Source organism: Citrobacter sp. SX206, from assembly GCF_024181025.1.
GTDB lineage: Bacteria > Pseudomonadota > Gammaproteobacteria > Enterobacterales > Enterobacteriaceae > Citrobacter > Citrobacter youngae.
Map to the genome: position 1 here is coordinate 3,451,780 of NZ_CP049738.1, position 922,746 is coordinate 4,374,525.

General features: G+C 52.4%; 818 protein-coding genes, 13 tRNA genes, 9 rRNA genes, 15 pseudogenes, 2 riboswitches and 1 other annotated feature (2 of these 858 cut by a window edge). Of the genes and pseudogenes, 366 read left to right on the top strand and 489 right to left on the bottom strand.

Going from position 1 to position 922,746, the window contains the following annotated elements:
- Window positions 1–142, top strand: the 3' end of a protein-coding gene (gene tesB / locus G8S19_RS16820; protein WP_061067433.1) for an acyl-CoA thioesterase II. It extends 719 nt beyond the left edge of the window; 142 of the gene's 861 nt are visible here — the last part of the coding sequence; its start codon lies off the left edge, out of view; it ends in the stop codon at window positions 140–142.
- 50 nt (window positions 143–192) lie between these two features.
- On the opposite strand, the gene amtB is transcribed toward tesB, so the two are convergent.
- The 5 genes from amtB to decR all read right to left on the bottom strand — a co-directional run bounded on the left by amtB (window position 193) and on the right by decR (window position 6,152).
- Window positions 193–1,479 carry an ammonium transporter AmtB gene (gene amtB / locus G8S19_RS16825; protein ID WP_048212419.1) on the bottom strand — a complete coding sequence of 429 codons (1,287 nt, stop codon included), beginning with the start codon at window positions 1,477–1,479 and terminating at the stop codon, window positions 193–195.
- 31 nt (window positions 1,480–1,510) lie between these two features.
- A complete protein-coding gene (gene glnK / locus G8S19_RS16830) occupies window positions 1,511–1,849 on the bottom strand; it encodes a P-II family nitrogen regulator (protein ID WP_003021657.1) in 339 nt (112 codons plus the stop codon).
- Window positions 1,850–2,105: 256 nt separating this feature from the next.
- A complete protein-coding gene (locus G8S19_RS16835; RefSeq protein ID WP_124021512.1) occupies window positions 2,106–3,884 on the bottom strand; it encodes a SmdB family multidrug efflux ABC transporter permease/ATP-binding protein in 1,779 nt (592 codons plus the stop codon).
- Window positions 3,877–5,649: a SmdA family multidrug ABC transporter permease/ATP-binding protein gene (locus G8S19_RS16840; RefSeq protein WP_199984879.1), complete on the bottom strand. Its 1,773-nt coding sequence runs from the start codon at window positions 5,647–5,649 to the stop codon at window positions 3,877–3,879. The genes G8S19_RS16835 and G8S19_RS16840 overlap by 8 nt, the downstream gene beginning before the upstream one ends.
- Window positions 5,650–5,693: 44 nt before the next feature.
- Window positions 5,694–6,152: a DNA-binding transcriptional regulator DecR gene (gene decR / locus G8S19_RS16845; protein WP_167469992.1), complete on the bottom strand. Its 459-nt coding sequence runs from the start codon at window positions 6,150–6,152 to the stop codon at window positions 5,694–5,696.
- Window positions 6,153–6,264: 112 nt separating this feature from the next.
- Here decR and G8S19_RS16850 point away from each other — a divergent pair, with 112 nt between their 5' ends.
- Window positions 6,265–7,320, top strand: a complete 1,056-nt coding sequence (locus tag G8S19_RS16850) for a PLP-dependent cysteine synthase family protein (RefSeq protein ID WP_124021509.1) — start codon at window positions 6,265–6,267, stop codon at window positions 7,318–7,320.
- Window positions 7,321–7,371: 51 nt separating this feature from the next.
- Here G8S19_RS16850 and cof read toward each other — a convergent pair whose 3' ends face one another.
- Window positions 7,372–8,190, bottom strand: a complete 819-nt coding sequence (gene cof, locus G8S19_RS16855; protein WP_124021508.1) for an HMP-PP phosphatase — start codon at window positions 8,188–8,190, stop codon at window positions 7,372–7,374.
- A gap of 226 nt (window positions 8,191–8,416) precedes the next feature.
- Here cof and G8S19_RS16860 point away from each other — a divergent pair, with 226 nt between their 5' ends.
- Together G8S19_RS16860 and queC are read left to right on the top strand one after the other, a co-directional pair.
- A complete protein-coding gene (locus tag G8S19_RS16860; RefSeq protein ID WP_124021507.1) occupies window positions 8,417–10,117 on the top strand; it encodes an SgrR family transcriptional regulator in 1,701 nt (566 codons plus the stop codon).
- A 65-nt stretch (window positions 10,118–10,182) separates the two neighbouring features.
- Window positions 10,183–10,878 (top strand): 7-cyano-7-deazaguanine synthase QueC, encoded by a 696-nt coding sequence (gene queC, locus G8S19_RS16865; RefSeq protein WP_003021638.1) that lies wholly within the window; start codon window positions 10,183–10,185, stop codon window positions 10,876–10,878.
- Between the two features lie 114 nt (window positions 10,879–10,992).
- Here the strand turns inward: queC and G8S19_RS16870 are convergent, their stop codons facing one another.
- The 9 genes from G8S19_RS16870 to bolA form a co-directional block, all read right to left on the bottom strand.
- The gene (locus G8S19_RS16870) at window positions 10,993–11,391 is read right to left on the bottom strand and encodes a YbgC/FadM family acyl-CoA thioesterase (protein ID WP_124021506.1); all 399 of its coding nucleotides are present in this window, start codon (window positions 11,389–11,391) and stop codon (window positions 10,993–10,995) included.
- A 103-nt stretch (window positions 11,392–11,494) separates the two neighbouring features.
- Window positions 11,495–11,869 (bottom strand): helix-hairpin-helix domain-containing protein, encoded by a 375-nt coding sequence (locus G8S19_RS16875; protein ID WP_048212425.1) that lies wholly within the window; start codon window positions 11,867–11,869, stop codon window positions 11,495–11,497.
- Window positions 11,870–12,015: 146 nt separating this feature from the next.
- The gene (ppiD, locus tag G8S19_RS16880) at window positions 12,016–13,890 is read right to left on the bottom strand and encodes a peptidylprolyl isomerase (protein ID WP_124021505.1); all 1,875 of its coding nucleotides are present in this window, start codon (window positions 13,888–13,890) and stop codon (window positions 12,016–12,018) included.
- A 267-nt stretch (window positions 13,891–14,157) separates the two neighbouring features.
- Window positions 14,158–14,430, bottom strand: coding sequence for a nucleoid-associated protein HU-beta (hupB, locus tag G8S19_RS16885; protein ID WP_003021629.1), 273 nt, complete (start codon window positions 14,428–14,430; stop codon window positions 14,158–14,160).
- 208 nt (window positions 14,431–14,638) lie between these two features.
- The gene (gene lon, locus G8S19_RS16890; protein ID WP_003831014.1) at window positions 14,639–16,993 is read right to left on the bottom strand and encodes an endopeptidase La; all 2,355 of its coding nucleotides are present in this window, start codon (window positions 16,991–16,993) and stop codon (window positions 14,639–14,641) included.
- Between the two features lie 184 nt (window positions 16,994–17,177).
- Window positions 17,178–18,452, bottom strand: coding sequence for an ATP-dependent protease ATP-binding subunit ClpX (gene clpX / locus G8S19_RS16895; protein WP_040232704.1), 1,275 nt, complete (start codon window positions 18,450–18,452; stop codon window positions 17,178–17,180).
- Between the two features lie 126 nt (window positions 18,453–18,578).
- Window positions 18,579–19,202 carry an ATP-dependent Clp endopeptidase proteolytic subunit ClpP gene (gene clpP, locus G8S19_RS16900; RefSeq protein ID WP_003021624.1) on the bottom strand — a complete coding sequence of 208 codons (624 nt, stop codon included), beginning with the start codon at window positions 19,200–19,202 and terminating at the stop codon, window positions 18,579–18,581.
- Window positions 19,203–19,448: 246 nt separating this feature from the next.
- Window positions 19,449–20,747, bottom strand: a complete 1,299-nt coding sequence (gene tig / locus G8S19_RS16905; RefSeq protein ID WP_003021622.1) for a trigger factor — start codon at window positions 20,745–20,747, stop codon at window positions 19,449–19,451.
- 344 nt (window positions 20,748–21,091) lie between these two features.
- Complete coding sequence (gene bolA, locus G8S19_RS16910) at window positions 21,092–21,409, bottom strand: transcriptional regulator BolA (protein ID WP_040232707.1); 318 nt, start codon at window positions 21,407–21,409, stop codon at window positions 21,092–21,094.
- 305 nt (window positions 21,410–21,714) lie between these two features.
- Here bolA and G8S19_RS16915 point away from each other — a divergent pair, with 305 nt between their 5' ends.
- The 7 genes from G8S19_RS16915 to cyoE all read left to right on the top strand — a co-directional run bounded on the left by G8S19_RS16915 (window position 21,715) and on the right by cyoE (window position 29,066).
- Window positions 21,715–22,293, top strand: a complete 579-nt coding sequence (locus G8S19_RS16915) for a lipoprotein (RefSeq protein ID WP_016152050.1) — start codon at window positions 21,715–21,717, stop codon at window positions 22,291–22,293.
- Window positions 22,294–22,337: 44 nt separating this feature from the next.
- Window positions 22,338–23,813, top strand: a complete 1,476-nt coding sequence (ampG, locus tag G8S19_RS16920) for a muropeptide MFS transporter AmpG (protein WP_003021615.1) — start codon at window positions 22,338–22,340, stop codon at window positions 23,811–23,813.
- A 458-nt stretch (window positions 23,814–24,271) separates the two neighbouring features.
- On the top strand, window positions 24,272–25,228 hold the full coding sequence (gene cyoA / locus G8S19_RS16925) for a cytochrome o ubiquinol oxidase subunit II (RefSeq protein WP_253685572.1): 957 nt from the start codon (window positions 24,272–24,274) through the stop codon (window positions 25,226–25,228).
- A gap of 11 nt (window positions 25,229–25,239) precedes the next feature.
- Complete coding sequence (gene cyoB, locus G8S19_RS16930; protein WP_003021610.1) at window positions 25,240–27,231, top strand: cytochrome o ubiquinol oxidase subunit I; 1,992 nt, start codon at window positions 25,240–25,242, stop codon at window positions 27,229–27,231.
- Window positions 27,221–27,835: a cytochrome o ubiquinol oxidase subunit III gene (locus G8S19_RS16935; RefSeq protein ID WP_003831007.1), complete on the top strand. Its 615-nt coding sequence runs from the start codon at window positions 27,221–27,223 to the stop codon at window positions 27,833–27,835. The genes cyoB and G8S19_RS16935 overlap by 11 nt, the downstream gene beginning before the upstream one ends.
- Complete coding sequence (locus G8S19_RS16940) at window positions 27,835–28,164, top strand: cytochrome o ubiquinol oxidase subunit IV (protein WP_003021607.1); 330 nt, start codon at window positions 27,835–27,837, stop codon at window positions 28,162–28,164. The genes G8S19_RS16935 and G8S19_RS16940 overlap by 1 nt, the downstream gene beginning before the upstream one ends.
- An 11-nt stretch (window positions 28,165–28,175) precedes the next feature.
- Window positions 28,176–29,066 (top strand): heme o synthase, encoded by an 891-nt coding sequence (gene cyoE / locus G8S19_RS16945; RefSeq protein ID WP_137378452.1) that lies wholly within the window; start codon window positions 28,176–28,178, stop codon window positions 29,064–29,066.
- Window positions 29,067–29,129: 63 nt separating this feature from the next.
- On the opposite strand, the gene G8S19_RS16950 is transcribed toward cyoE, so the two are convergent.
- Genes G8S19_RS16950 through G8S19_RS16960 form a run of 3 tightly spaced genes read right to left on the bottom strand, consistent with a single transcriptional unit; the run spans window position 29,130 to window position 30,432 of the window.
- Window positions 29,130–29,504, bottom strand: a complete 375-nt coding sequence (locus tag G8S19_RS16950) for a DUF1493 family protein (protein WP_032948696.1) — start codon at window positions 29,502–29,504, stop codon at window positions 29,130–29,132.
- Window positions 29,489–29,938 (bottom strand): STM2901 family protein, encoded by a 450-nt coding sequence (locus tag G8S19_RS16955; protein ID WP_048212430.1) that lies wholly within the window; start codon window positions 29,936–29,938, stop codon window positions 29,489–29,491. The genes G8S19_RS16950 and G8S19_RS16955 overlap by 16 nt, the downstream gene beginning before the upstream one ends.
- 11 nt (window positions 29,939–29,949) lie before the next feature.
- Window positions 29,950–30,432 carry a type VI secretion system tube protein TssD gene (locus tag G8S19_RS16960; protein WP_003021598.1) on the bottom strand — a complete coding sequence of 161 codons (483 nt, stop codon included), beginning with the start codon at window positions 30,430–30,432 and terminating at the stop codon, window positions 29,950–29,952.
- Window positions 30,433–30,614: 182 nt separating this feature from the next.
- Here G8S19_RS16960 and G8S19_RS16965 point away from each other — a divergent pair, with 182 nt between their 5' ends.
- Entirely contained in the window at window positions 30,615–31,979 is a 1,365-nt protein-coding gene (locus G8S19_RS16965) for an MFS transporter (RefSeq protein WP_115489872.1), read from the top strand.
- Window positions 31,980–32,059: 80 nt separating this feature from the next.
- Here the strand turns inward: G8S19_RS16965 and G8S19_RS16970 are convergent, their stop codons facing one another.
- Window positions 32,060–32,551: a YajQ family cyclic di-GMP-binding protein gene (locus G8S19_RS16970; protein ID WP_003831002.1), complete on the bottom strand. Its 492-nt coding sequence runs from the start codon at window positions 32,549–32,551 to the stop codon at window positions 32,060–32,062.
- Between the two features lie 174 nt (window positions 32,552–32,725).
- Here G8S19_RS16970 and panE point away from each other — a divergent pair, with 174 nt between their 5' ends.
- The 3 genes from panE to G8S19_RS16985 are packed head-to-tail and all read left to right on the top strand — an operon-like array spanning window position 32,726 to window position 35,308.
- On the top strand, window positions 32,726–33,637 hold the full coding sequence (gene panE, locus G8S19_RS16975) for a 2-dehydropantoate 2-reductase (protein ID WP_040232714.1): 912 nt from the start codon (window positions 32,726–32,728) through the stop codon (window positions 33,635–33,637).
- Window positions 33,600–34,190, top strand: a complete 591-nt coding sequence (gene yajL / locus G8S19_RS16980; RefSeq protein WP_253685574.1) for a protein deglycase YajL — start codon at window positions 33,600–33,602, stop codon at window positions 34,188–34,190. The genes panE and yajL overlap by 38 nt, the downstream gene beginning before the upstream one ends.
- Before the next feature lie 32 nt (window positions 34,191–34,222).
- Window positions 34,223–35,308 carry a hypothetical protein gene (locus tag G8S19_RS16985; RefSeq protein ID WP_253685576.1) on the top strand — a complete coding sequence of 362 codons (1,086 nt, stop codon included), beginning with the start codon at window positions 34,223–34,225 and terminating at the stop codon, window positions 35,306–35,308.
- Window positions 35,309–35,373: 65 nt separating this feature from the next.
- Here G8S19_RS16985 and thiI read toward each other — a convergent pair whose 3' ends face one another.
- On the bottom strand, window positions 35,374–36,822 hold the full coding sequence (gene thiI / locus G8S19_RS16990) for a tRNA uracil 4-sulfurtransferase ThiI (protein WP_048212433.1): 1,449 nt from the start codon (window positions 36,820–36,822) through the stop codon (window positions 35,374–35,376).
- A 208-nt stretch (window positions 36,823–37,030) separates the two neighbouring features.
- Here thiI and xseB point away from each other — a divergent pair, with 208 nt between their 5' ends.
- Genes xseB through yajO form a run of 4 tightly spaced genes read left to right on the top strand, consistent with a single transcriptional unit; the run spans window position 37,031 to window position 41,091 of the window.
- A complete protein-coding gene (gene xseB, locus G8S19_RS16995) occupies window positions 37,031–37,273 on the top strand; it encodes an exodeoxyribonuclease VII small subunit (RefSeq protein WP_038638224.1) in 243 nt (80 codons plus the stop codon).
- Window positions 37,274–38,173 carry a (2E,6E)-farnesyl diphosphate synthase gene (ispA, locus tag G8S19_RS17000; protein WP_253685578.1) on the top strand — a complete coding sequence of 300 codons (900 nt, stop codon included), beginning with the start codon at window positions 37,274–37,276 and terminating at the stop codon, window positions 38,171–38,173.
- A gap of 24 nt (window positions 38,174–38,197) precedes the next feature.
- The gene (gene dxs / locus G8S19_RS17005; RefSeq protein WP_253685580.1) at window positions 38,198–40,060 is read left to right on the top strand and encodes a 1-deoxy-D-xylulose-5-phosphate synthase; all 1,863 of its coding nucleotides are present in this window, start codon (window positions 38,198–38,200) and stop codon (window positions 40,058–40,060) included.
- A gap of 56 nt (window positions 40,061–40,116) precedes the next feature.
- The gene (gene yajO / locus G8S19_RS17010) at window positions 40,117–41,091 is read left to right on the top strand and encodes a 1-deoxyxylulose-5-phosphate synthase YajO (protein WP_253685582.1); all 975 of its coding nucleotides are present in this window, start codon (window positions 40,117–40,119) and stop codon (window positions 41,089–41,091) included.
- Window positions 41,092–41,193: 102 nt separating this feature from the next.
- On the opposite strand, the gene pgpA is transcribed toward yajO, so the two are convergent.
- From pgpA to nrdR, 6 genes are all read right to left on the bottom strand, one after another.
- On the bottom strand, window positions 41,194–41,712 hold the full coding sequence (gene pgpA, locus G8S19_RS17015) for a phosphatidylglycerophosphatase A (protein ID WP_003021578.1): 519 nt from the start codon (window positions 41,710–41,712) through the stop codon (window positions 41,194–41,196).
- On the bottom strand, window positions 41,690–42,667 hold the full coding sequence (gene thiL / locus G8S19_RS17020) for a thiamine-phosphate kinase (protein WP_253685584.1): 978 nt from the start codon (window positions 42,665–42,667) through the stop codon (window positions 41,690–41,692). Before thiL ends, pgpA begins: the two co-directional genes overlap by 23 nt.
- 77 nt (window positions 42,668–42,744) lie before the next feature.
- Window positions 42,745–43,164, bottom strand: coding sequence for a transcription antitermination factor NusB (nusB, locus tag G8S19_RS17025; RefSeq protein ID WP_000801129.1), 420 nt, complete (start codon window positions 43,162–43,164; stop codon window positions 42,745–42,747).
- 19 nt (window positions 43,165–43,183) lie between these two features.
- On the bottom strand, window positions 43,184–43,654 hold the full coding sequence (ribE, locus tag G8S19_RS17030) for a 6,7-dimethyl-8-ribityllumazine synthase (protein WP_003021575.1): 471 nt from the start codon (window positions 43,652–43,654) through the stop codon (window positions 43,184–43,186).
- Window positions 43,655–43,744: 90 nt separating this feature from the next.
- Window positions 43,745–44,848, bottom strand: a complete 1,104-nt coding sequence (gene ribD, locus G8S19_RS17035) for a bifunctional diaminohydroxyphosphoribosylaminopyrimidine deaminase/5-amino-6-(5-phosphoribosylamino)uracil reductase RibD (RefSeq protein WP_003021573.1) — start codon at window positions 44,846–44,848, stop codon at window positions 43,745–43,747.
- A gap of 3 nt (window positions 44,849–44,851) precedes the next feature.
- A complete protein-coding gene (gene nrdR / locus G8S19_RS17040; RefSeq protein ID WP_016152032.1) occupies window positions 44,852–45,301 on the bottom strand; it encodes a transcriptional regulator NrdR in 450 nt (149 codons plus the stop codon).
- Between the two features lie 154 nt (window positions 45,302–45,455).
- On the opposite strand from nrdR, the gene G8S19_RS17045 reads away from it, so the two are divergent.
- Both G8S19_RS17045 and G8S19_RS17050 read left to right on the top strand, forming a co-directional pair.
- On the top strand, window positions 45,456–45,995 hold the full coding sequence (locus G8S19_RS17045; RefSeq protein ID WP_048212439.1) for a DUF3251 domain-containing protein: 540 nt from the start codon (window positions 45,456–45,458) through the stop codon (window positions 45,993–45,995).
- A 422-nt stretch (window positions 45,996–46,417) separates the two neighbouring features.
- Window positions 46,418–47,281, top strand: coding sequence for a nucleoside-specific channel-forming protein Tsx (locus G8S19_RS17050; protein ID WP_003021561.1), 864 nt, complete (start codon window positions 46,418–46,420; stop codon window positions 47,279–47,281).
- Between the two features lie 45 nt (window positions 47,282–47,326).
- Here G8S19_RS17050 and G8S19_RS17055 read toward each other — a convergent pair whose 3' ends face one another.
- The 7 genes from G8S19_RS17055 to queA all read right to left on the bottom strand — a co-directional run bounded on the left by G8S19_RS17055 (window position 47,327) and on the right by queA (window position 54,043).
- Entirely contained in the window at window positions 47,327–48,019 is a 693-nt protein-coding gene (locus tag G8S19_RS17055) for a YafY family protein (RefSeq protein ID WP_121584290.1), read from the bottom strand.
- 23 nt (window positions 48,020–48,042) lie between these two features.
- Window positions 48,043–48,408: a VOC family protein gene (locus G8S19_RS17060; RefSeq protein ID WP_101741807.1), complete on the bottom strand. Its 366-nt coding sequence runs from the start codon at window positions 48,406–48,408 to the stop codon at window positions 48,043–48,045.
- Between the two features lie 169 nt (window positions 48,409–48,577).
- The gene (gene secF, locus G8S19_RS17065; protein WP_003021550.1) at window positions 48,578–49,549 is read right to left on the bottom strand and encodes a protein translocase subunit SecF; all 972 of its coding nucleotides are present in this window, start codon (window positions 49,547–49,549) and stop codon (window positions 48,578–48,580) included.
- Window positions 49,550–49,559: 10 nt separating this feature from the next.
- Window positions 49,560–51,407 (bottom strand): protein translocase subunit SecD, encoded by a 1,848-nt coding sequence (secD, locus tag G8S19_RS17070; RefSeq protein ID WP_124021494.1) that lies wholly within the window; start codon window positions 51,405–51,407, stop codon window positions 49,560–49,562.
- Window positions 51,408–51,434: 27 nt separating this feature from the next.
- Entirely contained in the window at window positions 51,435–51,767 is a 333-nt protein-coding gene (gene yajC, locus G8S19_RS17075) for a preprotein translocase subunit YajC (protein ID WP_003021544.1), read from the bottom strand.
- Between the two features lie 22 nt (window positions 51,768–51,789).
- Window positions 51,790–52,917 (bottom strand): tRNA guanosine(34) transglycosylase Tgt, encoded by a 1,128-nt coding sequence (tgt, locus tag G8S19_RS17080; protein ID WP_003021535.1) that lies wholly within the window; start codon window positions 52,915–52,917, stop codon window positions 51,790–51,792.
- 55 nt (window positions 52,918–52,972) lie between these two features.
- Window positions 52,973–54,043 (bottom strand): tRNA preQ1(34) S-adenosylmethionine ribosyltransferase-isomerase QueA, encoded by a 1,071-nt coding sequence (gene queA, locus G8S19_RS17085; protein WP_124021493.1) that lies wholly within the window; start codon window positions 54,041–54,043, stop codon window positions 52,973–52,975.
- Between the two features lie 216 nt (window positions 54,044–54,259).
- Here queA and acpH point away from each other — a divergent pair, with 216 nt between their 5' ends.
- Window positions 54,260–54,841, top strand: coding sequence for an ACP phosphodiesterase (gene acpH / locus G8S19_RS17090; RefSeq protein ID WP_048212443.1), 582 nt, complete (start codon window positions 54,260–54,262; stop codon window positions 54,839–54,841).
- A gap of 168 nt (window positions 54,842–55,009) precedes the next feature.
- Window positions 55,010–55,612 (top strand): peroxiredoxin, encoded by a 603-nt coding sequence (locus tag G8S19_RS17095; protein WP_048212444.1) that lies wholly within the window; start codon window positions 55,010–55,012, stop codon window positions 55,610–55,612.
- 60 nt (window positions 55,613–55,672) lie between these two features.
- On the opposite strand, the gene G8S19_RS17100 is transcribed toward G8S19_RS17095, so the two are convergent.
- From G8S19_RS17100 to G8S19_RS17110, 3 genes are all read right to left on the bottom strand, one after another.
- Window positions 55,673–57,541 carry an amidohydrolase gene (locus G8S19_RS17100; RefSeq protein WP_101741808.1) on the bottom strand — a complete coding sequence of 623 codons (1,869 nt, stop codon included), beginning with the start codon at window positions 57,539–57,541 and terminating at the stop codon, window positions 55,673–55,675.
- A gap of 21 nt (window positions 57,542–57,562) precedes the next feature.
- The gene (locus G8S19_RS17105; protein ID WP_121584286.1) at window positions 57,563–58,108 is read right to left on the bottom strand and encodes an antibiotic biosynthesis monooxygenase; all 546 of its coding nucleotides are present in this window, start codon (window positions 58,106–58,108) and stop codon (window positions 57,563–57,565) included.
- Window positions 58,109–58,280: 172 nt separating this feature from the next.
- Window positions 58,281–58,922: a hydrolase gene (locus G8S19_RS17110; RefSeq protein WP_048212446.1), complete on the bottom strand. Its 642-nt coding sequence runs from the start codon at window positions 58,920–58,922 to the stop codon at window positions 58,281–58,283.
- Window positions 58,923–59,195: 273 nt separating this feature from the next.
- On the opposite strand from G8S19_RS17110, the gene G8S19_RS17115 reads away from it, so the two are divergent.
- Window positions 59,196–60,098: a LysR family transcriptional regulator gene (locus G8S19_RS17115; protein ID WP_101741810.1), complete on the top strand. Its 903-nt coding sequence runs from the start codon at window positions 59,196–59,198 to the stop codon at window positions 60,096–60,098.
- On the opposite strand, the gene malZ is transcribed toward G8S19_RS17115, so the two are convergent.
- The 5 genes from malZ to phoB all read right to left on the bottom strand — a co-directional run bounded on the left by malZ (window position 60,092) and on the right by phoB (window position 67,265).
- Window positions 60,092–61,909, bottom strand: coding sequence for a maltodextrin glucosidase (gene malZ / locus G8S19_RS17120; RefSeq protein WP_124021491.1), 1,818 nt, complete (start codon window positions 61,907–61,909; stop codon window positions 60,092–60,094). The two genes, G8S19_RS17115 and malZ, sit on opposite strands and share 7 nt — an antisense overlap.
- Window positions 61,910–62,047: 138 nt before the next feature.
- Window positions 62,048–63,421 (bottom strand): proline-specific permease ProY, encoded by a 1,374-nt coding sequence (gene proY / locus G8S19_RS17125; protein WP_003021504.1) that lies wholly within the window; start codon window positions 63,419–63,421, stop codon window positions 62,048–62,050.
- Window positions 63,422–63,502: 81 nt separating this feature from the next.
- Window positions 63,503–64,822: a branched-chain amino acid transporter carrier protein BrnQ gene (gene brnQ / locus G8S19_RS17130; RefSeq protein ID WP_040232748.1), complete on the bottom strand. Its 1,320-nt coding sequence runs from the start codon at window positions 64,820–64,822 to the stop codon at window positions 63,503–63,505.
- Window positions 64,823–65,229: 407 nt separating this feature from the next.
- Window positions 65,230–66,525: a phosphate regulon sensor histidine kinase PhoR gene (gene phoR / locus G8S19_RS17135; protein WP_121584283.1), complete on the bottom strand. Its 1,296-nt coding sequence runs from the start codon at window positions 66,523–66,525 to the stop codon at window positions 65,230–65,232.
- Between the two features lie 50 nt (window positions 66,526–66,575).
- Window positions 66,576–67,265: a phosphate response regulator transcription factor PhoB gene (gene phoB, locus G8S19_RS17140; RefSeq protein WP_003021496.1), complete on the bottom strand. Its 690-nt coding sequence runs from the start codon at window positions 67,263–67,265 to the stop codon at window positions 66,576–66,578.
- A gap of 190 nt (window positions 67,266–67,455) precedes the next feature.
- Here phoB and sbcD point away from each other — a divergent pair, with 190 nt between their 5' ends.
- The 3 genes from sbcD to araJ all read left to right on the top strand — a co-directional run bounded on the left by sbcD (window position 67,456) and on the right by araJ (window position 73,162).
- Window positions 67,456–68,658, top strand: a complete 1,203-nt coding sequence (gene sbcD / locus G8S19_RS17145) for an exonuclease subunit SbcD (protein ID WP_048212453.1) — start codon at window positions 67,456–67,458, stop codon at window positions 68,656–68,658.
- Window positions 68,655–71,798 carry an exonuclease subunit SbcC gene (gene sbcC / locus G8S19_RS17150; RefSeq protein WP_253685586.1) on the top strand — a complete coding sequence of 1,048 codons (3,144 nt, stop codon included), beginning with the start codon at window positions 68,655–68,657 and terminating at the stop codon, window positions 71,796–71,798. The genes sbcD and sbcC overlap by 4 nt, the downstream gene beginning before the upstream one ends.
- A gap of 194 nt (window positions 71,799–71,992) precedes the next feature.
- Window positions 71,993–73,162 (top strand): MFS transporter AraJ, encoded by a 1,170-nt coding sequence (gene araJ, locus G8S19_RS17155; protein ID WP_253686644.1) that lies wholly within the window; start codon window positions 71,993–71,995, stop codon window positions 73,160–73,162.
- Window positions 73,163–73,166: 4 nt separating this feature from the next.
- On the opposite strand, the gene mak is transcribed toward araJ, so the two are convergent.
- Window positions 73,167–74,075 (bottom strand): fructokinase, encoded by a 909-nt coding sequence (gene mak, locus G8S19_RS17160; protein WP_137364704.1) that lies wholly within the window; start codon window positions 74,073–74,075, stop codon window positions 73,167–73,169.
- 91 nt (window positions 74,076–74,166) lie between these two features.
- On the opposite strand from mak, the gene rdgC reads away from it, so the two are divergent.
- Window positions 74,167–75,078, top strand: coding sequence for a recombination-associated protein RdgC (gene rdgC, locus G8S19_RS17165; RefSeq protein WP_253685588.1), 912 nt, complete (start codon window positions 74,167–74,169; stop codon window positions 75,076–75,078).
- 49 nt (window positions 75,079–75,127) lie between these two features.
- Here the strand turns inward: rdgC and ppnP are convergent, their stop codons facing one another.
- From ppnP to G8S19_RS17185, 4 genes are all read right to left on the bottom strand, one after another.
- Entirely contained in the window at window positions 75,128–75,412 is a 285-nt protein-coding gene (ppnP, locus tag G8S19_RS17170; RefSeq protein ID WP_003021477.1) for a pyrimidine/purine nucleoside phosphorylase, read from the bottom strand.
- A 71-nt stretch (window positions 75,413–75,483) separates the two neighbouring features.
- Window positions 75,484–76,161, bottom strand: coding sequence for an AroM family protein (locus G8S19_RS17175; RefSeq protein WP_061067404.1), 678 nt, complete (start codon window positions 76,159–76,161; stop codon window positions 75,484–75,486).
- Window positions 76,162–76,439: 278 nt separating this feature from the next.
- Window positions 76,440–76,985 (bottom strand): shikimate kinase AroL, encoded by a 546-nt coding sequence (gene aroL / locus G8S19_RS17180; RefSeq protein ID WP_048212458.1) that lies wholly within the window; start codon window positions 76,983–76,985, stop codon window positions 76,440–76,442.
- A 184-nt stretch (window positions 76,986–77,169) separates the two neighbouring features.
- Window positions 77,170–77,625 (bottom strand): YaiI/YqxD family protein, encoded by a 456-nt coding sequence (locus G8S19_RS17185; protein ID WP_253685590.1) that lies wholly within the window; start codon window positions 77,623–77,625, stop codon window positions 77,170–77,172.
- Between the two features lie 188 nt (window positions 77,626–77,813).
- Here G8S19_RS17185 and proC point away from each other — a divergent pair, with 188 nt between their 5' ends.
- Window positions 77,814–78,623 (top strand): pyrroline-5-carboxylate reductase, encoded by an 810-nt coding sequence (gene proC, locus G8S19_RS17190; RefSeq protein WP_048212460.1) that lies wholly within the window; start codon window positions 77,814–77,816, stop codon window positions 78,621–78,623.
- 14 nt (window positions 78,624–78,637) lie between these two features.
- On the opposite strand, the gene adrA is transcribed toward proC, so the two are convergent.
- The 5 genes from adrA to G8S19_RS17215 all read right to left on the bottom strand — a co-directional run bounded on the left by adrA (window position 78,638) and on the right by G8S19_RS17215 (window position 83,520).
- Window positions 78,638–79,753 carry a diguanylate cyclase AdrA gene (gene adrA, locus G8S19_RS17195; RefSeq protein ID WP_101741821.1) on the bottom strand — a complete coding sequence of 372 codons (1,116 nt, stop codon included), beginning with the start codon at window positions 79,751–79,753 and terminating at the stop codon, window positions 78,638–78,640.
- A gap of 91 nt (window positions 79,754–79,844) precedes the next feature.
- Window positions 79,845–80,165, bottom strand: a complete 321-nt coding sequence (gene psiF / locus G8S19_RS17200) for a phosphate starvation-inducible protein PsiF (protein WP_048212462.1) — start codon at window positions 80,163–80,165, stop codon at window positions 79,845–79,847.
- Window positions 80,166–80,312: 147 nt separating this feature from the next.
- Complete coding sequence (phoA, locus tag G8S19_RS17205) at window positions 80,313–81,728, bottom strand: alkaline phosphatase (protein WP_061067402.1); 1,416 nt, start codon at window positions 81,726–81,728, stop codon at window positions 80,313–80,315.
- 104 nt (window positions 81,729–81,832) lie between these two features.
- Entirely contained in the window at window positions 81,833–82,075 is a 243-nt protein-coding gene (locus G8S19_RS17210) for a sigma-S stabilization anti-adapter protein IraP (protein ID WP_048212464.1), read from the bottom strand.
- A gap of 248 nt (window positions 82,076–82,323) precedes the next feature.
- Window positions 82,324–83,520, bottom strand: a complete 1,197-nt coding sequence (locus tag G8S19_RS17215; RefSeq protein WP_048212465.1) for a multidrug efflux MFS transporter — start codon at window positions 83,518–83,520, stop codon at window positions 82,324–82,326.
- A gap of 301 nt (window positions 83,521–83,821) precedes the next feature.
- Here G8S19_RS17215 and ddlA point away from each other — a divergent pair, with 301 nt between their 5' ends.
- On the top strand, window positions 83,822–84,916 hold the full coding sequence (gene ddlA / locus G8S19_RS17220) for a D-alanine--D-alanine ligase (protein WP_048212466.1): 1,095 nt from the start codon (window positions 83,822–83,824) through the stop codon (window positions 84,914–84,916).
- 22 nt (window positions 84,917–84,938) lie between these two features.
- Here the strand turns inward: ddlA and G8S19_RS17225 are convergent, their stop codons facing one another.
- A complete protein-coding gene (locus tag G8S19_RS17225; protein ID WP_005120949.1) occupies window positions 84,939–85,160 on the bottom strand; it encodes a DUF2754 domain-containing protein in 222 nt (73 codons plus the stop codon).
- A gap of 263 nt (window positions 85,161–85,423) precedes the next feature.
- Between G8S19_RS17225 and G8S19_RS17230 the strand changes: the two genes are divergently transcribed.
- The gene (locus tag G8S19_RS17230; RefSeq protein WP_101741822.1) at window positions 85,424–85,747 is read left to right on the top strand and encodes a YaiY family protein; all 324 of its coding nucleotides are present in this window, start codon (window positions 85,424–85,426) and stop codon (window positions 85,745–85,747) included.
- Here the strand turns inward: G8S19_RS17230 and G8S19_RS17235 are convergent.
- A complete protein-coding gene (locus tag G8S19_RS17235) occupies window positions 85,732–86,835 on the bottom strand; it encodes a DUF1615 domain-containing protein (protein ID WP_048212468.1) in 1,104 nt (367 codons plus the stop codon). The two genes, G8S19_RS17230 and G8S19_RS17235, sit on opposite strands and share 16 nt — an antisense overlap.
- 14 nt (window positions 86,836–86,849) lie before the next feature.
- On the bottom strand, window positions 86,850–88,070 hold the full coding sequence (sbmA, locus tag G8S19_RS17240; RefSeq protein ID WP_040232769.1) for a peptide antibiotic transporter SbmA: 1,221 nt from the start codon (window positions 88,068–88,070) through the stop codon (window positions 86,850–86,852).
- 381 nt (window positions 88,071–88,451) lie between these two features.
- On the opposite strand from sbmA, the gene ampH reads away from it, so the two are divergent.
- Window positions 88,452–89,609: a D-alanyl-D-alanine-carboxypeptidase/endopeptidase AmpH gene (ampH, locus tag G8S19_RS17245; protein WP_101741824.1), complete on the top strand. Its 1,158-nt coding sequence runs from the start codon at window positions 88,452–88,454 to the stop codon at window positions 89,607–89,609.
- 1 nt (window position 89,610) lies between these two features.
- Here ampH and iprA read toward each other — a convergent pair whose 3' ends face one another.
- Together iprA and G8S19_RS17255 are read right to left on the bottom strand one after the other, a co-directional pair.
- Window positions 89,611–90,234 (bottom strand): hydrogen peroxide resistance inhibitor IprA, encoded by a 624-nt coding sequence (gene iprA, locus G8S19_RS17250; protein WP_048212470.1) that lies wholly within the window; start codon window positions 90,232–90,234, stop codon window positions 89,611–89,613.
- 87 nt (window positions 90,235–90,321) lie between these two features.
- On the bottom strand, window positions 90,322–93,204 hold the full coding sequence (locus tag G8S19_RS17255; RefSeq protein ID WP_101742659.1) for an autotransporter outer membrane beta-barrel domain-containing protein: 2,883 nt from the start codon (window positions 93,202–93,204) through the stop codon (window positions 90,322–90,324).
- A 489-nt stretch (window positions 93,205–93,693) separates the two neighbouring features.
- Here G8S19_RS17255 and hemB point away from each other — a divergent pair, with 489 nt between their 5' ends.
- Window positions 93,694–94,668, top strand: coding sequence for a porphobilinogen synthase (hemB, locus tag G8S19_RS17260; protein ID WP_253685592.1), 975 nt, complete (start codon window positions 93,694–93,696; stop codon window positions 94,666–94,668).
- Window positions 94,669–94,780: 112 nt separating this feature from the next.
- Window positions 94,781–96,487, top strand: a complete 1,707-nt coding sequence (locus G8S19_RS17265) for a lysophospholipid acyltransferase family protein (protein WP_061067398.1) — start codon at window positions 94,781–94,783, stop codon at window positions 96,485–96,487.
- Between the two features lie 86 nt (window positions 96,488–96,573).
- Here G8S19_RS17265 and tauD read toward each other — a convergent pair whose 3' ends face one another.
- Genes tauD through tauA form a run of 4 tightly spaced genes read right to left on the bottom strand, consistent with a single transcriptional unit; the run spans window position 96,574 to window position 99,988 of the window.
- Entirely contained in the window at window positions 96,574–97,425 is an 852-nt protein-coding gene (gene tauD / locus G8S19_RS17270; protein ID WP_048212474.1) for a taurine dioxygenase, read from the bottom strand.
- Window positions 97,422–98,249: a taurine ABC transporter permease TauC gene (gene tauC, locus G8S19_RS17275; RefSeq protein WP_199944950.1), complete on the bottom strand. Its 828-nt coding sequence runs from the start codon at window positions 98,247–98,249 to the stop codon at window positions 97,422–97,424. Before tauC ends, tauD begins: the two co-directional genes overlap by 4 nt.
- Window positions 98,246–99,013 carry a taurine ABC transporter ATP-binding subunit gene (gene tauB / locus G8S19_RS17280; RefSeq protein ID WP_253685594.1) on the bottom strand — a complete coding sequence of 256 codons (768 nt, stop codon included), beginning with the start codon at window positions 99,011–99,013 and terminating at the stop codon, window positions 98,246–98,248. The genes tauC and tauB overlap by 4 nt, the downstream gene beginning before the upstream one ends.
- A gap of 12 nt (window positions 99,014–99,025) precedes the next feature.
- Window positions 99,026–99,988, bottom strand: a complete 963-nt coding sequence (tauA, locus tag G8S19_RS17285; RefSeq protein ID WP_101742679.1) for a taurine ABC transporter substrate-binding protein — start codon at window positions 99,986–99,988, stop codon at window positions 99,026–99,028.
- Window positions 99,989–100,317: 329 nt separating this feature from the next.
- Here tauA and G8S19_RS17290 point away from each other — a divergent pair, with 329 nt between their 5' ends.
- From G8S19_RS17290 to fbpC, 6 genes are all read left to right on the top strand, one after another.
- Window positions 100,318–100,947, top strand: coding sequence for a response regulator transcription factor (locus G8S19_RS17290; protein WP_005125019.1), 630 nt, complete (start codon window positions 100,318–100,320; stop codon window positions 100,945–100,947).
- Complete coding sequence (locus tag G8S19_RS17295; protein ID WP_253685596.1) at window positions 100,947–102,488, top strand: MASE1 domain-containing protein; 1,542 nt, start codon at window positions 100,947–100,949, stop codon at window positions 102,486–102,488. The genes G8S19_RS17290 and G8S19_RS17295 overlap by 1 nt, the downstream gene beginning before the upstream one ends.
- A gap of 84 nt (window positions 102,489–102,572) precedes the next feature.
- Window positions 102,573–103,865, top strand: a complete 1,293-nt coding sequence (uhpC, locus tag G8S19_RS17300) for an MFS transporter family glucose-6-phosphate receptor UhpC (RefSeq protein WP_124021480.1) — start codon at window positions 102,573–102,575, stop codon at window positions 103,863–103,865.
- On the top strand, window positions 103,862–104,893 hold the full coding sequence (locus G8S19_RS17305) for an ABC transporter substrate-binding protein (RefSeq protein ID WP_101742682.1): 1,032 nt from the start codon (window positions 103,862–103,864) through the stop codon (window positions 104,891–104,893). Before uhpC ends, G8S19_RS17305 begins: the two co-directional genes overlap by 4 nt.
- Window positions 104,894–104,962: 69 nt before the next feature.
- Window positions 104,963–107,041 (top strand): iron ABC transporter permease, encoded by a 2,079-nt coding sequence (locus G8S19_RS17310; RefSeq protein ID WP_253685598.1) that lies wholly within the window; start codon window positions 104,963–104,965, stop codon window positions 107,039–107,041.
- An 11-nt stretch (window positions 107,042–107,052) separates the two neighbouring features.
- Window positions 107,053–108,099 carry a ferric ABC transporter ATP-binding protein gene (gene fbpC, locus G8S19_RS17315; RefSeq protein ID WP_253685600.1) on the top strand — a complete coding sequence of 349 codons (1,047 nt, stop codon included), beginning with the start codon at window positions 107,053–107,055 and terminating at the stop codon, window positions 108,097–108,099.
- 108 nt (window positions 108,100–108,207) lie between these two features.
- Here the strand turns inward: fbpC and mmuM are convergent, their stop codons facing one another.
- From mmuM to G8S19_RS17360, 9 genes are all read right to left on the bottom strand, one after another.
- On the bottom strand, window positions 108,208–109,140 hold the full coding sequence (gene mmuM, locus G8S19_RS17320; RefSeq protein WP_253685602.1) for a homocysteine S-methyltransferase: 933 nt from the start codon (window positions 109,138–109,140) through the stop codon (window positions 108,208–108,210).
- Window positions 109,127–110,530 carry an S-methylmethionine permease gene (gene mmuP, locus G8S19_RS17325; RefSeq protein ID WP_253685604.1) on the bottom strand — a complete coding sequence of 468 codons (1,404 nt, stop codon included), beginning with the start codon at window positions 110,528–110,530 and terminating at the stop codon, window positions 109,127–109,129. Before mmuP ends, mmuM begins: the two co-directional genes overlap by 14 nt.
- Before the next feature lie 275 nt (window positions 110,531–110,805).
- Window positions 110,806–112,020, bottom strand: coding sequence for a 3-(3-hydroxy-phenyl)propionate transporter MhpT (gene mhpT, locus G8S19_RS17330; RefSeq protein ID WP_101742739.1), 1,215 nt, complete (start codon window positions 112,018–112,020; stop codon window positions 110,806–110,808).
- Window positions 112,021–112,088: 68 nt separating this feature from the next.
- Window positions 112,089–113,102, bottom strand: coding sequence for a 4-hydroxy-2-oxovalerate aldolase (gene mhpE / locus G8S19_RS17335; RefSeq protein ID WP_115600878.1), 1,014 nt, complete (start codon window positions 113,100–113,102; stop codon window positions 112,089–112,091).
- Complete coding sequence (gene mhpF, locus G8S19_RS17340; RefSeq protein WP_003838629.1) at window positions 113,099–114,049, bottom strand: acetaldehyde dehydrogenase; 951 nt, start codon at window positions 114,047–114,049, stop codon at window positions 113,099–113,101. Before mhpF ends, mhpE begins: the two co-directional genes overlap by 4 nt.
- Entirely contained in the window at window positions 114,046–114,855 is an 810-nt protein-coding gene (mhpD, locus tag G8S19_RS17345; protein ID WP_101742697.1) for a 2-keto-4-pentenoate hydratase, read from the bottom strand. Before mhpD ends, mhpF begins: the two co-directional genes overlap by 4 nt.
- A 9-nt stretch (window positions 114,856–114,864) precedes the next feature.
- Entirely contained in the window at window positions 114,865–115,731 is an 867-nt protein-coding gene (gene mhpC, locus G8S19_RS17350) for a 2-hydroxy-6-oxonona-2,4-dienedioate hydrolase (protein ID WP_048212488.1), read from the bottom strand.
- Between the two features lie 28 nt (window positions 115,732–115,759).
- Entirely contained in the window at window positions 115,760–116,704 is a 945-nt protein-coding gene (mhpB, locus tag G8S19_RS17355; RefSeq protein WP_124021475.1) for a 2,3-dihydroxyphenylpropionate/2,3-dihydroxicinnamic acid 1,2-dioxygenase, read from the bottom strand.
- Between the two features lies 1 nt (window position 116,705).
- Complete coding sequence (locus G8S19_RS17360) at window positions 116,706–118,370, bottom strand: bifunctional 3-(3-hydroxy-phenyl)propionate/3-hydroxycinnamic acid hydroxylase (RefSeq protein WP_124021474.1); 1,665 nt, start codon at window positions 118,368–118,370, stop codon at window positions 116,706–116,708.
- Between the two features lie 192 nt (window positions 118,371–118,562).
- On the opposite strand from G8S19_RS17360, the gene G8S19_RS17365 reads away from it, so the two are divergent.
- From G8S19_RS17365 to catA, 3 genes are all read left to right on the top strand, one after another.
- Complete coding sequence (locus G8S19_RS17365; RefSeq protein WP_253685606.1) at window positions 118,563–119,375, top strand: DNA-binding transcriptional regulator; 813 nt, start codon at window positions 118,563–118,565, stop codon at window positions 119,373–119,375.
- A gap of 135 nt (window positions 119,376–119,510) precedes the next feature.
- On the top strand, window positions 119,511–119,822 hold the full coding sequence (locus tag G8S19_RS17370) for a putative quinol monooxygenase (RefSeq protein WP_253685608.1): 312 nt from the start codon (window positions 119,511–119,513) through the stop codon (window positions 119,820–119,822).
- A 148-nt stretch (window positions 119,823–119,970) separates the two neighbouring features.
- Entirely contained in the window at window positions 119,971–120,648 is a 678-nt protein-coding gene (gene catA, locus G8S19_RS17375) for a type A chloramphenicol O-acetyltransferase (RefSeq protein WP_048212492.1), read from the top strand.
- Between the two features lie 125 nt (window positions 120,649–120,773).
- Here the strand turns inward: catA and G8S19_RS17380 are convergent, their stop codons facing one another.
- The 4 genes from G8S19_RS17380 to G8S19_RS17395 form a co-directional block, all read right to left on the bottom strand.
- Entirely contained in the window at window positions 120,774–121,226 is a 453-nt protein-coding gene (locus G8S19_RS17380; protein ID WP_048212493.1) for an acyltransferase, read from the bottom strand.
- Window positions 121,227–121,463: 237 nt separating this feature from the next.
- Window positions 121,464–122,180 (bottom strand): YebC/PmpR family DNA-binding transcriptional regulator, encoded by a 717-nt coding sequence (locus G8S19_RS17385; protein ID WP_048212494.1) that lies wholly within the window; start codon window positions 122,178–122,180, stop codon window positions 121,464–121,466.
- 433 nt (window positions 122,181–122,613) lie between these two features.
- Entirely contained in the window at window positions 122,614–123,090 is a 477-nt protein-coding gene (locus G8S19_RS17390) for a cold-shock protein (RefSeq protein ID WP_253685610.1), read from the bottom strand.
- A gap of 86 nt (window positions 123,091–123,176) precedes the next feature.
- Window positions 123,177–123,422: a YmjA family protein gene (locus tag G8S19_RS17395; RefSeq protein ID WP_048212496.1), complete on the bottom strand. Its 246-nt coding sequence runs from the start codon at window positions 123,420–123,422 to the stop codon at window positions 123,177–123,179.
- Window positions 123,423–123,828: 406 nt separating this feature from the next.
- Here G8S19_RS17395 and G8S19_RS17400 point away from each other — a divergent pair, with 406 nt between their 5' ends.
- Complete coding sequence (locus G8S19_RS17400; protein ID WP_061067380.1) at window positions 123,829–124,605, top strand: MBL fold metallo-hydrolase; 777 nt, start codon at window positions 123,829–123,831, stop codon at window positions 124,603–124,605.
- 18 nt (window positions 124,606–124,623) lie between these two features.
- A complete protein-coding gene (locus G8S19_RS17405; protein ID WP_101742708.1) occupies window positions 124,624–125,574 on the top strand; it encodes a GlxA family transcriptional regulator in 951 nt (316 codons plus the stop codon).
- On the opposite strand, the gene G8S19_RS17410 is transcribed toward G8S19_RS17405, so the two are convergent.
- Complete coding sequence (locus G8S19_RS17410) at window positions 125,571–126,179, bottom strand: class I SAM-dependent methyltransferase (RefSeq protein WP_253685612.1); 609 nt, start codon at window positions 126,177–126,179, stop codon at window positions 125,571–125,573. The genes G8S19_RS17405 and G8S19_RS17410 overlap by 4 nt on opposite strands.
- 154 nt (window positions 126,180–126,333) lie before the next feature.
- Between G8S19_RS17410 and G8S19_RS17415 the strand changes: the two genes are divergently transcribed.
- A complete protein-coding gene (locus tag G8S19_RS17415) occupies window positions 126,334–127,428 on the top strand; it encodes a LacI family DNA-binding transcriptional regulator (RefSeq protein WP_129533680.1) in 1,095 nt (364 codons plus the stop codon).
- A 106-nt stretch (window positions 127,429–127,534) separates the two neighbouring features.
- On the top strand, window positions 127,535–130,612 hold the full coding sequence (locus tag G8S19_RS17420) for a beta-galactosidase (RefSeq protein ID WP_253685614.1): 3,078 nt from the start codon (window positions 127,535–127,537) through the stop codon (window positions 130,610–130,612).
- Window positions 130,613–130,712: 100 nt separating this feature from the next.
- Here the strand turns inward: G8S19_RS17420 and prpE are convergent, their stop codons facing one another.
- The 4 genes from prpE to prpB all read right to left on the bottom strand — a co-directional run bounded on the left by prpE (window position 130,713) and on the right by prpB (window position 136,263).
- On the bottom strand, window positions 130,713–132,599 hold the full coding sequence (gene prpE, locus G8S19_RS17425; protein WP_253685616.1) for a propionate--CoA ligase: 1,887 nt from the start codon (window positions 132,597–132,599) through the stop codon (window positions 130,713–130,715).
- Between the two features lie 40 nt (window positions 132,600–132,639).
- A complete protein-coding gene (locus tag G8S19_RS17430) occupies window positions 132,640–134,091 on the bottom strand; it encodes a bifunctional 2-methylcitrate dehydratase/aconitate hydratase (protein ID WP_124021468.1) in 1,452 nt (483 codons plus the stop codon).
- Window positions 134,092–134,131: 40 nt separating this feature from the next.
- Window positions 134,132–135,301, bottom strand: coding sequence for a 2-methylcitrate synthase (gene prpC / locus G8S19_RS17435; RefSeq protein WP_048212504.1), 1,170 nt, complete (start codon window positions 135,299–135,301; stop codon window positions 134,132–134,134).
- A gap of 80 nt (window positions 135,302–135,381) precedes the next feature.
- Window positions 135,382–136,263: a methylisocitrate lyase gene (prpB, locus tag G8S19_RS17440; RefSeq protein WP_124021467.1), complete on the bottom strand. Its 882-nt coding sequence runs from the start codon at window positions 136,261–136,263 to the stop codon at window positions 135,382–135,384.
- Window positions 136,264–136,515: 252 nt separating this feature from the next.
- Between prpB and prpR the strand changes: the two genes are divergently transcribed.
- On the top strand, window positions 136,516–138,111 hold the full coding sequence (gene prpR, locus G8S19_RS17445; protein ID WP_048212505.1) for a propionate catabolism operon regulatory protein PrpR: 1,596 nt from the start codon (window positions 136,516–136,518) through the stop codon (window positions 138,109–138,111).
- Window positions 138,112–138,159: 48 nt separating this feature from the next.
- Here the strand turns inward: prpR and yahO are convergent, their stop codons facing one another.
- Complete coding sequence (gene yahO / locus G8S19_RS17450) at window positions 138,160–138,435, bottom strand: DUF1471 family periplasmic protein YahO (RefSeq protein WP_003021310.1); 276 nt, start codon at window positions 138,433–138,435, stop codon at window positions 138,160–138,162.
- A 273-nt stretch (window positions 138,436–138,708) separates the two neighbouring features.
- On the opposite strand from yahO, the gene G8S19_RS17455 reads away from it, so the two are divergent.
- From G8S19_RS17455 to G8S19_RS17465, 3 genes are all read left to right on the top strand, one after another.
- Window positions 138,709–139,341: a LysE family transporter gene (locus G8S19_RS17455; protein ID WP_124021466.1), complete on the top strand. Its 633-nt coding sequence runs from the start codon at window positions 138,709–138,711 to the stop codon at window positions 139,339–139,341.
- Window positions 139,342–139,429: 88 nt separating this feature from the next.
- Window positions 139,430–140,818 carry a diguanylate cyclase gene (locus G8S19_RS17460; protein ID WP_048212507.1) on the top strand — a complete coding sequence of 463 codons (1,389 nt, stop codon included), beginning with the start codon at window positions 139,430–139,432 and terminating at the stop codon, window positions 140,816–140,818.
- A gap of 219 nt (window positions 140,819–141,037) precedes the next feature.
- Window positions 141,038–142,144, top strand: coding sequence for a 4Fe-4S binding protein (locus G8S19_RS17465; RefSeq protein WP_253685618.1), 1,107 nt, complete (start codon window positions 141,038–141,040; stop codon window positions 142,142–142,144).
- Between the two features lie 73 nt (window positions 142,145–142,217).
- Here the strand turns inward: G8S19_RS17465 and G8S19_RS17470 are convergent, their stop codons facing one another.
- From G8S19_RS17470 to G8S19_RS17490, 5 genes are read right to left on the bottom strand one after another with little or no spacing between them, the layout of a single operon-like run.
- Window positions 142,218–143,111, bottom strand: coding sequence for a MurR/RpiR family transcriptional regulator (locus tag G8S19_RS17470; protein ID WP_005127925.1), 894 nt, complete (start codon window positions 143,109–143,111; stop codon window positions 142,218–142,220).
- A gap of 2 nt (window positions 143,112–143,113) precedes the next feature.
- Complete coding sequence (locus G8S19_RS17475; RefSeq protein ID WP_061067372.1) at window positions 143,114–144,061, bottom strand: ABC transporter substrate-binding protein; 948 nt, start codon at window positions 144,059–144,061, stop codon at window positions 143,114–143,116.
- A gap of 15 nt (window positions 144,062–144,076) precedes the next feature.
- Entirely contained in the window at window positions 144,077–145,129 is a 1,053-nt protein-coding gene (locus tag G8S19_RS17480; RefSeq protein WP_101742728.1) for an iron ABC transporter permease, read from the bottom strand.
- The gene (locus tag G8S19_RS17485; protein WP_101742729.1) at window positions 145,126–146,139 is read right to left on the bottom strand and encodes an iron ABC transporter permease; all 1,014 of its coding nucleotides are present in this window, start codon (window positions 146,137–146,139) and stop codon (window positions 145,126–145,128) included. Before G8S19_RS17485 ends, G8S19_RS17480 begins: the two co-directional genes overlap by 4 nt.
- On the bottom strand, window positions 146,136–146,963 hold the full coding sequence (locus G8S19_RS17490; RefSeq protein ID WP_253685620.1) for an ABC transporter ATP-binding protein: 828 nt from the start codon (window positions 146,961–146,963) through the stop codon (window positions 146,136–146,138). The genes G8S19_RS17485 and G8S19_RS17490 overlap by 4 nt, the downstream gene beginning before the upstream one ends.
- 446 nt (window positions 146,964–147,409) lie before the next feature.
- On the opposite strand from G8S19_RS17490, the gene G8S19_RS17495 reads away from it, so the two are divergent.
- Window positions 147,410–149,572, top strand: coding sequence for a TonB-dependent siderophore receptor (locus G8S19_RS17495; protein WP_253685622.1), 2,163 nt, complete (start codon window positions 147,410–147,412; stop codon window positions 149,570–149,572).
- Between the two features lie 181 nt (window positions 149,573–149,753).
- The gene (locus G8S19_RS17500) at window positions 149,754–150,263 is read left to right on the top strand and encodes a hypothetical protein (RefSeq protein WP_048212514.1); all 510 of its coding nucleotides are present in this window, start codon (window positions 149,754–149,756) and stop codon (window positions 150,261–150,263) included.
- A 99-nt stretch (window positions 150,264–150,362) separates the two neighbouring features.
- Here G8S19_RS17500 and foxA read toward each other — a convergent pair whose 3' ends face one another.
- The 3 genes from foxA to G8S19_RS17515 all read right to left on the bottom strand — a co-directional run bounded on the left by foxA (window position 150,363) and on the right by G8S19_RS17515 (window position 154,597).
- The gene (foxA, locus tag G8S19_RS17505) at window positions 150,363–152,471 is read right to left on the bottom strand and encodes a ferrioxamine B receptor FoxA (RefSeq protein WP_253685624.1); all 2,109 of its coding nucleotides are present in this window, start codon (window positions 152,469–152,471) and stop codon (window positions 150,363–150,365) included.
- Window positions 152,472–152,592: 121 nt separating this feature from the next.
- Window positions 152,593–153,576 (bottom strand): AraC family transcriptional regulator, encoded by a 984-nt coding sequence (locus tag G8S19_RS17510; RefSeq protein WP_124021461.1) that lies wholly within the window; start codon window positions 153,574–153,576, stop codon window positions 152,593–152,595.
- 115 nt (window positions 153,577–153,691) lie between these two features.
- Complete coding sequence (locus G8S19_RS17515) at window positions 153,692–154,597, bottom strand: LysR substrate-binding domain-containing protein (protein ID WP_048212516.1); 906 nt, start codon at window positions 154,595–154,597, stop codon at window positions 153,692–153,694.
- A gap of 109 nt (window positions 154,598–154,706) precedes the next feature.
- Here G8S19_RS17515 and G8S19_RS17520 point away from each other — a divergent pair, with 109 nt between their 5' ends.
- The gene (locus G8S19_RS17520; RefSeq protein WP_137364723.1) at window positions 154,707–155,324 is read left to right on the top strand and encodes a LysE family translocator; all 618 of its coding nucleotides are present in this window, start codon (window positions 154,707–154,709) and stop codon (window positions 155,322–155,324) included.
- 405 nt (window positions 155,325–155,729) lie between these two features.
- Here G8S19_RS17520 and G8S19_RS17525 read toward each other — a convergent pair whose 3' ends face one another.
- The 3 genes from G8S19_RS17525 to pepT all read right to left on the bottom strand — a co-directional run bounded on the left by G8S19_RS17525 (window position 155,730) and on the right by pepT (window position 159,280).
- Window positions 155,730–156,359: a DUF2913 family protein gene (locus tag G8S19_RS17525; RefSeq protein WP_253685626.1), complete on the bottom strand. Its 630-nt coding sequence runs from the start codon at window positions 156,357–156,359 to the stop codon at window positions 155,730–155,732.
- A 306-nt stretch (window positions 156,360–156,665) separates the two neighbouring features.
- Window positions 156,666–158,027: a C4-dicarboxylate transporter DcuC gene (gene dcuC, locus G8S19_RS17530; RefSeq protein ID WP_061067362.1), complete on the bottom strand. Its 1,362-nt coding sequence runs from the start codon at window positions 158,025–158,027 to the stop codon at window positions 156,666–156,668.
- Complete coding sequence (pepT, locus tag G8S19_RS17535; protein WP_253685628.1) at window positions 158,024–159,280, bottom strand: peptidase T; 1,257 nt, start codon at window positions 159,278–159,280, stop codon at window positions 158,024–158,026. Before pepT ends, dcuC begins: the two co-directional genes overlap by 4 nt.
- A gap of 1,315 nt (window positions 159,281–160,595) precedes the next feature.
- Here pepT and G8S19_RS17540 point away from each other — a divergent pair.
- Both G8S19_RS17540 and G8S19_RS17545 read left to right on the top strand, forming a co-directional pair.
- Window positions 160,596–160,853: a YjhX family toxin gene (locus tag G8S19_RS17540; RefSeq protein ID WP_048212521.1), complete on the top strand. Its 258-nt coding sequence runs from the start codon at window positions 160,596–160,598 to the stop codon at window positions 160,851–160,853.
- Window positions 160,854–160,863: 10 nt separating this feature from the next.
- Window positions 160,864–161,610 carry a cyclopropane-fatty-acyl-phospholipid synthase family protein gene (locus G8S19_RS17545; protein ID WP_253685630.1) on the top strand — a complete coding sequence of 249 codons (747 nt, stop codon included), beginning with the start codon at window positions 160,864–160,866 and terminating at the stop codon, window positions 161,608–161,610.
- Window positions 161,611–161,666: 56 nt separating this feature from the next.
- On the opposite strand, the gene G8S19_RS17550 is transcribed toward G8S19_RS17545, so the two are convergent.
- The gene (locus G8S19_RS17550) at window positions 161,667–162,236 is read right to left on the bottom strand and encodes a DJ-1/PfpI family protein (protein WP_048212523.1); all 570 of its coding nucleotides are present in this window, start codon (window positions 162,234–162,236) and stop codon (window positions 161,667–161,669) included.
- A 397-nt stretch (window positions 162,237–162,633) separates the two neighbouring features.
- On the opposite strand from G8S19_RS17550, the gene G8S19_RS17555 reads away from it, so the two are divergent.
- From G8S19_RS17555 to G8S19_RS17585, 7 genes are all read left to right on the top strand, one after another.
- Entirely contained in the window at window positions 162,634–163,746 is a 1,113-nt protein-coding gene (locus tag G8S19_RS17555; RefSeq protein ID WP_116360922.1) for an agmatine/peptidylarginine deiminase, read from the top strand.
- 146 nt (window positions 163,747–163,892) lie between these two features.
- Entirely contained in the window at window positions 163,893–164,423 is a 531-nt protein-coding gene (locus G8S19_RS17560) for a tetratricopeptide repeat protein (protein ID WP_370528846.1), read from the top strand.
- A gap of 208 nt (window positions 164,424–164,631) precedes the next feature.
- Window positions 164,632–166,284, top strand: a complete 1,653-nt coding sequence (locus G8S19_RS17565; protein ID WP_199982321.1) for a sensor histidine kinase — start codon at window positions 164,632–164,634, stop codon at window positions 166,282–166,284.
- Complete coding sequence (locus G8S19_RS17570; RefSeq protein ID WP_124022182.1) at window positions 166,277–166,972, top strand: response regulator; 696 nt, start codon at window positions 166,277–166,279, stop codon at window positions 166,970–166,972. The genes G8S19_RS17565 and G8S19_RS17570 overlap by 8 nt, the downstream gene beginning before the upstream one ends.
- Window positions 166,973–167,232: 260 nt before the next feature.
- Window positions 167,233–168,321, top strand: coding sequence for an ABC transporter substrate-binding protein (locus tag G8S19_RS17575; RefSeq protein WP_061067354.1), 1,089 nt, complete (start codon window positions 167,233–167,235; stop codon window positions 168,319–168,321).
- Between the two features lie 76 nt (window positions 168,322–168,397).
- Window positions 168,398–170,167, top strand: coding sequence for an iron ABC transporter permease (locus tag G8S19_RS17580; protein ID WP_005133551.1), 1,770 nt, complete (start codon window positions 168,398–168,400; stop codon window positions 170,165–170,167).
- The gene (locus tag G8S19_RS17585; RefSeq protein ID WP_101742737.1) at window positions 170,160–171,230 is read left to right on the top strand and encodes an ABC transporter ATP-binding protein; all 1,071 of its coding nucleotides are present in this window, start codon (window positions 170,160–170,162) and stop codon (window positions 171,228–171,230) included. Before G8S19_RS17580 ends, G8S19_RS17585 begins: the two co-directional genes overlap by 8 nt.
- Window positions 171,231–171,517: 287 nt before the next feature.
- On the opposite strand, the gene G8S19_RS17590 is transcribed toward G8S19_RS17585, so the two are convergent.
- The 11 genes from G8S19_RS17590 to G8S19_RS17640 form a co-directional block, all read right to left on the bottom strand.
- Window positions 171,518–172,951 carry a hypothetical protein gene (locus G8S19_RS17590; protein WP_086523592.1) on the bottom strand — a complete coding sequence of 478 codons (1,434 nt, stop codon included), beginning with the start codon at window positions 172,949–172,951 and terminating at the stop codon, window positions 171,518–171,520.
- Between the two features lie 628 nt (window positions 172,952–173,579).
- A complete protein-coding gene (locus tag G8S19_RS17595) occupies window positions 173,580–173,852 on the bottom strand; it encodes an ogr/Delta-like zinc finger family protein (protein ID WP_000783295.1) in 273 nt (90 codons plus the stop codon).
- A 282-nt stretch (window positions 173,853–174,134) separates the two neighbouring features.
- Complete coding sequence (locus G8S19_RS17600) at window positions 174,135–176,822, bottom strand: DUF927 domain-containing protein (RefSeq protein WP_253685632.1); 2,688 nt, start codon at window positions 176,820–176,822, stop codon at window positions 174,135–174,137.
- On the bottom strand, window positions 176,819–177,229 hold the full coding sequence (locus G8S19_RS17605; RefSeq protein ID WP_001063903.1) for a hypothetical protein: 411 nt from the start codon (window positions 177,227–177,229) through the stop codon (window positions 176,819–176,821). Before G8S19_RS17605 ends, G8S19_RS17600 begins: the two co-directional genes overlap by 4 nt.
- Window positions 177,222–177,458: a hypothetical protein gene (locus G8S19_RS17610; protein WP_137477539.1), complete on the bottom strand. Its 237-nt coding sequence runs from the start codon at window positions 177,456–177,458 to the stop codon at window positions 177,222–177,224. Before G8S19_RS17610 ends, G8S19_RS17605 begins: the two co-directional genes overlap by 8 nt.
- Window positions 177,455–178,027 (bottom strand): host cell division inhibitor Icd-like protein, encoded by a 573-nt coding sequence (locus tag G8S19_RS17615; RefSeq protein ID WP_159137008.1) that lies wholly within the window; start codon window positions 178,025–178,027, stop codon window positions 177,455–177,457. The genes G8S19_RS17610 and G8S19_RS17615 overlap by 4 nt, the downstream gene beginning before the upstream one ends.
- Before the next feature lie 87 nt (window positions 178,028–178,114).
- Entirely contained in the window at window positions 178,115–179,119 is a 1,005-nt protein-coding gene (locus tag G8S19_RS17620; RefSeq protein ID WP_159137007.1) for a P2 family phage major capsid protein, read from the bottom strand.
- A 21-nt stretch (window positions 179,120–179,140) separates the two neighbouring features.
- Window positions 179,141–180,013 (bottom strand): hypothetical protein, encoded by an 873-nt coding sequence (locus tag G8S19_RS17625; protein WP_253685634.1) that lies wholly within the window; start codon window positions 180,011–180,013, stop codon window positions 179,141–179,143.
- A 36-nt stretch (window positions 180,014–180,049) separates the two neighbouring features.
- The gene (locus G8S19_RS17630; protein ID WP_000507057.1) at window positions 180,050–180,250 is read right to left on the bottom strand and encodes an AlpA family transcriptional regulator; all 201 of its coding nucleotides are present in this window, start codon (window positions 180,248–180,250) and stop codon (window positions 180,050–180,052) included.
- A gap of 107 nt (window positions 180,251–180,357) precedes the next feature.
- Window positions 180,358–181,155 (bottom strand): hypothetical protein, encoded by a 798-nt coding sequence (locus tag G8S19_RS17635; protein WP_253685636.1) that lies wholly within the window; start codon window positions 181,153–181,155, stop codon window positions 180,358–180,360.
- Window positions 181,148–182,335 (bottom strand): integrase arm-type DNA-binding domain-containing protein, encoded by a 1,188-nt coding sequence (locus G8S19_RS17640; protein WP_023568598.1) that lies wholly within the window; start codon window positions 182,333–182,335, stop codon window positions 181,148–181,150. Before G8S19_RS17640 ends, G8S19_RS17635 begins: the two co-directional genes overlap by 8 nt.
- Before the next feature lie 322 nt (window positions 182,336–182,657).
- On the opposite strand from G8S19_RS17640, the gene G8S19_RS17645 reads away from it, so the two are divergent.
- From G8S19_RS17645 to G8S19_RS17670, 6 genes are all read left to right on the top strand, one after another.
- Window positions 182,658–184,058: an integrase family protein gene (locus G8S19_RS17645; RefSeq protein ID WP_001407714.1), complete on the top strand. Its 1,401-nt coding sequence runs from the start codon at window positions 182,658–182,660 to the stop codon at window positions 184,056–184,058.
- A gap of 116 nt (window positions 184,059–184,174) precedes the next feature.
- Window positions 184,175–184,615 (top strand): protein YagN, encoded by a 441-nt coding sequence (gene yagN, locus G8S19_RS17650; RefSeq protein ID WP_000224818.1) that lies wholly within the window; start codon window positions 184,175–184,177, stop codon window positions 184,613–184,615.
- Window positions 184,612–184,836: an AlpA family transcriptional regulator gene (locus G8S19_RS17655; protein ID WP_001272156.1), complete on the top strand. Its 225-nt coding sequence runs from the start codon at window positions 184,612–184,614 to the stop codon at window positions 184,834–184,836. The genes yagN and G8S19_RS17655 overlap by 4 nt, the downstream gene beginning before the upstream one ends.
- 118 nt (window positions 184,837–184,954) lie before the next feature.
- Window positions 184,955–185,809, top strand: coding sequence for a protein YagM (yagM, locus tag G8S19_RS17660; RefSeq protein ID WP_023567973.1), 855 nt, complete (start codon window positions 184,955–184,957; stop codon window positions 185,807–185,809).
- Window positions 185,810–185,835: 26 nt separating this feature from the next.
- The gene (locus tag G8S19_RS17665; protein ID WP_023567975.1) at window positions 185,836–186,534 is read left to right on the top strand and encodes an ECF-type sigma factor; all 699 of its coding nucleotides are present in this window, start codon (window positions 185,836–185,838) and stop codon (window positions 186,532–186,534) included.
- Window positions 186,535–186,803: 269 nt separating this feature from the next.
- A complete protein-coding gene (locus G8S19_RS17670) occupies window positions 186,804–187,430 on the top strand; it encodes an inovirus Gp2 family protein (protein ID WP_032416083.1) in 627 nt (208 codons plus the stop codon).
- An 87-nt stretch (window positions 187,431–187,517) separates the two neighbouring features.
- Here G8S19_RS17670 and G8S19_RS17675 read toward each other — a convergent pair whose 3' ends face one another.
- The 12 genes and pseudogenes from G8S19_RS17675 to dgoR all read right to left on the bottom strand — a co-directional run bounded on the left by G8S19_RS17675 (window position 187,518) and on the right by dgoR (window position 202,246).
- On the bottom strand, window positions 187,518–188,309 hold the full coding sequence (locus tag G8S19_RS17675; RefSeq protein ID WP_023567978.1) for a BRO family protein: 792 nt from the start codon (window positions 188,307–188,309) through the stop codon (window positions 187,518–187,520).
- Window positions 188,310–188,423: 114 nt separating this feature from the next.
- Window positions 188,424–189,602 carry a GIY-YIG nuclease family protein gene (locus tag G8S19_RS17680; protein WP_041520800.1) on the bottom strand — a complete coding sequence of 393 codons (1,179 nt, stop codon included), beginning with the start codon at window positions 189,600–189,602 and terminating at the stop codon, window positions 188,424–188,426.
- Window positions 189,595–191,640 (bottom strand): DEAD/DEAH box helicase, encoded by a 2,046-nt coding sequence (locus G8S19_RS17685; protein ID WP_023567979.1) that lies wholly within the window; start codon window positions 191,638–191,640, stop codon window positions 189,595–189,597. Before G8S19_RS17685 ends, G8S19_RS17680 begins: the two co-directional genes overlap by 8 nt.
- Window positions 191,637–194,420 carry a DNA methyltransferase gene (locus G8S19_RS17690; protein ID WP_085381542.1) on the bottom strand — a complete coding sequence of 928 codons (2,784 nt, stop codon included), beginning with the start codon at window positions 194,418–194,420 and terminating at the stop codon, window positions 191,637–191,639. The genes G8S19_RS17685 and G8S19_RS17690 overlap by 4 nt, the downstream gene beginning before the upstream one ends.
- Window positions 194,421–194,951: 531 nt before the next feature.
- Window positions 194,952–196,223, bottom strand: coding sequence for a Y-family DNA polymerase (locus G8S19_RS17695; RefSeq protein WP_085381471.1), 1,272 nt, complete (start codon window positions 196,221–196,223; stop codon window positions 194,952–194,954).
- Window positions 196,223–196,306, bottom strand: a pseudogene (locus G8S19_RS17700) (peptidase); the annotation flags it as partial. The gene G8S19_RS17695 and the pseudogene G8S19_RS17700, both read right to left, overlap by 1 nt.
- A gap of 274 nt (window positions 196,307–196,580) precedes the next feature.
- Window positions 196,581–197,513 carry a 2-hydroxyacid dehydrogenase gene (locus tag G8S19_RS17705; RefSeq protein WP_000811015.1) on the bottom strand — a complete coding sequence of 311 codons (933 nt, stop codon included), beginning with the start codon at window positions 197,511–197,513 and terminating at the stop codon, window positions 196,581–196,583.
- 13 nt (window positions 197,514–197,526) lie between these two features.
- Window positions 197,527–198,837, bottom strand: a complete 1,311-nt coding sequence (locus tag G8S19_RS17710) for an MFS transporter (protein WP_001090735.1) — start codon at window positions 198,835–198,837, stop codon at window positions 197,527–197,529.
- A gap of 98 nt (window positions 198,838–198,935) precedes the next feature.
- Complete coding sequence (gene dgoD / locus G8S19_RS17715) at window positions 198,936–200,084, bottom strand: galactonate dehydratase (RefSeq protein ID WP_000705120.1); 1,149 nt, start codon at window positions 200,082–200,084, stop codon at window positions 198,936–198,938.
- Complete coding sequence (locus G8S19_RS17720; RefSeq protein WP_001198679.1) at window positions 200,081–200,698, bottom strand: 2-dehydro-3-deoxy-6-phosphogalactonate aldolase; 618 nt, start codon at window positions 200,696–200,698, stop codon at window positions 200,081–200,083. The genes dgoD and G8S19_RS17720 overlap by 4 nt, the downstream gene beginning before the upstream one ends.
- Window positions 200,682–201,560, bottom strand: coding sequence for a 2-dehydro-3-deoxygalactonokinase (locus G8S19_RS17725; protein WP_000204077.1), 879 nt, complete (start codon window positions 201,558–201,560; stop codon window positions 200,682–200,684). Before G8S19_RS17725 ends, G8S19_RS17720 begins: the two co-directional genes overlap by 17 nt.
- Window positions 201,557–202,246: a D-galactonate utilization transcriptional regulator DgoR gene (gene dgoR / locus G8S19_RS17730; protein WP_000156556.1), complete on the bottom strand. Its 690-nt coding sequence runs from the start codon at window positions 202,244–202,246 to the stop codon at window positions 201,557–201,559. Before dgoR ends, G8S19_RS17725 begins: the two co-directional genes overlap by 4 nt.
- Before the next feature lie 274 nt (window positions 202,247–202,520).
- On the opposite strand from dgoR, the pseudogene G8S19_RS22520 reads away from it, so the two are divergent.
- Window positions 202,521–202,637, top strand: a pseudogene (locus G8S19_RS22520) (colicin M resistance protein CbrA); the annotation flags it as partial.
- Between the two features lie 177 nt (window positions 202,638–202,814).
- On the opposite strand, the pseudogene G8S19_RS17735 reads toward G8S19_RS22520, so the two are convergent.
- Both G8S19_RS17735 and G8S19_RS17740 read right to left on the bottom strand, forming a co-directional pair.
- Window positions 202,815–203,018, bottom strand: a pseudogene (locus G8S19_RS17735) (HAD hydrolase family protein); the annotation flags it as partial.
- Window positions 202,997–203,257: pseudogene (locus G8S19_RS17740) on the bottom strand (transposase); the annotation flags it as partial. The pseudogenes G8S19_RS17735 and G8S19_RS17740, both read right to left, overlap by 22 nt.
- Here G8S19_RS17740 and G8S19_RS17745 point away from each other — a divergent pair.
- On the top strand, window positions 203,257–203,595 hold the full coding sequence (locus G8S19_RS17745; protein WP_085381473.1) for a theronine dehydrogenase: 339 nt from the start codon (window positions 203,257–203,259) through the stop codon (window positions 203,593–203,595). The pseudogene G8S19_RS17740 and the gene G8S19_RS17745 sit on opposite strands and share 1 nt — an antisense overlap.
- 37 nt (window positions 203,596–203,632) lie before the next feature.
- Here G8S19_RS17745 and G8S19_RS17750 read toward each other — a convergent pair.
- Window positions 203,633–204,330, bottom strand: a pseudogene (locus tag G8S19_RS17750) (IS1 family transposase).
- 129 nt (window positions 204,331–204,459) lie between these two features.
- Here G8S19_RS17750 and G8S19_RS17755 point away from each other — a divergent pair.
- The 16 genes and pseudogenes from G8S19_RS17755 (at window position 204,460) to G8S19_RS17830 (ending at window position 213,594) form a co-directional block, all read left to right on the top strand.
- A complete protein-coding gene (locus G8S19_RS17755) occupies window positions 204,460–205,254 on the top strand; it encodes a hypothetical protein (protein ID WP_226809212.1) in 795 nt (264 codons plus the stop codon).
- A gap of 122 nt (window positions 205,255–205,376) precedes the next feature.
- Window positions 205,377–206,252 carry a GTPase family protein gene (locus tag G8S19_RS17760; RefSeq protein WP_023567988.1) on the top strand — a complete coding sequence of 292 codons (876 nt, stop codon included), beginning with the start codon at window positions 205,377–205,379 and terminating at the stop codon, window positions 206,250–206,252.
- A 260-nt stretch (window positions 206,253–206,512) separates the two neighbouring features.
- A complete protein-coding gene (locus G8S19_RS17765) occupies window positions 206,513–207,226 on the top strand; it encodes a WYL domain-containing protein (RefSeq protein WP_023567990.1) in 714 nt (237 codons plus the stop codon).
- A gap of 1 nt (window position 207,227) precedes the next feature.
- On the top strand, window positions 207,228–207,377 hold the full coding sequence (locus tag G8S19_RS17770; RefSeq protein WP_001458941.1) for a hypothetical protein: 150 nt from the start codon (window positions 207,228–207,230) through the stop codon (window positions 207,375–207,377).
- 11 nt (window positions 207,378–207,388) lie between these two features.
- A complete protein-coding gene (locus G8S19_RS17775; RefSeq protein ID WP_023567991.1) occupies window positions 207,389–207,604 on the top strand; it encodes a hypothetical protein in 216 nt (71 codons plus the stop codon).
- Between the two features lie 49 nt (window positions 207,605–207,653).
- On the top strand, window positions 207,654–208,601 hold the full coding sequence (locus G8S19_RS17780) for an Ivy family c-type lysozyme inhibitor (protein WP_023567992.1): 948 nt from the start codon (window positions 207,654–207,656) through the stop codon (window positions 208,599–208,601).
- A gap of 87 nt (window positions 208,602–208,688) precedes the next feature.
- Window positions 208,689–208,922 (top strand): DUF905 domain-containing protein, encoded by a 234-nt coding sequence (locus G8S19_RS17785; protein WP_023567993.1) that lies wholly within the window; start codon window positions 208,689–208,691, stop codon window positions 208,920–208,922.
- 110 nt (window positions 208,923–209,032) lie between these two features.
- The gene (locus tag G8S19_RS17790) at window positions 209,033–209,854 is read left to right on the top strand and encodes a DUF932 domain-containing protein (protein ID WP_023567994.1); all 822 of its coding nucleotides are present in this window, start codon (window positions 209,033–209,035) and stop codon (window positions 209,852–209,854) included.
- 80 nt (window positions 209,855–209,934) lie between these two features.
- Window positions 209,935–210,405, top strand: coding sequence for an antirestriction protein (locus G8S19_RS17795; protein ID WP_023567995.1), 471 nt, complete (start codon window positions 209,935–209,937; stop codon window positions 210,403–210,405).
- Between the two features lie 11 nt (window positions 210,406–210,416).
- Window positions 210,417–210,896 carry a DNA repair protein RadC gene (gene radC / locus G8S19_RS17800; protein ID WP_023567996.1) on the top strand — a complete coding sequence of 160 codons (480 nt, stop codon included), beginning with the start codon at window positions 210,417–210,419 and terminating at the stop codon, window positions 210,894–210,896.
- A 20-nt stretch (window positions 210,897–210,916) separates the two neighbouring features.
- Window positions 210,917–211,138 (top strand): DUF987 domain-containing protein, encoded by a 222-nt coding sequence (locus G8S19_RS17805; protein ID WP_023567997.1) that lies wholly within the window; start codon window positions 210,917–210,919, stop codon window positions 211,136–211,138.
- Between the two features lie 23 nt (window positions 211,139–211,161).
- Window positions 211,162–211,521, top strand: a complete 360-nt coding sequence (locus G8S19_RS17810) for a type IV toxin-antitoxin system YeeU family antitoxin (protein WP_023567998.1) — start codon at window positions 211,162–211,164, stop codon at window positions 211,519–211,521.
- A gap of 50 nt (window positions 211,522–211,571) precedes the next feature.
- Window positions 211,572–211,949 carry a TA system toxin CbtA family protein gene (locus G8S19_RS17815; RefSeq protein ID WP_023567999.1) on the top strand — a complete coding sequence of 126 codons (378 nt, stop codon included), beginning with the start codon at window positions 211,572–211,574 and terminating at the stop codon, window positions 211,947–211,949.
- A complete protein-coding gene (locus G8S19_RS17820; protein WP_023568000.1) occupies window positions 211,946–212,437 on the top strand; it encodes a DUF5983 family protein in 492 nt (163 codons plus the stop codon). Before G8S19_RS17815 ends, G8S19_RS17820 begins: the two co-directional genes overlap by 4 nt.
- Before the next feature lie 26 nt (window positions 212,438–212,463).
- The gene (locus tag G8S19_RS17825) at window positions 212,464–212,667 is read left to right on the top strand and encodes a DUF957 domain-containing protein (protein ID WP_023568001.1); all 204 of its coding nucleotides are present in this window, start codon (window positions 212,464–212,466) and stop codon (window positions 212,665–212,667) included.
- Between the two features lie 81 nt (window positions 212,668–212,748).
- Window positions 212,749–213,594, top strand: a pseudogene (locus tag G8S19_RS17830) (DUF4942 domain-containing protein).
- Window positions 213,595–213,698: 104 nt separating this feature from the next.
- Here the strand turns inward: G8S19_RS17830 and G8S19_RS17835 are convergent.
- From G8S19_RS17835 to proB, 13 genes are all read right to left on the bottom strand, one after another.
- Window positions 213,699–213,771 (bottom strand) — tRNA-Thr (locus G8S19_RS17835).
- 165 nt (window positions 213,772–213,936) lie between these two features.
- On the bottom strand, window positions 213,937–214,401 hold the full coding sequence (locus G8S19_RS17840) for an isoprenylcysteine carboxylmethyltransferase family protein (RefSeq protein ID WP_124020706.1): 465 nt from the start codon (window positions 214,399–214,401) through the stop codon (window positions 213,937–213,939).
- A gap of 192 nt (window positions 214,402–214,593) precedes the next feature.
- Entirely contained in the window at window positions 214,594–216,042 is a 1,449-nt protein-coding gene (locus G8S19_RS17845) for an EAL domain-containing protein (RefSeq protein ID WP_116360953.1), read from the bottom strand.
- Between the two features lie 341 nt (window positions 216,043–216,383).
- Window positions 216,384–216,857, bottom strand: a complete 474-nt coding sequence (locus tag G8S19_RS17850) for a hypothetical protein (RefSeq protein ID WP_121584245.1) — start codon at window positions 216,855–216,857, stop codon at window positions 216,384–216,386.
- Window positions 216,832–217,563 carry a winged helix-turn-helix domain-containing protein gene (locus G8S19_RS17855; RefSeq protein WP_061067348.1) on the bottom strand — a complete coding sequence of 244 codons (732 nt, stop codon included), beginning with the start codon at window positions 217,561–217,563 and terminating at the stop codon, window positions 216,832–216,834. Before G8S19_RS17855 ends, G8S19_RS17850 begins: the two co-directional genes overlap by 26 nt.
- 144 nt (window positions 217,564–217,707) lie before the next feature.
- Entirely contained in the window at window positions 217,708–218,403 is a 696-nt protein-coding gene (locus tag G8S19_RS17860) for a fimbria/pilus periplasmic chaperone (protein WP_043015294.1), read from the bottom strand.
- Window positions 218,400–220,016 (bottom strand): hypothetical protein, encoded by a 1,617-nt coding sequence (locus G8S19_RS17865; protein ID WP_061067347.1) that lies wholly within the window; start codon window positions 220,014–220,016, stop codon window positions 218,400–218,402. Before G8S19_RS17865 ends, G8S19_RS17860 begins: the two co-directional genes overlap by 4 nt.
- 4 nt (window positions 220,017–220,020) lie before the next feature.
- Window positions 220,021–222,513 (bottom strand): CS1-pili formation C-terminal domain-containing protein, encoded by a 2,493-nt coding sequence (locus G8S19_RS17870; protein ID WP_124020705.1) that lies wholly within the window; start codon window positions 222,511–222,513, stop codon window positions 220,021–220,023.
- Between the two features lie 58 nt (window positions 222,514–222,571).
- The gene (locus G8S19_RS17875; RefSeq protein ID WP_061067346.1) at window positions 222,572–223,249 is read right to left on the bottom strand and encodes a hypothetical protein; all 678 of its coding nucleotides are present in this window, start codon (window positions 223,247–223,249) and stop codon (window positions 222,572–222,574) included.
- Between the two features lie 52 nt (window positions 223,250–223,301).
- Window positions 223,302–223,889 (bottom strand): common pilus major fimbrillin subunit EcpA, encoded by a 588-nt coding sequence (locus G8S19_RS17880; protein WP_061067345.1) that lies wholly within the window; start codon window positions 223,887–223,889, stop codon window positions 223,302–223,304.
- Window positions 223,890–224,485: 596 nt separating this feature from the next.
- Window positions 224,486–225,205 (bottom strand): Crp/Fnr family transcriptional regulator, encoded by a 720-nt coding sequence (locus tag G8S19_RS17885; protein ID WP_061067344.1) that lies wholly within the window; start codon window positions 225,203–225,205, stop codon window positions 224,486–224,488.
- Window positions 225,206–225,476: 271 nt separating this feature from the next.
- The gene (gene proA / locus G8S19_RS17890; RefSeq protein ID WP_124020704.1) at window positions 225,477–226,730 is read right to left on the bottom strand and encodes a glutamate-5-semialdehyde dehydrogenase; all 1,254 of its coding nucleotides are present in this window, start codon (window positions 226,728–226,730) and stop codon (window positions 225,477–225,479) included.
- A gap of 11 nt (window positions 226,731–226,741) precedes the next feature.
- A complete protein-coding gene (gene proB / locus G8S19_RS17895; RefSeq protein ID WP_124020703.1) occupies window positions 226,742–227,845 on the bottom strand; it encodes a glutamate 5-kinase in 1,104 nt (367 codons plus the stop codon).
- Between the two features lie 289 nt (window positions 227,846–228,134).
- Between proB and phoE the strand changes: the two genes are divergently transcribed.
- A complete protein-coding gene (gene phoE, locus G8S19_RS17900; protein ID WP_048212528.1) occupies window positions 228,135–229,190 on the top strand; it encodes a phosphoporin PhoE in 1,056 nt (351 codons plus the stop codon).
- Window positions 229,191–229,246: 56 nt separating this feature from the next.
- Here phoE and crl read toward each other — a convergent pair whose 3' ends face one another.
- The 3 genes from crl to gpt all read right to left on the bottom strand — a co-directional run bounded on the left by crl (window position 229,247) and on the right by gpt (window position 231,507).
- Entirely contained in the window at window positions 229,247–229,648 is a 402-nt protein-coding gene (crl, locus tag G8S19_RS17905; protein WP_005133595.1) for a sigma factor-binding protein Crl, read from the bottom strand.
- A 57-nt stretch (window positions 229,649–229,705) separates the two neighbouring features.
- Entirely contained in the window at window positions 229,706–230,950 is a 1,245-nt protein-coding gene (gene frsA, locus G8S19_RS17910; RefSeq protein ID WP_061067342.1) for an esterase FrsA, read from the bottom strand.
- Window positions 230,951–231,048: 98 nt separating this feature from the next.
- Window positions 231,049–231,507: a xanthine phosphoribosyltransferase gene (gene gpt, locus G8S19_RS17915; RefSeq protein ID WP_048212530.1), complete on the bottom strand. Its 459-nt coding sequence runs from the start codon at window positions 231,505–231,507 to the stop codon at window positions 231,049–231,051.
- 261 nt (window positions 231,508–231,768) lie between these two features.
- On the opposite strand from gpt, the gene pepD reads away from it, so the two are divergent.
- Window positions 231,769–233,226, top strand: coding sequence for a cytosol nonspecific dipeptidase (gene pepD / locus G8S19_RS17920; RefSeq protein ID WP_048212531.1), 1,458 nt, complete (start codon window positions 231,769–231,771; stop codon window positions 233,224–233,226).
- A 101-nt stretch (window positions 233,227–233,327) separates the two neighbouring features.
- Here pepD and dinB read toward each other — a convergent pair whose 3' ends face one another.
- From dinB to lafU, 3 genes are all read right to left on the bottom strand, one after another.
- Complete coding sequence (gene dinB / locus G8S19_RS17925; protein WP_253685638.1) at window positions 233,328–234,383, bottom strand: DNA polymerase IV; 1,056 nt, start codon at window positions 234,381–234,383, stop codon at window positions 233,328–233,330.
- A 66-nt stretch (window positions 234,384–234,449) separates the two neighbouring features.
- Window positions 234,450–235,097, bottom strand: a complete 648-nt coding sequence (locus tag G8S19_RS17930; protein ID WP_115600910.1) for a DNA primase — start codon at window positions 235,095–235,097, stop codon at window positions 234,450–234,452.
- A gap of 55 nt (window positions 235,098–235,152) precedes the next feature.
- Window positions 235,153–236,067: a putative lateral flagellar export/assembly protein LafU gene (gene lafU, locus G8S19_RS17935; protein ID WP_253685641.1), complete on the bottom strand. Its 915-nt coding sequence runs from the start codon at window positions 236,065–236,067 to the stop codon at window positions 235,153–235,155.
- Between lafU and G8S19_RS17940 the strand changes: the two are divergent.
- Window positions 235,979–237,697 (top strand): annotated as a pseudogene (locus G8S19_RS17940) (flagellar biosynthesis protein FlhA); the annotation flags it as partial. The gene lafU and the pseudogene G8S19_RS17940 sit on opposite strands and share 89 nt — an antisense overlap.
- Window positions 237,698–237,735: 38 nt before the next feature.
- Here the strand turns inward: G8S19_RS17940 and G8S19_RS17945 are convergent.
- The gene (locus G8S19_RS17945; protein ID WP_048212535.1) at window positions 237,736–238,497 is read right to left on the bottom strand and encodes a C40 family peptidase; all 762 of its coding nucleotides are present in this window, start codon (window positions 238,495–238,497) and stop codon (window positions 237,736–237,738) included.
- A gap of 349 nt (window positions 238,498–238,846) precedes the next feature.
- On the opposite strand from G8S19_RS17945, the gene dpaA reads away from it, so the two are divergent.
- Window positions 238,847–239,587, top strand: coding sequence for a peptidoglycan meso-diaminopimelic acid protein amidase (gene dpaA / locus G8S19_RS17950; RefSeq protein ID WP_003843847.1), 741 nt, complete (start codon window positions 238,847–238,849; stop codon window positions 239,585–239,587).
- On the opposite strand, the gene G8S19_RS17955 is transcribed toward dpaA, so the two are convergent.
- Complete coding sequence (locus G8S19_RS17955; protein ID WP_003031388.1) at window positions 239,558–240,325, bottom strand: class II glutamine amidotransferase; 768 nt, start codon at window positions 240,323–240,325, stop codon at window positions 239,558–239,560. The genes dpaA and G8S19_RS17955 overlap by 30 nt on opposite strands.
- Window positions 240,326–240,537: 212 nt before the next feature.
- Entirely contained in the window at window positions 240,538–241,116 is a 579-nt protein-coding gene (gene lpcA / locus G8S19_RS17960) for a D-sedoheptulose 7-phosphate isomerase (protein WP_016151815.1), read from the bottom strand.
- A gap of 239 nt (window positions 241,117–241,355) precedes the next feature.
- Between lpcA and fadE the strand changes: the two genes are divergently transcribed.
- The 3 genes from fadE to G8S19_RS17975 all read left to right on the top strand — a co-directional run bounded on the left by fadE (window position 241,356) and on the right by G8S19_RS17975 (window position 245,268).
- Window positions 241,356–243,800: an acyl-CoA dehydrogenase FadE gene (gene fadE, locus G8S19_RS17965; RefSeq protein ID WP_253685643.1), complete on the top strand. Its 2,445-nt coding sequence runs from the start codon at window positions 241,356–241,358 to the stop codon at window positions 243,798–243,800.
- Between the two features lie 109 nt (window positions 243,801–243,909).
- The gene (locus tag G8S19_RS17970; RefSeq protein ID WP_124020678.1) at window positions 243,910–244,677 is read left to right on the top strand and encodes an amidohydrolase; all 768 of its coding nucleotides are present in this window, start codon (window positions 243,910–243,912) and stop codon (window positions 244,675–244,677) included.
- A gap of 180 nt (window positions 244,678–244,857) precedes the next feature.
- The gene (locus G8S19_RS17975; protein WP_101743095.1) at window positions 244,858–245,268 is read left to right on the top strand and encodes a Spy/CpxP family protein refolding chaperone; all 411 of its coding nucleotides are present in this window, start codon (window positions 244,858–244,860) and stop codon (window positions 245,266–245,268) included.
- A 99-nt stretch (window positions 245,269–245,367) separates the two neighbouring features.
- Here the strand turns inward: G8S19_RS17975 and G8S19_RS17980 are convergent.
- Together G8S19_RS17980 and dnaQ are read right to left on the bottom strand one after the other, a co-directional pair.
- Window positions 245,368–245,444, bottom strand: a tRNA-Asp gene (locus G8S19_RS17980).
- A gap of 134 nt (window positions 245,445–245,578) precedes the next feature.
- On the bottom strand, window positions 245,579–246,307 hold the full coding sequence (gene dnaQ, locus G8S19_RS17985; protein ID WP_075551413.1) for a DNA polymerase III subunit epsilon: 729 nt from the start codon (window positions 246,305–246,307) through the stop codon (window positions 245,579–245,581).
- Between dnaQ and rnhA the strand changes: the two are divergent.
- Window positions 246,261–246,839 (top strand): annotated as a pseudogene (gene rnhA / locus G8S19_RS17990) (ribonuclease HI). The gene dnaQ and the pseudogene rnhA overlap by 47 nt on opposite strands.
- Here rnhA and G8S19_RS17995 read toward each other — a convergent pair.
- Entirely contained in the window at window positions 246,836–247,558 is a 723-nt protein-coding gene (locus tag G8S19_RS17995) for a class I SAM-dependent methyltransferase (protein ID WP_124020677.1), read from the bottom strand. The pseudogene rnhA and the gene G8S19_RS17995 overlap by 4 nt on opposite strands.
- Before the next feature lie 33 nt (window positions 247,559–247,591).
- Between G8S19_RS17995 and gloB the strand changes: the two genes are divergently transcribed.
- The gene (gloB, locus tag G8S19_RS18000) at window positions 247,592–248,347 is read left to right on the top strand and encodes a hydroxyacylglutathione hydrolase (protein ID WP_126320201.1); all 756 of its coding nucleotides are present in this window, start codon (window positions 247,592–247,594) and stop codon (window positions 248,345–248,347) included.
- A 71-nt stretch (window positions 248,348–248,418) separates the two neighbouring features.
- A complete protein-coding gene (gene mltD, locus G8S19_RS18005; RefSeq protein WP_048212543.1) occupies window positions 248,419–249,777 on the top strand; it encodes a murein transglycosylase D in 1,359 nt (452 codons plus the stop codon).
- Window positions 249,778–249,826: 49 nt separating this feature from the next.
- On the opposite strand, the gene G8S19_RS18010 is transcribed toward mltD, so the two are convergent.
- The 3 genes from G8S19_RS18010 to G8S19_RS18020 all read right to left on the bottom strand — a co-directional run bounded on the left by G8S19_RS18010 (window position 249,827) and on the right by G8S19_RS18020 (window position 252,783).
- A complete protein-coding gene (locus G8S19_RS18010; protein ID WP_253685645.1) occupies window positions 249,827–250,597 on the bottom strand; it encodes a class I SAM-dependent methyltransferase in 771 nt (256 codons plus the stop codon).
- Window positions 250,598–250,675: 78 nt separating this feature from the next.
- Window positions 250,676–251,476: an endonuclease/exonuclease/phosphatase family protein gene (locus tag G8S19_RS18015; RefSeq protein WP_048212545.1), complete on the bottom strand. Its 801-nt coding sequence runs from the start codon at window positions 251,474–251,476 to the stop codon at window positions 250,676–250,678.
- Window positions 251,477–251,607: 131 nt separating this feature from the next.
- On the bottom strand, window positions 251,608–252,783 hold the full coding sequence (locus G8S19_RS18020) for an MFS transporter (protein ID WP_121584237.1): 1,176 nt from the start codon (window positions 252,781–252,783) through the stop codon (window positions 251,608–251,610).
- 104 nt (window positions 252,784–252,887) lie between these two features.
- On the opposite strand from G8S19_RS18020, the gene yafC reads away from it, so the two are divergent.
- A complete protein-coding gene (gene yafC / locus G8S19_RS18025; RefSeq protein WP_124020674.1) occupies window positions 252,888–253,802 on the top strand; it encodes a DNA-binding transcriptional regulator YafC in 915 nt (304 codons plus the stop codon).
- A gap of 21 nt (window positions 253,803–253,823) precedes the next feature.
- On the opposite strand, the gene dkgB is transcribed toward yafC, so the two are convergent.
- The 6 genes from dkgB to gmhB form a co-directional block, all read right to left on the bottom strand.
- Window positions 253,824–254,627: a 2,5-didehydrogluconate reductase DkgB gene (gene dkgB, locus G8S19_RS18030; protein ID WP_124020673.1), complete on the bottom strand. Its 804-nt coding sequence runs from the start codon at window positions 254,625–254,627 to the stop codon at window positions 253,824–253,826.
- A gap of 164 nt (window positions 254,628–254,791) precedes the next feature.
- Window positions 254,792–254,868: transfer RNA gene (locus G8S19_RS18035), tRNA-Asp, on the bottom strand.
- 55 nt (window positions 254,869–254,923) lie between these two features.
- Window positions 254,924–255,039, bottom strand: a 5S ribosomal RNA gene (gene rrf / locus G8S19_RS18040).
- A 96-nt stretch (window positions 255,040–255,135) separates the two neighbouring features.
- Window positions 255,136–258,042: ribosomal RNA gene (locus tag G8S19_RS18045) — 23S ribosomal RNA — on the bottom strand.
- 233 nt (window positions 258,043–258,275) lie between these two features.
- A 16S ribosomal RNA gene (locus G8S19_RS18050) occupies window positions 258,276–259,817 on the bottom strand.
- Together the 16S, 23S and 5S rRNA genes with 1 tRNA gene alongside form the textbook arrangement of a ribosomal RNA operon.
- A gap of 366 nt (window positions 259,818–260,183) precedes the next feature.
- Window positions 260,184–260,750, bottom strand: a complete 567-nt coding sequence (gene gmhB / locus G8S19_RS18055; RefSeq protein WP_124021715.1) for a D-glycero-beta-D-manno-heptose 1,7-bisphosphate 7-phosphatase — start codon at window positions 260,748–260,750, stop codon at window positions 260,184–260,186.
- Window positions 260,751–260,939: 189 nt separating this feature from the next.
- On the opposite strand from gmhB, the gene metN reads away from it, so the two are divergent.
- The 6 genes from metN to proS all read left to right on the top strand — a co-directional run bounded on the left by metN (window position 260,940) and on the right by proS (window position 266,534).
- Complete coding sequence (gene metN / locus G8S19_RS18060; protein WP_124021714.1) at window positions 260,940–261,971, top strand: methionine ABC transporter ATP-binding protein MetN; 1,032 nt, start codon at window positions 260,940–260,942, stop codon at window positions 261,969–261,971.
- Window positions 261,964–262,617 (top strand): methionine ABC transporter permease MetI, encoded by a 654-nt coding sequence (locus G8S19_RS18065; protein ID WP_006686810.1) that lies wholly within the window; start codon window positions 261,964–261,966, stop codon window positions 262,615–262,617. Before metN ends, G8S19_RS18065 begins: the two co-directional genes overlap by 8 nt.
- A 44-nt stretch (window positions 262,618–262,661) precedes the next feature.
- Window positions 262,662–263,477, top strand: coding sequence for a methionine ABC transporter substrate-binding lipoprotein MetQ (gene metQ / locus G8S19_RS18070; RefSeq protein WP_003829145.1), 816 nt, complete (start codon window positions 262,662–262,664; stop codon window positions 263,475–263,477).
- 116 nt (window positions 263,478–263,593) lie between these two features.
- Complete coding sequence (gene rcsF / locus G8S19_RS18075; protein ID WP_040230040.1) at window positions 263,594–263,998, top strand: Rcs stress response system protein RcsF; 405 nt, start codon at window positions 263,594–263,596, stop codon at window positions 263,996–263,998.
- Complete coding sequence (tsaA, locus tag G8S19_RS18080; protein ID WP_048212632.1) at window positions 263,995–264,702, top strand: tRNA (N6-threonylcarbamoyladenosine(37)-N6)-methyltransferase TrmO; 708 nt, start codon at window positions 263,995–263,997, stop codon at window positions 264,700–264,702. Before rcsF ends, tsaA begins: the two co-directional genes overlap by 4 nt.
- A 113-nt stretch (window positions 264,703–264,815) precedes the next feature.
- A complete protein-coding gene (gene proS, locus G8S19_RS18085; RefSeq protein ID WP_124021712.1) occupies window positions 264,816–266,534 on the top strand; it encodes a proline--tRNA ligase in 1,719 nt (572 codons plus the stop codon).
- 43 nt (window positions 266,535–266,577) lie between these two features.
- Here the strand turns inward: proS and nlpE are convergent, their stop codons facing one another.
- From nlpE to G8S19_RS18100, 3 genes are read right to left on the bottom strand one after another with little or no spacing between them, the layout of a single operon-like run.
- Window positions 266,578–267,276, bottom strand: a complete 699-nt coding sequence (gene nlpE, locus G8S19_RS18090; RefSeq protein WP_105242149.1) for an envelope stress response activation lipoprotein NlpE — start codon at window positions 267,274–267,276, stop codon at window positions 266,578–266,580.
- Window positions 267,277–267,307: 31 nt separating this feature from the next.
- Window positions 267,308–267,730: an alternative ribosome rescue aminoacyl-tRNA hydrolase ArfB gene (gene arfB, locus G8S19_RS18095; protein ID WP_061067287.1), complete on the bottom strand. Its 423-nt coding sequence runs from the start codon at window positions 267,728–267,730 to the stop codon at window positions 267,308–267,310.
- A complete protein-coding gene (locus G8S19_RS18100; RefSeq protein ID WP_124021711.1) occupies window positions 267,727–268,272 on the bottom strand; it encodes a YaeQ family protein in 546 nt (181 codons plus the stop codon). Before G8S19_RS18100 ends, arfB begins: the two co-directional genes overlap by 4 nt.
- Before the next feature lie 199 nt (window positions 268,273–268,471).
- Between G8S19_RS18100 and G8S19_RS18105 the strand changes: the two genes are divergently transcribed.
- Window positions 268,472–268,672, top strand: coding sequence for a YaeP family protein (locus tag G8S19_RS18105; protein ID WP_005132083.1), 201 nt, complete (start codon window positions 268,472–268,474; stop codon window positions 268,670–268,672).
- Window positions 268,659–268,919 carry a Rho-binding antiterminator gene (rof, locus tag G8S19_RS18110; RefSeq protein ID WP_048212636.1) on the top strand — a complete coding sequence of 87 codons (261 nt, stop codon included), beginning with the start codon at window positions 268,659–268,661 and terminating at the stop codon, window positions 268,917–268,919. The genes G8S19_RS18105 and rof overlap by 14 nt, the downstream gene beginning before the upstream one ends.
- A 64-nt stretch (window positions 268,920–268,983) precedes the next feature.
- Here the strand turns inward: rof and tilS are convergent, their stop codons facing one another.
- The 20 genes from tilS to rpsB all read right to left on the bottom strand — a co-directional run bounded on the left by tilS (window position 268,984) and on the right by rpsB (window position 292,571).
- The gene (tilS, locus tag G8S19_RS18115; protein WP_124021710.1) at window positions 268,984–270,276 is read right to left on the bottom strand and encodes a tRNA lysidine(34) synthetase TilS; all 1,293 of its coding nucleotides are present in this window, start codon (window positions 270,274–270,276) and stop codon (window positions 268,984–268,986) included.
- A gap of 61 nt (window positions 270,277–270,337) precedes the next feature.
- Window positions 270,338–270,727, bottom strand: a complete 390-nt coding sequence (locus tag G8S19_RS18120; protein WP_048212638.1) for a VOC family protein — start codon at window positions 270,725–270,727, stop codon at window positions 270,338–270,340.
- A 64-nt stretch (window positions 270,728–270,791) separates the two neighbouring features.
- On the bottom strand, window positions 270,792–272,930 hold the full coding sequence (gene ldcC, locus G8S19_RS18125; protein ID WP_124021709.1) for a lysine decarboxylase LdcC: 2,139 nt from the start codon (window positions 272,928–272,930) through the stop codon (window positions 270,792–270,794).
- 99 nt (window positions 272,931–273,029) lie between these two features.
- Window positions 273,030–273,989 carry an acetyl-CoA carboxylase carboxyl transferase subunit alpha gene (gene accA / locus G8S19_RS18130; RefSeq protein WP_061067282.1) on the bottom strand — a complete coding sequence of 320 codons (960 nt, stop codon included), beginning with the start codon at window positions 273,987–273,989 and terminating at the stop codon, window positions 273,030–273,032.
- Between the two features lie 12 nt (window positions 273,990–274,001).
- On the bottom strand, window positions 274,002–277,484 hold the full coding sequence (dnaE, locus tag G8S19_RS18135) for a DNA polymerase III subunit alpha (protein WP_086523582.1): 3,483 nt from the start codon (window positions 277,482–277,484) through the stop codon (window positions 274,002–274,004).
- Between the two features lie 24 nt (window positions 277,485–277,508).
- Window positions 277,509–278,105, bottom strand: coding sequence for a ribonuclease HII (rnhB, locus tag G8S19_RS18140; RefSeq protein WP_048212642.1), 597 nt, complete (start codon window positions 278,103–278,105; stop codon window positions 277,509–277,511).
- The gene (lpxB, locus tag G8S19_RS18145) at window positions 278,102–279,250 is read right to left on the bottom strand and encodes a lipid-A-disaccharide synthase (RefSeq protein ID WP_061067280.1); all 1,149 of its coding nucleotides are present in this window, start codon (window positions 279,248–279,250) and stop codon (window positions 278,102–278,104) included. Before lpxB ends, rnhB begins: the two co-directional genes overlap by 4 nt.
- Entirely contained in the window at window positions 279,250–280,038 is a 789-nt protein-coding gene (lpxA, locus tag G8S19_RS18150; protein ID WP_005132096.1) for an acyl-ACP--UDP-N-acetylglucosamine O-acyltransferase, read from the bottom strand. Before lpxA ends, lpxB begins: the two co-directional genes overlap by 1 nt.
- 3 nt (window positions 280,039–280,041) lie before the next feature.
- Entirely contained in the window at window positions 280,042–280,497 is a 456-nt protein-coding gene (gene fabZ / locus G8S19_RS18155) for a 3-hydroxyacyl-ACP dehydratase FabZ (RefSeq protein ID WP_003018528.1), read from the bottom strand.
- 103 nt (window positions 280,498–280,600) lie between these two features.
- Window positions 280,601–281,626, bottom strand: a complete 1,026-nt coding sequence (lpxD, locus tag G8S19_RS18160) for a UDP-3-O-(3-hydroxymyristoyl)glucosamine N-acyltransferase (RefSeq protein ID WP_040230032.1) — start codon at window positions 281,624–281,626, stop codon at window positions 280,601–280,603.
- Between the two features lie 3 nt (window positions 281,627–281,629).
- Window positions 281,630–282,115, bottom strand: a complete 486-nt coding sequence (skp, locus tag G8S19_RS18165; protein ID WP_005132103.1) for a molecular chaperone Skp — start codon at window positions 282,113–282,115, stop codon at window positions 281,630–281,632.
- A gap of 122 nt (window positions 282,116–282,237) precedes the next feature.
- Window positions 282,238–284,658, bottom strand: a complete 2,421-nt coding sequence (gene bamA, locus G8S19_RS18170; RefSeq protein WP_061067279.1) for an outer membrane protein assembly factor BamA — start codon at window positions 284,656–284,658, stop codon at window positions 282,238–282,240.
- Between the two features lie 29 nt (window positions 284,659–284,687).
- A complete protein-coding gene (rseP, locus tag G8S19_RS18175; protein ID WP_124021706.1) occupies window positions 284,688–286,040 on the bottom strand; it encodes a sigma E protease regulator RseP in 1,353 nt (450 codons plus the stop codon).
- An 11-nt stretch (window positions 286,041–286,051) separates the two neighbouring features.
- A complete protein-coding gene (gene cdsA, locus G8S19_RS18180; protein WP_048212646.1) occupies window positions 286,052–286,909 on the bottom strand; it encodes a phosphatidate cytidylyltransferase in 858 nt (285 codons plus the stop codon).
- 12 nt (window positions 286,910–286,921) lie between these two features.
- Entirely contained in the window at window positions 286,922–287,680 is a 759-nt protein-coding gene (ispU, locus tag G8S19_RS18185; RefSeq protein WP_040230029.1) for a (2E,6E)-farnesyl-diphosphate-specific ditrans,polycis-undecaprenyl-diphosphate synthase, read from the bottom strand.
- 188 nt (window positions 287,681–287,868) lie between these two features.
- Window positions 287,869–289,065, bottom strand: a complete 1,197-nt coding sequence (ispC, locus tag G8S19_RS18190) for a 1-deoxy-D-xylulose-5-phosphate reductoisomerase (protein ID WP_048212647.1) — start codon at window positions 289,063–289,065, stop codon at window positions 287,869–287,871.
- A 96-nt stretch (window positions 289,066–289,161) separates the two neighbouring features.
- On the bottom strand, window positions 289,162–289,719 hold the full coding sequence (gene frr, locus G8S19_RS18195; protein WP_005132113.1) for a ribosome recycling factor: 558 nt from the start codon (window positions 289,717–289,719) through the stop codon (window positions 289,162–289,164).
- A 139-nt stretch (window positions 289,720–289,858) separates the two neighbouring features.
- The gene (gene pyrH, locus G8S19_RS18200) at window positions 289,859–290,584 is read right to left on the bottom strand and encodes a UMP kinase (RefSeq protein WP_005132114.1); all 726 of its coding nucleotides are present in this window, start codon (window positions 290,582–290,584) and stop codon (window positions 289,859–289,861) included.
- Window positions 290,585–290,729: 145 nt separating this feature from the next.
- Window positions 290,730–291,581 (bottom strand): translation elongation factor Ts, encoded by an 852-nt coding sequence (gene tsf, locus G8S19_RS18205; protein WP_005132116.1) that lies wholly within the window; start codon window positions 291,579–291,581, stop codon window positions 290,730–290,732.
- Window positions 291,582–291,845: 264 nt separating this feature from the next.
- The gene (rpsB, locus tag G8S19_RS18210; protein WP_005132117.1) at window positions 291,846–292,571 is read right to left on the bottom strand and encodes a 30S ribosomal protein S2; all 726 of its coding nucleotides are present in this window, start codon (window positions 292,569–292,571) and stop codon (window positions 291,846–291,848) included.
- A 449-nt stretch (window positions 292,572–293,020) separates the two neighbouring features.
- On the opposite strand from rpsB, the gene map reads away from it, so the two are divergent.
- The 4 genes from map to G8S19_RS18230 all read left to right on the top strand — a co-directional run bounded on the left by map (window position 293,021) and on the right by G8S19_RS18230 (window position 298,078).
- Entirely contained in the window at window positions 293,021–293,815 is a 795-nt protein-coding gene (gene map / locus G8S19_RS18215; RefSeq protein WP_048212648.1) for a type I methionyl aminopeptidase, read from the top strand.
- 238 nt (window positions 293,816–294,053) lie between these two features.
- The gene (gene glnD, locus G8S19_RS18220; protein ID WP_048212649.1) at window positions 294,054–296,726 is read left to right on the top strand and encodes a bifunctional uridylyltransferase/uridylyl-removing protein GlnD; all 2,673 of its coding nucleotides are present in this window, start codon (window positions 294,054–294,056) and stop codon (window positions 296,724–296,726) included.
- 31 nt (window positions 296,727–296,757) lie between these two features.
- Entirely contained in the window at window positions 296,758–297,582 is an 825-nt protein-coding gene (gene dapD, locus G8S19_RS18225; protein WP_061067276.1) for a 2,3,4,5-tetrahydropyridine-2,6-dicarboxylate N-succinyltransferase, read from the top strand.
- Between the two features lie 109 nt (window positions 297,583–297,691).
- The gene (locus G8S19_RS18230; protein ID WP_003018562.1) at window positions 297,692–298,078 is read left to right on the top strand and encodes a DUF3461 family protein; all 387 of its coding nucleotides are present in this window, start codon (window positions 297,692–297,694) and stop codon (window positions 298,076–298,078) included.
- Window positions 298,079–298,165: 87 nt separating this feature from the next.
- On the opposite strand, the gene cdaR is transcribed toward G8S19_RS18230, so the two are convergent.
- The 3 genes from cdaR to dgt form a co-directional block, all read right to left on the bottom strand.
- On the bottom strand, window positions 298,166–299,323 hold the full coding sequence (gene cdaR / locus G8S19_RS18235; RefSeq protein WP_005132128.1) for a DNA-binding transcriptional regulator CdaR: 1,158 nt from the start codon (window positions 299,321–299,323) through the stop codon (window positions 298,166–298,168).
- Window positions 299,324–299,473: 150 nt separating this feature from the next.
- Window positions 299,474–300,907 (bottom strand): serine endoprotease DegP, encoded by a 1,434-nt coding sequence (gene degP, locus G8S19_RS18240; RefSeq protein ID WP_005132129.1) that lies wholly within the window; start codon window positions 300,905–300,907, stop codon window positions 299,474–299,476.
- 129 nt (window positions 300,908–301,036) lie between these two features.
- Window positions 301,037–302,554 carry a dGTPase gene (gene dgt, locus G8S19_RS18245; protein WP_048212650.1) on the bottom strand — a complete coding sequence of 506 codons (1,518 nt, stop codon included), beginning with the start codon at window positions 302,552–302,554 and terminating at the stop codon, window positions 301,037–301,039.
- Between the two features lie 83 nt (window positions 302,555–302,637).
- On the opposite strand from dgt, the gene mtnN reads away from it, so the two are divergent.
- From mtnN to G8S19_RS18260, 3 genes are read left to right on the top strand one after another with little or no spacing between them, the layout of a single operon-like run.
- Window positions 302,638–303,336, top strand: coding sequence for a 5'-methylthioadenosine/S-adenosylhomocysteine nucleosidase (gene mtnN / locus G8S19_RS18250; protein ID WP_048212651.1), 699 nt, complete (start codon window positions 302,638–302,640; stop codon window positions 303,334–303,336).
- Complete coding sequence (gene btuF / locus G8S19_RS18255) at window positions 303,329–304,129, top strand: vitamin B12 ABC transporter substrate-binding protein BtuF (protein ID WP_048212652.1); 801 nt, start codon at window positions 303,329–303,331, stop codon at window positions 304,127–304,129. Before mtnN ends, btuF begins: the two co-directional genes overlap by 8 nt.
- Before the next feature lie 37 nt (window positions 304,130–304,166).
- A complete protein-coding gene (locus G8S19_RS18260; RefSeq protein WP_101741410.1) occupies window positions 304,167–304,790 on the top strand; it encodes a TRIC cation channel family protein in 624 nt (207 codons plus the stop codon).
- A gap of 119 nt (window positions 304,791–304,909) precedes the next feature.
- On the opposite strand, the gene erpA is transcribed toward G8S19_RS18260, so the two are convergent.
- From erpA to clcA, 3 genes and pseudogenes are all read right to left on the bottom strand, one after another.
- Window positions 304,910–305,254, bottom strand: coding sequence for an iron-sulfur cluster insertion protein ErpA (erpA, locus tag G8S19_RS18265; protein WP_003018581.1), 345 nt, complete (start codon window positions 305,252–305,254; stop codon window positions 304,910–304,912).
- Window positions 305,247–305,312: pseudogene (yadW, locus tag G8S19_RS18270) on the bottom strand (small protein YadW). Before yadW ends, erpA begins: the two are co-directional and overlap by 8 nt.
- Before the next feature lie 23 nt (window positions 305,313–305,335).
- The gene (gene clcA / locus G8S19_RS18275; protein ID WP_048212654.1) at window positions 305,336–306,757 is read right to left on the bottom strand and encodes a H(+)/Cl(-) exchange transporter ClcA; all 1,422 of its coding nucleotides are present in this window, start codon (window positions 306,755–306,757) and stop codon (window positions 305,336–305,338) included.
- 168 nt (window positions 306,758–306,925) lie between these two features.
- On the opposite strand from clcA, the gene hemL reads away from it, so the two are divergent.
- Window positions 306,926–308,206 (top strand): glutamate-1-semialdehyde 2,1-aminomutase, encoded by a 1,281-nt coding sequence (gene hemL / locus G8S19_RS18280; RefSeq protein ID WP_124021705.1) that lies wholly within the window; start codon window positions 306,926–306,928, stop codon window positions 308,204–308,206.
- A 90-nt stretch (window positions 308,207–308,296) separates the two neighbouring features.
- Here the strand turns inward: hemL and fhuB are convergent, their stop codons facing one another.
- The 6 genes from fhuB to hrpB all read right to left on the bottom strand — a co-directional run bounded on the left by fhuB (window position 308,297) and on the right by hrpB (window position 319,583).
- Window positions 308,297–310,279 (bottom strand): Fe(3+)-hydroxamate ABC transporter permease FhuB, encoded by a 1,983-nt coding sequence (gene fhuB / locus G8S19_RS18285; protein WP_253685647.1) that lies wholly within the window; start codon window positions 310,277–310,279, stop codon window positions 308,297–308,299.
- Window positions 310,276–311,166, bottom strand: a complete 891-nt coding sequence (gene fhuD, locus G8S19_RS18290; protein ID WP_048212657.1) for a Fe(3+)-hydroxamate ABC transporter substrate-binding protein FhuD — start codon at window positions 311,164–311,166, stop codon at window positions 310,276–310,278. Before fhuD ends, fhuB begins: the two co-directional genes overlap by 4 nt.
- Window positions 311,166–311,963 (bottom strand): Fe3+-hydroxamate ABC transporter ATP-binding protein FhuC, encoded by a 798-nt coding sequence (gene fhuC / locus G8S19_RS18295; protein WP_124021702.1) that lies wholly within the window; start codon window positions 311,961–311,963, stop codon window positions 311,166–311,168. Before fhuC ends, fhuD begins: the two co-directional genes overlap by 1 nt.
- Window positions 311,964–312,009: 46 nt before the next feature.
- Window positions 312,010–314,229 (bottom strand): ferrichrome porin FhuA, encoded by a 2,220-nt coding sequence (gene fhuA / locus G8S19_RS18300; protein WP_061067268.1) that lies wholly within the window; start codon window positions 314,227–314,229, stop codon window positions 312,010–312,012.
- Between the two features lie 306 nt (window positions 314,230–314,535).
- Complete coding sequence (gene mrcB, locus G8S19_RS18305) at window positions 314,536–317,073, bottom strand: bifunctional glycosyl transferase/transpeptidase (RefSeq protein ID WP_253685649.1); 2,538 nt, start codon at window positions 317,071–317,073, stop codon at window positions 314,536–314,538.
- 80 nt (window positions 317,074–317,153) lie between these two features.
- Window positions 317,154–319,583: an ATP-dependent helicase HrpB gene (gene hrpB / locus G8S19_RS18310; protein ID WP_048212661.1), complete on the bottom strand. Its 2,430-nt coding sequence runs from the start codon at window positions 319,581–319,583 to the stop codon at window positions 317,154–317,156.
- A 73-nt stretch (window positions 319,584–319,656) separates the two neighbouring features.
- Here hrpB and thpR point away from each other — a divergent pair, with 73 nt between their 5' ends.
- The 9 genes from thpR (at window position 319,657) to panD (ending at window position 326,729) form a co-directional block, all read left to right on the top strand.
- On the top strand, window positions 319,657–320,187 hold the full coding sequence (thpR, locus tag G8S19_RS18315) for an RNA 2',3'-cyclic phosphodiesterase (protein ID WP_048212662.1): 531 nt from the start codon (window positions 319,657–319,659) through the stop codon (window positions 320,185–320,187).
- Between the two features lie 15 nt (window positions 320,188–320,202).
- Entirely contained in the window at window positions 320,203–320,907 is a 705-nt protein-coding gene (gene sfsA, locus G8S19_RS18320) for a DNA/RNA nuclease SfsA (RefSeq protein ID WP_005124714.1), read from the top strand.
- Window positions 320,908–321,084: 177 nt separating this feature from the next.
- Window positions 321,085–321,540, top strand: a complete 456-nt coding sequence (dksA, locus tag G8S19_RS18325) for an RNA polymerase-binding protein DksA (RefSeq protein ID WP_003829221.1) — start codon at window positions 321,085–321,087, stop codon at window positions 321,538–321,540.
- A gap of 96 nt (window positions 321,541–321,636) precedes the next feature.
- Window positions 321,637–322,533 (top strand): tRNA glutamyl-Q(34) synthetase GluQRS, encoded by an 897-nt coding sequence (gluQRS, locus tag G8S19_RS18330; RefSeq protein ID WP_005124711.1) that lies wholly within the window; start codon window positions 321,637–321,639, stop codon window positions 322,531–322,533.
- A gap of 71 nt (window positions 322,534–322,604) precedes the next feature.
- The gene (gene pcnB, locus G8S19_RS18335) at window positions 322,605–324,002 is read left to right on the top strand and encodes a polynucleotide adenylyltransferase PcnB (protein WP_253686646.1); all 1,398 of its coding nucleotides are present in this window, start codon (window positions 322,605–322,607) and stop codon (window positions 324,000–324,002) included.
- Window positions 323,999–324,478: a 2-amino-4-hydroxy-6-hydroxymethyldihydropteridine diphosphokinase gene (folK, locus tag G8S19_RS18340; protein WP_253685651.1), complete on the top strand. Its 480-nt coding sequence runs from the start codon at window positions 323,999–324,001 to the stop codon at window positions 324,476–324,478. The genes pcnB and folK overlap by 4 nt, the downstream gene beginning before the upstream one ends.
- 120 nt (window positions 324,479–324,598) lie before the next feature.
- Window positions 324,599–325,390 carry a 3-methyl-2-oxobutanoate hydroxymethyltransferase gene (gene panB / locus G8S19_RS18345; protein ID WP_253685653.1) on the top strand — a complete coding sequence of 264 codons (792 nt, stop codon included), beginning with the start codon at window positions 324,599–324,601 and terminating at the stop codon, window positions 325,388–325,390.
- A 9-nt stretch (window positions 325,391–325,399) separates the two neighbouring features.
- Window positions 325,400–326,254 carry a pantoate--beta-alanine ligase gene (panC, locus tag G8S19_RS18350; RefSeq protein WP_124021696.1) on the top strand — a complete coding sequence of 285 codons (855 nt, stop codon included), beginning with the start codon at window positions 325,400–325,402 and terminating at the stop codon, window positions 326,252–326,254.
- A 94-nt stretch (window positions 326,255–326,348) separates the two neighbouring features.
- Window positions 326,349–326,729 carry an aspartate 1-decarboxylase gene (panD, locus tag G8S19_RS18355; RefSeq protein ID WP_000621526.1) on the top strand — a complete coding sequence of 127 codons (381 nt, stop codon included), beginning with the start codon at window positions 326,349–326,351 and terminating at the stop codon, window positions 326,727–326,729.
- 5 nt (window positions 326,730–326,734) lie between these two features.
- Here the strand turns inward: panD and G8S19_RS18360 are convergent, their stop codons facing one another.
- From G8S19_RS18360 to G8S19_RS18375, 4 genes are all read right to left on the bottom strand, one after another.
- Window positions 326,735–327,964, bottom strand: coding sequence for a polysaccharide deacetylase family protein (locus G8S19_RS18360; RefSeq protein WP_126320203.1), 1,230 nt, complete (start codon window positions 327,962–327,964; stop codon window positions 326,735–326,737).
- A gap of 61 nt (window positions 327,965–328,025) precedes the next feature.
- Window positions 328,026–328,466, bottom strand: coding sequence for a PTS sugar transporter subunit IIA (locus G8S19_RS18365; protein WP_253685655.1), 441 nt, complete (start codon window positions 328,464–328,466; stop codon window positions 328,026–328,028).
- A gap of 101 nt (window positions 328,467–328,567) precedes the next feature.
- Window positions 328,568–329,338 (bottom strand): ABC transporter permease, encoded by a 771-nt coding sequence (locus G8S19_RS18370; protein WP_253685657.1) that lies wholly within the window; start codon window positions 329,336–329,338, stop codon window positions 328,568–328,570.
- Window positions 329,335–330,261 carry an ABC transporter ATP-binding protein gene (locus tag G8S19_RS18375; RefSeq protein ID WP_048212670.1) on the bottom strand — a complete coding sequence of 309 codons (927 nt, stop codon included), beginning with the start codon at window positions 330,259–330,261 and terminating at the stop codon, window positions 329,335–329,337. The genes G8S19_RS18370 and G8S19_RS18375 overlap by 4 nt, the downstream gene beginning before the upstream one ends.
- Before the next feature lie 108 nt (window positions 330,262–330,369).
- Between G8S19_RS18375 and can the strand changes: the two genes are divergently transcribed.
- The gene (gene can / locus G8S19_RS18380) at window positions 330,370–331,032 is read left to right on the top strand and encodes a carbonate dehydratase (protein WP_008786227.1); all 663 of its coding nucleotides are present in this window, start codon (window positions 330,370–330,372) and stop codon (window positions 331,030–331,032) included.
- A 93-nt stretch (window positions 331,033–331,125) separates the two neighbouring features.
- Here the strand turns inward: can and hpt are convergent, their stop codons facing one another.
- From hpt to cueO, 3 genes are all read right to left on the bottom strand, one after another.
- Window positions 331,126–331,662 (bottom strand): hypoxanthine phosphoribosyltransferase, encoded by a 537-nt coding sequence (gene hpt / locus G8S19_RS18385; protein WP_003018658.1) that lies wholly within the window; start codon window positions 331,660–331,662, stop codon window positions 331,126–331,128.
- 278 nt (window positions 331,663–331,940) lie between these two features.
- The gene (locus G8S19_RS18390) at window positions 331,941–333,596 is read right to left on the bottom strand and encodes a methyl-accepting chemotaxis protein (protein WP_305883503.1); all 1,656 of its coding nucleotides are present in this window, start codon (window positions 333,594–333,596) and stop codon (window positions 331,941–331,943) included.
- A 154-nt stretch (window positions 333,597–333,750) separates the two neighbouring features.
- Entirely contained in the window at window positions 333,751–335,370 is a 1,620-nt protein-coding gene (gene cueO / locus G8S19_RS18395; protein ID WP_199982411.1) for a multicopper oxidase CueO, read from the bottom strand.
- A gap of 153 nt (window positions 335,371–335,523) precedes the next feature.
- On the opposite strand from cueO, the gene G8S19_RS18400 reads away from it, so the two are divergent.
- Window positions 335,524–335,871, top strand: coding sequence for a YacC family pilotin-like protein (locus G8S19_RS18400; protein WP_003018667.1), 348 nt, complete (start codon window positions 335,524–335,526; stop codon window positions 335,869–335,871).
- Window positions 335,872–335,977: 106 nt separating this feature from the next.
- On the opposite strand, the gene yacL is transcribed toward G8S19_RS18400, so the two are convergent.
- Both yacL and acnB read right to left on the bottom strand, forming a co-directional pair.
- Complete coding sequence (yacL, locus tag G8S19_RS18405; RefSeq protein ID WP_048212673.1) at window positions 335,978–336,340, bottom strand: protein YacL; 363 nt, start codon at window positions 336,338–336,340, stop codon at window positions 335,978–335,980.
- A 174-nt stretch (window positions 336,341–336,514) separates the two neighbouring features.
- Complete coding sequence (gene acnB, locus G8S19_RS18410) at window positions 336,515–339,112, bottom strand: bifunctional aconitate hydratase 2/2-methylisocitrate dehydratase (RefSeq protein WP_061067258.1); 2,598 nt, start codon at window positions 339,110–339,112, stop codon at window positions 336,515–336,517.
- A gap of 404 nt (window positions 339,113–339,516) precedes the next feature.
- On the opposite strand from acnB, the gene G8S19_RS18415 reads away from it, so the two are divergent.
- The gene (locus tag G8S19_RS18415) at window positions 339,517–341,154 is read left to right on the top strand and encodes a DUF3300 domain-containing protein (protein WP_124021865.1); all 1,638 of its coding nucleotides are present in this window, start codon (window positions 339,517–339,519) and stop codon (window positions 341,152–341,154) included.
- A gap of 9 nt (window positions 341,155–341,163) precedes the next feature.
- On the top strand, window positions 341,164–341,958 hold the full coding sequence (locus tag G8S19_RS18420; protein WP_101741397.1) for a DUF2950 family protein: 795 nt from the start codon (window positions 341,164–341,166) through the stop codon (window positions 341,956–341,958).
- A gap of 110 nt (window positions 341,959–342,068) precedes the next feature.
- Here G8S19_RS18420 and lpdA read toward each other — a convergent pair whose 3' ends face one another.
- The 4 genes from lpdA to pdhR form a co-directional block, all read right to left on the bottom strand.
- Complete coding sequence (lpdA, locus tag G8S19_RS18425; protein WP_124021864.1) at window positions 342,069–343,493, bottom strand: dihydrolipoyl dehydrogenase; 1,425 nt, start codon at window positions 343,491–343,493, stop codon at window positions 342,069–342,071.
- Window positions 343,494–343,668: 175 nt separating this feature from the next.
- Entirely contained in the window at window positions 343,669–345,558 is a 1,890-nt protein-coding gene (gene aceF / locus G8S19_RS18430) for a pyruvate dehydrogenase complex dihydrolipoyllysine-residue acetyltransferase (protein WP_124021863.1), read from the bottom strand.
- Window positions 345,559–345,572: 14 nt separating this feature from the next.
- Window positions 345,573–348,236: a pyruvate dehydrogenase (acetyl-transferring), homodimeric type gene (gene aceE / locus G8S19_RS18435; RefSeq protein ID WP_253685659.1), complete on the bottom strand. Its 2,664-nt coding sequence runs from the start codon at window positions 348,234–348,236 to the stop codon at window positions 345,573–345,575.
- 433 nt (window positions 348,237–348,669) lie between these two features.
- The gene (gene pdhR, locus G8S19_RS18440; protein ID WP_003018699.1) at window positions 348,670–349,434 is read right to left on the bottom strand and encodes a pyruvate dehydrogenase complex transcriptional repressor PdhR; all 765 of its coding nucleotides are present in this window, start codon (window positions 349,432–349,434) and stop codon (window positions 348,670–348,672) included.
- Window positions 349,435–349,998: 564 nt separating this feature from the next.
- On the opposite strand from pdhR, the gene aroP reads away from it, so the two are divergent.
- From aroP to G8S19_RS18455, 3 genes are all read left to right on the top strand, one after another.
- A complete protein-coding gene (gene aroP, locus G8S19_RS18445) occupies window positions 349,999–351,372 on the top strand; it encodes an aromatic amino acid transporter AroP (RefSeq protein ID WP_086523581.1) in 1,374 nt (457 codons plus the stop codon).
- Window positions 351,373–351,527: 155 nt separating this feature from the next.
- A complete protein-coding gene (locus tag G8S19_RS18450; protein ID WP_048212679.1) occupies window positions 351,528–352,934 on the top strand; it encodes a glycoside-pentoside-hexuronide (GPH):cation symporter in 1,407 nt (468 codons plus the stop codon).
- A complete protein-coding gene (locus tag G8S19_RS18455) occupies window positions 352,934–353,884 on the top strand; it encodes a family 43 glycosylhydrolase (protein WP_124021861.1) in 951 nt (316 codons plus the stop codon). Before G8S19_RS18450 ends, G8S19_RS18455 begins: the two co-directional genes overlap by 1 nt.
- A gap of 92 nt (window positions 353,885–353,976) precedes the next feature.
- On the opposite strand, the gene ampE is transcribed toward G8S19_RS18455, so the two are convergent.
- Both ampE and ampD read right to left on the bottom strand, forming a co-directional pair.
- Window positions 353,977–354,831 carry a beta-lactamase regulator AmpE gene (gene ampE, locus G8S19_RS18460; protein ID WP_253685661.1) on the bottom strand — a complete coding sequence of 285 codons (855 nt, stop codon included), beginning with the start codon at window positions 354,829–354,831 and terminating at the stop codon, window positions 353,977–353,979.
- Window positions 354,828–355,391, bottom strand: coding sequence for a 1,6-anhydro-N-acetylmuramyl-L-alanine amidase AmpD (ampD, locus tag G8S19_RS18465; protein ID WP_061067253.1), 564 nt, complete (start codon window positions 355,389–355,391; stop codon window positions 354,828–354,830). The genes ampE and ampD overlap by 4 nt, the downstream gene beginning before the upstream one ends.
- Window positions 355,392–355,478: 87 nt before the next feature.
- Here ampD and nadC point away from each other — a divergent pair, with 87 nt between their 5' ends.
- The 4 genes from nadC to hofC all read left to right on the top strand — a co-directional run bounded on the left by nadC (window position 355,479) and on the right by hofC (window position 359,613).
- On the top strand, window positions 355,479–356,372 hold the full coding sequence (gene nadC, locus G8S19_RS18470) for a carboxylating nicotinate-nucleotide diphosphorylase (RefSeq protein ID WP_048213473.1): 894 nt from the start codon (window positions 355,479–355,481) through the stop codon (window positions 356,370–356,372).
- 216 nt (window positions 356,373–356,588) lie between these two features.
- The gene (gene ppdD, locus G8S19_RS18475) at window positions 356,589–357,026 is read left to right on the top strand and encodes a prepilin peptidase-dependent pilin (protein WP_116360678.1); all 438 of its coding nucleotides are present in this window, start codon (window positions 356,589–356,591) and stop codon (window positions 357,024–357,026) included.
- Between the two features lie 9 nt (window positions 357,027–357,035).
- Window positions 357,036–358,421 carry a type II secretion system protein GspE gene (gene gspE / locus G8S19_RS18480; protein WP_048212684.1) on the top strand — a complete coding sequence of 462 codons (1,386 nt, stop codon included), beginning with the start codon at window positions 357,036–357,038 and terminating at the stop codon, window positions 358,419–358,421.
- Window positions 358,411–359,613, top strand: coding sequence for a protein transport protein HofC (gene hofC / locus G8S19_RS18485; protein ID WP_124021857.1), 1,203 nt, complete (start codon window positions 358,411–358,413; stop codon window positions 359,611–359,613). Before gspE ends, hofC begins: the two co-directional genes overlap by 11 nt.
- 107 nt (window positions 359,614–359,720) lie before the next feature.
- Here hofC and G8S19_RS18490 read toward each other — a convergent pair whose 3' ends face one another.
- Window positions 359,721–360,764, bottom strand: coding sequence for a GMP reductase (locus G8S19_RS18490; RefSeq protein ID WP_040229985.1), 1,044 nt, complete (start codon window positions 360,762–360,764; stop codon window positions 359,721–359,723).
- Between the two features lie 225 nt (window positions 360,765–360,989).
- On the opposite strand from G8S19_RS18490, the gene coaE reads away from it, so the two are divergent.
- Genes coaE through yacG form a run of 3 tightly spaced genes read left to right on the top strand, consistent with a single transcriptional unit; the run spans window position 360,990 to window position 362,557 of the window.
- The gene (gene coaE, locus G8S19_RS18495; RefSeq protein WP_124021856.1) at window positions 360,990–361,610 is read left to right on the top strand and encodes a dephospho-CoA kinase; all 621 of its coding nucleotides are present in this window, start codon (window positions 360,990–360,992) and stop codon (window positions 361,608–361,610) included.
- A complete protein-coding gene (gene zapD, locus G8S19_RS18500) occupies window positions 361,610–362,353 on the top strand; it encodes a cell division protein ZapD (protein WP_124021855.1) in 744 nt (247 codons plus the stop codon). The genes coaE and zapD overlap by 1 nt, the downstream gene beginning before the upstream one ends.
- 9 nt (window positions 362,354–362,362) lie before the next feature.
- The gene (gene yacG / locus G8S19_RS18505) at window positions 362,363–362,557 is read left to right on the top strand and encodes a DNA gyrase inhibitor YacG (protein ID WP_005124648.1); all 195 of its coding nucleotides are present in this window, start codon (window positions 362,363–362,365) and stop codon (window positions 362,555–362,557) included.
- An 87-nt stretch (window positions 362,558–362,644) separates the two neighbouring features.
- Here the strand turns inward: yacG and mutT are convergent, their stop codons facing one another.
- From mutT to leuO, 23 genes are all read right to left on the bottom strand, one after another.
- Complete coding sequence (gene mutT, locus G8S19_RS18510; RefSeq protein WP_124021854.1) at window positions 362,645–363,034, bottom strand: 8-oxo-dGTP diphosphatase MutT; 390 nt, start codon at window positions 363,032–363,034, stop codon at window positions 362,645–362,647.
- A 56-nt stretch (window positions 363,035–363,090) separates the two neighbouring features.
- A complete protein-coding gene (gene secA / locus G8S19_RS18515) occupies window positions 363,091–365,796 on the bottom strand; it encodes a preprotein translocase subunit SecA (protein WP_199970166.1) in 2,706 nt (901 codons plus the stop codon).
- 60 nt (window positions 365,797–365,856) lie between these two features.
- Complete coding sequence (gene secM, locus G8S19_RS18520) at window positions 365,857–366,363, bottom strand: secA translation cis-regulator SecM (protein ID WP_116360675.1); 507 nt, start codon at window positions 366,361–366,363, stop codon at window positions 365,857–365,859.
- Window positions 366,364–366,770: 407 nt separating this feature from the next.
- The gene (gene lpxC, locus G8S19_RS18525; RefSeq protein ID WP_048212691.1) at window positions 366,771–367,688 is read right to left on the bottom strand and encodes a UDP-3-O-acyl-N-acetylglucosamine deacetylase; all 918 of its coding nucleotides are present in this window, start codon (window positions 367,686–367,688) and stop codon (window positions 366,771–366,773) included.
- 100 nt (window positions 367,689–367,788) lie between these two features.
- On the bottom strand, window positions 367,789–368,940 hold the full coding sequence (ftsZ, locus tag G8S19_RS18530; protein ID WP_003018753.1) for a cell division protein FtsZ: 1,152 nt from the start codon (window positions 368,938–368,940) through the stop codon (window positions 367,789–367,791).
- Window positions 368,941–369,125: 185 nt separating this feature from the next.
- The gene (ftsA, locus tag G8S19_RS18535; protein WP_003018755.1) at window positions 369,126–370,388 is read right to left on the bottom strand and encodes a cell division protein FtsA; all 1,263 of its coding nucleotides are present in this window, start codon (window positions 370,386–370,388) and stop codon (window positions 369,126–369,128) included.
- Window positions 370,385–371,218, bottom strand: a complete 834-nt coding sequence (gene ftsQ / locus G8S19_RS18540; protein WP_101741386.1) for a cell division protein FtsQ — start codon at window positions 371,216–371,218, stop codon at window positions 370,385–370,387. The genes ftsA and ftsQ overlap by 4 nt, the downstream gene beginning before the upstream one ends.
- A 1-nt stretch (window position 371,219) precedes the next feature.
- A complete protein-coding gene (locus G8S19_RS18545) occupies window positions 371,220–372,140 on the bottom strand; it encodes a D-alanine--D-alanine ligase (protein ID WP_121584201.1) in 921 nt (306 codons plus the stop codon).
- Window positions 372,133–373,608 carry a UDP-N-acetylmuramate--L-alanine ligase gene (murC, locus tag G8S19_RS18550; protein WP_253685663.1) on the bottom strand — a complete coding sequence of 492 codons (1,476 nt, stop codon included), beginning with the start codon at window positions 373,606–373,608 and terminating at the stop codon, window positions 372,133–372,135. Before murC ends, G8S19_RS18545 begins: the two co-directional genes overlap by 8 nt.
- 51 nt (window positions 373,609–373,659) lie before the next feature.
- Entirely contained in the window at window positions 373,660–374,727 is a 1,068-nt protein-coding gene (gene murG / locus G8S19_RS18555; RefSeq protein ID WP_253685665.1) for an undecaprenyldiphospho-muramoylpentapeptide beta-N-acetylglucosaminyltransferase, read from the bottom strand.
- Entirely contained in the window at window positions 374,724–375,968 is a 1,245-nt protein-coding gene (gene ftsW / locus G8S19_RS18560) for a cell division protein FtsW (protein WP_115600969.1), read from the bottom strand. Before ftsW ends, murG begins: the two co-directional genes overlap by 4 nt.
- Complete coding sequence (murD, locus tag G8S19_RS18565) at window positions 375,968–377,284, bottom strand: UDP-N-acetylmuramoyl-L-alanine--D-glutamate ligase (protein WP_253685667.1); 1,317 nt, start codon at window positions 377,282–377,284, stop codon at window positions 375,968–375,970. Before murD ends, ftsW begins: the two co-directional genes overlap by 1 nt.
- Before the next feature lie 2 nt (window positions 377,285–377,286).
- Window positions 377,287–378,369 (bottom strand): phospho-N-acetylmuramoyl-pentapeptide-transferase, encoded by a 1,083-nt coding sequence (mraY, locus tag G8S19_RS18570; protein WP_003018774.1) that lies wholly within the window; start codon window positions 378,367–378,369, stop codon window positions 377,287–377,289.
- Window positions 378,363–379,721 (bottom strand): UDP-N-acetylmuramoyl-tripeptide--D-alanyl-D-alanine ligase, encoded by a 1,359-nt coding sequence (gene murF, locus G8S19_RS18575; RefSeq protein WP_137345796.1) that lies wholly within the window; start codon window positions 379,719–379,721, stop codon window positions 378,363–378,365. Before murF ends, mraY begins: the two co-directional genes overlap by 7 nt.
- Window positions 379,718–381,205 carry a UDP-N-acetylmuramoyl-L-alanyl-D-glutamate--2,6-diaminopimelate ligase gene (gene murE, locus G8S19_RS18580; RefSeq protein WP_199970160.1) on the bottom strand — a complete coding sequence of 496 codons (1,488 nt, stop codon included), beginning with the start codon at window positions 381,203–381,205 and terminating at the stop codon, window positions 379,718–379,720. The genes murF and murE overlap by 4 nt, the downstream gene beginning before the upstream one ends.
- Window positions 381,192–382,958, bottom strand: coding sequence for a peptidoglycan glycosyltransferase FtsI (ftsI, locus tag G8S19_RS18585; protein WP_003018783.1), 1,767 nt, complete (start codon window positions 382,956–382,958; stop codon window positions 381,192–381,194). Before ftsI ends, murE begins: the two co-directional genes overlap by 14 nt.
- A 15-nt stretch (window positions 382,959–382,973) precedes the next feature.
- The gene (gene ftsL, locus G8S19_RS18590; protein WP_000625651.1) at window positions 382,974–383,339 is read right to left on the bottom strand and encodes a cell division protein FtsL; all 366 of its coding nucleotides are present in this window, start codon (window positions 383,337–383,339) and stop codon (window positions 382,974–382,976) included.
- Window positions 383,336–384,277, bottom strand: coding sequence for a 16S rRNA (cytosine(1402)-N(4))-methyltransferase RsmH (gene rsmH, locus G8S19_RS18595; RefSeq protein ID WP_003018789.1), 942 nt, complete (start codon window positions 384,275–384,277; stop codon window positions 383,336–383,338). Before rsmH ends, ftsL begins: the two co-directional genes overlap by 4 nt.
- 1 nt (window position 384,278) lies before the next feature.
- Entirely contained in the window at window positions 384,279–384,737 is a 459-nt protein-coding gene (gene mraZ / locus G8S19_RS18600) for a division/cell wall cluster transcriptional repressor MraZ (protein WP_003018792.1), read from the bottom strand.
- Between the two features lie 611 nt (window positions 384,738–385,348).
- A complete protein-coding gene (gene cra / locus G8S19_RS18605; protein WP_005124558.1) occupies window positions 385,349–386,353 on the bottom strand; it encodes a catabolite repressor/activator in 1,005 nt (334 codons plus the stop codon).
- 264 nt (window positions 386,354–386,617) lie between these two features.
- Window positions 386,618–387,109: an acetolactate synthase small subunit gene (gene ilvN / locus G8S19_RS18610; RefSeq protein ID WP_003829566.1), complete on the bottom strand. Its 492-nt coding sequence runs from the start codon at window positions 387,107–387,109 to the stop codon at window positions 386,618–386,620.
- Between the two features lie 2 nt (window positions 387,110–387,111).
- A complete protein-coding gene (gene ilvI / locus G8S19_RS18615) occupies window positions 387,112–388,836 on the bottom strand; it encodes an acetolactate synthase 3 large subunit (protein ID WP_071887318.1) in 1,725 nt (574 codons plus the stop codon).
- A gap of 324 nt (window positions 388,837–389,160) precedes the next feature.
- Window positions 389,161–390,108 carry a transcriptional regulator LeuO gene (leuO, locus tag G8S19_RS18620; RefSeq protein WP_101741376.1) on the bottom strand — a complete coding sequence of 316 codons (948 nt, stop codon included), beginning with the start codon at window positions 390,106–390,108 and terminating at the stop codon, window positions 389,161–389,163.
- A gap of 652 nt (window positions 390,109–390,760) precedes the next feature.
- Between leuO and leuL the strand changes: the two genes are divergently transcribed.
- The 5 genes from leuL (at window position 390,761) to leuD (ending at window position 395,617) form a co-directional block, all read left to right on the top strand.
- Complete coding sequence (gene leuL, locus G8S19_RS22525) at window positions 390,761–390,847, top strand: leu operon leader peptide (protein WP_075551415.1); 87 nt, start codon at window positions 390,761–390,763, stop codon at window positions 390,845–390,847.
- 88 nt (window positions 390,848–390,935) lie between these two features.
- A complete protein-coding gene (gene leuA / locus G8S19_RS18625; protein WP_048212702.1) occupies window positions 390,936–392,507 on the top strand; it encodes a 2-isopropylmalate synthase in 1,572 nt (523 codons plus the stop codon).
- On the top strand, window positions 392,507–393,598 hold the full coding sequence (gene leuB, locus G8S19_RS18630; RefSeq protein ID WP_048212703.1) for a 3-isopropylmalate dehydrogenase: 1,092 nt from the start codon (window positions 392,507–392,509) through the stop codon (window positions 393,596–393,598). The genes leuA and leuB overlap by 1 nt, the downstream gene beginning before the upstream one ends.
- A 2-nt stretch (window positions 393,599–393,600) precedes the next feature.
- Window positions 393,601–395,001 (top strand): 3-isopropylmalate dehydratase large subunit, encoded by a 1,401-nt coding sequence (leuC, locus tag G8S19_RS18635; protein ID WP_115643891.1) that lies wholly within the window; start codon window positions 393,601–393,603, stop codon window positions 394,999–395,001.
- Between the two features lie 10 nt (window positions 395,002–395,011).
- Window positions 395,012–395,617: a 3-isopropylmalate dehydratase small subunit gene (gene leuD, locus G8S19_RS18640; RefSeq protein WP_253685669.1), complete on the top strand. Its 606-nt coding sequence runs from the start codon at window positions 395,012–395,014 to the stop codon at window positions 395,615–395,617.
- 42 nt (window positions 395,618–395,659) lie between these two features.
- On the opposite strand, the gene G8S19_RS18645 is transcribed toward leuD, so the two are convergent.
- A complete protein-coding gene (locus G8S19_RS18645) occupies window positions 395,660–396,838 on the bottom strand; it encodes a sugar efflux transporter (protein WP_253685671.1) in 1,179 nt (392 codons plus the stop codon).
- Window positions 396,839–396,953: 115 nt separating this feature from the next.
- Complete coding sequence (gene sgrT, locus G8S19_RS18650) at window positions 396,954–397,076, bottom strand: glucose uptake inhibitor SgrT (RefSeq protein WP_048212707.1); 123 nt, start codon at window positions 397,074–397,076, stop codon at window positions 396,954–396,956.
- Window positions 397,077–397,175: 99 nt separating this feature from the next.
- On the opposite strand from sgrT, the gene sgrR reads away from it, so the two are divergent.
- The 4 genes from sgrR to thiQ all read left to right on the top strand — a co-directional run bounded on the left by sgrR (window position 397,176) and on the right by thiQ (window position 402,270).
- Complete coding sequence (sgrR, locus tag G8S19_RS18655) at window positions 397,176–398,831, top strand: HTH-type transcriptional regulator SgrR (RefSeq protein ID WP_086523579.1); 1,656 nt, start codon at window positions 397,176–397,178, stop codon at window positions 398,829–398,831.
- A gap of 33 nt (window positions 398,832–398,864) precedes the next feature.
- Window positions 398,865–398,988, top strand: a riboswitch (TPP riboswitch).
- Window positions 398,989–399,018: 30 nt separating this feature from the next.
- Window positions 399,019–400,002, top strand: a complete 984-nt coding sequence (gene thiB, locus G8S19_RS18660; protein WP_200044975.1) for a thiamine ABC transporter substrate binding subunit — start codon at window positions 399,019–399,021, stop codon at window positions 400,000–400,002.
- Entirely contained in the window at window positions 399,978–401,588 is a 1,611-nt protein-coding gene (thiP, locus tag G8S19_RS18665) for a thiamine/thiamine pyrophosphate ABC transporter permease ThiP (RefSeq protein WP_137376082.1), read from the top strand. Before thiB ends, thiP begins: the two co-directional genes overlap by 25 nt.
- A complete protein-coding gene (gene thiQ, locus G8S19_RS18670) occupies window positions 401,572–402,270 on the top strand; it encodes a thiamine ABC transporter ATP-binding protein ThiQ (RefSeq protein ID WP_253685673.1) in 699 nt (232 codons plus the stop codon). Before thiP ends, thiQ begins: the two co-directional genes overlap by 17 nt.
- A gap of 44 nt (window positions 402,271–402,314) precedes the next feature.
- Here thiQ and G8S19_RS18675 read toward each other — a convergent pair whose 3' ends face one another.
- Window positions 402,315–403,082 (bottom strand): DedA family protein, encoded by a 768-nt coding sequence (locus G8S19_RS18675; protein ID WP_048212711.1) that lies wholly within the window; start codon window positions 403,080–403,082, stop codon window positions 402,315–402,317.
- A gap of 119 nt (window positions 403,083–403,201) precedes the next feature.
- On the bottom strand, window positions 403,202–404,047 hold the full coding sequence (gene araC / locus G8S19_RS18680) for an arabinose operon transcriptional regulator AraC (protein WP_005124526.1): 846 nt from the start codon (window positions 404,045–404,047) through the stop codon (window positions 403,202–403,204).
- A gap of 339 nt (window positions 404,048–404,386) precedes the next feature.
- Between araC and araB the strand changes: the two genes are divergently transcribed.
- The 3 genes from araB to araD all read left to right on the top strand — a co-directional run bounded on the left by araB (window position 404,387) and on the right by araD (window position 408,393).
- Window positions 404,387–406,096, top strand: a complete 1,710-nt coding sequence (gene araB / locus G8S19_RS18685) for a ribulokinase (protein WP_253685675.1) — start codon at window positions 404,387–404,389, stop codon at window positions 406,094–406,096.
- A 10-nt stretch (window positions 406,097–406,106) separates the two neighbouring features.
- A complete protein-coding gene (araA, locus tag G8S19_RS18690) occupies window positions 406,107–407,609 on the top strand; it encodes an L-arabinose isomerase (protein WP_124021838.1) in 1,503 nt (500 codons plus the stop codon).
- 88 nt (window positions 407,610–407,697) lie between these two features.
- A complete protein-coding gene (gene araD, locus G8S19_RS18695) occupies window positions 407,698–408,393 on the top strand; it encodes an L-ribulose-5-phosphate 4-epimerase (RefSeq protein ID WP_124021837.1) in 696 nt (231 codons plus the stop codon).
- Between the two features lie 40 nt (window positions 408,394–408,433).
- On the opposite strand, the gene G8S19_RS18700 is transcribed toward araD, so the two are convergent.
- Window positions 408,434–408,817: a DUF4751 family protein gene (locus G8S19_RS18700; RefSeq protein WP_101741370.1), complete on the bottom strand. Its 384-nt coding sequence runs from the start codon at window positions 408,815–408,817 to the stop codon at window positions 408,434–408,436.
- Window positions 408,818–409,409: 592 nt separating this feature from the next.
- Here G8S19_RS18700 and polB point away from each other — a divergent pair.
- The 3 genes from polB to rluA all read left to right on the top strand — a co-directional run bounded on the left by polB (window position 409,410) and on the right by rluA (window position 415,470).
- Window positions 409,410–411,761, top strand: coding sequence for a DNA polymerase II (gene polB / locus G8S19_RS18705; protein WP_253685677.1), 2,352 nt, complete (start codon window positions 409,410–409,412; stop codon window positions 411,759–411,761).
- 131 nt (window positions 411,762–411,892) lie between these two features.
- Window positions 411,893–414,799: an RNA polymerase-associated protein RapA gene (gene rapA, locus G8S19_RS18710; RefSeq protein ID WP_124021836.1), complete on the top strand. Its 2,907-nt coding sequence runs from the start codon at window positions 411,893–411,895 to the stop codon at window positions 414,797–414,799.
- A gap of 11 nt (window positions 414,800–414,810) precedes the next feature.
- Window positions 414,811–415,470, top strand: coding sequence for a bifunctional tRNA pseudouridine(32) synthase/23S rRNA pseudouridine(746) synthase RluA (gene rluA / locus G8S19_RS18715; protein ID WP_003018849.1), 660 nt, complete (start codon window positions 414,811–414,813; stop codon window positions 415,468–415,470).
- A 52-nt stretch (window positions 415,471–415,522) separates the two neighbouring features.
- Here the strand turns inward: rluA and djlA are convergent, their stop codons facing one another.
- Window positions 415,523–416,338 carry a co-chaperone DjlA gene (djlA, locus tag G8S19_RS18720; protein WP_003845702.1) on the bottom strand — a complete coding sequence of 272 codons (816 nt, stop codon included), beginning with the start codon at window positions 416,336–416,338 and terminating at the stop codon, window positions 415,523–415,525.
- A gap of 255 nt (window positions 416,339–416,593) precedes the next feature.
- On the opposite strand from djlA, the gene lptD reads away from it, so the two are divergent.
- The 6 genes from lptD to apaH are packed head-to-tail and all read left to right on the top strand — an operon-like array spanning window position 416,594 to window position 423,340.
- Entirely contained in the window at window positions 416,594–418,954 is a 2,361-nt protein-coding gene (lptD, locus tag G8S19_RS18725; RefSeq protein WP_253685679.1) for an LPS assembly protein LptD, read from the top strand.
- A 54-nt stretch (window positions 418,955–419,008) separates the two neighbouring features.
- Window positions 419,009–420,295, top strand: a complete 1,287-nt coding sequence (surA, locus tag G8S19_RS18730; protein WP_253685681.1) for a peptidylprolyl isomerase SurA — start codon at window positions 419,009–419,011, stop codon at window positions 420,293–420,295.
- Complete coding sequence (gene pdxA, locus G8S19_RS18735) at window positions 420,295–421,287, top strand: 4-hydroxythreonine-4-phosphate dehydrogenase PdxA (RefSeq protein ID WP_121584186.1); 993 nt, start codon at window positions 420,295–420,297, stop codon at window positions 421,285–421,287. Before surA ends, pdxA begins: the two co-directional genes overlap by 1 nt.
- Window positions 421,280–422,101: a 16S rRNA (adenine(1518)-N(6)/adenine(1519)-N(6))-dimethyltransferase RsmA gene (gene rsmA, locus G8S19_RS18740; RefSeq protein ID WP_003018865.1), complete on the top strand. Its 822-nt coding sequence runs from the start codon at window positions 421,280–421,282 to the stop codon at window positions 422,099–422,101. Before pdxA ends, rsmA begins: the two co-directional genes overlap by 8 nt.
- Before the next feature lie 2 nt (window positions 422,102–422,103).
- The gene (apaG, locus tag G8S19_RS18745) at window positions 422,104–422,481 is read left to right on the top strand and encodes a Co2+/Mg2+ efflux protein ApaG (RefSeq protein WP_003018867.1); all 378 of its coding nucleotides are present in this window, start codon (window positions 422,104–422,106) and stop codon (window positions 422,479–422,481) included.
- Window positions 422,482–422,491: 10 nt separating this feature from the next.
- The gene (gene apaH / locus G8S19_RS18750; RefSeq protein ID WP_199970139.1) at window positions 422,492–423,340 is read left to right on the top strand and encodes a bis(5'-nucleosyl)-tetraphosphatase (symmetrical) ApaH; all 849 of its coding nucleotides are present in this window, start codon (window positions 422,492–422,494) and stop codon (window positions 423,338–423,340) included.
- Window positions 423,341–423,409: 69 nt separating this feature from the next.
- On the opposite strand, the gene folA is transcribed toward apaH, so the two are convergent.
- The 9 genes from folA to G8S19_RS18795 all read right to left on the bottom strand — a co-directional run bounded on the left by folA (window position 423,410) and on the right by G8S19_RS18795 (window position 431,739).
- A complete protein-coding gene (gene folA, locus G8S19_RS18755; RefSeq protein WP_003018873.1) occupies window positions 423,410–423,889 on the bottom strand; it encodes a type 3 dihydrofolate reductase in 480 nt (159 codons plus the stop codon).
- Between the two features lie 198 nt (window positions 423,890–424,087).
- Window positions 424,088–425,950, bottom strand: a complete 1,863-nt coding sequence (gene kefC, locus G8S19_RS18760; RefSeq protein ID WP_253685683.1) for a glutathione-regulated potassium-efflux system protein KefC — start codon at window positions 425,948–425,950, stop codon at window positions 424,088–424,090.
- Window positions 425,943–426,473, bottom strand: a complete 531-nt coding sequence (gene kefF / locus G8S19_RS18765) for a glutathione-regulated potassium-efflux system oxidoreductase KefF (RefSeq protein ID WP_253685685.1) — start codon at window positions 426,471–426,473, stop codon at window positions 425,943–425,945. The genes kefC and kefF overlap by 8 nt, the downstream gene beginning before the upstream one ends.
- 103 nt (window positions 426,474–426,576) lie before the next feature.
- Window positions 426,577–426,810 carry a YgdI/YgdR family lipoprotein gene (locus tag G8S19_RS18770; RefSeq protein ID WP_003018880.1) on the bottom strand — a complete coding sequence of 78 codons (234 nt, stop codon included), beginning with the start codon at window positions 426,808–426,810 and terminating at the stop codon, window positions 426,577–426,579.
- A 91-nt stretch (window positions 426,811–426,901) separates the two neighbouring features.
- Window positions 426,902–428,245, bottom strand: coding sequence for an MFS transporter (locus G8S19_RS18775; protein WP_003845694.1), 1,344 nt, complete (start codon window positions 428,243–428,245; stop codon window positions 426,902–426,904).
- A 147-nt stretch (window positions 428,246–428,392) separates the two neighbouring features.
- On the bottom strand, window positions 428,393–428,680 hold the full coding sequence (fixX, locus tag G8S19_RS18780; protein WP_000203736.1) for a ferredoxin-like protein FixX: 288 nt from the start codon (window positions 428,678–428,680) through the stop codon (window positions 428,393–428,395).
- Entirely contained in the window at window positions 428,677–429,963 is a 1,287-nt protein-coding gene (locus tag G8S19_RS18785) for an FAD-dependent oxidoreductase (RefSeq protein ID WP_103768428.1), read from the bottom strand. The genes fixX and G8S19_RS18785 overlap by 4 nt, the downstream gene beginning before the upstream one ends.
- 48 nt (window positions 429,964–430,011) lie before the next feature.
- Window positions 430,012–430,953, bottom strand: coding sequence for an electron transfer flavoprotein subunit alpha/FixB family protein (locus G8S19_RS18790; protein ID WP_124021832.1), 942 nt, complete (start codon window positions 430,951–430,953; stop codon window positions 430,012–430,014).
- A 15-nt stretch (window positions 430,954–430,968) separates the two neighbouring features.
- Window positions 430,969–431,739 carry an electron transfer flavoprotein FixA gene (locus G8S19_RS18795; protein WP_253685687.1) on the bottom strand — a complete coding sequence of 257 codons (771 nt, stop codon included), beginning with the start codon at window positions 431,737–431,739 and terminating at the stop codon, window positions 430,969–430,971.
- A 480-nt stretch (window positions 431,740–432,219) separates the two neighbouring features.
- Between G8S19_RS18795 and caiT the strand changes: the two genes are divergently transcribed.
- The 6 genes from caiT to caiE all read left to right on the top strand — a co-directional run bounded on the left by caiT (window position 432,220) and on the right by caiE (window position 439,251).
- The gene (gene caiT / locus G8S19_RS18800; protein ID WP_253685689.1) at window positions 432,220–433,737 is read left to right on the top strand and encodes an L-carnitine/gamma-butyrobetaine antiporter; all 1,518 of its coding nucleotides are present in this window, start codon (window positions 432,220–432,222) and stop codon (window positions 433,735–433,737) included.
- Window positions 433,738–433,771: 34 nt separating this feature from the next.
- The gene (caiA, locus tag G8S19_RS18805) at window positions 433,772–434,914 is read left to right on the top strand and encodes a crotonobetainyl-CoA dehydrogenase (protein WP_003018898.1); all 1,143 of its coding nucleotides are present in this window, start codon (window positions 433,772–433,774) and stop codon (window positions 434,912–434,914) included.
- 60 nt (window positions 434,915–434,974) lie between these two features.
- Window positions 434,975–436,192, top strand: coding sequence for an L-carnitine CoA-transferase (gene caiB, locus G8S19_RS18810; RefSeq protein ID WP_253685691.1), 1,218 nt, complete (start codon window positions 434,975–434,977; stop codon window positions 436,190–436,192).
- A 62-nt stretch (window positions 436,193–436,254) separates the two neighbouring features.
- Window positions 436,255–437,808 (top strand): crotonobetaine/carnitine-CoA ligase, encoded by a 1,554-nt coding sequence (gene caiC, locus G8S19_RS18815; protein WP_253685694.1) that lies wholly within the window; start codon window positions 436,255–436,257, stop codon window positions 437,806–437,808.
- Between the two features lie 54 nt (window positions 437,809–437,862).
- The gene (gene caiD / locus G8S19_RS18820) at window positions 437,863–438,648 is read left to right on the top strand and encodes a crotonobetainyl-CoA hydratase (RefSeq protein WP_253685696.1); all 786 of its coding nucleotides are present in this window, start codon (window positions 437,863–437,865) and stop codon (window positions 438,646–438,648) included.
- A 6-nt stretch (window positions 438,649–438,654) separates the two neighbouring features.
- Window positions 438,655–439,251: a carnitine operon protein CaiE gene (gene caiE / locus G8S19_RS18825; RefSeq protein ID WP_124021827.1), complete on the top strand. Its 597-nt coding sequence runs from the start codon at window positions 438,655–438,657 to the stop codon at window positions 439,249–439,251.
- 76 nt (window positions 439,252–439,327) lie between these two features.
- Here the strand turns inward: caiE and caiF are convergent, their stop codons facing one another.
- The 11 genes and pseudogenes from caiF to G8S19_RS18880 all read right to left on the bottom strand — a co-directional run bounded on the left by caiF (window position 439,328) and on the right by G8S19_RS18880 (window position 452,841).
- Complete coding sequence (caiF, locus tag G8S19_RS18830) at window positions 439,328–439,723, bottom strand: carnitine metabolism transcriptional regulator CaiF (RefSeq protein WP_003018912.1); 396 nt, start codon at window positions 439,721–439,723, stop codon at window positions 439,328–439,330.
- 273 nt (window positions 439,724–439,996) lie between these two features.
- Window positions 439,997–443,224: a carbamoyl-phosphate synthase large subunit gene (gene carB / locus G8S19_RS18835; protein ID WP_253685698.1), complete on the bottom strand. Its 3,228-nt coding sequence runs from the start codon at window positions 443,222–443,224 to the stop codon at window positions 439,997–439,999.
- Window positions 443,225–443,241: 17 nt separating this feature from the next.
- Window positions 443,242–444,390 (bottom strand): glutamine-hydrolyzing carbamoyl-phosphate synthase small subunit, encoded by a 1,149-nt coding sequence (gene carA, locus G8S19_RS18840; RefSeq protein WP_003018918.1) that lies wholly within the window; start codon window positions 444,388–444,390, stop codon window positions 443,242–443,244.
- 455 nt (window positions 444,391–444,845) lie between these two features.
- Complete coding sequence (gene dapB / locus G8S19_RS18845) at window positions 444,846–445,667, bottom strand: 4-hydroxy-tetrahydrodipicolinate reductase (protein WP_253685700.1); 822 nt, start codon at window positions 445,665–445,667, stop codon at window positions 444,846–444,848.
- Window positions 445,668–445,840: 173 nt separating this feature from the next.
- Complete coding sequence (rihC, locus tag G8S19_RS18850) at window positions 445,841–446,755, bottom strand: ribonucleoside hydrolase RihC (RefSeq protein ID WP_101741353.1); 915 nt, start codon at window positions 446,753–446,755, stop codon at window positions 445,841–445,843.
- A 66-nt stretch (window positions 446,756–446,821) separates the two neighbouring features.
- Window positions 446,822–447,772, bottom strand: a complete 951-nt coding sequence (gene ispH / locus G8S19_RS18855; RefSeq protein ID WP_101741352.1) for a 4-hydroxy-3-methylbut-2-enyl diphosphate reductase — start codon at window positions 447,770–447,772, stop codon at window positions 446,822–446,824.
- 1 nt (window position 447,773) lies between these two features.
- Complete coding sequence (gene fkpB, locus G8S19_RS18860; RefSeq protein ID WP_003018929.1) at window positions 447,774–448,223, bottom strand: FKBP-type peptidyl-prolyl cis-trans isomerase; 450 nt, start codon at window positions 448,221–448,223, stop codon at window positions 447,774–447,776.
- 117 nt (window positions 448,224–448,340) lie between these two features.
- On the bottom strand, window positions 448,341–448,838 hold the full coding sequence (gene lspA, locus G8S19_RS18865) for a signal peptidase II (RefSeq protein ID WP_003018932.1): 498 nt from the start codon (window positions 448,836–448,838) through the stop codon (window positions 448,341–448,343).
- A complete protein-coding gene (gene ileS, locus G8S19_RS18870; protein WP_253685702.1) occupies window positions 448,838–451,654 on the bottom strand; it encodes an isoleucine--tRNA ligase in 2,817 nt (938 codons plus the stop codon). Before ileS ends, lspA begins: the two co-directional genes overlap by 1 nt.
- Window positions 451,655–451,691: 37 nt before the next feature.
- Entirely contained in the window at window positions 451,692–452,630 is a 939-nt protein-coding gene (ribF, locus tag G8S19_RS18875; RefSeq protein ID WP_003837336.1) for a bifunctional riboflavin kinase/FAD synthetase, read from the bottom strand.
- Between the two features lie 7 nt (window positions 452,631–452,637).
- Window positions 452,638–452,841: pseudogene (locus tag G8S19_RS18880) on the bottom strand (DUF2575 domain-containing protein).
- A gap of 117 nt (window positions 452,842–452,958) precedes the next feature.
- Here G8S19_RS18880 and rpsT point away from each other — a divergent pair.
- The 3 genes from rpsT to G8S19_RS18895 all read left to right on the top strand — a co-directional run bounded on the left by rpsT (window position 452,959) and on the right by G8S19_RS18895 (window position 457,134).
- On the top strand, window positions 452,959–453,222 hold the full coding sequence (gene rpsT, locus G8S19_RS18885) for a 30S ribosomal protein S20 (RefSeq protein WP_003018940.1): 264 nt from the start codon (window positions 452,959–452,961) through the stop codon (window positions 453,220–453,222).
- A 458-nt stretch (window positions 453,223–453,680) separates the two neighbouring features.
- Window positions 453,681–455,054: an MFS transporter gene (locus G8S19_RS18890; protein WP_253685704.1), complete on the top strand. Its 1,374-nt coding sequence runs from the start codon at window positions 453,681–453,683 to the stop codon at window positions 455,052–455,054.
- Between the two features lie 40 nt (window positions 455,055–455,094).
- Complete coding sequence (locus G8S19_RS18895) at window positions 455,095–457,134, top strand: glycoside hydrolase family 31 protein (protein WP_253685706.1); 2,040 nt, start codon at window positions 455,095–455,097, stop codon at window positions 457,132–457,134.
- A gap of 49 nt (window positions 457,135–457,183) precedes the next feature.
- Here G8S19_RS18895 and nhaR read toward each other — a convergent pair whose 3' ends face one another.
- The 8 genes from nhaR to dnaK form a co-directional block, all read right to left on the bottom strand.
- Entirely contained in the window at window positions 457,184–458,083 is a 900-nt protein-coding gene (nhaR, locus tag G8S19_RS18900) for a transcriptional activator NhaR (protein ID WP_048212744.1), read from the bottom strand.
- 37 nt (window positions 458,084–458,120) lie between these two features.
- A complete protein-coding gene (gene nhaA, locus G8S19_RS18905) occupies window positions 458,121–459,287 on the bottom strand; it encodes a Na+/H+ antiporter NhaA (protein WP_048212745.1) in 1,167 nt (388 codons plus the stop codon).
- Window positions 459,288–459,420: 133 nt separating this feature from the next.
- Window positions 459,421–460,680, bottom strand: coding sequence for a cytoplasmic protein (locus G8S19_RS18910; RefSeq protein WP_253685708.1), 1,260 nt, complete (start codon window positions 460,678–460,680; stop codon window positions 459,421–459,423).
- A 26-nt stretch (window positions 460,681–460,706) separates the two neighbouring features.
- Window positions 460,707–461,903, bottom strand: a complete 1,197-nt coding sequence (locus G8S19_RS18915) for an anaerobic sulfatase maturase (RefSeq protein WP_253685710.1) — start codon at window positions 461,901–461,903, stop codon at window positions 460,707–460,709.
- 103 nt (window positions 461,904–462,006) lie between these two features.
- The gene (locus tag G8S19_RS18920) at window positions 462,007–463,500 is read right to left on the bottom strand and encodes a sulfatase (protein ID WP_253685712.1); all 1,494 of its coding nucleotides are present in this window, start codon (window positions 463,498–463,500) and stop codon (window positions 462,007–462,009) included.
- A 20-nt stretch (window positions 463,501–463,520) separates the two neighbouring features.
- Window positions 463,521–464,285 carry an outer membrane protein OmpK gene (locus G8S19_RS18925; RefSeq protein ID WP_101741346.1) on the bottom strand — a complete coding sequence of 255 codons (765 nt, stop codon included), beginning with the start codon at window positions 464,283–464,285 and terminating at the stop codon, window positions 463,521–463,523.
- 441 nt (window positions 464,286–464,726) lie between these two features.
- Window positions 464,727–465,860, bottom strand: coding sequence for a molecular chaperone DnaJ (gene dnaJ / locus G8S19_RS18930; RefSeq protein WP_003837322.1), 1,134 nt, complete (start codon window positions 465,858–465,860; stop codon window positions 464,727–464,729).
- A gap of 85 nt (window positions 465,861–465,945) precedes the next feature.
- Complete coding sequence (gene dnaK, locus G8S19_RS18935) at window positions 465,946–467,868, bottom strand: molecular chaperone DnaK (RefSeq protein WP_003018959.1); 1,923 nt, start codon at window positions 467,866–467,868, stop codon at window positions 465,946–465,948.
- Between the two features lie 384 nt (window positions 467,869–468,252).
- Here dnaK and G8S19_RS18940 point away from each other — a divergent pair, with 384 nt between their 5' ends.
- The 3 genes from G8S19_RS18940 (at window position 468,253) to satP (ending at window position 470,119) form a co-directional block, all read left to right on the top strand.
- On the top strand, window positions 468,253–468,657 hold the full coding sequence (locus tag G8S19_RS18940) for a DUF2541 family protein (RefSeq protein WP_003018965.1): 405 nt from the start codon (window positions 468,253–468,255) through the stop codon (window positions 468,655–468,657).
- Between the two features lie 33 nt (window positions 468,658–468,690).
- Window positions 468,691–469,398: an acidic protein MsyB gene (gene msyB, locus G8S19_RS18945; protein WP_199982387.1), complete on the top strand. Its 708-nt coding sequence runs from the start codon at window positions 468,691–468,693 to the stop codon at window positions 469,396–469,398.
- 154 nt (window positions 469,399–469,552) lie between these two features.
- Window positions 469,553–470,119 (top strand): acetate uptake transporter, encoded by a 567-nt coding sequence (satP, locus tag G8S19_RS18950; RefSeq protein WP_003018969.1) that lies wholly within the window; start codon window positions 469,553–469,555, stop codon window positions 470,117–470,119.
- A 34-nt stretch (window positions 470,120–470,153) separates the two neighbouring features.
- Here satP and G8S19_RS18955 read toward each other — a convergent pair whose 3' ends face one another.
- From G8S19_RS18955 to tal, 3 genes are all read right to left on the bottom strand, one after another.
- A complete protein-coding gene (locus G8S19_RS18955; RefSeq protein WP_253685714.1) occupies window positions 470,154–471,461 on the bottom strand; it encodes an MFS transporter in 1,308 nt (435 codons plus the stop codon).
- A gap of 124 nt (window positions 471,462–471,585) precedes the next feature.
- Window positions 471,586–472,173, bottom strand: coding sequence for a molybdopterin adenylyltransferase (mog, locus tag G8S19_RS18960; protein WP_003829749.1), 588 nt, complete (start codon window positions 472,171–472,173; stop codon window positions 471,586–471,588).
- A 110-nt stretch (window positions 472,174–472,283) separates the two neighbouring features.
- Window positions 472,284–473,237: a transaldolase gene (tal, locus tag G8S19_RS18965; RefSeq protein WP_045439585.1), complete on the bottom strand. Its 954-nt coding sequence runs from the start codon at window positions 473,235–473,237 to the stop codon at window positions 472,284–472,286.
- Between the two features lie 274 nt (window positions 473,238–473,511).
- Here tal and G8S19_RS18970 point away from each other — a divergent pair, with 274 nt between their 5' ends.
- A complete protein-coding gene (locus G8S19_RS18970) occupies window positions 473,512–474,942 on the top strand; it encodes a sodium:alanine symporter family protein (RefSeq protein ID WP_115601010.1) in 1,431 nt (476 codons plus the stop codon).
- 77 nt (window positions 474,943–475,019) lie between these two features.
- Complete coding sequence (gene yaaA, locus G8S19_RS18975) at window positions 475,020–475,793, top strand: peroxide stress protein YaaA (RefSeq protein ID WP_061067203.1); 774 nt, start codon at window positions 475,020–475,022, stop codon at window positions 475,791–475,793.
- A gap of 84 nt (window positions 475,794–475,877) precedes the next feature.
- On the opposite strand, the gene thrC is transcribed toward yaaA, so the two are convergent.
- From thrC to yjjY, 6 genes are all read right to left on the bottom strand, one after another.
- On the bottom strand, window positions 475,878–477,164 hold the full coding sequence (gene thrC, locus G8S19_RS18980) for a threonine synthase (RefSeq protein WP_253685716.1): 1,287 nt from the start codon (window positions 477,162–477,164) through the stop codon (window positions 475,878–475,880).
- A gap of 3 nt (window positions 477,165–477,167) precedes the next feature.
- Window positions 477,168–478,097: a homoserine kinase gene (thrB, locus tag G8S19_RS18985; RefSeq protein ID WP_124020735.1), complete on the bottom strand. Its 930-nt coding sequence runs from the start codon at window positions 478,095–478,097 to the stop codon at window positions 477,168–477,170.
- Window position 478,098: 1 nt separating this feature from the next.
- Complete coding sequence (thrA, locus tag G8S19_RS18990; RefSeq protein ID WP_253685718.1) at window positions 478,099–480,561, bottom strand: bifunctional aspartate kinase/homoserine dehydrogenase I; 2,463 nt, start codon at window positions 480,559–480,561, stop codon at window positions 478,099–478,101.
- A gap of 23 nt (window positions 480,562–480,584) precedes the next feature.
- Window positions 480,585–480,711 (bottom strand) — a sequence feature (Thr leader region).
- On the bottom strand, window positions 480,641–480,706 hold the full coding sequence (thrL, locus tag G8S19_RS18995; RefSeq protein WP_032337689.1) for a thr operon leader peptide: 66 nt from the start codon (window positions 480,704–480,706) through the stop codon (window positions 480,641–480,643). It overlaps the preceding feature by 66 nt.
- A 206-nt stretch (window positions 480,712–480,917) precedes the next feature.
- Window positions 480,918–481,604 (bottom strand): tRNA/rRNA methyltransferase, encoded by a 687-nt coding sequence (locus G8S19_RS19000; RefSeq protein ID WP_124020737.1) that lies wholly within the window; start codon window positions 481,602–481,604, stop codon window positions 480,918–480,920.
- A gap of 399 nt (window positions 481,605–482,003) precedes the next feature.
- Window positions 482,004–482,144 carry a protein YjjY gene (yjjY, locus tag G8S19_RS19005; RefSeq protein ID WP_001541509.1) on the bottom strand — a complete coding sequence of 47 codons (141 nt, stop codon included), beginning with the start codon at window positions 482,142–482,144 and terminating at the stop codon, window positions 482,004–482,006.
- A gap of 95 nt (window positions 482,145–482,239) precedes the next feature.
- Between yjjY and arcA (G8S19_RS19010) the strand changes: the two genes are divergently transcribed.
- Complete coding sequence (gene arcA / locus G8S19_RS19010) at window positions 482,240–482,956, top strand: two-component system response regulator ArcA (protein WP_001194359.1); 717 nt, start codon at window positions 482,240–482,242, stop codon at window positions 482,954–482,956.
- Window positions 482,957–483,016: 60 nt separating this feature from the next.
- Here arcA (G8S19_RS19010) and creD read toward each other — a convergent pair whose 3' ends face one another.
- The 4 genes from creD to creA are packed head-to-tail and all read right to left on the bottom strand — an operon-like array spanning window position 483,017 to window position 487,020.
- Entirely contained in the window at window positions 483,017–484,363 is a 1,347-nt protein-coding gene (gene creD / locus G8S19_RS19015) for a cell envelope integrity protein CreD (RefSeq protein WP_253685720.1), read from the bottom strand.
- Between the two features lie 57 nt (window positions 484,364–484,420).
- Window positions 484,421–485,845, bottom strand: coding sequence for a two-component system sensor histidine kinase CreC (gene creC, locus G8S19_RS19020; RefSeq protein ID WP_048212760.1), 1,425 nt, complete (start codon window positions 485,843–485,845; stop codon window positions 484,421–484,423).
- A complete protein-coding gene (gene creB, locus G8S19_RS19025; protein ID WP_048212761.1) occupies window positions 485,845–486,534 on the bottom strand; it encodes a two-component system response regulator CreB in 690 nt (229 codons plus the stop codon). Before creB ends, creC begins: the two co-directional genes overlap by 1 nt.
- 12 nt (window positions 486,535–486,546) lie before the next feature.
- A complete protein-coding gene (creA, locus tag G8S19_RS19030) occupies window positions 486,547–487,020 on the bottom strand; it encodes a protein CreA (RefSeq protein WP_048212762.1) in 474 nt (157 codons plus the stop codon).
- A gap of 211 nt (window positions 487,021–487,231) precedes the next feature.
- Here creA and robA point away from each other — a divergent pair, with 211 nt between their 5' ends.
- Complete coding sequence (gene robA, locus G8S19_RS19035; protein WP_115601016.1) at window positions 487,232–488,101, top strand: MDR efflux pump AcrAB transcriptional activator RobA; 870 nt, start codon at window positions 487,232–487,234, stop codon at window positions 488,099–488,101.
- Here the strand turns inward: robA and gpmB are convergent.
- Window positions 488,098–488,745, bottom strand: coding sequence for a 2,3-diphosphoglycerate-dependent phosphoglycerate mutase GpmB (gene gpmB, locus G8S19_RS19040; RefSeq protein ID WP_005123948.1), 648 nt, complete (start codon window positions 488,743–488,745; stop codon window positions 488,098–488,100). The two genes, robA and gpmB, sit on opposite strands and share 4 nt — an antisense overlap.
- Window positions 488,746–488,919: 174 nt before the next feature.
- Here gpmB and yjjX point away from each other — a divergent pair, with 174 nt between their 5' ends.
- Window positions 488,920–489,435, top strand: a complete 516-nt coding sequence (yjjX, locus tag G8S19_RS19045; protein ID WP_101741338.1) for an inosine/xanthosine triphosphatase — start codon at window positions 488,920–488,922, stop codon at window positions 489,433–489,435.
- A 55-nt stretch (window positions 489,436–489,490) separates the two neighbouring features.
- On the opposite strand, the gene trpR is transcribed toward yjjX, so the two are convergent.
- Together trpR and sltY are read right to left on the bottom strand one after the other, a co-directional pair.
- Window positions 489,491–489,817 carry a trp operon repressor gene (gene trpR, locus G8S19_RS19050; protein WP_003837292.1) on the bottom strand — a complete coding sequence of 109 codons (327 nt, stop codon included), beginning with the start codon at window positions 489,815–489,817 and terminating at the stop codon, window positions 489,491–489,493.
- 88 nt (window positions 489,818–489,905) lie between these two features.
- A complete protein-coding gene (sltY, locus tag G8S19_RS19055) occupies window positions 489,906–491,843 on the bottom strand; it encodes a murein transglycosylase (protein ID WP_253685722.1) in 1,938 nt (645 codons plus the stop codon).
- Between the two features lie 331 nt (window positions 491,844–492,174).
- Here sltY and ettA point away from each other — a divergent pair, with 331 nt between their 5' ends.
- Entirely contained in the window at window positions 492,175–493,842 is a 1,668-nt protein-coding gene (gene ettA, locus G8S19_RS19060; protein WP_048212765.1) for an energy-dependent translational throttle protein EttA, read from the top strand.
- Between the two features lie 99 nt (window positions 493,843–493,941).
- Here the strand turns inward: ettA and nadR are convergent, their stop codons facing one another.
- The 3 genes from nadR to serB form a co-directional block, all read right to left on the bottom strand.
- Complete coding sequence (gene nadR / locus G8S19_RS19065) at window positions 493,942–495,171, bottom strand: multifunctional transcriptional regulator/nicotinamide-nucleotide adenylyltransferase/ribosylnicotinamide kinase NadR (RefSeq protein ID WP_048212766.1); 1,230 nt, start codon at window positions 495,169–495,171, stop codon at window positions 493,942–493,944.
- Between the two features lie 65 nt (window positions 495,172–495,236).
- A complete protein-coding gene (gene radA / locus G8S19_RS19070; RefSeq protein ID WP_001728171.1) occupies window positions 495,237–496,619 on the bottom strand; it encodes a DNA repair protein RadA in 1,383 nt (460 codons plus the stop codon).
- Window positions 496,620–496,630: 11 nt separating this feature from the next.
- Window positions 496,631–497,599: a phosphoserine phosphatase gene (gene serB, locus G8S19_RS19075; protein WP_101741335.1), complete on the bottom strand. Its 969-nt coding sequence runs from the start codon at window positions 497,597–497,599 to the stop codon at window positions 496,631–496,633.
- 116 nt (window positions 497,600–497,715) lie between these two features.
- On the opposite strand from serB, the gene G8S19_RS19080 reads away from it, so the two are divergent.
- Complete coding sequence (locus G8S19_RS19080; protein WP_048212768.1) at window positions 497,716–498,357, top strand: YtjB family periplasmic protein; 642 nt, start codon at window positions 497,716–497,718, stop codon at window positions 498,355–498,357.
- A 21-nt stretch (window positions 498,358–498,378) separates the two neighbouring features.
- Window positions 498,379–499,395, top strand: coding sequence for a lipoate--protein ligase LplA (gene lplA, locus G8S19_RS19085; protein ID WP_124020741.1), 1,017 nt, complete (start codon window positions 498,379–498,381; stop codon window positions 499,393–499,395).
- 95 nt (window positions 499,396–499,490) lie between these two features.
- Here lplA and deoD read toward each other — a convergent pair whose 3' ends face one another.
- The 4 genes from deoD to deoC all read right to left on the bottom strand — a co-directional run bounded on the left by deoD (window position 499,491) and on the right by deoC (window position 503,959).
- Complete coding sequence (gene deoD, locus G8S19_RS19090) at window positions 499,491–500,210, bottom strand: purine-nucleoside phosphorylase (protein WP_000224864.1); 720 nt, start codon at window positions 500,208–500,210, stop codon at window positions 499,491–499,493.
- A gap of 203 nt (window positions 500,211–500,413) precedes the next feature.
- Window positions 500,414–501,637, bottom strand: a complete 1,224-nt coding sequence (gene deoB / locus G8S19_RS19095; protein WP_253685724.1) for a phosphopentomutase — start codon at window positions 501,635–501,637, stop codon at window positions 500,414–500,416.
- A 51-nt stretch (window positions 501,638–501,688) separates the two neighbouring features.
- The gene (gene deoA / locus G8S19_RS19100) at window positions 501,689–503,011 is read right to left on the bottom strand and encodes a thymidine phosphorylase (protein WP_003845626.1); all 1,323 of its coding nucleotides are present in this window, start codon (window positions 503,009–503,011) and stop codon (window positions 501,689–501,691) included.
- 168 nt (window positions 503,012–503,179) lie between these two features.
- Window positions 503,180–503,959, bottom strand: a complete 780-nt coding sequence (deoC, locus tag G8S19_RS19105) for a deoxyribose-phosphate aldolase (RefSeq protein WP_101741332.1) — start codon at window positions 503,957–503,959, stop codon at window positions 503,180–503,182.
- Between the two features lie 261 nt (window positions 503,960–504,220).
- On the opposite strand from deoC, the gene G8S19_RS19110 reads away from it, so the two are divergent.
- Both G8S19_RS19110 and G8S19_RS19115 read left to right on the top strand, forming a co-directional pair.
- Complete coding sequence (locus G8S19_RS19110; protein WP_253685726.1) at window positions 504,221–505,771, top strand: YjjI family glycine radical enzyme; 1,551 nt, start codon at window positions 504,221–504,223, stop codon at window positions 505,769–505,771.
- Entirely contained in the window at window positions 505,743–506,606 is an 864-nt protein-coding gene (locus tag G8S19_RS19115) for a YjjW family glycine radical enzyme activase (protein WP_101741330.1), read from the top strand. The genes G8S19_RS19110 and G8S19_RS19115 overlap by 29 nt, the downstream gene beginning before the upstream one ends.
- 36 nt (window positions 506,607–506,642) lie before the next feature.
- Here the strand turns inward: G8S19_RS19115 and G8S19_RS19120 are convergent, their stop codons facing one another.
- From G8S19_RS19120 to holD, 8 genes are all read right to left on the bottom strand, one after another.
- A complete protein-coding gene (locus G8S19_RS19120) occupies window positions 506,643–507,419 on the bottom strand; it encodes a metal-dependent hydrolase (RefSeq protein ID WP_124020743.1) in 777 nt (258 codons plus the stop codon).
- Window positions 507,416–508,489, bottom strand: a complete 1,074-nt coding sequence (locus G8S19_RS19125) for a patatin family protein (protein ID WP_124020744.1) — start codon at window positions 508,487–508,489, stop codon at window positions 507,416–507,418. The genes G8S19_RS19120 and G8S19_RS19125 overlap by 4 nt, the downstream gene beginning before the upstream one ends.
- 121 nt (window positions 508,490–508,610) lie before the next feature.
- Window positions 508,611–508,772 carry a DUF1328 domain-containing protein gene (locus tag G8S19_RS19130; RefSeq protein ID WP_003019081.1) on the bottom strand — a complete coding sequence of 54 codons (162 nt, stop codon included), beginning with the start codon at window positions 508,770–508,772 and terminating at the stop codon, window positions 508,611–508,613.
- Between the two features lie 127 nt (window positions 508,773–508,899).
- Window positions 508,900–509,517: a molecular chaperone OsmY gene (osmY, locus tag G8S19_RS19135; RefSeq protein ID WP_253685728.1), complete on the bottom strand. Its 618-nt coding sequence runs from the start codon at window positions 509,515–509,517 to the stop codon at window positions 508,900–508,902.
- A 308-nt stretch (window positions 509,518–509,825) separates the two neighbouring features.
- Window positions 509,826–511,415 (bottom strand): peptide chain release factor 3, encoded by a 1,590-nt coding sequence (gene prfC / locus G8S19_RS19140; protein WP_003829982.1) that lies wholly within the window; start codon window positions 511,413–511,415, stop codon window positions 509,826–509,828.
- A 92-nt stretch (window positions 511,416–511,507) separates the two neighbouring features.
- Entirely contained in the window at window positions 511,508–512,188 is a 681-nt protein-coding gene (yjjG, locus tag G8S19_RS19145; protein ID WP_124020805.1) for a pyrimidine 5'-nucleotidase, read from the bottom strand.
- A 14-nt stretch (window positions 512,189–512,202) separates the two neighbouring features.
- Window positions 512,203–512,649 (bottom strand): ribosomal protein S18-alanine N-acetyltransferase, encoded by a 447-nt coding sequence (rimI, locus tag G8S19_RS19150; protein ID WP_003829985.1) that lies wholly within the window; start codon window positions 512,647–512,649, stop codon window positions 512,203–512,205.
- Window positions 512,618–513,031, bottom strand: coding sequence for a DNA polymerase III subunit psi (gene holD, locus G8S19_RS19155; protein WP_048212778.1), 414 nt, complete (start codon window positions 513,029–513,031; stop codon window positions 512,618–512,620). The genes rimI and holD overlap by 32 nt, the downstream gene beginning before the upstream one ends.
- A 102-nt stretch (window positions 513,032–513,133) precedes the next feature.
- On the opposite strand from holD, the gene rsmC reads away from it, so the two are divergent.
- The 4 genes from rsmC to G8S19_RS19175 all read left to right on the top strand — a co-directional run bounded on the left by rsmC (window position 513,134) and on the right by G8S19_RS19175 (window position 514,624).
- The gene (gene rsmC, locus G8S19_RS19160; RefSeq protein ID WP_101743359.1) at window positions 513,134–514,165 is read left to right on the top strand and encodes a 16S rRNA (guanine(1207)-N(2))-methyltransferase RsmC; all 1,032 of its coding nucleotides are present in this window, start codon (window positions 513,134–513,136) and stop codon (window positions 514,163–514,165) included.
- A gap of 139 nt (window positions 514,166–514,304) precedes the next feature.
- Window positions 514,305–514,391: transfer RNA gene (locus G8S19_RS19165), tRNA-Leu, on the top strand.
- A 28-nt stretch (window positions 514,392–514,419) separates the two neighbouring features.
- Window positions 514,420–514,505, top strand: a tRNA-Leu gene (locus G8S19_RS19170).
- 33 nt (window positions 514,506–514,538) lie between these two features.
- Window positions 514,539–514,624: transfer RNA gene (locus G8S19_RS19175), tRNA-Leu, on the top strand.
- A gap of 39 nt (window positions 514,625–514,663) precedes the next feature.
- On the opposite strand, the gene G8S19_RS19180 is transcribed toward G8S19_RS19175, so the two are convergent.
- Complete coding sequence (locus tag G8S19_RS19180; protein ID WP_086523828.1) at window positions 514,664–514,900, bottom strand: DUF1435 domain-containing protein; 237 nt, start codon at window positions 514,898–514,900, stop codon at window positions 514,664–514,666.
- A 253-nt stretch (window positions 514,901–515,153) separates the two neighbouring features.
- Between G8S19_RS19180 and G8S19_RS19185 the strand changes: the two genes are divergently transcribed.
- Together G8S19_RS19185 and fhuF are read left to right on the top strand one after the other, a co-directional pair.
- Entirely contained in the window at window positions 515,154–516,230 is a 1,077-nt protein-coding gene (locus G8S19_RS19185) for a GGDEF domain-containing protein (protein ID WP_048212780.1), read from the top strand.
- A gap of 108 nt (window positions 516,231–516,338) precedes the next feature.
- The gene (gene fhuF, locus G8S19_RS19190) at window positions 516,339–517,127 is read left to right on the top strand and encodes a siderophore-iron reductase FhuF (protein ID WP_048212781.1); all 789 of its coding nucleotides are present in this window, start codon (window positions 516,339–516,341) and stop codon (window positions 517,125–517,127) included.
- 29 nt (window positions 517,128–517,156) lie between these two features.
- Here fhuF and G8S19_RS19195 read toward each other — a convergent pair whose 3' ends face one another.
- Window positions 517,157–518,500 (bottom strand): PTS sugar transporter subunit IIC, encoded by a 1,344-nt coding sequence (locus G8S19_RS19195; protein WP_253685730.1) that lies wholly within the window; start codon window positions 518,498–518,500, stop codon window positions 517,157–517,159.
- A gap of 365 nt (window positions 518,501–518,865) precedes the next feature.
- Between G8S19_RS19195 and G8S19_RS19200 the strand changes: the two genes are divergently transcribed.
- Window positions 518,866–519,324, top strand: a complete 459-nt coding sequence (locus G8S19_RS19200; protein ID WP_048212783.1) for a YbaK/EbsC family protein — start codon at window positions 518,866–518,868, stop codon at window positions 519,322–519,324.
- 45 nt (window positions 519,325–519,369) lie between these two features.
- Here the strand turns inward: G8S19_RS19200 and bglJ are convergent, their stop codons facing one another.
- Both bglJ and G8S19_RS19210 read right to left on the bottom strand, forming a co-directional pair.
- Entirely contained in the window at window positions 519,370–520,059 is a 690-nt protein-coding gene (gene bglJ, locus G8S19_RS19205) for a DNA-binding transcriptional activator BglJ (protein ID WP_253685732.1), read from the bottom strand.
- A complete protein-coding gene (locus tag G8S19_RS19210; RefSeq protein ID WP_253685734.1) occupies window positions 520,020–520,745 on the bottom strand; it encodes a response regulator transcription factor in 726 nt (241 codons plus the stop codon). Before G8S19_RS19210 ends, bglJ begins: the two co-directional genes overlap by 40 nt.
- A 443-nt stretch (window positions 520,746–521,188) precedes the next feature.
- Here G8S19_RS19210 and G8S19_RS19215 point away from each other — a divergent pair, with 443 nt between their 5' ends.
- From G8S19_RS19215 to opgB, 6 genes are all read left to right on the top strand, one after another.
- Window positions 521,189–521,965 carry a threonine/serine exporter ThrE family protein gene (locus tag G8S19_RS19215; RefSeq protein WP_115643930.1) on the top strand — a complete coding sequence of 259 codons (777 nt, stop codon included), beginning with the start codon at window positions 521,189–521,191 and terminating at the stop codon, window positions 521,963–521,965.
- Entirely contained in the window at window positions 521,956–522,429 is a 474-nt protein-coding gene (locus G8S19_RS19220; RefSeq protein ID WP_048212787.1) for a threonine/serine exporter, read from the top strand. The genes G8S19_RS19215 and G8S19_RS19220 overlap by 10 nt, the downstream gene beginning before the upstream one ends.
- Before the next feature lie 122 nt (window positions 522,430–522,551).
- Window positions 522,552–523,091 carry a primosomal protein DnaT gene (gene dnaT, locus G8S19_RS19225; RefSeq protein WP_048212788.1) on the top strand — a complete coding sequence of 180 codons (540 nt, stop codon included), beginning with the start codon at window positions 522,552–522,554 and terminating at the stop codon, window positions 523,089–523,091.
- A 2-nt stretch (window positions 523,092–523,093) separates the two neighbouring features.
- Window positions 523,094–523,831 (top strand): DNA replication protein DnaC, encoded by a 738-nt coding sequence (gene dnaC / locus G8S19_RS19230; RefSeq protein WP_003019133.1) that lies wholly within the window; start codon window positions 523,094–523,096, stop codon window positions 523,829–523,831.
- 70 nt (window positions 523,832–523,901) lie between these two features.
- Entirely contained in the window at window positions 523,902–524,393 is a 492-nt protein-coding gene (locus G8S19_RS19235) for a DUF2501 domain-containing protein (RefSeq protein WP_253685736.1), read from the top strand.
- A gap of 232 nt (window positions 524,394–524,625) precedes the next feature.
- On the top strand, window positions 524,626–526,917 hold the full coding sequence (gene opgB / locus G8S19_RS19240) for a phosphatidylglycerol--membrane-oligosaccharide glycerophosphotransferase (RefSeq protein WP_253685738.1): 2,292 nt from the start codon (window positions 524,626–524,628) through the stop codon (window positions 526,915–526,917).
- Between the two features lie 43 nt (window positions 526,918–526,960).
- Here opgB and G8S19_RS19245 read toward each other — a convergent pair whose 3' ends face one another.
- Window positions 526,961–528,406, bottom strand: coding sequence for a tagaturonate reductase (locus tag G8S19_RS19245; RefSeq protein WP_253685740.1), 1,446 nt, complete (start codon window positions 528,404–528,406; stop codon window positions 526,961–526,963).
- A gap of 13 nt (window positions 528,407–528,419) precedes the next feature.
- Window positions 528,420–529,442 (bottom strand): zinc-binding alcohol dehydrogenase family protein, encoded by a 1,023-nt coding sequence (locus G8S19_RS19250; RefSeq protein ID WP_048212792.1) that lies wholly within the window; start codon window positions 529,440–529,442, stop codon window positions 528,420–528,422.
- Window positions 529,443–529,578: 136 nt separating this feature from the next.
- On the opposite strand from G8S19_RS19250, the gene G8S19_RS19255 reads away from it, so the two are divergent.
- The 3 genes from G8S19_RS19255 to G8S19_RS19265 all read left to right on the top strand — a co-directional run bounded on the left by G8S19_RS19255 (window position 529,579) and on the right by G8S19_RS19265 (window position 532,636).
- Window positions 529,579–530,493: a GntR family transcriptional regulator gene (locus G8S19_RS19255; protein ID WP_003019148.1), complete on the top strand. Its 915-nt coding sequence runs from the start codon at window positions 529,579–529,581 to the stop codon at window positions 530,491–530,493.
- A 213-nt stretch (window positions 530,494–530,706) separates the two neighbouring features.
- Window positions 530,707–532,068 carry an MFS transporter gene (locus G8S19_RS19260; RefSeq protein WP_061067180.1) on the top strand — a complete coding sequence of 454 codons (1,362 nt, stop codon included), beginning with the start codon at window positions 530,707–530,709 and terminating at the stop codon, window positions 532,066–532,068.
- A gap of 52 nt (window positions 532,069–532,120) precedes the next feature.
- Window positions 532,121–532,636 (top strand): GNAT family N-acetyltransferase, encoded by a 516-nt coding sequence (locus G8S19_RS19265; RefSeq protein ID WP_253685742.1) that lies wholly within the window; start codon window positions 532,121–532,123, stop codon window positions 532,634–532,636.
- On the opposite strand, the gene tsr is transcribed toward G8S19_RS19265, so the two are convergent.
- The gene (tsr, locus tag G8S19_RS19270) at window positions 532,633–534,294 is read right to left on the bottom strand and encodes a methyl-accepting chemotaxis protein (protein ID WP_048212794.1); all 1,662 of its coding nucleotides are present in this window, start codon (window positions 534,292–534,294) and stop codon (window positions 532,633–532,635) included. The genes G8S19_RS19265 and tsr overlap by 4 nt on opposite strands.
- Window positions 534,295–534,649: 355 nt before the next feature.
- Here tsr and btsT point away from each other — a divergent pair, with 355 nt between their 5' ends.
- From btsT to G8S19_RS19290, 4 genes are all read left to right on the top strand, one after another.
- Window positions 534,650–536,800 (top strand): pyruvate/proton symporter BtsT, encoded by a 2,151-nt coding sequence (gene btsT / locus G8S19_RS19275; protein ID WP_115601038.1) that lies wholly within the window; start codon window positions 534,650–534,652, stop codon window positions 536,798–536,800.
- 113 nt (window positions 536,801–536,913) lie between these two features.
- Window positions 536,914–537,108 (top strand): YbdD/YjiX family protein, encoded by a 195-nt coding sequence (locus tag G8S19_RS19280; protein ID WP_003830038.1) that lies wholly within the window; start codon window positions 536,914–536,916, stop codon window positions 537,106–537,108.
- 12 nt (window positions 537,109–537,120) lie between these two features.
- Window positions 537,121–538,077, top strand: a complete 957-nt coding sequence (gene yjiA / locus G8S19_RS19285; protein ID WP_101743000.1) for a GTPase — start codon at window positions 537,121–537,123, stop codon at window positions 538,075–538,077.
- Window positions 538,078–538,675: 598 nt separating this feature from the next.
- Window positions 538,676–539,254, top strand: coding sequence for a hypothetical protein (locus G8S19_RS19290; RefSeq protein WP_124020752.1), 579 nt, complete (start codon window positions 538,676–538,678; stop codon window positions 539,252–539,254).
- Window positions 539,255–539,345: 91 nt separating this feature from the next.
- On the opposite strand, the gene G8S19_RS19295 is transcribed toward G8S19_RS19290, so the two are convergent.
- The 4 genes from G8S19_RS19295 to G8S19_RS19310 form a co-directional block, all read right to left on the bottom strand.
- Entirely contained in the window at window positions 539,346–540,407 is a 1,062-nt protein-coding gene (locus tag G8S19_RS19295) for a DUF2955 domain-containing protein (RefSeq protein ID WP_253685744.1), read from the bottom strand.
- Window positions 540,397–541,464 (bottom strand): HlyD family secretion protein, encoded by a 1,068-nt coding sequence (locus G8S19_RS19300; protein ID WP_199970059.1) that lies wholly within the window; start codon window positions 541,462–541,464, stop codon window positions 540,397–540,399. Before G8S19_RS19300 ends, G8S19_RS19295 begins: the two co-directional genes overlap by 11 nt.
- Before the next feature lie 6 nt (window positions 541,465–541,470).
- Window positions 541,471–541,935, bottom strand: a complete 465-nt coding sequence (locus tag G8S19_RS19305) for a MarR family winged helix-turn-helix transcriptional regulator (RefSeq protein ID WP_199970057.1) — start codon at window positions 541,933–541,935, stop codon at window positions 541,471–541,473.
- 147 nt (window positions 541,936–542,082) lie between these two features.
- A complete protein-coding gene (locus G8S19_RS19310) occupies window positions 542,083–542,247 on the bottom strand; it encodes a DUF1127 domain-containing protein (protein WP_071887315.1) in 165 nt (54 codons plus the stop codon).
- 177 nt (window positions 542,248–542,424) lie between these two features.
- Here G8S19_RS19310 and G8S19_RS19315 point away from each other — a divergent pair, with 177 nt between their 5' ends.
- Window positions 542,425–543,837, top strand: coding sequence for a PLP-dependent aminotransferase family protein (locus G8S19_RS19315; protein WP_253685746.1), 1,413 nt, complete (start codon window positions 542,425–542,427; stop codon window positions 543,835–543,837).
- Window positions 543,838–543,888: 51 nt separating this feature from the next.
- On the opposite strand, the pseudogene G8S19_RS19320 reads toward G8S19_RS19315, so the two are convergent.
- Window positions 543,889–544,290: pseudogene (locus tag G8S19_RS19320) on the bottom strand (ISNCY family transposase); the annotation flags it as partial.
- 185 nt (window positions 544,291–544,475) lie between these two features.
- Here G8S19_RS19320 and G8S19_RS19325 point away from each other — a divergent pair.
- From G8S19_RS19325 to mdtM, 3 genes are all read left to right on the top strand, one after another.
- Window positions 544,476–545,291, top strand: coding sequence for an AraC family transcriptional regulator (locus G8S19_RS19325; protein ID WP_253685750.1), 816 nt, complete (start codon window positions 544,476–544,478; stop codon window positions 545,289–545,291).
- A 48-nt stretch (window positions 545,292–545,339) separates the two neighbouring features.
- Window positions 545,340–545,990, top strand: a complete 651-nt coding sequence (locus G8S19_RS19330) for a LysE family translocator (protein ID WP_253685752.1) — start codon at window positions 545,340–545,342, stop codon at window positions 545,988–545,990.
- A 323-nt stretch (window positions 545,991–546,313) separates the two neighbouring features.
- Window positions 546,314–547,555 (top strand): multidrug efflux MFS transporter MdtM, encoded by a 1,242-nt coding sequence (gene mdtM / locus G8S19_RS19335; protein ID WP_253685754.1) that lies wholly within the window; start codon window positions 546,314–546,316, stop codon window positions 547,553–547,555.
- 80 nt (window positions 547,556–547,635) lie between these two features.
- On the opposite strand, the gene metC is transcribed toward mdtM, so the two are convergent.
- The gene (gene metC / locus G8S19_RS19340) at window positions 547,636–548,826 is read right to left on the bottom strand and encodes a cystathionine beta-lyase (RefSeq protein WP_048212806.1); all 1,191 of its coding nucleotides are present in this window, start codon (window positions 548,824–548,826) and stop codon (window positions 547,636–547,638) included.
- 30 nt (window positions 548,827–548,856) lie between these two features.
- Window positions 548,857–550,089 carry a dicarboxylate/amino acid:cation symporter gene (locus G8S19_RS19345; protein WP_048212807.1) on the bottom strand — a complete coding sequence of 411 codons (1,233 nt, stop codon included), beginning with the start codon at window positions 550,087–550,089 and terminating at the stop codon, window positions 548,857–548,859.
- Between the two features lie 219 nt (window positions 550,090–550,308).
- Between G8S19_RS19345 and G8S19_RS19350 the strand changes: the two genes are divergently transcribed.
- The 6 genes from G8S19_RS19350 to G8S19_RS19375 all read left to right on the top strand — a co-directional run bounded on the left by G8S19_RS19350 (window position 550,309) and on the right by G8S19_RS19375 (window position 555,341).
- The gene (locus G8S19_RS19350; protein WP_032948460.1) at window positions 550,309–551,235 is read left to right on the top strand and encodes a LysR family transcriptional regulator; all 927 of its coding nucleotides are present in this window, start codon (window positions 550,309–550,311) and stop codon (window positions 551,233–551,235) included.
- 75 nt (window positions 551,236–551,310) lie between these two features.
- On the top strand, window positions 551,311–552,591 hold the full coding sequence (locus tag G8S19_RS19355; RefSeq protein ID WP_199970050.1) for a DUF445 domain-containing protein: 1,281 nt from the start codon (window positions 551,311–551,313) through the stop codon (window positions 552,589–552,591).
- A 13-nt stretch (window positions 552,592–552,604) separates the two neighbouring features.
- On the top strand, window positions 552,605–553,069 hold the full coding sequence (locus tag G8S19_RS19360; protein ID WP_101743010.1) for a GNAT family N-acetyltransferase: 465 nt from the start codon (window positions 552,605–552,607) through the stop codon (window positions 553,067–553,069).
- A 95-nt stretch (window positions 553,070–553,164) separates the two neighbouring features.
- Window positions 553,165–554,316, top strand: coding sequence for a double-cubane-cluster-containing anaerobic reductase (locus G8S19_RS19365; protein ID WP_061067158.1), 1,152 nt, complete (start codon window positions 553,165–553,167; stop codon window positions 554,314–554,316).
- 9 nt (window positions 554,317–554,325) lie between these two features.
- Window positions 554,326–555,093, top strand: a complete 768-nt coding sequence (gene yjiL / locus G8S19_RS19370) for a putative 2-hydroxyacyl-CoA dehydratase activator YjiL (RefSeq protein ID WP_124020758.1) — start codon at window positions 554,326–554,328, stop codon at window positions 555,091–555,093.
- Window positions 555,090–555,341, top strand: a complete 252-nt coding sequence (locus G8S19_RS19375) for a DUF3343 domain-containing protein (RefSeq protein ID WP_086523573.1) — start codon at window positions 555,090–555,092, stop codon at window positions 555,339–555,341. The genes yjiL and G8S19_RS19375 overlap by 4 nt, the downstream gene beginning before the upstream one ends.
- Window positions 555,342–555,983: 642 nt before the next feature.
- Here the strand turns inward: G8S19_RS19375 and G8S19_RS19380 are convergent.
- The 5 genes from G8S19_RS19380 to uxuA form a co-directional block, all read right to left on the bottom strand.
- Entirely contained in the window at window positions 555,984–556,976 is a 993-nt protein-coding gene (locus tag G8S19_RS19380; RefSeq protein WP_199982370.1) for a porin, read from the bottom strand.
- Between the two features lie 121 nt (window positions 556,977–557,097).
- Complete coding sequence (locus tag G8S19_RS19385) at window positions 557,098–557,301, bottom strand: hypothetical protein (protein WP_071887314.1); 204 nt, start codon at window positions 557,299–557,301, stop codon at window positions 557,098–557,100.
- Window positions 557,302–557,938: 637 nt separating this feature from the next.
- Complete coding sequence (gene uxuR, locus G8S19_RS19390; protein WP_003033268.1) at window positions 557,939–558,712, bottom strand: Uxu operon transcriptional regulator; 774 nt, start codon at window positions 558,710–558,712, stop codon at window positions 557,939–557,941.
- A gap of 132 nt (window positions 558,713–558,844) precedes the next feature.
- On the bottom strand, window positions 558,845–560,320 hold the full coding sequence (locus G8S19_RS19395) for a fructuronate reductase (protein WP_115601052.1): 1,476 nt from the start codon (window positions 560,318–560,320) through the stop codon (window positions 558,845–558,847).
- A 79-nt stretch (window positions 560,321–560,399) separates the two neighbouring features.
- Window positions 560,400–561,584 (bottom strand): mannonate dehydratase, encoded by a 1,185-nt coding sequence (gene uxuA, locus G8S19_RS19400; protein WP_003837169.1) that lies wholly within the window; start codon window positions 561,582–561,584, stop codon window positions 560,400–560,402.
- 259 nt (window positions 561,585–561,843) lie between these two features.
- On the opposite strand from uxuA, the gene gntP reads away from it, so the two are divergent.
- Window positions 561,844–563,187 carry a gluconate permease GntP gene (gntP, locus tag G8S19_RS19405; RefSeq protein WP_003033260.1) on the top strand — a complete coding sequence of 448 codons (1,344 nt, stop codon included), beginning with the start codon at window positions 561,844–561,846 and terminating at the stop codon, window positions 563,185–563,187.
- Between the two features lie 49 nt (window positions 563,188–563,236).
- Here gntP and G8S19_RS19410 read toward each other — a convergent pair whose 3' ends face one another.
- From G8S19_RS19410 to G8S19_RS19420, 3 genes are read right to left on the bottom strand one after another with little or no spacing between them, the layout of a single operon-like run.
- Window positions 563,237–563,929 (bottom strand): lactate utilization protein C, encoded by a 693-nt coding sequence (locus G8S19_RS19410; protein ID WP_086523568.1) that lies wholly within the window; start codon window positions 563,927–563,929, stop codon window positions 563,237–563,239.
- Window positions 563,922–565,349 carry a LutB/LldF family L-lactate oxidation iron-sulfur protein gene (locus G8S19_RS19415; RefSeq protein ID WP_016149492.1) on the bottom strand — a complete coding sequence of 476 codons (1,428 nt, stop codon included), beginning with the start codon at window positions 565,347–565,349 and terminating at the stop codon, window positions 563,922–563,924. The genes G8S19_RS19410 and G8S19_RS19415 overlap by 8 nt, the downstream gene beginning before the upstream one ends.
- Before the next feature lie 10 nt (window positions 565,350–565,359).
- The gene (locus tag G8S19_RS19420; protein ID WP_005134137.1) at window positions 565,360–566,079 is read right to left on the bottom strand and encodes a (Fe-S)-binding protein; all 720 of its coding nucleotides are present in this window, start codon (window positions 566,077–566,079) and stop codon (window positions 565,360–565,362) included.
- A 556-nt stretch (window positions 566,080–566,635) separates the two neighbouring features.
- On the opposite strand from G8S19_RS19420, the gene G8S19_RS19425 reads away from it, so the two are divergent.
- The gene (locus tag G8S19_RS19425) at window positions 566,636–568,189 is read left to right on the top strand and encodes an L-lactate permease (protein ID WP_253685756.1); all 1,554 of its coding nucleotides are present in this window, start codon (window positions 566,636–566,638) and stop codon (window positions 568,187–568,189) included.
- A 458-nt stretch (window positions 568,190–568,647) separates the two neighbouring features.
- On the opposite strand, the gene G8S19_RS19430 is transcribed toward G8S19_RS19425, so the two are convergent.
- Together G8S19_RS19430 and G8S19_RS19435 are read right to left on the bottom strand one after the other, a co-directional pair.
- A complete protein-coding gene (locus tag G8S19_RS19430; RefSeq protein ID WP_253685758.1) occupies window positions 568,648–569,913 on the bottom strand; it encodes an aromatic amino acid transporter in 1,266 nt (421 codons plus the stop codon).
- A 189-nt stretch (window positions 569,914–570,102) separates the two neighbouring features.
- Window positions 570,103–571,473, bottom strand: a complete 1,371-nt coding sequence (locus G8S19_RS19435; protein ID WP_124020765.1) for a tyrosine phenol-lyase — start codon at window positions 571,471–571,473, stop codon at window positions 570,103–570,105.
- 778 nt (window positions 571,474–572,251) lie between these two features.
- Between G8S19_RS19435 and symE the strand changes: the two genes are divergently transcribed.
- Complete coding sequence (symE, locus tag G8S19_RS19440) at window positions 572,252–572,614, top strand: endoribonuclease SymE (RefSeq protein WP_124020766.1); 363 nt, start codon at window positions 572,252–572,254, stop codon at window positions 572,612–572,614.
- Window positions 572,615–572,854: 240 nt separating this feature from the next.
- Here the strand turns inward: symE and G8S19_RS19445 are convergent, their stop codons facing one another.
- Window positions 572,855–574,120 (bottom strand): DNA cytosine methyltransferase, encoded by a 1,266-nt coding sequence (locus tag G8S19_RS19445; protein WP_126320210.1) that lies wholly within the window; start codon window positions 574,118–574,120, stop codon window positions 572,855–572,857.
- 177 nt (window positions 574,121–574,297) lie between these two features.
- On the opposite strand from G8S19_RS19445, the gene G8S19_RS19450 reads away from it, so the two are divergent.
- Window positions 574,298–575,083, top strand: a complete 786-nt coding sequence (locus tag G8S19_RS19450) for a TdeIII family type II restriction endonuclease (protein ID WP_124020768.1) — start codon at window positions 574,298–574,300, stop codon at window positions 575,081–575,083.
- Between the two features lie 491 nt (window positions 575,084–575,574).
- Here G8S19_RS19450 and G8S19_RS19460 read toward each other — a convergent pair.
- A tRNA-Leu gene (locus tag G8S19_RS19460) sits at window positions 575,575–575,659 on the bottom strand.
- A 220-nt stretch (window positions 575,660–575,879) separates the two neighbouring features.
- Here G8S19_RS19460 and G8S19_RS19465 point away from each other — a divergent pair.
- Window positions 575,880–576,899, top strand: coding sequence for an NAD(P)-dependent alcohol dehydrogenase (locus tag G8S19_RS19465; RefSeq protein WP_003839634.1), 1,020 nt, complete (start codon window positions 575,880–575,882; stop codon window positions 576,897–576,899).
- A 30-nt stretch (window positions 576,900–576,929) separates the two neighbouring features.
- On the opposite strand, the gene idnK is transcribed toward G8S19_RS19465, so the two are convergent.
- Window positions 576,930–577,451 carry a gluconokinase gene (idnK, locus tag G8S19_RS19470; RefSeq protein WP_048212820.1) on the bottom strand — a complete coding sequence of 174 codons (522 nt, stop codon included), beginning with the start codon at window positions 577,449–577,451 and terminating at the stop codon, window positions 576,930–576,932.
- Between the two features lie 217 nt (window positions 577,452–577,668).
- Here idnK and idnD point away from each other — a divergent pair, with 217 nt between their 5' ends.
- From idnD to G8S19_RS19495, 5 genes are all read left to right on the top strand, one after another.
- A complete protein-coding gene (idnD, locus tag G8S19_RS19475; protein ID WP_142879586.1) occupies window positions 577,669–578,712 on the top strand; it encodes an L-idonate 5-dehydrogenase in 1,044 nt (347 codons plus the stop codon).
- An 11-nt stretch (window positions 578,713–578,723) separates the two neighbouring features.
- Window positions 578,724–579,488 carry a gluconate 5-dehydrogenase gene (gene idnO / locus G8S19_RS19480; RefSeq protein ID WP_061067137.1) on the top strand — a complete coding sequence of 255 codons (765 nt, stop codon included), beginning with the start codon at window positions 578,724–578,726 and terminating at the stop codon, window positions 579,486–579,488.
- Window positions 579,489–579,611: 123 nt separating this feature from the next.
- Complete coding sequence (gene idnT, locus G8S19_RS19485) at window positions 579,612–580,931, top strand: gnt-II system L-idonate transporter (RefSeq protein WP_253685760.1); 1,320 nt, start codon at window positions 579,612–579,614, stop codon at window positions 580,929–580,931.
- 52 nt (window positions 580,932–580,983) lie between these two features.
- Entirely contained in the window at window positions 580,984–581,982 is a 999-nt protein-coding gene (locus G8S19_RS19490; RefSeq protein WP_048212823.1) for a LacI family DNA-binding transcriptional regulator, read from the top strand.
- Window positions 581,983–582,061: 79 nt separating this feature from the next.
- On the top strand, window positions 582,062–583,564 hold the full coding sequence (locus G8S19_RS19495; RefSeq protein WP_048213481.1) for a helicase HerA-like C-terminal domain-containing protein: 1,503 nt from the start codon (window positions 582,062–582,064) through the stop codon (window positions 583,562–583,564).
- An 11-nt stretch (window positions 583,565–583,575) separates the two neighbouring features.
- Here the strand turns inward: G8S19_RS19495 and G8S19_RS22530 are convergent.
- The 4 genes and pseudogenes from G8S19_RS22530 to G8S19_RS19510 all read right to left on the bottom strand — a co-directional run.
- Window positions 583,576–583,654, bottom strand: a pseudogene (locus G8S19_RS22530) (hypothetical protein); the annotation flags it as partial.
- A gap of 15 nt (window positions 583,655–583,669) precedes the next feature.
- The gene (gene lptG / locus G8S19_RS19500; RefSeq protein WP_048212824.1) at window positions 583,670–584,752 is read right to left on the bottom strand and encodes an LPS export ABC transporter permease LptG; all 1,083 of its coding nucleotides are present in this window, start codon (window positions 584,750–584,752) and stop codon (window positions 583,670–583,672) included.
- Window positions 584,752–585,852 (bottom strand): LPS export ABC transporter permease LptF, encoded by a 1,101-nt coding sequence (gene lptF / locus G8S19_RS19505; protein WP_048212825.1) that lies wholly within the window; start codon window positions 585,850–585,852, stop codon window positions 584,752–584,754. Before lptF ends, lptG begins: the two co-directional genes overlap by 1 nt.
- A gap of 62 nt (window positions 585,853–585,914) precedes the next feature.
- Window positions 585,915–585,965 carry a hypothetical protein gene (locus tag G8S19_RS19510; RefSeq protein WP_253686651.1) on the bottom strand — a complete coding sequence of 17 codons (51 nt, stop codon included), beginning with the start codon at window positions 585,963–585,965 and terminating at the stop codon, window positions 585,915–585,917.
- Between the two features lie 153 nt (window positions 585,966–586,118).
- Here G8S19_RS19510 and pepA point away from each other — a divergent pair, with 153 nt between their 5' ends.
- The 4 genes from pepA to G8S19_RS19530 all read left to right on the top strand — a co-directional run bounded on the left by pepA (window position 586,119) and on the right by G8S19_RS19530 (window position 591,847).
- Entirely contained in the window at window positions 586,119–587,630 is a 1,512-nt protein-coding gene (gene pepA / locus G8S19_RS19515; protein WP_005134172.1) for a leucyl aminopeptidase, read from the top strand.
- Between the two features lie 195 nt (window positions 587,631–587,825).
- Window positions 587,826–588,269, top strand: a complete 444-nt coding sequence (holC, locus tag G8S19_RS19520) for a DNA polymerase III subunit chi (protein WP_048212826.1) — start codon at window positions 587,826–587,828, stop codon at window positions 588,267–588,269.
- The gene (locus G8S19_RS19525; protein WP_253685762.1) at window positions 588,269–591,124 is read left to right on the top strand and encodes a valine--tRNA ligase; all 2,856 of its coding nucleotides are present in this window, start codon (window positions 588,269–588,271) and stop codon (window positions 591,122–591,124) included. Before holC ends, G8S19_RS19525 begins: the two co-directional genes overlap by 1 nt.
- Before the next feature lie 219 nt (window positions 591,125–591,343).
- Window positions 591,344–591,847, top strand: coding sequence for a GNAT family N-acetyltransferase (locus G8S19_RS19530; protein ID WP_003025856.1), 504 nt, complete (start codon window positions 591,344–591,346; stop codon window positions 591,845–591,847).
- A 25-nt stretch (window positions 591,848–591,872) separates the two neighbouring features.
- Here the strand turns inward: G8S19_RS19530 and G8S19_RS19535 are convergent, their stop codons facing one another.
- From G8S19_RS19535 to rraB, 3 genes are all read right to left on the bottom strand, one after another.
- Window positions 591,873–592,703, bottom strand: coding sequence for a topoisomerase II (locus G8S19_RS19535; RefSeq protein ID WP_181825795.1), 831 nt, complete (start codon window positions 592,701–592,703; stop codon window positions 591,873–591,875).
- Between the two features lie 164 nt (window positions 592,704–592,867).
- A complete protein-coding gene (gene miaE / locus G8S19_RS19540; RefSeq protein WP_253685764.1) occupies window positions 592,868–593,626 on the bottom strand; it encodes a tRNA isopentenyl-2-thiomethyl-A-37 hydroxylase MiaE in 759 nt (252 codons plus the stop codon).
- 51 nt (window positions 593,627–593,677) lie between these two features.
- Entirely contained in the window at window positions 593,678–594,103 is a 426-nt protein-coding gene (rraB, locus tag G8S19_RS19545; protein WP_003025845.1) for a ribonuclease E inhibitor RraB, read from the bottom strand.
- 98 nt (window positions 594,104–594,201) lie between these two features.
- Here rraB and G8S19_RS22535 point away from each other — a divergent pair, with 98 nt between their 5' ends.
- A complete protein-coding gene (locus tag G8S19_RS22535; protein ID WP_371414776.1) occupies window positions 594,202–594,297 on the top strand; it encodes a hypothetical protein in 96 nt (31 codons plus the stop codon).
- The gene (gene argF, locus G8S19_RS19550; RefSeq protein WP_116361069.1) at window positions 594,267–595,271 is read left to right on the top strand and encodes an ornithine carbamoyltransferase; all 1,005 of its coding nucleotides are present in this window, start codon (window positions 594,267–594,269) and stop codon (window positions 595,269–595,271) included. Before G8S19_RS22535 ends, argF (G8S19_RS19550) begins: the two co-directional genes overlap by 31 nt.
- Before the next feature lie 106 nt (window positions 595,272–595,377).
- On the opposite strand, the gene G8S19_RS19555 is transcribed toward argF (G8S19_RS19550), so the two are convergent.
- A complete protein-coding gene (locus G8S19_RS19555; RefSeq protein WP_181825796.1) occupies window positions 595,378–595,830 on the bottom strand; it encodes a YhcH/YjgK/YiaL family protein in 453 nt (150 codons plus the stop codon).
- A 672-nt stretch (window positions 595,831–596,502) separates the two neighbouring features.
- On the opposite strand from G8S19_RS19555, the gene arcA (G8S19_RS19560) reads away from it, so the two are divergent.
- From arcA (G8S19_RS19560) to G8S19_RS19580, 5 genes are all read left to right on the top strand, one after another.
- Complete coding sequence (gene arcA / locus G8S19_RS19560; RefSeq protein WP_048212832.1) at window positions 596,503–597,723, top strand: arginine deiminase; 1,221 nt, start codon at window positions 596,503–596,505, stop codon at window positions 597,721–597,723.
- Between the two features lie 9 nt (window positions 597,724–597,732).
- Window positions 597,733–598,665, top strand: coding sequence for a carbamate kinase (arcC, locus tag G8S19_RS19565; RefSeq protein WP_048212833.1), 933 nt, complete (start codon window positions 597,733–597,735; stop codon window positions 598,663–598,665).
- A 56-nt stretch (window positions 598,666–598,721) separates the two neighbouring features.
- On the top strand, window positions 598,722–599,726 hold the full coding sequence (argF, locus tag G8S19_RS19570; RefSeq protein ID WP_048212834.1) for an ornithine carbamoyltransferase: 1,005 nt from the start codon (window positions 598,722–598,724) through the stop codon (window positions 599,724–599,726).
- Window positions 599,727–599,781: 55 nt separating this feature from the next.
- Window positions 599,782–601,185 (top strand): YfcC family protein, encoded by a 1,404-nt coding sequence (locus G8S19_RS19575; protein ID WP_005134184.1) that lies wholly within the window; start codon window positions 599,782–599,784, stop codon window positions 601,183–601,185.
- A gap of 144 nt (window positions 601,186–601,329) precedes the next feature.
- Window positions 601,330–601,809: an arginine repressor gene (locus G8S19_RS19580; RefSeq protein ID WP_043018242.1), complete on the top strand. Its 480-nt coding sequence runs from the start codon at window positions 601,330–601,332 to the stop codon at window positions 601,807–601,809.
- On the opposite strand, the gene G8S19_RS19585 is transcribed toward G8S19_RS19580, so the two are convergent.
- Window positions 601,806–601,928, bottom strand: a complete 123-nt coding sequence (locus tag G8S19_RS19585) for a hypothetical protein (RefSeq protein ID WP_086523826.1) — start codon at window positions 601,926–601,928, stop codon at window positions 601,806–601,808. The two genes, G8S19_RS19580 and G8S19_RS19585, sit on opposite strands and share 4 nt — an antisense overlap.
- Between G8S19_RS19585 and pyrL the strand changes: the two genes are divergently transcribed.
- The 4 genes from pyrL to ridA all read left to right on the top strand — a co-directional run bounded on the left by pyrL (window position 601,908) and on the right by ridA (window position 604,043).
- Window positions 601,908–602,009: a pyr operon leader peptide gene (pyrL, locus tag G8S19_RS19590; RefSeq protein WP_016155570.1), complete on the top strand. Its 102-nt coding sequence runs from the start codon at window positions 601,908–601,910 to the stop codon at window positions 602,007–602,009. The genes G8S19_RS19585 and pyrL overlap by 21 nt on opposite strands.
- A 36-nt stretch (window positions 602,010–602,045) precedes the next feature.
- Complete coding sequence (pyrB, locus tag G8S19_RS19595) at window positions 602,046–602,981, top strand: aspartate carbamoyltransferase (RefSeq protein WP_061067131.1); 936 nt, start codon at window positions 602,046–602,048, stop codon at window positions 602,979–602,981.
- Between the two features lie 13 nt (window positions 602,982–602,994).
- A complete protein-coding gene (gene pyrI / locus G8S19_RS19600; RefSeq protein ID WP_003025816.1) occupies window positions 602,995–603,456 on the top strand; it encodes an aspartate carbamoyltransferase regulatory subunit in 462 nt (153 codons plus the stop codon).
- A gap of 200 nt (window positions 603,457–603,656) precedes the next feature.
- A complete protein-coding gene (ridA, locus tag G8S19_RS19605; RefSeq protein ID WP_000047544.1) occupies window positions 603,657–604,043 on the top strand; it encodes a 2-iminobutanoate/2-iminopropanoate deaminase in 387 nt (128 codons plus the stop codon).
- A 34-nt stretch (window positions 604,044–604,077) separates the two neighbouring features.
- Here the strand turns inward: ridA and G8S19_RS19610 are convergent, their stop codons facing one another.
- The 7 genes from G8S19_RS19610 to mgtA form a co-directional block, all read right to left on the bottom strand.
- On the bottom strand, window positions 604,078–604,446 hold the full coding sequence (locus tag G8S19_RS19610) for a hypothetical protein (protein WP_124020774.1): 369 nt from the start codon (window positions 604,444–604,446) through the stop codon (window positions 604,078–604,080).
- Complete coding sequence (locus G8S19_RS19615) at window positions 604,443–604,862, bottom strand: hypothetical protein (protein WP_253685766.1); 420 nt, start codon at window positions 604,860–604,862, stop codon at window positions 604,443–604,445. Before G8S19_RS19615 ends, G8S19_RS19610 begins: the two co-directional genes overlap by 4 nt.
- A complete protein-coding gene (locus G8S19_RS19620) occupies window positions 604,855–605,529 on the bottom strand; it encodes a hypothetical protein (RefSeq protein ID WP_232034658.1) in 675 nt (224 codons plus the stop codon). The genes G8S19_RS19615 and G8S19_RS19620 overlap by 8 nt, the downstream gene beginning before the upstream one ends.
- Window positions 605,530–605,722: 193 nt before the next feature.
- Window positions 605,723–607,009 (bottom strand): TRAP transporter large permease, encoded by a 1,287-nt coding sequence (locus tag G8S19_RS19625; protein WP_003839607.1) that lies wholly within the window; start codon window positions 607,007–607,009, stop codon window positions 605,723–605,725.
- Between the two features lie 30 nt (window positions 607,010–607,039).
- Entirely contained in the window at window positions 607,040–607,549 is a 510-nt protein-coding gene (locus G8S19_RS19630) for a TRAP transporter small permease (RefSeq protein ID WP_048212838.1), read from the bottom strand.
- Window positions 607,550–607,611: 62 nt separating this feature from the next.
- Window positions 607,612–608,589 (bottom strand): TRAP transporter substrate-binding protein, encoded by a 978-nt coding sequence (locus G8S19_RS19635; RefSeq protein ID WP_124020776.1) that lies wholly within the window; start codon window positions 608,587–608,589, stop codon window positions 607,612–607,614.
- Window positions 608,590–608,967: 378 nt separating this feature from the next.
- A complete protein-coding gene (mgtA, locus tag G8S19_RS19640) occupies window positions 608,968–611,676 on the bottom strand; it encodes a magnesium-translocating P-type ATPase (protein ID WP_048212840.1) in 2,709 nt (902 codons plus the stop codon).
- Between the two features lie 416 nt (window positions 611,677–612,092).
- Here mgtA and treR point away from each other — a divergent pair, with 416 nt between their 5' ends.
- From treR to nrdG, 5 genes are all read left to right on the top strand, one after another.
- Window positions 612,093–613,040 carry a trehalose operon repressor TreR gene (gene treR / locus G8S19_RS19645; protein ID WP_253685768.1) on the top strand — a complete coding sequence of 316 codons (948 nt, stop codon included), beginning with the start codon at window positions 612,093–612,095 and terminating at the stop codon, window positions 613,038–613,040.
- Window positions 613,041–613,197: 157 nt separating this feature from the next.
- Entirely contained in the window at window positions 613,198–614,616 is a 1,419-nt protein-coding gene (gene treB, locus G8S19_RS19650) for a PTS trehalose transporter subunit IIBC (RefSeq protein ID WP_253685770.1), read from the top strand.
- 49 nt (window positions 614,617–614,665) lie between these two features.
- Window positions 614,666–616,318 carry an alpha,alpha-phosphotrehalase gene (gene treC, locus G8S19_RS19655; RefSeq protein WP_253685772.1) on the top strand — a complete coding sequence of 551 codons (1,653 nt, stop codon included), beginning with the start codon at window positions 614,666–614,668 and terminating at the stop codon, window positions 616,316–616,318.
- Between the two features lie 408 nt (window positions 616,319–616,726).
- A complete protein-coding gene (gene nrdD / locus G8S19_RS19660) occupies window positions 616,727–618,865 on the top strand; it encodes an anaerobic ribonucleoside-triphosphate reductase (RefSeq protein ID WP_253685774.1) in 2,139 nt (712 codons plus the stop codon).
- 106 nt (window positions 618,866–618,971) lie between these two features.
- A complete protein-coding gene (gene nrdG / locus G8S19_RS19665) occupies window positions 618,972–619,436 on the top strand; it encodes an anaerobic ribonucleoside-triphosphate reductase-activating protein (protein ID WP_032937736.1) in 465 nt (154 codons plus the stop codon).
- 33 nt (window positions 619,437–619,469) lie between these two features.
- On the opposite strand, the gene G8S19_RS19670 is transcribed toward nrdG, so the two are convergent.
- The 11 genes from G8S19_RS19670 to pmbA form a co-directional block, all read right to left on the bottom strand.
- Window positions 619,470–621,383, bottom strand: coding sequence for a BglG family transcription antiterminator (locus G8S19_RS19670; RefSeq protein ID WP_253685776.1), 1,914 nt, complete (start codon window positions 621,381–621,383; stop codon window positions 619,470–619,472).
- Between the two features lie 21 nt (window positions 621,384–621,404).
- The gene (locus tag G8S19_RS19675; protein WP_048212847.1) at window positions 621,405–622,145 is read right to left on the bottom strand and encodes a KDGP aldolase family protein; all 741 of its coding nucleotides are present in this window, start codon (window positions 622,143–622,145) and stop codon (window positions 621,405–621,407) included.
- Entirely contained in the window at window positions 622,142–623,260 is a 1,119-nt protein-coding gene (locus G8S19_RS19680; protein ID WP_101743297.1) for a DgaE family pyridoxal phosphate-dependent ammonia lyase, read from the bottom strand. Before G8S19_RS19680 ends, G8S19_RS19675 begins: the two co-directional genes overlap by 4 nt.
- A complete protein-coding gene (locus G8S19_RS19685; protein WP_116361060.1) occupies window positions 623,244–624,377 on the bottom strand; it encodes an amidohydrolase/deacetylase family metallohydrolase in 1,134 nt (377 codons plus the stop codon). Before G8S19_RS19685 ends, G8S19_RS19680 begins: the two co-directional genes overlap by 17 nt.
- Before the next feature lie 58 nt (window positions 624,378–624,435).
- Window positions 624,436–625,080, bottom strand: coding sequence for a DUF4310 family protein (locus G8S19_RS19690; protein WP_137380110.1), 645 nt, complete (start codon window positions 625,078–625,080; stop codon window positions 624,436–624,438).
- A gap of 11 nt (window positions 625,081–625,091) precedes the next feature.
- Complete coding sequence (locus G8S19_RS19695) at window positions 625,092–625,868, bottom strand: DUF4311 domain-containing protein (protein ID WP_005134210.1); 777 nt, start codon at window positions 625,866–625,868, stop codon at window positions 625,092–625,094.
- A 22-nt stretch (window positions 625,869–625,890) separates the two neighbouring features.
- Window positions 625,891–626,190 carry a DUF4312 family protein gene (locus tag G8S19_RS19700; RefSeq protein ID WP_038636649.1) on the bottom strand — a complete coding sequence of 100 codons (300 nt, stop codon included), beginning with the start codon at window positions 626,188–626,190 and terminating at the stop codon, window positions 625,891–625,893.
- Window positions 626,191–626,192: 2 nt separating this feature from the next.
- Window positions 626,193–626,555 (bottom strand): SFCGS family glycine-rich protein, encoded by a 363-nt coding sequence (locus G8S19_RS19705; RefSeq protein WP_003830384.1) that lies wholly within the window; start codon window positions 626,553–626,555, stop codon window positions 626,193–626,195.
- A gap of 10 nt (window positions 626,556–626,565) precedes the next feature.
- On the bottom strand, window positions 626,566–626,874 hold the full coding sequence (locus G8S19_RS19710; protein ID WP_048212850.1) for a glycine dehydrogenase: 309 nt from the start codon (window positions 626,872–626,874) through the stop codon (window positions 626,566–626,568).
- Between the two features lie 330 nt (window positions 626,875–627,204).
- Window positions 627,205–627,591: a cytochrome b562 gene (gene cybC, locus G8S19_RS19715; protein ID WP_121585390.1), complete on the bottom strand. Its 387-nt coding sequence runs from the start codon at window positions 627,589–627,591 to the stop codon at window positions 627,205–627,207.
- Between the two features lie 46 nt (window positions 627,592–627,637).
- The gene (gene pmbA, locus G8S19_RS19720) at window positions 627,638–628,990 is read right to left on the bottom strand and encodes a metalloprotease PmbA (protein ID WP_048212852.1); all 1,353 of its coding nucleotides are present in this window, start codon (window positions 628,988–628,990) and stop codon (window positions 627,638–627,640) included.
- A gap of 95 nt (window positions 628,991–629,085) precedes the next feature.
- Here pmbA and yjgA point away from each other — a divergent pair, with 95 nt between their 5' ends.
- Together yjgA and G8S19_RS19730 are read left to right on the top strand one after the other, a co-directional pair.
- Window positions 629,086–629,637, top strand: a complete 552-nt coding sequence (gene yjgA / locus G8S19_RS19725) for a ribosome biogenesis factor YjgA (protein WP_008786039.1) — start codon at window positions 629,086–629,088, stop codon at window positions 629,635–629,637.
- Window positions 629,638–629,835: 198 nt separating this feature from the next.
- A complete protein-coding gene (locus G8S19_RS19730; protein WP_116361059.1) occupies window positions 629,836–630,279 on the top strand; it encodes a DUF2628 domain-containing protein in 444 nt (147 codons plus the stop codon).
- Window positions 630,280–630,870: 591 nt separating this feature from the next.
- Here the strand turns inward: G8S19_RS19730 and mpl are convergent.
- The gene (gene mpl / locus G8S19_RS19735; protein WP_116361058.1) at window positions 630,871–632,256 is read right to left on the bottom strand and encodes a UDP-N-acetylmuramate:L-alanyl-gamma-D-glutamyl-meso-diaminopimelate ligase; all 1,386 of its coding nucleotides are present in this window, start codon (window positions 632,254–632,256) and stop codon (window positions 630,871–630,873) included.
- Between the two features lie 175 nt (window positions 632,257–632,431).
- Here mpl and fbp point away from each other — a divergent pair, with 175 nt between their 5' ends.
- Window positions 632,432–633,430 carry a class 1 fructose-bisphosphatase gene (fbp, locus tag G8S19_RS19740; protein WP_048212854.1) on the top strand — a complete coding sequence of 333 codons (999 nt, stop codon included), beginning with the start codon at window positions 632,432–632,434 and terminating at the stop codon, window positions 633,428–633,430.
- A 110-nt stretch (window positions 633,431–633,540) separates the two neighbouring features.
- Here fbp and G8S19_RS19745 read toward each other — a convergent pair whose 3' ends face one another.
- The 5 genes from G8S19_RS19745 to ytfQ form a co-directional block, all read right to left on the bottom strand.
- Window positions 633,541–634,653 carry a methyl-accepting chemotaxis protein gene (locus tag G8S19_RS19745; protein ID WP_082759565.1) on the bottom strand — a complete coding sequence of 371 codons (1,113 nt, stop codon included), beginning with the start codon at window positions 634,651–634,653 and terminating at the stop codon, window positions 633,541–633,543.
- 103 nt (window positions 634,654–634,756) lie between these two features.
- The gene (yjfF, locus tag G8S19_RS19750; protein ID WP_101742929.1) at window positions 634,757–635,758 is read right to left on the bottom strand and encodes a galactofuranose ABC transporter, permease protein YjfF; all 1,002 of its coding nucleotides are present in this window, start codon (window positions 635,756–635,758) and stop codon (window positions 634,757–634,759) included.
- Window positions 635,745–636,767: a galactofuranose ABC transporter, ATP-binding protein YtfT gene (ytfT, locus tag G8S19_RS19755; protein WP_061068792.1), complete on the bottom strand. Its 1,023-nt coding sequence runs from the start codon at window positions 636,765–636,767 to the stop codon at window positions 635,745–635,747. The genes yjfF and ytfT overlap by 14 nt, the downstream gene beginning before the upstream one ends.
- A gap of 13 nt (window positions 636,768–636,780) precedes the next feature.
- Complete coding sequence (ytfR, locus tag G8S19_RS19760) at window positions 636,781–638,283, bottom strand: galactofuranose ABC transporter, ATP-binding protein YtfR (RefSeq protein ID WP_048212855.1); 1,503 nt, start codon at window positions 638,281–638,283, stop codon at window positions 636,781–636,783.
- A gap of 121 nt (window positions 638,284–638,404) precedes the next feature.
- On the bottom strand, window positions 638,405–639,361 hold the full coding sequence (gene ytfQ, locus G8S19_RS19765) for a galactofuranose ABC transporter substrate-binding protein YtfQ (RefSeq protein WP_048212856.1): 957 nt from the start codon (window positions 639,359–639,361) through the stop codon (window positions 638,405–638,407).
- Between the two features lie 309 nt (window positions 639,362–639,670).
- On the opposite strand from ytfQ, the gene ppa reads away from it, so the two are divergent.
- From ppa to G8S19_RS19780, 3 genes are all read left to right on the top strand, one after another.
- Window positions 639,671–640,198, top strand: a complete 528-nt coding sequence (gene ppa, locus G8S19_RS19770; protein WP_048212857.1) for an inorganic diphosphatase — start codon at window positions 639,671–639,673, stop codon at window positions 640,196–640,198.
- Between the two features lie 209 nt (window positions 640,199–640,407).
- Complete coding sequence (locus G8S19_RS19775) at window positions 640,408–641,478, top strand: YncE family protein (RefSeq protein ID WP_253685778.1); 1,071 nt, start codon at window positions 640,408–640,410, stop codon at window positions 641,476–641,478.
- Between the two features lie 85 nt (window positions 641,479–641,563).
- Window positions 641,564–643,573: a TonB-dependent receptor domain-containing protein gene (locus tag G8S19_RS19780; protein WP_253685780.1), complete on the top strand. Its 2,010-nt coding sequence runs from the start codon at window positions 641,564–641,566 to the stop codon at window positions 643,571–643,573.
- A gap of 56 nt (window positions 643,574–643,629) precedes the next feature.
- Here the strand turns inward: G8S19_RS19780 and G8S19_RS19785 are convergent, their stop codons facing one another.
- Genes G8S19_RS19785 through tamA form a run of 3 tightly spaced genes read right to left on the bottom strand, consistent with a single transcriptional unit; the run spans window position 643,630 to window position 649,483 of the window.
- Window positions 643,630–643,974 carry a gamma-glutamylcyclotransferase gene (locus tag G8S19_RS19785; RefSeq protein WP_048212859.1) on the bottom strand — a complete coding sequence of 115 codons (345 nt, stop codon included), beginning with the start codon at window positions 643,972–643,974 and terminating at the stop codon, window positions 643,630–643,632.
- A 2-nt stretch (window positions 643,975–643,976) separates the two neighbouring features.
- A complete protein-coding gene (tamB, locus tag G8S19_RS19790) occupies window positions 643,977–647,753 on the bottom strand; it encodes an autotransporter assembly complex protein TamB (RefSeq protein ID WP_253685782.1) in 3,777 nt (1,258 codons plus the stop codon).
- Window positions 647,750–649,483: an autotransporter assembly complex protein TamA gene (gene tamA / locus G8S19_RS19795; RefSeq protein WP_003025718.1), complete on the bottom strand. Its 1,734-nt coding sequence runs from the start codon at window positions 649,481–649,483 to the stop codon at window positions 647,750–647,752. Before tamA ends, tamB begins: the two co-directional genes overlap by 4 nt.
- 212 nt (window positions 649,484–649,695) lie before the next feature.
- On the opposite strand from tamA, the gene msrA reads away from it, so the two are divergent.
- Window positions 649,696–650,334: a peptide-methionine (S)-S-oxide reductase MsrA gene (gene msrA, locus G8S19_RS19800; protein WP_003830412.1), complete on the top strand. Its 639-nt coding sequence runs from the start codon at window positions 649,696–649,698 to the stop codon at window positions 650,332–650,334.
- A gap of 152 nt (window positions 650,335–650,486) precedes the next feature.
- Complete coding sequence (locus tag G8S19_RS19805; protein ID WP_061067115.1) at window positions 650,487–651,824, top strand: hemolysin family protein; 1,338 nt, start codon at window positions 650,487–650,489, stop codon at window positions 651,822–651,824.
- A gap of 65 nt (window positions 651,825–651,889) precedes the next feature.
- Here G8S19_RS19805 and G8S19_RS19810 read toward each other — a convergent pair whose 3' ends face one another.
- Complete coding sequence (locus G8S19_RS19810) at window positions 651,890–652,096, bottom strand: DUF1107 domain-containing protein (RefSeq protein WP_003025710.1); 207 nt, start codon at window positions 652,094–652,096, stop codon at window positions 651,890–651,892.
- Between the two features lie 326 nt (window positions 652,097–652,422).
- Between G8S19_RS19810 and G8S19_RS19815 the strand changes: the two genes are divergently transcribed.
- A complete protein-coding gene (locus G8S19_RS19815; RefSeq protein ID WP_048212864.1) occupies window positions 652,423–652,980 on the top strand; it encodes a YtfJ family protein in 558 nt (185 codons plus the stop codon).
- Here G8S19_RS19815 and cysQ read toward each other — a convergent pair.
- On the bottom strand, window positions 652,970–653,710 hold the full coding sequence (cysQ, locus tag G8S19_RS19820; RefSeq protein ID WP_124020787.1) for a 3'(2'),5'-bisphosphate nucleotidase CysQ: 741 nt from the start codon (window positions 653,708–653,710) through the stop codon (window positions 652,970–652,972). The two genes, G8S19_RS19815 and cysQ, sit on opposite strands and share 11 nt — an antisense overlap.
- A gap of 187 nt (window positions 653,711–653,897) precedes the next feature.
- Between cysQ and cpdB the strand changes: the two genes are divergently transcribed.
- Window positions 653,898–655,841, top strand: a complete 1,944-nt coding sequence (cpdB, locus tag G8S19_RS19825; protein WP_061067113.1) for a 2',3'-cyclic-nucleotide 2'-phosphodiesterase — start codon at window positions 653,898–653,900, stop codon at window positions 655,839–655,841.
- A 42-nt stretch (window positions 655,842–655,883) separates the two neighbouring features.
- Here cpdB and G8S19_RS19830 read toward each other — a convergent pair whose 3' ends face one another.
- On the bottom strand, window positions 655,884–656,264 hold the full coding sequence (locus G8S19_RS19830; protein ID WP_048213485.1) for a helix-turn-helix domain-containing protein: 381 nt from the start codon (window positions 656,262–656,264) through the stop codon (window positions 655,884–655,886).
- Between the two features lie 90 nt (window positions 656,265–656,354).
- Between G8S19_RS19830 and G8S19_RS19835 the strand changes: the two genes are divergently transcribed.
- The 3 genes from G8S19_RS19835 to G8S19_RS19845 all read left to right on the top strand — a co-directional run bounded on the left by G8S19_RS19835 (window position 656,355) and on the right by G8S19_RS19845 (window position 659,154).
- Window positions 656,355–657,203, top strand: a complete 849-nt coding sequence (locus G8S19_RS19835; RefSeq protein ID WP_124020789.1) for an SDR family oxidoreductase — start codon at window positions 656,355–656,357, stop codon at window positions 657,201–657,203.
- Between the two features lie 81 nt (window positions 657,204–657,284).
- A complete protein-coding gene (locus tag G8S19_RS19840; protein WP_048213486.1) occupies window positions 657,285–658,109 on the top strand; it encodes an AraC family transcriptional regulator in 825 nt (274 codons plus the stop codon).
- A gap of 76 nt (window positions 658,110–658,185) precedes the next feature.
- Window positions 658,186–659,154 carry a DMT family transporter gene (locus tag G8S19_RS19845; RefSeq protein ID WP_253685784.1) on the top strand — a complete coding sequence of 323 codons (969 nt, stop codon included), beginning with the start codon at window positions 658,186–658,188 and terminating at the stop codon, window positions 659,152–659,154.
- Between the two features lie 61 nt (window positions 659,155–659,215).
- On the opposite strand, the gene G8S19_RS19850 is transcribed toward G8S19_RS19845, so the two are convergent.
- Window positions 659,216–660,787 (bottom strand): methyl-accepting chemotaxis protein, encoded by a 1,572-nt coding sequence (locus tag G8S19_RS19850; RefSeq protein WP_124020790.1) that lies wholly within the window; start codon window positions 660,785–660,787, stop codon window positions 659,216–659,218.
- A gap of 245 nt (window positions 660,788–661,032) precedes the next feature.
- On the opposite strand from G8S19_RS19850, the gene ytfE reads away from it, so the two are divergent.
- Complete coding sequence (ytfE, locus tag G8S19_RS19855) at window positions 661,033–661,695, top strand: iron-sulfur cluster repair protein YtfE (protein WP_048212870.1); 663 nt, start codon at window positions 661,033–661,035, stop codon at window positions 661,693–661,695.
- Between the two features lie 83 nt (window positions 661,696–661,778).
- Here the strand turns inward: ytfE and cycA are convergent, their stop codons facing one another.
- Complete coding sequence (gene cycA, locus G8S19_RS19860) at window positions 661,779–663,188, bottom strand: D-serine/D-alanine/glycine transporter (RefSeq protein WP_048212871.1); 1,410 nt, start codon at window positions 663,186–663,188, stop codon at window positions 661,779–661,781.
- Between the two features lie 308 nt (window positions 663,189–663,496).
- Complete coding sequence (fklB, locus tag G8S19_RS19865; RefSeq protein ID WP_048213487.1) at window positions 663,497–664,117, bottom strand: FKBP-type peptidyl-prolyl cis-trans isomerase; 621 nt, start codon at window positions 664,115–664,117, stop codon at window positions 663,497–663,499.
- A gap of 218 nt (window positions 664,118–664,335) precedes the next feature.
- Here fklB and G8S19_RS19870 point away from each other — a divergent pair, with 218 nt between their 5' ends.
- Window positions 664,336–664,986 carry a LysM-like peptidoglycan-binding domain-containing protein gene (locus G8S19_RS19870; protein ID WP_116361050.1) on the top strand — a complete coding sequence of 217 codons (651 nt, stop codon included), beginning with the start codon at window positions 664,336–664,338 and terminating at the stop codon, window positions 664,984–664,986.
- Window positions 664,987–665,044: 58 nt separating this feature from the next.
- Here the strand turns inward: G8S19_RS19870 and G8S19_RS19875 are convergent, their stop codons facing one another.
- The 6 genes from G8S19_RS19875 to G8S19_RS19905 all read right to left on the bottom strand — a co-directional run bounded on the left by G8S19_RS19875 (window position 665,045) and on the right by G8S19_RS19905 (window position 668,473).
- Entirely contained in the window at window positions 665,045–665,968 is a 924-nt protein-coding gene (locus G8S19_RS19875) for a DMT family transporter (RefSeq protein ID WP_101742913.1), read from the bottom strand.
- A gap of 142 nt (window positions 665,969–666,110) precedes the next feature.
- Window positions 666,111–666,560 (bottom strand): 50S ribosomal protein L9, encoded by a 450-nt coding sequence (rplI, locus tag G8S19_RS19880; protein WP_005134442.1) that lies wholly within the window; start codon window positions 666,558–666,560, stop codon window positions 666,111–666,113.
- A gap of 41 nt (window positions 666,561–666,601) precedes the next feature.
- Window positions 666,602–666,829 (bottom strand): 30S ribosomal protein S18, encoded by a 228-nt coding sequence (rpsR, locus tag G8S19_RS19885; RefSeq protein WP_000135199.1) that lies wholly within the window; start codon window positions 666,827–666,829, stop codon window positions 666,602–666,604.
- 4 nt (window positions 666,830–666,833) lie between these two features.
- A complete protein-coding gene (gene priB, locus G8S19_RS19890; protein ID WP_003025674.1) occupies window positions 666,834–667,148 on the bottom strand; it encodes a primosomal replication protein N in 315 nt (104 codons plus the stop codon).
- 6 nt (window positions 667,149–667,154) lie between these two features.
- Window positions 667,155–667,550: a 30S ribosomal protein S6 gene (gene rpsF / locus G8S19_RS19895; protein WP_003025672.1), complete on the bottom strand. Its 396-nt coding sequence runs from the start codon at window positions 667,548–667,550 to the stop codon at window positions 667,155–667,157.
- A 158-nt stretch (window positions 667,551–667,708) separates the two neighbouring features.
- Window positions 667,709–668,473, bottom strand: a complete 765-nt coding sequence (locus tag G8S19_RS19905) for a TSUP family transporter (RefSeq protein ID WP_124020791.1) — start codon at window positions 668,471–668,473, stop codon at window positions 667,709–667,711.
- Window positions 668,474–668,771: 298 nt separating this feature from the next.
- Here G8S19_RS19905 and yjfY point away from each other — a divergent pair, with 298 nt between their 5' ends.
- The gene (gene yjfY / locus G8S19_RS19910; RefSeq protein ID WP_003025668.1) at window positions 668,772–669,047 is read left to right on the top strand and encodes a DUF1471 family protein YjfY; all 276 of its coding nucleotides are present in this window, start codon (window positions 668,772–668,774) and stop codon (window positions 669,045–669,047) included.
- A 134-nt stretch (window positions 669,048–669,181) separates the two neighbouring features.
- Here the strand turns inward: yjfY and G8S19_RS19915 are convergent, their stop codons facing one another.
- Genes G8S19_RS19915 through ulaA form a run of 6 tightly spaced genes read right to left on the bottom strand, consistent with a single transcriptional unit; the run spans window position 669,182 to window position 673,590 of the window.
- Entirely contained in the window at window positions 669,182–669,868 is a 687-nt protein-coding gene (locus G8S19_RS19915) for an L-ribulose-5-phosphate 4-epimerase (RefSeq protein WP_124020792.1), read from the bottom strand.
- Window positions 669,868–670,722, bottom strand: coding sequence for an L-ribulose-5-phosphate 3-epimerase (locus G8S19_RS19920; protein ID WP_115601097.1), 855 nt, complete (start codon window positions 670,720–670,722; stop codon window positions 669,868–669,870). The genes G8S19_RS19915 and G8S19_RS19920 overlap by 1 nt, the downstream gene beginning before the upstream one ends.
- A gap of 9 nt (window positions 670,723–670,731) precedes the next feature.
- Window positions 670,732–671,382, bottom strand: coding sequence for a 3-keto-L-gulonate-6-phosphate decarboxylase UlaD (gene ulaD, locus G8S19_RS19925; RefSeq protein ID WP_061067104.1), 651 nt, complete (start codon window positions 671,380–671,382; stop codon window positions 670,732–670,734).
- Between the two features lie 12 nt (window positions 671,383–671,394).
- Window positions 671,395–671,862: a PTS ascorbate transporter subunit IIA gene (gene ulaC / locus G8S19_RS19930; RefSeq protein WP_048212878.1), complete on the bottom strand. Its 468-nt coding sequence runs from the start codon at window positions 671,860–671,862 to the stop codon at window positions 671,395–671,397.
- Window positions 671,863–671,871: 9 nt separating this feature from the next.
- Window positions 671,872–672,177 (bottom strand): PTS ascorbate transporter subunit IIB, encoded by a 306-nt coding sequence (gene ulaB / locus G8S19_RS19935; protein WP_003025655.1) that lies wholly within the window; start codon window positions 672,175–672,177, stop codon window positions 671,872–671,874.
- A 15-nt stretch (window positions 672,178–672,192) separates the two neighbouring features.
- Complete coding sequence (ulaA, locus tag G8S19_RS19940) at window positions 672,193–673,590, bottom strand: PTS ascorbate transporter subunit IIC (RefSeq protein WP_124020808.1); 1,398 nt, start codon at window positions 673,588–673,590, stop codon at window positions 672,193–672,195.
- Between the two features lie 363 nt (window positions 673,591–673,953).
- Between ulaA and ulaG the strand changes: the two genes are divergently transcribed.
- On the top strand, window positions 673,954–675,018 hold the full coding sequence (gene ulaG, locus G8S19_RS19945) for an L-ascorbate 6-phosphate lactonase (protein WP_253685786.1): 1,065 nt from the start codon (window positions 673,954–673,956) through the stop codon (window positions 675,016–675,018).
- Between the two features lie 106 nt (window positions 675,019–675,124).
- Window positions 675,125–675,880: an HTH-type transcriptional regulator UlaR gene (ulaR, locus tag G8S19_RS19950; RefSeq protein WP_061067103.1), complete on the top strand. Its 756-nt coding sequence runs from the start codon at window positions 675,125–675,127 to the stop codon at window positions 675,878–675,880.
- On the opposite strand, the gene yjfP is transcribed toward ulaR, so the two are convergent.
- Window positions 675,877–676,626 (bottom strand): esterase, encoded by a 750-nt coding sequence (yjfP, locus tag G8S19_RS19955; RefSeq protein WP_061067102.1) that lies wholly within the window; start codon window positions 676,624–676,626, stop codon window positions 675,877–675,879. The genes ulaR and yjfP overlap by 4 nt on opposite strands.
- A 181-nt stretch (window positions 676,627–676,807) precedes the next feature.
- Here yjfP and bsmA point away from each other — a divergent pair, with 181 nt between their 5' ends.
- Window positions 676,808–677,137, top strand: a complete 330-nt coding sequence (bsmA, locus tag G8S19_RS19960) for a biofilm peroxide resistance protein BsmA (RefSeq protein ID WP_040232967.1) — start codon at window positions 676,808–676,810, stop codon at window positions 677,135–677,137.
- A 147-nt stretch (window positions 677,138–677,284) separates the two neighbouring features.
- Entirely contained in the window at window positions 677,285–677,560 is a 276-nt protein-coding gene (yjfN, locus tag G8S19_RS19965) for a DUF1471 family protease activator YjfN (RefSeq protein ID WP_082193776.1), read from the top strand.
- 85 nt (window positions 677,561–677,645) lie between these two features.
- Here yjfN and G8S19_RS19970 read toward each other — a convergent pair whose 3' ends face one another.
- The 15 genes from G8S19_RS19970 to nnr all read right to left on the bottom strand — a co-directional run bounded on the left by G8S19_RS19970 (window position 677,646) and on the right by nnr (window position 695,599).
- Complete coding sequence (locus G8S19_RS19970) at window positions 677,646–679,268, bottom strand: isovaleryl-CoA dehydrogenase (protein ID WP_115601103.1); 1,623 nt, start codon at window positions 679,266–679,268, stop codon at window positions 677,646–677,648.
- Window positions 679,269–679,387: 119 nt separating this feature from the next.
- Window positions 679,388–680,119 (bottom strand): 23S rRNA (guanosine(2251)-2'-O)-methyltransferase RlmB, encoded by a 732-nt coding sequence (gene rlmB, locus G8S19_RS19975; protein WP_003830482.1) that lies wholly within the window; start codon window positions 680,117–680,119, stop codon window positions 679,388–679,390.
- A gap of 70 nt (window positions 680,120–680,189) precedes the next feature.
- Window positions 680,190–682,652, bottom strand: coding sequence for a ribonuclease R (gene rnr / locus G8S19_RS19980; RefSeq protein WP_115644001.1), 2,463 nt, complete (start codon window positions 682,650–682,652; stop codon window positions 680,190–680,192).
- Between the two features lie 156 nt (window positions 682,653–682,808).
- Window positions 682,809–683,234 (bottom strand): nitric oxide-sensing transcriptional repressor NsrR, encoded by a 426-nt coding sequence (nsrR, locus tag G8S19_RS19985; RefSeq protein ID WP_005134424.1) that lies wholly within the window; start codon window positions 683,232–683,234, stop codon window positions 682,809–682,811.
- A gap of 216 nt (window positions 683,235–683,450) precedes the next feature.
- A complete protein-coding gene (gene purA / locus G8S19_RS19990; RefSeq protein ID WP_005134423.1) occupies window positions 683,451–684,749 on the bottom strand; it encodes an adenylosuccinate synthase in 1,299 nt (432 codons plus the stop codon).
- Window positions 684,750–684,851: 102 nt separating this feature from the next.
- Complete coding sequence (locus G8S19_RS19995) at window positions 684,852–685,049, bottom strand: DUF2065 family protein (protein WP_005122170.1); 198 nt, start codon at window positions 685,047–685,049, stop codon at window positions 684,852–684,854.
- Between the two features lie 82 nt (window positions 685,050–685,131).
- Window positions 685,132–686,136, bottom strand: a complete 1,005-nt coding sequence (gene hflC, locus G8S19_RS20000) for a protease modulator HflC (RefSeq protein ID WP_005122169.1) — start codon at window positions 686,134–686,136, stop codon at window positions 685,132–685,134.
- Window positions 686,137–686,138: 2 nt separating this feature from the next.
- The gene (gene hflK, locus G8S19_RS20005) at window positions 686,139–687,392 is read right to left on the bottom strand and encodes an FtsH protease activity modulator HflK (protein ID WP_048212892.1); all 1,254 of its coding nucleotides are present in this window, start codon (window positions 687,390–687,392) and stop codon (window positions 686,139–686,141) included.
- Window positions 687,393–687,581: 189 nt separating this feature from the next.
- Complete coding sequence (gene hflX, locus G8S19_RS20010; RefSeq protein WP_003025589.1) at window positions 687,582–688,862, bottom strand: ribosome rescue GTPase HflX; 1,281 nt, start codon at window positions 688,860–688,862, stop codon at window positions 687,582–687,584.
- A gap of 74 nt (window positions 688,863–688,936) precedes the next feature.
- Window positions 688,937–689,245: an RNA chaperone Hfq gene (gene hfq, locus G8S19_RS20015; protein ID WP_003025584.1), complete on the bottom strand. Its 309-nt coding sequence runs from the start codon at window positions 689,243–689,245 to the stop codon at window positions 688,937–688,939.
- A 210-nt stretch (window positions 689,246–689,455) separates the two neighbouring features.
- Window positions 689,456–690,406, bottom strand: coding sequence for a tRNA (adenosine(37)-N6)-dimethylallyltransferase MiaA (gene miaA / locus G8S19_RS20020; protein ID WP_253685788.1), 951 nt, complete (start codon window positions 690,404–690,406; stop codon window positions 689,456–689,458).
- Complete coding sequence (gene mutL / locus G8S19_RS20025) at window positions 690,399–692,267, bottom strand: DNA mismatch repair endonuclease MutL (protein WP_253685790.1); 1,869 nt, start codon at window positions 692,265–692,267, stop codon at window positions 690,399–690,401. Before mutL ends, miaA begins: the two co-directional genes overlap by 8 nt.
- Before the next feature lie 9 nt (window positions 692,268–692,276).
- Window positions 692,277–693,602: an N-acetylmuramoyl-L-alanine amidase AmiB gene (gene amiB, locus G8S19_RS20030; protein WP_124020797.1), complete on the bottom strand. Its 1,326-nt coding sequence runs from the start codon at window positions 693,600–693,602 to the stop codon at window positions 692,277–692,279.
- 16 nt (window positions 693,603–693,618) lie between these two features.
- On the bottom strand, window positions 693,619–694,080 hold the full coding sequence (gene tsaE / locus G8S19_RS20035) for a tRNA (adenosine(37)-N6)-threonylcarbamoyltransferase complex ATPase subunit type 1 TsaE (RefSeq protein ID WP_048212897.1): 462 nt from the start codon (window positions 694,078–694,080) through the stop codon (window positions 693,619–693,621).
- Window positions 694,052–695,599 carry a bifunctional ADP-dependent NAD(P)H-hydrate dehydratase/NAD(P)H-hydrate epimerase gene (gene nnr, locus G8S19_RS20040; RefSeq protein ID WP_101742901.1) on the bottom strand — a complete coding sequence of 516 codons (1,548 nt, stop codon included), beginning with the start codon at window positions 695,597–695,599 and terminating at the stop codon, window positions 694,052–694,054. Before nnr ends, tsaE begins: the two co-directional genes overlap by 29 nt.
- Here nnr and queG point away from each other — a divergent pair.
- Entirely contained in the window at window positions 695,598–696,737 is a 1,140-nt protein-coding gene (gene queG / locus G8S19_RS20045) for a tRNA epoxyqueuosine(34) reductase QueG (RefSeq protein WP_124020798.1), read from the top strand. The two genes, nnr and queG, sit on opposite strands and share 2 nt — an antisense overlap.
- Window positions 696,738–697,006: 269 nt before the next feature.
- On the opposite strand, the gene G8S19_RS20050 is transcribed toward queG, so the two are convergent.
- The 4 genes from G8S19_RS20050 to orn all read right to left on the bottom strand — a co-directional run bounded on the left by G8S19_RS20050 (window position 697,007) and on the right by orn (window position 698,213).
- A tRNA-Gly gene (locus G8S19_RS20050) sits at window positions 697,007–697,082 on the bottom strand.
- A gap of 155 nt (window positions 697,083–697,237) precedes the next feature.
- Window positions 697,238–697,313 (bottom strand) — tRNA-Gly (locus G8S19_RS20055).
- 37 nt (window positions 697,314–697,350) lie between these two features.
- A tRNA-Gly gene (locus G8S19_RS20060) sits at window positions 697,351–697,426 on the bottom strand.
- 241 nt (window positions 697,427–697,667) lie between these two features.
- A complete protein-coding gene (orn, locus tag G8S19_RS20065) occupies window positions 697,668–698,213 on the bottom strand; it encodes an oligoribonuclease (RefSeq protein ID WP_003839477.1) in 546 nt (181 codons plus the stop codon).
- A 106-nt stretch (window positions 698,214–698,319) separates the two neighbouring features.
- Between orn and rsgA the strand changes: the two genes are divergently transcribed.
- From rsgA to mscM, 3 genes are all read left to right on the top strand, one after another.
- Complete coding sequence (rsgA, locus tag G8S19_RS20070; protein ID WP_061067093.1) at window positions 698,320–699,372, top strand: small ribosomal subunit biogenesis GTPase RsgA; 1,053 nt, start codon at window positions 698,320–698,322, stop codon at window positions 699,370–699,372.
- 92 nt (window positions 699,373–699,464) lie between these two features.
- On the top strand, window positions 699,465–700,433 hold the full coding sequence (gene asd / locus G8S19_RS20075) for an archaetidylserine decarboxylase (RefSeq protein ID WP_101743325.1): 969 nt from the start codon (window positions 699,465–699,467) through the stop codon (window positions 700,431–700,433).
- A gap of 17 nt (window positions 700,434–700,450) precedes the next feature.
- Complete coding sequence (gene mscM, locus G8S19_RS20080) at window positions 700,451–703,765, top strand: miniconductance mechanosensitive channel MscM (protein WP_124020799.1); 3,315 nt, start codon at window positions 700,451–700,453, stop codon at window positions 703,763–703,765.
- 89 nt (window positions 703,766–703,854) lie between these two features.
- Here the strand turns inward: mscM and G8S19_RS20085 are convergent, their stop codons facing one another.
- From G8S19_RS20085 to epmA, 4 genes and pseudogenes are all read right to left on the bottom strand, one after another.
- The gene (locus G8S19_RS20085; protein ID WP_003025555.1) at window positions 703,855–704,169 is read right to left on the bottom strand and encodes a YjeO family protein; all 315 of its coding nucleotides are present in this window, start codon (window positions 704,167–704,169) and stop codon (window positions 703,855–703,857) included.
- Window positions 704,170–704,882, bottom strand: a pseudogene (locus tag G8S19_RS20090) (hypothetical protein).
- Between the two features lie 359 nt (window positions 704,883–705,241).
- Window positions 705,242–706,744 (bottom strand): glutamate/gamma-aminobutyrate family transporter YjeM, encoded by a 1,503-nt coding sequence (yjeM, locus tag G8S19_RS20095; protein ID WP_253685792.1) that lies wholly within the window; start codon window positions 706,742–706,744, stop codon window positions 705,242–705,244.
- A gap of 216 nt (window positions 706,745–706,960) precedes the next feature.
- Window positions 706,961–707,938: an elongation factor P--(R)-beta-lysine ligase gene (epmA, locus tag G8S19_RS20100; protein ID WP_048212905.1), complete on the bottom strand. Its 978-nt coding sequence runs from the start codon at window positions 707,936–707,938 to the stop codon at window positions 706,961–706,963.
- A gap of 324 nt (window positions 707,939–708,262) precedes the next feature.
- Between epmA and frdA the strand changes: the two genes are divergently transcribed.
- From frdA to frdD, 4 genes are read left to right on the top strand one after another with little or no spacing between them, the layout of a single operon-like run.
- Window positions 708,263–710,053, top strand: coding sequence for a fumarate reductase (quinol) flavoprotein subunit (gene frdA / locus G8S19_RS20105; protein WP_048212906.1), 1,791 nt, complete (start codon window positions 708,263–708,265; stop codon window positions 710,051–710,053).
- Complete coding sequence (gene frdB / locus G8S19_RS20110) at window positions 710,046–710,780, top strand: fumarate reductase iron-sulfur protein (RefSeq protein ID WP_048212907.1); 735 nt, start codon at window positions 710,046–710,048, stop codon at window positions 710,778–710,780. The genes frdA and frdB overlap by 8 nt, the downstream gene beginning before the upstream one ends.
- A gap of 10 nt (window positions 710,781–710,790) precedes the next feature.
- Window positions 710,791–711,186, top strand: coding sequence for a fumarate reductase subunit FrdC (gene frdC / locus G8S19_RS20115; protein ID WP_048212908.1), 396 nt, complete (start codon window positions 710,791–710,793; stop codon window positions 711,184–711,186).
- 10 nt (window positions 711,187–711,196) lie between these two features.
- On the top strand, window positions 711,197–711,556 hold the full coding sequence (frdD, locus tag G8S19_RS20120; protein ID WP_048212909.1) for a fumarate reductase subunit FrdD: 360 nt from the start codon (window positions 711,197–711,199) through the stop codon (window positions 711,554–711,556).
- A 41-nt stretch (window positions 711,557–711,597) separates the two neighbouring features.
- On the opposite strand, the gene ampR is transcribed toward frdD, so the two are convergent.
- A complete protein-coding gene (gene ampR, locus G8S19_RS20125; RefSeq protein WP_101743239.1) occupies window positions 711,598–712,473 on the bottom strand; it encodes a LysR family transcriptional regulator AmpR in 876 nt (291 codons plus the stop codon).
- Between the two features lie 131 nt (window positions 712,474–712,604).
- Here ampR and blaCMY point away from each other — a divergent pair, with 131 nt between their 5' ends.
- Entirely contained in the window at window positions 712,605–713,750 is a 1,146-nt protein-coding gene (blaCMY, locus tag G8S19_RS20130; protein ID WP_253685794.1) for a CMY-2 family class C beta-lactamase, read from the top strand.
- A 93-nt stretch (window positions 713,751–713,843) separates the two neighbouring features.
- On the top strand, window positions 713,844–714,377 hold the full coding sequence (locus tag G8S19_RS20135; RefSeq protein ID WP_253685796.1) for a lipocalin family protein: 534 nt from the start codon (window positions 713,844–713,846) through the stop codon (window positions 714,375–714,377).
- On the opposite strand, the gene sugE is transcribed toward G8S19_RS20135, so the two are convergent.
- Window positions 714,374–714,691 (bottom strand): quaternary ammonium compound efflux SMR transporter SugE, encoded by a 318-nt coding sequence (gene sugE, locus G8S19_RS20140; RefSeq protein WP_000118520.1) that lies wholly within the window; start codon window positions 714,689–714,691, stop codon window positions 714,374–714,376. The genes G8S19_RS20135 and sugE overlap by 4 nt on opposite strands.
- Window positions 714,692–714,950: 259 nt before the next feature.
- Here sugE and G8S19_RS20145 point away from each other — a divergent pair, with 259 nt between their 5' ends.
- Entirely contained in the window at window positions 714,951–715,550 is a 600-nt protein-coding gene (locus tag G8S19_RS20145; protein ID WP_048212914.1) for a LuxR C-terminal-related transcriptional regulator, read from the top strand.
- 30 nt (window positions 715,551–715,580) lie between these two features.
- Here G8S19_RS20145 and ecnB read toward each other — a convergent pair whose 3' ends face one another.
- From ecnB to efp, 3 genes are all read right to left on the bottom strand, one after another.
- The gene (ecnB, locus tag G8S19_RS20150; protein WP_003025482.1) at window positions 715,581–715,727 is read right to left on the bottom strand and encodes a lipoprotein toxin entericidin B; all 147 of its coding nucleotides are present in this window, start codon (window positions 715,725–715,727) and stop codon (window positions 715,581–715,583) included.
- Between the two features lie 107 nt (window positions 715,728–715,834).
- On the bottom strand, window positions 715,835–715,969 hold the full coding sequence (ecnA, locus tag G8S19_RS20155; RefSeq protein ID WP_040232999.1) for a lipoprotein antitoxin entericidin A: 135 nt from the start codon (window positions 715,967–715,969) through the stop codon (window positions 715,835–715,837).
- A gap of 99 nt (window positions 715,970–716,068) precedes the next feature.
- On the bottom strand, window positions 716,069–716,635 hold the full coding sequence (gene efp, locus G8S19_RS20160) for an elongation factor P (RefSeq protein ID WP_003025478.1): 567 nt from the start codon (window positions 716,633–716,635) through the stop codon (window positions 716,069–716,071).
- A 41-nt stretch (window positions 716,636–716,676) separates the two neighbouring features.
- Between efp and epmB the strand changes: the two genes are divergently transcribed.
- Both epmB and yjeJ read left to right on the top strand, forming a co-directional pair.
- Complete coding sequence (gene epmB, locus G8S19_RS20165) at window positions 716,677–717,705, top strand: EF-P beta-lysylation protein EpmB (RefSeq protein WP_048212915.1); 1,029 nt, start codon at window positions 716,677–716,679, stop codon at window positions 717,703–717,705.
- 183 nt (window positions 717,706–717,888) lie between these two features.
- On the top strand, window positions 717,889–718,752 hold the full coding sequence (gene yjeJ, locus G8S19_RS20170) for a YjeJ family protein (RefSeq protein WP_253685798.1): 864 nt from the start codon (window positions 717,889–717,891) through the stop codon (window positions 718,750–718,752).
- Between the two features lie 179 nt (window positions 718,753–718,931).
- Here the strand turns inward: yjeJ and G8S19_RS20175 are convergent, their stop codons facing one another.
- From G8S19_RS20175 to G8S19_RS20185, 3 genes are all read right to left on the bottom strand, one after another.
- The gene (locus G8S19_RS20175; protein ID WP_003025468.1) at window positions 718,932–719,285 is read right to left on the bottom strand and encodes a DUF4156 domain-containing protein; all 354 of its coding nucleotides are present in this window, start codon (window positions 719,283–719,285) and stop codon (window positions 718,932–718,934) included.
- A gap of 252 nt (window positions 719,286–719,537) precedes the next feature.
- Window positions 719,538–721,184, bottom strand: a complete 1,647-nt coding sequence (gene groL / locus G8S19_RS20180) for a chaperonin GroEL (protein ID WP_003025464.1) — start codon at window positions 721,182–721,184, stop codon at window positions 719,538–719,540.
- 43 nt (window positions 721,185–721,227) lie between these two features.
- Window positions 721,228–721,521 (bottom strand): co-chaperone GroES, encoded by a 294-nt coding sequence (locus tag G8S19_RS20185; RefSeq protein WP_005120976.1) that lies wholly within the window; start codon window positions 721,519–721,521, stop codon window positions 721,228–721,230.
- A 275-nt stretch (window positions 721,522–721,796) separates the two neighbouring features.
- On the opposite strand from G8S19_RS20185, the gene yjeH reads away from it, so the two are divergent.
- Window positions 721,797–723,044 carry an L-methionine/branched-chain amino acid transporter gene (gene yjeH, locus G8S19_RS20190; RefSeq protein ID WP_048212917.1) on the top strand — a complete coding sequence of 416 codons (1,248 nt, stop codon included), beginning with the start codon at window positions 721,797–721,799 and terminating at the stop codon, window positions 723,042–723,044.
- A 40-nt stretch (window positions 723,045–723,084) separates the two neighbouring features.
- On the opposite strand, the gene G8S19_RS20195 is transcribed toward yjeH, so the two are convergent.
- Window positions 723,085–723,564, bottom strand: coding sequence for an FxsA family protein (locus G8S19_RS20195; protein WP_048212918.1), 480 nt, complete (start codon window positions 723,562–723,564; stop codon window positions 723,085–723,087).
- Window positions 723,565–723,901: 337 nt separating this feature from the next.
- On the opposite strand from G8S19_RS20195, the gene aspA reads away from it, so the two are divergent.
- The 7 genes and pseudogenes from aspA to G8S19_RS20230 form a co-directional block, all read left to right on the top strand.
- Window positions 723,902–725,338 carry an aspartate ammonia-lyase gene (aspA, locus tag G8S19_RS20200; RefSeq protein ID WP_048212919.1) on the top strand — a complete coding sequence of 479 codons (1,437 nt, stop codon included), beginning with the start codon at window positions 723,902–723,904 and terminating at the stop codon, window positions 725,336–725,338.
- Window positions 725,339–725,453: 115 nt separating this feature from the next.
- Window positions 725,454–726,755 (top strand): anaerobic C4-dicarboxylate transporter DcuA, encoded by a 1,302-nt coding sequence (dcuA, locus tag G8S19_RS20205; RefSeq protein WP_003830670.1) that lies wholly within the window; start codon window positions 725,454–725,456, stop codon window positions 726,753–726,755.
- A gap of 125 nt (window positions 726,756–726,880) precedes the next feature.
- Window positions 726,881–727,228: a divalent cation tolerance protein CutA gene (cutA, locus tag G8S19_RS20210; RefSeq protein ID WP_003025447.1), complete on the top strand. Its 348-nt coding sequence runs from the start codon at window positions 726,881–726,883 to the stop codon at window positions 727,226–727,228.
- Entirely contained in the window at window positions 727,204–728,913 is a 1,710-nt protein-coding gene (locus tag G8S19_RS20215) for a protein-disulfide reductase DsbD (protein WP_253685800.1), read from the top strand. The genes cutA and G8S19_RS20215 overlap by 25 nt, the downstream gene beginning before the upstream one ends.
- A gap of 36 nt (window positions 728,914–728,949) precedes the next feature.
- The gene (locus G8S19_RS20220; protein WP_101743244.1) at window positions 728,950–729,525 is read left to right on the top strand and encodes a transcriptional regulator; all 576 of its coding nucleotides are present in this window, start codon (window positions 728,950–728,952) and stop codon (window positions 729,523–729,525) included.
- A 160-nt stretch (window positions 729,526–729,685) separates the two neighbouring features.
- A tRNA-Phe gene (locus tag G8S19_RS20225) sits at window positions 729,686–729,761 on the top strand.
- A gap of 138 nt (window positions 729,762–729,899) precedes the next feature.
- Window positions 729,900–729,994: pseudogene (locus G8S19_RS20230) on the top strand (GNAT family N-acetyltransferase); the annotation flags it as partial.
- A 375-nt stretch (window positions 729,995–730,369) separates the two neighbouring features.
- On the opposite strand, the gene rrf (G8S19_RS20235) reads toward G8S19_RS20230, so the two are convergent.
- The 4 genes from rrf (G8S19_RS20235) to G8S19_RS20250 all read right to left on the bottom strand — a co-directional run bounded on the left by rrf (G8S19_RS20235) (window position 730,370) and on the right by G8S19_RS20250 (window position 735,408).
- Window positions 730,370–730,485: ribosomal RNA gene (gene rrf / locus G8S19_RS20235) — 5S ribosomal RNA — on the bottom strand.
- A gap of 96 nt (window positions 730,486–730,581) precedes the next feature.
- Window positions 730,582–733,488, bottom strand: a 23S ribosomal RNA gene (locus G8S19_RS20240).
- 219 nt (window positions 733,489–733,707) lie between these two features.
- A tRNA-Glu gene (locus G8S19_RS20245) sits at window positions 733,708–733,783 on the bottom strand.
- A gap of 85 nt (window positions 733,784–733,868) precedes the next feature.
- Window positions 733,869–735,408, bottom strand: a 16S ribosomal RNA gene (locus G8S19_RS20250).
- Between the two features lie 612 nt (window positions 735,409–736,020).
- Between G8S19_RS20250 and G8S19_RS20255 the strand changes: the two genes are divergently transcribed.
- The 5 genes from G8S19_RS20255 to G8S19_RS20275 all read left to right on the top strand — a co-directional run bounded on the left by G8S19_RS20255 (window position 736,021) and on the right by G8S19_RS20275 (window position 742,985).
- The gene (locus G8S19_RS20255; RefSeq protein ID WP_048213859.1) at window positions 736,021–737,652 is read left to right on the top strand and encodes a sensor histidine kinase; all 1,632 of its coding nucleotides are present in this window, start codon (window positions 736,021–736,023) and stop codon (window positions 737,650–737,652) included.
- On the top strand, window positions 737,649–738,368 hold the full coding sequence (gene dcuR / locus G8S19_RS20260; protein ID WP_048213860.1) for a two-component system response regulator DcuR: 720 nt from the start codon (window positions 737,649–737,651) through the stop codon (window positions 738,366–738,368). The genes G8S19_RS20255 and dcuR overlap by 4 nt, the downstream gene beginning before the upstream one ends.
- Window positions 738,369–739,121: 753 nt before the next feature.
- Window positions 739,122–740,462, top strand: coding sequence for an anaerobic C4-dicarboxylate transporter DcuB (gene dcuB / locus G8S19_RS20265; RefSeq protein ID WP_048213861.1), 1,341 nt, complete (start codon window positions 739,122–739,124; stop codon window positions 740,460–740,462).
- 96 nt (window positions 740,463–740,558) lie between these two features.
- Entirely contained in the window at window positions 740,559–742,205 is a 1,647-nt protein-coding gene (gene fumA, locus G8S19_RS20270; protein ID WP_124021044.1) for a class I fumarate hydratase FumA, read from the top strand.
- A gap of 147 nt (window positions 742,206–742,352) precedes the next feature.
- Window positions 742,353–742,985 (top strand): DUF2238 domain-containing protein, encoded by a 633-nt coding sequence (locus tag G8S19_RS20275; RefSeq protein ID WP_048213863.1) that lies wholly within the window; start codon window positions 742,353–742,355, stop codon window positions 742,983–742,985.
- 54 nt (window positions 742,986–743,039) lie between these two features.
- On the opposite strand, the gene G8S19_RS20280 is transcribed toward G8S19_RS20275, so the two are convergent.
- The gene (locus G8S19_RS20280; RefSeq protein ID WP_253685802.1) at window positions 743,040–744,395 is read right to left on the bottom strand and encodes an alpha-glucosidase/alpha-galactosidase; all 1,356 of its coding nucleotides are present in this window, start codon (window positions 744,393–744,395) and stop codon (window positions 743,040–743,042) included.
- Between the two features lie 268 nt (window positions 744,396–744,663).
- Here G8S19_RS20280 and melR point away from each other — a divergent pair, with 268 nt between their 5' ends.
- The 7 genes from melR to pmrB all read left to right on the top strand — a co-directional run bounded on the left by melR (window position 744,664) and on the right by pmrB (window position 754,223).
- Window positions 744,664–745,596 (top strand): transcriptional regulator MelR, encoded by a 933-nt coding sequence (gene melR / locus G8S19_RS20285; protein WP_061067057.1) that lies wholly within the window; start codon window positions 744,664–744,666, stop codon window positions 745,594–745,596.
- A gap of 275 nt (window positions 745,597–745,871) precedes the next feature.
- On the top strand, window positions 745,872–748,139 hold the full coding sequence (adiA, locus tag G8S19_RS20290) for an arginine decarboxylase (protein WP_101742870.1): 2,268 nt from the start codon (window positions 745,872–745,874) through the stop codon (window positions 748,137–748,139).
- Window positions 748,140–748,455: 316 nt separating this feature from the next.
- A complete protein-coding gene (locus G8S19_RS20295) occupies window positions 748,456–749,217 on the top strand; it encodes an AraC family transcriptional regulator (RefSeq protein WP_048213867.1) in 762 nt (253 codons plus the stop codon).
- A gap of 127 nt (window positions 749,218–749,344) precedes the next feature.
- Entirely contained in the window at window positions 749,345–750,682 is a 1,338-nt protein-coding gene (adiC, locus tag G8S19_RS20300; RefSeq protein WP_253685804.1) for an arginine/agmatine antiporter, read from the top strand.
- 147 nt (window positions 750,683–750,829) lie between these two features.
- Window positions 750,830–752,467 (top strand): phosphoethanolamine transferase EptA, encoded by a 1,638-nt coding sequence (gene eptA, locus G8S19_RS20305; RefSeq protein WP_115601122.1) that lies wholly within the window; start codon window positions 750,830–750,832, stop codon window positions 752,465–752,467.
- 4 nt (window positions 752,468–752,471) lie between these two features.
- Window positions 752,472–753,140 carry a two-component system response regulator PmrA gene (gene pmrA, locus G8S19_RS20310; protein ID WP_048213870.1) on the top strand — a complete coding sequence of 223 codons (669 nt, stop codon included), beginning with the start codon at window positions 752,472–752,474 and terminating at the stop codon, window positions 753,138–753,140.
- A 9-nt stretch (window positions 753,141–753,149) separates the two neighbouring features.
- Window positions 753,150–754,223, top strand: a complete 1,074-nt coding sequence (pmrB, locus tag G8S19_RS20315) for a two-component system sensor histidine kinase PmrB (protein WP_086523823.1) — start codon at window positions 753,150–753,152, stop codon at window positions 754,221–754,223.
- Here the strand turns inward: pmrB and pmrR are convergent.
- Complete coding sequence (gene pmrR / locus G8S19_RS20320) at window positions 754,217–754,306, bottom strand: LpxT activity modulator PmrR (RefSeq protein ID WP_003826741.1); 90 nt, start codon at window positions 754,304–754,306, stop codon at window positions 754,217–754,219. The genes pmrB and pmrR overlap by 7 nt on opposite strands.
- 156 nt (window positions 754,307–754,462) lie before the next feature.
- The gene (gene proP, locus G8S19_RS20325; protein ID WP_048213872.1) at window positions 754,463–755,965 is read right to left on the bottom strand and encodes a glycine betaine/L-proline transporter ProP; all 1,503 of its coding nucleotides are present in this window, start codon (window positions 755,963–755,965) and stop codon (window positions 754,463–754,465) included.
- A 700-nt stretch (window positions 755,966–756,665) separates the two neighbouring features.
- Between proP and kdgT the strand changes: the two genes are divergently transcribed.
- Window positions 756,666–757,664 carry a 2-keto-3-deoxygluconate transporter gene (gene kdgT / locus G8S19_RS20330; RefSeq protein ID WP_253685806.1) on the top strand — a complete coding sequence of 333 codons (999 nt, stop codon included), beginning with the start codon at window positions 756,666–756,668 and terminating at the stop codon, window positions 757,662–757,664.
- Window positions 757,665–757,692: 28 nt separating this feature from the next.
- Here kdgT and G8S19_RS20335 read toward each other — a convergent pair whose 3' ends face one another.
- Together G8S19_RS20335 and crfC are read right to left on the bottom strand one after the other, a co-directional pair.
- Complete coding sequence (locus tag G8S19_RS20335) at window positions 757,693–758,586, bottom strand: diguanylate cyclase regulator RdcB family protein (RefSeq protein ID WP_048213874.1); 894 nt, start codon at window positions 758,584–758,586, stop codon at window positions 757,693–757,695.
- Complete coding sequence (crfC, locus tag G8S19_RS20340) at window positions 758,583–760,940, bottom strand: clamp-binding protein CrfC (RefSeq protein ID WP_115601124.1); 2,358 nt, start codon at window positions 760,938–760,940, stop codon at window positions 758,583–758,585. Before crfC ends, G8S19_RS20335 begins: the two co-directional genes overlap by 4 nt.
- Before the next feature lie 542 nt (window positions 760,941–761,482).
- Between crfC and G8S19_RS20345 the strand changes: the two genes are divergently transcribed.
- The 16 genes from G8S19_RS20345 (at window position 761,483) to phnP (ending at window position 773,405) form a co-directional block, all read left to right on the top strand.
- The gene (locus tag G8S19_RS20345; protein WP_003031835.1) at window positions 761,483–761,818 is read left to right on the top strand and encodes a zinc ribbon domain-containing protein YjdM; all 336 of its coding nucleotides are present in this window, start codon (window positions 761,483–761,485) and stop codon (window positions 761,816–761,818) included.
- A gap of 140 nt (window positions 761,819–761,958) precedes the next feature.
- On the top strand, window positions 761,959–762,408 hold the full coding sequence (yjdN, locus tag G8S19_RS20350; RefSeq protein ID WP_061067053.1) for a VOC family metalloprotein YjdN: 450 nt from the start codon (window positions 761,959–761,961) through the stop codon (window positions 762,406–762,408).
- A 132-nt stretch (window positions 762,409–762,540) separates the two neighbouring features.
- On the top strand, window positions 762,541–763,329 hold the full coding sequence (gene phnC / locus G8S19_RS20355; protein ID WP_048213877.1) for a phosphonate ABC transporter ATP-binding protein: 789 nt from the start codon (window positions 762,541–762,543) through the stop codon (window positions 763,327–763,329).
- A 155-nt stretch (window positions 763,330–763,484) separates the two neighbouring features.
- Window positions 763,485–764,501, top strand: a complete 1,017-nt coding sequence (gene phnD / locus G8S19_RS20360; RefSeq protein ID WP_048213878.1) for a phosphonate ABC transporter substrate-binding protein — start codon at window positions 763,485–763,487, stop codon at window positions 764,499–764,501.
- A gap of 104 nt (window positions 764,502–764,605) precedes the next feature.
- Window positions 764,606–765,385 (top strand): phosphonate ABC transporter, permease protein PhnE, encoded by a 780-nt coding sequence (gene phnE, locus G8S19_RS20365; protein WP_016155398.1) that lies wholly within the window; start codon window positions 764,606–764,608, stop codon window positions 765,383–765,385.
- A 20-nt stretch (window positions 765,386–765,405) separates the two neighbouring features.
- Complete coding sequence (gene phnF / locus G8S19_RS20370) at window positions 765,406–766,131, top strand: phosphonate metabolism transcriptional regulator PhnF (RefSeq protein ID WP_101742861.1); 726 nt, start codon at window positions 765,406–765,408, stop codon at window positions 766,129–766,131.
- On the top strand, window positions 766,132–766,584 hold the full coding sequence (phnG, locus tag G8S19_RS20375) for a phosphonate C-P lyase system protein PhnG (RefSeq protein WP_124021047.1): 453 nt from the start codon (window positions 766,132–766,134) through the stop codon (window positions 766,582–766,584).
- The gene (gene phnH, locus G8S19_RS20380) at window positions 766,581–767,177 is read left to right on the top strand and encodes a phosphonate C-P lyase system protein PhnH (RefSeq protein ID WP_253685808.1); all 597 of its coding nucleotides are present in this window, start codon (window positions 766,581–766,583) and stop codon (window positions 767,175–767,177) included. The genes phnG and phnH overlap by 4 nt, the downstream gene beginning before the upstream one ends.
- Window positions 767,177–768,244 carry a carbon-phosphorus lyase complex subunit PhnI gene (locus G8S19_RS20385; protein ID WP_253685810.1) on the top strand — a complete coding sequence of 356 codons (1,068 nt, stop codon included), beginning with the start codon at window positions 767,177–767,179 and terminating at the stop codon, window positions 768,242–768,244. Before phnH ends, G8S19_RS20385 begins: the two co-directional genes overlap by 1 nt.
- A 46-nt stretch (window positions 768,245–768,290) precedes the next feature.
- The gene (phnJ, locus tag G8S19_RS20390) at window positions 768,291–769,082 is read left to right on the top strand and encodes an alpha-D-ribose 1-methylphosphonate 5-phosphate C-P-lyase PhnJ (RefSeq protein WP_232034721.1); all 792 of its coding nucleotides are present in this window, start codon (window positions 768,291–768,293) and stop codon (window positions 769,080–769,082) included.
- A complete protein-coding gene (phnK, locus tag G8S19_RS20395; RefSeq protein WP_048213884.1) occupies window positions 769,079–769,837 on the top strand; it encodes a phosphonate C-P lyase system protein PhnK in 759 nt (252 codons plus the stop codon). Before phnJ ends, phnK begins: the two co-directional genes overlap by 4 nt.
- Before the next feature lie 9 nt (window positions 769,838–769,846).
- Complete coding sequence (phnL, locus tag G8S19_RS20400) at window positions 769,847–770,527, top strand: phosphonate C-P lyase system protein PhnL (RefSeq protein ID WP_124021050.1); 681 nt, start codon at window positions 769,847–769,849, stop codon at window positions 770,525–770,527.
- Complete coding sequence (gene phnM / locus G8S19_RS20405; RefSeq protein ID WP_116360962.1) at window positions 770,524–771,660, top strand: alpha-D-ribose 1-methylphosphonate 5-triphosphate diphosphatase; 1,137 nt, start codon at window positions 770,524–770,526, stop codon at window positions 771,658–771,660. Before phnL ends, phnM begins: the two co-directional genes overlap by 4 nt.
- A 2-nt stretch (window positions 771,661–771,662) precedes the next feature.
- Window positions 771,663–772,217, top strand: coding sequence for a ribose 1,5-bisphosphokinase (phnN, locus tag G8S19_RS20410; protein ID WP_253685812.1), 555 nt, complete (start codon window positions 771,663–771,665; stop codon window positions 772,215–772,217).
- Window positions 772,204–772,638, top strand: coding sequence for an aminoalkylphosphonate N-acetyltransferase (phnO, locus tag G8S19_RS20415; protein WP_061067047.1), 435 nt, complete (start codon window positions 772,204–772,206; stop codon window positions 772,636–772,638). Before phnN ends, phnO begins: the two co-directional genes overlap by 14 nt.
- 8 nt (window positions 772,639–772,646) lie before the next feature.
- Entirely contained in the window at window positions 772,647–773,405 is a 759-nt protein-coding gene (gene phnP / locus G8S19_RS20420) for a phosphonate metabolism protein PhnP (protein WP_253685814.1), read from the top strand.
- A 52-nt stretch (window positions 773,406–773,457) separates the two neighbouring features.
- Here the strand turns inward: phnP and G8S19_RS20425 are convergent, their stop codons facing one another.
- The 4 genes from G8S19_RS20425 to G8S19_RS20440 all read right to left on the bottom strand — a co-directional run bounded on the left by G8S19_RS20425 (window position 773,458) and on the right by G8S19_RS20440 (window position 776,947).
- Window positions 773,458–773,799, bottom strand: a complete 342-nt coding sequence (locus G8S19_RS20425) for a HigA family addiction module antitoxin (protein WP_048213890.1) — start codon at window positions 773,797–773,799, stop codon at window positions 773,458–773,460.
- A 26-nt stretch (window positions 773,800–773,825) separates the two neighbouring features.
- A complete protein-coding gene (locus tag G8S19_RS20430) occupies window positions 773,826–774,128 on the bottom strand; it encodes a type II toxin-antitoxin system RelE/ParE family toxin (RefSeq protein WP_046671374.1) in 303 nt (100 codons plus the stop codon).
- A gap of 155 nt (window positions 774,129–774,283) precedes the next feature.
- Window positions 774,284–774,613 (bottom strand): DDRRRQL repeat protein YjdP, encoded by a 330-nt coding sequence (yjdP, locus tag G8S19_RS20435; RefSeq protein WP_253685816.1) that lies wholly within the window; start codon window positions 774,611–774,613, stop codon window positions 774,284–774,286.
- A 69-nt stretch (window positions 774,614–774,682) separates the two neighbouring features.
- On the bottom strand, window positions 774,683–776,947 hold the full coding sequence (locus G8S19_RS20440; RefSeq protein WP_124021056.1) for a hybrid sensor histidine kinase/response regulator: 2,265 nt from the start codon (window positions 776,945–776,947) through the stop codon (window positions 774,683–774,685).
- Between the two features lie 114 nt (window positions 776,948–777,061).
- Between G8S19_RS20440 and G8S19_RS20445 the strand changes: the two genes are divergently transcribed.
- The 3 genes from G8S19_RS20445 to G8S19_RS20455 are packed head-to-tail and all read left to right on the top strand — an operon-like array spanning window position 777,062 to window position 780,544.
- Window positions 777,062–778,585, top strand: a complete 1,524-nt coding sequence (locus tag G8S19_RS20445; protein ID WP_124021057.1) for a sugar ABC transporter ATP-binding protein — start codon at window positions 777,062–777,064, stop codon at window positions 778,583–778,585.
- Window positions 778,578–779,573 carry a ribose ABC transporter permease gene (locus tag G8S19_RS20450; RefSeq protein WP_124021058.1) on the top strand — a complete coding sequence of 332 codons (996 nt, stop codon included), beginning with the start codon at window positions 778,578–778,580 and terminating at the stop codon, window positions 779,571–779,573. The genes G8S19_RS20445 and G8S19_RS20450 overlap by 8 nt, the downstream gene beginning before the upstream one ends.
- A 29-nt stretch (window positions 779,574–779,602) precedes the next feature.
- Window positions 779,603–780,544 (top strand): ABC transporter substrate-binding protein, encoded by a 942-nt coding sequence (locus G8S19_RS20455; RefSeq protein WP_048219905.1) that lies wholly within the window; start codon window positions 779,603–779,605, stop codon window positions 780,542–780,544.
- A 73-nt stretch (window positions 780,545–780,617) separates the two neighbouring features.
- Here G8S19_RS20455 and G8S19_RS20460 read toward each other — a convergent pair whose 3' ends face one another.
- The 6 genes from G8S19_RS20460 to G8S19_RS20485 are packed head-to-tail and all read right to left on the bottom strand — an operon-like array spanning window position 780,618 to window position 788,527.
- Window positions 780,618–782,024, bottom strand: a complete 1,407-nt coding sequence (locus tag G8S19_RS20460; protein WP_061067041.1) for a hypothetical protein — start codon at window positions 782,022–782,024, stop codon at window positions 780,618–780,620.
- Entirely contained in the window at window positions 782,021–782,281 is a 261-nt protein-coding gene (locus G8S19_RS20465; RefSeq protein ID WP_253685818.1) for a PAAR domain-containing protein, read from the bottom strand. The genes G8S19_RS20460 and G8S19_RS20465 overlap by 4 nt, the downstream gene beginning before the upstream one ends.
- A gap of 1 nt (window position 782,282) precedes the next feature.
- Window positions 782,283–783,062 carry a hypothetical protein gene (locus G8S19_RS20470; protein ID WP_124021060.1) on the bottom strand — a complete coding sequence of 260 codons (780 nt, stop codon included), beginning with the start codon at window positions 783,060–783,062 and terminating at the stop codon, window positions 782,283–782,285.
- A 46-nt stretch (window positions 783,063–783,108) separates the two neighbouring features.
- Window positions 783,109–783,888 (bottom strand): hypothetical protein, encoded by a 780-nt coding sequence (locus G8S19_RS20475; protein ID WP_124021061.1) that lies wholly within the window; start codon window positions 783,886–783,888, stop codon window positions 783,109–783,111.
- A gap of 9 nt (window positions 783,889–783,897) precedes the next feature.
- On the bottom strand, window positions 783,898–785,994 hold the full coding sequence (locus tag G8S19_RS20480; RefSeq protein WP_253685820.1) for a DUF3274 domain-containing protein: 2,097 nt from the start codon (window positions 785,992–785,994) through the stop codon (window positions 783,898–783,900).
- A complete protein-coding gene (locus G8S19_RS20485; protein WP_124021063.1) occupies window positions 785,987–788,527 on the bottom strand; it encodes a type VI secretion system Vgr family protein in 2,541 nt (846 codons plus the stop codon). The genes G8S19_RS20480 and G8S19_RS20485 overlap by 8 nt, the downstream gene beginning before the upstream one ends.
- A 552-nt stretch (window positions 788,528–789,079) precedes the next feature.
- Between G8S19_RS20485 and G8S19_RS20490 the strand changes: the two genes are divergently transcribed.
- The 3 genes from G8S19_RS20490 to G8S19_RS20500 are packed head-to-tail and all read left to right on the top strand — an operon-like array spanning window position 789,080 to window position 791,639.
- Window positions 789,080–789,763, top strand: coding sequence for a D-lyxose/D-mannose family sugar isomerase (locus G8S19_RS20490; protein WP_124021064.1), 684 nt, complete (start codon window positions 789,080–789,082; stop codon window positions 789,761–789,763).
- A 14-nt stretch (window positions 789,764–789,777) separates the two neighbouring features.
- Complete coding sequence (locus G8S19_RS20495) at window positions 789,778–790,638, top strand: ketose 1,6-bisphosphate aldolase (RefSeq protein WP_061067036.1); 861 nt, start codon at window positions 789,778–789,780, stop codon at window positions 790,636–790,638.
- Window positions 790,635–791,639, top strand: a complete 1,005-nt coding sequence (locus G8S19_RS20500; protein ID WP_199970726.1) for a carbohydrate kinase family protein — start codon at window positions 790,635–790,637, stop codon at window positions 791,637–791,639. Before G8S19_RS20495 ends, G8S19_RS20500 begins: the two co-directional genes overlap by 4 nt.
- Before the next feature lie 59 nt (window positions 791,640–791,698).
- On the opposite strand, the gene G8S19_RS20505 is transcribed toward G8S19_RS20500, so the two are convergent.
- Window positions 791,699–792,430: a response regulator gene (locus G8S19_RS20505; RefSeq protein ID WP_032948333.1), complete on the bottom strand. Its 732-nt coding sequence runs from the start codon at window positions 792,428–792,430 to the stop codon at window positions 791,699–791,701.
- Between the two features lie 287 nt (window positions 792,431–792,717).
- On the opposite strand from G8S19_RS20505, the gene fdhF reads away from it, so the two are divergent.
- Both fdhF and yjcO read left to right on the top strand, forming a co-directional pair.
- Entirely contained in the window at window positions 792,718–794,865 is a 2,148-nt protein-coding gene (gene fdhF / locus G8S19_RS20510) for a formate dehydrogenase subunit alpha (RefSeq protein ID WP_253685822.1), read from the top strand.
- A 103-nt stretch (window positions 794,866–794,968) separates the two neighbouring features.
- Complete coding sequence (yjcO, locus tag G8S19_RS20515) at window positions 794,969–795,658, top strand: Sel1 family TPR-like repeat protein YjcO (protein ID WP_124021066.1); 690 nt, start codon at window positions 794,969–794,971, stop codon at window positions 795,656–795,658.
- Window positions 795,659–795,754: 96 nt separating this feature from the next.
- Here the strand turns inward: yjcO and gltP are convergent, their stop codons facing one another.
- From gltP to nrfA, 7 genes and pseudogenes are all read right to left on the bottom strand, one after another.
- The gene (gltP, locus tag G8S19_RS20520; RefSeq protein WP_253685824.1) at window positions 795,755–797,065 is read right to left on the bottom strand and encodes a glutamate/aspartate:proton symporter GltP; all 1,311 of its coding nucleotides are present in this window, start codon (window positions 797,063–797,065) and stop codon (window positions 795,755–795,757) included.
- 344 nt (window positions 797,066–797,409) lie between these two features.
- Entirely contained in the window at window positions 797,410–798,021 is a 612-nt protein-coding gene (gene nrfG / locus G8S19_RS20525; RefSeq protein ID WP_086529679.1) for a heme lyase NrfEFG subunit NrfG, read from the bottom strand.
- Window positions 798,021–800,247 (bottom strand): annotated as a pseudogene (gene nrfF, locus G8S19_RS20530) (heme lyase NrfEFG subunit NrfF). The gene nrfG and the pseudogene nrfF overlap by 1 nt, the downstream one beginning before the upstream one ends.
- 8 nt (window positions 800,248–800,255) lie before the next feature.
- Window positions 800,256–801,212 carry a cytochrome c nitrite reductase subunit NrfD gene (gene nrfD, locus G8S19_RS20535; RefSeq protein WP_040229791.1) on the bottom strand — a complete coding sequence of 319 codons (957 nt, stop codon included), beginning with the start codon at window positions 801,210–801,212 and terminating at the stop codon, window positions 800,256–800,258.
- The gene (nrfC, locus tag G8S19_RS20540) at window positions 801,209–801,880 is read right to left on the bottom strand and encodes a cytochrome c nitrite reductase Fe-S protein (RefSeq protein WP_003031761.1); all 672 of its coding nucleotides are present in this window, start codon (window positions 801,878–801,880) and stop codon (window positions 801,209–801,211) included. The genes nrfD and nrfC overlap by 4 nt, the downstream gene beginning before the upstream one ends.
- Window positions 801,877–802,443 carry a cytochrome c nitrite reductase pentaheme subunit gene (nrfB, locus tag G8S19_RS20545; protein ID WP_003031758.1) on the bottom strand — a complete coding sequence of 189 codons (567 nt, stop codon included), beginning with the start codon at window positions 802,441–802,443 and terminating at the stop codon, window positions 801,877–801,879. The genes nrfC and nrfB overlap by 4 nt, the downstream gene beginning before the upstream one ends.
- 44 nt (window positions 802,444–802,487) lie before the next feature.
- Window positions 802,488–803,924 carry an ammonia-forming nitrite reductase cytochrome c552 subunit gene (gene nrfA, locus G8S19_RS20550; protein WP_253685826.1) on the bottom strand — a complete coding sequence of 479 codons (1,437 nt, stop codon included), beginning with the start codon at window positions 803,922–803,924 and terminating at the stop codon, window positions 802,488–802,490.
- 433 nt (window positions 803,925–804,357) lie between these two features.
- On the opposite strand from nrfA, the gene acs reads away from it, so the two are divergent.
- The 3 genes from acs to actP all read left to right on the top strand — a co-directional run bounded on the left by acs (window position 804,358) and on the right by actP (window position 808,513).
- Window positions 804,358–806,316 carry an acetate--CoA ligase gene (gene acs, locus G8S19_RS20555; RefSeq protein ID WP_003826645.1) on the top strand — a complete coding sequence of 653 codons (1,959 nt, stop codon included), beginning with the start codon at window positions 804,358–804,360 and terminating at the stop codon, window positions 806,314–806,316.
- Between the two features lie 236 nt (window positions 806,317–806,552).
- On the top strand, window positions 806,553–806,867 hold the full coding sequence (locus G8S19_RS20560) for a DUF485 domain-containing protein (RefSeq protein WP_003031750.1): 315 nt from the start codon (window positions 806,553–806,555) through the stop codon (window positions 806,865–806,867).
- Entirely contained in the window at window positions 806,864–808,513 is a 1,650-nt protein-coding gene (gene actP, locus G8S19_RS20565) for a cation/acetate symporter ActP (RefSeq protein WP_003031747.1), read from the top strand. Before G8S19_RS20560 ends, actP begins: the two co-directional genes overlap by 4 nt.
- 45 nt (window positions 808,514–808,558) lie before the next feature.
- Here the strand turns inward: actP and G8S19_RS20570 are convergent, their stop codons facing one another.
- Window positions 808,559–809,248, bottom strand: coding sequence for an LrgB family protein (locus G8S19_RS20570; protein WP_003031745.1), 690 nt, complete (start codon window positions 809,246–809,248; stop codon window positions 808,559–808,561).
- Window positions 809,241–809,651 (bottom strand): CidA/LrgA family protein, encoded by a 411-nt coding sequence (locus G8S19_RS20575; protein ID WP_003031742.1) that lies wholly within the window; start codon window positions 809,649–809,651, stop codon window positions 809,241–809,243. Before G8S19_RS20575 ends, G8S19_RS20570 begins: the two co-directional genes overlap by 8 nt.
- Before the next feature lie 101 nt (window positions 809,652–809,752).
- Here G8S19_RS20575 and G8S19_RS20580 point away from each other — a divergent pair, with 101 nt between their 5' ends.
- On the top strand, window positions 809,753–810,643 hold the full coding sequence (locus tag G8S19_RS20580) for a LysR family transcriptional regulator (protein WP_040229800.1): 891 nt from the start codon (window positions 809,753–809,755) through the stop codon (window positions 810,641–810,643).
- 84 nt (window positions 810,644–810,727) lie between these two features.
- Here the strand turns inward: G8S19_RS20580 and G8S19_RS20585 are convergent, their stop codons facing one another.
- The 3 genes from G8S19_RS20585 to soxR form a co-directional block, all read right to left on the bottom strand.
- On the bottom strand, window positions 810,728–812,374 hold the full coding sequence (locus tag G8S19_RS20585) for a Na+/H+ antiporter (protein WP_040229801.1): 1,647 nt from the start codon (window positions 812,372–812,374) through the stop codon (window positions 810,728–810,730).
- 157 nt (window positions 812,375–812,531) lie between these two features.
- Window positions 812,532–813,881, bottom strand: coding sequence for a guanine/hypoxanthine transporter GhxP (gene ghxP / locus G8S19_RS20590; RefSeq protein ID WP_005132609.1), 1,350 nt, complete (start codon window positions 813,879–813,881; stop codon window positions 812,532–812,534).
- A gap of 722 nt (window positions 813,882–814,603) precedes the next feature.
- The gene (soxR, locus tag G8S19_RS20595) at window positions 814,604–815,062 is read right to left on the bottom strand and encodes a redox-sensitive transcriptional activator SoxR (RefSeq protein ID WP_003826630.1); all 459 of its coding nucleotides are present in this window, start codon (window positions 815,060–815,062) and stop codon (window positions 814,604–814,606) included.
- A gap of 86 nt (window positions 815,063–815,148) precedes the next feature.
- Here soxR and soxS point away from each other — a divergent pair, with 86 nt between their 5' ends.
- Window positions 815,149–815,472 (top strand): superoxide response transcriptional regulator SoxS, encoded by a 324-nt coding sequence (soxS, locus tag G8S19_RS20600; protein ID WP_005132611.1) that lies wholly within the window; start codon window positions 815,149–815,151, stop codon window positions 815,470–815,472.
- A 2-nt stretch (window positions 815,473–815,474) separates the two neighbouring features.
- Here the strand turns inward: soxS and G8S19_RS20605 are convergent, their stop codons facing one another.
- Window positions 815,475–817,061, bottom strand: coding sequence for an EAL domain-containing protein (locus tag G8S19_RS20605; protein ID WP_124021071.1), 1,587 nt, complete (start codon window positions 817,059–817,061; stop codon window positions 815,475–815,477).
- A gap of 551 nt (window positions 817,062–817,612) precedes the next feature.
- On the opposite strand from G8S19_RS20605, the gene G8S19_RS20610 reads away from it, so the two are divergent.
- Window positions 817,613–817,894: a YjcB family protein gene (locus G8S19_RS20610; RefSeq protein ID WP_048213921.1), complete on the top strand. Its 282-nt coding sequence runs from the start codon at window positions 817,613–817,615 to the stop codon at window positions 817,892–817,894.
- 83 nt (window positions 817,895–817,977) lie between these two features.
- Here G8S19_RS20610 and G8S19_RS20615 read toward each other — a convergent pair whose 3' ends face one another.
- Together G8S19_RS20615 and ssb1 are read right to left on the bottom strand one after the other, a co-directional pair.
- Window positions 817,978–820,287 carry an autotransporter outer membrane beta-barrel domain-containing protein gene (locus tag G8S19_RS20615; protein ID WP_124021072.1) on the bottom strand — a complete coding sequence of 770 codons (2,310 nt, stop codon included), beginning with the start codon at window positions 820,285–820,287 and terminating at the stop codon, window positions 817,978–817,980.
- 482 nt (window positions 820,288–820,769) lie between these two features.
- Window positions 820,770–821,294, bottom strand: a complete 525-nt coding sequence (gene ssb1 / locus G8S19_RS20620; RefSeq protein ID WP_003826621.1) for a single-stranded DNA-binding protein SSB1 — start codon at window positions 821,292–821,294, stop codon at window positions 820,770–820,772.
- A 251-nt stretch (window positions 821,295–821,545) separates the two neighbouring features.
- Between ssb1 and uvrA the strand changes: the two genes are divergently transcribed.
- Window positions 821,546–824,368, top strand: a complete 2,823-nt coding sequence (gene uvrA, locus G8S19_RS20625) for an excinuclease ABC subunit UvrA (protein ID WP_126320215.1) — start codon at window positions 821,546–821,548, stop codon at window positions 824,366–824,368.
- Between the two features lie 77 nt (window positions 824,369–824,445).
- Here uvrA and G8S19_RS20630 read toward each other — a convergent pair whose 3' ends face one another.
- From G8S19_RS20630 to dnaB, 5 genes are all read right to left on the bottom strand, one after another.
- The gene (locus G8S19_RS20630) at window positions 824,446–824,802 is read right to left on the bottom strand and encodes an MmcQ/YjbR family DNA-binding protein (protein WP_048213923.1); all 357 of its coding nucleotides are present in this window, start codon (window positions 824,800–824,802) and stop codon (window positions 824,446–824,448) included.
- A 120-nt stretch (window positions 824,803–824,922) separates the two neighbouring features.
- Entirely contained in the window at window positions 824,923–825,636 is a 714-nt protein-coding gene (gene aphA / locus G8S19_RS20635; RefSeq protein ID WP_048213924.1) for an acid phosphatase AphA, read from the bottom strand.
- Between the two features lie 247 nt (window positions 825,637–825,883).
- On the bottom strand, window positions 825,884–827,077 hold the full coding sequence (gene tyrB, locus G8S19_RS20640; RefSeq protein ID WP_121585328.1) for an aromatic amino acid transaminase: 1,194 nt from the start codon (window positions 827,075–827,077) through the stop codon (window positions 825,884–825,886).
- A gap of 128 nt (window positions 827,078–827,205) precedes the next feature.
- On the bottom strand, window positions 827,206–828,285 hold the full coding sequence (gene alr, locus G8S19_RS20645) for an alanine racemase (protein WP_253685828.1): 1,080 nt from the start codon (window positions 828,283–828,285) through the stop codon (window positions 827,206–827,208).
- A 16-nt stretch (window positions 828,286–828,301) separates the two neighbouring features.
- Window positions 828,302–829,717 (bottom strand): replicative DNA helicase, encoded by a 1,416-nt coding sequence (gene dnaB / locus G8S19_RS20650; protein ID WP_061067020.1) that lies wholly within the window; start codon window positions 829,715–829,717, stop codon window positions 828,302–828,304.
- Between the two features lie 64 nt (window positions 829,718–829,781).
- Here dnaB and G8S19_RS20655 point away from each other — a divergent pair, with 64 nt between their 5' ends.
- Window positions 829,782–830,765: a quinone oxidoreductase gene (locus tag G8S19_RS20655; protein WP_061068789.1), complete on the top strand. Its 984-nt coding sequence runs from the start codon at window positions 829,782–829,784 to the stop codon at window positions 830,763–830,765.
- Between the two features lie 301 nt (window positions 830,766–831,066).
- On the opposite strand, the gene pspG is transcribed toward G8S19_RS20655, so the two are convergent.
- From pspG to G8S19_RS20670, 3 genes are all read right to left on the bottom strand, one after another.
- Window positions 831,067–831,309 (bottom strand): envelope stress response protein PspG, encoded by a 243-nt coding sequence (pspG, locus tag G8S19_RS20660; RefSeq protein ID WP_003031713.1) that lies wholly within the window; start codon window positions 831,307–831,309, stop codon window positions 831,067–831,069.
- A 133-nt stretch (window positions 831,310–831,442) separates the two neighbouring features.
- A complete protein-coding gene (gene dusA / locus G8S19_RS20665) occupies window positions 831,443–832,441 on the bottom strand; it encodes a tRNA dihydrouridine(20/20a) synthase DusA (protein ID WP_115644062.1) in 999 nt (332 codons plus the stop codon).
- A 106-nt stretch (window positions 832,442–832,547) separates the two neighbouring features.
- Complete coding sequence (locus tag G8S19_RS20670) at window positions 832,548–833,036, bottom strand: cupin domain-containing protein (RefSeq protein WP_048213928.1); 489 nt, start codon at window positions 833,034–833,036, stop codon at window positions 832,548–832,550.
- 115 nt (window positions 833,037–833,151) lie between these two features.
- Here G8S19_RS20670 and zur point away from each other — a divergent pair, with 115 nt between their 5' ends.
- On the top strand, window positions 833,152–833,670 hold the full coding sequence (zur, locus tag G8S19_RS20675; RefSeq protein ID WP_003031709.1) for a zinc uptake transcriptional repressor Zur: 519 nt from the start codon (window positions 833,152–833,154) through the stop codon (window positions 833,668–833,670).
- 44 nt (window positions 833,671–833,714) lie between these two features.
- Here the strand turns inward: zur and G8S19_RS20680 are convergent, their stop codons facing one another.
- The 4 genes from G8S19_RS20680 to G8S19_RS20695 all read right to left on the bottom strand — a co-directional run bounded on the left by G8S19_RS20680 (window position 833,715) and on the right by G8S19_RS20695 (window position 836,588).
- On the bottom strand, window positions 833,715–833,924 hold the full coding sequence (locus G8S19_RS20680; RefSeq protein WP_005132658.1) for a CsbD family protein: 210 nt from the start codon (window positions 833,922–833,924) through the stop codon (window positions 833,715–833,717).
- A 136-nt stretch (window positions 833,925–834,060) separates the two neighbouring features.
- The gene (gene dinF, locus G8S19_RS20685) at window positions 834,061–835,380 is read right to left on the bottom strand and encodes an MATE family efflux transporter DinF (RefSeq protein ID WP_124021076.1); all 1,320 of its coding nucleotides are present in this window, start codon (window positions 835,378–835,380) and stop codon (window positions 834,061–834,063) included.
- A gap of 121 nt (window positions 835,381–835,501) precedes the next feature.
- A complete protein-coding gene (gene lexA, locus G8S19_RS20690) occupies window positions 835,502–836,110 on the bottom strand; it encodes a transcriptional repressor LexA (protein WP_124021077.1) in 609 nt (202 codons plus the stop codon).
- A gap of 109 nt (window positions 836,111–836,219) precedes the next feature.
- Complete coding sequence (locus tag G8S19_RS20695; RefSeq protein ID WP_048213931.1) at window positions 836,220–836,588, bottom strand: diacylglycerol kinase; 369 nt, start codon at window positions 836,586–836,588, stop codon at window positions 836,220–836,222.
- A 171-nt stretch (window positions 836,589–836,759) separates the two neighbouring features.
- On the opposite strand from G8S19_RS20695, the gene plsB reads away from it, so the two are divergent.
- Window positions 836,760–839,180 carry a glycerol-3-phosphate 1-O-acyltransferase PlsB gene (gene plsB / locus G8S19_RS20700; RefSeq protein ID WP_048213932.1) on the top strand — a complete coding sequence of 807 codons (2,421 nt, stop codon included), beginning with the start codon at window positions 836,760–836,762 and terminating at the stop codon, window positions 839,178–839,180.
- A 54-nt stretch (window positions 839,181–839,234) separates the two neighbouring features.
- Here plsB and ubiA read toward each other — a convergent pair whose 3' ends face one another.
- The 5 genes from ubiA to malK all read right to left on the bottom strand — a co-directional run bounded on the left by ubiA (window position 839,235) and on the right by malK (window position 844,403).
- A complete protein-coding gene (ubiA, locus tag G8S19_RS20705) occupies window positions 839,235–840,107 on the bottom strand; it encodes a 4-hydroxybenzoate octaprenyltransferase (RefSeq protein WP_048213933.1) in 873 nt (290 codons plus the stop codon).
- 13 nt (window positions 840,108–840,120) lie between these two features.
- Window positions 840,121–840,618 carry a chorismate lyase gene (ubiC, locus tag G8S19_RS20710; protein ID WP_048213934.1) on the bottom strand — a complete coding sequence of 166 codons (498 nt, stop codon included), beginning with the start codon at window positions 840,616–840,618 and terminating at the stop codon, window positions 840,121–840,123.
- Between the two features lie 180 nt (window positions 840,619–840,798).
- Window positions 840,799–841,746, bottom strand: coding sequence for a maltose operon protein MalM (malM, locus tag G8S19_RS20715; protein ID WP_061067019.1), 948 nt, complete (start codon window positions 841,744–841,746; stop codon window positions 840,799–840,801).
- Window positions 841,747–841,859: 113 nt separating this feature from the next.
- Window positions 841,860–843,215 carry a maltoporin gene (locus tag G8S19_RS20720; RefSeq protein ID WP_048213936.1) on the bottom strand — a complete coding sequence of 452 codons (1,356 nt, stop codon included), beginning with the start codon at window positions 843,213–843,215 and terminating at the stop codon, window positions 841,860–841,862.
- A gap of 78 nt (window positions 843,216–843,293) precedes the next feature.
- On the bottom strand, window positions 843,294–844,403 hold the full coding sequence (gene malK / locus G8S19_RS20725) for a maltose/maltodextrin ABC transporter ATP-binding protein MalK (protein WP_005132674.1): 1,110 nt from the start codon (window positions 844,401–844,403) through the stop codon (window positions 843,294–843,296).
- 361 nt (window positions 844,404–844,764) lie between these two features.
- On the opposite strand from malK, the gene malE reads away from it, so the two are divergent.
- The 4 genes from malE to xylE all read left to right on the top strand — a co-directional run bounded on the left by malE (window position 844,765) and on the right by xylE (window position 850,401).
- Window positions 844,765–845,955: a maltose/maltodextrin ABC transporter substrate-binding protein MalE gene (malE, locus tag G8S19_RS20730; protein WP_061067017.1), complete on the top strand. Its 1,191-nt coding sequence runs from the start codon at window positions 844,765–844,767 to the stop codon at window positions 845,953–845,955.
- 186 nt (window positions 845,956–846,141) lie between these two features.
- Entirely contained in the window at window positions 846,142–847,686 is a 1,545-nt protein-coding gene (malF, locus tag G8S19_RS20735) for a maltose ABC transporter permease MalF (protein ID WP_199970699.1), read from the top strand.
- A 14-nt stretch (window positions 847,687–847,700) separates the two neighbouring features.
- A complete protein-coding gene (gene malG / locus G8S19_RS20740; RefSeq protein ID WP_016155340.1) occupies window positions 847,701–848,591 on the top strand; it encodes a maltose ABC transporter permease MalG in 891 nt (296 codons plus the stop codon).
- A gap of 334 nt (window positions 848,592–848,925) precedes the next feature.
- Window positions 848,926–850,401 carry a D-xylose transporter XylE gene (gene xylE, locus G8S19_RS20745; protein WP_048213939.1) on the top strand — a complete coding sequence of 492 codons (1,476 nt, stop codon included), beginning with the start codon at window positions 848,926–848,928 and terminating at the stop codon, window positions 850,399–850,401.
- A gap of 41 nt (window positions 850,402–850,442) precedes the next feature.
- Here xylE and psiE read toward each other — a convergent pair whose 3' ends face one another.
- From psiE to pgi, 6 genes are all read right to left on the bottom strand, one after another.
- Entirely contained in the window at window positions 850,443–850,853 is a 411-nt protein-coding gene (gene psiE / locus G8S19_RS20750; protein WP_253685830.1) for a phosphate-starvation-inducible protein PsiE, read from the bottom strand.
- Window positions 850,854–850,998: 145 nt separating this feature from the next.
- Window positions 850,999–853,095: a YjbH domain-containing protein gene (locus tag G8S19_RS20755; RefSeq protein ID WP_253685832.1), complete on the bottom strand. Its 2,097-nt coding sequence runs from the start codon at window positions 853,093–853,095 to the stop codon at window positions 850,999–851,001.
- Window positions 853,095–853,832, bottom strand: a complete 738-nt coding sequence (locus tag G8S19_RS20760; protein ID WP_061067013.1) for a capsule biosynthesis GfcC family protein — start codon at window positions 853,830–853,832, stop codon at window positions 853,095–853,097. Before G8S19_RS20760 ends, G8S19_RS20755 begins: the two co-directional genes overlap by 1 nt.
- Complete coding sequence (locus G8S19_RS20765) at window positions 853,829–854,467, bottom strand: YjbF family lipoprotein (RefSeq protein WP_253685834.1); 639 nt, start codon at window positions 854,465–854,467, stop codon at window positions 853,829–853,831. Before G8S19_RS20765 ends, G8S19_RS20760 begins: the two co-directional genes overlap by 4 nt.
- A 63-nt stretch (window positions 854,468–854,530) precedes the next feature.
- Complete coding sequence (gene yjbE / locus G8S19_RS20770; RefSeq protein ID WP_003826562.1) at window positions 854,531–854,773, bottom strand: exopolysaccharide production protein YjbE; 243 nt, start codon at window positions 854,771–854,773, stop codon at window positions 854,531–854,533.
- A 470-nt stretch (window positions 854,774–855,243) separates the two neighbouring features.
- Window positions 855,244–856,890, bottom strand: a complete 1,647-nt coding sequence (gene pgi, locus G8S19_RS20775) for a glucose-6-phosphate isomerase (protein ID WP_061067011.1) — start codon at window positions 856,888–856,890, stop codon at window positions 855,244–855,246.
- 305 nt (window positions 856,891–857,195) lie between these two features.
- Here pgi and lysC point away from each other — a divergent pair, with 305 nt between their 5' ends.
- From lysC to G8S19_RS20810, 7 genes are all read left to right on the top strand, one after another.
- Window positions 857,196–858,545 carry a lysine-sensitive aspartokinase 3 gene (gene lysC, locus G8S19_RS20780; protein ID WP_124021081.1) on the top strand — a complete coding sequence of 450 codons (1,350 nt, stop codon included), beginning with the start codon at window positions 857,196–857,198 and terminating at the stop codon, window positions 858,543–858,545.
- 92 nt (window positions 858,546–858,637) lie between these two features.
- Window positions 858,638–859,576, top strand: a complete 939-nt coding sequence (panS, locus tag G8S19_RS20785; RefSeq protein WP_253685836.1) for a ketopantoate/pantoate/pantothenate transporter PanS — start codon at window positions 858,638–858,640, stop codon at window positions 859,574–859,576.
- A 244-nt stretch (window positions 859,577–859,820) separates the two neighbouring features.
- Window positions 859,821–861,407 carry a PTS sugar transporter gene (locus G8S19_RS20790; protein WP_253685838.1) on the top strand — a complete coding sequence of 529 codons (1,587 nt, stop codon included), beginning with the start codon at window positions 859,821–859,823 and terminating at the stop codon, window positions 861,405–861,407.
- Between the two features lie 27 nt (window positions 861,408–861,434).
- A complete protein-coding gene (locus G8S19_RS20795; protein WP_044702272.1) occupies window positions 861,435–862,274 on the top strand; it encodes a histidine biosynthesis protein in 840 nt (279 codons plus the stop codon).
- Between the two features lie 17 nt (window positions 862,275–862,291).
- A complete protein-coding gene (locus tag G8S19_RS20800) occupies window positions 862,292–863,155 on the top strand; it encodes a Cof-type HAD-IIB family hydrolase (protein WP_101742884.1) in 864 nt (287 codons plus the stop codon).
- On the top strand, window positions 863,142–863,900 hold the full coding sequence (locus G8S19_RS20805; protein ID WP_115644076.1) for a DeoR/GlpR family DNA-binding transcription regulator: 759 nt from the start codon (window positions 863,142–863,144) through the stop codon (window positions 863,898–863,900). Before G8S19_RS20800 ends, G8S19_RS20805 begins: the two co-directional genes overlap by 14 nt.
- 62 nt (window positions 863,901–863,962) lie before the next feature.
- On the top strand, window positions 863,963–864,235 hold the full coding sequence (locus G8S19_RS20810) for a DUF3811 domain-containing protein (protein ID WP_003031655.1): 273 nt from the start codon (window positions 863,963–863,965) through the stop codon (window positions 864,233–864,235).
- On the opposite strand, the gene rluF is transcribed toward G8S19_RS20810, so the two are convergent.
- Window positions 864,232–865,113, bottom strand: a complete 882-nt coding sequence (rluF, locus tag G8S19_RS20815; RefSeq protein ID WP_253685840.1) for a 23S rRNA pseudouridine(2604) synthase RluF — start codon at window positions 865,111–865,113, stop codon at window positions 864,232–864,234. The two genes, G8S19_RS20810 and rluF, sit on opposite strands and share 4 nt — an antisense overlap.
- Window positions 865,114–865,582: 469 nt before the next feature.
- On the opposite strand from rluF, the gene G8S19_RS20820 reads away from it, so the two are divergent.
- From G8S19_RS20820 to G8S19_RS20855, 8 genes are all read left to right on the top strand, one after another.
- A complete protein-coding gene (locus G8S19_RS20820; protein WP_253685842.1) occupies window positions 865,583–866,536 on the top strand; it encodes a sugar-binding transcriptional regulator in 954 nt (317 codons plus the stop codon).
- A gap of 70 nt (window positions 866,537–866,606) precedes the next feature.
- A complete protein-coding gene (locus G8S19_RS20825; RefSeq protein ID WP_253685844.1) occupies window positions 866,607–867,413 on the top strand; it encodes an SDR family oxidoreductase in 807 nt (268 codons plus the stop codon).
- Window positions 867,414–867,422: 9 nt separating this feature from the next.
- Window positions 867,423–867,830: a mannose/fructose/sorbose PTS transporter subunit IIA gene (locus G8S19_RS20830; RefSeq protein WP_253685846.1), complete on the top strand. Its 408-nt coding sequence runs from the start codon at window positions 867,423–867,425 to the stop codon at window positions 867,828–867,830.
- The gene (locus G8S19_RS20835; RefSeq protein ID WP_003031646.1) at window positions 867,830–868,324 is read left to right on the top strand and encodes a mannose/fructose/sorbose PTS transporter subunit IIB; all 495 of its coding nucleotides are present in this window, start codon (window positions 867,830–867,832) and stop codon (window positions 868,322–868,324) included. Before G8S19_RS20830 ends, G8S19_RS20835 begins: the two co-directional genes overlap by 1 nt.
- Window positions 868,325–868,389: 65 nt before the next feature.
- Window positions 868,390–869,187, top strand: coding sequence for a PTS mannose/fructose/sorbose transporter subunit IIC (locus G8S19_RS20840; protein WP_115601162.1), 798 nt, complete (start codon window positions 868,390–868,392; stop codon window positions 869,185–869,187).
- 11 nt (window positions 869,188–869,198) lie between these two features.
- Window positions 869,199–870,023 carry a PTS system mannose/fructose/sorbose family transporter subunit IID gene (locus G8S19_RS20845; protein WP_003031641.1) on the top strand — a complete coding sequence of 275 codons (825 nt, stop codon included), beginning with the start codon at window positions 869,199–869,201 and terminating at the stop codon, window positions 870,021–870,023.
- Between the two features lie 68 nt (window positions 870,024–870,091).
- On the top strand, window positions 870,092–871,315 hold the full coding sequence (gene sorE / locus G8S19_RS20850; RefSeq protein WP_124021086.1) for an L-sorbose 1-phosphate reductase: 1,224 nt from the start codon (window positions 870,092–870,094) through the stop codon (window positions 871,313–871,315).
- Window position 871,316: 1 nt separating this feature from the next.
- Complete coding sequence (locus G8S19_RS20855; protein WP_253685848.1) at window positions 871,317–872,129, top strand: shikimate 5-dehydrogenase; 813 nt, start codon at window positions 871,317–871,319, stop codon at window positions 872,127–872,129.
- A gap of 47 nt (window positions 872,130–872,176) precedes the next feature.
- Here G8S19_RS20855 and G8S19_RS20860 read toward each other — a convergent pair whose 3' ends face one another.
- Together G8S19_RS20860 and G8S19_RS20865 are read right to left on the bottom strand one after the other, a co-directional pair.
- Window positions 872,177–872,470, bottom strand: a complete 294-nt coding sequence (locus G8S19_RS20860) for a type II toxin-antitoxin system CcdA family antitoxin (protein ID WP_124021088.1) — start codon at window positions 872,468–872,470, stop codon at window positions 872,177–872,179.
- 95 nt (window positions 872,471–872,565) lie between these two features.
- Window positions 872,566–872,931 (bottom strand): hypothetical protein, encoded by a 366-nt coding sequence (locus tag G8S19_RS20865; RefSeq protein WP_124021089.1) that lies wholly within the window; start codon window positions 872,929–872,931, stop codon window positions 872,566–872,568.
- A 131-nt stretch (window positions 872,932–873,062) separates the two neighbouring features.
- Here G8S19_RS20865 and G8S19_RS20870 point away from each other — a divergent pair, with 131 nt between their 5' ends.
- Both G8S19_RS20870 and G8S19_RS20875 read left to right on the top strand, forming a co-directional pair.
- Window positions 873,063–873,236, top strand: coding sequence for a hypothetical protein (locus tag G8S19_RS20870; RefSeq protein ID WP_032938222.1), 174 nt, complete (start codon window positions 873,063–873,065; stop codon window positions 873,234–873,236).
- 70 nt (window positions 873,237–873,306) lie between these two features.
- The gene (locus tag G8S19_RS20875) at window positions 873,307–873,468 is read left to right on the top strand and encodes a hypothetical protein (RefSeq protein WP_005132808.1); all 162 of its coding nucleotides are present in this window, start codon (window positions 873,307–873,309) and stop codon (window positions 873,466–873,468) included.
- 146 nt (window positions 873,469–873,614) lie between these two features.
- Here G8S19_RS20875 and G8S19_RS20880 read toward each other — a convergent pair whose 3' ends face one another.
- The 3 genes from G8S19_RS20880 to G8S19_RS20890 form a co-directional block, all read right to left on the bottom strand.
- On the bottom strand, window positions 873,615–874,121 hold the full coding sequence (locus tag G8S19_RS20880) for an HNH endonuclease (protein ID WP_124021090.1): 507 nt from the start codon (window positions 874,119–874,121) through the stop codon (window positions 873,615–873,617).
- 214 nt (window positions 874,122–874,335) lie between these two features.
- Window positions 874,336–875,076 (bottom strand): DUF2971 domain-containing protein, encoded by a 741-nt coding sequence (locus G8S19_RS20885; protein WP_124021091.1) that lies wholly within the window; start codon window positions 875,074–875,076, stop codon window positions 874,336–874,338.
- A 213-nt stretch (window positions 875,077–875,289) separates the two neighbouring features.
- A complete protein-coding gene (locus tag G8S19_RS20890) occupies window positions 875,290–876,450 on the bottom strand; it encodes an IS30 family transposase (protein WP_253685221.1) in 1,161 nt (386 codons plus the stop codon).
- Between the two features lie 237 nt (window positions 876,451–876,687).
- Here G8S19_RS20890 and G8S19_RS20895 point away from each other — a divergent pair, with 237 nt between their 5' ends.
- The 3 genes from G8S19_RS20895 to pepE all read left to right on the top strand — a co-directional run bounded on the left by G8S19_RS20895 (window position 876,688) and on the right by pepE (window position 878,075).
- Window positions 876,688–877,005 (top strand): type II toxin-antitoxin system RelE/ParE family toxin, encoded by a 318-nt coding sequence (locus G8S19_RS20895; RefSeq protein WP_124021092.1) that lies wholly within the window; start codon window positions 876,688–876,690, stop codon window positions 877,003–877,005.
- Window positions 876,998–877,276, top strand: coding sequence for an addiction module antidote protein (locus tag G8S19_RS20900; RefSeq protein ID WP_124021093.1), 279 nt, complete (start codon window positions 876,998–877,000; stop codon window positions 877,274–877,276). The genes G8S19_RS20895 and G8S19_RS20900 overlap by 8 nt, the downstream gene beginning before the upstream one ends.
- Window positions 877,277–877,385: 109 nt before the next feature.
- Window positions 877,386–878,075 (top strand): dipeptidase PepE, encoded by a 690-nt coding sequence (gene pepE / locus G8S19_RS20905; RefSeq protein WP_032942056.1) that lies wholly within the window; start codon window positions 877,386–877,388, stop codon window positions 878,073–878,075.
- 61 nt (window positions 878,076–878,136) lie between these two features.
- Here the strand turns inward: pepE and G8S19_RS20910 are convergent, their stop codons facing one another.
- On the bottom strand, window positions 878,137–879,768 hold the full coding sequence (locus G8S19_RS20910) for a Na/Pi cotransporter family protein (protein ID WP_124021094.1): 1,632 nt from the start codon (window positions 879,766–879,768) through the stop codon (window positions 878,137–878,139).
- A gap of 136 nt (window positions 879,769–879,904) precedes the next feature.
- Window positions 879,905–883,588 (bottom strand): methionine synthase, encoded by a 3,684-nt coding sequence (metH, locus tag G8S19_RS20915; RefSeq protein WP_219352070.1) that lies wholly within the window; start codon window positions 883,586–883,588, stop codon window positions 879,905–879,907.
- A gap of 195 nt (window positions 883,589–883,783) precedes the next feature.
- On the opposite strand from metH, the gene iclR reads away from it, so the two are divergent.
- Complete coding sequence (gene iclR, locus G8S19_RS20920; RefSeq protein WP_003031613.1) at window positions 883,784–884,608, top strand: glyoxylate bypass operon transcriptional repressor IclR; 825 nt, start codon at window positions 883,784–883,786, stop codon at window positions 884,606–884,608.
- A 21-nt stretch (window positions 884,609–884,629) separates the two neighbouring features.
- Here the strand turns inward: iclR and aceK are convergent, their stop codons facing one another.
- The 4 genes from aceK to metA form a co-directional block, all read right to left on the bottom strand.
- Complete coding sequence (gene aceK, locus G8S19_RS20925) at window positions 884,630–886,378, bottom strand: bifunctional isocitrate dehydrogenase kinase/phosphatase (protein ID WP_124021096.1); 1,749 nt, start codon at window positions 886,376–886,378, stop codon at window positions 884,630–884,632.
- A gap of 102 nt (window positions 886,379–886,480) precedes the next feature.
- On the bottom strand, window positions 886,481–887,785 hold the full coding sequence (aceA, locus tag G8S19_RS20930; protein WP_003031609.1) for an isocitrate lyase: 1,305 nt from the start codon (window positions 887,783–887,785) through the stop codon (window positions 886,481–886,483).
- 31 nt (window positions 887,786–887,816) lie between these two features.
- Window positions 887,817–889,418, bottom strand: a complete 1,602-nt coding sequence (gene aceB / locus G8S19_RS20935; RefSeq protein WP_061067003.1) for a malate synthase A — start codon at window positions 889,416–889,418, stop codon at window positions 887,817–887,819.
- A gap of 267 nt (window positions 889,419–889,685) precedes the next feature.
- Window positions 889,686–890,615: a homoserine O-succinyltransferase gene (gene metA / locus G8S19_RS20940; protein ID WP_003841431.1), complete on the bottom strand. Its 930-nt coding sequence runs from the start codon at window positions 890,613–890,615 to the stop codon at window positions 889,686–889,688.
- Window positions 890,616–890,771: 156 nt separating this feature from the next.
- Between metA and G8S19_RS20945 the strand changes: the two genes are divergently transcribed.
- Window positions 890,772–891,209, top strand: coding sequence for an acetyltransferase (locus G8S19_RS20945; protein WP_124021097.1), 438 nt, complete (start codon window positions 890,772–890,774; stop codon window positions 891,207–891,209).
- Window positions 891,210–891,463: 254 nt separating this feature from the next.
- On the opposite strand, the gene rrf (G8S19_RS20950) is transcribed toward G8S19_RS20945, so the two are convergent.
- From rrf (G8S19_RS20950) to G8S19_RS20965, 4 genes are all read right to left on the bottom strand, one after another.
- A 5S ribosomal RNA gene (rrf, locus tag G8S19_RS20950) occupies window positions 891,464–891,579 on the bottom strand.
- 94 nt (window positions 891,580–891,673) lie between these two features.
- A 23S ribosomal RNA gene (locus G8S19_RS20955) occupies window positions 891,674–894,580 on the bottom strand.
- 219 nt (window positions 894,581–894,799) lie between these two features.
- Window positions 894,800–894,875, bottom strand: a tRNA-Glu gene (locus G8S19_RS20960).
- 85 nt (window positions 894,876–894,960) lie between these two features.
- Window positions 894,961–896,500, bottom strand: a 16S ribosomal RNA gene (locus G8S19_RS20965).
- 619 nt (window positions 896,501–897,119) lie between these two features.
- Between G8S19_RS20965 and purH the strand changes: the two genes are divergently transcribed.
- Both purH and purD read left to right on the top strand, forming a co-directional pair.
- Complete coding sequence (gene purH / locus G8S19_RS20970) at window positions 897,120–898,709, top strand: bifunctional phosphoribosylaminoimidazolecarboxamide formyltransferase/IMP cyclohydrolase (protein WP_253685850.1); 1,590 nt, start codon at window positions 897,120–897,122, stop codon at window positions 898,707–898,709.
- Between the two features lie 15 nt (window positions 898,710–898,724).
- The gene (purD, locus tag G8S19_RS20975) at window positions 898,725–900,014 is read left to right on the top strand and encodes a phosphoribosylamine--glycine ligase (protein WP_253685852.1); all 1,290 of its coding nucleotides are present in this window, start codon (window positions 898,725–898,727) and stop codon (window positions 900,012–900,014) included.
- On the opposite strand, the gene zraR is transcribed toward purD, so the two are convergent.
- On the bottom strand, window positions 900,011–901,336 hold the full coding sequence (zraR, locus tag G8S19_RS20980; RefSeq protein WP_253685854.1) for a sigma-54-dependent response regulator transcription factor ZraR: 1,326 nt from the start codon (window positions 901,334–901,336) through the stop codon (window positions 900,011–900,013). The two genes, purD and zraR, sit on opposite strands and share 4 nt — an antisense overlap.
- Before the next feature lie 5 nt (window positions 901,337–901,341).
- Window positions 901,342–902,727, bottom strand: coding sequence for a two-component system sensor histidine kinase ZraS (gene zraS / locus G8S19_RS20985; RefSeq protein ID WP_253685856.1), 1,386 nt, complete (start codon window positions 902,725–902,727; stop codon window positions 901,342–901,344).
- 264 nt (window positions 902,728–902,991) lie between these two features.
- On the opposite strand from zraS, the gene zraP reads away from it, so the two are divergent.
- On the top strand, window positions 902,992–903,435 hold the full coding sequence (zraP, locus tag G8S19_RS20990; RefSeq protein ID WP_253685857.1) for a zinc resistance sensor/chaperone ZraP: 444 nt from the start codon (window positions 902,992–902,994) through the stop codon (window positions 903,433–903,435).
- A 61-nt stretch (window positions 903,436–903,496) separates the two neighbouring features.
- Here zraP and G8S19_RS20995 read toward each other — a convergent pair whose 3' ends face one another.
- The 6 genes from G8S19_RS20995 to nudC all read right to left on the bottom strand — a co-directional run bounded on the left by G8S19_RS20995 (window position 903,497) and on the right by nudC (window position 907,862).
- A complete protein-coding gene (locus G8S19_RS20995) occupies window positions 903,497–904,189 on the bottom strand; it encodes a DUF1481 domain-containing protein (protein ID WP_253686653.1) in 693 nt (230 codons plus the stop codon).
- A gap of 11 nt (window positions 904,190–904,200) precedes the next feature.
- A complete protein-coding gene (gene hupA / locus G8S19_RS21000; RefSeq protein ID WP_001044509.1) occupies window positions 904,201–904,473 on the bottom strand; it encodes a nucleoid-associated protein HU-alpha in 273 nt (90 codons plus the stop codon).
- A gap of 186 nt (window positions 904,474–904,659) precedes the next feature.
- Window positions 904,660–905,250: a YjaG family protein gene (locus G8S19_RS21005; protein WP_003842015.1), complete on the bottom strand. Its 591-nt coding sequence runs from the start codon at window positions 905,248–905,250 to the stop codon at window positions 904,660–904,662.
- A gap of 33 nt (window positions 905,251–905,283) precedes the next feature.
- A complete protein-coding gene (gene nfi, locus G8S19_RS21010; RefSeq protein WP_079940060.1) occupies window positions 905,284–905,964 on the bottom strand; it encodes a deoxyribonuclease V in 681 nt (226 codons plus the stop codon).
- 9 nt (window positions 905,965–905,973) lie between these two features.
- On the bottom strand, window positions 905,974–907,038 hold the full coding sequence (gene hemE / locus G8S19_RS21015; RefSeq protein WP_057064651.1) for a uroporphyrinogen decarboxylase: 1,065 nt from the start codon (window positions 907,036–907,038) through the stop codon (window positions 905,974–905,976).
- A gap of 50 nt (window positions 907,039–907,088) precedes the next feature.
- The gene (gene nudC / locus G8S19_RS21020; protein ID WP_253685858.1) at window positions 907,089–907,862 is read right to left on the bottom strand and encodes an NAD(+) diphosphatase; all 774 of its coding nucleotides are present in this window, start codon (window positions 907,860–907,862) and stop codon (window positions 907,089–907,091) included.
- A 96-nt stretch (window positions 907,863–907,958) separates the two neighbouring features.
- On the opposite strand from nudC, the gene G8S19_RS21025 reads away from it, so the two are divergent.
- The 7 genes from G8S19_RS21025 (at window position 907,959) to thiH (ending at window position 914,070) form a co-directional block, all read left to right on the top strand.
- On the top strand, window positions 907,959–908,447 hold the full coding sequence (locus tag G8S19_RS21025) for an Rsd/AlgQ family anti-sigma factor (RefSeq protein WP_005132871.1): 489 nt from the start codon (window positions 907,959–907,961) through the stop codon (window positions 908,445–908,447).
- Between the two features lie 51 nt (window positions 908,448–908,498).
- Window positions 908,499–908,621: riboswitch (TPP riboswitch) on the top strand.
- A gap of 81 nt (window positions 908,622–908,702) precedes the next feature.
- Window positions 908,703–910,601 carry a phosphomethylpyrimidine synthase ThiC gene (gene thiC, locus G8S19_RS21030; protein ID WP_032950754.1) on the top strand — a complete coding sequence of 633 codons (1,899 nt, stop codon included), beginning with the start codon at window positions 908,703–908,705 and terminating at the stop codon, window positions 910,599–910,601.
- Window positions 910,601–911,236 carry a thiamine phosphate synthase gene (gene thiE, locus G8S19_RS21035; protein ID WP_101743153.1) on the top strand — a complete coding sequence of 212 codons (636 nt, stop codon included), beginning with the start codon at window positions 910,601–910,603 and terminating at the stop codon, window positions 911,234–911,236. The genes thiC and thiE overlap by 1 nt, the downstream gene beginning before the upstream one ends.
- Complete coding sequence (locus tag G8S19_RS21040; protein WP_253685859.1) at window positions 911,229–911,987, top strand: HesA/MoeB/ThiF family protein; 759 nt, start codon at window positions 911,229–911,231, stop codon at window positions 911,985–911,987. Before thiE ends, G8S19_RS21040 begins: the two co-directional genes overlap by 8 nt.
- Complete coding sequence (thiS, locus tag G8S19_RS21045) at window positions 911,968–912,168, top strand: sulfur carrier protein ThiS (RefSeq protein ID WP_124021399.1); 201 nt, start codon at window positions 911,968–911,970, stop codon at window positions 912,166–912,168. The genes G8S19_RS21040 and thiS overlap by 20 nt, the downstream gene beginning before the upstream one ends.
- Window position 912,169: 1 nt before the next feature.
- Window positions 912,170–912,940 (top strand): thiazole synthase, encoded by a 771-nt coding sequence (gene thiG / locus G8S19_RS21050; RefSeq protein WP_121585301.1) that lies wholly within the window; start codon window positions 912,170–912,172, stop codon window positions 912,938–912,940.
- The gene (gene thiH / locus G8S19_RS21055; RefSeq protein WP_124021397.1) at window positions 912,937–914,070 is read left to right on the top strand and encodes a 2-iminoacetate synthase ThiH; all 1,134 of its coding nucleotides are present in this window, start codon (window positions 912,937–912,939) and stop codon (window positions 914,068–914,070) included. Before thiG ends, thiH begins: the two co-directional genes overlap by 4 nt.
- A 119-nt stretch (window positions 914,071–914,189) precedes the next feature.
- On the opposite strand, the gene cspG is transcribed toward thiH, so the two are convergent.
- On the bottom strand, window positions 914,190–914,402 hold the full coding sequence (cspG, locus tag G8S19_RS21060) for a cold shock protein CspG (protein WP_003033098.1): 213 nt from the start codon (window positions 914,400–914,402) through the stop codon (window positions 914,190–914,192).
- A gap of 1,093 nt (window positions 914,403–915,495) precedes the next feature.
- Here cspG and G8S19_RS21065 point away from each other — a divergent pair.
- The gene (locus G8S19_RS21065; RefSeq protein ID WP_003033102.1) at window positions 915,496–915,801 is read left to right on the top strand and encodes a PTS sugar transporter subunit IIB; all 306 of its coding nucleotides are present in this window, start codon (window positions 915,496–915,498) and stop codon (window positions 915,799–915,801) included.
- A gap of 4 nt (window positions 915,802–915,805) precedes the next feature.
- Window positions 915,806–916,123, top strand: coding sequence for a PTS lactose/cellobiose transporter subunit IIA (locus G8S19_RS21070; RefSeq protein WP_003033104.1), 318 nt, complete (start codon window positions 915,806–915,808; stop codon window positions 916,121–916,123).
- 116 nt (window positions 916,124–916,239) lie between these two features.
- Here G8S19_RS21070 and rpoC read toward each other — a convergent pair whose 3' ends face one another.
- Window positions 916,240–920,463: a DNA-directed RNA polymerase subunit beta' gene (gene rpoC / locus G8S19_RS21075; RefSeq protein WP_003033107.1), complete on the bottom strand. Its 4,224-nt coding sequence runs from the start codon at window positions 920,461–920,463 to the stop codon at window positions 916,240–916,242.
- A gap of 76 nt (window positions 920,464–920,539) precedes the next feature.
- Window positions 920,540–922,746, bottom strand: the 3' portion of a protein-coding gene (rpoB, locus tag G8S19_RS21080; protein ID WP_003033111.1) for a DNA-directed RNA polymerase subunit beta. It continues 1,822 nt past the right edge of the window; only the last 2,207 of its 4,029 coding nucleotides appear in the window; the start codon falls outside the window, past its right edge; the stop codon is at window positions 920,540–920,542.

The window sequence follows — 922,746 nt, forward strand, 5'->3', positions numbered from 1 at the left end:
TATCAATGAGTGGTTGTTGTATAACGTCGAGAGTACTTCGGCCTCCGGTGCCCGGGGCTTTGTTCGCGGGGAGTTTTATACGCAGGACGGCGTGCTGGTTGCTTCTACCGTGCAGGAAGGGGTAATGCGTAATCGTAATTGAGAATTACCGGATGGTGACGCAAAAGCGTTGCCATCCGGCAGATTGAAACATCAGGCGTTGTAAGCATTCTCGCCGTGGCTGTTCACATCCAGACCTTCGCGCTCCTGCTCTTCCGGTACACGCAGCCCCACCGTCATGTCCGCCAGCTTATAGCCAATGAAAGCCACCACACCGGACCAGACAATGGTGATCGCCACGCTTTCCAGTTGTACCAGCAACTGATGCCCCATGGTAACGCCTTCGGCAAAGCCTACGCCGCCCAGAGAGCTGGCCGCGAAAACGCCGGTCAGGATGCAGCCGACAATGCCGCACACACCGTGAACACCGAAGACATCACACGGGTCATCAACGCGCAGAAAGCGCTTCAGCATGGTTACGCCCCACAGGCCAGCCAGCCCCGCAGCGACACCGATAATCAGCGCGCCGCCGACACCGATATAGCCACAGGCAGGTGTCACGCCTACCAGACCGGCAATGGCGCCAGAACACGCGCCCAGCAGGGACGGTTTGCCACGCAGCGCCCATTCACCGAAGATCCAGCCGAGAATGGCGGCCGCGGTTGCAACAACGGTATTGACGAAGGCCAGCGCAGCAATTTCATTCGCCATACCCGCGGAGCCAGCGTTAAAGCCAAACCAACCGATATAGAGAATAGCCGTGCCGGTAAAGACCATTGGCAGGTTATGTGGCTTAAACGCTTCTTTGCCAAAACCGACGCGTTTACCAATCAGATAAGCCCCAACCAGGCCGGCAATCGCAGCGTTGATATGTACTACCGTACCGCCAGCAAAATCCAGCGCACCGTGAGTAGCCAGCAAACCGCCGCCCCAGACCATGTGTGCAATAGGGATGTAGGACAGCGTCAGCCACACCACCACAAAAATCAGCACCGCAGAGAACCGAATGCGCTCAGCCAGTGCACCGACAATAAGCCCAACGGTAATGCAAGCGAAAGACCCCTGAAAAGCAACATGAATGTACTGGTAGAAGCTCCCCGTGACCGCCGTCAGTGCAATATTCTTCAGCATGACCCAGTTGAAGTTACCGAAGAAATTATTTCCTTCGCCAAAGGCCAGTGAGTAGCCATAAACCACCCATAAAATACAAACCAGAGCGAATGTCACCGTCACCTGGGTCAGCATCGACAACACGTTCTTACCGCGAATCAAACCGCCATAGAACAGCGCAATGCCTGGGATGGTCATAAACAGCACCAGCGCGGTACAGATCATCATAAAAGCGTTATCTGCTTTATCCGCAACCGCCGGTGCCGCCATCGCCAGACCCGGCAGCAGCGCCAGTGAAGCAATACCCGTTTTCATCGTCGCTATCTTCATTTTTTGGTTTCCTATCACTGTGTGCCAGACGTTACAGTGCGGCTTCGTCGGCTTCGCCGGTACGAATACGAATCACGCGTTGCAGCTCGGCGACGAAAATTTTGCCGTCGCCAATTTTTCCGGTGTAGGCGGCCTTACTGATGACATCAATTACGCCATCCAGTTGGTCATCAGCAATTGCCACATCAATCTTCACTTTGGGTAAGAAGTTGACGCTGTATTCAGCTCCCCGGTACAACTCGGCATGACCTTTTTGTCGGCCAAACCCCTTCACTTCGGTGACGGTCAGCCCCTGAATACCAATAGACGACAATGCTTCACGGACGTCTTCCAGTTTGAACGGTTTGATTACCACGGTAACCAGCTTCATAGATCCCCTCCAGTCAGAATTCAGTAGTGGCTGCAGATACACCAAATGAATATTGCAAGGGATGTGCCAGGAATGAAAAACGCGGGATGATTCAGCCGCACGGGGTACGGCCAGGAGAGAAAAAGAAAAAATGCACTATAACGGTGCATAGTGCGTTACATTTTTGCACCAGATTGTTGATTGCCGGATGGCGGCGAAAACGCTTTCTCAGGCCTACAAAACCACACTGGCTGTAGGCCTGAGAAACGCAGCGCCATCAGGCGATTGCCGAATCTTCGTTTACGCTAGCCGCCAGCTCTTCGCCCGCCAACTGCAGTTGATACATTTGCCAGTAGCGGCCCTGTGCGGCAAGCAGTTGCTGGTGCGTGCCGCGTTCAACGGCCTGTCCCCGGTGCAGTACCAGAATGGTATCCGCATCGACAATAGTGGATAACCGATGCGCAATCACCACCAGCGTGGTGTGCTCACGCACCGCTGCCAACGCCTGCTGAATAGCCTGTTCAGTACCGGAGTCAATGCTGGCCGTCGCTTCGTCCAAAATCAGCACCTGCGGCGTTTCGACCAGCACGCGCGCCAGCGCCAGCAGCTGTTTCTGCCCAACTGATAGATTATTGCCCTGCTCGCCCAGTCGGGTATGAATACCCTCGCTCAGACCCCGCGCCAGCTCGGCCAGCTGTACGGTTTCCAGCGCCTGCCACACCCGTTCTTCTGAGATATCACGACCCAGCGTGACGTTTACCAGGAAGGTATCCGCCATCACCACCGGATCCTGTTGCACCATCGCCACGCCCTGGCGTAACACACTGTGGCTCAGTGAAGACAGCGGTCGTCCGTCCAGACGGATTTCCCCCTGCGTCAGCGGGTAGTACCCCATCAGCAGACTGGCGAGCGTGCTCTTGCCGCTACCGGTATGCCCGACCAACGCCACAAAACTGCGCGATGGCACGGACAGGCTGATGTTTTGCAGCACCAGATTATCATCACGATAGGCAAAAGAGACGTTATCAACCTCAATGTCACCGCTTTTCAGGGGGTGGATATCCTCACCATAACGCTGGCGTGGGCCATCCATCAGTTCAAATACCCGTTCACCAGCTACCACCGCCTGTTGCAGCATTGATTGCTGGGTCGTCAGCTCGATCAATGGCTCGTTCAAACGCCCCAGATAGCTGATAAACGCATACAGCACCCCGACCTCAATGGACGTGCCGGACGTAAAGCTAAACAGCATCAGCAAACCGCAGAGGATCAGCGCCGAGAAAAGGCTCAGCAGCGGACGCAACAAAAAGCCATCCAGGCGCAGAGTCTGCATACGCGCCATATAGTGCGAGCGGCTGGCTTCGCCCATTCGCTCACCAAAGCGCGCCTGCTGGCGGAACTGTTGGATAACGCTCATGCCGTTGATGACTTCGTTAAAGCCATCGTTAATATCCGCCAGATAAGCGCGCACCCGACGCACAATGGGGGTGCTGTAGCGCTGATAAATCACCATCACCACCATCACCGCCGGGAAAATGGCCATCGCCACCAGCGCCATACGCCACTCAAGGCTGAACATCGCCACCAGCATGGCACCGATTAAGGCGGCGCTGCGCAGTACCGTCGCGACCACCGTCACATACAGGTCACGGATCACTTCGGTGTCATTGGTCACACGTGAGATAAGCTGCCCGACTGGCTGAGTATCGAAAGCACTGAGCGGCTGACGTAGCGCGGCATCCATCACATCGGTACGTAACTGCTGCACCACACCAACGGCCGCCTGGTTAAAGAGTAATGACTGCGCGTAATGCAGGCCCGCCGCCAACAGTTGCAGACCGACATATGCCGCCACCAGCCCAGCCACCATCGCCAGCGGCAGATTGTTTTTCGCCACCATGTTGTCGATAAAATAGCTGATGAGCAGCGGACCACTCACCTCCGCCGCTGCCGCCACCCATAGCATGACCACCGCAATTGCCAGCTGTTTTCGCCACGGAGAGCCGTACGCCAGCAGTCTTTTCAGGGTCGGCCATAGCTGCCCAAAACTACGCATTAGCCGCCTCCTCGTTTACTTCTGGCGCATCAGACAGCGCCGCTTCCAGTTGCTGATAACGGTACATATCACGATACCAGCCGGGTTGCTGCACCAGCGCATCATGTTCGCCACGCTGAGCAATATGTCCGTGCTGCATCACGATAATTTCATTGGCTTCCGTCAGAGCCGATAAACGGTGGGCGCTGATAATCACGGTTCTGCCTTCGCCCCACTGACGCAGGTTATGCAAGATCTGATGCTCGGTACGACCATCTACCGCCGATAACGCATCATCCAGAATCAGGATTTCAGCATTCAGCAGCAGCGCACGAGCGATAGAAATACGCTGTTTTTGTCCACCGGACAGCATCACCCCGCGTTCACCCACTTCGGTGTCATAGCCTTGCGGAAGACGTAAAATATCCTCATGCACGCTGGCCAGACGTGCAACATGTTCGATCTCTTCCTGTGTGGCCTGTGGGCGTCCAAGCGCTATGTTGTTGGCGACCGTATCCGAGAACAAGAAAGGTGTCTGGCTGACCACTGCCAGACGGCTACGCCAGCTATCAAGTTGCAAGCGAGTTAACGGGATATCATGAAAGCGCACATCGCCCTCAGTGATATCAAAATGACGCTGGATCAGCGACAACACCGTACTTTTACCCGCGCCGGTCGGGCCACAAATACCCAGCATCTGCCCTGGCTTAAGCTGGAAATTCACATTCTCCAGCACCGGATGAGTCGTTTGCGGGTAGCGAAATTCGCGAATTGCCACCGCCAGCTCGCCGCGTCCTTCCGGCACGGGTTCTGTGCCGTCATCCACTACCGGCGCTTCAGCCAGCATGGCGCGAATACGGCTATACGCGGCGCTGCCTCGCTCAACAATGTTAAACATCCATGCCAGTGCCAGCATCGGCCAAATCATCAGCCCGAGATACATCATAAAACTGGTTAACTGACCAAGGGTCAGAGAGCCATGAACCACCATCCAGCTTCCCCCGGCGATAGCCAGCAGGTTAGCCATACCAATGGCGATATAAATCGTGGGGTCAAAACGGGCGTCAATGCGGGCGACCCGTAAGTTTTTCTTGCCGGTATCTTTAGCATCTGCGGCAAATAGCGCCGACTGTCGGTCTTCCAGACCAAAAGCCTTAATCATACGGATACTGGTCAGGCTTTCCTGAGTACGATCGTTAAGGCTGGAGAACGCTGCTTGCGCAACCTTAAAGCGGTTATGGAGTCGATCACCGTAACGTTTGATCATTATCGCCATCACCGGCATTGGGAGTAGCGCGATAAGCGTCAGCTCCCAACTGATTTGCGTAGACATCACGATCAACACCGCGCACCCCATGACCAGCGAGTCCACCAGCGTCAATACACCTTCGCCAGCCGCAAACACCACCCGATCAACATCGTTAGTTGCACGCGCCATCAGATCGCCGGTGCGATGACGCAGATAAAATTCAGGATGCTGGCGGCTCAACTGGCGGTAATAGTCTTCGCGTAGTTCAACTGCCAGTTGGTAGGATGCGCCAAACAGCAGCACGCGCCAGACATAGCGCAGTAAATAAACCACCACGGCGATCAATGCAATGGTTCCCACCCACATCAGCAGCCGCTCGGTAGTGAAGCGTTGTGTCGTTACGCCATCCACAATGATCCCCACCACTTTTGGCGGGATAAGCTGAAGAATAGCGATGATGATAAGCAAGGCCACCGCCCCGAGGTAGCGACGCCACTCCCGGCGGAAGTACCAGCTTAATTGAGCAAATAATCGCACGCGTTATGTCCTGACAAAATTTCCGGCAATAAGCACCGGGAGAATTATTCAATAGGGAGAGCAGTTGTGTATTTAATCTGTTCCATGGCAAAGCTGGAGGTGACGTCAGACAGGCCCGGTACGCTGTTCACCAGGCGCTTATAAAATTCATCGTAGCTTTTCATATCAGCGACCTGCACCCGCATCAGGTAATCATACTCCCCTGCCATACGCCAGAACCCCAGCACCTCCGGCATCCCGGTCACTTCGGTGACAAAGCGGCAGTACCACTCGCTGCTATGATGCTGGGTTTTAATCAGCACAAACGCGGTTAAACCCAGCCCCAGTTTTTCCGGATCCAGCAGAGCAACCTTGCCCAGCAGAATGCCGTCATCCTCAAGCCGCTTGAGCCGTTTCCAGCAGGGGGTGGTCGTCAGATTAACGGCATCGGCTAACGCCTGCAAAGAAAGGGTGCAGTCTTGTTGCAGTAGGCCAAGCAGCTTACGGTCAATTTTGTCTAACATATCCACTCCACAGAGAAGAATTTTCTCCTTACATTCTATTTTAAAGGCTAAATGGCAACAATTTTTTCCGTGCTTTTCGCTATTCTGGGCACAAAATGACAAATGGATATTAATGATGAATAGCTCCTGGGTTAAAAACGCCATCAATGAAATTAATGCGGATTACCAGCGTTCTGCCGATACGCATCTTATTCGCCTGTCGCTTCCGGCGTTTCCGGGTATTCAGCTCTATTTGAAAGATGAGAGCACGCATCCAACCGGTAGCCTGAAACATCGCCTGGCACGTTCACTGTTTCTCTACGGACTGTGTAATGGCTGGATCAAAGAAGGCACCACCATCATTGAATCATCGTCCGGTTCAACGGCGGTATCTGAGGCTTATTTCGCTCGACTGTTAGGGCTGCCGTTTATTGCTGTCATGCCTTCCTGTACGGCAAAACGCAAAATTGAACAAATTGAATTTTATGGCGGCCGCTGCCACTTCGTGGAAAGCGCCTGCGAAATTTATGCGGCTTCTGAGCAGCTGGCACGTGAACTGAACGGGCATTATATGGACCAGTTCACCTATGCTGAACGCGCCACCGACTGGCGTGGTAACAACAATATTGCCGACAGTATCTTCCGCCAGATGCAGTGTGAACCCAACCCCGTGCCTCGCCATATCGTGATGAGCGCAGGAACCGGCGGCACCTCAGCAACCATTGGTCGCTATATTCGCTGTCAGGGCTACGACACTCGTCTGATGGTGGTGGACCCGGAGAATTCGGTTTTTCTGCCCTTCTGGCAGGATCGCGATGCGACATTGCGCAGCCCGGTCGGCAGCAAAATCGAAGGCATCGGCCGCCCGCGTGTCGAACCGTCTTTCATTCCTGACGTCGTTGATGAAATGCTGCGCGTGCCGGATGCCGCCAGCGTGGCTACCGCGCACTGGCTGGAAACACAGTTGGGTCGTAAAGTCGGCGCCTCAACCGGCACCAACATGTGGGGAGCGCTGCAACTTGCCGCGCGCATGCGCAACGCCGGAGAAACCGGTTCACTGGTGACGCTGCTGTGCGACAGCGGCGAACGCTATCTGGAAACCTACTACAACCCGCAATGGGTTGACGCGCACATAGGCGATTTAACGCCGTGGAAAGCGGAACTTGCCCAGTTGCTGAATACACACTGAGCAGACAAAAAAAAAGCCAGACGCGAAGTCTGGCTTGCTGGAAGGGATCTCTCATTCGGGGGAATAAGGTAGATGCGGATTGTCCAGCCAATGCGTCAAAAAGTGTGATACCGCCTGATTACGGCAATGCCCAATCACCGATAAATGAGGTAGTGCAGCCATCAGTTGCGGCATCGCGTTACCCATAATCAGGCCGCGCCCTACGCTGCCTAACATTTCGCGATCGTTCATGGCATCGCCAAACGCCATACACTCGGCCATTGAATACCCTAAGTGGTCACTCAACACCGCCAGCGCAGATCCTTTGTTACAGCCCAGCGGCAACACCTCGAGGCAATCAACCGCGGAGAAACAGAGATTCGCCTGCTCTCCCAACGCTTCATTCAGTTGAATGCGCAATTGGATCAGCGACTCATGATCGCCGCAAAAACAGACCTTCGTTACCTGATGAGCCGGAATACGTTTCACATCGACGATCTGGTAGCGAAATCCGCTATACACATGCGCCTGTAGCAGCGAGGGGATCTCTTGTCCGGTAAACCAACCGTTGTCATTAAAGACATGCATGCTGGCGGTGGTATCCCATTTCTGATGTAACACGATATCCGCAACATGCGGATCCAGATCCTGACGGTGCAACACATCGCCCTCAAGAGAGTGAATGCGCGTGCCGTTACCGGTGATCAAAAAGGCGTCCAGTGAGATAGAACCCAAAATGTGGCGCATTTCCAGCACATGGCGGCCAGTGGCAAATGTCAGAGTGATATCGCGTTCACGCAAGCGCGCCAGCGTTGAAAGCGTTTCGTCACCTAAATGGTGATTCGGCATCAAAAGGGTGCCATCCATATCAAATGCAGCCAGACGAGCCATTTCTTTCTCCACACTGTGACGCGGTTAACTTGTGATTCAGTATCACCTGAGATATACGGAAGTAATAGTGAATAGATAAAATGAATTGTTCCGGGTTTATTACAGAAAATCATTCAAGTTGCATCAAGGCGGCAAGTGAATGAACGCCCAGGAGCATACATTTCAGTATGTGACTGGGGTGAATAAACGCAGCCAACAAAGAGGCAGCTTGAAGGATGAAGTGTATATGAGATTGTTGAATCGCCTGAACCAGTACCAACGCCTGTGGCAGCCTTCGAACGGCGAACCGCAGTCGGTGACCGTCGGGGAACTGGCTGAACGCTGTTTTTGCAGCGAGCGCCACGTGCGAACCCTGCTGAAGCAAGCACAGGATGCTGGCTGGCTGGAGTGGCACGCTCAGTCCGGACGCGGGAAACGCGGAGCATTACGTTTTTTGGTCACCCCAGACTCGCTGCGCAACACGATGATGGAGCAGGCACTGCAAAAGGGTGAACAGCTCAGCGTACTGGAACTGGCTCAACTGGCCCCCGGGGAATTAAGAACCCTGCTGCAGCCGTTTATGGGCGGGCAATGGCAAAATGATACGCCAACCCTGCGTATCCCCTATTATCGCCAGCTCGAACCTTTGCACCCTGGATTTCTCCCCGGTCGTGCGGAGCAGCACCTTGCCGGACAGGTATTCTCTGGCCTGACACGTTTTGACAGCACTACGCAACGTCCCTGTGGAGACTTAGCCCACCACTGGAATATCTCCGCTGACGGCCTGCGCTGGGATTTCTATATTCGTTCCACCCTGCATTGGCATAACGGCGATACGGTAAGCAGCACGCAGCTACATCAACAGTTGCTGAAGCTGTTAGAGTTACCTGCGCTGAATAAGCTGTTTATCAGCGTAAAACGCATTGAGGTAACGCATCCCCAGTGTCTGACCTTTATTCTGCATCGTCCCGACTTCTGGCTGGCGCACCGTCTGGCGAGCTACAGCAGTCACCTGGCGCATCCTGAGCACCCGTTTGTGGGTACTGGCCCGTTCCGGTTGACGCTGTTTACTCCTGAGCTGGTGCGTATCGAGAGTCACGACCACTACCATCTGAGTCATCCGCTATTGAAAGCCATTGAATACTGGATAACCCCACAGCTTTTCTCCCAGGATTTGGGCACCAGCTGTCGCCATCCGGTACAAATTGCGATAGGTAAACCAGAGGAACTTCCCATGCTAAGCCAGGTAAGCAGCGGGATCAGCCTCGGTTTTTGCTATCTTACGCTCAGAAAAAGCGCGCGCCTGAATACGCAACAGGCCCGTCGACTGGTCAATATTATCCACCGCTCTTCGCTGCTACAGACGCTTGAGGTGGATGAAAACCTCATTACTCCCAGCAATGCCCTGCTGCCAGGATGGACGATCCCACAATGGGATGAACTGAACGAAGTAGCGCTACCAGAAAAACTGACGTTGGCTTACCACCTGCCGGTAGAACTGCACGCCATGGCTGAACAGCTTCGCCAGGCCCTGGCAAAACTGGGCTGTGAATTAACGCTTATTTTTCATAATGCTAAAAACTGGGATGGCGACCATCCTTTAGCCCAGGCCGATCTGATGATGGGCGACAGGCTGATTGGCGAAGCCCCCGAGTATACCCTCGAACAGTGGTTACGTTGCGATCAGCTATGGTCACACGTTCTGAATGCACCCGCATATACTCATCTGCAGACCACGCTGGATGCCTTGCAAATTCAGGCCGATGAGGACGATCGTCATGCAGCTTTACAGCAGGTTTTCGCCACGCTGATGCATGACGCAACCCTGACGCCGCTGTTCAATTATCACTATCGCATCAGCGCGCCGCCGGGCGTGAACGGCGTACGTTTGAATCCGCGTGGCTGGTTTGAGTTCACCGAGGCCTGGTTACCGCCCCCTTCATCGTGAAGAAGCTGGTCGGCGACACGCCCAGGCGCTACCATAAGGGCTTCGTTATTTTGTCAGGAAAAGCCATGAAACGTGCCGTTGTTGTATTCAGTGGAGGTCAGGACTCCACGACTTGTCTGGCGCAAGCGCTGCATCAGTATGATGAAGTGCACTGCGTGACCTTTGATTATGGTCAGCGCCATCGCGCTGAGATTGATGTCGCACGTGACCTGGCCTTAAAACTTGGCGCACGCGCGCACAAAGTGCTTGATGTCACGCTGCTCAGTGAACTGGCTGTCAGCAGCCTGACCCGCGATAATATTCCGGTACCCGATTACGAACCGGATGCGAACGGCATTCCCAATACCTTTGTGCCAGGACGCAATATTCTGTTCTTAACGCTGGCAGCAATTTACGCGTACCAGGTGCAGGCAGAGGCGGTCATTACCGGCGTGTGCGAAACGGATTTCTCTGGATACCCGGACTGCCGCGATGAGTTCGTCAAAGCGCTGAACCATGCCGTAAGCCTGGGTATGGCGAAAGATATCCGCTTTGAAACCCCGCTGATGTGGATTGATAAAGCCGAAACCTGGGCGCTGGCCGACTACTGGGGCAAGCTGGATCTGGTACGTGAAGAAACGCTGACCTGCTATAACGGCATCAAAGGTGACGGTTGCGGTCACTGTGCGGCCTGTAATCTGCGCGCCAACGGCCTGAACCATTATCTGGCGGATAAACCGGCGGTGATGGCAGCAATGAAGCAGAAAACTGGCCTGAAATAATAGTGCGAATAGTGCCGGATGGCGACGTAAACGCCTTGTCCGGCCTGGCGATATTCACCATAGTCAATATCGCCCGTAGGCCTGATAAGCGAAGCGCTATCAGGCAACGTTGAGCTACTGCACCATCTGCTCCAGTTTTTCGCGTAACTCCCCTTCCAGCGGCAGCGCTTTTTGCGTTTTCAAATCAATACAGACAAAGGTAATCAATGCGTCTGCCACCACCTGTCCTTCCGGCTCCAGGGTAATTGTCTGGTTTAGCACGCCGCTTTTGCCATTTAGCTGTTGCACCTGACTGGTGATGGTCAGCAGGTCACTTAGCACCGCAGGGCGGCGGTAGTTAATATTGATATTCACGACCACAAACGCGATATTGTGCGCGGTCATCCATTGAAAGCTGTCGCTGTTTTCCAGACCAGCCCAGCGCGCTTCTTCCAGAAACTCGAGGTAGCGGGCGTTGTTGACGTGCTGATAGACATCAAGATGAAAACCACGGACTTTGATTTGTGTTTGCATAGCGCAGAAACCTTACGTTTTTTATAGGAGTGTTTTCAGGGTAGTGAGGCCATAACTGGTATGACCTCTACAGTCTGGCAAATTTTCAGCGCTGTGCAAGTTATTAAAGTGTTAAAACTGCCAGGTTACGCTCCACCAGCGAACTGCCCATACCCGGTACCTGCTTTAAGTCCTCCACCGTTTTAAACGGTCCGTACTCCTCACGATAGCTCACAATCGCCTGCGCTTTCTTCAGACCGACGCCATTCATGACTCGCGCTAAATCCTCCGCGGAAGCGCTGTTGATGCTTACCCTGGTGCCTTCATCGTCGCTTGCTTTAGCGGGCTGTGTGGCTTTGCTTTGTGCCGCCCCTGAGTTTTCCGCTTTGGTTTGAGTCGCCTGGCTTTTGGCGACAGCCTCAGCCGCCAATGCAGTTTGGGCCATACCAGCGCAGGTCAATGAAAGAGTGATAAGCAGGGCTTTGATTCCATGTTTCATACTGTTTTCTCCTTGTTTGTTAACAGTGGAATCACGATAGCGAGGTGCAGAACAGCAGACAAACGGCAAATATCAAAAATGGAAAAGGCCGCGAAAGCGGCCTTTTGTAGATACAAACTTTTGCAATTTTTTGCGAGCGGACTCGGTTATTGCTGCTGTTCCAGCGCATCCCCGATTTTAATTTTGGCCGCTTTACGCAGGTTGCTCATCAGCGCTTCGAAGACAATCTGCGCGTTGTTCTGAGTGATCCCCTGAACCATCGCTTTCTTCTGCGCTTCAGGCATAGAACCGGCTTTCACCTCGTCCAGCGCCAACAGTACAACGTTACCCTGCATATCGTTCGCAACACCGTAGCTCGGCTTGTCTTTTGCCGGCAGGCTCAGACCAAAGGCAGCCTGACTCAACGGATCCTGACCCGTACGGCTCAGCGTTTTCGCCTCGCCAAAGCTCAGACCCGCCGCTTTCAGCGCTTCATCGCCTTTACCGGCTTTCAGATCCGCCAGCAGTTTATCGGCATCAAGCTTCGCCTGCTGCTCTGCTTTATTGTGCTTAACGAGCGCAGTTACCTGCTCTTTCACTTCAGCCAGTGGCTTCACGGCTTCTGCTTTGTGTTCGCTAATACGCAGCACGAACGCGCGATCGCCATCCACGGTGATGATATCGGAGTTACTGCCAGGCGTTCCGTTCTCGCCAACCAGACCACCATTGAAAATGATGTCAGCGACTGGTTTGAAATTCAGTTCTTCCGGCAGGCTGTCACGGCTAAACCAGCCCGTTTCAACCGCTTTCATACCTGCTGCCTGCTCTGCACCCGCCAGAGATTCGTTATCGTTGCTGGCCGCATCGCTGACTTTCTGCTGCAGCGCATAGTAGGCATCCAGCGCTTTTTCCTGCTTCACTTTCGCCGCAATGTCGTCGCGAGCTTCGCTCAGCGGTTTAACCTGTGCAGGCTGTACGTCATCAAGACGCGCCACGAGGAAACCAACGGAAGACTTAATTACGCCAGACAGTTGGCCTTTTTCTTTCAGACCGGCATTTTTCAGCTCATCCGGGGTGGTGGAATCTTCCAGCCAACCCATATCACCGCCGTTACGGGCAGAGATGATATCAGCAGATTTTTCTTTCGCCAGCGCAGCAAAGTCACCGCCTTTATTCAGCTCGTCCAGTACCGCTTTTGCTTCATCTTCCGTTTTGGTCTGGATGATGCTATAGCGGTTACGCTGCGGCTGAGTGAACTGATCCTGATGCTGGTCATAATAAGACTGAATATCAGCATCGCTGGCGGTTTCCTGCATTGCTGCAGCGTCCAGCTTGATATAGCTCACACGGAACTGTTCCGGCGTCATAAAGTTGTTTTTATTCTGCTCGTAGTAGCTGGCAACTTCCTGCTCGGTAACAGATTGCTTCGCGGCCAGTGCGTTAACGTCAATCGTCGCCTCGCGCACGATCCGCTGCTGTGCAACCAGTGCAGCCAGTTCGTCCGTTTCACCCTTCAGCATAAAGTCGGTCCCGGCAACGCCGTTGATCAACTGTTGCGTGGTGAGCTGGTTACGCAATGCCTGAGCGTACTGATCTGCGGTCATTCCCATCTGATTCACAATCGCGTTGTAGCGGTTGTTATCAAATTTGCCGTCAACCTGGAAAGCCGGTGTGGCGAAAATAGCCTGCTTAATCTGATCGTCGCTAATGTTGAGCTTAAGCTCACGGGAGTACTGATCCAGCAGCGCTTCGTCCACAAGACGATTCAGCACCTGCTGACGCAGCGTTTTCATATAACCTTCGTTCGCCGCCAGCTCAGAATATTGATCGCCCAGCTGTTGCTGCATGCGGTTACGTTCGCTGTTGAACGCATTCTCGAACTGCCCGCGGCTGATCTCCTGGCCATTCACTTTAGCGGCGTAGTTATTGCCCCCGCCAATCAGGTAACCACTCACGCCGGTCAAAATGAACGACACGATAATGATACCGAAAATAATCTTGAGCACGAGACTGTTAGCAGCCGTGCGTAAGCTGTCCATCATGGTGTAACCACACTCCGCTGTAGATGACTATACGCGTTATCCTTCAGGCCGTCTGCGCGTTGACACAACAACGGCGGCAAGGATTTTGAGTATATATGCTTCACGCAGCATAGCGTTTCCTGAACGCTGCGCACAAAGGCCTATTGTGACAAGAAACAGGGGCAATTGTCAGCCCACAACGCATAGAAAGTACCGGAATCAGAAATAAAAAAGGCACATCGGTTGATGCGCCCTTGTACTTAGTCACATCCCCAAAGGGGAAATCACTTAGTTTACCGCGTCTTTCAGTGCTTTACCTGCACGGAAGCCCGGTACTTTAGCCGCGGCGATGGTGATCTCTTTACCTGTTTGCGGGTTGCGACCAGTACGGGCAGCACGCTCTTTAACGGCAAAAGTACCAAAACCTACCAGTGCTACGTCATCACCTTCTTTCAGGGATTCGGTAACAGAAGCAATAATTGCATCTAACGCACGTCCAGCCGCAGCTTTAGAGATATCAGCCCCTGCAGCAATTTTGTCGATCAGTTGAGATTTATTCACTCTTCTCTTCCTCTTTATAATATATATCGCACCAGAATCCTTCAAAGTGCGACCGCGCAGCAGTTATATCAGGCCTGCCATGCCCTTACAACACCCGATAATGATGGCAAGCCCAATCCGTTATCTAAATTAGCTATACAAAAAAAGGCTGGCAAGCCCGAAATGGCCTGCCAGCCCTGTTTTTATTAATGCTCTTTGCGCGAGGTCACTATTTTGCCGTCACAACCTGCATTCCAGAGGGTTCATTTTGCAACGCAAGAGTCAGAACTTCCTCAATACGTTTCACCGGGTGAATATTAAGATCGGCAATGACGTTGTCCGGAATCTCTTCCAGGTCACGTTTGTTTTCGTCTGGAATTAAGACCGTTTTAATGCCGCCGCGGTGCGCCGCCAGCAGTTTCTCTTTCAAACCACCAATAGGCAGAACCTGACCACGCAGGGTGATCTCGCCAGTCATCGCCACATCGGCACGAACCGGGTTACCGGTCAGACATGAGACCAGCGCGGTGCACATGGCAATACCCGCACTTGGACCATCTTTTGGCGTCGCGCCTTCAGGTACGTGAACGTGGATGTCGCGTTTTTCGTAAAAATCCGGATTAATACCCAGTTTTTCCGCACGCGCACGTACCACGGTCAGTGCAGCCTGAATGGATTCCTGCATGACTTCACCCAGAGAACCGGTGTAGGTCAGCTTACCTTTACCCGGTACGCAGGCGGTTTCGATGGTCAGCAGATCGCCGCCCACTTCCGTCCACGCCAGACCGGTCACCTGACCCACGCGGTTTTCGTTATCCGCACGGCCATAGTCAAAGCGCTGTACGCCCAGGTAGTCGTGCAGGTTATCGCCATTGATCTCGATGTGTTTCAGTGATTTATCGAGCAACAACTGCTTAACTGCTTTGCGGCACAGTTTGGAGATTTCGCGCTCCAGACTACGCACGCCCGCTTCACGGGTGTAGTAACGAATAATGCCTACAATGGCGCTATCGTCGACCGTCAGCTCACCTTTTTTCAGCGCGTTACGCTCAATCTGTTTTGGCAACAGGTGACGTTTCGCAATGTTCAGCTTCTCGTCTTCGGTATAACCAGACAGACGAATCACTTCCATACGATCCAGCAACGGTGCCGGAATGTTCATGGAGTTCGACGTCGCAACGAACATCACGTCGCTGAGATCGTAGTCCACCTCCAGGTAGTGATCGCTGAACGCCACGTTCTGCTCTGGATCCAGCACCTCAAGCAGTGCGGAAGCCGGATCGCCACGCATGTCAGAAGACATTTTGTCGATCTCATCAAGCAGGAACAGCGGGTTTTTAACGCCCACTTTGGCCATTTTCTGGATCAGTTTGCCCGGCATCGAACCGATATAGGTCCGGCGGTGACCACGAATTTCAGCCTCATCACGCACGCCGCCAAGCGCCATACGGATGTATTTACGCCCTGTCGCCTTGGCGATGGACTGACCCAGAGAGGTTTTACCTACCCCCGGCGGCCCAACCAGACACAGGATCGGCCCCTTGATTTTGTTCACACGGCTTTGGACCGCGAGATACTCAAGGATACGGTCTTTGACGCGTTCCAGACCGTAATGGTCGGTATCGAGGATTTCCTGCGCCTGACGCAGGTCTTTTTTGACCTTGCTACGCGCATTCCACGGCACCTGTACCATCCAGTCGATGTAGCCACGCACGACCGTCGCTTCTGCCGACATCGGAGACATCATTTTCAGCTTCTGCAGCTCTGCTTCCGCTTTCTCTTTTGCCTCTTTCGGCATTTTCGCCGCGTCGATCTTACGTTTCAGCGCTTCGTTTTCATCCGGCGCATCGTCCATCTCGCCGAGCTCTTTCTGAATAGCTTTCATCTGCTCGTTCAGATAGTACTCACGCTGGGACTTCTCCATCTGCTTTTTCACGCGGTTGCGAATGCGTTTCTCAACCTGCAGCAGATCGATTTCTGACTCCATCATCGCCATCAGATATTCCAGACGTTCATTCACGTCGGACATCTCCAGCACGGACTGTTTGTCAGCCAGCTTCAGCGGCATGTGCGCTGCGATGGTGTCCGCCAGACGTGCAGGATCGTCAATGCTGTTAAGCGACGTCAGCACTTCTGGTGGGATTTTTTTGTTTAGCTTGATATAGCCTTCGAACTGGCTGATAGCTGTACGTACCAGCACTTCCTGTTCACGCTCATCAATAGCAGGCGAATCAAGGTACTCCGCTTTCGCAGAGAAATGCTCGCCGTTGTCTGACAACGCAGAAATACGCGCGCGCTGTAACCCCTCGACCAGCACTTTTACGGTGCCGTCAGGCAGTTTCAGCATCTGCAAAATAGAGGCCACGGTCCCGACGGTGAAAAGATCGTTTACACCCGGCTCATCCGTTGACGCTTCTTTCTGCGCGACCAGCATGATTTTTTTATCATGGTCCATAGCCGCTTCAAGACAACGGATAGATTTTTCCCGCCCTACAAATAAGGGTATGACCATGTGCGGATAAACCACCACATCGCGCAACGGCAATACGGGGATTTCAATGCGTTCAGAACGCTCAGGATTCATAGAGCTCTCTCTTAGTTTAGTTTCCGCCAGGTAATCAGGTGGTACGACTGTGCTTCACACCACCTTTAACATGTATGTCAGTATATGGGGATGATTCCCACACATTCAACGCCATGTTTACGGAAAAATAAAAGGGGAGATAAAATCCCCCCTTTTTGGTTAAACGTCTGTATGAATTGATGAATTATTCGCCAGATGCCTGCTGTGCTTCCGGCTTACCGTAAATCAGCAACGGCTTGCTCTGTCCGCCAATCACCGACTCGTCGATCACCACTTTTTCAACGTCTTCCATAGAAGGAAGATCGTACATGGTGTCGAGTAACGCCGCTTCGACGATAGAACGCAGACCACGCGCACCAGTTTTACGAATCATCGCTTTCCTGGCGATAGCATCCAGCGCTTCCTCGCGGAATTCCAGATCAACACCTTCAAGATTGAACAACGCCTGGTACTGCTTGGTCAGGGCATTTTTCGGCTCTTTCAGGATCTGAATCAGCGCTTCTTCGCTCAGTTCGCTCAGGGTTGCCACAACCGGCAGACGACCGATGAACTCAGGGATCAGACCAAATTTAATCAGATCTTCCGGTTCTACCTGCGACAGCAGTTCACCTTCGCTGGCTTTATCAGACTGTGCTTTTACCGTTGCGCCAAAACCAATGCCGGAGCCAGTTTCAACACGGTTAGCAATCACTTTATCCAGACCGGCAAATGCACCACCGCAGATAAACAGGATCTTGGAGGTATCAACCTGCAGGAATTCCTGCTGCGGATGTTTACGACCACCCTGCGGCGGAACGGCGGCAACCGTACCTTCGATCAGTTTCAACAGCGCCTGCTGTACACCTTCGCCGGAAACGTCACGGGTAATGGACGGGTTGTCAGACTTACGAGAAATCTTGTCGATTTCATCGATATAGACGATCCCACGCTGTGCTTTCTGCACGTCGTAATCGCACTTCTGCAACAGTTTCTGAATAATATTTTCAACATCTTCACCCACATAACCGGCTTCGGTCAGCGTGGTGGCATCGGCCATTGTGAACGGAACGTCCAGCAGACGCGCCAGCGTTTCAGCCAACAGCGTTTTACCAGAACCCGTCGGGCCAATCAGCAGGATGTTACTTTTGCCCAACTCGACGCCATTGCTGGTGTCGCCGTTGCGCAGACGTTTGTAATGGTTGTATACCGCGACCGCCAGCACTTTCTTCGCCTGCTCCTGACCGATAACGTAATCGTCCAGGTGGTTGCGAATTTCATGTGGCGTCGGCAGCGCACTGCGTTCACGGTGCGGTGCTACTTCCTTAATCTCTTCGCGAATGATGTCGTTACATAAATCAACACATTCGTCGCAGATATACACGGATGGTCCGGCAATCAGCTTACGCACTTCATGCTGGCTTTTGCCGCAAAAAGAGCAGTACAACAATTTGCCCGAGCCATCTTTGCGTTTATCTGTCATGGGTCAAAACCTCTTCTTTGTTCTTTGTGCCGCACACGACGACGCAAATGCCATTCTCAGGCGCAAGACGCTAGTCAGCGTTGTGCCGCTCCAGGTAATTATAGCGGCACACCTGCGCGCTGGGCATTAATTACGATGGGTCAAAATCGAGTCGACCAGACCGTACTCCACCGCTTCAGAAGCGGAGAGGAAGCGATCGCGCTCGGTATCACGTTCAATCTGCTCAAGAGATTGACCCGTATGATGCGCCATAAGTTCGTTCATGCGCCCTTTTACCTTCAGGATTTCACGGGCATGAATTTCAATATCCGTTGCCTGACCCTGGTAACCGCCCAGAGGCTGGTGGATCATGACGCGAGAGTTAGGCAGGCAAAAACGTTTACCTTTCGCCCCGGCGGTCAGCAGGAACGCGCCCATTGAGGCCGCCTGGCCCATACAAATGGTGCTGACGTCTGGCTTAATAAACTGCATGGTGTCATAGATAGACATCCCGGCAGTGATCACCCCACCAGGGGAGTTAATATACAGGTAGATATCTTTTTCCGGGTTTTCTGCTTCCAGGAACAGCATCTGCGCCACGATCAGGTTAGCCATATGGTCTTCGACCTGGCCAGTCAGAAAAATGACGCGTTCCTTAAGTAGACGAGAATAGATATCAAATGAGCGCTCACCACGTGAGGTCTGTTCAATGACCATCGGCACCAGCGCCATATGGGGTGCAAAGTTATCTCGTTCGCCGCTGTATGACATTTCCGTCTCCTGGATAAAATTTGAAAAAACCTGCTGTGCTGATTGTAACCTTATGGACGGATTATCAGCTAGTCCCTCAGTAATGGGTACGACATCGCCATAATTCAAGCATAACAATCTTTTGTTGTAACGCTAACACTGAAACGCTGTTTTCGCACTCTTCCCATGCAAAATGCGTGACAAAAAAAAACCCGCCACCAAAAGGTGACGGGCTTGCGTATGAAATTCGTGCTAAAAAGCGACGAATTACGCCTGCTGGTTCATCAGTTCGTTGAAGGAAGTGGCTTTTTCAGTCACTTTCGCTTTCGCCAGAACGGCTTCAACAGCCTGCTCTTCCAGAGCGACGTTACGCATGTTGTCCATCAGCTCTTTATTTTTGCTGTAGAACTCAACCACTTCTTTCGGATCTTCGTAAGCAGAAGCCATCTCTTCGATCAGGCCTTTAACGCGATCTTCGTCAGCTTTCAGTTCGTTGGTGCGAATCACTTCGCCCAGCAGCAGACCAACAACTACGCGACGCTTAGCCTGTTCTTCGAACAGTTCACGCGGCAGTTCCAGAGCTTGTTTCTCGTTACCGCCGAAACGCTGTGCAGCCTGACGACGCAGAACGTCGATTTCGCTGTCGATCAGCGCAGCCGGAACGTCGATGTCGTTAGCTTTCACCAGACCTTCGATCGCCTGAGACTTAACGCGGTTACGCACAGCGCCTTTCAGCTCGCGTTCCATGTTTTTACGGACTTCAGCGCGCAGACCCGCTACGGAACCATCTTCAACGCCGAAACGTTTGATGAATTCTTCAGTCAGTTCCGGCAGTTCACGTTCTTCAACTTTCTTCAGGTTGATAACGAACTTCGCAGCTTTACCTTTCAGGTTTTCAGCGTGGTACTCTTCCGGGAAGGTCACGTCGATAGTGAACTCTTCGCCAGCTTTGTGGCCTTTAACGCCTTCTTCAAAGCCCGGGATCATACGACCCTGGCCCATCGCCAGTACGAAGTCAGACGCTTTGCCGCCTTCGAACTCTTCGCCGTCTACAGAACCGGTGAAGTCGATGGTTACACGGTCTTCTGCATCAGCAGCGCCGTCTTTGTCTTTCCAGGTAGCCTGCTGCTTGCGCAGGGTATCCAGCATCACGTCAACGTCAGCGTCGGTAACTTCAACAACCGGTTTTTCAACTTCGATTGCTTCCAGGCCAGTCAGCTCAACTTCCGGGTAAACTTCAAACTCTACCGCGTAAGTAAAATCTTCACCCAGTTTGTATTCGCCCGGAACGTAGTTCGGTGCGCCAGCCGGATTGATTTTTTCTTTGATGATCGCGTCAACGAAGTTGCGGCTCATCAGGTCACCCAGAACGTCCTGGCGAACAGACGCGCCATAACGCTGAGCAACAACATTCATCGGTACTTTTCCTTTGCGGAAACCGTCAATACGCACTTTCTTCGCTACGTTGACCAGCTCGCTTTTCACAGCGGTCTCGATGCTGTCAGCAGCGATAGTAATCGTTACACGGCGGCCAAGGCCTTGAGTGGTTTCAACTGAAACTTGCATCTTGTTACCTCAAAAAATCACAGTGCTCGGTCAACTCTTCTCCGCAAGCACAGGTTGTTGGCTTCGCGGAACTGGGATGTTCTCATAATCAATCACATTCCCTGTCGTCAGAATCATCCCGAAGACATTCCGAAAAATAAGACGCGCATTATAGCGGCATCACTTTTATGAGTCGAGAACGGTTATTGCGCGTTGCTGCGGCTTTTTTCACAATTCCCGGCTAATTTTTGTCTGAATACTGGACGACCTACTCAGAATTCAGACAAAACAAAACGGCCCGCAGGCCGTTTTCACATAATCTGTAGCAACATACTGGAAAAGCGTCGGTTGTTGCAAATCCGTTTTTACGCGATGCTTCCCGCCCCACGACACGGAGGCGATGCAAAAATCGTATCCTGCAACGCTTCCCACTCCTTAATGGTGTAGGTATGCAGAGCAAGGGCATGAACGGTTGTGGAAAGCTCCGCCGTTAACGTGCTGTAAATCATCCGATGACGATTAAGAAAACGTTCACCTGTAAAGCGATCGCTGACCAGCACAACCTTAAAGTGGCTTTCAGAACCAGCCGGGACATTGTGACGATAGCTTTCATCCACAACTTCGAGGAACACGGGTTGGAACGCTGCCCTTAATTTTTCTTCTATTTGCTCACGAATCATCATGAAATTTTCCTCCGACAACGCTGAGATGTCACCCATCCCTTTAAATACTAGCCGCTTTTACCGTTTTCATTACACCTTAGCAACAAAAAATTAGCGCTTGTCTGATTTTCTCAGCCAAATGGATGAAGTTCACTAATTCCTCACTTCGATTTATTGCAAAAAGTCCGTTTATGGTCTCCACAAAATCATAAAACGAACAACACAATGAATTTACATGCGTTACCTACTTCCCCTCATCGTTGGCGATGTTATGATGGCGGGAAATTTCTCCAACCATACAATTTAGATTCGCTGAGAGCCCTGGCATGTTTAAAAAAATCCTCGTCCCGTTTGTCGCGCTGTTCATGTTAGCTGGATGCGCAACGCCGCCGACCACTATTGAAGTCTCCCCGAAAATTACCCTGCCACAGCAGGACCCAAGCCTGATGGGCGTGACCGTTAGCATCAACGGTGCCGACCAGCGTCAGGATCAAGCGCTGGCAAAAGTCACCCGCGACAACCAACTGGTTACGCTGACTGCGTCCCGCGATCTGCGCTTCCTGCTGCAAGAAGTACTGGAAAAACAGATGACCGCACGCGGTTATATGATTGGACCAAACGGCGCTGTAAACCTGCAAATCATTGTTAGCCAGCTGTACGCTGACGTGTCTCAGGGTAGCGTGCGCTATAACATTGCCACCAAAGCAGATATCGCCATCATTGCGACCGCTGCTAACGGCAACAAGATGACCAAAAACTACCGCGCAAGCTATTCTGTTGAAGGCGCACTGCAGGCCTCTAACAAAAATATCGCTGACGCCGTTAACAGCGTGCTGACCGACACCATCGCTGATATGTCTCAGGACACCAGCGTTCACGATTTCATCAAGCAGAACGCGCGTTAATTTCTGCCCATATGGCCCGGCGTTCGTCGGGCCTATAGAAGCCCATGTCCAGTCATTACTTACGTATTTTTCAGCAACCACGCTCAGCTATCCTGCTTATTCTGGGGTTCGCCTCCGGTTTACCGCTCGCACTCACCTCCGGTACGCTTCAGGCGTGGATGACGGTCGAGAATATCGATCTTAAAACCATCGGTTTCTTTTCCCTGGTAGGTCAGGCCTACGTATTTAAGTTTCTCTGGTCCCCGTTGATGGACCGTTACACGCCACCGTTTTTAGGTCGACGTCGCGGCTGGCTGCTGGCGACCCAGGTGCTGTTGTTAATTTCTATCGCCGCGATGGGCTTTCTGGAGCCTGGCACACAGCTGCGCTGGATGGCCGCACTCGCAGTAGTGATCGCTTTTTGCTCGGCCTCGCAGGATATCGTCTTTGATGCCTGGAAAACCGACGTGTTGCCCGCAGAAGAGCGCGGCACCGGCGCGGCTATCAGCGTGCTGGGCTATCGATTAGGGATGCTGGTTTCAGGCGGACTGGCCCTGTGGATGGCCGATCGCTGGCTGGGCTGGCAAGGGATGTACTGGCTGATGGCAGCGCTGTTGATCCCTTGTATCATCGCCACCCTGTTAGCACCTGAACCGACTGACACCATTCCGGTGCCTAAAACGCTGGAACAGGCGGTTGCGGCTCCGCTGCGAGACTTCTTTGGTCGTAACAACGCCTGGCTTATCCTGCTGCTTATTGTGTTGTATAAGCTCGGGGATGCCTTCGCCATGAGCCTGACCACCACCTTTTTGATCCGCGGCGTTGGGTTTGATGCGGGTGAAGTTGGCGTGGTGAATAAAACGCTGGGGCTTCTGGCAACCATCGTTGGTGCATTGTACGGCGGGATCCTGATGCAGCGCCTTTCGCTGTTCCGCGCATTGCTGATATTTGGCATCCTGCAAGGGGCGTCAAATGCAGGCTACTGGCTATTGTCCATCACTGACAAACACATGTTCAGTATGGCGGCCGCCGTCTTCTTTGAAAACCTGTGTGGCGGAATGGGCACGGCGGCGTTTGTCGCTTTACTAATGACGCTGTGCAATAAGTCCTTCTCAGCGACCCAGTTCGCCCTGCTCTCCGCGCTTTCAGCTGTTGGTCGCGTTTACGTTGGCCCGGTAGCGGGTTGGTTTGTCGAAGCACACGGCTGGCCGACGTTTTATCTGTTCTCCGTGTTTGCCGCGATCCCCGGCCTCATACTGCTGCTGGTATGTCGCCAGACCCTGGAACATAGTTGGCAAAATGAAAGCTTTATTCCGCGTACGGAATTTCGTGGAGCGTACAGTCTGGCATTAATGACGTTGGTAGTGGGCTGCTGCCTGCTGCTGGTTTGGCTGCTGCTGTTAACCATGAACGCGCTGGATTACACCAACTTCTCCTTCCTGCCGGAACTGCTTGAAGTCTCGGTGGCGGTCGCGGTCTGCGGGGTGATTTTTGGCGGATTGCTGGATTATCTGGCTCTGCGCAAAAACCGTCTGGCGTAAAAAACCGTATTAATAAGCCGTTGTAATCACCCTGCGTAATTATAACGGCTAAATAAACAACAATTGATAAAAATAATATTTGTTATTTTGTGCGCCAAAGAATTTGGAAATTATTGACGCCTTTTATATATTTTATTTTCCTTACTCGATTCAGCCACTACAGATTTATTTTTTGTTCCCGAATTGTCTTTTTATTGATAATCAATTGTTAAACAATTGTTTTATTTTCGTATTGGTTATACCAATTGCCCTCAGCCTGTCCCCCGCCTGCCTGCTTTCGTTATAACGTGATGTTGCAACAGGTTCTTAAAGTCAAAGCGACATATATTGCAACATATGTGACATGCGCGGCAGAACCCAGTAACACAGATCCAAGGATGTTTACAGTAATGTAACCTTCCCGTAAAATGCCCTCACACTTTAAACGCCACCCGGTCCCGTGGAATTGAGGTCGTTAAATGAGACTCAGGAAATACAATAAAAGTTTGGGATGGTTGTCATTAATTGCAGGCACTGCGTTACTCAGTGGCTGTAATTCTGCGCTGCTTGACCCTAAAGGACAGATTGGACTGGAACAACGTTCACTGATACTGACGGCATTTGGCCTGATGTTGATTGTCGTTATTCCTGCCATCTTGATGGCTGTTGGTTTTGCCTGGAAGTACCGTGCAAGCAATAAAGATGCGAAGTACAGCCCGAACTGGTCACACTCCAATAAAGTGGAAGCTGTGGTCTGGACGGTGCCTATCTTAATCATCATTTTCCTTGCCGTACTGACCTGGAAAACCACTCACGCTCTTGAGCCAAGCAAACCGCTGGCGCATGACGAGAAGCCCATTACCATCGAAGTGGTTTCCATGGACTGGAAATGGTTCTTCATCTATCCGGAACAGGGTATCGCTACCGTGAATGAAATCGCCTTCCCGGCGAATACTCCGGTTGAGTTCAAAGTGACATCCAACTCCGTGATGAATTCCTTCTTTATCCCGCGTCTGGGTAGCCAGATTTATGCCATGGCCGGTATGCAGACTCGACTGCATCTGATCGCCAACGAAGTCGGTACTTATGATGGTATCTCCGCAAGCTATAGCGGACCAGGCTTCTCTGGTATGAAGTTCAAGGCTATCGCAACAAAGGACCGCGCCGAATTCGACCAATGGGTTGCTAAAGCTAAACAGTCCACGAACACCATGAGCGACATGGCTGCGTTCGAGAAAGTGGCTGCGCCAAGCGAATACAACCAGGTGGAATACTTCTCCAACGTGAAACCCGATTTGTTTAAAGACGTTATTAACAAATTTATGGCTCACGGTAAGAGCATGGACATGACCCAACCCGAAGGTGAGCACAGCGCACACGAAGGTATGGAAGGCATGGACATGAGCCACGCGGAATCCGCCAACTCAAGGGGTTGAGGAAGAATACGATGTTCGGAAAATTGACGCTGGATGCAGTGCCGTTCCATGAACCCATTGTCATGGTTACGATCGCTGCCATTATCATCGGTGGTGCGGCCTTACTGGGCCTAATCACTTACTTCGGTAAGTGGACCTACCTGTGGAAAGAGTGGCTGACTTCGGTTGACCACAAACGCCTTGGCATCATGTATGTCATTGTCGCAATCGTCATGTTGATTCGTGGCTTTGCCGACGCCATCATGATGCGTAGTCAGCAAGCGCTGGCTTCTGCGGGTGAAGCGGGCTTCTTGCCACCTCACCACTATGATCAGATCTTCACGGCTCACGGCGTGATTATGATCTTCTTCGTGGCAATGCCATTTGTTATCGGTCTGATGAACCTGGTGGTTCCACTGCAGATCGGTGCACGTGACGTTGCATTCCCGTTCCTGAACAACCTGAGCTTCTGGTTCACCGTTGTCGGCGTAATCCTGGTTAACCTGTCTCTGGGCGTGGGTGAATTCGCGCAGACCGGTTGGCTGGCATATCCACCACTTTCGGGAATAGAGTACAGTCCAAGCGTCGGGGTCGATTATTGGATATGGGCAGTCCAGTTGTCCGGTATTGGTACAACCCTGACCGGTATCAACTTCTTTGTGACCATCATTAAGATGCGTGCGCCAGGAATGACCATGTTCAAGATGCCGGTATTCAGTTGGGCGTCCCTGTGCGCGAACATCCTGATTATCGCTTCTTTCCCAATCCTGACGGTTACCGTCGCGTTGCTGACCCTGGATCGCTATCTGGGTACCCATTTCTTTACCAACGATATGGGCGGCAACATGATGATGTACATCAACCTGATTTGGGCCTGGGGCCATCCGGAAGTGTACATTCTGGTTCTGCCGGTCTTCGGGGTGTTCTCCGAAATCGCGGCAACCTTCTCACGTAAACGTCTGTTTGGTTACACCTCGCTGGTGTGGGCAACCGTGTGTATCACCGTTCTGTCGTTCGTTGTTTGGCTGCACCACTTCTTCACCATGGGTGCAGGCGCTAACGTAAACGCCTTCTTCGGTATTACCACCATGATTATCGCCATCCCGACCGGGGTGAAGATCTTCAACTGGCTGTTCACCATGTATCAGGGGCGTATCGTATTCCACTCAGCGATGCTGTGGACGATTGGCTTTATCGTGACCTTCTCAGTTGGCGGCATGACCGGCGTACTGTTGGCGGTTCCGGGTGCAGACTTCGTACTGCACAACAGTCTGTTCCTGATTGCGCACTTCCATAACGTTATCATCGGCGGCGTCGTATTTGGCTGCTTCGCAGGTATGACCTACTGGTGGCCAAAAGCGTTCGGCTTCACGCTGAACGAAACCTGGGGTAAACGCGCATTCTGGTTCTGGATCATCGGCTTCTTCGTCGCATTTATGCCGCTGTACGTGCTGGGCTTCATGGGTATGACCCGTCGTCTCAGCCAGCAGATTGACCCACAGTTCCATCCGATGCTGGTCGTTGCCGCCTGCGGTGCCGCGCTGATTGCACTGGGTATCCTGTGCCAACTGATTCAGATCTACGTTTCTATTCGCGACCGCGAGCAGAACCGTGACCTGACCGGTGACCCATGGGGTGGTCGTACGCTGGAGTGGGCAACCTCTTCCCCGCCTCCGTTCTATAACTTTGCCGTTGTGCCGCACGTTCACGAGCGTGATGCCTTCTGGGAAATGAAAGAAAAAGGTGAAGCGTACAAGCAGCCTGCGCACTATGAAGAAATTCATATGCCGAAGAACAGCGGTGCCGGTATCGTCATTACCGCCTTCGCAACACTGTTTGGTTTCGCCATGATCTGGCATATCTGGTGGCTGGCGATTGCAAGCTTCGCAGGCATGATCATCAGCTGGATTGTGAAAAGCTTTGATGAAGACGTGGATTACTACGTGCCGGTCCCGGAAGTCGAAAAACTGGAAAACCAGCATTTCGATGAGATTACTAAGGCAGGGCTGAAAAATGGCAACTGATACTTTAACGCACGCGACTGCCCACGCGCACGAACACGGGCACCACGATGCAGGCCAGACCAAGATCTTCGGATTCTGGGTCTACCTGATGAGCGACTGCATTCTGTTCTCTATTCTGTTTGCAACCTATGCCGTTCTGGTGAACGGCACCGCAGGTGGCCCGACAGGTAAGGACATTTTTGAACTGCCGTTCGTTCTGGTTGAAACATTCCTGCTGTTATTCAGCTCCATTACTTACGGTATGGCAGCGATTGCCATGTACAAGAACAACAAGAGCCAGGTTATCTCCTGGCTGGCGTTGACCTTCTTGTTCGGTGCCGGATTCATCGGGATGGAACTCTATGAATTCCATCACCTGATTGTTAACGGCATGGGCCCGGATCGCAGCGGTTTCCTGTCTGCGTTCTTCGCGCTGGTCGGCACGCACGGTCTGCACGTCACCTCCGGTCTTATCTGGATGGCAGTTCTGATGGTGCAAGTCGCTCGTCGCGGCCTGACCAGTACTAACCGTACCCGCATCATGTGCCTGAGCCTGTTCTGGCACTTCCTGGATGTGGTATGGATCTGTGTGTTCACTGTTGTTTATCTGATGGGGGCGATGTAATGAGTCATGCTAACGAGAGCGGCGGCGCATCCCATGGCAGCGTAAAAACCTACATGACAGGTTTTATCCTGTCGATCATCCTGACGGTTATTCCGTTCTGGATGGTGATGACAGGTTCTGCCTCTCCGGCCGTCATTCTGGGAACTATTCTGGCAATGGCAGTGGTACAGATTCTGGTGCACCTGGTGTGCTTCCTGCACATGAATAGCAAATCTGATGAAGGTTGGAACATGACGGCCTTTGTCTTTACTGTGCTAATCATCGCCATCCTGGTTGTGGGCTCCATCTGGATTATGTGGAACCTTAACTACAACATGATGATGCACTAAGAGCGGCGATTATGATGTTTAAGCAATACCTGCAAGTAACGAAACCAGGCATCATCTTTGGCAACCTGATCTCGGTGATTGGGGGGTTTCTGCTGGCCTCGAAAGGCAGCATTGATTATCCCCTGTTTATCTACACGCTGGTTGGGGTGTCACTGGTTGTGGCGTCGGGTTGTGTATTTAACAACTACATCGACAGGGATATCGACAGGAAGATGGAGAGGACCAAAAACCGCGTGCTGGTTAAAGGTCTGATTTCCCCTGCGGTCTCACTGGTGTACGCCACCCTGCTGGGTATTGCTGGCTTTATGCTGCTGTGGTTTGGCGCGAACCCTCTGGCCTGCTGGCTGGGGGTAATGGGCTTCGTGGTCTATGTGGGCGTCTATAGCCTGTACATGAAGCGCCATTCCGTTTATGGCACGCTGATTGGCTCACTCTCCGGCGCTGCGCCGCCGGTGATTGGCTACTGCGCCGTAACCGGTGAGTTCGATAGCGGTGCGCTGATTCTGCTGGCTATTTTCAGCCTGTGGCAGATGCCGCACTCTTACGCGATTGCGATTTTCCGCTTTAAGGATTATCAGGCTGCCAACATCCCGGTGCTGCCGGTGGTGAAAGGCATTTCGGTCGCGAAGAACCATATCACGCTGTACATCGTGGCATTTGCTATCGCCACGCTGATGCTAACCCTGGGCGGTTATGCAGGTTATAAATACCTGATTGTTGCTGCGGCGGTGAGCGTCTGGTGGTTGGGCATGGCGCTGCGTGGTTATAAAGTGGAAGATGACAAAGTCTGGGCGCGCAAGCTGTTCGGCTTCTCCATCATCGCCATTACCGCGCTTTCCGTGATGATGTCCGTCGACTTTATGGTGCCAAACTCGCAGAACCTGCTGACTTACGTCTGGTAAAATCTGCTGATACGAAAAGGGTGCTTCGGCACCCTTTTTTATTACTATGCAGTTTGGAGAGCATTAGGTCTCGTCTTTTTGTTTATCATCCCAGACCTCAAACAGCCATTTCCCCGCTTCAGCCGACTCAGCAAACATCCTTACGGTTAACGGTATGCGCGTTGCTTCCACTTCTTCCCGGTTAGCTTTGAACCACCGAGTCAGAAGAGGCGTGTTTTCCCAAGGAAAATAGCGGGTCCAGTCAACATTCGATAAATCTACATTGAATGCTTTCTGAAACTCTTCTACTGCATCTGAGAGGTCGTCTCGCGGCTCATCGAATAAATCTGTGTCCAATTCTAATGGGACCTCATTTCCGTCTTTATCGTCGTATCCAGGTATCTCATTCCTGAATAGCTTCAACACTTCATCTTGTATGCTCATTAGAAAGATGTCCACTGTATGCGATCTTTTGGTCGGGCAATCAGATTGTATTTATTCTGTGTACGCCGTGAGACCTGGTAAATAGCGTTGGTTAACGCCACCCATCCTAACCAGGGGCAATAACGCCCAATCACAGCAGCAAGCTTGTTAGTTTTCTTCATGGTAAAACCAACTGGTGTTTTAACTCTGAGGCCAAAAGGTAATCGCATATCCCTCAGTATAATTCTTGCGTACTTTGAGGCAACACTTGTTCCTTTAGTCGCGTCTCGTGGTTTTTGCCTTGTTTTTAACCAAGGTTGACCAGCCAGAATCGCGGCTCCCGATTCAATGCCAATTCCTAACTCATCACAAAATTGTTCCAGAAAGATGAGATCGAACAATTCGCCAGCTGATAGATTACTGTGACCATGATACCAATAGGTTCCATTCGCTTCTTCAGTTGTGTCCATTCAATCACCCATTATGCCGTCTGCCGATCATTCCATGCGTCGGTATAGATAATGTTCCCGTCGCAATGCTTCCATGTGATTTTTTCGTAGCGTAACTCTATGGTTTCAAGGTGATTGTTGTTTTTGTCTTCTGGCCCAGCCATCGTCGGAGAGACTGAGACAATCCGCACGCCCTCGAGCAGCATGTTGAAATACTCCACTTCCTGACCGGCATCATTGATTTTGTACCAACGAATCTCTGCAGACTTAAGATTCTGACCAGAAGCGACCGCTTTGTATAAATAGGGACTCGAGTAGTCAAACTCTTTGACGATCATCATCGGTGAATGTTGGCGTGTGCCTGTTGGTTTACCCGTTGCATTATCAGTTGGAATAGAGAGATTGTGATGAAAACCTTTAAATTCAATACTGTATTCTCTTCCCTTTACGTCACACCCGCCCTTAATCAGCGCGCCACCATCGTCATAAATCCACATATTGCCTGGAATCGCCATTTTCCTTTTCCCTCTTTCCATTAGAAATAACCACAAAAAGACTACACCTGTAATTATCGCAAGTAAATTAGTTGCAGCTGTAACTACTTCAATTTCCCCGCTACACAATTCCACATATCGTAGAGGTTTACCGCACTCCTTCCCCGCTTTACACTAGGCGCGAAATTAATACAGAGGTGGGAATGAACGATTACAAAATGACGCCCGGTGAGTTGCGCGCCACCTGGGGTTTAGGGACCGTATTCTCGTTGCGCATGCTTGGCATGTTTATGGTTCTACCGGTTCTGACCACATACGGCATGGCGCTACAGGGCGCCAGTGAAGCGCTGATAGGCCTTGCCATCGGCATTTATGGCCTGGCGCAGGCCGTCTTCCAGATCCCCTTTGGTTTGCTCTCTGACCGCATCGGCCGTAAGCCGCTTATTGTCGGCGGACTGGCGGTTTTCGTTCTCGGCAGCGTGATTGCCGCGCTCTCCGATTCAATCTGGGGAATAATTCTTGGCCGCGCCCTACAAGGCTCTGGCGCGATTGCCGCCGCCGTGATGGCGCTGCTTTCCGACTTAACCCGCGAGCAAAACCGCACCAAAGCGATGGCGTTTATCGGCGTCAGCTTTGGTATCACCTTTGCCATTGCGATGGTGCTGGGGCCAATCGTTACCCATGCGCTGGGGCTCCACGCGCTGTTCTGGATGATTGCCGCCCTTGCCACCACGGGTATCGTGCTGACCATTTGGGTCGTTCCCAATAGCACCAGCCACGTACTAAACCGTGAATCGGGCATGGTAAAAGATAGCTTCAGCAAAGTGCTGGCGGAGCCCAAACTGCTGAAGCTCAATTTCGGCATCATGTGTCTGCACATTTTGCTGATGTCCACTTTCGTCGCGTTACCAGGACAACTGGCGAAAGCCGGTTTCCCCGCCGCAGAACACTGGAAAATTTATCTGGTGACGATGCTGCTGTCCTTTGTTTCCGTGGTGCCGTTCATCATTTACGCCGAAGTGAAGCGCAAGATGAAACGCGTATTCCTCGCCTGCGTGTTACTGATCCTTATTGCAGAGATTGTATTGTGGAGCGCTAACATTCGTTTCTGGGGTCTGATTGCGGGCGTGCAGATTTTCTTCCTCGCCTTTAACCTGATGGAAGCCCTTCTCCCCTCGCTTATCAGCAAAGAATCGCCTGCGGGTTACAAAGGCACGGCGATGGGTGTTTACTCCACCAGCCAGTTTCTTGGCGTGGCGATTGGCGGTTCGCTCGGCGGTTGGGTGGTTGAAATGTTTGATGGTCAGGCCGTATTTCTGGCCGGTGCGCTACTGGCGGCAGTTTGGTTGATTGTGGCAAGCACAATGAAAGAGCCACCGTACGTCAGCAGCCTGCGTGTGGAAATTCCACCAGAAATTGCCGCAGATGACACGTTGAAGCAGCGCCTGCTGGCAAAAGAAGGAATAAGCGAAGTGTTAATTGTGGCGAAAGAGCATTCGGCCTACGTGAAAATCGACAGCAAAGTCACCAATCGATTTGAGGTTGAGCAGACCATCAGCCAGGCGTGATGATTGCCGGATGGCGACTAACGTCTTATCCGGCCTACAAATAGCGTGTGCGACCTGTAGGCCGGATCAGGCATTACGACTTAATCGCGGAAGTTTTTAAACTGGAACGGCTGGCCGAGATCGCCACCGCGAACCAGCGCCATGACGGATTGCAGATCGTCACGCGCCTTACCGGTCACACGAATTTCTTCACCCTGAATCTGCGCCTGCACCTTCAGCTTGCTGTCTTTGATCAGCTTAACGATTTTCTTTTGCACCGCGCTTTCAATGCCCTGCTTCAGCTTAGCTTCAACAAACCAGGTTTTACCACTGTGCACGAAGGTCTCTGGTACGTCCAGCGACGTGCCTTCAATACCGCGTTTGAGCAGCTTGGCACGCAAAATATCCAGCAGTTGATTAACCTGAAAATCAGACTCGCTCAGCACCTTAATCGTCTTATTTGACTCATTCAGCTCAAAAGTGGCTTCAACGCCACGAAAATCAAAGCGTGACTCGACTTCACGGCTGGCGTTATCCACCGCGTTACGGGCTTCCTGAAGATCAACTTCAGAGACAATATCGAAAGATGGCATCTTTTCCTCTCCCTTCATTTTTGATGCGAAGCATAATACCTGCAAAGTTACTCAACAGACAGCGCTATACTAGGCTGTATCCTTTCATTGTACGTGGTAGTGACATCTGCGAACAATAATGGGGTGCGGTCGATATGGATTAACACCTGGTGCTGTTGCAGGTGAGGAGGAAGAATGAAAATTACCGTACTGGGATGTGGAGCGTTAGGGCAGCTATGGCTTACAGCGCTGTGCAAACATGGACATGAGGTGCAAGGGTGGCTGCGCGTACCGCAACCCTACTGCAGTGTAAACCTGATCGACACGGATGGCTCAGTTTTTAATGAATCCCTGACGGCAAATGACCCCGACTTTTTGGCAAAAAGCGACCTGCTGCTGGTTACTCTGAAGGCCTGGCAGGTTTCTGATGCGGTAAAAGGCCTGGCCGCAATTCTGCCCGAAACCACGCCCATTCTGTTAATTCACAACGGCATGGGGACGATTGAAGAGTTACATAACATTAAACAACCCTTGCTGATGGGCACCACCACTCACGCGGCACGCCGTGACGGGAACGTCATCATTCATGTCGCTCAGGGAACAACGCGTATTGGGCCGGCGCGTGAGCAAGACGGCGATTTCAGCTATCTGGCTGAAACCCTGCAAGAGGTGCTGCCGGACGTCGCCTGGCATAACACTATTCGCGCCGAGCTGTGGCGCAAGCTGGCCGTCAACTGCGTCATTAACCCGCTGACCGCATTATGGGATTGCCCAAACGGTGAGTTACGCCATCATCCGGAAAAAATAGCGCTCATCTGCGAGGAAGTGGCAGCGGTGATCGAACGCGAAGGCCACCACACATCAGCGGATGATTTACGCTATTATGTCGAGCAAGTGATTGACAGTACGGCGGAAAATATCTCATCAATGCTGCAGGACATTCGCGCCATGCGTCATACTGAGATCGACTACATTACCGGGTATTTGTTAAAACGCGCACGCGCGCACGGCATCGCCGTTCCGGAAAATGCCCGCCTGTTTGAAATGGTTAAAAGAAAGGAAAGTGAGTATGAGCGCTCAAGCACTGGTATGTCTCGCCCCTGGTAGTGAAGAAACCGAAGCGGTTACTACTATCGATCTACTGGTTCGCGGCGGAATTAAGGTCACAACCACCAGCGTCGCCAGCGATGGCAACCTGACGATCGTGTGCTCGCGCGGTGTGAAACTGCTGGCGGATGCGCCATTAGTCGAAGTTGCTGACGGCGATTTCGACATTATCGTACTGCCAGGCGGTATTAAAGGCGCCGAGTGTTTTCGCGACAGCCCTCTGCTGGTCGAAACCGTGAAGCAGTTTCATCGCTCCGGGCGCATTGTCGCGGCAATCTGTGCCGCGGCTGCCACCGTCCTCGTCCCGCACGACATTTTTCCCATCGGCAACATGACCGGTTTCCCGGCGCTGAAAGACAAGATCCCCGCTGATCAATGGCAGGACAAGCGTGTCGTGTGGGATCCGCGCGTTAACCTGTTAACCAGCCAGGGACCGGGAACCTCAATCGATTTCGGTTTGAAAATCATTGATCTTCTGGTCAGTCGTGAAAAGGCTTACGAAGTTGCATCACAACTGGTGATGGCTGCGGGAATTTATAACTACTACGAGTAAATCTTCAGGCCACTCCCTTATAAGGAATCATAATGAAAGGATATCTGAGTGGAGTGGCTTTATTGCTCCTTTCCGGTTATGCCACAGCGACGCAACTCGACATAAAGAGTAGTATTGAGTATCGCTATCCCGGAAGCACTGAAATGCAATATCGCGTACCATGGTTTTCCTCGACGGATAACCCCAAGGTTGCGAAACGTATTAACGATTATATTTTCGCAACCTTTATCAATCAGCTACCGGGTAATACTCCGCAGGCCACAGTAAACCAGTTTGCGAAATCAGCCATGAATCCCACCGCAAACCTTAACTACACGGTTGAATTTCGCGACGAAAAAATCCTGACCATGAATATGTTTGTCGAAAGCTGCGGAGCGTATTGCGAATCGTACAATGTACCGCTCAGCTTCGATTTAGCCAACGGCGCGGCAATTACCCTCAACGACCTCTTTTCCCGTTCTACGATGGGTGAATTAAACACCCGTATCAGAAAAGATATCCGTGGCCAAATCGACACCTTTGTTGATGCGCATAAATCGCAAACACCAGAACAAATAAAAGAAGAGAAAGGCGAAGACTTTGACTATGCCGAATTCTACGCATCATGCGCAACCTACACCGACGGGTTGTATTACATCGACAAATTCTCCCTGCAAAAAGACCATCTGGTCTTCCTGAACGGGCGCTGTAGCAACCACGCCAGCCGCGCACTCGACGAGTTGGGTGATTTCACCACGAAAATCCCAACCGCGGAACTGCAAAATCGGCTCACGCCGTACGGCCAGTATCTGACTGGAGCAAAGAGTACAACACCGGTTTCGCCAGCGCCCGGCATTGACGGCAAAGTCATGTACGGCACGCTGGGAAAAAGCATGCGTATTGTGTTGAAGGTGGACTGCAAATACAGTGATTTTTTTGAAGGGGCTTACTTTTACCAGAAATTTGGCGCACCGATTGAATTAACCGGCAAGTGCGACACCGCCAACAATCAGCATTATGAACTGAAGACGTCTGCTGCTGAACAAGCGCAAGAGAAGATAACGCTGGAGTTAAAAGACGGAGTTTATCAGGGCGTCTGGGAGTCGAACGGGAAGACGCTTCCTGTGCGTTTTGAATAATATCGTTGCATTGCCGGATGGCGGCGCAACCGCCTTATCCGGCCTACAACACGGTGTTTACTCAATTACGGGCGATACACCTTCACGTTTTCAAAGCCCTGCTCGCGCAGATAAAGCGCCTGCAGACGGCTCATCACCCCGCGTTCACACCACAGCAGCCAGGTTTTACTCTGGTCCAAATCGCCGAATTTAGTGCTCAGCTTGTAGAACGGCAGAGAAACGACGTCCACGCCGTCAACCTTCAGCGGTTTATCATCCTGTTCATCCACAGAACGGATATCCAGAATCACATCGTTCGGGCCGAAGTCGCTCACGGTTTCCACTTCTACCACGGTTTGCTGCGTCTGCTGGGCAATATCGCGAATATCGATATTGTTCGCTTCTTCAACCACTTTATCGAGGATAGAGAAATCGAAGTTTTCTTCTTCGGCCTCAATCTTCGCTTTAACCGCTTTCACCGTCGGGCTTTTTGAAATTACACCGCAGTATTCCGGCATGGTACGAGCAAAATCCTCGGTGCCAATTTCACGCGCCAGATTGATGATGTGCTCTTTATCATGGGAGATAAGTGGGCGTAGGATCAGGGTGTCTGATACGTTATCGATCAAACGCAGGTTGGTCAGCGTCTGGCTGGACACCTGGCCCAGTGCTTCACCGGTGACCAGCGCCTGTACGCCGTAGCGCTCAGCGACTTTCGACGCCGCGCGAACCATCATACGCTTGAGAACCACGCCCATCTGGCCGTCATCAACTTTCTCCAGGATCTCACCCACTACCGGTTCAAAGTTGATGGCGACGAAACGCACGCGATGCGAGCTACCAAAACGGTTCCACAGATAATGCGCCACCTGACGAACGCCGATTTCATGCGCTGCGCCGCCGAGGTTAAAGAAGCAGTAATGTACGCGGCAGCCACGACGCATCAGCATGTAGCTGGACACGCCGGAGTCGAAACCACCGGAGATCAGCGACAGTACGTCTTCCTGCGTCCCAATTGGGAAACCGCCGATACCTTCATAGCGGCCTTTAACCAGCAGCAGGCGGTCGTTTTCGATTTCAAGATTAACCGTCACGTCCGGCTTCGTCAGCTTCACGCGCGCGGATTCAATATGCTGGTTCAGTCCACCGCCAACATAACGTTCCACCTCAATGGAGCTAAACTCATGCTTACCACGACGCTTAACGCGTACGCAGAAGGTTTTACCTTCCAGTTGGTCACGATACTGTACCAGCGCTTTCTCGAAAATATCGTGCATATCGGTAAACGGCACGTCTTCTACTTCGAGAATATGGTGGATCCCCGGAATACGGGTCAGCGCGTCGCGAATGTCCAGGCGCTGGCTTTCATCTTTCGCGCGAACCTCAACGTGATCCCAGTGGCGGACAACGGCAAGGTCTTCATCATAGTGCTTTAAAACGTTACGAATGTTCCCTGTCAGAATTTTTATAAAGCGCAAACGCACAGATTGGCTTTTGATGGTGATTTCTGGGAACAATTTAATGATAAACTTCATGGCGGCAATGGTTCTTAGGCAAGTCTGAATGACTTGTAATGGGAAAAAATACAGCAGCCCATACCCTGCGGCTGCATCCAGGCGCGCAAGTATACCACCATCATGGTCATCCTGTGCACATCGCCTTACCATTGCGCGTTATTTGCTTATCAGTGCGAGTCCGTTACCATAGTCTTGTGCTGCCAATACAGAGAGTCAGACATTCATTATGCCGAAGAAAAATGAAGCGCCAGCCAGTTTTGAAACAGCGCTGAGCGAGCTGGAACAGATTGTTACCCGCCTGGAAAGCGGCGACCTGCCGCTGGAAGAAGCGCTGAACGAATTCGAACGCGGCGTACAGTTGGCGCGTCAGGGACAGGTTAAATTGCAACAGGCTGAACAGCGCGTGCAAATCCTGCTGTCAGATACTGAAGACGCCGCCCTTACGCCTTTTACACCGGATAATGAGTAAATGGATTTTACGCAGCAGCTACAGGCTTGCGTTGAGCAGGCCAACCAGGCACTGAGCCGTTTTATCGCGCCACTGCCCTTTCAGAACACTCCCGTGGTCGAAACCATGCAATATGGCGCATTATTAGGCGGTAAACGTCTGCGCCCGTTCCTGGTGTACGCGACCGGCCAGATGTTTGGCGTCAGCCTGAGTACGCTTGATGCTCCCGCTGCAGCCGTCGAGTGCATCCATGCCTATTCACTGATGCACGATGATTTACCCGCGATGGACAACGATGATCTGCGTCGCGGTCTGCCGACCTGCCACGTCAAGTTTGGCGAAGCGAATGCGATTCTGGCCGGTGATGCGCTGCAAACGCTGGCATTCTCTATTATCAGCGACGCCCCGATGCCGGAAGTGTCTGACCGTGACCGCATCGCGATGATCTCTGAACTGGCTCAGGCCAGCGGTATCGCCGGTATGTGCGGCGGCCAGGCGCTGGATCTGGCAGCCGAAGGCCATCAGGTTGAGCTGGATGCGCTGGAGCGTATTCACCGCCACAAAACCGGGGCATTGATTCGCGCCGCCGTACGTCTGGGCGCATTGAGCGCAGGCGATAAAGGGCGAGAATGCCTGGCAATACTCGACAAATACGCCGAAAGCATCGGTCTGGCCTTCCAGGTTCAGGATGACATCCTGGATGTGGTAGGCGATACTGCAACATTGGGTAAACGTCAGGGTGCTGACCAGCAGCTTGGCAAAAGTACCTATCCTGCACTTCTGGGTCTTGAGCAAGCCCGGAATAAAGCCCGGGATTTAATCGAAGATGCCCGCCAGTCGCTGAATATGCTGGCCGCACAGTCTCTCGATACCTCGGCACTGGAAGCGCTAGCGGACTATATAATCCAGCGTGATAAATAAACCAACATATCCCATGAGCTTGCGATGAGTTTTGATATAGCCAAATACCCGACCCTGGCGCTGGTCGACTCCACCCAGGAGTTACGTCTGCTGCCAAAAGAGAGCCTGCCAAAGCTTTGCGACGAACTGCGCCGCTATTTGCTCGACAGCGTAAGCCGTTCCAGCGGGCACTTCGCCTCTGGTCTGGGCACGGTGGAACTCACCGTCGCGCTGCACTATGTCTACAATACCCCGTTTGACCAGTTAATCTGGGATGTGGGACATCAGGCTTATCCGCACAAAATCCTGACCGGCCGCCGCGATAAAATCGGTACCATTCGTCAGAAAGGCGGTTTGCATCCGTTCCCGTGGCGCGGTGAGAGCGAGTATGACGTACTGAGCGTTGGCCACTCATCAACCTCCATCAGCGCTGGTATCGGTATTGCGGTTGCCGCTGAGAAAGAAGGCAAAGAACGTCGTACCGTATGTGTGATTGGCGACGGCGCCATCACCGCTGGCATGGCGTTTGAAGCGATGAACCACGCGGGTGATATTAAACCCGACATGTTGGTTATCCTCAACGACAACGAAATGTCGATCTCAGAAAATGTCGGTGCGCTGAACAACCACCTGGCGCAATTGCTCTCCGGCAAACTTTACTCCTCGCTGCGCGAAGGCGGGAAGAAAGTGTTCTCCGGCGTACCGCCGATTAAAGAGCTACTCAAACGTACCGAAGAACACATCAAAGGCATGGTTGTGCCGGGCACGCTGTTTGAAGAACTGGGCTTTAACTATATCGGTCCGGTGGACGGTCACGACGTGCTGGGGCTTATCACCACACTGAAGAACATGCGCGATCTGAAAGGCCCGCAGTTCCTGCACATCATGACCAAAAAAGGTCGTGGTTACGAGCCGGCAGAAAAAGATCCAATCACCTTCCACGCAGTACCAAAATTCGATCCGTCCAGCGGATGCCTGCCGAAAAGCAGCGGCGGCCTGCCGAGCTATTCAAAAATCTTCGGTGACTGGCTGTGCGAAACCGCGGCGAAAGACAATAAGCTGATGGCGATCACCCCGGCGATGCGCGAAGGCTCCGGCATGGTGGAGTTTTCCCGTAAATTCCCGGACCGCTACTTCGATGTGGCGATTGCCGAGCAGCACGCGGTGACGTTTGCTGCCGGTCTGGCGATTGGCGGCTATAAGCCGGTCGTAGCGATTTACTCTACTTTTCTGCAACGCGCGTACGATCAGGTGCTGCATGATGTCGCCATTCAGAAACTGCCGGTCCTGTTCGCCGTCGACCGGGCGGGTATTGTGGGCGCAGATGGGCAAACCCACCAGGGAGCGTTCGATCTCTCCTTCCTGCGCTGCATCCCGGAAATGGTCATTATGACCCCGAGCGATGAGAACGAATGTCGCCAGATGCTGTTTACCGGCTATCACTATAACGATGGTCCAACGGTCGTGCGTTATCCGCGCGGTAACGCGGTGGGCGTTGAGTTGGCGCCGCTGGAACAGCTGCCTATCGGTAAAGGTATCGTCAAGCGTCACGGTGAGAAACTGGCAATTCTCAACTTTGGCACCCTGATGCCGGAAGCCGCTCAGGTCGCAGAGTCGATGAACGCCACGCTGGTGGATATGCGCTTTGTGAAACCGCTGGATGAAACGCTGATCCTGGAAATGGCTGCCCAACACGACGTGCTGGTCACCATTGAAGAGAACGCCATTATGGGCGGTGCTGGCAGCGGCGTAAACGAAGTACTGATGGCACATCGTAAGCCCGTTCCGGTACTGAATATTGGCCTGCCTGATTTCTTCATTCCCCAGGGAACTCAGGACGAGGCTCGCGCCGAACTGGGCCTGAATGCCACCGGAATTGAGGCCAAAATCAAGGCCTGGCTGGCATAATCCCCTCCCCGCTCCTGCTATGCTTAATGAATAACACGCTAAGCAGGAGCGAATTTATGCAATACAACACCTTAGGAAAAACAGACCTTCGGGTCTCCCGCCTTTGTCTGGGCTGCATGACGTTTGGCGAACCCAATCGCGGCAATCATGCCTGGACGCTACCTGAAGAAAGCAGCCGCCCGATAATCAAATACGCCCTTGAAGGCGGCATTAACTTTTTCGATACCGCCAACAGCTACTCCGCTGGCAGCAGCGAAGAGATTGTCGGTCGCGCGCTGCGTGATTTTGCCCGCCGCGAAGATGTCGTGGTCGCCACCAAGGTTTTTCATCAGGTTGACGACCTGCCGGAAGGATTATCCCGCGCACAAATCCTGCGCTCAATCGACGATAGCCTCAGACGTCTGGGTATGGACTATGTCGACATCCTGCAAATTCACCGCTGGGATTACAACACGCCAATCGAAGAAACGCTGGAAGCGCTGAACGACGTCGTTAAAGCCGGTAAAGCGCGCTATATCGGCGCCTCATCCATGCACGCTTCGCAGTTTGCTCAGGCGCTGGCCTTACAGAAACAACACGGCTGGGCACAGTTCGTTAGCATGCAGGATCACTACAACCTGATTTATCGCGAAGAAGAACGTGAAATGCTGCCGCTTTGCTATCAGGAAGGTGTGGCGGTGATCCCATGGAGTCCGCTGGCGCGTGGTCGCCTGACGCGCCCGTGGGGAGAAACGACGGCACGTCTGGTTTCTGATGAAGTCGGTAAAAATTTGTACAACGAGAGCGATGAAAACGATGCGCAAATTGCCGCACGGCTGGCCGGTATCAGTGAAGAATTAGGCGTCACGCGTGCACAGGTTGCGCTGGCCTGGCTACTGAGTAAACCCGGTGTGGCAGCGCCGATTATCGGTACGTCGCGTGAGGAACAGCTGGATGAGTTGCTTAATGCGGTGGATTTAACGCTGAAACCAGAGCAGGTAGCCGAGCTGGAAACGCCGTACAAACAGCATCCGGTGGTGGGATTTAAATAAGCATTGGCGATTGCTAATTGTAGGCCGGATAAGCATAACGCATCCAGCACTGATTGCCCGATGGCGCGACGCTTATCGGGCCTACAACAGCCCCCAAAAGGGTTAAATAATCCCTACCGGCCAGTGATGGCCGATAAAATAGAGGATCCCGGCAGAAAGTATCCCGGCCACAATATCATCGATCATGATCCCCGTACCGCCATGCACGTTGCGATCGAACCAACGAATCGGCCACGGCTTCCACATATCCAGAATACGGAAAATCACAAATCCGGCGGCAACCCACTGCCAGTCATTGGTCGGCAGCGCCATCAGGGTAATCCACATCCCGACAAACTCGTCCCAGACAATGCTACCGTGATCGTGCACACCCATATCTTTCGCCGTTTGATGGCACAGATAAACGCCGATACAGATAGATAACATCACCACCAGCGAATACAACTGCCACGGCAGAAAGGTCATTAAATACCAAAATGGGATCGCCGCCAGCGATCCCATCGTGCCAGGAACAATTGGACTCAGCCCGCTGCCAAAACCGGTGGCCAACAGGTGCCACGGGTTGCGCATACTCAGGCGACTTTTGGCGACATCTTTTTTAAGGCGCGGCAAAATGGTCATATCCTTTCCAGTCGAACGTGACGGGCTTTCCATCACGCGTAAAATGAATGCCTTCCACATCCGCGCTCATCTGCCCGATACAGGTAAACGATGCGCCGAGATTCCCCAGCGCCACGTCCAGCGCGCCACGGTTAATTTCCGGTACGGTAAAGCATAACTCATAATCTTCCCCCCCCGAGAGCGCCCAGCGCAGCGCCTGTTCCGATTCCACGTGTTGGGCAAATGCCGGAGAGTAAGGCAGCGCATCAACGTTAACCCGCGCGCCGCAGCCGCTGGCATTAACGATATGCCCCAGATCGGAGATCAGGCCGTCGGAAATATCGATAGCGGCGCTCGCCAGATCGCGCAGGGCTTGTCCCTGCAGGATGCGCGGCGTTGGCCGCAGATGACGTTTAAGCAGATAGTCTGCGTCTTTTGCATCTCCAACCTGCAACCGATTCTGTAAAATCGCCAGCCCCGCCGCGCTGTCTCCCGGCGTACCGGTAACATAAATCCAGTCTCCCGGTTTCGCTCCGGAGCGTTTTAAGGCCCGTCCTACAGGGACGTAGCCATGGATACCCAACGTCATCGACAGTGGTCCACGCGTGGTGTCACCGCCAATCAGCTGCATATCATAGTAATTCAGCAGTTCAAACAGGCCATCGCTGAAGGCTTCAAGCCAGGCTTCATCGACGTCAGGTAACGTGAGCGCCAGCGTCAGCCATGCAGGGTCCGCCCCCATCGCCGCCAGATCGCTCAAATTCACCGCCAGCGCTTTCCAGGCGAGATCGGTCGGATCAATGTCAGGGAGGAAGTGGTTACCAGCTACCAGCGTATCGGTACTGATCGCCAGCGTCTGTTTTTCAGGGATGTTCAGAAGTGCGCAATCGTCACCAATACCGGTTTCGACATCAAGACGAGAGGTTCTTACGCGGTCAAAATAACGGGCAATCAGGGAAAATTCGCCGCATGCCATACGTTATGCCTCAGCAGAAAAAAAAGAAAAAGCCGGGGATAGCGGAAACATGTTCCACCATCCGACCGGCCTCGGAATTACTTTTTGTTGGGGCGAATCACAGGTGCTGCTTTATCCAGTACGCCGTTGACGAATTTGTGGCTGTCTTCAGCGCCAAAGGTTTTCGCCAGTTCAATCGCTTCGTTGATGGCCACTTTGTATGGCACATCGCTACGTTTAGACAGTTCAAACAGCGCAATACGCAGCACGGCTTTTTCTACCTGACCCAGCTCTTCCAGCAGGCGAGACAGGTAAGGCTTCATTAATCCATCCAGGTACGCGCTGTTAGTCGCCACCCCGGACAGCAGTTCACGGAAATACAGAACGTCGACATCTTTTACGTCCTGTTCCGCCAGGAACTGGTATTCAACATCAGCGATGTCGTTCTGGGACAACTGCCAGGAGTAGAGCGCCTGGACGGCACACTCACGGGCGCGGCGACGAGCAGCAGGTTTCACGGATTTCCCCTTACAAAAATCAGGCCTTGATGGCTTTCAATACATTAATCATTTCAAGCGCAGTCAGTGCAGCTTCTGCGCCTTTGTTGCCGGCTTTAGTGCCAGCACGTTCGATGGCTTGTTCAATACTTTCGGTGGTCAGAACACCGAAGGCTACCGGAATGCCGCTGTCCTGAGCGACATGCGCCAGGCCATTGCTTGCACCGCCAGCCACATATTCGAAGTGCGCGGTACCGCCACGGATCACCGTACCGAGCGCAATCACCGCGTCGTATTTACCGGTTTTCGCCAGAGCGTCAGCCGCCAGCGGCAGCTCATAGGCACCTGGAACCCAAACAACGGTAATGTTTTCATCTTTAACCTGACCAATACGTTTCAGGGCGTCGATCGCACCTTCCAGCAGGCTGTCATTGATAAAGTTGTTGAAACGCGCAATGGTGATGGCGACGCGAGCGTCCGGGGTAGCAACGTTAGCTTCAATAATGTTCATATTCTTCCTTCGGGTTCGATTTATAGCCCCGTAAGGGGGGCGGATTTTATCATAATATTCTGTGCGCTGCTTCCTCTAAATCAGAAAGCCTCACGCAGTCGTTAAATGCAGGCAAACGTCCGGGCCCACCTGGCGTATCTCATTGAATTTGAAATGGGGTGCGTCAGCCAGTTTCTCAAGGCCTGGAAGCACACATAATCCTCGCGCATCGCTGCCTAACAGTTTAGGCGCAACATACACGATTAGCTCATCGACCAAACCGGCCTGTAATAATGCTCCCGCGAGCGTTGGGCCTGCTTCAACCCAAATACTGTTAATTTGCTGTTTGCCCAGTTGCATCATCAGCACCACCAGATCCAGATGCCCGTTATGTTCCGGTACCTTCAGGCTACGCACCGTTTCCGGCCAGCTGCGAGGGTCGTCTTCAGTCCGGACAATCCAGGTTTCTCCAGGCTGTTGCACAATACGGTGCTCCGGCGTGACCTGATTCTGGCTATCCAGAACAATGCGGATTGGCTGGCGCAGCTCTTCCTGCGGGTAACTCGCCTGAGTTGATTCCCCAAGCTCCGACCAACGCACGGTAAGCTGAGGGTCGTCTGCCAGCACCGTAGCACTGCTGGTTAAAATGGCATGGCTTTGCGCGCGCAAGCGTTGCACATCGCGGCGCGCCTGTGGTGAGGTAATCCACTGGCTTTCACCGCTGGCCATCGCTGTACGGCCATCAAGCGACGCGCCAAGCTTAAGCTGCAGATACGGGAATCCCGTACGCATGCGCTTGAGAAAGCCTTTATTCAATTGCTCAACTTCGCTCATCATCAGCCCGTGGCTGACGTCGATGCCCGCCTGCTGCAAACGGTAGAGCCCACGTCCTGCGACCTGCGGATTGGGATCCTGCATCGCCGCAACCACACGCGATACACCAGCGGCAATCAACGCATCGCAGCACGGCGGCGTGCGACCATGATGACTACAGGGTTCAAGCGTCACATAGGCCGTTGCCCCTTGCGCTTTTTCTCCAGCCATCCGCAGAGCATGAACTTCGGCATGCGGTTCGCCCGCACGGTGATGATATCCTTCACCGACGATCTCCCCATCTTTCACAATCACGCAGCCCACGTTGGGGTTGGGGTGAGTGGTAAAACGTCCGCGCGCAGCAAGCTTCAGCGCGCGCGCCATGTATAATTCATCCTGCATGGCTTAGTCCTGTAGGCGAGCAATCTCCTCGCCAAATTCTTTGATATCTTCGAAACTCCGGTAAACCGAAGCAAAGCGGATGTAGGCGACTTTATCGAGTTTTTTCAACTGCTCCATCACCAGGTTGCCAATCATCTTGCTCGGCACCTCACGCTCGCCAGTCGCACGCAGTTGTGATTTGATATGGTTCAACGCCATTTCGACGTCATCAGAGCTGACCGGACGTTTCTCAAGCGCTCTGAGCATGCCGCTGCGCAGCTTATCTTCATTAAAGGGTTCACGCACATCGTTGCTTTTCACAACGCGCGGCATAACTAGTTCAGCCACTTCAAAAGTGGTGAAACGTTCGTTACAGACCAGACACTGCCGACGGCGGCGTACTGAGGAGCCCTCGCCGACAAGACGAGAGTCAATTACCTTAGTGTCTACGGCGAAACAGAATGGGCAATGCATACGGCGTCCTGTACCTCAGTGGTTGACCGGAATCTATTTTACCCTGAACTGGCGTGACAACAAAGGCGCAACGCTTTTGAGACAAAGGATCGATGCCTTCGCGCTCAGTGCGCACTACCATTATGCTATCGCGACAATAAAGGAAGTGATCACAATGACAAGACGTTACCTAAGAATTCTCCTGGTGGGAAGTCTCTTTAGCCTAAGCGCCTGCGCACAGCAAAGCGAAGTACGCCAGATGCATCAAAGCGTTAGCACGTTGAATAAAGAGATGACGCAGCTAAATCAGGAAACGGTAAAAATTACTCAACAAAATATGTTGAACGCAAAATCAACCAGCGGCGTCTATCTGCTGCCAGGTTCCAAAACCCCTGCCCGACTGGACAGCCAGATAGGCACGTTACGTATGTCGCTGATAAATATTGCGCCGAACGCCGACGGTACGCGCCTGACGCTGCGGATTCAGGGTGAATCCAACACGCCTTTACCCGCCTTTAGCGCCACCGTCGAATACGGGCAAATTCAGGGCACCACGGACAACTATCAGGAAGTGAACGTTCACAACCAGTTGGTCAACGCCCCGGCAAGTATTCTTGCCCCCAGTGATGTAGACATTCCGTTGCAGTTAAACGGACTGTCTCCAGATCAGTTAGGTTTTGTTCGCATCCACGACATCCAACCTGTTAGTCAATAAACTTTTTGCGGAACGTTTTTGTGCGTTCCGCAACATCACTCCCGCCCATTTTGTTACTCCTCTGACATAAGCGATATTTCCGGTAAAACTTGGCAACATTCACCGGAGCCAGTACAATTCGCCGCCTAAAGTACGCAAACGTGAACGCAATCGATTACGCAAATGATAGAACTGTGAAACAAAACATATTTTTGTGAACAATGATTTTTATAATAGGCACCGAAGAAACACGAAATATTTCTACACAAAATCATGCAAGACGTATCAAGGCGGCAACTGCGTGAATCCCTGGAGCTTACATCAGTAAGTGACAGGGGTGAGCAAAGGCAGCCAACAAAGAGGCGGCTTGAAGGATGAAGTGTATAGAAACGCAAATTGCGCATTTTTCTATCCCGAAAGGGATTTCAAACAGTGGCATACATATGAAAAAAACATTACTTGCAGCCGGTGCAGTGCTGGCGCTCTCCTCGTCTTTTACTGCCAACGCGGCAGAAAATGACAAACCGCAATATCTGTCCGACTGGTGGCACCAGAGCGTCAACGTGGTGGGTAGCTACCACACCCGTTTCTCCCCGAAACTGAACAACGACGTGTATCTGGAATATGAAGCGTTTGCCAAAAAAGACTGGTTTGACTTCTATGGCTACATCGATATTCCTAAAACCTTCGACTGGGGTAACGGCAACGATAAAGGTATCTGGTCTGACGGTTCCCCGCTGTTTATGGAAATCGAACCGCGTTTCTCCATCGACAAGCTGACCGGCGCTGACCTGAGCTTCGGTCCGTTCAAAGAATGGTATTTCGCCAACAACTACATCTACGATATGGGTGATAACAAAGCCAGCCGCCAGAGCACCTGGTATATGGGTCTGGGTACCGATATCGATACCGGTCTGCCGATGGGTCTGTCTCTGAACGTGTATGCTAAATACCAGTGGCAGAACTATGGCGCATCCAACGAAAACGAGTGGGATGGCTACCGTTTCAAAGTGAAATACTTTGTGCCGATCACCCAGGTATGGGGAGGCCAGTTGACCTACATCGGCTTCACCAACTTCGACTGGGGCTCAGATTTGGGTGACGATCCGAACCGCACCAGCAACTCTATCGCTTCCAGCCACGTTCTGGCGCTGAACTACGATCACTGGCACTACTCCGTAGTGGCGCGTTACTTCCACAACGGCGGCCAGTGGAAAGGTGGCGACACTCTGAACTGGGGCGAAGGCGATTTCAGCGCGAAATCTACCGGTTGGGGTGGTTACCTGGTTGTTGGTTACAACTTCTAATCCAGCCAATCTATCGCAGACAAGCCAGCTTAACCGCTGGCTTTTTTATGGCCGGTCTTCACAGCGTACTTTACGTAAAAAGTCACTTAGCGATCGATCCGCTGATTCGCGAAAATACCTGTTAAGCGGCGTGATCTTCAGACAACGATCAACGCGAAAACAGCGATAATCGTCACGTTTTTCACACCAGGCAACGAGCAGCCAGTGCTCGCCCCAGAAAAATAATCCCAGCGGCTGAACGTCGCGCCAGGAGAGATTCCCGGACTCATCGCGATAATGCAGCGCCAGCGCCTGCTGCGCCGAAACCGCGCGATGAATGAGATCGAACGCACTGCGTGAATGCGGCTGATTACCAAAATCAGGTGCGAAAATCCGCGTTTGCTCGGCTCTGCGCCGACTCTCTGGCGGTAATATCGCCAACACTTTTTCCTGTGCTGATTCCAGCGCCTGTGAGAGTGAATCCCCGCCCCATGTTTTCAGCAACCGAATCGCTACCATCAACGCTTCTGATTCGTGCTGGGTTAGCATCAACGGCGGCAGATCAAACCCCGCCATTAAGCGGTATCCACTACCCACTTCGCCTTCAATGGGCACGCCGGATAAAGAGAGATCGCGGATATCGCGATAAATCGTCCGTTCAGACACCTCCAGACGTTCTGCCAGCAGCGCCGCCGTTGTCACTCGCCTGCCACGTAGGATTTGTACAATCTGAAACAAGCGGTCGGCGCGTCTGGTCATATTAATCGTCAGTCCTGAAAAAATTACGCGGGTTGATGTAAACCAACGCGATTGCCTTCGCTGTCAGTAAACAGCGCAATCGTGCCAATGTCTTGCCCCAGTTCAAGCGGGCCAAACACGCACTGGCCGCCAGCGGTGGCGACGCGTTCAAGCGTTGCAGCCAAATCGTCCGTATGCAGGTAAATAATAGCGCCCTGCGCTGAAGGCGTAATACCGTCAAATTTAGCCAGTGCACCGCCAGGAGCGGGATCCTGATGCGGAAATACGGCGAGCTCAGCGCAGTCCATATTCTCCCGACGCAAAGAAACCTGCATCACCGGCTCATAAAATGCAATGGCGCGATCCATTTGTGCCACGGGGATTTCAAACCAGTTAATGACGTTGTTCATACTTCCTCCTGCCTGTGTGGGTGGTGTCAGAAGGACTATAAGACAGTGCTACTGACAGCATACTGTCAGTAGTGTGGCGACAGGAAAAGATAATTGCCTGTCGCTAATTCACAGGCAAAAAAAATCCCGACCTTGCGATCGGGATTCCAGTATTTCCACTCTTGATGGGTTAAGGCAAAATTGACGGCTGATCCGCCCCTTCTTTCTCGACCTTCTGCTGCAGCATGTGCTCACGCTTCATACCCAGCTTCAGCGCCAGCGCCGATGCCACGTAGATAGAGGATGCGGTACCGATGGACACACCGATCAGCATCGTCAGCGAGAAGCCTTCCAGTACCGGACCACCGAACAGGAACAGCATCAGAATAACCATCAACGTCGTACCGGACGTAATCAACGTACGGTGCAGCGTTTGAGTCAGGGACACGTTAAAGATTTCGTAAGGCGTACCGCGACGAATCTTGCGGAAGTTTTCACGAATACGGTCAGATACAACGATACTGTCGTTCAGCGAGTAACCGATTACCGACATCAGTGATGCGACGATAGTCAGGTCAATCTCAATATGGAACAACGACAGGATCCCAAGTGTGATAATCACGTCGTGCGCCAGAGCGATAACCACCCCCGCCGCCAGTCGCCACTCAAAGCGGAAACCGACGTACACCAGGATGGAGATCAGTGCCGCCATCAGCGCCATCGCACCGGTTTGCGCCAGATCAGCACCCACGCTCGGACCCACGAATTCAATTCGCTTCACCGCGGCGTTTTGGTTGGTGGATTCGTTAATCACACTCAACACTTTGCTGCCCAGCACCTGACCGCCGTCTGCACCTTCAGTTGGCGGCATACGTACCATAATGTCGTGGCTGCTGCCGAAGTTCTGCAGAAGCGGATCAACAAAGCCCGCTTTCTCCAGCGCATCGCGCATCACGTCCATATCGGCCGGTTTTTCCAGCGTGATTTCAATAACCGTACCACCGGTGAAATCGAGACCCCAGTTAAACCCGCGTACGCCCATCACCACGATGGCCGCAATCAGCAGGAAACCTGAAATGCCGAAAGCCCAGTAGTCCCAGCGCATAAAGTCCCAGACTTTACGGCCGTGGTTTAATTGTTCAACAGTATATTCCTGTGCCACTTCGCACTCCTCAGATTGACAGCTTTTTGACGCGCTTGCCGCCATACAACAGGTTTACGATGGCACGTGTACCGACAATCGCGGTAAACATCGACGTCGCCACACCAATACCGGTAGTAATCGCGAACCCTTTAATTGCCCCGGTGCCAACTGCGTACAGGATGATGACCTTGATCAGCGTCGTAATGTTCGCATCAAAGATGGAGCTAAATGCGCCCGCATAACCTTCGTTGATGGCCTGCTGCACCGAACGCCCGTTACTCAACTCTTCTTTGATACGTTCGTTGATCAGTACGTTCGCATCGACCGCGACGGCAAGGGTTAAGACGATCCCCGCAATCCCCGGCATACTCAGCGTAGCGCCCGGCAGCAGCGACATAATACCGACAATCAGCACCAGGTTAGCAATCAGCGCACTGGTCGCAATCAGACCGAACTTCTTATAGAAGAAGATCATGAACAGGATAGACACCACCAGACCGGCCAGACACGCTTCCAGACCCTGTTTAATGTTCTGCATACCCAGGGTTGGGCCGATGGTACGTTCTTCCACAATCTGAATCGGCGCAATCAACGCACCGGCACGTAACAGCAGAGAAAGCTGACGCGCTTCGTTCGGGTTGTTGATACCTGTGATACGGAAGCTGTTACCCAGGCGAGACTGGATGTTGGCAATGTTAATCACCTCTTCCTGTTTCACCAATACTGCACGACCGTTAGCATCTTTCTTACCGCTGTCTTTGTACTCCACGAACAGGGTCGCCATCGGCTTACCGATGTTGTCCTTGGTGAAGTTGGACATAATGTTACCACCCGCGCTATCCAGCGAGATGTTAACCTGCGGCTGATTGTATTCGTCCTGGCTGGAAGTAGAATCGGTGATATGGTCACCGGTCAGGATCACGCGCTTGTACAGCACAACAGGCTGGCCTTCACGAGACTGTTTCACTTCCGAATCACCCGGTACACGCCCGGATGCCGCAGCGGACTGGTCAACGTTGGTGTTTACCAGACGGAACTCCAGCGTCGCGGTTGCGCCCAGAATTTCTTTCGCCCGCGCGGTATCCTGAATACCCGGCAGTTCGACCACGATGCGGTCAGCACCCTGACGTTGTACCACCGGCTCAGCAACACCCAGTTGGTTAACACGGTTACGCAGAATGTTGATGTTCTGCTGTACCGCGTATTCACGGGCTTCGCTCAGACGCGCATCGGTCATTACCGCACGCAGTGCATTGCTGCCCAGGCTGGAAATAACCAGATCCTGGTGACGCTTGCTCAGGTAAGAGATAGCTTCATCACGGGCGCTGCTATCACGGAAGGTGATGCTCAGACCGTAGTTATCTTCTTTGCGAACGGTAGTATAAGGAATGCCTTTTTCACGCAGATCGCTGCGCAGGCTATCAATATTTTGTTCCTGCAACTTACTCAACGCGGTGTCCATATCCACTTCCATCAGGAAGTGAACGCCACCACGCAGGTCAAGACCGAGTTTCATCGGTTCTGCGTGAATGGCTGCCAGCCAACGCGGGGTTGCCGGAGCAAGGTTAAGCGCCACGACGTACTGATCGCCCAGTACGCCCATTAATACTTCACGTGCGCGCAGTTGGGTATCAGTGGAGTCGAAGCGCGCGAGAATAGCACCCTCTTCCAGAGCCACAGACTTAGGTGTGATTTTATCTTCTTGTAACGTTTTCTGGACCTGGATCAGCGTTTGCTCACTGGCGGCGGCACCGCGCACGCCAGTGATTTGAACAGCCGGATCCTCACCATACAGGTTGGGAAGCGCATAGAGCAGACCGACGACAATAACGACGATCAGCATGACATACTTCCACAAAGGATAACGGTTTAACACGGCAGTTCCCTTTGGGAAAACAATAAATTACAGCGCCTTCATGGTGCCTTTCGGCAGAACGGCAGCTACGAAATCACGTTTAATAACCACTTCAGTGGTGTCGTTCAGCGCGATAGCGATGTAGCCAGATTCTGCTACTTTGGTCACGCGACCCACCAGACCACCGTTGGTCAGCACTTCATCGCCTTTCGCAATGGAGTTCATCAGGTTTTTGTGTTCTTTGGTACGCTTTTGCTGTGGGCGCAGGATCATGAAGTAGAAAATCAGACCAAACACCACCAGCATCAGAATCAGAGACATCGGGCTGCCCTGCGCCGGAGCACCTGTTGCCGCTACCGCATCAGAAATAAAAAAGCTCATTCAAATTCCCTCATTATTAAAATTAATCAACGTTCACAGGTGGAACTGGTCTACCCTGACGTTGGTAAAAATCGGTCACGAAGCTCTCTAATTTACCCTCTTCAATAGCCTTGCGTAAACCCGCCATCAAACGCTGGTAGTAGCGAAGGTTATGAATCGTGTTGAGTCGCGCGCCCAATATTTCGTTGCAACGGTCAAGATGATGCAAGTATGCGCGCGAATAATTGCGACAGGTGTAGCAATCACACTCAGCATCGAGCGGACTGGTGTCGCTTTTATGTTTCGCGTTACGAATTTTTACCACGCCGTCAGTCACAAACAAATGACCATTACGGGCATTTCGCGTTGGCATCACACAGTCAAACATATCGATACCGCGACGCACACCTTCAACCAGATCTTCTGGTTTACCGACGCCCATCAGGTAACGCGGTTTATCAGCCGGAATCTGCGGGCAAACATGCTCCAGAATGCGGTGCATATCTTCCTTCGGTTCACCAACAGCCAAACCGCCGACAGCGTAGCCATCAAAGCCGATATCTACCAGACCTTTGACGGAGATATCACGTAAATCTTCGTAAACACTGCCCTGAATGATGCCAAAAAGCGCATTTTTGTTGCCGAGGCTATCAAAACGGTCGCGACTACGCTTCGCCCAACGCAAAGACATCTCCATCGAGCGTTTAGCATAGTCCCAGTCGGCAGGATACGGCGTACATTCGTCGAAGATCATCACGATATCGGAACCGAGATCGTATTGAATCTCCATCGACTTCTCAGGATCGAGGAAAATTGGATCGCCGTTGATCGGGTTACGGAAATGCACGCCTTGCTCAGTTATCTTACGGATGTCGCCCAGACTGAATACCTGGAAGCCACCAGAATCGGTGAGGATTGGGCCTTTCCACTGCATAAAATCGTGCAGATCGCCGTGCAGCTTCATGATTTCCTGACCCGGGCGCAGCCACAGGTGGAAAGTGTTGCCGAGGATGATCTGTGCGCCGGTCGCTTCAACTTCTTCCGGCGTCATACCTTTTACTGTGCCGTAAGTACCGACCGGCATAAAAGCAGGCGTTTCCACTACGCCACGATCAAAAACCAGGCGGCCGCGGCGAGCGCGACCGTCTGTGGTGTCCAGTTCAAATTTCATCTTCACTCCTGCGTCAGAAAAACAGTCCGACGTTTTAAACACTCATGCCGGAAACTTATTCCCCGACACGCTCAGAAATAGCCTGCGGATTGTACGTGATAAACATTGCATCACCGTAACTAAAAAAGCGATATTCCGCTTTTACCGCTTCATGATAGGCGTGCATGGTGTTTTTATAACCAGCAAATGCGGAAACCAGCATAATCAGTGTCGATTCCGGCAGGTGGAAGTTGGTGACCAGAGCATCAATCACCTGATATTTATAGCCTGGATAAATAAAGATTTGTGTATCGCCGAAGAACGGCTCGATTAGATCGTTTTTGGCCGCCTGCGCCGCACTTTCCAGTGAACGTACGGAGGTGGTGCCCACCGCAATCACGCGGTTACCGCGCGCTTTCGCCGTCAGCACCGCGTCCACCACATCCTGCGGCACTTCCGCATATTCGGAGTGCATAATGTGATCTTCGATGGTGTCTACGCGCACCGGCTGGAAAGTACCCGCTCCAACGTGCAGGGTAACGAACGCCATCTCAATGCCTTTATCACGCAGTTTTGCCAACAGTGGTTCGTCAAAGTGCAGACCGGCGGTCGGCGCGGCGACCGCGCCCGGTTTTTCGCTGTACACGGTCTGGTACAGCTCGCGGTCGGCGTCTTCATCCGGACGATCGATATATGGCGGCAGCGGCATGTGGCCGATGGCGTTCAGAATATCCAGCACACTGCGTTCGTCGTTAAACTCAACTTCAAACAGCGCGTCATGGCGCGCCACCATCGTTGCTTTAATGCTTTCGTCATCGCCCAGCAGCAGCTCTGCGCCCGGCTTCGGCGCTTTTGAAGCACGAATATGCGCCAGAATACGTTTGTCATCCAGCATACGCTCGGCCAGCACTTCAATCTTGCCGCCACTGGCTTTACGGCCAAACAGACGAGCCGGGATCACGCGGGTATTATTAAAGACCAGCAGATCTCCAGGGTTGAGCTTATCGAGCAAATCAGTGAAAGTACCGTGCGTCAGCGCGCCCGTCGGCCCATCCAGTGACAGCAAGCGGCAACTGCTGCGCTCAGCTTGCGGATAGTGGGCAATCAGGGATTCGGGTAATTCAAAGGTGAAATCGGTAACGCGCATGACACTGACTCAGACTAAAATAAGAGGCGGGTAGTCTAGTGCCGGGGCGTTCTCCCTGCAACCTTTACCCCTCAAGTTAAGAGACATAATCTATACACAAAATCATTCAAGATGCATCGAGGCGGCAACTGAATGAGTCCCCGGAGCTTACTCAAGTAAGTGACTGGGGTGAGTGAAGGCAGCTAACAAAGAGGCAGTTTGAAGGATGAAGTGGATATGAATTTTCTTGCACATTTGCATCTGGCCCACCTTGCCGATAGCTCGCTTTCCGGCAATCTGCTGGCCGATTTTGTCCGGGGTAATCCCCAAACGCACTATTCGCCCGACGTGGTGGAAGGCATCTTCATGCACCGTCGCATCGACGTAATGACCGATAACCTGCCACAGGTGCGTGAAGCCAAGGAGTGGTTTCGTAGCGAAACGCGTCGCGTCGCACCGATTACACTGGACGTCATGTGGGATCATTTTCTGTCGCGCCACTGGTCGGAAATTTCTCCTGACTTCCCGCTGACGGATTTTGTGCGCTACGCGCACACCCAGGTTGCCACTATTCTGCCAGAATCACCGCCGCGCTTTATTAATCTGAACAATTATATGTGGTCAGAGAAATGGCTTGAGCGCTATCGCGACATGGATTTTATCCAGAACGTACTCAACGGCATGGCCAGTCGCCGTCCACGTCTCGATGCCCTGCGCGACTCATGGTATGACCTCAATACGCATTACGATGCGTTAGAAGAACGATTCTGGCAGTTTTATCCGCAAATGATGGACCAGGCGCGGCGTAAAACCCTTTGATTGTAGCCCGCATGACGCGCCGGATAAGCAGTAGCCGTCATCCGGCAAAAGATTGATAGACAAAACCTGTCTCATTGATTGCCAGCGCCTCTTTGTCTTATTACCGAACACTCTCTATACTGGCCCGCGTTGCGTTCCAAAAACCCCTTAACTTTGCAGGAGAATTATATGGTACTGGTAACTCGTCAGGCTCCGGATTTCACAGCAGCTGCGGTACTGGGTAGCGGTGAGATTGTTGATAACTTCAACTTCAAACAGCATACCAACGGTAAAACCACCGTTCTGTTCTTCTGGCCGATGGACTTCACCTTCGTTTGCCCGTCTGAACTGATCGCATTCGACAAGCGTTACGAAGAATTCCAGAAACGTGGCGTTGAAGTGGTTGGCGTTTCTTTTGACTCTGAATTTGTCCACAACGCATGGCGTAACACCCCTGTCGACAAAGGCGGCATCGGTGCAGTGAAATACGCAATGGTTGCTGACATCAAACGCGAAATCCAGAAAGCCTACGGCATCGAGCACCCGGAAGCGGGCGTTGCTCTGCGTGGTTCTTTCCTGATCGACGCTAACGGCGTTGTTCGTCACCAGGTGGTTAACGACCTGCCGCTGGGTCGTAACATCGACGAAATGCTGCGTATGGTTGACGCGCTGCAGTTCCACGAAGAACACGGCGACGTTTGCCCGGCACAGTGGGAAAAAGGTAAAGAAGGTATGAACGCCTCTCCGGACGGCGTAGCAAAATACCTGACTGAAAACGTTTCCAGCCTGTAATTGGCATGAATCGAAAAAAGGCCGCAAAAGCGGCCTTTTTTATTGGCTCTGACCCGTCCGTTAAAACGCGAAGCAGGAACAACCGAGCGCCCCCCAGAAGGCCCGATCATCTGATACCGCTATCCCTGATTTACGCGCAATATCATGCTGATGGCCATGTACACCACAGCTTCCGCAGCACTGATGCATCTGCACCATTGCCCCAACCTTCGCGGCAACCGGCGGCGCTGAGCGATAGTGCCCCGGCACCTTCACTACCGGCGACCAGTCAGGTACAACCGGGATGGCCGGCGGTGCCAGCGGGGTGAAATGTCCGGCGGCATAAACAACCTTGCCGTCGACAATCGTCATCACCGACTCAATGCCTTTGATCTCTTCTTCCGGCACGCTGAAATAGTCTTTTGACAGCACCACCAGATCTGCCAGTTGATCCTTTTCAATACGCCCTTTCTTACCCTGCTCGCTGGAGAACCAGGCACTGCCTGCTGTCCACAGTTCCAGCGCCACATCGCGCGCCAGACGGTTGTTATCATCATACATCGCCATACCGCCAACGGTGCGTCCTGATACCAGCCAGTACAACGCTGTCCACGGGTTGTAACTTGCCACGCGCGTTGCATCGGTGCCCAGGCCAACCGGCACATCAGCCGCCAGCATTTTCGCCACCGGCGGCGTATGTTTAACCGCCTCTTTGCCATAGCGATCGATAAAATACTCGCCCTGGAATGCCATACGGTGCTGAACTGCAATGCCACCGCCCAACGCTTTTACCCGCTCGATGTTGCGTTCAGTAATCGTTTCGGCGTGATCGAAGAACCAGTGCAGGCCATTGAACGGGATGTCACGGTTCACCTTCTCAAACACGTCGAGCATGCGGCTGATGGATTCATCGTAGGTGGCATGCAGGCGGAACGGCCAACGATGTTCCACCAGGTGGCGCACCACGCGCTCCAGTTCCTCTTCCATCCCTTCCGGTAAATCCGGGCGTGGCTGCAGGAAATCTTCGAAGTCAGCCGCCGAGAAGACCAACATTTCCCCTGCCCCGTTAGCACGATAGAAATCGGTTCCCTGCCCGGGTTTGAGCATATCGGTCCAACGTTCAAAGTCTTCCACTTCCTGCTTCGGACGCTGGGTAAACAGGTTGTAGGCAATACGCACCGTCATCTGCTGGTTCGCGTGCAGTTGCTCGATGATCTCGTAATCTTCCGGGTAGTTCTGGAAGCCGCCGCCGGCATCGATGGCGCTGGTCAGCCCCAGTCGGTTCAGTTCACGCATAAACTGGCGGGTCGAGTTAACCTGCATCTCTAACGGCAGTTTTGGCCCTTTCGCCAGCGTCGAATAGAGGATCATTGCGTTCGGTTTGGCTATCAACATTCCGGTTGGATTGCCGTTGCTGTCACGCACAATCTCACCGCCCGCCGGATCCGGCGTCGCTTTGGTGTAGCCGACGGCTTTTAACGCAGCGCGGTTCAGCAAAGCCCGGTCGTAGAGATGCAGAACAAAAACTGGGGTATCCGGAGCAGCTTCATTCAGTTCTTCCAGGGTTGGCATGCGCCGTTCGGCAAACTGAAACTCGCTCCAGCCGCCGACCACCCGCACCCATTGCGGAGACGGCGTCCGATCGGCTTGCTCTTTGAGCATGCGCAGCGCATCTGCGAGCGATGGGACACCTTCCCAGCGCAGCTCCAGGTTGTAGTTCAACCCACCGCGAATGAGGTGCAGGTGCGAATCATTTAAACCCGGGATCACGGTGTGTCCCTGCAGATCGACAATCTGCGTACCGTCGGTCGCAAAGCTCATTACCCGATCGTGACTACCCGTCGCGAGGATCTTCCCGTTAGCGATCGCCACCGCCTCTACCTGCGGGCTTTGCTTTTCGAGAGTATGAATTTTTCCGTGAGTCAGAATCAGTGTGGCAGTTTGAGACATAACAATCTCCTGAGAAACCGGTCAGGCTTTTTTCAGCCATCCGGCAAACAGACGGGTTACGATGGGCATCCACAACCAGACCACCAGCGCAACCACACAGGCATCATTAATCAGATGCAGGAGTAACGAGCCTTTCATTGAAGGCAGCAGAATACCGGTCAGCCACGGCACCAGGTTGGTACTGGGGAAAATCACCAGCAGCGTTATCAAAAACTGCTTCCAACGTTTGGGCTGACGTATATGGGGGGCTGGTGGCGTAAACCAGAAGGCCGCTTCGGTGCGCACTTCTGTTTTATCGCCTTCGGCCAGCAGCGGCGCAATTTCTTCAACCAGCTCCCGGCGCGTATCAGATTGAGTCCAGTTATACAGATGCTCAAGGGTGTCGAAGCGAATGATGATGTTCCACAGGTTTTGTCCATCTGTGGGTCGAATGACATTCGCCCCAAGATGTCCGGGAAACTCGGCGGCCAGCGGCATGATTTTCCCCAACCACTGCTCATAACGCTGCGCCTGGTCAGGCCGCAGGGTGTGAGTAATTACCAACGTCACATGTTTGTTCTGCGCCATGAAAGGTTCCTTGCTAAAGGGAAATTGACCTGCTTAAGCCATGAAAGCAATACACAATTATTCGTGAAACATCGAGGCGGCAAGATTGTGTAGCCCTGGTCACTTACATAAGTCAGTGACCAGGGTACGCAAACTAAGCCAACAAAGAGGCAACATGAAAGATGGCGTGTATTCAGGCTTTACGTTCCGGCGCGCCATGCACCATGGTATACGCGTAATCCACACCCATACCGTAGGCGCCGCTGTGTTCACGCACCAAATCCATAACGGCGTCGTAGGTTTCTTTGCGGGACCAGTCGCGCTGGTACTCAAGAAGAACCTGTTGCCAGGTCACAGGTACAGCACCCGCCTGCACCATGCGATCGATGGAACGTTCATGGGCATCCACCGACGTGCCGCCTGAAGTGTCTGTTACCACATACACTTCGTAGCCCGCTTCCAGCGCCATCAGCGCCGGGAAGGTCAGGCACACTTCGGTCCACAACGCGGAAATAATCAGTTTTTTACGCCCGGTCGCTTCTACCGCCTTAACAAAGGCTGCATCTTCCCAGGAGTTCATCGAGGTGCGTTCAATCGGTTTCACATCAGGATGAACAGCTAACAATTCCGGCCAGATATATCCGCTAAAACTTTTCGTTTCTACTGAAGTATAAATTACTGGAACATTGAATATTTTCCCGGTTTTGGCTAATGCAACGGTATTATTTTTCAATGTCTGGCGATCAATATTCGCCACACCAAATGACATTTGCGGCTGATGGTCAATAAAAATTAGCGTAGAGTTTTGAGGGTCAATCAGTTCCCGAATAGACATAGCACACCTTCTTAATCAATAAGTTAAAAGGTAACGGTCTGTATCTGCCGTCAGCAGCAGGATCCTGAATCAGAAAGCTTGTTGAGTATAGCGGGAAATTTCTAACGAGTTATTAAAGAAAACTTACCGTCCTGTGAAACTATTCGTTCTGTGTTGCGATATATCCTAAACAACATCAAAAAAATGCGCATGACTCATCTAATTTATTCACTGGCATTGTTTTTCTCCATTCGGTAAAACAGAGAGGTTTAATTTTCAGGATATTTTCTGCTTATGCGCCTCAATCTGGATGTTCTGCTGATCCTCGACGCACTCGACAAACAGGGGTCATTTGCTGCGGCGGCCGAATCGCTGTTTAAAACCCCTGCGGCACTCAGCTATATGATTCAAAAGCTGGAAAGCGATCTGAACATCGAATTGCTTGACCGTTCCGGACACCGGGCAAAATTCACCGACACCGGACGGATGATGCTGGAAAAAGGGCGTCTACTGCTGAGTGCGGCAAAAGATCTCGAAAAGCAGGCAATACAGCTAAGTTCCGGCTGGGAAAAGGAGCTGGCAATAGCGCTCGATGATTCTTTTCCCTTTGCCGCGCTGCTACCTATTATTGATGAATTTCATGCACTTAATAAACAGACCCGTCTCAACTTCACCCACCACACGCTGGCGGGTTCATGGGAGGAGCTGACCCATAATGGAGCAGATATCATTCTGGGGGCGATTAATGAACCACCAACGTCAGCGGCCTGGTCCTACAAAATGCTCGGCACGCTGGACAATGTCTTTGTCGTCGCCCCAGGACACCCGCTGGCGAGCGCGCCTGATGACCTGACGAATGAGCAATTGTGTCTGCACCGGGCGATTGTTATCAGCGACAGCGCTCGCTTTTGCCACCCATTACAGACCAACCTGATGGATGAACAGGCGCAAATTCGCGTCGATGATTTCCACAGTAAGGTGATGCTGCTGCGGGCGGGAATGGGCTGCGGATTTCTCCCCCGCCACATTGCCAGCCCATGGATTGCCAGCGGTGAACTGGTGGAAAAGAAGGTTATCTCATTTCGTCAAAAAGACGTCGCCTATATGGCATGGCGCAATAGTAGCGAAGGACTGGCGCAGCGCTGGTGGCGAGACGCGCTGCTGGCCAGTGAGGAAATTGCGCGCTTGTATCAATGACTCATCCAGACTGAAGCCGATATTGCGGGCAGCGTCAGGATATCATCGACGAGTTGGCCTTTGCCCTCTTTGTGCTGCCATTGACTGACATTGAGCAACGGTGAGGCTGGCAGCACGACTTCACAAGCGTGGCCGCGGTTTATCGCCACCAACACGCGCTGGCGGTTTAGCACGCGTGCAAACACCACCACGTTATCCTCGGCGTAAATCACCTGGCACCCGCCGTGGCGTAGCGCCTGGATCTGGTGACGTAATTTGGCCAGACGTTGATACAACGCCAGCAGGTCAGCGTCCTGTTTTTCAGGCTGCCACGGGAACGGTTTGCGACAAAAAGGATCGTTATTTCCATCCAGCCCCACTTCGTCGCCGTAGTAAATACAGGGCACGCCAGGCCAGGTAAACAGCCACACCACCGCCAGCGGTAACCGTGCAACGTCTTTACCAAGCAGAGATTTAAAACGGGCGGTATCGTGGCTGTCGAGCTGATTAAACATCCGCAACTGCTGCTGATGCGACAACCCCGCGCGGTAGTTATCCATCCACGCCATACAGGTCTGAGCGTCAATAGATTGTGGGTCGTATGAAATATCGGTATTGGCGAGGAATCCCCAGAGAGGGAAAGTAAAGCCGCGATAGTTCATGGCGGCATCTTCCGCGTCGGCCTGCAACCACTGGCGCGCATCGCCAAAATGTTCACCCACCACATACGCCTCTGGCTGGGTTTCTTTCGCCGCCTGCGTAATGCCGGCCACGTGTTGTAGGTTGTTACGTGCGCCTCCTGCCTCTCCCAGCATGTGCACCACATCAAGACGCCAGCCGTCCATACTCCACGGCGCTTTCAGCCAGTGACGGACGATACTGTCTTCGCCGCGATAAATTTCATTTACCAGGCTTTCCGAAGAAAAGTCCAGCTTGGGCAGGCTGGAATATCCCAGCCAGTCGAGCGCAACGCCGTCGGCTGAGAAATGATACCAGTCGCGCCAGGGGGATTCTGGGTTATGGCACGCCCCGTCCGTTCCCCTACTATGCCGGTCAAACCAGGCGTGCGAATCGCCACTATGGTTAAAAACACCGTCCAGAATCAAGCGCATGCCCTGCTGTTGGGTGTTGTGCCGCAGGCGCAGCAGCGCCGTGTCGCCGCCAAATTGCGGATCAACATGACGGTAATCTTCGGTATCGTATTTATGCACACTCGGCGCGGTAAACACAGGATTCAGGTACAGCGCCGTGACCCCTAACGTTTTCAGGTATGGTAGCTTTTCGCTGATGCCGTCCAAATCACCGCCATAGAACGTGGAGCCACCGGCCTGAGCCGTAAGCGGTTCGTCCCATTCGCGCCGCACGATGTCGTGCCCGGCCGCGTGGTGGTAATAGACGTTATCCTGGCCCGCCTCACGCGACTGGCTGCGGGCAAAACGGTCCGGGAAAATTTGGTAAAAGACCTGGTCAGCGACCCACTGCGGACCGTTATCCGGCACATCGACGGCAAACTGCTCCAGACGCGCAGGCGGAAAACGGCTGAATCCCTGTGGGGTGAACCACAACTGACGATCGAGCCAAAGTAATTTAAAGCTATAGCGTCGACGAGGCTGCCCGCTGGAGAGATCGATCGCCGCTCGCCACGCGGTCACACCCGGCTGCGGCTGGCTGCGCTGCTTGTGCATAGCCAGCGAAATCTCTTCGTTATCGTTTTCTGCGCGTAGCGTCACCCGCTGGGGTGGATTTTCCCCCGCCAGCCATAATGTAATCGTCAGTTGATCTTTGTTTTGCTTAACAAATGGGGCAACCGGAAGGTGCCAGGCGTTCAACATCACGTATCCCCTTTGATGATAATGACGTCACCTTGCCATAGCGAAGTGCAGGATCACTCATCATCTTAACGTTTATTGGGGGAGGAGTTCAGGGGAGGAGAAAATTGCCGGGTAACGCAAAGCTACCCGGCAAAAATATTACTGTGCTTCAGCCAGTTGGCGCTCGCGACGGCGCTTGAATCCCCAGCCGACCAGCAGCAGGACAATCCACGCAAAGCCGACGTACAGCGAAATGCGGGTATCCGGATGATAGCCGATAAGCGCGATGATAAAGACCAGGAAAATCAGGCCAACAACGGTCGTCGTTACCCCACCCGGTACTTTAAATTTCAGCGCTTTGACCTCTTCTGGCGGCAGACGACGACGGAAAGCAATCTGCGACAGCAGGATCATAATCCACACCCAAACCGTGGCGAACGTTGCCAAAGAGGCGATCACCAGGAAGACGTTTTCCGGCATGATGTAGTTAAGATAAACCGCAAACAGCAGCGCGATGGTCATCACCATCACCGTAACCCACGGCACGCCACGACGCGACGTCTTGGCGAACATTTTTGGGGCACTGCCCTGCTCCGCCATGCCGTGTAGCATACGTCCCACACCGAAGACGTCAGAGTTAATTGCCGACAGCGACGCAGTCAGCACCACAAAGTTGAGGATCCCGGCAGCAAAGGTAATGCCCATATGCTGGAACGTCATAACGAACGGGCTACCGTCGGTACCCACCTGGTTCCACGGGTAGATAGACATAATGACGAACAACGTCCCCACATAAAACACCAGGATACGCATTGGTACGGAATTGATAGCGCGCGGAATAGATTTTTCCGGGTCTTTGGCTTCGCCTGCGGTAATCCCGATAATCTCAATCCCGCCGTAAGCGAACATCACCATTTGCAGCGACATCACCATGCCGAGCCAGCCGTTGCTGAAGAAACCGCCGTTGCTCCACAGGTTATGGATACCGGTCGGTTGCCCGCCGTTGCCAATCCCCCAAATGATGATACCGAAACCGGCGACAATCATGATGATAATGGTGGCGACTTTGAAAAACGAGAACCAGAACTCCAGCTCGCCAAACACCTTCACGCTCATCAGGTTGATGGCGCAGATAATCAGCACTACGCTGAGTACCCAAATCCAGTGCGGTACGGCCGGGAACCAGACGCCCATGTATATGCCGAAGGCAGTCACGTCGGCAATGGCGACAATCAGGATTTCAAAACAGTAGGTCCAGCCGGTGATATAGCCTGCCAGCGGTCCGAGGTTTTCCTGCGCATAGCGCGAGAAGGAGCTGGCTGCCGGGTTATGAACAGACATTTCGCCCAGCGCGCGCATAATAATATACGCCGCTACGCCGCCGATAATATAGGCCAGCAACACGCTTGGCCCCGCCATTTTGATGGCGTCGGCCGAGCCGTAAAACAGCCCGGTCCCAATTGCTGAACCTAATGCCATAAAGCGGATGTGCCGGGTGCTCAGCCCACGCTTTAGCTTGTTATTACTTTCCATCGATTCCTAACCTGTTAACACAATAAAAAAACCACGGGGCCATGTTAATAGCCCCGTGGTTAAAACTTATTGTCAGTGATATTAGTGCGCGCTGGAGGTCACTTGTCGACCCGCGGCGCGATCCCAGATAACTGCCAGGACCACCATCACGACTGTTGGCATCAACCACGCCAGCCCCTGCTCCGCCAGCGGTAAACGCTGGGTCCAGGCTGGTAAGACATCGCCAATTGCAGAAGCTTTAATGCCATCAAGGATACCAAAAATCAGGCTGATAAACATCGCAGGTGCAATGACGCGGGAAGAATTATGCCACCATGAGCGGGTAAAGCTTAATACAACCAGTGCGATACATGGCGGATAGATAGCCGTCAGCACCGGAATAGAGATCTGAATCAGATGGCTCAGGCCCAGGTTAGAGACCACCATCGAGAAGCCGCCAAGGATAAACACTAGCGTACGATAAGACAGCGGAACATACTGCGCGAAGAATTCAGCGCACGCACAGGTCAGGCCAACCGCGGTGACCAGGCAAGCGATGAAAATCAACGCCGCCAGCAGGAAGCTGCCTGCACCACCGAAGGTGTGCTGAACATACGCATGCAGAATTGCCGCACCGTTAGCAGATTGATCGACCAACGTCGCACTGTCTGAACCCAGACGGAACAACGCGAGGTACAGCAGCGTTAAACCCACGCCCGCCATCAGGCCAGCCCAGACGGTGTAACGGGTCAACAAACGCGCTTCGGTAACGCCACGCGAGCGGGCGGCGTTAACAATAACAATACCAAATACCATCGCGCCCAGCGTATCCATCGTCAGATAGCCGTTCACAAAGCCATTCGAGAATGCCGCGTTTTGATAGGCTTCCATCGCATTGCTGATCGGGCCCGCTGGCCAGACAATCGCCGCCACGGAAAGCACAACCAGTGCCAGAATTTTCAATGGAGCAAGGAAGTTGCCCACGGTATCCAGCAGTTTGCCGGGATACAGTGACACCAGAATCACAATCGCGAAGTACACCACGCTGTAGATGAACAGCGGCAGCGCAGAATCACCGGTCAGCGGTGCAATCCCAACTTCGAACGAAACCGTTGCGGTACGCGGCGTGGCGAATAATGGCCCCACGGCCAGATAGCAGACGGTAGCCAGCAGCAGACCGGCAACTTTACCGATAGGCGTGCTCAGGCTGTCCACACCGCCGCCCACTTTCGCCAATGCGACCACAGTAAGTACCGGAAGGCCTACGGCGGTAATCAGGAAGCCAAAGGCCGCGGTCCAGACGTGCTCGCCTGCCTGCAAACCAACCATTGGGGGGAAAATAATGTTACCTGCACCTACGAACAGTGCAAATGTCATAAATCCCAGTGCGATAATATCGCGCGATTTTAACTGATGGGTCATAAAGTCTTACTGCCTGTGGATGTGGTGTTGAAAACGTTTAATTTTCTGCCTTTCCCTGCGGGATGATACAGCGGCATTTTTAAGCAATTCCAGCGGGAAATTCTCCCGGCCTGGCGCGGCGAAGAATAGTTTTTCGATTTACCGCGTAAATGCAGTCGGTATGACAGCATTTGATGCGCAATTTAAACGCTTATAACGTTTTAAAGCAAGGTGGGATCTAAAAACCAGAACAATATAGCGATATGAAATATTGAACCAGCACAAAACACCATTCCCTGGAAAAAGACATGGGTAATCATGCGAACAAAAAACAATCAAACGTCGTAAAATTCAGGAGCTACTTATTGACTACAACAAAAAAAGCCAGCTCGCGCTGGCTTTTGGAAAGATAAACTTACGAATACGTTTTAACCGCTATTTTTGGCAATTAAACGTTCCGGGATCACGAAACTAAATCGCGTTCCCTGGCCTGGTTCGCTGTCGATATTCAAACGGCTGTCGTGATGATGCAGGGCATGCTTAACGATGGCCAGCCCGAGTCCGCTACCGCCCGTTTGCCGCGATCGCGCTTTATCTACGCGATAAAAACGCTCGGTCAGGCGTGGAATATGCTCGGCGGCAATACCTGGACCGTTGTCTTCCACACAAAATTCCGCCCCCGAGGCCACATGCTGCCAGCGTACGGTAATGTGCGTTCCCGCAGGGGTGTGGTTCACCGCGTTATAGACGAGATTCGAGATAGCGCTACGCAACTGCTCCTCGTTACCCCGCACGTTCAGGCTGTTATCAACATCAAAAGTAAACGTATGTTTATGCTGGCTCAGCGTTTGCGCTTCGTGCTCAACCACGCGCAGCATCATGGGCACGTCGACCTTCTCATTCAGTTGCAGCGTCGGCGCAGCCTCAATTTTTGACAGCGTTAGCAGTTGCTTCACTAACCCTTCCATACGGTACGTTTGTTCACGCATGGTATGCAGCGCTTTTTCGCGCGTCGTCCCTTCCAGCGGATGTTCCTGCATCATTTCCAGGTAGCCCTGCAACACCGTCAGCGGGGTACGTAGCTCATGGCTGGCGTTGGCGAAAAAGTTACGTCGTGAACCTTCCAGTTGGTGCATCTGGGTAACGTCGCGCGCCACCATTAGCAGTTGCTTATCCGTGTAGGGCATCACGCGAATTTCCAGATGCCGTCCGGTATTGAGCACCAGATTGATAGGCCGGCTAAAGTCGCGCGTTTTCAGATATTGTGTGAATTCCGGGTAGCGCAGCAGATTAAGGATATTTTGCCCGCTATCGTCCGGCCAGCGCAGTCCCAGAACCTGCTGAGCCAGTCCGTTACACCAGAAGATACCGCCTTCTTCGGTGGTCAACACCACCGCGTCGGGCAGTGATTCCGCCCCGCTGCGAAAACGTTTGATCAGGTTACCCAGTTCTCGACGGCGCTTTTTGTTGCGCAGCTGCATTTGATGCAGCCCATATAACAACGGCTCCCAACTGCCGCGCCCCGGCGGGGGCGTCATACTTCTGTCGACCCATAGCCACCAGGACAAACGTAATAAATTCCAGAAATGCCAGATAAGCAGGCCCGTTACCGACGCCAGTAAAAACCAGGGCAGGTAACCGAAAAAAGCGCTAAGGATAAATGCCGGTATGCAGCACAGGATCAGCTCCAGCACCAGCCTTTTCCATGACAATCGTTCAAGCAAACGTCTTACTCCATTTACAGCCTAATCCCTCAGGCTCTTATTACTTGCAGTCAGAAGCGGGTCGAAAAGCGATATCCCGTCCCGCGTACCGTCTGCACCATACGATCGTGTCCGCTATGCTCCAGCGCTTTACGCAACCGGCGAATATGCACATCCACTGTCCGGTCTTCCACGTAGACATTGGTTCCCCAGACATGATTGAGGAGTTGTTCACGGCTGTAGACGCGCTCAGGGTGGGTCATAAAGAAGTGCAACAGTTTGAATTCGGTCGGCCCCATATCCAGCGGATCCTCTCCGGTCATCACGCGATGCGAGGTCGGATCAAGGCTTAGCCCCTGCATCTCAATAACCTCTTCCACCGCCATCGGTGAAATACGACGCAGAACCGCTTTAATACGCGCCACCAGCTCCTTGGGAGAAAACGGCTTGGTAATATAATCATCCGCACCGGTTTCCAGACCCCGGACGCGGTCTTCCTCTTCACCGCGCGCCGTCAGCATCATCACGGGGATATCCCGCGTCATCGCTTCCCGCTTGAGGTGTTTAATAAACTGTAGACCCGAGCCGCCGGGAAGCATCCAGTCAAGCAGGACGAGATCCGGCCAGGGTTCATTAAGTTGGTTCACAGCACTGTCATAGTCTTCGGCTTCTACGGGTTGAAAACCGTTTTGCTCGAGCACGAAGCAGACCATTTCACGAATTGGAGCTTCATCTTCTACGACCAGAATACGTCTCGCCATGATTTGCCCTGTTTATAATTAAATCGTTTGCCATCAATACCGTGGCATTATGCGTCACTTTTATGACAGATTTATGAAAAGATAGTCCAGGTTTAACGCAGCCAGGCGAATTATGACAGCCCGGAAACAAGATATTACCGCCCTTGCAAGGTTATAATCTCCGCCATCGTTTTTTTGTCATGGAACTCTTATGCGCATCCTCCACACGTCTGACTGGCATCTGGGCCAAAATTTCTACAGCAAGAGCCGCGCCGCTGAACACCAGGCCTTTCTCGACTGGCTGCTGGAAACGGCACAATCCCATCAGGTGGATGCCATTATTGTGGCAGGTGATATTTTTGATACCGGTTCACCGCCAAGCTATGCCCGTGAGCTGTATAACCGTTTTGTCGTTAATCTGCAGCAAACCGGCTGTCATCTGGTGGTGCTGGCAGGCAACCACGACTCCGTCGCCACACTCAATGAATCCCGCGATATTCTGGCGTTCCTCAACACCACGGTCGTTGCCAGCGCCGGCCACGCGCCGCAAGTGCTACCTCAACGCGACGGCACGCCGGGGGCTATCCTGTGTCCGGTTCCTTTCTTACGTCCGCGCGACATCATTACCAGCCAGGCTGGGTTGACCGGGCAAGAAAAACAGCAGCATTTATTAGGTGCAATCACCGACTATTACCAACAGCAATATCAGGACGCCTGCGCGCTGCGTGGCGACCAGAATCTGCCAATTATTGCGACAGGGCATCTGACCACCGTCGGCGCCAGTAAAAGTGACGCCGTACGCGATATTTATATTGGGACGCTGGATGCTTTTCCGGCACAAAATTTCCCACCGGCGGATTACATCGCGCTGGGACATATTCACCGGGCACAGGTCATCGGCGGTACGGAACATATTCGCTATTGCGGCTCCCCGATTACACTGAGTTTTGACGAGTGCGGCAAAAGCAAATGCGTCCACCTGGTGAGCTTTGAAAACGGTAAGCTGAGCGCCGTTGAAAACCTCATCGTACCAGTAACCCAACAACTTGCCGTATTGAAAGGCGATTTAGCGACGATTAGCGCACAGCTGGAACAATGGCGTGGCACGCAACAGGAACCGCCGGTGTGGTTAGATATAGAAATCGCGACCGATGACTATCTGCATGATATGCAGCGCAAAATCCAGACTCTGACCGAAGACTTACCGGTAGAAGTCTTATTGGTGCGTCGTAGTCGTGAACAACGCGAGCGCATCATGGCCAATGAACGACGTGAAACGTTGAGTGAATTAAGCGTGACGGAGGTGTTTGACCGCCGTCTGGCGCTGGAAGAACTCGACGATCCACAGCGTGAGCGCCTGAATCAGCTGTTTAGCACTACCTTACACACGCTCGCCGGGGAGACCGAAGCATGAAAATTCTCAGCCTGCGTCTGAAAAACCTCAACTCTCTGAAAGGGGAATGGAAAGTTGATTTCACGGCAGAGCCTTTTGCCAGCAACGGGCTGTTCGCCATCACCGGTCCAACCGGTGCCGGGAAGACCACCCTGCTGGACGCCATTTGCCTCGCGCTGTACCATGAAACACCACGACTCAATACCGTATCGCAGTCGCAAAACGACCTGATGACTCGCGATACGGCGGAATGTCTGGCCGAAGTTGAATTCGAAGTCAGAGGCGAAGCCTATCGCGCATTCTGGAGCCAGAACCGCGCGCGCAATCAACCAGAAGGTAACCTGCAGGTTCCGCGTGTCGAACTGGCTCGTTGCGCCGATGGCAAAATTCTCGCCGATAAAGTTAAAGACAAGCTGGAAATGACCGCCGAGCTTACCGGGCTGGATTACGGCCGTTTTACCCGCTCGATGCTGCTGTCTCAGGGCCAGTTTGCCGCATTTCTCAATGCCAAACCGAAAGAGCGCGCCGAACTGCTGGAAGAGCTGACCGGCACAGAGATTTACGGCCAAATCTCCGCCATGGTGTTTGAAAAGCACAAAGCAGCGCGTACGGAGCTGGAAAAACTGCAGGCCCAGGCCAGCGGCGTGGCGCTGTTAGCACCAGAGCAGGTACAGTCTCTGACAGAAAGTTTGCAGGTACTTACTGACGAAGAAAAACAGCATCTTACCCGTCAGCAAATCCAGCAACAGCATCTTAATTGGCTCATCCGACAAAATGAGCTACAGGCAGAAGTAAGCCGCCACCAGCAAGCATTACAGACCGCAAAAGAGGCGCAAGATAAAGCACAACCGCAGCTGGCGACACTCAGCCTGGCACATCCCGCCAGAGCATTGCGTCCGTACTGGGAGCGAATTCAGGAACAATCCGCCACGCTACGCCGAACACGACAGAATATTCAGGAAGTGAATGCTCGCTTACAAAGCAGCTTAGCGCTGCGCGGGCGCATCCGTCAGCAGGCACAAAAACAGTCGGCGACCCTGCTCACCGAACAGCAGGCGCTAACCGACTGGCTGAACGAACATGACCGTTTCCGCTTATGGAGCAGCGAACTGGCAGGATGGAAAGCGCTATTGGCACAGCAATCTGACGCTAACGAGCAGCTACGTCAGTGGCAAAAACTACGCGACAGCGACGTGCGCAAGCTGGATGCACTGCCGCTTCCCTCGTTGGCCCTTAGCGCGCAAGAGGTCACGGTAGCGCTGGCGCAGCACTCACAGTTGCGTCCATTACGCCAGCAACTGAGCAATCTGCATGGACAAATTGCGCCGAAACAAAAACAACTGGTACAGCTACGCACCACAATTCAGCAGCGCCAGCAGGAGCAAGCACAACGCAACGCGGCCCTGGCAGAAAAACGTCAGCGCTATAAAGATAAAAATCAGCATCTGACCGATGTGAAAACGCTCTGCGAACAGGAAGCACGGATTAAAGATCTGGAAAGCCAGCGTGCTTTACTGCAGTCCGGACAGCCTTGTCCGCTTTGTGGCTCCACGACACATCCGGCCATTGAGCACTATCAGACCCTCGAACTCAGCGTCAATCAGGCGCGGCGTGAAGCATTAGAAAAAGAGGTCAAAACGCTGGCCGATGAGGGGTCAACGCTACGCGGGCAGCTCGACGCGATAACCCAACAGCTACAGCGCGATGAACGCGAGGTACAGACGCTTTCTCAGGAGGAGCAAGCACTTACTAAAGAGTGGCAGACGCTGACTACCAGTCTGAACATAACGTTGCAACCGCAGGATGATATCGCCCCCTGGCTTGCAGCCCAGGAAGAACACGAACAACAGCTTCACCAGTTGAGCCTGCGTCATGCCCTGCAGGCACAAATTACTGCACATTCCGAACAGATAACCCAGCTTCAACTGCATATTGAACAGCGGCAGACTACGCTTCTCGCTGAATTAGCCCGCTACGGTCTGTCGCTTCCTGCCGATGACGATATCACCGCCTGGCTTAACGCACGTGTGGGAGAAGCGCAGATGTGGCAGCGTCGCCAAAATGAACTGACCGAGCTCCAGGCGAAAATGGCACAGCTTGCGCCATTGCTGGAAACATTGCCCGAAACCGGCGCGAAGGAAGAAACGACAGAAAGCCTGGCGCTGGAAAACTGGCGGCAGGTGCACGATGACTGCCTCTCATTACAGGGCCAGTGGCAATCGTTGCAACAGCAGGAAGCCCAGGAGGCACAACGCGCAGCAGAGATTCAGGCACAGTTTGATAGCGCATTGCAGGCCAGTGTTTTTGACGATCGCGACACCTTCCTTGCCGCCCTGCTTGATGAAGAGGCGTTTAACCATCTTGAGCAGCTTAAGCAATCGCTGGAAGGCCAGCTACAACAGGCGCAAACGCTGGTTAATCAGGCCCAGCAGGCACTGGCGGCTCATCAACAGCAGCAACCAACAGAAGTGGATCTCACGCTGACGGCGCAGCATCTGCACGATGCACTGGCGCAGCTCACGCAACAACTGCGGGATAACACCACGCGCCAGGGCGAAATTCGCCAGCAGCTCAGGCAGGATGCCGAAAACCGCCAGCAGCAGCAGACCCTGATGCAAGAGATTGAAAAGGCCTCACTGCTGGTCGAAGACTGGGGTTACCTGAATGCGCTGATCGGCTCGAAAGAAGGTGATAAATTCCGCAAATTTGCCCAGGGACTGACGCTGGATAACCTGGTCTGGTTGGCCAACAACCAGTTAACCCGTCTGCATGGTCGCTATCTGTTGCAACGCAAGGCCAGTGAGGCGCTGGAACTTGAAGTGGTGGATACCTGGCAGGCCGATGCCGTGCGTGATACCCGCACGCTCTCCGGCGGCGAGAGCTTCCTCGTGAGCCTGGCGCTGGCGCTGGCGTTGTCCGACCTGGTCAGTCACAAAACACGTATTGACTCCCTGTTCCTCGACGAAGGTTTCGGCACGCTGGACAGTGAAACGCTGGATACCGCCCTCGACGCGCTTGATGCGCTCAACGCTACCGGTAAAACCATTGGCGTGATCAGCCACGTTGAAGCGATGAAAGAACGTATTCCCGTGCAAATCAAGGTTAAAAAAATCAATGGATTAGGTTACAGCAAACTCGACAAGATGTTTGCGGTAGAGTAATCACCCTGTGGGTGTGGTTTCACAGGCCGGATAAGCGTAAGCACCATCCGGCATAATACATAGCACGATCGTGAATACACAAAGACGGATATGAAATGGCAATCTCTTTTTCTTATCCGCAAGCTATCCCTTTATTGGCGGCGAGCATTCAGCGCTGTGGCGCACATCCTGCGTCTTTATTGTTGGCAGGTAGTATGAAAAAAGTCATTTTCTCTTTAGCCCTCGGGACGTTTGGGCTGGGCATGGCCGAGTTTGGCATTATGGGCGTCTTAACCGAACTGGCGCGTGACGTGGGCATTTCCATCCCCGATGCTGGCCATATGATTTCGTTTTACGCCTTTGGCGTTGTCATCGGCGCACCCATTATTGCCGTGTTTTCCAATCGTTTTTCGCTTAAGCATATTCTGCTGTTTCTGGTCACACTCTGTGTCGTCGGTAATGCCATCTTCACCCTCTCTTCCAGCTATTTTATGCTGGCGGTAGGCCGGCTGGTCTCCGGGTTTCCACACGGGGCATTTTTTGGCGTCGGCGCGATTATCCTGTCAAAGCTGGCGCGCCCTGGTAAAGTTACCGCCGCCGTTGCGGGTATGATTTCCGGCATGACCGTCGCCAATCTGATTGGCATTCCCATTGGCACCTGGCTGAGTCAGACGTTTAGCTGGCGCTACACGTTTCTGCTGATTGCCGTGTTTAACATCGCCGTTATTCTGTCGGTTATGTTTTGGGTACCCAACCTCCGCGACGAAGCAAAAGGCAGGCTACGCGAGCAATTTCACTTTCTGAAAAGTCCCGCACCGTGGCTCATTTTCTCCGCCACCATGTTTGGCAACGCCGGTGTTTTTGCCTGGTTCAGCTACGTAAAACCCTACATGATGTACATCTCTGGTTTCTCCGAAACGCTGATGACTTTCATCATGATGCTGGTTGGGCTGGGGATGGTGTTGGGCAACCTGCTGAGCGGTCGACTGTCTGGTCGCTACACGCCGCTACGCATTGCGGTAGTAACTGATTTTGTGATTGTACTGGCCCTGCTGCTGTTTGCATTCGGCGGCATCAAAACCGCCTCGCTGACGTTCGCCTTTATTTGCTGCGCGGGTCTGTTTGCGCTATCAGCACCGCTACAAATTTTACTGCTACAAAACGCGAAGGGCGGTGAACTGCTGGGGGCGGCCGGTGGGCAAATGGCCTTTAATCTGGGTAGCGCAATTGGCGCTTACTTCGGCGGCTTAATGTTGACGTTGGGCTTTGCCTACAACTACGTCACGATCCCTGCGGCTCTACTGTCTTTTACCGCGATGTCATCACTGCTGATCTATGGTCGCCTGAAGCGCGGCGTGCAACAACAGGTTGCACCCGCGACATAAACGTTTATGCCTGCGGCCACAGCCAGGCCGCGCCACGCACGCCACTGGAGTCACCGTGTAACGCCTTGCGCAGAGGCGTTTCACACTCACCGCCAAAAACAAACTGCTTCATCAACGTCGGGACGTGTTGATACAGCCTGTCGACATTGCTCATTCCCCCGCCCAGTACAATGACATCCGGATCGAGAATATTCACCACATGCGCTAATGATTTCGCCAGGCGTAATTCATATCGGCTCAGCGCCTGTTCCGCCAGCGCATCCTGTTCGTTAACCAGACGGATAATTTCACTGCCTTTTAGCGGATTTCCGCTCAGGCGATGATAATCAGTGGCAAAACCGGTCCCTGAGATAAAGGTTTCAATGCAGCCTTGCTTGCCGCAATAACAGGGTACTTCCTGCCGATAGCGCAGCTCATCTTCGTCCATCCACGGCAGCGGATTATGCCCCCACTCGCCCGCCGTGCCATTCCCACCGGTATGCACCCGGCCATTTAGCGCCACGCCGGAACCACAGCCGGTACCAATTATCACCGCAAACACGGTTTGCGCCCCCGCCGCCGCGCCATCCACCGCTTCAGACACCGCCAGGCAGTTGGCATCGTTTGCCAGGCGGACTTCGCGGTTCAGTCGGGTACTCAGGTCTTTGTCAAAGGGTTGTCCATTGAGCCAGGTCGAGTTGGCATTTTTCACCACCCCAGTGTAGGGCGATATTGAACCGGGAATGCCCATCCCCACGGTTCCCATCTGTCCGGTGGTTTTTTCCGCCATCTCCACCAGCGCGGCGATGGTTTCTATCGTTTGCCGATAATCATCACGCGGCGTAGGCAGGCGATGGCGAAAAAGCTGTTCGCCTGCATCGCCAAGCGCGATAACTTCCGTTTTTGTACCGCCTAAATCGATACCTATACGCACTGTTTGCTCCTCTTCCCGATTAACAATGCAAGCATAGCGACAATTCGCTATCATGCCCGCTGGATTTAACGACAAGGCCGTGGAAATTATCATGCTGTGGTTCAAAAATTTAATGGTTTACCGTCTTAGCCGCGATGTTTCTTTGCGTGCCGAAGAGATGGAAAAACAGCTGGCATCAATGACGTTCACCCCTTGCGGTAGCCAGGATATGGCAAAAATGGGCTGGGTTCCGCCGATGGGATCGCACAGCGATGCATTAACGCATACCGCCAATGGCCAAATTATTATCTGCGCCCGCAAAGAAGAAAAAATTCTGCCGTCGCCGGTTATCAAACAGGCGCTGGAAGCCAAAATATTCAAACTGGAAGCTGAGCAAGGTCGTAAACTCAAGAAGACCGAAAAAGACTCGCTGAAAGATGAAGTTCTGCACTCATTGCTGCCGCGCGCCTTTAGCCGCTTCAGCCAGACAATGATGTGGATCGACACCGTCAACGATCTGATCATGGTCGACTGTGCAAGCGCGAAGAAAGCGGAAGATACGCTGGCGCTGCTGCGTAAAAGCCTCGGTTCACTGCCGGTTGTCCCGTTGACGATGGAAAACCCTATTGAGCTAACGCTGACCGAATGGGTTCGCTCCGGCACAACGGCACAGGGATTCCAGTTGCTGGACGAAGCCGAACTGAAAGCGATGCTGGAAGACGGCGGCGTGATCCGCGCGAAGAAACAGGATCTGGTTTGCGATGAAATTGCCGTACACATCGAAGCAGGCAAACTGGTCACCAAACTGGCCCTCGACTGGCAGCAGCGCATTCAGTTCGTTATGTGTGACGACGGCTCCATTAAACGTCTGAAGTTTAGCGACGAGCTGCGCGATCAGAACGAAGATATCGACCGCGAAGATTATGCTCAACGTTTTGATGCCGATTTTATCCTGATGACAGGTGAACTGGCGGCGCTGATTAAAAGCCTGGTGGAAGGATTAGGCGGCGAAGCGCAACGTTAGCCCTGTTTAGCGAATGGCGACACAATATCGCCATTCGTCATTTTTACGCTTACAAATAGCGGCAAAGATAGGATGTTGGCTCTGCCACCTGCAGATGAAACTCACTGTTGCCCGGTACGTTAAACACGTCTCCTGCGGCATATACTTTCCACTCGGTTTCCCCTGGCAGCAGCACGTTCAGTGCGCCACTAACCACCGTCATCTCTTCAGGCGCCGCAGTACCAAAGGTATATTCACCTTCAGCCATCACGCCTACACTGGCGCGGCCAGTACTGCTGCTGGTAAAACCGATCGATTTTACTTTGCCGGAAAAGTATTCATTACTTTGAAGCATACAACTGGCCCTATCTCGTGATTAAGTTGATAACCAATATAGGGGTCTGGCGTTGTACCTGTCACGCAAAATTAAGCGAGCAACTCGGATGCCAGTCGGGCAATCAGTACGTTAGACAGAAGAACCGGGACATCCAGAGACTTTTGCAGTAAATCACGATGGCGTTGGTTAAAACCCAAACAATCCAGCATGATCACATCCGCGCCCTGCTCAAGCAGATCTTTTCCGGCATCAATCAGCTGTTGTTCAGAACCGTGAATCGGGTTTGCCACGGCATAGACGGGGGACGTCTGTAGCACCTGCCATTTTTGTTCCTGGGCCTGGAGCAACTCGGCGACTGGCACAATCACCCCAACCTGGTGCCCTTCCACAATTGAGGCCACCAGGGGAGGAATAATTCGTAAAGGCTCCAGCAGGATACTATTGCGGGCCGTCAGGCGGGTAATTAAGGCCGTGCTCATCAGCAAAATAACGTCAAAACCCTGGTTATCCAGCACTTCAACAATACTTTGCAAATCGCGCTCGACTTTCTGGCGCGAGACATGAGCCAGTTGATGGTCGCTCAGCAGCGTCAATAACGACTCGTCGCCGGGCGAGACCGCATACTCGGCCATCACATCTTCTCGCCGCATCTGTCCCAGCAGGCTGTGGTGAGTAATGTGTTGTTCATCGATATATTCCGTCAGGAGCGGTAACACCTCACACATCGGCACAACACCAATCGTGAGGATAGCCAACGACGTACTCATTTGTTGCTCCACCGTCTTCTTACTTTGCCGTGAATTCCCGGACAAATGCCGGGTACTGACCTGCGCTACAAATGCTCAAAAGCGTAGCAGCAGATCGGTGATGCATAGTGTAAAGATTCCTAATCATTCCAGTACTATATTGTTATCGCTTAATTTTCACTTTCCGCGGTATAGCAGGAGGTTCGAAAATTGTGATACAGGCACGCTCCGGCAGAGGACAGATAATATATCTGCACGCACGGGATGGAGTGGAAAGGTCGGTCTATATCGGGAAGCCCTTAACAATAAGCTCCGCCCTGTAGCCGTGACCGGGCTTGCGACAGTATCACAAGAATATCAGCCACAACCTGCGAAGGTTCATTCGTCGCATCAACAATATAATGCGCCGCTTCACGATACAGCGCATCGCGCTGCTCAAGCACTTCCTGCACTTCTTCGGTTAATGGCTTGCCAGTTAACGTCGGGCGCAATCCTTCCTCAGGCGCCTCTTCCAGGCGGTTTACCAGTACCGATACTGGTGCGTTTAAATAGATGACCATGCCGTGACTACGCATGTAGTGACGATTATATTCAGTAAGAATAATACCGCCGCCGGTCGCTACGACTGTTGAGGGGGCCGTAACGGCCTGCAGGGCGGTCGTTTCCTGGGCGCGAAAACCTTCCCATCCTTCTCTTTCAACAATTTCAGCCACCGTCATCTGCAGATGTGATTGCAACCAGCGATCGGTATCAACAAACTGAAAGTCGATGGCTTTCGCCAGCGCCATACCGGTTGTCGTCTTACCACACCCCCGGGGGCCAACAAGATAAAGCGGTTGTGTCATCACAGAAGTTCCCCAGAGAACCGCAGGTAAGCGGGATCTGATGCTGTTAAAGTTATAATCATACCATCAAACTAGTACATCACCAAAGTGTAAAGAATATATTCCAATAAGGCGATAAAATTGATTAAACCCTACTATAACAAGAATTCACAACGAAGAAAGTGTAAAAAATAAATTACAATTATTATTTTCTACGTTGAACTTCCAGCCACCACTTGTCCAGTTCAGCCGCAAAATGTTGCCTGTCACGCGGCGAAAGGCTGTCAGGTCCCCCGGTCTGGATCCCGCTGGCACGCAGCGTATCCATAAAATCACGCATCGTCAGACGTTCACTGATCGTTGCCTCGGTATAGCGCTCACCGCGCGGGTTGAGCGCCGCAGCGCCTTTTTCAATGACTTCAGAGGCCAGCGGGATATCCGCCGTGACAACCAGGTCTCCAGCGCTGCACTGGCGCACAATTTCGTTATCGGCGACATCAAACCCGGCCGGAACACGTAAGGTGCGGATAAAACGCGAAGGCGGAACGCGCAAACTCTGATTGGCGACCAAAATGAGCGGCATCTGCATCCGCTCGGAGGCCCGATATAAAATTTCTTTAATCACATTCGGACACGCATCCGCATCCACCCAAATCGTCATAACACCTCCAGACATATGTGCAATTGCACATTGTCTCGTGCTTTTACTTTCAGGCAAAGCGCTGTTTCTTCTTCTGAACGCCTTCATTCCGCGCTAAGCTTAGCTTTCCCAGATTTACCCTAAATAATTCAAGTTACTTGAAGGATTATGGGTATAAACAATGAATATCACGCATAGGGAGTGACAAGATGGACAAGAAAATTGGTTTTATCGGCTGCGGAAATATGGGTAAAGCGATTCTTGGCGGCCTGATCGCCAGCGGCCAGGTACTCCCCGGACAAATCTGGGTCTATACCCCCTCTCCCGATAAAGTCGCAGCACTGCACGATCAGTACGGCATAAATGCGGCGCAATCTGCGCAAGAAGTCGCGCAGATTGCAGATATTGTCTTTGGTGCCGTGAAGCCAGGCATCATGATTAAGGTGCTGAGTGAAATCACCTCCAGCCTGAACAAAGATTCCCTGGTGGTATCCATTGCGGCGGGCGTCACCCTCGATCAACTCGCCCGCGCACTGGGTCATGACCGTAAAATTATCCGCGCAATGCCTAACACGCCGTCATTGGTCAATGCAGGAATGACGTCCGTCACCCCAAATGCGCTGGTAACACCGGAAGATACTGCTGACGTGTTGAATATTTTCCGCTGCTTTGGCGAAGCCGAAGTCATCGCAGAATCGATGATTCACCCGGTCGTTGGCGTCAGTGGTTCAGCCCCGGCCTATGTGTTTATGTTTATCGAAGCCATGGCGGATGCCGCCGTTCAGGGCGGCATGCCACGCGCGCAAGCATATAAATTCGCGGCACAGGCGGTCATGGGCTCGGCGAAGATGGTACTGGAAACGGGTAAACATCCTGGAGAACTAAAAGATATGGTGTGCTCGCCTGGCGGAACCACCATTGAGGCAGTGCGCGTCCTCGAAGAACGCGGCTTCCGTTCATCAGTCATCGAAGCGATGGTTAAGTGCATGGAACAATCAGAGAAACTCAGCAAATCCTGAGTGCAAGTCGGACGTCAGGCCGCCGCTTCAGTACGGTTACGTCCGGCATTCTTTGCTTTGTAAAGCGCCATATCCGCTGACTTCAACCACTCCCGGTAGTGCTCTGTTTCAGAAGTCAGCGGAGCAACACCGACGCTAATCCGCAGGGCTACTTGCGGAGCACAGGACAAGCGTAACTGGCTAAGTCGTTCATGGACGCGCGACATCGCTGCGATGGCGCTGGCTGCAGGTGTTCCGCACATAATTACCGCAAACTCATCACCACCAAAACGCCCAATCACATCACTGCCGCGCAGCGTCATTTGCAACTGACGCGTCAGCGCAACAATCGCCTGATCCCCAACATCATGACCCCAGGTATCATTGATGCTCTTAAAATGGTCGATATCGATAATAAGCAGCGTGGCATCACGTTGCTGACGACGGCAATTATCAAATTCATTGCGCAGCAGTAGCTCCCAATGGCGCCGATTATAAACGCCGGTCATTCCATCCCGCGTACTCATTACCTGCAGACGGCGTTTATGCTCCGCCAATTTGATCACCGTCTGGTAGCTAACCCAGGCAAACAGCAGCGGGTAAATCACCAGTACCGGCAGCGACAACAGCACGCTCAGTTGCGTACTGCTAAAAACGACCGGAATATCCGTTAACTGTAGCGTCACCAGACATGAAACCACCATCAACACGACGCCAGCGATGAATAATCGCACCCCACCTGCGCCCATCAGGTTAATGCAGATAATCATCAGTAGCGCCGTGGATGGCAGCAGGTTTGCCCCCATGATCCCCACCCACATGCCAGCGAGGATCGCATCGGTTTTAATATTCGTAAATTCACTGTACAGCGGATCTTCCGCTTTGCTCGCCAACTGCCACGCCAGGTGCGGCCAGACAAACGCCCATCCCACCAGTAACAGCCACCAACCTCCGGTTATGGGTTGCGAGACTAATACCGACGCAATGGGGAAAAACATTCCCCCCAGCCCGACTGCGCGAGGCAGTCTTATCCGTCGGGCAAATCGCAGACCGGAACGTTGGTGGTCGTTTTGATGAAGCGATATAAATGCTTCATTCGGTACGGCCTTCTTTTGATAAAAGTTTTCATCATTCATCGTATTTGGGAATATTCTGAAACAAATTTCCCAAATTATAGAAAGGGGTCTGGCGGCGGAAGTATGATATTTCGGGTGAGCGATTTTATCCGCTCACCCGTATGTATTACGCAGCTTTTTTCAGGCAAGCGCTCATAAATTTTTTACGATCGTCGCCTTTCAGCGACTGCTCTGTTGCCTGAACGTTGCATTCACGCATTTTCTGCTGCTGCGGCGTCAGACTCTTTTCATCAGGCGCAGACTTACTGTTTTTCAGGCAATCACTCATATATGTCTTCCGGGCATCCCCTTTTAAGGTCTGCGCCGTCGCCTGCTGGTTGCAGGTGGTCATACGCTGTTGTTGCGGGGTTAACGTCTTCTCGGCAGCGCCGACGGTAGTTAAGAAAACCAGGCCAAATAATAGGGTAACGAGCAATGTTATTTTCATAGCACCATCCTGTTGTGAGTATTCACTCTACACGTCACCTTTCAAGCAACCTCGATGTTGGCTGCCTGAAGGATGACGTGTAGTAAGTCTGGTTGCTGACGCAGAAATAGCCACCTCATTATTAAAATTAAGTGACCAAATAGCAGGTTACTTCAGACCTAACGCCGCTTTCATGGTGTAAAACAGGTCAGTCTGATCGGTCAGGCCTACCACATTCGCCGCATGCGGACCATAGGCAGCAATGCGCAGCTGGCTGCCGGTATGCTCCTGAGATTCCTCTTCCGAGTTGCCATAGCTGATAACCATCACCGCACCATCTTTGGTATTCAGCGCCTGAGTCAGGCCAGGGGCTTTGGTGTCTGGCGCAACAATCTGGCTGGCATGCGCGTGGTCAGCGGTCACGACAACCAGCGTGTTGCCGTCTTTCTTCGCGAAGGCCAGCGCGCGCTGTACAGCTTCGTCCAGATCGACCGTTTCACCAATCTGACCGCACGGGTTTGCGGCGTGATCCTGCTTATCGATGGACGCGCCTTCTACCTGCAGGAAAAAGCCTTTTTCATTCTTACTTAACAGCTCAATCGCTTTATCCGTCATCTGGGCAAGCGTTGGCACCGTGTCGTTACGTTTTGGATTTGGCGTACAGGTCACGACTGGCTTATCAAGGTTACCGTGGTAAGACGCTTTTGGCCCTTCCCAGCGTACCGGCATGTTGCCGTCAGAGAACAAACCTAACAGCGGTTTATCCTGATTCGCTTCGGTAATGGCTGCCAGCGTCGCGGTATCACTGACCATCTGATAACCACGGGCCTGAGCCTGTTCGCGCAGCGTTTTCCCCTGCCACTCGCCCGCAGCAGCGGTCTCAGCAAAGGTTTTTGCCCCGCCGCCCAGCGTAACGTCAGCGCGGGCATTCAATAATTGTTCGGTGATTGACCCTTTACCGCCTTTTTCCAGCGCATTCGTCGGGCATTTCTCAGCGGTGACGCTCGGTCCGTAACATTTACGCGACGTCACATGCGCAACCAGCGCGGCGGGGGTGGCATCCTGCAATTCAGCAGTGGATACGTTGCCTGTCGCCAGACCGGCCGCTTTAGCCATTTCCAGAATAGTGGCGTGATCTTTTTCGTGAATATCAACGCCCAGCGCACCGTTATATGTTTTAACACCGGTCGTCCATGCCGTCGCAGAGGCTGCGGAATCGGTCACATAGTCAGGTTTACCCGTTTTTTTATCCAACGCGTAGTGCGTGTATTGTCCGGTCAGGGGTAACGCATCAATACCTTTAAAAAAACCACCCGCGCCTTCTGCATAATTTCGCGCAGCGGTAATTTCCGAGTCCCCCATACCATCACCGATCAATAAAATAATATTTTTGGCCGGTTTATCGTTCAAAGAATCTCGTAGTGCTGCCGTTTGATCAGTCGTTAATCGACGCGCTCCACCCGGTGTGGTGATATCTCCCTGTGCGGCACGATTATCCATAGCCGCTACGGTAGATGTTTCTGCATGAATAACCGGGGTAAACAGCAAGGGTAACAGGGCAATAGCGAGTGCGCTTTGTTTCACTTTATTTTCTCCATGTACAAATACGGTAAAATTAAAACAAAGCGACTATAAGTATTTGATGTGACACTTTTATGATAATTCGTGGATAAGTATCTGCAGATATCTCAACACGTTTTAGGTACGTTCTCGCCAGCACTGTGCATGGTCGTCAGAAATGCAGGCATTTGACTTACCCCTGCCAGCGCGTCTTCTATTTGACGAATCAGTGTTTGCTGCTCATTTGTTGCCATGTTGCGCAGCATTTCCATGATGACCCGCTCTAACGTTGCGACTTGCGCGGCCAGGTCTTGCGACTCTTCTTCTTTTTGGGCGAGCTTAAGTAACAACTCAGTGATGAGATTTTTCATTTTCGTATTCCCTTAACTAAATAAAGGCCACGTTATCACTAAGACTCACAACTTCCTAGAGGATGAAAGTTGTATTTATTGCAGAAATAAAACGTTTTGCGAAAACAATCACAACACAAAATAAGGGAGAATAACGCTTTCTGCAGAATAATTCAATATAAAAGGGTAAGGAGATTAATAGTCACCCAGATATATAATCTTCAATTATGGATTAACAACGCTGGCAACCCGCGTTGTTAATCCGCCATTCAGCGAGCGAGACGCCGGCGTCGCAACGCGATAGCCAGTTGCCAGATATTAATAAGCACAATGCTCGCGGTAGCGATAAAGACCCAGCGGAAACCCGCCATGGCCGATACGGTTGCCCCCATCAAGGGTCCAGCGACGTTGCCAAGATACATAAACGACTGGTTATACCCAAAGATGCGCCCGGTAATCTGCTCGCTGGAGTATTTCACTAATAGCGTTTGCACCGCAGGCAGCATTGCACCGTCGGCAAAGCCAAGCAGAAAACGTAGAACTCCCAACTGCAACGGCGTGGTAACCCACGACATAGCGAAAAACAGCACCACGGCGAAGATGAGCGTTGCCATTAGAATCCGTTCAGTACCAATTCTGTCGCCCAACTTTCCAAGACGTGGCGCTGAAATCAAAGCGGATATGCCGGGAACCGAGGCAATCAGGCCGCTGAGAAAGGCAATATTTGAGCTATCTGGCACCATCGATTTGATAAACAGCGCCAGAATGGGGCCAATTGAGCCGTTACACAGTTGAATCACCATGGTGGTAAAAAACAGGCTAATGACCAGCGCGGGATACGGTAACGAAGCAAAAACAGCTTTCCCGCTTAAACGCTCGCTTTTTTTAATCACTGGTCGGACACCCTCTTTAATTAAGAACAGTGTGACCAAAAAACTCACCACCAACAGCGCGGCGGTAATACAAAATACCGCACGTAAACCAACATGGTCGGCAATAAAACCGCCCATCAGCGGCCCGCCAATCACTCCACTAATTTGCGCCGTTGAGAGCGTGCTCAACGCCCAACCACTGCGTTCGCGCGGGACTTGCGACGCCACCAATGCCATCGCATTAGGAATGTATCCCGACGTTAACCCCATCACCCCGCGCAGCAGAAAAAGCTGCCAGACGTTAGTGGCAAATGCCTGCAGCAAAATGGCAATTGCCATACCCAGTGAGGCCCGTAACAGCATCAGCTTACGCCCTTTACGGTCAGCTAAACTGCCCCACATCGGTGAAACAATGGCAGAAATAAGAAACGTGACGCTAAACGTTAACCCGGACCACATTGAGAGCGCTTCGTGCGAGGTTACTCCCAGTTGGGAGATATAGAGCGGTAGAAAAGGCAGGATTTGGCTGATCGCCAGTCCGGTGAAAAAGCAACCGAACCACACGGAAATAAGGTTAACTCTCCAGGATTCCATAAGGACTCATAACGGTAAGTAGCTGAAAACTGCGAGCAGCTTAACAAATTACGCCTTCAAACGAGGGTCCAGAGGTGCGATGTTTCACAGTTTAGTATTTTATCTCCCCGCTCATCATATTTGTGATATTCATCACATCAAATCCACATTATATACAGGGAATTATGCTTCTAACATGCCCTGTGGGTTTGTGCGTATTCATTCCCGGGGAATCCACCAAAACAATCTGCCAGAAGCCGAGGAATCCTGCGTTTTGTCGTGGTAATGTATGTGCTTTGCATTCAAGGAATGGGTTTTTAAGATGGCAAAGTTGCGGGTAGGAATCGTATTTGGTGGTAAATCAGCGGAACATGAAGTGTCATTGCAATCGGCAAAAAATATTGTCGATGCCATCGACAAAACTCGCTTTGACGTTGTGCTGTTAGGTATTGATAAACAAGGGCAGTGGCACGTGAGCGATGCCAGTAACTATCTGCTCAATTCAAACGATCCGGCACATATTGCACTGCGTCCCTCCGCGACCAGTCTGGCGCAGGTGCCGGGTAAACAAGAACATCAGTTGATCGATGCGCAAAATGGTCAGCCGCTGCCAACGGTCGATGTTATTTTCCCAATTGTGCACGGCACGCTGGGTGAAGATGGTTCACTGCAAGGCATGCTGCGCGTGGCGAATTTACCGTTCGTCGGTTCAGATGTGCTGGGCTCTGCAGCCTGCATGGATAAAGACGTCACCAAACGTCTGCTGCGCGATGCCGGATTAAACATCGCGCCATTTATTACGCTAACTCGCGCCAATCGCAACAGCATCAGCTTTGCCGAGGTCGAGTCCCGCCTGGGCCTGCCGCTGTTTGTGAAACCGGCCAACCAGGGGTCGTCCGTTGGCGTCAGTAAAGTGACCAGTGAAGCACAGTACAACCAGGCCATCGCGCTGGCATTTGAATTCGATCATAAAGTTGTGGTCGAGCAAGGGATCAAAGGTCGCGAAATAGAATGCGCGGTGCTGGGCAACGATCATCCGCAGGCCAGTACCTGTGGCGAGATCGTGCTGAACAGTGATTTTTACGCGTACGATACCAAATATATTGACGATAACGGGGCCAAAGTCGTGGTTCCGGCGGCGATTGCCCCAGAAATTAACGACAAGATCCGTGAGATCGCTATTCAGGCTTACCAGACGCTGGGTTGCGCCGGGATGGCGCGGGTGGATGTGTTCCTGACCGCAGAGAATGACGTGGTGATCAACGAGATCAACACGCTGCCGGGCTTTACCAACATCAGTATGTATCCCAAACTGTGGCAGGCCAGCGGCTTAAGCTATACCGATCTGATCACACGTCTGATCGAGCTGGCGCTGGAGCGCCACGCTGCCGATAGCGCGCTGAAAACCAGCATGTAAAAGCAGACAGGATGCCCGATAACTATTGGGCATCCTTGACATCTTCATCCTCATCGGCGCGGCGGCGAATAATAAGTCCCGCTAGCCAAAAGCTAATCACCCACGTAACCAGCCCCACCGCATAGGTTTGCCATCCTTTCGCTTCAAAACCCAATAATCCCACCACGCCATTCAGAATAAAGATCAGCCCAATGGCAAACGCGTAATAATGCCAGTCGCGGCGAATTTTTACAGGCAGGTTCATAACAGCTCCGGTGGAAGTTCAGCGTTGAACAGCATCCTCGCACATTTCCCTGCGGGCGTCTGTGTCCTGTGCGGAAATTCTTAAATGTGAATCAATTTAACTTAAGGTTACATATTTGTGACGTTCAACAAAAAACCAAAATCCAGGAATAATCTCTACCTGAAATTACCATCATTCTGATATTGACAATCCCGATCACCTGTCAGACTCACTGTCAGTTACTGGTATGGCATCGACAACGCAGGATATCTCTGGAGGTCCCTATGGCTGATTTTACGCTCTCAAAATCCCTGTTTAAGGGCAAGCATCGAGATACCTCCTCTCTGCCCGGAAACATTGCGTATGCCGTTTTTGTGCTGTTTTGCTTCTGGGCCGGGGCTCAGGTTTTAAATCTGTTAGCCCATGCGCCCGGTATCTATGAAGAACTGATGCAGCTACAGATGCAAGAGACCGGACGCCCACGCGTTGAAATTGGCTTAGGCGTCGGCACCCTGTTTGGACTGATTCCCTTCCTCACAGGCAGCCTTATCCTTGGCGTCATCGCGGCGGTGGTGCGCTGGCGCCATCGTCATCACAACGATGACTGACCCATACACTTCGCCCGACGATCGTCCACGCGTTTAGCAAACCATGCCGTGGTCAAATTACGCGTAATCTTCGGGCTTTCCAGTTGAATACCTGGCAGCATTTCCCGTGGTAACGTTTTTCCTGCCTTCGCTTCCGCCAGCTTATACATCTTCTCGTACAGCGCAGTCTCCTCGAAGGCCAGGCTGTCGCCTTTTTGCAACTGACGATGGATATCGCTCTCACTCATCCCCAGCTTCCCGGCAAGCTTGCGTACCGCCAACTCCGTTTTACCCGGTTCTTTGCTGTTGTAGAGAATCAAATCCCCATCCAGCGCCAGCTTCACACCACTGGCTTTGCTGACGGCATTCTGAAACGCCGCATTACGGCTGGCATACCATCCCGCATTAAAATCCGCGAAACGGAAGACAGGCGCGCTATAGTTCGCCGGGTAATTCAGCAAGTGATACGTGCCGAACCAGAGTCCGCCGCGCAGGGTAAAGACTTCCTGACGTACCGTTCCTTCCATTTTCCACGGATACCCGGAAGTATGCTGTTCGGCAAACGCAATGCTGACCTGCATCGGCCCCCCGGTATGCACCGGGTTGAGCGAACCAAACAACGTCTGTCCCATCGGCACCATATTGATGAAATCATCAAAAATGGCGCTAAGCTGCTTTTCCGTCTTCACTGAATCCAGACGCTCGCTGTAGCTTTTCCCATTTGGCGAGTTAATCTTCAGTGCGGTATGAACCAAAAACACCGGGATATGCATACGCTCGGCGCGACGGTCAATCTCTTTCCAGGCTATTTTGCTTAAATTCGGGACAACCGGATCGGCCTGATAGTTGGACTCCTGCTGTGCCACGGCCAGCACCGAACAGATATTTTCAACCGTCGGCGCCAGCTTCTGGCTTTCAAACGTTTTCGCCAGGTCCTGCGCCCACGCGTCCCGGTCTTTCACACTGGCAGGCATTTTTTGCCGCACCACGCTCGCCACATCGACAGCTTTCTCCCCTTTCTTTAATGGCTGCGCGGGTTGGCTACTACACCCCACCAGCACCAACGCCGCCAGACCAGACCAGGGGTAAAGACGGGAAACCGTCGGCATAACATCTCCTTTTGTTAGCTAAGCGTATGGGTAACAGCCTGAATTTCCTGACCATCCAGTTCACGTTCGAAGCTGCGCAGACGCTTATAGATAGACATCAGCTCAACCAGCGTTGTCCACGAATTAATCAAATACTGGAACGAGCCGCGTACCTGACCAAACACGTTGGTGATTTGCGTCATCAGACCGAGCGTAATCGTACCGGCAACAATCGATGGAAACAGCAGGAACAAGCCGAAAACGTTATCAACCTGCAGGTAAAGGATACGGGCGATATTGAAGTACATATAGTGAAAATAGAGGCGAAAGTAGTTTTGACGCACCGCGTGGAACAGCTCGCGAACCGTCGGCGGCGTCGCGCGATTACCATCATCTTCACCGTACACCAGCTCTTTACGGTACGCCGCTTCCACCCGCTGATTTTTGAACTCCAGCCCAGGCAGTTTGATCCCCACCACGGCCAGCAGCCCGGTCCCCATCAACGACCAGACAATCGCAGCAATCACCAGACCGTAAGGAATATGTCCAACAATCGGCAGATCCGGGACATGCGCAGAAAGCGTAACCAGTACCGGCAAGAAGGCAATCAGCGTCATAATCGCGTTAATAAAACTCACGCCCATGTCTTCCAGCGTGGAAGCGAAACGCATGGTGTCTTCCTGCACACGCTGCGCCGCACCTTCGATATGACGCAGATGCTGCCAGTGCGCCATATAATGTTCGTTCATCGCGGTACGCCAGCGGAAGACGTAATGACTGACGAAGAAGTTGTTCATCACGCCAATGACGACGGCTATCAGCGCAATCCCGAGAAAGATCCCCACTTCCTGATAGAACTGCTCAATTTTCACCTTATGCGGTGTGCTGAGTGCGGTTTGAATCAGGTCGTAGAACGGGGCATACCACGCATTGACGGCGACGCCGACTTCAACCAGAAACCAGGTGACGAAGATAATCAACGAGGTACCGAGTATCGACCAGTACTGCCAGCGGTGCGGACTGTAGATAAACCAGAACAGCGCAAACACGCCAACGCACAGAATGTAGTACGCATAAAAAATCAGATAATCCAGTGACCAGAATCGCGCCGCGCTAATCGGTACATCCCCCGATGCGCCGGTAATCTGTGCAACCCAGGCTCCCCCACCAGCCTGCCAAAATACAACAGCGACCAGTGCCCAAATAAATGCCGAAATAAAGAACGGCCCCGGCTTTGGGAAAAAAGACTTAAACATAGTGCTCTCCTGCTAACTTCTTATCGTTATGACGACTGCTGTGCATTTGCCACGGTGGTTTACCGCGGCAAGACGGCTTACGCCCAATAAACACAAGCTGAAACCGACAATTGTGACCAGAACCGGCGCACTTAGTTCGCTATCTGGTTTTGTAGAATTGTTTCTGCGGTTTTCACACCGACAGCGCTCCGGCATGTTCAGATTATTGCAGCGTGAGATCACAAAAGCGAACATCCACTCTCCGGGAAAAGCCCACGTTTACTCATCGTTACGTTTTTCCCACTATCATTGGCTGATAAGCGCTTTGCAATATGCCAACGAGTAGTATAAATACGCATACGCACGTCATCTTTTATTTCCTCTAACTCATGGACACCACCGTTGAAACGTAGTCTGCTTTTTTCTGCCGCGCTGTGTGCGGCGTCATTGACATCTGTCCAGGCGGCACAGCCTATAACCGATCCCGTCTTTGCCTCTGACATCGTCGACCGGTATGCCGATCATATTTTCTACGGCAGCGGCGCTACGGGGATGGCGCTTGTGGTGATTGATGGTAATCAGCGCGTGTTTCGTAGCTTTGGTGAAACGCGCCCCGGCAATAATGTTCACCCGCAGTTGGATTCCGTTATTCGCATCGCGTCGTTGACCAAATTAATGACCAGCGAAATGTTAGTAAAATTACTCGATCAGGGCACAGTAAAACTCAACGATCCATTGAGTAAATATGCACCACCAGGCGCACGCGTTCCGACATATCAGGGAACGCCTATCACGCTGGTGAATCTGGCGACGCACACCAGCGCACTGCCACGCGAGCAGCCTGGCGGCGCGGCAAAACGCCCGGTCTTTGTCTGGCCGACTCGCGAACAGCGCTGGAGCTATCTCTCTACCGCAACGCTAAAAGCCGCACCTGGCTCGCAGGCTTCCTATTCGAACCTGGCGTTTGACCTGCTGGCCGATGCGCTGGGAACCGCGTCCGGCAAACCTTATCCGCAGTTGTTTGAAGAGAAAATCACCCGACCGCTCGGGATGAAAGACACCACCTTTACCCCGTCCCCCGATCAGTGCGCACGCCTGATGGTCGCGGAAAAAGGCGCCAGCCCGTGTAACAATACGCTGGCGGCCATGGGCAGCGGCGGCGTCTATTCTACGCCCGGCGATATGATGCGCTGGATGCAACAGTATCTCTCCTCTGATTTTTATCATCGTAGCCAGCAGGCCGACCGGATGCAGACGCTGATTTATCAGCGTACGCAGTTAACCAAAGTGATAGGGATGGATGTTCCGGGCAGAGCCGATGCGCTAGGTTTGGGCTGGGTCTATATGGCGCCGAAGAATGGGCGTCCAGGAATTATTCAAAAAACCGGTGGCGGCGGTGGCTTCATTACTTATATGGCGATGATCCCACAGCAAAACATCGGGGCCTTTGTCGTGGTAACCCGCTCCCCGCTGACCCGCTTTACCAATATGAGCGACGGGATCAACAATCTGGTGAGCGAACTGAGCGGCAACAAACCGCAAGTGATCCCCGCCTCCTGATTCAATACTCAAAAGGCAAACGGTTAATACTCACCAGTTTGCCTTTATTCATTTCAATATATCCACCTTTACGCAATGCTGCGAGAACCTCAGCGACAACTGAGCGTGAAATTCGTGTACGTTGGTGAATATAGTTCATGACGCCGATACGCGAACGCAGAACCTCGTCCCATTTCGTCATGGAGATCAACGTCGCGCGAATCTGATCGTAGGAGTTGTTACCGATCAACTGCAGATCGCGCAATTCGAGCATGGCGTTTTGCCATGCCAGCCAGCAAAAAGCTTCCCGCCAAAGCTGGTATTGTTCAATGATATTAATTGTTTGTGAGGCAGGAAGATGATATCCCGTACAATTACTTTCGGTCATTAATCTGTATTGTACATCTGTTTTCATCACGCCATCAGAAAGGCCCATAATAAAAGGCGCCTGTGCAATCCCGACCAGCACGTTTTCCCCTCTACGCAGGGAAACAACACCACTTAAAATAATAAAAGTGTCATCACCATCTATATCATGGGAATATATAATTTGTTTTTTACTATCACATTCGAAATGTTCGCCATACTTAGACAAACATTTATCCAACATCCCAAATTCCACCAGCGGTTTATTTGTAGATAGCATGTGCGCACTCCTTGCAGTAAATGCCCGTCAAATCCGTGACGGGCATTATTACGAGTAAGTTACCTTATTTTCTCTGCAAAAAGGCTCTTACCAGGTATATTTAACACCTACATTTGCAGACCAGTCTTGATCGACATCACCTCCGCCGAGGTAGTTAGCATCGGTGTACGCACTGAAATTTTTGGTAAAGCTGAACTGAGTACCCAGTCCAACACGTACCGCAGAACCTTCTACGCCGTTGTCGATAGAGTCACCGTTTACGTCAGCATCGTTATTAGAATCGTCGTAAACGTAGGCCAGTTTGAAGTACGGGGTCAGCGCCTGGTCGTCGCTGTAGGCGAAGGTATAACCTGCATCTACACCCAGTTCATAACGCATGCTGTCATAAGACTGACCATCAACTTTCATGTCGTTACTCAGCTTATAGTCATCACCAGACTGGAACAGACCGGATACGCTACCGTAAGGCGTTACGTAGCCAGCATCACCCAGTTTCAGGTCATAACCCAGTTTCAAGCCAAAGCCCCAGGCATCAGCAGAGGTGCTGCCATCGACATACTGACCGTTGCTCATGTTAGCAGACAGATCGTTATTGAAGTGGGAGTAGCTTAAGTTACCGTCAACAAAGATGTTGTTGGCAAAGTGAGCAGAAGAGTAGATGTAGGCAGTCTGGCTGTCCTGATCCACCTGACCGGTACGGTCGCTCATATCACCTTTCGCGAAGCCTGCTGCTGCACCGACAATCCACTTGGCGTTGTTACCATCAATTTTTGAATCAACACCGACCATGATGCCGTTAACATCCTGATCGTAGTTGATGGTGCCGTTATCCGCATCGAAGCTACCACCGAAGTAGCTTACCCATGCGCCACCGTTATCAACCAGACCATGACGTGCGTTAGTCAGACGAGTACCAACGGTGTCTTGTTCCAGGTTCCAGATATTGGTGTTAGCAGACGGGATGCTCAGCGCCATGTTCGCGTAGTCGGTCAGCTCCATCTGCTGCAGAACAACGGTGTTACCCTGCTGCTGTGCCTGATAGGTGTAAGCACCCAAGTCAGCTTTGTTAGCTGCAGAGAAGGTTGCAGTGGTATTCACATCGTTAACGTAGATCAGCTCTTTGCCTTTGTAATCAGCAACAGAGCCAGCGCCGGTCGCGTTGTCGATACGCACTTTATAGTTACCGGTTGCAGCCGCAACGTTGTCAACAGAGCTGTTATCCGCTTCACCGCTCTGGTTAGTGGTCGTGGTATCAACGTTGTTAATATCGCCGTTACCGTTAACGGTCAGGTGACCGTCAGAGTTCATTGCGATAGTACCGTAACCATAGTTAGCCTGAGTGGTATCCCAGGTACGATCGTTCACCAGGTCGGCATTCAGGATATAGTCATTACTATTAATATCGAAGACACCAGAAACAACACGGTTGCCATTATCAACATAGTTGCCGCTGGTCAGCTCCAGAGTATCAGTAGTAAATACGCTCGCAGCATCAGTATTGCTGGTCTGCACATCCAGCACACCACCGTTAGTCACGGTAATAGTATTGGCATTCAGTGCATTATTGCTCCAATCACTGGCGACATCATCAGCTAAAGTTACGGTACTGAAGCTATTGATAGTTAAATGATCGGTACTAACTTGACCATCTTCGCCAATGTTCAGTGCAGAAGCATTGTTCAGCGCGATAGTGTCAGAGGTCAGTGCAACACCATTAGCAACATCAACCTTGGAGTTATCTGCCGTTAGGGTATCGATACGAGACTCTTTCGCAACATCCCACTCTGAACCGTTGTTCAGAACGACATCAAACACACCACTCTGGAACGATGCAGCACTGTCTACACGGCCCCAATTATCATAATGTGTTGCATCTGGATCCAAGCTATTCGCTGCTACGTCATAGAAGGAATATGGGCTAATTTGCTCGTAGTCGATCCATGCACCACCCACCCATTTGGAATTATTCAGCGTCAGCGTCAGGTGATCGACGTTCTGATCATCATCTGCCCAACCACCATGGGTATAGATATTGGAGTCAGTAGTGGTCGGATGGCCATCAGGATCAAAATCGACATTCCATGTACTGCTGAAATAAACATCACCCATCAACTGCGAGTTGTTGAAAGTAACGTTGTTTACCATACGGTAATCGGAAACACCATCATCAAACTCTAAGGCGTTGTCATTGCTGTGAGTATAAATGCCAGTTGTGCTGCCGTAATCACTTGGTTCAACGGAGTTACCGAAATGACCGCCCTGCTGTTCTTCTTCATTCCAGGAACCAGAAGTTACAGTAGAGTCATTAACGGTGATATTGTTATCCCACTGAGTCGCGCCAGTTGTATACGCAATATTCGTGGTGTCGTTCTGCTCCAGGGTAATACCCGCAACGCGAGAGTTGTTGCTGATATTAATGTTGCTTTCAACGTCCAACGTTACTGCAGTACCCAAGTTAGCAACGGAGTATTCGTAGTTGTCTGACTTGACGGTTTTGCCGTCAGCATCCAGATAGGTGTCAGTGAAATAAAAACCTTCATAGTCATCATCAATATTTGAGTGATTAATATTCAGAGTAAAGATATCACCATCAATCCAGTCGTGCGCTGTGGCAGCATCGCCGAAACCAGGAACCTGCTTTGACGTAATCATACCATGCACTGTGGAGTTATTAAGACTCACAGTATTTGCGGTACCTGCTACATAATCATCATAGTTCAGGTAATAGGTAGAAATTACGCCATTCACGGTGTCACCGGAGAAAACGGTGTCATAATAGCCGCTGTCAGTGGCAGACGTGTTATAAACATAACCGCCATATGTCAGATAATCAGAATCACTGTAAATTGATTCGGTGGTATCTACATAGCCAAAGGTATCATAAGTAGAAGCATTTGCCTGAGAAGTGATTGCCAGAGTGCAGGCTAATGCTAATTGTGAGACTACGAGTTTCTTTTTCCAAGTGTGCATTTGTCATCCCTCCTCAGGGACGTAATATAGTTGATCCATCAATTATCAATGCAAAGAAAACATTTTATGTTTCGCAGGGCCGATTATGCTGTTTCACAACGGAAAGGTTCAATTATTCTTTGCTCACTGTCCGAAATCGGACAACATCATGAATTAACCAGGTCTTAACAATAAAACAAAAACACAAATATTTTCAACAAGATATAAAACACACAACATCTAACGCATATAATTATCAAATAATCCACCCAATACTCAAACAAATAAAAAATAAATAGGCGAGAGTTATGTTACGTGATAAACAAATAAATCCATCAACATTTAAAATAATAAAAACAAAAACAAACAAAATAATGAATATAAATAAATTGCTCTAATGATTCAGCCTTTCGCCACGGGAAATCCAAATATAAAGCCAACTTTCGTAAACCACCCGCCCTCAGGTTCGGGTATACTACGGCCTTCGATTTCACAAACATCAGGCATACCATGACAGACCTAATCCAACGCCCTCGCCGCCTGCGCAAATCACCTGCGCTGCGCGCTATGTTTGAAGAGACAACACTGAGCTTAAATGACCTGGTGTTGCCGATCTTTGTTGAAGAAGAACTCGACGATTACAAAGCCATCGAGGCCATGCCTGGCGTGATGCGCATTCCAGAGAAGCATCTGGCACGCGAAATTGAACGCATTGCTAATGCAGGCATCCGCTCAGTCATGACCTTCGGTATTTCCCACCACACCGATGACACCGGCAGCGATGCATGGAAAGAAGACGGTCTGGTGGCGCGCATGTCGCGTATCTGTAAGCAGACCGTGCCGGAAATGATTGTCATGTCCGATACCTGCTTCTGTGAATACACCTCGCACGGTCACTGCGGCGTATTATGCGAGCACGGCGTGGATAACGATTTAACCCTGGCCAATCTTGGCAAGCAGGCGGTGGTTGCTGCCGCAGCGGGTGCTGACTTCATCGCGCCTTCCGCCGCGATGGACGGCCAGGTGCAGGCGATTCGCCAGGCGCTGGACGCCGCGGGCTTCACCGATACGGCGATCATGTCCTACTCCACCAAATTTGCTTCTTCTTTCTACGGCCCGTTCCGTGAAGCCGCAGGCACCGCGCTGAAAGGCGATCGTAAAACCTATCAGATGAACCCGATGAACCGTCGGGAAGCGATTCGCGAATCGCTGCTGGATGAAGCCCAGGGCGCAGACTGCCTGATGGTCAAACCGGCTGGCGCATACCTCGATATTCTGCGTGATATCCGCGAACGCACCGAGCTGCCGATTGGCGCTTATCAGGTCAGCGGTGAATACGCGATGATCAAATTCGCGGCGATGGCGGGTGCTGTAGATGAAGATAAAGTGGTGCTGGAAAGCTTAGGCTCGATCAAGCGCGCTGGCGCGGATCTGATTTTCAGCTACTTCGCACTCGATCTGGCTGAGAAAAAAATCCTGCGTTAATTCCTTTCAACGCCCCGCACTGCGGGGCGTTTTATCATAAAACGTCACAAAACCGCCATCTAACCGACACATCGCCCTTCTACTGTCACAAAAGGACAGAGGAGGAGCCGCTATGTTTAGTCTCGACAATGTCATCGACGACCTGTGGCCAGAGGCGAGGCCCGCCCCGTGGCAAAAAAAAGTGCTGAGAAAACTGTTACATGAAGAGGAATTCCAACAGTTTGCCGCTCGTCACCGCCATCTGAAAGGGTTAGATACCGTCGAACAGGTGCTGGAGCATCTCAACATTCACTGTCAAATTCCGGTCCGTAGTCTGGAACAAATTCCCGAACAAGGGCCGCTGGTTATCATCGCCAACCACCCTACCGGCACACTCGACGGCCTGGCCCTGCTGTACGCCGTTTCTCGCGTTCGCCGCGATGTTAAAGTCGTCACCAACCGCATGCTCACTCATCTCGAACCGCTCAGTTCGCTGTTTATTCCGGTGGATAATATCAATGGCCGCACCGCTAAAGCAGCGCTACAGCTGATGGATCGACAGTTGCAAAACGGCGGTGTGCTGATCTTCTTCCCGGCCGGTGAAGTTTCGCGCATAACCCGGCGCGGCATTCACGATAAAAAATGGCACTCCGGCTTTATTAAGCTCGCCGCCAAATACCGTGCACCGCTCTTACCTGCGTGGATTGAGGCACGCAACAGTACGCTGTTTTATGCCAGCGCACTGGTATCGCAAAACCTGCCGATGCTGTTGTTAATGCAGCAGATGTTTCGCCGCCGGAACAGCAACCTGCCGGTGACCATTGGCGAGCAAATTGCGTGGACGACATGGTGCAACCCGCAAACTACGCCGCGAGAAATGACAGACAAGTGCTACCGACACGTTCAGCTACTGGGAAAAGGACGGCCGGGCGTCTTTAAAACCGAAAGCGCGATCGCTCGCCCGGAACCCCGTGCCCTGCTCAAGCGCGAGCTACACCAGGCCGAGTGCCTGGGGCGTACAGCAGACGGTAAGGTTATCTATCTATGGCAGCGTAATGGTCAGGAAGAGGTTCCGTTGCTACGTGAGCTGGGCCGTCTGCGGGAAATCGCCTTCCGCGCGGTAGGCGAAGGTAGCGGCAAACGCCGCGACATCGACAGTTACGACGATGACTACCTGCATCTGATCCTGTGGGATGAAGACGATTTGGAGATCGTCGGTGCCTACCGCTTTATGCCAACCGCCCTACAGATGGAAAAGCGCGGGCTGGACGGCATTTACAGCTATAGCCTGTTTCATTACGACGAACGGATGGACGATATCCTCCAGCACGGCATTGAGCTGGGGCGCAGCTTTATTCAGCCACGCTACTGGGGACGCCGCGGCCTGGACTATCTGTGGTCCGGTATCGGCGCGTATCTGGCGCGCCATCCACACTATCGCTACCTGTTTGGCCCGGTTTCTATTTCTGGTGGGCTACCGCCCTCGGCCCGCGATTTGCTGGTTGCCTTTTATCGCCTGTGGTTTCCGGCAACACATCCGCTGGCGGAGTCACGCCGACCGTACCCGGCCTCGTTACCCGACGCACTGGCGCAGTTTGGCGGGGAAAATTACAGTGAAGACCTGACGCGGCTGAAGTCGCTGCTCGGCAACCTTGGTTGTGGTATTCCACCACTCTACAAGCAATATTCCGAAGTGTGCGAGCCAGGTGGCGTACAGTTTATCGACTTTGGCAGCGACCCGGACTTTAACAACTGCGTGGATGGTCTGGTACTGGTGGATTTAACGTATCTGAAGGCAAATCGCTACCAGCGGTATATCGGACCGCATTTAGGTTTGTAGACCGGATAAGGCGTTTACGCCGCCATCCGGCACGGTGCCGGATGGCGCTACGCTTATCCGGCCCACAATCGGCACCGGTCAGGAACTCACGACGCACGATAGAACGGCTTATCCCCTAAAATCGTGGCCCGATGCATAATGCGCCGCTGCGGCAGATAATCCGCATTGGCGTAATGTTGCGTCACACGGTTATCCCAAATCGCCACATCGTCAGGCTGCCAGCGCCAGCGCACCTGAAACTCTGGTTTAGTGACATGCGCAAACAGGAACCCGAGTAGCGCTTCGCTCTCTTTCTCCGTGACATCCACAATCCGCGTGGTAAATCCCTCGTTCACAAACAGCGCCTGTTTACCGCTTACCGGATGCGTGCGCACCACCGGATGCAGTAACGGGGGATGTTTGGCCACCGCGTCCAGCCAGCGCTGGTGCTCTTCTTCCGTCTTACGGTATTTGTACTCCTGGAACGATTTGCGGAAATCATGCTCTGCCCGCAGGCCGCTCAGCAACTGACGAAACGGTTCAGAGAGCGCTTCAAAAGCGGCAATCCCGCTGGTCCACAGGGTGTCGCCCCCGGTTGATGGCAGCTCTTTCGCCGCTAAAATCGCCCCGGCAGGCGGCGTGTCAATAAAGGTTACATCGGTGTGCCAGTTATCGTTATCTGGCGGATTATCGTTGTGAGTATCCAGCACGATAATCTCCTCCACGTCCTCGGCGTGCGGGTAGACCGGATGAATATGCAGATCGCCAAAACGTAGCGCCAGCGCACGCTGCTGTTGCGGCGTAATCACCTGCTCACGCAGAAACACCACCTGGTGACGCAGTACGGCGTGATAAAGCTGCTCAAACTGGTTATCGCTCAGCGGGCGCGCCAAATCCGCACCGGTGATTTGTGCGCCAATATACGGCCCCAGCGGGGTAATGCTCAGACGTTCACTCATTGTACTTCTCCATGCCAGGGCGTCAGACGACGTTGAAGCGCGCGTAGACCCAGTTCTAAAATAAAGGCGATAACGGCAATTACCGCGATCCCCGCCAGCACCACATCCGTTGCCAGAAATTCACCGGCGGACTGGACCATAAAACCCAAACCTCGCGTGGCGGCAATCAGCTCTGCGGCCACCAGCGTTGACCAGCCGACACCCAGCCCGATGCGCAGCCCGGTGAGTATTTCCGGCAATGCACCGGGTAAAATAACAAACCACAACACCTGCGCACGGCTGGCCCCTAGTGATTGTGCGGCGCGTACTCTTACCTGCTGCGCGCTGCGGACACCGGCCAGCGCCGACATCGCAACAGGCGCGAAAATCGCCAGGTAGATCAGCAAGATCTTGGAGGTTTCACCAATACCAAACCAGATCACCATCAGCGGTAAATAGGCCAGTGGCGGAACCGGACGGTATAATTCAATGATCGGATCGAGAATGCCGCGCATCGTCGGGCTCAGGCCCATCGCGATCCCAACCGGGACGCCCAGCAGCACGGCGGCCAGCAGGGCGATAACAATTCGCGCCAGGCTCGCTGCCAAATGTTGCCACAGCGTGGCATCCATAAATCCCTGTGGCCCGGCAATAACGAGCAGTTTTTGCAAAACCTGCCCTGGCGGCGGCAAAAACAGCGGGCTGATTAATTGCAGCGCTGCCACCGTCCACCACACCGCCAGAATGACGGCCAGCGTACCAAGGCTTAACGTTATCTGACGTGAAAACGGCCAGCGCCAGTTCAGCGTGCGCTGTCGCGGTTTATCATTAATCACCACGCTCATGAAAATGCCTCCCGTTGCGCAAAGACGCGGCTTAACACGTACTCGCGCATGGCAATAAACTGCGGATCGGACTTAATACTGCGGCTCGCTTCCCCGGCCACAAAGCGCCGGGCGAAATTCAGCGGCAGACGCTCCAGTACCCGGCCCGGGCCTGGCGACAGCAATACCAGCTCTGTCGCCATAAACACCGCTTCTTCAATATCGTGCGTAATCAACAGCACCTGTTTACCCGTCTCATGCCACAACTTCAGCAGCAGAGTTTGCATCTGCTCGCGGGTAAACGCGTCGAGCGCACCAAACGGTTCATCGAGCAGCAGGAGCTGTGGATTGGCCGCCAGCGCCCGGGCAATACCAACACGCTGGCGCTGGCCGCCAGAAAGCTGCCAGATAAAACGTTTTCCTGCACCGTCCAACCCTACTTTCTGCAACATCTCCTGGGCGATACGCTGACGCTGCACTTTCTCTACCCCTGCCAGTTGCAGACCAAAGGCCACATTATCCTGCACGTTACGCCAGGGCAGCAGACCTTCGTTCTGGAATACCACCCCGCGTTCCGCGCCCGGACCTTCCACCTTCTTACCTGACAGCGTAATGCTGCCGTGCTGATACGGCACAAACCCGGCAATCAGATTTAGCAGCGTGGTTTTGCCGCAGCCGGAAGGCCCGAGTACCACCAGCAGTTCGCCGCTATCAAGCGTCAGGTTGATATCATCCAGCACCGGTTTTCCACCGTAGCTGGCTGCGAGGTGAGAGATTTGCAGCATCAGCGCCTCCTTTTATTGCACGAAGCGATCGGTAACGTACTGGCTGTAATCTGTCGCGACGGCGGGGACTTTGCCCTGCTCTTTGAGGAACTGCGCGGTGTCGATAATCGCTTTGTTCACCGGTCCGGTCAGTTCGGCAGTCTGCTGTTGCGGCGTCAGGTAAGTGTTACCTTTCACCAGTCCCGGCACATCCGCTTCCGGCACGCCGCTTAAACGCGACAATTTGCTGATATTCTCCGGCTGCTTCAGCCACTCATCGGGATTAGCGATATAAGGTTGCTGCGCATCAATCGCGCTTTTGGCAAAGGCTTTCACCACCTCAGGATGCTTCTCGGCAAAATCTTTGCGCACCACCCACACGTCCAGCGTCGGTGCGCCCCACTCGCCAACCTGCGATGAGTCGGTTAACACCTTGCCGTCTTTTTCCAGTGCATTGACCGCAGGAGCCCAGACGTACGCGCCGTCAATATCCCCGCGCTGCCATGCGGCAATAATCGCCGGCGGCTGCAGGTTCACAATCTCCACCTGACCGGGCTTGATGCCCCAGTGTTTTAGCGCCGCCAACAGGCTGTAATGGGTAGTGGAGATAAACGGCACCGCAACGCGTTTACCCACTAAATCTTGCGGTTTACTGATATTTTTCTTCACCACCAGCGCTTCAGAATTGCCAAGTTTTGATGCCAGCAGGAAAACCTCAATCGGCACCTGCTGACTGACAGCGACCGCCAGCGGGCTGGAGCCGAGATTGCCAATCTGCACATCGCCGGAAGCCAGCGCACGCACGATGCTCGCGCCGCTGTCGAATTTGCGCCAGTCAACGGTGGCCCCGCTCTCTTTAGCAAAGGTGTTATCCGCCTGCGCCACTTTGGCCGGTTCAGCGGAGGTCTGATAGGCGACGGTGACGTTCACCGCCTGGGCCTGAAATGCGATGAATGCCAGTGCACCGAGAAGTGCGTTACGCGATGAAATAGCCATGATTGTCTGCTCTCCTGTCTTGTTATGGAGGCAGTATTTCGTTGCGGCACAATTTGATAAAGGAATTAAAAATTCTGGCTAAGAACAAAGCGTTTTTAGAAAAAAAGCGGCAATGGTTAGCAATTTCGCTCATTACAGAACGTAGGCCTGATAAGCGCAGCGCCATCAGGCACTGTTGCCGGATGGCGGCGCAAGCGCCTTATCCGGCCTACAACACCCGGCAAATTATTGCAATTTTGTTACATTCGTTACATAACTGCGTCTGGATGATTGCCAGCGTGGCGCTGGCAGGCATCATAGATATTCTTGTCAGGCAAAAGAGCAATATCATGATTCATGTTGTGCTGGTGGACGACCATGTGGTGGTGCGTTCCGGTTTTGCGCAATTACTCGGTCTCGAAGAGGATCTCGCCGTTATCGGCCAGTACAGCAGCGCGGCAGAGGCCTGGCCGGCATTACTGCGCGAGGACGTCAATGTTGCAGTCATGGATATCGCCATGCCGGATGAAAATGGTCTGAGTCTGCTAAAACGTCTGCGGGCGCAAAAACCCGGCTTTCGCGCCATTATTCTCAGTATTTATGACGCGCCGACGTTTGTACAAAGCGCGCTGGATGCCGGGGCCAGTGGCTACCTGACCAAACGCTGCGGACCAGAGGAACTGGTGCAGGCAGTACGATCGGTCGGTATGGGCGGGCATTACCTGTGCGCCGATGCGCTGCGGGCGCTACGCGGCGGCGAACAGCCCGCACAGGTACTGGAAGTACTGACCCCACGCGAGCGCGAAGTGTTTGAGCTGTTGGTCAAAGGCGACAGCGTAAAAGAGATCGCCTTCAAGCTCGACCTCAGCCATAAAACGGTCCACGTCCACCGCGCGAATGTACTGGGCAAGCTGCAATGCCACAGCACCATCGATCTGGTGCATTTTGCCCTCGACCACCAGTTGCTGACGGGGCATTAATGTCGCGTAACCTTCGTCATTGGGTTATTTCTCTGTTTATTCTGCTGGCCTGGGGTTCGGGCTGGCTAATGCTGTGGACGTTAGGTTTTTACCTGACCCACAATGGTCAGCAGGCGGCATTATTTCTGCCGCATGGCGTGTATCTCGCGCTATTGATCCTGCTGTCTCGCCGCTACTGGCCCGCGCTGGTATTGCCGCCGGTATTGATCCTGTTCTGGCTGCACAACGAACAGTTACTCAACGGTTATCTTCTGCTGGCCGCACCGCTGATAAGCCTGATACCGGCCAGTATCGGTCAGTCATACTGGCACCGCTTCCCGCTTTACTGGCAGCGCTTAACGCTGCTGCTGGCCGCGGTGACGATCACTTCATTGCTCAATACCGCCCTGCTTTCACCGTTTATCCAAAGCCCGGCGATGTTGATTGGGCTGGCATCGTTTACCGGCGGCGTGCTGCTCACCCCGTTTGTCTATCTGATCTATGAATTTCTGCGCCAGCAGCACCGCTATCATTTGCTCGGATTGGATACCACCAATCCCCCGCTGCGCACCTCACTTATCATCTGGTGCAGCCTGTTTTTTATTATTGGCATCGGCACCCAGATGGTGCTGTCGCCGGAGATCGAGCGCCTGCTGCTGATCGTGGTGTTCTTACCGAACGTGGTGATGGCGTGGAAATTTGGCTGGCAGGGCGGCGTGTTGTCCGGATTGCTCGGCAGTATGATGATCACCATCGCCCGGCAAATCGGCGTCGGGTTCAGTAATTTACTGGAGCTGGAGATTTTCCTCGCCACCCAGGCGCTGCTCGGCATAGGGCTGGGGATCGCCATCAGCCGCCAGCAGCATCTGGCGCAAAACCTGCACCATTATCGCCAGCGTCTGGAAAGCGAACTGGCGGCGCGACGCGCGCTGACCGAACAACTGATCCGCACGGAAGAAAACACGCGCAAAAACCTGGCTAGGGAACTGCATGATGAAATTGGTCAGAACATCACCGCCATTCAAATTCAGTCTCAACTGGTTAAACGTTCGCAGGGTCCTGAGCAAACGCTCGACGCGGCAAATCAGATCAACGATCTTGCCCGGCGTATCCACCACTCGACCCGCCAGCTACTGCGCCAGCTACGCCCACCCGCGCTTGACGAGCTGTCTTTTAAAGATGCGCTGCACCATCTGGTGAATGAATTTGCCTTTGCCGAACGTGGTATTCACTGCCGGTTTGATTACCGGCTGGCAAATACGCCTGAAAATGAAACGGTGCGCTTTACGCTGTACCGTCTGTTGCAGGAATTGCTCAATAACGTCTGCAAACATGCCGATGCCAGCGAGGTGTCGATTGCGCTGCGCCAACGGGATCACTGCCTGGTGCTGGAAGTCACGGACAACGGCGTGGGCATTCTGCCGGAAAAAATTCCCGGTTTCGGTATCCAGGGAATGCGTGAGCGGGTCAGCGCGCTCGGCGGCGAGCTGACGCTCGAATCAAACGGCGGCACGCGGGTAATTGTTAACCTGCCCACAAATTTGCAACAAATCAGCCACTAACCAGGAAAAAGTCTTAGCCACTCTGGACTTTCTCTCATCCCCTTTCGATTTCACTTTCTTATAGTCAGCAAAACGGAGACGGCTATGCGTACCGACATCAACCAACAATACCGGACGCTGCGTCCACAGCTGCTGATGTGCATGGTCATCGGGTACGCGGCGTTTTACCTAACGCGCAAAAGCGTTAACTACGTGCTCCCGGCACTGCAAATGGATCTGGGACTGGATAAAAGTGATATCGGTCTGTTGGGATCGCTGTTTTACCTGACCTATGGTCTGTCGAAATTTACCGCCGGACTGTGGCACGACAGCCACGGACAACGCGCATTTATGGGCATTGGCCTTTTCGCCACCGGTGTTTTGAATGTGCTGTTCGCCTTTGGTGAATCGCTGACGCTACTGCTGGTGGTCTGGACGCTGAACGGATTTTTTCAGGGCTGGGGCTGGCCGCCCTGCGCTCGCCTGCTGACCCACTGGTACTCGCGCAACGAACGTGGATTCTGGTGGGGCTGCTGGAATATGTCGATCAATATCGGTGGCGCCGTTATCCCACTGATTAGCGCCTTTGCCGCCCACTGGTGGGGCTGGCAGGCAGCGATGCTGGCACCGGGGATTATCAGCATGGCGTTAGGTATCTGGCTCACCCTGCAACTGAAAGGCACGCCCCGGGAAGAGGGATTACCGACGGTTGGGGAATGGCGGCATGATCCGCTGGAGCTGCGTCAGGAGCAGCAAAGCCCGCCGATGGGACTGTGGCAAATGTTGCGCACCACCATGCTGAAAAACCCGATGATCTGGCTGCTTGGCGTGTCGTATGTACTGGTTTATTTAATCCGCATTGCGCTCAACGACTGGGGCAATATCTGGCTGACAGAAAGCCACGGCGTGAATTTGCTCAGCGCCAATGCCACGGTGATGCTGTTTGAGGTCGGCGGTTTGCTGGGGGCGCTGTTTGCCGGATGGGGATCGGATCTGCTGTTCAGCGGTCAGCGTGCGCCGATGATTTTGCTGTTCACGCTGGGGCTGATGGTCTCCGTCGCCGCGCTATGGCTGGCGCCGGTGCACCACTACGCGCTACTGGCTGTCTGTTTCTTTACCGTGGGCTTTTTTGTGTTTGGCCCGCAGATGCTGATTGGCCTCGCAGCGGTGGAGTGCGGACACAAAGCGGCGGCAGGTTCAATTACCGGTTTTCTCGGGCTGTTCGCCTATCTGGGGGCCGCGCTGGCGGGTTGGCCGCTGTCGCTGGTCATAGAACACTACGGCTGGTCGGGAATGTTCAGTTTGCTCTCGGTCGCCGCTGTCTTTATGGGTTTATTGCTGATGCCACTGCTCATTGCAGGCATTACCCCTTCTCTCAGTCAAAGGATAAAACAATGAAACTGACGCTTACCTCTACCCTGATTGCTTCCGCTCTGACGCTGGCGGCCTTCAGCAATGCAGCTCAGGCGCAGGGCCGCCTGGTGGTGTATTGCAGCGCCACTAACGAGATGTGCGAAACCGAAACCAAAGCCTTCGGTGAAAAATATGATGTGAAAACCTCATTCATTCGCAACGGCTCGGGCAGTACGCTGGCGAAAGTGGATGCCGAGAAGAAAAATCCGCAGGCGGATGTCTGGTACGGCGGTACGTTGGATCCGCAGTCCCAGGCCGGTGAAATGGGCCTGCTGCAGCCGTATAAATCATCCAATCTCGAACAGATCATGGAGAAATTCCGCGATCCCGCGAAGGTGAAAGGCAATCTCTCCTCGGCGGTTTACGTCGGTATTCTGGGCTTTGGCGTCAATACCCAGCGCCTGAAAGAGAAAAACCTGCCGGTGCCAAAATGCTGGAAGGATCTGACCAAACCGGAATACAAAGGTGAAATCCAGATTGCTGACCCGCAAAGCTCCGGTACCGCCTACACCGCGCTGGCGACTTTTGCCCAGCTGTGGGGTGAAGATCAGGCCTTTGACTACCTGAAACAGCTCAACGCCAACGTCTCCCAATACACCAAATCCGGCATTGCTCCGGCGCGTAACGCCGCCCGTGGCGAAACGGCTATCGGCATTGGCTTCCTGCACGACTACTCGCTGGAAAAAGAACAGGGCGCACCGCTGGAGCTGATTTCACCGTGCGAAGGTACCGGCTATGAGATCGGCGGCGTCAGCATTCTGAAAGGCGCGCGCAACCTCGATAACGCCAAACTGTTCGTTGACTGGGTACTGTCAAAAGATGCGCAGGAACTGGCGTGGAAGAAAGGGAAGTCCTATCAGATCCTGACCAACACCACCGCCGAGACGTCTCCTAACTCGCTGAAGCTCGACGATCTGAAGCTTATCAATTACGACATGGATAAGTACGGCTCGACCGACGTGCGTAAAGCGTTGATCAATAAGTGGGTCAGCGAAGTGAAGATGGGTAAATAAACCTACATCGGCGATCATTTTCCGGGTGCGGCGTAAATACCGCATCCGGCCTGGAATACCGGAACCGCTATGTCACACACACTTACACTCCATCCCGTGAAAAAACGGGATGCGATATTTCTTTGGGTTTTGCTTGGCTGGCTGGCGTTTGCCCTGTTACCAAGCTGGAGCCTGGATTACGGTCTGCTGGAGTCGACTGGCGAGGAAATACTCGCCGCCTACGGCTGGTCACAGTTCAATATCAGTTGGTTATGGTATCTGCTGCCGAGCCTGCTGCTGGTGCGTCCGTTCCATGAGGCCAAGCGCGAACAGCGCGGCCGCCATTATCTTGATGCGGGCTGGGCTTTTTTCTGTATGGCGTTTATCGTCGCCAGCGCGACTCTTGAGGGCCGCGGCTTAGGCTATGCCACCATTGTGCTGTTTGTGGCACTTGGCGCGATCATGACCCTGGCGCTTACCCGTCTGGAATGGCTGGGCGGCGACCGTTTCGTCATCGGCTCGCTCACCGCGATTGTCGCCCTGATCGGTATTTTTATCGTCTGGCCGAGCATCGCCATTTTTATTCCGATGTTCACCAACGACGCCGGGGAATTTGCCCCGCTGGCGTTTATGAATGTGCTGTCGCAGGCACATATCATTCAGGTGATCCTCAACTCGATTATGCTGTCGATTGCCGTCGGCGTCGGCTGCACCTTCTTCGGTCTGGTGCTGGCTATCTACACCACCCGCATCGCCAAACGCAGCGCTATTATCGGACGAATTTTCTCGATTCTGCCAATCGTCACCCCGCCGTTTGTCGTGGGTTTAGGCGTCACGCTGATGATGGGGCGCTCCGGCTATATCACCGAATTTATGGTCGAATGGTTTGGCTTAACCAACACCAACTGGCTGTACGGTTTTACCGGCATCTGGCTGGCGCAGGTGCTGGCCTTCACTCCGATGGCGTTTATGATCCTCGATGGAGCAATCAAAACCATTCATCCGTCGCTGGAAGAAGCGTCATACACCCTGCGTGCCAGCCGCTGGCAGACCTTTAACGGCGTGTTTGTCCCGCTGCTGAAACCCGCGCTGGCGAACGCCTTTTTGATTGTGGTTGTGCAGTCGCTGGCTGACTTTAGTAACCCGCTGGTGCTCGGCGGTAACTTCGACGTGCTGGCAACGCAAATCTACTTCTACATCACCGGTTCGCAGCTCGACTACCAGGCCGCCAGTACGCTGGGCGCGTTCCTGCTGCTGTTCTCGCTGCTGGTGTTCTGCGTGCAATATATGTGGATTGGTAAACGCTCATACGTCACCGTTTCCGGTAAATCCTACCGGGGCGACGTGCAGCCACTGCCGGTGACGCTGGTGTGGAGCGTGGTCGCGCTGCTGGCGGTGTGGATTGCCTTTAACGCCCTGTTGTACGGCAGCATTTTCTACGGCAGTTTCACCGTTAACTGGGGCGTGGACTACACCCTGACGTTAGCGAACTTTACCAAACTGTTCGGTCAGGGGATGAGCGACGGCGCATGGCCTTCACTGCTCGACACCCTGCTCTACGCCGGGATTGCCGCGCCGATCACCGCCATCTTCGGCCTGCTGATCGCCTGGGTAGTCGTGCGCCAGCAGTTTAAGGGCAAAAAGACCATCGAGTTCACCACTATGCTGTGCTTTGCCGTTCCAGGCACCGTCGCGGGCGTATCGTACATTCTGGCCTTTAACAGCGCCCCGGTGTACCTCACTGGTACGGCGGCGATTGTCATTATCTCGATGGTAATGCGTAACGTCCCGGTCGGTATTCGGGCGGGTATCGCGGGCTTAGGCCAGATCGATAAATCACTGGATGAAGCCTCGCTCAGCCTGCGCGCCGGTTCGCTGCGCACCATTACGCATATCCTGCTGCCGCTGCTGCGCCCGGCAATCCTCTCAGCGCTGATCTACAGCTTTGTGCGTGCCATTACCACCGTCAGCGCCATTGTGTTCCTCGTCACGCCGGATACCCGCGTGGCCACGGCCTATATCCTGAACCGCGTGGAAGACGGCGAATACGGTGTGGCAATTGCCTACGGTTCCATTCTGATCGTGGTGATGCTGGCGATTATTTTCATCTTTGACTGGCTGATCGGTGAATCACGTACCTCCCGTTCAAAAGCCAAAAACCAGGCGTAATGGAGCGCACTATGACTCAGAAAAATTTCGTTGAACTGCGCAACGTCACCAAACGATTTGGCAGTAATACGGTAATCGACAATATCAACCTCACCATCCCGCAGGGGCAAATGGTAACCCTGCTCGGCCCGTCCGGCTGTGGCAAAACCACCATTTTGCGCCTGGTCGCCGGGCTGGAAAAACCGAGCGAAGGGCAGATTTTCATTGATGGCGAAGACGTCACCCATCGCTCAATTCAGCAGCGTGATATCTGTATGGTGTTTCAGTCCTATGCCCTGTTCCCGCATATGTCGCTGGGAGAGAACGTTGGTTATGGCCTGAAGATGCTCGGCGTATCCCGCGCAGAGGTGAAAGCTCGCGTCAAAGAGGCGCTGGCGATGGTGGATCTGGAAGGATTCGAAGACCGCTTTGTCGATCAGATCTCCGGCGGTCAGCAACAGCGCGTGGCGCTGGCCCGCGCGTTGATCCTCAAACCGAAAGTGCTGCTGTTTGATGAGCCGTTGAGTAACCTCGACGCCAACCTGCGTCGCAGCATGCGCGACAAGATCCGCGAACTGCAAAAGCAGTTTGATATCACCTCGCTGTACGTTACCCACGATCAGAGCGAAGCCTTTGCGGTTTCCGATACCGTGCTGGTGATGAACAAGGGGCACATCATGCAGATCGGTTCACCGCAGGATCTTTACCGCCAGCCCGCCTCGCGCTTTATGGCAAGCTTTATGGGTGATGCCAACCTGTTCCCGGCCACCTTCAGTGACCAATACGTTGATATCTATGGCTATCACCTGCCGCGCCCGCTGCACTTTGGTACGCAAGGCGAAGGTATGGTCGGCGTGCGCCCGGAAGCGATCACGCTCAGCGATCGCGGCGAAGAGAGTCAGCGCTGCGTGATCCGCCACGTGGCCTATATGGGCCCCCAGTATGAAGTCACGGTGGAATGGCACGGGCAGGAGATCTTATTGCAGGTCAACGCTACGCGTTTACAGCCGGACATCGGCGAGCAGTATTATCTCGAAATCCATCCGTACGGCATGTTTGTTCTGGCGGATGCGGCATAACGTTTTGTGGCTTTGTAGGCCGGATAAAGCGCTTGTACCGCCATCCGGCAACGCCTGATGCGCTGCGCTTATCAGGCCTACAGTGAACGATGTAGGCCCGATAAACTCTCAGCTTCGCGCTTTTAGCGCGGCAATATCCGCAGGCGTGGTGCGACAGCACCCGCCAATCAACCGTGCGCCAGCGGCCTGCCACTGCGGCAGATAATCCGCCAGATGCGCACAATGCTCACCGTGATGATGCCAGGTTTTGCTCGCGGCATCGTACTGCTCACCCGAATTGGGATACACCACCAGCGGCAGCGCCGTTAAACCGTGTAAATGCTGCAACGCGGCGGTGGTGTTTTCCAGCGCAATGCAGTTAATCCCTAACGCCACCACCTGCGGATAACCCGCCAGCAACGCAACCACGTCACGCAGCGGCGTACCGTCGCTCAGGTGCTCGCTGTCGCGCAGGGTAAATGAGAACCACGCGCGCGCGCGCGGATATGCGGTCAATAGCTCAGCCAGCGCGCTAATTTCGGCAAAATTTGGCAGGGTTTCACAGGCCAGCAGATCGGCCCCGGCATCCAGTAACGCTTCCACGCGCGGGCGGTGAAACGCCTGAAACTCTTCAGCGCTACGTTGGTAATCTCCACGGTATTCAGAACCATCCGCCAGATACGCGCCGTAAGGCCCGACTGATCCAGCTACCAGCAGCGTGCCCGCCTGCGGGTTCTCGGCCAGATACGCTTCACGGGCTTTACGCGCCAGCTCCACGCTTTTACCAATTAGCGCTTTCGACTGCGCTTCATCCAGGCCACGGGCGGCAAACCCCGCCGGTGTCGCCTGGTAGCTGGCGGTAATCGCACACTGCGCCCCCGCCCGGTAGTAATCGAGATGGACTTCGCGGATAAGCTCCGGATTTTCGACCAGCACTTTGGCTGACCACAGGCTATCGGCTAAGTTACAGCCACGCGCTTCCAGCTCCGTCGCCATCGCACCATCGAGCAGCAGGAAATCCTGTTTTTCGAGGATGGCGCTTAACGGATTATTCTGCGACATGTTCGGGCTCCTGTTTGGCTTTACGCGATTGAGTAAGGAAATAAGCACCATAACACACTGCCACAAACGGTACCCCGCACCACAGCGCAATTCTCTGCGCTGGATCGAATGCCAGCCCGACGCAAGCCACCAGGCACAGCACAAATCCCAGTACCGGCACCAACGGATACCACGGCGCGCGATAATGCAATTCACTCAATGCCTTACCCTGCTGCAGATGACGGCGGCGAAAGACGAAGTGCGAAGCGCAAATGCTCAGCCACACCGCCACCACCGCGAACCCGGAGATTGCCGACAGCGCGACAAATACCGTGTCCGGGGCCACCACGCTGGAAAACAGTGCCAGCACACCGCCGAGCATACTGACCGACAGCGCCGTCAGCGGCACGCCGTTTTTCGTCACTCGGGAAAAACAGGCTGGCAGCGTGCGTTCATTCGCCAGCGACCACAGCATGCGCCCGGAGGCATACAGCCCGGAGTTCGCCGCGGAAAGAATAGCCGTCAGGATCACGAAGTTAAAAATATCGGCGGCATACGGAATCCCCACCTTCTCAAACACCAGCACAAACGGGCTTTTCTCCACGCCCGCCTGCTGCATCGGGATCAGCGCCGCCAGCACAAACACGGTGCCGATAAAGAAAATAATCAGTCGCGCGATGGTGGTACGAATCGCTACCGGAATGACCTTGCGCGGGTTTTCTGTTTCTCCGGCGGCAATACCGATAAGCTCGGTTCCCGAAAAAGCAAAATTCACCGCCACCATCGTCATCAGGATCGGTAAACCACCGTGTGGGAACCAGCCTTCCGCCGTGATATTACTCAGCCCCGGCGCGGGCGAACCATCCTGCATCGGGATGAAACCAAAAATAGCCGCTCCGCCGAGGATAATAAAAGCGATGATAGTGACCACTTTTACCAGCGAGAACCAGAACTCCCCTTCGGCAAAAAAGCGTGTGGAGATAACATTCAGGCCAAAAATAATCGCGCAGAACACCACGCACCAGACCCATACCGGCACCTGGGGAAACCAGTACTGCATACAGAATCCGGCGGCGGTAAAACTCGACCCCAGCGCCACAGTCCAGGTCAGCCAGTAGAGCCAGGCCACGGTATATCCCGTTGCAGGGCCAAGATAACGCGCAGCATAGACGTGAAACGCCCCGGTCTCCGGCATCGCGACCGACAGCTCGCCCAGACACTGCATAACCAACCAGACTACCAGCGCGCCAATCAGATAGGCCAGCAGCGTTCCCGCCGCCCCGGTGGTGGAGATGATGTACCCGGTATTGAAGAATAACCCTGTGCCAATCACGCCACCTAAGGAGAGCATAATCAGGTGACGCGTTTTCATTGTGCGCTTCAGTGGCGCATTTTGTTGTGTTGTTTGCATATAACCTTCTGAACGTATGGACATCTAAACATCCAAAGAAGATTTGTTATACCGCGTTTGTTAACAGAATGCAAAGTCAACCCTGTACCAGGCGCAGATGCCCGCGCCGGGCGCTTAATGTCGGGTGGGGATTAATAATCAGATACAAAAAGGGTCGCCAGCTCATAACGCCTCCGTTGCCAGGCTTTATCTAAACTCTGGCAACGTCCTCACCGACTGGCGTTCACCCGGAAGTGGGAACCGTATCTCCCCCACTCATACCACCGAATGAGCGCTTAAGCACCGCTGGCCGGGACCGGCATCTGCGATTTGCGGTTCATCAGAATAAATACCGCCAGGCCCGCCACTAAAATACCCGGCGCAGAAGCCGCCATCACGCCTACCGTTCCGGTGCCGAGCGCTAACATTTTCCCTGCCAGCAGCGGACCACTCATCGCGCCCAGACGCCCGACGGCGACAGCGGTACCCACGCCGGTGGCGCGGATCTGCGTGCTGTAAAACAGCGGTGCCAGCGCATACAACACGCTTTGCCCCCCGGTGGCAAACATCCCCGCCACAAATCCCGCCATCAGCATGCCGCTCAATGACGATACTGTGCCCAGCGCCAGCAATGATGCCAGCATCCCGGTGTAGATCAAAAGTGACATGACCACCGGACGTAGTTTGTCCATCAACGCCCCGAGGATTAAGGTGCCGCTGGCCGCGCCAATTTGCAGGGCAAACATCACGCCCGCCGCCTGCGAGGGCTGAAAGCCCTGCTCCACCAGCAGCATCGGCAGCCAGTTGATCAGCATATACACCACCAGCAGGGTGAAGAAATAGCACAGCCACAGCAGCAGCGTGGCTGTCGCGGTGGTTGGTGCAAACAGAGCGCGCAGCGGCGCGGCGGCGACCTGCGTTTGTTGGGCATACACCTGCGACTCCGGCAGCCAGCGCATCAATAGCGGCACCAGCAGCAGCGGGATCACCCCACCAACCCAGAACACGGTTTGCCAGGCGGATGCCAGACCGCTAAACCCGAGCGCTGCCGCGAGCGCCGCGCCAATCGGCACACCGCAATACATCAGGCTCACCGCCGTACCGCGAAAACGCGGACCCGCCGCCTCAGAGGTCAGCGCGATCAGGTTCGGCAACGCCGCGCCCAGCCCGACGCCGGTCATCAGACGGGCAAACACCAGCGATGAGAAATCCCAGGATATCGCTGTTGCCAGCGAGAACAGACCGAACAGCGCCACGGAGGCAATAAGAATGCGTTTGCGGCCATAGCGATCGGCCAGCATGCCGCCCACCAGCGCGCCGGGCAGCAGCCCAAGAATGCCCGCGCTGAAGATCCAGCCCATCTGCATTTTATCTAATGCAAACGCATGGGCGATACCGACGGCAGCGATCCCGGCGGCCTGTAAATCCAGCCCTTCCATCAGGGCGACTAAAAAACACAGCCCGACGGTCAACGTCAGACGGGATGAGGATGTGGGGGTACGGGTAGTCATAAGATGTACCTCTGAGGTCACGATGCAGGTGAATCGCGGCTGATACGTTGCCAGCCGCGTAATCATTTTTATTTTCTGTTGCGCAGATCCAGCGCCACGTCGACGATCATATCTTCCTGGCCGCCCACCATCCGGCGTTTGCCCAGTTCAACCAGAATATCTACCGCGCTCAGGCCATAACGCGCCGCAGCCACTTCGCAGTGGCGCAGGAAGCTGGAGTACACTCCGGCATAGCCCAGCGCCAGCGTTTCGCGATCCACCCGCACCGGGCGGTCCTGTAACGGACGGACCAGATCGTCGGCGGCGTCCATCAGCGCATACAGATCGGTGCCGTGCTGCCAGCCAAGCTTATCCGCCGCGGCGATAAACACCTCCAGCGGCGCGTTGCCTGCGCCTGCGCCCATACCGGCCAGGCTGGCATCGATACGATCACAGCCCTCTTCTACCGCAGCAATCGAGTTCGCCACGCCAAGGCTCAGGTTGTGGTGGGCGTGCATCCCGGTTTCTGTTTCCGGCTTCAGCACCGCTTTCAGGGCGCGGAAGCGGTCACGGATATCAGACATGTTCATCGCCCCGCCGGAATCGACCACATAGATACAGGTCGCGCCGTAGTTTTCCATCTGCTTCGCCTGCTGTGCGAGGTTTTCCGGCGTGGTCATATGGCTCATCATCAGAAAGCCGACGGTGTCCATACCTAACTCGCGCGCATACTGAATATGCTGGGCCGACACGTCCGCTTCGGTGCAGTGGGTCGCCACGCGTACGACGCGCGCCCCAGCCTGATATGCATTTTTCAGGTCATGAATCGTGCCGATGCCCGGCAACAGCAGCGTGGCGATCTTAGCGTGCTTGACCACGTCCGCCGCCGCTTCAATCCACTCCAGGTCGCTGTGCGCGCCAAAGCCGTAGTTAAAACTGGAACCCTGCAGACCGTCGCCGTGCGCCACCTCAATGGAATCGACCCGTGCGTCGTCCAACGCTTTGGCAATCTGGCGCACGTTTTCCAGCGAATATTGATGACGAATGGCGTGCATACCGTCGCGCAGGGTCACGTCAGAGATATAGAGTTTTTTACCGTTCATGCTGCTTCTCCTGCCTGACGAGTGAGTGACTGCGCCATCTTCTCAGCGGTCGCCAGCGCACTGGAGGTCATAATATCGAGATTGCCCGCGTAGGCTGGCAGATAGTGCGCCGCGCCTTCCACTTCCAGATAGACGGCGGTTTTCAGCCCGGAGAACTGACCGATACCCGGCAGATTGACCGGTTTATCCTGCGGGATGACTTCAAACTGCACGCGCTGCTTCAGGCGATAGCCCGGTACGTACGCCTGTACCGCCGCCGCCATCTCATTAATCGATGCTTCAACTTCAACCTCAGAGGCCGCTTCGCTCAGCACATACACCGTGTCGCGCATCATCAGCGGCGGCTCGGCCGGGTTAAGGACGATAATCGCTTTACCTTTTGCCGCGCCGCCAACCACTTCAATCGCCTTCGAGGTGGTTTCGGTAAACTCATCGATATTAGCGCGCGTGCCTGGACCCGCAGATTTACTGGCGATCGAGGCGATAATTTCGGCGTAATGGACTTTTGCCACGCGAGAAACTGCCGCCACCATCGGGATAGTCGCCTGCCCGCCGCAGGTCACCATATTAACGTTCTGCTGATCAACGTTGGCCTCCAGATTCACCACCGGCACGCAGTACGGACCGATCGCCGCGGGCGTCAGGTCGATCAGGCGGATGGCTGGTTTAACGGCGCGCAGCGCGGCGTCGTTCTTCACATGCGCGCCTGCGCTGGTGGCATCAAATACGATATCGATATCGGCGAATTCCGGCATGGCGATAAGCCCTGTCACCCCTTCATGGGTGGTGGCAACGCCCATGCGTCGGGCACGCGCCAGACCATCAGAATCTGGATCGATACCGACCATCACCGCCATTTCCAGATGCTTCCCGTGACGCAGAATTTTTATCATCAAATCGGTACCGATGTTGCCGGAGCCGATAATGGCGACTTTACGCTTACTCATGACTGACTTCCTCTTGTAACCGCCGCTGAAAAAGTGGCGGCAACTGAACCAATACCGTCGATATGGGCCTCGAAACGATCGCCCGCATTCACCGCCACCATCGGGCCTAACGCTCCGGTGAGAATGATATCTCCGGCACGTAGCGGCTCGCCGAGGCTGGCCATTTTGCGCGCCAGCCAGACGGCGGCGTTGATCGGATGTCCCAGGCATTCGCTGCCGCGCCCGCTGGAAACCTCTTCGTTGTTGCGCGTCATTTTCATCGCGCAGTTTTTCAGATCTAATCCTGCCGGACGCTGTGCCGGGCCGCCGACCACATACACCCCGCAGGAGGCGTTATCCGCCACGGTATCAACAAACTTGATTGACCAGTCACGGATACGGCTGCCGACCACTTCCAGCGCGGGCAGCACCCACTCGATGGCGTTATACAGCTCGTCAAAAGTAGTGTCGGCATTGGGCAGATCGCGGTTCAGCACCAGCGCGATTTCCGCTTCAATACGCGGTTGCAGTACGCGCTCAAACGCAATGGTGTCGTTATCGCCGTAGCACATGTCGGCAAACAGCGTGCCGAAGTCCGGCTGATCGACGCCCAGTTGCTGCTGCACTTTCGGGTGCGTCAGCCCTACTTTGCGCCCGACCACGCGCCGCCCACGCGTCACCTCGTACTGCACGTTGATGCGTTGAATGGCGTAAGCCGCTTCGCCGTTGTCCACGCCGATCAGTTCACGCAGCGGGGCAATGGCTTCCCCTTTTTCCTCCGCCAGACGTAAATCGGCGGCTAACTGCTCAAGATTAAGATTGGTCATGTCCGTTCCTTAAGGGCGTGCGAGGAAATTCAACACCAGCTGATTAAAGGCATCCGCATGTTCCCACTGCGCCCAGTGTCCGCAGTCGCGGTAGATGTGCAGCTCAGAACCGGCAATCCCGGAGAGCAGGCGCAGACCAGCATCCATCGGCACGAAGCGGTCATTGCGTCCCCAGACAATCAGGGTCTGGGCTTTAATTTCCCCCAGGCGCGGGCCGAAGTCCGGGAACTGTTTCGGGTTGGCTTCGAGGCTTTTCACAAAGTTATCCAGGTGATCGCGGCGCGACAGCATATTGTTCAGACGCGCTTCAAACAGCGCCTCAGTGAGATCGCTGGTATCGAAGACAAAGATATCCATCATCAGCTTCAGGTTCTCGATAGTTGGCGCGCGGTACAGCTGATTCAGCCGCTTAATACCTTCGGTCGGCATCGGCGTAAACAGACTCATGCCGCCCGTCCCGCCGCCCATCAGCACCAGCTTGCCCACGCGCTCCGGCCAGCTCAGGGTGAACGCCACGGAACTGTGGCCGCCCATCGAGTTGCCCAGCAGGTGGATTTTCTGAATATCCAGTTGATCGACTACGCTTTTCAGGATGCGGGCGTTGAGATCGGATCGCGAACCGCGGTTAACGATCCCATCGCTTTTACCCCAGCCAGGACAATCCAGCAGGATCACCCGGTATCCGGCCTGTACCAGCGGATCAATATTGCGGCTGAAGTTTGCCCAGCCCGTCGCGCCAGGACCGGAGCCGTGCAGCAGCACGACGGTCTCTTCGCCCTGTCCACAGTCATTGAAATGCACGCGTAGTGTTTCGCCTGCTTCCTGCACCTCCAGAAAACGGCTGGTCGCGGCTTCGGTTTGCGGTTGGTAAGTCATGGTTTTCTCCTGCATATTCAGTTCTGTTTCAGTTCTGTGTGGTGGCGCTGAGGGAGCCGAATCCGGCGATCCACTCCGGGATCGGGCGGTAATAACGGCCTTCGCTGCGCCAGTTGCCAAAGGCAGAAATGGCAGCGAAGGCGGCAACCCAGGTTTTTACTTCGTGCGTTGATTTGCCCGCCATCGCGGACAACTCTTCGTTACTGACCGCGTCCAGCTCCTGCAAACGCCCCTGCTCAAGCAGGCTCATAAAGCGGTTATCCCAGACAGGGTTCAGCGGATGCAGCGTGTTTTGATCGGCCACGAACTTCTCGGCGGCGCTGATCACCCGCTGCTGGCGCAGCTCGCGCTCGTTTTCGGGCAGTTGTTTACCGCTGCCAAGCAGGCGGTCGCGCATATGAGCATCGGCCTTCGCCAGTTCCGGTACCGGCGGCTGATGCGACAGCCCGCCGGAGCCTAAAAACAGTACGCGTTTATTCAATGAGCTGGTGAAACGGCCAATCGCTTCACCGAGCATGCGGGTACGCTGAAAGCCTGGCAGCGGCGTGGCGACGCCGTTAATAAACACCGGCAGCACAGGCACCTTATCCAGACCGCCGAGCAAGAACTCCAGCGGCTGGGCGAAACCATGATCGACCTGCATGTTGTAGGACACGGCGAGATCGATGCCGCTTTTCATCACCGCGTGGGCGCAGGCTTCAGCGAGATCTGTCGGCACCGGCAGTTCCCCCGCCGCGCTGCCGAAATCGCCGATCGCCGTGGCTCCCACGCCTAAACAGAACGGCGGCATCACATCGTAAAAAAAACCGTTGTAGTGATCGGGGGCAAACAGCACCACCAGTTCAGGGTCAAACGCCGCAATGCGCACCCGGGCGCTGGCGATCACGCCGTTGACCTCGTCGAGCACAGCCTGTGCTGGGTCGACATAGCCCACCAGCGGCGAGTGGGAAAGACAGTGAAGATAAGCGTGCATATCAGGCCACCTTTTCAACAGGAATATCGGCAGTAGCGCGGGTAAGCGTCATCACCGACGCCAGTTTATTCAGGGTGCTGCCCAGAGTTTGCCCAATAGCGATGGCGGCCACAAAGCGGTCCGGGCGCATCACCACCAGCGAAGCGTTGTGCTGGGCAAACCACGTGCGCAGGCGGTTTTGCGTATCGCCAATGCGGATAACGCCGTCATAGTTATCCTGCTCGGTATGAATCTGCGTATCCGGCACCACCTGGATAAACCGCGTGCCCAACGCCTGCCACTGTTGGATCTGCGCCTCGCTCATGCCCCACAGCGGGTTACAACCCCAGCCAATCACCGCAAAATTCGGCCCGATGACATTGTCGAGCAGCGTCACTTCACCCGATTCCAGCGTCACCTTCGGCTGGATAAACATCTTGCCGACCGGAGACGTTTTCGCATCGCCTTCACGCACCAGCGCCCCGGAGTGGTACTGCGGCATCGGCTTAAAGCGCATTTCAAGGAAGTAGCGTTTGACCGGCGGAATGTAGTTCAGCAGCCAGGAAACCCCGTCGCGAACCGCACCGTGCCAGCGTTTTGGCGGTGCCAGTACGTTGCCTGCGGTCACCGAGAGATCGATCATTGCTTTGGCGTGGTCGCGGCGTTCCTGCTGGTAGGTATCCAGCAGCGCATCACCAGCTTTGCCCTTAATGACCAGCGCCAGTTTCCACGCCAGGTTGAAGGCATCGCGCATGCCGCTGTTGTACCCCTGCCCCTGCCAGACCGGCATAATGTGCGCCGCGTCGCCGGCCAGCAGCACGCGGTCAATGCGAAAACGTTCGGCCAGACGGGCGTTATGGGTATACACACGCTGGCGGATCAGTTCGACGTTATCCGGGTTCGGCAGCACTTTGCTCAGCAACTGGCGCATATTTTGCGGCTCACTGAGCTGCGCTTCGGTTTCCCCCGGCATCACCATAAATTCGAAACGGCGCACTGCATGCGGCAGCGCGGCGGAGACGTATGGGCGCACCGGATCGCAGCACAGATACACATGCGGTGTGCTGAGCGGATCGTTGGCGATATCCACCACAATCCACTGATTCGGCGCGGTTTTGCCTTCAAATGGCACATTCAGCGACCGTCTGACGTTACTGGCCCCGCCGTCGCAGGCCACCAGCCACTGGGCCTTCACCGTTTCACGTTGACCGTCCGGCGTTTTCAGATTCAGCGTCACTTCACCGTTTTGCTGGCTGAAGGCCTCCAGTTCGCGGGAGAACAGGCAGCACACGTTGGGAAAACGCGACAGCCCTTCCAGCATCACCGCATCCACCTGTGGTTGAATAAACGCGTTACGGCGCGACCAGCCAAATTCGTCGGTCATCGGCTGGATATCAGCAAAGCAGCGGCCTTTCGGGGTGAGAAAGCGCATCGCGTGCCACGGCGTAGTATGCGGCAGCACGTTTTCGACCAGACCAACGGACTGCATGGTGCGCAGCGCTTCATCGTCAATCCCGATAGCGCGGGGATAGTCGATCAGCGTGTCGAGCTTCTCCACCACCAGCACTTCAATGCCCATCTGGCCCAGATAGTTGGCCATCATCAGCCCAACCGGACCGGCTCCGGCAATCGCGACCTGTACGGTGTGCTGCACAGCGGGTTGGATATCAGGGTTTATTGTTGTCATTTCAGAACCTCACGACTCGGACAAAACGCAATTGCAGACCCTGGCGAGGCGCAATTCATTTTGTTAAAAAGATGTAAACGATTTTTTTATTGTGCGGTCAGTATAGGAGTGAGTTTTTGCGCTACAATCAAAACATGCCTGGATGTGCACTAAGTGCACAACGTTGTTTTACCTGTAGATTTGTCAATAAATATGAAAAATGATGACGGTACTGAATACAAAACCGTACGCGGATTAACGCGCGGATTAATGTTATTAAATATGTTAAACCGGCTCGATGGTGGAGCCAGCGTTGGCCTGCTGGCTGAGCTGAGCGGCCTGCACCGCACTACGGTCAGGCGGCTGCTGGAAACGTTGCAGGATGAGGGTTACGTTCGGCGCAGCCTGTCCGATGACAGCTTTCGCTTAACCATTAAAGTCCGCCAGCTCAGCGAGGGATTTCGTGACGAGCAGTGGATTTCCGCACTCGCCGCCCCGCTGCTGGGGGATTTGCTGCGCGAGGTCATCTGGCCGACCGACGTTTCCACGCTGGATGTGGACGCGATGGTGGTACGTGAAACCACTCACCGCTTCAGCCGCCTGTCGTTTCACCGGGCGATGGTCGGGCGTCGTTTGCCATTGCTGAAAACCGCATCCGGCCTGACCTGGCTGGCATTCTGTCCGGAGAATGAACGTCAGGAACTGATTGCAATGCTGTCCTCCCGACGAGGAGAAGAGTTCCAGCTTGCGCGCGAACCGCTGAAGCTCAATGCCATTTTGACCCGCGCGCGAAAAGACGGTTTTGGCCAGAACTTTCGCGACTGGGATCAGGAGGAGAAAATCGCTTCTATCGCCGTTCCCATCCGTAGCGAACAGCGGGTGATTGGCTGCCTGAATCTGGTGTATATGGCCAGCGCCATGACCATCGAACAGGCCGCGGAAAAGCATCTTCCGGCCTTACAAAGGGTGGCGAAACAGATTGAGGACGGCGTCGAGTCGCAGGAGATTTTGGTTGCCGGGAGGTGAAGTGGATCACAGTTATACGCATCATCTGATTAATAGCTGGAATGATTCACTCATCAGCCGATATCACGCGGTGTCATCTTGCTTTAATGATATCTTCATCGCAGAGTGTGCATTCATTTTTTGCCAGGAGGCTGCATGTTAAAGGTCATTGCCGAGGATTTCATCAAACCTGAGTATATTGAAACCGTTCTCCCGTTGTATCGTGAGCTAATATCGGCCACCAGGAAAGAACCGCGCTGCATTGCTTATGACCTCTATATTGATGAAAAAGATCCGGGCCATTTTATTTTCATCGAAGAATGGCCAGACCACGCGGCTCTCGATGAACATTGTGCCAGTAAGCATTTCCGGCGACTTGTGCCGTTAATCGATCAATACACGCGCAAAGAAGCACGTTACACACTGATGAATGACATCGTAAATCCAGGGGCGCAAAGTCTCTTGTGAAGAGGCTTTAATCTTTCTTCCTGTATAAGGATACGCTACTCTCGCAAATGCGTTCGCTGGTAACATGCTTCGGGACATGCAGCCTGATTACGTCACGGAAAGACTTAGGCTAAAATATGATATTTGATTGCAAATCAAAGGATAAAAAGTGAAAAAAACAACTCCAGAATATACGGCTGTTGACTTGTCTCGTTGGCCAAGGAAAGAGCATTTTGAGGTATTTCAGTCTTTTGCTCAAAGTACAATTAACCAAACTGTTCTGTTAGACATTACCGCAGTACTAAAACATATAAAAGAGATTGGCTGGAAATTTTACCCTACTATGATTTCCCTCCTTGCTAAAGTTGTCAACAAGCATACTGAATTCCGTATGGCTATAAAGAACAATGAGCTTGTCATATGGAATGAAATTCATCCAAGCTATACCATTTTCCATAATGAAACTGAGACTTTTTCATCATTATGGAGCCGCTACGATGGCAATATTCATCACTTCCAAAACACTTATTCAGAAGACGTTGCACGCTATTGTAATAATCTTTCTTATTGGCCGAAGGGAGAGTCTCCGGAAAATGTATTTTTTGTATCGGCTATCCCTTGGGTAAGTTTTACCAGTTTTAATATCAACATTGCGAACATGCAGAACTTTTTTGCCCCCATGTTCACACTTGGGAAATACTATGAACAAGATGGGAAAGTAGTGTTACCTCTCGCCGTTCAGGTACATCACTCCGTGTGCGATGGCTTCCATTTAGCACGATTAATCAATGAACTACAGGAAATGAGTCATGACCTACGGCACCATTCAGAGGAACGCAACGTCTGATGCAGCAGACGTTTCTTTATATGGCGTGAGCAGCAAGAATAGTCGCCATGTCCGCAAACAAGAGGAGTCGACATGAACGGTCTGGGAAGAACATAAATTTGGGTTCGCAATGGCAAGGGTAATACTTAAAGCTTTCGCAAAAGTCTGGCCGGATTGCCAGCATACACGCCTTTTACCAGCACGGGCTTTATCACCACACTACCGGCACCAATCACCGCGCCACTGCAAATTTCCGTTGTTAAAATTGTGGCTCCACTGCCCACCGTTACTGCGTTACCTAATACAATATTAATCCAGCTTTTTGCAGAAGCGTCAGGACTTCCGCTCTTGAAAAGATCGTTAGCAAAGGTCACACCATGCCCTATAAAGCAGTCCTCGCCTAAGGTAACGTTTTCACAGATGAAAGTATGGGACTGCACTTTAGTTCTGTCGCCTATGACGCATCCCTTTTGTATCTCAACAAATGGCCCGACAAACACATCATGGCCCAACTCGCATTCATAAAGATTCACTGGCATGACTATTGTGACATTTTCACCTTGTTTTACGTCACGAATACCACTTTCAATAATATTCATATCAGCACTGTCCTTACTCAAGATAATACGCTTCAGTATTGAAGACCTGAACTTGCAGGAGCGCCTTTACCATTTATTATCAGATAGTTTAGGCCAGGAATTTCAATTGATGCGTTTCTTTTAGCGATAGTATTTTTATCTATTCGTTATAATCAACACATCTTATCAGACATGTTGATCATAACAAACTTACAATTTATAAAATCTGCCATAATGACAGATTTCTTTAATTTATAATCAGAGATTTGCAACGTTATGATATACTTTTTGAACATCATCATCATCTTCAAGGGCATCAACAAGTCCTTCAAAGATTTCTAAATCTTCTGGTGAAAGTTCAACTTCTGATTGAGCAATCATTTCTAATTCTGTGGTTGAGAATTCAGTAATCCCAGCTGCTTTGAGGGCTGCAATTCCTTTATGAAGATCTGTAGATTCAGTATAAATAATGATGTTGCCTTCCTCTTCGGTAACATCACGTACATCCACTTCAGCATCAAGCAAAATTTCAAAAATACGGTCAGGGTCTGTTCCCGCAAATACAATCACGCCAGTATTGTCAAACATATAGCTGACAGCACCCGCCGCGCCAATATTCCCGCCTTTTTTATTGAAGATTGAGCGAATATTAGCAATCGTGCGGTTAACGTTTGAAGTCAGGGTTTCAGCGATAATCATGGAACCACTTGGACCAAAGCCTTCATAACGCCCTTGCATGAACGTTTCGTCGCTGCCACCTTTGGCTTTATCAATAGCTTTATCAATAACGTGCTTTGGAACCTGGGCTTGTTTCGCACGTTCAATAACGAATTTTAAAGCTGTGTTTAATTCTGGGTCTGGTTCACCTTGTTTAGCCGCAGCATAGATTTCCACACCGAATTTGGAATATACTTTAGACGTCGCACCGTCTTTAGCCGTTTTTTTACCAACAATATTGGCCCATTTACGTCCCACTGGAATAGTCTCCTCGAAAATTTATTTACATGACAGGCAGCTTAATAAGCTGCCTGTTTTTCCCGCCATATTATATCACTATATGTAAATTCTCGTCTATGAGAAATAAAAACATCCAAACCTTACGGAGTGTTACTTTAATTTCATCAATAATTAACATTATGGATAAGTTACTACATAACTTTCTGATGATTTTTCTATTTTTATTTTTAACACTGGCGCAGCAGCAATAATAGATAAGACAAGAGAATCAAAAGTAATAACCCCGGCAAAGTACCACTTTCACTTCTTATATAAAACGTTCACATCTGCTTCTGACACAAAGCAGCTTTTGCGCACACATATCTACCCGATTTGACTGAATGCAAAAAAAAAACCGAAACCCTGCTTTTGAAAAGAGCAGAGTTTCGGCATTCATTCACTCTGAAGGACGTCAGACTTTCAGCAGCTTCACCGTCTCGTCGATGTCGATTTCATCTTCCGAGAAGATCAGCGTCGTGCCCTGGAAGGTAGTGATCGCCAGCTTTTTCAGTGTGCGCATTTCGCCAGGCTTCACGTCTGATTTCGGTCGGATGCTCTTCATCAGCACGCCGACAGACAGCACCGCGTTTTCTTTGTCGATACGGGTTTCAACCGGCACTTCTTCGCTGTACACCAGGTATGACTTGATCGCCGTGAGCTTCAGGCGCTCGCCCGCGATATAGATGTACTTGCTGTCGGGTATGACTTTCACCGCATAGGCAGACAGGCCTTTGTTGTTGGTGGTGGGTTCAAAAGTCACCGCCGCGTCTTTCTTGATCAGCTCAGGATTAGCAACCTTAATCACATGAAAATAGCGGTTGTCGCCGTTTTCATCTTTGATAAATCCAAAGCCTTTATCTTTAAACCACGTTGTGATTGTTCCGTTCATTGCTGTTTCCGCCTGATTAAACCGAATACTCGTAGAGTATACCTACTCAATTTGCGCGCAGTGTAAAACACAGGCCCCGTCTTTGGCTACTCGTTACCCCAGCGATTGAGGAACTCCGCAATGTCATCAATACGCTGTGCGTCGACGCCGGCGACAGTTGCCATCTCCTGCTGTGCGTCTTCGCTGATTTCTTCGTTGTTCATCAAACGGGTGATCAGCTGCTGGAAGTAGTGCGCCAGCGCATCGCGTTCGGCATCGTTCACCGGCTTTGCAGCCTCGGTCGCGTACTCATCAGCGATATCATAATATTTTAGCGGAATGTCGTTGTTCATCAGGTGCTCCGGGGTAAATGCGTGTGCCAGCAGTTGCCTGCCGCGTCTGGAGCGAATGATAGCATTGTTATTTCATGGTTCGCGATCTGTTTCCTGGCTGTAATGTGTTGCATAAATCAACAATATTGTCTGGAGCCACTTCGCATTTAATTAATTCTCCTGAATTAAAATGACTGTTTCTTTATTTAGCTCGGTATAATAGCCGCAGAGTAAATAATGCAGAAAAAAGGAAAGTATACGTTTATTAATTTAGATAATGAGACGGCGATTAAACGCCATAAATAACGTTCTCTGCAGGCTGGATGCGATTGGCCCAATCCCATCGTTAGTCGCCCATTTGCCCACATTCATCTTCTGGACAACACTCTACGATGATACCACTGACCCAACACGCAGAGCGCACACCATGAACATCACGCAAATCCGTAATGCCACACAGCACATCACCTTTGGTGGAATGACTTTTCTGGTCGATCCTATGCTGGCTGCGAAAGGCGCATATCCGGGTTTTGCCGGAACCGCACGAGCCGACATTCGCAACCCAACCGTCGATCTGCCCATCGACATCGATACCCTGCTTAATGTCGATGCGCTGATCGTGACCCATCTGCATGAAGATCACTGGGACGAGGTTGCCGCTCGTGTCGTGCCGAAAGACAAACCAATCTATGTGCAAAATGACCATGATGCACACGTACTGCGGGGGCAGGGTTTCACACAACTCACCGTGCTGACGCAAAATACCGTGGTCGGCGCTATCACTCTGCGTAAAACCGGTGGCCAGCACGGCTCAGATCGCGCCTATGCCATTCCACAAATGGCAGAACGCCTGGGTGATGCCTGTGGCGTTATCTTTATGCATCCGGCGGAAAAAACGCTGTATCTGGTCGGGGACACCCTCTGGCGCGACGAGGTAGAAGCCAACATGCATACCTTCCAGCCAGGCGTGGTGGTTCTGAATGCGGGTTTTGCCCACGTCATCGGTTTTGGCCCAATTATCATGGGTGCGGAAGATGTGCTGAAAACCCACTTCACCTTACCCGAAGCACACATTGTGGCGACCCATATGGAGGCGATTAACCATTGTCTGTTGACCCGCGCGGCCCTGAAAGAGTACGCCCGCGACAACCAGATTGCGCAATATGTCAACGTGCCGGAAGATGGTGAAACCCTGGCATTTTAATCTCTACAAAGGAATCGTATGCAGCCGCTTAACGTCGCCATTGTTGCCGTGGAAGATTTCAGCCCATTTCACTTCTCGGTGCCGTGTATCATTTTCAGTGACAAAATGGCGGTGAAAAAGCGCTTTGAGGTGCAGATGTGCGGCGAAAAACCGGGCATCATCTCCTCGCAGGATGGTTTCTCCATTACCGCAACCCACGGCTATGAAGCGGTGGAGGCTGCCGACATCGTGGTGATCCCCTGGTGGGGCACCACCGCGCATCGTCCACCACAAAGCCTGCTTGGTGCGCTCAACCGCGCGCGACAAAACGGCGCGCAGATTGTCGGGCTGTGTCTGGGCGCGTTTGTCCTCGGCTATGCGGGGTTACTGGACGGTAAACGAGCGGCTACGCACTGGGAGTTCGAGCAGGATTTTCAGGCGCGCTTCCCGGCGGCCCAGTTGGATATCAACGCACTGTACGTGGATGACGACGGTATTATTACCTCAGCAGGTACCGCCGCCGCGCTGGATTGCTGTTTGTACGTAATTCGCCAGCGTTTTGGCAGCACGGTGGCGAATCAGATTGCCCGACGGATGATTGTGCCACCGCATCGTGAGGGCGGCCAGGCGCAGTTTATCGAACAACCGGTAGCGAAAAATACCCAGGATCAGCGCATTAACGCCCTGCTCGACTATTTGCGCCAGCATCTCCACGAACCGCATAATCTCGACGAGCTGGCACAGCGGGTGATGATGAGTCGTCGCACTCTAACCCGTCATTTTATGAAGGCCACCGGGTCAAGCGTGGCTGAATGGCTGATTACCGAGCGCCTACACCGCAGCCAGACGTTGCTGGAGACCAGCCAGTTACCCGTTGAACGCATTGCAGAACAGGTTGGTTTTCAGTCGCCCGTCACCTGGCGGCAGCATTTTAAATCCCGCTTCGGCGTCAGCCCGGCTGAATGGCGTAGAACCTTTCGCGGCGATTAACCTCTTTTTTGCGCCAGCCAGATGGTGTGCCCGGTACAGTGCGGATCTTCCATCACCCTCTCAATCACTGTAAAACCGTGCATCGACAACAATGCGTGATACTCATCAGGCGCGAGGCTGGCGTGAAACAGCGGCTCACCCTCAAATTCCCCCATCGCAATGCCGTTGTCCGTGCCGCTGGTAAACATCAGCGCGCTGCCGGGATGACTGAGCCGGTCAAAAATGGGGAACATCTTTTGCTGGTCCAACTGGGTTAAATGGAAAAAACTGTCCCAGGCGATCAGACCGTCGAATGTCTCGTTAAGCGCCAGCTCACGCATATCCTGCTCCAGCCAGCGCTGTGCGGGAAAAGAGTACCGCGCCCGCGCCAGCATTTCCGGGGAACCATCAACCCCCGTCAGCTGAAAACCTTGCTGGATAAAATAACCCGCAATCGGCTGACCGTTTCCGCAGCCAATATCCACAATATGGCCCTGCCCCCCTATCACCGCGATGAACTTATCCAGCCAGTTTTTCTCAAACAAGGCGCGTGAGCGCTGGCTAGCAAAAGCCTCCGCATGGCGTCGGTAAATGGACAGGATATTATTTGCCGCAGAGTCGCTCACGATGTCCTCACTTTTTAATCTGATAAGTTTAACGACGATAAATCCTCCCGCACACGATCCGCAACCCTGGAATGCGCCTCGCAGAACCTATGCGTAAATCCCCCAAAATCGTCCCGCTGTGGCATCATAGCGCGCAGATAACATCATGACAGGGGTGATAAACGTGAAACCGGTAACGCTATACGATGTCGCAGACCATGCAGGCGTCTCTTACCAGACCGTCTCGCGCGTCGTGAATCAGGCCAGCCACGTTTCCGCAAAAACCCGACAGAAAGTTGAGGCCGCGATGGCGGAACTCAATTACATCCCCAACCGCGTCGCACAACAACTGGCAGGCAAACAGACGCCGCTGATTGGCGTCGTGACGGCGAACCTTGCCCTGCATGCCCCCTCACAAATCGTTGCCGCCATAAAATCCCGCGCCGACCAGTCCGGCGCCAGCGTGGTGATCGCCATGGTCGAGCGCAGCGGCGTTGAGGCGTGTAAAACCGCGGTTCACAACCTGCTTTCTCAGCGCGTAACCGGGCTTATCATCAACTATCCGCTGGATGAAGAAGACGCCATTGCCATGGCCGCCGCCTGCGGTACAGTGCCGGTACTGTTTCTCGATGTCTCTGACCAGACGCCGATTAACAGCGTGATTTTCTCCCATGATGACGGTGCGCGACTCGGCGTTGAACATCTTGTACAGCATGGTCATCAGCGAATCGCCCTGCTGAGCGGGCCGCACACTTCAGTTTCGGCAAGGCTTCGCCGTGCGGGCTGGCATAAATATCTGGCGCACTACCAGCTACGTCCCATTGTAGAACGTGAAGGTGACTGGAGCGCCATGTCCGGCTTTCATCAAACCATGCACATGCTTAACGACGGTATCATTCCAACCGCTATGCTGGTGGCTAACGATCAAATGGCGCTGGGCGCGATGCGCGCAATCAGCGAGTTCGGTCTGCGAGTTGCAGCGGACATCTCCGTGATCGGCTACGACGACACCGAAGACAGCGCCTGCTACATCCCGCCGCTGACCACCATCAGGCAGGATTTCCCCACTCTCGGACAGACCAGCGTTGACAGGCTGTTGCAGCTTACGCAGGGTATGTCCGCCCCCGGCAATCTGCTGCTGCCGGTCACGCTGGTCGAACGGAAAACCGTACTGCCGCCTGACGCACAAACCGCCACGCCTCAGGTGCTGGCGGAGTCGTTGATGCAACTGGCGCGTCAGGTCTCTCTGCTGCCATCCGGCGAGCGCTAATTACTGTGAGTCAGTTCACCCATTAAACCCGCCCGGCTTTACAGCGTCTCACCGCAGGCCTTATGTTTATTAAATTGTGAGCGAATAACAAACATGAGATACCGCTATGACTCTGAGCTCGGACTCACTCGCCGCCGTACTGGCGCGCCGTGACTGGGAAAACCCCGGCGTCACACAGATAAACCGTCTGGAGGCACATCCGCCGTTTTGTAGCTGGCGCTGCGTGGATGATGCCCGTAACCACCGGCCTTCATCCCAACGAATTTCGTTAAACGGCGAGTGGCAGTTCGCCTGGTTTGCCACACCAGAGGCAGTGCCAGAAAGTTGGCTTGAGCATGATTTACCGCAGGCCGTTGCCCTCTGCGTGCCGTCTAACTGGCAGATGAGCGGTTATGATGCGCCAATCTACTCCAATATCACCTATCCGTTCCCGGTCAATCCGCCTTCTGTTCCGACGCAGAACCCTACCGGATGTTATTCGCTCACATTTAGTGTTGAAGATGCATGGTTAGATGAGGGTCAGACGCGGATTATTTTTGACGGCGTGAACTCCGCGTTTCATCTGTGGTGCAACGGTCGTTGGGTCGGCTACGGTCAGGACAGCCGTCTGCCGTCTGAATTTGATCTTCGCGATTATCTGCTGCGCGGCGAAAACCGCCTGGCCGTCATGGTGCTGCGCTGGAGCGACGGCAGCTATCTGGAAGACCAGGATATGTGGCGCATGAGCGGTATTTTTCGCGACGTATCTTTGCTGCATAAGCCCACAACACAGATCCGTGACCTACGCATCAACACGCGCTTTAATGATGATTTCAGCCGCGCGTTGCTGGAAGCGGAAGTCCGGATAGCAGGCGACGAGCGTGAAGATGTACGCGTGACCCTGCAATTGTGGAACGGCGAAACGTTGGTTGGCGAGCTCACCTCACCGCCCGGCAGCGAGATTGTTGATGAACGCGGCGCTTATCACGACCGTACTACGCTGCGCCTCAACGTTGAACACCCGGCGCTGTGGAGTGCCGAAGCACCCAATCTGTACCGTGCCGTTGTGCAGCTACATACCGCTGACGGTACGCTGATTGAAGCCGAGGCCTGTGACGTCGGCTTTCGTCAGGTTTGCATTGAAAACGGACTGCTGTTACTCAATGGTAAGCCGCTGTTGATTCGCGGTACCAACCGTCATGAGCACCATCCGGTCAACGGTCAGGTGATGGACGAGGCAACGATGGTGCAGGATATTCTGCTGATGAAGCAGAACAACTTTAACGCCGTGCGTTGTTCGCATTACCCAAATCACCCGCTATGGTACACCCTGTGCGACCGCTACGGCCTGTATGTGGTGGATGAGGCCAATATCGAAACCCACGGTATGGTGCCCATGAATCGCCTGAGCGATGACCCAACATGGCTTCCCGCCATGAGCCAGCGCGTCACGCGCATGGTACAGCGTGACCGCAATCACCCAAGTATCATCATCTGGTCGTTGGGCAATGAATCCGGTCACGGCGCGAACCACGACGCGCTGTATCGTTGGCTGAAATCGGAAGATCCCTCTCGCCCGGTGCAGTACGAAGGTGGCGGCGCGGATACCGTAGCCACCGATATTATTTGCCCGATGTACGCCCGCGTCGATCAGGATCAGCCCTTCCCCGCCGTACCCAAATGGTCGATTAAAAAGTGGCTGTCGATGCCCGGCGAGCAGCGCCCGTTGATCCTCTGCGAATATGCTCACGCGATGGGTAACAGCCTCGGCGGCTATGCCAAATATTGGCAGGCATTCCGCCAGTATCCGCGTCTGCAAGGAGGATTCGTCTGGGACTGGGTCGATCAGTCGCTGATTAAATATGACGACAACGGTAATCCGTGGTCAGCCTACGGCGGGGATTTTGGTGACACACCAAACGACCGTCAGTTTTGCATGAACGGACTGGTGTTCGCCGATCGTACCCCACACCCGGCGTTATATGAGGCCAAACACGCGCAGCAGTTTTTTCAGTTTACGCTGTTACCGGGTGACGAGCGCCAGATTGAAGTACGCAGCGAATACCTGTTCCGCCGCAGCGATAACGAAATCCTGCGTTGGTCCATCGCCCAGGACGGCAACCCGCTAGCCGCCGGAAAAATCGTTCTGGATATCGCCCCACAGGGTCGCCAGCGGATCACCCTGCCGGCTATCCCGATGCCGGAAACCGCAGGCCAGCTATGGCTGACGGTTCGCGTGGAACAACCCCAGGCTACTGCGTGGTCAGACGCCGGACATATCAGCGCCTGGCAGCAATGGAAGCTGGAAGAGAAACTCAGTCTGGCGCTTAAACCTCGCGCCAGCACAGCGCCACAGCTGACGATCCGCGATGACACGTTTACGGTAATCGTCAGTGATAAACGCTGGGAATTCTGCCGCCGTACAGGCTTACTGACGCAATACTGGCTGGTCGAAAAAGCACAGCTGTTAGCACCGTTAATCGATCAGTTTACCCGTGCGCCGCTGGATAACGACATCGGCATCAGCGAAGTAACGCGCATCGATCCTAATGCCTGGGTCGAACGCTGGAAGGCTGCGGGTCATTACCATGCTGAGCCATGGCTATTGCAATGCGAGGCCGAAGCGCTGTCGAACAGCATCCTTATCACCACCGCGCATGCCTGGCAGTATCGGGGCGAAACGCTGTTCATCAGCCGAAAAAACTACCGTATTGACGGCAAGGGTAAAATGCAGATAACGGTGGATGTCGACATCGCCAGCGGTACGCCGCATCCGGCCCGTATCGGACTGAGCTGCCAGCTGGCGCAGGTGGCTGAACGGGTAAACTGGTTAGGCCTTGGGCCGCATGAGAACTACCCGGACAGGCTGAACGCCGCTTGTTTCGACCGTTGGGATTTATCGCTCGATGAAATGTACACCCCGTATGTTTTCCCAAGTGAAAACGGCCTGCGCTGCGGGACACGCGAATTACGCTACGGGGATCATCTGTGGCGTGGTGACTTCCAGTTCAACATCAGCCGTTACAGCCAGAAGCAACTGATGGCAACCAGCCATCGCCATCTGCTGCAGCCTGAAGCCGGAACATGGCTCAACATTGACGGTTTCCATATGGGCGTCGGCGGGGATGACTCGTGGAGCCCTTCAGTGTCACCAGAATTTCAGTTGAGCGCAGGGCGTTATCATTATCAGCTGAGCTGGCGCTAATCACGTTGCTTTTGCCGGATGGCGCCGCTTCGCGGCTTATCTGGCCTACGGTGCGCGGTTTCGTAGGCCGGATAAGGCGAAGCCGCCACCCGGCAACGCCCTACTCCTCGATCGCCTGGCGGATTTGCTGTAACGATGTTGGATCGTCAATGGTGGTCAGATCGCCAGGATCGCGGCCTTCGCAGATCGCCTGGATCGTCCGTCTGAGCATTTTACCGGAACGTGTTTTCGGCAGTTGTGACACGAACCAGACATGTGCCGGACGGCCAAAGTTGCCAATCTGGCTGTCCACCAGTGCCATAATCGCCTTCTCTTCCGAATGGGCGATGTCGCGGTCTTCCAGACTGTCGCTCTGCTTTGGAATGACAAACGCGACGGCCACCTGCCCTTTCAGCGCATCCTTCACGCCGACCACCGCCACTTCCGCAACGTTCGGATAGCTGGAAATACTCTCCTCGATCTCTCGCGTACCGAGTCGGTGTCCGGCGACGTTGATCACGTCATCCGTACGCCCCAGGATGAAGTAATAGCCATCGGCGTCGCGAATGCCCCAGTCAAAGGTGGCGTACACCTGGCGGGAGAACAGCGACCAGTAGGTATTCACAAAGCGCGTGTCATCGCCCCAAATGGTCTGAATACAGCCCGGCGGCAGCGGCCCTTCGATCACCAGCATGCCCTTCTCGTTTGCCGCACAAGGTTCACCGGTCACCTCATTGAGCAGTTGTACGTTGTAGCCGTACATCGGCACGCCGGGACTGCCCAGACGCGATGGCCTGTCGTCCAGCCCGCGGGCAATCGCCATAATCGGCCAGCCGGATTCAGTCTGCCAGTAGTTGTCGATAACCGGGACGCCCAGCGTTTGGGTTACCCAACTGGCGGTTGGTTCGTCCAGCGGTTCCCCCGCCAGATACAGCACCTCCAGCGAAGAGAGATCGTGATTACGGATTTGCGCGGTCGGGAATTTCTTCAGCACACGGATAGCTGTCGGGGCCGAGAACATCCGGCTGACCTGATACTTCTCAACAATTTTCCACCACACGCCGCAGTCCGGGTACGTTGGCAGCCCCTCGTAAACCACCGTCGCCATCCCCGCCAGCAGCGGGGCATACACGATATACGAATGCCCAACTACCCAGCCGATATCCGACGCGCAGAAGAACACGCCGCCCGCTTTACCGCCGAAAATGGTGTCCATCGAGGTCGCCAGCGCGACCGCATAGCCGCCAACGTCGCGCTGGACGCCTTTCGGTTTCCCGGTTGTCCCGGAGGTGTAGAGAATGCAGGACGTTTCGTTTGATTCCAGCCAGACAACTGGCACCCGCGCGCCGAGATGCTGTTGGCGCAGCGCGGCAAAGTCGAGGTCACGTCCCTCGACCCGCGCCATTTTCGCCAAACCGCGGTCGACCAGCACCACATGACGCGGTCGGTGCTGCGCCTGTTCGATCGCATCATCGAGCAGCTTTTTATACGGCAGGATCTTGCCCCCGCGCGCCCCGGCATCCGCCGAAACGATAACCACCGGTCGGGCGTCGTCGATACGCGCCGCCACGCTGTGCGAGGCGAAACCACCGAACACCACCGAATGAATTGCTCCAATGCGTGCGCAGGCCAGTAGCGTAATGTGCGCCTCGGCGATCATCGGCATATACACCAGCACCCGATCGCCACGCTGTACGCCCAGCGACAATAGCATCGCCGCCACGACGTTCACTTCGTCATACAGCTGACGAAAGGTAAACGTGCGTTCTTCTTCGGTTTCGGATGACACAGCAATCAGCGCCAGCGCGTCAGGCTGTTTCTCCAGCCAGCGGTCGATGGCGTTATGGCACAGATTGGTCGTGCCGCCGCAAAACCAGCGGGCAAACGGCGGGTTGCTGTGGTCCAGTACCTGCGTATACGGCTGCTGCCAGTCAATACGCTGGGCCTGCTCGGCCCAGAACGACTCCGGTTGCGTTATAGAACGTTGATAAAACTCGCTATAAGACATAATGCTCTCCTGTTGAACTTACGCCTTGCTGCACGCTGGTTTAAATAATGAAGAGATCCATATACTCATTGACCGGCATCTGCTCCAGGCGAGTTCTGTCCAGGGAGACATCCAGGATGCGCTGCTGCTGACGGGTCGGGAACTGACGCGCCAGGTTGATTTTGAACTTCTCGACCAGCTTCGGCATGCCGTCAGCACGACGACGCGCATGGCCGATTGGGTATTCCACTACCACTTCTTCAAAGCGGGAGCCGTCGGTGAATTCCAGAGTGATGGCGTTGGCGATGGCGCGTTTTTCAGGGTCGTGGTAATCGGCGGTAAAGGCCGGATCTTCGAAGCAGTTGATCTTCTCACGCAGTGCATCAATGCGTTTGTCCTGCGCCACGCCGTCTTCGTAATCTGCCGCCGTTAAGCGTCCGAACAGCAGCGGGATCGCCACCATATACTGGATACAGTGATCCCTGTCCGCCGGGTTATTCAGCGGGCCTTTTTTATCGATGATGCGGATACAGGCTTCGTGCGTACGAATGGTGACTTTTTCAATATCCGCCGCCGTTTTACCCGCGGCCTGCAGTTGCTCGTACAGCGTCATGGCCGCTTCTACCGCGGTCTGCGAGTGGAACTCGGCCGGGAAGGAGATTTTAAACAGCACGTTTTCCATCACATAAGAGCCGTACGGGCGCTGGAAGCGGAAAGATTCGCCTTTGAAGGAGACATCATAGAAGCCCCAGGTTTTCGCCGTCAGCGCAGACGGATACCCCATCTCACCGGTTTTCGCCATCAACGCCAGACGTACCGCGCGTGAGGTCGCATCGCCTGCGGCCCAGGATTTACGCGTGCCGGTATTTGGCGCATGGCGATAAGTACGCAGCGACTGGCCGTCGACCCACGCCAGCGACACGGCGTTGAGAATTTCATCCCGGTTCAGGCCAAGCATCTCAGCGACCACCGCCGTGGAGGCCACTTTTACCAGCAGGACGTGATCGAGACCAACGCGGTTAAACGAGTTTTCCAGCGCGATACAGCCCTGAATCTCATGAGCTTTAATCATACCGGTCAGCACCGTTTTCATGGTCAACGGCGCTTTCCCCACCGCCACCGCATTGCGTGACAGCCAGTCAGCCGTCGCCAGAATACCGCCGAGGTTATCGGAAGGATGACCCCATTCCGCGGCAAGCCAGGTATCGTTAAAGTCCAGCCAGCGGATCATCGCACCGATGTTAAACGCCGCCTGCACCGGGTCGAGCTGGAACTGGGTGCCCGGCACGCGAACGCCGTTCGGTACCACAGTTCCTGGGACTACCGGCCCCAGCAGTTTTTTACAGGCCGGATATTCCAGCGCTTCCAGCCCGCAGCCTAAGGTATCGAGCAGGCAATAATGCGCGGTGTCATACGCCACCTTCGAGGCTACCTCGTAGTTCATGACGTAATCAACGATATCAACGATTTCACGGTCAAATTCCGGGCGGACGTTCGAAATATGTGCGGACATAGGGTACATTTCCTGTTTTTTATCTTTAGAGGTTTTTGAATTAGCAACGTTTTTCAATCGGGACAAATTCGCGATCTTCCGGGCCGGTGTAATTGGCGGAAGGACGGATAATTTTATTGTCCTGGCGCTGTTCGATGATGTGCGCCGCCCAGCCGGTGACGCGGGCGATAACAAACAGCGGGGTGAACATTTCGGTCGGGACGCCCATCATGTTGTAGGAGACCGCCGAGAACCAGTCGAGGTTGGGGAACATCTTTTTCGTTTCCCACATTACGTCTTCCAGACGGTCGGCAATGTTGTACATTTTCAGCGAACCACCTTCCTGGGAAAGCTGTTTTGCCACGCGTTTGATCACCTGATGGCGCGGGTCGGCGATGGTGTAAACCGGATGACCAAAGCCAATCACCACTTCTTTGTTTTCCACGCGTTTACGGATATCCGCTTCAGCTTCGTCCGGCGTTTCGTAGCGCTGTTGGATCTCCAGCGACACTTCATTCGCCCCGCCGTGTTTCGGTCCACGCAGTGCGCCAATCGCGCCGATAATCGCGGAATACATATCGGAGCCGGTTCCGGCAATCACGCGGCTGGTAAAGGTGGAGGCGTTAAATTCGTGTTCGGCGTACAGCACCAGCGAAATATGCATCGCTTTTTCCCAGCTTCGCGACGGTTTTTCGCCATGCAGCAGGTGCAGGAAGTGACCGCCAATGGAATCATCGTCAGTTTCCGGCTGAATACGCTCGCCGTTATGGCTGTAGTGATACCAGTACAAAAGGATTGAACTGAGCGACGCCAGTAGCTTGTCGGCAATATCGCGCGCGCCGGAGACGGTATGACCTTCTTTTTCCGGCAGCGTACAGCCCAGCGCGGAGACGCCGGTGCGCATCACGTCCATCGGATGCGAGGCGGCAGGCAGCGCTTCCAGCACGGTGCGCACATTAGCGGGCAGTCCGCGCAGCGCTTTTAGTTTGCTTTTATAGGCGGTGAGTTCATCGCGGGTGGGTAATTTCCCGTGGATCAGCAGATGCGCGACTTCTTCAAATTCGCACTGCTGCGCCAGGTCGAGAATATCGTAGCCACGATAGTGTAAATCGTTACCGCTTTTACCGACGGTACACAGCGCGGTATTTCCGGCGGTAACGCCTGACAGCGCAACCGATTTTTTAGGTTTAATGACATGGGTACTATTTTGCAGGATCGTTGTGTCGCTCATGTTGTCCTCGTCATTTTTATAATATGTAGGGTACAAATTTATTGCCGGATGGCGGCTGTGCCTTATCCGGCCTACGACGGTTACTTTTTGCTATACAACGCGTCGAGTTTCTCTTCGAACTGGTAGTAATTGATGCTTTCGTACAGTTCGTTACGCGTCTGCATAATGTCGATCACGCTCTTTTGCGTTCCTTCCTGACGCAGCACGTTGTAAACCTTTTCCGCTGCGCGGTTCATGGCGCGGAAAGCCGACAGCGGATACAGCGCCATCGCGACGTTTGCGCTGCGCAGTTCATCGATGGTGAACAGCGGCGTAGCGCCAAATTCAGTAATGTTGGCGAGGATCGGCACCTGCACCGCGTCGGCAAACTGGCGGTACATCGCAAGCTCGGTAATGGCTTCCGGGAACAGCATGTCAGCGCCCGCTTCGACGTACGCCTGGGCGCGATCGATGGCAGCCTCTAACCCTTCCACCGCCAACGCATCGGTTCGCGCCATAATGACAAAATTGGGATCGGTACGCGCATCCACCGCGGCGCGGATCCTGTCGACCATCTCTTCTTTAGAGACGATCGCTTTGTTCGGACGATGACCGCAGCGCTTGGCGCCGATCTGATCTTCAATATGCAGCGCGGCAGCCCCAGCTTTGGAAATCGACTTCACGGTACGCGCCACGTTGAACGCTGACGATCCAAACCCGATATCCGCATCCACCAGCAGCGGCAGCGGGCAAACGTCGGTGATACGGCGAATATCGGTCAGCACATCATCAAGGGTAGAAATACCAAGATCCGGCAGACCCAGAGACCCTGCCGCGACGCCGCCGCCGGAGAGATAAATCGCCTGATACCCGGCGCGTTGGGCCAGCAGAGCGTGATTGGCGTTGATGGTGCCCACGATTTGTAATGGATTTTCTTTGCTGAGCGCGGCGCGAAACGCCAGCCCTGGGGAGTGTAGAGACATATCCCGTCCTCTTGTTATCAACTTGTTAGCATTAGTTGATTTACCTAAAGCAAGGGGTATGCCAAAGACCTTAATTTTTCATCAATTTATATATTCACCTTTAAAAACAATGCATTAAAATCAATTTCTGTATCTTTGTTGTACAAAAGCGTGTCAGCTATCGTTTCATGAAACTGGCCTTAACGTTTCATTGCAACATTTATGAAACACAACTAAACCCTAATACTCGGTTCCTTACTTTTTGGGTTGGTTATGGCTGATACGTATCTTCCGCCGCGGGTGAACGACGACAAACCGGTTATCTGGACCGTTTCGGTCACCCGCCTGTTCGAACTGTTTCGCGACATCAGCCTGGAGTTCGACCACCTGGCGACCATCACCCCTATTCAGTTGGGTTTTGAAAAAGCGGTGACGTATATCCGCAAGAAGCTGGCGAGCGAGCGTTGTGATGCGATCATTGCGGCGGGCTCCAACGGTGCCTATCTGAAAAGCCGCTTATCAATTCCGGTTATTCTGATTAAACCCAGCGGCTTCGATGTGCTACAGGCATTGGCGAAAGCGGGAAAACTCACATCATCGATTGGCGTCATTACCTATCAGGAAACCATTCCTGCGCTTCTCGCCTTTCAAAAAACCTTTAATTTGCAGCTTGAACAGCGCAGCTATATCACTGAAGAAGATGCTCGTGGGCAAATCAACGAACTGAAGGCCAGCGGTACGCAAGCGGTAGTCGGCGCGGGGCTGATTACCGACCTGGCGGAAGAAGCGGGTATGACCGGCATCTTTATCTATTCAGCGGCTACCGTGCGCCAGGCCTTTGTCGATGCGCTGGATATGACGCGCCTGACGCTACGGCGAAACGGTCAATACGCTTCTGGCGATACGATGCGCACCCGCTACGCGCTCGGTGATATGCGCGGTCACTCTGCGCAGATGGAACAGGTACGGCACACCATAATGCTCTACGCCCGTTCTCGCGCACCGGTGTTGATTCAGGGCGAAACGGGCACGGGTAAAGAGCTGGCGGCGCAGGCCATTCATCGTGAATATTTCACCCGTCAGGAGAATCGACGCGGTAAACCCTCACCACCGTTTGTCGCCGTCAACTGCGGGGCAATCACCGAATCCTTACTGGAAGCGGAGTTGTTTGGCTATGAAGATGGCGCTTTTACCGGCTCACGGCGCGGCGGACGCGCGGGTCTGTTTGAAATCGCCCACGGCGGAACACTGTTTCTTGATGAGATAGGCGAAATGCCGCTGCCGTTACAAACCCGACTGCTACGCGTGCTGGAGGAAAAAGAGGTTACCCGGGTCGGTGGGCACCAGCCGATTCCGGTCGATGTGCGGGTGATTAGCGCCACCCACTGCAATCTGGAGCAGGAGATGAAACAAGGCGAGTTTCGTACCGATTTGTTTTATCGCCTGAGCATTCTGCGCCTCAAGCTGCCGCCGCTACGCGAGCGGTTGCCCGATATCCTGCCGCTGGCGGAAGGCTTTTTAAAACAGTCACTGGCGGAATTAGATGTGCCGTTTTCTGAGCCTGTGCGCAAAGGACTAGGGCTCAGCCAACATATGCTGCTGAATTACGGCTGGCCGGGGAATATTCGTGAGCTGCGCAATATGATGGAGCGTCTGGCATTATTTTTAAGCGTCGAGCCACAACCAGAACTTAACGTCCATTTCTTGCAGCAATTATTGCCAGAACTGGCGATTGTCGCCGAAATACCCCAGATATCATCATCACTGACGCCACAACAGGTGCTGGCACAATTCAATGGTGATAAAACAGCGGCGGCACGATATCTCGGTATCAGCCGAACCACGTTTTGGCGCAGGTTAAAAGAATAACCCGCCAGTACAGAGGCTGGCGGGTATTTTATCTTTCAATGCAGCGTATTATTTTTTCTTGTAGATATTGGCTGTGCCATGGATTTTATTATCCGTTTGACCGGAAGTTAATACCACAACATCGGCGCCTTTCTCTTCGGCTTTCTTCAGCAGCTCTTCTTTAGCATCTGCGACAGAAACTTCATTACTCGTTGAGATATCACCGATTTTTGTGTACTGCGACTCAACCTTTTCAAACTCAAGTTTTGTCATAAATTCCGCAGCATATGCGTTGGTCACGACAAAAGCTAATGCACCAATAAGTACTTTAATTCCAGTTTTCATAGACCAGCTCCAGGTTTTGTTATGACGCCATCATCGATCCCTGAACATGAGATAACGCGATTCAAGGATGATTAATAACTAGTCCAGCCTGGATAAAAAATCCACACTCAGCAGAAATATATAGAAATTTTGCGGCACAGAAAAAACCAGCCATCGCGTATCCGCATTTCAACCGGTTCAAAGTTTCAATAGCCAGTGTGAGTTAATCCTCAGAACAGCCAGCTCGTTGAAATTATAGTGTTAACTTTATGAATATTTGAGGAATGGTTGTCTATGGAACCGCTACACGCCGTCGTACTCACCGTCAGCCTGTTTGTTTTAACCTTTTTCAACCCCGGGGCGAACCTGTTTGTGGTGGTGCAAACTAGCCTGGCATCCGGACGGCGCGCGGGGGTGATGACCGGTCTGGGGGTCGCCTTAGGTGATGCGTTTTACTCCGGCCTTGGGCTTTTTGGTATGGCAACGCTAATCACCCAGTGTGAAGAGATATTTTCATTGATTAAGATTGTCGGCGGAGCCTATTTGCTGTGGTTTGCCTGGAACAGCATCCGCCATCAGGCCACGCCGCACATGCCCACGCTACAGCAGCCGATTTCCGCCCCCTGGTATGTATTCTTTCGTCGCGGGCTGTTAACAGATTTATCGAATCCGCAAACCGTATTGTTTTTTATTAGTATTTTCTCGGTCACCTTAAGCGCAGAAACCCCGACCTGGGCCAGGCTGATGGCATGGGCAGGCATTGTGCTTTCTTCTGTTATCTGGCGTATTTTTCTCAGCCAGGCGTTTTCTCTTCCTGCAGTACGCCGTGCATATGGTCGCATTCAGCGCGTTGCCAGCCGGGTAATTGGCGCCATTATCGGCGTCTTCGCCTTAAGGCTGATTTATGAAGGTATTCGCCATCGTTAATGCGTAAAGAGAGTTTCACTTGACCATCGTGACGTAATTGTCCGTAATACCGCCTGAATTTTTCAATCACATTTTGAGTGGCTGTGAGATGGAACAGGTTGATCCCGTAAACGACACATTACTCCTTACAGAATGGCGGGCGCTAATACGCCAGACATCCCCTGACGTTCATACGATCCTCACAGGGTTAAGCGACGATGAGATCCGCCATTTAGTGACCGTTTTTTATGACTACATGCTCTCTCATGCGGAGAGCGCGTTGTTTCTGAATACGGAGCAGGTCAGTACGCGACTGAGCGGCAGTATGTTTGACTGGTTGCGCAGCGTGCTCGGCAGCGCATATGAAGACCTCCCGCTCTTGCTGGCAAAACAGCGTGAAATTGGTGTGGTACACGCCCGTATCGGCCTGCCTATCGATCTGGTTAACCGCGGTGCACGTAAGCTAAAAGAAGAGCTGTATCAGTTGCTGAAAAGTAAGGCCGACTACTCTGTCAGCCTGTTGAGCGATGCTATCTGTTTCAGCAGTCTGGCGATGGACACCGCGCTGGAGGCCATGACCGTTTCCTACTCTCCAAGCTATCAAAACTCGCTGCACACGCAGGAGCAGTATCGGCTGCAGACCATTTACGACGACGTCAACGTCGAGCGCGAACGGCAAATCCGTTCGTTTACCGATTGGGAAAATCAGTTTATCTACAACATTGCGACCGGCTTACCGTCCGGTGATCTGGTGTTCCTGGCGGACTCAGATTTTGGTATGTGGTTCTCCCATAAAGGAAAACACATTCTTGGCAGCGGTAATCTGCTGGCAGAAATGGAATCCGTGATCGCTGAAATCGATAACCGTCTGACACAGGCACTCTCGAATCAGCAACAACCTGGCGAAACCGAGCGGATGAGCTTATTGCAGGATATCCGACAGCTCTCGGCCAAAATCCATTTTCTCCTCGCCTCAATGTTTGAAGCGCTGGTCAAACAGGAAAATGGCAAAGACTCGCTGACCCAGCTCCTTAATCGCCGCTTTATTCCGACGATTATGCGCCGTGAAATCTCGCTGGCGTTACATTCACGAAGGCCCTTTACCCTGGCAATGCTGGACATTGATTATTTTAAGCAGATCAACGACAGCTACGGACATAACACTGGCGATATGACGCTGAAAAACGTCGCGGCCGTTATTTATGAGCACATCCGCAGTAGCGATTACGTATTCCGTTATGGTGGTGAAGAGTTTATGATCCTGCTCGTCGAATCAGACGAATCGCAAGCCTCTATTATTCTGGAAACACTGCGCAAGAAAATTGCCGAGCTGCGTATCGCCGCTTCCATGACTGAATCCTTCTCTATTACCGTCAGTATCGGCGTTGCCGAATATGACTATCACCCCGACTACAAACAACTGGTTGATAAAGCCGATCGCGCGCTCTATCTGGCGAAAAGCCATGGCCGTAACCGCGTAGAAACGTACCGGGAATGACTGTCGTCCCTCACAGATAAATAAATACCCCGTTCAGGGTATTTATCTGACCTGTGATAAATATCGTGCTGTTATTTTTATACATGCCCATTAGCGTGATAAAAATGGCAGCCAATTAATAAGATGCAAATCAAATACACTATATCTTTATAGCGGTAGCATATCCCGGTGATGAGTCTTCCTGAATGCAGGGGGAAATATGAGGGATAATAAAAGATCATGAACGGGAAGAAGAAAACGCGCTGGCAGCGCCGCCCTGGTACCGTCGGAGGAAAACTGCCGTGGAATGACTGGCGCAATGCCAGTAGCTGGAGAAAAGCCACCCAGTTTCTCCTGTTGGCTATCAATATCTATATTGGCGTGACGTTCTGGTATTGGGTTCGCTATTTCGAAACAGCCGGTGCCAGCGTTTATATATCAAGACCAGGCGGTATTGAGGGATGGCTTCCCATTGCCGGTCTGATGAATATCAGATACACACTGGAAACCGGCTTTCTTCCCCCTATTCACGCCGCTTCCATGCTGCTGCTTGTTGCCTTTATCCTGATGAGTCTGCTGTTAAAAAAAGCGTTCTGCTCGTGGTTGTGCCCGGTGGGTACGCTGTCTGAGCTGATAGGGAATCTGGGCAAAAAAATAACGGGTCGCAACTTCACCCTGCCGCGCTGGCTGGACCTCCCTTTGCTGAGCCTGAAATATCTGCTGCTGAGTTTCTTTCTGTATATCGCCCTGTCGATGCCAGCACAGGGGATTCAGTATTTTCTGATGTCAGCCTACGGCATGATTATCGACGTTAAGATGCTCGATTTCTTTCGTAATATCGGCACGACGACGCTCATCGTAGTGGCGGTTATCAGCATCATGAGCCTGTTTATTCGCAATGCGTGGTGTCGTTATCTGTGCCCTTATGGCGCACTGCTTGGCCTGTTCTCTTTGCTGTCGCCGTTTAAGATCCGCCGTAATGCCGACAGTTGCATCGATTGCGGCAAATGCGCAAAGAACTGCCCGTCGAATATTCCGGTCGATCGCTTAATTCAGGTACGCACCGTTGAGTGCACAGGATGTATGACCTGTGTGGAATCCTGTCCGGTAGCCTCGACGCTGACTATGTCACTGAAGACACCGCCTGGCGCACAATCAGGGCATAGCGCAGCGCCGACACCATGGTGGCGACAAGGTAGGTTATCAGGGTGGACAATGACGCTACTGCTGCTCGGTATTCTGTTTGCCGCCGTAGGTTATGCGGTGTACGCCAACGTCTGGCAGACGCCGGTGCCGGATCATATGTATTTCCAGCTGATCCCGAAGGCCAGAATGATCGGCCATTAATGGTTTGATCTGTCTGCCTTTATGCCGGGTGGCGACGTCCCACTACCCGGCCTACACATCGGGTATAACCGGTTTATTTCTTCGCCCCGGATTTACCAATGCCCCGATACAGTTCGTTAATCCGTTTCACGGACTTAATTGAACGTTGCGGCGCAGTCGAAGCAACGGACAGGACGATCATTTCCAGACACACCAGCACCGTACCGTGAAGCGGCATTTTCCCATTCTCGCCGCCGCGTGGCACGTTAATCACCACATCCGCTTCTTTACTAAAACGGGAATCCAGCGCGTTCGTCAGTAAAATAACCGGGACACCCAACCGCCTGGCCTCGCGAATGGTCGTCAGCCCTTCCCGATGCGGTGATTTCTGCGCCATCATGATCAGCACATCTCCCCGCTGCAATGCGATCAGTTGCTCTGCGAGGTTAATCCCGGTGCGATTAAATGCTACCGCAGGCAGGCCAATACGGCTGAGCAGACGAGCGGTATAATCCGCCAATACGCCGGATGCGCCAATACCAAAAATCCCCACCTGACGGGCTTCTACCAATAACGCCACCGCCTGGGCAATCGCATAGCGGTTTTGCGGTGTAGAAAGAGCTTCACAGGTACGCTGATGCCCCTGCAGGACGAAATCAATGCTTGAGTTCACATCGCAAGAGAGCGTATTCACCGTGGTGGTCATCTTCTCTTCTGAGGTCACGCCAGGACCAAACCAGTGCTCAATGGTCTGCTTTAAATCGCGCAACCCGGCAAACCCCAGCGCCTGAATTGCCCTGACCACCGTCGCGTCAGAGGTTTGCGTGGCGGCAGCGATTTCTATCGCCGTAAACTCCAGCACCACTTCGCGGTTTTCGTTGATATAACGCGCCACGGCCTGCATACGTGGCGAGAGTAAATGCGCCCGGGCGCGAAAACGGTCACCATAGACATCAATACGGTTTTTGGCTTTTTTCGCCGTCAGCATGGTTATTTAGCCTCCGGTAGCCATCGTCCGGCGATGTGCGTTTGCACCTGCGCCACCATCAGACTGAGCGAGGCATAGGAATTGGATATCGCCTCTTCACGGGAGAGTAAAACGTAATGTCCGCGCTGGCAGGCGGTCAGGAACTCACACCAGCCAGGCATCACCGCATCCATCGCCGCGATTTCATCCTGCGGTTTACCGCCGGTATCGCCACGCCAGGTCGCGAAGACAAAATCGGCATCCAGTTCAGGCAGACGTTCCGCACTGACATCAATGCGCCCACCCGGCGGAATGCTGTCGATAAGCTTCGGGAAGGTGAAGCCAGCATCGCGTAAAACTCGCCCCAGGGAGTGATAGGTGTGTAACGCGTTGATTTTTCCCTGATTGGCCTGTATTACCGCCACAGAGATGTGCTGCGTATCTACTGTCCGCTTGAGCTGGGCAATTTCTTCACGGTAGCGCCGTTCCAGCAATGCCAGCCGGTTCTGCGTACCTGTAAGCTGCGCCAGCTTGCGGTAGATTTCCGGCGCACCGCCATCAAGATGATCGATGCTGACCGTCGGCGCTATTTTTTCCAGTTGCTCAATCGGCGTGTTACGGCTGGGTTCGGTGATGATTAAATCCGGTTTCGCGGCGACAATGGCTTCAATATCAATATCCGCCGTGCCGATATACGCAATCGACGAGTTATCAAAATCAACCCCTGTCAACAGCGCACCTGAGCGCAGAAAATGGCTGCCATCCGGGCGTGTTCGGCCGTGACTGGCCACCGGAGGCACGCCCAGCTCGATCAGCGGAATAGTGATGTCGAGATCGTGCAATGACACAATGCGCTGCGGATGTAGCGGCACGTTCACCACTCGCCCGAGATCGTCAGTAAATGACTGAACAGGCACCGCCGCCTGGGCGGTGCAGCCGACCAGCAGCAGCAATGAAAAGATTAAACGCATATACCCTCTTAACAATTACAAACGATCCCGGCGACGCCAGAGCAACAGTAAAAAGAACGGTCCACCGACCAGGGCAATGACGATCCCGGCGGGGATTTGCAGTGGGGCAAACGCCAGACGCCCCACGGTATCGGTGACCAGCACCAGCAATGCACCGATCAACGCACTTCCCCACAGCAGCGCTGTTTGTCCGCCACGCAGCCAGAATCGTGCCATGTGTGGCGCCATTAACCCGACAAAACCGAGGCTGCCCACGCAGGCAACACTGGCGGCGGTGAGTACAACCGGCGCGAGAAAACGCAACAACGCCAGTCGGGGTAAACGTACACCCAGCCCCGTTGCCGTCGCATTGCCAAGTAGCGCCACATCTGAAGCTCTCGCCGTGGCAAATAAGATGATGGCCGCAGGCAACGTCCAGGCCAGTGCCACCAGCAGTAGCGGCCAGGTGGCGGCATGAAGGCTGCCCGCCAGCCAGACCAGTGCAGTCTGAACGTCACGGACATCCGCGGTGGTCATAAATACGCCCATTCCCGCGGCAAAGAACCACGACACGCCAATGCCTATCAACACGAAGCGAGGCCGGGAGAAATCACGGGCCAGCAGCATCACCAGTGCAGCGACCAGTGCGCCACCGGCCATTCCCGCCAGGGGCCGCCAGACCAGACTTGCGGACGGGAAAAATAGCACCAGGGCCAGCACCACCACGCAACTCCCTTCTTTGACACCGATAAGCCCGGGATCGGCCAACCCGTTGCGGGTGATAGATTGCATCGCCGCCCCAGCCAATCCGAGCATCGCACCGCACAGAAGCGCCATCAGCAGTCGCGGCAGTCGTACATCCCAAACGACATACTGTTGCTGAGCCGTCAACGCCTGAGGGTCAAACACCGCCCTTCCGATAGCGGAAGCCGGAACCGGGAGCGAACCCTGCATCACGCCGAACAGCAGTAATGCGATTGCCAGCACCGTCAGGCTGAGGCTGTACAGCACGGTTTTGGGACGAATGACACGAGAAAATCCCCCCACCCGCCATGCACGAAGCCCTGCACGCTGCAGCATATCGTTCATTTCAAAAACCTCGACGCAATGAAAATAAACGCCGGCGCGCCCACCAGGGCGGTCATGATCCCTGTAGCCAGCTCCTGCGGAGCCAGCACCGTGCGGGCGGCAATATCCGCCAGCAGCAGCAGCGCCGCACCCAGCAATGCCGACGTCGGTAGCATCTGACGAATATCTTCTGTTACCAGACGGCGGGTAACGTTAGGCACTAACAGACCGATAAACCCCAGCGGCCCCACGACAGAGACTGCCGCACCGCACAACAGCGCAATGGCTACCATCGCCAGCAAGCGTATGCGCAGAATGTTCACCCCTAACCCACAGGCCATACGGTCGCCGAGAGCCAGAATATTCAGGCCCGGCGCGATAGCGAGCGCCAAAACCATACCAGCTAGCGACGGAGGAACAGCGCTTTTGACTGCTTCCCAGTGCAGACCAGAAAGATCGCCCACCAGCCAGGTGCGCATTGCCAACAGGGTTTGTTCATCCAGAATCAGGATGGCCGCAGTAAGCGATGACACCATGGCCGACAGCGCCACGCCGCACAGCGTAACCTTCAGCGGCGTTAACCCCCCCCGTCCGGCGGAAGAAAGCGCGATGACCAACGAGAACAACGCCGCTGCGCCTCCAGCCGCCAGCAATGGCTGGCTTACCCCCGTCACGCCAAGCGCGGTGCACAACACAACGACAAAAGCAGCCCCGGCGTTCAGCCCCAGAATATGCGGCTCTCCCAGCGGATTACGAATCAACGCCTGCAACAGCACACCCGCCACACCTAACGCTGCGCCGACCAGCATCGCCGCCGTCATGCGCAGCAGACGTAAGGAGACAATAATCCGGTGGTCGAAATTTTTCGCGTCAAAGTGGAACAGCGCCTGCACGACGGTCTGCGGGCTGATAGTGCGAGCGCCAACCCCCAGGTGCGCCACTGCCAGAACACACAACAGCAACGATAACACGGGGAGCGCCAGCATAAACCGGCCTCGGCGACGAGCCAGTGTGGTTGCCATGACCGTCATTGCCCTTGCCCGCCCGGCGCGCGGAACGGCATAAAGAACGGTTTGCCGGTGAGAGGATTCACCGACATCTGCACGTCGACGTCAAACACGTGCTTAATCAACTCGGGCGTGCAGTTTTCGCCATCATGCACGACGCCCTGCAACGTCCCCTGTTTGAGGAACACCAGCATGTCCCCGTAATTGACCGCAAAATTCAGGTCATGCAGGACCACGATCACTGTACGACCATGATGGCGAGTCAGTGAATGCAACAGTTCAAGGATCTCTACCTGATAGCGCAGATCGAGAAACGTAGTCGGCTCATCTAACAAGATGACCGGCGTTTGCTGTGCCAGCGCCATCGCAATCCAGCAGCGCTGACGTTGCCCACCGGAAAGGCTCTCCACCGGCAAATGCGCAAAATCAGCAGTTCCGGTTAACTGGAGCGCCTGCTCCACGGCACGTTCGTCATCGTCCGTCCATTGCGAAAGCATGTTCTGCCAGGGAAAACGCCCACGCGATACCAGTTCGAAAACGGTAAGTCCTTCTGGCACCAATGGGGATTGCGGCAGGATGCCGAGCTGGCGTGAAACCGCTTTGGTGGGCTGTTGATGAATGGCTTTGCCATCCAGCAATACGCTGCCGCCGTGCGGTTTCAACATCCGAGCCATGGTGCTTAACAACGTTGATTTACCCGAGCCGTTCGCCCCCACCAGCACCGTCATTTTGCCTTGCGGAATAGTGAGACAGATATCGTGGACAATGGTGTTATGGCGATAACCCGCAGAAAGCTGTTGTAGTTCAATGCCCGTTCTGTGGGCGGTATTTTCCACATGCTGTGGCATGTTCACTCCTGCGCCGCCGCATGGCAAAGCCTGCATGCGTAATTCTCTAAATAAAAATAAAACTCATTCTCTTTGTGATCTTGCTGGCTTGCGCTGTAGTAGTCAAGCAATTACACCCTGTAGTTACATCACCTGTTGCCAACAACCAAAGCACAAATAAAAAATGCCGAAAAATCAATAAAAACCATTCTTTTTCAATGTATTGTAAATTAAATACCCTTAAAAAAACGACGGTTAAGTTGTGTCGAATCGCCTGTAGTTTCTTTTTCATTTTTACGTTTACTACTACAAACGCCCATGATTGAATGATTCTCAATTACACATCTGATGCCAGTAACGCCGGCTTACAGATGGATAAATGCAGGGCTGGCAAGCCGGGCAATGAATTGAATCAACCTGTTTCCCTGCCCATTTTTGGCAGGGTCTTTTGCGGAATAAATAAAATAATGGCTGAGTTAACGACTTACTTTTCGGGGATGAAAGGGCGGGCATTGTGCTCTGCTCTCTTTCTGGGCATGACAACAACACCTACGGTATTCGCAGCGGAGAAAGAGACGACTCCGCCTAAAGGGGAAGATACCATCACCGTTCGGGCAGATGCGTCGTCTGCCGATCAGGCCGTAACATCGGGTTATCAACCGCTGAGCTCGTCCACCGCGACGCTGACATCCATGCCATTGTTGGATATCCCACAAGTGGTGAACACTGTCAGCGATAAAGTGCTGGAAGATCAGCATGTCACGACGCTGGACGAAGCGCTGTATAACGTCAGTAACGTTGTGCAAACCAACACATTAGGTGGCACACAGGATGCGTTTGTCCGCCGTGGCTTCGGCGCAAACCGTGACGGCTCGGTGATGACCAACGGTCTGAAAACCGTGTTGCCGCGCAGCTTTAACGCCGCAACCTCACGCGTGGAAGTGCTGAAAGGCCCGGCCTCAACCCTGTACGGGATTCTCGATCCCGGCGGCCTGATTAACGTCGTCACCAAACGTCCGGAAACGCAGTTTGGCGGGTCGATTTCAGCAACCTCCAGCAGTTTTGGCGGCGGTACGGGGCAGTTTGACGTGACCGGGCCGATTGAAGGTACGCCGTTGGCGTATCGTCTGATTGGCGAGTACCAACACGAGGACTACTGGCGCAACTTTGGCACCAATCAGAGCAGCTTTATCTCCCCTTCTCTGACCTGGTTTGGCGACAACGCCACCGTCAGCGTGCTCTATTCACACCGCGACTACAAAGCGCCGTTCGATCGCGGCACCATTTTCGATCTCAACACCAAACACGCGGTGAATGTGGATCGCAAAACCCGCTTTGATGAGCCGTTTAATATCACCGACGGCAAATCGGATCTGGCACAGTTGAATGCCGAATACCGCTTCAACAGCGAATGGACAGCGAAATTCGACTACAGCTTTAGCCAGGATAAATACAGCGATAATCAGGCTCGCGTAATGGCGTATGATTCTGCAACCGGAAATCTGACCCGCCGTGTCGATGCCACTCAAGGCTCCACCCAGCGCATGCACGCCACACGTGCCGATTTACAGGGCAACGTCGATATCGCTGGCTTTTATAACGAGATCCTCACCGGCGTCTCTTATGAGAACTACGATCTGCTACGCACCGACATGATCCGCTGCAAGAACGTAAAAGGGTTCAATATTTATAATCCTGTCTACGGTACGTTGGATAAATGTACTAACGTTTCTGCCGCTGATAGCGATCAGACTATTCAACAAGAGAGCTATTCTGCGTATGTGCAGGACGCGCTGTACCTGACCGATAAATGGATCGCCGTCGCCGGGATGCGTTATCAGTACTACACCGAATACGCTGGCAAAGGGCGTCCGTTCAACGTCAACACCGACAGTACCGACCAACAGTGGGTGCCCAAATTCGGTATGGTTTACAAACTGACGCCGTCGGTATCGCTGTTCGGTAACGTGTCGCGATCCTTCATGCCGCAATATTCTATCGCCAGTTATATTGGCGAACTGCCACCTGAAACCTCAACGGCTTATGAAGTGGGGGCAAAATTCGATATCTTTGACGGTATCACCGCCAATATTGCCCTGTTTGATATTGATAAACGCAATGTGCTGTACAACGAAATGGTCAATGGCGAAACCGTGGCGAAAACGGCGGGTCGCGTGCGTTCACAAGGCGTGGAAGTGGATGTCGCCGGTTCGTTGACCACCAACACCAATATTATCGCCAGCTACGGTTATACCGCCGCGAAAGTGACGGAAGATCCTGATTACAAAGGTAAGCCGCTGCCTAATGTACCGAAGCATACCGGCTCATTATTCCTCACCTACGATATTCAGAATGCCTTTATGGGCAATACCCTGACGATTGGCGGTGGGGGTCATGGGGTGAGTCGCCGTTCCGCAACCAATGGCGCAGACTATTATCTGCCAGGCTATTTTGTCGCCGATGCCTTTGCCGCTTATAAGATGAAGCTGCAATATCCGGTCACATTGCAGCTCAATGTGAAAAACCTGTTTGATAAGACCTATTACACCTCATCCATTGCCACCAATAATCTGGGTAATCAGATCGGCGACCCACGAGAAGTGCAGTTCACGGTGAAAATGGAATTCTGATCCTCTTCATCCATTAACCCTGCCAATTCTGGCAGGGTTTCCCGCTTATTCCGCCATTTTAAGATAATTGCACTTGTGCTGTCGTCGCCCCGTTTATACAACCCTAAAGATCACCTGTAATTTGATGACTTTTATTTTGTTATGGGCGACTGGGGACCACAATAATGAATGGGATAACATCATGACTAAAACAAAACTGACGCTGCTATTACCTTTATTTTTAGCTGGCTGTTCAATGAGTGACGGAGAATTAAGAAATGCTTATGCTCAGCATTATCAGCAACCCGCCGCCTATGTCGATATCTATAAGCAGAAAATAGCCGGGATGGATATTAATGCACTGGCACAATATGCCGCCGCAGAAGATAAGAAAAAAATGCGTGGTCAGCCAAGACTGAAGATCGACGAATTCATTACCATTGAGAACGTGCAGGCGAAAGGGAATCGGGTGGTCTACGATTATACGCTGTCCGAGAGCTGGCTGGCGCTGTCCGCAGATAAACAGCGCGAGAAGCAGAGCAATATGAATAAAGATTTGATCTACCGAACCTGTTCGCTGGAAACGGTACGTCTGGCGCAGGCAAAAGGGCTGGAAGAAGAACATAACTATTACCGCCAGTATCCTGACAAGTTAGCCTTCACCCTGAGAACCAGCGCACAGATTTGTATGCAAAACGGTTTTACCAAATAGCCGCAATCCACTATGCCTGATGCGCTGCGCTTATCAGGCCTACAATTTGCACGCTGCCGTATGCCGGATAAGGCGCCGGCGCCGCATCCGGCTTAAGCATCAGAACTTCCACGAAACGCTGCCAACAATGCTGCGCTCGGCGCCGAAATAACAGTATGAGAGCGAATTACAGGCTGCAACGTAACGCTTGTCGGTCAGATTGTTGACGTTCAACTGCGTGCTCAAACCTTTAATACCAATATTCGTTAAGTCGTAGCCAATCGCCAGATCCACCAGCGTATACGATGGCAGGGTGTGAGTATTCTGGCGATCGCTGGTAATACCGTTGACGTAACGCACGCCTGAGCCCAACGTTAGCCCCGCCAGTGGGCCATTTTTCACATCGTAGCTTAACCAGGTGCTGGCCTGATTGCGCGGCGCATAAACGGCACGCTTGCCCTGCTCTTCCGGGCTGCTTTTCTTATAGCGAATGTCGGTATAGGTATACGCCGCCTGCAAACGGAAACTGTCCGTCAGTTGGCTAATAGCTTCCAGCTCTACCCCTTCAGATTCAATTTCGCCAATCGAACGGTACGGATCGGTCGGCTCTTCTTTGGTGGCAATATTGGTCTGATTAATGCGGAACACCGACGCGCTAAACTGGCTATTCAACCCTTCCGGTTCATATTTCAGCCCGGCTTCCCACTGCTTACCTTTCATCGGTTCCAACAGGTTACCGTTCTCATCAGCAAAACTGGTTGGCGTAAAGGCGGTGGAATAGCTGATGTACGGCGCAACGCCGTTATCGAACAAATAAAGCAGAGCCGCGCGACTGCTGAAGTTATTTTTGTCCAGATCGCTGCGAGTGCCGTTTTGCTTATCAATATTAGATATGCTCACCTGATCGTAGCGGCCACCGAGCGTTATACGGAAGCGATCCCATGACATCTGATCCTGCAAATAGTAGCCCGTCTGGCGCAACTTGTGTTTCTCGCGCGCATACATATTGATGTAATCAGGCTTCGCGCCGTACACCGGGTTAAAGGCGTCAATCGGCGGGAACGCCCCGTAGTAGCCGGTGGTATTGTTGCTGCGATCCTGATAGTCGATCCCCACCAGCAGACGATGGTTTACCTGCCAGGTATCAAAGCTGCCGTCGAGCTGGTTATCCAGCGTAATCGCCGACATTTTTTCATCGGAGCCGGAGTAGCCGCGATTAAGCTCGGTTTCATTCAACCAGCCCGCCGCATACACCTGGTTCAGCTCAACGTCGGTATGCAGATAGCGTAGCTTTTGCCGTACCGACCAACCGCTATCAAACATATGCTCAATGTTGTAGCCCACCATGTTTTCACGGCGATCGTATTTGTCATAATCATCCTCGCCTTCGTAAAAGGTATTGGAGATCTTTTGCCCGTAATGCGGAACCACGGTGCCGTCATACGGCAGACCGGAGTGGCTTCCGCCTTCCGGGTCACGGTGCAGATAGGCCATCAGATCCAGACGCGTCTGGTCGGTGATACGCCAGGTCAGGCTCGGCATCAGCGCGTAACGTTCTTCCTTCAAGGGACCAAACTGCGAGTCCGCATAACGCGTCATTCCACTCAGTCGTGCGGCGACGCGATCGTTATCATCCAGCGCCCCGGTGACGTCAAACGCTGCGCCGCGCTGGTTATTGTTGCCAGCAAACAGCTCCACTTCTCCGCCCGCATCAAACGACGGTTTACGCGATGTCAGCGCCACGATCCCGCCCGGAGAGGAACGGCCGTACAGCACGGAAGCCGGGCCGCGCACCACTTCAATATTGTCGAGAAACCACGGATCGACCACCAGCGAACTGTGCGAGTTAGTGTCGCCCATCATTTTCAGACCGTCGAGATAGACGTTGTCCAGACTACCATCGGAGAAACCGCGCAGCACAATGTAGTCAAAGCGGTTGGAGGCACCAATCTGATTGCTGTACACCCCAGGTGTGTAGCTAACAGCCTGCCGCACGCTGGTTGCGCCCTGCTCTTCAAACTGTTCACGGGTAACGATCGATACCGACTGCGGTGTTTCGATATCCGGTGTGGCAAGCTTGGTCGCCCCACTCTGCATTTGCGAAGTGACAACCACCGTATCGTTTTTTGTTGTTTCCTGCGCCAGCAGAGGAAAAGCCACACTGCCGGTCACCCATCCTATCAGCAGCGCCAACCGAGTCTTCGCGAACATGAACATCTCCCAAGGCATATCTATCTGTAAATGAGAATTATTGCCATTTTTGTATCAGGAGTCGCTATGCCGAATGCCAGGTTGCGTATGCGCAGCGCCAAATTATGAATCAGCTTCGCGCATAAAACGGGAAAATGGATTAGCAAAGTTTGAGAACATCACCAGGCGGGAAGCCATAGCGACGACGAAAAGCGGTAGAGAAGTTAGTTGCGTGCTGATAACCCGACATCCAGGCCGCCTGCTGTACGCTGTATCCTTCCAGTAAATAGCCGCGCGCACGTTCCAGACGGCAGTCGCGCAGGTAGTCAAAGACGGAACAGCCATATGCCGCACGGAACTTGCTGCGCAAACTGCTGGGGCTCATCGCTGCGCGCTGCGCCAGCTCGTTAAGCGTGTAGTCATTTTCAGGGGATTGCTCCAACAGACGGCGCACCCTTTCCAGCCGCTGCTGTTCGCCACTGGCGGCGAGGCATTTGCCGCTTTCCACCTGACAAACGCTGAGACCGTGACCAAATAATTGTAATATCAGCCCTTCCAGCATCAGCTGACGAGAAACATGGCTAATCGTACTCTGCTGCGCGTACTGCAGTCCGCTGAGTAAAAACCCTGGCACCTGCCAGATAAGCGTCGGCGTCTGGCACCTTTCCCACTCGCGCATCAACGATTCAAGCAACCCCGTGCGATACGCGCCGTCGGGATACAAACCGAGCGATAATGTCCGGAGTTTACAATCAGCATGATGACGGGCACGCATCGTCTGGTGCTCACTCAGGCGTGAGCTAAACGCCATGCCGGAGCGCACCACATGTTCCTGCCCGTTGAGCGTCAGTATCACGCAACCTTCCAGCACCACCAGCATATACAAGGGGCTACTGTGCCGGGAGGTAGTTTCATACGGTTGCAGCACCTGTACATCAGAGTGTGTGACGCACATCCCGCAAGGGAGCATCATCTCCTCTACTTCCCCTTGCAATACAGCACTGGAACACGGAAGACCCGTTTTTTGCGCCAGCAACGGAAAACGGTAATCGATCCCGTAACGCTCACCAAAGTCCCTAAACTCACTGACGGAGAAGGTGCGGGTAAAACGTCCGGATGTATTCTGGATGGTGGTGTTGTTCATGCTGTCTTCTGCACAAGAAATGGAATTTGCAACGTACGATGGGTGGCAACATTACCATTACCCGCACAACACAACAATAATAATGAGAATTGTTATCAATATGGTGTTCTGCGGGTTACTCCAGCCAGAGCAGTTCTGCTATGTCAGCCTCAGGCGCAGATTCTTTTAACCAGCGATACAGCAACTCAATATTTCGAAGCCGGGTTGACGCTTTTGGCCAGACGAGATAATAACCGTCCCCTGTCGCGACCACCTGTTTAAACGGTAACGCCAGCATCCCACTCTCAATAGCCGTCAGGCTTAATAGCAGATCGGCGACCGCTACCCCATGCCCGCTCATTGCCGCAAGACTCCCCTGCTCCAGGGTGTCGAACACGTTGCCACGTGCCAGGTTCAACGCAGGAAACGCCCCGGTACGCTGCAGCCAGCGACGCCAGTCGCGGCGATCGGCGGAAGGATGAATCAATTCACAGGCGGCGATATCACTTTGCGCCTGAGCCTGCAACGCAGGCGCACAGACCGGGATTAGCCACTCCTGAAACAGCAAACGACTGTCCGTATCCTCGCCAAAATAACCATTCCCCAACAGGATTGCACAGTCATACGGTTCGCGACTGAATGCGACGGAATCGGTGTCCATCCACACGCTGGAGATTTCAATCACCGGCGTTGGATGGGCTTCCCGGAAATGCCGCAGCACATCCAGCAGCCAGCGCATGGTCAACGTTGAGGGTGCTTTCAACCGCAGCTCATGACTGCTGCTACGAAAAGCATGGCAGGCATGTTCTAAACTCTGAAACCCGGCCGTCAGCTGTTGCGCTAACCCCTGCCCTGAAGGCGTTATCTCAATACGGGGGCCGCTACGAACAAACAGTTCGCAGCCAAACCAGGCTTCCAGTGTGCGAATATGACGGCTTACCGCACCAGGCGTGACGTTCAGTTGAATAGCCGCTTTACTAAAGGACCCCAGACGGGCAGCAGCTTCGAAAGCTCTCAGGGCATACAGCGGGGGTAGCGTCATCATCGGCTTCTATGTTGAGTTTTACTCACAGTAGAGCGCAGTTTTATTCGTTTTTCAATGTGACACGCAAGCGGAATACTGATGAAAAATAACGTCAGGATCATCAGATATGAATCTCGCTTTACTGGCTGTATATAGCCTCTCGGTGCTAACACTGTTGCTAACGCCTGGTCCTGTTGTGGCACTGATTACCGCGACGGCGGCACAGTACGGCTATCGCCAGGCCTTTATGACGCTATGCGGAACTAACGGTGCTTCATTGCTCTTGCTTGCGCTCGCTGCGCTGATGCTGGCGGGGGTGGTATCACTCTCTCCTCTGCTGCTGTGTGTGTTGGGTCTCGCCGGATCGCTGTATATCGGCTATAGCGCGTTTTGCAGTCTGTGGGCAAGAAATCAAGCCGCCTGCGAAGACTCTCGCCAGCCGTCTCATGGGGGATTTATCAACGGTTTTCTGATTGGCGTATCAAACCCGAAAGATATTCTGTTTTTCGTTTCATTCTTTCCACAGTTCATCACCATTACACATAATTTCGCCACCAGCATGCTGATACTCACGCTGGTATGGATCATTTTTGACGTTGCCGTTCTGTCATTTTATATCGTGATTTTCAAACGCTGGATGCCCACGCGGTTTGTCAGATACAGCGTTTTTATCTCATCCCTGTTCCTGCTGGCGGTAGCGGTGTTTGGCATTATCTATAACACCAATGCAATACGAATGTTGTAGCCCGCATAATCAGGTCATGATGATTTTACCGATGTCTGATGTAATTTATCGGTGTTAATATTCAGCACATCAGAGAATATATACCGTAATATTTCCCCGACTTTCTGCCGGAACTCTGACCCAGGATAATGCGTCAACCGTGATAATCGCCATTTCATTTTCCAACCTTAGCAGGGGAGTCTTGTCGTCAGGAACAGATGAACTTTCGCATATTTCGATTACCCCTCGAAAAGCGATGAACACGCGGTCAGGAACATCAGATAACTTTATCCATTCAGTCGTGATCGTTAACTTTCGCGTAAACATCCCCGATCCCTCTATCGCGATTTATATCTCAGAATGTAAAATCTGGCTACAACAACGTATTATGACTGGCAAATTTTATTTATGTATCGCCAGTGTTCATCACCCATCCAGATTAAAATAAAAGTAGTAAAACTCATTTGAAGTATGCTTTACAAACTCAACCGGAAGATTATTTTTGATGAACAGCGACTTTGCAAATTCGACATCACCATAAACCCGAAGACAGAAAGGTTTTAATATCTCGCCCTGAGTACCAAAGCACTCCTGAAGTCGGGTGTCATCCATAAAAATAAAATTGCCTTTGCGAACCTTAACATCTTCACTCAAATCACGCCATTTCCCGGGTGTGAGAAGAAAATTCCCCCAACCATTATTCCTCAGATTTTCAATAACATGAGTAAATTTAAAATAGTAACTCTGCATTGTGACATCACCACTTGATGTAGCATATAAATACTCTATCTTAAATTTAAGTTGGGCATTAATGCTTTTCCTTTTCCCCTCTTCTATTAACCACTGAAGTTCGTTGGCGATAGTTTTTGAAAATATCTTCCTTTTTTTCGCAATCGCCAGCCAGTTCATAATGAAGAGATGTTCTGATATTTTAGAGTAAACCTTCTGGTCCTGTATTGCGATACCCACGGCAACTAACGCACTCCAGGTAAACGTTTCAAGTTCATCCTGGTAATTGTGCCTCGATGCGCTGATCTTTCCTAAATCACTGACCACTTAAAACCCACCCAGATAAATCGTTATCACATTTGGACTTGGCATCACTTCATTTAAAAAACTACTACAATTAAAACCAGCATAATATGATCCAGATTAATTAATTCTCACGTATAAAAAACGCCGGATTAACATATTACCTTCCTTAATCACTCATCTATATACGACACCGTGGTAAAACAATAAGAATAATGCGATAAAGATGAAAACAAATAATAACTCATGACAACCAGTTTTATTTGAGATTATAAATAACATTATCAAGCAAACCTCCGCGCCCCGGAGGTTTGCTTGCAGCAGTTACGACTAATAGAAAATACCGATAATCAAAGTATGGGTGACAAAGCCCACAATAAGCGGCACAGCAGTACGTTTAACTACATCGAAAGGTGTAATTTTTGCCCCACTTGAAACCGCAATAACAACACCGGATACCGGCGAAATAGCCCGCCCCATATGTGATGCCTGCTGCATAGGTAGGATCATAGCAACCGCGTTAGCGCCCATGCTCGCGGCAATTTGTGGGATTAACTCAACAAATGCCAGGAATGGCGCATTCCCCGAGCCCATAATAATTGCTGCCGCAAGCGTCACCAGCGCAAAGACGACGGCCATCGCAAAGGGTGGTAATCCGACATGTTCTGCCATCAAAATTAACTGATCAATGGCACCAATGACTTTGATGCCATGCGCGAAAACTCCGGCTGCGACCAGCAGGCCCACAACACCGGTAAACGCCGCGCCCATTCCTTTCAGAAAATGGCTGAACCCTTCACACACCGACTTTAAATCACGCGCTCGTATCCATTCAATCAGCATACAAATAGCCATTGCGATAAGCACGATGGTGATTATGTTTAGATTAATTCCACTGACAAACATCGCGGATGATCCTACCGCCATCAGTATAGGCAGCATGGGAAGCACAGCATAAAAAGCCGGCGCCTTTCCTGAATCGACAATCTCAGCGCTCCCGATTTCCCGAGGTAACGTCCCCGCGTTGCGATCGCAATGACGTTGCCAGAAAAAATGGCAAACGCCGACAACCAGTACGGTTGCAAGCGCTGCTGGCCCCTGGTGGTAAACAACGTATTCCACCACATCCATATTGACTGCTTTCGCTCCCCTGATGGCATCAATCGCTGTTGGGGTGTATGCCACCCCCAGCGAGGTGGCGATGACCCCGGCGGCCGAAGCCGCAGAGAGCCCCAGGCCCAGCATAATCGGGAACATTGTCCCCATCAGTAACACGGCAAGCCCGGTCGCTGAAGGGATGGCCAGTTGCAGGAGACTGGCAAGCAGGTAGGAAAAAAACAGCAGAATATAAGGAGATCGCAGTGCCCGTAACGGTTTCGTCACCACGCGCACCACAGCTTCATTTGCCCCGATATGATCCATGTAGTGAGCGAATCCCATCAACGCCATGATCATCAGACCGAGATCGGCTGCACGTGTGCTGAACAGATCGCGCATAACTTCAAATGGATCGAGAAAAGCAATCCCGGTACTGGCAACCCCCTTCGGCAATACGGAGCCCCATCCGGTTAATCCGGTACAAATCATTAGCACCAGACCCGCGATAAATAACACGGGTTCGGCCCGGTACCCCTTCAGGATCAGACGAGCGACCACAACGATAACCAGAAGGGCAATTATTACCTGAATCATGACTGAGTTCTCCCTTCGGCGAACTCAGCGTAGGTTTCTTCAATAACTGCGACTACAACATCACTGGCTACCCGTAGCGATCGCACCGGCAAGTATTCATAAATTGAATGGAAATTATGCGCACCGGTAAAAATATTCGGACACGGTAACCCTTTCTGCGACAGAACCGCGCCATCATACCCGCCACGCATGGCGACAGGTTGCGGAGTGATTCCGCATTTCTGATAAGCACGCATAGCAATATCAATAGGATAATGCGAATCGCCCTGCAGGCTATTAAACACATTCGCATAGCGGTCGGTTAAATGGCAGACCACGCTATTTTCGCCCCATAGTGCACAGGCACTTACTGCAAGCTGGCGAATAAATGCCATACGGGACTTATAACCTTCTTCACTAAAGTCGCGAATATCCAGTTTCAGTACGGTACGGGCACTGTTACCCTGCAGCTGTTTTACCCAGTAATATCCTTCACGACCTTCCGTATATTCAGGTGCTTCTCCGCCCGGCAGCATCGCGATAAACTTATGCGCCATCAGCAGAGAATTCTTCAGTTTACCTTTAGCTGACATTGGGTGCGCAGATTGACCGGTGAAGATAATTTCCGCATCGCCTGCATTCCAGTTTTCATAGACAAACTCACCTATGCCGCAGCAATCCAGGGTATAGCCAAAATTTGCGCCAAACGCGGCAACATCAAAAGCTTTGGCACCCCGTAGCCCCTGCTCTTCATCAGGAACAAAACCGACCTTCACCGGTCCATGTTTAATCTCCGGATGTGCAACCAGATACTGTATGGCATTCATGATGGCAGCGATGGCAGCTTTATCATCAGCACCTAACAGGCTGGTTCCATCCGTCACGAGCAGGTCATCACCGATATAATTTTTCAGTTCCGGAAATTCACTTTCGCGCAGATAGATATTATGTTCTTTGTTCAGGCATAAATCGCCACCGCTATAGTGAAGGCGTTGCGCATGCGTGTCTGCAGTCTGTTCGGCACTGGTATCCAGATGTCCAAAAAAGGAAACGACAGGAATATTATCGTCAGTATTTCCAGGTAATGTTGCCGTTACAATCGCCGTATCCCTGACTTCAATGTTTTGCATCCCTAATACTTCAAGCTCTGCTGCGAGCAGTTTTGCCAGCACCATTTGGCCTGGGGAAGACGGCATGATGCCATTTGCGCCATTTTCCCGTGAGGTTGTGGTATTGATTTTGGTGTAGTTAATAAAGCGTTCAACAATATCCATTGTGGGACATCCTTTAATGTTTCATTCATGGGGTACTGCGAGGAGATACCTGCATGCAGCGCGAGAGGGATACATCTGAAGTGTCAAATAAAATAAGCGCTCATCCCAGACCACTGATCTCATGAGTGTTCTGACAACGATTTATATTAAGGAAGATAAAAAACCGATCGTTATGTTTGTAATAAAAATCGCCTTTTTGATGATCACATCATATTCCCTGCTTGTTTTTACGACTATTTTACATGGTGTTAAGCTAACAGAAGCCATAACAGTTTCCGTCTACCCAAGAGATAATGGAAATCATTTAAGTCTCCATATCCTATAAAGACACAAGGCAAACCATCGCTATATTTTTTTAATGAACGAATACCATTACAGCTACGTGCAACCGTTTGCACTTCTCTAGAAATAGCCATTTAGTGCATTAAAATCCATGAGCAAGGTCACATTTATCCCAACGACAAGAAAAACATATCACGCTGAAAAACAGACAATTATAAGCGCCACTATACTGTACCCTGGTAAATAGAGGGATAGCTGAACAATTCATTACGGAATAGAAACGCCTCGGTACTATTATAAAACCATGATATCCGGCATCATTAGTCATAGTAGCCATAATAACACCTGGCACGGTGTTAAATTATTATTAATAGGTACTACCCGATGAATTACAGGTAAAAAAACCTCTACCCTGAGAAGAGATACAGAGTAGAGGAAATACGGGTGTAAAGGACATATTTATAATTTTAATGATAACAGAAGAGTCTCTTGCAGAAACAAGTATACACATTTCTCACCATAGAGAGAATTCTTAAACAGAAATAATTTACAGAACATCATCCTGCGATAGCTATAATAAATACTGCTTATCATAAATAAAACAATCAATCCCGACACGCTTAAATCAGGCTAATATATTAGCGTGAAACATAAGAACGAAGAATGCAGAATAACTCAAATTCATATTTTCTAAAGCCACTTAACTATAAAATATTTTAATGATTTAATATGTTAATAACATTACAACAATTTAAAGCTATTCGATGCGACGGGATGTCCTTCCAGGCCATTTTTCCGTTGCAGGTCACACTTTTACTGGCGCAAGATTCCCATCCAACATTCCACTGCTATCATACACCGTGTAAATACCTTTCAACTCAACCCGAGGCTTTGATGCTGGAGAATGTCATCATCAGATAATCAGTTTGCCGACCTTATCAGGCCGGACTGGTTATCAATGCGCTGAAATCGAATGCGGACACCGCTGTGTGTTTGCACGTTTTGCACATGATGATTAAACAGGTTTCCCAGTATGAATTTATCCCGTCAGGAACAACGTACCTTACACGTTCTCGCCAAAGGTGGCCGCATTGCGCACGTCCGCGACAGCGCTGGCCGCGTCACATCCGTTGAATGTTATAGCCGTGAAGGATTGCTGCTCTGCGACTGCACGCTTGAGGTGTTTAAAAAGCTCAGAACCAAAAAGTTGATCAAATCCGTCAATGGTCAGCCCTACCGCATCAACACCACCGGATTAAACAATGTTCGCGCCCAGTTAGATAATCGCTAAGGAGAGAGTGATGGATATTCCCAAGATTTTTACGATCAGCGAAAGCGCTCATCGCATTCATAATCCGTTCACCGCGCAAAAATATGCCACATTAGGTCAGGCGCTACGTATGACGCCAGGAACCCGTGTTCTGGATCTGGGCAGTGGTTCCGGTGAGATGCTCTGCACCTGGGCACGCGACCATGGCATTACGGGGATCGGTATTGATATGAGCCAACTGTTTAGCGCACAAGCCAGACAACGCGCGGAACAGTTGGGCGTCACCGATCGCGTGAGCTTTATCCATAACGATGCAGCAGGTTATGTCGCGGATGAAAAATGCGATATCGCTACCTGCGTCGGCGCAACGTGGATTGCAGGCGGTGTCGCCGGGACAATCACGCTGCTGGCAAAGAGCCTCAAACCTGGCGGAATCATCGTGATCGGTGAACCGTACTGGCGTCAAATGCCCGCCGCAGAAGATATTGCCCAGGCATGCGGAGCCGGCTCGGTGGCCGATTTTCTTTCCCTTGCCGACCTCGTTTCGTTTTTCGACAAACTGGGCTACGACCTGGTTGAAATGGTGCTGGCAGACCAGGAAGGCTGGGATCGATACGAAGCCGCTAAGTGGTTGACGATGCGTCGATGGCTGGAGGCGAACCCAAATGATGACTTTGCGCAGGAAGTCAGAGAGCAACTGAGGACGTCACCGGGACGCCATGTCACCTTCACCCGGGAATATCTCGGCTGGGGAGTATTCGCACTCATGCAACGGTAATTTTTTGCAGTCGGTATAGCCGGATGGGTTATACCGACCTGCAAAGCCGGTACCCGTTACTTCATTAATACTTCAACAAATTTAGCCAACCAGGCAGGATGAGCAGGCCATGCCGGCGCGGTAATCAGATTACCGTCGACGTGCGCCTGGTCAATCCCGATATCGGCATAATGCCCACCGCTCAACCGAACTTCTGGCGCACACGCTGGATACGCGCTGCAGGTCCGGTTTTCTAACACTCCGGCTGCCGCCAGCAGTTGCGGGCCATGACACACCGCGGCGATAGGTTTACCCGCAGAGTTAAAGTCTTGTACCAGTTGAATGACATCCGGATTCAGACGTAAATACTCCGGCGCCCGCCCGCCAGGGATCAACAAGGCATCATAATCCGCCTCGCGCGCATCAGAGAAATTCGCATTCAAGGTGAAGCGATGCCCGGGTTTCTCACTGTAGGTCTGCGCCCCATCAAAATCGTGAATGGCGGTCTGAACGTAGTCACCCTGACTTTTATCCGGACAGACGGCATCCACACGATGCCCAAGCATTTGCAAAGCCTGAAAAGGCACCATCGTTTCATAATCTTCGACATAATCTCCGACCAGCATCAGTATCTTCTTCATGCACATCCCCCACTCACGGTTATTAATGATGAGAAATAACGGCCATCTTTACTATAGTCCACACGGTTCATGGCATTAATAAATACAACAGAACAACCGGCCAGATCACAATCCGCGACAAGGCCCGTCAGACGAGGCTTCAGAGCCAACGGCGTGACACATGTTCATGCTGATAAATATAAATTATATATAAATATATAGTTGAGAAATTTTAATAGTAGTCAATTTCACTCATAATATAAAACTAAGAGATTGCAACGAATATCTCCTGTGCTATATTCCGCATGAAACTTACCCGCAATCAATTTATTTATTATTCAATATTTAAAATACGCAGAACATTAATTATCTATTATTATTTTATTCATCCAATATCAGATAAATATACGCAAAGGTTAATCCCATGATAACAAGACGTTCATTTGTCAGGCAGAGCCTGGTGACGTCAACGAGTATGCTACTCGCCAGCATGACGGGTATCAGTTTAAGCCAGATTGCCCGCGCAGCAGAGAGCCGCCGCTGGCAGATGCCGGATGAAGGAGCACCTCATGCTGCCACCTGGATGGCGTTTGGTGCCAGTGTGGCTATCTGGGAACCTCACCTGCTTCCCGTGGTACGGAAAAATCTGGCGCTGGTCGCGAACACCATTGCCGCCTTTGAACCCGTGAATATGCTGGTGCGCGAAGAAGACCACGCGCTCGCGGCAAAACTATGTGGGCCATCAGTTAACCTGCTGGTTCATCCAATTGACGATCTGTGGATCCGCGATACCGGACCAGTATTTGTGAAAAGCCCCCACGGCATGCCCGGTGGCGTTGGATTTAACTTCAACGGCTGGGGCGAGAAGCAGGAACACGATCGCGATGCCGAAGTGGCCGAATTTGTCACAGATTATGCTAAAGCTGAATTTATCCGCTCAACCTTGATCCTTGAAGGTGGCGGGATAGAGGTAGACGGCGAAGGGACAGCCATTATTACCGAAAGTTGTGTTCTCAATCCCAACCGCAACCCGGGCGTCAGTAAAGTTGAATGTGAAGCCGAATTAAAGCGCCTGCTGGGACTGGATAAGATCATCTGGCTACCAGGTATTGCCGGAAAGGATATTACCGACGGCCATACGGACTTTTACGCCAGATTCACACATCCGGGTACGGTGGTAGCGGGTCTTGAGCAGGACCCAACATCGTTTGACTACGCTGTAACCCGGCGACATCTGGAAATCTTACGCACAGCCACTGATGCAAAAGGACGGCACCTGAACGTGATCACGCTGGAAGGACCATCAACTATTCGCCAGAGCTATGCGAACAGTGATTTTGCCGCCGGTTATATCAATTTCTATCTGTGTAATGATGCGGTCATTGCGCCGGAGTTTGGCGATAAACGCACGGACCGTAACACGCGCGATATTTTGCAGGAGCAATTTACCGGGCGTGAGATTATTCAATTGAATATCGACGGTATCGCGGCCGGTGGCGGCGGTATTCACTGTGCGACCCAGCAACAGCCGCGTTAGCGGCTACTCCTTCTTTGCTAATAAAGCGGTGTATTAAAAATAAACGGCAGGTCAATTTATAGGCATCGATAATGAATAAAGCATGGGCTGCGCGGTTTACAGCATGCAAGAACCTTCACTCATACCGAGAGGACAGGACCATGAAGATGCACGCCATGACGAAAATACTGCCGTTGATTTGCCTGATCTCAGGCGGGTTGCTCTACTCCGCTGCAGCCAGCGCCATGGGAAATGACGATACCACCACCCCAACATGCCCGAAGGGTCAGGTTTACGACAACAAAACCCAAAAATGTTTGCCCGAAAAAAGCAGCATGATCGACGATCAGGATAAAACGCAGTATGCGTATCACCTGGCGAAAACCGGCCATTATCAGGATGCCATCAATTTACTCGATACCTTACAGCAGCCCAATACGCGTGAAGCCTGGAACTATCGAGGCTACGCGACACGCAAGCTAGGGCGTACGGATGAAGGGATAAGTTACTACCAACGATCGATTGCCCTTGATCCGCACTATGCGAAAGTGCGCGAATATCTTGGGGAAGCATGGATGGTTAAAGGCCGCCCCGACCTGGCGAAAGCGGAGCTGGCAACCATTAAGAATATCTGCGGCACCCAATGCGAAGAGTATCGCGATCTGAAAGCCGCGATCGACGGACACCCAGAGTCATAGACCGGAAGATCCAAAAAAATCACCGTCAACGATGCGCATTTTCAATGGATACAGCCGTTGGATCGCATCGTCGACATACCGTTTATTGCCTCAGAAATTCGCGGAGAATGTAGGCAGTTCACAACTCTGTCGTCCCTCGATTACGGTTCGTATTTTCGCATGATAGGCTTTTCAGATGACCCTTTCTGCTCTGGCCGCTGCAGACTACATGAAACTCAGATTGTCCTTTCAGGTAAAGCTGTTCCTCTCGCTGGTGGCTTTTTCCTGCCTTCTGCTGGCGCTGCTTGGCGTATTGCTGTTTCACTTTATCGACCGTCAGTTGCACCACGATTTGGGCCAACGCGCGCGAGTACAGGCCAGCGAAATTGCCCTGATTCCCGGTCTGGCAGAAAAAGTACAGCAGCGGGATATTCCTGGTATCGCACAACTGATTCAGCCGCTGCGCGCCGAAAGCGACGCCAGCTATATTGTGATTGGTGATGCGCGTGAACAGCATCTTTACCACTCAGAATCCCCGGAGCGCCTTAACCTGCCGATGATCGGCGGCGACAATGCTGATGTACTGAAAGGCAAAACCATTATCACTGTGCGTAAGGGTGGGATCGGTGTCTCGTTACGCAGTAAAGCACCTATTTTCGATAGCCATCATCAGGTAATCGGCATTGTCTCCGTCGGTTACCTCACCTCCTACATCGCCAATATCAACGCCCGCCTGCTGTGGCGCACCGGAATGTACGGCCTTGCCCTGCTGCTGCTGCTGTTTATTTTTTCCTGGTTACTGACCCGTACGCTGAAAAAACAGATGTTCGGCCTGGAACCCAAAGATATCGCCCAGTTGGTGCTGCAGCAAAAAGCGCTGCTGGAGGCGATGTACGAAGGTGTCTTTGCGGTCAATGCCGATAAACAGCTCATCCTCATCAATCGTGCCGCCCGGGAGATGCTCAATATTCGCCAGAGTGAACAAGCGCTGCTCGGCAAGCCATTGGATGAGGTGATTCAACTGCCGCCGTCATTTTTCGCGCCTGGCAATACCGCTTATGACAGCCGCCATCACGATCATATTACCGTCCTGAATCAACGGGAAACCATCGTCAACCGCGTGGCTATTGAAGTCGAGCCGGGCACCCAAAGCGGTTGGGTATTCAGCTTCCGCGATAAGAACGATATCAATACGCTCAGCAGTCAACTCAGCCAGGTGACCCGCTATGCCGATAACCTGCGCATCATGCGCCACGAGCAGCTCAACTGGACGGCGACGCTCGTCGGTCTGCTGCAGATGCAGCGCTATGACGATGCGCTGCGTTATATTCAGGTACAGTCAGAGGGGGCCCAGCAGGTGCTGGATTTCCTCTCCAGGCAGTTTGTCTCTCCGGCGCTGTGCGGCCTGCTGCTGGGGAAATATGTCGGTGCCCGCGAGAAAGGTGTTGAGCTGGTTTTCGACCCCGCCTGTCAGCTCTCGCGCCTACCGGAAGGGCTGAGCGAAACGGAGCTGATGTCAGTAATTGGTAATCTGGTGGACAACGCTGTCGATGCCACGTTGAAAACGCCAGCACGTACCGCGCCGGTGGAAGTGTATATATCGGATCGCAACCACGAACTGGTGATTGAAGTGGCTGACCGGGGCTGTGGCGTTGATGAGGCCATGAAGCCGCATATTTTTGAGCAAGGCTTTACCAGTAAACCCACTGACAGCAGTGAACTCACCGGTTCAGAACATGGTATTGGCCTGTACCTGGTCGCGGGCTACGTTCGTCGGGCCGGTGGCAGCATCGAAATAAGCGATAACATCCCGCAGGGTACCGTATTTTCGGTTTTCATCCCGTTCCAGATTTCTCTTTCGACAGGACCTTCCCATGACTGATATCCGCCCTCTTGAGGTTGTTATTGTTGAGGATGAGCCACATCTCGCACAGTTGCATCGGGAGTTTATTGAGCAAAACTTCCATCTGCGCATCGTGGGAATCGCGGGATCGCTGGAACAGGCCCGCGAACTGATCCTCCTTCATCAGCCACGTCTGCTGCTGCTGGACAACTATTTGCCGGACGGTCAGGGCGTTGAGCTTATTGATAGCCCGCTGCTCAAACAGTTTGAGTGCTCGGTGATATTCATCACCGCCGCCAGCGATATGCAAACCTGCAGCCATGCTATGCGCAGCGGCGCGTTTGACTACCTGCTAAAACCCGTATTTTCCCACCGTCTGCGGGCCTCGCTGGAGCGCTTTATGCTGCTGGAGCACACGCTGCGGCAGGTGAAAGTGGTGGATCAGCACGCGCTGGATAAGCTGTTCAATTTGCCTGCCGGGGAGTCTGCGGGGCAGGCGTCGACCAAGGGGATTGAGCCTGCGACGCTGGCGCGGGTGCAGCGGATTTTTAGCGATCATCCGGCAGTGAGTTGGTCGGTTGAGCAGGTGGTCGAGGAGGCGGGGATCAGTAAAACGACGGGGCGTCGGTATCTGGAGTACTGCGTGGAGATTGGGTTTGTTGTGATTGAGATTCAGTATGGGAGTATTGGGCATCCGCGGCGGTTGTATCGGAAGGGGGCTGACTGACAACTCCGTAGGCCGGATAAGCGAAGCGCCATCCGGCAGTGTTCCGTATAGTGCCGGATGGCGCTTCGCTTATCCGGCCTACAACGGTGAGCATTCCATTCTCTCAAATCCCCGCGCTCACGGTTTCTATGGTGTTAATTACCGAAACAACGCCAACAATCACATTTCCACCAGCCGGCTCTCTCTCCCCTCTTGTCTCTCCTCTCCCATCCGCTATGTTGACTTTTAGTTCCCAAAGTGTAACTAGAAGGTTAACAATAATGACAAACACATTCCGCATCTCTCTGATCTCTGCTGCTGTTTTCATGTCGTTTTCTGCCCTGTCCGCGCTACCGCAGGGGTATCCGGCTGACTACCAAAAGGTGGTTGATGCCGCCACCAAAGAAGGCAAAGTCGTGGTTTACTCCACAACGGATACCAAAGCGGCGGGGCCGCTGATTCAGGGCTTTGAAGCCACCTATCCGGGCATCAAAGTTGAATATAACGATATGAACAGCACCGAGCTGTATAACCGTTATATCAGCGAACAGGCTGCTGGCGGCGGCAGCGGTGACGTCATCTGGAGCTCCTCCATGGATACCGCGATGAAGCTCGCGACCGATTATGCGATGGAGTATGTTTCAGCAGAGCAGAACCAACTGCCGAAATGGGCGGTCTGGCACAACAAAGCCTACGGCACCACCTACGAGCCAGTGGTGTTTATTTACAACAAGCGCCTCATCCCGGCGAACGAGGTTCCGGATTCTCACGCCGCGCTGGCAAAGCTGATTGCAGGCCAGGTGGATAAATTCAAAAGCAAAGTCACCACCTACGATATCGAAAAATCCGGGGTTGGCTTCATGCTATCGGTGCTGGATTATAAGGCCGATCCGAACTACTTCAAAACATTGGCCGACGTGGCGAAAGGCGGGTTAGCCGTGCAATCGTCCACCGGTACGATGATGGAGAGGGTTTCATCGGGTGAAAACCTGATTGGTTATAATATCCTCGGCTCTTACGCCGAAGCGCGTGCCAAAAACGACCCGTCACTGGGCATCTCCTATCCGAAGGACTACACCCTGGTGCTGTCACGAGTTTCTTTCATCAGCCAGCAGGCTGAACATAGCAATGCCGCCAAACTGTGGCTGGACTATGTGCTGTCTGAAAAAGGGCAAAACATCCTCGCCAACCAGGCCGATATTCCCTCTATCCGTAACGACATCGAAGGTAAAAATGACATCGACGGAATGACCCAAATGCTGGGTAGCGCGCTGAAGCCGATCCCGGTTGATGAGTCATTACTTGAATACCTGCAACCGAAAAAACGTCTGGACTACATCAAACAATGGCGTGAAGCCGCGGCCAAATAAGAGCCAGAACCAGGCGTACGGTTCACTGGTGCGCCTGGTACTCGCTTCCTGAATTCGTGTTACCGGATCTCCGCTTATGAATGCATTACGCAGAAAGTGGCAAAGCTTGCCGCGCGGCATCGTCGTGCTGTTAACCGCGCTGGTTATCTACACGCCATTGTCGTTCATCGTGATACAAAGCTTTTTGTCCGCGCCGTTTTTCTCGCCGGCAAAGGACTGGAGCCTTGAATCCTTTGGCTTTATTTTTACCGACCCTGACTTCTATAAAGCGCTGAAAAGCGGCTTTATTCTCGCTTTCGGTCTGGTCATTATCGCCATTCCGCTGGGCGGCATTCTGGCCTTCCTGATGGTGCGTACCGACCTGCCCGGCAGACGGTTAATTGAGCCATTGATCCTTGTACCTATTTTTGTTTCACCGATGGTGCTGGGTTTTGGCTATGTGGTGGCCGCAGGGCCGGTAGGCTTCCTGTCACTGTGGGCACAATCGCTGATTGGCTTCGTGCCGTGGAATATCTACGACATGTCGAGCATCGTGGTCATTGCTGGCCTGACACACGTACCGCACGCTTATCTGTATATCTCGTCAGCGCTGCGCAGTGTGAGCTCAGACGTGGAGGAAGCCGCGCGTATCTCCGGCGCTTCCCCGCTACAGGTGATGACCTCGGTCAGCCTGCCGATGGTTCGCCCCTCGATTCTGTACGCCGTTGTGCTGCTGTTTTTCCTCGGTCTGGAAGTCTTTGGTCTGATGCTGGTGCTGGGCGATCCGGAAGGCAACATGGTGCTGGCGACCTACCTGTACCAACTGACCAATAAACTGGGTACGCCGTCGTATCACCTGATGGCGGCGGTCGCGGTGGTGCTGATTTGTCTGACCATCCCACTGGTCATGCTACAACGTCGCCTGATGCGTACCGCTAACCGCTTCGTCACCATGAAGGGTAAAGCCTCGCAGGCCCGCGCGCTGCCGCTGGGTAAATGGCGCTGGATAGCGGGGGCTGTGGTGGCGTTCTGGCTAACCATCACCATTGGCGTGCCGCTAATGGGCGTGGTGCTGCGTGCGTTTATCTCCAACTGGGGCGTAGGCGTTTCGCTGTGGGATGAGCTGTCGCTTAGCACCTTTCGCACCATCTGGGAACAGCCGAACCTGTTGCGGGCCATCGTCAACTCCATGGCGATTGGCGTAATAGGCGGCGCACTGGCGGTAGGTTGCTATCTGTTTATTGGTATCGCGATGCACCGCAAGCCGGATAACACCACGCGTTTTCTCGACTACAGCGTGCTGGTGCCCCGTGCGGTGCCGGGCCTGCTCGCGGGTCTGGCGTTTTTGTGGGTGTTTCTGTTCTTACCGATGTGGCTCGATAACGCGCTGAAATCCGGCTGGTTATCCGGCATGCCGTGGTCGCAGTGGTTGCGAGACACGCTGATTGTCTGGCTGCGCTCGCTGCGTAGCACCATTTTCAGCGTCTGGCTGGCGTATACGGTGGTGTGGATGGCCTACGGCCTGCGCCTCATCTCCTCAACGTTGCTACAAGTGGGGCCAGAGCTGGAGGAAGCGGCACGCAGCACCGGTGCGACGCGTGGGCAGATTACCCGCCACGTTACCATTCCGCTTTCGCGTTATGGGCTGATTGGCTCATGGCTGCTGATGTTCCTGATCTTTGAGCGTGAGTATTCCACGGGCGTCTATCTGCTGTCGCCGGGTACGGAAACCATCGGCTCGATGCTGGTATCTCTGTGGGCGGCAGGTGCTATCGACATCGTCGCAGCACTCTCGTTTATCAATATTCTGTTGGTGGTGGTGGGCCTGGGTATTGCCCTACGTTTTGGAGTGAAATTACATGATTGAATTATCGGTCGAGAACCTGCACTTAACCTACGGTGATAATCCGGTGCTAAAGGGCGTGACCATGGACCTCAAACGGGGCGAAGTGGTTTCGTTACTCGGGCCGTCCGGGAGCGGTAAAACCACCCTTCTGCGCGCGGTGGCCGGGCTGGAAAAACCGACACAAGGGTCAATTACCATCGGCAACAACAAGGTCTACGACGGCACCCCGCGCAGCGAAATCCCCGCCGAAGAGCGTAATCTGGGGCTGGTATTCCAGTCCTATGCCTTGTGGCCGCATAAAACCGTATTTGAGAATGTGGCCTACCCGCTGAAGTTGCGCAAAGTCTCCACCGCAGAGATCAACCAGCGGGTACAGGGTGTGTTGGATCAACTGGGCCTGGGACATCTGGGTAAGCGCCATCCGCATCAACTTTCTGGCGGCCAGCAACAGCGCGTAGCGATTGGCCGGGCGCTGGTTTATAACCCACCCGTGATCCTGCTCGATGAGCCATTATCCAACCTTGATGCAAAACTGCGGGAAGAAGCGCGCGTATTCCTGCGTGAGCTGATTATTAATCTCGGGTTGTCCGCGCTAATGGTGACGCATGACCAGGGAGAAGCGATGTCGATTTCTGACCGCATTTTGTTGCTCAACAACGGCAAAATTGAACAGCAGGGTACGCCGCAAGAGATGTATGGTTCCCCAAAAACGCTGTTCACCGCTGAGTTTATGGGCAGCAACAACCGTCTGCATGGCAAAGTCACTGACGTGCGTGACGGCAAAGCACGTATTGAAGGACGCGACTGGGTCCTGTGGGGTCAGGCGGGCGACGGCGTTCAGGTTGGCCATGAGGGCACCGCGGTGATCCGCGTTGAACGTGTGGCGCTGGCCGACGGGCCAGGCGAAAACCAGTTGGCTCTCCCGTTGCTCACCAGCATGTATCTCGGTGACCGCTGGGAGTACCTGTTCCGCACCGTAGCTGATGATTTTGTCATCCGCGCCTACGGCAACGAAGTACGCGATCCTCAGCATTGCCACCTGGCGTTACCCGAAAAACATGTTTGGGTGTTCCCAAAATCCTGATGCCAGAAGGGAGCGGCTGTCGCTGCTCCCTTTTCTGGAGGAAGGATAGCGGTAATACAGAAGATATATTTGAGCACAATGAGATAATGATGACATCAAACGGCCTGGGCCTGGTACAGGAAATGGGAAAAATCAGTCCGAGGAAATAGAGAAATGGTGCCGATAATAGGAACAAAACAACATTGTAACACATTGATTTTATTGATTAAAAAATAAATGGAAGGGTGAGATGCCCCAAAAAATGCCCCTTCCATAACTTTATGTATGCAACTCTTTTCTACTGAGCCTTAGTCAATCAAAAAATTCCATAATTTTCTTAATGTGTGGAAATTTTGATTTCCTCCCTTCATATATTCTTCACACATTTTCTCAAGATCTTCATCGTCTATTGAAAGGATAAATCCTCTGCCATCATTAGCAGTATCAAGACAACGCTGTCTAAATAGTTTTTTATCCTCAATCTTCCTACATACAAGAATACCTACATTTCCCCTATTCCTTGAGAACCGTCCAGATAACTGATCTAACTCAGGATTTGCAATTTCAGACGTGTAGTTTTTACATTCAACATAAATCCTAGGGCATGTGTAATGCTGTGAAAGCCAATTAAAGAAACCATATTTAGCCTCATTATTATAAGTAATATCAATCCGCTTTCTACCATCATGTATTTTTTTCTGCTTAGTCGGATAGCATAATGAAGGGTAAAATATTACTGAAAATATTTCTTCAATGAGTTCTTCATACTCTCCAGCTTGTTTTGTGCCAGGTTTTATTAATTTTAATTTATTAAAGACAGGGTAAATATCTATTTTATCTTTAATTTCTTCGAGTTCATTGAAAGTTTCATGTGACAATGGTGCAGAAGGATTTTTTTCTTTATGTTGTTTATAATCCTCGAACACATCAGGTCGTTTTAGCGTTTGGCTTATTACAGAAGGCTTGTCACTTCCATATTTAATTTTTAAACTTTTTTTAGTTACCCGCCTAGTACCATTTTTCAAAACTTCTACTAATGAGGAGTTATTCCTTAAATGTTCATCTTGCATTTCTGGTAATAGATAGTGATTATAAAATTCGTCATATTGCAAACATAATCTATGTCTAACCAATACTTTAGGAACCAATATTACTTTCCCATACTTGGTCATTGGTAAAGATACAAATTCATTATACCACTTACCTTTATGTGGATCCCATATTGGACCGGAATCAATATTCGGTGTTAACTTTACACCATAATATTCACATATCTCCTGAGTATATTTTATTAAAGGGCCTCTTAAAATATTGCTTACGGCATCAGAAATCATGTCTGTACCGATTCCTGGTATCAGTAGTGCTGTATCTTCAAGATCTTTTAACAATCCTGTAGTAACAGCTTTACTTTGAGTAAGAGCATTCCAAACAGAACGAGCGGAGCCAGCGCCAAAACCATGGCCACGAGATCTTTCGGACGAGTATCCTAAATGGAATTCATTTCGTTCATTCAACGAGGCTAATAAATTTTGGGCTTCAGTATTTTTGCCATCCTTGATTAGTTTTAAAACCTTCTCAAAAAAACTTTGCAGGTGAGATGTCAGCTCTTGTCCCCAATTCGAATCCAGCGATTTAATAGCACCGGGGTCTAGAAATACTGGTATATCAGTATCTAGAGGTATATCAACAAAATCCAAATAAGCCTGAGAACGATTCAGTTTAAAATATTCCGAAAAGCGCATAAAGACTCCTAAAATTCGAGTGATTTTTCCAAAAATCATGACGCTAAAAAGAATCAGTTACAAATCAGTGAGGTGGAGCATAGCAAAAACTGAAAGTTTTATGTTGAACGATTATGCTCTTCACTCATCATCTCAAGTAAAGTTCAATGTGGCAAGCATGTATCGGGGAAAGACGGTTGGTATTGATAGTCTCACTTACTACAAGAAATCATATTATTCTCGCCAATAAATAAGTTAAAAATCATATCATCAATTAAAATTGCGTTATTACCAAAATCGCACTACACCGCACCCGCCTGCGGTTTTCATATCACTAAAATTTTTCAGTTGTGATTTTTTACAAACGATACCGCCAGCCCACGCCCGTACCGGGGATGCACTGCGAGACAGGAACTGAAAAGAATGAAAAGAAATTCAGCTTTTTTCAGTTTTACTGTCCGTCGCATTTGTGGCCTGAATACGCAACACTATGATATTAAATGGATAATTTATTTTAGGTGTGTGATTTTATGAAGGTTTGTGAAACATGAAAAACATAACCAGTTGAAAAATAATAATTTTATATCCTTATAAACTGAAATCCTGTGTTCAGGTTCCGGGAACGGATCGGCCATTCCCGACGCATACTTTACCCATTCTTTTGCGCAGCCAGCAGCAACTTTAAAGCCTTTTCCCGTTCCTCGGGTGGAATTGCATCAATTAGCTCTTTAACCCTCCCCTGCCCGTTCAGCGCGCTTGGACTAACGGAATGGGAGAAAGCAACATTCATCACAAACGAGTGACCGCACTCCACATTAGAGCAATAGCAGTACACATCGTACAGTTGTGGGTGTTTCCTGTTTGTTTTACCTATCCGCGCTACTGCCTGACATGTGGGGCAGTACATTCTCATCATCTTCATCGTTCTGTGCCCTATACTGTTGCCCGCCAGAAGAAGGGATTTGGCTCCCTACCTCTTGTTCTGAACGTGTAACACTGGTAACACGTGTAACGCTATTGATTTAAAAGGATTTAATCTGTTACCAGTTAGCATAATCAAGAGGTAACGCGTGGTAACACACCATTTTTTGTTACCAGTGTTACCAGTCAGTATTTTTGACTGGTAACACTGAAGAACCGCATCAGTAACGGGTGTTACCTCTGTTACCAGTGTTACCTCATAAAAATAAGACTCACGCGATGATTACTCAGGTTCGGCGCTTCCCAGTACCTGTGTATTGAACTGGTACACACGTTTAAGCCCTATTTCTGGCAGGCGAATGCTGTTTTGCGTCCGGCCATCTTCACCGGGTTTCAGCCAGCCCGCGTCCACACACAACCTGGCCACCTTACGCGAGTCAAATCCCTTACAGATCTCCTTCCAGCCTGACGGGAGAACGTAGAACGTCACAACCGGCTCCGTCACGTTGTCTCCTTTATCGACTTTTCTGAATCCCATCATTGAAACAGGCCGGTTCCTGTCGTCATTCCAGTCAGCAAACCGACTGAACTGATTACGCGTCATGAAGTCCCGTACCTGTTCAAGTGCCGCTTTATCTTCCTGATTAGCTGTATGGCCCCGGTCAGACATCCATGCAGCCAGGCAACTTTGAGCGGCACGAAAGGCCTCTCCCTCCGGCCATCCTGTGATGCCCGCTTTTGTGGCCAGCTCCCCGGCCATCGCAACCAGAGCAAAACGGGTAACAGCCCGGCCAACCTGATTCCCGGCATTTTCCGGCGTTAGCCTTCGGGTGTACTCTTTCAATAAGGCTTTCGCCTGACTGGTCAGTTCCGGCAGATCAGCGGTCAGGCAATGCAGCCAGTCGCGGAATGGTGCACCATGATAATGCGCTACGTGCTGCTCAAGATGCTCAGCCAGGGTTTTCCCGCTACTGAAACCATGAAGTTCTTCAAACACGCCATATTTGCCTGAATCACTTGGGATCTGGATCATTCTGACCTCAACCCCGGCATACGTACGTTCCCCGGCGCTTGCCGCATGTTCCACCAGTGACAGTTCCCCGGTGGACAGAAACAACAGATTCCAGCGGTTGGTTTCCCTTACCGAACCATCTGTTCTGGCTCTGGCTTTGCCCTGCCCGTTAGCCAGCATATAAGCGATATTCCCCGCCTCCCTGCCGTCAACCTCCCGGATTTCATCCAGCATCAGCGTGGCATCATTGCGGCGGCTCGCCGTTCCTTCTAATGCATTCCCCGTCGCCCTCCACGTATGCCAGAAATCTGTTCCACCACATACCGATGCAGCCACTTTCATCGTCGTGGTTTTACCGTCTGTTGATTCCCCTTTGAGGTGATAACCTCCACCGCCGATACCAACCAGTTTCAGAAGGGGGGCAGCAAATGCCAGACTCACCGCAAAGGCAAGACGGGCATTATTTATGCAGTAACGGCCTATATTTTCACGCCAGTCCTCTGATGTGCCGCTGACACGAAAATCACGCCCCTGCACACTCGACGTTTGTAAGATGACTGACTGGGCTTCGCGCCCTATCACTTCATCCTGGAGAACGTAAACCCCGCCGTGCCAGCCCGTTTTATTCACACAGGTTACTTTTCTGTCCGGTTTACACAGCGAGATATATTCCATCAGGAATGCTCTGGCCATGCCGTTAATGTTGATGTACGAAAGCCCGTTAACCAGCAGAACTCGGCGCAGCTCTTCCCCGCTGCCACCCAGCATCTCCATCGGCATTGCCCATTTACGGCTGTTTCCGTTGGTATCTTCCCATTCCAGCAAACGCCCGTAATTACTCCCATCAGCATCACTGGTGATTGCCGTCACCCGCAACGGACTGGAAATTTTGATATTACGTATCTCCGTATCGCCATCAGACTTATTAACCAGCTTGTCGTACCACAAATATTCTTTTGTCAGCCGGAACCCTTCTGGTAAACGGGTCTGCCCTTTACCATGCAGCGTCATTTCTTCCCGAAAGGCATCTCTCGCCCGTTCTTTCCCCACTTCCTGCCGATAATCATCCCAGTCAGCCTTATGGCGTACCGGAGGGAGCGTTACCCAGCCATCCACCGCTTTGGCGGCTTTCTCTGCCTGAATACGCCCGGTGTTTTCTTTCCCGTCAGCCAGATCATTATCTCCGGCCAGAATGATCCGGGTTTCCGGCCAGCGTTTTCGGATCTGCTCCGTCACCTTCAGTAAATTGGTGGCAGCGACAGCCGCCACGATCCATCCTTCAGTCAGCAGACTGACGGTAAGCGCCGTGGCAAAACCCTCAGTGATAATCACCTGTTCAGGTGTTTCAGCGGGTATATCGGTCAGGGCAATGAATGCGCCAGACAGCTGGCTACCGGGCAGCAGACTTTTATCCCCGTCAGGATTGATAAGCTGACCACCGGTAATATTCCCGGAGATATCCGTCAACGGCAGCAGTAATGAACCGGAGGAAAATGTTATTCCGGCCAGATTCAAAGGCTGTGACAGCAAGGGAAGTGAATACCCGTGTAAGCCCTTGTTTGTCAGATAGACCGGCTCACCATTGCAGGACTGCTGTCTGAGTCTGGTATATCGCTCCGCACCCGCTTCCTTTCCTGCGGCCTTTTTCCTGGCTGGCAAAGCGGGCTTCTTCTGTATTTCGGGTAATGCAAGCGCCTCAGATACCATCCCGGCGGCTTCTTTTATCTTTCTTCCTGTCACCAGACGAACCAGATCAAGACCATCGCCATGACCGCACTGATTACAAAACCACGTCCCACGCCCCGCTTTATCGTCCAGTCGAAAGCGATCTTTGCCACCACAGGCAGGGCAAGCCCCATGATGTCCTGCGGACGGTACTTTGATACCTAATGCTGACAGGATATAAGGCCAGCGCCCAATCGCAGCCCCGGAAATCGTGGATACAGACTGTATTTTCACAGCAGCACCTCCTGACCTTCCGGCTTCACAAATTCAAAACCTTCGGGTAGTTCACCATCAGGTGCACCGAAAATAATATCCCGGTAAACCTCACGCATCTCTGTGACACCAAAAACTGACAGGCGAATATTTTCTGACATAAAGCCTGGTTTAAGCATTTTTTCCAGTTTCTCTGCGGCCAGTATGCAACCAGCATCAGCCCCAAACTCATTCACCCACGGCATTTCAATATGGTAAATAATATTGCTCACCACTTTTTCGTGGGTGAGTTCTATTCGTTCGCCATCTTCAATATAAACAGGTTCATTATGAACACGCTCCATTAAGGAAATGAATGCATCAGCAATGTAGTACCGTAAGACCGCTGTTCGTAAAGCATGCGCCTTTAAATTTTGATTATTATTCATCGCGCATCTCTCCCTTAATTGTGCTGGTTTCCTTAACAACGCCATCCAGTTGTTCAGCAATACAGGCCACTAAAGCCGCAGCGCCTTCCGCTGAAACAGTTCTCGCTCCATTCACTGTGGGAACGGACAAGACCTCTGCAAGGAACTCACTGGCCAGTGCCGCCCGTAACAGACGACTCTCACCCAGTTCACTCAATATGCAGCCTTGCTGAAAATTCATGGATTTCATGCAACCACCTCCCCGGCGCTTTTCACAGGGATACGGGCAGCAAAGCTCAGGATAAATTCAGTGGCAAGTTTAAGGCGTGCAGCATGTTCACAGTCTGCGATTACACGCACAGGGCGTGGACGGGCATCACGGTCTGTACGGCGGACAGCCAGAAAGACAAAGGTAAATTCAGGGTGAGATAAAGCAGGGACTGTAGCCATAATGGCAACCTCCGTTAGATAGCGGGTAACGCTACCACCGGAGTTTCCACGCTCATGGGTGGTAGCCCAGACGGGGGTGGAAATACCGGCTCTAACGGATACCGGCCTGACCGAGGTCAGCCCCGCCTGAGCCACCATTACACGATAGCTACAACAGTAAAGAAACCGCTGTACAGGTAACAGGTGCACAAAGGCAAAGACACAAAAAAAGACGCATGGCGCGTCTGGTGTCGCCGTTAGATTACTCGGGTTTCCACGCCCGGCTGCCGATTTTGCGGCAACCTTTAAACTATATCCCGCATATTCCTGGTGAGGCAAGAAATTTATAACCGAAAACTGATGATTGCCTGGATTAATTAACGCTGGCATGCTTAAGCCTCTGCTTAAAAATAGTTCTTCATTTTTCCTGATGCTGTAAACGAGACCCGCCTCTGAGCGGGTCTTTCTGTCGCTAAGTCAATCCGCAAACGTCAGGGCGCTCTCATCGACAGCCGCGTACAGTTCTGGTTCACCGAGTGCATAGCCTTCATTGCGCAGGTAGGAATGTACGTATTCACTGTTTTCATCATCAAACTCAGCACGAAACCAGCGTGTTATCGCCTGGGTGTAAATATGCAGATTATCCAGCGTCGTTACTGCCAGACGCTTACCCGGCATAAACGGGGGAATAAACGCAAAGCGGCCAGCAACAGAACTTGTAGCCATCTGTGCAGCATTCACATCAGCCGGGCGGTCTGCGGCATTAAATAACTTCAGGCGTTGATGTGCTGCCAGCTCTGCCCCAACCAGTACAACCAGACGGGGATCTTCACGAAACTGCTCAGCAATAAGCTCAGTAATCAGATGGTTGGCCAGAGCATCAATATTTTTCCAGGTGCCAGTCTCTCCCAGAGTGACAGACTCAGAGATGATTTGCTTCCCGTTCCCGTAGGCTTTCGCCAGTGCATGCCAGCCAATATTGACATCCTCGCCTTTTTTATTGATTTCCGGGTTTGTAGTATTTGCAATCGACACACCATTGAAACCGACCCTCAGCATGTCCAGCGCATATGCCTGGGCAAAAAAGCTCTCAACCGTTTTCTCAAACTCATCCGGCACGCCAGTATGGTAAATATGAGACATATCGGAATAGCTGATCCGGGCACAGGTATCCGTCTCTGTCAGAAAGAACTCCGTACCATTGATTGCCATTTTTTTGTGGAAACGGCCACCATCCACACGTCCGGTATGCAGTTCACTGGTACCAATATTGACGGCATTACCTGACACGGCGTTAACATCACGTAGGGTGATATTTTTAATAAGCCACCCGGATTCCAGAATTGAGGTACGCAGTATATTTTCAGAGGGTTCGCTTAATGCAAAGCGTCTGTTTGATTCCTCCTGATAGTTAGTGCCAGTGACGAATTTATTATGATAACGACGTGCTGCGTCCGGCCTTTCAGTTTTGAAGGCATACATAGTTTTTCACCTTTTTAGTATTTAAGAAAAGATTTTATTTTTGTACTCAGCAACCCGATTGTATTTCATTACATGCTCAACATAATCCCGGTCACTTACGACTGAACGTAATACATAATTATCTGCTCGATAGTACTCCCTGTAAGCCATAGTTCTTGCCATTCCACCGTTATTTAATACATAACGATCAGTTGGAATGCTACAACGGCTAATAATTTCACTCACAGAATCAGACAAAGATTTGAGTGCATCTGTAATAAATTTAATATCACGGACAACGTCACCGTCATTAAACACAGAAATAAAATCAGCAGGAATCTGGCCGGATTGAGGAAATATGTTCAGTAAACGCTTCTCAACTCCCTTACCAATGTAGTTAACTTCATCGGCCAGTACGCCCGGTAAAAGCTTGATTGTGCTCAGTCGGCTATGTTGCTCATTCAGCCGGGAAACAGCCAGATGGTAACACCGTTCAGCATCCGCTCGTCCAGCATGCCCCGTTTTATTCGTTTTGGCTTCAGCAATGCTACTGACGCCGTTTTTTGAGAATGTGCTTTTCCATGCAACTTCCGCATTTGTCACTTCACGCTGCCGGAAAGATAACTCTTCCTCTTCCTGACGACACAACTGGGCATAACGGCTCAGGAGCAGGTTGATCTCATTCGCCACAGCTTCCGTATCAGGTACTGTTAACCCCGTAAGTGAATACAACTTTTCACCTTTAGCGCGCAGCTTATTCAGTGAATATATTTCAATAATACGCACAATACAGGCCGTGTCGCTATGAGTCTCTTTAAACGGGCTTACTTTATAGTTTCCTAACACGGAAACATATTCATTCTTAATTGGAAGGGATATGTATTGACTCCCCGCCGGTTGTAGACGGTAATTCATATAAACTCCTCATAAATGCTACTAATACTAATGTTTTTACTCTGAAGAATGGCTATCACGCCAAGCATAGTAGTCACCGGCACGCCATCGAGACATACGACCTAATTTGATTGGTTTAGGAAAACGACCTAGAGAAATCAGTTTATAAATCCATTTATCAGTAAACAGACAATCAGATGTAATGAATTTCATATCAATGAGCGAGTCAGCAGAAGGACGATTATCAGTAAACCCCATAATGAGTTCCTCTCTATGTATCAATCTATATCAACGAAGAGGATTAAAACATCGTTCAAAAATATAAAAAAGGCGAGTAAGCAAAAAATACTTACCCACCAATAATGTTAATTATTTGTAAAGATTGGTTTTTTGAAAATACTAGCAATCATTTTGCAGATTACTTCGAATGATAAGGGCGGTTCTTTCTTATCAGGCCAAAATTCGGCTGCTCGGGAAAAAACAAGCTTTGTTAGCGCTGTAGCATTGTCTTTTTTGACATTAGAGTTTTCTTTGTAAAGATAAATGGCCACACTCAAAACTTGATTTCGCTTTGTTGCATGTCGCTCTTGTTGTGCAATTGATAGCGACTTATATACCTCCGAAGAAGAAGCATCATTATTAATAATATCATACAGTTTTCGAACATCATCGCTTTCTATATATCCATCATGCTCAAAAAAAAGCCCATCAGAATTTTTCCAGTCTATCTGAAAGAACTTTATCTCTTCTGAAAACACTTCCCCTGCTGGAACAAGAAGAGATGGGTATACTGGGAATTGCCCACTAAAATAAATAAAATCCTTCTGGATTCCTGGTGGGTATTTAAAATAACCTTTTATACGTGAAATAACTAAATTCTTGTCATTTTTTATCTCATGTATTTTTATGAGACTATATTGACTAATATAACTATACCCCTCGTCATCCTTATCCAATGAATCAAGATGATTAATAAATTCATTTATACATCTAACTCGATGCTTTGAGAAATTACCCTCCCTGCCAACATATGCAGAGAATGAAAGTTCATTCTCTCCTGCCAGATAAAAAACATCCGCCTCTTCGCAATTTAGCATTTTAGCAACTTCTGCTACTTGATAATGCGTGCGAAATAGTTTCAAAGGAATGGTTTTATTAGCCATTACGATTCATTCCCTCAATAAAATCAGCATACCATTGCATCATTTCTCTGCGTCCTTCCAGATATTGAGCATGGTTATAAATTCCGCGAATAGAATTTTTATCTAAATGAGCAAGCTGGGTTTCAATCCATGCACTGTTAAATCCTTTCTCATGCAGAATTGTACTCATCGTATGCCTGAAACCATGCCCCGTAACACGCCCTGCATATCCAATACGTTTAAACACCTGATTAATGCTTGCTTCACTCATAAATTTGCTAGGATCGTTGCGTCCAGGGAACATCAGCGGGTAGTTCCCAGTTAGTTCTTTCAAACATTTGAGATGGGATAATGCTTGTTTTGGCAACGGGACAATATGGCTCCTACGCATTTTCATACGTTCTTTTGGGATCTCCCACACCGCATTATCAAAATCCACCTCACGCCACTCACCTGCTCTTAGTTCTCCTGTTCTTAGACCCGTCAGGATAAGTAAATGTGCCCCCAGCAATACAATTGGGCTTCCTGAATAAGCGTTAAGGGCAGTAAAGAACTCCGGCAGCTCGTTGGCTTTGAGGAATGGATAGTGGACTGCTTCATGTCCTTGCATCGCACTGGCAAGATCCGGTGCAGGATTGTAGATTGCTCTACCCGTTACGATGGCATAGCGGAAAACTTCACCGCATCGCTGACGGACTTTCTTCGCTTTCTCCATAGCACCTCGTGCTTCTATCAACCTCAGTACTTCAAGTAGTTCAAGGGGCTGAATATCGGCTATAGGTCTGTGTCCAATATGCGGGAAAATGTCTTTCTCAAACGCCTCAATTATGTCTGAAGCATAGCCCTCAGACCATTTGGGAGATTTCATTTTGTGCCACTCTAACGCCACTTCTCTAAATGGGTTAAGTGTCTCGATCGCTGCGTTTAAAGCATGCTTCTTTGCTTTTTTCACTTCGCCAGGATCTTCACCAGCGACGAGTAGTTTCTTTGCGTCTTCGCGTTTTTGTCTGGCATCGGCGAGGGTGACTGTTGGATAGACACCAAAGGACAAGCGCTTCTCTTTACCAGCAAAACGGTACTTCATACGCCAGTAACGCGAGCCATTAGGTTCAACCTGAAGGTACAGGCCACCTCCATCAGATAGCTTATAGCTCTTCTCTTTTCCTTTAGCGGCTTCAACCTTGCGGGCATTCAGCATCATTGGGGGCACATTTCCTAGACCGAACAGAACATGCCCCCGATTGTGCCCCCAATTGTATGTTGATTTCAAGAGATAGGGGTTGACGTCAAATGACGAAGAATCGCGTAATATCTATGTTTTTAAAGGGTTTTGTTGATTTGAGATGACTTGGAAATACTAAGGGATGGTGCCGATAATAGGAGTCGAACCTACGACCTTCGCATTACGAATGCGATGTTAATGCATTTTTAACTACTTGAGCAATCAATCAAAACAACATACTTTATATTATAAAACACCAAGTTATAGCAATAAACCCGTTGATTGAAATTAACAAAAGTTGATGTTTATTCCCTCCATTTACTTACACCAGCAGTTACATTATTGTAAGACAGCAATTCTCAACTGGAGCCGAAAAATGGCGCTTTCAAGACAAAAATTTACCTTCGAAAGACTTCGCAGATTCACCTTACCGGAAGGGAAAAAACAAACTTTTCTTTGGGATGCAGATGTAACAACCCTGGCATGCCGAGCAACTAGCGGAGCAAAAGCCTTTGTATTCCAAAGCGTATATGCGGGGAAAACCCTTCGCATGACTATTGGCAATATTAACGACTGGAAGATTGATGATGCGAGAGCCGAGGCAAGACGGTTACAAACATTGATCGATACAGGGATAGATCCACGAATTGCTAAGGCTGTAAAAATCGCAGAAGCAGAATCCCTGCAGGCAGAATCACGTAAAACAAAAGTGACTTTCTCCGTCGCCTGGGAAGACTATCTTCAAGAATTGAGAACCGGTATCAGTGCAAAAACTAAACGCCCATATTCTACTCGATACATTGCCGATCACATTAACTTGTCCAGTCGTGGAGGCGAAAGTAAAAAAAGAGGCCAAGGCCCGACTTCGGCTGGACCATTGGCTAGTTTGCTCAACCTGCCGTTATCGGAGCTAACCCCAGATTACATAGCAGCGTGGCTGAGTACAGAAAGGCAAAATAGACCTACCGTCACTGCTCACGCTTATCGCCTACTACGTGCTTTCATCAAATGGAGTAATTATCAGAAAAAATATCAAGGGATCATTCCTGGCGATCTGGCACAAGATTACAACGTAAGAAAAATGGTTCCCGTGTCAGCGAGTAAAGCTGATGATTGCCTGCAAAAGGAACAACTAAAAAGCTGGTTTAGTGCCGTGCGTAGCCTCAATAATCCTATTGCATCGGCCTATCTCCAAGTACTTTTGCTCACTGGTGCTCGGCGTGAAGAAATTGCGTCGCTTCGCTGGTCAGACGTAGATTTCAAATGGTCAAGCATGCGAATTAAAGACAAGATCGAAGGTGAACGTATCATCCCTCTCACTCCTTATGTTTCTGAATTGTTAAATGTACTAGCGCAATCCCCAAATTCTGACGTAAATAAGGAGGGTTGGGTTTTCAGAAGTAACAGTAAAAGTGGCAAAATTATTGAGCCGCGTTCAGCGCACAACAGAGCGTTAGTGCTGGCTGAGTTACCACATATCAGCCTTCACGGTTTACGTCGTAGTTTTGGTACTTTGGCCGAGTGGGTTGAAGTTCCCACTGGTATTGTTGCTCAAATTATGGGACACAAACCCAGCGCTCTTGCCGAAAAACACTATCGCCGTCGTCCGTTAGATCTGTTACGAAAATGGCACGAGAAAATTGAGACATGGATCTTAAATGAAGCAGGTATTACCATAAAAAACAACGTTGATATGCGTTGATTCCATTAAAAATCAACATATTACAAAATATCATCAACTATTGATCAAGATAGATTTTCATGTATCGTAATACACAGTTTAGTCAATGATACAGCAACTACACAGGAGATAAGCCAATGGCAACCCCAGCAACTGTATCCATAGAACCCACTCTGGCAGCTATCAGAGCTCGCTGGTGTATTAATTCAAGTAAAACAACTCAATCCTTTAACGATCCTGCGTCCATGGAAGAGGTTGTCGAGTATCTCAAAGGAACATACTCAGCTCTTCGCAAGTCTGTCGCATGCGCCAAACTGAAAATTTTACATCTTAAACAAAGAATGCAAAATGCTACTAACTTTCTCGCGCGTCTGATGTCATGTAAAAATCAGGCATCCAGATCGCATCACAGTACGGCTAAATCAGCTAAAAGTGCCTTATCATCAGATTCAGGTGATGGTAGTGACCCCGACCCCGAGCCCGAAACGTTTCCTTCTGCCTTCATTACTACCCCTACTAATTCAATAATGCTTAAAGCTTTCTTTGCCAATATCTCAATCACTGAGGTGGCAAAATGAGCGCATTCAAACTCCCGGATACATCTCAATCACAGCTCATTTCAACAGCTGAGTTAGCTAAAATCATTAGCTACAAATCTCAAACCATTCGTAAATGGCTTTGTCAGGACAAATTGCCTGAGGGGCTACCTCGCCCAAAACAAATCAATGGCCGCCATTACTGGTTACGTAAAGATGTCCTCGATTTTATAGATACATTTTCTGTACGAGAAAGTCTGTAATAAATTACAGATTTAATTTTATTGATTTATAGCGATGTTGCCCCGAGAAAAATGGGGCAACACTGAGAAATTTCAGATAGTAGTTTTATATTGAGATAACAAAGAGGTTTCCTTAAAAATGTCTAATAGTGTTACTAATTTTGAGATGAGCAGCGTTCTACCAGGAAAAAAACCTTGTCAAGGCAAAAACAATGAGTCACAGGTAGTACAGACTACTCCCATAAAAAAACACTCAGTCACGTTCAAAAATCAATCTTCATTAGGAGTAATTGATCATTATGCCAGACTAACAAATAAATCTCACTCTTCCGTAATAGCGGAAGTTGTGGATTTGGCTATCCCTATATTAGAAAAATGCAATCGTCATAACTGGTCAATAAATGAAATAAAAAATGACCTGTTAAAGTTCTCTATAAAAGAAAGCATCAATCGAAGCCGAGGTAAAACAGAAGTAACTCTGGAAGAGTACTGTTCGTTAATCTGGAAAACGAACATCATGAGTCCATTAAAAATCCCCATTGCAGATTACTTTCAACTGAACGCTAATGATGAATTCATGGGGAAAGATGAAAAAACAGTTATACGTGAAAGGCTATCCTCGCTGAGGGAAAATTACGATATGGAAAAAGCCATTTACATTTACAATCAACGACATTTTAATGTAAAGCATCAAAGTGTCTCAGGATATTCAAACATTATTCTTATTCATAGAACAACCTTTGAGGATTATTACTTTGATGTCGGGCAGACTCTACTCTTGTCAACATCCCAATTAATTATATTCGGGATAAATGAAGTTCTTAGAAGAAAGGGGATTGTTATGCCTTATCCGGTTGTTTGTTGGATTGATATTTACCATGTCAATGAGATGGTGGTTATGCTGCCAGTGATCCGTAAAACAGATGTTTCCAACCGTGTTAATGCACCGGATGACATCATTATAAACCCATACTCACAGGAGAGCAGAACCTAAGAGGTAACAAAGAAGGACAAACAATTATGAGAGGTAAAATACTACTTTACCACTCAAAGTATCGCTGGCAATCACGCTCTATTTTTGGTTATTTTTTATACAAAATAACATTATTCAGGTATCAAAAAATAATTTATGACACCGGAGTGCATCAGATGCGTTCATTTTTTTACACCATATGCAGTAGCGAACAGCAAGAAAGCATTACAGATCATCACTCACTTGCTGAGATATGCCAAAAATTTAATATTCTACCTGAACATGTTGTGATCGAGCAGGTAGATATTAAAGAGGTTGTTTCAGAGCAACGTTTACTCAGACAATTGATTCATCATGAAATGAACCGGCAGGACACGCTTGTCATTCCAGATCTAAGCTGTCTTGGCAGAACTGTGGAGGACTTACAGAATATTTTATTTTTTTGCCTTCAAAAAGAAATGTTTATCTACAGCTACCATCCAGCTTCAAGGATAGAGCCTTCTGCTGAAAGTTGCTTGTCTTTTTTGATTGCTCGTCAGGATACGATTGACATTCACAATCTGAAATCAACTAAAAGCCGATATCGACATGTTAAGAAGAAATTAGGACGAAAGGAGGGAAGCAAATACCGACGTGATATCACAATACTTAAGAAAGGTGGATTTACTCAGGCTGAGATTGCAAAGAAATTGAGTATCAGTTTATCGACTGTGAAGCGGCACTGGAATAACGGAATCATCGGTTAATTCCAGAAGCTAATTGCAGAGTAACTTTTTAACAGCCATCACAGGCTGGGGCTACCTTCGTCTCAAATTTAGATGTTGGATAGGTATTATAATGGCATTGTGTACTCTTACTACCTGTATTCACCAGTAAGAGTAGTAATCAGATCAGTATATCCTTACTAAGATCTGATACCAGTATATACCGACAACAGTGACCAGGAATAGCCCTGCCTGTATGGCATCCCTGTACGGTCTGCTATAGACCGTAGGACCAAATACAGGTATATATTATGAAAACATATCAAGGTACTCATGGAGTACATATCCTCGAATATCAGATCAAGATTAAAAAATTATTATGTTATTTGACTAACCGTTACCCCAGGTTAACGGCGGTACGTGTCGATCTGCATTATCCGAAGATAGTCGATAACGGAGACAATATCTGCTGTTTCCCTAATCTTGAACCAGGGGTGATATCCCGAATGCGTGATTCCCTCAGAGCTAAACTGGAGGCTGACCGTACCCGTAAGGAGCGTGAAGGTAAACGCATCTACCGTTGCCCTTTATTTATTATATGGGCGAAAGAGTATTCTGAATCAGGTAAATGCCACTATCACATTTGCCTGTTGTTCAACAAAGACGCTTACTACCACCTCGGGGATTACGATCAGCACGATAACCTGAGAGGGATGATTACGGGAGCGTGGTACAGCGCCCTGAGACTGGAGAGAGACGATCACCCAGGTCTGGTCCATTTTCCTGATAACTGTAAGTACGTGCTGGATACCAATAATGCTGACTTCCAGCATAACTACCAAGCGCTGTTAACCCGACTGGATTACCTCACCAAAGTCGAAAGCAAAGTGTTTGGTGAAGGAGACCGTAACTTCGGCTGTAGCCAAATCGATCTGTAAGTCGGCAATGGCCTTCTCTTTGTGGGAAGGCCTATTTTACGTCAGAGTTCAATAATATAACCAGCAGATAACCTGCCCCCAGGATCTTCAATTTGGTGTGATTTTTCCACTTTCAGTCATGATAGCGATTGCTTCGTCGATAGTCTGTGTTGTAAAGAGCGAGTTTTCCCTACAGTCCTTGCGAATCACCTTCCTGTTTTTTTGCACAGAAATGTTCTCGCACCAAGCTAATGTTTCGGCGGCATGCTTTTCTTCCATGCTAATGTCCAAAAAAGCGAGGCGGCTATCAAGGGATTGCATATCCTCATTGACAATTGAAGGACTGGATTCTAGGAGGTTCAAACGGTTTTCAACATCGGCAACCTTGCCTTTCACCTGTGAGACGTCTTCCACCAATTTTTCATGTCTGTGGATAGCATCAGCAAGTGCTCGTGAGTTTTGGGCCAATATTTCAGCCATTTGCGCGAGGGCAGATCCTTTTGCTTCTGGCGGTGGTGGATATACTCCATGTTTAGTCAACGATGGTATGACCTCATGGAATAACCATTTTTGAAAGCGCTTACCAGCCGCGCTTCGGTCACTCGACATAACTCGATACAAACCTGGTTGGGTGACGAAGATCTCTTTCTGACCTTCAAAAACACCATTTTCAGCATCTGTAGTAATATACTCATCGGGGTCAAGAGCCTGTAATTGCGCCCTGATTATTCCAGCCATCGATTTTACTGTGTAATCAGCGTTGATTTCTCTATTTTCTTTATTCAGCGTGATTAAAACATCTCGTAGTGAGATATATAGAATCTCACCAAGTATCAATGTTCTTAGATCACTTTCACCAGTCTCACCACGGTAACATATCTTGGTCAGGTTACTATTCATTGATCCTCACATCGCAAAGTATAGGCACATTCAAATCAGTATCTTTTTTCCTGTGCTGTTCTGAGGTGAGTATATCACCTCAGAACAGGTGGCCAAATTCGGTGTGTCACTTCACTATGCCTTCACCAGTTTCGCAGACATGGGGTCATAAACATACCCAATGATGCTACCATCCTTAATACGTGCAACAGCCTCATCGATAACGAATAACGGAACGAGAAACCATTCCTCGGGCTGTACTGGATGGCCGAAACGGTCGTTAATGGTAATGTTAAGCCTTGCGGGTGCAAACAACCTGTGAAACAGGTTTTCCATCCGGGTGCGGTTGATGCCTGCAAGCTTGTATGAAGCTACTACCTCGACCTTCGCTAACAGATAGGTGGAATCGTGTTCCGCATTGGCAATACGCGCCTCTACTTTGCCGCCAGTCACTCCAATCTTGTGAATGACATCACGATGTTCAGCTACATAAGGGTTATCAGATAGCGAACGCAACACATAAATGGTGCCACTTTCTAGATCGCTCTCTTCTAGAGCATCGCTGAATAAAGGCCCCATGTCTGGATCGGTAATTCGGCGTGCTGTTTCGTCTTTATACAAAGCACGAACCAGTGACAGCCGAAGTAGGTTGCTTTCCGTACCATTCGAGTAAATGACACGCAGTCGAGCATCTTTCTTCCCCTGTGGCGAATCGAACTCTTCACCTTCCTCAGCCACATAAGCCGTTTGACCATCCAGGATGAACCAATGGCCCACTTCAATCGTTGCATACTGTCCAAAAGGTCGGGTCACTCTTAACCCTGAACTTAGATCACTGCGCACCTGTTCAAATAGCGGTTTGAATGTATCAAAATCCTCGCACGGCTTGCGATCCGCGATCCCTTGTACAGCACGCTTTTCGGAGCTAGCACGAACATGACGCAAGACTGTGATATCGTCCTCGCTGGTAACATCCGCCAGTTCGGCAGCCAAATTATCGATATCGATAAATTCGTCCGCTGACTCCGCTCCCTCCCCCCCTCCGGCCAACAAGCCCTGATGATCCAGCGGCTCTAGCAAGGCACGGCAGTCTGGGAGACTGCGTAGCCGGTCGAGCCGCACTGCATAGAGGCGCTCGAAGATCTCACGATCTTCGCCGTGTTGCGGCGCACGTCCATGTTGGTCAGCGAAGCGCTGGATTTCCTCAAAACCTGCGATGATGCGTTCCTCGCTGGCTGGACGTCCTTTTTTCTTCTCCGGTGGTGCAAATTCGGCAAGTTCTGCCGCCAAATCGTCTAAATCAGAATTACTCATAATGTCCCTCCGCCCTAAAACGCATAAACGCGGCTGCACCTTCTGCAAGGTGCTTTTCCCAGGCATCCGGCGAAGTTAACGATGGGAGGCGTCCACGTTCACGTTTGAATTCAGCAGCACGCTTGGCGATCACTTTGGCATCTTCAGGCGTGATCGAGGTACGCTTGGCCGAGATGGCCGCCGCGACCTGCTTCAAGCTATCTTCGCTCATTGTCTTAGCAAGGATGGCGTAGGCTTCACCAAAGGGATTGATGCGGTCGATAAGATCTATGTCTAAATCGCGTACGTCCATCGCAAAGCGACGCACTCCGTCAATAAGGGCAGTATTGAGCGTCCCATCGTTCTCGCCGTTGACAATACGCTTAGCCTGCTGCGTGAGATTAAGGGCGGCAATAGCGTGCTGACGCACAGCCTCCTGATCTTCAGCGCCAAGTTCAGGGTACTTTTCTTTGATGATCTTCCCCATACGAACCTGTGTTAATTCTTCAGGAATGAGCTCTTCGTCGAACAGTCCACGTTCGATGGCGGGCTTATCTTGCACAAAAGCCGCGATCACTTCATTTAAATCTTCCTGGCAGATGCGTGCCGCCTCTTTGCTCCTGGGCTCGGCAAGTCCCTTAATCTCGATTTGATACGTCCCTGTCTGCTCATTAACACCAAAATTGCAGTTATCCGGGTCATACCCTCCTTCACCATAATCAAAACCTGGGGTCGGGCCGCTTTCTGGGTTCTTAGGCTTGAACTCGAAGCGCGGAGCCAATACTTGCTCCATCAGCAGGCTTGCCGCGATGGCTTTCAAGGTATCGTTGACTGCCTCGGTGACTGCCCCCTCTACAGCATCCGGCTCGGCGATCAGGTTAGTAAACCTTGCGCGGGTTTTACCCGGCGCGTCGCGAGTGGCGCGACCGATGATCTGCACGATCTCAGTCAGGCTGGCACGGTAACCAACGGTCAACGCATGTTCGCACCAGATCCAGTCGAAACCTTCCTTCGCCATACCAAGTGCAATAATGATGTCCACATAATCACGGTCTGTCTTCATTTCTGCAGCACGGAGACTTTCCTGAATCTTGCCTTGGCTGGTTGGGTCCACCAGGTCAGCAATACGTAACACGCGTCCATCGAGGCATTTGACTAGCTGAAAACCAGTCACAGGATCCGCTCCTTGCCAATCGCCAAGCTCGCCGAGAATGTGCTCCACCTCTTTGATTTTATCCTTCGTGCTCTCGCGCGAATTGACGTTGGGAATATGGATAATGGTCTTCTTGTCAGGATCGAGTACATTGAGGATGTCATCGACGTAGGAGCCACTGTAGAAGAAGTAGCCGATATCGAGTTGCTTGAGGTATTCGTAGCCGTTAAGTTGTTCGTAGTAGGTGTAGGTGACGGTATCGAACCTGGACTCATCCTGAGGAGCCAACACGGCCTCCGCATCACCCCGGAAGTAGGATCCGGTCATGGCAACGATGTGCGTCTTGTCCCGCGCGATAAACTGCCCCAGCTGCTGACCAAGCTTATTATCCGGGTTAGCTGACACATGGTGGAATTCATCGACCGCGATCAGGCGATCGTCAAACGCTTCTATACCGTAGGCATCGACCGCGAAGCGAAAGGTTGCGTGTGTGCAAACAAGCACCTTGTCACTACTTTCAAGAAAAGAGCCAAAAGATCTTACCTTGCCACCGTTGTCGTTACCGGGCGCGTTGCACAGGTTCCACTTAGGTTCGACATGCCAATCAGTCCAGAATCCAAACTGCGATAGCGGTTCATCGTTGAAGCTCGCGCCGATAGATTTTTCCGGCACAACGATGATTGCCTGTTTAATCCCTTGATTTTCGAGTTTGTCGAGTGCGACGAACATCAGAGCACGACTCTTACCGGAGGCGGGCGGCGACTTGATGAGAAGATATTGTTCTCCGCGCTTCTCATAGGCCCTTTCTTGCATAGGCCGCATCCCAAGAGCATTAGCCTTGGTCGATGCTCCGCTGCGTGAGTAGGTAACGGAAACGGACGGTACTGATTTAATCTTGTTGCTCATGCATTAGTTCTCACTTTACGCTTCTTGCCTTTGGCCGGTGCAGCAGAAGCGGCCATCTTTATATAAAGATCAAATAGCTTTTCAAGCCGCTCTGTATCATTCTTAAAGCGACGGCCGATGTAGATGCGCTCCAGTACTTCATCATTGCGATCATGCGCAGCCCGCAGATCAGTAGGCATGTTAGCAGGATCGTATAGGTCCGCGATGGTCGCGGGAAAATGATGCTCACGCGCCAGAAGTATGTCCTCCGCGCAGCGTGTGAGGTCAGCCTTGTTTTTTTCTGTGAGTTTTGGTACTGGGAAGGTGTTCCAGCCGAGGGTGTTAGAGTAGCGGTAGCGTGTTTCCAATTTTCCGCAGATGGTGGCGATCCAAACCAGGTGTAGACGAGATGCAATGAGCGCAAGATTCCAGAGCGGAGCGTCGTAGAGAGCAAAGGCGAGGTTACTGACTACCGAATGATTATCAATCAGTCCAACAGGAAGATACTCGCGCCCTTCCGATGAAACCCCCGGTAGAATCAGCGTGTGCTTGCCACCGTGATACATTTCGCGAAACTGATGAGCCCGTGATGCTAACTCATTCGTACCAGCATCTTTACTTTTGAGCCGCATTTCCCGAACGCCATCAATCCGACCCCGAATAGACGCAATCTCCAAAGCTTGCGGCAATTTTACATCAGGGATCCAGAGGCACTTACGTACTACTCCGCGAATAAACTCGGCAGAACCATAGATGCGCCGAAGAAATGTCTCTTCATCCTGCTTGCTCAAACCGAGCGAAACCGCGTCATCCGCCGATAACAAAAGATTTCCCCCATCGACGGGCATGTTGCCAAAAGACATATCCGGCAGACCCGATATGCTCTTGCGCTGGCCCTCGACTACAACATCCTCACCAACACTCAGATAGGGCGTGATGTTTGTCGCCTCGCGTACAGTAGTTTGGCCATTGCGGTCCAAGTCGTAAAGTAGCCTTGTCTTACTCACATCCGTAGATAGGCCGACGATAGCGACTGTTACACCCGCGTTGTGTGCAGCAAGGTTCGTCCATTTGAAGCTGGAGTGCGCGAAGCGAATGTGGGAGCCACATTTGAAAATTGCTGGCCACAGGATAGGAACAATTCGGCCTTGACAGATAGAGTTGGTGCTAACAAAAGCCGAATCCGTTGGTGTGGCTTGCGCGTAGGCAGCAGCTTTCATGAACCAACCACCAACATAATCGATTTGTTTAGACGAAATACCATAAGGTTCAAATACCGAAGCCAAATCCGCTTTCTGCTCTTTAGTCTGCGTTTGGCTACCTTTGTAAGGTGGGTTACCACAGATGTATGTCTCCCCACCTTCGTTCTGAAAGCCAATCTCTGCTTGACCGAGAGGCGTCTCAAAGAGGTTATCTGCCTGCAACTTCACGCCAATTCCGGACGGAGGGCAAACGCTCAACCAATCAATCCGCAATGCGTTGCCACATGTAATCCAATTATCATTACGCAGAGGAAGAAACTCGGCCAGTGCAAGTTTTAGTCCCCGGTACACCACATCGCACTGATACTCAGCAATAACTAGCGCGAGACGGGCAATCTCCGCAGGGAAATCTCGTATTTCGATCCCGCGAAAGTTGGTAAGAGGGATGTCAGAGGCATTATCCATCTCGCCACGTCGTCGATTAATCTCGGCCTCGATGGCTCGCATTTCCTTGTACGCAATCACTAAGAAGTTGCCAGATCCACATGCTGGGTCGAATACGCGGATTCGGGCCATACGCTTGCGCAGATTGAGCAGCATGCGCGGATTGTCACCGGCTTCATCCAGTTTCGCCCGCAGTTCGTCGAGGAATAGTGGGTTAAGCACCTTGAGTATATTGGGGACACTAGTGTAATGCATTCCCAACTCACCACGCTCTTCGTCTTCGGTAATGGCCTGAATCATCGAGCCGAATATGTCTGGGTTGATTTTGGTCCAATCCAGATTGCCAACATGTAGAAGATAGGATCGCGCAATACGGCTGAAGCGCGGTACCTCCTCACTTCCCGAGAAAAGAGCGCCGTTTACATAAGGAAACTCAGCAGCCCAACGCGGGATACCGACAACACTTCGCTCATCGCGTGGGGTGTTCATTGCACGAAACAACGTGGCGATGACCTCGTGCAAATTAGAAGCGTCGCGCTCACTCATCTGCGCAATAGTGTCAGTAAAGCGCCCCTTGCCTATAAATATGTCAGTGTCTTCGGCGAAAAAGCAGAAAATTAGACGCGCCATGAACTTGTTCATGTCATGACGACGCCCCGAAGTACCCCATTCAGGATTGTCTTTTAACAGTTCGACGTACAGGCGGTTCAAACGGCTAGTAGCACGGATGTCAAAGGCGTCTTCGCTGATCTGCCGAACAGTGCTGATACCTGCCAATGGCAAAAAGAAGCCGAAGTGATCGGGAAAGTCTTTAAAGGCACAAGCCACAGTCTGACCACTGTTGAGGTCCTCGGCTTCAAAGTATTTGCCGTCCGTGGCAAGGATGAATTTCGCCTTGGCCTTGCCTGTTGCCGGGCTGGCCTTAAGTGCAGCCAGCATCTGTGTGACTTGGCCCCCTTCACTAGCCAGAATGTGGATGTTGTTTGTCTGAAGAACACCACCCAAGTCGGACTTATTCGATGTCCCGGCGCGCAGACGTTTGATGGTCGTTTCCTTGTTACCAAAGGCTTCAAGAAAAGCATAAGGAAACTCTATAGGATCAAAGGGTTGTTCCGCAAGATCCGTGATGGCTTGCTCAATTTCTACGGCGTTCATTTGCGTACAGTTCTCCATTGGCATGTGACCGCCCTGCTGCTACTGGTGTGCAGTGAACTCATGTCATATCCTAGGTTTTCTTGGAAATTTTTGACCGTAAGTTTAACAGAATAGAACCCAGCGCTGTAGCTGATTCAGTCTCAGATCCACGTTTCAGAAAGCCCTATTATGTATTTATGGCGAGAATTTTAGCATTGAGATATTTTCGATAAAATATACATATTTTCAGCCAATTAAAGACTGCTAAATTCATGGTATATGAGACGCTCGCATGTGAGTAACTTCCGTTCTTATTTCTGGTTTTCTTAAAACGTATTAAGGTTGCACCGAATATGGTTTTCCCCGCTGCCCCTGAAGGTAAGTTGATGACTCATGATGAACCCTGTTCCATGGCTCCAGATGACAAACATGATCTCATATCAGGGACTTGTTCGCCCCTTCCCTAGGGCAGGGGGGGGATGAAAAACCCTCTCCCCTAAGTGCTGTAGCAGTCACAACTGGAGGTGAGGAAACCCGAAAATAATTTGTTAGTCATAACCGGGCTATGGGCAAATCAGTCCACCTGGTTGTATAAGCGGGAGAAAGGATCTCCCGCTTCATCTGCCATTCAGGCGCAATTCCCCGCCCCGCAAACCAGACTTTCCCCAGGCCGGAATGGTTGATGCCGTCGAGCACCTTCATCAGCTTATCACTGTGTGCTCTGGGCTGTACGTCATCAAACAGATTCAGCTGAGAGACGCCGGTCGGGGAGAAATCGTTCAGCATGATGCCGGCTTTGGCATAGCGATGGCCGGAGACCCAGATCCTGTCCAGCGCTCTGACTGTAGCAGTAATAATGTCCCGGGTGTCCCGCGTGGGTGTCATCAGTTTCTCTGTTGCCAGATTGCCGTAATAGGGCTCGTTGATGGCGAACGGCGAAGTTTTAATGAAAGCCGAGATATGCCGGAAGTACTGGTGCTCTCCGCGCAGCTTCTCCGCAGCGCGTTCTGCATGCTGACAGATGGCCTGACGCATGGCTTCATACGTTGTGACGCGTTCTCCGAAAGAACGGCTGCAGACAATCTGCTGTTTTGGTGGGGGTGCTTCTTCCAGCAAAATGCACGGTTCTCCGTTCAGTTCACGAACCGTTCTCTCCAGTACCACGTTGAAGTTTTTCCGGATGAAGGTTGGATTCGCGCGCGCCAACTGCAGCGCAGTGGTGATACCCATTGTCCCCAGCGTCTTCGAAATTCTCCGGCCCACACCCCAGATTTCTTCCACCGGCTGCAGTGAGAGCAGTTTCTCCGTCCGGTGGGGATTGCCCGGGGTCAGGGCCAGAACGCCGCCAAATTGTGGCCATTCTTTTGACGCCCATTGAGCGCTTTTAGCCAGCGTTTTCGTGGGGCCCATGCCGACACCGATGGTGAGTCCCGTACCGTTACCAACATGGACACGCAGCTGCCGACCAAAGTCTTCAAAGTCAATACAGCGGTTGATGCCCCGGATATCGAGGAACATCTCGTCAATGGAATACTGTTCCACGCGCGGCGCCAGCTCTTCCAGATGAGTCATCACCCTGGCGGACATCGAGGCGTACAGCTCATAGTTGCTGGAGAACACGTGCAGCTTCTCGGGAAACTGTGCGTCCTTCAGCTGGAACCACGGTACGCCCATTTTGATGCCAAGTAGTTTTGCTTCTTTTGAGCGGGCGATAACGCAGCCGTCGTTGTTGCTCAGCACGACAACCGGTTTACCCCGCAGGTCAGGGCGAAACACCTTCTCGCAGCTGTCATAGAACGAATTGACGTCGGCCAGGGCAAACATCAGTCCGCTCCACGCGTCTTATGGATAAACGCGGTCACCACACCAAAAATCTGCAGCGTCTCCGGGTCAGGGTGAAGGGCAGGGTATCGCAAGGTGTGGCGACCTGCCAGCGGGAAAGGTAGCAGCATTAATAGAGTGGAAAGAGAAGACCTGGCAGACAGGGAGTCAAATTGCTGACAACGGTTATACTGTGCGGCACTTCGCCTGAACAGGCTATGGTATAAAAATAACGCACTGATATTAATATACTTTAAAGCCGGATAATGCGAAGCCGCATCCGGCAAAACGGCATATAAAAGAGTAAAATCAGACTTACCATCAGTCTGACGCCCCCGGCAGACAGGGGCGAAATCATGCTCAGGGTACCGGCGTCACCAGCGGCAAACCGGCGAACCATGCCTCAACGTTTTCCAGTACCAGACGCGACATTTCCCGACGCGTTTCCCAGGTTGCGCTGGCCATATGTGGCGTGATCACCACGTTGTCGCGCTTCTGCAACGATACGGGAACGTGCGGCTCGTGGGCAAAGACATCCAGCGCAGCACCGGCGATGGTGTTATTTTCCAGTGCGGCTATCAGCGCGTCCTCATCCACCACGCTGCCGCGCGAGATATTGATCAAAATGCCCTCCGCGCCCAGCGCCTCCAGCACAGATTGATTGATCAGCGCTTTGGTTCCTTCACCGCCCGGCGCGCAAACCATCAGAAAATCGCTGTTTTGCGCCAGGGCCTGTAGATCGGGAATGTAATTCCATATCAGTGCATTATTTTTCTGGCGGTCGCTGTAAGAAATCTCCATATCGAACGCTGCCGCCCGTCTGGCTATGGCCTGCCCGATGCGTCCCATGCCAAGGATACCCAGACGTTTGCCGGAAACTTTACGCGTCCACTGAAAACCGCTGTTCTGCCAGCCAGCCTGTTCAATAAATTTCTGCGCAGCGACAATTTTGCGTGAGACGGCAAGCATGAGCCCCATCGCCAGATCGGCAACATCGTCGGTTAATACGCCTGGCGTATGAGTAACGTCTACTCCGGCATCACGCGCGGCGGCGACATCCACTCCGTCATACCCCACACCAAACACGGCAATCAACTTCAGTGCGGGTAGTGTATTAATAAATTCACGCGTGACTACTGCCTCACCGTTGGTAATCACCACGGCGATCTCGCTGGCAACGGCTTGCAATTCTGTATCAGACAGAAGAGCGAGATCGTATAAATCGTAACGCTGGCTAAGCTCCCAGGTCAGCGCATCCGGTAAATAGGCTTGTTTGAGTACTTTCTGTTTCATAGCGTTTCCAATATTAAGAGAGACGAGAGGCAGGATCTTCAGATACCCGCAATGGCGCAGGACGCGAAACCAGGATGCCAATGATTCCCCCGATGATGAGCGCCACAGCAACAATCAGCAGCCCGTAGTGATAGCTGTTCGTCGCATCTTTAATTTTGCCAAGCAGCGGTGGTAAACCGAGGCCCACGAAATTTGCGACAGTATTGATAAATGCAATAGAAGCCGCCGCTGCGACGCCCGCCAGTTTCTCGGTCGTTACCGCCCAGAAGATTGGCGTGAGGGCAAAGTTAAAGCCCACGGTCAGTACGAGCAGGACATAGGCCACCAGCAGATTGCCGGAATAAATCGCGATCGCCAGCGACAGTCCGGAGAGGATCAGCGGCAGACCTAAGTGCCATGAACGTTCGTTAGTGGTATCTGAATGTCGACCGTTGATATACATAAATAAGCATGCTGCGATAAACGGCACGGCGGAAAGCAGGCCGATCACAATATTGCTCTGATCGCTGGCCATACTTTTAATGATTAGCGGTAAAAAGAGCGTGATCCCGATCGAACCAAATGCCTGTAAAAACCACACCAGACTTAATAACAATACGGTTTTATTTTTCAGGGCACCGATCCAGCTATGGTTGGCCCCGACTTCCACGCTCGCGTTATCACGCGCCAACTGCGCTTTTAGCCAGCCTTTTTGTTCGGTCGAAAGCCAGGCCGCATGGTCGGGGGATTGCGGCAAACGCCACAGAACCAGTACGCCAAGTACAATAGCCGGAATACCTTCAATGGCGAATAGCCAGCGCCAGCCTGCGATATCCGCGATACCATGCATATTCAGGATGGAACCGGAAATCGGCAATCCAATAATGGAGGCCATTACCGATCCCATATAAAAGAATGACATGGCACGCGCGCGGTTGCTTTTCGGAAACCAGCAGGAAATATAATAAATGATGCCCGGCGTAAACCCGGCTTCTGCCATGCCGAGTAAGAATCGCATAACATAGAGTTGCGTGGGTGTGTGTACCAGCGACATCCCGGCACTGACAATGCCCCAGGTGATCATAATCCTGGCAATCCACAACCGGGCCCCTACTTTCGTCATAATAACGTTGCTGGGAATTTCGAAAATAATATAGGAAATATAAAACATCCCAACACCGAGACCATACATACTGGCGCTCAGCCCTAAGTCAGCGTTCATTTGCAGCGCAGCAATAGAGATGTTGGTTTTATCCAGATTAGCAACAAAATAGCAGATAATAATAAACGGAATTATCTTCGCATTAAGCTGCCGTAATGTTGAAGAATACAGATCGGTATTCATAACAGAATCCTCACTCTGCTGCCTCATGATAAAGGGATACCCTCCGCCATCAGGCAGCCGATCGTTATTGATTATTTTAACTATTTAAAAGAACGCTATTACCACTCAGCAACCGTACCGTCTGCGTGACGCCACAACGGGTTACGCCAATCCTGGAAATGTTTACTCAGTTCATGAACCTTCTCTTCATCAATTTCCACACCCAGGCCGGGTTTCATCAGCGGTTTGAAGAAGCCGCCTTCCATACTGAAGTCTTCTTTGTTTTTCACGAAGTCGAGCAGTTCGGCACCTTTGTTGTAGTGAATGCCCATGCTTTGCTCCTGGAATACCGCATTGTGCGACACAAAGTCGACGTGCAGACAGGCGGCCAGCGCAATCGGCCCGAGCGGGCAGTGTGGTGCCAGCGCTACATCGTAAGCCTCTGCCATACCAGCGATTTTATAGCATTCGGTAATCCCACCCGCGTGCGAGAGATCCGGTTGCAGAATTGCCACGCCACCCGCTTCCAGCACCCGTTTGAACTCAAAGCGAGTGAACATTCGCTCACCGGCCGCAATGGGAATATGCGTTTGTGCGGCCAGACGCGGATAATATTCTGCCTGTTCGGCTAATACTGGCTCCTCAATAAATAGCGGGCGATATTGTTCCAGCTCTTTAATTAACACTTTGGCCATCGGTGCGCTGACACGGCCATGGAAATCGAGGCCGAACTCAATTTCATTACCAAAGGCTTCGCGAATTTGCGCCGCGGTATTTACCGCCGCATCTACTTTCCGTGAATCATCAATAATGCCTAATTCTTCACAGCCGTTTAATTTAAAGGTATCAAAGCCAATTTTACGTAGTGTGGAAATACCGGCGATAGCTTCCGCCGGACGATCACCGCCGACCCAGCTATAGGCTTTGATTTTGTCGCGCACCAGGCCGCCCATCAGTTGCCATACCGGCGCGTTATGCACTTTTCCTTTGATATCCCAGAGCGCCTGGTCAATACCGGCAATAGCGCTCATCAGAATCGGGCCACCGCGATAAAAACCAGCGCGGTACATCACTTGCCACAAGTCGTTAATGCGTGCGGGATCCTGACCAATCAAATACTCGCCCAGCTCGTGTACTGCGGCTTCCACGGTGCGCGCGCGCCCTTCAATCACGGGTTCGCCCCATCCCACCACGCCTTCGTCAGTCTCTATTTTGAGGAACATCCAGCGCGGGGGTAAACGATATGTGGTGAGTTTGGTAATTTTCATTTCACTGCCTCTCGATACGCTTTCACAAATGCGGCAGCCTGCTGTGCCGTGCGCTCAACGGGCTGCCCGGCGCGATAGAGATCGCTGCCCAGCCCGGCGCCAAGACAGCCGGCATCAATCCACTGTTTTAAGTTCTCCGGCGTAACCCCGCCAACGGCGAATACCGGGATCTCAGGTGGCAATACGGCCTTCAGAGCCTTGATATAATCCGGGCCAAACGCCGAAGACGGGAAAATCTTCAGCGACTGCGCGTCCGCGTCAATGGCATCAAAAGCCTCCGTGGCCGTGGCGCAGCCGGGGCAGACGGTCATACCGTGTTCCACCGCCCGGCGGATCAGTTCCGGTTGAATGTTTGGCGTCACCATTAGCGTACAGCCCATAGCGGCAAGTTGATCAACCTGCTCCAGCTTCAGCACAGTGCCTGCTCCAATCAGTGCTTTATCGCCAAACGCTTTCACCATCGCCGGAATGGTTTTTTCCCACTCCGGGGAGTTCAGCGGGATCTCAACGGCTTCAAATCCCGCTTCAATGAGCGCTGCCACATGGGCATGTGCCTCATCGGGTTTGATGCCGCGAAGGATGGCGATAAGCGGAAGTTTATTTTGCCACTGCATAAGCGATGCTCCTTATTCCTACCTGAAATGCGTCGTCACCGCTGAGCGCCTGACTTTGACGCCCGAATAGCGCAAATGCTCGCTGATAGCGTGCGGTTAGTGACGGACTGGCGACGAGGGTGACGGTCTGCCACACCGGGATATACTCGCCCATGCTGGCAACTTCGCTGCCAATCAGCAGACCGGAGAGAAATTCACTGACCTGTTCGCGAGGCCGCACGCCCAGTACATATGAGGCACGGACTTCGAACAACCGGGGCAAGATCGCGGGGGATTGCAGGCCGCATTCCAGCCCGGCGTTAAAGGCCTCCGGCGAATCGGTTTGTTGCGGCAGGCCCGTGCCGACCAGCGTGTGCGTCAGCAGTACGTGATGAAGCTCGCCGGTCATCACCGTGCGAAAATCTTCTACCCGATCGCCATCGACCCGAACCCATTTACAGTGCGTGCCAGGCATTACATACAAGGCGGAAGGCCTCAGTGTATGTGCGCCGACCAGTTGTGTTTCTTCACCGCGCATGACGTTATGGTTATCGGCATTATTGATGCACAGACCCGGCACAATCCAGACGTTGTCTTTCACGCGGGTCAGATGCCTGCCGATATCGTTAAGGCGTGCAGGACAGGGAAGATAAGGGACGTTTACCCAGCCCGCGTTACTTCCTACCATTCCCGCCATTACAACCGGCGTATTTTCCAGCATCCAGCCTTCGGTGATCTCCGACAGCACCGCCTCAAACGTGCGGCCATTAAGCCGGGTGATCCCGGCCTCCGATTTCCGGCTCTCCAGACACTTTTCACTCTGGTAAAGCCAGGCACGAAGATTGGTCGACCCCCAATCGATAGCAATGTAGCGTGATGTCATGTGATGTCTTTTAACCTTGTGGTTGAGCTGGCGATCATCGTCAGCGCCGCCTGTTCTGCTGCGTTACTGTCCTGATGCCGTATCGCATCAAACAGCGCCTTATGTTCCTGAAGCGTTTTCGGCATGTTGGCCTCGTCGCCCATCCAGGTACGCTCAAATACCGCACGCTGTAGCGAACTTATTGCCCCGCTTAACTGCTGTAATACCGGATTATGCACGGCGTTCAGCACCGCTTCGTGATAACGGATGTCCGCTTCGTTGAATGCATACCGATCCTGGTTATTGGCGATCATGTCGTTTAGGGCTGCCTCAATCTGCGCCAGTTCGCTGGAGGTGGCGCGCTCTGCCGCCCAGCGAGCGATCGCTGGCTCCACCAGGTTACGCACTTCACTCATCGCGCTAATCAGTCGCGGATCATAGTCATTCTCCAGCACCCATTGCAGCACCTCGGTGTCGAGGTAGTTCCACTGGTTGCGGGCGGCAACAAACGCGCCGCGATAACGCTTCATCTCAATCAACCGCTTTGCCGTCAGGGAGCGGAACACCTCTCTGATAATATTGCGCGAAGTTTCAAACTCGTCGCATAAATCGGCCTCTGAGGGCAGCGCCGCACCAGGCACATATTTGCCGCTGACAATCTGCCGCCCGAGGGTAAAGGTAATGCGGTCTGTTTTGGTAATGGTCATTGAAAGTCCTTAATGCGTTTTCGCTACCATTACTTTATCCCTGTTGTCGTAAAAATCCCCAGCATTGAAGTTCAAAATTGCAGAGTATTCAGCGTTTCATGGGTTAATAGTAGTACGATTAATATATTTGGTACTACAACTTGGATCACAAAAACAACAATCGATAAAAAAATTCGTTAAACCATTTTAAGCTCCGGCTTCCTGTTTCCACTTCACGTAGACTTCACTTCCGCCAAATAACGTTGCGCCATGGCAACTTAATCCGGTGAAAAAATTGGAGCATTTCGGCGTAGCAATCATCGGGTTGGCTCGGCCGCTTGCAGGTAAGAAGCAGGTGATTGCGCTCAATAAGAAGCGGCAGCCCGCTGGAAGGGATCAGCTATGCGCTGGACAGCGCGGAGCGATTAGGCGATGTGCTGATAGTAGTAAAGTCTCACGCTGGCCCGCAACACGCGCGTTACGGCGGAAGGAGGCTACTGAGGAAAATTTGCCTGGTAAATCTGCTGACACAGCCACGACTCCGCCGGGCAATAATGCGTAGCCGCATCAGCAATATTACGGTGCGAGCTTAACTCAGCGCAAACTTCTCAATGGCATATGCCACGCCATCTTCAAGGTTGGATTTGGTGACAAAGTCGGCAACGTCTTTAGCCGATGGGATGGCATTTTCCATTGCGACACTCATTCCGGCATATTCAATCATCGCGATGTCGTTTTCCTGATCGCCGAGGGTCATCACCTCTTCCGGTTTGATGCCCAGTTTGCCTGCCAGCTTCGGCTTATCTGTGGGTAGCGGCTGTCCCATATGCTGGCGAATGTGTCCAGCGCCTGTAATGCTGCCTCTTCCGTGGGTGCCTGATAGATGGCCTTCAAATCACGGGTGACTGCCTTGTAGTCCTTCCAGGACACGAACCGCAGGCTGTTGCGCACCATGTGGACGATACACAGCTGTATCCGGGCCTGCGGATACACTGCATTAATGGCATCCGGAAAGCCTTTCAGGCCATCAACTGAACCGCCCCGGAAAACCGGGGCGGTTCACCCTGCGCTGGAAATTACCATCACCGTGTCCCGGTCCGCATGAACTGGCATCCGAAGTGGTGGAGGCCGGACAGCCTGCGCCCGGATCCATTATGTTGCGCTGGGTGGCGGGCGCCGGGTATGCGGTGTGCGTGGATTTTCCCGATGAGCGGCAGATTAAGCGCTGGAGCGATGAGCGCAAAGCCGCTGCGCGTCGAAGGAATCTTGAGCGTCGGGTCAACAGGATGGCGCCCCTGTTTGCTGAGGAACTGATTGAGAGGGAGCTTGAGGGGCGACCAGACTATTTCCGGGGAAAATCTCAGACCTGAATCGGGTGAGGTCCGGTTTCTCGGTAATGACTCCAACTTACTGATAGTGTTTTATGTTCAGATAATGCCCGATGACCTTGTCATGCAGCTCCACCGATTTTGAGAACGACAGTGACTTCCGTCCCAGCCTTGCCAGATGTTGTCTCAGATTCAGATTATGTCGCTCAATGCGCTGAGTGTAACGCTTGCTGATAACGTGCAGCTTTCCCTTCAGGCGTGATTCATACAGCGGCCAGCCATCCGTCATCTATACCACGACCTCAAAGGCCGACAGCAGGCTCAGAAGATGCTCCAGTGTGGCCAGAGTGCGTTCACCGAAGACGTGCGCCACAACCGTCCTCCGTATCCTGTCATACGCGTAAAACAGCCAGCGCTGGCGCGATTTAGCCCCGACATAGCCCCACTGTTCGTCCATTTCCGCGCAGACGATGACGTCACTGCCCGGCTGTATGCGCGAGGTTACCGACTGCGGCCTGAGTTTTTTAAGTGACGTAAAATCGTGTTGAGGCTAACGCCCATAATGCGTGCAGTTGCCCGGCATCCAACGCCATTCATGGCCATATCAATAATTTTCTGGTGCGTACCGGGTTGAGAAGCGGTGTAAGTGAACTGCAGTTGCCATGTTTTACGGCAGTGAGAGCAGAGATAGCGCTGATGTCCGGCAGTGCTTTTGCCGTTACGCACCACCCCGTCAGTAGCTGAACAGGAGGGACAGCTGATAGAAACAGAAGCCACTGGAGCACCTCAAAAACACCATCATACACTAAATCAGTAAGTTGGCAGCATCACCCTATATCCACCAGTCAATATACTCAGCCTTCCCGCGATATTATGCCGTGGTCGCAGACTCTTCCTGCTGAGTTAGTGGATACTATTGATAAACAATCCAGTACTATTGATGCTAAAAATAAAACTTCTTCCTCCGCATTCTCGTCCCCGGAGAAAATAAACCTTAGTACCTGTAAACAAGATAAAAAAGAAAAGACCGATAAAATTCCACCTGAAAATATCAGAAATGCAAACGGGTTACTTTTTAAAAGAATTAAGGATGTCTCAGAGAGAAACGTTGGCTTTTCTTTATTCGTACACCTGTTGATAACCTTCGTAAAAAAGCCTCAAAAAATATCAAATTTAATCTCATCTATAGATATCGAATGGCGTCACCAGTACGCCCTTTACCCAGCACCTTTTTCATGGGTTAACAGCAAAGATGAAACTCAATGCCAGTGGTTATGGCAACAAATGCAGGAACGATGCTTAGGCATTCCATTAAAACCACATGATAATAAAGAGAAATATTATTTTATCTTTGCTATTTTTGATAACTGGAAAGGATGGACTACCGAGCAGGAATCTTATCTTAACGGCAAAAATAAAAGGCGTAATAAAGGAAAGTTTCTTGGACATGGCATCATGCCGGAAAATGGCATCAATAAAAATCATAAAGATATTCTTCTTGATGAGCTTAAAAATGCATGGGAGCAAAAGGAAAGAAGAGCCAGAAGAGCTAAGGAACCAGCTGCTGTGAAGTTGACCAAAGCGGCTCAAAAAAAACTTGAGTTTATTGCGCATGTAGAGAAGACCACATCGAAGGAAATTCTTAACGAACTGATTAACAATGCTTTTAATGATGCGAAGAGTCAATCACGGCAATCATAAAGTGATATGGCAGAAGCAATAAGCTTCATTCGAAATAATCTCAGACAGATATTATCTTCGTGAATCCCCCGCCTCCCTGACCGGAGTGCGGGGATTTTTGTTTTTCACGCTGAGAATCCTTTATGACTAAACCACACGGCCTTCAGGCCCTTGAACAACCGCTGTCGTCGCTTCCCGATACGCTTCGCCAGCTTATTCTTGAACGTATTCAGAACCTCACCCACTACGAGCCGGTGATTGGCATCATGGGTAAAAGCGGTGCGGGTAAATCCTCGCTCTGCAACGAACTCTTCCGGGGTGAGGTCTCCCCCGTCAGTGATGTGAACGCCTGTACCCGTGCCGTGCTGCGCTTCCGGCTACGCAGCGGGCGTCACAGTCTGGTGATTGTTGATTTGCCGGGCGTGGGCGAAAACGGACAACGGGACCAGGAATACCGCGCCCTGTACCGGCGTATGCTGCCGGAGCTGGACCTGGTGTTGTGGGTCATTAAGGCCGATGACCGGGCGCTGTCGGTGGACGAGCATTTCTGGCGCGGCGTGATGCAGCCTTACCAGCAGCAGGTGTTGTTCGTGATTAACCAGGCCGACAAAATAGAACCCTGCCACGAATGGGATACCCGAACCAGCACGCCTTCAGCACAGCAATGGGCAAATCTTCAGGAAAAGCAGGTAGCCATTACCGCGATGTTTAAACCACATCATCCTGTCTGCATGGTGTCCGCGCTGGCCGGATGGGGCACTGAGGAGATGGTGGGCACCATGATGCGCTGTCTTCCGGACCGCGCCACCAGCCCGCTGGCGACACAGTTGCACGGGAGGCTCTGCACGGAGCCGGTAAAGTCGCAGGCCCGTGACGGCTTCGGTGAGGCGGTGGGGCTGGTGTTCGATACGGCAGAATCATCGTCATTCCTGCCTGCGCCGCTGAAGACGGTGATACGTACCGTGCGTGATGCTGTGGTGTCTGTAGCCCGCGCGGTCTGGGACTGGGTCTTCTTCTGAATGAGTAAAAGGTCATCAGGACTGTAGTGAATGACTCTGTTTATTCATCATCCGGCAGATGATTTTTATGTGGCAGACATAACCTGTCTGCACCAGCAAAAGATACCACCGGTCATAAGCGCGTTACTGCTGCCAACAGGGCACCCAGACGGCCTTTTCGCGCCAGGCGCTTCGCAACGTATCACGGACATAACCTGTCAGTCTCATCCTTTACAGTAATACCTTCTTAATTAATCACTTACCCAACACGGAGATAATACATGTCTCAGGCTGAGCGTCGTTATGACCGCCTGTCTGTCCGGCTTTCGCTGATTATCAGCCGTCTGCTCGCGGGGGAAACGCTGAATATGCGCAAACTGGCGACGGAGTTTGGGGTCTCGGAGCGTACCCTGCATCGTGATTTCCGCGAGCGTCTGATTTATCTCGACCTCGAATATCAGAATGGCTGCTGCCGTCTGCTGAGCGGGGGACGACACGAGATTCAGGCCGGGGCAGCAATGCAGTTTGCCCGTCAGTCAGGCACTGACGCGCTGTTTCCTGAGATGGACCACCATCTGGTCAGCTCATTACTAAGCGGTCGGGGCACCCCACCATGCCTTATCTGGCATCAGGGTGCACCCATACCGCCTTCCCGCCCGGGCATCTTCACCCGACTGGTCAGGGCGGTATCAGAACAGCGAAGGGTAACCCTCCTGGCTGACGGGTGCCGTTGCGACAGCCTTGCTCCCTACCGGCTGATTTTCAGTTCCGGTGAGTGGTTTCTGGCAGGAGAACACCTCGGCAGGATAACCATTTTTGCACTGCACACTGTTCACTCTGTGATGTTTCACCCGGAAACCTTCACACCAGACGGACATTTCACCCGCATTCTGTCACGCCCTGATTTTTTACAGGCGTTACCTCATTTCCGGTTCATTGGTGAAGTGCTGTCCGGCTTCGTCCCTGAACCACATCAACCCGCAACAGAAGGATAACATGATGAAAATAAGACGTATCACACCCGGCAACCCGACTTCCGGCAAACGCTGCCCGGACTGTGGCTCTCACGACACCATCCCCTGGGCTGATGGCTGGATGTGCCGGGACTGCGGGTGTGAATGGGGCAAAGACAACGGCTATCTGTAGAAGGTGGGGCAATGGGATTCTGGAAGGCTGCCGGAAAACTCGCGGCTGAAGTGGCAAAAGACGCACTCAGCAGCGCACGTGAAGTAAAGGTGATACATGACCGCCTGGAAGACAAAAGCAGCGCTGAACTGAGAAAGATAACCACTGACGATGGTTTTTTCAGCAGCACTACCATCACGGAAAAGCGCCTGGCTCGCAGCATTCTGCGTAACCGGGACGACCGTTAATGACACCACAGGGCCGGGACAGGCCCTGTTTTTATTTCAGGAAATAAAAATGATGAAAAGGGTAAAACTTTCCACCTGTGCGAAATGGCTGGCGCTCGGCCTGCTTGTTGTGGTTAACAGCAGTTATGCTGCCTCCCGGGTGAAAACAGCGGCTCAGGCGATTCAGTGTCAGCCTGATACTCAGGAAAACGGCTACAACGGGACCTGTCCGTATCCTGCCGACCTTTACCGCGCCGACCCCGTCTGGAAAAAAGATATGGAATCGGCCTTACAGCAGGCGGGTATCCGTAACGTACTGGGACCGGATGGCAGTCTGAACGGGCCGGAAGAGACGCTGGAGCCCGTCACCGTCGGTGGCAGGCAATGGCTTCAGGGCTCGCTGTGTGAGCAGGGGAACTGTGGCGACCATTATCTGCGTTTTTTATATTCGCCGGGTACGCATCAGGTTCTGGGTTTCTACGTTGACGGTCAGGCACGCTGGGTCGGGAAACCACCGGCAGAAGAAGCGAAACTGCTGCGCGGCAATGCCGACGCCATCGCGGAGAAAACACCGTTACCGTCTGCCCTGCCCGCAGCACCTGCAGCGCCTGCGGACGGGGCACCGGCAGACACTATCTGGACCTTTAAGGGCGATGGCGGCAAATCGTTATGGCAGGTCTGTGGTGGTCAGAACAGCAGCTGTACCATTATCGCTAACACGAAGTATTACGTTGCTGTGCTGAACCGTAAATCCGCAACGGGTTGTGCTTTCGGTGATTTTTATGTCGCTGCCCGGGATACCGCATCATGGCAACAGTATGATACCGGCACCTGCAGCCCGGATGCGTATATCCGCAAGGGCAGCATCAACAACGGTCAGTATCTGTCCGTCGATATCGGTATCAACGGGGTGCTGGTGAAGCAGTTCCCGATTGGTTACTGGTCAATGCGCAAGGAATTTTCCGGTAGCCGACGCCCGTCGTGGTCAAAGGTTAAGGAAAAAAATCAGCAGCACTGAGAACACCAGCGATAAAACCAGTCATCAGGCCATGTTCCTTCGGGAGCATGGCCTTTCTGTTTTATACCATTCATCAGGAGTATTCCCATGCCAGATACTGGCAATCCACTGCTGCCCGATGGTTCGTTTACCCGCAGGCAGGCTGAAGCTATCGTGGCGGCGTACCAGAACGTCACCATCGAAGACGACCAGTCCGCCCATTTTCGGCTGGTCCTTCGTGACCGCGAAGGACAGTTACTCTGGCGGGCGTGGAATTTTGAACCCGACACCGGATTCTGGTTTAACCGCTATCTGCTCAGCCACGGCATTCCCAAAAGATAAATCACCGCGGGCACCGCCCTCATATCAGCCACAACCTCACAGGCCATGTACCCACAGGAGCATGGCTTTTTTGTTTATGCCGCAAAATCAACCAACGAAGGAAATTAACAATGCGACTCGCCAGCCGTTTTGGGCGGACAAACCAGATCCGCCGCGACCGACCGTTAACCCGCGAAGAACTGATGCAGCATGTTCCCAGCGTTTTCAGCGAAGACAAACACGACTCCCGCTCTGAGCGCTATTGCTACATACCGACGATAACCCTGCTGGATAACCTGCAGCGCGAAGGGTTTCACCCCTTTTTTGCCTGCCAGTCACGCGTTCGTGACCCTGAACGTCGGGAACACACTAAACATCTGCTTCGCTTACGTCGGGCGGGCCAGATAAATGGTCAGCATGTACCTGAAATCATTATTTTAAACAGCCACGATGGGGCATCGAGTTTTCAGTTACTTCCAGGAATATTCCGCAGCGTATGTACAAACAGCCTCGTCTGCGGACAGTCGTTTGGCGAAATCAGTGTTCCGCATCGCGGCGATATTGTCGGGAAAGTGATTGAAGGTGCTTACGAAGTGCTCAGCGTCTTTGACCGAGTGGAAGAGAAGCGAGATGCCATGCAGTCGCTGCTGCTACCTCCACCAGCACAACACGCGCTGGCAAACGCCGCACTGACGTATCGCTTTGGCGAAGAACACCAGCCGGTGACTGCCACACAGATCCTGACGCCGCGACGCAATGAAGATCGCCAGGACGACCTGTGGACGACCTACCAGAGGCTGCAGGAGAACCTGCTGAAAGGCGGCCTGCCCGGACGTACCGCACAGGGTAAACGTACCCATACCCGCACCATTAACGGCATCGACGGTGACGTAAAGTTAAACCGCGCGTTATGGGTGATGGCGGAGAACATGATGGATTTATTAAGCCAGTAGTCACCAGCACCACTCCACCAGCAATAAATTCTCAACCCGGTAGCTCCATTCAACGTATTCATGCATAAGGAAAAACTCAAATGACCAACAATACATTGCCACTGTTCACACCATCAGAATCTGTTCCCATTGCGGCTCAGCTGCAGATTACCACTACACAGGTCACCGATGAGAACCGCGTCAGCTTCTGGCCGCAGCACTTCGGCAACATACCGCAGTGGATAATCCTTGAGCCGACTGTCTTCGCCTGGATGGACCGCTTCTGCGCCGACTACAGCGGAGGTATCTGGAATTTTTATACGCTCAGCAACGGCGGCGCGTTTATGGCTCCTGAATCGGAGAACAATGAACCGTGGTCGCTGTTCAACACGATGAACGGCAACGGCGGTGAACTCAGTGCCGAAGCAGCCGGAATTGCCGTCTGTCTGATGGCATACAGTCACCACGCCTGCCGTACCGAATGCGACGCCATGACGGAACACTACTACCGTCTGAGAGACTACGCGCTCAATCACCCCGAATGCAGCACCATTATGTACATCATTGACTGAGGGAGGCGACGATGGAACACCAGTTACCGTTGTTTGCCCGTGAATTATCCCCTGCCGACCAGCAAACCATCAGGGAGGCATTAACCCTGCTGGAGTGCCAGCTACGTGAAACCGGCGCGTCATTTACTTCCAGCCATGCCGTCCGCGACTGGCTGCGCCTGCAGCTCGCGTCACTGGAGCGGGAAGAGTTTACCGCGCTCTTTCTCGATAACCAGCATCGCCTGATAGCCCACGAAACGCTATTTACCGGCACCATCAACCATACGCAGGTCCATCCCCGCGAAGTGGTGAAGGCCGGTCTGAAGCATAACTGCGCCGCTGTCATTGTCGCCCATAGCCATCCCTCCGGGGAGGCTGAACCCAGCAAGGCAGACCGTCAGGTCACTACGCGTATTCAGCAGGCGCTGGACCTGGTTGATATCCGCTTGCTGGACCACCTGGTGGTCGGCGGCATGGAGATCACCTCGTTTGCAGATCGTGGCTGGCTGTAGCACAACAGGAGAATAACCCAATGAAAATTATCAGTAAACGTCAGGCGATGGCGATATACCGCCAGTATCCGCAGTCCCGGTTGTTTCCCTTCTGCACGGGTAAATACAAATGGTCTGGCAGCATCTGCCACTACGCCGGACAGGAGGTTCAGGATATCAGCGGTGTGCTCGCGGTCTTCGCTGAACGCCGTCAGAGCCGCAACGGCCCCTATGTCGTATTACGCAGCGTCACGCTGAATTAACACACGTTTAAGGAAGGCTAAAATTGTCGAATGAAATACCGACAGTAAACCACGATATCACTGAACCCTGGTGGGGGCTTAAACGCAGTATCACGCCCTGTTTTGGCGCACGGCTGGTACAGGCGGGCAACCGTCTGCATTATCTCGCTGACCGGGCCAACATCACCGGACAGTTCAGCGACGCTGATTTACGGTATCTCGACCAGGCATTTCCACTGCTGCTCAAACAGCTTGAACTGATGCTCACCAGCGGTGAACTCAATCCCTGCCATCAGCACTGTGTCACGCTCTATGCAAAAGGGCTGACCTGCGAGGCCGACTCCCTCGGCTCGCATGGTTACGTATACCTGGCGATTTATCCGACACCAGCGGCAACCGCATAAAGCTTCTTACTACTTACCCTCGTTTTACCCATCAACAAAGAGATCCCACTATGCAAACCCAACCACTATCCTCAACTCAGGAGGCTACACCACGCCCGTCACCGGTGGAGATCTGGCAACGGCTTCTGAGCCACCTGTTGGATCGTCACTACGGTCTGACACTCAACGACACTCCGTTCGGCAACGATGGCGTGATTCAGGAGCATATCGACGCCGGTATCTCACTGTGCGACGCGGTGAATTTTATCGTGGAGAAATGCGATCTGGTACGAACCGACCGTCGCGGTTTGAACGCAGAAACACAGTCCCCTCTTCTCAGCAGTATCGATATTCTCCGCGCCCGCAAAGCCACCGGGTTGATGACCCGCAACGATTACAAAGTGGTGACCGACATCACCAACGGTAAATACCGCGAGGGGCAGCGATGAAGCTATCCCTCACAGTGGAAGCCGATACCATCAACGTTCTGGCCCTGAATGCGGGCCGGATCGCTGTGGATATTGACGGCATTGAACTGGCTGCGCTGATCGATGTGGTCTGTGATAACGGTTATTCCCTTCGCGTTGCTGACTCCCCCGGAAAGCTGGTAGTGGAAGATCCACTGCCGCCCGTCGCCCACATAAACTGCATCCAGTGCAGCACCGCGCATATCACGGCGGAAGACAATGCTCTGCTGTATGTCCTGTCGCACCAACATGAAGACTTTGGCGAATCGGAATGGATTAGCTATACCGGCTCTGGCTATCTGCTCCGTCTGAGTGCGTGGTCATTTCCGGTGTTAAGGTTAAAACGCCTCGGTCTGTCGAAAGCCTGCCGCCGGTTAGTGGTGACGCTGATGCGTCGCTACGCCGCTGGAATTATTCACCTGGATGCCTGTGGCGAAATGCTGCCTGGCTTTGTCACCTTCGACTGGTAACCTAACCTCACCATTAAGGAAAGCTCATGCCGGAATTAACCACCGAAGCGGCACTCAACGTTCTGATTGACTGGCTGCAGAACAACATCGATTGTGGGAACGTGATTATCTTCGACAACGACAATGACGACACTGATTCAGCCGTACTGCTGCCCTGGATTGTGATGGCGATTAGAGACGTTTGCGCTCTCCGATATCTTCAGCTTATGCATCAGGCCAGTACAGTTTAACCTCCAAACCGTACTCCTCACTTACCCATAAGCGCCAGTCCTCACCGACTGGCGTTTTGCTTTATATAAAGGGAATAAATGATATCAGACCTTACTCTCACCGAACCCGAAGTATTAATCAGCCACACCGATGTGATTTGCTCCACCAGCATTGAGCGTATTGTCACGGGACGTAATGTCGCTCTGGCGCAGATTGAAGCGCTGATACAGCAACTTGACGATGTCTCGACGCTGACCCGCAGTATTGGCGGCAAAACCGCGCTGGACTGGGCAATGAAGCAGGATTTTCGTTGCGGCTGCTGGTTGATGGAGAAAAGAGAAGCGGCGATGAAAGCCATTACCCGCAATCTCGATCACGGTATATGGCGGGATTTAATGAAGCGCTCAGGAATGCTGTCGATTATGGACGCTCAGGCTCGTGACCAGTGATACAACAGCCTGGAAAAGGACGACATACCAGCCGTCAGTGAAGAGAATATTCTGAGAACGTTCAAGCAATTACATCTGAATAAAGGCGAGGTGTTTGAACGCGGCGTCATTAACGTCTTCAAGGAGCTAAGCTGGGATTTCAAGACAAACTCGCCCTGCAAATTTGGTGCGAAAATCATCGTCACGGGACTGGTCAAATTCGACAGGTGGGGATTTGGGCTTAACTGGGGCTGGCAGCGTGACCGCTTAGCAGACCTTAAACGTATGCTAATGCTTCTGGATGGCAAGCCTGTCCCCGACCACCGCGCTGACGTTACCCGTCGGCTGGGAGACCATATCCATGAGAATAGGCACAGTAATCGTTATGAGGATGAGATGTTTGCGATCAAATACTTTCAGAAGGGGACGGCGCATATCACTTTCAGGCGACCTGAGCTGGTTGATAAGCTTAACGACATCATTGCCCGGCACTATCCGGGAGCGCTGGCGGCAAAGTAAAGTTGACTGTTATTGATAAAAATCACTTACACCAGCACTTACATGAAAAAAACTTGTTGGTGTAAGAAAAACAGAATCACATCGTAACAATATGAATTTAATGATGCCGATAAGAGGAGTCGAACCTCCGACCTTCGCATTACGAATGCGCTGCTCTACCAACTGAGCTATATCGGCCCTGATAAGGACATGCCCACGAATGCGAACACGGGGTAGAAGGTTAAAACTAACCGGGCGATGCGTCAATGGCCTTGTGAATCAAACGCCTAATTTTGCATCATCCGGTTTCAATTACGCACGAATCGTGTCGTGACAGGAATGCTTGTCCCCGGTCGGGTATGACTATAGCCAGCGGCGAACCTGTCGCTCAAAGCGCTCCCATTCCAGCTCGAAATGTTTTCGCAATTGTTCCTCTTCAAAATCAATATGCAATCTGGCAACCGCCAGCATAAACAGCGGTACAGCCACTACGCCAGCCGGACTGCCGATGAACAGAGCAAAGGCTAGCTGGAGTCCGCTCATACCAAGGTAGATCGGGTTGCGACTCCAGGCGTAACATCCGCCGGTAACAAGCGTGGTCGATTTATTTGCATGAAGCGGGTTCAGGGTCGTACGTTTCATCCGCATTTGCCATGCGGTATGCAGTATCATCCACAGACTAACACTGGCCAGTAATGCGCTTATCACGATATTTACCGCGCCAAATGTGAAACGTGAGCTCGCCGTCAACGCATCGGCAACGAGGAAAAGTACTAAGATGAGTGGCGGCGGAAACCAGGCTCTTAATTTTTGCAGGAAATGACGCATGGCTATGGACTAACCTCGGAAGCGGTTTGATTAACGCTGATACCGCTATAAATACCCTGTAAAAGACACATAAACAAACGATGCTTCATTCACTACAGGCTTTCGCCTTCACCAGACAGGCAGGATCTGTAGCACTAACCTCTGCAAAAATACCGGCATCAGAGGCATCCGCCCCTGATGTTCCCGACAGGTTTACGCTGAAAAAGTTGAATCCGACGCTGATTCAAACAGCCCTACAGACTGCTTGTAAAAACGCATAAAATCATCAAACATCACTGGCGGTAAAAATTGATAGCCCTGCAGGTAATCCACATTATTTTTCCCCAACCATTGCTGCTGATAGCCATATTCAACGCCTTCCGCCACCATGCGTAATCCCAGGAGCCCGGAAAGATGAATGATTGACTCGAGCATAGGGATATGTTGCTCAGCTTCTTTAATAGCCTTGATGAAAGTTTTATCAATTTTGATAACATCCAGGTCTAACTCATTGAGATAGCAGAGGTTAGCGTATCCCGTCCCAAAATCATCTAAAGCAAACAGAACCCCTCGGTTTCGCAACGATCGTATCAGCTCTTTGATGGCTGGAGTGATAGTGAGAGTCTGATTTTCGGTTATTTCAATCATTAATTTTATCGGTAGTCTTTGCGTTATCTCCATAAAGTTAAGGCATTCCCAATAAAAAACGGGATTACTTAAACCTGATGGACTGACATTAAAGGAGACGAATAGTGTTTTATTTATCCCCTCGCTTCCGTCGACCAGATTACGCGCAACGGTGGTCATTAAATAGCTCGTTAACTCATTCATTAAGCCACTTTTTTCAGCCAGAGGTATAAACTCACGCTGAGAAATCGCATAATTATGGCCCTGTGGCCATCGAGCCAAAACCTCAACGCCACAGACGTCCCCATTGATATTTACGATGGGCTGAAAATAAGGAATGATTTCTTCATTCCTTATTGCCATACTCAGTCGACCAGAATCTGAGACATCATATGCTTCGCCGTAAATTACATTCTCACCAGAATAATTGTTTGTCGGGTAACCTTCATGCAATAAATTATTCCTGGTTAAAAAAATGATGGTTTCATTAAAATGAGAAAATCCCAGGCGAGCGGTTATCCGTTCCCGATATCGATACACTGACTTAGTTGTTAGTGAGTTAGCAATACAAAAATCGTGCAACTTTTCTTTTGTGAATGATGCATACAACATTTCCTCTTCAAATTCAGTCAAATGAAAAGTAAACATCGTCGAACCTTTAGTGACCTCCACAACCTCATTGGGTGCCATTAAATTGGCTCTTAGCTGAGAAATCAATTGATCAGATAATTCTCGTCCATTAATGAAAGCATACTCCTCGTATCCTCGATTAACAGAACGAGTTTCATTCATCCGAAGAACAATACAGTTTATGTTGATAAACTGCGTGCTATTTCTCTGAAACCATTTCCTGACCAGGAGCAATGGTAACCGGTTATCGATCACCAGCAAACAGGACGGGTGTCGTGGAATAACTGACTGCGTACCAGAAATAAATGATCGCGCATCAACCAGTACCAGATTTGGCAGCCATGCTTTTATCCCTGAGAAAAGAAAAATATCATAACTGAGCAGAAAAACCTTTTTCATATTCATAGTTACCACCAACTTAAATTTATGGCATAGCAGGTCCCTCGTTATATACACGAGAGAATATACAATACCTTCAGCCTCCAGCAATTATAAGGCGGTTCGTGAACTAACTTTATCCATAAGTCATATCACGTAGTTTCAGATTTTATAATCACAATTATCCATATGCGTATTCCCATTAAATGGTAAATCCATTTTAAATATCGGAAAAGGAAAATTCCTAATTTTCACCAGTACAAATCCTTTTACTCATTTTCACCACGAGGCAAAATAAAAGACTACAAACATAAGAAACAACAAAACATACAACCACAAAAATCAAAATACTAACATATTACCTCGATTCATGCTGCCCGACAAACCATGAGCGTACGTCGCAGATCTCTTATCGCATAGACATTTCCGGCGATACGGATGACCTTATAATAGAAAATATCCTGTTGAGACATAAGCAGTTCGGTAATTTCATCGGGAACATTATCATTTTTGTTTTTGACGATAGCCTGGCGACGAGTTTGCAAATATCCGTCGCGGTCTTTGCCAATAAAATTCAGAACAACATTACGATCTACAGCATAGTGCTTACCTTGAATATTAAGGCTCCCTACCTGGGATACCCGCCCTTCGGTAGTGGAAGAAATACGAAAAACCAACAGAACTTCACCTTCAATTTTTACCCCCTGAGTTTGCGCCTGCAAATGAAGGTAATTCTTGGCAGAGCAGGTCAACGTCTCAGGTTCTTGATGGCGATAAAAAAAGTATGCTGTTATCACAGCAAGAAAGATCACCCCGCTAATAAAGATAATTTTCGCATTCACGGGCAACCCCTCCTTTATCCAGCGTACAGATCCCCAAAAAATTCTCTTTAAGATTATTACCTGCCGATAAATTATTATCATCATAAAAAACAATTGTTTTCTTGCCATTATGACAAATTGTATTTACTTTTCGCCACATATCAGAAGATAAAAATGCCTTCGTTTTATCAGCATTATTGTCATCGGCAGTATAAAGTTCACAATCACCTATTGCCCTGATATAGATAAAATTCGTGGTACCTGAGTTAAGAGCTGGCAATATCAAAACCGCGCTCCCAAGAAAAGCGAACAACAAAATGAACAGAAGAATATTTTTGCGTTTCGGTGTTGCGGGTGAATTCACCGTTTCTGTTACCGAACGAACAGGTACATCCCTACTGAAAGATGACTGTTCATCATTGACCGAAGCATGGAACAAAAATCCCTGCCGGGGCAACGTTTCAATGGGGTTTTCGGCCCCCAACTCACTAAATGCTTTTCGCAATATACTGATACTTTTATTAAGGCTATGACCCGATGGGGCCATGCCATGCTTCTTCCATACTTCTTCTATGATAAACTCACGGTGGAGTTGTTGATTTTTATAGGCAATGAATAGCTCAAGTAGTCTCGCTGTAGATGCCGAAAGGATTATTGTAGTATCGCGATGTTTCAGGCTTTTTCTGGTGGAATCGTACTCAACCTGATCATTAATTATACTTTTCATACTACCTGACTCTTAAATACCGTGACATGGAGTACAAATGACCAAAGTTTCATCTGTGCCAAGCTGATTACTGCATTGTATAAAGATAGTTACAGTATAGGTTCGATATCTAACCATGACATATCGGATCAGACTCAATACTTACTATTGATTGAGTTTGAAGCACCCCTGACCCACTGGAATGTATTTCTGCAACGCTACGATAAACTTTCGGTTTTTAGTTTTCAGCTCGCTGCTACGCCAGGTTTCACCCGGCAACACATAACGCATGGTGGCTTCATCATCGGTTGAGTTACACCCCTGGTGTACGATGATTTTAAAAAAAGTATTCCCGGTGTTTTTCAGTGTTCCGTTAGCCTCATCAATGGTGTAGGCCAGATTTATGTTTCTCGGGCGAACAACCAATATGGTGTCCATAGCGATCACCGGGAGAGCCTGCCCGCCTTTCCCTTGATTACGTTCAGTAAACAGCGTGATCGGCATTTCACGAAACAGAATTCGGTAATAGCGTTCTTTATCATCCTGCGGCCCACGGTAGAAAATCTTAAAAAACTCACTCGCCTGCGGAGCCAGTGAAAAATTCAGCGGAGTAAACAGAAGTTCGCCTTCAGCAATAGCACTTCTGTTTTCTCCTCCCGGTCCCGGCTTATCAATTTTTACTGCGCCGATACTGTATAAATTCTGTTTCTGGCTATCGTTATAGATTCGTTTACTGATAAATGATTTATCCGACGGCATCTCATAAATGGTCGACTCCAGGTAGACTGCCTGTGTAGAGAATGCTGTCAGACCGGAAAGTAGAATAAATACCCATCTAAGCGCCAGACGACGGCGGTTCATGGCGTCACTCCCACCCAATTCGCCGTGACTTTTATCTCTCCACTAGCGCTGACGACACCTTCCCAGTCAGCGCCGGAAACGGTTAACATCGAACGCGAATCATTCATTGGGAAAAGCAACTTTAAATCAGTAGCATAATAGCTTCCATCGTCATTGTTATTTGCGTCCCAGGGCGTCTGTTGCCACTGCGCATCTCTCATACTGACTGCCGCTTCACTGCAGCTATTTCGTTTTTGCACCACGCCCCCCGACTGACTGTTGTACTGCAGAAAAGCGGGAATGGGGACGGACAGCCCGCCTTGCGCAGACGTAAACAGACAGTAGGGCACACTGTTTATCGTCGTACTTTCCCCAATAACTTGCGCGGTGATACTGTCGGCCTGACGGGGGCCAGAGACGGTTACGGTGTAATCCATTTCTATAGGAGCGGCATCACCAATCGTGCCACTACCGCTCGCAGAAGCTGTGTTGTCCGAAGAGACGATACTGATCCCATACTCCTTCGGCACAATATTGAGCTGTAGCGAAGGGGTAAACTGGTAGTGTCCTGACTCTGGTGTTAAGCCATTATAAAAGCCGAAGGTAAAGGGCTGACTGTTAGTAATGCTGATCCCTGAATCGACAAGATTCTTCAAAAATGCTTTTGACAGAAAAATATAAATGTATTCTCCAGAGGTCGTAAAAACGTTGTAATAAGCAGTTGAAGTACCATAGTTATACCAGTTTGAACCATTCCCGGAGTATCTCACGGTGGCCGCTCCGGGCGTAAAACCTAGCATCGCCGTGTCGACAAAAGCGCGAAACGTCAAGGAGGCGGTCAGATTGGCCGTTTGTTGCAAGTTATAACTCACCATTTTGCAAATCACACCGTCAGTACCGCCCACCACGCCAAGTTCGCAATAACCAGAGTCTTTGGTGATGCTCGGCGTACCGTCGCTGGCAACCCAAAGCTCCTGAAATGCGTTAGTCGAGACAAGTGACAGATGACCGCGTTTAGTTAACGTGTAATTGACGTAATTCCATGATCCTGTCGATTGGTCTTTGCACCGTTGCCCGGAAGAATAATCATAATTCACAGAAGTATAACAGCGGTTGAACACATAGGTTTCGCTGCTACCGGTAGGCACATTGCGAAAGTACTCATAAGCAGTATCGGTCAGGGAAGCGAATCCGTAGGCGCCACCAATAACGCCTGCGACAGAGCCGACCTGCGCATGATAAAAACCGTTTTTGTCTGTGCCCAATCCGGCAATAAACCCGGTTGATGGACATTGAGTGCCACTATAACAACGGATTCCCCGGAAAGGCCCGTTAATCGGGGAGTTATCAATCCACATGTCCTGATAATAATTTCCAGGCGCAGTCCAGCCGACAAAACCTAAATACCCGAGACTGACCTGAGAGGTACCGTATTTTATCCACGTGTTTGATCCGCTGAAACGTGGATCAAGTGCCGATGGGGTAATAAAGTATTCACTATCAATGGCATTTTCGATAAACAAATAGTTATTACTGACTGATCCCGAAGAGATTGCATTCAACGCCAAAGCAGGCACAGGTGAAAAACTCCCTACGGTACAGATTACAGTAGCTAATTTAATCAATACTTTCATTTTATTACCTCTGCGCCATCGTGGTTTGCGTTGCACATTTCACATCACCAATCCACGCTGCGCCCCGTGCTTTTTCCAAATCAAGATCGGCTTCGCATATGCTGCCATTGGCTGAAATTAACGTGATGACCGGATACTTTTTATCGATATCAATAGCAAACTCACCCTTTTCATCCGTACGCGTTTTACCGATGTGGTTATGGATATCGGTATTTGCAGCCAACTGCCCATCGGGATAACGAATGCGCCCGAATACGGTGACCATGCTTTTCACTTCAGGGTTGATAACACCCACATTACCCGGATATAGCGTCAGCTCCTGTTTGCGTCCTGAAACAATATCGAAGCTGTCCTCAGAGTTTTTATCATTGAGGATTTCCAGCTTGTACTGAGCATAGGGCGGCAGTGCAATGAAATTTGATTTACCGCTGAGAAGATAGTTGCGGTTATTAATCTTCGCAGCCAGTTTCCCTTCGCCGGTCAAATCTGTTTTCACAATGATGCCGGACCGCTGCCGCTCTTTACTCAGGCCGAAATCTTTACCTGCCCACGCCAGAGAACCCTGGGAAGAGAAGTTCATATTGGTGGAGTTGTCAGCAGAACGCGTTACCGATACGGTGCCGGCGTTATATTTCGTGTCATAACTCAAATTGCCGTTTACCGAATAATTATTGTCGTAATACTGTTCACCACTCAGACGCGTTGATGCCGACAATCCGACCGATTTAATCGGGCCCTCAGCATACTGCTTGCGCGCGCTAAGATTACCCTGAGTACTGCCATAGCGATCCCGGGAGACGCCCATGCTCAACCAGGATGCCAACGGCAACGATAAATCCAGACTGACATAACGTTCCTGTCGCCCATCGTCATTCCGGTTGTTGTAGTAATAACGCTGAATACCTGCACGCAACCCAACCGTGGCATACCTGCCTGAATAAAGGGTCGTGCTGTAGTCCAGATTACGATATTTATTTCCCGAGTAGCGATTCTCCGTCTGACTCACGGTGAGCGAGCCGCCATGAGGAATAAACTTTCCGAGGTTAAGAGTCCCGCCAATGGAATAATTATCACGCTCCTGCATGGGCAGACGATCGCCAATTTTACTGTCTTCACGAGATGCCCAAAGGGAACCGTATCCCTCAGGTACATTAAGGTTGATGTTACTGATATTTCGCCATGACGAATCGTTCGCCACCAGCGTCTGATTGCCAATGCTTACGTATTCATTCACATTGAGCGTGACATCCGTTTCATTAACCGCATTGTTGTCAAAACCGTAGAGCGTGGACTTCAGGCCCAGCCCCGACAATATCGCCAGCGTCACCGATGCGGCCCCCCCGGCAATCCAGGTCTGCTCGCTGCCCAAATCCTGATAATGATTTCGCTTATAACTCACACGGTCATAATCCAGTGAACCACCAAACAGCTGCCACGAGAGCTGATCAATCCCGGCAGCTTGCTGGCGGGCAAAGATTTTATTAACCCTGCTGATACGACTATTAATTGTCCGGCCATTGACCACGATATCTACCGTGACGTCATAAACACCATACGGAAAACGACTGGTATCAATTTCATAACTGCCCATATTAAAGTTCTGCACGCTGAGCAAACGCCCATCACGGAAGACATGAACCTCGCCAGCGGCTGGCAAAAATACGGTAATCGGCGTAAGTGAAAGCGCGGTATTCTCAACAACCGTACTTCCTTTGTTTCCGTAGCTCACACCGTAAATTTTCCCGCCATTCAGTGCATTCAGGCTGGCAATAGACTGGACATTCCAGGTGTCGAGCATCCCGAGCGCCAGTCGATAACCGTCATAATCACGCTCATACATCGCACGATAAAGTTTGCTGGTGCCGTTGCTGTCGCCGATGCCGTAAAACGAACCGTTAATGTTGATATGGTGCTCACGCAGCGATGTTGTGTTGTCAACCGTCAGATAGCTGCGGGTACTGCTGCCATTATGATAATCGTTGTAGTAGGTACCAAAGTTATAGTTCAGGACGTTAGAGAGAGACTCCACGCTGGAAGGTCCAAGCAGGCTACTGCGTGCGACAATCGCTTCAGTTAACGCATCTTTGCTGACAATCATCTCCAGGTGAAATGAAGAGACGTTGAGCTGCAGGCGTGCATTGTCCGATAGCTCGATATTGGTGTTATCGTGAAATTTCACATCACGAATTTTTTCTACCAACGCACGAGTTTTTCCAGATAACACGGCATTATTAGGCAATTCAGCAAGAGTCAGGGCTTTAACTGTAATATTGCCATCAACAAGCGAAATCACCGCATCGGCAATTTTTTGCTGACTTTTCTCGTCAGTCTCGTTGTAACGAATATATACCGGCACCGTCATTCCCTGCTCCAGTGAACGGGCGAAAGCACTGGGAATAACGTAATTACCCACTTTTACTGGGGCTGCATGTGAAGTTCCTGGTGTCAGCGCAAGAAAAAGACAAATGCTACCGCCGACAATATTTATTGTTGTCATATGCATCCTTACATTCCGGTATTTTTATTTATCCCGTACAGATGGCTGCAATCGACCATCACTTCACTGTAATAAACTGCTTACCGTGCCAGATACCGATGCGTGAACGGCTATTGCTGATGTCGGTAAACTGTAATTTTATTTTCGTACCCGGCATAATGTAATAACGTTCGCGACAACCTCGTCCCTGATCGCGAGCCTTATCCTTACAGGCGCCATAGGCGATCACACGAAACGAAACATTGCCAGTATTGGTAATAACATCGCCATTGCGGCTATATTCAAAACGCTCTTTTCGCGGAGCGACCACCAGAATAGTGCCAATTTCTGCCGACGCTGTTGCAACCGCCATTTTATTCGCCCGGGTTTCCGCGCTCTCGGTGACCGGCTCATCTATCCATTGCAGACGATAATAACGTTCGAGATCATCTGCTGGTCCTTTATAAAAGAAGCGAAAAACATCCTTTGCCTGACCAGGAAGAATAAGATTGGCAGGTGTAGAAAGTAACTCTCCGGAATTAACAGGCTTTATTTCGACTCCCCCCGCCAAAGGTGATGACAATTGTTTTACCGAAACACTGACATAACGCGCCGCATCAGTTGTATTAGTAATTTCTTTCGATAATGAACTCTCAGCAGAAGTCATTATCGATGTGATTTCACCCACATTAATTGCCCATCCGGGAAAAGATGCTACTAACCCTACCAACATCGCTGTCGGTAAATATTTTTTCATGACGCCATTCCTGATAAATTCGGGAGAAAAAATTCTCCCGAATTTTTATTACTTAGGCAGACGGAGTCGTCCAGGTTGCATTAAACTGTACTTTTACATCGCCGGTCCAATAGCCGTCTGGCAGAGCAGAGTAATCCGTTACTGCCTGGCTACCATCAGAAGTCGCTGACGCGATGGTGAATTTGAAGTTGGATTGATCGCTGACACGAGCAGCACCGTTATAAGCGCCATCAGCCATCAGGCTTTCAAGACCAGAAGTCGAACTGGAGTTAACCAGGACAGTATCTGATGAATTAGTCAGCGCGGTGCCATTCCATGCCACCCCTACGTTCAGGGTAGATGCATCGCCACTGGCGTTGGTCAGCGTGTTACTAATGATCTGAGCAGTCAGCTCAAAATCAGTTGCCGTTTCCTGACCCTGAATAGTCACATCAAAAGCACCGTCCTGAGAGTTGAAGGCGTTCAGTCCTTCAGCATACTGGAAAGTCAAAGAGTTCAGCGGAGTGACAACCAACATGCTGGTGGTATCTTTTGTTGCCGTCGCGTCCCACGAGGCAGTTGCAGAAGCAGTAACGTCTGCCATTGCATTTGCTGCAACAAATACAGAAGCCAGAGAGGTTACTAATAATAATTTTTTCATTTTTATCTTCTCCTAAGAACAAACTCACCACCGAGTCTTATTTTTAAATCACTCCAGCGGTTCCATTAATTGCGAGCCAGAATTGCCGCGCCAAAAAATTATCATTTGAATTAAGTAACATCTCAACAAACCCCGAAACGCAAAAATTACAAAAAACTAAGAATTTTCCCACCAAAAAATCTATCTAAGAAGTTTCCTAAGACGCAATTACTTAAAATATGCCATGTTTCAGAATTATCATCCACACAAATAAGTAATACCAAACAATTCATCTTTTTTATGTTTTTGATAAATATCAAAAAGATCATACAAATAGCACCTAAGCAAAACCCTTACAAAACATAAAGATAATTAACACCTCCATATTTTCTCTATAATGCTTATTATTTGTTGCAATTATGCTAAATTTTTAACTTCACAAGAAAATTCTCATAAAATATTCATATATGAGGGAATATTCTTATAAAATAAGCACTAATCTGGAGGATTAGTATTCGAATTGATAATTATTTCACAAAAATAAAACCAGGAATTTTCCATATAAAAAGAATATTCCTGGAATATCAAGATTTATATAACGTTCAACCATGAGAGATTTAGCTGAAACCTTTTAATCCCAAATAACTATTAAGTGTTACCGTACGCACTCGATGTAGGGTAATCAAATTTTGTTGTTCGAGGGATTTTAATGAGCGGCTAACAGTTTCAATTTTAAGGTCAAGATAACTGGCAATTTCCTCCCGGGAGAATGGCAAGTGTAGCGTCGTTTCTGGCCTGCCAATACGTAAATGCATCTCGTAAAATTCCACCAGAAAAGCAGCGATCCTGGCCTCAGCATGTTTATTCGCATAGCGCCGCAGTTTTTCAACAATGAATCCATTGTCCCTGCAGAGAAACTTGATGACTGCGGCAGCAACCGACGGATCCTTTTCTGCTACTTTGAACAACCGCGCAATATCGATATGACATACCTCCGCAGCCGTTGCCGCCTTAATCGTTGTCAGGTACTTCCCCCCTTCGACAGCATCCAGCGCCATGATATCTCCCGGAACATAAAAGCGACTGATAAAATCGTTATCACCGCATTCCACGCTGGACTTGCAGTATCCCTCGTGAATAACAAAAAGCATGTTTGCGGCTTCATCCTGCCTGGCGAGTATCTCCCCTGCTTTAAACCTTCTTCTTTTGTCTATTAATCGGTGTTGATTATCACGATCAATTGCCGCTCCCTTTGGACACAGTGAACAATGGCGGGGGGGAAACGGGTTGCCGAGCGGCACAACAGGAATGCGATGTTTGTGAATATCCGATTTCACGCAACAACTCCTCATAAAAATGAGACTGATTCTAATAGATCGGGCCATGGGAACAATACGTGAACTGAAGACCAGGAAAATTCATGCTGGCGGGGAAAATTCTGTGATACATCGCCTTTATGGCGCAGGGACGCATGGGTCAAAACCAGACTGATGATGTTAAAACGCAGGATAGAAAAAATGTGGCAGTGGAGTGAAGGTTAGAATTAACTGGGCGATGCCTTAATAGCCTTGAAAATCAGAGTGCTATTATGGCATCGCCCGTTTTCAATTACGCACGGATCGTGTCGTCGCCGAAGCCAACCCATTTGTATGTAGTCAGTGCTTCCAGCCCCATTGGGCCACGCGCGTGTAATTTTTGCGTGCTAACTGCCACTTCCGCCCCGAGCCCAAACTGACCGCCATCGGTAAAACGGGTGGAGGCGTTCACATACACAGCGGAAGAATCGACTTCATTCACAAAACGATCGGCGTTGCGTAGCGTACGCGTCAGGATCGCATCGGAATGCTGGGTACCATGCTCGCGGATGTGGGCGATGGCATCATCCAGGCTGGTGACGATTTTCACGTTCAGATCCAGCGATAAAAACTCATCGTCATACTGTTCCTCTTTTACCGCTACGACGTTTGCCGGTCTGGCCTGCAACGCGGCAAGCGCAGCATCATCTGCATGAAGCGTCACGCCGCTTTCTGCCATTTGCTGGCTTAGAGCAGGCAGGAAGCGCTCAGCGATACTCTGATTCACCAACAGTGTTTCGACAGTATTACACGTGCTCGGACGCTGGGTTTTGGCGTTAACGATAATCTTCAGTGCCGGGGCGATCTCCGCCGTGTCATCTACATAGATATGACATACGCCAATACCACCGGTGATAACCGGGATAGTCGACTGCTCACGACACAGCTTGTGCAGCCCTGCGCCACCGCGAGGGATCAGCATATCGATGTACTTATCCATCCGCAGCATTTCAGTGACCAGCGCACGATCCGGGTTATCAATCGACTGCACCGCGGCAGCCGGTAAACCGCAGGCTTGCAGCGCATGCTGGATCACCGCAACAGTGGCGGCATTCGTCCGGTACGTCTCTTTTCCTCCGCGCAGGATCGCTGCATTGCCCGTTTTCAGGCACAGCGAAGCCACATCAACGGTGACATTAGGACGCGCTTCATAAATCACGCCAATCACGCCCAGCGGCACGCGACGACGCTCCAGACGCAGACCGCTATCCAGCAGACCACCGTCAATCACCTGCCCGACCGGGTCAGCGAGATTACACACCTGGCGTACGTCGTCTGCGATGGCTTTCAGGCGTGCCGGGGTCAGTGCGAGGCGATCAAGCATCGCTTCGCTCAGGCCATTTTCACGCGCCTGTTCAACATCCTGTGCGTTCGCGCTGAGGATGCTTTCCGTTTGCGCTTCCAGCTCATCAGCGATTGTTTCCAGCACGCGGTTTTTTTCGCGGCTGGAGAGTAGCGCCAGCTTATATGACGCAGCTTTGGCAGCAATGCCCATTTGTTCCAGCATATGCCTGTTCCTTAACGGGTAATCATATCGTCGCGATGGACAGCAACCGGACCGTATTCGTAGCCCAGGATGGTGTCGATCTGTTGTGAGTGATGTCCGGCAATACGGCGCAGCGCATCGCTGTTATAGCGGGTGACGCCGTGGGCAATATCGCGCCCTTCGAGATTGCAGATGCGGATCACTTCACCACGAGAAAAGTTGCCTGTCACGCTTTTAATCCCTTTTGGCAGTAATGAGCTGCCGCGTTCCAGAATCGCTGCGGTAGCACCCTCATCGACGGTAATTTCCCCGGCAGGCGGCGCGCCAAAGATCCAGCGTTTACGGTTCTCCAGTGGAGAAGCCTGAGCATGAAAACGCGTCCCAACGGAAACGCCTTCCATCACGTCGCCAATCACGCCCGGTTTGCTGCCTGCGGCAATTATGGTGTCGATCCCAGCGCGGCAGGCCACGTCGGCGGCCTGTAATTTAGTCCCCATACCACCGGTTCCCAGACCAGAGACGCTGTCTCCGGCAATGGCGCGCAGCGCATCATCAATACCGTGCACGTCTTTGATAAGCTCCGCCTGCGGATTGGTGCGCGGATCGGCGGTAAACAGCCCCTGCTGATCGGTCAGCAGCAGCAGCTTATCGGCTCCGGCAAGGATCGCCGCCAGCGCCGAAAGATTGTCGTTGTCACCGACTTTAATTTCAGCGGTCGCCACCGCATCGTTCTCATTGATGACCGGAACAATGTTGTTATCCAGCAGCGCGCGCAGCGTATCGCGGGCGTTGAGGAAGCGCTCTCTGTCTTCCATATCCGCACGCGTTAGCAGCATCTGCCCGATATGAATACCGTATATCGAGAACAGCTGTTCCCACAGTTGAATCAATCGGCTCTGCCCTACCGCCGCCAACAGCTGTTTCGAAGCTATCGTTGCCGGGAGCTCAGGGTAACCAAGATGCTCACGTCCGGCGGCAATCGCGCCCGAAGTAACGATAACAATACGATGTCCTGCGACGTGGAGCTGTGCGCACTGGCGAACCAGTTCTACGATATGGGCGCGGTTCAGGCGGCGCGATCCGCCCGTTAACACACTGGTGCCAAGTTTTACCACCAGCGTCTGGCTGTCACTCATGATTCTCTGCCATTCAAAATTGGGGAAAATGATATCAAACGAACGTTTTAGCAGGACTGGCCCCGGTTGCCAACAGCCAGCGCACAAAGCATGAAATTTTATTGCGCAGGATCAGCAAGCGTAGCGGCAGACTTTGACGCATTTATTACAGACACAAAAAAACATTCTTTTTTAAAAATATTCTTACTTTGTCATAAAACGTTCATTGCCAGACGTTAAAAACCCTCCTGTCTTTTAACGGGGATCACACCCAGTAAATATTAGCGCGTACTTTAAATCAGGAATGAAAATGAAAAAGAGCACTCTGGCATTAGTGGTGATGGGAATTGTTGCATCGGCGTCCGTACAGGCGGCAGAAGTCTATAACAAGAACAGTAATAAACTGGACTTGTATGGCAAAGTCAAAGCGATGCACTACATGACTGATTATGACAGCAAAGACGGCGACCAGAGCTATATCCGCTTAGGTTTTAAGGGCGAAACACAAATTAACGATCAACTGACCGGTTATGGTCGTTGGGAAGCTGAGTTCGCAGGGAATAAAGCGGAAAACGAAACCAATCAGCAAAAAACACGTCTGGCTTTCGCCGGTGTGAAATTAAAAGATTTTGGCTCGTTTGATTATGGTCGTAACCTGGGTGCGCTGTATGACGTGGAAGCCTGGACGGATATGTTCCCGGAATTCGGCGGCGACTCTTCCGCGCAGACCGATAACTTTATGACCAAACGTGCTAGCGGCCTGGCGACCTACCGTAATACCGACTTCTTCGGCGTCGTCGATGGTCTGGATCTTACCCTGCAATATCAGGGCAAAAACCAGGACCGCGATGTGAAGAAACAGAACGGCGACGGCTTTGGTACCTCCGTGACGTATGACTTTGGCGGCAGCGATTTCGCCATCAGTGGTGCGTATACCAACTCCGACCGTACCAATCAGCAGAACCTGCAAAACCGGGGTACTGGCGATAAAGCAGAATCCTGGGCGACAGGTTTAAAATATGATGCCAACGACATTTATCTGGCAACGTTCTATTCTGAAACGCGCAATATGACACCTATTTCCGGTGGCTTTGCTAACAAAACTCAGAACTTCGAAGTGGTTGCTCAGTACCAGTTTGACTTTGGTCTGCGTCCATCCCTGGGTTATGTGCTGTCGAAAGGTAAAGATATTGAAGGCGTAGGTAATGAGGATCTGGTGAATTATATCGACGTGGGCGCAACATACTACTTCAACAAAAATATGTCAGCGTTTGTTGATTATAAAATCAACCAGCTCGATAGCGATAATAAACTGGGCATCAACGATGATGATATCGTGGCCGTCGGTATGGTTTATCAGTTCTGATGTAACATAAAAAATGCCGGATGGGGTTGCGCCGCCATCCGGCATTTTGTTGTTCATTATGCCGTTAATTTAACCGGCTCATCCTTAAAGTCGTCAGCAGGCTCCAGCGCCAGATTCAGCGTCGTTAACAACCCACGCAACTTTTCATGAAACTCGCGTAAGGTGTATTCCAGTCGCTCTACCACTTCAGTCTCTTTAATCGGCACGGCGGTCCAGTTGCCGTCTTTATCGAACAAACCAAACTGGTAGCTGTACGTAAAGCGTTTCTCCTGCGCTTCCAGCTCCATCCACCAGCCCCAAAATTCACGTTTCTCTGGTGCCGGTTTCACGTTGACGCAAACAGCCAGACAATCGAAAAAGAATCGATTATCTTCGCACTGCCCTTCGCGGATGTACGGGCCAAGCGCGGTGAATTTTTTGATCAATCTACTTTTCGGGTGCCCACTCGGTAACGTCATTGCGATCTCCTTAGGTGAAGCAACTGTTTTACCAAACCAATAAAATTTAGCAATCTATTAACACAATCTATGATTGATCCACCCGGTAATTTCTTGCAGCGCTTTGTCAAAATTGCGATACACCGGGTTGAACGGAACCTCCAGCAGCTTACCGTCAGAAGATGACGACGTAATTAAGCGAGATTCCTCTTCCGGGCTAAACGGATCGTTTTTCCAGAACCCCGAGAGCATTGGCGTCGGGCAGCGTCGCCCCAGCAGCCCTTGTACTTTTAATGAATAGCGGTTTAGCTCGACGCGTAGCGCTTCATCGGACGCATCGTGCATCCCCAGACGGCTGGCCAGAACGTCAAGATACATTTCCGGTACTGAAGCCTGACGCTGTGGGTCGCTAAGCAACGCATGAACCACCGGTCCCAGACAGGCCACCGCCTTCAGGCGCGATGATTCAAGATAGGCCAGGCGTACTGCGACGTTAGCGCCAAAGCGAAAACCGAATGCCGCCACACGGGTGTGATCCACCCAGGGAATATTCGGCAGCGCTTTTAATACGTGCTGGTGCAGCAGGCTGGAATCCTGGGTCAGTTTCCATTTTGACGAGAACCCAACCGACGGCATATCCAGCGTCAGCATGGCGATACCACGCGGAGCGAAATAGCGCTCATACAGGGTGTAGTAGTCGGTTTGCATAGAATCCAGACCACCGCACATCAGCACCGTCGGGAACGGGCCGTCGCCTTTTGGCATGTGCAGAAAGCCGGTTATCGGCGCACCGCCGGCAACGGCAAATTCCATCTCGCGCAATGTACCTGGCAGTCGTTGGGCCGCCTCTTCGTAAGCGCGGTTGGCCAGGGCCTGCGCCTGCTCTGCCAGCTCATCACCTTTTAAATGCGGGTATGCTGCAATGTTGTACAACGTGGAAGCATGCAGCCAGTGGCGTCCGCTCACCTGCGGATCCTCTTCCATAGACGCTTTCTGTTGCCAGTCCATCGCCTGCTTCGCCCACTCGTAGATCCAGTTTCCACCACGATAGCCAATGACCGTATCGTAGAGATCTTTATCCGTGCGTTCGGCTTCGCTCATGACGATACGCGCCTGCACCTCAAGGATTTCACGCGGATCGACCCCACGCCAGATCCACATCAGGCGATTCACCATGCGATACCAGTGCGGGATTGTTTTACCATCCAGAGCGGACTGCACAGATGGCTGCGCGCCGTGGTTAAAACGACGAACCAACGTTGACGTTTCAGGATGTTTGAAGCGGGGTTTAAACAGAACTTCGCTGAGGTTAGCCTGCGACATGATTACGGCCTCCATGAGTACTCACTAAGGCATAGTGTAACCTGACACCGCACAAAAAGAACAACGCCCGACAGTGCGGGCGTTGAAAACTTTTTAGATTAGCGACCAGAGATCGGCGGAACAAATACCACGCCCATATCCCACGGCTGCTCAATCCAGGTATCCTGCGGAATATCAACCACATAGTCATTCACCAGCGGGCGACCAGCCGGCTTAGCGAAGATCGTGACGAAATGCGCTTTAGGATACATTTCGCGGATAGCAACGGCGGTACCACCGGTGTCTACCAGGTCATCGATCACGATGAAACCTTCACCGTCACCTTCCGCACGCTTCAGCACTTTCAGTTCGCGCTGGTTGTCGTGATCGTAGCTGGAGATGCATACGGTATCGACATGGCGAATACCCAATTCACGCGCCAGCAATGCGCCCGGCACCAGACCACCACGGCTAACGGCAATAATGCCTTTCCATTGTTCAGAAGGCATCAGGCGGCTTGCCAGTTTACGTGCATGGACTTGCAACATGTCCCAGGTGACGACGTATTTTTCGCTCATGTGAAGTGTCCCAGCCTGTTTATCTACGGCTAATTAATAAATTGAGGGTGAACCAGGTTGCGCGAGATTATAGAGATCTGACGCACTAAAAACCAGTGTTTCGCAGAATCCGCGCCTCTTTTTGCATGCTTTATACTAGCCGTCAGCGAAGAAAGTGGTATTCTCAATCGCATCGCGCAAGCCTGACTTGTGGTGTTTTTAATTCCGCTAACCCCGTGGCCTGCAAGTCAATTTTGCAGGACATCGCCAAGGAGACTCAACGTGTCTGAACTGTCTCAGTTATCCCCGCAACCGCTGTGGGATATTTTTGCCAAAATCTGTTCTATTCCTCATCCGTCCTACCATGAAGAGCAACTCGCTGAACACATTCTGAGCTGGGCCCAGGAGAAAGGTTTCCACGTCGAGCGCGATCAGGTTGGTAATATCCTGATTCGTAAACCCGCTACCGCTGGCATGGAAAATCGCAAGCCGGTCGTTTTGCAGGCGCACCTGGATATGGTCCCGCAAAAAAATAACGACACCGTGCACGACTTCACCAAAGATCCGATCCAGCCTTATATTGATGGCGAGTGGGTAAAAGCCCGTGGTACCACGCTGGGTGCAGATAACGGTATCGGTATGGCGTCCGCACTGGCGGTACTGGCTGATGACAATGTGGCACACGGTCCGCTGGAAGTGCTGCTGACCATGACCGAAGAAGCGGGCATGGACGGCGCATTTGGTCTGCAGGCGAACTGGCTGCAAGCGGATATCCTGATCAACACCGACTCAGAAGAAGAAGGTGAGATCTATATGGGTTGCGCGGGCGGGATCGACTTTACCTCTAACCTGCCGCTGTCCCGTGAAGCAATCCCGGCTGGCTTCCAGAGCTTTAAGCTGACGTTAAAAGGCCTGAAAGGCGGTCACTCCGGCGGCGAAATCCATGTGGGTCTCGGTAACGCGAACAAGCTACTGGTACGTTTCCTGGCAGGCCACGCTGAAGAGTTAGATCTGCGTCTGGTTGATTTCAACGGCGGTACGCTGCGCAATGCGATTCCGCGTGAAGCCTTCGCTACCCTCGCCGTGGCTGCCGATAAAGTTGATGCGTTAAAAGCGCTGGTCAGCACCTACCAGGAAATCCTGAAAAACGAACTGGAAGCCAAAGAGAAAAACCTGGCGCTGCTGCTGGATGCCGTGACTAACGACAAAGCCGCGCTGACTACCTCGTCTCGCGATAGCTTCATTCGTCTGCTGAACGCCACCCCGAACGGTGTGATCCGCAATTCTGACGTCGCCAAAGGCGTGGTAGAAACCTCGCTGAACGTCGGTGTGGTAACCATGACTGACGATAATGTTCAGATCCACTGCCTGGTTCGCTCGCTGATCGACAGCGGTAAAGACTACGTGGTGAGCATGCTGGATTCACTGGGTAAACTGGCTGGCGCCAAAACCGAAGCCAAAGGCGCGTATCCAGGCTGGCAGCCGGATGCGAACTCTCCGGTTATGCACCTGGTTCGTGAAACCTATCAGCGTCTGTTCAATAAAACGCCAAACATTCAGATCATTCACGCTGGTCTGGAATGTGGCCTGTTCAAAAAACCGTATCCGGAAATGGACATGGTTTCCATCGGTCCAACCATCACCGGCCCACACTCCCCGGATGAGCAGGTTCATATCGAAAGCGTCGGCCACTACTGGCGGCTTCTGACTGAACTGCTGAAGTCTATTCCGGCGAAGTAAGTCTGCGCTAAATGCCGGATGGCGCTGTGCTTATCCAGCCTACAAGCAGATTTGTAGGCCGGATAAAGCGTTTAACGCCACCATCCGGCAATACATCAACGTCAAAGCCCCAACAATAACTGCCTTTCTATTTGTGGATCGAGCAGCGTGACATGTAATCCCACCAGCCTCACGCCTCGCCCTCCCCGACGCGCTTCCCAGGTTTTGTGTGCCGTCGCAATTAAGTCGTCTTTATTTAAGCGCGGCCAGACGTGCTCCTGCGTGGTCTGCTGAAAATCATTAAACTTGAGTTTTATCCCCTGGCGGGCGATCAGCAGATCCGGCTTGACCTTTGCCAGACGCCGTTCCAGTTCAGGATAGAGCCGCTCAATAATCGCTTCGCACTCTGACCACTGATGAATATCTTCCGCCAGCGTCCGCTCGACGCCGACGGATTTACGCAGCCGCTCGTTGTTGACGTCCCGCTCGTCAATCCCCTGGCTGCGCTCCCACAACACGCGGCCAAACTTACCAAAACGTTTGAGCAGCGTAGCCAGGTCGTATTTTTGAACATCTTCGCAGGTACACAATCCCATTGATTCCAGCTTAGCGGCGGAGACTTTGCCGACGCCGGGAATTTTCCCCAACGGCAACGTTTTGAGAAATTCAGGGACATCAGCAGGGGTTATCACATATTGCCCGTTGGGTTTATTGAGATCGGAGGCGATTTTTGCCAGGAATTTAACCGGCGCAATCCCGGCAGAGGCGGTGAGCTGTAGTTCGTTGAAGATCGTCTGGCGGATCTCCTGGGCGATCAGCGTCGCGGAGCCGTGGCAATGAATGCTGTCGGTGACATCCAGGTAGGCTTCATCCAGCGAAAGCGGTTCGATGAGTGAGGTGTAGCGGGAGAAGATCGCCTGAATCTGGCGAGAGGCCTCTTTGTAAGCCTCGTAACGACCGGGTAACAGGGTAAGATGTGGGCACAGCTTTAACGCCATTCCGGTTGGCATCGCGCTGCGCACGCCAAATTTACGCGCCGGATAATTGGCCGTGCTGATAACTCCCCGGCGTTCACGACTACCGCCAATGGCAATGGGAATGTCACGCAGGGCGGGATTATCACGCATCTCCACCGCCGCGAAAAAGCAGTCCATATCGACATGTATGATTTTGCGCATGACTCACCTCTCACAACACTGTTTAAGTATACAGTATTTTTACGATATGAGAAGTCTGTACCTCTGCTACGTCAGTGCGGGTCCATTCATCACAAAGCGCGCATCACACAGATAACGCACAATGTCTTTTGGCGCATGGTCGGCGGGATTTCCTGCCGTACTGACAAACAACTTATTCACTTTGCGCACATTTGCCCGCAAAAGTTTTTCAATCGTCATCAGACGAAATGCATCATCCTCGACGCAGAACAGCTCGTAGTCACCCAGGCGTTCTCCACAGATTTCACAATGGTTCATCCAGTAACGTAGCCCGGTCGTTTTACTTTTATCCAGATAGTAATTGCTGGCTTTGATGTTCTTTTTTATCTCTTCCGGCAGCGTGTTGATATGGAACAAAAATGTATTGCGCCGCACGGACATCCATCTTTTATCATCCTGATTTTGTTTGATAAATCGGGTAAGCATCACACCATGAATATACGTGGGCTGATGGCAATTCCAGCATTGCATTTTCGACGTAATAACCAGGTAATAAGGAGCCACAATATTAAAATTGTCCGTCGCGTAAACATGCTCGCGCAGCGTCTCATTTAACTCATGAGGTTCGGCGTACCAGATACCTGAAACCGGGTCGAAATGCGCCCCCTGACAAGCCACATCGGTGACGTTATCAGTATGAATATCCAATGGAATAATATGGGCTATATCTATCATATTGCCTTCCTGCGGGATAATTTGCCCCCACATTGCGTGGGGGCGGAGAACAAAATTAATGCGTGACGGGAGCAGAGGGTTGACGTAAAGAAGTCACCTGCTTTTGCTTGTCCAGCTTATCAACCAGCGGCTGAACCACTTTCTCGCCGTGCTGACCAAAATATTGATACAGCGTATCGGAAGCACTTTGCGTTAACACCATGATCTCAATACGACGGTTGCCTGCGCTTTCCGGGTTTTTCGCATCCAGCAGCATTTGGTCCGCCATGGCGCTAACCTGCATGACTTTATCCTGCGGCATGCCGGCGTCTTCCAGCACGCGTCGTGCTGACAAAGCACGGTCGCCAGAGAGGTTCCAGTTGTTGTAAATGTTGCTCTTATAGCTCATCGCATCCGTATGCCCGGTGATGATTATCTTGTTGTCCAGCGAGTCAAACACGGGGGCCAGCGCAACCAGCAGCGATTTAAAGAACGGCATAATTTTGGCGCTACCGCGTTCAAACATATTCCGGTTCTGGTCATCTTTAATCAGCACGCGCAGCCCCTGAGGAACAATCTCCATCTCAAGGTTGGTTTCCATATGCGCATTGCGGGCGATGACGTTAATGTCGGTCGCCAGCTCGCCCAATTCACGGGCTGATTTTTGCTTCAGCAGCACCGCTTTTTCATTCACATCCAGCGCTTTTTTGGCGTTATCTTCGGTGATCTTCGCCGTATCTTGCGGGGTAGCCGTCTTATCCAGCTTGTTGCGCGTGACGTTTTTCTTCTGCGCGCCCGGCGCTATCGGCTGTTTGCCGAGCTTGTTTAACGGCGCCATGCCGCCACCGTTAAAAATAGACTGTCCATGCAGCGCCGCGACGATGTTTTCACGATCGGCCTTACTGACGCTGTTCACAATCAACTTTATCGTGGTGACCAAGGGTGCCGAGCGTATCTCCGAAGTTTCGGCCCGCTTTACGCTGGACGCCATGCCCGGCAAGCAGATGGCGATCGACGCCGATCTGAACGCGGGGCTGATTAATCAGGCCCAGGCGCAGGCCCGACGTAAAGATGTGGCGGGCGAAGCGGATTTCTATGGTGCAATGGACGGCGCGTCGAAGTTCGTGCGCGGTGATGCCATCGCCGGGATGATGATTCTGGCCATCAACCTGATCGGCGGCGTCTGTATCGGTATTTTTAAATACGATTTAAGCGCTGAAGCCGCCTTCCAGCAATATGTCCTGATGACCATCGGTGACGGTCTGGTCGCCCAGATCCCGTCTCTGCTGCTATCGACGGCAGCGGCAATTATCGTTACTCGCGTGAGCGACAGCGGCGATATCGCCACCGACGTTCGTAGCCAATTGCTGGCAAGCCCCTCCGTACTTTATACCGCCACCAGCATCATGTTTGTCCTGGCTGTGGTGCCGGGAATGCCGCATTTCCCGTTCCTGGTATTCAGCGCCCTGCTGGGGTTTACCGCCTGGCGTATGAGCAAGCGCCCGAAGGTGGCGGAGACCGAAGAAAAAAATCTTGAGACGCTGACCAAAACCATCGTTGAAACCACCGAGCAACAGGTCAGTTGGGAAACCATCCCCTTAATTGAGCCAATCAGCCTGAGCCTGGGATACAAACTCGTGGCGTTGGTGGACAAGTCCAAAGGGAATCCGCTCACTCAACGTATTCGCGGAGTGCGACAGGTTATCTCAGACACCAACGGCGTGCTGCTGCCGGAAATTCGCATCCGCGAAAACTTCCGTCTGAAACCGACCCAGTACGCCATTTTTATCAATGGGATCAAGGCTGATGAGGCCGATATTCCCTCAGATAAGCTGATGGCGCTGCCCTCCAGTGAAACCTACGGTGAGATCGATGGTGTTTTAGGCCACGATCCGGCCTATGGTATGCCGGTCACGTGGATTGTCCCGGCGCAAAAAGCCAAAGCGTTAAATATGGGGTACCAGGTTATCGATAGCGCCAGCGTTATTGCGACGCATGTGAATAAGGTCATTCGCAGCTATATTCCCGACCTGTTTAACTACGATGATATTACGCAACTGCATAACCGCCTCTCTTCAATGGCACCTCGCCTGGCGGAAGATCTGAGCGCAGCGCTGAATTACAGCCAGCTATTGAAGGTTTACCGGGCACTACTGGTTGAAGGCGTGCCGCTGCGCGATATCGTCACCATTGCCACCGTCCTGGTCGCCAGTAGCGCCGTCACCAAAGATCATATTCTGTTAACGGCCGATGTGCGTCTGGCGCTTCGTCGCAGTATTACCCATCCGTTTGTGCGCAAAGATGAACTGGCGGTGTACACGCTGAATAATGAGCTGGAGAATCTGCTGGCGAATGTGGTGAATCAGGCACAGCAAAGCGGCAAAGTGGTGCTCGATAGCGTACCGGTCGATCCGAATATGCTCAATCAGTTCCAGACCAATATGCCGCAGATTAAAGAACAGATGAAAGCGGCGGGAAAAGAACCTGTGCTGCTAGTCGCACCGCAGCTTCGTCCTCTGCTCGCGCGTTATGCCCGCCTGTTTGCACCGGGTTTGCAGGTACTGTCTTATAACGAAGTTCCGGATGAGCTGGAATTAAAAATCATGGGGGCGCTGAGTTAACCCGTGGCAAGGCGGTGCCATTCGCACCGCCTTATTGATTACAGAATGGTATTTTCCGTCAGAATACGACGGGCGCCGAGATAATGATCCTGCCAGAAGTCATCGGATAAATGACTCACCCGAATAGTTTCTCCCGTACGCGGCGATTCAATAAATTGCCCCTGTCCCAGGTAGACCCCCATATGATCGGCAATATCCCGGCTGTGAATATGAAAGAACAATAAATCACCACGACGAAGGTCGCGATTGGCGACGATGGTCGCCCGCCGGTAGTGATACATTTCATTCGCCGTACGCGGCAATTTTGCCGCCAGGATTTTGTTGTAGGCATAAAAAATCAGCCCACTGCAGTCAAAGCCTTGATCCGGGCTGGTCCCGCCCCACAAATAGGGTTTACCTAACTGCTGCTCAAGACGGTGGATTGCCACTTCGGTCATGTTGTGCAAATGGTCGCTGCTGAGAAAATGGTCATTCTCCGCCAGCTCCTGCCAGCGATGATCGCTCGCTTTCAGCGGCCCAGGGAACCACTCCGGGTGCTGTTTAATCAGCGTCCTGTTCTGCTGGCGCAGCGCGCTTTTACTTTGCGCATTACCTACCACCACATAACTTGCCTGCTTTTTTACCTGCGCGTGGTATTGCTTCAGCAGCCGGGCACGATTACGCATGCGCATTTGCGCCGCATAGCTTAGATGGGCGTCAGATAAGAGGGGCTGAACTTTGGCGACAGACGGTGATGACAACACAACACACAAAGACAGCAGACCCGGCAAAAAGCGTCGGGGTGCAGAGACAAAAGACATGAAAACAAAAATACCTAATCAAACACGTTCGGCGCAGTCTACCGCTATTGCCGGGTATTCCATTTTAATATTCGATTATTAAATTATTAATTTTTTAAATTCAATACATTAGAAATTCTGCACTAAAAAGACTCAATGACGTTCGCTAACCTGCAAAATACGCCGGTGTCTGACAGACTTTAAGCACAATTTTCCGTATAAAGAAAATCTAAAGTGTAAACGCAGCACGAGAGACTTGCGAAAAACTCTCTGGGTGATAATGTGAGCGCTCCAGATCCAGATTTATCCGATTTGGGGACTCTTTTTGCCGTCCTGGCGTGTGTAATCGTTTTATCAAGGAATAAGCAGTATGCGTAAAATCGCATTTTTTCTTGCGATGCTTTTATTGCCGTGCGTTTCGTTTGCCGGTTTGCTGAGCAGCAGCAGCCCGACCACGCCTGTCAGCAAAGAATATAAGCAGCAATTAATGGGCTCCCCTGTCTATATTCAGATCTTCAAAGAAGAGCGAACGTTGGATCTGTACGTCAAGATGGGCGAACAGTATCAATTGCTCGACAGCTATAAGATCTGCAATTATTCCGGCGGCTTAGGGCCGAAACAGCGTCAGGGTGATTTCAAAAGTCCGGAAGGATTTTACAGCGTACAGCGCGGACAGCTGAAACCGGATAGCCGCTTCTACAAAGCGATTAACATTGGTTTCCCTAACGCCTACGACCGCGCACACGGTTATGAAGGTAAATACCTGATGATTCACGGTGCCTGCGTTTCCGTCGGCTGCTACGCGATGACCGATAACGGCATTGATGAGATTTTCCAGTTTGTCACCGGCGCGCTGGTGTTCGGGCAGTCCAGTGTGCAGGTCAGCATTTATCCGTTCCGTATGACCGACGCCAACATGCAGCGTCATAAGTTCTCGTATTACAAAGAGTTCTGGTCGCAGCTAAAACCGGGATACGATTACTTCGAACAAACGCGTAAGCCACCAACTGTTTCCGTCGTCGATGGCCGTTATGTTATCAGCAAGCCGTTGAGTCACGAAGTGGTTCAGCCGCAGCTGGCATCAAACTACGCGCTCCCCGAGACAAAATAATGCCCACTCGCCTGGCATAATCTTTTGCCAGGTTTCATTGCCGGTTAACGGCTGTGTGGCAATCACGGTGACCACATCATTGGGTGTGGTCTCTGAGCTAAAATCGATTTCCACATCCTGATCCAGCAACGTCGCTACGCCAAATGGCGCACGCCGCGTGATCCAAAACAGGTTGGTCGAACAGAAGGCCATCACATAACGCCCGTCAGATAGCAGCATGTTGAAGACGCCCTTCTCCCGCAGTTCACCTGCCAGCATCGCGATATATTTAAATACTGCCGTCATATTGCCAGGCGTGCGTGGATAACGCTCGGTCAGTTTATGCAGCAGCCAGCAAAACGCTTTTTCGCTGTCGGTTTCGCCGACCGGACGGAAATTACCAGTTTCCAGCGATTTATAGCCGCTGAGCTGGCCGTTATGGGCGTATGTCCAGTTACGTCCCCACAGCTCTCGCGTAAAGGGGTGGGTATTTTCCAATGCCACTTCGCCACGGTTCGCCTGACGAATATGGGCAATCACAGAACAGGATTTGATGGGATAGTCTTGTACCAGTTTGGCGATAGGCGAATTAAAGCTGGGTTGCGGATCTTTAAACGTACGGCAGCCCTTACCTTCATAAAACGTAATACCCCAGCCGTCTTTGTGCGGACCGGTACCTCCGCCGCGCTGAACCAGCCCGGTGAAGCTAAAGCAGATATCGGTTGGCACATTGGCGCTCATCCCGAGCAGTTCGCACATACATCACCTCCACAAACGCCTTAAGCGGGAAGGCGTAATTGTTACAGCCAATGAAAACTTAAAATAGCAGATAAAACAATATGCTATACCCTAAATAATTCGAGTTGCAGGAAGGCGGTAAGGGATGAAATCCCCAGGAGCATAGATAACTATGTGACTGGGGTTTCTGAGTGAAACCAACGCACCTGCAGCTTGAAGTATGACGGGTAGAGTTACTTAACCATCTCTTTTTCGATCAACTGGATCAGGATATGGATCACTTTGATATGAATTTCCTGAATACGGTCAGCGTAGCCAAAGTGCGGCACGCGAATTTCAATATCTGCACTGCCGGCCATTTTACCGCCATCTTTGCCGGTCAGGGTGATGACTTTCATTCCCTTCTCACGCGCCGCAGCAATCGCTTTAATCACGTTACCGGAGTTACCCGAAGTGGAGATGCCTAACAGGACATCGCCCTCGCGGCCCACGGCTTCCACGTAGCGGGAGAATACATAATCGTAACCGAAATCGTTGCTGACGCAGGAGATATGGCTGACGTCAGAGATAGCGATCGCCGGGTAGCCCGGACGGTTTTCGCGATAGCGTCCGGTCAGCTCTTCGGCGAAGTGCATCGCGTCGCAATGGGAGCCGCCGTTACCGCAAGAAAGTACCTTACCGCCGGCTTTGAAGCTGTCTGCCAACAGGACCGCCGCGCGTTGAATGGCGTGAATATTGGCGTCATCTTTAAGAAAATTAGCCAGCGTTTCCGCCGCTTCGCTCAGTTCGTTACGAATAAGATCCTGGTACATGAGGATATCCTTCAGCATGAATGTAAATGACAAGATGCAGTGTACCGGATAGCGCTACCAGCGAGAAGTACAAGCCACAGGAATGGCTGTCGCTTTTGATTTTTTGTGCCGGTTAAAACAACAACAATGTGAGCTTTGTTGTAATTATTTTGTAAACACATTGCTAAAAGAATTCACATCCACTACAACCATATCATCACAAGTGGTCAGACCTCCTACAAGCAAGGGAGCTTTTCGTTATGATGATTTTGAGTATTATCGCTACGGTTGTTCTGCTCAGCGTTCTGTTTTATCACCGCATGAGCTTATTCCTCAGCAGCTTAATTTTGCTCGCCTGGACGGCTGCGCTTGGCGTGGCTGGCCTGTGGTCAGTCTGGCTGCTGGTTCCTCTGGCCATTATCCTCGTACCGTTTAACTTTACGCCGATGCGCAAATCCATGATCTCTGCGCCGGTGTTCCGCGGTTTCCGTAAAGTCATGCCGCCGATGTCACGCACCGAGAAAGAAGCGATTGATGCCGGTACGACCTGGTGGGAAGGCGACCTGTTCCAGGGCAAGCCAGACTGGAAAAAACTGCATAACTATCCTCAGCCGCATCTGACTGCTGAAGAACAAGCGTTTATTGATGGCCCGGTGGAAGAAGCCTGCCGCATGGCGAACGACTTCCAGATAACCCACGAACTCGCGGATCTACCGCCGGAGCTGTGGGCGTATCTGAAAGAACACCGCTTCTTCGCAATGATCATTAAGAAAGAATACGGCGGGCTGGAATTCTCCGCCTACGCTCAGGCTCGCGTTCTGCAGAAACTCTCCGGCGTTTCCGGTATCCTGGCGATCACCGTTGGCGTACCTAACTCATTAGGCCCAGGCGAACTGCTGCAGCATTACGGCACCGAAGAGCAGAAGAACCATTACCTGCCGCGTCTGGCACGTGGTCAGGAGATCCCATGCTTTGCCCTGACCAGTCCGGAAGCGGGTTCCGACGCAGGCGCGATCCCTGATACCGGTGTGGTTTGTATGGGCGACTGGCAGGGGCAGCAGGTGCTGGGGATGCGCCTGACCTGGAACAAACGCTATATCACGCTGGCGCCTATCGCTACCGTGCTGGGTCTGGCATTTAAACTCTCCGACCCGGAAAAACTGCTGGGTGGCGAAGAAGATCTTGGCATTACCTGTGCGCTGATCCCAACCTCAACGCCAGGCGTACAAATTGGACGTCGTCACTTCCCGCTGAACGTGCCGTTCCAGAACGGCCCGACGCTGGGCAAAGATGTCTTTGTTCCAATTGATTACATTATCGGCGGCCCAAAAATGGCCGGTCAGGGCTGGCGCATGCTGGTGGAATGCCTGTCCGTAGGACGCGGTATTACCCTGCCGTCTAACTCGACGGGCGGTGTGAAATCGGTCGCAATGGCCACCGGTGCGTATGCGCACATTCGTCGCCAGTTCAAAATCTCTATCGGCAAGATGGAAGGTATTGAAGAGCCGTTGGCACGTATTGCCGGTAACGCCTACGTGATGGACGCTGCGGCATCACTGATTACCTACGGCATTATGCTGGGTGAAAAACCGGCGGTGTTGTCGGCCATCGTGAAATATCACTGTACTCACCGTGGGCAGCAGTCAATCATCGATGCAATGGATATCACTGGCGGTAAAGGCATTATGCTTGGCGAAAGCAACTTCCTCGCCCGTGCTTATCAGGGCGCGCCAATCGCCATTACCGTTGAGGGCGCCAACATTCTGACCCGTAGCATGATGATCTTCGGTCAGGGTGCGATTCGCTGCCATCCGTATGTTCTCGAAGAGATGGCGGCGGCGCAGAGTAACGATGTGAATGCCTTCGACAAACTACTGTTCAAACACATTGGTCACGTCGGCAGTAACAAAGTGCGTAGCTTCTGGCTTGGCCTGACGCGTGGTTTAACCAGCAGCACGCCAACTGGCGATGCGACCAAACGTTACTACCAGCACCTGAACCGTCTGAGCGCCAACCTGGCACTGCTTTCGGATGTGTCCATGGCCGTACTGGGCGGTAGCCTGAAGCGCCGTGAACGTATCTCCGCGCGTCTGGGTGATGTGTTAAGTCAGTTGTATCTGGCCTCCGCGGTGCTGAAGCGTTATGACGATGAAGGCCGTCATGAAGCGGACCTGCCTTTGGTTCACTGGGGCGTTCAGGATGCGTTGTACAAAGCGGAGCAGGCGATGGACGACCTGCTGAAAAACTTCCCGAACCGTCTGGTCGCAGGCTTGCTTAATGTGGTTATCTTCCCTACCGGTCGCCACTACCATGCACCGTCTGACAAGCTGGATCATAAAGTCGCGAAGATTTTGCAGGTTCCAAGCGCCACCCGTTCTCGTCTTGGTCGCGGTCAGTACCTGACGCCAAGCGAACACAACCCGGTTGGCTTACTGGAAGAGGCGCTGCTGGATGTGATTGCAGCCGACCCTATCCACCAGCGGATCTGCAAAGAGCTGGGTAAAAACCTGCCGTTTACCCGCCTGGATGAACTGGCGCACAATGCGCTGGCCAAAGGGCTGATTGATAAAGACGAAGCCGCAATTCTGGTGAAAGCCGAGGCGAGTCGTCTGCGCAGCATCAACGTGGATGACTTTGAACCCGAGGCGCTGGCGACTCAGCCGGTAAAGTTGCCAGAGAAGGTGCGTAAGGTCGAAGCAGCATAACGCTAACGCACAACGTTCAGCCCCGCTCAATGCGGGGCTTTTTATTGCCACATTTTCGTTAAGGCTCATGCTACAGTGTCAAAATGCTGTTCAACGAGGAGCCTCGATCGTGCCAGGTTTAAAAATTACGCTGCTGCAACAACCGCTGATCTGGATGGATGGCCCGGCCAACCTGCGCCATTTCGACCGCCAACTGGAAACCGTCACCGGGCGTGACGTTATTGTGTTGCCCGAGATGTTTACCAGCGGATTTGCGATGGAAGCGGCAAACAAATCGTTGCCGCAAGAGGAAGTTGTAAGCTGGATGCGTAGCAAAGCGCAGCAGACGAATGCCCTGATAGCAGGTAGCGTGGCGATACAGTCTGAACGGGGGCCGGTGAATCGTTTTTTGCTGGTTGAACCCGAAGGCACCGTGCATCTCTATGACAAACGCCATCTGTTCCGCATGGCGGATGAGCATCAGCATTATCAGGCAGGTGAAGAGCGCATCATCTTTGAATGGCGTGGTTGGCGCATTCTGCCGTTGGTCTGTTATGACTTGCGTTTTCCGGTGTGGTCGCGTAACCGCAACGACTACGACCTCGCCTTGTATGTGGCTAACTGGCCCGCACCGCGCTCGCTGCACTGGCAGATTCTGCTCACCGCACGGGCAATTGAAAATCAGGCGTATGTAGCAGGATGTAACCGTGTGGGAACCGATGGTAACGGCCATCATTATCGCGGTGACAGCCGGGTGATTAATCCGCAGGGTGAGATTATTGCCACCGCCGAGCCGCATCAGGCCACACGTATTGACGCTGAGTTGTCACTCTCGGCGCTGCGCGAGTATCGCGAGAAGTTTCCCGCCTGGCAGGATGCTGACGCTTTCATCCTGTAGAGTTCGCCTTCCCTCCCGCCACGGACCATGTATCCACGGCGGGATTGTTTCACTCCGTAACCAACCGCAAAACAAATTCGCGTGGCGACATGCATCGGGCAACGTATTCTGCAAGGGATAATCACTCGTCACCAGCGAGTGGCAGACAATGTCGATAATTCCCTTATCAGGATTTCAATAATGAAAAACTTCGTACGCATGACTTTGCTGGCAGTTACCGTGGCTGGCGCTTCTTTTAGCTCGCTTGCAGCAACCACATCTAATGTTCCGGCTCCGGCCCAGGATCCGGTCGTTCAACACCTTAAGTTGACCAACGACCAGGTGGCGCAGATTAAAAAACTGCACCAGCAGCTTGAAACCAATGTCGGTCAGATTTCGGTGAAAGACGTTAAAGACGGCGCGCTAATTGACGTCATCAAGTCCGGGAAATGGGATGAAGCAGCCGTCAAAAAACAGCTTTCGGCGTTCAGCAACATCGAACAGCAGGCGCGTTATTACCGCGTGAAATACTACTTTGACCTGAACAAAGTGCTGACCCCAGAACAGCGCCAGCAGGTGCAAAAAGATATCGCACAGACGCTGAGCGAGTAACAGCAAGGCCTGCAATAACATATGGTTGCAGGCTTATATTTTTTGGGCAGTAAAAACGACGAAAGCCTGAATCATTTCTGATTCAGGCTTTCTGAATAGTGGCGGAATGGACGGGACTCGAACCCGCGACCCCCTGCGTGACAGGCAGGTATTCTAACCAACTGAACTACCACTCCGCGTTGTGTTCCGCTTGGGAACGAAGCGAATATTACGGATTGCCTCGCGCCTCGTCAACGCTTTTTCTCACGTTTTTTAATCGTTTGCTGCAAAAATCACCCGAATGACCATTTCTGTACTGTAAATACCAGAACTAGGCCCGCCAGAGGCAACTTCCGCCCTTCTTCTGTACCAGGTCAAGGCGCGACTCATGGGCTGCCAGCTCTTCATCAGTGGCGAAAACAACGCGTAATTTACTGGACTGACGCACAATGCGCTGGATCCCCGTATCATTCTGCTGCTGACTGTCACCTTCCATTGAGAACGCCATGGTGGTCTGCCCACCGGTCATCATCAGATAAACGTCGGCCAGAATCTGGGCATCGAGCAATGCGCCGTGCAGGGTACGCTTGCTGTTGTCTATCTCATAGCGCGAGCATAACGCATCAAGGCTGTTACGCTTGCCAGGAAACATTTTCCTCGCCAACGCCAGGCTATCGGTCACTTTACAGAAGGTGTTCGTCTTCGGGATATCGCGATGGAGTTTCGCGAATTCGTAATCCATAAAGCCGATATCAAACGATGCGTTATGGATAACCAGCTCCGCGCCACGGATATAGTCGAGAAACTCATCGGCAACATCGGCGAACGTGGGTTTATCAAGCAGGAATTCATCGGCGATTCCGTGTACGCCAAACGCTTCCGGGTCCACCAGCCGATCCGGCTTCAGGTAAACGTGGAAGTTATTTCCGGTCAGGCGGCGGTTCACCACTTCAACCGCACCGATCTCAATGATCTTGTGGCCTTCGTAGTGGGCGCCAATCTGGTTCATACCGGTGGTTTCGGTATCGAGGACTACCTGTCGTGTAATTCCAGTGCTCATAACGGTCATTTATGTCAGACTTATCGTTTGATTTCGATTTGCTAAAACAGGAAGTCTACCAGAGATGCTTAAACAGGTAGAAATTTTCACCGACGGTTCATGCCTGGGAAATCCAGGGCCAGGTGGTTACGGGGCGATTTTACGCTATCGCGGGCGCGAAAAAACCTTTAGCGAAGGCTACAACCTCACTACCAATAATCGCATGGAGCTGATGGCGGCAATCGTTGCGCTGGAAGCCCTGAAAGAACAGTGTGAAGTGATACTCAGCACGGACAGCCAGTATGTGCGTCAGGGCATTACGCAGTGGATCCACAACTGGAAAAAGCGCGGCTGGAAAACCGCAGATAAAAAACCGGTGAAGAACGTCGATCTGTGGAAACGTCTGGATGCCGCGCTGGGGCCGCACCAAATCAAATGGGAATGGGTTAAAGGGCACGCGGGTCATCCGGAAAACGAACGCTGCGATGAGCTTGCTCGTGCTGCGGCAATGAGTCCCACCCAGGATGATGTTGGGTATCAGGCAGAGTCTTAAGCATCTGGCTTGCGGTATTGTCGGGTGGCCCCAACGGCCTGGCGGATGCGTGCCTTACTTTTACTTTGTTTCATCGGATTGAGCGTAAGCGGAATTGTTCGCTTGCGCGCGACAACCAACTGCAAACAGCCTAGTGCCGGAATATGCGCACTTAACATTTTACCGCCCTGCTTCGCCCAGGGCAGCACGTGGAACCGGCTATAGTGCAGCACCTCAAAATTCAGCAAAGAGAGCCAATCCAACTGGCGCGTCAGGGTAAACATCCGGCTGTTGTAAGGCGGTGTTTTACGTAGCACTGGCACCAGCTTACGCAACCCCATCAGGCTAACCGGGTTAAACCCGCTCAGTATTAACCAGCCATCATCAATCAGTACCCGGTCGGCTTCACGCAATAAGCGATGCGGATCGGCGCACCACGGTAGTGTATGCGCCAACAGGCAAACATCCACAGATTTATCGGCAAAAGGAAGGTGTAAAGGATCGGCTGTGACCTGCATGGGCGAACCTTGCAAAGAAACATTTACCTGATGAGAAACCGCGCACGCTTCAGAATCGATTTCTGCGCTTAAATTACCAATCTTAAGCAGATGAAAACCGTACATTTTTGCGAACCACGGGTTAAGCTGATACTCCAGCGCCTCACGATAGTGTTCGCCCCAGGGCAGATCACCCCAGCTAACGGGCGCTACGACAGTTTGAGGGATCCTTGCCGGTTTCATCACAACCTTCCGTTACGCATTGAGAGGTAATATATGAATCTTAACAGTATTCCTGCATTTCAGGACAATTACATCTGGGTCTTGTCAAATAATGACCAGCATTGTCTGATTGTGGACCCAGGTGAAGCGGCTCCTGTTCTGAAAGCCATTGCAGAGCATAACTGGGTGCCTGAAGCCATTCTGCTAACCCATCACCATCAGGATCACGTCGGCGGTGTGAAAGAACTTTTGCAACATTTCCCACAATTAGTGGTTTACGGACCCGCTGAAACGCAAGATAAGGGAACGACCCATATAGTCAAAGATGGCGATATTGCACTCGTTTTAGGGCATGAATTTAAAGTAATTGCCACGCCGGGTCACACTTTAGGACATATCTGTTACTTTAGCCAACCTTACCTATTTTGTGGCGATACGCTCTTTTCAGGCGGCTGTGGCAGACTATTTGAAGGTACAGCTTCACAGATGTATCAATCACTTAATAAATTAAGTGCGCTTCCTGATGATACATTGATCTGCTGCGCCCATGAGTACACATTAGCAAACATGAAGTTTGCCTTAAGCATTCTGCCGCACGATTCGTTTATTAATGATTATTATCGTAAAGTTAATGAGTTACGGGTAAAAAAACAAATGACGCTACCCGTAATTCTGAAAAATGAGCGACGAAATAATCTTTTTTTAAGAACAGAAGATATTGATTTAATTAACGAAATAAACAAAGAAACAATATTGCAACAACCTGAAGAGCGTTTTGCCTGGTTAAGGTCAAAGAAAGATACGTTCTGACAATTCTGGGTTGCCTTTTGAAAACTTCGCCGTTATGATCGGTCGTCTTTTAAGCAACTATTGACACACACATGAAGGCAAAAGCGATATTACTCGCCTCTGTCCTGCTTGTTGGGTGCCAGAATACTGGTAACGTCCAACAGCACGCACAGAGCCTTTCTGCAGCTGGTCAAGGGGAAGCAGGAAAGTTTACAAGTCAGGCGCGATGGATGGACGATGGAACATCTATCGCTGCTGATCAGGATTTGTGGGCTTTCATTGGTGACGAGCTAAAGATGGGAATTCCGGAAAACAACCGGATTCGCGAACAAAAACAGAAGTATTTACGCAATAAGAGCTATCTCCACGATGTAACTTTACGGGCAGAGCCGTATATGTACTGGATAGCCGGGCAAGTTAAGAAACGTAACATGCCTATGGAACTGGTACTACTACCCATAGTGGAGAGCGCTTTTGATCCTCACGCAACGTCTGGCGCCAATGCCGCAGGTATTTGGCAGATCATTCCGAGCACGGGGCGCAATTATGGTTTAAAACAGACCCGCAATTATGATGCACGTCGCGACATTGTGGCTTCCACCACCGCCGCGCTGGACATGATGCAGCGTCTGAACAAGATGTTTGATGGCGACTGGCTGCTGACCGTTGCTGCTTACAATAGCGGTGAAGGTCGTGTCATGAAGGCAATCAAAACGAACAAAGCTCGTGGTAAACCCACTGACTTTTGGTCGTTGCCATTGCCTCAGGAAACGAAGCTATACGTGCCCAAAATGCTGGCATTGAGCGATATACTCAAAAACAGCAAACGCTATGGCGTACGTCTGCCAACAACAGATGAAAGCCGCGCGTTGGCACGTGTTCGCCTGAGTAGCCCGGTTGAGATGGCTCAGGTTGCCGATATGGCGGGTATTTCCGTCAGCAAGCTGAAGACCTTCAATGCAGGCGTGAAAGGCTCCACGTTGGGTGCCAGCGGTCCGCAATACGTGATGGTACCAAAGAAGCATGCAGAGAAGCTGCGTGAGTCTTTGGCTTCCGGCGAAATTGCAGCCGTACAGTCAACGCTGGTTGCGGATAACACGCCGCTGAACAGCCGTAGCTACAAAGTTCGCTCTGGCGATACGCTTTCCGGCGTCGCTGCACGTCTTGGCGTGAGCACGAAGGATCTGCAGCAGTGGAATAATCTGCGTGGATCATCGCTGAAAGTGGGCCAAAGCCTGACCGTAGGTGCGGGTACCAGCGCGCAGCGGTTGGCTAATAACAGCGATAGCATCACCTATCGTGTGCGTAAAGGCGACTCGCTGTCGAGCATTGCCAAACGCCACGGGGTTAACATCAAGGATGTGATGCGCTGGAACAACGATACGGACAATCTGCAGCCAGGCGATCAGCTCACGTTGTTTGTGAAAAACAACGGCATGCCGGACTCCTGATAGCATTGTAGAAATGAAGGCACTGGCTTCCCCCCAGTGCCTTTTTTATTTATCCCGCTTTATGCGCCTCAACCATGATCGTGTCGCTGGTAAACGAGCCATCTTCCTGCAACGCAAAGTAGGTTTTCACTTCAACAGAAGCACTCTGTTGGTAAACACGAATCGCGCCGCTCAACGCTGCAGGCGTGCGCATCCGCGCCACCCACGAACTGAACCCCAGCGGCAGACGGTCAGTTAACAACGTATCGGCAATCAGATTGGCATCATTGATTAACGACAACCACTCTCCGCTGGAATAGTTGCGAACGTGCGAGGTATCACGTAACGCCTCGACAGTTTGCAACCAGATATCACGTACAGGATGGCCTGGCGACATCACATCCATCACAATCAGCACACCGCCGGACTTCAGAACGCGGTTCACTTCCCTCAGCGCGCGCCCGACATCATGCCAGTGATGCGCTGAATAGCGGCTAATCACCACATCAAAAGCGCAATCGCTGAACGGCAGGCTCTCTGCGTATCCCTGTCGCGTGGTGATATTATCCAGGCCCTTCTCTTTTGCAGCCTCTGCGACCACCTCAAGCATTTGAGACGATAAATCATAAGCCACAACCTGTTGTACGTGTTGCGCAGCCACAAAGCTGGCGTGCCCCGCTCCACATCCCATATCCAGTACCCGTGCCTGTGGAAAAGCAGACAGCCTTTCCGCCAGTCGTTGTAAATCACGACCCGTAGCATGTACGGTGCTGGTTAAATAGGCATTAGCCTGAGAGCCAAACTGCTTTTCGACGTTGTCATGGTGGGAGCGTGTTGTCATTGTGTTGTCCTTCGGTTGTTGTGAAATATGAAGAGCAGCACCATCACAGGCCTGCCCTACGGCAGACCTGACACACCGTTATTGTTCAGGTTTGCCGGGACTGAATTCAACGAGTAGCGGGTTGTGGTCAGATGCGCGGGTGACCAGCACAGAGGCTTCACTCACGTTCAGACCGCGATAGAACACAAAATCGAGAGGACGACCAAACGCGCGGCGGCGCTGATCGTCAGTAAAGCGTACCTGGCGCAGTGACATTTCACGCGCAAAGCGGTACAGCGCATTCATCCGTCGACGGCTCCAGGCATTAAAATCGCCGGCCATGATCACCGGACCGCTGTGATGAGCAATCTGATCGCCAATCGGAAGTAACTGCTTGCTATAGACATCAACGCCAAGGCTAAAGTTAACCGCGTGGATATTCACCACCATTAATAGCCGAGTGTCAGGCAATGGGTACACCGTCACCAGCGCCGATTTCGCCAGCCGTAAAATCGGCTCACGCTCGCGCAATGGGCAGCAGTAAACAGGGTGGGCGGAGGAAAGCGTCATGACGCCAGAGGGATGCTGAGGCAGCACAAAGGCGGGAACCTGATCGGCAGCAAGATAGTTAGCGGTCGCAAACTGCACCAGTTCTGGCGTGGTTTGCGCTTCCTGCAATAACACCAGATGCGCGTCTTTGCCAAAATTCTTCAACACCGACTGCCATTCTGCCCGTTGTTGCTTAAAAATATTCCACACCAGCACGCGAATGCGATCTTCACTGCTTAACGGCACGCCTGCAGGTAATGCCTGGCCGATATGCGCAAATGACCCAGGCGGTAAAATCCGCTCAACGGGCTGTCCGGCAACATAGCGCATGGCATAGGTGTTTTTTCGCACTTTAGACTTTCAAACCTCTGTAACGTCAACCAGTCCGCAGCCGGACTGGTTCTTCTGTTATAGGGATTTTAGCACTCACTTTCAACGAACAATTGCAGTTTGTTTTGTAAGTGGGCGCTTACATCAATGATTTACCCCAAAGCAACGCGCGCGGGCTTATCAAGACGACCGCTGAGTCCCATCAGCAGGAAAGCAACCAGGACAATAAGTGCGCCAATCCACGGCGTCTGCGCCAGACCATAATGCTCGACCGTTTGTCCACCAATCACTGAACCCAGTGCAATGCCAATGTTAAACGCCGCAATGTTCAACCCTGACGCCACATCTACAGCATTAGGCGTAAATTGTTCCGCTTTCTGTACCACGTAGACCTGCAACCCCGGTACGTTACCAAAGGCGAAGATCCCCATCACAAGAATCGTCACTAACGCAGCGTATTGCGTAGAGGCTGTCAGTTGAAAGACCATCAGCAGGACGAACAGCGCAGCGAAGATAAATTTCAGCGCCGGGACAGCACCATGTTTATCCGCCAGCTTACCTCCCCAGATATTACCGATAGCGACTGATACGCCATAGCCCAGTAAGATCCAGCTTACCGCTGCCGGCGAGAAGCCAGCCAGGTCCTGCATCATAGGAGCCAGGAAGGTGAATGCCGTGAATACACCGCCGTAGCCCAGTGCTGTAACAGCATAAATCAGCAACAGACGGGGATGAGTCAGCACCTTCACCTGGTCGCGAATGCTGGCGGCCGCCCGACCCGGGATGTTGGCTGGGATCAGCAGTTGGCTGCTAATCAGTGCAATAACACCCAACAGAGATACAGCAAGGAAAGTCTCGCGCCAGCCAAAGTGCTGACCGATAAACGTACCCAGAGGCACGCCCGTCACCAGCGCCACCGTTAAGCCACCAAACATAATGGCGATGGCGGAAGCGGCTTTCTCTTTTGGCACCAGGCTTGTCGCGATGGTAGAACCAATCGAGAAGAATACGCCGTGTGCCAGGCCTGTCAGCAGGCGGGCGACAATGAGTGTCATATACCCGGGTGCCTGCCATGCCAGCAAATTCCCCGCCGTAAACAGAACCATCAGCGCAACCAACAGTTGCTTACGTGGCAGACGTCCGGTCAGGGCAGTCAATACTGGCGCCCCGATCGCGACACCCAGCGCATAGATTGAAACCAGCATCCCGGCAGAAGGTAAAGAGATCGCCAGTTGTTCAGCAATGGTCGGCACCAGGCCGACAATCACAAATTCAGTCGTGCCAATAGCGAAGGCACTTATTGTGAGTGCAAATAAAGCGAGAGGCATAAATAGCTCCATATCATCAATAATCAGATGACACGTAGTATGCCGGGATGTTTTAATGACAAAAATATTCAAAATCTCAATATAATTTTGCTTCAGGTGCAAAAATGAAAGCGACATCCGATGAACTTGCGATTTTTGTAGCCGTAGTTGAAAGCGGTAGCTTTAGCCGGGCGGCAGAACAGCTTGGACAAGCCAATTCCGCGGTCAGTCGGGCAGTAAAAAAGCTGGAGATGAAACTGGGCGTCAGTTTGCTGAATCGCACAACCCGACAGCTAAGCCTGACTGAAGAAGGAGAGCGTTACTTCAGACGTGTGCAGCAGGTACTGCAGGAAATGGCAGCTGCAGAAATGGAAATCATCGAGTCGCGTAATACTCCGCGCGGTCTGCTACGTATCGATGCGGCAACACCGGTGATGTTGCATTTCCTGATGCCCCTGATCAAACCTTTCCGTGAGCGCTATCCCGAGATGACGTTGTCGCTGGTTTCCTCAGAGACATTTATCAATCTTATTGAACGAAAAGTGGATGTTGCGATACGTGCCGGTGCCTTGACTGACTCAAGTCTGCGCGCACGTCCACTCTTTACCAGCTACCGCAAGATTATTGCTTCACCTGACTATATTGCCCGCTTCGGTAAGCCAGAGACTGTTGAAGAGTTAAAGCAGCATCTGTGTCTGGGGTTTTCTGAACCCATTTCGCTCAATACATGGCCCATTGCCTGTAGTGACGGACAATTACATGAGGTTGAGTGCGGCCTGTCTTCGAACAGTGGCGAAACGCTGAAGCAGCTTTGCCTGAACGGCAACGGTATTACTTGTCTTTCAGATTATATGATTGATAAGGAGATCGCTCAGGGTAAGCTGGTCGAATTGATGGCGGATAAACGACTGCCAGTCGAGATGCCTTTCAGCGCGGTGTATTACAGCGATCGTGCCGTCAGTACTCGTATTCGGGCATTCATCGATTTTTTAAGTGAATATATAAGAACAGCTCCCGAAGGAGCTGTAAAAGAGGGTTAAAGGCACAGAGGGGTCAGGCAATTAATCCCACTCAGGCGCCAGACCTTCCGGGCTAACCAGGCGGTCGTTGCAATCCAGAGCAGCGATTGCCGCTTTGTCTTCCGCATCAAGGTGCAGTTCCAGCGCCAGCAGGTTGCTTGCCAGGTTTTCACGCTTGGTAGAAGAAGGGATCACAGAGTAACCTTCCCCCATCGCCCATGCCAGAATCACCTGGGCCGGCGTCGCGTTATGTTTAGCCGCAATGCCAGCAATCACTTCATCTTTCAGCGCCTTACCGTAAGCCAGCGTCATGTATGAGGTGATGTGGATACCGTGCTCTTTCGCCCAGTCAACAACCTTACGGCTTTGCAGATATGGAGATAACTCAATCTGGTTGGTCGCGATATTGTCTGCGCCTACTGCGGCAATGGCTTTTTCCATCAATGGGATAGTGAAGTTAGAGATACCAATTTCACGAGTCAGCCCTTGCTCTTTAGCTTCGAGCAATGCTTGCATAAACTCTTCAACAGAGACGGCATCACTTGGTGATGGCCAGTGGATCAGCGTCAGATCAACATAATCTGTGCGCAGTTTCTTCAGGCTTTCTTTCAGACTTGGGATCAGTTTTTCTTTGCTGAGATTTTCAATCCAGATCTTGGTGGTGATGTACAGTTCGTTACGCGGTACGCCGCTTTCGGCAATCGCCTGACCAACAGCCGCTTCATTATCATAGATTTGTGCAGTGTCGACAGCACGGTAGCCCAGATCAAGCGCCGTTTTAACAGAAGCGATAACCACGTCGTCTTTCAGGCGGAAAGTACCTAAACCAAATGCAGGGATTGTCATAGAATTCCTCTTTTTAATCACAATGTTCGTTAACTGAGGGTATTATGACCTTCTGCTCTTTATAGAAAAAGAGCGAACAATGCAGAGGATTTTTGCGAATTCAGCAATAATAAAGTTACAGGCAAAGAAAAAGCCCTGAGCAAATGCTCAGGGCTCTTAATAAGTGGCGGAACGGACGGGACTCGAACCCGCGACCCCCTGCGTGACAGGCAGGTATTCTAACCAACTGAACTACCGCTCCACCGAATTTCTTTGTCACTACCCGGATTATTCATCCCGGTTTACTGCAATTTGATGCCTGGCAGTTCCCTACTCTCGCATGGGGAGACCCCACACTACCATCGGCGCTACGGCGTTTCACTTCTGAGTTCGGCATGGGGTCAGGTGGGACCACCGCGCTACAGCCGCCAGGCAAATTCTGTTATCAGACCGCTTCTGCGTTCTGATGTCATCTGTAATCAAGCTGAATCTGATGTCTGTCTCTTCGCCAAAACATCTTCGGCGTTGTAAGGTTAAGCCTCACGGTTCATTAGTATCGGTTAGCTCAATGTATCGCTACACTTACACACCCGACCTATCAACGTCGTCGTCTTCAACGTTCCTTCAGGAGACTTATAGTCTCAGGGAGAACTCATCTCGGGGCAAGTTTCGTGCTTAGATGCTTTCAGCACTTATCTCTTCCGCATTTAGCTACCGGGCAATGCCATTGGCATGACAACCCGAACACCAGTGATGCGTCCACTCCGGTCCTCTCGTACTAGGAGCAGCCCCCCTCAATTCTCCAGCGCCCACGGCAGATAGGGACCGAACTGTCTCACGACGTTCTAAACCCAGCTCGCGTACCACTTTAAATGGCGAACAGCCATACCCTTGGGACCTACTTCAGCCCCAGGATGTGATGAGCCGACATCGAGGTGCCAAACACCGCCGTCGATATGAACTCTTGGGCGGTATCAGCCTGTTATCCCCGGAGTACCTTTTATCCGTTGAGCGATGGCCCTTCCATTCAGAACCACCGGATCACTAAGACCTGCTTTCGCACCTGCTCGAGCCGTCACTCTCGCAGTCAAGCTAGCTTATGCCTTTGCACTAACCTCCTGATGTCCGACCAGGATTAGCTAACCTTCGTGCTCCTCCGTTACTCTTTAGGAGGAGACCGCCCCAGTCAAACTACCCACCAGACACTGTCCGCAACCCGGATTACGGGTCCACGTTAGAACACCAGCCATTAAAGGGTGGTATTTCAAGGTTGGCTCCATGCAGACTGGCGTCCACACTTCAAAGCCTCCCACCTATCCTACACATCAAGGACCAGTGTTCAGTGTCAAGCTATAGTAAAGGTTCACGGGGTCTTTCCGTCTTGCCGCGGGTACACTGCATCTTCACAGCGAGTTCAATTTCACTGAGTCTCGGGTGGAGACAGCCTGGCCATCATTACGCCATTCGTGCAGGTCGGAACTTACCCGACAAGGAATTTCGCTACCTTAGGACCGTTATAGTTACGGCCGCCGTTTACCGGGGCTTCGATCAAGAGCTTCTCCTTACGGATAACCCCATCAATTAACCTTCCGGCACCGGGCAGGCGTCACACCGTATACGTCCACTTTCGTGTTTGCACAGTGCTGTGTTTTTAATAAACAGTTGCAGCCAGCTGGTATCTTCGACTGATTTCAGCTCCATGAGTAAATCACTTCACCTACATATCAGCGTGCCTTCTCCCGAAGTTACGGCACCATTTTGCCTAGTTCCTTCACCCGAGTTCTCTCAAGCGCCTTGGTATTCTCTACCTGACCACCTGTGTCGGTTTGGGGTACGATTTCGTGTTACCTGATGCTTAGAGGCTTTTCCTGGAAGCAGGGCATTTGTTACTTCAGCACCGTAGTGCCTCGTCATCACACCTCAGCGTTAAAAAGGTACCGGATTTACCTGGAACCTCCGCCTACATGCTTAAACCGGGACAACCGTCGCCCGGCTAACATAGCCTTCTCCGTCCCCCCTTCGCAGTAACACCAAGTACAGGAATATTAACCTGTTTCCCATCGACTACGCCTTTCGGCCTCGCCTTAGGGGTCGACTCACCCTGCCCCGATTAACGTTGGACAGGAACCCTTGGTCTTCCGGCGTGCGGGTTTTTCACCCGCATTATCGTTACTTATGTCAGCATTCGCACTTCTGATACCTCCAGCATGCCTCACGACACACCTTCAACGGCTTACAGAACGCTCCCCTACCCAACAACACATAGTGTCGCTGCCGCAGCTTCGGTGCACAGTTTAGCCCCGTTACATCTTCCGCGCAGGCCGACTCGACCAGTGAGCTATTACGCTTTCTTTAAATGATGGCTGCTTCTAAGCCAACATCCTGGCTGTCTGTGCCTTCCCACATCGTTTCCCACTTAACTGTGACTTTGGGACCTTAGCTGGCGGTCTGGGTTGTTTCCCTCTTCACGACGGACGTTAGCACCCGCCGTGTGTCTCCCGTGATAACATTCTTCGGTATTCGCAGTTTGCATCGGGTTGGTAAGTCGGGATGACCCCCTAGCCGAAACAGTGCTCTACCCCCGAAGATGAGTTCACGAGGCGCTACCTAAATAGCTTTCGGGGAGAACCAGCTATCTCCCGGTTTGATTGGCCTTTCACCCCCAGCCACAAGTCATCCGCTAATTTTTCAACATTAGTCGGTTCGGTCCTCCAGTTAGTGTTACCCAACCTTCAACCTGCCCATGGCTAGATCACCGGGTTTCGGGTCTATACCCTGCAACTTAACGCCCAGTTAAGACTCGGTTTCCCTTCGGCTCCCCTATTCGGTTAACCTTGCTACAGAATATAAGTCGCTGACCCATTATACAAAAGGTACGCAGTCACCTAACAAGTAGGCTCCCACTGCTTGTACGTACACGGTTTCAGGTTCTTTTTCACTCCCCTCGCCGGGGTTCTTTTCGCCTTTCCCTCACGGTACTGGTTCACTATCGGTCAGTCAGGAGTATTTAGCCTTGGAGGATGGTCCCCCCATATTCAGACAGGATACCACGTGTCCCGCCCTACTCTTTGAGTTCACAACCTGTGCATTTTGGTGTACGGGACTATCACCCTGTACCGTCGGACTTTCCAGACCGTTCCACTAACACACAAGCTGATTCAGACTCTGGGCTGCTCCCCGTTCGCTCGCCGCTACTGGGGGAATCTCGGTTGATTTCTTTTCCTCGGGGTACTTAGATGTTTCAGTTCCCCCGGTTCGCTTCATTACGCTATGGATTCACGTAATGATAGTGTGACGAATCACACTGGGTTTCCCCATTCGGAAATCGCCGGTTATAACGGTTCATATCACCTTACCGACGCTTATCGCAGATTAGCACGTCCTTCATCGCCTCTGACTGCCAGGGCATCCACCGTGTACGCTTAGTCGCTTAACCTCACAACCCGAAGATGTTTCGTAAAACACCACCGTGTTGCGAAAATTTGAGAGACTCGAACACACCATTTTTCATTTCTTATTACGGAGAAATGAAACAGTATGTCGTTTCAATTTTCAGCTTGATCCAGATTTTTAAAGAGCAAAACTTCTTAATGCACTCGAAAGTACATTCAGAAGTTCATCATTCATCAGACAATCTGTGTGAGCACTACAAAGAACGTTTCTTTAAGGTAAGGAGGTGATCCAACCGCAGGTTCCCCTACGGTTACCTTGTTACGACTTCACCCCAGTCATGAATCACAAAGTGGTAAGCGCCCTCCCGAAGGTTAAGCTACCTACTTCTTTTGCAACCCACTCCCATGGTGTGACGGGCGGTGTGTACAAGGCCCGGGAACGTATTCACCGTGGCATTCTGATCCACGATTACTAGCGATTCCGACTTCATGGAGTCGAGTTGCAGACTCCAATCCGGACTACGACGCACTTTATGAGGTCCGCTTGCTCTCGCGAGGTCGCTTCTCTTTGTATGCGCCATTGTAGCACGTGTGTAGCCCTACTCGTAAGGGCCATGATGACTTGACGTCATCCCCACCTTCCTCCAGTTTATCACTGGCAGTCTCCTTTGAGTTCCCGACCGAATCGCTGGCAACAAAGGATAAGGGTTGCGCTCGTTGCGGGACTTAACCCAACATTTCACAACACGAGCTGACGACAGCCATGCAGCACCTGTCTCAGAGTTCCCGAAGGCACCAAGGCATCTCTGCCAAGTTCTCTGGATGTCAAGAGTAGGTAAGGTTCTTCGCGTTGCATCGAATTAAACCACATGCTCCACCGCTTGTGCGGGCCCCCGTCAATTCATTTGAGTTTTAACCTTGCGGCCGTACTCCCCAGGCGGTCGACTTAACGCGTTAGCTCCGGAAGCCACGCCTCAAGGGCACAACCTCCAAGTCGACATCGTTTACGGCGTGGACTACCAGGGTATCTAATCCTGTTTGCTCCCCACGCTTTCGCACCTGAGCGTCAGTCTTTGTCCAGGGGGCCGCCTTCGCCACCGGTATTCCTCCAGATCTCTACGCATTTCACCGCTACACCTGGAATTCTACCCCCCTCTACAAGACTCTAGCCTGCCAGTTTCGGATGCAGTTCCCAGGTTGAGCCCGGGGATTTCACATCCGACTTGACAGACCGCCTGCGTGCGCTTTACGCCCAGTAATTCCGATTAACGCTTGCACCCTCCGTATTACCGCGGCTGCTGGCACGGAGTTAGCCGGTGCTTCTTCTGCGAGTAACGTCAATTGCTGAGGTTATTAACCTCAACACCTTCCTCCTCGCTGAAAGTACTTTACAACCCGAAGGCCTTCTTCATACACGCGGCATGGCTGCATCAGGCTTGCGCCCATTGTGCAATATTCCCCACTGCTGCCTCCCGTAGGAGTCTGGACCGTGTCTCAGTTCCAGTGTGGCTGGTCATCCTCTCAGACCAGCTAGGGATCGTCGCCTAGGTGAGCCGTTACCCCACCTACTAGCTAATCCCATCTGGGCACATCCGATGGCAAGAGGCCCGAAGGTCCCCCTCTTTGGTCTTGCGACGTTATGCGGTATTAGCTACCGTTTCCAGTAGTTATCCCCCTCCATCGGGCAGTTTCCCAGACATTACTCACCCGTCCGCCACTCGTCACCCAAGGAGCAAGCTCCTCTGTGCTACCGTTCGACTTGCATGTGTTAGGCCTGCCGCCAGCGTTCAATCTGAGCCATGATCAAACTCTTCAATTTAAGTTTGATGCTCGTGAATTAAACTTCGTAATGAATTACGTATGTTCACTCAGAGACTTGGTATTCATTTTTCGTCTTGCGACGTTAAGAATCCGTATCTTCGAGTGCCCACACAGATTGTCTGATAAATTGTTAAAGAGCAGTTGCGACGCGCTTTAGCGCTCTGTCGCGAGGTGGCGTATATTACGCTTTCCTCTTTCAGAGTCAACCCTCATTTTCAGGTTTTTCTCTTCAACCGGACCGGCTGTTTGTGTGAAGTGATTCACATCCGCCGTGTCGATGGAGGCGCATTATAGGGAGTCGACTCAGGAAGACAAGCGGAAAAATGCATTTTTGTTTCAACCGCTCACCTTTTGCCCATAACGCTTACTTTTGCTGCTTTTTTATCGCCATTGGCAGGTCTGCCAGACTATTTATGACCAAATCTGCCGCATTTTCTGCTTCCGGTGTGACGGGTTTGCCTGTGCGCACCAATATCTTCGTGCCAACATTCGCAGCTGCTGCCGCCTGCATATCTTCAATTTTGTCGCCTACCATATAAGAAGCGGCCATATCGATGTGCAAGAAGTCTCGGGCGGAGATAAACATGCCAGGATGCGGTTTACGACAGTCGCAGACCTGACGATACTCTTCCACGGTACCCTGTGGGTGATGCGGGCAGTAGTAGATGCCATCCAGCTCAACATCGCGATCGGCCAATGACCAATCCATCCATTCAGTCAACGTTTCGAATTGTGCCTCGGTAAATTTGCCACGGGCAATACCAGACTGGTTCGTCACGACAATCAGCGCATAACCCATTTTTTTAAGTTCACGCATGGCATCAATAACGCCGTCGATAAATTCGAACTCGTCGATCTCATGGACGTAACCGTGGTCCACATTAATAGTGCCGTCACGGTCGAGAAAAATTGCGGGTACAGATTTTGCCACCTTTTATAGCTCCTGAATAAGGCATGTGGCTCTAGTATCGCATGTTTCAGCGGGCAAGAAAGTGCTCATCGCGCAAAGCCTGATTGATTTAGACGTCTGGATGCCTTAACATCCATCTTGTTGACGGCTTCGACCGTACCTGACAGACGAAAATGCCACGGCTAACTTAATTACGATAATAAATAACCAATGATTAAACTTTCGAATATCACCAAAGTGTTCCAGCAGGGGACTCGTACCATTCAGGCGTTAAATAACGTCAGCCTGAATGTTCCTGCAGGGCAGATTTATGGCGTTATTGGCGCCTCCGGTGCCGGTAAAAGTACGCTCATCCGCTGCGTTAACTTACTTGAACGCCCAACCGAAGGCAGCGTTCAGGTCGGCGGTCAGGAACTCACGACGCTTTCTGAGTCAGAGCTGACCAAAGCTCGCCGTCAAATCGGCATGATTTTCCAACACTTTAACCTGCTCTCTTCCCGCACTGTGTTTGGCAACGTCGCGCTGCCGCTGGAACTGGATAACACACCAAAAGAAGAGATCAAACGCCGTGTAACAGAACTGTTGGATTTGGTTGGTCTTGGTGACAAGCACGACAGCTACCCGGCCAACCTTTCCGGTGGACAAAAACAGCGTGTGGCGATCGCCCGTGCTCTGGCAAGCAATCCCAAAGTACTGCTGTGCGATGAAGCCACCAGCGCACTCGATCCGGCAACGACCCGCTCGATTCTTGAATTATTGAAAGACATTAACCGTCGTCTGGGACTTACCATTCTGCTGATTACCCATGAGATGGACGTTGTAAAACGTATTTGTGACTGCGTGGCAGTCATCAGTGATGGTGAACTGATTGAGCAAGACACCGTCAGCGAAGTGTTCTCACACCCGAAAACGCCGTTGGCACAGAAATTTATCCAGTCCACGCTGCACCTGGATATCCCGGAAGATTATCTGGAACGGTTAAAAGCCGAGCCAGAAGCAGACAGTGTGCCAATGCTGCGCATGGAATTCACCGGTCATTCCGTTGATGCGCCATTGCTCTCTGAGACGGCCCGTCGCTTTAACGTGAATAACAACATTATTAGCGCGCAGATGGATTACGCCGGCGGTGTGAAATTCGGCATCATGCTGACTGAAATGCACGGCACACAGGAAGATACACAAGCAGCCATCAACTGGTTGCAGGAACACCATGTAAAAGTAGAGGTACTGGGTTATGTCTGAGCCGATGATGTGGCTGCTGGTTCGCGGCGTATGGGAAACGCTGGCAATGACCTTTGTGTCCGGTTTTTTTGGTTTTGTGATCGGTCTGCCGGTTGGCGTGTTGCTGTACGTAACGCGTCCGGGGCAAATCATTGAGAACGCGAAGCTCTACCGTACGCTCTCTGCGCTGGTGAACATTTTCCGTTCCATCCCGTTCATCATCTTATTAGTTTGGATGATTCCGTTCACCCGCATGATCGTAGGCACCTCTATCGGACTGCAGGCCGCTATCGTCCCGCTGACCGTCGGCGCCGCGCCGTTTATCGCCCGCATGGTGGAAAACGCGCTGCTCGAAATCCCGACCGGGCTGATAGAAGCCTCTCGTGCGATGGGCGCCACGCCGCTGCAAATCGTACGTAAGGTATTACTACCAGAAGCGCTGCCAGGACTGGTCAATGCGGCCACCATCACCCTTATCACGCTGGTTGGTTACTCCGCGATGGGTGGCGCCGTTGGTGCCGGTGGTCTTGGGCAGATTGGCTATCAGTACGGTTACATTGGCTACAACGCTACCGTAATGAATACAGTGCTGGTATTGCTCGTCGTTCTGGTTTATTTAATTCAGTTATCTGGCGATCGCATCGTCCGGGTAGTCACGCACAAATAACGTTACACACAACACTAAAAACTCATTAAGAAAAGGAAATAAGCATGGCGTTCAAATTCAAAACCTTTGCGGCAGTTGGAGCCCTAATCGGTTCTCTGGCACTTGTGGGTTGCGGTCAGGATGAAAAAGATCCTAACCACATCAAAGTGGGTGTTATCGTTGGCGCAGAGCAGCAGGTTGCTGAAGTCGCCCAGAAAGTGGCTAAAGAAAAATACGGTCTGGATGTTGAACTGGTAACATTCAACGATTATGTCCTGCCCAATGAAGCGCTGAGCAAAGGCGATATCGATGCTAACGCCTTCCAGCACAAACCGTACCTGGATCAGCAGATCAAAGATCGTGGTTACAAACTGGTTGCCGTAGGTAATACCTTTGTTTATCCGATTGCAGGCTACTCCAAAAAAATCAAATCACTGGATGAACTGCAGGATGGCTCTCAGGTCGCTATTCCAAACGACCCGACTAACCTCGGCCGTTCCCTGCTACTGCTGCAGAAAGTCGGTTTGATTAAACTGAAAGATGGCGTTGGCCTGCTGCCGACCGCGCTGGACGTGATTGAAAACCCGAAAAACCTGAAGCTGGTTGAACTGGAAGCGCCGCAGTTGCCACGCTCACTGGATGACGCGCAAATCGCGCTGGCAGTCATCAACACCACCTATGCCAGCCAGATCGGCCTGACGCCAGCAAAAGACGGTATCTTTGTTGAAGATAAAGATTCTCCGTACGTAAACCTGATCGTGACGCGTGAAGACAATAAAGATGCTGAGAACGTGAAGAAATTCGTTGAAGCATACCAGTCAGACGAAGTTTACGAAGCGGCAAACAAAGTCTTCAACGGCGGTGCTGTTAAAGGCTGGTAATTTTAGGCTGTTTTCACAATCTGTAATATCATCAGGACGGGCGCTTGCCCGTCTTGTCATTTATGCAAGCACCTGATTCAATATCTGACGTTTAGATCATTCATTGAGGAAATATTATGCGTGCTTTACCGATCTGTTTAGTAGCACTCATGCTGAGCGGCTGTTCTATGTTAAGCAGATCCCCTGTTGAACCCGTTCAAAGCACCGCTACCCCGCCAAAAGCGGAGCCGGAAAAACCAAAAGCACCGCGCGCGACGCCGGTAAGAATCATCACTAACGCTGAAGATTTAGTGGGCAAACCGTTCCGCGATCTCGGCGAAGTCAGCGGCGAATCCTGCCAGGCATCCAACCAGGATTCCCCGCCGAGCATTCCAACCGCACGCAAACGCATGCAGATTAACGCCTCTAAAATGAAAGCAAATGCGGTATTGCTGCACAGCTGCGAAGTAACCAGCGGGACGCCGGGCTGCTATCGTCAGGCAGTTTGCATCGGTTCTGCTCTGAACATTTCGTCTAAATGAGTCATTTTCAGTTCGAGCAAATAGGCGTTATCCGCTCTCCTTATAAAGAAAAGTTCGCTGTGCCGCGCCAGCCGGGTCTGGTGAAAAGCGCCAACGGCGAACTGCATTTGCTCGCGCCCTATAACCAGGCCGATGCTGTTCGCGGCCTGGAAGCATTCAGCCATTTGTGGGTGATTTTTGTTTTTCATCAGACAATGGAAGGTGGATGGCGTCCAACCGTGCGCCCACCCCGTCTGGGCGGTAACGCCAGAATGGGCGTCTTTGCCACGCGTTCGACCTTTCGTCCTAACCCTGTCGGTATGTCGCTGGTTGAGCTGCGGGGCATCCGCTGCCATAAAGAGCACGTAATCCTCGAACTCGGTGGACTGGACCTTGTTGACGGAACGCCAGTTGTGGATATTAAGCCGTATCTGCCGTTTGCCGAATCGCTGCCTGATGCTCGCGCCAGCTATGCCCAGGACGCACCTCAGGCTAGCGTCGAGGTGACGTTCAGTGAAGATCTCGCGGAGCAGCTACCGAAGCTCGAACAACGTTACCCGCGTCTTCGTCAGTTTATTGCCGAAGTGCTGGCGCAGGATCCGCGTCCTGCCTACCGTAAAAATGAGGAAGAAGGCAAAACCTACGCCGTCTGGTTGCTGGACTTTAACGTCCGCTGGCGCGTCACACCGTCAGGATTTGAGGTCTTTGCTCTGGAAGCCCGCTAATTTGCGTCGCGTACTCTTTTGACATCCCTTTCTCGCTGGTAAACTAAACCACTTTTGTTTTGTGCCAGGCTCGTTTTGAGCCTGTTCGATCGTTCAACTGGAACCGTAACAACATGCGTACTAGCCAATATCTGCTCTCCACTCTGAAGGAGACACCTGCCGACGCCGAAGTCATCAGCCACCAGCTGATGCTGCGCGCCGGGATGATCCGCAAGCTGGCCTCCGGGTTATACACCTGGCTGCCGACCGGCGTGCGCGTCCTGAAAAAAGTCGAAAACATCGTGCGTGAAGAAATGAACAACGCCGGTGCGATCGAGGTGTTGATGCCGGTCGTTCAGCCTTCTGAACTGTGGGAAGAGAGCGGTCGTTGGGAACAGTACGGCCCGGAACTGCTGCGTATCGCAGACCGTGGCGATCGTTCATTCGTACTCGGCCCAACGCATGAAGAAGTCATCACCGACCTGATCCGTAATGAGCTGAGCTCTTACAAACAGCTGCCGCTGAACTTCTATCAGATCCAGACGAAATTCCGTGACGAAGTTCGCCCACGATTCGGCGTGATGCGTTCCCGCGAATTCCTGATGAAAGATGCGTACTCTTTCCATACTTCTCAGGAATCTCTGCAGGAAACTTACGACGCGATGTATGCCGCGTACAGCAAAATCTTTAGCCGTATGGGCCTGGATTTCCGCGCAGTACAGGCTGATACCGGATCTATCGGCGGTAGCGCTTCTCACGAATTCCAAGTACTGGCACAGAGCGGCGAAGATGACGTTGTATTCTCCGACAGCTCCGATTTTGCTGCCAACATCGAATTTGCTGAAGCCGTTGCGCCGAAAGAGCCGCGCGCAGCAGCCACTCAGGAAATGACGCTGGTTGATACTCCGAACGCCAAAACCATCGCCGAACTGGTTGAGCAGTTCAACCTGCCTATCGAAAAAACCGTGAAAACCCTGCTGGTGAAAGCGGTTGAAGGTAGCAGCTACCCGCTGGTTGCTCTGCTGGTTCGCGGCGATCACGAGCTGAACGAAGTCAAAGCAGAAAAACTGCCGCAGGTTGCCAGCCCGCTGACTTTTGCTACTGAAGAAGAAATCCGTGCCGTCGTGAAAGCAGCTCCGGGTTCGCTCGGTCCGGTGAACATGCCGATTCCCGTAGTTATCGACCGTACCGTTGCGGTAATGAGCGATTTTGCCGCCGGCGCCAACATCGACGGTAAGCACTATTTCGGTATTAACTGGGATCGTGATGTTGCAACTCCGGAAGTGGCAGATATCCGTAACGTGGTCGCAGGCGATCCAAGCCCGGATGGCAAAGGTACACTGCTGATCAAACGCGGTATCGAAGTCGGCCACATCTTCCAGTTGGGTACCAAGTACTCTGAAGCGATGAAAGCCGCCGTACAGGGCGAAGATGGTCGTAACCAGATCCTGACCATGGGTTGCTACGGTATCGGGGTCACTCGCGTGGTTGCTGCTGCTATTGAGCAGAATTTTGACGATCGCGGCATCGTATGGCCAGACGCCATTGCCCCGTTCCAGGTCGCGATTTTGCCGATGAACATGCACAAGTCCTACCGCGTGCAGGAACTGGCTGAGAAGCTGTACGCTGAGCTGCGCGCACAGGGCATCGAAGTGCTGATGGACGATCGTAAAGAGCGTCCGGGCGTGATGTTTGCCGATATGGAGCTGATCGGTGTTCCGCACACTATCGTGCTCGGCGACCGTAACCTCGATAACGATGATATTGAATACAAATATCGTCGTAACGGCGAGAAACAGCTGATTAAAACCGGCGACATCGTTGACTACCTGGTGAAAGCCATTAAAGGCTAATACCAGCAAAAGGCCCTGAGGATCAGGGCCTTTTTTACATCAATTAATTACATCCTTTACCGGGGATAAATTTCGCATCTTTATCCGCCATCAGCGTTTTCACTTTCTCGCCGGTGTCCGGGTTCGCCTCCATTGTGAAATGCGCTTCCAGCGTCAGCAATACAGATTGCCCGTTTTCCGCGCGCGCGGCTAAATAGTCCCGCTCAAGCTGGGCGTTATTCGCCACTGGCATCCGCTTACCCGTTGCGCAGTCGGTAAAGATTGCCGCATCAGCCATATAGAAGTACATTCCCCGCATCGGCATTGGCGTCACCGGTAAGCTGGCGGAAACTGGCTGGAGGGTGTAGTTGAACTGCGACTCTATCGGATTACCTTCACGATCGAGCATTTCCAGCGCCTCGCCTTTTGCCCGGTAGTACGACTTTTCACCTTTGCTGTCCGTTAGCACCAGCTTATCAGCCGTACGCGCCCACGAGCCATATGAAGCAAACGAAGACGGTTCATCACGTACACCCTGATAGCGTTCGTTCATTACCCATGTTCCATCTTTTTCCAGGAACAAAGAAGTTTCAATCCCTTCGCAGTCCGCACAAGGCAAGATGCCACGCCAGCTTTGCTGCATCGGTTTTAATTCTGCCGCTTGCGTCGGTTGCAAAGCATCGACTTCAGAGCGGTTGTTACAGCCGATCAAGGCAAAGAGTGTAAATACAGCTGCTAATGACAGTATTGCTGTTTTCACCACAGATTCCTTCTCAATATTGTATTCCCATTCGTCAGTCCTGTGGGCGACGAACTTTCCCGCGCAGTGCCTTCACAGTGGACTTTTGCGCCTTCGATGACAATCTGCGTTCTTTTGAAGCGCGAGTCGGGCGCGTAGCCTGCCTACTTTTCTGCACTGCGGTTAATTCTTTTATCACCGCCACCAGTCGGGAGATTGCCGCTTCCCGGTTCAATTCCTGGCTACGGTATTCCTGCGCCTTAATAATAATCACGCCATCGCCTGTAATCAGATGATGACTGGCAGCCAACAGGCGTTCCTTGTAATACTCTGGCAGCCCAGAGGCCCGAATGTCAAAGCGCAAATGGATAGCCGTCGAGGTCTTATTAACGTGCTGTCCACCTGCACCCTGTGCCCGAATCGCCGTGATTTCCAGCTCGTTATCTGGGATAGAGACATTTCGGGAGATAACGATCATGAACGCGGCTGCCACGTGGTCAGGTGAATTTCCAGATTATTCTGAGAATCAGACAGCCAGATAGCGCCATCCTGAATAGTCGCCTGTAGCGCCATTGTACGACCGGCAAAGTCACTCAGTTGTGCCAGTTGTTCATCATCCAGATACCACACGGTAAGATTCTTAAACTGCGCGCATTTGCTTTGGTTCTGCTGCCACCAGATTTGCGCTGCACGGCTGTTATAGGCAAACAAAGCGACTTCAGCAGACTGGGTACACGCCTTCTTAATGCGACGCTCATCCGGCAAGCCGAGTTCAATCCAGAGATCAATGCCCAGGTGGTCGTTGCGCAACCATGCTTCGGGTTCGTCTTCAGCGCTTAAACCCCGCGTGAATTGCAGCCGCTCGTCAGCATATTTAATCCATGCCAACAGACGCAACATCATGCGTTCCTGGGTTTCTGAAGGGTGACGCGCCAGCGTCAATGTCGCGTCAAGAAACTGACTGCGGTCGAGATCCGCTACGTTGACGACGGCTTTATAGATTGTCGCTTTAAGCGCCATGGGAGAACTCCTTTTGAATCAGGCAGCCATTGTAGCGAAAACTGCGGCAAAAGGCTGCTAACGACTGACGTGTGTACCGTCTATCAAGGCGCTGATATTGCTTGAATGAGTATGGTATAGTCACCTTGCTAAACAGAGTTTATCTTCGTAGGCTTAGACTTGCATCCACGGTTAAGTCAGAGTGCTGACAGGAGGGCATGTGGAAAAATATTGTGAGTTAATACGCAAGCGGTACGCGGAAATCGCCAGCGGAGACTTAGGGTATGTCCCGGATGCGCTGGGTTGCGTATTGAAGGTACTTAATGAAGTGGCGGCAGACAGCGCCCTTTCAGAGTCGGTCAGGGAAAAGGCGGCCTATGCTGCCGCGAACTTACTGGTGAGCGATTATGTCAATGAATGAAACGTATCAACCCATCAACTGTGATGATTACGACAATCTTGAACTCGCCTGCCAGCACCATTTGTTACTGACGCTGGCGCTCAAAGATGGCGAAGTTCTACAGGCAAAAGCAAATGACCTGGTTTCCCGCAAAAATGTGGAATATCTGGTCGCCGATGTTTCGGGTGAAACCCGTGAGCTTCGCCTCGACAAAATTGCCAGTTTCAGTCACCCGCAAATTGGTACCGTGGTGGTCAGCGAATCTTAACCTTTCTTGCACCTTATCCGGCCTACTTTCCATACGATACGTAGGCCTGATAAGCGCCGCGCCATCAGGCACGCCACACCAGACTCACACCTTCTTCACCTTTTGCCAGCCCTTCATGCGTCACGAAAACCCCTGCTGCCGCAATCAACGTGTCACCGTAAAACAGTAATGGCGTGGAATCTCGCCGCCAGGGAGGAATACCCTGCTCCTGCCAGATTTTTTTTAATTTCCGTCCGCCGTTACGCCCGACAATATGCAATAACCCTGGCGCTTTAAAACGGATACTGACGACTTCATCCGCTTGTGGCAAGCGCAAATCACCCGCAGAGATTAACTGAACCGAACCCAATCCGGCAGGCAGCGTCAACGGTGTTTTCCACTCTAACCACGGGATAATAGTTTCGCTTTGCCCATCGACTGATTTCACCCACCACAGCTGTGACTGATAACGACGGACCTCGTACTCCCCGAGGCGAAAACTTGGTGACGCATCTTCCCGCGCCAGCGCCACTTCCTGCCAGATACGTTCCAGCCCATCACGGGAAGGCATCGGCGCATTTAACCCCGCCAGCCAGCGACGAAGCAGCGCGGCACGTCGTACAGTACTCATCGTCATTAATGGCCCGAGCAAGAGTGTACCTTGCGCCATAACACAGTTGGCTAAATCGCTGGCCAGCAGTTCATCCAGTAAGCTCTCCTGCTCGGCGCACAGCGCGGCGCTGCGAGCAGTGGCTTGCGCGAAGTGCGGCCAGCGCTGTTGGAGCAATGGGGTAACGCGCAACCTGAGGAAATTGCGATCGTAGGTGTCATCCTGATTGCTTTCATCTTCAATCCAGCGTAATTCATGCTGGCGCGCCCAAGTTTCAAGCGCCTCTCGCGTTTGCGCCAGCAACGGTCGAATCAGTTGGGTTCCGGCGAACGGTGAGTTTTCGCCCATGGCGGAAAGTCCGGCAGGACCGCTGCCACGCTTAAGCGCTAACAAAAATGTCTCACATTGATCGTCCAGATGCTGAGCGGTCATCAGCACCTCTCCAGGCAGCAGCGTCTGCGCAAAGGCCTGATAGCGCGCGCATCGAGCCTGCGCTTCGATGCCCAGGCCATCATCCTCAAGATGGACCCGTTCAACCACCAGCGGCACCTGCCACTGCGCACATACCGACTCACAGTGCTGTACCCAACTGTCTGCGTGCGGGCTTAATCCGTGATGAATATGGATTGCGCGTAGGGCGACATCAGGATGCTGCGCTCGCCACAGCACCAACTGATGCAGTAGTACGGTAGAGTCGAGGCCGCCGCTAAAGGCAACGAGGATCGCGTTAGTGTTCAGAAGTGAAGTGTTCAGTGTAAGTGTCGTCATGATGATTGCTTACAATAGCATTGCCCGGCACGTTACCGGGCTAACGCCACAATGACAAGCCTTACAGCTCGTACAGTTCAAGCGGTAATCCGTCTGGATCGTTAAAAAACGTAAAGCGTTTGCCGGTAAACGGATCGATGCGCACCGGCTCACATTTCACATGATGGGCTTCAAGATGAGCAATCGACTTTTCCACATCCTCGACGCTGAACGCCAGATGGCGTAAACCGCAGGCTTCCGGTCGACTCGGGCGGCAAGGCGGAAACGGAAAAGAAAACAGCTCAATCACGTACTGGCCGTTCAACGCCAGATCGCCTTTCCAGGAGTCACGCTCTTCCCGGTAGGCTTCGCTCATTAACGTGAAACCTAATACATCGCAGTAAAATGCCTTACTGGCCCTGTAGTCCGTCGCAATAATGGCAATATGGTGAACCTGTTTTAACCCCAGCATGCTCTTCGCCTCTTTAATTTTACTCTCAGCACGTTACTCGTGCGCAACGGGTTCAGGCAAGTCGTTATGCCATTTTCAGGACTCTCACACGATACACGCCGTCCTCACCCAGTTTAGCGCCATGGATATCGGTTTCAAATCCAGGGTAGCGCTGCCCCACCGAGCACAGCATCAGCAGGAAATCGAGTACAGCGCGGCTTTTGGCAGTGATCATTTCTCCGGGCATCAGCAGCGGCACACCGGGAGGGTAAGGCAGGATCATATTGGCGGAAACGCGCCCCACCAGTTGATCAAGTGCTACCGTTTCGACTTCACCCTTGATCTGCCGCTGCCAGGCCTGGTGAGGTGTCATTTTCATTTCCGGTAAGGTATCAAATGCCCGCAGCATCAGCCCGGAGAGATCGTGCTGGCGGATCAGTTTATGGATCCCCTGAGCCAGATCCTGAATACGCATATTACGATAGAAATCAGGATCTTCGGCATACAGATCCGGCAGCATATTTTTCACGCGTAAATTCAGGTCGTATGAACGTTTAAATTCCGTCAGGCCACGTAGCAGCCCCATCGCCCGGGTTTTATCAATACCAATGCTGAACAGGAACAACAGGTTATACGGTCCCGTTTTCTCGACGACGACGCCGCGTTCATCGAGGAATTTCGCCACCAGCGCTGCGGGGATCCCCTCTTCGCTCATATTTCCCTGTTCATCCATTCCCGGCGTCAGAATGGTCACTTTCACCGGGTCAAGGAACATGTGGTCGGCGTCAGCATCGACAAATCCGTGCCAGTCTTCGCCAGGCGACACTGGCCAGCACTCTGCTTCATCCACCCTTTCCGGCTGCCAGATGTCAAAGAACCAGCCATCTGACTCTTCGCGTAGCCGCTGCACTTCTTTACGGAAATGCAGCGCCCGTTCCACCGAACGATTGATTAACCGCTTGCCTGAATTGCCACGCAGCATTGCCGCCGCCGTTTCGATAGACGCAACAATCGGGTAGCTTGGAGACGTAGAGGTGTGCATCATAAAGGCTTCGTTGAACGTGTCTTCGTCATAATCGCCCTTAATATGAATCAGCGAAGCCTGTGACAACGCCGCCAGCATCTTGTGGGTGGACTGGGTTTCAAAAATCACCTTTCCCGGAACCCGTTCGCCGCTCATCCCGCTTTTCCCCTGATAGATCGGATGAAAATGGGTATACGGCACCCAGGCTGAATCAAAATGGATGGAGGGCACATCCAGCGTTTGTTTGATCCAGTTGGTGTTATACAACAGGCCATCATAGGTGGAGTTGGTGATCACCGCGTGGACCGGCCATTGCGCCTGATTGGTTTCCTCAACTTTGCGTTCAATGCTTGCGTGGGTAAATTCCCGACGGGGTATACCGCCGAGGATCCCCAGCGCGTTACGCGTAGGCTTCAGCCAGATTGGCACCACATCACTCATCATCAGCAAATGCGCCAGTGACTTATGGCAGTTGCGGTCAATCAGGAGCGTACTGCCTGCAGGTGCAGCATACATACCGACAATCTTGTTCGATGTCGAGGTGCCGTTGGTCACCATATAGCTCTGCTCGGCACCAAAAGTACGCGCGATATACTCCTCCGCTTCCAGGTGCGGACCGGTATGATCAAGCAATGAGCCCAGCTCGGTCACCGAAATGGACACGTCGGCTTTCAGCGTATTACCGCCAAAGAAATCATAGAACAGGCAGCCGACCGGACTTTTCTGGTACGCCGTTCCCGCCATGTGCCCGGGCGTGCAGAAGGTATATTTCCCTTCCTTCACATAGGTAAACAGCGCTTTGGTAAAAGGAGGCGTAATGTTGTCGAGATATTCATTGGTGTACTGGCGAATACGCGTAGCAATATCATCAGACTGGCCCAATGCGTACTCAAAGAACCACAGCGCCATGCGCAGGTCGTGCGCACTGACATCCATTGTCGAATGGGTATTAATAAAGGCGTAGAGCGGGAGATACTCGTTGAGCTGATTGATGTCACTGCACAGATCCAGACTGTATTCATCCCAGTCAAAAATGACGCCGCAAATTCGCGGGTTATGCTCGATAAACTTCAGCAGGTCGACGCTATTCTGCGGCCAGATAATCTGAAATCCCTGCTGCTGCAGCGCACGTTCAAGTTCCTTGATGGGCTCATCTTTATAAAAGACGCCATGCGGTCCCATGATGGCAATGATATTCATGCGTTCCTCCTGGAAAAACCTTAGTTAAGCATAGCCTGGTCAAACTGCAGGTAAAAAAAAGGGCCACAGCGTTGTGGCCCTTTTCAGAATTAATGCAGTTTACGCGTAACCATAGCTCATCAGACGCTGGTAACGACGGTTTTTCAAATCTTCTTTGCTTAACACGTCGAGATCGGCGAGATCGGCCAGCAGTTGTGCTTTCAGGGATGCCGCCATCACTTCCGGGTTACGATGGGCGCCGCCCAACGGTTCCGGGATGATAGAGTCAATCAGCTTCAGCTCTTTCAGACGCGGGGCGATGATGCCCATCGCTTCTGCGGCCAGCGGCGCTTTGTCGGCGCTTTTCCACAAAATGGAGGCGCAGCCTTCCGGAGAGATAACGGAATAGGTGCTGTACTGCAGCATATTCACTTTATCACCCACGCCGATCGCCAGCGCGCCGCCGGAGCCACCTTCACCGATAACGGTACAGATAACCGGCACGCTCAGACGCGACATTTCACGCAGGTTGCGCGCAATCGCTTCAGACTGGCCACGCTCTTCCGCGCCCACGCCCGGGTATGCCCCTGGGGTGTCGATGAAGGTAATGATCGGCATGTTGAAGCGCTCAGCCATTTCCATCAGACGCAGCGCTTTGCGATAGCCTTCCGGCGCTGGCATGCCGAAATTACGACGGATTTTTTCTTTGGTCTCACGGCCTTTCTGATGACCAATGATCATCACCGGACGGCCATCCAGACGCGCGATGCCGCCGACGATAGCTTTATCATCCGCATAGGCACGATCGCCCGCCAGCTCATCAAATTCATCAAATGCCAGGCGGACATAATCCAGGGTGTACGGACGCTGTGGATGGCGCGCCAGTTGGGCTACCTGCCATGCGCCAAGATCGGCGAAGATTTTACGCGTCAGTTCTACGCTTTTTTCACGCAGACGATGCACTTCTTCATCGATGTTAATATCCAGTTTCTCATCCTGACGGCTAACCGCAGTCAGAGAATCGATTTTTGCTTCCAGCTCTGCAATCGGCTGTTCAAAATCAAGGAAATTCAGACTCATAGTATTCCTGTATTAGTCAAACTCCAGTTCCACCTGCTCCGAACCAATAAGGCCACGGAGATCGTTTAGCAAACGATCGCTCGGAGAGACACGCCACGTTGCGCCAAAACGCAAACGCGCACGCGCATCCGCCCTCTGATAGTAGAGATGTACTGGAATTGTCCCCGAGCGGTGGGGTTCCAGAGACTGACGGAGTCGGTTTAAAAGCTGGTCATCAATTTGCCTGTCCGTCAGCGAGATAGCAAGCCCGCGAGCATATTTTTCCCGGGCTTCGTCAATATCCATGACTTCACGGGCCATCATTTTAAGCCCGCCGCTGAAGTCATCAAAGCTGACCTGTCCGCTGACGATAAGTATGCGGTCTTTTTCCAGCAATTGCTGGTATTTATCCAGAGCATCGGTAAATAACATCACTTCCAGACGCCCGGAACGGTCATCCAGTGTACAGATGCCGATACGATTGCCGCGCTTGGTGACCATTACCCGCGCAGCAATGACGAGCCCCGCAGCCGTGGTGACTTTACCACGTTCTGTCGGATGCATGTCTTTCAGCCTGTGGCCTCCAACATAGCGCTCAATTTCTTTTAAATACTGATTGATAGGATGTCCCGTCAGGTAAAGACCTAACGTTTCACGCTCACCGTCTAATACCACCTGCTCCGGCCACGGCGTACAGTTGGCATAAGACTGTTCAATTTGTTCCGGCTCTTCCGCCAGTACGCCAAACATATCAGCCTGACCAATTGCCTCGGCTTTCGCATGCTGATCGGCGGCTTTTAGGGCATCGCTGAGCGAGTTCATCAACGCCGCGCGATGCGGGCCAAGGCGGTCAAACGCCCCGGACATGATTAGCTTTTCCAGCACCCGGCGGTTGAGTTTTTTGATATCCGTACGCGCACAGAGATCAAACAGCTCGCGGAAGTAACCACCTTCATTTCGCGCCTCAATAATAGCCTCAATTGGCCCTTCACCCACGCCTTTTATCGCGCCGATGCCGTAGACAATCTCGCCATCATCATTCACGTGAAAATGATAAAGCCCGGAGTTGATGTCCGGCGGCAGGATTTTGAGCCCCATGCGCCAGCATTCATCCACCAGTCCGACGACTTTCTCGGTGTTATCCATATCGGCGGTCATTACCGCCGCCATAAACTCGGCAGGATAATGCGCCTTCAGCCACAGCGTCTGGTAAGAAACCAGCGCATAGGCAGCGGAGTGCGATTTGTTAAATCCGTAACCGGCGAATTTCTCCACCAGGTCAAAGATTTTCATCGCCAGTTCGCCGTCGACGCCGCGCTTTTTCGCCCCTTCTTCAAAGGTGCCGCGCTGCTTGGCCATCTCTTCCGGCTTTTTCTTACCCATCGCACGACGCAGCATATCCGCGCCGCCAAGGGTGTATCCGGACAGCTCCTGGGCAATCTGCATAACCTGTTCCTGATACAGGATAATGCCGTAGGTCGGCTCCAGTACCGGTTTCAGACACTCATGCTGCCATTGTACGTCCGGGTAGGAAATCTCTTCACGGCCATGCTTACGGTCGATAAAGTTATCTACCATCCCTGACTGTAGCGGACCCGGTCGGAACAGGGCCACCAGGGCTATCATATCTTCGAAGCAGTCAGGCTGCAGACGTTTGATCAGATCTTTCATGCCGCGGGATTCAAGCTGGAAGACGGCTGTTGTCTCCGAGCGTTGCAGCATGTCGAAGCTTTTCTTGTCGTCCAGCGGAATCGCGGCGATATCCAGCGGCGGTTCGCCGTTCTTCTCACGCCGCGCGTTGATCATCTCCAGCGCCCAGTTAATGATGGTGAGCGTACGCAGACCGAGGAAGTCGAATTTCACCAGACCGGCGTATTCCACGTCGTTCTTATCAAACTGGGTAACCGGGTGCAGCCCCTGCTCATCGCAGTACAGCGGCGCAAAATCGGTAATTTTGGTCGGTGCGATAACCACGCCACCGGCGTGCTTACCCGCGTTACGCGTGACACCTTCCAGCTTGCGCGCCATATCAATAAGCGCTCTAACCTCTTCATCTGCCTCATAGATTTCCGGCAGTTGAGGTTCGGCTTCAAAGGCTTTAGCCAGCGTCATGCCCGGATCGGGCGGCACCAGTTTCGAAATACGGTCAACAAAGCCATACGGGTGACCCAGTACGCGGCCCACGTCGCGGATAACCGCTTTTGCCGCCATCGTACCGAAGGTAATAATCTGCGAAACCGCATCACGACCGTACATTTCCGCCACGTGTTCGATGACCTGGTCGCGTTTCTCCATACAGAAGTCAACGTCGAAGTCGGGCATTGAGACACGTTCCGGGTTCAGGAAACGTTCGAACAGCAGGTCGAATTCCAGCGGATCAAGGTCGGTAATTTTCAGCGCGTAGGCCACCAGCGAGCCTGCACCGGAACCACGTCCAGGGCCTACCGGTACACCGTTATCTTTCGACCACTGGATAAATTCCATTACGATCAGGAAGTAACCCGGGAAGCCCATCTGGTTGATAACTTTAAGTTCAACTTCCAGACGTTCATCATAAGGCGGGCGCTTCTGCGCGCGAACTTCAGGATCGGGGAACAAAAATTCCAGACGTTCTTCCAGGCCTTCACGCGATTTCGCGACGAGGAAATCCTCGGTGGTCATGTCGCCAGTCGGGAACTGCGGCAGGAAGTATTCACCCAGGCGCACCGTCACGTTGCAACGTTTGGCAATCTCGACGGTGTTTTCCAGCGCTTCCGGGATATCGGAGAACAGCTCGCACATCTCCTCTTCACTGCGCATGTACTGCTGCGGCGAATAGTTACGCGGGCGTTTGGGATCATCAAGAGTGAACCCGTCGTGGATTGCTACGCGGATTTCATGCGCGTCAAAGTCACCGGTTTCAAGGAAGCGAACATCGTTGGTCGCGACCACCGGCAGGCCGCGTGTTTCGGCCAGCGCTACTGCAGCATGCAGGTAATTTTCTTCATCCTGTCGACCGGTACGGATCAGCTCAAGGAAGTAGCAATCAGGGAAATGCTCTTCATAAAACGCCACGCACTCGTCGACCAGTGCGTTGTTCCCACGCAACAGGCTGCGTCCGACGTCGCCCATACGGCCGCCGGAAAGCAAGATTAACCCGTCTTTTAGCTCAACCAGCCAGTCTCTGTCGATCACCGGCCCTTCTGCACCATAGCCGCGCTGATAGGCTTTTGATATCAACAACGTCAGGTTCTGGTAGCCCGTATTATTAGCAGCCAGTACAGTCAGTTGCGTGAGTTCATCACCCAATAGTTCGCTACGGACATGAAAATCTGCGCCAACAATCGGCTTAATACCTGCGCCATGACCCGCTCCGTAAAACTTCACCAGACCACACAGGTTGGTAAAATCGGTGATCGCCAGCGCAGGCATGCCCAACGCGGCCGCCTTTTTCACCAGCGGCCCGGTTTTCGCCAGCCCATCGATCATGGAGTAGTCGCTGTGCACCCGCAGGTGGACGAAACGAGGTTCAGACATCTTCAGATTCCTTCGACACAAGAATCAGGACGTGAGTCCCAGTGCGCGTTTGACGGGGCCAAAACTACGGCGATGGTGCTCTGTTGCGCCATGCAGTGCCAACTTTTCCAGATGAAAAGCGGTCGGATAACCTTTGTGCTGTGCAAAGCCATACTGCGGGAACACCGTATCCAGCGCCGCCATTTCAGCGTCACGGGTGACTTTTGCCAGTATCGACGCAGCGCTAATCTCCGCCACGCGGCTATCACCTTTGACCACCGCCATTGACGGCATCGGTAATGCCGGGCAACGATTGCCGTCAATCAGTACGTATTCCGGCGCAATATGCAGACCCGCAACCGCACGCTGCATCGCCAGCATGGTGGCATGCAAAATGTTCAGCTCGTCGATTTCATGCGGTTCCGCACGACCCAAACTCCAGCTTAACGCTTTTTCTTTGATTTCATCGTAAAGTGACAGACGACGCTTTTCCGACAGTTTTTTTGAGTCGTTCAGACCAATAATAGGACGAGCCGGATCCAGAATGACCGCGGCAGTCACTACCGCGCCAACCAATGGACCACGTCCAACTTCATCCACACCCGCTACCAAATGCGTATGTGGATAAACAAATTCAATCATTGTGCTAACTCCAGGACTGCATCCGCCGCCTGCTCATCCGCATTGCAACGGATCTGCTGGTGCAATTCGCGGAACGTGTCGTGCATCGCATGGCTGGTTTTACCGTTCGCCAACAGAGGCAGCAACGCGTGCGCCAGCGCCTGCGGCTCACATTCATCCTGCAACAGCTCTTTAACCAGTTCTCTTCCCGCCAGCAGGTTAGGTAGCGAAACGTAATCAGTCTTCACCAGACGTTTTGCCAACCAGAAAGTGAAAGGTTTCATACGGTAGCCAACCACCATCGGGCATTTCGCCAGCATACATTCCAGTGCAGCCGTGCCAGAGGCCAACAGCGCAGCATCACTGGCGACCATTGCTTCGCGTCCCATTCCATTGAGCATATGCACGGAAAGTTCCGGGGCAACCTCAGCCTTGATACGTTCAAATTGCTCGCGCCGTTTGGCATTGACCAACGGCACGACGACTTCGAGATCCGGATAATGCTGACGTAATAGCTGCGCCGTTTTCAGAAAATCGGCGCTGAGCATCTCCACTTCTGCACCGCGACTCCCAGGCAAAAGCGCCAGGCAGTGAGCATCATGAGGAATGCCTAACACATCACGCGCTGCGTTTTTATCCGGATCCAGCGGCATGGCATCCGCCATAGTGTGGCCGATGAAGCGGCACGGGACGTTAAATTTGTCATAAAACGCTTTTTCGAAAGGCAGAAAGGCCAGCACCATATTGGTGGATCTGCCTATTTTGAAAACGCGTTTCTGTCGCCAGGCCCACACAGAAGGACTGACGTAATGAATGGTTTTTATGCCCTGCGATTTCAGGTTGCCTTCGAGGGTAATGTTGAAATCAGGCGCATCAATCCCGACGAAAACATCCGGCTTAAGGTCGGTGAATCGGCGAGTGAGATCGGCACGGATATGCAGTAAACGGCGCAGGCGCCCGAGCACTTCTACAATGCCCATTACTGCCAGTTCTTCCATTTCGTACCAGGCTTCACAGCCTTCCGCCTGCATCAATGGACCCGCAACGCCAACAAACCGCGCATTGGGAACACGGGCCTTGAGTGCACGAATTAAACCGGCACCAAGAATATCGCCGGAGGTTTCTCCGGCGACAAGGGCAATCGTTAAAGGACGCTGTTCAGTCATTAACGAATCAGACCACGCGTTGAGCGTTCAAAGAAGTCACTAAAAGCCTGAACATCGGGGTACTGCTTCGCCAGTTCGGCGATTTCCGGTTTCACTTCCTCAAGCGTTTTACCGCTGCGGTACAGCGCTTTATAGGCGTTGCGGATCGCAGTAATGGCTTCACGGGTGAATCCGCGACGCTTCAGACCTTCGATGTTAACGCCAAATGGCGTCGCGTGGTTACCCTGGGCGATAACGTATGGCGGGACGTCCTGGGCTACGCCAGAGCAGCCACCCACCATCACGTGTGCACCAATAATGCAGAACTGATGCACCGCGGTCATGCCGCCGATGATAACAAAATCATCAAGCGAAACATGTCCGGCAAGTGTCGCGTTATTCGCCAGAATGCAACGGTTACCTACCGTACAATCATGCGCAACGTGTGCGTTAATCATCAGTAAGTTATCGCTGCCCACCTTCGTCAACCCACCGCCTTGCACTGTGCCACGATGAATGGTGACGCTTTCGCGAATGCGGTTGCGATCGCCAATTTCCACACGGGTCGGTTCACCAGCATATTTCAGGTCCTGGTTCACTTCACCGATGGAGGCAAACTGATAAATCTCGTTATCGCGACCAATTTTTGTATGGCCATTCACGACAACGTGAGACTTCAGTACGGTACCCTCACCAATTTCAACATGGGGTCCAACAATACAAAATGGGCCAATGTGAGCATTAGCGCCAATGCTGGCGCCGTCTTCGACAATGGCTGTTGGGTGAATAAAGGCGGATTTATCAATCACGTATCAGGCCTCCCGGCTACGGGCACACATCATCGTTGCTTCGCACACAACTTTACCGTCGACCAGTGCAACCCCTTTGAAACGGGTCAGGCCACGGCGCGTTTTCTCGAAAGTCACTTCCATGATCATCTGATCGCCAGGCACGACAGGACGCTTAAAGCGTGCTTCATCAATACCAGCGAAATAATACAGTTCGCCCGGTTCCAGTTTTCCTACGCTTTTAAACGCCAGAATACCCGTGGCCTGCGCCATCGCTTCCAGAATCAACACGCCAGGAAAAATCGGTTTACCCGGGAAGTGGCCCTGAAAGAAAGGCTCGTTAACGGATACATTTTTCACTGCGCGCAGAAAACGACCTTCTTCAAAATCCAGCACGCGGTCTACCAGTAAAAACGGAAAACGGTGCGGCAGAAGTTCTAAAATCTCTTCAATATGCAGAGTATGAGTGTTAGTAGTCAAAATACTCTTCCTGTCAAAATATACTAAAAGGCAATAATAACACGGCCTGTCGCAATCGTATGAATGGGACAGGCCGAAAAGTCAGACATGCAAAGACGGTGCTTTAGTCTTGTTGATTAACCTTGCGCTCAATCGCTTTGAGGCGCTTGCTCATATCATCAATGTTCATCACCAGTGCAGCTGTTTTACGCCATACCTTGTTGGGTTGTAGCGGAATGCCTGAGGAGTAGACGCCCGGTTCAGTGATAGGACGCATCACCATACCCATGCCAGTTACCGTGACTTTGTCGCATATTTCCATATGCCCATTAATCACGCTGGCGCCGCCAATCATGCAGTAACGGCCAATCTTCAGGCTACCCGCCATAATGACGCCACCGGCTACAGCCGTATTGTCGCCAATCACGACGTTATGCGCAATCTGGCACTGGTTATCAATGATAACACCATTACCGATCACGGTATCGTCCAGCGCACCACGGTCAATGGTGGTACATGCGCCAATCTCAACACGATCGCCAATAATCACGCGACCAAGCTGCGGGATCTTCACCCAGTTACCGCGATCGTTCGCGTAACCAAATCCGTCGGATCCGACAACGGTGCTGGACTGGATCAGGCAATTTTCACCGATCTGAATGTCGTGGTAAATCGTCACATTCGCCCACAAGCGTGAACCTGCGCCGATTTTTGTGTTTTTTCCAACGAAGCAACCTGCGCCGATAACCACGTTATCGCCCAGTTCTACGCCAGACTCAATGACCGCATTCGCGCCCACAGAAACATTGTTACCCAACTTCGCCGTCGCATCGATTACTGCACTCGGTGCAATATTTTGCGCAGGCTGAGGCGTGGTATCTAAAATTTGCGCCATTCGTGCATAGGTCAGGTAGGGATTCTTCACTACCAGCACAGCACTCTTAGCAAATGGAAGGGAGTCCTGCGTCATCACAACGGCAGAAGCCTGGCATGCACTCAGGTGCTCACGGTACTTTGGATTCACCATGAACGTGATATTGCCAGTTTGCGCAGATTGCATGGACGCTACGCCGGTGATGACGATATCGCCATCACCGTGTAATTCTGCATCCAACTGCTCTGCTAAATCAGCCAGTCGAATTGAAGGCATTACTTATTTAACCTGTTTCAGTACGTCAGCGGTGATGTCTTTTACATCGCTGCTGTTGTATGCAACGGTGTTCGCGTCAACAACCAGATCGATGCTCTGGCTGCTCGCAACAGATTTCACAGCTGTCTGGATACGATTAACCAGCTTGCCGCGTTCTTCGTTAGAACGACGTTGACGATCCTGCTCGAAAGCCTGCGCTTTCTGAGAGAAAGTCTGGCGCTGAGCCATTACGTCTTTTTCCAGCTTGGTACGGTCGCTGCCTGCTTTCATTGATTGCAGACGCTGCATTTTAGATTGCAGGTCGGATTCCATACGCTGCAGTTCGCTGGCGCGGCCTTTGAACTCATTTTCCAGCGTAGTAGAAACACCCGTCTTCTGTGCAACCTGTTGGAACAGGCTACCCATGTTGACGATTGCAATTTTGTCAGCAGCCTGTGCAGACGTTGCCATCGCTAAACCGAGACCTGCAGCTAATAACCACTTTTTCACAATTAACTCCTTACCATCCCATTTGCACCCGAAGGTGCAGTTCTTTGCGTGGCCAGGCGATCCCATGCAAGATCGCCTAAAGTCAGCGCTACACTACCACTACATTCCTTTGCGAAGAACAATTACCAGGTTTTACCAATGTTAAACTGGAACTGTTCCGCTTTGTCTCCATCGTACTTCTTGAACGGTTGGGCGTAGGAGAAAACCAACGGCCCCAATGGGGACATCCATTGTAACGCGATACCCGCAGACATACGGATATTATTCGGATCGCTGTAGTCTGGCACGCCAACTGCACGGGTGTCAGCGGTATTCTGCCAGTTCGTATCCCACACGGTACCCATATCCCAGAAGAAGGAAGTACGGACCGAGTTAGCATATTTATCGCTGATAAACGGCGTAGGTGTGATAAATTCCAGGCTCGCTACAGCCATGGCGTTACCGCCGACTGCATCGTCTGATTGACAAGGTTTATTGTCAGTTCTCGAGCACTCTTCATAGTTACTCGAATTGGAATCCGATTTAGCACCTGGCAAATAGACTGCTTTTGGACCAATGGTGTTTGACTGGAAGCCACGTACAGTGCTGGAACCACCCGCGTAGAAGTTCTCATAGAACGGCATCTCTTTGCCGCCAATGCCATCACCATAACCCAGCTTGGTGCGTCCCAAAACCACCCATTTGTGGTCGTCATCAATCGGCACATAGGTCGCCGTATCCAACGTCGCTTTATAGTATTCGTTATCAGAACCCGGGATGGTCACTTTACCGTTCAGGTTGACACGCGTACCTTCCGTAGGGAAATACCCACGGTCCAGCTTGTTGTAGGTCCAACCGTAGTTGAAGGTGAAATCATCCGCGGCAAAGCTGTTGGTATTGTCTTCACCCATGGATTCAAGATAACGATCCATCGCAATCTGCGGCTGCATGTTGGACAGTTTGTTATGTACATAACCCAGGCCTGCACGCAACGTGTTGTATTCGTTGACCGGGAAGCCCAGCGTTACGTCCGTACCATAGCTTTTGTTGGTATAGTCGGACAGATCTGCATCATCCGCCTGGAAGTCGTTATAGAAGACACGGCCACCGAGACTCACACCATCGACGGTGAAGTACGGGTTGGTGACAGACAGCTCAGTATAGGTCTGATAGTCGTTTTTGGTGCCGCTAATCCCGACGGAATAACCGGTACCTAACCAGTTATCCTGCTGAACGCCCGCCTGGAAGCTCACGCCACTTTCAGTGCCGTAACCCACACCGAAGTTAAAGCTACCGGTGTTGCGCTCTTTCACCTTATAAACCACATCAACCTGATCAGGACTGCCCGGAACACGTTGAGTATCGGTATCGACAGTTTCAAAGTAACCCAGACGGTTCAGACGCTCTTTACCCTGGTCAACCAGATCGCTGCCCAACCAGGCACCTTCCATCTGGCGCATTTCGCGACGCAGCACGGAATCTTTCGAGGTGTCGTTACCTTCAAAACGGATCTTACGCACATAGAAACGGTTACCCGCATCCACGTTTACACGCAATTTAACGGTTTTGTCTGCATCGTTGATTTCAGGCTGCGACTGTACACGCGGGTAGGCATAACCATAGCGTCCCAGTAGCTTCTTGATATCATCTTCCATTTTGGTCACTTTAGTGCCGTTATAGAGTTCACCCGGTTCGATTTTCGTCAGGGTCTCAATTTCGGCAGAGTGCCCGGCCAGATTACCACTCACCTGGACCCCAGAAAGCTTGTACTGCTCGCCTTCTGTGATGTTAACGGTGATGTAGATACCTTTTTTATCCGGCGTCAGGCTAACCTGTGTGGAATCGATATTGAAGCGAGCATAGCCGCGATCCAGATAGTAGCTGCGCAGGGTTTCAAGGTCGCCCGCCAGTTTCTGTTTCTGGTATTTACGATCGCCCACCACGTTCCACCACGGTACTTCATCGCGCAGTTGGAAGTGAGAGATAAGCTCGTCGGTTGTGAAGGCATGGTTGCCGACGATATTGATCTGTTGGATCTTCGCCGAAACGCCTTCCTGGAAGACCAGTTTGAGGTCAACGCGGTTACGCGGCAACGGCGTGACCACTGCTTTCACACTGGCGCTGTATTTACCGACGCTATAGTAGAAATCTTCCAGACCTTTTTCGATATCGGCAAGCGTTGTGCGATCCAGAGACTCGCCAACACGTACGCCAGACGCCTCGAGGTTTTGTTTCAGCATGTCATCTTTCACCGATTTGTTACCGGAGAAAGTGATGCTGGCAATCGTCGGACGTTCTTTTACCTGAACCAGAAGGGTATCACCATCGCGCAGGACGCGGACATCCTCAAAGTTACCGGTGGCGAACAGAGCACGAATGGTATTACTGATATCTTCATCATTAACCGTGTCGCCTGTGCGCACCGGCATACTGAGGAGAGCCGCACCAACGGCGACTCGCTGTAGGCCTTCGAAATGAATGTCCTTCACTACGAACCCTTCAGCACCGTATACGGTGGCGCTGCTAAACAGCAGCGACGCTATGAGCAACTTTTTCATCGCCATCGTTATTATGCGTTCTTCCTAACACTCTCTTACAACCGAGAGAAATCATTGAAAAGTGCAAGCCCCATTAACAACACCAGCAAGATAGAGCCAATGCGATAACTAAAGTCTTGAACCCGCTCGGATACCGGACCGCCCTTCAGCTTTTCAATCGCCAGGAACAGCAGATGCCCCCCGTCAAGAACGGGCAACGGAAACAGGTTGATTATCCCTAAGTTCACGCTGATAAGCGCAAGGAACATCAGGTAATAAATAACCCCGAACTCCGCTGACATCCCAGCCCCCTGGGCGATAGAAATCGGCCCACTGAGGTTGTTCAGTTTTACATCACCGGTAATCAATTTTCCCAGCATACTGACCGTTAGCTTCATCAACTGCCACGTTTTATCCGAGGCTTCGAGGATGGCGCTGAATGGCCCATACTGGCGTACAGTCTTATACTCATCAGGCAGAGGAATAACTTTAGGCACCACGCCCGCAAAACCTTCTGCCTTCCCGTTAACCTCTTTTGAATCTGGGGTTAACGTTAAAGACAAGGAACTTCCTTGTCTTTCAATATCTAGCGCTAACGGCTTATCCGGATTATCGCGCACCAACGTCACGAACGTCATCCATTGCGTCAGCGGCTGACCATTGACTTTAACGATCCTGTCGCCAGCTTGCAAACCCGCCTTACTTGCCGCGGAGTTTACCTGCACTTCTGACAGCACCGGTTCAATCTGCGAACCACGAGGACGAATGCCCAAACTCGTGACGGGGTCCTGTTTGTCTGGCTCAAATGCCCATTGGCGCAAATCCAGCGTTTTATCCTGTCGCTGGTTACTACCAAACGGTGCCACGCTGAGGATAGTCTGCTCATCACCAATTTTGGCTACCAGCTGCAATCGGACGGTATCCCAATCAGGGGTTTCGATACCATCAACCGCTTTTAGTTCCGTACCTGGCTGAATTTGCGCCTGGGCAGCAATCGAGTTGGGTGTTATTTCACCAACAACCGGACGAACGCCAGGGACACCGATGATAAACACCAGCCAGTAGGCAAAAATAGCGAAGAGGAAATTTGCAATCGGGCCTGCAGCGATAATGGCCGCGCGCTGCCCAACTGTTTTATTGTTGAAAGCATAGTGGCGCAGCTCCGGTACAACGGGCTCAGCGCGCTCATCCAGCATTTTGACGTAACCGCCGAGGGGAATTAAGGCGATCACGTATTCCGTACCCTGTTTATCGGTACGGCGCCAAAGCGCTTTTCCAAAGCCAATGGAAAAGCGCTCGACGCGGACTCCGCAGCGCCGTGCAACCCAGAAATGACCAAATTCATGCACGGTGATAAGTACACCAAGTGCAACGATGAATGCAGCCAGATTCCAGAGAATACTCAGCATAAGACCATCCGTTAGAGCGTCCTGAATACCAGTAACAACAGGCAAGCAAAGACCGGCACCGCAGCCGTCAGGCTGTCAATACGATCCAGAATACCACCGTGTCCTGGGATTAAGTGACCACTGTCCTTAATACCTGCTTCACGCTTAAACATACTCTCGGTCAGGTCACCCAGCACGGAGGCCAGGGCTGCAACGATGGAGCAAATGAGCAAGGTGACAGGCGCAACTTCAAGATTCGCCCACATACCATAACCCCACGAGATTACAGCTGCAGTGGCAAGTCCGCCAATAAAACCCTGCCAGGTTTTACCAGGAGAAACCTTCGGCGCCAGTTTATGTTTGCCAAACATCTTACCAAACATATAGGCACCAGAGTCCGCTCCCCAAACGAGGATCATGACATAGAGCAGCCATAGCGCGCCACTATAATGATTCTCATCATAGTGCCAGGCACGTAGCGCCAGCATTCCCCAAAAGAAAGGAACAATGGTTAACACGCCGAAAATTATGCGTAATGTTTTGGAATTACGCCAGACCGAGGCTGAACCGGGGTAAAACAACACCAGTAATAGCGCCACGGCCCACCAGCCCAGCGACGCCCAAAGCGACACTTCAACCAGCGGTTGGTGAATATTATGATGATACTCAGGCAGCAAAAACAGCATCAGTGCCAGCAATAGCCCGCACAAAACCGCCAACCAAACTCGCTGTGTACGCGTGGCAAAACCGCTTAACTGTCCCCATTCCCAGGCGGCCAGCATACAGACGACCAGCGTAACAATGGCGAACCCCACCGGCGGCAACAAAAACAACGCCGCGATGACAACGGGTATTAAAACAAAAGCAGAAATCAGGCGATACTTCAGCAAAAGCGACCCCCATCAGGCTTTTTCATCACCGGGCTCGGTGCCGCCGAAACGACGCTCACGATTAGCAAAGGCATGTAGCGCACCTTCAAAGTCTTGTTCATCGAAATCGGGCCAGAGAACATCCGTAAAGTAAAGTTCGGCATAGGCAATTTGCCACAACAAAAAATTACTAATTCGATGCTCTCCCCCAGTCCTTATCACTAAATCCACAGGAGCCAGCTCATGCATACACACTTGCTGACCAAGCATCTCTTCATCAATTTGCTCTGGACGCAACAGACCTTCCTGCACCTGTTGTGCCAGTTGCCTGACGCCCTGGACAATATCCCACCGTCCACCGTAATTCGCGGCAATATTCAGCGTTAACCCGGTATTCTGGGCGGTAAGCGCTTCCGACTTGCGAATCCGTTCTTGCAAACGTGTGTTAAATCGACTGATATCCCCAATAATACGCAGGCGCACGTTATGGCGGTGCAGGTTTTTCACTTCGCTATCAAGTGCCCACACAAACAATTCCATTAACGCACTGACTTCCTGCGCTGGTCGGTTCCAGTTCTCACTGCTAAAGGCATACAGCGTTAACGCGTCAATACCGTTATTGGCAGCAAAAGAGACAGCCCGGCGGACGGATTTTGCTCCGGCCTTATGCCCAAAGGCGCGGATCTTCCCTTGCTTTTTCGCCCAGCGGCCATTGCCATCCATGATAATTGCGACATGGCGACAACCATGTGCTGGCAAGTTCTCGCTTAATGGTTTAGTTGCAGACAACATAACGCGTTTTTAGTCCCTGAAAGGATTATACGGTACTCAGGAATACTGAAGCCTATCCACAAAAAAGCCGTGTCAAACCACGGCTTACCCGATCGAAAAAAAGCAAATACCTGCGATCAGGTGGCGCAGACTATATCACTGAAGCCCAACGCTAACAAATAGCACGATCCCTCACAGAGTGATTATCATCAGCTTGAGAGTCGTGTCACTTGTTTTGTCGCGACGTCTCTGGCGATGGCATCGACCCTCAGCACATCTTCAACGCTCTGCGGTTCCTGCAAATCCATCCTATCCAGTACGGACAAATTGAGATCGGCGATATCCGTAAATCGAATCTGCTGCGCCAAAAATGCAGCAACGGTAATCTCATTTGCGGCGTTCAACGCAGTTGTCGCAGCCTGTCCTTGCTCAAACGCGTCCATCGCCAGTTTCAGGCACGGATAACGCTGATAATCAGGTGCGGAAAACGTCAACGCACTGAGTTTGCAAAAATCGACAGGCTTAACCCCAGAGCTCACACGTTCCGGCCATGCCATCGTATGGGCGATAGGCGTGCGCATATCAGGCTCACCCAACTGGGCCAGGACGCTACCATCCTGATAACGGACCATCGAGTGAATAACCGACTGTGGATGGATCAGCACTTCCATCTGGCTTGCACTGGCATTAAACAACCAACGCGCTTCAATGTATTCCAGACCTTTATTCATCATGGTGGCGGAATCGACGGAGATTTTTCGTCCCATCGACCAATTCGGATGACGACATGCCTGATCGGGAGTCATTAGAGCCAGATCGGGCAATGGCGTTTCACGGAAAGGGCCACCAGACCCGGTAAGCAAAACAGACACAACGCCGTTTTGCTCAAGGTCAGCGTATCCCAGATTGTGTTGGATAGGTTGCGGTAAACTCTGAAAAATCGCGTTATGTTCGCTATCTACCGGCAAAAGCTGCGCTTTATGCCGTTTCACGTCGTCCATAAACAGACGTCCGCAGGTTACCAGAGACTCTTTATTCGCCAGCAAAATGTTTTTGCCTGCGCGGATTGCCGCAAGCGTTGGCAACAAACCTGCCGCGCCAACTATCGCCGCCATGACCTGATCGACATCATCCAGCGCGGCCATATCACAGGCAGCCTGCTGCCCGCACATAACCTCGGTGCGACTTCCATGATCCCGCAATGCGGATTTCACCAGCGCTGCACTTTTTTCGTCATCCATCACCGCGTAGCGGGGGGAAAACTCAAGGCATTGCTCCACCATACGGGCGACATTTTTACCCGCTACCAACGCAGCAACACGAAATTTATCCGGGTTATGGCGTACTACATCGAGCGTACTGCAACCAATAGAGCCGGTTGAGCCCAGGATGGTTAATTGCTTCATGAGACATCCAGAAGAATTGAGACAGGATAAAAAAGCAAAACGCCGCCATCCAGCCTTCTCAGGCCTTCTAAGCGGCGTTTTTAGCGTACAGGCGAATCAGAACTGCATCAGTTCCGCTTCTTTCTCTGCCAGCGCCGCATCAACTTTCTTGATTGCAGCATCGGTCAGTTTCTGTACGTCGTCCTGAGAACGGCGATCGTCATCTTCGCTGATCTCTTTATCTTTCAGCAGCGCTTTCACTTTGTCGTTGGCATCACGGCGTACGTTACGCACAGCAACACGCGCGCCTTCAGCTTCACCACGTACGATCTTGGTCAGATCTTTACGACGTTCTTCGGTCAGCGGTGGCAGCGGAACGCGGATGTCAGAACCCGCTGAGCTTGGGTTCAGACCGAGGTCAGAAGCCATAATCGCTTTCTCAACAGCCGGACCCATAGAACGGTCAAACACGTTGATTTTCAGGGTACGGGAATCTTCAACCGTTACGCTTGCCAGCTGGCGCAGCGGAGTCGGCGTGCCGTAATATTCTACGATAATGCCATCCAGCAGGCTGGGAGAAGCACGACCCGTGCGAATTTTGCTGATTTGATTTTTGAATGCTTCGACGCATTTGTCCATGCGTACTTCAGCATCTTTTCTGATATCGTTGATCACGTTACGAATCCTTGAAAGCTTGTTTCAGTCAGACCATACCCACCACGCAAGATGTGACAAGTATAGTCTTGATTAATTTTGAGGGACGTATCCCGCGACATTAAAGCGGAATATTACCTGCATTTAGCCGCAACGGGAATTATTCCGTGATTAACGTGCCTTCTTTTTCACCCATCACAACGCGGCGCAACGCACCCGGTTTGTTCATGTTGAAGACACGAATCGGTAATTTGTGGTCACGAGCCAGCGTGAACGCAGCCAGATCCATCACTTTCAGTTCTTTATCCAGTACTTCAGCATAGGTCAACTGTTCGTACATGGTTGCTGTTGGATCTTTAGCTGGATCGGCGGTAAACACACCATCAACTTTAGTGGCTTTCAGAACCACATCCGCTTCAATTTCAATACCACGCAGGCAGGCTGCGGAGTCAGTGGTGAAGAACGGGTTGCCTGTACCAGCGGACAAAATAACCACGCGGTTGTTACGCAGCAGGCTGATCGCTTCCGCCCAGCTGTAGTTATCACACACACCGTTCAGAGGGATAGCGGACATCAGGCGAGCGTTCACATAGGCGCGGTGAAGCGCATCGCGCATCGCCAGACCGTTCATTACGGTGGCTAACATGCCCATGTGGTCGCCCACGACGCGGTTCATCCCTGCTTTCGCCAGACCAGCACCACGGAACAGGTTACCACCACCGATCACTACGCCAACCTGGATTCCCAGCTCGACCAGCTCTTTGATTTCCTGAGCCATACGGTCAAGTATGCTTGCATCAATACCGAAGCCCTCTGAACCTTGCAGAGCTTCGCCACTTAACTTAAGCAGAATACGTTTGTAGACGGGTTTTGCATTGGTAGCCATGTTTCTTTCCTGAGACTGTCAACGAATGAGATGAGTTAATTCCAGCGACATTGTATGTCGCTTTTCAGCCCTGCCACTATAGCGCTTAGCTGAATTTACAAGTCGGGCGCAAAAAGAAGCCGCCCTCAGGCGGCTCCTTTTAAAATTAAGACTGCTTGGACATCGCAGCAACTTCTGCTGCAAAGTCAGTCTCAACTTTCTCGATGCCTTCACCCACTTCGAAGCGGATGAAACCAGTTACGTCAGCGTTGTGCTCTTTCAGCAGCTGAGCAACAGATTTGCTCGGTTCCATAACGAAAGGCTGACCAGTCAGAGAAACTTCGCCGGTGAATTTCTTCATGCGGCCTTCAACCATTTTCTCTGCGATTTCTTTCGGCTTGCCAGACTGCATCGCGATATCCAGCTGAACCTGGTATTCTTTTTCTACTACTTCAGCAGAAACGTCTTCCGGCTTAACGAATTCTGGTTTGCTTGCAGCAATGTGCATTGCCAGCTGTTTAACCAGTTCTTCATCAGCGCCAGTTGCAGCAACCAGAACACCGATACGCGCACCGTGCTGGTAGCTACCCAGAACTTCGCCTTCCAGGGAAGCCACGCGACGGATGTTGATGTTCTCACCGATTTTAGCAACCAGAGCAACACGTTCTTCTTCGAACTGTGCTTTCAGAACTTCAACGTCAGTGATTTTGCCAGCAACAGCAGCGTCCAGTACTTTGTCAGCAAATGCCTGGAAACCAGCATCTTTAGCAACGAAGTCAGTCTGGCAGTTAACTTCCAGAATGAAAGCGATATTGCCGTCGATTTTGGTTTTGATTACGCCGTCAGCAGCAACGTTGCCTGCTTTTTTCGCTGCTTTAATAGCACCGGACTTACGCATGTTTTCGATTGCCAGCTCGATGTCGCCATTAGCTTCAGTCAGTGCTTTTTTGCAATCCATCATGCCTGCGCCAGTACGCTCACGCAGCTCTTTTACCAGGGATGCGGTAATTTCAGCCATTCTAAAATCCTCGGAAGATTTGATCTGCCCGGCATGAAACCGCACAGATTTAAAAGTGAAAAAGGGGGCCATATACAGGCCCCCTAACCAAACGTGATACTACCTGGCCTATATCCGTCATTCTTCAAGCTGCTGGTGCGTTGTTTTCCTTACTCACCCCAGTCACTTACTGACGTAAGCTCCGGGGGATTCGTTGCGTCAACGCCTTCCAGCAACTCGAATTATCCAGGATATATAAGGGGTCGCTCTAACGAGCGTGCCTTATTATTCAGCTTCTACGAAGCTTTCTTCCGCCTGGGAAGCCAGATCCTGAGAACGGCCTTCACGAACGGTAGTAGCTACAGCGCCCAGGTACAGGGTCACAGCACGGATTGCGTCGTCGTTACCCGGGATAACGAAGTCAACACCGTCCGGATCAGAGTTGGTATCAACGATAGCAAATACCGGGATACCCAGGTTGTTTGCTTCTTTGATAGCAATGTGCTCGTGGTCAGCATCGATTACGAACAGAGCGTCCGGCAGGCCGCCCATGTCTTTGATACCGCCCAGGCTGTTTTCCAGTTTCTCAAGCTCACGGGTGCGCATCAGCGCTTCTTTCTTGGTCAGCTTTTCGAAAGTACCGTCCTGAGACTGAGTTTCCAGATCTTTCAGACGTTTGATGGACTGACGAACGGTTTTCCAGTTAGTCAGCATACCGCCCAGCCAGCGATGGTTCACGAAGAACTGGTCGCAGCTGTTAGCAGCGTCTTTCACCGCTTCGCTTGCAGCGCGTTTAGTACCAACGAAAAGGATTTTACCTTTACGAGCAGAGATCTTGTTCAGTTCAGCCAGAGCTTCGTTGAACATCGGTACAGTTTTCTCAAGGTTGATGATGTGAACTTTGTTACGCGCACCGAAGATGAACGGCTTCATTTTCGGGTTCCAGTAACGGGTCTGGTGACCGAAGTGAACACCAGCCTTGAGCATGTCGCGCATGGAAACAGTTGCCATGATTAAAACCTCTATATATAAAAGTTGGGGTTAAGCCTCCACGCATCCCATATTACCGACCCTTAAGGGCACCCCGGAATATGTGTCGATACGTGTGTGTTGTTACACAAAGTGAGATTTGTCGCTCCCGTCCATCGTGTGTAGTCTGCGAATAGAACGGAAGTCCGGCGCGCTTTATACCACAAATACGCCGTCGACACCAATAATTGTTGGTACTGTGTGCTGAATGAACGATGAATTTCGTGTTACAGGAAGGCGGCAAATTTTTGAATCTCCAGGAGCTTACATGTAGTAAGTGACTGGAGTGAAAAAATACAGCCAACGCACCTGTGGCACGAAAGGCGAAGTTTAGAATGATTCTCAATTTGGCAGCATGTATGCGGGACTGATACCATTGGCAGCACTTAAACAATTATTGCCGATATCATCGGCACTGATGGACAGAATTCATGGCTATCTCAATCAAGACCCCTGAAGAAATCGAAAAAATGCGCGTCGCAGGCCGCCTGGCCGCTGATGTACTGGAAATGATCGCACCGTTTGTTAAACCGGGCGTCAGCACCGGCGAGCTGGATCGCATCTGTAACGACTACATCGTGAATGAACAGCAGGCCATTTCCGCATGCCTGGGCTATCACGGTTATCCGAAATCCGTGTGCATCTCTATTAATGAAGTCGTGTGCCACGGGATCCCGGACGATGCCAAGCTCCTGAAAGACGGCGATATCGTCAACATTGACGTCACCGTGATTAAAGACGAATACCACGGCGATACGTCCAAAATGTTTATCGTCGGGAAACCGACCATTCTTGGCGAGCGTCTGTGCCGCGTCACGCAGGAAAGCCTGTACCTGGCGCTGCGCATGGTAAAACCAGGTATTCGCCTGCGTACCCTGGGTGCTGCAATTCAGAAATACGCGGAAGGCGAAGGTTTCTCTGTGGTCCGTGAATACTGCGGTCACGGCATTGGTCGCGGCTTCCATGAAGAACCGCAGGTTCTGCATTACGATGCGGACGACGGCGGTGTGGTACTGCAGCCGGGCATGACCTTCACCGTAGAACCGATGCTGAATGCCGGTGATTACCGTATCCGCACCATGAAAGACGGCTGGACGGTGAAAACCAAAGACCGGAGCTTGTCTGCTCAGTACGAGCATACTATTGTGGTGACGGAAAACGGCTGTGAAATTCTGACGTTACGCACGGATGACACCATCCCGGCGATCATCACACACGGCGAATAATGTTTTGCCTGATGGCGATGCCCCTGCATCTTATCAGGCCTACAAATTGCACCTTTACTCAAAATCATTCGAGTTGCTTCAAGACGGCAAGAGAGTGAATCTCCAGAAGCGTACAAAAGTACGTGACTGGAGTGAACGAGCGCAGCCAACGCAGAAGCAGCTTGAAGGATGAAGAGTAAATCCGTAGGCCGGGTAAGGCGCATTAGCCGCCATCCGGCTTTTTAATGGGTGGCGCATAATGAATACTCTTCCTGAACAGCACGCAAATACTGCCCTCCCCACCCTGCCTGGCCAACCGCAAAACCCGGGGACATGGCCACAGCACGACCTCAACTGCCCCGGCATTAAAGCGCATATCGACGCTTTCCAGCACTGGTTAGGCGAAGCGTTTGACAGCGGGATCTCCGCAGAGCAACTCATTGAGGCCCGCACCGAGTTTATTGACCAGTTACTTCAGCGTCTGTGGATTGAAGCCGGTTTCGGTCAGATTGCCGATCTGGCGCTGGTTGCTGTTGGCGGTTACGGACGCGGCGAACTGCATCCCCTTTCCGATATTGACCTACTGATCCTGAGTCGTAAAAAGCTCCCTGACGCACAGGCCGAAAAAGTCGGCGAGCTGTTAACGCTGCTATGGGACGTGAGGCTAGAGGTTGGGCACAGCGTGCGGACGCTGGAAGAGTGTCTGCTGGAGGGGCTATCGGATTTAACCGTCGCCACCAACCTGATTGAAACACGCCTGCTGATTGGCGACGTGGCGCTGTTTCTGGAGCTACAAAAGCATATTTTTAGCGAAGGTTTCTGGCCGTCCGATAAATTTTACGCTGCCAAAGTGGAGGAACAGAATCAACGCCATCAGCGCTATCACGGCACCAGCTACAACCTGGAGCCGGATATCAAAAGCAGTCCTGGTGGACTGCGCGACATCCACACCCTGCAATGGGTCGCCCGCCGTCATTTTGGTGCCACGTCGCTGGATGAGATGGTCGGCTTCGGCTTCCTGACGCTGGCGGAGCGCGCCGAACTGAATGAATGTTTGCATATTCTGTGGCGCATTCGCTTTGCATTGCATCTGATCGTGAACCGTTACGATAATCGTCTGCTGTTTGATCGACAGCTCAGCGTGGCTCAACGCCTCAATTATGGCGGTGAAGGCAATGAGCCGATCGAGCGGATGATGAAAGACTATTTCCGGGTCACGCGACGAGTGAGTGAACTGAACCACATGCTGCTCCAGCTGTTTGACGAGGCGATCCTCGCCATGCCGGCTGATGAAAAACCGCGCCCAATTGATGACGACTTTCAGTTGCGTGGCACATTGATTGACCTGCGCAATGACGACCTGTTTATCCGCGAGCCCGAGGCTATTTTGCGGATGTTTTACATCATGGTACGCAATAGCGCGATCACCGGAATTTACTCCACCACACTGCGTCATTTGCGTCATGCCCGCCGTCATTTAACTCAACCGCTGTGCTACATTCCGGAAGCGCGCTCGCTATTTCTCAGCATGTTGCGCCATCCGGGTGCAGTGAGTCGCGGCCTGTTGCCAATGCATCGCCACAGCGTGTTATGGGCCTATATGCCGCAGTGGTCACACATTGTCGGTCAAATGCAGTTTGACCTGTTTCATGCTTATACGGTGGATGAGCACACCATCCGCGTAATGCTCAAGCTGGAAAGTTTTGCCAGGGAAGAGACTCGCCCGCGCCATCCGCTGTGTGTGGATCTGTGGCCGCGCCTGCGTCAACCGGAACTCATTCTGATTGCTGCGCTGTTCCACGATATCGCCAAAGGACGTGGCGGCGATCACTCTATTCTGGGGGCTCAGGACGTACTCAAGTTCGCCGAATTACACGGACTCAACTCGCGTGAAACAAATCTGGTCATGTGGCTGGTGCGCCAGCATCTGCTAATGTCGGTGACCGCTCAGCGCCGTGATATTCAGGATCCGGAGGTGATCAAGCAATTCGCTGAAGAAGTACAAACGGAACATCGTCTGCGCTTTTTAGTGTGCCTGACCGTCGCAGATATTTGCGCTACTAACGAAACACTGTGGAATAGCTGGAAGCAAAGCCTGTTGCGCGAATTATACTTCGCCACGGAAAAACAGCTGCGTCGTGGAATGCAAAATACACCGGATATGCGCGAGCGTGTGCGCCATCATCAGCTGCAGGCACTGGCGTTGCTGCGAATGGACAACATTGATGAAGAAGCGCTGCACCACATCTGGTCGCGCTGTCGCGCCAACTATTTCGTGCGCCACAGCCCAAATCAGCTGGCCTGGCATGCACGCCATTTGCTGCAGCACGATCTGAGCAAACCACTAATTTTACTCAGCCCGCAGGCCACGCGCGGCGGGACAGAAATTTTCATCTGGAGCCCGGACCGCCCTTACCTGTTCGCCGCCGTCTGCGCCGAACTGGACAGACGTAATCTTAGCGTTCACGATGCACAGATTTTCACCACCCGTGATGGCATGGCGATGGATACGTTCATCGTTCTGGAGCCGGACGGCAGTCCGCTGTCGTCAGACAGGCACGAAGCGATCCGTTTTGGGCTTGAACAAGCCATTACTCAACGCAGTTGGCAACCGCCGCAGCCGCGTCGTCAACCGGCAAAATTACGCCACTTTACCGTCGATACCGAGGTTACTTTTCTTCCGACCCATACCGACCGTAAATCATTCCTTGAGCTTATCGCTCTCGACCAGCCTGGACTGCTGGCGCGGGTCGGGCAGATTTTTGCCGATCTGGGAATTTCGCTGCATGGCGCCCGAATTACAACTATTGGCGAGCGAGTAGAAGATTTATTCATAATCGCCACCGCCGACCGGCGTGCCCTTAATAATGAGCTGCAGCAGGAAGTACATCAACGGTTGACAGAGGCCCTCAATCCAAACGATAAAGGGTAATGTTTTTATTTATTATGGAAAGAGTTTAACAATGCAGCAGTTACAGAACGTTATTGAGTCCGCTTTTGAGCGTCGTGCCGACATCACTCCGGCAAATGTAGATACCGTAACCCGCGAAGCGGTGAATCAGGTTATTGCTTTACTGGATTCCGGTGCACTGCGCGTCGCAGAAAAGATTGAGGGTCAGTGGGTCACGCATCAGTGGCTGAAAAAGGCGGTCCTGCTCTCTTTCCGTATTAACGATAATCAGGTTATCGAGGGTGCGGAAAGCCGTTACTTCGATAAAGTGCCGATGAAATTCGCCGACTACGACGAAGCACGCTTCCAGAAAGAAGGTTTCCGCGTGGTTCCGCCAGCGGCTGTACGTCAGGGCGCGTTTATCGCCCGTAACACCGTGCTGATGCCGTCTTACGTGAACATCGGCGCTTATGTTGATGAAGGTACGATGGTTGATACCTGGGCGACCGTCGGCTCCTGCGCGCAAATTGGTAAAAACGTTCACCTGTCCGGCGGCGTTGGCATCGGCGGTGTACTGGAGCCGTTACAGGCTAACCCGACCATCATCGAAGACAACTGCTTCATCGGCGCGCGCTCTGAAGTGGTTGAAGGCGTGATCGTCGAAGAAGGCTCTGTTATCTCTATGGGCGTGTACATCGGTCAGAGCACCCGTATTTACGATCGCGAAACCGGCGAAGTGCATTATGGCCGCGTTCCGGCGGGCTCCGTGGTTGTCTCCGGCAACCTGCCGTCGAAAGATGGCAAATACAGCCTGTACTGCGCGGTGATTGTGAAGAAAGTCGATGCCAAAACGCGTGGCAAAGTAGGAATCAACGAACTGTTACGCACCATCGACTAACAGTGATTTGAAAAAGCGGGCTTAGCCCGCTTTTTTTACATCTGCGAGTGGCATAAACAAGGCTTTTCGTTAATTATTCAATGGTTATGGTGAGCTTAAGGGTACCGCTATGTATGACAATCTGAAAAGTCTGGGCATTACTAATCCTGAAGAAATCGATCGTTACAGCCTGCGGCAAGAAGCCAACAACGATATCCTGAAAATCTATTTCCAGAAGGATAAAGGCGAGTTTTTTGCCAAGAGCGTGAAGTTCAAATATCCCCGTCAGCGTAAAACGGTTGTCGCCGATGGCGTCGGCCAGGGTTACAAAGAAGTGCAGGAGATCAGTCCCAACCTGCGCTATGTGATCGACGAACTGGATCAGATCTGCCAGCGCGATCGCAGCGAAGTCGATCTTAAACGCAAGATCCTCGATGACTTACGTCATCTGGAAAGCGTCGTGACCAACAAGATCAGCGAAATTGAAGCCGATCTGGAAAAACTAACGCGTAAATAACCGCGAGTGAATGTATTCGTAGGCCGGGTAAGGCGAAGCCGCCCCCCGGCATTTTACCTGATAAGCGTAGCGCCAACAGGCAAGGAATTAATGCTGCTCATCCAGCTGTAGCGCGACATACAGCAGCAATCGGTCGTCAAAATTCCCTAAATCCAGCCCGGTCAGCTCTGAAATTCGGTTCAGGCGATATTCCAGCGTATTACGGTGGATAAATAACGCTTTTGAGGTCGCCAGCGGCTGAACGTTATGCCGAAACCACGCCGCTAAAGTCCGACGCAGCAAGCCGTTGTTATCCATCGCTTTCAGCCGAACCAGCGGACGGGCCAGCTCATTAGCCTGCCAGCCGCCGCGCAGGCTGTCCAGCAGCACTGGCAACATTAAATCCTGGTAAAAATAGCTGCGGCTTTCCGGCATGCGCTGCTTGCCGACCATCATGGTTGTACGTGCGGTGCGATACGAACGGGCAATGCTGCCCGGCCCGGTAAAATAGTTGCCCAGCGATACGCGAAAGCGTAGTTGTCCGTTCTCTTTCATACGGGCGATCAACTGTTCAACACGCTTGCGATGATCTTCTGCATCCCAGCGGCCAAACTGATTCAGTGCGGGTTTCAGAACTACCATCTCGGTCAGGGAAACAATCGCAATCAGATTATTACGTTCAGGCGTAGTCAACGCGTTCTGCAATTGCTGTAGCTCAGCCATGGCACTGTCTACACCAAGCTGACCGCTGTCGACCTCCACCACCGCTACCACGCGCGGCTGGTTAAGATCTATACCCAGCCTCTGCGCCCATTCCACCAGCGCCGGGGTGTTTTCTTCAGCCTGAATCAGGTTCATCACCAGTTCTTCGCGCAGACGACTGTCCTGAGCGAGCAGATGCATCAAACGCGACTGCTCCAGCATCATTTCGGCGGTCATACACACCAGTTCACCGTACTTACGCAAATGCTCCGGCTCACCGGTTAAGCCAATAACGCCAACGATTTCGCCTTCGAGCCGCAGCGGCAGGTTTATCCCCTGACGCACGCCGTGCAAATGTCGCGCTACCGCATCATCAATATCGACTACCCGGCCCTGTGAGAGCACCAGCAGTGCCCCTTCGTGCAATTCACCAATACGTTCGCGATCGCCACTGCCGATTATCCGCCCACGGGCATCCATTACGTTGATATTGGTATCAATGATGCGCATGGTTCGCGCCACAATATCCTGCGCCATTTTGGTATCGAGATGCCAGCCAGCCATAAAGCCCTCCTGTGAGCAGTGCTCAAGCATAGGGAAGAAAACAGGCTGCGACATTGTGCAAATGCACAAAGCAGAAGAGAGAAGTATGGAGTTGTGGTAGGTATCACAAAAAGAAACCCCTTCCCTGATATGGGAAGGGGTTCAGAGGGATTATTGCATCAACAGATAGATAGAGCTGTCACCACGCTGAATGTTCAGCGCCAGAACAGCCGGTTTACTGTCGAGAATTTTGCGCAGTTCCGCGATGTTTTTCACCGGTTGCTGGTTAGCACCAATGATGACATCCCCTTTCTTCAGGCCAATCTGTGCCGCCGGCGAATTCGGTTTCACATCGCTTACCACGACACCTTTGTCCTGGCCTTTGTTGCTCATATCCGCACCTTCAATGCCTTTGAAGATAGAGCTGGAATCAACCTGAGTCTGGCTGCTCTGCTGCAGTTCCAGGTTCACCGTTACCGGCTTACCGTCGCGCAGCAGGCCAAGGTTAATTTTGCTACCCACTGGCATGGTGCCGACCTGCGCACGCAGGGCAGCGAAGCTGCTGATTGGTTTACCGTTCAGGGAGGTAATCACGTCCCCGGCTTTGATACCGGCTTTCGCTGCAGAAGAGTTCGGCATAACCTGGCTGACGAATGCCCCACGCTGGGCATCCACTTTCATCGCTTTCGCCAGCTCAGAGCTCAGCTCAGTCCCCATAATACCCAGCTCACCGCGTTTAACCTGGCCGAACTCAACCATCTGCGAAGTCAGGTTTTTCACCATGTTGCTTGGGATAGCAAAACCAATCCCGATGTTGCCACCGTCCGGCGCGAGGATCGCGGTGTTAATCCCGATCAACTCACCATTCAGGTTAACCAGCGCACCGCCAGAGTTACCGCGGTTGATCGCCGCATCCGTCTGGATAAAGTTCTCGTAGTTTTCGGCATTCAGGCCACTACGCCCCAGTGCAGAAACGATACCTGATGTCACCGTTTCACCGAGGCCAAACGGGTTACCAATCGCTACAGTGTAATCACCCACGCGCAGCGCATCAGAATCTGCCAGCTTAATTGCCGTCAGGTTTTTCGGATCCTGAATTTGGATCAGCGCGATATCAGAGCGCGGATCTTTTCCGACGATTTTTGCGTCAAACTTACGCCCATCGCTCAGTTGAACCTTGATCACCGTGGCATTATCGACCACGTGGTTGTTGGTCACAACATACCCTTTCGCGGCATCAATGATGACGCCAGACCCCAGCGCCATAAATTTCTGCTGCTGGCCGCCGCCGTTGTCAGCGCCCGGAGCACCGCCCTGGCAGAACGGTGAGCTCTGGAACGGAGAACCGTCCTGGCAGAACGGAGAGTTATCACCAAAGAACTGCTGGAAATTACGCGGCATACGCGGCGTATTGACCGTCGTGCTCCCCTCGACATTAATACTCACCACCGATGGCATCACTTTTTCGAGCATCGGGGCCAGGCTTGGCATCTGTTGGGCTGTTGTCGCTGAAGACGCTGTCTCAGCCGCCGTTGCAGACAGGGGGGACAACGCCAAACCTAAACTCAGAGCCAGTGCACTCATTGCTAATGTGGTTTTTTTCATGTGTTTCGTTCTCGATTAACAGGTCACGCAAAATTGCTGTATACCTCAGAGTCGTTTTATAGCGCTAAGTTCCAGAATGAAGTTTAAGGAAAAAGTAAAATTTTATTGTCCGTCTTTACAAATGAGTATTTATTGTTCTACCGCCATCAGCCGTCTATATTCATCCCAGGCATACAAGTCAGTCATCCCGCTGATATAATCCTGAATTAAACGGCAGCGGTAATAATATTCCATGACCGGGAACTCGGCACTACCCGGCAATATTTTACTGACCGCCTCAACATAAGCAAGACGATGGCGGGTAGACAACTTTTGAAATAATCGTGATTCGATAGGGAACTGTTTTAATCTTTCGTGTTCAACCAGTCCGCTAAAGTCGGATAATGACATTTTTAGCAGTGGCTGGTAGATTTCCAGAAGCCCACTGATAACCCGATAGCCTTGCAATTCCAGCTGTTCCACATCTGGATGACTAAACACATGTTTTACCGCTACATTTTTATATACCCCTAGCAACTGACTGAAGCTACTGGCATCTTCTAATAAAGCGTGATTAAAACTCCCCTCAAAAATTTGCGGCAAATTATCAATAAAACGCTGAGCGGCGTACGGTACCAGCTTATTCAGCGTATTAACGCGTAAATACATAAAGAACTGATCTTCAGTACTGCGGCTTAATGTATTTGAACGAGATTTTTCCCAGGCGTTCTCAACAACCTGACTAAACAGGGAACCTTTTTCATGATGCCCCCACGCCTCATACAGATGGTGGTAAAGCTGCTCGACGCTGAAGATTCTTTTCTCAACAGCATCCTCCAGATCAGCCACACAATAAGAGATATCGTCCGCTGCTTCCATAATCCAGGTTAATGGAAAGCGACTGTAAGGTGCTAAGGATAATTCTTTACGTAACCGCTCAATATACGGTTCCTCGGAAAGGTAATAGCCCGGTTTCTTCATTAAATAGTTATGCGTCGCTGGCGTACCTCCACGCCACCATGCCGGGCGCGTATATTTTAAAATTCCCCCCACCTGCGACCAGGTCAGGTTCATGCGCATCAGAGTATGCACCAGCCGAATGCCCTGCGCATTGCCTTCAAAATGGCACAGGTCCTGACGTACCTTGCGGCGAATATCATTGAGCGACTCTTCACCTTCACGCAAACGTAACGCAGACACCAGGCAGCGATCGTCGCTTAACGGCTGACTTTCAGCGTCAGCCGGATAGAGTCGCTGGCGAAACCAGTCATTAATCGCTGCCTCGCCAAAATGACCAAACGGCGGATTGCCGATGTCATGCATCAGGCAGGACATTTCGACGATGCTTTCAAAGGGACCGGTCAACTCATCCAGGCCGTACTGCTCCAACAGCTTTTGCTCTTTCAGTCGGCTGAGGATCTCTTTGGCGATATAACGCCCTACCTGCTGAACTTCCATCGAGTGCGTCAGGCGCGTACGCACCGCCGCGTTACGCTCCAACGGAAAGACCTGGGTTTTTTGCTGCAGTCGGCGAATAGCCGGAGAATTGATAATGCGTCCACGGTCGCTTTCGAAAATGCGCAGGATCTCATGCTCAGATTTCACGCCCTGCGGTGAACGGTAACGACGATGCCAGTTTATTTTTTTTCGGAAATCGATCTGTGCCATGTCCTCTCCCGCCTGAGAAATGCGCTACCCCTTAAGCGCATGATAGACTATGCCCTCAAATCTGGCTTATCGCGAGTAAATCTATGAAAATCGGCATCATTGGTGCAATGGAAGAAGAAGTTACGCTGCTGCGTGACAAAATCGAAAACCGTCAGACAATCGCTCTTGGCGGTTGTGAAATTTACACCGGCCAACTGAACGGTACTGAGGTTGCGCTACTGAAATCAGGCATCGGTAAAGTAGCTGCGGCGCTGGGCGCTACGCTGCTGCTTGAACGCTGCAAGCCGGACGCCATCATTAATACCGGTTCCGCGGGCGGCCTGGCCTCTACGCTGAAAGTGGGTGATATCGTGGTTTCTGACGAAGCGCGCTATCACGATGCTGACGTCACCGCATTCGGCTATGAATTTGGCCAGCTACCGGGCTGCCCGGCCGGTTTTAAAGCCAACCCGACACTGATTGCTGCGGCGGAATCCTGCATTGCCGAACTCAATCTGAACGCCGTCCGTGGACTGATCGTCAGCGGCGATGCCTTCATTAACGGTTCCGTTGGTCTGGCAAAAATTAAGCATAACTTCCCACAGGCGATTGCCGTTGAGATGGAAGCAACCGCAATTGCGCACGTGTGCCACAACTTTAACGTGCCGTTTGTTGTCGTTCGCGCTATCTCTGACGTCGCCGATCAGCAGTCCCATCTCAGCTTTGACGAGTTCCTGGTCGTTGCCGCGAAACAGTCAAGCCTGATGGTTGAAACGCTGGTGCAGAAACTGGCACATGGCTAAATACATCTCCAGGGCGCTGGTCGCCCTGCTTTTCATTCTTCCGGCGTGGCTTTACGCCGCGCCGCGCGTTATTTCGCTTTCCCCAGCCAACACTGAACTGGCCTTCGCCGCCGGTATTACCCCCGTTGGCGTCAGCAGCTATTCAAACTACCCGCCCGAGGCCAAAAATATTGAAGAGGTCTCAACCTGGCAAGGCATGAATCTGGAACGTATTGTGGCGCTCAAACCCGATTTGGTTATTGCCTGGCGTGGAGGGAATGCTGAGCGACAGGTTAATCAACTGACCGCCCTGGGAATTAAGGTCATCTGGGTCGATGCCGTCACCATCGAGCAGGTCGCAGATGCATTGCGTCAACTTGCGCCATGGAGTCCCAAGCCTGAACAGGCAAAGCAAGCAGCGCAAACCCTGCTTGATGAGTATGCTTTACTAAAGTCTCAGTATGCCAACAAACCTAAAAAACGTGTGTTTCTCCAGTTTGGCGCAAATCCTCTGTTTACCAGTGGAAAAGGTTCCATTCAAAACCAGGTTCTTGAGGTATGTGGTGGAGAAAACATCTTTTCCGGCAGCCGGGTTCCATGGCCGCAGGTCAGCCGCGAACAGGTACTGGCAAGAGCCCCTCAGGCAATTGTTGCTACCGGCGGTTCAGGCGAAATTCTTAAAATTGAGCAATACTGGGGAAATCAGCTAAAAATCCCGGTTATTACTCTTGATAGTGACTGGTTTGAACGCGCGAGCCCGCGTATTATCCTCGCCGCAAAACAACTCTGTAATGCGCTTTCACAAGTAAATTAGCGCCTGCCCCCACCAGGTTTATTGTGAGGATGTAAAGATGCTCGTCTATTGGCTGGATATTGTCGGTACCGCGGTATTTGCTATCTCTGGCGTATTGCTTGCCGGAAAACTGCGTATGGACCCCTTCGGCGTTCTGGTCCTGGGCGTGGTAACCGCCGTCGGTGGCGGTACGATCCGTGATATGGCGCTGGATCATGGCCCCGTATTCTGGGTTAAAGATCCCACCGACCTGGTGGTGGCGATGATCACCAGTATGTTGACGATCGTGCTGGTGCGTCAGCCAAGACGCTTGCCGAAATGGATCCTTCCGGTGCTGGATGCCGTTGGCCTGGCGGTGTTCGTGGGTATTGGCGTGAATAAAGCGTTTCTCGCCGGAACCGGACCGTTGGTGGCGATTTGTATGGGAGTGATTACCGGCGTCGGCGGCGGAATTATTCGCGACGTGTTAGCGCGTGAAGTGCCGATGATTTTGCGCACCGAAATCTACGCCACGGCGTGTATTATCGGCGGGATCGTGCATGCGACAGCGTTTTATACCTTTAATGTATCGCTGGAAAACGCCAGTATGATGGGGATGATTGTCACCCTGTTGATTCGGCTTGCCGCCATTCGTTGGCATTTGAAATTGCCGACGTTTGCGCTGGATGATAACGGGCGTTGATGTGACGATGCAAAACATGTAGGCCGGATAAGGCGTTTACGCCGCCATCCGGCACATTGCCCGGTGGCGCTACGCTTACCGGGCCTACACCATCAGACCACCGGTATTGCAGACAGCAATCAGATGCTGAAAGAGGAACCACACCCGCAGGTGCTTTTGGCGTTCGGGTTAGTCACAACGAAGCGAGAACCTTCCAGACCTTCGGTATAATCAACCGCACCGCCTACCAGATACTGCAGGCTCATCGGGTCAACCACCAGACCAACACCTTGTTTCTCAATGGTCATATCACCATCGTTTACCTGATCATCAAAGGTAAAACCGTACTGGAAACCGCTGCAACCACCGCCGGTGATATACACGCGTAATTTCAGATTTGGGTTATCTTCATCTGCGATCAGGCTTTTTACTTTATTGGCTGCTGCTTCAGTAAATTGCAGTGGCAGCGCTACGTCATCACTCATATTTTGCTCCAAACGACATTGGCAATTGGGCAAATTATAACCCAATGGTTAAGGCCATTATCTAATACCCTGGTATTTCGTTCAAGTATTCTCGCCCGTGGCGGTACTCTGGCTTTTTGCCGCCTGCTCCGCTTCCTGTTTAGCCAGCGTGCGGGCAAGGATAGTCGAGTATAGCGGTTTTCCACCCATAAACTGGGCTAATAGTGTTGCGCCAAGACAGGTAATAATCATTGGCAAAATGAGCTGATAGTTATCCGTCATTTCCAGCACCAGCACAATGCCCGTTAACGGCGCACGCACTGAAGCGGCCAGCAATGCCCCCATCCCGGCAATAGCAAACGTCCCCGCCTCCAGATGATACTGCGGAAAAGAGGCTGCTGCAGCCATGCCAAATGCAGTTCCCAGCAATGTGCCTAACGCCAGCATCGGGGCAAATATCCCACCAGGCGCGCCGGATGAGAAGCACAGCAGCGTGGTGATAACCCTGGCGATAAAGATAAACAGCAGCAGGCCCACGCTGAAATTGCCCGCAGCGGCAATCGGGATCAGGTTAAATCCACCGCCTGCCGCTTCAGGTTGAATCAAACCGAGGATCCCGCACAGGCCGCCGATCGCACCGCCCATCAGCACCCATTTTTTAATTTCACCACCGTGAAAGCGTTGAAACATATCCTGGGTACGCAACACCATGGTATTGAACAACGGCCCGACGCAACCAAAAATAATCCCGAGGATGAGGTACAACCACAGCGTATTAACCGGCGCATTGGAGAGTTTCCCGACCTCAATAATCGGGGCCTCGCCGTTGAAAATACGAAATACAATGCTCGACATAATCACGCCGGTAAATACGGCTTTGATCGACACGAGGTTATAACGAAACTGTGGTCGCATCTCTTCAATAATGAACAAAATGCCGGCCAAAGGCGCATTAAACGCGGCTGACAGCCCCGCAGCCGCACCGGTTGCCAGTAAGGTGTGCCGCGCTTCGGCGCTACGCATGCGGAAAATATCCAGCACCATGCGCCCGATATTGCCACCAATCTGCACGGTCGGTCCTTCTCGCCCAAGCACCATTCCGGCACCCAGCGTACCCATACCGCCGATAAATTTTACCGGCAGCACACGCCACCAGCGCACCGGGCGGAGCTCTTCCAATGCGCCTTCAATCTCAGGTATCCCCGAACCACCGGCTTCCGGGGCAAATTTACGCACCAGAAAATAACCCACCATCGCCAGCAATGCAGAAAGAATAAACGCCAAAGGCCATACCAGGACGGCGTGGTCAGCAACCTGTGCCAGCGTGCCAATACGCAGATTCTGCACCCAGGTTACGGCTTTCTCAAACGCCACACCCACCAACCCCGTCACTGTCCCCACCACGGCAGCCATAAAGAGGATCGCCAACGGCGTTTTGTCACGATCAAGGAGTCGACGGATCTGATCCCTGCGCCGTAAACGCACAATTTGTTGTGCTTCAAAAGAAGGGGTGTCTGTTTTCATCAGATAATCATTAATTGGTAATACAAATACGGAAACGGCATTCTACTCGCACGTTTCGTGAAAATCCCCTGTAAATCGTATTGTTTCAAATACGCAAAACTTTCATAACCTTCTCTGAATAACTAGAATAGCGGGCATTTACTTTTTCTACGAACCAGGACCCCATCCATGAGTAAGTCTGAAAACCTCTACAGCGCAGCACGCGAACTTATCCCCGGCGGCGTTAACTCCCCCGTTCGCGCCTTTACTGGCGTGGGTGGTACTCCGCTGTTTATTGAAAAAGCTGACGGCGCATATCTGTATGATGTCGATGGTAAAGCCTATATCGATTATGTCGGCTCCTGGGGGCCGATGGTGCTGGGTCACAACCACCCGGCAATTCGCAATGCCGTGATTGAAGCGGCAGAGCGCGGTTTAAGCTTCGGCGCGCCGACCGAAATGGAAGTAAAAATGGCGGCGCTGGTCACTGAGTTAGTGCCAACCATGGATATGGTACGTATGGTGAACTCCGGTACCGAAGCCACAATGAGCGCGATCCGTCTGGCGCGCGGTTTCACCGGTCGCGATAAGATCATCAAATTTGAAGGCTGCTACCACGGTCATGCCGACTGTCTGCTGGTCAAAGCCGGTTCCGGCGCGTTAACGCTGGGTCAGCCGAACTCCCCGGGCGTTCCGGCTGATTTCGCGAAACACACCCTGACCTGCACCTATAACGATCTTGCCTCAGTACGTGCGGCATTCGAACAGTATCCGCAGGAGATCGCCTGCATCATCGTTGAGCCGGTCGCGGGCAACATGAACTGCATCCCGCCGCTGCCGGAATTCCTGCCAGGCCTGCGTGCGCTGTGCGATGAGTTTGGCGCGCTGTTGATCATCGATGAAGTGATGACCGGTTTCCGCGTGGCGCTGGCCGGTGCGCAGGATTATTACGGCGTCGTGCCGGATCTGACTTGTCTTGGCAAAATCATCGGCGGCGGCATGCCCGTTGGCGCATTTGGCGGCCGTCGTGATGTGATGGATGCCCTGGCCCCAACCGGGCCGGTTTACCAGGCGGGTACGCTGTCCGGTAATCCAATTGCGATGGCGGCCGGATTCGCCTGTCTGAATGAAGTCGCCCAGCCGGGGATTCATGAGACGTTGAACGAACTGACGACGCGTCTGGCGGAAGGTCTGCTGGAAGCTGCCGAAGAAGCAAATATTCCACTGGTGGTTAACCATGTCGGCGGGATGTTCGGGATTTTCTTCACCGATGCCAAAACCGTGACCTGCTATCAGGACGTGATGGCCTGCGATGTTGAACGCTTCAAGCGTTTCTTCCACATGATGCTGGATGAAGGCGTTTACCTGGCGCCGTCCGCCTTCGAAGCGGGCTTTATGTCCGTGGCGCACAGTGAAGAAGATATCAATAACACCATCGACGCCGCACGCCGGGTGTTTGCGAAATTGTAAGTGATGAATTGCCGGGTGGCGCTTACGCTTATCCGGCCTACATTTGCCCCCGTAGGCCGGATAAGGCAGTTATGCCGCCATCCGGCATAATTAACGACTCTGTTTTCTCAGCAGATAGATAAAGTACGGCGCGCCAATAAACGTCGACAGCAGTCCCGCTGGGATCTGATACGGAAACAGCACCATACGCCCACACCAGTCGGCAAACACCAGCAACACGCCTCCCGCCAGCGCCGAAATCAGCATATGCGGCATCGCCCGGCGAAAGCCCATCATACGGGCAATATGCGGAGCCATCAGCCCGACAAAGCTCAACGGACCAATGGTCATGGTGGCTGTTGCCGTCAGCCCCGCCGCCAACAGCAGTAATCCTACTCGCGACGGCGTAATAGCCATACCTACAGCCCGCGCCGTATCGCCGCCAAGCGGTAAAATCGTCAGCCAACGACGGCACAGCGGCGTCATTGCCAGCAGGATAACCATTACAATTCCGGTGCGCAGCACCTGTTCGCCCGTCGCGTTATAGGTTGAACCGGAGATCCAGGTCAACACACCCGCCATGCGCGGATCGCCGCTGGCCTGCAGCATCATCAGCAGCATTGTAAACGCCGTGCTGAGCGCCATCCCTGCCAGCAACATGCGGTGCGGTGAAAAGCCCCCGCGCCCGGCGGCAATCATAATAATAAGCAAGGTGGCTGCCGCCCCGAGGCTCCCGGCCGGCATCAGCCAGCCAAAGGCATTTTCGGGGACCAGAAATAGCATTAACACCACGCCAAATGCCGCCCCGGAACTAATGCCTAATACTTCCGGGCTGGCCATTGGGTTTCCGGTCAGACGCTGAATAATACAACCCGCCACAGCCAGCATTACGCCAGCCACCAGTGCAGCCAGAATACGCGGCCAGCGCCAGGGCATCAACTCATCCAGCATTGCACCACTGGCCCATGTCCAGCCGTGCGCATCGCGACCAAACGCGAGCGCCACAATAACGGTCAGCAGCAATATCGCCCCGCCTGCCAGGGCAAACATCAGTACATGCTGACGCTCAGCGGCGATACGGTTGCTGGCATTCATATCCGGCGCGCTCATACTTCTAAGGCGCGGCAACAGCCACAGCAGCAATGGCGCGCCAATCAGCGCCGTCACCGAACCAGTGGAGACTTCCATCCATACGCGGGTCAGCCACAGAATAATTTGGTCAGAGAGCCAGAGGATCAATGCCCCAATCAGCGGAGCCAGCATCAGACGCGCCAACAAACGCCGCGCGCCGAGCATTTTCGCCAGCAGCGGTGCAAACAGGCCGATAAAACCGATAATCCCCACCGCGTTAACCAGCAAAGCACTCAGCACAATCGCCAGCGTTAATGACGCCAGGCGCGCCAGCGACAGCGCCAGACCGAGGTTACGCGCCACGCCGTCATCCAATCCCATCAGCGTCATCGGGCGCAGTAACAGCAGCGTCAGCATCACGCCGCCCAGCAACTGCGGCCACAAGCGCTGTACGCCGCTCCAGTCGGTTTGGGTTAGCGTACCGCTGCTCCATAAAAACATGCTTTGCAGCTGATCGTGATGGAAGATAACCATCAACTGGTTAATTGCCCCGCAGTACAGGCTGACCACCAGCCCGGCAAGGATCAGCGTCACCGGAGAAAGACGTTTGCCCCAGGCAACGCCAAACACCAGTGCCCCAACAACACATGCCCCGGCCAGCGCCGCAAATTGCGTGGTCAGCGCACCGGGAATCGCCCATAGCGTGGTGACGGTAATGCCCAACTGCGCACCGGTTGCGACGCCCAGCGTGGTTGGCTCTGCCAGCGGGTTACGCAGCACCTGCTGAAACAAGACGCCGACCAGCCCCAGTCCGGCACCAACCAGTAGTGAAATCGCCAGCCTCGGCAGCAGACTGTAGTGGAAAACCATCTGCTCAATAGCATTGATATCCGGTGACCAGATAGCCTGTTGCCACTGACTGCGCGGTAACGCAACAGAGAAGTTTACCCAGGTCAGCCAGCAGGCAGCCACAAACAGAACCGCCAGCAGAAGGATCGGGAATAGCGCAATTCGTTTACTCACGCTTTGCCCCCCAGCGCATTATCCAGAATGCGGGCAAAATGCATCGCCGATAGCGTTGCACCATAGAACCAGACGGCGGGAACACGCTGAAAACGTCCGGCGCGTACAAATGGCATCGCCTGCCACAACGGTGTGGACATCAGTGCCTGCATATCCTTGTTGTTACCGTGATCGAAGCACAGCACATCAACATCTTTGTAGGCGGCAAGCCGATCAATTCCTACTGCGGTGCTGCCCCAAAAGTTGGTTTCGCCTTGCCAGGCGTTGCGGATCCCGTACTCATCCAGCACCTCCTGAAACAAGCAGTTAGGCCCAAACACCAGCATATGGCGAGGATCGAGCAGGGTCATCAGCAGTAATGGCCGTGAGCCTCGCTGAACAAAGCGCGGTTTCAGGCTGGCAATCACGTGTTCGTACTGCGCCAGATGACGTTCGGCAGCGGTCTGCAAATTCAACAACTGCGCCAGTTCTTGCAACGACTGACGCGCAACCGCCAGCGGCTTTTTGCCATCACTAAAGTTAAAGCCACGACCCGGCGCAATACGTGCAAGCTTCTCAGGTGCAGGACCGTAACCTGCCGACCAGACCATAAATGAGGGTTTCATTTCGGTCAGCAGTTCGAGGTTAGGTTCAGTACGTAATCCGACATCGATGACGGAGTCCGGCAGCACGGGTTCGTTGACCCACAGTTTGTAGTTTGGAACATCCGCGACGCCGTAAGGTGCAACACCCAGCGCCAACAGCAGCTCAACCGGAAGCCATTCCAGCGCCACTATACGCTGTGGATCAACCGCCGCCGCACGGGCTGTATTCATTTGCCACAGTAGCGGCGACAACGCCATTGCCGTTAGCAGCCGTCGACGGGAAAGATGAGGTAATCCAATCATTAATAGACAAAACTCACGGGTGCGGCACCGGCCGGATGCGGCAAAATGCCCATCGGGATACCGTAAATCTGTTCCAGAGTTTCACTGCGCATCAGTTCAGCAGGCGTCCCTTGTGCAATCATGTCACCACCGCGCAGCGCAACTAAGTAATCACAGTAGCGGGCCGCCATGTTGATATCATGCAGCACCGCAATCACAGTCAACCCACGCTGTTGGCTCAAGCGATGCACCAGCGCCAGCACGTCAACCTGATGCGCGATATCCAGCGCCGAGGTCGGTTCATCAAGCAGCAGGCAGCGGCTGTCCTGCGCTACCAGCATGGCAATCCACGCGCGCTGGCGTTCTCCGCCGGAGAGGCTATCTACCAGGCGATGCGCCAGCGGCTTTAAGCCGACCAGCGAAATAGCCTCTTCTACTTTCTCTCTGTCAGCCACGCCAAAACGTCCCAGCGCGCCATGCCACGGATAACGCCCAATCGCCACCAGCTCACGTACCGTCATCCCCTCAGCCTGCGGTAACTGCTGCGGTAAATAGGCAACCTTACGGGCAAACGCTTTGCTGCTCCAGCTCTCCAGCGGCTGCTCATCAAGCAGGATTTCACCTTCTGACGGCGGCTGATGGCGTCCCAGCATTTTCAATAAGGTGGATTTACCGGAGCCGTTGTGGCCGATAAGACCGGTCACTTTACCCACGGGAAAGGTTAACGAGAGAGGATGCAAAAGCGTGCGGCCAGGCACACGGAAGGAGACATTCTTCAACGCAAACGTCGTGTCGGGATGGGATCTGTTTTCCTGCATAGCAGCCAACTTGTAAAACGGGCACGCAAAGCGTGCCCAAAAGAAATTAGAAACGGAAGGTTGCGGTTGCAACGACCTGACGTTCTGCGCCCCAGTAACATGCGTATTCGCTATAGCAACTGGAAACATATTCACGATTAAACAGGTTGTTGACGTTTACGGCAACGGACGAACCAGCCATACCGAAACGGGCCAGATCGTATTTCACCATGGCATCAGCAACGGTATAACCGCCCACATTAAACGAATCGTTTTTATTCCCTGAGGCAGTATCGTTTTTGTAGTAACTCACCGTTGAACCGGTATAACGCACACCAGCCCCAATGGTCAAACCGCTAAGTGCTGATTCATAGAACGTGTAATCGGTCCATAACGAAGCCTGATTACGTGGTACTTCCGCCGGTCGTTGACCTTTAAAGATAGTGTCTTCGGTATATTCCGCATCCGTGTAGCTGTAAGCCGCCGTAACGTTAATATTGGCATTTACGGCTGCCTTTGCTTCCAGTTCAATACCGCGTGAACGAATCTCTCCAGTCTGGACGCTGTACAGACCCGTAGGATCGTTCGGGTCCGCCGTCAGGTTTTTATCTTTCGTCAGTTGGTACACAGCCGCCGTCAGTACAACGGGCATATCCTTCGGAACATACTTCACACCGGCTTCGTACTGCTTACCACGCGACGGATCGAACGGTTTGCCTTCTTTCGTTGAACCGGATGTCGGTTCAAACGATTCGCTATAGCTGAAGTACGGAGAAATACCATTGTCAAACAGATAGTTAACACCACCACGCCAGGTAAACTGCTGATCGTTCACTTCGGCCAGTGAATTACTGGAGCGGGTCAACGTGGAGGTAGTTGCGAAATCATAGCGGCCGCCCAGTGTCAGCACCCACTTATCCCATTCCATCTGGTCCTGGGCGTAAAGTCCGGTCTGTTCCATACGGTTTAACACGGCGTACTTAGCATACGGTCCGCTGACATCAATATTCGGGTTACCGTACTGAGGGTTCTGCATATTTAACGGATCGGCATCGCCATACAGCGCATTGACATCGTTACGCATACGCGAGTAATCAACACCGGTCAGCAGAGTATGTGCGACATCACCAGTGGCAAAAGCAGACTGGAGCTGGGTATCAACGGTAAATGCATTGAGATCTTCATCAGAACGAACGTATTTACGGATAATCTCACCAGGCTGACTATAGCCAAAACCATATACAGAACGGTAGAGCGTTTTCACCTTGTCATAACGCAGGTTCTGGCGCACGGTGAAGGTGTCGTTAAAGGCATGTGAGAAGTTGTAGCCAACCATCTGCTGGCGGCGAGCCATCTTGTTATCCGCTTCACCTTCATTGAAATCAGTCGGCAGCTTGTGCGGATTACCATTTGCATCGTAATACGGAACAAGCGTACCTTCACGCGGCAACCAGCCATAATAACCCGCGTACGGATCGTTCTGGAAATTACTCAGGAAGGTGAAATCTGTTTTATCATCAGGACGCCAGCTAAACGCAGGTGCAACTGCGTAACGCGTTGATTTTGACATCTCCTGCTGAGAGTTCTGGCTATTACCCAGCCCTGTTAAACGGTATGACCACACGCCGTCATCATCAATAGCGTCGCTAAAATCGAAACCAGTTTGCCAGAGGTTGTTCGTCCCCATTTTAAACTGCACTTCTTTCAGCGGTTCTGTTGTCGGACGTTTGCTCACCATACTGACGATGCCGCCAGGGTTGCTGTTGCCGTACAGCACTGAAGTCGGCCCGCGCATCACTTCTACGCGTTCCAGAAAATACGGGTCCATAGATACTTCAGAGTAGTTATTCCCCTGAAGTTTCATGCCATCAAGATACTGGTTGGTGTTGACCGTGGTTGGAGAGGTAAAACCACGAATCGTCACTACATCATAGGTGGAAGAGCTACCACGGGTAGCAAAAACACCGGGTGTATAAGCAATGGCTTCTTTTACTGTAGCCGGTTGCTTGGTATCCATCTCTTCACGCGTCACAACCGAAACAGACTGCGGGGTCTTTTCGATAGGCGTATCAGTCTTGGTTGCGGTGGCGGAACGCTTCGCGGCAATCGTCGGCGAAGGCCCCCATGCGCTTTCTTGTGCGGCAGGTGCTGCGGTTACGGTGATTGTTTCTTCTTTCGGTTGAACCGCCGCCTGTGCATACACAGACATGCCGCTAACCGCTGTGGCTACCACGACTGCAATTTTGCGCAGTGAGGAGTTTGGCTGAGCAGTTTTAAGACGCGCCATTGGTATTTCTCTGATGAAAGTGAATGATAACGTAAACGAGAATTATTATTATAACGGGAGCATGATATTCGAAACGCTGTTGCGATCGCAAGCACTACGCGCCCCTACTAAAACTAAGGGGTTAAGAAATAACCAGATGAAAAGAAAGGGTTAATAAATTAAGCTGAAATGTTTTAACGGAAGACGTACCGGATAGCGACACGGCTGCTCAAATTCCGTAGGCCTGATAAGCGCAGCGCCATCAGGAAAAACAAAACCGAATGGCGTCAAAAGAAAAACCCGCCGGAGCGGGTTTTGAGGTAGGCATTAGTTGCTGCCAAACATATCCTTGATCCAACCTGCGACGCCGTCGCTGTCTTTCTTCTCCTGCTGCGGCGGCTGTTGTTGTTGCTGCTGCTGTTGAGGCTGCGACTGCGTTGATTGATCGAACGGATTACCTGACTGCTGCTGCATCTCACCTTGCTGACACAACGAATCCGGATCGGTAGTCCACACTGGCAGCGTACGCATACCACCACTGCACACAAAGTTACCGTCGTAATCTACGCCCATATCAACAACATCCTCCGGCGGCGTCAGCACCAGTGGTGTTGGTGTCTGGTTCGCCAGATAACGCTGATAAATCGACATCGCGCCGCTGGCACCGTACAACTTGGTTGGCTGGTTGTTATCGCGGCCTACCCAGGTAATCGTCACCTGGCTGCCGTCGATACCGGCAAACCAGGTATCCACGTTGTTGTTGGTGGTCCCGGTTTTCCCTGCCAGATGCAGCCCTGGGTACTTCGCGCCAAGCTGGCGACCCGTACCGCGTTGAACCACCTGTTGCATGGTCCACAGCGTCATATATGCCGCCTGTGCAGGCACTGCGCGCTCTGCCTGCGGGAAGCTTTGATACAGCACGCTCCCATCTTCAGCAATGACCGAACGCAGTGCTGATAATGGCGCACGGTTACCCCCGCTGGCGATGGTCTGGAACGCCTGTGCCACTTCAATTGGCGTCAGGTTCAACGCCCCCAGCAGCATCGCCGGAACCGGATTGAGCTGATCTTTCGGGGCGCCCAGTTTCGTCCAGGTCTCGGTAACCGCGGGCAGGCCCAGCGCCATCCCCAGATTGACGGTCGGGACGTTCATTGAACGCGTTAACGCATCCACCAGCATTACTTTACCGCTTTCGCTATAGCGACGGTCATCGTTCTGCGGTGACCACACCTGACCGTTCGGCTGGCGCAGCGCAATCGGCGCATCGGCGATCCAGGTATTCAGGCGATACAGCTTCGGCTGACTCAGCGCCGTCAGATAGGTTGCCGGTTTTGCCAGAGAACCGATGGAACGACGGGCCTGCATCGCGCGGTTATAGCCCGCAAACTGCGGCTCTGCGCCGCCGACCATCGCACGAACCTCGCCGCTAAAGCGGTCAACGACCACAATCGCGGTTTCCAGATCGCTCAGCTTGCGCTGTTTCTTCAGCACCGGAATGCCTTCCACCGCCGCTTTTTCTGCCGCATCCTGTGCCACGGAATCAAAGGTGGTGAAAATTTTCACACCGGAGAGATCTTTGACTTTATCGCCCAGCTTCGCCTGTAGCTCCTGGCGTACCATCTGCATAAACGCTGGTTGTGGTGAAATCACCCCGCCACGCGGCTGCACGCCTAACGGGCGCGCGCTCAGCATGTCATACAGGTCCTGATCGATAATCTGCTGCTGTTGCAGCAGGCGCAGCACCAGATTACGACGCTCCAGCGCCAGCTTCGGATTACGCCATGGGTTGTAGATTGACGCCCCTTTAACCATCCCCACCAGCAACGCCTGCTGGTCGAGACTCAGTTCTTCCACCGGACGACCGAAATAATAGAGGCTCGCCAGCGGGAAGCCGCGAATTTCATTATCGCCGCTTTGACCGAGATAAACTTCGTTCATGTACAGCTCAAGAATGCGGTCTTTGCTGTAGCGCGCATCCATGATCAGCGCCATATAGGCTTCGTTCGCTTTACGCCAGTACGAGCGCTCGCTGGACAGGAACAGGTTTTTCACCAGTTGCTGTGTCAGCGTACTGGCCCCCTGCACCGTACGACCGGCCGTCAGATTCGCCAGCACCGCACGTCCAATGGAATAGAGGCTGATGCCGTCGTGCTCATAGAAATGGCGGTCTTCGGTCGCCAGCAGCGTATCTACCAACAAATCCGGGAAGCCGCTACGCGGAACGAACAGACGCTGCTCACCGTTAGGGGAAGACAGCATGGTGATCAAACGCGGATCGAGACGGAAGAAACCGAACTGGCGGTTGTTATCCATATTCTCAATAGTATCCAGATGATCGCCATCAAAGGTCAGACGCGCACGCACCTGCCCTTCTTTACTGTCCGGGAAATCAAACGGACGGCGGATCATCTCAATGCTCTTCGCCTGCACGGTAAATTCGCCCGGGCGCGTCATTTTCGTCACCTGACGGTACTGTGTCGCCTCCAGCAGTTTCACCATCTCGTTCTTGCCGATGGGCATTTCTGGCTCAAGGTTAACCATCCGGCCATAAACAGCCGCAGGCAGTTGCCAGACTTTGCCATCAATACGGCTACGGATTTTTTGGTCCAGGTACACGCCATATATCGCGATCAGCACCAAAAAGACGATCGACAGTTTTACCAGCAGCCAGAACCAGCCACGCTTACCACGAGGCTTACGCCCTTTGCCCTTACCCTTACGCGGCATCGGTTCTTCATCCTCATAGTCATCATCATAATCGTCGTCATACTCGTCATCTCTGAGTTGACGACGGCTCACCTTTTGTTTCACCGGACGTGACGGTTTCCCTTTACGTCCAATTGGCTCGCGGTCATTCCCCGCCATGCTTTTTCTCCGCAACATTCAGGCGCAAAGGCCCGATTCTCCGTTCTTCCGTCAGGCGACAGAAGAAGAAATCTCTCAATTTATGAATACTTTTTGGTGCGCCGCGTTGGCGCGGTATTCGCCGGATCGTCCGGCCAGACGTGTTTGGGATAACGCCCTTTCATCTCTTTTTGTACCTCACGGTACGATCCTTTCCAGAATGCGCTCAGATCGCTGGTGACCTGTAGCGGTCGCTGGGCCGGAGAAAGCAGCTCCAGCACCAACGGCACACGCCCCCCAGCGATGGTTGGCGTATTCGCTTCGCCAAACATTTCCTGCATCCTGACCGCCAACACCGGGGGATTATCCTCGTGATAGCGGATGGCTATCCGGCTTCCCGTCGGCACAGTGTAATGCGCAGGCAGTTCACTATCCAGACGTTGCAGCATTGACCAGTCCAGCAAACCGCGCAATGCCTGAGCCACATTTAATGCTTTGAGCGCGCGTAAAGAGTGCACACCGCTCATATGCGGCAATAGCCAGCTCTCCAGCGCCGCCAGAAGAGAATCCTCATCTACCGCAGGCCAGTCGTACTCCGGCAACCAGTTTGCCGCGCAATGCAGGCGCAGCCGAAACTGTTCAGCCTCCGGCGTCCAGTTGAGCACACTTAGCCCTTTATCGCGAATACCATTCAGCATCGCCTGATGCAACTCGTCTTCCGAAGGTTTAGCCAACGGCTGCACTTTTAGCGTCAACTGGCCTATTCGCGTGAGGCGCAGTGCTTTTAACGTTCCCTGGGCTTCATCCCATTCGATGGTGTCGGACTGTTGCAGCAGTTCAGGACACGTCTGCATCAACGCTTCAATATCCAGCGGCAACGCTAACAAAATACGCGCATCCGGTGACGCGCTTCCTTGCAATAACAACGGCGCAATCAACCACTCATGGCGCCCCAGGGCGTCATCGGAATCCAGCATCGCCCCCATCCCGTTGGCCAGTTGATAACGTCCATCCAACCCGCGACGGCGCGCGATCCTGTCGGCAAACGCCTGCGCCAGTAAAAGTGCTAACCGTTCGCTATCGGGCTGGCCTCCCCGCACATTCAGGCGCTTCAATAGCTGCTGGCTACGCAGTTGCCAGGCGGGCTGATTTCGTGAAAATGCGACGGCTAAATCGGTACTGCCACCGCGCGGCGGCTCTTCCAGAATCGCGGCCAGTTTCGCCGCCGTTGCCGCTTCGTTATCATTGTTGGTGCTAACCAGCATAGCCGCTAAACGGGGATCGTTACCCAACGCCGCCATTTTCTGCCCCGTGGCACTTAGCCTGTTGCCCTCCAACGCGCCCAGCATCTGTAACAGCCGTTTTGCCGCCTGCAGGTTGATAGCGGGCGGCGTATCCAGCCAGTTCAACTGTGCAGGATCGGTGCATCCCCATTGCAACAGTTCCATCAGCAGACCGGACAGATCGCTCTGTAATATCTCAGGCTCTCCCTGCGCCGCCGCTCTTTCCGCCTGCTCTTTGGCAAGCAGATGCAGACAGATACCGGGCTCCAGACGACCTGCACGCCCGGCTCGCTGGGTCATCGATGCCTGGCTGATGCGCTGGGTAATCAACCGCGTTAAACCGGTGCGCGCGTCATAGCGCGCCACGCGTTCCTGGGCGCAGTCCACCACCAGCCGGATGCCTTCAATCGTTAAGCTGGTTTCGGCAATATTGGTCGCCAGCACCACTTTGCGCTTACCTTGCGGCGCGGGCAAAATCGCCAGGCGCTGCTCGGCCAGCGTCAATGCGCCGTACAGCGGACACAACAGAATATCGCTACCCACGCGGCCTGCCAGCTGTTCCTGCACGCGCTGAATTTCCCCTACACCGGGTAAAAACAGCAGCAACGAGCCACTCTCGTTACGTAGCAACTCCGCGGTGGCAATAGCAACCGCCTCATCAAAACGTAAATGCGTCGCCAGCGGCTGGTAGCGCCGTTCAACAGGAAACGCACGTCCTTCGGAAACAAGGGTAGGCGCTTCAGGCAACAGCTGCTGCAAACGCCCGTTGTCCAGTGTGGCTGACATAATCAGCAGTTTTAAATCGTCCCGCAAGCCTTGCTGTACGTCCAACAGCAGCGCCAGTGCCAGATCCGCCTGCAGGCTGCGCTCGTGAAATTCATCAAGGATCACCAGACCAACGCCCTGCAATTCTGGATCACGTTGGATCATGCGTGTGAGCACACCTTCCGTGACCACTTCAAGCCGGGTTTGCGGCCCCACGCAGCTTTGCGCACGCATGCGATAGCCCACGGTTTCGCCGGGCTTTTCGTTCAGCGACTCCGCCAGTCGTTGTGCCACATTGCGAGCCGCCAGGCGACGCGGTTCCAGCAGGATAATGCGCCCCGATATCCCCTGATGCGCCAGAAGCTGTAGCGGCAGCCAGGTCGATTTCCCGGCACCGGTCGGCGCGGTCAGCAGGACCTGCGGTGAAGCATCAAGGGCGGTAAGCAGTTCAGGCACTATGGCGGCAACGGGCAACGACGTCACAAATGACTCCAGAGGGTTAACATTCTTCGCGCTGCATTGTAGCATCGCGTTAATTCATAACCGAGTATCCATCATGTCTGAGCCGAAACGGCTGTTCTTTGCCATTGAATTGCCTGCTGAGGTTCGGGAGCAGCTCATCCACTGGCGAGCCGCACAATTTCCGCCAGAGGCGGGCCGTCCGGTCGCCGCAGACAATCTGCACCTGACGCTGGCTTTTTTAGGGAATGTGAGTGCCGAGAAACAGCAGGCGCTATCACAACTGGCTGGACGCATTCGCCAGCCGGCGTTCACGCTCAGGCTGGACGATGCAGGGCAATGGCTGCGTTCGCGGGTTGTGTGGCTGGGAATGCGTCAGCCGCCACGCGGGTTATTGCAACTGGCCAATATGCTGCGAGCACAGGCCGCACGCAGCGGATGCTACCAGAGCCCACAGCCCTTTCACCCGCATATCACGCTCTTGCGCGATGCCAGTCATGCAGTCGCCATCCCGCCTCCCGGTTTTTGCTGGTCATTTCCGGTTACGGAGTTTGCGCTTTATGCCTCGTCATTTGAGCGAGGACGCACTCGCTATTCAACCTTGCAACGCTGGGTGCTGAGCAAATAATCAAGGGTATTATTCATGCAATTTTCTCCCCCTTTACAACGCGCTACGCTAATTCAGCGCTATAAACGTTTTTTAGCGGATGTGATCACACCTGATGGCACAACCTTGACGCTACACTGCCCAAATACCGGCGCGATGACCGGATGCGCAACCCCTGGGGATACCGTCTGGTATTCAACATCAGAAAATATTAAGCGGAAATATCCACATACCTGGGAATTAACGCAAACCGCATCCGATGCATTTATTTGTGTTAACACGCTATGGGCCAATCGCTTAACGAAAGAGGCTATTCAGAATGAGCTCATTGCGGAGCTTTCTGGCTACAGCGTGTTGAAAAGTGAAGTAAAATACGGCGCAGAAGGCAGCCGTATTGATTTTTTGTTACAGGCAGATTCCCGGACTGACTGCTATATTGAAGTAAAATCAGTCACGTTGGCGGAAAAAGAGTATGGTTATTTTCCCGATGCCATAACTGAACGAGGGCAGAAACATCTTCGGGAATTGATGAGCGTAGCGGCTGAAGGTAAACGTGCCGTCATATTTTTCGCGGTACTACATTCAGCCATTACACGGTTTTCACCCGCGCGTCATATCGATGCAAAATATGCGCAGTTATTAGTCGAAGCACAGCTAAAGGGGGTCGAAATTCTGGTTTATAAAGCGGAACTTTCTGCCCATAGTATGACTCTTAAAGAGCCGTTGCCCATTGCCTTGTAATGGTGTAAACAACGGGTTAATTAGTATTCTGGCCGCGTGCGCAAATACGCTTTTCCTCACAGGGTTGTCAAGTGTTACGTATAGATAATTGCTATCCGGAAAAGCATCTGCTATTTATAGCGACCTGATTTTTCCCCCGAACATGGGGATCGATAGTGCGTGTTAAGGAGAAGCAACATGCAAGAAGGGCAAAACCGTAAAACATCGTCCCTGAGTATTCTCGCCATCGCTGGGGTGGAGCCGTACCAGGAGAAACCGGGCGAAGAGTATATGAACGAAGCCCAGCTGTCGCACTTCAGGCGTATTCTTGAAGCATGGCGTAATCAACTCAGGGATGAAGTCGATCGCACTGTGACTCATATGCAGGACGAAGCGGCTAACTTCCCTGATCCGGTTGACCGTGCCGCGCAGGAAGAAGAATTCAGCCTTGAGCTGCGTAACCGTGACCGTGAGCGCAAACTGATCAAAAAGATCGAGAAGACGCTGAAGAAAGTAGAAGACGAAGATTTCGGCTACTGCGAATCATGCGGCGTAGAAATTGGTATTCGTCGTCTGGAAGCCCGTCCAACAGCCGATCTGTGCATCGACTGCAAAACGCTGGCAGAAATTCGCGAAAAACAGATGGCGGGTTAATCCCGTAGACTGTTGCATGCCGGGTAGCATTACGCTCATCCGACAGTACCTGGGCGGGAGTTTCTCCCGCCTTATTCTTTTATATTATCCATCGACATGACAGACAAACCCTATATTGGCCGTTTTGCCCCTTCACCTTCTGGTGAACTGCATTTTGGTTCCCTGGTAGCCGCCCTCGGCAGTTATCTGCAGGCCCGTGCACAGCGCGGAATCTGGCGGGTACGCATTGAAGATATCGATCCCCCTCGTGAAGTTCCCGGTGCTGCAGAGACGATTCTGCGTCAGCTGGAACATTACGGGCTGCACTGGGATGGCGAGATCATGTGGCAGTCGCAACGCCATGACGCCTACCGTGAGGCACTGGCCTGGTTACAACAACAAGATTTAAGCTACTACTGTACCTGCACACGCGCCCGTATTCAGAGTATTGGCGGGATTTACGACGGTCATTGCCGTGCGTTACGCCACGGGCCGGAAAATGCAGCGGTACGCATCAAGCAACAGCATCCCGTTTTACACTTTAACGACCTGCTGCGCGGCAATATTCACACCGACCCAGAGCTTGCACGGGAAGACTTTATTATCCACCGACGCGACGGACTGTTTGCTTATAACCTTGCAGTAGTGGTTGATGACCACTTCCAGGGAGTAACAGAGATTGTACGCGGCGCGGATCTCATCGAACCGACTGTACGCCAAATTTCGTTGTATCAACAGTTCGGTTGGCAAGTACCGGACTATATTCATCTGCCGTTGGCGCTCAACGAGCAAGGCGCTAAACTTTCTAAACAGAATCATGCGCCTGCCCTGCCGCAAGGCGATCCACGCCCGGTTCTCATTAACGCGTTGCGCTTCCTCGGCCAGAACACTGTAATACCGTGGCAAGCGCTGAGTGTGGAAGAATTACTGCAAACTGCGGTGCAAAATTGGACGCTTACGACTGTGCCGGGTTCAGTGAATGTAAATCCGGCATTCTCAAATGACTCATGCTGAGCTATGATTAGCCGCGATTTTTACACAGCAACACTTGTTCTGACTGAAGTTTGACACTACCGAGGTGCACTATTTTTACCCGAGTCGCTAATTTTTGCCGCAAGGTGCTAAGCCGTGAGGAGCGCGAGGCCGAGCTTGCCGTCGCCCGTCCGCATATGACGGTAATCCCGCGTGAGCAGCACTCTATCTCCCGCAAAGATATCAGTGAAAATGCCCTAAAGGTAATGTACAGGCTCAATAAGGCCGGATACGAGGCATGGCTGGTAGGCGGTGGCGTACGCGATCTTTTGCTGGGCAAAAAGCCGAAAGATTTTGATGTCACCACCAATGCAACGCCAGATCAGGTGCGAAAACTGTTTCGTAACTGTCGCCTGGTTGGGCGTCGATTCCGTCTGGCCCATGTCATGTTTGGCCCGGAAATTATCGAAGTTGCGACTTTTCGTGGACACCATGAAGGCAGTGAGTCCGATCGCACAACGTCACAGCGCGGGCAAAACGGTATGCTGCTGCGTGACAACATCTTCGGCTCCATCGAAGAAGATGCCCAGCGCCGCGACTTCACGATTAACAGCCTGTATTACAGCGTGGCCGATTTCACCGTGCGTGATTACGTCGGAGGCATGCAGGATCTCGAAGATGGCGTCATCCGCCTGATTGGTAATCCGGAAACGCGCTACCGCGAAGATCCTGTACGTATGCTGCGTGCCGTGCGTTTTGCCGCCAAACTCGACATGCGTATCAGCCCGGAAACCGCAGAGCCGATCCCACGTCTGGCAACGCTGCTTAACGATATTCCCCCCGCACGCCTGTTTGAAGAAGCGCTCAAACTGTTACAGGCGGGCTACGGGTATGAAACCTATAAAAAACTGCGTGAGTACAGCCTGTTCCAGCCGCTGTTCCCAACCATCACCCGCTATTTCACCGAAGACGGTGACAGCGCGATGGAACGCATCATTGCCCAGGTACTAAAGAATACCGACACCCGTATCCACAATGATATGCGCGTGAATCCGGCGTTCTTGTTCGCCGCGATGTTCTGGTACCCGTTACTGGAAGCTGCGCAGAAAATCGCACAGGAAAGCGGTCTGGCCTACTACGACGCTTTCGCGCTGGCAATGAACGACGTGCTGGACGAAGCCTGCCGCTCGCTGGCGATTCCTAAGCGCCTGACCTCGCTAACCCGCGATATCTGGCAACTTCAGTTACGCATGTCCCGTCGTCAGGGCAAACGCGCCTGGAAGCTGATGGAACATCCAAAGTTCCGCGCAGCTTACGATCTGCTGGCTCTGCGCGCGGAAGTAGAAAACAACGCTGAACTACAGCGTCTGGCGAAATGGTGGGGCGAATTCCAGGTTTCCGCGCCGCCAGAGCAAAAAGGTATGCTGAACGAGCTGGATGAAGAGCCGGACGTACGCCGCCGTCATCGCCGCCCGCGTAAACGCGCGCCGCGCCGTGAAGGTTCCGCGTGACCCTCGTTTATATTGCGCTCGGCAGTAATTTAGCCTCTCCGCTGGAGCAGGTGAATGCTGCCGTGCAAGCGATCGGCGAAATCCCTGACAGCCGTATCGTCGCAGTTTCCTCGTTTTACCGTACACCGCCGTTAGGCCCACAGGATCAGCCCGATTACCTGAACGCCGCCGTGGCGCTGGAAACGACTCTCGCGCCCGAAGAACTGCTTAATCACACCCAACGCATTGAGCTGCAGCAGGGACGCGTACGTAAAGCTGAACGCTGGGGCCCGCGTACGCTGGACCTCGACATCATGCTGTTTGGCGATGAAGTGATTAACACCGAACGTCTGACCGTGCCGCACTACGACATGAAGAACCGCGGCTTCATGCTGTGGCCGCTGTATGAAATTGCGCCTGAACTGAGCTTCCCGGACGGAACCAGCCTACATCAACACCTCGCCCAACTCGGTGCAGCAAAACCTGCACACTGGTAAAGTAATCCTTTCCCTTTAGCGTTTACTGCTTTCGCGCCAAACGATTGCTTAAATCAATTGCCCCCCTGAATGTGACTGCTAGAATGCCGTTAAATATGACTTTCACCATCAGGAAATTTTATGAAACCGACAACAATCTCATTGCTGCAAAAATACAAGCAAGAGAAGAAACGCTTCGCGACGATTACGGCTTACGACTACAGCTTCGCGAAACTCTTTGCCGACGAAGGTATCAATGTGATGCTGGTTGGCGACTCGCTGGGCATGACCGTTCAGGGCTATGATTCCACCCTCCCCGTCACCGTTGAAGATATCGCCTACCACACCCGCGCCGTGCGTCGCGGGGCACCCAACTGCCTGCTGCTTTCCGATCTCCCGTTTATGGCCTACGCTACGCCAGAACAAACCTTTGCAAACGCCGCGGTGGTTATGCGTGCGGGCGCCAACATGGTCAAGGTAGAAGGCGGTGCGTGGCTGGTCGATACGGTGAAAATGCTCACCGAACGCGCGGTCCCGGTGTGCGGTCATCTGGGGCTGACCCCGCAGTCCGTCAACATTTTTGGTGGCTATAAGGTGCAAGGCCGTGGTGATGCCGGGCAAACGCTGCTCGACGACGCGCTGGCGCTGGAAGCGGCTGGCGCTCAGTTGCTGGTGCTGGAATGCGTACCGGTTGAGCTGGCGAAGCGCGTCACCGATGCGTTGTCGATTCCGGTTATCGGTATTGGCGCAGGTAACGTCACTGATGGACAAATCCTCGTCATGCACGATGCCTTTGGCATTACCGGCGGCCATATCCCTAAATTTGCCAAAAATTTCCTCGCTGAAGCGGGCGACATGCGCGCCGCAGTACGGCAGTATATTGCTGAGGTTGAATCCGGCGTCTATCCGGGTGAAGAACACAGTTTCCATTAAGGAGTCCAAGTGTTAATTATTGAAACTCTGCCGCTGCTGCGCCAGCACATTCGTCGTCTGCGTCAGGAAGGCAAACGCGTCGCGCTGGTTCCGACAATGGGCAACCTGCACGACGGCCATATGAAGCTGGTTGATGAAGCAAAGGCTCAGGCTGATGTGGTGATCGTCAGTATTTTTGTCAACCCAATGCAGTTTGACCGTGTGGAAGACCTGGCGCGCTATCCACGCACGCTGCAGGAAGATTGCGAAAAGCTGAACAAACGCAAAGTCGATATCGTCTTTGCGCCATCAGAGAAAGAAATCTATCCGCAGGGCACGGAAGGTCATACCTATGTTGATGTTCCGGGACTGTCTACCATGCTTGAAGGCGCCAGCCGTCCGGGCCACTTCCGTGGTGTTTCCACTATCGTCAGCAAGCTGTTTAATTTGATCCAGCCAGATATCGCCTGCTTTGGCGAGAAGGATTTCCAGCAACTGGCGCTGATCCGCAGAATGGTGGCGGATATGGGTTATGACATTGAGATCGTCGGCGTACCAATTATTCGCGCCAAAGACGGCTTAGCCCTAAGCTCGCGTAACGGCTATCTCACGGCAGAGCAGCGTAAAGTCGCCCCTGGCTTGTACAAAGTGATGAGCCGCATTGGCGAAAAATTACAGGCTGGGGAACGCGATCTGGAAGAGATTATCGCCATTGCTGAACACGAGCTGAATGAAAAAGGCTTCCGCGCCGACGACATTCAGATCCGCGACGCCGACACGCTGCTTGAACTGACTGAAAGCAGTAAACGCGCAGTGATTCTGGTTGCCGCCTGGCTGGGTCAGGCTCGTCTGATCGATAATCAAAGCGTTACATTAGCCCAGTAGACAGGGGTTAAAAATCAGGCAATACTGCCTGAAAATTCTCAAAGCAGGTCAGTAGCACCTGCTTAGCCAAGGTAAACGACAGGGTATAGAAGTTATGATTCGCACCATGCTGCAAGGCAAGCTCCACCGTGTAAAAGTCACGCAGGCGGACCTGCACTATGAAGGCTCCTGCGCCATCGACCAGGATTTCCTTGATGCCTCCGGTATTCTGGAAAATGAAGCTATTGATATCTGGAACGTGACGAATGGGAAACGTTTCTCAACCTATGCAATTGCGGCTGAACGCGGCTCCAGAATCATCTCGGTGAACGGTGCGGCAGCGCATTGTGCAGAGGTTGGCGACATTGTGATTATCGCCAGCTTCGTCACCATGTCTGATGAAGAAGCCCGTACATGGCGCCCGAAAGTGGCTTACTTTGAAGGCGACAACGAAATGAAGCGTACCGCGAAAGCTATTCCGGTACAGGTTGCCTGATAGCCTTACCCCTGCGGCTGGTTGCTTATCAGCCGCGACATCGTCTCCAGCGAATCCGTTCTTAAAATATAAAGCCTTTTCAATAAGAACGGATTATCTCCCGGCTTAACCTTCCCTCTCACCGTGGTGACCGCCATGTGGAATCCCGCGTCGCCTGCTGCTTTTACCGCCGTGGCGTTATAACCGCCAAACGGGTACGAAAGATACAGGACGTGAGGGTTAAACTGGGACAGTGCCCGGCGCGAACGGGCGAAATCGAACAAAATATTGTGATAGCTGCGACTCAGCAGGATCGGCCGGCGATTCGCATCAACCCGATGTAAAAAATGGGTGTGCGACTGGAAGTCGAACACGTCCCGGATCTCATTCAGTTCAGAGATGCTCATAAACTGCAGCGATTTCGGATCCCACTTCTGCGGGTGCCGCTTGATGCGTGAGGAGATGATAAACGCTGTTGCCTTCATGCCGTGCTGCTTCAGAATCGGATAAGCATAACGACTCACCGACTTGAGACCATCATCAAAAGTCAGCACCACCGCCCGTGCAGGCAGGTTCATTTTATTCTGCACGTAGCCTTCCAGTTGATACATCGTCAACGTGGTGTAACCACGATCCTGGAGCCAGGCCATCTGGTTACTGAACGCACGCACAGAGGTCGTCGTGGAGGTGTGGCGAAAACGGGTATTCTCTTCATCACGCAGAATATGATGGTAGGTCAACACGGGAATACCGTGGTCTTCCTGCGCATCCAGCGCACTGATATAGGCCAGCCTGCCACCAATGCGGATCTGAAACCAGGTCTGATTAAGTCGGTCTTTGAGCTTACTAATGATGGGATAGCGCAGGTTGTCCGCCAGTACGCCAAACGGGGCGCTACCGACATCCGGAGCATTATAAACGGGCGTGTCTTTCCAGGTTACCAGGCTTTGATTGCTGAGCGGCTTGTTGAGGTCGCCTAAACCATCGTCAACCTTCTGCCGGCCCTGAACAGGCTCCAGGTGTCCCTTATCGATAAACCCGGTACCAAAGCCAAAGGGGAATTCATAGTAGTCAGCGGCCATCGGTTCTACTGAGAGGATTTGACCGGCGCAAATATTCCCGACCGTCACCATTTTATTACCGATCTGCGCCCAAACGGCAGCCGCTTCGGTCGTTTGCATATAACGAGCAGGCAACGCCGCAGCAACGCTGCCAGAGAACAGGAGCAATAAAACAAGCAGAAGGCGCATAACCATATGAGATAACCGAGGCGAGAAACCCCGGCTATTGTAGCAAAAGCGCCATCAATACCAATGATTAATACTCATACAAATCATGCTTCAACACGAAGGGGGGATTTTTTTGTTGCTGATGCCAGAGACTGGAGACTTCAGGCCCGCCAAGCGCAACGATGCAATCGCGAAACGCAGAACTGCTCATTGATTCCCGCGACGAAATCATTCGCTCAAGTAATGAATAGCTGATACCAGAAATGACTTCACACTGGGGATGTTTATGGCTCATTAACGAAGCCACGCGGAAAGGCGCAGCCCCGGCCATATCGGTCAGGAATATCACGCCCTCGCCTGAGTCTGTGGCATGCAGGGCATGGCACATCATACGGCTTAGCATGTTCGAGCTGAGACCTCGCCAAAAACTCACCGCCTGACACTGGACCAAAGGGCCGTGCTTTTTTTCCAGACGCTGCAGCATATCCTGTGCCTTATCGTCATGACAGGTAATTACCCAACCTAGCATCGCCTACCTCCTTAGCAGGCAAGTAGTTTATCAGGGTGATAAATATGTAAGGGTGATAAACATCAAAAGTTTCCTCTCCCGTTCAGGGAGAGGAAAAGAGGTTAGCTGCGCAGTCCGCGCCCGCGCTGAATCAGATACCAGCACAGTAAATAAAACGCGGCGATAAACACCACCAGCACACCGAAGGTCGTCACCAGCGGCACATCGTGAATGCCGAGGAAACCGTAGCGGAACCCGCTAATCATGTAGACAATCGGGTTCAGGTGCGACAGTCCCTGCCAGAACGGCGGTAACAGCGTTAACGAGTAGAAAACGCCCCCCAGATAGGTCAGCGGCGTTAACACGAAGGTCGGGATCAGACTGATATCGTCAAAGGTTTTGGCGAAACCCGCGTTCAGCAAGCCCGCCAGCGAAAACAGCACCGCCGTCAGCACCAGCGTCAGCGCCACGAAGACCCAGGAGTGCACCTGGAACGGCACGAAGAACAGTGAGATAGCCGTGACCAGAATGCCCACACACAGACCGCGAGCCACGCCACCGCCGACAAAACCGGCGATGATTACGTGCGTCGGTACCGGTGCAACCAACAGTTCTTCAATGTTGCGCTGAAACTTGGCGCTAAAGAACGACGACGCCACATTAGCGTACGAGTTGGTAATCACCGCCATCATGATAAGCCCCGGCACGATAAACTGCATGTAGCTAAAACCGTGCATTTCACCGATCCGTGAGCCAATCAAATTACCAAAGATAATAAAATAGAGCGTCATGGTGATAACGGGCGGCACCAGGGTTTGCACCCAGATACGCATAAAGCGGTGGATCTCTTTCGCCCAGATGCTTTTCAGCGCGACCCAGTAAAGCTGCATCATGCGCGATCTCCTTGTTTTTCATGAACCAGAGAAACAAACAGCTCTTCCAGCCGGTTCGCCTTGTTCCGCATACTCAATACCTGAATACCCTGAGCGCTCAGCTGCGAGAACACGCTGTTCACCCCCTGTTCGCGCAGAACTTCAACTTCCAGCGTGGAGGTATCAACCAGGCGGTATTGATAGCCTTCCAGCTTAGGTAGCGGACTTTTCGCCGCCAGATCGAGAATAAACGTCTCAGATTTGAGCTTAGAGAGCAGATTTTTCATCGAGGTGTTTTCCACCAGCTCGCCGTGCTGAATAATGCCGATATTGCGACACAGCATTTCCGCTTCTTCAAGGTAGTGGGTGGTTAGAATAATCGTCGTACCTTTATCGTTTAAATCCTTTAAAAAGCCCCACATTGAGCGGCGTAATTCAATATCAACACCGGCAGTTGGTTCATCAAGGATGAGTAATTTTGGCTCGTGCATCAGCGCACGGGCAATCATCAGGCGGCGCTTCATCCCGCCGGAAAGCATGCGCGCACGCTCGTTACGTTTTTCCCACAGGTCGAGCTGTTTTAGATAAATTTCACTGCGTTTAACCGCCTCTTTATACTCTACGCCGTAGTAACCGGCCTGGTTGACCACGATCTGCTGCACGGTTTCAAACGGGTTAAAGTTGAACTCCTGCGGCACCAGCCCAAGCTGACGCTTGGCGTTAACCGTGTCTTTATCGAGATCGTAGCCGAACACGCTCACCCGCCCGGAGGTTTTATTCACCAGCGAGCTGATAATACCGATGGTGGTGGACTTCCCCGCGCCATTGGGACCTAGCAGCGCATAGAAATCACCCGCTTCGACTTGCAAATCTATGCCACGCAACGCCTGAACGCCACCGGGATAGGTTTTTTTAAGTTGTTGAAGTTCCAGAGCAATGGTCATGGTTTTTTACTTACCTTACGTTCTGACATTTTATATATAGTTTAAATAATGCCGGAGTTACCCTATATTAGCCCATCGAATTTATCTGGCTTCGGGTTGTACAACTCCATGAAAGACATAGATACACTCATCAGCAACAATGCACTATGGTCAAAGATGCTGATAGAAGAGGATCCCGGATTTTTTGAAACGCTGACGCATGCGCAGAATCCGCGTTTTCTATGGATTGGATGTTCCGATAGCCGCGTTCCCGCTGAACGTTTAACCGGTCTTGAACCGGGTGAACTGTTTGTTCACCGTAATGTTGCTAATCTGGTCATTCACACCGACCTGAACTGTCTCTCAGTGGTTCAGTATGCGGTGGATGTGCTGGAAGTGGAACACATTATTATTTGTGGCCACTATGGTTGCGGCGGCGTCCAGGCGGCTATTGAAAATAAAGAACAGGGGCTGATTGATAACTGGTTGCTGCATATCCGCGATATCTGGTTTAAACACAGCTCACTGCTGGGCGAAATGCCGCAGGAACGTCGCATGGACACCCTGTGCGAACTGAATGTTATGGAGCAGGTCTATAACCTGGGTCACTCAACCATTATGCGTTCAGCCTGGAAACGCGGTCAGAAAGTGACAATTCACGGCTGGGCTTACGGTATTCATGATGGTCTGCTGCGCGATCTGGACGTCACGGCTACCAGCCGCGAAACACTGGAGCAACGCTACCGACAGGGGTTGTCGAACCTCAGCCAGAAGCACAGCAACCATAAGTAAGGTGATATTGCCGGGTGGCGGTTACGCCTTACCCGGCCTACAAATCAGCGCCGTAGGCCTGATAAGCGAAGCGCCATCAGGCGCTCCAGCCCATTACTCGTCCAGCAACACCACTTTGCCAACATACGGCAGATGGCGATAACGTTGTGCATAGTCAATGCCGTAGCCAACAACGAACTCATCTGGAATGGAAAAACCGATAAACTCGACCGGTACGTTCACTTCACGGCGAGAAGGTTTATCCAGCAACGTACAAATCGCCAGAGATTTAGGTTCACGCAGGCTCAGGATTTCACGCACTTTTGACAGCGTGTTGCCGGAGTCGATGATGTCCTCAACAATCAGCACGTCTTTGCCACGAATGTCTTCATCCAGGTCTTTGAGGATTTTAACATCACGCGTGGTGGACATTCCGCTGCCGTAGCTGGAGGCGGTCATGAAATCGACTTCGTGGGAGACATGCACTTCACGGCACAGGTCAGCCATAAACATAAATGAACCGCGTAACAGGCCTACCAGCACCATATCACTGCCGCTGTCCTTGTAACGCTCGTTAATCTGACGTCCCAGTTCGGCAATACGCGCTTTGATCTCCGCTTCCGGGATCATGACTTCTACAGTATGTTTCATAAAAGAAATAACTCACTGATTTTTATCAGTTAACACATCATGCAAATCGAAAGAAAGCACTTACCTTGATACACCGCCAAAGAGACGGTGGCTCGCACTAACCACAAAACTTGCGACAGCATACAAACAATTCAGTGGATGAAGTATACCAGCAAAGAGACCGCATTCCTCTGATAGTTACTCAGAGAGCCTGCGCACACATTTTAACGCGCTCTGAATACACGAAAGCCGGGCAACGAACCCGGCTTTTAGCGTGAGCAAAATCGGACTTTTTCAGGTCAGAACGTTTCCCAATGTTGATCCTGGGTAGTAGAGACAACGCGATCCTGGCGCGGAGCGTCCTGCAGTGGTTTTCGAGCCCCACTCACCGCCTTCTCGCGGGTAATACGAAATACCGCAACGGCCTGCCGCAACTGCTCGGCCTGTTGCTCCAGAGAGGCCGCCGCCGCCGCTGACTCCTCCACCAGCGCGGCGTTTTGCTGGGTCACGCTGTCCATCTGCGAAACCGCGAGGCTAACCTGTTCAATCCCCCGACTCTGCTCTTCAGAAGCAGACGCAATTTCGCCCATGATATCGGTCACACGGGTCACCGCCGCGACAATTTCTGCCATGGTTTTACCGGCATCCGAAACCTGCTGCGATCCCATGCCTACACAGTGGGTTGAATTATCAATCAGCGCTTTGATCTCTTTTGCTGCCTGGGCACTACGGCTTGCCAGAGTCCGGACTTCACCTGCCACAACCGCAAAACCACGCCCCTGCTCTCCGGCTCTGGCCGCTTCTACCGCGGCGTTCAGCGCCAGAATATTGGTCTGGAAGGCAATACTGTCGATAACGTTCGTGATCTGCGCGATTTGCTGCGAGCTGTCCGCTATTTCACTCATCGTATGCACAACGGTATCAACAACACGACCACCGCGAGCGGCAGTATCAGAGGCGTTTTTCGCCAATTGGGTTGCCTGTTTCGCATTGTCCGTATTCTGCTTCACTGTCGCGGTCAACTGCTCCATGCTGGCGGCCGTTTCCTCAAGCGAGGCCGCCTGCTGCTCGGTGCGCGAAGAAAGGTCGTTGTTGCCCGAGGATATTTCAGCGGCCCCGGTATGAATTGACTCCGAGCTATTGCGTACGGCAGTGACTGTCGAAATCAGCGACTGTTGCATCTCTTCCAACCCCATCGCCAGTCGGCCCATTTCGTTGCGACCTTCAACATTGAGCTTATGGGTTAAGTCTCCACCGGTAATGACGCGAATATGCTCCATAATCTGCGCCAGCGGTTTAAGCAGGATGTGTTGCAACCCGCTCCAGATCATGCCCAGAACGATCAGCACAACCAGAACGATGCCTCCCAGTGTCCACTGCATACGGTAAAAACTGAGCTGATTCTCCGCAGCAGCATGCTGCAGCAGCGCATTATTCTCGTTTCGCCAGTGATCATAGCTCGTTTCCATCTCATCCTGCGCTTTCTGGGCATCAAGATCGCCATAAGCCTGATAGTTATTCGCTCGCAGATACTCAATCGATAATTTCATCACTTCGTGCATCTGGCGATACTGCTTTTCCATTTCACTGGCGATCTGCGGATCTTGCCCTGTCACCTGCGGTAATCCCTGATACTGGGCGAAATAGCCTTCGGCCTTCTTCATTGAATCACTGGCGGTATTGAGCAGCGTGTTGATCGCGGCCAACGAGGCGGGATCGCGCTGATTTTTTAAAAAGCGGATGGCGACGCGCGTCACCGTAACACGGGTTTTAATCAACGTATTGACGCTGTCACTCAGATTTTCTTGCTGAGCGTTGAGGGTGCCTGAGTTCTGGAAATTATGCCTGTCATTGTTTACCGCAGAGTAAAACAGGCTTCCCGTAACGGCCTGCAGTAAACAGAAAATGGCGAGAACCAGCAGAATACCGGTAATAACACGAATATTTTTAATCACGTTTTTTCATCCATTGAACTCACATTGGGTATGTGATGATTATCGACCCCAAAGGCGATTACTTTATGTTCAATGGCAGAATATGCAGGGGATGTGCCTTACCCAGCCGACAAGAAATATCCTGCAGGCCGGGCAAGCGCAGAGACGTCGTTGTTTAAACCGTAAAACCGAGCATCATGCCGGTATCTTCGTGCTCCAGCAGATGGCAGTGCGCCATATAGGCATGTTCTTTCGGCGCATCGTGGTCAAACTTCACCAGTACCTCGCTGACGCCGCCCTCTACCCGCACAGTGTCTTTCCATCCCGTACGGTGCGCAGCAGGCGCTTTGCCATTTTCAGACAAAATGCGGAACTGCGTGCCGTGAATGTGGAACGGGTGCAGCATCATGTCGCCCTGACCGGAAATGACCCAGCGTTCATGCTGGCCTTTCGTCGCGGCAAACATCGGTTTATTCATATCAAACGCCAGCCCGTTAATCCGGTTGGCATTATGGAAATCGAATGTGCCATCCTGCTTCATGTTGCCCATGCCGCCATGCTGCATATTCCCCATCTCACCGTGGTTCATATTGCCATGATCCATGTTTCCGTGGCCCATATTGTCGTTATTCATATGGCCCATCATCTTCCCATGATCCATCCCTGCCATGGCCTGCCCGCCGTATTTCTTCATCAGCATTTGCATGCCCATCATGTCGAGCATCGGATCCATAGACAGCTGCAGTTTGCGTACCGTCACCCCATCAAGCGACGGCAGCGCCGGCATAGCTGTCAGCGTATCCGGCAGCGTGCCGGAGGCGGTAATCAGCAGCGGCTGAACGCGCATCACCGGATGTGGCTTATCAAATGGCGCGATCGCCATCCCCATCTGACTGACAGGCAATGTGACCAGATCGAAAGCTTTTCCGTCGCTCACATCCACCAATACTTCAAAACGCTCACCCATCAGCATCGGTAGTTCGGTCACTTTTACCGGCTCAGCTAACAATCCACCATCACTGGCAATCACGTACAGGGGACGGTTATCGCTGGCCGCGATATTCAGTGAGCGTGCGTTACAGCCATTCAGCAGACGCAAGCGCAACCAGCCGCGTGGCGCGGCATGTTGTGGGTAAATCGCCCCATTGGTTAGCAGCGTATCGCCAAACCAACCGACGGCGGCGGTCATCATATCCAGCTGATAATTAATTTGTCCGTCAGCGGAAAACTGTTTGTCCTGAATAATCACCGGCACATCGTCGATACCCCACTGCTTCGGTAGCAATAGTTTGCGGATCTCGTCATCTTCAATCAGTACCAACCCAGCCAGGCCCATCGCAACCTGACGTCCGGTTTTCCCGTGTTGATGCGGATGGAACCAACAGGTTGCAGCCCGTTGCGCAGGGGTAAAGGTCACTGAACGCTTCCCGCCCGCCGGAATAACACCTTGCGGCCCGCCATCGACTTCTCCAGGGATTTCCAGCCCATGCCAGTGCAACGTCGTCTCTTCGGCCAGCTGATTATGGATATCCACGCTCACCGCCTGACCTGTATTCAGTTTTACTGCGGGTCCGAGCAGGTTACCGTTATATCCCCAGGTGGTGGCGGTTTTCCCCGCAAACGTCGACTGCCCGGCTTTCACAATCAGCTGTATGCGATTAGAAGCATCCGCAGTTAACAGGTCTGGAATGGGTAACGCAGGGCGGTCAGCCGCAAAAGCGGTGCGGCTCCACAAAGGTAAAGCTGACGCGACGCCCAGCGCCACGGAATACTTTAAAAAGTCACGACGTTGCATATTCATTTCCTTATATTCAGCAGCTTAAGCAGGCTATCTTTTAAGCATAAGCCCTCCCCCTACGGGAAGGTCAAGTGAACGGCTGATAATAAAGGTCGTCGCTTCGCTCGCAGTATGCTAACGTTTAATTTCCGTGATGCAGTGGTAGAAGCAATGAAGACGTTTTTCAGAACAGTTTTGTTCGGCAGCCTGATGGCCGTATGCGCAAACAGCTATGCGCTGAGTGAGTCCGAAGCCGAAGATATGGCCGATTTAACGGCAGTTTTTGTTTTTCTGAAAAATGACTGTGGATACCAGAATTTGCCCAACGGGCAGATACGTCGCGCACTGGTCTTTTTTGCTCAACAGAACCAGTGGGACCTCAGTAACTACGACACCTTCAATATGAAAGCACTCGGTGAAGACAGCTATCGCGATCTCAGCGGTATCGGCATCCCTACGGCAAAGAAATGCAAAGCGCTGGCGCGCGACTCCTTAAGCCTGTTGGCTTACGTTAAATAAGGCACCGTGCCCGATGGCGCTACGTTTATCGGGCCTACGAACCGGGAATGACATCGTTGCGCCAGTCCGGGTAAACGCAGCGCCCCCCGGCAGAGCCGAGTGCGAATTAACGCTGTTGCACAAATTCACGATACGCGGCAACCACCTGCAAGAAATCTTCAACGCCGCACAGAGATAAACTCTCTTCGTCGTAGTAATTCATTCCTTCTTCCATTTCATCGCCCGTGAACTCCAGTTGATTGGCGCGAACCATAACCTCTTCGCCATCCAGCCAGAGCGTGTATTCATGCCCTGCTCGCTGCCAGGAACGTTCACTGCCTTTTACCGCACGCGCCGCCTGTTCCACTTCATCGAGCAAGGCCAGGTTATCTTTCACTTCTTCATTAAACCAGTGCCCCACCACTTCGTGGCCCATGGACATACGCACCTTTACCACTCCGGTAATATCGCGCAGAAATTCGTAATCCATAATGTGTTCCTCTGCTCCCGGCAGTGCGCCAATACCGCACTGCACCTTGCTGTAATTATCGCAGCAGCGCGGCAGAAAAAAAGCGTAGCGGGTATAAGGAATAGAAATAAAAATGCCCGAAGAAGCTGACCTCTCCGGGCATTGATGCGTTTTTGCGCAAAATGCGCTAGCGAATTATACCGCCGTCTGGAAAATCACACCTTCCGCTTTCTCAGTGTACTGAGACAGCTGGTCGAAGTTCAGATAACGGTAGGTGTCGACAGCCGTTTTATCTACCTGTGCCACATAGGTCTGATACTCTTCCGGCGTTGGCAGTTTGCCAATCAGTGCCGCGACCGCTGCCAGCTCCGCAGAAGCCAGGTAGACGTTCGCCCCAGTCCCTAAACGGTTCGGGAAGTTACGGGTAGAAGTCGACACCACGGTTGAGTTGTCCGCCACGCGCGCCTGGTTACCCATGCACAATGAACAGCCTGGGATCTCAATACGCGCCCCGCTCTTACCAAAGACGCTGTAATAGCCTTCCTCGGTGAGCTGTGCCGCATCCATACGCGTTGGTGGAGCCACCCACAGACGGGTCGGTAACTGGCCCTTATGCGCATCCAGCAGCTTACCCGCCGCACGGAAGTGACCGATGTTGGTCATGCAGGAACCGATGAACACTTCGTCGATCTTCTCACCCTGCACGTCAGACAGCAGACGCGCGTCGTCCGGATCGTTCGGCGCGCACAGGATCGGCTCTTTGATATCCGCCAGATCGATGTCGATCACTGCCGCGTATTCTGCGTCAGCATCAGCTTCCAGCAACTGCGGATCCGCCAGCCATTTTTCCATGCCCTGCACACGACGTTCCAGCGTACGGCGATCGCCGTAACCTTCGGCGATCATCCATTTCAGCAGAACGATGTTAGAGCTGAGGTATTCAACGATCGGCTCTTTGTTCAGCTTGATGGTACAACCCGCAGCGGAACGCTCAGCGGATGCATCGGTCAGTTCAAATGCTTGCTCAACTTTCAGATCCGGCAGACCTTCAATTTCCAGAATGCGGCCAGAGAAGATGTTTTTCTTGCCTTTCTTCTCAACGGTCAGCAGACCTTGTTTGATCGCATACAGCGGAATGGCGTGAACCAGGTCACGCAGGGTGATACCCGGCTGCATTTTGCCTTTGAAACGCACCAGAACAGATTCCGGCATATCCAGCGGCATCACGCCGGTCGCAGCCGCAAACGCCACCAGACCAGAACCCGCCGGGAAAGAGATACCGATCGGGAAACGGGTATGAGAGTCACCACCGGTACCTACGGTATCCGGCAGCAGCATACGGTTCAGCCAGGAGTGGATTACGCCATCGCCCGGACGCAGCGACACGCCGCCACGGTTCATGATGAAGTCAGGCAGAGTATGGTGGGTGGTCACGTCAACAGGTTTCGGATACGCAGCGGTATGACAGAACGACTGCATCACCAGGTCAGAAGAGAAGCCCAGGCACGCCAGGTCTTTCAGTTCATCGCGGGTCATTGGGCCAGTGGTATCCTGAGAGCCGACGGAAGTCATCTTCGGTTCGCAGTAGGCCCCCGGACGGACGCCGGTTACGCCACATGCGCGGCCAACCATTTTCTGTGCCAGAGAGAAGCCGCGGCTGCTTTCCGCTACATCTTTCGCCTGACGGAATACATCGCTGTGCGGCAGCCCCAGCGCTTCACGCGCTTTGGTGGTCAGGCCACGACCGATAATCAGCGGAATACGGCCACCGGCACGTACTTCGTCAACCAGCACATCGGTTTTCAGTTCGAAGGTAGCCAGCAGTTCGTTGGTTTCGTGGTTACGCACTTCGCCCTTGAACGGGTAAACGTCAATCACGTCGCCCATGTTCAGGTTGCTTACGTCCACTTCAATTGGCAGCGCGCCCGCATCTTCCATAGTGTTGAAGAAAATAGGTGCAATTTTGCCACCCAGACACAAGCCACCACCGCGCTTGTTCGGTACATGAGGAATATCATCACCCATAAACCACAGCACGGAGTTGGTCGCAGATTTACGCGAAGAACCAGTACCGACAACGTCACCCACATAGGCCAGCGGGTAACCTTTTTTCTGCAGTTCTTCGATCTGTTTGATTGGGCCTACCACGCCCGGCTGATCCGGTTCGATACCTTCGCGGGCGTTTTTCAGCATCGCCAGCGCGTGCAGCGGGATATCCGGGCGGGACCATGCGTCCGGTGCCGGAGAGAGGTCATCGGTGTTGGTTTCACCGGTCACTTTAAAGACGGTAACGGTGATTTTTTCAGCCAGAGCCGGACGGTTGAGGAACCATTCGGCATCAGCCCAGGACTGCATGACCTGCTTCGCATATTCGTTGCCCGCTTTGGCTTTTTCTTCCACATCGTAGAAGTTATCGAACATCAGCAGCGTTGAAGAGAGCGCTTTGGCGGCAATCGGCGCCAGTTTGGCATCGTCCAGCGCATCAATCAGCGGATGAATGTTATAACCGCCCTGCATGGTGCCCAGCAGTTCGATGGCTTTTTCTGGCGTGATCAGCGGAGAGGTAGTGTCACCTTTAGCGACAGCGGCGAGAAAACCGGCTTTAACGTAAGCGGCTTCATCTACACCAGGGGGAACGCGGTTAATCAACAGGTCTAACAGGAATTCTTCTTCGCCCACAGGCGGGGTCTTCAGCAGCTCGACAAGTGCAGCCATTTGGGTTGCGTCTAAGGGTTTCGGCACAATCCCCTGGGCAGCACGCTCAGCTACGTGCTTACGGTATTCTTCTAGCACGACGATATCTCCTCGCTCTCATTGTCATAATGCGGCGCTTTTGTATATGGGCGATTCTCTTCACGCTCCTGTGAGACAGCAGTTAGTAGGGTAAATGCCCGGTACCGCAAAAGGCACAATAACAGGATTTTCGTTGGGTGTTAATCTGTTTACAAAAAAGCAACATAAAAAATTGGCTGAATCGTTAAGGATGGTCTAACGCTCTTCGTCATGGCAGAAGGGGAATGATAATTTCGCCCGCAATGTTTAGTCACATTATTTAGCTCCCTGGTAATAAACTTGCGTTAACGATCCCAAGATTCGTCAAAAATTAAACTATTGTCTCTTTATACTCACGGAACACTGCACCCACTGGCGGCAGGCATAATGACTATGACGATTCTTAATGAGTCGGGAGAGATAAAATGACGTTGCCCTTTAAGCCCCATATCATTGCTCTGGCGTGCAGTGCAGGGTTATTTGTCGGTGCGGGCGTACTGTATGTAAACAGCCGCACACCAGAAGCCCCCTCTCAGCCTGCCCCGGCAGCAGCGCCTCAACCGCCCGTTGCGGCGGCTCCCGCAGTAGCCCCGGTTGCGCCAACAACGTATACCACAGCTCAACTCGATCAGTGGGTTGCCCCTGTTGCGCTCTACCCTGACCCGTTGCTGTCTCAGGTGCTGATGGCCTCAACATATCCATCGAACGTGGTGCAGGCGGTTCAGTGGTCTCGTGATAATCCGACACTGCAAGGTGACGCCGCCATTCAGGCAGTGTCCGGCCAGTCATGGGACCCCAGCGTGAAGTCGCTGGTGGCATTTCCGCAATTGATGGCCTTGATGGGCGAAAACCCTGACTGGGTACAAAACCTGGGGAATGCGTTTCTGGCACAACCACAGGACGTGATGGATGCCGTACAGCGCCTGCGTTTGCTGGCTCAGCAAACAGGCTCGCTAAAATCCACTCCGCAGCAAACGGTCACGAACACCCAGAAAACAACCGTGATTCAGACGCCGTCATCATCAACGACGAAAGTGACCAGCAGCGCGCCCACCTCGACGGTTATCAAAATTGAGCCGACCGATCCACAGGTGGTATATGTGCCGAACTACAATCCAACCGTTGTTTACGGCAGTTGGCCTAATACCGCCTACCCCCCTGTCTATCTGCCGCCCCCTCCGGGCGAGCAGTTTGCCGATAGCTTCGTCAAAGGTTTCGGCTATAGCCTGGGCGTTGCGACGACGTATGCACTGTTCAGTAACATCGACTGGGATGACGACGACCATCACCATGATGATGACTATCATGACCATGACGGCCCTCACGGCGGTAATGGCTACCAGCACAACGGAGATAACATCAATATTGATGTTAACAATTTCAACCATATATCCGGACAAAACCTTAAAGGGCAAAACATTGCCTGGCAGCATAACCCTGCGTACCGTAACGGCGTGCCTTACCAGAACGACGCGGTCGCACAACGTTTTCATCAGACCAACGTTAGCGGGGGATTAAGCGCCACTCAACATACACCGACCACCACTGCCACACGAGACAGCCAGCGTCAGGCCGCAATGACGCAGTTCCAACAGCGTAGCCAGACCTCCCCGGCAAACTTGTCGGGTCAGACATCGCGGGATGCTCAACGCAAAGCAGCCTCTTCACAGCTAAATCAAATTGCCCAGCGCAATAACTATCGTGGCTATGACGAAACACAAAACAACAGCCGTCGTGAAGCAGCACAGAAGACGCTGAATAAATCCACTACGCAACAGCAGCACCGCTCTGAACTGAAGTCAAAAGCTCAGCAGCATCCAGTTTCACAGCAGCAAAGGGAAACCGCTCGCCAACGCGTTGAATCATCCAACTCGCAACAACGTCTGGCCTCCCGTCAGAATACGCATTCAAACGTCTTCAGCGGGAATGACAGTCGCTCACCGTCGTGGCAGTCCCAGCAACTGCGTGGGCAGGAAAGCCGTCGCGCGGGCAACCTCAACAGCGGGCAGCGCGCTGCGGCACGTGAAAATTTTTCTGAGCACCACGAATTTCGCCGTCATTAACCGGAGCCGATGATGAAAAAAATTATGTTAAGCGCCCTGTTGCTCTCCTTGCCGCTGGTGAGCTATGCGCAACAGGCGTTCACCTCCCCCGAAGACGCGGCCAGTGCATTTGCCGCTGCGGTGACGCAGCAAAATGAAAAGCAGCTCACGGCGCTACTGGGTGAAAACTGGCGACATTTTTTGCCACCAGAAGGGGCCGATCCGGAAGCAGTGGCACGCTTTAATCGCGACTGGAAGGTGAGCCATCACATTGTGCTGCAGGGCAATATGGCGCATCTCAACGTAGGGCAAGATGACTGGCAGTTACCCATACCGATGGTGAAAACCAGCAAAGGCTGGGCGTTCGATATGACCGAAGCCCAGGAGGAGATCCTCACTAGAACGATCGGTCGCAACGAGCTTTCAGCCATCGAAGCGCTGCACGCCTACGTTGACGCGCAGCAAAGCTATTACGCGCTGAACAAATCGTATGCGCAAAAAATTGTCAGTAGCGAAGGTAAAAAAGATGGGCTTTACTGGCCCGTCACACCAGGCGAAGCGCCAAGCCCTCTGGGACCCGCCTTCAGCCCACAAGAACCCGGCACGGGTTATCACGGTTATCGTTTCCGCATACTGCCGGACAAAGCCAGTGGTTTCGCCATGATTGCATGGCCGATTAGCTACGGTCACACCGGAGTGATGAGCTTTATGATTAGCGGCGATGACAATGTTTATCAGGCCAACCTTGGCGAAGCATCACAACAGAAAGCACAGGCGATGACTGAGTACAGCCCTGAAAAAACCTGGCATCCCGTAGCGCCCTGAACAGCCAACGCATTGGTTGTCTCGTCATTAAGAGACTGCCGGGAAAATTGCGGTGAATCTTAAGGCAAAAAAAACGCCTCCGAAGAGGCGTTTTCACAAAAGCGGGAAGATTACTTTTTCTTCGCTTTCAGGTTCGGCAGGTCGGTGATGCTACCTTCGAACACTTCAGCTGCCAGACCAACGGACTCGTGCAGAGTCGGGTGCGCGTGGATGGTCAGCGCGATGTCTTCAGCGTCACAACCCATTTCGATCGCCAGACCGATTTCGCCCAGCAGCTCGCCGCCGTTGGTACCGACAATCGCACCACCGATAACACGGTGAGATTCTTTGTCGAAAATCAGTTTGGTCATACCATCCGCGCAGTCGGAAGCGATAGCACGGCCAGAAGCAGCCCACGGGAAGGTGGCGGTTTCGTAGCTGATGCCTTTTTCTTTCGCTTCTTTCTCAGTCAGGCCAACCCATGCAACTTCTGGTTCAGTGTACGCGATGGATGGAATAACTTTCGGATCGAAGTAGTGTTTCTTACCGGCGATAACTTCAGCGGCAACGTGACCTTCGTGAACACCTTTGTGCGCCAGCATCGGCTGACCGACGATATCGCCGATAGCAAAGATGTGCGGCACATTGGTGCGCAGCTGTTTGTCAACGCGGATGAAGCCACGGTCATCAACTTCCACGCCAGCTTTGCCCGCATCGAGGTTTTTACCGTTCGGTACACGACCGATAGCCACCAGCACAGCATCGTAACGCTGAGCTTCAGCAGGCGCTTTTTTGCCTTCCATGGAAACGTAGATACCGTCTTCTTTCGCTTCAACGGCGGTCACTTTGGTTTCCAGCATCAGGTTGAATTTCTTGCTGATGCGCTTGGTGAAGACTTTAACCACGTCTTTATCGGCAGCCGGGATAACCTGGTCGAACATTTCAACCACGTCGATCTCTGAACCCAGCGCATGGTACACGGTACCCATTTCCAGACCGATGATACCGCCGCCCATAACCAGCAGGCGCTTAGGAACAGTTTTCAGTTCCAGTGCATCGGTGGAATCCCACACGCGCGGATCTTCATGCGGAATAAACGGCAGTTCGATCGGACGGGAACCCGCCGCGATGATTGCGTTGTCGAAGTTGATCACGGTTTTGCCGTTTTCGCCTTCAACTTCCAGGGTGTTCGCCCCGGTAAATTTACCCAGACCGTTAACCACTTTCACTTTACGGCCTTTGGCCATACCCGCCAGACCGCCGGTCAGTTGAGTGATAACTTTTTCTTTCCAGGTACGAATCTTGTCGATATCAGTTTTCGGCTCGCCAAAAACGATACCGTGTTCAGCCAGCGCTTTGGCTTCTTCGATAACTTTTGCTACGTGCAGCAGCGCTTTAGAAGGGATACAGCCGACGTTCAGACAAACACCACCAAGGGTGCTGTAACGTTCTACGATGACGGTCTCCAGACCTAAATCTGCGCAACGGAAGGCAGCAGAGTAACCTGCAGGGCCTGCCCCAAGTACCACGACCTGAGTTTTGATTTCAGTGCTCATCATGACCTCTTAATTTATACCCGTCGTCCACCGGGTCGTTCTATCCGCCCGTATTTTACAAAATTGTTAACAATTTTGAAACAACAAACGGCAACCGATTTGTCTTTCGCACAATAACCTCACTGACTTCATGAGATTACCAGAAAAAAGCCGGCCGTCGGGCCGGCTTTTTCGCTTACATCACCAGGCGGCGAATGTCAGACAGCATGTTGTTGATGATGGTGATAAAGCGCGCACCATCAGCACCGTCAATTACACGGTGGTCGAAGGAGAGCGAAATCGGCATCATCAGACGCGGCATAAACTCTTTACCGTTCCACACTGGCTCCATAGAGGACTTGGAGACACCGAGGATAGCCACTTCCGGCGCGTTCACAATCGGCGCGAAGTGGGTAGTACCCAGGCCACCGATGCTGGAGATGGTGAAGCAACCGCCCTGCATTTCGCCAGCAGTCAGCTTGCCATCACGCGCTTTCTTGGAGATCACGGTCAGTTCACGAGACAGCTCGGTAATACTCTTCTTGTTCACGTCTTTGAAGACCGGAACAACCAGACCATTCGGCGTATCTACCGCCACACCGATGTTGATGTATTTCTTCAGGGTCAGGCGCTGACCGTCTTCAGACAGGGAGCTGTTGAAGCGCGGCATCTGTTCCAGAGCTGCGGCAACGGCTTTCATGATGAAGACTACTGGGGTGAATTTCACGTCCAGTTTACGTTTTTCAGCTTCGGCGTTCTGCTGTTTACGGAACGCTTCCAGATCGGTGATATCGGTCTTATCGAAGTGAGTAACGTGCGGGATCATCACCCAGTTACGACTCAGGTTAGCACCCGAGATTTTCTGGATACGGCCCAGTTCCACTTCTTCGATTTCACCGAACTTGCTGAAGTCCACTTTCGGCCATGGCAGCATGCCCGGGATACCGCCGCCTGCTGCTGCAGCCGGAGCCGCTTCAGCACGCTTGATAGCATCTTTCACGTAAGCCTGAACGTCTTCACGCAGGATACGACCTTTACGGCCAGACCCTTTCACTTTCGCCAGGTTCACACCGAATTCGCGCGCCAGGCGACGAATCAGCGGCGTAGCGTGGACGTAAGCGTCGTTCTCAGCAAATTCAGATTTGCCTTCTGCTTTCGCTGCCGGAGCAGGCGCTGCGGCTTGTGCAGGTGCAGCGGCCGGAGCCGGAGCTGCAGCTTGCGCAGGGGCGGCAGCCGGTGCTGCGCCTTCTACTTCGAAGACCATAATCAGAGAACCGGTTTTAACTTTGTCGCCGGTGCTGATTTTGATTTCTTTTACAGTACCCGCGAACGGTGCCGGAACTTCCATTGACGCTTTATCGCCTTCAACGGTGATCAGTGACTGCTCAGCGGCAATTTTATCGCCCACTTTAACCATCACTTCAGTGACTTCCACTTCGTCACCGCCGATGTCCGGTACGTTAACTTCTTTCGAACCAGAAGCAGCCGGAGCCGCCGCTGCTGCTGGAGCAGCCGCCTGAGCCGGTGCAGCAGCAGGCGCTGCGCCCGCCACTTCGAAGACCATAATCAGGGAGCCGGTAGACACTTTGTCGCCGGTGTTGATTTTGATCTCTTTCACCACGCCCGCGAACGGCGCTGGAACTTCCATGGAAGCCTTGTCGCCTTCTACGGTGATCAGAGACTGTTCAGCCGCAACGGTGTCGCCCACTTTAACCATGATCTCGGTAACTTCAACTTCGTCGCCGCCGATGTCCGGTACGTGTACGTCTTTCGCTGCCGCAGCAGCAGGTGCTGCTGCCGGAGCCGCTTCTTTCTTCTCTTCTGCCGGAGCAGGTGCAGCTGCTGCTGCACCGTCGGCGGAATCGAAAATCATGATCAGTTTGCCGGTCTCAGTTTTGTCGCCAACAGAGACTTTGATCTCTTTAACGATACCAGCCTGAGGAGACGGAACTTCCATAGAGGCTTTGTCGCCTTCTACGGTGATCAGCGACTGTTCAGCTTCAACTTTGTCGCCTACTTTGACCAGGATCTCGGTGATTTCAACTTCATCAGCCCCGATGTCCGGTACATTGATTTCGATAGCCATTATTCTTTTACCTCTTACGCCAGACGCGGGTTAACTTTATCTGCATCGATGTTGAATTTGGTGATTGCGTCAGCAACCACTTTCTTATCGATTTCGCCACGTTTAGCCAGTTCGCCCAGGGCCGCTACAACCACGTAGGAAGCATCAACTTCGAAGTGGTGACGCAGGTTTTCACGGCTGTCAGAGCGACCGAAACCGTCAGTACCCAGTACGCGATAATCATCAGCCGGTACATAAGTACGAACCTGTTCGGCAAACAGTTTCATATAGTCAGTAGATGCTACTGCCGGAGCGTCGTTCATCACCTGAGCGATGTACGGAACGCGCGGAGTTTCCATCGGGTGCAGCATGTTCCAGCGCTCACAATCCTGGCCATCACGCGCCAGTTCAGTGAAGGAAGTGACGCTATACACGTCAGAACCTACACCGTAGTCGTTTGCCAGGATCTGCGCTGCTTCACGGACGTGACGCAGGATAGAACCGGAGCCCAGCAGCTGAACTTTACCTTTCTTACCTTCGAGGGTTTCGAGTTTGTAGATACCTTTACGGATACCTTCCTCGGCACCTGCTGGCATTGCCGGCATGTGGTAGTTTTCGTTCAGCGTGGTGATGTAGTAGTAAACGTTCTCTTGTTTCTCACCGTACATACGCTCCAGACCATCGTGCATGATGACCGCAACTTCGTACGCGTAAGACGGATCGTAAGAGATACAGTTCGGGATAGTCAGAGACTGAATATGGCTGTGACCATCTTCGTGCTGCAGACCTTCACCGTTCAGCGTCGTACGACCGGAAGTACCACCGATCAGGAAGCCACGAGCCTGTTGGTCGCCTGCCTGCCAGCACAGGTCGCCGATACGCTGGAACCCGAACATGGAGTAGTAGATGTAGAACGGAATCATCGGCAGATCGTTGGTGCTGTAAGAGGTCGCAGCAGCCAGCCAGGATGCGCCAGCACCCAGTTCGTTGATACCTTCCTGCAGGATCTGACCTTTCTCGTCTTCTTTATAGTAAGCAACCTGCTCACGGTCCTGCGGGGTGTACTGCTGACCGTTCGGGCTGTAGATACCGATCTGACGGAACAGGCCTTCCATACCGAAAGTACGCGCTTCGTCAGCGATGATCGGCACCAGACGATCTTTGATCGACTTGTTCTTCAGCATCACGTTCAGGGCACGAACGAAAGCGATAGTGGTGGAGATTTCTTTGTTCTGCTCTTCCAGCAGCGCACCGAAGTCTTCCAGAGCCGGCAGTTCCAGCTTCTCGGTGAAGTTCGGCTGACGAGCTGGCAGGTAGCCGTGCAGTTTCTGACGCTGAGCGTGCAGATAGGTGTGCTCTTCAGAACCTTCCGGGAAGGTGATGTAAGACAGGTTTTCAACCTGCTCATCGGTCACAGGAACGTTGAAACGGTCGCGGATGTAACGCACGCCGTCCATGTTCATTTTCTTAACCTGGTGAGCGATGTTTTTACCTTCAGCGGTGTCACCCATGCCGTAACCTTTAATGGTATGGGCGAGGATTACAGTTGCTTTGCCTTTGGTTTCCTGCGCTTTTTTCAGTGCAGCGTAAACTTTCTTCGGATCGTGACCACCGCGGTTCAGAGCCCAAATCTGCTCGTCAGTCCAGTCAGCAACCAGCGCTGCGGTTTCCGGGTATTTACCGAAGAAGTGCTCACGTACGTATGCGCCGTCTTTGGATTTGAAGGTCTGGTAGTCGCCATCAACGGTTTCGTTCATCAGCTGGATCAGTTTACCGCTGGTGTCTTTACGCAGCAGCTCATCCCAACGACCGCCCCACATGACTTTGATAACGTTCCAGCCAGCGCCCGCGAAGATGCCTTCCAGTTCGTTAACAATCTTGCCGTTACCGGTTACCGGGCCGTCAAGACGCTGCAGGTTACAGTTGATAACAAAGACCAGGTTGTCCAGTTTTTCACGGGTCGCGATGGTGATCGCACCTTTTGATTCTGGCTCATCCATCTCGCCGTCGCCCAGGAAGGCGTAAACGGTTTGTTTAGAGGTATCTTTCAGACCACGGTGTTCCAGATATTTCAGGAATTTAGCCTGGTAGATAGCACCGATTGGGCCCAGACCCATAGATACGGTCGGGAACTGCCAGAATTCAGGCATCAGTTTCGGGTGCGGGTAGGAAGACAGGCCTTTGCCATGTACTTCCTGACGGAAGTTGTTCATCTGCTCTTCAGTCAGACGACCTTCCAGGAATGCGCGTGCGTAGATGCCCGGAGAGATGTGGCCCTGGAAGTACACCAGATCGCCGCCATCTTGCTCGTTGCGTGCACGGAAGAAGTGGTTGAAGCAAACATCATATACCGTTGCGGAGGACTGGAAGGATGCCATGTGGCCACCCAGCTCGAGGTCCTTTTTAGACGCGCGCAGTACGGTCATGATGGCGTTCCAACGGATAGCAGAACGAATACGACGTTCCAGCTCCAGATTGCCCGGGTATTCCGGTTCATCTTCAACGGCAATAGTGTTTACATAATTGCTGGCCCCTGCACCTGCCGCTACTTTCACGCCGCCTTTGCGGGCTTCTGAAAGCAGTTGGTCGATCAGATACTGAGCACGCTCAACACCTTCTTCACGGATGACCGATTCGATCGCCTGTAGCCAGTCGCGAGTTTCGATCGGATCCACGTCATTTGGGAAACGTTCTGACATGGGGGTATTCCTTATCTATCTAAATACGTTGAGTTATCTGGAACCTGTCCCATTGCGTTCTTTGTTCTTCATACTTCAGGTTGTCTCTTTGTTGGCTGCGCTTCCTCGCACCAGTCACATAGTTCACTATGCTCCTGGCGACTCGCGCGCTTGCCGCCGCGATACAACCCGAATTATTTTGAACAACCAAAAGCGCAATAAGACAGGTTCTGCGTTTATTGCCTGACCCATCAGGCGTAATTGTTGCAGCCAGTTTGGGCACGGACAGCGCGGAACAACCGGAGCGTACACGTAGTACGTGAGGATTGTGAGCACTGCCCAGGGCCAAAATGGCAAATAAAATAGCCTTATGGGCCTGGCATTTAGTTGCCGCGCACTTTAATTCGCGCTTGATTTACAACATCTTCTGGTTAACGTTCTGCCAGAAAAATCACTAATTCTTTCGTTGCTCCAGACGGCGTAAGGCGCGTTCACGACGGCTTTCCTCACGGCTTCTGTCCAGCAGGATCTCTTCGATAAAGGCCAGGTGACGGTGCGACGCTTCACGCGCCTCCTCCGGCTTCCCGGCGATAATTGCTTCAAAGATACGGGTACGGTGACTGCTTACCAGCGGCAGCATCTCGCGACGCGCATACAGCAATTCGAAGTTTTGCCGAACGTTCTGAGCCAGCATCGGCTCCATACACCTTAGCAAATGGAGCAGCACCACATTATGTGCCGCTTCGGTGACAGCAATTTGATACTGCAGTACCGCATCAGATTCACCGTCAAGATCGCCGGACTGTTGCGCAAGCTCGATCGCATGGTGGAGTTCACGGATACGCGTTTTGTCTTCATCCGTGCTGCGCAGTGCAGCGTAATAGGCTGCAATACCTTCCAGCGCATGGCGCGTCTCAAGCAGGTCAAACTGGGATTCAGGATGGTCGGAGAGCAGCTCTACCAGTGGGTCGCTAAAGCTCTGCCACAGGCTGCTCTGAACAAAAGTGCCACCGCCCTGACGACGAAGCAGTAACCCCTTCGCTTCAAGGCGTTGGATCGCCTCGCGTAAGGAGGGGCGGGAGACGTCGAACTGTTTTGCCAGCTCGCGTTCCGGTGGGAGTTTTTCTCCGGGGCGAAGTGTCCCCTCAAGAATTAAAAACTCCAGCTGCTGCTCAATCACATCGGAGAGTTTTGGTTGGCGGATTTTGCTGTAGGCCATGATTTCCTGTCTTAAGCCATTTGCCCGGAGTCAATTGGTCTTACCAATTTCATGTTCTTGACGCTAAAGTAACAAAGTATTCACCTTCTGTCCATACAGGTTTTGATTGAAATCAGTAAAGGAGGCATATTTTAACAACATTACAGAAATAACGTTTCAAACATGTAACTATGCACAAATGTTAAATTTACCCATCCCGAGGTAGTTTTAACCGAATTGAAACGAAAAAAAATATTATCTGAACCGATTCACCTGCTTATTTATCGATTTATCAATCACTATTTTCGAATAAAAATTCAAATTGGAAATTTTGTGGTAGATAAACTCGCGCTTACAAATGGTTTCTTTTTATTCAACTCGTCTCTCACGCCGCATAAAGCAGGTGCATTCGCGCTCGCATAACATTATTCTGATCAAGACAAAAGTCTTTAGGCAACATTTCATAATTCATTGCTGTAAATAAATTAATACAACAAACGGAATTGCAAACTTACACACGCGTCACTGCGTGGTTCAAAATATAAGTACTCGAAAGATGAAGAGTAAAACCACACACGAGGTTTCATGATGGAAAGTCAACAGCATGGCGATCAGCTAAAGCGCGGCCTTAAAAACCGCCATATACAGCTTATCGCGCTGGGTGGCGCGATTGGTACCGGGTTATTCCTCGGGAGCGCATCCGTTATTCAGTCTGCAGGGCCGGGTATTATTCTGGGTTACGCTATCGCCGGATTTATCGCCTTTTTAATTATGCGTCAGCTAGGTGAAATGGTGGTTGAAGAGCCGGTAGCAGGCTCCTTTAGCCACTTTGCTTATAAATACTGGGGCAGTTTCGCAGGTTTCGCCTCTGGCTGGAACTACTGGGTGCTGTACGTTTTGGTTGCCATGGCTGAACTGACGGCCGTGGGTAAATACATTCAGTTCTGGTACCCGGAGATCCCAACCTGGGCCTCTGCGGCCGCCTTCTTCGTGATTATTAACGCCATTAACCTCACCAATGTGAAAGTGTTCGGTGAGATGGAGTTCTGGTTTGCCATTATTAAAGTCATTGCCGTAGTCGCGATGATCATCTTCGGCGGCTGGCTGCTATTCAGCGGCAACGGCGGGCCGCAGGCCAGCGTCAGTAACCTGTGGGACCAGGGTGGCTTCCTGCCGCACGGCTTCACTGGTTTGGTAATGATGATGGCGATTATTATGTTCTCTTTCGGTGGGCTGGAGCTGGTCGGGATCACCGCAGCAGAAGCCGATAACCCGGAGCAAAGCATTCCTAAAGCCACCAACCAGGTCATTTACCGTATCCTGATTTTCTATGTGGGTTCGCTGGCTGTACTGCTTTCCCTGATGCCATGGACGCGTGTTACGGCTGATACCAGCCCGTTTGTCCTTATTTTCCACGAACTGGGCGACACCTTTGTTGCCAATGCGCTGAACATAGTGGTGCTGACCGCTGCCCTTTCTGTCTATAACAGCTGTGTCTACTGTAACAGCCGTATGCTGTTCGGCCTGGCTCAACAGGGCAACGCGCCAAAAGCGCTGATGAACGTCGACAAACGCGGCGTACCGGTGAACACCATTCTGGTTTCCGCGCTGGTTACGGCTCTATGTGTGCTGATCAACTATCTGGCGCCAGAATCCGCCTTTGGCCTGCTGATGGCGCTGGTGGTTTCCGCCCTGGTGATCAACTGGGCAATGATCAGCCTGGCGCACATGAAGTTCCGCAAAGCAAAACAGCAGCAGGGGGTTACCACCCGCTTCCCGGCACTGCTCTATCCGCTGGGTAACTGGGTGTGCCTGATTTTCATGGCTGCAGTACTGGTGATTATGCTGATGACGCCGGGCATGGCGATCTCTGTGTACCTGATCCCGGTATGGATTGCCATTCTTGGCATTGGCTATCTGTGCAAACAGAAAACGGCCGGTGCCGTGAAAGCGCATTAATCCTTCCCCCCACCTGCACCAGGTGGGGGTTGTTACCTGCCTCACACTTTCCCACAGATGACTGTTTAGTCCATATCAGCGGCGCTATCCTGCAACGCAAAAACACCAACACCAGACAATAATTCTCTCCATATCACATTAATGGAGTGCGCTTGATGGAAACCAGAAAGCTGTCGGTGAAAGAAAAGATCGGCTATGGAATGGGCGATGCCGGATGCAACATCATATTCGGCGCTATCATGCTGTTTGTTAACTATTTTTACACAGATATTTTTGGTCTTGCGCCTGCACTTGTCGGCGTATTGCTGCTTTCTGTACGCGTTATTGATGCCGTTACTGACCCTATCATGGGTGCAATGGCCGATCGTACCCGCAGTAAATATGGTCGGTTTCGTCCATGGCTTCTGTGGATGGCTTTCCCCTACGCATTATTCAGCGTATTGATGTTTACCACTCCGGAGTGGACGTATAACAGCAAAGTTATCTATGCGTTTGTCACCTACTTCCTGCTCTCTATTACCTATACAGCAATTAACATTCCCTACTGTTCACTCGGTAGCGTCATCACCAACGATCCGAAAGAACGCGTCGCCTGCCAGTCGTATCGCTTCGTGCTGGTCGGGATTGCAACTCTGCTACTCTCACTCACGCTACTGCCAATGGCAGACTGGTTTGGCGGGGAAGATAAAGCCAAAGGCTATCAGATGGCGATGGCCGTGCTGGCTTTCATTGGTATGTGCATGTTCCTGTTTTGTTTCGCGACCGTGCGCGAACGTGTACGCCCTGCGGTACCCACGAACGACGATTTGAAAGCCGATCTGAAAGACGTGTGGAAGAACGATCAGTGGGTGAAAATCCTGCTATTAACCTTGTGCAACGTCTGTCCGGGCTTTATTCGTATGGCCGCCACCATGTACTACGTCACCTGGGTTATGCAGCAAAGCACACAGTTCGCAACGTTGTTTATCAGCCTTGGCGTTGTCGGCATGATGATCGGCAGTATGCTCGCGAAGGTATTAACCGATCGCTGGTGCAAACTGAAAGTCTTCTTCTGGACCAACATCATCCTGGCGATTTTCTCCGCCGCATTTTACTTCTTCGATCCGAAAGCCACCATGATGATTATGGTGCTCTACTTCCTGCTCAACATCCTGCATCAGATCCCATCCCCGCTGCACTGGTCGCTGATGGCGGATGTCGATGACTACGGCGAGTGGAAAACCGGTAAACGCATCACCGGGATCAGCTTCTCCGGCAACCTGTTCTTCCTGAAACTGGGGCTGGCGATTGCCGGCGCGATGGTGGGCTTCCTGCTTTCCTGGTACGGCTACGATGCAGGCGCTAAAGCGCAAAGCGACTCCGCGATTAACGGCATTATGCTGTTGTTCACTATTATTCCGGGCGTAGGCTACCTGATTACTGCAGGCGTGGTTCGCCTGCTGAAAGTTGACCGCGAGTTCATGCAGCAAATCCAGACAGATTTAGAAAAGCGCCGCGCCAATTACCGTGAACTGAATGAATACCACGAGATAAAAACAACTGAAACCGTAAGGAAAGCCTGATGAATCAGTGGCCTAACCCCTTTATTGAACAACGTGCCGACCCGTTTATTTTACGTGACGGTAGCCACTACTATTTCATTGCTTCAGTGCCCGAATACGATCGCCTGGAGATCCGCCGGGCTGACTCTCTGGGGGAATTACGCACCGCGGAACCCGTTGTTGTCTGGCACAAACCGGACAGCGGCCCTATGAGCCAACTCATCTGGGCGCCTGAAATCCATCATCTGGCAGGTAAGTGGTACATCTACTTTGCGGCCACGTACACTCAGGCGCTCGATACGTTGGGTATGTTCCAGCATCGCATGTTTGCGTTGGAGTGCGCAGATGCCGATCCGCTAAGTGGTAAGTGGGTTGAAAAGGGGCAAATTAAAACCCAGTTTGATACCTTCGCGCTTGATGCCACAACCTTTAACCATCAGGGAAAACAGTGGTATCTGTGGGCGCAGAAATCGCCCGATATCGCCGGGAACTCCAATATCTACCTCGCTGAGCTGGAAAATCCATGGACGATTAAAGGCGAGCCAGTGATGCTCAGCCATCCAGAATATGACTGGGAATGCCGGGGTTTTTGGGTCAACGAAGGTCCGGCCGTCATGGTTCACGGCGACAAGCTGTTCATCAGCTATTCCGCCAGCGCCACCGATGAGAATTACTGTATGGGATTATTGTGGATTGACCTCAACGCCGATCCACTCAACCCGCAGAACTGGCACAAATCACCGCGCCCGGTCTTTACCACCAGCTACGAAAACCGCCAGTTCGGCCCAGGACACAACAGCTTTACGCAAACGCCGGAAGGTGAAGATGTGCTGGTGTACCACGCGAGAAATTACACCGAAATCGAAGGCGATCCGCTGTACGACCCAAACCGCCACACTCGTCTGAAACTCGTGCGTTGGGGCGAAAACGGCATGCCAGATTTTGGCGTGCCGCCTGCTGATACGAACTAAGCCGTTGCACTGCCCGGTAGCGCTAACGCTTACCGGGCCTACACGTTTTTTCATTGTAGGTCGGATAAGCGTTAGCGCCATCCGGCACAACGCTATACTAATGCCCCATAAATGGTCAGCAGCGCAATGACCACCACCACCACAAACGAAGTTTTCTTCGCCATCGAAACGGCAGCTTTTGGCGTTTCGACTTTATCGGTATGGGGTTCGCGCGCCAGCGAGAACTGCGCCAGGCGCGTCAACACCTGATACTGCGAAGTATGCATATCCGCAAGCGAGGCAAACCAGGCCGGAAGCGCTTTCTCGCCGTGTCCTAACAGCGCATAGACCACGCCCGCCAGGCGCACCGGGATCCAGTCCAGCACATGCAGAATTGCATCGATACCCGATTGCAGACGCTGATGCGGCGTCTGATAGCGCGCCAGCCAGGACTGCCAGGCACGTAAAAAAGCATAACCCACCAGCGTCACCGGTCCCCACGAACCACCGACGATCAGCCAGAATAACGGCGCCAGATAAAAGCGAAAGTTGTTCCATAACAGCGCGTTCTGCAGTTCACGCAAAAACTCACGCTCATCGCAGTCCGGCGGCACGCCATGAATCAGCGTCAATTCGCTGGCCATCGCCTCACGGGCGTGAGCGTCATCGCGAGCCGCCGCGTTCAGATAGGCATGATAATGAAGACGTGTCTTGCCAGCGCCGATGCACAGCAGGCCAATTAAGATCCACGCCACCAGCAAGGGCACGTTAAACAGCAGCCCATGGAGTGCGCGCAGCAGCAGGAACGTTACCCCCATCGCAATCAGGGCCATGCCTACCGTACGCATCATCGAGAAATGCTTAACCCGACGGAAAAGAGCTTCAACCCGGTGATCAAGCTGCCAGTGCTCACCCAGCTTAAACAGGCGTTCAACAATCAACACCAGTAATGTTGTAAACAGCGTCATGTCATCTCCTTGTGTGACGAGGGGGTGACCAGGGCGCGAAACCTTGCCCAGTCAAATGAGGGGCCGGGATCGGTCTTACGCTCGGGCGCAATATTGCAATGCCCAGTCATGTTACTGGCAATCGCCGGATAACGCTGAATCAGCGTCTGCGTCACGGCAGCCAGTTGCTGGTACTGCGCATCGGTATAAGCCAGCGTATCCGTCCCTTCCAGCTCAATACCAATTGAGAAATCATTACAGCGTTCGCGGCCCTGATAGCTCGAGACGCCGGCATGCCAGGCGCGTTTATCAAAGGGGACATACTGCACGATCTCACCATCACGGCGGATCAGACAATGGGCAGAAACGCGCAAATGGGCGATTCCGGCAAAATAAGGATGGGCATTGGGATCAATCGTGCCCGTAAACAGCGCGTCGATCCATGGGCCGCCAAATTCACCGGGTGGCAGGCTGATATTATGCACCACCAGCAAAGAAGGGGTTTCGTCATCCGGGCGGCAATCGTAATGCGGAGAGGGAACGCGTCGCGCCTCTGCCAGCCAGCCCTCGTCTAACAACATGCAGAATCTCCTTATTGGTGGTGCTCATATCAGGTTCAGGGTAGCATGTTTCCACCTTATGATTCGTTAGCAATTTGGAGTTTTATCATGCCGCCTCGCCGCTATAACCCTGACTACCGACGTGACGCGCTGTTGGAACGCATAAATCTGGATATCCCTGCCGCTGTCGCTCAGGCGCTGCGTGAAGATTTAGGCGGAGAAGTTGATGCCAATAACGATATCACCGCACAGCTTTTACCCGAAGATATGCGCTCCCACGCTACCGTAATTACCCGTGAAGATGGCGTTTTTTGTGGGAAGCGTTGGGTGGAAGAGGTCTTTATTCAACTGGCTGGCGATGATGTCAGCGTCACCTGGCATGTCGAAGATGGCGACAGCATTAAGGCTAATCAGCCGCTGTTTGAACTGGACGGCCCTTCCCGCGTACTGCTGACCGGTGAACGTACCGCACTCAACTTTGTGCAAACGCTGTCTGGCGTAGCGAGTGAAGTCCGTAAATACGTCGACCTGCTGGCGGGGACAAAAACCCAGCTGCTGGATACGCGTAAAACCCTGCCTGGGCTGCGTACGGCGCTGAAATACGCGGTATTGTGCGGCGGCGGCGCAAATCATCGTCTGGGGCTTTCTGACGCTTTCCTGATCAAGGAAAACCACATTATTGCGTCTGGTTCGGTGAAACAGGCCGTGGAAAAAGCCTTCTGGCTGCACCCGGACGTGCCGGTTGAGGTAGAAGTGGAAAGCCTGGATGAACTGGACGACGCGCTGAAAGCCGGGGCGGACATCATCATGCTCGACAATTTCGAAACCGACCAAATGCGCGAAGCGGTCAAACGTACCAACGGCCAGGCGCGTCTGGAAGTATCTGGTAACGTCACCTATGAAACGCTACGCGAATTCGCGGAAACCGGCGTGGATTTCATCTCTGTGGGCGCGCTGACCAAACATGTCCGCGCACTCGACCTCTCGATGCGTTTTCGCTAATCACTGACTGTTCTGCCCGATGGCGATTCGCGTATCGGGCCTACAGCCCCGCCGCCGATCGGCAGTTTATTCGAGCATCTTCGCAAATACGTTGTCTGATTCTGTAATTTCGTAACATTCATCTGAACCGGCCTTCTCGTTCTATTTTTTGCCTCTCGCCTGAAATCCCTTCGATTTGCCAAAGTAGCGCCAGCTAACTCAAGGAGCAAATCAACAATGGACAAACAACGAGGCTTCACGCTTATCGAACTGATGGTGGTCATTGGCATCATTGCCATCCTCAGCGCTATCGGTATCCCCGCTTATCAAAACTATCTGCGCAAAGCCGCGCTGACAGACATGCTGCAAACCTTTGTCCCCTACCGTACTGCCGTCGAACTCTGCGCGCTGGAGCACGGCGGAACAGAAACCTGTGATGCCGGGACAAATGGCATCCCCTCTGTGACCACCACCCGCTATGTCTCAGGTATGAGCGTGGAAAAAGGCGTGGTCAGCCTCAGCGGGCAGGAAAGCCTGAACGGGCTAAGCATCACCATGACGCCGGGTTGGGACAACGCCAACGGCATAACGGGCTGGAATCGCAACTGCTCTATCCAGAATGACAGCGCGCTGCAACAGGCTTGCGAAGACGTTTTTCGTTTTGATGCCAACTAAGGAAAAGAGATGAATACCACCCAACTAACGGCGCTGTGCCAGCGCTATCAGGCCATATTACTGGATGCAGACAATGACGCGGTGCATATCGCTGTTGTGGATGCCCCTTCCCACGAACTGCTGGATGCACTGCATTTTGCCACGACCCGACGCATCGATATTGTGTGCTGGACGCGTCAGCAAATGGAGGGCCACACACACGCGCCGCGTAAAATGCTCCCGGCCATCATCACAGAAAGCAGCGCAACTGCCGCAGGGTTGCTGAACCATGCTTTTCAATCCGCGTTGGCACAACGGGCTTCTGATATTCATATTGAACCTGCGGAGAATCACTACCGGATCAGGATACGTGTGGATGGCGTACTACACACATTACCGGAAGTCACAACCGAGATGGGCATTGCTCTCACTGCAAGATTAAAGGTATTAGGCAGTCTGGATATTGCCGAGCACCGACTCCCGCAAGATGGACAATTTACCGTGGAGATTTCAGGTGACCCCATTTCGTTTCGCATCGCCACGCTGCCTTGCCGATGGGGTGAAAAAGTAGTGCTACGCCTGCTTCATCAGGTTAATCAAACGCTGGAGGTCAACGCACTGGGCATGCATGAGGCACAGTTGGCTGCGTTTTCACAAGCATTACAGCAACCACAGGGTTTGATTCTGGTCACCGGGCCGACCGGGAGCGGCAAAACGGTTACCCTGTACAGTGCGCTACAAACCCGAAACACCCCCGATGTGAATCTCTGTAGTGTAGAAGATCCGGTCGAGATCCCCATTGAAGGACTCAATCAGACACAAATCCATCCTCGCGCCGGACTTAATTTTCAGGGTGTATTACGTGCACTACTGCGCCAGGATCCCGACATTATTATGGTAGGCGAAATCCGCGACGGCGAAACAGCTGAGATTGCCCTGAAAGCCGCACAAACCGGTCATTTGGTTCTTTCGACACTGCATACCAATTCCACCAGTGAAACACTGATACGCCTGCAGCAAATGGGGGTGGCACGCTGGATGATTGCCTCCGCGCTGACATTAATAGTTGCGCAGCGATTAGTCAGAAAATTATGCCCACATTGTCGGCGACGACTTGATACTCCCATAACACTCCCGGCAACACTTTGGCCCACGCCACTACCGCGTTGGCAGGCACCCGGTTGCCAACACTGCTATCACGGGTTTTATGGTCGAACCGCTCTGTTTGAAGTACTGCCCATTACGCCTGCGTTGCGGCAACGTATTGCCGATGGCTCATCCGCAGACGTTGTGGAATCGGATGCTCAGCAAGCGGGTATGAGTACTCTTTTCGAGGATGGCTGTCAGGCGGTGGAACAAGGGTTAACGACATTTGAAGAACTGATCCGCGTACTGGGCACGCCCCATGCCAACTAAACACCTCTGGCGCTGGCAAGGAATAACCCACGAAGGTCAACCTGTAGCAGGGATGCTATGGGCTGATACCCGACCATCGCTCCTGTTTGTGCTCGAACAGCAGCAGATTACGCCAATTCACATTAACCGGATGCGCGTTAAAACCTCGCACTGGAGCAGAGCAAACAGTGCCGAAGCCATACGCCAGTTGGCAACACTGCTTAAAGCGGGATTGACGCTTTCCGCTGGGTTAACTCTGCTCGCTGAACAGCATCCCAGCAACCAGTGGCAGGCATTACTGCGCACGCTGGCTTACGATATGGAACAAGGCATTGCGCTGTCAGCCTCGCTTTCGCGGTGGCAACACGTATTTCCCCCGCTGTACCAGGCAATGATCCGCACCGGAGAACTAACGGGCAAACTGGACGACTGCTGCTTTGAACTTGCCCGTCAGCAAAAAAACCAACAGCAACTCGCTGATAAAGTCAAAAAAGCACTACGCTACCCCATTATCATTCTTGCCATGGCGATAATGGTCGTGCTGGCGATGCTGCAGTTTGTACTCCCTGAGTTTGCCGCCATCTATCGTACGTTCAACACCCCGCTACCGACGCTCACTCAGTGGATTATGGCCGCGGCACACTACAGCAGTCGATGGGGATGGCTGGCAGGGTTGCTATGCCTGGTGCTGGGAACAACATACGGATTGATAAAGCAGAAACCCTACTGGCTTATTCTGCGTCAGAAAACACTGCTGCACTTCCCCATCATCGGGTCGATGGTCAGGGGGCAAAAACTTACACAGATCTTCACCGTACTGGCATTAACACAAAACGCGGGCATTCCCTTTCTGCAAGGTCTGGAGAGTGTCACTGAAACCCTTAACTGCCCTTATTGGTCCCAACGTTTGGCACAGGTGCATCACGATATCAGTGCCGGGAAGCCGGTATGGCTGGCGCTTAAAAATAGCGGTGAATTTAGTCCGCTTTGCTTGCAACTGGTGAGAACCGGTGAAGCTTCCGGCTCTCTGGATGCGATGTTGCAAAACCTCGCCCGACATCACAGCGAGTACACGCTATCTCAGGCCGAAAATTTGGCGTCATTACTTGAGCCAGCCTTGCTTGTCATTACGGGGTTGATTATCGGTACGCTGGTTGTGGCAATGTATCTACCGATTTTTCATCTGGGAGATGCAATGAGTGGTGTGGGATAAATTTAAATGTCGGATAACGGCATAAACGCCTTATCAGGCCTACACAGAGCATGAGCGTAGGCCTGATAAGCTGTGCGCCATCAGGCGTTTAACCGTACGACCTGTTCTTACAGGCTATTGAAAACGCGGTTTTCTTGTTCCTGTACACGAATAAACGTTGTACGTTTGGTCAGCTCTTTCAGACGGGATGCACCGACATAAGTACAAGCAGAACGCAGTCCGCCAAGGATATCGCGAGCGGTATTATCAACCGGGCCGCGCAGAGGCAGCTTAACGGTTTTACCTTCAGCGGCACGATACTGAGCAACACCACCAACATGGCGCGTCATAGCAGACTCAGAGCTCATACCGTAGAACAGCATGAATTTCTCACCGTTCTCTTCAACGATTTTACCGCCGCTTTCTTCATGGCCGGCCAGCATGCCGCCGAGCATCACGAAGTCTGCGCCGCCGCCAAACGCTTTTGCCACATCACCCGGCATTGTGCAGCCACCGTCGCTGACAATCATGCCACCCAGGCCGTGCGCTGCATCAGCACATTCAATGACGGCAGAAAGCTGCGGATAGCCAACGCCGGTTTTTACGCGGGTGGTACATACAGAACCTGGGCCAATGCCCACTTTGACGATATCAGCACCGGAAAGCACCAGTTCTTCACACATCTCGCCGGTGACCACGTTGCCAGCACAGATCGTTTTTGTCGGCCAGGCCGCACGTGCTTTCGACACAAACTGAACAAAATGCTCTGAATAGCCATTTGCCACATCAATGCAGATAAAGTTCAGCGCTGGATTCAATGCCAGAATCTGTTTGGTTTTTTCGAAATCAGTGTCCGACGTCCCGGTTGAAACCATCACGTGTTTCAGTACATCGGCTGAGGAATCTGCAATGAAAGCGGCCCAGTCTTCAACAGAATAGTGTTTGTGCACAGCGGTCAGGATGTCGAAGGAGGCAAGCGCCGTTGCCATGGCAAACGTCCCAACGGTGTCCATGTTCGCGGCGATAATCGGCACGCCGGACCAGGTCTGACCTGAATGTTTAAAGGTGAATTGACGTTCCAGTTCAACATCGGAACGACTTTTGAGAGTAGAACGCTTAGGGCGGATAAGAACGTCTTTGAAACCTAACTTCAGATCTTCTTCGATACGCATGTGCGGATTCCTGGGGTTAATGGCGAAAAATCGAAACTCACAACTCCAGTGACGCTATCATACGCACTAATCAATGCCGCGCAAGACTGCGAAATTCTCTTTTTTTACGCTACAATCCCATAAATTTACCTGGCGAATAGTAGGTTAATCCTGCAGCAGCCTCGCCTTCGCACGCTTAACTTTTAACTGTTTGATAATCAAACTTAAACTCCAGGATCTGCATCTATGAGGTATACGGTAGCCTTAACCGGCGGCATTGGCAGTGGTAAAAGTACCGTTGCAAATGCGTTCGCTGACCTCGGAATAAACATCATTGATGCAGATATTATTGCGCGCCAGGTGGTTGAACCCGGCACACCCGCCCTTAAGGCGATCGAAGAACATTTTGGTTCCGAGGTTATCGCCGCAGACGGATCGTTGCAGCGGCGCATTTTACGCGAACGCATTTTTTCCGATCCTGATGAGAAAAAATGGTTGAATGCCCTGCTCCATCCGCTTATCCAGCAGGAAACACAGCGTCAGTTTCAGCAAGCGACCTCTCCTTATCTGTTATGGGTCGTCCCCTTGTTGGTAGAAAACGCGCTGTATAAAAAAGCCGATCGCGTACTCGTCGTTGATGTCACCCCTGAGACTCAACTCAGGCGAACCATGCAGCGCGATGACGTCACACGTGAGCATGTTGAACAAATTCTTGCTGCCCAGGCAACGCGTGAAGCGCGGCTGGCCGTGGCAGATGATGTTATTGATAATAATGGCGCACCGGAAGCCATCGCCTCGGATGTCGCCCGCCTGCACGCGCTCTATTTGCAATGCGCGTCGCAGTTTGTCTCACAGGAAAAACCGTAATGCACACCCAGGTCCTTTTTGAACACCCTCTCAATGAGAAGATGCGTACATGGCTGCGCATTGAGTTTTTAATCCAACAGCTCTCCGTTAATTTGCCCATTGCTGACCATGCCGGCGCTCTGCATTTTTTCCGCAATATCGGAGATTTACTGGATGTATTTGAACGCGGCGAAGTCCGTACCGAACTCCTCAAAGAACTGGAGCGACAGCAGCGAAAACTCCAGGCCTGGGTCGAAGTTCCCGGCGTCGATCAAAGCAGAATCGACTCTTTGCGCCAGCAGTTAAAAAGTGCAGGCAGTATTCTGATTTCTGCCCCGCGCATCGGACAAACCCTGCGTGAAGACCGTCTGATTGGCCTTGTTCGTCAGCGTTTAAGTATTCCCGGCGGATGCTGCAGTTTTGATTTGCCGACTTTACATATCTGGCTGCATCTGTCACAGACTCAGCGTGACATACAGGTTGAGACCTGGCTTGCCAGCCTGAACCCGCTCAACCAGGCATTGTCTCTGGTCCTGGATTTAATCCGCAACTCAGCACCGTTTCGTAAGCAAACCAGCCTGAATGGTTTTTACCAGGACAACGGCGATGATGCAGACCTACTGCGTTTACAGTTGCCGCTCGCTTCGCAGCTTTATCCGCAAATATCGGGTCATAAGAGCCGCTTTGCCATTCGCTTTATGCCACTGGATAGCGAGAATGGTCAGGTGCCTGAGCGCCTCGATTTCGATCTGGCGTGCTGTTAAGGAGTTAAGATGTCTGAACAAACTATCGTAAACTGCCCAACCTGCGGTAAAGCAGTCGTGTGGGCAGAAGTCAGTCCGTTTCGTCCATTCTGCAGCAAACGTTGTCAGTTAATCGACCTGGGTGAATGGGCCGCGGAAGAGAAGCGTATCCCAAGCTCCGGCGATCTGTCAGAAAGCGATGACTGGAGCGAAGAGCAGAAGTAATTCAGCGACAACGGCAGGCCGGATAAGCGTTGCGTCCCCGCAATAATTTGCCGGATGCGGCGTTGCCTTATCCGGCCTACAACACCATTAGCCAGCAATCAACTTTTCAATGACCGGCGCATTCGCAGGCGGGAAATCTTCCGCATTCAGAGCATGTTGCGCAATCCACTGCGCCGGTTGCCCCTCTTTTCCCCATGGCTCACCTTCCCAGCTTTCAACCAGCCAGAACCACAGCGTGATATGTCTGTCCGGAAACTGATACTCCAGCTTTTCGAACAATGAGCTTTGAGTCGGCGTAATCCCGACTTCTTCCTGTAGTTCGCGAACCAGTGCCTGCTCCGGCGTTTCGCCCGCTTCTATTTTTCCGCCGGGAAACTCCAGCTTATTTGCCATGTGGGCATCAGCTGCACGCTGAGTGATAAAAATCTCGTTGTGCTTATTACGAATAATTCCAACAGCGATTTGCAGTACTTTCATATTTATCGTCCATAAAAAAGGCGCAGAATTCTGCGCCTTTTCAGTGAGTTATTTTCTTAGCTCAGACGGCCATGGCACTGTTTGTATTTTTTACCGGAACCGCAAGGACACGGATCGTTACGACCCACTTTACGATCGCCAGTTTGTGCCGCCAGCTCTTCTGCCGCAGCAGAATCATCACCTTTATGGCTCAGTTGCTGCATCTGCGCTAAACGCTCAGCATCTTCGCGACGCTGCTGCTCCATTGCTTCGACTTCTTCAGGCATACGCACCTGAACTTTGCTCAGGGTGCTGATCACTTCGTACTTCAGTGATTCCAGCATTGATGCAAACATAGAGAAGGATTCGCGTTTATATTCCTGCTTCGGATCTTTTTGCGCATAACCACGCAGGTGGATACCCTGACGCAGATAGTCCATCGCCGCAAGGTGCTCTTTCCACAAGGAGTCGAGAGTTTGCAGCATCACGCCTTTTTCGAAGTGACGCATCATCTCTGCGCCCACAACGTCTTCTTTACGCTGATAAACTTCTACGGCGTTTGCCAGAATACGTTCGCGCAGCGTTTCTTCGTGCAGCTCAGGCTCTTTATCCAGCCACTCTGAAATCGGCATTTCCAGATCGAAGTCGTTTTTCAGACGTTCCTGCAGACCCGGGATATCCCACATTTCTTCCAGAGACTGCGGCGGAATATAGGCATCAATCGTTGCTTTGAAGACATCTTCACGGATGCTGTTGATGGTCTCGCTAACGTCAGATACGTCCAGCAGTTCGTTACGCTGGGTGTAGATTGCGCGACGCTGGTCGTTGGCGACATCATCATATTCCAGCAATTGCTTACGAATGTCGAAGTTGCGGCTTTCTACTTTACGCTGCGCGTTAGCAATCGCTTTGGTTACCCATGGATGTTCAATCGCTTCACCTGGCTTCATACCCAATTTACGCATCATGCCAGACACGCGGTCGGAGGCAAAAATACGCATCAGCGCATCTTCCATCGACAGGTAGAAACGAGAAGAACCCGCATCCCCCTGACGACCGGAACGGCCACGCAGCTGGTTATCGATACGGCGAGATTCATGACGTTCGGTACCAATGATGTGCAAACCACCGGAGGCCAACACCGCGTCGTGACGCACCTGCCAGTCAGCTTTAATCTGTGCGATTTGTTCTTCTGTCGGATTTTCCAGCTCGGCGACTTCTGCCTGCCAGCTACCGCCCAGCACGATATCCGTACCACGACCCGCCATGTTAGTGGCAATGGTCACGGCTGAAGGATAGCCCGCCTGTGCGACGATTGCTGCTTCGTTAGCGTGGAACTTGGCGTTCAGCACGTTATGCTTGATACCTGCTTTGGTCAGTTCGTTAGAGACCACTTCAGATTTCTCAATGGAGATAGTCCCCACCAGCACCGGCTGACCATTCGCGGTACGCTCTTTAATATCTTCGATAATGGCCTGAATTTTTTCCGCTTCGGTCATGTACACCAGATCCGGCAAATCCTTACGGATCATCGGACGGTTGGTCGGCACCACTACGGTATCCAGTTTGTAGATAGAGCTGAATTCGAACGCTTCGGTATCTGCTGTACCGGTCATACCGGCCAGTTTTTCGTACAAGCGGAAGTAGTTCTGGAAGGTGATAGAAGCCAGCGTCTGGTTTTCGTTCTGGATTTCTACGCCTTCTTTGGCTTCAACAGCCTGGTGCAGGCCGTCGGACCAGCGACGCCCCTGCATGGTACGTCCGGTGTGTTCGTCGACGATGATAACTTCGCCGTCTTTCACAATGTAGTCTACATCACGGGTGAACAGCACATGTGCACGCAGTGCAGCAGTCACGTGATGCATCAGCATAATGTTGCCCGGAGAGTACAACGACTCGCCTTCATCCATAATGCCTTCTTTCACCAGCAGTTCTTCAATCAGAACCAGACCACGTTCGGTAAGGTTAACCTGGCGCGATTTCTCATCGACAGAGAAATGGCCTTCGCCCTGGAATGTGTCAGAATCTTCCTTCTCCTGACGGATCAGGTTTGGAATGATTTTGTTCACTTTCTTGTACATTTCCGAGCTATCTTCAGCCGGGCCGGAAATGATCAGCGGAGTACGTGCTTCATCGATCAGGATGGAGTCGACTTCATCGACCAGCGCATAATGCAGTTTACGCTGAACGCGCTCTTCCGGGCTAAACGCCATGTTGTCGCGCAGGTAGTCAAAGCCGTATTCGTTGTTGGTACCGTAAGTGATGTCAGCATTGTAAGCTTCACGCTTGGCCGGAGCCGGCAGACCTGACATGTTGATACCTACGGTCATACCGAGGAACTCAAACAGTGGGCGGTTATTTTCGGCGTCACGCTGAGCCAGATAGTCGTTCACGGTAACGACGTGTACACCTTTCCCGCTTAATGCGTTCAGGTAGGCTGGCAACGTTGCGGTCAGTGTTTTACCTTCACCGGTACGCATTTCTGCGATACAGCGATCGTTGAGGACCATACCACCCAGCAGCTGAACGTCGAAGTGACGCATACCGAACACACGCTTACTCGCTTCACGGACTACCGCAAATGCTTCCGGGATCAGGCTTTCCACGCTGGCACCTTTTTCCAGACGGGCGCGGAATTCAGCGGTCTTCGCTTTCAGCTCATCATCGGAGAGTTTTTCCATCTCCGGTTCCATCGCGTTGATGACGTTGACCACTTTGCGCATACGACGCAGCGTACGTTCGTTACGGCTACCGAATACTTTCGTTAATAATTTGATTAGCATAATAAAATCTCAAACGCCCCGCGGTGCGGAGTCAAAAATTATAAGTTGGAAGGTTCTTTTTTAGCTGAGGCGTTGAGGACCAGCGCGGATACCCTGCTGCTGGCTTATCCAGACAGGAATACTAAACGCGGCCTGAGAAGTGAAATGGGCATATGTCACGCGACTTACTGTCGCCGGCGGTCTGCCTTCCTGCGTCAGCATCGCGCTAAGCGTATTCAGTAACGCAAGATGGTGCGCCTGGATTGGCAACGGCTCTTCGGCAACGGGCAGCGCCTGAGGGGCCATAGCAAAAGAAAGATGGCGTATAACCGTACGAATGGCATGTTGATGCCAATAATCAACAGTAAAATTCGGGCGACGGTTAGTGGCTTCCAGCAAAGCAAGCTGGTTAAAGTTAACTTTAGCGCCTTGATCGTGATTGCTGGCGGTCGCCTTCGCGGGGGTATTAGGTTCAGCAGCATTACCGATCGCGGGCAGGCCAAAACTTGCCGCGACCATCCCTAATAAGAGATGCGGCCAGAAGTACCGTCTGCCTAACTGTCGCCAGCGCGTCAGTATTCCACTCACGTTATTGCCACCTGATCTACCCTGCGTTTGGGGTTATAAATGCAAAACCATTTTTTGCGCACAAATATTACCATTAATGCGTTCGCACCACAGCAGTAATGACGCAAGTCGCGGGTAAATATGCTTAAGAAAGCAGCGATCGCTCAGTATTTTAATCTGACAGCGGGAAAAAAGCCGCATCGAAAAAGACGGTGAGCTATTGGAGGATAAAAAAAACGACTGGCTCACCTGGCCGGAGAGAGTGCCAGATTGACCAGTCGAATTTATACGACAGATATACACTTCATCCTTCAAGCTGCCTCTTTGTTGGCTGCCTTCTCTCACCCCAGTCACGTACTGGTCGTACGTTCCTGAGGATTCGCTCAGTTGCCGCCTTGATGCAACTTGAATGATTTTGTGTATAGTTATTATGCCAGTACAGTCGAAGGCGCTTTGAACGCCAGCGGCAGTTCTGCGTCGTCCTGGAAGGTCACATATTCCCAGGCTTCCTGTTTTGCCAGGACCGCCTGCAACAGTTTGTTATTCAATGCATGACCGGATTTATACGCGGTAAATGCACCAATAATGTTGTGACCACACATGAACAAGTCACCGATCGCGTCGAGCATTTTGTGACGAACGAATTCATCTTCAAAACGCAGGCCGTCTTCGTTCAGTACGCGATAATCGTCAACAACGATGGCACAATCGAAGCTGCCGCCCAGGCACAGGCCGCGGGACTGCAGATATTCGATATCACGCATGAAGCCGAAAGTACGCGCACGGCTGATCTGACGCATGAACGCATCAGCAGAGAAGTTCATCGCATAGCGCTGGGTGCTGGAGTCGATCGCCGGATGGTTAAAGTCGATGGTGAAATCCAACGTAAAACCATTATACGGCTTAAACTCAGCCCACTTGTCGCCATCTTCGACGCGAACGGTCTCTTTGATGCGGACAAATTTCTTCGCACTGTTCAGTTCTTCAATACCTGCATCAAGCAGCAAGTAAACGAACGGAGCAGCACTACCATCCATGATCGGGATTTCCGGGGCATTAACCTCAATAACGATGTTATCGATACCTAAGCCCGCCAGAGCAGCATTAAGATGCTCAACGGTTGAAATCCGCACATCATGCTCGTTGACCAGACACGTACAGAGCATGGTATCACGCACAGATTTGGCATCGGCCGGGAAATCTACCGGAGGATTCAAGTCGGTGCGACGATAGATGACCCCGGTGTTGGCCGGCGCAGGGCGTAATGTCAGGGTGACTTTTTTGCCGGTATGTAAACCGACGCCAGTCGCCTGAACGATACGTTTAAGAGTCCTTTGTTTGATCATCGTATAATCTCGCCAAATTACCTATCCAACCGAAGTGTACTATACATTCGGTGGGCCAGTTTAGCACAAAGAGCCACAATCCCCAAATTCCAGCTAATTCTTAATCAGCTTGCTTACGCAGGAATGCAGGGATATCCAGATAATCCGGCTCTTTAGTGGTCTGCGGCGTATTGTCGTTAACCACCTTCGCTACCGGTTTTTGCTCTTGCGTCAACGGCGCCATACCGTGCTGCTGGTAACGATCCATTACCGGCTGCTGAACCTGCTTGTTGGTCACCAGAGTGATTTCAGGACGCTTGTCCATACCAATTCCAGTGGCAACAACGGTAACGCGCAGTTCGTCGTTCATATCCGGGTCCAGAGAAGTACCGATAACCACAGTCGCGTTATCCGATGCAAATGCACGAATCGTGTTACCTACGGTTTCGAACTCATCCAGACGCAGGTCGAAGCCCGCAGTAATGTTGACCAGCACGCCACGCGCGCCGGACAGATCGATATCTTCCAGCAGAGGTGAAGAGATAGCCATTTCAGCCGCTTCTTCAGCGCGATCTTCACCGCTCGCCACGCCAGAACCCATCATCGCATAGCCCATTTCGGACATCACGGTGCGCACGTCGGCAAAGTCGACGTTCATCAGGCCCGGACGGGTAATCAGTTCAGCGATACCCTGGACTGCGCCTTTCAGCACATCATTCGCTGCGCCAAACGCATCCAGCAGGGAGATACCGCGACCCAGCACTTTCAGCAGTTTGTCGTTCGGAATAGTAATTAGAGAGTCCACATGTTTGGACAGCTCGGTGATACCCTGCTCCGCGAATGCCATACGCTTCTTGCCTTCAAAGTTGAAAGGCTTAGTCACGACAGCAACGGTCAGAATACCTAAATCTTTTGCTACTTCAGCAACCACTGGCGCTGCACCGGTCCCGGTCCCGCCGCCCATGCCTGCTGCGATGAACACCATGTCTGCGCCGTCAAGCGCTGCACGCAGAGCTTCACGGTCTTCGTCTGCCGCATTGCGACCGACTTCCGGGTTTGCACCCGCGCCCAGACCCTTGGTGATGCCGCTACCAATCTGAATGGTCTGTCCAACCGCCGTTTTACGCAACGCCTGAGCGTCGGTATTCACCGCGAAGAATTCAACACCTTCGATGCGCTCGCGCACCATGTGTTCAACGGCATTACCGCCGCCGCCGCCGACGCCGATGACTTTAATCACCGCGTCATTGGTCAGTTCCATAGGTTCAAACATAGTTTCTCTCTCCGTTTTACACTTTATCCTTCAAGCCGCCTCTTTGTTGGCTGCCTTCACTCACTCCCGTCACATAGTAAACTATGTTCCAGGAGATTCGCTCGGTTGCCGTCGCGATGCAACTTGAATGACGTTGTGTATGTGCCTGTCGCCTGAGGCCGTAATTATTGCCGGCCTCATAAAAATTAAAACTCTTTTCGCAGCCAACTATTGAGTCGTTTAATCCACGAGCCAACTGATGCCGTTACACGTTTTTCAACTTCAGCTTCACCACTTAAATGGGATTCTTTCCCGTAATGAAGCAACCCCACTGCCGTTGAATAATACGGCTCCTGGGCATAATCTGTCAGACCGGTAATATTGAGCGGCGCACCAATACGCACCTGCGTATGAAACACGCGCTGAGCGCAAGCCGCAAGACCTTCAATTTGCGCAGCACCACCGGTTAACACAATCCCCGCCGCCAGATGATGTTTCACACCCTGCTGGCGAAGTTGTTCCTGTAATTGCAAAATTTCTTCGTTGACCAGGTTAAGCAGCTCGGTATAACGCGGCTCAATGACCTCAGCCAGAGTCTGACGTTGCAGACTGCGTGGCGGACGACCACCGACGCTTGGCACTTCAACGCTCTCATCTTTACCAACGATAGAACCCAGCGCACAACCATGACGCACTTTGATGGCTTCAGCATCGCTCGGCGGCGTACCAAAGGCATACGCGATATCGCTGGTGACCACATTCCCTGCATAAGGGATTACTTTGGTATGGCGCAACGCCCCGCCAGTATAAACGGCGATGTCCATTGTACCACCACCAATATCGACCACGCAGACACCCAGCTCACGTTCGTCTTCCGTTAACACGGAATAACTGGCTGCCAACCCGGCAAATATCAGTTGGTCAACTTTCAGGCCACAGCGTTCAACGGCTTTGACGATGTTCTTCGCCATGTCGTTGTGGCAGGTAATCAGATGTACTTTTGCCTGCATACGCACGCCGGAAAGACCGACCGGATTTTTAATGCCTTCCTGGTAGTCAATGGCGTATTCCTGTGGAATAACGTGCAGTACACGATGTTCATCGCGCACACGTACGGATTTTGCCGTATGCACAACATTTTCCACATCTTCCTGGGTCACTTCCTCTTCGGAAATGGGCACCATACCAATTTCATTCTGACAGCTAATATGTTTACCTGAAAGCGCCAGATACACTGAGGAAATCTGGCAATCTGCCATCAGTTCAGCCTGGTCAATGGCGCGCTGTACGCATTTCACCACTGACTCAAGGTCATTCACCCCACCTTTATCCATACCTCGCGATGGGCAACTGCCCACGCCAATGATATTGACCATACCGTCGGGCAGAACTTCCCCTACTAAAGCGGCTACCTTCGCGGTGCCAATCTCCAGTCCAACTACCAGTTTTCTGTCCGTCGCCTTGATCATTGTTGTTCTGCCTGTGCCTGATTCTGTTGCTGATTAGATTCCTCAGGAGGCAAGGGAACCCAGCCTACTGCCGCTCCTGAGTCATAACGCAAATCAACGTAGCTAATCCGTTTGCCATCGGTTTGCGCCTGCTGCTGTAAAACCGGGTAGAGTTCCACAAAGCGAGCCAAACGTTTTATCGTATCGCCCCTGCCCAGATTGAGCTTAATATCGTTATTAAGCGTTAACTGCCAGGAACGACGAGCGGTCATCGCCGCTTCCTTCAGGGTGAATCTATCCTTAGCCAGCACCTGCCCCATATCGCGGAACCCTTGCAACACTTCACTCGCGCTGCCTTCCGGGCCATACAACATGGGTAATACCTGCTTATTGGCCCGACCGGTTGGGACGCTGAACGTATTGCCATCGGCATCCACCATATGTTGGTCATTCCAACGCGCTATTGGCACATATTCAACCAGATGAATCTTCAATTCATCAGGCCACTGCTTTCTGACGCTCGCCTGCTTAATCCAGGGAAGGCGTTCAATCTGACTCTGAATGATGTTTACATCCTGAGTCATAAAGGTACCCGGAGCGCCCAGCGCCAGAATGGACTGACGAATATCGTCATTGCGCGTGTAATGTCGCTCACCGGTCAATACCAGCTTCGACAATGGCAAACGCTGCGCATCTTCCATCCATCCCAACACGACCCAGCCGCTGACAAACACGGTGCACAGCACTGTCAGCAGAAACAGAATTCCTGCAAGACGCGTTCCATTATTGCGGCGTGAGGAGGCTACCTCTTCTTCATCACCGTTTCGCGTGTTCAGCGCAGCCTGCGACATATCAGTCCGCCAACGCCAGAATTCGAACCACCAACTGCGAGAAGCTCAGGCCCGCCTGACGCGCCGCCATCGGCACCAGGCTGTGGCTGGTCATACCCGGAGAGGTATTCGCTTCCAGCAGATAAAACTGGCCATCGCTGTCCAGCATGACGTCAATACGGCCCCAGCCTTTACAGCCCAATGCGTTCCACGCATTCAGGACTAACGCCTGTAATTCGGCCTCCTGGCCAACTTCCAGACCTGCAGGGCAGAAATATTGTGTCTCATCAGACAGATACTTCGCCTCATAATCATAGAAGGTTCCCGCGGGTTGGATACGTATTGACGGTAAAATTTCTTCGCCGAGTATCGCAACTGTGAATTCTGGCCCACTGAGCCATTTTTCAATCAGTACTTCTTCATCATGCTGAAAAGCCAATGCTAATGCAGTTTGCAAAGCATTTTCTTCTTCAACTTTTGACATCCCGACGCTGGAACCTTCACGGCTTGGCTTCACAATCAACGGCAAGCCTAACGCAGAAACTCTCGTAACCACTTCATCGCTAAGTCCTTTTTCAAACTCAGCACGGGTCAATGCCACCCATGGCGCAACGGGCAATCCAGCCCCCTGCCACAGCAGCTTGCTGCGCAGCTTGTCCATTGAGATAGCCGATGCCATAACGCCGCTACCGGTATACGGCAGGCCGATCTGCTCCAGCATGCCCTGCAACGTACCATCTTCACCGCCGCGACCGTGCAGAGCAATAAACACCTTCTGAAAACCCATTGATTTCAGAAGAGTGACATCAACCTCTTTCGGGTCAACCGGATGGGCATCTACACCACCTTCACGCAACCCGGCGAGTACAGCCGCGCCAGAATTCAGCGACACTTCTCGTTCTGCGGAGGTGCCCCCTAACAGGACCGCGATTTTATCAGCCATGTTGTTCCTCCTCCGGGTTTTGCGGCTTCAGTTTGATTTCAGCTAAGGAACGTGCGATTTTGCCGATATTTCCAGCACCTTGCACCAAAATCAGATCGTTGCCGGTTAATACCGGTGCCAGCATTTCCGCTACCTGGGCCGGATCGGACACCAGAATAGGATCGATCTTACCGCGACCACGAATGGTACGGCACAGCGAGCGGCTATCTGCACCCGGAATCGCGGCTTCGCCCGCGGCATACACGTCCAGCATCAGCAGCGCATCAACCTGTGTCAGCACATTGGCAAAGTCGTCGTACAAATCGCGCGTACGCGTGAAGCGGTGCGGCTGGAACAGCATCACCAAATTTTTGTCCGGCCAACCTGCGCGTGCGGCTTTGATCGTGGCGTCCACTTCCGTTGGGTGATGGCCATAGTCATCGACCAGCATCGCAGTTCCGGCTTTCCCGTTCACCGGCTCAAGCGGGAACTCGCCGAGGAAGTCAAAACGACGCCCGGTCCCCTGGAAACTTTCCAGCGCGCGTAAAATAGCCTCGTCTTCAATGCCTTCTTCTGTTGCAACTGCCACCGCCGCCGCCGCGTTCAGCGCATTGTGGCGGCCCGGCGCGTTTAACGTAACGCGTAAATCAGCCATCCCCTGGCGCAGCAGCGTAAAGTGCCCTTGTGGGCCGATCTGTTGATAATCTTCCACGCGAACGTCAGCATCATCGCTGAAACCATAGGTCGTGGTCTGACGGCCAACTCGCGGTAACAGCTCGCGAATAACCGGATCGTCAACGCACATCACCGCACGACCATAAAACGGCAAGTTATGCAGGAAATTAATAAACGTCTGCTTTAAATTTTCGAAGTCGCCATGGTAGGTATCCATATGGTCAGCTTCGATATTGGTGACAATCGCCACCATCGGCTGCAAATGCAGGAACGACGCGTCGCTCTCATCCGCTTCGGCAATCAAATAACGGCTATGCCCCAGACGCGCATGGACGCCTGCTGCTTTCACCAAACCGCCGTTGACGAAAGTCGGATCCAGACCCGCTTCCGCATAGATGCTGGAGACCATCGCCGTGGTCGTGGTTTTACCGTGGGTCCCGGCAATGGCGATACCGTGACGAAAACGCATCAACTCTGCCAGCATCTCCGCACGGCGGATCACCGGGATACGCGCTTCATGGGCCGCAACAATTTCCGGGTTATCCGCAGAAATAGCGCTGGACACCACCACCACGCTCGCATCACACACGTTTTCCGGGCGATGGTTGAAGAAAATCGTGGCGCCCAGATTCGTCAACTGCTGAGTCACCGGATTCGGCGCCAGGTCAGAACCGCTGATCTGATAACCTTCGTTGGCCAAAACTTCGGCAATACCGCCCATACCAGCACCACCGATGCCGACAAAGTGAATGTGCCGAACGCGACGCATTTCGGGCACTATGGAACGCAGTTTTGCCAGTTGTTGTGTATTCATTCTTTAGCCATTAACTTCTTAGTTCATGCGATGCAAAAGGCATCACCACAATTACGCCCGGGCAGCCCGGCTCACTTCATTAGCAACACGCTCTGTGGCATCCGATATGGATGCGGCGCGCGCACGTTCTGCCATGGTTAATAAGGTTTCTCGCGACCACCCGGAAAGGGTGTTAGCGACGGCATCCACAGTAAACTGCGGCTGCTCAAGAATTTTGGCGGCGCCCGCTTTCTCCAGCGGCAGCGCATTCCAGTACTGCTGTCGGTCTTTGTGCTGGAAAGGCACAAACAGCGCAGGCAAACCTGCGGCAGCAATTTCACTTACCGTCAGCGCACCTGAGCGACAAACTACGACATCCGCCCACGCGTAGGCTGCCGCCATATCATCAATAAATTCAGTGACCTTGTGTTGCGGTTGTCCCGCATCGGCATAAGCCTGCTCAACGGTTTGCTGCGCGCCTTTACCGCTCTGATGCCAGATAGTCACTGCGTCGCCAAGTTTAGCGGCGACCTGCGGCATCGTCTGGTTCAGCACGCGCGCGCCCTGCGAACCTCCGACAACAAGCACGCGCACCGGACCTTCACGCCCAGCCAAACGTTCTTCGGGTAACGGCAGTGCAAGGACATCAGTACGCACTGGATTCCCCACCACGTCCGCATTCGGGAAAGCACCAGGGAAGGCCTGCATCACCTTCGTCGCGATCTTCGCCAACCATTTGTTGGTTAATCCCGCAATACCGTTCTGCTCATGCAGAACTACCGGAATGCCTAATGACCAGGCCGCCAGACCGCCAGGGCCGGACACGTAGCCGCCCATACCCAGCACCACATCAGGCTTAAACTGCTTCATGATGGCGCGCGCCTGACGCCAGGCATTAAAAATACGCACGGGGGAGGCAAGCAGCGCGTTAACACCTTTGCCACGCAAACCGGAGATGCAAATAAAGTCAATTTCAATGCCGTGTTTCGGCACTAAGTCCGCTTCCATACGATCGGCGGTGCCCAGCCAACGAACCTGCCAGCCCTGGGCCATTAAATGGTGCGCAACCGCCAGCCCCGGGAAGACATGTCCACCGGTACCGCCCGCCATCACCATTAACCGCTTCGGTTGACCACTCATCGTGCACCTCGTGTAAACGCCTGGGCTTTTTCCAGACGCGTTTCATAATCAATACGTAACAAAAACATGATGGCTGTCGACATGATCAACAAACTTGAACCACCATAACTGATCAACGGCAACGTCAGACCTTTCGTTGGCAGCATACCCGCCGCCGCGCCGACGTTTACCAGCGCCTGGAAGCTAAACCAAATCCCGATGGAGCAGGCTAAGAAACCTGAAAAACGGTGGTCAATTTCCAGCGCCTTACGACCAATCGACATCGCGCGAAAAGCGACGAAGAATACCATTAAAAGAGCGAGTACCACACCGATATAACCCAGCTCCTCCCCAATAATGGCGAAGATAAAGTCGGTGTGCGCTTCCGGCAAATACTCCAGTTTTTGGACTGAATTACCCAATCCCTGGCCCCACACTTCACCGCGACCAAAAGCCATCAGAGACTGTGTCAGCTGATAGCCGCTGCCAAACGGATCTTCCCACGGGTTCCAGAAGGAAGTTACGCGGCGAATACGATACGGCTCGGCAAGGATCAGCAGTACGACCGCCGAAATCCCCATGCCGATGATGGCGATGAATTGCCACAATTTGGCGCCAGCCAAAAATAGCATCGCCAACGTGGTAACAAACAGCACCACCACCGTACCGAGGTCAGGCTGCGCCAGCAGTAAAATAGCCAGCACCAGGATCACGCCCATCGGTTTTAAGAAGCCGCGCAGGTTGTTACGCACCTCATCCACTTTACGCACCAGATAATTGGCGAGATAACAGAACAGCGACAGCTTGGTAAATTCCGCAGGCTGAATACGCAGCGGGCCCAACGCAATCCAGCGCGACGCCCCGTTAACGGAGCTACCCACCACCAGTACGATCAGCAGCATGATGATTGAGGCTATCAGCATCGTCGTACTGTACTTTTGCCAGAACTCCATCGGCAGACGCAGCGTCACCATCGCCAGACAGAACGCCAGGAAGATATACAGCGCATCACGTTTGGCGAACAGGAACGGATCGCCCGCCAGGCGTTGCCCTACAGGCATCGATGCTGATGTCACCATCACAAAACCAATCGCTGCCAGACCAAAGGTCAGCCACAGCAGCATGCGGTCATACATGATCAGGCTGTCGGCGTCTTTATCACGCGAAGCCATCACCCAGCCTTTAAGTGCCGCGAAGATCCACGCCAGGACACCCAGTCCCGGTACGCGCGGCATTTTCAGACGAGGGAGAGATAAGCGCATCAACCCAACTCCTTCGCCAAACGGGTGAAGACGTCACCACGTTGCTCAAAGTTCTTGAACTGGTCAAGGCTGGCGCAGGCTGGCGACAGCAGCACCATATCGCCCGGCTTCACGCGCGGCGCAAGCAGACGCATCGCCTGTTCCATGGTTTCTGTTTGTTCCGCAACATCAGGTCGCAGAGCGGCGAGTTGCGCGCCATCGCGGCCAAAGCAGTACAGACGAATATTGTTGCCGCTCAGGTAACGTTGCAGCGGCATAAAATCAGCGGATTTTCCGTCGCCGCCCAGCAGCAGGTGCAGCGTGCCGTCAACGTGCAGGCCATTCAGCGCGGCTTCGGTACTGCCCACGTTGGTGGCTTTCGAATCGTTAATCCAGCGTACGCCGTTATGGTTCAGCACCAACTGAAAACGGTGCGCCAGACCGGTAAAGGTGGTCAGTGCTTTCAGGCTCGACGCCCGTGGCAGACCCGCAGCATCCGCCAGCGCCAGCGCTGCCAGGGCGTTGGTATAGTTATGCTGGCCGGTAAGCGTCATCTCTTTCACGTTGAGGACTTTTTCACCCTTCACCCGCAGCCAGGTTTCACCTTGCTGACGATTGAGATGATAGTCACCCATGTTGATGCCAAAGCTCACGCAGCGCTCATCCGCCCCGCGAATCGGCATGGTCAGCGCATCATCAGCATTAACCACACACACTTTCGCATTCTCATAGACACGCAGTTTGGCCGCACGGTACTGCTGCAGTCCAAACGGATAACGGTCCATATGATCTTCAGTGACGTTCAAAATGGTGGCCGCGACAGCCCGTAAGCTGGAGGTTGTCTCCAGTTGGAAGCTGGACAGTTCCAGAACATACAGTTCGCGTTCGTCATCCAGCAGCATCAGCGCAGGCAGGCCAATATTACCGCCAACGCCGACGTTTACTCCGGCCGCTTTCGCCATTTCGCCAACCAGCGTCGTGACGGTGCTTTTACCGTTGGACCCGGTGATCGCGACGATCGGCGCCTGTGCTTCGCGACAAAACAGCTCAATGTCGCCAACAATTTCAATCCCTGCATCAGCAGCGGCGCTCAACGAAGGATGCGCCAGGGCAATACCAGGGCTGGCGACGATGAGATCGGCAGCCAGCAGCCAGTCATCATTCAGGCTGCCAACATGACGCTCAACCGCTTCCGGTAATTTATCCAGGCCAGGCGGCGTCGCACGGGTATCCATCACGCGCGGCGTCACGCCACGCGCCAGAAAGAAATCCACGCAGGACAGCCCGGTCAATCCCAGACCGATAATGACGACTTTTTTACCCTGGTAATCAGCCATGATTAACGTACCTTCAGCGTTGCCAGGCCAATCAGCACCAGCATCAGCGAAATAATCCAGAAGCGCACAATAACGCGCGGTTCCGGCCAGCCCTTCAGTTCATAGTGATGGTGAATCGGCGCCATACGGAAGATGCGCTGTCCGCGCAGCTTAAAGGAGCCCACCTGCAGAATGACCGACAGCGTTTCTACAACAAATACGCCGCCCATGATCACTAACAGGAACTCCTGACGCAGCAGTACGGCAATAATGCCCAGCGCGCCACCCAGTGCCAGTGAACCGACGTCGCCCATAAAGACCTGCGCCGGATAGGTGTTAAACCACAGGAAGCCTAAACCTGCGCCGACAATCGCCGTACAGACAATCACCAATTCGCCAGCGTGGCGTAAATAAGGAATGTGCAGATAGTTAGCAAAGTTCATGTTACCGGTCGCCCATGCCACCAGCGCAAAACCGGCGGCCACAAACACGGTCGGCATAATCGCCAGTCCATCCAGGCCGTCGGTAAGGTTTACCGCATTCCCGGTACCGACAATCACGAAGTACGCCAGCAGCACGTAGAACAGCCCCAGTTGCGGCATCACGTCTTTAAAGAACGGCACCACCAGCTCGGTCGCCGGAGTGTCTTTACCGGCCAGATACAGCGCAAACGCGACCCCTAATGCAATGACCGACATCCAGAAGTACTTCCAGCGGGCAATCAGGCCCTTGGTATCTTTGCGCACCACTTTGCGGTAGTCATCGACAAAACCGATAATGCCGTAGCCAATCAATACCACCAGCACGCACCATACGTACGGGTTCGACGGATATGCCCACAGCAGTACGGAGATAACTATCGCGGTGAGGATCATGATCCCACCCATGGTTGGCGTACCGCGTTTACTGAAGTGCGATTCCGGACCGTCGTTACGTACGACCTGTCCAAAGGACATTTTTTGTAAGCGGGCGATCATGCGCGGGCCCATCCACAAAGAGATGAACAGCGCGGTCAGCAGGCTGACGATGGCGCGAAACGTCAGATAGGAAAAGACGTTAAAGCCGGAATAATATTTGACCAAATGTTCGGCCAGCCAAACTAACATGTCCCATTCTCCTGTAATGCGCGTACTACCTCTTCCATGGCGGCACTACGTGAACCCTTCACTAAAATCGTCATGATCTGATGTTCTGCAATCAGCGCTTTAAGATGCGCGGTCAGCGCGGTTTTATCCGCAAAATGCTCACCAACGCCGCTGGCATGGCTAATTGCCTGACTCAGTTTCCCTGTACTCAGCACACGGTCGATACCCGCCGCCTTCGCAGCGATACCCACCTGCACGTGGCAGGCTTCGCTTTCCGCGCCAAGCTCTGCCATATCGCCAACCACCAACACGCGGTAGCCAGGCATTTCAGACAGCACCTGTACCGCTGCGGTCATTGAGCCGACGTTAGCGTTATAGGAGTCGTCCAGCAGCAGCTGATTTTCCGCGAGTTGAATCGGAAACAGACGTCCCGGAACCGCTTGCAAATCTTTCAGACCCGCTTTGATCGCCTCTGGCGTCGCGCCTACCGCCATAGCGAGCGCAGCCGCTGCCAGGGCGTTAGCAATGTTGTGGCGACCCGGCAGCGGTAGCAGAACATCAATGCTTCCGGTTGGGGTTTGCAGCGTAAACTCCGTGCCGTGTGAGGTCACATGTACGTTGGCCGCCGAAAAGTCGCTGTTAGCCGCATTCGGCGAAAAACGCCAGACTTTGCGATCGCCGATGATGCTTTGCCAGTTCAGCCAGTCGTTGTTGTCGGCATTCATAATGGCGATACCGTTCGCTGACAGGCCGGTAAAAATCTCACCTTTTGCCTTCGCAACGCCCGCCAGAGAGCCGAAGCCTTCCAGATGTGCGGCGGCCAGGTTGTTCACCAGCGCCGCTTCCGGGCGCGTCAACCCAACGGTCCAGGCGATTTCACCCTGATGATTGGCGCCAAGTTCAATCACGGCATAGTCATAATCGTTGTTTAAGCGCAGCAGCGTCATCGGTACGCCGATGTCGTTATTCAGGTTGCCCGCGGTATATAACGTGTTGCCACACTGGCTCAGAATGGAGGCCGTCATCTCTTTAACAGAGGTTTTACCGGATGAGCCGGTCAGCGCGACAACGCGCGCCGGCACCTGAGCGCGTACCCACGCCGCCAGTTCACCAAACGCCAGGCGCGTATCTTTCACAATCAGCTGCGGCAGGTCGGTGTCCAACGGGCGGCTGACCAACAGCGCACCCGCCCCGCTCTCTTGTGCTTTGTCTGCAAAATCATGGGCGTCAAAGCGTTCGCCTTTCAGCGCCACAAACAGGCAGCCTGGCGTCACTTTACGCGTATCGGTTGTCACCGCATCAAGGGCCAGATCGGCCCCTTTCAGTTCGCCACGGAGGATCTCCGCCAGTTGGCTGAGCGTTACGCTAATCATGCGATAACCCCCAGCAGACGTGCTGCCGTCACGCGATCGGAGTAGTCGAGACGGTGTGCACCGACAATCTGGTAATCTTCATGGCCTTTGCCAGCGACCAGCACCACGTCATTTTCTTTTGCCTGCATGATGGCGCTAGTGACCGCTTCAGCACGGCCTTCCATTACTTTGGCCTGCCCGGCATCCAGCATCCCCGCCAGAATGTCATTGATAATGGCGCGAGGCTCTTCGGTGCGCGGGTTGTCATCCGTAACCACAACGACATCGGCAAACTGCTCGGCAATGGCGCCCATCAACGGACGTTTACCTTTGTCGCGATCGCCGCCGCAGCCAAAGACGCACCACAGCTTGCCGGTGCAATGCAGACGGGCCGCCTGCAGCGCTTTTTCCAGTGCATCCGGCGTATGGGCGTAATCAACTACCACGGTGGTTTTGCCCGGCGCGCTGAACACTTCCATGCGCCCGCAAACCGGCTGCAGTCGTGCCGCCGTTTTCAGTAAATCAGCTAACGGATATCCCAACGCCAACAGTGTGGCCAGCGCCAGCAGCAAATTGCTGACGTTAAACGCCCCCATCAGGCGGCTTTCAATTTCGCCGTCGCCCCATGAGGAAGCAAATCGAATCGTCGCGCCGCTATCGTGATAATCCACGTCAATCGCTTTTAACCAACGACCGTGACAGTTCGGGTTAATGTGGTCTTCCATTGATACGGCAACCGCATCGGGAAGTTTAGCCAGCCAGCGACGACCGACTTCATCATCCGCATTAACAATGGCCTGCCCGCAATGGTGCGTGGAATACAGCAGCCATTTCGCGGCTTCGTAATGTTCCATGTCGCCGTGGTAGTCGAGATGGTCACGGCTTAAGTTAGTAAATACTGATGCGGCAAACTTCAGCGCCGCCACGCGATGCTGAACCAGACCGTGTGAAGAGACTTCCATCGCGCCAACCGTTGCGCCCTGCGCAACCAGCCCCGCCAGCACATGCTGGACATCAACGGCTGAACCGGTGGTATTTTCCGTCGGGATCACTTTGCCCAGCAGGCCATTGCCTACTGTTCCCATCACCGCGCTGGTTTCGCCAAGCAGTTGGCTCCACTGTGCCAGCAGTTGGGTGGTGGTGGTTTTACCGTTCGTTCCGGTCACGCCGACCAGACGCATTTTTTCAGAAGGCTCGTGGTAAAAACGGCCCGCCAGTGCAGATAAGCGTTCGTTAAGCTGGCTCAGATAGATAACCGGTATACCGTGCATTTCGCGGATTTCACCGTCAGCAGCTTCATCTTTTGCTTCTGCAATAATGGCAGCCACACCTTGCGCTATCGCCTGCGGGATATATCGACGCCCGTCCGCCTGATGACCCAATACTGCGACAAAGAGATCGCCCGATGCAGCCACACGGCTGTCGAGTGTCATCTCTCGCAGTGCTCGCTCCGGTGCACCCGGCACCCATGGAGCAAGAAGGTCGCGCAAATTACGATCTGCCACCTGTTGCCTCGCCTTGATTATTCACAAATTCATTTTTATCGCCCGTTGTCAGCGCATCCGGCTCGATGTTCATGGTGCGCAAAACGCCGCCCATGATGGCACCAAAGACCGGCGCGGAAACGGCGCCACCGTAATATTTACCCGCCTGCGGATCGTTGATAACAACAACCAGCGCGAAGCGCGGCTGACTCGCAGGCGCAACACCTGCGGTATAAGCAATGTATTTATTGATGTAGCGGCCATCTGGCCCGACTTTTTTCGCCGTACCGGTTTTAATGGCGATGCGATAGCCTTTAATCGCCGCCTTCACGCCGCCGCCACCAGGCAGCGCCACGCTTTCCATCATGTGCACCACGGTGCGTACGGTCGCTTCCGGGAAGATACGCTCGCCCGGAACAGGAGGGTCAACTTTGGTAATCGACAGCGGGCGATAAACGCCATAGCTGCCGATCGTTGCGTAGACTCGCGCTAACTGTAACGGCGTTACCATTAGCCCATAGCCGAAAGAGAAGGTGGCCCTCTCTATGTCAGACCACCGTTGTTTTTGAGGATATAAGCCACTGCGTTCTCCGACCAACCCCAAATTGGTCGCTTTTCCCAGCCCAAAACGTGAGTAAGTATCTACTAACGCTGAGGACGGCATCGCTAACGCCAGCTTGGAAACACCGACGTTACTCGACTTCTGCAAAACCCCGGTAAGGGTCAATTCGCTATAACGCGCCACGTCTTTAATTTCGTGGCCATTAATTCGGTAAGGAATGGTGTTAAGTACGGTATTTTCACGTACCACGCCACGCTGCAGCGCGGTCATCACCACCATCGGTTTAACGGTAGAACCCGGCTCAAACACGTCGGTAATGGTACGGTTACGCATCGCGTCTTTCGGCGTACCGGTGAGATTGTTCGGGTTGTAAGACGGACTGTTGGCCATTGCCAGCACTTCACCGGTGTTCACATCCACCAGCACCGCACTGCCTGACTCAGCCTTGTTAAACGCCACGGCGTTATTCAGTTCACGGTAGACCAGCGCCTGTAAACGCTCATCGATACTCAGCGCCAGGTTGTGCGCCGCCTGGCTGTCGGTAGAGGAGATATCTTCAATGACGCGGCCATAGCGGTCTTTACGTACAATACGTTCACCCGGTTGTCCGGTGAGCCATTTATCGAAGCTCTTCTCAACGCCTTCAATCCCCTGGCTGTCGACGTTGGTAAAACCGATGAGGTGAGCGGTCACTTCTCCGGAAGGATAGTAACGGCGGGACTCTTCACGCAGGTGAATCCCTGGCAGCTTCAGTTTTTTGATGTAGTCAGCCATGTCAGGGTTTACCTGACGCGCCAGATAGATAAAGCGCCCTTTCGGGTTGGCGTTAATGCGGGAAGCCAGTTGATCGAGCGGGAGGTTCAGCGCCGTCGACAGCGCTCTCCAGCGCTCGCCAACGCTCACGCCGCCTGCGTCATGCACCTCTTTCGGGTCGGCCCAAATCGCCTTCACCGGAACGCTCACCGCCAGTGGACGACCAGAGCGGTCGGTAATCATCCCGCGCGAGGTGGACACTTCCTGGACGCGCAGAGAGCGCATGTCGCCCTGACGTACCAGCATGTCCGGCGCGATGATTTGCAGCCAGGCAACGCGCCCCAGCAGAAAACCCAGTGCCAGCAAAATACAACCGCACAGTAACGCAAAACGCCAACTGATAAAGTTGGCTTGTTCTTCCTGGCGTTTTGGTTTGTGCGTTTTTGCCGCTGCTTTCATGCGTCGCGTTTATCCTTATTTTTGTACTACGATGTTTTCTTGTGAGGGATCAACATGCTGCATTTGCAGCTTTTCCGTTGCGATCCGTTCAACACGGCTATGGTCGCCGAGCGCGTTCTCCTCAAGGATCAAGTTGCGCCATTCGATATCAAGCGCATCTCGCTCCAGAACCAGCTGCTCACGCTGCGCGGTCAGTAACCGCGTATGGTGTGCTGTTGTCACGACGGTAACCGCCGTCAAAATAATGCAAATGAACAGGCAGAGTGGCAGCTTCCCAAACCGCAAAAGATCGTCACCGATCACACCAGGCAAGGCATGGCGCTCGTTGCTTCCTATCGATCCTTTAACTTTGCTTAGGGCTTCTGTCACTCTGCTGATCATGCGTTCGTCCTCTCTGCAATACGCAGAACTGAACTACGGGCACGAGGATTTTCAGCTACCTCTTCTTCGCCCGGCATCATCTTGCCTAGTGCTCTTAACTCACGACCGCCCAGTTTTTTGATCTGCGCTTCGGTCATCGGTATTCCAGCCGGTACCTGAGGACCACGGCTTTGTTCACGCATAAAGCGTTTCACAATGCGGTCTTCAAGCGAATGGAAACTGATGATCGAAAGGCGACCACCTGGAGCCAGCACGCTGAGCGAGCTTTTTAGCGCCTGCTCTATCTCCTCCAGTTCACTGTTTACCCAAATGCGCACCGCCTGGAAGGTACGGGTCGCGGGATGTTTGAATTTGTCCTTCACCGGCATTGCCGCCGCAATAACTTCCGCCAGTTCTTTGGTGCGGGTCATCGGTTCGATGCGGTTACGCTCCACGATGGCGCGCGCAATGCGTTTGCCGAAGCGCTCTTCGCCGAAGGTTTTAATCACCCAGGCAATGTCTGCTTCATCGGCGGTTTGCAGCCATTCGGCCGCTGACTGACCGCGTGTTGGATCCATACGCATATCTAACGGACCGTCACGCATAAACGAGAAACCGCGCTCTGCGTCATCAAGCTGCGGTGAAGAAACGCCCAGATCGAGAAGAATCCCGTCGATCTTACCGGTCAGTCCACGCTCGGCGACATAGTCAGCCAGCGCAGAGAAAGGTCCATGTACGATGGAGAAGCGAGGATCGGTAATCGTTTTAGCAACGGCAATAGCCTGCGGATCGCGATCGATTGCCAGTAAACGCCCCTCTTCACCAAGCTGGGAGAGGATCAGACGTGAGTGACCACCGCGACCAAATGTCCCGTCAATGTAGATGCCGTCTGGACGAATATTCAGGCCGTTTACGGCTTCATCCAGCAACACCGTTGTATGTTTATAATTTTCCGTCATTTTATAGAGACAAATCCTGCAATCGTTCCGACAACGCGCCAGTAACAGACTGCTCAGCGTCGATATCTTCCTTGACCTGTTGATACCAGGTCGTTTCATCCCACAGCTCAAACTTATTGAACTGCCCAACCAGCATCACTTCTTTCGTTAGCCCTGCGTGTTGTCGCAGAATGGGCGCGATCAATAAGCGACCGGCGTTATCCATCTGACATTCGCTGGCATGACCCAGCAATAAGCGCTGTACGCGACGCTCAACTGGATTCATGCTCGACAGACGCGATAACTTCTGCTCGATAATTTCCCATTCAGGCAGGGGGTACAGCAGCAGGCACGGGTGATGGATGTCAATGGTACAAACCATTTGACCGGTAGCGCTCTCGAGCAGTTGATCCCGATAACGGGTAGGCACCGATAAGCGCCCTTTACTGTCGAGATTAACTAACGTTGCTCCCCGGAACATGCCAGTCTCACCCCCGATTACCACTTTATCCCACAAATTCCCACTTAAAGGAGTTTACGGAGCGGAGGAAAACCTTGTCAAGCAAGTCACGGCGCTTAGCGGAGCAAAAAACCCATTGTTTACGGCTAATATCTGCGTTGAACAAATTCCGTACAGCAAACGAAGCAAATTAACGTCATGAATATTTGTAAGAAAAAAATCCAACAACTCATCATTGTTTAAAACAACTCAATATCAACCGAGGAAAATATAAAGTGTCAGTTTGCGACGCGAGCGGCATTTTAGGACAATATGCAGCGAGATAACAGTACCAGTTCATCGGTCTGTACGGCCCGTACGGCCAAGGAAGGTGAGAGATTGCCGCAATTCGGCGGCAAAGTGTTTGTTAATTCGGCAAATCCACACAAGCATGTAACAAAATAATACAAACGTAACGCGCCGTTACGTATCAATAACCCAAAAAAGGATAGTTGCATTTTTAAATTAGGATAATTAAAGAATAAATTTCAGATAATTCTAAAGAATATTCTTAAATAGAATAAGGTTATTTCTGAGAATAAAATATTTGATGGCATCGAAGCATTCTCTCCAATGCCATCAATAGCAACCACTTAGTTACGGCTAAGGATGCCGCGGCGGTACAGATTACGCCGAATGCGCGTTAATCCTGGTTTTGGTTTACGCGGTTCATCAAGGCTTGCAAGGACGATCTCCAGCACACGTTCAGCCACATCTCGGTGGCGCTGTGCCACTGCCAGCACCGGACATTGCAGGAAGTCGAGCAGTTCGTGATCGCCAAACGTGGCAATGGCTAAATCGGATGGCAGTTGCCCATCGCGACGCAATGTCACATCCATCACCCCCTGCAATAGCGCAAATGAGGTGGTGAACAGTGCCTGAGGCATCGGATGTGTTTCCAGCCATTTATCAAACAGCTGCGCTGCTGCCTCCCGCTCATAGCTATTGGCATACAGGAAGTGCACGTCACGCGGATCGTCTTTCCACGCGGTACGGAAACCCTGTTCGCGCAGGAAACTGACCGATAATTCAGGGAGCGCCCCCAGATAGAGCACGGTTTCAGCAGGGAATTTACGCAATTCCTCCGCCAGCATTTCCGCATCATCCTGGTCTGCGCCGACAACACTGGTGAAGTGTTCACGATCCAGCGCACGATCCAGCGCCACAATCGGGAATGAACTGTTCGCCCAGCGCTGATAGAACGGATGTTCCGGAGGTAATGAGGTAGACACAATAATGGCGTCAACCTGACGCTGCAAAAGGTGCTCAATACAGCGCATTTCGTTATCCGGCTGATCTTCAGAGCAGGCAATCAGCAGTTGATACCCACGCTGACGCGCCTGACGTTCCAGGTAGTTTGCAATGCGGGTATAACTCGTATTCTCCAGGTCCGGGATCACCAACCCGATAGAACGTGTGCGTCCAGCACGGAGCCCGGCCGCCACAGCATTAGGGTGGTAATTATGTTCGCGCACCACCGCCATGACTTTTTCGACCGTTTTGTCGCTTACGCGGTATTGCTTTGCTTTGCCATTAATAACGTAGCTTGCAGTCGTTCGCGAAACGCCGGCCAACCGAGCGATTTCATCCAGTTTCACAATTGCCCCTTGCGTAAAATGTACAAACCATAACCTTTAAGATGGCATGGGTTAAATTTATTAACATCTAAGCGCAGAATAATGACTGCGGCAACCGCTTTTGTCTCTGGTTACTGCTGATTTCGCAAAAAAAAGCGCAACAGGTAGCATCAGCGAAAACGGGTACGTTACCTGTAGGCCGGATAAGGCATTTACGCCGCCATCCGGCATGACCTCCACGATGATGCCTGATGGCACTGTGCTTATCAGGCCTACAGTCGGCTATTAACGCATGATTTTATCGCCTCGGGAGAGTCCCACCACGCCGGAACGGGCAACTTCCACAATTTTAGCGACTTCACGCAGCGTTGCCAGAAACGCATCCAGCTTATCGCTGGTGCCCGCCAGTTGTACGGTGTAGATCGACGGCGTAACGTCGATAATTTGCCCACGAAAAATCTCCGTGTTGCGTTTCACCTCTTCCCGGCCATACCCGCTGGCCTGAATTTTCACCAGCATAATTTCTCGTTCAACATGGGCGCCCTGCCCCAGTTCGCTGACGCGCAGAACGTCCACCAGCTTGTGCAGTTGCTTTTCAATTTGCTCGAGGACCTTTTCATCGCCCACGGTCTGGATCGTCATCCGTGATAAGGTCGGATCGTCAGTCGGCGCGACGGTCAGGCTTTCAATGTTGTAACCACGCTGAGCGAAGAGGCCTATTACGCGCGATAATGCCCCAGACTCGTTTTCCAGTAATACTGATAATATCCGGCGCATAATCAGGTCCTCTCCGTTTTGCTTAACCACATCTCATCCATACCGCCCCCTCGAATTTGCATCGGGTAGACATGCTCACTGCCATCGACGGTGACATCAACAAACACCAGCCGGTGGTTGCGCACATGTTCCAGTGCTTCCCCCAGTTTGCTTTCCAGCTCATCCGGATGATTTATCTGGATACCAATATGCCCATATGCTTCAGCAAGACGAACAAAATCAGGTAGCGACTGCATATAAGACTGCGAATGACGCCCGGAATAGATCATGTCCTGCCACTGTTTCACCATGCCGAGATAGCGGTTGTTAAGGTTGAGTACCAGCACCGGCAGCTCATATTGCAGCGCCGTCGACAGCTCCTGGATATTCATCTGAATACTGCCATCACCGGTAACGCAGACTACCGTTTCATTCGGCAGTGCCATCTTCACCCCTAACGCTGCGGGTAAACCGAATCCCATGGTGCCAAGACCGCCTGAGTTGATCCAGCGGCGCGGTTTATCAAACGGATAGTACAGCGCAGCAAACATCTGATGCTGACCAACGTCAGAGGTCACATACGCATCCCCTTTCGTCAGGCGCCAGATGGTTTCGATCACCGCCTGCGGTTTAATACTTTCGCTTTGAGTGTCGTATTTCAGGCACTGACGGGCGCGCCAGTGCTCAATCTGTTGCCACCAGTCACGGTTATCGTCCAGCGGCTGCTGCGATTTCTCCTGCTCCAGCAGCTCAAGCATCTGATCCAGCACCAGGAGAGCATCGCCCACGATTGGAATATCCGCCGTGACGGTTTTTGAAATAGAGGTGGGGTCGATATCGATATGTAACACGGTCGCATTCGGGCAATATTTTGCCAAATTATTGGTTGTACGATCGTCAAAGCGCACGCCGACCGCAAATATCACATCCGAATGATGCATAGTCATATTCGCTTCATAGGTACCATGCATACCCAACATGCCCAGCGCCTGACGATGCGTTGCCGGAAACGCACCTAAGCCCATCAGTGAGGAGACAACCGGCAGATTTAGTGCTTCAGCAATCTGCCTCAGCTGTTCGTGGCAGGCAGCATTCACCGCCCCGCCCCCCACGTACACAACCGGTTTTTTCGCGGCTACCAGCGTCTGCAGAGCACGTTTTATCTGTCCTTTGTGCCCGGTCGTCGTCGGATTATACGAACGCATGCTCACCGACTCCGGCCAGCTGTAAGGCAGTTTCTTCGCCGGATTCAGAATATCTTTCGGCAAATCCACTACCACCGGTCCCGGACGACCGCTTGCCGCCAGCCAAAAGGCTTTTTTCAGCACCTGCGGGATGTCTTCCGTTTGTTTAACCAGAAAGCTGTGTTTTACCACCGGGCGAGAAATCCCCACCATGTCGCACTCCTGGAAGGCATCGTAGCCAATCAGAGAGGTAGCCACTTGTCCGGAGAGGATCACCAGCGGAATGGAGTCCATGTACGCCGTTGCGATACCGGTGATCGCATTGGTTGCTCCCGGCCCTGAGGTGACCAACACAACGCCCACTTCCCCCGTCGCACGTGCCAGACCATCGGCCATATGGACCGCTGCCTGCTCATGGCGGACCAGCACATGATCAATACCACCGACCGTATGCAAAGCATCATAAATATCGAGGACTGCGCCCCCGGGATACCCGAATACCTGCTTCACACCCTGATCGATGAGCGATCGGACGACCATCTCGGCTCCAGACAACATCTCCATGGTTTGCCTCCACTCTTATAATATAATGAATAACGGTTTAACAACACATTAACCGCTGACGATAAGGCATGGCAATTGACACTGAAGTGGTGGCGTAACGGCGGATAAGAATAAAACGGAGGAAAGAATCGAATAAACGGAGAATTAAACCAGTATAAGCAAATGAAATGACAAATAATCGCTTAAAAATGAGCACTTACAGCGATTACTCTATTTTTTCGCCCTCCCGGGCAAAAAACAAAAGCAGATTTCAGCATAAAATTTCAAATAAAAATAAAAAAGCAGAATAAACCAGATGCATCATCGGATTTACTCTGCCATAGGTCACTGCTTACAGATGGAGACTAACAGCTCTTCCATCCATTGATGTCCTTTATCCCGACCAGCGGCTTCATGCCAGGAAAGATAACAAGTCCGGCTATTCAGTTTTAACGGTAGCGGTAATATTTGCAGTTCTAAAGCCTCAGAGAACTCTTCAGCTAACCAGCGTGGCGCAATAGAAACCAAATGAGTTTGGGATACAATATTCAGTACGCTGATTAATGCCATTCCCTGATAAGCTACGCAGGCTTGTTTATCCTGAGTGTCATACCAGGGTTGACTGAATGACGCAAAGCGTTCGAGAGAAACTACCGCATGCTGTTCATTATAAACATCACTCTCCAGTAATGGACCGCTAATGCGTGGGTGTTTTTTACTTGCGACTAACACCATTTCATCATTGAATAACGGGATGCTGGTGAACTCAGGACGGCGGAATTCTTCATAACTAATAACAAATTCTGTTTCCTGATACCGTAATTGATGTTCTGTATTTTGGTTGAGCGAGGATTTAAATACAACATGAATATTAGGCGCAACTTGCTCAACGCGATTGTAAATCAAGGACGTGAGGATATTATCCAATGGGCTACAGACGCAAAGATTAAATACACGTGAGCTGCTGGTGGGTTCAAAACCGGACCCTGGCAGTTCATTCTGCACCAATTGCAGCGCCTGACGAATAGAGCCAAATAGCTGAAAAGCCCGTGCAGTTGGCTGGATGCCTCGGCCATAGCGCACAAAGAGCTCATCATTAAACATAACCTTCAGACGCGCGACTGCGTTGCTGACTGCAGGCTGAGACATACCCAGAGAATGCGCTGCGCGAGTAATATTCTGTTCTTGCATCACCGCATCAAAAACGGTTAATAAATTAAGGTCAACCATGCGCAGCTGCGGTTTCCCCATCTCTAAAAGATTAGGTTTATCTATTATTTTTACTTCTGGCATATTTAACTCCACTGTCACTCAAAACTCCCTTTTCCCAGACGGAGCTCAGAAATAACCTCCGCTAATATGATTTACCATGCATATAAAATAAGAAAAAGGGAAAGCATTAAAATTAGGAAAACATAAAGACCCTGGCCTGAATGAACAAAAACCAATGCGAGCGCAGTGGGGCAGAGGTCGCTGCACGATGATTCATACGTTTAAATGTCGAAAACAATATAAACATAACCATGACAAATACACAATCATGCACGAAGTGAATGTATATTTAAGATTTAATTAAATGTTTATATCATTAACACCGCGATGCTTAACATTTATTTATCAATCATTTTTCCCACGGCACCTCAAATCTATTCAGAATTAGTATAAAAACCAATAAATCATAAAGATAGAAAATCCATCCACAAGTTATCTCTTCAATATGCCGTTACAATAGCTGAAAACAAATATGCTCAAATATGTCAAATCGTGAAAAGTATGTAATCCACACGCTGATTTATTTTATACAACCATAAAAATTCAGCACAATTCGCTCAAAGTTCAGGAGATTTTTTCCGCCGAGTTGGGGCATTTGTGGGGGATGGGGTTGACATCAATCTTCATATCCAGTACCACTAAAAGCATATCGCATTCGCCTGGAGCTTGATTGATGACTTACATTGCTCGTTTTAACGGTCTACTACTACTAAACGCATTCTCATTGCGCGGTAGACTGGTGGACGACATTCAGCATTAAGTCAGCTCCAGTTAAGACAAAACCCGCGCCATTGCGCGGGTTTTTTTATGCTCGAAGCAAGGCGCCCTAAACACCAAGGACTTAAACCATGAGCCAGCAAGTCATTATTTTCGATACCACCTTACGCGATGGTGAACAGGCGTTACAGGCAAGCCTGAGTGTGAAAGAAAAACTGCAGATAGCTCTGGCCCTCGAGCGTATGGGCGTTGACGTGATGGAAGTGGGTTTCCCGGTCTCTTCTCCAGGTGACTTTGAGTCCGTACAAACCATCGCTCGTCAGGTTAAGAACAGCCGCGTGTGTGCCTTAGCACGCTGCGTAGAAAAAGATATCGACGTTGCCGCGGAATCGCTGAAGGTCGCTGAGGCTTTCCGCATTCATACCTTTATCGCCACCTCGCCGATGCATATCGCGACGAAATTACGCAGCACGCTGGATGAAGTGATCGAACGAGCAATCTATATGGTTAAGCGTGCGCGTAATTATACAGATGACGTGGAGTTCTCATGTGAAGATGCGGGACGTACTCCTATCGCCGATCTGGCCCGCGTGGTCGAAGCCGCCATTAACGCCGGTGCCAAAACCATCAATATCCCTGATACCGTCGGTTACACCATGCCATTTGAGTTTGGTGGAATCATTTCTGGCCTGTATGAACGCGTACCGAATATCGATAAAGCCATCATCTCCGTGCACACCCATGATGATTTAGGTCTGGGCGTTGGCAACGCGCTGGCGGCCGTTCACGCCGGTGCTCGCCAGGTGGAGGGCGCAATGAACGGTATCGGTGAACGCGCCGGTAACTGCTCACTGGAAGAAGTGATCATGGCGATCAAAGTACGCAAAGATATTCTGAACGTACAGACCCGCATTAATCACCAGGAAATTTGGCGTACCAGTCAGTTAGTCAGCCAAATCTGCAACATGCCTATCCCGGCCAACAAAGCGATTGTCGGTAGCGGCGCGTTTGCCCACTCTTCCGGCATCCATCAGGACGGCGTACTGAAAAATCGTGAAAACTACGAAATCATGACGCCTGAATCCATCGGCCTGAACCAGGTACAGTTAAACCTGACCTCCCGTTCCGGACGCGCTGCGGTAAAACACCGTATGGACGAGATGGGATATAAAGAAAATGAATACAACCTGGACAACCTGTACGACGCCTTCCTGAAACTGGCGGATAAAAAAGGTCAGGTATTTGATTACGACCTGGAAGCGCTGGCCTTTATTAACAAACAGCAAGAAGAGCCAGAGCATTTCCGTCTGGATTACTTCAGCGTGCAGTCCGGCTCAAATGACATCGCCACCGCCTCCGTCAAGCTGGCCTGCGGTGAAGAAGTGAAAGCCGAAGCGGCGAACGGTAACGGCCCGGTCGATGCCATTTATCAGGCCATCAACCGTGTTACCGAATACAACATTGAACTGGTGAAATACAGCCTGACCGCCAAAGGGCACGGTAAAGATGCGCTGGGTCAGGTGGATATCGTCGCCAACTATAACGGTCGCCGCTTCCACGGCGTCGGTCTGGCAACGGATATCGTCGAATCTTCCGCGAAAGCGATGGTCCATGTGCTGAACAACATCTGGCGCGCTGAAGAAGTCGAAAAAGAATTGCAACGCAAAGCTCAGAACAACGAGAACAACAAGGAAACCGTGTGATGTCGAAGAATTATCATATTGCTGTTTTGCCGGGTGACGGTATTGGCCCGGAAGTGATGGCGCAAGCCTTGAAGGTACTGGACGCAATCCGCAACCGTTTTAACATGCGCATTACCACCAGCCACTACGATGTGGGTGGTGCGGCCATTGATAACCACGGCCAGCCGCTGCCGCCTGCGACGGTTGAAGGCTGTGAGCAAGCTGACGCCATTTTGTTTGGCTCCGTTGGCGGCCCGAAATGGGAACATCTGCCGCCTAACCAGCAACCCGAGCGTGGTGCGCTGCTGCCGTTGCGTAAGCACTTCAAATTATTCAGTAACCTGCGTCCGGCGAAGTTGTACCAGGGGCTGGAAGCCTTTTGCCCGCTGCGCGCCGACATTGCAGCTAACGGTTTCGACATCCTGTGCGTACGTGAACTGACCGGCGGGATCTACTTCGGTCAGCCAAAAGGCCGCGAAGGCAGCGGACAACATGAAAAAGCGTTTGATACCGAGGTTTATCACCGTTTCGAGATCGAACGTATTGCGCGTATCGCGTTTGAATCCGCTCGCCAGCGTCGCCGTAAAGTCACATCGATTGATAAAGCGAACGTACTGCAAACATCGATTCTGTGGCGCGAAATCGTCAATGAAATTGCGAATGAATATCCGGACGTTGAACTGGCGCATATGTACATCGACAATGCGACGATGCAGTTGATCAAAGATCCCTCCCAGTTCGACGTGCTGCTGTGTTCCAACCTGTTTGGCGACATTCTGTCTGACGAATGCGCCATGATCACGGGCTCAATGGGGATGTTGCCGTCTGCCAGCCTGAATGAGCAGGGCTTTGGCCTGTACGAGCCAGCTGGCGGTTCTGCACCTGATATCGCAGGGAAGAATATTGCCAATCCTATCGCCCAAATTCTGTCACTGGCGCTGCTGCTGCGCTACAGCCTGGATGCCAATGATGCGGCAACCGCCATTGAGAGCGCCATCAACCGCGCATTAGAAGAAGGTATTCGCACCGGTGACTTAGCCCGTGGCGCTGCCGCAGTCAGTACCGATGAGATGGGCAATATCATCGCTCGCTACGTCGCTGAAGGGGTGTAATCATGGCCAAGACGTTATACGAAAAATTGTTTAATGCGCACGTCGTCTTTGAGGCGCAAAACGAAACCCCGCTGTTGTATATCGACAGACATCTGGTGCATGAAGTGACCTCTCCGCAGGCGTTTGATGGGCTGCGCGCGCATGGACGTCAAGTGCGCCAGCCAGGCAAAACCTTTGCCACCATGGACCACAACGTCTCCACGCAGACCAAAGACATTAACGCTTCCGGCGAGATGGCGCGTATTCAGATGCAGGAATTGATCAAAAACTGTAATGAATTTGGCGTCGAACTGTACGACCTGAATCATCCGTATCAGGGGATCGTCCACGTAATGGGGCCTGAACAAGGCGTGACGTTGCCGGGTATGACCATCGTCTGCGGCGACTCCCACACCGCCACCCACGGCGCGTTCGGCGCGTTGGCCTTTGGTATTGGCACCTCTGAAGTTGAACACGTGCTGGCGACGCAGACCCTGAAACAAGGGCGCGCCAAAACCATGAAGATTGAAGTCAACGGCAAAGCAGCCCCTGGCATTACCGCCAAAGATATCGTGCTGGCGATTATCGGTAAAACCGGTAGCGCGGGCGGCACCGGGCACGTGGTTGAGTTTTGCGGCGAAGCCATTCGCGAACTGAGCATGGAAGGCCGTATGACCCTGTGCAACATGGCCATTGAAATGGGTGCCAAAGCGGGTCTGGTCGCACCGGATGAAACCACTTTTAACTATGTGCAAGGGCGTTTACACGCACCGAAAGGCGAAGATTTTACCCACGCGGTTGAGTACTGGAAAACGCTGAAAACCGACGATGGAGCCACCTTTGATACCGTCGTCACCCTGCAGGCAGAAGAGATCGCGCCGCAGGTCACCTGGGGAACGAACCCGGGTCAGGTCATCTCGGTAAACGAAAATATTCCCGACCCGGCATCATTTACCGATCCGGTGGAACGCGCATCGGCTGAGAAAGCGTTGGCTTACATGGGATTAAAACCGGGCATTCCGTTAACAGAAGTTGCTATCGATAAAGTGTTCATCGGTTCCTGCACCAACTCGCGTATTGAAGATTTACGCGCCGCAGCGGAAATCGCCAAAGGCCGTAAAGTCGCACCGGGCGTACAGGCGCTGGTGGTGCCGGGTTCTGGTCCGGTGAAAGCGCAAGCGGAAGCAGAAGGTCTGGATAAGATTTTTATCGAAGCTGGGTTCGAATGGCGTTTACCGGGCTGTTCGATGTGTCTGGCGATGAACAATGACCGCCTGAATCCGGGTGAGCGCTGTGCCTCCACCAGCAATCGTAACTTTGAAGGCCGTCAGGGCCGCGGTGGTCGCACGCATTTAGTCAGCCCGGCCATGGCCGCCGCTGCCGCCGTTACCGGTCATTTTGCCGACATTCGCAGCATCAAATAAGGAAACTACCATGGCAGAGAAATTTACCCAGCATACCGGCCTGGTTGTCCCACTGGATGCGGCCAACGTTGATACCGACGCCATTATTCCCAAACAGTTTTTGCAGAAGGTGACGCGTACCGGTTTTGGCGCTCATCTGTTCAACGACTGGCGTTTTCTGGACGAAAAAGGTCAACAGCCTAATCCTGAGTTCGTGCTTAACTTCCCGGAATATAAAGGTGCGTCCATTCTGCTCGCGCGGGAAAACTTTGGCTGTGGCTCTTCTCGCGAACATGCGCCGTGGGCACTGACCGATTACGGCTTTAAAGTGGTGATCGCCCCAAGCTTCGCCGACATCTTCTACGGTAACAGCTTCAATAACCAACTGCTGCCGGTCACCCTGAGTGATGCGCAGGTGGATGAACTGTTTGCGCAGGTGTTAGCCAATCCAGGCATTAAATTTGAAGTGGATCTGGAAGCGCAGGTGGTGAAAGCGGGCGATAAGTCTTACAGCTTTAAAATCGACGACTTCCGCCGTCACTGCATGCTGAATGGTCTCGACAGCATCGGGCTGACGCTGCAGCATGAAGCGGCTATCACCGAGTACGAAGACAAGCAGCCAGCGTTTATGCGCTAGTCCTTGTTATGCCGGATGCGCATATTGCATCCGGCAACGTCATTACACGTCCTTCACCCGCCCGGTCATCCACAGCGTAACCACCGAAATCACCGCAATCACCCAATAGACGGCATAGTGACCGTAGCTTTGCGCAACTGCCCCTTGAATCACCCCTGCCAGAATGACTCCCGTTGAAATACTGTTGGTAAATAATGTGGTCGCTGACCCCGCACGTCCGGGCATCAGATCCTGAAACCACAGCATGCCGATCCCGGCAATAATGCCGATGAAGATCGCGTTAAACAGTTGCAGCACCAGCAGTGCCTTCCGGCTATGAAAGAAGATCAGCCCAAGGTAAAACAGCACGCCCGCCGCGACAGCCGCGATCATCATTCGCCGTTTACCAAAGCGCTTCACGTAGTAACCCGCCAGAATCATCGCCGGAATTTCCAGCCCGGCAGCCGTCCCCATTAAAATGCCCGCCAGCTTATCGGGCAGCCCTAAATCCTGGCTAATCCACAGCGGCATATCGATGATGTACATGGTATTGCAGGTCCACATCAGCGTGGAGGCAATAAACAGCATCCGCACATTTTTGTCCTGCCAACCGCCGGTCTGTTCCAGCGGCACGTCAACGGACTGCTCCACCCGAGCGACAGACGGCAGTATCAGCGCAATCAGCACCAGGCTAATGGCAAAAATCCCTGCGGCAATGGAAAACATCGCCGTAAAGCCGTAATTCAGCGCCAGCATGAAGGCCAGCGGCGGTCCGATCACCCAGGCCAGCGAAAGCTGCGCACGCATCACCGAACTAAACATCACCACTTCACGCGCGGAGTTATCCGCATATTCCCGCGCCAGCGCAAACAGCTGCGGCATGGCGGTATTCGCCAGCGAGGCCAGCAGCACACCGCAGGTGATCAACGTGAGATAATGGCGATTAAACGCAAACAGCAGCGCGTTGCCAATCGCCATCAGGCAGCAAAACATGATCAGCATGCGCCGATCGCCCTGGCTGTCGGATCGTTTTGCAAGCCCGAGGCTAACCACGATCCCGGCAATCGCATTGACGGTGTAAAACAGCCCGACCCAAAATGGTTGCGCCCCGACTTCGCGGCTCAGGAACAGGCTCAGCGTGGGGGCCTGCAACGCCCCTGCCACGCCCATCATAAAAGCGACCAGCATAAATGCCGCGTAAACGCCGTTGAGGCGCCGTCCCATGGTCATAATCCAGAGCATTGTTATCCCTATTGGCTGGGCTGATACGAAAAAAGCCAGCAGAAAAAATCTGCTGGCGGGTGATTTTACACCAATACTCAGTCACACATGATGTCTGCAATGCGTAATTCAGAGGTCAGGCTGTCACCTCCCACTGCATCAGTTCTTCGAGCATCTTTAAGCGCTGCGGTGCGCTCAGGCAAGCCAACCAGGACGTTTTTTCCGTCGCGGTAAAATACTTCAACCAGAATTGACGCATAGATGACCCCTTCGTTGTCTCATCGCTTCATCGGAATCTATTATTGGCTTAATATAGGGATAATAAAATTGCTGAGTTTTTCGCAGGAGTTCCCCTTTTATGTCTTCTGGTCGTTTGCAACAACAGTTCATCCGTCTGTGGCAATGCTGTGACGGCAAAACGCAAGACACCACGCTGAACGAGCTGGCAGAGCTGCTTAGCTGCTCGCGCCGCCATATGCGTACCCTGCTTAATACCATGCAGGAGCGCGGTTGGTTAACGTGGGAAGCCGAGGTTGGACGCGGTAAACGCTCACGCCTGACATTCCTCTACACCGGGCTGGCGCTCCAGCAGCAACGCGCAGAAGACCTGCTGGAACAGGATCGCATCGATCAACTGGTGCAACTGGTCGGTGACAAAACGGCCGTACGGCAAATGCTGGTTTCCCACCTCGGCCGCAGCTTTCGTCAGGGTCGGCATATCATGCGCGTTCTCTATTATCGTCCCATGCGCAACCTGCTACCTGGTACGGCGCTACGCCGCTCCGAAACCCATATCGCCCGACAAATCTTCAGCGCCTTACTTCGCGTAAATGAGGAAAATGGGGAACTGGAAGCGGACATTGCCCATCACTGGCAGCAGATTTCACCTTTACACTGGCGATTCTTCCTGCGCCCGGGGATCCATTTTCATCACGGTCGTGAGCTGGAGATGGACGATGTGATCACCTCATTGACCCGCATTAACACGTTGCCTCTGTACTCGCACATTACACAAATCGTCTCTCCCACGGCCTGGACGCTGGATATCCATCTGTCCCAGCCCGACCGTTGGCTTCCCTGGTTATTGGGGCAAGTCCCCGCCATGATCCTGCCGCGAGAATGGGAAACGCTGAATAACTTCTCCAGCCACCCGATTGGTACTGGCCCATATGCGGTGATGAGAAACACCAATAACCAGCTGAAAATTCACGCATTTGATGATTACTTTGGTTACCGGGCGCTGATCGACGAAGTGAACGTTTGGGTGTTACCTGACATCGGCGAAGAGCCAGGCGGCGGTTTGACGCTAAAAGGTCCCACAGAGGATGAAAAGGCGATTGAAAGTCGCCTCGAAGAAGGTTGCTACTACCTGCTGTTTGATGCACGATCCCACCGCGGCGCAAATCAGGAGGTCCGCGAGTGGGCTAGCCGCGTACTCTCGCCAACCCATTTAATTTGCCACGCCGACGAACAGTATCAGCGACTGTGGTTCCCCGCCTACGGCTTACTGCCTCGCTGGCATCACGCCAGACCCGGCCATGGCGAAAAACCAGCCGGGCTGGAAACGCTGACGCTCACTTACTATCGCGATCACATCGAACACCGGATTATCGCGCAGATCATGAAAACGCTGCTGGCTGCGCATCAGGTGCAGTTGACTATTCAGGAGATCGACTACGATCAATGGCATGCGGGAGAAATCGTCAGCGATATTTGGCTAAACAGCGCCAACTTTACCCTACCGCTGGACTTCTCGCTGTTCGCCCATTTGTGCGAAGTCCCGCTGCTGCAAAACTGTATCTCACGGGACTGGGAAAACGATGCGGCTCGCTGGCGAACGGGCGAAATGAGCCTGGCAGCATGGTGCCAACAGCTGCTCGCCACAAAGGCCATTGTGCCATTAATCCACCACTGGCTGATCATTCAGGGACAGCGCAGTATGCGCGGGTTACGCATGAATACCCTCGGCTGGTTTGATTTTAAATCGGCGTGGTTTGCTCCGCCGGATCCTTAATTGCTGCTAAGCAACAAAATCATTACACTAACGCCGTTCTCAACGGGGTGCTAAATAAAAACATACACAGAATCATTCGATCTGCGTATGGGCTGAGAGATACCCGTCGAACCTGATCCGGATAATGCCGGCGAAGGGATTTGAGGCTTATCTCAAGTCCTTTGCCACCCAACTCTTGAGGTGCAAAGTGTTTAAAAAATGTCTTCCGCTTTTACTGCTGTGCGCAGCGCCTGTCTTCGCCAAACCTGTACTGACCGTCTATACCTACGACTCGTTCGCAGCTGACTGGGGCCCGGGCCCAACAATCAAAAAAGCCTTTGAAGCTGACTGCAACTGTGAATTAAAACTGGTCGCGCTGGAAGATGGTGTTTCATTGCTTAACCGCCTGCGCATGGAAGGAAAAAACAGTAAAGCCGACGTTGTACTCGGTCTGGATAACAACCTTCTGGAAGCCGCCACACAAACCAAACTGTTTGCCAAAAGTGGTGTAGCCAACAACACCGTTAACGTACCCGGCGGCTGGAAAAACGATACCTTCGTTCCGTTTGACTACGGCTATTTCGCCTTCGTTTATGATAAGAACAAGCTGAAGAATCCGCCCAAAAGCCTGAAAGAACTGGTAGAGAGCGACCAAAAATGGCGCGTCATTTATCAGGATCCGCGCACCAGCACGCCGGGTCTGGGTCTGCTGCTATGGATGCAGAAAGTCTATGGCGATAAAGCGCCAGAGGCGTGGCAGAAACTGGCAGCCAAAACCGTCACCGTCACCAAGGGCTGGAGTGAAGCCTACGGCCTGTTCCTGAAGGGTGAAAGCGATCTGGTGCTCAGCTACACCACCTCTCCGGCCTATCACATCATCGCCGAGAAAAAAGACAACTACGCCGCCGCTAATTTTAGCGAAGGCCACTATTTGCAGGTGGAAGTCGCCGCGCGTACCGCGGCCAGCAAGCAGCCGGAACTGGCCGAGAAATTCCTGAAGTTCATGGTGTCTCCGGCATTCCAGAATGCGATTCCGACCGGCAACTGGATGTATCCGGTGACGCAGGTCGCCCTGCCGTCAGGATTCGAGCAACTGACTAAGCCAGCCACCGCGCTGGAATTTACGCCGCAGCAGGTTGCAGCTCAACGCCAGGCATGGATTAGCGAATGGCAACGCGCCGTCAGCCGTTAATCCCCGGCTGGCTGGTTCCAGGGCTTTCAGCTGCCACATTGATGGTGGCTGTCGCGCTGGCCGCGTTTCTGGCGCTGTGGTTTAACGCCCCGCAGGGAGAATGGCTCTCACTGTGGCAAGACGACTACCTGTGGCACGTGGTGCGCTTTTCTTTCTGGCAGGCTTTTTTATCCGCAGTGCTATCGGTTGTCCCGGCGATTTTCCTTGCCAGAGCGCTCTATCGCCGCCGTTTTCCAGGACGTCTGGCGCTGCTGCGTCTGTGCGCAATGACGTTAATCCTGCCGGTGCTGGTCGCGGTATTCGGTATTCTTAGCGTCTACGGTCGCCAGGGTTGGCTGGCCTCGCTCTGGCATACATTCGGGCTAGAGTGGACGTTTTCGCCATACGGCTTGCAGGGCATTCTGCTGGCGCATGTCTTTTTCAATCTGCCGATGGCCAGCCGCCTGCTGTTACAGTCGCTGGAGAATATTCCCGGCGAACAGCGGCAGTTAGCCGCTCAGTTAGGTATGCGTGGCTGGCATTTCTTCCGTTTTGTTGAATGGCCGTGGCTGCGTCGTCAGATCCTGCCCGTCGCAGCACTCATCTTTATGCTGTGCTTCGCCAGCTTCGCCACCGTTTTATCGCTGGGCGGTGGGCCGCAGGCCACCACCATCGAGCTGGCTATCTATCAGGCGCTGAATTTTGATTACGATCCTGCCCGCGCAGCCATGCTGGCGTTGATCCAGATGATTTGTTGTCTGGCACTGGTGCTGCTCAGCCAACGTTTGAGCCGCGCCATCGCCCCCGGCACCACGCTGGTTCAGGGCTGGCGGGATCCCGACGATCGTCTGCACAGCCGTCTGGCTGACTTAATTCTGATTGTTCTCGCTCTGTTGCTGTTGCTTCCGCCGTTGCTGGCGGTGATTGTCGATGGCTTAAACCGCCATGTACTGGATGTTCTTAGACAACCCGTACTGTGGCAGGCGCTGGGAACCTCGCTGCGCATTGCGCTGGCGGCAGGTGCGTTGTGCGTCATACTCACCATGATGCTGTTATGGAGCAGTCGTGAACTTCGTGCCCGACAGCAGGTGCTGGCAGGACAAATGCTGGAGCTGAGCGGCATGATGATCCTCGCCATGCCGGGTATCGTGCTGGCAACCGGCTTCTTTCTGCTGCTCAATAACACTATTGGGCTTCCCGAATCTGCCGACGGCATTGTTATTTTTACCAATGCGCTGATGGCGATCCCTTATGCATTGAAGGTGCTGGAAAACCCAATGCGTGACGTCACTGCGCGCTATAGTATGTTGTGCCAGTCGTTGGGCATTGAGGGATGGTCGCGCCTGAAAGTGGTTGAACTGCGCGCCCTGAAGCGCCCGCTGGCACAGGCGATGGCATTTGCCTGTGTGCTGTCGATTGGCGATTTTGGCGTAGTGGCGTTATTTGGCAATGAGGATTTCCGCACCCTGCCGTTTTATTTATATCAGCAGATTGGCTCTTATCGCAGTCAGGATGGTGCGGTTACGGCGTTATTACTGCTGATCCTGTGCTTTACGCTGTTTACCGTCATTGAGAAATTGCCGGGTCGAAATGTTAAAACTGATTGATATCACATGGCTTTATCACCATCTGCCCATGCGCTTTACGCTGTCGGTCACGCATGGTGAGCAGGTAGCGATACTCGGGCCAAGCGGCGCCGGGAAAAGTACGCTTCTGAATCTGATTGCCGGCTTTCTGACACCTGCCAGCGGCACGATGATGATTGCAGGTGAAGATCACACCACCACACCGCCCTCTCGTCGCCCGGTTTCGATGCTGTTTCAGGAAAACAACCTGTTCAGTCATCTGAACGTGCAGCAAAATATCGGCCTGGGCCTGAATCCAGGATTGAAGCTGAACGCATCGCAGCGGGAGAAAATGCTCCATATCGCCCGGCAAATGGGTCTTGATAACCTGCTGGACAGGCTTCCGGGCGAGCTTTCCGGCGGGCAGCGACAACGTGTGGCGCTGGCGCGTTGCCTGGTGCGCGAACAGCCTATTTTGCTACTTGATGAACCGTTCTCTGCGCTTGACCCTGCGCTGCGCCAGGAGATGTTAACGCTGGTGGCTGAGGTCTGTCGCGATAAGCAACTTACGTTGCTGATGGTTTCGCACAGCGTAGAAGATGCGGCGCGCATTGCGACGCGTTCGATTGTGGTCGCCGACGGACGCATCGCCTGGCAGGGCAAAACGGATGCGTTATTAAGCGGTCAGGCCAGCGCCTCGGCGTTATTGGGCATTAAAGCATAATGCGTTGCCGGATAAGGCGAAGCCGCCATCCGGCAAAGGAATCGTCAGTAACCCACCACTTTGCGCAGAATATCGATATACACCGGCATCAGCGGATGGCGCAGCAACACCACCAGCGCAACCACGCCAATGCCGAGCGTCAACGGCGCCAGATACAACAAACGGCTGCGGGGGAAATACGCGGTTAAGCGATCGACAGCCGCTTTGCCGCTGCGCCACAACCGCCAGCAAAACCAACCGCCTACCCACAGCAGTAGCGCCGTGGCCAGCAGCAACCATTTGAAATCCCCACTCTGCATATCAGCAGGAATATCGATTGCCGCCCCCGCCAGGATCCCCGGCAGAAAATAGAACGGCGGCCACAACACGCAGCCGATGATATTGGGCACAATAAATTTCGCGACAGGCAGATCCAGCATGCCCGCCACCATCGGAACCAGCGGTCGCGTCGGGCCAACAAAACGTCCCACCAGAATAGTAAACATGCTGTGCTGATGCAGCGCGTGCTCGGTTTTATCCAGCAATGCCTTGTTCTTTTTCATGAACGACCAACGGTGCAGCGGCTTTTTAAAGCGCCAGCCCAGCCAGAAGGAGATCCAGTCTCCCAATAAGCAACCAATGATGCCCGCAAGCCAGGCATGCCAGAAGTTCAGTTCGCCACTGCCAATCAGCGCCCCCAGCCCGGCCATCATCACGGTACCGGGCAGGATCAGGCCAACCAGCGCCAGCGACTCCAGAAAGGCCACCAAAAGTACGGCGATCAGAGAGTACAGGGCGGACTGGAGAATAAAGTGTTCCAGCAATGCTTGCATAATGTGTCCGTCAGATTTACGAAGCAGGGATTCTGCTAACCCTTCTCAACTTCGTCAAGCCATCAATTGTCTGAATAGATTGCGAGTTATGACAACTTTCAGGACACATCATTCACTTTTTATTCACATCCGGCGCGAAACTCGCTCGGACTGGCACCGGTACATTTTTTGAAAACGCGCGAGAAATAGAGCTGGTCGTCGAAGCCAACATTGCGACCCACCGTAGCAATAGGCATACGGGTGGTACTTAGCAATAGCTTGGCCTGGCTGATACGCTGATCCTCGCGCCAGCTTAATACGCTGATGCCCAACTGTTGGCGGAACAGATGCGACAACCGGGACGGTGACAGGCAGACATGCTGCGCAACGCTGGCAATATCAAAATTACTGTCCGCCAGATGATCGCTGATGTACTGGCAGGCATCGCGCACACGATTGTCCATGGGTGGGTGCAGCGATTCATTAATGGCGTCCATACGTCTGAGCAATAATTGCTCCAGCAGGTTTATCGCCAACAGTTCGGAATAGCGCCCTTCCCCCTGTCCGGCATGAATGATCTGTCCAAACAGTTCGTTAAAATGCGGCTGGTGCGCTTCATCCGGGCGGAAAAAACCGGTCTGGGCAAAGATTGCCGGCCAGGCCAGCCACTCCTGCCAGTAGGCGCGCGGGCGAAAATAAACCCACTGGTGATACCACTCGCTGGCGTCAGGGTGGCGTCCGTAGTGGTGAATTTCTCCGGGTGGAAACAACAGAATATCGCCAGGCCGGCAGACAAACTGTTTGCCCTGATTATTGATAACCCCTTCGCCACGGATGGTGAGATTGAGGATATAACCCTTCATACCCAGCGGTCTGTCGATAAAAAAATCCAGGTATCCGTTCGCCTCAATGGGGGTTAATCCGGCCACCAAATGCGCGTTAAACGAATAACCTGGCAACAGGGGATCGTTTTGCGTTTCAGCCATAAATTCAATACTCCCTATGTCCTGCCAAGAAACAATTTGTCCATATCACGCCAGACATTATCGCTGTCGCCCCTGCGGGCCGCTGTATTTGCGGTAATGGACCACCAATCCCGCTTGTGAAAAGCTCTTTGTAAAAAACATGTACTACGCCAACGTCAAAATCGGCTAACAAAAGTGTCTATAACTACGGCAGAAATGTCCACATTGATTATTTGCACAGCGTCACACTTTGTGATGTCACAGCATTTTAATCCATAAGATTAGCGAATCCTGCCTGACGGTTTTTATCCCTGGTCACTACTGTTTATCCATACCCGTATTTTTGGATGGAGTAAGACGATGGCGATTGCAATTGGCCTCGATTTTGGTAGTGATTCAGTACGCGCGTTGGCAGTGGAATGCGCCACCGGTGAAGAAATCGCCACCAGCGTAGAGTGGTATCCACGTTGGCAGGAAGGGCAATATTGTGATGGCCCGAACAACCAGTTTCGCCATCATCCGCGCGACTATATTGAATCGATGGAAGCGGCGCTGAAAACCGTGCTGGCCGAACTGAGCGCTGAACAGCGTGCGGAAGTGGTCGGGATCGGCGTTGACAGTACCGGCTCAACCCCGGCGCCCATCGATGCAGACGGTAACGTACTGGCACTGCGTCCGGAGTTCGCTGAAAACCCGAATGCCATGTTTGTCCTGTGGAAAGATCACACCTCAGTAGAAGAAGCCGAAGAAATCACCCGCCTGTGCCACACACCGGGCAAGATCGATTACTCCCGCTATATCGGCGGCATTTATTCCAGCGAATGGTTCTGGGCCAAAATCCTGCATGTAACTCGTCAGGACCATGCGGTAGCCGAAGCTGCGGTCTCGTGGATTGAGCTATGCGATTGGGTTCCGGCCCTGCTCTCCAACACCGTACGCCCGCAGGATATTCGCCGCGGACGCTGCAGCGCCGGACACAAATCCCTGTGGCATGAAAGCTGGGGCGGTCTGCCGCCAGCCAGTTTCTTTGATGAGCTCGACCCCATCCTTAACCGCCATCTGCCATACCCAATGTTTACCGATACCGTCACGGCCGACCTGCCGGTTGGCACCCTGTGCGCCGAGTGGGCGCAGCGTCTGGGGCTACCGGAAAGCGTGGTGATTGCAGGCGGCGCTTTTGACTGCCATATGGGCGCAGTCGGCGCGGGCGCACAGCCCAATACGCTGGTAAAAGTCATCGGCACCTCAACCTGCGACATTCTGATTGCCGACAAACACAGCGTCGGCGAACGCGCGGTGAAAGGCATATGCGGCCAGGTTGATGGCAGCGTAGTGCCTGATTTTATTGGCCTTGAGGCGGGACAGTCCGCTTTCGGCGATATCTATGCCTGGTTTAGCCGCGTACTGAGCTGGCCGCTGGAGCAGCTTGCCGCGCAGCATCCGGAGCTGAAGACCCAGATTAAAGCCAGCCAAAAACAACTGTTGCCAGCGCTCACCGAAGCCTGGGCGAAAAATCCGTCGCTGGATCACCTACCGGTGGTGCTCGACTGGTTCAACGGTCGCCGTACGCCCAATGCCAACCAGCGTTTGAAAGGGGTAATTACCGATCTGAACCTGGCAACTGACGCACCAGCGCTGTTCGGTGGGCTGATTGCCGCCACGGCCTTTGGCGCGCGCGCAATTCAGGAATGCTTCACCGAACAGGGCATTGCGGTTAACAACGTAATGGCGCTTGGCGGTATCGCGCGCAAAAACCCGGTCATCATGCAGACCTGCTGTGACGTGCTGAACCGTCCGCTACAAATCGTTGCTTCCGACCAGTGCTGCGCACTCGGTGCGGCTATCTTCGCTGCCGTAGCCGCTAAGGTCCACGCAGACATTCCCGCCGCCCAACAAAAAATGGCGAGCGCAGTAGAAAAGACGATGCAACCTCGCCCAGACCAGGCTCAACGTTTTGAACAGCTTTACCGCCGCTACCAGCAATGGGCAGTAAGCGCTGAACAACAATACCTTCCGACTGCCATGCCGGCGCAAAAAACACCGGTAAACCAGGCAACCCTGACACATTAAGGACACGACAATGACGATTTTTGATAACTATGAAGTGTGGTTTGTGATTGGTAGCCAGCATCTGTATGGCCCTGAAACCCTGCGTCAGGTAACCCAACATGCCGAGCACGTCGTTAACGCACTGAATACTGAAGCTAAACTGCCCTGCAAACTGGTCTTAAAACCGCTGGGTACCTCGCCTGACGAAATCACCGCTATTTGTCGTGACGCCAACTATGACGATCGCTGCGCAGGGATGGTGGTCTGGCTGCATACCTTCTCGCCGGCGAAAATGTGGATCAACGGCCTGGCGATCCTCAACAAACCGCTGATGCAGTTCCACACCCAGTTTAACGCCGCCCTGCCGTGGGACAGCATTGATATGGACTTTATGAACCTGAACCAAACCGCGCACGGCGGTCGTGAGTTCGGCTTCATCGGCGCACGTATGCGTCAGCAGCACGCCGTGGTCACCGGTCACTGGCAGGACAAACAGGCACACGAACGCATCGGCTCCTGGATGCGACAGGCCGTGTCCAAACAGGACACTCGCCATCTGAAAGTCTGCCGTTTTGGCGACAACATGCGCGAAGTTGCGGTCACCGATGGCGATAAAGTTGCCGCGCAGATCAAATTCGGCTTCTCGGTAAACACCTGGGCCGTGGGCGATCTGGTGCAGGTCGTGAACGCAATTAGCGACGGCGAAATCAACGCACTAATCGATGAGTATGAAAGCTCTTACACCATGACGGCGGCAACGCAAGTCCACGGTGAAAAACGTCAGAACGTCCTGGAAGCCGCCCGTATTGAACTGGGGATGAAGCGCTTCCTGGAACAGGGCGGATTCCACGCCTTCACCACCACATTTGAAGATTTACACGGCCTGAAACAGCTCCCGGGTCTGGCCGTACAGCGTCTGATGCAGCAAGGCTATGGCTTTGCTGGCGAAGGCGACTGGAAAACCGCCGCTCTGCTTCGCATCATGAAGGTGATGTCAACCGGTCTGCAGGGCGGCACCTCATTTATGGAGGATTACACCTACCACTTCGAGAAAGGCAACGATCTGGTACTTGGTTCGCACATGCTGGAAGTGTGCCCGTCCATCGCGGTGGAAGAGAAACCGATCCTCGACGTACAACACCTCGGCATTGGTGGTAAAGACGATCCCGCCCGTCTGATCTTCAACACCAAAACCGGCCCGGCCGTGGTTGCCAGCCTGATCGATCTCGGCGATCGCTATCGTCTGCTGGTTAACTGCATCGACACCGTACCAACCCCACATGAGCTGCCGAAACTGCCGGTGGCAAACGCACTGTGGAAAGCCCAGCCGGATCTGCCAACCGCATCTGAAGCCTGGATCCTGGCCGGTGGCGCGCACCACACTGTCTTCAGCCACGCGCTGGATCTGAACGATATGCGCCAGTTCGCTGAAATGCACGATATCGAGATCGCCGTGATCGACAACGATACCCGTCTGCCAGCCTTTAAAGACGCGCTGCGCTGGAACGACGTGTATTACGGTTTTAAACGCTAAGATACGGATTGCCCGGTGGCACTGCGTTTACCGGGCCTACGATCCTGTAGGCCGGATAAGCGAAGCGCCATCCGGCAGGGAGACAATAATGTTAGAAGATCTTAAACGTCAGGTGCTGGAAGCTAATCTGGCGTTGCCGAAACATAACCTCGTGACCCTGACATGGGGGAACGTCAGCGCCGTTGATCGCGACAAAGGCGTATTTGTGATTAAACCCTCCGGCGTGGATTACGCGGTGATGACGGCGGACGATATGGTGGTGGTGAGCCTTGCAACCGGTGAAGTGGTGGAAGGCAATAAAAAACCCTCCTCCGATACCCCAACGCACCGTCTGCTGTATCAGGCATTCCCGACCATTGGCGGCATTGTTCACACCCATTCCCGTCATGCAACCATCTGGGCGCAGGCGGGGCAGTCTATTCCCGCCACGGGAACCACTCATGCGGACTATTTCTACGGCACGATTCCCTGCACACGGAAAATGACCGAGGAAGAAATCAACGGCGAATATGAATGGGAAACCGGCAATGTGATCGTTGAAACCTTTGAGAAACAAGGTATTGACGCCGCACAGATGCCTGGCGTGCTGGTGCACTCTCACGGTCCGTTTGCCTGGGGAAAAGATGCCGAAGATGCTGTACACAACGCTATCGTGCTGGAAGAAGTGGCCTATATGGGGATCTTCTGCCGCCAGCTCGCACCGCAATTGCCGGATATGCAACAAACCCTGTTAGATAAACACTACCTCCGCAAACACGGTGCAAAAGCCTACTACGGACAGTAACCTTGATATAAGCGCGTTTTAGTCGTCACGCGCTTTATTTCTACTCGGCTATATATTCAGCAAAAGCACTTTGATAAACACAGTTATTAGAACAAACATACTCAATCACATTATCATAATTCCCATGAATTTCCTCTCCTTCCAGAGAATGGAAGAAAATATAATCTGTTATCGTTGACTGCCATTTCTGCCCACGCAACAAATAATTAATTACCGTATCACGATGACCATTTCTTCTGTCATGCCCCTGCCAGTGAAAAAAAGCGTTTCCACTTTCAATTATTTCAGCCCGCCAAATTTGTCCGGTCCATGTTTTGTACTCAATATATTTGCTCACAGTTTTGATTGATGGGTTTGAAAGTTGAGTGTTAACAAATAGATAATACTGGTATCCAGGCAAAATCGCCTGAGTATAGACATTCATAAAAACTCCATTTCATCATTTTCCCGGATATGTATTAAGAAGCACCCGAACAGCAAGCTGAGAATAAAATCATATCCCGAGATAAAAACCAAATTATACAGAGAGACTCCCGACGAATTCGAACTGAAAATCCGTTTCTATTCGGCAATAAACACGATTAAATATATATTATATTTCAAACTCATATCCGGATGATTCGAATAAAATCTTTACATCAACCATTAATAAACACAAATGAAAAAAGTAACTTTTCCTGAATCCGAGAAAGATGTAGCAAAAATAAATAAGCACAAATCTGAAAAATAGCAAACATCCGATAATGGACTTAATAATACTAATCAATAACCCAGATGGACAGTTTCCATTTAAAACAACAGCCACACAAATAAAATAGTTTACTGCAACGCGTCTTAGGCACGACATTCATATATTAAATGCGAAGATAACCCAGGCTGACACAACACATTTTTTACTCAGAGACGCTTTTTACTCCAGCGGATACCGCGTCTTACGCCTCATACCTGTACAAAATAACAGTACAATCATGTAAACCAGGCTATAATAATGTCTGGTTTTTTGATGGATACGCAGCGTGGCGCAGGCAGGATTTATTTTAACCCGGCACTGGAGGGATACCCCGCAGGGGACAGAGGTTTCATTCTGGCTGGCAACAGACGATGGCCCGCTGCAGGTCACGCTCGCGCCTCAGGAGTCAGTCGCGTTTATTCCCACCAGTCAGGTCCCTCGCGTCACGTCATTATTACGCACTGAAAACGGCTATCGCCTGACGCCGCTTCAGTTGCAAGACTTCCACCGCCAGCCCGTTTCCGGCCTGTATTGCCGCTCACATCGCCAGCTCATGCGGCTGGAAAAACTGCTGCGCGAAAACGCAGTCACCGTCTACGAAGCTGACGTACGGCCGCCGGAGCGGTATCTGATGGAGCGCTTTATCACCTCCCCTGTTTGGGTCGAAGGCGACAGACATGACGACATGCTGGTTAATGCCCGCCTGAAGCCGAACCCTGACTATCGGCCACCGCTAAAATGGGTATCGCTGGATATCGAAACCACGCGCCACGGCGAACTCTACTGCATCGGTCTTGAGGGCTGTGGGCAGCGTATTGTCTATATGCTCGGCCCGGCAAACGGGGATGCCTCCCGGCTGGATTTTGAACTTGAGTACGTCGCAAGCCGTCCGCTGTTGCTGGAAAAACTCAACGACTGGATTGCCCGTCACGATCCTGATGTGATAATCGGCTGGAACGTCGTGCAATTCGATTTACGCGTCCTGCAAAAGCACGCCGAACGTTACCGCATTCCCCTGCGTTTTGGTCGTGACAATAGCGAGCTGGAGTGGCGCGAGCATGGCTTCAAAAACGGCGTGTTCTTCGCGCAGGCTAAAGGTCGCCTGATTATCGACGGCATTGAGGCGCTCAAATCCGCATTCTGGAATTTCTCATCGTTCTCGCTGGAAACGGTGTCGCAGGAGCTACTGGGCGAAGGGAAGTCAATTGATAATCCCTGGGACAGGATGGACGAAATCGATCGCCGGTTTGCCCAGGATAAGCCCGCGCTCGCTACCTACAATCTCAAAGACTGTGAACTGGTCACGCGTATTTTTCATAAAACCGAGATCATGCCATTTCTGCTGGAACGATCGACGGTCAACGGTCTGCCGGTCGACCGGCACGGTGGTTCAGTTGCCGCCTTCGGACACCTCTACCTGCCGCGCATGCACCGGACGGGTTATGTGGCACCGAACCTGGGTGAAGTCCCCGCGCACGCCAGCCCCGGCGGCTACGTGATGGACTCACGTCCGGGTCTGTATGACTCCGTGCTGGTGTTGGATTACAAAAGCCTGTACCCGTCAATTATTCGTACCTTCTTGATCGATCCGGTGGGGCTTATCGAAGGGATGGCGCATCCGGATCAGGAGCACAGTACCGAAGGGTTCCTTGACGCCTGGTTCTCACGTGAAAAGCACTGCCTACCGGAAATCGTGACCCGGATCTGGCACGGGCGCGATGAAGCAAAACGCCACGGGAATAAACCGCTCTCGCAGGCGCTGAAAATCATCATGAACGCGTTTTACGGCGTGCTGGGAACCACCGCCTGCCGCTTTTTCGACCCGAGGCTGGCTTCGTCGATCACCATGCGTGGCCACGCGATCATGCGTCAGACCAAAGCACTGATTGAAGCTCAGGGTTACGACGTTATCTATGGCGATACCGACTCGACCTTTGTCTGGCTGAAAAAGGCGCACTCAGAAGATGATGCCGCCCGGATTGGCCGTGAGCTGGTGAGCTATGTCAACGACTGGTGGGCGCAGTCCCTGAAGCAACAAAACCTGACCAGCGCGCTGGAGCTGGAATTTGAAACCCACTTTTGTCGATTTCTGATGCCGACCATTCGCGGTGCAGATACCGGCAGTAAAAAGCGCTACGCCGGGATGATTCAGGAAGGTACAGAGCAACGCATGGTGTTTAAGGGCCTGGAAACGGTAAGAACCGACTGGACGCCACTGGCCCAACAGTTTCAGCAGGAGCTATACCTGCGAATTTTTCGTAACGAACCTTATCAGGAGTTTGTTCGCGAGACTATCGACCGTCTGATGGCGGGTGAACTGGACGATCAACTGGTGTATCGCAAACGCCTGCGTCGCCCGTTAAGCGAATACCAGCGCAATGTGCCACCACACGTGCGCGCCGCGCGCCTCGCCGATGAGCAAAATGTAAAGCTGGGACGTCCGCCGCAGTATCAGAATCGCGGCACCATTAAATATGTCTGGACGATAAATGGTCCAGAACCCGTGAATTATCAGCTTTCAGCCCTTGACTACGAGCACTATTTGACCCGGCAGATCCAGCCCGTAGCCGAGGGAATACTTCCCTTTATCGATGATAACTTTGCTACACTACTCACAGGGCAACTGGGGTTATTTTGACGCGTGACGAAACCGTCGCCATCCAGTACCATAGCGCCCTTTCCATTCCTGGACCCCAATACACTTGCTGCCACTTTACTCTGGCAGAGGGTGAGTATTGCCTGCAACTAAAGATATAGAGCCGAACATATATGCCTTTTACACTTGGTCAACGCTGGATCAGCGATACAGAAAGCGAATTGGGACTTGGTACCGTTGTCGCCATGGATGCGCGAACCGTCACTTTACTTTTCTCTTCGACGGGTGAAAGCCGTCTGTATGCGCGCAGTGATTCCCCCGTGACCCGCGTGATGTTCAATCCTGGTGATACGATAACGAGCCATGAAGGCTGGCAACTGCATGTCGATGAAGTAAAAGAAGAAAACGGCCTGCTTGCCTATATCGGAACCCGCCTTGATACCGAAGAAACCGGTGTAACGCTGCGTGAAGTGCTGCTCGACAGCAAGCTGGTATTCAGCAAACCACAAGATCGCCTGTTTGCCGGCCAGATTGACCGTATGGATCGCTTTGCGCTGCGCTATCGCGCACGTAAATTTCAGAGCGAGCAGTACCGTATGCCGTGGAGTGGTTTGCGTGGTCAACGTACCAGCCTGATCCCCCACCAGCTCAACATTGCCCATGACGTCGGCCGTCGTCATGCCCCTCGCGTATTGCTGGCAGACGAAGTGGGTTTAGGTAAAACCATTGAAGCCGGGATGATCCTGCATCAACAGCTGCTGTCAGGCGCCGCAGAGCGCGTACTGATCATCGTCCCGGAGACGTTACAGCACCAGTGGCTGGTCGAAATGCTGCGTCGCTTCAACCTGCGTTTTGCGCTGTTTGATGATGAGCGTTATGCAGAAGCGCAGCACGATGCCTACAACCCGTTTGAAACCGAACAACTGGTTATCTGTTCGCTGGACTTTGCCCGTCGCAGTAAACAGCGCCTGGAGCATCTGTGTGACGCCGAATGGGATCTGCTGATTGTCGATGAAGCGCATCACCTAGTGTGGAGCGAAGACGCGCCCAGCCGTGAATATATGGCCGTTGAACAACTGGCAGAACGCGTACCGGGCATCCTGCTGCTAACCGCTACACCGGAACAGCTGGGTCTGGAAAGCCACTTTGCGCGCCTGCGCCTGCTGGACCCCAGCCGCTTCCACGATTTCGCCCAGTTTGTTGAAGAACAGAAAAATTACCGTCCGGTCGCCGATGCCGTCGCCATGCTGCTGGCTGGCAACAAACTGAGCAACAATGAGCTGAACATGTTAGGTGACATGATTGGCGAACAGGACATTGAACCGTTATTGCAGGCGGCAAACAGCGACAGCGAAGATGCCCAGAGCGCGCGTCAGGAGCTGGTTTCAATGCTGATGGACAGACACGGCACCAGCCGCGTGCTGTTTCGCAACACCCGTAACGGCGTGAAAGGCTTCCCGAAACGCGAACTGCATACCATCAAGCTACCGCTGCCAACCCAATACCAGACGGCGATTAAAGTTTCCGGCATTATGGGCGCGCGTAAGAGTGCGGAAGACCGGGCGCGCGACATGCTCTACCCGGAACAGATTTATCAGGAATTCGAAGGCGATACCGGTACCTGGTGGAACTTTGACCCGCGCGTGGAATGGCTGATGGGCTATCTGACCAGCCACCGCTCGCAAAAAGTACTGGTTATCTGTGCAAAAGCCACCACCGCGCTTCAACTGGAGCAGGTTCTGCGCGAGCGCGAAGGTATCCGCGCTGCCGTGTTCCATGAAGGGATGTCGATCATTGAGCGTGACCGCGCCGCAGCCTGGTTTAGCGAAGAAGATAGCGGCGCTCAGGTAATGCTATGTTCTGAAATCGGCTCCGAAGGGCGCAACTTCCAGTTCGCCAGCAATCTGGTGATGTTTGACCTGCCGTTCAACCCGGACCTGCTGGAACAGCGTATTGGTCGTCTGGACCGTATTGGTCAGGCGCATGATATTCAGATTCATGTCCCGTACCTGGAAAAAACCGCGCAATCCGTGCTGGTGCGCTGGTACCACGAAGGTCTGGATGCGTTCGAACACACCTGCCCAACCGGCCGTACCATCTATGACACGGTATATAACAATCTGATCGGCTACCTGGCTGAACCAGAAAATACCGATGGCTTTGACGATCTGATCAAAACCTGCCGCGAACAGCATGACGCGCTGAAAGCACAGCTGGAGCAAGGTCGCGATCGTCTGCTGGAGATCCACTCTAACGGCGGTGAAAAAGCGCTGGCACTGGCTGAGAGCATTGAAGAGCAGGACGACGATACCAGCCTGATCGCCTTCGCCATGAACCTGTTTGATATCGTTGGTATTAATCAGGATGACCGTGGCGACAATCTGATCGTGCTGACCCCGTCCGATCATATGCTGGTGCCTGATTTCCCTGGGCTGCCGGAAGATGGCTGCACCATTACGTTTGAACGTGATGTCGCCTTGTCGCGTGAAGATGCGCAGTTTATTACCTGGGAGCATCCGTTAATCCGTAATGGTCTGGATCTTATCCTCTCCGGCGACACCGGTAGCAGCACCATTTCGTTGTTGAAAAACAAAGCATTACCGGTCGGCACTCTGCTGGTTGAGCTGGTGTATGTGGTTGAAGCGCAAGCGCCGAAACAGCTGCAGTTGAACCGCTTCCTGCCGCCAACGCCGGTACGTATGCTGCTGGATAAAAACGGCAATAACCTTGCCGCACAGGTTGAATTCGAAACCTTTAACCGCCAGCTCAGCGCTGTTAACCGCCACACCGGCAGTAAACTGGTCAACGCCGTGCAGCAGGACGTTCATGCCATTCTGCAACTGGGTGAAGCGCAGGTGGAAAAATCGGCTCGCGCGCTGATCGACGCGGCGCGTAAAGAAGCGGACGAAAAACTGACTGCGGAACTGTCCCGTCTGGAAGCGCTACGTGCCGTTAACCCGAACATCCGTGATGACGAACTCAGCGCAATTGAAAGCAACCGCCAGCAGGTGATGGAAAGCTTGGATCAGGCGGGATGGCGTCTTGATGCCCTGCGCCTGATCGTCGTGACGCATCAGTAACGGAGCCATACATGGGGATGGAAAACTACAATCCGCCGCAGGAACCCTGGCTGGTTATCCTGTATCAGGATGAGCACATTATGGTGGTCAACAAGCCGAGCGGTTTGTTGTCTGTGCCGGGGCGTCTGGATGAGCACAAAGACAGCGTGATGACGCGTATTCAGCGCGACTATCCGCAGGCTGAATCCGTACATCGTCTGGATATGGCAACCAGCGGCGTGATTGTAGTCGCGCTAACCAAAGCGGCAGAGCGCGAGCTAAAACGCCAGTTTCGCGAGCGCGAACCGAAAAAACAATATGTTGCACGCGTCTGGGGGCATCCCGCTCCGGCCGAGGGACTGGTTGATTTGCCGCTGATTTGCGACTGGCCGAACAGGCCAAAGCAAAAAGTGTGTTATGAGACCGGGAAATCGGCGCAGACAGAGTATGAAGTAGTGGAGTTCGCGGCGGATAACACCGCCCGGGTGGTGCTCAAACCCATTACCGGACGCTCCCACCAGTTGCGTGTACATATGCTGGCTTTAGGGCATCCAATCCTGGGCGACCGCTTCTATGCTCCGCCGGAAGCGCTGGCGTTAGCACCGCGCCTGTTGCTGCATGCAGAGATGTTAACCATCACGCATCCCGAATACGGCAACAGTATGACGTTTAAAGTCCCGGCGGATTTTTAAATTCTGAGCCAATTTATGCCGGATGCGGCTAGCGCCTTATCCGGCAATTCAATCACTTGAATCCTTTTTGCTCCTTAATCAGCTCGTAAGCCTTTTGGATTTCCTGCGCTTTTTGCTTCGCCATTTCCATCATCTCTGGCGGCAGACCTTTCGCGACCAGTTTGTCCGGATGGTGCTCGCTCATCAGCTTACGGTAAGCGCGCTTTATGGTAGTCGCATCATCGGTCGTTTTCACACCCAGCACATTACAGGCGTCTTCCAGCGTCGGACCGCGTTGCGCCTGCTGCCAGCCACCGCCACCGGACTGCTGCTGATATCCGCCGCCAAACTGTGCGCCGCCCTGCATCATGCGCAGGAACTGATCAAATTGGGTACGTGAGATCCCCAACTCTTCAGCAATCACATACAGCACTTCACGCTCATTAGGATGTAACGACCCATCGGCAAATGCCGCCTGGATTTGAATTTCCAGAAACATGCGGATCAGATCGAATCGACCAAAACAGACGCTGCGAAACTGACGCATCTTTTCACGTAATGGATAATTATCCGATTTTCCTACCCGGAAGGCGTGTTGTGCAGCCGTTCGCGAGTCACCGTGCAAATTCATCCGATCCATCAACTGGCTGGCGATATGAATATCGGCTTCCGTGACGCGACCTTTGGATTTGGTCAGATGTCCCATCACCTCAAAAGTGGTGGCAAAAAACAGCGCCTGGCGTTCACGTTGGTTGGCAAACCACGCCATTTTGCGCATGCGGGCTTTGTCGAACATGTGGCCAACTAACAGCCCCAGAACCACACCCCAGAAGCCGCCACCCATCATTAAAGCCACGGCTACACCAATTATCTTTCCCCAATACTGCATAGACTCCCCAAATCTTTATGCTCTCAGCCAGGCTATGTCCCACAATATAAGGTGCTTTTACCGATTTACGGCTGCGGTCAATTGTGGGACATCGCCTATAATTTGCATTATCATACCTGTCATTCAATGCCGTGCCTAACACCACGGATGCCTAAATGGGCAGGATTAACACTAGCGCAGTGAAGATGAGATAAGTTAGGCTGTGACCGTTTGTCACGCGCGACGCTACTGATGATGGAACAATAAATACAACGTATGAAAAAACGTATTCCCACTCTTCTGGCCACCATGATTGCCAGTGCCCTCTATAGCCATCAGGGCCTGGCAGCCGATCTCGCCTCACAGTGTATGCTGGGCGTGCCGAGCTATGACCGTCCTCTGGTACAGGGCGAGACTAATGAATTACCCGTCACCATCAATGCCGACAACGCTAAAGGGAATTATCCCGATGACGCGGTGTTTACCGGCAACGTGGACATCGCACAGGGTAACAGCCGCCTGCAGGCCGACGAAGTACAGCTTCATCAGAAGCAGGCTGAAGGCCAGCCGGAGCCAATACGTACCGTCGATGCGCTGGGCAACGTCCATTATGATGACAATCAGGTTATTCTGAAGGGGCCGAAGGGTTGGTCGAATCTGAATACCAAAGATACCAACATCTGGGAAGGTGATTACCAGATGGTGGGCCGTCAGGGACGCGGGAAAGCCGATCTGATGAAACAGCGTGGCGAAAACCGTTATACCATTCTGGAAAACGGTAGCTTTACCTCTTGTCTGCCGGGTTCCGATACCTGGAGCGTCGTCGGTAGCGAAGTGATCCACGACCGTGAAGAACAGGTCGCAGAGATCTGGAACGCCCGTTTTAAACTGGGTCCGGTTCCGGTCTTTTACAGTCCTTATTTACAGTTACCCGTCGGCGATAAGCGCCGTTCCGGTTTCCTGATCCCGAACGCAAAATATTCCACCAATAACTATTTTGAGTTCTACCTGCCGTATTACTGGAACATTGCGCCCAACATGGACGCCACCATTACGCCGCATTATATGCATCGCCGTGGCGGCATTATGTGGGAAAACGAATTCCGTTACCTGACCCAGGCGGGCGCAGGTCTGATGGAACTCGATTATCTGAATTCCGACCGGGTCTACGACGACGAACATCCGAATGATGATAATTCACGCCGCTGGCTGTTTTACTGGCAACACGCCGGTGTGATGGACCAGGTGTGGCGTTTCAACGTCGACTACACCAAAGTCAGCGACTCCAGCTACTTTAATGATTTTGACAATAAGTACGGTTCCAGCACCGACGGTTATGCGACACAGAAATTCAGTGTCGGCTATGCGGTGCAAAACTTTGATGCGACGGTCTCAACTAAACAGTTCCAGGTCTTTGACGATCAGAACAACAGCAGTTATTCCGCTCAGCCACAGTTAGACGTCAACTTCTATCAGAATGACGTCGGTCCATTTGATACCCGTATTTATGGACAGGCGGTGCATTTCGTCAATACCAATGACGACATGCCGGAAGCGACGCGTGTTCACCTTGAGCCGACCATCAATCTGCCGCTATCCAATCAGTGGGGAAGTATCAACACTGAAGCGAAGCTGATGGCGACGCACTACCAGCAGACCAATCTGGACTGGTACAACAACAATCAGGGTAACGTAAATAAGCTCGACGACTCCGCTAACCGCGTCATGCCGCAGTTCAAAGTCGACGGTAAGTTGGTATTCGAACGTGACATGGAAATGCTGGCGCCGGGCTATACCCAGACGCTGGAGCCGCGTGCGCAGTATTTGTATGTGCCTTATCGCAACCAAAGTCATATCTATAACTATGACTCTTCCCTGCTGCAAGCTGACTACAGTGGCCTGTTCCGTGACCGTACCTATGGCGGTCTGGACCGTATTGCCTCCGCTAACCAGGTAACGACTGGCGTCACATCTCGCGTTTATGATGACGCGGCCGTTGAACGTTTTAATATTTCTGTGGGTCAAATCTACTATTTCACCGAGTCTCGCACTGGCGATGACAACATAAAATGGGAGAATGACGACAAAACCGGTTCATTGGTATGGGCAGGTGATACTTACTGGCGCATCTCCGATCGTTGGGGTTTACGCGGTGGGATCCAGTACGACACGCGTCTGGACAGTGTCGCCACCAGCAGCAGCAGCATCGAGTACCGTCGCGACGAAAACCGCATGCTGCAGTTGAACTACCGCTATGCCAGCCCGGAATATATCCAGGCAACACTGCCGTCGTATTACTCTACGGCAGATCAGTATAAAAACGGGATTTCTCAGGTGGGTGCAGTGGCGAGCGTGCCGATCGCTGAGCGTTGGTCAATCGTCGGAGCTTACTACTTCGATACCAATGTGAACAAAGTGGCGGATTCCATGCTGGGCTTACAGTACAACTCCTGCTGTTATGCCATTCGCGTCGGCTATGAACGTAAGCTGAATGGTTGGGATGACACCCAGAAACACGCGGTATATGACAACTCGATCGGCTTTAATATCGAACTGCGCGGCCTGAGCTCTAACTATGGTCTTGGCACCAACCAGATGCTGCGTTCGAACATTTTGCCGTATCAAAGCTCTTTATGATCTGATTGATTTACAACGTAATCCGCATTGCGGTTAATTGATAATGGAAAAAGTATGAAGAACTGGAAAACGCTGCTTCTCGGTATCGCCATGGTCGCGAATACCAGTTTCGCTGCCCCACAGGTAGTCGATAAAGTCGCAGCCGTCGTCAATAACGGCGTCGTTCTCGAAAGCGACGTCGATGGCTTAATGCAGTCAGTAAAACTTAATGCGGGTCAGGCTGGTCAGCAGTTACCGGACGACGCCACGCTGCGTCATCAGATCCTGGAACGTTTGATCATGGATCAAATCCTCCTGCAAATGGGTCAGAAGATGGGTGTTAAAATCTCTGACGAGCAGTTGGATCAGGCTATTGCCAACATCGCCAAGCAGAACAACATGACGCTGGATCAGATGCGCAGTCGTTTGGCACAGGATGGTTTAAGCTATTCGACCTATCGTAGCCAGATCCGCAAAGAGATGACCATCTCTGAAGTGCGTAACAACGAAGTTCGCCGTCGCGTCACCATCCTGCCTCAGGAAGTGGATGCCCTGGCGCAACAGGTAGGCAACCAAAACGATGCCAGCACCGAACTGAACCTGAGCCACATTCTGATCCCATTACCGGAAAACCCAACTTCCGACCAGGTTAACGCGGCTGAAAGCCAGGCGCGCTCTGTTGTTGATGAAGCGCGTAACGGTAGTGATTTTGGCAAACTGGCTATTACTTATTCCGCTGACCAGCAGGCGCTGAAAGGCGGCCAGATGGGTTGGGGACGCATTCAGGAACTGCCGGGCATCTTCGCCCAGGCGTTAAGCACCGCGAAAAAAGGCGATATCATTGGCCCAATTCGCTCTGGTGTCGGCTTCCATATCCTGAAAGTCAACGACATGCGTGGTCAAAGCCAGAGCATCTCCGTGACTGAAGTTCATGCCCGCCATATTCTGCTGAAACCGTCGCCGATCATGACCGATCAACAGGCGCGTCTGAAACTGGAACAAATCGCAGCTGATATTAAGAGCGGTAAAACCACCTTTGCGGCAGCGGCTAAAGAGTTTTCTCAGGATCCGGGGTCTGCCAACCAGGGCGGTGACCTGGGTTGGGCTGCAGCCGATATTTTCGATCCGGCTTTCCGCGATGCGCTGACTAAACTTCATAAAGGCCAGATGAGCACCCCGGTGCACTCCTCATTCGGCTGGCATCTTATCGAGCTGCTGGATACGCGTAATGTTGATAAAACTGACGCGGCACAGAAAGACAGAGCTTATCGCATGCTGATGAATCGTAAATTCTCGGAAGAAGCAGCGACCTGGATGCAGGAACAGCGCGCCAGTGCGTACGTTAAAATTCTGAGCAACTAATGACTCAAATTCAACGTGTTGTGATCACTCCCGGCGAACCTGCCGGGATTGGTCCGGACCTTGTGATCCAGCTTGCACAGCGCGAGTGGCCGGTAGAACTCGTTGTTTGTGCTGATGCCACGCTACTCCGTGACCGGGCAGCCATGCTCGGTTTACCGCTCTCGCTCCTTCCCTACTCTCCAGATATCCCAGCCCAACCACAATCAGCGGGTACGCTGACGCTATTGCCGGTTGCGTTGCGCGCGCCTGTCGTCGCGGGCCAACTGGCGGTAGAGAATGGGCAATATGTAGTCGACACGCTGGCTCGCGCCTGCGATGGTTGTCTGCAAGGTGAGTTTGCGGCGCTGATTACCGGTCCGGTTCACAAGGGCGTCATCAACGACGCTGGCGTCCCGTTTACCGGGCATACCGAGTTTTTTGAAGAGCGTTCACAGGCGAAGAAGGTTGTCATGATGCTGGCAACCGAAGAGCTGCGTGTTGCCCTGGCGACCACACATCTGCCGCTTAAAGCCGTTGCTGAAGCCATTACCCCGGCATTATTGCGAGAAGTGATCGGTATTCTGCATCATGATCTACGCACTAAGTTTGGCCTGAACGATCCGCGTATTCTGGTGTGCGGCCTTAACCCGCATGCCGGTGAAGGCGGTCATATGGGAACGGAAGAGATAGACACCATCATCCCGGTACTGGATGAACTGCGTGCGCAGGGGATGAAATTAAACGGCCCGCTGCCCGCAGATACGCTTTTTCAGCCCAAATATCTCGACCACGCGGATGCCGTGCTGGCAATGTACCACGATCAGGGTCTCCCCGTGCTAAAATACCAGGGATTTGGTCGCGGTGTGAATATCACGCTGGGCCTGCCCTTTATTCGCACATCCGTCGATCACGGCACCGCACTTGAACTCGCGGGCCGTGGACAAGCAGATGTCGGCAGTTTTATTACGGCGCTTAATCTCGCCATCAAAATGATTGTTAATACCAATGAATAATCGAGTCCATCAGGGCCATTTAGCCCGTAAACGTTTCGGGCAGAACTTCCTCAACGATCAGTTTGTGATCGAAAGTATTGTCTCTGCTATCAACCCGCAGAAAGGTCAGGCTATGGTCGAAATCGGCCCAGGCCTGGCGGCATTGACCGAACCAGTAGGCGAACGTCTGGACAAGCTCACGGTCATTGAACTGGACCGCGATCTGGCAGCACGCTTACAGACACACCCGTTTTTAGGGCCTAAGCTGACGATTTATCAGCAAGATGCCATGACCATGAACTTCGGCGAACTGGCACAAACGATGGGTCAGCCGCTGCGCGTATTCGGCAACCTGCCGTACAACATCTCCACGCCACTCATGTTCCATCTTTTTTCCTATACTGATGCCATTGCCGACATGCATTTCATGTTGCAAAAAGAGGTGGTCAATCGTCTGGTTGCAGGGCCAAACAGTAAAGCGTATGGTCGATTAAGCGTAATGGCGCAGTATTACTGCAATGTGATCCCGGTACTTGAAGTGCCGCCATCTGCATTTACGCCTGCGCCTAAAGTTGATTCAGCTGTTGTGCGTCTGGTCCCTCACGCGACGATGCCGTACCCGGTTAAAGATGTTCGTGTGCTGAGCCGTATTACCACCGAAGCGTTTAATCAGCGCCGTAAAACGGTACGTAACAGTCTCGGCAACCTATTTAGCGTTGAAGTACTGACAGAGCTGGGCGTTGATCCGGCGATGCGAGCGGAAAATATCTCTGTCGCGCAATACTGCCGGATGGCTAACTATCTGTCAGAAAACGCGCCATCGAAGGAGAGTTAAACATGATCAATTCGCCCCGAGTGTGCATTCAGGTACAAAGCGTCTACATTGAGGCGCAATCCTCACCTGATGATGAACGTTACGTTTTTGCTTATACCGTGACTATCCGCAATTTGGGGCGAGCGCCAGTGCAGCTGTTGGGGCGTTATTGGTTGATAACCAATGGTCATGGGCGCGAAACCGAAGTTCAGGGTGAAGGTGTGGTTGGCGTTCAGCCCCATATCGAACCTGGCGAAGAGTACCAGTACACCAGCGGCGCCGTTATTGAAACGCCACTGGGCACCATGCAGGGTCATTACGAAATGATCGATGAGCAGGGCATCGCCTTTACCATCGACATTCCCGTATTCCGACTCGCCGTTCCAACACTCATTCATTAAAACAATAACTATGGCGACATACCTTATCGGCGACGTTCACGGTTGTTACGATGAACTGGTAGCCTTGCTGCATCAGGTAGACTTTAATTCCAAAAAAGACACCCTATGGCTCACCGGCGATCTGGTCGCTCGTGGGCCGGGTTCGCTGGACGTTTTGCGCTATGTGAAATCGCTGGGCGACAGCGTGCGCCTGGTATTGGGTAATCACGATTTACACCTGCTGGCCGTGTTTGCCGGCATCAGTCGTAATAAACCTAAAGACAGGGTCACATCGCTGCTCGAAGCGCCGGATGCTGACGAATTAATCAACTGGCTTCGTCGTCAGCCGCTGCTGCAGGTAGACGAAGAGAAAAAACTGGTCATGGCGCACGCTGGCATTACCCCTCAATGGGATTTGCAGACCGCGAAAGACTGCGCACGGGACGTAGAAGCCGTGCTGTCGAGCGACTCATATCCCTTCTTCCTTGATGCGATGTACGGCGACATGCCAAACAACTGGACCCCGGAGCTGACCGGGCTGGCGCGCCTGCGTTTTATTACCAACGCGTTCACCCGCATGCGTTACTGCTTCCCCAACGGTCAACTGGATATGTACAGCAAAGAGTCACCAGAAGACGCACCTGCCCCGCTGAAGCCGTGGTTTGCCATTCCTGGCCCCGTCAGTGACGCGTACAGCATTGCATTCGGGCACTGGGCATCGCTGGAGGGCAAAGGCACGCCAGAAGGAATTTATGCGCTGGATACGGGGTGTTGCTGGGGAGGCGATCTCACCTGTCTGCGCTGGGAAGACAAACGCTACTTTGTGCAGCCATCAAATCGCCATCTGAATAGGGATCCCGGCGAGGCGGTCAACGCCTGATAGTCGTCTGCCGGATGCGGTGCTCGCACCTTATCCGGCCTACGAATGTGCCATCCGGCACTTACAGGATTAACGACGCTCCAGAATCTCGAAGCAGTAGCTGTGAGAGTTTTGCGCGTCGGCATCATGGAACTCACTGAAAACAGACTCCCAGTCATCCGGTTCGTAGTCCGGGAAATGCGTATCCCCTTCGACTTCAGCATCAATGTGCGTCAGATACAGCTTCTGCGCTTTTGGCAGGAACTGCTCATACACGCGCCCACCGCCAATCACCATAATCTCTGGTTCATCACCGCAGGCCGCAATGGCTTCATCAACAGACTTCACCCACTGCACGCGATCGTCGGTGCCGGGTTTGCTGCTGATGACGATATTTTTACGCCCAGGTAACGGTCGCCCGATGGATTCCCAGGTGTGGCGTCCCATGACAACCGGCTTGTTTAAGGTATTACGTTTAAACCAGGCGAGATCGGCAGGGAGGTTCCACGGCATGGCGTTCTCCATACCGATGACGCGATCTACCGCTAACGCCGCAATCAGACTGATCATTGAATATTTCCCGGATACAAAAAAATTGTCGCCACTATACGGAAAGCGCAATCTTTCGTCGACTGGCGGAAAGAGGATGAACAGGAAAATTTTCCGTTCTGCTGGCGAACCGACCTATTTAAGGTGGTACGCCAGCATTACAGTAGTTCAAAAACAGCCAATTAGCAGTAAAGTTTGCAGAACATCACATTTTTTACCCTATGCTGACGGTTTCACTTCCGGCTCATCGGCGACGTCGCCCGTATGTTTACCTTCATCCGTGCCTTGCCAGCCATGGCGTTGAATCAACGATAAATGTTGACGATCTTCGGCAATAATTTCACTCAGCATTGCGCTGGTGCGCTTATAAACGGCCGCACGCGAAATCGCGTCATCTTCACCTTTCACCATCTCCTCAACCATCAATATATTGAAGCGCCGGAAGACATCAGCCCGCTCACGCGCTTCATAGCGCCCAAGCCCGAGACCTTCCAGCGCCAGACGTCCGGTCTTCAGTGCACCTTCAAAGGTTTCGCGTTCCGGCATATCCACGCCTGCCTGGCGTAGACGGATGTAATGATCCACGTCGCGCGCACGGGCAATAATTTGTAGATGCGGGAAATGTTCTTTCACCATTTCGGTCAGTTGCAGGCTGGTTTGCGGATCGTCAATGGCATTAATGATCACTTCCGCTTTGGCTGCTCCGGCTGACTCCAGCAGATCCATCCGGGTCGCATCGCCATAGAAAACCTTCATCCCGAATTTACGCAGCGTTTCGATATGGTCCGGGTCATGATCAAGAACCACCATTTTGACCCCGCTCGACAACAACAGACGACCGGTTATCTGGCCAAATCGCCCAAATCCAGCGATGATCACCCGCGGTTGCTCCTCATCGATTTCATCCGCTTCCCGCGCTTCACCGGTCGCCGATTTTTCCAGACGCGTAAGAATCACCAGTAAAATCGGCGTCGCCGCCATCGACAGCGCGACCGCCAGCGTCAGCGATTTCGCCCAGTCAGGGTCAAGCACGTTCGCCATTTGCGCCGCGCCAAATACCACGAACGCAAACTCACTGCCCTGCCCAAGTAATACGGCAAACCAGCGACGCTGCTTGTTCGGCACCTGTAAGGGTTTCGCTATCAGCCACAGCATGACGGTTTTAATCACCAGGAAACCGACCAGCAAAATGATAATGCGCAAGGGATTATCAATCAGCGTACCGAAGTCGATAGACATCCCCACGCCGATGAAGAACAGCCCCAGCAGCAGCCCTTTAAACGGCTCAATATCACTTTCCAGCGCGTGGCGATACTCAGAGCTCGCCAGCAGCACCCCGGCCAGGAAGGCCCCCATCGCCATCGACAGGCCAACCTCTTCCAGGAGCAGACCAAAACCGAAAACGAGAAACAGCGCGACGGCGCTGAACACTTCCCGCAGGCCCGAGCGCGCAACAAAACGTAAGGCAGGACGGGTGACATAACGCCCTAACACCACCACCAATACCAGTGCGCCCGCTACCTTCAGGGCAGACAATGCAAACGCCCCAAGCGTAGTCGATGCACCGCTCGCCGCCAGTAACGGGATCATCGCCACCAATGGAATAGCGGCGATATCCTGGAACAGCAGCACGGCAAACGCGCTGCGGCCCATTTGCGAAACCATCAGGTTGCGTTCATTCATTGCCTGCATAGCGATGGCCGTTGAGGAAAGCGCCAGCGTCATGCCGATCAGTTCCGCTACCTGCCAGCGCAGGCCAAGGAACATACAGAACAAACCAATTAAGCCGCCACAAACCACCATCTGTAGCGCACCGCCGCCGAACACCGATGCCCGCAATTTCCACAAACGTTGCGGATCCAGCTCCAGACCGATGACAAACAGCATCAGCACCACACCGATCTCCGCAAAATGCAGGATAGATTCGGCGTCCGTCACCAGCCTCAAACCCCACGGACCGATAATGCACCCGGCGATGAGATACCCCAGTACCGACCCTAATCCCAGCCGTACGGCGATGGGCACAATCAGCGCCGCCGATCCGAGATAAATCAGCGCCTGTATCAGCGTATGGCTATCCATGGTGTGCCTCCTGCCATTCCATCAGACGCTGTTTGTAGTGACGCGCCTGCGCTTGCAGCGTTTCATCATCACAGATAAACGTACAGTGCATCGCAAACGGTGGCAGCCATTTGAGGCCGCAATAGAGCGCTGTCGCCTGTAAAGGCTGGGAAAGCACATCAAATCCGGGATAGGAGCCAATATCGAAGTGGTTTTCACCGCCGCCGGTCGTCACCGCCCACAGCAGTTGTTTACCGTGCAGCGCAGTACCGCCGTGACCGTATGCCCAACCGTGTGCGAGGACCTTATCCATCCACAGCTTGAGTAACGGAGGTGTGCTGTACCACTGCATCGGATGCTGCCAGATGATCAAATCAGCGCGCGCCAGCGCATCCTGTTCAGCGGCAATATCGATATTGAAGTCGGGGTAGAGCTGGTAGAGCGAGCGGATCTCCACGCCCTCCAGCGTCCTTGCCTGTTCAAGCATCCGCTTATTCGCATGCGAGTGCTGCGGATAGGGATGCGCATAAATGATGAGAATCATGATTAGCCTGTATCACTGCATTATTGTAATAACAGTGAGTTTAGTCACTTAATCCACAGGCTAACAGTCAATATTATTGAGTGGCTGAATGGAGAAAACTGAACTAGTTATCCAGTTCGCTCATATCCTTAACCTGATCGCGGTTAATCTGTTCCGTCTTACCCGTCTGGGCATTTTTGTACGACACCAGACCAGTATCATCATCAACCTGCGGTTTGCCGTCAGTGACGATTGTTTTGCCATCGGTGGTTTTAACCGCCTGGTTTGAGGAACAACCGGCCACGGTAAACAGTGCTGCTGCGGTAAAAATTGAGGTGATCAGGATATGTTTTTGCATGGTGTTCTCCCTGCTTTTCAGTTGTTTTCAGTGATATACCCAGTTAACTGTAGGCTAACTAACTGAGTTGCAGGGAAAATACAGAACACTCCTAATAGCCCGCCCTGGTCACGGGCTTACTGCGAATCGTCATTTGACTGGTTTGCGCCAGCGTCAGACCTCGCGTTTCTGGGGCGAAAGCGATGGACACAAGCAGGCCAATCAGCGAAATTCCTGCGCCCATCAGCATGACATTGCTGATACCGTATTTGGTGATGAATACCGGCAGCGCCCAGGTTGAAACAATAGTGCCGATGCGGCTTAAGGACATAATCACCCCGACGGCAGACGCGCGAATGTCGGTAGGGAACAGTTCGTTTGGGTATAGCCACTGCAGGTTTCCCGGTCCCCCCGAGAAAAACGCGTACACGGCAAACGCCAGCACCACCAGCCACGCCCCCATATCAGGAATTAACCCCAGTACAGCCAGCGCCAGCGTCATCATAATAAAACTGCCAATCAACAGCGGTCGGCGGCCCGCGCTATTGAGCCAGAACATGGGCGGAATGCATCCCAGCATAAAGCACAGGCTGATTACCACATTGCCCAACGCGGCGCTTTTCCCGGCACCAAGCCCCAATAGTCCAACAATCTGCGGACCAAAGGTATAAATGGCGAACATCGGGATCACCTGACAGGTCCAGATGGCGGCAACAAACAGGACAAACGGGAAGTGTCGGCGATTAAACAACTGAAGGAAACGCGTCTCCTGCGGCGCCTCTTCGTCGAACACCACCGGTTCGCCGAACAGTTTGATCATCATCGCTTCACACTCTTTCACCCGACCTTTACGCAGCAGCCAGCGCGGCGATTCAGGAAGATCGAAGCGCCCAATCAGGATCAAAATACAGGGGATCACCGCGCTGCCCAGCATCCAGCGCCATCCTCCCTCAACATCATAAAGCCAGTAACCGACCAGATCGGCACAGGTGGCGCCGACATACCACATCGCGGCGATAAAACCGATGGAGAAAGCGCGCTGGCGGGTATTGGAGAACTCGGTAATCATCGAGGTAGCAATCGGATAATCGGCACCAATCACAATGCCGATCAGCACGCGCATCACCAACAGCTCAACGGGCGAGGAAACAAACATGGTTGCTGCCGATATCACGCCAATGGCGATAATATCGATGATGAACATTTTGCGCCGCCCGACCTTATCGGAAATGTAGCCAAACAGCGACGTCCCCACAAACAGACCGGCGAGCGTGCCGGCGCCCAGCAGACCAATCCACTGTGCGTCCAGTTTCAATGCTGGCGTGAGCTGTTCCAGCGCTACGCCAATCATCACCAGCACATAACCATCCAGAAATGGCCCACCACTTCCCCACAGCATTATCCGGCGGTGAATAGAGGTAAATTTGATGTCATCAAAGTTCCTGGGCTGCTGCATAGCGACTTCCTGTTTCAACACGGGCAAAGCGTCATCTATAGGCCGGATAAGGCGTTTACGCCCCCATCCGGCACTGGCGTCACATGATTGCCGGATGGCGACGCTAGCGCGTCTTATCCGGCCTACGGGTGCACAACCTCGTACTTATTAACCGTAGCGAAACTCCACGCCAAATGTCCCACGCGGGTATTCCCACTTTTCCAGCGCTGTATCGAGCCCGAGAATGCGGCACGTTCCGCACTCCAGGCATCCGGCGTAATCAAACCGTACGCTGCCGTCGTCCTGCTTTTTATACAGCCCTGCTGGACAGGCCTTAATCAGCACTTCCAGCGCCTGTTTATCAGGATCGGTTTTGAGAATGATATGCGGGCTGTCTTCATCGACATTGAACTTATTGACGCCCAGTTTGACGTCCACATTGACGGGAGATGTCATAATACGGTCACTCCTTTCAGGCCATCTTTCATCAGGTTGATGAAGCCCACTTTCTTCGCATGGCGCAGGATTTTTTTACGCATTGGCACTGGGGCGGAACCATCTACGGTGAACAGGTCGCGTGCGATACTGACCGCCATTTCGGGATAAGCGGTAAACATGCGCGGGTTATCAAGAAAAGCAGGCAGCTTCTGGTACATACGCATATCGCGCATCGGGCCATCGTCCAGATGCTGACGGTATTCACCCAGCGACTGCTTGCTAAAGTCGTCACGCTTCATCGCTGAAAGCACCGTTTTCGCCGCCGCTTCGCCTGCGGAAATGGCGAGATCCATACCGCGAATGGTAAAGCCGAGGTTCATACACATTCCGGCAGCGTCACCGGCAATCAGTACGCCGTCACCCACCAGTTCGGGCTGCATGTTGATACCGGCTTCCGGTACAACGTGCGCGGCATATTCCACCAGCTTGCCACCGGCGATCAGCGGGGCAACCGCCGGATGCTGTTTGAAATCTTCCAGCATTTGCGGGACCGATTTTTTAGCGTCTTTCAGATGATGAAGACCGCAGACCAGTCCCAGAGAAAGGGTTGTTTCATTCGTATAGAGAAAACCACCGCCCATCAATCCATCGGTTGGCGATCCGGCAAACAGGCAGGCTGCACCTTCGTTCCCCTGTAACTGGAAACGATCTTCAATTACCGATTTTGGCAGTTCGATCAGCTCTTTTACGCCGACGGCAACATGCGATGCCTCCACGCGCTTTGCCATACCCAGCTTTTCAGCCAGCAGAGAATTCACCCCGTCGGCGAGGATCACCACTTTGGCTTCCAGAATATCGCCGTCTGCTTCCACGCCCACGACTTTACCCTCGCGCTGCACAACGTTATCCACGCGAATACCGGTGATAAGCTGAGCGCCCGCCTCTTCGGCCTGCTCCATCAGCCAGGCGTCAAATTTGCTACGTAAGACGGAATAAGAAACCTGCGACGATGCGGCCTCTTCACCATTGCAATAGTCGATGGTCATCGCCCCTTTGTCGGTCATAAAGGCGAGCTTTTCGTGGGTGATTATGCGTTCAATGGGAGCCTGCTCAGCAAAACCGGGAATAATGCGCTCCAGGCTATGCGCATACATGCGCCCACCGGTGACATTCTTCGCGCCAGCAGAATTGCCGCGCTCGATAACCAGCACCTGTGCACCTTCCCGAGCCAGCACCAGCGCTGCAACCGAACCAGCCAGACCTGCACCCACGATGATGGCATCAAAGATATCTTCGGACATACGTACTCCTGTCAGCGGCAGGATACCTTCGCATCCTGCCCGAATGGTTTAACGCGCTAAGGCAGCCGTCAGCGCAGGCAGGATCTTCAGCGCATCGCCAACAATCCCATAATCTGCATATTGGAAAATCGGCGCATTTTTGTCTTTGTTGATGGCGAAAATCGTCTGTGCGCCGTTGGCGCCGACCATATGTTGGATCTGCCCTGAGATCCCCACGGCCAGATACAGTTCAGGCTTAAGCATCAGGTTGGAGATGCCGACGTAGCGTTCATGCTCCATCCACTTCTCGTTTTCCGCCACCGGACGGGAACAGGCCAACTCAGCGCCAATCGTCTGGCACAGCGCTTCGGCAAGCGAGATATTTTCTTTGCTACCAATACCGCGTCCCACGCTGACCACCAGACGGGCTTTGTCGAGATCGACGCTGTTGCTCTGACGCTCCTGAGTTGCCGTACGGGTCACGACAAAGGCCGGAGCCTGCCACTGGATGGTGTGCACCTCGCCGCTGCGAGCGGTATCCGGTTGCTGCGCGTCAAACGTTCCGCTACTGAGAGTGATCACGGCAAACGGTGAAGCGATTGTTTCTGCTCCCATCGCCAGACCGCCGTAAACCATATGTTTGACCGCCGCTTTTCCATCCTGCACCGCGACTGCGCTGGCGTCATTTGAGACTGCAGCCGACAAGCGAAAGCCCAGCTTTGCCGCTAACAGCTTGCCCCGACGTGTATTCGGCAGCAGCACCGCGCCGCCCTCGCTGTGCTGACGAATGATTTCGGCCATCGCATCGGCGTAGTCTTCAACCATACGGTCTTCTGGTTTGCCGCTGAGCAGCCAGACATGATCCGCGCCTAAATGACATGCCGTTGCGCTGTCCGCATCGCTGAGCACAAACGTGTTAACTTTTTCGCCTAAAGCCTGCGCACCTTTCATCAGTTCCGGCAGACGAGAAGGGGTATCACTGAATACCCAGATACTGGAAAATTTGTTCATAACATCCCCTGATAATTAAATGATTTTGCGAAGATTCTCGACAAACGCGGCAATCTGTTCTTCACCGTCACCTTCAATTACAACGCGCTGACGCTCGCGCTGTTTCGGTGCAGCAACATGCTGTGCGGAATACGCCTGCACGCTGTTCAGCCCAATGTCTGTAGTCGACCAAACCTGAACCGGTTTTTTCGCCGCGCCAAGAATGGCTTTCATGGAAGGGATTTGAGGGGTGTTGATGTCAGTAGAGACCGCGACAACCGCCGGAAGCGGGATACTCAGGGTTTCAACTTCATCTTCCAGTTCACGCTCTACCGTCAGAGTGCTGTCGGTAAGAGAGAGGATTTTGCTCACGCCGTTTATCGCCGGCACGTCCAGCATTTCGCCCACCAGCAGACCAACCTGCTGAGCATAAAGATCGGAAGAACCGTCGCCGCAAATAAGCAGATCAAAACCGGATTTTTGCACGGCGGCAGCCAGCGCAGTGGCAGTTTGTTGCGGCAGCGCCTGTTCAAATTGATCGTCAATGACAGCAATCAGTTCATCAGGGCCACGGGAAAGCACATCTTTGCGCCCTTTTGCATTGGTCAGCGCTTTGCCTCCGACGCTCATGGCCACAACCTGAGCCTCTCCCACCTGCTGTTTTAACTGGCAAGCTGCCTCGATCGCATTCAGATCATATTGGCTGATTTTGCCATCTGCTTTGCTGAAATCGAGTGTTCCATCAGCATTATTAATCGCAATATCCTGCTCATCAGGTACGCATTTGTAGCAAGTAATTATCTTCATTGCATCTCCAGAAATCATGAAGGAAACGTATTTATATCGGCGGTGTTAAATACAGATATCACGCTCTTTAATTCGGAAATAAAACCTTAATCACCAATATTGAAAATGTCACACATTGAAATTCGTAACTTTCAATAGTGTTACATGCCTCACCAATATTGAAAGAATCACGTCAAATATGAAAATTTTCAATATTGTCTGCTGGTTCAACAATATTGAACGCCAGTCACTTAAAAAAGTTAAAAAACCAATGTCAATATCATGATTAATAAAGAAATTATCTAGATTTCCAGACAAAATAACCAGCATAAAAAAGTGTGACACAGATAACAGAACAGCCGGAAATGAATACCCATTATGAGTTACTCACTGAGGCGCCCCAGAGGTTAAAAAGTCATCAACAAATCATTAATAATAAATAAACAAACGATCACATACGGGCACGCTAAATAAATTTCGTTTTCACACTGGAATTCACTTATGAAAAATGAAAAGAGAAAATCGGGAATTGAACCGAAGGTTTTTTTTCCGCCATTAATAATTGTTGGGATACTTTGTTGGCTAACAGTAAGAGATCTTGATGCCGCTAACGTCGTTATTAATGCGGTATTCAGTTATGTCACCAACGTCTGGGGTTGGGCATTCGAATGGTATATGGTCGTCATGCTCTTCGGATGGTTCTGGTTAGTCTTTGGCCCGTATGCCAAAAAGAAATTAGGCGACGAAAAACCCGAGTTTAGTACCGCCAGCTGGATTTTTATGATGTTCGCCTCCTGTACATCCGCCGCGGTGCTGTTCTGGGGTTCCATCGAGATCTACTACTATATCTCTACCCCGCCGTTCGCTTTGGAGCCCAATTCCACGGGTGCGAAAGAGATCGGTCTGGCGTACAGCCTGTTCCACTGGGGACCGTTGCCGTGGGCAACCTACAGCTTCCTTTCCGTGGCCTTCGCCTACTTCTTCTTTGTGCGCAAGATGGACGTCATCCGTCCCAGCTCCACGCTGGTACCGTTAGTAGGCGAAAAGCATGCGAAAGGGCTGTTCGGCACCATCGTGGATAACTTCTACCTGGTGGCGCTGATTTTTGCGATGGGTACCAGCCTCGGTCTGGCGACGCCGCTGGTAACCGAGTGTATGCAATGGCTGTTCGGTATTCCGCATACGCTGCAATTAGATGCCATCATCATTACCTGCTGGATCATTCTGAACGCCATTTGCGTGGCCTGCGGCCTGCAAAAAGGGGTCAGGATCGCCAGCGACGTGCGTAGCTACCTGAGCTTCCTGATGCTGGGCTGGGTGTTTATCGTCAGCGGCGCCAGCTTCATCATGAACTACTTCACCGACTCCGTCGGCATGCTGCTGATGTATCTGCCGCGCATGCTGTTCTATACCGATGCCATCGGCAAAGGCGGCTTCCCGCAGGGCTGGACCGTCTTCTACTGGGCGTGGTGGGTCATTTACGCCATCCAGATGAGCATCTTCCTGGCGCGTATTTCTCGTGGTCGTACCGTACGTGAACTGTGCTTCGGGATGGTGCTGGGCCTGACCGCTTCCACCTGGATCCTGTGGACCGTCCTTGGCAGCAATACCCTGCTGCTGATGGATAAAAACATTCTCAACATCCCGCAACTGATTGAACAGCACGGCGTGGCGCGCGCCATTATCGAAACCTGGGCCGCCTTGCCATTCAGCACCGCCACCATGTGGGGCTTCTTCATCCTTTGCTTTATTGCCACCGTCACGCTGATTAACGCCTGCTCTTACCCCCTGGCGATGTCCACCTGTCGCGAAGTTCGCGATGGTGAAGAACCGCCGCTGTTAGTGCGTATTGGCTGGTCCGTGCTGGTCGGCATCATCGGTATCGTTCTGCTGGCGCTGGGCGGGCTGAAGCCGATACAGACCGCGATTATCGCCGGAGGATGCCCGTTGTTCTTCGTCAACATCATGGTGACGCTGTCCTTTATTAAAGACGCCAAAGTGCACTGGAAAGACAAGTAATTCTCATTAACCCAATTGATCAAGAGGCTGAAAGATGGATTTCAACTTAAATGACGAGCAGGAGCTGTTTGTCGCCGGTATTCGTGAACTGATGGCCAGTGAGAACTGGGAAGCTTATTTTGCCGAGTGCGATCGCGACAGCGTCTACCCTGAGCGTTTTGTGAAAGCGCTGGCGGATATGGGCATTGATAGCCTGTTGATTCCGGAAGAACACGGTGGACTGGAAGCGGGTTTTGTCACCGTGGCCGCCGTCTGGATGGAACTCGGCCGCCTGGGCGCGCCAACCTATGTGCTGTACCAGTTACCGGGTGGTTTTAATACCTTCCTGCGTGAAGGGACTCAGGAACAAATCGATAAAATCATGGCGTTCCAGGGAACCGGTAAGCAGATGTGGAACTCTGCGATCACCGAACCGGGAGCGGGATCGGATGTTGGTAGCCTGAAAACCACTTATACACGTAAAAATGGTAAGGTTTATCTTAATGGCAGTAAGTGCTTTATCACCAGTAGCGCCTATACCCCGTACATCGTGGTGATGGCGAGAGATGGCGCATCGCCGGATAAACCTGTTTATACCGAGTGGTTCGTTGACATGAGCAAGGCGGGTATCAAGGTCAACAAACTGGAGAAACTCGGTCTGCGTATGGATAGCTGCTGTGAAATCACCTTTGACGACGTTGAGCTGGACGAGAAAGACATGTTCGGTCGGGAAGGTAACGGTTTCAATCGCGTGAAAGAAGAGTTTGACCATGAACGCTTCCTCGTCGCGCTGACCAACTACGGTACGGCAATGTGCGCGTTTGAAGACGCCGCGCGCTACGCCAACCAACGCGTACAGTTTGGCGAAACGATCGGCCGTTTCCAGCTGATTCAGGAGAAGTTTGCGCATATGGCGATCAAACTGAACTCCATGAAAAACATGCTGCTGGAAGCCGCATGGAAAGCGGATAACGGCACTATTACCTCGGGTGACGCGGCCATGTGCAAATACTTCTGCGCCAACGCGGCATTTGAAGTGGTAGACACCGCCATGCAGGTGCTGGGTGGCGTGGGTATCGCGGGTAACCATCGCATCACGCGCTTCTGGCGTGACCTGCGCGTTGACCGCGTTTCTGGTGGTTCTGACGAAATGCAGATCCTGACGTTGGGTCGTGCGGTACTCAAGCAATACCGCTAAGTGGGATGCCGGATAACGTTTCGCTTATCCGGCCTACAACTAACTGCCAGGAGCAAAATTATGGATCACTTACCAATGCCAACCTTTGGCCCACTTGCCGGGGTACGAGTTGTCTTTTCAGGGATCGAGATTGCCGGTCCGTTCGCCGGACAGATGTTTGCCGAATGGGGTGCTGAGGTTATCTGGATTGAAAACGTCGCATGGGCCGATACCATCCGCGTGCAGCCTAACTATCCGCAGCTCTCACGTCGTAACCTGCACGCCCTGTCACTGAATATTTTCAAAGATGAAGGCCGGGAAGCGTTTCTGAAGCTGATGGAAACCACCGATATTTTCATTGAAGCCAGTAAAGGCCCGGCCTTTGCCCGTCGCGGCATTACCGATGAAGTGCTGTGGCAACATAACCCAAAACTGGTTATCGCCCACCTTTCCGGCTTCGGCCAGTTTGGTACCGAGGAGTACACCAATCTTCCGGCATATAACACTATCGCGCAGGCGTTCAGCGGCTATCTGATCCAAAACGGTGACGTAGATCAGCCAATGCCAGCCTTCCCGTACACCGCCGATTACTTCTCCGGGATGACCGCAACGACAGCGGCGCTGGCGGCTCTGCACAAAGTCCGCGAAACGGGTAAAGGTGAAAGCATCGATATCGCCATGTACGAGGTGATGTTGCGCATGGGTCAGTATTTCATGATGGATTACTTTAACGGCGGCGAAATTTGCCCACGCATGACCAAAGGCAAAGACCCGTATTACGCTGGCTGCGGTCTGTATAAATGCGCCGATGGTTACATCGTCATGGAGCTGGTCGGCATCACGCAAATCAACGAGTGCTTCAACGATATTGGCCTCGCCCACATTCTTGGCACGCCGGAAGTCCCGGAAGGTACCCAGCTTATCCATCGCGTGGAATGCCCTTACGGCCCGCTCGTGGAAGAGAAACTGGACGCGTGGCTGGCAACACACACCATCGCCGAAGTCCAGGCGCGCTTTGCTGAGCTGAACATCGCCTGCGCGAAGGTGCTGACCATTCCAGAACTGGAAGACAACCCGCAGTACGTTGCCCGTGAATCGATTACTCAGTGGCAAACAATGGATGGCCGCACTTGCAAAGGGCCAAACATCATGCCGAAATTTAAAAACAACCCGGGGAAAATCTGGCGTGGCATGCCATCACACGGCATGGATACTGCCGCCATTCTGAAAAATATTGGTTATAGCGAAGCAGATATAAATGAGCTGGTCGGCAAAGGCCTGGCCAGAGTTGAGGAATAAACGCGACGCGCTGACCCGCGAGTGGGTTAGCGCTCACGCCTGATTTCAGTGGATAAAGCAATATGGATATCGTTGGCGGACAAAACTTACGTCAGATGTGGGACGACCTGGCCGGGGTGTACGGAGATAAAACAGCGTTAATTTTCGAATCCTGCGAAGGAAACGTTCGGCAATTTAGCTATGCCTCGCTCAATGAAGAGATTAACCGCACGGCAAACCTGTTCCATTCCTTAGGGATCCGCAAGGGCGATAAGGTCGCATTGCATCTGGATAACTGTCCGGAATTCATTTTTTGCTGGTTTGGGCTGGCAAAAATTGGCGCCATCATGGTGCCGATTAATGCCCGTTTGCTGGGTGAAGAAAGCGCCTGGATCCTGCAAAACAGCCAGGTAAGCCTGCTGGTCACCAGCGCCCAGTTTTATCCTATGTACCGCCAGATACGGCTGGAAAATACCACACCGCTTAATCATATCTGTCTGATTGGCGAACAGCTTCCGGTTGACGACGGCGTGAGCCACTTTACCCAACTGCAATCCCGCCAGTCCGCCACGCTGTGCTATACACCTGCGTTATCCACTGACGATACGGCGGAAATTCTGTTTACCTCTGGCACCACCTCACGGCCTAAAGGGGTGGTGATTACCCACTACAATCTGCGATTTGCCGGCTACTACACTTCCTGGCAAATCGCCCTGCGCGATGATGACGTCTACATGACGGTAATGCCCGCTTTTCATATCGACTGTCAGTGTACGGCAGCCATGGCGGCATTCTCCGCAGGCAGCACCTTTGTGCTGTTGGAAAAGTACAGCGCCAGGGCGTTTTGGGATCAGGTACGTAGATACCAGGCGACGGTCACCGAATGCATTCCGATGATGATCCGAACGCTGATGGTTCAACCCCCAGCGCCAACGGGCAGACAGCATCGCCTGCGCGAAGTGATGTTCTATCTCAATTTATCCGAGCAGGAAAAAGACGCCTTTACCGAACGTTTTGGCGTCAGGCTGCTGACCTCCTACGGTATGACCGAAACCATCGTCGGCATTATTGGCGATCGCCCCGGAGACAAACGGCGTTGGCCCTCTATTGGTCGTGTGGGTTTTAGCTATGAAGCCGAAATCCGTGACGATCACAACCGTCCCCTGCCCGCCGGAGAAATTGGTGAAATCTGTATTAAAGGCGTGCCGGGCAAAACCATCTTCAAAGAGTACTATGCCCAGCCGGAGGCGACCGCCAAAGCGCTGGAACCAGAAGGCTGGTTACATACCGGTGATTCGGGCTATCAGGATGCGGATGGCTATTTTTATTTCGTCGACAGACGCTGCAACATGATTAAACGCGGCGGAGAAAATGTCTCCTGCGTCGAGCTGGAAAATATTATTTCTGCGCATCCAAAAATTCAGGACATTGTGGTTGTCGGTATTAAAGATTCAATCCGTGATGAAGCCATTAAAGCGTTTATCGTCCTTAATGAAGGTGAAACATTAAGCGAAGCCGAGTTCTTCAGCTTCTGCGAAAACAATATGGCGAAATTCAAGGTTCCCTCTTTTATGGAGATAAGAACCGACCTGCCGCGCAATTGTTCAGGAAAAATAATCAAAAAAAATCTGAAATAACCCTCACGGCAGGAATTGCTCCTACCGGGAAATCTATTTATCTGGAGATGAACTATGAGTGAATCATTAAATCTGACCCGTAACGGCCCGATACTGGAAATTACCCTCGACCGGCCTAAAGCCAATGCCATTGATGCCAAAACCAGCTTTGCCATGGGCGAAGCGTTTCTTAATTTTCGTGATGACCCGGAATTACGCGTAGCGATAATCACCGGCGGTGGTGAGAAATTCTTTTCTGCGGGCTGGGACTTAAAAGCGGCAGCTGAAGGTGAAGCGCCGGATGCCGATTTTGGCCCAGGCGGCTTTGCCGGTTTAACCGAAATTTTCGACCTCGATAAACCGGTCATCGCTGCGGTAAATGGCTATGCGTTTGGCGGTGGTTTTGAATTGGCGCTAGCTGCGGATTTCATCGTCTGCGCGGAAAATGCCAGCTTCGCGCTACCGGAAGCCAAGCTCGGGATCGTGCCTGACAGCGGCGGCGTTCTGCGTCTGCCGAAGCTACTGCCACCGGCTATCGTCAACGAAATGGTGATGACAGGCAGACGAATGAGCGCCGAAGAAGCGCTACGTTGGGGTATCGTCAACCGCGTTGTCAGCCAGAGCGAACTGATGGATAGCGCGCGCGAACTGGCGCAGCAGCTGGTGAATAGCGCCCCGCTGGCTATCGCCGCGCTGAAAGAGATTTATCGTGCGACCAGCGAAATGCCGGTAGAAGAAGGCTACCGTTACATCCGCAGTGGTGTGCTGAAGCACTATCCGTCGGTGCTGCACTCGGAAGATGCGCTGGAAGGACCACTGGCATTTGCGGAAAAACGCGATCCGGTGTGGAAAGGACGCTGATAACCGATGAGCTATTACGCCTTTGAAGGCCTGATTCCGGTAGTACATCCAGAGGCGTATGTTCATCCCAGCGCCGTGTTGATTGGTGATGTGATCGTGGGGGCTGGCGTCTACGTCGGCCCACATGCCTCACTGCGCGGTGACTATGGTCGCCTGATTCTGGAGGCAGGTTCTAACTTGCAGGATGGCTGCATCATGCACGGTTATTGCGACACTGACACCATCGTGCATGAGAATGGGCATATCGGCCATGGCGCAATCCTGCACGGTTGCGTGGTGGGCAGAGATGCGCTGATCGGCATGAACAGCGTCATTATGGACGGCGCAGTGATTGGTGAAGAGAGCATTGTCGCCGCCATGAGCTTTGTCAAAGCCGGCTTTCAGGGGGAGGCCAGGCAGATGCTGGTGGGCTCACCCGCTCGCGTATTGCGTGAAGTCACGGTTCAGGAACTGCACTGGAAACGGTTAAACACCAAAGAGTATCAGGACCTTGCAACCCGCTGCCAAACAAGCCTACACGAGACGCAGCCATTAACGCGGGTCGAAAAACACCGGCCGCGCCTGAAAGGCACGACGGACGTAAAACCCAAATCAGCACAGTAATTGATGCCGGATGCGCTCACGCTTATCCGGCCTACGCGTCAACCACCGTTTATAACGCCATCAGGCAAACTGACAATTAGCGACGCATACTCTTGGAGAGCATCATCTGCCATTTCTGCTCACGGTTGAGCTCTGTTGGGGGAACGGCAGACAGCCGCGGCGTTTTCGCCACACTCACCTTTTTTTCCTGCAAATTGTGGCTCAATCGGTTGTAGAGGTGAGAATCAATACTGATGACTTTTACCAGACGCTGGCACTGGCAGCCCCGGCCTGCAATCTGATTAGGGATCATCTTAACTTCACAAACAATTTCTCCCACTTCCGACAGAATATAAGAGAGAGTATTAATTGCTTTGCAGTGCTCAATATCAAAATGGCGGGAAATTTCCTTTGCGGTGATCCAACGATCCTCAGCCATCATCCAGTCAGCAATTAACAAATAAAGCGGTCTTTCAACATATTTTTCACACATAAGCACACCATTTCACAAATTAAAAATCTGGCTACGGCCTGTCCAAATTAATAAAAACTAAGCCATATTAAAATTGTGGATATAAAGGATAGTATGCGACTTGAATGTTGATTAGTGTGAGCTATATCGTGCTTATTACATTGAAAATGTGGTTATGAAAGTGCATTTGGCCAGGAATGACCTTACGCGAATTTAAAAAAGGGTTTCTTTACAGAAACCCTTTCAAGATTATATTGCAGGTCAGGTTAACACAATTATCACCGAACCTATTTTTTATGACTTTTTGATCTGTGCGTGCATTTCCTGCACAGAGGTCACCTTCTCAGTGGCATCGGCATTCAGCGCCATCGCCGTCGCGAAACCGCCGTTCAGGGTAGTGTCATAATGCACTTTGTACTGCAGTGCGCTGCGGCGAATCAGCTTGGAGTCTTCAATCGCCTGACGCCCTTCGGTGGTGTTGATGATGTAAGTGTACTCGCCATTCTTGATACGGTCCTGAATGTGCGGACGCCCTTCATGCACCTTGTTCACCAGACGTGGATTGATACCCGCTTCGCCCAGCACAATCGCCGTGCCGTGCGTCGCATCCAGCTCAAAACCAAACTTCAGCAGCTTCGCCGCCAGGTCAACCACGCGCTCTTTATCGCCTTCGCGAACGGAGAGCAGCGCACGACCCTGTTTTTTCATGGTGGAGCTGCTGCCCAGCTGTGCCTTAGCGAACGCTTCTGCGAAGGTACGCCCCACGCCCATCACTTCCCCGGTAGAGCGCATTTCCGGCCCTAACAGCGGGTCAACGCCCGGGAACTTGTTGAACGGCAGCACCACTTCTTTTACCGAGTAGTACGGCGGGATAACTTCCCTGGTGACGCCCTGCTGTGCCAGCGTTTTTCCGACCATTACGCGTGCCGCGACTTTTGCAAGCGCAACACCCGTTGCTTTGGAGACGAATGGAACGGTACGCGCCGCACGCGGGTTCACTTCAATCAGGTAAACTTCGTTATTCTTCACCGCAAACTGAACGTTCATCAGACCGCGAACCTGCAGTTCGAAGGCCAGTTTCTGCACCTGCTGGCGCATTACATCCTGAATTTCCTGGCTCAGCGTGTACGCAGGCAGAGAACATGCGGAGTCACCGGAGTGTACGCCCGCCTGTTCGATGTGCTCCATAATGCCGCCAATCAGCACCATTTCGCCGTCGCAGATAGCGTCCACGTCCACTTCAACCGCATCATCAAGGAAACGGTCCAGCAGTACCGGCGCATCGTTAGAAACGCTGACCGCAGTCTGGAAGTAGCGACGCAGGTCGGCTTCGTCATAGACGATTTCCATCGCGCGGCCGCCGAGAACGTAGGATGGACGCACCACCAGCGGGTAACCAATCTCTTTCGCCTTCTCAACAGCCTGTTCGATAGCCGTTACGGTAGCGTTCGCCGGTTGCTTCAGCTTCAGACGGTCAACCGCCTGCTGGAAGCGCTCACGGTCTTCCGCGCGGTCGATGGCATCCGGGCTGGTGCCGATAACCGGTACACCTGCAGCTTCCAGCGCACGCGCCAGCTTCAGCGGGGTCTGGCCGCCATACTGTACGATGACGCCTTTCGGCTTCTCAATGCGCACGATTTCCAGTACGTCTTCCAGGGTTACCGGCTCAAAGTACAGGCGGTCGGAAGTGTCGTAGTCGGTAGAGACGGTTTCCGGGTTACAGTTGACCATAATGGTCTCGTAACCGTCTTCGCGCAGCGCCAGAGAGGCGTGTACGCAGCAGTAGTCGAACTCAATGCCCTGACCGATACGGTTTGGACCACCGCCCAGCACCATGATTTTATCGCGGTCGACGGACGGATTCGCTTCACACTCATCTTCATAAGTGGAGTACATGTAAGCGGTGTCGGTCGCGAATTCTGCCGCACAGGTATCCACGCGCTTGTAGACCGGGTGCAGGTTGTACTGGTCGCGCAGCTTGCGGATTTCCGCTTCGCGAACGCCGGCCAGTTTTGCCAGACGCGCATCAGCGAAGCCTTTGCGCTTCAGTACGCGCAGGAAGTCAGCGTCGAGGCCGTTGATGCCAAGGTCAATGACTTTTTCTTCCAGACGCACCAGCTCTTCAATCTGCACCAGGAACCAGCGGTCGATGTTGGTCAGGTTGAACACGCCATCGACGGACAGGCCAGCACGGAAGGCATCGGCGATGTACCAGATACGCTCAGCGCCAGCGTCTTTCAGCTCGCGACGGATTTTAGTCAGTGCTTCCGGGTCGTCCAGGCTGACTTTCGGGTCGAAGCCGGTCGCGCCCACTTCCAGACCGCGCAGCGCTTTCTGCAGCGATTCCTGCTGGGTGCGGCCAATCGCCATCACTTCACCGACAGATTTCATCTGTGTGGTCAGACGGTCATTAGCACCAACGAATTTCTCGAAGTTGAAGCGTGGAATTTTCGTCACAACGTAATCGATGGACGGCTCAAACGAGGCCGGAGTACGGCCGCCGGTGATGTCGTTCATCAGCTCGTCGAGGGTATAACCCACCGCCAGCTTGGCGGCAACTTTAGCAATCGGGAAGCCGGTGGCTTTGGACGCCAGCGCCGAGGAGCGGGATACGCGCGGATTCATCTCGATGACAATCAGGCGACCGTTTTTCGGGTTTACCGCAAACTGGACGTTAGAACCGCCGGTTTCCACGCCAATTTCACGCAGTACCGCCATCGAGGCGTTACGCATGATTTGATATTCTTTGTCAGTCAGCGTCTGGGCAGGTGCTACGGTGATGGAGTCACCGGTATGGATGCCCATCGCATCGAAGTTTTCGATGGAGCAGACGATGATGCAGTTGTCGTTTTTATCACGCACCACTTCCATCTCGTACTCTTTCCAGCCAATCAGCGATTCATCAATCAGCAGCTCGTTGGTTGGGGAAAGGTCCAGACCGCGTTCGCAGATTTCTTCGAACTCTTCGCGGTTGTAGGCGATACCGCCACCGGTGCCGCCCATGGTGAAGCTAGGACGGATAATGCACGGGAAGCCAACGTCAGCGGCAACCGCCAGCGCTTCTTCCATGGTGTGAGCGATGCCTGAACGCGCGGTGTCGAGACCAATTTTCTTCATCGCGATGTCGAAGCGACGACGGTCTTCCGCTTTATCAATAGCATCCGCCGTCGCGCCAATCATGGTCACGCCGAACTCAGCCAGTACGCCCTGGCGTTCCAGTTCCAGTGCGCAGTTCAGCGCGGTCTGACCGCCCATGGTTGGTAGCACCGCATCCGGGCGCTCTTTCTCAATGATTTTGCGTACCACTTCCCAGTGAATTGGCTCGATGTAGGTGGCATCGGCCATTTCCGGGTCGGTCATGATGGTTGCCGGGTTGGAGTTCACCAGAATAACGCGGTAACCCTCTTCACGCAGGGCTTTACACGCCTGCGCGCCGGAATAGTCAAACTCACACGCCTGACCGATAACAATCGGACCCGCGCCCAGAATCAGGATACTTTTTATGTCTGTACGTTTTGGCATGGCTCTTTTACTCCTGATTATTTCGCGGACTGACGGTATTGCTCAATTAACTCGATAAAGTGGTCGAACAGCGGTGCGGCATCGTGCGGACCCGGACTCGCTTCAGGGTGCCCCTGGAAGCTGAATGCCGGTTTGTCGGTACGATGAATCCCCTGCAAGGTGCCGTCGAACAGTGACTTGTGGGTCACGCGCAGGTTGGCAGGCATGGAGGCTTCATCTACAGCAAAACCGTGGTTCTGCGCGGTGATCATCACGGTGTTGTTATCAATATCTTTTACCGGATGGTTGCCGCCATGGTGGCCGAACTTCATCTTAATGGTCTTCGCACCGCTCGCCAGCGCCAGCAGTTGATGGCCGAGGCAGATACCAAATACCGGAATATCGGTTTCGAGGAATTTCTGAATCGCGGTAATCGCGTAGTCGCACGGCGCCGGGTCGCCAGGGCCGTTGGACAGGAAGATACCGTCCGGATTCATCTTCAGAACGTCTTCTGCTGAGGTTTTCGCCGGTACAACCGTCAGGCGGCAGCCGCGGTCCGCTAACATACGCAGAATGTTACGTTTAGCGCCGAAATCGTAAGCCACAACGTGGAACGGCAGTTCATCGGCAGATTTTGCTTCCGGCAGGTCACCCGCCAGCGTCCAGCTCCCCTGCGTCCAGCTATAAGGCTCCGCGGTGGTCACTTCTTTCGCCAGATCCATACCGTTCAGGCCAGGGAAAGCTTTTGCTTTTTCCAGTGCCAGCGCCGCATCCGGGTTATCACCCGCGATGATGCAGCCGTTCTGTGCCCCCTTTTCACGCAGCAAACGCGTCAGCTTACGGGTATCGATATCAGCAATCGCCACAATGTTATGGCGCTTCAGGTAAGAAGAGAGGTCTTCGGTATCGCGGAAGTTGCTGGCAATCAGCGGCAGGTCGCGGATGACCAGGCCTTGCGCATGTACCTGTGAAGATTCTGCATCGGCTTCATTGGTGCCGACATTACCGATATGAGGATAAGTAAGAGTGACGATTTGGCGGGAATAGGAAGGATCAGTGAGGATTTCTTGATAACCGGTCATTGAAGTATTGAAAACGACTTCCCCAACCGCCGAACCTGTTGCCCCTATGGCCCGACCGTGAAACTGGGTTCCGTCTTCCAGAACCAATAGCGCTGACTTAATCAAAACACCCTCCAGAGAATATTCACTCACTTTATTTGCATATTAATTCATTAACACATCATGAATCAATGCAAATTTGCTTACCTATGGATTTCTGGCAAACGGCGGCATTCTAGAGATAGCCCACGTAAAAGTCTACCCAAAAGGGTAATTTTTATTATTATTTTGCGCCACTGGGATAAATCACACGATTTAACAGGCAAAAAGATCAGCTAACTCGGGGTGGAAAACGCTTGCGGTGGATGAAGAGTGTAAAAACATGAAACACGATAGAAAAAAGTGGACCATTTGGTCAAAATTTACAATGAGATAACAAAAATACCCAACAAAACACAGATAAATACTATCTTAAAAGGAAAAACACATCAGAAAGTGAAAAATAAAAGGGCAATAAAATATTGCCCTATGTAATCAATTAATTATGATTACAATAACCACATCACGAAGGGTAATAAAAGCTACAAACTGCGTAAATCAAGCACATCTTTCATATCAAAAAGACCATTTGGCTTTGATTTTAGCCAAATTGCCGAACGCACTGCGCCATTGGCGAAGGTCATGCGGCTGGACGCTTTATGCGTGATCTCAATACGCTCGCCAATATCAGCAAACATCGCGGTATGCTCACCAACGATATCCCCCGCCCGCACCGTGGCAAAGCCGATCGTGCCCGGTACGCGCTCGCCGGTGTAACCCTCACGGGAATAGACTGCGCAGTCTTTCAGATCTTTATCCAGCGCCCCGGCAATCGCCTCGCCCATCGCCAGCGCAGTGCCTGACGGCGCATCCACTTTATGGCGGTGGTGGGCTTCAATAATCTCAATATCGGTGTAATCGCCCATCACTTTCGCCGCTTTCTCCAGCAGCTTCAGCATAACGTTGACGCCGACGCTAAAGTTCGCGGCGAAAACGATAGCAATCTCCTGCGCCGCATCACGAATAGCCTGTTTACCTGCGTCATCAAAGCCAGTGGTGCCAATCACCATCCCTTTACCGTGTTGGCGGCAAAACGCCAGATGCGTCAGCGTGCCTTCCGGGCGGGTAAAATCGATGAAAACATCGAAATCATCTTTCACCGCTTCAAGGCTGCTTTGTACGGTAACGCCCGTTTTCCCGGCTCCCGCTAATTCTCCGGCATCGCTTCCCAGTAAGGACGAGCCTTCGCGCTCCAGTGCCGCGCCGAGCTGTACGCCATCCATGCCGAGAGTGGCCTGAATCAACTGACGCCCCATGCGTCCTCCGGCTCCCGCGATGGCAACGCGGATTTGTGCATCATGCATAGCTATTCTCTTTTGTTAATTTTACGTAAATCGTTTTCAGATTAACCAGCGCAACGCTGCGCCGCCAGCCGAAAACGTCGATAATTAGAATTTAATGATAAACAGGCAGAGATATCAGTAAAAGGCATGACGCCACGGAATAAGCAGCGTCATCGGGTTATAAAGCGTGGAGATCAAGGGGCCAGCGCCAGTACCTCTGCCACCCACTGCTGGAAACCTTCAACGTTCAGGTCCAACGCAACCTGCGCATTTGCTGGATGCCCCAGACGTCCTTCGATGTCCACCACCGTCGTACCCGAGGTATATTCGCCCTGGGTTTCAACCGCCACGAAACACGACTGCAGGGTAAACAGTTCCGGGCGCACCAGCCAGGCAATGGCACAGAGATCGTGCATTCGCAGCCCCGTATTCATACTGCCGCTACGGTAATGGCTAAACAGCGCGTGCAGCATTTTTCCCGTCTGGTTAAGCTGGGGGAGCGTCGCCAGATAGTCCGGGGCGAGCATGGCCTGGTTAGTAACATCCAGCCCACACATCACAATATCCAGCCCGCTCTGGAAGACTTTCGCGGCAGCCTCGGGATCGATAGCAATATTAAACTCGGCGTTGGGTGTGAAGTTCCCGCGCCCGGCAGAGCCGCCCATAATCACCAGACGGTGAATGTTGAATACGCATTCAGGATAATGGGTCAGCAGCAGCGCAATGTTGGTCAGCGGGCCAATTGCCACCAGCGTCACGGGCTGCGGGGCATGCATCAGCGCGTCGCGAATCGCCTGGAAGGCGGGTTTTGCCATCGCCTGGCGGTCGTGTTCGACAAATTCATACCCTTCCATACCGGACTCGCCGTGCACGGAAGCGGCATCACGCAGCGGCCGCACCAGCGGCATCGATGCTCCCTGCGCCAGTGGAACATCCGCATTCCAGAAGTGCAGCAGTTGCAACGCATTACGGGTGGTTTTTTCCACCGACACATTGCCTGCTACCGTGGTCATCAGTTGCAGATCCAGCTCAGGGGCAAACAGCGCGGCGGCAATGGCGGCGGCATCATCAATGCCGGGATCGGTATCAAGAATGATCGGTAAGCGCATGGTTTCTCCATAAAAAAATGCCAGACGTTAAGTCTGGCATCTTCTCATAATCGTAACCGGAAAGACTTACTCTACTTCACGAACATCCACACGCAGCTCTTTCGGCACTTCGAAAACGATGTTCTCTTCGCGGCCTTCCAGCGGAATAGCTTCCCCACCGCCAAGTTCCTGCAGACGAGCAATCACGTTTTGCACCAGGATATCCGGCGCCGAGGCTCCGGCAGTCACACCTACGCACTTCGCCTCTTTCACCCACGCTTCCTGGATGTCGGTCGCATCGTCAATCAAATACGCCGCTTTCCCCATTCGCTGTGCCAGTTCAGCCAGACGGTTGGAGTTAGAGGAGTTCTTCGAGCCGACCACCAGCACAACATCAGCCTGTTCCGCCAGCGCGCGAACCGCTTCCTGACGGTTGGTGGTGGCATAACAGATATCATCTTTGCGCGGTCCGACAATTTTCGGGAAGCGTTGACGCAGAGCATCAATAACGTCAGAAGTGTCGTCAACGGAGAGCGTGGTCTGCGTCATGAAGGATAATTTGCCTTCATTTTTCACATTCAGTTTCTGCACATCTTCCGGTGATTCAACCAGGTACATTCCCCCTTGCGGGTTGCTGTACTGGCCCATCGTGCCTTCGACTTCCGGGTGACCGGCGTGACCAATCAGAATAGATTCTTCGCCACGACGGCTGGCGCGGGCAACTTCCATATGCACTTTCGTGACTAGCGGACAGGTTGCATCAAAAACCGTGAGGTCGCGGCCTTTGGCTTCGTTACGCACCGCCTGAGACACGCCATGAGCGGAGAAAATCAGGATCGCGCCATCCGGCACTTCGCTGATTTGCTCGATAAAAATAGCGCCGCGCTCGCGCAGGCTATCCACCACATAACGGTTATGTACCACTTCATGACGGACATAAATCGGCGCGCCGTAAATAGCCAGCGCGTTTTCCACAATGCTGATAGCGCGGTCTACGCCAGCGCAAAAACCGCGCGGGTTGGCCAACAGGATCTGCATTTTACGCCTCCAGTGCCGGTTCGACTTCCAGCACTTCAATATCAAAATGAACGGTATGCCCGGCCAGCGGATGGTTGAAATCAACCGTGATCGAGTCACCGTTGATTTCGCGGATCACGCCTGGCATCTCACTGCCGTCCATTGCGGTAAAGAGCATGATAGCGCCAATTTCTGGCTCGCCCGCGTCCATAAATTCCCGACGCGAGAAATACTGAATTAAGTCCGGACTTGATACGCCAAAGGCGGCATCCGGCTCCAGAGCAAAGGTGGTTTTATCGCCTTCTTTTAGCCCCAGCAGGTGTTGCTCCAGTCCTTCAGACAGAGAACCGTCGCCCAGGCGAAACAGCGCAGGCTTGCCGTTATTGCGGGTTGACTCTGCGGTGGAGCCATCGTCGAGCTTAAGGGTGAAGTGCACCAGCACCGCACTGTTACTCTGTACTGATTTAGACATGCAGGTTGCTCTTTAAAATTGCTGCCGCCTGTCTGCCCGGTGGCGCTACGCTTACCGAGCCTACAAGGATCGCAGTAAATTGTAGGCCGGATTAGCATAGCGCCATCCGGCATTTTTTTATGCGGCTTTTTTCTCTTTCGACGGCAGGAAGCCTTCGAGAACAATCAATGCCGCCCCGATACAGATAGCTGTATCGGCCAGATTGAAGGTCGCGAAATGCCAGTCGCCGACGTAAAAGTCAATCATATCAACCACGAAGCCGTGCCACAGGCGGTCAAACAAGTTGCCCAGCGCACCGCCAATGATTAACGCATACGCGATGTTGTTCAGCTTCTGCGTCGCCTTCGAGCGATACATCATCACCATCAGGATGACGCAAATACCGATGGCGATACCGGCAAAGAACCAACGTTGCCAGCCGCCGCTGTCAGCTAAGAAGCTAAACGCCGCACCATAGTTACGCGCGTAGTGCAGATTAAGCGACGGAAACAGCGACACCGTATCCCCCAGAGCAAAGTTCTGGAGGATCAGGTATTTGCTGCCTAAATCGATAATCAGCACGACTACCACCAGCCACAGCCAGCGTAGTCCTGTTGAACAAAGAGGTTTACTCATCAGGCAAACTTACGTTGTTCGCCATCACCGGCGATGTTGCTGACACAGCGTCCGCAGATATCTGCATGTTCCGCCACCTGGCCGACGTCGGTAGTGTAATGCCAGCAGCGCGGACATTTATCACCTTCGGCTTTGCTCAGGACAATTTTCAGACCTTTGAGCAGTTCGCTCTGCTGAGCATCAGTCGGAGCCGCTGCAAAATCTGCAACCGTCGCGCCGGAGGTCAGCAGAACAAAGCGCAACTCTTCGCCCAGCGCGGTCAGTTTCGCCGCCAGCTCAGGTTCAGCGTACAGGGTCACTGCCGCTTCCAGAGAACCGCCGACTTTCTTATCCGCACGCGCCTGCTCGATAACCTTGTTCACTTCGCCACGCACTTTCAGCAGCTCGTCCCAGTAGGCATCGTTCATCGCTTCGGTTTCGCCTAAGCCAAACAGACCTTCGTACCATTCACCGGTAAAGACGTACTTCTCACGATCGCCCGGCAGGTAGCCCCAGATTTCATCGGCGGTGAAGGACATGATCGGCGCCATCCAGCGAACCAGCGCTTCTGCAATATGGAACAGCGCTGTCTGGCAGCTACGACGCGCCACACTGTCCGCTTTCGCGGTGTACTGACGGTCTTTGATGATGTCGAGATAGAACGAACCCATTTCTACGGAGCAGAAGCGCATCAGGCGCTGTACCACTTCGTGGAAGTCATAAGCTTCATAGGCTTTCAGGATTTCGTCCTGCGCCGCTTGCGCACAACCTACCGCCCACCTGTCCAGCACCACCATATCTTCCGGTTTCACCATGTCTTTAACCGGATCGAACCCGTTCAGGTTCGCCAGCAGGAAGCGCGCGGTGTTACGGATACGACGATAGCTGTCGGCAGCACGTTTCAGGATTTCGTCAGAAACGGCCATTTCACCGGTGTAATCGGTAGAAGCAACCCACAGACGCAGAATATCCGCGCCCAGTTTGTTCATCACGTCCTGCGGAGAAACGGTGTTACCGATAGATTTGGACATCTTACGGCCCTGACCATCAACGGTGAAACCGTGGGTCAGTACCTGGCGATAAGGTGCTTTGCCTTTCATGGCGGTGGAGATCATCAAGGAAGACATGAACCAGCCACGGTGCTGGTCAGAACCTTCCAGATACATATCTGCCGCATGGCCCGCAAACTCAGGACGCACATCCACGACGGATGAGTGGGTTGAACCGGAGTCGAACCACACGTCCAGCGTATCCGGGACTTTGACATACTGGTCAGCTTCGTCGCCGAGGATATCTTTCGGATCGAGATCCCACCACGCCTGGATGCCGTCAACTTCAACGCGTTTAGCCACTTCTTCCATCAGTTCGATAGCGCGCGGATGCAGCTCTTCGGTGTCTTTGTGAACAAACAGAGACATCGGCACACCCCACGTACGCTGACGGGAGATACACCAGTCAGGACGGTTGGCAACCATCGATTCAATACGCGCCTGGCCCCAGTCCGGGATCCACTGTACGCCTTTGATCTCTTTCAGCGACTGCGCGCGCAGGCCTTTCTGATCCATGCTGACGAACCACTGCGGGGTCGCACGGAAGATGATCGGTGACTTGTGACGCCAGCAGCATGGGTAGCTGTGCTGCATCTTCTCAACGTGCAGCAACGCGCCTTTTTCGCTCAGCAGCGCAACGATTTTGTCGTTGGCTTTAAAGACGTTCACACCGTCCAGATCCGGATAGGTACCCGCCAGGTATGCGCCGTCCGGGCCAACCGGGTTAGCGATTTCCAGACCGTATTTCTGGCTGATGACGTAGTCATCCGGACCGTGACCGCCAGCGGTATGGACCGCACCGGTACCCGCGTCCAGCGTAACGTGATCGCCAAGGATAGCCGGCACGTCAAAGCCCATAAACGGATGGGTAAAGCGCAGCAGTTCCAGCTCAGCGCCTTTAACGGTGCCGAGAATGGTGTATTCAGCCGCGCCAATACGCTGCATGACGCTTTCAACCAAATCTTTAGCCAGAATCACAGCCTGGCCGTCAATCTGCACCAGCGCATAGTCAAAATCAGGAGCCAGAGAGATTGCGCGGTTCGCCGGTAACGTCCACGGGGTAGTGGTCCAGATAACCAGAGAGATCGGGCCGTTGACGTCAGAAACGCCAAATTTCGCTTTCACCGCATCCTGATCGGCAGCGTGGAACGCCACGTCGATGGACGGGGAGGTTTTGTCATAATACTCAACTTCCGCTTCCGCCAGCGCGGAACGGCAGTCAACGCACCAGTGCACCGGCTTCGCACCTTTGTGCAGGTGACCGTTACCGATGATTTTACCCAGCGCACGAATGATGTTGGCTTCAGTTTTGAAGTCCATGGTCAGGTACGGATGCGACCAGTCGCCCAGTACGCCAAGACGGATAAAGTCTTTACGCTGACCATCAACCTGGGTCGCTGCGTATTCACGGCACTTGGCGCGGAACTCAGCAGCGGTGAACTTCTCGCCCGGCTTGCCGTATTCCTGTTCTACTTTCAGCTCGATCGGCAGACCGTGGCAGTCCCAGCCCGGAACGTACGGCGAGTCATAGCCCGTGAGTCCTTTGGACTTCACGATAATGTCTTTCAGAATCTTGTTAACCGAGTGACCAATATGAATGCTGCCATTCGCATAAGGAGGGCCATCATGCAGAATGAAGGTTTTTTTGCCTTTTTTGGCCGCACGAATGATGCCGTACAGGTCATCATCAGTCCAACGCGCCAGCATTCCCGGTTCGCGCTTGGCGAGATCGCCGCGCATCGGGAACCCTGTTTCCGGCAAATTCAGGGTTGATTTATAGTCACTCATCAGATTCTCGGTTCCGTATTTAAAACTCGTATAGGCATTAAGCCGGTTTTGTTAGCCCAAAAAATTCACGGGCAGTCAACTCATCACGCGCAATCTGCGCTTTTAGTTCATCCAGCGAGGCAAATCGCTGTTCGCTGCGTATTTTTTTACGCAGTACTACATCTATATGGCGACCATACAGGTCCATTACAACGTCCAATAGATGCACTTCCAACTGTTGGCGTACGCCTGCTACCGTCGGCCGGGTGCCGATGTTGGCGACGCCGGGCAACGGTTTGTCACCCAGCCCCATCACTTCAACCGCATAAACACCTTTCACCGGAGAAACCTGACGACGAAGCGGTAAGTTTGCCGTCGGAAAACCGATGGTGCGCCCTAACTCATCACCGTGAACGACGCGTCCTGAGATAGTAAAAGGATGCCCAAGCAAGCTTTCGGCCAGTTGCAGGTTATCTTCGGCCAGCGCCTGACGTACTGCGGTGCTGCTGATACGCACACCGCCTTCACAGAAGGTTTGGGTGCTGGTGATATCAAAACCATACTCAGCGCCCGCTTCCTGTAATAACAAGAAATCGCCCGCACGGCTAGCGCCAAAGCGGAAATCATCGCCAACGGCAAGAAATTGTACACCAAGGCGCTTCACCAGCAGGTCGCTGATGAAGGTCTGCGCCGTTAATGCGGCGAAACGCCTGTCAAAACGCACGCACAGCACGTAGTCCACACCGCATTCGGCCAGATAACGCAGTTTTTCCCGCAGGCGGGTAAGGCGCGCAGGTGACTTGTCCGTCGCAAACAGTTCCAGCGGCTGTGGCTCGAAAATCATTACCACCACCGGTAAATTGCGTTTGCGCCCTTCTTCCCGTAAGCCTTGCAGCAACGCACGGTGGCCACGATGCACACCGTCGAAATTACCAATAGTCAGCACACACCCATGCGGGGCCTGGCTGAGATTATGTATGCCTCGTATCAGCTTCATGTCTGGCTCAAAACAGTGAAAATCGTGAAAGTATACCCTGTACCGCGGTCAAGGTTAACCGGCGATTGTTTCTACGAAACAGAAAGAGGATGGTTTTCATTGTTATGAAACAAATTGACGCCCTTCACGGGCACACCAATGCAATTTTTCTCGTCGAAAAGCTGTATTCACGCCACGCAAGCTGGTAGAATCCTGCGCCATCACTACGCAACGAGTGCTGGAATTTAAACGGCGCTTATTTGCACAAATCCATTGACAAAAGAAGGCTAAAAGGGCATATTCCTCGGCCTTTGAATTGTCCATATAGAACACATTTGGGAGTTGGACCTTGGCTAATATCAAATCAGCTAAGAAGCGCGCCGTTCAGTCTGAAAAGGCCCGCAAGCACAACGCTAGCCGTCGCTCTATGATGCGTACTTTCATCAAGAAAGTATACGCAGCTATCGAAGCTGGCGACAAAGCTACTGCACTGAAAGCATTTAACGAAATGCAACCAATCGTGGACCGTCAGGCTGCTAAAGGTCTGATCCACAAAAACAAAGCTGCACGTCATAAAGCAAACCTGACTGCACAGATCAACAAACTGGCTTAATCGCCTGCTTGTTGACGCTTTGTGAAAAAACCCGCGCAAGCGGGTTTTTTTATACCTGCTATCTGGCGTTTTTCTCTTCAGCCACTGATGTTGATCTCGCTCGCCCACGCTCTTCCTGACCAGCCTGTTTTTTCAGCTATCCCTCCCTTAGTTGCGTCGCGTAATACTTGAAAATTATTTTCTTTCACTGTTTTCCTTTTTTTATTTCATTATTAAAAAAACTGTGACCACCTTAGCAAATAGAAACATCGTTCATTCAAAAACGAATAAACGCAATCCTGATGTAAGATTTGATAATTGATTGCCGCGGTAGGGTCAACTACTTTTCATGTACACCTTACTCACTCATTTTAATCTGAGGTTAAATTCAGTAACGACATAAAAAATAATATTTAAACTTGCTTGGAAAGTAAAAGCTGTTTTTCTGGGCGTATCGCACCAATATCGGAGTTATTATTATGAGTTCTGTTATTGAGGATACCCAGCCTTGCGGGTCAGCATCATTATCTTTACTACAGCGTATTAGCTACGGCTCTTTGGATGTGGCAGGTAATCTACTGTACTGTTTCGGCTCAACCTACATCTTATATTTCTACACTGACGTTGCGGGCATTAGTCTCGCCGTAGCAGGTGTCATCCTGCTGTTGGCGCGTATCGTAGATGGTATAGATGCCCCAATCTGGGGGATCATTATCGATAAAACACGTTCACGTTACGGTAAATGTCGTCCCTGGTTCTTATGGCTGCCGCTGCCTTTTGGTGTATTCAGCGCGCTGTCATTTTGGTCTCCAGATATCAGCATGACAGGAAAAGCCATATATGCAGCAATATCCTACATGATTGCCAGCATTTTATTTACCGGACTCAATACACCGCTCAGCGCAATATTACCTCTAATGACTCTGTCCCCTAAGGAACGGCTGGTATTAAATTCCTGGAGAATGACCGGGGGACAAATTGGGGTTTTATTAATGAATGCCACAGCATTACCCCTGGTTGCATTTTTAGGTAACGGAAATGATCATGCCGGATTTATTTACACGGCGATTCTGTTTGCTGTGATATCCTGTTCGCTAACGCTTTTCGCCTTTAAAAATATCCGCGAAATGGATGCGGATAAAATACAGCAAGAACCAAAACTGCCGATGAAAAAAAGTTTCACGGCAATGAAAGGTAACTGGCCATGGATCCTGATGGTGCTGGCCAATCTGATCTTCTGGATTGCCCTGCAACAGCGGTCCACAACCATTGTTTATTATCTGACCTACAACCTCGATCGCAAAGACCTGGTTCCGCTGATTAACAGTCTGGCGACGATTCAGATCCTGTTCATCATCGCCATCCCTTTCTTTAGCAAATTCCTGGCTAAAACCTGGATATGGGTAGGAGGCTTGCTGGTCGCCACGTTCGGCGGCGTCTTGATGTGGCTGGCGGCGGACAACATACCTTTCCTCATCGCGGCCTGGGTGCTCGGCAATATCGGTAGCGGAATCGCCTGCTCAATGCCGTTTGCCATGTTGGGCTTTGCCGTCGACTTCGGTGCCTGGAAAACGGGCATCAAGGCCACGGGCATTCTTATCGCCTTCGGCAGTACTTTCTGCATCAAGATGGGCAGTGGTCTGGGTACCGCTTTCGCCGCCTGGATCATGAACAGTTTTGGCTATGTCCCGAACCATGCCCAAAGCGCTGCGGGCCTGGAAGGCATTACCTGGGCTTTTATCTGGGCGCCCGCCCTACTCTTCGCTCTCGCGGCGATCCCGCTACTTTTCTTCCGTAAGTACGAAGCAATGGAAGAGACGATTCGCCACGATCTGGAAACCATCACCCAATAACTTTCTTAATCTTTACCCTCAAAATATGGGAGGCACCACCATGCCATTTGTGCAACATGACCCGCGTCGTCTGGTCTGGCAGCAAAACGATCGCTATTTGTGGATTGAACCCTGGGGCGAGAACAGCCTGCGCATACGCAGTGGTCGTCATCTGCCGGTAATGAGAAATGAAGACTGGGCATTGACTGAGCCAGTCGCAGAAAGCCACTGCCACATCGATTATGAGCACCACCAGGCGACGCTGACCAACGGCAAAATTATCGCTATCGTCAATCAAAAAGGACAAGTTACCTTTTACCGCCATCCACACAAACCCCTGTTGCAGGAGTTCTGGCGCCTGCGGGGCGAAATTGGCGAGGATGAATCTTCTCACGGCCAGTACGTCAGCGCACTCAACCTTGAGGGACGCGAATTCCGCCCTATTCAGGGTGGGAAATATTCGCTTAAAGCCCGCTTCGAAGCCACCGAAGGGGAAAAAATTTACGGTATGGGGCAGTATCAACAGGCCAATCTGGATCTCAAAGGATGCGTGCTCGAACTGGCCCAGCGCAACTCTCAGGCCTCGGTGCCCTTTATGCTCTCAAGCCTGGGCTACGGATTTTTATGGAACAACCCGGCGGTCGGCCGCGTGACATTCGCCCACAACGTGACCGAGTGGGAAGCTCAGATCAGCGAGCAGCTGGACTACTGGATCACCGCTGGCGATACCCCGGCAGAAATTAGCCGGGCGTATGCGCTCGCCACGGGCACGCCGCCAATGATGCCGGATTACGCCATGGGCTTCTGGCAGTGCAAGTTACGTTATCGCACTCAGGAGGAGTTGCTCGCCGTCGCCCGCGAGTACAAACGGCGCAATCTCCCCATTTCGGTTATCGTTATCGACTTCTTCCACTGGCCAAATCAGGGGGACTGGATGTTCGACCCGCGCGACTGGCCCGATCCCGATGCCATGATCGCCGAACTGAAATCACTGGGTATCGAACTGATGGTGTCCGTGTGGCCAACGGTAGACAACCGCACCGAAAGCTATCGGGAGATGCGTGAAAACGGCTGGCTGGTGCAAACGGAACGCGGATTGCCGATTAATATGGATTTCCTCGGCAATACCACTTTCTTTGATGCCACCCATCCCGGCGCTCGCGACTACGTCTGGGGTAAGGCAAAACGCAACTATTACGATAAAGGCGTGAAGCTCTTCTGGCTAGACGAAGCCGAGCCGGAGTTCAGCGTTTACGACTACGATAATTATCGCTACCACGCCGGACCGGTGCTGGAAGTGGGCAATATCTACCCGCGAATGTATGCCAAAACCTTTTTTGACGGCATGAAAGCCGATGGCGAAGACCAGGTGATCAACCTGCTGCGCTGCGCCTGGGCCGGAAGTCAGAAATACGGCGCGCTGGTCTGGTCAGGTGATATCCACTCATCGTTTCGTTCTCTGCGCAATCAGTTTGCCGCCGGGATGAATATGGGGATTGCAGGTATCCCGTGGTGGACAACAGATATTGGCGGCTTTCATGGCGGCAATATTCACGACCCACACTTTCATGAGTTGCTGATTCGCTGGTTCCAGTGGGGCGTGTTTAGCCCGGTGATGCGCCTGCACGGCAACCGCGATCCGCAGATTTTACCGCAGCAGCCTTATCGGGACGGGATTGCCCAGTGCCCTACCGGCGCGCCCAACGAGATCTGGAGCTACGGTGAGGATGTGTGTGATGTGCTAACGGGTTGCCTGACACTGCGTGAGAAGCTCAAGCCCTACATCAAAGCGTTAATGGCAGAAACGCATAACTACAATACACCGGTGATGCGTACCCTATTTTTTGAGTTCCCCGATCAGCTAAAAAGCTGGGAAATCACCGACCAGTACTGTTTCGGCCCCGATCTGTTGGTTGCGCCCGTTATGCATGAAGGTATGCGCGAACGCGACGTTTGGTTGCCAGAAGGGGAAACATGGACGGATTTTGCGACCGGCGAGAGCTATCAGGGAGGACAAACGCTGCGCTATGACGCTCCCCTGAACAGAATTCCGGTATTTATCCGCGAAGGCGGGCAGTATCGTAATATGTTGAAACTGTAGTCATAGTCCGGCTGCGGTTAGTACACCGCAGCCGGCAACATAAAGGCGTTTAGACCTGTGGCGGCTTGAACAGTGCTGAGTAGTTGGCATTGCAAATACGCTGCACCGCCGGATGCTGGATCATCCTCTCCGCAAATATGGCGTGATACTCCTCCATCACATTCTCAACGCGTCCAATTTCAACAATAGAATCATCAGCATAGAAATTGTGTGAATACAGCGTAGGGGCAACGAATATCGCGTTATGCGTTGCGCCAAACGCTTTCATCAGCGCGGCGTCATCAAACTCGCCAAGGATTTCAACGTTCAGTCCTTGTGAGTTAATCCAGTTCAACAGCTTACGTCCAAGCATCGAACGACGACCAGGGATCAGCAATCGACGCTCTTCCAGACAGGCCGGAAACGGTTTCTCAGGCAGCGGCCTGGTGCACCAAAAGCTCACGCTGCATTCGCCAATCCGCACCGAGAACAGCCCTTCCTGCTGCGTTGAGTCGATCGGGCAATCGGAGATAATCATATCCAGCTTATGCTGGCTGAGCTGCTCCAGCAGCATCTCGTGTGTTGATTCAAAACAACGCAGATGGATTTGCTCGTTCTCAACCACAGCAGCATCCAGCACGCTGCTAACCAGTTGCTTCGATAATGCATCCGCCACGCCGACATCAAACAGCAAATTCGACTCTTTGCGATAGTTCACGATATCCAGCATTTCCTGGCTTAAGGTGAACATTTTATCCGCATAACGGAAAACTAATTCGCCTAATTCGCTGGGTTCCAGCCCTCGCCCCTTACGCTTAAACAACTTCCCTTGTAAGCGTTCCTCAAGCGCTTTGATCTGCCCGGTAATAGTTTGCGGTGTCAGATAAAGCGCTTCTGCGGCACCCACCACCGATCCTTCTTTATACACATGCCAGAAGTAATACAGGTGGTTGTAATTTATATGAGACATACTCTCTCCCTGAAATTGTCACCAAAGAGTTATCTGCTCAGGCTGACGTATTCAACCGGGTACGCAGCCAGCTATAACCGATAACTGCCGACAACAGTGAACCAATCAGGATCCCCAGTTTTGCCCAGTTAATCAGCTCCGGATCAACGTTACCAAACGCCAGACTGGCGATGAAAATCGACATTGTAAAGCCGATGCCGCACAGAATACCGACCGCCATAATTTGCTGGAAACTCGTGCCTTCAGGCAGTTGCGCCACCTTGAGACGTAATGCCAGCCAGCAGAACAGGCTGATCCCCAGCGGCTTACCGATAAGCAGGCCAGCGATAATTCCCAGCGGCAGGATAGAGGTCAATCCATCCAGCGTCACGCCCTGCAGCGAAACACCTGCGTTAGCGAAGGCAAACAGCGGCAGGATCAGATAAGCCACCCACGGATGCAGGACATGCTCCAGACGCTTTGCCGGTGAGCGCCCATGTTTTTCCTTTAACGGAATGAAGAAACCAACGATCACGCCTGCCAGAGTGGCATGCACGCCGGACTTCAGCACTGCCGTCCATAGCACGACGCCAACCAGAATATAAATACCGGTGCGTCTCACACCGCACAGATTCAATGCCGCCAGGACGAGAATTGCGCACGCGGCGACGCCCAGAGACAACAACGAGAGATCGCTGGTGTAGAACAACGCGATGATCACAATCGCGCCGAGGTCATCGATAATCGCCAGCGCCATCAGGAAGATTTTCAGTGCCAGCGGAACGCGACTGCCCAATAGCGCCAACACGCCTAATGCAAAAGCGATATCCGTTGCTGCCGGAATTGCCCATCCTTCACGAGTGATAGGGTCGGCATAGTTGAATGCCAGATACAGCAACGCCGGGACAATCATGCCGCCAATCGCGGCAATAATTGGAAACGCCGCCTGACGCAGGCTGGCAAGCGACCCCTGCATTAACTCACGCTTCACTTCCAGACCAATCAACAGGAAGAATACCGCCATCAACGCGTCGTTGATCCACAGTAGCATATTTTTGTTGATTTCAAGCGCGCCAACCCGCAGTTGGACAGGTGTTTCCAGAAAGGCGTGGTACCATCCACTGGTAACCCCGATATTTGCCATCAGCATAGCGACTGCGGCTGCGATGATCAGGATGATGCCTCCCGAGGCGTCGCTACTAAAAAAACGATGCAGATGTTTCACTTTTATTCTCTCTATTGGGTGAATACTTCGTAATTACTATCTTACACCCGCAAAAAGCTCGTTAAAATTAGATTATTCATGATGAATAAATCGGCTTTTCCGAGCATTATCTAATGAGAAAACACAGGATTAGTTAGTCTGCATCTGAGTGATGCCTCGCATTAAACGCGTATCTGAGATGGTCCAGCGTTGCCGTCACATTTGCCGGAGACATACGGTTGAGGTGTGCCAGAAAAGGATGTGTATCGATAAAATGGATAAAACGGGTCGCACTCACAAGCGTGGCGCTGCGTTGCATACTCGTTTTTCGGTTCTCTGTTAAGTTGCATACTGCCAGCGCGTAGTCACGCGTGGTGAATGTTCGCCAAACGTTATTACGGATGCCGCCCCCCATAAACAACCTTGGCGGAATATCTTTTTGCGGTGCTGATTCTCCACGTTCTCTCACAAAAGCAATGTGGCAACGCCCTTGCTGAACATGCTGTATATTCGCCATCATACATCCTCCCAGGATAAAGCATTCCTGATCGAGGTAATGCTGAATATTGAGAGAACGTTCATCCGTGAGCATTTTAACCAACTCGAAATGGCGATAAGCTGGCAAAACGGGTTTAACTAACATCCCCGGATCATTTTTGTGCAATATTGCAGGACCGTAATCCACATCAAAAAGCGTCTCCCGCCGCATCGTTATCACTTCTTTACGTTGCACAATATGCGCCAACGTACCGGGAGGCAGGCGTTCTTCATAGTCAGAATGATACTGATACTCAGCCTCTACGGGATGAGCTGAGTAATTTGTCGTAACGGCAACAATTCGACCGGTATTCTCTTCTGCAGTGACCAACACATACAGAAAACTATCACTACCGTTAAATTTGATCCGAAAAGCGCGCGTGCTCATGGCGATATCAAACGTAGGAAAAGTAAATTCGCGTTCCGCCAGATTTGCATTGCGAGAGAGTTTCTGTAACTCCCGATTCAACCCGGTGCTATCCAGCACGAGTGCGGTGCGAATATCCGCCAGTGTCGCACCTTCCTGAATCAGCGTGGCGAGATAATCCTGACGCGCATCTGTTTTCTGCCTGACAGGAGAAATAAATGTTTTATGACAACGCTGACAGTAAATACGCGGTTCTCCTTGCGCAGAAAAACCGTACCTTTTGAGTGAAATTCCCCCGCAGTGGGGGCAGGATTTTATCAGTCCTTTCCATGCCTGATTAACCGACTGACGAAAGCGGTTGAGTGATCGTTCCGAAATAATGGGGAAGAGAAAACCGCAGGCCCGGCATAGTATATTTTTCCCTTGGTTTTGGTAATCCGGGCTGTTCAACATACCCATATTTTTGCAGCCGGGCGTTTTACAACTATCGACATTAATCCAGGAAAACATATTCACTCCCTGCGAATACGATACGTTCAAGCAAATACTGATTTTATCTCTACAGGTGAAAAACCATTTTCGTAGAGTGTTTTCATGGCACTCATCGTCATTGCGGTATGAGAGAAAAACGACTTATATCCCGCGCACAAATAGTTGTGATTTCTTTTACCTGATATTGACGGCAAAAAACGATGCTTAGGACAACCGCCATAACAGGCGAACTGCCATGAGCAGGAGTCACATTCTTGTGCCATTGTGCGTCGCTTATCCTCGCCAAACTGCCGGTTTTTTTCGCTATTGTTCATCGCGCGCAGCGTCGAATCCTGAATATTCCCCAACTTGTACTGCGGATACACAAAATGATCGCAGTTATACACATCGCCGTTCATTTCCATGGCGAATGCGCTACCGCAGGTTGGTGCAAACACGCATACCTGCGGTGGTAACCCGCACCACGCCGCGAGCGTCTGCTCAAACATCTGTATGCCGATATCACCAATATCGTTACGGACCCAGACATCAAAAATAGCGTTGAGAAAATGGCCAAATTGCAGTGAATCAACCGACCACGGCATCATTCTTGTTTGTCCGCCTTCAGGATGTGCCAGACCAATACCGCCCTCTTCAGCGCTTCTTTCGATGAGCGGAATAAACTGCATATAGCGACTGCCAATGCTTTTCAGATAGTTATAGACTCGCACCGGGTGATGCATATTCGTGTGATTCACCACCGTCAGCGTATTAAATACTACACCGTGGCGTACCAGACATTTAACGGCCTGTTCAACTTTCCCATGCGTCGGTTTACCTGAACGAGTAACCCGCCATTCATCATGTAACGCGGCATCACCATCAATAGAAACGCCCACCAGGAAGGCGTGTTGCTTAAAAAAAATAGCCCATTCGTCGTCAATCAATATACCGTTAGTCTGGAAGGTATTTATAATCGTTTTACCGCCAGAATAACGCTGCTGCAATGCCAGCGCTCGCCGATAAAATGCCAACCCCATCAGCGTAGGTTCTCCCCCCTGCCACGCAAAAATCACGTCATTCACATCCTGCGCGGCAATATGCTGTTTGATGAATAACTCGAGCATGTCATCTGACATTCTGTAATTCGCTTTTCTATCCGGATAAAGCATCTCCTTTTCCAGATAAAAACAGTATTTACAGTCCAGATTACATACCGAGCCTGTCGGTTTAATCATGACCTGACAACTTTTTGTCTGCATTGTGATAGCTCCATAAATAAAAGAACCTGGCTCAGCACAAAAGCGTTGAACCAGGCGGGCATAGCCCTAAGTGGCATACCTTATGTTTCTTATAATTATTCAGTTAGCCCCAGGTGACTGGCGTTGGCTTGTCACCGCGAGCTTTCATCAGCGAATCGTTGTCAATGTCCTGTTTGTATTTCAGGAACTTGCCATACAGTTGTTTCTCGATTTCAGGTTGTTTCCCAATCTGATTAAGCGTTTCAAAGCGATCTTTTTTCAGGTTGTAGAGGTATTTGGGTTTATTTTCACGATCGATAATCATCTTCCAGTCGCCATCACGGATCGCCCATTCGTCAGTAGGATCATCCTGGAACGGCATATCAATACCAAAAATAAGTGGCTTCTGACGCGCTAACGTTTTCTGTTCCAGTAATGGAACCAGAGACTGCCCATCGTAGGTACGATCTGTTGGCAGTTTAAAGTTCATCATGTTTGCTAACGTCGGCACCCAGTCAAGACCATAAACTGGCGTATCCGTTACCATCCCCTGCGGAATATGTTTACCGTACTTGATGATTGCCGGAACACGGATACCGCCTTCCCAAAGGTTATCTTTACGGCCGCGAAGCCCATCCGTTTCACCCGCCAGGTTCAGTTCATATACTTTGCGAGCCTCGCGGGTCACTGGGCCGTTATCACTGGTGAAAATGACAATGGTGTTATCTTCTTCACCCATTGCCTTGATCTTATCCATTACTTTACCGACCTGAGCATCCATATAGCTGATGTTCGCGTAGTATTCGCCTGTTCCGCGCCATGGCTTATCCGCCCAGTCGCCGTAAAACAGATCCGGATGCTGTTTCTGGTAAGCGCTCATATATTGCGAATACATGTCGAGGTACTTTTTCGGCGAGGCCAGCGGGCTGTGAACTTCCGTGAACGCGACATATAAGAAGAACGGTTTGTCGTCTTTCTTGTTATCCAGCCAGTTGACGACTTCAGAACTGACAAGCTCGCCGCTCATGGTGTCCGCACGACCAATATGCTGTCCATTGCGGATCCAGCCAGTGGGATGCACCATGCCATAGCGGGGACGTTCTTTTGCGTTATCAAGCGTAGCATCCGTGACGAATCCCGCCGGGTTTACCAGGGTGTAGTCAAACCCCATGTCCTTCGCCTGCGGTTGATCGGTGCGATCGCCCCCGGCATTTAGGTGCAATTTCCCCATCATCGCCGTGTCATATCCCTGTTGCTTTAACAGGTTGGCAATCGTTAGTTCATTCCGTCCCAACGCGACATCTTTGCCTTCAGGGATCCAGGAACGGATCCCTGTACGGAATGGCATACGTCCCGTTAATAAACCCGCACGAGAAGGAGAGCACAGCGGCGCGGGCGCATAGTAGTCGGTCAATTTCACCCCTTCCTGTGCCAGCTTGTCGATATTAGGCGTTTTGACGATTTGATGGCCATAAGTCGCGAGATCGCCATAGCCCAAATCATCAGCCATAATAATCACTAAATTAGGCTGTTTCGCTGAAGCTGCATATGTTGTTTGTAATGCGCTCCCGGCACATAATGCCAGTCCAACTAAACTCGCCACGACTGTTTTTTTCATTTCCGATCCTTTGGTTTTATTTAAAATGAATACCCAATCATATAAATCATCTGATCCCCGTAACCGTCATAACCCAATTTGTTTTCAAAATAACGATACGTCACCGTAGCTTTCCATCGTGGATAAAATTTCCACGCCAGTGTTAATCCGCCATTTAATCCATTCCGGCCAAATTGCTGTTCCGCATAAGCATCATTTCTATCAAGCTCAATTTCATTCCAGTCAGATAAAACAAATTTCTCACCAAATAAAGTAAAATTGTAAGCCGCAGTCCAGCCAATAACGTAGCCATTCCAGCCGCTGGTTTGTCCATATCGTTGTGATACATAATCACCAGATTGGTTATGCAAACCTATATAGGGTTTAAAAAAGCCCCAATCTCCGCTCCAGCCGAGATAACCCAGACCATAAAACATATCCAGATCGTCGCCCCAGGAGTTATCCCACTGGCCATAAATCTTGCCAAAGAAGGTATAATCAGAATCAAAGAGACGCACATGGGTCATCGCCGACACCGTATGATTTCGACCGGCTACAGCATGATTTAACACATTACTTTCAATAAATGAGTAAAATTCGGCTTCTCGAAAATTGACACCAAAATCCGCTGTTGCTTTCCAAACCTCGCCACGATGTACATTGACAAATCCGCTATTCCAGTCGGCATAACCGGCATTAATAGACCCAAAAGAATTTTTATACTCCAGAGCTTGTGCTGCATGGCTAAAAAGAGAAGGCACTATAAGTATAAGACAAGCTAATAGTCCATTTTTTATCCGAGGCATTGAATGTATTCCCCATAATTATAATTAATCCATCAATAAATATTGTGTTACCGCGGTGACAAATAATAATGAAATAGAATGACAGGATAGTGATGTAAATCTCACATCAAGGAAGGTGAATCGTTATTACTGGTAGTGTGTCAGAATATGTTGTTTGAGAGGAGATAAGTAATTATTTCGCCAGAAATATGACTGTAGTTGCCTTTTAAATTAGGTTGGCCGTGATTATTTATTGATGTTAAAACAATCACATCAACCTGGTATGCGGCTGTGAATAGTCAAAAAAGATGTTAGTTCTAAAACCGTAGCACTGCTCCACACATCATACTATTCCAACAAGGTAAAATAATATATCCGATGCCGGTAAGGGTCTGGATATCCATCTGCCAGGTAAAAAAAAGGCCATCTCATCGCTGAAATGGCCTTTTCTCTACTTTTATTTTAGCGCGTCAAATCGTCAAAGAATTTCTTCACGCCGTCGAAGAAGCTTTTGGAACGCGGGCTGTTTTGTTCACCCGTCGGGCCACCAAAGCTATCCTGTAGATCTTTCAACAGCTGTTTCTGTTTGTCGTTGAGGCCCACCGGGGTTTCAACCACCACACGGCACAGCAGATCGCCCTGTGCGCCGCCGCGTACAGACTTAACGCCTTTACCACGCATGCGGAACAGTTTACCGGTCTGCGTTTCACCCGGAATTTTTAACTTCACGCGACCATCCAGAGTCGGGACTTCAATCTCGCCACCCAGGGCTGCCATTGCAAAGTTAATCGGCACTTCGCAGTACAGGTTATTGCCTTCACGCTCGAAGATTGGGTGCTGTTTAACCTGCACCTGCACGTACAGATCACCTGCTGGCGCGCCATGCTCACCGGCTTCGCCTTCACCAGACAAACGGATACGGTCGCCGGTATCAACCCCAGCCGGGATTTTAACGGACAGCGTTTTGCTCTTCTCAACGCGACCATGCCCGTGGCATTTGTTGCACGGATCTTTGATCAGCGTACCGCGGCCCTGACAGTGTGGACAGGTCTGCTGTACGGCGAAGAAGCCCTGGCGCATCTGTACCTGACCAGAACCGTGACAGGTTGGACAGGTTTGTGGCTGAGTGCCTGCCTTCGCGCCGCTGCCGTGGCAAACGTCACACTCTTCCAGCGTAGGGATACGGATCTCTTTGGTGACGCCACGCACGGCTTCTTCCAGAGTGAGATCCATGTTGTAACGTAAATCAGCACCACGTGAGGCGCGCTGACGACCACGACCGCCGCCAAAGATATCGCCAAACACGTCACCAAAGATATCGCTGAAGTCAGCCCCGCCGCCAAAACCGCCGCCGCCGCCCATGCCGCCTTGCTCAAAGGCTGCATGGCCGTACTGATCGTAGGCCGCACGTTTTTGCGCATCGGTCAGGATCTCGTACGCTTCTTTGATCTCTTTAAACTTGGCTTCGGCCTCTTTATCACCCTGGTTGCGATCCGGGTGATATTTCATGGCCAGGCGCTTGTAGGCCTTTTTGATTTCACGCTCTTCCGCTGATTTGGAAACGCCTAAAATCTCGTAATAGTCTTGCTTAGCCATCTCTTTTTATCTGCCCCTAACATGCGTGCACGGGCGGAGAGGAAACCTCTTCGCCCGTGCCAGTAATTACCCGTTCAAAGGGCGATTATTTTTTGTCTTTCACTTCTTCAAACTCGGCGTCGACAACGTCGTCATCTTTCGCGTTATTTGCAGAAGCATCAGCGCCTGCTGCACCAGCCTGTTGCTGTGCGTGCTGCTGCTGAGCGATTTCCATCAGTTTCTGGGAAACCTGTGCCAGCGCCTGCATTTTCGCTTCGATATCTGCTTTGTCTTCACCTTTCAGAGAAGTTTCCAGCGCGGTCAGTGCAGACTCGATGGCAGTTTTGTCGTCAGCCGGCAGCTTGTCGCCTGCTTCTTCAACCTGCTTGCGAGTGCTGTGCAGCAGATGGTCACCCTGGTTACGGGTCTGAACCAGCTCTTCAAACTTACGGTCAGATTCTGCGTTCGCTTCTGCTTCGCGAACCATTTTCTGAATTTCTTCTTCGTTCAGACCAGAAGAAGCCTTGATGGTGATCTTCTGCTCTTTACCGCTGTTTTTGTCTTTCGCGGAAACGTGCAGGATACCGTCGGCATCGATGTCAAAAGTCACTTCGATCTGCGGCATACCGCGCGGAGCCGGGCTGATACCATCCAGGTTAAACTGACCCAGATCTTTGTTATCAGCAGCGCGTTTACGTTCACCCTGCAGCACATGGATGGTTACCGCAGACTGGTTGTCTTCAGCGGTAGAGAACACCTGGCTGTGCTTGGTCGGGATGGTGGTGTTCTTCGCGATCAGCGGAGTCATTACGCCACCCATGGTTTCGATACCCAGAGACAGCGGGGTAACGTCCAGCAGCAGCACGTCTTTAACATCACCGGTCAATACACCCCCCTGAACAGCAGCACCGATTGCTACGGCTTCGTCCGGGTTAACGTCTTTACGCGGTTCTTTACCGAAGAACTCAGCGACTTTCTTCTGCACCATCGGCATACGCGTCTGACCACCAACGAGGATAACGTCGTTGATATCAGATACGGACAGGCCAGCATCCTGCAGAGCAACTTTCAGCGGCTCGATAGAACGGTTAACCAGGTCTTCAACCAGGCTTTCCAGTTTCGCACGGGTCACTTTGATGTTCATGTGTTTCGGACCGGTCGCGTCTGCAGTGATGTACGGCAGGTTCACGTCGGTCTGCTGAGCGGAAGACAGCTCAATCTTCGCTTTCTCAGCGGCTTCTTTCAGACGCTGCATCGCCAGCGGGTCATTACGCAGGTCGATACCCTGATCTTTCTTAAACTCGTCAACCAGGTAGTTGATCATACGGCTGTCGAAGTCTTCACCACCCAGGTGGGTATCACCGTTGGTTGCCAGAACTTCGAAGGTTTTTTCGCCGTCAACTTCGTCGATTTCGATAATAGAGATATCGAAAGTACCACCACCGAGGTCATATACCGCGATAGTACGGTTGCCGACTTCTTTATCCAGACCGTAAGCCAGCGCAGCTGCGGTTGGTTCGTTGATGATACGTTTTACTTCCAGACCTGCGATACGACCGGCGTCTTTAGTTGCCTGACGCTGAGCATCGTTAAAGTATGCAGGTACGGTGATAACTGCTTCAGTTACCGGCTCACCCAGGTAATCTTCAGCGGTTTTCTTCATTTTTTTCAGCACTTCAGCAGAAATCTGCGGCGGTGCCAGTTTCTGACCTTTTACGTCAATCCATGCATCACCGTTGTCAGCACCGATGATTTTGTACGGCATGATGGCTTCATCACGCTGTACTTCTTCGTCCTGGAAGCGGCGGCCAATCAGGCGTTTAATCGCAAACAGGGTGTTTTGCGGGTTTGTCACTGCCTGACGTTTAGCCGGCTGACCAACCAGAGTTTCACCATCCTGGGTATAAGCAATGATAGAAGGCGTGGTGCGATCGCCCTCGGCGTTCTCCAGCACACGTGCAGTAGTGCCATCCATAATCGCTACACAAGAGTTGGTAGTACCCAGGTCGATACCAATAATTTTACCCATCTAAACGTCTCCACTAAAAATTCGGTCATCATGTGGTTGTGAATCTGTAATAAGGGCGAAACGTGCGGTTTCAACTACCCTGAATCGTTTTTTTTCAGACTCACCACTGCGGTTGCTTACAAGATGGGGTCGTAACCCACGTCATCAAGGGGGGCATGAAAATTTTTTTTTAGCGCAGTGGCGATAAAATCGTAGAGAAAAGGCAGAAAGCTGAAAAAATGAATAGTCGCCAATTAAAATTAATTCATAAAACCAATGAAAATGGCAAAGTTATTCACGAAAAAATTGTAATAAAAAGAAAAGATTACAAGCATGAATCGTGATTCTGACAGCGGTAAGATGGTCTGAAACGACACACTTTTACAGCCGTCAAAGAGAAATTCCATGAAATCCGTATTAACCCTTTCCGCCAGCCTGCTTATGGGCCTGCTACTGAGCAGCGCCGCACACGCTAATGATCATAAAGTCCTCGGCGTGATCGCCATGCCCCGTAATGAAACCAACGATCTGACGCTGAAACTTCCCGTTTGCCGCGTGGTGAAACGCATTCAACTTACGGCCGATCATGGTGATTTACAGCTCAGTGGTGCATCGGTTTATTTCAAAGCTGCGCGCATGTCCAGCCAGAGTCTGAACGTGCCTTCCTCCATCAAAGAAGGGCAAACGACCAATTGGATCAACATCAATAGCGACAACGACAATAAGCGCTGCGTGAAAAAAATTACCTTCTCCGGTCATACGGTGAACTCTTCTGATATGGCGACGCTGAAAATAATCGGCGACGACTAATTCCCCATACTTTTATTCAAAAGCCATAGAAACATGAATGTCACCTATTTGAATGACGACGATCTCGATTTTCTTCAGCATTGCAGTGAGGAGCAGCTCGCCAATATTACCCGCCTGCTTACGCATAATGAAAAGGGGAAAGCCCGTCTGTCGAGCGTTCTCAACCACAACGATTTATTTAAATCGATGGAAGGACACCCGGAACAGCACCGCCGCAACTGGCAATTAATCGCAGGCGAGCTTCAACATTACGGCGGTGACAGCATTGCCAATAAACTCCGTGGACATGGAAAACTGTATCGGGCGATTTTGCTGGATGTCTCAAAGCGGCTAAAGCTCAAAGCAGATAAAGAGATGTCTACGTTCGAAATTGAACAGTCTCTGCTGGAACATTTTTTACGCAACGCCTGGCAAAAAATGGATGCTGAGCACAAGCAAGAATTTCTGCAGGCGGTCGATGCAAAAGTCTCTGAGCTGGAAGAACTGTTGCCGCTATTAATGAAAGACCGCAATCTGGCAAAAGGGGTGTCTCACCTGCTCTCCGGCCAGTTAACCAAAATTCTGCGAACCCACGCTGCTGTCAGCGTAATCGGGCACGGATTACTGCGCGGAGCCGGACTTGGCGGCCCGGTAGGTGCGGCCTTAAACGGGGTTAAAGCGGTGAGCGGCAGCGCCTATCGCGTGACGATCCCAGCGGTACTCCACATCGCCTGCCTGCGCAGAATGCTCAACCACACATAAGCGTGATGCCCATCACAGGGAAAATAATTCATTTTCCCTTCGTGAGATCATAGACAGTGCCCTCTCCCCTGATTATTATGCCGCGCCCCGAAGACAGTGATCGTTATTCGGGGAAACTATTTCACCATTCAATCAATGATGATTTTGAGGAATTATGGGCAACACTAAGTTGGCTAATCCGGCACCGCTGGGCCTGATGGGCTTTGGCATGACCACCATTCTGCTTAACCTGCACAACGCGGGTTTCTTCGCTTTAGACGTTATTATTCTGGCGATGGGCATTTTCTACGGCGGTATCGCGCAAATTTTTGCCGGTCTTCTGGAATATAAAAAAGGCAACACCTTCGGTTTAACCGCCTTTACCTCCTACGGTTCGTTCTGGCTGACGCTGGTTGCGATTCTGCTGATGCCGAAAATGGGCCTCGCGGATGCAACCAATGGTCAGTTCCTGGGCGCTTACCTGGGTCTGTGGGGCGTGTTCACTCTGTTCATGTTCTTCGGTACGCTGAAAGCCGCGCGCATGCTGCAGTTCGTGTTCCTGAGCCTGACCGTGCTGTTCGCCCTGCTGGCCGTTGGCAACATTGCAGGTAACGAAGCAATCATTCACGTAGCGGGTTGGGTTGGCTTAGTGTGTGGCGCAAGCGCCATTTACCTGGCGATGGGTGAAGTGCTGAACGAACAGTTTGGCCGTACCATCCTGCCGATTGGTGAAGCGCACTAATCTGACAATATCCCCCCTTACGGGGGGATATTCCTTACAAACGCTGTAACTCTCCCTGTACGCTCGTATCGCGATGATAAATATCCTGTCGCAGCCAAATCCCCAGACCTAACCCCACCAGCGATAACGCCAGCACATACCAGGCTGGAGCCATTGGCGACACGCTCATTAACATCGTCACGGCGATTGGCGTCAGACCACCAAAAATGGCATATGAGACGTTATAGGAAAAGGAAATACCGGTAAAACGGACTTCCGCCGGAAATGCCCGCACCATCACGTAAGGCACAGCGCCGACTACGCCAACGCATAATCCCACCAGCCCGTATAACAGGAACAAGTGCTGAGGATGGCTGCCGGTCAGGTGATAGAAAAACCAGCTCGAGCAGGCCAGCAACAGGCTGCCGACAGTAAAGGTTTTGCTGGCACCAACCCTGTCGACAATAAATCCGGCCAGCAGACAGCCGACGCACAGCATAATGGTAGCGACACTGTTGGCCTGTAACGTTAGCGCGGGAGCGAAGCCATACTGCTTCTGCAACCAGACTGGCGACATCAGGATCACCACCACAATCCCGGCCGATAACAGCCAGGTCAGCAGCATTGAAATAACCACCGCTTTTTTATGCTTACTCACCACCGACTTCACCGGTAGCTCTTGCGCAAGTGCTTTTCGCTGCTGCATTTCGAGGAAGATGGGCGTTTCCTGCAGCCAGCGGCGCAGGTACATCGCCACCAGCCCAAAAACGCCCCCCAGCAGGAACGGGATACGCCAGCCGTAGTCATGCACCGCCTGTTGCGTAAAACTGGTGTTCACCAGCGTCGCAACCACCGATCCCAACAGAATCCCCACCGTCAGCCCGGCGGTCAGCGTGCCACAGGCAATGCCGATGCGGCGCTCCGGTACGTGCTCCGCCACGAACACCCACGCCCCCGGCACTTCTCCGCCGATGGCTGCGCCTTGCAAAATGCGCATCAGCAGTAACAGCAGCGGTGCGAGGATCCCCATTGAGGCGTAGGTAGGCAAAAGACCAATCGCCAGCGTCGGTATCGCCATCAGCAAAATGCTCAGGGTGAACATTTTCTTACGCCCGACCAGATCGCCAAAGTGCGCCATGATGATGCCACCCAGCGGACGCGCCAGATATCCGGCGGCAAAAATGCCGAAGGTTTGCACCTGACGTAGCCACTCAGGAATGTCTGCCGGAAAGAAGAGTTCGCCAACAACAGCGGCAAAGAAGACAAAGATAATGAAATCATAAAACTCAAGCGCACCGCCGAGGGCGGCAAGCGTAAGGGTTTTATAATCCTGGCGATTCAGCGGTCGAGAGTGTTGTGACATAGCAAACCATCAGTCAGTGGAGTTATTGAATCTGTTTGTCGATACATGTAAAGAAAAAATTACTATATCGTAAATAATTCAATACTCCACTGTCATTGGCACTTATGCCACGATCGGGCTACTTTCAGGCGTTTATATCGCGTATTGCACTTTTCGGACGAAAAGATGCTACAACAGCCGGTGCGGTTTCCACATACGGCCCATCCAGCAACTGTATACAATACGGTACACTTGCAAAGATACCCGGCACGATAACCTTACCGTCGGCATCTTTCACGCCTTCCAGCGTTTCTTTGATCGATTTCGGTTGCCCCGGCAGATTCAGGATCAGCGCTTGTTTACGAATCACGCCGACCTGACGAGAGAGGATCGCCGTTGGCACAAAGTGCAGACTTATCTGGCGCATCTGTTCGCCAAAGCCCGGCATCTGACGGTCAGCGACGGCAAGCGTGGCATCAGGCGTCACATCGCGACGAGCCGGCCCCGTTCCGCCGGTAGTCAGCACCAGATGGCAGCTCATTTCATCCACCAGTTCGCATAACGTTTGTTCGATGATTGCCTGCTCATCCGGGATCAACCGCGTTTGCAGTTCAAAGGGGGTGGTAAGGGCAGATGCCAGCCACTCTTCCAGGGCCGGGATACCTTTATCCTGGTAAACGCCGCTGGAAGCACGGTCAGAAATGGACACCAGGCCAATGCGTAAAGTATTCATAATTATTCCGTTTAAACAGTCTCGTTAAACAGAATGATACACTGCGAAAGGAAGGACAGACAGGTTTCAGAAGAGGTAGCGTGACCCATATCAGGGCCACGCCGAAATGATTACAGCAGATCGCCGATCATTTTTTCCAGTTTGCCCTGGTCTACAGCAAACTTACGGATACCGTCCGCCAGTTTGTCTACAGCCATCGGATCCTGGTTGTGCTGCCACAGGAACTCAGCTTCGGTGATGCGTGCAGGACGCGCTTTCACTTCGCCGGAGAAGGACAGTTTACGTTCGATAGCGCCTTCGCTTTCCGCCAGCTCTTTCAGCAGTGCCGGAGCAATCGTCAGACGATCGCAGCCTGCCAGCTCAATGATTTCGCCGATGTTACGGAAGCTCGCGCCCATGACTACGGTTTCGTAACCGTGCTGTTTGTAGTACTCGTAGATTTCCGTTACGGAAACCACACCCGGATCTTCTGCCGGTGCGTACTCTTTCTTGTCAGTATTGGCTTTGTACCAGTCAAGAATACGGCCAACAAACGGAGAAATCAGGTATACGCCAGCTTCAGCACATGCACGCGCCTGCGCGAAGGAGAACAGCAGGGTCAGGTTACAGTTGATACCTTCTTTTTCCAGCTGCTCAGCGGCACGGATACCCTGCCAGGTAGAAGCCAGTTTGATCAGAATGCGATCGTTGCTGATGCCAGCATCGTTGTACAGTTTGATCAGGCGTTTTGCTTTCGCAATAGACGCGTCGGTGTCGTAGGACAGGCGAGCATCAACTTCAGTAGAGATACGACCCGGGACCAGTTTCAGGATCTCCAGACCGATATTGACGGCCAATTTGTCGGTCGCGTCGACGATCTGCTGTGCGCGGTCGTTGCTCTGCTGCTTAGCCCAGGCTACAGCGTCATCAATCAGCTTGCGGTATTCTGGGATCTGCGCTGCGTTAAGAATGAGAGAAGGGTTAGTTGTGGCATCCTGAGGCTGATACAGCTTCATTGCCGCGATGTCTCCGGTGTCGGCCACTACTGTGGTGAACTGACGAAGGGAGGTCAATTTGTCCGTCATGATAGCGATTCTCTTTAAACAGCTTGTTAGGGGGATGTAACCGATCTTCCCTGATGATAGCACGACGCACTCTCAGCGCAACCGCCGGGATTGTCCAACTCACTGCTCATTCCCGATTACGCATCTTAAAGCCCCTGATGCGCAATTAAGGGTTATCCCCATTGTTATGGTAAACTCCCGCAATCACTCTCCTGACAAGGTATATACTGTTCGATAATTGGTAGCGCTTACATGGGAATATTCGCGCGTACCGGCATCAACAAGAGGGATGTTAATGCCTGATTTTTTCTTGTTTATTAATGAAATACTCTGGGGATCGGTGATGATCTACCTCCTGCTTGGTGCAGGATGTTGGTTCACCTGGCGTACCGGGTTCGTGCAGTTCCGCTACATTCGCCAGTTTGGCACAAGTCTTAAAAACAGCATTAGCCCGCAGCCGGGTGGCTTAACCTCGTTTCAGGCATTGTGCACCAGTCTTGCCGCACGTATTGGTAGCGGGAACCTGGCCGGCGTAGCGTTGGCGATCGCCGCTGGCGGCGCAGGGGCCGTCTTCTGGATGTGGGTCTCAGCGATCATTGGCATGGCAACGTCATTCGCCGAGTGCTCACTCGCGCAACTGTATAAAGAACGCGATAGCAAAGGACAGTTCCGCGGTGGCCCTGCGTGGTATATGGCTCGTGGGCTGGGCATGCGCTGGATGGGCGTACTCTTTGCCATCTTTTTACTTATTGCCTATGGACTGATTTTTAACAGCGTTCAGGCAAACTCTGTCTCCCGCGCATTGGCATTTGCGTTCGACATCCCTCCCCTCGCTTCCGGCATCGCTTTGGCGATACTGTCATTCCTGGTGATCATTGGCGGTATTAATGGTGTTGCCCGTCTGATGCAATGGTTTGTGCCGATCATGGCGCTGCTGTGGGTTGGATGTAGCATCATCATCTGCCTGTGGCATATCGGGCAGCTTCCCGACATTATCGTCACCATTATAAAAAGCGCCTTTGGCTGGCAGGAAGCCGCAGCGGGTGCGGCCGGATATACGCTAAGCCAGGCTATTGCCAACGGTTTTCAGCGCGGCATGTTTTCTAATGAGGCAGGAATGGGATCTACGCCGAATGCAGCCGCGTCGGCAGCCTCCTGGCCACCGCATCCTGCGGCACAAGGCATTGTGCAAATGATCGGTGTGTTAGGCGACACTCTCGTTGTCTGTACGGCCAGCGCCATGATTATTCTGTTGGCAGGCAATGGCGCCGGCTATGTGCCCATGGAAGGCATCCAATTGATGCAGAAGGCCATGATCTCACTGACCGGCGAATGGGGGGCTGGGTTTGTCGCATTTATTGTGATTCTGTTTGCCTTTAGCTCGATCGTCGCCAACTACATCTATGCGGAAAACAATCTCGTCTTTCTGAAACTGGACAATATGCGTGTCATCTGGCTATTGCGCATCGCCACCGTTAGCACCGTTATCGGCGGAACATTAGTCAGCTTCCCGCTGGTCTGGCAGTTGGCCGATATCATTATGGCTTGTATGGCCATCACTAACCTGACGGCAATTCTGCTGCTTTCTCCGGTTGTCCATACCATCGCCAGCGACTATCTGCGCCAGCGCAAACTCGGTGTGCGCCCGGAATTTGATCCGCACCGTTATCCTGATATCAGACAACAGCTTGCACCGGATACATGGGATGAAACGCCGCGCAGCTAGCGCGGCAATCACAACCATCGATCAATTCTGTCGTTTTTTTTGCTAAAATCGCAGTAAATCTCCTGCAAGGACTGGATATGCTGATTCTGATTTCACCTGCAAAAACGCTCGACTACCAAAGCCCGCTGGCTACCACACGCCATACGCTGCCTGAACTGCTGGACCACTCCCAGCAGTTAATCCACGTGGCGCGCCAGCTCTCTGCGCCACAGATTGGTAAGCTGATGGGAATTAGCGACAAGCTGGCGGATTTGAATGCCACGCGTTTCCATGACTGGCAGCCTGACTTCACGCCGGACAATGCGCGTCAGGCCATTCTGGCGTTCAAAGGTGATGTGTACACCGGATTACAAGCTGAAACCTTCAGCGAGGCGGATTTCGACTTCGCTCAGCAGCATTTACGCATGCTGTCCGGGCTGTATGGTGTTCTGCGCCCGCTGGATTTGATGCAACCCTACCGTCTGGAGATGGGCATTCGTCTGGCCAATGCGAAGGGTAAAGATCTCTATCAGTTCTGGGGAGATACCATCACCGATAAGCTTAACGAAGCGCTGGGAGCACAAGGCGACAGCGTGGTGATTAACCTCGCTTCGGATGAGTATTTTAAATCCGTGAAGCCGAAAAAGCTGAACGCAGAACTGATTAAACCGGTATTCCTTGATGAGAAGAACGGCAAATTCAAAGTCATCAGCTTCTATGCCAAAAAAGCCCGCGGCCTGATGAGCCGCTACATCATTGAAAACCGCTTAACGCAGCCGGAACAGTTGACCGCTTTTAACAGCGAAGGCTATTTCTTTGATGAAGAAGCGTCAGGGAAAGGTGAACTGGTGTTTAAGCGTCACGAGCAGTAGTGTACATGCCGGATGGCGGCTAACGCCTTATCCGGCCTGCAGGTTTTGTAGGCCCGCTAAGCAAAGCGCCAGCGGGCACCACCATTAACCGCGAGTCATCATCAGCTTACGCAGTTGCGCAAAATCAGCGGGCAGATGATGCGAAAGCAGCGGCAAGTCTGCACGTTCAGCCAGCTCTTTTGGTAGATCCAGCGTGACATTCAGAATCTGTTCAACGCTTTCTTTAAATTTCGCCGGATGTGCAGTGCCAAGGAACAGGCCATATTCGCCCGGATTCAACTGGTCACGCAGTGCACGATACGCCACCGCCGCATGCGGCTCTGAGGTGTAACCAATCTTCTGCAGTTCACGCATGGTATCCTGCGTCGTTGCATCATCAACGGCGGCATAACCCAGCTCATTCAGGCGCCATATTTTACGGCGGAACAGTTCCTCCACACGCGGCCAGTTGTTCGGCTGGCTGACATCCATGGCATTCGATAACGTCGCCTGAGTCGCTTTCGGCGCCCACTCACCTTCAGCAAGGAAACGCGGAACCGTATCGTTGACGTTAGTTGCCGCAATAAAGCGCTTCACCGGTAAGCCCAGTGATTTCGCCAACAGCCCGGCGGTCAAATCGCCAAAGTTACCGCTGGGAACGGAAATAACCAGTTGGTTACGCGCTTCCTGCGGCAGTTGAGCCACGGCTTCAAAGTAGTAGCAGATTTGCGCCAGCAGGCGACTGATGTTGATGGAGTTTGCGGAATTCAGCCCCAGAGCAGCCTTCAGCTGTTCATCATCAAACGCCTGTTTCACCAGCGCCTGGCAGGCATCAAAATCACCGTCGATGGCGACAGTTTCAATATTGCCGCCCAGCGTACAGAACAGTTTTTCCTGTAATGGGCTGATCTTGCCATTTGGGTAGAGGATCACCACACGCACATTTTTCAGGCCATAAAAAGCATGTGCAACTGCGGCCCCGGTGTCTCCGGATGTCGCAGTCAGGATTGTCACCGGTTTGTCGCCGCTGATGTGCGTTAACATTTGCGCCATAAAGCGCCCGCCAAAGTCTTTAAACGCCAGTGTCGGACCATGGAACAGCTCCAGACAGCCGATATCACCTTCGACCTGAGCGACCGGTGCCGGGAAGGCAAACGCCGCACGCACGCGCTCTTCCAGGATCTCTTGTGGGATCTCCGTGCCAATAAATGCGGAAAGGATCTTAGCGCTGCGGCTGACGAAGTCCTGGTTCAGCATCTCATCCACTTCTGTCAGATTAAATTCCGGCAGCTCGTGCGGAAAAAACAATCCCTGATTCTTGCCAAGCCCTTGCGTGACGGCCTGCGCAAAGCTGACCTGTTCGTTGTGATCTTTCAGATTATAGAGTTTCATTGATTATCCCAGTACCCGTGCGCCCGCCGTGTCCAGCCGGCAAATATGAACAAAGCCTTCCTGATTTTGCAGGTAATTTTTACCCAGCCAGTCTGCTACGCGCTGTGCCGTATCCGGCTTATCGCATAAGGCGAACAGCGTCGGCCCCGAGCCGGAGATGCCGCTGGCCAGCGCGCCGATTTCCGCTACCGCCTGACGCGCCTGGCTAAAGCCAGGCAGCAAACGGGTACGGTACGGCTCAGCAATGACGTCTTTCATCAGCTTCGCGGCAAGCCCCGGCTGACGGGAATAGCAGGCGTGGATAAACCCTGCCAGATGTCGCCCGTGGGCAATACAGTCCTGACGACGATATTGCGCAGGTAAAATCGCCCGCGCTTCTGCTGTGGAAACTTTAATACCTGGATATGCCAGCACCCACAGCCACTCATCAAAGCCTGGCACCTGCTGGCTGATAATGCCGTTTTCTTCGATCATTAGCTGCATGCCGCCCAAAAAGCACGGGGCGACATTATCGTAGTGAATACTGCCGGAGATACGCCCTTCCAGTTCACCCATAATCGCCAACAGTCGCGTATCGTTGAGCGGTTTACCGCAGTACTCATTCATCGCGACCAGTGCGGCCACAACGGAACAGGCGCTGGAGCCTAACCCGGAGCCAATCGGCATATTTTTTTCCAGCGTCATCGCCACTGGAACGCTTTTACCCAGCTCCTGACAGAAACGCTCCCAGCACTGGTAGACGATATTTTCTCGCGGCTCAGACGGCAGCTTGTTAGCAAAACGCCCGAGGTTGTTCAGGCTGAACTGGTCTGCCGCCTCAACCGAGACCACGTCACCCAACAGTGAACCATCTACCGGGGTTACCGCCGCCCCGAGCACATCAAACCCGACGCTCATATTGGCACTGGAAGCCGGGGCATAAACTCTCACCATGTCAGACTCCTAACTTCCATGAAAGGGTGCGTAACAGGTCGGCGAATACGCCCGCCGCCGTCACGTCGTTACCCGCACCATATCCACGCAGCACCAGCGGTAGCGGCTGATAATAGTGGCTGTAAAACGCCAGCGCGTTTTCACCGTTTTTCACTTTGAACAGCGGATCGTTGCCGTCTACTGCCTCTATTTTCACGCGACAGACGCCGTCTTCTTCAATATTGCCAACATAGCGCAATACTTTACCCTCATCACGGGCTTTCGCCACGCGCGCGGCAAACTCGTCATCCAGCTGCGGCAATTTCGTCATAAACGCGGAAACATCACCGGAATCATCAAACTCTTTTGGCAGGACCGGCTCAATAACAATGTCAGAAAGCTCCAGCTCACGACCGGTTTCACGGGCGAGGATCAGCAGCTTACGCGCTACGTCCATACCGGAAAGATCGTCACGCGGGTCAGGTTCGGTGTAACCCATCTCACGCGCCATGGTGGTGGCTTGCGAGAAGCTCATTCCTTCATCCAGCTTGCCGAAAATAAACGACAGCGAGCCGGAAAGAATACCGGAGAAACGCTGCAATTCATCACCTGCGCTGAGCAGGTTTTGCAGGTTTTCAATAACTGGCAAGCCCGCGCCCACGTTGGTATCGTAGAGGAATTTACGCCGGGACTTCGCCGCTGCAAAACGCAGCTGATGGTAGTAATCCATCGACGAGGTGTTGGCCTTTTTGTTCGGCGTAACCACATGGAAGCCTTCGCGCAGGAAATCAGCATATTGATCCGCCACCGCCTGGCTTGACGTACAGTCGACGATCACCGGATTAAGCAGATGATATTCTTTTACCAGACGAATTAAGCGCCCAAGGTTGAATGGCTCTTTCGCGCTTTCCAGCTCCGCCTGCCAGTTTTCCAGATTCAAACCATGGACGTTGGTCAGCAGAGCCTTCGAATTCGCCACGCCGCACACGCGAAGATCAATATGCTTCTTTTTAAGCCAGGTTTGCTGACGTTTAAGCTGATCCAGCAACGCACCGCCCACCCCGCCTACGCCAATGACAAATACTTCAATCACCTGGTCGGTGTTGAACAGCATCTGATGGGTGACGCGTACGCCAGTGGTTGCATCGTCGTTATTCACCACCACCGAAATAGAACGCTCAGACGAGCCTTGCGCGATGGCCACGATATTGATGTTGGCGCGGGCCAGCGCAGCAAAGAATTTCGCCGAGATACCGCGCAGCGTGCGCATACCATCACCCACAACCGAGATAATCGCCAGACGCTCAGTCACCGCCAGCGGCTCGAGCAGGCCTTCTTTCAGTTCGAGATAGAATTCATCCTGCATCGCGCGTTGCGCACGCGCGCAGTCGCCCTGCGGAACGCAGAAGCTGATGCTGTATTCAGAAGAGGATTGCGTGATCAGCACCACCGAGATGCCCGCACGCGACATCGCGGCAAAAACGCGCGCCGCCATGCCTACCATACCTTTCATTCCAGGGCCGGAGACGCTAAACATCGCCATGTTATTAAGGTTAGAAATACCTTTCACCGGCAAATCGTCTTCATCACCGCTGGTGCCGATCAACGTGCCCGGCGCTTGTGGATTGCCGGTATTTTTAATCAGGCACGGGATCTGGAACTGGGCAATTGGGGTAATGGTGCGCGGATGCAGAACTTTGGCGCCGAAATAAGAAAGCTCCATCGCTTCCTGATAAGACATCGACTTCAGCAATCGGGCGTCGGGTACCTGGCGCGGATCGCAAGTATATACGCCGTCAACATCGGTCCAGATCTCACAACAGTCCGCGCGTAAACAGGCGGCCAGTACGGCGGCAGAGTAGTCGGAGCCATTGCGCCCCAGCACCACCAACTCACCTTTTTCATTCCCGGCAGTAAAGCCTGCCATCAAAATCATATGATCTGCTGGAATACGACTGGCGGCAATGCGGCGCGTAGATTCGGCGATATCAACGGTAGATTCGAGGTAATGGCCTACCGCCAGCAATTTCTCGACCGGATCGATAACGGTAACGTGGTGCCCGCGCGCCTCCAGCAGGCCTGCCATGATAGCGATCGACATTTTTTCGCCACGGCAAATAAGCGCGGCATTGATGCTGTCCGGGCACTGTCCCAGCAGGCTGATACCGTGCAGGACATGTTTAATTTGGGCAAATTCTTGTTCAACGAAGGCTTTGAGCGGAGCCAGCGGAAAACCCGGCTGCGCGGCGGCGAGACCAACCAAAAGCTCTGAGAAAATACGTTCGGCGTCACTGATATTGGCTAAAGCGTCCTGACCACCGATGGTCTTCTCAATCATCGCCACCAGATGGTTGGTAATTTTTGCGGGGGCAGAGAGCACGGTCGCGACCTGCCCCTGCCTGGCATTGCTTTCCAGAATATCGGCAACTCGCAGAAAGCGCTCTGCATTTGCCACTGATGTACCGCCGAACTTCAACACTCGCATGGTTTACCTCGTTGCCTTTGGTCGAAAAAAAAGCCCGCACTGTTTAGGTGCGGGCTTTTTCTTGTGTTTCCTGTACGCGTCAGCCCGCACCGTTACCTGTGGTAATGGTGATGGTTGTTGTAATGGTGATGCTGATGCGTTTCATGATGTTGTGTGCTCTGTAATTATTTATGGCCTGTCTTGTATTCTTTTAGGGTTAAAGTATCTGCTGACCTAAGTCAATAAATTTTTAAATTGATCACATTCCGAAACTTGTTCACGAGCGACTGCTTGCCCTTTTATTTTCAACCAATACAGCGTGCGCACCCCACTTGAAGTCAGAATCAAACACTAAAAAATAAAACAAAGAAGACATTTTATTTTGTAATATTTTTTTCGATATCATGTAAAAAACGGTGCAACATTGCCGTGTCTCGCTGCTCTAACAGACCCATTCGCTGTTGCAGCCAGTCCGTCAGCTTAATGTCGTCAGAAACGTTCAGCGTGGCTAATAAACGCAAAACACGTTCGCGCAATGCCTGTAGCTGATGCTCATCCGTCACCTCAATGTTTCTGGCCGGTTGTTGTATTAAACCTGCTAATTGATAGCAATACACCATCACCGCCTGCCCCAAATTGAGTGATGGATAGTCAGCCACCATAGGTACACCGGTGAGTACATCCGCCAGAGCCAATTCTTCGTTGGTCAACCCCGAATCTTCACGACCAAAAACCAGCGCGGCGTGATCCATCCACGTTGATTTTTCCTGCAACAGGGGAACCAATTCGACCGGCGTGGCGTAATAATGAAACTTCGCCCGGCTGCGCGCCGTGGTGGCGACGGTAAAATCCACGTCGTGAAGCGCCTCCGCTAATGTTGGGAAAACGTTAATATTATCAATAATATCACCCGAGCCATGCGCAACCCATCGCGTCGCAGGCGCCATATGAGCCTCGCTATCAACGATCCGCATTTGTGTGAATCCCATGGTTTTCATAGCACGAGCTGCCGCGCCAATATTTTCGGCTCTGGCGGGAGCAACCAGAATAATTGTTAAACGCATTTTGATACTCTTTTTGACCGGCCTGCAGATAATTATGTGATGTGCATCAACATATTACGCAGCGCGAATTTACATATTTTTAACAGAAATCACTGAAAAAGCATTTTACATTCAGTAAAAAATGCTAAACTATTTCCTGCATGTACTATTGCTTTTTATGTTAACAGAAGTTGCATATCCTTCTGTTTATCCATGATAATTTGATTTAGAATGGTTCTCATAGATTGGATTCATTACATTTATTAATTAGCGCGTGCAACTAGTTGTAATATTGCAATTTTGTGATGAAAGCTATCATTTAGATACGTTGATTTCATCAAACTGTTAACGTGCTACAATTGAACTTGATATATGTCAACGAAGCGTAGTTTTATTGGGTGTCCGGTACGTCTTAGCCTGTTATGTTGCTGTTAAAATGGTTAGGATGACAGCCGTTTTTGACACTGTCGGGTCCAGAGGGAAAGTGCCCACGACCAAGCTAATGATGTTGTTGACGTTGATGGAAAGTGCATCAAGAACGCAATTACGTACTTTAGTCATGTTACGCCGATCATGTTAATTTACGACATGCATCAGGCAGGTCAGGGACTTTTGTACTTCCTGTTTCGATTTAGTTGGCAATTTAGGTAGCAAACATGCAGACCCCGCACATTCTTATCGTTGAAGACGAGTTAGTAACACGTAACACGTTGAAAAGCATTTTCGAAGCGGAAGGCTATGATGTATTCGAGGCGACAGATGGCGCGGAAATGCATCAGATCCTCTCTGAATATGACATCAACCTTGTGATTATGGATATCAATCTGCCAGGTAAAAATGGTCTTCTGTTAGCGCGTGAACTTCGCGAACAAGCTAACGTTGCACTGATGTTCCTGACGGGCCGTGATAACGAAGTCGATAAAATTCTCGGCCTCGAAATCGGCGCTGACGATTACATCACCAAGCCGTTTAACCCACGCGAACTGACTATCCGTGCTCGTAACCTGCTGTCCCGCACCATGAATCTGGGCACAGTGAGCGAAGAGCGTCGTAGCGTCGAAAGCTACAAGTTCAATGGTTGGGAGCTGGACATCAATAGCCGCTCTCTGATTGGCCCTGACGGCGAGCAGTATAAACTGCCACGTAGCGAATTCCGTGCCATGCTTCACTTCTGCGAGAATCCGGGCAAGATCCAGTCTCGCGCAGAACTGCTGAAAAAAATGACCGGCCGCGAACTGAAGCCGCATGACCGTACCGTTGACGTAACAATCCGCCGTATTCGTAAGCATTTCGAATCCACGCCGGATACACCAGAAATCATCGCTACCATTCACGGTGAAGGCTACCGTTTCTGCGGCGATCTGCAGGATTAATGTCATCCTGACTGGTATAAAAACGGCGCTTTATGCGCCGTTTTTCATTCTACTACGCCCCTATTTCCACAACCGTAATTCATCGTCCTCAGTTGCGTTCTCCTTTTTGGGCTTTGGCTGTGCAAGCCGGTGCCAGTCAAGATGACGCGTCAGGAACATCACCCCACAAAGCGCCAGTAACAGCACGCCCGTTCCCAGCAGTAACGCGCTGTCCTGCGAACGCAACAGTACCCACATCACGCCATCCAGTCCCAGCAATGCTGCGGTAAAAAACAGACTGTTACGCCATCCCTGTAGTATCGCCTGTAAATACACGCCGTTCATCAGCGCGCCAACCAGGCTTGCCGTAATCCACGCCGCAGTAAAACCCACATGCTCCGACAGCGCCAACAACAGCAAATAGAACATCACCAGTGATAATCCCACCAACAGATATTGCATCGGGTGCAGACGCAGACTGGTCATACTCTCGAGCACAAAGAAAGACATGAAAGTCAGTGTAATTAATAAAATGGCATACTTTGTCGCCCGATCTGTCAGTTGATACTGATCCGCAGGCGTAGCCACAGCGACGCTAAACGCAGGCATGCCCTGCCAGCCAATCTTCTCATCGCCGAAGCGTTCTCCCAGATTATTCGCGAACCAGCTACTTTGCCATTGCGCCTTAAACCCTGACTCACTGATTTCACGCTTAGCCGGAAGAAAATCGCCGAGAAAGTTAGGGTGTGGCCAGTTGCTGGTCACAGTCATTTCGCTATTACGACCAACCGGGACGACAGAAAAATCACCGGTTCCACTCAGATTAAGCGACAACACGACACTGAGATTTTTTTCCGCCCAGCCGGCATCCGGTAGCGGAATGTGGATCCCCTGAGCACGGCCATCCAGCCCAGTACCGGGTTCGAGCGCCAGCGATGTTCCATTAATCTGCGAAGCCTTCACGACGCCAATCCCGCGCGCGTCGCCCACGCCAACCACAATAAACGGTTTACCGACGCTGACATTGGGATGGTTTAAATCGCTCAGCCGTTCGGCGTTAAACTCAGCCTTCACCGATAAATCGTTGTGCCAGACCTGTCCTTCATAAATACCTATCTTCCGCGCTTCAACGTTCTGGTTACCCTCAACAACCAGCGATTCCGGCAACCAGAAGTGGATGTAGCTGCGCTTTCGCTGGATCTGTTTGTCACCTTCCAGCTCGGTATACAGTTCCGTCACCGGGACGGCAATCAGCGGGCCTACCACCTTTTGCGGCCCACTGGTGCTCTGTCGAATAGCATCTTCTACCTCACTACGGTAGTCCGACCGCTCAACAATAATCTGCCTGATCATCGTCAGTGGAATTAACAGCAGCAGCATAGCGCCACCTAAGGTGACTATTTTCCAAAACAGGGGGGATTTAAACATAGCGTTCTCCTTTGCGATATCAGCAAGGTAGAACAGCTATGTGCGGGGAATTTGAAGTTATGTGAAGTGACGGTGAAGTGTAAACGAGGCCTGCGCCCCGCCTTCTGGTCGGTTGCATAACGTCACGTCACCTCGATGCAATCGCGCAACCTCACTGACAAACGCCAGCCCCAGCCCACTACTCTTATGCCCATTCTCACGGGGCAGCGAGTAGAAGCGTTCAAAAATACGCGGCAACGCAAAGTCAGGTATGCCACTACCGTTATCACTGACCTGTATTGTGACGCGGTCCTCCTGCGAATGCGCGCTCAATACAATTGTCCCGTTCTCCAGCGTAAAATCGATGGCGTTATCCAGCAGATTACCCAACGCTTGCTCCAACAGTGCGGCATCGGCGGCAACCGTCAGCGATGAAGGTACAACGGTAAGCGTGATGTTTTTAGCCGCCAGCTGCACACTACGCGCCTCTTTAAGCTGGGTAAAAAGCGCATCTACCGCCACGGGCGTCAACGTAATGTCCTGTCTATTCTCCAGTCGTGCCTGGCGTAGCAAAGTTTCGACCAGCGCCTGCATGCGCGCATTCTGCGTCAGAATATTATCGGTGAAACGCGCAACCACGTTCGGCGGCGGCCCTTCGCGCAAAATCTCAGCCGCGCCGCGGATCGCCGCCAACGGGCTTTTTAACTCATGCGTCAACGCATAGACGTACTGCTCAATATAATTCTTGCCCTCCAGCTTCAGACGCATACTTTCCAGCGCCTGCGCCAACTTGCGTAGCTCACTGCTACCAAGATCAGGAAGCGCAACGGGGCGATCCTCAGTGACAGAATCAGCATAGCGTGCCAGCCGCGCGATAGACCGGTTTATCCACCATACCATCCCAAAGCCAATCACTAAGGCGATCCCCAGTAACACGGCGCTGGCCCACAGCATCCGCCGTTCACTGCGTTTAATCACTGGCGTCATTGCCGCATTCGGTTTACCAACGCTCAGCACCCCGATAATACGTCCGCCGTCAACAATCGGTGCGGCAACATACATCACCGAACTTTCCGGATCGGCCGTGTTCTGCGGCGTACTTCGTGCGCCATACTGCCCACGCAGCGTTAACCATACGTCGTTCCAGCGAGAATAATCTTCGCCGACGGCCTGGTTGGCGGAATCAAATACCACCTTGCCCTGCGCGTCCGTCATGTAGACGTGATACTCATTGCGCACTTTGTTAATGCCACTGATATTGGCGCGAAAAGGACGATCGTGCAGTTGCGAAAAGGCCTGTGCCAGCCTGCCGTTGGCGGGAGAGTCAGAGAGCAAATCATCACGCGCCAGCGCGGCCAGCAGCGTAGCGGTGTCAATCAGCGTCCCTTCCGTCGCACGACGAACGCCGGGCTTAATCTCCTGTACAAAGATCGACAGAACGAACCAGGCGGCGACGGCAACAATCAGAAAATAGCCGAGCAGCAAACGCATGCCAATGCGCATCAGACGCTCCTCAGGCTGTATCCCATACCGCGATGCGTATTGATGGGGGAAAGCTCGGGGTTGATGGCCCGCAGCTTGGCGCGCAACGTTTTGATGTGGGTATCAACCGTTCGGTCAAAGGTATCCTGGGCATCGGCCCAGACTAAATCCATTAACTGTTGGCGTGAGTAGACGCGTCCCGGCGACAACAGTAATGTCTTCAGCAACAAGAATTCATAGCGCGTCAGATTTAACGGCATGCCGAACCAGGTAATCTGCGCGGCCAGCTCATTAAGTTCAAAATCCCCACAGCGCGTCGCCGGTGAAGGCGTGGAGAATTTTCTCACCCGCCGCAGCAATGTACGCACGCGGGCGCACACTTCACGCGGAGAGAAGGGTTTCGCCACATAATCATCCGCACCAATTTCCAGCCCCAGCAGGCGATCGACTTCATCGCTACGCGCAGTCAGAAAGAGGATCGGTAATGCCGGATGGCGTTCCAGCAAGCGTCGGCACAGTTCAAAACCACTGATATCCGGGAGTCCGACATCCAGAATGATCGCATCCGGACATCTCTGGCGTGATTTTTCCAGCACGGGCAATCCACGCTCAAAAGCTTCAACGCTAAAACCTTCCTGCTGCAGCATGTAGATAAGCGTATCCGCAATCCCCTGCTCGTCCTCAACCAACCAGATCAGCGCCTGTTGCATTTTGCCTGCCTGTTATCGCTGCCACGGCATGATAGGTACCGCGCTGATAGCATTTTTGGGCGATCCATCAACCACCTTATCTGAATAGGCCAGATAGGCCAGCGCATTACGTTTTGCATCATAAAAACGCACGACCTGTAAAGATTTAAACACCAGCGATGTACGTTTCTTAAAGACCACCTCGCCCTGGGCTTTGCCGTTTTTAATTCTGTCGCTCAGCTCCACCGGCCCCACCTGCTGACAGGAGATAGCCGCGTCGGAAGTATCTTCAGCCAAACCCAGTCCACCTTTAATTCCACCGGTTTTGGCGCGGCTAACGTAGCAGGTCACATTGGTGACATCAGGATCATCAAATGCCTCGACCACAATTTTATGATCCGGTCCAAACATTTTGAACACGGTATCGACAGATCCAATCTGCTCCGCATGGGCAACCTGCGCCATCATCAGCAGAATTGAGGAAATGACTAAGCTCTTATATTTCATATTGTTACCATTTTTAAAAGTTACTCTGTGCAATTATTCGACATTCTAAGATAAAACGTATATAGATCACAGGATTACAATAATCACGCTTTCGTATGTCCGAAAAAAGCATTTATGAGCAAAAAAAACACTGAATGCTAAAACAGCAAAAAATGCTATTATCCTCATACCTGACGTCAGGTACTCGTTGTTGAAAGGATGAGGATATTTTATGGATCAGGCTGGCATTATTCGCGACCTCTTAATCTGGCTGGAAGGCCATCTGGATCAGCCTTTGTCGCTTGACAATGTGGCGGCAAAAGCAGGCTATTCCAAGTGGCATCTGCAGAGAATGTTCAAGGACGTGACGGGCCATGCTATTGGCGCCTATATCCGCGCCCGCCGTTTATCGAAGTCCGCAGTGGCGCTACGCCTGACTGCGCGTCCGATTCTGGACATCGCCCTGCAGTATCGCTTTGACTCTCAACAAACCTTTACCCGCGCGTTCAAGAAACAGTTTTCTCAGACGCCTGCGCTGTATCGTCGTTCGCCGGAATGGAGCGCTTTCGGTATTCGCCCGCCGATGCGACTGGGTGAATTTGCTATGCCTGCGCATGAGTTTGTCACGCTTGAAGATACGCAACTGCTTGGCACTACGCAAAGCTATTCCTGCTCGCTGGAACAGATTTCAGATTTCCGTCATGAAATGCGGATCCAGTTCTGGCGCGACTTCCTTGCTCAGGCTCCTGCGATCCCGCAGGTTCTGTACGGACTCAATGAAACGCGCCCCAGCATTGAGAAAGATGACGAACAGGAAGTGTTTTATACCACCGCGCTCACACCAGAGCAGGCCAACGGATACGTGCAGTCGGCGCAACCCATCCTGTTACAGGGCGGCGAATATGTGATGTTTACCTATGAGGGTCTGGGGACGGGCGTGCAGGAGTTTATCCTGACGGTTTACGGCACCTGCATGCCGATGCTGAACCTGACGCGCCGTAAAGGGCAGGATATCGAGCGATACTACCCGGCAGAAGATGCCAAAGCGGGAGATCGCCCTATTAACCTGCGCTGCGAATTCCTGATTCCGATTCGCCGCTAGCGCTGCAGTTCATCCAACGCAGGGGCGTCCAGATGAGAGATGTCCCCTGCCGTTTCAACTACCCATCCCGGTGCCAGCCATAAACTTTCCTGGTAATCGACACGAGAAATAGAACAGTTGCGCAGACGCAGGCGACGTTCAGCCCATGCCGGTAATCCCAGAATCGTACTCACCAGGCAACCCAGCGCGATACCATGACTGACCAGCAGCGGTCGACTCCCCGGCGGCAGTTCCAGACAGGATGCCAGCGCCGCGTTAACGCGATCGCTCAGTTCCTGCATCGATTCCCCTTCAGGAATACGGCCATCCACCGTACCGTTCACCAACTGACGACGCCAGCCCTCTTCCTCCGGCGTCAACGTATCGATATGACGTTGCTCCAGCACGCCCATATTCAGTTCACGCAGACGTGAGTCATAGGTGATATCACAGCCGCAGGCCTGGGCGATGATTTCTGCGGTGCGTCGTGTACGACCTAAATCGCTACTGATGACATGCGTAATACCAAACGAGCGGGCGCGTTCACCCACCTGCATGGCTTGCTGTTCACCTTTAGCGGTTAGTGGGCTGTCTGACTGGCCTTGAATACGTCGCTCGGCGTTCCACTGCGTTTCGCCATGGCGAACAAGGTATACCTGTAACATGCTTTTTTTCCGTTATATACTCGTCATACTTTGAGTAACAGATGCGTTGGTTGCGCTCACTCACCCCAGTCACATAGTTATCTATGTTCCTGAGGATTCCTTTGCTTACCGCCTTTCTGTTACTCAAATTATTTAGAGTAGACTCTGCGATGAATTTTCAAACTGAGCTTAATTATGCACAAGGTTATCTCTGCGACCACCAATCCTGCCAAAATTCAGGCAATTCTGCGGGCATTTGAAGAGATTTTCGGGGAAGGATCCTGCCATATTGAACCCGTCGCCGTCGAGAGTGGCGTGCCGGAACAACCTTTCGGAAACCAGGAAACGCGCACTGGCGCACGAAATCGCGTTGATAACGCTCGCCGCCAGCACCCGCAGGCTGATTTCTGGGTCGCCATTGAAGCAGGAATTGACGATGACGCCACCTTCAGTTGGGTGGTGATTGATAACGGCAACCAGCGCGGTGAAGCCCGTTCAGCCACGCTGCCATTGCCTGCTGTCATTCTCGACAGAGTCCGCAAAGGTGAAGCACTCGGCCCGGTGATGTCGGACTATACAGGTATTGATGAGATTGGCCGTAAAGAGGGCGCAATCGGCGTCTTTACCGCAGGTAAGCTGACGCGCTCGAGCGTTTACCACCAGGCGGTGATTCTGGCTCTCAGCCCGTTTCATAACGCGGTGTATTTATAGCATTGTGCCGGATGTTCAATCGTAGGCCGGATAAGGCAAAGCCGCATCCGGCGGATCAATTTTTCCCGAGCAACACCTGTTCCAGCCACTGACGCAGATCCACCGGTGCGGATTTGAGGCTGTTCGACCCTCGCGTAATAGTAGCAATCCCCGCCCCGAGCTCGTTTTTAAGCTCACGCTGGCTCATCTCACCGCGCAGCAGCTCTTCAATGATACGCACACGCGTGCCCAACGCTTCGCGTTCATCTGGCGTTAACATCAAGTTGAGCAGCGGCAGGTGTAAGTCTTGTTCATAGGCGTGTTTAAGCAGATCGACAAAACGTAACCACTCCTGGTGACGCTGTTCTGCCATCTCTGCTGAATAGGGTGATTGCTGAGTCATAAGTTATCGCCATCGTTGCGGGGGAAGCGTGCTTGCTTCCCCCTTTGTACTCTTTAACGAGTACGATAGCATAACACAACCGACACGATCAGTAACGACGTTGCCATTCTGCGTCGCTCATCAACTCCGGTTTATCGCCGAGAAAATAGCGATAGTACGCATCGTAGGCCAGCACGTTCTTCACATAACCACGCGTCTCTGAGAATGGAATGCTCTCGACAAACGCGACGGCATCAATGCGGCCAGCGCTATTGCCAAGCCAGGTGCGAACGCGCCCCGGACCGGCATTATAGGCTGCTGACGCAAAGATGCGGTTATTGCCAAATTGCTGATACACGTACTGCAAATAGCTGGTTCCGATGTTGATGTTGGTATCAGGATCCAATAGCTGGCTCGGACTGCTGTAACCTGGAATCGAGAACATTTTCACCGTATGCGTCGCCGTACCCGGCATAATCTGCATCAGCCCACTGGCGCCTACCGGCGATTTAACTTTCGGGTTCCAAGCGCTTTCCTGACGCGCTATCGCCATCGCATAGCTTGGCGGAATATCTTTGCCGCTGGTGTAACGGGTAAAAAGATCTTTATAGGCCAGAGGGAAACGCTCTTCCAGGTGATCCCACAGCTTACCGGCGATCGTGGCCTGAACGCTCAGATCCCACCAGTGATTGTTGAACGCGTAACGCGCCAGTTGTGCCTGTTCAGACTTCGTGCGGCTGGTAACCAGATTCGCCCACTCACTGCGTGCGGTATTGTCCATGTTCCAGTACATCAGTTCACGAACACGCGCCATTTCTGGTCCCTGAGTTAGCGCAGAGTCAACGTTGTCCGGCGCTTTATCCACTTTCAGCGCGTACTCTTCGCCCAGACGCTGTGCCGCCACCATCGGGTAGAAACCGCGCTGCTGCATAAGCTGATGCAGGATCTCTTTCGCTTCATCATTGCGTCCGCGCTCCAGCAGCAGATCCGCCTGCCAGTAGCGCCATTCATCTTTTTCTTTGGCTTCCATTGGCAAACGCGCCAGCCAGGTATTCAGGCCACGGCGATCGCCGGTTCCCAGCGCCATGCGCACACGGCGCTCCACAAGCGTTGTGGAGTTGGAGCGCATAATGGCATCATCGCGCCATTTGGCCTGCTCGTCGGTAACGTCATTGCCCATCAGGCGCCAGGCAACAATATCGCGCAGATCCTGGGTTTGCTCGTCATTCAGCTGCTGCGCTTGCACCAGCGAGGGGATCATCAGGCGGGCGTTTTCCACATCCTGGCGCGCCACGCTGGCAAAAGCCACCGCCGCCATCTGGCGCGTAAAATCTGTTGCTCCAGTTGTCCGCGCAAAGGTCATCACCGAATTAGGATCGTTGGCCAGCGCGATGATCGCTGAAGCAATGGTTTGGTATTGCGCGGGCATCTGTCCGGCCAACGCCGTGACCAGTCCGGTATTCCCGGCTTTCATCGCCAGACGAATACGTTCCAGATACGCCAGCGGATCCTGAGTGCCTGAGGCACGCCATACGCCGAATAATTTGTCACAGGCGTTCGGCTGACTTTTTCCGCTCAACCACAGTTCTTTCGCCCCCTGCCAGGCTTCTTCAGTTTGTCCGGTACTCCATTTCGCGAAGTAATAGTTACATTGCGCTTCGGTGGTGCCCGGTTTTTCCGGACTGAACGCCAGCAGCCCACGCCAGTCTTCGCGGCGCGCCAGTTCATTCACGAAACGAGATTGCAGAGTACGCGCCGGGGGCAGCGTCGGGTTGGCGCGCACAAAATTGGTGACGGTAATGGTGGGCTGATTCATCAGATCGTCAGTGATCTGGCGATATTCCAGATAAGGATACAGAGGATAGTTCTTCAGCCCGGGCATCATCTGCTCTACGACGTCCATCTGTCGGTTATCCCAGGCCTGCTTAATTTGCGCATAGCGATTGCGCTGCTCATCCAGGGAATCGGCTCGCGCCACTTGACTGACCGTCAGCAGACATACGCTGGCAGCCAGCAGGCGCCAGGTAAATTGTTTGGCTTTGTCCACAAGCTCTTCCTCTTCTCATGTTACGTCTGTGCAGCATCATGCCGCTTAATTCATTCATGCTAACCAGACATTGCAGAATGCGCCACGTCACGGACACTTTTTTACTTTTGTTGCGAGTGGGATCTGCTGGCTGGGATTGGACAATGAAAAAGGCTACACTTCGCCTTTGATAACTATTTACCAATAATTAGCCCTAAATAATTCAAGTTGCAGCAAGGCGGCGAGGAAGTGAATCCCCTGAGCGTACAAAAGTACGTGACTGGGGTGAACGACACAGCCAACGCATCTGCGGCTTGAAGTATGACGGGATAAACATAGAGGCGAGTCCAACGTGGCCCAATTCGTTTATACCATGCATCGTGTCGGCAAAGTCGTTCCGCCGAAACGTCATATTCTTAAAAACATCTCACTGAGCTTCTTCCCTGGCGCCAAAATCGGTGTACTCGGTCTGAACGGCGCGGGTAAATCTACCCTGCTGCGCATCATGGCCGGCATTGATACCGATATCGAAGGCGAAGCTCGCCCACAGCCTGGCATTAAAATCGGTTACCTGCCGCAGGAACCGAAACTAAACCCGGAACATACCGTTCGTGAATCCGTTGAAGAAGCGGTTGCCGAAGTGGTTAACGCACTGAAAGGCCTGGATGAAGTGTACGCCAAGTACGCAGAGCCAGACGCCGACTTCGATAAACTTGCTGCGCAACAGGGCAAGTTTGAAGAAATTATCCAGGCGCACGACGGTCACAACCTGAACGTGCAGCTTGAGCGTGCCGCCGATGCCCTGCGTCTGCCGGACTGGGATGCCAAAATTGAGAAGCTTTCCGGTGGTGAACGCCGCCGCGTCGCGCTGTGCCGCCTGCTGCTGGAAAAACCAGACATGCTGCTGCTCGACGAACCGACTAACCACCTGGATGCCGAATCCGTGGCGTGGCTGGAACGCTTCCTGCATGACTTCGAAGGCACCGTGGTGGCCATTACCCACGACCGTTACTTCCTCGACAACGTAGCGGGTTGGATTCTGGAGCTTGACCGCGGTGAAGGTATTCCGTGGGAAGGCAACTACTCCTCCTGGCTGGAGCAGAAAGATCAGCGTCTGGCCCAGGAGGCCTCTCAGGAAGCGGCTCGCCGTAAATCCATTGAGAAAGAGCTGGAGTGGGTACGCCAGGGCGCGAAAGGCCGCCAGTCTAAGGGCAAAGCCCGTCTGGCGCGCTTTGAAGAACTCAACAATACCGAATACCAGAAACGTAACGAAACCAACGAACTGTTTATTCCACCAGGACCTCGTCTGGGCGATAAAGTCGTTGAAGTCACCAATCTGCGTAAATCCTACGGCGATCGCGTACTGATTGACGATTTGAGCTTCTCAGTACCGAAAGGCGCTATCGTCGGCATTATCGGTCCGAACGGCGCGGGTAAATCGACCCTGTTCCGCATGATGTCCGGTCAGGAACAGCCTGATAGCGGCACCATTGAGCTGGGTGAAACCGTGAAGCTGGCGTCTGTTGACCAGTTCCGTGATGCCATGGACAACAGCAAAACCGTGTGGGAAGAAGTGTCCGGCGGGCTGGATATCATGAAGATCGGCAACACCGAGATGCCAAGCCGCGCCTACGTAGGCCGCTTTAACTTCAAAGGGGTGGATCAGGGCAAACGCGTCGGCGAGCTGTCCGGTGGTGAGCGTGGCCGTCTGCACCTGGCGAAGCTGCTGCAGGTTGGCGGTAATATGCTGCTGCTCGATGAACCAACCAACGACCTGGATATCGAAACCCTGCGCGCGCTGGAAAACGCCCTTCTGGAGTTCCCGGGCTGCGCGATGGTTATCTCGCACGACCGTTGGTTCCTTGACCGTATCGCCACCCATATTCTGGATTACCAGGATGAGGGTAAGGTTGAGTTCTTCGAAGGTAACTTTACCGAATACGAAGAGTACAAGAAACGCACGCTGGGCGCGGATGCACTGGAGCCGAAGCGTATTAAGTACAAGCGTATTTCTAAGTAATTAGCGTTAAGCGCCGGATGGCGGCGTGACGCCTTATCTGGCCTACGAGGTTAGTGCGACTTGTAGGCCGGATAAGCGCAGCGCCATCCGGCATGTAAACTATCTCTGTTCGCCCATCAACTCTTTTACCAGCTCCACGCAGCGCAGGAAGCGACCATCGTAGTCCGGCTCCTGAACGTGCACAAAATCGATGTTGTTTTCCTGTAACATCTCCACCAGCAGCGTCTGAAACGCTTTTCTGTCAACCGAGCTGCCAAGGCTGCGCAAACCATCTGCCACCCACGGGGTGTTGTTTTCCAGCAGGATAACCAGGTCAAAGCGATACTCGTCAATCAGCGCCTGCACAAACGGGTGTTCACGCCCTTCGTACTTTTTGCAGAAGGCCTGAGTGGTCACAAAGTCAGTGTCGATAAATGCCACTTTATTGGCATATTTCACCGCGAAATCAATGTACTGTGCCTGTCCCAGCGCGATCTTATCGTAGTCCGAGTACTGCAACGCCATCTCGTCGCCGCCCAAATGGGAGAAAACGTAATCACGCCCATATTCCCACGCACTGGTGGTGTTAAAAATGTTGGCGAGCTTGTTCACCAGCGTCGATTTACCGCTCGACTCCCCGCCGAGGATCGCCACGGTGCGCACGAAAAACGGCTTCACTTCGGTGGGAATATACTCCCAGTAGCGAAACGGGTTTTCACGGATTTGCCCGCCGCTGATGCTCATAAACGTCCGCTTGGGATCCACCAGCACGGTTTCGATCCCCAGATGTTCGAGGTATTGCGGGGCATCTGATTCTTCAGAGGTGTAGATCCAGTTTGGCTGGATCCCTTTCTCCTGCATAAACGTTTTGATCCCGTTGCTCCACACGTCCCAACCGTGTGGATACGGCTCCATGCCCTCCTCGTTGAAGGCATGAATACGGATATTTTTCTGATACTTAAAGGTTTGCAGCAGCCAGCGTAGACGATCGGGCACCGTAGGCTGTTGCGACATGGCACTGTCTTCAAACAGGCTGCGATCGCGCGTGTCGTCATAGCCCATGATGATATGCAGTTCATCAACCTGACTACAGGCGCGCTGGATAAGATAGATATGGCCGGTATGCAGCGGATAAAACTTACCGAATACCACACCGATATTTTTCTGCTGGCGCGGAAACTCCAGCCCGAGAAAACGGTGCAACGCCTCCAGCTTTTGCGCGCTGGGGCTTTTAATTTTGGCATTCAGAAGCTGGCTCAGATATCCCTTGGTCATGCCACTGGCATCCGCCACCTGTTGCAGGGTACAGCCCTTTTGCTTAATGGCGGTTTTCAGATAATCAAATGACACAAGAGCCTCCTGCTGTAAAAATAAACGTAATACCCAATGCCGTCGGAAAGACGGCGGGTATTTGATTATAGGTCGTCAAACACGCTTAACGCATCTGCAAGCTTCTTAACGCCAAAGACCTGCATCCCTTCCGGCACTTTTTTCGGAACGTTAGCGGCAGGAACAATCGCCCGGCGAAAGCCGTGCTTCGCAGCTTCCGAAATACGCTCCTGCCCGCTGGGTACCGGACGGATTTCGCCTGCCAACCCCACTTCGCCAAAGACCACTAAATCCTGTGGCAGCGGTCTGTCGCGCAGGCTGGAGACCATTGCCAACAGCAGTGCCAGGTCGGCGCTGGTTTCGGTAACCTTTACGCCGCCGACCACGTTGACGAACACGTCCTGATCCGCCATCTGTAAGCCGCCATGACGATGTAACACCGCCAGCAGAATCGCCAGACGGTTTTGTTCCAGACCGACCGCCACGCGACGCGGGTTCGCCATCATTGAGTGATCGACCAGCGCCTGAATCTCTACCAGCAGTGGGCGCGTGCCTTCCCAGACCACCATCACCGAACTACCGGAAGTGACTTCATCGCCACGGCTTAAGAAGATTGCAGACGGGTTGCTGACTTCGCGCAGCCCCTGCTCGGTCATGGCAAAGACGCCCAGCTCATTCACCGCGCCAAAGCGGTTTTTGTGGCTACGCAGAGTGCGGAAACGAGAATCAGCGTCACCGTCGAGCAACACCGAGCAGTCAATACAGTGCTCCAGCACCTTCGGCCCGGCCAATGAGCCATCTTTGGTGACGTGGCCGACCATCACAATCGCTACGCCGCGCGTTTTGGCAAAACGCGTCAGGTAAGCCGCAGTTTCACGCACCTGTGCCACGCTGCCCGGCGAAGACTGAATGTCCGCCATATGCATCACCTGAATGGAGTCGATCACCATCAGTTTCGGCTGTTCTTCTTCAGCAATCAGGCAAATTTGTTCGATACTGGTTTCCGACAGCATGTTCAGGTTCGCCGTCGGCAGGCCAAGTCGATGCGCGCGCATCGCCACCTGTTGCAGCGACTCTTCGCCAGTGACGTACAGGGTTTTCATCTGCTCGGCGAGCCTGCACAGCGTTTGTAGCAGCAGCGTTGATTTCCCCGCGCCGGGGTTACCGCCAATCAGAATAGCGCTGCCGGGAACCACCCCGCCGCCCAGCACGCGGTCAAACTCTTTAAATCCGGTGGAAAAACGCGGCAGTTCCTCAAGGCTGATGTCAGAAAGCTTCTGCACTTTTGCGACGCCCGCATTTCCGGCGTAGCCGCTGAGTCGCTCGTTGCGCGCCACCGTTGGCGACGCGGCAAGGCGCACCTCGGTTATGGTGTTCCAGGCCTGACAGGCGCTGCATTGCCCCTGCCAGCGCGGGTAATCGGCCCCGCATTCATTACAAACAAAGGCGCGTTTAGGAGCTTTTGCCACATTTTACCTCATTATTTCTGATTCATGCTGCCAGAGAGAATGCAGAACACGCCCATCAGGTCAGCGTGACGGATAGTAATCTCCGTCTTTTCATTCACTTTGGGTTTCGCATGATACGCAATGCCCAGCCCGGCCGTTTTGATCATCGGCAGATCGTTGGCACCGTCGCCGATCGCCACCGTCTGCGCCATCGGGATCTCATATTCTTGCGCCAGGCGGGTCAGAGTACTGGCTTTGTACTGCGCATCGACAATATCGCCGATCACGTTGCCAGTGAATTTACCGTCCATGATCTCCAGCTCATTCGCCACAGCCGCAGTCAGACGCAGCTTGTTACGCAGATAATCGGCAAAGAAAGTAAACCCGCCAGAAGCGATAGCCACTTTCCAGCCAAGCGTTTCCAGTTTTAGCACCAGTTGCGTCAAGCCAGGCATCAGCGGCAATGTTTCGCGCACCTGGTGCAGAATATTGGCATCAGCCCCCTTGAGCGTCGCCACGCGGCTGCGCAGGCTGGCGGTAAAATCCAGCTCGCCGCGCATCGCGCGTTCGGTGACTTCGGCAACCATTTCGCCGGTCCCGGCCAGTTTGGCAATTTCATCAATGCATTCGATCTGGATAGCCGTTGAATCCATGTCCATCACCAGCAAACCCGGCGTGCGCAGATGCGGAATTTTACCTAATGGGGCAACATCCAGTTTGGCGTCATGCGCCAGTTTTGTCGCTCTCGGCGTTAACGAGCCCGCGAGGCGAATCACCTGATAATCCTCAACGCACCAGGCGGCTACGATCACCATCGCCGCACCCAGTTTGCTCTGGTATTGCGTTAAACGTTGTTTATCCAGCCCACGACCATACAGCAGCCAGCCACTGCGGCCCGCGTGGTAATCCAGCGGCATGACTTCATCACCGCTTAAAGAAAGGGGCAGACCTGGCCACAGAGAGACATCTTCAGGTAGATCGCACCAGGTAATGTTAGGCATTAAAGCTCCTGTAAAATCGTTCGGGTCGGAATCATCCAGCGGAAAATAACGCATGAGGCTACCCTGTAACCAGCGCTTCTGGCAACATTAAGCCTCAAATTTTCAGCAGGTGGAATATGGCTCGCGCAAAACTGAAATTCCGACTTCATCGTGCAGTGATTGTATTGTTCTGTCTCGCGTTGCTTGTCGCCCTGATGCAGGGTGCATCCTGGTTTAGTCAAAGCCACCAGCAGCAACGTAATCCGCAGTTGGAAGAACTGGCGCGTACACTGGCCCGCCAGGTCACCTTAAACATCGCGCCGCTGATGCGCACCGAAACACCGGATGAAAAGCGCATCAAAGCCGTACTCACGCAGTTAACGGAAAGTAGCCGTATTCTGGATGCGGGCGTGTACGATGAACAGGGCGATCTGATTACCCGCACTGGTGAGAGTGTCGATGTCCGTGACCGGCTGGCGCTCGATGGCAAAAAAGCCGGGGGCTATTTTAATCAGCAAATCGTTGAGCCCATTCAGGGGAGAAACGGCCCGCTGGGTTATCTGCGCCTGACACTCGACACCCACACGCTTGCCACCGAAGCGAAGCAGGTAGACAACACCACCAACATCTTACGCCTGATGCTGCTTCTGTCACTGGCTATTGGTGTAGTCCTCACACGTACATTATTGCAAGGCAAGCGTACCCGCTGGCAGCAATCCCCTTTCCTGCTGACCGCCAACAAACCGGTGCAGGAAGAAGACAACGAGAAAAAAGAGTAATTCAAAGAAAGGAAATCGACCATGACCACACTACGCCTGCTTATCTCAGACTCTTACGATCCGTGGTTTAACCTGGCGGTTGAAGAGTGCATTTTTCGCCAGATGCCCGCCACGCAGCGCGTCCTGTTCTTGTGGCGTAACGCCGATACGGTGGTGATTGGCCGGGCGCAAAACCCGTGGAAAGAGTGTAATACCCGCCGGATGGAGGAAGACAACGTGCGGCTCGCCCGTCGCAGCAGCGGCGGCGGCGCGGTGTTCCATGACTTGGGTAATACCTGCTTTACCTTTATGGCTGGTAAACCGGAATACGACAAAACCATCTCCACGGCAATAGTCCTCAATGCGCTGAATACGCTGGGCGTAGAAGCTGATGCCTCCGGGCGTAACGATCTGGTGGTGAAAACGCCGGATGGCGATCGTAAAGTCTCTGGTTCTGCTTATCGTGAAACGAAAGACCGCGGATTCCACCACGGCACGCTATTGCTGAATGCCGATCTCAGCCGCCTGGCAAACTATCTCAATCCCGATAAAAAGAAACTTGCCGCTAAAGGCATCACTTCGGTTCGCTCGCGCGTGGCGAATTTGACCGAGCTGTTACCGGGCATCACCCATCAACAGGTCTGTCAGGCCATCACGGAAGCCTTTTTCGCCCACTACGGCGAACGCGTAGAAGCCGAGATCATCTCCCCGGACAAAGCGCCGGATCTGCCGAACTTTGCCGAAACCTTTGCCCGCCAGAGCAGTTGGGAGTGGAACTTTGGTCAGGCGCCGGCCTTCTCGCACCTGTTGGATGAGCGTTTCACCTGGGGCGGCGTTGAGCTGCATTTCGACGTTGAAAAAGGCGTGATTACCCGCACCCAGGTCTACACCGATAGCCTCAATCCCGCGCCGCTGGAAGCGCTGGCGGGTCGTCTGCAAGGATGCTTGTATCGTGCGGATATGCTGCAACAAGAGTGCGAGGCGCTTCTGGTTGATTTCCCGGAGCAAGAAAAAGAGTTACGCGAGCTGTCGGCATGGATTGCCGGAGCGGTGCGTTAAGAACTGGCCTGAAATTGCCGGATGGCGGCTGCGCCTTATCCGGCCTACATACTGCTGTAGGCCCGGTAAGCATAGCGCCACCGGGCACAAACAACTTACTCTTTATCGCCCAGCAGAACGGATTCCAGTGCGATTTTGATCATGTCGTTGAAGGTCGTCTGACGTTCAGCGGCAGTGGTCTGCTCGTGAGTACGGATATGGTCGGATACAGTGCAGATGGTCAGCGCTTTCGCACCAAATTCAGCCGCAACGCCGTAGATGCCCGCTGCTTCCATTTCCACGCCCAGCACGCCGTATTTTTCCATCACGTCGAACATTTCGCCGTCCGGAGAGTAGAACAGATCAGCGGAGAACAGGTTACCCACGCGCGCGTCTACGCCCAGCGCTTTTGCTGCATCAACGGCGTTACGCACCATGTCGAAGTCAGCAATAGCTGCAAAGTCATGATCTTTAAAACGGATACGGTTAACTTTGGAGTCGGTGCAAGCACCCATACCGATAACCACGTCACGCAGTTTGACGTCCATACGCACGGCGCCACAGGAGCCTACGCGAATGATTTTCTTCACGCCGAAATCGGTGATCAGCTCTTTGGTGTAGATGGAGCAGGACGGGATACCCATACCGTGGCCCATTACGGAAATCTTACGGCCTTTGTAGGTACCGGTGAAGCCTAACATGCCGCGAACGTTGTTCACTTCACGAACATCTTCGAGGAAAGTTTCAGCAATATGTTTCGCACGCAGCGGGTCGCCCGGCATCAATACGACGTCAGCGAAATCACCCATTTCTGCATTAATATGTGGAGTTGCCATTTTTTATCCTTATTTCGTTGTTATTGCCTGATGGCGGCTACGCCTATCAGGCCTACAAAACGTATGCAAAACAGTGAAATACCCTAAGGATTTCGCGTTGTAGGAAGGCGACGAATTCGTGAATCCCCGGGAGCATAGATTAACTATGTGACCGGGGTGAGCGAATGAAGTCAACGCATCTACAGCGCGAAAGACAACGGGTATTACAGCATGTTTTTACCGTAGTCCATCGGCGACGTACCAAAGTAGCTCGCCAGCGTCTGGCCGATATCCGCGAAGGTTTCACGGTGACCTAAAGAACCTGGTTTCACTTTCGGGCCGTAAACCAGTACCGGAATGTGTTCACGGGTGTGGTCAGTCCCGGTCCAGCTCGGGTCGCAGCCGTGGTCAGCGGTCAGGATCAGAATGTCATCTTCCCCCACCAGCTCCATCAGCTCAGGCAGACGGCGGTCGAACAGTTCCAGACCTGCGGCATAACCGGCGATATCGCGACGGTGACCCCAGGAAGAGTCGAAATCAACGAAGTTTGTGAAGACGATGGTCTTATCACCGGCTTCTTTCATCTCTTTGATGGTGGCGTCGAACAGCGCGTCCAGACCGGTGGCTTTCACTTTTTTGGTGATGCCGCAGTTAGCGTAGATATCCGCAATTTTACCGACGGAAACCACGTAACCGTCTTTTTCGTCGACCAGTTTCTGCAGCACGGTCGGTGCTGGCGGCTCAACGGCCAGGTCGTGACGGTTACCGGTACGCTGGAAGTTACCGGCTTTATCGCCGATAAACGGACGCGCGATAACACGACCGATGTTGTAACCACCTTCGGTCAGCTCTTCACGGGCGATTTCGCACAGCTCATAGAGCTTATCCAGGCCAAAAGTCTCTTCGTGGCAGGCAATCTGGAACACGGAGTCAGCGGAGGTATAGAAAATCGGCTTGCCGGTTTTCATATGCTCTTCACCCAGTTGATCCAGGATCACGGTACCGGAAGAGTGGCAGTTGCCGAGGTAGCCCGGCAGGTTGGCACGTTTTACCAGTTTATCCAGCAGTTCCTGCGGGAAGCTGTTTTCATGATCGGAGAAGTAACCCCAGTCAAACAGAACCGGTACACCGGCGATTTCCCAGTGGCCAGACGGTGTGTCTTTCCCGGAAGAGAGTTCATGCGCCCAGGCGTAAGCACCAATCACTTCCGCATTACCGTCCATGCCGGCAGCAATTTTACCAGTAGAACCTTCGTGAGCTTTCACCAGGCCCAGACGGGTCAGGTTAGGCAGATTCAGTGGGCCTTTGCGACCATTGTCAGCTTCACCTTTCGCACAGGCTTCTGCAATGTGTCCCATAGTGTCTGAGCCTACGTCGCCAAAGCGATCCGCATCTTCAGTCGCACCAATACCAAAGGAGTCCAGCACCATAATAAATGCACGTTTCATCTTGTTCTCCATACATCTGCGCCGCAAAAAAGCGATCAGATCAGTATACAGTTATTCGGTAATACGACGATAGACTGTCGGTGTAATTTCTGGCGCTTTATCGTCAAGGCTAATTGCCGCTTTGACCGCTTTCGCCGCTTCCTGCCAGCTGGCTTCGTCTTTGGCGTGGATCACCGCCAGCGGGCGCTGTCCGTCTACGCTGTCGCCCAGACGCGCCATATCGCTAAAGCCAACGCTGTAATCAATGGTGTCCGATGCCTGACGACGACCGCCGCCCATGGAAACAACCGCCATTCCCAGCGCACGGGTATCCATCGCGCTGACAAAGCCTTCGGTATCAGCATATACCGCTTTGCTGAGCATTGCCGTCGGCAGGTACTTCGCATAATTTTCGACGAAATCGGTCGGGCCTTTTTGCGCCGCCACCATGCGACCAAAAATCTCTGCTGCTTTGCCGTTATCCAGCACCGTCTGCAATTTTGCACGGGCTTCGGCGTCATCTTTCGCCAGGTTGCCGGAGATCAGCATTTCCACGCACAGCGCCATGGTGACGTCTAACAGACGTGGATTGCGGTATTCACCGGTCAGGAACTGCACCGCTTCGCGGACTTCTACCGCGTTACCTGCGCTGGAGGCCAACACCTGGTTCATATCAGTTAACAGCGCGGTGGTACGTACACCCGCACCGTTTGCCACGCCGACAATCGCTTCAGCAAGGGCTTCAGAAAGCTCGTAGGTCGGCATAAAGGCACCGCTGCCCACTTTCACATCCATCACCAGCGCATCCAGCCCTTCCGCCAGTTTTTTCGCCAGAATGGAACCGGTAATCAGCGGGATGGAATCCACCGTCGCGGTAATATCGCGGGTGGCATAAAAACGTTTATCCGCCGGTGCGAGCGAGCTGGTTTGCCCAATAATCGCCACACCCACGTCTTTAATAATTTCACGGAAACGCGCGTCGTCCGGGAAGATGTCAAATCCAGGAATCGCTTCCAGTTTATCGAGCGTACCGCCGGTATGCCCCAGGCCACGCCCGGAGATCATCGGAATATAGCCGCCGCACGCAGCAACCATCGGGCCTAACATCAGTGACGTTACGTCACCTACGCCGCCGGTAGAGTGTTTATCCACAATCGGGCCGTTCAGCTGCAGGCTTTTCCAGTCCAGCACGGTTCCTGAATCACGCATTGCCATGGTCAGCGAAACACGCTCAGGCATTGTCATATCGTGGAAAAAAATGGTCATCGCCAGGGCGGCGATTTGCCCTTCAGAGATGGTATTGTCGCGAATGCCATTGATAAAGAAACGAATTTCTTCATCGCTCAGCGCATGACCATCACGTTTTTTACGAATAATTTCTTGTGCGAGAAACACGGTAACCCCCGATTAATCAGGTTAAATGCTGCGGAAAACCCACTGCAATGAATGATTACTCTTAATAATCCAAGCCGTTGTAGGCCGGGTAAGCAACGCGCACCCGGCAGTCGTACTGATGCCGGATGGCGGCTGCGCCTTATCCGGCCTACAATGGGCAATTCAAACTTAGTAGCTGCTTGCGCTCTTACCGTCGCCGTGACCCAGCGCTTTCAGCAAGCTAGCCAGCAGGCTGGATGCGCCAAAACGGTAGTGACGAGAATCAGCCCAGTCAGCGCCAAACAGTTCATCGGCAATCGCCAGGAAATGCTGTGCATCTTCTGCAGTACGCACGCCGCCAGCCGGTTTGAAACCTACAGTTTTAGAAACACCCATGTCGCGGATCACTTCCATCATGATGCGTGCGCTTTCCGGCGTCGCATTGACCGGCACTTTACCGGTAGACGTTTTGATGAAATCAGCACCGGCTTTGATGGAGATTTCAGACGCTTTGCGAATCAGTGCTTCTTCTTTCAGCTCACCGGTTTCGATGATCACTTTCAGCAGCACGTTTGCCGCCGCACACGCGTCTTTACACGCTTTAACCAGATCGAAACCAACCTGCTCGTTACCGGCGATCAGCGCACGGTACGGGAACACCACGTCAACTTCATCGGCACCGTAGGCGATCGCCGCGCGGGTTTCCGCCAGCGCAATCTCGATGTCGTCGTTGCCGTGCGGGAAGTTGGTGACGGTTGCAATGCGGATGTCCGGCGTACCCTGCTCTTTCAGAGTCTTACGCGCAATAGGGATGAAACGCGGATAAATGCAGATTGCGGCAGTGTTGCCAACCGGGGTCTTCGCCTGATGACACAGCGCGATCACTTTTTCATTGGTGTCGTCGTCATTCAGGGTGGTCAGGTCCATCAGTTTCAGTGCACGCAGGCTGCTTGCTGTTAAATCGGTCATAACATTCTCCAACGGCGTCGCCGTATAAAATTTCACCTTGCGAGTTTGTTAGTATTCTAACATCCGCTCGCTATTACACTTCGATATACATCACAGTTAATGAAAACCACATACAGATTTGCATTACTCTAATGAGATCTACTTCAAATAAATTACCTTTTCTAAAGGGATGCGGTGGCATCAGGCGCATCCGGATCAAAGGTTGTGGCGGCGTTGCTTTCTACAATGGCGTTACACCTTCGGGATAAAAAGGAATCAACGATGCCCACGTCAAGCGAACTCGCGCTGCAACAGCGTTGCCAACAAATCGTGACCAGTCCGGTGCTCAGCCCTGAGCAGAAACGCCACTTTCTGGCGCTGGAAGCTGAAAACGCGCTGCCCTACCCGCAACTGCCTGCTGAGGCACGCCAGGCACTGGATGACGGGGTGATCTGCGACATGTACGAAGGCCATGCTCCGTTCAAACCGCGTTATGTTTTACCCGACTACGCGCGTTTTCTGGCCAACGGCTCATCATGGCTGGAGCTGGAGGGGGCAAAGGATCTCGATGACGCATTATCCTTACTCACTATTCTTTACCATCACGTTCCGTCAGTGACGTCGATGCCGGTCTATCTCGGTCAACTCGATGCCCTGTTGCAACCGTATGTTAGAATTCTAACACAAGATGAGATCGATATTCGAATAAAACGTTTCTGGCGTTATCTCGACCGTACCCTGCCAGATGCCTTTATGCATGCCAACATTGGCCCGGCCGACACGCCGATTACACGCGCAATTTTACGCGCAGATGCAGAGTTAAAGCAGGTTTCACCTAATCTTACCTTTATTTATGATCCGCAAATTACCCCTGACGATCTGCTGCTCAACGTGGCGCAAAATATTTGCGAATGCAGTAAACCGCACATTTCTAACGGCCCTGAAAATGATAAAATTTTCACAAAAGGCCACTACGGCGTCGTCAGCTGTTACAACTCTTTGCCGCTCGCCGGGGGTGGTAGCACGCTGGTCAGGCTCAATCTGAAAGCCATCGCAGAGCGCAGCACCTCTGTCGATGACTTCTTTACGCGCACCCTACCGCACTACTGCCAGCAGCAAATCGCCATCATTGATGCACGATGTGAATTCCTCTATGAAAAATCACATTTCTTTGAGAATAGCTTCCTGGTGCAGGAAGGGTTGATTGATCCCAAGCGTTTTGTGCCTATGTTCGGGATGTATGGTCTGGCGGAGGCGGTAAATCTGCTGTGTGAAAAAGCAGGGCAATGCGCGCGTTACGGGAAAGATGAGTTTGCCAATCAGCTAGGCTATCGCATTAGCGCCCAACTGGCGGAATTTGTAGAAAGCACACCGGTGAAATATGGCTGGAATCAGCGCGCGATGCTGCATGCACAGTCAGGGATCAGTTCTGACATCGGCACCACGCCGGGCGCTCGCCTGCCCTACGGTGATGAACCGGACCCGATCACCCATCTGCAAACCGTTGCGCCGCATCACGCGTATTATCACGCCGGTATCAGCGACATTCTCACGCTGGATGAAACCATCAAGCGTAATCCTCAGGCGCTGGTGCAATTGTGCCTCGGCGCATTTAAAGCCGGGATGCGTGAATTTACCGCCAACGTGAGCGGCAACGATCTGGTTCGCGTCACCGGTTATATGGTGCGCCTGTCGGATCTGGAAAAATATCGTGCCGCAGGTTCTCGCACCAACACCACCTGGCTTGGCGAAGAAGCCGCGCGTAATACGCGCATTCTGGAACGACAACCTCGCGTGATTAGCCATGAACAGCAGATGCGCTTCGGTAAGTAAGCTGATTCCCTTCTCCTGCGTCGACGGGCCGGGGAGTCGCCTGGCCCTGTTCCTGCAGGGATGCAATTTGCGCTGTAAGAATTGCCACAACCCGTGGACGATGGGACGCTGCAATGACTGCGGGGAGTGTGTACTGCATTGCCCACATGAAGCGTTAAGTCTGAGCGCGGGAAAAGTATGGTGGCAACCTGATATTTGCCAGCAATGCGACACCTGCCTGCACATGTGCCCCCAGCAGGCTACGCCGATGGCGCAGACCATGAGCATTGATGAGGTGCTGCAGCATGTTCGCAAAGCCTCGCCGTTTATTGAAGGAATGACGGTCAGCGGCGGCGAAGCAACGACCCAGCTACCGTTTATTGTGGCGCTGTTTAGCGCGATCAAAACCGATCCGCAACTGCAACACCTGACCTGTATGGTCGACAGCAATGGCATGCTGAGCGAAACCGGCTGGCAGAAGCTGCTTCCGGTGTGCGACGGCGTAATGCTGGATTTAAAAGCCTGGGACAGCACGTGTCATCGTCAGTTGACCGGTCGCGATAACACGCTGATTAAACAAAGCATTACCTTTCTGTCCGGACAAGGGAAACTTGCGGAACTGCGCCTGCTGGTTATCCCTGGTCAGGTGGATTATCTCCAGCATATTGATGCGCTGGCGGCGTTTATCAGAGGTTCAGGTGACGTGCCGGTACGGCTGAATGCCTTTCATGCGCACGGAGTGTATGGCGAAGCGAAGGACTGGCCGAGCGCCACACCGCAGGATGTGGAACACCTGGCGCAAAGATTGCGCGAACGCGGGGTGGATAATTTGATTTTCCCGGCGCTGTACCTGTGATTGCCGGATGCGATGCAATAGCGCCGCATCCGGAATTCAAAAATCAAACAACGCCGTGGTATTACGATACAGCGCGTCAGCGATCACGTCCGCAGGTTCCGGGCGCAGTTCGCATAAGACGTCAAAGACTCTGACTACCTGCTCTGGGCGATTAGGCTGCCCCTGAAAGCCGTTGAGCGGCATATCCGGCGCGTCGGTTTCCAGCAACAGCGACTCCAGCGGCAGCTGCGCCATTACCTCGCGGGTTTTACTGGCGCGCGGATAGGTAATGGTGCCGCCCACGCCAATTTTGTATCCCAGTTGCACAAAGCGTTCGGCCTGCTGCATGCTCCCGGAAAACCCATGCACCACGCCTGTTCGTGGCAAAGCATGGCGTTTAAGGTGCATCGCCAGCTTGTCATGCGTGCGTCGCGAATGCAGGATCACCGGCAGTTCGTAACGCTTCGCCAGCTTAAGTTGCGCTTCCAGCACCCGCTCTTGCTTGTCGAATTGCGGATCGTCGCGATACAGATCCAATCCAATCTCACCTACCGCCACCAGCTTTTGTGGGCGCTTATCCAGCACCTGTTGCAACTGGTCCAGGCAGTCATCACTATGTTGTTCAATAACAATGGGATGTAGACCAAGCGCGGCAAATAATGGAGGATAATTTTCCGCTAACGCCAGTACGCGGGAAAAATTCGCCGCCTGGGTGGCCGGAACGATAATGCTCTGTACACCAACCTCCGCCGCGCGCTGAATGCTGGCAGGTTCATCGCCGGTAAACGGCGGGAAATCAAAGTGACAGTGCGTATCGATAAAACGATAACTCACGCCAAATCCTCATTATTAAACGTTGTATCGTTGGCCTGAGGCGCATTGGTCGCCACCGGTGCGTGGGCATCGTTGGCCACCGGCGCGGGAGGAACTACCACCGGTCCCGGCACCACAATCTTCGGCGTCTGACGAGGCAGCGGCACGTTTTTCCCCAGCAGTTTGCCGACGGTAGCGAGGAAGTAACGACCGCACAGGCGTCCGGTTTTGTAGTCTTCCCGCAAGGCCGGAATACGGCTTCCCAACGCCATGCTATGGAGCGGTTTGGGCGGGTAGATCTCAAAGATACGCAGCTTGCCCGGCGGTTTCTCAATAAAGCTCTGAATCGCGCGATAGGTGGCTTCATGGTGCTGCACCAGATTCAACAGTGGTTGCAGGCTGCTTTCGCCCAGCCAGCGTTCCATACGCTTGAACCACTGCGGGGTGTAGTACATTTGCGAAGGCACGGTGCGGATAACCACCAGCGTTTTCGCCCCCTGCTTCGCCGCTTCCTGCACGGGAATGGCATCGCTGACGCCCCCATCCAGGTAATTCACGCCGTCCAACACAACCCCAGTGCGGTAGAACCCGGGAATCGCGCTGGAGGCACGAATAAGATCGAGCCAGTTTTGCCGGTTCGGCGAAAAATAGCCCGGCGTGTAGTCATCACCCCGACAGGCGCACATATAAAATGCTTTCCCCGCGGCAAACAAGCGCTCAGCGTTGTCCATCGCCAGCGGCATTTGGGACGAGGTCGAATCCACCAGCCAGTCGAGGTCGATTAAGTTTCCCCCGCGCACAAAGCGCACCGGGTCAAAAAACTCACGTCGGGTAGTGTAACGCATGATGACTTTGCGCCCGTAACCGGGCTGGTTACAGAGATAGGCCGACAGATTTTGCGCGCCAGCAGATGTCCCGTAGAAGAGATCAAAAGGATTGAACTGGGCGCGCATGAACTCATCCAGTACGCCGGCAGTAAAGATCCCCCGTTGCCCTCCACCTTCGCACACCAGCGCCATGCTGCCTGGTTGAAATGGACGTAACGATAACGGCGCTATATTACCGAGCGTAACGGGTATTCTCTGCCCCACCTCTGCCTTCCTGTTGTTTTTGTAATAGGACAACAAAGTAACGCAAATTGCCTGCTGCTAAAACCGTAAAAGCCAGTCCGCTGGACTGGCTCAGTAGCAAGTTATCTTTACGGTTTACGTTCTAGGGTCGTTTACGCCCGGTAAACAGGCTGACCAGAAACAGAATGATACCCACCACAAAAACAATTTTTGCAGCACCTGCTGCAGTACCCGCCAGTCCACCAAAACCCAGTGCAGCGGCAATTAACGCGATAACCAGAAATATGATGCCCCATCGAAACATATGCTTCTCCTTTACCATAGTTAATTTCACCGCTTGATATGAGCGCTCAGGCTACCCATCGGCGATATTTTCAGTGTGGTGCACAACACGCCTCCCGACAAACGTCAGGAGGACGAATTAAGTCGAATTACTGAGTTTTGAGGTCATTTTTGACGCTTTTCACGCCATCAATCGCTTTAGCGATGCTCTCAGCGCGATCGCTTTGAGCCTGCGATTCAACGGTTCCTGAAAGCTGTACCACACCATCGGTGGTTTCCACTTTCACCTTGCGGGATGGGACAATGTCATCGGCCAGCAGCTTGGCTTTTACCTCACTGGTGATTGCCGTATCGCCCGCATAGCCTTTTACGGAGGTGTCTTTGCTGTCACGCACGTGCAGTTTGTCGCTGACGGAGGTCACCCCCTCAACGCCTTTCGCCACTTTCACCGCCTCTTCGGCCTGCGCCTGGCTTGTAACAAACCCACTTAACGTCACGACTTTCTGCTCTGTTTCGACGGAAATATCGGTGCTCTTGATACTTTCGTGGTCCACCAGCGCGGCTTTCACTTTCGCGGTGATGGTGCTGTCATCCATGAAATTACCGACTTTGTTCATAGAGCTATCGACTTTCTGCCCCGCACTTTCGACGCCGGATTGCGCTTTGTCCATCGTTGAGTTTTCTGCATAAGCAGAACCCGTTGCAACAGCGGAGGTCAGCATCACGGCCAGCAGCGTTTTAGAAATCTTAAGTCCTGTCATTGTCATCGATGTATTCCTGTATGTTTTGCTTAAAGCGATGCTCAGCCGTTACACGGCCTGAACCAGCAACTAATTTTGTAAGTGGAATAAATATCAGCAATAGAAGCTGCAACAGGCAGCCTAAAAAGCATTTAACGCCGATATTTATGTCATCACATTGTTAAATATAGTTCACGATTTCGTGATCGCAGCCCGATTTGGCTAAAAAACAGGCAAACGAAAGAAAAACGGCAGGATTTAAGAACATTCCGCAAGGGATTTAAAAGACAGGGAAAGTTGCAGGGCACGGCGGATACCGCGCCCTGAGAGGTCGATTAGTGTTCGCGCGTTTTGCGGAACTGAACGTCAGGGTAACGTTCCTGGGTGAGATTCAGGTTAACCATGGTTGGCGCGATATAGGTGAGGTTATCACCGCCATCCAGCGCCAGCTGAATTTCGTTTTTACGCTTAAATTCTTCGAATTTCTTCACGTCAGAGCATTCTACCCAGCGCGCAGTCGCCACGTTGACCGACTCATAAATCGCTTCAACGTTGTATTCGCTCTTCAGACGAGAAACTACCACGTCGAACTGCAGCACACCGACAGCGCCCACGATCAGGTCGTTATTGGCGATCGGACGGAAGACCTGCACGGCGCCCTCTTCTGACAGCTGAACCAGCCCTTTCAGCAGCTGTTTCTGCTTCAGCGGATCCTTCAGGCGAATACGGCGGAACAGCTCCGGCGCGAAGTTCGGAATACCGGTGAACTTCATCATTTCGCCCTGGGTAAAGGTATCGCCGATCTGGATAGTGCCGTGGTTATGCAGACCAAGAATATCGCCCGGATACGCTTCTTCCACATGAGAACGGTCACCGGCCATAAAGGTGAGTGCATCGGAGATCACCACGTCTTTACCAATGCGCACCTGGCGCATTTTCATGCCTTTCTCATACTTGCCGGATACCACACGCATGAACGCCACACGGTCACGGTGTTTCGGGTCCATGTTGGCCTGAATTTTAAACACGAAACCGGTGAACTTCTCTTCTGAGGCTTCGACGACGCGGGTGTCGGTTTTACGCGGCATCGGCGCAGGCGCCCACTCCACTAAGCCGTCCAGCATATGGTCAACGCCGAAGTTACCCAACGCGGTACCGAAGAAGACCGGGGTGATTTCGCCCGCAAGGAACAACTCATGGTCGAACTCGTTGGACGCGCCCTGCACCAGCTCCAGCTCGTCGCGCAGCTGCTGCGCCAGGTCTTCACCCACGGCAGCATCAAGTTCCGGGTTGTTGAGACCTTTAACAACACGCACTTCCTGAATCGTATGGCCTTTACCGGTCTGGTACAGATACGTTTCATCTTTATAAAGGTGATAGACGCCCTTGAACAACTTCCCGCAGCCAATCGGCCAGGTGATCGGCGCACAGCCGATTTTCAGTTCGTTCTCAACTTCATCCAGCAGCTCCATCGGATCGCGGATGTCACGGTCGAGTTTGTTCATAAAGGTCAGGATCGGCGTATCGCGCAGACGGGTAACTTCCATCAGCTTACGGGTCCTGTCTTCAACACCTTTCGCAGCATCGATAACCATCAGGCAGCAGTCCACCGCCGTCAGAGTACGGTAGGTATCTTCGGAGAAGTCTTCGTGCCCCGGGGTGTCCAGCAGGTTCACCAGGCAGTCATGATACGGAAACTGCATCACAGAGGTGGTAATGGAGATACCACGTTGCTTTTCCATTTCCATCCAGTCAGATTTTGCATGCTGGCTGGAGCCACGGCCTTTTACCGTACCGGCGGTCTGAATGGCCTGTCCGAATAACAGTACCTTTTCAGTAATTGTCGTTTTACCGGCATCCGGGTGAGAAATAATGGCAAAAGTGCGGCGTTTGGCCACCTCTTGCAAATAAGGAGACAACGTCATAGTCAAATCTTCTTAGGTAAGCACGGCAACGGGCCGGGCAAGTTGAATACGAAAAATTGCGGCTATTTTACCCATCAACGGGGGGGAGGCAATCAGTGTTTACACAGGAGCTGCTCCAGTTCGCTTAATGACGCTACGGTCCAGGTCGGCTGAATGCCCGCTGGCTGCTCGCGGTTGTGCGTATTTAGCCAGCAGGTGGATAGCCCGGCGTTAATGCCGCCAAGAATATCGGACTCTGCGGTGTCACCCACCATTAGCACGCGAGAACGGTCAGGATTGCCCGCCTGCTCCAGCGCATGGTCAAAAATACGGGAATCAGGTTTTGCCACCCCAACCTGCTCAGAAATCACCAGCAGGTCGAAATAGTCGCGCAGCCCCGTCCGCTCAAGGCGGATTTGCTGCAACGCGGTAAAGCCGTTAGTAATGATGCCGATTTTCGCTTTATCACGAATCGCATTGAGCAGAGAAACCGCCCCCGGCAACGGCGAACAGATCTCCGCCATCGCATTGATGAATGCATCATTAAGCTGGCCCGGTTCAACCTTCAGGCGTTCGGCCCAGCTCTGAAAACGGGCATGCTGCAGTTGTAATGAGGTAATCGCGCCGTTTTGGTAATCCACCCACAGCGGTTTATTCACGGCCTGGTAGTCCTGAAAATCTTCAGCGGTAAAGGTAATGCTATAGTCGAGAAACATCCGCTGTAAGCCGGTAAACGAGTCAAATGTAAACAGCGTTTCGTCGGCATCAAAGAAAATCCAGTCCCACTTCTTCATCATTACACCTTGTCTTACATGCTGATTGGCAACGCCATGATGATGGCGTCTTCGTGACCATCGGCCGTTGGATAGTAATTGCGACGGATCGTCGCCTCGTTAAAGCCTAAGCTTTCGTACAGCGCGATAGCGGCGGCGTTTGAGGCGCGCACTTCAAGCCACAGCGTCAAAATGCCACGCTTTTCCAGCTCATCGATCAGATGCTCCAGCAGCTCACGCCCCAGCCCACGGCGCTGAAAGTCAGGGTCGACGGCAATATTGAACAGCGTAGCTTCATCCAGCACGACCTGCGTAATCGCAAAGGCCGCCATCACGTCATCAACCCTCAACTGAAAATTGAGGTAACGATCGCCCTGGTTGCTGGCAAATGTTTTTTCACTCCAGGGAAAAGCGTGGGCGCGTTTTTCAATCTGAAATGCTGCGGGTAAATCAGTCGGTTCGAGGGAAGAAATCGTGTTCATATGCGCAGATTTGTTGCCATAACGCGGCGCGGGCCGCGGGGTTTTCCCGTAATTCATTAAACGCAGGACTCGCGACCTGAGCGCCCTCCAGCAGCAGCGGCTCTTCGGTTCCCAGCCGCCAGCTATTACAGCGACTACCTTGCGGCAGCATGGCGACACGGTCAGGCGTCAGTTGTAAAACCTGATCCGGGCTGACGGTTAATGCGCGTAAAATATCGCTCATCAATGGTTCGGTTAGCGCGGGTAACTGTTCCGCAACCATCACCAAACGGACATGCGCAGGAATGGAAATCGCGATTTCGCCCTGCAGTGCGCCAGGACGACGCAACGACCACTGCGTAATGCCCAGTTGCTGTAACTGCCAGTCTCGTCGGGATGTCATAGCGAAACGCTCCTGTAATCAGGGGCGCAAATATAGCAAATTTGTCGAATCCGTGCCATCAAACAACTATAATCCCCCGCTGTACAATTTAAGGAGCACTCCATGTCTGCTTTTACCCCGGCAAGTGAAGTCTTGCTGCGCCACAGTGATGATTTCGAACAAAGCCGTATTCTGTTTGCCGGTGATTTGCAGGATGACCTGCCTGCCCATTTTGAAAGCGCCGCCAGCCGTGCGCACACTCAGCAGCTTCACCACTGGCAGGTGCTTAACCGCCAGATGGGCGACAACGTCCGCTTCAGCCTCGTCGCTCAAGCCGATGACGTCGGCGATAGCGATACGCTGATCTACTACTGGCCGAAGAATAAACCTGAAGCCCAGTTCCAGTTGATGAACCTTCTTTCGCTGTTACCGGTGGGTACCGATATTTTTGTTGTTGGCGAAAACCGCAGCGGCGTACGTAGCGCCGAGCAGATGCTGGCCGAATACGCGCCGTTGAACAAAGTCGACAGCGCACGTCGCTGTGGCCTGTACCACGGTCGTCTGGAAAAGCAGCCGGTCTTTGATGCTGAAAAATACTGGGACGAATACCAGACAGACAATCTGACCATCAAAACGCTGCCGGGCGTATTCAGCCGTGACGGCCTGGATGTTGGCAGCCAACTGCTGCTCTCCACGCTGACGCCGCACACCAAAGGCAAAGTTCTGGATGTCGGCTGTGGCGCGGGTATCCTCTCCGTCGCGCTTGCCAGCCACTCGCCAAAAGTGCGCTTAACCCTGTGCGATGTTAGCGCCGCCGCTGTTGAAGCCAGCCGCGCAACGCTTGCCGCCAACGGTATTGAAGGTGACGTCATCGCCAGTAACGTCTTTTCTGACGTGACGGGTCGCTTTGATATGATCATCTCCAACCCGCCGTTCCATGACGGCATGCAGACCAGCCTGGATGCCGCGCAAACGCTGATTCGCGGCGCGGTGCGTCACCTTAACAGCGGTGGCGAACTGCGAATTGTAGCCAACGCCTTCCTGCCTTATCCGAAAGTACTGGATGAAGTGTTTGGCTTCCACGAAGTTATCGCGCAGACCGGGCGCTTCAAGGTCTATCGCACCATCATGACGCGCCAGGCGAAAAAAGCGTAATTGTCTCGCAGCGAACGGCCATTCACGTGGCCGTTTTTGCATCAATCGGCCCAGCCTGGACAATTAACTATTGACGAAAAGTTGAAAACAACTAGAATGCGCCTCCGTGGTAACGATACTTTTTGAGTGTCGATGGTATGCGAAGGTGGCGGAATTGGTAGACGCGCTAGCTTCAGGTGTTAGTGTCCTTTCGGACGTGGGGGTTCAAGTCCCCCCCCTCGCACCATAATCCACGTTGATATTGCTCGCACTGGGCGAAGGTGGCGGAATTGGTAGACGCGCTAGCTTCAGGTGTTAGTGTCCTTAGGATGTGGGGGTTCGAGTCCCCCCCCTCGCACCAACGAGGCGATATCAAAAAAAATAAGATGACTGTGCGAAGGTGGCGGAATTGGTAGACGCGCTAGCTTCAGGTGTTAGTGTCCTTAGGATGTGGGGGTTCGAGTCCCCCCCCTCGCACCAATTATCTTATCTTTCCTTCGATTTTCTTTCCTGTTTTGCTCATCCCTGATTCCAGTTCATCATTACCAAAACAATGCCGCCGATCAGCGCCGCGCATGAAGGTAATAAGACAAAGTGCCGTAAACGCTTGTGGTATAACATGAGTGAAGTCAGTAGTAATCCTAATACAATCATCGCCTTCCATGCGTCGAGTGACAGATCAGTAAATGCCAGCCCGGCAATCACTATCCCCGGCAGCAAAACCCCCCATCCACTGCCCAGCGCACGTTGCAACATGGTTTCACCTATGACATTGATAATGATAACCAATATCATATGATAAATTTTCTCATTTGTCAGCCAGGAAAGGCTATCAATTCTATGAGTTTTACTTAACGATTGATGACATAAATAGTTTAAGGTGATAAATTGCTCGCCGGTTAGCTTTTCATCAAAAAACAATAACGACCTGAACGAATGATTTTTCGCTCATCATTTTTTCCTTACAAACACACCTTCGTATATTGCAGATAAATAACAATATTTACCTATGACAGTACAATCCTGGCGAACTCTGCGCACTAAGAAATATCAACTTTCTTTACGTCTGTTTCTGCTTCTCAATGCAGTCTCCGCGCTGTTTACGCTTGTTTTCCCACTTTTTGCCGTCAAAGCCGTATCTGTCCCGGCGTTGCTCATCCTGGCCGCCAGTACATTGCTGTTGGCATGGCATGGCAAATATGCGAATAAAAAAATTAATCTTCCTTTTATTTCAATCGTTTTTGGCTTGCTATGGGCATTACATATTTTTCTGAAATATAACGCGCTAGGTCATAATGATTATTATTTTCTGTTAATCGCACTTCTCAGCGTGCTGTTTATTGGTTCTATCGCTTTTGCCAACAATATCATCGCCTTTACGCTACATTCGTTACCCTCAGTCGTCGTCTGTTTATGGCTTAACGGCAGCGAGCATGGTCTGCGAATTTTCTATTTTATGGCGCTACCCATGGCCGGGATCGCCATCCAGCATGTGATACAAAAGCGCTACGACGGCTTCGCCCAGCAGCTGATGTACAAACTACTGGAAGAACGGGAAACTCTGAACGGACTCAGCATGCTCGACCCGCTAACCGGTTTGTACAATCGCCGGGGGCTGCAACACAGACTCGATACGCTGTTGGCCCTGAGCAACTCGAAGCACTACGTCCTGCTGATGGATATCGACCATTTCAAGGCCTATAACGATCATTACGGGCACATGATGGGCGATCAGGCGCTGATTCGCGTTTCTGCCGCGATTCGTGATTCCGTACGCTCCCGGGACGTGGTGGCACGTTTTGGTGGCGAAGAGTTTATGGTTTTGCTGACCGCGGTCGATCCCCAACAGGCCCAGGCTGCCGCCGAACGTATTCGCCAGAAAGTGTACGATCTTAAAATTCCACATATGTTTAATGAGAGCGTAGCAACCAATGTGACGGTCAGCATCGGTATTGCGCCTTTGGTGGAACAGGATATTGACTCCGCGATTACCAGAGCAGACAAAGCGCTTTATGAGGCCAAGAATATGGGTCGAAACAACACTCTGGTCAGCGATGAGCTGCGGATAAACTGCACCTCTTCCTGAGTTTTCCGTGCGGAACTGCCCGATCTTGCGACAAAGATCTTGCCATCGTTTACCCCCATCTATAGGATTAGAAATCATTATCATTTAGATTAACATCCTTATATCGCCATGGCTTACCGTTCCGCACCCATCGTTGAAGATGTCATCTGGCACAGCCATCTCCCTTCAGAGATGCCCTCGCTGGCGGCTTCCGTGCGTGCGACCATAGCCCAAACCCGCGAACACTTGCTGGATTTCATTCGCCTTGACGAGACCCCGCCGCAAGGTGCAATGACATTACATGAATGGACGCAACCGACAACGTTAAGTTCGCTTCTGGCCGTTTATTCAGACCACATCTACCGCAACCAGCCCACGTTAGTACGCGAAAATAAACCGCTGATCTCCCTTTGGGCGCAATGGTATATCGGCCTGATGATGCCCCCGCTTATGGTGGCTCTGCTGACGCAAAAAGAGGCTATCGACGTCTCTCCTGAACATATGCACGTGGAGTTTCACGAAACCGGGCGTGCCGCATGTTTCTGGATAGATGTACATCAGGATCACCAGACCACGGCACTCTCACCGCAACAACGTATGGAAACGCTGATTTTGTCAGCCCTGACACCGGTCGTTCAGGCACTGGAATCAACGGGTGAGATCAATGCGAAACTTGTCTGGAGCAATACGGGATACTTAATTCACTGGTACTTAACGGAAATGAAGCCGTTGTTAGGTGAAGAACTGTTGAACACGCTGCGCCAGACCTGCTTCTTTGAGAAACAACTATCCTGTGGCCAGGATAATCCGTTGTGGCGCACCGTCGTTCCACGCGAGGGACTGTTAGTACGCAGAACCTGCTGCCAGCGCTATCGCCTGCCCGATGTTCAGCAATGCGGCGACTGCACGCTAAAATAAGCGAGGAGCCATAGCCCCCCGCCAACACTTTATGCAACCTGCTGATTTTCCTCTTCTATCCGCTGTGCTTCTTCTTTTTCCTGCACCAACAGTTGCCTCTCATAAACCTTAAAGAATGGGAAGTAGATGATGGCAGAAACCAGCGCCAACACGACCACCAGGATCGCCGCACGATAATCCCAGCCTAACGCCCATGCCGCGCCAACGGGTGCCGGTGCGGTCCAGGGAACCACTGAAATCACCCGCCCAATTAGATCCAGTTTCATCGCCGCCCAGGCCAGCACCGCGTTCACCATTGGGGCCAGCAGGAAGGGAATAAAGAACACTGGATTCATGACAATCGGCGTACCGAATATCACCGGCTCGTTAATGTTGAAAATACTGGGGACCACGCTCAAACGCCCAATCGATCGTAGATGGGCCGAGCGGCTGCGCAGATAGCAAATCACCAGCCCCATCGTCGCCCCCGATCCCCCCACGACGATAAAGAACGTCCAGAACGCTTCCATAAAGATATGCGGTAAAGGCGCGCCCTGCGCCAGCGCCGACTGGTTCATGCCGAGGTTGGTCAACCAGAACATTTGCAGCATACCCGACACAATCGCCGCACCGTGAATACCGGCAAACCACAGCAGATGGCCGATCAGTACTGCCAGCAGTATCGCCGGCAGAGAATCCGCTGCGGACACCAGTGGTTTAAAGATGGCCATAATGGCCTGCGGGATCAGCATGTCAAACTGCGACTGTATCACCAGGCTCAACGGATACAGCGTCAGCACCACCACCAGCACCGGGATCAGCAGATCGAAAGAGTTTTTGATCATCGGCGGAACCTGATCGGGTAAACGGATGCCGATGTTGTGCGCCTTCAGGAAGCGCATCATTTCAACGCAGTAAATGGCTACCAGGATGGCGGTGAAAATCCCCGTACCGCCGAGGCTATCAACCGGCATCGTGCCTTTGGTTTTTGGCGCGGCAATCAGCAAAAAAGCCATGATCGACAGCATCGCACACATAAACGGATCTAACTGATGCGACTTCACATAGTGCTTGCCTAGGTTATAAGCAATAGCCGCACATATGTAGACCGACATGATCCCCATCGTCATATCAAACGGCGTGAGTATCTGGCCTTCAAATTGTTTTGCCAAATCCAGCCACGCACGGGCGAATCCCCAGGTGGTATCCGGAGAAAACGGCGGATAGGCAAAAACCAGCAGAAAAGAGCCTACAATCATAAAAGGCATCGCCGAAATAAAACCGTCACGAATAGCCATGACATGACGTTGTGAAGAGATGCGCCCGGCAACAGGACTAACATAGTTTTCAACAAAGCGGAAAATCACGTTAAACACAGCATGGTTAGTAGACATAGCCGTTCTCCCGTTGTGCAAAACCCTGCAACCGTACTGGTATCAACACCACCACGTAAAATCCATTCCTACTTTTCGCAACCGTGCCGGGAGGAACACCAGCACTACCACTATTCGAGTTAAGATTCATAGATGGCTCTTATTATGTGATACAGAGGAAGTGACAACTTCAGTATTAATCGCCATTTCAGTATTCCGCAACCGGTTACTGTAACCGGTTTCTTTGATTGTGAAGGTGATCGAGAAACTGCCAATGTTGCTGTGTTGTTACAATAAAATATTTACAGTAACGCTGCCCCTATGACAAATTACGCCAGGCGGTTTTCTGCTATGCAGGACTGCGGATAAGCGAGAGGGAGAGAAGAATGAGTTTACAATCAGTACGGCAGTTTTTAGCGCAACATGCGCCAGATATTGAAATCATCGAATTAGATCAAAGCACCGCCACCGTCGATCTGGCAGCCAAGGCCCATAACGTCGAACCAGGGCAGATAGCAAAAACGCTGTCACTAAAGGTAAAAAACGACATTATCCTGGTCGTCGCCAGAGGAGATGCTCGCCTCGATAATAAAAAACTGAAAAATACGTTTGGCGCCAAAGCGCGCATGCTGAGTAGCGATGAAGTAGTCAACGCAACAGGTCATCCCGTAGGAGGCGTATGTCCTTTCGGGTTGGAGACACCCATATCGGTGTACTGTGATGTCTCGTTGAAACACTATACAGAAGTGCTCCCTGCAGCAGGAGCCACTCACAGCGCGGTTCGCATTGCGCCAGAAAGAATAGCAGAACTGACTGCGGCAACCTGGGTTGATGTGTGCCAGTGATCGATTTACCTTTCCATGCCAATGACTACGCCGGTACGCATCTTCTCAAGCACGCCATAACGGGGCAGTACGACGAAAAGATGACGGTTCTGCAGAGCGCACATGCAGCAGGATATCGGCAGCATTCAGTAATCCGGCATCCGAACTAACGCCCAGTTTGGACATCACATTAAATTTATGCGCACGAATCTTTTTAATGTTTCGCTCAAGCTCAATCGCGATCTGCAGCATCGAATAACCATTCGACATATAGCGCAGAATTTCGCGCTCGGTTGGGCTAAGCATACGGCATTGATTGATATACCAGAGCTTCTTCGTGTCTTCTGTTTCCCCTCTGGCGCAATCCAGCGCTGCAAATAATTCTTCCTGCAACATACTCAGCGTGGATGCTTTGCTAATCACGGCATCCAGTGGTAGCGGTGACAGCGAGCCAATTAGCCGCGCCTCGTCATCATCATCGGCAATGACCACCCGCTTGATGCGAGGGTGTTTCACCGCCAGCTCTGTCAGATAAGCCAGTCCGGTGCGGCGATCGGTTCTTTTCGCGGAAAGTGAAAAAATAACCGCGGAAAATGACGTCTGTGACATCGCCTGGCTTAAGGCTGGCTGTCCTGAAAAGGGATGAAGTTGGTATTGATTGTTCGGTCTGGCATTAAATAAATTATAAATACCCACGCTGCTCATTACACACTTTTCTACCAGTGCGACATTTCTTTTGATACTTCTGTCTTCCATTCCGTGGTCTCTCCATAAACTGAAGGTAGATTCAACTCTCGTGCTCCTTGAGAACTATTTATCCAGGCATACATCTCCGCATTGCTGTGTATTGACAGACGACGCATCGCACTATTTTTCTGGGCGCTGATTGTCTTATTACTTTTTTTAAGTAATGTGGCAATCTGATTAATCCCCCAGCCCTTTCCCAGAAGCCGTAACACTTTCCGTTCAGATAGCGTCAGAATAATTGAGTATACGCTATGATCCTGTTTTTCTGGTGCTATTACCGGAGAGAGCAATACCGGGCTAATTCTGTCGGCATAAACATTCCCTGCATCAATAGCATTTACTAAACTATCAATCGGTTCGGCATCTGATAACAGCGTACTGATTGGACACATCAGCAGCTCAACGGCCACAGGATAATAATTTCGAGAAACGAGAAAGACCCAGTGAATATCACGATATTGAGGTAACAAAGAATAATATTGTTCGCAGACCGCACGCGGATGACTGCAGTCTCCGGTTAAATCAGCGATAACCAGATCTGAACGTCGCAGTTGCATCAATGTTAGTTCTTCTACGGCGCGGCAGTAGGTCAGTTTGTAATCAGAGAAATGCGCTTGCATTACCCCTTTAAGCCCAATTTGTATGATAGGTAATTTACTAATAATAATTGCGTTCTTGCAGCGTCCTGGCAACATAACTCCTCCATATTCACATGTCTTCAATCTTGCGCGCGCAAGTATCACCTACAATCAAATAAAATAATTAATAAATAGACATGCGTTAAACAATAGACAGGATGAATTATTTATCCTTATTCTAAATAGAAAATGGCGATGCTACGTTCCCAATAACATCACACTATAAATTTATCATGCCATAATCACGCACATGTACATTCATTGTACAATTAAAATAACTACATTAAATTATTAGCATTCCTTACGTAATTACTGTTCATCTCGAAAAATTTAGCCCTGGTTCAGGAGTGTGTCCCACGATACGATTTCCTACAACCACCAAGTGACCTGTTTCTTTTTTCAACACAAAAATTGATCTTATCCAGAGCCAACCGACTCACGCTTCATGATAAAAAGAAGATATTCTTCATTAAGAGAGCATCTTTTAGTCAGAGCGAGCTATGCAAACAGAGCAGTCGTCACAAAGAACGGTTACACGGTTATGTATACAATGCGGGCTTTTTTTACTGCAACATGGCGCAGAAAGCGCGTTGGTCGATGAACTCTCCACCCGCCTGGGTCTGGCGCTTGGGATGGACAGTGTAGAAAGTGCCATATCATCGAATGCCATCGTCCTGACGACGATCAAAGACGGACAATGCCTGACATCGACCCGAAAAAATCAGGATCGTGGCATCAACATGCACGTCGTGACGGAAGTGCAACACATCGTTATTTTGGCAGAGCATAATCTGTTGGATGAAAAAGGGGTAGAGAAACGGTTTAACCAAATCAAACCGCTACGCTATCCCAGATGGCTGGTTGCTTTCATGGTAGGATTGTCCTGCGCCTGCTTTTGTAAACTCAATAACGGCGGCTGGGATGGCGCGATGATCACCTTTTTCGCCAGCATGATCGCCATGTACATTCGCCAGCTCCTGGCTTCCCGGCATTTGCATCCACAAATCAACTTTTGTATTACCGCTTTTGTCGCGACCACCATATCCGGCCTGCTGCTTACGCTACCGACGTTTAATCACACGCCTACCGTAGCCATGGCCGCCAGCGTGCTGTTATTGGTCCCCGGTTTTCCGTTAATCAATTCGGTTGCGGATATGTTTAAAGGACACATTAATACCGGGCTCGCTCGCTGGGCGATTGCCAGTCTGCTTACGCTGGCAACCTGCATTGGCGTGGTGATGTCTATGACCTTATGGGGGCTGCGCGGATGGGCGTGATCGATTTCATTTTGGCGCTGATGCAGGATATGATCCTGTCGGCGATCCCGGCGCTTGGCTTTGCTATGGTATTTAACGTACCGCATCGGGCACTCCCCTGGTGTGCGTTACTCGGCGCGCTTGGGCACGGTTCACGGATGGTGATGATGACCGCAGGGTTTAATATTGAATGGTCCACCTTTATGGCCTCGCTGCTGGTCGGCTGCATTGGGATCCAGTGGTCGCGCTGGTATCTGGCGCATCCGAAAGTCTTCACCGTTGCGGCAGTGATCCCTATGTTTCCGGGGATCTCCGCCTACACCGCCATGATATCCGCCGTAAAGATCGGTCATTTCGGTTATAGCGAAGCGCTGATGATCACCCTGCTGACCAATTTTCTGAAAGCCTCATCGATTGTGGGCGCACTCTCAATTGGACTTTCCGTGCCAGGATTATGGCTGTATCGCAAACGTCCGCGCGTATAACGAATGAATCTGTTTACCCCTTTGCTGATGGGGGAACCTTCCCTCATCTGCTGCTCTCCTCTCTCTCTGTGTTACTATAAAAGCAGTTCCTTCTCGGTTGTTGTTCAGTATTGAGAAACATTATGCCCTGCAAAATTTTGACGCCGGACGTCACTAGCATTGACGCCTTACTACACGATCACCAAACTGTGCTGGCCAGGTCTGCGGGCGGTGCCGTAGCCGTATTCGCCAACAACGCGCCAGCGTTTTACGCGGTGACGCCTGCACGGCTGGCAGAGTTGCTGGCACTTGAAGAGAAGCTGTCACGCCCGGGAAGCGATGTAACATTAGATGCCCAATTTTATGAAGAGCCGCAAGCGGTACCGGTTGCCGTGCCAATGGGTAAATTTGCGATGTACGCTGACTGGCAGCCAGATGCTGACTTCCAGCGTCAGGCGGCGTTATGGGGAGTGGCGCTAAGAGAGCCCGTCACCGCTGAAGAACTGGCTTCATTTGTTGCCTACTGGCAAGCCGAAGGCAAAGTCTTTCACCATATTCAGTGGCAGCAAAAACTGGCGCGCAGCATCCAGATTGGACGGGCCAGCAATGGCGGAATGCCAAAGCGCGATGTGAACAGCGTCAGTGAACCTGACAGCCACATTCCACCGGGTTTTAGAGGATAACGATGAAAAACGTTGGCGACCTGATGAAACGTTTGCAAAAAATGATGCCACCCAATGTTGAGCCCGCCTTTAAAACGGGCGAAGAACTGCTGGCATGGCAAAAAGAGCAAGGTGAAATTCGCGCCGCCGCGCTGGCCCGCGAAAACCGGGCCATGAAAATGCAGCGTACATTCAACCGTTCCGGTATCCGTCCGCTGCATCAGAACTGTTCGTTCGAAAACTATCGGGTTGAGTGCGAAGGTCAGATGAATGCCCTGAGCAAAGCTCGCCAGTACGTTGAAGAGTTTGACGGCAACATCGCCAGTTTTATCTTCTCTGGCAAGCCCGGCACGGGTAAAAACCATCTGGCCGCCGCCATCTGCAACGAACTGCTGCTGCGCGGCAAGTCGGTACTGATTATTACCGTCGCCGATATCATGTCGGCGATGAAAGAAACGTTCAGCAATCGTGAAACCAGCGAAGAACAGTTGCTCAACGATCTGAGTAATGTGGATCTGCTGGTGATCGACGAGATCGGCATGCAGACAGAATCCCGCTATGAAAAAGTGATTATTAATCAGATTGTCGATCGCCGTTCATCCTCAAAACGTCCGACCGGCATGTTAACTAACAGCAATATGGATGAAATGAACAAGCTACTGGGCGAGCGCGTGATGGACCGTATGCGCCTTGGCAACAGCCTGTGGGTCATTTTTAACTGGGAAAGCTACCGTAGTCGGGTCACCGGTAAAGAGTATTAACGTATTAGGACCACTCCTAAGACTGCCAGCGCTATACTGCGCTGAAAAGGCATAACACGAGTTGCATATAATGATGAAAACTACCAAACGTCTGCTGTGCTGTGCGCTTGCCGCCGGCACGCTCATCTCCACCAGCGTTTTTGCCGCCTCCTGGCAGGATTCGCTCTCCAGCGCGGCCAGTGAGCTGAGCAAACAAAGCTCCGGCTCACAAAGCAGCTCATCGCTCTCTTCCCTGACCAGCCTGCTGAATGGCAGCAATCAGTCGTTGACCTCCAGCAGCATGAATAACGCCGCCGGGATCCTGGAATATTGCGCGAAACAGAAGCTGGCCTCGGTCACCGACACGCAAAACGTCAAAAACCAGGTGCTGGATAAACTGGGCCTCAGCGCGCCTGAGCAGAAACAAGACACCAACTATATGGACGGTATTCAGGGTCTGCTCAACGCCAAAGATGGGCAACAGCTTAACTTGGACACGATTGGTAACAGCTCGCTGGCGAAGCAGGTAAAAACCAAGGCCTGCGATCTGGTGTTAAAACAGGGTATGAACTTCATTTCCTGAAGCTCTACATGCCGCGTATAACCTGCGCGGCATCACTTTGCTTACTCCATTACATTCACACGTCAAATAACCAGTCATTCCCCCGCAAAAAACACGCATATCTAAACCAATTCTGAATAACAACGTAATTAAATGTCACTACAATTGCAGCAATATAACAACGCTATTACATTGTACTGTCCAGAAATGATTAGCCTGCCAGGCATATGCCCGGCTTACTGAGGATCGTCCGTTGTCTGAATTATTCTCCATCACTTTGTTTCTCGCTTCAGTGCTGATTTACGCCTGGAAAGCGGGTCGCAACACCTGGTGGTTCGCCGCCACGTTAACGGTGCTGGGGATTTTTATTGTCCTGAATATCACGCTGTATGCCAGTGACTATTTCACCGGCGACGGGATCAATGACGCGGTTCTGTACACCCTGACCAACAGCCTGACTGGCGCGGGTATCGGAAAATATATTTTGCCAGGCGTCGGGATAGCCCTGGCGCTGACCACCGTTTTTGTCACGCTGGGTTGGATACTGCGTCGCCGTCGCCATCATCCTCATCATGTGGGTTACAGTCTGCTGGCCCTGCTGCTGGCGCTGGCTTCTGTTGATGCCAGCCCGGCGTTCCACCAGATAACTGAACTGGTTAAATCCCAGTCACGCGATGGCGATCCCGATTTTGCGGCCTATTACAAAGAGCCATCAAAAACGATCCCCAATCCGAAGCTGAACCTGGTTTATATCTACGGCGAAAGTCTGGAGCGCACCTATTTTAATAACGACGCGTTCCCGGATCTGACACCGGAACTCGGCGCGTTAAAAAATGAAGGTCTGGATTTCAGCAATACCATGCAACTTCCGGGTACCGATTACACCATCGCCGGGATGGTCGCCTCCCAGTGCGGTATTCCGCTGTTTGCACCATTTGAAGGCAACGCCTCGGCGTCGGTCTCAAGTTTCTTCCCTAACAATATCTGTCTGGGCGATATCCTGAAAAACTCCGGCTATCAGAACTACTTTGTGCAGGGTGCCAACCTGCGCTTTGCCGGCAAAGACGTGTTCCTGAAATCTCACGGCTTTGACCATCTGTACGGTGCACAAGAGTTAAAAAGCGTGGTGTCGGACCCGGCCTATCGTAACGACTGGGGCTTCTACGACGATACCGTGCTGGACGAAGCATGGAAAAAATTCGAAGAGCTTTCGCGCTCGGGCCAGCGTTTTTCACTGTTTACCCTGACCGTGGATACCCATCATCCGGATGGATTTATCTCACGTAGCTGCAACCGTAAACGTTATGACATCGACGGGAAGGCCAACCAGTCGTTCAGCGCGGTCAGCTGCAGCCAGGAAAATATCGCCGAATTTATCAATAAAATCAAAGCTTCACCGTGGTTCAAAGACACCGTGATCGTGGTATCTTCCGATCATCTGGCGATGAACAACACCGCATGGAAGTACCTGAACAAGCAGGATCGCAACAACCTGTTCTTCGTGCTGCGCGGCGACCAGCCACAGCAGGATACGCTGGCGGTGAAGCGTAACACCATGGATAACGGTGCTACCGTACTGGATATTCTCGGCGGCGATAACTTTATCGGCCTTGGACGCAGCAGCCTGTCTAGCGAATCCGTATCGGAAGTGTTCCTGAACATCAAAGAGAAAATGCTGGCGTGGAAGCCCAATATCATCCGTTTGTGGAATTTCCCGAAAGAGATGAAAGCATTCACCATCGATCGGGACAAAGAGATGATCTCTTTCTCAGGGAGCCATTTCCGTCTGCCGCTGCTGCTCCGGGTCTCGGATCAACGCGTCGAACCGCTGCCGGAAAGTGAGTACTCAGCCCCGCTGCGCTTCCAGCTGGCGGATTTCGCCCCACGCGATAACTTCGTCTGGATAGACCGCTGTTACAAAATGGCGCAACTGTGGGCGCCAGAACTGGCACTCTCTACCGACTGGTGCGTATCACAGGGGCAACTGGGCGGGCAGCAGATCGTGCAGCATGTCGATAAAGCCAACTGGAAAGGGAAGACGACATTTAAAGACACGGTGATCGACATCGAACGCTATAAAGGTAACGTCGATACGCTAAAAATTGTCGATAACGATATTCGCTACAAAGCTGACAGCTTCATTTTCAACGTAGCGGGCGCGCCGGAAGAGGTGAAACAGTTTAGCGGAATTTCACGCCCTGAATCCTGGGGACGCTGGTCTAACGCCCAGTTGAGTGAAGAAGTCAAAATCGAATACAAAACTCCGCTACCGAAGAAATTCGATCTGGTTATCACCGCGAAAGCTTTTGGTGACAACGCGAATCGCCCTATTCCCGTACGCGTCGGTGGCCAGGAACAAACGCTGGTATTAAGCCAGGAGGTCAGCACGACCACCTTGCATTTTGATAATCCGACGGACGCCAATACGCTGGTGATTGTCCCGCCCGATCCGGTCGCCACTAACGAGGGCAACATTCTCGGCCACTCGCCGCGTAAGCTGGGGATCGGGATGGTTGAAATCAAAGTAGTGGCTGCTCAGGGATAAAAAAAACAGCGCCCAACACCACACCGGGCGCTGCATGGCAACCTTATTCCAGACCGTTCACCGCCTGGCGCATACCCTGCACCAGAATCATCTCCAGGTTAGCCGTCACCTGTCCGGCAAGCCCTGGCTGCAACGTTAAATCTTCACCCCAGTGCGCCGCATCGCCAAGCACGGCATTCACCAGTTCATGCAACGTTAAATCATTGCCAACTCGCGGCCACAGGCTGGCATAGAGGCTTACCCACTGCTCATCATCCTGTATCGGATAGCGTTCCCCGTTGCGCTCTGCGCGATAAAACGCCATCAGCGCAGCGAGGGCAAACGTTAACCGCACAGGCCAGCGCCCATTTTGCTCACCCACCAGCAGTTGCGGCAAAATTCGGGTACGAAATTTAGTCATTCCGTTAAGCGCAATGGAAAGCAACTGGTGACGGATGTAAGGGTTCTGAAAACGCCCGCTTACCGCGTCGGCAAATTCATGCAGTTCATCCGCCGGGAGATCCAATGCCGGTATGATTTCCTCGCTAATCGCCTGTTCGACAAAGCGGCGGACATCGGCATCCTGCATCGCCTCACCGACGGTCTCCAGTCCGCACAGCCACGCCACCGGCACCAGCGCCGTATGCGCCCCATTGAGAATAGCGACCTTACGCTCTTTGTACGGTTTGATATCGCTCACCACACGGATATTCAGCGGACATTGCGCCAGCTTCAGCTCCTCTGCCAGCCACTGCGGCCCCTGAATAACAAACAGATAAAAATGCTCCGCGGTATCGAGAAACGCATCGTGATAGCCAAGTGTAGCTTCCAGCGCGGCGGCTTCTTCGCGCGGGTAGCCGGTAACAATGCGGTCGACCAGCGTGGAACAGAACGTGTTTGCCGTCTCCACCCAGTCGGCAAACGCCGGGGGAAGCCGCCACTCCTGCGCATACCGCAGCACCAGGGTTTTGAGCGCCTCACCGTTATAGTCGATAAGCTCGCACGGGATAATCACCCAGCCCTTATCCGCTGCCCCGGCAAAGTGATTAAAGCGTTCGAGTAGCAGGCGTGTCAGTTTGGCCGGAAAGCTCACCGGCGGCGCATCATCCACGCGGTCTGCCGGGTGATAGCTTATTCCGGCTTCGGTGGTATTCGAAAATACAAAGCGGATATCTGCATTGTGCGCCAGCGCCAGATACGCCGCGAAGTCCTGATAGGGATTAATTTCGTTATTTACCGAGCGGATCAGCCGCGCCTCGCTTACCGCCTCACCCTGCTCGTTTAGCCCGCGAATCAGCGTGGTATACAGCCCGTCCTGGGTATTCAGCGACGGCGGAAAATCGGTATTAATTGGCCGAACGATGGTCACGCCCGCGTTCAGACTGGTATGCTCGTTGAGAATATCCAGTTGCCAGTCGACAAACGCCCGCAGAAAGTTACCTTCTCCAAACTGGATCACGCGCGTTGGGTAGCTGGCTCCCGGAAAATCACGTCGATTCAATGTCTTCATCCCGTTTTCCCTCTCAGAACGTGATCACGCCTTTAATCAGTTCACGGTTGTTGATCACATCCCGCTCGTAAATTTCTGCCAGTGTGGCAAATGCGTAACGGTGCGTAAGCATCATGTCGGCGGTCAATTTGCCTTCCGACATCAGGCGGCCCACTTTGGCGAAATCTTCCGGTGTGGCGTTGCGACTGCCCATCATGGTGGTCTCTTTCTTGTGGAACTCAGGGTCTGAGAACTGCAAATCGCCTTTAAACAACCCAACAAAAACGATGCTGCCGCCATGGCGAATCAAATTCACCGTGTTATTCATCGCATGCTGATTCCCCGTGGCATCAATCACCTTTTGCGCCAGCGAACCGCCAAACTGGTTTCGCAGCTGCGTATCAAAATCGTCAGCGGACGGATCGATAACCGGAAGTCCCAGGCGGGAAACCACATGCTCCCGGCGCGCGGGACTGGTATCGGCAACCACCACCTGTGCGCCATCGGCTTTGGCAATCGCTGCAGCCCCCAGGCCAATCGGACCGGCGCCAACCACAAGCACCTGCTCACCTGGCGCCACCGCCGCCCGGCGTACCGCATGTGCGCTGATGGCATAAGGCTCAATCAGCGCCGCCGCCTGCGGGTCAATCCCCTGCGCATCCAGCAGATTGGTCACCGGAACAGAAAGATATTCACTGAAACCGCCATCCTGATGGACGCCAATCACCGAAATCTTCTCGCAGCAGTTGGTACGCCCGCTCAGGCATGCCGGACACTGCTGGCAGGCCACGTAAGGAATAACCGCCACCTGCTGTCCATTTTTCATATTCTGGATATTTTTTCCCAGCCCGACAATTTCCCCACATATTTCATGACCTAACACTCGTGGGTAACTGAAAAAAGGTTGATTGCCGCCCCAGGCATGAATATCGGTACCACAAATTCCTACCGACTTAATTTTAATGAGTGCTTCACCCTCACCCGGAATAGGTATTTCGCGCTCTTTCCAGACTAATTTTTTAGGTTCCTGGCAAATCAACGTATTCATCGTAGACATGATTCTGCTCTCCTGTTTTTTGTTGCCTCAGATATCAACGAAAATAAAAAAGCCGGAGAAAGCAGAAACACAATCTGTGAATTCCAGCGCATAAAAATGTTTTAAATCGGGTTTTAATAGCCAAAAAGGAGAAGCCATGAGCCGTTCACAAAACTTACGCCACAACGTGATTAACCAGATAATCGATGATATGGCGCGGGGTCATATCCCTTCCCCACTTCCTTCGCAAAGCGCGCTGGCGGAGATGTACAACATCAGCCGCACCACCGTGCGCCATATGCTGAGCCACTTAGGCGAGTGCGGGGTGCTGACCCAGGTCGGTAGCCACTATGTCATCGTGCGTAAACCTGACCATGACGACGGTTTTGCCTGCACCACCGCCTCCATGACCGAGCAAAACCGGATTTTTGAGCAGGCGTTTTTCACCATGATCAACCAGCGCCAGCTGCGCGCGGGCGAGAGTTTCTCCGAACTGCAGCTTGCCAGAGCCGCGGGGGTAAGCCCGGTAGTGGTACGGGAATATCTTTTAAAATTCGAACGTTACAACCTGATAAAAAACGAAAAACGCGGTCAGTGGAGCATGAAGCAGTTCGATCAGGCCTACGCCGAGCAGCTGTTTGAACTGCGAGAAATGCTGGAAACCCATTCCCTGCAGCATTTTCTCAATCTGCCCGACGATGACCCACGCTGGCTGCAGGCAAAAACGCTACTCGAGCGCCACCGGATCCTGCGCGACAGCATCGGCAGCAGCTTTCGTATGTTCTCGCAGTTAGACCGCGAGTTTCATGCTTTACTGCTCTCTGCTGCCGATAATATATTTTTCAATCAATCACTTGAAATCATCTCCGTGATTTTCCACTTCCACTATCAATGGGACGAAAGCGACCTTAAGCAGCGCAACATCATTGCCATTGATGAGCATATGACCATCCTCAGCGCGCTGATTTGCCGCAGCGACCTGGATGCCACTCTGGCACTGTGTAACCATTTGAATTCAGCCAAACAATCGATGATTCGCTCCATCAACCAAAGTCATAGCGCAGCACATTAAGTACCGATAAAAAACAGCAAACTATTACCGGGAGCACGATTTTATAAAAATAAAAACGCCGGAAAAATACCTCTTGCCTATGCTCACGCTAAGTCGACTGCATTAAAAAATTTTGTGAGCGGTGATGAGTAAATTGTTTCATCACTGGTATTTTTTCAATACTGCACAGCCCGGCTGTGTGAATAATAAATTATTGAGGTTCAGGAGTCCGGCGTGGAAAAAAATAATATTACCCTCGACCCGAGTTCTTCGTTTGGCACGTCGTCATCTGCGGATATTAATGTTCCGCCTGAAGGCATGGTGCAACGCAGTAGCCGAATAAAACGTATTCAGACCACGGCAATGATTTTATTATTTCTTGCTGCGGTAATTAATTATCTCGACCGCAGTTCTCTGTCGGTCGCTAACTTAACGATTCGTGAAGAACTGGGGCTGAGCGCCACGCAAATCGGCGTGCTGCTGTCGGTTTTTTCTCTCGCTTACGGTATTGCCCAGCTCCCCTGCGGCCCGCTGCTGGATCGCAAAGGTCCGCGCATTATGCTCGGACTGGGGATGTTCTTCTGGTCGCTGTTTCAGGCGATGTCCGGCATGGTACACAGCTTCACTCAGTTTGTGCTGGTGCGTATCGGGATGGGGATCGGCGAAGCGCCAATGAACCCGTGCGGCGTAAAGGTCATCAACGACTGGTTTAACATCAAAGAGCGCGGCCGCCCGATGGGATTATTCAACGCCGCCTCCACCATCGGGGTTGCCATTAGCCCGCCGATTCTGGCTGCCATGATGCTGGTAATGGGCTGGCGCTGGATGTTTATTACCATTGGCGTGCTGGGTATTTTCCTCGCCATCGGCTGGTACATGCTGTATCGCAACCGCGAGCAAATTGAGCTGAGCGCCACGGAACAAGCGTACCTGAACGCCGGTAGCGTCAATGCCCGCCGCGATCCGCTGAGCTTTGCCGAATGGCGCAGCCTGTTTCGCAATCGCACGATGTGGGGCATGATGCTGGGCTTTAGCGGCATCAACTACACCGCATGGTTATATCTGGCCTGGCTGCCAGGCTACCTGCAAACCTCCTATAACCTGGATTTAAAAAGCACCGGATTAATGGCGGCGATCCCGTTCCTGTTTGGCGCAGCCGGCATGTTGATCAACGGTTTTGTCACCGACTGGCTGGTGAAAGGCGGTATGGCGCCGATTAAGAGCCGTAAGATTTGTATTATTGCCGGGATGTTCTGTTCTGCGGCCTTCACCTTCGTGGTCCCGCAGGCCACAACGTCGATGGCCGCGGTGTTACTGATCGGCATGGCGCTGTTCTGCATCCACTTCGCCGGAACGTCCTGTTGGGGTCTGATCCATGTTGCGGTGGCTTCACGCATGACCGCCTCCGTGGGAAGCATCCAGAACTTCGCCAGCTTCATCTGCGCGTCATTCGCCCCGATCGTCACCGGATTTATTGTTGATACCACCAACTCTTTCCGTCTGGCGCTGATCATCTGCGGCTGCGTCACCATGGTGGGCGCTCTCGCCTACATCTTCCTGGTGCGCCAGCCCATCAGCGATCCGCGTAAAGATTAATCCTCACAATGCCCGATAACACCGCGCTTATCGGGCATGTTATGCTCGACAAATGAACATCATCTTACGCGCCACCACGCTGGCAGACACTGCCGCGCTTCCCGCCATCGAACGATCGGCGAGCCAACGTTTTTTACAGATCCCGGAACTGGCGTGGATTGCTGATGACCAGATTATATCGGCTGCTCAGCATCAGGCATTTGCCGCCACTGGCTTGAGCTGGCTGGCGCAGGCCGATGAGCATCCGGTCGGCTTTTTAGTCGCCGAAACGCTGGATTCATCGCTGTTTATTGCAGAACTGTCGCTGCATCAGGCGTGGCAGGGAAAAGGCATTGGCCGCAGATTGCTTGACTATGTTGCCGAACAGGCGCGCGCAAAAGGTTATACGTCGCTTACGCTGACCACCTTCCGCGATGTGCCGTGGAATGCGCCATGGTACGCGCGTCTGGGATTTGAAATGTTGGCTGAAGAGACGCTGCCTGCAAAGTTGCGCCAGAAAAGAGAAGAGGAAGCGGCGCATGGACTGGCGTATGAATCACGCTGCGCCATGCGCCTGATGCTTACTTAGAACGTTTCCCAGTTATCCCCGGCATCCGCTACCGCGGCTTTACGCGGCTGGACCGTTGAAACCGGTTTAGCGGCCGCAACGTCACGCGCGCGCTGTTGGTCATGCTGAATACGGAACACCGCAACGGCCTGAGTCAAACGGCTGGCCTGTTCTTCCAGCGCTGCTGCTGCTGCTGCGGATTCTTCCACCAGCGAGGCGTTCTGCTGTGTCACACGATCCATCTCGGCGACGGCCAGACCGACCTGGTCGATCCCGCGGCTCTGCTCGTCAGAAGCGGAGGCGATTTCACCCATGATATCGGTCACGCGGGTTACCGCATTGACGATCTCATCCATGGTTTCACCGGCGCTTTCAACCAGCGTTGAACCGACATCCACACGGCTGACCGAGTCTTCAATCAGGCTCTTAATCTCGCGCGCGGCCTGCGCACTACGCTGGGCCAGGTTACGCACTTCACCCGCAACCACCGCAAATCCACGGCCCTGCTCGCCCGCACGTGCGGCTTCTACCGCGGCGTTGAGTGCCAGAATGTTGGTCTGGAAGGCAATACCGTCGATGACGCTAATAATGTCGGCGATTTTCTGCGAACTGGAAGCGATATCACGCATAGTTTGCACTACGTTATCCACCACTTTGCCGCCTTTCTGCGCCGTTTCTGAGGCACTCAGCGCAAGATGGCTGGCCTGACGGGCGTTTTCGGCGTTCTGCTTCACGGTCGCCGTCAGCTGTTCCATGCTGGCCGCGGTTTCTTCCAGAGAAGCCGCCTGTTGCTCAGTGCGTGAAGAGAGATCGTTGTTACCCATGGCAATCTCGCTGGCACCGCTATAGATAGCGTTAGCACCATTACGCACATCACCCACGGTGTTCATCAGTTCACCCTGCATATGACGCAGGCTTTCTGCCAGTTGCCCAATCTCGTTGGACCCTTCTACATCAATGCGCTTTACCAGATCGCCGCTGGCGATATGGCGAATGCTGTCAATCAGACGGTTCATCGGAGAGATAAGAGAAAGTTTGATGCCGAACCAGACCGCAACAATCGCCGCCAGCACGGTAATCAGCACGCACGCCAGTACCCACATCGCCTGGCTGTAAGAGCTGTTGTTATCTTCAACCGCAATGTCATACAGACGGTCATTCTGCTGCATGTAATTGACATACTGCTTCTCAAAACCATCCTGATAGCTTTGCGTCGGTTGATCAAAGAATGCGTTGATCTTCCCTTCACCCAACAGTTGGATCAGCTCCGCCAGCGCACCATGATAGATGTCATAGGTGCGGTTGATCTCCTGGAAAGCGGCTTCACTTTGACGCGGGTCACGCGGGAGAGATTCATAAACCGCCCAGTTTTTTTCCGTCAGTTTCAGCGCCGTGCTCGCTACCTGCATCAGCTCAGCAACGGTCGCACCGCTGCCGATATTGTTCTGATCCATCATGTAGCGAATACCCGCCCGGTTAAGGGTGTTTCGCGTTTGCAGCAGTTCAACCCAGGTGGCATTCAGCGCAGACTGCTGCTGGCGAATGGTTTGCAGAACGGTAAAGTTCTCTTTGTCATTCTTCAGTGAGTTAAAGAACAACCCGCCCGAGGCCAGTTGTAAAACGCCAAATAGCGCCAATACCAGCAGTAAGCTGGTAACAATCTTCATTCGTTTTAACATGTTTTCTCTTTCCGCTAGACAGATGTCAGAATTTTCGGCCTGGAAAGGGAAAACTTTATGGAATTCGTGCTAACTGAATCGATCTCAGCATCGACGATTCGTCGATCCCCGCAGTCAGCCCAGGATCTAAAGGCGTTTATCAGTGATCTCAATCACATAATTATCCCCACTCACCGGCACCAGGAACCGCTCACTGACACTTGGGACCGCTTAAGCTGACATACAACCACTCACTTATTTACCTTACTTTACGCGCGTAACTCTCTGGCAAGATCCTCACAACATAGCAGTCAACTTATCTCCTCAAACACACAATCAACCCCCCAGCGGCCTCGGCCAATTATTAGGTTTTACTATGGATACGAAAAAGATATTCAAGCACATACCCTGGGTCATTCTCGGAATCATCGGTGCATTCTGCCTCTCGGTAGTGGCATTACGTCGGGGTGAACACATCAGCGCCCTGTGGATCGTGGTCGCCTCTGTCTCCGTTTATCTGGTGGCCTATCGTTACTACAGTTTGTACATCGCCCAAAAGGTGATGAAACTTGACCCGACGCGCGCCACGCCGGCGGTCATCAACAATGATGGTCTGAACTACGTTCCAACCAACCGTAACGTATTGTTTGGTCACCACTTTGCCGCTATCGCCGGTGCGGGTCCGCTGGTTGGGCCGGTACTGGCCGCGCAGATGGGCTACCTGCCCGGTACGCTGTGGCTGCTGGCGGGCGTGGTGCTGGCCGGTGCGGTACAGGACTTCATGGTGCTGTTTATCTCTTCTCGCCGTAACGGCGCCTCTCTGGGTGAGATGATCAAAGAAGAGATGGGCCCGGTGCCGGGAACCATTGCGCTGTTTGGCTGCTTCTTAATCATGATCATCATCCTCGCGGTACTGGCGTTGATCGTGGTGAAAGCACTGGCTGAAAGCCCGTGGGGTGTGTTCACCGTCTGCTCAACCGTACCTATCGCGCTGTTCATGGGGATCTACATGCGATTCCTGCGCCCAGGACGCGTGGGCGAAGTGTCGGTGATTGGTATTGTGTTGCTGGTTGCCTCCATCTACTTCGGCGGCGTGATTGCGCACGACCCGTACTGGGGCCCGGCGCTGACCTTTAAAGACACCACCATTACCTTCACCCTGATCGGTTACGCGTTTATCTCTGCGCTGCTGCCGGTATGGCTGATCCTCGCCCCGCGCGACTATCTGGCGACCTTCCTGAAAATCGGCGTTATCGTCGGTCTGGCGGTGGGGATTGTTATCCTCAACCCGGAACTGAAAATGCCGGCGATGACCCAGTACGTTGATGGTACTGGCCCGCTGTGGAAAGGCGCACTGTTCCCGTTCCTGTTCATCACCATCGCGTGTGGTGCGGTATCTGGCTTCCACGCGCTGATCGCTTCCGGTACTACACCGAAGCTGCTGGCCTGTGAAACCGACGCGCGTTTCATTGGTTACGGCGCGATGCTGATGGAATCCTTCGTGGCGATTATGGCGCTGGTTGCTGCGTCCATCATCGAACCGGGTCTGTACTTCGCAATGAACACCCCGCCTGCGGGCCTTGGCATCACCATGCCGAACCTGCATGAAATGGGTGGCGAGAACGCGCCGCTGATTATGGCGCAGCTGAAAGATGTCACCGCACACGCGGCGGCAACCGTCAGTTCCTGGGGCTTTGTGATTTCGCCTGAGCAGATCCTGCAAACCGCGAAAGACATCGGTGAGCCGTCCGTTCTGAACCGCGCAGGTGGCGCACCGACGCTGGCTGTGGGTATCGCCCACGTGTTCCACAAAGTGCTGCCGATGGCTGACATGGGCTTCTGGTACCACTTCGGTATCCTGTTCGAAGCACTGTTCATCCTGACCGCACTGGATGCAGGTACCCGTTCTGGCCGCTTTATGCTGCAGGATTTACTGGGTAACTTCGTCCCATTCCTGAAGAAAACCGACTCCCTGGTTGCTGGCGTCGTGGGTACTGCGGGCTGCGTAGGCCTGTGGGGTTACCTGCTGTATCAAGGCGTGGTTGACCCGCTGGGCGGCGTTAAGAGCCTGTGGCCGCTGTTCGGTATCTCTAACCAGATGCTGGCTGCCGTGGCGCTGGTTCTCGGCACCGTGGTGCTGGTTAAAATGCAGCGCACCAAATACATCTGGGTTACCGTGGTTCCGGCAGTATGGCTGCTGATCTGCACCACCTGGGCACTGGGTCTGAAACTGTTCAGCACCAACCCGCAGATGGAAGGCTTCTTCTTCATGGCGAATCAGTACAAAGAGAAGATTGCTAACGGCGGCGAACTGACCGCACAGCAGATTGCCAATATGAACCATATTGTCATCAACAACTACACCAACGCAGGCCTGAGTATTCTGTTCCTGGTGGTAGTGTACAGCATCATTTTCTACGGGTTCCGTACCTGGCAGAAAGCCCGCACCATCAACGGTCGCTCTGATAAAGAAACACCGTATGTACCGGTGCCAGAAGGCGGCGTGAAAACCTCTTCACATCACTAACCTGAAGCCGGGTGGCGCGCTGCGCTCCCGGCCTACATCACTTAGTGCCGCAGTATGTAGGCCGGATAAGGCGCAAGCCGCCATCCGGCTTTATTCATTAACAGGACGGCAGAATGTTTGGTACTTTAGGTCAGGCAAAAAAATATCTCGGTCAGGCGGCAAAGATGCTGATTGGCATTCCGGACTACGACAACTACGTCGAGCACATGAAGACCAACCATCCCGATAAGCCGTACATGACCTACGAAGAATTCTTCCGCGAGCGCCAGGAAGCCCGCTACGGTAGCGGCGGAAGCAGTTGCTGTTAGAAGGAGAAGTGAATGACCCCGATTGCAGTTACCCTACTCACCGGTTTTCTTGGCGCTGGTAAAACCACCCTGCTGCGCCATATTCTCAACGAGCAGCACGGTTACAAAATTGCCGTTATCGAAAACGAATTCGGCGAAGTCTCAGTGGACGATCAGCTGATTGGCGACCGTGCCACGCAGATCAAAACCCTGACCAACGGCTGTATTTGCTGTACCCGCTCCAGTGAGCTGGAAGACGCACTGTTGGATCTGCTCGACAACCTCGACAAAGGCGCGATCAATTTCGACCGTCTGGTGATTGAGTGCACTGGCATGGCCGATCCTGGCCCGATTATTCAGACCTTTTTCTCCCACGAAGTCATTTGCGAACGCTACCTGCTGGACGGTGTAATTGCGCTGGTTGACGCGGTGCATGCCGACGAACAGATGAACCAGTTCACCATCGCTCAGTCGCAGGTGGGCTATGCCGACCGAATTCTGCTGACCAAAACCGATGTGGCAGGCGAAAGCGAAAAACTGCGAGAGCGCCTGGCGCGCATCAACGCCCGCGCCCCGGTGTATACCGTCACGCATGGCGATATCGATCTCTCGCTGCTGTTCGACACCAACGGTTTCATGCTGGAAGAGAACGTGGTCAGCGCCAAACCGCGCTTCCACTTTATCGCCGACAAGCAGAACGATATCTCCTCGATCGTCGTCGAACTGGATTACCCGGTGAACATCAGCGACGTATCCCGGGTGATGGAAAACCTGCTGCTGGAATCCGCCGAGAAGCTGCTGCGCTACAAAGGGATGCTGTGGATTGAAGGCGAGCCAAACCGCCTGCTGTTCCAGGGCGTCCAGCGCCTGTACAGCGCCGACTGGGACCGCCCGTGGGGCGACGAACAACCGTACAGCCAACTGGTGTTTATCGGCATCAATCTGCCGGAAGACGAGATCAGAGCGGCGTTTGCGGGGTTGAAAAAGTAGAATTCAAGAGCGGTGTTAATATTCTACACCGCATTTTATTATATTGTGGGTGTGTAAAATGGAAAGAATACATTTCAGATTTAGGAAAACCAAAAAATATTCAATAATTCGCCCACAGTTTAAATTTTTCATAACTGACCTCGTGCAACTAAGCATGTTATTTGCGGTGATCGGATTCTTTAGTATTTGGATTTATTTAAGTAGAATAAACCAACTTAGTTTACTTACTTCTGCGCTATCAACACCTTCAACCTTACTCGCTGTATTCGCCTCAATATGTTTAATATTAACCAAATGGGGCATTCTTTTATCCATACCTTCAATTATATTTACATGGTCTACAAAAGCCAATAAAATTGATTATTTAGTAAAGCGACTATTTTTTCATTCATTATTTTTAAGCATTATTCTCGCAGTGTTAAGTTGCGTCCCTGGAGACATTGCCATTCCATTGACGATTTATTGCATAATGCTCTACTGTTGCTATATCATATATCTCAAAACAATACCAACAGAAAAAAATTCCCTCACTATCTTTTGTACTGCATTGTTAATTAATTTCATTATGATTTTCATATTTAGCATATTATACAATAATATGTCTTTACAGCAATATGAACGCCCGGAAAGAATATTCACACTCCTAATTGGACTAATAGTAGTATATACACCAATTGGAACGGTCGTTTGGTATATAACTAAAGGAAAGAAAATAAAAATAAAAGAAATTGTTATGATTGCATTATTTAGCGTTTCAGTCTTGGTATATTCAACAACAATGTTTGCTAGTGGTATATTTATAAAACTCAATGACTACAGCATGAGTTATGCAGGCTTGCGTGATAATAATTACCATTGGATTAAAATAAACCCTGGTGATTTCCCTGATAGTTGGTTAGATAATTACAAAGGGATAAAAAAAACCACTAGCAATGGGCAAATATGGTTGCAAGGCTATTCACTATTTCAAAACAAAGATTATGCTTTTATTTGCTCACAAGAAACAATGAGCGAAATTAAAAAATACACTCGTTCTCGAATGATTCCTTTTTTCGATACACCGATTGGCTCAATGGATACGACATCATGTATTCTTACGGAAAATAAACCAGAAAATCATATACAGATGGAAAAATTCAATTTTCCCGATAATTTATTACCATCCAACAGAATTTAATTTATAATTGATTTTCTCACTTACATCTAATTCCGCTTAGGTATTATTTAAAATATGGAGAGAGACGCTCCCTCTCCTAAAACGTAATGTTTCACTCCACCACAAATCGTGTCGCCGCAAAACAGTTGAAGATGCGATGCACCAGAAATACCAAGGTGAGCGTGGCCAGCAGCGCGACGGTAACGGAGGTGATGCGGTAGAGATCGCTGAACACCAGATCGCTGTCCGGATGCAGGTTCTGGCCGAACATAATGCCGATGGTGGTGATACTGGCAAAACCCACGCCCGCACCGACTTTTTCCATTACATGCAGGCGGGCGCTGAACGCCAGCCCGAGGCCAATCAGCGGCATCATCAGCAGCATATGGTTGCTGAAATCATACACCAGCAGTTGCACCAGCAGAATGTACAGACAAGCCAGCACCACGCCGACCACACGCCAGAGAGAGCTCAACACCGCGCCGCGATAATGCATCGGAAACAGGATCAAAATACCCGCCATCAGCGCCGACAGCGAATCGCTCAAGTCACAAATCTGAAAGACCACAAAAATCATTGTCGCCACCGAACCGGAAAGCAGCGACTCATGACGAACCCGGGCGTCATCTTTCTCAATGCGCGGCGGCGGCTGCCGGGGCTCCGCATCCGGGATCAGATAATGCAGCAACGCACTCAGCGCCACCGCCATGACGCAGGCTTCCATATTGGAGAACATCAGCGTATGCCAGTTGGTGGTGGGATAGCTCATAAAGTTGAGCATCGTGCTCTGGCACACCACGCCCATTGAGCCGAACAGAAACAGCGGACCTTTGCTCATCAACCGAAAGCGCATCACGTACAGGCCAAATACCACCAGCGTCATAATCAGCGGCCATTGTGAGAGATAGCCGACAATCAGTACCATTTCGACGCAGTTCACCGCCGCGCTGAACACAAACTGTTTGGCCACATGGCGGTTGAACACCGGCACCAGCGACAGCAGCATCAGCGGATAAACCACAAAGAACACGCCGTACTGCACGTTGTAAAAGGTCGAGATACTCAGCGCGATTGTCCCGGCAACCGAGATACGCAGGGTCTGGCGAAAATCATTGGCGGTGTAGACAATATTCCCGTGCGGCGTAAAGACGTGGGCCAGGGTGTTAATAGACATAGTGCAGCCAGCTGACAAGGTGGATCTGCGCCCCGGCAAAGGTGCGGGCGAACATCCCCTCGCTGTTGTACAGCTGTACCGTGGCGCGCGCCCCGGTCGGCAACGGCGTGTCGAGCGGTTCGTTCAGCGCGACGTGAATACGCATACGCTGGGCATCGCGCACCCAGCGGGTAGATTGTTCCGGTTGCGACAGCTGGCCGTTAACCTGCTCCTGGCCCGCCAGAATACCGGCATCGCTGCTGGTGACGCGGGCAGAGAAAACTTTGCCCGGCATGGCGTCGAACACCACGGCGGCATCGGTATCCACTTTAGTGTGGCGCAGGCTTTTCTCGCGAAAGTCGGCCACAATATCAGTCTGGTGGCTGACCAGCGCCAGCAATGGCGTGGCGGCAGTGGCGTAAAGCCCGGGGCTAAGCTGGAGGTTGCTCACCGTACCGTCGGTCTGTGCATAGACTCTGCTCCAGCCGAGGTTCAGTTGCGCCTCGTCCAGCGCGTTACGGTATTTTTGCAGCGTCACGTTACGCTTGTCATCGCGCTCTCCGCGCTGGATCAGCAGGTTCTGAATACTGGCATTGAGCGCTGACACCGACTGCTCGCTGGTTTGCCAGGCGGTGCGCACCTTGTCGAGATCGGCTTGCGACACGTTCTGCATGGCACTCAGGCGCTGATAGCGGTCAAGGGTGGTCTTATCGTTCCGGGCGTTGAATTGCGCGGTGCGCAGGTTGGCACGCGCAGAGGCGATCTGCGCATCCAGCTGTTGGTTGCTCAGCTTTGCCTGCTCAAGGGCGATTTGCGCGGCCTCAACCTTATTGATAAACGGCGTCGGATCCAGTTCGTACAGCAAATCGCCCTTTTTCACCTGGCTATTGTTATGTACATGCACCTGCGAGACGTAGCCGGATACGCGTGAGGAAACGGGCGTTACCACGCGCATCACCGTGGAGTCCGGCGTCAGCGGGATCCAGATATCGGCAACGATAAACCAGGCGAATATAACCAGGAAAGCGGCAATACTCACCCTTACCCAACGGGCAAATTTTTGTTCTGGGGTCATCATAGTTTTTTAGTGTTGATTGTCTTCTTCGCGGATTGTCCGCAAATTGCAGGCGAGTTGATTTAAGGTCGAGCTGAAGGCGGCAAGCTCCGCTTCGGGGATGGTACACGTGACGCGATGTTGGTAGTTCTCAATCACCCGGTTTAGTTCTTCCAGCCTTGCGCGGCCTTGCTCGGTCAGCGTGAGCAGGCGAATGCGTTTGTCATAAGGCGATGTGGAACGCAGCAGATAGCCGTGCTTTTCCAGCTGTGAGAGGGTGCGCATCAGCGGCGGCAGTTCAATACCCTGCACCTCTGCCAGTTCACTGACCGAGACGTTGTCTCCCAGTTGATACAGCTGCATCAGTACCGTCCAGCTTGACTGCGTCAGGCCAGTGTCGGTAATGGCTGCATCAATAATGGCCCGCCACTGGCGCACCACCATTGCCATGCGCATCCCCATCGGGCGGCGGGCAAACCGTTCATCTTCAGTCATGTTTTCTTCCCCTCATCGCTGAGAAGAAAATAATACTTATCAGGGTAAGTATCAAGAAACACAGCATTCAGAACGCATAAATTGATAAATACCATGAATGAAAAAGAGGCCGGGTGGTAGCCCCCGGCCTTTGTTGGTGAAGAAAAATCACTCCACCTGATCGCGTCGCAGCCCGACATCCCGCAACCGCTCGTCGCTCATCTGCTGCAATAAGCGCCGCGTTTGCGCCCGCAAATGCCAGCGTTTTATCACCTGCCAGATCTGCACAAATCCAATAAACGGCTGCTTTGCTTTATTTTCGTGAAATTCCATACCTTGCCTCCCCGTCTTGCCAGAGGCTTTATCTTCACGGATTTGGCCAGGCACAATACAGACTCACAAAGTACTTTTCTTTAACATACAGATTGGTTAAAAAGGATTCTGCATCGCATTAACTACGCCAATCTGTACTGGTTTTTTAATCTGTATGGTACCCATGAGGGATACAGCATGACCCGTTACCAACATCTGGCCAATCTGCTGGCCGAACGCATTGAGCAAGGGCTGTATCGCCATGGCGAAAAACTGCCTTCGGTACGCAGCCTGAGCCAGGAGCACGGGGTCAGCATCAGCACCGTTCAGCAGGCGTATCAGACGCTGGAACAGCGTCAGTTGATCACCCCCCAGCCACGTTCCGGCTACTTTGTCGCGCCGCAAAAAGCGCAGCCTCCGGTGCCGCTGATGTCGCGACCGGTCCAGCGTCCAGTGGAGATAACCCAGTGGGATCAGGTGCTGGATATGCTGAAAGGCAACGCGGACAAATCCATCACGCCTTTCAGCAGTGGCGTACCCGATATCAATCAACCCAGCCTGAAGCCGCTCTGGCGCGAGTTAAGCCGCGTGGCGCAGCATAATCTGAAAGCGATTTTGGGCTACGATGAAATCTCCGGGTGCCGTGAACTGCGCAGTCAGATTGCGCGCCTGATGCTGGACAGCGGTTCGGTGGTTAATGCAGATGATATTGTGATCACCAGCGGGAGTCAGAGCGGAATGTCGCTGGCGCTGCTGACGGTCTGCCAGCCCGGAGATATTGTCGCCGTTGAATCACCCGCCTACTATGGCACGATGCAGCTTCTGCGCGGCTTAGGGATCAAGGTGATTGAGATCCCAACCGATCCAGATACCGGGATCAGCATTGAAGCGCTGGAACTGGCGCTGGATCAGTGGCCGATCAAAGGTGTGCTGCTGGTTCCCAACTGCAACAACCCTCTCGGATTCATTATGCCGGATACGCGTAAGCGGGCGGTGCTCGCCCTCGCCCAGCGTCACGACATCGTCATTTTTGAAGACGATGTGTATGGTGAACTGGCTACAGAGTATCCGCGGCCGCGCACCATCCACTCCTGGGATAGCGACGGCCGTGTAATACTCTGCAGTTCGTTTACAAAATCCGTCGCCCCCGGTCTGCGCGTCGGTTGGGTGGTTCCCGGTCGCTATTACAACAAACTGCTGCACATGAAGTACGCCGTCATTGGCACCAACGTTCCTGCCACGCAGCTGGCGGCCGCTTCCTTTGTGCGGGAAGGCCATTACCATCGTCATATCCGACGTATGCGCCAGATTTATCAGCGCAATATGGAGATCTACACCTGCTGGGTACGGGAGTACTTCCCCTGCGGGATCTGCGTCACCCGACCAAAAGGTGGCTTTATGCTGTGGGTAGAATTGCCGCAGCAGGTCGATATGGTCTGCGTTGCTAAACAGCTCTGTCGGTTGAAAATACAGGTCGCACCGGGATCGCTGTTCTCCGCATCCGGAAAGTATCGTAACTGTGTGCGCATCAACTGCGCGTTGCCTCCCAACGAGAAGCATCAGGAAGTGATGCAAAAGCTCGGGGAAGCAGTAAAGGCGGCAATGGAGTAAATCAGACCGCCCGGTGCTACCGGACTGGCGATTGCACGGATTAAGTCATTTCTAATGGCTTACGCCCTGAATCTCTTCAACGGAAAGTCGGGTAATTTTTTGCACCGTGCTGAGATCAGTACCGTCGGCCAGCATGGTGCGGGCAATACGCAGCGCCTCGGTGCGTTGCCCCTCAATTAAACCTTCTTGTTTACCTTCTTGTTTACCTTCCTGCTTACCTTTTTGCTGGCCTTCGAGCCACCCTTTTTGAAATCCAGCCTCATGCAATCTGTCCGCGATCGTCATTAAATGCTCCTTATGCTGTGGTGAACGTTCAGCAACCCCACGAATAAACTCACTGAAGCGAAGTGCATCGCCAGTTTGCAAAATATAATTAAACAGCGTCTTTATCTGGCTGTCATTAAGCACTCCCGTAAGTAGCAGGGAAACAATTTGCTCAACAAGCCCCATAAGGAAGCTACACCCTCACCTGCAACTTTCTCTGTTTGCGAGACGATTTCCGGGATAAAAACGTCCCTATGTAACGTCTGCATTTGTCTGGAACCCGTCACGCAGAATCGCTATCTCAATACGCATTCCCGCTTTTTGACCGCGCAGCCTGTGCTATAACAAATCATCACTTTCAGGGAGGACGCGATATGACATACACCCGGGATATTCCACAGTCGTTCTGGCGTGATGAACAGCTCCCGTGGCTGGAGCTGCGCAGCACCTGGCAAAGCCAGCAGGCCTATAAACGACATCACCACTCTCAGCTCTCAATCGGGGCAATTCTTGAGGGGGAAACATGCTGCCAGTGCAATGGCAAGGAATACCGTCTGAAAGTGGGCGATCTGATTGTGATCCCGCCACTGGCACCCCACAGCTGCAACCCCGTTAACGGGCAGTTTCGCAGCTATCACATGCTTTATCTTGATACCCAGTGGTGTCTTGCTAGTCTGCCTGCGCAGAACAACAACCAACTGCTTTGTTCGCGCGATCCCGTTATCCGCGATGCGCAATTATTCCAGCGCTATGTAAACCTGGTGGCACTTATGCAGCAACGGCAAACCGCGCAAATAACGGATGCAGCGCAAGCATTGCTTCACTCGCTGCCGTTGCAGTCGGTAGCACCGGAAAACCTAAGCGCCGCCAGCCAGTATCTGCGCGAGCGGTTGCAGACCAACCTGCAGGCTCCGCCCTCGCTGGGCGATTTGGCGCAAGAGTGCAGCATGCGTAAAGAAACGCTGATCCGTACCTTTAAGCAGGACACCGGACTCACACCGGCAAGTTATCTGAACATCTTGCGGGTTGACTATGCCCGCCAGCGGCTTCGTGCCGGGGATGAGATTGCCGATGTCGGCTATCAGAGCGGGTTTGCCGACCAGAGCCATTTCCACCGCACCTTTGTCCGCTACACCGCAGCCACGCCGCGCCAGTATGCGTTGGGACGATCAATATCAGACAATAATTAACGTTATGCCAGGCGTAGGGTGATCGCAGGTTCATTCTCTGAGGTCACTATGTCGCTGCTTTCTGTACTTTTTCCGTCTGCTTTTCCCGCGCTGGCGCTGGCACATTTTGTCGCACTACTCAGCCCCGGTCCGGACTTCTTTTTACTGGTCGGTTACGCCGCCCGTTACCGGATGCGCGGCAGCGCCGGGCTGTGTGTCGGTATCGCCGTCGGCAACGGGCTGTATATCCTGCTGGCGATTATCGGTTGGGGGATCCTGCGCCAGCTTCCCCTGCTGTTTACGGTTGTTGAGCTGCTGGGCGCGCTCTATTTATTGTGGATAGGCAGCCTGCTGATACGCAGCCGCCCGCAAGCTCTGACCGGAGCAGACGCCCTGTCTGCCTGCCCGGGATTTGGTAAACAGCTGCTGCTGGGATTGGGTTCATCACTGCTTAACCCAAAAAATGCGCTGTTTTATCTGGCGCTGATGACCGCCCTGCTCGGCCCATCGGTAACGCTGCTGCAACAAGCCGTGAGCGGGATCTGGATGACCAGCGTGGTGCTGTTATGGGATCTGCTGATTGTGATGTTCATCGGCTTGCCGCAGATCCAGCGGCGGTTAACCTTGGGGATCGTGTGGATCGAACGCATCGCCGGGGGCGTACTGATCGTCTTCGGCGGTGCGATCGCGCTGCGTTTTCTGCAGAGCGTCACTTTCTGATAAGCGTGACGAATTTCTGCAAATAAAGCGGATAAACCCGTTTAATTAATATCCAGTTCGCATTACACTTTGGGTGGCTATTATCCATTCAACCAATTCTTCCCGAGGTGCGATGTGCTGATTGTTACCTGTAATCGTTACGTTTTCTGACCCGGGTCTGAAAACGTTTCTCCTGTTTGCGCCTCGCGCGGGCAGCGTTTTTGATTACATGAAATTCAGTACATTTGCAGTCTGCTTTTTTCTGTCATCGGCCTGACGTCTCAAAGACGGTATTGAATTTCGCTATTCCCGTTGAGGGTTTTCTCCCGACAAGGAGCTGTTTTATGCAACGGATTCTCGCGTTTTTCTCCCAACGCGCCACGACGCTATTTTTCCCCATCGCGTTGATTTTATATGACTTCGCCGCCTATCTGTCGACGGACCTGATCCAGCCCGGCATCATTAATGTCGTGCGCGATTTCAACGCCGATGTCAGCCTGGCACCGGCTGCGGTGAGCCTTTATCTGGCAGGCGGCATGGCGCTGCAATGGTTGTTAGGCCCGCTTTCCGACCGGATTGGCCGCCGGCCGGTGCTGATCGCGGGGGCGTTCATCTTTACGCTCGCCTGCGCGGCCACGCTGTTCACCACCTCAATGACGCAATTTCTGGTTGCCCGATTTGTGCAGGGCACCAGCATCTGCTTTATCGCAACCGTAGGCTACGTCACGGTGCAGGAGGCGTTTGGGCAAACGAAGGCCATCAAACTGATGGCGGTAATCACCTCTATTGTACTGGTTGCTCCGGTTATTGGCCCGCTCTCCGGAGCAGCGCTGATGCACTTTGTCCACTGGAAGATCCTGTTTGCCATCATTGCCGTCATGGGGCTTATCGCCCTGATTGGGTTAATGCTAGCCATGCCGGAAACCGTCCAACGCGGCGCGGTGCCGTTCAGTGCACGCGGCGTACTGCGTGATTTCCGCGACGTTTTCCGCAACCGGGTATTCCTGTTTGGCGCAGCTACGCTATCGCTAAGCTATATCCCGATGATGAGCTGGGTGGCGGTCTCACCGGTGATACTGATTGATGCGGGCGGCATGACTACATCGCAGTTTGCCTGGGCACAGGCCCCGGTGTTTGGCGCAGTGATCGTCGCCAATATGGTGGTGGTTCGTTTCGTGAAAGATCCGACCCGACCACGCTTTATCTGGCGCGCCGTGCCTGTTCAACTGAGCGGGTTAGCGGTGCTGATCGCGGGTAATTTGCTGTGGCCGCACGTCTGGCTGTGGTCAGTGCTGGGAACGAGCCTGTATGCGTTTGGCATTGGAATGATCTTCCCGACGCTGTTCCGCTTTACGCTGTTTTCCAACAACTTACCGAAGGGTACGGTTTCCGCGTCGCTGAATATGGTGATCCTGACGGTGATGGCGGTTTCTGTCGAAATTGGACGCTGGCTATGGTTTAACGGCGGCAGGATTTCGTTTCATCTGCTGGCGGTTGTGGCGGGGATCGCTGTCGTGTTCACGCTGGCAGCCTTGCTCAAACGGGTGCGCCAGCATGAGGCAACGACGTTAGCCACTGAAAACTAACCTGCCCGCTTATCCGGCCTACGACAACTATGTAGGCCGGATAAGGCGCTTGCGCCATATCCGGCACTAATCACATCACCTTACGCAATGCGTGCAAATCCCGCTTCGAGATCGGCAATCAGGTCGCCAATATCCTCCAGGCCAATATGCACCCTGACCAGCGTGCCGCTGAAATCCACCTCTCCAGCCGGGCGGATGCTGTTCAGCTCTTCCGGCTGGTTCGCCAGAATGAGCGACTCAAATCCACCCCACGAATAGGCCATATGGAACAGCGAGAAATTATCGAGGAAATTCGCCATCTGTTCGTCGGTGAGTCTCTTTTTCAGCACAAATGAGAACAGGCCTGAGCTTCCGGTAAAATCACGCTGAAAATACTCATGGCCCGGACATTCCGGTAACGCCGGATGGTTCACCCGCGCCACTTCCGGTCTTGCCGACAGCCAGCGAGCAATATGGATACTGCTCTCCTGATGCTGCTTAAGGCGTACCGCCAGGGTGCGCAATCCGCGGCTGCCGTTGTAGGCGGTATCGGCATCCAGCGTTTGCCCCATCAGATAGGAGTTCTCACGCAGACGATCCCAACAACGGGCGTTAGACACCGCCGTGCCCAGCATGCCGTCCGAATGACCGATGGTGTACTTCGTTCCCGCCTGAATGGAAATATCCACGCCATAATCCAGCGCTTTGAACAGCACGCCCGCCGCCCAGGTGTTGTCGATCATAATGACAATCTCCGGATTCACCGCGCGGATAGCCTTCACCATCCCCGGCACGTCCTGGACTTCCATGGTGATAGAACTTGGTGACTCAAGGAATACAACCTTCGTTTCCGGACGCAGAAGATCGACGATACCCGCGCCAATCAGCGGATCGTAATACGTTGTTTCAACATTGAATTTACTCAGGATCTTATTGCAAAAATCCTGGGTTGGCTCGTAGGCCGCGCCGGTCATCAGGATATGATCGCCACCCTGAACAAACGCCAGAATCGCATTGGTCACCGCCGCAGCACCACATGGGTACAGCGCACAGCCAACGCCACCTTCCAGTTCGCTCATGGCCTTCTGGAAAGCAAAGTGGGTGTAAGTCCCGCGACGACCGTAAAACAGCTCGCCGTTCGCACGATTGGCGGTGGCAAATTTCTTGTCCTTCACGGTATCAAATACCAATGAAGAGGCACGTTGGATAACTGGATTCACCGCTCCCTGGGTGTAGCGTTTGTCACGACCAGCAACAACCAGGTGCGTCTCAAGCTTCATTGCGTCTTTCATAACATCTCCTGTTCTTAATCCGTGTGAAACCTATACCACCGCAGCAGTAGAGTTTATTTCAGTGTTGGTCTGCTTTTTTCCTGCGAACCGTTCAACAATCTGCGCCGCATTCAAATCATGGATAACGTTAATCAGTGTGGCCGGCGCATCGGTAATGGTGCCCAGCACCACCAGCATCGGGATTGCTTCCATCGGCAGGCCCAGCGTGGTGACGATAAAGATTTCACCGAGGAACGCCCCGCCCGGCACGCCGCCAACGATAATGGCGGAGAGCACCGCAATCAGCATCGTCAGGAAGAAGGTTTCGGTAGTGAATTCCATGCCCAGCACGGAATAGATAAAGACGATTTTCAGCGCGGCAATCATCGCCACACCGCCTTTGTTCAGGTTAACCAGCAGCGGAATGGAAACATCAACGATTTCCGGGTTAATCCCCATCGCCTTACCGGCACGCAGCGTCACCGGGAGCGTCCCCAGCGAAGAGCAGGTCCCCAGCGCAGTCGCAGACGGTTCAATCGCGTTTCGCCAGAAGGCTTTGACCGCCGGAATACCGCCGCCAATATACGAATAGAGAATCGAGCCAAAAACGAAGTAGACCAGCGTAGCAACCATAAACAGGCCGATAGCGCGGGCAAAGGTTAACAGTAGTGCAGAGTCCTGACTGGCCATGGTGGCGGCGAAATAGCAGCCCAGACCAACCGGTGCCACCTTCATAATGATCGAGACGATCTTCATGATCACGGTATTGGCATCTTCCAGCAGCGACGCAATGCGTTTACCCGCCTGATCCGATTGCCCAATCGCCACACCGGCGATGATCGCCATTACGATCAGCGCCAGAATATTGGACTTAGAGAACAGCCCAATAAAGTCGCTGGTGGTGATCATGCTGACAAAATCCATCTTGCCGCTGCCCGCCTGCACCGACTGCGAGAGATCGATAGTGACGCCCTGCGCCGGGTTATACCAGAGCGCCAGCGCGACGATCCCGGCCGCCGGAATAAAGGCCATCGCGATCGAAACAATAAAGATAATTGCCATAATACGTCCCAACCTTTTCAGGTCGGTCATACTGGCGATGGAAGACATGACGCTGATCCCCACCAGCGGCACAATAATCATAAATAACAGGTTCAGGAATATCTGACCTATCGGCTGGAGTTTACCTGCAAACGATGGGGCATAAATACCTAATAAGCCGCCAATCACCAGAGCAACTAATAAAATAATCGACGATCTGTAGGGTTCGAGTCGTGACCACATAATCGGTACCTTTAGAATAATAATTAATGAGATTAAATTCACAATGTGATGAGTTTCCGTTTCGCCTCCTTTTATTTTGTGACGTAACTCACCTAAGTTGTTATTTTTTCATTTTGCCAGCAAGTTGTTTCCTGTGATTCAATAGTTGCATGTTTAAAAGGCGAATGTAACGGCCTATTCGTACCGTTTTTGCAAATCACTTGTGAATTTAAGGAAATTATGAGTACGCCGATTTCACTCAAGCATCTGGAGTTTTTTACTAAAATCGTCGACTGCGGAGGATTGTCAGAAGCCGCGGCGCAGCTCAACGTTTCGCCGTCTGCGGTCAGCAAAAGCCTGGCAGCGATGGAAGATACGTTAGGCACGACATTAATTAAACGCACCACCCGCAGTATTACCCTGACCGATGCCGGGCAATATCTCTTCAACCGCGCTAATAAGCTGTTGAAAGAATTCGATGAAACGCTGAATACCACCTCCGGTTATTACCACAGCCCGCAGGGTGAATTACGCATAACCTGCTCAATTGCGTTTGGCTATTCCCGGCTGGTGAACCTGGTGGATAAATATCGCTCCCAGTTCCCGGATGTGAATTTGTATATCGATCTCAACGATAACTTCGTCAATCTGAACGAAACGGATTTCGACATTGCCCTGCGAATTTCCACCGCGCCGCCGCAAAACTATGCGATGCGCAAGCTGGTGCCTGTTCGCTGGGCGTACTGTGCCTCACCCGGCTACCTTGCCAAAAAAGGTATGCCCCAGCGTCGCAGCGATCTGGTGGATCATGATTGCCTGGTTTACCCGGGCCTCACGCCGGTACTGAAGGTGGCAGATGAACAGGATCGACTGCATCAGTTGAAACTGCATATGCCGATCCAGGCCAACAGCAGTCTGGTGCTGTTGAAGTCGGTGTTAGAAGATCAGGGGGTGGCATATTTGCCCACTTATCTGATTGGCGATCATATTCAAAAAGAAGAGATAACACCGCTGATGCTCGACGGCACCATCACCTGTGAAACTCATGCCCTGTATGCGCTGTACTTTCCCAGCAAGTACAGCAATCCGAAGGTGCGTTCGTTTATCGATTTTCTGGTCGCAGAACTTGGTCCCTTACCGGCGTGGGATAACTGGATCCCAGGATAAACGCTTCCCACCTGAAAATGGGAGACGCGCCACAATTTTTGCGCGATCCCCCCGTCTGGCTCTATCCTTAAGCCTATGAATAAAATTGCTGAACTCAAACGTGCCAAGCGCCTGGCGCTCTCATTGCTGCTGATCGCTGCCGCGACCTTCGTCATCACGCTGTTTTTGCCGCCTAACTTCTGGGTACTCGGGCTCAAAGCGATTGCTGAAGCGGCGATGGTCGGCGCGCTGGCGGACTGGTTTGCCGTGGTGGCGCTTTTTCGCCGGGTGCCGATCCCGTTTATCTCGCAACACACGGCGATTATCCCGCGCAATAAAGACCGAATCGGCGAAAATCTTGGTCAGTTTGTACAAGAGAAATTCCTCGATACCCAGTCACTGATAGCCCTGATCCGCCGCCATGAACCGGCGCTGTTGATCGGCAACTGGTTCAGCCAGCCGGAAAACGCCCAGCGCATCGGCCAGCATCTGCTGCAGATCATGAGCGGTTTTCTCGAACTGACCGACGACTCGCGCATTCAGCGGCTGATCAAGCGGGCGGTGCACAAGGCCATCGACAAGGTCGATCTCTCCGGAACCAGCGCGCTGATGCTGGAAAGCATGACCAAAAACAATCGCCATCAGGTGCTGCTCGATACGCTGATCGCCCAACTTATCGCCCTGCTCCAGCGCGACAGTTCACGGGCGTTTATCGCCAGACAGGTAGTGCACTGGCTGGAAACCGAACATCCGCTGAAAGCAAAGATCCTGCCGACCGAATGGCTGGGCGAGCACAGCGCCGAGCTGGTGTCTGATGCCGTTAACTCCTTGCTGGATGACATCAGCCACGATCGGGCGCATCAGATCCGCCACGCGTTCGATCGCGCCACGTTTAAGCTCATCGACAAGCTCAAACACGATCCTGAGATGGCCGCGCGGGCCGAAAGCATGAAAAGCTATCTGAAGGAAGATGAAGCCTTCAACCATTATCTTGGCGAACTGTGGGCAGACCTGCGTCAGTGGGTGAAAACCGACATTAACGCCGACGATTCCCGCGTGAAGCAGCGCATCGCCAGCGCCGGGCAGTGGTTCGGCGAAACGCTGGTAGCCGACAGCGCCCTGCGCGCCTCACTGAATGGGCATCTGGAGCAGGCCGCGCATAAAGTAGCGCCAGAGTTCGCCACTTTCCTGACGCGCCATATCAGCGACACGGTGAAAAGTTGGGATGCGCGCGATATGTCGCAGCAAATTGAGTTAAACATCGGTAAAGATTTGCAGTTTATTCGCGTCAACGGCACGTTGGTTGGCGGTTCAATCGGGCTGGTGTTATATCTGTTGTCGCAAATTCCGTCCCTGCTGACGCTGGCGAATTTTTAAGGAGAAAGATTCAATGACGATGAGCATCCGCATTTTTTCCCTGCGCGAGACGCCAGAAAAGCTGCACGAGATCACCGCTTACTTTCAGCAACAATGGGCCTCAGAAGACTCCATGGCGGTATACGAGGATGCATTGCGCCGTTGTATTGGCGCAAAGAACCCGCTACCGCAGTGGTACTGGCTACAGGATGGTGGCAGCATTGTTGGCTGCGCTGGATTGATCACCAATGATTTTATTAGTCGCGGCGAACTGTGGCCGTGGCTATGCGCGCTCTATATCGATCCTCGCTATCGTGGGCAGGGTCTGGCATTTCGCCTGATCGAACATATTGCACAGCAGGCCAGACTGCTGGGATTTATGCAGCTCCATTTGTGTACCGACCTGCAAGGTTTATACGAGAAAGCGGGATTTTACTTTGACGGGCCGGGCTATCATCCGTGGGGAGAAGTCTCACGGGTCTACAGTCGTAATCTGTAAACGCGCAATTGTTGCACATCAATAAAGCCTGACATGTTACAGGGTTATAATGCGGCGTCTTTTTACTGTCTCCCGTGTTACGGGGAAGGAAAATCATGCCGCTAATCACCGATTTACCCGCTATTTTCAATCAATTCTCCGACGCCCGTCAGAAAGGTTTTCTCACCGTAATGGATCTTAAAGAGCAAGGTATTCCGCTCGTTGGGACCTATTGCACCTTTATGCCGCAGGAGATTGCGATGGCGGCGGGCGCGGTCGTCGTTTCCCTGTGCTCGACCTCTGATGAAACCATTGAAGAGGCCGAAAAAGATCTGCCGCGGAACCTGTGTCCGCTAATCAAAAGCAGCTACGGGTTTGGCAAAACCGACAAATGCCCCTACTTCTATTTCTCTGACCTGGTGGTGGGCGAAACCACCTGCGATGGTAAAAAGAAAATGTACGAGTACATGGCCGAATTTAAAGCGGTACATGTAATGCAACTGCCCAACAGCGCCAGCGATGCGGCTTCCCGTGCGCTATGGAAAGCCGAGATCCGGCGTCTGCAGCAGGTCGTCGAAGCCCGTTTTGGCACAGCCATTACCGAAGCTGCGCTGCGTGAAGCCGTTATTCTCAAAAACCAGGAACGCCGGGCGCTGGCGAATTTCTACCGCGTTGGCCAACTTAACCCACCCGCACTTAGCGGCAGTGACATTCTGAAAGTCGTCTACGGCGCCACCTTCCGTTTTGATAAAGAAGCGTTGATCGACGAGCTTAATAGCATGGCAGAGCGCGTACATCTGGAATGGCAGGCAGGGAAACGTCTGGCGTCACGTCCGCGCATCCTGATAACCGGCTGCCCCATTGGCGGCGCGGCAGAGAAAGTCGTTCGTGCCATTGAAGAAAACGGTGGTTGGGTCGTGGGTTATGAAAACTGCACCGGCGCAAAGGCCACCGAACAATGCGTGGCGGAAACCGGCGATGTCTACGACGCGCTGACTGATAAATACCTCGCCATCGGCTGCTCCTGTATTTCTCCTAACGATCAACGCCTGAAAATGCTCAGTCAAATGGTTGAAGAGTACCAGGCTGACGGCGTCGTCGATGTTATTTTGCAGGCTTGCCACACCTACGCCGTTGAATCACTCGCTATTAAGCGTCACGTACGCCAACAGCACAACATTCCTTATATCGCGATTGAAACCGACTATTCCAGCGCAGATATCGGCCAGCTCAGTACCCGCGTCGCCGCATTCATTGAGATGTTGTGAGAAACGCAGATGACATACTCAATTGGGATTGATTCTGGATCCACGGCGACGAAAGGCGTTTTGCTGGAAGGTAACGTCATCAGACGCCGCTTCCTTTGCCCAACGCCTTTTCGCCCCGCGGACGCGATCGCGCAGGCATGGGAAACGTTGCAGGCTGGGCTGGAGAACCGACCATTTTTAACCCTCACCGGGTACGGACGGCAGCTCGTCGATTATGCCGACAAACAGGTCACTGAAATTTCCTGCCACGGGCTTGGTGCGCGATTGCTGGCTCCCGGCACCCGCACAGTGATTGATATCGGTGGTCAGGACAGTAAAGTCATCCAGTTGGATGACGATGGCAATCTCAGCGATTTCTTAATGAATGACAAGTGCGCTGCCGGAACCGGGCGGTTTCTGGATGTTATCTCACGCACCCTCGGAGCCAGCGTAGAGCAGTTGGATACGATCACTGCTGGCGTCGAACCGCATGCTATCACCAGCATGTGTACAGTATTTGCCGAGTCAGAAGTCATTAGCCTGCGCTCTGCGGGCATCGCGCCAGAGGCGATTCTGGCTGGCGTGATCAACGCAATGGCCAGACGCAGCGCTAACTTCATCGGGCGGCTTTCAGCACAAGCACCGCTGTTATTTACCGGCGGAGTCAGCCACTGTCACGCCTTTGCCCATATGCTCGAAGGTCATGTAGGCATTCCCGTACACACGCATCCCGACGCACAGTTTGCCGGTGCAATCGGAGCGGCGTTGATAGGCCAGCGTCAGGGGAAACGTCAGTGAAGGAAACGCTGTTCTTGTTTCATTCCACTGTCGGTGTCATCAAAATGCGCAAGGCGCTACAGGCCGCAGGGGTCCGCTTTCGGGTGGCGGATATTCCCCGCGAGCTACGCGGTGGTTGCGGACTCTGCATCTACATCGACTGTGCTACTGGCATGGAAGAAGAATGGGTGATCCCTGGGCATACCGAATCTATCTACCGCCAGGAAAACGGAAACTGGCGCTGTATAGCCGCGTTCCCCGCCTCCTGAACACGCCTGATTAGCGCGAAACGCTGATATATACTCGAATTATCCAGGGTATAAACAACCGCTTATAGTCTGTAAAGACCATCACTCCGCTAACGCCATAAATATATTTTCATCAGATTGTTCTGCAATTAAATGTCAGCATTTAATAACCTGTAAATAACAGTCAAACACCTCTCTAAAAACTTTATAATTTACTTTTATGTATATACATTTGCTGATAGTACATGCGTAAAAATGGACATATTACTTAAATTGCAACAACACTTGCGGGAAGAGCACATGTCGAGGTTAAAAAACTCATACTTGGGTTGATTATTCTGGCTGGTTTAATTAGCACGGTAGGCGATTATAAAAACTTTGGTCTATTTGGTGCAGCAGGATTGTTGATTATATTTCTGCTAACAACCGTTTTCTTGTGGCAATGGGCTTCTGGAAAGTTTCCGATGGAAGTCATGCGTATTTCCATTACGCATAATCCTCTTTTTTACCTCATTCTCTGTGCCGTTGCATGGGTAAAAGTGGATATCTGGAAATGGCTATTTAGCGATCTACAGACGGAACAAAACCAACCGATATGAGCCTCAAAATCATATGTAAAAAAGACGTCTTACTAAAGACGCCTTGTTCAATCATCACAAAAACTTAGAACTGGTAAGTCAGACCAGCAACAACCTGGTTATCGTCGTTTTTGCCATCAAGCAGGTTAATTTTGTAACCCACATCAGCCACCATGTTTTTGTTGAAGTAGTAATCAGTACCCAGCGCAACGTATTCGGTCTTATCCGTGTTGTTATTGGTGTCACGCGTATGCACGTATGCCACGTTCGGACGCAGGCCAAAATCAAACACATAGGCAGCCATCGCTTCAAAATGTTGTGCTTTATCAACACCCTGAATCAGATTATGGGACTCGCCGTACAGGGTCGCAACGTAGATAGCATTCGCGTCATATTTCAGGCCAGCGCCCCAGAATTCAGCGTTATTACCTTCCCACTTACCGTCTTTATTGCCTTTCTTTTGGTCTGCGGTAATTGAGCTATTTGTGTAGGTCGCAATGGCAGAAACACCGGAATCCGCAATATTGTCATAGCCCAGGGAGAAGCCGTAGCCGTTACCGTGCTGCTTAGCCGGATTTCCATTGGTGTCATCCTGACCCTGGTATTGCGCGCCGATGTTCAGACCATCAACGGCACCAAACAGATTTTTGGTGCGGAGTGTTGCAACGCCAGAAGTGCGTGTAGTAAGGAAACGGTCAGTATCCTCAAAGGAGTCGCCGCCGAACTCTGAAAGAGTATCAGTATAAGCTCCCACATCGTAAGCGATACCATAGTTACGACCGTAGTCAAAACTGACGTCATGACCATAATCCAGGCCAGCAAACGCCAGACGTGTATTAACGCCATCCTGAGAACCTTCTGCTTTAGCGGCATCAAACTGACTTTCAAACTGGCCGTAACCGGTCAGTTGATCGTTGATTTGCGTCTCACCGCGAAAACCCAGACGCGCGTAAGTACCATCAGCATCTTTACCATCAGTCCAGGAATGTACCGCTTTTACTTTGCCGTACAGATCCAATTTATTGCCATCTTTATTATAAATTTCCGCTGCATGAACGGAGGTTACCCCTAATGCCATTGCAGCTATGGATTAAGGGGCAATACCAATAACACACCAAAAAAAATACCAATGAAGGTAATAATGAAGTGGCAAGACATAATTCATTTTTGGATTTTCAATCAAAACCGGACAGCGATAATTACTCGAGACTTTCACTCTCATTAACTGAGCGATGCAACATTAACGCTTCCGCAATAATGTCTTGTTTACTTTTACGCGTTTCAAATGCCAGTGTTCGGACATATTCCCAAAGAGAAGTATCAACACGGGCACTTAAAAGAACCATATCTTTAGATCGGGTCCCTCTGGCTTTTCGGATATCGGGATAATCTCGAGAAGGCATTTTTAACTCCTGAACGTAATAACACGCTTATGGCGATGAAATATGCAGTCAGTGTAAAAACATGTCAACGGCAAAAAAAATCACAATAGTAATGAAACTATTAATAAACCCAAAAAAAGTGGAACGGCATTTCAAATGAAAGATAACTTGATTGTAGAATAATGTATAATTTTTACTTTACGAATATTTGTTCTTACTCATTTGATTAAAATGGGAGAGGCTGGACGAGTAATCAACCTGCGTAAACAAAACATCATTCTGACCAATAAGTTACAGAGCGTGATTAATGTCTACTTTTATCTGAACCCTCTGTTTTTATACGCCCTTAAGTACACATTAACGGCACTAACCGTTGGGCAAATCAGTGTGATTCTCACTTCGCATTGACCTGTTTTGTCGAAAAATAAGCACGAAAAGGTAAAAATAAGGTAAATGGTGCATTTTTTTGCACGCGAAAATAAGTTATTTTTAATTGATATATATCAATTTTCGCTCCGCAATTACGCTGCAAAAAATGCCATCAGCATTGATGGAAACATTATTTTACGTCGCGTCCAGACGGGGAAAATAGTCAGCGAAAATCAGCGGGAAGTGATACGCGGGCCGGAATGGCCCACGTTATAAAAGGGAAGGAAAATCAGGCGTTAACTTTATCCAGCGGCCAGGAATCAAACAGATAACCATCAAAATCAATGTCATCAACATTTGAAAACTCCAGCAGACGCTGTTTGACGTTTTCCAGATGCTGCCACATGGCCAGCTTGGCCGCGCGGGCATCTTTTTTAATGAGTGCCGCCAGGATCTGCTTGTGGTCGCCCATCCACTCTTTTCGGTAATGAGTATCGTCGAGGTGGCTATGGAGCTGGATCCACATCGGGTTGTTCTCACGCCACTGCCATGACTGGCGAAACAGCTCCACCAGCATGCTGTTATGCGTGGCTTCAGCGATGGCGAGATGGAACTGCATGTCGCCGCTTTCAGAACCGTTCGGCTCACTGGACGCCAGCTCCCGCTCTTCCAGTTGCAACGCCTGGCGCATTTTGACGATATCTTCGCGGGTAGCCTGCAGCGCGGCAAATTCGGCAATGTTGCTTTCCAGCAGTTGTCGCGCCTGCAACAGTTCAAACGGGCCCGCATCATTGCAGTGATTTGCATCCGTACTGTCGATAGTCTGCGCATCCGCATTGTCGAGCACGTAGATCCCGGCCCCGCGGCGCACGTCCACCAGGCCTTTAATTTCCAGCATGATTAACGCTTCGCGAACTACCGTGCGAGTGACATTGAGCATCTCGGCAATTTCACGCTCTGGCGGCAAGCGTTCACCGGGCTGGTACGGCGTCTGGACAATCAGATCGCGGATCATGGCACCCACTTCCTGGTAGGGTCTTTGCTGAGAAGTGTTCGATTTCATCGTGTTATGTCCGTCAGATGCGTGTAATCAGATACGGGGAATAGGTATCGAACTATAGCATTTGCGGGAGGGCAAAAACAGAAAACGGGTCAACCAAACCAATATTTTGATTGACCCGTCATAGTTCGGAGGTTATGCGTCAGCGCTTAATGCCGCAACGCACTCACGTGCGCCGTGTTCACATAGCTGTTGATACGTCGCGATAATGGTCTCCACAAAGCCAGCGTTTTCCGCCAGGTCATGACCAAAAATGCCAGACAGCCCCAGCAGCGCCGTCACGCGCTCGGCGCCCTGGTACTGTTGGTTAATGTGTTGAAATTCAGCCAGCATAGGGTCGACAACATCAATGGCCTGCCCTTGCTCATCCACACCGTGGGTGTAGCGCATCCAGCCCGCCACGCCCAGCGCCAGGTGACGCCAGCCGCTGGCATTTTGCAGGTGCAGACGCACCGGATCCAGCAGGCGCTGCGGCAGTTTCTGGCTGCCGTCCATCGCAATCTGCCAGGTACGGTGGCGCAGAGACGGGTTGCTGAAACGCTCGATCAGCAGTGTCGCGTAGGCGTTGAGATCGGTGCCTTCCGGCATCGAGAGCGTCGGCGCCTGCTCCTGCATCATCAGCGCAAACGCCGCTTTGCGGTACGCCGGATTGGTCATGGTATCGGCGATGGTTTCATAGCCGCCGAGATAGCCCAGATACGCAAGGAAAGAGTGGCTGCCGTTGAGCATGCGCAGTTTCATCATTTCAAACGGCACCACGTCGGCCACGAACTGTGCGCCAACCTTGTCCCAGTCAGGACGACCGTTGACAAAATTGTCTTCAATTACCCACTGACGGAACGGTTCACAGGCGATAGCACACGGATCGTAAACACCCAACTGGTCGGCAATCTCCTGCAACGTTTCCGGCGTCGCCGCCGGAACAATGCGGTCGACCATAGTGCACGGGAAAGTCGCATTAGCTTCAATCCACTGCGCCAGCTGCGGGTCGCGCGCCTGCGCCAGCCCCAGTACCGCGACTTTCGCCACATGCCCATTTTCACGTACGTTATCGCAGGACATCACGGTAAAAGCCGCCAGCCCCTGCTCACGGCGCAGGTACAGCGCTTGTACGATGTAACCAATCGCCGATTTCGGCGCGGTCGGATTCGCCAGATCGTGTTTAATCAGCGGGTTATTGAGATCTAACTGACCGCTGGCCGCATCGGTGCAGTAGCCTTTTTCGGTGACCGTCAGCGAAACAATTGCCGTCTGCGGGCGCGCCATCGCCTGTAAAATACCGTCACAGCCGTCAAGATCCGGGTGCAGCGCTTCTTTCATTGAGCCGATCACTTTCAGCACGGTGTTGTCCGCGCCTTTTTCCGCCACGGTATACAGCAGTTGCTGCTTGCGCAGATTTTCAATCAGTACGCGGTCGTTACCCGGCATCAGGTTAACTTCACAGATCCCCCAGTCGCTGTCGGTGGTTTCCAGCAAATGATGGGTATACAGCGCCTGATGCGCGCGGTGAAAAGCGCCGCATCCCAGGTGAACAATGCGGGATTGCAGGCGCGAGCGGTCCCATGCAGGGCGCGCAACCGGCAGGTCGCTATTGGCAATTGTCGTTGTCATCGTGAACTCCAGAACCCGTTGAAAGGCCAACGGATGAGAAAAGAAAAAAGCCGGCCAGACTGGTGGCCGGCAACTCACTTTAGCGGCTGAAGAAAGCGCGCTGGATAGCCATCTCAACGCCGCGCACTTCCGCCAGCCCTTTCAGGCGACCAATCGCGGAGTAGCCTGGGTTGGTTTTCTTTTTCAGATCGTCCAGCATCTGGTGGCCATGGTCCGGACGCATGGGGATCAGATCCTCTTTGCCCTCGGCTTTACGGCGTTGTTCTTCTTCAACGATCGCTTTCACCACTTCGTACATGTCGACATCGCCATTCAGATGCGCCGCCTCATGGAAGGTTTTCGGGTTATCTTCACGCAGCGTGGAGCGCAGATGGGTGAAGTAAATACGTGGGCCAAACTGTTTGATCATGTCGACCAGATCGTTGTCTGCCCGAACGCCGTAGGAGCCGGTGCACATGGTGAAACCGTTCGCCATGCTGTTGACCGTATCGACCATCCACTGCATATCTTCCACGGTGGAAACAATGCGCGGCAGGCCAAGGATCGGGCGCGGCGGATCGTCCGGGTGTACCGCCATGCGTACGCCAGCTTCTTCCGCCACTGGAATAATCGCCTTCAGGAAGACGGCGAAATTCTCACGCAGCGCGGCTTTATCGATATCTTTATAGCGCGCCAGATGCTGGCGGAACTGGTCGAGCGTGTAGCCTTCTTCCGCACCCGGCAGACCGGCGATGATGTTGCGGGTCAGACGCGCCTTATCTTCATCGCTCATGGTAGCGAAGCGTTCATTTGCCTGAGCAATCTCTTCGGCGGTGTAATCCGCTTCCGCGCCCGGACGCTGGAGGATATGCAGCTCAAAGGCGGCAAATTCAATCTGGTCAAAACGCAGCGCTTTGGAGCCGTCCGGCAGGACGTATTCCAGGTCGGTACGGGTCCAGTCGAGAACCGGCATGAAGTTGTAGCACACGGTACGAATACCGCACTGAGCCAGGTTACGCAGGCTTTGCTGGTAGTTGGCGATCCACTGCAGATAGTTACCGGAACGGGTTTTAATGTCTTCGTGGATCGGTACGCTTTCGACGACCGACCAGACCAGGCCCGCCTGCTCAATAATGGCTTTGCGTTTTAGGATCTCATCAACTGTCCACACTTCCCCGTTCGGGATATGGTGCAAAGCGGTGACAACACCTGTGGCACCCGCCTGACGTACATCCGCTAAGGTGACCGGATCGTTAGGACCATACCAGCGCCATGTCTGTTCCATGTTTTATTCCTCGTTACGTTATGGACTCGACGATATGGCACATAAATTCCTCCTTTTGGTATGACATGTCAACCTGAAGCTCAAAATTGGTTAACCAAATCACAATTCATGCTGATGATACCGCCATTTTACGGCCATGCAGCCCAGTAAGAATGTAAACATGTAACGCAATGTGACATTCATCGCATCAATGGTTAACCAATATATGTAACATCTCAACCAAAGTCATAATAGTTCAACCAATAAAGGTAGACGTTATATGCACGTTCTCAATATTCTGTGGGTCGTATTCGGCATCGGTCTGATGCTGGTGCTCAATCTAAGATTCAAAATAAACTCGATGGTCGCCCTGCTGCTGGCGGCGCTCTCGGTCGGTATGCTGGCGGGTATGGATTTAATGGAGCTGCTGCACACCATGAAATCCGGTTTTGGCAGCACGCTGGGTGAACTGGCGATTATCGTGGTATTCGGGGCGGTCATCGGTAAGCTGATGGTTGATTCCGGGGCGGCGCATCAGATTGCCCATACGCTGCTGGCGCGCCTCGGCCTGCGCTACGTGCAGCTGTCGGTGATCATTATTGGTCTGATCTTCGGCCTGGCGATGTTCTATGAAGTGGCATTTATTATGCTGGCGCCGCTGGTGATCGTCATTGCCGCAGAGGCGAAGATCCCGTTCCTCAAGCTGGCGATCCCCGCCGTTGCTGCCGCCACCACCGCCCACTCGCTGTTCCCACCGCAGCCGGGCCCGGTTGCGCTGGTTAACGCCTACGGCGCGGACATGGGCATGGTCTACATCTACGGTATTCTGGTGACCATTCCGAGCGTGATCTGCGCCGGGCTTATCCTGCCGAAGTTCCTCGGCAACCTCGATCGCCCAACGCCGTCATTTATGAAGGCCGACGTACCGGTTGACCAGAACAATCTGCCCTCCTTCGGGGTGTCTATTCTGGTACCGCTGATCCCGGCAATCATCATGATCTCCACCACCATCGCCAACATCTGGCTGGTGAAAGGGACGCAGGCGTGGGAAGTGGTCAACTTCTTAGGCTCTTCACCGATTGCAATGTTTATCGCTATGGTTGTCGCCTTCGTGCTGTTTGGTACCGCGCGTGGTCACGACATGCAGTGGGTGATGAATGCCTTTGAAAACGCGGTGAAAAGCATCGCCATGGTGATCCTGATCATCGGCGCGGGCGGTGTACTGAAGCAGACCATTATTGATACCGGCATTGGCGATACCATCGGCATGCTGATGTCGCACGGCAATATTTCTCCGTACATCATGGCGTGGTTGATAACCGTGCTGATTCGTCTGGCAACCGGTCAGGGCGTAGTCTCAGCCATGACGGCAGCGGGGATTATTAGCGCCGCCATTCTCGACCCGGCAACCGGCCAACTGGTTGGCGTTGACCCGGCGTTACTGGTGCTGGCAACGGCGGCGGGCTCCAACACCCTGACCCATATCAACGATGCCTCGTTCTGGCTGTTCAAAGGCTACTTTGACCTGTCGGTGAAGGATACGCTGAAAACCTGGGGTCTGCTGGAGTTGGTGAACTCCGTGGTTGGCCTGATTATCGTATTGATCATCAGCATGATTGCATAACGTCGATACCGCTCTGGCCCGCAGCGCCAGAGCGGTTTTCCATCCTGCCTCAACAATCCTCAATAATCAGATACACCGCCTTCACCGGGCCATGCACCCCAACTACCTTAATAAGCTCAATATCCGCCGTCGAACTGGGTCCACTGATGATGTTAATGCACGATGGCATACGCTCGCCGGCCTGAGCCTTCTGATGCAGTTTTTCTGCCAGTTGCGCCACGCGCGGCAGGATAGCGCTTTTGCGTAGCACGAAAATTGAGGACTCCGGCAGCAGGCTAATTGAACGCCCACGCTCCGGTGCGGAAAACAGCACCACGCCGCCGGACTCGGTCAGGCCATACTCGGCATACACCACGCCCACTTTCGCCTGCTCGGCCTGAGTAATATTTTCGCTGCCACGCGCCGGATCCCAGACCACGGCGTTACATTCCTGTTGCAAGCGTTCGGTAATGCCCAGCGCCGCCAGCCGGCTGTCGCCGCTGATGACCACCGGCTGACCCAACTCTTCGCACAGGCGTTGCGCGGCTTCTGCGGCCTGGTCTTCGCGAGTCAGCTCACAGCGAGCCAGCATCACCTCGCTGGCAAACTGGACAAACGCATCGCAGCGCTGCTGCGGGCTAAGTTCGGTCAGGCGCTCGTTAGCATAGTTGTTCACCGGCGCGGCATCCGTTTGCGGCTCAAAACGCAGCGGGCGGCCCAGCGCCTGGGCGATGGTGTCTAAAAATGCGGTACGGTTATCCATTCTTTTTCTCCTGCGCCTGATGTTTCTTAAACCAGCTGCGGAAGCTCTCACCGTCGGCATCAGGAAGATCGCGCGCCTCCATCCAGTCACCAATCGCGCCAACCTTGAGCGGGGTTTTGCCACCGTTGATAAACCAGCTCGCCGCATGTGCGCCCGCCATCATCCCGACTTTCCACAGCCCCGGATGGCTATTGGCATATGCGAACATTTTTATCGCCCGCCGCTCGGCTTTCGGCGTAATGCCCTCCTCAGCCATCACCCGGCGATGACGCAGGATCAGTTTTGACAGCGGAATCTTAACCGGACAAACGCTGTCACAGGCCGTGCATAATGAACAGGCGTATGGCAGATCTTTAAAATCTTTATAGCCGCCGAGCAGCGGAGAGATCACCGCGCCGATAGGGCCGGGATAGATAGAACCATAACCGTGTCCGCCAATGTGGCGGTACGCCGGGCAGGTGTTCATACAAGCCCCGCAGCGGATGCAGCGCAGCACATCGCGAAACTCTGAACCCAGCACCTGCGAGCGCCCATTATCGACAATCACCAGGTGGAACTCTTCCGGGCCGTCGACGTTATCCGCCTCACGTGGGCCGGTCAGCCAGGTGTTGTAGCCCGTCAGACGCGCGCCCACGGCGCTGCGCGCCAGCATGGTGATCAGCACATCCACCTCGGCAAAGGTCGGTGCGATACGCTCCATGCCCATCACCGCAATGTGCGTTTTCGGCAACGTGGTACACATCCGCGCGTTGCCTTCGTTGGTCACCAGGCATACAGAGCCGGTTTCCGCCACAGCAAAGTTACAGCCGGTAATACCGATTTCGGCACTGAGGAAATCCTCGCGGATCTTCTGGCGAATGAATAAGGTCATCGCCTCTGGCGTTTCCGGGCCGTCATACCCCAGACGCTCATGCAGCACGCGGCGGATCTGATAGCGATCTTTATGAATAGCCGGGACCACAACGTGCGAAGGCGGATCCTGATCCAACTGCAGGATATATTCGCCGAGATCGGTTTCGATCACCTGAATTCCGGCATCCTGCAGCACATGGTTGACACCGATCTCTTCGGTCACCATCGACTTGGACTTCACCACCTTCTTCGCATTTTTACTCTGCGCAACCTGCAGAATATAGCGGGTGGCGTCTTCTTTGGTTTTGGCGAAATAGACGTGCCCGCCGTTTTCCGTCACTTTCTCGGAGAGTTGATACAGGTAAGCATCGAGGTTGCTCAGAACGTGGTCGCGGATCTGGCTGGCACGATCGCGCCAGTCTTCCCAGTGGCCTAGCTCATCAACCATTTTCTGCCGATTCGCACCAATACGCTCCTGCGCGTTGGCCACGGCTTTGCGCATGATCGGATCTTCGATCTGCTGACGAATGCGCAGTTTAAACTCTACATCGCTGGTTTTTATCGACATCTCTTTCCCCTCAGCGGCTCATCAGCACTTCAGCAATATGCATCACTTTGACCGGCTGGCCTTCGCGTTGCAGTCGGCCGCCAATGTTCAACAGGCAGCTGACGTCAGCGCCGATCAAAAACTCCGGCTTCGCATCCATCAGATGTAAGACTTTCTCTTTCACCATCTCACCGGATATCTCGGCCATCTTGACCGAGAACGTCCCGCCAAAGCCGCAGCAGGTATCCTGATCGGCAAACGTCATCAGCTCCAGCCCGCGCACGTTTTTCAGCAGCGTCAGCGGCTCTTCCTTCACTCCCAGCTTGCGGGTCAGGCTGCAGGAAGGATGATATACCGCGCGGCCCTGCAGGCTGGCGCCGACATCCACCACACCCAGTTTGTTGACGATAAAAGAGGTGAGATCCTGCATACGTCCGGCAACCTTCTCGGCGCGCAGCGCCCATTCAGGCTCATCCGCCAGATACGTCGGGTAGCTTTTTACCGCGTAGGTGCAGGAGCCTGCCGGGGAGATAATTGGATCGTCGTTGTCTTCCAGGGCGGCGATCAGGTTTTTCATCCCGGGGATCGCCTCTTTGATGTAACCGCTGTTGATGGCTGGCTGACCGCAACACCCTTGCTTCTCGGGGAAATTAACGTGACAGCCCAGTTTTTCCAGCAGCAATACGGAGTCTCGTGCCATCCGTGATTTCAGGGCGTCACCAATACAGGTAACAAAGAAATTTACATTCACAATAATTACTCCATTGCTTCATTTCTGTTTATTGCGCTTGATATCGCTATATCACGCCCAGTCTTCTGTTTGCTGGTTTTGCCGATGTCTGGGTTCATGGTGTTTGTTGGATCATGCTCCTGAGATGGTCGATTTCCGCTTCTTATATCAGGACCATCCTAAATGCCTGTATTTTCATTTGTATGACAAAATCAAATAATCCTCCAATCAACTCGTACATGCAATACCCTGGTTTATTTCTTTCGGCCTCGCTCACATTTTTATATTGAAAACCAGCGCGTTATGAACAGCTTAAAAATAGTTTCAGGTGCTGACTATTCCTGTCACTACCATTAATAAAAAGGTTATTAAATAACTATTTATAGGTACTTGGCCGGCTCTTAAGTATATTTATCTGGCATTGAATTTTAATTAAAAGATTACAATAGTTACAAAACCATTAATCATAATTACTTTATTCACTGAAGCGATTCAGTTTGCATCTTTTATTTACACGGCAATATAGCCTTCCCGCCATAAATATAAATCAGGTTTAATAAACCAATCAGGAATAGCAATGAACGAATACTTTATGTTTGCCCTGGCACTCTCTCCGTTACTACTTATGGTATTTTTAATATTGAAATTGAAAATGCCTATCCATTATTCCGTGCTGATCTCTTTAGTATTCACCGCGGCGCTGTCGGCTGTGTTCTGGGAGATGCCCGTACAGAATCTAAAAGCCGCGATAGGCTATGGCGCACTGAAGGGATTATGGCCGATTGTGATTGTGATCCTCGGCGCCATCTTCAGTTATAACGTTATGCAGGCGACCAAAGCGCTGGATATTCTGCGCGATATTCTCGCCAGCATTAGCGAAGATAAGCGTATTCAGGTGCTGCTGATTTCATGGTGCTTTGGTGGATTTCTTGAAGCCGCGGCGGGTTATGGTACAGCAGTCGCTATTCCGATCGGTATTCTTATCGCACTGGGTTTCAACCCGCTGAAGGCGGCAATAGCCTCTCTGGTGGCAAATACCGTTCCCACCGCATTCGGTGCAGTCGGGATCCCGGTTTCTATTCTGGCGGAACAGGTTAACCTGCCGGTTTATACCTTAGGCGGAACCATTATTCTGCAGCTCGCACTGTTTAATATCCTGCTGCCATTTGTGATTGTCTGTATTATTGGCGGCGGTCTGAGAGCCATTCGCGGCGTATTTTTAATCACGCTGATTTGCGGTATTACCACGCTGGTTCCGCAGTATTTTGTCGCTATTCATCTCGGCGCTGAATTACCCGCCTTTGCCGGTAGCCTGGTCAGCCTGTTTGCCGTGGCGATGGTTAGCCGCCTGCGCAAAGGGCAAACCGATCCTGAATGGCGAATTGAAGTCAGCCATAACCGCGAAACCACGCCGCGTTCGGCAAAAGTGTTGTTCCGCGTGGGTTCTATCTATCTGTTTATTTTTGTCTTTATCCTGCTGTGTTCGCCGCTGTTCCCGACGATAAAAGGCGCAGCCTCACAACTGGCCTCGGTGCTGCATTTCACGCTTGCCGACGGCAAAACGCTGGCGCTGAAGGTTGAATGGGTGACCACCCCGGGGATGCTGATCATCTTTGCGACTATTATCGGCGGCTTTATTCAGGGGGCGTCCGCGCGCGGGATGCTGGAAGTGTTTATCAAAACCATTTTCCAGCTTAAAAATTCCATTGTGGCGATTATGGCGATCGTCGCACTGGCCACGGTGATGGATCTCAGCGGGATTATCTCCACGCTGGCGCAGTCGATTGTCGATCTGACCGGCAGCTCGTACGTCTTCCTCGCCCCGGTGATTGGCGCGCTGGGCACGTTCGTTACCGGCAGCGATACCAACTCGAACATTTTGTTCGGAAAACTGCAAACCATTGCCGCCAGCAAACTGCATATCGATCCCAACTGGCTGGCGGCGGCCAACACCTCTGGCGCAACGGGAGGGAAAATGATTTCGCCGCAGAGTATCGCCATTGCGGTTTCAGCCACAAAAATGGACGGTCAGGCCAACCAGATCATGTCTGGCACCATGAAATACTGCTGCGCCTATATCGTGATCCTCGGCTTAAAGGTTGGCCTCTTTTATTACTGGTTTATGGCGTAAACCATTGTCAACCCCGTCAAATTCGCGGCAATCGTATTTGACGCAATGGTGAACTAAAAGGTTTACACCGACCCGGAATCGGAACGACGTCACTGGCTTTACGATTTGTCGGCGCTGACTACAATAGCGCCGATGTTTCAAATCGAGGATTGTTGTTATGTTGTTCTGGAAAAAGATGGTGAAGAAGTTCGACGCCTTTTCCGCGTTGATCCCACCACGCTACTTCCGGGTGTAATGCCTGATGGCGCTTCGCTTATCCCGCCTACGTTTAACGCTCTTTTGTAGGTCGGATAAGGCGCAAGCGCCGCATCCGGCAGCGACCGCAGAGTAAAGCACGTCTCCTTTCACTTACGCAGCCTGCACGCCCTTAACACCCTGACCCACAAACGAAGCCACGCAAAACGGTAGATCAGCGGATGCTGAAATCGTAGCAATGTCAGAAACATCATTCCCCCGCGCTAACGAAACGTTGGCAGCAGACCAAATACATCCAGAACAACCGTCAGATAGACAACCGCTCCGCAGACAATCACCAGGTTAAGCACGGTGTTATTACAGGGCGCGGTATAGCTGCTAGTTGGAAAACGTTTCCGCGCGGCTTTCACCAGGAACGGCGGCAGGATCACGCTCCAGATGGTAAAGGCCAGGCCGGCGTAACCAATCGCGTGCACAAAACCATTCGGGAAGAAGGAGCACACGGCAGCCGGGGGGAAGTAGGTCACCAGCGCAGTTTTCAGGCGGCCCATGCCGTCATCCGGGAAGTGAAACAGGTCGGCGATGTAATCGAACAGTCCAAGCGTTGCCGCCAGCAGGGAACTGGCTACCGCGAAGTTGCCGAAAAAGGTGAGGATCAGATCCATATAACGGCTGGTGAACAGCCCGCTGATGGCCTCGACAAACACATCGATATTGCCGCCTTTGGCGATAATCGGCGGGAATGAGGAACGGCTGATGTTACCCATCGTCACGCCCAGCCAGAAAATATACAGCAGCAGAGCAAACAGCGTACCGATGATAATCGAACGCGTAATATTCGAGACTCCGCTTGTGCCATACAGTTTGACCAGGCTCGGCACGTTACCGTGAAAACCAAACGAGATGATGCAGAACGGCAGCGTCATCAGGATATACGGCAGATACTGCGAATTGGGCAGCGCAACCGCCACGCTGTCGATGAGTTTTGCCACTTCGATATGGCCAATCAGCCCGGAGAACGTGGCAAAGAACGCCACAAACTTACCGATAATCAGCACGGTAGTGATGCGTCCGACCAGTAAGGAACTATACCAGGCAATCGCCCCTACCAGCATACTGACGATCACCACCGAGATATTCGCCGGAAAGCGCACGCCGCTGTATTTGAACACAGTTTGTGCCATCACCGCCGACGAACCGGAGATATAGGCATAGGTCAGAATATACAGCACAAAGCCGAAAGCGATACCCACCACGATATTCCACTTCCGGCCTAATAAATCCTGAGTAAAGGTATTAAAACTGGCACCGGCGCCATAATGCAGATTGACTTCAACCAGCATCAGACCGGTTAATAACATCATGATGGCGATAAAGAGAAGAATAACAGAGGCACCGGGAAACCATACGCCGGCCATCGCAATCGGCAGGGAGAACATCCCGCCACCCACTACGGTCGCGATAACCAACATGGTTCCGCTAATCAGTCCGGGGGTACTACTCTGTCGCTCAATGGCATTAATATCCATGATAAATGTTCCTGTAGACTATTCGTTATAATTACAGCTGTCATTTGTACATCATGCGGATAATAAAAATGTCGGAGTCAGGGTTTACTTTTTTTAGTTATGTCACGGTAACGGGCACCGCAAAGGCTTCCTGTTCATGGAAAAGGAATACAAAAAAGCCCCATCACGTGATGGGGCCATAACTATTTTTTAGATGTAATCAAAGCGTGCAGTAAAGAAACGCAATTGCTTCGGCTCGTAAATAAACTTCAGCCCGCGAATATCTTCTTTGTGCTGGTAAAGTTTAATAATGCCGTCAGCCACGACATCCATATGTGCGTAGGTATAAACACGACGTGGAATAGTCAGACGCACGGTTTCCAGTTTCGGTCTGTGGTGTTCACCGGTCACGTTATTACGGCCCGCAGAGATAATTCCGCGCTCCATGCTGCGCACGCCGGTTTCCACATAGATGCTGGCGGCCAGACTTTGTGCCGGGAACTCGTCCTGCGTCAGATGCTCGCAGAAGCGACGCGCATCGAGGAATACCGCGTGACCGCCTACCGGTTCAACAATCGGTACGCCAGCGGCTTTCAGCTTATCGCCCAGGTAGCGAACCTGCTTCACGCGGTGCTCAATGTACTCGTACTGCATAGCTTCGCGCAGGCCAATCGCCATGGCTTCCATATCACGTCCGGCCAGGCCGCCGTAAGATGGCATCCCTTCGTAGACCACGACTAACTCTTTGGCAGAAGAGAACATTTCGTCATCGTTCATGCACAGGAAGCCGCCGATGTTCACCAGACAGTCTTTTTTACCGCTCATGGTACAACCGTCGGCGTAGCTGAACATCTCATGCACGATCTCGGCGATGCTCTTGTTCTCAAAGCCCTGCTCTTGCTCTTTGATAAAGTAGGCGTTTTCCACGCAGCGGGTAGCGTCGTAGAACACTTTAATGCCATGCGCTTGTGTCAGTTCACGCACCGCACGCATGTTCGCCATGGAGACCGGCTGCCCACCCGCGAGGTTAACCGTCACCGCCAGGCAGATATACGCAATATTCTCTGCGCCTTTTTCATCAATCAGCTTTTGTAATTTTTTAAGATCGATATCACCTTTAAAAGCAATATTCAGACCGGCATCGTGCGCTTCGTCACGAACGATATCGATAAACACCGCGCCATTCTTTTCCTGATGATAACGGGTGGTAGTGAAATACATATTCCCGGCAACATATTGCCCGGGTTTAATAGCCAGCTGCGATAACAGGTTTTCTGCGCCACGCCCCTGGTGAGTCGGAACAATATGTTTAAAGCCAAACAGTTCCTGCACTGTTCTTTCCAGATGATAGAAGTTTTCGCTGCCCGCGTACGCTTCATCACCCATCATCATTCCGGCCCACTGCTTGTCGCTCATTGCGTTAGTGCCACTGTCTGTCAGCAGGTCAATATAAATATCTTTCGAATTTAACAGGAAAGTATTGTAACCCGCTTCCTGCATTTTCTTAAGGCGCTCATCACGCGGGATCATAGATACAGTTTCAACGCTTTTAATACGGAAGGGTTCTGCCGGATAATTCATTTTGTTTCTCCAGTAACAGTGGTCATGTACGTATTAATGTGAAGTAAATCATACCTGGTTCATCAACAAATCCTGATGAAATATAACTATTCGCCTCCTGAGCCAGGGGGAGAAATAATGTGGAGGCACTATGCAAGATTTGATTGATTATGGAAATAGCCCGGTCAACATTAATCACTGGCAATAATTTAAAAAGCTGTAAATGTGAGTGATGTAAATCACACGTCATTTTTTTACCCGTTAATATTCAACAAGTTTTTTTTTGCGTTTCGATTTGCCATTCGCCGTAGTGTGTCTGTGGAGAGTGGAAATACTGAAAACATAACTTTCCAGGCTGTGCGCATAATGTATTCGTGAATGAGTACACCTCATTTTGTGAGAGTCGGATCACTTCACGGAGTAATATTTGTGATTTACATCACCAAAAGTGTAAAGCAAAGTGTACAAAACGGTGTTGATTCAGAGTTTACTATTTGCTTCAGTGAGTTAGATCGCATTTTTGGCCTGATGTAGAGGAGCGTTATTTTCTGGAAATGGCCGGTATTTAGCGGACTGGAGGTGAATGGATTTACACGGTGAATAATACCGGATTTATTGGGGTGAAGGCGTTTTCTATTTATTCCAAAAGCGTGCTATTCGCGCTTATTTCATCGTATTTACATCTGGACTTTCCCCAGTTTACTGGCGTCATTTACAGGGGTTTTATTAGCGCGATGCAAAGGTGTTGGCGCACCAATGCATCGCTGATCGCAGTAACTATTATCGGAGAATAGCCACCATGACTGATACGCATTGTATTGCAGTTTCGTTTGATCCAGAAGTGCACGCCGCAGATAACCGTCGCCTGAAGGTGGGTTATGCGAGCCGTTATCCTGATTACAGCCGTTTGCCGGTGAAGTACGTTCAGTTTCCGTCCATCGTGATGAAAGGCCAGTGGCTGAAAGCCGCCGGATTCGACACCGGCACCGACGTTGATGTGCGGGTGATGCAAGGCTGCATCGTATTAACCGCCCGCGCCGCCGAACCCGAAGAGTCAGAACTGATGAAATCCCTGCGCGCCGTGGAAAAGCTCTCCGCGCGTAAGCAAAAGCAGGTACTGGAGTTTATCGGGGTAATTGCGGGGAAAGCATTGAAGGGGTGAGTGTGTGATTGTCATTATAATTGAGGCGCCTGCGGGCGCCTTTATTGAGCGTTTGTAGATATAGAGATAAAGCGACGTCGATAGTGTATCGGCCTCCCCCCTCTTGATCAGGTGATATTTTGCGAGCATCATCGCAATTATTTACCTGATAATGAAATCAATGACTTTCTAACGCTCACCATTTACCGAAGCGGTTAACCACTCCGGTAACTGTCGGCGTTATCTATAAGTTTTTTTTAATTAAATATTTTCTATATCATTCAGCAAGCGAACTAAAGAACGTCCTAAAGCAGCAGCCATGTTAACTGGTACGGCATTTCCAATTTGCTTATAGATAGAATTCATAGATCCTTTAAACTCCCAGTTATCGGGGAAAGTTTGTATTCTGGCATATTCTCTTACTTGCAATGGCCGAGTTTCTATAGGATGACATCTCTCTGTTTGTTTTTGAGCTGGAGATGTTGTAAGAGTTAAGCTCGGTTCATCTAAGGAAAGACGCCTAGCCATACCTGTCTTCCCTCCCCCTAAGAAGTAACTGCCCTGCATATATTCCCGTTGTAGCTCATCACTCAAATCTCGCCAATAGCCACCGGGAGGTACATGCTCCATTATTTCTTTCTTTCTTTTTGGGTATATTTGCCCTACTGATTCGGAGACATCATCCTTATACAACTCACCTGCATACAGAGCGTCTCTTAATGTCATGACTCTATGAAAATAGGATGGCCATTTAAATTCAACTTTTTCTGAAAGGTCTTTTCGTATGCCCACAAGTATCAATCTTTCTCTTTTTTGAGGAACTTTATAGAAGATTGCTTTTAATACTTTTGGTTCAATAAGTTCATAACCCAGCTCGCTAATAACGTCTTTTATGGCGCACAAGGTTCGACCTTGTTCATGAGTCAATAAACCTCGCACATTTTCAGCCATAAATACTTTCGGTTGAAGTTCTTTTATAGCGCGTGCAAATTCAAAGAAAAGAGTACCCCGAGTATCTTCGAATCCTAATTTTTTCCCCGCATACGAAAATGCCTGACAAGGAAATCCTCCCGTAAGGATATCAACTTTATTATTTATTTTAGTAAAATCAATCGTCGCGATATCACCTTCCACAACATTCCAATTAGGTCTGTTATGCCTTAATGTATTGCAAGCTGATTTATCTATCTCATTTAAGAATATTGAATTTAAGCCAGCCTGCTCTAAACCAATGGCCAATCCACCAGCGCCAGCAAAAAGTTCAACAAGATTATAATTGCGAAGTGGGCGAGTATTTAACTCATCATCCCACTGGCTTGTTAAAAGCAACTTTACATCTTCTAAATGCTGAACTTGCTTACGATGAATTAGCGTTCTTTTCGAATCCGGGCATATAACTGCCTCTACAACTCCTTTTCTTACCCAGCTTTCGAGTGTTTTCTTAGATTCTGATAATACGTCAGCTAAAACTTCCAAAGAAAAGTAATCATTTTGATTGAAGGAATCTATCAATTGGACATCACTCATAGGACGCTTCCATTATAAATTTAAAAGTACTGGTTTAGTATACAGTATGAGCCTTATCATGTGAAGTTCTTTGTATCATAACGTATCTATTTTATTGTTTTTTTTAGATTTTAACGTATAAATACATGAGATTACAAATCTTGATGCAAAAATAAAACTTTAACTTAAGGCATTACTATGACCACACAAGAAATTAAAGAATCTATGCACGAACAAATAAAAAACCTCGCACGGCGCATCATAAAAATAGATGATAGGGTCACACAAAAAAAGGCAGACATTGATGATGGTGATACAAATCTTTTTTTTAGAAACCTTTTTGGAGATGATTTAATCTTAATAACAAAAGTCATGCAGTCATTACAAACAAGTTTCGGGATGTCATTTTATGAGCAAGCGTGTAAAATTCTAGGAGAACATGTTGGTTATCAAGTAAAAACCCAATTTGTATTAGAGGGCAATATAACTCCCAGCGTATCCTCGTACCTTGAAAGAACTTTAAATAATTATCATTACATACCAAACAGAAGCCAAGAACAGGACGAGATAGATTCTATATCTGTATTCACATCTAGCCCTCTAAGATATCCAGATAGCATTGTTGATGTTTTTATAGAAAAACCAAATGGGGAAGAAATTTATATAGACATTACAACAGTAAAACCCAATAAAAAAGAATTTAGAACAATGAAACGTAAAACATTAGAATGGTACGCTTTAAGAAAAAGCACTAACCCCAACGCACAAGTCAAACCATTTATAGCAATACCATATAATCCAGAATCGCTTACAACTAATAACTACAGAAGACATGCTGGACAGTATGATCGCAGAGATTTACTTGTAGGAGATGAGCTATGGATGTTAGCTTCAAATAACCTTTTCGGTTTAAATGATATGAATAAAATTTTTCAAGAGCTAGGAGAAGAAACAAAACAAGTAGTAAAATCTGCATTCCAGTGATAAATTATCACTAATAAGCTGCGAGGCTCTTAGCCTCGCTCCTGGAACAAGTAATCCCACAATCAACATTCATAAAATAATGGAAAGCACATCCTTAAATTAATAAATTCTTCTTTAAAAAATTAAAATACAGGTCAATGTTTTTTAATATTTCGGCAAGATTATCAACTGGAAATAAATGCTATCCAATCCGATGGTATTACTGTAATTACGCGTGTCATCTAAACTACATAGAATTATTCAGTTTTGCATAATAAAACAGACTGATATTCCCTTTTCGCTTCGCATCCAGAGAATCAGCACACCACTGTATCATTAGCCTATGTTCGCCAAGATACCCAGCCTTATGGATGCAAACCACACGTACAGAGTTACGTTCCTGATGTCTGAATCAGGTTGACTTAGGTTGAGTGAAAAAGCGAGGAAAGCCTTGCGGATACTGGATTTCAGGCACAAAAAAAGACGTCCGTTGACGTCTATTGATGTTCCGATGGTGCCGAAGGCCGGACTCGAACCGGCACGTATTTCTACGGTTGATTTTGAATCAACTGCGTCTACCGATTTCGCCACTCCGGCACGGAAGGGATGCGGAAAACGTTGTGGATTATACCTGTCGTGCGCCACCATGCAAGCGCCAGCGTGTGTCTGGCCTGCTAAGTGTTGAAAATTTCAGCATTACCTTTCTTAGCTGCAACCCTCATCACAGTTTACCCGCTTCTTAATCCCCCCTTCTGCGAAGCGTCCCGTTTCCCCATGCTCTACACTTCCAGTTCAACACCACACTGAGGGAAACACGATGTCGATGATAAAAAGCTACGCCGCAAAAGCGGCGGGCAGCGAACTCGAACTCTATGAATATGATGCGGGCGAGCTCAAGCCGGAAGATGTCGAAGTCCAGGTCGATTACTGCGGTATCTGCCATTCCGATTTGTCGATGATCGACAACGAATGGGGATTCTCTCAGTATCCGCTGGTTGCCGGGCATGAAGTGATTGGTCGCGTGGCAGCGCTCGGCAGCGCGGCGCAGGATAAGGGTCTGAAGGTTGGTCAGCGCGTCGGTATTGGCTGGACGGCGCGCAGCTGCGGACATTGTGACGCCTGTATCAGCGGTAATCAGATTAACTGCCTGGAAGGGTCCGTTCCTACTATTCTCAATCGCGGCGGCTTTGCCGAGAAGCTGCGAGCCGACTGGCAGTGGGTGATCCCGCTACCGGAGAGCATTGATCTGGCGGCGGCTGGCCCCTTGCTGTGCGGCGGTATCACCGTGTTCAAACCGCTGCTGATGCACCATATCACCGCCACCAGCCGCGTCGGGGTGATCGGTATCGGCGGCCTGGGGCATATCGCCATTAAGCTGTTACACGCGATGGGCTGCGAAGTGACCGCATTCAGCTCCAATCCGGCGAAAGAGCAGGAAGTGCTGGCGATGGGGGCGGATAAGGTGGTCAACAGCCGCGATCCGGATGCGCTAAAAGCGCTGGCGGGCCAGTTCGATCTCATCATTAACACGGTTAACGTCGATCTCGACTGGCAGCCCTATTTTGAAGCGTTGGCTTACGGCGGAAACTTCCATACCGTCGGCGCGGTGCTGAAGCCGCTGCCGGTGCCGGCATTTACCTTAATTGCCGGAGATCGCAGCATCTCCGGTTCGGCGACCGGGACGCCATTCGAGCTGCGCAAGCTGATGAAGTTTGCCGGTCGCAGCAAGGTGTCGCCTACCACCGAGCTGTACCCGATGTCGCAAATTAACGAAGCAATCCAGCACGTGCGTGACGGCAAGGCCCGCTACCGCGTGGTGCTGAAAGCCGACTTCTGATGCCGGGCTCAGTCCCGCAAGGGACTGGGCTTATTGCCCGTTACGAAACGCGAGCACCGCCTGGCGGCACTGTTCCGTCACATGCTCAATGTCATGGTTCACGTCGATGCGGGCAATATCTTTCTCATCGTCCTGCGGGCACTCCAGCGCGTCGAACTGGCTTTTGAGTAATCCCACTGGCATAAAATGCCCTGCCCGACGCTGCATGCGCGCCAGAATAGTCTCGTAGTCGCCGTCCAGCCACAGAAAATGCACATTCGGGCTGCCCTGACGCAATATATCGCGGTACTGTTTTTTTAATGACGAGCAAACAATAAACCCGGTCTCGTTCTTTTTATATAAACTGTATGAGGCGTCATTTAATCGCGCTAGCCACGGCAGTCGGTCTTCATCGGTTAATGGAATACCGTCAGACATTTTATCAATATTTTTAGCGGGATGGAGATCGTCGCCATCAATGAATTTAGCCGATAACATTGCGGCAATTTTGCTGCCAATTAAAGATTTACCGCTTCCCGAAACGCCCATCAAAATATAACTTTCCCCGGCCATTGAAAAAACTCCAGATTCATATTCCATGGCGCGATACTACGCCTTCCACATTGCAGAATTCACCTTTTTTCGCCGCGACTGAGCAGATTTACAGGGCGCATCACGTTATGCGTAACATTGTAGTGTAACAATTTCTCAGCGTGATCTGCATCACAAATAATAACAATTAAAACCGTTTAAATGCTGCCGAGGTTACTACCTGACCAGTGAGGCATTTATGCAAGTCAAAACCCAATCCTGCGTTGTCGCGGGTAAGAAAACTGTTGCCATTACCGACCAAAATATAGAATGGAATAATAAAGGAACGCTGGTACAAATTACCCGCGGGGGAATTTGTGGTTCCGATTTACATTATTATCAGGAAGGCAAAGTCGGTAATTTTACCGTTAAAGCGCCGATGATTTTAGGCCATGAAGTTATTGGTAAAGTAGTGCACAGCGATTCAACAGAATTACATGAAGGTCAGTCGGTGGCGATTAATCCGTCGAAGCCCTGCGGTCACTGCAAATACTGTCTGCAGCATGAAGAAAACCAGTGTACGGAAATGCGCTTTTTTGGCAGCGCCATGTATTTTCCCCACGTCGACGGCGGCTTTACTCAGTTTAAAACTGTCGATACTGCGCAGTGCATCCCCTACCCTCAAGAGGCCGATGAAAAAGTCATGGCCTTTGCCGAACCGTTGGCGGTCGCGATCCACGCCGCGCATGAAGCGGGCGACCTGCAGGGCAAGCGCGTGTTTATCTCCGGCGTTGGGCCTATCGGCTGCCTCATCGTCAGCGCGGTAAAAACGCTCGGCGCGGCAGAAATCGTCTGTGCGGATATCAGTTCACGTTCGCTCTCGCTGGCGCAACAAATGGGAGCCGACACGCTGATTAACCCGCAGCAGGACTCGCTCGATGAGTGGAAAAAAGAGAAAGGCTACTTCGACGTCAGCTTTGAAGTCTCCGGCCATCCGTCCTCAATCACCACCTGTCTGGAAGTGACCCGCGCGAAAGGCGTGATGGTGCAGGTCGGCATGGGCGGCGCGGTGCCGGACTTCCCAATGATGATGCTGATCGGCAAAGAGATCGCGCTCAAAGGCTCATTCCGCTTTACCACCGAGTTCAACACCGCGGTGTCGTGGCTGGCGAATAACGTTATCGATCCGCTGCCGTTACTCAGCGCCGAATATCCGTTTACCGACCTCGAACAGGCGCTGATCTTCGCCGGGGATAAAACCCAGGCGGCGAAGGTCCAGCTCGTTTTCGAAGACATAAAATAAGGAATAGCATGATGAACGATCTTTTTTCACTGGACGGCAAAAATATTCTGATCACCGGTTCGGCCCAGGGTATTGGTTATTTACTGGCGACCGGGCTGGGTAAATATGGCGCGCAGATTATCGTCAATGACATTACGCCGGAGCGCGCGGAGGCCGCCGTCGCCAAACTGCAGCTGGAAGGGATCCGCGCCGTGGCCGCGCCGTTCAATGTTACGCATAAACAAGACATTGATGCCGCCATCGACCATATCGAAAAAGACATTGGCCAAATTGATGTGCTGGTGAATAACGCCGGTATCCAGCGTCGCCATCCGTTTACCGAGTTCCCGGAGCAGGACTGGAACGATGTGATTGCCGTGAACCAGACGGCGGTATTCCTGGTCTCCCAGGCGGTAACGCGTCGCATGGTGGAACGTCAGGCCGGGAAGGTCATCAACATCTGCTCCATGCAGAGCGAACTGGGCCGCGACACCATCACGCCGTATGCCGCCTCGAAAGGCGCGGTGAAAATGCTTACCCGCGGGATGTGTGTTGAGCTGGCACGCCACAATATCCAGGTCAACGGGATCGCGCCGGGCTACTTCAAAACCGAAATGACCAAAGCGCTGGTCGAGGATGAAGCCTTCACCTCCTGGCTGTGCAAACGTACGCCAGCCGCGCGCTGGGGCGATCCACAGGAGCTGATCGGCGCAGCGGTATTCCTCTCTTCTAAAGCATCCGATTTTGTTAACGGACACCTGTTGTTTGTCGATGGCGGCATGCTGGTCGCCGTCTGATACCACACAACGCAACATCACGCAGCGCCCAGGCGCTGCATTTTTGGCTCCCCCCTGAATAATTCGAGTTGCAGCCAACACACCTGCAGCTTGAAGGATGACGGGGATATAAGAGAAACGATTATGCCATTAATAATAATTGCGGCAGGCGTCGCGCTGCTCCTGGTCCTGATGATTGGCTTTAAAGTTAACGGCTTTATTGCTCTGGTCCTGGTGGCGGCGGTCGTTGGTTTTGCCGAAGGGATGGATGCACAGGCCGTTCTGCACTCAATACAAAACGGGATCGGTGGCACGCTTGGCGGGCTGGCGATGATCCTCGGCTTCGGCGCAATGCTCGGCAAGCTGATTTCCGATACCGGCGCGGCTCAGCGCATCGCCACCACGCTGATTGGCACATTCGGTAAAAAGCGCGTGCAGTGGGCGCTGGTGATCACCGGTCTGGTTGTCGGTCTGGCGATGTTCTTCGAAGTCGGCTTTGTTCTGCTGCTGCCGCTGGTGTTTACGGTGGTGGCCTCGTCCGGCCTGCCGCTGCTGTATGTTGGCGTACCGATGGTCGCCGCGCTGTCCGTGACCCACTGTTTTCTGCCGCCGCATCCGGGGCCGACCGCGATTGCCACCATTTTTGAGGCCAATCTCGGCACCACCCTGCTGTACGGCTTTATTATTACTATCCCGACGGTGATTGTCGCCGGGCCGCTGTTTTCTAAGCTGCTGACCCGCTTTGAGAAAGCGCCGCCGGAAGGGTTATTCAACCCGCATCTGTTCACCGAAGAAGAGATGCCGTCGTTCTGGAACAGTATCTTTGCGGCGGTTATCCCGGTCATACTGATGGCGGTCGCCGCCGTGTGCGAAATTACGCTGCCAAAGATCAACAGCGTGCGGGTGTTCTTTGAGTTTATCGGTAACCCTGCGGTCGCGTTGTTTATTGCTATCGTGCTCGCCATTTTTACCCTTGGTCGACGTAACGGGCGTACGATCGAGCAAATTATGGATATCATTGGCGACTCTATCGGCGCAATCGCGATGATTGTGTTTATCATCGCCGGGGGCGGTGCGTTTAAGCAGGTTCTGGTCGACAGCGGCGTGGGGCAATATATCTCGCACCTGATGACCGGCACGTCGCTTTCTCCGTTGCTGATGTGCTGGACGGTTGCCGCCTTGCTGCGCATCGCGCTTGGTTCAGCCACCGTGGCGGCGATCACCACCGCAGGCGTGGTGCTGCCGATTATCAACGTCACGCATGCCGACCCGGCGCTGATGGTGCTGGCTACCGGCGCGGGCAGCGTGATTGCCTCCCACGTTAACGATCCGGGATTCTGGCTGTTTAAAGGCTATTTTAATCTCAGCGTGGGGGAAACGTTGCGCACATGGACGGTCATGGAGACACTGATTTCCATTATGGGGCTGCTGGGGGTTCTGGCGCTGAACGCCATCCTGCATTAAGACGGTCATCACCGGGGAGCACAGGTCTGCGCTCCCCGGCACTGGAGAGAAAATGAGGAACCACAGAATTTCTTTGCAAGACATCGCCACGCTGGCGGGCGTGACCAAAATGACGGTGAGCCGCTACATTCGCTCGCCGAAAAAGGTCGCAAAGGAAACCGGTGAACGCATCGCGCAGATTATGGAGGAGATTAATTACATCCCCAACCGCGCGCCCGCGATGCTGCTGAACGCGCAAAGCTACACGCTCGGCGTGCTGATCCCCTCGTTTCAAAACCAGTTGTTCGCAGATATTCTGGCCGGTATTGAGTCAGTCACCTCGGACCATAACTATCAGACGCTGATCGCCAACTACAATTACGACCGGGAATCAGAGGAAGAGTCGGTGATTAACCTGCTGTCGTACAATATCGACGGCATTATTTTGTCCGAGAAATATCACACTCTGCGCACAGTTAAATTTCTGCGTTCAGCCAACATTCCGGTGGTCGAGCTGATGGATATTCAGGGCGATCGTCTGGACATGGAAGTAGGTTTCGATAACCGTCAGGCGGCGTTTGATATGGTCAGCACCATGCTGGATAAACGTCAGCGGCGCAAAATCCTCTATCTCGGTTCGAAAGACGACGTCCGCGATGAACAACGCTATCGCGGCTACTGCGATGCCATGACGCGTCGGGGTCTGGTGCCGCTGCGCGTCAATCCGCGCGCTATTTCGTCCATTCATCTTGGCACCCAGATGATGCGGGACGCGCTGGCTGCGCATCCGGATGTAGACGGCGTGTTTTGCACCAACGACGATATTGCGATGGGCGCGCTGCTGCTGTGCCGCGAGCGCGAGCTGGCCGTTCCGGAACAGATCTCAATTGCCGGTTTTCACGGGCTGGAAATGGGCAGGCAGATGATCCCAAGCCTCGCCAGCGTGATCACCCCGCGTTTTGACATTGGCCGCATGGCGGCGCAGATGTTGCTGAGCAAAATCAAGAACAACGACCATAACCACAACACCGTGGATCTTGGGTATCAGATTTATCACGGCAATACGCTTTAAGTCATTTTCTCTCGCCATCGCATACTCTCTTTGATGGACATTGCCTATACTCCAGGCAGGATAAATGGAGGAAATCTCAATGAGCGCACCCCTGCTAATTGCCCGCACGCCGGACACCGAACTGTTTTTACTGCCAGGCATGGCCAACCGTCACGGGCTGATTACCGGCGCGACCGGAACCGGTAAAACCGTCACGTTACAAAAGCTTGCCGAATCGCTGTCCGGGATTGGCGTACCGGTATTTATGGCCGATGTGAAAGGTGACTTAACCGGCGTAGCCGAGGAAGGCCAATCCTCTGAAAAGCTGCTCGCCCGCCTGAAAAACATCGGCATTACCGACTGGCAACCGCATGCCAATCCGGTCACGGTATGGGATATCTTTGGCGAAAAGGGTCACCCGGTGCGGGCCACGGTATCTGATCTCGGGCCGCTGCTGCTGGCTCGTCTGCTGAATCTCAACGACGTGCAGTCCGGCGTGCTGGATATTATCTTCCGTATTGCCGATGACCAGGGTCTGTTGCTGCTGGATTTCAAAGATCTGCGGGCCATTACGCAGTACATCGGCGATAACGCTAAATCGTTCCAGAACCAGTACGGCAACATCAGTAGCGCCTCGGTGGGCGCTATCCAGCGCGGACTGTTGTCACTGGAACAACAGGGCGCGGCGCACTTCTTTGGCGAACCGATGCTGGATATCAAAGACTGGATGCGAACCGACGCCAGCGGCAAAGGGATGATCAACATCCTCAGCGCCGAGAAGCTCTACCAGATGCCCAAACTGTACGCCGCCAGCCTGCTGTGGATGCTCTCCGAACTGTACGAACAGCTGCCGGAAGCAGGCGATCTGGAAAAACCAAAACTGGTGTTCTTCTTTGATGAAGCGCATCTGCTGTTCAACGACGCCCCGCAGGTGCTGCTGGATAAAATCGAACAGGTGATCCGCCTGATCCGCTCGAAAGGGGTCGGTGTGTGGTTCGTCTCGCAAAACCCGTCGGATATTCCGGACAACGTGCTTGGCCAGTTGGGTAACCGCGTGCAGCACGCCCTGCGCGCGTTCACGCCGAAAGATCAGAAAGCGGTGAAAAGCGCGGCGCAAACCATGCGCGCCAACCCGGCGTTTGATACCGAGAAAGCTATTCAGGAGCTGGGCACCGGCGAGGCGCTGGTGTCGTTCCTGGACGCCAAAGGCAGCCCGTCGGTGGTGGAGCGGGCAATGGTGATTGCGCCCTGCTCCCGCATGGGGCCGGTGACGGACGATGAGCGCAACGGGCTGATTAATCACTCTTCGCTGTACGGAAAATATGAGGAAGAGGTCGACCGCGAATCCGCCTATGAGCGTTTACAGCAAGGCGTGCAAGCCAGCACCGGGCAGCAAAATACGCCTCCCGCCAACGGTAAAGCGGTCGAGGTTGACGACGGTATTCTCGGTGGGTTGAAGGATATTTTGTTTGGCAGCACAGGACCGCGCGGCGGCAAGCGCGATGGCGTGGTACAGAGCGTGGCGAAAAGCGCGGCGCGACAGGTCACTAATCAGATAATCCGCGGCATGTTGGGGAGTTTGATGGGCGGGAGAAAACGCTAGTGTCCGTGTTACTGTGCCGGATGGCGGCGTAAACGCCTTATCCGGCCTACGGGCCCTGGTAGGCCTGATAAGCGCAGCGCCATCAGGCACTGCGCTTTACTGTGATTACGACCTACGCAGCATCAGCCACAGACTAATCAGCAGGAAGCTGGCACTTGGCAGCAGCGCGCCGATAATCGGCGGAATGCCGTACACCAGCGTCAGCGGGCCAAAGATTTGGTCCAGCACATAGAACACAAAACCGAAGCTAATCCCCGTCACCACACGCACACCCATCGGCACGCTACGCAGCGGGCCGAAGATAAATGACAGCGCCATCAGCATCATGACCGCCACTGACAGCGGCTGGAACACTTTGCTCCACATATTGAGCTGGTAGCGTCCGGCGTCCTGGCCGCTCGACTTCAGGTACTTCACGTAATTATGCAGACCACTAATCGACAGCGCGTCAGGATCCAACGCCACGACGCCGAGCTTGTCGGGCGTAAGGTTGGTTTTCCAGGTGCCGCTCACCGTCTGCGAACCGGTAATTTGTTTCGGGTCGGTCAGGTTGGACTCATCCACCTGCGACAAACGCCAGACCTTCTGCTCCGGGTCAAACGTCGCGCTGGCGGCATAGCGAACGGACTGCAAACGACGCTTGTCGTTAAAGGCGTAAATGCTGATTCCGCCTAATTCGGCGTCCCCTTTCACTCGCTCGATGTAAACAAAGCTGTCGCCATCTTTCGCCCACAGTCCTTGCTGGGTAGAGAGCAGCGAGCCGCCGTACATCTGCTGCGCACGGTAGTTACGCGCCATCTGTTCACCCTGCGGTGCCACCCATTCCCCGATGGCCATCGTCAGCAGCACCAGCGGAATCGCGGTTTTCATCACCGACAACGCTACCTGCATACGGGTAAAGCCGGAAGCCTGCATCACCACCAGTTCACTGCGCTGGGCCAACATGCCCAGCCCCAACAACGCACCCAGCAGCGCCGCCATCGGGAAGAAGATCTGGATATCTTTCGGTGCGCTGAGCAGGGTATACAGCCCGGCGCCCATCGCATCGTAGCTCCCCTGCCCGGCTTTTTTCAGCTGGTCGACAAACTTGATGATCCCGGAGAGCGACACCAGCATGAACAACGTCATCATGATGGTGGTAAAAATGGTTTTACCGATATAGCGGTCAAGTACACCAAAGGGCTGCATTATACCGCTCCTTTACGCATAAAACGGGCACGCAAGCGGCGCATCGGCACCGTATCCCAGAGGTTAAGCACAATCGCCAGCGCCAGATAGGCCAGGTTTACCACCCACATCCAGAACACCGGATCCAGTTTACCTTTGCCACCGTTCGACTTCAGCGACGTCTGCACCAGGAAGAACAGCAAATAGAGCAGCATGGCTGGCAGCATGGACAGTACGCGACCCTGCCGCGGGTTAACCACGCTCAGCGGGACAACCATCAGCGCCATCATAAATACGGTGAATACCAATGTGATACGCCAGTGCAGCTCCGCACGGGCCCGAGCGTTGTCGGTATTCCACAGTGTGCGCATATCCATCTGGTCGGTATCGTTGGGATCCAGCGCCACGGCCTGATGGCCGATAATCGCCTGGTAGTCCTGGAAATCGGTAATGCGGAAATCGCGCAGCAGCGCGGTCCCTTCAAAACGCGTACCTTTGTTCAGCACCACGACCTGAGAGCCGTCACGCAACTGAGTCAGATGTCCGGAATCAGCCACAACCACCGAAGGACGGGCGTTACCTTTCGGGCGGATTTGCGCGAGGAACACATCTTTGAAGCTGCTACCATCAACACTTTCGATAAACAACACCGAACTGCCGTTCGTTGCCTGCTGGAATTGCCCTTGAGCAAGCGCCGCCATGCCGGGGTTCGCTTTTGCTTCCGCCAGCACTTCATCCTGATGCCGGGAGGACCACGGCCCGGCCCACATTACGTTGACTGCCGCAACGATACTGGTAAACAACGCCAGCACCATCGCCGCTTTTACCAGCACAGCCTTGCTCAGCCCGCAGGCGTGCATGACCGTAATTTCACTTTCGGTATACAGTTTGCCCAGCGTCATTAGCAGCCCAAGGAACAGGCTTAAGGGCAAGATAAGTTGCGCCATTTCTGGCACGCCCAGCCCCAGCAGCGAGAGCACCAGATTCGCCGGGATATCACCGTCAACAGCCGCACCCAGGATCCTGACTAACTTTTGACAAAAGAAGATCAAAAGCAGGATGAATAGGATCGCAAGTTGGCTTTTGAGCGTTTCCCGAACCAGATATCTTATGATTATCACTTTAAATACGCCCGTAAAAACCCGTCTTTTGCCGGAATTTAGCTTGTTTCATGGCTTAAACGTCATTTATTCTCTTGAGCCGTCGAAATCGTCGCTAAGATCATTATACTCAACGGATCCACCTCTCAGAAATTGTTCTGACGTGCCAATGCCGTAATAACGTTAAGATTAACACGAAGTCACCGCAACAGCGGGTATGAGTTACGAAAGCTTGCAATTCTATCCGTAGCCACCGCTGTTGTCTTTAAGATTCAGGAGCGTAGTGCATGGAGTTCAGTGTAAAAAGCGGTAGCCCGGAGAAACAGCGGAGTGCGTGCATCGTCGTGGGTGTCTTTGAACCACGCCGCCTCTCTCCGATTGCAGAGCAGCTCGACAAGATCAGCGACGGGTACATCAGCGCACTGCTGCGTCGTGGCGAACTGGAAGGCAAACCGGGTCAAACCCTGTTGCTGCACCATGTTCCTAACGTTCTGTCTGAGCGAATTCTCCTCATTGGTTGTGGCAAAGAGCGTGAACTTGATGAGCGCCAGTACAAGCAGGTCATTCAGAAAACCATCAATACGCTGAATGATACTGGCTCAATGGAAGCCGTCTGCTTCCTGACTGAGCTGCACGTCAAAGGGCGCAATAACTACTGGAAAGTGCGTCAGGCCGTTGAGACGGCCCAGGAAACGCTGTACAGCTTTGACCAGTTGAAGACCAACAAAAGCGAGCCGCGCCGCCCGTTGCGTAAAATGGTCTTCAACGTACCGACCCGCCGTGAGCTGACCAGCGGCGAGCGTGCTATTCAGCATGGTCTGGCGATCGCCGCCGGTATTAAAGCAGCGAAAGATCTCGGCAATATGCCGCCAAATATTTGTAACGCTGCCTATCTGGCTTCTCAGGCGCGTCAGCTGGCAGACAGCTACAGCAAAAATGTTGTGACCCGCGTGATCGGCGAGCAGCAGATGAAAGAGCTGGGTATGCACTCTTATCTCGCCGTCGGTCACGGTTCGCAGAACGAGTCGCTGATGTCAGTCATCGAGTACAAAGGCAACCCGTCCGAAGACGCGCGTCCGATTGTGCTGGTCGGTAAAGGGTTAACCTTCGACTCCGGCGGTATCTCCATCAAACCAGCCGAAGGCATGGATGAGATGAAGTACGACATGTGCGGCGCGGCGGCAGTGTACGGCGTAATGCGCATGGTGGCCGAGCTTCAACTACCCATCAACGTCGTCGGCGTACTGGCGGGCTGCGAAAACATGCCGGGTGGCCGCGCGTATCGCCCAGGCGATGTGCTGACCACTATGTCCGGGCAGACCGTTGAAGTGCTCAATACCGACGCCGAAGGCCGTCTGGTGCTGTGCGACGTGTTAACCTACGTCGAACGCTTTGAGCCGGAAGCGGTGATTGACGTCGCGACCCTGACCGGCGCGTGCGTGATTGCGCTGGGCCATCACATCACCGGCCTGATGTCGAACCACAACCCGCTGGCGCATGAGCTGATCGGCGCGTCCGAGCAGGCTGGCGATCGCGCATGGCGTCTGCCGCTGGGTGATGAGTTCCAGGAACAGCTGGAGTCCAACTTTGCGGATATGGCGAACATTGGCGGACGTCCTGGTGGAGCCATTACCGCAGGCTGCTTCCTGTCGCGCTTTACCCGTAAGTATAACTGGGCGCACCTGGACATCGCCGGCACCGCATGGCGTTCCGGGAAAGCCAAAGGCGCAACTGGTCGTCCGGTGGCGCTGCTGTCGCAGTTCCTGCTCAATCGTGCCGGTTTTAACGGCGAAGAGTAGTTTGCATGATTGCCGGATGGCGCTGCGCTTTTCCGGCCTACAAGATCGAGCAATAAGAATTCTATACCCTATGGATTTCGAGTTGCATCGCGGCGGCAACTGAGCAAATCCCCAGGAGCATAGTTTACTATGTGACTGGGGTGCGTGAAGGCAGCAGCCAACAATGAGGCAACTTGAAAGACGACGGGTATAGATATGAGGAATGCGACCTTTTATATTCTGGACAATGACAACACCATCGACGGCCTCAGCGCCGTTGAACAACTGGTGTGTGAAATTGCCGCAGAACGTTGGCGGGCTGGCAAGCGTGTGCTGATCGCCTGTGAAAACGAAAAGCAGGCTCTGCGACTGGATGAAGCCCTGTGGGCAAGACCGGCAGAAAGCTTTGTTCCACATAATCTGGCGGGTGAAGGCCCCAGAGGCGGCGCCCCGGTAGAGATTGCCTGGCCGGAAAAACGCAACAGCAGCCCGCGCGACCTGCTTATCAGTTTACGCGTTGGCTTTGCAGATTTTGCCACCGCTTTCACAGAAGTGATAGACTTCGTTCCTTACGAAGATTCTTTGAAACAATCGGCACGCGATCGCTACAAAGCTTACCGCGTGGCTGGTTTTAACCTGAATACGGCAACCTGGAAATAATGGAAAAGACATACAACCCACAAGATATCGAACAGCCGCTTTACGAGCACTGGGAAAAGCAGGGCTATTTCAAACCTAACGGCGATGAAAGCAAAGAGTCCTTCTGCATCATGATCCCGCCGCCGAACGTCACCGGCAGTTTGCATATGGGTCATGCTTTCCAGCAAACCATCATGGATACCATGATTCGCTACCAGCGCATGCAGGGCAAAAACACCCTGTGGCAGGCCGGTACCGACCACGCGGGTATCGCAACCCAGATGGTGGTTGAACGTAAGATTGCCGCTGAAGAAGGTAAAACCCGTCACGACTACGGTCGCGAAGCGTTTATCGACAAAATTTGGCAGTGGAAAGCGGAATCCGGCGGCACCATTACCCGTCAGATGCGCCGTCTCGGCAACTCCGTTGACTGGGAGCGCGAGCGCTTCACCATGGACGAAGGCCTTTCCAATGCCGTGAAAGAAGTCTTCGTTCGCCTGTACAAAGAAGACCTGATTTACCGTGGCAAGCGTCTGGTCAACTGGGACCCGAAACTGCGCACCGCTATTTCTGACCTGGAAGTGGAAAACCGCGAGTCTAAAGGCTCCATGTGGCACATCCGCTATCCGCTGGCCGACGGCGCGAAAACCGCAGACGGTAAAGATTACCTGGTCGTGGCGACCACCCGTCCGGAAACCATTCTGGGCGACACCGGCGTAGCCGTGAACCCGGAAGATCCACGTTATAAAGATCTGATCGGCAAATTCGTCATGCTGCCGCTGGTTGACCGCCGTATTCCTATCGTGGGCGACGAACACGCCGATATGGAAAAAGGCACCGGCTGCGTGAAGATCACCCCTGCGCACGACTTTAACGACTATGAAGTCGGCCGTCGTCACGCCCTGCCAATGATTAACATTCTGACCTTTGATGGCGACATCCGCGAAACCGCGGAAGTGTATGACACCAAAGGTGAAGAGTCTGACGTTTACTCCAACGCTATCCCGGCTGAATTCCAGAAGCTGGAACGCTTTGCCGCGCGTAAAGCGATCGTCGCTGCCATCGATGCGATGGGCCTGCTGGAAGAGATCAAACCTCACGATCTGACCGTTCCTTACGGCGACCGTGGCGGCGTGGTTATCGAACCGATGCTGACCGACCAGTGGTACGTCCGTGCCGACGTGCTGGCAAAACCGGCGGTTAAAGCGGTTGAGAACGGCGACATCCAGTTCGTACCGAAGCAGTACGAAAACATGTACTTCTCCTGGATGCGCGATATTCAGGACTGGTGTATTTCCCGTCAGCTGTGGTGGGGTCACCGTATCCCGGCATGGTATGACAACGACGGCAACGTCTACGTTGGCCGCACCGAAGACGAAGTGCGTCAGGAAAACAACCTCGGCGCCGACGTTCAGCTTCGTCAGGACGAAGACGTTCTGGATACCTGGTTCTCCTCCGCGCTGTGGACCTTCTCTACCCTCGGCTGGCCGGAAAACACCGACGCGCTGCGTCAGTTCCACCCCACCAGCGTGATGGTTTCCGGCTTCGACATCATCTTCTTCTGGATTGCCCGCATGATCATGATGACCATGCACTTCATCAAAGATGAAAACGGCAAGCCGCAGGTTCCGTTCCATACCGTCTACATGACCGGTCTGATCCGTGACGACGAAGGCCAGAAGATGTCCAAATCCAAGGGCAACGTGATTGACCCGCTGGATATGGTCGACGGTATCTCGCTGCCGGAGCTGCTGGAAAAACGTACCGGCAACATGATGCAGCCGCAGCTGGCCGAGAAGATCGCCAAGCGCACCGAGAAGCAGTTCCCGAACGGCATCGAGCCGCACGGCACCGACGCCCTGCGTTTCACCCTGGCGGCGCTGGCCTCTACCGGCCGCGACATCAACTGGGATATGAAGCGTCTGGAAGGTTACCGTAACTTCTGTAACAAGCTGTGGAACGCCAGCCGCTTCGTGCTGATGAACACCGAAGATCAGGATTGCGGCTTCAACGGCGGCGAAATGACCCTGTCTCTGGCCGACCGCTGGATCCTCGCTGAATTCAACCAGACCATCAAAGCGTACCGCGAAGCGCTGGATAACTTCCGCTTCGATATCGCCGCGGGCATTCTGTACGAGTTCACCTGGAACCAGTTCTGCGACTGGTATCTGGAGCTGACCAAGCCGGTAATGACCGGAGGAACTGATGCTGAACTGCGCGGCACCCGTAATACGCTGGTGACCGTGCTGGAAGGCCTGCTGCGCCTGGCGCACCCGATCATTCCATTCATTACCGAAACCATCTGGCAGCGCGTGAAAGTGATTTGTGGCAACACCGCAGATACCATCATGCTGCAGCCGTTCCCGGAATATAACGCGGCTCAGGTTGATGAAGCGGCACTGGCTGATACCGAATGGCTGAAGCAGGCGATCGTTGCCGTACGTAACATCCGCGCGGAAATGAACATTGCCCCAGGCAAACCGCTGGAGCTGTTGCTGCGTGGTTGCAGCGCGGATGCAATGCGTCGTGTCAACGACAACAAGAGCTTCCTGCTGAACCTGGCGCGTCTGGAAAGCATCACCGTGCTGCCTGCCGATGATAAAGGTCCGGTTTCGGTGACCAAAATCATCGACGGCGCCGAGCTGCTGATCCCAATGGCAGGTCTCATCAACAAAGAAGATGAACTGGCGCGTCTGGCGAAAGAAGTGGCGAAAATCGAAGGTGAGATTGCCCGTATCGAAGGCAAGCTCTCCAACGAAGGTTTCGTTGCTCGCGCCCCTGAAGCGGTCATCGCCAAAGAGCGTGAGAAGCTGGACGGTTACGCAGAAGCCAAAGCGAAGCTGATTGAGCAGCAGGCAGTTATCGCCGCGCTGTAAAAATCGTGCCCATACGTTTGCCGGATGGCGCTTGCGCTTTTCCGGCCTACGGGCACCGTCAACGTAGGTCGGATAAGCGTAGCGCATCCGACACCACAGACGATAAAAGCCTCTGGCGTTCTCGCTCAGAGGCTTTTTCTTGAATTATCCTCGCTTGCGCTTCCCCTCACCGCAGTGGTATTAACTGCATATGTCTCACTTTTATGTCATGAGTTCGCTATGAGTGCCATTACCTCCGTCGCGGCAACGCTGCGCCGAATTTCTGCCGATGATAACGCCGCAATTGCCCGCGTTATCCGCAAAGTTTCCGCTGAATACGGCCTGACCGCCGATAAAGGCTACACCGTTGCCGACCCTAATCTGGACGAATTGTTCCAGGTTTACAGCCAGCCGGGCGCGGCCTACTGGGTGGTTGAGCAAAACGGTGAAGTCGTGGGCGGCGGCGGTGTTGCACCGTTAGGATGTAGTGAACCAGACATTTGCGAGCTGCAAAAGATGTACTTCCTGTCGAGCGCGCGCGGTCAGGGGCTGGCGAAAAAGCTGGCGCTGATGGCACTTGAACATGCCCGCGAGCAGGGTTTTAAGCAGTGCTATCTGGAAACCACCGCGTTTCTGACCGAAGCTATTCGTCTGTATGAACATTTAGGGTTTGAGCACATCAGTGAGGCGCTCGGCTGCACCGGCCACGTCGATTGCGAAGTCAGGATGTTAAAGCCCCTCTGACGTCAGGCAAAGGAGCATTTCTGCTTTACTGCATTTCGGCTGAGAGCATCAGTCGAATAACACCAGCCGCGCGAGCGGTTGGCAGCTTCAGCACCTGCGTCCAGAGATCCTGCACAATCTCACAGGCGATCTTCTCTTTGCCGATCCCTTTATTCGGGTCGGCCATAATCTGAATATCATCCCCATAGCGTTGCACCAGTCCGGGGCTGATCGCTTGTAAATCCTGCAGAGCCAGCTGTTTTTCCTCGGTCGTAACCGTATGTTTGTTCGGGCCATAAGCCGCGTGCATCATACTCATGTCGCTGGCCATACGACGGTTCATGAGCTCGCGCGGAATAATACGCACCGGGTTAATCCCGCCTTTCACAGCCGGGAACAAAAAGCGAAAACATTCGTCATTGCCCACTTTTGCCACCGCGGCAATCTGCTCGAGATTAATCTTCATATACTCGATCACGTTGGCATCAGGCGCCTGCTGCAAACGCGCCATCTGTACCTGTAGGATCTGCGGCTGAATAGCGTCGATAATCTGTTGCTCGCTTTTCCCCGCCTCCTTCAACTGCGTTGCCTGGGTGAGGATGTTCTGCCACAGCGCTGGCTCCTGCTCCTTAAGCACCTGATAAACGGGCATGGACAGCATCGCGTTTTCAAATTTCTGCGCATCCGTCAGACCATAATCCGGGCTTTCGCGTGGGATCAGGTAGTGCACATCAAACAGATTCCACGCGATAATCGCCACCACAAAGACCACCGCGCCAGAGACCTTGCCCAGCCAGCCTTTTTTGCGAAACATGCCGACGACGATAGCAATCACCGCCCCGATATAACCTGCCAACAAAACGTGTGCCCAGTTCATTAACCATCCTTATGCCAAATCATCTCTGTTACAGGGATATATTTCCCCTTCGATGTTTTGATTATTACGGCAGCAGCGAGCTATTTCCAGCCACCAGATTTTGCTAACAGAAACAGGAAGGATTAAACCGCGCGGCGATGGACACCGCGCGTCAAAGAAAGGAACTAAACTGGCACACCGCTGTGAAAGCGGAATTCATCGTCAGGAGAGGTGATTAACGCGGCTTCTACTTCGCCAAAAAACCGCACCCGGCTACTGATATCATCGGTTGAAACCTGCTGCGCCAGCGCCAGGTAATCCTGATAATGGCGTGCCTCGGATCGCAGCAGCGACAGATAAAACGCCTGCAAATCGTCATCCAGATACGGTGCGAGCGCGGCGAACCGTTCACAGGAACGCGCCTCAATGTAAGCCCCGCAAATCAGTTTATCGATTAACGTCAGCGGCTCGTGGGTGCGCACCTCTTTGAGCATGCCTTTGGCGTAACGGCTGGCGGTAATCTTAATATAGGGAATGTTGCGACTCATCATCGCCTCACGCACCTGCCAGAAATGATGCAGTTCTTCCTTGATCAGCAAAACCATGCTGTCGATAAGCTTGCGTCCCCACGGGTCGTCGGTTTGCGGCATCACGCTTTTGCTTATCTGTTTATTCAGCGAGATAAAATCCGGCTCATCCCCTTCTCTGAAAGCAAACGCTTCATAGGGTTTCAGCCAGTCCAGCAGCGCCTGAGATCCCTGTTTATCTGCGACATACTTACGCACCAGCAGCATCGCCGTTTGCGCTGCTTTCAGCTCACAGACGAGGTGGTCGGTCAATAACAGAGGCAGATTAGCCGGGTCTCGCGCTTTATCAAGCCAGGCCTGGGGCGTTTTACAGTGCAGGAAATTGTGGATCGGGGAGAGTATTTGCAGGTAATCCATACATTGTCCTTGGCCTGCGGCAGCCTGGGCTACCGCAGGTCAGTAGATGACTTAGTGACGCACGCCGTCATCATCTTCGTCGACGAGATCTTCATCGTCGCCGTCTTCACCTTCTTCGCCGTTCGGGTCTTCAAAATAGGTGCCCCAACCGTCGTATTCCACATCATATTTTTCAGCCAGGTTCATCAGCTGCTCAACCTGAGCATCGATCAACTCCGCATTCAGTGCACATTCGCTCAGGATGTCACAGCAAATAACCGTGTCGCCTTCTTCCACTTCCAGCTCTTCCGGCTCGGTCACTTCATAACCCAGCTTGAAGGCTTCTACTGCCGCTTTTTCCAGGGTTTCGAAGTCATCCGCGGAAAGGTGATGCTCAATGGTGTACAGCGCGTCTGGATCGCTGCCATCTTCGAGTAACTCTTCAATAATCAAGCGCGTTTCTTCACGCTGTTCTTCCAGTAGTTCCGGGTTTGCCATGGATCGTTCCTCATAATGTCCTGCCGATACTCTTATTGTCACATACCGCTGTCATTGCCTCCACCTTTCCAGGAAAGATTTGTTAAACAAGGTTGCAAATGAATAAACATCCATATAAATTGAATTTTAATTCAATAAATGGCCTAAGCCATGTGAGGGAACCATGTCTGCGTTTTATCAGAAGCACTTTTTGAAACTGCTTGATTTCACCTCTGCTGAACTCACGTCACTGCTCCAGCTCGCCGCGCAGCTTAAGGCGGATAAGAACAACGGTACTGAGGTCGCTAAACTCACCGGTAAAAACATCGCGCTCATCTTCGAAAAAGACTCAACCCGCACCCGTTGCTCTTTCGAAGTTGCCGCATACGATCAGGGCGCGCGCGTGACGTATCTCGGGCCAAGCGGCAGCCAGATTGGCCATAAAGAGTCGATCAAAGACACCGCCCGCGTGCTCGGCCGCATGTACGACGGTATTCAGTATCGGGGCCACGGCCAGGAGATTGTCGAGACGCTGGCGGAATATGCCGGAGTTCCAGTGTGGAACGGATTAACCAACGAGTTTCATCCCACCCAGCTGCTGGCGGATCTGTTAACTATGCAGGAACACCTGCCGGGTAAAGCGTTTAATGAGATGACGCTGGTCTACACCGGTGATGCCCGCAACAATATGGGCAATTCCATGCTGGAAGCCGCTGCGTTAACCGGGCTGGATCTGCGCCTGGTCGCACCGCAGGCCTGCTGGCCAGAGGAAAGTCTGGTTGCAGAGTGCAAAGCGCTGGCACAGAAAAACGGCGGCAATATTACGCTGACCGAAGATGTCGCCGCGGGCGTGAAAGGTGCGGACTTTATCTATACCGACGTCTGGGTATCAATGGGCGAAGCAAAAGAGAAGTGGGCCGAACGTATTGCGCTGCTGCGTAAGTACCAGGTTAATAGCACGATGATGGCGTTGACCGGCAATCCACAGGTGAAATTCCTGCACTGCCTGCCCGCGTTTCATGACGATCAAACCACGCTTGGCAAACAAATGGCACAGGAATATGGTCTGCACGGCGGTATGGAAGTGACTGATGAGGTCTTTGAATCACCCGCCAGCATCGTATTTGATCAGGCGGAAAACCGGATGCACACCATCAAAGCGGTGATGGTGGCGACGCTGGCGAAGTGAGGGCATGGATGAAAAGAATGCCGGATGGCGATGCTAAGCATCTTATCCGGCCTACAACCGTGCTCCCGTAAGCCGGGTAAGGCGTAGCCGCACCCGGCAATCACGCTTATGCTACCCGCATTTTCACCACAGCTTTGCGTACCAGCGCTGGAGCACCGACCGCGCACAGCGGTTTATGCACTTCACCCGGATAGAACACCACGAAATCACCTTCGTTCAGCACCACCGTTTTCTCCTGTACCCCTTCCGGCAGGAAGGCGATATCTTTATCCGCCAGCCAGTCAGTTTCCGGCGCGCCCGCAGGCTGCGTGCTGAAGGTCATTCCTTCCTGGCCTTTGAGCAGGATCTGAATATCCAGATAGCGAGCGTGATATTCGGCGCGGCGCTGTGCAAACGGCTCCGTCATATCTTCAGCAATCAGATAAAACAGGCGATCGCCGTCGATGTCGTGCTTACCTTTTTCCGTCGCATCCGTCACATGCACTTTAATGTGTTCAATTGCCTGACGCAGCTCTTCCGGCAGCCAGGCATCCAGGTTGTGAATATTGCCAACAATCATCTCAAACCCCTTAATTAAAACATCGTTTCATTTTAGTTGTTATACGAAAAAACGGCCTGCCATACTACTGCTATTTGCCGATATTTTGCGTCAACGCATGTTTATCGCTGATGGTGTTAAATAATTGCTAACTCTCAGCAACAGGTTATGCATAAACTTTGCATAACTTTCGGCTACCCTTTTTCAATCTGATCAGTAACATACTGTTATTAAAAGTTTTATTAGAAAAACCAGCTATAGATCACAGTTCACCTCTCCTTCGCTATCCTTCTTCATCGTCATATTTATTTTGAAATAAACTTTACCGCGCAAATAATAAAATCATATATTCGCATAATAATTCACCACGCAAAAAAAAGCACAAATAAATCAATGCATTACTTATATTACAGCACACTAAAAGTGTACATAAAATTAACACCGATAAATAACAAGACATATTCCCGCGTAGTAATTCAATTATTCGCATTTTTATTTTGTTAATTCTCAGAGCCATCTCATAAATTAAACAACAAAAGCCAACCATCGACCTGACTGTGAAATAAATCACATTTCCTCATCAAATAAGATCTAAATATAGATTCTGAAATCAGCTGAAAAATCATGACTGCAATAAATATTATTTGCAGGCACCTCCTCTTTATTTTTTAAAATCGTATTAAAGGAATAATGATGGAAAAGCATTATGTCGGGTCTGAAATCGGTCAATTACGTAGCGTAATGCTACATCGCCCTAACCTCAGCTTAAAAAGGCTGACGCCATCAAATTGTCAGGAACTGCTTTTTGATGATGTTCTTTCGGTAGAACGTGCAGGAGAAGAACATGACATTTTCGCCAACACGTTACGTCAGCAAGGGATTGAGGTTCTGTTACTCACTGATTTATTGACACAAACCTTAGATGTCCCGGATGCCAAAGGCTGGCTGCTGGAGACACAAATCTCTGATTATCGCCTTGGCCCCGCTTTCGCTACCGATATTCGCGCATGGCTTGCAGATATGCAGCACCGGGAACTCGCCCGGCATTTAAGCGGCGGGCTAACCTACGGGGAAATTCCTGCCTCCATCAAAAATATGGTGGTCGATACTCACGATATTAATGACTTTATTATGAAGCCATTACCCAACCACCTATTTACTCGCGATACCTCTTGTTGGATATATAACGGTGTATCCATTAACCCGATGGCAAAAACCGCACGCCAGCGGGAAACCAATAACCTGCGAGCAATTTACCGTTGGCATCCACAATTTGCCGATGGTGAATTTATTAAATATTTCGGCGATGAAAATATTAATTACGACCACGCCACATTAGAAGGTGGCGATGTGCTGGTGATTGGTCGCGGCGCGGTACTCATCGGTATGTCGGAACGCACCACGCCGCAGGGCATTGAGTTCCTTGCCCAGTCGCTGTTTAAGCATCGCCAGGCTGAACGCGTCATCGCGGTTGAACTGCCGAAACATCGCTCCTGTATGCACCTCGATACCGTCATGACCCACATCGATATCGATACCTTCTCCGTCTACCCGGAAGTGGTACGCCCGGATGTCCAGTGCTGGACCCTGACGCCAGACGGGCGCGGCGGCCTGAAACGCACCCAGGAAAGTACGCTGGTACACGCCCTCGAAAAAGCGCTGGGCCTCGACCAAATCACGCTGATCACCACCGGTGGCGACGCCTTCGAAGCTGAACGCGAACAGTGGAACGACGCCAACAACGTCCTGACACTGCGCCCCGGCGTGGTGGTGGGCTACGAGCGCAACATCTGGACCAACGAAAAATACGACAAAGCCGGTATCACCGTTTTACCCATTCCTGGCGACGAACTGGGACGCGGACGCGGCGGCGCGCGCTGCATGAGCTGCCCACTGGAACGCGACGGTATTTAAGGAGACGTTATGGAAAACAAACCTACCCTGGTTGTGGCATTGGGCGGCAATGCGCTGCTCAAACGCGGTGAACCGCTGGAAGCTGACATCCAGCGCAAGAATATTGAGCTGGCGGCAAAAACTATCGCTCAGCTTACGCAGCAATGGCGCGTGATTCTTGTGCATGGCAATGGCCCACAGGTTGGACTTTTGGCGTTACAGAACAGCGCTTATGACCGCGTTACCCCTTATCCGCTCGACATTCTCGGTGCGGAAAGTCAGGGAATGATTGGCTATATGCTGCAACAAGCCCTGAAAAACCAGCTGCCGCAACGTGAAATTAGCGTCCTGCTGACTCAGGTTGAAGTCGATGCCCACGATCCAGCCTTCAGTAATCCGACCAAATATATCGGACCGATTTACGACAACGATCAGGCTAAAACGCTACACGCGGAAAAGGGCTGGATTTTCAAAGCCGATGGTAAAGCGTTCCGTCGCGTTGTGCCCTCTCCACAACCCAAACGTATCGTTGAAAGTGATGCTATTCGCACATTGATCGCCCGCGATCATCTGGTGATTTGCAACGGCGGTGGCGGCGTACCGGTGGTGGAAAAAGCCGATGGCTTCCACGGCATTGAAGCAGTGATCGACAAGGATCTCTCCGCCGCCCTGCTCGCCCGCCAACTCCATGCCGATGCGTTGTTGATCCTCACCGATGCTGACGCCGTGTACCTCGACTGGGGCAAACCTACCCAGCGCCCGCTGGCCCAGGTCACCCCGGAACTGCTCGGTGAAATGCAATTCGACGCCGGTTCAATGGGCCCCAAAGTCACCGCCTGCGCGGAATTCGTCTCTCACTGTCGGGGGATTGCTGGCATCGGTTCACTGGCCGACGGTCCGGCCATTCTCGCCGGCGACAAAGGCACGCTCATTCGTCTCGAAACCACCGACGCTCACGCTTAGGGCTTTTTTTGCCGGATGGCGGCTGCGCCTTATCCGGCCTACATAAGGACATTTTCATGACTGTTAACCTGAAAAATCGCAATTTTCTCAAACTGCTGGACTACACCCCTGCAGAAATCCAGTACCTGATCGATCTGGCTATCGAATTAAAAACGGCAAAAAAAGCCGGGCGCGAAAGGCAAACGCTGGTCGGTAAAAATATCGCGCTGATCTTCGAAAAAACCTCCACTCGCACCCGCTGCGCCTTTGAAGTCGGCGCTTTCGATCAGGGCGCACAGGTGACCTATCTCGGCCCAAGCGGATCGCAGATCGGCCATAAAGAGTCGATGAAAGATACCGCCCGCGTGTTGGGTCGCATGTATGACGGCATCGAATACCGCGGCTACGGCCAGGAGATCGTGGAAGAACTGGGACAATTCGCCGGTGTGCCGGTCTGGAACGGGCTAACGAATGAATTCCACCCTACGCAGATCCTTGCCGATCTGATGACCATGCTGGAGCACGCCCCGGGTAAAACCTTACCCGAACTGAGCTTCGCTTACCTCGGTGACGCCCGCAACAACATGGGTAATTCGCTGATGGTCGGCGCGGCGAAAATGGGGATGGATATTCGTCTGGTCGCGCCAAAGTCCTTCTGGCCGGACGAGGCGCTGGTTGCCGAATGCCGCGAAATCGCCAGCGTAACGGGCGCACGCATTACGCTCACGGACGATGTTGCGGAAGGGGTATACGACGTAGATTTCCTCTATACCGATGTCTGGGTTTCGATGGGCGAACCTAAAGAAGCGTGGGCAGAACGCGTCAGCCTGATGACGCCCTACCAGATTAATCAGCAGGTCATCAATGCGACCGGCAATCCCAATGTGAAATTCATGCACTGCCTGCCCGCCTTTCATAATGAGCACACCAAAGTGGGCCGTGAAATCGAAGCGGCTTACGGTCTGAAAGGACTTGAAGTCACGGAAGAGGTATTCGAGTCAGCGCATTCCATCGTCTTCGACGAAGCGGAAAACCGGATGCATACCATCAAAGCGGTCATGGTAGCGACACTCGGCGACTAACCCCTGCGGGCATGTGTCGCCTGGCGGCATATGCCCAAGCTATCCGGAGAACATCATGGGCAAATTCAAATTTCCCAGCGCGTATACCATCCTGTTTATTCTCATTGCACTCGTCGCCGTTATGACCTGGATTGTCCCGGCAGGGAAATACCAGATGGCGATGAATGCTACCCTCGGCAAAGAAGTGCCGGTTGCCGGTACTTATGCCCCGACCGAGGCGCATCCACAAGGCATAACCGCTGTCCTGCTGGCCCCGATTGACGGGCTTTATAACCACGAAACCTACACCGCAGGCGCCATTGATGTCGCGCTGTTTGTCCTGATAATCGGTGGATTTCTCGGCGTGGTAAACAAAACGGGCGCCATCGACGCAGGCATCGAACGCGTGACGGTCAGGCTGAACGGTAAAGAAGAGTGGATGATCCCCATCCTGATGGGACTTTTCGCCGCCGGAGGCACGATTTACGGCATGGCGGAAGAATCACTCCCTTTCTACACCTTATTAGTTCCGGTCATGATGGCCGCGCGCTTTGATCCGCTGGTTGCCGCGGCGACCGTGCTACTCGGCGCTGGCATCGGCACGCTCGGTTCGACAATCAACCCTTTCGCGACGGTTATCGCCGCAAACGCCGCCGGGATCCCCTTCACCCAGGGCATGCTGATGCGCATTCTGCTGCTGGTCATCGGCTATGTTATTTGCGTGGTGTGGGTCATGCGTTATGCGCGCAAAGTCCGCAATCACCCGGAGTTGTCGATTGTGGCGGATAAAATGGAGGAAAACCGCGCGCATTTCCTCGGCAATCGCGGTAACGCTAACCTTGAATTCACAGCTACGCGTAAGTGGATCCTGCTGATATTCGCCGCCGCCTTTGCGGTAATGATTTATGGCGTCGCGGTACTCGGATGGTGGATGGCAGAAATATCCGCAGTCTTTCTGGCTTCTGCGATTATCGTCGGCGTGATTGCCCGCATGAGTGAAGAAGCCTTCACCAGTACCTTCATTGACGGTGCGCGGGATCTGCTCGGCGTGGCGCTGATTATCGGCATTGCACGCGGAATCGTCGTGGTGATGGACAACGGCATGATCACCCACACTATTTTGCACAGCGCCGAAAATTTAGTCTCCGGTCTGTCCACCACCATTTTCATCAATGTGACCTACTGGCTGGAAGTATTGCTCTCCTTCCTGGTCCCTTCCTCGTCTGGTCTGGCGGTGCTCACGATGCCCATTATGGCCCCGCTGGCCGACTTCGCCCATGTGCAAAGGGATCTGGTCGTTACTGCGTACCAATCCGCTTCTGGCATTGTGAATCTGATCACCCCCACTTCAGCCGTCGTGATGGGCGGGTTGGCTATCGCTCGCGTTCCTTATGTGCGCTACCTGAAATGGGTCGCCCCGCTGCTGCTGATTCTGACGGTGCTGAACATGGTCGTCCTGAGTATCGGCGCAATGCTGTAGCCGTTTTGGCCGTCGGCTCCCGACGGCTTTTTTGAGCGTGCTCTCGTTTTTCTGCACAACCGCCCGTTTGAGCCGTTATTGATATAGCAAATGTGGTGAATTTCGCCATCGCATTGATACAAATAATAAATTTAGGGTGTTTTTATGAAGGAATTCGATGATTACTCGACCAAAGAACAGAAACAGCTGGCGATTTGTCAGCGCCTGATTACTGAAAAAAGCTACCTGTCCCAGGAAGCGCTTCGCCGCGATCTACAACAGCATGGTTTTACCGGGATTAGCCAGTCAACGGTATCTCGTCTGCTAAAGCTGCTCGGGGCGATAAAAATAAGAAATACAAAAGGGCAAAAAATTTATTCTGTAAATCCGCAATCGCGACCCGCGCCGGATGCTGCCCGATCGATTGCTGAAATGGTGGTCAGCGTGGAACACAATAGCGAGTTTATCCTCATTCATACTGCAGCAGGTTATGGCCGTGCCGTTGCCAGAATCCTCGATTACCACGCGTTACCAGAGATTCTGGGTGTCATCGCTGGCAGCAGTATTGTCTGGGTTGCGCCGCGAGTCGTGCAGCGAACGGGGCTGGTGCACAAGCAGATTAACTATCTATTTAAAATGAATTAAAATTCATAAGAACCGTTTGCGATGAATAAATCGTGCATTTTTCGCTTGATCCCATAACGGAGCTGAGTATAATCGCGGACAATTTGCCGGGAGGATGTATGGTTCAGTGTGTACGACATTTTGTCTTACCGCGTCTGAAAAAGGACGCTGGCCTGCCGTTTTTCTTTCCGTTGATCATCCATTCCGAGCCCCTCAATTGAGGGGCTTTTTTTTTGCCCAGGCGTCAGGAGATAAACATGGCTAACCCGCTCTATCAAAAACACATCATTTCCATAAACGACCTCAGCCGCGATGACCTCAATCTGGTCCTCGCGACGGCGGCGAAATTAAAAGCTAACCCACAGCCGGAGCTGTTAAAGCATAAGGTTATCGCCAGTTGCTTCTTTGAGGCGTCAACCCGCACCCGTTTATCCTTTGAAACCTCGATGCACCGCCTGGGCGCCAGCGTGGTAGGTTTCTCTGACAGCAGCAACACGTCGCTTGGCAAAAAAGGCGAAACGCTGGCCGACACCATTTCCGTCATCAGCACTTATGTCGACGCCATCGTGATGCGTCACCCGCAGGAAGGTGCTGCGCGTCTGGCTACGGAGTTCTCCGGTAACGTTCCGGTACTGAACGCAGGCGACGGCTCCAACCAACACCCGACCCAAACGCTGCTGGATCTGTTTACCATTCAGGAAACGCAGGGTCGCCTGGACAATCTGCACATCGCCATGGTGGGCGACCTGAAATATGGCCGCACCGTCCACTCCCTGACCCAGGCGCTGGCGAAGTTCGAAGGTAACCGCTTCTACTTTATCGCCCCGGACGCGCTGGCGATGCCGCAATACATTCTGGATATGCTGAATGAAAAAGGTATCGCCTGGAGCCTGCACGGCACCATCGAAGAAGTGATGGCGGAGGTCGATATTCTCTACATGACCCGCGTGCAGAAAGAACGTCTGGACCCGTCCGAATACGCCAATGTGAAAGCACAGTTTGTTCTGCGCGCCAGCGATCTGGCGGGAGCCAAAGAGAACATGAAGGTGCTGCATCCGCTGCCGCGCATCGATGAGATCACCACCGATGTCGATAAGACGCCGCACGCCTGGTATTTCCAGCAGGCTGGCAACGGCATCTTCGCCCGCCAGGCGTTACTGGCACTGGTACTGAATAGCGAACTGGCACTGTAAGGGAGAAAAAGAGATGACACACGATAACAAACTGCAGGTTGAAGCCATCAAACGTGGCACCGTGATTGACCATATCCCCGCACAGGTTGGTTTTAAGCTGCTGACGCTGTTCAAACTGACCGAAACCGACCAGCGCATCACTATCGGACTGAACCTGCCGTCTGGCGAGATGGGCCGTAAAGACCTGATTAAAATCGAAAATACCTTCCTGACCGACGAGCAGGTCAACCAGCTCTCCCTGTACGCTCCGCAGGCAACGGTAAACCGCATTGACGATTATGATGTGGTGGGTAAATCACGCCCCAGCCTGCCGGAGCGCATCGACAACGTGCTGGTGTGCCCGAACAGCAACTGTATCAGCCATGCTGAGCCGGTTTCCTCCAGTTTTGCAGTGAAAAAGCGCGCCGATGACATCGCACTCAAATGCAAATACTGTGAAAAAGAGTTTTCGCATTATGTGGTGCTGGCCAACTAATTAGGGTTGGTTATGAAATCCCGGCTCCCGTTACACATAAGCATTCGCAATGCATCGAGGCGGCAAGTCCGATTATCACTGGGAGCATAGTAAACTATGTGACCAGGGTAAGAGGACGTAGCCAACGAAGAGGCGGTGTGAAGGATGACGTGTATAATGGGCGGGAACATTCTACTACCGCTGTAAATTCAGGAGAAATCATGAGCAAGACTATCGCGACGGAAAATGCACCAGCAGCAATCGGCCCATACGTTCAGGGCGTTGACCTGGGTAGCATGGTAATCACTTCCGGTCAGATCCCGGTCGATCCGAAAACCGGTGCCGTAGCGGAAGACGTGTCCGCTCAGGCACGTCAGTCGCTGGAAAACGTAAAAGCTATCGTTGAAGCAGCAGGCCTGAAAGTGGGCGACATCGTAAAAACGACCGTTTTCGTCAAAGACCTGAACGATTTTGCCACCGTCAACGCCACCTACGAAGCGTTCTTCACCGAGCACAACGCCACCTTCCCGGCGCGTTCTTGCGTAGAAGTTGCCCGTCTGCCGAAAGACGTGAAAATCGAGATTGAAGCGATCGCCGTTCGTCGCTAAGTCTTATTAGAGAGCCCTGCTCTGGCAGGGTTCCTTAAGTATTGCAGCCTATAACTGAAAAAATCAATTCTCTTCCATTATTCTTTAAGGTGATGGTTTCATTTTCGATTATCCCCACACCCCAATTATATAATTCCATTTCCCCTTTTTGCTGTGATTCTATATTCTCTGAGAAACAGGTTTGTCCTAAAACCCAGTTCAACCTTGAACTATAAATATTAATTTTAAGATCATCATCACTATCATTCTTCATCTTTTCCAATGTATAAACTACCTTATTGTGAATTTTAAAACCAACAATATTGTTATATCTTTCAACTGAATTAATAGAAAAAATACAGATAAACATTATAATTAGTAAAAAAAATATTTTTATAGTAGCTCGTCTTATAAAAGTGTTCATTGGCCATGTCTCCATAAAAAAGAATAACCAGATGAACCAATGAGCGCTTTATTTTTTCCCTGACACTTAATTACCCCCCATTTCTCTGCGGCCAAGGATATATCATTTTCATGTGCAATTTTACGGTAAACGTACCGATAAGGCTGAAATGGATCGTGTAGAGGAGTGTTCATTTCCCTTACAATAATATTCCCAGACGATTTCTCCAAATAAACATATAAACCATGCCAGGATAAATTCTTTGCATAGTGGGTATTTGAATCATCGTTACGGCACCATTGTACAACCAGAAGATAGTGACTTTCACGTACTGGTAACCAGCAAACCGAAATAATATACAGCATATAACAAAAGGCACAAACTAAAGCGAAAGTAAGTATTTTTTCTATGTAAAATAAAGTGCCATGCTCAGTCATGCCATTTTACCTCTGACTCAATGGCACCAAAAATATTGTACTCTCTGGCCAGACACTCCTGATGAAACCTCCCCATAAAAGTATCATTCACAGGAACGATACTACCTAAACGAACTCCAGAATTTGCGACACTAACATTCCAGTTATACCTGTCAAAAAACTTAAACTGAAATGTCAAATTATAACTACATAGTCTACTACCATTGCTCATTGTATTTTTATACTTATCTTCGGTAATTTGCACTCGACCTTTTCCCCAGTATTGATAACCTCCTATAGCATAAAACAAGTCTGGATCGCTAGAAATAAAATCATCAGTATTAACATGCGCAGAAGTAAATTCATGCTGACCTGGCGGTAATGTTTTACAAAAACTCTTTGCTGCATCCAATAATTGCACATAATTATCCCTTAACTGGGCTGATTTTCCCATCATATCAGTTAAGTTAATATGTATGTCTTCACCCGTATTTTGCAAATAATGCAGTAAATTTTCTCGTGCAAAAGGATAGCGATACTTTAAATATAAGCTCCCATCAATCAATTGCTCCAGGTAATATTTATAATAATAAAATTGATCTGAAAAATGCCCCGCACTGCACCATTCACCACTTCCAACATCAATACTATATTCAGGTTCCTCTCTCCCCAATATATAAGCGTTCATAATGCCTCCTGAGAATAATTAACATGACAAGATGTTAACATTTATAATCTAGCGTATTCTGTTGGAAGACACTGGCAATGCCATAATTCAGAAAATATTTAGCTGCATTGTGTGAAACACAAAAAAAAAGGGGCATGGAAGCCCGGAATGAATTTAGGTAGGCCCGGTAAGCGTGAGCGCCACCGGGCATTTATCACATCACGCCAAACAATTTCGGCAGGAACAGTGAAATCGCCGGAATGTATGTCACGAGCATCAGCACCAGGAATAGCACGAGGTAGAACGGCAGCATCGCCTTTACCACCTGTTCTATTTTCTGCTTACTCACCGCACTGGCCACAAACAGCACCGACCCTACCGGTGGCGTAATAAGGCCGATCCCTAAGTTCACCAGCATGATCATGCCAAAATGGACTGGATCAATGCCGAGCGCGTTGGTCACTGGCAGCAGAACCGGCGTCAAAATCAGGATCAGCGGCGCCATATCCATCAGCGTACCGATCAGCAGCAGCATGATGTTAATGCACATCAGAATGACGTATTTGTTGTCCGAGATGCTGGTGAAAGCTTCAGTGATACGCATCGGCAACTGCATATAGGTCATAACGGCGCCGAACGCAGCGGCAAAGCCTATCAGGATCATGACGATCGTGACCGTTTTCACTGTGCGGAACATCAGCTTTGGCAGCTCAGACCATTTATAGTCACGATAGATAAACATGGTGACAAAGAAGGCCCAAAGGCAGGCAATCGCCGCAGACTCCGTCGCGGTAAAGATACCTGACAGGATACCGCCCATGATGATCACAACCGTCATCAGGCCCCACAGCGTATCGACGAAAATCTTCAGCGCCTGGCGAAACGGCACGCGTTCCCCTTTTGGGTAACCGCGTTTGTGCGCAAACGCCACACACATTACCATCAGACTGAAACTTAACAGCAGGCCCGGCAGGATCCCGGCGATGAATAGCGCGGCAATCGACACCGTGCCGCCGGTTGCCAGCGAGTAAATAACCGAGTTATGGCTGGGCGGTGTGAGGATCGCCTGCACCGAGCCGCTGGCAGTAACCGCCGCGGCAAAATCGCGCGGGTAGCCTTTTTTATCCATCTCCGGGATCATCACCGAACCAATGGATGCGGTATCAGCTACAGACGATCCAGAAATTGCGCCAAAAAAGGTCGATGCCACAATGTTTACCAGCGACAGCCCTCCGCGAATAAAGCCAACAAAAATATAGGCAAAGTTCACCAGCCGCCGCGCAATTCCCCCTTCGGCCATAATAGCCCCGGCCAGAATAAAGAACGGGATCGCCAGCAGCGAAAACTTATTCACCCCACTGGTCAGTTGGATCATCACCGCTTCCAGTGGGATATCAATGTACCAGGCCCCAATGATGGCGCTAATACCAACCGCGTACGCTACCGGTACCCCAATCGCCAGCATAATGCCGAGCGTAAAGACGAGAATAAATGCATCCATCTGCTTTCCTTTCTGAAATGGGGGCGGTAACTAGCTGGTCGAACCCAGCATGACAACGGGACGTTGGTACTGCGGACCACGGAAAATCTTTTCCGCGATAAACAGCAGCGTTATGGCAGAGCCAATCGGCAATGGGAGGTAGTTTTGCCCGGCGCTTAAAAGCGGGAATTCCGCCACGGGCTGGTCCCACAGTTCAAGACAGAGATTGGTTCCGTACCAGAGGATAAACAGGCTTATCGCCACCAGCATAACGTCTGCGATTATCGAGCAATAACGGCGGGAAGCATCACCCAGACGATCAGTCACCATGCTCACTGCGATATGCGAACCTGCGCGATAGCTCACCGCCGCACCAATAAAGGTGAATGTCACCATACAGAGAATGGCGACGGGCTCAGGCCATGACAGAGCGTTATTCAGAACATAACGCGCGAATATGCCAATAGGGATAATGGCGACCATGACTAATAATGCGATACCGGCAATCCACATTGATACCCGATAAAGAAAATCCATTACCGATGAATAGCATTCACCCATAATCATCACCTCGAATTAATCAAAAGATTCAGGCGGAGGGTTGATATCCTCCACCTGATGAATTACTTCACATCCTGAATCTGTTTGATCAAATCCTGGTGGTCTTTACCGTAATTATCCCGCACTGACTGCGTGGCTTTATAGAAATAGTCCGTATCAATATCGTGGAACTGAACGCCATTGGCTTTCATCGTCTCCAGCGATTTCGCATTATAATCCTGCCAAAGTTTGCGTTGCTCTACCTGGGCTTCTTTAGCGAGCTTAATAATGAGATCCTGGTCTTCTTTTTTCAACTTATCCCATTTAGCTTTCGAGAACAGAAAAAGCTCAGGAATAATAAAATGTTTGCTCCAGGTATAGTTTTTCACGACCGGCAAATAGTTATGCGCTACAAACGTTGGCGGATTATTCTCCGTACCATCAATAACGCCGGTCTGCATGCCGCTAAAGACTTCACTGACGCCCATGACAACGGAGTTAGCGCCCATCGCTTTTAAGGTATCCAGCGCTATCGGACTCCCTTGAACGCGGATTTTCATGCCGTGTAAATCTTCCGGTTTCACTACCGGATTTTTGGTGATCAGGTTGCGCGTTCCGGCATCCATCCAACCGAGGAACACCAGCCGCGATTTGGTGTTGGCCGTCAGGCGGTCGCCAATCTCCTGACCAATCATGCCGTCGAGAACCTTATGCAGATGGTCTTCATCACGGAAAATATATGGCAGGGTAAACACGTTAATTTCAGGGAGAATGGCGGCAACCGGCGTCATTGAAACGCGAATAATATCGATAGCGCCTAATTGCGCCTGTTCAATCATCTGTTTTTCGTCACCTAACACGCCACCGGGAAAGGTTTTAATCTCCAGACGACCGTCGGTGGCGGCACTCAGTTTTTCCCCCATATGTTTCACGGCAACAACGTTCGGGTAATCAGCCGGATGCACATCTGCGGCGCGAAAGGTTTGTGCCAGCGTTGCATGACTCGCCAGTAATACCGACGCGCCAATACACAGACTTAACAGGTTTTTTGTCAGTTTCATTTGTCCTTCTCCAGAAGTTCATAATATCCATTAACAGGAATAGCTTGCAGAGCAAATGACTGCCGGAATTAAAAATGGGCAGCGTGAAACTTTCTTAACGATGTTACCTGTGCAGACTAACTGGTGTAACAACTTATTTCGATGACTGTGTTCACAAAAAACCACAGATGCTCATTATTTTTAGCACACTGTTTCATTTTTGCAATGCAGATCGTTTTATTGATAAAAAAGCAACGCAAAGAAGGCAATTTGATACTAATTACCCGCGTGAGCATTTCAATAAAAATAAAACACCAATATTTCGAGGGAATATCTTTCGAATGAAAAAGAGAAATGCAGGATGGTATTAACGCCATCCTGCAGAAGAGAAGTTGAGGATTACTGCCAGCCGTAGCGGCGGCTATAAAAACCTTTCACAAGCTGGGTTAATGTCATGTAACCCGCCAGAATCGCAACCAGCCACGGGAAGTAGCTCAGCGGCAGCGCCTGCAATTGCAGATAGCTGGCCAGCGGTGAGAACGGCAACGCAATGCCCACCACCATTACCACCAGCGTCATCAGCATCAGCGGCCATGCGGCGCGGCTTTGGATGAACGGCACGCGACGGGTACGGATCATATGCACAATCAGCGTTTGCGACAGCAGACCCACCACAAACCAGCCAGACTGGAACAATGTCTGATGTTCAGGCGTATTGGCATGGAAGACGAACCACATCAGGCAGAAAGTCAGAATGTCAAAGATCGAGCTGATCGGTCCAAAGAAGATCATAAAGCGGCCCAACTCGGCGGGATTCCAGCGCTGCGGCTTTTTGATCTGCTCTTCGTCGACGTTATCAAACGGAATCGCCACCTGGGATACATCGTACAGCAGGTTCTGAATCAGTAAGTGCAGCGGCAACATCGGCAGGAACGGTAAAAAGGCGCTCGCCACCAGCACGCTAAACACATTACCGAAGTTAGAACTGGCCGTCATTTTAATGTACTTCAGCATGTTAGAAAAAGTACGGCGTCCTTCGATCACCCCTTCTTCCAGCACCATCAGGCTCTTTTCCAGCAGAATGATATCTGCCGCTTCACGGGCAATATCAACCGCACCATCAACGGAGATACCAATGTCCGCCGCGCGCAGCGCCGGGGCGTCGTTAATGCCATCGCCCATAAAGCCGACCACATGACCTTCACGCTTGAGCAGTGTGACAATGCGCTCTTTGTGCATTGGCGTCAGGCGGGCAAACAACGTGGTGCGCTGGGCAAGTCGGGCCAGCTCGTCGTCGCTTAACCCTTCAATGCTGCTGCCGATAACCACATCACCTGCATCCAGACCCACTTCATGACACACTTTCGCCGCAACCAGTTCGCTGTCACCGGTGAGAATTTTCACCGTAATACCGCTGGCTTTCAGCGCTTTCAGCGCCGGGGCGGTCGTTTCTTTCGGCGGATCGAGGAACGCGATATACCCTTCGAGGATCAGATCGGATTCATCAATACGCTGATAGTCCCCTTCACGCGCAGGCAGGTATTTGGTTGCCACCGCCACCACACGCAACCCCTGACGATTCAGCGTATCGGTAACGCGTTTCACCCGACGCAGCATGTTGTCATCTAACGGGACAATCTCACCGTTATGGCGCACCTGGGTGCAAACGCTGAGGATCTCCTGCAGCGCGCCTTTACATACCAGTTGGTGCACATCGGTTTCTTCAGCGACCACCACCGACATGCGGCGGCGTTCGAAATCAAACGGGATCTCATCGATTTTTTGCCAACGGGTAGAGAGCCGGCGGGCGGATTCTTCGTCCACGCCTTCCAGCACTGCCGTATCCAGCAGATTCTTCAGCCCGGTCTGATAGTGGCTGTTCAGCCACGCGGAATGCAGGACATGTTCGCTGGGCTTGCCGGAGATATCGGTATGATTCTCCAGCACTATTTTATCTTGTGTCAGCGTGCCGGTTTTATCGGTACACAGAATATCCATCGCGCCAAAGTTCTGGATAGCGTCGAGGTGTTTGACGATGACCTTCTGTTTTGACAGCTTCACCGCCCCACGCGCCAGCGTCGAGGTGACGATCATCGGCAGCATTTCTGGAGTAAGTCCCACCGCCACAGACAGGGCAAACAGCGCCGCTTCCCACCAGTCACCTTTGGTGTAGCCATTGATGATAAGCACGATGGGCGCCATCACCAGCATAAAGCGGATCAGCAGCATGCTGACGCGGCTGATCCCTTTCTGGAAGGCATTCTGCTCGCTTTCCTGCTCGCTGACGCGGCCCGCCAGTTGCCCGAACCAGGTATTGGCCCCGGTCGCAATCACGATGGCCTGCGCCGTGCCGCTCACCACATTGGTGCCCATAAAGCACAGGGTATCGCATTCCAGCGGGTTGCTTTGCTGCGGGTCGCGGCTGGTTGCAACTTTCTCCACCGGCAACGATTCGCCGGTCAGTGAAGCCTGGGCCACGAACAGATCGCGCGCCTGCACCACGCGCAGATCGGCTGGGATCATATCCCCTGCTGCCAGCTTAATAATATCGCCAGGCACCAACTGGTCGATCGGCAGTTCAACCCAGCCGTTCTCCCCTTTCTCGTTGATGACGCGCAGCACCGTAGCAGTGTTGCTGACCATCGCTTTCAACGCATCCGCCGCTTTGGTGGAACGCGCCTCCTGGACAAAATTCAGCAGCGTGGAGATGACAACCATCAAGGCGATAACGCCCGCGGCAAACAGATCCTCGGTGGCATAAGAAATGCCGCCTAAAATAGTCAGCAGAATATTAAACGGGTTGCGGTAGCAGACCCACAGGTGTACCCACCATGGCGACGGCTTCTGCGCCGGTAGCTGGTTCTCGCCATGTAACTCGCGAGCGTTTTCCACTTCTGCGGCGTTCAATCCTTCCGGGTGCGCGCCAAACGTTTTCCACAGCGCTTCTTCGTCCATCAGCGCCATTTTCAGGCAATGTTCGCTCAGCGAAGGCGGGATCGGCGTGCTGGCGACGGTCTGCGCATTGGGTAGCGGATCGCGATGCACCAGACGATGCGGTAAATGGCGGTTTAGCCGGGCAAACAGCTGGCGAGTAATATTTTTGAACATAGGCAGTCCCTCTGCACCAGTATAAGCGGGCGCAGTAAATCCTTCAGGCGTGGCAAAGCCTTGCCTGGTGGCAATTTTAAAATCACAACAGGGACGTCAGAACGTCACTGTCTTACAGCTCCGGTAAGACAGTGAAAACAGGCTTACCGGAGAGGGGGGTTCTCCATTTAGGGAGAGGGGTGGGATCGGGATCCATATAGCCTCCGGTAAGTGAATGATAAGCGCTGCGGATTATACGCAGAAAACCATAAGGTTTGTGACAATTATGGCGGTATGATACAGCATGGAAACTAAACCAAACGTATACACATCGCCTGAAGGGTGAACGGTTTAAAGCAGACTTTCCCCATTGCACTCCACATGGGTAAAGTTACTCTCTTTGATATAACTGAAAAAGTGCGCAACGGGAAAACAGGATGCAAAATCGGCTGACTATTAAAGACATCGCCCGCTTAAGCGGTGTGGGGAAATCAACGGTTTCCCGTGTGCTCAACAACGAAAGCGGCGTTAGCGAACGCACCCGTGAACGTGTTGAAGCAGTGATGAATCAGCACGGTTTCTCCCCTTCCCGCTCCGCACGTGCCATGCGTGGGCAAAGCGACAAAGTCGTGGCGGTTATCGTCACGCGTCTGGACTCACTTTCGGAAAATCTCGCCGTGCAGACCATGCTACCCGCCTTTTATGAGCAGGGTTATGATCCGATTATGATGGAAAGCCAGTTCTCACCTGAACTGGTAGAAGAACATCTGGGAATGCTCAAACGTCGCAACATTGATGGCGTCGTGTTGTTTGGTTTTACCGGCGTAACGGAAACCATGCTCACCTCCTGGCAGGACTCTCTGGTTCTGCTGGCCAGGGATGCCAAAGGCTTTGCCTCCGTCTGTTATGACGACGAAGGCGCCATTCATACCCTGATGCAGCGTCTGTACGATCGCGAACATCGTCATATCAGTTTCCTTGGCGTCCCCCATAGCGACGTGACCACCGGTAAACGCCGTCATGAGGCCTACCTGACCTTCTGCAAGAAACATAAGCTGCATCCTGTCGCTGCTCTGCCTGGTCTGGCCATGAAACAGGGCTATGAGCATGCCGCCGATGTCATTACGCCGGAAACAACTGCGTTAGTCTGTGCGACGGACACGCTTGCCCTTGGCGTCAGCAAATATCTGCAGGAACAGCGAATCGACAACCTGCAACTGGCAAGCGTCGGTAATACGCCGCTGATGAAATTCCTCCATCCGGAGATCATCACCGTCGATCCCGGCTATGCTGAAGCCGGACGGCAAGCGGCCTCGCAGCTGATCGAACAGATCAACGGCCGCAGCGAACTGCGGCAAATCGTCATCCCCGCCACCCTCTCCTGATCGCTTTCTGAGCACTAATTTGTGATCTTCACTGCGTTTCGGGAACGTTCCCATTTTTAAATATTCACCGACGATATACTCTGGCACCAACAACGAGACAGCTGCCGGATGACGTCGCGAAAGCGTCTAATCCGACCTACGGGGAACACACGTCATCATGAGAAAAGTAAAACAAGCAGACATCGACCGGCTGATTGAGCTGGTAGGCGGGCGCGACAATATCGCCACGGTGAGTCACTGCATTACGCGCCTGCGTTTTGTGTTGAATCAACCCGCGAATGCCAGACCCAAAGAGATCGAACAGCTACCGATGGTCAAAGGCTGCTTCACCAACGCCGGGCAGTTTCAGGTAGTGATTGGCACCGAGGTGGGCGATTACTACAAAGCGCTGCTGGCGACAACCGGACAGGCCAGCGCCGACAAAGAGCAGGCGAAAAAAGCGGCGCGGCAGAATATGAAATGGCACGAACAGCTGATTTCTCATTTTGCGGAGATCTTCTTCCCGTTGCTGCCCGCGCTAATTAGCGGCGGTTTGATCTTAGGTTTCCGTAACGTAATCGGCGATCTGCCCATGAGCAACGGCCAGACGCTGGCGCAGATGCATCCTTCGCTGAAAACCCTTTACGACTTCCTGTGGCTGATTGGCGAGGCGATCTTCTTCTATCTGCCGGTCGGGATCTGCTGGTCGGCAGTGAAAAAAATGGGCGGTACGCCGATCCTCGGTATTGTGCTGGGCGTAACCCTGGTTTCACCGCAACTGATGAACGCCTATTTGCTCGGTCAGCAAGTGCCGGAGGTGTGGAACTTCGGTCTGTTCAGCATTGAGAAAGTGGGCTACCAGGCGCAGGTTATTCCGGCGTTGCTGGCCGGGCTGGCGCTCGGGTTTATTGAAACGCGCATGAAGCGCATCGTGCCGGATTATCTGTATCTGGTGATCGTCCCGGTGTGCTCGCTGATCCTTGCGGTATTCCTTGCGCACGCCTTTATCGGTCCGTTTGGCCGCATGATCGGCGATGGTGTCGCGTTTGCGGTCCGTCATCTGCTGACCGGTAGTTTTGCCCCGATCGGCGCGGCGTTGTTCGGCTTCCTGTACGCCCCGCTGGTGATCACCGGCGTGCATCAGACTACGCTTGCCATCGACATGCAGATGATTCAGAGCATGGGCGGCACGCCGGTATGGCCGCTGATCGCGCTGTCGAATATCGCTCAGGCCTCTGCGGTGGTGGGCATCATTATCTCCAGTCGCAAACACAACGAACGTGAAATCTCAGTCCCTGCAGCCATCTCCGCGTATCTCGGGGTCACTGAACCGGCAATGTACGGCATCAACCTGAAATACCGCTTCCCGATGCTGTGCGCGATGATCGGCTCCGGTCTCGCCGGACTGCTGTGCGGCCTGAACGGAGTGCTGGCAAACGGGATTGGCGTCGGCGGTTTGCCGGGCATCCTCTCCATCCAGCCGACCTACTGGCAGGTATTTGGCATGGCGATGGTCATTGCGATTGTTATCCCAATGATACTGACCTCATTTGTTTACCAGCGTAAATACCGTCTGGGCACATTACAAATTATCTAACTTTTCTTCGGGGCGCAGTTGCGCCCCAGCGTATTTCCAGGAAACAACCATGACTATTCCACACTGGTGGCAAAACGGCGTTATCTATCAGGTTTACCCCAAGAGTTTTCAGGACACCACCGGCAGCGGCACCGGCGATTTACGCGGCGTGACCCAGCGTCTCGACTATCTGCAAAAGCTGGGTGTCGATGCCATCTGGCTGACGCCGTTCTATATTTCGCCGCAGGTTGATAACGGCTACGACGTCGCGGATTACCTGTCTGTCGATCCGGCCTACGGTACGCTGGAAGATTTTGACGAACTGGTGGCGCAGGCGAAAGCGCGCGGTATCCGTATTATTCTCGATATGGTGTTTAACCACACCTCAACCCAGCATGCGTGGTTTCGTGAGGCGCTGGATAAAGACAGCCCGTATCGCCAGTTTTATCTCTGGCGTGACGGTACGCCAGACAGTACACCGAACAACTGGCGTTCCAAATTTGGCGGCAGCGCCTGGGGCTGGCACGCCGCAAGCGAGCAGTATTATCTGCACCTCTTTGCTCCTGAACAGGCAGACCTGAACTGGGAGAACCCGGCGGTACGCGCCGAGCTGAAAAAAGTGTGCGAATTCTGGGCCGATCGCGGCGTGGACGGATTGCGCCTCGACGTGGTGAATCTTATCTCTAAAGATCAGAGCTTCCCGAACGATCCCGACGGCGATGGACGCCGTTTTTATACCGATGGCCCGCGCGCGCATGCGTTTTTACGCGAGATGAACCGCGACGTCTTCACGCCACGCGGCCTGATGACGGTGGGCGAGATGTCTTCCACCACACTGGAAAACTGCCAGCAGTACGCCGCGCTCGATGGCAGCGAACTGTCGATGACCTTTAACTTTCACCACCTGAAAGTGGATTACCCCAACGGTGAGAAGTGGACGTTAGCCAAACCCGACTATGTGGCGCTGAAAACTCTGTTCCGCCACTGGCAGCAGGGCATGCACAATCAGGCCTGGAACGCGCTGTTCTGGTGTAACCACGATCAGCCGCGCATCGTGTCGCGTTTTGGCGACGAAGGTAATTACCGCGTGCCGGCCGCTAAAATGCTGGCGATGGTGCTGCACGGCATGCAGGGCACGCCCTATATCTACCAGGGTGAAGAGATCGGCATGACCAATCCGCACTTCAGCCAGATTACCGATTATCGCGATGTGGAAAGCCATAACATGTTTGCCGAACTGAACGGTCAGGGGCGAGATGCCAACGAATTGCTGGCGATCCTCGCCAGTAAATCCCGCGATAACAGCCGCACGCCGATGCAGTGGGATGCCAGCCAACACGCGGGCTTTACCGAGGGCGAGCCATGGATCAATCTGTGTGACAACGCGGCGGAGATCAACGTGGCGGCAGCGCTGAGCGATGCCGACTCGGTGTTCTACACCTATCAGAAACTGATCGCACTGCGCAAAACGGAGCCGGTGATCACCTGGGGCGACTATCAGGATCTGTTACCGGACAGCCCGCATCTGTGGTGCTATCAGCGCGAGTGGCAAGGGCAGCGACTGCTGGTCATTGCCAATCTGAGCGATACCTTCCAACGCTGGCAGCCGCCCCATACCGGGGGAAACTGGCAGGTGCTGATGCACAACTATGCCGAGGTCGCCAGCCAACCCGCAGACATGACGCTACGTCCTTTCGAAGCCGTCTGGTGGGTGCAAAAATAGCTTGCAATTGGTTTTGAGCCCGGTACGTATAGCGCTATCGGGCTTCAATGCTGACACTGCATTTACCTTCCTGTTTTTGTTGAATAATTAATCAGATTTTTCTTGCCACAATTTACAATCGCTGTACTGCCCGTCATCTGTACGCTCCGATTTTTACTTTGCGCTACATCAAATAAATCGTAAACATCCTTGATGCAAATCACTACATATAGAACTTAAAATGCACGCCGACCCAATATGTTGTATTAATCGACTACAATTGCTACAACTACAGTGCACCGCTTTACGGTGGAATTGTGGATAAAGTGGGTCAGGATTGCGGGAAGTCATTGGCAATAGAGATGAATAAAGCCATGGCCGCTTCCCCAACCTCTGTGGATAACCTGTTCTTATAAATATGGAGTGATCATGACACCGCATGTGATGAAACGAGATGGCTGTAAAGTGCCGTTTAAATCAGAGCGCATCAAAGAAGCCATTCTGCGTGCAGCTAAAGCAGCGGGAGTCGATGACGCAGATTACTGTGCCACCGTCGCAGAAGTCGTTAGTAGCCAGATGAATGAGCGCAGCCAGGTCGATATCAACGAGATCCAGACAGCGGTAGAAAACCAGCTGATGTCTGGTCCGTACAAACAACTCGCCCGTGCGTACATCGAATATCGCCACGACCGTGATATACAGCGTGAAAAGCGTGGCCGTCTGAACCAGGAAATTCGTGGTCTGGTTGAGCAAACCAACTCTGCTCTGCTGAATGAAAATGCCAACAAAGACAGCAAAGTGATCCCGACCCAGCGTGACCTGCTGGCTGGTATCGTCGCCAAACACTATGCGCGTCAGCACCTGCTGCCGCGTGATGTGGTCCAGGCACATGAGCGTGGTGATATTCACTATCACGACCTCGATTACTCGCCGTTCTTCCCGATGTTCAACTGCATGCTGATCGACCTCAAAGGCATGCTGACACAGGGCTTTAAGATGGGTAACGCGGAGATTGAGCCGCCAAAATCCATCTCGACCGCGACGGCCGTCACTGCACAAATCATCGCGCAGGTTGCCAGCCATATTTATGGCGGTACCACCATTAACCGTATTGACGAAGTTCTCGCGCCGTTCGTCACCGAGAGCTTTAACAAGCATCGCAAAACCGCTGAAGAGTGGCAGATCCCGGATGCCGACGGTTATGCGCATTCCCGTACCGAGAAAGAGTGCTACGACGCATTCCAGTCCCTCGAGTATGAAGTGAATACCCTGCATACCGCTAACGGCCAGACGCCGTTCGTCACCTTCGGTTTTGGCCTGGGAACCAGCTGGGAATCACGTTTGATCCAGCAATCCATTCTGCGTAACCGCATCGCGGGACTGGGTAAAAACCGTAAAACAGCCGTCTTCCCGAAACTGGTGTTCGCCATTCGTGACGGTCTGAACCACAAGTTCGGCGATCCAAACTACGACATTAAACAGCTGGCGCTGGAATGCGCAAGCAAGCGTATGTACCCGGATATCCTGAACTACGATCAGGTAGTGAAAGTCACCGGTTCGTTCAAAACCCCAATGGGCTGCCGTAGTTTCCTCGGTGTATGGGAAAACGAGAACGGCGAACAGGTTCACGACGGGCGTAACAACCTCGGCGTTATCAGCCTCAACCTGCCGCGTATCGCGCTGGAAGCGCACGGTGATGAAGCCACCTTCTGGAAACTGCTCGACGATCGCCTGGTGCTGGCGCGTAAAGCGCTGATGACCCGCATTGCGCGTCTGGAAGGTGTGAAAGCCCGCGTTGCGCCAATCCTGTATATGGAAGGCGCCTGCGGCGTGCGTCTGAAAGCGGACGATGATGTGTCTGAAATCTTTAAAAATGGTCGCGCATCCATCTCTCTGGGTTACATCGGCATTCATGAAACCATTAACGCGCTGTTTGGTGACAAACATCTGTACGACAGCGAGCAGCTTCGCGCCAAGGGTATCGCCATTGTGGAACGTCTGCGTCAGGCGGTCGACCAGTGGAAAGACGAGACCGGCTACGGCTTCAGCCTGTACAGCACACCAAGTGAAAACCTGTGCGACCGTTTCTGCCGTCTGGATACCGCCGAGTTTGGCGTGGTGCCAGGCGTGACCGATAAAGGTTACTACACCAACAGCTTCCACCTCGATGTGGAGAAAAAGGTTAACCCGTACGACAAGATCGATTTCGAAGCGCCATACCCGCCGCTGGCGAATGGAGGCTTCATTTGCTACGGCGAATACCCGAATATTCAGCACAACCTGAAAGCACTGGAAGACGTCTGGGATTACAGCTATCAGCATGTGCCGTATTACGGGACCAACACGCCAATTGATGAATGCTACGAGTGCGGCTTTACCGGTGAGTTCGAGTGCACCAGCAAAGGCTTTACCTGCCCGAAATGTGGTAATCACGACGCCGCGCGCGTGTCGGTCACCCGCCGCGTATGCGGTTATTTGGGCAGCCCGGACGCGCGTCCGTTTAACGCCGGTAAGCAGGAAGAAGTGAAGCGCCGCGTTAAGCATCTGGGTAACGGGCAGATAGGTTAATCCGCTGTTACGTTAATGCCCGGTGGCGCTGCGCTTACCGGGCCTACGGACCGCACTCTTATTGTAGGCCGGGTAAGCGCAGCGCCACCCGGCATGGTTACAAGCTATGAACTTTCACCAATACTATCCCGTCGACATCGTTAACGGCCCCGGCACCCGCTGCACGCTGTTTGTGTCCGGGTGCGTGCATGAATGTCCCGGTTGCTATAACAAAAGCACCTGGCGGCTCAATTCCGGCAAGCCATTTACCAAAGAGATGGAAGACAAGATCATTGCCGATCTGAACGATACGCGAATCAAGCGCCAGGGGATCTCGCTCTCCGGTGGCGATCCGCTACATCCGCAAAACGTGCCGGAAATCCTGCAACTGGTACAGCGCGTTCGCGCTGAGTGCCCCGGCAAAGATATCTGGGTGTGGACCGGCTACAAGCTCGATGAACTCAACGCCGCGCAAATGCAGGTGGTCGATCTCATCAACGTACTGGTCGATGGCAAATACGTGCAGGATCTTAAAGACCCGGCGCTGATCTGGCGCGGCAGCAGCAACCAGGTCGTACATCATTTGCGTTAATTTTCAGGCGGTAAACATTCTGTTATCCGCCACTCAAAAACGGCTCACACACTCCATGGCAACCGTTTTGAACTCGGCAAAATTCTGACACGCGCAGAGCCGCGTCATGGCGCGCTCGCGCAGGAAGGTGACGAAAATATCGTAAATGGCCATCGCCTCTTCGTATTCGCTTTTGCTGATGGCGAGCAGGAAGATCACGTGCGCGGTTTCATCGCCCCAGGCAATACCCTGCGGGGCGAGGATGGTGTAGACCACCGTTTTCTTTGCCAGCAGACCGAGGGCGTGCGGCAGCGCGATGCCATCACCCAGCATAGTGCTGACGATGGCCTCACGTTCAACCACCGAATCAAGAAACTCCGCGTCGACAAAGCCTTCATCCTGCAACTGATGGCATAACGTTTTGAACAGCGTCTGCTGATCCATGGTGCCGTCGATCACGCGAAAGTGGGCAGCATCGAAAAACTTGTTCAGCATCCACGGGCGGGTTCTGTCCACCAGCACCAGTTTGCCAATTTGCTCGAGTTGATAATCGGTCGGAAACGGCGCAATCATCGCTACGGGCTTATCTTTTTCACCGATCCGCGCGGTAGAGATAACAAAATCTTCGCTAATGCTTTCCCGCTGTTCGTAGTCGCGCAACGTGACGGTATCGACGATTTCAATCTGCGGATACTTACGCGCCAGCACCGCTTCAATCATCCGCGCCATCGCATTTCCAGCATCGCATACCAGCAGAACTTTCGGCTGTCTCTGGTAACCAATGTTGTAACTACGTTCCAGCCCCACGCCAATATGCAGGACCAGAAAGCCAATCTCATTTTCACTGATGGTATACGGCGTATATTTCCCCCATCCCGAGACGGCGGCCAGCGTCATATCCCATGCCATCGGGTAATGCTGTTTAATATTTTCCAGCAACGGATTAGGGATCATTATCTGGTAACGCACGCGGGTGATCATCGTCTTAATATGCGTCAGCAGATCGGCATGTAACTGTTTGTCATTCAACAGGTTGTAGTTGTATTGAGTATTGATAAAACGCAGGATGTAATTAACCAGCGCTTCGTCATCATCCGCATTGATGGCGCTGGGGGCGATCTCTTGAACCTGACGGGCGGCGATGTGCACCTGTAGCCAATTCTCTTCGAAAACAGAAAGCGGTTTGTCTGCCAGCCGGTGCAGGACCGCCGCAATCTCACGCGCGGCCAGGCACACCGCCTGTTCAGTTTCTTCAGCGGCAAACTCCGGCAATGGATACCCTTCACTAATCCGCCGGATAGCCACCGCACAGTACAAGCGTAAAAACAGCTCGCCCTCGTCGGTCAAACGAATATGAAAACGGGCAAAAATATCCTGTAAAACGGGCTGTAGCTGCTCAGGGATCCCGGCATTCAGCGCCTCCTGCATCACTAACGGGTGCTGCGGATCCTGCTGTGCCAGCGTCCACAACAGATCGGTCAAACAGGCGCGGATCGCCATCTCGCTGCCGAATAGCTTCATGCCGTGACGGGGACGCGTTTCCAGCGTCAGACGATAACGTTGCAGGTGTTCACGGACTTCGGCCATATCGTTTTGCAGCGTCGCGCGGCTGATAAACCATTCATCAGCTAAATCTTCAAGCTTTAGCGAAAAGGCCGACGTCAGAAAACGGACCACCAGCCAGTGTACCCGCTCCTGGCTGGTTCGCGGGATGCGCAGCAACGTTTCAGGCTGCTGCGTTTGCAGAGAGTGATAACTTGCCGGGTCGTCAATTTTGAGCTGATAACCGCTGCCCCGGCTGAGGACAAACTGCGCGCCGTACTGATTAAGCAGCGCGTTTAGCGCAGTGATATCCGCCCGTACGGTGCGTGTAGAAACCGACAACCGCTGCGCCAGCTCATCCTGTGGAAGCGCTTCGTTTTGCAACATATCAAACAGCTGTGCTAAACGTTGGTTGGGGAATCGCACGTCAGTCTCCTCATCTGTCAGTTAGCCTATGCAAGCCCGGGTCATCGCCATCAGTTGGCGCACGTCGTCCGGGCGGGTGTTACCACTCACCTTATCAATAATCGAACTATAGATGTGAGGAATGATTTTGCTCACTCCGGCATCCAGGGCGATCTGCAGGATTTCAGTAAAATTATCCAGATCGATACCCCCGGTAGGCTCCAGCCAGAAGTCATGCCGGGCACAGGCCTGCGCGACGGCGATGTACTCGTCACGGCATTTCAGGCCGCCCATCGGGAAGTATTTAATCGAGCTACCGCCCATATCTTTGAGCAGCGCAATCGCGGTTTCTACCGGCACAATGCCGTCCGGCGTCTGGCTGCTCAGCGGACCGGTGGAGATTTTCACCATCCCCGGCGTACCCGTTGGCGAGACCAGACCGTTGACTACCGTCTCCTGCTGGCCCAACAGCGCCCGACTGGTCGCCACGCCGGTAAAGACCTGATTAACATGCTGCGGCTGTACCTGACGGGAGATCTCACTGACCATCGCCGACTGATTTGGATCGCCCGCCCCCAACCCCACTGAAAGCGCATTGTCGATAAGCGCTGCGTATTCACGCATATCCGCGACCGCGCTTGCGACATCCGGGTAATTTTTTGACAACACGCCGACCAGCACGTGTCCTTCCGCCGCCGCGTAAATATCCCGCGCATTTTCTTTGGAGCCTGCCAGCACGTTCAGGCAGACGCGGTCACGATAAAAGTTAGGGGTCAGTTTCATGCGTTTTTCTCCTGCGAAATCACTTCACCAATTCGACGGGCCACAATTTCCAGCTGCGCGCGATCCACGCTGCGCACATCGGCTTCGATAATGCCTTCGTTGGCTTTGTACCCACGGAAGTAAATCGCGTACTCGCCGTGTTTCAGGGCTTCAACCAGTTCGCCCGTGGCGATACCGGTTACCGCTTCGTCAAACTTAATTTCCGTACGGGCGATGTCGCGCCCTGCGCTGTCCCACACCACGCGGGCGCTCACGCCGTGCAGCTGGTTCAACGCATCAATGAACGGCGTCATTTTCTCGACCATCTCCGCGCCGCTCTCTTTCTGCGCGTTCAGATACAGTTCGATAGCGCAGGTCAGGCCAAGAATCCCCTCTTTGCCCACCTTCATCGCCCGGCCGATCCCCGCCGTCTGGCGTTTCACCCACTCAACATACTGGGTTTTGCCAATCACCAGTCCACTGGTTGGCCCTTCAATCGCCTTTGCGCCGCTATAAATCACCAGGTCCGCACCAAGGCGGTAGTAGCACTGCAAATCTTCTTCCGCCGCGGCGTCCACAATCAGCGGCAGGTTATGCGTGCGCGCCACCACCGCAGCCTGCTCCACGCTGAGCATGCTTTTCTGTACGCAGTGATGAGATTTGATATACAGAATCGCCGCCGTGCGCGGTGTAATGGCTGCCGCCAGCTGTGCCGCGGAACATTCATTGGCATAGCCCGCTTCCACCAGCTTGCCGCCGCCGAGCGCCACCATAGTGCCTACCGGTGCGCCAAAGTTGACGTTGTGGCCTCTGGGCAGCACGATTTCGTTGTTCTCGATGGGCGTAACGTGCAGATTTTCCAGCAGCCAGTCGCTGTCTTTCACCAGCACCGCAGCCACCGACTGGGCGATTCCAGCCGATGCGCAGGAGACGACGGTCGCCCCTTCCACTTCCAGCAATTTCGCGATGTAGTCGCCGGTTTTATTGACCAGATCTTTCATTTCGAAGTACTGATTCATCCCCGCCATCGCCGCTTCAACCACTTCTGGTCGCGGCGTGGAAACGCCGAGCGCCGTCATGCGGCCTGATGTGTTAATCACCTGTTTTAAATTGTATTTCTCAAAAATCGAAGGCATGTTCCGCGCTCCCTTGTTCGGTCATATAGCCCTTGCCCGCACGTATTGCGGCAAGCGGCACCAGCATTTGTTCAGCCTGCAGGCTGTCGTTTTCAGCATCTACCAGCACGGTTGGCTGGCGCTTAAGCGTAAAGAGGGTTAAATCAGCATCCAGACCAGGCTGCAGTCGCCCCTTCTGTTTCAGGCGCAGGCCGTCGGCAGCATTGGCGGTCACGCACTCAATGACCTGCGGAAGCGACATCCCCATGGCGAGAAATTTCGACATCACATTCGCCAGGGAATACACCGGACCGCTGATACGGTTGCGGCAATAAATATCGGAGCTGATGGTGTGCGGCAAAATACCAAGATCGATAGCGCGTTTTGCCACCGCAAAGCTCAGGCTGGCCGTACCGTGACCCACGTCCAGACGCACGCCGCGTTGCAGCGCACGCGTGACAGATGCGCGCAGCTCGCCCTGCGGCGTCAGAATACGGTTTGGTTTACCGTTGTAGCAGTGGGTAATAATATCGCCTGCGCTCAGGCGCTCGGCGATCTCATCGAGATTCGGCGGGTTGTTGCCAATGTGCACCATCAGCGGCAGGTCGCCGTTCTCTTTTTGCATCGCTTTGGCACGATCCAGCGGCGTGATGCCGTTTTCACCTACCACGCTGCTGCTCATGCGTGCCTTCAGGCCGACAATAAAATCAGGGTGGCGTTTCACCGCCTGGCGCACCGCATCGGCGTCAATGTTGGCCATGTTGGCCAGCTCATTCTGGGCGATAAGCCCAACGCGGGAGATGTTCAGCAGCGCATACACTTCCGTCGCCGCTTCCCGGGTCAGGGTGTAAAACTCGTCGATATCATCCGCCCCGGTACTGCCCGCATCCACGACCGTGGTGACGCCAGTCGCAATACCGACGCTGTCCGGCTGGTCGTGATAAATCGGGGATTTCGGGTAGCAATGAACGTGGGAGTCAATCCAGCCTGCGCTGACGTAGCACTCGCCGCCCAGCTCAATGGTTTTCAGCGCCGGGCCATCAACGTCGCCCAACGCCGCGATCTTGCCGTCTTTCAGCGCAATATCGCTCACCGTATCGTCAACGAGGCGCGCACGGCGCAGGAGTAAATCAAACATCGCTCTCTCCTATGCCGGATGGCGGCGTAACCGCCTTATCCGGCCTGCAAATCAACAGTTAGCTAATGGCAATCGGGAAGATGGAACCCAGGATCATTGCCCCAAGGATCGCCCCGCCGGTAATCGGTTTTTGCCACAGATAAAACAGCAGCGCACCCACCAGAGAACCAATTCCGATAGGAATAGAAGCCGTCATCGCGCTGAGGATAATCAATGGCCCGAGGAAGCGGCCGGAGGCGTTACCGGCCCCCATCATGACGTCCGCACCGTAGGTTGAGTCGCTCTGGTTGATGGTGAACTTACGCGCCAGAATGATGATGTAGCCAATCGCCAGACCAATCACCAGACCGGTGACCAGCGAGGCGGCGAAGTTGGCGACCGGGAAGATAATGCCCGCGCCCAGCAGCAGCGCCGGAACACCTAACCCGACCCCGGTCTGAATCGCGCCGCCGATATCCAGAATCCCCACCAGCGAACCTTCAATGATGCGGGCAAACAGGAAGCTTGCGCCAAATGCCGCCACCGCGCCGTAAGAGCCGGTGTCCATTCCCGCCTTTAGCATCGCCACAAAAGCGACTTCGTTAAATGCGCCGATACCGTACAGGTAGTACATGTGCGTTCCGGCAAAGACGCCAGAGGAGAGCAGGCCAACGAAGATCGGGAACGACCAGTCGGCAAACCAAAAACCTTTATTCTGTTCCATGATGGCCTCCGTTATTTGCCGCTGAGCGAGTTGTGGATCAGTTCCAACCAGTTCGGCACGGTCAGATGGAAGGACTCGATCATCTTCATGTCGAAACCGCGGAAGAAGCCGCTCAGGACAAACAGTGCGACGATAGCTACCATCATCACTTTCGTGACGTGGTTCCAGCCGCTTTCTTCAACACCTTTGCCGATCAGAATGCCGAGCACCAGCCCCGGAACGGCGTTGCCCATGATCAGTTGCGCCGCGCCGCCAAAAACGGTGGCCCAGAAGCCGGATTTCTTACCGGCATCGATCGCCGCCAGCCAGAAGATCACCGGCATCACGGTATTAACCAGCAGGTTAGCCGCAGGCACCAGCACCTTGACGGCGGTAACCTGCAGCGCTTCCGGTACGGATGACGCGGTGAGGTTCAGGAAGGTCACGACAATCATCCCGATAACGCCACAGGCAATCGCCATGCGCTTGGGATCGTGCAGCGTTTCACCGACGTTGCGGTTTTTAACCATCAGCGCGGCGGCACCCCAGTTGGGAATGATGCGATGGTCGACATCCTGCGTGAACGCCCCCGCCGCAACGGAAGAAGCCCAGGCGTTAAAGAAGAAGCCCAGGCCGAACGAGAAGTGAGAAGCCGGATCCCCTTCGCAGGAATTCAGTTCTCCCAGAGTACGAAACGCGCCCATCCCTTGAGTGGTAGGCGCATGAAACATGCGTGCAGCCCCAGCGCCGACACCGACGCCAACCAGGCCACCAATGATGAGCGATTTTATTAATATTATCAGGAACATATTTATGCCTTTTAATAAAGAATCAGCGTTGCGTAACGAAATCCACCTTGTCGAGATTGATGGCAGTCACGTTGACGGTCACATCCAGCTCCACGCTGAAGGTGCGTCTTTCCCGGCGCAGAAAGAGGAATAAAAACGCCTCTTTACGCACCGTTTCACGCGCTTGAACAACCTGCACATCCTGTGGCTCAATACGCAGTAAGATATGCGGCGACGCTTTCATCACCGCAGCCTGAACGTGGTTCAGGGCATCGGCAAAGGCGCGCGCTTTGGCCTCGCCCTTGCCAGTGACTCTCACCGTGGTGGTGAATTGCTCTTTCATACTTAAGCGCCGTGTTTCTTTTGCCAGGCCTGCACCAGGCGCTCGCCGAGCTCTTCTTTGTCCATAAAACCGAATCCCAGCACGTTGCAACCTTCGTTGATGGCCGTTACGCCTTCATCAACCGAGCGCATACCATATTTCGCCTTGTAGCCGTATTTGGTCTGTGCGGTAATCGCCCCTGCCCCGCCACTGCCGCAAAACGAGATACCAAAGGTGGCGTTTTCCGCTTTCATTACGTCACCCAGCTTCATGTCAGCCGCCACGCCCGGTACCACAACCGCACGGCCACCCGCTTTCTCAACGCCTGCCGCCACTTTCTGGCCTTTACCCAGACGATCGCCAATCACTACGGTAATCTGTTCCATCTTTTGCTCCTTAAAGGTTGTCTTTCGCGACTTCGAAGTGCACCGACAGCAGCCAGGCTTCTTCCTCGGGAAGATTGCCAAACTCGGCGACCACGTCGCGGGCAAGCGCCATTGATTCGGCAGAAATTTCATCAAATAAGCTGGCATCGACTTCTGGTAAGGGTTCACCCGTTATCGAGCGGTGCGCCATGGCGCGAACATGCGACGTCAGCATCTGTTCCTGTACGGCGTTGGGAATAATGTGGCGTTCACGCAGCAAGGCATATACCTGCGCCAGCATGCGGTCGGCCAGTTCCACCGATTCCCCCATGTCATTCATTACAGCTCCGTTATTCACTCGTCTTACCCCACTAATGGCTCTGAGGGTAAATTAGCGGTGGGGGTTAAAAGTTTGTAGCGAGTTGTTTTCCACTTCGAAGTGGAAAGGGGGTCAGCGATAGTGATCTGTGCCGCAAAACGGGTCGGGTTCACGATTTATCACTGGAAGAATGTGATTGAGATCGCAAGAGTGAGCCGCAAATTGGAAGGAAGTGCGAACAATGAATGGACGATAAAAATGAAAAAATGTGATGGGTATAGCGTTTACTTATGGGGTGTTGTGGCACAGCGTCTTATCCGGCCCACGGTTATGCAGGCCGGATAGCGTAGATTAGCGGAACTTCTTGTGGTTTTCGTTGCGCGTGGTTTTCAGGTCTTCCGCAACGGCTTTCGCCTCTTTGACTTTACCTTCGTTCGCCAGCTTAAGCGCGCCATCAATCTGGCCGATCAGCGTGTCAAAACCGTGGCGGAAATCTTTCATCTCCGGGCTGTCCGGGGATTTGCTTTCCAGCTTCGGCGGTGTGGCCTTTTGAGCGTCCAGCGCGGCTGCGCGCATTTTGGTTAACGCATCTTTCAGTTCAGTCGCATTATCCGTTTTTTCGACGATCTTCAGGTTGTCGTTGAGGATCCCCATGTCGTCTTCAAGATCGGCTGCAAACGCAGAAGAACCAAGAACCAGCGTTGAAGCCGCGACGATCGCTAACAGGTGTTTACGCATTGCTCACTTCCTTTTTTATTATTAAAAATTAACGCCTTAACGAGTATCACTGCCCGGCGATTTTCATCTCCGGTAACAATACCGAACCACATTGGATATTACTGCGCGTTTCAATATCGTTCCCCACGGTCACAATATTGCGCCACATCTCTTTTAAGTTCCCGGCGATGGTAATTTCACTCACCGGATACTGAATTTCGCCGTTTTCGACCCAGAAACCCGCCGCGCCGCGTGAGTAATCGCCGGTAATGCCGCTTACGCCCTGGCCCATCAGCTCGGTAACCACAAGGCCTGTGCCCATCTCCTTGAGCAACTGCTCGAAGCTTAGACCCTGTCCCGGAATTCGCCAGTTGTGGATCCCGCCCGCATGCCCGGTGCTCTTCAGCCCCAGCTTACGTGCGGAATAGTTGGTCAACAGCCATTGAGTCAGCACGCCGTCTTTAATGATGTCACGGCGTTCGGTCCGTACGCCTTCGCTGTCGAACGGCGACGACGCCAGCCCTTTCAGCAGGTGCGGATGCTCTTCAATGGTCAGCCATTCCGGCAGAATTTGTTTGCCCAGTGAATCCAGCAGGAAGGTAGATTTGCGGTACACCGAACCGCCGGCAATCGCGCCGACCAGGTGTCCGAACAGTCCGGTCGCCACTTCGTTGGCGAAAATCACCGGCGCTTTCATGGTGGACAGCTTACGCGGCGACAAACGAGATAAGGTGCGGCGAGCACAGTCAGCCCCCACCCACTCCGGCGTTTGCAGATCGCCCATCGCCCGGCCAATGGTGTAGGCGTAATCGCGTTCCATATCGCCATTTTCTTCCGCGATCACACAGCTGGAAAGGGAATGACGCGTGGAGCAGTAGCCCTGCAGCATGCCGTGGCTGTTACCAAACACTTTGATGCCATAGTGGCTGTTAAAGCTGCCACCTTCGGTATTGGTGATACGCTTATCAGCCTGCAGCGCCGCCTGTTCAGCACGAGCAGCCAGTTCGATGGCTTCATCAGGGGAAACTTCCGCCGGGTGGAACAGGTCCAGATCGGGCGCCTCAAAGGCCAGCAAGTCTTTATCTGCCACACCTGCGCACGGATCCGGCGAAGTGTAACGTGCAATGTCCAGCGCAGCCTGCACGGTGCGTGCAATTGCCTGCGGGCTTAAATCGGTGGACGATGCGCTGCCCTTACGGTTCTGGTGATAAACCGTAATCCCCAGTGCACCATCGCTATTGAATTCGACGTTCTCCACTTCACCATAACGGGTGCTGACGCTAATACCCGTGGTCTTGCTTACAGCGACTTCCGCGCCATCCGACTTACCTGACGCTAATTCCAGTGCCGTCGAGACTGCTTCTTCCAGAATCTTACGCTGCGCTTCAACTTGTGAGATTACTTTCATCGCAAATGCCATAATGTAGAGAGAGTTTCTCTGAAGTCTAACAGAGAACCGTTTTTCAGTGCGCATCTTAACTGGTAACATTAGCCTCTTTTTTTAAGGAGCCTGACATGACTAAGCAGCCCGAAGACTGGCTCGACGACGTTCCCGGTGATGACATCGAAGACGAAGACGATGAAATTATCTGGGTCAGTAAAAGTGAAATAAAACGTGACGCCGAGGAGTTAAAACACCTGGGTGTGGAACTGGTAAAACTGGGGAAAAACGCGCTGGATAAAATCCCGCTCGATGCGGATTTACGTGCCGCGATTGAGCTGGCCCAGCGTATTAAGATGGAAGGTCGCCGCCGCCAGCTGCAGCTGATTGGCAAAATGTTGCGCCAGCGCGATGTTGATCCTATCCGTCAGGCGCTGGACAAGCTGAAAAACCGTCACAACCAACAGGTCGTTGTCTTCCATAAGCTGGAGCAACTGCGTGACCGTATGGTTGACGGTAGCGATGAAGCCATCGAAGAAGTGATGAACCTGTGGCCTGACGCCGACCGTCAGCAACTGCGTTCGCTGGTGCGTAACGCCAGGAAAGAAAAAGCGGGCAACAAGCCGCCAAAATCTTCCCGCCAGATCTTCCAGTATCTGCGTGAACTGGCGGAAAACGAAGCGTAATTCGTCGGCTATGACTCTTATAAGGGTAATAAATTACCCTTATAAGACATTTATATTATAAATATAATATTTAATATTATTCCTTCCAGCTATTTTTATAGTACTCAAATATTGTTGCAGTCAGCACCTGAAAGTGATTGAATCTGAATTCTGAACGGAAGCGCTTCGGATAATATTCATATTCACAAGGATTATAAAATGGAGAAAGAATCAATTAATGCAAAATGGCGAGAGCGTTTTGACTTTCTGAGCACGCATGGATTGCCAGGAACACCATCTTATACAAAAATTTATAGAACAATGAAGTTTGGACAGAGGATAAGTATAGGAGCCAACTTATATGCCTTTTTCTTCGGCTTTGTCTACTTCTGCATCCTGGGCTTATGGAAAAAGGGACTGGTATTATTTTTGGGCGTAGCGGCCATACAGGCCGTACTGATCGCAATAGAAACTGCGGCAGATATTGATATGAATGCCTTTTCCAAAGTCATAAATATTGGATACGCCTTTGTATGCGCTCATTTAGTCAATACCGCCTACTACCTGCGCACAGTGAAAGGTGTTGACAGTTGGAACCCGTTCCAGGGGTTAACCCGAAAAAGCGCAGAAGCGTTGTCAAACCTGCCATCACGTCAGTATTAATCTCACAGGGAGCATATTTGGCTCCCTGCTATTATTAAAAAGCAAATAATAATGTGGTAGATACGTACATTGCAGCTGATAAGCAGGTGATAATGAAAGCACAAAACGCCTTTAAACGATAATTCGACGATATCATTCCGGCAATACTCATCGAAAAACCAATAACAAAAAAGAGTATTCCAGCCATGACGAAAAATATCGCTATACAATCACCATCATCAATACCTGCGGTTATGAGATACAAGAAAAAGCAAATTGCAAGAATTAACCCAATGAAACTTACCCATAGAGAAACCGTTACCATTTCTCTGTTGCCATCACATGAAGAGGCTATGCTCGCTGTCATATTAAGGAACACCGATCCTTGTGTTGAATATTAAAATAACATTTTCAATATGCAGCAAAATTATATTTATTGCAATAACCTATCAGAACAGGAAAAAGAAATCTGACGACATTAACTTTCTTTTTATTTAGAGAAACAAAGTTTAGCGAAATGAGCTTGCCGGATGGCGGTGCAAACACCTTATCCGGCCTACAATCCGTGAATTCGTTGTAGGCCCGGTAAGCGTAGCGCCACCGGGCATTTTTTTACTCTTGCTCTTGCGCTTCCGCCTGAGCTTTCTTCGCCAGACCATCCAGCAGTTTTTGATGAATACCACCAAATCCGCCGTTACTCATCACCAGAATGTGATCGCCTGGCTGCGCGGTTTTCACCACCATATCTGCCAGGGCATCCACATCGCCACTCCAGTGCGCCGGCTGAACGCAGGCTTCAGCGACTTCTGCTACCTGCCACGGAATATGCGGGGGTTGCAGCAGGAACACTTCGTCCGCACGGCCTAACGACGGCGCCAGATCATCTTTGCACAGTCCCATTTTCATGGTGTTAGAGCGAGGCTCCAGCACCGCAATAATGCGTGCCGTACCGCCAACTTTCCCGCGCAGCGCCGCAAGCGTTGCCAGAATCGCGGTTGGATGATGGGCAAAATCGTCATACACCGTCACGCCGTGCGCTTCACCACGCAGTTCAAGACGACGACGGGCGTTAATGAACGAGCCTAGCGCATTGGCTGCATCCGCAGGCACGACGCCCACGTGACGGGCTGCCGCAATCGCCATCAGGCCATTGTGCATGTTGTGTTCGCCGACCAGACCCCACTTAACTTCACCCACTTTTTCACCGTCCAGCCACACTTCCCACTCGGAAGCATCGGTAGTGAGCTTTTTCGCCTGCCAGTGACCCTGCTCGCCCACCAGCTCCTGTTCGCTCCAGCAGCCCATCGCCATCGTCTGTTTCAGATTGATGTCGTTTTCCGGGTAGATGATGCGTCCCTGGCCCGGCACGATACGCACCAGATGGTGGAACTGTTTCTGGATCGCTTTCAGATCGTCAAAGATATCTGCGTGATCGAACTCAAGGTTATTGAGGATCAGGGTACGCGGGCAGTAATGCACGAATTTAGAACGCTTATCGAAGAACGCGCAGTCGTACTCATCCGCTTCAATCACGAAGAAGTTGCTTTCGCCCAGACGCGCAGAAACCTCGAAGTTACCCGGTACGCCGCCGATCACAAAGCCAGGCTTATAGCCGCAGGCTTCGAGGATCCAGGTTGCCATTCCAGCCGTAGTCGTTTTGCCGTGCGTCCCCGCCACCGCCAGTACCCAGCGGTCGCGCAACACAAAGTCATGCAGCCATTGCGGGCCAGACATGTATGGAATGTTCTTCTCCAGCACCGCTTCCACGCAGGGGTTACCACGGGTCATCGCATTACCGATGATCACCAGGTCCGGCTGTGGATCGAGCTGGCTGGCATCGTAACCCTGAATCAGATCAATGCCTTGCTTCTCAAGTAAGGTGCTCATCGGCGGATACACATTGGCGTCCGAACCGGTTACTTCATGACCGAGCGAGCGTGCCAGCATCGCCAGACCGCCCATGAAAGTGCCACAAATTCCCAAAATATGAATGCGCATACGTCACTATCCTTTTTTAATCTGGGGGCCATTTTACGCACATGTCTGGCAACTGAGAAACGCATTTCAGGATATTCCGTAGTTTGCTGGCGCGATTCACCTGAGCGCGATAGCTGAAATATTTGTTAATATTGTTGCGGTCGCTTTACTCCACATAAATTGCAGGGAAAGTGTTATGAAAACGTTAGGTGAATTTATTGTCGAAAAGCAGCACGAGTTTTCTCATGCTACCGGTGAACTCACTGCTTTGTTGTCGGCAATAAAGCTGGGCGCCAAGATCATCCACCGCGATATCAATAAGGCCGGTCTGGTCGATATCCTGGGTGCCAGCGGTGCAGAGAACGTGCAGGGAGAGGTGCAACAAAAACTCGATCTGTTCGCAAACGAAAAACTGAAAGCTGCACTGAAGGCACGCGACATCGTGGCGGGAATTGCCTCAGAAGAAGAAGATGAAATTGTCGTCTTTGAAGGCTGTGAACACGCAAAATACGTTGTGCTAATGGATCCGCTGGATGGCTCATCCAACATCGATGTTAACGTCTCTGTCGGTACGATTTTCTCTATTTATCGCCGCGTAACCCCCGTCGGCACGCCGGTCACGGAAGAGGATTTCCTGCAGCCGGGCAACAAGCAAGTTGCTGCGGGCTACGTGGTTTATGGTTCTTCCACCATGCTGGTGTACACCACCGGCTGTGGCGTGCACGCCTTCACCTACGATCCTTCTCTGGGCGTATTCTGCCTCAGCCAGGAACGTATGCGCTTCCCGGCGAAAGGTAGCACGTACTCCATTAACGAAGGCAACTACATTAAATTCCCGAATGGCGTGAAGAAATACATTAAATTCTGTCAGGAAGAAGATAAGTCAACCCAGCGCCCGTACACTTCGCGCTACATTGGCTCTCTGGTTGCCGATTTCCATCGCAATCTGCTGAAAGGCGGGATCTATCTGTACCCAAGCACCGCCAGCCACCCGCAAGGGAAACTGCGTCTGCTGTACGAATGCAACCCAATGGCCCTGCTGGCTGAGCAAGCCGGCGGCAAGGCGAGCGACGGTAAAAATCGTATTCTGGATATCATCCCGGAAAGCCTGCACCAACGCCGCTCCTTCTTCGTGGGTAACGACCATATGGTTGACGATGTAGAGCGCTTTATCCGCGAGTTCCCGGACGCATAAGCGCAACATCCGGCCTACAGCACGTTGCAGGCCGGATAAGCGAAGTACCATCCGGCACAATGCTGTGATATTGCCGGATGGCGGCTTCGCCTTATCAGGCCTACGTTCGGTTAGGCTGTCTGTAGCTTAAATACGGCCATGGCTTCGATTAGCGCTGAAGACTGCTCTTCCAGCGAGCGGGTAGCCGCTGAAGACTGCTGTACCAGCGCCGCATTTTGCTGCGCCGTTTCATCCATCTGAATCACCGCAATATTCACCTGCTCAATGCCGCGACTCTGTTCCTGGGACGCACTGGCAATTTCACGCATCAGTTTGGTCATACGCATGACCTCGGTCGCAATCTCATCCATGGTTTCACCCGCCTGCTGCGCCAGCTCACTACCTTCCCCTACGTGGGTATGCGAATCGCTGATCAATGTACGGATCTCTTTTGCCGCCTCGGCGCTGCGGCTGGCCAGATTACGTACTTCACCTGCAACAACCGCAAAACCCCGCCCCTGCTCACCGGCGCGCGCCGCTTCAACGGAGGCGTTAAGCGCAAGGATGTTGGTCTGGAAAGCAATGCCGTCGATTACGCTGAGGATGTCGGCGATTCGGCTGGAACTGCCGGAAATATCGCGCATTTTCTCGATCACATAACACACCATTTCGCTACCGCGATCGGCGGTATCCGATACCGATTTTGCCAACTGATGCGCCTGCTCCGCGTTCTGCGCATTCTGTTTCACGGTCGCCGTGAGTTCTTCCATGCTGGCGGCGGTCTGTTCCAGCGACGTGGCGGTGGATTCTGTACGTTGTGCCAGATGCTGGTTCCCGGCCGTCAGTTCACGACTGCCAATATCAATTTGCGAGCTGGCATCGCGCACGCGTTGTACTGAGTCGCCCAGCGCATGGCGCATGTTATCCATTGCCGCGTTCAGGCGGTTGAATTCGGCGCTGGCCGATAACGCGCTAACAGGCGACAAATCCCCCGTCGCCAGACGTTCCAGTTGCTCCACTATGCTATCCAGCGGTTTAAGAAACTTATTTCGCAGCATAAACCAAATGACCGCCAGCAACACAATGGCAGCCAACATGGCAGCACTCATAATACCGTGATAAACCAAAGAGTTAATAACGCGGGTAGCGGCATAAAGCCCCATGCCGCCGGTCAGCAACAGAAGAAACGTCAGCAGAGACAATAACACCAACAAACTTGATCGAATTGAAAGGGATTTTGGCATCGTTATATTTCCGGTTGTAGGGTTAAAACAGACCTGTACAGAACCTATCGACTACAACCGGAAAAAGTTTAGGTATTTAAATGTTTTGTGCAAAATCATGATGTTACTTTGGTGTTGCCGCCGTACCCACTCGGGTTACCGGCGAGCTCTGACGATTTTCCCAAAGCACCGTGAGACCGCGTTGTAACGCTATAAAAATAAACAATAAAATGCCAATCGCGATCTTCGTCCACCAGGAACTTAATGTGCCATCAAAATTAATGTAGGTCTGGATCAGCCCTTGGATCGCCACGCCAAATAGCGTACCCAACACCGTTCCCACGCCGCCGCTTAGCAGCGTTCCGCCAATCACCACTGAGGCAATCGCATCCAGCTCAACGCCAACGCCCGCCAGCGCATAACCCGCCTGGGTGTAAATGGAAAACACAATGCCGGCCAGCGTAGCAAGCCCGGTAGACAGCATATAGATACGAATGGTCGTGCTACGGGTTGAGATGCCCATCAGGTTGGCCGACGTGGCGTTGCCGCCAATGGCGTAAACCTGATTACCAAAGCGCGTACGGTGCGCAAGGAAGATGCCAATCACCACCACGCCCAGCATTAACAACCCCATCGCGCTCAGGCGACCGCCGCCAGGAATTTTCCATGCCAGGCTTGAGAGCGTGTCATAGATCGGATGGTTAATTGGGATCGACTCTTCAGAGACCAGATAGCTGACGCCGCGCAGGAAGAACATTCCCGCCAGTGTAATAATGAATGCCGGGATCTTCAGCGCATCAATCAGTAGCCCCATAAACGCGCCAAACGCGCAGCCCATTGCCAGAATCAAAGGAAACGCCAGCAGTGGCGAAATCCCCCAGTAACCAATCGCCTTTGCTAAAAATACCCCCGTAAAGGCAATCACCGACCCGACGGAAAGATCAATCCCCCCGGAGAGAATGACGAAAGTCATGCCCACGGCAATAATCCCTAAAAAAGCGTTATCGGTCAGGATATTGCAAATCACCCGGGTGGAAGCAAAAGCCGGGAATTGCGTCAGGCAGTAAAGGTAGCCCAGCACAAACACGCCGAGGGTGATCATCAGCGGTAAATTACGTTTTATCATGACCGCGCACTCCTTTTATCAGGCTGATAAAGCGTTGTGACTGCACGACCAGCACGCACAACACCACGATGGCTTTGACCACCTGATTCAGTTCCGGCTGGAAGCCCGACAGCAAAATCCCGGTGTTCATCCCCTGAATGATCAACGCGCCAATTACCGATAGCAGCAGGTTAAAGCGCCCGCCCATCAGCGAGCCACCGCCAATAACCACCGCCAGGATGGCATCCAGCTCCAGCCATAATCCGGCGTTATTGGCATCTGCCCCACGAATATCCGCCGTGACGATAATACCGGCGATAGCCGCACACAGGCCGCTCAGCACATAAGTGAGCATCACAATGATGCGGGTATTCACCCCGGCGTTTTTCGCCGCACGAATGTTAATGCCCACCGCTTCAATGAACATGCCCAGCGCCGTTTTACGCGTTAGCAGCCAAAAGGCGACCAGCGTCAGCAGCGCGATAATCACCGGCGTGGGAAACAGTAACAGCGAGCCGCTGCCAAACCACGACAGCTCGGGCGAGTTGAAAGTGACGATCTGCCCGGAAGTGATAAGCTGCGCCACTCCACGCCCGGCCACCATCAGGATAAGTGTCGCAACAAACGGCTGAATCTTGAGGATTGCCACCAGAATCCCGTTCCACAACCCGGCCAGAATGCCGGAGCCTAAGGCAGCAAGCAGCACCACCGGCAGACTGTGCCCGGCCACCGTCATCGCCGCGGTGGTCGCTCCTGCAATAGCCATCACCGCGCCAACGGAAAGATCGATGCCGCCAGTGGCAATCACCAGCGTCATACCAATCGCCAGCAGCGCCACGGGAGCGGCACGGTTGAGAATATCAATCGGGCTGCCGAACAGGCGACCATCCTGCAAAATCACCTGGTAGAAGTGCGGGGCCACCAGGCTGTCGACCAGCAGCACCAGCAGTAGCGCCACCAGTTGCGGCATACCTTTTGGCCAACGGAACCGTCGTTTCGCGGTGTTGGATTGAGGGAGAGATTGAGGCATCACCATAGTCTCCTTAGGCCGCAATGGCATTCATGATCGCCGGTACGGACAGTTCAGCCAGTGGGATCTCGGCTACCTGTTTGCGATCGCGCATAATAATGACCCGATCGGCATAACCCACTAACTCTTCCAGTTCGGATGAAATCACCAGCAGCGCCAGACCATCCGCGCACAGCGTTTCGATCAGGCGGATGATCTCCGCATGCGCGCCGACGTCGATCCCGCGCGTGGGCTCATCGAGGATCAGGAACTGCGGTTTGGTCAGCAACCAGCGCGAGAGCAATACTTTTTGCTGATTGCCGCCGGAGAGAAACTCGATCGGCTGTTCAGCGTTGGGGGTGCGAATTCCGAGCTGGCGGATAAAACGCTCGGCAATCTCGTTTTGTTCTTTCCGTGGGATAGGCCGCAGCCAGCCACGCTGCGCCTGCAGGGCCAGAATGATATTTTCCCGTACCGAAGCCGCGGCGATGATGCCATCCGTTTTGCGATCCTCCGGACAGAAGCCGATCCCCAGACACGAAGCCTGATGCGGCGATCGCAAGGTCTGCGGTTTGCCTTTGATCAGCGCACTGCCGCTGTCGGCGGGTTTAATGCCGAAGATCACCTCGGCCGTTTCCGTTCGCCCGGATCCCAGCAGTCCGGCGAGACCGACGATCTCGCCGGGACGCACCTGTAGATCAAACGGCGCGATGGTGCCTTTCTTGCCAAAGCCGCTAAAGGCCGCCACCGGCTTATCGCTCAGCAATGTGCGGCCCGCACGCTGTAGCGCATGGGTATCCAGTTCGCGACCCAGCATCATTTTGACCAGTTCAATTTGCGGTAATTCCCGGGTTTCACGGCAGCCAACGAAGCCGCCGTTACGCAGGACGGTGATGCGATCGCTGACCTGATAAACCTGATCGAGAAAATGGGTGACGAAGATCAGGCTGACACCGCGATCGCGCAGATGACGCATCAGGCCGAACAGCATTTCAACTTCCTGGGTATCGAGGCTGGCGGTGGGTTCGTCGAGGATCAGCACTTTCGCGGAGAGATCTATTGCCCGACAGATGGCAACTATCTGCTGCATCGCCACGGAAAAGCGGTTCAGCGGCTCGCGGACGTCGAGGGAAAAACCGTATGACGCCATCAGCTCCGTCGCGCGTTTTTCCATCTGCTTACGCTGTAGCAGACCAAAACGCCGCGGCTCACGGCCAATAAACAGGTTATCGGCAACCGACATATTGGGCAGCAGGTTCACTTCCTGGTACACGGTGCCAATCCCCAGTTGCTGGGCATGGGCGGTGTTTTTGGGGGAGATCGGTTGGCCTTCGAGCCAGATAGTGCCGCGATCTGCATGGTAAACGCCGGTCAGCGCTTTGATGAGCGTCGATTTGCCGGCTCCGTTTTCCCCCAGCAGCGCCATAATCTCGCCCCGACGCAGACTGAAATCCACGTTATCCAGTGCTTTGACGCCGGGAAAAAATTTACTTAATCCTTCGGTGCGGAGGATCTCCTGATGTTGGTCGGTGGTCATGGTATTCCTCCGGAACGAAATCACGGCGTTTCGTAGGCCTGATAAGCGCAGCGCCATCAGGCAATAAATGCCGGATGGCGGCGTAACGCCTTATCCGGCCTACGGAAGACCGACAGCAAAACTAGTAGCCCATGTTTTTCTTCTTCTCTAACTCTTCTTTCGCCGTATCCGGCAGATAGAGGATCGACTTGGTAATGGTCAGCTTCTCAGGCATCGTGCCGTCTTTCTTGAATTTCTCCAGCGCATCGAATGCCGGCCCTGCCATATTTGGCGTCAGTTCGACGCTGGCGTTGGCTTCGCCATCAATCATCGCTTTATAGATATCCGGTACGCCGTCGATTGAACCGGTCAGAATATCTTTGCCCGGCTTCAGACCCGCTTCTTTGATCGCCTGGATAGCCCCGATCACCATGTCATCGTTGTGAGCGTAAACCATGCAGATGTTCTTGCCGTTGTTTTCAGCTTTGATAAAGCTCTCCATCACTTCTTTGCCTTTGCTGCGGGTGAAGTCCCCGGACTGAGAGCGAATAATTTTGATGTTTGGCGCGCTGGCGATGGCTTCGGCAAAACCTTTTTTACGGTCAATCGCCACGCTGGCCCCGACGGTCCCTTGCAGCTCAACGACGTTACACGGTTTGCCGTTCACCTCTTTAATCAGCCAGTCGCCGATTAATTTACCTTCCAGCACGTTATTGGCGGTAACGGTGGTCATATAGAGAGATTTGTCTTTTACATCGATGGAACGATCGAGCAAAAAGACCGGAATGTTGGCATCTTTCGCTTCTTTTAACACCGGCTCCCAACCCGTTGCCACGACCGGCGCAATGAAGATGGCATCTACGCCCTGCGCAACAAATGAGCGTACGGCTTTAATCTGGTTTTCCTGTTTTTGCTGGCCGTCAGCGATTTTCAGCGTAATACCTCGCTTTTCGGCCTCGCTTTTCGCCACATTGGTTTCCGCCGCGCGCCAGCCGGATTCAGAGCCAACCTGCGAAAATCCTACGGTTAAAGGGGCTGCCAATGCCATAGACGACATGGCTGTCGAAACTGCTGTGACTAAAAGTAAGCGCTTCCACATAAGTGCGTCCTCGTAGGGGGATTATTGTTGGTTAATAAACAGTCGCGAAAAAACTATAGACAATTGAGCATGTAACGAATTGCGTTACATCACACTTCAAAAAAGTAAATAAAACGTTAATCACAACTTTGTAATCGCTTTCATATCACTATGAAAAATGCGGCTGAAGATATGGATTTTTCTGTCACAAAAGGGAAAGGAAAAGAAGAAAATGTGCGCCGCGAAATCGAAAACAAGCGGAGACATTCGGCGCGAGTTGGCTATAATACCCGCCACTTGTTTGCCATAGCTTATTTAAAGGAAACAGACATGAGCTTACTCAACGTCCCTGCCGGTAAAGATCTGCCGGAAGATATCTACGTTGTTATCGAGATCCCTGCAAACGCAGATCCGATCAAATACGAAGTTGACAAAGAGAGCGGCGCCCTGTTCGTTGACCGCTTCATGTCCACCGCGATGTTCTATCCGTGCAACTACGGTTACATCAACCACACCCTGTCTCTGGATGGTGATCCGGTAGACGTTCTGGTCCCGACTCCGTATCCGCTGGAGCCAGGTTCAGTGATCCGCTGCCGTCCGGTTGGCGTACTGAAAATGACCGACGAATCCGGCGAAGATGCAAAACTGGTTGCGGTACCGCACACCAAACTGAGCAAAGAATACGATCACATTAAAGATGTGACCGACCTGCCGGACCTGCTGAAGGCACAGATCACCCACTTCTTCGAGCACTACAAAGACCTCGAAGCAGGCAAATGGGTAAAAGTTGACGGTTGGGACAACGCTGAAGCCGCTAAAGCTGAAATCGTTGCTTCCTTCGAGCGCGCGAAGAAGTAAGTTCGCCTGCTCTGAAAACCCTGAACACCAGCCTCTGGTTAGTAAGGGTTTTTTTATGCCTGTGCTTTTCCTCCCTTTATTTTCCCGGTATCCCGCTGGTTTCTTTTTGACCTACCAGATTGGGTAGTCACATTTCATTTATCTTAATTGCGAATGAGATTAGATCTCATTATCATTCGCAGTATGTAAATAAATGTGAATAAAAGTCAATGAACCTCCACACTGTGAAGTCCCTGAAACACTATTCTTGTGTGGCGCTCGCCACAGCACTGTTATTTACCAGCCTGCCCAGCGTGGCGCAGACGCTACCTGAGAAAGATTTTCTGACCCACGACGTCGGGAACGGCGTGTATGAACTGGCGGTTGATAGTCAGCAGAACACGCTCTTTGCCGCCTCGTCTCCGTCATTTGATAAAGACAAAACCCGCGGGCTTATCTACAAACTCGATCTGGAAAAACTCACAACCACCGAAGTCATCGACACCAGCCGTCGTGCCTTTGCCACCGCGCTGGACGAAGAAAATCAGGTGCTATATGTGGGCAACACGCTGGAAGGTTCGGTAACGCTAATTGATACCCGCAGCGGTAAAGAGTTGGCGATACTGCAACTGAGCGAGACCAAAAATCCAAAGGAAATCGTCCATACGCGTGAAATGGTGCTCGATAAGCAGCATCACCGTCTGTACGTTTCCGGCGTGGCTGAAAAAGGCATTGTCTGGGTGGTGGATACGCAAAAGCGCGAAAAAATCGCCACCATTGAAAATATGGGTCAGTATCCGACCGGTATGGCGGTGGATGCAAATAAGAACCGCCTGTATGTAGTGAATGGCAGAAACGAGCTGATTACGCTGGACACCAGCAGCCACAAAATCATTAGCCGCTTTTCCATTGAACCCGCTAAAAAACATTTCTTCCTGAATATTGCGCTGGATGCAAAAAATAACCGCGCGTTCCTGACCGATCCGGATTTAGCAGATGTTTTGGTTGTCGATATTAATACTGGCAAAGTTATTGTGCCAATTAAGGTCATTAACTCTTTGGCAGTTATATATAACGAAAAACGCCAGGAAGTGTATATCACCCACCGCAATGCAAAGCGCATCAGCATTGTGGACAGCAAGACTTATCAGGTAAAACAAAGCATTGAAACCACTGCGTTACCTAACAGTCTTGCACTTTCTCATGACGCTAACACCTTGTATGTCAGCGTAAAACAGCCGGAAGAAATGATTGGCGTAAAGCCCGATTACGTGCTGAAAATCGATCTCTCTAAATATTAATAATTAAAAACGCTTCTTACACCTTGCAGCTTTTCCGGGTTGCAAGGTGATGCTTTTGTTTTTTACTTTTCAGGTGTCTTATATTATGAAAACGCGTCAACTTATTACGCTGACAGGGATCGTTGCATTCTCTGGCGGGGTTATTTTCCCCACTCAGGCAGAAGAACTCACCGAAACCTCACGCAATAATGAAGATGAAATGGTGATCACCGCATCCGGGTTCTCGCAGCAAAAGCGCGAAGCGCCGGCCACCATTTCAGTTATCGATCGTAAAACGCTGGATATTCAGCCGGACCGTAGCATTGGTGAAGCGATTAAAAACCTTCCTGGCGTCTCGGTTACCAACAGCAGCGGCATGAATGCGGGCAGCATTATGATCCGCGGTATGGACCCGTCCTATACCGCTTTTATGGTCAACAGCGTCAAACAAAATACCGGTGAGTCGCGCCCCTACGGCCATGATATCGGTACTGAAGCCAACTTCTTACCGCCAATGGAGGCCATTGAGCGTATCGAAGTTATCCGCGGGCCAATGTCCTCGCTGTACGGCTCAGATGCCATCGGCGGTGTGGTCAACGTGATTACCAAAAAGCCGTACGGCGCGAAAGACTGGACGACGGCGATTGCGGCGAATACCTGGCTTCAGGAACACCAGTATTTGGGTAATACCAGCCAGATGAATCTGTTTACCATGGGGCCGATTGTGCCAGATGTTCTCGGCCTTAGCGTAGCGGCCGACTGGCTCGACCGTCGCGATGACGATCGCAATGACTATTTCGGCAAACACAACCGTAAATCCGTTGATATGACGCTGGGCCTGGCCGCCAGCGAAAACAACCTGTTCGACCTCAACGTTGTCACCGGCGAGCAGGAGAAAAATCGCACTCAGAAACGCGGCGCGCCATGGTCATGGCTGTTCGATCGTAACGCCGCCACCCTGACACATACCGGCTGGTATGCAGATGACACCATCGCGACGACCAACTACATCAACTACGAAAAGGGCCGCTCAAAATACGTTTATGACGGTCAGTCCCCGCAGTATGTGCAGATGGAAAACTATGTCGCTAATTCGCAAACCACGTTTACACTCGACAACCATAAACTGACCATCGGGGCGAATTTTACCCGCGAAGAGTTAAATGACCGCTTTGATGTGGCTAACAAAACGCTGCCCGGCTCAGAGCCGGTAACCAAAATCAGCCGCAACGGCTGGGCGCTGTTTGCTGAAGATGGCTGGAATATTGACGATTTCATCCTGACCACTTCGGCGCGTATGGATCAGGACGATAACTTTGGTACACATATTACGCCAAAAATGTACGGCAACTGGGCCTTCAGCGATGCCTGGGCGCTAAAGGGCGGTATTTCGGCAGGATATAAAAAACCGGAGCTACGCGCGACCTCCAGCAACTTCGTCACCCCTTACGGCTCAACCGTGCCTTATCCCTTCCTGACGGTAGGTAATGACGACCTGAAACCAGAGAAAAGCGTTAACTCTGAACTGGGACTCTACTGGACGGGCGATGCGCTGGCTCTGGATAGCACGGTCTTCTATACCCAGTTCAAAGACAAAATCGCTGAACAAACCATTTGTGAAACCACGGCGACAAACCAGTGCTCAGTGAATGGCTACAAAGCAGATTCCGTCAGTAAATACTTTAACGTCAGTGAGGCAGACGTATACGGCATTGAGCTGAATGCCGACTGGCAAATTAGCGCCGACCTCAAAGCCAACGCTAACTACACCTGGAACCACAGCGAGCAGAAAAGCGGCGCCAATAAAGGCTACGCGCTAAACGACTACCCGCGTCATATGGCGAATCTGTCGCTGACCTGGGCGGCGACACAGAGTCTCGACGTGTGGAGTACGGTGAACTATCGCAGCAGTAACCGCAACAGTGGTAATAACTACAAATACGATGACTACACAATGGTTGATGTGGGCGTACGTTATCAGCTCAATAAGCACACGCAGTTGATGGCAGGGGTCTACAACGTGCTGGATGAGGATCCGAAGCTGACTACCGCGTGGAATGAATCCGCGCAGGTGGAAGGCCGTCGCTATAATCTCGGCGCGCGCGTAGAGTTTTAAGCCTTAAATAAACAACGCCACCCGAAGGCGGCGTTGTTTATTCTCGTAGCGATATATCAGTACTGGTCTCGGTCTAACCAGTTACCGCTTTCAATCAGCGTTAATCCCTCGACTGAACGTTGGTACACGTACATCCATGCACTTCCGTACGGCGTCTGAATTAACTGGCGTGCATATTCGCCACCTCGCGTACGCAGAGCGTCAAGCTCTGCCAGCGTGGCGTTGTCAATACGATAAACTTCCCCGTGTACCGTTCCGTTCCCCGGAACCGCGCCTGGATAGTGGCCCAGGCTGTACAACTGGTAGTTGTCGATACTGAAATTTCCCAGCAACAGGGCATTGGTCATCCAGTGGCTGTTGCCTTGTTTGGTTCGTAAACTGCCGTAGACAAATATTCGCATTGCTAAAACTCGAACTGATAGAGCAAATCAAGTGCCTGATCTACGCCAGACACTGCTTCCAGATATAGCTTAGGCATCAGACGATAACGTAGCGTGAGTGTCGCTAAGGAGTCAAATATACCCACACCATATTTCACCTGCAGACCTGGCAGTACGTATCCGCTGACAACCACCTGAGATGAGTCCCCCACCCCTTGTGTGTCCAGTGCCAGATTGCTTACGCCAAACGTCTCCCCGATTTTACCCACAACCTGACCACTTTGTGCAACCCCTAAGCCAATAAGCATTGAGGTCATCGCCGCGCTGTCGCTCTGTTCGCTATCAAGTCCTTGTCCGCGTAGCAGGTAGGAAAGCGCCATTTGCTGCGACATTGCCGGGTCGGAGAAGATCTCCGCCTTCGGCTCATCAGCAGTGCCGGTGACGCGAACGCCGGCGATCACGTCGTCTTCGGTGGCATCCGGGTTACGAATCGCTTCGATGTTGAGCAGCGGCTGATCCGGCGGGCCGGAGAACAACAGTTCGCCCTTACGCACAATCAGATCCTGACCATAGGCATGGAAGCGACCGCTCGGAATATTAATTTGCCCGTTCAGCCCCAGCCCCTGCTTATCCTGTGCCACTTTCAGGTCGCCCGTCAGACGCGCTTTCAGACCAAAGGCGTCAATACGCACGTTGTTACCGACGTGGATGTTCAGGTTGCTGTTGATCGGAATACCGGCTGTCTGCGGTTTTTCCGGCTGCAGATTGTTGTTCAGCATGACCATGTCGCTGGAAACCCCGACCGCGCTCTCCGGCAGGTCGTGTACCACGATACGCGCCCACGGCACATCGACGTTGCCATCGAGAGTAAACAGGCTCGGCGTGGCTTCAAAGACCACGTCCGGCGAGACATCCAGGCGAACCATCGGCGGCACGGTAATACGTACCCTGCTACCTTTAGCCGCGACGCGCGCCCGCCAGTTGTCTATCTGACTCCAGTCGGCATCGCCGCTCAGGTTAATTTCTCCCTGCTGCGTACGCACCACGCCCGCCAGCGTTGAACGTGTTCCGGTGAAGTTAACGGCTAACTGGCTTGGCTGCATGTCAAACGGCATAAAGTTACCGTCTATATCCAGACCGCTCAGTTGCAGCTGTCCGAGTAGCTGCGGGCTTTGCACATCGCCGCCCAGCCGCAGGTTGGCGTTGATCATCCCTGCTGCTTTTTCACCACGCGAGAAGATGGGGTTTACCATCGCCAGATTGAAGTTTCGAATATTGACGTTACCGCCCAGATTACGGCGTCCTTGCGGGTCTGTTACCTGCACCTGTCCATCAAACTGTCCGTTGTTGGTCAGGCGAATCAGCCAGCCCAGCTCGGCACGGTTATTGTGCAGGTCGGCGGTCAGATTCAGCGTTTCAAACGCCACGGGGAGCGGTGCATCATTCACGCTTTGCGTGACCTTCACGTTACGTCCATTCAGCGTCACTTGCCCCTGCGGCAGCCCTTCTTTGGTGGTGTCCCAGCTCACATCGGCTTTACCGGTGAACACGCCGCTGGCCTGGGTTGCATCCGGCATAAACGGTTTCAGCATCGCCAGATCGAAGCGATTCAGGTTCACCACCGCGCGCCCTTCTGCACCCGCATCAATGGTTTGCGGTACGCACAGCTCCGCATTCGGGTTGTTCCAGCAGTGCGGCCCAATGCTGATTTTCTGTTCCTGGTTACGGTAATCCAGCGCAATCGCGCGGTTCAACGACCACGGGCCCACCGGCGTCTGGAAGCGCGTATTGCTTAACTCCCCTTTCCAGCGCTGTTCTTTGCGATCAAAGCTACCCGCCAAATCAAGCTGTCCGGAAACCGGTTCCCCCTGAATGCGCAGCTGTAGATCATGCTGCTGTTCACTGCCTTTGGCGTTGAGCGTCACCAGGCCGATATTCACGTCAGGTTGTACAATCCGCTCTACGCGCACGTTGAGATTACCGGCGATTTGCTCGGCCGATTTCACGTCGCCTTCGACGCGCACCTGAGCAACGGAAAGTTCCTGCCAGCGCAGACCACGGGCGGTAATATCCGCCAGCAGCTGTGGCGCTTCAACCGTACCGCGAACTTTAACCAGCCCTTTCGCCGTACCGCCTAACCCCGGCAGGGCGTTATCCAAACTTGGGGCATCAATCGTCGCGTCGAGGTTGAGGTCTTTAACCCCCAGTTCCCCTTTCACATCCGCGCTGTTGCGCCCCAGCTCCAGATGCAGGCCCGGAATGATCCATTGCAGGTAACTGTTCCCCTTCAGCGAACCGTTCACATTGACCTTATTCTGTTTTACATTCCCGGTCAGCTTCAGCTCCGGAACCTCCATCTGCCAGCTTCCGCCATACAGACTGCCGCGGGTTTTCACCAGACCATTCAGTTTTGACGGCCAGTCCGGGATCGCTTTTGCGGTGTTGATACCATCCAGCGTTAGCTCCCCGCGCCAGCTGATCGCCTGCTGCCAGTCCACCAGCGCTTTCAGCTCGGTTTTTCCTTCCAGCGCCGCAACGCTGAGTTTGTCGAGATTGATCTGCTGTTCGTTGCCTTTAGCGTCCAGCGTGATGGTAGCTGGAGGAATATCCTGTCCCTTCACGGCGGTACGCATCGACAACGTGTAGTCGGTCATCTTGCCGGTCAGCTTGAGCTTGATGTCATCGGCCTGAAACTGTTTGTCGCCGGTAAACGGCCAGTAAATCTGCTTACTCACCACTTCCAGATTGAGCGGCAACCCGGCTTCCGCCAGACGCGTTTGCGCCCGCAGATCCATATCCACCGGACCGGACAGGTTTATGCCGACTTCCAGTTGGTCACGCAGCGCGCCGCCGACCTTCAGCTTCACCTTTTCGCCTTTTAACGGGTCGATGTTCAGCGTGCTGTTTAACGTAATATCGACCGGCCATGTGTCGGTGAGCTGCGCCGTGCCGCTGGCTTTTACCGCCCCCTGATTCGAGTCGATATCCAGCGCGTCCAGCTTCATGTTGCCGTCAATGCTGCTCACTTTCAGCAGCATGCTATGGACCGTTAAATCCGTATCTCCGGTCACGCGCAGTTGCTCGCCGCGAAACTCTTCAATATTGAGATTGAGCGGCAGATGGACATCGGTCATTTCCGGCAGCACCGGCTTTGAGAACAGATCTTTTAGCGTTTCGCCGAGCGGTTTTTCATCCGGCTGCGGGTTTTGAATCTTCGGTTCGACAACCTCTTCCTGCGCCACTTCCGCCACTTTGGGCAGAGCAATCAGCAGCCCCTGTAATGACGTTGGCTTCAACGTCAGCGTTTTTTCCTGCCAGTTCAGGCCGGAGGTAAAATCCAGCACCGACACCGTGGTGTCATCGATTTTGATATTGATGTTGTTCAGCGCCACGCGCGAAAGCGTGATGGGGTAAGGCGTGGAAAGATTAAGCGGACCGCTCTCTTCTTCCTCAACCGGCGCAGATGGCGGCATCTTTTTACTGTCGATCGCCACATTGATGTTTTTCAGTGCCAAATCGTTGACGCACAGACTGCTGTCCCACAGGCAGTTAAGCCCCACGGCCAGATGCACTTCGCCGGCATTCACCGCCACGCCAGGCTGGTCATAACGAATATTTTTCAGTGATAAATCCCGCCAGCCGCCGGTGACCTGACCAATCTCCAGCCCCGGAACCCAACGATTAGCTGCTTTGAAGATCAGATGCAGGCCCGAGGTGGTACCGACGAGGAACGCCACCGTGCCTAACAACAGCAGGATAAAAATCAGCACACCGAGGCTTATCTTCTTCCATAAACTCATAATTCAGGCCCCAGACCGATGTAAAACTGTAAACCATGTTCATCTTTGTCACCGACCGGGACGGCAAAGTCGAGCTTGATAGGCCCCACTGGTGATTGCCAGCGTACGCCGACCCCGGCACCGGTTTTGAAATCGCTTCGGCGAATATCGCTGACCGCTTCACCGCTATCGACAAACATCGCGCCCCACCATTTACCGGTCACGTTGTACTGGTATTCCAGCGAGCCAGTTGCCAGCTTGGAGGCCCCTTTCAGCTTGCCGTCGCTACCTTCCGGCGAAATAGATTTGTATTTATAGCCGCGAATACTGCGATCGCCCCCGGCGAAGAAACGCAGGTCCGGCGGTACTTTGTCGAAGTCGCCGGTTTCAATCCAGCCGAGATTACCGCGCATCACAAAGCGATGACGATCGTACAGCGTACGGATCCAGACGTTTTGCGCCTGAAAAACCGAGAAATCAACATCTGACCCCCAGGCGGTGTTGGAGTAATCAATAGAATAACGCTGAGAGTCGCCCCAGACAGGCATCAAGCCGCCGCGTGAGCGCGTCCGGCTGATCATCACGCCCGGATAGAGCAGCATAGTGGTGTTGGTGACGTTACCCTGGGTAAAGTGGTCGAGGCTCCAGCGCAGGTTAATCGCGCGCTGCCAGCCGCTGGAGAGGTCCCAGTAGCGGGAAACCGCAAGCGTCGTGGAGTCCTGCTCGGTGTCGTTTAAATCGGTTCGCTTAAAGCCGCCCTGTACCAGGTAATACTGTTCCAGCGGGTTCTTTAACAGCGGCATTTTATAGCTGAAATCAAGCACCTGCTCTGGTGCCGAGATACTGGCGCTGGTCGTCAGGCTGTGGCCGTAGGAGTTCATCCACGGCTTTTTCCACGAGGTTTTCACCCGTGGCCCGACGTCAGTTGAATAGCCGACCCCGGTTTCGATGGTGTTTTCGGTGCGCGGTGAGACCACGCCTTTCAGCGGCAGCACTTTGGTTTTGCGGGCTTTATCAAACTCCGGCGCGACGACCACGGAGTTAAACCATCCGGTCGCCGACAGACGACGGTTCAGTTCGCCCAGATCTTTCGACTCGTACTCTTCACCTTCTTTAAAGGGCACCAGATTTTGCAGATACTCATCGCGAATTTGCGAGCCTTCAAAGGTGACATGCCCAAAGCGATAGCGTTCGCCGCTGTTGTAATCGATATCCCAGAACGCCTGGCGGCGCTCAAGCGCTATTCCAAGCTGGCTTTTATTAAATTCACTGTCGAAATAACCTTTGCGCAGCGCCACGCTGGTGAGTGACTTTTTGAAGTTGTCATAGTCCCCCTGATTCAGCACGGTGCCGATTGCCGGGCGCGTTTTCAACAGATCCAGATAATCTTTATCCGTACGCGCGCCACCCCGCAAAATCACCTCGGTGCCACCAATCAGCACCGGCTCGCCGGGGGTCACTTTGGCGATCAGCACCTGGCGGCCTTTCGCCGGCGGTGGACGTAGTTCAAAATCAATGGTCGGCTCAAAGTAGCCCAGCGCTTTTAGCCCTTCGCGGATGGCATCATCAACGCGCGCACGAAAGCGTCGGTCTGGAGTGACTTCATCACTTTGAATCGTGGACAGCTGCGCACGGACGTTTTTCTCCAGCGGTCCTGATAATCCTTCGACCTGTAAGCGAACATTCGCGGCGGCGGCGGAGCCACTTAAGCACAGTAATCCCACCCAACATAACTGACGGATATGTGGCACATTTTCTCCTGAATATCCTTTTTTCCCACCCCTGGAAAAAAATACTATGCCGTTCCTCGGCTTAACAAAAAATCAACAATAAGAGTTGAAAAACAGACGACAACCCAAATATTTCTTATGTTTAACTCTAGACGTATTCACGCCGTTTATTGTGGGCAAAGACGCGTCTCGTTACAACCTTAACCCAAATGACTGATTTCGGGAGAACGGCCATGAGTTTATTTGATAGAAAGCATCTTGTTACTCAAGCAGATGCGCTACCTGGACGCAACACCCCGATGCCAGTGGCAACGCTGCATGCGGTTAACCAACATTCGATGACCAACGTGCCCGACGGTATGGAGATCGCTTATTTCGCCATGGGATGTTTCTGGGGCGTTGAGCGTTTATTCTGGTCATTACCCGGGGTATACAGCACGGCGGCCGGATACACCGGCGGCTACACCCCAAACCCAACCTATCGGGAAGTGTGTTCTGGCGACACCGGGCATGCCGAAGCGGTACGCATCGTCTATGACCCGCATGTTATCAGCTACGAACAACTGCTGCAGGTGTTCTGGGAAAATCACGATCCGGCGCAGGGCATGCGTCAGGGGAACGACCAGGGCACGCAGTATCGCTCCGCCATTTACCCGTTAACGCCGGAACAAACCGCCGCCGCACAGGCCAGCCTTGAGCGTTTTCAGGCAGCAATGACCGCCGCAGGCGACGAGCGCACCATTACCACGGAAATCACTACGGCAACGCCGTTCTATTATGCCGAGGACGATCACCAGCAGTATCTGCACAAAAATCCTTACGGATATTGTGGTATTGGCGGAATTGGCGTTTGCCTGCCGCCGCAAGGATAATCGCCGCCCTCTGGCGGCTTTACAGTACCTTACGCTATACTAGCTCCTGAAATTGCCGGTCCACTCCCTTCGGACCGGTTTTCAATGTGTATTTCACACAGATTTATCAATTTATCCCTTCCGAGGATCTGGCCTTAACGGTCGGATAAGATATGTTAAACAGTATTTTAGTCATTCTCTGCCTGATCGCCGTGAGTGCGTTTTTCTCGATATCCGAGATCTCGCTTGCTGCGTCACGCAAAATCAAACTTAAACTGCTTGCCGATGAAGGCAACGTAAACGCACAGCGTGTTTTGAAGATGCAGGAAAACCCCGGCATGTTCTTTACCGTTGTGCAAATTGGTCTTAATGCGGTTGCTATTCTTGGCGGTATCGTCGGTGACGCGGCGTTTTCACCGGCATTTAACGGTCTGTTCTCGAAATACTTCGCCCCAGAGCTGTCCGAACAGTTAAGCTTTATTCTGTCGTTCTCCCTGGTGACTGGTCTGTTCATCCTGTTCGCGGATTTAACCCCGAAACGCATCGGTATGATTGCGCCAGAAGCTGTAGCTTTGCGTATCATCAACCCGATGCGCTTCTGTCTGCTCGTGTTCCGCCCGCTGGTATGGTTCTTTAATGGTCTGGCAAATAACATTTTCCGTCTGTTTAAGATCCCGATGGTGCGCAAAGACGACATCACCTCGGACGATATTTACGCCGTAGTAGAAGCCGGCGCATTGGCAGGGGTTCTGCGCAAGCAGGAACATGAGCTGATCGAAAACGTATTTGAACTGGAATCCCGTACCGTGCCGTCTTCAATGACCTCGCGCGAAAACGTTATCTGGTTTGATCTGCACGAAGATGAACAGAGCCTGAAGAACAAAGTGGCGGAACATCCGCATTCCAAGTTTCTGGTCTGTAACGAAGATATCGACCACATCATTGGCTATGTTGATTCAAAGGATCTCCTCAACCGCGTACTGGCAAATCAAAGCATGGCGCTGAACAGCGGCGTACAGATCCGCAATACGCTGATTGTTCCGGATACGCTGACGCTCTCAGAAGCGCTGGAAAGCTTCAAAACCGCAGGTGAAGACTTTGCCGTCATCATGAACGAGTATGCACTGGTGGTGGGGATTATTACGCTTAATGACGTAATGACGACACTGATGGGTGACTTAGTCGGCCAGGGTCTGGAAGAACAGATTGTGGCGCGTGATGAGAACTCATGGTTAGTTGATGGTGGTACGCCGATTGATGACGTGATGCGTGTGCTGGATATCGACGAGTTTCCGCAGTCCGGCAACTATGAAACCATCGGCGGTTTCATGATGTTCATGCTGCGTAAAATCCCGAAACGCACCGACTCGGTGAAGTATTCTGGCTACAAATTTGAAGTGGTGGATATCGATAACTACAAGATCGATCAGCTGCTGGTGACGCGCCTGGACAGCAAACCTACCGTTCTGGTACCAAAGCTGCCGGATGCAAAAGAAGAGACCAAAGCGTAATCCCGCCAGAAACATCAACGGCTCCCATCAGGAGCCGTTTTTTTAACTACTGCATAGCACTTTGATCAAGCCATCTCAGTTTGCAGACGCAAGACCTGACGGTTAACTTCGGACATAACAGAAAAATGCAGTTTGTCCTTCACTTTTGGGATAAGAATCTTACCCTTATCAAACTCAAAAGCGCCTACGTCCTTGATATATAACCGTCCACGAAACAGGATCTTCACGTACTTCGCCACCTGCAGCGGGTTGTATCGTTGGAAAATTTTCATTGTATCTCCTGCTGAGCGTTACGCCTTTGCGGTACCACAATCGGTCCGACAATCCTCAGGCGCAAATTTTAATGCCTTATGACTATAGACTATCTGAACGATGTTTCCAGCGTGTATAAGTTTATTTACCTTCAGGTTACAATTATTCAGAATTATCTTTTCAACGCTTCGCGGTCTTCAGTATAAGCCTTCATTTTTCGCAGGATTTGTGCGCCCGTCCGCAAACTGGCATCGCGCTTGCGGGAAAAAGCATCATTCGCACATATGATTAAATTCCAGGCCCAAGTGGTCGGATCACCTGCAAAATAAAGAAAGAAGGAAAACCCATGACCTTACAAAAACTGCTGGCCCTATCGTGCCTGCTGCTGCCGATGATTGCCTCCGCACATTCGTTTGAGACTAACCAGCGCGTGCCGCCGGTGGGTATTGCCGATCGCGGCGAACTGATTCTTGATAACGATAAGTTTAGCTACAAAAGCTGGAATAGCGCGCAACTGCCAGGGAAAGTCCGTATTGTGCAACACATCGCTGGACGTACCTCCGCCAAAGAGAAAAATGCGACACTGATTGAAGCCATCAAAGCCGCCAATCTGCCGCATGATAAATACCAGACCACCACTATCGTCAACACCGATGACGCCATTCCCGGCTCCGGTATGTTTGTGCGCAGCAGTCTGGAGAGCAATAAGAAGCTCTACCCGTGGTCGCAATTCATTGTCGACAGCAATGGCATTGCGCGTAAGGCCTGGCAACTGGATGAAGAGAGCTCCGCTATCGTCGTTCTCGACAAAGACGGACGCGTACAGTGGGCAAAAGATGGGGCGCTAACGCAGGATGAGGTGCAGCAGGTGATTGCCCTGCTGCACAAACTGCTCAGTAAATAGAGACGCGGAAGCCGGGGTTGAGGAACGATTCACGTGGGGTGTAATCCAGAGGTTTCCCCTGCCAGTCGTGAACGTGCGCTCCGGCTGCGGCAGCAACCGCGTGGCCCGCAGCGGTGTCCCACACGTTTGTGGGTCCAAAACGCGGATACAGTTGCGCCTGCCCTTCCGCCACCAGGCAGAACTTCAGCGAGGAACCAATCGAGGTGGTCTGGTGCTCACCCAACTGTTGCAGATACTCTTTTAACTCATTGTCGGCATGGGAGCGGCTAATCACCACCAGCGGCGGACGCGCATCACGCACCTGGATTTGTTTGCGCACGCCGCACTCTTCTTTCCACGCTTTACCTTCTGCTGCGCTGTACATCACTTTCATTACCGGCGCGTAAACCACGCCCAGAACCGGCTTTCCCTTCTCGATAAGCGCAATGTTAACGGTAAATTCACCGTTACGCTTAATGAACTCTTTGGTCCCATCCAGCGGATCGACCAACCAGTAGCGCTGCCAGTGTTGACGAACATCCCAGCCCGGAGGCGCCTCTTCAGACAAAACCGGAATATCCGGCGTCAGCGCCAGTAATCCCTCAAGGATCACAGTGTGCGCTGCGATGTCTGCCGCCGTGACCGGAGAATCGTCCTGCTTGCTGGTAATCTCCATCGGTTTGATTCCATCGTAGACCTGCATAATGGCATCGCCCGCGTTCCGTGCAAGCTGGCATACATGTTCTAGCATTCTCCACCTCGTTTCTTTCGTGGTGTTAACTCGTTGTTTTACTTATACCCGATCGCCAGGGGATCCGCCAACTGTGATAGCGTCTGCGGTTTTAGACGCTATATTCATGTCATGATTCACAGTTCTGTAAGCAAGAAGATTTATATACATTTTCTTTTGTGGCTTAGATCTTAAAAGGATGCCCCTGATGATTAAGTTTAGTGCAACGCTTCTGGCTACGCTGATTGCAGCCAGTGTGAATGCCGCGACCGTCGATCTACGGATAATGGAAACCACTGATTTGCATAGCAATATGATGGATTTCGATTATTACAAAGATACGGCGACTGAAAAATTTGGCCTGGTGCGTACGGCGAGTCTTATCAACGCTGCGCGTGGTGAAGTCAAAAACAGCGTGCTGGTTGATAACGGCGATTTGATTCAGGGCAGTCCGCTCGGGGATTACATGGCGGCCAAGGGGCTGAAAGCGGGCGAAACTCACCCGGTCTATAAGGCGCTGAATACGCTGGATTACGCGGTGGGTAACCTCGGCAACCATGAGTTCAACTACGGTCTTGAGTATCTGCACAACGCACTAGCCGGGGCGAAGTTCCCTTACGTTAATGCCAATATCATCGACGTTAAGACCAAAAAGCCGCTGTTTACGCCTTATCTGATCAAAGACACTGAGGTTGTCGACCAGCAAGGGAACAAGCAGACGCTGAAGATAGGCTATATCGGTTTTGTGCCGCCGCAGATCATGACCTGGGATAAAGCCAACCTCAGCGGTAAAGTGACGGTGAACGACATCACCGAAACCGCACGTAAATACGTGCCTGAGATGCGAGCCAAAGGCGCGGATGTGGTGGTGGTGGTAGCTCACTCCGGGCTTTCAGCCGACCCGTATCAGACAATGGCGGAGAACTCCGTTTACTACCTCAGTGAAGTCCCGGGCGTGGATGCCATTATGTTTGGTCACGCTCACGCCGTCTTCCCGGGTAAAGACTTTGCCAATATCAAAGGCGCAGATATCTCTAAAGGTACCCTGAACGGCGTTCCGGCGGTGATGCCTGGCATGTGGGGCGATCATCTGGGCGTGGTCGATCTGGTACTGAATAACGACAGCGGGAAATGGCAGGTCACCCAGGCGAAAGCCGAAGCACGTCCGATTTATGACGCGGCGGCGAAAAAATCACTGGCCGTTGAAGATAAGAAAATCGTTGAGATCCTGAAAGCCGATCACGATGCCACGCGCGAGTTCGTCAGCAAGCCAATCGGTAAATCCGCCGACAACATGTACAGCTACCTGGCGCTGGTGCAGGACGATCCGACTGTGCAGGTGGTGAATAATGCGCAGAAAGCCTATGTAGAGCACTTTATTCAGGGCGATCCGGATCTGGCGAAGCTGCCGGTGCTTTCCGCCGCCGCGCCGTTTAAAGTGGGCGGGCGTAAGAACGATCCGGCCAGCTTTGTTGAGGTGGAAAAAGGCCAGCTTACCTTCCGTAACGCCGCCGACCTGTACCTTTATCCCAATACCCTGGTGGTGGTAAAAGCCAGCGGTAAAGAGGTGAAAGAGTGGCTGGAATGTTCCGCCGGACAGTTTAATCAGATTGATATCCACAGCAGCAAACCACAGTCGTTGATTAACTGGGATGGCTTCCGTACCTATAATTTCGACGTGATTGATGGCGTGAATTATCAGATTGATGTTTCACAACCCGCCCGCTACGACGGGGAATGTCAGACCATTAATCCGAAAGCGGAACGTATTAAAAATCTGACCTTTAACGGCAAACCAATCGATCCGAATGCCACCTTCCTCGTCGCGACCAACAACTACCGCGCCTACGGCGGTAAGTTTGCCGGAACCGGCGACAGCCACATCGCGTTTGCATCACCGGATGAAAACCGCTCGGTGCTGGCGGCATGGATAGGTGCCGAGACGAAGCGTGCCGGTGAAATTCATCCAGCGGCAGATAACAACTGGCGTCTGGCGCCAATTCACAGCGATACGCCACTGGATATTCGCTTTGAAACATCACCGTCTGATAAAGCCGCGGCGTTTATCAAAGAGAAAGGGCAATATCCGCTGAAGAAAGTCGCGACCGATGACATCGGTTTTGCCATTTACCAGCTGGATTTGAGTAAGTAACTTTAGTGCCGGATAAGGCGTTAGCCGCCATCCGGCAATACTTTACGCCGCCCGCTCTTCCCGCTGCGCCAACACCTGCGGCAAATTCAGTTCTATCCAGTCCGCCAGTGCGGCGACTTTATCGCTCACCTGCTCACCCAACGACGTCAGGCTATACTCCACATGCGGCGGTACGACCGGATACGATACCCGGTTGATAAACCCGTCCTGCTCCAGCGCTTGCAGAGATTGCGCCAGCATCTTTTCACTGACGCCGCCCATCTTACGGCGCAAATCGCTGAACCGGTGCGTACCGTCGCGCAGCGCCACCAGAATCAATACGCCCCAGCGGCTGGTGACGTGTTTTAACACCTCGCGGGAGGGACACTGTTCGGCAAACAAGTTGCCATCGCGTAACTGCTGGGAGAGCGTCGAAGCTGTCATTTTCATACTAACCTTTTTGTACGTACTTACTAAAAGTAAGTTTAGGTGTTAGCGTGATTAAACACAAGACCAATACCAGGGAGTCACCCCATGATCGCGATTACCGGCGCCACCGGCCAACTGGGCCAACACGTTATTGAATCTCTGCTGAAAACCGTTCCTGCCAGCCAGATTGTGGCAATCGTGCGTAATCCCGCTAAAGCGACGGCGCTTAGTCAGCAGGGCATTACCGTTCGTCAGGCGGATTACAGCGATGAAGCCGCCTTTACAACTGCCTTGCAGGGTATCGACAAGCTACTGCTGATCTCGTCGAGCGAAGTGGGTCAACGCGCCCCGCAGCATCGCAACGTAATTAACGCGGCGAAAGCTGCCCACGTGAAATTTATCGCCTACACCAGCCTGCTACATGCCGACTCTTCCCCACTGGGATTGGCTGATGAGCATATCGCAACCGAGAAGATGCTGGCTGAATCCGGTATCGCCTACGCGCTGCTGCGTAACGGCTGGTACACCGAAAACTATCTCGCCAGCGCCCCGGCCGCGCTGGAACACGGCGTCTTTATTGGCGCGGCAGGTGAAGGTAAAATCGCCTCGGCGACCCGCGCCGACTATGCCGCTGCCGCCGCGCGCGTCATCAGTGAAGACGGTCACGCCGGTAAAACCTATGAGCTGGCGGGCGACGCAGGCTGGACCCTGAGCCAGTTGGCTGCCGAACTGGCAAAACAGAGCGGTAAAAAAGTGGTGTATCAGAACCTGAGCGAAACTGACTTTGCCGCCGCACTGAAGGGCTTTGGTCTACCAGCCGGGCTGGCGGACATGCTGGCTGACTCAGACACTGGCGCCTCCAAAGGCGGTCTGTTCGACGACAGCCATACGCTAAGCAAACTGATTGGTCGCCCGACCACCTCGCTGGCTGACAGCGTCAAAGGCATCGTGTAAGTGTTAAAAATTAGTTAATTGTGGTGGCATCCCCGCGCATCCTCTCTGATAATGACAGGATGATGCGTGGGGAGAGAAAACGTGCAAGGTGTACCTGAGCAGTTTATTGATGAGAAAGACAGCGCCCGCTTTCGCCATCTGGCGCAGGTGCCGGGCGTAGAGCTGTATCATGCGCACATCTCACGTTACGCCTTTGAGCCGCACACTCATGAAGCGTTCGGCATTGGCGCGATAGAAGCCGGAGCCGAGCGTTTTCGCTATCGCGGCACGCAGTACGTGGCCCCCGCCCATTCCGTCGTAACCATGAATCCCGATGAGCTGCATACCGGCGAAGCCGAAACCGCCGACGGCTGGCGCTATCGGATGATTTATCTTGAGCCCGATCTTCTGGAAGAGGTCACCGGGATCCGCCACTGGTGGTTCCATGACGTTACCCGTCACGATCCGCTGCGCTCGCGCCAGATCTGCTCGCTGATCCACGGCCTGTGGAACACGGAAGATCCGCTGGCGCAAAAAGGATTATTACTCGATCTGATCGACACGTTCCAACCGCTGGCCCGCCATGCGCCGGTATTACCGGAGGGGGCGCATCGCTTTGAACGCGTGCGCGAGTATCTGCACGATAATTACATGCACCCGGTCACGCTCGATGAACTGGCGCGGGTGGCATCGCTGAGTCCCTGGCATTTTCAGCGCCAGTTCAAATTGCATTTTCACGTCACGCCGCACCAGATGCTGATGGCGATCCGTCTGTGGCGAGCCAAAGGTTTTCTTACCTACGGTATGCCCGCCGCAGAGGTCGCCGCCGCAACCGGCCTCACCGACCAGTCGCATCTCACCCGCGCCTTTACCCATCGCTACGGCATTACGCCGGTACGTTATCAGAAACAAGTCGTCCGGCGTTGATCAGCAATCTCATACAATACGGCGGCATTTTTCCTGCCTACACTCGACCTTATGTTAAGCGATGTGGATGTCAAAAATGATTAGCGGTGTGTTGTATGCCCTGCTGGCCGGGCTGATGTGGGGATTAATTTTTGTTGGGCCGCTGATCGTTCCGGAATACCCGGCGGTGTTACAGTCGATGGGGCGTTATCTGGCGCTGGGGCTGATCGCATTGCCGATTGCCTGGCTGGGACGTGTGCGCCTGCGTCAACTCGGGCGGAAAGACTGGGTAACTGCGCTGACGCTAACAATGATGGGGAATCTGATTTATTACGTTTGCCTGGCAAGCGCTATCCAGCGCACCGGCGCACCGGTCTCCACCATGATTATTGGGACATTGCCGGTGGTGATCCCGGTCTTCGCTAACCTGCTCTACAGCCAGCGTGATGGCAAATTATCATGGTGGCGTTTGTCGCCTGCGCTGGTGTTGATTGGTATAGGCCTGCTGTGCGTGAATATCTCGGAGCTGAATCAGGGACTCCCTGACTTTAGCGGCTGGCGATATGGCTCTGGCATCGCACTGGCGCTGATTTCAGTGATGTGTTGGGCGTGGTATGCGCTGCGTAATGCCCGCTGGCTGCGCGAGAATCCGGATAAGCACCCGATGATGTGGGCGACGGCCCAGGCACTGGTGACGCTGCCTGTTTCTCTGCTCGGCTATATTGCCGCCTGCCTGTGGCTGAACGGGCAAACGCCGGACTTCGCTCTGCCCTTCGGTCCGCGTCCAGCCGTGTTTATCGGCCTGATGATAGCCATTGCGGTATTGTGTTCTTGGGTTGGCGCACTGTGCTGGAACGTCGCCAGCCAGAAACTGCCGACGGTGATCCTCGGCCCGTTGATTGTCTTCGAAACGCTGGCTGGCCTGCTGTACACCTTTATTCTGCGCAAGGAATTTCCGCCGCTGCTGACGGTAAGCGGTATTGCGCTGCTGATAATAGGCGTGGTGATTGCGGTGCGGTCAAAACCGCAGAAACCGGCGGTAGTGCCGGTTTCGGGGGATGCCTGATGGCGCTGCGCTTACCAGGCCTACAAGGACTGTACGATCTCATGTAGGCCGGATAAGGCGTTTACGCCGCCATCCGGCGCGACACTTTAAACACCGCCACCGTCTGGTTCAACCGCGCGGCCTGCTCTTCGAGCGCGGCGGCGGCGGAAGCGGACTCCTCCACCAGCGAGGCGTTTTGCTGCGTGACGCGATCCATCTCAGCCACCGCCTGGCCGACCTGATCGATACCCCGACTCTGCTCATCGGAGGCCGAGGCGATCTCGCCCATAATATCGGTCACGCGGGTCACGGCGCTGACGATTTCCGCCATCGTTTCACCCGCTTCATGCACCAGCGCTGTACCGGCATTAACCCGATTCCCTGAGTCATCAATCAGCGCCTTAATTTCTTTTGCCGCCTGAGCGCTACGCTGCGCCAGCGTGCGGACCTCACCGGCAACGACAGCAAAGCCGCGCCCCTGTTCGCCCGCGCGCGCCGCTTCTACCGCCGCGTTCAGCGCCAGAATATTGGTCTGGAAAGCTATGCCGTCGATAACAGTGGTAATTTGCGCAATTTTACTGGAACTGGTGGCGATTTCATCCATCGTACGCACCACACCGTCGACCACGGCTCCACCTTTCTGCGCCGTCTGCGAGGCATTTTTTGCCAGACTGGTCGCCTGACGCGCGTTATCCGCATTCTGTTTCACGGTCGCGGTGAGTTGTTCCATGCTGGCAGCAGTTTCTTCCAGAGAAGCAGCCTGCTGCTCGGTACGTGAAGAGAGATCGTTACTGCCAGCGGCAATTTCACCCGCCCCGGTATAGATGGTGTCAGCCCCGTCACGCACCACGCTGACAGTGTTCGCCAGCGCCTGCTGCATCTCGCGGACGTTCTGGGCCAATAGCGCCATTTCGTTACGGCCATCAGCAGTAATAGTATGGGTCAGATCACCTGAAGCGATATGCCGAATATGCCCCATCACCTCGTGGAGTGGTTTCAGCAGGACACGCTGCATGGCAATCCAACTGACGATAATGACGGCCAACACAATCAACAGTATGGCGGATAACAACCAGATAATTTTCTGGTAGTCATTTTCGTTATCCCGAACGCCCTCATTTGCCAGCGCGGTTTGCGCGCTACGCCATTCCCGATAAACTTCCTGCATGGCCGTCTGCTTTTGCTCGGCATTCTGTTTGAACATCTCTTCCAGCTTGCCTTCAGCCAGCAGCGCGTTCATTTTTGCCAGCGCAGTAGAATAGATACCGTACTGTTCTTCCAGTCGATCGGCCAGATGCTCATCCAGTCCCGGCGTTTCCGGCAAGGCGTAGTAGGTATCGTAATGCTCTTTCGATTCGGCCAACAGGCGATTTGCCGTGTTCACCAGTTCCTTCAACTGACCGCCGTTAATATCGCTGGCCATCGTGCCCTGTAAACGTAGCATGCCCCGGTTGAGCGTGACGCGAGCCTGGTTCAGGCTAATCCATGCATCGGTAAACTCCGCCACGTTCTGGCTGGAAAGTTGAGACACGTTAAAGTTCTGCTTATCGTTATTGAGCGCGCCAATAAATACGCCTGCGGAAATGAGCTGCATCGCGCCCAGGGCGAGTAACACGGTGATAAGTAAGGTTATCACTTTGATTCGTTTGAACATCTGTTGCCTTTTAATTATGCAGGTATTGTCTGAGGTCTAACTATCGGCAGCTGCGTCGGCTTATTTAATCTTGTGGCGTAGCTTTTTTCGCCGCTTTGTCCCTTTTCAATAAGATTCAGCATGTTAACGAGATAAGAAATTTTCGTGACAATCATCACAAAATCCTCTGACCCGAAAGGGTTATATCCTTCCCCATAAGTTGCATTTAAAATACATCTTATATTATTGAGAATGAGGTAACGGCTATGTCTTATCGCGATCAACCTTTAGGTGAACTGGCGCTCTCTATTCCTCGCGCTTCGGCCCTGTTTCGTAAATACGATATGGATTACTGCTGCGGCGGTAAGCAAACGCTGGCACGCGCTGCCGCACGTAAAGAGCTGGATGTGGAAGCTATCGAGGCGCAGCTCGCCCAGTTGGCTGAACAGCCGCTGGAAAAAGACTGGCGTACCGTGGCACTGGCAGAAATCATCGACCATATCGTCATTCGATATCATGATCGCCACCGCGAACAGCTGCCGGAGCTGATCCTGCAGGCCACTAAAGTTGAACGTGTTCATGCCGACAAGCCGAGCGTACCGCGTGGTCTGGCGAAGAACCTGACGATGCTGCATGAAGAGCTGTCCAGCCACATGATGAAAGAAGAGCAGATCCTGTTCCCAATGATCAAACAGGGCATGGGTAGCCAGGCGATGGGGCCAATCAGCGTGATGGAAAGCGAACACGACGAGGCCGGCGAACTGGTGGAAGTGATCAAGCACATCACCCACAACGTGACGCCGCCGCCAGAAGCCTGCACCACCTGGAAAGCCATGTATAACGGCATTAACGAGATGATCGACGATCTGATGGAACACATCAGTCTGGAAAACAATGTGTTGTTCCCGCGTGCCCTCGCAGGTGAATAAAAAAAGGCGCCCGAGAGCGCCTTCCTGAAGTCCGAATTCGGCCACTGCTTATGTGGCCTTTTTTGTGTCCGATATGACAACGCTTAACGCATACCCGCCATACGTTTCTTACCGATAAACAACCAGCCCAGACCCAGCGCGATGAACCACAGCGGCGTCACCATCAACGCCTGACGGGTATCTTCTTCCAGAGTCAGCAGCACCAGTACGAAGACAAAGAACGCCATACATACCCAGCACATTAGCTTGCCTAACGGCATCTTGTAGATCGATTTCTCATGCAGGTGTGGACGCTGTTTGCGGTACACCAGGTATGAGCAAAGAATGATGGTCCAGACAAACATAAACAGGATTGCCGACACGGTGGTGATCATGGTGAACGCGCCAATCACGCTCGGGTTCACATAGAGCATCACCACGCCGCCCAGCAGACAGATACAGGAGAAGGTTAAACCTTTCGCCGGAACCGCGCGTTTAGACAGCTTGGCAAACGCTTTAGGCGCAACGCCTTCCTGTGCCAGGCCGAACAGCATACGGCTGGTAGAGAACACACCGCTGTTTGCGGAAGAGGCCGCTGAAGTCAGCACCACAAAGTTAATCAGGCTCGCCGCCGCAGGCAGACCGACCAGCACAAACAGCTCAACGAATGGGCTCTTGGTTGGTACTACCGAGCTCCACGGCGTCACGGACATAATCACGATCAGCGCGAAAACGTAGAACATGATGATACGGATTGGAATCGAGTTAATAGCGCGCGGCAGAGACTTTTCCGGATCTTTAGTTTCTGCAGCCGTCGTACCTACCAGCTCAATACCAACAAACGCGAAGACTGCTATCTGGAAGCCAGCAAAGAAGCCGCTCAGACCTTTCGGGAACCAGCCACCGTCATTCCACAGATGCGTGAACGAAGCCTGAACGCCGGTTGGCGACTGGAAGTGCGTCAGTACCATCACCAGACCGACGACAATCAGGCCGACAATGGCGACGATTTTGATCATCGCAAACCAGAACTCCATCTCACCAAACATTTTCACCGTGGCGAGGTTAAGAGCCAGCAACAGAATGATCACCGCCAGTGATGCCACCCAGTCTGACAGTCCGGGGAACCAGAATTGCGCATACGCCGTAATCGCAACGACGTCTGCCATCCCGGTAACCACCCAGCAGAACCAATAGGTCCAGCCGGTAAAATACCCGGCCCATGGCCCGAGCAGGTCGGAGGCGAAATCACTAAAGGATTTGTATTCGAGATTCGAGAGCAGTAATTCTCCCATTGCCCGCATCACGAAAAACAGCATAAAACCGATGATCATATAGACAAAAATGATCGACGGCCCGGCGAGGCTGATGGTTTTCCCTGAGCCCATAAACAGGCCGGTACCAATAGCGCCACCAATGGCAATAAGTTGAATATGACGGTTTGTGAGATTGCGCCGTAGCGACTGTTCAGACGAAGCCTCTTCAACGGCGTCGACTTTTACCTGATCTACCATGTTTTTTCTTCCTGTACCTGTCTGTGTTGTTCAGGCTCTACGGCCTTTAGTGTGTCTATGATACGACGATCCTGTTGGCAGGACTCATCGATATTAGGTAAGAATCGGCGGGATGAATACTAAGATTTAGATATAATGTTAATTTTATGTTTAAAGTGAGTATCATATCACTCTGATAGCGAGAATCAGTTCACAAAAATACACGCAATAACATCATTTGCAAGATAAAATATCGACATCGACGTAACTATAGCTTTTCACGCTATTTTGTTGCTCCCCCCAGCGTCGGGGGGAACAGAAGTTACTGCTTACAGGATTTCAAGCAGCTCAACTTCAAATACCAGCGTGCTGAACGGAGGAATGGACGCGCCAGCGCCACGCTCACCGTAAGCCAGTTCCTGAGGAATAGTCAGTTCCCATTTGGAACCTACCGGCATCAGGGTCAGTGCTTCAATCCAGCCAGGGATCACGCCGTTAACCGGGAATTCAGCCGGTTCGCCACGCGCAACAGAGCTGTCAAACACGGTACCGTCGATCAGTTTACCGGTATAATGCACGCGTACGTGGTCGGTACGTGCCGGGATAGAACCTTCGCCCTGAGTCAGAACACGGAACTGCAGACCGGATTCAGTGCTGTTCACACCCTCTTTCTCACGGTTTTCTTCCAGATATTTGACGCCATCAGCCGCCATAGCCTGGAAACGCTCGCGACGTACTGCATCAGCACGTTCGTGAATTTCACGCAGCGCACGGTGCACAACATCAACAGGCACTGCCGGGTGTTTACCTTCCAGCGCATCAGCGATACCCGCTACCAGCGCTTCAGGCAACAGCCCTTCCAGACCGGATTCGCTCAGCTGCTGTCCTACCTGCAAACCAATGCCGTAGCTTGCTTGCGCTTCGATAGTGTCAAAAGTCGGGTTAGCCATCATATTTCCTTTCATCGGATGTAAAGTAGCGGGCAGCATATCAGCCATGCCGCATCCGGTAAAACTTTGTCTCGGGAACAGATGACAAATCGCGAGGAAAAAGAAACAATGCTATTGCCCGCATCAATGTCACGAAAGCGGGTACCTGAACAAGTATCATAGAGTTAGCGATCTATACTCTATGACAGAGGAACGAGACGCTGAGCAGGAGGAAAGCCATGCCCGGGCGCTTTGAATTAAAACCAACCCTGGCGAAAATCTGGCATGCACCGGACAATTTTCGCATTATGGACCCGCTACCGCCTATGCACCGACGCGGCATTATTATTGCTGCTATCGTGCTGGTGATAGGTTTCCTGCTTCCTTCCAGTGACACTACTGATACCCCTGTGGTTACGCGTACTGCCCAGCTGGATTTACAGTCACAGTCGCAGCCGCCAACCGAGGCTCAGCTTCAGGCACAGTTAGTGGCCCCGCAAAACGATCCCGGCCAGGTGGCTCCCGTTGCGCCGGAACCCATCCAGGAAGGAGAACCAGACGCGCAGCCGCAGGCTCAGCAATCACAGCCTCAGACGCAGCCCTTTCAGCAGAATAGTGGTATTGAGCAGCAGTGGCGTACCTACCGCGTAGACTCAGGGAAAACGCTGGCGCAGGTCTTCCGGGACCATAACCTTCCGCCAACTGATGTGTACGCCATGGCGCAAGTGGAAGGTGCCGGGAAGCCGCTGAGCAATTTGAAAGACGGCCAGATGATCCAAATCAGGCAGAATGCTAACGGGGTGGTGACCGGGTTAACCATTGATAGCGGAAATGGTCAGCAGGTATTGTTTACCCGCCAGCCCAACGGCAGCTTTATTCGCGCACGCTAAGACTGTCTCAGTCAGTAGGCCTGATGCGCGTAGCGCCATCAGGCCTCAAGGTGAAGCACTAACGCTTCACCTTATTCACCCACCAGATCCCCGAACAGACCAGCACCAGCGCCAGCGCATATTTCCATTCGAGAATGTTTTCGCCGAGGAATATCGCCGACAGCACCGCCCCCGAAACCGGGATCAGGAAGTTAAACGGCGCAATCATCCCCACGCGGTTGTACTTGAGCAAAATGCTCCACAAAGCGAAGGCCACCGATGAAAGCAACGTCAGGTAACCCAGAATAGCCACTGAAGCTAAGCCGTGTACGGTCAGCGTGCCACCAAAAGCATAACCGCCGATAACTAACGCCAGACCGCCCATCCCCAGTTGGTAGCCTGTCATGACCGTCGGGTCTACCGTCTGAGAAATGCGTTTACCGTATAGCGTGGCGGCAGAAAGGATAAAGGCCGCCATCACCACTGAACCATCACCTAACAGGCTGAAGCTAAAATCCATTCCGCTGTTAAAGTTCACCACCATCACGCCGGTAAAACCCAGAATACAACCTAGTGCTTTGTTGTAGCTTAGTTTGTCGTTTTGATAGATAAAATGGGCCAACAGCACGCTAAAGAATGTCCCGGTCGCATTCATGATGGACCCTTTCACCCCCGTCGTGAACGCCAGGCCAATATAGAAGAAGATGTATTGCAGCGAGGTTTGCGTCAGCCCCAACAGCGTGAGTTGGCCGTACTGACGCAGGCTTAACCGGCCAATCGGTTTACGCTGCGCCATCGCCAACAGTAGCAGCAATAATCCCGCAAACAGGAAGCGATAGCCGGCAAAGACAATTTTTGACGGAATGTCATCCGTGGCAATCTGGAAGATCTCGTATCCGCTTTTTATCGCTGGATAAGCGCTCCCCCACAACAGACAACAGAAGGCTGCGCCCAGGTAGACAACATTTTTACGCGCGAACAGAGGTTGGTGCGTTGGTTCCATTCCATCACCACTTTGAAATAATGTTTTATTTTTATGATTATCCCGAAAAGGACAAAGAATAGCCAGAGCGAAAAACAGGAGGGTAGAAAAGCAAAACGCCGGCACAGGGCCGGCGCTTTTACGCGGTCATCAGAATAAAAACTTATTCTGCAACTACGTTTACAGTCAGCTTAGCAAACACTTCGCTGTGAACCTGGAAGCTCACTTCGTGCTCACCAGTGGTACGCAGAACGCCGTTCGGCAGACGAACTTCGCTCTTAGCAACTTCAACGCCAGCTGCAGTTACAGCGTCAGCGATGTCGCGCGTACCGATGGAACCGAACAGTTTACCTTCGTCGCCAGCTTTAGACGCGATGGTTACGGTTTCCAGTGCGTTGATTTTCTCAGCACGAGCTTCAGCAGCGGCCAGAACGTCAGCCAGTTTGGCTTCCAGTTCAGCGCGACGCGCTTCGAAAAATTCAACGTTTTTCTTGGTAGCAGGAACAGCTTTACCCTGTGGTACCAGGAAGTTACGAGCATAGCCCGCTTTAACGTTAACCTGATCACCCAGGCTACCCAGGTTTGCTACTTTATCAAGCAGAATAACTTGCATTACCTTATCCTCTCAAAGTCGTATTAATGGACCGTGACCGATTACTGATGACGATCAGTGTACGGCAGCAGGGACAGGTAGCGAGCGCGTTTGATAGCGCGAGCCAGCTGACGCTGGTATTTTGCACGGGTACCGGTGATACGGCTTGGGACAATCTTACCGCTTTCGGTGATGTAGTTTTTCAGCGTAGCGATATCTTTATAGTCGATCTCTTGAACGCCTTCCGCGGTGAAACGGCAGAACTTGCGACGACGGAAATAACGTGCCATATGGCTAGTCTCCAGAATCTATCAATTCAATCTGCTCGGCATGCAGAACCATTTTGCTCAGGCCGTTCTTTGCCTTGTGGCAAGAGATGAACCCCTGAACGGTCACTGCGCTACCGACCGTTATACTGTGAGTAATGGCCTGGTTTTCGTGTCCGCTAATAATAACGGGCATTTGGCACCACGCCTGCCGGTGAAACCCGGCTTCCTCCTGCACAGAACGATGCTCAAGCACGAACTGGCAATGAGGAATTCCTGATGGACTGACCTTTCGAAGGGGAGCCCTGCACACGGTGCCGGACAGCGCCAGACGGTTGGTCATCAGAAATTACTCTTCAGAATCCCCAGCTTCAGCATCATCTGCGGTTTCGTTAGCGAAATCATCGCGACGTTCACGACGCTCGTCTTTCGCTTTAACCATCGGAGATGCTTCGGTAACAGCGTGTTTAGTACGCATAACCATGCTGCGGATAACGGCATCGTTGAAGCGGAAGGTAGTTTCCAGCTCATCGATCACTTCCTGCGGCGCTTCAACGTTCATCAGAACGTAGTGAGCTTTGTGCAGTTTGTTGATCGGGTAAGCCAGCTGACGGCGGCCCCAGTCTTCCAGACGGTGGATCGTGCCTTCTGCACCAGTGATGGCAGCAGTGTAGCGTTCGATCATACCCGGAACCTGTTCGCTCTGGTCAGGATGGACCATAAAAACGATTTCGTAATGACGCATCGAATTGCTCCTTACGGATTATTCAGCCTCCTGTCTGGGTCAGCCGAGGCCCATGGAGGCAAGGAACGTGTTAAAGGTCGGCTGAAAAATGACGCGTCATAATACTGGGGTCAGCCGCTAAACTCAAGGTGCTTGTACGATTATTTATCGTGTCGCCATTAATACATATCCAGCAGCATTTTGACGCTGATGCAAATGGAGACAATGACAATCATCGGCCGGATAACTTTCTTCCCGCGCGTCAGTACGACTGTCGCGCCAAGACGTGCGCCAAGGGATTGCCCGGCAAACATCACCAGCCCCAGCGACCAGATCATTTTACCCCCGAAAATGAAGAACAGAATCGAGGCAATGTTCGACGCCAGGTTGATAAAATTCGAGTGAATTTGCGCCTTATCGATGCTGTATCCCCACAGCAGGATGTAGCAGAGCGTATAAAATGAGCCGGCCCCGGCACCGAGAAAACCATCATAAAACCCAATACCTCCCCCGCAGATCAACGAGAAGATAAACAGGGATACCTGCTGCTTTCTTTTCGGTTCGCTAAGATTAGGCGCAGAAATAAAGTAGATGGCGACCGCGATTATCAGGATCGGCAGCAGTTTCTTCAACACGTCCGGCTCAATAAACTGGATAAGGGTCGTGCCCAGCGCAGAACCGATAAAGGCAGATAAAAAGACATATTTGTGTTCCTGCACATTAATATGTCCCCGGCGTAAAAAGTAAATTCCGGAGGTCAGCGAACTGCCCAACGCCTGAATCTTATTGGTTGCCAGCGCGTTAGCCGGGGGTAAACCGGAAATCAGTAATGCGCCAATAGAAAGAAACCCGCCGCCACCTGACACCACGTTAATAAAGCCTGCCACCAGCGCGACCATAAACATAATCACAAAGTAGCTGAAATCCATGAATGAAGTATCCATAAGTTTTTGCCTTATTATCATAAAGTTATATTAATTATCTGGCTCACTATAAACGGCGTACTCACCCGATTAAATTGACTATTTGGTAAGAGCTTATGCGCGTAAGGCAGGTATTTTTAACCGCAGCGGAAGGCATCAGCTGATTGTTAATTAAAGAAAAGATGGCTTTGCGGTAATTTTTTGAACAACTGCATCAGAAATGGTCGCTATCGACTGCGCCGGCAGCGGTTAAAATTAAATCAGAAGTTATCCACTCACAGGAGAGAGCTAACCAGAGACCGCAGTCGAGGAGGTACCTATGCGAGCCCGTGTTTTGACCCTTCTGGCTGTACTTTTGCTCAGTGCAAATGCAACGGCAGCCATCAAAATTGACAATCATCAGGCCAGGAATATGGATGATGTGCAGAGCTTAGGCGTTATTTACATAAATCATAACTTCGCCACTGAAAGTGAAGCCACTCAGGCCCTGAATGAAGAAACCGATGCGCAAGGCGCAACCTACTATCACGTGATCCTCACCAGGGAACCCGGTAGTAACGGAAATATGCACGCCAGTGCAGATATTTATCGCTAGCACCCAGAAATAACCAACGAGAACATTGCCACAGTTTGACTTGCCCCCTTCACTGGGGGCTTTTTTTTTGCAAAAAAATCCCGAAGCCAGACCGATCTTATCCCCATGAAGAGTTGGCTTCGGAACGTTTTTTCTTACTTCTGCCCGTAATAGGCGTTTGGGCCGTGCTTACGCATGAAGTGCTTATTCATCAGATAACCGTCAATAGCGCTGAGAGCCGGGTTAATGCCACGCGCAATCCATGCCATTTTTGCCACCTCTTCCATCACAACAGCGTTATGTACTGCGTCGTGAGCATCTTTACCCCAGGCAAAGGGACCGTGCTGATACACCACAATACCCGGCGTATGCAGTGGTTCTACGTTGCTCAGCGTTTCAATGATCACCTTGCCGGTATTCAGCTCATACTCGCCCTGCACTTCAGCTTCAGTTAATGCTCGGGTACAAGGGATATCGCCAAAGAAGTAGTCCGCGTGAGTGGTACCCAGTGCCGGGATCGCCAGCCCCGCCTGCGCCCAGGCCGTGGCATGAGTAGAGTGCGTATGCACGACTCCGCCCAGCGACGGATAACGCTGGTAGAGCGCCAGATGGGTGGCGGTATCGGAAGAAGGACGAAAGCCGCCTTCTATCACCTTCCCTGACATATCGACCACGACCATATCATCAACGGTCATGTGCTCGTAGGCGACGCCGCTGGGCTTGATCACCACCCGCCCGCGCTCGCGGTCAATGGCGCTGACGTTGCCCCAGGTAAATGTCACCAGCCCGTAGCGCGGCAGATCCATGTTAGCCTCAAAAACCTGCTGTTTAAGTTTTTGCATTACACCGCCTCCACCAGACCTGCGTTGGCCATACGCGTTTTCACCCAATCGCGCGCCTTCGCAACTTCACGAACCGGGTCATCCGACGTTTCACTCCACATCTCAATCAGGTATGGCCCGCAGTATCCACTCTGTTTGAGCGTCGCAAAACAACGTTCGAAATCAACGACTCCTTCACCAAACGGCACATTTTTGAATACGCCAGGTTTGGTATCCTTCACGTGTACCGCGACGATATGGCCTACCCCAGCCTGCAGTTCCATCTGCACGTCGTTATCCCACGCCGACAAATTGCCAATATCGGGATACAGCTGGAACCACGGATTGTTGAGATAGTGGGCGTAACCCAACGCCTTGCTGATCGAATTCATCAGCGGATAATCCATGATTTCCATCGCCAGCGTCACCTGCGCACGGCTCGCCATCTCCACGCTCTCTTTTAGCCCATCGCGAAACCGACGACGCGTTTCGTTATTGGCCTGCTGGTAATAGACGTCGTAACCCGCCAGTTGAATAACGCGAATACCAATATCCTGCGCAAACTGAATGGCTTTACGCATAATTTCCAGCCCCTGTTCGCGCACCCGATCATCTTCGCTGCCAAGCGGGAAACGACGATGAGCGCTCAGGCATATGGACGGTACTCGTATCCCTGTCTCGGCGATAGCCGCCACCAGCGCCAGTCGCTGCTCGCGATTCCAGTCAAGACGCGCCAGACGGGCATCGGTTTCATCAACCGACATTTCGACAAAGTCAAAGCCCAGTTCCTTCGCCAGTTGCAAGCGTTCGAGCCAGCACTCCCCGCCGGGGAGTGCTTTTTCATAAATACCGAGCGGGACCTGTTTCGACAACATAGCCGCTCCTTATCCCCACAGCTGGGCGATGGAACGTTTAAACTGACGAGCGGCCTCAACCGGAGAAGCCGCGTCGCGAATGCTGCGACCAGCGATAAAGACGTGAATCGGGATCCCTTTGAACAGCGGCAGATCCTCCAGCGCCAGACCACCAGTAACGGTAACTTTAAAGCCCATATCGGCCAGTCGCTTGATCGCACTGATATCCGCCTCTCCCCACGCCACGCCTGCCGCCTGCGCATCACGACTGCGGTGATAGACAACTTGCCCAATACCCGCGTCACGCCACTCCTGCGCCTGCTCCCAGGTCCAGTAGCCGGTCAGTTCAATCTGTACGTCACCGTTAAATTCTTTCGCCACCTCCAGCGCACCCTTGGTGGTGTTGATATCGGCACAGCAGATGACAGTAATCCAGTCAGCGTTGGCTTCGAAACACATGCGGGAGAGGATTTTGCCCGCGTCGGCAATTTTAGCGTCCGCCAGCACTATTTTATGCGGGTAAAGCGCCTTCAGATCGCGAACGGCACGAACGCCCTCTGCCACGCAAAGAATCGTACCCACCTCAATGATATCGACCTCTTCGGCAATCAGACGCGTCGTTTCATACGCGGAAGACATTGATTGGTTATCCAGCGCTACCTGCAACATAGGTAATGACATTTTGGTATCCTTTTAAACAGCCGCCGCAGTGGCGTTATCAATTAAATCCAGCACTTCCTGCGCGGTGCGGCAGGCGCGTAAACGGTCGAAATTGGCTTCGTCGTCAAACAGATTCACGATCTGCATAATGCCCACTTCCTGATGCGTGTTGGCGTCAACTGCCGCCATCGTGATCAGAATATCGACCGGGTCGTTATCTTCGTGGTTAAACACCAGCGGCGTTTTCAGCGTCACCAGCGCAAAACCGGTTTTCTTAACCCCTTCCTCCGGACGTCCATGCGGCATAGCAAGGCCCGGCGCAATCACAAAGTACGGGCCAAACTGTTCTACTCCGTCGAGGATGGCCTGGTAGTAGCGTGGTTCAACCACATCAGCCTTAACCAGCAGATCCACGCCAAGCTTTACCGCTTCCTGCCAGGTGCTGGCCTCGGCCTGTAAAAGGATGGAATTATTGTTTGCCAGCGAATCACGTAATTTCATGGTGCGTCCTTACTTCACATCCTGTGGGAAATGCGCTTTGATCACTTCCAGCAGTTTTGGTCCAAAATCGGCGGGAGACAGCATGTTGCGCACGCCGACAACATATTTATTGCCAGATACGGTAATCTCGCCGGCAATATGAGTAGAGGCGATGATGATATCTGCGCCGCTCAGTTCACTTTTGTATTCCCCCACGGCACAGCTGTTTACCGTATGGTCGATATTTGACTGGGTTAAAAACTGATCCACCTTCATTTTCATGATCATGGAACTGCCCTGCCCATTGCCACATACAGCCAGAATACGTACGGTCATAATCGGAACTCCTTTTTAAGCAGAGTGTTCTGCCAGTTGTTTTTCTGCGTCTTCCTCAGCGCGCAACGTACGCCCTGCGAAAAACATATAAGCCAGTGCAATCAGAATAATGACGGCCATAAACACGATGCCGATGGAGGCGAAACCCTGCATCATCGGCGGCGCCAGAATTGACCAGTCCGCCATGCCCATCCAGGCACTCATACCGGTAAGCTTCACCGCCCAGACGCAGCCAAAGATTTCGATCATCCCCATCACCAGGCAAATCTTGAGCGCCGCGCGCCAGCCGCCAAAGTGGTTAGCAAATACGCCGATAGTGGCGTTCGAGAAGAACATCGGGATAAAGCCTGGGATAATCAGGATGGAGGAGCCGCAGCCCACAAGGATGCCCACCGCAATCAGTTGGCCGATAGTGCCCCACATAAAGCCCCAGACCACCGCGTTAGGAGCAAAGCTATAAATCGCCGCGCAGTCGATGGCCAGCACCGCGCCGGGAATCAAACGTTGAGAGATACCGTTGAACGCTTCTGAAAGTTCAGCAACGAACATACGTACTCCCTGGGTGATGATGAAAATAGCGACGGCGAACGAAAAACCAGTCTGCAGGATATAGACTGTCCAGTGGGTTTTACCCGCCATCGCCTGAACCACATCAATGCCAAAAGAGAGCAGGATCGCGCCGAAGAAAATGGTCATCACTATCGCGGTAGAAACGATGTTGTCATGGAAGATATTCAACCAGCCTGGCAGCTTGAGATCTTCCACGCTCTCCTCTTTCTTACCCAGGTAAGGCGCGACTTTGTAGGCAATCCACGAGGCGAACTGCTGCTGGTGACCGATGGAAAAACCGCAACCGTCGGTCACTTCCTGGGTCGGTTTGTACATCATATTGGAGGTAATACCCCAGTAGAGCGACACCAGCACCGCGGTGCAGATGATGGTCGTCCACATGGAATAACCAAAGATGTAGAGAGAGACGGCAATCAGGCCCGCCTGCTGGAACATGATGTGCCCGGTCAGCATGATGGTGCGAATACCGGTAATCCGCCGTAGCAGTACGTAACAAATGTTTAGCGCCAGCGCCAACAGTACCGCGTACCCTACCCAGCTATAGGCATCCCCCATACGTTCGATGGTTGCCATCATGGAGGCATAGGTATCGGAGATCGCGCCATTGATACCGTAAACCTCGGACATCTTCGCCACTACCGGTTTGAACGTGCTGGTGAGAATGCCAGATCCCGCCTGCAGCAGCATAAAACCGATAATCGTTTTGATCGTGCCTTTAATGATAACGCTGACACTTTTACGCAACAGGATATAGCCAAGACAGGTCACAATACCCAGCAACAGCGGGGCGTTGGTCATAACCTGATTAAAAAAGACGGTAAAGATGTTGTAGAGGATCTCCATAACGATCTCCAGTAGACGAAGTTGCCGGGCTTTCCACACGCCAGGATGTTGTGCACTCACTGTAATTTTCAAAAGTAATCACAACAAGATTAAATTTGATTAAATGTGATGAAGTACGCAAATAATTACCACATTTGAAAAATGGGTAATTATTCAATGCTATGAAAGACATTCAATATCAATTAAATCAATGAATTACAGCAAGCGGAATAGCGTAAAATCACCTAAAATCATTACATTACCTTTTCTGTCATCCGCACAAAGCTCAAAAATCCCCCATTGCCAATATGAAAAAATAATGTCAGGATTAATCAAAACAAATCACACATTGATTTAATTTGAACAAACATGAAGGTAAATGCGATGAGTAAAGTAAAAAGCATCACGCGTGAATCATGGATCCTGAGTACATTCCCGGAGTGGGGAAGCTGGCTGAATGAAGAGATCGAACAGGAACAGGTCGCACCAGGCACTTTCGCTATGTGGTGGCTTGGCTGTACCGGAATTTGGCTGAAGTCGGAAGGCGGGACTAACATCTGCGTCGATTTCTGGTGCGGCACGGGTAAACAGAGTCACGGCAACCCGCTGATGAAAACCGGCCACCAAATGCAACGTATGGCTGGGGTAAAAAAACTGCAGCCTAACCTGCGCACCACGCCGTTTGTTCTTGATCCGTTTGCCATTCGACAGATCGATGCGGTACTGGCGACGCACGATCATAACGATCACATCGACGTGAATGTTGCGGCAGCCGTCATGCAGAACTGCGCCGACGACGTGCCATTTATCGGCCCACAAACCTGCGTGGATCTGTGGATCGGTTGGGGTGTGCCAAAAGAACGCTGCATCGTGGTGAAACCGGGCGACGTAGTTAAAGTAAACGATATTGAGATTCATGCGCTCGACGCGTTTGATCGTACTGCATTAATCACCTTGCCTGCAGATCAAAAAGCAGCAGGCGTCCTGCCTGACGGCATGGATGCACGTGCAGTTAACTACCTGTTCAAAACGCCGGGCGGTACGCTGTACCACAGCGGTGATTCGCACTACTCCAACTACTATGCAAAACATGGCAACGAATATCAGATCGACGTCGCGCTCGGCTCCTACGGCGAGAATCCGCGTGGGATTACGGACAAAATGACCAGCGCCGACATGCTGCGTATGGCGGAAGCGCTGAATACAAAAGTAGTGATCCCTTTCCATCATGACATCTGGTCAAACTTTCAGGCCGATCCACAGGAGATCCGCGTCCTGTGGGAGATGAAAAAAGATCGCCTTAAGTATAGCTTTAAGCCATTCATCTGGCAGGTAGGCGGCAAATTCACCTGGCCGCTGGACAAAGATAACTTTGAATATCACTATCCGCGCGGCTTTGATGACTGTTTCACGATTGAGCCGGATTTACCGTTTAAATCCTTCCTGTGATCCACACAAAATGCCGGGCTATCCCGGCATTTTTTCCCTTTTACTTTAGTATTTCCAGGCTATTTCAAATATCATCTTTTCAAATCAATTTGTATCGGAATAGCTCATGACTGAAGCACAAAGACATCAAATATTGCTGGATATGCTGGCGCAGTTGGGCTTTGTTACCGTTGAGAACGTAATTGAGCGTCTGGGGATTTCACCCGCAACGGCGCGTAGGGACATCAACAAACTCGACGAAAGCGGCAAACTCAAGAAAGTCCGCAACGGCGCAGAAGCCATTACCCAGCAGCGTCCACGCTGGACGCCAATGAATTTACACCAGGCGCAGAACCACGATGAAAAAGTCCGTATTGCCAAGGCGGCGTCCCAGCTTGTGAATGCGGGAGAAAGCGTGGTGATCAACTGCGGATCGACCGCTTTCCTGCTGGGTCGTGAAATGTGCGGCAAGCCGGTGCAGATCATCACCAACTATCTGCCGCTGGCAAACTATCTGATCGACCAGGAGCATGACAGCGTGATCATCATGGGCGGGCAATACAACAAAAGCCAATCCATCACGCTTAGCCCACAAGGCAGTGAAAATAGCCTGTATGCCGGACACTGGATGTTTACCAGCGGTAAAGGATTGACTGCGGACGGACTGTATAAAACCGATATGCTGACCGCGATGGCCGAGCAGAAGATGCTTAACGTGGTGGGCAAACTGGTGGTACTGGTCGATAGCAGTAAGGTCGGTGAACGCGCGGGAATGCTGTTCAGTCGCGCCGATCAAATCGATACGCTGATTACCGGTAAAAACGCGAACCCTGAGATTCTGCAACAACTTGAAGCTCAGGGCGTGAACATTTTGCGGGTTTAGAGGTGCTGGCGGAAAAATGCTACCGTCGCAGCCAGCGCTTCTGGCGTAATGCGGTGTCGGACACCCGCTTCCCACAGGCAGGTCAGATGGTTATCCAGACCTGCCTGAATTAACGCCTGCTGCAAACGAAAAGTTTCCACAGCCGGAACCACATCGTCCTCCTGTCCATGCCACAGCAGCAACGGTCTGTCGGCCAGGCGTTGCAGTTGATGCGTAACGTCCCATTCGGCGAGCGGTGCAATAACGGCATCGAACTCCGCCTGCTGCTCTGGCGTCTGGACATGTAAAGGGGGAAAAAGCGTCTGCGCAAGCCGGGTAAAATAGCCCGACCCCATCAGGCTGGCTACACATTTAACCTCGGGGTGGCGGGCCATAATGCCCAACGCCGTCATTCCTCCCATCGACGCCCCCGCAACGGCAAGTCGTTCATCTGATAGCCAATTTTCCGCCACCAGCGCCGCACGTAACGTCGTAAACTCCTGCATATTTTGCTGCAAAATCTGCCAGAAGCGGTACATTCTCCCCTGTGCATCACTAGTGAAGCGGGCACCATGATCGGCCGCATCTGGCATCACGACCCGGAATCCAGCCTGAGCCAGAGCAACGGCAAAATAGCTGTAGACCAGGCTTGAAGAGGTAAACCCGTGATAGAAGATAATACAAGGGAGTGAACATTCGCGTTTGCCAGCCGGAACGGCGTGCAGGACAGGGATACCCGCCAACTGTCGTGTTTCAATTTCGATCATTTGTCGCCTCTTTCTTTCTGGTATGCCATGCAGCAATACTTAACGCAAGCGAATGTGTTCGGCAATGATTCATAATGTTGAGAACTGGGTTACGCTTTCGCAACATTTTCATTCGAAAATCGCGTGAGAGATAACAATTCGGGAACATTCCCCTAAAGGGAATTTAATAAGGCACTACACTATGGCTATCAGGAAACGAGATAGAGTTATGCGTCGGTTTGCCTCTTTGTTGCTGGTGACGTTTTTAAGCGCCTGTAGCGTGTTACAGGGTACACCACAACCTGCACCGCCCGTAGCCGACCACCCGCAAGAGATCCGCCGCGACCAAAGCAACGGGTTGCAGCGAATAGGGACAGTCAATGCGCTGGTAAGAGGCTCTCCAGATGATGCGCTGGCAGAGATCCGTGCCAAAGCCGTCGCGGCTAAAGCTGATTATTACGTTGTCTTATTAGTTGATGAGACTATCGTGACAGGCCAATGGTATTCACAAGCTATTTTGTATCGTAAATAACATTGGCTTGAAATTTAGTCAGCTTTACATTGCTTTGCGCCCCTATGCGTTTACCTGTGCACAATAAACCAACAGCAGGGAGCTTGAGGTTTATTATCGCGATGGAATGCCCTGCCATGTGTAGGGGTACGAATAATGGAGCTGACGATGAAACAATCACTTGCCTTATCCTCACTGCTGTTTTCTGCCGGACTGGTAGGTACAACGGCGCAGTCTGCCGAGTTCGCCAGTGCTGACTGCGTTACGGGCCTGAACGAAATTGGCCTGATCTCTGTCAGTAACATTGCAGGGAATCCGCAGGATGTAGAACGTGTAATCGCGTTAAAAGCGGATGAACAAGGTGCCTCATGGTATCGGATCATTCAGATGTACGAAGAACAGCAGCCAGATAACTGGCGCGTACAGGCCATACTTTATGCATAACAGATTGCCGGATGGCGTAAACGTATCCTGCCTGTATTGAACGTAGACAGGATACGACGCGACAGCATCGCCATCTGGCATAGTATTACCGTATTCCTCCCGTCGCCCGCAGCAGCAAATCACCCTGCACCTGTGCAGAAAACTGTGTTACACCACGCGTATCCAGCATCATCTGACACCAGGCTTGCGCGACTGGCGGAGAGGCATAACGCAACATCTGCGCCCCGCAGCCGAGCAGGAACAATTGCTGCGTAATCTCCCGTCCCAACTCCTCGCTGGGTTTACGTAAATGCTGCTGCAGCTTGCGCACCATTCGATCGTAATGCCGATCTTGTCCCTTTACCTCCGCAAAGGCTTCGCTGAGCATATCGTAGATGCCGGGTTGTTTTGTAAGTACCCGCAATACATCAAGGCACATAATGTTGCCGGAGCCTTCCCAGATACTGTTTACCGGCATCTCACGGTACAGGCGCGGTAGCTCGCTCTCCTCGCAGTAGCCAATCCCGCCCAGTACTTCCATCGCCTCGGCAACGAACGGCATGCCATTTTTGCAGATGGCAAATTTCGCTGCGGGTGTGAATAATCTGGCCCACAGCGCTTCTTTCGTATCGGTACGACGATCCCAGGCTCGCGCCAGCCGAAACAGTAGCGCGGTCTGCCCTTCCAGTTGCAACGCCATTCGGCTTAGTACCTGACGCATCATCGGTTGTTCGATCAAAGGTTTACCAAATACCTGCCGCTGATGCGCATGGTAAATCGCCACGGAAAAAGCACGTCGCATCATGCCGTGGCTGCCGAGCGCGCAGTCAAAACGCGTCATCCCGCCCATTTTCAGGATATGGCGGATACCTTCCCCTTCTTCACCCAATAGCCAGCCGATCGCATCGTGGAATTCAACCTCGCAGCTGGCGTTGGAGCGGTTGCCTAACTTATCTTTCAGTCGTTCAAGGCAAATCGCATTCCGGCTCCCATCGGGTAAAAATCGCGGTACAAAAAAACAGGATAAACCGCCCTTTGCCTGGGCCAGCACCAAATGGGCATCGCTTTGCGGCACGGAGAAAAACCACTTATGTCCCACCAGCCGATACGAGCCGTCGACAAGACGTTCTGCCTGAGTGGTATTGCTCAGCACATCTGACCCCCCCTGCTTCTCCGTCATCCCCATACCGATCAGCAACCCACGCTTTTGCCCTCCGGGCAGTAAATGCGAGTCATAACGGTCGCTTAGCAGCGGCGTCAACCAGTCGTGAAATTGTGCAGGTAACATTTGGAGCAACAGCGGCGTGGCGGCAAACGTCATGGTCACCGGACACAAGGTGCCCGCTTCCACCTGCGCATGCAGCATAAAACGTGCAGCCCGGGCAACAAACGAGCCCTGCCTGGCCTCCTCTTCCCAGGCCAGGTTATGTACGCGGTTGGCGCACAATCCCTGCATCAGCAAATGCCATGCGGGATGAAACCGCACATCATCCAGCCGCTGCCCCTGCGGGTCGTAGCGCAACAGTTCGGGTGGATAAGCGTTAGCTAACCGACCCAATTCGAGCGATTCCGCAGTCCCTAACTGCTGACCAATACTGGCGAGGAGATCGCTGTCCCAAGCTGCGCCTTCGCGATTGACCGCTTCGCACAGTGCGCCATCTGACAGGTATAAGTTGCTGTTATTGAGCGGTACAGGTTGGTTAAAAACGGTATGCGTTTGCCAGTGCATTGTGTCTCCCTCCGTCAATGGCCGTCGCCTTAAGTATGGCCAGTCCGAGAAGAGAGTGCCTGGGATTAAGGTCACAAAAAAGCCATCCCGAAGGATGGCTTAAGAGAAGGAGGAATCAATTACCCGCGCTGACGAACAGCTTCAAACAGGCAAATTCCCGTCGCAACAGAGACGTTAAGCGATGAAACGCTCCCGGCCATTGGGATGCTGATCAGTTCATCACAGTGTTCACGGGTCAGACGGCGCATACCTTCGCCCTCTGCACCCATTACCAGCGCCAGACGTCCGGTCATTTTGCTCTGATACAACGTATGGTCAGCTTCGCCTGCGGTACCAACGATCCAGATGTTCTCTTCCTGCAACATACGCATGGTGCGCGCCAGGTTGGTCACGCGGATCAGCGGTACGCTTTCTGCCGCGCCACAGGCGACTTTTTTCGCCGTCGCATTCAGCTGCGCAGAACGATCCTTCGGCACGATAACCGCATGCACGCCGGCAGCATCGGCGCTACGCAAACATGCGCCCAGGTTATGTGGATCAGTGACGCCATCGAGGATCAAAAAGAACGGCTGATCGAGCGTGGCAATCAGATCCGGCAGATCGTTCTCCTGATACTGACGACCCGGCTTCACGCGAGCAATAATTCCCTGATGTACCGCACCCTCGCTTTTCTCATCCAGAAACTGACGGTTAGCCAGTTGAATGACAACACCCTGTGCTTCCAGTGCGTGGATCAGCGGCAGCAGGCGTTTATCTTCACGACCTTTGAGAATAAAGACGTCCTGGAAGCGCTCCGGCGCACGTTCCAGCAGAGCCTGCACCGCATGGATGCCGTAAATCATTTCACTCATGAATATACTCGTTAATAGTTTATGCGTAACGCGGGCAACGCGAGGCTGCCCGACTTACTGTTTGTGGCGGTTATTGTGCGACGTTCTTTTTCGCCGCACGTTTAGCTTTGGTGGCGGCAGCGATTTTAAGCGTTTTTGCCGATGGCTTTTTCGCTTTTTTATCGCCTTTCTTCTCAGCCGCTTTCTTATCCGCCTGAGGTTTGGCTCTGCCTTTCTTCTCGCCGCGGAAAGCGCTGTCCGGCTCGAAATTCACCTTTTTGCCCATCTGACGGCGTTTACCGGTGTTTTTACCCGCATCGCCTTTTTTCGCTTTTTCGCGCGCGGTTTTACCTTCATTGCGCGGCGCACGTTCGCTGGAGATCAAACTGAAGTCGATTTTACGCTCGTCCATATTGACCGCTTCCACGCGAACTTCAACGCGATCGCCCAGGCGATACATTTGACCGCTGGATTCCCCCGTCAGGCGCTGCCCAACCTGGTCGAAACGATAGTAGTCGTTATCCAGAGAAGAAACATGCACCAGACCGTCGATAAACAGCTCATCAAGACGGACAAAGAAACCAAATCCGGTGACGCTGGCAATCACGCCTTTGAAGACATTACCCACCTGATCCAGCATGAAGTCGCACTTCAGCCAGTCAGAGACATCGCGTGTGGCTTCGTCAGCACGGCGCTCGGCCATCGAACAATGCTGACCCAGTTGCAGCATCTCTTCCATCGAATAATGGTAGCCACCCGTTTCCGTGGTGTTGCCTTTATGGCCCTGCTCCTGCGCCAGCAGATACTTAATCGCCCGGTGCAAGGAGAGATCCGGGTAACGACGGATCGGTGAAGTAAAGTGTGCATAAGATTGCAGCGCCAGGCCGAAGTGACCACGGTTTTCCGGATCGTAAATCGCCTGCTTCATCGAACGCAGCAGCATGGTTTGCAGCATTTCTGCGTCAGGACGGTCAGCAATCGACTCCAGCAGTTCAGCGTAATCGCGCGGCTCAGGTTTGTTGCCACCTGGCAGCTCCAGTCCCAGCTCTGCCAGGACGGAACGGAACGAGTTAATCGCTTCGGTTGTCGGCTTATCGTGAATACGGAACAGAGCTGGCTCTTTGGCTTTCTCAACGAATCGCGCCGCTGAGATGTTCGCCATGATCATGCACTCTTCAATCAGCTTGTGCGCGTCATTACGCTGCGTCTGCTCAATACGCTCAATACGGCGTTCAGCATTGAAGATAAACTTCGCCTCTTCACTTTCAAACGAGATACCGCCGCGCTCTTCACGGGCTTTATCCAGCACTTTGTAGAGGTTGTGCAGCTCTTCAATGTGTTTAACCAACGGCGCGTACTGCTCACGCAGTTCCTGGTCGCCCTGCAGCATGTGCCAGACCTTGGTGTAAGTCAGACGAGCATGGGAACTCATGACCGCTTCGTAGAATTTAAAGCCGGTTAAACGGCCTTTCGACGAAATGGTCATTTCGCAGACCATACACAACCTGTCCACCTGCGGGTTGAGCGAACACAATCCGTTAGACAGCACTTCCGGCAGCATCGGAACAACCTGCGACGGGAAGTAAACGGATGTGCCACGGCTGCGGGCTTCCTGGTCCAGCGGAGTCGGCGGGCGAACGTAATAGCTTACGTCAGCAATCGCCACCCATAAACGCCAGCCGCCGCCACGTTTCTTCTCGCAATAGACGGCATCATCGAAATCACGCGCATCTTCACCATCGATAGTAACCAGCGGCAAATCGCGCAAATCAACACGCCCGACTTTCGCTTCTTCCGGTACTTCTTCTTTCAGGCCGGCGACCTGTTTCTCTACTGCCTGCGGCCAGATATAGGGAATTTCATGAGTACGCAGAGCCATATCAACGGCCATGCTGGTGCCCATATTATCGCCCAGCACTTCAACAATTTTACCCACCGCTTTGGTACGGCGAGTCGGGCGCTGGGTGAGTTCAACCACCACCACAAAGCCCATACGAGCCCCCATCACCTCTTCCGGCGGGATCAGGATATCGAAGCTCAGGCGGCTGTCGTCAGGGACAACAAACCCAACGCCAGCGTCGGTGAAGTAGCGACCAACAATCTGGCTGGTTTTTGGCACCAGGACGCGCACAATACGCGCTTCGCGACGACCTTTACGGTCCGCGCCCAGCGGCTGTGCCAGTACCTGATCGCCATGAATGCAGGTTTTCATCTGCTCGCTGGACAGGTACAGGTCATCTTTGCGGCCTTCAACGCGCAGAAAGCCGTAGCCATCACGGTGGCCAATAACGGTGCCTTTCAGCAGGTCAAGACGTTCTGGCAGCGCATAGCACTGACGGCGGGTGAAGACCAGTTGCCCGTCACGCTCCATGGCGCGCAGGCGGCGACGCAGCGCTTCTTGCTGCTCTTCACCTTCAATGTTGAGTTCAGCGGCCAGCTCATCGCGGTTGGCCGGTTTTTCACGTTTAGTTAAATGTTCGAGGATAAATTCCCGGCTCGGGATAGGATTCGCGTATTTTTCTGCTTCGCGTTCCTGGAAAGGATCTTGTGACATCGAGGTTCCTCCATTGTCAGCTCTGATGGAATTCCTTCGTCTTTCACGACGCCTCTTTGTTGGCTGCCTTTGCTCCCCCTCAGTCACTTACTTTTGTAAGCTCCCGGGAGTCGCTCAGTTGCCGCCGCGATGCGACGCGAAATACTTTGGACTTCATTACTCCACCAGCAATAATTTATAAAGCGGTTGATTTTCTTCAACCAAATCAGCAAGTGTGTAGTTGTCCAGTTCCGTGAGAAAACTTTGCACTGCCTTAGAAAGCGCCTGTTTGAGTCGACAGGCTGGGGTAATGTGGCAAAACTCGCTGCTACAATTGACCAACGATAGCGGTTCCAGCTCGCGAACCACATCACCAATACCAATAGCTTTAGCCGGTTTGCCCAGGCGGATACCGCCATTTTTTCCACGAATAGCAGTAACAAAGCCCGCCCGGCTAAGTTGATTGATTATTTTGACCATATGATTACGGGACACGCCGTAGACTTCTGTCACCTCAGAAATACTGGTCATACGTCCTTCGGGAAGTGACGCCATGTAGATTAGCGCACGTAATCCGTAATCGGTGAAACTTGTTAACTGCACATCAACCTCAGGAAAAGGGATAAAACGGATAAACCTGGTGGTATTAATTATATTGATGATAAACCAGCCACCAGCCAGGTCGCTAATTTATTTCAGTTCAGGAAGGAAAAAAGCGAGGAACTTACGTGATTTTAAGCCGAATGCTGCTGCAAAGCACTCCATCCGGCCTAAGATAGTGCAAGCGCAGCGCCATTCGACGCCACGCTATAACCAGAATTATGCGTCGAACGGGTCGCGCAGGATCATGGTTTCAGTACGGTCTGGGCCAGTTGAGATAATATCAATCGGCACACCGGTCAGTTCTTCAATACGCTTGATGTAGTTCAGTGCTGCCTGCGGCAGACCGCTACGTTCCTTCACGCCGAAGGTAGATTCAGACCAGCCCGGCATGGTTTCGTAAATCGGCTCAATACCTTTCCAGTCGTCAGCTGCCAGCGGAGTCGTCGTGACTTCACGACCATCCGGCATACGGTAAGCGACACAGATTTTCACCTCTTTCAAACCGTCCAGTACGTCCAGTTTGGTCAGGCAGAAGCCAGACAGGGAGTTAATCTGTACTGCGCGACGCACAGCAACGGAGTCCAGCCAACCGGTGCGACGACGACGACCGGTGGTCGCGCCATACTCGTTACCTTGTTTGCACAGGAACTCGCCAACGTCATCAAACAGCTCAGTCGGGAACGGACCCGCACCGACACGTGTAGAGTAAGCTTTGATGATACCCAGAACGTAGTCCACATAACGCGGACCCAGGCCGGAGCCGGTTGCCACGCCACCTGCGGTGGTGTTGGAAGACGTTACGTACGGATAGGTACCGTGGTCAATATCCAGCAGCGTACCCTGCGCACCTTCGAACATGACGAAATCGCCACGCTTACGCGCCTGGTCCAGCAGATCGGAAACATCAACAACCATAGATGTCAGGATGTCGGCAATTGCCATCACGTCATCCAGCACTTTCTGGTAGTCAACTGCTTCAACTTTATAGAAATTCACCAGCTGGAAGTTGTGATATTCCATCACTTCTTTCAGTTTTTCAGCGAAAGTTGCTTTATCAAACAGATCGCCAACGCGCAGACCGCGACGAGCCACTTTATCTTCATAAGCCGGGCCGATACCACGACCGGTGGTGCCGATCGCTTTCTCACCGCGCGCTTTCTCACGAGCGTTATCCAACGCAACATGATAATCAAGGATCAGCGGACACGCTTCAGACAGCAGCAGGCGCTCACGAACCGGGATACCACGATCTTCCAGCCCTTTCATCTCTTTCATCAGCGCGGACGGAGACAGTACAACACCGTTACCGATGATGCTGGTTACATTCTCGCGAAGAATACCTGATGGAATAAGATGGAGGACGGTTTTTTCACCGTTGATTACGAGAGTATGGCCTGCGTTGTGACCGCCCTGGTAGCGCACAACATATTTAGCCCGTTCAGTCAGAAGATCGACGATCTTCCCTTTACCTTCGTCACCCCATTGGGTGCCCAGTACGACGACGTTGTTACCCATTTTTCAAAATCACCGTTTGCTTAAAAATGGATTCTACCACCGCTTTTTCAGATATACAGCACTTTTTGCATCCAAAATCCTGCAAATTAGTCTACTTATTGTTCAGCCAATCGTTTTCCTCAACATGTAGTAGACCACTACGCCCGCAACCACAAGACCTCCACCAAAACGACGTAAAATATTTTCAGGAAGTTGTGCCATCGCCGAGATCATTTTCTTCCAGGCGCGGGGATACAGCATAGGGCCCAGGCCTTCCAGCACCAAAACCAGCGCGAGCGCCAGCAAAATTGTTGAATTCATCCGTCGTCCTTATATAAAAAGAAAACCACCGTATCCCTGGGGATGCCGGTGGTTTTGCTGGTCTAAAACCGCTGGAGCTATTTTAGCGTGTTGCGCTATTCGGCGTCTTCATGTAACGGAAGAAATCGCTGTCCGGGCTCATGACCATCACATCCTGGTTTCCTTCGAAACTCTTCTCGTAAGCGCGCAGGCTACGGATGAAGGCATAGAAGTCAGGATCCTGGCTGAACGCATCGGCAAACAATTTAGCGGCTTCTGCATCACCTTCACCGCGCATGATGCGGCCCTGGCGCTCAGATTCTGCCAGCGTTTTAGTGACTTCATAGTCCGCTGTTGCACGCAGTTTTTCCGCTTCTTCCTGACCTTGTGAACGATGGCGACGCGCTACCGCTTCACGCTCAGCGCGCATACGGTTGTAAATAGCCTCGGACACTTCAGCTGGCAGGTTGATTTGCTTGATACGCACGTCAACCACTTCGATGCCCAATGCCGCCATACTGTTCGGGTTGATGACCGGAACTTTACCGTTCGTTTCAGCCTGAACACGTTCAGCCGCTTCGGCAATCGCGCTATCTGCTGCCGGAGTCGCCACTTCATCTTCCGTGCCAGCAGAGCCGGAGTTCAGCGCGTCACGAACTTCCAGGGTCAGACGACCGCGGGAATCGGTAACGATGTCTTTCACGTCCAGACGACCAATTTCAGAACGCAGACGGTCAGAGAACTTACGTTTCAACAGCACTTCTGCCTGAGAAACATCGCCACCGCCCGTTGCCAGGTAGTAGCGGCTAAAGTCACTGATACGCCACTTAATGTAGGAGTCAACGATCAGGTCTTTCTTCTCTTTGGTGACAAAGCGATCGGCCTGGTTGTCCATGGTCTGAATACGCGCATCCAGCATCTTCACGGATTCAATAAACGGAATCTTGAAGTGCAGGCCTGGTGCAACGACCAGCGGCTTGTTGTCATCGTCACGCAGAACTTTACCAAAGCGCAGTGTAATACCGCGCTCGCCTTCTTTGACCACAAAGACAGACATGAACAGAACTACCAGAACGATGATGATAATCGCAATAACTGACTTACGCATCGTTATTCCCCCTGACGCTGGTAGTCGTTACGCTGCGCGTTCGCGCGGCGTTGGTCCATAATATCGCCCTGACTGGTGGACGAGGTGTTGCTTGCCCCAGTGCTGGAAGACGTTACTGGTGGCAGACGCAGCAGATTTGAACTGCTGTCGCTCTTCGCTGCTGGCGCATTACCACCTTTCAGCATCTGATCCAACGGCAGAACCATCAGATTGCTGCCCTTATCGTTAACCAGTACTTTACGGGTATGGCTCAGCACTTTTTCCATGGTTTCGATATACAGACGCTCGCGAGTAATCTGCGGTGCGGCTTTATATTCCGGCAGAATTTTTGCGAAACGAGCCACTTCACCCTGTGCTTCCAGGATGGTCTGGGTCTTATACGCACGCGCTTCTTCCAGAATACGCTGCGCCTGACCGTTTGCACGTGGCTGAACTTCGTTGGTATACGCTTCTGCTTCACGGATGTACTGCTGCTCGTTTTCACGCGCTGCGATAGCATCATCAAACGCCGCTTTTACCTCTTCCGGTGGACGTGCAGCCTGGAAGTTGACGTCCAGCAGGGTGATACCCATGTTGTATGGACGAATGGTTTCTTCCAGTTCACGCTGGGTATCGCTACGAATAACGGTACGCCCTTCAGTCAGGATACGATCCATGGTGTATTTACCGATGACCCCACGCAGGGCGCTGTCGGTTGCCTGACGCAGACTGTCATCCGCGCTGGTTACGCTAAACAGGTAACGCTGCGGATCGGTCACACGGTACTGCACGTTCATTTCAACGCGCACGACGTTTTCGTCTGATGTCAGCATCACGCCGGATGCGGCGAGTTCACGCACAGCTTCCACGTTGACCGGGGTCACTTCGTCGATAAAGGTCGGTTTCCAGTTCAGACCCGGCTCAACCAGATGGCTGAATTTACCGAAGCGTGTCACCACGCCACGTTCCGCTTCTTTAATGGTGTAGAAACCGCTGGCCGCCCAGATAATGACGATAGCTGCCGCTGCAATAGTAAAGACTCGGCCGCCCAGTTGCGGACGCGGGCCTTGTGATGAACTACCACCACCAGAACCCGTGCCTTTACCGCCACCCAAACCACCGAGTTTTTTACTCAGTTTGCGGAAGATATCATCCAGATCGGGAGGTCCCTGATCGCGACCACCTTTGTTTCCATTTCCCTCTGGGTTGCCGCCAGGTTTGCTGCTTCCCCAGGGGTCGCGGTCTTGTCCGTTATTACCGGGCTGATTCCACGCCATGTTTGTGCTCCATATTTGTTATGCGATGCTATACCTGCGTTTTTTGCGCTGCAGATGCGTTGGCTACATCTTTCAACCCCAGTCACATAGTTGACTATGCACCTGGAGATTTCAGGACTTGCCGCCTTTCTGCCGCATAAAATCCACGAGGAATAGAGGCGAAAAAATCTTCAGGCCATATCCGTCAGGTCAGACAACATAGTCTTCCAGTGCCGGTTCTTGTTTACAGAGGCGACGCCAGTCTACGATCGGCATACGAACCTGCAGACCTACGCTGCCGTCCTCCTCCATCCACTCTTTCTCTATTGCCTGAAGTTGGTAAAACCGGCTTCTCAGTCGCCCTTCCTGCGGCGGCAAACGCAACGTATGTTGCGCAACCTCACCGGAAAGTCGCTCTGTCAAAGCCTGAAAAAGCTGTGGTATACCTATTCCCGTTTGCGCTGAAACCCAAACGCGAATCGGTTTATTCTCTTCATCTCTGTCGATACGCGGTTCAAAATCATCCAGCATATCGATTTTATTCATCACCAACAGAGTCGGGATCTCATGCGCATCGATCTCTTCGAGCACCGTGTCGACGGCCTCGATGTTTTCCTGCACACGAAAATCTGCTGCATCAATAACGTGCAGCAGCAATGTCGCCTGACGAGTTTCCTGCAAGGTGGCTTTAAATGCCGCCACCAGGTCGTGCGGCAAATGGCGGATAAACCCTACGGTATCCGCCAGCACGGTTTCACCGACGTCCGCTACGTCTATTCGGCGCAGCGTCGGGTCCAGGGTCGCAAACAGCTGGTCCGCTGCATAAACCCGGGCTTCGGTTATCTGGTTGAACAGGGTGGATTTTCCGGCGTTGGTATATCCCACCAGTGATACGGTTGGGACATCCGCTTTCTTGCGCGACTGCCGCCCCTGCTCACGTTGCTTTTCAACTTTTTCCAGGCGCGACTGTATTTGCAAAATGCGATTACGCAGCAAACGACGGTCGGTTTCGAGCTGGGTTTCACCCGGACCGCGCAAACCAATCCCGCCCTTTTGCCTTTCAAGGTGGGTCCAGCCACGGACCAGACGCGTAGCCATATGGCGCAACTGCGCCAGCTCAACCTGCAACTTACCCTCATGGGTGCGCGCACGCTGGGCAAAAATATCTAAAATAAGACCGGTCCTGTCGATAACAAGACACTGGCACAACTGTTCCAGGTTACGTTCCTGGGCGGGGCTCAGCGCATGATCAAAAATCACCACCGCAGCGCCAGTCGCTTTTACGGCTTCGGCAATTTCGATTGCCTTACCTTCACCAACAAAATACTTCGGGTGCGGTGCTTTACGGCTCCCGGTAATCACCTGCATTGCTTCGACACCGGCGGAAGAAACCAGAGATTCAAACTCCTGGAGGTCTTCCATATCTTTGTCTTGCGAAAAATAGATGTGTACCAGTACCGCCTGCTCACCGGCATCATAACGGTCAAACAAGCGTCAACCCCTTAATATATATCAACGGGGAACGCAGGATCGCTGGCTCCCCGTGTGTAAAACAGCTAACAACCTTATTCGGTTTCTTCGCTGTCCTGTTGCGCAGATGAACCTTGCGCGTTGCTACCGTGATGGTAGTTGCTGCCAGTGCCGCCGGTGGCATTATTGCTGTGATGAGAAACCGGGCGAGACGGGACAACAGTAGAAATCGCGTGCTTATAAACCATCTGGCTGACCGTGTTTTTCAACAGGATCACGAACTGATCAAAAGACTCGATTTGACCTTGCAGCTTAATACCATTCACCAAATAAATAGAAACTGGAACACGTTCCCGACGCAGTGCGTTCAGGAACGGATCTTGTAAAGATTGCCCCTTAGCCATTCTCTCTTTTCCTTATATGCTTATTTGTACTTAATACGCTTCATCCTTCAGGTTGCCTCTACGTTAGCGACGTTCGTTCCCCCCTGTCACTTACTTGAGCAAGCTCCTGGGGATTCACTCTCTTGCTGCCTTGATGCAACTTGAATGACTTTGCGTATTGAACCTTATGGTTCTGAAAAATTGCGCACGATACGTTTCAATTGTACACATTCAGTTCGCGATAGCACCAACAACCTGTAATACTTCGTTTCGCGCCTGGTCAGGCTTTTCACTGTCAAGCCAGTGCACCCCTTCCCAACCACGCAACCAGGTTATCTGCCGCTTCGCTAACTGCCTCGTGGCGCAAACACCTCTATAAACCATTTCATCGTATGAAATTTCGCCTTCAATGTATGACCACATCTGGCGATACCCGACACAACGAATGGAAGGCAAATCCGTATGCAAATCTCCTCGGGCAAAAAGCGCCCGGACTTCTGCTTCAAAACCTGAAGCTAACATCTGATGAAAACGCTGCTCAATTCGCTGATGGAGCAATTCACGGCTCGCCGGAGCGATCGCAAACTGGTACACCTCATACGGCAAAGCATCTCCTGACGTTTGCGTCAGCTCCGTTAAAGTTTTACCCGAAATGAAAAAAACTTCCAGTGCCCGGGAAAGTCTTTGCGGATCATTTGGATGAATCCGCGCTGCAGCTACCGGGTCAATCTCCTGAAGCTGTCGGTGTAACGCGTCCCATCCAAGCTCTGCCGCCTGCTGCTCGATTCTGGCCCTGACCTCCGGGTCCGCCGACGGTAACGGCGACAGCCCTTCAAGCAAGGCTTTGAAATATAACATAGTGCCACCCACTAACAGCGGGATACGCCCCGCTGCGGTGATATCGGCCATCTCGGCTAGCGCATCGCGACGAAAATCCGCAGCAGAATACGCTTGCGCCGGATCACGAATATCCAGCAATCGGTGTGGTGCGGCCTTCAATTCATTAGCATCAGGCTTCGCGGTGCCGATATCCATCCCCTTGTAAATAAGGGCGGAATCAACGCTTATCAACTCTACGGGCAAAACTTTACGCAATTCAATTGCTAATGCTGTTTTACCGGAGGCCGTTGGCCCCATCAAAAAAATCGCCTTTGGCAGGCTCGCCTTACAGGTATCACTCATGTTTCAGGGCGTTCATTACCGAATGTAAATCAACAGGTTGTAACAGACCACCCGGCGGTACCTTCACGAGTTGTGGGCATAGCCGCTCAACATCCGCCAACAGAGTAATCGCCTGGGCCATACTCCACTGCGGATGCTCGCTCATCAGGTTACGTGCAATCCACTGCGCAATGTTGCCCGCTTCGAATACGGTTTGCTGCGCCAGGTAGCCTATCAGTTCAGGAATCAAGATTTGTAAATTTTGTTGGCGTAAGGGTAAAGGCACCGCCCGGATGGTCACATGCTGCGCATCCAGCTGAAATTCAACCCCCAAATCGGCCAGTTGGCTCTGCCCTTTTTGCAACGCTGCTTTTTCATCAGCGGTGACTTTTAGACGTAACGGGATCAACAATGGCTGAGCGCAAACAGGGGCCTGGCCGGGCGTAAGCTGCGCCTGCCGCAACCACCGTTCCGCAACAGGTAACGCCAGCAGCCGAATCTGGCTATCGCTTTCCAGTAATGCACAGTCGGTCCCTACGATAGTCAGCACCCTTCCAAACCCTTGACTGTTACCGGTAAGAGGTGCTGCCGGCGTTTCAGTGACCGGTGGTTTGTGCATTGGAGCCGGTGTCTGCAGCAGGCGCTGATAAATTTCGCCCTGCTGCTTTTGATATCCAGGCTGGGCATGCGGCCAGCTCGCTGCCTGACGGCCTGCGCCACTACTGCCGCTTCCAGCGCCAGTGGAAGCAGAGTAACGCGGTGTCGCTGGTTCGCGCGCGGGAGTCGGTTCGGCAAAATGGTTACGTCCGGCGGCGACACGGTTTTCCGGGATGTGCCTTGGGGCAGGCTCATTGTCGTCAGCCAACGGCAGCGATGTTTCAAGCTGCTGTTGCAGGACGCTCAACACGCCCTGGTAAATAAAATCGTGCACCAGGCGGGATTGATGAAAACGGACCTCATGTTTGGCAGGATGTACGTTAACATCCACCTGATGCGGGTCGATTTCCAGATACAGCACAAAAGCGGGTTGTTGATCGGCTCCCAGCTTATCTTCACAGGCCTGACGAATAGCATGGTTGATCAGCCGGTCGCGCATCATCCGGCCATTCACATAGCAGTACTGGATTTCCGCCAGCGCAGCCGTTGTGTGGTTCGGATCGGCCACCCAGCCGCGCAGGGTTAAATCGCCATGCTGCCATTCAATCGCCAGCGCATGCTCCAGAAACGGCGTGCCGCAAATCGCGCCCAGCCGGCGCTCTTTTTGTCCATCCGCCGCTACGGCACGATACTGGCGCACCATTTTGCCGTTGTGTGACAAATTAATTGTCACATCGAAACGCGCCAACGCAATGCGGCGAATAATCTCGTCGATATGATTAAATTCAGTTTTCTCGGTGCGCATAAATTTGCGTCGGGCTGGCGTGTTGTAAAACAGATCCAGCACTTCCAGCGTAGTACCCACCGGATGCGCGGCAGGTTTAACCGTCACATCCATGTCGCGCCCTTCAGCATAGGCTTGCCAGGCTTCAGGCTGCTCTTGCGTGCGCGACGTCAGGGTTAAACGAGAGACTGAGCTGATACTGGCCAGCGCTTCGCCGCGAAATCCGAGGCTCACGATGGCCTCGAGATCGTCAAGCGAAGCAATTTTACTGGTGGCATGACGCGCCAGCGCCAACGCCAGCTCGTCTTTTTTAATCCCGCAGCCGTTGTCACGAATACGGATAAGCTTCGCACCACCGCGCTCAATATCAATATCAATGCGCGTCGCACCAGCATCAATGCTGTTTTCCACCAGCTCTTTCACCACTGACGCAGGCCGTTCTACCACCTCGCCTGCGGCAATCTGGTTCGCCAGCTGTGGCGGTAGAACCTGAATCGGCATGGCTAATCCTTAATTTGTTAACGTGTTACCAGGCGATACCGCACTGGCGGTTTGCGCCTGTGCGCCCTGCGGCCCGGTTTGCATTGGGTGCGCCTGGAAATAGTTACGCAATCCTTTGTAAATCGCCTCGGCCAGCTGCTGCTGATAATCATCACTCGCCAACAGACGCTCTTCGCTGTTGTTACTGATAAAGCCGGTCTCAACCAGCACTGACGGGATATCAGGCGAACGTAATACCCCCAGACTGGCGTGTTCAGGACGACGCTTATGCATCGAGCCAATACGTTCTAACTGGCCGATCATGCTGGTCGCCACATCATACCCGACACGTTGCGAATGGCCGAACTGCAGGTCCAGCACGGCCTGGCTGAGATAAGGATCGGACTGGCTGTTTGCCAGCACATCGCCCGCGCCGCCCAACAGCTCTGATTGCTTCTCGTGCTGTTCCAGCCAGCCGGCCATCTCACTGTTCGCCCGACGGTTTGACAGAACCCAGACGGAAGCGCCGGTGGCATCCCGGTTTGGCGCGGCATCCGCATGAATAGAGACCAGGAAATTGGCGTTTTGTTTACGCGCAACATCAGAACGGCCCATCACCGAGATAAAGTAATCGCCATCACGGGTGAGTACCCCTTTAAACATCGGGTCATCATTGAGCAAGCTGCGCAGTTTGCGCGCCACGGCAATCGTGACGTTTTTCTCACGCGTGCCGCCAGGGCCAATCGCGCCAGGATCCTGCCCGCCGTGTCCGGCATCAATGGCAATAACCACTTTATCGCCGTTACCGGTGCTGGCGCGCGCCGCAGGTCGTGTGGAGGTATTACTGTTAGTAACGATCGTCGTGCGATCATTTTCCGCTTTAAACGGGTTACGCGCAGGCTCGGCAGGACGAGGGGCGACAACCGGCGCTTCAACACGCTTCGCAACCACTGGCGGTGGCGGCGGTGGCGCATCCGCTTTGATGGTAAACACAACGGTATAATTGCCACCGTTCTGACGTTTAACGGCTTCGGCTTTGCCGTTCTCGGTTAAATCCACCACCAGGCGCAGAGACTGCGCATCTTTTGGCGTGCCGGAACGGATAGATTTCACCAGATTATTGCCGCTAAACAGCAGCGGTAATCCCTGAATCACACCGGTTTGTTTAATATCCAACGCGACGGTTCGTTTCCCGTCCTGAGTCACGGCGTATTCAGGATCGCCAATAAAGCTCAGCGTAATCCGCGCCTGTTGATCGCCATTGGAAACCTGAAGATCGGAGAGGCTGGCGGCCCCTGCCTGCGCGCACAGCAGGACCAGGGTTGCCATCAGCCAGTTTCTGATGCGATAAATCATCCCGCCACCCTTAAGGTTAATCGGCTAAACGCGCCAGCAATAATTCACCCGATGAGGAGACAGCACTTACGCGCGCCTCACGACCTTGCGCCTGATATTCAATGTGTATTTCGACGTCCGGGTCTGGTAGTACACCTTTACCTTGTTGCGGCCATTCCACCAGGCAGATGGCATCATTGGCAAAATAATCGCGGATCCCCATAAATTCCAGCTCCTCCGGGTCCGCAAGTCGGTACAGATCGAAGTGATATACCATCAAATTATCGAGCGCATAGGGTTCAACCAGCGTGTAGGTGGGGCTTTTTACATTACCTTTGTGGCCTAACGCCTGCAGGAATCCCCGGCTGAAAGTGGTTTTACCCGCCCCCAGGTCGCCGTACAAATAAATTACCGTCGCGCCGTCACAGGCTTTAGCTACCCGCAGTCCCAGGTCTAAAGTCGCCTGTTCATCAGGTAGTGGAATTACTCGATTCATCATGATAAACGTCAATCACATCAGGGTTAACAATACGCTGTAGCGTGGTAAAGAGATCTGTCGCCAGCATGCCACGCGTACCAAAACGCGCCGCCAGCACATCCGCTGCCGCACCATGCGCAACACATCCCGCACAGGCTGCATCATACGGGGTAAGCTTCTGTCCGAGCAATGCGCCAATAATACCGGAAAGCACATCACCCATTCCGCCGCTGGCCATCCCGGCATTGCCGGTATCAATAATACCCAGCTCAGCCTGTTCAGCAGCAACAACCGTACCCGCGCCTTTCAGCACAACCACGCCGCCGTACCGTTTTACCAGACGTTGCGCACAAAGTAAGCGATCGTCTTCAATTTCTGCAATGGAACAGCCCAGCAGTCGCGCGGCTTCACCAGGATGCGGCGTGATCACGCGATTGTGACGTTTATCGGGATTGATTGCCAGCAGGTTCAGCGCATCCGCATCCCAGAGCATCGGTTTGCGAAAATTCTCCACTTTTTGCAGCGCTTTTTTGCCCCACTCCTGCTGACCAAGCCCTGGGCCTATCACCACCACATCCGCCCACGCCAGGCTCTCTTCCAGCGTCTGCGGCGTCAGCGCATCGACCATCAGTTCTGGTCTGGCAGTCAGAACAGGCGCAATGTTTTCACTGCGCGTCAGCACTTTGACCAGCCCGGCTCCTGCGCGCAGCGCAGCTTCCCCGGCCATGCGTATTGCCCCTGCCGTACCGTGATCACCACCGATAATCACCAGCCGACCGTGGGAGCCCTTGTGCGAGGTGGGTCGACGCGGCGTTAGCCAGTGCGTAAGCTGTTGAGCATCAAAACGTTGCAATGGCGCGTTCTGCCCCGCCAGCCAGTCGTCCAGCCCGAGTGCGTTAACATGCAGACGTCCGGTGACATCGCGTGCTTTACCGGTGAGCAGACCAGGCTTGAGCGCAATAAAGGTAACGGTGTGCGCAGCGTTGATGACAGCCCCCGGCGTCGCCCCTGTCTGCGCCAGTAGGCCGGATGGAATGTCGATTGCGATTGTAGGGGCTGGGTGGCTATTGGCACGTTCGATCAACGCCGGGAGAGGTTCACGCGGCGCGTTTTTTAAGCCAGTACCTGACAGCGCATCAATAATGACGTCCACGCTGTCTGGCCAGTTAATATCCGCAGCATGAATCACGCCACCGGCGTTAAGCCAGGCGTCGTGCGCCTGCTGCGCCTCCTCGGGGAGTGGCTTGTCACCCTCCTGCGCCAGCAACGTGACTTCAAGCCCCAGCGCTTTGGCAAGTCTTGCCACCACGTAACCATCACCGCCGTTGTTGCCATGACCGCAGAGCACCAGCCAGTGTTGGGCATTCGGATAGGCCTCGCGGGTGACCTGAAACGCCGCCTCTCCCGCCCGTTGCATCAGCTCATACAACGTCAGCCCTAAACTGTCTGCCGCCTCTCGCTCCATCCGCCTGATGTCATCGGCGTGCCAGATGGAGTGTGGTATACTTGCGGGGTTTTTCTTCATTGTATGGTCCGTCATGTCAGAGCCCCTCGATCTCAATCAGTTAGCGCAAAATATTAAGCAGTGGGGGCTGGAGCTTGGCTTTCAGCAGGTCGGTATTGCCGATACCGACCTCAGCGAAGCGGAGCCCAAACTGCAGGCCTGGCTGGATAAACAATACCACGGCGAGATGGACTGGATGGCCCGTCACGGCATGATGCGCGCCCGACCTCACGAATTATTACCCGGTACGCTACGCGTCATCAGCGTACGTATGAACTATCTGCCTGCTAATGCCGCCTTTGCCAGCACGTTGAAAAACCCCTCACTCGGTTACGTCAGCCGTTACGCGCTTGGGCGCGACTACCATAAGCTACTGCGTAACCGCTTAAAAAAGCTGGGAGAGAGGATTCAACAGCACTGCGTTTCGCTGAATTTTAGACCTTTTGTCGATTCCGCGCCCATTCTTGAGCGTCCTTTGGCGGAAAAAGCCGGACTTGGCTGGACAGGTAAGCACTCACTTATCCTCAATCGCGAAGCAGGTTCATTTTTCTTCCTCGGGGAATTACTGATCGACGTGCCCCTGCCGGTCGATAAGCCAGTCGAAGAAGGATGCGGGAAATGTGTTGCCTGTATGACCATCTGTCCCACCGGGGCCATCGTGGAACCCTACACGGTAGACGCACGCCGCTGTATCTCGTATCTCACTATCGAACTGGAAGGTGCTATCCCGGAAGAATTTCGTCCTCTGTTGGGGAATCGAATTTACGGCTGCGATGATTGTCAGCTCATTTGCCCATGGAACCGCTATTCGCAGTTGACGACAGAGGATGACTTCTCCCCCCGCAAGCAACTTCATGCTCCGGAGTTAATAGAGCTGTTTAGCTGGAGCGAAGCGTGGTTTTTAAAAGTCACGGAAGGTTCTGCCATTCGCCGTATTGGCCACCTGCGCTGGCTGCGAAATATCGCCGTTGCGTTGGGTAATGCCCCATGGGATGACGCGGTTATTCACGCTCTGGAAAGTCGCAGAGGTGAGCACCCACTTCTCGACGAACACATAGACTGGGCGGTTGCTCAGCAAATCGAGAAGCGAAATGCCTGCGTAGTTGAGGTGCAGTTACCGAAGAAACAACGTTTGGTCAGGGTCATTGAAAAGGGTCTGCCGCGCGACGCGTAAGTCATCCACAGCTTGTGTATAAAAATAAAAACACATTGATATTCAAGAGGGAAAAAATCGTCAAGTGATCGCATTAACAATTTGAAATGATAATTAATTCAATAATTTCAAATAGTTAAAATGATACTATTCACCCAGCGAAGTTTTTTGTATTCCAGGAATAATACCCGAGCCTGTGGATAAGTCTGTTTACAAGAGTATGTCAATGACGAAACAAAACGTCCCCAACGCGATTATTCGTTGTGGATATTTTTATTGGGGTAAGAATTTGGAGCGGGAAACGAGACTCGAACTCGCGACCCCGACCTTGGCAAGGTCGTGCTCTACCAACTGAGCTATTCCCGCATAATCTTCGTCTTTCGAACTGCTACTGCGTTGGCTGCCTTCATTCACCTGAGTCACTTACTTCAGTAAGCTCCTAAGGACTCATTCAGTTGCCGCCTTGTCGCAATTCGAAATCCTGCGATTGGTGGTCTGTGCTTATAAGCACTTTCAAATTTTGGAGCGGGAAACGAGACTCGAACTCGCGACCCCGACCTTGGCAAGGTCGTGCTCTACCAACTGAGCTATTCCCGCTTGGGTGTGTCTTTGCTTTACAAGCATTTTCAAATTTTGGAGCGGGAAACGAGACTCGAACTCGCGACCCCGACCTTGGCAAGGTCGTGCTCTACCAACTGAGCTATTCCCGCAAATCTGTACTGCTTTTGTTGCTGCCGTAACGCGTAATTCTCTGTCGTTACGGGAGGCGCATTATACGAGAAATCCGCTTAGCTGCAACCCCCCGAAAAGCGATTTTCTCATTTTTCTGTTTAAGTGATGAATTTATCGGCAAGTCGTCTAATTTAGCGACAATTCTGCCTCAGTGCAAGCTCACAGGAACGATATTCGTAGGCCGGGTAAGGCGTAGCCGCCACCCGGCAATCCACAAAATCAAAGCTTAATGAAATGTTCGCGATAGTAAGCAAGCTCAGCAACAGATTCACGAATGTCATCCATCGCCTGATGCGTTCCCTGCTTGGTGAAGCCAGCCAGGATCTCCGGCTTCCAACGACGTGCCAGTTCTTTGAGCGTGCTGACGTCCAGATAGCGATAATGGAAATACGCCTCCAGCTCCGGCATGTATTTAAACAGGAAACGGCGATCCTGGCCGATGCTGTTGCCACAGATAGGTGATTTCCCTTCCGGAACCCACTCTTTTAAAAAGGCCAGCGTCGCCAGTTCGGCTTCACGATCGCCCATGGTGCTCGCTTTTACGCGTTCCACCAGCCCACTTCCGGTATGCGTACGTACGTTCCAGTCATCCATTAACGCCAGTTGCTCATCAGACTGATGCACCGCAATTGTCGGTCCTTCAGCCAGGATATTCAGGTTGGCATCAGTCACTAGCGTAGCGATCTCAATAATGCGATCGCGCTCGGGATCCAGACCTGTCATCTCCAGATCGATCCAAATCAGGTTGTTTTCATTGGCACTCATGCTATTTTCCACCCTTCAGACGTCACATTCAGTGTGACTATATTCATCTAAAATTGCGTGTATCATAAATGTTTTGCCCATTATGGGCGACCAGGAGCCAGTCCGATTGAGTAAGAATAAACTCTCCAAAGGCCAACAGCGCCGCGTGAACGCCAATCACCAGCGTCGTCTTAAAACGTCCGCGGAGAAGCCCGACTACGACGACAACCTGTTTGGCGAGACCGCTGAAGGCATCGTTATCAGCCGTTTTGGCATGCATGCCGACGTAGAATCTGCTGACGGGGAAATTCACCGTTGCAACATCCGCCGTACCATTCGTTCGCTGGTTACCGGCGATCGTGTAGTCTGGCGTCCGGGTAAAGCGGCAGCAGAGGGCGTGAATGTTAAAGGGATCGTTGAGGCGGTACATGAGCGTACCTCAGTACTCACTCGCCCGGACTTTTACGACGGGGTGAAACCCATTGCGGCCAACATCGATCAAATCGTAATTGTCTCAGCCATCTTACCTGAGCTGTCACTGAATATTATCGACCGCTATCTGGTGGCTTGCGAAACCTTGCACGTAGAGCCCATCATCGTACTCAACAAAATTGATCTGCTGGACGACGAAGGTATGGCCTTCGTTAACGAGCAGATGGATATTTATCGCCACATTGGTTATCGCGTGTTGATGGTCTCAAGCCGCACTAAAGACGGTCTGAAACCGCTTGAAGAAGCATTAACCGATCGCATCAGCATTTTCGCCGGTCAGTCGGGCGTAGGCAAATCCAGCCTGCTCAATAACCTTCTCGGCCTGCAGGAAGAGATCCTGACCAATGATGTCTCCGACAACTCTGGTCTTGGGCAGCACACCACAACAGCTTCTCGCCTGTACCACTTCCCTCACGGCGGCGATGTCATCGACTCCCCCGGTGTACGTGAGTTTGGGCTGTGGCATCTTGAACCGGAACAAATCACTGATGGCTTTGTCGAATTTCATGACTATTTAGGTCATTGCAAGTACCGCGACTGTAAACATGATGCAGATCCGGGCTGTGCAATTCGTGAAGCTGTCGAGGAAGGGAAAATTGCTGAGGTTCGGTTTGAAAATTATCACCGCATCCTGGAAAGCATGGCGCAGGTAAAAACGCGTAAAAACTTTTCTGATACAGACGACTGACAACTAAGCTAAGCATCGCTAGAATCGTCCCCCTTTTTTCAGGATCCGGCCCACATGCCGGATCGGGAACAAATTATGGCCTGGAGGCTACCTTGTTAAACTCATTTAAGCTTTCGCTACAATACATTCTGCCGAAACTATGGCTCACTCGCCTGGCGGGTTGGGGTGCGAGCAAACGAGCGGGATGGCTGACTAAACTGGTTATCGATCTGTTCGTGAAATACTACAAGGTCGACATGAAAGAGGCGCAAAAGCCGGACACTGCCAGCTATCGCACCTTTAACGACTTCTTTGTTCGCCCGTTGCGCGACGACGCACGCCCGATCAACACCGATCCAAACGTCCTGGTCATGCCCGCTGACGGCGTGATTAACCAGTTAGGCAACATTGAAGAAGACAAACTGCTACAGGCCAAAGGGCACAGCTATACCCTGGAAGCGCTGCTGGCCGGCAACTACCAGATGGCGGACAAATTCCGCAACGGTACGTTTGTGACCACTTACTTGTCTCCTCGCGATTACCACCGTGTACACATGCCGTGTAACGGTATCCTGCGTGAAATGATGTATGTACCGGGCGATCTCTTCTCTGTGAACATCCTGACCGCGCAGAACGTGCCGAACCTGTTTGCCCGCAACGAACGTGTTATTTGCCTGTTTGATACCGAATTCGGCCCGATGGTGCAGATTCTGGTCGGCGCGACCATCGTCGGCAGCATTGAAACCGTATGGGCTGGCACCATTACCCCACCGCGTGAAGGCGTCATCAAACGCTGGACATGGCCGGAAGGCGAAAGCGAAGGGTCGGTGGCGCTGCTGAAAGGTCAGGAAATGGGCCGCTTTAAGCTCGGTTCTACCGTCATCAACCTGTTCGCACCTGGCAAAGTTAACCTGGTTGAGCAGTTGCAGGATCTTTCCGTGACCAAAATCGGCCAGCCGATGGCCATCTCTACCGAGACCTTCGTGACGCCAGAGGCAGAACTCGCGCCATTGCCGAAAGAAGAGATCGAAGCAGAACACGACGCCAGCCCGCTGGTTGACGACAAAAAAGACGAAAGTTAAACATAGGAATCGCTGCTGTGCGCCTGATTATCACTTTTCTGATGGCCTGGTGCCTCAGCCTGGGGGCGTACGCTGCGACGGCCCCCGATGCCAAACAACTCACCCAGGAACTGGAGCAGGCAAAGGCGGCAAAACCCGCTCAGCCAGAAACCGTCGAGGCGCTCCAGTCCGCGCTGAATGCTCTCGAAGAGCGGAAAGGCTCCCTTGAGCGTGCTGAACAATATCAGCAGGTTATCGATAACTTCCCCAAGCTGTCCGCAACATTACGCGCGCAGCTAAACAACCTGCGCGACGAACCGCGTAGCGTACCGACCGGCCTCACGACGGATGCATTAAACCAGGAAATCCTTCAGGTCAGCAGTCAGTTACTGGATAAAAGCCGCCAGGCTCAACAGGAGCAGGATCGCGCCCGGGAAATCGCCGACTCGTTAAGCCAGCTTCCTCAACAGCAAACCGATGCCCGCCGCCAGCTCAATGAGCTTGAGCGGCGCATTGGTACCGCCAACGGCAATTCCGCGCAGAATCAAGCGATGCAAGCTGAATCCGCCAAACTTAAAGCCCAGGTCGATGAACTGGAGCTGGCGCAGCTTTCCGCAAACAACCGCCAGGAACTGGCGCGAATGCGCTCCGAACTGGCAGAAAAGCAGAGCCAACAACTCGACGCTTATCTGCAAGCATTACGCAACCAACTCAACAGCCAGCGCCAGCGTGAAGCCGAACGTGCGCTGGAGAGCACGGAACTGTTGGCAGAAAACAGCGCGGGACTGCCGGAAGGTATTGTCGATCAGTTCAAGGTTAACCGCGAGTTGTCTCAGGCCTTGAACCAGCAGGCGCAACGTATGGACCTGGTCGCCTCGCAGCAGCGTCAGGCCACCAGCCAAACGTTGCAGGTACGTCAGGCCTTGAATACGCTGCGAGAGCAGTCTCAGTGGCTTGGGGTTTCAAATATGCTGGGAGAAGCACTGCGTGCACAAGTTTCTCGTCTGCCAGAAATGCCCAAACCCCAGCAGTTAGATACCGAAATGGCGCAGCTGCGCGTACACCGTATGCGCTATGAAGACCTCCTCAACAAGCAGCCGCAATTACGTCAAATTCACCAGGCCGACGGGCAACCACTAACCGCTGAGCAGAGCAGCATTCTCAACGCCCAGTTGCGCACTCAGCGTGAACTGCTGAACTCTCTGCTACAGGGTGGCGATACGCTGATCCTCGAGCTCACTAAGCTAAAAGTCTCCAATAGCCAACTGGAAGACGCCCTGAAAGAGGTCAACGAGGCGACGCACCGTTATCTGTTCTGGACATCAGACGTCAGCCCCATCTCGCTCTCCTGGCCCGTCGATATTGTTCAGGATCTGCGCCGTCTGATCTCACTCGATACATTTAATCAGCTTGGCAAAGCCACTATCATGATGCTGACCAGCAAGGAAACGCTGCTACCACTGTTCGGTGCACTGGTGCTGGTTGGGTTTAGCCTTTCTTCACGTAAACACTTTACTCGCTTTCTGGAACGTTCATCAGCGCGGGTCGGGAAAGTCACCCAGGACCACTTCTGGTTGACGATACGCACGGTTTTCTGGTCAATACTCGTCGCTTCGCCGTTACCGGTACTGTGGGCAACGCTCGGTTACGGGTTGCAGGAAGCCTGGCCTTACCCGCTGGCTGTTGCTATCGGCGATGGCGTAACCGCCACGGTGCCTATGCTATGGGCGGTAATGATTTGCGCCACCTTTGCGCGTCCCAACGGTCTGTTCATTGCCCACTTTGGCTGGCCACGTAACCGCGTCGCGAAAGCTATGCACTACTACCTGATGAGCATCGGACTGATTGTCCCGCTGATCATGGCGGTGATTATGTTTGATAATCTCAATGACCGGGAATTCTCCGCCTCACTGGGACGTCTGTGCTTTATTCTGATTTGCGGTGCGCTGGCGGTCGTGACCCTGAGCCTGAAACGCGCCGGGATACCGCTGTACCTCGATAAAGAGGGCAACAGCGATAACATGGTCAATAGCATGCTGTGGAATATGCTGATGGGCGCGCCGCTGATTGCTATTCTCGCCGCGGCAGTGGGTTATCTCGCCACATCGCAAGCCCTGCTGGCACGCCTGGAAACATCCGTGGCGATTTGGTTCTTATTACTGGTGGTGTATCACGTCATCCGCCGCTGGATGCTAATTCAGCGCCGCCGCCTGGCGTTTGACCGCGCCAAACATCGACGCGCCGAAATGCTGGCGCAGCGTGCGCGGGGCGAAGAAGAACCACCTCATTCCACCAGCCTTGAAGGTACGATTGATGTAGATGAAAGCGAAGTGGATCTGGATGCAATCAGCGCGCAATCGCTGCGCCTGGTACGTTCTATCCTGATGCTTATCGCCCTGCTTTCGGTTATCGTGCTGTGGTCAGAAATTCATTCCGCTTTCGGCTTCCTGGAAAATATCTCACTATGGGATGTCACCTCCACGGTGCAGGGCGTGGAAAGTTTAGAGCCCATTACACTGGGTGCGGTGTTAATTGCGATTCTGGTGTTTATCATCACGACGCAGTTGGTGCGAAACCTGCCCGCATTGCTGGAGCTGGCGTTGCTGCAGCACCTGGATTTAACCCCCGGCACCGGTTATGCCATCACCACCATCACCAAATATCTGCTGATGCTGATTGGCGGCCTGGTGGGCTTCTCGATGATCGGTATTGAGTGGTCCAAACTGCAGTGGCTGGTGGCGGCTCTCGGTGTCGGGCTAGGCTTTGGCTTGCAGGAGATCTTCGCCAACTTTATTTCCGGCCTGATCATCCTGTTTGAAAAACCAATCCGTATTGGCGACACGGTGACCATTCGCGATCTCACCGGTAGCGTGACGAAAATTAATACCCGCGCCACGACCATCAGCGACTGGGACCGCAAAGAGATCATCGTGCCCAACAAAGCGTTCATCACCGAGCAGTTTATCAACTGGTCACTATCTGACTCGGTCACGCGTGTCGTGTTAACTATCCCGGCGCCGTCGGAAGCTAACAGCGAGGAAGTCACACAAATCCTGCTTACCGCCGCCCACCGCTGTTCGCTGGTTATCGATAACCCGGCGCCAGAAGTCTTTCTGGTTGATCTGCAGCAGGGGATTCAAATCTTCGAACTGCGTATTTATGCCGCAGAGATGGGGCACCGTATGCCACTGCGCCACGAGATACACCAGCTGATTCTGGCAGGCTTCCGCGAGCACGGTATCGATATGCCGTTCCCACCATTCCAGATGCGTCTGGAGAGTCTGGGGGGTAAGCAAACGGGGAGAACGTTAAGTTCTGCGGGCAGAGGCAGTCGCCCGGCGGGAAGTTTGTAATACCTGAGTAGCCCGGACGAGGGGCGCTGGCACCGACACAGGGGAAATCCCGGCGTCACTACGTTAGGCCGGGCTACCAGACTATTGGATTACAGGCAGAACTGGTATCGCAGGAAGAAGCGCCATAGCCAAAAGCAAACCAATACCGTCACCGTCAGTAACTGCCAGAAACTACGCTGCTTCCTGTATGCAATGACATAGATATAGGGAATAAAAAGCGGGAGCGTGAAGATAATACCAGCATCACGGATATCATCACTTTCAACATAGGTCATCAGGTCACAAATATTATTAACCCCCAGCCCATCGATAAACCACTCTTTATCCTGGGTAGAGAAAATAATAATCAGAACGAAACTTACTGTTCCCCAGATAACATTCAGCGATATGGCTTTCGAATTCATTCATCCTCCTCGCATAATTTCCATTATTGCTGTCTTTTTCTCAATAATTCGCCGCCCATACTCACTGTATTCACGCTGTTTAGTACCAACCGGAGCAGAAATAGAATCAGTAATGCTTTGAATTTCTCGTTGGGTACCACGATTATATCTTGAGCCAATAATAATAATTTGCTCATCGGTAAGATGAGCAGTATCTTTCCCAGGGTAACTTAACATAATAAGATCGCGCAAATGAAACGCGACAACCCGAATATTAAAGCGATTATCCAGCAGACAATTCGATAGCTGAAACTGCTCAAAAGAGGTCAACTTATCGGGCCTGATGCCCATCGTGCTAGCGGCCACACCCAGCTGTATTGCGATAGAACCAACTGAAGTAGCATTAGATAAGGCCTTATCCTCCCTTCGCGAGATAGTTTCCAGAATTTGTCTGACTTGTAATACACCCACTGACTTAAATCTTTCTGGCGTCCCCCCACCTCTGCTGCAGCGACACCAGCCAACAACAATAGAGGGATTTGGGCTTCCTCAGCCGATTTTTTTAGCATATTTCTATGATAAACTAACCATGCTGTTTTATATATCCATAAATGTGCAGTCCCTGTATCAAAACGCCAATTTGTTGGAAGAGTTTTCCAACGAAGAAAATCCACACCATTCCAATGTGGAAAACCATAGCTATCGACTTTACAGAAAATAACCGAATCACGCATGTCACTGTCCTTAGCTTAAAAGATAAGTAAACCACTGGATACTACATTAAGCGAGAAACAGAAACATAAAATATCAAAAACATTTAAAGCAATTGATTAAAGATATAATTCACAGTAAATAGCATTTATCTAAAAAATAATTACAACACTAATCTATCGTCCATAAATACCATATTATTTATGGACGATGTGTATGAGTAATAACGTCGCTAACACTCGCACCGGGAAATCCCGGCGTCACTGCGTTAGGCCGGGCTACAGTGTGGGTCTTGTAGGCCTGATAAGCGTAGCGCCATCAGGCAATTCGATGCTGATTGCCGGATGGCTGCATTGCCTTATCCGGCCTACAACGGCCCAATTTACTCTGTCACCAGAACCGGCTGACGGTTAACGCGGCGACTGTAGTTCTGATAGATCGCCATCGCCAGCAGTGAGAAGAAGATCGGGCCACCGGTCATCCACAATGCGCTGTTCCAGTCTCCGGCCTCGATCACTGGCTGAATAATGGTAAATACGTTGGCAAACGTCACCACCAGCACCACCACGCCTGTTGCCAGTAGCGTCGCCGCGCGGGTTTTAAAAATAACAAACGGTCTTTCCAACCCCACGCGGGATTTGAAGAATGGGAATGCCAGCGCCAGGAACAAATACGGCAGCGTCATGGATACGTTCGCCATCAGGGTCAATTTGTTATAGAACGCTGAAGCCGTATCGCCGCCGAACGAAACCAGCAGGATAAACAGGCTTACCAGCAGACACTGCAACCACATTGCGGTCGTCGGCATCCCCACCGCATTCAGTTTGGTCATCGGCGCGGGCCACAATGCCTTCGGCGTACCCTGAATAATCGCTTTCAACGGCGAGTAGCTAAGGGTAAAAAAAGCACCGGTATAGGCAAGGAACATCGAAAGCCCGGTGATACGCGCGAACCATACGCCCATCGCCATCGCGGTCTCAGGGGAAAGATGCAACGCATTACCCAACGTCATCCCGAGGCTCTTCATCAGGATATAAGTAATATTGCCGAGGTTGACCGAGTTATTACTTAATACCTGCTGCCAGTTGGTGCTAACACCCCATAAAAAGATGGCCAGCGAATAACCCACAGAAATCACAATCGCGGCAAAAACAATGCCTTTTGCAAAGTTCTTTTCGGGTTTTTCCGTTTTATCAACTAATCCACCCACGGCCTCTATTCCGCCGTAAGCAAAAATGGCGAATACCACAAATGACAGCATGGACAGACCGGGCTGATATCCCGGATTAGGCGAGGAGATAAAATTAATATTCTGAGCAAAGTGGCCACCAGTTAATAACAAAATAGCGACACTCACTAACAACAGAACTAAATTAAGACACATTACGGCAATTCCGCCTACTGCCGTAATACGGGCAATCTTATTAATACCCCGGGATGCCACGCTGGTCACCAGAATCATCCAGCCAACGGCGAGCAGTCCGACGACTTGCGTAGGCTCAAGCCCCGCGATACGCCAGTGCTGGGTCATGTCTGCGCCAAACAAGAAGGTTGAAAAAGGTACCCAGACTTTCGCGGCAGTACTGACCATCCAGATAACATAGGAGGAGAACCACATAAAGGTGCCGATAAAGGCATAGCGAGGTCCAACGCTATTATTCATCCACGAATAGATTCCGCCCTCTTCTTTCCGATAGGCGGAACCCATTTCCGCCATCATTAAAGCAAATGGAATAAAGAATAATAATGCAGAAAATACATACCATGGAATAGCACTGTATCCCATTAAATAGAAAGCCGAAGGGCTATTGGCAAATCCAAAAACTGACGTAAATATCATAAGGATGAGACCTGGCAGGCTCATCTTCTTTATTGTTTGGGTCATTCAACTATCCCTTACTCTGGCAAACGTTTCGCAAACGCCGCTCACCGATTGGCACCGCTCTCTTTGCAGAGTTCAGCAATTAAAAATCAACACAGAATTGATACCTAAACGATATCAGATATCCAGATGTAAATTGTGGCCATTAGAGGGAAAGTGAAAAAATGTGCTACAAAGTGGCGGTTTTATCGCCACTTTGTATTGTAGAGGGATAACCCGTTATGCACGATCGACGGTAAAGGCGATAACGTCAGCCAGACTCTCAGCGCCCAGCGCCAGCATCACCAGACGGTCAACACCCAGCGCCACGCCAGAGCAATCCGGCATCCCAACCTTCAACGCTTCAAGCAGGTTGGTGTCAATGGGCTGCTGCGGCAGGCCGCGCGCGGCACGTTTACGATTATCCTGCTCGAATCGTTGCTGCTGTTCACGTGCATCAGTCAACTCATGGAAACCATTCGCTAGCTCAATACCTTTGTAATAAACTTCGAAACGCTCAGCCACGCGATGATCTTCGGTACTGATTTGTGCCAGTGACGCCTGACTGGCCGGGAAATGGTACACAAACGTTGGTTTGTCTTTGCCAATATGTGGCTCAACGCCCATTGTAAACAGCAGTTGCAGCAAGGTATCCCGGTCCTCTTCAGTATCCGCGATATTGCTGAGATCCAGCTTCGCCGCCACTTCCCGCAGTTGGGTTTTATCCGCAGACAGCGGGTCAATCTCCAGATGACGCTGGAAAGCTTGCTGGTAAGAAAGGCTTTCGGCAGGTGAACAGTCCAGCACTTGCTGCAGCAAATCATCCACTTCGTTCATCAGGCGATACATGTCGTAGTGTGGGCGATACCACTCAAGCATGGTGAACTCAGGATTATGATGACGTCCCATCTCCTCATTACGGAAGCTGCGACATAGCTGATACACCGGGCCACATCCTGCGACCAGCAGGCGCTTCATATGGTATTCCGGGCTGGTCATTAAATAGAGGTTCATCCCCTGGGAATGACCAGGGCCAACGAAACGCGTTTCGAACGGGAACAGGTGGATGTCCGTTACCGTCGCCTGACTCATGCAAGGTGTCTCAACCTCAAGCACTCCACGATCGGCAAAAAAGCGACGAATCTCCGCTATAATTGCTGCACGTTTTAACAGATTGGGGATGGACGCGCTCGGCTGCCAGGTTGCCGTTTCGCTCATGGTTGTTTCTCCGATTTCAGACAAGGGCACGAAGTCTACTCGTATCGCGCTAGCGAGACAAATTTCACGCGGGAATAATAAACACTGGCTGGCGGGTAAAAAAAGCAACATTGGGTGGTTTAGTAATTAAATTAATCAAATTCAATGATAATTCAGCCCTCTGATACGCTAAAAAAATCGAACACGTCAAATTTCCCTCACATCCCTAAGACTATACTATTGTACCTATAAAGGAGCAGTGGAAACGCGTTCATAACCTGTTTGAATCCGATTAAGCATCTGAATTCGGGCGGGGATGAAATAACAACAATCTGGAGGAATGTCGTGCAAACCTTTCAAGCCGATCTTGCCATTATAGGCGCCGGTGGCGCGGGATTGCGTGCAGCAATTGCTGCCGCACAAGCAAATCCCAACGCTAAAATCGCACTGATCTCAAAAGTGTACCCAATGCGCAGCCATACCGTTGCTGCCGAAGGCGGCTCTGCTGCTGTCGCGCAGGATCATGACAGCTTTGACTACCATTTTCACGATACGGTAGCAGGCGGAGACTGGCTGTGTGAGCAGGATGTCGTGGATTACTTTGTCCACCACTGCCCAACTGAAATGACGCAACTGGAACAATGGGGCTGCCCATGGAGCCGCCGTGAAGACGGTAGCGTCAACGTACGTCGCTTCGGCGGCATGAAAATCGAGCGTACCTGGTTTGCCGCGGATAAAACCGGCTTCCACATGCTGCATACGCTGTTCCAAACTTCTTTGCAGTTCCCGCAAATTCAGCGCTTTGATGAACACTTCGTTCTGGATATCCTGGTGGACGACGGTCATGCTCGCGGCCTGGTCGCCATGAACATGATGGAAGGCACCCTGGTACAAATCCGTGCTAACGCAGTCGTGATGGCAACGGGCGGCGCGGGTCGTGTTTACCGTTACAACACCAACGGCGGCATCGTAACCGGCGACGGTATGGGCATGGCGCTGAGCCACGGCGTTCCGCTGCGTGATATGGAATTCGTTCAGTATCACCCAACAGGTCTGCCTGGTTCCGGTATCCTGATGACTGAAGGCTGCCGTGGTGAAGGTGGTATTCTGGTCAACAAAAATGGCTACCGTTATCTGCAAGACTACGGCATGGGTCCAGAAACTCCGCTGGGCGAGCCGAAAAACAAATACATGGAACTCGGTCCGCGTGACAAAGTTTCTCAGGCTTTCTGGCACGAATGGCGTAAAGGCAACACCATCTCCACCCCACGTGGCGATGTTGTTCACCTCGACCTGCGCCATCTCGGCGAGAAAAAACTGCTCGAACGTTTACCGTTCATCTGCGAACTGGCGAAAGCCTACGTGGGTGTCGATCCGGTTAAAGAACCGATCCCGGTACGCCCGACCGCACACTACACCATGGGCGGTATCGAAACCGATCAGCACTGCGAAACCCGTATTAAAGGTCTGTTCGCGGTGGGTGAATGTTCCTCTGTTGGTCTGCACGGCGCTAACCGTCTGGGCTCTAACTCCCTGGCGGAACTGGTGGTCTTCGGTCGTATGGCCGGTGAACAAGCTGCGGAACGCGCTGCAACAGCTGGCGCTGCAAACAGTGCAGCTCTTGATGCACAGGTTGCTGGCGTTGAAAAACGTCTGAAAGATCTGGTTAACCAGGAAGGTAACGAAAACTGGTCTAAGATCCGTGACGAAATGGGTATCTCCATGGAAGAAGGTTGCGGCATCTACCGTACACCGGAACTCATGCAGAAAACCGTTGATAAGCTGGCGGAACTGCAGGAGCGCTTCAAGCGCGTACGTATCACTGATACTTCCAGCGTATTCAACACCGACCTGCTGTACACCATTGAACTGGGTCACGGCCTGAACGTTGCCGAATGTATGGCGCACTCCGCGCTGGCACGTAAAGAATCCCGCGGCGCGCACCAGCGTCTGGATGAAGGCTGCACCGAGCGTGACGACGTGAACTTCCTCAAACATACCCTCGCCTTCCGCGATGCTGACGGCACGACTCGCCTGGAATACAGCGACGTGAAAATCACCACTCTGCCACCGGCTAAACGTGTTTACGGTGGCGAAGCGGAAGCAGCCGATAAGAAGGAGAAGGCGAATGGCTGAGTTGAAAAACCTGAAAGTTGAGGTGGTGCGCTATAACCCGGAAACCGATACCGCGCCGCACAGTGCTTTCTATGAAGTTCCTTATGATGAAACCACGTCTCTGCTGGATGCGTTGGGCTACATCAAAGATAACCTGGCACCAGACCTGAGCTATCGCTGGTCCTGCCGTATGGCAATTTGCGGCTCTTGCGGCATGATGGTCAACAACGTGCCGAAACTGGCGTGCAAAACCTTCCTGCGTGATTACACCAACGGTATGAAGGTTGAAGCGCTGGGCAACTTCCCGATTGAACGCGATCTGGTCGTCGATATGACGCACTTCATCGAAAGTCTGGAAGCGATCAAGCCGTATATCATTGGTAACCCGCGTACTCCGGATCAGGGTCCAAACACCCAGACTCCGGCGCAGATGGCGAAATATCATCAGTTCTCCGGTTGCATCAACTGCGGTCTGTGCTACGCCGCGTGCCCGCAGTTCGGCCTGAACCCTGAGTTCATTGGACCGGCTGCGATTACGCTGGCGCATCGTTACAACGAAGATAGCCGCGACCACGGTAAGAAGGAGCGTATGGCTCAATTGAACAGCCCGAACGGCGTCTGGACCTGTACTTTCGTGGGCTACTGCTCCGAAGTCTGCCCGAAACACGTCGATCCGGCTGCGGCCATTCAGCAGGGTAAAGTTGAAAGTTCAAAAGACTTTCTTATCGCTACCCTGAAACCACGCTAAGGAGTGCATGATGACGACTAAACGCAAACCCTATGTGCGGCCGATGACGTCCACCTGGTGGAAAAAGCTGCCATTTTATCGCTTTTACATGCTGCGCGAAGGCACGGCAGTTCCGGCAGTCTGGTTCAGTATTGAACTGATTTTCGGCCTGTTTGCTCTGAAGCATGGTGCTGAGTCCTGGATGGGCTTTGTCGGCTTTTTGCAAAACCCGGTGGTGGTCATCCTCAACCTGGTTGTCCTGGCTGCAGCACTGCTGCATACCAAAACCTGGTTTGAGCTGGCACCGAAAGCCGCCAACATCATCGTAAAAGACGAAAAAATGGGGCCAGAGCCGATCATCAAAGGTCTCTGGGTAGTTACTGCGGTAGTGACCGTAGTCATACTGTATGTAGCCCTGTACTGGTAAGGAGTCCGGGATGATTAATCCAAATCCAAAACGCTCTGACGAACCTGTATTCTGGGGTCTGTTTGGTGCAGGTGGTATGTGGGGCGCAATCATTGCGCCGGTAGTGGTTCTGCTGGTTGGTATTATGCTGCCGCTGGGTCTGTTCCCGGGCGATGCGCTGAGCTATGAGCGCATTATGGCATTTGCCCAGAGCTTCATCGGACGCGCATTTCTGTTCCTGATGATCGTTCTGCCGCTGTGGTGTGGTTTACACCGTATGCACCACGCTATGCATGACCTGAAAATCCACGTGCCTGCTGGCAAATGGGTATTCTACGGCCTGGCTGCTATCCTGACCGTTGTAACAGCGATTGGCATTCTGACTATCTAATCGCAGTTGTTACCTATTAGGCCCGCCACTGGCGGGCCTTTTTATTTGTGCAATACCCCGATCAGCCAACGAGAAAACTCGCGCATCGCAGGTGTCTCCGGGCGAGATTGCAAACGCGTTATCCAGTAACTCCCCAGATCAATCTGCGTTAAAAACGGCTGTACGATACGCTCACTACTGAGTAAATGCGTGAACATTCTGACCGGGGCGATTGCCACACCAATCCCCGCCTGCGCGGCTTCCAGCATGGTGACCGACGAGTCAAACACCACCACGTTGTGCGTCGGTGACGGCGGCGCTTCTCCAGCGGCCTGCATCCACAGCGCCCATTCATCACGACGATACGATCGTAATAGAGGAAATTTCAGGATATCTGCAGGAGTCTGAATCTGAGAGGCCAGCTCGGGTGAACAAAGCGGAGACATCAGCGCGCTACATAAATATTGCGCATCAGTATCGTGCCAGGCTCCCCCTCCGTAGCGAATGGTATAATCCAGCCCCTCTGCAGCAGGATCAACACGGTTATTATGCGTAGAAAGCTGTAAATCGATATACGGATAACACCGTTTAAAATCGTGTAGAAGTGGGAAAAGGCAACCCACCGCAAAAGTGCCCACCACACCAATTTTCAGTTTTTCCTGAGACTGGTTACCGGCAAAGCGGTCTAACATCGCCGCCATACGATCGAAAGAATCATTAAGTACAGGTAACAGACTCTCACCTTCTGTCGTGAGCATCAGGCCTCGTGAAACGCGAATAAAGAGCTGACAATTCAACTGCTGCTCCAACGCTTTCACATGCTGGCTGATGGCAGAATGCGTTACATTCAGCTCAATTGCTGCGCGGGTAAAGCTGAGATGCCTGGCGGCCGCTTCAAAAGCCCGTAGAGAATTAAGTGGGATATAGCTACGCGTCATCATCTAACCCGTTAGAAAAACTTATATCTGCTGCTAAATTTAACCGTTTGTCAACACGGTACAAATCAAACAAACTGGTCGCGTCTGATGGGCCCGGACACCCTTTCGCTTTTTATTACGGAAATGATTTCATGATGAAAAAATCGTTATGCTGCGCACTACTGCTGACAGCCTCTTTCTCAACGTTTGCCGCCGCAAAAACAGAACAACAGATTGCCGATATCGTTAATCGCACCATCACCCCGTTGATGCAGGAGCAGGCTATTCCGGGTATGGCCGTGGCCGTTATCTACCAGGGAAAACCGTATTACTTTACCTGGGGTAAAGCTGATATCGCCAATAATCGTCCGATTACACAGAACACACTGTTCGAACTCGGTTCAGTCAGTAAGACCTTCAATGGCGTGCTGGGCGGCGATGCGATCGCCCGCGGCGAAATCAAACTCAGCGATCCGGTCACCCGGTACTGGCCGGAACTCACAGGCAAACAGTGGCAGAACATTAGTCTGCTGCACTTAGCCACATACACGGCAGGTGGCCTGCCGCTTCAGATCCCCAACGAGGTGACGAATAAAACCGCATTACTGCGCTTTTATCAAAACTGGCAACCCCAGTGGGCCCCGGGTGCTAAACGTCTCTATGCTAACTCCAGCATTGGTCTGTTTGGCGTACTGGCGGTGAAACCCTCTGGAATGAGCTACGAAGAGGCGATGATCAGACGCGTCCTGCAGCCATTAAAACTCACACACACCTGGATTACCGTTCCGCAGAACGAGCAACGAGATTATGCCTGGGGCTATCGCGATGGCAAGCCCGTACATGTTTCGCCGGGCCAGCTTGATGCCGAAGCGTATGGTGTGAAATCCAGCATTATGGATATGGCTCGCTGGGTTCAGGCCAATATGGACGCCAGCCACGTGCAGGAGAAAACCCTGCAGCAGGGCATCGGGCTCGCACAGTCACGTTACTGGCGCATTGGTGAGATGTACCAGGGCTTAGGCTGGGAAATGCTTAACTGGCCGGTAAAAGCAGACACTATTATCAACGGCAGCGACAGTAAAATCGCTCTGGCGGCGCTTCCGGCCGTTGAGGTAAACCCACCTGCCCCCGCAGTAAAAGCCTCCTGGGTACATAAAACAGGTTCGACTGGCGGATTTGGTAGTTATGTGGCTTTTATTCCGGAGAAAAATCTTGGCATCGTGATGCTGGCCAATAAAAGCTACCCGAATCCTGCTCGCGTCGACGCGGCATGGCGCATCCTTGAAAAACTGCAGTAACCGGCGTTGAGGTCCGCTCCGTCGGGCCTCCTTTCTTCCACTTCTTTTCCTGCTGTCATCTACACTTAACAAAAATACAGCAAGGAATATCCCATGTGCATTCTGCCCGTTGTTGCTGCAGTTACGGCTGCATTTCTGGTTGTTGCCTGCAGTTCTCCTACACCGCCGAAAGGCGTTACCGTGGTGAATAACTTTGATGCCAAACGCTATCTCGGCACCTGGTATGAAATTGCGCGTTTCGACCATCGATTCGAACGTGGGCTGGAAAAAGTGACCGCAACCTACAGCCTGCGCGATGATGGTGGGCTCAACGTCATCAACAAAGGCTATAACCCGGACAGGGAAATGTGGCAAAAAACGGAAGGCAAAGCCTATTTCACCGGCGATCCTGGCCGGGCTGCTCTTAAGGTCTCGTTCTTTGGCCCTTTCTATGGTGGGTATAACGTGATTGCTCTCGATAGGGAATATCGTCATGCGCTGGTCTGCGGCCCGGATCGCGACTATCTGTGGATCCTCTCTCGCACCCCAACGATTTCAGATGAGATGAAACAGCAGATGCTGGCAGTCGCGACCCGGGAGGGATTTGAGGTGAATAAGCTGATTTGGGTGAAACAGCCTGGCGCTTAGTGAGTGCTCAGCTTCAGACCAATAATGCCAGCAACGATCAGCCCAAGGCTCAGCAAACGCGCCGGGCTGGCAGATTCACCCAGCAGCAAAATCCCTGTAATGGCCGCCCCGACGGCGCCAATGCCGGTCCAGACGGCATAAGCCGTACCAACCGGTAGCGTTCTCATCGCCCAGGAAAGCATAGCGATACTGACGATCATCGCCGCAATGGTGATAATACTTGGCGTTAAACGGGTAAAACCGTGGGTATATTTCAGACCAATAGCCCAGACAACTTCAAGCAGGCCCGCGATAAGTAAAACGATCCAGGACATGACTGGCTCCAGTACACAATGGGGCCGTCCCCGGGTGAAAGATGCGTTTGCAGGTCGTCCTGCAAAGCGGATGTATGAAATGGCATTTTTGCCCGGGAGAAAATGAATTTCAACCTTTTTATTCATTGCTTACTTAAAGCAAGAATTAAGCCCAATTAGAGGCGTAGTTCCCGCATTTGGCTCACATTGGACTTCTCTATGATGAAGAGCTTTCTGAACTCAGAAAGCCATTTGATCCTCTTCTGAATGCGAAAGGTTTATGCTTAAAATTTTAGTGATTGACCGGTGCCACTTCACCCGCACAGGGATAGAGGCCTTGCTTAATCATTCTGGTATGTTCAACTCTTCATTTCTGGTGTCAGGGATTAATAATCTGATGTTGGCTAAAGAGCATATTTTGCAGTGGAAGCCACATCTGGTAATCGCAGATTTATGTAGTTTTCTCAGCGATATTCACTCCAGCCCCCCCATCGCACCATTTTTTATGAGCTGCGGCGCCATCCCGCTGATTTTACTACAATCAGGCGACCGATCGCATAACCCAATCGATCCCCCTCACTCTGCCGTTCACTCGACATTGTCCAAACACATCGCGTTGCATGATCTTTCGCGCACGATCCAGAATGCACTACAGATCCGCCCCGTATTGGATACACCTAAAAATGCCACACCGCTGCTTACACCACAGGAAGAGAAGGTACTGTCGTTGTGGATGGATGGCGTTGATAACAATGCAATAGCCGCCGCGCTCTGCATTCATGGTAAGACGGTATACACCTATAAGCGAAATATCCGTATGAAGCTGCACCTGGGGAACCGCTTTTCACCGTTTCTCTCTCTACCTGAGAAGATGAATTAACGGTACGACGGTGCGTCGTACCGTTCATAGCTATTGCTGAGCCTTTGTCGCTGCACCAGAAATGGCACTACCGCCCTCAGAAATATCCTGACCTACGCCTCGCGTCGTATTACACGCCGTTAATACGGAAGAAAGTACCAACACAGAAAAGATCGCAGCAATTGTCTTCTTAACCATAACGTCTTCCTTTTTTAGCCAATATTGTTTGTGTATAGCTACTTAATAATAGACAAGATCCGGGGGGGTGACGGATAAACGACCGTTTTTAAGACAACATGAGGGGACTAGCTGGCAGCGTGAGAAATTGAATTACCGAGATGTTTGATATCTTCACCGAAGCCGCGCGCCGTATTACAGCCCGCCAGGAGGGTGCTGGTGAAAAGGATAAGCATTACAAGACCGAGAAGACGTTTCATCATTCCTGCCCTGGAAAAGTATGGCGCAGCAATCTGCACCCACATCTTAGAAATACGCAAAATCATTCAGGCCGCCTGATGCAGCCTGAAAGATGAAGAATATTACTTCACGCGGGATACGTATTCGCCAGAGCGGGTATCCACTTTGATGACTTCGCCGATCTGTACGAACAGCGGAACTTTAACCACTGCACCGGTGGACAGCGTCGCTGGTTTACCACCAGTACCTGCAGTGTCACCTTTCAGACCTGGGTCGGTTTCAACGACTTCCAGCTCAACGAAGTTCGGCGGAGTCACGGAGATCGGCTGACCGTTCCACAGGGTCACGATGCATTCAGCCTGGTCCAGCAGCCATTTAGCGTTATCGCCTACCGCTTTCTCGTCAGCAGCCAGCTGTTCGAAAGTGGTGTTATTCATAAAGTGCCAGAACTCACCGTCGCTATACAGGAAAGTCAGGTTCATGTCGGCTACGTCTGCGCCTTCAGCGGAGTCGGTAGACTTGAAGGTTTTCTCTACGCGAGTACCGGTCAGCAGGCGACGCAGCTTAACGCGCGCAAACGCCTGGCCTTTACCTGGTTTAACGAATTCGCTGGCTTCAACCGCATAAGGTTCGCCGTCCAACATGATTTTAAGACCAGCACGAAAATCGTTGCTATAGTACGTTGCCATAAGGCCCTCTGAAAATTGTTAACTGGTAGCTAAGCCACAAAATGGCGCATATTGTAACCCTAAATACCCCATCCAGAGAAGATTGGTTATCGCAACTTGCCGATGTTGTGACCGATCCTGATGAACTTCTGCATCTTTTGAATATAGACGCAGATGAAAAACTGTTGGCCGGACGCGATGCGAGACGGCTTTTCGCCCTGCGCGTACCGCGTGCGTTTATTGCCCGCATGGAAAAAGGCAATCCAGACGATCCGCTTTTGCGTCAGGTACTTACTTCTCAGGAAGAGTTCGTTTCCGCACCGGGCTACTCGACCGATCCACTGGAAGAGCAGCACAGCGTCGTTCCTGGATTACTGCACAAATATCGCAACCGGGCGCTATTGCTGGTTAAAGGCGGTTGTGCGGTAAATTGTCGCTATTGCTTCCGCCGACACTTCCCGTATGCTGAAAACCAGGGCAATAAGCGCAACTGGCAGGTCGCCCTGGACTACATTAGCGCACATCCTGAGCTGGATGAGATTATCTTCTCCGGTGGCGATCCGTTAATGGCCAAAGACCATGAACTGGACTGGTTGCTCACGCAACTGGAAGCCATCCCGCATATTAAGCGTCTGCGAATTCACAGCCGTTTGCCGATTGTTATCCCGGCGCGTATTACTGAAGGACTGGTCGAGCGTTTTGCACACTCTTCCCTGCAGATTCTGCTGGTCAATCACATTAATCACGCGAACGAAATTGATGAGACATTTCGTCAGGCAATGGCCAGCTTGCGTAAAGTGGGTGTCACATTGCTTAACCAAAGCGTCCTGCTGCGTGGCGTGAACGACAACGCACAAACGCTGGCAAACCTGAGCAATGCACTGTTTGATGCGGGCGTAATGCCCTATTACCTGCATGTACTGGATAAAGTGCAGGGAGCCGCTCACTTTATGGTGAGTGACGATGAGGCACGGAAAATCATGCGAGAGCTGCTGACGCTGATTTCAGGCTATATGGTCCCAAAACTGGCGCGCGAAATTGGCGGTGAGCCAAGTAAAACGCCGTTGGATTTGCAGTTACGCCAACAATAGTCATTATTGAGTGTCCGATTTCGGACACTCGGCACGATTACTTATCATTTCAATTCCAACAAGTGGAGCCACACTTTTAATCTGTGCTATTTTAATTAGCGCTGTAAAATCATTCATTCGTAAATTTTATCAATAGTTTCAAATGCAGAACATCAATAAATATATGGTTAGGGAGAACCTTTGATGGCTATCAGTATTAAAGGTATTAATACCGGCGTTATTCGTCAGAAGAATGAATTTGTTGCTTTGGCATTAAAGATAAAAGAACCAAGAAATAAAGAGTCGCTGTTTTTTCTTTCTCCGCTTGGGCTAAGAGACTTGTTTATTGCTCTGGAAAGCAAGCTATACGCCAAACATCAACTAAGCGAAGACGAGCGTGTGAAATATGAGAAAGAATGCGAGAAAGCCAGCAAAAAGATGCACGAAAATATTCCTTTAATTCAGGAAGATGAGTTAAAGAATGCGGATATTAACCGTCGCATAAATTCACTGACGTTAGTGGATGATAAAGGGGAGAACTTAGCATTTTCTCTGACGTTGCATGACGGGAAAACAGATGAATTACTGGTTAATGAATTACAGATTCAGGTGTTGGCGCATGCAATTATTCATGCAATAAATAATGCTGGCATGCGGGATTTAGCGCTACGAATTACATCGCTGCTGGATTTCCTGCCGCTGTACGATGTGGATTGCCAGCAAAACGACAATCTGGAATACGATTCTTATACACAACCCGAATGGAAACATAACCTGTTTAATCATTATCTGGCGATTATTTACCGCTATACGGATGATAAAGGAAAATTCCAGTACTGTGGTTCGGTAGTAAAAACTCGCGCCGCTTCCGGCAGTAAAGAGGCCGAAGCCATTACCCGTCGTCTGCTCGATTTCAGCCCACGGCTGAAAAAACTTGCCGGCGTGCCGTGCCAGGTGTTTGTCAGAACGTTGACGGGTGATAAGACGCAAAAGCTCAATCAGGATCAGTGCCTGCGCGCGCTGCATCATTTACGCGTTCAGTCTGCGCATAAGACTCAGAATGCCTGATGGCGCTGCGCTTATCAGGCCTACGATTGCATGAGCCTGTCCAGGCCACTTTATTACACAAAATCATTCAATCTGCATCGCGGCGGCAAGCGAAGAAAATCCCCAGGAGCATAGATAACTATGTGACTGGGGTTTCACAGCGCAGCCAACAAAGAGGCTGGTTGAAGGATGAAGTGTAATCAGTTAGGGCACTTATAAACCTGCCCAATCATCTCACTGGCGGTAGGAACAAAGCTGGACAGCATTCCCTGCGATGGGCTGCTGACGCCATAAATCACGTTACCGCCCATTGCCGCAGCCTGGTTACGCAGATCGTTTGCTGCGCCACGCATTGAGCCGCCCTCTTCGCCGTGCTGGCCAGAAAGCCAGTTGCTTTGCTTACCGGTTGCCGTGCCTATCAGTTGGCACTCTGCGCCAGGCTTGTCTTCGACAAAGCGTACGCTTTGCCCGGCTGAACTCAGTTCGTTGCTGGAGCTACAACCCGCCATCAGTAGCGCGGCACCAACGATCCCTGCTAAATATTTCACGTGCATGTCATTCCCCATAATCAATTAGTTGGACGTTATGTCCGTAGCTGAATCATATACTAAAAAGATGACCAAAAGAAAAACCCCCGGACATTTCTGCCCGGGGGTTTCTCAATTCTGGGAGATGAGCACCCAAATCATTCTGGTTGCAGGAAGGCGGCCAGTTTGTTAATCCCGAGGAGCTTACTCAAGTAAGTGACTGGGGTTAGCAAACGCAGCCAACGCATCTGCAGCCTGAAGGATGCAGGGTGTGGGCAATTACATCATGCCGCCCATACCACCCATGCCGCCCATACCACCAGCAGCACCTAAGTCAGGTGCATCGCCTTTCGGCAGGTCGGTAACCATGCACTCGGTGGTGATCATCAGACCCGCAACAGAAGCCGCGTACTGCAGAGCAGAACGAGTTACTTTGGTTGGATCCAGGATACCCATGTCGATCATGTTGCCGTATTCTTCAGTTGCAGCGTTGTAACCGTAGTTACCGTCACCAGCTTTCACGGTGTTAGCCACTACAGACGGCTCTTCGCCGCAGTTCAGTACGATTTGACGCAGTGGGGATTCCATTGCGCGCAGCGCAACTTTGATACCTACGTTCTGGTCTTCGTTCTGACCTTTCAGGCCGGCAATTTTAGACGCTACGCGAATCAGCGCAACACCACCACCAGCAACCACGCCTTCTTCTACCGCAGCACGGGTAGCGTGCAGGGCATCTTCAACGCGGGCTTTCTTCTCTTTCATTTCAACTTCAGTCGCAGCACCAACTTTGATAACCGCAACGCCGCCTGCCAGTTTCGCTACGCGCTCCTGCAGTTTTTCACGGTCATAGTCGGAAGTTGCTTCTTCGATCTGCTGACGAATCTGAGTCACGCGACCCTGGATTGCAGCTTCGTCGCCCACGCCATCGATGATGGTGGTGGTATCTTTGTTGATAACAACGCGTTTCGCCTGACCCAGATCTTCCAGAGTTGCTTTTTCCAGCTCCATACCGATCTCTTCAGAGATAACGGTACCACCGGTCAGGGTAGCGATATCCTGCAGCATTGCTTTACGACGATCGCCGAAGCCAGGTGCTTTAACCGCAGCGACTTTCACGATACCGCGCATGGTGTTAACAACCAGAGTTGCCAGCGCTTCGCCTTCAACATCTTCAGCGATGATCAGCAGCGGTTTGCCTGCTTTCGCAACGGCTTCCAGAACCGGCAGCATTTCGCGGATGTTGGAGATTTTCTTATCAGCCAGCAGGATGAACGGGCTTTCCAGTTCTACTGCGCCAGTTTCCGGCTTGTTGATGAAGTAAGGAGACAGGTAGCCACGGTCGAACTGCATACCTTCAACTACGTCCAGTTCGTCCTGCAGACCGGTACCGTCTTCAACGGTGATCACGCCTTCTTTACCGACTTTGTCCATCGCTTCAGCGATCAGTTTACCTACGGTTTCGTCGGAGTTAGCGGAGATGGTACCAACCTGAGCAATAGCTTTAGAGTCGGAGCACGGTACGGACAGTGCTTTCAGTTCTTCAACGGCAGCAGCGACAGCTTTGTCGATACCACGTTTCAGATCCATCGGGTTCATGCCCGCAGCAACAGCTTTCAGGCCTTCAGTGATGATGGACTGAGCCAGTACGGTTGCGGTGGTGGTACCGTCGCCTGCAGCGTCGTTCGCTTTAGAGGCAACTTCTTTCACCATCTGCGCACCCATGTTTTCGAACTTGTCTTCCAGTTCGATTTCACGTGCTACGGAAACACCATCTTTAGTGATAGTCGGTGCACCGAAAGATTTATCCAGAACTACGTTACGGCCTTTTGGACCGAGGGTAACTTTCACTGCATCTGCCAGTACATTCACGCCGCGCAGCATTTTCACACGAGCGTCGTTACCGAATTTTACGTCTTTAGCTGCCATTTTCTCTTTCCCTTAAATTCGTATGTTCAGTGTCGTTCGCGGATTAGGCTTCAACGATTGCCAGGATGTCGCTTTCAGACATGATCAACACTTCTTCATTGTCGATCTTCTCAGATTTAACACCGTAGCCATCGTTGAAAATGACGATATCGCCGACTTTCACGTCCAGCGGCTGTACAGAACCGTTGTCCAGGATGCGACCCTTACCGACAGCGATGATTTCGCCACGAGTTGATTTACCTGCAGCGGAACCGGTCAGTACGATGCCACCAGCAGATTTGGATTCAACTTCTTTACGTTTGACGATCACACGATCATGTAACGGACGAATACTCATTGATAGCTCTCCTTTGAGAAAGTCTTTATCAGTTATGGGTGACGCCGGCCCGTAAACGGTATCCCGGCTAGTGACCAGAGAGATGGGGATGGGCTTTTGTGCCTTCAAGGGGGCAAGCGAAAAAAAATTTTTATCAGCAGAAAATCCCGTCAAAACACCGACACGCCTCACATTTCATAACGATTTCAGCTACGTCGTCATAAGCAAATCCGATTGTGATACCATCGAAAATCTGCGCTGTAGCCCGGTACATGGGCATAACCGGATAACAACTTATGAGCGGATTAAAACAAGAGCTGGGACTGGCTCAAGGCGTTGGCCTGTTGTCGACATCATTGTTAGGTACAGGCGTTTTCGCCGTCCCCGCACTTGCCGCGCTGGTTGCTGGCAACAACAGCCTGTGGGCATGGCCGGTGCTGATCGTTTTAGTCTTTCCGGTGGCGATTGTCTTTGCCGTACTCGGTCGCCATTTTCCCAGCGCAGGCGGCGTGGCGCATTTTGTCGGCATGGCCTTTGGCTCACGGCTTGAGCGCGTTACCGGGTGGCTTTTTTTATCGGTAATTCCAGTGGGGTTACCTGCGGCGTTGCACATTGCCGCCGGATTCGGCCAGGCAATGTTTGGCTGGCATGGTTGGCAGCTTCTGTTAGCAGAGCTCGGCACGCTGGTATTGGTCTGGTACATCGGTTCGCGGGGTGCCAGCTCCAGCGCAAACCTGCAAACGGTGATTGCCGGACTGATCGTCGCGCTGATTGTCGCCATCTGGTGGGCTGGCGAGTTGAAACCGAGTGAGATCCCCTTTCCTGCCATCGACAAAATTGAGTTTCCCGGGCTTTTTGCCGCGCTGTCGGTGATGTTCTGGTGCTTTGTTGGCCTTGAAGCGTTCGCACACCTGGCCTCTGAATTCAAAAATCCGGAGCGGGATTTCCCACGCGCGCTGATGATAGGTCTGCTACTGGCCGGTTCCGTGTACTGGGCATGTACCGTCGTTGTACTTCATTTTGGTGCGTACGGAGAGCAGATGGCGGCGGCGGCATCGCTGCCTGAAATCGTCGTTCAACTGTTTGGCGTTCACGCCCTGTGGGTTGCCTGCATCATTGGTTATTTGGCCTGCTTTGCCAGCCTGAACATTTATATCCAAAGTTTCGCCCGTCTGGTGTGGTCGCAAGCACAATATAAACCTGAGAGCTGTCTGGCTCGTCTATCCCCTCGCCATCTTCCGGGCAATGCGCTAAACGCCGTATTGGGCTGCTGCGTCGTCAGTACATTGTGCATCTATATGCTGCAAATCAATCTCGACGCGTTAATCATCTACGCTAACGGCATCTTTATTATGATTTATCTGCTGTGCATGCTGGCGGGATGTCGATTACTGAAAGGACAATACCGCGCGCTGGCGGTTATTGGCGGTCTTCTGTGTCTGCTGCTGTTAGCGATGGTAGGCTGGAAGAGCCTGTATGCGCTGATTATGCTGGCAGGGCTGTGGCTGTTTTTACCGAGCCGGAAAATGGCTGAGGCCAAATAAGCAATAAGAAAGCCCGGTAGCACTTACCGGGCCTGCAGGGTCAGTCGCGACGATCGTCGTCTTTATGATCAAGACGGTTGCGCTCATCGTCTTTACGCTGAAATTCACCGTCGAAGGTCTCACCTCCACCGGTTCCGGCACTAAATCCACCACCTGGCATACGCGAAAAACGCAAATGTGGCAGCAACTTCATGGTCAAATGTTTCTGCACCGGAGGTAATAAAAGAAGAAGACCGAGGAAATCGGTGAAGAAACCAGGCAACACCAACAGCAAGCCGGCGATAATCAGCGACACGCTCTTGATCATTTCTGCAGCCGGACTTTCACCTGCTGCCATTTTCTGTTGCATCAGTAAAAAGTTCTTAAACCCCTGGTTACGAACCAGAGACATACCGATAACCGAGGTAAAAATAACCAAAATCAGCGTCATCAGGACACCCAGCACATGGGCAACCTGGATAAAAATAGATATCTCTATGTAAACGTAGAGAAAAATGGCAAGTAATGGTATCCAGCGCAAAGGGCTCTCCTGTTGAAAACAGTCGTTTTCACCAACAACTGCTCGAAAATTGTGTGACTTGCATCACTCTAATATTGGGGTGATTAGCAAAATTTCAAGCTGCTTGTACACTAATATTTGGTGTTAATCCTAAAGGGGTGATCTATTTCACAGAATAATAAATAAGGGGTAAATTCCACGCTTTAAGTGATCCAGATTACGGTAGAAATCCTGAACCAGCATATGATCTCGGGTATCAGACCGATGCAGGGGATAATCGTCGGTCGAGAAACAATCGAAATCACATATATCCTGTGTGTTTAGTCAAATCATTGGCAGCTTGAAAAAGAAGGTTCACATGTTAAACAACATTCGTATCGAAGAAGACTTGTTGGGTACCAGGGAAGTTCCAGCGGACGCTTACTATGGTGTCCACACTCTGAGAGCGATTGAAAACTTCTACATTAGCAACAACAAAATCAGTGACATTCCTGAATTTGTTCGCGGCATGGTAATGGTTAAAAAGGCAGCGGCACTGGCCAACAAAGAGCTGCAAACTATTCCTAAGAGCGTGGCAAATGCCATCATCGCGGCGTGTGATGAAGTCCTGAATAACGGAAAATGCATGGATCAGTTCCCGGTAGATGTTTACCAGGGTGGTGCGGGTACCTCCGTCAACATGAACACCAACGAAGTGCTGGCCAATATCGGTCTGGAACTGATGGGTCACCAGAAAGGTGAATATCAGTACCTGAACCCGAACGACCACGTCAACAAATGTCAGTCTACCAACGACGCTTACCCGACCGGTTTCCGTATCGCTGTTTACGCATCCATCATCAAACTGATTGATGCTCTGAACCAGCTGCGTGAAGGCTTCGAGCAAAAAGCTGTTGAATTCCAGGACATCCTGAAAATGGGTCGTACCCAGCTGCAGGATGCTGTACCGATGACCCTCGGTCAGGAATTCCGTGCTTTCAGCGTACTGTTGAAAGAAGAAGTGAAAAACATTGGCCGTACCGCTGAGCTGCTGCTGGAGGTTAACCTCGGCGCAACTGCAATCGGTACGGGTCTGAACACACCGAAAGAGTACTCTCCGCTGGCAGTGCAAAAACTGGCTGAAGTGACCGGTTTCGCCTGCGTTCCTGCAGAAGACCTGATTGAAGCCACCTCCGACTGCGGCGCATACGTTATGGTGCACGGTGCACTGAAACGTCTGGCTGTGAAAATGTCCAAAATCTGTAACGACCTGCGTTTGCTCTCCTCTGGCCCACGTGCCGGCCTGAATGAGATCAACCTGCCGGAACTGCAGGCGGGCTCTTCCATCATGCCAGCAAAAGTGAACCCGGTTGTTCCAGAAGTTGTAAACCAGGTGTGCTTTAAAGTCATCGGTAACGACGTCACTGTTACCATGGCATCTGAAGCAGGTCAGCTGCAGCTGAACGTAATGGAACCTGTTATCGGCCAGGCAATGTTCGAATCTATCCACATTCTGAGCAATGCTTGCTACAACCTGCTGGAAAAATGCGTTAGCGGCATCACTGCTAACAAAGAAGTGTGTGAAGCATTCGTTTATAACTCCATCGGTATCGTCACCTACCTCAACCCGTTCATCGGTCACCACAACGGCGATATCGTCGGTAAAATTTGTGCCGAAACCGGTAAGAGCGTGCGTGAAGTTGTCCTGGAGCGCGGTCTGTTGACCGAGGCAGAACTGGACGATATCTTCTCTGCACAGAACCTGATGCACCCGGCTTATAAAGCAAAACGTTATACTGATGAAAGCGAACAGTAATCGTGTAGGGTAGTACCAGAGAGGGCACGTCATGATGACGTGCCTTTTTTCTTGCACCAAGTTACTTAAAAACAACAATTTAATATCAACTTGTTAAACAACAAGGAAGGCTAATATGATAGTTTTAGAACTTATCATCGTTTTGCTGGCAATCTTTTTGGGTGCCAGACTTGGGGGTATCGGTATTGGATTTGCAGGTGGGCTGGGTGTTCTGGTTCTCGCCGCTATTGGCGTAAAACCGGGTAATATTCCGTTCGATGTTATTTCCATTATCATGGCGGTTATCGCTGCTATCTCCGCCATGCAGATTGCCGGTGGTCTGGACTATCTGGTCCATCAAACTGAAAAACTGCTGCGTAAGAACCCGAAATACATCACAATCCTTGCACCGATCGTGACCTATTTCCTGACTATCTTTGCCGGTACCGGCAACATCTCTCTGGCAACGCTGCCAGTTATCGCTGAAGTCGCGAAGGAGCAAGGGATCAAACCTTGCCGTCCGCTCTCTACCGCAGTGGTTTCTGCACAGATTGCGATTACCGCATCACCTATCTCAGCGGCCGTGGTTTACATGTCTTCCGTCATGGAAGGTCATGGTATCAGCTACATTCACCTGCTGTCAGTGGTCATTCCGTCTACCCTGCTGGCCGTTCTGGTGATGTCCTTCCTGGTCACCGCACTGTTCAACTCCAAACTGTCTGACGACCCGATTTATCGTAAGCGTCTGGAAGAAGGTCTGGTTGAACTGCGCGGTGAAAGACAAGTTGAAATCAAAGCTGGCGCGAAAACCTCCGTTTGGTTGTTCCTGCTGGGCGTGGTTTGCGTCGTTGTTTACGCCATCGTCAACAGCCCAAGCCTTGGCCTGGTCGCTAAACCGCTGATGAACACCACCAACGCCATTCTGATCATCATGTTGAGCATCGCGACGCTGACGACAATCATCTGCCGCGTTGAAACTGACTCCATCCTGAACTCCAGCACCTTCAAAGCCGGTATGAGCGCCTGTATTTGTATCCTGGGTGTTGCATGGCTGGGTGATACCTTCGTATCTCACAACATTGACTGGATCAAAGATACTGCAGGTAGCGTAATTCAGGGTCATCCGTGGCTGCTGGCTGTCATCTTCTTCTTTGCTTCTGCTCTGCTGTATTCTCAGGCTGCAACGGCTAAAGCACTGATGCCGATGGCTCTGGCACTGAACGTTTCTCCACTGACCGCTGTAGCGTCTTTCGCTGCGGTTTCTGGCCTGTTCATTCTGCCTACCTACCCAACTCTGGTTGCGGCGGTTCAGATGGATGACACCGGTACTACCCGTATCGGTAAATTCGTCTTTAACCATCCGTTCTTCATCCCGGGTACTCTGGGTGTGGTTCTGGCTGTCTGCTTCGGCTTCTTGCTGGGTAGCTTCATGCTGTAAGTTTTACCTGCGGGGTGCTTAGGCATCCCGCAGTACCTCCCCGCCTCGCTTTAACTAACATCCTTCCCTCGTCCGTTGTATAGTTACCGTTCTCTTGCTGGTTACTCTGTTCTTTCGAGGTGTTTATGCTTGATGTTAAGAGTCAGGATATCTCCATCCCCGATACCGTTGTGGTGCTCTGTACCGCCCCGGATGAAGCGACCGCCCAGGATCTGGCTGCAAAAGTACTGGCAGAAAAACTGGCCGCCTGCGTGACGCTGCTGCCCGGTGCAACGTCTCTCTATTATTGGGAGGGTAAGCTGGAGCAGGAATATGAAGTCCAGATGATTTTAAAAACTACCGTCACGCACCAGCAAGCGCTTCTCGATTGCCTGAAGTCTCATCATCCATATCAAACCCCTGAACTTCTGGTTTTACCCGTCACTCACGGAGACTTTGATTACCGCTCATGGCTCAACGCATCCTTACGCTGATCCTGCTGCTATGCAGCACATCCACTTTTGCCGGATTATTTGATTCGCCTGGCCGCTCGCAGTTTGTCCCTGCCGACCGGGCATTTATTTTTGATTTTCAGCAAAACCAACATGACCTGAACTTCTCATGGCAGGTAAAAGACGGCTACTACCTGTACCGCAAACAGATAAGCATTACACCGTCTCAGGCTGATATTGCCGAGGTAAAGCTACCGCCAGGCGTCTGGCATGAAGATGAGTTTTACGGCAAAAGTGAAATTTACCGTAAGCAGTTGAACGTTCCGGTAACGATCAATCAGGCCGCATCTGGTGCAACGCTGACCGTTACTTACCAGGGCTGTGCCGATGCCGGATTTTGCTATCCGCCGGAAACCAAAACCGTTCCACTCAGTGAAGTCATGGCTCGTACAGATGCGACGCCTACACCAACGCCTGATACAGTCGCCCCGGAAAAACAATCACAGCCAGCCGCCCAACTCCCCTTTTCCGCACTGTGGGCATTGCTGATCGGGATTGGCATTGCCTTTACCCCCTGTGTATTGCCGATGTATCCACTGATTTCCGGGATCGTACTCGGCGGTAAACAACGCTTATCAACCGGGCGGGCTCTGCTGCTGACCTTTATCTACATACAGGGAATGGCGCTCACCTATACCGCGCTGGGTCTGGTCGTTGCGGCTGCCGGGCTACAGTTTCAGGCCGCGCTACAGCATCCCTATGTATTGATTGGGCTTGCCATTGTCTTTACGCTGCTGGCTCTGTCGATGTTTGGCCTGTTCACGCTGCAGCTCCCTTCATCGTTGCAGACGCGTCTCACATTGATGAGCAACCGCCAGCAAGGCGGCTCTCCTGGTAGCGTCTTTGCGATGGGAGCGATTGCCGGCCTCATCTGTTCCCCTTGCACCACAGCCCCGCTAAGCGCGATTTTGCTGTATATCGCTCAGAGCGGGAACATGTGGCTGGGAGGCGGCACGCTGTATCTGTACGCACTGGGGATGGGATTACCCCTGATGCTGATTACCGTATTTGGTAACCGCCTGCTGCCTAAAAGTGGCCCATGGATGGAACATGTCAAAACCGCTTTTGGTTTCGTCATCCTTGCGCTTCCCGTCTTTTTACTCGAACGCATTATTGGCGACGAATGGGGCATTCGCTTATGGTCACTGTTAGGCGTCGCGTTCTTTGGCTGGGCGTTCATCACCAGCCTGCAGGCAAAGCACGCCTGGATGCGTATCGTGCAGATTGTCCTGTTAGCCGCAGCACTGGTATGCGTGCGTCCACTGCAAGACTGGGCGTTCGGCGCGCCGCATACTCAAACCCAGGCACACCTTAACTTCACGCCGGTGGCATCGGTAGATGCGTTAAATCAAGCGCTGGAGCAAGCTAAAGGCAGGCCAGTCATGCTGGATCTGTATGCCGACTGGTGTGTAGCCTGTAAGAAATTTGAAAAGTACACGTTCAGTACTCCGCAGGTTCAGCAAGCGCTAGGCAACACGGTGCTGTTGCAAGCGGATGTGACAGCAAACAATGCCCAGGATGTCGCTCTGCTGAAACACCTACAGGTTTTAGGTTTGCCGACTATCTTGTTCTTTGATGCCGAGGGAAAAGAGCATCCGGAGGCCCGGGTAACGGGTTTTATGGATGCCGCGACCTTCAGCGCACATTTGCGCGATCGCCAACCGTGAGCGACACTTGCAACAGGAAATACGGAGGAGAATACCGTGCAACGTGAAGATGTCCTGGGAGAAGCCCTGAAATTACTTGAGGTTCAAGGGATAGCCAATACCACACTGGAAATGGTGGCAGAGCATGTCAATTATCCACTTGATGAACTGCAACGCTTCTGGCCTGATAAAGAGGCCATTCTGTACGATGCCTTGCGTTACCTCAGTCAACGGGTGGATATCTGGCGGCGTCAGCTTTTGCTGGATGACACGCTGAGCGCTGAGCAGAAACTACTGGCACGCTATAACGCGCTGTCCGAATGCGTGAGTAATAATCGCTATCCAGGCTGCCTGTTCATCGCTGCCTGCACGTTTTACCCCGATCCAGGCCATCCTGTCCATCAGTTGGCCGATCAACAGAAAAAGGCTGCACATGACTTCACCCATGAGCTGCTGACGACGCTGGAAGTTGATGACCCGGCAATGGTCGCCAAACAGATGGAACTGGTGCTGGAGGGCTGCCTGAGTCGCATGCTGGTTAATCGCAGCCATGCTGATGTAGAAACAGCACATCGTCTGGCCGAAGATATCCTGCGTTTTGCTCAGTGTCGTATGGGTGGGGCGCTGACCTAAGCGCACAATGCTTATTGGAGAGCGCGAGACTGGGGCACCTCCCTATTTTGTTCAATCTTCAGGCACAAATGCGTAGATTGCCGCAATATTAAGCGGTTGAACGGTTTTCCCCGAAATTTAATTGACTGACCGACGTGAATACGGTTTAATGCGCCCCGTTGCCCGGATAGCTCAGTCGGTAGAGCAGGGGATTGAAAATCCCCGTGTCCTTGGTTCGATTCCGAGTCCGGGCACCACTATTTAGAAGAACCAGCCTACGGGCTGGTTTTTTGCTTTTGTGGTTCTGATACTTTCCAATCGCTCATCCCTCAATATCCATACAGCACACCCCCTCACAAAATCCGCACGAACGATTAGCCGTACCCGTGTGCAAGCAGACATCTGGATTCTATAAGAAGATGGGATTTAGCGTGACGGGACGGACGGAAGTGGACGACCGTACCCGTTACTCAGCCTCGTACACGGGTAGCCGTACTTATTGCCTGATGCGCTGCGCTTATCAGGCCTACAAAATACGTTCAGCCCGGCGCAGGCCGGATAAGGCGCAGGCCGGATAAGGCGCAGGCCGGATAAGGCGCAGGCCGGATAAGGCGGTACACCGCATCCGGCAATGTGCACCCCGCACAGACGCAAAAAAGCCCATCCGTCAGGATGGGCTTCTTCACTTTAATTGATGCCTGGCAGTTTATGGCGGGCGTCCTGCCCGCCACCCTCCGGGCCGTTGCTGCGCAACGTTCAAATCCGCTCCCGGCGGATTTGTCCTGCTCAGGAGAGCGCTCACCGACAGACCACAGATAAAACAAAAGGCCCGGTCTTTCGACCGGGCCTTTTGCTTTTATTTGATGCCTGGCAGTTCCCTACTCTCGCATGGGGAGACCCCACACTACCATCGGCGCTACGGCGTTTCACTTCTGAGTTCGGCATGGGGTCAGGTGGGACCACCGCGCTACAGCCGCCAGGCAAATTCTGTTTATCAGACCGCTTTATGCGTTCTGATGTCATCTGTAATCAATGCTGAAAATCGTCTCAATTCCGCCAAAACACCTTCGGCGTTGTAAGGTTAAGCCTCACGGTTCATTAGTATCGGTTAGCTCAATGTATCGCTACACTTACACACCCGACCTATCAACGTCATCGTCTTTAACGTTCCTTCAGGAGACTTAAAGTCTCAGGGAGAACTCATCTCGGGGCAAGTTTCGTGCTTAGATGCTTTCAGCACTTATCTCTTCCGCATTTAGCTACCGGGCAATGCCATTGGCATGACAACCCGAACACCAGTGATGCGTCCACTCCGGTCCTCTCGTACTAGGAGCAGCCCCCCTCAATTCTCCAGCGCCCACGGCAGATAGGGACCGAACTGTCTCACGACGTTCTAAACCCAGCTCGCGTACCACTTTAAATGGCGAACAGCCATACCCTTGGGACCTACTTCAGCCCCAGGATGTGATGAGCCGACATCGAGGTGCCAAACACCGCCGTCGATATGAACTCTTGGGCGGTATCAGCCTGTTATCCCCGGAGTACCTTTTATCCGTTGAGCGATGGCCCTTCCATTCAGAACCACCGGATCACTAAGACCTGCTTTCGCACCTGCTCGAGCCGTCACTCTCGCAGTCAAGCTAGCTTATGCCTTTGCACTAACCTCCTGATGTCCGACCAGGATTAGCTAACCTTCGTGCTCCTCCGTTACTCTTTAGGAGGAGACCGCCCCAGTCAAACTACCCACCAGACACTGTCCGCAACCCGGATTACGGGTCCACGTTAGAACACCAGCCATTAAAGGGTGGTATTTCAAGGTTGGCTCCATGCAGACTGGCGTCCACACTTCAAAGCCTCCCACCTATCCTACACATCAAGGACCAGTGTTCAGTGTCAAGCTATAGTAAAGGTTCACGGGGTCTTTCCGTCTTGCCGCGGGTACACTGCATCTTCACAGCGAGTTCAATTTCACTGAGTCTCGGGTGGAGACAGCCTGGCCATCATTACGCCATTCGTGCAGGTCGGAACTTACCCGACAAGGAATTTCGCTACCTTAGGACCGTTATAGTTACGGCCGCCGTTTACCGGGGCTTCGATCAAGAGCTTCTCCTTACGGATAACCCCATCAATTAACCTTCCGGCACCGGGCAGGCGTCACACCGTATACGTCCACTTTCGTGTTTGCACAGTGCTGTGTTTTTAATAAACAGTTGCAGCCAGCTGGTATCTTCGACTGATTTCAGCTCCATGAGTAAATCACTTCACCTACATATCAGCGTGCCTTCTCCCGAAGTTACGGCACCATTTTGCCTAGTTCCTTCACCCGAGTTCTCTCAAGCGCCTTGGTATTCTCTACCTGACCACCTGTGTCGGTTTGGGGTACGATTTCGTGTTACCTGATGCTTAGAGGCTTTTCCTGGAAGCAGGGCATTTGTTACTTCAGCACCGTAGTGCCTCGTCATCACACCTCAGCGTTAAAAAGGTACCGGATTTACCTGGAACCTCCGCCTACATGCTTAAACCGGGACAACCGTCGCCCGGCTAACATAGCCTTCTCCGTCCCCCCTTCGCAGTAACACCAAGTACAGGAATATTAACCTGTTTCCCATCGACTACGCCTTTCGGCCTCGCCTTAGGGGTCGACTCACCCTGCCCCGATTAACGTTGGACAGGAACCCTTGGTCTTCCGGCGTGCGGGTTTTTCACCCGCATTATCGTTACTTATGTCAGCATTCGCACTTCTGATACCTCCAGCATGCCTCACGACACACCTTCAACGGCTTACAGAACGCTCCCCTACCCAACAACACATAGTGTCGCTGCCGCAGCTTCGGTGCACAGTTTAGCCCCGTTACATCTTCCGCGCAGGCCGACTCGACCAGTGAGCTATTACGCTTTCTTTAAATGATGGCTGCTTCTAAGCCAACATCCTGGCTGTCTGTGCCTTCCCACATCGTTTCCCACTTAACTGTGACTTTGGGACCTTAGCTGGCGGTCTGGGTTGTTTCCCTCTTCACGACGGACGTTAGCACCCGCCGTGTGTCTCCCGTGATAACATTCTTCGGTATTCGCAGTTTGCATCGGGTTGGTAAGTCGGGATGACCCCCTAGCCGAAACAGTGCTCTACCCCCGAAGATGAGTTCACGAGGCGCTACCTAAATAGCTTTCGGGGAGAACCAGCTATCTCCCGGTTTGATTGGCCTTTCACCCCCAGCCACAAGTCATCCGCTAATTTTTCAACATTAGTCGGTTCGGTCCTCCAGTTAGTGTTACCCAACCTTCAACCTGCCCATGGCTAGATCACCGGGTTTCGGGTCTATACCCTGCAACTTAACGCCCAGTTAAGACTCGGTTTCCCTTCGGCTCCCCTATTCGGTTAACCTTGCTACAGAATATAAGTCGCTGACCCATTATACAAAAGGTACGCAGTCACCCCATAAAGAGGCTCCCACTGCTTGTACGTACACGGTTTCAGGTTCTTTTTCACTCCCCTCGCCGGGGTTCTTTTCGCCTTTCCCTCACGGTACTGGTTCACTATCGGTCAGTCAGGAGTATTTAGCCTTGGAGGATGGTCCCCCCATATTCAGACAGGATACCACGTGTCCCGCCCTACTCTTCGAGTTCACAACCTGTGCATTTTGGTGTACGGGACTATCACCCTGTACCGTCGGACTTTCCAGACCGTTCCACTAACACACAAGCTGATTCAGACTCTGGGCTGCTCCCCGTTCGCTCGCCGCTACTGGGGGAATCTCGGTTGATTTCTTTTCCTCGGGGTACTTAGATGTTTCAGTTCCCCCGGTTCGCTTCATTACGCTATGTATTCACGTAATGATAGTGTGTCGAAACACACTGGGTTTCCCCATTCGGAAATCGCCGGTTATAACGGTTCATATCACCTTACCGACGCTTATCGCAGATTAGCACGTCCTTCATCGCCTCTGACTGCCAGGGCATCCACCGTGTACGCTTAGTCGCTTAACCTCACAACCCGAAGATGTTTCGTAAAACACCACCGTGTTGCGAAAATTTGAGAGACTCGAACACACCATTTTTCATTTCTTATTACGGAGAAATGAAACAGTGTGTCGTTTCAATTTTCAGCTTGATCCAGATTTTTAAAGAGCAAATATCTCAAACGTCACCCGAAGGTAAGTTTTGAGATATTAGGGCCGGCGACTTTCACTCACACAAACCAGCAAGTGGCGTCCCCTAGGGGATTCGAACCCCTGTTACCGCCGTGAAAGGGCGGTGTCCTGGGCCTCTAGACGAAGGGGACGTGTCAGTCTCAATCGCAAGACGCCTTGCTATTTACTTTTCATCAGACAATCTGTGTGAGCACTACAAAGAACGTTTCTTTAAGGTAAGGAGGTGATCCAACCGCAGGTTCCCCTACGGTTACCTTGTTACGACTTCACCCCAGTCATGAATCACAAAGTGGTAAGCGCCCTCCCGAAGGTTAAGCTACCTACTTCTTTTGCAACCCACTCCCATGGTGTGACGGGCGGTGTGTACAAGGCCCGGGAACGTATTCACCGTGGCATTCTGATCCACGATTACTAGCGATTCCGACTTCATGGAGTCGAGTTGCAGACTCCAATCCGGACTACGACGCACTTTATGAGGTCCGCTTGCTCTCGCGAGGTCGCTTCTCTTTGTATGCGCCATTGTAGCACGTGTGTAGCCCTACTCGTAAGGGCCATGATGACTTGACGTCATCCCCACCTTCCTCCAGTTTATCACTGGCAGTCTCCTTTGAGTTCCCGACCGAATCGCTGGCAACAAAGGATAAGGGTTGCGCTCGTTGCGGGACTTAACCCAACATTTCACAACACGAGCTGACGACAGCCATGCAGCACCTGTCTCAGAGTTCCCGAAGGCACCAATCCATCTCTGGAAAGTTCTCTGGATGTCAAGAGTAGGTAAGGTTCTTCGCGTTGCATCGAATTAAACCACATGCTCCACCGCTTGTGCGGGCCCCCGTCAATTCATTTGAGTTTTAACCTTGCGGCCGTACTCCCCAGGCGGTCGACTTAACGCGTTAGCTCCGGAAGCCACGCCTCAAGGGCACAACCTCCAAGTCGACATCGTTTACGGCGTGGACTACCAGGGTATCTAATCCTGTTTGCTCCCCACGCTTTCGCACCTGAGCGTCAGTCTTTGTCCAGGGGGCCGCCTTCGCCACCGGTATTCCTCCAGATCTCTACGCATTTCACCGCTACACCTGGAATTCTACCCCCCTCTACAAGACTCTAGCCTGCCAGTTTCGGATGCAGTTCCCAGGTTGAGCCCGGGGATTTCACATCCGACTTGACAGACCGCCTGCGTGCGCTTTACGCCCAGTAATTCCGATTAACGCTTGCACCCTCCGTATTACCGCGGCTGCTGGCACGGAGTTAGCCGGTGCTTCTTCTGCGAGTAACGTCAATTGCTGAGGTTATTAACCTCAACACCTTCCTCCTCGCTGAAAGTACTTTACAACCCGAAGGCCTTCTTCATACACGCGGCATGGCTGCATCAGGCTTGCGCCCATTGTGCAATATTCCCCACTGCTGCCTCCCGTAGGAGTCTGGACCGTGTCTCAGTTCCAGTGTGGCTGGTCATCCTCTCAGACCAGCTAGGGATCGTCGCCTAGGTGAGCCGTTACCCCACCTACTAGCTAATCCCATCTGGGCACATCCGATGGCAAGAGGCCCGAAGGTCCCCCTCTTTGGTCTTGCGACGTTATGCGGTATTAGCTACCGTTTCCAGTAGTTATCCCCCTCCATCGGGCAGTTTCCCAGACATTACTCACCCGTCCGCCACTCGTCACCCGAGAGCAAGCTCTCTGTGCTACCGTTCGACTTGCATGTGTTAGGCCTGCCGCCAGCGTTCAATCTGAGCCATGATCAAACTCTTCAATTTAAGTTTGATGCTCGTGAATTAAACTTCGTAATGAATTACGTGTTCACTCAGAGACTTGGTATTCATTTTTCGTCTTGCGACGTTAAGAATCCGTATCTTCGAGTGCCCACACAGATTGTCTGATAAATTGTTAAAGAGCAGTTGCGACGCGCTTTAGCGCTCTGTCGCGAGGTGGCGTATATTACGCTTTCCTCTTTCAGAGTCAACCCTCATTTTCAGGTTTTTCTCTTCAACCGGCCCGGCTGTTTGTGTGAAGTGATTCACATCCGCCGTGTCGATGGAGGCGCATTATAGGGAGTTTCCCTCAGCCCGCAACCCTTAAATGACAGAAAAATGACTGACTGCTGCAATCCCCAGCAGAACCCCGCCTTATACCCATTTACACACAGAGTTATCCACAAAGCCGTCAATATTTCCTGCATCACATCCCGGAAAAAGAAGAAACCAACATTGAATCCTCTTTTCTATATAGAAAGAAAATAACGGATGCCCATTTTCTACTACATATATAAGAAGGGATGGCGGCGGGAATGCCCGAATCCCCCTACTACCTTTGAATTACGTACCTCATCGGGCGATAATACCCGCACAAACAGTGATTCCAGGACGGCGATGAGACACCCTCTGCAACGAACGGCTATACGCAAACGCCCGATGAAACTCGGCACAACCGTGATCCTCATGGTCAGCGCGGTCCTCTTCTCTGTGCTGCTCGTCGTTCATTTGATTTACTTCTCGCAAATCAGCAACACGACACGTGATGCCTTAGCAGACAAAGCGCTTGCGGTCGCGCGAACGTTGGCAAACTCTCCTGAAATCCGCGAGGGGCTCAAGAAAAAGCCTGAGGACAGCGGCATCCAGGCAATTGCTCAAGCGGTAAATAAGCGCAACGATTTTTTATTCATCGTTGTCACGGATATGAAAAGCATTCGTTATTCGCACCCTGAAGCACAACGTATCGGCCAACCGTTTAAAGGCGACGATATCCTGTTGGCGTTACAGGGCAAAGAGAACGTTGCCATTAATCGCGGCTTTCTGGCTAAAGCGCTACGCGTTTTCACCCCTATTTATGACGATCATCACCAGCAGATTGGGGTTGTGTCGATCGGTCTCGAGTTAAGCAGGGTCACCGAACAGATCAATAACAGCCGCGGCAGTATCTTTTGGTCTATCTTATTTGGTGTTCTGGTTGGGTTACTAGGTACCTGGGTATTGGTGAAGGTTCTCAAACGCATTCTGTTTGGTCTGGAGCCTTATGAAATATCCAACCTGTTCGAACAGCGCCAGGCGATGCTGCACTCTATAAAGGAGGGGGTCATTGCCGTTGATGATAGTGGTGAGGTCACGCTAATAAACCAGGCCGCCCAGGAGCTATTGGATTACCGAAAGTCGCAGGATGATGCCCAACTCTCCACACTCAGCCATGCATGGTCTCAGGTAGTTGATCTTTCGCAGGTGCTACGTGATGGAACACCACGCCGTGATGAGGAGATCACGGTGAAGGACCGGCTGCTTTTAATCAACACCGTTCCAGTACTCAGCAATGGCAGAATCATCGGGGCAATTTCAACGTTCAGAGACAAGACTGAAGTCCGAAAACTCATGCAACGTCTGGACGGTATGGTTAACTATGCCGATGCACTTCGTGAACGATCCCACGAATTCATGAACAAGTTACACGTGATTCTGGGATTATTGCACCTGAAAAGTTATAAGCAGTTGGAAAATTATATCATTAAGACGGCCAACAATTATCAGGAAGAGATTGGCTCACTGTTAGGCAAAATAAAATCACCGGTGATCGCGGGCTTTTTACTCAGTAAGATTAATCGCACATCTGATTTAGGCCATAGCCTGATCATTAGTAATGAAAGCCAGTTGCCGGAAAATAGTAATGAAGATCAGGTGGCGGTGTTGATCACCGTGCTGGGTAATTTGATTGAAAACGCCCTGGAGGCGCTAGGTCAAGAACCGGGGGGTGAGATCAGCGTATCCTTACATTATCGACACGGCTGGTTGCATTGCGAAGTGAATGACGATGGTCCGGGGATCGCCCCCGAACGCATTGACCACATCTTTGAGAAGGGCGTCTCGTCAAAAGGAACCGAACGAGGCGTCGGTTTAGCACTTGTGAAACAGCAGGTTGAAAACGTTGGCGGCAATATTTCCGTCGAATCCGAACCTGGGGTCTTCACCCAATTTTTTGTACAGTTACCGTGGAATGGTGAGAGGGCCAGCAGATGATCAATGTCTTAATTGTCGATGACGATGCAATGGTAGCGGAGTTAAACCGCCGTTATGTCGCGCAGCTGTCTGGTTTTCATTGCTGCGGAACGGCCTCTACTCTCGAAAAAGCCAAAGAGATCATCTTTCATGGCGAACATCGTATTGACCTGATTCTACTGGATATTTATATGCAGAAAGAAAACGGTCTGGACCTGTTACCCATTCTGCACAGCGAAGGCTGTAAATGTGATGTCATCGTCATCTCCTCCGCCGCCGATGCGACAACCATTAAAGACTCACTCCACTACGGTGTCGTTGATTATCTGATCAAACCATTTCAGGCCTCACGCTTTGAAGAAGCCTTAACCAACTGGCTGCAGAAGAAAACGGATATGGAGAAGCATCAGTACTATGAACAGTCAGAGCTTGACCAACTGATTCATGGTAGCTCTTCCAGCGAGCAGGAAACGCGGCGCTTACCCAAGGGGCTGACACCACAAACGTTACGTACGCTGTGCCAGTGGATTGATGAGCACCAGGACCAGGAATTCTCCACGGATGAACTGGCGAACGAGGTCAATATCTCCCGGGTCTCATGCCGCAAATACCTTATCTGGCTCGTCAATTGTCATATCTTATTTACCAGTATCCATTATGGTGTTACTGGCCGACCGGTTTACCGCTACCGCGTTCAGGCTGAGCATTACTCATTACTTAAACAATACTGCCAATAAAACGCTCCCCCAGGGATTATTCGTTATATAAAAGTAACAATTATTAAAATAATGAAAAATCCCTTTTCATCCCGCTAAAACAGATAAATAGTTAATTTGCGTTAGATCAAATATATTTGTATCAAACATGTTAAATTCATTATTTTGTTATTGATAAACATCACACTGTTTTTAATTTCAAAATCGCTAACAAAAGTTAATTAAGTATTAACTAACTCACAGAGTGTGTATTTTTACTCCTAAAGGATTAGTCTGAATTTCATCAGACATAAAAATCTAGACTGGTAGCAATGGAGACCATGCTACGTACTATGGACACCGTACATTTTTGTGAGCAAATAAACGTATCCGTACGCCAGACTCATTACCACATGACATGGCGTGACCGCGATCACATAAAGAATACACTCACCTGGTATACCGGTGTTTTACGTAATAGCGGACAATGTAGAACCAACGGTCAGCCCCCGGAAAACCGGTGTAAGCCAGCCCAACTACAGCGTCAGCCGCAGCGCTTCATAACCAGCCCTACTTCCCATCGCCTGAGGATTCTCTCCTCTGATCAATGCCATAGAAAAAAGCTAAATATTTCCAAAAAGTTATAAATACATTCTAGCCAGACATTTAAACATTAATCGCAAATACGGACATATCGAATACTGACCATTTTTTGATGCTTATTCCGGCAAAAAAGAATGTGCCACAGATCCATTTTTCAAAAAATTGACTGGGTTTTTCGCGAGGGTAAATAAAATGTTATTTAGTATACAACTTCTCATAATATTAATATGTTTGTTTTATGGTGCCAGAAAGGGCGGTATCGCGCTGGGTTTGTTAGGCGGTATCGGCCTGGTTATTCTGGTTTTCGTGTTCCATCTCCAGCCGGGTAAACCCCCTGTTGATGTAATGCTGGTTATTATTGCCGTGGTGGCCGCTTCTGCAACCTTGCAAGCCTCCGGCGGTCTTGACGTTATGCTGCAAATTGCTGAAAAGCTGCTGCGTCGTAACCCAAAATACGTTTCTATCGTAGCACCATTTGTTACCTGTACCCTGACTATCCTGTGCGGTACCGGCCACGTGGTGTACACCATTCTGCCGATCATTTATGACGTCGCCATTAAGAACAATATTCGCCCGGAACGCCCAATGGCGGCGAGTTCTATCGGTGCACAGATGGGGATTATCGCCAGTCCGGTTTCTGTAGCCGTTGTCTCGCTGGTTGCGATGCTGGGTAACGTGACATTTGAAGGCAAGCACCTCGAATTCCTCGACCTGCTTGGCATCACCATTCCGTCTACCCTGCTGGGTATCCTGGCTATCGGTATTTTCAGCTGGTTCCGTGGTAAAGATCTGGATAAAGACGAAGAGTTCCAGAAGTTTATTTCCGTACCTGAAAACCATCACTATGTGTATGGCGACACGGCAACACTGTTAGACAAAAAACTGCCGAAAAGTAACTGGCTGGCAATGTGGATCTTCCTCGCTGCCATCGCCGTTGTTGCCGTGCTCGGTGCAGTATCTGAACTGCGCCCTTCTTTTGGTGGCAAACCGCTGTCAATGGTCCTGGTTATCCAGATGTTCATGCTGCTGACTGGCGCATTGATTATCATCTTAACCAAAACGAATCCCGCATCTATCTCAAAAAATGAAGTCTTCCGTTCAGGTATGATCGCGATTGTTGCGGTGTACGGTATTGCCTGGATGGCCGAAACCATGTTCGGTGCGCATATGTCTGAAATTCAGGGCGTACTGGGCGAGATGGTGAAAGAACATCCGTGGGCCTATGCGATCGTCCTGCTGTTAGTCTCCAAGTTTGTAAACTCTCAGGCTGCAGCGCTGGCCGCTATCGTTCCAGTCGCACTGGCTATCGGGGTTGATCCAGCGTACATCGTTGCTTCTGCTCCGGCTTGTTACGGTTACTACATTCTGCCGACCTACCCGAGCGATCTGGCTGCTATTCAGTTTGACCGTTCAGGTACCACCCACATTGGCCGTTTCGTTATCAACCACAGCTTCATTCTGCCTGGTTTGATCGGCGTAAGCGTATCCTGTGTCTTTGGTTGGGTCTTCGCCGCAATGTACGGTTTCCTGTAATCACACTTCGCGTGCCGTCCGCTATGGTGCGGCACGCCACCGTTAAGACGCAGAGAATTTTTAAATTCCTGATAAAAATGAAAAGGCTGGAAGCAAATGTCAAAAGTTGAATTCACTTACCAGGCGGCTTTCCCACTGGGGGAAGACAAAACTGAGTACTACCTGCTGACATCCAATCACGTCAGCGTCGGCGAGTTTGAAGGCGAGTCAATCCTGAAAGTAGCGCCTGAAGCACTTACGCTACTGGCCCAGCAAGCCTTCCACGATGCCTCCTTCATGCTTCGCCCTGAACACCAACAGCAAGTCGCCTCCATACTCCATGATCCTGAAGCCAGCGAAAACGATAAGTATGTTGCGCTGCAATTCCTGAGAAACTCCGAGATTGCCGCCAAAGGCATATTGCCAACCTGTCAGGATACCGGCACGGCCATTATCATGGGTAAAAAAGGTCAACGTGTCTGGACCGGCGGCGGTGACGAAGCGGCGCTCTCCAGAGGCGTATTTAATACCTATATTGAAGATAACCTGCGCTACTCGCAAAACGCGGCGCTGGATATGTACAAAGAAGTGAATACCGGCACTAACCTGCCTGCGCAAATCGACCTGTACAGCGTGGACGGCGACGAATATAAATTCCTGTGCGTGGCAAAAGGCGGCGGTTCTGCCAACAAAACCTATCTGTATCAGGAAACGAAAGCACTGCTGACTCCCGGCAAACTGAAAAACTTCCTGGTTGAGAAAATGCGTACGCTGGGGACTGCAGCTTGCCCGCCGTACCATATCGCATTTGTAATTGGTGGTACGTCAGCAGAAAGCACCCTCAAAACGGTGAAACTGGCCAGCACACACTACTATGATGCGCTGCCGACTGAAGGTAACGCTCACGGTCAGGCATTCCGCGATCTGCAACTGGAACAAGAACTGCTGGAAGAAGCCCAGAAACTCGGCCTCGGCGCCCAGTTTGGCGGGAAATATTTCGCTCACGACATCCGCGTGATTCGACTGCCTCGCCACGGCGCATCCTGCCCGGTAGGCATGGGCGTTTCCTGCTCCGCAGACCGTAATATTAAGGCCAAGATTAACCGCGAAGGTATCTGGATCGAAAAACTGGAACATAATCCAGGCCAGTACATCCCGGAATCTCTGCGCCAGGCCGGCGAAGGCGAAGTGGTTAAAGTCGACCTTAACCGTCCGATGAAAGAGATCCTTGCCCAGCTTTCTCAGTACCCGGTATCCACCCGTCTGTCGCTGAGCGGTACAATCATTGTGGGTCGCGACATCGCCCACGCGAAGCTGAAAGAACGTATCGAGTCCGGCGAAGGTCTGCCGCAGTACGTGAAAGATCACCCGATCTACTACGCAGGCCCGGCGAAAACGCCGGCAGGTTACCCGTCCGGTTCTTTGGGTCCAACCACTGCGGGTCGTATGGACTCCTATGTTGACCTGCTGCAGTCCCATGGCGGCAGCATGATCATGCTGGCGAAAGGTAACCGCAGCCAACAAGTGACCGACGCCTGCCATAAACACGGCGGCTTCTACTTAGGTAGCATCGGTGGTCCGGCAGCTGTACTGGCGCAACAGAGCATTAAGCATCTGGAATGCGTGGAATACCCAGAGCTGGGAATGGAAGCTATCTGGAAAATCGAAGTTGAAGATTTCCCTGCTTTCATCCTGGTCGATGACAAAGGCAACGATTTCTTCCAGCAAATCGTGAGCAAACAATGCGCTAACTGCGCGAAGTAACCTATTCGGCCCGGCACTGGACTGACACCAAATTTTTGGGGCCAGCCCAGTGATCCCCCCGGGCCAACTTTATCCCCCCATTAACTGGCGTTGAATTTTTGCCGTTCACAGTGAATAGTAATATTTTCCATTACTTGTGAATTCGCCATGCTCCGCACACTGAATCCTGTAATACTGAACACTGGCGCTATAGTGCTGGCGCTGATCCTTATCTACACTGGCTTCTGTGCCACCGAAAAATTGACCTGGCTGATGGAAGTGACGCCGGTCATTATTGTTGTGCCATTGCTGCTCGCCACCATGAAGCGCTACCCGCTGACTCCCATGCTCTACACGCTTATCTTCTTTCATGCCATCATTTTGATGGTTGGCGGCATGTATACCTATGCCAAAGTCCCCATTGGTTTTGAAGTGCAGGCGTGGTTGGATCTCAGTCGCAACCCCTATGACAAACTGGGTCATTTTTTCCAGGGACTGGTGCCAGCGCTGACGGCAAGAGAGATTTTAGTCCGCGGCAATATTGTCCGCGGCCGCAAGATGTTAGCGTTTTTAGTCTGCTGCGTAGCACTGGCAATCAGCGCCACCTATGAGCTCATTGAATGGTGGGCGGCACTGGCGATGGGGCAAGGCGCAGATGACTTCCTGGGTACGCAGGGCGATCCATGGGATACCCAGTCGGATATGTTCTGCGCCCTGCTCGGCGCGCTAACGACAGTGCTTGTACTGGCGCGAGTTCACTGTGCACAGCTGCGTCGCTACGGACTGGTAATCGCCAACTAAATATACATACTGCCGGATGTCGATAACGTTCATCCGGCAGACGCAAGATGGACCTTATTGATGCAACCAGGCCGGCAACCACTCACCGTGCGCGTCAATCAGATCATCCACCAACGCATAAATCTCTTCAATCCCTAATACCGCAGCGGTATGCGGATCCATCATCGCCGCGTGATAAATACGATCGCGATTCTCCGTCAGAATAGCTTCCGTCAGCAGGGTTTGAACATTGATATTCGTTTGCATCATCGCCGCCAAATGAGACGGGAGAGCCCCCACTTTTATCGGCTGAATACCATTGGCATCAACCAAACAAGCCACCTCGACACAACAACCCTGCGGCAGGTTATCGATCAGGTTGTCGTTACGAACATTGCCATACACCACGCTGGGTTCTCCGGTCCAGATAGCGTTCATGATTGTGCTGGCATATTCCCTTGACGGTTTGATATCAATGCGCGCCGTCGTTTTGTACTCTTCCAGCTCTTGATGCCAGTTCGCCAGTTGCTCTACACAGCGCTTCGGATATTCATCCAGCGGAATCTTATAGCGCTCAATCAGATCTTCACGACCCGGTTTGATAAACCACGGCGTGTATTCAGCAAAGTGTTCCGACGACTCGGTGACGAAATACCCCAATTTTTTGAACATTTCATAACGCACAATGTTCTGGCAGCGAGTATTGCCGTGGATATTCGGTTTCGGGACCTGGCCTGTTGCATAAGCTGCCAGCAGTTCCGGATAGAGATCGACATAGGTCCCATCAGCCGTTTTACGCTCCAGTTGCAGATAAAACGCCATATGGTTGATCCCGGCGCTGCGATAACGCAAAGAAGCAGGATCAATATCCAGATCCCGCGCCAACTCTTCCGCCGTTCCCTGCACCGAATGACATAACCCAACCTGTTTAATATGCGGATAGCGTGCATACATTGCCCAGGTGTTCATCGCCATGGGATTAACATAATTAAGCAGGGTGGCATGCGGGCAGACGTCGGTCATATCCTCGCAAATCTGCCATAAATGCGGAATCGTACGCAGCGCGCGCATAATGCCACCAGGCCCCAATGTGTCGGCTATCGTTTGTTCCAGACCGTGGCGTTTGCACACGGAAAAATCGGTCACGGTACACGGCTCGTAACCGCCAATCTGGAAAGCGACTATTACAAAATCGGCATCCTGCAATGCCGTTTTTTGATCGGTATAGCAAGTGATCTGGCCGCAAGCGCCAGCCGAGTCCATCAGCTTACGCACCACAATATGCGACTCTTCCAGGCGGGCTGCATCGATATCCATTAAAGCAATATGTGCGGATTTCAGCGCATCGCGGTGAAAGACATCTCCGAGAATATTCTTCACGAAAATCGTCGATCCCGCGCCGATAAAAGTAATTTTGGGTGCAGACATCATGACTCTCCAGAACGTGGGGTGATGACGCCATGGTGGCATGAGGACGCAAGAAAAACGTCCGGCTTCTGTACCGAGTACTCCCAGAAACTCAGTTCGCCTTTTCGTTCGGGCGAAAACTGAGTTTCTGGGATAATTTTTGCCGAAAAGCAGAGTATACGGGTTCAAAAAAGCACACTACCCGGTAATGGTGACCTGATTTGCGCGCCGATTCGCAGTCTTATCCGCTGAAAAATGGCATGATTCTGAACAATCAGGAACTGGAGTTACCATGACCACGCCGCCAATCTCAGCGCTTCCCCCCGATCCGCACATGTGTAACAGCGATGAGAAACAAACCCGTAGCCCACTGTCGCTGTACTCGGAATATCAACGTCTCGATATCGAACTACGCGCACCGCACGCCATGACCACCAGCCACTGGCATGGACAGGTGGAGATTAACGTACCGTTCGACGGCGATGTGGAATACCTGATCAATAACGAAGTGGTGCAGATAAAACAGGGCCATATCACCCTGTTTTGGGCCTGTACGCCGCACCAGTTAATACGACCTGGCGCCTGCCAGAACATGGCTATCTTTAATTTACCCATGCACCTGTTTCTCTCCTGGCCGCTGGACCGTGAGCTGATCAACCACGTCACTCATGGCATGGTCATCAAATCACAGGCCTCTCAGCAGTTGAGCACCTTTGAAGTTCAGCGCTGGCAACAGGAGCTAAGCAGCCCGAACGAACAGATTCGCCAGCTTGCCATCGATGAAATTAGCCTGATGCTCAAGCGGTTTAGCCTCTCCGGCTGGCAGCCCGTCCTGGTCAATAAAACCGCGGGCACGCACAAAAACAGCGTTTCACGTCACGCGCAGTTTTACGTGAGTCAAATGCTCAGTTTTATTGCCGACAACTACGATCAGGCACTCACCATCAACGATGTTGCGGAGCACGTGAAGCTCAACCCCAACTATGCAATGGGGATTTTCCAGCGTGTGATGCAACTCACCATGAAGCAGTACATTACCGCGATGCGTATCAACCACGTTCGCGCATTGCTGAGCGACACTGATAAAACCATTCTGGACGTCGCCCTTACCGCCGGATTTCGCTCCAGCAGTCGTTTTTACGATACTTTCAGCAAATTTGTCGGCATGTCACCACAGCAGTACCGCAAACTGAGCCAGCAACATCGACAATCGATAGCCGGATAAGCGTCGGATGGCGCAAACACATGCCCACTGACAGCACACCCCATTCGGCAATATCAGTATCAGCCAAAAAAATAATTCCCCTGTCGATAAACAATGCTGAAAAACTGCCTTCGATGAATGTTAACTATTTGTTTATAAAGGAATAAAAATAAAATACGCTCATTTACCAGCCACTTTACAGCCCAATTTGTCAGGATAATACTTGCCTGCGTCACATTCATACGGTGTGTCTGCAATCCATAAATTGCAACCTCTCCACTACCGGGTAAAAGATGATGAAAGTATTAATTGTTGAAAGTGAGTTTCTGCATCAGGACACCTGGGTTGGTAGCGCTGTTGAGCGTCTGGCAGATGCCTTAAGTCGCCAAAATGTTACCGTCATTAAATCCACCTCATTCGACGATGGTTATGCCATCCTCGCGGCAAATGAAGCCATTGATTGCCTGATGTTCAGCTATCAAATGGAACAACAAGATGAACACCTGAATGTCAGGCAATTGATCGGCAAGCTCCACGAACGCCAGCAAAACGTCCCCGTTTTCCTGCTGGGCGATCGGGAAAAAGCCACCGCATCGCTGGATCGCGATCTGCTGGAGCTTGTCGATGAATTCGCCTGGATTCTTGAAGATACCGCTGACTTTATCGCCGGGCGCGCCGTTGCTGCGATGACCCGTTACCGCCAACAGCTGTTACCACCGCTGTTCAGCGCGCTGATGAAATACAGTGACATTCACGAATATTCCTGGGCAGCCCCTGGTCACCAGGGCGGCGTGGGATTTACTAAAACGCCGGCCGGTCGTTTCTATCATGACTACTACGGTGAAAACCTATTCCGTAGCGACATGGGTATTGAACGCGCATCACTGGGTTCACTGCTTGACCATACTGGCGCGTTTGGTGAAAGCGAAAAATATGCCGCACGTGTCTTCGGCGCTGACCACTCATGGTCCGTGGTGGTCGGTACTTCTGGCTCTAACCGCACCATCATGCAGGCATGCATGACTGATAACGATGTGGTAGTGCTGGACCGTAACTGCCATAAATCCATTGAACAAGGGCTCATTCTTACCGGGGCAAAACCGGTGTACATGGTACCAAGCCGCAACCGCTACGGCATTATCGGGCCTATCTACCCGCAGGAAATGCAGCCCGAAACATTGCAGAGAAAAATCAGCGAAAGCCCACTGACAAAAGACAAAACCGGACAGAAACCGTCATATAGCGTTGTAACCAACTGCACCTATGACGGCGTCTGCTACAACGCAAAAGAGGCGCAAGACCTGCTAGCCCAGACCAGCGATCGCATTCATTTCGATGAAGCCTGGTACGGCTATGCGCGTTTCAACCCGATTTATGCCGATCACTACGCTATGCGTGGTGCACCTGGCGACCATAACGGCCCCACCGTTTTTGCCACCCACTCGACCCATAAGTTGCTGAATGCGCTCTCTCAGGCATCTTACATTCACGTCCGTGAAGGCCGTGGCGCGGTTAATTTCTCCCGCTTTAACCAGGCGTACATGATGCACGCCACCACGTCTCCGCTGTATGCCATCTGTGCATCAAACGACGTGGCAGTTTCCATGATGGACGGTAACAGCGGCCTGTCGCTCACCCAGGAAGTGATCGATGAAGCCGTCGATTTCCGTCAGGCGATGGCACGGTTGTACAAAGAATTCACGGCTGAGGGCGACTGGTTCTTCAAACCGTGGAACAAAGAGGTGGTTACCGATCCGCAGACCGGCAAAACCTATGACTTTGCCGATGCGCCAACCCAACTCCTGACGACCGACCAGAACTGCTGGGTAATGCGCCCCGGTGAATCCTGGCATGGGTTTAAAGACCTGCCAGATAACTGGAGCATGCTGGACCCCATTAAAGTCAGTATTCTGGCGCCAGGTATGGGTGATGATGGTGAACTGGAACAGACCGGTGTTCCGGCGGCGCTGGTTACCGCCTGGCTTAGCCGCCACGGCATCGTACCGACCCGTACCACCGATTTCCAGATTATGTTCTTGTTCTCAATGGGGATCACCCGTGGTAAATGGGGCACGCTGATAAACACACTGTGCTCTTTCAAACACCACTATGATGCCAATACTCCGCTCTCACAGGTGATGCCGGAACTGGTAGAGGAACATCCTGACACTTACGCAAACATGGGTATTCACGATCTGGGCGACACCATGTTCGCCTGGCTGAAAGAAAATAACCCAGGTAGCCGACTCAATGCGGCCTACTCTGGCCTGCCTGTTGCTGAAATGACCCCGCGTGAAGCCTATAACGCGATAGTCAGCGATAACGTTGAGATGGTGGCGATTGAAAATCTGCCGGGTCGTATCGCAGCCAACTCCGTCATTCCTTACCCACCGGGAATTCCAATGCTGCTGTCCGGGGAAAACTTTGGCGATGCCAACAGCCCGCAGATTAGTTATCTACGTTCGTTGCAATCCTGGGATCATCATTTCCCTGGCTTTGAACATGAAACCGAAGGAACGGAAATTATTGACGGTGTGTATCACGTCATGTGCGTGAAAGCCTAATGTCGTTTTTTAGATAGTCTATTTTTTATAAGGTTGACGTGTGATAGTTGAGTAATTCCTGAGTATTGCTGCAAAACAATAACATTGTTATACCTTTTGCGCGGGACCACCCCGCGCTTTTTTTATACGCAAATAGTACGTTGCCACTTGCGTAAAAAATTATGTACATGCCAAGAATCCCTACAGATATTGTAATTACTAAAAATCACGCTATTTTATCGCTTGTCTTGATTCATCATACAATTTTTTTTTAGCCGCGATTACTCAGCAGGTGCTGAGTTACGGTATTTGATGTTCATATTCCGGGAGTTTGGGTATGAGGCTTTGCAGCAAAGAAGCTTGTGTTGTTGTATTAACGGAGAAAGATGTTTGGTTAAGGATTAACGGTAAAGAAGCCATCAGTTTAAAAGCTAACCACATGGCTCTGGTGGCGTGTGATAATAATATTATCGATTTTTCTTCACTTAATAACGCACTGGTCGTACATATCAGTCGCGATGTCATTAAAGACTATCTACGATTTTTAAATAAAGATCTTTCACAGTTCCCTCTCTGGCAACGTAGCGCCAATCCGGTGATGACCGCCGTATGCCTGACGCCGGATGTCTTTCGGGTTGCCGCTCAACACAGCGTGATGGAAACGCAAAACGAAGGCGAAAATGAGCGTACCCGTTCGCTACTGTTCACCGTATTATCGCGTTTTCTCGACAGCAAAAAGTTTATCTCCCTACTTATGCATATGTTACGCAATCGCATCAGCGACAGCGTTTACCACATCATTGAGAGCGATATTCATAAAGACTGGAATTTAAGCATGGTCGCCAGTTGCTTATGCCTGAGTCCCAGTTTGTTAAAGAAAAAGCTAAAAAATGAAAATACAAGTTACAGTCAAATAATAACCACGTGTCGTATGCGTTATGCCGTCAATCAATTAATGATGGACGGGAAAAACATTTCACAGGTATCTCAGCTGTGCGGATATAACAGTACTTCATACTTTATCTCCGTCTTCAAAGAGTTCTATGGAATGACGCCACTGCATTATGTCAGTCAACATCGGGAACCCTCCGCTGCCTGATTTTTGATCATTTAGCGATGAGCCATAATAATATCAGCATTGGCGATACCCCTGTTCCGTCATCATAAAATAGTCTTCTGAAGAGGTATGATGTGACGTCATTTATCCTTATCAGGAGTTAAAAAATATGTCGACGGATGCTGATGCTCACAAAGTGGGCTTAATCCCCGTCACCCTTATGGTGTCGGGGAATATTATGGGTTCCGGTGTATTCCTGCTACCCGCAAACCTGGCGTCAACTGGCGGGATTGCAATCTACGGATGGTTGGTCACTATTATCGGTGCGCTGGCACTGTCGATGGTGTACGCCAAAATGTCGTCCTTAGACTCCAGTCCCGGTGGTTCTTACGCTTATGCGCGCCGCTGTTTCGGTCCTTTTTTAGGCTACCAGACCAACGTGCTGTACTGGCTGGCCTGCTGGATTGGTAACATCGCCATGGTCGTTATTGGCGTCGGTTACCTGAGCTACTTCTTCCCTATCTTAAAAGATCCGTTGGTTCTGACGCTCACCTGTGTCGTTGTACTGTGGGTTTTCGTCTTGCTGAATATTGTCGGTCCAAAAATGATCACTCGCGTGCAGGCCGTTGCGACAGTACTGGCGCTGGTGCCCATTGTCGGTATTGCCGTCTTCGGCTGGTTCTGGTTCCGCGGTGAAACCTATATGGCGGCCTGGAACGTCAGCGGCATGAATACCTTCGGCGCCATCCAAAGCACCTTAAACGTAACCTTATGGTCGTTCATTGGGGTTGAAAGCGCCTCCGTTGCCGCCGGTGTGGTTAAAAACCCGAAACGTAACGTCCCTATCGCCACCATTGGCGGGGTACTGATTGCCGCCGTCTGCTACGTTCTCTCAACTACGGCAATTATGGGCATGATCCCTAACGCTGCGCTGCGGGTGTCAGCCTCACCGTTTGGTGATGCTGCACGCATGGCACTGGGTGATACCGCTGGGGCCATTGTCTCCTTCTGTGCAGCGGCTGGGTGCCTTGGCTCACTGGGTGGTTGGACACTGTTGGCCGGCCAGACCGCAAAAGCGGCAGCCGATGACGGCCTGTTCCCACCGATTTTCGCTCGCGTCAACAAGGCGGGAACACCGGTTGCCGGGCTAATCATCGTCGGGATCCTGATGACCCTCTTCCAGTTCAGCAGCATGTCGCCAAACGCAGCAAAAGAATTTGGTCTGGTCTCTTCGGTCTCCGTTATCTTCACCCTGGTGCCATATCTGTACACCTGCGCGGCATTGCTGCTGCTGGGCCACGGTCACTTTGGTAAAGCGCGTCCGATGTACATACTGGTGACCTTTGTGGCATTTGTCTACTGCATCTGGGCGGTGGTGGGTTCTGGCGCCAAAGAAGTGATGTGGTCGTTCGTGATGTTGATGGTAATCACCGCACTGTATGCGCTCAATTACAACCGAATCCATAAAAACCCGTATCCTCTGGATGCCCCGACCAACAATAATTAATGCCTGTAAGCGTCGTTGCCCGATGACATAAGCGCATCGGGCCTACGCATCACACACCCCACCAGTACCTGCTAACATTAAGAACTTAATGTTGGCTTAATTTTACTTTGAGAGGATCCGCTCCACTTAGTCGATGGAACCCCCTTAATGTTAAAGCTCCTGTTTAAAAGACCGACTCTCGGGCAAATCAGCTGGCTATTGCTGATCTCATTTTATCTTGCGACCTTCCTGAACATCGCGTTCTACAAACAGGTACTGCAAGACCTTCCGCTGGATTCCCTGCGCAATATCCTGGTGTTCTTATCGATGCCGGTTGTCGCGTTCAGCGTCATGAATATCGTGCTCACGCTGGCCTCTTTCCTGTGGCTTAACCGCCTGGTCGCGTGCATTTTCATTTTGGTCGGAGCATCCGCCCAGTATTTCATCATGACCTACGGCATCATCATCGACCGCTCGATGATCGCCAACATGATGGATACCACACCGGCTGAAACCTTCGCCCTCATGACGCCGCAAATGCTCCTGACGCTGGGGCTGAGCGGCATTCTGGCCGCCATCGTTGCCTGCTGGATAAGAATCAAACCCATTACGCCAGTGCTGCGCAGCGTGTTGTATCGCGCTGCGAATATCCTGATATCGGCACTGCTTATCGTGCTGGTCGCCGCCTTCTTCTATAAAGATTACGCATCGCTGTTTCGTAATAACAAAGAGCTGGTTAAGTCCCTCAGCCCGTCCAACAGCATCGTGGCAACGTCATCCTGGTATTCACACCAGAGACTGGCCAACCTGCCGCTGGTGCGTATTGGCGAAGATGCGCACCGTAATCCAGAAATGGTGAAAGGAAAACGTAAGAACCTCACTATTGTGGTGCTCGGTGAAACGTCACGCGGCGACAACTTCTCTCTGTCAGGTTATTCACGTCAGACCAATCCGTTGCTGGAAAAAGATGATGTCGTTTATTTCCCGCATACAACGTCCTGCGGTACGGCGACAGCCGTTTCCGTTCCCTGCATGTTCTCCGACATGCCACGAGCGCATTACGATGAAGAGCTGGCTCACCACCAGGAAGGCGTACTCGATATCATCCAACGGGCGGGAATTAACGTTCTGTGGAATGATAACGACGGCGGCTGTAAAGGTGCCTGTGACCGCGTACCGCATCAGGATATGACTGCGCTGAACTTACCAGGACAGTGTATTAACGGTGAATGCTACGATGAAGTCCTGTTCCACGGGCTGGAAGAGTACATTAATAACCTGAAGGGCGACGGCGTGATCGTGCTGCACACCATCGGCAGCCATGGTCCAACCTATTACAACCGTTATCCGCCACAGTTTAAGAAATTTACCCCAACCTGCGATACCAACGAAATTCAAACCTGTTCGCAGCAGCAACTGGTGAATACCTACGACAATACCATCCTGTACATTGACTATATTGTTGATAAAGCGATCAATATACTGAAAGCGCATCAGGACAATTTCACCACCAGCCTGGTTTATCTTTCCGATCACGGTGAATCCTTAGGAGAAAACGGCGTCTACTTGCACGGTCTGCCGTATTCGATTGCACCTGACACACAAAAACATGTACCGATGCTGTTGTGGCTCTCAGAAGATTATCAGCAACGCTATCAGGTCTCTCAGACATGTTTACAAAAACGGGCCAGCTCAGAAGATTTCTCACAGGATAATCTGTTCTCAACCCTGCTGGGATTAACGGGCGTGCAAACACAGAAATACCAAGCGGCAGATGATATTCTGCAACCCTGCCGGGGAGGCTAACCGAATGAAAATTCTGATTGTTGAAGACGATACGCTGTTACTACAGGGGCTGATACTTGCCGCACAAACGGAAGGCTACGCCTGCGATGGCGTATCCACGGCCCGTGCCGCCGAGCATTGCCTGGAAACGGGGCATTACAGCCTTGTCGTTCTGGATTTAGGTTTACCGGATGAGGATGGCCTGCATTTTCTGACCCGCATCAGGCAGAAAAAATACACCGTGCCGGTACTCATTCTGACCGCCCGCGACACCGTGAAAGACCGCATCACCGGACTGGATGTCGGCGCTGATGACTATCTGGTCAAACCGTTCGCGCTGGAAGAACTGCATGCCCGCATTCGGGCGCTGTTACGTCGGCATAACAATCAGGGTGAAAGTGAGATTATCATTGGCAACCTGACATTGAATATCGGCCGCCGCCAGGTGTGGATGGATGGACAAGAAATTGTCTTAACGCCAAAAGAGTACGCGCTATTGTCGCGGCTGATGCTCAAAGCGGGAAGCCCGGTACACCGGGAGATTCTGTATAACGACATCTACAGCTGGGACAACGAGCCGTCGACCAATACGCTGGAAGTCCACATCCACAACCTGCGCGATAAAGTGGGAAAATCACGCATTCGCACGGTTCGAGGTTTTGGCTACATGCTGGCCGCTACTGAGGAAAGCTAAGTGAATTTGATGCGTTTTCTAAAACAACCGCTCCCGCTTCGCCAGCGTTTAATGCTGACGATCGGCCTGATTCTGCTGGTCTTCCAGCTGATTAGCACCTTCTGGTTGTGGCACGAAAGCACCGAGCAAATACAGCTGTTCGAACAGGCGTTACGCGAAAACCGTAACAACGATCGCCATATCATGCATGAGATCCGCGAGGCTATCGCCAGCCTGATCGTCCCCGGCATTTTTATGGTCAGCCTGACGCTCATTATTTGCTATCAGGCGGTACGGCGCATTACCCGTCCTCTTGCCGATCTCCAACAGGAGTTAGAAACTCGCACAGCGGATAATCTGGCTCCCATTAATATCCGTAGCTCCACCATTGAGATACAGGCGGTGGTGACGGCGCTCAATCAGTTGGTTACGCGGCTAACAACCACTATCGACAACGAGCGTCTGTTTACTGCCGACGTTGCCCATGAGCTACGAACGCCACTATCCGGCGTTCGTCTGCATCTGGAATTGCTGTCAAAAACCCACAATGTTGACGTTACGCCGCTCATCACCCGACTCGACCAAATGATGGACAGCGTGTCGCAGCTGTTGCAACTCGCCCGTGTGGGTCAGTCGTTTTCGGCCGGAAGCTACCAGCACGTCAAACTACTGGAGGACGTGATTCTGCCCTCTTACGATGAACTCAGCACGATGCTGGACCAGCGCCAGCAAACGTTGCTCCTACCGGCAAGCGCAGAGGATGTCATCGTACGCGGCGACGCCACGCTATTGCGGATGCTGCTGAGAAATCTGGTGGAGAACGCCCATCGCTACAGCCCGGAAGGCACCCATATTACGATTAGCCTGAATACAGAGCATGATGCCGTCATGGCCGTCGAAGATGAAGGGCCAGGCATTGATGAAAGTAAATGTGGGGAACTGAGCAAAGCGTTTGTGCGTATGGATAGCCGTTTTGGCGGGATTGGGCTGGGGCTGAGCATTGTCAGTCGAATTACCCAGTTACATCACGGGCAGTTCTTTTTGCAAAACCGCCCAGGAGCCAGTGGCACTCGCGCCTGGGTGGTGCTGGAGAAAGATCAGTAAGAGCTCACCCACACGTACAAAAAACTGCTCACAATCAGTACGCTGCAAACGGTGGTCAAACTTTCATAAATACGGGTTTTCATGACACTCTCCTCCGATACTATGGAGGAGAGTTTGCCTGAAGGATATTAAGCCAACCTTAAGGCCACGCGCCGGATGGCGGCTGACGCCTTATCCGGCCTACAAAGTACAATGCTACCCGTAGGCCTAAAAGCTCGCGCCATCAGGCAATGACACGATTACTCATCAATACGCGGATGCTGCTGCACCAGGCGCGAACGCTTAAGCTGCAGCTCTGCAATTTCCTGATCGATGTCTTCGATTTTCTGCTCAATATTGTCGTAGTGCTCGCCGAGGATCTCTTTCGCTTCCTGAATATCCGAAGCGGCAGGTGTCGCCCCTTTCAGCGGCTGATTGGCGGTTTCTTTCATGGTCACGCCGGTAATTAAACCTATCACCGCAATCACCATCAGATAATAAGCTGGCATCATCAGGTTCTGCGAGCTTTCCACCAGCCAGGCGGCCAGCGTCGGGGTCAGACCAGCTACCAGGACCGAGATATTAAACGCGGCGGCCAGCGCACTGTAGCGAATATGTGTCGGGAACATCGCCGGTAACGTTGATGCCATCACCCCGGTGAAGCAGTTAAGGATCACCGCCAGCATCAGCAACCCGGCGAAAATCAGGCCGATAACGTTACTGTTAATCAGGATAAATGCCGGAATGGCCAGCACAAACAGCGCAATACTGCCCATAATCACAAACGGACGGCGTCCGAAGCGGTCACTCAGCAGCCCCATAATCGGCTGCACAAACAGCATACCAATCATAATGGCGATAATAATCAGCACACCGTGATCTTCAGAGTAGTGCAGGTTATGCGACAGGTAGCTCGGCATATAGGTGAGCAGCATGTAGTAAGTGACGTTGGTCGCAATCACCAGACCGATGCACGCCAGCAGGCTACGCCAGTGTTTAGTCGCAATTTCTTTAAACGAAATCTTCGGTCCTTCCTGCAGACCCTGACGATCGCCCTGCTCCAGCTTGTCGACATGCTGCTGAAATGCAGGTGTTTCTTCCAGAGCATGACGCAGATACAGGCCAATCAGCCCTAACGGTAGCGCCAGGAAGAACGGAATACGCCAGCCCCACTCAAGGAAGTTGTCTTCGCCGACGACAGTTGAGATCAGGACTACCACGCCCGCACCCAGCACAAACCCGGCAATCGAGCCGAAGTCCAGCCAACTGCCCATAAATCCACGCTTACGGTCCGGGGAATACTCTGCGACAAAAATCGACGCGCCGGTATACTCGCCGCCGACCGAAAAGCCCTGTGCCATCTTACACAGCAACAGCAGGATCGGTGCCCAGATACCAATAGACGCATACGAAGGGATCAACCCAATACAGAAGGTACTGATCGACATAATCACAATCGTGATAGCCAGGATCTTTTGGCGACCGTATTTATCGCCAAGCATACCGAAAAACAATCCGCCAAGCGGTCGAATCAGAAAGGGAACGGAGAAGGTAGCGAGTGCAGCAACCATCTGCACGCTGGGGTCAGCCCCCGGGAAGAACACTTTACCTAATGCGTAAGCAACAAACCCATAAACACCAAAATCAAACCACTCCATTGCATTACCGAGTGACGCGGCGGTAATGGCTTTTCGCAGTTTTCCGTCATCAATAATGGTGACGTCGCGAAGCGTAATTGGCTTTATTTTTTTCCTTTTTAGCATACCAGTCCTCATAGACTTAGCCCTGTCGCGCTACAGTTCGAGTCTCCCAACGCCGTATGCGCTAAGGTCATCGCCGAGCGGGGATTGCACAGGCGCAATCCCTGTAACAAGCGTAGCAGGTTTACTTACACTGACTGAAAATGAGCAGTACAACCGAACCTGTTGACGCCTGATTGGGCGGTTAATGACCTCTTTACCCTAACAGTGTTTAAATTTGTGATCAACTTCACACATAGTTTTTCATTTCGTCAACATGCGTAAATTAGGTCATTCTTAGTCATCTTTTTTACATGTAACGCTTGCGATTTACTGACAATTAAATACAAGAATAAATCACTTTATTGCACCAACAATCACAGCGGTCACTATTATTCTGCTAGCAAAAAAACCACCTAATCCCTTCACAAAAAGATCACAGCTTTTTTAATAATCAGAGCGACCGGGAACTTTTGCTCGGAATATGTGATGAAGATAACTAAAACATCGTTTTATTTTGATTGAATCAACGTTCCTATGAATGCAAACTAATTCCAGACGCAATATCCCTGGGAGCAGCAACACGCTCAACGTATGCCACGTTAGATTTTATAAAACAAAGAGATAGCGATTTTCTTTGTTAAGAAAAACCAGTAACCATTTTAATTTATTAATTTTTACCCTCTTGCGCTAGTATTAGCGGCGACAAGACATGAGGACGTTTATGAAAATTAAAGCCACGATTGAACGCATCCCCGGCGGAATGATGTTGATTCCTCTGTTATTAGGCGCAGTGTTAAATACGTTAGCTCCGGATACCGGTGCGTATTTCGGTTCGTTTACCAAAGGAATGATCAGCGGAACGGTACCGATTCTGGCAGTGTGGTTTTTTTGTATCGGCGCATCTATTGATTTACGGGCAACCGGCACGGTATTACGCAAGTCCGGTACATTGGTATTAACCAAAATAGCCGTAGCCTGGGCAGTGGCAATGATTGCCGCTTCATTTATTCCTGATACAGGCATTCAAACCGGGTTCTTTGCAGGTCTTTCCGTACTGGCAATTGTCTCAGCAATGGACATGACCAACGGGGGTTTGTACGCCAGCCTGATGAACCAGTACGGTACGAAAGAAGAGTCTGGCGCATTTGTGTTAATGTCTCTGGAATCCGGTCCGTTAATGACCATGGTCATTCTGGGCTCTGCCGGTCTGGCCTCTTTCGAGCCGCACCATTTCATCGGCGCGGTCCTGCCGTTCCTGATCGGCTTTACACTGGGCAACCTGGATCACGACCTGCGTGCCTTCTTTAGCAAAGCGACACCGGTACTGATTCCGTTCTTCGGCTTCGCACTGGGTAACACCATTAACCTGAGCGTCATCGTTGATACCGGTCTGCTGGGTATCCTGCTGGGTGTGGCCGTCATCGTTATCACCGGTATCCCGCTGATTATTGCTGACCGCGTCATTGGTGGCGGGAATGGTACGGCGGGCGTAGCAGCCTCTTCTGCAGCTGGTGCCGCGGTGGCTAACCCAGTCATCATCGCCCAGATTACCCCGGCATTTGAACCGGTTGCCGCTTCGGCAACTGCTCTGGTCGCTGCCAGCGTGATTGTCACCGCCATTCTGGTGCCGATTATCACCGCGTTGTATGCCAAACGTTTTAATAAAAATCAGGTCGCCAACGAGACAGTGGCGACCCCGGCAGACTCACTGCACCACTAAGCCTGCCTTTGCCTCACGCCCCCCCAGCTCAACTGATGAGCTGGGGGGGTGCGAAAATCTCCTCAACCATCGCATCAACCAGTCGCTTTGCCGAACACAGTCTCGGCATCCCTAACGCCACATTCTGCCAACGCTGCGTCACCGACCAGCTCACCGGATGACGCTGCGCATCGCACCAGTCACCCAGCCAACTCAGCAGATCGTTATGTTCGCTCGAACCCCCAACTGCAGGTGAGTTCAGCCATTGATGATAATAATGGCGCGTAGTTGGTGCCGCATTCACGCTATGCGCCAGCGTCTGGGCAGCCATCGTGCGTAAATTGTCTTTTAGCATCGACACTACATCGGCATTCGCCAGCCGACAGGCATCACCAAAGGCGCCCCAGCGCAGTTCCTCCAGCGCAACAAAGCAGCGTCCGGGTAATGACCAGCCGTCATACGCGCCAGCCCGCCAGCGAGTAAAAATCTGTTCACTGTGTTCGCCTGCCTGCACGGTCAGCCCACGTTGCGTCAACGCTTTCTCTTTATATGCGCTACGTTGGGCAAACCCGTCAGCCAGTGAAATTAATTGCTGCATCACGCCGGGAGTTGATTGTCCGCGTGGCTGTTCAGTTTGTTGTAAGAACACCAGTCGCTCGGCAATACGTACCAGCGCCAGGTGACCAGGATCGATAGTACCCGCCAGTTTTTCCACCAGCTTAAGGCGCATCACCAGGTGTTCGCTGGAAACCCCCGCCATCACCCACGCCCGCAGTTGCGTCTGGGATAACACTTCCTGCGTCAGGCGCGCACGCAACCGCTGCTGCTGCTGCAGAAAACCGCCGGAACGTTTGGTTTCATCTCCCTGAACCAGATCGACCATAAACTTCGGGTAGACGCACTCCAGCGTCCGCCCAGGGCCTTCCAGTAACACGTTAGTCATGTATGCTCGGTTGCAAAAAGGGTGTGGATATCGTCACGCAGCAAGCGGGAATCTTCATAAATCCATGCCGCCGTCGTAATACGATGCTGCAATTGTTCATTCATTGCATTCACCGCCGATTCATTTTGCTGGCGCAGGGTCAGACTCTCGCGCAGGCTCGCCTGCAATTGCGTCAGACACAGTGAAAAATCAGCAAAAAACGTGGCCATGCCTGCCGTAACGGAAATATCGACCTGAGCAACTAAAGCTTTACGAATTTGTTGGCAAAACTGAGTGACATAATGGACAAGATTCTTGTGCAACGCGCCCATATCAATGAGGTAACGCGTTTTTGTTTCGACATAATCATTCCATCCCCAGTTGGGCTGATTCAACCAACGTGAGAACGTGTCACGCACAACACCACCGGTGGACGGGGTATTATCAGCAGGGATATCCTGTTCAATAGCCTCGTTAAACAACTGGCGGGTATTGAAATTAAACATCGCCGCATGAAAGGCTGGAAAACGGATCCGAGCACGAAAACCGGCGTGGTTCAGTTCCTCTTTCACCCGCTGCTCAATAGGCCGCATAGCGTCATTCAGCGCCCGGGATAACGTCGATTCAAGCGCCTCAAAACGCAGCGCCAGGTCCCGGCTGATACTCTCCTGCGCCGCCAGCAGGACAACCTCACAGGAGGAGCGAATTTTATCTAACACAATTTTCGCTTGCCCCTCGTCATGCAACACCAGCATATCACCGGCCATTTCCGCCGTTGCAATGGCAGCTCCCATGCCATGTTGTGACATCATCAGCACGTTTTCTTTAACAAAGAACGTGTTGATGCCGCACAGAATCTCGGTCTGTTGCTCACTAAGATAGGCCGCAGCAGCCTCCAGCGCCAGCTCAACCTCGTGACTGACCTCGTCGCCCACCCGCGCCTGGCTTCTCTGCAACTGTTGCATATCATCTTCAATATGCGCGATGTTCATCTGCAACTGCTCATAGGCTACGGTTAAGCCGTGGGCGCGAAACTCCAGGTATTCGTGTGCGCTTTGCGAATAGTTCAATAACTTGTGCGATGCCGAGCGAAGCGCATACAGCGAAGCATTGGCGTGAGCGGCGTGAATGACTTTCTGGATCGGCTGCTCAAACAACGAATCCTCCCACAGCAGATCGGCGGCATGGCGAATATGTTCTTTATCCTCAAGATCGGTGGTACGCCAGCGTCTGCCGAGTGCCGCTTCGGCAAAGTCCTGGACCCAGCGCTGCTCCTGATGATCCGGCAAGCGCCCATTATTCATGAGTTCATGACGTGCCCTGTTGGCCAGATATCCCCACATTGAGGAGACCGGATAAATACGTTCAGGCGTAATACCACCTTTCATCAACGTGCCGGAAATTAACGCCCGCACCTGCTCTTCATCATCACTGTTGCGGTCTTTCTGATCGAATTTGTTAACCAGCGCATACAGCGGTACTGACTTTCCAACCGCCATAATGGCCTGACGGACTTCCTCATCCGAAATCGACTTCAGTTGGGTATAATCCATCACCGCCAGTACCGCTGAAGCCCGCGCCAGCTGTTCATTGAGCATTTGTTGTAAGTGTGGCTGCCCGGCCTCATTCGGCCCGGGAGTATCCAGCAGCGTCAATTGTCCCGGATAACTTGCCAGCCCGGCCAGATGCACGAACTCAACCTCAATAACCGGAATATGCTCAATTGCAGCATAGGCGGCAAACGGAAACTCCACCTCCAGCGCTTTAGACAAACGCACCAGATCGTTCAGGCTCTTGAGAAAATGGAAAATAGGCTGTGCGCCAAGGTAATACCGTTCAAATGCCACGCCGTTTTCAATATGTTGAAGCAGGGCATTCATATCCTTATCTATTTCCAGCGTCTGAGCCAGACGCTGACGATCGCATTCCCGCACGCGCTGCTGTAATACTTTCATTAAGGCGTCAATTGGCGCGACATGCGAAAAATGCAGCACCGGCTCTTTCTGTCCCGGTGTATGGCGGATAAGGGTCGGTAACGCCGTCATCGGGCGATTACGATTAGGTAAAACCTCAGTTCCGACAATCGCGTTAATCGTCGTCGACTTTCCCGCCTTCATCGTACCGACGATCGCCAGAACCATTTCCAGACGGGTAATCTTTCGCAGTTCATTGTTGAGCGTTGCCTGCTGGACATCCATGCCACGCGCGCTGAAATGCAGGGGCTGAACAACCTGTCCACTATGCTCTCCTTTTTTCAGCATGACATCATTCGCCGAGGTCATTGGCAATTTCTGCAATTGCCTGAGATGTTCAAGAGAGAGCATCAGTAAGCGTTCAGCTTCCTGACTTAATTCATAAATTGTCTGTGTGTACATGGAAAATCTTTCCTTAACGCAAATAGCATTACTTTTATTTAGCCAAATCGTTTTATTTATAGATTTTCGGCTTTTATAATTACGTGTGGAAATAATTAAAATTAAAACAACCAGCTGATATTATTAAAATAAAATTTATCGTATGACTGCTGGCCTGATGCCTCTCACTTACTATATTAAGTAAGAAAGATAAACAGAGTAGTTCAGTTTTAAAAAATGCCAGCTTAATTCCCCTACCAAATTTAAGGGGGTCACAAAGTATTCACTCACAATGACTTAGCTAGTCTGTAAGCCATGCTACCTATGAATATCGGGTGTTTCGCCTCACCTTATCTTAAATAGCTAAACGTAGCAATTTCCCTTAAAAAATATTCCGTCTGGTTTTCATAGACGTGAAAGCAACCTGACGCCACAACAGATAGTTGGGCATAATTGGCCTGTAGCCCCGACAAAAGCAGGGATTTTATGTATAATTGCGGCCTTTTTCGGCAATCTGCCAATTTTGGGCGCTTTTGCCCCTGCTGACTTTTGAGGAAATCCACATGTCATTACCACACTGCCCACAATGCAACTCCGAATACACTTACGAAGATAACGGCATGTTCATCTGCCCGGAATGCGCTCACGAATGGAACGACGCTGAACCCGCTCAGGACAGCGACGAACTGATCGTTAAAGATGCTAATGGCAACCTGCTCGCCGATGGCGACAGCGTTACCGTAGTAAAAGATCTGAAGGTAAAAGGTAGCTCTTCCATGCTGAAGATCGGTACCAAAGTGAAGAATATCCGCCTGGTTGAAGGCGACCACAACATCGATTGCAAAATCGATGGCTTTGGCCCAATGAAGCTGAAATCTGAGTTTGTGAAAAAGAACTGATGCAAATTGCCTGACGGCGCTACGCTCATCAGGTCTACACCAGCTCATCTGCCAGGCGGGAAGCCCATACTTCCCGCCTGGTTTATTTATACAGACGATAACTACACTTAACTGGCTTCTCTTACTCTGAGGTAAAGATTATGCCGTTAAGTCCCTATATCTCCTTTGCAGGCAACTGCGCTGACGCTATCGCCTTCTACCAAAAAACGTTAGGCGCTGAGCTGCTCTACAAAATCAACTTCGGTGAAATGCCCAAATCGGCGCAGGACAGTGAAGAAGGTTGCCCTTCTGGCATGAAATTCCCCGATACCGCTATTGCCCACGCCAACCTGCGCGTTGCGGGCAGCGATATCATGATGAGCGATAGCGCCCCCGACGGAAACGCGCACTACTCTGGCTTTACGCTGGTGCTCGACACACAAAACGTCGACGAAGGTAAACGCTGGTTTGATAACCTGGCAGTAAACGGAAAAATCGAAATGGACTGGCAGGAAACCTTCTGGGCCCACGGTTTCGGTAAAGTGAGCGACCAGTATGGCGTGCCGTGGATGATCAACGTCGTCAAACAACAGCAACCCCCTACAGAGTAATCCAACGGGAGGCCAGCCCTCCCGTACTGTCATCAAATATCGCTCAACTCTTCATCGCCAAGTAACCTTCCTTTAACGAAAACGTCACATTAATCCGCCACGATGGGGCCACTTTTTTAGGGAGGCCGCATCATGCAAACGGTTATTCGCGTCGAGAAACTCTCCAAATCCTTCAATCAACATCAGGCGCTTAATGCGGTTGATCTGAATATCTGTGCCGGTGAGATGGTGGCTCTGCTTGGGCCGTCCGGCTCCGGCAAATCCACCCTTTTACGTCATTTAAGCGGTTTGATCGTCGGTGATAAATCGCCTGGTAGCCACATCGAGCTGCTGGGCCGCACCGTTCAACATGAAGGCCGCCTGGCGCGCGATATCCGCAAAAGCCGCGCCCACACCGGCTATATCTTCCAGCAGTTCAATCTGGTGAACCGCCTGACGGTGCTGGAGAACGTCCTGATTGGCGCGCTCGGCAGCACGCCGTTCTGGCGCACCTGTTTTAGCTGGTTTACCGCTGAGCAGAAACAACGCGCGTTACAGGCGCTGACCCGCGTCGGCATGGCGCACTTTGCATATCAACGTGTTTCCACGCTCTCCGGCGGGCAGCAGCAGCGCGTCGCGATTGCCCGCGCGCTGATGCAGCAGGCCAAAGTGATCCTTGCCGACGAGCCGATTGCCTCGCTGGATCCGGAATCCGCGCGCATCGTGATGGACACCCTGCGCGACATCAACCAGACCGACGGCATCACCGTGGTCGTCACGCTGCATCAGGTGGATTACGCCCTGCGCTACTGCGAACGCATTGTCGCGCTGCGCCAGGGCAACGTCTTCTTTGATGGCAGCAGCCAGCATTTTGACAACGACCGTTTTGACCATCTCTACCGCAGCATGAACCGCGTCGAACAGAACGCACAGGCTGCATAGTTCTAAAAAACCAGGCGTTATTGGCGCAGCCAGGCTGGAGACGGCCAGCGCGGAAAAACCGGAGCGTACACGCAGTACGTGAGGATTTTGAGCACTGCCCGGATTCAGGCTGGCAAGTGAAATAGCCTGGAACAATGACTAATTAAGGAAACGACATGAGCTATAAGACAGTTGCCGCGCTGGCTTTCACCAGCATGTTTAGCGTCAGTACCTTGTTAAGCCCGGCCCATGCCGAGGAGCAAGAAAAAGCGCTGAACTTTGGCATTATTTCGACCGAATCACAGCAAAACCTGAAGCCACAGTGGGAACCGTTCCTGAAGGACATGGAAAAATCGCTGGGCGTGAAAGTAAACGCCTTCTTCGCTCCGGACTACGCCGGGATCATCCAGGGCATGCGCTTTAACAAAGTGGATATCGCCTGGTACGGCAACCTCTCAGCAATGGAAGCGGTGGATCGCGCTAACGGACAAGTGTTTGCCCAGACCGTCGCCGCCGACGGATCCCCGGGTTACTGGAGCGTGTTGATCGTTAACAAAGACAGCCCGATCAACAACCTGAACGATCTGATCGCCAAACGTAAGGATCTAACCTTCGGCAACGGCGATCCCAACTCTACGTCAGGTTTCCTCGTCCCCGGTTATTACGTCTTCGCCAAAAACAACATCTCCGCCAGCGACTTCAAACGCACCGTTAACGCCGGGCATGAAACTAACGCCCTGGCCGTCGCCAACAAACAGGTGGATGTGGCTACCAACAACACCGAAAACCTCGACAAGCTGAAAACGTCCGCACCGGACAAGCTGAAAGAGTTGAAGGTTATCTGGAAGTCACCGCTGATCCCAGGCGATCCGATCGTCTGGCGTAAGAACCTCTCTGAAGCCACCAAGGACAAGGTGTACGACTTCTTCATGAACTACGGCAAAACGCCGGAGCAGAAAACCGTCCTGGAACGCCTGGGTTGGGCGCCGTTCCGTGCCTCCAGCGATCTGCAACTGGTGCCGATTCGCCAACTGGCGCTGTTTAAAGAGATGCAGGGCGTGAAGGACAACAAAGGGCTGAACGAGGAAGAGAAAACCAGCAAAACCTCGGCGCTGAAAGCACAGCTTGATGATCTCGACCGCCTGACCGCCGCCCTAGGCGCCATGACCAGCGTCACCAAAGCGGTGCAATAACCCTGATGCCCGGTGGCGCTTCGCTTACCGGGCCTACGATGTTTTGTAGGCCGGATAAGGCGCCTGCGCCGCCATCCGGCAATAACCGATGCACGGAGCCAAACATGCAAACCATCACCGTTGCCCCGCCCAAGCGTAGCTGGTTCTCGCTGCTGAGCTGGGCCATTCTTCTCGCCGTGCTGGTGGTCTCGTGGAAAGGCGCCGAAATGGCCCCGCTCACGCTGATCCAGGATTCCGGCAATATGGCAACCTTCGCTGCCGACTTCTTTCCACCTGACTTCAGTCAGTGGCAGGACTATCTCGGTGAAATGGCCGTCACGCTGCAAATCGCCGTCTGGGGTACCGCCCTCGCCGTGGTGTTGTCGATTCCCTTCGGCCTGATGTGCGCCGATAACCTGGTGCCGTGGTGGATTTACCAGCCGATGCGTCGCCTGATGGACGCCTGCCGCGCCATCAATGAAATGGTCTTCGCGATGCTGTTCGTAGTCGCCGTCGGGTTAGGGCCATTCGCCGGGGTGATGGCGCTGTTTATCCACACTACCGGGGTACTCTCCAAGCTGCTTTCCGAAGCGGTAGAAGCCATTGAGCCGGGTCCGGTAGAAGGTATTCGCGCCACCGGAGCCAACAAAATTGAAGAGATTCTGTACGGCGTTCTGCCACAGGTCATGCCGCTGCTTATCTCCTACTCGCTGTATCGCTTTGAATCCAATGTTCGCTCGGCCACGGTAGTCGGGATGGTGGGAGCCGGTGGTATCGGCGTGACCTTATGGGAGGCGATTCGCGGCTTTCAGTTCCAGCAAACCTGCGCCCTGATGGTGTTAATCATCGTCACCGTCAGCCTGCTGGATTTCCTTTCCCAGCGTTTGCGTAAGCACTTTATCTGATTAGCGAGGCATTGATTGCTATGCACTTGTCTACACATCCGACCAGTTATCCAACGCGTTATCAGGAAATTGCCGCGAGACTTGAGCAGGAGCTACGTCAACATTATCGCTGCGGTGACTATCTGCCCGCCGAGCATCAGCTTGCCGCGCGCTTCGAGGTAAACCGCCACACCCTGCGCCGTGCCATTGACCAGTTGGTTGAACGCGGCTGGGTGCAGCGTCGTCAGGGCGTGGGGGTTCTGGTGCTGATGCGCCCGTTCGACTACCCGCTGAATGCCCAGGCGCGCTTTAGTCAGAACCTGCTGGACCAGGGCAGCCACCCCACCAGTGAAAAACTGCTGGCAGTGCTGCGTCCGGCCTCCAGCCACATTGCCGATGCGCTCAGCATAAACGAGGGCGATAACGTGATTCACCTGCGCACCCTGCGCCGGGTTAACGGGATCGCACTGTGCCAGATCGACCACTATTTTTCCGACCTCTCGCTGTGGCCGCTGCTGCAAGGCTTCAACAGCGGCTCACTGCACGACTACCTGCGCGAACAATCCGGTCTGACGCTGCTGCGCACGCAAACGCGCATCAGCGCCCGCCGTGCGCAGGCCAAAGAGAGCAAGGTGCTGGAAATCCCCAACATGGCGCCGCTGCTGTGCGTGCGCACTCTGAACCACCGTGAAGGCGAAGAACAGGCGGCGGAATATTCCGTCAGCCTGACCCGCGCCGACATGATCGAATTCACCATGGAGCACTGAATGCATTTCGATACCGCCACCCGCCAGCGCTGGATGCGCGCGCTGGCTTACAGCAATGCCGATGCCCTGAATGCGCGTATCAAGGCGCTCAAACTAACGCCGGACTATGAGCTTATCCGCGCCCCGGAAAGCGGACTGATGCAGATCCAGGCCCGTATGGGCGGCACCGGTAATCGCTTCTTTGCTGGCGACACCACGCTTACCCGCGCGGTTATTCGCCTGAAAAGCGGCACGCTGGGCTACAGCTACCTGCTGGGACGCAACAAACAACATGCCGAGCAGTGCGCGGTGATTGACGCGCTACTGCAGGAACAAACGCATTTCCAGAACCTAATGGAAACCTTAATTGCCCCGCTGGAAGCGGAACGCGATGCGCTGATTAGCGCCCGCCGTGCCGAAGTCAACGCCAGCCGGGTCGACTTCTTCACGCTGGTACGCGGAGATAACGCATGACACGATCTACGGCACTTCTGACCGCATTTAATTTACCCGTTCAGGATGCTCAGCAGAGCTTTCGTCGCCTGCTGAAAGCCATGAGCGAACCGGGCGTAATCGTCGCCCTGCATCAACTGAAACACGGCTGGCAGCCGCTGGGTCTGGCGACCACCAGCGTGCTGCTGACCCTGGTCGATAGCGACACGCCGGTCTGGCTGGCGCCGTCGATGGATAACGATATCGCCCGGCAGAACCTGCGTTTTCACACCAACGCGCCGCTGGTGGATCAGCCGCAGCTGGCGGCCTTTGCCGTCACCGACGAACGCATTAGCAGCGAACAGCTAAATGCCCTCTCAGCCGGTTCCGCCGTCGCACCTGAAACCAGCGCCACGCTGATTGTGCAAGTTTCTGGCTTAAGCGGTGGACGCATGCTGCGTCTGACCGGCGCGGGCATCGCCGAAGAGCGCATGATCGCACCACAACTGCCGGAATGCCTGATTCACGAACTTACCGAGCGCCCGCACCCGTTCCCGCTGGGAGTCGATCTGATCCTCACCTGCGGCGAACGGCTGCTGGCTATTCCGCGAACCACCCATGTGGAGGTGTGCTGATGTACGTCGCCGTCAAAGGGGGCGAAAAGGCGATAGCCAACGCCCACGCCCTGCAGGAAAACCGACGCCGGGGCGATGAGACCATTGCTGAACTGAGCGTGGCGCAAATCGAACAGCAGATGAACCTGGCCGTTGATCGGGTGATGACCGAAGGCGGCATCGCCGATCGCGAACTGGCGGCACTGGCGCTAAAACAATCCAGCGGCGATAACGTCGAAGCCATCTTTTTGCTCCGCGCTTACCGCACTACGCTGGCAAAGGTCGCTGTCAGCGAACCGGTTAACAGCGCAGAAATGCGCCTTGAGCGCAGAATCTCCGCGGTCTACAAGGATATTCCCGGCGGGCAGCTGTTGGGTCCAACCTATGACTATACCCATCGCCTGCTGGATTTTACCTTACTGGCCAATGGCGAAACCCCGCCGCTGCGCAGCGCAGACGGCGCGCAGGATGCCTCCCCGCACGTCTTTTCCCTGCTCGCGAACCAGGGCCTGGCAAAACGTGAAGAGGATGATGGCGCGACACCCGACGACATCACCCGCACGCCGCCGGTTTACCCCTGCTCACGCGCTTCACGTCTGCAACAGCTGATGCGTGGTGACGAGGGATATTTGCTGGCGCTGGCCTACTCCACCCAGCGCGGCTACGGGCGCAACCACCCGTTTGCCGCCGAAATCCGCAGCGGCTATGTGCCACTGGAAACCGTCCCGGAAGAGCTGGGATTTGCGGTGAACGTCGGCGAACTGCTGATGACTGAATGCGAAATGGTCAACGGTTTTGTCGCGCCAGAAAATGAATCCCCCCATTTTACCCGCGGCTACGGGCTGGTGTTTGGTATGAGCGAACGTAAAGCGATGGCGATGGCGCTGGTGGACCGCGCCCTACAGGCAGCCGAATACGATGAAACGGTCACAGGACCGGCGCAGGACGAAGAGTTCGTGCTGGCGCATGCGGATAACGTCGAGGCGGCGGGTTTTGTTTCGCACCTCAAACTTCCCCATTACGTCGATTTCCAGGCCGAACTGGAACTGCTCAAACGCCTGCAACAGGAGGCCACTCGTGACCACTAACCTCTCCGGCTACAACTTTGCCTATCTTGATGAGCAGACCAAACGCATGATCCGCCGCGCAATTCTGAAAGCGGTAGCGATCCCCGGTTACCAGGTACCATTTGGCGGTCGCGAAATGCCGATGCCCTACGGATGGGGAACCGGTGGCATTCAACTTACCGCCAGCGTGATTGGCGAGCCGGACGTGCTGAAAGTGATTGACCAGGGCGCGGACGACACCACCAACGCCGTGTCGATTCGCAACTTTTTCAAGCGCGTAACTGGCGTTAACACCACCGAACGTACGGAAGACGCCACGCTAATTCAGACCCGCCACCGCATTCCGGAAACGCCGCTAACAGAAGATCAGATAATCATCTTCCAGGTGCCGATCCCCGAGCCGCTGCGCTTTATCGAACCGCGCGAAACGGAAACCCGCACCATGCACGCGCTGGAAGAGTACGGCATCATGCAGGTGAAACTGTATGAAGATATCGCCCGCTTCGGTCATATCGCCACCACTTACGCCTACCCGGTGAAGGTCAACGACCGCTACGTCATGGACCCGTCGCCAATCCCGAAATTCGACAATCCGAAGATGGACATGATGCCGGCCCTGCAACTGTTTGGCGCAGGCCGCGAAAAGCGCATCTATGCCGTGCCACCTTACACCCGCGTGGAAAGCCTCGATTTCGACGATCACCCGTTTACCGTGCAGAGCTGGGATGAACCTTGTGCCATCTGCGGCTCAACCCACAGCTATCTCGATGAAGTGGTGCTTGATGACACCGGCAAACGCATGTTTGTCTGCTCCGACACCGACTACTGCCGCCAACAGAGCGAGGCCCTCAGCCAATGACGCAACCGCTGCTTTCAGTCAATAACCTGACCCATCTCTACGCGCCGGGCAAAGGCTTCAGCGATGTCTCTTTTGACCTGTGGCCTGGCGAAGTGCTGGGTATCGTCGGCGAGTCCGGTTCTGGCAAAACCACGCTGCTGAAATCGATCTCTTCACGGCTGACGCCGCAGAGCGGTGAGATCTTATATCAGAACCGTTCGCTGTACGGCATGAACGAGGCCGACCGTCGCCGTCTGCTGCGCACCGAATGGGGCGTGGTGCATCAGCATCCGCTGGATGGCCTGCGCCGTCAGGTTTCCGCCGGCGGCAATATCGGCGAACGCCTGATGGCCACCGGCGCGCGTCATTACGGCGAGATCCGCGCCACCGCACAGCGCTGGCTGGAGGAGGTGGAGATCCCTGCCTCGCGTATCGACGACCTGCCAACCACCTTTTCCGGCGGTATGCAGCAGCGCCTGCAGATCGCCCGCAACCTCGTCACCCATCCCAAACTGGTGTTTATGGACGAACCCACCGGCGGGCTGGACGTTTCGGTACAGGCCAAACTGCTGGACCTGCTGCGCGGCCTGGTGGTGGAACTGGATCTGGCGGTGGTGATTGTCACCCACGATCTGGGTGTGGCGCGTCTGCTGGCAGACCGTTTGCTGGTGATGAAACAGGGTCAGGTGGTGGAAAGTGGGTTAACCGACCGCGTGCTCGACGACCCGCACCATCCGTACACCCAGTTGCTGGTGTCGTCCGTTTTGCAGAACTAAGAGGCTCAAATGATCCGCGTTGAAAACGTCAGTAAAACTTTTGTGCTGCATCAGCAAAACGGCGTGCGTCTGCCGGTGCTGCAAAACGCCACGCTGGAAGTGAAAAATGGCGAATGCGTGGTGCTGCACGGTCACTCGGGTAGCGGCAAGTCCACGCTGCTGCGATCGCTGTACGCCAACTATCTGCCGGATGAAGGACACATCCACATTCGCCACAGCGATGAGTGGGTCGATCTGGTGCAGGCCCCGGCGCGCAAAGTGTTGGAAGTTCGCCGTTCAACCATCGGCTGGGTAAGCCAGTTCCTGCGCGTAATCCCGAGGATTTCCGCGCTGGATGTGGTGATGCAACCGCTGCTGGATCTGGGTGTCTCCCGTGAGGAGTGTGCAGCCAAAGCGGCTAACCTGCTTACCCGCCTGAACGTGCCGGAGCGGCTGTGGCACCTGGCACCGTCGACCTTTTCCGGTGGCGAACAACAGCGCGTCAACATCGCCCGCGGGTTTATCGTCGATTACCCAATTTTGCTGCTCGATGAACCCACCGCCTCGCTGGACGCCAAAAATAGCGCCGCAGTCGTCGCATTGATTGAAGAAGCGAAAGACCGCGGCGCGGCAATTGTCGGCATTTTTCACGATCAAACCGTGCGCGACCGCGTAGCGGATCGCCTGCACCTGATGGGAACAACAGCATGATTATCAACAATGTAAAGCTGGTGCTGGAAGATGACGTGGTGCAAGGATCGCTGGAAATTGAGGGCGGGATTATCCGTGCCTTTACTGAGAGTCAGAGCCGTTTACCAGAGGCGCTGGACGGCGAAGGCGGCTGGCTGCTGCCAGGGCTTATCGAGCTGCATACCGACAATCTCGACAAGTTTTTCACCCCGCGCCCGAAGGTAGACTGGCCTGCCCACTCGGCGATGAGTAGCCACGACGCGCTAATGGTCGCCAGCGGCATTACCACCGTGCTGGACGCAGTGGCGATTGGCGATGTGCGCGACGGTGGTGACCGTCTGGAAAATCTGGAGAAGATGATCAACGCGGTGGAAGAGACGCAAAAGCGTGGGGTCAATCGCGCCGAGCACCGTCTGCATCTGCGCTGCGAGCTGCCGCATCACACTACCCTGCCGCTGTTTGAAAAACTGGTCGGTCGTGAGCCGGTGACGCTGGTGTCGCTGATGGACCATTCCCCCGGCCAGCGTCAGTTTGCCAATCGAGAGAAGTACCGCGAGTATTATCAGGGCAAGTATTCGCTCACCGACGAGCAGATGGCCCGTTATGAAGAAGAACAGTTAGCGCTGGCTGCGCGTTGGTCACAGCCCAACCGCACGGCGATTGCCCAGATGTGCCGTGATCGCCAGATTGCGCTGGCGAGCCATGATGACGCCACCCACGATCATGTCCTTGAATCGCATCAACTTGGCAGCGTGATCGCCGAATTTCCCACAACTTTCGAAGCCGCCGATGCCTCACGCCAGCATGGCATGAACGTGCTGATGGGCGCACCTAACATCGTGCGCGGCGGTTCTCACTCCGGCAACGTGGCGGCACATAGGCTGGCTGAGCTGGGGCTGCTGGATATTCTCTCCTCCGACTACTACCCCGCCAGCCTGCTCGATGCGGCATTTCGCGTAGCGGATGACGATGCTAACCGCTTTACGCTGCCGCAGGCTATTCGTCTGGTGACCCGCAATCCGGCGCGGGCATTAAATCTTGACGATCGCGGCGTTATTGCCGAAGGGAAACGCGCGGATCTGGTGCTGGCACACCGCAAAGGCGGCAACATCCATATCGACCACGTCTGGCGTCAGGGCAAAAGGGTATTCTGACTATGGGTAAACTGATCTGGCTGATGGGACCATCCGGCTCCGGTAAGGACAGTCTGCTGGCAGAACTTCGCCAGCAGGAACCTGCACAACTACTGGTGGCACATCGTTACATCACCCGCGCCGCCAACGCCGGGAATGAAAATCATATTGCACTGAGCGAACCAGAGTTTTTTACCCGCGCCGGGCAGAACCTGCTGGCGCTGAGCTGGCATGCTAATGGTTTGTACTATGGCGTCGGCGTGGAGATTGACCTCTGGCTGCACGCCGGGTTTGATGTGGTGGTCAACGGTTCACGCGCACATCTGCCGCAGGCGCAGAGTCGTTATGGCACTTCTCTACTCCCCATTTGCTTACAGGTTTCCCCGAAGATTTTACGCCAGCGCCTGCAGGCTCGTGGGCGGGAGAGCGAAACGGAAATCGCCGCCCGTCTTGAACGCGCAGCCCGCTACGCCCCGTATGACTGCCACGTCCTGAATAACGATGGTAGTTTGCAACAGTCTGTCGCTACACTACTCACACTGATGGGACGCAAGGAGAAGAAACATGTCTGTCTGTGAATTACGCCGCGCCACGCTCTACGATACCGATGCGGTTTACGCGCTCATCTGCGAGTTAAAGCAGGGTCAATTCGACCTGCAGGCTTTTAGCGCTGGCTACGCCGCCAATCTGCAGGATCCAAATATGCACTACCAGCTGGCGCTGCTCGACGGACAGGTCATCGGATTGATCGGCCTGCATTTGCAGTTTCATCTGCACCACGCTAACTGGATTGGTGAGATTCAGGAACTGGTAGTGATGCCACAGGCACGAGGGCTAAGCGTTGGCAGCCAGCTGCTGGCCTGGGCCGAAGCCACTGCGCGCGAAGCGGGGGCGGAAATGACCGAGCTTTCCACCAGCACGCAGCGTCTTGACGCGCACCGTTTTTACCAGCGCGAAGGCTATACCATGAGCCATTTTCGCTTCACCAAACCGTTGTAGGGGGAGCCATGAGTCTGACCATTACGCTGACGGGAACGGGCGGCGCGCAGCTGGTTCCCGCATTTGGCTGCGACTGTGCGGCCTGCCAACGAGCACGCTTACAGGCGCAATATCGTCGACGCCCCTGCAGTGGCGTGGTCAAATTCAACGACGCGGTGACGCTGCTGGACGCGGGGATCCCCCATCTGATGGACGACTGGCCGGCAGGCAGTTTCCAGCAGTTCCTGCTCACTCATTACCATATGGATCATGTACAGGGACTGTTTCCGCTGCGCTGGGGGGTGGGAAAAACGATCCCGGTGTACGGCCCACCGGATGAACAGGGCTGCGACGATCTGTTTAAGCATCCCGGCATTCTTGATTTTAGCCAGACCGTCGCGCCGTTTGTGGTGTTCGATTTACAGGGATTGCAGGTGACCCCTTTACCGCTCAACCACTCTAAGCTGACGTTTGGCTATCTGCTGGAGACCGCGCACAGCCGCGTGGCGTGGCTCTCTGATACCGCCGGACTGCCCGACAAAACGCTGAAGTTTCTGCACAATAACCAACCGCAGGTGATTATCATCGACTGCAGCCACGCCCCGCGTAGCGAGCCACCGCGCAATCACAGTGATTTAAATACCGTTATCGCGTTGAACGACGTTATCCGCTGTCCACGGGTGATCCTGACGCATATCAGCCATCAGTTCGACCTGTGGATGATGGATAACCCGCTGCCCGCAGGGTTTGAGGCAGGATATGACGGAATGGAGATTATGATGGAGTAAGGAAATTTGCCGGATGCGATGAAAACATCTTATCCGGCCGACAAGACGATAGTCAGGCGACTTTTTTAGACTCGCTATTTCGCTGAGCGATAAAATCTTTAACCGAAACAATGCGGTTCAGTTCTTCTTGCGCCCGCATGTCATTTTCAACTTCCCACAGGTCAACCGCCGCCTGTAAGTTACGCCAGAAATCAACGGAGGTATCGAACGCTTTGGCCAAACGAAACGCCATATCCGTTGTTAATTTGCGATTATTGTTGACCAGTGCGCTCACCGTATTGCGATGAACATGCAGTATTTCAGCCAGATCGTTAATTTTCAGTTCGAGCGGCTCCAGGTATTCATATTGCAGGATATCACCCACAGTCGTTGGTTTTCTGGTTGCCTGTTTCATATCGTTACCTTAGATTTTCTCTAGTTCTAGTAGATGTGTGGATCTAAGTACACATCTTCGGCCTTACCGTTAACCCATTTAAATATTAATCGGTACTGCTTGTTTACTCTGATTGAAGAATATTCCTGTAATTTTCCGGTTAACTCTTCATATCTGTTACCGGGTGGCGAGCGCAAATCCCGATGCGAAACAGCCGCATTAATGATATCCAGCTTTCTGGCTAATGCAGTATGAATATCCGCTGGTATTTTTCTGTGCGATGTCGCCCGCTCAAAAAAATCTTCAAGCCATGTATCCCGAAAGCTCCTGATATTTAATGATTTAGACATTCCATTGCCGGCTCCTTTTCCATAAGCATAGAGAGATTATAATGCATATATGCACTGTGCTCAAGTGCATGCATTGACATAAAATGGCGAGATGTTGAGCTGACAGCTAAATCCCTTACAGGGGATAAAATATTCTTACATTTAGATAGTTACAGTTAACGATCGTAATCTTCTTCCATTCTGCGTTCTTCGTCTTCTAACTGACGCCGTTCTTGATCAAGTTGGCGCTGACGGTCATCCAGTTGGCGACGTCGATCTTCAAACTGGCGTCGCCTGTCATCATACTGCCTGCGCCGATCGTCACTCATCTGGCGTTCCCAGCCATTGTCGCGGGCTTCGTCGTAATCCCGCCCGTTATCGGGTTTGTATGCGTCGTTAATCGCCTGCTGAATATTGCCGATAGCTTCATCGATAATATCGGCCTGCGCCGAAACGGTGGTCACCATTAGCAGACTGAAAAGAAAGAATGTCAGGGAGCGTTGCATCAAACCCGCCTCATCAAGAAACACACCCCACGGTAATCAAAGCGTATTTGCGCGGGTAGCGGAGGAATCTCAATTACGTGCGAGTCGCAGCGCCTGCGCCAGTTCTCCTCGGGTAAACGGTTTACGCAATAGCGCCACATCCGGCAGCGCCGGGTTATGCGCCGGACGTAAATCCTGGCCGCTAATCAGCAGAATGGTGAGCTGGGGGTAGTGCTTCAGCGCATGGTTGACGACATCCACCCCACTTAACCCTCCAGGCAGCATTAAGTCGCTGATAAAAATATCAATCTCGGAGGAAGCCGCCAGCATATGCAGCGCCTGCTCGCCGTTGGCGGCCTCCAGCGTCAGATAGCCCAGCAGATGCAACTGTTCACACAACGTCTGGCGCACGTCGGCCTCATCTTCGAGCACCAGTACCAGCTTTTCACCGCTGTTCGCCGCATGTTCCGCTATCGGTTCTGCCTGAATCTGTACCGGCACAACGGCACGGGGAAGCTGTAACCGAACCGTGGTTCCCTGCCCGGGGGCGCTTTCAATCTCCACCCGACCACCGGATTGACGCACAAAGCCGTACACCATCGATAATCCCAGACCGCTGCCGCTGCCGGTCTGTTTGGTAGTGAAAAATGGCTCGAAGACCTGCGCTTTCACTTCCTGCGACATCCCACTTCCCTGGTCGGCTACCTCCAGCATCACCATGTCCTGCTTACGCCCATCGCTGCGCGTAACCCGTTGATTCCAGGTGCGGATTTTTATCGTCCCCGTCTGCCCGTCCATGGCGTCACGGGCGTTCATCACCAGATTGATAATGGCGTTTTCCAGTTGGCTGACGTCAATCCACGCGGGCCAGGCCGGAGACTGGGCTTCAATTTCCAGCGTCAGCGTGGCGGGTAGCGAATGACGCATCAACTCTCCCAGATTCTCCAGCAGCGTTTTCAGCTCTACCGCGTGCGGATGCAAAGACTGTTTGCGCGAAAAAGCCAGCAGCCGCTGGGTCAACAGCGCACCACGTTCAGCCGCTTTAAGCGCCCGATTGACCCGTGGCGCGTCGGGAGAATCCGGATCCACCAGATCCAGACTGCCGATAATCACCGCCAGCAGGTTATTAAAATCATGCGCTAATCCGCCCGTCAGCTGTCCTACCGCCTTCAGTTTCTGACTGTGCAGCAGCGCTTCCTCCAGCCCCTGACGCTCGGTGCGGTCGATTTCCATCTGCGTGGTTTTTTCTTTCAGCAGCCGGGTGGTGTGTTCGAGCGACGCCGTATTGCGGGCAAAGACGCTAAAGGCACGCGCCAGCTCGCCCAGCTCATCGCGCCGTTGCAGGGCCGGGACGCTGACGTCTGATTCCCCATGCGCCAGCCGGGTCATCGCCCGCGAAATGGCTGTCAGGTTGGAACCGAGATTGCGGTAGATATACCACCCGGCAAAACCGGTGATCACCACCGCCAGCAGCGCAAACGCCAAAATAAACAACGCGCCGGATTGCAGTTCCCGATGACTTTGCGCCACCCGCTGTTCGGAGATAATCGCCACCTGCGAGGCATACTGGTTGATATCGCTGTTGAGGATCGCCACCAACGCTTTGATGTGGAACATATACCAGCTGATCGCCAGATCGCTTTGTTCCAGTGCCGACGAAAGCGGCTCCAGCTTATGCAACTCCTGGTTGAAATCGTTGAGGATGTTGCTAATCAGGAGGTTGCTGGTTTGCAGAGGTAGCGCGGGCATCACCTCGTCCAGTTGTTTGATCACCGAACGCGGCGTGGGGGTTTCAATGGCAGCCACAATTAAGCGGTCTATTTGTCCCAGCAGCACGTCATCCTGCGCGCCGGTCAGCTTTTGCAGGTGACGCAAATAACTTTGATTCTGATACAGCGAACTGAGCAGCGCGTTACGTTCCAGGTGCCGCCGCTGACCGCGCTGCAACATACCTTCCACGCTGCTTTGTAGCTCCTGGCTGCGCTGGATAATTCGCTCGACCAGCACCGGCTCCTGCTGCGCCAGCGGTGCGGTAGCCAGTTGTTCCAGCGACTGCTTCAGCGCCCTTTGCGTCTCCTGCAGCCGCTCCGCTTCACCTTTGTATTCCAGTGCGCCAACCACCTGCGACAGCCGCACCGCCGCTGTCGCGACGTTTGCCGTATCACGCGCCAGATTCATGCTGCCGGTCATATCGTCAACGGTTTGCTGCTGCACCTGCTCCTGGATCTGGCTGGCATGCTGAAATCCCAGCACCGCCACACCGCTCACCATCAGCGTGACCGCCACCACCAGCAGATTAAAGAACAGTAATCGTCCACGCGCACTGGCGAAAAAGTGACGTCCCGGTTGCGGCATATCACGCTCCGTGAAGAAAAATCGCAATATGACAAATATGAACGGCTTCTGACATTTTGCATTTACATTCCTGTGATGGACTGCTGATATCGGCCACCCCACAGGAGATCCGCCATGAGCAGGACACCGGTTCTGGAGATGCGCAACATTGCCAAAGCGTTTGGCAAATTTTACGCGCTGAAAGGGGTCGATTTAACGGTCTGGCCGGGCGAGATTCATGCCCTGATGGGCGAGAACGGTGCGGGGAAAAGCACCCTGATGAAGATCCTCGCGGGCGCCTATACCGCCACCAGCGGGGAGATCCTGATTGACGGTCAGCCGTTTCACATTCGTGGGCCAAAGGATGCGCTGAGCGCAGGCATCACGCTGATTTACCAGGAGATGCAGCTCGCGCCAAACCTGACGGTGGCGGAAAATATCTTTCTTGGCAGCGAGCTGTCGCGCGGCGGTCTGGTCCAGCGTAAAGAGATGATCATGCAGTCACAGAAGGTTATCGACCGACTCGGCGCCCAGTTTAAGGCCAGCGACCGGGTAATGACGCTGACCATCGCCGAACAGCAGCAGGTAGAAATCGCCCGCGCCCTGCACCGTAACAGCCGCATTCTGGTGATGGATGAACCCACCGCCGCCCTCTCCTCCCGTGAAACCCACCGCCTGTTTGAACTGATCATGCGCCTGCGCGATGAGGGGATGGCGATTATCTACATCAGCCACCGCATGGCGGAAGTGTACGAACTCTCCGATCGCGTCAGCGTCCTGCGCGACGGGCAATACGTCGGCAGCCTGACTCGCGACAAACTCAACGCCCCGGAGCTGGTGCGCATGATGGTGGGCCGTCCGTTAAGCGATCTGTTCAACAAAGAGCGCGATATTCCTTTGGGTAAAGCGCGCCTTAACGTCCACCACCTGACCGACGGCAATAAAGTCCAACCGTGCAGCTTACTGGTGCGCTCCGGGGAGATTGTCGGCCTCGCGGGCTTAGTCGGCGCCGGGCGTTCCGAACTGGCACAGTTGATTTTTGGCGTGCGCAAAGCCATCGGCGGCATGATTGAAGTGGACGGTGAACCGGTGGTTGTCCACTCCCCGCGCGAGGCGATTGATCACGGCATTGGTTTTCTGACGGAGAACCGCAAAGAACAGGGGCTGTTTCTGGAGCTGGCAGCGGCAGAGAACATCACCATGGCGACGCTGGAGCGCGACGCCACCTGGGGCATGCTCGATCGCAAAAAGGCGCAGGCGATTTCCGATGACGCCATCAAATTGCTCAACATCCGCGTGCCGCATGCACAGGTCCGCGCAGGCGGCTTGTCCGGCGGCAATCAACAAAAGCTGTTGATTTCACGCTGGGTGGCGATCGGCCCACGCATCTTGATCCTCGATGAACCGACGCGCGGCGTGGACGTCGGCGCCAAAAGCGAGATCTACCGGATCATGAACGATATGGCGCGCAAAGGCGTGGCGATCCTAATGATCTCCAGCGAACTGCCGGAAGTGGTCGGGATGAGCGATCGCGTGTACGTCATGCGCGAAGGCAGCATTGCCGGCGAGCTGGACGGGAAAAGCATTACCCAGGAAAACATTATGACGCTGGCAACCGGCGTGAACGACTCCCATCATCAGGCGGTGCCCCATGAATAATCCAACCACTCCCCAGCAGGTGGTGAAATCCGCCTCCGCAAAAAAAATGCTGATGAGCGATCTGATGCAAACGGTCGGTATCTTACCGATTCTCATCCTGATAGTGGCGGTGTTTGGCTTTATCGCGCCTAACTTTTTTACCGAAAGCAACCTGCTGAATATTACCCGCCAGGCGTCGATCAACATCGTGCTGGCCGCTGGCATGACCTTCATTATTTTAACCGGCGGCATCGATCTTTCGGTTGGTTCGATTCTCGGCACCACCGCAGTAGCGGCGATGGTGGTTTCGCTGATCCCGGAATTTGCCATGCTGTCAGTGCCTGCTGCACTGTTGCTCGGCATGGTGCTGGGGTTGTTTAACGGTGCGCTGGTCGCTTTTGCCGGCCTGCCGCCGTTTATCGTCACGCTTGGAACCTATACGGCGCTGCGCGGCGCGGCCTATCTGCTGGCGGATGGCACGACGGTGATTAACTCCAACATCAGCTTTGAGTGGATCGGCAACAACTATCTCGGCCCGGTTCCATGGCTGGTGGTCATTGCGCTGGCGGTGGTGGTGGTGTGCTGGTTCATTCTTAGGCGCACCACACTCGGCGTTCATATCTATGCGGTTGGCGGCAATATGCAGGCCGCGCGCTTAACCGGGATCAAAGTGTGGCTGGTGCTGCTGTTCGTCTACGGCATGAGCGGTTTGCTCTCAGGTCTTGGCGGAGTGATGAGCGCCTCGCGGCTGTACAGCGCCAACGGCAACTTAGGCATGGGTTATGAGCTGGACGCCATCGCGGCGGTGATCCTCGGCGGCACCAGCTTTGTTGGCGGGATCGGCACCATCACCGGCACGCTGGTGGGGGCGTTGATCATCGCCACGCTGAATAACGGCATGACGCTGATGGGCGTCTCCTATTTTTGGCAATTGGTGATCAAAGGGGCGGTGATCATCATAGCGGTGCTGATCGACAAATACCGTACCCGACACCATCAAAGTGCATAACAACAACATCTTACTTCGAGGAATACAGCATGAGATTGAAGCCCTTAGTGACCGCGCTCTGTGCTGGCGCACTGCTTGCTAGCGCTCCGTTTGTGCAGGCAAAAGAACTGAAATCGATCGGCGTTACGGTGGGCGACCTGGCGAACCCGTTCTTCGTGCAAATAACCAAAGGCGCGGAGCTGGAAGCGCGCAAACTGGCCGGTGATAACGTCAAAGTGACGTTGGTTTCCAGCGGCTACGATCTGGGGCAACAGGTGTCGCAAATCGACAACTTTATTGCCGCCAAAGTCGACATGATTATCCTTAACGCCGCCGACTCCAAAGGCATCGGCCCGGCGGTTAAACGCGCGAAAGACGCCGGGATCGTGGTGGTTGCCGTTGACGTGGCGGCGGAAGGCGCAGACGCGACCATTACTTCCGATAACACTCAGGCAGGTGAAATGGCCTGTAAATACATTACCGACCGTCTGAAAGGCAAGGGCAACGTCGTCATTATCAACGGGCCGCCGGTATCTGCCGTCCAGAACCGTGTGGAAGGCTGCCAGACCGAATTTAAACGCCACCCGGACATCAAGGTGCTGTCGCATAACCAAAACGCCAAAGGCAGTCGCGAAGGCGGGCTGGAGATCATGACCGCGTTGCTGGCGGCGAATCCGAAGATCGACGGCGTGTTTGCGATTAACGATCCCACGGCGATCGGCGCCGATCTGGCGGCAAAACAGGCGCAGCGTAGCGAATTCTTTATTGTCGGCGTAGATGGATCCCCAGACGGTGAAGAAGCACTGAAGCGCGAAAACTCACTATTTGTGGCGACGCCAGCACAAGATCCACAGGTGATGGCTGCCAAAGCGGTCGAAATCGGTTATGACATATTGCAGGGGAAACCCGCCCCGAAAGAACCCGTGCTGATCCCGGTGACGATGATCGATAAAAACAACGTCGGCAGTTATAAGGGTTGGACGGTTAAATAAATCCTGAACCGACTGATGCTCTCCTGCCACAAAGAGAGTCAAAGAAGCAAGAGCGCCCGTCAGGGCGCTTATCTCATAAATACTGAGAGTAATAAATATCCATTTTCTCCTCTATATTATGACTCAGTATAAAAGAAAAAATCATAACCGCCGTGTAAATAACCGGAATACCAATAACTAAAGGTGTAAACGTATACCAGGGGTGACTTTGGAACAGTTCCAGTGGTACGAGACTTACAAATCCCATACACCATAAAATAATGGCGCACAATTTTATTATTCTCCAATAATCATCGAAATCCAGCTTATCAAGTGCCGGACAAGATCCTGGATATTTAGCAGCTATTATGCCAGATTGAATAGTGTCTGCAGATGTACTGGCGAATAACTGATGGCCTTGACCATATTTTGCAGCATCCGCAGCCAACGCCAATACAACCCAGCGCTGAACCTCTGTGCTTTGCCCAGTTACGGCCTCCAGTTCATATCGACTATCGGCCAGAATACTCGTTTTTGCGTTTTCTATTCCACTAAACAATACGAATTTTGACTGCTTATCCAGTGAGTTGAACCATAGTTTTTTAATCTTACTAACATCCACTTGCTGTGCAGAAAGATATGTACTTACGATTTCATCAAGATAGTAAGGGGTACTGTCCATCATGCGTAATAAATATAAAGGTGTGTCTTTATCTTCAAGCAGTTTCGTACTGGTGAAAATAAAAGCATTAGCACTTTCGAAGAAATCATAATTATTTTCATTATGCAATTCAACTGCAATAACAAGGCTATTTTCAGACATATTTAAATCAACCCAATCATTTATTAAAAAATAATCAGGACATTCGTAAAGGATATTAATTTTTCCGACCTTATCGTTGGGGATGCCCAGACTTGCCAGTACCGCCTTAAAACTATTACCGATAGTGTCATCCGCTCCCTTAACATACATCCAGGTATTAAAAGGCCGATAATCCCTGACAAGAGAATCTTTGAGGGGCTCTATCAACTGCCTTAGCACTTTATCAACTCTGGTGTCATCCATTGAGTCAACTTCAATATCAATTCGTAACGGCGTTGCAGAACCTGCTGGCGCTTCACCCTCTAGTTTCTGAATTTTTAATGCCAGTTCAGGTACCGGGAGAATGGATGAATAGTCTAAAAGAGGCAATGCTCGTATTGCCCAGTTTTTCCACCTATTCATACCATACAGCTCAAGATAACCCGCATAGTAACATGGAAAATATATAACACCGTAAATGATTACCACCACACACCAGATTGCTAACACTATTAGCGACGGGATACCTATTGCATTCCATATCAGATCATCAGGAACCTTCTTGTCCTGCAACCAGCTGAATATATTGTACGTTATAAAAAACAGAAATATAGCACAGCTAATGATCAGCACAATATTAAGCGGGAATTGTTCTGGCTCCTGATACGGATTCTTGTTTGGTCTCTTCCATTTATTCATTTACTTACCCCCGCCGTTGGCAGTGTGGTTTTTATTGCACAACCGCAAGCAGCCCTACACCCATCCACAACAACGCCTCTACCGTCCATTGTCCAGGTTGGTTCAAAATCAAGTATGGGAAAGGTCCCTTTATGCGCAATACAAAAAACAGTATCCCCCATTAAAGCAACAGGGATTCCCATAAACTTGCTACCAGAAGCTTTGTTCACATATCCACCGTTTTCCAGCGGGTCATTTAGTCTGATTACACCTTTCATATTATTTCCCCGCATTCAGGTCGCAGTGCATCCGCGTCCAGCCCTTATAGCCCACCACTTCTGGTTCTTTGTCCGGCAGATTTTGATAGTTAGCCTTATAACCCTCCGTTAAATGGGCTAAGGATGCTTTCATAAATACCACCGTTCCCCAGGCAGCTTCTGGAAACTCAGGACTGGTATGACCGTCCACATACTCGCCACTGGATTTATGTTTGCCTGGCCTGTAGAGATAATACGTGTCATCAAAGTATTGATAATCAATACCCGGACCACCCGGCTTTAAACGCGGGTCGTCAAATGGGTATGAACTCATATATAAATGATTCTGCGCCGTGGTAATAAACGTCTGGTTATTGACCACCACCACTCTTTTTATTTCTTTTCCTTCCGGATAGTCACGCATAACCCCATCGGAGTTTCTTTCCAGCGCCCGGGAAGAGGCCATATAGTCTGCTACCTGCCACGTTTGTCCGTAATCTTTAGATATCTTGTAAGCATCTGGCTCCCATCGTGGTATCAGAATATACTTATCTGATGGGTGAATATATACACCGGAAAAGATCTGATACGTTGAATAAACGCCATTTACTAATTCTTTATGTATATTCCGCCTGATATCATGATACCAAAGCGCTCCCTCACAATTATAGCCTTTTAATTCCAGATATCGGTTATCATCATAGCGATAAATAATCTGTGAGGGTGTTCTTTTTGTACAGGCAGCGATAGCACATAGCGAAATAGTTCCGATCATTATTTTTAACGCACTTCCCTTATTCATAATTTATCCTTAAACGTTAAGCGGTTTGGGCATATCCCATTGCCGATTATTTCCCCGCATCCATATCGCAGTGCATCCGGGTCCAGCCCTTATAGCCCACCACTTCCGGTTCTTTGTCCGGCAGGTTTTGATAGTTGGCCTTATAACCTTCCGTTAAATGGGCTAAGGATGCTTTCATAAACACCACCGTTCCCCAGGCGCGCCCTGGCGATTCAGGTCTCATATGGCCGTTCACATACTCGCCACTGGATTTATGCTTGCCTGGTCTGTAGAGATAATACGTGTCATCAAAGTATTGATAATCTATACCCGGACCACCCGGCTTTAAGCGCGGGTCGTCAAAAGGGTATGAGCTCAGATATAAATGTCCTTGTGCAGTGGAAATAAATGCCTGATTATTAACCACCACCACTCTTTTTATTTCTTTTCCTTCAGGTCTATCTACCATATTCCCATCAGAATTTTTCTCTTGCCCCTGAGATGGGGACATATACGTTGCGACCTGCCACGTTTGTCCATAGTCTTTAGATATTGTATATGCACCGGGTTCCCATTCAGGAATAAAGATGTATTTATCCGATGGATGGATATATATCCCAGAGAATATCCTGAAGGAAGCAAATACTCCATCATATATCTCTTTATGAATATTTTTTTTACCATCGTGATACCAAAGTGCTCCCTCACAATAATAGCCTTTTAACTCCAGATAACGATTATCGTCATAACGATAAATAACCTGTGAGGGTGTTTTTTTTGTACAGCCAGAGATAACACATAGTGAAATTGCTACGACGATTACGCTTACCACATTTCCCATTATCATAACTCATCCTTAAACGTTAAGTATTTTGGGCATATCCCATTGCAGATTGGGTGTCTCGGTATTATATATTTCATTATGTCTGGCAGGTTTAACCGTTGTTGAATGGCAATATTCGTTAACCACGCCAAACGTTCCTGTCGGTAAAATATCATCTGGTTTATTCATATATATTTTTGTTTTCCTGTCGTTTAGCTCTCCTGATTTATAATATTCAACTGCTTCCTGAAGACCGTTACGCTTCATACGCCAGTCCCCGCGCAGGAGTAGCTCGGTCCAGAATTCTCCGCAGCGGTGATCAAATGCCCCGCATATTCCCACCGCCAGATCGAAGGCCATCGCTTTCGCGGGGGCATCTTTCGACATAACAATAGAGGAATGCTGGCTGTAACCAACCTGTTCTGATTGCAGCCATTCTTTTTGCAGCTCATCCGGCGTTTTCTCATAAATAAGCTGCACGGTCTTATTGTATCCCCCGCCCAGGACAACGCCTTTGGTATAAGGCTTAGCATATTTTTTGGCGAACATCGCGAGTTCAGCGGGCGTTAATTCCTGGCCCGGTTGTAAATAATCGAAACCTGCGCCGCTGAGATTTTTGAAATCTGTCTCAGTGCGCGCAGTAACCGTGGCTTTTGCCGAAAATGAGATGTCCTGATCGGGTGAACCCGGTGTTATCGAATATTTATACTGACTTCCCGCGCCCTGTAACTGGTGTCTGAAGGTGACGGGGAGCTGCTCACCATTCACAACCACATCCGCAAACGTATATTGTCTGGTCGCGCCCGTATCCTGATCAAAACAATCCTTTTTTAACGCCGGCATTTCAAAAGGCATGCTCAGTGGGCTGCCGCCTATTTCCGGGCCATTTTCGCAGAAAACCCGCTGGCGCAGATTGTCTATGCCGCTGGCAATGTCATGAGGGACTCCCCTCCAGCCCAAACCCTGGACGTTAAGTAATGAAACCACACTGTCATTGGGGCAAAAATAGTTATACACCTTGCCAAAGTTATTACGGGTATAATGTTTATTCTTGCGCCATTGAGAATTGGTTTTACTCAGACAAATTGCGCCTTCTAATTCATCAATCTCGGCCTGCGTGTGGTATTCCCCCTTGCCATATCTGGCGTTTGTCGCCATCAAATGACAGAAATTTTTAAACGTCTGCTGTCGGGCACGATCCGTCTGGTGATGTCCGGGCGTCATACCTTCAGCAGCCGTTTTTTCCAGTGCGTAGGGAGAATGGTTAAGGATCACACAATCGGCGGGATCGGCACCTGCTGCTTTGACCAGCATATTCGCGAGCATGGTAATAATCGTTCCCTGGGAATGCGCAATGATATTAATGGGATCGAATTGCGTTGCCGGTTCACTTCGAATCAGCAGGATTAAATCGGCCAGCCGCTGCGCGGCAAAAAACTGATAAATTCGGTGCGGGTTATCATAAATTGGGTGCGTAAAATCCCCGCCATTCATATACAGTGATGCAAATCCTGCCGCACCGTTCGCCAGGCCGCCGGAGCCCGACCCTAACATATCCGGAATAGTGGTTGTTGCATTGGCAAAGGTACCCCCGCCTTTGGCGTACACATCATCGAGAACATTACCGAAATTATCATTCTGATATTTCAACGTGGTTTGGGGAATATGCCCCAGCTTTTCCAGCTTTGCGTTGTCATCTTCCTGATAGGCGTTGTAAGGCAGTTTTGCGGCGTCTCCTGATTTAGCCCGTTCTTCGCGATAACGCCGCTGGTCTTCTATATATGTCGCATGATCGACGGGTTTATACCCCCAATAAAATGGAATTACCGGGCTGCGCCCGGGCATTTTCACCTGCTGCTGCTCGCCATCCCCCATATCCATTTTGTACTGATGCCATTCATGCGGATACATATCCGTGCGGCCCATACGTTCATTCAGGCCGGCAATGATCCCCTGCTCCTGATTTTGATATGCCTCGCCAACATCGTTGACGCCATGAACAAGGATCACAATGCAGGGCATAGGGTTTTTAACCGCCACTTCGCAGACGGCCATTTTTCCGCCGGTGGATTTAGGCACGCCTTGTACACCTGTCGCCACCACTCGCGGATTAAAGGGACTGTTACTCATTTGGCAAAATCTCCATTTTCATTTCATCCATTTCCGTCATATCCAGTAACGGCGTCATGCCTTCATCGTCGGTAACACCTTCAATGATTTCACCGGAGGCCTTAGTCAGTCTGAATTTTGTCTTTTTCAGAACATCGTCCGTATTTCCATAACCATGTAATTTAATGCGGCGGTGAAACTGGTCTTCCTGAAAAACGGGGGATTTATCTTTAACGGATTCCGGCCCGCTCCAGTCAAGGGTGGTGCCTTTGAGCTGCACTTTGGCGGGAGAGAATATTTTTACTGAGCCATCTTCATTTATTCGAATACCGCCCCCTCCACACAGCAACTGAATATTCTTTTTGGCGCTGATGGTCACATTGCCGTTCATACTTTGAATATGAAAATGCTTATCAGAAAGCAGGCCCATTTCGCCACGCTGCGCCTGGACGGAAATATCATCTTTTGCGGCGATAATTTTGATCCCGATCGCTCTGCTGAAAAGCGATAAACCCTGCCCGACGGCCATGGAGAGTTTCTTAAAAACGTTAAAACTGCCGTTATTGGCCGCGTTCAGCGACAGATCTTTGTTTGCCGACAGCGCCATGGTTTCCGGTGTGAGCAGAGCCATACCTTTATCGGCATAGGCCACCAGCCCCGAGCGGGTGAGCTGTTGAAGCGCAGCGTTAAGCTGCTGCTGTTGCTCCATTTCAACGTTTAACGCCTGCGCCGTCAGGGCGCTTTGCTGAAGAGAAGTTGCCAGCACAAGGGCAGCCTGTAGCTGTTGAACGACTGCGTTCATGTCGAGCTGCTGACCCTGGGCTTTTGGCTGCGCCTCTGTCGTCAGCAATATTCCCTTTGCGGCCCTCAAAACTGCCCGATCATCGGTGCGCAGTTCTGCGCCTTCACCGCGCGGCTTACCACCCGCATCAACAAGATGGCCCATGTTTAGCTGGGTTTTAGCGTACTCGGTACTCAGCTTGACGTGTTCCTGCCCGCGTCGGTCTTCCATCCGCAGCTTATTGAAACCCGCAGTGCGGATGACGTTGCGGGTATTGTTGCGGCTGGTGACGGGGTCCGGCTTTGGTGCATGATGCAGGGCATGAGCAATGAAAGGTCTTTCCGGATCGCCACCTTCAAACGCAATGGCGACCTCCGCACCCTGAATGAGTGGAAAGTGATGACCATAAGTATCGCCGGCATAAACTCGCGCCAGACGAACGGGCATACTTTCATAGCCTTGCCTATGCTGGTCGAGGTCAAAATCAAACTTCACCCAATAGCGCCCCTGCAGATCGATGTGGGCATATTGGTCATTGTCTATTGGTGATGAAACGATTGCGGGAACAGTACCGGCGATACGTGGCCGGGGTAATGGCTGCGGTCGAAAGCAAACGCGCTCATTGTAAGGAATACCGAACAGTTGGGATTGCAGGGCTGCATCACGCCTGCCCGTCACTCGCATTGCCGTTACCACAAAGCCCGAAGTGAACGCCTGCGGAATGGTACCGTCGATGTTAAGCACCATACCTGGCACGATCGACGGACTGGTGGTCACGCCGCTTAAAACGGACTGATTATTAAGAATAATTTCGTGATGCAGTTTGGCGTAGAACCAGCTTGATTCGCCCGGTTGTTCCTCCGCAAATTTCGATCCCGGCTGGTGATGAATATCCGCATAACGATAATCCATTCCATACGTCGTCGACGTCTGTTCTGCTTCCTCGGCATCAGCATTGAGTACTAGCGAATTGGCAAGCCGGTAGTCAAAGTTCTTTGCTTTAACGGCTGCGGAAACAACGTTGTGCTTTGATACCAGCTTATCGATCGCGTAATCATTTGCTGTCAGACCCGCATGAGATGCATGCATAATCTTTTGATCGAAGATGTACCGGCTTTGTGAATCACTGAAGATAAGCACCATAATGTGCGGAACGGCATGATGATTTTCAATTCTGAACCAGATCCCAACTTCTGACAGGATGCGGCTGATAAACGCTAAATCTGATTCCTCCCACTGGACGATCATTTCCCGGTTAGGATACATACAAACAAGATTATCAAAGTCGATTTCATAATCGGCAAAAGCATGTTCTTTGAGGAGCTGCGTGACCAAATTCGGCACATTTATGTTCAGGTAAATAGCCGATCGCTTGCGTTGAGAGAGTAATGCAAGCTTATGCTCCAGCCTGATTTCGTACAGTGATTCATCCGCTGATGTGCTAATAAGCGAAAATGACGTAATGACGCCTTCAATTTGTCGTTCATATAGCCACATCTCAGAACCCTGAATATATTTATTCCAGTTATGATTAGGTGCTCTGATTTTCAGCGAGCCTTCAATATTTAGAAGTGAATCAGGAGGGATGCTTTTTAGTTTTGATGTGAATGTAATTTTATAACTGTATGGTTTACTTAAGTTTTCATAACCTTCAATTGTTTCAACATCAAGCACCCCTAACTTACCCTCGCCCCTTACGGAGAATAAATACTTATTTATACTCTCCTCTGAAACTATACCTTCCAGATTATAGAACCCTGAACCTTTTTTCATTATCGCATCCCTTACCAAAAGAAAGTAATACATAAGAAATAAAGTCCAGTCAGCATATCAATAATAACTAAAAAAGGTTATTTTTTACTGAAAAAAAATATGGAAAGTGAATTAATTATTATTAATCAAACACGTAATATAATCCTGACATATAAATAAACGATTAACTGGCACGATTTTAGATTCAATGAAATTAATTTTTTAACAAAAAGATTTATAAAACGCCGCATTCGTTTTTTCATCGCGAGGTAACAATCCAGCATTCACATCCAAATGGTTCCAGAAAACTGAGATGTGACTAAAAAAATGAACAAATTAACTCAATGATTTACAATAACATTTATAAAAATATTCTTTTCATTTATCATTTTATTGAATGAATCACACCACCCCATAAAAAAACACAATAAAATATAACGATTCCCTGTTCTGCTGTGAGGGAGAGGTAACCGGATGGTATCCCATTTGATCCATGGGAAAGCTTTTGATTTTCTCCCTCTCCCTTTGCGAGAGAGCCGCATAAAGGTCATCTTATCAGCCACAGGAGAATCAATGAAACGCTCCGCAATAAACGAGATCCTTGGCCACACGCGCCAGTTTTTCTCTCTGCACGACGTGCATCTCCCCCCTTTTGCCAGTTTCCCGCCGACCCAATGGCGCAAGCTTGATGCCGCTGCCTGGAGCGAAGTGTTCGACCTCAAGCTCGGTTGGGATGTCACCGCGTTCGGCGGCAACAATTTCGCCGCCCAAGGATTAACGCTGTTCACCCTGCGTAATGGTTCGCCGAAAGGCATGCCTTACGAGAAATGCTACGCCGAGAAAATCATGCATGTTCGCGATGCGCAGGTCACGCCGATGCATTTTCACTGGCGCAAACGCGAAGACATTATCAATCGCGGCGGCGGCAATCTGATTGTCGAACTGTGGAATGCAGGGATCCGCGAGCAAACGGAAGACAGCGACGTTAGCGTGGTGATTGACGGCTGTCGACAAACCCATGCCGCGGGCAGCCAACTACGCCTGACGCCGGGTGAGAGCATCTGCCTGCCGCCGGGCCTGTATCACAGCTTCTGGGCGGAAAAAGGTTTTGGCGACGTGCTGGTTGGCGAGGTCTCTTCTGTTAATGACGACGACCACGACAACCATTTTCTGCAACCGATTTCCCGCTACAACGACATTGAAGAAGACGAACCGGCGCTGCTGGTGCTGTGTAACGAATATCGCCTGTTCCGCTAACCAAGGAGCGCATTATGCCGTTGATATCTCTCGCCGATGGGCTTGCCCATGCCCGCGAGCACCGCTATGCCTTAGGGGCATTTAACGTTCTGGACTCACACTTCCTGCGTGCGCTTTTTGCCGCGGCAAAGCAGGAACGTTCGCCGTTTATCATCAATATCGCCGAAGTGCATTTTAAATATATCTCGCTGGATTCTCTGGTCGAAGCGGTCAAGTTCGAAGCCGCCAGACATGACATTCCGGTAGTGCTGAATCTTGACCACGGCCTGCACTTTGAGTCGGTGGTGCGAGCGTTACGCTTAGGTTTCAGCTCAGTGATGTTCGATGGATCCACGCTGGAATATGAAGAAAATATCCGTCAAACCCGCGAAGTGGTGAAGATGTGCCACGCTGTCGGCGTGTCTGTGGAAGCTGAACTGGGCGCAGTGGGCGGTGATGAGGGCGGCGCGCTGTACGGTCATGCCGACGAGTCGCTATTCACCGACCCGATGATGGCGCGTGATTTCGTCGACAGAACCGGTATTGATGCGCTGGCGGTCGCCATTGGCAATGCCCACGGCAAATATAAAGGCGAACCGGTGCTCGACTTCCCGCGTCTGGACGCCATTCGCCAGCAAGCGGCGATCCCGCTGGTACTGCACGGCGGTTCCGGCATCAGCGACGACGATTTCCGTCGGGCAATCGAGCTTGGCATTCACAAAATCAACTTTTATACGGGCATGTCGCAGGCGGCGCTGTCAGCAGTGGAGACGCGGATGGCGAATCGTCAGCCCTTGTACGACGAATTCGCCGAACTGCTGCTCGGCATTGAAGAGGCCATTACTGATACCGTTTCAGAACAGATGCGTATTTTTGGCAGCGCGGGGCAAATCTGATGGAACGTAAAGGCATTATCGCCGCAGGCAACATGCTGGTCGATCATGTACATCAGATTGTGCAGTGGCCGGAGCGCGGCTGGCTGGCGGAAATCACCCGTAGCGAACGCGCCACGGGCGGTGCGCCGCTGAACGTGCTGCTGACACTGGCAAAAATGCACACCGGATTGCCGCTGCAGGCGGTGGGCTTAATTGGCAAGGACAGCGATGGCGATTACATCATGGCGATGCTGGAACAGTATCACGTTAATCGCCAACACGTGCAGCGCACGACATTCGCGCCCACGTCAATGTCGCAGGTGATGACCGATCCCAGCGGTCAGCGCACCTTTTTTCACTCGCCGGGTGCCAACAGACTGCTGGATCTGCCCGCTTTTGAGCAACTGGATACCTCGATGAAAATCTTCCATCTTGGCTATCTGTTGCTGCTCGACAGCCTGGACATGCCAGATGAAGAGTACGGCACGCGTAGCGCTCGGCTGCTGGCGCAAATGCGCGACAATGGCTTTGAAACATCGCTGGATTTGGTCTCACGCAAGGGCGACCCGCGCTACCAGCCGCTGGTGATGCCCGCCCTGCGCCATCTCGATTATCTGGTGATTAACGAGCTGGAAGCCGGAGAGTTCAGCGGGCTGGAGATCCGCCAGCCCAACGGCGAACTTCACATTGCGCACATCGCCACCGCCGCACGCGAATTATTGGATGCAGGCGTACGCCAGCGGGTGGTTATTCACTGTCCGGAAGGTGCCTGGGGTGAAGCGCCGGATCGGGCGGGCATTTGGGTTCCGTCACAGTACCTGGCGCAGGAGGAGATCGTCGGCAGCGTCGGGGCGGGAGATGCGTTTTGCGCCGGTTTTTTGTATGGCTGTCATGAACGCTGGTCGCTGGAAGAGAGCATCCGGCTGGCACACGCCTGCGCGCGAGCCAGTTTGTTGTGCGCCAATGCAATCGACGGCGCGAAAACGCTGGAAGAGTTAAAAGCCGGAATGGCTGTTGCCTGATGCGCTACACTTATCAGGCCTACGAGGTCGTTATCGCTTTTGTAGGCCGGATAAGGCATTTACGCCGCCTTGTCGTGATGCTGCACGTCGGCGGCGAATACATAGCCCAGCCCGCGCAGGGTTTTGATCAACATCGGTTGGTGCGGGTTGATCTCTATTTTTCGCCGCAAGCGCATGATTAACACATCAATGGTGCGGTCAAACACCTCAACGCTGTCGCTGCGCGTCAGTTCCAGCAATTGTTCGCGGCTAAGCACCCGACGGGCATTTTGCGCCAGCGCCAACAGGAGACTGTATTCACCCTGCGTCAGTTCAACCTTCAATTGCTGAGGATTGCGAAGCTGGCAACCCGCGGTATCAAGATGCCAGCCGTTAAAAGAAAGACCCGTGGTTTGTGGACTGCCGCTTTCAGCCGTGAGCACGCCCACGCGTCTGAGCACCGCCTTCACCCGTGCCACCAGCACCCGGGCATTGAAGGGTTTACCGATGTAATCGTCAGCGCCCATTTCCAGCCCGACCACCACATCCGACTCGCTACCAAGCCCGGTCAGCATCACCACCGGTAATCCGGGCCTCATCTTTTGCACCTGCTGCAGCACCATCAGACCGTTGATGTCGGGCAACATCATATCCAGCAATACCAGCGCGATCTCCGGCTGAGTCTCAATGCAGCGCAACGCCTCCTGCCCGGTGTGACAAGCGGTCACCGCAAAGACGTGTTCGTTCAGCACATCCTGTAAAAGCGAGCAGACTGCCACGTCATCATCCACAACCAGTATGGCTGGCTTCATTGTTTTTCCCCATTGCTGGCCAACTTAAATGAGTGTGATTGATTCTGCCCAGAGTGACAGCGATAAGGCACAAGGATATGTGGGAAACATAACCTCGGTCACACTGCCGGGGCGTCACGTATTGGAGATTCGACACGTCAAATATGACGACAGCCTGTTTTTCGTCAGGGTTTTGACCAAAAATCACCCGTAATATCAGGGAATGCCCACAATAAAAAAGTGGCATAGAAGATGCATGCTGAGGGCGACAGCGCGTATGCGCGATTTGATTAACTGGAGCGAGACCGATGAAAAAAGTCGTCACGGTTTGCCCATATTGCGCATCAGGTTGCAAAATCAACCTGGTGGTCGATAACGGCAAAATCGTCCGGGCTGAAGCGGCGCAGGGGAAAACCAACCAGGGTACTCTGTGTCTGAAGGGCTACTATGGCTGGGATTTTATCAACGATACCCAGATCCTGACCCCTCGTCTGAAAACCCCAATGATCCGTCGCCAGCGTGGCGGCAAACTGGAATCTGTTTCCTGGGATGAAGCGCTTGATTACGTCGCCACTCGTCTGAGCGCCATCAAAGCGAAGTATGGCCCGGACGCTATTCAGACGACCGGTTCATCTCGCGGTACGGGTAACGAAACCAACTATGTAATGCAAAAATTCGCGCGCGCCGTTATTGGTACCAATAACGTTGACTGCTGCGCTCGCGTCTGACACGGCCCATCGGTTGCAGGTCTGCACCAATCGGTCGGTAACGGCGCAATGAGTAATGCTATCAATGAAATTGATAACACAGATTTAGTGTTCATCTTCGGGTATAACCCGGCGGATTCCCACCCTATCGTGGCGAATCACGTGATTAACGCTAAACGTAACGGGGCGAAAATTATCGTCTGCGATCCGCGCAAAATTGAAACTGCGCGTATTGCTGACATGCACATCGCGTTGAGAAACGGCTCGAATATCGCGCTGCTTAACGCTATGGGTCATGTCATCATCGAAGAAAAACTGTACGACCAGGCGTTCGTCGCCTCGCGTACGGAAGGATTCGAAGAGTACAGCAAGATTGTCGAAGGCTACACGCCGGAGTCCGTCGAAGATATCACGGGCGTGAGCGCGCACGATATCCGTCAGGCTGCACGTATGTATGCCACGGCGAAAAGTGCGGCTATCCTGTGGGGCATGGGTGTTACCCAGTTCTATCAGGGCGTGGAAACCGTGCGTTCACTGACCAGCCTCGCAATGCTGACCGGTAACCTCGGTAAGCCAAGCGTCGGTGTTAACCCGGTTCGTGGCCAGAACAACGTTCAGGGCGCATGCGATATGGGCGCGCTGCCGGATACCTATCCGGGCTATCAGTACGTGAAAGATCCGGCGAACCGCGAGAAATTCGCCAAAGCCTGGGGCGTGGAAAGCCTGCCTGCACATACCGGCTATCGCATCAGCGAGCTGCCGCACCGTGCGGCCCATGGCGAAGTTCGTGCGGCCTACATTATGGGTGAAGATCCATTACAGACCGACGCTGAGCTTTCCGCGGTACGTAAAGGCTTTGAGGATCTGGAACTGGTCATCGTACAGGATATCTTCATGACCAAAACCGCCGCTGCCGCAGACGTTATTTTACCGTCTACGTCATGGGGTGAGCATGAAGGCGTATTCTCCGCGGCTGACCGTGGCTTCCAGCGCTTCTTTAAAGCCGTTGAGCCGAAGTGGGATCTGAAAACGGACTGGCAGATTATCAGTGAAATCGCCACCCGTATGGGCTATCCGATGCACTACAACAACACCCAGGAAATCTGGGACGAGTTGCGTCATCTGTGCCCGGATTTCTACGGTGCCACTTACGAGAAGATGGGCGAACTGGGTTATATCCAGTGGCCTTGCCGCGACACCTCCAATGCCGACCAGGGGACGTCTTACCTCTTCAAAGAGAAGTTCGACACCCCGAACGGCCTGGCGCAGTTCTTCACTTGTGACTGGGTAGCGCCAATCGACAAACTCACCCCAGAGTACCCAATGGTACTATCAACGGTGCGTGAAGTCGGCCACTACTCTTGCCGTTCGATGACCGGTAACTGTGCGGCGTTGGCCGCGCTGGCGGATGAACCGGGCTATGCCCAGATCAACACCGCCGACGCAGAACGCCTGGGCATCCAGGATGAAGAGCTGGTGTGGGTGAACTCGCGTAAAGGTCGGGTCATTACCCGTGCGGCAGTCAGCGATCGTCCAAACAAAGGCGCGATTTACATGACCTACCAATGGTGGATTGGGGCCTGTAATGAGCTGGTAACCGAGAACTTGAGCCCGATTACCAAAACGCCGGAGTACAAGTACTGTGCCGTTAACGTTGAACGCATTGCCGATCAGCGCGCCGCCGAACAGTATGTGATTGATGAGTACACCAAGCTGAAAGCCAGCCTGCGCGAAAGCGCGATGGGTTAGTCCGTTTTCGTACCTGTTCTGCAACAGCCTCCGCCCGGAGGCTGTTTTTTTATCCATACGATCTCTTTATACTGTTCATTCCGTACCCTAAATAAAACTCAAAATGAAACAACTCATTGCATTGATGTTCTTTATGACATTCTTTGCCCATGCCAGTGATACTGAGCCAGGAAGCCAGTACTTACAGGCCGCTGAGGCAGGAGACCGACGCGCACAATACTTTCTCGCCGATACCTGGTTTAGTTCAGGCGATTTGAGCAAAGCCGAATACTGGGCGCAAAAAGCAGCCGACAATGGCGATGCGGATGCCTGGGCCTTACTGGCGCAAATTAAGATAACCAACCCGGTCAGTCTGGATTATCCACAAGCCAAAACGCTGGCCGAAAAAGCGACCGAGGCAGGCAGTAAGGCGGGGGAAATTACGCTGGCGAGAATTCTGGTGAACACGCAGGCTGGACGCACAGATTACCCCAAAGCCATTACATTGCTGCAAAACGCCTCTGAAGATCTGGAAAATGACTCCACTGTCGATGCACAAATGCTGCTCGGACTGATCTACGCCAATGGCGTGGGTATTCCTGCTGACGATGAAAAGGCCACATGGTATTTCAAGCGCAGCTCGGCCATCTCCCGCACCGGTTATTCCGAGTACTGGGCCGGAATGATGTTCTTAAACGGCGAGCAGGGGTTTATCGTGAAGAATAAACAGAAGGCGCTGCACTGGCTGAATCTGAGCTGTATGGAAGGATTTGATACCGGCTGTGAAGAGTTTGAAAAGCTGACCAATGGTTGATGCTGGTTGCCGGATGGCGCTACGCTTATCCGGCCTACACATCCTTTGTAGGCCTGATAAGACGCGTGAGCGTCGCCATCAGGCACCCATCACTAATTACTGCGCGGTCTTATCAAATTTACCCAGCATCTCGCGCTCGTAAGCCAGCGCTTTCTTGCGGTCAAACTTGTGTTCCCACTTGGCGATTACCAGCACCGCCAGTGCATTCCCCACCACGTTCAGCGCGGTACGCGCCATGTCGAGGATACGGTCAACGCCGGCGATAAACGCCAGGCCTTCCAGCGGGATCCCGACGCTGCCAAGCGTAGCCAGCAGTACGACGAAGGAGACGCCCGGCACGCCTGCAATCCCTTTCGAGGTGACCATCAACGTCAGCACCAATACGATTTCCTGCCATAGTGACAGGTCGATACCGTACAGCTGCGCAATGAAAATAGCGGCAATACTCTGGTACAACGTTGAGCCATCAAGGTTAAATGAGTAACCGGTCGGCACCACAAAGCTGGTAATTGAGGCTGGCGCGCCATAGGCTTCCATTTTCTCAATAATACGCGGCAGTACGCTCTCAGAACTGGCGGTTGAATACGCCAGAATCAGCTCATCTTTCAGGATACGGATTAAGATCCAGATACTCAGACCACAGACACGCGCCACGATACCCAGCACCACCAGCGCAAAGAACAGGATGGCAAAATGCACCAACAGTACCAGCTTCGCCAGCGGCCACAGTGAGGCAAAACCGAAGTTCGCGACGGTCACAGCAATCAGCGCGAAAACGCCAACCGGCGCGTAGCGCATCACCATGTGCGTCACTTTAAACATGGTTTCGGAAATAGAGCGGAACACGGTCACCAGCGGCTCGCGGTGAGTAGCTGGCAGTGAAGACAAGCCTAAACCGAATAACACCGAAAAGAAGATAATCGGCAGCATGTCGCCTTTCGCCATCGATGCGACGATGTTGGTCGGCACCAGTGACAAAATCGTGCCCATCAGGCCATGCGCGTGGCTTTGCACTTCTGCGGTTGTATTTTGATATTTCGAAATATCCACAGTCGCCAGCTGCGACATATCAATCCCGGAACCCGGTTGAAACACATTCGCCAGCGTGATGCCAAGAATAATCGCTACGGTGGTGATCACTTCGAAATAGAGAATGGTTTTGGCGCCAATACGGCCCAGCTGTTTTGCATCACCCACCCCGGCAATACCAACCACCAGCGTGGAGATAACAATCGGCACGACGATCATTTTGATCAGATGGATAAAGATATCGCCTGCCGGAGACAGCAGGTTGACCACCAGCCATTCGCGGCTGTCGCTATGGTAATGCAGGTAACTCCCTAGCAGAATGCCCAGCACCATGGCGATTAGAATCTGCCATGCCAGGCTGACTTTCAAATTTTTCATAACAACGGACTTCCTCGATGGAGCGCTATTCCACATGCGGTGTGTGGGAATAGTACATACTGAAAGGGTATGAATTGTGTTGCGTTCGTTTATGGAGTTTTTTAACGCTTATTATCATTATCATCTGCATGGCATTCCGCGCAACCCTCTAAGAACAGGGCTTTTGGCTGAATTTATGCATAAAAATGCAATTTTATCGCGGTATTGATGAATAACTTTTTGTTATAAAAGAATTTTAATATGTTCAAAAATGAAGAAGTCATAGCGTGAGTTTTTTTCGCCCACCTGTTCGTTTGCCTGTTTTTTAAACAGGCAAAATGATACAAATCACAAAAAAAACAAATTTATTTTTGCCGATTCTGCAACAACTTCGCCATATTAATAGAGTCAACGAGCTGTGCCCGGTTCACCCTCGGCGAATTTAAATCCATAACTTTTTGCCACACTGAAATAGCCTGGGCGTAGTCTGCCTGCATAAACGCATCTGAGGCTAACAACATCAGCGCGGTGACCTCTGCCGGGTCCAGCGCCAAGGCCTTATCAATCATATCACGAGTGGGCGGCGCCATATGTTGTCCGGCCTGGTAATACAATACCGTTGCCATCGCTGAATAGATCTCAGCATTTTCACCGCCGACACGCAGCGCCTGCTCGTAGGCCAGCAGCGCATTATGATACGCGTTTTGCCAAAGATAGTACTCCCCGAGTTGCGCCCATTTCACGCCGTCCCGTGGATTGGCTCGAATCTGCGATTGCAGAAAAAGCAACTGTTTTTCCTGAATATTTTCATCAGAGAAAGCATGTAAAGGGTCCGCCAGTCGCGTCTGCTCTTGACGAACCGCCTGCCATTTTGGCGTCAACAGGTAACCTCCAATGCAGGCCACAACCATCAGTACCACCGCAGCGGTCAACCGCTTCACGGGCATTGGGCGTAACAGCGGCTCGCACTGGCTCATTATTCACCTTCCTCCGTATGCTGACGTCTTCTCACTCGCCAGACCACTACACCTACCAGCAACAACAACAGGCACGGCAACGCCCACAGCAGCAGCGTTTGTTCATTCAGCGGCGGATTATAACGAACGAAGTCACCGTAACGCTCGGTCATCCAGGTGGTTATCTCGGCTTCACTTTTCCCTTCCGCCACCATGCTGTAAACCTGATGGCGCATACTGACCGCTACCGGCGCATTGGATTCCAGCAAATTTTGGTTTTGGCACTGTGGACAACGCAGTTGGCTGGCAATAGACAGCGCTTGTTCCTGCTGTTGCGGATTTTCAAAGCGCCAGGTATCCACAACCTGGGCATGCGTAGCGAAAGTAATGAAAAACAGGACGAGCGTTAGGAGTAATAACTTTCTGCCGGATGGTGCTGCGCTTATCCGGCCTACGGTTTGCGCACCTTGTAGGCCGGATAAGGCGTTTACGCCGCCATCCGGCAACGCTGTGATTAATTTACGCATCACGCTTCCTCCCTCGCCATCCGCTCAGCAGCGCGCCAAAGACCATTAATAGTCCCCCACCCCAAATCCAGCGCACGCCGGTCTGCACGTACAAGCGCATGGCATAACGGTCTGGTCCGGTTTTTTCACCCATTACCGCATACCAGTCATGCATCAGGTTCCAGCGGATCCCCGGCTCCATCATCTGTTGACGACGCGCGGCATAGAAGCGCCTTTCAGGTTGCAGGCTGCCAATGCGTTTCTCATTGTGCCACAGCGTGATCTGCGCTTTTTCACTGGTGTAGTTACCTTTGGCTTCCAGGTCGAGACGCTCAAAACGGAAAATGTAACCCGCCAGTTCAACCTGCTGCCCAGGGCTCAGGTTCAGGCTTATCTCCTGACGGCTACCGCTGGAAAAAACGATCCCCGCCGCAAACACCAGCACTCCGGCATGCGCCAGCAGTGCCGGAAGTTGGATGCGGAAAGACACTTTACGGCTTCTGACCATTGCCAGCACAATAACCAGCAGCATCAGTAGGCCAAAGGGCAGCGTAGCGCGGTTAAAGTACGGTGCGCCCACGGAAAGCCGCCCCCAGCCGAACAGCCCGTAAATCATCGGGTAGAGCGTGCCAATCAGCACAATCAGCAGCACCGCACTAAAGAGCAGCAGCGCAACCAGAATCAGCATCTCGCGTGACCAACCGCCAAAACGAGCATTCTGCCGGACTTGCTGGCCCCGCCAGGCGTACAACCCGAGCGACGCCAGACTCAACACGGTAAACAGCGCAAACAGCGGCGCGGCACGAACGTTATCCAGCGCGAAAGCATGCACCGAAACGAGAATGCCGGAACGCACAATCAGCGTCCCCAGCAGCGATAAAATCAGCGTGACGATCGCCAGCAGCAGCGACCAGTGGCGGAAGATCCCGCGCTGGCGCGTGATATACAGGCTATGTAGCAGCGCGCTGGCGGAAAGCCAGGGTAATAAGGAAGCGTTTTCTACCGGGTCCCAGAACCACCAGCCGCCCCAGCCCAGCTCGCAGTAGGCCCACCAGGAGCCGAGGATAATCCCCAGCGTCAGCGCGCACCAACCGGGCAAGGCCCAGCGCCAGCACACCCAGGCGCTCTGCGCATTAAAGTCACTACGTAGCAGCGAGGCCAGCGCCACGCCTGCCGCCACCATCAAACCACCGTAACCCAGGTACAGCAGCGGTGGATGGAGGATTAACCCGAGATGTTGCAGCATCGGGTTAAGGTCGCGCCCTTCAATGGCTGGCGGAAAGATACGCACGAACGGATCGGACCATACCACCACAAACAGCAGCAGCAGGGCCGTTATCATTGAAAGGACACTGAGCGTCAGCGGAAACAGCGCGTTGGTATTACGCCGATAGCGAAGAGCAAACAGCGCGCTCCAGGCGGAAAGAAACAGCACCCACAGCAGCAGCGATCCTTCATGACCGCCCCACACCGCCGCCAGTTTTAATCCCCACGGCAGCAGGCTGTAGCTGTGCTGGGCAACGTAGACCACCGAAAAATCGCTGGTCAAAAAGCAGAATACCAGAATGGTAAAGGCCAGTAGCAGCAGGGCAAATTGCGTCCACACGCCCACGCTTGCCAGGCGCATCATCCCCTGCCAGCGCTGGCGGACACCTACCAACACGGCAAGCGGGGTCAACACGTTGACCCCGAGGCTTAATAACAGCGCCAGAAAACCGGCTTCAGGAAGGAGAACGTCCAGATATCACCTTACGCAACGGTTAGCTGACCCGCATAGAGGATAAAAAAGCGCAGCAGCAGTACGCCGGTCAGGCTGGCGCCGCACACTGCCAGCACACCATGAAACGTCGAACTGCGGTTGGCCCAGGGTTTTAGCAGCATCGGCAGTATCAGCCCAAGCCCGGCCACGCCCAGCCAGAACCACCAGGTCCAGAATCCGCCGCCCAATGCCGCCGCCAGCGCACGCATTTTTCCGTCATCGCCCAGCGCCAGGCCGACGAAGAACGCCGCCAGCAGGAAGATCTCCAGCCATACCACCGGGACTTCCATGCGATGCACAAAGTGCGCTTCCGTACTGTGCGGATTGCTACGATGACGTAACGCCATGGTGATCAGTGCCACCGCCGCACCGGAGGAGATCCCGGAGAACAGAAACAGCACCGGCAGGATCGGGTTATTCAGGAACGGGTAGGATTTCAGCGCCGACAGCAGGAACCCGGTATACGCCCCGAGCAGGACCGCCAGCACCAGCATCAATGTCTCCAGTGCGCGATGGAACGGCGTGATTAGCGTCAGGAGTTTTGACACAATCGTCAGTCGCGGCACGAACCGCTGTTGCAGGGCAATCACCTCTTTTTCAAAGATTTTTGCCAGCCACAACACTAACACCACCATGTACAACTGGAACAGCATGACCCCCATCGACATCACCGAGGTGAAGCTGTAGTGGAACATCAGTTTCCAGAAAGTCCATGGACGCGTCAGGTGGAACACCAGAATCAGCAAACCGAAGATAATTGCCCCCGGCCCTAACACCAGCGTGGTGCGCAGCAGCGTGCTGTCTGAACCGCCCGCCTCCGGATGGAAGCGACGCAGCAGAATCGCCAACGTGACCAGTCCGGCAGAGATACCTATCAGGAACAGATAGATGGCAATGGGCCAGTCCCACACCAGTGATTCAAAATGAAATGCAGAAGCGGATGTCATTGGCTCACCTCCCCAAATTTAAAGGGAACGCGGTAGACCTTCGGTTTTGTACCCAACGCCAGTTTGTAACGGTAGGTAGTTTTCTGCTGCAACAAACGGGATATATCACTGTTGGGATCGTCCAGATTACCAAACGTCAGCGCCTTCGTCGGGCATGACTCAACGCAGGCGGGCTGTTTGCCCGCTTTCAGGTTGGTTTTCCGGCAGAAATCGCATTTATCCGCCGTTTTGCTCACCGGATGGATAAACCGCACACGATAAGGACACGCGGCGATACAGTACTGGCAGCCAACGCAAAGGTCCGGGTTCACATCCACAATACCGCTGGCGGCATCGCGATACGATGCCCCCGTCGGGCAGACGTCAACGCAGGGAGCGTGGTCGCAATGCTGGCACGAGTGACGGAAGAAGCGATACTTCACATCAGGAAATGTCCCTTGCGGCTCGCTGCGAATAATCGTCAGACGCGATACGCCTTCCGGCACGTTGTTAACTTCCCGACAAGCATCCATGCAGGCCGTACAGCCAATGCATAAAGACTCATCATGAACCATACCGTAACGCACGCCATTGATGTTCAGCGTCTTCGCCACAACGCGCCCCGCCGTCCCGCTCACTGCCACCAGCGCGCCGACGCCGGTGATAAACTGGCGACGAGAGCAACTCATGGATGCTCCTTAAGCAACGGAACCGACGCCGGGTTAAAGTTCGGATTGTTACGCTGATCGCTGTGGCAATCGACGCAAATCTTGATCCGTCCTTTATCGCTCAGCGTCTGCATCGTGTCTTGCTTCGGATGCAGTGAGTGACAGCTGGCACACGCCACTTTGGTTACGTGGACATCGTGCGGCCAGAACGCTTTTTGCAACTGCTCAGGCAGGTGACAGGACATACAGACACTGTTCTGCTGCTCCACGTTGTACATCGGCTCATTAAAGCGCATCACATCTTTCACCCCTTCGCGGTGGTTCGGTGACGGCTGGCCGTGACAATTGGTGCAGGTGACAGGCAGTTTGTTATTCGGGTTGATGGCTTCCGCATGCTTACCATGCATGCCTTCGGTATCCGGCTTGTGACAGTCCAGACAGGCGGCATCCGGATTACGCTGTTGGGTAACCGTCCAGCGTTGATCCGACTCCTGCGGCGTTGGCGTGGCAGTGATTCCACTCAGGCTCCATAACAAGCCTGACGCCAGCACCCCAGCAGTTAATAACGAACGTAATACGCTCATATTCACTCCGTTGAGTTATCCGCCCCTTGCGGGGCGAAATGGGGTTATTGGCTTAACAGACCGTTTTTACGCGCCTGTTCTTCCCACTGCGGAATCACCGTTTTGATGAAGTCCTGCTTCTCAGCATTGATTTGCTGCATGTTCAGACCAATCGCCGCCTGGGCTTTCTCTTTGGTAGAGATATCCGGTAACGGGATTTCATGCGTGATGCCTTTGATCGCCAGCAGACGGACCAGTTTGGTACGTGCGTCAGCGGCTTTATCCATTGCGCTACCCAGCATCCGCAGACCTTCTTCCGGGGCATGCATGTGAATACCGTGTGAGGCGATAGACAGGTCCCAACGCCATTGCGCGTGACGGATATCTTCCAGAATCGGCTTCATTTCCGCTTCGGTCGCACCCGCATCCCATGCAGCTTTCGCTTCGAAGTGCGCACGAACAAGCTGGTCTTCAACTTTGATTTTCAGGTCATGAATGGCCTGTTTACGCTCGGCGACCACTTTTTGCAGGGACGCTTTGTCCTGGGTGTGGCAGTTCGCACAGGTCTGAGCGAAATTATCGAACGGATTACCAATCTTATGGTCGGTGTAAATCTTGCCTTCCGCGTTCTGCACTTTCGGCATGTGGCAGTCGATACAGGTCACATTGTTCTTGCCGTGAATGCCTGCGCTCCAGGTTTCATACTCCGGGTGCTGCGCTTTCAGCATCGGGGTTTTAGACAGGGAGTTGGTCCAGTCAGAGAAGGCGATGGTGTCGTAGTACTTCTCCATGTTCTCGACTTTCATGCCGTCGTCCCACGGGAACTTAACGGCTTTGTTTTTACCGTCGAAGTAATATTCCACGTGGCACTGGCCGCAGACCATGGATTGCTGGTCAAAGCGACCGGCTTTCTCAAACGGTTTGCCGATTGTTTCCATCGCGCGTTCAGCATAAGGACGCGACAGCGTCAGTTCTGGCTTGCCTTTGGCAAAGTCTGGTGACGCGGTGTTATGGCAATCGCCGCAGCCAAGATTATTAACAATTTCAGGACCGCCGCGCGCCCATTTACCGTGGAAGTAGCCATCTTCACCGTCTTTCTGGATCAGACGCGCCACATCCGGGCTTTTACAGCTCCAGCAGGCCATCGGCAACGGACCATCTTCTGCCGTTTTGGGTGCGCCAGTACGTAAGGTTTCACGAACATCGGTCACTGCATACGCGTGCCCGCGCGGTTTGTTGTAATCGCGCGAGAAGGGATATCCCGCCCACAGGATCACCAGACGAGGATCTTCTGCCAGCGCATCTTCACGGGCTGATTGCTCAGACGTGGCTTTCCAGGAGAGATATTGATCGGGATGCTGAGGGGCGAAGACTTCATTCTTCGCTTCAACGGTGACGGTTTTTGCGGGTACGGGGGTTTGTTCAGCGTGAACTGCAGAGATAAATAATAAAGGTACTAACAGGCTGAAGAAACGGCGTACGCGTGATTTTATCCTTGCCATAGGGGTCTCATCCAGATGACGCCATTATCTGCAATGGCGGTTCTTTTATTGTTTTCCATAACAGCAACCACACGAATACTGTCATGACATTGCTCCACCCTATTTGTAACAAGAAACCACACTGAAAATGTTGTCTTTAATCAATTGTAAGTGTATGTAAAATACCACTTTAGAGTTAGTAACTCCCTTTGATTGCTCCCTCTTTTGTCTAATTCAGAGACAGATCACCTTTTCAACAATCCTTTAGATAACTACATGTTATCGCGAGATTTAGTCAATTTTGCTAGCTCCCTTCAAAATTCAGTTTGTCGCTAATTTGCACAATTCGTTTATTGCGTGATCTGCCGCGCAAATACTAAACAAAACTCTCAAAGCCCCTACATTTAACGTTTATGAGACATATTATTAACATCCTACAAGGAGAACAAAAGCCATGAGCCAAATACATAAACACGCTATTCCCGCAAACATTGCGGATCGTTGCCTGATAAATCCGGAGCAGTACGCAGAGAAATACCAGCAATCCGTTAACGAACCCGACACATTTTGGGGCGAACAGGGAAAAATTCTTGATTGGATCAAGCCGTACAGCCAGGTGAAGAACACTTCCTTCGCACCAGGCAACGTGTCGATTAAATGGTACGAAGACGGCACCCTGAATCTGGCCGCAAACTGTCTTGACCGCCACCTGCAGGCAAACGGCGATCGTACCGCCATCATCTGGGAAGGCGATGACGCAACCCAAAGCAAAAACATTACCTATCGCGAGTTGCATCGCGATGTCTGCCGTTTCGCCAATACGCTACTGGATTTAGGCATTAAAAAAGGTGACGTGGTGGCCATTTATATGCCGATGGTGCCGGAAGCTGCGGTCGCCATGCTGGCCTGCGCCCGTATTGGCGCGGTGCATTCAGTCATCTTCGGTGGTTTCTCACCGGAAGCCGTCGCCGGACGTATTATCGACTCCAATTCACGCCTGGTGATCACCGCCGACGAAGGCGTACGCGCCGGGCGTGCTATCCCACTGAAAAAGAACGTGGATGATGCGCTGAAAAATCCAAATGTGAAAACCGTGGAGCATGTGGTCGTTCTCAAACGTACCGGTGGGAAAACGGAATGGCAGGAAGGTCGCGACCTGTGGTGGTCCGATCTTATCGAGAAGGCCAGCTCAGAACACCAGCCGGAAGAGATGAACGCCGAAGATCCGCTGTTTATCCTGTATACCTCTGGCTCAACCGGCAAGCCGAAAGGCGTGCTGCACACTACCGGCGGGTATCTGGTCTACGCTGCAACTACCTTTAAGTATGTGTTTGATTACCATCAGGGCGATATCTATTGGTGTACCGCTGACGTAGGCTGGGTAACCGGGCACAGCTACCTGCTGTACGGTCCGCTGGCCTGCGGCGCAACCACGCTGATGTTCGAAGGCGTGCCAAACTGGCCTACCCCGGCGCGTATGTCGCAGGTTGTGGACAAGCATCAGGTCAATATTCTGTATACCGCACCGACCGCCATTCGCGCCCTGATGGCGGAAGGCGATAAAGCGATTGAAGGCACTGACCGTTCGTCGCTGCGTATCCTGGGTTCAGTTGGCGAGCCGATCAACCCGGAAGCATGGGAGTGGTACTGGAAGAAGATCGGCAACGAAAAATGCCCGGTCGTCGATACCTGGTGGCAGACTGAAACCGGTGGATTCATGATCACCCCGCTGCCGGGCGCCACCGAACTGAAAGCCGGTTCTGCAACCCGTCCATTCTTTGGCGTACAGCCTGCGATTGTCGATAACGAAGGTAATCCGCTGGAAGGCGCGACCGAAGGCAATCTGGTGATTACCGACTCGTGGCCGGGCCAGGCGAGAACGCTGTTTGGCGATCACGAACGCTTTGAGCAAACCTACTTCTCTACCTTCAAGAATATGTACTTCAGCGGCGACGGCGCGCGCCGTGACGAAGATGGCTATTACTGGATCACCGGACGTGTGGACGATGTGCTGAACGTCTCCGGCCACCGTCTGGGAACAGCTGAAATCGAATCGGCGCTGGTGTCGCATCCGAAGATTGCCGAAGCCGCGGTGGTGGGGATTCCGCATAATATTAAAGGCCAGGCGATCTACGCTTACGTCACGCTGAATCACGGTGAAGAGCCGTCACCTGAGTTGTACGCCGAGGTTCGCAACTGGGTGCGTAAAGAAATTGGCCCGCTGGCAACGCCAGACGTGCTGCACTGGACCGACTCACTGCCGAAAACCCGCTCCGGCAAAATCATGCGCCGTATTCTGCGTAAAATCGCGGCGGGCGATACCAGCAATCTGGGCGATACCTCGACCCTCGCCGATCCTGGCGTCGTGGAGAAACTGCTCGAAGAGAAGCAGGCCATCGCGATGCCATCATAACCATAACTGTGAAATGCCCGATGGCGCGCAGCTTATCGGGCCTACAAATCCTATCCCTACCCCTCCCCTGACCGGGAGGGAAATATAAAAACCCTCCCCCAAAGGATTTCGCGTTGCAGGAAGGCGGCAAGCGAGCACATCCCCAGGAGCATAGTTCACTATGTGACTGGGGTGGGCGAGTGCGGCCAACGCACCTGCGGCCTGAAAGACGAAGGGGGCCTCTGGAGAACTCTGTGATGAATGACCAAATTTATCAGCGGATAGAAGACAGTGCGCGTTTCAGGGAGTTAGTAGAAAAACGGCAACGGTTTGCCACCATTCTGTCCATCATCATGCTGGCAGTTTATATCAGCTTTATTTTACTGATTGCCTTTGCGCCTGGCTGGCTGGGTACGCCGCTCCACGCGGGAACCAGCGTCACCCGGGGTATTCCGATTGGGGTCGGTGTGATCCTTATCTCCTTCATTCTGACCGGGATTTATATCTGGCGGGCAAACGGTGAATTTGATCGCCTGAACAATGCGGTTTTGCACGAGGTTAAAGCATCATGAAGAGAGTCCTGACGGCGCTTGCCGCCACGCTGCCCTTCGCCGCAAACGCGGCGGATGCTATTAGCGGTGCAGTTCAACGCCAGCCAACCAACTGGCAGGCGATTGTTATGTTCCTGATTTTCGTCATCTTTACGCTCGGCATTACCTACTGGGCGTCTAAACGCGTACGTTCGCGTAATGACTACTACACCGCCGGCGGTAACATCACCGGTTTCCAGAACGGGCTGGCGATTGCGGGCGACTATATGTCGGCGGCATCGTTCCTTGGAATTTCCGCGCTGGTATTTACCTCCGGTTATGACGGGCTGATTTACTCACTCGGCTTCCTGGTCGGCTGGCCAATTATTCTGTTCCTGATTGCTGAGCGTTTGCGTAACCTCGGTCGTTACACCTTTGCTGACGTTGCTTCTTATCGTCTGAAGCAGGGTCCAATCCGTATTCTGTCGGCCTGTGGTTCCCTGGTGGTGGTCGCGCTGTATCTGATCGCCCAGATGGTCGGCGCAGGTAAACTGATTGAGCTGCTGTTTGGTCTGAACTATCACATCGCCGTCGTACTGGTTGGCGTACTGATGATGATGTACGTTCTGTTTGGCGGCATGCTGGCAACCACCTGGGTACAGATCATTAAAGCTGTTCTGCTGCTGTTCGGCGCCAGCTTTATGGCCTTCATGGTAATGAAGCACGTCGGCTTCAGCTTCAACAACCTGTTCACCGAAGCGATGGCAGTACACCCAAAAGGCTCCGCGATTATGAGCCCGGGCGGTCTGGTAAAAGATCCGATATCCGCCCTGTCGTTAGGTCTTGGATTGATGTTCGGTACAGCAGGTTTGCCGCATATTCTGATGCGTTTCTTCACGGTCAGCGATGCCCGCGAAGCGCGTAAGAGCGTATTCTATGCCACCGGCTTTATGGGTTATTTCTACATCCTGACCTTTATTATCGGCTTTGGCGCGATCATGCTGGTAGGCGCTAATCCAGAGTACAAAGATGCTGCAGGCGCACTGATCGGTGGTAACAACATGGCGGCGGTTCACCTGGCGAATGCGGTGGGCGGTAACCTGTTCCTCGGCTTCATCTCTGCAGTGGCGTTTGCCACCATCCTGGCGGTGGTTGCCGGGCTGACGCTGGCGGGTGCTTCGGCAGTTTCTCACGACCTGTACGCCAACGTATTCCGCAAAGGCGCAACCGAACGTGAAGAGCTGAAGGTGTCAAAAATCACCGTACTGGTACTGGGTGTGATAGCCATCCTGCTCGGCGTGCTGTTTGAGAACCAGAACATCGCCTTCATGGTGGGTCTGGCGTTCGCCATCGCGGCCAGCTGCAACTTCCCGATCATCCTGCTTTCCATGTACTGGTCGCGTCTGACCACCCGTGGCGCAATGCTGGGTGGCTGGTTAGGTCTGTTAACAGCGGTAGTATTGATGATTCTCGGCCCAACCATTTGGGTCCAGATCCTCGGTCACGAAAAAGCCATTTTCCCGTATGAATATCCAGCGCTGTTCTCCATCAGCATAGCGTTCCTCGGGATCTGGTTCTTCTCTGCTACCGACAACTCAGAAGAAGGCAACCGCGAACGCGAGCAGTTCCGTGCTCAGTTCATCCGCTCCCAGACCGGGTACGGCGTAGAACAAGGTCGCGCGCACTAACATCCCTTCTCCTCCGGCTTTCGGGCCGGAGGATTACATCCTTTCTTAGAACATCAGCCTCGCGACCAGTGGCGCAACCAATACCATCACCACACCGGAAAGCATCATTACCAGACTGGCAACCACGCCCTCTTGCTGACCAAGCTCATAAGAGCGCGCCGTGCCTGCGCCATGCGATGCAGCGCCAAATCCTGCGCCTTTCGCCATTCCTTCACGAATGGAAAGGCGTAAAAACAGCACATCGCCGACCGCCATGCCGAATACGCCGGTCACCACCACGAACAAGGCCACCAGGTCCGGCTGCCCGCCCAATGGCTCTGCCGCTGCCAGCGCAAATGGCGTGGTGACGGAACGCACCGCCAGACTGCGTTGGATCTCATCAGGCAACATAAACAGGCGCGCCAGCCACACGGAACTGGTGACGGCCACCAGCGTTGCCGTTACCACGCCCGCCGTCAGCGACATCCAGTGACGCTTAATCACCGCAAGGTTGTCATACACCGGAACGGCAAAGGCTATGGTCGCCGGTCCTAACAACCACAGCAACCAGTGCGATTCACCAATATAGTTTTGCCAGGAGATATGGCCGAAGACTAGCATCAGCACCAGCAGGGCCGGGGTGAGAACTAATGGCATCAGCGGTAATTTACGAAAACGGCGATACAAACGCTTATTAGCAAAGTAGATACCCAGCGTAATCACCAGACACAACACGCTTAGCTGGAAATTACTCACGGTTTAACCTGCTCATTTCATAGCGATAAACTTTATCCACCACCCACGCCGTGGCGCCGAGCACCATCAGCGTACTGATCGCAATGACGGCAAATATACGCCAGCCATCAACCAGCAACAGCTGCGTGTAGTTCACAACGGCGACCACCGCCGGGACAAAAAACAGCAGCATTTCAGCCAGTAACCAGCGAGCACCTGCGCGAATCCAGTTCAGCGGGATAACCCGGCAGACAATTAACGCCAGCATCAGCACCATCCCTACCAGGTTGGCAGGAAGCGGCAGATGCAGCCAGGAGACAAGATATTGAGCAAATACAAAGAGACCTGCGTACAACAGAACCTGAACGGGGATCTGGAGTCGATGAATAACAGCAGGCGTCACGCGGCTTATCGCCACAGCCATGAGGGTATGTCCTTAAAAAATAGAGAGCGCCAGTATAGAGAGCCCCCGTCCAGGACTGAAATGAATTAAACTCATTGCAGGCATAGTCTTAAGGAATAATCATGGATATCAGAACGCTGCGATATTTTGTTGAGGTGGTTCGTCAGCAGAGCTTTACTCGCGCAGCGGAGAAGCTTTTTGTCACCCAGCCCACCATCAGCAAGATGTTGAAGAACCTTGAAGACGAGCTGAACTGCACGCTGTTAATCCGCGACGGTCGGCGGCTTTTATTGACCGATACCGGACAGGTTGTTTTTGAGCGCGGTCTGGCAATTTTGGCCGAGTTTCGCCAGCTTGAAGCCGAACTTAGCGACATTAACCATCTGAACAAAGGGCTATTGCGCCTTGGTATCCCGCCAATGGTCGGTATGTTGATGGCAGGTCCCATCAGCCTGTTTCGCCAGCGTTATCCCGGCGTTGAGCTTAAAATATCGGAGTTTGGTGGCTTAACCGTCCAACAGGCAGTCATGAGCGGAGATTTGGATGTCGCCATGACGGCCCTTCCGGTCGAGGAAGAGAGTGGACTGGCAACCTTACCGCTTTTCAGTCATCCGCTCTGCGTGCTGGTCCCCCGCTCCGGTCAGTGGACAACGTGTGAGTCCATTTCCCCCGAAGCGTTAGCGGAGCACCCGCTGCTGATCTATAACGAAGATTTCGCCTTGAGTCGCCAGCTGCTTGAACTGTTTAGCCAGCACAACGTCAAGCCGCGCATCGCGGTACGCAGCGGGCAGTGGGATTTTCTGGCGGCCATGGTGCAAGCCGGCGTCGGTATCGCTATTTTACCGGAGCCAATTTGCCAACGACTGGATAAACAGACGCTGCGCTGGATCCCGCTGGAGAGCGATTTACGCTGGCAACTGGGCATGATTTGGCGTGAAGGCGTGTATCTGTCGCACAGCGCTCAGGCGTGGCTGACATGCTGCGAAGGGTTTTGGTTAACGCAAGAATCGTAAGTGCCGGATGCGGCGTAAACGCCTTACCCGGCCTACAATTCGATTCCGTAGGCCTGATAAGCGTAGCGCATCCGGCACAACCGTTTATTGGTTCTCGATCAGCAACGCTTCCAGCAAGTCCAGATCGTGCAACAGTTTCTGCAGCGTTTCATTGCTGATTTCGCGCGTGGCGCGCAGGTGATAAAGCTCTGCACGTTCTGAACGCAATGCCGCCAGGCGGAAACGTCGCTCGAGGTTCTCTTCCTGTAATGAGCTTTCCACATCGTTACGTCCATCGACGCGACGGCGCAGGTTACCGATTACACGAGAGCTCACTTCGGTCAGCAGTTGATTATCAATATTCTCTTCGCTGTCCGCCGCCAGACGCTCTTCCATTTTCTGGATAGCAACAATCGCGACTTCCGCCGTCGCAGCGCGGGCTATCCGCTCTTCTTTCAGTTGCTGCGAGTGATCTGCCACTTCCAGGTGTTGCAGCAGAATCGGTAGCATCACTACACCGACAAACAGCGAGAACAGGATCACGCCCGCGGCAAGGAATACTAGCTCGTAGCGCGCCGGGAAGCCGCTACCATCCGGCAACAGCAGCGGGATGGAGAGCACACCGGCAAGCGTAATCGCCCCGCGAACTCCCGCAAAGGAGGCGATCAGGATTTCACGCGTTGTCCATGAGCCAAACTCCATCGGCTTTTTCTTCAGGAAGCGCAGACTGAATTTTTTCATCGTCCACAGCCAGCCAAAACGCACCAGCATCAGCGCTACGTAAATCAGCACGATATCGGTAAACAGCATCCAGGTTTCAACGTTCGGATCGGCTTCTGCCGCCACCAGAGAAGACTCCAAAATCCCCGGTAATTGCAGCCCTAACAGCAGGAAGACCATGCCGTTAAAGACGAACTCCAGCATTGCCCAGGTGCTGTTAGCACGTAAGCGCATCGCCAATGGCGCACGACGCATTACGCCTGAACGGGTTATCGTCATCCCGGCTGCGACCGCCGCGAGGATCCCGGAAACACCAATGTGTTCGGCAATCAGGTAAGAAGCAAACGGCAGCAGGAACAGCAGAACAATTTGCGTTGCCGGCTCATCGCCGCCCCAGCGGCTAAGAAAGCGCAGAGAGCGTCCATACAACCAGCTGACGACAAAACCCGCCAGGATGCCGCCAATCGCTACCTTAAAGAACTCAACCGTCGCACCACCAACGGTAAACACCATCGTTCCCATTGCCACGGCCACAGCAAATTTCAGCGATACCAGGCCAGACGCATCGTTCATCAACGCTTCGCCCTGCAGGATGCCCATGATTTTCTTCGGTATACGCCCCTCGCCGACAATGCCAGAAAGGGCAACGGCATCGGTTGGCGATAACACTGCGGCCAGCGCAAAAGCGGGGATCAGCGGAATCCCCGGGACCAGCCAATAAATCATAAAACCAATGCCGACCACCGTAACCAGTACGAGCGCCAGTGCCAGACCGAAGATCTCTCGTCCGTGCTCCAGAAACTCACGCGTTGGCGTCTTCCAGCCATCGGCAAACAGCAGCGGCGGGATGAACAGCACCAAAAACAGCTCAGGATCGAATTCCACATGCAAACCAAACGTCGGCCACGCCAGCAAGGCGCCGATGGCGATCTGCATAAGGGGTAAAGGGAGTTGGAAGGGCAATACGCGAGTAAATACCCCCGACAGCGAGACCACAAGGGTCATGATGAGTATGGTGAAAAAGATTTCCATGCGTTCCCTGTTTGCGATGTTTCTTATGATTAGTGGTGAGAGGCGTCGTGCCTCAATTCTATCTACTCGAGAGTAACGCAAAAGACAACGAGTGTGTTCTGAAAATAAAAACGGGCGGCAAAAGCCACCCGTTTTCAGGATCAAGAGCGTATCGGAATTAAATAGCCCAACCGCCTGCATAGAATGCAACCAGCGCCACGGCAATCACCACCGTTCCGATATTCAGTTTTCGCCATTCGCCGGAAACAATACGGCCAATAACCAGAGTGGCAAAACCGATCATAATGCCGGTCACGATATTACAGGTCAGCACGATAAAGACAGCGGTAATCAGTCCCGCCATCGCGTCGACGAAGTCGGTAAAATCGATTTTCGCCACGTTGCTCAGCATCAGCAAACCAACATACATCAGCGCCGGTGCCGTTGCGTAAGCAGGAACAAGGTAAGAGAGCGGAGAAAGGAACAGGATCAGCAGGAACAGAACACCTACGGTGATCGCCGTCAGACCGGTTTTACCCCCTGCCGCGGTACCCGCTGCAGATTCAATGTAAACCGCCGCCGGAGCAGCGCCCACCAGGCCAGAGAACACGCTGCTCAGGGAGTCAGTCGTTAACGCTTTGCCGCCATCGATAATCTGACCGTCTTTATCCAGCAGATTCGCCTGGCCCGCAACCGCGCGGATGGTTCCGGTCGCATCGAAGACGGCGGTCATGACCAGCGCCAGCACGCTCGGCAGAACGACAGGGTTCAGTGCACCCATAATGTCCAGGCTGCCGATCAGCGAGTTGCCGTTTTCGTCGCTCAGAGACGGCATGGCAAAAATACCGGAGAAATGCACGGCCGGATCGAAAATCAGGCCAACGACGGAAATACCAATAATGGTCAGCAGGATGCCACCCGGTACTTTCAGTTTTTCGAGGCCGATAATCACCGCCAGACCAATCAGCGACATAATGACCGGGAAGGTGTCGAAGTCACCCAGCGCAACCGGCAGGCCATCCAGCGGGTTCTTAATGACCAGACCAACACCGTTTGCCGCAATCAGCAGCAGGAACAGGCCGATACCAATACCCGTACCGTGCGCAACGCCCTGTGGCAGATTGCGCAGGATCCAGCTACGAATACCTGTCGCGGAAATGATGGTAAACAGAACACCCATCAGAAACACCGCGCCCAACGCAACAGGCACGCTAATATGCTGCCCCAGCACCAGGCTGAATGCGGTAAACGCCGTCAAAGAAATGGCGCAACCAATCGCCAGCGGTAGGTTGGCCCACAGGCCCATCACAATAGAGCCGACACCGGCTACCAGGCAGGTTGCCACAAATACAGCGGCTGGCGGGAAACCGGCTTTACCCAGCATTCCTGGAACCACGATAACAGAGTAGACCATCGCCAGAAACGTCGTTAATCCGGCAACGACTTCCTGTCGAACGGTACTGCCACGGTGCGAAATTTTAAACCAGGCGTCGAGTGAACCGCCGGTACGCGCTGAAGGCGTAGACATAGAAAACATCCCCTGAGAGTTTATTTTTCGTCATTATGCGTGCTGGACAATCCACTGCCTGCTTAACGTTTTCTCCCTGTGCCAGGTTTGCGTCAGTAGGGGTGTCGCAAAAAAGCAAACGTTTAGCTCCGCGCATAAAAACGGGTGGTAAAAAAAAGCAAACGATTATCTAGCGATCATGTACTGGTTTTCAACTGAACTTTGCCGCTTTTTACTCATTTCTTCTTATAACGCACAAGAAATAGCCAGTCGATGCGCAAACGTTATCGTCAATGCGCAATCTGGCAACAAATTTCGCGCAGTTATTACAACCCCAGCGGTAATCTTTCACGTTAATTCGCGCAAAAAAACGAATGAAGATGCGGAAAATTTTTCGGCTAAAAAACCATCAATCGACTGGCAAATAGACGGGGGTGGCATACACTTACCTTATCAACACAAGCCGGAACCTCCCCTAATGTGCTCGACTGAGGGGTGTTGATGTCGGGGGAAACCCTCCCGTGAACCAGCGGGATAGAGTGAAAGACGAAGACCGGAACCAAACTAAAGCGCCCTCTGTGGCGCTTTAGTTTTATACCCGTCATACTTCACGTTGCAGGTGTGTTGGCTGCGTTTACTCACCCGAATCACTTAGTTTACTAAGCTCATCGGGATTCGTGCTCTTGCCGCCTTCCCACAACGCGAATTATTTAGGGTATATATCCGTCATATATTTAAACCAATCAATCATCTTCCAGCAGACGCGCCCCGGTTCCCTGCTCACCAAGCTGATCGCCTGGGTTACGCAACGGGCAATCACTACGCGACAAACAACCGCAACCAATGCATCCATCCAGTTCATCACGCAACGCCACCAGGGTATGAATACGCCGGTCCAGTTCTTCACGCCATTGCGAAGAGAGCTGCTTCCACTCTTTAGCGCTAAGTGAATGTCCTTCAGGTAATACGCCCAGCGCGTCGCCAATCGTTGCCAGTGGTATACCGATACGCTGGGCAATCTTGATAATCGCGACATAACGCAACACATCACGTTTGTATCGACGCTGATTGCCGCTGTTGCGCATGCTGCTGATTAACCCTTTGCTTTCATAGAAGTGCAGAGTTGATACCGCGACACCGCTACGTTTTGCGACTTCACCTGGCGTGAGCAGCGCTTTTATCCGGGGTAATTTCTTTTCCATAAATCGCTTTACCTCAAGTTAACTTGAGGAATTATACTCGCCCACAGACAAAACGACGAATCGAATACTGAGAAAGAGGCAGCCCTATGTCCCATCAGCAGATAATTCAGACCCTTATTGAATGGATTGATGAACATATCGATCAACCGCTGAACATTGAGGCGGTGGCAAAAAAATCAGGTTACTCGAAGTGGTATTTACAGAGGATGTTCCGCACGGTGATGCGTCAGACGTTGGGTGACTATATCCGCCAGCGCCGACTTTTGTTAGCCGCCGTGGAACTACGGACGACCGAACGACCTATTTTCGATATTGCGATGGATCTCGGCTATGTGTCGCAACAAACGTTCTCACGCGTGTTCCGCCGCGAGTTTGATCGTACACCCAGCGACTACCGTCATCGCCTGTAGGATTATTGCCCGCTCTGCGTCAGTATGGCGGGCGAGCGCTGTAGCCAGAGCATAAACTCCTGCGGCGGTAACGCTTTCGCAAAATACCACCCCTGACAATACTGAACGCCACGTTCAAGCAGCCATTCCATTTGATCTGCCGTTTCCACCCCTTCAGCAATTGTCTTCAGATGTAAGCTTTGCGCCATTTCGATGATATGTTCGGCAATCAGGTGGCTGGTACTGTTGGTCGCCAGCGTACTAATAAAAGATTTATCAATCTTCAGGATATCCACGTTCAGTGCCGCCAGATTGTGCAGATTGGAATATCCCGTCCCAAAATCATCAAATGCCACTTCATAACCGGCCTGACGGAATGCCTGGATTACCGGGGTCATTTTATGCACATCAATAAATCCACGCTCCGTCACTTCGACTTTAATTTGCTGGGCAGCGACTGAGTAATCACGCGCTTTCTCAGCGATCAGGGCAATCAGTCGGGATGAATGGAAATCAGAAGCTGAGAGGTTAATTGAGATATAAATCTGGGGATGCGCTGAAAGAAAATACCCTAAATCATTGAACACTTCTTCGACCACGTAATCCGTGATCCTTTCAATCATGCCTTCTTTTTCAGCCAGCGGAATAAATTCCGTCGGGCTCATGACCTCGCCTTTGCAACCTGGCCAACGCATCAGCGCCTCGGCCCCCACACATTGACCATTCTTGATATCGATGATCGGCTGGTAATGCAGGCGTAGCTGGCGTTTTTCCAGCGCACGCCTTAACAAACGACGAGGGGAATGGTACTGCTGGCGCGTACGCCACCACATCAACAGCATCAGAATGCTGCAGATCACCCCAAAGGGGATCGTGAGTGCGGCTTCGTGATAGAAATTTTGATGGACGCGATCGCGGGTCGTCGAAACAATAATCGCGATCGGGCGCTTCTCAGAACGAACGATGGTATAGAACCGATCGTCCAGTTGGAAGGTAGAGGCTTTACCGCGCACCAGCGGCAGAAATTGCTTAACATGCGCCTGATTGCTGGCGGAGAAGAAAGTATCCGTTATCGTGTCATAGACGCCCCACAATAGGCCAGGGTCATCTGACATGACTTCGCTGTAAGATAATGGGTTAATGACAACGACGTAGTTTCCTCTTTGCATATACGTCATGTTGTAGCCAGAGAAAAAAGGCGTATCGCGATAGTAATAGATCGAAACGTCCGGCGTACGTTTATAGTCAGCGGTTGGCATAATATAGGGAACTGACGGTGCCATCGACGTAGAGCACAAAAAATGATCATCTTGTGCATAAATTAGCTCGCTGATATATAAACGCCCGCGAATAATATTCAGCATACTTTTCTGATGGGCAGGGGTACACATCTTACCCTGATACAGCTGAGCCATATCACGCGCTAAATCAGCTTGCTGGATCACCAGTTCCGTTTTATTTAACACCAGTTGAGCAAATGAGTGGAGTTGAGTGCGGGTTTCGGACGTCGCCCGGATATGAGCAAACCATAGCGCCAGCACCACGGGGAGCAATACCACCGTGAGCGTGCCGAGGAGCTTCAGCATCTTGCTTTGCGCACTGAGATTCATGTCAGCCCTATTTCCCTGTTTCGTATATGCCAGTACCCATCAAGGCAGGATGCTATAAACACCAACTGGTTAAGTTGCATGAATCTATCAACATTATCAACAGACGTCTCTATGTAAAAGTCTGATAATAGTGGATGATGATATTATTTTCCCGTAAGGCAAACTTAAAGTTACGCTTATTTTGCAACATCATTATCAAGAAAGAGTAATGTTTTACACGCGTTATACTGGCGGCACGCATAAAACACATTAACTTTTTTAACGATTAATTTCGGATAAAGAAAACAAGTAACATGAATGCATCTTACATAACGCATAATTTATTATTCGTTTATGAATCAAGATAACCATACAATTAACATGGATAAAAACCGGCAAAAATAACGTCAGATACTGGTGAACAAACGAGCAAATGTGATATAGTTCACAGAAATAATGTAACAGAAACATTGTTTCATTCATGTTATTGCCCGTCGATAGCCAGAGTACCACACCCTCTGTGAATAACCCCGCGCTGTCCTGGGCATCAAGACTTTCTGAGGACGTTTTTCATGGCAACAATAACAACTGGCGTAGTTCTTCTGCGGTGGCAACTGCTCAGCGCAGTACTGATGTTTTTAGCCAGTACGCTCAATATTCGTTTTCGTAAATCAGATTATGTTGGACTGGCCGTTATCAGCAGCGGTTTAGGGCTTGTTTTTGCCTGCTGGTTTGCAACCGGATTACTCGGTATCACCCTGGTAGATGTATCCACTATCTGGAATAACATCGAATCTGTGATGCTCGACGTGATGAGCCATACTCCGCCAGACTGGCCGATGGTGTTGAATTGATAACAGCAGTGTGTCCGACCAGATTATACCCGGTCGGACACGGTTTTAAGCGATAACGATTTTACTGACGTTCCGGTAACCGCTTACCACTCCATCCGGAACCCTGCGTTCACCTGCCAGTTCATATCAATGTCGCCTCCAGCCGATCTTTCCAGGTCAACGTACAGTCGGGAATTATTGTTCTGAGTAAGATGAATATTGGTTCCAATACCGTAGTTAATCCACGAGTCGCTACCTCCCTCACGGACCGTCATGGACGCGTCTTTACCCCACACAGTGACATCACGATCGCCGGCAAACTCATGCAGCAGATCCAGCTTCACATAAATGTCGCTATCCGGGCGTTCCTCAAAGCGATAACCTCCCCGCAATCCGACACGACCAATCACGCTGTCGATATCATTCTGACGTACCCGTAGCCCACTGCTGGTGGTATAACGCGCTTCATCCAATCGGGTATACACGAGTTGCGCTTGCGGTTCGATGAAAGAGGATTCTCCCAGACTAAACTCACGGCCGTATTCTGCGCTGGCGCTAATTGACCACGTGCTGCTATCCGCCCCCCCCATATTGCCGTACACATTTCGGTAGTTAAAATCACTCTCATGGCGGCTATATTTCAGAACCAGATCCAGGTAGTCCTGTTTCTCCGGACGGTTCCATGCAGCATAAAGTGAACCACCGTAGCTCTTGTTATCGCCCGTGCCATAAGTAAAGTCAGCGTTACCTCTCATGTAATGCGCCGCAATGCCTCGCGTCCAGACTGATTGTTCACTCTCTACCTTATTGTCATAACCAAGTTGCCAGAAGCTATACAGGTTTTTGAAGTAGCTGCCATTATCGCTTTCCATTTCACCGCCTTTATAGCGTATCCACAGACCATTTTGCTGTTGGTTCTGGCGTAATTCCCCTAAACGCTTATTCAGGCTGTCGATTTCGAGACGGGCGGTGGCCGCCGCGTAGTTTAACCCGGCATTGGCAATCGCGGTGTTGCTACCCGCACTGGCTTTCGTTGAAATCCCCGTAATATACCAGTTTGTGCCATACTGGCTTGCCGGATCGCCTTCCCGAATATCAGAGCGCAGTAGCGGTTTATAGTCATATACATACTCGTTAGTGATATCGATTTTATCGTACGCTTCAAACATCACATTGCTGGCGGCATCGGCAACCCAGATATCTTCTTGTAGATTGCTGAGCTTATTAATATTTAACGCCTCAATGGCATGAGTTCCCCCCGTGCTACTCTTAACGACTTCGATAAAGTCGCTACCATTACGCCGCTGCTCATCTGTTTTATTTGTATTTACATCAATCAGGAAAATACCGTTATTGCCTTTCAGATCGTGAATTTTCACCGTTTCGTTGATGCTCTGATTGGTATGCAGGTTAAAACCATGCAGGTTTATCGTCCCGCCGTCTTGCAAGGTGATAGCACTGATCTGAGCGTCTTTACCATCTGGGATCCAGTGGGCATTATTCATCAACGTCAGATTCAAATCTCCCGCCCATTTATTACTGTCGATGTCCAGAACATTCGCTTCGTGCCCATGCCAAAATGATTCTGCACCATTTAGCGTAATATTCATCTGGCTAGTATGAGCATATATTTTATCGCCAAAGTCGATATTCCCCAACAAATTGACCTTATACTCACCTGACTGATTAATATTAACGACGCCACCATCTTTAGCACTAACCGCATCACTTTTTGATGAACCATCAGGATAACCGCTGTTGTTTTCCAGCAGTTCTCTGAAATTACTGGCATAAGTATTAATGTAAATGTTACCACCGTTTGCCGTAATAGTTGAACCTACTCCACGTGCATAGATTCCATTATTTGCCAGCGTAGCATCTTCTCCATCGTTGGTGTGTTCAACCTCTGAACGAACATACACATTGCCGTTTACAGTGATATCCGCACCGCTTCCCGCATACAACGCAGTATTATTATGGGTATACTTAGAGCCAATTAAGAAAGTATTTTTCAGGCTAAAGTTATCAACTTTGACGTTGGTGCCCTGACCTTCGGCGGATAAGCCAAAAAAGGCCAGCCCGGCGCGGTGTTCCTGTTGCGTAGTTCCGCTGATATTAACGTTGTAATTACCAATTTGATACTCTCCCGCCTGGTCTTTGGTGATACTGCCAATCTTCACCTCAAGGCCATTACCTTCACCTCGCACAGGGTTATCAATATTTACCGTGATATCATAGTTTTTATCATCAGCAATCGTATCCCGAATGATGATCCCTTCCTGACCACCATTAACATCTATATAATTCAGTTCATAGTTTTTTGCACTCGCAAATCCAGCGCAAACCAACTGCGCTGCGGTAAATGATAGTGCAAAGGGTATTATTGCTTTAGGGTTTATCTTCCTTTGATACATAGTAAGCTCCATAACAAATAGTTTATCAAATCACTTATTAACACCCCACCAATAAAAAGCAGCAAATAATAAATGTATTTTCATTAACGAAGAATTGATAAGCTAAAAGTATTATTTAAAGCCAGACATTAACTTGTCAATATTTACCATGCAGTAAAATACACTTTTTCCATTAATTTAATTGAATATTACTCTCCAGGAAACTATCTCAAAAAGAAGAAATTGAATGTACGACACATTTTCACCAATTATTACCTTCATATTTTCTTTTATTATTCGATAATACCTACATTTACTTTCATTTCTCATGATTATAAATAAATATTATCGAATATTAGCGCTAATCAGCTCGCATTAAATGAATCATCAAGCTGCAATGATAAACCAGAAAATACCGAATAATTAATTCTGAATAAGAGATGTAAAAAAACCCCGTCACAACGGGGTTTTCATCAGTACGAACGTTAATACGTTCGGCTATCTTAGAACGGAATATCGTCGTCGAAGTCCATCGGCGGTTCGTTAGACGGCGCTGCCGGAGCGGACTGCTGCGGACGAGACTGCGCGCCGCCGCTGAACTGGTTGCCGCCCTGCGGCTGCTGAGGCTGACCCCAACCACCCTGCTGCTGACCACCACCTGCCGGCGCGCCGCCGCCCTGACGACCACCCAGCATTTGCATGGTGCCGCCAACGTTAACAACGACTTCAGTGGTGTATTTTTCTACGCCGGATTGATCGGTCCATTTGCGGGTACGCAGTTGGCCTTCAATATAGACCTGAGAACCTTTACGCAGATATTCGCTGGCGACTTCCGCCAGTTTGCCAAACAGCACAACGCGGTGCCATTCAGTCTGCTCTTTCATTTCACCGGTCGCTTTATCACGCCAGGATTCGGAAGTAGCCAGCGTAATGTTGGCAACTGCGCCACCATTCGGCATATAGCGTACTTCCGGGTCCTGGCCCAGATTACCGACGAGAATCACCTTGTTTACGCCTCTGCTGGCCATGATCGTGTCTCCTGAAAAACGTTACTGAATAAGTGTAAGCGCGGGATTGTAGCATTTCCAATAGCGCTTTTACTACGTTGCGAAGTTGATTCCAGTAAACAACCTCCGCCAGACATTGTTGCACAGGAACATGCGTTTTGCATTCCAATACTGTATATCCATTCAGGTCAGGTTGTGTCATAATTAACCGTTTGTGATCGCCGGTAGCACCATGCAGCCAGGCAAAAAAGCGTTTAATCCGGGAAAGATGAATGGATAAGATCGAAGTTCGGGGCGCCCGCACCCATAATCTCAAAAACATCAACCTCGTCATCCCGCGCGACAAGCTGATTGTCGTCACCGGGCTTTCGGGCTCAGGCAAATCTTCGCTTGCTTTCGACACCCTGTATGCCGAAGGGCAACGTCGTTACGTTGAATCCCTTTCCGCGTACGCGCGTCAGTTTCTGTCACTGATGGAAAAACCAGATGTCGACCACATTGAGGGGCTGTCTCCTGCCATCTCAATTGAACAAAAATCGACGTCTCATAACCCGCGATCCACGGTAGGTACGATTACCGAAATTCACGACTATCTGCGCCTGCTGTTTGCCCGCGTTGGCGAGCCGCGCTGCCCGGATCACGACGTTCCCCTGGCGGCGCAGACCGTTAGCCAGATGGTGGACAACGTGCTGTCGCAGCCGGAAGGCAAGCGTCTGATGCTACTGGCACCGGTAATTAAAGAGCGTAAAGGCGAGCACACCAAAACGCTGGAAAACCTGGCGGGACAGGGCTATATCCGCGCCCGTATCGACGGTGAAGTGTGTGACCTTTCCGATCCGCCCAAACTTGAGCTGCAAAAGAAACACACTATTGAAGTGGTGATTGACCGCTTTAAAGTCCGTGACGACCTCACCCAGCGACTGGCTGAATCCTTTGAAACCGCGCTGGAACTGTCCGGCGGTACGGCGGTGGTCGCCGATATGGACGACCCGAAAGCGGAAGAGCTGCTGTTCTCCGCCAACTTCGCCTGCCCGATTTGCGGCTACAGCATGCGCGAACTGGAACCCCGCCTGTTCTCGTTTAACAACCCGGCAGGCGCATGCCCAACCTGTGATGGTCTCGGCGTGCAGCAGTATTTCGATCCTGACCGGGTGATTCAAAACCCGGAACTGTCGCTGGCCGGTGGCGCCATCCGCGGTTGGGATCGCCGTAACTTCTATTATTTCCAGATGCTTAAGTCGCTGGCGGAACACTATAAGTTCGATGTCGAAGCCCCGTGGGCCAGCCTGAACCCTACTGTGCATAAAGTGGTGCTGTACGGTTCGGGTAAAGAAAATATCGAATTCAAATACATGAACGATCGCGGCGATACGTCCGTACGTCGTCACCCGTTTGAAGGTGTGCTGCACAATATGGAGCGCCGTTATAAAGAGACGGAATCCAGTGCGGTACGCGAAGAATTAGCCAAATTCATCAGTAACCGACCGTGCGCCAGCTGTGAAGGGACGCGTTTACGCCGGGAAGCCCGCCACGTATTTGTCGAAAATACGCCACTGCCCGCGATTTCCGACATGAGCATCGGTCATGCGATGGATTTCTTCAACAACCTGAAGCTTGCAGGTCAGCGGGCGAAGATTGCCGAGAAAATCCTTAAAGAGATTGGCGATCGTCTGAAGTTCCTGGTCAACGTCGGCCTCAACTACCTGACGCTGTCGCGTTCAGCGGAAACGCTCTCCGGCGGCGAAGCTCAGCGTATTCGCCTGGCAAGCCAGATCGGCGCGGGTCTGGTCGGTGTAATGTACGTGCTGGATGAACCGTCTATCGGTCTGCATCAGCGCGATAACGAACGTCTGCTGGGTACGCTTATCCACCTGCGTAACCTGGGTAATACCGTGATTGTGGTCGAGCACGATGAAGATGCGATTCGCGCCGCTGACCACGTTATCGACATCGGCCCCGGCGCGGGCGTTCACGGCGGCCAGGTGGTTGCTGAAGGAACGCTAAAAGATATCATGGCGGTGCCTGAGTCGCTAACCGGCCAGTACATGAGCGGTAAGCGCAAAATTGAAGTACCGAAACAGCGCGTGGCGGCTGACCCGGAAAAAGTGCTGAAGCTCACCGGCGCACGCGGTAACAACCTGAAAGATGTCACTCTGACGCTGCCGGTTGGTTTATTTACCTGCATTACCGGGGTTTCCGGCTCAGGTAAATCGACGCTGATTAACGATACGCTGTTCCCAATTGCGCAGACGGCGCTGAACGGTGCGACGCTGGCGGAACCTGCGCCGTATCGCGATGTTCAGGGTCTGGAACATTTCGACAAAGTCATCGATATTGACCAAAGCCCGATTGGCCGTACACCGCGCTCTAACCCGGCAACCTACACCGGCGTGTTTACGCCAGTGCGCGAACTGTTTGCCGGCGTGCCGGAGTCACGTGCGCGCGGTTACACGCCAGGCCGTTTCAGCTTTAACGTCCGTGGTGGACGCTGTGAAGCCTGTCAGGGCGACGGCGTGATCAAAGTCGAAATGCACTTCCTGCCGGATATCTACGTGCCGTGCGATCAGTGCAAAGGTAAGCGCTATAACCGCGAAACGCTGGAGATTAAGTACAAGGGCAAGACTATCCACGAAGTGCTGGATATGACGATTGAAGAAGCCCGTGAGTTCTTCGATGCCGTTCCGGCGCTGGCGCGTAAGCTGCAAACGCTGATGGACGTTGGCCTGACGTACATCCGACTGGGTCAGTCCGCAACGACCCTCTCTGGCGGTGAGGCGCAGCGCGTGAAGCTGGCGCGTGAGTTGTCAAAACGCGGTACCGGGCAAACGCTGTATATTCTCGATGAGCCGACCACCGGTCTGCATTTTGCGGATATTCAGCAACTGCTGGACGTGCTGCATCAGCTCCGGAATCAGGGCAACACCATCGTGGTGATTGAGCACAATCTGGACGTGATTAAAACCGCAGACTGGATTGTCGATCTCGGTCCGGAAGGCGGCAGCGGCGGCGGGGAAATTTTAGTCTCCGGCACACCGGAGACGGTCGCTGAATGTGAAGTCTCACACACGGCACGTTTCCTCAAGCCGCTGTTGTAATCCTGCCCTTATCAGGCCTACGGGCACATACCCTGTAGGCCGGATAAGTCGCTAGCGACGCCATCCGGCAAAACGGATCAAGGCTGCACCAGCAACCTGCGTTTATCTTCCGGCAAGGTGTTTATGGCCTGCTGGTAAGACGCGTCCACCAGATAATAAATCTGTGAACCTGGCAGCGAGCCGTCAAGATACACCGTGCTCCAGTGCGCTTTATTGAGATGGCGGCTGGGTCGCACGTCTTTATGTTGCTGACGCAGCAATTCTGCCAGTTCAGGGCTGGTTTTCAGAGAGACCGCCGGGCGACCTTCGACCTCTTTGACCATGGCAAAAAGTACATCTTCAACTTTGATTTGCGTGGCTTTCCAGTCACTATGCACGCTCTGCTCCGCACCCGTTTTTGCCATGCAGTATTGCAGCAACTCCGAATTCGTCATCTTTATTCCCCTTACCAGCATATTGCCTAATGAGAACATCTTTTATTCAGTGTGCAGCAAGTCCGCAAAAGGTAAAAGCCAGCAGCGTAAATTTGTTTAAAAAAGCAGCATTTCGTATTCTCAATACTCCGAGTTGACGATCACCTCTTCACCAAACGCGCCAGCCTGCGGCAGCGGTTTATAGGTAGAGTTAGAGGCGCGTAAAATACGGATACCGCGGATTCCTACGTCGCGAGCGGCGGTGATGTCATTGTCGGAGTCACCGTAGAACATGCGGATGCTTTTATCCTGCAACCACTGCGTTTTGGTGTTCTGACCGGGTTTATCACCGGCAAAAATGACCGGATTCATATTGCCGGCCGGAATGTGAAAGTTATCGGCCAGCGTTTTCGATACCGTTTCGGTCTTCGTCTGACTACGCCCGGTCACGAAAAAGATGCTGTCGCCACGACGCACATGCATATCAATCAACTGACGCGCCACTTCTTTCGGAATACTGAATTCATCCCAGCCATTGTTCATTTTTTCCCAGAAGGCCGGATTCTTCAGGTAATCCTCACTGTCCGGGGAATACGTTTTTTTACCGCGCCAGAAGCCCGGGCTGGAAAAGAGAACCGTATCATCGATATCAAAGCCAACGGCCATCGGCGGGCGTCCGGTCAGGCTGTTTTCGATTTGTGCCACGGAGACCCAGTGAATGGGGGCCTGCTCAGCGAGTTTTGCAACGTTGGTGCCCGGATTAAGCTGAGAAGGAGAGGAAACTAACGCCTGAGCGGGCTGATTTAACGTGAACAATAAACAAACGGCACTCAGTGCCAGGGTAAACTTGCGCATATTTTTCCCTAAGTAGTCAGTTAGTTATGATTTTTTATTTAACAACTGGTCAAAAAACTATCTGACCTTACCCCCTGGGGGAAGGGAAAGGAAGGATTTTCTCTGGTTTTGTCCAGGAAAAGGAGCATGATCACACAGGAAAGTACGCCTGATGGCGCTCCGCTTATCAGGCCTACAAACTAAAATCCATGTATCCTTGTAGGACAGATAAGGCGTTTACGCGCCATCCGGCATCACACAAAGCCGATTACATGACGGCGGCAAATGCCTTCGCCACGCGCTGCACATTACCGTGATTCAACCCGGCCACGCACATACGTCCGCTGGCTATCAGGTAAACACCAAACTCATCGCGCAGGCGATCGACCTGAGCGGCGCTGAGCCCGGTATAGCTGAACATACCGCGCTGTTGCAGCAGGTAATCAAAGTTACGGCCCGGGATCTCCGCATTCAATACGTTAACCAGTTCCTGACGCATCGCCAGAATGCGGGTACGCATTGCCTCAACTTCCGCCAGCCAGCTCGCTTTCAGCTCTTCATCCCCCAGTACCGCGGCAACCACCTGCGCACCAAAGTTTGGCGGACTGGAGTAGTTCCGGCGCACCGTCGCTTTTAGCTGCCCCAGAACGCGGCTGGCAGCATCGGCGTCTTCACACACCACAGAAAGCCCGCCAACACGTTCGCCATACAATGAGAAAATTTTGGAGAATGAGTTGCTAACCAGAGTTGGTAAACCAGCACTCGCAATCGCACGGATGGCGTACGCATCATCTTCCATTCCGCCACCAAAACCCTGGTAGGCAATGTCGAGGAACGGGATCAGGTCGCGCGCTTTCAGGATCTCAATCACCGCATCCCACTGTGCTGGTGTTAAATCCGCACCCGTGGGGTTATGGCAGCACGGATGCAGCAGCACAATGCTACGCGCCGGTAAGGTATTCAGCGCTGCCAGCAGATCGTTGAAACGCACGCCATTAGTCGCGTTGTCATACCATGGGTAAGTACTTACTTCGAATCCCGCCCCTTCAAAAATCGCGATGTGGTTTTCCCAGGTCGGATCGCTGACCCACACGCCAGAATCAGGGAAATAGCGCTTCAGGAAGTCTGCGCCAACCTTTAGCGCGCCGGAGCCGCCCAGCGTCTGAATGGTTGCCACGCGCTGCTGCTGGAGAACCGGATGATCTGCGCCAAACAGCAGCGGCGCAATAGTATGACGATACGTGTTCAGACCTTCCATCGGCAGATACAGCGAAGCACCATGCGGTTTGGCATTAAGTCGAGCTTCCGCTTCCGCCACCGCTTTAAGCTGAGGAATAATTCCGTCTTCGTTGTAATACAGGCCTATGCTGAGGTTCACTTTGTCGCTACGTGAATCTTCTTTGAAGCGCTCCATGAGCGATAAAATCGGGTCGCCGGCGTAGGCGTCAACTTTTTGAAACACGTGTGGTTCTCCAGGTTTACAGGCAAGGGTTAAGAACACAATAAACCGGAAGCGGGAGAAGATCGAGAGGATGTTGAGGGCAATATTGCCGGAAGGCGGCGTAACCGCCTGTCCAGCACATCATTCTGCTAATCGATATACTTCATCGCCACCCTTGAGGTCAGGCGCGTAATAAGTTCGTAAGCACTTACTTTCGTCATTTCAGCAATGCGTTCAACGGGCAGTCCCTCACCCCACAGAATCACCGAATCGCCGGCTTTATCCTGCGCCTCGGGGCCTAAATCGACGCAGATCATATCCATCGCAACGCGACCGACGATCGGCACTTCACGGCCATTAACCAGCACCGGCGTCCCGGACGGCGCCGCGCGCGGATAACCATCACCATAGCCCATTGCCACCACGCCCAGACGCGTGTCGCGCTCGCTCAACCAGGTACCACCATAGCCAACCGGCTCGCCCGCTTTGTGCTCACGCACCGCAATCAGGCTGGAGGTCAGCGACATCACCGGCTGACAGCCAAAATCGGCACCGATAGAGTGGTTTTCCAGCGGCGATACGCCGTACAGAATCAGCCCCGGACGCGCCCAGTCGAAGTGGGACTGGGGCCACAGCAAAATACCGCCCGACGCAGCAATTGAACGCTGTCCAGGTTTTCCCTCGCAAAAGCTATTAAAGATATCGAGCTGTTTTTCCGTCGCGCCGCATTCAGGTTCATCCGCGCGCGCAAAGTGGCTGACGATATTAACCGGCTGGCGCACGTTGTCACATTGCGTTAAACGCTGATAAAACGCTTCGGCCTGCTCAGGGCGCACGCCCAGGCGGTGCATCCCCGTGTCGAGCTTCATCCAGACGGTGACCGGTTCAGCCAGTTCTGCGGCTTCCAGGGCTTCAAGCTGCTCCAGGTTGTGGACGGCTGTATGCAGACGCTGCGCGGAAATAGTCGGCAGATCGGAGGCATCAAAAAATCCCTCCAGCAGCAGGATGGGCTGCGTGATCCCACCCGCTCGCAACCGCAGGGCTTCTTCAAGACGAGCGACACCAAAAGCGTCCGCATCGGGGAGCGTTCGCGCAGTCTCTAACAGACCGTGGCCGTAAGCGTTCGCTTTCACGACCGCAACCAGTTTGCTGGCAGGAGCCAGTTCACGCAGACGTTGCAGGTTGTGTCGCAGAGCGCGGCGGTTAATGACTACAGTTGCCGCTTGCATTTGTATTCCTTAGAAATTACTCATCATCATATTGAGGACCGGCATAGTTGTCGAAGCGGGACCACTGTCCGTTAAACGTCAGGCGCACCGTACCGATCGGACCGTTACGCTGCTTACCAATAATAATTTCGGCGATGCCTTTTAAGTCACTGTTTTCGTGATAAACCTCATCACGATAGATAAACATGATTAAGTCGGCATCCTGTTCGATGGAGCCGGATTCACGCAGATCCGAGTTAACCGGGCGCTTGTCGGCGCGTTGTTCCAGAGAGCGGTTAAGCTGCGATAGCGCTACCACCGGCACATGCAGTTCTTTTGCTAACGCCTTCAGCGAGCGGGAAATTTCAGCAATTTCCAGCGTACGGTTATCGGAGAGCGACGGTACACGCATCAGTTGCAGGTAGTCGATCATGATAAGGCCGATACCGCCGTGTTCACGGGCGATACGACGGGCACGCGAGCGCACTTCCGTTGGCGTCAGGCCGGAAGAATCATCAATATAGATGTTTCGTTTCTCCAGCAAAATACCCATTGTTCCGGAAATTCGCGCCCAGTCTTCATCATCCAGTTGACCGGTACGGATTTTGGTCTGGTCCACGCGCGAAAGCGAGGCCAAAGAACGCATCATGATTTGTTCTGAGGGCATTTCAAGACTGAAGATAAGAACTGGCTTATCCTGCAACATCGCCGCATTTTCGACAAGGTTCATTGCAAATGTCGTTTTACCCATCGACGGACGCGCGGCGACGATAATCAAGTCCGACGGCTGTAGACCCGCGGTCTTTTTGTTGAGGTCGTCATAACCGGTGTTTACGCCGGTGACGCCGTCGTGCGGCTGCTGGAACAACTGCTCGATACGCGCGACGGTTGCGTCGAGCACATCGGTGATGTTTTTCGGGCCTTCGTCTTTGTTGGCACGGCTTTCAGCGATTTTAAAGACGCGGGATTCCGCAAGATCCAGCAGGTCTTCACTGGAGCGCCCTTGCGGATCGAAACCAGCTTCCGCAATTTCATGGGCCACCGAAATCATGTCACGAACAACGGCGCGTTCGCGGACGATATCCGCATAAGCACTAATGTTCGCCGCACTTGGCGTGTTTTTAGATAACTCAGCCAGGTAAGCAAAGCCGCCGACGCTGTCCAGTTGTCCCTGAACCTCCAGCGATTCTGCGAGCGTGATCAGGTCGATAGGTTTTCCCATCTCCTGCAGTCGATGCATTTCCGTGAAGATGTGCCGGTGCGGTCGGGTATAGAAATCTTCCGCCACCACGCGCTCGGCCACATCGTCCCAGCGTTCGTTATCCAGCATTAAACCGCCCAACACCGACTGTTCCGCTTCAATCGAGTGCGGCGGTACTTTCAGCCCGGCGACCTGGGGATCGCGCTCACGAGCATCAGTCTGTTGTTTGTTGAAGGGTTTATTTCCTGCCATAGTGAATGGAGTTACCGAGATAATGATTGGGTCGAAAGATTACCACATTTCTTTTGGAGGAAGCATGGCAACGCGTATTGAATTTCACAAGCATGGTGGTCCTGAAGTGCTTCAGGTCGTCGAGTTTACGCCTGCAGATCCGGCAGAGAACGAAATCCAGGTCGAGAACAAAGCGATTGGCATCAACTATATCGACACTTACATCCGCAGTGGTCTTTATCCACCGCCTTCTCTGCCCAGCGGTCTGGGAACCGAAGCCGCCGGCGTAGTCAGCAAAGTGGGGAGCAAAGTGACGCACATTAAAGCTGGCGATCGCGTGGTGTATGCGCAGTCAGCGCTTGGCGCTTACAGCTCAGTGCATAACGTTCCGGCCGATAAAGCCGCCATCCTACCCAACGCTATCTCATTTGAACAAGCCGCAGCCTCATTCCTGAAAGGGTTAACCGTTTTTTATCTGCTGCGTAAAACCTATGAAATTCAGCCTGATGAGCCGTTTTTGTTCCATGCGGCTGCGGGCGGCGTCGGGATGATTGCCTGCCAGTGGGCAAAAGCATTGGGCGCGAAGCTGATTGGTACTGTCGGCAATGCGCAGAAGGCACAAATAGCGCAGCAGGCCGGCGCATGGCAGGTCATTAACTACCGTGAAGAAAGTATCGTCGAACGGGTTAAGGAGATAACCGGCGGAAAAAAAGTACGGGTGGTGTATGACTCGGTGGGGAAAGATACCTGGGAAGCCTCGCTGGATTGCCTGCAACGCCGGGGATTGATGGTCAGCTTTGGCAACGCCTCCGGGCCGGTGACTGGCGTGAACTTAGGTATTCTGAACCAAAAAGGTTCGCTGTACGTGACCCGTCCTTCACTCCAGGGTTACATCACCAACCATCATGAATTAACCGAAGCCAGCAATGAACTGTTCTCGCTGATTGCCAGCGGGGTGATCAAAGTGGATGTCGCGCCGGGTCAGAAATTTGCGTTAAGTGACGCGCAACGGGCCCATGAAGCACTGGAAAGCCGGGCCACGCAGGGATCGAGTTTGCTGATCCCATAATGCTTCGACCTCCCCTAAATAATTCAAATTGCAGGAAGGCGGCAATTGAATGAATCCCCAGGAGCTTACTGGAGTAAGTGACTGGGGTGAATGAAAGCAGCCAACACACCTGCGGTTTGAATTATGACGGGGAAGTAAAGAATTAGGGCTTCCCATGGGAAGCCCTTTCTTTTTTTAGTTCGGCTGTATGTAGGGTACAGCTCGATGAATTCGTTAACCACGCAATAGTGACAGATTTGATAATCAATTCCTATTTGGTTCTAAAGGCAATGTTGCAGGTTGTGACGCACCGCTCAATACCTTAGTAAAATCGACGGTTATTGCGCTGATACTGTGGGACTTTTGGCGCTTTTATCGCCTTGATAACCCACACCACGGCAACAGCCAGTAGCAGCCAGGGCAACAGTTTAATCATCAAGGCAAATAGTCCACCCAGAAACATCACTGCGGTGGCTACGACCAATGCGGCCAGAACGCCCAGCAAAGATACGCCGGTGACCATCAGCATGATAAAAAACCCAATCACAAAAAGTAGTTCCAGCATGGCTCTCTCCCGAAATGAAATTCTCTCCATTGCTTTACAAGAAACATGCCAAAAATAATGTATTGATTTATAAAGAAAACGCCCCGCGACAAAGCGCAGGGCGTGGTGAAATTAACTAACTTTTGGTGAAAACTTAACGCTTGTCTGCCACCAGTTTCAGCGCGTGTTCCAAAACGTTAATATCGGCCCCGGCTTTATGCGCATTTTCACTCAGATAACGACGCCATTGGCGTGCGCCTGGAATTCCCTGGAACAACCCCAGCATGTGGCGGGTCACATGCCCCAGATACGTACCTTTACTCAGCTCCCGCTCAATATAGGGATACATGGCACGCACCACGGCGACAGGGTCTGCATCCGGCGTGGTCGCAGCAAAAATTTCACGGTCGACCGACGCCAGAATCCCCGGGTTTTGATAGGCTTCCCGGCCCACCATTACGCCGTCCATATATTGCAGATGCGTTTTTGCTTCTTCCAGTGATTTAATTCCGCCGTTAATCGACATCGTCAACTGCGGGAAATCACGCTTCAACTGATAAACACGGTCATAATCCAGCGGTGGGATTTCGCGGTTTTCTTTCGGGCTTAACCCCGACAGCCAGGCCTTGCGGGCGTGGATGATAAACATCTCACATTCGCCGTTACCCGAGACCGTGTTGATGAAGTCACACAGGAATTCGTAGCTGTCCTGATCATCAATGCCGATACGGGTTTTCACCGTTACCGGAATCGACACCGCGTCGCGCATCGCCTTCACGCAATCGGCGACCAGTTGCGCATTCCCCATCAGGCAAGCGCCAAACATGCCATTCTGCACGCGGTCGGAAGGACAACCCACGTTGAGATTGATTTCGTCATAACCCCGCTGTTCAGCGAGCTTTGCGCACTGCGCCAGCGCCGCAGGATCGCTCCCGCCCAGTTGCAATGCGACCGGATGCTCTTCTTCGCTATACGCCAGATAATCGCCTTTACCATGAATGATCGCGCCGGTGGTTACCATCTCCGTATAGAGCAACGTCTGGCGGGACAGCAGGCGCAAAAAGTAGCGGCAGTGTCTGTCCGTCCAGTCGAGCATCGGCGCGATAGAAAAACGATGAGCGGGAAAAGCGGTAGACTGAGATTCAGGCAGCATGGCGAATATTCAAGCATCCGGTTAAAAAAGGGGCGCTACTATAGCATAGACCGTTGCGATAGTGAGCCACATCATCGTGGATAGCGCCCTTCGTTCGCGTGGATTGTCATTTCCGCCCAGGTTTTCCGTCGTGTGGACCAAAAAACTGTGGAGGATGATCAACCCAGCGATCTTCACGCGTGACTGCATAGACCGGATTGAGTGGATAGTAGATGCGGTTATGCTTCTTGTTCGCCTCACCGACGACCAGCAGCCGCACCTCGTCACTGGTGTTGTTGATAAAAGTGTGGCACACACCGGTTCCTGCCGGAAAACCAACGCTGTCGCCGGGTTCCAGCTTCCATAAGTAACCATTTATCCAGGCTTCCGGGTACCCTTCCAGTACGTAGATGAACTCTTCTTCATCACTTTCAGCGTGTGGATAAGAAGTACGCCGACCCGGCGGCAGACGTTCGTGATGGATGCCTAATCGCCCTAACCCCAACCTGCGGGCCAGCGGCGCGCCAATAGAAAAAAGCTCATCGCTGCCTGGATAGGTGGAGTCATCAGGCCCCTCAACTTCACGCCAGTGGCGAATACAATCGGGTCTTTTCATGTTAATTTTCCAGTGTTGCGATGCGTCAGGTATAGCACACAGCGGTGGATCTCGGCGTTTTAAGCAGAACATGATAAAGTAAGGGATTAACCTTCCACGCAAATCGAGGCGCCAAATGGACAAAACCACCACGCAGGAGTTATTGGCTCAAGCTGAAAAACTCTGTGCGCAACGTAACGTGCGGCTCACGCCACAACGCCTCGAAGTGCTGCGCCTGATGAGCCTGCAGGAAGGGGCAATCAGCGCTTACGATCTGCTTGATCTGTTAAGGGAAACCGAACCACAGGCTAAGCCGCCTACCGTCTATCGTGCGCTCGATTTTCTGCTTGAACAAGGTTTTGTGCACAAAGTGGAGTCAACCAACAGCTATGTGCTTTGCCATCTGTTCGATCAGCCAACCCACAGCTCCGCAATGTTCATCTGCGACCGCTGTGGCGTGGTAAAAGAAGAGTGTGCGGAAGGCGTGGAAGATATTATGCATACGCTGGCAGCTAAAATGGGATTTGCTCTGCGCCATAATGTGATTGAAGCCCACGGCCTGTGTCCGGCATGTGTGGAAGTTGAATCATGCCGCCATCCTGGCGAATGCCAGCATGACCATACCATTCAGGTGAAAAAGAAAGTCGGGCGGTAAATAAAAGAGCGTACGTCCTTGTACTCTCAGGAGGGAGGGGTTAATTACCAGCGGTAATCGTTGCGTTTTTCCCAATCTTTAACTTCTTTCTCCGCCTGATCTTTCGCGTACCCATATCGTTCCTGGACTTTACCAACCAGCTGGTCGCGTTTACCTTCAATGACCGTCATATCATCATCGGTCAGTTTGCCCCATTGCTCTTTCACTTTACCTTTGAACTGTTTCCAGTTACCACTGACTTCGTCTTTATTCATCATCAAGTCCTCATCGTTAGGTTGTGAATAGCGAGAGTGCCGCGCCCGAATACATGCTGTTTTTGCTGGACGTGATAGTAAGTGTAGTCAGGGATTCTGGGTTTTATTTACTATTCGGAATTTTTAACCATAGGCATCAGGCAAACCAGGTGCCATTACGCCAGTGACGTCGCCAGATGAAGGCCAGTGAAAGCCCGCGCAGCGCGAGAAAAACGGTTAACGCCAGCCACAAGCCGTGGTTTCCCAGCAGCGGTAAAGTCAGGAGCGTTAAGGCGAATCCCACTGCGGCAACGGCCATACTGTTGCGCATTTCAGCGGCACGCGTTGCGCCAATAAACATGCCGTCCAGCAGATAACACCACACACCCACCAGCGGCAAAACCACCTGCCAGAAAAGATAGCGATCGGCCAGGTGTTGGATTTGCGGCAGCGAGGTCAGCAGCGCCACAATCTGCTCGCCGAACAGGGCATAAACCATCGAAAACAGGACGGCCACAATACCCGACTGCCGGCAGGCCGCCCGCCAGACATCCAGCAACTGGCTACCATCGCGTGCCCCATAGGCCTGGCCAGAGTGCGCTTCCACGGCATAGGCAAACCCGTCCAGCGCATAGGCAGTGAACGTCAGCAGGGTCATCAGAACGGCATTGACCGCAATGACATCGCTACCGAGGCGAGCCCCGAGTACCGTGATAGCACCAAAGCAGAGTTGCAACAGCAGCGAACGCAGCATGATGTCACGGTTGAGCGCCAGCAAACGGCGGAAGTTGCCACGCCACGCCTGCTTCAGCATTGCCAGCGAAACTCCGCGCAAATGCAGGACTTTGCGTACCATCATCAGACCGATAAGCAGCGTGGCATATTCGGCAATCACCGTCGCCAGTGCTGCACCCTGCACGTTCATATGCAGGCCCATCACCAGCCATAAATCGAGCGCAATGTTGAGAATATTGCCGACAATCAGCAGGATAACCGGCGCACGCGCATATTGTACGCCAAGCAACCAGCCGAGCAGCACCAGATTGGCCAGTGAGGCGGGCGCGCTTAGCCAGCGGATTTCCAGGAAACGCCGGGCTTGTTCCAGTACCGCTTCACTACCCCCGACAATATGCAGCGCTAAATCGATAATCGGCGTGCGAAACAGCGCGATAAACAGCCCCGCTCCCAGCGCCAGTATCAGCGGTTGTACCAGCGCGCGCGCCAGCGCCTGAGGATTTTTCGCACCGAACGCCTGGGCCGTCAGGCCGGTGGTACTCATGCGTAAAAACAGCAGCAGCATAAAGAGAAAACTGGTCGCTGTTGCGCCGACAGCAACGCCACCCAGGTAGACCGGGCTATCCAAATGACCAATCACTGCGGTATCCACCAGCCCCAGCAGTGGAACAGTGATGTTGGAGAAAATCATCGGTAAGGCAAGGTGCCAGAGTGCTTTATCAGAGGAGGTAAAGAAAGGCATGGAAAAGAGCCTGAAAAGAAATTAACGCGTTTTTGTAGGCCCGATAAGCGTAGCATCATCGGGCAATTTGCCGGAGAGCAGCGTAAACGCCCTTTCCGGCCGACAGGAAATCAGCAGATCATTACAGCCATTCACCGTTACGAATTACGCCGACAGCCAACCCTTCAATGGTGAAGTTTTGCTCGCGCAGATCGACAACGATAGGTTTAAATTCACTGTTTTCCGGCAGAAGTTCAACCTTGTTACCCTGCTTTTTCAGGCGCTTAACCGTGACTTCATCATCAATACGGGCAACAACAACCTGGCCGTTACGCACGTCCTGCGTTTTATGCACAGCCAGTAAATCGCCATCCATAATCCCGATATCTTTCATCGACATACCGCTGACGCGCAGCAGAAAGTCGGCGTTCGGTTTGAACAGTGATGGGTCAACCTGGTAATGGCCTTCGATGTGCTGCTGTGCCAGAAGTGGCTCACCGGCCGCCACACGACCGATAAGCGGTAAGCCTTCCTCTTCTTCCTGCAGCAGGCGAATACCACGCGATGCGCCAGAAACGATTTCCAGCACACCTTTACGCGCCAGTGCTTTCAGGTGTTCTTCAGCCGCGTTTGGGGAACGGAACCCCAAACGCTGCGCGATCTCCGCACGCGTCGGTGGCATACCTGTCTGGCTGATGTGATCTCTAATGAGATCAAACACCTCTTGCTGCCTGGCCGTTAACGCTTTCATTCCGCCCCCTGGGTGTATATACAGTTATGCTGTGAGTATATACAGCTAAAGGCGAATTTGGAACCGCAAACTGCACAAAAAACAGGAGATTTATGAAGTTGTGGAATCTTTATCGCAAATGCGACCACAACAGGATGCCCCAGGTGATCACAGCGACAAAAATAGAAAGCAATACCGCAGCCGATCCCATATCTTTCGCCCGACCAGAAAGCTCGTGATACTCAGAACCAATTCGGTCGACAACCGCCTCAATGGCGCTATTCAGAATTTCAACGATCATCACCAGCATCACCGAACCAATCAGCAGTACGCGGGTAATCGCGTCAACGTCCAGCCAGCAGGCAATTGCTACCCCCAACAGTACGGCAACGCTTTCCTGACGAAATGCCGCCTCATTGATCCATGCTGCGCGGAAACCTTGCCAGGAATAGCCTGCTGCTTTGATAATCCGAGTGAATCCAGTGGTATTATTGGCCATCAAAAGAACCTTTTTACATTATTAGCGTGAGTATTATTGCATCGTTACCCTGTTTGTTTCAGGGCATAAGCAAAGCTGCGCGAAGTATGACGGGATACCACAGAAATTCACTAAACTTTCTGATATCCTTGCAGCGCATTTGCATTATTAACCAGAGGCTTTACATCGTTTATGTCCGGCTGGCCACGAATTTACTACAAATTACTGAATTTACCATTAAGCATCCTGGTAAAAAGCAAGTCTATCCCGGCGGAACCCGCCCCGGAATTGGGACTCGATACCTCTCGTCCCATTATGTACGTCTTACCGTACAACTCAAAAGCTGACTTGCTGACGCTGCGTGCCCAATGCCTGGTGCACGACCTCCCTGATCCCCTGGAACCGCTGGAGATAGACGGGACTTTGCTGCCGCGCTACGTGTTTATACACGGCGGCCCGCGTGTATTCACCTATTACACGCCAAAAGAAGAGTCCATCAAGTTGTTCCATAACTATCTCGACTTACATCGCAGCAACCCCGATCTGGATGTTCAGATGGTGCCGGTGTCTGTGATGTTTGGCCGTGCTCCTGGACGCGAGAAAGGCGAAGTCAATCCACCACTGCGCATGCTGAATGGCGTACAGAAATTCTTTGCTGTGTCCTGGCTGGGCCGCGACAGCTTTGTCCGCTTCTCACCTTCCGTCTCCCTGCGCCGCATGGCAGACGAACACGGCACAGATAAAACCATCGCGCAGAAACTGGCACGCGTGGCGCGTATGCACTTTGCCCGCCAGCGCTTAGCGGCGGTTGGCCCTCGCCTTCCTGCCCGCCAGGATCTGTTTAATAAACTGCTGGCCTCAAAAGCCATCGCACGCGCGGTGGAAGATGAAGCACGCAGCAAAAAAATCTCCCATGAAAAAGCGCAGCAAAACGCTATCGCATTGATGGAAGAGATTGCCGCCAACTTCTCCTACGAAATGATCCGCCTGACGGACCGTATTCTGGGCTTTACCTGGAACCGTCTGTATCAGGGGATTAACGTTCATAATGCGGAGCGCGTACGCCAACTGGCGCACGACGGACATGAAATCGTCTATGTGCCGTGCCACCGCAGCCATATGGACTACATGCTGCTGTCGTACGTTCTGTACCATCAGGGACTGGTTCCACCGCATATCGCGGCCGGTATCAACCTGAATTTCTGGCCGGCAGGTCCGATTTTCCGCCGTCTGGGCGCATTCTTTATTCGTCGTACGTTTAAAGGCAATAAGCTCTATTCCACCGTATTCCGCGAATACCTGGGCGAGTTGTTCAGCCGCGGCTATTCGGTTGAGTACTTTGTCGAAGGTGGGCGGTCGCGTACCGGCCGTCTGCTCGACCCGAAAACCGGCACGCTGTCGATGACCATTCAGGCGATGCTGCGCGGCGGTACGCGTCCGATTACCCTCGTACCGATCTACATCGGCTACGAGCACGTAATGGAAGTGGGCACCTACGCCAAAGAGCTGCGTGGCGCGACGAAAGAAAAAGAGAGCCTGCCGCAAATGCTGCGTGGCTTAAGCAAGCTGCGTAATCTGGGTCAGGGCTACGTTAACTTTGGCGAACCAATGCCGCTGATGACTTACCTCAACCAGCATGTGCCGGAGTGGCGTGAATCTATCGATCCTATCGAGTCTATCCGTCCGGCCTGGCTGACGCCGACGGTGAATAACATTGCTGCCGATCTGATGGTGCGCATTAACAACGCAGGCGCGGCCAACGCCATGAACCTGTGTTGTACCGCGCTGTTGGCTTCCCGCCAGCGCTCTTTGACCCGTGAACAGTTAACCGAGCAGCTCGACTGCTACCTGAGCCTGCTGCGCAACGTGCCGTACGCGACGGACTCAACCGTTCCCGCGCAGAGCGCCAGTGAACTGATCGACCACGCCTTGCAGATGAACAAGTTTGAGGTTGAGAAAGACACCATCGGTGACATCATCATTCTGCCGCGCGAGCAGGCGGTACTGATGACCTACTACCGCAACAATATTGCCCACATGCTGGTTCTGCCTTCGTTGATGGCCGCGATTGTGACTCAGCACCGCCGGATTTCACGCGCCGCATTGCAGCAGCATATTGAAGCGCTGTACCCGATGCTGAAAGCCGAGTTGTTCCTGCGTTGGGAGCGTGATGAGCTTGCCGGGGTAATTGACGAGCTGGCCAACGAAATGCAACGTCAGGGTCTGATAACCCTGCAGAACGATGAGCTGCATATCAACCCGGTTCATTCTCGCACGCTGCAGCTGTTGGCTGCGGGCGCGCGTGAAACGCTACAGCGCTATGCCATTACCTTCTGGCTGCTGAGTGCGAACCCGTCCATCAACCGCAGTACCCTGGAGAAAGAGAGCCGCACCGTGGCACAACGTCTTTCCGTGCTGCACGGTATCAACGCGCCTGAGTTCTTCGATAAAGCCGTGTTCAGCTCCCTGGTGCTGACGCTGCGTGACGAGGGCTACATCAGCGATACCGGTGATGCCGAACCGGAAGAGACGATGAAGATCTATCAGATGCTGGCCGAGCTGGTCACGTCCGATGTGCGTCTGACCATCGAAAGCGCAACGCAGGGCGAGTAAGCATAAAAAAACCGGTCGAAATGACCGGTTTTTATTTTGCAGGCTAAGCCAAACTCAAAGGTGCCAGTAGCTCATCGCCAGCCCTAAGAACAGTACCAGCCCCACATAGTTATTGTTCATAAACGCTTTAAAGCAGGCATCCCGTTCACGATCGACAATCAGTTTCTGCTGATACACAAACAGTGCGCCCGCCACCAGCAGTGACCAGTAATAGCCCAGCCCCAACCCGTTTAACCACCCCACCATCGCCATCAGCGCCAGCACACCGACCTGCAGAATGCCAATAATCAGCTTGTCGTTCTGGCCGAACAGAATGGCGGTCGATTTAATGCCAATCTTCAGATCGTCATCACGATCAACCATCGCATACTGCGTGTCATACGCCACCGCCCAGAGAATGTTGGCGAGGAACATCAGCCAGCAGCTCAGCGGTACGGACTCGCTCACGGCGGCGAACGCCATGGGAATAGACCAGCCAAACGCCGCCCCCAGCACCACCTGCGGCAGGTGCGTATAGCGTTTCATGAAGGGATAAACCCACGCCAGTGCTAACGCGGCAACGGACAACAAAATCGTCATCGTGTTAAGAGTCAGAACCAACAGGAAGGCGAGCAACACCAGCACAACAAACAGTGTTCGGGCCTCTTTCTCCGTGACTGCACCGCTCGGCAGCGGCCGGTTTGCGGTCCGTTTGACGTGTCCGTCAAATTTCCTGTCGGCATAATCATTCACCACGCATCCGGCAGCGCGCATCAGCCACACACCGGCGACAAACACCGCCAGTATCCATAATTGCGGTACACCAGGGGTCGCTACCCACAGCGCCCACAGCGTCGGCCAGAGCAGCAGTAAGGCGCCAATTGGCTTATCCGTACGCATCAAGCGGTGAAACGCCAGCAGCTTACTCTGCGTCAGACTCCACTCCATCTTTATCTTCCTCTCAGTACAACGGCGATGCAGGCAAAAAAAGCTCGGTAAGCATCAGCGGCTTACCGCTCAGTCGCAGTCGGGAACGACGCCCCCACAGCGCTGCATCGCGGCCAATCTCAATAAAATCGCGGGTCAATGTCGATGATGTAAACAGATAGCGCCCGAGCGGGGTTTTCCCCAGATTTTGTAAAGCCAGTTCGGGGCCGCACAAGGTGGATTCAGGCACCACGGTCCGCCCGGCAAGCCATGGCTCACCATCCGCGCATAACAGGATTTCCCGCAACCAATAGCGGGATTCTGCCGGCAGCAGCGTCAACTCTTCAGCGACTTCATTTTGCCCAACGAATCCTTCTCGTATCAATGTTACGGTGACCTGTTTTCCCTGCTGCTCAAAACGTTTGGTCATCGAATCTTCCAGTAACAACCAGTCGAGCAATTGAGGGTCAAGCGACGGGATCGCATCAAAATAACGCAGAGCACGCAGTTGCGTTAACGCGGGGTGTGGCATGCCTTACTCTCCGATTCATAACCTGAAGGCATTGTATCGCAGAAAAGGCTTTGCGGGGTGAGCAAACACGATTAAGTGATCGGTAGGGCAACATAAGTGTAACAAGTAGCATCGAAGGATAAAAAAAGGTGCGCCAGGAGACGCACCAGTTGTTGCAAAATCAACAATGTGGGGAGATGGTTACCCCTTGCCTTTTACACTGCTGATAAAGGTGGAACGGGCAGATTTGGATCCCAGACGTTCAGCTTCATCAAGCAGCTTCAGCGCTTTATCAACATCACCTTTCGCCACGGCATCCTTAATCGCCTGGTTAAAATAGTTCTCAGTGTCATTCAGCATCGGCTCGCTTTTCTTCACCGGTTGCGGTGCCGGTGCGGCTACCGCGGCAGCCGGGGCTGCATAGGCCACCGCAGGTGCAGCGGTATTACCCACCGTCACCGGACCCGGGCCAGAGGAGCCAAACAGCGGCCCAACCAGCACGCTGGAGGTGCTGTTAGTTTTCACCTGCAGTTTCACCAGACCATCGGTAGTATGGCGGGCAATCGGGTCCGGAATATCCGGAACAGCATTGCCCACGCCCTTGGCATACGCTTTCGCCGGGTCAAGCAGCGTGGTGGTCTGTTGGAGATCTTTATCAGTAGTAAAGACCAGAACATAAAGCTTCTGCTGTCCCAGCGCTGGCGTCAGACGCATCACCCCTTCCAGGCGATCCGCACTCATCACACCCGGTGCCTGGTAGGTAAAGTAGCTGCTGGGGAAGAACGCAGATGGCGTCATGTTCTGATCAAGAATTAAAACGTTTGGCGCAAATACGCTGGTTTGTTGGTTAACTTCACTGCTCAGCGTCAGGGTCAGTTCACCAATATTGGCCGGTACGCTATAGGCGGCAACCGGGCCGCTAATACCGGCAATGTCCAGACGCTGTCCCGCTGTCGCCAACGGGGTTGACTGGGTTTTCGATTGGTCGACGGGCGTCCAGGCCAGTTGTTGCAACGCAGCCGTCGGAATCGACGGTGCAGCTGCGGTGTCCTGCGGAACGATATTCACATCGGCCAGGCTGATTCCGGGAACGCTGGCAAATAACCCTGCCGATAAACAAAGGGCAACGAGACTTTTCTTCATTTTCATTGTTATCACCTCAGATAGCATGGGTTCAGCGGTGGCCAGGCAATAGCGCGCTAAACCGTAAGTAAGAGGGGCTTACGCCCCTCTTTAGGTCATTACGTCAGGTTAATGCTGGATTACCACCAGATTTCCATCTGGGCACCGAAGGACCACTCGTCGCTATCGCCACGGCTGGTTGTGCTGATACCGGAGTTGGTTGCAGCAGCATATTTAGAGACCTTATCTCCGTTTTTCACGTAGCCCCATTCTTCATCCCATTTGGCATAGGTTGCAAAGACGCGGATTGCCGGACGAGACCAGATGCTGTCGCCTGCCTGCCACTGTTGCGCCAGGGTGATTTTGTATTGGCTGTTGCGATCGCCAGTCTGTTGAGATTTGACGTTGTCGTAGCCGACTTCCATCAGGGTGCTCATGATTGGCGTCCATTTGTACATCGGACGAATACCCACGGTGTACCATTCAGTACCCAGGTCGTTATCCATGTCGATATTCTGATACATACCGACGTACATCAGGTCCCACTTGTCGCCCAGAGAGATAGCACCGTGGTCAAGTACGCGTACCAGGCTACCGTTGTTATTGATGTTGTTGTTTACATGATGGATAACGGGATCATTTGGTGTTGCCTGGGTATCGAAGGTTGAACCGTAAGTACCCTGCGAGCCACCTTTACCCTGCGTGGTCATCGCGTCAGTTGCATACTGAACCACAAACTTGTTATAGCCCTTCAGCATGCTCTGAGTATGTTCTGCAGTGAACATCCAGCCATCTTTAGAAGCGCTATCCGCGTAGCTATAACCGTCAGTTTTATTCGCACGACCGTAGTCAACACCCAGCTCCAGCATGCCGTCCGGGTTAATGGCCATCTGCGCTAAACGCATGTCGAATACGTCGTTCGCGGTATCTTTGGATGTGTCGTAGATATTCTGGCTACTGAAGGTGTAAGAACCACCCGCTTCCTGAGAACGGGTTGCGGCCAGAGACAGCTTACCAAAGCCCAGATCGATGTTTTCAATACCGGCACCAGGACCTGAAATATCCCAGTAGTAGAAGTCGATCATATGGACGTCATGACGCTGATAGAAACGTTTACCGGCCCAGATGGTGGAACCCGGCAGCCATTCAATCAGGTTTTTACCCTGCACGTTGGCTTCGCGGAAAGCAGGATCGGTCGCTTCCCAGTCATTCTGCTGTGCAACAGAGTAGGCAACGTTAGTGTCGAAGTAGAAGCTCTTATCGCCTTCTTTCCACACTTCCTGGCCCAGCTTAATTTCGGCATAGGTTTCACATTCGTTACCGAGACGGTATTTACTTTGGGCACCGGTTGCCTGGAAACATTGTTGTTCGCCGCCACTACCCGTCCAGCCGATACCGGAACGAGCATAACCATGGAAATCGACAGCCATTGCCTGAACAGACATAATGCCTGCTGCCACAGCAACCGCCAGAGGAAGTTTGCGCAGAGTAATCATCGTTCTATCTCCTGAGATCATTGCTTTTCTTTAAACGCTTCACCTTGACGGTTTTGCGCTTTTTTTTAATGGGATACCTTAAACGCCCGGCTCTTGATGCAACCGACGACATGCAGTGCCATCCTCACGGAACAGATGGCAACGCTCTGGCGGCAGGCCGATAGCGAATGTGGCACCCTCTTCTACCAACACCACGTCGTTCTGGCGGTAAACCAGGTTCTGACGGATGGCGGGGATCTGGATATGGATTTGTGTTTCGTGACCAAGCTGCTCGACTACCTGTACTTCACCTTCGAGGGTGACATCAGCAATATCGCTGGGCAGCAGATGTTCCGGGCGGATACCTAAAGACATATTGGCGCCGACCTGCACCGCGCGGCTTTCCACTGGTAGCCATATTTGCTGGCGGTTAGGCAGCTCAACCTGAACCTGATCGATCGCCGTTGCCGTCACTTTCACCGGCAGGAAGTTCATCTTTGGCGAACCAATAAACCCGGCAACAAAGCGGTCAGCCGGGTAGTGGTACAGCTCCAGGGGTTTACCTACCTGCGCGACGCGGCCGGCATCCAGCACCACAATTTTGTCGGCCAGGGTCATCGCTTCGACCTGATCGTGGGTGACGTAAATCATCGTGCGGCCAAGACGCTTATGCAGGCGGGAGATTTCAATGCGCATCTGGACGCGCAGTGCGGCATCGAGGTTTGACAGCGGTTCGTCCAACAGAAAGACTCGCGGCTCTGCAACCAACGTACGGCCAATCGCCACACGCTGACGTTGTCCACCAGAGAGCGCTTTGGGTTTGCGCTCCAGCAGATGGGCCAGTTGCAGTACTTCTGCGACCTGATTAACACGCTGGTTCATCACCTCTTTTTTGGCGCCTGCCAGCTTGAGGCCGAACGACATGTTTTCGGCGACGGACAAATGGGGATACAGCGCATAGGACTGGAAGACCATCCCCACGCCACGTTCGGCGGGTGGAATGTCATTCATCCGGGTCTCCCCGATAAACAAATCACCACTGGTGATGGTTTCAAGTCCGGCGATCATACGCAGCAAGGTCGACTTACCACAGCCTGACGGTCCGACAAACACCACGAATTCCCCTTCGTGAATGTCGAGATTGATATCTTTCGATACCACCACGTCACCCCAGGCTTTCGTTACATTTCGCAGCTGTACGCTCGCCATGCCCTTCTCCCTTCGTTACAACCTGTCATCGACAGCAACATTCATTGATGGATTGAATATGCGTTATCCCTTAACGGCGTGAATCCTCCACCCCCCAGCTTTTTTATGGGGGAGGAGGCGGGAGGATGAGAGAGCAGCGTCTGAGACCCTGGCTGTACGCCGTGGAGGAATTTCGTGATGTCGCTTGCAAAAATCAGTGGGTTTTTATGTGCGCCAGTACGCATTACTCACATTTATGTAACACAGATCACATAAAGAATGGGTGGGGCGTAGGGGTAAGGAGGATGGAAAGAGGTTGTCGTATAAAGAAACTAGTCACCGTTAAGCCACCTCTGCAATATCACCAAACAGGATGGGAACTATGAAAATCAAAACTGGCGCACGCATCCTCGCATTGTCCGCATTGACGACGATGATGTTCTCCGCCTCGGCTCTCGCCAAGATTGAAGAAGGTAAGCTGGTTATCTGGATTAACGGCGATAAAGGCTACAACGGCCTCGCTGAAGTAGGCAAAAAATTCGAGAAAGACACGGGTATCAAAGTCACCATTGAGCACCCGGACAAACTAGAAGAAAAATTCCCGCAGGTTGCCGCGACCGGTGATGGCCCGGACATCATCTTCTGGGCACATGACCGCTTTGGCGGCTACGCGCAGTCTGGCCTGCTGGCTGAAATCACCCCGGATAAAGCGTTCCAGGACAAACTCTATCCGTTCACCTGGGATGCCGTACGCTATAACGGCAAGCTGATTGCTTACCCAATCGCGGTTGAAGCGCTGTCGCTGATTTACAACAAAGACCTCGTGCCAAATCCACCGAAAACCTGGGAAGAAATTCCTGCGCTGGACAAAGAGCTGAAGGCGAAAGGTAAATCTGCGCTGATGTTCAACCTGCAAGAACCGTACTTCACCTGGCCGCTGATTGCTGCCGACGGCGGTTACGCGTTCAAGTTTGAAAACGGCAAATATGACGTGAAAGACGTGGGCGTGGACAACGCTGGCGCGAAAGCGGGTCTGACCTTCCTGGTTGACCTTATCAAGAACAAACACATGAACGCGGATACCGACTACTCCATCGCAGAAGCGGCCTTCAACAAGGGCGAAACGGCGATGACCATCAACGGTCCGTGGGCGTGGTCGAACATCGACAAGAGCAAAATTAACTACGGCGTCACGCTGCTGCCAACCTTCAAAGGCAAAGCGTCTAAACCGTTTGTTGGGGTACTGAGCGCCGGTATTAACGCCGCCAGCCCGAACAAAGAACTGGCGAAAGAGTTCCTCGAAAACTACCTGCTGACCGACCAGGGTCTGGATGAAGTGAACAAGGACAAACCGCTGGGCGCCGTGGCGCTGAAATCCTTCCAGGATCAATTAGCAAAAGATCCACGCATCGCCGCCACCATGGATAACGCCCAGAAAGGCGAAATCATGCCGAACATCCCGCAGATGTCCGCATTCTGGTATGCCGTTCGTACCGCAGTGATCAACGCAGCCAGCGGCCGTCAGACCGTCGATGCCGCGCTGAAAGATGCACAAGGTCGTATCACCAAGTAATACGGTTTCCCTTATTTCTTAGGGAATCAGGTTTATTGAATACGTTGTTACGCGAAATCATTCGCGCTACATCGAGGCGGCAAGGAGGCAAATCCCCAGGAGCTTACATAAGTAAGTGACTGGGGTGCGCTTCCGCAGCCAACAAAGAGGTAGTGCGAAGGATAAAGCGTAAAGAGGAAGATCCCCATGGATGTCATTAAAAAGAAACACTGGTGGCAAAGCGACCGGCTTAAATGGTCAGTGATAGGTCTGCTTGGGCTGCTGGTCGGTTACCTTGTTGTTTTGATGTACGCTCAGGGGGAGTACCTGTTTGCCATCATGACGCTGATTTTAAGCTCTGCTGGCCTGTATATTTTCGCTAACCGTAAAACCTATGCCTGGCGTTATGTTTATCCTGGCGTCGCTGGTATGGGGCTGTTTGTTCTGTTTCCATTGGTTTGCACCATCGCAATTGCCTTTACCAACTACAGCAGCACCAACCAGCTGACCTTTGAACGTGCTCAGGAAGTCCTGATGGATCGTTCGTATCAGGCTGGGAAAACCTACAACTTCGGTCTGTATCCGGCGGGTACGGAGTGGCAACTGGCTCTCACCGACGGTGAAACCGGCAAGAATTATCTCTCCGACGCCTTTAAATTTGGCGGCGAACAGAAACTGCAGTTGAAAGAAGCCGAAGCGCTGCCAGCGGGCGAGCGTGCAACGCTGCGTATCATCACGCAAAATCGCCAGGCATTAACCCAATTGACCGCCATCCTGCCGGATGAAAGCAAAGTGATTATGAGTTCACTGCGCCAGTTTTCCGGCACGCAACCGCTCTATACCCTCGCTGACGACGGCATGCTCACCAATAACCAGAGCGGCGTAAAATACCGCCCGAACAGCGACATTGGTTATTACCAGGCGATTAACGCCGACGGAAGCTGGGGTGCAGAAAAACTCAGCCCAGGCTATACCGTCGCTATTGGCTGGGACAACTTCACTCGCGTGTTTACCGACGAAGGCATCCAGAAACCATTCTTCGCCATCTTTGTCTGGACGGTGGTCTTCTCCGTTCTGACAGTGATCCTCACCGTTGCTGTGGGGATGGTGCTGGCCTGTCTCGTACAGTGGGAGTCTCTCAAAGGCAAAGCGATTTACCGTGTCCTGCTGATTCTTCCGTATGCCGTACCGTCGTTTATCTCGATTCTGATTTTCAAGGGCTTATTCAACCAGAGCTTTGGTGAAATCAACATGATGCTGAGCGCACTGTTTGGTATCAAACCGGCCTGGTTCAGCGACCCAACCACCGCACGTTCGATGATTATTATCGTCAACACCTGGCTCGGTTATCCATACATGATGATCCTGTGCATGGGTCTGCTGAAAGCAATTCCTGACGATCTGTATGAAGCCTCGGCGATGGATGGCGCCGGCCCGTTCCAGAACTTCTTTAAGATTACGCTTCCGCTGCTGATTAAGCCGCTAACGCCGCTGATGATTGCCAGCTTTGCTTTTAACTTTAACAACTTCGTGCTGATTCAACTGTTGACCAACGGTGGCCCGGACCGACTTGGCACCACCACGCCAGCCGGCTATACCGACCTGCTCGTGAGCTACACCTACCGTATCGCCTTCGAAGGCGGCGGCGGACAGGACTTCGGTCTGGCAGCGGCGATTGCCACGCTGATCTTCCTGCTGGTGGGTGCGCTGGCGATTGTTAACCTGAAAGCCACACGAATGAAATTCGACTAAGGAGGGCACGGAATATGGCTATGGTCCAACCCAAATCTCAGAAGCTACGTTTATTGACCACGCACCTTCTGCTACTGATTTTCATCGCGGCGATCATGTTCCCGCTGCTGATGGTCATTGCTATTTCGCTGCGCGAAGGTAACTTCGCCACCGGTAGCCTGATCCCGGAAAACATCTCCTGGGAACACTGGAAACTGGCGTTGGGCTTTAGCGTTGAGCACGCAGATGGCCGTGTGACGCCGCCGCCGTTCCCGGTACTGCTGTGGCTGTGGAACTCAGTGAAGGTGGCCACCATTACCGCGATTGGTATCGTGACGCTTTCCACCACCTGTGCTTACGCCTTTGCCCGTATGCGTTTCCCGGGTAAAGCAACCCTGCTGAAAGGGATGCTGATTTTCCAGATGTTCCCGGCAGTACTGTCTCTGGTCGCCCTGTACGCGTTGTTTGACCGCCTGGGCCAGTACATTCCGTTTATCGGCCTGAACACGCACGGCGGCGTGATCTTCGCCTATCTTGGCGGTATTGCGCTGCATGTATGGACGATTAAGGGGTATTTCGAAACCATCGACGGTTCGCTGGAAGAAGCGGCCGCGCTGGATGGCGCAACGCCGTGGCAGGCATTCCGCCTGGTGCTGCTACCGCTTTCCGTTCCGATTCTGGCGGTGGTATTTATTCTGTCGTTCATTGCCGCTATTACCGAAGTCCCGGTCGCGTCACTGCTGCTGCGTGATGTGAACAGCTATACCCTCGCGGTAGGTATGCAGCAGTACCTCAATCCACAGAACTATTTGTGGGGCGACTTTGCCGCCGCAGCTGTACTTTCAGCCATTCCGATCACGCTGGTATTCCTGCTGGCGCAGCGCTGGCTGGTCAACGGCCTGACCGCGGGTGGTGTGAAAGGTTAAGTTTCATCAAAGTAGTTGTGTTACCCCGCCCGGCAACGGGCAATGCCACTGCAACCCTCAACTTATGTTATCCCAACCTGTGACTGTTATTCGGCGCTCTACGGAGCGCCCTTTTTTTATGTTATTTTGCATTACCGTTATGATTATTTCCTTTCGTGCTCTCCATCACTGCAATTCTATTTTTCGTCTGGAAATAAACTAATTAAACGGAATTAAGATCACAGAAAAGACAAAACGTAATTGCAATGTAAAAAATGATAATTGTCTTCCCTGCCTGTTAAATTCACCATCACGGCACTGATCAAAAGAGCTGTACCCTCTAAGGCAGGTCTGAATGAACACTCAATATAATTCCAGTTATATTTTTTCGATTACATTAGTCGCAACTTTAGGAGGACTATTATTCGGTTACGACACTGCGGTCATATCCGGAACGGTAGAATCCTTAAATACCGTATTTGTCGCTCCACAACACTTAAGTGAATCCGCCGCCAACTCATTGTTGGGTTTTTGCGTCGCCAGTGCGTTGATTGGCTGCATCATCGGTGGTGCGCTGGGCGGGTATTGTAGTAACCGCTTTGGTCGCCGGGATTCGCTGAAAATCGCTGCGCTGTTATTTTTTATTTCCGGCATCGGATCCGCATGGCCAGAATTAGGTTTTACCACCATTAACCCCGATAATGCTGTGCCTGTTTATTTAGCAGGATACGTCCCCGAATTCGTTATTTATCGCATCATCGGTGGTATTGGCGTAGGTTTAGCCTCAATGCTCTCACCTATGTATATTGCTGAGCTGGCTCCGGCACATATTCGTGGGAAACTGGTTTCCTTTAACCAATTCGCGATTATTTTTGGCCAGTTACTGGTGTATTGCGTTAACTATTTTATTGCCCGTTCAGGCGACGCCAACTGGCTGAATACCGATGGCTGGCGATATATGTTTGCCTCCGAAAGTATCCCCGCCCTGCTGTTTTTACTGCTGCTGTATACCGTACCAGAAAGCCCACGTTGGCTGATGGCGCGCGGCAGACATGAACAGGCAGAAGGTATTCTGCGCAAGATTATGGGTAGCACTCTCGCCACTCAGGCCATGCAGGAGATTAATCAGTCACTCGAGCATGGACGCAAAACCGGTGGTCGTCTGTTGATGTTTGGTGCGGGCGTGATCGTTATCGGCGTGATGCTATCCATCTTCCAGCAGTTTGTCGGTATTAACGTCGTGCTGTACTACGCACCGGAAGTCTTCAAAACGCTTGGAGCCAGCACCGATGTGGCGTTATTGCAGACCATTATTGTCGGCGTAATCAACCTGAGCTTCACCGTGCTGGCTATCATGACTGTGGACAAATTTGGTCGCAAACCGCTGCAGATCATTGGCGCACTCGGCATGGCAATTGGGATGTTCAGCCTCGGCACTGCATTTTATACGCAGGCTTCCGGCCTGGTGGCGCTGCTGTCGATGCTATTTTATGTCGCGGCATTCGCCATGTCCTGGGGACCGGTTTGTTGGGTGTTGCTGGCAGAAATCTTCCCGAACGCGATTCGCGGTAAAGCGCTCGCCATTGCAGTTGCGGCCCAGTGGCTGGCGAACTACTTCGTCTCCTGGACCTTCCCGATGATGGACAAAAATTCGTGGCTGGTTTCCCATTTCCACAACGGTTTCTCCTACTGGATCTACGGTTGTATGGGCATCCTGGCGGCGCTGTTCATGTGGAAGTTTGTGCCGGAAACCAAAGGCAAAACGCTGGAAGAACTTGAAGAACTGTGGGAACCCACAGCAGAGAAAGCCAAGCCCGTCTCTGCACAATAAGCCTGACATGCAACACGCCGCCCCAACGGCGTGTTGTTTTTTTACTCTCGCTTCAACCGCTTCGAGTTGCACAGCCACAGGGTGATCACCAGCAGCAGGATCGCCGCGGAATAGGTAAGCACATCCATAGGTGCTTTATGATCGACAATGATCAACCGCACAATCGCAGTGATCCCGATATAGACAAAGTAGCGCAAAGGAAAGTGAAACCCTGACTGAAAGTACTTCACAATCAACGCGATAAATTCAAAATACAGAAAGTAAACCACCAGTCCTTCCACCAGCTCATATTTGCTGGTTTGTTCCGGCGCGAACAGCACATCTGCCAGATGCAGCGTTTCTTTCCCGAGGAATACGACCAGGATCAGGCCCAGACTCAGCAGCCCCAGATTCAGCACGGTCTGCAAGATGGTGGAGATAAACTCCACGCGGGGACGAGATAGCGACGTCATAACAGCACCTCTTACTCAGTGGCGAGGTTCCTGTATAACGCAAAAATGTGACAGAGATCTACATTTTTTGTTTATATTTTGTTCGCATGACGGTTCTTGCCGGATGCCCGGTAAGCGTAGCGCCACCGGGCGATCAACATTCACATCACCGGAAATTCTCACTCCTGTCACTGGTCATATCGTACAGACCAAACTTACGCCCAAGCTGCTGACCGCCATCACGCGTTAACGGTGTCCAGCCTATCGCCGCGCGACTGCGGGTTGGGCCTGACGAGAACAGATCCAGCGGCACTGAAACGTACACCCCTTTGGTGAAATCACCCTCGCCGTACTCATCCGGCGAGGCATTAGTGATAGTCGCATAACCGCCAACAACCACGCCGCTATCGAAGCGTTTCGCAATTTCCAGCGTGCCGCCCTTATCCCCCGCCAGATATTGCCCCACGCTGGCTTTCACCAGCACATCCTGAGCAAACGAAGGATTCCAGTAAGCCGTCAAATGCCCGGTCTTCACGCTGTAGTCGGTGAATTTCATCATGTCCTGTGCGCTACGCCAGTCACGCTGTTTCACGTAGTTGGCGTCAATGCCAAACGCCCAGTTGCTGTCCAATGGACGGTACAATACTTCCGCGCCCGCCCCGCCATACATGGTCTCCAGATAGCCGCCGTAAACCTGTCCGTAAAACCCGTTCCCGAGTGACTGGAAGTAATTGGCCTGCAGGTTATTCACGTAGACGTCGTTCTGTACATACTCACGCACATGGGTACGCACCCGCGGTAAATGCGAATCCTGCGGCGGGTTGGTGTAGTTAAACTTGTCATAGTTATTGGCGAGGTTGGCGAACAAACTCCCGGTGGTCAGCAGATGATCGGTCACCCACCAATCTGCCGTGCCCATCACGCCCAACTGATACATATAGAAATTTTCCGGGCCGCCTACCGACTGGTTAAGCACCGGATCGATGTGGAAATCGAAGCGCGACTTATCGATATACCAGCCCTGCTCGGTCGTTTTCGGCACTACGGGCTCAACGCGTTTTTGCGCCAGTTGAGTCTCATGGCCCAACGGCTCGCCTTCCAGATGGCGCTTCAGGCTGGAAACATCCGTTTCGGTCGTCACCTGCGGCAAGTTAAGGCGATTTTCCGTAATACGGATCGTGCGGATCCCGTCGGGAAGATCGTTCATCACGATCCGGTTGGCACGCTCGATCCCCTCGCGCGAGTCACGGTATTTCACCTGTTCGCCTGTTACATACAGCGTATCGCCCTGCACCTGGATTTTAGGATCCGCCAGCCCGGCGTTGTATTTCAGCAGCGTTAGCTGATTCGCCACCACCGAATGTTGCAGGATGACATCCTGCGGCTGCGGCTGATATTTCGGGCGGGCGTTGTCGTTATAGTGTGGTCGCAGATCGTTAAAGTTAGTCCGCAGCGTGACCCCAAACATAAAGGTGTTGCCGCGCTCATAGCTGAGGTTAACGTCGGCCCAATCGGTGACGCGATAAATAGCGCCGACGTTAAACTTGCTCTTCTGATCCAGCTTGCCCGCAAAATCCTGCTGATAATTATTTCCCTCGTACTCCAGCTTCAGGCGCAGCGGCTGCCAGGGAGTCTGATACTCTACGCCGCCAAACAGCGATGCCGGGCCGTGGAACATCTGGCTGCCGTCAATGGAACCCGCCTGCTTGTAGCTGTTATCGCGATGACAGAATTTATCGCTGTATGAGCAAAACGGATTGCTGACGTTGCCGCTGGTCCCGAGGTATCCCCAGCCGAGACCGAGTGAGAAATCAAACGGTCCCCAGGCTTTGTTCGCCACAATATACTCCGCATCGAACAGGCCCGTTCCGCCTATATCGCGTGCCCCCACCGCCACCTGCGGCATCCAGTAGCTCTCTTCCCACAACCGCAGCTTCAGGTCGAACGCCTTATCCTTGTATGTCTGATCGCCTGAAAACGACTCCACGCTGCTGTATTTTTTGGTGCGCACATCGGTATAGCGCAGGGTCGTTTCCAGCCACGGGAACATTTGCACCGACGCGGAGTAGTAGCGGTACTGATCGTTATCGCGGTAGTTAAGGCTCATTTCGCCCTCACGCGCCATGCGTGCGGTTGGGGTTTGCAGCAGCCCCACGCCGCCAAAATCAGACTGGGAAGGACCAATCGGCGCAGGATACGTTTCACCGTGACAGGCCGCGCTGATACCCAGCGCCAACAGGCTGAGCAGATAAGTTTTTCTCATTATTCGGGTATCCGCTGGGTCAGGGTGCGAAGAATGTCGGCATTGATTTCATCCGGGGTGCTGCTCCAGACAGAGTCCGACAGCCCGACAAAAATGATGCTGCCGGGCATCGGCTCAATGTGACGTTTGTTCCAGTAGGCGACCGGCACTTTTTGTGTGCGTCCGTTGGGATAGACAACCCAGGCGTAGCTACGATCCGCGCCGCTGAGCCGATGCTGCCCATCGAGATAGCTGGCAACATCACGTCCGGGTATAAACGGCTGTTTACCCGGGTGGCTTAGCAAACCCAACAGCGTGATATCCGTGGGCTGCGGCCCAACCCACAGCGTGTAATTGCCCTGCAGCGGCGGGTTGCCTCGCTCGCTGACGCGTACAACATCCGGGTCGAGATTAATCGTCTGTCTGCCGGTCACCTTCAGCGCCTGAATTTGCTGGCGTAACGCGTTGATAGCCGCGGCATCATCACCGCTTTCTCCAGCACTCAACGTCGCCAGACGATCCAGTAATGCCTGCTGCTGACGTTGCGCCTCAGCCGTTGCCCGCTCTTCGCCAATGACCGCACCTGGCCACCAGCTATTCGCCAGCTTCGGTTGACCCACCAGATCGACCAAATGCTCCGCGCCGGTCAGCGTTTTTGCTTCGGTGCTGCCTGTCGTGATCACTTTTACACTGCCCGCAGCAAAAACAGATGCCGCGCACAGGCTGAAGGAAAGCGCGGTAATCATTCGTTTCATCATGATTTTGCCGCCTTAATCAGCGTAGTTTTCACCGGGAAGAAACTTGCGCCAAGATACTGTTCTGACTGGCGAATCATGCCGTCACTGTCTACCCAGTAGCGGTTATGCCAGCGCGTTTGATCGGTGGTGACGTCTTCATCGAGGATGCGTACCGGCGTTTCATCGCTACCGACCTTGATGGTGTCAGCGCCATCCCATGTGAAGACCGAGCGGGCGGTGGCATAGCGTACCTGCTGATGCTCGGTCCAGCCCATCGTACGGGTCCACGTTGCGCCATCGACTATCTGATTGGGCTTACTGAGCGGGTCGGCAGCCAGATTATTCACCTCGATGAGGTTGTCTCCGTCGAGCTGTGTTTTCACCAGTCGCCCATGTTGCGTCACGAGAATGGCCCGATCCTGAGTCACCCATTTCTGCTGTCCGTTTTCCGCAAACGCGAGTACCACAAACAGCTGGGGACCGCCGTTGAGCTGCATATACTGGCTGGCGTAAGGCATATTTTGGATTTCATCATCCGTCATCTTTACGCCGGGAGTCCCAAATACGCTATCCCACAGCGAATGCCCCAAACCTTCGGTGGTGGTTGAGCACGCCTGTAGTAACAGACAAACCATTATGAGCGCGGGTCGCTTCACGACGTTTCTCCAGAGAGGCAAAATAACCACACCGAAGTGTGGTTAGAATTAAACGTACCGGTATTACTGGGTACTGGTGGTTGTCGTGGTGGTGGTTCCGGTATTAGAACCATCGCCGCCACCGGTTGCCGCCAGGGCAACCCCCACCGCAGAACTTACGGTGCTCACGCTGGTCGCGGAGGAACTTCCCGCCGAAACCGACGCGGCAGCCGACCCTGCAGCCTCACCCACCTGAACGGGGGCGGCATAGACAGACGTCGCCGCAAGCGCAGATATAGCCCAAAGGCCATACAGAACTTTTTTCATCACAAATTCCCTTCATTGTATGAATGGAGATTTACCCAAAAGAATTTCGGGCGAGATCGAGTATACACAAGCCAAAGTGTTCAAATTACGCCACAGGGGAATTTAGGATAATTAGATAGCGAGAGAGAAAACGATTAACAATAAATAATAAAAACAATTAAATTCAAAGAGTTAAAATATAATACTGAAAACACAATATCCGGTAAATCTTAAAACATCAGAAACAGGAGAACGTTGAACATATTATTTTAGGATTAAGCTCAATTAAATTTTTAGGTAATAAGGTGGAGAAGTGGAATTATCTTATAAAAAAAGCTGATAATAATATCAGCTTCTATCACAGGTAATCTGCAAATTCATTCGAATTGCAGCAAGGCGGCAAGATCGTTAATCCCCGGGAGCATAGATAGCTATGTGACCGGGGTTAACGAACGCAGCCAACACCGCTGCGGTTCGAAGGAAGAAGCAGATTAGCGCCAGGACTTATAACGGTTAATCAACCCATTAGTAGAAACATCATGGGAAGAAACAGTTTTATCATCGTTCAGCTCTGGCAGAATGCGGTTCGCCAGCTGTTTGCCCAGCTCAACGCCCCACTGGTCAAAGGTGAAGATGTTCAGGATCGCGCCCTGAGTGAATATTTTGTGCTCGTACAGCGCAATCAACGCACCCAGGCTGAACGGCGTGATTTCGCGCAGCAGGATGGAGTTCGTTGGACGGTTACCTTCGAACACTTTGAACGGCACAACGTGCTCAAGCGTAGCCGGATCTTTACCCTGGTCGCGATATTCCTGCTCAACCACTTCACGAGATTTACCAAAAGCCAGCGCTTCGGTTTGCGCGAAGAAGTTAGACAGCAGTTTCGGATGGTGATCCGACAGCGGGTTGTGGGTGATTGCCGGCGCGATGAAATCGCACGGCACCATTTTGGTGCCCTGGTGAATCAGCTGGTAGAACGCATGCTGGCCGTTAGTGCCCGGCTCACCCCAGATGATTGGGCCAGTCTGGTAATCCACTGCGTTGCCGTTACGGTCAACGTATTTACCGTTGGATTCCATGTTGCCCTGCTGGAAGTAGGCCGCGAAACGGTGCATATACTGGTCATACGGCAGAATCGCTTCGGTTTCAGCACCGAAGAAGTTGTTGTACCAGATACCGATCAGCGCCAGCAGCACCGGCAGGTTTTTCTCAGCCGGGGTGGTGGAGAAGTGTTTGTCCATCGCATGCGCGCCGGAGAGCAGCTCAACAAAGTTGTCGAAGCCCACGGACAGGATGATGGACAGGCCAATGGCAGACCACAGGGAGTAACGACCGCCAACCCAGTCCCAGAACTCGAACATATTGGCAGTATCAATACCAAACTCGCCAACCGCTTTACCGTTGGTAGACAGCGCTGCGAAGTGCTTGGCTACGTGCTTGTTGTCGCCCGCGGTCGCCAGGAACCAGTCGCGTGCGCTGTGGGCGTTGGTCATGGTTTCCTGGGTGGTGAAGGTTTTAGACGCGACCAGGAACAGCGTGGTTTCCGGATTCACTTTTTTCAGCACTTCGGCGATGTGCGTACCATCGACGTTCGACACAAAGTGCATATTCAGGTGATTTTTATACGGACGCAGCGCTTCGGTCACCATGAACGGGCCGAGGTCAGAGCCGCCGATACCAATGTTTACTACATCAGTGATGGCTTTGCCGGTATAGCCTTTCCAGCTTCCGGAGATAATCGCTTCAGAGAAAGATTTCATCTTCTCCAGTACCGCATTCACTTCCGGCATCACATCTTTGCCGTCAACGATGATTGGCGTATTGCTACGGTTACGCAGCGCCACGTGCAGCACGGCACGGTCTTCAGTACGGTTGATTTTCTCACCGGAGAACATGGACTTGATGGCACCCGCCAAATCGGTTTCTTTCGCCAGATCCTGCAGTTTAGCCAGCGTCTCTTCAGTGATGCGGTTTTTGGAGAAATCCACCAGCATCAGATCGTCAAACGTCGCGGAAAACTTCGTGAAACGATCGCTATCTTTCGCGAAAAGATCCGCGATAGTAACGTCTTTCATTTCTTCAAAGTGTTTTTGTAGTGCCTGCCAGGCTGAGGTCTGCGTTGGATTGATGTTTTTCATTAGCAATACTCTTCTGATTTTGAGAATTGTGACTGAGATCGATTGTAACGCCAGTCACAGAAAAGTGTGATTGTTTTAATGCCATTGCCAGGGCATCCGCCAAACGTGGCTAAAAAGTATAGCGGTTATCAGCGTTGTTATTAGTACCGTTACTCAACGCAGTTGCAGCATGAAAAATCCGCATAATCCCAGCGTTGACAGTGCAAGCTACACATTTTATTTATAAATACGGTATTTGCATTTGCGCCTGCACCAGTTTCCTTTGTGCCATGGTCGCTCTATTCATTCCCTGACACGAGGTAGTTATGACTGATGTAGTTGTCTCCAAGTTTGGTGGTACCAGCGTGGCGGATTTTGATGCCATGAATCGCAGCGCTGATGTCGTGCTTTCTGATGCTAACGTCCGTGTGGTGGTACTTTCCGCTTCTGCGGGAATCACCAACCTGCTGGTCGCACTGGCTGAAGGGCTGGAGCCAACCGCGCGCTTCGAAAAACTCGATGCCATTCGTCAAATTCAGTTCAATATTCTGGAACGACTGCGTTATCCAAACGTGATCCGTGAAGAGATCGAACGTCTGCTGGAAAACATCACCACACTGGCAGAAGCGGCGTCACTGGCGACCTCAACCGCGCTGACCGACGAACTGGTCAGCCACGGTGAACTGATGTCTACCTTGCTGTTCGTCGAGATCCTGCGTGAACGCAACGTGCAAGCGCAGTGGTTTGACGTGCGTAAAGTGATGCGCACCAACGATCGTTTTGGCCGTGCAGAACCCGACGTCACGGCGCTGGCTGAACTGGCAGCGCTCCAGTTGGCCCCGCGTCTGAGCGAAGGTCTGGTGATTACGCAGGGCTTTATCGGCAGTGAAGGCAAGGGCCGCACCACCACGCTGGGACGCGGCGGCAGCGATTATACCGCCGCCTTACTGGCAGAAGCCCTACACGCAACACGCGTCGATATCTGGACCGATGTTCCTGGCATTTACACGACCGATCCGCGCGTAGTTCCCGCAGCGCAGCGTATTGATGAAATCGCCTTTGAAGAGGCCGCGGAAATGGCGACCTTTGGCGCGAAAGTACTGCACCCGGCAACCCTGTTGCCAGCCGTACGTAGCGATATTCCGGTGTTTGTGGGCTCCAGTAAGGATCCAAAAGCAGGCGGTACGCTGGTATGTAATAAAACCGCGAATCCACCGCTGTTCCGGGCGCTGGCACTACGCCGTAAGCAGACGCTGCTGACACTGCATAGCCTGAATATGCTGCACTCTCGCGGCTTTTTGGCGGAAGTGTTCGGCATCCTGGCACGCCACAATATCTCGGTCGATTTGATTACCACATCCGAAGTCAGCGTGGCGCTGACGCTGGATACCACTGGTTCAACGTCCACCGGCGATACACTGTTAACACAGTCTCTGCTGATGGAACTGTCTGCCCTGTGTCGGGTTGAAGTGGAAGAAGGCCTGGCGCTGGTGGCATTGATTGGCAACGACCTGTCCAAAGCCTGTGGCGTGGGTAAAGAGGTGTTCGGCGTACTGGAACCGTTCAATATTCGGATGATTTGCTACGGCGCGTCCAGCCACAACCTGTGCTTCCTCGTGCCCGGTAGCGAAGCCGAGCAGGTGGTACAGAAGCTGCATCATAATTTGTTTGAATAATATTCCATCACGCGATAAACAATAACTATGGCCGGGCTCGATCCCGGCTTTTTTATAACAACACAACACATTTCAATCGCAAGGAATACAACATGCTCGCTACTCTCACGCGGCTGTTCCCGTTATGGGCGCTGCTGCTCTCTGTGATTGCGTATTACACGCCCACCACCTTTACGCCTGTCGGGCCATTCGTGCCGTCGTTACTGATGCTGATCATGTTCGGCATGGGCGTTCACCTGAAGGTGGACGACTTTAAACGCGTACTCTCACGTCCAACACCCGTCGCGGCGGGGATTTTCCTGCACTATCTGGTGATGCCGCTCGCCGCATGGATTTTGGCGCTGGCTTTTAATATGCCGCCGGAATTGTCCGCAGGTATGGTACTGGTCGGTAGCGTCGCCAGCGGCACGGCATCTAACGTGATGATCTATCTGGCGAAAGGTGACGTGGCGTTGTCCGTTACCATCTCGTCGGTCTCCACGCTGGTCGGCGTGATCGCGACGCCGCTGCTGACGCGCCTGTACGTTGATGCGCATATTCAGGTCGACGTGATGGGAATGCTGTTGAGTATATTGCAGATTGTGGTCATTCCGATTGCGCTGGGCCTGGTCATTCACCATCTGTTCCCCCGCGTGGTCAAAGCGGTCGAGCCTTTCCTGCCCGCCTTTTCCATGGCGTGCATTCTCGCCATCATCAGCGCCGTGGTAGCCGGTTCTGCTGCGCATATCGCATCGGTAGGGTTTGTGGTGATTATCGCGGTCATTCTGCATAACACAATCGGTCTGCTCGGCGGGTACTGGGGCGGAAAACTGTTTGGTTTCGACGAGTCAACCTGCCGGACGTTGGCTATCGAAGTGGGCATGCAGAATTCAGGACTTGCCGCTGCGCTGGGCAAGATCTACTTTGGCCCGCTTGCCGCCCTGCCCGGCGCGTTGTTCTCCGTCTGGCATAACCTTTCCGGTTCGCTGCTGGCAGGCTACTGGTCCGGTAAGCCGATTGAAGAGAAACCACACGCAGTAAAACAGCACTAATCTTCATAAATGGAGGAGGCATCCTCCATTTCTCCCTACCTGCATTTGAACCCCATCACAAAACAACAAATATCAACACAAAACAAAATAATAACTTAATTGTTATATTTCAATAAAATACATAAACAAACTTGTTTTAACCTCAAATTTAATCATTTTAACAATGTTGATTTAGTTTGTTTTAATTGGGAATATGATTTCACTACAACACAAATAACCCCTTTACCCTATCTTTGAGGCCGCTATGAAAAAAATTGCGATTATTGGAAGCAGTGGAGGCAACCTCTACAACCTGGGTGGCGCAGAGCCAGAGAAGCTACTCCAGGAAATTTATCAGCAGTGCGAAGCCGCAGGTGTGGAAGTTGCCGCCGTGCAGTTTATCGCGGCGGAAGCCTCGATGGATGTTGCCAAACCCCACACAGCGGCATCCGTGTTTGCATTAACCAAAGAAAACCAACAAAAACCACAACGGATATTTCAGGGCAAACTCTCAGAGGTGAACGCTTCGGTGGTTGAAAGCGATCGCCAGATTGCCGGGATGATCCGTAGCGGCACGATCGACGGGATCGTCGTGATGAGCGCCGATCCGGGAAAAGCGAACCACGAAGTCTTCACCGCTGCCGTTGAAATGAAAACGCCGATCGTTGGCACCGGCGGAACGTCAATGGCGCTGGTGGCCGCAAAAGGGGCAAATGTCGTCGCAACCTCGGGCACGACGGGTACCACCAGCCGCACCCGCGCAGTCTCCTTCGTGGCGTCTCTGTGTAAACACTGGGGCATTAAGTACAAGCCGCAGTTGGGTAGCGCTTCACCCTCCCAGGGTGGCTCCGGAAAGAGCCTGCTCAAACGCTTTAACATTCGCAGCATTATGATCCCTGCGCTGCCTGGCTTTATCGCGATGGCAATTGTTCTCGCCCTGAGCCACATCCCGGGTCTGGAAAAACTTAACGATATTTTTGAAATCCTGCTGAAAGGCCTGCCGGTATTGGTTGCCGTGCTGGCGGCAAAACAGATTTCTGAGCTGGATGAAGTCTCAATCGTTGCCGGGGTCGTCGCCGGGGTGCTGTCCGTTGAAGGGGGGCTGATCGGCGGGATTATCGGCGGCTTGATGGCCGGGATTTTCGTTCGTTGGCTGTTTGAACTGTGCCTGAACTGGCGCTTTCCGATGACCACCGTCAACATCGTTGCCGGTGGGATTTCAGGTCTTGCCGCCGGGTTGATCATGCACTATCTGCTGAGTCCGCTGGCGCTGTCGGCAGGTAATTACATCAAACTGGCTATCGAAAGCACTCTGGCTTTCAGTCCTGTTCTTGCCGGACTGCTGGCGGGGTTGGTTATCTGGCCAGCCATCCTGGGCGGAGTCTACCACGCGGTCATTCTGCCGCTGGTTCTGCTGGAGATGGAAAAATCCGGCGTAAGCTTCCTCGGCGCAGTCGATATGGTGGGTCTGGTGATGGTTGCCGCAGGGATTAACCTTGCCAACGTTATCGCCCCTCGCGAAAAAAGTGAAGCCGCCGTCGCCACACCGGGGCTGCTTATTAACCTGGGTTTCGGAACCTTCGTGGAATCGGCCTATCCCTTCATGTTCGCCAACAAAATTGTCTTTGGCTCCGCCATTTTCTGGGCCGGAATGGGCGGCATGATGCTGGGCTTCTTTAACGTTAAAGGCGTGGCCTATGTTCCCGCTTTTGCCTCACCGTTCTTGTCCAGCAATGCGCTTCAGATGGCTATCGTAATGATCACAACAATGGCGATGACCTGTATTACCACCATTATTGCTAACCGTTTTAAGGCTGTCGTACAGAACGAACCTGCAGCGTCAGCCCGTTAATTAATGCACCAACACCAGAGGTACACCATGTTTAAAGGCGATATGAATAAAAAACGCGCCAAAGCGTTACAGAAAGTGAAAGATGCCATTGCGCTCCACGGCGGACAAACCATCCTCAGTACGGGGATCACTGGCGACGATGCGCGTCTGGCGAAAGCAGTGTGTGAGGCAGGCGTTAAGCTGCTGGAACCAAACCACCCGGCACTGGCGCTGGCGCGTGGACACAAAGGCGTGAGCAATATGCATGCAGCAGAGCAGATCCGCCATGAAATCACCAACGGGCAAATGGCTGAAGCGGTACACGGCGTGCGTAACGTGGTTCCTGACGATATTTTCATTACCGTGGGTATTGCGGGAGGTTTTACCGAAACCTTGCCCGTGCCGCTCAGTGACACTGAGATTCTGGAGATTGCCCGTGCCGGAGCCGATGGTTTACACACGCATAAATCCGACTGGGACGATCTGCAGGATATCGTTAATCTCGCCCATCAATATGGTCTGACCGTGGACGCCTATATTGGTCACCCGGACGATCTGCATACTTTCGGTATTCCTGCGCGTACGCCGGAAGAGGTTTCCAGCGTGGCGAAGCGGATGCAGGAAATTGGCGTCGATATGATCGGCCTGATGACCGGTATGAGCTATGAAGGCGTAGCCGCAGGCGACATTCCACAGGCCATTAAAGAAAGGCTGCGAGCGCTGGTTGGCGCGGTTGATGTACCGACGCTGGCAGAAGGCGGTATTAACCTCGCCAACGCCAAAGCGTTTAAAGATACCGGGGTCAATATTCTGGTCGTCGGTACGGCAATCGACAATATGGTCTGCAACGCCGCCAAAGAGGCCGTCACGCCGTTTATTGCTCAGTAAACGCAGAGGAAAGAGAAATGTTGCTGGTGACCGATCTGGATGGAACGTTACTGACATCGCAGAAAACAATCAGCCCGCGCACGCGTCAGGCGCTGATTGAGTTCCGCCAGCGTGGCGGTCTGCTGGCAGCCTGTTCCGCCAGGCCGGTCTCCTCTATGGTGCGCCTGTTACAACAGCAACAGGTAGATAAATTGTTTGCCTGGTGCGCCGGTTTTAATGGCGGGCAAATTCTGGAGATGACGTCGCAGCATATTATTCATACTGCGACACTCTCTTGCATGGATCTCCGGGAGATTGACCGATCTATTTCTCTTTCCTGCTACCCCCATCATTTTTTTAGCGCCGATGCTATTTATCATCGTGATGACCGACTCGTAGCACCATGGACGACTTATGAGGCCAACTTATTTGAGCTACCCTTTATTTCGGCAACGCCTGAATATATTTTTAATCAGCATGACATTTATAAGATCACATTAGTGGCAGAACAATCAAAAATAAAGGCATTATGTACGGCAATGATTAATGAATTGCCCTGTGGTTATATGGCGACAATCACCGGGGGGAATTATATTGACATCCAACGAACTGAAATAAACAAAGGCTATGCTATAAACATGTTAAGGCAACAGCTAAATATAGCGACCGAACAGGTTACGGCGATTGGCGATCAGCAGAACGATATCAGTATGTTTACCGCTGCGAACATCGGTATCGCCATGGGCAATGCGCCTGATGCAGTAAAACAACACGCCAGCTATGTGACGGCCTCTAATGATGATGAAGGTATTGTCTGTGCGCTGGAGTGGTTGCGTTGCTTTGCGCATCCAGTTACCATGCGCCAAAGCACGACATTGGCGGAAAATAATGAACCCGATTAAAAGAAGAAAACATATTCTTGATGAATTAAATAAGTTCGGTGAAGTCACAGTTATCAAATTATCGGAAACGCTAAAAGTTACATCAGAGACCATTCGCCGTGACCTCTCGATACTGGAGTCCGAAGGACAAATTACCAAAATCCATGGCGGGGCTGTCAAAAAACAGGTCGTTCAGGAAGATGAGTTTGGCGCGCGGATTGATATACACCGTGATGAAAAAATGGCAATTGGTAAAATTGCCGCCACGATGGTTAGCGAACGCGATACGCTGTTTATTGACTCCTGTACGACTAACTTAATTCTTGCTGAACTATTACCCCCACTCGCTTATTCTGTTATTACCAACTCAGCGTTAATTGCGGATAAAATTAAAGAGCATAATCTTCAGGCCCGCGTTTACGTCTTAGGCGGTGAATATGACTACCATTTTCGCGCCAATCTCGGTGTCTCGGTTTGTCAGCAAATTAACGCCATTCACGCCGATATCTGCTTCATTGGCGCAGGTGGAATTTCACCTCAGCATGGAGTGCTGGTAAAAAGTTTTGATGAGGCGTACGTGGCGAAGTCCATGATTGCCATGAGCAAAAAAGCGGTAATTCTCGCCGACCATACCAAATTTGGTCAGGATGGGGTGATGTGTATCGCCACGTTAAAAGAAATCGATAGCATCATCACGGATAAAGGATTCAAAACAACGGGTTATACCCAGCAGGACTTTAGCGGAAAATTGCGTATTGCCTATTGAGCGCTATCAGCCTGGCCAGGATTACCGTACACTGAGACTATCGGCTAACAGAGGGCACCCGTATGGCACTCCCCCGCATTACCCAAAAAGAGATGACCGAGCGCGAACAGCGTGAACTGAAAACGCTGCTTGACCGCGCGCGCATTGCGCATGGTCGACTGCTGACCAACGCTGAGACCAACAGCATCAAGAAAGAGTACATCGATAAACTGATGGCCTTGCGCGAAGCCGAAGCTAAAAAAGCCCGCCAGTTGAAGAAAAAGCAGGCTTATAAACCGGATTCAGAGGCGTCATTCTCCTGGTCGGCGAATACGCCAACGCGCGGCAGACGTTAACGTCCTTTCTTCTTACGCCCCGGCGAGGTAAAACGCTTCCCGTTTGCCGCCGGGCGCGATTTCTCTTTCTCCGCCGATTTTTCGATTTTCACTACCGGGCGCTTGATGCCTACGGTGGCGGCTTTTGGCTTCGCTTTCGCCTTCGGTTTAGCTTCTGAAGAAGAATTCTCAATCAGCTTGAACAGTTCGATCAGTTCATCCCCCGTCAGGTCACGCCATTCGCCCAGCGGCAGACCGGACAAACTCACGTTCATGATGCGCGTGCGCTCAAGCTTCGTCACTTCATAACCAAAGTGCTCACACATACGGCGGATCTGGCGGTTCAGCCCCTGAATCAGCGTGATGCGAAACACAAACGGCGCTTCTTTCTTGACCTTACATTTCTTGGTAACGGTGCCGAGGATTGGCACACCGGCTCCCATCCCACGAATAAAGTCGTCGGTTACGGGCTTATCGACCGTCACCAGATACTCTTTTTCGTGATCGTTACCGGCACGCAGGATTTTATTCACCAGGTCGCCGTGGTTGGTCAGAAAGATCAGCCCCTGGGAATCTTTATCCAGACGGCCAATGGGAAACACGCGCTTGCTGTGATTAACGAAATCCACAATGTTGTCGCGTTCGCTGTCTTCGGTGGTGCTGACAATCCCTACCGGCTTGTTCAGCGCGATAAAAACCAAATCCTCCGCTTCACGCGGCTCAATCAACCGACCATTCACTTTCACGACGTCGCCAGGCATCACCTGATCGCCAATGGTGGCGCGTTTGCCATTCAGGAAGACATTCCCTTGTTCGATAAAGCGATCCGCCTCGCGGCGCGAGCAGATTCCGCTTTCACTGATGTATTTATTTAATCGGATGGATGAGTCGGGCAGCATAATTTCTCCTGTATACACTTCATCCTTCAAGCCGTCTCTGCGTTGGCTGCCCTCACTCACCCTGGTCACATAGTTATCTATGCTCCCAGGAATTCGTTCCCTTGCCGCCTTGATACAACTTGAATGCTTTTGTGTATTAAAAGCGAAATATACCCTACCTTGCGGACGATAAAAAATAATCGTGTTCGACTGCCCACGCGCTATTTGTGATCCGCCACACCTTTTGACACAAAAGTGTCAACGATCCATCCCTGCAATTTTGTTGGGTGAAAACAAGCAGAATCAATACATTAGAGAGATAAGCACATCTGTGCCAACAACACGCCATCACCACATCAAATGTGCAACACAATCGGTCATTACAGGGCGCTGAAATAAGTGAAAATAGCTTTGAGATGAAGAACAGTTGGGGTTATATCAGATCAAGAAGACAATTTCGTGATTTGCACAAATGTGCAGGAGTCCAAAAATGGCGACGGAAAACAGCGATGATATCCGCCTGATCGTAAAGATAGCGCAGCTGTATTACGAACAGGATATGACACAAGCGCAAATCGCCCGCGAGCTGGGTATTTACCGCACCACGATCAGCCGTTTGCTAAAACGTGGACGCGAGCAGGGTATCGTCACCATCGCCATTAATTACGACTACAACGAAAATCTGTGGCTGGAACAGCAGCTAAAACAGAAATTTGGCCTGAAAGAGGCGGTGGTGGTCTCATGCGACAGCGAACAGGAAGACGAACAGCTCACAATGATGGGTGTGCACGGCGCACAGTTGCTGGAACGCTTACTGGAACCTGGGGACATTATCGGGTTCTCATGGGGCCGCGCGGTGCGGGGACTGGTGAAAGGGTTATCCCCTGCCAGCCAGTCGCGCCAGCTGATCTGCGTGCCGATTATCGGCGGACCGTCCGGCAAGCTTGAAAGCCGCTACCACGTCAATACGCTAACCTACGGCGCTGCGGCAAAGCTCAAAGGGGAATCACACCTGGCAGATTTCCCGGCACTGCTGGAAAACCCGCTGATCCGTAACGGGATCATGCAGTCACGACATTTTAAATCGATTTCCGCTTATTGGGATAATCTGGACATCGCGCTGGTCGGGATTGGATCTCCGGCAATACGTGATGGCGCCAACTGGCACGCTTTTTACGGCAGTGAAGAGAGTGATGACCTGCATGCTCGCCAGGTCGCCGGAGACATTTGCTCGCGCTTTTACGATATCAACGGTGTAACCGTAGAAACCAATATGAGTGAAAAGACGCTCTCCATCGAAACCAATAAATTAAAACAGACGCGTTACTCCATTGGCATTGCAATGGGTGAAGAAAAATACAGTGGGATATTAGGCGCATTACGTGGGAATTATATTAACTGTTTAGTCACCAACAGCCATACCGCTGAATTATTGTTGAAGTAAATAAGTTCTAATTGGTCCTGCCATAATTAATTTTATGTGGGATCCCCTTATCTAAAATCGGGAGTTAATTATGCAAACGTGGTTAAACTTGCAGGGCAAAGTCATTATTGTTACCGGTGGTGCATCTGGAATTGGGCTGGCGATTGTTGAAGAGTTATTAGCGCAGGGCGCTAATGTGCAAATGGCAGATATTCACGGTGGTGACGGTAAATATGAAGGCCATAGTGGATATCATTTCTGGCCAACGGATATTTCCAGCGCCAAAGAGGTTAATCATACTATCGCTGAAATTATCCAACGCTATGGGCGTATCGATGGTTTGGTGAATAACGCAGGCGTTAATTTTCCGCGGCTGCTGGTCGATGAAAAAGCACCCGCCGGGCAATATGAACTCAACGAAGCCGCTTTTGAAAAAATGGTGAATATCAACCAGAAAGGTGTGTTCTTAATGTCGCAAGCAGCGGCACGCCAAATGGTAAAACAACGTAACGGCGTGATTGTGAATGTCTCTTCAGAAAGCGGGCTGGAAGGTTCAGAGGGCCAAAGTTGCTATGCCGCCACCAAAGCCGCATTGAATAGCTTTACCCGTTCCTGGTCGAAAGAGTTGGGCAAACACGGGATTCGTGTGGTTGGCATTGCGCCTGGCATTCTGGAAAAAACCGGTCTGCGCACTCCCGAGTATGAAGAAGCGCTGGCCTGGACTCGCAACATCACCGTCGAACAGCTGCGCGAGGGCTACACCAAGAACGCGATCCCAATTGGTCGCTCAGGGCGCTTAAGCGAAGTCGCTGATTTTGTTTGTTATCTTTTGTCTGAGCGCGCCAGTTACATAACCGGAGTAACCACTAACATTGCGGGCGGAAAAACGCGCGGCTAAGGAGGTTTTATGGTCAATGCAATCTTCTGTGCTCACGGCAAACTGGCCTGCGCCATGCTGGAATCGGTACAGATGGTCTACGGTGATGCCAACGTTGAAGCCGTGGCATTTGTCCCCGGAGAGAACGCCAGCGACATCGTGGAAAAGCTGAAAAAGTTAGTAAGTATTCACACTGGCGATGAATGGCTGATTGCCGTCGATTTGCAGTGCGGCAGTCCCTGGAATGCTGCCGCGACGCTGGCGATGCACAATCCGGCGATACGGGTCATCAGCGGGATATCACTGCCGTTGGCGCTGGAGCTGGTAGACAACCAAAGCAGTATGAATGTGGATGAACTGTGCGAACACCTGACGACCATTGCTCAACAAACCTGTGTCGTCTGGAAACATCTGGAAACGGCCGAAGAGGATTTCTGATGAACATTACCCTTGCTCGTATTGATGACCGCCTGATCCACGGTCAGGTCACCACCGTCTGGTCGAAGGTGGCGAATGCACAACGGATTATTATCTGTAATGACGACGTTTATAACGATGAAGTACGTCGCACATTATTGCGTCAGGCCGCCCCGCCGGGAATGAAAGTGAACGTCGTTAATATCGAAAAGGCGGTCGCGGTTTACCATAATCCGCAATACCAGAACGAAACCGTTTTTTATCTATTTACCCGCCCGCAGGATGCATTAGCAATGGTAAAACAAGGGGTAAAAATCACCACATTAAATATTGGCGGCATGGCCTGGCGACCAGGTAAAAAACAATTAACCAAAGCCGTTTCTTTAGATAACGACGATATTCATGCGTTTCGTGAGTTAGATAAACTGGGTGTCACGCTGGATTTACGCGTCGTCGCATCCGATCCATCTATTAATATTCTCGAAAAAATAGAAGAACAATCGTTCGCTGAATAAATAAAAATGCCTGTGTACTTATGCTTTAACAGGCAGGGATGATCACATTCACAAGGTGACATATTATGGAAATAAGTACCCTACAAATTATCGCCATATTCCTATTTTCCTGTATTGCCGGAATGGGCAGCGTGCTGGATGAGTTCCAGACCCACCGTCCGCTAATTGCTTGTACCGTTATCGGCCTGATCCTCGGTGATTTAAAAACCGGGATTATGCTCGGCGGCACACTGGAGTTGATCGCTCTTGGCTGGATGAACGTCGGCGCAGCGCAGTCTCCCGATTCGGCGCTCGCCAGTATTATCTCCGCCATTCTGGTTATCGTCGGTCAGCAAAGCATTGCTACCGGTATCGCCATCGCCCTGCCGGTGGCGGCGGCAGGCCAGGTACTGACGGTATTCGCCCGTACCATCACCGTGGTGTTCCAGCACGCGGCAGATAAAGCCGCCGAAGACGCCCGTTTTCGCACCATCGATTTGCTGCACGTTTCCGCCCTGGGCGTACAGGCGCTGCGCGTCGCCATTCCAGCGCTGATTGTCTCGCTGTTTGTCAGCGCGGATATGGTCAGCAACATGCTGAATGCCATTCCGGAATTCGTCACCCGTGGGCTGCAGATTGCCGGAGGATTTATCGTAGTCGTCGGTTACGCCATGGTACTGCGCATGATGGGCGTGAAGTACCTGATGCCCTTCTTCTTCCTCGGATTTATCGCCGGGGGTTACCTCGATTTAAGTCTGCTGGCCTTTGGCGGCGTGGGCGTGATTATCGCGCTGGTCTACATCCAGCTGAACCCACAGTGGCGTAAGACTGAACCGCAGGCGCAAGCCCCCTCTTCTCAAGCTCTTGATCAGCTTGAAGACTAACGGAGCCCATCATGGAACAGAAAAAACTGACCAAATCCGACCTGTTTAGCATGTTCGTTCGCTCCAACCTGCAACAGGCGTCATTCAACTTTGAACGCATTCATGGGTTGGGCTTTTGCTACGACATGATCCCTGCCATCAAGCGCCTGTATCCGCTGAAAGAAGACCAGGTTGCAGCACTCAAACGGCACCTGGTGTTCTTCAATACCACACCTGCCGTTTGCGGCCCGGTGATTGGCGTGACCGCCGCAATGGAGGAAGCACGCGCCAACGGTGCGGAAATTGACGACGGCGCAATCAACGGCATCAAAGTCGGGCTGATGGGTCCGCTGGCCGGCGTCGGCGATCCGCTGGTATGGGGAACGCTGCGCCCGATTACCGCCGCGCTCGGCGCATCGCTGGCGCTGTCCGGCAACATTCTCGGCCCACTATTGTTCTTCTTTATTTTCAATGCAGTACGTCTGGCAATGAAGTGGTACGGCTTACAGCTTGGCTTTCGTAAAGGGGTCAACATCGTCAGCGACATGGGCGGCAACCTGCTACAGAAACTGACCGAAGGCGCATCGATTCTCGGCCTGTTTGTGATGGGAGTATTGGTCACCAAATGGACCAGCATCAACGTGCCGCTGGTGGTATCGCAAACGCCTGGCGCAGACGGCACCACCGTCACCATGACCGTGCAGAACATTCTCGACCAACTCTGCCCCGGCCTGCTGGCGTTGGGTCTGACGCTGCTGATGGTGCGGCTACTCAACAAGAAAATTAATCCGGTATGGCTAATCTTCGCCCTGTTTGCGCTGGGAATTATCGGTAACGCACTGGGCTTCCTGTCCTGACTTTTTCGCTCCGGCAATGCCGGGGCAACTTCAACAAATAGTCCTCGAAAGAGGAAGAGGTGGTAACAATGCAAACAACAACAGCTTTACGTCTTTATGGTAAACGCGATCTGCGCCTGGAAACCTTCGATCTTCCTGAAATGCAGGACGATGAAATTCTGGCCTCAGTCGTAACCGACAGCCTGTGCCTTTCTTCCTGGAAAGAGGCTAACCAGGGCGAGAACCACAAAAAGGTGCCGGACGATGTGGCCACCAACCCGATCATCATCGGTCATGAGTTTTGCGGCGACATTATTGCCGTAGGCAAAAAATGGCAGCATAAGTTTCAGCCCGGCCAGCGCTATGTCATTCAGGCTAACCTGCAACTGCCGGATCGCCCGGACTGTCCCGGCTACTCCTTCCCGTGGGTGGGCGGTGAAGCCACCCACGTCGTTATTCCCAATGAGGTGATGGAGCAGGACTGCCTGCTGGCCTACGAAGGCGAAACCTATTTTGAAGGTTCGCTGGTTGAGCCGCTATCCTGCGTGATTGGCGCATTCAACGCCAACTACCACCTGCAGGAAGGCACTTATAACCACAAGATGGGCATTCGTCCGCAGGGGCGAACGCTGATACTCGGCGGCACCGGGCCGATGGGACTACTGGCGATCGACTATGCACTGCATGGCCCGGTTAACCCGGCGCTGCTGGTGGTAACCGACACCAATAACGACAAGTTGAGCTACGCCCGCAAGCACTATCCATCAGAACCACAAACGTTGATCCATTATCTCCACGCCCAGGATGCGAGTTATGACACCTTGATGGCGCTGAGCGGTGGACACGGGTTTGATGACATCTTTGTGTTTGTGCCCAACGAACAGCTGGTTACGCTGGCCTCTTCCCTGCTGGCTGCCGATGGTTGCATGAACTTCTTTGCTGGCCCGCAGGATAAGCAGTTTAGCGCGCCGATTAACTTCTACGACGTACACTACGCCTTCACCCATTATGTTGGGACGTCTGGCGGCAATACCGACGACATGCGCGCGGCGGTTAAACTTATCGAAGAGAAGAAGGTTCAGGCGGCAAAAGTGGTGACGCACATTCTGGGGTTAAATGCGGCAGGTGAAACCACGCTGGAACTGCCAACAGTCGGCGGCGGGAAAAAACTGGTTTACACCGGCAAAGCCTTACCATTAACCGCGCTCACGCAGATTGATGATCCAGCCTTGCGCGATATCCTGGAACGACATGAGGGGATTTGGTCGCAGGAAGCCGAACAGTACGTATTGTCTCACGCCGAGGAAATTTAACATGATTAACCGCGACACCCAGTTGTGCATGTCGCTTGCCGGTCGCCCTGGCAACTTTGGCACTCGCTTTCACAACTATCTGTATCAAAAATTAGGGTTAAATTTTATCTACAAAGCCTTTACCACGCAGGATATTGAGGACGCAGTGAAAGGCGTTCGCGCGCTGGGTATCCGCGGTTGCGCGGTCTCAATGCCGTTTAAAGAGAGCTGCATGTCGTTTCTGGATGCCATCGATCCTTCCGCAAGCGTCATTGATTCCGTCAATACCATCGTCAATGACAACGGTACGCTGACAGGATTTAACACCGACTATATTGCGGTAAAAAGTCTGATTGCCAGCCACCAGCTCAATAGCAGCGCACGCGTGATGATTCGCGGCAGCGGTGGAATGGGTAAAGCGGTTATCGCCGCGTTTCGCGATGCGGGGTTTACAGATGTCATCATTGCCGCGCGCAATCGCGAGAGCGGCCCGGCGCTGGCAAAACAGTACGGTTTCCAGTGGCAGCCCCAGTCGGAAGGTATTGCCTGCGATATTCTGGTTAACGTGACGCCCGTCGGCATGGCTGGCGGTAAAGAGAGCGATGAACTGGCCTACAGCGAAGCGATGGTCGCTACCGCCAGCGTGGTGTTTGACGTGGTCGCCCTGCCGTCGGAAACACCGGTGATTAAGCTGGCGCAGCAGCTGGGTAAAAAAACCATCAGCGGCACAGAGGTGATTGCCTTACAGGCCGTAGAGCAATTCGCCATGTACACCGGCGTACGCCCGGATGACGCGCTAATCGCCGAAGCGGCAGAATTTGCGCGGGCGGGGTAACGAAGCAGGAACAGAGCGCCAGGGATGGGCGCTCTAATAGACATTAATCAAAATGTCCTTTGAAAATCACTGAACGAACCGTTTTCTTCCACCCATTGATTTAATGCTGCTATCGATTTTTTATTTTCCCGCAGCCATTCTTCACGTTTGTTCTCACGAAATTTTTCGATTAGGGCTTCGGTTAAAACCGCTGACAGATTGATTTTAAGCTTGCGCGCCTCTTCCAGTATCTCTGGAGCCAGAGAGACATTGACTGATTTTTTTACTTTAAACAATGTGCGCATGATAACCCCCATAGCAGTACGCATGACACACCTAAGGTGTGCGTAATAAGCGAGCATTTCCTGTTCCCGGCCAGCAAATCATCATGTCACACTAAGATGGTTGCACAGGTCTGTCACGCCCCGAAGAAGATGTCTGCGAGGCGCTTTCCAGATTAGTTTAGGGAGTCGCTGACAAACAGCTGCTGGTCAGCTTTCGCTTCCAACTGCGCCAGCGCGGGAATCAACTGGCTGATATTTACCAGACTGTGTCCTAACTGGCATATGCTCTCATAGGCAAAATGTTCCTGACCTTCACCCGCCATGGTCAGCAGGCTTTCGCCCATAAAATTCAGCGTCTGGTACAACCATGCCAGCGCCTCTTCACAGCCAAACGATAGCGCCAGATTTTCTTCGGTGGTGAGATGGCGACAATCAAGATGGCGGAACGCCTCGGCGAGTGGAAAATAAAGCAGGTCAGCTTGCGGTATGAGAGAAGAAGACGCAAAACAGGCGTTAGTGGTACTATTAGCATCAGCCATAGCATTACCTCGTATAATGTTGTGGTTAGAAGCTCGGTATGTGTTCGCGCACTGCCGGGCTTCGTTGTTTCTGTAAGACAATTGACTTACACTTGTCTTACGATCATCAATGTAAATCAGGTGTCAGACACATGTCAACGGTAGAATTCAAAAAGAAAGGTAACAAACAAATCGCGTTACGTGTCGAGCCAGAACTGGAAGCAGGGATCCAGAAAGCGCTTTCAATGGATGGTGACGCGTCAATATCCGCATGGATTAAGCGAATTATTAGGAAAGAATTGAAGCAGAAAGGGATTGAAGTTTAGAAGTTGGTATTTCTGGCTTGTAAGAGTAGTGTGTCATCACACATCTCGTATAATCAAGGTGCCAACACACATGAACGAAAGAAGAGGCAATCCCCCGTTTCAATTCCGTCTGGATCCGGAACTGCGCAAAGCGATGGAAGAAGCACAGCGGCAGGCTGGCGATGAATCGTTGGCAGCCTGGATTAAACGTGTGATTAGAAAAGAGTTGAAGCAGAAAGGAATTGAAGTGTAAGAGGCGGTACTTTATATCGTTTTTCTGAAGGTCTGCTCAGAGCGAGGAGCGGACATTTCCTTAAAAGAAAATTTAAATCTAATGTAAAATAAAATTTAACATTAGATGGACTGGTTAACCTGGATAACTATAAGTAATTTAATTCATCAAACAGTCTGAATAAATATTTTTTTTAAAGCTTCTCTAATAATATACACCTTGGTTGCATCAGAATATCTACCACCATGTGTTCCTGCCTTTTTGAACAACTCACTGAAAGTTTCTTTGATAAGAATTTCATTAACTGTCATTTGAGTTTCTTTATTATATTTATCCATTTCCTGCTGGATTAGTCTTAACATGCTTTCCATTTCAGTAGGTTGCTCATTCATCCATTCAATAAGAACAGATTCATTAGCAATATCTGGGCTTTCTCTATGGCATTTACTGCATAGCAGAATATAATTTGAGACATCATTACTTCCGCCTAGTGAGTGAGGGATAATATGTGCCCTCTCCAATTTTGAGGATTCGCGGCCACAGCAGACACATACATTAAAATCACACGCATTATCATAGCGCGTATCATCCAAACCTCTTTGAATTCCATTGTCAATCCAGTACTGCCAGATCATTTTTTTACTTGGTGCGTTTTGTCTAGGAACTACTGCCATATTACTGCTCCTCAAGAATTCAAACAGTTGATGAGAGATAAGCTGACCTGCGCCCTATAGATTAACACACTACGCTGTTAGTAACGTCCACTTCTGACGCAGAGCGGAAGCTAACTGAATCGTAGGTCTACTTTGAGCGAACAGCAGACATTCAATCGATCGTGAGGTATTTACAATACTTAACATTAGTTAATATAGATATGTTTTTAAGTAATTATATCGGTTGAAAATAAATGTCAAATTTATCACTGTACAAATTTCCTTTCTGGTAATTAACATTTGGATCCGTAATTATACTTCTTACCAAATGTATATCTGATATATCCGTCTTGCAGCCGAAATAGACAGAAATTAATTCTGCGGGCCAAGGATGTAACTCATTACCTTGCTCAACTACATGCCTCCACTCCTGCTCGTACTCCCAATGTTTAGATTTTGTGTGTAATATTCTAATTTTATTAGATAATGTATCGACTTCATTTAAAATTGAACTTGCCTGTATCGATGGATAATTATCATTGTAATTCATCGGCCTGGTTATTTTATCATCTGCTAAGGCTGTGCCGACGATGCGTTTAAACTCTAAGCACATACCTTTATGTTCAGAAGCATAATGCGACCACATCAGCAAATTTTTGTTACTGCTTGCTAGTGAAAGAATACCTAACTTTTCTAAACCGCTTTTAAATCTGTCCAAAGGTTCATCAAGAGAGCGTTTTTGGGAAACTATTACATCTGACATATCTTCACCAAAAATGGCTGATAATTTTTCAGAGTCCATTTCCCGTTCGTACACATGCCTTTGTCCTCTCACATAAAATTGGGTGTCAAAAGGATCATTAAATGCTGCCGGTTTTGAGTACCAGATTTTCCGCTGTGCAAGAGCGCTTAATTGATTCTTACCGATAGAGCAGTATTTGAATAAAGATGTAATTTCAGGCTTTATCACTAGCATTCCTATGATTTTTTCAATGTTAATATAATTAATTATACAACTTTACTATCACAAGTTCAGGTTGTAACCTTCTGATTGTAAGATAAAAACACACATATACCCTCATAAGAAAATGTATCTTGGTTACACAATTAAAACATTCTAACAAAATCGTTTCCGAAGTACTTTAATCTTCTTGAATTATGTTAGTAACGTCCGTTCCTGGCTGTGAGTTCAACCGATGGATGCAACACATTGATTGAACCGCTCTGCGGGTGATTCATAGTCTAGCGTTTTTCTCGGCCTCTCGTTGAGCTGTCTGGCAACACTGTTTAGTCTTTGCTGGCTGTGAACCGATAAGTCAGTTCCTTTTGGAAAATACTGTCTGAGTAATCTGTTTGTATTTTCATTTGAGCCGCGTTGCCAGGGGGATTGAGGATCGCAGAAGTAAACCTGAATATCTGTAGCTACGGTAAACCGGGTATGGCTGGTCATTTCAGCACCCCGGTCCCATGTTAATGTTTTATAAAGCTCAGCAGGTAATTCACGGGCTTGTTTGATGAGTGCAGATATAACCGTTATGGTCTTGTTGTCCCTGACTTTGGCCAACATAACAAAACGGGAATGACGCTCTACGAGGGTGACGATATAGGAGTTTTTAGAGCCCTGGATCAGATCACCTTCCCAGTGACCTGGTATGGCTCTGTCAGCTGCTTCAGGTGGCCTTTCGCTGATAGAGATCGTATCCGGGATTGACCCTAATCCTTTCCCTTTAAGCGATGATGTTCTGGATCTACGCACGACTCTTCCGCTTCTGAGGCATTGCTGCAGTTCTTTTTTTAATGCACCCCGGGTTTGTATAAAAAGCGTTTTATATATCGTTTCGTGTGACACATGCATTTCCTGACTATCCGGATAACAGCGTTTCAGCCAGCCGGCGATCTGTTCCGGCGACCAGTCCTGATGCATATTCTCTGCAATGATTTTACACAATGCGGGGCTTTGAATTAGCTTGCAAGGTTTTGGTCTCAGAGCATTTTCCCACGCAGCAGTATCGGCTTTTGCTGCACGGTATTGTTTTGCACCACCGTGTCTCCTAATCTCGCGGCTAATCGTTGAAGGAGCTCTTGATAATTTGGCAGCGATGTCCCTGATGCTGCGTTTTGCTACCAATCCTCTGGATATTTCCTCTCTTTCATCAAGCGAGAGCGCTAACCGGTGCCGCCTTCTCACGGGAGGACGGTAGCCACCTGTCTGGTGGATTGTAGGCATAATAGAAGAGTGAAATCTGTCGAACATTCTGGCGATATCGTGCAGGGAATCACCTTGCTTATATCGGTCCCAGATAATCGCTTTCTGTTCTGGCGTGTAGTAAATGCGCGTTCTTCGTTTCATGGCAACGTCCCCCTTGATTAAGGATAGCGTTGCATCGACCCGTTGAACTCACAGCACAAAGCCGACTATCCCCTGTTATCGTTTCTCGTATCAACCACAGCATCCTGAAAAATTACGCATTATTGCGAGGTGCTTTCCTGTTTACGCCCACCAGCATTTCCTCTCACCTCCCAGTTTTTTATTCTCTACTTTCAACTTGTCAATTCACAATGTAGTTTATAAAATACATGGAACGTAATCATGGAAATTCTTCAGACCACGGTTTTCCAACGCTGGGAGCAGAACCTACGGGATCGCAGGGCCAAAACGCTCATTGCCGCACGACTTTTTCGACTGGCGAATGGTTTAGCTGGCGATGTTAAACCTGTAGGTGAAGGCATCAGCGAAATGCGCATTTCTTACGGTCCTGGTTACAGGATTTACTTTAAACAGCATGGCTGCCGCATCATCATTTTGCTATGTGGTGGCGATAAAAGCTCACAAGCTAACAATATCACCCTTGCAAAAGTGCTCGCCCGTTCACTGGACTATCAGGAGACATTCCGCCATGAATAAGCTTACTCAGTACGATCCCGCTGCTGCGCTAGTTGATGATGAAGAAATTGCTGTATTTATGGCGGATGCCCTCGAAACAGGCGATGCAACGTACATTGCAAAAGCGTTGGGCGTGGTGGCACGCGCTAAGGGAATGGCGAACATCGCGGCAGAAACGGGATTATCCCGCGAACAACTCTATCGCTCGTTTAGTGAGAAAGGAAACCCGACGCTGAAAACCACGCTGGCGGTGATGAAGGCGCTCGGTATTGGATTGACACTTAGAAAATAGTCCCAGCTTCTATCTCCCCTTCCAACATCGTGAGCCATATCAGTAAGGCATTAGATTGATAGTGGTAGCATTAGCGCGGTTTGTAATTTTCTGATTACATGGAGAAATGATGGAACTGCTTTTATTGAGTAACTCGACGCTGCCGGGCAAAGGCTGGATGGAACATGCGCTGCCGCTGATCGCAGAGCAACTGAATGGTCGCCGCACGGCGGTGTTTATTCCGTTCGCTGGCGTGACGCAAACCTGGGATGAGTACACGGCGAAAACGGCAGCCATCTTTGCGCCAATGGGCGTTAACGTTACCGGTATTCATACCGTTGCCGATCCAATTGCAGCCATTGAAAACGCCGAGCTGGTGATTGTCGGCGGCGGGAATACTTTCCAGTTGCTGAAAGAGAGTCGTGAGCGCGGGTTGCTGGCGCCGATCGTGGATGTCGTCAAACGCGGTGCGCTGTACATCGGCTGGAGCGCGGGTTCCAACCTTGCCTGCCAGACCATCCGCACTACCAACGACATGCCGATTGTCGATCCCAAAGGTTTTGATGCGCTGGGTCTGTTCCCGCTGCAGATTAACCCACATTTCACCAACGCGCTGCCGGAAGGCCACAAAGGCGAAACGCGTGAACAGCGTATCCGCGAACTGCTGGTTGTGGCACCGGAGCTGACGGTGATTGGCTTGCCGGAAGGTAACTGGATTAAAGTGAGTAACGGTCAATCTGTGCTCGGCGGCCCAAACACCACGTATATCTTTAAAGCGGGTGAAGAGGCGGTTGCCGTTGAAGCAGGCCACTGCTTTTAGTTGATTTATTGTCTGATGCCGGATGCGGCTTCGCCTTATCCGGCCTACCGCTTCACCTCACTCAATAATCATCCCGCTCATCGTCTTCATCCGGCTGTTCCAGCACGCTGTAAGCCACTGAACAAAACAGCGAGTTCAGACGCTGCATATCGCCCAACAGCGCCAGGTGCAACGAGCTGGTCTCGATGCTCTGCACGTTCTGCTGATGCAGACGGTCAACGTGCGCATGCGAATAACGACGGTTGAGAATACGGAAGCGGTGCTTGCTGCGGCGCAGACGACGGGCACTGGTCACATCACCTGAGAAGAACACCGACATTGCCAGTTGCAGATTGCTGAGCAGCTGATCGTAAAGCGCATCCAGCTCTTTCAGCCCTTCTACCGAGAATGCCCGGCGGGCGGCCAGCGACTTATCGGCTATCTCGCTGCCCATACGTTCGACAATATCGGAAGCCTGCTCAAGGTTGAGCGACATTTCGATAATCTCCGCCCAACGGCGTGATTCCTCTTCCGCCAGCTCATCCTTTGGCATCCGCGCCAGATAGAGCTTAATGGCCGTGTATAGCACGTTAATGTCGTCCGCCATCCTGCGCAGTTCTTTCTCTTCACGCGGCTCACCGTGCATCACGCGCTTCAGCCCCTCCATCATCTGCTCCATCGCGTCGCCTATGCGCAAAGCTTCACGGGCGGCATTAGCCAAAGCGAGCGTCGGCGTATCCAGCGCGCTAACGTCCAGATGTTTGGGCTTCAGATGCGCATCAAGTTCTGGCTCATCGCGGATGATGCGCTTACAAAAACGCGCCATCGGTTCGGCGAACGGCACCATCGCCACGCAGCGCACCAGGTTGTAGAAGACGTGGAAGTAGATAACCAGTTCAGATTTCGCCAGCGGCAGTTCATCCATCAGATTAGCCAGCGGATGAACAAACGGCAGGATAATCAGGCTACCCACCAGCTTAAACAGCAGGCTACCTAGCGCCACTCGGCGGGCGGCGGCATTAGCGGCGCTGTTGTTAAGCATCGCCAACAGGCCGGATCCGAGGTTGGCGCCAATCACCAGACACAGCGCCACCGGGAACGAGATAATGCCTGCGGCGGTCAGCGTTGCCGTCAACAGTACCGCCGCCAGGCTGGAGTAACTGATAATCGCAAACATGGCGCCAATCAGCGCATCCAGCATGATATCGCCGGTGAGCGAGGCGAAAATAACCTGTACGCCATTAGCCTGAGTGATCGGCGTTACCGCCTGCACAATCAGCTCCAGCGCCAGTAAAATCAACCCCAGACCAATACCTACCCGGCCCAGCTGTCCGGCACGAGACTGCTTGCGCCCAAGAAAGAAAATGACGCCGATAAAAATCAGCAGTGGCGACAGCCAGGAGAGATCGAAGGTCAGGATACGCGCCATCAGCGCGGTCCCCACGTCGGCGCCCAGGACAATCACCAGCGCAGGGGTGAGCGCCACGAGATCCTGCGCGACAAACGACGTCACCAGCATGGTGGTAGCGTTACTGCTTTGCACCAGAGCAGTAACGCCGATCCCCGCGCAAAAGGCGAGCGGCTTCTTTTCAACACTACGGCTGAGCACGGTACGCAAGCGGGCGCCGAAGACGCGCATCACACCGGTACGCACAATATGCGTCCCCCAAACCAGCATCGCGACGGCAGAAAGCAGGTGTAACAGAGTTAACACGGAATCAGGTACTCCTTATCGTTATATGTTCCTGAGGCCGAAGCCTTCTTTCAGTATAAGGGTTTAAACGTAATAAAGAGACAGGGCACTCATTGAGTGCCCTGTTTGTTGTAAATAAAGATGACAGTTTTGTGAATCAGTCGGCGTCGTAGCCGAGGTTCGGCGCTAACCAGCGCTCCACTTCTGCCACGCTCATCCCTTTACGGAAGGCATAATCTTCAACCTGATCGCGCTGGATTTGCGCCACAGCGTAGTACTTGCTGTCCGGATGACTGAAATACCAGCCGGAAACCGAGGCACCTGGCCACATGGCGAAGGATTCGGTGAGCTTCATCCCGGTATGCGCCTCCACGTCCAGCAGTTCCCAAATGGTGGCTTTTTCGGTGTGTTCCGGACACGCCGGATAGCCCGGTGCCGGGCGAATCCCCTGGTAGTTTTCGCGGATCAGCTCCTCGTTACTGAGATTCTCATTCGCCGCATAGCCCCAGTAGACTTTACGCACACGCTCATGCAGATATTCTGCGAACGCTTCCGCCAGACGGTCAGCAATCGCTTTCACCATGATCTTGTTGTAGTCGTCATGTTGCGCTTCAAAAGCATCTGCCAGCGCGTCTTCTTCCAGACCACCAGTGACCGCAAAAGCACCGATGTAATCCGCTTTACCGCTCAGTTTCGGCGCAACAAAGTCAGACAAGCAGTAGTTGGCGAAACCGACTTTTTCCGTCTGCTGGCGCAGGTGATGACTCACGTTGATGACGTGCGTACGCGTCTCATCACGGTAAATCTCGATGTCGTCACCCACGCGGTTGGCCGGGAATAAACCCACCACGCCACGCGGATTCAGCGTCTTCTCAGCGCTGAGTTTATCCAGCATGTCGTTGGCATCTTTGAACAGGCGCTTCGCCTCTTCGCCCACTACTTCATCTTCGAGGATTCGCGGATATTTCCCGGCCAACGACCAGGTCATAAAGAACGGCGTCCAGTCGATGTAGTTGCGCAGGGTTTCGATGCTGGCTTCCACTTCCTGTACGCCCAGACGGTGCGCCACCGGCGGGGTGTAGTTTTCCCAGTCAAAGGCCAGATCGTTGTCGCGGGCAGCCTGTAACGTTACGGGTGGAGTACGCGGTTTCTTACGCGCATGCTGGATACGCACGGTTTCGTACTCTTTACGCGTACGGGCGACAAAGTCATCACGCTGGGTGTCAGAGAGCAGCGCAGCCACGACACCCACGGTACGCGAGGCGTTCTGCACGTACACCGTCGGGCCGCTGTAGTTCTGCTCAATTTTCACCGCCGTGTGCGCTTTTGAGGTGGTCGCACCGCCAATCAGCAGCGGAATAGTGAAGCCCTGACGCTCCATCTCTTTCGCCACGTTAACCATTTCATCCAGCGAAGGGGTAATCAGCCCGGAAAGGCCAATCAGATCGGCATTCACTTCACGCGCCGTTCTGAGGATTTTCTCCGCGGGCACCATCACGCCAAGATCGACGATTTCGTAGTTGTTACATTGCAGCACCACGCCGACGATATTTTTGCCGATATCGTGCACATCGCCCTTCACGGTAGCGATGACCATTTTGCCGTTGCTGGAGCCTTTCTCTTTGCTGGCCTCAATGTACGGTTCGAGGTACGCCACCGCCTGCTTCATCACGCGGGCGGATTTCACCACCTGCGGCAGGAACATTTTACCCTCGCCGAACAGGTCGCCAACCACGTTCATGCCGTCCATCAACGGTCCTTCAATAACCTCGATCGGGCGCGCAGCCTGCTGGCGCGCTTCTTCGGTATCCAGCTCAATAAACTCGGTAATGCCTTTCACCAGCGAGTATTCGAGGCGCTTTTTCACGTCCCAACTGCGCCACTCCGCCTGTTGAGCGTTGGCGGTCTCGTCGGTTTTGCTGCCGCGATATTTCTCGGCCAGCTCCAGCAAACGCTCGGTGCCGTCGTCGCGACGGTTGAGGATCACATCCTCTACCGCATCGCGCAGCTCGGCGGGCAGGTCGTCATAGATTGCCAGTTGTCCGGCGTTGACGATCCCCATGTCCATGCCGTTGCGAATGGCGTAGTAGAGGAATACCGCGTGAATGGCTTCACGTACCGGGTCGTTGCCACGGAATGAGAATGACACGTTAGAAACGCCGCCGGAGATCAGCGCGTGCGGCAGTTCGCGTTTGATGTCTTCACAGGCCCCGATAAAGTCCTGCGCATAGTTGTTGTGTTCCTCAATGCCGGTCGCGACGGCAAAGATGTTCGGGTCAAAGATAATATCTTCCGGCGGGAAGCCCACCTCTTCGGTAAGAATCTTGTACGCCCGACGGCAGATCTCAATTTTGCGCGCGCGGGTGTCGGCCTGGCCCTGCTCGTCAAAGGCCATCACCACCACTGCAGCACCGTAGCGACGCAGCAGCTTCGCGTGATGAATAAAGGTCTCAACCCCCTCTTTCATCGAGATGGAGTTAACGATGCCTTTACCCTGAATGCACTTCAGCCCTTTTTCGATTACTTCCCATTTCGAGGAGTCGATCATAATCGGCACGCGGGCGATATCCGGTTCACCGGCAATCAGGTTGAGGAAACGAACCATCGCCGCTTCGGCGTCGAGCATCCCCTCATCCATGTTGATATCGATGATCTGCGCGCCGCTTTCCACCTGCTGGCGGGCGACGTCCAGCGCTTCGCTGTATTTCTCTTCTTTGATCAGGCGCTTAAACTTCGCTGAACCGGTAACGTTGGTACGCTCGCCGACGTTCACAAACAGGCTGTCGTCGCCGATGTTCAGCGGCTCAAGGCCGGAAAGGCGGCAGGCAACCGGGATTTCCGGCAAGCGGCGTGGCGGCAAGCCATCCACCGCGCGGCTCATGGCAGCGATGTGTTCCGGCGTGGTGCCGCAGCAGCCGCCAACAATATTCAGGAAGCCCGCCTCGGCCCATTCGCGGATTTGCGCCGCCATGGTGTCGGCATCGAGATCGTACTCACCAAAAGCGTTTGGCAGCCCGGCGTTCGGGTGCGCGGTAACGTAGCATTCGGCAATACGCGACAGTTCCTGCACGTACTGGCGCAGTTCGTCCGGGCCTAAGGCACAGTTCAGACCAAAAGTCAGCGCATCGGCGTGGCGCAGGGAGTTGTAGAATGCTTCGGTAGTCTGGCCGGAGAGCGTACGGCCAGAGGCGTCGGTGATGGTGCCGGAGAGCATAATCGGCAGCTCAACGCCCAGCGCCTCGAATTCAGTTTTAACCGCGAAAATAGCGGCTTTGGCGTTGAGGGTATCGAAAACGGTTTCAATCAGGATCAGGTCACTGCCGCCTTCCACCAGCGCTTTGGTGGATTCGCGGTAGGCGGCCACCAGCTGATCAAAGGTAATATTACGGTAAGCCGGGTCGTTGACGTCGGGCGAGATAGACGCTGTACGGTTGGTTGGGCCAAGCACGCCCGCGACATAGCGCGGTTTGTTCGGCGTGCGCGCCGTCCATTCGTCTGCCGCCGCGCGCGCCAGTTTGGCTGCCGCAAAGTTGATTTCCGCCGACAGGGATTCCATCTGGTAATCCGCCATGGCGATAGTCGTGGAGTTAAAGGTGTTGGTTTCGATGATGTCCGCGCCCGCCTCGAAGTAGGCGTTGTGAATCGCGGCGATCACCTCCGGTTTGCTGAGCACCAACAGGTCGTTGTTGCCTTTCAGATCGCACGGCCATTCGGCAAAGCGTTCGCCGCGGAAATCCTCTTCGCTCAGACGATATCCCTGGATCATGGTGCCCATACCGCCGTCCAGCACCAGAATACGTTCATTTAACTGCTGACGTAATTGTTCTACTTTGCTGCTCACACTCGCTCCCGACAACGCTCAACCAGACCGAAAAAAACTCAACAGGCCATACTGGCACAAACCTGAGAGGCGGAAAAGAGAACAACGGCCAACATGAGACATGTTCAGCTTCACTCATCCGATCAGTACAGGAATTCTTGCATTATATTTGAATAAAACGAAAATGATTTCCACGATACAGAAAAGGAGTCTGCCATGGTTGCCCCCGTTCCCGCGAAACGCGGTAGAAAACCCGCCGCTACTACTGCGCCCGCAACCGGGCAGGTTCAGTCCCTGACGCGTGGCCTGAAGCTACTGGAGTGGATTGCGGAATCCAACGGCAGCGTGGCGCTGACCGAGCTGGCGCAGCAGGCCGGCCTGCCAAACTCCACGACTCACCGTTTGCTGACCACCATGCAGCAGCAGGGATTTGTTCGTCAGGTCGGTGAATTAGGGCACTGGGCCGTGGGCGCACATGCGTTTATCGTCGGCAGCAGCTTTCTGCAAAGCCGTAATCTGCTGGCGATTGTCCACCCAATCCTGCGCAAACTGATGGAAGACTCCGGTGAAACGGTCAACCTGGCCGTGCTGGATCAAAGCGACCATCAAGCGATTATTATCGACCAGGTGCAGTGTACCCAATTGATGCGTATGTCTGCGCCCATCGGCGGCAAACTGCCGATGCACGCTTCCGGCGCGGGTAAGGCGTTTTTATCCCAACTGAGCGAAGAACAGGTGACAGGGTTGCTGCACCGCAAAGGACTACACGCTTATACCCACGCCACGCTGGTGTCGCCGGTGCATCTGAAAGAGGATTTGGCCCAGACGCGTAAGCGCGGCTATTCCTTTGATGATGAGGAACATGCGCTGGGTCTGCGCTGCGTGGCATCGTGCATTTATGACGAGCACCGCCAGCCGTTTGCCGCCATTTCCATCTCCGGCCCCATTTCGCGCATTACCGACGATCGCGTGACCGAGTTTGGCGCCATGGCGATCAAAGCGGCGAAAGAAGTGACGCTGGCGTATGGCGGGTTTCGTTAAGATGGGATTGCCGGGTGGCGGCTACGCCTTACCCGGCTTACGATCGGTTTCATAACGCACGCTGAAACGCTGTTTGCGCCGGTAGGCGTAAACATCTTCCACATGCCCGTTTTTAATCCGCGTTTGCAGACCACGCCAGTAGTCGGCGTTGAACAAGTCAGCGTGCATCTCTTCAAATAGCGGCCCGATACGCGGGTCGGCACATAGCCAGTGGCGAAACTCTTCCGGGAAGACATCTCCAGGCGATACGCTGTACCACGGCTCGGCGCTCATCTCATCTTCCGGGTAACGCGGGGGCGGGATATGGCGGAAATTCACCTCCGTCATATAGCAAATTTCGTCATAGTCATAGAACACCACGCGCCCGTGACGGGTGACGCCGAAGTTCTTAAACAGCATATCGCCGGGGAAAATATTGGCGGCGGCCAGCTGACGAATCGCGTTGCCGTACTCTTCAATGGCATCGCGCAGTTGTTGACCTTCGACCTGCTCCAGCCAGATATTCAGCGGCACCATCCGTCGTTCGATATACAGATGGCGAATGACAATCTGATCGCCAAGATCGGTAATTTTTTCCGGGGCTTCCTGCAATAGCAGCGCCATCAGCGCCGGATCGATTTGCCGTTTATCCAGCACAAAGTTCTCGAACTCCTGGGTGTCAGCCATCCGCCCAACGCGATCGTGCTCTTTGACCAGTTGATAACAGGCGCGGACGTGGGCGGCAGACATCTCTTTCTGCGGCGCAAATTTGTCTTTGATGATTTTAAACACCCGGTCAAAGCCCGGCAGGGTAAACACCAGCATCACCATACCGCGGATCCCCGGCGCTTCAATAAACTGCTCATCACAGTTGGCCAGGTAGAGCAGATACTCCCGATAACTTTCCGTTTTTGCATGCTTCTGGCAGCCAATCGCCATATACAATTCAGCGGTGGTTTTACCGGGCAGGATCTCGCGCAGCCACTCCACTAACGCCGCGGGCAGCGGGGCATACACCATAAAGTAGGAGCGGGCAAAGCCAAACACAATGCTCGCCTCCGCCGTCGTGGTCAGGCAGGTATCGACAAACAGCTCACCTTCGTCTGTCCGGTGGATTGGCAGTAAAAACGGCAGCGTTCCAGAAGGGGTAATCAGCTTACCGACCAGCCAGGCGGCCTTGTTACGATAAAACAGTTCATTCGCCACCTGTAAATGGCAGCCCTGCAACACATCCGCTCCCAGGGTTTCGGTCAGGTGTTCGATGATGTAGTGAATATCACGATGTTTATTCTGCCATGGAAGACGCAGGGGCAGATCGCTAAGGACGCGAGTCAGCAGCCACTCCCAGCCGGTATCAGGAAAAAAGTCTTTCGCCAACGGGCGTGGGATCGTGCGGAAACGACGCTCTGGCTGAGAACTGAAAATAAACAGCCGCTCGGGAGTCAGCGAGCGGTGATCAAATAACCGACAGTAAACGGAGTTAAAAAAGCTCTCCGCAATCTCGAAGCGCGGGTAATCCGGCAGTAGCCGGGTGTAATGCTCTTTCACGCGAAGTAAAAAATCCGCGTCGGTACTTTTGCCGTCTGTAATGCAGCGCAACTGCTCCACCACCAGACCCACGTGATGATCGTAAAGGTGAATACGGCTTTTCATCGCCTGCTGAACCGCATGCCAGTCGGCATGTTCAAAACGCTGCTGCGCGCCGGAGGTGACTTCCAGAAAACGCCCGTACTGGGCGTCGAAACCTTGCAAAATCGTCTGAGCAATCAGTAATTCCAGGCCACGCGTCATCGACTTCTCCCATCCGGCACAACGTCATGCCGGATGGCGCGTTCGCTTATCCGGCCTACATCCCTTCGTAGGCCCGGTAAGCGCAGCGCCACCGGGCATTAATCAAAACTGCGATTCTTCGGTCGAGCCGGTCAGCGCGGTCACCGAGGAAGCGCCGCCCTGAATGATAGTAGTGACTTTGTCGAAGTAGCCTGTACCCACTTCCTGCTGATGGGACACGAAGGTGTAACCGTCTTTAGCCGCCGCAAATTCTGGCTGCTGAACCTTCTCAACATAGTGGCGCATGCCTTCACCCTGCGCATAGGAGTGCGCGAGGTCGAACATGTTGAACCACATGCTGTGGATGCCCGCCAGGGTAATGAACTGGTATTTGTAACCCATATCCGACAGTTGCTGCTGGAAGCTGGCGATGGTTTTGTCGTCCAGGTTTTTCTGCCAGTTAAATGACGGCGAACAGTTGTAGGCCAGCAGTTTGCCAGGGAATTTCGCGTGAATCGCATCGGCAAAGCGCTTCGCCAGTTCGAGGTCCGGCGTGGAGGTTTCACACCACACCAGATCCGCATAAGGTGCATACGCCAGGCCACGGCTGATCGCCTGCTCAATGCCCGCATGGGTGCGGTAGAACCCTTCACTGGTACGTTCGCCGGTGATGAACTCGCTGTCGTACGGGTCACAGTCAGAGGTAATCAGGTCAGCGGCGTCAGCATCAGTACGCGCAATCACCAGCGTCGGAACGCCCATGACGTCGGCCGCCAGACGGGCCGCCACCAGTTTCTGAATAGCTTCCTGAGTCGGCACCAGAACTTTGCCGCCCATGTGACCACATTTTTTCACCGATGCGAGCTGATCTTCGAAGTGAACGGCCGCTGCACCAGCCTCAATCATCGATTTCATCAGTTCAAACGCGTTCAGGACGCCGCCAAAACCCGCTTCCGCATCGGCGACGATCGGCAGGAAGTAATCGACATAGCGCGGATCGTTCGGTTCAATACCGGTTGACCATTGGATCTGATCGGCGCGACGGAATGTGTTGTTGATCCGATCCACCACCGCCGGGACGGAGTTCGCCGGATACAGTGATTGGTCCGGGTACATGCTGGAGGCCAGGTTGGCATCTGCCGCCACCTGCCATCCTGAAAGGTAGACCGCTTCAATACCTGCTTTCGCCTGCTGCAGCGCCTGACCGCCAGTCAGCGCGCCGAGGCTGTTGATATAACCTTTCTTCGATTCGCCGTGCAGCAGACGCCACATTTTCGCCGCGCCAAGCTGAGCCAGCGTGCATTCCGGGTTGACCGAGCCACGTAATTTCACCACTTCCTCCGCGCTATATGGACGGGTGATGCCTTCCCAGCGCGGTTGAGTCCATTCTTTCTGTAATTCTTCGATTTGTTGAGTACGGGTTTTCATGTGCAGATGCTCCATATTGTTATGTGGTGGATTACGCCAGCAGGCGGTAGCCTGGCAGGGTCAAGAAATCGATCAATTCATCAGAGGTAGTGATTTGCTCCATCAGGCGCGCGGCATCGTCAAAACGCCCGCTGCTGTAGCGGTGTTCGCCCAGCTCGTCCTGAATCACCAGCATCTCTTCGGCCAGCATCTGACGGAACAGCGGTTTGGTAACCGGCTTGCCGTTGCTGAGCGTCTTCTGGTGGTGGATCCACTGCCAGATGGAGGTACGGGAGATTTCTGCGGTAGCCGCATCTTCCATCAGACCGTAAATCGGTACGCAGCCGTTACCGGAGATCCACGCTTCGATGTACTGCACCGCCACACGGATGTTGGCGCGCATGCCTTCTTCAGTACGTTCACCTTCACAAGGTGCCAGCAGTTGTTCTGCGGTAATCGGGGCATCTTCTTCACGGGTCACGAACAGCTGATTTTTGTTTTCACCGAGTACGTCGTTGAACACCGCCATAGCGGTATCTGCCAGCCCCGGATGGGCAATCCATGTGCCGTCATGACCGTTATTTGCTTCCAGCGCTTTGTCCGCTTTTACCTTGGTCAGAACCTGGTTGTTACGTTCCGCATCTTTGCTGGGAATGAACGCTGCCATGCCGCCCATCGCGAATGCGCCACGTTTATGACAGGTTTTAATCAGCAGACGCGAATAGGCGCTGAGGAATGGCTTATCCATCGTCACCACCTGACGGTCCGGCAGCACGCGATCCGGATGGTTCTTCAGCGTTTTGATATAGCTGAAAATGTAGTCCCAGCGACCGCAGTTCAGACCCACAATATGGTCACGCAGGGCGTGCAGAATTTCGTCCATCTGGAAGACGGCCGGCAGCGTTTCAATCAGCAGAGTCGCTTTGATGGTGCCGCGCGGCAGATTAAAACGATCCTCCGCATAGCTGAACACTTCGCTCCACCATGCCGCTTCTTGCCAGGCCTGCGTTTTTGGCAGATAGAAATAAGGGCCACTGCCTTTTGCCAGCAACGCTTTGTAGTTGTGGAAGAAATAGAGGGCAAAATCGAACAGGCTGCCCGGGATGGATTCGCCACGCCAGGTAACGTGTTTTTCCGGCAGATGCAGACCACGAACGCGGCATACCAACAGAGCCGGATTAGGTTTGAGCTGATAAATTTTACCCGCTTCGTTGGTATAGCTAATGGTGCCATTGACCGCATCACGCAGGTTTATCTGCCCGTCGATTACTTTGCTCCACTCAGGAGCCAGCGAATCTTCAAAATCAGCCATAAAGACTTTGACGTTCGCGTTGAGCGCGTTGATGACCATCTTGCGCTCAACGGGTCCGGTGATCTCTACGCGGCGATCCAGTAAATCATCAGGAATACCGCGAATCTTCCAGTTACCTTCACGAATGGAAGCTGTTTCCGAAATAAAATCAGGCAACTTACCGTCATCAATATCCTGCTGTTGTTGGATACGTGCAGCCAGAAGTTTATTGCGTTTCGGCGTAAATCTTGTCACCAGCTCGGTCAGAAACTCCACCGCTTCAGCGGTCAGAATCTGCTGTTCCTGTTCGCCACGCGGCCTAGTGAAGACCAGTTCATCGGTTGTCGTTGCCTGTTGATTCATTGCGTAGTTCCTCGTCATTGATCCAATCACATCCCCAATGCGAACGAAGGATCGTTGTGCGGTTTTCGTTCAGCACAACTAAGACTACTCATTTAAATTTCAAAATCAAAAACAATTTCCATTTTTAATTTAAATATCAATTAACTCATTGATAACAATATAAATAAAATTTAATTACATGATGAGGTGCGTTTCGGAAATAAAAAAGCACCCGAAGGTGCCTGATTCAACATGCTGAAACGCTTAAGGATCGTCTGCTACAGAAGATTAATCCAGCGTTGGATTCATGTGACGCAGATCATATGGCGTGATCTGATAGACGTAATAGTTGAGCCAGTTAGTAAACAACAGATTGCCGTGGCTGCGCCAGGTTGCCCGCGGTTTGTTTTGCGGGTCATCTTTCGGGAAGTAGTTATAGGGTACTTCCGGCGTTAAGCCCGCTTCGACGTCACGAAAATACTCACTGCCGAGCGTATGGGCGTCATACTCCGGATGACCCGTCACAAAGGCAATACGTTTATCTTTGCTGGCAAACAGGTAGGCATCTCCCTCTTCTGTCTCGGCAAAAATCTCGAGATCGGTGTAGTCCCGGATAAGCGCAGCAGGAAAATCGGCATAGCGCGAATGCGGAGCCAGGAACGCATCATCAAATCCGCGCGTCAGTAGCGCATGAGGGTGAAGAATATGGTGCTCATAAACACCTGAGAGTTTGTCCGTGCGGGTTTGTTTGGGAATTCCGTACAGGATATTCAGCGCGGCCTGTACCGCCCAACAAACAAATAGCGTCGAGGTAACGTGATCTTTCGCCCATTCAAGCACTTGTTGAATCTGCGGCCAGTAAGCCACGTCATTAAATTCAACCAGACCCAACGGCGCGCCGGTCACGATCAGTCCGTCAAAGTTCTGATCGCAGATATCCTCGAAATTACAGTAAAAGTTATTCAGATGCTCCGTGGGGGTGTTGCGTGACTCTCGGGCATCGATGCGCAATAGCTGAACATCTACCTGTAGCGGTGAGTTAGACAGTAAGCGCAGGAACTGGTTTTCCGTTTCAATCTTCTTGGGCATCAGGTTGAGAATGAGCACCTTCAGTGGTCGAATTTCCTGACCGGAAGCGCGGGATGTCGTCATCACAAAGACGTTTTCCTCACGCAAGAAATTGACGGCGGGTAGCTCGTCCTGCACGCGAATTGGCATAACCTGATAACCTCACTACATACGTTTAAACGTTTAGACATCCAGACAGCTGAAGATACCCAGGAATCATGCGAATGTCGAGCCTGCATCCTCAAGTTGAGAAAGTTTCACGGCCCTTGCTGTAGAATAGTGCAGTAAAGATAAAAGGAGAATGCTATGCCCTTTACCATTCGTCGTTCGCGTAAGGACGAAGGTGATAAGCTCGTATCTATCTGGTGTCGTTCTGTCGATGCGACGCACCATTTCCTCTCTGCGGATTATCGGATTGAGCTGGAAGAGCTGGTAAGTTCATTTTTACCAGAAGCTCCGCTATGGGTTGCAGTGACAGAACAAGATGAGCCTGTCGCCTTTATGCTTCTGACCGATAAGCATATAGATGCGTTGTTTGTCGATCCAGATGTGCGTGGTAGTGGTGTGGGTAAGTTACTGATTGAACATGCTTTATCAATGAGTTTAACGCTAACAACCAACGTTAACGAACAGAATGAGCAGGCAGTTGGATTCTATAAGAAGATGGGATTTAACGTGACAGGACGTACAGAAGTGGACGATCTCGGACGGCCGTACCCGTTACTCAACCTCGAGCGTGGGTAGCAGGACAAGCTTTTACAGGCCGGATAAGGCGTTTGCGCCGCATCCGGCGGTTTTCTCTCCGTACAGACGCAAAAAAGCCCATCCGTCAGGGCAGTTTATGGCGGGCGTCCTGCCCGCCACCCTCCGGGCCGTTGCTGCGCAACGTTCAAATCCGCTCCCGGCGGATTTGTCCTGCTCAGGAGAGCGCTCACCGACAGACCACAGATAAAACAAAAGGCCCGGTCTTTCGACCGGGCCTTTCGCTTTTATTTGATGCCTGGCAGTTCCCTACTCTCGCATGGGGAGACCCCACACTACCATCGGCGCTACGGCGTTTCACTTCTGAGTTCGGCATGGGGTCAGGTGGGACCACCGCGCTACAGCCGCCAGGCAAATTCTGTTATCAGACCGCTTCTGCGTTCTGATGTCATCTGTAATCAATGCTGAAAATCGTCTCAATTCCGCCAAAACACCTTCGGCGTTGTAAGGTTAAGCCTCACGGTTCATTAGTATCGGTTAGCTCAATGTATCGCTACACTTACACACCCGACCTATCAACGTCATCGTCTTTAACGTTCCTTCAGGAGACTTAAAGTCTCAGGGAGAACTCATCTCGGGGCAAGTTTCGTGCTTAGATGCTTTCAGCACTTATCTCTTCCGCATTTAGCTACCGGGCAATGCCATTGGCATGACAACCCGAACACCAGTGATGCGTCCACTCCGGTCCTCTCGTACTAGGAGCAGCCCCCCTCAATTCTCCAGCGCCCACGGCAGATAGGGACCGAACTGTCTCACGACGTTCTAAACCCAGCTCGCGTACCACTTTAAATGGCGAACAGCCATACCCTTGGGACCTACTTCAGCCCCAGGATGTGATGAGCCGACATCGAGGTGCCAAACACCGCCGTCGATATGAACTCTTGGGCGGTATCAGCCTGTTATCCCCGGAGTACCTTTTATCCGTTGAGCGATGGCCCTTCCATTCAGAACCACCGGATCACTAAGACCTGCTTTCGCACCTGCTCGAGCCGTCACTCTCGCAGTCAAGCTAGCTTATGCCTTTGCACTAACCTCCTGATGTCCGACCAGGATTAGCTAACCTTCGTGCTCCTCCGTTACTCTTTAGGAGGAGACCGCCCCAGTCAAACTACCCACCAGACACTGTCCGCAACCCGGATTACGGGTCCACGTTAGAACACCAGCCATTAAAGGGTGGTATTTCAAGGTTGGCTCCATGCAGACTGGCGTCCACACTTCAAAGCCTCCCACCTATCCTACACATCAAGGACCAGTGTTCAGTGTCAAGCTATAGTAAAGGTTCACGGGGTCTTTCCGTCTTGCCGCGGGTACACTGCATCTTCACAGCGAGTTCAATTTCACTGAGTCTCGGGTGGAGACAGCCTGGCCATCATTACGCCATTCGTGCAGGTCGGAACTTACCCGACAAGGAATTTCGCTACCTTAGGACCGTTATAGTTACGGCCGCCGTTTACCGGGGCTTCGATCAAGAGCTTCTCCTTACGGATAACCCCATCAATTAACCTTCCGGCACCGGGCAGGCGTCACACCGTATACGTCCACTTTCGTGTTTGCACAGTGCTGTGTTTTTAATAAACAGTTGCAGCCAGCTGGTATCTTCGACTGATTTCAGCTCCATGAGTAAATCACTTCACCTACATATCAGCGTGCCTTCTCCCGAAGTTACGGCACCATTTTGCCTAGTTCCTTCACCCGAGTTCTCTCAAGCGCCTTGGTATTCTCTACCTGACCACCTGTGTCGGTTTGGGGTACGATTTCGTGTTACCTGATGCTTAGAGGCTTTTCCTGGAAGCAGGGCATTTGTTACTTCAGCACCGTAGTGCCTCGTCATCACACCTCAGCGTTAAAAAGGTACCGGATTTACCTGGAACCTCCGCCTACATGCTTAAACCGGGACAACCGTCGCCCGGCTAACATAGCCTTCTCCGTCCCCCCTTCGCAGTAACACCAAGTACAGGAATATTAACCTGTTTCCCATCGACTACGCCTTTCGGCCTCGCCTTAGGGGTCGACTCACCCTGCCCCGATTAACGTTGGACAGGAACCCTTGGTCTTCCGGCGTGCGGGTTTTTCACCCGCATTATCGTTACTTATGTCAGCATTCGCACTTCTGATACCTCCAGCATGCCTCACGACACACCTTCAACGGCTTACAGAACGCTCCCCTACCCAACAACACATAGTGTCGCTGCCGCAGCTTCGGTGCACAGTTTAGCCCCGTTACATCTTCCGCGCAGGCCGACTCGACCAGTGAGCTATTACGCTTTCTTTAAATGATGGCTGCTTCTAAGCCAACATCCTGGCTGTCTGTGCCTTCCCACATCGTTTCCCACTTAACTGTGACTTTGGGACCTTAGCTGGCGGTCTGGGTTGTTTCCCTCTTCACGACGGACGTTAGCACCCGCCGTGTGTCTCCCGTGATAACATTCTTCGGTATTCGCAGTTTGCATCGGGTTGGTAAGTCGGGATGACCCCCTAGCCGAAACAGTGCTCTACCCCCGAAGATGAGTTCACGAGGCGCTACCTAAATAGCTTTCGGGGAGAACCAGCTATCTCCCGGTTTGATTGGCCTTTCACCCCCAGCCACAAGTCATCCGCTAATTTTTCAACATTAGTCGGTTCGGTCCTCCAGTTAGTGTTACCCAACCTTCAACCTGCCCATGGCTAGATCACCGGGTTTCGGGTCTATACCCTGCAACTTAACGCCCAGTTAAGACTCGGTTTCCCTTCGGCTCCCCTATTCGGTTAACCTTGCTACAGAATATAAGTCGCTGACCCATTATACAAAAGGTACGCAGTCACCCCATAAAGAGGCTCCCACTGCTTGTACGTACACGGTTTCAGGTTCTTTTTCACTCCCCTCGCCGGGGTTCTTTTCGCCTTTCCCTCACGGTACTGGTTCACTATCGGTCAGTCAGGAGTATTTAGCCTTGGAGGATGGTCCCCCCATATTCAGACAGGATACCACGTGTCCCGCCCTACTCTTCGAGTTCACAACCTGTGCATTTTGGTGTACGGGACTATCACCCTGTACCGTCGGACTTTCCAGACCGTTCCACTAACACACAAGCTGATTCAGACTCTGGGCTGCTCCCCGTTCGCTCGCCGCTACTGGGGGAATCTCGGTTGATTTCTTTTCCTCGGGGTACTTAGATGTTTCAGTTCCCCCGGTTCGCTTCATTACGCTATGTATTCACGTAATGATAGTGTGTCGAAACACACTGGGTTTCCCCATTCGGAAATCGCCGGTTATAACGGTTCATATCACCTTACCGACGCTTATCGCAGATTAGCACGTCCTTCATCGCCTCTGACTGCCAGGGCATCCACCGTGTACGCTTAGTCGCTTAACCTCACAACCCGAAGATGTTTCGTAAAACACCACCGTGTTGCGAAAATTTGAGAGACTCGAACACACCATTTTTCATTTCTTATTACGGAGAAATGAAACAGTGTGTCGTTTCAATTTTCAGCTTGATCCAGATTTTTAAAGAGCAAATATCTCAAACGTCACCCGAAGGTAAGTTTTGAGATATTAGGGCCGGCGACTTTCACTCACACAAACCAGCAAGTGGCGTCCCCTAGGGGATTCGAACCCCTGTTACCGCCGTGAAAGGGCGGTGTCCTGGGCCTCTAGACGAAGGGGACGTGTCAGTCTCAATCGCAAGACGCCTTGCTATTTACTTTTCATCAGACAATCTGTGTGAGCACTACAAAGAACGTTTCTTTAAGGTAAGGAGGTGATCCAACCGCAGGTTCCCCTACGGTTACCTTGTTACGACTTCACCCCAGTCATGAATCACAAAGTGGTAAGCGCCCTCCCGAAGGTTAAGCTACCTACTTCTTTTGCAACCCACTCCCATGGTGTGACGGGCGGTGTGTACAAGGCCCGGGAACGTATTCACCGTGGCATTCTGATCCACGATTACTAGCGATTCCGACTTCATGGAGTCGAGTTGCAGACTCCAATCCGGACTACGACGCACTTTATGAGGTCCGCTTGCTCTCGCGAGGTCGCTTCTCTTTGTATGCGCCATTGTAGCACGTGTGTAGCCCTACTCGTAAGGGCCATGATGACTTGACGTCATCCCCACCTTCCTCCAGTTTATCACTGGCAGTCTCCTTTGAGTTCCCGACCGAATCGCTGGCAACAAAGGATAAGGGTTGCGCTCGTTGCGGGACTTAACCCAACATTTCACAACACGAGCTGACGACAGCCATGCAGCACCTGTCTCAGAGTTCCCGAAGGCACCAAGGCATCTCTGCCAAGTTCTCTGGATGTCAAGAGTAGGTAAGGTTCTTCGCGTTGCATCGAATTAAACCACATGCTCCACCGCTTGTGCGGGCCCCCGTCAATTCATTTGAGTTTTAACCTTGCGGCCGTACTCCCCAGGCGGTCGACTTAACGCGTTAGCTCCGGAAGCCACGCCTCAAGGGCACAACCTCCAAGTCGACATCGTTTACGGCGTGGACTACCAGGGTATCTAATCCTGTTTGCTCCCCACGCTTTCGCACCTGAGCGTCAGTCTTTGTCCAGGGGGCCGCCTTCGCCACCGGTATTCCTCCAGATCTCTACGCATTTCACCGCTACACCTGGAATTCTACCCCCCTCTACAAGACTCTAGCCTGCCAGTTTCGGATGCAGTTCCCAGGTTGAGCCCGGGGATTTCACATCCGACTTGACAGACCGCCTGCGTGCGCTTTACGCCCAGTAATTCCGATTAACGCTTGCACCCTCCGTATTACCGCGGCTGCTGGCACGGAGTTAGCCGGTGCTTCTTCTGCGAGTAACGTCAATTGCTGAGGTTATTAACCTCAACACCTTCCTCCTCGCTGAAAGTACTTTACAACCCGAAGGCCTTCTTCATACACGCGGCATGGCTGCATCAGGCTTGCGCCCATTGTGCAATATTCCCCACTGCTGCCTCCCGTAGGAGTCTGGACCGTGTCTCAGTTCCAGTGTGGCTGGTCATCCTCTCAGACCAGCTAGGGATCGTCGCCTAGGTGAGCCGTTACCCCACCTACTAGCTAATCCCATCTGGGCACATCCGATGGCAAGAGGCCCGAAGGTCCCCCTCTTTGGTCTTGCGACGTTATGCGGTATTAGCTACCGTTTCCAGTAGTTATCCCCCTCCATCGGGCAGTTTCCCAGACATTACTCACCCGTCCGCCACTCGTCACCCGAGAGCAAGCTCTCTGTGCTACCGTTCGACTTGCATGTGTTAGGCCTGCCGCCAGCGTTCAATCTGAGCCATGATCAAACTCTTCAATTTAAGTTTGATGCTCGTGAATTAAACTTCGTAATGAATTACGTGTTCACTCAGAGACTTGGTATTCATTTTTCGTCTTGCGACGTTAAGAATCCGTATCTTCGAGTGCCCACACAGATTGTCTGATAAATTGTTAAAGAGCAGTTGCGACGCGCTTTAGCGCTCTGTCGCGAGGTGGCGTATATTACGCTTTCCTCTTTCAGAGTCAACCCTCATTTTCAGGTTTTTCTCTTCAACCGGCCCGGCTGTTTGTGTGAAGTGATTCACATCCGCCGTGTCGATGGAGGCGCATTATAGGGAGTTTCCCTCAGCCCGCAACCCTTAAATGACAGAAAAATGACTGACTGCTGCAATCCCCAGCAGAACCCCGCCTTATACCCATTTACACACAGAGTTATCCACAAAAATAAGGTTCTCTTTCGAGAGTCACCTGGTTTTATCCCTCATCTATAGAGATGAAATAATGGAATTGAGGTAAAGAGAAAAATTCGCGAGCGTTGCGCAAACGTTTTCGTTACAATGCCCCCGCACAACAAGGATGCCCCGTAAGGGGCGTTAGCTGAGTTTTTAGCCAAGAATTCACCTAACGCTCTCTGTAATAGTCAAATCCAGGGGATTTACCATGCAACAACGTCGTCCAGTCCGCCGCGCTCTGCTCAGTGTTTCTGACAAGGCCGGTATCATCGAATTCGCTCAGGCACTTTCCGCACGTGGTGTGGAGCTGCTGTCTACAGGTGGCACTGCGCGCCTGTTAGCGGAGAAAGGTCTGCCAGTGACCGAAGTTTCCGATTACACCGGCTTCCCGGAAATGATGGATGGACGCGTGAAGACCCTGCATCCGAAGGTCCACGGCGGCATCCTCGGTCGTCGCGGCCAGGATGATGCCATTATGGAACAACACCACATTGCTCCTATCGATATGGTTGTCGTTAACCTGTATCCGTTCGCCGAGACCGTCGCCCGCGAAGGATGTTCTCTGGAAGATGCCGTAGAGAACATTGATATCGGCGGCCCGACCATGGTGCGCTCCGCTGCCAAGAACCATAAAGATGTAGCTATCGTTGTGAAGAGCAGCGACTACGACGCCATTATTAAAGAGATGGATGCCAACGACGGTTCTCTGACCCTCGACACCCGTTTCGATCTCGCGATTAAAGCCTTCGAACACACTGCCGCTTACGACAGCATGATCGCCAACTACTTCGGCAGCATGGTTCCGGCCTACCACGGTGAAAGCAAAGAAGCCGCCGGTCGCTTCCCGCGTACGCTGAACCTGAACTTCATTAAGAAGCAGGATATGCGCTACGGCGAGAACAGCCATCAGCAGGCTGCCTTCTATATAGAAGAGAATGTTAAAGAAGCGTCCGTTGCCACCGCGCAGCAGGTTCAGGGTAAAGCGCTTTCCTACAACAACATCGCTGATACCGATGCGGCACTAGAGTGCGTGAAAGAATTCAGCGAACCGGCCTGTGTGATCGTTAAGCACGCCAACCCGTGCGGTGTAGCGGTAAGCACCTCTATTCTTGACGCTTACGATCGTGCTTACAAAACCGACCCGACCTCCGCGTTCGGCGGCATCATCGCCTTTAACCGCGAGCTGGATGCTGAAACTGCGCAGGCGATCATCTCCCGCCAGTTCGTGGAAGTGATCATCGCGCCATCCGCCACCGAAGAAGCACTGAAAATCACCGCCGCCAAGCAGAACGTTCGCGTGCTGGTCTGCGGCCAATGGGCTCAGCGCGTTCCGGGTCTGGACTTCAAACGTGTGAACGGCGGCCTGCTGGTTCAGGATCGTGACCTCGGTATGGTGAGCGAAGCTGAACTGCGCGTGGTAACCAAGCGCCAGCCGACCGAGCAAGAGCTGCGTGATGCGCTGTTCTGCTGGAAAGTGGCGAAGTTCGTTAAATCCAACGCCATCGTTTATGCCAAAGGCAATATGACCATCGGTATTGGCGCAGGCCAGATGAGCCGCGTTTACTCCGCGAAAATCGCCGGGATCAAAGCGGCCGACGAAGGCCTGGAAGTGAAAGGTTCTGCAATGGCTTCTGACGCTTTCTTCCCGTTCCGCGACGGGATTGATGCCGCTGCCGCCGCCGGTGTGACCTGCGTGATCCAGCCGGGCGGTTCTATCCGCGATGACGAAGTGATTGCCGCCGCCAATGAACACGGCATTGCGATGGTATTTACCGACATGCGCCACTTCCGCCATTAATCCACGGAGCAGACGATGAAAGTATTAGTGATTGGCAACGGCGGGCGCGAGCACGCCCTGGCCTGGAAAGCGGCACAGTCGCCAAAAGTCGAAATGGTATTTGTCGCCCCGGGCAACGCGGGCACCGCGCTGGAACCCACGCTGCAAAACGTGGCCGTCGGCGTAACCGATATTCCGGCGCTGCTGAGCTTTGCCCAGAACGAGAAGATCGATCTGACCATTGTTGGCCCGGAAGCGCCGCTGGTGATTGGCGTGGTTGATGCCTTCCGCGCCGCCGGTCTGAAAATCTTCGGCCCAACCGAAGGTGCCGCGCAGCTGGAAGGCTCCAAAGCCTTCACCAAAGATTTCCTCGCGCGCCACCAGATCCCAACGGCGGAGTACCAGAACTTCACCGAAATCGAACCTGCGCTGGCTTACCTGCGCGAGAAAGGCGCGCCGATCGTTATCAAAGCCGATGGCCTGGCTGCCGGGAAAGGCGTTATCGTGGCGATGACGCTGGAGGAAGCGGAAGCCGCCGTGCATGACATGCTGGCCGGTAACGCGTTTGGCGACGCGGGCCACCGCATCGTTATCGAAGAGTTCCTCGACGGCGAAGAAGCGAGCTTTATTGTGATGGTCGACGGCGAGCACGTGCTGCCGATGGCCACCAGCCAGGACCACAAACGCGTAGGCAACGGCGATACCGGCCCGAACACCGGCGGGATGGGCGCTTACTCCCCGGCGCCGGTGGTAACCGATGAAGTCCACCAGCGCACCATGGAACGCATCATCTGGCCAACCGTGAAAGGCATGGCGGCGGAAGGTAACACCTACACCGGTTTCCTGTATGCGGGTCTGATGATCGATAAGCAGGGCAATCCGAAGGTTATCGAGTTTAACTGCCGCTTCGGCGATCCGGAAACCCAGCCGATCATGCTGCGCATGAAATCGGATCTGGTGGATCTTTGCCTCGCCGCCTGTGACGGCAAGCTGGATGAAAAAACCTCCGAGTGGGACGAACGCGCCTCGCTGGGTGTGGTCATTGCCGCCGGAGGTTATCCGGGTAATTACAATACCGGCGATGAGATCCACGGTCTGCCGCTGGAAGACGTCGCTGACGGTAAAGTGTTCCACGCGGGCACCAAACTGTCTGCAGACGATCGCGTGCTGACCAACGGTGGTCGCGTGCTGTGCGCCACCGCGCTGGGTAACACCGTGGCTGAAGCGCAGAAACGCGCTTACGCCCTGATGACCGACATCCGCTGGGATGGCAGCTTCAGCCGTAACGACATCGGCTGGCGCGCCATTGAACGCGAGCAACGCTAACGCGAAATTTTCGCCAGCAGCGTTTTACGCGTAATGCCTAACTGACGGGCGGCTTCCGTTTTATTGCCGCCCGTTTTTTCAAGCGCCGCCAGAATCACCTCCTTTTCGACATCCACCAGCGGTTGGATCTCGCCACTGAATTCCGTTTTTATCGGCGTCGCGGCAATCGCCATCGGCAGTTCACGTTCGGAAATATATTCCCCCGTCAGCAGCACCACCGAGCGCTCAATCGCATTTTCCAACTCACGAATATTGCCCGGCCAGTCATAGTGGATCAGCAGATCCATCGCCTGCGGCGTAAAGCCTTTCACCACTTTACGGTTACGCGCGGCAAAACGCTGGAGAAAATGTTCGGCTAACAGCGGAATATCTTCCCGGCGCTGGCGCAATGCTGGCATTTCGATGGTGACGACGTTCAGGCGATAGTAGAGATCCTGGCGAAAGCGCCCGGCACTGACTTCCTCCGCCAGATCTCGATGCGTGGCGGCGATCAGCCGGACATCAACCGCAATAGTCTGGTTGCTGCCAACCCGCTGTACTTCTCGCTCCTGGATAGCCCGCAGCAAACGCACCTGCATCAGCGGTGAGATATCGCCAATTTCATCAAGAAATAACGTGCCACCATCGGCTTCCACAAAGCGCCCTTCCCGTCGTTTATCCGCCCCGGTAAACGCCCCTTTCTCGTGACCAAACAGCTCGGACTCCAGCAGCGATTCATTAAGCGCCGCGCAGTTGAGCGTCACCAGCGGCTTATCGCGACGGGCGCTGCAGGCATGCAGCGCCCGGGCCACCAACTCTTTCCCCGTGCCGGAGTCTCCGTGAATGAGCACTGTCGCATCTGAGGGCGCAACCATCGCGATTTCATTAAGCAACTTCTGCATCGCCGGACTGCTGCCAATCATGCCAAACTGTACCGCCGACGCCGATGGCAGTTCGGCGCCCATTTCCCGCGTATGCGCCAGCGCCTTTTCCAGCGTCTCCTGCAGACGGTCAAAATCCAGCGGCTTGATTAAATAGTCCAGCGCCCCGGTTTTAAGCGCCTCAACGGCGGTCTCTACGCTGGAGAACGCCGTCATGATCAAGACCGGAATCGCCGGATTCAGCGCTTTAATCTCTTTCAGCGTTGCGATGCCGTCCATCTCCGCCATGCGTACATCACACAGCACTAAATCAAATACGCGTTCGCGCACCTGTTCCAGCGCCGCTCGCCCGCTATAGGCCAGCGCGACCTCATAACCCCAGCCGCGCAGCAGCGCCTGTAAAATAGTGCAGTGGCTGATATCGTCATCTACTACCAGAATATTGATTTTTCCGCGCGTCATCCTTGTTAATCCTGTTGTTTCGCTTTGGTCGGCAGCCAAAGAGTAAAGGTCGCACCTTTGCCCTCAACGCTTGCCACCTGAATGGTGCCACCATGCTGTTCGATAATGTTCTGCACTACCGCCAGCCCGAGGCCGGTTCCGTCAGCTTTGGTTGTAAAGTAAGGCGTAAAAATGGCCTCCAGCTGTTCCGCTGCAATTCCCTTCCCGCTATCGGTCACCACGATTTTAACGCGATCGCCGCTGCTTTCATTCGCTTCAACCGTGATCGTGCCCTGGTGGCCAATCGCATGAATGGCGTTCAGATACAGATTCAACAAAACCTGAGTCAGTCGGTCAGGATCGGCCTGAATGGTTGGTAGTGCAGGATTTATCGTAAACCGTAATTGAATCTCCCGACTTTGAGCATCCTGGCTTACCAGATGCAATGAGTGGGTGATGACCTCGTTGAGATCCACCTGTTGCAGCGTCAGATGCGCTGGCTTCACCAGCTCCAGCAACTCGCTCACCACCCGATTTAAACGGTCCGCTTCTTTCGCCATCACCTGTGCCAGCTCATGCGACTCGCCACCCGGCGGGGTTCGTTCGGCAAAATACTTTGCCAGACCTTTGATGGAAGACAGCGGATTGCGAATTTCATGTGCGACGCCGGCCGCCAGGTGTCCGAGCGCCAGCAGTTTTTCTTTCCGCTTCATCGCATCCTGCAATTCCTTGTACGAACGCTGATAGCGCTGATACCAGAAAAACGTAAGTACAGTTGCCAGTAGTACAGCCGCCAGCGCAGAGAGGACAATCAACGTGTTACGCCACTCTCTTGTCTGGGTCGCCGCCAGATCGCTGGCATCAAAGGCGATAAATATGGTTTGTGCTGGGGTGATAAGCTGCCCGTCATTACTGGCACAGCGCGCCATGCCGTGGCGTCCTGGACCATACATCGGCTGAAACTGGCGATAAATTTCCAGGGCCGGCGTGTTTTCACCGTCCCTCACTTGAATGTCAATATTTCGCCAGCTTTCTTGTTCTCCGGGATTAAGCTGTCGCAGGACATCCGGTGAATAGAGCGTTTTCCCGACCATTGAGGAATTGCTGTGAGTCATAATGACGCCATGCTCATCCACAACGGCAAACCATAGCACGCCGGGTTGTACGGCCATTTCCTCCAGGAGCGTCTGCTGCTGGGCATGATGCATGCGCATACCCATACCTACGCGCGTACCAGACTCCAGAGCGCGAATGAGTACGCTGCCTTTTTCCAGTAGCGTTTGCCGTGCAGCACCGCTTTCCCGCCCATAGTCCCGAATGGTCATAACCGAAAACCAGCCGACCAAAATCAGGATTGCCGCCAGCAAGAGTCGGCTCAACCACTTTGCCACCGTATCCTTATAAAGACGCATACGCTCTCCCTTCACCCCGCTTGTTCCTTTCATCGTTGCAGGTATACAGCAGAAATCATGCCATTTTTTCCCCCTGATAACCCTGCCCTCAGACACAAACAGCTGAAAGTACCGGGTAAAAATGACTCGCTGGCGCGTTCTGGCGAGTCATTTTTACTCGTTTCCCTACAAAGACGACGCGCACAACGCCCGCAGGGCAGGGATCAACGCTTTGGCACGGAAGATGCAAAAGAGAATGTAAGCTAACCAACAGGAGAACGAACGATGAAACGGAACAACAAACTGGCACTGATTGCACTTTCTCTTATCGCACTGGGCTCCCCCCCGGTACTGGCGCAGAATCACTGGGGATATGGTGATGGAATGCAGCAACGGGGCGGTACCCCAATGACCGCTGAGCAGCAGGCTGCCGCACAGAAAATCTATGATGATTACTACGCGCAGACCAGCGCCTTACGGCAACAACTGACATCTAAACGCTACGAATACAATGCGTTGCTAACAGCCAGTTCACCAGATACTGCAAAAATTAATGCGGTAGCAAAAGAGATGGAAGCGTTGAATCAGTCTCTGGACGAGCAGCGCGTTAAACGCGATGTCGCAATGGCGCAGGCTGGCGTGCCACGTGGCGCGGGAATGGGCTACGGCGGATGCGGCGGTGGCGGTAACCATCGCGGCGGCGGCCATATGGGAATGGGGCACTGGTAAAAGACGTGATGCCTGATGACGCCATACGGTTCAGGCCTGCTGACTACCTGTCTTCAGGTTTTCAGAACGTTTTGGCTGTAGGCTGCCAGTGACAAAAATCTTCATTGGCGACTAGCAGTAGCTGCGACCCTTCGGGCGCTTCCAGCCATGCCACACTCACCTCTACGGATGAATGTTTCTGGCGGCGCTCGATATGGTTTATCGCCCACGACTCCAGGTCTGGCTTCAGCGTTTCACCTTCACAGGTTGTGACCGTGTTATCCGCATGCCAACGTCCCTGACGCAATATCACCCGTCCCTGACGCAGCGCATCGCTGGTCTTGCGGATTTGATCGGCACGATAGCGGTACAACGCAATTTGATCGCTGGAAAGCTGCTGCTTTTGCCCGGCGACTTCACGTTGCATGAAACTCAGTTCGCCGCGGTCATCGAAGCGGATACGAATATGTTCCGGCGGTTTACTGTAAACATTGAGTTCTATCAGAGAGAGCGTATCTCCCTGCCAGCGGTATTCACTGGTGGTGGTATCGCCGTTACGCCACGGACTCAATACCGAGAGCAAGTGAACATCGTCACTGGAATCTTTACGCCAGACGCGTACCGCCCCCTGCTCGCCAACATAACCGCTGGCCGTGAACGGAGGAAGCTCGGAATGACGACTACAGGCCGACAGCAACAGCACACCTGAAAACCAGAGCGTATGACGCCAGATGGACAAAAGGGGCGAAACCGCCCCTTCGTTAAAACTGTTCACTGCCACGCGAATTACTTAACCGCGTCTTTCAGTGCTTTACCAGAAACAAATGCCGGTACGTTAGCTGCGGCGATTTTGATTTCTTTACCGGTCTGCGGGTTGCGGCCAGTGCGCTCAGCACGGTGGTTCACTTTGAAGGTACCGAAACCAACCAGTTGTACAGCATCGCCTTCTTTCAGAGACTCAGTAATAGCAGCCAGAGTGGATTCCAGAGCAGCTTTAGCCTGTGTTTTAGACAGTTCTGCTTTGTCTGCAATTACATCAATCAGTTGAGTCTTGTTCATAAGTTATCCTTACAATGTGTTTATCGCTTGCTAAGCATCGAGTGCGACGGAAATGCCAGAAAAGCACTCTCCTGCATACACGCACCGATAGCCACTTTTTTTCGCCCCCCAAATGTAGACCAGACCGGGGGCGGATGGGAAGCCTTCAGGCACGACAAATCAGGCGTTAAATCACGTTTTGTGGTGTCATTGCTGAAAATTTATACCAATATTGCTCTCACCAGCCTCGCGCAGGTCTGCACGCAGCCCTTTTATCAGCTCAATATCGCGTTCTTCACAGTCGGCTAAAAGTCGGAAAATTTCCCACTGAATATCCCATTCTTGCTCAACGGCAGGGTTCTCTTTGAGCTCTTCATCGGTCATTTCGCGACCAGCTTGCGTCATTTCCAGCATCGCTACTGTGGTAATTGAAGCCTTACTGACTTCAATAGCGTGTTCCAGCGTTTCACCGCTCAGACGTGAATGCATCAGTTCGCTTAATGCCACGCAGGCATCAATCGCCGGGTAAACGCCGTACAGATCGTAATCATCTGCCGACGGGATAGCCTCTTCAAACTTTTCCAGTTGGCTGTCGAAATTGATTTTGGCATCTTTAACCGTCAGCGCTTCCCAAATCAAATCCAGGATTCGGCGGTAAATCTGACCATCGCCAAATTCAGTTTGCTTGCAGAACATGGCGTAATTCGGGTACATGCGTTCGCACAGGCAGGCCATAAACGTGACGTGCTGCCAGCTTTCCAGCTTCTCCAGACGCAGGTGAATCGGATTTTGTAACATGATGAGTTCTCAAATACGGAAATTAGCCGCAGTTTACCCGATATGGGGCGTTTTTGCTGCAAGCCGCGTAAAAGCCGGGCGTTCGGATGCCACCGCATCTGCCCAGCGCGTTGGTTCCGGCAGACGATACCCGTTCATACAGCGTTGTACCCACGCCAGTGCGCTGTCCATACTCACGCGATGACCCGTAGAGATAAACAGCGGGTTACAGCGCGCTTTGCTGCGCCAGACCCATGCCAGCTGTTCGCCTTTATCCAGCAATGGTGCTAACGCGCCGGGTTCGGCAGCGAGCGGCTCAAACTTGCCGCACAGCCGTTTTTTCGCCACGCCAATCGTCGGGACATCCACCAGCAGGCCAAAATGGCTGGCCACGCCCAGACGGCGCGGGTGCGAAATGCCGTGCCCGTCAACGAACAGCAGATCTGGCTTGTGCGAGAGCAATTGCCAGGCGGCCATCAGCGCGGGGGTTTCACGAAAGGAGAGAAAACCGGGAATGTAGGGCATGGTGGTGGCGATACGCGCCACCTTGTATTCAACCAGTTCAAGCGTGGGATACTTCAGTAAGACCATCGCGGCTCGCGTCACTTCGCCACCCTGCTCAAACCCAACGTCCGCCCCGCCGATCAGATCAGGCGGATCGTTCTTCAGACGATCCTCGCGGATCACTGAAGAGGCCAGTTCAAGCTGCTGCGCGCGTAATGACGCGAGATCCATAATGACTCCTTAGCGGTGGTACTGTTCGGACAACCGATGTACCGCCTCCACAAAGACACCCGCATGTTCTGGCGGGACGTCCTGATGAATGCCGTGGCCCAGGTTAAAGACATGCCCTTCGCCCTGACCGAATCCGGCCAGAATTGTCGCCACCTCTTCTTCGATGCGGGCTGGCGGCGCATACAGCATGGATGGATCCATATTGCCCTGCAGCGCCACTTTATGACCTACACGACGACGCGCATCGGCAATGTCAGTGGTCCAGTCGAGACCTAACGCATCACAGCCAGTTTCCGCCATCGCTTCCAGCCACTGACCGCCGCCTTTGGTAAACAGGGTCACCGGTACACGACGACCGTCGTTCTCGCGCAGCAGGCCATCAACGATTTTGTGCATGTAGTACAGGGAGAACTGCTGATAGTCGCGACCGGTCAGCACACCGCCCCATGTATCGAAAATCATCACCGACTGCGCGCCCGCTTTGATCTGCGCGTTCAGGTACAGCGTGACGCTTTTCGCCAGCTTATCCAGCAGCAGATGCAGCGCTTTAGGGTCGGCATACATCATCTTTTTAATCACGGTGAAGGCTTTGCTGCTGCCGCCTTCAACCATGTAGGTCGCCAGCGTCCACGGGCTACCGGAGAAGCCGATCAGCGGCACTTCGCCTTTCAGTTCACGGCGAATCGTGCGCACCGCATTCATCACGTAACCCAACCCATCTTCCGGGTCCGGGATCGGCAGTTTGTCGACGTCCGCCTTGCTGGTAATCGGCGAGGTAAAGCGTGGGCCTTCTCCGGCTTCAAAATAGAGCCCAAGCCCCATCGCATCGGGAATCGTCAGGATATCCGAGAAGAGGATCGCGGCATCAAGCTTATAACGACGCAACGGCTGCAGCGTAACTTCGCAGGCCAGCTCGGCATTTTTGCACAGCGCCATAAAATCGCCCGCCTCGGCGCGCGTGGCTTTATATTCCGGTAGATAGCGGCCCGCCTGGCGCATCATCCATACCGGAGTGACATCAACGGGCTGGCGCAGCAGCGCACGCAGATAACGATCGTTCTTCAGTTCGGTCATTTTTGCAGTTCCTTATTGCGTCAGTCCATCAGTGTATCATCACTCGTTCTTTACTCGTACTCAGCCCGACACATCGCCACAGTGTCTTCAATCAATCGCCGCGCGACAGTGCCTGGCGGGGGAAGCAGCGGTAGATCATCGTAGCGATACCAGTTCGCTTCCAGCAGTTCTTTCGGGTCGATAACAATCTCTCCGCTATCATACTCTGCCATAAATGCGGTCATCAAAGACTGTGGGAACGGCCACGGCTGAGAAGTGACATAGCGCAGGTTTTTCACCTTAATGCCGCTCTCTTCCATGACTTCACGCGCCACCGCCTGCTCAAGGGTCTCGCCCACTTCGACAAAACCCGCCAGCACGGTATGCACGCCGTTGCGATGGCGAACATGTTGGGCGAGCAGGATAGCGTCGTCACGGCGAATGGCGACGATAATGCAGGGGGCAATTTGCGGGTAGTAGCGTTCCCGGCAGTGGCTGCACAGCATCGCCCATTCCGTTTTACTCGGGTACATCGTGTGCCCACAGTAGCCGCAGAATTTATGCGAGCGGTAAAACTCGGCCAGCTGTACGCCGCGTCCGGCCAGTTGAAACAGGCCTACATCCTGGTCAATGACCTGGCGTACCGACCCCATATCGTGGCGACGTTGCTGCTGCACCAGCCAGACCGTCTCCCCTTCCCATTCGCCGATAGAAAGTGCGCGCTGCCCGCTCAAATCAAAACGTGCCGCGTCGCCGTGAGGCAGCTCGCCATGAGGCAACCATAACTTTTGCTCATGACTGACAATCCACCAGCCGCTATCTAATTTTTCAATTATACGATCCATATCTCTTGCGCAACCTTTGCTTCACAGGCATGTTGTTTACATTATTTTTACATTTACGGGTGAGCAGTTCCTAAACACCATCTTGCGGAGTCAATCATGCTAAACCAGCTGGAAAGCCTGACGGAGCACGTCGGAGGAAGTAATAAACTGGTTGATCGCTGGCTACATGTACGTAAGCACCTGCTCGTGGCTTACTACAATCTGGTTGGCATTAAGCCTGGCAAAGAATCGTACATGCGGCTCAATGAAAAAGCGCTGGATGATTTTTGTCAGAGCCTGGTCGATTACCTCTCCACCGGACACTTCAGTATTTATGAACGTATTCTCCATAAATTGGAAGGGAACGGGCAGCTTTTAAAAGCCACAAAAATTTGGCCACTGCTGGAAGCCAACACACAACTGATCATGGATTACTATGACACCAGTCTGGAGACCGCCATTGATCATGATAACTTCCTTGAATTTCAACAGGCTTTATCCGATATCGGCGAGGCGCTGGAAGCCCGGTTCGTGCTCGAAGATAAGCTGATCATGCTGGTATTTGATGCGATGCACGAGAGTGGCACTCTCAAACGTCCTGCTTGAGATTTGTCGCATTAACGCGTAGTTTACATTCATTACCTCTAAGATAGAGGTTACTTCTTGTCGGAGTGCTTATTTTCCACAACAGCATGAGTGGAAAAGGCTGAGACCGTTAATTCGGGATCCGCGGAACCTGATCAGGTTAAAACCTGCGAAGGGAACAAGAGTCAATCTGCAACCGCATCGCCCCAGGGCGATCGTCTCTCTTGCTTCATCCGTCGTCTGACAAGCCACGTCCTTACTTTTTTGGAATGAGCTATGTCTGCCACTACTAAACCATCACGCCGCGAACAGCGCGCGCAAGCCCAACACTTTATCGATACCCTGGAAGGGACCGCCTTTCCGAACTCAAAACGCATCTACATCACTGGCTCGCAGCCGGATATCCGCATCCCGATGCGCGAAATCCAGCTTAGCCCGACGCTGATTGGCGGCAGCAAAGACAACCCGCAATTTGAAGACAACGAAGCCGTGCCGGTGTACGACACCTCCGGGCCGTATGGCGATCCTGACGTGGCGATTAACGTCCAGCAGGGCCTGGCGAAACTGCGCCAGCCGTGGATTGCGGCGCGTAACGACAGCGAAGAATTAGACGACCGTAGTTCCGCTTATACCAAAGAACGTCTGGCCGACGATGGCCTGGACGAGCTGCGTTTCAGCGGCCTGCTGACGCCAAAGCGCGCCAAAGCCGGTAAGCGCGTGACCCAGCTGCACTACGCCCGTCAGGGGATCGTGACGCCAGAGATGGAGTTTATCGCCATCCGTGAAAATATGGGCCGCGAGCGTATCCGTAGTGAAGTGCTGCGCCATCAGCATCCAGGGATGAACTTTGGCGCGCGCCTGCCGGAAAATATCACGCCGGAATTCGTGCGTGATGAAGTCGCTGCGGGCCGGGCGATTATTCCTGCCAATATCAACCACCCGGAATCCGAGCCGATGATCATCGGTCGCAACTTCCTGGTGAAGGTGAATGCCAACATCGGTAACTCGGCGGTCACTTCTTCTATCGAAGAAGAGGTCGAAAAACTGGTGTGGTCTACCCGCTGGGGCGCGGATACGGTGATGGACCTGTCGACCGGCCGCTATATTCACGAAACCCGCGAGTGGATCCTGCGTAACAGCCCGGTGCCGATCGGCACCGTACCGATCTACCAGGCGCTGGAGAAGGTCAACGGGATCGCCGAAGATCTCACCTGGGAAGCATTCCGTGACACGCTGCTGGAGCAGGCCGAACAGGGCGTGGATTACTTCACCATTCATGCTGGCGTGCTGCTGCGCTACGTGCCGATGACTGCCAAACGCCTGACCGGTATTGTCTCGCGCGGCGGTTCTATCATGGCGAAATGGTGCCTCTCGCATCACAAAGAGAACTTCCTGTTTGAACATTTCCGTGAGATTTGCGAAATTTGCGCCGCCTACGACGTCTCGCTCTCTCTCGGCGACGGCCTGCGTCCGGGTTCGATTCAGGATGCCAACGACGAAGCGCAGTTCTCCGAACTGCATACGCTGGGCGAGCTGACCAAAATCGCCTGGGAATACGACGTGCAGGTGATGATTGAAGGCCCGGGGCATGTGCCGATGCATATGATCCAACGCAACATGACCGAAGAGCTGGAGAGCTGCCACGAAGCGCCGTTCTACACCTTAGGGCCGTTGACGACAGATATCGCGCCGGGCTATGACCACTTCACCTCCGGCATTGGCGCGGCGATGATCGGCTGGTTTGGCTGCGCGATGCTGTGCTACGTCACGCCAAAAGAGCACCTCGGCTTGCCGAACAAAGAAGATGTGAAACAGGGGCTGATCACCTACAAGATCGCCGCTCACGCCGCTGACCTCGCCAAAGGGCATCCGGGCGCGCAGATCCGCGATAACGCGATGTCAAAAGCGCGCTTTGAATTCCGCTGGGAAGACCAGTTTAACCTCGCGCTCGACCCGTTCACCGCCCGCGCCTATCACGATGAAACCCTGCCGCAAGAGTCCGGCAAGGTCGCCCACTTCTGCTCGATGTGCGGGCCGAAGTTCTGCTCGATGAAAATCAGCCAGGAAGTACGCGACTACGCCGCCGCGCAGACTATTGAAGTGGGAATGGCGGATATGTCGGAGAACTTCCGCGCCAAAGGCGGTGAAATCTACCTCAAAAAAGAGGAGGCATAATGTACCAGCCTGATTTCCCGACCGTGCCGTTCCGCCTCGGGCTTTACCCGGTGGTGGACAGCGTGCAATGGATTGAACGCCTGCTGGCAGCGGGCGTGCGCACGATCCAACTGCGCATTAAAGATAAACGCGATGAAGAGGTGGAAGCCGACGTTATCGCCGCCATCGCGCTGGGGCGTCGCTATGACGCCCGCCTGTTTATTAACGACTATTGGCGGCTGGCGATTAAGCACAACGCCTACGGCGTGCATCTGGGCCAGGAAGATCTCGAAACCACCGACCTGAAGGCCATTCAGGCGGCGGGCTTACGCCTGGGGGTTTCCACCCACGATGATATGGAGATCGACGTCGCGCTCGCCGCTAAGCCTTCTTATATCGCGCTCGGCCACGTCTTCCCCACGCAAACCAAGCAGATGCCTTCCGCCCCGCAGGGGCTGACTCAGCTGGCAGGTCATATTGAACGACTGGCAGATTACCCGACCGTGGCGATTGGCGGCATCAGCCTTGAGCGCGCCCCGTCGGTGCTGGCGACCGGCGTCGGCAGCATTGCCGTGGTCAGCGCCATTACCCAATCGGCCGACTGGCAGGCAGCCACGGCGCAGCTGCTCGACATAGCGGGAGTCGGCGATGAATGACCGCGACTTTATGCGCTACAGCCGGCAGATCCTGCTCGGCGATATCGCGATTGAGGGCCAACAAAAGCTGCTCGACAGCCATGTGCTGATTGTCGGCCTGGGCGGGTTAGGTTCGCCTGCCGCGCTGTATCTGGCGGGTGCGGGCGTCGGCACGCTGACGCTGGCGGACGATGACGACGTTCATCTGAGCAATCTGCAACGGCAAATATTGTTCACCACCGACGACATTGCTCGCCCGAAAGCGCTGGCGGCGGAACGCCATCTGGCGCGTCTTAACCCGGACAGCGAGCTGGTCGTCCTTGAGCAGCGGCTGACGGGCGATGCGCTCCGGCACGCTGTCGCGCGTGCCGACGTGGTGCTCGACTGTACCGACAACATGGCCACGCGTCAGGAAATTAACGCCGCCTGCGTGTCGCTCAACACCCCGCTCATCACCGCCAGCGCAGTCGGTTTCGGCGGCCAGTTGATGGTGCTCACGCCACCGTGGGAGCAAGGTTGTTACCGCTGCCTGTGGCCGGATGATGTCGAACCCGAACGCAACTGCCGTACCGCCGGTATCGTCGGCCCGGTTGTCGGTGTGATGGGCACCTTGCAGGCGCTGGAAGCCATCAAACTGCTTAGCGGCATTGCGACGCCCAGCGGAGAGTTACGCCTGTTTGACGGTAAAACCAGCCAGTGGCGCAGCTTCGCACTTCAACGTGCCAGCGGCTGCCCGGTATGCGGAGGGCAACATGCAGATTCAGTTCAATGATGAGCCGATGCAGTGCGCCGAGGGGCAAACCGTCAGCGGGCTGCTCACCGAGCTTAATCAGCTAAAACCGGGCGCGGCGCTGGCGCTCAATCAGCAGATCCTGCCGCGCGAGCATTGGCAGCGGCACATCGTGCAGGAAGGCGACCAGATCCTGCTTTTTCAGGTTATTGCAGGGGGTTGATATGTTACGTATTGCCGACAAAACGTTTGATTCACATCTGTTCACTGGCACCGGAAAATTTGCCTCATCGCAACTGATGGTCGAAGCGATTCGCGCCTCCGGCAGCCAGCTGGTGACGCTGGCCATGAAGCGCGTGGATTTGCGCCAGCATAACGATGCCATTCTGGCCCCGCTTATCGACGCGGGCGTGACGCTGCTGCCCAACACCTCGGGAGCGAAAACCGCTGAAGAGGCGATTTTCGCCGCCCAACTGGCGCGTGAAGCGTTGGGCACAAACTGGCTGAAATTAGAAATCCACCCGGATGCCCGCTGGCTATTGCCGGATCCGATTGAAACGCTAAAAGCCGCCGAAGCGCTGGTGAAGCAGGGCTTTGTGGTGCTGCCCTACTGCGGCGCGGACCCGGTACTGTGCAAGCGGCTGGAAGAGGTCGGCTGCGCGGCGGTGATGCCGCTCGGCGCGCCTATCGGCTCGAACCAGGGGCTGGAAACCAAAGCGATGCTGGAGATTATTATCCAGCAGGCGACCGTGCCGGTGGTGGTCGATGCGGGTATCGGCGTGCCCAGCCACGCAGCGCAGGCGCTGGAAATGGGCGCTGACGCGGTGCTGGTCAACACGGCGATTGCCGTAGCGGATGATCCGGTGATGATGGCCACCGCTTTCCGTCTGGCAGTTGAAGCGGGCCTTCTGGCGCGCCAGGCCGTCCCCGGCAGCAAAAGTTCGCTCGCGCAGGCCACCAGCCCGTTAACCGGATTCCTGGAGGCTTTCGCATGAAAACCTTCACCGACCGATGGCGACAGCTTGACTGGGACGACATCCGTCTGCGCATCAACGGTAAAACCGCCGCTGACGTGGAGCGGGCGCTTAGCGCTTCACAGCTTAGCCGGGACGATCTGATGGCGCTGCTCTCCCCCGCCGCCGCCGATTATCTGGAGCCGCTTGCGCAACGGGCGCAAAGGCTCACCCGCCAGCGTTTTGGCAACACGGTGAGCTTTTACGTGCCGTTGTATCTCTCCAACCTTTGTGCCAACGACTGCACCTACTGCGGTTTTTCGATGAGCAACCGTATCAAACGCAAAACGCTGGACGAAGATGAGATACAACGTGAGTGTGCGGCTATCCGTGAGCTGGGCTTTGAGCATCTGCTACTGGTCACCGGTGAACATCAGGCCAAAGTGGGGATGGATTACTTTCGTCGCCATTTGCCTGCCATTCGCCGCCAGTTTGCCTCTTTACAGATGGAAGTACAGCCGCTGTCAGAGGCTGAATATGCGGAGCTGAAGACGCTGGGGCTGGATGGCGTGATGGTGTATCAGGAGAGCTATCATGAGGCTATTTACGCCCGCCACCATCTGAAGGGGAAAAAGCAGGATTTCTTCTGGCGACTGGAAACGCCGGACCGGCTGGGCCGCGCAGGGATCGACAAAATCGGTCTTGGCGCGTTGATTGGTTTGTCCGACAGTTGGCGGGTGGACTGCTTTATGGTTGCCGAACATCTGCTGTGGATGCAGCAGCATTACTGGCAGAGCCGCTACTCTATCTCCTTCCCTCGCCTGCGCCCATGCACCGGAGGCGTTGAGCCTGCATCGATCATGGATGAGCGACAGTTGGTCCAGACCATTTGCGCGTTTCGTTTACTGGCACCAGAAATTGAGCTGTCGCTCTCCACCCGCGAATCGCCATGGTTTCGTGACCATGTGATCCCGTTGGCGATCAACAACGTCAGCGCCTTCTCAAAAACCCAGCCCGGTGGTTATGCCGATAACCACCCCGAACTGGAACAGTTCTCCCCGCACGACGATCGTCGCCCGGAAGCCGTTGCTGAAGCACTGATGGCGCAGGGATTACAGCCCGTGTGGAAAGACTGGGACAGCTATCTGGGACGCGCGGCACAGATGCCCTAAGTCCAACGCTATCGCATAAACAAAAAAACCCGCTTTCGCGGGTTTTTTCTTCACTAGTGCTTAACTGCTCGGGCTCTGGCCTTCATCGCTATCGTAAGCCTTCGTGAAATTATCGGCGTTTACAGCGCGACAACGTTAACAGCAGACGGGCCTTTAGCGCCATTCTCCACGGAGAACTCCACCTTTTGACCTTCGTCTAACGTTTTAAAATCGTTACTCTGGATAGCGGAGAAATGCACAAACACATCCTTGCTACCGTCCTGAGGAGTGATAAAGCCGAAGCCTTTATCAGAGTTAAACCATTTTACTAAACCAGTCATTTTGTTAGACATAGATACTTCCTTTCATGTTTTTGAGCCGCTTACGCAGCGAAGATGGCCTGTTTTGCAGAAATTAACTTATGGGGCACTTAGGGAGGAGGCTCATGAAGAAGAGTATCTGAGGATAACGCTTGAACTGAGAACTGCTTTACTAAAACTGCTTGCATAAGGTCTGTGTTCCAAACCGATGCCGCTATAGTAGACCTACTTCTAATCATTAAGCAAGCATTAATTTTTTTAATACCCACTGAGTGATGCAATGTTGAACCAACGCGGCTAAGCATCCTGGATAACAGCTTGATCTACAATGAACAAAAGCCCCGACTATTGCAGTCAGGGCTTTACGTTACTACACACTTCAAATTTAACATTAATAAACTTAACGATTTAATACTGCTGATGGTACTACTTTAAAATGTACACGTTTACTACAGATAATATTGGATATTGATACTAACTAAAGCTTTCCTCTATTTACCGTTAAACACATTCCACCCGCTTGATAATAGAACTCAAGGCTGGTGACCTAAACAAGTACACTTCCCCTCGCGACATATACTCTTTGATGCGTTGCCTTATTTCCCTCGTGATAACCAAAAAAGCAGAAATCACGAATAATTACTATTAAATCATGGCGTTACATCGTCGCGTTTTACTGATTTTTTGCGATTAGATATATCAACTACGTGGCCTGAAAGCATTGTCGAAGTGAAAAAATAGCGTTTTCAGCATCGACTATCCCATACAAAAAATACTTCGTGGCCTTTATCGCAAACCCCAATCGAGCTCTACTAACACTTACTACGTTAACAGCAAATGACAATTTCTCCGCTGTTAAGTATTAACATACGGGTTTAAAAAACGCTGTCAATACTGTTTTTTATAACATGTCTTTATTGACAGTAATTATATATTCCAGCATGTGATAAGCGAGTCAAAAAGCCGCTGGCCCCGGTCCAGATCGCAGGGTTTGACCTCTTTTTGTAACCGGTTTCAGAAAAAGCGGCTTTCTTTGTGATGCCTTGCACACAATCGTTACAAAGCAGTTGTTGCTATAGCTGGCTCGCGATAATTATCAACTCACACATGTTGATCGAGACTGCTTATGAAAAACATCGTTTTATGCTGTGCCGCCGGAATGTCCACCAGCATGCTGGTGCAAAGGATGAAAGATGCCGCCCAGAAAAAAGGCGTCGACGTCACTATCAAAGCCGTCCCGGTGGCCGAGTTTGAAGAGAATATCGCTACAGCGGATATCGTTTTGCTCGGTCCACAGGTTAAGTATGAACAAGCCAAGCTACAGGCGATCGCCGACCCACTAGGCAAAAAGGTCGCCGTTATCGACATGATGGATTACGGCATGATGAAAGGTGATGCCGTACTGGACAAGGCGCTGAAACTACTGGAGTGATGGTATGGAAGAGTTAGAAACGATCATCATGGAGTTATTGGTAAACGCTGGCGCTGCACGCAGCCAGGCCCTGACGGCATTGCAACTGGCGCGTAAAGGTGATTTCTCCGGTGCAGAACAAGCGATGACGGAATCACGCGAGTACGTTAAACAAGCGCATAAAATTCAGACCCAGCTGATCGGAATTGACGAAGGTACCGGCAAGCTTCCGGTTAATCTCATCACCGTCCATTCGCAGGATCACCTAATGAACGCGATGGTGATTCAGGATTTGGCGGGAGATATGATTGAGCTTTATCGGCGCTTACCGCCGGTAAATTAATGACATTGCCGGATAGCTTCGTCGCCTCGTAGGCCTGATAAGCACAGCGCCATCAGGCATAAACACAGACATAAAAAAACCCGCCGAAGCGGGTTTTTTATTATGGTCGGCAACGATTAATCGTTGTCAGAACCGCCCAAGCCTGCGTTCAGCAGTTCTGCCAGGCTGGCAGACGCATCTTCAGCAGTCACCTGCGGAGCAGCTGGCAGTTCGCCCGCTGCGCGACGGCGCATACGATCCTGGTGGTACGCGTAACCGGTACCTGCCGGGATCAGACGACCCACGATTACGTTCTCTTTCAGACCGCGCAGTTCATCACGTTTACCTGCAACAGCGGCTTCGGTCAGGACACGCGTGGTTTCCTGGAACGATGCTGCAGAGATGAAGGACTCGGTTGCCAGAGACGCTTTGGTGATACCCAGCAGATCGCGGGAGAACGTTGCACCCACTTTGCCGTTCGCTTCCAGCTCGCGGTTAGCGATCTTGACGCGGGAGTATTCAACCTGCTCGCCTTCCAGGAAGTCGGAGCTACCAGCGCTTTCGATGGTGGCTTTACGCAGCATCTGACGAACGATAACTTCGATGTGTTTATCGTTAATCTTAACGCCCTGCAGACGGTATACGTCCTGAACTTCGTTAACGATGTAACGAGTTACAGCATGTACACCACGCAGACGCAGGATGTCGTGCGGCGCTTCCGGACCGTCGGAAACAACGTCACCACGTTCTACACGTTCACCTTCGAACACGTTGAGCTGACGCCATTTCGGAATCATCTCTTCGTACGGTTCGCTACCGTCTACCGGGGTGATAACCAGACGACGTTTACCTTTGGTTTCTTTACCGAAGGAAATGATGCCGCTGATTTCAGCCAGGATTGCCGGCTCTTTCGGACGACGTGCTTCGAACAGGTCCGCAACGCGCGGCAGACCACCGGTGATATCCTTGGTACCGCCGGATTCCTGCGGAACACGCGCCAGGGTGTCACCAGAGCTGATCTGTACGCCATCTTCCAGCTGAACAATCGCTTTACCCGGCAGGAAGTACTGAGCCGGCATATCGGTGCCTGGGATCAGAACGTCGTTGCCCTGAGCATCAACAATTTTCAGTGCCGGACGCAGGTCTTTACCACCCGCAGTACGCTCTGCAGAATCCAGAACCACCAGAGAAGACAGACCGGTCAGCTCATCGGTCTGACGAGTAATGGTCTGGCCGTCGATCATGTCAGTGAAGCGGACGAAACCACTCACTTCGGTGATAACCGGCATGGTGTGCGGATCCCAGTTTGCTACGGTCTCGCCGCCAGCAACCTGTTCGCCATCACCTTTCGCCATAACGGAGCCGTAAGGCACTTTATAGCTTTCTTTGGTACGGCCGAATTCGTCGATCAGTTTCAGTTCGGTGTTACGTGAGGTGATAACCAGTTTGCCGCTGGAGTTCACAACCGACTTCGCATTGCTCAGACGGATGCTACCTTTGTTTTTCACCTGAATGCTGGATTCAGCAGCCGCACGAGATGCCGCACCACCGATGTGGAACGTACGCATCGTCAGCTGTGTACCCGGTTCACCGATGGACTGTGCCGCGATAACGCCGATTGCTTCACCTTTGTTGATGATGTGGCCACGCGCCAGGTCACGACCGTAGCAGTGCGCACATACACCAAAGTCGGTGTCACAAGATACGACGGAACGGACTTTGACGGAGTCAACGGAGTTCTCTTCCAGCAGGTCACACCACTGTTCGTGCAGCAGCGTGTTGCGTGGAACCAGAATATCCGCCGTACCCGGCTTCAGCACGTCTTCAGCAGTTACACGACCCAGAACGCGATCGCGCAGCGGCTCTTTAACGTCACCACCCTCGATAACCGGGGTCATGGTGATGCCTTCCAGAGTGCCGCAATCGTCTTCAGTAACCACCAGGTCCTGCGCAACGTCGACCAGACGACGAGTCAGATAACCGGAGTTCGCTGTTTTCAGTGCGGTATCCGCCAGACCTTTACGCGCACCGTGAGTAGAGATGAAGTACTGGAGTACGTTCAGACCTTCACGGAAGTTCGCGGTGATTGGCGTTTCGATGATGGAGCCATCTGGCTTCGCCATCAGACCACGCATACCGGCCAGCTGACGAATCTGTGCTGCAGAACCACGCGCACCGGAGTCGGCCATCATGTAGATGCTGTTGAAGGAAACCTGCTGCTCTTCTACGCCGTCACGGTTAATAACGGTTTCGGTTTGCAGGTTATCCATCATCGCTTTGGATACACGATCGTTCGCCGCAGCCCAGATATCGATAACTTTGTTATAGCGTTCGCCCGCGGTTACCAGACCAGACTGGAACTGCTCCTGGATCTCAGCAACTTCAGCTTCCGCTTCAGAGATGATCTCGTGTTTCTTCTCTGGGATGACCATGTCATCAATACCAACAGATGCACCGGAACGCGCTGCATAAGCAAAGCCGGTATACATTGTCTGGTCAGCGAAGATAACGGTCGGCTTCAGGCCCAGAATGCGGTAACAGGTGTTCAGCATTTTGGAGATTGCTTTCTTGCCCAGCGCCTGGTTGACGATGGAGAAAGGCAGACCTTTCGGTACGATCATCCACAGAATGGCGCGACCAACGGTCGTGTCTTTCAGGCTGGTGTGCGCAACGAATTCGCCGTTTTCATCTTTTTCATATTCAGTGATACGCACTTTAACGCGCGCATGCAGAGAGGCCAGACCTGCGCGATAGATACGCTCAGCTTCTTTCGGGCCAGTCAGCACCATGCCTTCGCCTTTGGCGTTAACACAGTCACGGGTCATGTAGTACAGACCCAATACAACGTCCTGAGATGGAACGATGATAGGTTCGCCGTTCGCCGGAGACAGGATGTTGTTAGTAGACATCATCAGCGCACGCGCTTCGAGCTGGGCTTCCAGCGTCAACGGTACGTGAACAGCCATCTGGTCACCATCGAAGTCGGCGTTATATGCCGCACAAACCAGCGGGTGCAGCTGGATAGCTTTACCTTCGATCAGTACCGGTTCAAATGCCTGGATACCCAGACGGTGCAGTGTTGGTGCACGGTTCAGCAGTACCGGGTGTTCGCGGATAACTTCGTCCAGGATATCCCAAACGACAGCTTCTTCACGCTCAACCATTTTCTTAGCGGCTTTGATGGTGGTGGCCAGGCCACGCAGTTCCAGCTTGCCGTAAATGAACGGTTTGAACAGTTCCAGTGCCATTTTCTTCGGCAGACCGCACTGATGCAGACGCAGGTATGGACCTACGGTGATTACAGAACGGCCGGAGTAGTCAACACGCTTACCGAGCAGGTTCTGACGGAAACGACCCTGTTTACCTTTGATCATGTCAGCCAAAGATTTCAGAGGACGTTTGTTAGAACCGGTGATCGCACGACCGCGACGACCGTTATCCAGCAGGGCGTCAACCGCTTCCTGCAGCATACGTTTTTCGTTGCGTACGATGATATCCGGCGCAGCCAGATCCAGCAGACGTTTCAGACGGTTGTTACGGTTGATCACGCGACGATACAGATCGTTCAGATCCGACGTTGCGAAACGACCACCATCCAGCGGAACCAGCGGACGCAGATCTGGCGGCAGAACCGGCAGAACGGTCAGGATCATCCACTCTGGCTTGTTGCCAGACTGTACAAAGGCTTCCAGCAGTTTGATACGCTTGGTCAGCTTCTTACGCTTGGTTTCGGAGTTGGTTTCGTTCAGCTCCTCGCGCAGAGTTTCACACTCTTGCTCCAGATCCATGCTCTTCAGCAGGGCCTGGATTGCTTCCGCACCCATCTTCGCGTCGAATTCGTCACCGAACTCTTCCAGCGCGTCCAGATACTGCTCTTCAGTCAGGATCTGTTGACGTTCCAGGTTAGTCATACCGCCTTCGATAACCACATAAGATTCGAAGTACAGTACACGTTCGATATCACGCAGCGGCATATCGAGCAGCAAACCGATACGGGACGGCAGAGATTTCAGGAACCAGATGTGAGCGGTCGGAGACGCCAGCTCGATGTGGCCCATACGCTCACGGCGTACTTTGGTCTGGGTCACTTCAACGCCGCACTTCTCACAGATCACACCACGGTGTTTCAGGCGCTTGTACTTACCGCACAGGCACTCGTAGTCTTTTACCGGCCCAAAGATACGGGCGCAGAAAAGGCCGTCACGTTCAGGTTTGAACGTACGGTAGTTGATGGTTTCCGGCTTCTTAACTTCACCGAAAGACCATGAACGGATCATGTCTGGCGAGGCCAGAGCAATTTTGATCGCATCAAACTCTTCGGTTTTAGTCTGCGCTTTCAGAAACTTTAATAAATCTTTCACGGATTTGCTCCCGTCGGAGTTAGCACAATCTGGCGCTGGCTGTTACGCCAGCACCAGTGACCTGTTTGATCGAGAGTTACTCGTCTTCCAGCTCGATGTTGATACCCAGCGAACGAATCTCTTTCAACAATACGTTGAAGGATTCCGGCATGCCTGGTTCCATCTGATGGTTGCCGTCCACGATGTTTTTATACATCTTAGTACGGCCGTTCACGTCATCAGACTTAACGGTGAGCATTTCCTGCAGGGTGTATGCCGCGCCGTATGCTTCAAGCGCCCACACTTCCATCTCCCCGAAGCGCTGACCACCGAACTGCGCCTTACCACCCAGCGGCTGCTGAGTAACCAAGCTGTAAGAACCGGTAGAACGCGCATGCATCTTGTCATCAACCAGGTGGTTCAGTTTCAGCATGTACATGTAGCCAACGGTAACCTGGCGCTCGAACTGCTCACCGGTACGACCGTCGAACAGTGTGATCTGACCGGAAGTCGGCAGGCCACCCAGCTGTAACAGTTCCTTGATTTCAGACTCTTTCGCACCGTCGAATACCGGCGTTGCGATCGGCATACCTTTTTTCAGGTTTTCAGCCAGACGCAGAACTTCTTCATCACTGAAGGTATTCAGGTCAACTTTCTGACGAACATCTGAACCCAGATCGTAAGCACGCTGGATGAATTCGCGCAGTTTCGCGACTTCCTGCTGCTGTTTCAGCATGGCGTTGATCTTATCGCCGATACCTTTTGCAGCCATACCCAGGTGGGTTTCAAGGATCTGACCGATGTTCATACGCGATGGTACGCCCAGCGGGTTCAGTACGATATCTACCGGCGTACCGTTAGCATCGTGTGGCATATCTTCGATCGGGTTGATCTTAGAGATAACACCCTTGTTACCGTGACGACCTGCCATCTTATCACCAGGCTGGATCCGACGTTTAACCGCCAGATAAACCTTAACAATCTTCAGCACGCCCGGTGCCAGATCGTCGCCCTGAGTGATTTTACGGCGTTTCGCTTCGAGTTTTTTCTCAAACTCGTGCTTCAGTTCGTCGTACTGTTCAGCCAGTTGTTCCAGCTGATTTTGTTTCTCTTCGTCGGTCAGGCCGAGTTCTAACCAGCGGTCGCGCGGCAGTTTGTCGAGCTTCTCAGCTTCAACACCACCGGAAACCAGCACAGCGTAGATACGGCTGAACAGGCCAGCTTCGAGGATCTGCAGTTCTTCAGACAGGTCTTTTTTCGCCTGCTTCAGCTGCATCTCTTCGATTTCCAGCGCACGTTTGTCTTTTTCTACGCCATCGCGAGTAAAGACCTGAACGTCGATAATCGTACCGGAAACACCGTTTGGCACGCGCAGAGAAGAGTCTTTAACGTCAGACGCTTTCTCACCGAAGATCGCACGCAGCAGCTTCTCTTCTGGCGTCAGCTGGGTTTCACCTTTCGGCGTTACCTTACCAACCAGAATGTCGCCACCGGTCACTTCCGCACCGATATAAACGATACCGGATTCATCCAGTTTAGAGAGCGCAGCTTCACCCACGTTCGGGATGTCAGCGGTGATCTCTTCTGGCCCCAGCTTGGTGTCACGAGACACACATGCCAGTTCCTGAATGTGGATGGTGGTGAAACGGTCTTCCTGGACAACACGCTCGGATACGAGGATGGAGTCTTCGAAGTTGTAACCATTCCATGGCATGAATGCCACGCGCATGTTCTGACCCAGCGCCAGTTCACCGAGGTCGGTGGACGGACCGTCTGCCAGCACATCACCACGTTCAACCGGCTCGCCCAGAGATACGCAAGGCATCTGGTTGATACAGGTGTTCTGGTTAGAACGGGTGTATTTGGTCAGGTTATAAATGTCGATACCTGCTTCGCCCGGGTACATCTCGTCTTCGTTAACTTTGATAACGATACGGGAAGCATCCACGTACTGAACAGTACCGCCACGTTTAGCAACAGCAGTAACACCGGAGTCAACGGCAACAGCACGTTCCATACCGGTACCAACCAGCGGCTTATCAGCGCGCAGAGTTGGAACCGCCTGACGTTGCATGTTCGCACCCATCAATGCACGGTTGGCGTCATCGTGTTCCAGGAACGGGATCAGGGACGCACCGACGGATACCACCTGCTGGGTGGATACGTCCATGTAGTCAACCTGATCACGGCTGAACAAGCTGGATTCGCCTTTGCTACGGCAGGTAACCAGATCTTCTACAAAGTGCCCTTCGTCATCCAGGTTGGAGTTCGCCTGAGCGATAACGTAGTTGCCTTCTTCGATAG

Coding starts and splice junctions, on each gene's coding strand:
- sbcD (WP_048212453.1), top strand. CDS start 67,456: ATGCGCATCCTCCACACGTCTGACTGGCATCTGGGCCAAAATTTCTAC.
- G8S19_RS19845 (WP_253685784.1), top strand. CDS start 658,186: ATGATTAGCGGTGTGTTGTATGCCCTGCTGGCCGGGCTGATGTGGGGA.
- G8S19_RS19300 (WP_199970059.1), bottom strand. CDS start 541,464: ATGATGACCCCAGAACAAAAATTTGCCCGTTGGGTAAGGGTGAGTATT.
- fbp (WP_048212854.1), top strand. CDS start 632,432: ATGAAAACGTTAGGTGAATTTATTGTCGAAAAGCAGCACGAGTTTTCT.
- rsmA (WP_003018865.1), top strand. CDS start 421,280: ATGAATAATCGAGTCCATCAGGGCCATTTAGCCCGTAAACGTTTCGGG.
- rdgC (WP_253685588.1), top strand. CDS start 74,167: ATGCTGTGGTTCAAAAATTTAATGGTTTACCGTCTTAGCCGCGATGTT.
- G8S19_RS19630 (WP_048212838.1), bottom strand. CDS start 607,549: ATGGGTGAATGCTATTCATCGGTAATGGATTTTCTTTATCGGGTATCA.
- ssb1 (WP_003826621.1), bottom strand. CDS start 821,294: ATGGCCAGCAGAGGCGTAAACAAGGTGATTCTCGTCGGTAATCTGGGC.
- G8S19_RS16860 (WP_124021507.1), top strand. CDS start 8,417: ATGAGATTGTTGAATCGCCTGAACCAGTACCAACGCCTGTGGCAGCCT.
- G8S19_RS19415 (WP_016149492.1), bottom strand. CDS start 565,349: ATGTCGATAAAAACCAGCGATGTAGAGTTTAAACTGCGCATTCGTCAG.
- G8S19_RS18770 (WP_003018880.1), bottom strand. CDS start 426,810: ATGCAAAAACATATCCTGATCACCTCAATTTTTACCGCAGCAGCACTG.
- G8S19_RS18545 (WP_121584201.1), bottom strand. CDS start 372,140: ATGGCTGATAAAATCGCGGTCCTGTTAGGGGGCACCTCCGCAGAACGA.
- araA (WP_124021838.1), top strand. CDS start 406,107: ATGACGATTTTTGATAACTATGAAGTGTGGTTTGTGATTGGTAGCCAG.
- folA (WP_003018873.1), bottom strand. CDS start 423,889: ATGATCAGTCTGATTGCGGCGTTAGCGGTAGATCGCGTCATCGGTATG.
- yjeJ (WP_253685798.1), top strand. CDS start 717,889: ATGGCTATCAGTATTAAAGGTATTAATACCGGCGTTATTCGTCAGAAG.
- G8S19_RS17175 (WP_061067404.1), bottom strand. CDS start 76,161: ATGAGTACGTCGTTGGCTATCCTCACGATTGGTGTTGTGCCGATGTGT.
- ppnP (WP_003021477.1), bottom strand. CDS start 75,412: ATGCTTCAAAGTAATGAATACTTTTCCGGCAAAGTAAAATCGATCGGT.
- G8S19_RS17110 (WP_048212446.1), bottom strand. CDS start 58,922: ATGTCTATTCGGGAACTGATTGACCCTCAAAACTCTACGCTAATTTTT.
- ghxP (WP_005132609.1), bottom strand. CDS start 813,881: ATGTCTACGCCTTCAGCGCGTACCGGCGGTTCACTCGACGCCTGGTTT.
- fhuD (WP_048212657.1), bottom strand. CDS start 311,166: ATGATTGGATTACCTCATCTTTCCCGTCGACGGCTGCTAACGGCAATG.
- G8S19_RS19115 (WP_101741330.1), top strand. CDS start 505,743: ATGAACAGCAGATGCGCTTCGGTAAGTAAGCTGATTCCCTTCTCCTGC.
- G8S19_RS20465 (WP_253685818.1), bottom strand. CDS start 782,281: ATGAAAGGTGTAATCAGACTAAATGACCCGCTGGAAAACGGTGGATAT.
- ulaG (WP_253685786.1), top strand. CDS start 673,954: ATGAGTAAAGTAAAAAGCATCACGCGTGAATCATGGATCCTGAGTACA.
- G8S19_RS20455 (WP_048219905.1), top strand. CDS start 779,603: ATGAGATTGAAGCCCTTAGTGACCGCGCTCTGTGCTGGCGCACTGCTT.
- mpl (WP_116361058.1), bottom strand. CDS start 632,256: ATGCGCATTCATATTTTGGGAATTTGTGGCACTTTCATGGGCGGTCTG.
- leuL (WP_075551415.1), top strand. CDS start 390,761: ATGACTTACATTGCTCGTTTTAACGGTCTACTACTACTAAACGCATTC.
- G8S19_RS20845 (WP_003031641.1), top strand. CDS start 869,199: ATGGAACAGAAAAAACTGACCAAATCCGACCTGTTTAGCATGTTCGTT.
- lptG (WP_048212824.1), bottom strand. CDS start 584,752: ATGCAGCCCTTTGGTGTACTTGACCGCTATATCGGTAAAACCATTTTT.
- mraZ (WP_003018792.1), bottom strand. CDS start 384,737: ATGTTCCGGGGAGCAACGTTAGTTAATCTCGACAGTAAAGGGCGCTTA.
- G8S19_RS17290 (WP_005125019.1), top strand. CDS start 100,318: ATGATTCATGTTGTGCTGGTGGACGACCATGTGGTGGTGCGTTCCGGT.
- thrA (WP_253685718.1), bottom strand. CDS start 480,561: ATGCGAGTGTTGAAGTTCGGCGGTACATCAGTGGCAAATGCAGAGCGC.
- gspE (WP_048212684.1), top strand. CDS start 357,036: ATGAATACCACCCAACTAACGGCGCTGTGCCAGCGCTATCAGGCCATA.
- G8S19_RS19875 (WP_101742913.1), bottom strand. CDS start 665,968: ATGGAACCAACGCACCAACCTCTGTTCGCGCGTAAAAATGTTGTCTAC.
- G8S19_RS18775 (WP_003845694.1), bottom strand. CDS start 428,245: ATGCAGCAGCCCAGGAACTTTGATGACATCAAATTTACCTCTATTCAC.
- hupA (WP_001044509.1), bottom strand. CDS start 904,473: ATGAACAAGACTCAACTGATTGATGTAATTGCAGACAAAGCAGAACTG.
- G8S19_RS18415 (WP_124021865.1), top strand. CDS start 339,517: ATGACGTTGCCCTTTAAGCCCCATATCATTGCTCTGGCGTGCAGTGCA.
- G8S19_RS18065 (WP_006686810.1), top strand. CDS start 261,964: ATGTCTGAGCCGATGATGTGGCTGCTGGTTCGCGGCGTATGGGAAACG.
- G8S19_RS20280 (WP_253685802.1), bottom strand. CDS start 744,395: ATGATGTCTGCACCCAAAATTACTTTTATCGGCGCGGGATCGACGATT.
- G8S19_RS17230 (WP_101741822.1), top strand. CDS start 85,424: ATGGCTGATTTTACGCTCTCAAAATCCCTGTTTAAGGGCAAGCATCGA.
- G8S19_RS17720 (WP_001198679.1), bottom strand. CDS start 200,698: ATGCAGTGGCAAAATAAACTTCCGCTTATCGCCATCCTTCGCGGCATC.
- dapD (WP_061067276.1), top strand. CDS start 296,758: ATGCAGCAGTTACAGAACGTTATTGAGTCCGCTTTTGAGCGTCGTGCC.
- murG (WP_253685665.1), bottom strand. CDS start 374,727: ATGAGTGGTCAACCGAAGCGGTTAATGGTGATGGCGGGCGGTACCGGT.
- rcsF (WP_040230040.1), top strand. CDS start 263,594: ATGCGTGCTTTACCGATCTGTTTAGTAGCACTCATGCTGAGCGGCTGT.
- xseB (WP_038638224.1), top strand. CDS start 37,031: ATGCCGAAGAAAAATGAAGCGCCAGCCAGTTTTGAAACAGCGCTGAGC.
- G8S19_RS19310 (WP_071887315.1), bottom strand. CDS start 542,247: ATGGAATTTCACGAAAATAAAGCAAAGCAGCCGTTTATTGGATTTGTG.
- G8S19_RS20890 (WP_253685221.1), bottom strand. CDS start 876,450: ATGAAACGAAGAACGCGCATTTACTACACGCCAGAACAGAAAGCGATT.
- glnD (WP_048212649.1), top strand. CDS start 294,054: ATGAATACTCTTCCTGAACAGCACGCAAATACTGCCCTCCCCACCCTG.
- ribD (WP_003021573.1), bottom strand. CDS start 44,848: ATGCAGGATGAATTATACATGGCGCGCGCGCTGAAGCTTGCTGCGCGC.
- G8S19_RS19350 (WP_032948460.1), top strand. CDS start 550,309: ATGAGTACGCCGATTTCACTCAAGCATCTGGAGTTTTTTACTAAAATC.
- uhpC (WP_124021480.1), top strand. CDS start 102,573: ATGCGTACCGACATCAACCAACAATACCGGACGCTGCGTCCACAGCTG.
- mmuP (WP_253685604.1), bottom strand. CDS start 110,530: ATGCAAACAACACAACAAAATGCGCCACTGAAGCGCACAATGAAAACG.
- G8S19_RS17555 (WP_116360922.1), top strand. CDS start 162,634: ATGATAACAAGACGTTCATTTGTCAGGCAGAGCCTGGTGACGTCAACG.
- panE (WP_040232714.1), top strand. CDS start 32,726: ATGAAAATTACCGTACTGGGATGTGGAGCGTTAGGGCAGCTATGGCTT.
- G8S19_RS20460 (WP_061067041.1), bottom strand. CDS start 782,024: ATGAATAAATGGAAGAGACCAAACAAGAATCCGTATCAGGAGCCAGAA.
- sbmA (WP_040232769.1), bottom strand. CDS start 88,070: ATGTTTAAGTCTTTTTTCCCAAAGCCGGGGCCGTTCTTTATTTCGGCA.
- G8S19_RS18910 (WP_253685708.1), bottom strand. CDS start 460,680: ATGTTTTCCTGGATTAATGTCGATAGTTGTAAAACGCCCGGCTGCAAA.
- G8S19_RS20345 (WP_003031835.1), top strand. CDS start 761,483: ATGTCATTACCACACTGCCCACAATGCAACTCCGAATACACTTACGAA.
- caiE (WP_124021827.1), top strand. CDS start 438,655: ATGAGCTATTACGCCTTTGAAGGCCTGATTCCGGTAGTACATCCAGAG.
- G8S19_RS20825 (WP_253685844.1), top strand. CDS start 866,607: ATGCAAACGTGGTTAAACTTGCAGGGCAAAGTCATTATTGTTACCGGT.
- murD (WP_253685667.1), bottom strand. CDS start 377,284: ATGGCTGATTACCAGGGTAAAAAAGTCGTCATTATCGGTCTGGGATTG.
- G8S19_RS17045 (WP_048212439.1), top strand. CDS start 45,456: ATGACAAGACGTTACCTAAGAATTCTCCTGGTGGGAAGTCTCTTTAGC.
- radC (WP_023567996.1), top strand. CDS start 210,417: ATGGAACACCAGTTACCGTTGTTTGCCCGTGAATTATCCCCTGCCGAC.
- yacG (WP_005124648.1), top strand. CDS start 362,363: ATGTCTGAACAAACTATCGTAAACTGCCCAACCTGCGGTAAAGCAGTC.
- G8S19_RS17610 (WP_137477539.1), bottom strand. CDS start 177,458: ATGAAATCCATGAATTTTCAGCAAGGCTGCATATTGAGTGAACTGGGT.
- G8S19_RS17725 (WP_000204077.1), bottom strand. CDS start 201,560: ATGACATCACGCTACATTGCTATCGATTGGGGGTCGACCAATCTTCGT.
- yjfF (WP_101742929.1), bottom strand. CDS start 635,758: ATGATAAAACGTAATTTACCGCTGATGATCACCCTCGGCGTGTTTGTG.
- mog (WP_003829749.1), bottom strand. CDS start 472,173: ATGAATACTTTACGCATTGGCCTGGTGTCCATTTCTGACCGTGCTTCC.
- phoE (WP_048212528.1), top strand. CDS start 228,135: ATGAAAAAGAGCACTCTGGCATTAGTGGTGATGGGAATTGTTGCATCG.
- cyoA (WP_253685572.1), top strand. CDS start 24,272: ATGAGACTCAGGAAATACAATAAAAGTTTGGGATGGTTGTCATTAATT.
- deoD (WP_000224864.1), bottom strand. CDS start 500,210: ATGGCAACTCCACATATTAATGCAGAAATGGGTGATTTCGCTGACGTC.
- G8S19_RS17365 (WP_253685606.1), top strand. CDS start 118,563: ATGAAAAATGATGACGGTACTGAATACAAAACCGTACGCGGATTAACG.
- malG (WP_016155340.1), top strand. CDS start 847,701: ATGGCTATGGTCCAACCCAAATCTCAGAAGCTACGTTTATTGACCACG.
- gpmB (WP_005123948.1), bottom strand. CDS start 488,745: ATGTTACAGGTATACCTTGTTCGCCATGGCGAAACGCAGTGGAACGCC.
- glnK (WP_003021657.1), bottom strand. CDS start 1,849: ATGAAGCTGGTTACCGTGGTAATCAAACCGTTCAAACTGGAAGACGTC.
- G8S19_RS16935 (WP_003831007.1), top strand. CDS start 27,221: ATGGCAACTGATACTTTAACGCACGCGACTGCCCACGCGCACGAACAC.
- frdC (WP_048212908.1), top strand. CDS start 710,791: ATGACGACTAAACGCAAACCCTATGTGCGGCCGATGACGTCCACCTGG.
- G8S19_RS20175 (WP_003025468.1), bottom strand. CDS start 719,285: ATGCACGTGAAATATTTAGCAGGGATCGTTGGTGCCGCGCTACTGATG.
- hemB (WP_253685592.1), top strand. CDS start 93,694: ATGACAGACCTAATCCAACGCCCTCGCCGCCTGCGCAAATCACCTGCG.
- dcuA (WP_003830670.1), top strand. CDS start 725,454: ATGATAGTTTTAGAACTTATCATCGTTTTGCTGGCAATCTTTTTGGGT.
- G8S19_RS16960 (WP_003021598.1), bottom strand. CDS start 30,432: ATGGCGATTCCAGGCAATATGTGGATTTATGACGATGGTGGCGCGCTG.
- yacL (WP_048212673.1), bottom strand. CDS start 336,340: ATGGATTACGAATTTCTGCGCGATATTACCGGAGTGGTAAAGGTGCGT.
- foxA (WP_253685624.1), bottom strand. CDS start 152,471: ATGCCTTGGGAGATGTTCATGTTCGCGAAGACTCGGTTGGCGCTGCTG.
- G8S19_RS19970 (WP_115601103.1), bottom strand. CDS start 679,268: ATGCACTGGCAAACGCATACCGTTTTTAACCAACCTGTACCGCTCAAT.
- G8S19_RS21005 (WP_003842015.1), bottom strand. CDS start 905,250: ATGTTACAAAATCCGATTCACCTGCGTCTGGAGAAGCTGGAAAGCTGG.
- rsmH (WP_003018789.1), bottom strand. CDS start 384,277: ATGACGGAAAATTATAAACATACAACGGTGTTGCTGGATGAAGCCGTA.
- miaE (WP_253685764.1), bottom strand. CDS start 593,626: ATGGATTACCTGCAAATACTCTCCCCGATCCACAATTTCCTGCACTGT.
- G8S19_RS18375 (WP_048212670.1), bottom strand. CDS start 330,261: ATGACCATTGCTCTGGAACTTCAACAACTTAAAAAAACCTATCCCGGT.
- G8S19_RS19535 (WP_181825795.1), bottom strand. CDS start 592,703: ATGAACTGGGCACACGTTTTGTTGGCAGGTTATATCGGGGCGGTGATT.
- ddlA (WP_048212466.1), top strand. CDS start 83,822: ATGGCAAAGTTGCGGGTAGGAATCGTATTTGGTGGTAAATCAGCGGAA.
- G8S19_RS19380 (WP_199982370.1), bottom strand. CDS start 556,976: ATGGCATTAGGGGTAACCTCCGTTCATGCAGCGGAAATTTATAATAAA.
- yjiL (WP_124020758.1), top strand. CDS start 554,326: ATGACATACTCAATTGGGATTGATTCTGGATCCACGGCGACGAAAGGC.
- prpB (WP_124021467.1), bottom strand. CDS start 136,263: ATGTCTCTACACTCCCCAGGGCTGGCGTTTCGCGCCGCGCTCAGCAAA.
- caiD (WP_253685696.1), top strand. CDS start 437,863: ATGAGTGAATCATTAAATCTGACCCGTAACGGCCCGATACTGGAAATT.
- djlA (WP_003845702.1), bottom strand. CDS start 416,338: ATGCAGTATTGGGGAAAGATAATTGGTGTAGCCGTGGCTTTAATGATG.
- G8S19_RS20440 (WP_124021056.1), bottom strand. CDS start 776,947: ATGCCGCAACCGGGACGTCACTTTTTCGCCAGTGCGCGTGGACGATTA.
- dcuB (WP_048213861.1), top strand. CDS start 739,122: ATGTTATTTAGTATACAACTTCTCATAATATTAATATGTTTGTTTTAT.
- G8S19_RS17515 (WP_048212516.1), bottom strand. CDS start 154,597: ATGACGCTACCCCCGCTGTATGCCCTGAGAGCTTTCGAAGCTGCTGCC.
- G8S19_RS18490 (WP_040229985.1), bottom strand. CDS start 360,764: ATGCGTATCGAAGAAGATCTGAAGTTAGGTTTCAAAGACGTTCTTATC.
- epmA (WP_048212905.1), bottom strand. CDS start 707,938: ATGAGCGAAACGGCAACCTGGCAGCCGAGCGCGTCCATCCCCAATCTG.
- G8S19_RS20470 (WP_124021060.1), bottom strand. CDS start 783,062: ATGAATAAGGGAAGTGCGTTAAAAATAATGATCGGAACTATTTCGCTA.
- efp (WP_003025478.1), bottom strand. CDS start 716,635: ATGGCAACGTACTATAGCAACGATTTTCGTGCTGGTCTTAAAATCATG.
- deoC (WP_101741332.1), bottom strand. CDS start 503,959: ATGACCGATTTAACAGCAAGCAGCCTGCGTGCACTGAAACTGATGGAC.
- G8S19_RS20860 (WP_124021088.1), bottom strand. CDS start 872,470: ATGCTCGCTTATTACGCACACCTTAGGTGTGTCATGCGTACTGCTATG.
- sbcC (WP_253685586.1), top strand. CDS start 68,655: ATGAAAATTCTCAGCCTGCGTCTGAAAAACCTCAACTCTCTGAAAGGG.
- hflC (WP_005122169.1), bottom strand. CDS start 686,136: ATGCGTAAGTCAGTTATTGCGATTATCATCATCGTTCTGGTAGTTCTG.
- G8S19_RS19610 (WP_124020774.1), bottom strand. CDS start 604,446: ATGAACACTTTTATAAGACGAGCTACTATAAAAATATTTTTTTTACTA.
- nhaR (WP_048212744.1), bottom strand. CDS start 458,083: ATGTCTCATATAAATTACAACCACCTGTATTACTTCTGGCATGTGTAT.
- creA (WP_048212762.1), bottom strand. CDS start 487,020: ATGAAATATAAGAGCTTAGTCATTTCCTCAATTCTGCTGATGATGGCG.
- dnaQ (WP_075551413.1), bottom strand. CDS start 246,307: ATGAGCACTGGAATTACACGACAGGTAGTCCTCGATACCGAAACCACC.
- G8S19_RS17455 (WP_124021466.1), top strand. CDS start 138,709: ATGGAACCGCTACACGCCGTCGTACTCACCGTCAGCCTGTTTGTTTTA.
- thiP (WP_137376082.1), top strand. CDS start 399,978: ATGGCAACGCGCCGTCAGCCGTTAATCCCCGGCTGGCTGGTTCCAGGG.
- dusA (WP_115644062.1), bottom strand. CDS start 832,441: ATGCTGCCTGAATCTCAGTCTACCGCTTTTCCCGCTCATCGTTTTTCT.
- arcC (WP_048212833.1), top strand. CDS start 597,733: ATGGAAAACAAACCTACCCTGGTTGTGGCATTGGGCGGCAATGCGCTG.
- G8S19_RS16940 (WP_003021607.1), top strand. CDS start 27,835: ATGAGTCATGCTAACGAGAGCGGCGGCGCATCCCATGGCAGCGTAAAA.
- G8S19_RS20585 (WP_040229801.1), bottom strand. CDS start 812,374: ATGGAAATCTTTTTCACCATACTCATCATGACCCTTGTGGTCTCGCTG.
- G8S19_RS19775 (WP_253685778.1), top strand. CDS start 640,408: ATGAACCTCCACACTGTGAAGTCCCTGAAACACTATTCTTGTGTGGCG.
- G8S19_RS19355 (WP_199970050.1), top strand. CDS start 551,311: ATGAATAAAATTGCTGAACTCAAACGTGCCAAGCGCCTGGCGCTCTCA.
- malZ (WP_124021491.1), bottom strand. CDS start 61,909: ATGTTGAACGCCTGGCACCTTCCGGTTGCCCCATTTGTTAAGCAAAAC.
- G8S19_RS18100 (WP_124021711.1), bottom strand. CDS start 268,272: ATGGCGCTTAAAGCGACAATCTATAAAGCCGTCGTCAACGTAGCGGAT.
- leuC (WP_115643891.1), top strand. CDS start 393,601: ATGGCCAAGACGTTATACGAAAAATTGTTTAATGCGCACGTCGTCTTT.
- G8S19_RS17225 (WP_005120949.1), bottom strand. CDS start 85,160: ATGAACCTGCCTGTAAAAATTCGCCGCGACTGGCATTATTACGCGTTT.
- rihC (WP_101741353.1), bottom strand. CDS start 446,755: ATGCGCTTACCGATCATTCTTGATACCGATCCCGGCATTGATGATGCC.
- malF (WP_199970699.1), top strand. CDS start 846,142: ATGGATGTCATTAAAAAGAAACACTGGTGGCAAAGCGACCGGCTTAAA.
- G8S19_RS19290 (WP_124020752.1), top strand. CDS start 538,676: ATGTCTTTACAGCAATATGAACGCCCGGAAAGAATATTCACACTCCTA.
- G8S19_RS17855 (WP_061067348.1), bottom strand. CDS start 217,563: ATGAAAAGTATAATTAATGATCAGGTTGAGTACGATTCCACCAGAAAA.
- G8S19_RS19445 (WP_126320210.1), bottom strand. CDS start 574,120: ATGAGTGATGTCCAATTGATAGATTCCTTCAATCAAAATGATTACTTT.
- yjeH (WP_048212917.1), top strand. CDS start 721,797: ATGAGCGGATTAAAACAAGAGCTGGGACTGGCTCAAGGCGTTGGCCTG.
- yajL (WP_253685574.1), top strand. CDS start 33,600: ATGAGCGCTCAAGCACTGGTATGTCTCGCCCCTGGTAGTGAAGAAACC.
- G8S19_RS19680 (WP_101743297.1), bottom strand. CDS start 623,260: ATGCCTTCGATTTTTGAGAAATACAATTTAAAACAGGTGATTAACACA.
- G8S19_RS19850 (WP_124020790.1), bottom strand. CDS start 660,787: ATGTTCAAACGAATCAAAGTGATAACCTTACTTATCACCGTGTTACTC.
- yjdP (WP_253685816.1), bottom strand. CDS start 774,613: ATGCAACGCTCCCTGACATTCTTTCTTTTCAGTCTGCTAATGGTGACC.
- plsB (WP_048213932.1), top strand. CDS start 836,760: ATGTCCGGCTGGCCACGAATTTACTACAAATTACTGAATTTACCATTA.
- G8S19_RS20945 (WP_124021097.1), top strand. CDS start 890,772: ATGCCCTTTACCATTCGTCGTTCGCGTAAGGACGAAGGTGATAAGCTC.
- thiG (WP_121585301.1), top strand. CDS start 912,170: ATGTTACGTATTGCCGACAAAACGTTTGATTCACATCTGTTCACTGGC.
- cpdB (WP_061067113.1), top strand. CDS start 653,898: ATGATTAAGTTTAGTGCAACGCTTCTGGCTACGCTGATTGCAGCCAGT.
- nfi (WP_079940060.1), bottom strand. CDS start 905,964: ATGGATCTCGCGTCATTACGCGCGCAGCAGCTTGAACTGGCCTCTTCA.
- aphA (WP_048213924.1), bottom strand. CDS start 825,636: ATGCGCAAGTTTACCCTGGCACTGAGTGCCGTTTGTTTATTGTTCACG.
- dcuC (WP_061067362.1), bottom strand. CDS start 158,027: ATGATTCAGGTAATAATTGCCCTTCTGGTTATCGTTGTGGTCGCTCGT.
- fkpB (WP_003018929.1), bottom strand. CDS start 448,223: ATGTCTAAATCAGTACAGAGTAACAGTGCGGTGCTGGTGCACTTCACC.
- G8S19_RS17615 (WP_159137008.1), bottom strand. CDS start 178,027: ATGCCAGCGTTAATTAATCCAGGCAATCATCAGTTTTCGGTTATAAAT.
- G8S19_RS18675 (WP_048212711.1), bottom strand. CDS start 403,082: ATGCAAGCATTGCTGGAACACTTTATTCTCCAGTCCGCCCTGTACTCT.
- leuB (WP_048212703.1), top strand. CDS start 392,507: ATGTCGAAGAATTATCATATTGCTGTTTTGCCGGGTGACGGTATTGGC.
- G8S19_RS19580 (WP_043018242.1), top strand. CDS start 601,330: ATGAAGGAATTCGATGATTACTCGACCAAAGAACAGAAACAGCTGGCG.
- G8S19_RS19185 (WP_048212780.1), top strand. CDS start 515,154: ATGACAGTACAATCCTGGCGAACTCTGCGCACTAAGAAATATCAACTT.
- G8S19_RS17590 (WP_086523592.1), bottom strand. CDS start 172,951: ATGCGCTTTTCGGAATATTTTAAACTGAATCGTTCTCAGGCTTATTTG.
- G8S19_RS19000 (WP_124020737.1), bottom strand. CDS start 481,604: ATGCGTTTAACAATTATTCTGGTTGCTCCCGCCAGAGCCGAAAATATT.
- hemL (WP_124021705.1), top strand. CDS start 306,926: ATGAGTAAGTCTGAAAACCTCTACAGCGCAGCACGCGAACTTATCCCC.
- mraY (WP_003018774.1), bottom strand. CDS start 378,369: ATGTTAGTTTGGCTGGCCGAACATTTGGTCAAATATTATTCCGGCTTT.
- G8S19_RS17475 (WP_061067372.1), bottom strand. CDS start 144,061: ATGCGTTTAATCTTTTCATTGCTGCTGCTGGTCGGCTGCACCGCCCAG.
- G8S19_RS17815 (WP_023567999.1), top strand. CDS start 211,572: ATGCAAACCCAACCACTATCCTCAACTCAGGAGGCTACACCACGCCCG.
- amtB (WP_048212419.1), bottom strand. CDS start 1,479: ATGAAGATAGCGACGATGAAAACGGGTATTGCTTCACTGGCGCTGCTG.
- yjiA (WP_101743000.1), top strand. CDS start 537,121: ATGACCCCGATTGCAGTTACCCTACTCACCGGTTTTCTTGGCGCTGGT.
- mtnN (WP_048212651.1), top strand. CDS start 302,638: ATGAAAATCGGCATCATTGGTGCAATGGAAGAAGAAGTTACGCTGCTG.
- G8S19_RS17765 (WP_023567990.1), top strand. CDS start 206,513: ATGTCTCAGGCTGAGCGTCGTTATGACCGCCTGTCTGTCCGGCTTTCG.
- G8S19_RS17500 (WP_048212514.1), top strand. CDS start 149,754: ATGACTAAAACAAAACTGACGCTGCTATTACCTTTATTTTTAGCTGGC.
- G8S19_RS20430 (WP_046671374.1), bottom strand. CDS start 774,128: ATGTCTAAATCATTAAATATCAGGAGCTTTCGGGATACATGGCTTGAA.
- tgt (WP_003021535.1), bottom strand. CDS start 52,917: ATGAAATTTGAACTGGACACCACAGACGGTCGCGCTCGCCGCGGCCGC.
- G8S19_RS17780 (WP_023567992.1), top strand. CDS start 207,654: ATGATGAAAAGGGTAAAACTTTCCACCTGTGCGAAATGGCTGGCGCTC.
- yafC (WP_124020674.1), top strand. CDS start 252,888: ATGAAAGCGACATCCGATGAACTTGCGATTTTTGTAGCCGTAGTTGAA.
- G8S19_RS19220 (WP_048212787.1), top strand. CDS start 521,956: ATGGGCGTGATCGATTTCATTTTGGCGCTGATGCAGGATATGATCCTG.
- G8S19_RS17795 (WP_023567995.1), top strand. CDS start 209,935: ATGACCAACAATACATTGCCACTGTTCACACCATCAGAATCTGTTCCC.
- G8S19_RS18260 (WP_101741410.1), top strand. CDS start 304,167: ATGCTCGTCTATTGGCTGGATATTGTCGGTACCGCGGTATTTGCTATC.
- G8S19_RS19815 (WP_048212864.1), top strand. CDS start 652,423: ATGACCTTACAAAAACTGCTGGCCCTATCGTGCCTGCTGCTGCCGATG.
- araC (WP_005124526.1), bottom strand. CDS start 404,047: ATGGCTGAAACGCAAAACGATCCCCTGTTGCCAGGTTATTCGTTTAAC.
- satP (WP_003018969.1), top strand. CDS start 469,553: ATGGGCAACACTAAGTTGGCTAATCCGGCACCGCTGGGCCTGATGGGC.
- iclR (WP_003031613.1), top strand. CDS start 883,784: ATGGTTGCCCCCGTTCCCGCGAAACGCGGTAGAAAACCCGCCGCTACT.
- lptD (WP_253685679.1), top strand. CDS start 416,594: ATGAAAAAACGTATTCCCACTCTTCTGGCCACCATGATTGCCAGTGCC.
- proS (WP_124021712.1), top strand. CDS start 264,816: ATGCGTACTAGCCAATATCTGCTCTCCACTCTGAAGGAGACACCTGCC.
- G8S19_RS17930 (WP_115600910.1), bottom strand. CDS start 235,097: ATGATAGATATAGCCCATATTATTCCATTGGATATTCATACTGATAAC.
- lafU (WP_253685641.1), bottom strand. CDS start 236,067: ATGGCGTCCAGCGTAAAGCGGGCCGAAACTTCGGAGATACGCTCGGCA.
- nadC (WP_048213473.1), top strand. CDS start 355,479: ATGCCGCCTCGCCGCTATAACCCTGACTACCGACGTGACGCGCTGTTG.
- G8S19_RS17050 (WP_003021561.1), top strand. CDS start 46,418: ATGAAAAAAACATTACTTGCAGCCGGTGCAGTGCTGGCGCTCTCCTCG.
- lspA (WP_003018932.1), bottom strand. CDS start 448,838: ATGAGTAAACCTCTTTGTTCAACAGGACTACGCTGGCTGTGGCTGGTG.
- aspA (WP_048212919.1), top strand. CDS start 723,902: ATGTTAAACAACATTCGTATCGAAGAAGACTTGTTGGGTACCAGGGAA.
- epmB (WP_048212915.1), top strand. CDS start 716,677: ATGGCGCATATTGTAACCCTAAATACCCCATCCAGAGAAGATTGGTTA.
- G8S19_RS17945 (WP_048212535.1), bottom strand. CDS start 238,497: ATGTCTTTTGTCTCTGCACCCCGACGCTTTTTGCCGGGTCTGCTGTCT.
- G8S19_RS21065 (WP_003033102.1), top strand. CDS start 915,496: ATGAAAAACATCGTTTTATGCTGTGCCGCCGGAATGTCCACCAGCATG.
- hpt (WP_003018658.1), bottom strand. CDS start 331,662: ATGAAACATACTGTAGAAGTCATGATCCCGGAAGCGGAGATCAAAGCG.
- yagM (WP_023567973.1), top strand. CDS start 184,955: ATGTCTAATAGTGTTACTAATTTTGAGATGAGCAGCGTTCTACCAGGA.
- G8S19_RS16970 (WP_003831002.1), bottom strand. CDS start 32,551: ATGCCATCTTTCGATATTGTCTCTGAAGTTGATCTTCAGGAAGCCCGT.
- nrfG (WP_086529679.1), bottom strand. CDS start 798,021: ATGAGCCAGTGCGAGCCGCTGTTACGCCCAATGCCCGTGAAGCGGTTG.
- araJ (WP_253686644.1), top strand. CDS start 71,993: ATGAAAAAAGTCATTTTCTCTTTAGCCCTCGGGACGTTTGGGCTGGGC.
- nrdD (WP_253685774.1), top strand. CDS start 616,727: ATGACACCGCATGTGATGAAACGAGATGGCTGTAAAGTGCCGTTTAAA.
- caiT (WP_253685689.1), top strand. CDS start 432,220: ATGAAAAATGAAAAGAGAAAATCGGGAATTGAACCGAAGGTTTTTTTT.
- G8S19_RS17995 (WP_124020677.1), bottom strand. CDS start 247,558: ATGAAACCGGCAAGGATCCCTCAAACTGTCGTAGCGCCCGTTAGCTGG.
- rnr (WP_115644001.1), bottom strand. CDS start 682,652: ATGTCACAAGATCCTTTCCAGGAACGCGAAGCAGAAAAATACGCGAAT.
- G8S19_RS19805 (WP_061067115.1), top strand. CDS start 650,487: ATGTTAAACAGTATTTTAGTCATTCTCTGCCTGATCGCCGTGAGTGCG.
- G8S19_RS19585 (WP_086523826.1), bottom strand. CDS start 601,928: ATGTCGTACACACTGAACCATACATCCTCCCGGCAAATTGTCCGCGAT.
- G8S19_RS17490 (WP_253685620.1), bottom strand. CDS start 146,963: ATGCCACAGCATGTGGAAAATACCGCCCACAGAACGGGCATTGAACTA.
- yjgA (WP_008786039.1), top strand. CDS start 629,086: ATGACTAAGCAGCCCGAAGACTGGCTCGACGACGTTCCCGGTGATGAC.
- yjjY (WP_001541509.1), bottom strand. CDS start 482,144: ATGACTAAAGTACGTAATTGCGTTCTTGATGCACTTTCCATCAACGTC.
- crl (WP_005133595.1), bottom strand. CDS start 229,648: ATGACGTTACCGAGTGGGCACCCGAAAAGTAGATTGATCAAAAAATTC.
- phnK (WP_048213884.1), top strand. CDS start 769,079: ATGACGCAACCGCTGCTTTCAGTCAATAACCTGACCCATCTCTACGCG.
- metQ (WP_003829145.1), top strand. CDS start 262,662: ATGGCGTTCAAATTCAAAACCTTTGCGGCAGTTGGAGCCCTAATCGGT.
- groL (WP_003025464.1), bottom strand. CDS start 721,184: ATGGCAGCTAAAGACGTAAAATTCGGTAACGACGCTCGTGTGAAAATG.
- G8S19_RS17495 (WP_253685622.1), top strand. CDS start 147,410: ATGGCTGAGTTAACGACTTACTTTTCGGGGATGAAAGGGCGGGCATTG.
- G8S19_RS17420 (WP_253685614.1), top strand. CDS start 127,535: ATGACTCTGAGCTCGGACTCACTCGCCGCCGTACTGGCGCGCCGTGAC.
- kefF (WP_253685685.1), bottom strand. CDS start 426,473: ATGATTCTCATCATTTATGCGCATCCCTATCCGCAGCACTCGCATGCG.
- crfC (WP_115601124.1), bottom strand. CDS start 760,940: ATGTACACACAGACAATTTATGAATTAAGTCAGGAAGCTGAACGCTTA.
- G8S19_RS17635 (WP_253685636.1), bottom strand. CDS start 181,155: ATGGCTAATAAAACCATTCCTTTGAAACTATTTCGCACGCATTATCAA.
- dksA (WP_003829221.1), top strand. CDS start 321,085: ATGCAAGAAGGGCAAAACCGTAAAACATCGTCCCTGAGTATTCTCGCC.
- dinF (WP_124021076.1), bottom strand. CDS start 835,380: ATGCCTTTCTTTACCTCCTCTGATAAAGCACTCTGGCACCTTGCCTTA.
- G8S19_RS20085 (WP_003025555.1), bottom strand. CDS start 704,169: ATGAATTCGAAAGCCATATCGCTGAATGTTATCTGGGGAACAGTAAGT.
- G8S19_RS18700 (WP_101741370.1), bottom strand. CDS start 408,817: ATGAATGTCTATACTCAGGCGATTTTGCCTGGATACCAGTATTATCTA.
- G8S19_RS19385 (WP_071887314.1), bottom strand. CDS start 557,301: ATGCCTTCTCGAGATTATCCCGATATCCGAAAAGCCAGAGGGACCCGA.
- ppiD (WP_124021505.1), bottom strand. CDS start 13,890: ATGATGGACAGCTTACGCACGGCTGCTAACAGTCTCGTGCTCAAGATT.
- tsf (WP_005132116.1), bottom strand. CDS start 291,581: ATGGCTGAAATTACCGCATCCCTGGTAAAAGAGCTGCGTGAGCGTACT.
- G8S19_RS18890 (WP_253685704.1), top strand. CDS start 453,681: ATGAGTTCTGTTATTGAGGATACCCAGCCTTGCGGGTCAGCATCATTA.
- G8S19_RS17255 (WP_101742659.1), bottom strand. CDS start 93,204: ATGCACACTTGGAAAAAGAAACTCGTAGTCTCACAATTAGCATTAGCC.
- G8S19_RS17655 (WP_001272156.1), top strand. CDS start 184,612: ATGAGCGCATTCAAACTCCCGGATACATCTCAATCACAGCTCATTTCA.
- G8S19_RS20800 (WP_101742884.1), top strand. CDS start 862,292: ATGTTGCTGGTGACCGATCTGGATGGAACGTTACTGACATCGCAGAAA.
- G8S19_RS18970 (WP_115601010.1), top strand. CDS start 473,512: ATGCCTGATTTTTTCTTGTTTATTAATGAAATACTCTGGGGATCGGTG.
- thrC (WP_253685716.1), bottom strand. CDS start 477,164: ATGAAACTCTATAATCTGAAAGATCACAACGAACAGGTCAGCTTTGCG.
- thiC (WP_032950754.1), top strand. CDS start 908,703: ATGTCTGCCACTACTAAACCATCACGCCGCGAACAGCGCGCGCAAGCC.
- G8S19_RS18895 (WP_253685706.1), top strand. CDS start 455,095: ATGCCATTTGTGCAACATGACCCGCGTCGTCTGGTCTGGCAGCAAAAC.
- lpdA (WP_124021864.1), bottom strand. CDS start 343,493: ATGAGCACTGAAATCAAAACTCAGGTCGTGGTACTTGGGGCAGGCCCT.
- G8S19_RS19255 (WP_003019148.1), top strand. CDS start 529,579: ATGAGCCGTTCACAAAACTTACGCCACAACGTGATTAACCAGATAATC.
- caiC (WP_253685694.1), top strand. CDS start 436,255: ATGGATATCGTTGGCGGACAAAACTTACGTCAGATGTGGGACGACCTG.
- clpX (WP_040232704.1), bottom strand. CDS start 18,452: ATGACAGATAAACGCAAAGATGGCTCGGGCAAATTGTTGTACTGCTCT.
- nudC (WP_253685858.1), bottom strand. CDS start 907,862: ATGGATCGTATAATTGAAAAATTAGATAGCGGCTGGTGGATTGTCAGT.
- phnE (WP_016155398.1), top strand. CDS start 764,606: ATGCAAACCATCACCGTTGCCCCGCCCAAGCGTAGCTGGTTCTCGCTG.
- G8S19_RS19315 (WP_253685746.1), top strand. CDS start 542,425: ATGACCCGTTACCAACATCTGGCCAATCTGCTGGCCGAACGCATTGAG.
- G8S19_RS17400 (WP_061067380.1), top strand. CDS start 123,829: ATGAACATCACGCAAATCCGTAATGCCACACAGCACATCACCTTTGGT.
- phnD (WP_048213878.1), top strand. CDS start 763,485: ATGAGCTATAAGACAGTTGCCGCGCTGGCTTTCACCAGCATGTTTAGC.
- purD (WP_253685852.1), top strand. CDS start 898,725: ATGAAAGTATTAGTGATTGGCAACGGCGGGCGCGAGCACGCCCTGGCC.
- G8S19_RS17825 (WP_023568001.1), top strand. CDS start 212,464: ATGCCGGAATTAACCACCGAAGCGGCACTCAACGTTCTGATTGACTGG.
- G8S19_RS18455 (WP_124021861.1), top strand. CDS start 352,934: ATGAATCAGTGGCCTAACCCCTTTATTGAACAACGTGCCGACCCGTTT.
- ampR (WP_101743239.1), bottom strand. CDS start 712,473: ATGACGCGTAGCTATATCCCACTTAATTCTCTACGGGCTTTTGAAGCG.
- tsr (WP_048212794.1), bottom strand. CDS start 534,294: ATGTTAAAACGAATGAAGATTGTTACCAGCTTACTGCTGGTATTGGCG.
- ulaA (WP_124020808.1), bottom strand. CDS start 673,590: ATGGAGATCCTCTACAACATCTTTACCGTCTTTTTTAATCAGGTTATG.
- apaG (WP_003018867.1), top strand. CDS start 422,104: ATGATCAATTCGCCCCGAGTGTGCATTCAGGTACAAAGCGTCTACATT.
- msrA (WP_003830412.1), top strand. CDS start 649,696: ATGAGTTTATTTGATAGAAAGCATCTTGTTACTCAAGCAGATGCGCTA.
- dxs (WP_253685580.1), top strand. CDS start 38,198: ATGAGTTTTGATATAGCCAAATACCCGACCCTGGCGCTGGTCGACTCC.
- G8S19_RS17265 (WP_061067398.1), top strand. CDS start 94,781: ATGTTTAGTCTCGACAATGTCATCGACGACCTGTGGCCAGAGGCGAGG.
- G8S19_RS20795 (WP_044702272.1), top strand. CDS start 861,435: ATGTTTAAAGGCGATATGAATAAAAAACGCGCCAAAGCGTTACAGAAA.
- cdaR (WP_005132128.1), bottom strand. CDS start 299,323: ATGGCTGGCTGGCATCTCGATACCAAAATGGCGCAGGATATTGTGGCG.
- ppa (WP_048212857.1), top strand. CDS start 639,671: ATGAGCTTACTCAACGTCCCTGCCGGTAAAGATCTGCCGGAAGATATC.
- phnN (WP_253685812.1), top strand. CDS start 771,663: ATGGGTAAACTGATCTGGCTGATGGGACCATCCGGCTCCGGTAAGGAC.
- G8S19_RS19575 (WP_005134184.1), top strand. CDS start 599,782: ATGGGCAAATTCAAATTTCCCAGCGCGTATACCATCCTGTTTATTCTC.
- G8S19_RS18795 (WP_253685687.1), bottom strand. CDS start 431,739: ATGAAGATAATTACTTGCTACAAATGCGTACCTGATGAGCAGGATATT.
- ulaB (WP_003025655.1), bottom strand. CDS start 672,177: ATGACCGTACGTATTCTGGCTGTATGTGGCAATGGGCAGGGCAGTTCC.
- can (WP_008786227.1), top strand. CDS start 330,370: ATGAAAGACATAGATACACTCATCAGCAACAATGCACTATGGTCAAAG.
- pdhR (WP_003018699.1), bottom strand. CDS start 349,434: ATGGCCTACAGCAAAATCCGCCAACCAAAACTCTCCGATGTGATTGAG.
- clpP (WP_003021624.1), bottom strand. CDS start 19,202: ATGTCATACAGCGGCGAACGAGATAACTTTGCACCCCATATGGCGCTG.
- gloB (WP_126320201.1), top strand. CDS start 247,592: ATGAATCTTAACAGTATTCCTGCATTTCAGGACAATTACATCTGGGTC.
- G8S19_RS17115 (WP_101741810.1), top strand. CDS start 59,196: ATGCGCCTCAATCTGGATGTTCTGCTGATCCTCGACGCACTCGACAAA.
- sorE (WP_124021086.1), top strand. CDS start 870,092: ATGCAAACAACAACAGCTTTACGTCTTTATGGTAAACGCGATCTGCGC.
- dgt (WP_048212650.1), bottom strand. CDS start 302,554: ATGGCACAGATCGATTTCCGAAAAAAAATAAACTGGCATCGTCGTTAC.
- orn (WP_003839477.1), bottom strand. CDS start 698,213: ATGAGTGCCAATGAAAACAACCTGATTTGGATCGATCTGGAGATGACA.
- lpxB (WP_061067280.1), bottom strand. CDS start 279,250: ATGACTGAACAGCGTCCTTTAACGATTGCCCTTGTCGCCGGAGAAACC.
- sugE (WP_000118520.1), bottom strand. CDS start 714,691: ATGTCCTGGATCGTTTTACTTATCGCGGGCCTGCTTGAAGTTGTCTGG.
- G8S19_RS17860 (WP_043015294.1), bottom strand. CDS start 218,403: ATGAACCGCCGTCGTCTGGCGCTTAGATGGGTATTTATTCTACTTTCC.
- frdD (WP_048212909.1), top strand. CDS start 711,197: ATGATTAATCCAAATCCAAAACGCTCTGACGAACCTGTATTCTGGGGT.
- fixX (WP_000203736.1), bottom strand. CDS start 428,680: ATGACATCTCCCGTCAATGTGGACGTCAAACTGGGCGTCAATAAGTTC.
- G8S19_RS20810 (WP_003031655.1), top strand. CDS start 863,963: ATGGCACTCCCCCGCATTACCCAAAAAGAGATGACCGAGCGCGAACAG.
- murC (WP_253685663.1), bottom strand. CDS start 373,608: ATGAATACACAACAACTGGCAAAACTGCGTTCCATAGTGCCCGAAATG.
- G8S19_RS17785 (WP_023567993.1), top strand. CDS start 208,689: ATGCCAGATACTGGCAATCCACTGCTGCCCGATGGTTCGTTTACCCGC.
- G8S19_RS19555 (WP_181825796.1), bottom strand. CDS start 595,830: ATGATTGTTGGCAATATTCACAACCTGGATGCCTGGCTGCCGGAAGAG.
- G8S19_RS20870 (WP_032938222.1), top strand. CDS start 873,063: ATGTCAACGGTAGAATTCAAAAAGAAAGGTAACAAACAAATCGCGTTA.
- pyrB (WP_061067131.1), top strand. CDS start 602,046: ATGGCTAACCCGCTCTATCAAAAACACATCATTTCCATAAACGACCTC.
- G8S19_RS18955 (WP_253685714.1), bottom strand. CDS start 471,461: ATGTCACAACACTCTCGACCGCTGAATCGCCAGGATTATAAAACCCTT.
- pyrI (WP_003025816.1), top strand. CDS start 602,995: ATGACACACGATAACAAACTGCAGGTTGAAGCCATCAAACGTGGCACC.
- ytfR (WP_048212855.1), bottom strand. CDS start 638,283: ATGACCACCGACCAACATCAGGAGATCCTCCGCACCGAAGGATTAAGT.
- ftsI (WP_003018783.1), bottom strand. CDS start 382,958: ATGAAAGCAGCGGCAAAAACGCACAAACCAAAACGCCAGGAAGAACAA.
- rplI (WP_005134442.1), bottom strand. CDS start 666,560: ATGCAAGTTATTCTGCTTGATAAAGTAGCAAACCTGGGTAGCCTGGGT.
- nrdG (WP_032937736.1), top strand. CDS start 618,972: ATGAACTTTCACCAATACTATCCCGTCGACATCGTTAACGGCCCCGGC.
- coaE (WP_124021856.1), top strand. CDS start 360,990: ATGAGGTATACGGTAGCCTTAACCGGCGGCATTGGCAGTGGTAAAAGT.
- G8S19_RS20505 (WP_032948333.1), bottom strand. CDS start 792,430: ATGAAGCCAGCCATACTGGTTGTGGATGATGACGTGGCAGTCTGCTCG.
- G8S19_RS17305 (WP_101742682.1), top strand. CDS start 103,862: ATGAAACTGACGCTTACCTCTACCCTGATTGCTTCCGCTCTGACGCTG.
- G8S19_RS17680 (WP_041520800.1), bottom strand. CDS start 189,602: ATGAGTAATTCTGATTTAGACGATTTGGCGGCAGAACTTGCCGAATTT.
- nrfB (WP_003031758.1), bottom strand. CDS start 802,443: ATGAGCGTATTACGTTCGTTATTAACTGCTGGGGTGCTGGCGTCAGGC.
- G8S19_RS19785 (WP_048212859.1), bottom strand. CDS start 643,974: ATGCGAATATTTGTCTACGGCAGTTTACGAACCAAACAAGGCAACAGC.
- G8S19_RS19080 (WP_048212768.1), top strand. CDS start 497,716: ATGGCTCGCGCAAAACTGAAATTCCGACTTCATCGTGCAGTGATTGTA.
- carB (WP_253685698.1), bottom strand. CDS start 443,224: ATGCCAAAACGTACAGACATAAAAAGTATCCTGATTCTGGGCGCGGGT.
- G8S19_RS20615 (WP_124021072.1), bottom strand. CDS start 820,287: ATGTATCAAAGGAAGATAAACCCTAAAGCAATAATACCCTTTGCACTA.
- G8S19_RS17955 (WP_003031388.1), bottom strand. CDS start 240,325: ATGTGCGAACTGCTCGGGATGAGCGCCAATGTGCCAACCGATATCTGC.
- G8S19_RS18920 (WP_253685712.1), bottom strand. CDS start 463,500: ATGAAAAAAACAGTCGTGGCGAGTTTAGTTGGACTGGCATTATGTGCC.
- G8S19_RS18790 (WP_124021832.1), bottom strand. CDS start 430,953: ATGAACAAATTTTCCAGTATCTGGGTATTCAGTGATACCCCTTCTCGT.
- prfC (WP_003829982.1), bottom strand. CDS start 511,415: ATGACGTTGTCTCCTTATTTGCAAGAGGTGGCCAAACGCCGCACTTTT.
- G8S19_RS20560 (WP_003031750.1), top strand. CDS start 806,553: ATGAATGACCAAATTTATCAGCGGATAGAAGACAGTGCGCGTTTCAGG.
- metN (WP_124021714.1), top strand. CDS start 260,940: ATGATTAAACTTTCGAATATCACCAAAGTGTTCCAGCAGGGGACTCGT.
- G8S19_RS16875 (WP_048212425.1), bottom strand. CDS start 11,869: ATGAAACATGGAATCAAAGCCCTGCTTATCACTCTTTCATTGACCTGC.
- actP (WP_003031747.1), top strand. CDS start 806,864: ATGAAGAGAGTCCTGACGGCGCTTGCCGCCACGCTGCCCTTCGCCGCA.
- kdgT (WP_253685806.1), top strand. CDS start 756,666: ATGAAAATTAAAGCCACGATTGAACGCATCCCCGGCGGAATGATGTTG.
- G8S19_RS20835 (WP_003031646.1), top strand. CDS start 867,830: ATGAACATTACCCTTGCTCGTATTGATGACCGCCTGATCCACGGTCAG.
- G8S19_RS19280 (WP_003830038.1), top strand. CDS start 536,914: ATGTTTGGTACTTTAGGTCAGGCAAAAAAATATCTCGGTCAGGCGGCA.
- thrB (WP_124020735.1), bottom strand. CDS start 478,097: ATGGTGAGAGTTTATGCCCCGGCTTCCAGTGCCAATATGAGCGTCGGG.
- G8S19_RS19435 (WP_124020765.1), bottom strand. CDS start 571,473: ATGAATTATCCGGCAGAACCCTTCCGTATTAAAAGCGTTGAAACTGTA.
- zraP (WP_253685857.1), top strand. CDS start 902,992: ATGAAACGGAACAACAAACTGGCACTGATTGCACTTTCTCTTATCGCA.
- blaCMY (WP_253685794.1), top strand. CDS start 712,605: ATGATGAAAAAATCGTTATGCTGCGCACTACTGCTGACAGCCTCTTTC.
- G8S19_RS17295 (WP_253685596.1), top strand. CDS start 100,947: ATGTCGCGTAACCTTCGTCATTGGGTTATTTCTCTGTTTATTCTGCTG.
- btsT (WP_115601038.1), top strand. CDS start 534,650: ATGGATACGAAAAAGATATTCAAGCACATACCCTGGGTCATTCTCGGA.
- phnM (WP_116360962.1), top strand. CDS start 770,524: ATGATTATCAACAATGTAAAGCTGGTGCTGGAAGATGACGTGGTGCAA.
- phnC (WP_048213877.1), top strand. CDS start 762,541: ATGCAAACGGTTATTCGCGTCGAGAAACTCTCCAAATCCTTCAATCAA.
- G8S19_RS17565 (WP_199982321.1), top strand. CDS start 164,632: ATGAAACTCAGATTGTCCTTTCAGGTAAAGCTGTTCCTCTCGCTGGTG.
- mhpF (WP_003838629.1), bottom strand. CDS start 114,049: ATGAGTAAGCGTAAAGTCGCCATTATCGGCTCCGGCAACATCGGTACC.
- melR (WP_061067057.1), top strand. CDS start 744,664: ATGACCACGCCGCCAATCTCAGCGCTTCCCCCCGATCCGCACATGTGT.
- nrfD (WP_040229791.1), bottom strand. CDS start 801,212: ATGACATCCGCTTCTGCATTTCATTTTGAATCACTGGTGTGGGACTGG.
- G8S19_RS20335 (WP_048213874.1), bottom strand. CDS start 758,586: ATGACTAACGTGTTACTGGAAGGCCCTGGGCGGACGCTGGAGTGCGTC.
- dnaJ (WP_003837322.1), bottom strand. CDS start 465,860: ATGGCTAAGCAAGACTATTACGAGATTTTAGGCGTTTCCAAATCAGCG.
- panB (WP_253685653.1), top strand. CDS start 324,599: ATGAAACCGACAACAATCTCATTGCTGCAAAAATACAAGCAAGAGAAG.
- rimI (WP_003829985.1), bottom strand. CDS start 512,649: ATGAACACGATTTCTTCCCTCGAACCGACTGATTTACCCGCAGCATTT.
- nnr (WP_101742901.1), bottom strand. CDS start 695,599: ATGACGGACCATACAATGAAGAAAAACCCCGCAAGTATACCACACTCC.
- sgrT (WP_048212707.1), bottom strand. CDS start 397,076: ATGCGTCAATTCTGGTTGAAGTATTTTACCGCGACGGAAAAAACGTCC.
- G8S19_RS19465 (WP_003839634.1), top strand. CDS start 575,880: ATGTCGATGATAAAAAGCTACGCCGCAAAAGCGGCGGGCAGCGAACTC.
- soxS (WP_005132611.1), top strand. CDS start 815,149: ATGTCCCATCAGCAGATAATTCAGACCCTTATTGAATGGATTGATGAA.
- ftsA (WP_003018755.1), bottom strand. CDS start 370,388: ATGATCAAGGCGACGGACAGAAAACTGGTAGTTGGACTGGAGATTGGC.
- btuF (WP_048212652.1), top strand. CDS start 303,329: ATGGCTAAATACATCTCCAGGGCGCTGGTCGCCCTGCTTTTCATTCTT.
- pyrL (WP_016155570.1), top strand. CDS start 601,908: ATGGTTCAGTGTGTACGACATTTTGTCTTACCGCGTCTGAAAAAGGAC.
- G8S19_RS19870 (WP_116361050.1), top strand. CDS start 664,336: ATGCCCGGGCGCTTTGAATTAAAACCAACCCTGGCGAAAATCTGGCAT.
- G8S19_RS18915 (WP_253685710.1), bottom strand. CDS start 461,903: ATGCAGACAAAAAGTTGTCAGGTCATGATTAAACCGACAGGCTCGGTA.
- G8S19_RS17215 (WP_048212465.1), bottom strand. CDS start 83,520: ATGGAATCCTGGAGAGTTAACCTTATTTCCGTGTGGTTCGGTTGCTTT.
- G8S19_RS19345 (WP_048212807.1), bottom strand. CDS start 550,089: ATGTGGTCACGACTCGAACCCTACAGATCGTCGATTATTTTATTAGTT.
- iprA (WP_048212470.1), bottom strand. CDS start 90,234: ATGCTATCTACAAATAAACCGCTGGTGGAATTTGGGATGTTGGATAAA.
- frdB (WP_048212907.1), top strand. CDS start 710,046: ATGGCTGAGTTGAAAAACCTGAAAGTTGAGGTGGTGCGCTATAACCCG.
- G8S19_RS17865 (WP_061067347.1), bottom strand. CDS start 220,016: ATGAAAGTATTGATTAAATTAGCTACTGTAATCTGTACCGTAGGGAGT.
- queG (WP_124020798.1), top strand. CDS start 695,598: ATGTCAGAGCCCCTCGATCTCAATCAGTTAGCGCAAAATATTAAGCAG.
- G8S19_RS17540 (WP_048212521.1), top strand. CDS start 160,596: ATGAATTTATCCCGTCAGGAACAACGTACCTTACACGTTCTCGCCAAA.
- rluA (WP_003018849.1), top strand. CDS start 414,811: ATGGGGATGGAAAACTACAATCCGCCGCAGGAACCCTGGCTGGTTATC.
- clcA (WP_048212654.1), bottom strand. CDS start 306,757: ATGAAAACAGACACCCCTTCTTTTGAAGCACAACAAATTGTGCGTTTA.
- pmbA (WP_048212852.1), bottom strand. CDS start 628,990: ATGGCATTTGCGATGAAAGTAATCTCACAAGTTGAAGCGCAGCGTAAG.
- G8S19_RS17760 (WP_023567988.1), top strand. CDS start 205,377: ATGACTAAACCACACGGCCTTCAGGCCCTTGAACAACCGCTGTCGTCG.
- aceB (WP_061067003.1), bottom strand. CDS start 889,418: ATGAATCAACAGGCAACGACAACCGATGAACTGGTCTTCACTAGGCCG.
- G8S19_RS17685 (WP_023567979.1), bottom strand. CDS start 191,640: ATGAGCAACAAGATTAAATCAGTACCGTCCGTTTCCGTTACCTACTCA.
- G8S19_RS18925 (WP_101741346.1), bottom strand. CDS start 464,285: ATGCCTCGGATAAAAAATGGACTATTAGCTTGTCTTATACTTATAGTG.
- ftsL (WP_000625651.1), bottom strand. CDS start 383,339: ATGATCAGCAGAGTGACAGAAGCCCTAAGCAAAGTTAAAGGATCGATA.
- G8S19_RS19235 (WP_253685736.1), top strand. CDS start 523,902: ATGATGAAAACTACCAAACGTCTGCTGTGCTGTGCGCTTGCCGCCGGC.
- tilS (WP_124021710.1), bottom strand. CDS start 270,276: ATGACGACACTTACACTGAACACTTCACTTCTGAACACTAACGCGATC.
- cutA (WP_003025447.1), top strand. CDS start 726,881: ATGCTTGATGTTAAGAGTCAGGATATCTCCATCCCCGATACCGTTGTG.
- ispA (WP_253685578.1), top strand. CDS start 37,274: ATGGATTTTACGCAGCAGCTACAGGCTTGCGTTGAGCAGGCCAACCAG.
- G8S19_RS20830 (WP_253685846.1), top strand. CDS start 867,423: ATGGTCAATGCAATCTTCTGTGCTCACGGCAAACTGGCCTGCGCCATG.
- hfq (WP_003025584.1), bottom strand. CDS start 689,245: ATGGCTAAGGGGCAATCTTTACAAGATCCGTTCCTGAACGCACTGCGT.
- argF (WP_116361069.1), top strand. CDS start 594,267: ATGTCTGCGTTTTATCAGAAGCACTTTTTGAAACTGCTTGATTTCACC.
- rnhB (WP_048212642.1), bottom strand. CDS start 278,105: ATGATTGAATTTGTTTATCCACATACGCATTTGGTAGCGGGTGTGGAT.
- uxuA (WP_003837169.1), bottom strand. CDS start 561,584: ATGGAACAGACATGGCGCTGGTATGGTCCTAACGATCCGGTCACCTTA.
- kefC (WP_253685683.1), bottom strand. CDS start 425,950: ATGGATAGCCATACGCTGATACAGGCGCTGATTTATCTCGGATCGGCG.
- thiL (WP_253685584.1), bottom strand. CDS start 42,667: ATGGCATGCGGCGAATTTTCCCTGATTGCCCGTTATTTTGACCGCGTA.
- thpR (WP_048212662.1), top strand. CDS start 319,657: ATGTCTGAGCCGAAACGGCTGTTCTTTGCCATTGAATTGCCTGCTGAG.
- pepE (WP_032942056.1), top strand. CDS start 877,386: ATGGAACTGCTTTTATTGAGTAACTCGACGCTGCCGGGCAAAGGCTGG.
- frsA (WP_061067342.1), bottom strand. CDS start 230,950: ATGTCGCAGGCTAACCTCAGCGAAGTTCTGTTTAAACCCCGCTTCAAA.
- thiS (WP_124021399.1), top strand. CDS start 911,968: ATGCAGATTCAGTTCAATGATGAGCCGATGCAGTGCGCCGAGGGGCAA.
- G8S19_RS20875 (WP_005132808.1), top strand. CDS start 873,307: ATGAACGAAAGAAGAGGCAATCCCCCGTTTCAATTCCGTCTGGATCCG.
- G8S19_RS20495 (WP_061067036.1), top strand. CDS start 789,778: ATGCCGTTGATATCTCTCGCCGATGGGCTTGCCCATGCCCGCGAGCAC.
- G8S19_RS20385 (WP_253685810.1), top strand. CDS start 767,177: ATGTACGTCGCCGTCAAAGGGGGCGAAAAGGCGATAGCCAACGCCCAC.
- rseP (WP_124021706.1), bottom strand. CDS start 286,040: ATGCTGAGTATTCTCTGGAATCTGGCTGCATTCATCGTTGCACTTGGT.
- zraR (WP_253685854.1), bottom strand. CDS start 901,336: ATGACGCGCGGAAAAATCAATATTCTGGTAGTAGATGACGATATCAGC.
- G8S19_RS20760 (WP_061067013.1), bottom strand. CDS start 853,832: ATGATGAAACGAATGATTACCGCGCTTTCCTTCAGCCTGTGCGCGGCA.
- adiC (WP_253685804.1), top strand. CDS start 749,345: ATGTCGACGGATGCTGATGCTCACAAAGTGGGCTTAATCCCCGTCACC.
- G8S19_RS17975 (WP_101743095.1), top strand. CDS start 244,858: ATGAAAAACTTCGTACGCATGACTTTGCTGGCAGTTACCGTGGCTGGC.
- ecnB (WP_003025482.1), bottom strand. CDS start 715,727: ATGGTTAAGAAGACAATTGCTGCGATCTTTTCTGTGTTGGTACTTTCT.
- pepT (WP_253685628.1), bottom strand. CDS start 159,280: ATGGATATTGTTGAACGCTTTATTAACTACACCAAAATCAATACCACA.
- nrfC (WP_003031761.1), bottom strand. CDS start 801,880: ATGAGTTGCTCTCGTCGCCAGTTTATCACCGGCGTCGGCGCGCTGGTG.
- ispC (WP_048212647.1), bottom strand. CDS start 289,065: ATGAAGCAATTAACCATCCTGGGCTCAACCGGCTCTATTGGTTGCAGT.
- mutT (WP_124021854.1), bottom strand. CDS start 363,034: ATGAAAGTACTGCAAATCGCTGTTGGAATTATTCGTAATAAGCACAAC.
- G8S19_RS19995 (WP_005122170.1), bottom strand. CDS start 685,049: ATGAATTCAACAATTTTGCTGGCGCTCGCGCTGGTTTTGGTGCTGGAA.
- miaA (WP_253685788.1), bottom strand. CDS start 690,406: ATGAGTGATACCTGTAAGGCGAGCCTGCCAAAGGCGATTTTTTTGATG.
- gltP (WP_253685824.1), bottom strand. CDS start 797,065: ATGAAAAATTTGAAAGTCAGCCTGGCATGGCAGATTCTAATCGCCATG.
- G8S19_RS17480 (WP_101742728.1), bottom strand. CDS start 145,129: ATGAACGATATGCTGCAGCGTGCAGGGCTTCGTGCATGGCGGGTGGGG.
- holC (WP_048212826.1), top strand. CDS start 587,826: ATGAGGAATGCGACCTTTTATATTCTGGACAATGACAACACCATCGAC.
- G8S19_RS20610 (WP_048213921.1), top strand. CDS start 817,613: ATGGCAACAATAACAACTGGCGTAGTTCTTCTGCGGTGGCAACTGCTC.
- zraS (WP_253685856.1), bottom strand. CDS start 902,727: ATGCGTCTTTATAAGGATACGGTGGCAAAGTGGTTGAGCCGACTCTTG.
- G8S19_RS19360 (WP_101743010.1), top strand. CDS start 552,605: ATGACGATGAGCATCCGCATTTTTTCCCTGCGCGAGACGCCAGAAAAG.
- G8S19_RS19915 (WP_124020792.1), bottom strand. CDS start 669,868: ATGCAAAAACTTAAACAGCAGGTTTTTGAGGCTAACATGGATCTGCCG.
- caiF (WP_003018912.1), bottom strand. CDS start 439,723: ATGTGTGAAAAATATGTTGAAAGACCGCTTTATTTGTTAATTGCTGAC.
- mhpB (WP_124021475.1), bottom strand. CDS start 116,704: ATGCACGCTTATCTTCACTGTCTTTCCCACTCGCCGCTGGTGGGCTAT.
- rpsB (WP_005132117.1), bottom strand. CDS start 292,571: ATGGCAACTGTTTCCATGCGCGACATGCTCAAGGCTGGTGTTCACTTC.
- ytfE (WP_048212870.1), top strand. CDS start 661,033: ATGTCTTATCGCGATCAACCTTTAGGTGAACTGGCGCTCTCTATTCCT.
- G8S19_RS17545 (WP_253685630.1), top strand. CDS start 160,864: ATGGATATTCCCAAGATTTTTACGATCAGCGAAAGCGCTCATCGCATT.
- pepA (WP_005134172.1), top strand. CDS start 586,119: ATGGAGTTCAGTGTAAAAAGCGGTAGCCCGGAGAAACAGCGGAGTGCG.
- creC (WP_048212760.1), bottom strand. CDS start 485,845: ATGCGCATTGGCATGCGTTTGCTGCTCGGCTATTTTCTGATTGTTGCC.
- prpR (WP_048212505.1), top strand. CDS start 136,516: ATGGCTGATACGTATCTTCCGCCGCGGGTGAACGACGACAAACCGGTT.
- phoB (WP_003021496.1), bottom strand. CDS start 67,265: ATGGCGAGACGTATTCTGGTCGTAGAAGATGAAGCTCCAATTCGTGAA.
- ispH (WP_101741352.1), bottom strand. CDS start 447,772: ATGCAGATCCTGTTGGCCAACCCGCGCGGTTTTTGCGCTGGCGTAGAC.
- G8S19_RS19215 (WP_115643930.1), top strand. CDS start 521,189: ATGCAAACAGAGCAGTCGTCACAAAGAACGGTTACACGGTTATGTATA.
- serB (WP_101741335.1), bottom strand. CDS start 497,599: ATGCCTAACATTACCTGGTGCGATCTACCTGAAGATGTCTCTCTGTGG.
- G8S19_RS18020 (WP_121584237.1), bottom strand. CDS start 252,783: ATGCCTCTCGCTTTATTTGCACTCACAATAAGTGCCTTCGCTATTGGC.
- G8S19_RS19730 (WP_116361059.1), top strand. CDS start 629,836: ATGGAGAAAGAATCAATTAATGCAAAATGGCGAGAGCGTTTTGACTTT.
- G8S19_RS19710 (WP_048212850.1), bottom strand. CDS start 626,874: ATGAATGACATGGGGGAATCGGTGGAACTGGCCGACCGCATGCTGGCG.
- G8S19_RS17790 (WP_023567994.1), top strand. CDS start 209,033: ATGCGACTCGCCAGCCGTTTTGGGCGGACAAACCAGATCCGCCGCGAC.
- brnQ (WP_040232748.1), bottom strand. CDS start 64,822: ATGACCCATCAGTTAAAATCGCGCGATATTATCGCACTGGGATTTATG.
- G8S19_RS17820 (WP_023568000.1), top strand. CDS start 211,946: ATGAAGCTATCCCTCACAGTGGAAGCCGATACCATCAACGTTCTGGCC.
- rluF (WP_253685840.1), bottom strand. CDS start 865,113: ATGCTGCCCGACTCATCCATCCGATTAAATAAATACATCAGTGAAAGC.
- yajO (WP_253685582.1), top strand. CDS start 40,117: ATGCAATACAACACCTTAGGAAAAACAGACCTTCGGGTCTCCCGCCTT.
- mhpE (WP_115600878.1), bottom strand. CDS start 113,102: ATGAACGGTAAAAAACTCTATATCTCTGACGTGACCCTGCGCGACGGT.
- dnaC (WP_003019133.1), top strand. CDS start 523,094: ATGAAAAACGTTGGCGACCTGATGAAACGTTTGCAAAAAATGATGCCA.
- fklB (WP_048213487.1), bottom strand. CDS start 664,117: ATGGCTAACCCGACTTTTGACACTATCGAAGCGCAAGCAAGCTACGGC.
- G8S19_RS20865 (WP_124021089.1), bottom strand. CDS start 872,931: ATGGCTGATGCTAATAGTACCACTAACGCCTGTTTTGCGTCTTCTTCT.
- caiB (WP_253685691.1), top strand. CDS start 434,975: ATGGATCACTTACCAATGCCAACCTTTGGCCCACTTGCCGGGGTACGA.
- metC (WP_048212806.1), bottom strand. CDS start 548,826: ATGAAAGACGCAATGAAGCTTGAGACGCACCTGGTTGTTGCTGGTCGT.
- G8S19_RS17690 (WP_085381542.1), bottom strand. CDS start 194,420: ATGAACGCCGTAGAAATTGAGCAAGCCATCACGGATCTTGCGGAACAA.
- G8S19_RS20790 (WP_253685838.1), top strand. CDS start 859,821: ATGAAAAAAATTGCGATTATTGGAAGCAGTGGAGGCAACCTCTACAAC.
- G8S19_RS17370 (WP_253685608.1), top strand. CDS start 119,511: ATGTTAAAGGTCATTGCCGAGGATTTCATCAAACCTGAGTATATTGAA.
- acpH (WP_048212443.1), top strand. CDS start 54,260: ATGAATTTTCTTGCACATTTGCATCTGGCCCACCTTGCCGATAGCTCG.
- G8S19_RS17310 (WP_253685598.1), top strand. CDS start 104,963: ATGTCACACACACTTACACTCCATCCCGTGAAAAAACGGGATGCGATA.
- G8S19_RS19180 (WP_086523828.1), bottom strand. CDS start 514,900: ATGTTGCAACGTGCGCTGGGCAGTGGATGGGGGGTTTTGCTGCCGGGG.
- cycA (WP_048212871.1), bottom strand. CDS start 663,188: ATGGTAGATCAGGTAAAAGTCGACGCCGTTGAAGAGGCTTCGTCTGAA.
- bglJ (WP_253685732.1), bottom strand. CDS start 520,059: ATGGAAGACAGAAGTATCAAAAGAAATGTCGCACTGGTAGAAAAGTGT.
- erpA (WP_003018581.1), bottom strand. CDS start 305,254: ATGAGTGATGACGTAGCGCTGCCACTGCAATTTACTGAAGCAGCAGCC.
- G8S19_RS17605 (WP_001063903.1), bottom strand. CDS start 177,229: ATGAATAATAATCAAAATTTAAAGGCGCATGCTTTACGAACAGCGGTC.
- uxuR (WP_003033268.1), bottom strand. CDS start 558,712: ATGAAATCGAACACTTCTCAGCAAAGACCCTACCAGGAAGTGGGTGCC.
- G8S19_RS17460 (WP_048212507.1), top strand. CDS start 139,430: ATGGAACAGGTTGATCCCGTAAACGACACATTACTCCTTACAGAATGG.
- G8S19_RS19780 (WP_253685780.1), top strand. CDS start 641,564: ATGAAAACGCGTCAACTTATTACGCTGACAGGGATCGTTGCATTCTCT.
- G8S19_RS17805 (WP_023567997.1), top strand. CDS start 210,917: ATGAAAATTATCAGTAAACGTCAGGCGATGGCGATATACCGCCAGTAT.
- G8S19_RS17100 (WP_101741808.1), bottom strand. CDS start 57,541: ATGTCTCAAACTGCCACACTGATTCTGACTCACGGAAAAATTCATACT.
- G8S19_RS17840 (WP_124020706.1), bottom strand. CDS start 214,401: ATGCGTCATTTCCTGCAAAAATTAAGAGCCTGGTTTCCGCCGCCACTC.
- cueO (WP_199982411.1), bottom strand. CDS start 335,370: ATGCAACGTCGTGACTTTTTAAAGTATTCCGTGGCGCTGGGCGTCGCG.
- G8S19_RS19635 (WP_124020776.1), bottom strand. CDS start 608,589: ATGAAACTGACAAAAAACCTGTTAAGTCTGTGTATTGGCGCGTCGGTA.
- yjeM (WP_253685792.1), bottom strand. CDS start 706,744: ATGACCCAAACAATAAAGAAGATGAGCCTGCCAGGTCTCATCCTTATG.
- G8S19_RS19835 (WP_124020789.1), top strand. CDS start 656,355: ATGATCGCGATTACCGGCGCCACCGGCCAACTGGGCCAACACGTTATT.
- ftsW (WP_115600969.1), bottom strand. CDS start 375,968: ATGCGCTTATCTCTCCCTCGTCTGAAAATGCCGCGCGTACCGGGACTG.
- G8S19_RS17575 (WP_061067354.1), top strand. CDS start 167,233: ATGACAAACACATTCCGCATCTCTCTGATCTCTGCTGCTGTTTTCATG.
- G8S19_RS17520 (WP_137364723.1), top strand. CDS start 154,707: ATGAATCTCGCTTTACTGGCTGTATATAGCCTCTCGGTGCTAACACTG.
- G8S19_RS17705 (WP_000811015.1), bottom strand. CDS start 197,513: ATGAAACAGAAAGTACTCAAACAAGCCTATTTACCGGATGCGCTGACC.
- mdtM (WP_253685754.1), top strand. CDS start 546,314: ATGCAACGGATTCTCGCGTTTTTCTCCCAACGCGCCACGACGCTATTT.
- G8S19_RS17235 (WP_048212468.1), bottom strand. CDS start 86,835: ATGCCGACGGTTTCCCGTCTTTACCCCTGGTCTGGTCTGGCGGCGTTG.
- dnaB (WP_061067020.1), bottom strand. CDS start 829,717: ATGGCAGGAAATAAACCCTTCAACAAACAACAGACTGATGCTCGTGAG.
- G8S19_RS19250 (WP_048212792.1), bottom strand. CDS start 529,442: ATGTCTACGATGAATACGTTGATTTGCCAGGAACCTAAAAAATTAGTC.
- cybC (WP_121585390.1), bottom strand. CDS start 627,591: ATGCGTAAACACCTGTTAGCGATCGTCGCGGCTTCAACGCTGGTTCTT.
- bsmA (WP_040232967.1), top strand. CDS start 676,808: ATGGCTATCAGGAAACGAGATAGAGTTATGCGTCGGTTTGCCTCTTTG.
- G8S19_RS20820 (WP_253685842.1), top strand. CDS start 865,583: ATGGCGACGGAAAACAGCGATGATATCCGCCTGATCGTAAAGATAGCG.
- idnT (WP_253685760.1), top strand. CDS start 579,612: ATGCCATTAATAATAATTGCGGCAGGCGTCGCGCTGCTCCTGGTCCTG.
- G8S19_RS19700 (WP_038636649.1), bottom strand. CDS start 626,190: ATGAAAGAGCAATTCACCACCACGGTGAGAGTCACTGGCAAGGGCGAG.
- G8S19_RS16850 (WP_124021509.1), top strand. CDS start 6,265: ATGATGAATAGCTCCTGGGTTAAAAACGCCATCAATGAAATTAATGCG.
- G8S19_RS18420 (WP_101741397.1), top strand. CDS start 341,164: ATGATGAAAAAAATTATGTTAAGCGCCCTGTTGCTCTCCTTGCCGCTG.
- G8S19_RS20755 (WP_253685832.1), bottom strand. CDS start 853,095: ATGAGAAAAACTTATCTGCTCAGCCTGTTGGCGCTGGGTATCAGCGCG.
- soxR (WP_003826630.1), bottom strand. CDS start 815,062: ATGGAAAAGAAATTACCCCGGATAAAAGCGCTGCTCACGCCAGGTGAA.
- phnH (WP_253685808.1), top strand. CDS start 766,581: ATGACACGATCTACGGCACTTCTGACCGCATTTAATTTACCCGTTCAG.
- G8S19_RS18450 (WP_048212679.1), top strand. CDS start 351,528: ATGGAAACCAGAAAGCTGTCGGTGAAAGAAAAGATCGGCTATGGAATG.
- ubiA (WP_048213933.1), bottom strand. CDS start 840,107: ATGGAGTGGAGTCTGACGCAGAGTAAGCTGCTGGCGTTTCACCGCTTG.
- rpsF (WP_003025672.1), bottom strand. CDS start 667,550: ATGCGTCATTACGAAATCGTTTTTATGGTCCATCCTGACCAGAGCGAA.
- G8S19_RS19395 (WP_115601052.1), bottom strand. CDS start 560,320: ATGACAACGACAATTGCCAATAGCGACCTGCCGGTTGCGCGCCCTGCA.
- tauD (WP_048212474.1), bottom strand. CDS start 97,425: ATGAGTGAACGTCTGAGCATTACCCCGCTGGGGCCGTATATTGGCGCA.
- phnG (WP_124021047.1), top strand. CDS start 766,132: ATGCATTTCGATACCGCCACCCGCCAGCGCTGGATGCGCGCGCTGGCT.
- osmY (WP_253685728.1), bottom strand. CDS start 509,517: ATGACAATGACAGGACTTAAGATTTCTAAAACGCTGCTGGCCGTGATG.
- aceF (WP_124021863.1), bottom strand. CDS start 345,558: ATGGCTATCGAAATCAATGTACCGGACATCGGGGCTGATGAAGTTGAA.
- apaH (WP_199970139.1), top strand. CDS start 422,492: ATGGCGACATACCTTATCGGCGACGTTCACGGTTGTTACGATGAACTG.
- treR (WP_253685768.1), top strand. CDS start 612,093: ATGCAAAATCGGCTGACTATTAAAGACATCGCCCGCTTAAGCGGTGTG.
- G8S19_RS19130 (WP_003019081.1), bottom strand. CDS start 508,772: ATGTTTCGATGGGGCATCATATTTCTGGTTATCGCGTTAATTGCCGCT.
- yjfN (WP_082193776.1), top strand. CDS start 677,285: ATGAAACAATCACTTGCCTTATCCTCACTGCTGTTTTCTGCCGGACTG.
- G8S19_RS20605 (WP_124021071.1), bottom strand. CDS start 817,061: ATGAATCTCAGTGCGCAAAGCAAGATGCTGAAGCTCCTCGGCACGCTC.
- G8S19_RS16915 (WP_016152050.1), top strand. CDS start 21,715: ATGTTTAAAAAAATCCTCGTCCCGTTTGTCGCGCTGTTCATGTTAGCT.
- G8S19_RS19830 (WP_048213485.1), bottom strand. CDS start 656,264: ATGACAGCTTCGACGCTCTCCCAGCAGTTACGCGATGGCAACTTGTTT.
- G8S19_RS17675 (WP_023567978.1), bottom strand. CDS start 188,309: ATGAATAGTAACCTGACCAAGATATGTTACCGTGGTGAGACTGGTGAA.
- G8S19_RS19425 (WP_253685756.1), top strand. CDS start 566,636: ATGAACGAATACTTTATGTTTGCCCTGGCACTCTCTCCGTTACTACTT.
- G8S19_RS17185 (WP_253685590.1), bottom strand. CDS start 77,625: ATGACGATTTGGGTGGATGCGGATGCGTGTCCGAATGTGATTAAAGAA.
- ileS (WP_253685702.1), bottom strand. CDS start 451,654: ATGAGTGACTATAAATCAACCCTGAATTTGCCGGAAACAGGGTTCCCG.
- adiA (WP_101742870.1), top strand. CDS start 745,872: ATGAAAGTATTAATTGTTGAAAGTGAGTTTCTGCATCAGGACACCTGG.
- ftsQ (WP_101741386.1), bottom strand. CDS start 371,218: ATGTCGCAGGCTGCGCTGAACACGCGAAACGGTGATGAAGAAGAGGTA.
- G8S19_RS19920 (WP_115601097.1), bottom strand. CDS start 670,722: ATGTTGTCGAAACAGGTCCCGCTCGGTATTTATGAAAAAGCACTCCCC.
- G8S19_RS20580 (WP_040229800.1), top strand. CDS start 809,753: ATGGATATCAGAACGCTGCGATATTTTGTTGAGGTGGTTCGTCAGCAG.
- yaaA (WP_061067203.1), top strand. CDS start 475,020: ATGCTGATTCTGATTTCACCTGCAAAAACGCTCGACTACCAAAGCCCG.
- G8S19_RS20135 (WP_253685796.1), top strand. CDS start 713,844: ATGTGCATTCTGCCCGTTGTTGCTGCAGTTACGGCTGCATTTCTGGTT.
- robA (WP_115601016.1), top strand. CDS start 487,232: ATGGATCAGGCTGGCATTATTCGCGACCTCTTAATCTGGCTGGAAGGC.
- tauC (WP_199944950.1), bottom strand. CDS start 98,249: ATGAGCGTGGTGATTAATGATAAACCGCGACAGCGCACGCTGAACTGG.
- zur (WP_003031709.1), top strand. CDS start 833,152: ATGGACAAAACCACCACGCAGGAGTTATTGGCTCAAGCTGAAAAACTC.
- ampG (WP_003021615.1), top strand. CDS start 22,338: ATGTCCAGTCATTACTTACGTATTTTTCAGCAACCACGCTCAGCTATC.
- aceA (WP_003031609.1), bottom strand. CDS start 887,785: ATGAAAACCCGTACTCAACAAATCGAAGAATTACAGAAAGAATGGACT.
- G8S19_RS20855 (WP_253685848.1), top strand. CDS start 871,317: ATGATTAACCGCGACACCCAGTTGTGCATGTCGCTTGCCGGTCGCCCT.
- thiH (WP_124021397.1), top strand. CDS start 912,937: ATGAAAACCTTCACCGACCGATGGCGACAGCTTGACTGGGACGACATC.
- G8S19_RS17380 (WP_048212493.1), bottom strand. CDS start 121,226: ATGAATATTATTGAAAGTGGTATTCGTGACGTAAAACAAGGTGAAAAT.
- lpcA (WP_016151815.1), bottom strand. CDS start 241,116: ATGTACCAGGATCTTATTCGTAACGAACTGAGCGAAGCGGCGGAAACG.
- yajC (WP_003021544.1), bottom strand. CDS start 51,767: ATGAGCTTTTTTATTTCTGATGCGGTAGCGGCAACAGGTGCTCCGGCG.
- fhuC (WP_124021702.1), bottom strand. CDS start 311,963: ATGCAGGAAAACAGATCCCATCCCGACACGACGTTTGCGTTGAAGAAT.
- eptA (WP_115601122.1), top strand. CDS start 750,830: ATGTTAAAGCTCCTGTTTAAAAGACCGACTCTCGGGCAAATCAGCTGG.
- proY (WP_003021504.1), bottom strand. CDS start 63,421: ATGGAAAGTAATAACAAGCTAAAGCGTGGGCTGAGCACCCGGCACATC.
- pgpA (WP_003021578.1), bottom strand. CDS start 41,712: ATGACCATTTTGCCGCGCCTTAAAAAAGATGTCGCCAAAAGTCGCCTG.
- rof (WP_048212636.1), top strand. CDS start 268,659: ATGTCAATGAATGAAACGTATCAACCCATCAACTGTGATGATTACGAC.
- G8S19_RS19245 (WP_253685740.1), bottom strand. CDS start 528,406: ATGAAGACATTGAATCGACGTGATTTTCCGGGAGCCAGCTACCCAACG.
- G8S19_RS20295 (WP_048213867.1), top strand. CDS start 748,456: ATGAGGCTTTGCAGCAAAGAAGCTTGTGTTGTTGTATTAACGGAGAAA.
- G8S19_RS19430 (WP_253685758.1), bottom strand. CDS start 569,913: ATGGATATTAATGCCATTGAGCGACAGAGTAGTACCCCCGGACTGATT.
- lpxD (WP_040230032.1), bottom strand. CDS start 281,626: ATGCCTTCAATTCGACTGGCTGATTTAGCAGAGCAGTTGGATGCAGAA.
- G8S19_RS19690 (WP_137380110.1), bottom strand. CDS start 625,080: ATGGAACAGAATAAAGGTTTTTGGTTTGCCGACTGGTCGTTCCCGATC.
- nrdR (WP_016152032.1), bottom strand. CDS start 45,301: ATGCATTGCCCATTCTGTTTCGCCGTAGACACTAAGGTAATTGACTCT.
- ilvI (WP_071887318.1), bottom strand. CDS start 388,836: ATGGAGATGTTGTCTGGAGCCGAGATGGTCGTCCGATCGCTCATCGAT.
- G8S19_RS19745 (WP_082759565.1), bottom strand. CDS start 634,653: ATGCCAAAATCCCTTTCAATTCGATCAAGTTTGTTGGTGTTATTGTCT.
- decR (WP_167469992.1), bottom strand. CDS start 6,152: ATGTTAGACAAAATTGACCGTAAGCTGCTTGGCCTACTGCAACAAGAC.
- thiQ (WP_253685673.1), top strand. CDS start 401,572: ATGTTAAAACTGATTGATATCACATGGCTTTATCACCATCTGCCCATG.
- dinB (WP_253685638.1), bottom strand. CDS start 234,383: ATGCGCAAAATCATACATGTCGATATGGACTGCTTTTTCGCGGCGGTG.
- tauB (WP_253685594.1), bottom strand. CDS start 99,013: ATGCTGCAAATCTCTCACCTCGCAGCCAGCTACGGTGGAAAACCGGTG.
- G8S19_RS16955 (WP_048212430.1), bottom strand. CDS start 29,938: ATGGACACAACTGAAGAAGCGAATGGAACCTATTGGTATCATGGTCAC.
- G8S19_RS17625 (WP_253685634.1), bottom strand. CDS start 180,013: ATGAATTACCGTCTACAACCGGCGGGGAGTCAATACATATCCCTTCCA.
- xylE (WP_048213939.1), top strand. CDS start 848,926: ATGAACACTCAATATAATTCCAGTTATATTTTTTCGATTACATTAGTC.
- proC (WP_048212460.1), top strand. CDS start 77,814: ATGGACAAGAAAATTGGTTTTATCGGCTGCGGAAATATGGGTAAAGCG.
- G8S19_RS19265 (WP_253685742.1), top strand. CDS start 532,121: ATGAACATCATCTTACGCGCCACCACGCTGGCAGACACTGCCGCGCTT.
- proP (WP_048213872.1), bottom strand. CDS start 755,965: ATGCTAAAAAGGAAAAAAATAAAGCCAATTACGCTTCGCGACGTCACC.
- hemE (WP_057064651.1), bottom strand. CDS start 907,038: ATGACCGAACTGAAGAACGATCGTTATCTGCGTGCGCTGCTGCGCCAG.
- rlmB (WP_003830482.1), bottom strand. CDS start 680,119: ATGAGTGAAATGATTTACGGCATCCATGCGGTGCAGGCTCTGCTGGAA.
- G8S19_RS17430 (WP_124021468.1), bottom strand. CDS start 134,091: ATGTCCGCACATATTTCGAACGTCCGCCCGGAATTTGACCGTGAAATC.
- ulaC (WP_048212878.1), bottom strand. CDS start 671,862: ATGAAATTACGTGATTCGCTGGCAAACAATAATTCCATCCTTTTACAG.
- amiB (WP_124020797.1), bottom strand. CDS start 693,602: ATGATTTATCGCATCAGAAACTGGCTGATGGCAACCCTGGTCCTGCTG.
- G8S19_RS18010 (WP_253685645.1), bottom strand. CDS start 250,597: ATGACAACACGCTCCCACCATGACAACGTCGAAAAGCAGTTTGGCTCT.
- ubiC (WP_048213934.1), bottom strand. CDS start 840,618: ATGCCACACCCCGCGTTAACGCAACTGCGTGCTCTGCGTTATTTTGAT.
- G8S19_RS19810 (WP_003025710.1), bottom strand. CDS start 652,096: ATGAAAATTTTCCAACGATACAACCCGCTGCAGGTGGCGAAGTACGTG.
- gpt (WP_048212530.1), bottom strand. CDS start 231,507: ATGAGCGAAAAATACGTCGTCACCTGGGACATGTTGCAAGTCCATGCA.
- lpxC (WP_048212691.1), bottom strand. CDS start 367,688: ATGATCAAACAAAGGACTCTTAAACGTATCGTTCAGGCGACTGGCGTC.
- mrcB (WP_253685649.1), bottom strand. CDS start 317,073: ATGGCGGGGAATGACCGCGAGCCAATTGGACGTAAAGGGAAACCGTCA.
- pgi (WP_061067011.1), bottom strand. CDS start 856,890: ATGAAAAACATCAATCCAACGCAGACCTCAGCCTGGCAGGCACTACAA.
- G8S19_RS17560 (WP_370528846.1), top strand. CDS start 163,893: ATGCACGCCATGACGAAAATACTGCCGTTGATTTGCCTGATCTCAGGC.
- G8S19_RS17395 (WP_048212496.1), bottom strand. CDS start 123,422: ATGAACAACGACATTCCGCTAAAATATTATGATATCGCTGATGAGTAC.
- G8S19_RS17055 (WP_121584290.1), bottom strand. CDS start 48,019: ATGACCAGACGCGCCGACCGCTTGTTTCAGATTGTACAAATCCTACGT.
- G8S19_RS19905 (WP_124020791.1), bottom strand. CDS start 668,473: ATGGATACTTCATTCATGGATTTCAGCTACTTTGTGATTATGTTTATG.
- malE (WP_061067017.1), top strand. CDS start 844,765: ATGAAAATCAAAACTGGCGCACGCATCCTCGCATTGTCCGCATTGACG.
- G8S19_RS18370 (WP_253685657.1), bottom strand. CDS start 329,338: ATGATGCAGCTTTACTGGGTCGCGCTGAAAAGCATCTGGGCGAAAGAG.
- G8S19_RS17665 (WP_023567975.1), top strand. CDS start 185,836: ATGAGAGGTAAAATACTACTTTACCACTCAAAGTATCGCTGGCAATCA.
- G8S19_RS17630 (WP_000507057.1), bottom strand. CDS start 180,250: ATGGGGTTTACTGATAATCGTCCTTCTGCTGACTCGCTCATTGATATG.
- G8S19_RS17465 (WP_253685618.1), top strand. CDS start 141,038: ATGAACGGGAAGAAGAAAACGCGCTGGCAGCGCCGCCCTGGTACCGTC.
- G8S19_RS19620 (WP_232034658.1), bottom strand. CDS start 605,529: ATGAACGCTTATATATTGGGGAGAGAGGAACCTGAATATAGTATTGAT.
- deoB (WP_253685724.1), bottom strand. CDS start 501,637: ATGAAACGTGCATTTATTATGGTGCTGGACTCCTTTGGTATTGGTGCG.
- G8S19_RS20840 (WP_115601162.1), top strand. CDS start 868,390: ATGGAAATAAGTACCCTACAAATTATCGCCATATTCCTATTTTCCTGT.
- pmrR (WP_003826741.1), bottom strand. CDS start 754,306: ATGAAAACCCGTATTTATGAAAGTTTGACCACCGTTTGCAGCGTACTG.
- map (WP_048212648.1), top strand. CDS start 293,021: ATGGCTATCTCAATCAAGACCCCTGAAGAAATCGAAAAAATGCGCGTC.
- G8S19_RS17870 (WP_124020705.1), bottom strand. CDS start 222,513: ATGACAACAATAAATATTGTCGGCGGTAGCATTTGTCTTTTTCTTGCG.
- rsmC (WP_101743359.1), top strand. CDS start 513,134: ATGTCTGCTTTTACCCCGGCAAGTGAAGTCTTGCTGCGCCACAGTGAT.
- ulaD (WP_061067104.1), bottom strand. CDS start 671,382: ATGTCATTACCTATGTTGCAGGTAGCGCTGGATAACCAATCAATGTCT.
- tauA (WP_101742679.1), bottom strand. CDS start 99,988: ATGGCTATTTCATCGCGTAACGCACTTCTCGGTGCACTGGCATTCATC.
- dgoD (WP_000705120.1), bottom strand. CDS start 200,084: ATGAAAATTACCAAACTCACCACATATCGTTTACCCCCGCGCTGGATG.
- G8S19_RS17510 (WP_124021461.1), bottom strand. CDS start 153,576: ATGAACAACACCACCATCCAGAATACATCCGGACGTTTTACCCGCACC.
- G8S19_RS20480 (WP_253685820.1), bottom strand. CDS start 785,994: ATGAGTAACAGTCCCTTTAATCCGCGAGTGGTGGCGACAGGTGTACAA.
- yjjG (WP_124020805.1), bottom strand. CDS start 512,188: ATGAAGAAGTGGGACTGGATTTTCTTTGATGCCGACGAAACGCTGTTT.
- aroP (WP_086523581.1), top strand. CDS start 349,999: ATGATGGAAAGTCAACAGCATGGCGATCAGCTAAAGCGCGGCCTTAAA.
- G8S19_RS20900 (WP_124021093.1), top strand. CDS start 876,998: ATGAATAAGCTTACTCAGTACGATCCCGCTGCTGCGCTAGTTGATGAT.
- surA (WP_253685681.1), top strand. CDS start 419,009: ATGAAGAACTGGAAAACGCTGCTTCTCGGTATCGCCATGGTCGCGAAT.
- G8S19_RS20445 (WP_124021057.1), top strand. CDS start 777,062: ATGAGCAGGACACCGGTTCTGGAGATGCGCAACATTGCCAAAGCGTTT.
- G8S19_RS17880 (WP_061067345.1), bottom strand. CDS start 223,889: ATGAAAAAATTATTATTAGTAACCTCTCTGGCTTCTGTATTTGTTGCA.
- tal (WP_045439585.1), bottom strand. CDS start 473,237: ATGACGGACAAATTGACCTCCCTTCGTCAGTTCACCACAGTAGTGGCC.
- hofC (WP_124021857.1), top strand. CDS start 358,411: ATGCCAACTAAACACCTCTGGCGCTGGCAAGGAATAACCCACGAAGGT.
- mmuM (WP_253685602.1), bottom strand. CDS start 109,140: ATGTCGCAGAATAATCCGTTAAGCGCCATCCTCGAAAAACAGGATTTC.
- nrfA (WP_253685826.1), bottom strand. CDS start 803,924: ATGGCAAGGATAAAATCACGCGTACGCCGTTTCTTCAGCCTGTTAGTA.
- G8S19_RS20255 (WP_048213859.1), top strand. CDS start 736,021: ATGAGACACCCTCTGCAACGAACGGCTATACGCAAACGCCCGATGAAA.
- G8S19_RS19705 (WP_003830384.1), bottom strand. CDS start 626,555: ATGGAACAGATTACCGTAGTGATTGGCGATCGTCTGGGTAAAGGCCAG.
- secA (WP_199970166.1), bottom strand. CDS start 365,796: ATGCTAATCAAATTATTAACGAAAGTATTCGGTAGCCGTAACGAACGT.
- lexA (WP_124021077.1), bottom strand. CDS start 836,110: ATGAAAGCGTTAACGGCCAGGCAGCAAGAGGTGTTTGATCTCATTAGA.
- G8S19_RS19295 (WP_253685744.1), bottom strand. CDS start 540,407: ATGTCTATTAACACCCTGGCCCACGTCTTTACGCCGCACGGGAATATT.
- G8S19_RS20885 (WP_124021091.1), bottom strand. CDS start 875,076: ATGCTAGTGATAAAGCCTGAAATTACATCTTTATTCAAATACTGCTCT.
- G8S19_RS21070 (WP_003033104.1), top strand. CDS start 915,806: ATGGAAGAGTTAGAAACGATCATCATGGAGTTATTGGTAAACGCTGGC.
- mhpD (WP_101742697.1), bottom strand. CDS start 114,855: ATGACCAATCTTAATCTTGAGCAGTTAGCCGCCGATTTACGTCTGGCG.
- dgoR (WP_000156556.1), bottom strand. CDS start 202,246: ATGACCATTACCAAAACAGACCGCATTACCTTTACCCTCGGGCGGCAG.
- panS (WP_253685836.1), top strand. CDS start 858,638: ATGCTCGCTACTCTCACGCGGCTGTTCCCGTTATGGGCGCTGCTGCTC.
- fadE (WP_253685643.1), top strand. CDS start 241,356: ATGATGATTTTGAGTATTATCGCTACGGTTGTTCTGCTCAGCGTTCTG.
- yjfY (WP_003025668.1), top strand. CDS start 668,772: ATGCGAGCCCGTGTTTTGACCCTTCTGGCTGTACTTTTGCTCAGTGCA.
- G8S19_RS20695 (WP_048213931.1), bottom strand. CDS start 836,588: ATGGCCAATAATACCACTGGATTCACTCGGATTATCAAAGCAGCAGGC.
- G8S19_RS17640 (WP_023568598.1), bottom strand. CDS start 182,335: ATGATGCTGAATGCCCGCAAGGTTGAAGCCGCTAAAGGAAAAGAGAAG.
- fhuF (WP_048212781.1), top strand. CDS start 516,339: ATGGCTTACCGTTCCGCACCCATCGTTGAAGATGTCATCTGGCACAGC.
- ytfT (WP_061068792.1), bottom strand. CDS start 636,767: ATGCCTCAATCTCTCCCTCAATCCAACACCGCGAAACGACGGTTCCGT.
- ldcC (WP_124021709.1), bottom strand. CDS start 272,930: ATGAATATCATTGCCATCATGGGACCGCATGGCGTCTTTTATAAAGAT.
- tamB (WP_253685782.1), bottom strand. CDS start 647,753: ATGAGTTTATGGAAGAAGATAAGCCTCGGTGTGCTGATTTTTATCCTG.
- yjcO (WP_124021066.1), top strand. CDS start 794,969: ATGAAACAACTCATTGCATTGATGTTCTTTATGACATTCTTTGCCCAT.
- arfB (WP_061067287.1), bottom strand. CDS start 267,730: ATGATCGTTATCTCCCGAAATGTCTCTATCCCAGATAACGAGCTGGAA.
- G8S19_RS18645 (WP_253685671.1), bottom strand. CDS start 396,838: ATGCTCTGGATTATGACCATGGGACGGCGCCTCAACGGCGTTTACGCG.
- G8S19_RS19530 (WP_003025856.1), top strand. CDS start 591,344: ATGAGTGCCATTACCTCCGTCGCGGCAACGCTGCGCCGAATTTCTGCC.
- msyB (WP_199982387.1), top strand. CDS start 468,691: ATGAATGTCACCTATTTGAATGACGACGATCTCGATTTTCTTCAGCAT.
- metA (WP_003841431.1), bottom strand. CDS start 890,615: ATGCCAATTCGCGTGCAGGACGAGCTACCCGCCGTCAATTTCTTGCGT.
- mhpC (WP_048212488.1), bottom strand. CDS start 115,731: ATGACTTACCAACCGCAAACCGAAGCCGCGACCAGCCGTTTTCTGGAG.
- pyrH (WP_005132114.1), bottom strand. CDS start 290,584: ATGGCTACCAATGCAAAACCCGTCTACAAACGTATTCTGCTTAAGTTA.
- thiE (WP_101743153.1), top strand. CDS start 910,601: ATGTACCAGCCTGATTTCCCGACCGTGCCGTTCCGCCTCGGGCTTTAC.
- G8S19_RS18360 (WP_126320203.1), bottom strand. CDS start 327,964: ATGGTTATGCGCCTTCTGCTTGTTTTATTGCTCCTGTTCTCTGGCAGC.
- G8S19_RS18785 (WP_103768428.1), bottom strand. CDS start 429,963: ATGTCCGAAGATATCTTTGATGCCATCATCGTGGGTGCAGGTCTGGCT.
- G8S19_RS20490 (WP_124021064.1), top strand. CDS start 789,080: ATGAAACGCTCCGCAATAAACGAGATCCTTGGCCACACGCGCCAGTTT.
- G8S19_RS18400 (WP_003018667.1), top strand. CDS start 335,524: ATGAAGACGTTTTTCAGAACAGTTTTGTTCGGCAGCCTGATGGCCGTA.
- ridA (WP_000047544.1), top strand. CDS start 603,657: ATGAGCAAGACTATCGCGACGGAAAATGCACCAGCAGCAATCGGCCCA.
- yjfP (WP_061067102.1), bottom strand. CDS start 676,626: ATGATCGAAATTGAAACACGACAGTTGGCGGGTATCCCTGTCCTGCAC.
- dpaA (WP_003843847.1), top strand. CDS start 238,847: ATGCGTAAAATCGCATTTTTTCTTGCGATGCTTTTATTGCCGTGCGTT.
- ecnA (WP_040232999.1), bottom strand. CDS start 715,969: ATGATGAAACGTCTTCTCGGTCTTGTAATGCTTATCCTTTTCACCAGC.
- G8S19_RS19625 (WP_003839607.1), bottom strand. CDS start 607,009: ATGGATGCATTTATTCTCGTCTTTACGCTCGGCATTATGCTGGCGATT.
- treB (WP_253685770.1), top strand. CDS start 613,198: ATGAGAAAAGTAAAACAAGCAGACATCGACCGGCTGATTGAGCTGGTA.
- G8S19_RS17845 (WP_116360953.1), bottom strand. CDS start 216,042: ATGAATATGAAAAAGGTTTTTCTGCTCAGTTATGATATTTTTCTTTTC.
- G8S19_RS17695 (WP_085381471.1), bottom strand. CDS start 196,223: ATGTTTGCCCTGGCCGACGTCAATTCGTTCTATGACAGCTGCGAGAAG.
- creB (WP_048212761.1), bottom strand. CDS start 486,534: ATGCAACAGGCGCTGATCTGGTTGGTTGAGGACGAGCAGGGGATTGCG.
- dnaT (WP_048212788.1), top strand. CDS start 522,552: ATGCCCTGCAAAATTTTGACGCCGGACGTCACTAGCATTGACGCCTTA.
- ampE (WP_253685661.1), bottom strand. CDS start 354,831: ATGACGCTGTTTACAACATTACTGGTGTTGATTGTTGAACGCCTGTTT.
- G8S19_RS17775 (WP_023567991.1), top strand. CDS start 207,389: ATGGGATTCTGGAAGGCTGCCGGAAAACTCGCGGCTGAAGTGGCAAAA.
- mltD (WP_048212543.1), top strand. CDS start 248,419: ATGAAGGCAAAAGCGATATTACTCGCCTCTGTCCTGCTTGTTGGGTGC.
- pdxA (WP_121584186.1), top strand. CDS start 420,295: ATGACTCAAATTCAACGTGTTGTGATCACTCCCGGCGAACCTGCCGGG.
- pmrA (WP_048213870.1), top strand. CDS start 752,472: ATGAAAATTCTGATTGTTGAAGACGATACGCTGTTACTACAGGGGCTG.
- G8S19_RS19685 (WP_116361060.1), bottom strand. CDS start 624,377: ATGTTTGATTTACTCCTGCGCCGTGCGCGCCTCGTTGACGATACGGTG.
- queC (WP_003021638.1), top strand. CDS start 10,183: ATGAAACGTGCCGTTGTTGTATTCAGTGGAGGTCAGGACTCCACGACT.
- phnL (WP_124021050.1), top strand. CDS start 769,847: ATGATCCGCGTTGAAAACGTCAGTAAAACTTTTGTGCTGCATCAGCAA.
- aroL (WP_048212458.1), bottom strand. CDS start 76,985: ATGACACAACCGCTTTATCTTGTTGGCCCCCGGGGGTGTGGTAAGACG.
- G8S19_RS19675 (WP_048212847.1), bottom strand. CDS start 622,145: ATGAAACTGACCCCTAACTTTTATCGTGACCGCGTCTGCCTGAACGTG.
- G8S19_RS17580 (WP_005133551.1), top strand. CDS start 168,398: ATGAATGCATTACGCAGAAAGTGGCAAAGCTTGCCGCGCGGCATCGTC.
- arcA (WP_048212832.1), top strand. CDS start 596,503: ATGGAAAAGCATTATGTCGGGTCTGAAATCGGTCAATTACGTAGCGTA.
- G8S19_RS20185 (WP_005120976.1), bottom strand. CDS start 721,521: ATGAGTATTCGTCCGTTACATGATCGTGTGATCGTCAAACGTAAAGAA.
- G8S19_RS17670 (WP_032416083.1), top strand. CDS start 186,804: ATGAAAACATATCAAGGTACTCATGGAGTACATATCCTCGAATATCAG.
- ribF (WP_003837336.1), bottom strand. CDS start 452,630: ATGAAGCTGATACGAGGCATACATAATCTCAGCCAGGCCCCGCATGGG.
- G8S19_RS19365 (WP_061067158.1), top strand. CDS start 553,165: ATGCCGCTAATCACCGATTTACCCGCTATTTTCAATCAATTCTCCGAC.
- dapB (WP_253685700.1), bottom strand. CDS start 445,667: ATGCATGATGCACAAATCCGCGTTGCCATCGCGGGAGCCGGAGGACGC.
- yjdN (WP_061067053.1), top strand. CDS start 761,959: ATGCCGTTAAGTCCCTATATCTCCTTTGCAGGCAACTGCGCTGACGCT.
- uvrA (WP_126320215.1), top strand. CDS start 821,546: ATGGATAAGATCGAAGTTCGGGGCGCCCGCACCCATAATCTCAAAAAC.
- G8S19_RS19210 (WP_253685734.1), bottom strand. CDS start 520,745: ATGTTGCCAGGACGCTGCAAGAACGCAATTATTATTAGTAAATTACCT.
- G8S19_RS19305 (WP_199970057.1), bottom strand. CDS start 541,935: ATGACTGAAGATGAACGGTTTGCCCGCCGCCCGATGGGGATGCGCATG.
- idnO (WP_061067137.1), top strand. CDS start 578,724: ATGAACGATCTTTTTTCACTGGACGGCAAAAATATTCTGATCACCGGT.
- G8S19_RS19450 (WP_124020768.1), top strand. CDS start 574,298: ATGACCACACAAGAAATTAAAGAATCTATGCACGAACAAATAAAAAAC.
- murF (WP_137345796.1), bottom strand. CDS start 379,721: ATGATTAGCGTAACGCTCAGCCAACTGGCGGAGATCCTCCGTGGCGAA.
- malK (WP_005132674.1), bottom strand. CDS start 844,403: ATGGCGAGCGTACAGCTGCGAAATGTAACGAAAGCCTGGGGTGACGTG.
- queA (WP_124021493.1), bottom strand. CDS start 54,043: ATGCGCGTTACCGATTTCACCTTTGAATTACCCGAATCCCTGATTGCC.
- ilvN (WP_003829566.1), bottom strand. CDS start 387,109: ATGCGCCGGATATTATCAGTATTACTGGAAAACGAGTCTGGGGCATTA.
- G8S19_RS20575 (WP_003031742.1), bottom strand. CDS start 809,651: ATGGCTGTGGCGATAAGCCGCGTGACGCCTGCTGTTATTCATCGACTC.
- prpC (WP_048212504.1), bottom strand. CDS start 135,301: ATGAGCGACACAACGATCCTGCAAAATAGTACCCATGTCATTAAACCT.
- G8S19_RS16870 (WP_124021506.1), bottom strand. CDS start 11,391: ATGCAAACACAAATCAAAGTCCGTGGTTTTCATCTTGATGTCTATCAG.
- fbpC (WP_253685600.1), top strand. CDS start 107,053: ATGACTCAGAAAAATTTCGTTGAACTGCGCAACGTCACCAAACGATTT.
- cysQ (WP_124020787.1), bottom strand. CDS start 653,710: ATGCTAGAACATGTATGCCAGCTTGCACGGAACGCGGGCGATGCCATT.
- G8S19_RS19330 (WP_253685752.1), top strand. CDS start 545,340: ATGTCGCTGCTTTCTGTACTTTTTCCGTCTGCTTTTCCCGCGCTGGCG.
- priB (WP_003025674.1), bottom strand. CDS start 667,148: ATGACCAACCGTCTGGCGCTGTCCGGCACCGTGTGCAGGGCTCCCCTT.
- yagN (WP_000224818.1), top strand. CDS start 184,175: ATGGCAACCCCAGCAACTGTATCCATAGAACCCACTCTGGCAGCTATC.
- G8S19_RS17645 (WP_001407714.1), top strand. CDS start 182,658: ATGTTTATTCCCTCCATTTACTTACACCAGCAGTTACATTATTGTAAG.
- psiE (WP_253685830.1), bottom strand. CDS start 850,853: ATGACGTCGCTATCTCGTCCCCGCGTGGAGTTTATCTCCACCATCTTG.
- yjbE (WP_003826562.1), bottom strand. CDS start 854,773: ATGAAAAAAGTTCTGTATGGCCTTTGGGCTATATCTGCGCTTGCGGCG.
- phnF (WP_101742861.1), top strand. CDS start 765,406: ATGCACTTGTCTACACATCCGACCAGTTATCCAACGCGTTATCAGGAA.
- G8S19_RS21025 (WP_005132871.1), top strand. CDS start 907,959: ATGCTAAACCAGCTGGAAAGCCTGACGGAGCACGTCGGAGGAAGTAAT.
- lon (WP_003831014.1), bottom strand. CDS start 16,993: ATGAATCCTGAGCGTTCTGAACGCATTGAAATCCCCGTATTGCCGTTG.
- G8S19_RS18230 (WP_003018562.1), top strand. CDS start 297,692: ATGTATGACAATCTGAAAAGTCTGGGCATTACTAATCCTGAAGAAATC.
- tig (WP_003021622.1), bottom strand. CDS start 20,747: ATGCAAGTTTCAGTTGAAACCACTCAAGGCCTTGGCCGCCGTGTAACG.
- trpR (WP_003837292.1), bottom strand. CDS start 489,817: ATGACTCAGCAATCACCCTATTCAGCAGAGATGGCAGAACAGCGTCAC.
- panD (WP_000621526.1), top strand. CDS start 326,349: ATGATTCGCACCATGCTGCAAGGCAAGCTCCACCGTGTAAAAGTCACG.
- G8S19_RS20680 (WP_005132658.1), bottom strand. CDS start 833,924: ATGAATAAAGACGAAGTCAGTGGTAACTGGAAACAGTTCAAAGGTAAA.
- araB (WP_253685675.1), top strand. CDS start 404,387: ATGGCGATTGCAATTGGCCTCGATTTTGGTAGTGATTCAGTACGCGCG.
- leuD (WP_253685669.1), top strand. CDS start 395,012: ATGGCAGAGAAATTTACCCAGCATACCGGCCTGGTTGTCCCACTGGAT.
- alr (WP_253685828.1), bottom strand. CDS start 828,285: ATGCAAGCGGCAACTGTAGTCATTAACCGCCGCGCTCTGCGACACAAC.
- dnaE (WP_086523582.1), bottom strand. CDS start 277,484: ATGTCTGAACCTCGTTTCGTCCACCTGCGGGTGCACAGCGACTACTCC.
- dcuR (WP_048213860.1), top strand. CDS start 737,649: ATGATCAATGTCTTAATTGTCGATGACGATGCAATGGTAGCGGAGTTA.
- G8S19_RS20805 (WP_115644076.1), top strand. CDS start 863,142: ATGAACCCGATTAAAAGAAGAAAACATATTCTTGATGAATTAAATAAG.
- phnO (WP_061067047.1), top strand. CDS start 772,204: ATGTCTGTCTGTGAATTACGCCGCGCCACGCTCTACGATACCGATGCG.
- zapD (WP_124021855.1), top strand. CDS start 361,610: ATGCACACCCAGGTCCTTTTTGAACACCCTCTCAATGAGAAGATGCGT.
- G8S19_RS17570 (WP_124022182.1), top strand. CDS start 166,277: ATGACTGATATCCGCCCTCTTGAGGTTGTTATTGTTGAGGATGAGCCA.
- thiI (WP_048212433.1), bottom strand. CDS start 36,822: ATGAAGTTTATCATTAAATTGTTCCCAGAAATCACCATCAAAAGCCAA.
- proB (WP_124020703.1), bottom strand. CDS start 227,845: ATGAGTGACAGCCAGACGCTGGTGGTAAAACTTGGCACCAGTGTGTTA.
- mutL (WP_253685790.1), bottom strand. CDS start 692,267: ATGCCGATTCAGGTTCTACCGCCACAGCTGGCGAACCAGATTGCCGCA.
- leuA (WP_048212702.1), top strand. CDS start 390,936: ATGAGCCAGCAAGTCATTATTTTCGATACCACCTTACGCGATGGTGAA.
- yjjX (WP_101741338.1), top strand. CDS start 488,920: ATGCACAAGGTTATCTCTGCGACCACCAATCCTGCCAAAATTCAGGCA.
- degP (WP_005132129.1), bottom strand. CDS start 300,907: ATGAAAAAAACCACATTAGCAATGAGTGCACTGGCTCTGAGTTTAGGT.
- G8S19_RS17770 (WP_001458941.1), top strand. CDS start 207,228: ATGATGAAAATAAGACGTATCACACCCGGCAACCCGACTTCCGGCAAA.
- purA (WP_005134423.1), bottom strand. CDS start 684,749: ATGGGTAACAACGTCGTCGTACTGGGCACCCAATGGGGTGACGAAGGT.
- phnP (WP_253685814.1), top strand. CDS start 772,647: ATGAGTCTGACCATTACGCTGACGGGAACGGGCGGCGCGCAGCTGGTT.
- G8S19_RS18365 (WP_253685655.1), bottom strand. CDS start 328,466: ATGCTAGGTTGGGTAATTACCTGTCATGACGATAAGGCACAGGATATG.
- G8S19_RS20450 (WP_124021058.1), top strand. CDS start 778,578: ATGAATAATCCAACCACTCCCCAGCAGGTGGTGAAATCCGCCTCCGCA.
- G8S19_RS20485 (WP_124021063.1), bottom strand. CDS start 788,527: ATGAAAAAAGGTTCAGGGTTCTATAATCTGGAAGGTATAGTTTCAGAG.
- arcA (WP_001194359.1), top strand. CDS start 482,240: ATGCAGACCCCGCACATTCTTATCGTTGAAGACGAGTTAGTAACACGT.
- G8S19_RS20425 (WP_048213890.1), bottom strand. CDS start 773,799: ATGAAACAGGCAACCAGAAAACCAACGACTGTGGGTGATATCCTGCAA.
- holD (WP_048212778.1), bottom strand. CDS start 513,031: ATGACATCCCGACGAGACTGGCAGTTACAGCAACTGGGCATTACGCAG.
- dkgB (WP_124020673.1), bottom strand. CDS start 254,627: ATGACAATCCCTGCATTTGGTTTAGGTACTTTCCGCCTGAAAGACGAC.
- G8S19_RS20880 (WP_124021090.1), bottom strand. CDS start 874,121: ATGGCAGTAGTTCCTAGACAAAACGCACCAAGTAAAAAAATGATCTGG.
- G8S19_RS21040 (WP_253685859.1), top strand. CDS start 911,229: ATGAATGACCGCGACTTTATGCGCTACAGCCGGCAGATCCTGCTCGGC.
- malM (WP_061067019.1), bottom strand. CDS start 841,746: ATGAAAATGAAGAAAAGTCTCGTTGCCCTTTGTTTATCGGCAGGGTTA.
- G8S19_RS17390 (WP_253685610.1), bottom strand. CDS start 123,090: ATGAACGGAACAATCACAACGTGGTTTAAAGATAAAGGCTTTGGATTT.
- G8S19_RS20145 (WP_048212914.1), top strand. CDS start 714,951: ATGCTTAAAATTTTAGTGATTGACCGGTGCCACTTCACCCGCACAGGG.
- ftsZ (WP_003018753.1), bottom strand. CDS start 368,940: ATGTTTGAACCTATGGAACTGACCAATGACGCGGTGATTAAAGTCATC.
- fhuA (WP_061067268.1), bottom strand. CDS start 314,229: ATGGCGCGTCTTAAAACTGCTCAGCCAAACTCCTCACTGCGCAAAATT.
- idnK (WP_048212820.1), bottom strand. CDS start 577,451: ATGGCCGGGGAAAGTTATATTTTGATGGGCGTTTCGGGAAGCGGTAAA.
- G8S19_RS16965 (WP_115489872.1), top strand. CDS start 30,615: ATGAACGATTACAAAATGACGCCCGGTGAGTTGCGCGCCACCTGGGGT.
- G8S19_RS16835 (WP_124021512.1), bottom strand. CDS start 3,884: ATGCGTAGTTTTGGGCAGCTATGGCCGACCCTGAAAAGACTGCTGGCG.
- G8S19_RS19325 (WP_253685750.1), top strand. CDS start 544,476: ATGACATACACCCGGGATATTCCACAGTCGTTCTGGCGTGATGAACAG.
- lplA (WP_124020741.1), top strand. CDS start 498,379: ATGACCACACTACGCCTGCTTATCTCAGACTCTTACGATCCGTGGTTT.
- yahO (WP_003021310.1), bottom strand. CDS start 138,435: ATGAAAACTGGAATTAAAGTACTTATTGGTGCATTAGCTTTTGTCGTG.
- G8S19_RS20475 (WP_124021061.1), bottom strand. CDS start 783,888: ATGATAATGGGAAATGTGGTAAGCGTAATCGTCGTAGCAATTTCACTA.
- cof (WP_124021508.1), bottom strand. CDS start 8,190: ATGGCTCGTCTGGCTGCATTTGATATGGATGGCACCCTTTTGATGCCG.
- aceK (WP_124021096.1), bottom strand. CDS start 886,378: ATGACGCGTGGCCTGGAATTACTGATTGCTCAGACGATTTTGCAAGGT.
- acs (WP_003826645.1), top strand. CDS start 804,358: ATGAGCCAAATACATAAACACGCTATTCCCGCAAACATTGCGGATCGT.
- ulaR (WP_061067103.1), top strand. CDS start 675,125: ATGACTGAAGCACAAAGACATCAAATATTGCTGGATATGCTGGCGCAG.
- symE (WP_124020766.1), top strand. CDS start 572,252: ATGACTGATACGCATTGTATTGCAGTTTCGTTTGATCCAGAAGTGCAC.
- purH (WP_253685850.1), top strand. CDS start 897,120: ATGCAACAACGTCGTCCAGTCCGCCGCGCTCTGCTCAGTGTTTCTGAC.
- rapA (WP_124021836.1), top strand. CDS start 411,893: ATGCCTTTTACACTTGGTCAACGCTGGATCAGCGATACAGAAAGCGAA.
- pspG (WP_003031713.1), bottom strand. CDS start 831,309: ATGCTGGAACTACTTTTTGTGATTGGGTTTTTTATCATGCTGATGGTC.
- G8S19_RS19695 (WP_005134210.1), bottom strand. CDS start 625,868: ATGTTCCTGATAATATTAATAAAATCGCTCATCATTGGTGGCCTGGTT.
- G8S19_RS17595 (WP_000783295.1), bottom strand. CDS start 173,852: ATGAAGATGATGAGAATGTACTGCCCCACATGTCAGGCAGTAGCGCGG.
- G8S19_RS20670 (WP_048213928.1), bottom strand. CDS start 833,036: ATGAAAAGACCCGATTGTATTCGCCACTGGCGTGAAGTTGAGGGGCCT.
- caiA (WP_003018898.1), top strand. CDS start 433,772: ATGGATTTCAACTTAAATGACGAGCAGGAGCTGTTTGTCGCCGGTATT.
- G8S19_RS17485 (WP_101742729.1), bottom strand. CDS start 146,139: ATGACGGTCATGGCAACCACACTGGCTCGTCGCCGAGGCCGGTTTATG.
- ispU (WP_040230029.1), bottom strand. CDS start 287,680: ATGTTGTCTGCAACTAAACCATTAAGCGAGAACTTGCCAGCACATGGT.
- lysC (WP_124021081.1), top strand. CDS start 857,196: ATGACTGATGTAGTTGTCTCCAAGTTTGGTGGTACCAGCGTGGCGGAT.
- G8S19_RS18940 (WP_003018965.1), top strand. CDS start 468,253: ATGAAATCCGTATTAACCCTTTCCGCCAGCCTGCTTATGGGCCTGCTA.
- G8S19_RS19200 (WP_048212783.1), top strand. CDS start 518,866: ATGAGTTTACAATCAGTACGGCAGTTTTTAGCGCAACATGCGCCAGAT.
- G8S19_RS19490 (WP_048212823.1), top strand. CDS start 580,984: ATGAGGAACCACAGAATTTCTTTGCAAGACATCGCCACGCTGGCGGGC.
- tsaE (WP_048212897.1), bottom strand. CDS start 694,080: ATGATGAATCGAGTAATTCCACTACCTGATGAACAGGCGACTTTAGAC.
- ytfQ (WP_048212856.1), bottom strand. CDS start 639,361: ATGTGGAAGCGCTTACTTTTAGTCACAGCAGTTTCGACAGCCATGTCG.
- G8S19_RS16985 (WP_253685576.1), top strand. CDS start 34,223: ATGAAAGGATATCTGAGTGGAGTGGCTTTATTGCTCCTTTCCGGTTAT.
- G8S19_RS17105 (WP_121584286.1), bottom strand. CDS start 58,108: ATGGCGCAGAACAAACATGTGACGTTGGTAATTACTCACACCCTGCGG.
- G8S19_RS17550 (WP_048212523.1), bottom strand. CDS start 162,236: ATGTGCATGAAGAAGATACTGATGCTGGTCGGAGATTATGTCGAAGAT.
- G8S19_RS20630 (WP_048213923.1), bottom strand. CDS start 824,802: ATGACGAATTCGGAGTTGCTGCAATACTGCATGGCAAAAACGGGTGCG.
- G8S19_RS17095 (WP_048212444.1), top strand. CDS start 55,010: ATGGTACTGGTAACTCGTCAGGCTCCGGATTTCACAGCAGCTGCGGTA.
- G8S19_RS17405 (WP_101742708.1), top strand. CDS start 124,624: ATGCAGCCGCTTAACGTCGCCATTGTTGCCGTGGAAGATTTCAGCCCA.
- G8S19_RS17710 (WP_001090735.1), bottom strand. CDS start 198,837: ATGAATACCGATCTGTATTCTTCAACATTACGGCAGCTTAATGCGAAG.
- cspG (WP_003033098.1), bottom strand. CDS start 914,402: ATGTCTAACAAAATGACTGGTTTAGTAAAATGGTTTAACTCTGATAAA.
- bolA (WP_040232707.1), bottom strand. CDS start 21,409: ATGATGATTCGTGAGCAAATAGAAGAAAAATTAAGGGCAGCGTTCCAA.
- mgtA (WP_048212840.1), bottom strand. CDS start 611,676: ATGTTCAAAAATATTACTCGCCAGCTGTTTGCCCGGCTAAACCGCCAT.
- cyoB (WP_003021610.1), top strand. CDS start 25,240: ATGTTCGGAAAATTGACGCTGGATGCAGTGCCGTTCCATGAACCCATT.
- rraB (WP_003025845.1), bottom strand. CDS start 594,103: ATGGCAAACCCGGAACTACTGGAAGAACAGCGTGAAGAAACGCGCTTG.
- creD (WP_253685720.1), bottom strand. CDS start 484,363: ATGTTTAAATCCCCCCTGTTTTGGAAAATAGTCACCTTAGGTGGCGCT.
- aceE (WP_253685659.1), bottom strand. CDS start 348,236: ATGTCAGAACGTTTCCCAAATGACGTGGATCCGATCGAAACTCGCGAC.
- G8S19_RS22535 (WP_371414776.1), top strand. CDS start 594,202: ATGAATAAACATCCATATAAATTGAATTTTAATTCAATAAATGGCCTA.
- mhpT (WP_101742739.1), bottom strand. CDS start 112,020: ATGACTACCCGTACCCCCACATCCTCATCCCGTCTGACGTTGACCGTC.
- phnJ (WP_232034721.1), top strand. CDS start 768,291: ATGATCCGCCGCGCAATTCTGAAAGCGGTAGCGATCCCCGGTTACCAG.
- araD (WP_124021837.1), top strand. CDS start 407,698: ATGTTAGAAGATCTTAAACGTCAGGTGCTGGAAGCTAATCTGGCGTTG.
- G8S19_RS19615 (WP_253685766.1), bottom strand. CDS start 604,862: ATGACTGAGCATGGCACTTTATTTTACATAGAAAAAATACTTACTTTC.
- G8S19_RS17360 (WP_124021474.1), bottom strand. CDS start 118,370: ATGACAACAATAAACCCTGATATCCAACCCGCTGTGCAGCACACCGTA.
- G8S19_RS17620 (WP_159137007.1), bottom strand. CDS start 179,119: ATGTATGCCTTCAAAACTGAAAGGCCGGACGCAGCACGTCGTTATCAT.
- tsaA (WP_048212632.1), top strand. CDS start 263,995: ATGAGTCATTTTCAGTTCGAGCAAATAGGCGTTATCCGCTCTCCTTAT.
- G8S19_RS17875 (WP_061067346.1), bottom strand. CDS start 223,249: ATGAAAAAATATTTACCGACAGCGATGTTGGTAGGGTTAGTAGCATCT.
- pmrB (WP_086523823.1), top strand. CDS start 753,150: ATGCGTTTTCTAAAACAACCGCTCCCGCTTCGCCAGCGTTTAATGCTG.
- dnaK (WP_003018959.1), bottom strand. CDS start 467,868: ATGGGTAAAATTATTGGTATCGACCTGGGTACTACCAACTCTTGTGTA.
- gntP (WP_003033260.1), top strand. CDS start 561,844: ATGCACGTTCTCAATATTCTGTGGGTCGTATTCGGCATCGGTCTGATG.
- rpsR (WP_000135199.1), bottom strand. CDS start 666,829: ATGGCACGTTATTTCCGTCGTCGCAAGTTCTGCCGTTTCACCGCGGAA.
- prpE (WP_253685616.1), bottom strand. CDS start 132,599: ATGTCTTATAGCGAGTTTTATCAACGTTCTATAACGCAACCGGAGTCG.
- treC (WP_253685772.1), top strand. CDS start 614,666: ATGACTATTCCACACTGGTGGCAAAACGGCGTTATCTATCAGGTTTAC.
- sgrR (WP_086523579.1), top strand. CDS start 397,176: ATGTCTTCTGGTCGTTTGCAACAACAGTTCATCCGTCTGTGGCAATGC.
- sfsA (WP_005124714.1), top strand. CDS start 320,203: ATGCAATTTTCTCCCCCTTTACAACGCGCTACGCTAATTCAGCGCTAT.
- G8S19_RS19495 (WP_048213481.1), top strand. CDS start 582,062: ATGAGCGCACCCCTGCTAATTGCCCGCACGCCGGACACCGAACTGTTT.
- G8S19_RS19525 (WP_253685762.1), top strand. CDS start 588,269: ATGGAAAAGACATACAACCCACAAGATATCGAACAGCCGCTTTACGAG.
- G8S19_RS20720 (WP_048213936.1), bottom strand. CDS start 843,215: ATGATTACTCTGCGCAAACTTCCTCTGGCGGTTGCTGTGGCAGCAGGC.
- G8S19_RS18120 (WP_048212638.1), bottom strand. CDS start 270,727: ATGCTGGGGTTAAAACAGGTTCACCATATTGCCATTATTGCGACGGAC.
- cyoE (WP_137378452.1), top strand. CDS start 28,176: ATGATGTTTAAGCAATACCTGCAAGTAACGAAACCAGGCATCATCTTT.
- G8S19_RS17060 (WP_101741807.1), bottom strand. CDS start 48,408: ATGAACAACGTCATTAACTGGTTTGAAATCCCCGTGGCACAAATGGAT.
- G8S19_RS17210 (WP_048212464.1), bottom strand. CDS start 82,075: ATGAAAAATCTCATCACTGAGTTGTTACTTAAGCTCGCCCAAAAAGAA.
- G8S19_RS17585 (WP_101742737.1), top strand. CDS start 170,160: ATGATTGAATTATCGGTCGAGAACCTGCACTTAACCTACGGTGATAAT.
- G8S19_RS19195 (WP_253685730.1), bottom strand. CDS start 518,500: ATGTCTACTAACCATGCTGTGTTTAACGTGATTTTCCGCTTTGTTGAA.
- G8S19_RS17470 (WP_005127925.1), bottom strand. CDS start 143,111: ATGCTGACGGCGAAAAAAGCCAAAAACCGTATTGATGTCTATGGTGAC.
- bamA (WP_061067279.1), bottom strand. CDS start 284,658: ATGGCGATGAAAAAGTTGCTCATAGCGTCGCTGCTGTTTAGCAGCGCC.
- fumA (WP_124021044.1), top strand. CDS start 740,559: ATGTCAAAAGTTGAATTCACTTACCAGGCGGCTTTCCCACTGGGGGAA.
- argF (WP_048212834.1), top strand. CDS start 598,722: ATGACTGTTAACCTGAAAAATCGCAATTTTCTCAAACTGCTGGACTAC.
- accA (WP_061067282.1), bottom strand. CDS start 273,989: ATGAGTCTGAATTTCCTTGATTTTGAACAGCCGATTGCAGAGCTGGAA.
- ppdD (WP_116360678.1), top strand. CDS start 356,589: ATGGACAAACAACGAGGCTTCACGCTTATCGAACTGATGGTGGTCATT.
- G8S19_RS19410 (WP_086523568.1), bottom strand. CDS start 563,929: ATGGATAACCGTACCGCATTTTTAGACACCATCGCCCAGGCGCTGGGC.
- hflK (WP_048212892.1), bottom strand. CDS start 687,392: ATGGCGTGGAATCAGCCCGGTAATAACGGACAAGACCGCGACCCCTGG.
- G8S19_RS20655 (WP_061068789.1), top strand. CDS start 829,782: ATGGCAACGCGTATTGAATTTCACAAGCATGGTGGTCCTGAAGTGCTT.
- ampD (WP_061067253.1), bottom strand. CDS start 355,391: ATGTTGTTAGACGAGGGCTGGCTGGCAGAGGCGCGACGCGTTCCCTCT.
- gluQRS (WP_005124711.1), top strand. CDS start 321,637: ATGACAGACAAACCCTATATTGGCCGTTTTGCCCCTTCACCTTCTGGT.
- G8S19_RS19110 (WP_253685726.1), top strand. CDS start 504,221: ATGCCCACGTCAAGCGAACTCGCGCTGCAACAGCGTTGCCAACAAATC.
- leuO (WP_101741376.1), bottom strand. CDS start 390,108: ATGCCAGAAGTAAAAATAATAGATAAACCTAATCTTTTAGAGATGGGG.
- G8S19_RS20215 (WP_253685800.1), top strand. CDS start 727,204: ATGGCTCAACGCATCCTTACGCTGATCCTGCTGCTATGCAGCACATCC.
- G8S19_RS20275 (WP_048213863.1), top strand. CDS start 742,353: ATGCTCCGCACACTGAATCCTGTAATACTGAACACTGGCGCTATAGTG.
- psiF (WP_048212462.1), bottom strand. CDS start 80,165: ATGAAAATAACATTGCTCGTTACCCTATTATTTGGCCTGGTTTTCTTA.
- ribE (WP_003021575.1), bottom strand. CDS start 43,654: ATGAACATTATTGAAGCTAACGTTGCTACCCCGGACGCTCGCGTCGCC.
- proA (WP_124020704.1), bottom strand. CDS start 226,730: ATGCTGGAACAAATGGGCATTGCTGCCAAAGCTGCGTCATATAAGCTG.
- idnD (WP_142879586.1), top strand. CDS start 577,669: ATGCAAGTCAAAACCCAATCCTGCGTTGTCGCGGGTAAGAAAACTGTT.